The sequence below is a fragment of the Streptomyces luteogriseus genome (assembly GCF_014205055.1).
GTDB classification, from domain to species: Bacteria; Actinomycetota; Actinomycetes; order Streptomycetales; family Streptomycetaceae; genus Streptomyces; species Streptomyces luteogriseus.
This window is the reverse complement of record NZ_JACHMS010000001.1, coordinates 5172212-6089443: the sequence shown is the minus strand read 5'-3', so window position 1 is coordinate 6089443 and position 917232 is coordinate 5172212. Positions and strand designations below refer to the sequence as shown.

General features: G+C 71.4%; 781 protein-coding genes, 15 tRNA genes, 3 rRNA genes, 1 other RNA gene, 13 pseudogenes and 1 riboswitch (1 of these 814 running past the window's edge). Of the genes and pseudogenes, 361 read left to right on the top strand and 452 right to left on the bottom strand.

Annotated features, from left to right (window positions below; translation table 11 throughout):
- Nucleotides 1-305, bottom strand: the 5' end (the start) of a protein-coding gene (locus BJ965_RS27005) for an HpcH/HpaI aldolase/citrate lyase family protein (protein ID WP_184911799.1). It extends 862 nt beyond the left edge of the window; 305 of the gene's 1167 nt are visible here — the first part of the coding sequence; the start codon lies at nucleotides 303-305; the stop codon falls past the left edge of the window.
- 228 nt (nucleotides 306-533) lie between these two features.
- On the opposite strand from BJ965_RS27005, the gene BJ965_RS27000 reads away from it, so the two are divergent.
- A complete protein-coding gene (locus tag BJ965_RS27000) occupies nucleotides 534-1442 on the top strand; it encodes a TerD family protein (protein ID WP_184911797.1) in 909 nt (302 codons plus the stop codon).
- A 37-nt stretch (nucleotides 1443-1479) separates the two neighbouring features.
- On the opposite strand, the gene BJ965_RS26995 is transcribed toward BJ965_RS27000, so the two are convergent.
- The 6 genes from BJ965_RS26995 to BJ965_RS26970 form a co-directional block, all read right to left on the bottom strand.
- A complete protein-coding gene (locus BJ965_RS26995; protein WP_184911795.1) occupies nucleotides 1480-2214 on the bottom strand; it encodes a TerD family protein in 735 nt (244 codons plus the stop codon).
- 131 nt (nucleotides 2215-2345) lie between these two features.
- Entirely contained in the window at nucleotides 2346-3491 is a 1146-nt protein-coding gene (locus tag BJ965_RS26990) for a DUF475 domain-containing protein (RefSeq protein WP_184911792.1), read from the bottom strand.
- Between the two features lie 125 nt (nucleotides 3492-3616).
- Nucleotides 3617-4192 carry a TerD family protein gene (locus BJ965_RS26985; protein ID WP_184911790.1) on the bottom strand — a complete coding sequence of 192 codons (576 nt, stop codon included), beginning with the start codon at nucleotides 4190-4192 and terminating at the stop codon, nucleotides 3617-3619.
- Nucleotides 4193-4329: 137 nt separating this feature from the next.
- Nucleotides 4330-4905 carry a TerD family protein gene (locus BJ965_RS26980; protein WP_184911787.1) on the bottom strand — a complete coding sequence of 192 codons (576 nt, stop codon included), beginning with the start codon at nucleotides 4903-4905 and terminating at the stop codon, nucleotides 4330-4332.
- A gap of 146 nt (nucleotides 4906-5051) precedes the next feature.
- Complete coding sequence (locus BJ965_RS26975) at nucleotides 5052-5510, bottom strand: peroxiredoxin (protein ID WP_030836935.1); 459 nt, start codon at nucleotides 5508-5510, stop codon at nucleotides 5052-5054.
- 105 nt (nucleotides 5511-5615) lie between these two features.
- Nucleotides 5616-6053, bottom strand: coding sequence for a DUF3052 domain-containing protein (locus tag BJ965_RS26970; RefSeq protein WP_031104104.1), 438 nt, complete (start codon nucleotides 6051-6053; stop codon nucleotides 5616-5618).
- Between the two features lie 417 nt (nucleotides 6054-6470).
- On the opposite strand from BJ965_RS26970, the gene aceE reads away from it, so the two are divergent.
- Both aceE and BJ965_RS26960 read left to right on the top strand, forming a co-directional pair.
- A complete protein-coding gene (gene aceE / locus BJ965_RS26965) occupies nucleotides 6471-9218 on the top strand; it encodes a pyruvate dehydrogenase (acetyl-transferring), homodimeric type (protein WP_184911786.1) in 2748 nt (915 codons plus the stop codon).
- Between the two features lie 71 nt (nucleotides 9219-9289).
- Nucleotides 9290-10048, top strand: coding sequence for a potassium channel family protein (locus BJ965_RS26960; protein ID WP_246546045.1), 759 nt, complete (start codon nucleotides 9290-9292; stop codon nucleotides 10046-10048).
- Nucleotides 10049-10112: 64 nt separating this feature from the next.
- Here BJ965_RS26960 and BJ965_RS26955 read toward each other — a convergent pair whose 3' ends face one another.
- Both BJ965_RS26955 and BJ965_RS26950 read right to left on the bottom strand, forming a co-directional pair.
- Nucleotides 10113-10421 (bottom strand): small hydrophobic protein, encoded by a 309-nt coding sequence (locus BJ965_RS26955; RefSeq protein WP_184911785.1) that lies wholly within the window; start codon nucleotides 10419-10421, stop codon nucleotides 10113-10115.
- 236 nt (nucleotides 10422-10657) lie between these two features.
- Entirely contained in the window at nucleotides 10658-12277 is a 1620-nt protein-coding gene (locus BJ965_RS26950) for an MFS transporter (protein WP_184911784.1), read from the bottom strand.
- 115 nt (nucleotides 12278-12392) lie between these two features.
- On the opposite strand from BJ965_RS26950, the gene BJ965_RS26945 reads away from it, so the two are divergent.
- The 3 genes from BJ965_RS26945 (at nucleotide 12393) to BJ965_RS26935 (ending at nucleotide 15225) form a co-directional block, all read left to right on the top strand.
- Entirely contained in the window at nucleotides 12393-13025 is a 633-nt protein-coding gene (locus BJ965_RS26945; protein ID WP_246546043.1) for a TetR family transcriptional regulator, read from the top strand.
- A 73-nt stretch (nucleotides 13026-13098) separates the two neighbouring features.
- On the top strand, nucleotides 13099-14307 hold the full coding sequence (locus BJ965_RS26940; RefSeq protein ID WP_184911783.1) for an alpha/beta hydrolase family protein: 1209 nt from the start codon (nucleotides 13099-13101) through the stop codon (nucleotides 14305-14307).
- Nucleotides 14308-14373: 66 nt separating this feature from the next.
- A complete protein-coding gene (locus tag BJ965_RS26935; protein WP_184917586.1) occupies nucleotides 14374-15225 on the top strand; it encodes a DUF4429 domain-containing protein in 852 nt (283 codons plus the stop codon).
- Nucleotides 15226-15328: 103 nt separating this feature from the next.
- Here BJ965_RS26935 and BJ965_RS26930 read toward each other — a convergent pair whose 3' ends face one another.
- Nucleotides 15329-16345 (bottom strand): aldo/keto reductase, encoded by a 1017-nt coding sequence (locus BJ965_RS26930; RefSeq protein ID WP_184911782.1) that lies wholly within the window; start codon nucleotides 16343-16345, stop codon nucleotides 15329-15331.
- A complete protein-coding gene (locus BJ965_RS26925; protein ID WP_031104091.1) occupies nucleotides 16342-16809 on the bottom strand; it encodes a MerR family transcriptional regulator in 468 nt (155 codons plus the stop codon). Before BJ965_RS26925 ends, BJ965_RS26930 begins: the two co-directional genes overlap by 4 nt.
- Nucleotides 16810-16907: 98 nt before the next feature.
- On the opposite strand from BJ965_RS26925, the gene BJ965_RS26920 reads away from it, so the two are divergent.
- Nucleotides 16908-17234 carry a hypothetical protein gene (locus BJ965_RS26920; protein WP_313667089.1) on the top strand — a complete coding sequence of 109 codons (327 nt, stop codon included), beginning with the start codon at nucleotides 16908-16910 and terminating at the stop codon, nucleotides 17232-17234.
- A gap of 10 nt (nucleotides 17235-17244) precedes the next feature.
- On the top strand, nucleotides 17245-18060 hold the full coding sequence (locus BJ965_RS26915; RefSeq protein WP_184911781.1) for a serine hydrolase domain-containing protein: 816 nt from the start codon (nucleotides 17245-17247) through the stop codon (nucleotides 18058-18060).
- A gap of 15 nt (nucleotides 18061-18075) precedes the next feature.
- On the opposite strand, the gene BJ965_RS26910 is transcribed toward BJ965_RS26915, so the two are convergent.
- Complete coding sequence (locus BJ965_RS26910) at nucleotides 18076-18741, bottom strand: pirin family protein (protein WP_184911780.1); 666 nt, start codon at nucleotides 18739-18741, stop codon at nucleotides 18076-18078.
- A gap of 62 nt (nucleotides 18742-18803) precedes the next feature.
- Here BJ965_RS26910 and fasR point away from each other — a divergent pair, with 62 nt between their 5' ends.
- From fasR to fabF, 5 genes are all read left to right on the top strand, one after another.
- The gene (gene fasR, locus BJ965_RS26905; protein WP_030836904.1) at nucleotides 18804-20009 is read left to right on the top strand and encodes a fatty acid biosynthesis transcriptional regulator FasR; all 1206 of its coding nucleotides are present in this window, start codon (nucleotides 18804-18806) and stop codon (nucleotides 20007-20009) included.
- Between the two features lie 89 nt (nucleotides 20010-20098).
- Nucleotides 20099-21028 (top strand): ACP S-malonyltransferase, encoded by a 930-nt coding sequence (locus BJ965_RS26900; RefSeq protein ID WP_184911776.1) that lies wholly within the window; start codon nucleotides 20099-20101, stop codon nucleotides 21026-21028.
- Nucleotides 21029-21053: 25 nt separating this feature from the next.
- Nucleotides 21054-22055 carry a ketoacyl-ACP synthase III gene (locus BJ965_RS26895; RefSeq protein WP_184911774.1) on the top strand — a complete coding sequence of 334 codons (1002 nt, stop codon included), beginning with the start codon at nucleotides 21054-21056 and terminating at the stop codon, nucleotides 22053-22055.
- A gap of 81 nt (nucleotides 22056-22136) precedes the next feature.
- Nucleotides 22137-22385 (top strand): acyl carrier protein, encoded by a 249-nt coding sequence (locus tag BJ965_RS26890; RefSeq protein ID WP_003989952.1) that lies wholly within the window; start codon nucleotides 22137-22139, stop codon nucleotides 22383-22385.
- Nucleotides 22386-22471: 86 nt separating this feature from the next.
- Complete coding sequence (fabF, locus tag BJ965_RS26885; RefSeq protein ID WP_184911770.1) at nucleotides 22472-23743, top strand: beta-ketoacyl-ACP synthase II; 1272 nt, start codon at nucleotides 22472-22474, stop codon at nucleotides 23741-23743.
- 127 nt (nucleotides 23744-23870) lie between these two features.
- Here the strand turns inward: fabF and BJ965_RS26880 are convergent, their stop codons facing one another.
- Nucleotides 23871-24365 (bottom strand): DUF3145 domain-containing protein, encoded by a 495-nt coding sequence (locus tag BJ965_RS26880; protein ID WP_184911767.1) that lies wholly within the window; start codon nucleotides 24363-24365, stop codon nucleotides 23871-23873.
- Between the two features lie 259 nt (nucleotides 24366-24624).
- Here BJ965_RS26880 and BJ965_RS26875 point away from each other — a divergent pair, with 259 nt between their 5' ends.
- Nucleotides 24625-25518, top strand: coding sequence for an SGNH/GDSL hydrolase family protein (locus BJ965_RS26875; protein WP_184911765.1), 894 nt, complete (start codon nucleotides 24625-24627; stop codon nucleotides 25516-25518).
- Nucleotides 25519-25528: 10 nt separating this feature from the next.
- Entirely contained in the window at nucleotides 25529-26500 is a 972-nt protein-coding gene (locus BJ965_RS26870) for an aldose epimerase family protein (RefSeq protein ID WP_184911762.1), read from the top strand.
- Nucleotides 26501-26584: 84 nt separating this feature from the next.
- Here BJ965_RS26870 and BJ965_RS26865 read toward each other — a convergent pair whose 3' ends face one another.
- Nucleotides 26585-29065 (bottom strand): beta-glucosidase H, encoded by a 2481-nt coding sequence (locus BJ965_RS26865; protein WP_184911760.1) that lies wholly within the window; start codon nucleotides 29063-29065, stop codon nucleotides 26585-26587.
- Between the two features lie 64 nt (nucleotides 29066-29129).
- On the opposite strand from BJ965_RS26865, the gene BJ965_RS26860 reads away from it, so the two are divergent.
- Nucleotides 29130-29720: a TetR/AcrR family transcriptional regulator gene (locus tag BJ965_RS26860; RefSeq protein ID WP_184911758.1), complete on the top strand. Its 591-nt coding sequence runs from the start codon at nucleotides 29130-29132 to the stop codon at nucleotides 29718-29720.
- A 1-nt stretch (nucleotide 29721) separates the two neighbouring features.
- Here the strand turns inward: BJ965_RS26860 and BJ965_RS26855 are convergent, their stop codons facing one another.
- Nucleotides 29722-30108, bottom strand: coding sequence for a RidA family protein (locus BJ965_RS26855; protein WP_184911755.1), 387 nt, complete (start codon nucleotides 30106-30108; stop codon nucleotides 29722-29724).
- 58 nt (nucleotides 30109-30166) lie between these two features.
- Here BJ965_RS26855 and BJ965_RS26850 point away from each other — a divergent pair, with 58 nt between their 5' ends.
- Together BJ965_RS26850 and BJ965_RS26845 are read left to right on the top strand one after the other, a co-directional pair.
- Entirely contained in the window at nucleotides 30167-31120 is a 954-nt protein-coding gene (locus BJ965_RS26850; RefSeq protein WP_376777943.1) for a LysR family transcriptional regulator, read from the top strand.
- A gap of 89 nt (nucleotides 31121-31209) precedes the next feature.
- A complete protein-coding gene (locus tag BJ965_RS26845) occupies nucleotides 31210-32442 on the top strand; it encodes a pyroglutamyl peptidase (protein WP_184911748.1) in 1233 nt (410 codons plus the stop codon).
- On the opposite strand, the gene BJ965_RS26840 is transcribed toward BJ965_RS26845, so the two are convergent.
- On the bottom strand, nucleotides 32393-33220 hold the full coding sequence (locus BJ965_RS26840; RefSeq protein WP_184911746.1) for an EI24 domain-containing protein: 828 nt from the start codon (nucleotides 33218-33220) through the stop codon (nucleotides 32393-32395). The two genes, BJ965_RS26845 and BJ965_RS26840, sit on opposite strands and share 50 nt — an antisense overlap.
- A 153-nt stretch (nucleotides 33221-33373) precedes the next feature.
- On the opposite strand from BJ965_RS26840, the gene BJ965_RS26835 reads away from it, so the two are divergent.
- Together BJ965_RS26835 and BJ965_RS26830 are read left to right on the top strand one after the other, a co-directional pair.
- The gene (locus BJ965_RS26835; protein WP_184911743.1) at nucleotides 33374-35941 is read left to right on the top strand and encodes a M14 family zinc carboxypeptidase; all 2568 of its coding nucleotides are present in this window, start codon (nucleotides 33374-33376) and stop codon (nucleotides 35939-35941) included.
- On the top strand, nucleotides 35938-37083 hold the full coding sequence (locus tag BJ965_RS26830; RefSeq protein ID WP_184911739.1) for a serine hydrolase domain-containing protein: 1146 nt from the start codon (nucleotides 35938-35940) through the stop codon (nucleotides 37081-37083). The genes BJ965_RS26835 and BJ965_RS26830 overlap by 4 nt, the downstream gene beginning before the upstream one ends.
- A 94-nt stretch (nucleotides 37084-37177) precedes the next feature.
- Here the strand turns inward: BJ965_RS26830 and BJ965_RS26825 are convergent, their stop codons facing one another.
- Both BJ965_RS26825 and BJ965_RS26820 read right to left on the bottom strand, forming a co-directional pair.
- Nucleotides 37178-37597 (bottom strand): organic hydroperoxide resistance protein, encoded by a 420-nt coding sequence (locus BJ965_RS26825; RefSeq protein WP_184911736.1) that lies wholly within the window; start codon nucleotides 37595-37597, stop codon nucleotides 37178-37180.
- Nucleotides 37598-37693: 96 nt separating this feature from the next.
- Nucleotides 37694-38716 carry an NADP-dependent oxidoreductase gene (locus tag BJ965_RS26820; protein WP_184911732.1) on the bottom strand — a complete coding sequence of 341 codons (1023 nt, stop codon included), beginning with the start codon at nucleotides 38714-38716 and terminating at the stop codon, nucleotides 37694-37696.
- Between the two features lie 102 nt (nucleotides 38717-38818).
- On the opposite strand from BJ965_RS26820, the gene BJ965_RS26815 reads away from it, so the two are divergent.
- Both BJ965_RS26815 and BJ965_RS26810 read left to right on the top strand, forming a co-directional pair.
- On the top strand, nucleotides 38819-39268 hold the full coding sequence (locus BJ965_RS26815; RefSeq protein WP_184911729.1) for a MarR family winged helix-turn-helix transcriptional regulator: 450 nt from the start codon (nucleotides 38819-38821) through the stop codon (nucleotides 39266-39268).
- A 197-nt stretch (nucleotides 39269-39465) separates the two neighbouring features.
- Nucleotides 39466-39699: a hypothetical protein gene (locus BJ965_RS26810; RefSeq protein WP_184911726.1), complete on the top strand. Its 234-nt coding sequence runs from the start codon at nucleotides 39466-39468 to the stop codon at nucleotides 39697-39699.
- Nucleotides 39700-40031: 332 nt separating this feature from the next.
- Here BJ965_RS26810 and BJ965_RS26805 read toward each other — a convergent pair whose 3' ends face one another.
- Entirely contained in the window at nucleotides 40032-40901 is an 870-nt protein-coding gene (locus tag BJ965_RS26805; protein WP_184911724.1) for an SCO2400 family protein, read from the bottom strand.
- Nucleotides 40902-41170: 269 nt separating this feature from the next.
- On the opposite strand from BJ965_RS26805, the gene BJ965_RS26800 reads away from it, so the two are divergent.
- The 8 genes from BJ965_RS26800 to BJ965_RS26765 all read left to right on the top strand — a co-directional run bounded on the left by BJ965_RS26800 (nucleotide 41171) and on the right by BJ965_RS26765 (nucleotide 51715).
- Nucleotides 41171-42334, top strand: coding sequence for a mandelate racemase/muconate lactonizing enzyme family protein (locus BJ965_RS26800; RefSeq protein ID WP_097216418.1), 1164 nt, complete (start codon nucleotides 41171-41173; stop codon nucleotides 42332-42334).
- Nucleotides 42331-43335 (top strand): zinc-dependent alcohol dehydrogenase, encoded by a 1005-nt coding sequence (locus tag BJ965_RS26795; protein ID WP_184911722.1) that lies wholly within the window; start codon nucleotides 42331-42333, stop codon nucleotides 43333-43335. The genes BJ965_RS26800 and BJ965_RS26795 overlap by 4 nt, the downstream gene beginning before the upstream one ends.
- Before the next feature lie 110 nt (nucleotides 43336-43445).
- Nucleotides 43446-44414: a hypothetical protein gene (locus BJ965_RS26790; RefSeq protein ID WP_184911714.1), complete on the top strand. Its 969-nt coding sequence runs from the start codon at nucleotides 43446-43448 to the stop codon at nucleotides 44412-44414.
- Nucleotides 44415-44555: 141 nt separating this feature from the next.
- Entirely contained in the window at nucleotides 44556-45668 is a 1113-nt protein-coding gene (chvE, locus tag BJ965_RS26785) for a multiple monosaccharide ABC transporter substrate-binding protein (protein WP_376777942.1), read from the top strand.
- A gap of 46 nt (nucleotides 45669-45714) precedes the next feature.
- Nucleotides 45715-47265 carry a multiple monosaccharide ABC transporter ATP-binding protein gene (gene mmsA, locus BJ965_RS26780; RefSeq protein WP_184911709.1) on the top strand — a complete coding sequence of 517 codons (1551 nt, stop codon included), beginning with the start codon at nucleotides 45715-45717 and terminating at the stop codon, nucleotides 47263-47265.
- Nucleotides 47262-48506 (top strand): multiple monosaccharide ABC transporter permease, encoded by a 1245-nt coding sequence (mmsB, locus tag BJ965_RS26775; RefSeq protein WP_184911706.1) that lies wholly within the window; start codon nucleotides 47262-47264, stop codon nucleotides 48504-48506. Before mmsA (BJ965_RS26780) ends, mmsB begins: the two co-directional genes overlap by 4 nt.
- Nucleotides 48507-48562: 56 nt before the next feature.
- Entirely contained in the window at nucleotides 48563-49711 is a 1149-nt protein-coding gene (locus BJ965_RS26770; protein WP_184911703.1) for an aldose epimerase family protein, read from the top strand.
- Between the two features lie 171 nt (nucleotides 49712-49882).
- On the top strand, nucleotides 49883-51715 hold the full coding sequence (locus tag BJ965_RS26765) for a pyridoxal phosphate-dependent aminotransferase (protein WP_184911700.1): 1833 nt from the start codon (nucleotides 49883-49885) through the stop codon (nucleotides 51713-51715).
- A gap of 123 nt (nucleotides 51716-51838) precedes the next feature.
- On the opposite strand, the gene BJ965_RS26760 is transcribed toward BJ965_RS26765, so the two are convergent.
- The 4 genes from BJ965_RS26760 to BJ965_RS26745 all read right to left on the bottom strand — a co-directional run bounded on the left by BJ965_RS26760 (nucleotide 51839) and on the right by BJ965_RS26745 (nucleotide 55030).
- Complete coding sequence (locus BJ965_RS26760; protein WP_184911698.1) at nucleotides 51839-52819, bottom strand: arabinan endo-1,5-alpha-L-arabinosidase; 981 nt, start codon at nucleotides 52817-52819, stop codon at nucleotides 51839-51841.
- 171 nt (nucleotides 52820-52990) lie between these two features.
- On the bottom strand, nucleotides 52991-54049 hold the full coding sequence (locus tag BJ965_RS26755) for a hypothetical protein (protein WP_184911695.1): 1059 nt from the start codon (nucleotides 54047-54049) through the stop codon (nucleotides 52991-52993).
- A 23-nt stretch (nucleotides 54050-54072) separates the two neighbouring features.
- Nucleotides 54073-54528 (bottom strand): PPOX class F420-dependent oxidoreductase, encoded by a 456-nt coding sequence (locus BJ965_RS26750; protein WP_184911692.1) that lies wholly within the window; start codon nucleotides 54526-54528, stop codon nucleotides 54073-54075.
- A 28-nt stretch (nucleotides 54529-54556) separates the two neighbouring features.
- A complete protein-coding gene (locus tag BJ965_RS26745; RefSeq protein ID WP_184911690.1) occupies nucleotides 54557-55030 on the bottom strand; it encodes an ATP-binding protein in 474 nt (157 codons plus the stop codon).
- 130 nt (nucleotides 55031-55160) lie between these two features.
- Here BJ965_RS26745 and BJ965_RS26740 point away from each other — a divergent pair, with 130 nt between their 5' ends.
- The gene (locus tag BJ965_RS26740) at nucleotides 55161-56003 is read left to right on the top strand and encodes a helix-turn-helix domain-containing protein (RefSeq protein WP_184911688.1); all 843 of its coding nucleotides are present in this window, start codon (nucleotides 55161-55163) and stop codon (nucleotides 56001-56003) included.
- Nucleotides 56000-56188: a DUF397 domain-containing protein gene (locus BJ965_RS26735; RefSeq protein WP_184911685.1), complete on the top strand. Its 189-nt coding sequence runs from the start codon at nucleotides 56000-56002 to the stop codon at nucleotides 56186-56188. The genes BJ965_RS26740 and BJ965_RS26735 overlap by 4 nt, the downstream gene beginning before the upstream one ends.
- Before the next feature lie 27 nt (nucleotides 56189-56215).
- Here the strand turns inward: BJ965_RS26735 and BJ965_RS39970 are convergent, their stop codons facing one another.
- Both BJ965_RS39970 and BJ965_RS26730 read right to left on the bottom strand, forming a co-directional pair.
- The gene (locus BJ965_RS39970) at nucleotides 56216-56350 is read right to left on the bottom strand and encodes a hypothetical protein (protein ID WP_281402941.1); all 135 of its coding nucleotides are present in this window, start codon (nucleotides 56348-56350) and stop codon (nucleotides 56216-56218) included.
- Nucleotides 56351-56450: 100 nt separating this feature from the next.
- Nucleotides 56451-57002, bottom strand: a complete 552-nt coding sequence (locus BJ965_RS26730) for a YciI family protein (protein WP_184911683.1) — start codon at nucleotides 57000-57002, stop codon at nucleotides 56451-56453.
- A gap of 65 nt (nucleotides 57003-57067) precedes the next feature.
- Here BJ965_RS26730 and BJ965_RS26725 point away from each other — a divergent pair, with 65 nt between their 5' ends.
- Both BJ965_RS26725 and BJ965_RS26720 read left to right on the top strand, forming a co-directional pair.
- Nucleotides 57068-57841, top strand: a complete 774-nt coding sequence (locus tag BJ965_RS26725) for an alpha/beta fold hydrolase (RefSeq protein WP_184911681.1) — start codon at nucleotides 57068-57070, stop codon at nucleotides 57839-57841.
- A 41-nt stretch (nucleotides 57842-57882) separates the two neighbouring features.
- The gene (locus tag BJ965_RS26720) at nucleotides 57883-58278 is read left to right on the top strand and encodes a hypothetical protein (RefSeq protein WP_184911679.1); all 396 of its coding nucleotides are present in this window, start codon (nucleotides 57883-57885) and stop codon (nucleotides 58276-58278) included.
- Nucleotides 58279-58338: 60 nt separating this feature from the next.
- On the opposite strand, the gene BJ965_RS26715 is transcribed toward BJ965_RS26720, so the two are convergent.
- Entirely contained in the window at nucleotides 58339-58992 is a 654-nt protein-coding gene (locus tag BJ965_RS26715; RefSeq protein WP_184911676.1) for a DUF4360 domain-containing protein, read from the bottom strand.
- A gap of 302 nt (nucleotides 58993-59294) precedes the next feature.
- Nucleotides 59295-59753: an RrF2 family transcriptional regulator gene (locus BJ965_RS26710; RefSeq protein ID WP_020272842.1), complete on the bottom strand. Its 459-nt coding sequence runs from the start codon at nucleotides 59751-59753 to the stop codon at nucleotides 59295-59297.
- Between the two features lie 84 nt (nucleotides 59754-59837).
- Here BJ965_RS26710 and BJ965_RS26705 point away from each other — a divergent pair, with 84 nt between their 5' ends.
- The gene (locus BJ965_RS26705; RefSeq protein WP_184911673.1) at nucleotides 59838-62810 is read left to right on the top strand and encodes a glycoside hydrolase family 35 protein; all 2973 of its coding nucleotides are present in this window, start codon (nucleotides 59838-59840) and stop codon (nucleotides 62808-62810) included.
- Nucleotides 62811-62828: 18 nt separating this feature from the next.
- Here the strand turns inward: BJ965_RS26705 and arfA are convergent, their stop codons facing one another.
- The 4 genes from arfA to BJ965_RS26685 form a co-directional block, all read right to left on the bottom strand.
- On the bottom strand, nucleotides 62829-64340 hold the full coding sequence (gene arfA, locus BJ965_RS26700) for an arabinosylfuranosidase ArfA (protein WP_184911671.1): 1512 nt from the start codon (nucleotides 64338-64340) through the stop codon (nucleotides 62829-62831).
- Between the two features lie 94 nt (nucleotides 64341-64434).
- Entirely contained in the window at nucleotides 64435-65268 is an 834-nt protein-coding gene (locus BJ965_RS26695; protein ID WP_184911668.1) for a carbohydrate ABC transporter permease, read from the bottom strand.
- Nucleotides 65265-66203: a carbohydrate ABC transporter permease gene (locus BJ965_RS26690; protein WP_184911666.1), complete on the bottom strand. Its 939-nt coding sequence runs from the start codon at nucleotides 66201-66203 to the stop codon at nucleotides 65265-65267. The genes BJ965_RS26695 and BJ965_RS26690 overlap by 4 nt, the downstream gene beginning before the upstream one ends.
- The gene (locus BJ965_RS26685) at nucleotides 66203-67558 is read right to left on the bottom strand and encodes an extracellular solute-binding protein (protein WP_184911662.1); all 1356 of its coding nucleotides are present in this window, start codon (nucleotides 67556-67558) and stop codon (nucleotides 66203-66205) included. Before BJ965_RS26685 ends, BJ965_RS26690 begins: the two co-directional genes overlap by 1 nt.
- A gap of 263 nt (nucleotides 67559-67821) precedes the next feature.
- Here BJ965_RS26685 and BJ965_RS26680 point away from each other — a divergent pair, with 263 nt between their 5' ends.
- The 3 genes from BJ965_RS26680 (at nucleotide 67822) to BJ965_RS26670 (ending at nucleotide 71282) form a co-directional block, all read left to right on the top strand.
- Complete coding sequence (locus BJ965_RS26680) at nucleotides 67822-68433, top strand: toxin-antitoxin system, toxin component family protein (protein ID WP_184911653.1); 612 nt, start codon at nucleotides 67822-67824, stop codon at nucleotides 68431-68433.
- Nucleotides 68430-69659, top strand: coding sequence for a DUF6545 domain-containing protein (locus BJ965_RS26675; RefSeq protein WP_184911649.1), 1230 nt, complete (start codon nucleotides 68430-68432; stop codon nucleotides 69657-69659). The genes BJ965_RS26680 and BJ965_RS26675 overlap by 4 nt, the downstream gene beginning before the upstream one ends.
- A 222-nt stretch (nucleotides 69660-69881) precedes the next feature.
- A complete protein-coding gene (locus tag BJ965_RS26670; protein WP_184911647.1) occupies nucleotides 69882-71282 on the top strand; it encodes an FAD-dependent monooxygenase in 1401 nt (466 codons plus the stop codon).
- A 133-nt stretch (nucleotides 71283-71415) separates the two neighbouring features.
- Here BJ965_RS26670 and BJ965_RS26665 read toward each other — a convergent pair whose 3' ends face one another.
- The gene (locus BJ965_RS26665; protein ID WP_184911644.1) at nucleotides 71416-72264 is read right to left on the bottom strand and encodes an SMP-30/gluconolactonase/LRE family protein; all 849 of its coding nucleotides are present in this window, start codon (nucleotides 72262-72264) and stop codon (nucleotides 71416-71418) included.
- The gene (locus BJ965_RS26660; protein WP_030836774.1) at nucleotides 72261-73034 is read right to left on the bottom strand and encodes an IclR family transcriptional regulator; all 774 of its coding nucleotides are present in this window, start codon (nucleotides 73032-73034) and stop codon (nucleotides 72261-72263) included. Before BJ965_RS26660 ends, BJ965_RS26665 begins: the two co-directional genes overlap by 4 nt.
- A gap of 224 nt (nucleotides 73035-73258) precedes the next feature.
- On the opposite strand from BJ965_RS26660, the gene BJ965_RS26655 reads away from it, so the two are divergent.
- On the top strand, nucleotides 73259-75268 hold the full coding sequence (locus BJ965_RS26655; protein WP_184917583.1) for a TerD family protein: 2010 nt from the start codon (nucleotides 73259-73261) through the stop codon (nucleotides 75266-75268).
- Nucleotides 75269-75285: 17 nt separating this feature from the next.
- Here the strand turns inward: BJ965_RS26655 and BJ965_RS26650 are convergent, their stop codons facing one another.
- Together BJ965_RS26650 and BJ965_RS26645 are read right to left on the bottom strand one after the other, a co-directional pair.
- Nucleotides 75286-76536 (bottom strand): helix-turn-helix domain-containing protein, encoded by a 1251-nt coding sequence (locus tag BJ965_RS26650; protein ID WP_184911641.1) that lies wholly within the window; start codon nucleotides 76534-76536, stop codon nucleotides 75286-75288.
- Between the two features lie 2 nt (nucleotides 76537-76538).
- Nucleotides 76539-76691, bottom strand: coding sequence for a hypothetical protein (locus BJ965_RS26645; RefSeq protein ID WP_184911639.1), 153 nt, complete (start codon nucleotides 76689-76691; stop codon nucleotides 76539-76541).
- A gap of 215 nt (nucleotides 76692-76906) precedes the next feature.
- Between BJ965_RS26645 and BJ965_RS26640 the strand changes: the two genes are divergently transcribed.
- From BJ965_RS26640 to BJ965_RS26595, 10 genes are all read left to right on the top strand, one after another.
- Entirely contained in the window at nucleotides 76907-77902 is a 996-nt protein-coding gene (locus BJ965_RS26640; protein WP_184911636.1) for a DUF3068 domain-containing protein, read from the top strand.
- A gap of 218 nt (nucleotides 77903-78120) precedes the next feature.
- Nucleotides 78121-79269, top strand: coding sequence for a glycosyltransferase family 4 protein (locus BJ965_RS26635; protein ID WP_184911633.1), 1149 nt, complete (start codon nucleotides 78121-78123; stop codon nucleotides 79267-79269).
- Nucleotides 79266-80045, top strand: a complete 780-nt coding sequence (locus BJ965_RS26630; protein ID WP_313667078.1) for a class I SAM-dependent methyltransferase — start codon at nucleotides 79266-79268, stop codon at nucleotides 80043-80045. Before BJ965_RS26635 ends, BJ965_RS26630 begins: the two co-directional genes overlap by 4 nt.
- Nucleotides 80042-84217, top strand: a complete 4176-nt coding sequence (locus BJ965_RS26625; protein ID WP_184917580.1) for an alpha-(1->3)-arabinofuranosyltransferase — start codon at nucleotides 80042-80044, stop codon at nucleotides 84215-84217. The genes BJ965_RS26630 and BJ965_RS26625 overlap by 4 nt, the downstream gene beginning before the upstream one ends.
- Nucleotides 84214-85461 carry a condensation protein gene (locus tag BJ965_RS26620; protein ID WP_184911631.1) on the top strand — a complete coding sequence of 416 codons (1248 nt, stop codon included), beginning with the start codon at nucleotides 84214-84216 and terminating at the stop codon, nucleotides 85459-85461. Before BJ965_RS26625 ends, BJ965_RS26620 begins: the two co-directional genes overlap by 4 nt.
- Nucleotides 85458-86204 (top strand): class I SAM-dependent methyltransferase, encoded by a 747-nt coding sequence (locus BJ965_RS26615; protein WP_184911628.1) that lies wholly within the window; start codon nucleotides 85458-85460, stop codon nucleotides 86202-86204. The genes BJ965_RS26620 and BJ965_RS26615 overlap by 4 nt, the downstream gene beginning before the upstream one ends.
- Nucleotides 86205-86219: 15 nt before the next feature.
- Entirely contained in the window at nucleotides 86220-87125 is a 906-nt protein-coding gene (locus tag BJ965_RS26610) for a hypothetical protein (protein ID WP_184917574.1), read from the top strand.
- A complete protein-coding gene (locus BJ965_RS26605) occupies nucleotides 87122-87343 on the top strand; it encodes a Trm112 family protein (RefSeq protein ID WP_184911625.1) in 222 nt (73 codons plus the stop codon). Before BJ965_RS26610 ends, BJ965_RS26605 begins: the two co-directional genes overlap by 4 nt.
- Nucleotides 87340-88167 carry an FkbM family methyltransferase gene (locus BJ965_RS26600; protein WP_184911622.1) on the top strand — a complete coding sequence of 276 codons (828 nt, stop codon included), beginning with the start codon at nucleotides 87340-87342 and terminating at the stop codon, nucleotides 88165-88167. The genes BJ965_RS26605 and BJ965_RS26600 overlap by 4 nt, the downstream gene beginning before the upstream one ends.
- Entirely contained in the window at nucleotides 88133-88750 is a 618-nt protein-coding gene (locus BJ965_RS26595; RefSeq protein ID WP_184911619.1) for a hypothetical protein, read from the top strand. Before BJ965_RS26600 ends, BJ965_RS26595 begins: the two co-directional genes overlap by 35 nt.
- Here the strand turns inward: BJ965_RS26595 and BJ965_RS26590 are convergent.
- Complete coding sequence (locus BJ965_RS26590; protein ID WP_184911616.1) at nucleotides 88743-90116, bottom strand: MFS transporter; 1374 nt, start codon at nucleotides 90114-90116, stop codon at nucleotides 88743-88745. The two genes, BJ965_RS26595 and BJ965_RS26590, sit on opposite strands and share 8 nt — an antisense overlap.
- Nucleotides 90117-90172: 56 nt before the next feature.
- Nucleotides 90173-91051: an ATP-grasp domain-containing protein gene (locus tag BJ965_RS26585; protein WP_184911614.1), complete on the bottom strand. Its 879-nt coding sequence runs from the start codon at nucleotides 91049-91051 to the stop codon at nucleotides 90173-90175.
- A gap of 323 nt (nucleotides 91052-91374) precedes the next feature.
- On the opposite strand from BJ965_RS26585, the gene BJ965_RS26580 reads away from it, so the two are divergent.
- Entirely contained in the window at nucleotides 91375-91662 is a 288-nt protein-coding gene (locus BJ965_RS26580) for a hypothetical protein (protein ID WP_184911612.1), read from the top strand.
- A gap of 15 nt (nucleotides 91663-91677) precedes the next feature.
- On the opposite strand, the gene BJ965_RS26575 is transcribed toward BJ965_RS26580, so the two are convergent.
- The gene (locus BJ965_RS26575) at nucleotides 91678-92385 is read right to left on the bottom strand and encodes a FadR/GntR family transcriptional regulator (protein ID WP_184911609.1); all 708 of its coding nucleotides are present in this window, start codon (nucleotides 92383-92385) and stop codon (nucleotides 91678-91680) included.
- A 193-nt stretch (nucleotides 92386-92578) separates the two neighbouring features.
- Here BJ965_RS26575 and BJ965_RS26570 point away from each other — a divergent pair, with 193 nt between their 5' ends.
- The 8 genes from BJ965_RS26570 to BJ965_RS26535 all read left to right on the top strand — a co-directional run bounded on the left by BJ965_RS26570 (nucleotide 92579) and on the right by BJ965_RS26535 (nucleotide 104569).
- Nucleotides 92579-94054, top strand: coding sequence for an SLC13 family permease (locus BJ965_RS26570; protein WP_184911606.1), 1476 nt, complete (start codon nucleotides 92579-92581; stop codon nucleotides 94052-94054).
- Nucleotides 94055-94112: 58 nt separating this feature from the next.
- The gene (locus BJ965_RS26565) at nucleotides 94113-95570 is read left to right on the top strand and encodes an acyl-CoA synthetase (RefSeq protein WP_184911603.1); all 1458 of its coding nucleotides are present in this window, start codon (nucleotides 94113-94115) and stop codon (nucleotides 95568-95570) included.
- Complete coding sequence (locus BJ965_RS26560; RefSeq protein ID WP_184911601.1) at nucleotides 95563-96903, top strand: carboxyl transferase domain-containing protein; 1341 nt, start codon at nucleotides 95563-95565, stop codon at nucleotides 96901-96903. Before BJ965_RS26565 ends, BJ965_RS26560 begins: the two co-directional genes overlap by 8 nt.
- 80 nt (nucleotides 96904-96983) lie before the next feature.
- Nucleotides 96984-97322, top strand: coding sequence for a CU044_2847 family protein (locus tag BJ965_RS26555; RefSeq protein ID WP_184911598.1), 339 nt, complete (start codon nucleotides 96984-96986; stop codon nucleotides 97320-97322).
- Nucleotides 97319-99007 (top strand): VMAP-C domain-containing protein, encoded by a 1689-nt coding sequence (locus BJ965_RS26550; protein ID WP_184911596.1) that lies wholly within the window; start codon nucleotides 97319-97321, stop codon nucleotides 99005-99007. Before BJ965_RS26555 ends, BJ965_RS26550 begins: the two co-directional genes overlap by 4 nt.
- Before the next feature lie 90 nt (nucleotides 99008-99097).
- Nucleotides 99098-100105 carry an AAA family ATPase gene (locus BJ965_RS26545; protein WP_184911594.1) on the top strand — a complete coding sequence of 336 codons (1008 nt, stop codon included), beginning with the start codon at nucleotides 99098-99100 and terminating at the stop codon, nucleotides 100103-100105.
- Nucleotides 100095-103361 carry an SAV_2336 N-terminal domain-related protein gene (locus BJ965_RS26540; RefSeq protein ID WP_184911591.1) on the top strand — a complete coding sequence of 1089 codons (3267 nt, stop codon included), beginning with the start codon at nucleotides 100095-100097 and terminating at the stop codon, nucleotides 103359-103361. Before BJ965_RS26545 ends, BJ965_RS26540 begins: the two co-directional genes overlap by 11 nt.
- Before the next feature lie 170 nt (nucleotides 103362-103531).
- On the top strand, nucleotides 103532-104569 hold the full coding sequence (locus tag BJ965_RS26535; protein WP_184911589.1) for a rod shape-determining protein: 1038 nt from the start codon (nucleotides 103532-103534) through the stop codon (nucleotides 104567-104569).
- A gap of 46 nt (nucleotides 104570-104615) precedes the next feature.
- Here BJ965_RS26535 and BJ965_RS26530 read toward each other — a convergent pair whose 3' ends face one another.
- Together BJ965_RS26530 and BJ965_RS26525 are read right to left on the bottom strand one after the other, a co-directional pair.
- A complete protein-coding gene (locus BJ965_RS26530) occupies nucleotides 104616-105569 on the bottom strand; it encodes an anti-sigma factor RsbA family regulatory protein (RefSeq protein ID WP_184911585.1) in 954 nt (317 codons plus the stop codon).
- Complete coding sequence (locus BJ965_RS26525; protein WP_246546041.1) at nucleotides 105566-105922, bottom strand: STAS domain-containing protein; 357 nt, start codon at nucleotides 105920-105922, stop codon at nucleotides 105566-105568. Before BJ965_RS26525 ends, BJ965_RS26530 begins: the two co-directional genes overlap by 4 nt.
- Nucleotides 105923-106108: 186 nt before the next feature.
- Between BJ965_RS26525 and BJ965_RS26520 the strand changes: the two genes are divergently transcribed.
- The 4 genes from BJ965_RS26520 to uppS all read left to right on the top strand — a co-directional run bounded on the left by BJ965_RS26520 (nucleotide 106109) and on the right by uppS (nucleotide 110097).
- On the top strand, nucleotides 106109-106822 hold the full coding sequence (locus BJ965_RS26520; protein WP_184911579.1) for an ANTAR domain-containing response regulator: 714 nt from the start codon (nucleotides 106109-106111) through the stop codon (nucleotides 106820-106822).
- 52 nt (nucleotides 106823-106874) lie between these two features.
- Entirely contained in the window at nucleotides 106875-107117 is a 243-nt protein-coding gene (locus BJ965_RS26515; RefSeq protein ID WP_184911576.1) for a DUF6411 family protein, read from the top strand.
- A 69-nt stretch (nucleotides 107118-107186) separates the two neighbouring features.
- Complete coding sequence (locus BJ965_RS26510; protein ID WP_184911573.1) at nucleotides 107187-108152, top strand: YihY/virulence factor BrkB family protein; 966 nt, start codon at nucleotides 107187-107189, stop codon at nucleotides 108150-108152.
- 67 nt (nucleotides 108153-108219) lie between these two features.
- Nucleotides 108220-110097, top strand: a complete 1878-nt coding sequence (gene uppS / locus BJ965_RS26505; protein ID WP_313667075.1) for a polyprenyl diphosphate synthase — start codon at nucleotides 108220-108222, stop codon at nucleotides 110095-110097.
- A 148-nt stretch (nucleotides 110098-110245) separates the two neighbouring features.
- Here uppS and BJ965_RS26500 read toward each other — a convergent pair whose 3' ends face one another.
- The 12 genes from BJ965_RS26500 to BJ965_RS26445 all read right to left on the bottom strand — a co-directional run bounded on the left by BJ965_RS26500 (nucleotide 110246) and on the right by BJ965_RS26445 (nucleotide 123383).
- A complete protein-coding gene (locus tag BJ965_RS26500) occupies nucleotides 110246-113818 on the bottom strand; it encodes a glycoside hydrolase family 32 protein (RefSeq protein WP_184911570.1) in 3573 nt (1190 codons plus the stop codon).
- Nucleotides 113819-113903: 85 nt separating this feature from the next.
- Nucleotides 113904-115448, bottom strand: coding sequence for a glycoside hydrolase family 32 protein (locus BJ965_RS26495; protein ID WP_184911568.1), 1545 nt, complete (start codon nucleotides 115446-115448; stop codon nucleotides 113904-113906).
- Nucleotides 115445-116488, bottom strand: a complete 1044-nt coding sequence (locus tag BJ965_RS26490; protein WP_184911566.1) for an ATP-binding cassette domain-containing protein — start codon at nucleotides 116486-116488, stop codon at nucleotides 115445-115447. The genes BJ965_RS26495 and BJ965_RS26490 overlap by 4 nt, the downstream gene beginning before the upstream one ends.
- Entirely contained in the window at nucleotides 116485-117438 is a 954-nt protein-coding gene (locus tag BJ965_RS26485) for an ABC transporter ATP-binding protein (RefSeq protein WP_184911564.1), read from the bottom strand. Before BJ965_RS26485 ends, BJ965_RS26490 begins: the two co-directional genes overlap by 4 nt.
- Nucleotides 117439-117441: 3 nt before the next feature.
- Complete coding sequence (locus tag BJ965_RS26480; protein WP_184911561.1) at nucleotides 117442-118383, bottom strand: ABC transporter permease; 942 nt, start codon at nucleotides 118381-118383, stop codon at nucleotides 117442-117444.
- Nucleotides 118384-118399: 16 nt separating this feature from the next.
- Nucleotides 118400-119377, bottom strand: a complete 978-nt coding sequence (locus BJ965_RS26475; RefSeq protein WP_184911559.1) for an ABC transporter permease — start codon at nucleotides 119375-119377, stop codon at nucleotides 118400-118402.
- A 107-nt stretch (nucleotides 119378-119484) separates the two neighbouring features.
- On the bottom strand, nucleotides 119485-121167 hold the full coding sequence (locus BJ965_RS26470; RefSeq protein ID WP_184911557.1) for an ABC transporter substrate-binding protein: 1683 nt from the start codon (nucleotides 121165-121167) through the stop codon (nucleotides 119485-119487).
- Between the two features lie 74 nt (nucleotides 121168-121241).
- Entirely contained in the window at nucleotides 121242-122264 is a 1023-nt protein-coding gene (locus BJ965_RS26465; protein ID WP_313667073.1) for a LacI family DNA-binding transcriptional regulator, read from the bottom strand.
- A 400-nt stretch (nucleotides 122265-122664) separates the two neighbouring features.
- Nucleotides 122665-122853, bottom strand: coding sequence for a hypothetical protein (locus BJ965_RS26460; RefSeq protein ID WP_184911555.1), 189 nt, complete (start codon nucleotides 122851-122853; stop codon nucleotides 122665-122667).
- Between the two features lie 115 nt (nucleotides 122854-122968).
- Nucleotides 122969-123042 (bottom strand) — tRNA-Ile (locus tag BJ965_RS26455).
- Nucleotides 123043-123232: 190 nt separating this feature from the next.
- Nucleotides 123233-123305, bottom strand: a tRNA-Asn gene (locus BJ965_RS26450).
- A 5-nt stretch (nucleotides 123306-123310) separates the two neighbouring features.
- Nucleotides 123311-123383, bottom strand: a tRNA-Asn gene (locus BJ965_RS26445).
- A gap of 160 nt (nucleotides 123384-123543) precedes the next feature.
- On the opposite strand from BJ965_RS26445, the gene BJ965_RS26440 reads away from it, so the two are divergent.
- From BJ965_RS26440 to BJ965_RS26425, 4 genes are all read left to right on the top strand, one after another.
- On the top strand, nucleotides 123544-123849 hold the full coding sequence (locus BJ965_RS26440) for a YtxH domain-containing protein (protein ID WP_030836676.1): 306 nt from the start codon (nucleotides 123544-123546) through the stop codon (nucleotides 123847-123849).
- 174 nt (nucleotides 123850-124023) lie between these two features.
- Nucleotides 124024-125472: a xylulokinase gene (locus BJ965_RS26435; RefSeq protein ID WP_184911552.1), complete on the top strand. Its 1449-nt coding sequence runs from the start codon at nucleotides 124024-124026 to the stop codon at nucleotides 125470-125472.
- Between the two features lie 110 nt (nucleotides 125473-125582).
- Nucleotides 125583-127316: an ABC transporter ATP-binding protein gene (locus BJ965_RS26430; protein ID WP_184911549.1), complete on the top strand. Its 1734-nt coding sequence runs from the start codon at nucleotides 125583-125585 to the stop codon at nucleotides 127314-127316.
- Nucleotides 127316-129244 (top strand): ABC transporter ATP-binding protein, encoded by a 1929-nt coding sequence (locus BJ965_RS26425; protein WP_184911547.1) that lies wholly within the window; start codon nucleotides 127316-127318, stop codon nucleotides 129242-129244. Before BJ965_RS26430 ends, BJ965_RS26425 begins: the two co-directional genes overlap by 1 nt.
- A 99-nt stretch (nucleotides 129245-129343) precedes the next feature.
- On the opposite strand, the gene BJ965_RS26420 is transcribed toward BJ965_RS26425, so the two are convergent.
- The 5 genes from BJ965_RS26420 to BJ965_RS26400 form a co-directional block, all read right to left on the bottom strand.
- Entirely contained in the window at nucleotides 129344-130639 is a 1296-nt protein-coding gene (locus tag BJ965_RS26420; RefSeq protein ID WP_184911544.1) for an RNA polymerase sigma factor, read from the bottom strand.
- Between the two features lie 86 nt (nucleotides 130640-130725).
- Nucleotides 130726-132645 carry a DNA primase gene (dnaG, locus tag BJ965_RS26415; protein ID WP_184911541.1) on the bottom strand — a complete coding sequence of 640 codons (1920 nt, stop codon included), beginning with the start codon at nucleotides 132643-132645 and terminating at the stop codon, nucleotides 130726-130728.
- A 47-nt stretch (nucleotides 132646-132692) separates the two neighbouring features.
- A complete protein-coding gene (locus tag BJ965_RS26410) occupies nucleotides 132693-133958 on the bottom strand; it encodes an NAD(P)/FAD-dependent oxidoreductase (protein WP_184911538.1) in 1266 nt (421 codons plus the stop codon).
- A 134-nt stretch (nucleotides 133959-134092) separates the two neighbouring features.
- Entirely contained in the window at nucleotides 134093-135370 is a 1278-nt protein-coding gene (locus tag BJ965_RS26405; protein ID WP_142164097.1) for a deoxyguanosinetriphosphate triphosphohydrolase, read from the bottom strand.
- 118 nt (nucleotides 135371-135488) lie between these two features.
- Nucleotides 135489-136256, bottom strand: a complete 768-nt coding sequence (locus BJ965_RS26400; RefSeq protein ID WP_184911534.1) for a sirohydrochlorin chelatase — start codon at nucleotides 136254-136256, stop codon at nucleotides 135489-135491.
- Between the two features lie 213 nt (nucleotides 136257-136469).
- Between BJ965_RS26400 and BJ965_RS26395 the strand changes: the two genes are divergently transcribed.
- Nucleotides 136470-137168: a SanA/YdcF family protein gene (locus tag BJ965_RS26395; RefSeq protein ID WP_184911530.1), complete on the top strand. Its 699-nt coding sequence runs from the start codon at nucleotides 136470-136472 to the stop codon at nucleotides 137166-137168.
- Nucleotides 137169-137219: 51 nt separating this feature from the next.
- On the opposite strand, the gene BJ965_RS26390 is transcribed toward BJ965_RS26395, so the two are convergent.
- The 3 genes from BJ965_RS26390 to BJ965_RS26380 are packed head-to-tail and all read right to left on the bottom strand — an operon-like array spanning nucleotide 137220 to nucleotide 140808.
- The gene (locus BJ965_RS26390) at nucleotides 137220-137987 is read right to left on the bottom strand and encodes an enoyl-CoA hydratase-related protein (protein WP_184911527.1); all 768 of its coding nucleotides are present in this window, start codon (nucleotides 137985-137987) and stop codon (nucleotides 137220-137222) included.
- Nucleotides 137988-138019: 32 nt separating this feature from the next.
- Complete coding sequence (locus BJ965_RS26385) at nucleotides 138020-139291, bottom strand: hypothetical protein (protein WP_184911524.1); 1272 nt, start codon at nucleotides 139289-139291, stop codon at nucleotides 138020-138022.
- A complete protein-coding gene (locus BJ965_RS26380) occupies nucleotides 139288-140808 on the bottom strand; it encodes an amino acid adenylation domain-containing protein (protein ID WP_184911520.1) in 1521 nt (506 codons plus the stop codon). Before BJ965_RS26380 ends, BJ965_RS26385 begins: the two co-directional genes overlap by 4 nt.
- Before the next feature lie 393 nt (nucleotides 140809-141201).
- Here BJ965_RS26380 and BJ965_RS26375 point away from each other — a divergent pair, with 393 nt between their 5' ends.
- Nucleotides 141202-143331, top strand: coding sequence for a molybdopterin oxidoreductase family protein (locus BJ965_RS26375; protein WP_184911517.1), 2130 nt, complete (start codon nucleotides 141202-141204; stop codon nucleotides 143329-143331).
- A 1-nt stretch (nucleotide 143332) separates the two neighbouring features.
- Here BJ965_RS26375 and BJ965_RS26370 read toward each other — a convergent pair whose 3' ends face one another.
- On the bottom strand, nucleotides 143333-144979 hold the full coding sequence (locus tag BJ965_RS26370; RefSeq protein WP_184911514.1) for a M4 family metallopeptidase: 1647 nt from the start codon (nucleotides 144977-144979) through the stop codon (nucleotides 143333-143335).
- Between the two features lie 139 nt (nucleotides 144980-145118).
- Here BJ965_RS26370 and BJ965_RS26365 point away from each other — a divergent pair, with 139 nt between their 5' ends.
- On the top strand, nucleotides 145119-145535 hold the full coding sequence (locus tag BJ965_RS26365; RefSeq protein WP_184911511.1) for a gamma-glutamylcyclotransferase family protein: 417 nt from the start codon (nucleotides 145119-145121) through the stop codon (nucleotides 145533-145535).
- Between the two features lie 17 nt (nucleotides 145536-145552).
- Here BJ965_RS26365 and BJ965_RS26360 read toward each other — a convergent pair whose 3' ends face one another.
- The gene (locus BJ965_RS26360) at nucleotides 145553-146161 is read right to left on the bottom strand and encodes an NADPH-dependent FMN reductase (protein ID WP_184911508.1); all 609 of its coding nucleotides are present in this window, start codon (nucleotides 146159-146161) and stop codon (nucleotides 145553-145555) included.
- Between the two features lie 273 nt (nucleotides 146162-146434).
- Here BJ965_RS26360 and BJ965_RS26355 point away from each other — a divergent pair, with 273 nt between their 5' ends.
- Both BJ965_RS26355 and BJ965_RS26350 read left to right on the top strand, forming a co-directional pair.
- Nucleotides 146435-146956 carry a hypothetical protein gene (locus tag BJ965_RS26355; RefSeq protein ID WP_184911505.1) on the top strand — a complete coding sequence of 174 codons (522 nt, stop codon included), beginning with the start codon at nucleotides 146435-146437 and terminating at the stop codon, nucleotides 146954-146956.
- 166 nt (nucleotides 146957-147122) lie between these two features.
- Nucleotides 147123-147728, top strand: coding sequence for a class F sortase (locus tag BJ965_RS26350; RefSeq protein WP_184917565.1), 606 nt, complete (start codon nucleotides 147123-147125; stop codon nucleotides 147726-147728).
- Here the strand turns inward: BJ965_RS26350 and BJ965_RS26345 are convergent.
- A complete protein-coding gene (locus BJ965_RS26345) occupies nucleotides 147666-148064 on the bottom strand; it encodes a winged helix-turn-helix transcriptional regulator (RefSeq protein WP_184911502.1) in 399 nt (132 codons plus the stop codon). The genes BJ965_RS26350 and BJ965_RS26345 overlap by 63 nt on opposite strands.
- A 111-nt stretch (nucleotides 148065-148175) precedes the next feature.
- On the opposite strand from BJ965_RS26345, the gene BJ965_RS26340 reads away from it, so the two are divergent.
- Entirely contained in the window at nucleotides 148176-149087 is a 912-nt protein-coding gene (locus tag BJ965_RS26340; RefSeq protein WP_184911498.1) for an NAD(P)-dependent oxidoreductase, read from the top strand.
- Here the strand turns inward: BJ965_RS26340 and BJ965_RS26335 are convergent.
- Nucleotides 149084-149866 carry a sulfite exporter TauE/SafE family protein gene (locus BJ965_RS26335; RefSeq protein ID WP_184911493.1) on the bottom strand — a complete coding sequence of 261 codons (783 nt, stop codon included), beginning with the start codon at nucleotides 149864-149866 and terminating at the stop codon, nucleotides 149084-149086. The two genes, BJ965_RS26340 and BJ965_RS26335, sit on opposite strands and share 4 nt — an antisense overlap.
- Nucleotides 149867-150239: 373 nt before the next feature.
- Between BJ965_RS26335 and BJ965_RS26330 the strand changes: the two genes are divergently transcribed.
- The 3 genes from BJ965_RS26330 to nirD are packed head-to-tail and all read left to right on the top strand — an operon-like array spanning nucleotide 150240 to nucleotide 154422.
- Nucleotides 150240-151457, top strand: a complete 1218-nt coding sequence (locus BJ965_RS26330; RefSeq protein WP_184911489.1) for an NAD(P)/FAD-dependent oxidoreductase — start codon at nucleotides 150240-150242, stop codon at nucleotides 151455-151457.
- On the top strand, nucleotides 151457-154075 hold the full coding sequence (nirB, locus tag BJ965_RS26325) for a nitrite reductase large subunit NirB (RefSeq protein ID WP_184911486.1): 2619 nt from the start codon (nucleotides 151457-151459) through the stop codon (nucleotides 154073-154075). Before BJ965_RS26330 ends, nirB begins: the two co-directional genes overlap by 1 nt.
- Nucleotides 154072-154422 carry a nitrite reductase small subunit NirD gene (gene nirD / locus BJ965_RS26320; RefSeq protein ID WP_184911483.1) on the top strand — a complete coding sequence of 117 codons (351 nt, stop codon included), beginning with the start codon at nucleotides 154072-154074 and terminating at the stop codon, nucleotides 154420-154422. The genes nirB and nirD overlap by 4 nt, the downstream gene beginning before the upstream one ends.
- A gap of 69 nt (nucleotides 154423-154491) precedes the next feature.
- On the opposite strand, the gene BJ965_RS39535 is transcribed toward nirD, so the two are convergent.
- The gene (locus tag BJ965_RS39535; protein ID WP_246546039.1) at nucleotides 154492-156045 is read right to left on the bottom strand and encodes a helix-turn-helix domain-containing protein; all 1554 of its coding nucleotides are present in this window, start codon (nucleotides 156043-156045) and stop codon (nucleotides 154492-154494) included.
- 232 nt (nucleotides 156046-156277) lie between these two features.
- On the opposite strand from BJ965_RS39535, the gene BJ965_RS26305 reads away from it, so the two are divergent.
- The gene (locus BJ965_RS26305) at nucleotides 156278-156706 is read left to right on the top strand and encodes a peptidase inhibitor family I36 protein (RefSeq protein ID WP_184911479.1); all 429 of its coding nucleotides are present in this window, start codon (nucleotides 156278-156280) and stop codon (nucleotides 156704-156706) included.
- Nucleotides 156707-156785: 79 nt separating this feature from the next.
- On the opposite strand, the gene BJ965_RS26300 is transcribed toward BJ965_RS26305, so the two are convergent.
- Nucleotides 156786-158525 carry a SulP family inorganic anion transporter gene (locus tag BJ965_RS26300; protein ID WP_246548275.1) on the bottom strand — a complete coding sequence of 580 codons (1740 nt, stop codon included), beginning with the start codon at nucleotides 158523-158525 and terminating at the stop codon, nucleotides 156786-156788.
- 476 nt (nucleotides 158526-159001) lie between these two features.
- Entirely contained in the window at nucleotides 159002-159607 is a 606-nt protein-coding gene (locus BJ965_RS26295; protein ID WP_184911476.1) for a carbonic anhydrase, read from the bottom strand.
- 217 nt (nucleotides 159608-159824) lie between these two features.
- On the opposite strand from BJ965_RS26295, the gene BJ965_RS26290 reads away from it, so the two are divergent.
- The 5 genes from BJ965_RS26290 to BJ965_RS26270 all read left to right on the top strand — a co-directional run bounded on the left by BJ965_RS26290 (nucleotide 159825) and on the right by BJ965_RS26270 (nucleotide 164800).
- Nucleotides 159825-160721 carry a response regulator transcription factor gene (locus BJ965_RS26290; RefSeq protein ID WP_184911471.1) on the top strand — a complete coding sequence of 299 codons (897 nt, stop codon included), beginning with the start codon at nucleotides 159825-159827 and terminating at the stop codon, nucleotides 160719-160721.
- Nucleotides 160718-162205, top strand: a complete 1488-nt coding sequence (locus tag BJ965_RS26285; RefSeq protein WP_184911467.1) for a sensor histidine kinase — start codon at nucleotides 160718-160720, stop codon at nucleotides 162203-162205. The genes BJ965_RS26290 and BJ965_RS26285 overlap by 4 nt, the downstream gene beginning before the upstream one ends.
- Nucleotides 162206-162418: 213 nt before the next feature.
- The gene (locus BJ965_RS26280; protein WP_184911464.1) at nucleotides 162419-163576 is read left to right on the top strand and encodes an alkaline phosphatase PhoX; all 1158 of its coding nucleotides are present in this window, start codon (nucleotides 162419-162421) and stop codon (nucleotides 163574-163576) included.
- A 109-nt stretch (nucleotides 163577-163685) separates the two neighbouring features.
- A complete protein-coding gene (locus BJ965_RS26275) occupies nucleotides 163686-164189 on the top strand; it encodes an excalibur calcium-binding domain-containing protein (RefSeq protein WP_376777941.1) in 504 nt (167 codons plus the stop codon).
- A gap of 92 nt (nucleotides 164190-164281) precedes the next feature.
- Nucleotides 164282-164800: an NUDIX hydrolase gene (locus BJ965_RS26270; RefSeq protein WP_184911455.1), complete on the top strand. Its 519-nt coding sequence runs from the start codon at nucleotides 164282-164284 to the stop codon at nucleotides 164798-164800.
- Nucleotides 164801-164971: 171 nt separating this feature from the next.
- Here BJ965_RS26270 and ppdK read toward each other — a convergent pair whose 3' ends face one another.
- Both ppdK and BJ965_RS26260 read right to left on the bottom strand, forming a co-directional pair.
- Nucleotides 164972-167719, bottom strand: a complete 2748-nt coding sequence (ppdK, locus tag BJ965_RS26265) for a pyruvate, phosphate dikinase (protein ID WP_376777940.1) — start codon at nucleotides 167717-167719, stop codon at nucleotides 164972-164974.
- Between the two features lie 406 nt (nucleotides 167720-168125).
- The gene (locus tag BJ965_RS26260; protein WP_184911450.1) at nucleotides 168126-169352 is read right to left on the bottom strand and encodes an ROK family protein; all 1227 of its coding nucleotides are present in this window, start codon (nucleotides 169350-169352) and stop codon (nucleotides 168126-168128) included.
- 121 nt (nucleotides 169353-169473) lie between these two features.
- On the opposite strand from BJ965_RS26260, the gene BJ965_RS26255 reads away from it, so the two are divergent.
- From BJ965_RS26255 to BJ965_RS26245, 3 genes are all read left to right on the top strand, one after another.
- Nucleotides 169474-170886, top strand: a complete 1413-nt coding sequence (locus tag BJ965_RS26255; protein ID WP_184911446.1) for an MGH1-like glycoside hydrolase domain-containing protein — start codon at nucleotides 169474-169476, stop codon at nucleotides 170884-170886.
- Nucleotides 170883-172820: an amylo-alpha-1,6-glucosidase gene (locus tag BJ965_RS26250; protein ID WP_184911442.1), complete on the top strand. Its 1938-nt coding sequence runs from the start codon at nucleotides 170883-170885 to the stop codon at nucleotides 172818-172820. The genes BJ965_RS26255 and BJ965_RS26250 overlap by 4 nt, the downstream gene beginning before the upstream one ends.
- A gap of 152 nt (nucleotides 172821-172972) precedes the next feature.
- Nucleotides 172973-174802, top strand: a complete 1830-nt coding sequence (locus BJ965_RS26245; RefSeq protein ID WP_184911439.1) for a sulfatase-like hydrolase/transferase — start codon at nucleotides 172973-172975, stop codon at nucleotides 174800-174802.
- On the opposite strand, the gene dusB is transcribed toward BJ965_RS26245, so the two are convergent.
- Nucleotides 174803-175936: a tRNA dihydrouridine synthase DusB gene (dusB, locus tag BJ965_RS26240; RefSeq protein WP_184911434.1), complete on the bottom strand. Its 1134-nt coding sequence runs from the start codon at nucleotides 175934-175936 to the stop codon at nucleotides 174803-174805.
- 78 nt (nucleotides 175937-176014) lie between these two features.
- Here dusB and BJ965_RS26235 point away from each other — a divergent pair, with 78 nt between their 5' ends.
- Nucleotides 176015-177466 (top strand): MFS transporter, encoded by a 1452-nt coding sequence (locus BJ965_RS26235; protein ID WP_184911430.1) that lies wholly within the window; start codon nucleotides 176015-176017, stop codon nucleotides 177464-177466.
- Between the two features lie 64 nt (nucleotides 177467-177530).
- Here the strand turns inward: BJ965_RS26235 and BJ965_RS40485 are convergent, their stop codons facing one another.
- The gene (locus BJ965_RS40485; protein WP_184911427.1) at nucleotides 177531-178007 is read right to left on the bottom strand and encodes a S26 family signal peptidase; all 477 of its coding nucleotides are present in this window, start codon (nucleotides 178005-178007) and stop codon (nucleotides 177531-177533) included.
- A 77-nt stretch (nucleotides 178008-178084) separates the two neighbouring features.
- The gene (locus BJ965_RS26225) at nucleotides 178085-178930 is read right to left on the bottom strand and encodes a hypothetical protein (protein ID WP_184911423.1); all 846 of its coding nucleotides are present in this window, start codon (nucleotides 178928-178930) and stop codon (nucleotides 178085-178087) included.
- Nucleotides 178931-179402: 472 nt separating this feature from the next.
- Between BJ965_RS26225 and BJ965_RS26220 the strand changes: the two genes are divergently transcribed.
- Together BJ965_RS26220 and BJ965_RS26215 are read left to right on the top strand one after the other, a co-directional pair.
- Nucleotides 179403-181256, top strand: a complete 1854-nt coding sequence (locus BJ965_RS26220) for a peroxidase family protein (RefSeq protein WP_184911393.1) — start codon at nucleotides 179403-179405, stop codon at nucleotides 181254-181256.
- Between the two features lie 131 nt (nucleotides 181257-181387).
- A complete protein-coding gene (locus BJ965_RS26215) occupies nucleotides 181388-181594 on the top strand; it encodes a hypothetical protein (protein ID WP_184917553.1) in 207 nt (68 codons plus the stop codon).
- 94 nt (nucleotides 181595-181688) lie between these two features.
- Here BJ965_RS26215 and BJ965_RS26210 read toward each other — a convergent pair whose 3' ends face one another.
- From BJ965_RS26210 to BJ965_RS26195, 4 genes are all read right to left on the bottom strand, one after another.
- On the bottom strand, nucleotides 181689-182006 hold the full coding sequence (locus BJ965_RS26210; RefSeq protein ID WP_313667060.1) for a GNAT family N-acetyltransferase: 318 nt from the start codon (nucleotides 182004-182006) through the stop codon (nucleotides 181689-181691).
- Nucleotides 182007-182143: 137 nt separating this feature from the next.
- The gene (locus BJ965_RS26205) at nucleotides 182144-182734 is read right to left on the bottom strand and encodes a TetR/AcrR family transcriptional regulator (RefSeq protein ID WP_184911354.1); all 591 of its coding nucleotides are present in this window, start codon (nucleotides 182732-182734) and stop codon (nucleotides 182144-182146) included.
- Nucleotides 182735-182760: 26 nt separating this feature from the next.
- On the bottom strand, nucleotides 182761-183765 hold the full coding sequence (locus tag BJ965_RS26200; protein WP_184911352.1) for an aldo/keto reductase: 1005 nt from the start codon (nucleotides 183763-183765) through the stop codon (nucleotides 182761-182763).
- Nucleotides 183766-183854: 89 nt separating this feature from the next.
- Complete coding sequence (locus BJ965_RS26195; protein ID WP_184911350.1) at nucleotides 183855-184472, bottom strand: LysE family translocator; 618 nt, start codon at nucleotides 184470-184472, stop codon at nucleotides 183855-183857.
- Nucleotides 184473-184685: 213 nt separating this feature from the next.
- Between BJ965_RS26195 and BJ965_RS26190 the strand changes: the two genes are divergently transcribed.
- A complete protein-coding gene (locus tag BJ965_RS26190) occupies nucleotides 184686-185789 on the top strand; it encodes an endonuclease/exonuclease/phosphatase family protein (protein WP_184911347.1) in 1104 nt (367 codons plus the stop codon).
- Nucleotides 185790-185850: 61 nt separating this feature from the next.
- Here the strand turns inward: BJ965_RS26190 and BJ965_RS26185 are convergent, their stop codons facing one another.
- Complete coding sequence (locus BJ965_RS26185; protein ID WP_184911345.1) at nucleotides 185851-187233, bottom strand: glycine--tRNA ligase; 1383 nt, start codon at nucleotides 187231-187233, stop codon at nucleotides 185851-185853.
- 171 nt (nucleotides 187234-187404) lie between these two features.
- On the opposite strand from BJ965_RS26185, the gene BJ965_RS26180 reads away from it, so the two are divergent.
- The 4 genes from BJ965_RS26180 to BJ965_RS26165 are packed head-to-tail and all read left to right on the top strand — an operon-like array spanning nucleotide 187405 to nucleotide 190538.
- A complete protein-coding gene (locus tag BJ965_RS26180) occupies nucleotides 187405-188370 on the top strand; it encodes a metal ABC transporter substrate-binding protein (protein WP_184911342.1) in 966 nt (321 codons plus the stop codon).
- A 20-nt stretch (nucleotides 188371-188390) separates the two neighbouring features.
- Nucleotides 188391-189158 (top strand): metal ABC transporter ATP-binding protein, encoded by a 768-nt coding sequence (locus BJ965_RS26175; RefSeq protein ID WP_184911340.1) that lies wholly within the window; start codon nucleotides 188391-188393, stop codon nucleotides 189156-189158.
- On the top strand, nucleotides 189158-190060 hold the full coding sequence (locus BJ965_RS26170) for a metal ABC transporter permease (protein ID WP_184911338.1): 903 nt from the start codon (nucleotides 189158-189160) through the stop codon (nucleotides 190058-190060). The genes BJ965_RS26175 and BJ965_RS26170 overlap by 1 nt, the downstream gene beginning before the upstream one ends.
- A gap of 58 nt (nucleotides 190061-190118) precedes the next feature.
- The gene (locus BJ965_RS26165) at nucleotides 190119-190538 is read left to right on the top strand and encodes a Fur family transcriptional regulator (RefSeq protein WP_030836532.1); all 420 of its coding nucleotides are present in this window, start codon (nucleotides 190119-190121) and stop codon (nucleotides 190536-190538) included.
- A gap of 96 nt (nucleotides 190539-190634) precedes the next feature.
- On the opposite strand, the gene BJ965_RS26160 is transcribed toward BJ965_RS26165, so the two are convergent.
- The 4 genes from BJ965_RS26160 to BJ965_RS26145 form a co-directional block, all read right to left on the bottom strand.
- Complete coding sequence (locus tag BJ965_RS26160; RefSeq protein ID WP_184911336.1) at nucleotides 190635-192023, bottom strand: MFS transporter; 1389 nt, start codon at nucleotides 192021-192023, stop codon at nucleotides 190635-190637.
- Between the two features lie 97 nt (nucleotides 192024-192120).
- On the bottom strand, nucleotides 192121-192954 hold the full coding sequence (locus BJ965_RS26155; protein WP_184911334.1) for an isoprenyl transferase: 834 nt from the start codon (nucleotides 192952-192954) through the stop codon (nucleotides 192121-192123).
- Nucleotides 192955-193011: 57 nt separating this feature from the next.
- The gene (recO, locus tag BJ965_RS26150) at nucleotides 193012-193758 is read right to left on the bottom strand and encodes a DNA repair protein RecO (protein ID WP_030836523.1); all 747 of its coding nucleotides are present in this window, start codon (nucleotides 193756-193758) and stop codon (nucleotides 193012-193014) included.
- A gap of 26 nt (nucleotides 193759-193784) precedes the next feature.
- Complete coding sequence (locus BJ965_RS26145) at nucleotides 193785-194000, bottom strand: hypothetical protein (protein WP_184911332.1); 216 nt, start codon at nucleotides 193998-194000, stop codon at nucleotides 193785-193787.
- Nucleotides 194001-194522: 522 nt separating this feature from the next.
- On the opposite strand from BJ965_RS26145, the gene BJ965_RS26140 reads away from it, so the two are divergent.
- Together BJ965_RS26140 and BJ965_RS26135 are read left to right on the top strand one after the other, a co-directional pair.
- Nucleotides 194523-194951 (top strand): GNAT family N-acetyltransferase, encoded by a 429-nt coding sequence (locus BJ965_RS26140; RefSeq protein ID WP_184917550.1) that lies wholly within the window; start codon nucleotides 194523-194525, stop codon nucleotides 194949-194951.
- A gap of 289 nt (nucleotides 194952-195240) precedes the next feature.
- Nucleotides 195241-196716: an alpha/beta hydrolase gene (locus BJ965_RS26135; protein ID WP_184911330.1), complete on the top strand. Its 1476-nt coding sequence runs from the start codon at nucleotides 195241-195243 to the stop codon at nucleotides 196714-196716.
- Here BJ965_RS26135 and BJ965_RS26130 read toward each other — a convergent pair.
- The 3 genes and pseudogenes from BJ965_RS26130 to BJ965_RS26120 all read right to left on the bottom strand — a co-directional run.
- Nucleotides 196704-197867: an abortive phage infection protein gene (locus BJ965_RS26130; protein WP_184911328.1), complete on the bottom strand. Its 1164-nt coding sequence runs from the start codon at nucleotides 197865-197867 to the stop codon at nucleotides 196704-196706. The two genes, BJ965_RS26135 and BJ965_RS26130, sit on opposite strands and share 13 nt — an antisense overlap.
- 96 nt (nucleotides 197868-197963) lie before the next feature.
- A complete protein-coding gene (locus BJ965_RS26125) occupies nucleotides 197964-198401 on the bottom strand; it encodes a phosphatase domain-containing protein (protein ID WP_184911326.1) in 438 nt (145 codons plus the stop codon).
- A 79-nt stretch (nucleotides 198402-198480) separates the two neighbouring features.
- Nucleotides 198481-199034 (bottom strand): annotated as a pseudogene (locus BJ965_RS26120) (FadR/GntR family transcriptional regulator); the annotation flags it as partial.
- A 245-nt stretch (nucleotides 199035-199279) separates the two neighbouring features.
- On the opposite strand from BJ965_RS26120, the gene BJ965_RS26115 reads away from it, so the two are divergent.
- Genes BJ965_RS26115 through BJ965_RS26095 form a run of 5 tightly spaced genes read left to right on the top strand, consistent with a single transcriptional unit; the run spans nucleotide 199280 to nucleotide 205813 of the window.
- Nucleotides 199280-200908 carry an ABC transporter substrate-binding protein gene (locus BJ965_RS26115; RefSeq protein WP_184911325.1) on the top strand — a complete coding sequence of 543 codons (1629 nt, stop codon included), beginning with the start codon at nucleotides 199280-199282 and terminating at the stop codon, nucleotides 200906-200908.
- Between the two features lie 4 nt (nucleotides 200909-200912).
- Complete coding sequence (locus tag BJ965_RS26110; protein ID WP_184911323.1) at nucleotides 200913-201875, top strand: ABC transporter permease; 963 nt, start codon at nucleotides 200913-200915, stop codon at nucleotides 201873-201875.
- Nucleotides 201872-203842 (top strand): dipeptide/oligopeptide/nickel ABC transporter permease/ATP-binding protein, encoded by a 1971-nt coding sequence (locus BJ965_RS26105; protein ID WP_184911321.1) that lies wholly within the window; start codon nucleotides 201872-201874, stop codon nucleotides 203840-203842. Before BJ965_RS26110 ends, BJ965_RS26105 begins: the two co-directional genes overlap by 4 nt.
- 22 nt (nucleotides 203843-203864) lie before the next feature.
- Nucleotides 203865-204884 (top strand): oligopeptide/dipeptide ABC transporter ATP-binding protein, encoded by a 1020-nt coding sequence (locus BJ965_RS26100; protein WP_184911319.1) that lies wholly within the window; start codon nucleotides 203865-203867, stop codon nucleotides 204882-204884.
- The gene (locus tag BJ965_RS26095; RefSeq protein WP_184911317.1) at nucleotides 204881-205813 is read left to right on the top strand and encodes a dihydrodipicolinate synthase family protein; all 933 of its coding nucleotides are present in this window, start codon (nucleotides 204881-204883) and stop codon (nucleotides 205811-205813) included. The genes BJ965_RS26100 and BJ965_RS26095 overlap by 4 nt, the downstream gene beginning before the upstream one ends.
- Nucleotides 205814-205834: 21 nt before the next feature.
- On the opposite strand, the gene BJ965_RS26090 is transcribed toward BJ965_RS26095, so the two are convergent.
- The 5 genes from BJ965_RS26090 to leuA form a co-directional block, all read right to left on the bottom strand.
- Nucleotides 205835-206497, bottom strand: coding sequence for a response regulator transcription factor (locus tag BJ965_RS26090; protein ID WP_184911315.1), 663 nt, complete (start codon nucleotides 206495-206497; stop codon nucleotides 205835-205837).
- Nucleotides 206494-207735: a sensor histidine kinase gene (locus BJ965_RS26085; protein WP_184911313.1), complete on the bottom strand. Its 1242-nt coding sequence runs from the start codon at nucleotides 207733-207735 to the stop codon at nucleotides 206494-206496. The genes BJ965_RS26090 and BJ965_RS26085 overlap by 4 nt, the downstream gene beginning before the upstream one ends.
- 46 nt (nucleotides 207736-207781) lie before the next feature.
- On the bottom strand, nucleotides 207782-209875 hold the full coding sequence (locus BJ965_RS26080; RefSeq protein ID WP_184911311.1) for an MMPL family transporter: 2094 nt from the start codon (nucleotides 209873-209875) through the stop codon (nucleotides 207782-207784).
- Between the two features lie 152 nt (nucleotides 209876-210027).
- Nucleotides 210028-210726 carry a tellurite resistance TerB family protein gene (locus BJ965_RS26075; protein WP_184911309.1) on the bottom strand — a complete coding sequence of 233 codons (699 nt, stop codon included), beginning with the start codon at nucleotides 210724-210726 and terminating at the stop codon, nucleotides 210028-210030.
- Between the two features lie 211 nt (nucleotides 210727-210937).
- On the bottom strand, nucleotides 210938-212659 hold the full coding sequence (leuA, locus tag BJ965_RS26070) for a 2-isopropylmalate synthase (protein WP_184911307.1): 1722 nt from the start codon (nucleotides 212657-212659) through the stop codon (nucleotides 210938-210940).
- Between the two features lie 333 nt (nucleotides 212660-212992).
- Here leuA and BJ965_RS26065 point away from each other — a divergent pair, with 333 nt between their 5' ends.
- From BJ965_RS26065 to BJ965_RS26055, 3 genes are all read left to right on the top strand, one after another.
- A complete protein-coding gene (locus BJ965_RS26065; protein ID WP_184911305.1) occupies nucleotides 212993-214054 on the top strand; it encodes a M4 family metallopeptidase in 1062 nt (353 codons plus the stop codon).
- Between the two features lie 20 nt (nucleotides 214055-214074).
- Entirely contained in the window at nucleotides 214075-214341 is a 267-nt protein-coding gene (locus BJ965_RS26060; protein ID WP_184911303.1) for a protealysin inhibitor emfourin, read from the top strand.
- Between the two features lie 71 nt (nucleotides 214342-214412).
- Nucleotides 214413-215747, top strand: coding sequence for a GH1 family beta-glucosidase (locus BJ965_RS26055; RefSeq protein WP_184911301.1), 1335 nt, complete (start codon nucleotides 214413-214415; stop codon nucleotides 215745-215747).
- Here the strand turns inward: BJ965_RS26055 and BJ965_RS26050 are convergent.
- A pseudogene (locus BJ965_RS26050) lies at nucleotides 215737-215922 on the bottom strand (SAM-dependent methyltransferase); the annotation flags it as partial. The gene BJ965_RS26055 and the pseudogene BJ965_RS26050 sit on opposite strands and share 11 nt — an antisense overlap.
- Nucleotides 215923-216072: 150 nt before the next feature.
- Between BJ965_RS26050 and BJ965_RS26045 the strand changes: the two are divergent.
- Nucleotides 216073-216519, top strand: coding sequence for an ATP-binding protein (locus BJ965_RS26045; protein ID WP_184911299.1), 447 nt, complete (start codon nucleotides 216073-216075; stop codon nucleotides 216517-216519).
- A gap of 217 nt (nucleotides 216520-216736) precedes the next feature.
- On the opposite strand, the gene era is transcribed toward BJ965_RS26045, so the two are convergent.
- Nucleotides 216737-217699, bottom strand: a complete 963-nt coding sequence (gene era / locus BJ965_RS26040; RefSeq protein ID WP_184911297.1) for a GTPase Era — start codon at nucleotides 217697-217699, stop codon at nucleotides 216737-216739.
- Nucleotides 217700-217852: 153 nt separating this feature from the next.
- Between era and BJ965_RS26035 the strand changes: the two genes are divergently transcribed.
- Together BJ965_RS26035 and BJ965_RS26030 are read left to right on the top strand one after the other, a co-directional pair.
- Nucleotides 217853-219163, top strand: a complete 1311-nt coding sequence (locus BJ965_RS26035; protein ID WP_184911295.1) for an ammonium transporter — start codon at nucleotides 217853-217855, stop codon at nucleotides 219161-219163.
- The gene (locus BJ965_RS26030) at nucleotides 219160-219498 is read left to right on the top strand and encodes a P-II family nitrogen regulator (protein ID WP_184911293.1); all 339 of its coding nucleotides are present in this window, start codon (nucleotides 219160-219162) and stop codon (nucleotides 219496-219498) included. Before BJ965_RS26035 ends, BJ965_RS26030 begins: the two co-directional genes overlap by 4 nt.
- 26 nt (nucleotides 219499-219524) lie before the next feature.
- Here the strand turns inward: BJ965_RS26030 and BJ965_RS26025 are convergent, their stop codons facing one another.
- The 9 genes from BJ965_RS26025 to BJ965_RS25985 form a co-directional block, all read right to left on the bottom strand.
- Nucleotides 219525-220001 (bottom strand): hypothetical protein, encoded by a 477-nt coding sequence (locus tag BJ965_RS26025; protein ID WP_184911291.1) that lies wholly within the window; start codon nucleotides 219999-220001, stop codon nucleotides 219525-219527.
- 171 nt (nucleotides 220002-220172) lie between these two features.
- On the bottom strand, nucleotides 220173-220526 hold the full coding sequence (locus BJ965_RS26020) for a cytidine deaminase (protein ID WP_030836448.1): 354 nt from the start codon (nucleotides 220524-220526) through the stop codon (nucleotides 220173-220175).
- A gap of 36 nt (nucleotides 220527-220562) precedes the next feature.
- Complete coding sequence (locus BJ965_RS26015; protein WP_184911289.1) at nucleotides 220563-220922, bottom strand: MmcQ/YjbR family DNA-binding protein; 360 nt, start codon at nucleotides 220920-220922, stop codon at nucleotides 220563-220565.
- The gene (locus tag BJ965_RS26010; RefSeq protein ID WP_184911286.1) at nucleotides 220919-222223 is read right to left on the bottom strand and encodes a hemolysin family protein; all 1305 of its coding nucleotides are present in this window, start codon (nucleotides 222221-222223) and stop codon (nucleotides 220919-220921) included. Before BJ965_RS26010 ends, BJ965_RS26015 begins: the two co-directional genes overlap by 4 nt.
- Nucleotides 222224-222230: 7 nt before the next feature.
- Nucleotides 222231-222728, bottom strand: a complete 498-nt coding sequence (gene ybeY / locus BJ965_RS26005; protein ID WP_184911285.1) for an rRNA maturation RNase YbeY — start codon at nucleotides 222726-222728, stop codon at nucleotides 222231-222233.
- A gap of 14 nt (nucleotides 222729-222742) precedes the next feature.
- Nucleotides 222743-223810, bottom strand: coding sequence for a PhoH family protein (locus BJ965_RS26000; protein ID WP_184911283.1), 1068 nt, complete (start codon nucleotides 223808-223810; stop codon nucleotides 222743-222745).
- Nucleotides 223811-223953: 143 nt separating this feature from the next.
- Entirely contained in the window at nucleotides 223954-225090 is a 1137-nt protein-coding gene (locus BJ965_RS25995; protein ID WP_184911281.1) for a carbohydrate kinase family protein, read from the bottom strand.
- Between the two features lie 140 nt (nucleotides 225091-225230).
- Nucleotides 225231-226520 carry a glucarate dehydratase family protein gene (locus BJ965_RS25990; protein WP_184911279.1) on the bottom strand — a complete coding sequence of 430 codons (1290 nt, stop codon included), beginning with the start codon at nucleotides 226518-226520 and terminating at the stop codon, nucleotides 225231-225233.
- The gene (locus tag BJ965_RS25985) at nucleotides 226517-227464 is read right to left on the bottom strand and encodes a 5-dehydro-4-deoxyglucarate dehydratase (RefSeq protein ID WP_184911277.1); all 948 of its coding nucleotides are present in this window, start codon (nucleotides 227462-227464) and stop codon (nucleotides 226517-226519) included. Before BJ965_RS25985 ends, BJ965_RS25990 begins: the two co-directional genes overlap by 4 nt.
- A gap of 98 nt (nucleotides 227465-227562) precedes the next feature.
- Between BJ965_RS25985 and BJ965_RS25980 the strand changes: the two genes are divergently transcribed.
- Together BJ965_RS25980 and BJ965_RS25975 are read left to right on the top strand one after the other, a co-directional pair.
- Nucleotides 227563-228345: an IclR family transcriptional regulator gene (locus BJ965_RS25980; RefSeq protein ID WP_184911276.1), complete on the top strand. Its 783-nt coding sequence runs from the start codon at nucleotides 227563-227565 to the stop codon at nucleotides 228343-228345.
- Nucleotides 228346-228547: 202 nt separating this feature from the next.
- Complete coding sequence (locus tag BJ965_RS25975; protein WP_184911274.1) at nucleotides 228548-229861, top strand: MFS transporter; 1314 nt, start codon at nucleotides 228548-228550, stop codon at nucleotides 229859-229861.
- A gap of 20 nt (nucleotides 229862-229881) precedes the next feature.
- Here the strand turns inward: BJ965_RS25975 and BJ965_RS25970 are convergent, their stop codons facing one another.
- The 10 genes from BJ965_RS25970 to hrcA all read right to left on the bottom strand — a co-directional run bounded on the left by BJ965_RS25970 (nucleotide 229882) and on the right by hrcA (nucleotide 240675).
- On the bottom strand, nucleotides 229882-230874 hold the full coding sequence (locus BJ965_RS25970; protein WP_184911272.1) for an adenosine deaminase: 993 nt from the start codon (nucleotides 230872-230874) through the stop codon (nucleotides 229882-229884).
- Between the two features lie 20 nt (nucleotides 230875-230894).
- Complete coding sequence (locus BJ965_RS25965; RefSeq protein WP_184911270.1) at nucleotides 230895-231800, bottom strand: ribonuclease Z; 906 nt, start codon at nucleotides 231798-231800, stop codon at nucleotides 230895-230897.
- Between the two features lie 6 nt (nucleotides 231801-231806).
- Nucleotides 231807-232160, bottom strand: a complete 354-nt coding sequence (locus BJ965_RS25960) for a histidine triad nucleotide-binding protein (protein WP_184911268.1) — start codon at nucleotides 232158-232160, stop codon at nucleotides 231807-231809.
- A gap of 122 nt (nucleotides 232161-232282) precedes the next feature.
- Entirely contained in the window at nucleotides 232283-235471 is a 3189-nt protein-coding gene (locus BJ965_RS25955; protein WP_184911266.1) for a S41 family peptidase, read from the bottom strand.
- Nucleotides 235472-235516: 45 nt separating this feature from the next.
- Nucleotides 235517-236062 (bottom strand): hypothetical protein, encoded by a 546-nt coding sequence (locus BJ965_RS25950; RefSeq protein WP_184911264.1) that lies wholly within the window; start codon nucleotides 236060-236062, stop codon nucleotides 235517-235519.
- Between the two features lie 49 nt (nucleotides 236063-236111).
- Nucleotides 236112-236504 (bottom strand): VOC family protein, encoded by a 393-nt coding sequence (locus BJ965_RS25945; RefSeq protein WP_184911262.1) that lies wholly within the window; start codon nucleotides 236502-236504, stop codon nucleotides 236112-236114.
- A gap of 16 nt (nucleotides 236505-236520) precedes the next feature.
- Nucleotides 236521-237261: a 16S rRNA (uracil(1498)-N(3))-methyltransferase gene (locus BJ965_RS25940; RefSeq protein ID WP_184911260.1), complete on the bottom strand. Its 741-nt coding sequence runs from the start codon at nucleotides 237259-237261 to the stop codon at nucleotides 236521-236523.
- Entirely contained in the window at nucleotides 237258-238331 is a 1074-nt protein-coding gene (locus BJ965_RS25935; RefSeq protein WP_184911258.1) for a nitronate monooxygenase, read from the bottom strand. Before BJ965_RS25935 ends, BJ965_RS25940 begins: the two co-directional genes overlap by 4 nt.
- A gap of 191 nt (nucleotides 238332-238522) precedes the next feature.
- Complete coding sequence (gene dnaJ, locus BJ965_RS25930) at nucleotides 238523-239659, bottom strand: molecular chaperone DnaJ (protein WP_184911256.1); 1137 nt, start codon at nucleotides 239657-239659, stop codon at nucleotides 238523-238525.
- The gene (gene hrcA, locus BJ965_RS25925; RefSeq protein ID WP_031103805.1) at nucleotides 239659-240675 is read right to left on the bottom strand and encodes a heat-inducible transcriptional repressor HrcA; all 1017 of its coding nucleotides are present in this window, start codon (nucleotides 240673-240675) and stop codon (nucleotides 239659-239661) included. The genes dnaJ and hrcA overlap by 1 nt, the downstream gene beginning before the upstream one ends.
- Nucleotides 240676-240846: 171 nt before the next feature.
- Here hrcA and BJ965_RS25920 point away from each other — a divergent pair, with 171 nt between their 5' ends.
- Nucleotides 240847-241578: an MBL fold metallo-hydrolase gene (locus BJ965_RS25920; protein WP_184911254.1), complete on the top strand. Its 732-nt coding sequence runs from the start codon at nucleotides 240847-240849 to the stop codon at nucleotides 241576-241578.
- 31 nt (nucleotides 241579-241609) lie between these two features.
- Nucleotides 241610-242413 carry a DUF3097 domain-containing protein gene (locus BJ965_RS25915; protein WP_184911252.1) on the top strand — a complete coding sequence of 268 codons (804 nt, stop codon included), beginning with the start codon at nucleotides 241610-241612 and terminating at the stop codon, nucleotides 242411-242413.
- 274 nt (nucleotides 242414-242687) lie between these two features.
- On the opposite strand, the gene hemW is transcribed toward BJ965_RS25915, so the two are convergent.
- Together hemW and BJ965_RS25905 are read right to left on the bottom strand one after the other, a co-directional pair.
- Nucleotides 242688-243920, bottom strand: coding sequence for a radical SAM family heme chaperone HemW (hemW, locus tag BJ965_RS25910; protein ID WP_184911250.1), 1233 nt, complete (start codon nucleotides 243918-243920; stop codon nucleotides 242688-242690).
- 48 nt (nucleotides 243921-243968) lie between these two features.
- Nucleotides 243969-246335, bottom strand: coding sequence for a SpoIIE family protein phosphatase (locus BJ965_RS25905; RefSeq protein WP_184911248.1), 2367 nt, complete (start codon nucleotides 246333-246335; stop codon nucleotides 243969-243971).
- 192 nt (nucleotides 246336-246527) lie between these two features.
- Between BJ965_RS25905 and BJ965_RS25900 the strand changes: the two genes are divergently transcribed.
- The gene (locus tag BJ965_RS25900; protein ID WP_449343241.1) at nucleotides 246528-250604 is read left to right on the top strand and encodes a HAMP domain-containing protein; all 4077 of its coding nucleotides are present in this window, start codon (nucleotides 246528-246530) and stop codon (nucleotides 250602-250604) included.
- Complete coding sequence (locus BJ965_RS25895; RefSeq protein WP_184911245.1) at nucleotides 250601-251074, top strand: response regulator; 474 nt, start codon at nucleotides 250601-250603, stop codon at nucleotides 251072-251074. Before BJ965_RS25900 ends, BJ965_RS25895 begins: the two co-directional genes overlap by 4 nt.
- Before the next feature lie 6 nt (nucleotides 251075-251080).
- On the opposite strand, the gene BJ965_RS25890 is transcribed toward BJ965_RS25895, so the two are convergent.
- Both BJ965_RS25890 and lepA read right to left on the bottom strand, forming a co-directional pair.
- Nucleotides 251081-252955: an AMP-dependent synthetase/ligase gene (locus BJ965_RS25890; RefSeq protein ID WP_184911243.1), complete on the bottom strand. Its 1875-nt coding sequence runs from the start codon at nucleotides 252953-252955 to the stop codon at nucleotides 251081-251083.
- 250 nt (nucleotides 252956-253205) lie between these two features.
- A complete protein-coding gene (gene lepA / locus BJ965_RS25885) occupies nucleotides 253206-255074 on the bottom strand; it encodes a translation elongation factor 4 (protein ID WP_184911241.1) in 1869 nt (622 codons plus the stop codon).
- Nucleotides 255075-255315: 241 nt separating this feature from the next.
- Here lepA and rpsT point away from each other — a divergent pair, with 241 nt between their 5' ends.
- On the top strand, nucleotides 255316-255582 hold the full coding sequence (rpsT, locus tag BJ965_RS25880; RefSeq protein ID WP_031103817.1) for a 30S ribosomal protein S20: 267 nt from the start codon (nucleotides 255316-255318) through the stop codon (nucleotides 255580-255582).
- 214 nt (nucleotides 255583-255796) lie between these two features.
- Here the strand turns inward: rpsT and BJ965_RS25875 are convergent, their stop codons facing one another.
- On the bottom strand, nucleotides 255797-256192 hold the full coding sequence (locus tag BJ965_RS25875; RefSeq protein ID WP_184911239.1) for a nuclear transport factor 2 family protein: 396 nt from the start codon (nucleotides 256190-256192) through the stop codon (nucleotides 255797-255799).
- A gap of 100 nt (nucleotides 256193-256292) precedes the next feature.
- On the opposite strand from BJ965_RS25875, the gene BJ965_RS25870 reads away from it, so the two are divergent.
- A complete protein-coding gene (locus BJ965_RS25870; protein WP_184911237.1) occupies nucleotides 256293-256718 on the top strand; it encodes a VOC family protein in 426 nt (141 codons plus the stop codon).
- Nucleotides 256719-256810: 92 nt separating this feature from the next.
- On the opposite strand, the gene holA is transcribed toward BJ965_RS25870, so the two are convergent.
- The 9 genes from holA to leuS form a co-directional block, all read right to left on the bottom strand.
- Entirely contained in the window at nucleotides 256811-257800 is a 990-nt protein-coding gene (holA, locus tag BJ965_RS25865; RefSeq protein ID WP_184911235.1) for a DNA polymerase III subunit delta, read from the bottom strand.
- Between the two features lie 98 nt (nucleotides 257801-257898).
- Nucleotides 257899-258144, bottom strand: coding sequence for a hypothetical protein (locus BJ965_RS25860; protein WP_184911233.1), 246 nt, complete (start codon nucleotides 258142-258144; stop codon nucleotides 257899-257901).
- Between the two features lie 38 nt (nucleotides 258145-258182).
- The gene (locus BJ965_RS25855) at nucleotides 258183-259064 is read right to left on the bottom strand and encodes a YceI family protein (protein ID WP_184911231.1); all 882 of its coding nucleotides are present in this window, start codon (nucleotides 259062-259064) and stop codon (nucleotides 258183-258185) included.
- Nucleotides 259065-259238: 174 nt separating this feature from the next.
- Nucleotides 259239-260069 carry an arylamine N-acetyltransferase family protein gene (locus tag BJ965_RS25850; RefSeq protein ID WP_184911229.1) on the bottom strand — a complete coding sequence of 277 codons (831 nt, stop codon included), beginning with the start codon at nucleotides 260067-260069 and terminating at the stop codon, nucleotides 259239-259241.
- A 4-nt stretch (nucleotides 260070-260073) separates the two neighbouring features.
- A complete protein-coding gene (locus tag BJ965_RS25845) occupies nucleotides 260074-262686 on the bottom strand; it encodes a ComEC/Rec2 family competence protein (protein WP_184911227.1) in 2613 nt (870 codons plus the stop codon).
- A complete protein-coding gene (locus BJ965_RS25840; protein ID WP_184911225.1) occupies nucleotides 262683-263810 on the bottom strand; it encodes a ComEA family DNA-binding protein in 1128 nt (375 codons plus the stop codon). Before BJ965_RS25840 ends, BJ965_RS25845 begins: the two co-directional genes overlap by 4 nt.
- Nucleotides 263811-263929: 119 nt before the next feature.
- Nucleotides 263930-264775: a DegV family protein gene (locus BJ965_RS25835; protein ID WP_184911223.1), complete on the bottom strand. Its 846-nt coding sequence runs from the start codon at nucleotides 264773-264775 to the stop codon at nucleotides 263930-263932.
- Nucleotides 264776-264847: 72 nt separating this feature from the next.
- Nucleotides 264848-265660: a hypothetical protein gene (locus BJ965_RS25830; protein ID WP_184911221.1), complete on the bottom strand. Its 813-nt coding sequence runs from the start codon at nucleotides 265658-265660 to the stop codon at nucleotides 264848-264850.
- A 200-nt stretch (nucleotides 265661-265860) separates the two neighbouring features.
- Nucleotides 265861-268740, bottom strand: coding sequence for a leucine--tRNA ligase (leuS, locus tag BJ965_RS25825; RefSeq protein WP_184911219.1), 2880 nt, complete (start codon nucleotides 268738-268740; stop codon nucleotides 265861-265863).
- A 469-nt stretch (nucleotides 268741-269209) separates the two neighbouring features.
- Here leuS and BJ965_RS25820 point away from each other — a divergent pair, with 469 nt between their 5' ends.
- Together BJ965_RS25820 and BJ965_RS25815 are read left to right on the top strand one after the other, a co-directional pair.
- Nucleotides 269210-270475, top strand: coding sequence for a ferric reductase-like transmembrane domain-containing protein (locus BJ965_RS25820; protein ID WP_184911217.1), 1266 nt, complete (start codon nucleotides 269210-269212; stop codon nucleotides 270473-270475).
- Nucleotides 270472-272082 carry an NADH-quinone oxidoreductase subunit NuoF family protein gene (locus tag BJ965_RS25815; RefSeq protein WP_184911215.1) on the top strand — a complete coding sequence of 537 codons (1611 nt, stop codon included), beginning with the start codon at nucleotides 270472-270474 and terminating at the stop codon, nucleotides 272080-272082. The genes BJ965_RS25820 and BJ965_RS25815 overlap by 4 nt, the downstream gene beginning before the upstream one ends.
- A gap of 120 nt (nucleotides 272083-272202) precedes the next feature.
- On the opposite strand, the gene BJ965_RS25810 is transcribed toward BJ965_RS25815, so the two are convergent.
- The 10 genes from BJ965_RS25810 to BJ965_RS25765 all read right to left on the bottom strand — a co-directional run bounded on the left by BJ965_RS25810 (nucleotide 272203) and on the right by BJ965_RS25765 (nucleotide 277401).
- A tRNA-Ala gene (locus BJ965_RS25810) sits at nucleotides 272203-272275 on the bottom strand.
- Nucleotides 272276-272372: 97 nt separating this feature from the next.
- The gene (locus tag BJ965_RS25805) at nucleotides 272373-272606 is read right to left on the bottom strand and encodes a hypothetical protein (protein ID WP_006136074.1); all 234 of its coding nucleotides are present in this window, start codon (nucleotides 272604-272606) and stop codon (nucleotides 272373-272375) included.
- Between the two features lie 3 nt (nucleotides 272607-272609).
- On the bottom strand, nucleotides 272610-272783 hold the full coding sequence (locus BJ965_RS25800) for a hypothetical protein (RefSeq protein WP_104780615.1): 174 nt from the start codon (nucleotides 272781-272783) through the stop codon (nucleotides 272610-272612).
- Nucleotides 272784-272983: 200 nt separating this feature from the next.
- Nucleotides 272984-273056, bottom strand: a tRNA-Ala gene (locus BJ965_RS25795).
- A gap of 74 nt (nucleotides 273057-273130) precedes the next feature.
- Nucleotides 273131-273805, bottom strand: a complete 675-nt coding sequence (locus tag BJ965_RS25790; protein ID WP_221514168.1) for a histidine phosphatase family protein — start codon at nucleotides 273803-273805, stop codon at nucleotides 273131-273133.
- The gene (gene rsfS / locus BJ965_RS25785; RefSeq protein WP_031108827.1) at nucleotides 273796-274242 is read right to left on the bottom strand and encodes a ribosome silencing factor; all 447 of its coding nucleotides are present in this window, start codon (nucleotides 274240-274242) and stop codon (nucleotides 273796-273798) included. The genes BJ965_RS25790 and rsfS overlap by 10 nt, the downstream gene beginning before the upstream one ends.
- Nucleotides 274243-274346: 104 nt before the next feature.
- Nucleotides 274347-276068, bottom strand: a complete 1722-nt coding sequence (locus BJ965_RS25780) for an LCP family protein (RefSeq protein ID WP_184911211.1) — start codon at nucleotides 276066-276068, stop codon at nucleotides 274347-274349.
- Between the two features lie 16 nt (nucleotides 276069-276084).
- Entirely contained in the window at nucleotides 276085-276828 is a 744-nt protein-coding gene (nadD, locus tag BJ965_RS25775) for a nicotinate-nucleotide adenylyltransferase (protein WP_184911209.1), read from the bottom strand.
- A gap of 85 nt (nucleotides 276829-276913) precedes the next feature.
- A complete protein-coding gene (locus BJ965_RS25770; RefSeq protein WP_003990192.1) occupies nucleotides 276914-277078 on the bottom strand; it encodes a hypothetical protein in 165 nt (54 codons plus the stop codon).
- Between the two features lie 164 nt (nucleotides 277079-277242).
- The gene (locus BJ965_RS25765; RefSeq protein WP_184911207.1) at nucleotides 277243-277401 is read right to left on the bottom strand and encodes a hypothetical protein; all 159 of its coding nucleotides are present in this window, start codon (nucleotides 277399-277401) and stop codon (nucleotides 277243-277245) included.
- A 123-nt stretch (nucleotides 277402-277524) separates the two neighbouring features.
- Here BJ965_RS25765 and BJ965_RS25760 point away from each other — a divergent pair, with 123 nt between their 5' ends.
- Nucleotides 277525-278646 carry a M48 family metallopeptidase gene (locus BJ965_RS25760; protein ID WP_184911205.1) on the top strand — a complete coding sequence of 374 codons (1122 nt, stop codon included), beginning with the start codon at nucleotides 277525-277527 and terminating at the stop codon, nucleotides 278644-278646.
- A gap of 29 nt (nucleotides 278647-278675) precedes the next feature.
- Here the strand turns inward: BJ965_RS25760 and BJ965_RS25755 are convergent, their stop codons facing one another.
- The 5 genes from BJ965_RS25755 to proB all read right to left on the bottom strand — a co-directional run bounded on the left by BJ965_RS25755 (nucleotide 278676) and on the right by proB (nucleotide 283670).
- A complete protein-coding gene (locus tag BJ965_RS25755; RefSeq protein ID WP_184911203.1) occupies nucleotides 278676-279752 on the bottom strand; it encodes an SCO2583 family membrane protein in 1077 nt (358 codons plus the stop codon).
- 89 nt (nucleotides 279753-279841) lie between these two features.
- Nucleotides 279842-280408 (bottom strand): SCO2584 family spore wall biosynthesis protein, encoded by a 567-nt coding sequence (locus BJ965_RS25750; RefSeq protein ID WP_449343240.1) that lies wholly within the window; start codon nucleotides 280406-280408, stop codon nucleotides 279842-279844.
- A gap of 202 nt (nucleotides 280409-280610) precedes the next feature.
- Nucleotides 280611-281897, bottom strand: a complete 1287-nt coding sequence (locus tag BJ965_RS25745) for a glutamate-5-semialdehyde dehydrogenase (protein WP_184911199.1) — start codon at nucleotides 281895-281897, stop codon at nucleotides 280611-280613.
- A 72-nt stretch (nucleotides 281898-281969) separates the two neighbouring features.
- On the bottom strand, nucleotides 281970-282428 hold the full coding sequence (locus BJ965_RS25740) for a hypothetical protein (protein WP_161367429.1): 459 nt from the start codon (nucleotides 282426-282428) through the stop codon (nucleotides 281970-281972).
- Between the two features lie 135 nt (nucleotides 282429-282563).
- Nucleotides 282564-283670 (bottom strand): glutamate 5-kinase, encoded by a 1107-nt coding sequence (gene proB, locus BJ965_RS25735; protein ID WP_184917548.1) that lies wholly within the window; start codon nucleotides 283668-283670, stop codon nucleotides 282564-282566.
- A gap of 398 nt (nucleotides 283671-284068) precedes the next feature.
- Here proB and BJ965_RS25730 point away from each other — a divergent pair, with 398 nt between their 5' ends.
- On the top strand, nucleotides 284069-286102 hold the full coding sequence (locus tag BJ965_RS25730; RefSeq protein ID WP_184911197.1) for a hypothetical protein: 2034 nt from the start codon (nucleotides 284069-284071) through the stop codon (nucleotides 286100-286102).
- Nucleotides 286103-286178: 76 nt separating this feature from the next.
- Here the strand turns inward: BJ965_RS25730 and BJ965_RS25725 are convergent, their stop codons facing one another.
- The 26 genes from BJ965_RS25725 to BJ965_RS25600 all read right to left on the bottom strand — a co-directional run bounded on the left by BJ965_RS25725 (nucleotide 286179) and on the right by BJ965_RS25600 (nucleotide 322025).
- A complete protein-coding gene (locus tag BJ965_RS25725) occupies nucleotides 286179-287387 on the bottom strand; it encodes a glycosyltransferase family 2 protein (protein WP_184911195.1) in 1209 nt (402 codons plus the stop codon).
- A gap of 203 nt (nucleotides 287388-287590) precedes the next feature.
- Nucleotides 287591-289705 carry a hypothetical protein gene (locus BJ965_RS25720; protein WP_313667031.1) on the bottom strand — a complete coding sequence of 705 codons (2115 nt, stop codon included), beginning with the start codon at nucleotides 289703-289705 and terminating at the stop codon, nucleotides 287591-287593.
- A 176-nt stretch (nucleotides 289706-289881) separates the two neighbouring features.
- A complete protein-coding gene (locus BJ965_RS25715) occupies nucleotides 289882-291378 on the bottom strand; it encodes a bifunctional cytidylyltransferase/SDR family oxidoreductase (RefSeq protein WP_030836292.1) in 1497 nt (498 codons plus the stop codon).
- A gap of 575 nt (nucleotides 291379-291953) precedes the next feature.
- Complete coding sequence (locus tag BJ965_RS25710; protein WP_184911193.1) at nucleotides 291954-293504, bottom strand: alkaline phosphatase D family protein; 1551 nt, start codon at nucleotides 293502-293504, stop codon at nucleotides 291954-291956.
- A gap of 178 nt (nucleotides 293505-293682) precedes the next feature.
- Entirely contained in the window at nucleotides 293683-295161 is a 1479-nt protein-coding gene (locus BJ965_RS25705; RefSeq protein WP_221513218.1) for an FG-GAP-like repeat-containing protein, read from the bottom strand.
- 144 nt (nucleotides 295162-295305) lie between these two features.
- A complete protein-coding gene (gene obgE / locus BJ965_RS25700; RefSeq protein ID WP_184911189.1) occupies nucleotides 295306-296742 on the bottom strand; it encodes a GTPase ObgE in 1437 nt (478 codons plus the stop codon).
- A 103-nt stretch (nucleotides 296743-296845) separates the two neighbouring features.
- Nucleotides 296846-297100 (bottom strand): 50S ribosomal protein L27, encoded by a 255-nt coding sequence (gene rpmA, locus BJ965_RS25695; RefSeq protein ID WP_003990207.1) that lies wholly within the window; start codon nucleotides 297098-297100, stop codon nucleotides 296846-296848.
- 14 nt (nucleotides 297101-297114) lie between these two features.
- Nucleotides 297115-297435 carry a 50S ribosomal protein L21 gene (rplU, locus tag BJ965_RS25690; protein ID WP_031130898.1) on the bottom strand — a complete coding sequence of 107 codons (321 nt, stop codon included), beginning with the start codon at nucleotides 297433-297435 and terminating at the stop codon, nucleotides 297115-297117.
- A gap of 269 nt (nucleotides 297436-297704) precedes the next feature.
- A complete protein-coding gene (locus tag BJ965_RS25685; protein WP_184911187.1) occupies nucleotides 297705-301883 on the bottom strand; it encodes an Rne/Rng family ribonuclease in 4179 nt (1392 codons plus the stop codon).
- Between the two features lie 261 nt (nucleotides 301884-302144).
- Nucleotides 302145-302927, bottom strand: a complete 783-nt coding sequence (locus BJ965_RS25680) for a TIGR03936 family radical SAM-associated protein (protein ID WP_184911185.1) — start codon at nucleotides 302925-302927, stop codon at nucleotides 302145-302147.
- A gap of 48 nt (nucleotides 302928-302975) precedes the next feature.
- Entirely contained in the window at nucleotides 302976-304181 is a 1206-nt protein-coding gene (locus BJ965_RS25675; protein WP_184911183.1) for a hypothetical protein, read from the bottom strand.
- A gap of 99 nt (nucleotides 304182-304280) precedes the next feature.
- A complete protein-coding gene (locus BJ965_RS25670; protein WP_184911181.1) occupies nucleotides 304281-304748 on the bottom strand; it encodes a GNAT family N-acetyltransferase in 468 nt (155 codons plus the stop codon).
- The gene (locus tag BJ965_RS25665; RefSeq protein ID WP_184911179.1) at nucleotides 304748-304978 is read right to left on the bottom strand and encodes a helix-turn-helix domain-containing protein; all 231 of its coding nucleotides are present in this window, start codon (nucleotides 304976-304978) and stop codon (nucleotides 304748-304750) included. Before BJ965_RS25665 ends, BJ965_RS25670 begins: the two co-directional genes overlap by 1 nt.
- A complete protein-coding gene (locus tag BJ965_RS25660; RefSeq protein WP_184911177.1) occupies nucleotides 304978-305475 on the bottom strand; it encodes a DUF2975 domain-containing protein in 498 nt (165 codons plus the stop codon). The genes BJ965_RS25665 and BJ965_RS25660 overlap by 1 nt, the downstream gene beginning before the upstream one ends.
- A gap of 447 nt (nucleotides 305476-305922) precedes the next feature.
- On the bottom strand, nucleotides 305923-307887 hold the full coding sequence (locus tag BJ965_RS25655) for a TIGR03960 family B12-binding radical SAM protein (RefSeq protein ID WP_184911175.1): 1965 nt from the start codon (nucleotides 307885-307887) through the stop codon (nucleotides 305923-305925).
- Between the two features lie 87 nt (nucleotides 307888-307974).
- Entirely contained in the window at nucleotides 307975-309480 is a 1506-nt protein-coding gene (locus BJ965_RS25650) for a CYTH and CHAD domain-containing protein (RefSeq protein ID WP_184911173.1), read from the bottom strand.
- Between the two features lie 65 nt (nucleotides 309481-309545).
- The gene (locus BJ965_RS25645) at nucleotides 309546-310154 is read right to left on the bottom strand and encodes a hypothetical protein (RefSeq protein WP_184911171.1); all 609 of its coding nucleotides are present in this window, start codon (nucleotides 310152-310154) and stop codon (nucleotides 309546-309548) included.
- 23 nt (nucleotides 310155-310177) lie between these two features.
- Nucleotides 310178-311380: a rod shape-determining protein RodA gene (rodA, locus tag BJ965_RS25640; protein ID WP_184911169.1), complete on the bottom strand. Its 1203-nt coding sequence runs from the start codon at nucleotides 311378-311380 to the stop codon at nucleotides 310178-310180.
- Nucleotides 311377-313623, bottom strand: a complete 2247-nt coding sequence (gene mrdA / locus BJ965_RS25635; RefSeq protein WP_184911167.1) for a penicillin-binding protein 2 — start codon at nucleotides 313621-313623, stop codon at nucleotides 311377-311379. Before mrdA ends, rodA begins: the two co-directional genes overlap by 4 nt.
- A 148-nt stretch (nucleotides 313624-313771) precedes the next feature.
- Entirely contained in the window at nucleotides 313772-314446 is a 675-nt protein-coding gene (mreD, locus tag BJ965_RS25630) for a rod shape-determining protein MreD (RefSeq protein WP_184911165.1), read from the bottom strand.
- 13 nt (nucleotides 314447-314459) lie between these two features.
- Nucleotides 314460-315407, bottom strand: coding sequence for a rod shape-determining protein MreC (gene mreC, locus BJ965_RS25625; protein WP_184911163.1), 948 nt, complete (start codon nucleotides 315405-315407; stop codon nucleotides 314460-314462).
- A gap of 144 nt (nucleotides 315408-315551) precedes the next feature.
- On the bottom strand, nucleotides 315552-316571 hold the full coding sequence (locus tag BJ965_RS25620) for a rod shape-determining protein (protein WP_004001297.1): 1020 nt from the start codon (nucleotides 316569-316571) through the stop codon (nucleotides 315552-315554).
- Nucleotides 316572-316846: 275 nt separating this feature from the next.
- Nucleotides 316847-317260 (bottom strand): nucleoside-diphosphate kinase, encoded by a 414-nt coding sequence (gene ndk / locus BJ965_RS25615; RefSeq protein WP_030836243.1) that lies wholly within the window; start codon nucleotides 317258-317260, stop codon nucleotides 316847-316849.
- 65 nt (nucleotides 317261-317325) lie between these two features.
- The gene (locus BJ965_RS25610) at nucleotides 317326-317682 is read right to left on the bottom strand and encodes a DUF4233 domain-containing protein (RefSeq protein WP_184911161.1); all 357 of its coding nucleotides are present in this window, start codon (nucleotides 317680-317682) and stop codon (nucleotides 317326-317328) included.
- 5 nt (nucleotides 317683-317687) lie between these two features.
- Entirely contained in the window at nucleotides 317688-319211 is a 1524-nt protein-coding gene (gene folC / locus BJ965_RS25605) for a bifunctional tetrahydrofolate synthase/dihydrofolate synthase (RefSeq protein ID WP_184911159.1), read from the bottom strand.
- Nucleotides 319212-319394: 183 nt separating this feature from the next.
- Entirely contained in the window at nucleotides 319395-322025 is a 2631-nt protein-coding gene (locus BJ965_RS25600; protein ID WP_184911156.1) for a valine--tRNA ligase, read from the bottom strand.
- Between the two features lie 138 nt (nucleotides 322026-322163).
- Here BJ965_RS25600 and BJ965_RS25595 point away from each other — a divergent pair, with 138 nt between their 5' ends.
- Nucleotides 322164-323126: a hypothetical protein gene (locus BJ965_RS25595; protein WP_184911148.1), complete on the top strand. Its 963-nt coding sequence runs from the start codon at nucleotides 322164-322166 to the stop codon at nucleotides 323124-323126.
- Nucleotides 323127-323194: 68 nt separating this feature from the next.
- Here the strand turns inward: BJ965_RS25595 and clpX are convergent, their stop codons facing one another.
- From clpX to BJ965_RS25570, 5 genes are all read right to left on the bottom strand, one after another.
- Entirely contained in the window at nucleotides 323195-324481 is a 1287-nt protein-coding gene (gene clpX, locus BJ965_RS25590) for an ATP-dependent Clp protease ATP-binding subunit ClpX (protein ID WP_010041898.1), read from the bottom strand.
- Nucleotides 324482-324662: 181 nt separating this feature from the next.
- Nucleotides 324663-325370, bottom strand: coding sequence for an ATP-dependent Clp protease proteolytic subunit (locus BJ965_RS25585; protein WP_030836223.1), 708 nt, complete (start codon nucleotides 325368-325370; stop codon nucleotides 324663-324665).
- 109 nt (nucleotides 325371-325479) lie between these two features.
- Complete coding sequence (locus BJ965_RS25580; RefSeq protein ID WP_030836220.1) at nucleotides 325480-326085, bottom strand: ATP-dependent Clp protease proteolytic subunit; 606 nt, start codon at nucleotides 326083-326085, stop codon at nucleotides 325480-325482.
- 333 nt (nucleotides 326086-326418) lie between these two features.
- Entirely contained in the window at nucleotides 326419-327804 is a 1386-nt protein-coding gene (tig, locus tag BJ965_RS25575) for a trigger factor (protein WP_184911146.1), read from the bottom strand.
- A gap of 193 nt (nucleotides 327805-327997) precedes the next feature.
- Nucleotides 327998-328074, bottom strand: a tRNA-Pro gene (locus BJ965_RS25570).
- Between the two features lie 164 nt (nucleotides 328075-328238).
- On the opposite strand from BJ965_RS25570, the gene BJ965_RS25565 reads away from it, so the two are divergent.
- Nucleotides 328239-328312, top strand: a tRNA-Gly gene (locus tag BJ965_RS25565).
- A 66-nt stretch (nucleotides 328313-328378) separates the two neighbouring features.
- Here the strand turns inward: BJ965_RS25565 and BJ965_RS39530 are convergent.
- The 4 genes and pseudogenes from BJ965_RS39530 to BJ965_RS25550 all read right to left on the bottom strand — a co-directional run bounded on the left by BJ965_RS39530 (nucleotide 328379) and on the right by BJ965_RS25550 (nucleotide 330150).
- Entirely contained in the window at nucleotides 328379-328543 is a 165-nt protein-coding gene (locus BJ965_RS39530; protein WP_246546030.1) for an integrase, read from the bottom strand.
- 6 nt (nucleotides 328544-328549) lie between these two features.
- Nucleotides 328550-328732 (bottom strand): annotated as a pseudogene (locus BJ965_RS40480) (hypothetical protein); the annotation flags it as partial.
- A gap of 186 nt (nucleotides 328733-328918) precedes the next feature.
- A complete protein-coding gene (locus tag BJ965_RS25555) occupies nucleotides 328919-329176 on the bottom strand; it encodes a hypothetical protein (protein WP_184911142.1) in 258 nt (85 codons plus the stop codon).
- Between the two features lie 38 nt (nucleotides 329177-329214).
- Complete coding sequence (locus tag BJ965_RS25550) at nucleotides 329215-330150, bottom strand: GNAT family N-acetyltransferase (protein ID WP_184911140.1); 936 nt, start codon at nucleotides 330148-330150, stop codon at nucleotides 329215-329217.
- Between the two features lie 184 nt (nucleotides 330151-330334).
- On the opposite strand from BJ965_RS25550, the gene BJ965_RS25545 reads away from it, so the two are divergent.
- Both BJ965_RS25545 and BJ965_RS39525 read left to right on the top strand, forming a co-directional pair.
- Nucleotides 330335-330550: a hypothetical protein gene (locus tag BJ965_RS25545; protein ID WP_184911138.1), complete on the top strand. Its 216-nt coding sequence runs from the start codon at nucleotides 330335-330337 to the stop codon at nucleotides 330548-330550.
- 277 nt (nucleotides 330551-330827) lie between these two features.
- Nucleotides 330828-330935: pseudogene (locus BJ965_RS39525) on the top strand (ASCH domain-containing protein); the annotation flags it as partial.
- Between the two features lie 15 nt (nucleotides 330936-330950).
- Here the strand turns inward: BJ965_RS39525 and BJ965_RS25540 are convergent.
- Both BJ965_RS25540 and BJ965_RS25535 read right to left on the bottom strand, forming a co-directional pair.
- The gene (locus tag BJ965_RS25540) at nucleotides 330951-333338 is read right to left on the bottom strand and encodes a serine/threonine-protein kinase (protein ID WP_184917540.1); all 2388 of its coding nucleotides are present in this window, start codon (nucleotides 333336-333338) and stop codon (nucleotides 330951-330953) included.
- A gap of 106 nt (nucleotides 333339-333444) precedes the next feature.
- Nucleotides 333445-333639 carry a hypothetical protein gene (locus tag BJ965_RS25535; RefSeq protein WP_031107160.1) on the bottom strand — a complete coding sequence of 65 codons (195 nt, stop codon included), beginning with the start codon at nucleotides 333637-333639 and terminating at the stop codon, nucleotides 333445-333447.
- Nucleotides 333640-334333: 694 nt separating this feature from the next.
- Between BJ965_RS25535 and BJ965_RS25530 the strand changes: the two genes are divergently transcribed.
- Nucleotides 334334-335452, top strand: coding sequence for an acyltransferase family protein (locus tag BJ965_RS25530; RefSeq protein WP_313667018.1), 1119 nt, complete (start codon nucleotides 334334-334336; stop codon nucleotides 335450-335452).
- Between the two features lie 15 nt (nucleotides 335453-335467).
- On the opposite strand, the gene BJ965_RS25525 is transcribed toward BJ965_RS25530, so the two are convergent.
- From BJ965_RS25525 to BJ965_RS25510, 4 genes are all read right to left on the bottom strand, one after another.
- On the bottom strand, nucleotides 335468-335905 hold the full coding sequence (locus BJ965_RS25525) for an HD domain-containing protein (RefSeq protein WP_184917534.1): 438 nt from the start codon (nucleotides 335903-335905) through the stop codon (nucleotides 335468-335470).
- 14 nt (nucleotides 335906-335919) lie between these two features.
- On the bottom strand, nucleotides 335920-338343 hold the full coding sequence (locus BJ965_RS25520) for an ABC transporter permease (RefSeq protein ID WP_184911136.1): 2424 nt from the start codon (nucleotides 338341-338343) through the stop codon (nucleotides 335920-335922).
- Nucleotides 338343-339245, bottom strand: a complete 903-nt coding sequence (locus BJ965_RS25515; RefSeq protein ID WP_246546029.1) for an ABC transporter ATP-binding protein — start codon at nucleotides 339243-339245, stop codon at nucleotides 338343-338345. Before BJ965_RS25515 ends, BJ965_RS25520 begins: the two co-directional genes overlap by 1 nt.
- 122 nt (nucleotides 339246-339367) lie before the next feature.
- A complete protein-coding gene (locus tag BJ965_RS25510) occupies nucleotides 339368-340546 on the bottom strand; it encodes a PP2C family protein-serine/threonine phosphatase (protein WP_184911134.1) in 1179 nt (392 codons plus the stop codon).
- A 162-nt stretch (nucleotides 340547-340708) separates the two neighbouring features.
- On the opposite strand from BJ965_RS25510, the gene BJ965_RS25505 reads away from it, so the two are divergent.
- Nucleotides 340709-341959 carry a GNAT family N-acetyltransferase gene (locus BJ965_RS25505; protein ID WP_184911132.1) on the top strand — a complete coding sequence of 417 codons (1251 nt, stop codon included), beginning with the start codon at nucleotides 340709-340711 and terminating at the stop codon, nucleotides 341957-341959.
- Nucleotides 341960-341993: 34 nt separating this feature from the next.
- On the opposite strand, the gene BJ965_RS25500 is transcribed toward BJ965_RS25505, so the two are convergent.
- Nucleotides 341994-342803, bottom strand: a complete 810-nt coding sequence (locus BJ965_RS25500) for an Fpg/Nei family DNA glycosylase (protein WP_184911130.1) — start codon at nucleotides 342801-342803, stop codon at nucleotides 341994-341996.
- Between the two features lie 334 nt (nucleotides 342804-343137).
- Complete coding sequence (locus BJ965_RS25495) at nucleotides 343138-343623, bottom strand: ribose-5-phosphate isomerase (protein WP_030836184.1); 486 nt, start codon at nucleotides 343621-343623, stop codon at nucleotides 343138-343140.
- Between the two features lie 279 nt (nucleotides 343624-343902).
- On the opposite strand from BJ965_RS25495, the gene BJ965_RS25490 reads away from it, so the two are divergent.
- Nucleotides 343903-345393: an amino acid permease gene (locus BJ965_RS25490; RefSeq protein ID WP_184911128.1), complete on the top strand. Its 1491-nt coding sequence runs from the start codon at nucleotides 343903-343905 to the stop codon at nucleotides 345391-345393.
- 81 nt (nucleotides 345394-345474) lie between these two features.
- On the opposite strand, the gene BJ965_RS25485 is transcribed toward BJ965_RS25490, so the two are convergent.
- Nucleotides 345475-347418 (bottom strand): serine/threonine-protein kinase, encoded by a 1944-nt coding sequence (locus BJ965_RS25485; RefSeq protein WP_246548250.1) that lies wholly within the window; start codon nucleotides 347416-347418, stop codon nucleotides 345475-345477.
- 241 nt (nucleotides 347419-347659) lie between these two features.
- Here BJ965_RS25485 and BJ965_RS25480 point away from each other — a divergent pair, with 241 nt between their 5' ends.
- The gene (locus BJ965_RS25480) at nucleotides 347660-348385 is read left to right on the top strand and encodes an LPXTG cell wall anchor domain-containing protein (RefSeq protein WP_184917531.1); all 726 of its coding nucleotides are present in this window, start codon (nucleotides 347660-347662) and stop codon (nucleotides 348383-348385) included.
- Nucleotides 348386-348524: 139 nt separating this feature from the next.
- Here BJ965_RS25480 and BJ965_RS25475 read toward each other — a convergent pair whose 3' ends face one another.
- Entirely contained in the window at nucleotides 348525-349145 is a 621-nt protein-coding gene (locus BJ965_RS25475) for a biotin transporter BioY (protein WP_246546027.1), read from the bottom strand.
- Nucleotides 349146-349595: 450 nt separating this feature from the next.
- On the opposite strand from BJ965_RS25475, the gene BJ965_RS25470 reads away from it, so the two are divergent.
- The 8 genes from BJ965_RS25470 to BJ965_RS25435 all read left to right on the top strand — a co-directional run bounded on the left by BJ965_RS25470 (nucleotide 349596) and on the right by BJ965_RS25435 (nucleotide 358198).
- Nucleotides 349596-350795, top strand: coding sequence for an ROK family protein (locus BJ965_RS25470; RefSeq protein WP_184911124.1), 1200 nt, complete (start codon nucleotides 349596-349598; stop codon nucleotides 350793-350795).
- A 231-nt stretch (nucleotides 350796-351026) separates the two neighbouring features.
- Nucleotides 351027-352085, top strand: coding sequence for an ABC transporter substrate-binding protein (locus tag BJ965_RS25465; protein WP_184911123.1), 1059 nt, complete (start codon nucleotides 351027-351029; stop codon nucleotides 352083-352085).
- Nucleotides 352082-352978, top strand: a complete 897-nt coding sequence (locus tag BJ965_RS25460) for an ABC transporter permease (RefSeq protein WP_184911121.1) — start codon at nucleotides 352082-352084, stop codon at nucleotides 352976-352978. The genes BJ965_RS25465 and BJ965_RS25460 overlap by 4 nt, the downstream gene beginning before the upstream one ends.
- Nucleotides 352954-353688, top strand: coding sequence for an ABC transporter ATP-binding protein (locus BJ965_RS25455; protein ID WP_184911119.1), 735 nt, complete (start codon nucleotides 352954-352956; stop codon nucleotides 353686-353688). Before BJ965_RS25460 ends, BJ965_RS25455 begins: the two co-directional genes overlap by 25 nt.
- Nucleotides 353685-355025: an LLM class flavin-dependent oxidoreductase gene (locus BJ965_RS25450; protein ID WP_184911117.1), complete on the top strand. Its 1341-nt coding sequence runs from the start codon at nucleotides 353685-353687 to the stop codon at nucleotides 355023-355025. Before BJ965_RS25455 ends, BJ965_RS25450 begins: the two co-directional genes overlap by 4 nt.
- 33 nt (nucleotides 355026-355058) lie before the next feature.
- Nucleotides 355059-355952 (top strand): TauD/TfdA dioxygenase family protein, encoded by an 894-nt coding sequence (locus BJ965_RS25445; RefSeq protein ID WP_184911115.1) that lies wholly within the window; start codon nucleotides 355059-355061, stop codon nucleotides 355950-355952.
- 121 nt (nucleotides 355953-356073) lie between these two features.
- The gene (locus BJ965_RS25440; RefSeq protein ID WP_184911113.1) at nucleotides 356074-357456 is read left to right on the top strand and encodes an amino acid permease; all 1383 of its coding nucleotides are present in this window, start codon (nucleotides 356074-356076) and stop codon (nucleotides 357454-357456) included.
- A gap of 94 nt (nucleotides 357457-357550) precedes the next feature.
- A complete protein-coding gene (locus BJ965_RS25435) occupies nucleotides 357551-358198 on the top strand; it encodes a superoxide dismutase (RefSeq protein WP_184911111.1) in 648 nt (215 codons plus the stop codon).
- A 113-nt stretch (nucleotides 358199-358311) separates the two neighbouring features.
- Here the strand turns inward: BJ965_RS25435 and BJ965_RS25430 are convergent, their stop codons facing one another.
- Genes BJ965_RS25430 through BJ965_RS25420 form a run of 3 tightly spaced genes read right to left on the bottom strand, consistent with a single transcriptional unit; the run spans nucleotide 358312 to nucleotide 361193 of the window.
- Complete coding sequence (locus tag BJ965_RS25430) at nucleotides 358312-359088, bottom strand: SAM-dependent methyltransferase (protein ID WP_184911109.1); 777 nt, start codon at nucleotides 359086-359088, stop codon at nucleotides 358312-358314.
- Between the two features lie 12 nt (nucleotides 359089-359100).
- Nucleotides 359101-359724, bottom strand: coding sequence for a histidine phosphatase family protein (locus tag BJ965_RS25425; protein WP_184911107.1), 624 nt, complete (start codon nucleotides 359722-359724; stop codon nucleotides 359101-359103).
- Nucleotides 359721-361193 (bottom strand): FGGY-family carbohydrate kinase, encoded by a 1473-nt coding sequence (locus BJ965_RS25420; RefSeq protein ID WP_184911105.1) that lies wholly within the window; start codon nucleotides 361191-361193, stop codon nucleotides 359721-359723. The genes BJ965_RS25425 and BJ965_RS25420 overlap by 4 nt, the downstream gene beginning before the upstream one ends.
- A 156-nt stretch (nucleotides 361194-361349) precedes the next feature.
- On the opposite strand from BJ965_RS25420, the gene BJ965_RS25415 reads away from it, so the two are divergent.
- The 10 genes from BJ965_RS25415 to BJ965_RS25370 are packed head-to-tail and all read left to right on the top strand — an operon-like array spanning nucleotide 361350 to nucleotide 371246.
- Nucleotides 361350-362771: an ABC transporter substrate-binding protein gene (locus tag BJ965_RS25415; RefSeq protein WP_184911104.1), complete on the top strand. Its 1422-nt coding sequence runs from the start codon at nucleotides 361350-361352 to the stop codon at nucleotides 362769-362771.
- Between the two features lie 3 nt (nucleotides 362772-362774).
- Nucleotides 362775-363659 (top strand): carbohydrate ABC transporter permease, encoded by an 885-nt coding sequence (locus BJ965_RS25410; protein WP_184911102.1) that lies wholly within the window; start codon nucleotides 362775-362777, stop codon nucleotides 363657-363659.
- On the top strand, nucleotides 363656-364480 hold the full coding sequence (locus BJ965_RS25405) for a carbohydrate ABC transporter permease (RefSeq protein WP_184911100.1): 825 nt from the start codon (nucleotides 363656-363658) through the stop codon (nucleotides 364478-364480). Before BJ965_RS25410 ends, BJ965_RS25405 begins: the two co-directional genes overlap by 4 nt.
- The gene (locus BJ965_RS25400; RefSeq protein ID WP_184911098.1) at nucleotides 364477-365565 is read left to right on the top strand and encodes an ABC transporter ATP-binding protein; all 1089 of its coding nucleotides are present in this window, start codon (nucleotides 364477-364479) and stop codon (nucleotides 365563-365565) included. Before BJ965_RS25405 ends, BJ965_RS25400 begins: the two co-directional genes overlap by 4 nt.
- On the top strand, nucleotides 365562-366398 hold the full coding sequence (locus tag BJ965_RS25395) for a DeoR/GlpR family DNA-binding transcription regulator (RefSeq protein ID WP_184911096.1): 837 nt from the start codon (nucleotides 365562-365564) through the stop codon (nucleotides 366396-366398). Before BJ965_RS25400 ends, BJ965_RS25395 begins: the two co-directional genes overlap by 4 nt.
- Nucleotides 366399-366435: 37 nt before the next feature.
- A complete protein-coding gene (locus BJ965_RS25390; protein WP_313667012.1) occupies nucleotides 366436-367461 on the top strand; it encodes an ABC transporter ATP-binding protein in 1026 nt (341 codons plus the stop codon).
- Nucleotides 367458-368489 carry a 2-hydroxyacid dehydrogenase gene (locus BJ965_RS25385; protein WP_184911091.1) on the top strand — a complete coding sequence of 344 codons (1032 nt, stop codon included), beginning with the start codon at nucleotides 367458-367460 and terminating at the stop codon, nucleotides 368487-368489. The genes BJ965_RS25390 and BJ965_RS25385 overlap by 4 nt, the downstream gene beginning before the upstream one ends.
- A gap of 23 nt (nucleotides 368490-368512) precedes the next feature.
- Complete coding sequence (locus BJ965_RS25380) at nucleotides 368513-369937, top strand: FGGY-family carbohydrate kinase (RefSeq protein ID WP_184911089.1); 1425 nt, start codon at nucleotides 368513-368515, stop codon at nucleotides 369935-369937.
- Nucleotides 369938-369963: 26 nt separating this feature from the next.
- The gene (locus tag BJ965_RS25375) at nucleotides 369964-371019 is read left to right on the top strand and encodes a glycerophosphodiester phosphodiesterase family protein (protein ID WP_184911087.1); all 1056 of its coding nucleotides are present in this window, start codon (nucleotides 369964-369966) and stop codon (nucleotides 371017-371019) included.
- Nucleotides 371019-371246, top strand: a complete 228-nt coding sequence (locus tag BJ965_RS25370; RefSeq protein ID WP_142163933.1) for a hypothetical protein — start codon at nucleotides 371019-371021, stop codon at nucleotides 371244-371246. The genes BJ965_RS25375 and BJ965_RS25370 overlap by 1 nt, the downstream gene beginning before the upstream one ends.
- 3 nt (nucleotides 371247-371249) lie before the next feature.
- Here BJ965_RS25370 and BJ965_RS25365 read toward each other — a convergent pair whose 3' ends face one another.
- Complete coding sequence (locus tag BJ965_RS25365; RefSeq protein ID WP_184911085.1) at nucleotides 371250-371888, bottom strand: mycothiol-dependent nitroreductase Rv2466c family protein; 639 nt, start codon at nucleotides 371886-371888, stop codon at nucleotides 371250-371252.
- A gap of 136 nt (nucleotides 371889-372024) precedes the next feature.
- On the opposite strand from BJ965_RS25365, the gene pepN (BJ965_RS25360) reads away from it, so the two are divergent.
- Both pepN (BJ965_RS25360) and BJ965_RS25355 read left to right on the top strand, forming a co-directional pair.
- Nucleotides 372025-374604: an aminopeptidase N gene (pepN, locus tag BJ965_RS25360; RefSeq protein WP_184911083.1), complete on the top strand. Its 2580-nt coding sequence runs from the start codon at nucleotides 372025-372027 to the stop codon at nucleotides 374602-374604.
- Nucleotides 374605-374800: 196 nt separating this feature from the next.
- Nucleotides 374801-375841, top strand: coding sequence for a hypothetical protein (locus tag BJ965_RS25355; RefSeq protein ID WP_184911081.1), 1041 nt, complete (start codon nucleotides 374801-374803; stop codon nucleotides 375839-375841).
- A gap of 79 nt (nucleotides 375842-375920) precedes the next feature.
- Here the strand turns inward: BJ965_RS25355 and BJ965_RS25350 are convergent, their stop codons facing one another.
- The 3 genes from BJ965_RS25350 to BJ965_RS25340 form a co-directional block, all read right to left on the bottom strand.
- Complete coding sequence (locus tag BJ965_RS25350) at nucleotides 375921-377069, bottom strand: serine hydrolase domain-containing protein (RefSeq protein WP_184911079.1); 1149 nt, start codon at nucleotides 377067-377069, stop codon at nucleotides 375921-375923.
- A 100-nt stretch (nucleotides 377070-377169) separates the two neighbouring features.
- A complete protein-coding gene (locus BJ965_RS25345; RefSeq protein ID WP_184911077.1) occupies nucleotides 377170-378939 on the bottom strand; it encodes a TIGR03767 family metallophosphoesterase in 1770 nt (589 codons plus the stop codon).
- Between the two features lie 254 nt (nucleotides 378940-379193).
- Nucleotides 379194-379652 (bottom strand): NUDIX hydrolase, encoded by a 459-nt coding sequence (locus tag BJ965_RS25340; RefSeq protein ID WP_313667008.1) that lies wholly within the window; start codon nucleotides 379650-379652, stop codon nucleotides 379194-379196.
- Nucleotides 379653-379877: 225 nt separating this feature from the next.
- Here BJ965_RS25340 and BJ965_RS25335 point away from each other — a divergent pair, with 225 nt between their 5' ends.
- On the top strand, nucleotides 379878-383189 hold the full coding sequence (locus BJ965_RS25335) for a S8 family serine peptidase (protein ID WP_184911075.1): 3312 nt from the start codon (nucleotides 379878-379880) through the stop codon (nucleotides 383187-383189).
- Between the two features lie 56 nt (nucleotides 383190-383245).
- On the opposite strand, the gene BJ965_RS25330 is transcribed toward BJ965_RS25335, so the two are convergent.
- Nucleotides 383246-384049 (bottom strand): hypothetical protein, encoded by an 804-nt coding sequence (locus BJ965_RS25330; protein WP_184911073.1) that lies wholly within the window; start codon nucleotides 384047-384049, stop codon nucleotides 383246-383248.
- 1 nt (nucleotide 384050) lies between these two features.
- A complete protein-coding gene (locus BJ965_RS25325; protein WP_184917522.1) occupies nucleotides 384051-384608 on the bottom strand; it encodes a sigma-70 family RNA polymerase sigma factor in 558 nt (185 codons plus the stop codon).
- 347 nt (nucleotides 384609-384955) lie between these two features.
- On the opposite strand from BJ965_RS25325, the gene BJ965_RS25320 reads away from it, so the two are divergent.
- Nucleotides 384956-385972 (top strand): aspartate-semialdehyde dehydrogenase, encoded by a 1017-nt coding sequence (locus BJ965_RS25320; protein ID WP_184911071.1) that lies wholly within the window; start codon nucleotides 384956-384958, stop codon nucleotides 385970-385972.
- Here BJ965_RS25320 and BJ965_RS25315 read toward each other — a convergent pair.
- Together BJ965_RS25315 and BJ965_RS40475 are read right to left on the bottom strand one after the other, a co-directional pair.
- Nucleotides 385969-386466 carry a DUF1203 domain-containing protein gene (locus BJ965_RS25315; protein ID WP_246546025.1) on the bottom strand — a complete coding sequence of 166 codons (498 nt, stop codon included), beginning with the start codon at nucleotides 386464-386466 and terminating at the stop codon, nucleotides 385969-385971. The two genes, BJ965_RS25320 and BJ965_RS25315, sit on opposite strands and share 4 nt — an antisense overlap.
- Nucleotides 386467-386471: 5 nt before the next feature.
- Complete coding sequence (locus tag BJ965_RS40475) at nucleotides 386472-387029, bottom strand: MFS transporter (RefSeq protein WP_184911060.1); 558 nt, start codon at nucleotides 387027-387029, stop codon at nucleotides 386472-386474.
- Nucleotides 387030-387127: 98 nt separating this feature from the next.
- On the opposite strand from BJ965_RS40475, the gene pepN (BJ965_RS25305) reads away from it, so the two are divergent.
- Nucleotides 387128-389710, top strand: coding sequence for an aminopeptidase N (pepN, locus tag BJ965_RS25305; protein ID WP_184911058.1), 2583 nt, complete (start codon nucleotides 387128-387130; stop codon nucleotides 389708-389710).
- Nucleotides 389711-389800: 90 nt separating this feature from the next.
- Here pepN (BJ965_RS25305) and BJ965_RS25300 read toward each other — a convergent pair whose 3' ends face one another.
- On the bottom strand, nucleotides 389801-390736 hold the full coding sequence (locus BJ965_RS25300; RefSeq protein WP_184911056.1) for an EamA family transporter: 936 nt from the start codon (nucleotides 390734-390736) through the stop codon (nucleotides 389801-389803).
- A gap of 107 nt (nucleotides 390737-390843) precedes the next feature.
- Between BJ965_RS25300 and BJ965_RS25295 the strand changes: the two genes are divergently transcribed.
- On the top strand, nucleotides 390844-391356 hold the full coding sequence (locus BJ965_RS25295; protein WP_184911054.1) for a MarR family winged helix-turn-helix transcriptional regulator: 513 nt from the start codon (nucleotides 390844-390846) through the stop codon (nucleotides 391354-391356).
- Nucleotides 391357-391412: 56 nt separating this feature from the next.
- Here the strand turns inward: BJ965_RS25295 and BJ965_RS25290 are convergent, their stop codons facing one another.
- The 3 genes from BJ965_RS25290 to BJ965_RS25280 all read right to left on the bottom strand — a co-directional run bounded on the left by BJ965_RS25290 (nucleotide 391413) and on the right by BJ965_RS25280 (nucleotide 394107).
- A complete protein-coding gene (locus BJ965_RS25290) occupies nucleotides 391413-391700 on the bottom strand; it encodes a hypothetical protein (protein ID WP_184911052.1) in 288 nt (95 codons plus the stop codon).
- 64 nt (nucleotides 391701-391764) lie between these two features.
- The gene (gene malQ, locus BJ965_RS25285) at nucleotides 391765-393849 is read right to left on the bottom strand and encodes a 4-alpha-glucanotransferase (RefSeq protein WP_184911051.1); all 2085 of its coding nucleotides are present in this window, start codon (nucleotides 393847-393849) and stop codon (nucleotides 391765-391767) included.
- Complete coding sequence (locus BJ965_RS25280; protein WP_030836055.1) at nucleotides 393850-394107, bottom strand: hypothetical protein; 258 nt, start codon at nucleotides 394105-394107, stop codon at nucleotides 393850-393852.
- Between the two features lie 223 nt (nucleotides 394108-394330).
- Between BJ965_RS25280 and BJ965_RS25275 the strand changes: the two genes are divergently transcribed.
- The 4 genes from BJ965_RS25275 (at nucleotide 394331) to BJ965_RS25260 (ending at nucleotide 399880) form a co-directional block, all read left to right on the top strand.
- Entirely contained in the window at nucleotides 394331-397219 is a 2889-nt protein-coding gene (locus BJ965_RS25275) for a beta-N-acetylglucosaminidase domain-containing protein (protein ID WP_184911049.1), read from the top strand.
- Nucleotides 397220-397311: 92 nt separating this feature from the next.
- Nucleotides 397312-397845, top strand: coding sequence for a PadR family transcriptional regulator (locus BJ965_RS25270; protein ID WP_184911047.1), 534 nt, complete (start codon nucleotides 397312-397314; stop codon nucleotides 397843-397845).
- The gene (locus tag BJ965_RS25265; protein ID WP_184911045.1) at nucleotides 397842-398528 is read left to right on the top strand and encodes an ABC transporter ATP-binding protein; all 687 of its coding nucleotides are present in this window, start codon (nucleotides 397842-397844) and stop codon (nucleotides 398526-398528) included. Before BJ965_RS25270 ends, BJ965_RS25265 begins: the two co-directional genes overlap by 4 nt.
- Nucleotides 398525-399880 (top strand): FtsX-like permease family protein, encoded by a 1356-nt coding sequence (locus tag BJ965_RS25260; protein ID WP_184911043.1) that lies wholly within the window; start codon nucleotides 398525-398527, stop codon nucleotides 399878-399880. Before BJ965_RS25265 ends, BJ965_RS25260 begins: the two co-directional genes overlap by 4 nt.
- Nucleotides 399881-400381: 501 nt before the next feature.
- On the opposite strand, the gene BJ965_RS25255 is transcribed toward BJ965_RS25260, so the two are convergent.
- Complete coding sequence (locus tag BJ965_RS25255; RefSeq protein ID WP_030836042.1) at nucleotides 400382-400918, bottom strand: HNH endonuclease; 537 nt, start codon at nucleotides 400916-400918, stop codon at nucleotides 400382-400384.
- Nucleotides 400919-401210: 292 nt separating this feature from the next.
- Between BJ965_RS25255 and BJ965_RS25250 the strand changes: the two genes are divergently transcribed.
- The 14 genes from BJ965_RS25250 (at nucleotide 401211) to BJ965_RS25185 (ending at nucleotide 420568) form a co-directional block, all read left to right on the top strand.
- Nucleotides 401211-402341, top strand: a complete 1131-nt coding sequence (locus BJ965_RS25250; RefSeq protein ID WP_376777983.1) for a mechanosensitive ion channel family protein — start codon at nucleotides 401211-401213, stop codon at nucleotides 402339-402341.
- A gap of 499 nt (nucleotides 402342-402840) precedes the next feature.
- Nucleotides 402841-404052, top strand: coding sequence for an ROK family transcriptional regulator (locus tag BJ965_RS25245; protein ID WP_184911041.1), 1212 nt, complete (start codon nucleotides 402841-402843; stop codon nucleotides 404050-404052).
- Nucleotides 404053-404185: 133 nt separating this feature from the next.
- The gene (locus BJ965_RS25240; protein WP_184911039.1) at nucleotides 404186-405523 is read left to right on the top strand and encodes an ABC transporter substrate-binding protein; all 1338 of its coding nucleotides are present in this window, start codon (nucleotides 404186-404188) and stop codon (nucleotides 405521-405523) included.
- 3 nt (nucleotides 405524-405526) lie between these two features.
- Complete coding sequence (locus BJ965_RS25235; protein WP_184911037.1) at nucleotides 405527-406471, top strand: carbohydrate ABC transporter permease; 945 nt, start codon at nucleotides 405527-405529, stop codon at nucleotides 406469-406471.
- The gene (locus BJ965_RS25230; protein ID WP_184911036.1) at nucleotides 406468-407361 is read left to right on the top strand and encodes a carbohydrate ABC transporter permease; all 894 of its coding nucleotides are present in this window, start codon (nucleotides 406468-406470) and stop codon (nucleotides 407359-407361) included. The genes BJ965_RS25235 and BJ965_RS25230 overlap by 4 nt, the downstream gene beginning before the upstream one ends.
- A gap of 6 nt (nucleotides 407362-407367) precedes the next feature.
- Nucleotides 407368-408633, top strand: a complete 1266-nt coding sequence (locus BJ965_RS25225; RefSeq protein WP_184911034.1) for a 6-phospho-beta-glucosidase — start codon at nucleotides 407368-407370, stop codon at nucleotides 408631-408633.
- Nucleotides 408624-409595, top strand: a complete 972-nt coding sequence (locus BJ965_RS25220; RefSeq protein WP_184911032.1) for an N-acetylglucosamine kinase — start codon at nucleotides 408624-408626, stop codon at nucleotides 409593-409595. Before BJ965_RS25225 ends, BJ965_RS25220 begins: the two co-directional genes overlap by 10 nt.
- Nucleotides 409596-409790: 195 nt before the next feature.
- Complete coding sequence (locus tag BJ965_RS25215) at nucleotides 409791-411245, top strand: hypothetical protein (protein ID WP_184911030.1); 1455 nt, start codon at nucleotides 409791-409793, stop codon at nucleotides 411243-411245.
- Nucleotides 411242-412291, top strand: a complete 1050-nt coding sequence (locus tag BJ965_RS25210; RefSeq protein ID WP_246546019.1) for a glutamate ABC transporter substrate-binding protein — start codon at nucleotides 411242-411244, stop codon at nucleotides 412289-412291. Before BJ965_RS25215 ends, BJ965_RS25210 begins: the two co-directional genes overlap by 4 nt.
- 86 nt (nucleotides 412292-412377) lie before the next feature.
- A complete protein-coding gene (locus tag BJ965_RS25205) occupies nucleotides 412378-413712 on the top strand; it encodes a hypothetical protein (protein WP_184911029.1) in 1335 nt (444 codons plus the stop codon).
- A 17-nt stretch (nucleotides 413713-413729) separates the two neighbouring features.
- Nucleotides 413730-416273, top strand: coding sequence for a serine/threonine-protein kinase (locus BJ965_RS25200; RefSeq protein ID WP_184911027.1), 2544 nt, complete (start codon nucleotides 413730-413732; stop codon nucleotides 416271-416273).
- A 3-nt stretch (nucleotides 416274-416276) separates the two neighbouring features.
- Nucleotides 416277-417686 (top strand): PP2C family serine/threonine-protein phosphatase, encoded by a 1410-nt coding sequence (locus tag BJ965_RS25195; protein ID WP_184911025.1) that lies wholly within the window; start codon nucleotides 416277-416279, stop codon nucleotides 417684-417686.
- 99 nt (nucleotides 417687-417785) lie between these two features.
- Nucleotides 417786-419132, top strand: a complete 1347-nt coding sequence (locus BJ965_RS25190) for a vWA domain-containing protein (protein WP_184911023.1) — start codon at nucleotides 417786-417788, stop codon at nucleotides 419130-419132.
- Between the two features lie 32 nt (nucleotides 419133-419164).
- Nucleotides 419165-420568, top strand: a complete 1404-nt coding sequence (locus BJ965_RS25185) for an FHA domain-containing protein (protein ID WP_184911022.1) — start codon at nucleotides 419165-419167, stop codon at nucleotides 420566-420568.
- Nucleotides 420569-420589: 21 nt separating this feature from the next.
- Here BJ965_RS25185 and BJ965_RS25180 read toward each other — a convergent pair whose 3' ends face one another.
- Nucleotides 420590-421573 (bottom strand): methyltransferase domain-containing protein, encoded by a 984-nt coding sequence (locus BJ965_RS25180; protein WP_184911020.1) that lies wholly within the window; start codon nucleotides 421571-421573, stop codon nucleotides 420590-420592.
- A 79-nt stretch (nucleotides 421574-421652) separates the two neighbouring features.
- Between BJ965_RS25180 and BJ965_RS25175 the strand changes: the two genes are divergently transcribed.
- Nucleotides 421653-422066 carry a globin gene (locus tag BJ965_RS25175; protein ID WP_031105282.1) on the top strand — a complete coding sequence of 138 codons (414 nt, stop codon included), beginning with the start codon at nucleotides 421653-421655 and terminating at the stop codon, nucleotides 422064-422066.
- Nucleotides 422067-422084: 18 nt separating this feature from the next.
- On the opposite strand, the gene BJ965_RS25170 is transcribed toward BJ965_RS25175, so the two are convergent.
- From BJ965_RS25170 to BJ965_RS25155, 4 genes are all read right to left on the bottom strand, one after another.
- The gene (locus tag BJ965_RS25170) at nucleotides 422085-422753 is read right to left on the bottom strand and encodes a hypothetical protein (RefSeq protein WP_184911017.1); all 669 of its coding nucleotides are present in this window, start codon (nucleotides 422751-422753) and stop codon (nucleotides 422085-422087) included.
- Nucleotides 422750-423163 carry an acyl-CoA thioesterase gene (locus BJ965_RS25165; protein ID WP_030835992.1) on the bottom strand — a complete coding sequence of 138 codons (414 nt, stop codon included), beginning with the start codon at nucleotides 423161-423163 and terminating at the stop codon, nucleotides 422750-422752. The genes BJ965_RS25170 and BJ965_RS25165 overlap by 4 nt, the downstream gene beginning before the upstream one ends.
- Before the next feature lie 6 nt (nucleotides 423164-423169).
- Nucleotides 423170-424834, bottom strand: coding sequence for an energy-dependent translational throttle protein EttA (gene ettA / locus BJ965_RS25160; protein WP_030835988.1), 1665 nt, complete (start codon nucleotides 424832-424834; stop codon nucleotides 423170-423172).
- Between the two features lie 335 nt (nucleotides 424835-425169).
- Nucleotides 425170-425823, bottom strand: coding sequence for a GntR family transcriptional regulator (locus BJ965_RS25155; protein WP_313667783.1), 654 nt, complete (start codon nucleotides 425821-425823; stop codon nucleotides 425170-425172).
- An 80-nt stretch (nucleotides 425824-425903) separates the two neighbouring features.
- Between BJ965_RS25155 and BJ965_RS39510 the strand changes: the two are divergent.
- Nucleotides 425904-426194 (top strand): annotated as a pseudogene (locus BJ965_RS39510) (IS701 family transposase); the annotation flags it as partial.
- Nucleotides 426195-426273: 79 nt separating this feature from the next.
- On the opposite strand, the gene BJ965_RS25150 reads toward BJ965_RS39510, so the two are convergent.
- The gene (locus tag BJ965_RS25150; protein ID WP_184911013.1) at nucleotides 426274-427002 is read right to left on the bottom strand and encodes an SDR family oxidoreductase; all 729 of its coding nucleotides are present in this window, start codon (nucleotides 427000-427002) and stop codon (nucleotides 426274-426276) included.
- A gap of 75 nt (nucleotides 427003-427077) precedes the next feature.
- Between BJ965_RS25150 and BJ965_RS25145 the strand changes: the two genes are divergently transcribed.
- Nucleotides 427078-427455 carry a MerR family transcriptional regulator gene (locus BJ965_RS25145; protein ID WP_184911010.1) on the top strand — a complete coding sequence of 126 codons (378 nt, stop codon included), beginning with the start codon at nucleotides 427078-427080 and terminating at the stop codon, nucleotides 427453-427455.
- A gap of 434 nt (nucleotides 427456-427889) precedes the next feature.
- Here the strand turns inward: BJ965_RS25145 and BJ965_RS25140 are convergent.
- Nucleotides 427890-428635 (bottom strand): annotated as a pseudogene (locus BJ965_RS25140) (transposase family protein).
- A gap of 256 nt (nucleotides 428636-428891) precedes the next feature.
- Between BJ965_RS25140 and BJ965_RS25135 the strand changes: the two are divergent.
- Complete coding sequence (locus BJ965_RS25135; protein WP_184911008.1) at nucleotides 428892-429203, top strand: hypothetical protein; 312 nt, start codon at nucleotides 428892-428894, stop codon at nucleotides 429201-429203.
- Nucleotides 429204-429650: 447 nt separating this feature from the next.
- Here the strand turns inward: BJ965_RS25135 and BJ965_RS25130 are convergent, their stop codons facing one another.
- Both BJ965_RS25130 and BJ965_RS25125 read right to left on the bottom strand, forming a co-directional pair.
- On the bottom strand, nucleotides 429651-430025 hold the full coding sequence (locus tag BJ965_RS25130; RefSeq protein ID WP_184911006.1) for a hypothetical protein: 375 nt from the start codon (nucleotides 430023-430025) through the stop codon (nucleotides 429651-429653).
- Nucleotides 430022-433963: a CHAT domain-containing protein gene (locus tag BJ965_RS25125; RefSeq protein WP_184911004.1), complete on the bottom strand. Its 3942-nt coding sequence runs from the start codon at nucleotides 433961-433963 to the stop codon at nucleotides 430022-430024. Before BJ965_RS25125 ends, BJ965_RS25130 begins: the two co-directional genes overlap by 4 nt.
- A gap of 40 nt (nucleotides 433964-434003) precedes the next feature.
- Between BJ965_RS25125 and BJ965_RS25120 the strand changes: the two genes are divergently transcribed.
- Entirely contained in the window at nucleotides 434004-434366 is a 363-nt protein-coding gene (locus tag BJ965_RS25120; RefSeq protein ID WP_313667004.1) for a hypothetical protein, read from the top strand.
- Between the two features lie 431 nt (nucleotides 434367-434797).
- Here the strand turns inward: BJ965_RS25120 and BJ965_RS25115 are convergent, their stop codons facing one another.
- The 4 genes from BJ965_RS25115 to BJ965_RS25100 all read right to left on the bottom strand — a co-directional run bounded on the left by BJ965_RS25115 (nucleotide 434798) and on the right by BJ965_RS25100 (nucleotide 440778).
- A complete protein-coding gene (locus BJ965_RS25115; RefSeq protein WP_184911002.1) occupies nucleotides 434798-436210 on the bottom strand; it encodes a Cys-Gln thioester bond-forming surface protein in 1413 nt (470 codons plus the stop codon).
- A gap of 277 nt (nucleotides 436211-436487) precedes the next feature.
- Nucleotides 436488-436964, bottom strand: coding sequence for a single-stranded DNA-binding protein (locus tag BJ965_RS25110; RefSeq protein ID WP_184911000.1), 477 nt, complete (start codon nucleotides 436962-436964; stop codon nucleotides 436488-436490).
- 298 nt (nucleotides 436965-437262) lie between these two features.
- Nucleotides 437263-438888 carry a GTP-binding protein gene (locus tag BJ965_RS25105; RefSeq protein WP_246546015.1) on the bottom strand — a complete coding sequence of 542 codons (1626 nt, stop codon included), beginning with the start codon at nucleotides 438886-438888 and terminating at the stop codon, nucleotides 437263-437265.
- Between the two features lie 282 nt (nucleotides 438889-439170).
- The gene (locus BJ965_RS25100) at nucleotides 439171-440778 is read right to left on the bottom strand and encodes a dynamin family protein (protein ID WP_184910988.1); all 1608 of its coding nucleotides are present in this window, start codon (nucleotides 440776-440778) and stop codon (nucleotides 439171-439173) included.
- 321 nt (nucleotides 440779-441099) lie between these two features.
- Between BJ965_RS25100 and BJ965_RS25095 the strand changes: the two genes are divergently transcribed.
- A tRNA-Arg gene (locus BJ965_RS25095) sits at nucleotides 441100-441172 on the top strand.
- Nucleotides 441173-441353: 181 nt separating this feature from the next.
- Here the strand turns inward: BJ965_RS25095 and BJ965_RS25090 are convergent.
- On the bottom strand, nucleotides 441354-442574 hold the full coding sequence (locus BJ965_RS25090; RefSeq protein ID WP_184910986.1) for a tyrosine-type recombinase/integrase: 1221 nt from the start codon (nucleotides 442572-442574) through the stop codon (nucleotides 441354-441356).
- 322 nt (nucleotides 442575-442896) lie between these two features.
- Here BJ965_RS25090 and BJ965_RS39505 point away from each other — a divergent pair, with 322 nt between their 5' ends.
- The 6 genes from BJ965_RS39505 (at nucleotide 442897) to BJ965_RS25060 (ending at nucleotide 447801) form a co-directional block, all read left to right on the top strand.
- Entirely contained in the window at nucleotides 442897-443217 is a 321-nt protein-coding gene (locus BJ965_RS39505; protein ID WP_313667003.1) for a YrhB domain-containing protein, read from the top strand.
- Between the two features lie 544 nt (nucleotides 443218-443761).
- Nucleotides 443762-444469: a hypothetical protein gene (locus BJ965_RS25080; protein ID WP_246546013.1), complete on the top strand. Its 708-nt coding sequence runs from the start codon at nucleotides 443762-443764 to the stop codon at nucleotides 444467-444469.
- The gene (locus BJ965_RS25075) at nucleotides 444469-444954 is read left to right on the top strand and encodes a hypothetical protein (RefSeq protein ID WP_184910985.1); all 486 of its coding nucleotides are present in this window, start codon (nucleotides 444469-444471) and stop codon (nucleotides 444952-444954) included. Before BJ965_RS25080 ends, BJ965_RS25075 begins: the two co-directional genes overlap by 1 nt.
- Before the next feature lie 223 nt (nucleotides 444955-445177).
- Nucleotides 445178-445378 (top strand): dehydrogenase, encoded by a 201-nt coding sequence (locus tag BJ965_RS25070; RefSeq protein ID WP_184910983.1) that lies wholly within the window; start codon nucleotides 445178-445180, stop codon nucleotides 445376-445378.
- A 398-nt stretch (nucleotides 445379-445776) separates the two neighbouring features.
- On the top strand, nucleotides 445777-446109 hold the full coding sequence (locus BJ965_RS25065; protein ID WP_184910981.1) for a hypothetical protein: 333 nt from the start codon (nucleotides 445777-445779) through the stop codon (nucleotides 446107-446109).
- 1089 nt (nucleotides 446110-447198) lie between these two features.
- Nucleotides 447199-447801 carry a response regulator transcription factor gene (locus BJ965_RS25060; RefSeq protein ID WP_184917508.1) on the top strand — a complete coding sequence of 201 codons (603 nt, stop codon included), beginning with the start codon at nucleotides 447199-447201 and terminating at the stop codon, nucleotides 447799-447801.
- A gap of 157 nt (nucleotides 447802-447958) precedes the next feature.
- On the opposite strand, the gene BJ965_RS25055 is transcribed toward BJ965_RS25060, so the two are convergent.
- The 5 genes from BJ965_RS25055 to lanKC all read right to left on the bottom strand — a co-directional run bounded on the left by BJ965_RS25055 (nucleotide 447959) and on the right by lanKC (nucleotide 454911).
- The gene (locus BJ965_RS25055; protein WP_313667002.1) at nucleotides 447959-449785 is read right to left on the bottom strand and encodes an ABC transporter ATP-binding protein; all 1827 of its coding nucleotides are present in this window, start codon (nucleotides 449783-449785) and stop codon (nucleotides 447959-447961) included.
- Nucleotides 449782-451755 carry an ABC transporter ATP-binding protein gene (locus BJ965_RS25050; RefSeq protein ID WP_313667782.1) on the bottom strand — a complete coding sequence of 658 codons (1974 nt, stop codon included), beginning with the start codon at nucleotides 451753-451755 and terminating at the stop codon, nucleotides 449782-449784. The genes BJ965_RS25055 and BJ965_RS25050 overlap by 4 nt, the downstream gene beginning before the upstream one ends.
- Nucleotides 451756-451919: 164 nt before the next feature.
- On the bottom strand, nucleotides 451920-452033 hold the full coding sequence (locus BJ965_RS39500) for a SapB/AmfS family lanthipeptide (RefSeq protein ID WP_246545994.1): 114 nt from the start codon (nucleotides 452031-452033) through the stop codon (nucleotides 451920-451922).
- A 104-nt stretch (nucleotides 452034-452137) separates the two neighbouring features.
- A complete protein-coding gene (locus BJ965_RS39495) occupies nucleotides 452138-452251 on the bottom strand; it encodes a SapB/AmfS family lanthipeptide (RefSeq protein ID WP_246545994.1) in 114 nt (37 codons plus the stop codon).
- An 89-nt stretch (nucleotides 452252-452340) separates the two neighbouring features.
- Nucleotides 452341-454911 (bottom strand): class III lanthionine synthetase LanKC, encoded by a 2571-nt coding sequence (gene lanKC / locus BJ965_RS25045; RefSeq protein WP_184910979.1) that lies wholly within the window; start codon nucleotides 454909-454911, stop codon nucleotides 452341-452343.
- A gap of 316 nt (nucleotides 454912-455227) precedes the next feature.
- On the opposite strand from lanKC, the gene BJ965_RS25040 reads away from it, so the two are divergent.
- Nucleotides 455228-457708, top strand: a complete 2481-nt coding sequence (locus tag BJ965_RS25040; RefSeq protein ID WP_184910977.1) for an ABC transporter permease — start codon at nucleotides 455228-455230, stop codon at nucleotides 457706-457708.
- Nucleotides 457709-458007: 299 nt separating this feature from the next.
- Here the strand turns inward: BJ965_RS25040 and BJ965_RS25035 are convergent, their stop codons facing one another.
- Nucleotides 458008-459186, bottom strand: a complete 1179-nt coding sequence (locus BJ965_RS25035; protein ID WP_184910976.1) for a sensor histidine kinase — start codon at nucleotides 459184-459186, stop codon at nucleotides 458008-458010.
- 166 nt (nucleotides 459187-459352) lie between these two features.
- Here BJ965_RS25035 and BJ965_RS25030 point away from each other — a divergent pair, with 166 nt between their 5' ends.
- Nucleotides 459353-460312 carry a D-2-hydroxyacid dehydrogenase family protein gene (locus BJ965_RS25030; protein ID WP_184910974.1) on the top strand — a complete coding sequence of 320 codons (960 nt, stop codon included), beginning with the start codon at nucleotides 459353-459355 and terminating at the stop codon, nucleotides 460310-460312.
- Nucleotides 460313-460471: 159 nt separating this feature from the next.
- Nucleotides 460472-460753: a chaplin gene (locus BJ965_RS25025; RefSeq protein ID WP_184910972.1), complete on the top strand. Its 282-nt coding sequence runs from the start codon at nucleotides 460472-460474 to the stop codon at nucleotides 460751-460753.
- A 79-nt stretch (nucleotides 460754-460832) separates the two neighbouring features.
- Here the strand turns inward: BJ965_RS25025 and BJ965_RS25020 are convergent, their stop codons facing one another.
- The 7 genes from BJ965_RS25020 to chpG all read right to left on the bottom strand — a co-directional run bounded on the left by BJ965_RS25020 (nucleotide 460833) and on the right by chpG (nucleotide 465094).
- Nucleotides 460833-461699 (bottom strand): tyrosinase family protein, encoded by an 867-nt coding sequence (locus BJ965_RS25020; protein ID WP_184910970.1) that lies wholly within the window; start codon nucleotides 461697-461699, stop codon nucleotides 460833-460835.
- Nucleotides 461683-462165, bottom strand: coding sequence for a tyrosinase cofactor (locus tag BJ965_RS25015; RefSeq protein WP_184910968.1), 483 nt, complete (start codon nucleotides 462163-462165; stop codon nucleotides 461683-461685). The genes BJ965_RS25020 and BJ965_RS25015 overlap by 17 nt, the downstream gene beginning before the upstream one ends.
- 106 nt (nucleotides 462166-462271) lie before the next feature.
- Entirely contained in the window at nucleotides 462272-462787 is a 516-nt protein-coding gene (locus BJ965_RS25010; protein ID WP_184910966.1) for a hypothetical protein, read from the bottom strand.
- A 135-nt stretch (nucleotides 462788-462922) separates the two neighbouring features.
- Nucleotides 462923-463528, bottom strand: coding sequence for a vitamin K epoxide reductase family protein (locus tag BJ965_RS25005; RefSeq protein ID WP_184910964.1), 606 nt, complete (start codon nucleotides 463526-463528; stop codon nucleotides 462923-462925).
- Nucleotides 463525-463809 carry a hypothetical protein gene (locus BJ965_RS25000; protein WP_184910962.1) on the bottom strand — a complete coding sequence of 95 codons (285 nt, stop codon included), beginning with the start codon at nucleotides 463807-463809 and terminating at the stop codon, nucleotides 463525-463527. The genes BJ965_RS25005 and BJ965_RS25000 overlap by 4 nt, the downstream gene beginning before the upstream one ends.
- A gap of 169 nt (nucleotides 463810-463978) precedes the next feature.
- A complete protein-coding gene (locus BJ965_RS24995) occupies nucleotides 463979-464608 on the bottom strand; it encodes a hypothetical protein (RefSeq protein WP_184910960.1) in 630 nt (209 codons plus the stop codon).
- A gap of 246 nt (nucleotides 464609-464854) precedes the next feature.
- On the bottom strand, nucleotides 464855-465094 hold the full coding sequence (chpG, locus tag BJ965_RS24990) for a chaplin ChpG (protein ID WP_031112275.1): 240 nt from the start codon (nucleotides 465092-465094) through the stop codon (nucleotides 464855-464857).
- A 405-nt stretch (nucleotides 465095-465499) separates the two neighbouring features.
- Here chpG and BJ965_RS24985 point away from each other — a divergent pair, with 405 nt between their 5' ends.
- From BJ965_RS24985 to BJ965_RS39485, 8 genes are all read left to right on the top strand, one after another.
- Entirely contained in the window at nucleotides 465500-466663 is a 1164-nt protein-coding gene (locus BJ965_RS24985; RefSeq protein ID WP_184910958.1) for a glycosyltransferase family 4 protein, read from the top strand.
- Entirely contained in the window at nucleotides 466660-468084 is a 1425-nt protein-coding gene (locus BJ965_RS24980; protein WP_184910956.1) for an exopolysaccharide biosynthesis polyprenyl glycosylphosphotransferase, read from the top strand. Before BJ965_RS24985 ends, BJ965_RS24980 begins: the two co-directional genes overlap by 4 nt.
- Before the next feature lie 6 nt (nucleotides 468085-468090).
- Nucleotides 468091-469434: an O-antigen ligase family protein gene (locus BJ965_RS24975; RefSeq protein WP_184910948.1), complete on the top strand. Its 1344-nt coding sequence runs from the start codon at nucleotides 468091-468093 to the stop codon at nucleotides 469432-469434.
- 341 nt (nucleotides 469435-469775) lie between these two features.
- Complete coding sequence (locus tag BJ965_RS24970; protein WP_184910946.1) at nucleotides 469776-471542, top strand: murein biosynthesis integral membrane protein MurJ; 1767 nt, start codon at nucleotides 469776-469778, stop codon at nucleotides 471540-471542.
- Entirely contained in the window at nucleotides 471526-472287 is a 762-nt protein-coding gene (locus BJ965_RS24965; protein WP_184910944.1) for a polysaccharide deacetylase family protein, read from the top strand. Before BJ965_RS24970 ends, BJ965_RS24965 begins: the two co-directional genes overlap by 17 nt.
- Entirely contained in the window at nucleotides 472284-473432 is a 1149-nt protein-coding gene (locus BJ965_RS24960; RefSeq protein ID WP_184910942.1) for a glycosyltransferase, read from the top strand. The genes BJ965_RS24965 and BJ965_RS24960 overlap by 4 nt, the downstream gene beginning before the upstream one ends.
- Entirely contained in the window at nucleotides 473429-474079 is a 651-nt protein-coding gene (locus BJ965_RS39490) for a lipopolysaccharide biosynthesis protein (RefSeq protein WP_184910940.1), read from the top strand. The genes BJ965_RS24960 and BJ965_RS39490 overlap by 4 nt, the downstream gene beginning before the upstream one ends.
- On the top strand, nucleotides 474076-475173 hold the full coding sequence (locus BJ965_RS39485) for a GNAT family N-acetyltransferase (protein WP_184910938.1): 1098 nt from the start codon (nucleotides 474076-474078) through the stop codon (nucleotides 475171-475173). Before BJ965_RS39490 ends, BJ965_RS39485 begins: the two co-directional genes overlap by 4 nt.
- Before the next feature lie 36 nt (nucleotides 475174-475209).
- On the opposite strand, the gene BJ965_RS24945 is transcribed toward BJ965_RS39485, so the two are convergent.
- Entirely contained in the window at nucleotides 475210-476532 is a 1323-nt protein-coding gene (locus BJ965_RS24945; protein WP_184910936.1) for a glycoside hydrolase family 26 protein, read from the bottom strand.
- Nucleotides 476533-476704: 172 nt separating this feature from the next.
- On the opposite strand from BJ965_RS24945, the gene BJ965_RS24940 reads away from it, so the two are divergent.
- A complete protein-coding gene (locus tag BJ965_RS24940; protein ID WP_184910934.1) occupies nucleotides 476705-476914 on the top strand; it encodes a hypothetical protein in 210 nt (69 codons plus the stop codon).
- A gap of 49 nt (nucleotides 476915-476963) precedes the next feature.
- Here the strand turns inward: BJ965_RS24940 and BJ965_RS24935 are convergent, their stop codons facing one another.
- From BJ965_RS24935 to BJ965_RS24925, 3 genes are all read right to left on the bottom strand, one after another.
- Nucleotides 476964-477518, bottom strand: a complete 555-nt coding sequence (locus tag BJ965_RS24935) for a chaplin (protein ID WP_376777939.1) — start codon at nucleotides 477516-477518, stop codon at nucleotides 476964-476966.
- 107 nt (nucleotides 477519-477625) lie between these two features.
- Nucleotides 477626-477877, bottom strand: coding sequence for a chaplin (locus BJ965_RS24930; RefSeq protein ID WP_246545978.1), 252 nt, complete (start codon nucleotides 477875-477877; stop codon nucleotides 477626-477628).
- A 167-nt stretch (nucleotides 477878-478044) separates the two neighbouring features.
- Nucleotides 478045-478440 carry a rodlin gene (locus tag BJ965_RS24925; protein ID WP_030838260.1) on the bottom strand — a complete coding sequence of 132 codons (396 nt, stop codon included), beginning with the start codon at nucleotides 478438-478440 and terminating at the stop codon, nucleotides 478045-478047.
- A 244-nt stretch (nucleotides 478441-478684) separates the two neighbouring features.
- Between BJ965_RS24925 and BJ965_RS24920 the strand changes: the two genes are divergently transcribed.
- Complete coding sequence (locus BJ965_RS24920) at nucleotides 478685-479080, top strand: rodlin (RefSeq protein WP_184910933.1); 396 nt, start codon at nucleotides 478685-478687, stop codon at nucleotides 479078-479080.
- 71 nt (nucleotides 479081-479151) lie between these two features.
- Here the strand turns inward: BJ965_RS24920 and BJ965_RS24915 are convergent, their stop codons facing one another.
- From BJ965_RS24915 to iolC, 10 genes and pseudogenes are all read right to left on the bottom strand, one after another.
- Complete coding sequence (locus BJ965_RS24915; RefSeq protein ID WP_184910931.1) at nucleotides 479152-481077, bottom strand: AMP-dependent synthetase/ligase; 1926 nt, start codon at nucleotides 481075-481077, stop codon at nucleotides 479152-479154.
- Between the two features lie 96 nt (nucleotides 481078-481173).
- Nucleotides 481174-482673, bottom strand: a complete 1500-nt coding sequence (locus tag BJ965_RS24910; protein WP_184910929.1) for a vWA domain-containing protein — start codon at nucleotides 482671-482673, stop codon at nucleotides 481174-481176.
- Between the two features lie 148 nt (nucleotides 482674-482821).
- On the bottom strand, nucleotides 482822-483688 hold the full coding sequence (locus tag BJ965_RS24905) for an ABC transporter permease (protein ID WP_184910927.1): 867 nt from the start codon (nucleotides 483686-483688) through the stop codon (nucleotides 482822-482824).
- Entirely contained in the window at nucleotides 483685-486342 is a 2658-nt protein-coding gene (locus tag BJ965_RS24900; RefSeq protein WP_184910925.1) for a CocE/NonD family hydrolase, read from the bottom strand. Before BJ965_RS24900 ends, BJ965_RS24905 begins: the two co-directional genes overlap by 4 nt.
- A 248-nt stretch (nucleotides 486343-486590) precedes the next feature.
- A complete protein-coding gene (locus BJ965_RS24895; protein ID WP_184910923.1) occupies nucleotides 486591-487982 on the bottom strand; it encodes an APC family permease in 1392 nt (463 codons plus the stop codon).
- 203 nt (nucleotides 487983-488185) lie between these two features.
- On the bottom strand, nucleotides 488186-489688 hold the full coding sequence (gene mmsA, locus BJ965_RS24890) for a CoA-acylating methylmalonate-semialdehyde dehydrogenase (protein WP_184910921.1): 1503 nt from the start codon (nucleotides 489686-489688) through the stop codon (nucleotides 488186-488188).
- Between the two features lie 14 nt (nucleotides 489689-489702).
- On the bottom strand, nucleotides 489703-491586 hold the full coding sequence (gene iolD / locus BJ965_RS24885) for a 3D-(3,5/4)-trihydroxycyclohexane-1,2-dione acylhydrolase (decyclizing) (RefSeq protein WP_184910919.1): 1884 nt from the start codon (nucleotides 491584-491586) through the stop codon (nucleotides 489703-489705).
- A gap of 83 nt (nucleotides 491587-491669) precedes the next feature.
- A pseudogene (locus BJ965_RS40470) lies at nucleotides 491670-491786 on the bottom strand (5-deoxy-glucuronate isomerase); the annotation flags it as partial.
- 64 nt (nucleotides 491787-491850) lie between these two features.
- Nucleotides 491851-492732 (bottom strand): Cgl0159 family (beta/alpha)8-fold protein, encoded by an 882-nt coding sequence (locus tag BJ965_RS24880; RefSeq protein ID WP_184910917.1) that lies wholly within the window; start codon nucleotides 492730-492732, stop codon nucleotides 491851-491853.
- Nucleotides 492729-493679: a 5-dehydro-2-deoxygluconokinase gene (gene iolC / locus BJ965_RS24875; RefSeq protein WP_184910915.1), complete on the bottom strand. Its 951-nt coding sequence runs from the start codon at nucleotides 493677-493679 to the stop codon at nucleotides 492729-492731. Before iolC ends, BJ965_RS24880 begins: the two co-directional genes overlap by 4 nt.
- Nucleotides 493680-494041: 362 nt before the next feature.
- Here iolC and BJ965_RS24870 point away from each other — a divergent pair, with 362 nt between their 5' ends.
- Nucleotides 494042-494236, top strand: coding sequence for a helix-turn-helix transcriptional regulator (locus BJ965_RS24870; RefSeq protein WP_184910913.1), 195 nt, complete (start codon nucleotides 494042-494044; stop codon nucleotides 494234-494236).
- A 64-nt stretch (nucleotides 494237-494300) separates the two neighbouring features.
- Here BJ965_RS24870 and BJ965_RS24865 read toward each other — a convergent pair whose 3' ends face one another.
- Both BJ965_RS24865 and BJ965_RS24860 read right to left on the bottom strand, forming a co-directional pair.
- Nucleotides 494301-495344 carry a zinc-dependent alcohol dehydrogenase family protein gene (locus BJ965_RS24865; protein WP_184910911.1) on the bottom strand — a complete coding sequence of 348 codons (1044 nt, stop codon included), beginning with the start codon at nucleotides 495342-495344 and terminating at the stop codon, nucleotides 494301-494303.
- A gap of 143 nt (nucleotides 495345-495487) precedes the next feature.
- A pseudogene (locus BJ965_RS24860) lies at nucleotides 495488-495850 on the bottom strand (MMPL family transporter); the annotation flags it as partial.
- Nucleotides 495851-495953: 103 nt separating this feature from the next.
- Between BJ965_RS24860 and BJ965_RS24855 the strand changes: the two are divergent.
- Nucleotides 495954-496193 (top strand): heavy-metal-associated domain-containing protein, encoded by a 240-nt coding sequence (locus BJ965_RS24855; RefSeq protein WP_184910909.1) that lies wholly within the window; start codon nucleotides 495954-495956, stop codon nucleotides 496191-496193.
- A 110-nt stretch (nucleotides 496194-496303) separates the two neighbouring features.
- Nucleotides 496304-498544: a heavy metal translocating P-type ATPase gene (locus BJ965_RS24850; protein WP_184910907.1), complete on the top strand. Its 2241-nt coding sequence runs from the start codon at nucleotides 496304-496306 to the stop codon at nucleotides 498542-498544.
- 618 nt (nucleotides 498545-499162) lie between these two features.
- Here the strand turns inward: BJ965_RS24850 and BJ965_RS24845 are convergent.
- Together BJ965_RS24845 and recD2 are read right to left on the bottom strand one after the other, a co-directional pair.
- Complete coding sequence (locus tag BJ965_RS24845) at nucleotides 499163-500452, bottom strand: citrate synthase (protein WP_097216753.1); 1290 nt, start codon at nucleotides 500450-500452, stop codon at nucleotides 499163-499165.
- Nucleotides 500453-500631: 179 nt separating this feature from the next.
- On the bottom strand, nucleotides 500632-502911 hold the full coding sequence (gene recD2 / locus BJ965_RS24840; protein WP_184910905.1) for an SF1B family DNA helicase RecD2: 2280 nt from the start codon (nucleotides 502909-502911) through the stop codon (nucleotides 500632-500634).
- Between the two features lie 528 nt (nucleotides 502912-503439).
- Between recD2 and BJ965_RS24835 the strand changes: the two genes are divergently transcribed.
- Both BJ965_RS24835 and BJ965_RS24830 read left to right on the top strand, forming a co-directional pair.
- Nucleotides 503440-503610: a hypothetical protein gene (locus BJ965_RS24835; RefSeq protein WP_158756477.1), complete on the top strand. Its 171-nt coding sequence runs from the start codon at nucleotides 503440-503442 to the stop codon at nucleotides 503608-503610.
- A gap of 72 nt (nucleotides 503611-503682) precedes the next feature.
- The gene (locus BJ965_RS24830) at nucleotides 503683-504213 is read left to right on the top strand and encodes a GNAT family N-acetyltransferase (RefSeq protein ID WP_184910903.1); all 531 of its coding nucleotides are present in this window, start codon (nucleotides 503683-503685) and stop codon (nucleotides 504211-504213) included.
- Here BJ965_RS24830 and BJ965_RS24825 read toward each other — a convergent pair.
- The 5 genes from BJ965_RS24825 to BJ965_RS24805 all read right to left on the bottom strand — a co-directional run bounded on the left by BJ965_RS24825 (nucleotide 504167) and on the right by BJ965_RS24805 (nucleotide 509782).
- A complete protein-coding gene (locus BJ965_RS24825; RefSeq protein ID WP_184910901.1) occupies nucleotides 504167-504679 on the bottom strand; it encodes a hypothetical protein in 513 nt (170 codons plus the stop codon). The genes BJ965_RS24830 and BJ965_RS24825 overlap by 47 nt on opposite strands.
- A 255-nt stretch (nucleotides 504680-504934) precedes the next feature.
- Complete coding sequence (gene rbsD / locus BJ965_RS24820) at nucleotides 504935-505324, bottom strand: D-ribose pyranase (protein WP_184910899.1); 390 nt, start codon at nucleotides 505322-505324, stop codon at nucleotides 504935-504937.
- Nucleotides 505321-506223, bottom strand: coding sequence for a ribokinase (locus BJ965_RS24815; RefSeq protein ID WP_184910897.1), 903 nt, complete (start codon nucleotides 506221-506223; stop codon nucleotides 505321-505323). The genes rbsD and BJ965_RS24815 overlap by 4 nt, the downstream gene beginning before the upstream one ends.
- Nucleotides 506224-506298: 75 nt before the next feature.
- The gene (locus tag BJ965_RS24810; protein ID WP_184910895.1) at nucleotides 506299-508248 is read right to left on the bottom strand and encodes an ABC transporter permease/substrate-binding protein; all 1950 of its coding nucleotides are present in this window, start codon (nucleotides 508246-508248) and stop codon (nucleotides 506299-506301) included.
- Nucleotides 508238-509782 carry a sugar ABC transporter ATP-binding protein gene (locus BJ965_RS24805; RefSeq protein ID WP_184910893.1) on the bottom strand — a complete coding sequence of 515 codons (1545 nt, stop codon included), beginning with the start codon at nucleotides 509780-509782 and terminating at the stop codon, nucleotides 508238-508240. The genes BJ965_RS24810 and BJ965_RS24805 overlap by 11 nt, the downstream gene beginning before the upstream one ends.
- Before the next feature lie 171 nt (nucleotides 509783-509953).
- Here BJ965_RS24805 and BJ965_RS24800 point away from each other — a divergent pair, with 171 nt between their 5' ends.
- Nucleotides 509954-511582: a transposase gene (locus tag BJ965_RS24800; protein ID WP_184910891.1), complete on the top strand. Its 1629-nt coding sequence runs from the start codon at nucleotides 509954-509956 to the stop codon at nucleotides 511580-511582.
- Here BJ965_RS24800 and BJ965_RS24795 read toward each other — a convergent pair.
- Nucleotides 511579-512577, bottom strand: coding sequence for a LacI family DNA-binding transcriptional regulator (locus BJ965_RS24795; protein WP_184910889.1), 999 nt, complete (start codon nucleotides 512575-512577; stop codon nucleotides 511579-511581). The two genes, BJ965_RS24800 and BJ965_RS24795, sit on opposite strands and share 4 nt — an antisense overlap.
- A gap of 229 nt (nucleotides 512578-512806) precedes the next feature.
- Between BJ965_RS24795 and BJ965_RS24790 the strand changes: the two genes are divergently transcribed.
- Nucleotides 512807-513172 (top strand): hypothetical protein, encoded by a 366-nt coding sequence (locus tag BJ965_RS24790; RefSeq protein ID WP_184910887.1) that lies wholly within the window; start codon nucleotides 512807-512809, stop codon nucleotides 513170-513172.
- Between the two features lie 87 nt (nucleotides 513173-513259).
- Entirely contained in the window at nucleotides 513260-513907 is a 648-nt protein-coding gene (locus BJ965_RS24785) for a dihydrofolate reductase family protein (protein ID WP_184910885.1), read from the top strand.
- A 7-nt stretch (nucleotides 513908-513914) separates the two neighbouring features.
- Here BJ965_RS24785 and BJ965_RS24780 read toward each other — a convergent pair whose 3' ends face one another.
- Nucleotides 513915-514715 carry an MBL fold metallo-hydrolase gene (locus BJ965_RS24780; protein WP_184910884.1) on the bottom strand — a complete coding sequence of 267 codons (801 nt, stop codon included), beginning with the start codon at nucleotides 514713-514715 and terminating at the stop codon, nucleotides 513915-513917.
- An 86-nt stretch (nucleotides 514716-514801) separates the two neighbouring features.
- Here BJ965_RS24780 and BJ965_RS24775 point away from each other — a divergent pair, with 86 nt between their 5' ends.
- The gene (locus BJ965_RS24775; protein ID WP_184910882.1) at nucleotides 514802-515395 is read left to right on the top strand and encodes a CGNR zinc finger domain-containing protein; all 594 of its coding nucleotides are present in this window, start codon (nucleotides 514802-514804) and stop codon (nucleotides 515393-515395) included.
- Between the two features lie 2 nt (nucleotides 515396-515397).
- Here BJ965_RS24775 and BJ965_RS24770 read toward each other — a convergent pair whose 3' ends face one another.
- On the bottom strand, nucleotides 515398-515715 hold the full coding sequence (locus BJ965_RS24770; protein WP_184910880.1) for a hypothetical protein: 318 nt from the start codon (nucleotides 515713-515715) through the stop codon (nucleotides 515398-515400).
- A 329-nt stretch (nucleotides 515716-516044) separates the two neighbouring features.
- Between BJ965_RS24770 and BJ965_RS24765 the strand changes: the two genes are divergently transcribed.
- Both BJ965_RS24765 and BJ965_RS24760 read left to right on the top strand, forming a co-directional pair.
- Nucleotides 516045-516869, top strand: coding sequence for a helix-turn-helix domain-containing protein (locus BJ965_RS24765; RefSeq protein WP_184910878.1), 825 nt, complete (start codon nucleotides 516045-516047; stop codon nucleotides 516867-516869).
- Complete coding sequence (locus tag BJ965_RS24760) at nucleotides 516856-517056, top strand: DUF397 domain-containing protein (protein ID WP_246545976.1); 201 nt, start codon at nucleotides 516856-516858, stop codon at nucleotides 517054-517056. The genes BJ965_RS24765 and BJ965_RS24760 overlap by 14 nt, the downstream gene beginning before the upstream one ends.
- 421 nt (nucleotides 517057-517477) lie before the next feature.
- Here the strand turns inward: BJ965_RS24760 and BJ965_RS24755 are convergent, their stop codons facing one another.
- From BJ965_RS24755 to BJ965_RS24745, 4 genes and pseudogenes are all read right to left on the bottom strand, one after another.
- Complete coding sequence (locus BJ965_RS24755) at nucleotides 517478-518422, bottom strand: hypothetical protein (RefSeq protein WP_184910874.1); 945 nt, start codon at nucleotides 518420-518422, stop codon at nucleotides 517478-517480.
- Nucleotides 518419-518775 carry a PadR family transcriptional regulator gene (locus tag BJ965_RS24750; RefSeq protein WP_184910872.1) on the bottom strand — a complete coding sequence of 119 codons (357 nt, stop codon included), beginning with the start codon at nucleotides 518773-518775 and terminating at the stop codon, nucleotides 518419-518421. The genes BJ965_RS24755 and BJ965_RS24750 overlap by 4 nt, the downstream gene beginning before the upstream one ends.
- Nucleotides 518776-518792: 17 nt before the next feature.
- Nucleotides 518793-519215 (bottom strand): annotated as a pseudogene (locus tag BJ965_RS40465) (IS5/IS1182 family transposase); the annotation flags it as partial.
- A 20-nt stretch (nucleotides 519216-519235) separates the two neighbouring features.
- Nucleotides 519236-519631 (bottom strand): MerR family transcriptional regulator, encoded by a 396-nt coding sequence (locus tag BJ965_RS24745; RefSeq protein WP_184910871.1) that lies wholly within the window; start codon nucleotides 519629-519631, stop codon nucleotides 519236-519238.
- A gap of 50 nt (nucleotides 519632-519681) precedes the next feature.
- On the opposite strand from BJ965_RS24745, the gene BJ965_RS24740 reads away from it, so the two are divergent.
- Nucleotides 519682-520566 carry an NAD(P)-dependent oxidoreductase gene (locus BJ965_RS24740; protein WP_184910869.1) on the top strand — a complete coding sequence of 295 codons (885 nt, stop codon included), beginning with the start codon at nucleotides 519682-519684 and terminating at the stop codon, nucleotides 520564-520566.
- Nucleotides 520567-520689: 123 nt separating this feature from the next.
- Here the strand turns inward: BJ965_RS24740 and BJ965_RS24735 are convergent, their stop codons facing one another.
- Both BJ965_RS24735 and BJ965_RS24730 read right to left on the bottom strand, forming a co-directional pair.
- Nucleotides 520690-521493 (bottom strand): sugar phosphate isomerase/epimerase family protein, encoded by an 804-nt coding sequence (locus BJ965_RS24735; RefSeq protein WP_184910867.1) that lies wholly within the window; start codon nucleotides 521491-521493, stop codon nucleotides 520690-520692.
- 44 nt (nucleotides 521494-521537) lie between these two features.
- The gene (locus tag BJ965_RS24730; RefSeq protein ID WP_184910865.1) at nucleotides 521538-522512 is read right to left on the bottom strand and encodes a bifunctional helix-turn-helix transcriptional regulator/GNAT family N-acetyltransferase; all 975 of its coding nucleotides are present in this window, start codon (nucleotides 522510-522512) and stop codon (nucleotides 521538-521540) included.
- 248 nt (nucleotides 522513-522760) lie between these two features.
- Here BJ965_RS24730 and BJ965_RS24725 point away from each other — a divergent pair, with 248 nt between their 5' ends.
- On the top strand, nucleotides 522761-523333 hold the full coding sequence (locus BJ965_RS24725) for a dihydrofolate reductase family protein (RefSeq protein ID WP_184910863.1): 573 nt from the start codon (nucleotides 522761-522763) through the stop codon (nucleotides 523331-523333).
- A 406-nt stretch (nucleotides 523334-523739) separates the two neighbouring features.
- On the opposite strand, the gene BJ965_RS24720 is transcribed toward BJ965_RS24725, so the two are convergent.
- Complete coding sequence (locus tag BJ965_RS24720) at nucleotides 523740-524789, bottom strand: LacI family DNA-binding transcriptional regulator (protein WP_184910861.1); 1050 nt, start codon at nucleotides 524787-524789, stop codon at nucleotides 523740-523742.
- Between the two features lie 337 nt (nucleotides 524790-525126).
- On the opposite strand from BJ965_RS24720, the gene BJ965_RS24715 reads away from it, so the two are divergent.
- The 7 genes and pseudogenes from BJ965_RS24715 (at nucleotide 525127) to BJ965_RS24685 (ending at nucleotide 532891) form a co-directional block, all read left to right on the top strand.
- Nucleotides 525127-526278, top strand: coding sequence for a Gfo/Idh/MocA family protein (locus tag BJ965_RS24715; protein WP_184910859.1), 1152 nt, complete (start codon nucleotides 525127-525129; stop codon nucleotides 526276-526278).
- Complete coding sequence (locus BJ965_RS24710) at nucleotides 526275-527426, top strand: dihydrodipicolinate synthase family protein (RefSeq protein ID WP_184910857.1); 1152 nt, start codon at nucleotides 526275-526277, stop codon at nucleotides 527424-527426. Before BJ965_RS24715 ends, BJ965_RS24710 begins: the two co-directional genes overlap by 4 nt.
- 32 nt (nucleotides 527427-527458) lie before the next feature.
- Nucleotides 527459-528256 (top strand): sugar phosphate isomerase/epimerase family protein, encoded by a 798-nt coding sequence (locus BJ965_RS24705; protein WP_184917499.1) that lies wholly within the window; start codon nucleotides 527459-527461, stop codon nucleotides 528254-528256.
- 217 nt (nucleotides 528257-528473) lie between these two features.
- Nucleotides 528474-529658, top strand: a complete 1185-nt coding sequence (locus BJ965_RS24700; protein ID WP_184910855.1) for a hypothetical protein — start codon at nucleotides 528474-528476, stop codon at nucleotides 529656-529658.
- A gap of 84 nt (nucleotides 529659-529742) precedes the next feature.
- Nucleotides 529743-529949, top strand: a pseudogene (locus BJ965_RS24695) (LysR family transcriptional regulator); the annotation flags it as partial.
- Between the two features lie 330 nt (nucleotides 529950-530279).
- Nucleotides 530280-532112: a glycoside hydrolase family 3 protein gene (locus tag BJ965_RS24690; RefSeq protein ID WP_184910853.1), complete on the top strand. Its 1833-nt coding sequence runs from the start codon at nucleotides 530280-530282 to the stop codon at nucleotides 532110-532112.
- Nucleotides 532113-532225: 113 nt separating this feature from the next.
- Nucleotides 532226-532891, top strand: coding sequence for a hypothetical protein (locus tag BJ965_RS24685; RefSeq protein WP_184910851.1), 666 nt, complete (start codon nucleotides 532226-532228; stop codon nucleotides 532889-532891).
- Between the two features lie 23 nt (nucleotides 532892-532914).
- Here BJ965_RS24685 and BJ965_RS24680 read toward each other — a convergent pair whose 3' ends face one another.
- The 4 genes from BJ965_RS24680 to BJ965_RS24665 all read right to left on the bottom strand — a co-directional run bounded on the left by BJ965_RS24680 (nucleotide 532915) and on the right by BJ965_RS24665 (nucleotide 539324).
- A complete protein-coding gene (locus tag BJ965_RS24680) occupies nucleotides 532915-533460 on the bottom strand; it encodes a DUF4760 domain-containing protein (RefSeq protein ID WP_184910850.1) in 546 nt (181 codons plus the stop codon).
- Nucleotides 533461-533557: 97 nt separating this feature from the next.
- Entirely contained in the window at nucleotides 533558-534985 is a 1428-nt protein-coding gene (locus BJ965_RS24675) for a S28 family serine protease (protein WP_184910848.1), read from the bottom strand.
- 117 nt (nucleotides 534986-535102) lie between these two features.
- A complete protein-coding gene (locus tag BJ965_RS24670; RefSeq protein ID WP_184910846.1) occupies nucleotides 535103-535492 on the bottom strand; it encodes a hypothetical protein in 390 nt (129 codons plus the stop codon).
- A 112-nt stretch (nucleotides 535493-535604) separates the two neighbouring features.
- Nucleotides 535605-539324 carry an ABC transporter ATP-binding protein gene (locus tag BJ965_RS24665; protein WP_184910844.1) on the bottom strand — a complete coding sequence of 1240 codons (3720 nt, stop codon included), beginning with the start codon at nucleotides 539322-539324 and terminating at the stop codon, nucleotides 535605-535607.
- A 141-nt stretch (nucleotides 539325-539465) separates the two neighbouring features.
- Here BJ965_RS24665 and BJ965_RS24660 point away from each other — a divergent pair, with 141 nt between their 5' ends.
- Entirely contained in the window at nucleotides 539466-539831 is a 366-nt protein-coding gene (locus BJ965_RS24660; RefSeq protein WP_184910842.1) for a hypothetical protein, read from the top strand.
- A gap of 226 nt (nucleotides 539832-540057) precedes the next feature.
- Here BJ965_RS24660 and BJ965_RS24655 read toward each other — a convergent pair whose 3' ends face one another.
- A complete protein-coding gene (locus BJ965_RS24655) occupies nucleotides 540058-540909 on the bottom strand; it encodes a serine hydrolase (protein WP_184910840.1) in 852 nt (283 codons plus the stop codon).
- A gap of 385 nt (nucleotides 540910-541294) precedes the next feature.
- Here BJ965_RS24655 and BJ965_RS24650 point away from each other — a divergent pair, with 385 nt between their 5' ends.
- Entirely contained in the window at nucleotides 541295-541948 is a 654-nt protein-coding gene (locus BJ965_RS24650) for a DUF7691 family protein (protein WP_449343239.1), read from the top strand.
- Between the two features lie 199 nt (nucleotides 541949-542147).
- Nucleotides 542148-542750, top strand: a complete 603-nt coding sequence (locus BJ965_RS24645; RefSeq protein WP_184910836.1) for a hypothetical protein — start codon at nucleotides 542148-542150, stop codon at nucleotides 542748-542750.
- Nucleotides 542751-542787: 37 nt separating this feature from the next.
- Here BJ965_RS24645 and BJ965_RS24640 read toward each other — a convergent pair whose 3' ends face one another.
- Nucleotides 542788-544473, bottom strand: coding sequence for a thiamine pyrophosphate-binding protein (locus BJ965_RS24640; protein ID WP_184910834.1), 1686 nt, complete (start codon nucleotides 544471-544473; stop codon nucleotides 542788-542790).
- On the bottom strand, nucleotides 544470-545450 hold the full coding sequence (speB, locus tag BJ965_RS24635; protein WP_030838119.1) for an agmatinase: 981 nt from the start codon (nucleotides 545448-545450) through the stop codon (nucleotides 544470-544472). The genes BJ965_RS24640 and speB overlap by 4 nt, the downstream gene beginning before the upstream one ends.
- 249 nt (nucleotides 545451-545699) lie before the next feature.
- On the opposite strand from speB, the gene BJ965_RS24630 reads away from it, so the two are divergent.
- Together BJ965_RS24630 and BJ965_RS24625 are read left to right on the top strand one after the other, a co-directional pair.
- On the top strand, nucleotides 545700-547184 hold the full coding sequence (locus BJ965_RS24630) for a PucR family transcriptional regulator (protein ID WP_184910832.1): 1485 nt from the start codon (nucleotides 545700-545702) through the stop codon (nucleotides 547182-547184).
- A gap of 93 nt (nucleotides 547185-547277) precedes the next feature.
- Complete coding sequence (locus BJ965_RS24625; protein ID WP_184910830.1) at nucleotides 547278-548066, top strand: phosphatase; 789 nt, start codon at nucleotides 547278-547280, stop codon at nucleotides 548064-548066.
- Here BJ965_RS24625 and tesB read toward each other — a convergent pair.
- From tesB to BJ965_RS24610, 3 genes are all read right to left on the bottom strand, one after another.
- Nucleotides 548059-548940, bottom strand: coding sequence for an acyl-CoA thioesterase II (gene tesB / locus BJ965_RS24620; RefSeq protein ID WP_184910828.1), 882 nt, complete (start codon nucleotides 548938-548940; stop codon nucleotides 548059-548061). The genes BJ965_RS24625 and tesB overlap by 8 nt on opposite strands.
- 45 nt (nucleotides 548941-548985) lie before the next feature.
- Nucleotides 548986-550143, bottom strand: a complete 1158-nt coding sequence (locus BJ965_RS24615) for an acyl-CoA dehydrogenase family protein (RefSeq protein WP_184910826.1) — start codon at nucleotides 550141-550143, stop codon at nucleotides 548986-548988.
- Nucleotides 550144-550282: 139 nt separating this feature from the next.
- Entirely contained in the window at nucleotides 550283-550876 is a 594-nt protein-coding gene (locus BJ965_RS24610) for an SACE_7040 family transcriptional regulator (protein WP_184910824.1), read from the bottom strand.
- Nucleotides 550877-550963: 87 nt separating this feature from the next.
- Here BJ965_RS24610 and BJ965_RS24605 point away from each other — a divergent pair, with 87 nt between their 5' ends.
- The 10 genes from BJ965_RS24605 to BJ965_RS24560 all read left to right on the top strand — a co-directional run bounded on the left by BJ965_RS24605 (nucleotide 550964) and on the right by BJ965_RS24560 (nucleotide 563940).
- Nucleotides 550964-552580 carry a carboxyl transferase domain-containing protein gene (locus tag BJ965_RS24605; protein ID WP_184910822.1) on the top strand — a complete coding sequence of 539 codons (1617 nt, stop codon included), beginning with the start codon at nucleotides 550964-550966 and terminating at the stop codon, nucleotides 552578-552580.
- A 14-nt stretch (nucleotides 552581-552594) separates the two neighbouring features.
- Nucleotides 552595-554511, top strand: a complete 1917-nt coding sequence (locus BJ965_RS24600) for an acetyl/propionyl/methylcrotonyl-CoA carboxylase subunit alpha (RefSeq protein WP_184910820.1) — start codon at nucleotides 552595-552597, stop codon at nucleotides 554509-554511.
- Entirely contained in the window at nucleotides 554508-555458 is a 951-nt protein-coding gene (locus BJ965_RS24595) for a hydroxymethylglutaryl-CoA lyase (protein WP_184910818.1), read from the top strand. The genes BJ965_RS24600 and BJ965_RS24595 overlap by 4 nt, the downstream gene beginning before the upstream one ends.
- 5 nt (nucleotides 555459-555463) lie before the next feature.
- A complete protein-coding gene (locus BJ965_RS24590; protein WP_184910817.1) occupies nucleotides 555464-556624 on the top strand; it encodes an acyl-CoA dehydrogenase family protein in 1161 nt (386 codons plus the stop codon).
- Between the two features lie 208 nt (nucleotides 556625-556832).
- Complete coding sequence (locus BJ965_RS24585) at nucleotides 556833-557876, top strand: ABC transporter substrate-binding protein (protein WP_184910815.1); 1044 nt, start codon at nucleotides 556833-556835, stop codon at nucleotides 557874-557876.
- 34 nt (nucleotides 557877-557910) lie between these two features.
- Nucleotides 557911-558765 (top strand): siderophore-interacting protein, encoded by an 855-nt coding sequence (locus BJ965_RS24580; protein WP_184910813.1) that lies wholly within the window; start codon nucleotides 557911-557913, stop codon nucleotides 558763-558765.
- Nucleotides 558766-558922: 157 nt separating this feature from the next.
- Nucleotides 558923-560365, top strand: a complete 1443-nt coding sequence (desA, locus tag BJ965_RS24575) for a lysine decarboxylase DesA (protein ID WP_184910811.1) — start codon at nucleotides 558923-558925, stop codon at nucleotides 560363-560365.
- Nucleotides 560349-561626: a lysine N(6)-hydroxylase/L-ornithine N(5)-oxygenase family protein gene (locus tag BJ965_RS24570; protein ID WP_184910809.1), complete on the top strand. Its 1278-nt coding sequence runs from the start codon at nucleotides 560349-560351 to the stop codon at nucleotides 561624-561626. The genes desA and BJ965_RS24570 overlap by 17 nt, the downstream gene beginning before the upstream one ends.
- Nucleotides 561623-562174, top strand: a complete 552-nt coding sequence (locus BJ965_RS24565) for a GNAT family N-acetyltransferase (RefSeq protein ID WP_184910807.1) — start codon at nucleotides 561623-561625, stop codon at nucleotides 562172-562174. The genes BJ965_RS24570 and BJ965_RS24565 overlap by 4 nt, the downstream gene beginning before the upstream one ends.
- Complete coding sequence (locus BJ965_RS24560; RefSeq protein ID WP_184910805.1) at nucleotides 562171-563940, top strand: IucA/IucC family protein; 1770 nt, start codon at nucleotides 562171-562173, stop codon at nucleotides 563938-563940. The genes BJ965_RS24565 and BJ965_RS24560 overlap by 4 nt, the downstream gene beginning before the upstream one ends.
- A gap of 122 nt (nucleotides 563941-564062) precedes the next feature.
- Here the strand turns inward: BJ965_RS24560 and BJ965_RS24555 are convergent, their stop codons facing one another.
- On the bottom strand, nucleotides 564063-565652 hold the full coding sequence (locus BJ965_RS24555; RefSeq protein WP_184910803.1) for a beta-N-acetylhexosaminidase: 1590 nt from the start codon (nucleotides 565650-565652) through the stop codon (nucleotides 564063-564065).
- A 94-nt stretch (nucleotides 565653-565746) separates the two neighbouring features.
- Here BJ965_RS24555 and BJ965_RS24550 point away from each other — a divergent pair, with 94 nt between their 5' ends.
- Nucleotides 565747-566628 carry a DUF4429 domain-containing protein gene (locus tag BJ965_RS24550; protein WP_184910801.1) on the top strand — a complete coding sequence of 294 codons (882 nt, stop codon included), beginning with the start codon at nucleotides 565747-565749 and terminating at the stop codon, nucleotides 566626-566628.
- A 9-nt stretch (nucleotides 566629-566637) separates the two neighbouring features.
- Here BJ965_RS24550 and BJ965_RS24545 read toward each other — a convergent pair whose 3' ends face one another.
- Both BJ965_RS24545 and BJ965_RS24540 read right to left on the bottom strand, forming a co-directional pair.
- The gene (locus tag BJ965_RS24545; RefSeq protein WP_184918080.1) at nucleotides 566638-566781 is read right to left on the bottom strand and encodes a hypothetical protein; all 144 of its coding nucleotides are present in this window, start codon (nucleotides 566779-566781) and stop codon (nucleotides 566638-566640) included.
- A 54-nt stretch (nucleotides 566782-566835) separates the two neighbouring features.
- Nucleotides 566836-567045: pseudogene (locus BJ965_RS24540) on the bottom strand (zinc ribbon domain-containing protein); the annotation flags it as partial.
- Between the two features lie 262 nt (nucleotides 567046-567307).
- Between BJ965_RS24540 and BJ965_RS24535 the strand changes: the two are divergent.
- Nucleotides 567308-567565, top strand: coding sequence for a hypothetical protein (locus BJ965_RS24535; RefSeq protein ID WP_030838058.1), 258 nt, complete (start codon nucleotides 567308-567310; stop codon nucleotides 567563-567565).
- Nucleotides 567566-567577: 12 nt separating this feature from the next.
- On the top strand, nucleotides 567578-569395 hold the full coding sequence (gene glmS, locus BJ965_RS24530; RefSeq protein ID WP_184910799.1) for a glutamine--fructose-6-phosphate transaminase (isomerizing): 1818 nt from the start codon (nucleotides 567578-567580) through the stop codon (nucleotides 569393-569395).
- Between the two features lie 177 nt (nucleotides 569396-569572).
- On the opposite strand, the gene BJ965_RS24525 is transcribed toward glmS, so the two are convergent.
- Both BJ965_RS24525 and BJ965_RS24520 read right to left on the bottom strand, forming a co-directional pair.
- A complete protein-coding gene (locus tag BJ965_RS24525) occupies nucleotides 569573-570133 on the bottom strand; it encodes a GPR1/FUN34/YaaH family transporter (RefSeq protein ID WP_184910797.1) in 561 nt (186 codons plus the stop codon).
- 137 nt (nucleotides 570134-570270) lie between these two features.
- On the bottom strand, nucleotides 570271-570798 hold the full coding sequence (locus tag BJ965_RS24520) for a universal stress protein (RefSeq protein WP_020123262.1): 528 nt from the start codon (nucleotides 570796-570798) through the stop codon (nucleotides 570271-570273).
- A gap of 307 nt (nucleotides 570799-571105) precedes the next feature.
- On the opposite strand from BJ965_RS24520, the gene BJ965_RS24515 reads away from it, so the two are divergent.
- The 6 genes from BJ965_RS24515 to BJ965_RS24490 all read left to right on the top strand — a co-directional run bounded on the left by BJ965_RS24515 (nucleotide 571106) and on the right by BJ965_RS24490 (nucleotide 575800).
- A complete protein-coding gene (locus BJ965_RS24515) occupies nucleotides 571106-571438 on the top strand; it encodes a hypothetical protein (RefSeq protein WP_184910795.1) in 333 nt (110 codons plus the stop codon).
- Nucleotides 571439-571815: 377 nt separating this feature from the next.
- Nucleotides 571816-573063: a helix-turn-helix domain-containing protein gene (locus BJ965_RS24510; protein WP_030838050.1), complete on the top strand. Its 1248-nt coding sequence runs from the start codon at nucleotides 571816-571818 to the stop codon at nucleotides 573061-573063.
- Between the two features lie 102 nt (nucleotides 573064-573165).
- Nucleotides 573166-573768, top strand: a complete 603-nt coding sequence (gene orn, locus BJ965_RS24505) for an oligoribonuclease (RefSeq protein ID WP_184910793.1) — start codon at nucleotides 573166-573168, stop codon at nucleotides 573766-573768.
- 115 nt (nucleotides 573769-573883) lie between these two features.
- Nucleotides 573884-573956 (top strand) — tRNA-His (locus tag BJ965_RS24500).
- A gap of 116 nt (nucleotides 573957-574072) precedes the next feature.
- Nucleotides 574073-575263, top strand: a complete 1191-nt coding sequence (locus tag BJ965_RS24495) for an MFS transporter (RefSeq protein ID WP_184910791.1) — start codon at nucleotides 574073-574075, stop codon at nucleotides 575261-575263.
- 27 nt (nucleotides 575264-575290) lie between these two features.
- Complete coding sequence (locus BJ965_RS24490; RefSeq protein WP_184910789.1) at nucleotides 575291-575800, top strand: NUDIX domain-containing protein; 510 nt, start codon at nucleotides 575291-575293, stop codon at nucleotides 575798-575800.
- Nucleotides 575801-575830: 30 nt separating this feature from the next.
- Here BJ965_RS24490 and BJ965_RS24485 read toward each other — a convergent pair whose 3' ends face one another.
- Nucleotides 575831-576886: a LacI family DNA-binding transcriptional regulator gene (locus BJ965_RS24485; RefSeq protein ID WP_030838043.1), complete on the bottom strand. Its 1056-nt coding sequence runs from the start codon at nucleotides 576884-576886 to the stop codon at nucleotides 575831-575833.
- A gap of 405 nt (nucleotides 576887-577291) precedes the next feature.
- Here BJ965_RS24485 and BJ965_RS24480 point away from each other — a divergent pair, with 405 nt between their 5' ends.
- The 4 genes from BJ965_RS24480 to BJ965_RS24465 all read left to right on the top strand — a co-directional run bounded on the left by BJ965_RS24480 (nucleotide 577292) and on the right by BJ965_RS24465 (nucleotide 582087).
- Entirely contained in the window at nucleotides 577292-578614 is a 1323-nt protein-coding gene (locus BJ965_RS24480) for an ABC transporter substrate-binding protein (protein WP_184910787.1), read from the top strand.
- A gap of 5 nt (nucleotides 578615-578619) precedes the next feature.
- On the top strand, nucleotides 578620-579633 hold the full coding sequence (locus tag BJ965_RS24475; protein WP_184910785.1) for a carbohydrate ABC transporter permease: 1014 nt from the start codon (nucleotides 578620-578622) through the stop codon (nucleotides 579631-579633).
- A 12-nt stretch (nucleotides 579634-579645) separates the two neighbouring features.
- A complete protein-coding gene (locus BJ965_RS24470) occupies nucleotides 579646-580554 on the top strand; it encodes a carbohydrate ABC transporter permease (RefSeq protein ID WP_102912406.1) in 909 nt (302 codons plus the stop codon).
- Nucleotides 580555-580650: 96 nt separating this feature from the next.
- Nucleotides 580651-582087, top strand: coding sequence for a GH1 family beta-glucosidase (locus BJ965_RS24465; RefSeq protein ID WP_184910783.1), 1437 nt, complete (start codon nucleotides 580651-580653; stop codon nucleotides 582085-582087).
- A 62-nt stretch (nucleotides 582088-582149) separates the two neighbouring features.
- On the opposite strand, the gene BJ965_RS24460 is transcribed toward BJ965_RS24465, so the two are convergent.
- The 6 genes from BJ965_RS24460 to BJ965_RS24435 form a co-directional block, all read right to left on the bottom strand.
- Nucleotides 582150-583466, bottom strand: a complete 1317-nt coding sequence (locus BJ965_RS24460; protein ID WP_184910781.1) for a glycoside hydrolase family 36 protein — start codon at nucleotides 583464-583466, stop codon at nucleotides 582150-582152.
- Nucleotides 583467-583493: 27 nt separating this feature from the next.
- Complete coding sequence (locus BJ965_RS24455; RefSeq protein ID WP_246545972.1) at nucleotides 583494-584435, bottom strand: carbohydrate ABC transporter permease; 942 nt, start codon at nucleotides 584433-584435, stop codon at nucleotides 583494-583496.
- The gene (locus BJ965_RS24450; protein WP_184910779.1) at nucleotides 584432-585415 is read right to left on the bottom strand and encodes a carbohydrate ABC transporter permease; all 984 of its coding nucleotides are present in this window, start codon (nucleotides 585413-585415) and stop codon (nucleotides 584432-584434) included. Before BJ965_RS24450 ends, BJ965_RS24455 begins: the two co-directional genes overlap by 4 nt.
- A gap of 31 nt (nucleotides 585416-585446) precedes the next feature.
- A complete protein-coding gene (locus tag BJ965_RS24445) occupies nucleotides 585447-586760 on the bottom strand; it encodes an ABC transporter substrate-binding protein (protein ID WP_184910777.1) in 1314 nt (437 codons plus the stop codon).
- 186 nt (nucleotides 586761-586946) lie between these two features.
- Entirely contained in the window at nucleotides 586947-588344 is a 1398-nt protein-coding gene (locus BJ965_RS24440) for a sensor histidine kinase (protein ID WP_184910775.1), read from the bottom strand.
- The gene (locus BJ965_RS24435; RefSeq protein ID WP_184910773.1) at nucleotides 588341-589039 is read right to left on the bottom strand and encodes a response regulator transcription factor; all 699 of its coding nucleotides are present in this window, start codon (nucleotides 589037-589039) and stop codon (nucleotides 588341-588343) included. Before BJ965_RS24435 ends, BJ965_RS24440 begins: the two co-directional genes overlap by 4 nt.
- 131 nt (nucleotides 589040-589170) lie before the next feature.
- Between BJ965_RS24435 and BJ965_RS24430 the strand changes: the two genes are divergently transcribed.
- A complete protein-coding gene (locus BJ965_RS24430; RefSeq protein WP_184910771.1) occupies nucleotides 589171-589701 on the top strand; it encodes a hypothetical protein in 531 nt (176 codons plus the stop codon).
- Nucleotides 589702-589774: 73 nt separating this feature from the next.
- On the opposite strand, the gene BJ965_RS24425 is transcribed toward BJ965_RS24430, so the two are convergent.
- Nucleotides 589775-590644, bottom strand: a complete 870-nt coding sequence (locus tag BJ965_RS24425; RefSeq protein ID WP_184910769.1) for a spermidine synthase — start codon at nucleotides 590642-590644, stop codon at nucleotides 589775-589777.
- 237 nt (nucleotides 590645-590881) lie between these two features.
- Complete coding sequence (locus BJ965_RS24420; RefSeq protein ID WP_184910767.1) at nucleotides 590882-591277, bottom strand: hypothetical protein; 396 nt, start codon at nucleotides 591275-591277, stop codon at nucleotides 590882-590884.
- A 297-nt stretch (nucleotides 591278-591574) separates the two neighbouring features.
- Here BJ965_RS24420 and BJ965_RS24415 point away from each other — a divergent pair, with 297 nt between their 5' ends.
- On the top strand, nucleotides 591575-593026 hold the full coding sequence (locus BJ965_RS24415) for a hypothetical protein (protein WP_184910765.1): 1452 nt from the start codon (nucleotides 591575-591577) through the stop codon (nucleotides 593024-593026).
- Nucleotides 593027-593078: 52 nt separating this feature from the next.
- On the opposite strand, the gene BJ965_RS24410 is transcribed toward BJ965_RS24415, so the two are convergent.
- Entirely contained in the window at nucleotides 593079-593702 is a 624-nt protein-coding gene (locus tag BJ965_RS24410) for a histidine phosphatase family protein (protein ID WP_184910763.1), read from the bottom strand.
- A 200-nt stretch (nucleotides 593703-593902) separates the two neighbouring features.
- On the opposite strand from BJ965_RS24410, the gene BJ965_RS24405 reads away from it, so the two are divergent.
- The 7 genes from BJ965_RS24405 (at nucleotide 593903) to BJ965_RS24375 (ending at nucleotide 600411) form a co-directional block, all read left to right on the top strand.
- Nucleotides 593903-594895 (top strand): phosphatase PAP2 family protein, encoded by a 993-nt coding sequence (locus BJ965_RS24405; protein ID WP_184910761.1) that lies wholly within the window; start codon nucleotides 593903-593905, stop codon nucleotides 594893-594895.
- Nucleotides 594846-596000: a hypothetical protein gene (locus tag BJ965_RS24400; protein WP_184910759.1), complete on the top strand. Its 1155-nt coding sequence runs from the start codon at nucleotides 594846-594848 to the stop codon at nucleotides 595998-596000. Before BJ965_RS24405 ends, BJ965_RS24400 begins: the two co-directional genes overlap by 50 nt.
- Nucleotides 595991-597583, top strand: a complete 1593-nt coding sequence (locus BJ965_RS24395; protein ID WP_184910756.1) for a hypothetical protein — start codon at nucleotides 595991-595993, stop codon at nucleotides 597581-597583. Before BJ965_RS24400 ends, BJ965_RS24395 begins: the two co-directional genes overlap by 10 nt.
- Nucleotides 597580-598914, top strand: coding sequence for an AAA domain-containing protein (locus BJ965_RS24390; RefSeq protein WP_184910754.1), 1335 nt, complete (start codon nucleotides 597580-597582; stop codon nucleotides 598912-598914). Before BJ965_RS24395 ends, BJ965_RS24390 begins: the two co-directional genes overlap by 4 nt.
- Nucleotides 598915-599152: 238 nt before the next feature.
- On the top strand, nucleotides 599153-599521 hold the full coding sequence (locus tag BJ965_RS24385) for a hypothetical protein (protein ID WP_030838006.1): 369 nt from the start codon (nucleotides 599153-599155) through the stop codon (nucleotides 599519-599521).
- A gap of 133 nt (nucleotides 599522-599654) precedes the next feature.
- Nucleotides 599655-600347, top strand: coding sequence for a bifunctional DNA primase/polymerase (locus tag BJ965_RS24380; RefSeq protein WP_184910752.1), 693 nt, complete (start codon nucleotides 599655-599657; stop codon nucleotides 600345-600347).
- Nucleotides 600338-600411 (top strand) — tRNA-Lys (locus BJ965_RS24375). Before BJ965_RS24380 ends, BJ965_RS24375 begins: the two co-directional genes overlap by 10 nt.
- Before the next feature lie 134 nt (nucleotides 600412-600545).
- Here the strand turns inward: BJ965_RS24375 and BJ965_RS24370 are convergent.
- Complete coding sequence (locus BJ965_RS24370; RefSeq protein ID WP_184910750.1) at nucleotides 600546-601811, bottom strand: M6 family metalloprotease domain-containing protein; 1266 nt, start codon at nucleotides 601809-601811, stop codon at nucleotides 600546-600548.
- Between the two features lie 307 nt (nucleotides 601812-602118).
- Between BJ965_RS24370 and BJ965_RS24365 the strand changes: the two genes are divergently transcribed.
- The gene (locus BJ965_RS24365) at nucleotides 602119-603978 is read left to right on the top strand and encodes a putative bifunctional diguanylate cyclase/phosphodiesterase (protein WP_184910748.1); all 1860 of its coding nucleotides are present in this window, start codon (nucleotides 602119-602121) and stop codon (nucleotides 603976-603978) included.
- Here the strand turns inward: BJ965_RS24365 and BJ965_RS24360 are convergent.
- Nucleotides 603954-605045, bottom strand: coding sequence for an LLM class flavin-dependent oxidoreductase (locus tag BJ965_RS24360; protein ID WP_184910746.1), 1092 nt, complete (start codon nucleotides 605043-605045; stop codon nucleotides 603954-603956). The genes BJ965_RS24365 and BJ965_RS24360 overlap by 25 nt on opposite strands.
- 99 nt (nucleotides 605046-605144) lie before the next feature.
- On the bottom strand, nucleotides 605145-605414 hold the full coding sequence (locus BJ965_RS24355; RefSeq protein ID WP_184910744.1) for a hypothetical protein: 270 nt from the start codon (nucleotides 605412-605414) through the stop codon (nucleotides 605145-605147).
- A 260-nt stretch (nucleotides 605415-605674) separates the two neighbouring features.
- Here BJ965_RS24355 and BJ965_RS24350 point away from each other — a divergent pair, with 260 nt between their 5' ends.
- Entirely contained in the window at nucleotides 605675-605896 is a 222-nt protein-coding gene (locus tag BJ965_RS24350; protein WP_184910743.1) for a hypothetical protein, read from the top strand.
- A gap of 101 nt (nucleotides 605897-605997) precedes the next feature.
- Here the strand turns inward: BJ965_RS24350 and BJ965_RS24345 are convergent, their stop codons facing one another.
- Together BJ965_RS24345 and BJ965_RS24340 are read right to left on the bottom strand one after the other, a co-directional pair.
- Entirely contained in the window at nucleotides 605998-606729 is a 732-nt protein-coding gene (locus BJ965_RS24345) for a maleate cis-trans isomerase family protein (RefSeq protein ID WP_184910741.1), read from the bottom strand.
- Nucleotides 606726-607538 carry a maleate cis-trans isomerase family protein gene (locus BJ965_RS24340; RefSeq protein WP_030837997.1) on the bottom strand — a complete coding sequence of 271 codons (813 nt, stop codon included), beginning with the start codon at nucleotides 607536-607538 and terminating at the stop codon, nucleotides 606726-606728. The genes BJ965_RS24345 and BJ965_RS24340 overlap by 4 nt, the downstream gene beginning before the upstream one ends.
- A 198-nt stretch (nucleotides 607539-607736) precedes the next feature.
- Between BJ965_RS24340 and BJ965_RS24335 the strand changes: the two genes are divergently transcribed.
- Complete coding sequence (locus BJ965_RS24335) at nucleotides 607737-608684, top strand: D-2-hydroxyacid dehydrogenase (protein ID WP_184910739.1); 948 nt, start codon at nucleotides 607737-607739, stop codon at nucleotides 608682-608684.
- Between the two features lie 17 nt (nucleotides 608685-608701).
- Entirely contained in the window at nucleotides 608702-610111 is a 1410-nt protein-coding gene (locus BJ965_RS24330) for an amidase (RefSeq protein WP_184910737.1), read from the top strand.
- Here the strand turns inward: BJ965_RS24330 and BJ965_RS24325 are convergent.
- Nucleotides 610092-610586, bottom strand: coding sequence for a DUF3830 family protein (locus tag BJ965_RS24325; protein ID WP_184910735.1), 495 nt, complete (start codon nucleotides 610584-610586; stop codon nucleotides 610092-610094). The two genes, BJ965_RS24330 and BJ965_RS24325, sit on opposite strands and share 20 nt — an antisense overlap.
- Before the next feature lie 106 nt (nucleotides 610587-610692).
- Here BJ965_RS24325 and ehuB point away from each other — a divergent pair, with 106 nt between their 5' ends.
- From ehuB to BJ965_RS24295, 6 genes are all read left to right on the top strand, one after another.
- On the top strand, nucleotides 610693-611634 hold the full coding sequence (gene ehuB / locus BJ965_RS24320; protein WP_376777938.1) for an ectoine/hydroxyectoine ABC transporter substrate-binding protein EhuB: 942 nt from the start codon (nucleotides 610693-610695) through the stop codon (nucleotides 611632-611634).
- Entirely contained in the window at nucleotides 611631-612347 is a 717-nt protein-coding gene (ehuC, locus tag BJ965_RS24315) for an ectoine/hydroxyectoine ABC transporter permease subunit EhuC (protein ID WP_184910733.1), read from the top strand. Before ehuB ends, ehuC begins: the two co-directional genes overlap by 4 nt.
- Entirely contained in the window at nucleotides 612344-612994 is a 651-nt protein-coding gene (ehuD, locus tag BJ965_RS24310) for an ectoine/hydroxyectoine ABC transporter permease subunit EhuD (protein WP_030837987.1), read from the top strand. The genes ehuC and ehuD overlap by 4 nt, the downstream gene beginning before the upstream one ends.
- Nucleotides 612984-613781, top strand: coding sequence for an ectoine/hydroxyectoine ABC transporter ATP-binding protein EhuA (ehuA, locus tag BJ965_RS24305; protein ID WP_184910731.1), 798 nt, complete (start codon nucleotides 612984-612986; stop codon nucleotides 613779-613781). Before ehuD ends, ehuA begins: the two co-directional genes overlap by 11 nt.
- 208 nt (nucleotides 613782-613989) lie before the next feature.
- On the top strand, nucleotides 613990-614748 hold the full coding sequence (locus BJ965_RS24300; protein WP_184910730.1) for an IclR family transcriptional regulator: 759 nt from the start codon (nucleotides 613990-613992) through the stop codon (nucleotides 614746-614748).
- Nucleotides 614749-614875: 127 nt separating this feature from the next.
- Nucleotides 614876-614949: transfer RNA gene (locus BJ965_RS24295), tRNA-Lys, on the top strand.
- On the opposite strand, the gene BJ965_RS24290 is transcribed toward BJ965_RS24295, so the two are convergent.
- From BJ965_RS24290 to BJ965_RS24270, 5 genes are all read right to left on the bottom strand, one after another.
- A complete protein-coding gene (locus BJ965_RS24290; protein ID WP_184910728.1) occupies nucleotides 614915-616615 on the bottom strand; it encodes an AMP-binding protein in 1701 nt (566 codons plus the stop codon). The two genes, BJ965_RS24295 and BJ965_RS24290, sit on opposite strands and share 35 nt — an antisense overlap.
- 40 nt (nucleotides 616616-616655) lie before the next feature.
- Nucleotides 616656-617120 carry a DUF3592 domain-containing protein gene (locus BJ965_RS24285; RefSeq protein ID WP_184910726.1) on the bottom strand — a complete coding sequence of 155 codons (465 nt, stop codon included), beginning with the start codon at nucleotides 617118-617120 and terminating at the stop codon, nucleotides 616656-616658.
- Between the two features lie 124 nt (nucleotides 617121-617244).
- Nucleotides 617245-617850, bottom strand: a complete 606-nt coding sequence (locus BJ965_RS24280) for a lytic polysaccharide monooxygenase auxiliary activity family 9 protein (protein ID WP_030837979.1) — start codon at nucleotides 617848-617850, stop codon at nucleotides 617245-617247.
- Between the two features lie 101 nt (nucleotides 617851-617951).
- Entirely contained in the window at nucleotides 617952-619076 is a 1125-nt protein-coding gene (locus tag BJ965_RS24275; RefSeq protein WP_184910724.1) for an SPFH domain-containing protein, read from the bottom strand.
- Between the two features lie 85 nt (nucleotides 619077-619161).
- Entirely contained in the window at nucleotides 619162-620475 is a 1314-nt protein-coding gene (locus BJ965_RS24270) for a peptidoglycan-binding protein (RefSeq protein WP_184910722.1), read from the bottom strand.
- A 200-nt stretch (nucleotides 620476-620675) separates the two neighbouring features.
- Between BJ965_RS24270 and BJ965_RS24265 the strand changes: the two genes are divergently transcribed.
- The 4 genes from BJ965_RS24265 to BJ965_RS24250 all read left to right on the top strand — a co-directional run bounded on the left by BJ965_RS24265 (nucleotide 620676) and on the right by BJ965_RS24250 (nucleotide 625875).
- Nucleotides 620676-620749, top strand: a tRNA-Lys gene (locus tag BJ965_RS24265).
- Nucleotides 620750-620887: 138 nt separating this feature from the next.
- The gene (locus BJ965_RS24260; protein WP_184910720.1) at nucleotides 620888-621607 is read left to right on the top strand and encodes a FadR/GntR family transcriptional regulator; all 720 of its coding nucleotides are present in this window, start codon (nucleotides 620888-620890) and stop codon (nucleotides 621605-621607) included.
- Between the two features lie 318 nt (nucleotides 621608-621925).
- Complete coding sequence (locus BJ965_RS24255) at nucleotides 621926-623938, top strand: glycosyltransferase family 2 protein (RefSeq protein WP_184910718.1); 2013 nt, start codon at nucleotides 621926-621928, stop codon at nucleotides 623936-623938.
- The gene (locus BJ965_RS24250) at nucleotides 623935-625875 is read left to right on the top strand and encodes a kelch motif-containing protein (protein ID WP_184910717.1); all 1941 of its coding nucleotides are present in this window, start codon (nucleotides 623935-623937) and stop codon (nucleotides 625873-625875) included. Before BJ965_RS24255 ends, BJ965_RS24250 begins: the two co-directional genes overlap by 4 nt.
- 70 nt (nucleotides 625876-625945) lie before the next feature.
- Here the strand turns inward: BJ965_RS24250 and BJ965_RS24245 are convergent, their stop codons facing one another.
- The 6 genes from BJ965_RS24245 to BJ965_RS24220 form a co-directional block, all read right to left on the bottom strand.
- Nucleotides 625946-626983, bottom strand: a complete 1038-nt coding sequence (locus BJ965_RS24245) for a glycoside hydrolase family 6 protein (protein ID WP_184910715.1) — start codon at nucleotides 626981-626983, stop codon at nucleotides 625946-625948.
- A gap of 152 nt (nucleotides 626984-627135) precedes the next feature.
- Nucleotides 627136-627813 (bottom strand): class F sortase, encoded by a 678-nt coding sequence (locus BJ965_RS24240; protein ID WP_184910713.1) that lies wholly within the window; start codon nucleotides 627811-627813, stop codon nucleotides 627136-627138.
- A 2-nt stretch (nucleotides 627814-627815) separates the two neighbouring features.
- The gene (locus BJ965_RS24235; RefSeq protein ID WP_313666999.1) at nucleotides 627816-628601 is read right to left on the bottom strand and encodes a hypothetical protein; all 786 of its coding nucleotides are present in this window, start codon (nucleotides 628599-628601) and stop codon (nucleotides 627816-627818) included.
- A 185-nt stretch (nucleotides 628602-628786) separates the two neighbouring features.
- On the bottom strand, nucleotides 628787-629566 hold the full coding sequence (locus tag BJ965_RS24230; RefSeq protein WP_184910710.1) for an HAD-IIA family hydrolase: 780 nt from the start codon (nucleotides 629564-629566) through the stop codon (nucleotides 628787-628789).
- Nucleotides 629567-629674: 108 nt separating this feature from the next.
- On the bottom strand, nucleotides 629675-630469 hold the full coding sequence (locus BJ965_RS24225; RefSeq protein WP_184910708.1) for an LPXTG cell wall anchor domain-containing protein: 795 nt from the start codon (nucleotides 630467-630469) through the stop codon (nucleotides 629675-629677).
- Between the two features lie 97 nt (nucleotides 630470-630566).
- Nucleotides 630567-630782, bottom strand: a complete 216-nt coding sequence (locus BJ965_RS24220) for a hypothetical protein (protein WP_184910706.1) — start codon at nucleotides 630780-630782, stop codon at nucleotides 630567-630569.
- A 120-nt stretch (nucleotides 630783-630902) separates the two neighbouring features.
- On the opposite strand from BJ965_RS24220, the gene BJ965_RS24215 reads away from it, so the two are divergent.
- Nucleotides 630903-631694, top strand: coding sequence for a TetR/AcrR family transcriptional regulator (locus tag BJ965_RS24215; protein ID WP_313666998.1), 792 nt, complete (start codon nucleotides 630903-630905; stop codon nucleotides 631692-631694).
- On the opposite strand, the gene BJ965_RS24210 is transcribed toward BJ965_RS24215, so the two are convergent.
- Nucleotides 631652-633076, bottom strand: coding sequence for an ROK family transcriptional regulator (locus BJ965_RS24210; RefSeq protein WP_246548144.1), 1425 nt, complete (start codon nucleotides 633074-633076; stop codon nucleotides 631652-631654). The two genes, BJ965_RS24215 and BJ965_RS24210, sit on opposite strands and share 43 nt — an antisense overlap.
- A 95-nt stretch (nucleotides 633077-633171) precedes the next feature.
- Between BJ965_RS24210 and BJ965_RS24205 the strand changes: the two genes are divergently transcribed.
- The 3 genes from BJ965_RS24205 to BJ965_RS24195 all read left to right on the top strand — a co-directional run bounded on the left by BJ965_RS24205 (nucleotide 633172) and on the right by BJ965_RS24195 (nucleotide 635739).
- Entirely contained in the window at nucleotides 633172-634263 is a 1092-nt protein-coding gene (locus BJ965_RS24205; protein WP_184910704.1) for a Gfo/Idh/MocA family oxidoreductase, read from the top strand.
- Nucleotides 634260-634799, top strand: a complete 540-nt coding sequence (locus BJ965_RS24200; protein WP_184910702.1) for a heme-degrading domain-containing protein — start codon at nucleotides 634260-634262, stop codon at nucleotides 634797-634799. Before BJ965_RS24205 ends, BJ965_RS24200 begins: the two co-directional genes overlap by 4 nt.
- Nucleotides 634800-634872: 73 nt before the next feature.
- A complete protein-coding gene (locus BJ965_RS24195; protein ID WP_184910700.1) occupies nucleotides 634873-635739 on the top strand; it encodes an LLM class F420-dependent oxidoreductase in 867 nt (288 codons plus the stop codon).
- A 97-nt stretch (nucleotides 635740-635836) separates the two neighbouring features.
- On the opposite strand, the gene BJ965_RS24190 is transcribed toward BJ965_RS24195, so the two are convergent.
- The 3 genes from BJ965_RS24190 to BJ965_RS24180 all read right to left on the bottom strand — a co-directional run bounded on the left by BJ965_RS24190 (nucleotide 635837) and on the right by BJ965_RS24180 (nucleotide 638020).
- A complete protein-coding gene (locus BJ965_RS24190) occupies nucleotides 635837-636694 on the bottom strand; it encodes a fumarylacetoacetate hydrolase family protein (protein ID WP_184910698.1) in 858 nt (285 codons plus the stop codon).
- Between the two features lie 212 nt (nucleotides 636695-636906).
- On the bottom strand, nucleotides 636907-637620 hold the full coding sequence (locus BJ965_RS24185) for a YidC/Oxa1 family membrane protein insertase (protein ID WP_184910696.1): 714 nt from the start codon (nucleotides 637618-637620) through the stop codon (nucleotides 636907-636909).
- 88 nt (nucleotides 637621-637708) lie between these two features.
- A complete protein-coding gene (locus BJ965_RS24180; protein WP_031107255.1) occupies nucleotides 637709-638020 on the bottom strand; it encodes a DUF6412 domain-containing protein in 312 nt (103 codons plus the stop codon).
- A gap of 222 nt (nucleotides 638021-638242) precedes the next feature.
- On the opposite strand from BJ965_RS24180, the gene BJ965_RS24175 reads away from it, so the two are divergent.
- The 3 genes from BJ965_RS24175 (at nucleotide 638243) to BJ965_RS24165 (ending at nucleotide 641651) form a co-directional block, all read left to right on the top strand.
- Nucleotides 638243-639718, top strand: coding sequence for a beta-1,6-galactanase (locus tag BJ965_RS24175; protein ID WP_184910694.1), 1476 nt, complete (start codon nucleotides 638243-638245; stop codon nucleotides 639716-639718).
- Between the two features lie 108 nt (nucleotides 639719-639826).
- Nucleotides 639827-640843: an SEC-C domain-containing protein gene (locus BJ965_RS24170; RefSeq protein WP_184910692.1), complete on the top strand. Its 1017-nt coding sequence runs from the start codon at nucleotides 639827-639829 to the stop codon at nucleotides 640841-640843.
- 346 nt (nucleotides 640844-641189) lie between these two features.
- Nucleotides 641190-641651 carry a very short patch repair endonuclease gene (locus BJ965_RS24165; RefSeq protein ID WP_184910690.1) on the top strand — a complete coding sequence of 154 codons (462 nt, stop codon included), beginning with the start codon at nucleotides 641190-641192 and terminating at the stop codon, nucleotides 641649-641651.
- Here the strand turns inward: BJ965_RS24165 and BJ965_RS24160 are convergent.
- From BJ965_RS24160 to BJ965_RS24145, 4 genes are all read right to left on the bottom strand, one after another.
- Nucleotides 641583-642932, bottom strand: a complete 1350-nt coding sequence (locus BJ965_RS24160) for a DNA cytosine methyltransferase (protein ID WP_184910688.1) — start codon at nucleotides 642930-642932, stop codon at nucleotides 641583-641585. The two genes, BJ965_RS24165 and BJ965_RS24160, sit on opposite strands and share 69 nt — an antisense overlap.
- 146 nt (nucleotides 642933-643078) lie before the next feature.
- Entirely contained in the window at nucleotides 643079-644896 is a 1818-nt protein-coding gene (locus tag BJ965_RS24155) for a DEAD/DEAH box helicase (RefSeq protein WP_184910686.1), read from the bottom strand.
- Entirely contained in the window at nucleotides 644893-646335 is a 1443-nt protein-coding gene (locus BJ965_RS24150; protein WP_313666996.1) for a hypothetical protein, read from the bottom strand. Before BJ965_RS24150 ends, BJ965_RS24155 begins: the two co-directional genes overlap by 4 nt.
- A gap of 14 nt (nucleotides 646336-646349) precedes the next feature.
- Nucleotides 646350-647048 (bottom strand): hypothetical protein, encoded by a 699-nt coding sequence (locus BJ965_RS24145; RefSeq protein ID WP_184910684.1) that lies wholly within the window; start codon nucleotides 647046-647048, stop codon nucleotides 646350-646352.
- Between the two features lie 562 nt (nucleotides 647049-647610).
- Between BJ965_RS24145 and BJ965_RS24140 the strand changes: the two genes are divergently transcribed.
- The 3 genes from BJ965_RS24140 (at nucleotide 647611) to BJ965_RS24130 (ending at nucleotide 649846) form a co-directional block, all read left to right on the top strand.
- Nucleotides 647611-648225, top strand: a complete 615-nt coding sequence (locus BJ965_RS24140) for a hypothetical protein (RefSeq protein ID WP_184910682.1) — start codon at nucleotides 647611-647613, stop codon at nucleotides 648223-648225.
- A 232-nt stretch (nucleotides 648226-648457) separates the two neighbouring features.
- On the top strand, nucleotides 648458-649156 hold the full coding sequence (locus tag BJ965_RS24135) for an HNH endonuclease (RefSeq protein ID WP_184910680.1): 699 nt from the start codon (nucleotides 648458-648460) through the stop codon (nucleotides 649154-649156).
- A 27-nt stretch (nucleotides 649157-649183) separates the two neighbouring features.
- Entirely contained in the window at nucleotides 649184-649846 is a 663-nt protein-coding gene (locus BJ965_RS24130; RefSeq protein ID WP_184910678.1) for an HAD family hydrolase, read from the top strand.
- Here the strand turns inward: BJ965_RS24130 and BJ965_RS24125 are convergent.
- Nucleotides 649827-651101, bottom strand: a complete 1275-nt coding sequence (locus BJ965_RS24125; RefSeq protein WP_184910676.1) for a transcriptional regulator — start codon at nucleotides 651099-651101, stop codon at nucleotides 649827-649829. The two genes, BJ965_RS24130 and BJ965_RS24125, sit on opposite strands and share 20 nt — an antisense overlap.
- Before the next feature lie 195 nt (nucleotides 651102-651296).
- Between BJ965_RS24125 and BJ965_RS40195 the strand changes: the two genes are divergently transcribed.
- The 3 genes from BJ965_RS40195 to tgmC are packed head-to-tail and all read left to right on the top strand — an operon-like array spanning nucleotide 651297 to nucleotide 654272.
- Nucleotides 651297-652076, top strand: a complete 780-nt coding sequence (locus BJ965_RS40195) for a putative ATP-grasp-modified RiPP (protein WP_313666995.1) — start codon at nucleotides 651297-651299, stop codon at nucleotides 652074-652076.
- 2 nt (nucleotides 652077-652078) lie between these two features.
- Entirely contained in the window at nucleotides 652079-653080 is a 1002-nt protein-coding gene (tgmB, locus tag BJ965_RS24115) for an ATP-grasp ribosomal peptide maturase (protein WP_184910674.1), read from the top strand.
- The gene (gene tgmC, locus BJ965_RS24110) at nucleotides 653064-654272 is read left to right on the top strand and encodes an ATP-grasp peptide maturase system methyltransferase (RefSeq protein WP_184910672.1); all 1209 of its coding nucleotides are present in this window, start codon (nucleotides 653064-653066) and stop codon (nucleotides 654270-654272) included. Before tgmB ends, tgmC begins: the two co-directional genes overlap by 17 nt.
- 120 nt (nucleotides 654273-654392) lie before the next feature.
- On the opposite strand, the gene BJ965_RS24105 is transcribed toward tgmC, so the two are convergent.
- The 6 genes from BJ965_RS24105 to BJ965_RS24080 all read right to left on the bottom strand — a co-directional run bounded on the left by BJ965_RS24105 (nucleotide 654393) and on the right by BJ965_RS24080 (nucleotide 661314).
- Nucleotides 654393-654791, bottom strand: a complete 399-nt coding sequence (locus BJ965_RS24105; RefSeq protein ID WP_184910670.1) for a VOC family protein — start codon at nucleotides 654789-654791, stop codon at nucleotides 654393-654395.
- Between the two features lie 95 nt (nucleotides 654792-654886).
- On the bottom strand, nucleotides 654887-657529 hold the full coding sequence (locus BJ965_RS24100; protein WP_184910668.1) for a beta-galactosidase: 2643 nt from the start codon (nucleotides 657527-657529) through the stop codon (nucleotides 654887-654889).
- On the bottom strand, nucleotides 657526-658443 hold the full coding sequence (locus BJ965_RS24095) for a carbohydrate ABC transporter permease (RefSeq protein WP_184910666.1): 918 nt from the start codon (nucleotides 658441-658443) through the stop codon (nucleotides 657526-657528). Before BJ965_RS24095 ends, BJ965_RS24100 begins: the two co-directional genes overlap by 4 nt.
- On the bottom strand, nucleotides 658443-659414 hold the full coding sequence (locus BJ965_RS24090) for a carbohydrate ABC transporter permease (RefSeq protein ID WP_184910664.1): 972 nt from the start codon (nucleotides 659412-659414) through the stop codon (nucleotides 658443-658445). Before BJ965_RS24090 ends, BJ965_RS24095 begins: the two co-directional genes overlap by 1 nt.
- Nucleotides 659415-659420: 6 nt before the next feature.
- Entirely contained in the window at nucleotides 659421-660707 is a 1287-nt protein-coding gene (locus BJ965_RS24085) for an ABC transporter substrate-binding protein (protein ID WP_184910662.1), read from the bottom strand.
- Nucleotides 660708-660900: 193 nt separating this feature from the next.
- Nucleotides 660901-661314: an alpha/beta fold hydrolase gene (locus BJ965_RS24080; RefSeq protein ID WP_184910660.1), complete on the bottom strand. Its 414-nt coding sequence runs from the start codon at nucleotides 661312-661314 to the stop codon at nucleotides 660901-660903.
- A gap of 160 nt (nucleotides 661315-661474) precedes the next feature.
- Between BJ965_RS24080 and BJ965_RS24075 the strand changes: the two genes are divergently transcribed.
- On the top strand, nucleotides 661475-662344 hold the full coding sequence (locus BJ965_RS24075; RefSeq protein WP_184910658.1) for a helix-turn-helix domain-containing protein: 870 nt from the start codon (nucleotides 661475-661477) through the stop codon (nucleotides 662342-662344).
- A 39-nt stretch (nucleotides 662345-662383) separates the two neighbouring features.
- Here the strand turns inward: BJ965_RS24075 and BJ965_RS24070 are convergent, their stop codons facing one another.
- Together BJ965_RS24070 and BJ965_RS24065 are read right to left on the bottom strand one after the other, a co-directional pair.
- Nucleotides 662384-662851, bottom strand: coding sequence for a DUF2267 domain-containing protein (locus BJ965_RS24070; protein WP_184910656.1), 468 nt, complete (start codon nucleotides 662849-662851; stop codon nucleotides 662384-662386).
- A 96-nt stretch (nucleotides 662852-662947) separates the two neighbouring features.
- On the bottom strand, nucleotides 662948-663373 hold the full coding sequence (locus BJ965_RS24065; RefSeq protein WP_030837883.1) for an Hsp20/alpha crystallin family protein: 426 nt from the start codon (nucleotides 663371-663373) through the stop codon (nucleotides 662948-662950).
- A 210-nt stretch (nucleotides 663374-663583) separates the two neighbouring features.
- Between BJ965_RS24065 and BJ965_RS24060 the strand changes: the two genes are divergently transcribed.
- The gene (locus BJ965_RS24060; RefSeq protein WP_030837881.1) at nucleotides 663584-663886 is read left to right on the top strand and encodes a hypothetical protein; all 303 of its coding nucleotides are present in this window, start codon (nucleotides 663584-663586) and stop codon (nucleotides 663884-663886) included.
- Nucleotides 663887-664334: 448 nt separating this feature from the next.
- Here BJ965_RS24060 and BJ965_RS24055 read toward each other — a convergent pair whose 3' ends face one another.
- Together BJ965_RS24055 and BJ965_RS24050 are read right to left on the bottom strand one after the other, a co-directional pair.
- Entirely contained in the window at nucleotides 664335-665816 is a 1482-nt protein-coding gene (locus BJ965_RS24055) for an MFS transporter (RefSeq protein ID WP_184910654.1), read from the bottom strand.
- Between the two features lie 195 nt (nucleotides 665817-666011).
- Nucleotides 666012-667355, bottom strand: coding sequence for a DUF445 domain-containing protein (locus BJ965_RS24050; RefSeq protein ID WP_221514105.1), 1344 nt, complete (start codon nucleotides 667353-667355; stop codon nucleotides 666012-666014).
- Nucleotides 667356-667549: 194 nt separating this feature from the next.
- Here BJ965_RS24050 and BJ965_RS24045 point away from each other — a divergent pair, with 194 nt between their 5' ends.
- Entirely contained in the window at nucleotides 667550-668914 is a 1365-nt protein-coding gene (locus BJ965_RS24045) for an SGNH/GDSL hydrolase family protein (protein ID WP_184910650.1), read from the top strand.
- Nucleotides 668915-669107: 193 nt separating this feature from the next.
- Here BJ965_RS24045 and BJ965_RS24040 read toward each other — a convergent pair whose 3' ends face one another.
- Genes BJ965_RS24040 through BJ965_RS24025 form a run of 4 tightly spaced genes read right to left on the bottom strand, consistent with a single transcriptional unit; the run spans nucleotide 669108 to nucleotide 672476 of the window.
- Entirely contained in the window at nucleotides 669108-669809 is a 702-nt protein-coding gene (locus BJ965_RS24040) for a DUF1707 SHOCT-like domain-containing protein (protein WP_184910648.1), read from the bottom strand.
- Nucleotides 669810-669843: 34 nt separating this feature from the next.
- A complete protein-coding gene (locus tag BJ965_RS24035; RefSeq protein WP_184910646.1) occupies nucleotides 669844-670860 on the bottom strand; it encodes an ABC transporter ATP-binding protein in 1017 nt (338 codons plus the stop codon).
- A gap of 1 nt (nucleotide 670861) precedes the next feature.
- On the bottom strand, nucleotides 670862-671626 hold the full coding sequence (locus tag BJ965_RS24030) for an ABC transporter permease (RefSeq protein WP_221514104.1): 765 nt from the start codon (nucleotides 671624-671626) through the stop codon (nucleotides 670862-670864).
- Nucleotides 671627-671675: 49 nt separating this feature from the next.
- Nucleotides 671676-672476 (bottom strand): ABC transporter permease, encoded by an 801-nt coding sequence (locus BJ965_RS24025; protein ID WP_184917485.1) that lies wholly within the window; start codon nucleotides 672474-672476, stop codon nucleotides 671676-671678.
- Between the two features lie 477 nt (nucleotides 672477-672953).
- On the opposite strand from BJ965_RS24025, the gene BJ965_RS24020 reads away from it, so the two are divergent.
- The gene (locus BJ965_RS24020) at nucleotides 672954-675368 is read left to right on the top strand and encodes a transglycosylase domain-containing protein (protein WP_184910642.1); all 2415 of its coding nucleotides are present in this window, start codon (nucleotides 672954-672956) and stop codon (nucleotides 675366-675368) included.
- A 59-nt stretch (nucleotides 675369-675427) separates the two neighbouring features.
- Here BJ965_RS24020 and BJ965_RS24015 read toward each other — a convergent pair whose 3' ends face one another.
- The 3 genes from BJ965_RS24015 to BJ965_RS24005 form a co-directional block, all read right to left on the bottom strand.
- A complete protein-coding gene (locus BJ965_RS24015) occupies nucleotides 675428-675748 on the bottom strand; it encodes a DMT family transporter (protein WP_031140108.1) in 321 nt (106 codons plus the stop codon).
- Between the two features lie 34 nt (nucleotides 675749-675782).
- Nucleotides 675783-675850, bottom strand: a riboswitch (guanidine-III (ykkC-III) riboswitch).
- A gap of 67 nt (nucleotides 675851-675917) precedes the next feature.
- Entirely contained in the window at nucleotides 675918-676274 is a 357-nt protein-coding gene (locus tag BJ965_RS24010) for a GroES family chaperonin (RefSeq protein WP_030837851.1), read from the bottom strand.
- 44 nt (nucleotides 676275-676318) lie between these two features.
- Nucleotides 676319-676648: a DUF3618 domain-containing protein gene (locus BJ965_RS24005; RefSeq protein ID WP_184910640.1), complete on the bottom strand. Its 330-nt coding sequence runs from the start codon at nucleotides 676646-676648 to the stop codon at nucleotides 676319-676321.
- A 96-nt stretch (nucleotides 676649-676744) separates the two neighbouring features.
- Between BJ965_RS24005 and bcp the strand changes: the two genes are divergently transcribed.
- From bcp to BJ965_RS23985, 4 genes are all read left to right on the top strand, one after another.
- Nucleotides 676745-677212, top strand: coding sequence for a thioredoxin-dependent thiol peroxidase (bcp, locus tag BJ965_RS24000; protein ID WP_184910638.1), 468 nt, complete (start codon nucleotides 676745-676747; stop codon nucleotides 677210-677212).
- Between the two features lie 152 nt (nucleotides 677213-677364).
- Nucleotides 677365-678006 (top strand): HNH endonuclease signature motif containing protein, encoded by a 642-nt coding sequence (locus tag BJ965_RS23995; RefSeq protein WP_184910636.1) that lies wholly within the window; start codon nucleotides 677365-677367, stop codon nucleotides 678004-678006.
- On the top strand, nucleotides 678003-678482 hold the full coding sequence (locus BJ965_RS23990; RefSeq protein WP_184910634.1) for an HNH endonuclease: 480 nt from the start codon (nucleotides 678003-678005) through the stop codon (nucleotides 678480-678482). Before BJ965_RS23995 ends, BJ965_RS23990 begins: the two co-directional genes overlap by 4 nt.
- Nucleotides 678483-678518: 36 nt before the next feature.
- A tRNA-Leu gene (locus BJ965_RS23985) sits at nucleotides 678519-678601 on the top strand.
- Between the two features lie 41 nt (nucleotides 678602-678642).
- On the opposite strand, the gene rdgB is transcribed toward BJ965_RS23985, so the two are convergent.
- From rdgB to BJ965_RS23965, 4 genes are all read right to left on the bottom strand, one after another.
- Nucleotides 678643-679245, bottom strand: a complete 603-nt coding sequence (gene rdgB, locus BJ965_RS23980) for an RdgB/HAM1 family non-canonical purine NTP pyrophosphatase (protein WP_184910632.1) — start codon at nucleotides 679243-679245, stop codon at nucleotides 678643-678645.
- A 122-nt stretch (nucleotides 679246-679367) separates the two neighbouring features.
- The gene (locus BJ965_RS23975) at nucleotides 679368-679766 is read right to left on the bottom strand and encodes a hypothetical protein (protein WP_184910630.1); all 399 of its coding nucleotides are present in this window, start codon (nucleotides 679764-679766) and stop codon (nucleotides 679368-679370) included.
- A gap of 155 nt (nucleotides 679767-679921) precedes the next feature.
- Entirely contained in the window at nucleotides 679922-680671 is a 750-nt protein-coding gene (gene rph, locus BJ965_RS23970) for a ribonuclease PH (RefSeq protein WP_184910629.1), read from the bottom strand.
- Nucleotides 680672-680783: 112 nt separating this feature from the next.
- Nucleotides 680784-681017 carry a glucose PTS transporter subunit EIIB gene (locus BJ965_RS23965; RefSeq protein WP_010039992.1) on the bottom strand — a complete coding sequence of 78 codons (234 nt, stop codon included), beginning with the start codon at nucleotides 681015-681017 and terminating at the stop codon, nucleotides 680784-680786.
- A gap of 161 nt (nucleotides 681018-681178) precedes the next feature.
- Between BJ965_RS23965 and BJ965_RS23955 the strand changes: the two are divergent.
- Nucleotides 681179-682078 (top strand): annotated as a pseudogene (locus tag BJ965_RS23955) (PTS transporter subunit EIIC).
- A 177-nt stretch (nucleotides 682079-682255) separates the two neighbouring features.
- Nucleotides 682256-683518: a PTS transporter subunit EIIC gene (locus BJ965_RS23950; RefSeq protein WP_030837827.1), complete on the top strand. Its 1263-nt coding sequence runs from the start codon at nucleotides 682256-682258 to the stop codon at nucleotides 683516-683518.
- Nucleotides 683519-683579: 61 nt separating this feature from the next.
- Here the strand turns inward: BJ965_RS23950 and BJ965_RS23945 are convergent, their stop codons facing one another.
- Nucleotides 683580-684332: an MBL fold metallo-hydrolase gene (locus tag BJ965_RS23945; protein WP_184910627.1), complete on the bottom strand. Its 753-nt coding sequence runs from the start codon at nucleotides 684330-684332 to the stop codon at nucleotides 683580-683582.
- A gap of 211 nt (nucleotides 684333-684543) precedes the next feature.
- Here BJ965_RS23945 and BJ965_RS23940 point away from each other — a divergent pair, with 211 nt between their 5' ends.
- Complete coding sequence (locus BJ965_RS23940; protein ID WP_184910625.1) at nucleotides 684544-684993, top strand: type II toxin-antitoxin system PemK/MazF family toxin; 450 nt, start codon at nucleotides 684544-684546, stop codon at nucleotides 684991-684993.
- 98 nt (nucleotides 684994-685091) lie between these two features.
- Here the strand turns inward: BJ965_RS23940 and BJ965_RS23935 are convergent, their stop codons facing one another.
- From BJ965_RS23935 to clpS, 7 genes are all read right to left on the bottom strand, one after another.
- Complete coding sequence (locus tag BJ965_RS23935) at nucleotides 685092-686042, bottom strand: PLP-dependent cysteine synthase family protein (protein WP_184910623.1); 951 nt, start codon at nucleotides 686040-686042, stop codon at nucleotides 685092-685094.
- 6 nt (nucleotides 686043-686048) lie between these two features.
- Nucleotides 686049-686327, bottom strand: coding sequence for a MoaD/ThiS family protein (locus BJ965_RS23930; RefSeq protein WP_030837819.1), 279 nt, complete (start codon nucleotides 686325-686327; stop codon nucleotides 686049-686051).
- Between the two features lie 115 nt (nucleotides 686328-686442).
- Nucleotides 686443-686538, bottom strand: a complete 96-nt coding sequence (locus BJ965_RS40190; protein ID WP_311688247.1) for a putative leader peptide — start codon at nucleotides 686536-686538, stop codon at nucleotides 686443-686445.
- Between the two features lie 98 nt (nucleotides 686539-686636).
- Nucleotides 686637-687059: a Mov34/MPN/PAD-1 family protein gene (locus BJ965_RS23925; RefSeq protein ID WP_184910621.1), complete on the bottom strand. Its 423-nt coding sequence runs from the start codon at nucleotides 687057-687059 to the stop codon at nucleotides 686637-686639.
- Nucleotides 687060-687192: 133 nt separating this feature from the next.
- Nucleotides 687193-688620 carry an amino acid permease gene (locus BJ965_RS23920; RefSeq protein ID WP_184910619.1) on the bottom strand — a complete coding sequence of 476 codons (1428 nt, stop codon included), beginning with the start codon at nucleotides 688618-688620 and terminating at the stop codon, nucleotides 687193-687195.
- A 364-nt stretch (nucleotides 688621-688984) separates the two neighbouring features.
- A complete protein-coding gene (locus BJ965_RS23915; RefSeq protein WP_184910617.1) occupies nucleotides 688985-689593 on the bottom strand; it encodes a DUF2017 domain-containing protein in 609 nt (202 codons plus the stop codon).
- Between the two features lie 32 nt (nucleotides 689594-689625).
- Nucleotides 689626-689943, bottom strand: a complete 318-nt coding sequence (gene clpS / locus BJ965_RS23910) for an ATP-dependent Clp protease adapter ClpS (RefSeq protein ID WP_030837810.1) — start codon at nucleotides 689941-689943, stop codon at nucleotides 689626-689628.
- 107 nt (nucleotides 689944-690050) lie between these two features.
- On the opposite strand from clpS, the gene BJ965_RS23905 reads away from it, so the two are divergent.
- Both BJ965_RS23905 and BJ965_RS23900 read left to right on the top strand, forming a co-directional pair.
- Nucleotides 690051-691397, top strand: coding sequence for a nicotinate phosphoribosyltransferase (locus tag BJ965_RS23905; RefSeq protein WP_184910615.1), 1347 nt, complete (start codon nucleotides 690051-690053; stop codon nucleotides 691395-691397).
- 115 nt (nucleotides 691398-691512) lie between these two features.
- Nucleotides 691513-692103, top strand: coding sequence for a nicotinamidase (locus BJ965_RS23900; protein WP_142163627.1), 591 nt, complete (start codon nucleotides 691513-691515; stop codon nucleotides 692101-692103).
- Nucleotides 692104-692128: 25 nt separating this feature from the next.
- On the opposite strand, the gene BJ965_RS23895 is transcribed toward BJ965_RS23900, so the two are convergent.
- Together BJ965_RS23895 and BJ965_RS23890 are read right to left on the bottom strand one after the other, a co-directional pair.
- The gene (locus BJ965_RS23895) at nucleotides 692129-692473 is read right to left on the bottom strand and encodes a hypothetical protein (RefSeq protein ID WP_142163625.1); all 345 of its coding nucleotides are present in this window, start codon (nucleotides 692471-692473) and stop codon (nucleotides 692129-692131) included.
- Nucleotides 692474-692595: 122 nt separating this feature from the next.
- The gene (locus tag BJ965_RS23890; protein ID WP_184910613.1) at nucleotides 692596-694944 is read right to left on the bottom strand and encodes an immune inhibitor A domain-containing protein; all 2349 of its coding nucleotides are present in this window, start codon (nucleotides 694942-694944) and stop codon (nucleotides 692596-692598) included.
- A gap of 416 nt (nucleotides 694945-695360) precedes the next feature.
- On the opposite strand from BJ965_RS23890, the gene BJ965_RS23885 reads away from it, so the two are divergent.
- Nucleotides 695361-695645, top strand: a complete 285-nt coding sequence (locus tag BJ965_RS23885) for a hypothetical protein (protein WP_376777982.1) — start codon at nucleotides 695361-695363, stop codon at nucleotides 695643-695645.
- A 34-nt stretch (nucleotides 695646-695679) separates the two neighbouring features.
- Here BJ965_RS23885 and BJ965_RS23880 read toward each other — a convergent pair whose 3' ends face one another.
- The 3 genes from BJ965_RS23880 to BJ965_RS23870 are packed head-to-tail and all read right to left on the bottom strand — an operon-like array spanning nucleotide 695680 to nucleotide 698374.
- Complete coding sequence (locus tag BJ965_RS23880; protein WP_184910602.1) at nucleotides 695680-696390, bottom strand: RDD family protein; 711 nt, start codon at nucleotides 696388-696390, stop codon at nucleotides 695680-695682.
- Nucleotides 696391-696450: 60 nt separating this feature from the next.
- Nucleotides 696451-697941, bottom strand: a complete 1491-nt coding sequence (locus BJ965_RS39475; protein ID WP_184910600.1) for an RDD family protein — start codon at nucleotides 697939-697941, stop codon at nucleotides 696451-696453.
- A 7-nt stretch (nucleotides 697942-697948) separates the two neighbouring features.
- Nucleotides 697949-698374 (bottom strand): DUF2510 domain-containing protein, encoded by a 426-nt coding sequence (locus BJ965_RS23870; RefSeq protein WP_246545968.1) that lies wholly within the window; start codon nucleotides 698372-698374, stop codon nucleotides 697949-697951.
- Between the two features lie 245 nt (nucleotides 698375-698619).
- Here BJ965_RS23870 and BJ965_RS23865 point away from each other — a divergent pair, with 245 nt between their 5' ends.
- On the top strand, nucleotides 698620-699030 hold the full coding sequence (locus BJ965_RS23865; protein ID WP_184910598.1) for an SsgA family sporulation/cell division regulator: 411 nt from the start codon (nucleotides 698620-698622) through the stop codon (nucleotides 699028-699030).
- A gap of 11 nt (nucleotides 699031-699041) precedes the next feature.
- On the opposite strand, the gene BJ965_RS23860 is transcribed toward BJ965_RS23865, so the two are convergent.
- Nucleotides 699042-700457: an FAD-binding oxidoreductase gene (locus tag BJ965_RS23860; protein WP_184910596.1), complete on the bottom strand. Its 1416-nt coding sequence runs from the start codon at nucleotides 700455-700457 to the stop codon at nucleotides 699042-699044.
- Nucleotides 700458-700549: 92 nt separating this feature from the next.
- Here BJ965_RS23860 and BJ965_RS23855 point away from each other — a divergent pair, with 92 nt between their 5' ends.
- Nucleotides 700550-701974, top strand: coding sequence for a tetratricopeptide repeat protein (locus BJ965_RS23855; RefSeq protein WP_184910594.1), 1425 nt, complete (start codon nucleotides 700550-700552; stop codon nucleotides 701972-701974).
- 175 nt (nucleotides 701975-702149) lie between these two features.
- On the opposite strand, the gene hppD is transcribed toward BJ965_RS23855, so the two are convergent.
- Nucleotides 702150-703295, bottom strand: coding sequence for a 4-hydroxyphenylpyruvate dioxygenase (hppD, locus tag BJ965_RS23850; protein ID WP_184910592.1), 1146 nt, complete (start codon nucleotides 703293-703295; stop codon nucleotides 702150-702152).
- A 123-nt stretch (nucleotides 703296-703418) separates the two neighbouring features.
- Here hppD and BJ965_RS23845 point away from each other — a divergent pair, with 123 nt between their 5' ends.
- The 6 genes from BJ965_RS23845 to BJ965_RS23820 are packed head-to-tail and all read left to right on the top strand — an operon-like array spanning nucleotide 703419 to nucleotide 708202.
- The gene (locus BJ965_RS23845; protein ID WP_030837783.1) at nucleotides 703419-703889 is read left to right on the top strand and encodes an Lrp/AsnC family transcriptional regulator; all 471 of its coding nucleotides are present in this window, start codon (nucleotides 703419-703421) and stop codon (nucleotides 703887-703889) included.
- A gap of 19 nt (nucleotides 703890-703908) precedes the next feature.
- Nucleotides 703909-704556 carry an ABC transporter permease gene (locus BJ965_RS23840; protein WP_184910590.1) on the top strand — a complete coding sequence of 216 codons (648 nt, stop codon included), beginning with the start codon at nucleotides 703909-703911 and terminating at the stop codon, nucleotides 704554-704556.
- Nucleotides 704549-705808 (top strand): betaine/proline/choline family ABC transporter ATP-binding protein, encoded by a 1260-nt coding sequence (locus tag BJ965_RS23835; protein ID WP_184910588.1) that lies wholly within the window; start codon nucleotides 704549-704551, stop codon nucleotides 705806-705808. The genes BJ965_RS23840 and BJ965_RS23835 overlap by 8 nt, the downstream gene beginning before the upstream one ends.
- Nucleotides 705805-706611 (top strand): ABC transporter permease, encoded by an 807-nt coding sequence (locus tag BJ965_RS23830; protein ID WP_184910586.1) that lies wholly within the window; start codon nucleotides 705805-705807, stop codon nucleotides 706609-706611. Before BJ965_RS23835 ends, BJ965_RS23830 begins: the two co-directional genes overlap by 4 nt.
- Nucleotides 706608-707570 carry a glycine betaine ABC transporter substrate-binding protein gene (locus BJ965_RS23825; RefSeq protein WP_184910584.1) on the top strand — a complete coding sequence of 321 codons (963 nt, stop codon included), beginning with the start codon at nucleotides 706608-706610 and terminating at the stop codon, nucleotides 707568-707570. The genes BJ965_RS23830 and BJ965_RS23825 overlap by 4 nt, the downstream gene beginning before the upstream one ends.
- Nucleotides 707571-707620: 50 nt before the next feature.
- Nucleotides 707621-708202 carry an ArsR/SmtB family transcription factor gene (locus BJ965_RS23820; protein ID WP_184910582.1) on the top strand — a complete coding sequence of 194 codons (582 nt, stop codon included), beginning with the start codon at nucleotides 707621-707623 and terminating at the stop codon, nucleotides 708200-708202.
- A 177-nt stretch (nucleotides 708203-708379) separates the two neighbouring features.
- Here the strand turns inward: BJ965_RS23820 and BJ965_RS23815 are convergent, their stop codons facing one another.
- From BJ965_RS23815 to BJ965_RS23790, 6 genes are all read right to left on the bottom strand, one after another.
- On the bottom strand, nucleotides 708380-709171 hold the full coding sequence (locus tag BJ965_RS23815) for a S16 family serine protease (RefSeq protein ID WP_184910580.1): 792 nt from the start codon (nucleotides 709169-709171) through the stop codon (nucleotides 708380-708382).
- Between the two features lie 74 nt (nucleotides 709172-709245).
- Nucleotides 709246-709887, bottom strand: coding sequence for an IclR family transcriptional regulator (locus BJ965_RS23810; RefSeq protein WP_184910578.1), 642 nt, complete (start codon nucleotides 709885-709887; stop codon nucleotides 709246-709248).
- 339 nt (nucleotides 709888-710226) lie between these two features.
- Nucleotides 710227-712026: a DEAD/DEAH box helicase gene (locus BJ965_RS23805; protein ID WP_030837766.1), complete on the bottom strand. Its 1800-nt coding sequence runs from the start codon at nucleotides 712024-712026 to the stop codon at nucleotides 710227-710229.
- 137 nt (nucleotides 712027-712163) lie between these two features.
- Nucleotides 712164-712547 (bottom strand): type II toxin-antitoxin system death-on-curing family toxin, encoded by a 384-nt coding sequence (locus BJ965_RS23800; protein ID WP_184910576.1) that lies wholly within the window; start codon nucleotides 712545-712547, stop codon nucleotides 712164-712166.
- A complete protein-coding gene (locus BJ965_RS23795; protein WP_184910574.1) occupies nucleotides 712544-712744 on the bottom strand; it encodes a hypothetical protein in 201 nt (66 codons plus the stop codon). Before BJ965_RS23795 ends, BJ965_RS23800 begins: the two co-directional genes overlap by 4 nt.
- A gap of 40 nt (nucleotides 712745-712784) precedes the next feature.
- Nucleotides 712785-714545: an MFS transporter gene (locus tag BJ965_RS23790; protein ID WP_184910572.1), complete on the bottom strand. Its 1761-nt coding sequence runs from the start codon at nucleotides 714543-714545 to the stop codon at nucleotides 712785-712787.
- 206 nt (nucleotides 714546-714751) lie between these two features.
- Between BJ965_RS23790 and BJ965_RS23785 the strand changes: the two genes are divergently transcribed.
- Nucleotides 714752-714826: transfer RNA gene (locus BJ965_RS23785), tRNA-Cys, on the top strand.
- A gap of 3 nt (nucleotides 714827-714829) precedes the next feature.
- Here the strand turns inward: BJ965_RS23785 and BJ965_RS23780 are convergent.
- On the bottom strand, nucleotides 714830-715207 hold the full coding sequence (locus tag BJ965_RS23780; RefSeq protein WP_184910570.1) for a hypothetical protein: 378 nt from the start codon (nucleotides 715205-715207) through the stop codon (nucleotides 714830-714832).
- Nucleotides 715208-715477: 270 nt separating this feature from the next.
- Between BJ965_RS23780 and BJ965_RS23775 the strand changes: the two genes are divergently transcribed.
- Nucleotides 715478-716701, top strand: coding sequence for a hypothetical protein (locus BJ965_RS23775; protein ID WP_313666994.1), 1224 nt, complete (start codon nucleotides 715478-715480; stop codon nucleotides 716699-716701).
- Nucleotides 716702-716712: 11 nt separating this feature from the next.
- Here the strand turns inward: BJ965_RS23775 and BJ965_RS23770 are convergent, their stop codons facing one another.
- The 10 genes from BJ965_RS23770 to BJ965_RS23725 all read right to left on the bottom strand — a co-directional run bounded on the left by BJ965_RS23770 (nucleotide 716713) and on the right by BJ965_RS23725 (nucleotide 730091).
- Entirely contained in the window at nucleotides 716713-717879 is a 1167-nt protein-coding gene (locus BJ965_RS23770) for an SUKH-4 family immunity protein (RefSeq protein ID WP_184910566.1), read from the bottom strand.
- A 230-nt stretch (nucleotides 717880-718109) separates the two neighbouring features.
- Nucleotides 718110-720419 carry a xanthine dehydrogenase family protein molybdopterin-binding subunit gene (locus BJ965_RS23765; RefSeq protein WP_184910564.1) on the bottom strand — a complete coding sequence of 770 codons (2310 nt, stop codon included), beginning with the start codon at nucleotides 720417-720419 and terminating at the stop codon, nucleotides 718110-718112.
- Nucleotides 720416-722662 carry a 2Fe-2S iron-sulfur cluster-binding protein gene (locus tag BJ965_RS23760; RefSeq protein ID WP_184910562.1) on the bottom strand — a complete coding sequence of 749 codons (2247 nt, stop codon included), beginning with the start codon at nucleotides 722660-722662 and terminating at the stop codon, nucleotides 720416-720418. Before BJ965_RS23760 ends, BJ965_RS23765 begins: the two co-directional genes overlap by 4 nt.
- A complete protein-coding gene (locus BJ965_RS23755) occupies nucleotides 722659-723552 on the bottom strand; it encodes an FAD binding domain-containing protein (protein WP_030837740.1) in 894 nt (297 codons plus the stop codon). The genes BJ965_RS23760 and BJ965_RS23755 overlap by 4 nt, the downstream gene beginning before the upstream one ends.
- A gap of 259 nt (nucleotides 723553-723811) precedes the next feature.
- Nucleotides 723812-725434: a beta-N-acetylhexosaminidase gene (locus BJ965_RS23750; protein ID WP_184910560.1), complete on the bottom strand. Its 1623-nt coding sequence runs from the start codon at nucleotides 725432-725434 to the stop codon at nucleotides 723812-723814.
- Nucleotide 725435: 1 nt separating this feature from the next.
- Nucleotides 725436-726281, bottom strand: coding sequence for a carbohydrate ABC transporter permease (locus BJ965_RS23745; protein WP_184910558.1), 846 nt, complete (start codon nucleotides 726279-726281; stop codon nucleotides 725436-725438).
- Nucleotides 726278-727246, bottom strand: coding sequence for a carbohydrate ABC transporter permease (locus BJ965_RS23740; protein WP_376777937.1), 969 nt, complete (start codon nucleotides 727244-727246; stop codon nucleotides 726278-726280). The genes BJ965_RS23745 and BJ965_RS23740 overlap by 4 nt, the downstream gene beginning before the upstream one ends.
- 452 nt (nucleotides 727247-727698) lie before the next feature.
- Nucleotides 727699-728997 (bottom strand): extracellular solute-binding protein, encoded by a 1299-nt coding sequence (locus BJ965_RS23735; RefSeq protein WP_184910556.1) that lies wholly within the window; start codon nucleotides 728995-728997, stop codon nucleotides 727699-727701.
- 210 nt (nucleotides 728998-729207) lie between these two features.
- Complete coding sequence (locus BJ965_RS23730) at nucleotides 729208-729489, bottom strand: DUF3039 domain-containing protein (RefSeq protein ID WP_003990595.1); 282 nt, start codon at nucleotides 729487-729489, stop codon at nucleotides 729208-729210.
- Between the two features lie 29 nt (nucleotides 729490-729518).
- Nucleotides 729519-730091 (bottom strand): YqgE/AlgH family protein, encoded by a 573-nt coding sequence (locus tag BJ965_RS23725; RefSeq protein ID WP_184917481.1) that lies wholly within the window; start codon nucleotides 730089-730091, stop codon nucleotides 729519-729521.
- 252 nt (nucleotides 730092-730343) lie between these two features.
- On the opposite strand from BJ965_RS23725, the gene murA reads away from it, so the two are divergent.
- Complete coding sequence (gene murA / locus BJ965_RS23720) at nucleotides 730344-731684, top strand: UDP-N-acetylglucosamine 1-carboxyvinyltransferase (protein WP_184910554.1); 1341 nt, start codon at nucleotides 730344-730346, stop codon at nucleotides 731682-731684.
- Nucleotides 731685-731787: 103 nt separating this feature from the next.
- Here the strand turns inward: murA and BJ965_RS23715 are convergent, their stop codons facing one another.
- From BJ965_RS23715 to BJ965_RS23645, 15 genes are all read right to left on the bottom strand, one after another.
- A complete protein-coding gene (locus tag BJ965_RS23715; protein WP_003990598.1) occupies nucleotides 731788-732069 on the bottom strand; it encodes an HU family DNA-binding protein in 282 nt (93 codons plus the stop codon).
- Between the two features lie 341 nt (nucleotides 732070-732410).
- Nucleotides 732411-733844, bottom strand: a complete 1434-nt coding sequence (locus BJ965_RS23710; RefSeq protein ID WP_184910552.1) for an NAD-dependent malic enzyme — start codon at nucleotides 733842-733844, stop codon at nucleotides 732411-732413.
- A gap of 331 nt (nucleotides 733845-734175) precedes the next feature.
- On the bottom strand, nucleotides 734176-736473 hold the full coding sequence (locus tag BJ965_RS23705; RefSeq protein ID WP_184910550.1) for a HelD family protein: 2298 nt from the start codon (nucleotides 736471-736473) through the stop codon (nucleotides 734176-734178).
- A gap of 127 nt (nucleotides 736474-736600) precedes the next feature.
- Nucleotides 736601-737383 carry an anti-sigma factor family protein gene (locus BJ965_RS23700; protein ID WP_281402937.1) on the bottom strand — a complete coding sequence of 261 codons (783 nt, stop codon included), beginning with the start codon at nucleotides 737381-737383 and terminating at the stop codon, nucleotides 736601-736603.
- 47 nt (nucleotides 737384-737430) lie between these two features.
- Entirely contained in the window at nucleotides 737431-737952 is a 522-nt protein-coding gene (locus BJ965_RS23695; RefSeq protein WP_010039908.1) for a sigma-70 family RNA polymerase sigma factor, read from the bottom strand.
- A 351-nt stretch (nucleotides 737953-738303) separates the two neighbouring features.
- Nucleotides 738304-738897 carry a CGNR zinc finger domain-containing protein gene (locus BJ965_RS23690; protein WP_184910548.1) on the bottom strand — a complete coding sequence of 198 codons (594 nt, stop codon included), beginning with the start codon at nucleotides 738895-738897 and terminating at the stop codon, nucleotides 738304-738306.
- A 902-nt stretch (nucleotides 738898-739799) separates the two neighbouring features.
- The gene (locus BJ965_RS23685) at nucleotides 739800-740951 is read right to left on the bottom strand and encodes a uroporphyrinogen-III synthase (RefSeq protein WP_184910546.1); all 1152 of its coding nucleotides are present in this window, start codon (nucleotides 740949-740951) and stop codon (nucleotides 739800-739802) included.
- A gap of 116 nt (nucleotides 740952-741067) precedes the next feature.
- Complete coding sequence (locus tag BJ965_RS23680; RefSeq protein WP_030837715.1) at nucleotides 741068-742453, bottom strand: nitrate/nitrite transporter; 1386 nt, start codon at nucleotides 742451-742453, stop codon at nucleotides 741068-741070.
- 158 nt (nucleotides 742454-742611) lie between these two features.
- Nucleotides 742612-743631 carry a hypothetical protein gene (locus BJ965_RS23675; RefSeq protein WP_184910544.1) on the bottom strand — a complete coding sequence of 340 codons (1020 nt, stop codon included), beginning with the start codon at nucleotides 743629-743631 and terminating at the stop codon, nucleotides 742612-742614.
- A gap of 84 nt (nucleotides 743632-743715) precedes the next feature.
- Complete coding sequence (locus BJ965_RS23670) at nucleotides 743716-744909, bottom strand: acyltransferase family protein (protein ID WP_184910542.1); 1194 nt, start codon at nucleotides 744907-744909, stop codon at nucleotides 743716-743718.
- Complete coding sequence (locus BJ965_RS23665) at nucleotides 744906-747095, bottom strand: bifunctional polysaccharide deacetylase/glycosyltransferase family 2 protein (protein WP_184910540.1); 2190 nt, start codon at nucleotides 747093-747095, stop codon at nucleotides 744906-744908. The genes BJ965_RS23670 and BJ965_RS23665 overlap by 4 nt, the downstream gene beginning before the upstream one ends.
- Before the next feature lie 492 nt (nucleotides 747096-747587).
- Nucleotides 747588-748613: a hypothetical protein gene (locus BJ965_RS23660; RefSeq protein WP_313666993.1), complete on the bottom strand. Its 1026-nt coding sequence runs from the start codon at nucleotides 748611-748613 to the stop codon at nucleotides 747588-747590.
- Between the two features lie 166 nt (nucleotides 748614-748779).
- The gene (locus BJ965_RS23655) at nucleotides 748780-749745 is read right to left on the bottom strand and encodes a LysR family transcriptional regulator (protein ID WP_184910538.1); all 966 of its coding nucleotides are present in this window, start codon (nucleotides 749743-749745) and stop codon (nucleotides 748780-748782) included.
- A gap of 154 nt (nucleotides 749746-749899) precedes the next feature.
- On the bottom strand, nucleotides 749900-750730 hold the full coding sequence (locus BJ965_RS23650; protein ID WP_246545965.1) for a hypothetical protein: 831 nt from the start codon (nucleotides 750728-750730) through the stop codon (nucleotides 749900-749902).
- 12 nt (nucleotides 750731-750742) lie between these two features.
- Nucleotides 750743-750988 carry a hypothetical protein gene (locus BJ965_RS23645; RefSeq protein ID WP_184910536.1) on the bottom strand — a complete coding sequence of 82 codons (246 nt, stop codon included), beginning with the start codon at nucleotides 750986-750988 and terminating at the stop codon, nucleotides 750743-750745.
- Nucleotides 750989-751173: 185 nt separating this feature from the next.
- On the opposite strand from BJ965_RS23645, the gene BJ965_RS23640 reads away from it, so the two are divergent.
- From BJ965_RS23640 to BJ965_RS23630, 3 genes are all read left to right on the top strand, one after another.
- Nucleotides 751174-752445, top strand: a complete 1272-nt coding sequence (locus BJ965_RS23640; protein ID WP_376777936.1) for an MFS transporter — start codon at nucleotides 751174-751176, stop codon at nucleotides 752443-752445.
- A gap of 76 nt (nucleotides 752446-752521) precedes the next feature.
- Nucleotides 752522-754771, top strand: coding sequence for an alpha-xylosidase (yicI, locus tag BJ965_RS23635; RefSeq protein WP_184910533.1), 2250 nt, complete (start codon nucleotides 752522-752524; stop codon nucleotides 754769-754771).
- Nucleotides 754771-755781: a LacI family DNA-binding transcriptional regulator gene (locus tag BJ965_RS23630; RefSeq protein ID WP_184910531.1), complete on the top strand. Its 1011-nt coding sequence runs from the start codon at nucleotides 754771-754773 to the stop codon at nucleotides 755779-755781. The genes yicI and BJ965_RS23630 overlap by 1 nt, the downstream gene beginning before the upstream one ends.
- 183 nt (nucleotides 755782-755964) lie before the next feature.
- Here BJ965_RS23630 and ssrA read toward each other — a convergent pair.
- The 5 genes from ssrA to ftsE all read right to left on the bottom strand — a co-directional run bounded on the left by ssrA (nucleotide 755965) and on the right by ftsE (nucleotide 759866).
- Nucleotides 755965-756352: a transfer-messenger RNA gene (ssrA, locus tag BJ965_RS23625) on the bottom strand.
- 99 nt (nucleotides 756353-756451) lie between these two features.
- Nucleotides 756452-756934 carry an SsrA-binding protein SmpB gene (smpB, locus tag BJ965_RS23620; RefSeq protein ID WP_142163541.1) on the bottom strand — a complete coding sequence of 161 codons (483 nt, stop codon included), beginning with the start codon at nucleotides 756932-756934 and terminating at the stop codon, nucleotides 756452-756454.
- A gap of 46 nt (nucleotides 756935-756980) precedes the next feature.
- On the bottom strand, nucleotides 756981-758150 hold the full coding sequence (locus tag BJ965_RS23615; protein ID WP_184910529.1) for a S41 family peptidase: 1170 nt from the start codon (nucleotides 758148-758150) through the stop codon (nucleotides 756981-756983).
- 68 nt (nucleotides 758151-758218) lie between these two features.
- Nucleotides 758219-759136, bottom strand: a complete 918-nt coding sequence (ftsX, locus tag BJ965_RS23610; RefSeq protein ID WP_184910527.1) for a permease-like cell division protein FtsX — start codon at nucleotides 759134-759136, stop codon at nucleotides 758219-758221.
- Nucleotides 759137-759176: 40 nt separating this feature from the next.
- Nucleotides 759177-759866: a cell division ATP-binding protein FtsE gene (gene ftsE, locus BJ965_RS23605; RefSeq protein WP_184910525.1), complete on the bottom strand. Its 690-nt coding sequence runs from the start codon at nucleotides 759864-759866 to the stop codon at nucleotides 759177-759179.
- Between the two features lie 256 nt (nucleotides 759867-760122).
- Here ftsE and BJ965_RS23600 point away from each other — a divergent pair, with 256 nt between their 5' ends.
- Nucleotides 760123-760314, top strand: a complete 192-nt coding sequence (locus BJ965_RS23600) for a hypothetical protein (RefSeq protein WP_030837676.1) — start codon at nucleotides 760123-760125, stop codon at nucleotides 760312-760314.
- Nucleotides 760315-760430: 116 nt separating this feature from the next.
- On the opposite strand, the gene BJ965_RS23595 is transcribed toward BJ965_RS23600, so the two are convergent.
- From BJ965_RS23595 to BJ965_RS23580, 4 genes are all read right to left on the bottom strand, one after another.
- On the bottom strand, nucleotides 760431-761072 hold the full coding sequence (locus BJ965_RS23595) for a hypothetical protein (protein WP_184910523.1): 642 nt from the start codon (nucleotides 761070-761072) through the stop codon (nucleotides 760431-760433).
- A gap of 291 nt (nucleotides 761073-761363) precedes the next feature.
- On the bottom strand, nucleotides 761364-762467 hold the full coding sequence (prfB, locus tag BJ965_RS23590; RefSeq protein WP_184910521.1) for a peptide chain release factor 2: 1104 nt from the start codon (nucleotides 762465-762467) through the stop codon (nucleotides 761364-761366).
- A gap of 58 nt (nucleotides 762468-762525) precedes the next feature.
- Complete coding sequence (locus BJ965_RS23585) at nucleotides 762526-763773, bottom strand: serine/threonine-protein kinase (RefSeq protein ID WP_184910519.1); 1248 nt, start codon at nucleotides 763771-763773, stop codon at nucleotides 762526-762528.
- Nucleotides 763774-763895: 122 nt separating this feature from the next.
- Entirely contained in the window at nucleotides 763896-765590 is a 1695-nt protein-coding gene (locus tag BJ965_RS23580) for a serine/threonine-protein kinase (RefSeq protein ID WP_184910517.1), read from the bottom strand.
- Between the two features lie 375 nt (nucleotides 765591-765965).
- Between BJ965_RS23580 and BJ965_RS23575 the strand changes: the two genes are divergently transcribed.
- The 9 genes from BJ965_RS23575 to BJ965_RS23535 all read left to right on the top strand — a co-directional run bounded on the left by BJ965_RS23575 (nucleotide 765966) and on the right by BJ965_RS23535 (nucleotide 784702).
- Nucleotides 765966-770390, top strand: coding sequence for an FHA domain-containing protein (locus BJ965_RS23575; RefSeq protein ID WP_184910515.1), 4425 nt, complete (start codon nucleotides 765966-765968; stop codon nucleotides 770388-770390).
- 175 nt (nucleotides 770391-770565) lie between these two features.
- Complete coding sequence (locus BJ965_RS23570; RefSeq protein ID WP_184910513.1) at nucleotides 770566-771978, top strand: ABC transporter substrate-binding protein; 1413 nt, start codon at nucleotides 770566-770568, stop codon at nucleotides 771976-771978.
- 4 nt (nucleotides 771979-771982) lie between these two features.
- A complete protein-coding gene (locus tag BJ965_RS23565) occupies nucleotides 771983-773329 on the top strand; it encodes a carbohydrate ABC transporter permease (protein WP_184910511.1) in 1347 nt (448 codons plus the stop codon).
- Nucleotides 773326-774186: a carbohydrate ABC transporter permease gene (locus BJ965_RS23560; protein WP_184910509.1), complete on the top strand. Its 861-nt coding sequence runs from the start codon at nucleotides 773326-773328 to the stop codon at nucleotides 774184-774186. The genes BJ965_RS23565 and BJ965_RS23560 overlap by 4 nt, the downstream gene beginning before the upstream one ends.
- Before the next feature lie 142 nt (nucleotides 774187-774328).
- Nucleotides 774329-776590 (top strand): bifunctional glycosyltransferase/CDP-glycerol:glycerophosphate glycerophosphotransferase, encoded by a 2262-nt coding sequence (locus tag BJ965_RS23555; RefSeq protein ID WP_184910507.1) that lies wholly within the window; start codon nucleotides 774329-774331, stop codon nucleotides 776588-776590.
- Between the two features lie 176 nt (nucleotides 776591-776766).
- A complete protein-coding gene (locus BJ965_RS23550) occupies nucleotides 776767-778965 on the top strand; it encodes a bifunctional glycosyltransferase/CDP-glycerol:glycerophosphate glycerophosphotransferase (protein ID WP_184910505.1) in 2199 nt (732 codons plus the stop codon).
- 8 nt (nucleotides 778966-778973) lie between these two features.
- Complete coding sequence (locus BJ965_RS23545) at nucleotides 778974-781214, top strand: bifunctional glycosyltransferase/CDP-glycerol:glycerophosphate glycerophosphotransferase (RefSeq protein ID WP_184910503.1); 2241 nt, start codon at nucleotides 778974-778976, stop codon at nucleotides 781212-781214.
- A gap of 92 nt (nucleotides 781215-781306) precedes the next feature.
- On the top strand, nucleotides 781307-783049 hold the full coding sequence (locus BJ965_RS23540) for a hypothetical protein (protein ID WP_313666991.1): 1743 nt from the start codon (nucleotides 781307-781309) through the stop codon (nucleotides 783047-783049).
- 72 nt (nucleotides 783050-783121) lie between these two features.
- A complete protein-coding gene (locus BJ965_RS23535; RefSeq protein WP_184910499.1) occupies nucleotides 783122-784702 on the top strand; it encodes a hypothetical protein in 1581 nt (526 codons plus the stop codon).
- Here BJ965_RS23535 and BJ965_RS23530 read toward each other — a convergent pair.
- Entirely contained in the window at nucleotides 784692-785105 is a 414-nt protein-coding gene (locus tag BJ965_RS23530; protein WP_184910497.1) for an organic hydroperoxide resistance protein, read from the bottom strand. The two genes, BJ965_RS23535 and BJ965_RS23530, sit on opposite strands and share 11 nt — an antisense overlap.
- Nucleotides 785106-785199: 94 nt before the next feature.
- On the opposite strand from BJ965_RS23530, the gene BJ965_RS23525 reads away from it, so the two are divergent.
- Nucleotides 785200-785718: a MarR family winged helix-turn-helix transcriptional regulator gene (locus BJ965_RS23525; RefSeq protein WP_184910495.1), complete on the top strand. Its 519-nt coding sequence runs from the start codon at nucleotides 785200-785202 to the stop codon at nucleotides 785716-785718.
- 178 nt (nucleotides 785719-785896) lie between these two features.
- Here the strand turns inward: BJ965_RS23525 and BJ965_RS23520 are convergent, their stop codons facing one another.
- On the bottom strand, nucleotides 785897-787504 hold the full coding sequence (locus BJ965_RS23520; RefSeq protein ID WP_184917478.1) for a glycosyltransferase family 39 protein: 1608 nt from the start codon (nucleotides 787502-787504) through the stop codon (nucleotides 785897-785899).
- A 157-nt stretch (nucleotides 787505-787661) separates the two neighbouring features.
- Between BJ965_RS23520 and BJ965_RS23515 the strand changes: the two genes are divergently transcribed.
- Nucleotides 787662-789452 carry a glycosyltransferase family 2 protein gene (locus BJ965_RS23515; RefSeq protein ID WP_184910492.1) on the top strand — a complete coding sequence of 597 codons (1791 nt, stop codon included), beginning with the start codon at nucleotides 787662-787664 and terminating at the stop codon, nucleotides 789450-789452.
- Between the two features lie 78 nt (nucleotides 789453-789530).
- Nucleotides 789531-790511, top strand: a complete 981-nt coding sequence (gene galE / locus BJ965_RS23510; RefSeq protein WP_184910490.1) for a UDP-glucose 4-epimerase GalE — start codon at nucleotides 789531-789533, stop codon at nucleotides 790509-790511.
- Nucleotides 790512-790564: 53 nt separating this feature from the next.
- Here the strand turns inward: galE and BJ965_RS23505 are convergent, their stop codons facing one another.
- Entirely contained in the window at nucleotides 790565-791191 is a 627-nt protein-coding gene (locus BJ965_RS23505; RefSeq protein ID WP_184910488.1) for a TetR/AcrR family transcriptional regulator, read from the bottom strand.
- 185 nt (nucleotides 791192-791376) lie between these two features.
- Here BJ965_RS23505 and BJ965_RS23500 point away from each other — a divergent pair, with 185 nt between their 5' ends.
- The 4 genes from BJ965_RS23500 to BJ965_RS23485 all read left to right on the top strand — a co-directional run bounded on the left by BJ965_RS23500 (nucleotide 791377) and on the right by BJ965_RS23485 (nucleotide 797127).
- Nucleotides 791377-792297 carry an ABC transporter permease gene (locus BJ965_RS23500; protein ID WP_184910486.1) on the top strand — a complete coding sequence of 307 codons (921 nt, stop codon included), beginning with the start codon at nucleotides 791377-791379 and terminating at the stop codon, nucleotides 792295-792297.
- A complete protein-coding gene (locus BJ965_RS23495; protein WP_184910484.1) occupies nucleotides 792290-793120 on the top strand; it encodes an ABC transporter ATP-binding protein in 831 nt (276 codons plus the stop codon). Before BJ965_RS23500 ends, BJ965_RS23495 begins: the two co-directional genes overlap by 8 nt.
- A gap of 159 nt (nucleotides 793121-793279) precedes the next feature.
- On the top strand, nucleotides 793280-795484 hold the full coding sequence (locus BJ965_RS23490; protein ID WP_184910482.1) for a CDP-glycerol glycerophosphotransferase family protein: 2205 nt from the start codon (nucleotides 793280-793282) through the stop codon (nucleotides 795482-795484).
- On the top strand, nucleotides 795481-797127 hold the full coding sequence (locus BJ965_RS23485) for a glycosyltransferase family 2 protein (protein ID WP_184910480.1): 1647 nt from the start codon (nucleotides 795481-795483) through the stop codon (nucleotides 797125-797127). Before BJ965_RS23490 ends, BJ965_RS23485 begins: the two co-directional genes overlap by 4 nt.
- Before the next feature lie 187 nt (nucleotides 797128-797314).
- On the opposite strand, the gene BJ965_RS23480 is transcribed toward BJ965_RS23485, so the two are convergent.
- The 3 genes from BJ965_RS23480 to BJ965_RS23470 all read right to left on the bottom strand — a co-directional run bounded on the left by BJ965_RS23480 (nucleotide 797315) and on the right by BJ965_RS23470 (nucleotide 803976).
- Nucleotides 797315-802267: an NAD-glutamate dehydrogenase gene (locus tag BJ965_RS23480; RefSeq protein ID WP_184910478.1), complete on the bottom strand. Its 4953-nt coding sequence runs from the start codon at nucleotides 802265-802267 to the stop codon at nucleotides 797315-797317.
- 458 nt (nucleotides 802268-802725) lie between these two features.
- On the bottom strand, nucleotides 802726-803391 hold the full coding sequence (locus tag BJ965_RS23475; protein WP_184910476.1) for an HAD family hydrolase: 666 nt from the start codon (nucleotides 803389-803391) through the stop codon (nucleotides 802726-802728).
- Nucleotides 803392-803460: 69 nt separating this feature from the next.
- Nucleotides 803461-803976: a DUF6912 family protein gene (locus BJ965_RS23470; RefSeq protein ID WP_184910474.1), complete on the bottom strand. Its 516-nt coding sequence runs from the start codon at nucleotides 803974-803976 to the stop codon at nucleotides 803461-803463.
- 1196 nt (nucleotides 803977-805172) lie between these two features.
- Here BJ965_RS23470 and BJ965_RS40460 point away from each other — a divergent pair.
- Nucleotides 805173-805439 (top strand): Rv3235 family protein, encoded by a 267-nt coding sequence (locus tag BJ965_RS40460; protein ID WP_030837609.1) that lies wholly within the window; start codon nucleotides 805173-805175, stop codon nucleotides 805437-805439.
- Between the two features lie 73 nt (nucleotides 805440-805512).
- Here BJ965_RS40460 and secA read toward each other — a convergent pair whose 3' ends face one another.
- A complete protein-coding gene (secA, locus tag BJ965_RS23460; RefSeq protein ID WP_184910472.1) occupies nucleotides 805513-808359 on the bottom strand; it encodes a preprotein translocase subunit SecA in 2847 nt (948 codons plus the stop codon).
- A 280-nt stretch (nucleotides 808360-808639) separates the two neighbouring features.
- On the opposite strand from secA, the gene BJ965_RS23455 reads away from it, so the two are divergent.
- Entirely contained in the window at nucleotides 808640-809206 is a 567-nt protein-coding gene (locus tag BJ965_RS23455) for a GNAT family N-acetyltransferase (RefSeq protein ID WP_184910470.1), read from the top strand.
- A 68-nt stretch (nucleotides 809207-809274) separates the two neighbouring features.
- Nucleotides 809275-810447, top strand: a complete 1173-nt coding sequence (locus BJ965_RS23450; RefSeq protein ID WP_184910468.1) for a winged helix-turn-helix domain-containing protein — start codon at nucleotides 809275-809277, stop codon at nucleotides 810445-810447.
- A gap of 66 nt (nucleotides 810448-810513) precedes the next feature.
- Here BJ965_RS23450 and BJ965_RS23445 read toward each other — a convergent pair whose 3' ends face one another.
- From BJ965_RS23445 to mtnA, 7 genes are all read right to left on the bottom strand, one after another.
- Nucleotides 810514-811260, bottom strand: a complete 747-nt coding sequence (locus tag BJ965_RS23445; protein WP_030837600.1) for a response regulator — start codon at nucleotides 811258-811260, stop codon at nucleotides 810514-810516.
- Nucleotides 811261-811465: 205 nt separating this feature from the next.
- Entirely contained in the window at nucleotides 811466-812161 is a 696-nt protein-coding gene (hpf, locus tag BJ965_RS23440) for a ribosome hibernation-promoting factor, HPF/YfiA family (protein ID WP_030837593.1), read from the bottom strand.
- Between the two features lie 312 nt (nucleotides 812162-812473).
- On the bottom strand, nucleotides 812474-813397 hold the full coding sequence (locus BJ965_RS23435) for a ComF family protein (protein ID WP_184910466.1): 924 nt from the start codon (nucleotides 813395-813397) through the stop codon (nucleotides 812474-812476).
- A 261-nt stretch (nucleotides 813398-813658) separates the two neighbouring features.
- On the bottom strand, nucleotides 813659-815488 hold the full coding sequence (locus tag BJ965_RS23430) for an LpqB family beta-propeller domain-containing protein (protein WP_184910464.1): 1830 nt from the start codon (nucleotides 815486-815488) through the stop codon (nucleotides 813659-813661).
- A complete protein-coding gene (gene mtrB, locus BJ965_RS23425) occupies nucleotides 815478-817649 on the bottom strand; it encodes an MtrAB system histidine kinase MtrB (protein WP_246545961.1) in 2172 nt (723 codons plus the stop codon). Before mtrB ends, BJ965_RS23430 begins: the two co-directional genes overlap by 11 nt.
- Before the next feature lies 1 nt (nucleotide 817650).
- Nucleotides 817651-818340 carry a two-component system response regulator MtrA gene (gene mtrA / locus BJ965_RS23420; protein WP_221513203.1) on the bottom strand — a complete coding sequence of 230 codons (690 nt, stop codon included), beginning with the start codon at nucleotides 818338-818340 and terminating at the stop codon, nucleotides 817651-817653.
- 245 nt (nucleotides 818341-818585) lie between these two features.
- Entirely contained in the window at nucleotides 818586-819734 is a 1149-nt protein-coding gene (gene mtnA / locus BJ965_RS23415; RefSeq protein WP_184910460.1) for an S-methyl-5-thioribose-1-phosphate isomerase, read from the bottom strand.
- A gap of 140 nt (nucleotides 819735-819874) precedes the next feature.
- Here mtnA and BJ965_RS23410 point away from each other — a divergent pair, with 140 nt between their 5' ends.
- From BJ965_RS23410 to BJ965_RS23390, 5 genes are read left to right on the top strand one after another with little or no spacing between them, the layout of a single operon-like run.
- On the top strand, nucleotides 819875-821236 hold the full coding sequence (locus BJ965_RS23410) for a glycerophosphoryl diester phosphodiesterase membrane domain-containing protein (protein WP_184910458.1): 1362 nt from the start codon (nucleotides 819875-819877) through the stop codon (nucleotides 821234-821236).
- Nucleotides 821237-821240: 4 nt separating this feature from the next.
- Nucleotides 821241-822008 carry a DUF4129 domain-containing protein gene (locus BJ965_RS23405; RefSeq protein WP_184910456.1) on the top strand — a complete coding sequence of 256 codons (768 nt, stop codon included), beginning with the start codon at nucleotides 821241-821243 and terminating at the stop codon, nucleotides 822006-822008.
- Entirely contained in the window at nucleotides 822005-823201 is a 1197-nt protein-coding gene (locus tag BJ965_RS23400) for a DUF4350 domain-containing protein (protein WP_184910454.1), read from the top strand. Before BJ965_RS23405 ends, BJ965_RS23400 begins: the two co-directional genes overlap by 4 nt.
- Entirely contained in the window at nucleotides 823201-824190 is a 990-nt protein-coding gene (locus BJ965_RS23395) for an AAA family ATPase (RefSeq protein ID WP_184910452.1), read from the top strand. Before BJ965_RS23400 ends, BJ965_RS23395 begins: the two co-directional genes overlap by 1 nt.
- The gene (locus BJ965_RS23390; protein WP_184910450.1) at nucleotides 824190-825500 is read left to right on the top strand and encodes a DUF58 domain-containing protein; all 1311 of its coding nucleotides are present in this window, start codon (nucleotides 824190-824192) and stop codon (nucleotides 825498-825500) included. Before BJ965_RS23395 ends, BJ965_RS23390 begins: the two co-directional genes overlap by 1 nt.
- A 78-nt stretch (nucleotides 825501-825578) precedes the next feature.
- On the opposite strand, the gene rrf is transcribed toward BJ965_RS23390, so the two are convergent.
- From rrf to BJ965_RS23370, 4 genes are all read right to left on the bottom strand, one after another.
- Nucleotides 825579-825695 (bottom strand): 5S ribosomal RNA (gene rrf / locus BJ965_RS23385).
- A gap of 86 nt (nucleotides 825696-825781) precedes the next feature.
- Nucleotides 825782-828901, bottom strand: a 23S ribosomal RNA gene (locus tag BJ965_RS23380).
- A gap of 302 nt (nucleotides 828902-829203) precedes the next feature.
- Nucleotides 829204-830729 (bottom strand): 16S ribosomal RNA (locus tag BJ965_RS23375).
- Together the 16S, 23S and 5S rRNA genes form the textbook arrangement of a ribosomal RNA operon.
- 576 nt (nucleotides 830730-831305) lie before the next feature.
- Nucleotides 831306-832313, bottom strand: coding sequence for a stage II sporulation protein M (locus BJ965_RS23370; RefSeq protein ID WP_184910448.1), 1008 nt, complete (start codon nucleotides 832311-832313; stop codon nucleotides 831306-831308).
- Between the two features lie 128 nt (nucleotides 832314-832441).
- On the opposite strand from BJ965_RS23370, the gene BJ965_RS23365 reads away from it, so the two are divergent.
- Nucleotides 832442-833419: an RDD family protein gene (locus tag BJ965_RS23365; protein ID WP_184910447.1), complete on the top strand. Its 978-nt coding sequence runs from the start codon at nucleotides 832442-832444 to the stop codon at nucleotides 833417-833419.
- Nucleotides 833420-833469: 50 nt separating this feature from the next.
- Here the strand turns inward: BJ965_RS23365 and BJ965_RS23360 are convergent, their stop codons facing one another.
- The 9 genes from BJ965_RS23360 to BJ965_RS23320 form a co-directional block, all read right to left on the bottom strand.
- Complete coding sequence (locus BJ965_RS23360) at nucleotides 833470-834084, bottom strand: hypothetical protein (protein ID WP_030844655.1); 615 nt, start codon at nucleotides 834082-834084, stop codon at nucleotides 833470-833472.
- Nucleotides 834085-834217: 133 nt separating this feature from the next.
- On the bottom strand, nucleotides 834218-835675 hold the full coding sequence (gene ahcY, locus BJ965_RS23355; protein WP_184910446.1) for an adenosylhomocysteinase: 1458 nt from the start codon (nucleotides 835673-835675) through the stop codon (nucleotides 834218-834220).
- Between the two features lie 326 nt (nucleotides 835676-836001).
- Entirely contained in the window at nucleotides 836002-836976 is a 975-nt protein-coding gene (locus BJ965_RS23350) for a cation diffusion facilitator family transporter (RefSeq protein WP_184910445.1), read from the bottom strand.
- 152 nt (nucleotides 836977-837128) lie between these two features.
- Nucleotides 837129-838280, bottom strand: a complete 1152-nt coding sequence (manA, locus tag BJ965_RS23345) for a mannose-6-phosphate isomerase, class I (RefSeq protein ID WP_184910444.1) — start codon at nucleotides 838278-838280, stop codon at nucleotides 837129-837131.
- A gap of 54 nt (nucleotides 838281-838334) precedes the next feature.
- Nucleotides 838335-839462, bottom strand: coding sequence for an SIS domain-containing protein (locus tag BJ965_RS23340; RefSeq protein WP_184910443.1), 1128 nt, complete (start codon nucleotides 839460-839462; stop codon nucleotides 838335-838337).
- 112 nt (nucleotides 839463-839574) lie between these two features.
- Nucleotides 839575-839745 carry a Trm112 family protein gene (locus BJ965_RS23335; protein ID WP_078615182.1) on the bottom strand — a complete coding sequence of 57 codons (171 nt, stop codon included), beginning with the start codon at nucleotides 839743-839745 and terminating at the stop codon, nucleotides 839575-839577.
- Nucleotides 839746-839813: 68 nt separating this feature from the next.
- The gene (locus BJ965_RS23330; protein WP_184910442.1) at nucleotides 839814-841178 is read right to left on the bottom strand and encodes a phosphomannomutase/phosphoglucomutase; all 1365 of its coding nucleotides are present in this window, start codon (nucleotides 841176-841178) and stop codon (nucleotides 839814-839816) included.
- 103 nt (nucleotides 841179-841281) lie between these two features.
- On the bottom strand, nucleotides 841282-842898 hold the full coding sequence (locus BJ965_RS23325; RefSeq protein WP_184917476.1) for an L-lactate permease: 1617 nt from the start codon (nucleotides 842896-842898) through the stop codon (nucleotides 841282-841284).
- Between the two features lie 120 nt (nucleotides 842899-843018).
- A complete protein-coding gene (locus BJ965_RS23320; RefSeq protein ID WP_030844668.1) occupies nucleotides 843019-843441 on the bottom strand; it encodes a DUF3499 domain-containing protein in 423 nt (140 codons plus the stop codon).
- A gap of 294 nt (nucleotides 843442-843735) precedes the next feature.
- Between BJ965_RS23320 and BJ965_RS23315 the strand changes: the two genes are divergently transcribed.
- A complete protein-coding gene (locus tag BJ965_RS23315) occupies nucleotides 843736-844191 on the top strand; it encodes a metallopeptidase family protein (protein ID WP_184910441.1) in 456 nt (151 codons plus the stop codon).
- A gap of 78 nt (nucleotides 844192-844269) precedes the next feature.
- Here the strand turns inward: BJ965_RS23315 and BJ965_RS23310 are convergent, their stop codons facing one another.
- From BJ965_RS23310 to BJ965_RS23300, 3 genes are all read right to left on the bottom strand, one after another.
- Nucleotides 844270-845814 carry a DUF5719 family protein gene (locus BJ965_RS23310; RefSeq protein ID WP_184910440.1) on the bottom strand — a complete coding sequence of 515 codons (1545 nt, stop codon included), beginning with the start codon at nucleotides 845812-845814 and terminating at the stop codon, nucleotides 844270-844272.
- Nucleotides 845811-849464 (bottom strand): glycosyltransferase family 2 protein, encoded by a 3654-nt coding sequence (locus BJ965_RS23305; RefSeq protein ID WP_184910439.1) that lies wholly within the window; start codon nucleotides 849462-849464, stop codon nucleotides 845811-845813. The genes BJ965_RS23310 and BJ965_RS23305 overlap by 4 nt, the downstream gene beginning before the upstream one ends.
- A gap of 163 nt (nucleotides 849465-849627) precedes the next feature.
- The gene (locus BJ965_RS23300; protein ID WP_010034659.1) at nucleotides 849628-849891 is read right to left on the bottom strand and encodes a WhiB family transcriptional regulator; all 264 of its coding nucleotides are present in this window, start codon (nucleotides 849889-849891) and stop codon (nucleotides 849628-849630) included.
- A 656-nt stretch (nucleotides 849892-850547) separates the two neighbouring features.
- On the opposite strand from BJ965_RS23300, the gene BJ965_RS23295 reads away from it, so the two are divergent.
- The 4 genes from BJ965_RS23295 (at nucleotide 850548) to BJ965_RS23280 (ending at nucleotide 854597) form a co-directional block, all read left to right on the top strand.
- Nucleotides 850548-851054, top strand: coding sequence for a cysteine dioxygenase (locus BJ965_RS23295; protein ID WP_184910438.1), 507 nt, complete (start codon nucleotides 850548-850550; stop codon nucleotides 851052-851054).
- A gap of 134 nt (nucleotides 851055-851188) precedes the next feature.
- Nucleotides 851189-852148 (top strand): 2-phospho-L-lactate transferase, encoded by a 960-nt coding sequence (gene cofD, locus BJ965_RS23290; RefSeq protein ID WP_184910437.1) that lies wholly within the window; start codon nucleotides 851189-851191, stop codon nucleotides 852146-852148.
- A complete protein-coding gene (locus BJ965_RS23285) occupies nucleotides 852145-853500 on the top strand; it encodes a coenzyme F420-0:L-glutamate ligase (protein ID WP_184910436.1) in 1356 nt (451 codons plus the stop codon). Before cofD ends, BJ965_RS23285 begins: the two co-directional genes overlap by 4 nt.
- A gap of 62 nt (nucleotides 853501-853562) precedes the next feature.
- Nucleotides 853563-854597, top strand: a complete 1035-nt coding sequence (locus tag BJ965_RS23280) for a DNA-3-methyladenine glycosylase family protein (RefSeq protein ID WP_376777935.1) — start codon at nucleotides 853563-853565, stop codon at nucleotides 854595-854597.
- Between the two features lie 258 nt (nucleotides 854598-854855).
- On the opposite strand, the gene BJ965_RS23275 is transcribed toward BJ965_RS23280, so the two are convergent.
- Together BJ965_RS23275 and BJ965_RS23270 are read right to left on the bottom strand one after the other, a co-directional pair.
- On the bottom strand, nucleotides 854856-855938 hold the full coding sequence (locus BJ965_RS23275) for a mannose-1-phosphate guanylyltransferase (protein ID WP_030844681.1): 1083 nt from the start codon (nucleotides 855936-855938) through the stop codon (nucleotides 854856-854858).
- 134 nt (nucleotides 855939-856072) lie between these two features.
- The gene (locus BJ965_RS23270; RefSeq protein WP_184910434.1) at nucleotides 856073-857536 is read right to left on the bottom strand and encodes a peptidoglycan recognition protein family protein; all 1464 of its coding nucleotides are present in this window, start codon (nucleotides 857534-857536) and stop codon (nucleotides 856073-856075) included.
- Between the two features lie 149 nt (nucleotides 857537-857685).
- Between BJ965_RS23270 and BJ965_RS23265 the strand changes: the two genes are divergently transcribed.
- The 5 genes from BJ965_RS23265 to BJ965_RS23245 all read left to right on the top strand — a co-directional run bounded on the left by BJ965_RS23265 (nucleotide 857686) and on the right by BJ965_RS23245 (nucleotide 865720).
- Nucleotides 857686-858456, top strand: a complete 771-nt coding sequence (locus BJ965_RS23265; protein ID WP_184910433.1) for a TIGR03089 family protein — start codon at nucleotides 857686-857688, stop codon at nucleotides 858454-858456.
- A gap of 219 nt (nucleotides 858457-858675) precedes the next feature.
- The gene (locus BJ965_RS23260) at nucleotides 858676-859866 is read left to right on the top strand and encodes an LCP family protein (protein ID WP_184910432.1); all 1191 of its coding nucleotides are present in this window, start codon (nucleotides 858676-858678) and stop codon (nucleotides 859864-859866) included.
- Between the two features lie 241 nt (nucleotides 859867-860107).
- The gene (locus BJ965_RS23255; protein ID WP_184910431.1) at nucleotides 860108-861850 is read left to right on the top strand and encodes an LCP family protein; all 1743 of its coding nucleotides are present in this window, start codon (nucleotides 860108-860110) and stop codon (nucleotides 861848-861850) included.
- Nucleotides 861851-862083: 233 nt separating this feature from the next.
- Nucleotides 862084-863835 (top strand): LCP family protein, encoded by a 1752-nt coding sequence (locus tag BJ965_RS23250; RefSeq protein WP_184910430.1) that lies wholly within the window; start codon nucleotides 862084-862086, stop codon nucleotides 863833-863835.
- Nucleotides 863836-864061: 226 nt separating this feature from the next.
- Nucleotides 864062-865720: an LCP family protein gene (locus BJ965_RS23245; RefSeq protein WP_184910429.1), complete on the top strand. Its 1659-nt coding sequence runs from the start codon at nucleotides 864062-864064 to the stop codon at nucleotides 865718-865720.
- Nucleotides 865721-865969: 249 nt separating this feature from the next.
- Here the strand turns inward: BJ965_RS23245 and BJ965_RS23240 are convergent, their stop codons facing one another.
- Nucleotides 865970-867007 carry a glycosyltransferase family 2 protein gene (locus tag BJ965_RS23240; protein ID WP_184910428.1) on the bottom strand — a complete coding sequence of 346 codons (1038 nt, stop codon included), beginning with the start codon at nucleotides 867005-867007 and terminating at the stop codon, nucleotides 865970-865972.
- Nucleotides 867008-867133: 126 nt separating this feature from the next.
- Between BJ965_RS23240 and BJ965_RS23235 the strand changes: the two genes are divergently transcribed.
- A complete protein-coding gene (locus BJ965_RS23235; RefSeq protein WP_184910427.1) occupies nucleotides 867134-868615 on the top strand; it encodes an LCP family protein in 1482 nt (493 codons plus the stop codon).
- Between the two features lie 427 nt (nucleotides 868616-869042).
- On the opposite strand, the gene BJ965_RS23230 is transcribed toward BJ965_RS23235, so the two are convergent.
- Nucleotides 869043-869600 (bottom strand): acyl-CoA thioesterase, encoded by a 558-nt coding sequence (locus BJ965_RS23230; RefSeq protein ID WP_246545952.1) that lies wholly within the window; start codon nucleotides 869598-869600, stop codon nucleotides 869043-869045.
- A 119-nt stretch (nucleotides 869601-869719) separates the two neighbouring features.
- On the opposite strand from BJ965_RS23230, the gene BJ965_RS23225 reads away from it, so the two are divergent.
- Nucleotides 869720-871003: an LCP family protein gene (locus BJ965_RS23225; RefSeq protein ID WP_184910425.1), complete on the top strand. Its 1284-nt coding sequence runs from the start codon at nucleotides 869720-869722 to the stop codon at nucleotides 871001-871003.
- Between the two features lie 89 nt (nucleotides 871004-871092).
- On the opposite strand, the gene BJ965_RS23220 is transcribed toward BJ965_RS23225, so the two are convergent.
- Entirely contained in the window at nucleotides 871093-871461 is a 369-nt protein-coding gene (locus BJ965_RS23220; protein ID WP_184910424.1) for a four-helix bundle copper-binding protein, read from the bottom strand.
- Nucleotides 871462-871702: 241 nt separating this feature from the next.
- Here BJ965_RS23220 and BJ965_RS23215 point away from each other — a divergent pair, with 241 nt between their 5' ends.
- On the top strand, nucleotides 871703-872938 hold the full coding sequence (locus tag BJ965_RS23215; protein WP_246545950.1) for a phospholipase D-like domain-containing protein: 1236 nt from the start codon (nucleotides 871703-871705) through the stop codon (nucleotides 872936-872938).
- 55 nt (nucleotides 872939-872993) lie between these two features.
- Here BJ965_RS23215 and BJ965_RS23210 read toward each other — a convergent pair whose 3' ends face one another.
- A complete protein-coding gene (locus tag BJ965_RS23210) occupies nucleotides 872994-874151 on the bottom strand; it encodes an acyl-CoA dehydrogenase family protein (protein WP_281402936.1) in 1158 nt (385 codons plus the stop codon).
- A 188-nt stretch (nucleotides 874152-874339) separates the two neighbouring features.
- Here BJ965_RS23210 and BJ965_RS23205 point away from each other — a divergent pair, with 188 nt between their 5' ends.
- Complete coding sequence (locus BJ965_RS23205) at nucleotides 874340-875683, top strand: UDP-glucose dehydrogenase family protein (RefSeq protein WP_184910422.1); 1344 nt, start codon at nucleotides 874340-874342, stop codon at nucleotides 875681-875683.
- Between the two features lie 97 nt (nucleotides 875684-875780).
- On the opposite strand, the gene BJ965_RS23200 is transcribed toward BJ965_RS23205, so the two are convergent.
- A complete protein-coding gene (locus BJ965_RS23200; RefSeq protein ID WP_184910421.1) occupies nucleotides 875781-876287 on the bottom strand; it encodes a CGNR zinc finger domain-containing protein in 507 nt (168 codons plus the stop codon).
- 116 nt (nucleotides 876288-876403) lie between these two features.
- Between BJ965_RS23200 and BJ965_RS23195 the strand changes: the two genes are divergently transcribed.
- A complete protein-coding gene (locus BJ965_RS23195; RefSeq protein WP_030844717.1) occupies nucleotides 876404-876775 on the top strand; it encodes a VOC family protein in 372 nt (123 codons plus the stop codon).
- A 14-nt stretch (nucleotides 876776-876789) separates the two neighbouring features.
- Entirely contained in the window at nucleotides 876790-877188 is a 399-nt protein-coding gene (locus tag BJ965_RS23190; protein WP_184910420.1) for a VOC family protein, read from the top strand.
- 86 nt (nucleotides 877189-877274) lie between these two features.
- On the opposite strand, the gene BJ965_RS23185 is transcribed toward BJ965_RS23190, so the two are convergent.
- Nucleotides 877275-878411, bottom strand: a complete 1137-nt coding sequence (locus BJ965_RS23185; protein ID WP_184910419.1) for a dipeptidase — start codon at nucleotides 878409-878411, stop codon at nucleotides 877275-877277.
- A 226-nt stretch (nucleotides 878412-878637) separates the two neighbouring features.
- On the opposite strand from BJ965_RS23185, the pseudogene BJ965_RS39465 reads away from it, so the two are divergent.
- A pseudogene (locus tag BJ965_RS39465) lies at nucleotides 878638-878863 on the top strand (alkene reductase); the annotation flags it as partial.
- On the opposite strand, the gene BJ965_RS23180 reads toward BJ965_RS39465, so the two are convergent.
- From BJ965_RS23180 to BJ965_RS23170, 3 genes are read right to left on the bottom strand one after another with little or no spacing between them, the layout of a single operon-like run.
- Nucleotides 878803-879990 (bottom strand): dipeptidase, encoded by a 1188-nt coding sequence (locus BJ965_RS23180; RefSeq protein WP_184910418.1) that lies wholly within the window; start codon nucleotides 879988-879990, stop codon nucleotides 878803-878805. The pseudogene BJ965_RS39465 and the gene BJ965_RS23180 sit on opposite strands and share 61 nt — an antisense overlap.
- A 5-nt stretch (nucleotides 879991-879995) precedes the next feature.
- Nucleotides 879996-880523 (bottom strand): 5-(carboxyamino)imidazole ribonucleotide mutase, encoded by a 528-nt coding sequence (gene purE, locus BJ965_RS23175; RefSeq protein WP_078885255.1) that lies wholly within the window; start codon nucleotides 880521-880523, stop codon nucleotides 879996-879998.
- Nucleotides 880520-881659: a 5-(carboxyamino)imidazole ribonucleotide synthase gene (locus BJ965_RS23170; protein ID WP_184910417.1), complete on the bottom strand. Its 1140-nt coding sequence runs from the start codon at nucleotides 881657-881659 to the stop codon at nucleotides 880520-880522. Before BJ965_RS23170 ends, purE begins: the two co-directional genes overlap by 4 nt.
- Nucleotides 881660-881822: 163 nt before the next feature.
- Between BJ965_RS23170 and BJ965_RS23165 the strand changes: the two genes are divergently transcribed.
- Nucleotides 881823-882329, top strand: coding sequence for a GtrA family protein (locus BJ965_RS23165; protein ID WP_184910416.1), 507 nt, complete (start codon nucleotides 881823-881825; stop codon nucleotides 882327-882329).
- Between the two features lie 50 nt (nucleotides 882330-882379).
- Here BJ965_RS23165 and BJ965_RS23160 read toward each other — a convergent pair whose 3' ends face one another.
- Complete coding sequence (locus tag BJ965_RS23160; RefSeq protein ID WP_184910415.1) at nucleotides 882380-883654, bottom strand: HAMP domain-containing histidine kinase; 1275 nt, start codon at nucleotides 883652-883654, stop codon at nucleotides 882380-882382.
- A 28-nt stretch (nucleotides 883655-883682) separates the two neighbouring features.
- Nucleotides 883683-884360 (bottom strand): response regulator transcription factor, encoded by a 678-nt coding sequence (locus BJ965_RS23155; RefSeq protein ID WP_030844734.1) that lies wholly within the window; start codon nucleotides 884358-884360, stop codon nucleotides 883683-883685.
- Between the two features lie 516 nt (nucleotides 884361-884876).
- Here BJ965_RS23155 and BJ965_RS23150 point away from each other — a divergent pair.
- Entirely contained in the window at nucleotides 884877-886382 is a 1506-nt protein-coding gene (locus BJ965_RS23150; RefSeq protein WP_184910414.1) for an oligopeptide:H+ symporter, read from the top strand.
- A gap of 60 nt (nucleotides 886383-886442) precedes the next feature.
- On the opposite strand, the gene BJ965_RS23145 is transcribed toward BJ965_RS23150, so the two are convergent.
- The 4 genes from BJ965_RS23145 to BJ965_RS23130 form a co-directional block, all read right to left on the bottom strand.
- Entirely contained in the window at nucleotides 886443-887432 is a 990-nt protein-coding gene (locus BJ965_RS23145) for a hypothetical protein (RefSeq protein WP_184910413.1), read from the bottom strand.
- Between the two features lie 450 nt (nucleotides 887433-887882).
- On the bottom strand, nucleotides 887883-888584 hold the full coding sequence (locus BJ965_RS23140) for an LPXTG cell wall anchor domain-containing protein (RefSeq protein WP_184910412.1): 702 nt from the start codon (nucleotides 888582-888584) through the stop codon (nucleotides 887883-887885).
- Nucleotides 888585-888962: 378 nt separating this feature from the next.
- A complete protein-coding gene (locus BJ965_RS23135; RefSeq protein WP_184910411.1) occupies nucleotides 888963-889517 on the bottom strand; it encodes an ATP-binding protein in 555 nt (184 codons plus the stop codon).
- Between the two features lie 244 nt (nucleotides 889518-889761).
- Nucleotides 889762-890139, bottom strand: a complete 378-nt coding sequence (locus BJ965_RS23130; protein WP_030844747.1) for an STAS domain-containing protein — start codon at nucleotides 890137-890139, stop codon at nucleotides 889762-889764.
- Nucleotides 890140-890389: 250 nt separating this feature from the next.
- On the opposite strand from BJ965_RS23130, the gene BJ965_RS23125 reads away from it, so the two are divergent.
- A complete protein-coding gene (locus tag BJ965_RS23125) occupies nucleotides 890390-891304 on the top strand; it encodes an RNA polymerase sigma factor SigF (protein ID WP_184910410.1) in 915 nt (304 codons plus the stop codon).
- Between the two features lie 86 nt (nucleotides 891305-891390).
- Here the strand turns inward: BJ965_RS23125 and BJ965_RS23120 are convergent, their stop codons facing one another.
- From BJ965_RS23120 to hutU, 5 genes are all read right to left on the bottom strand, one after another.
- Entirely contained in the window at nucleotides 891391-891726 is a 336-nt protein-coding gene (locus BJ965_RS23120) for a hypothetical protein (RefSeq protein ID WP_184917470.1), read from the bottom strand.
- Between the two features lie 66 nt (nucleotides 891727-891792).
- A complete protein-coding gene (gene hutI / locus BJ965_RS23115; RefSeq protein ID WP_184910409.1) occupies nucleotides 891793-893088 on the bottom strand; it encodes an imidazolonepropionase in 1296 nt (431 codons plus the stop codon).
- Nucleotides 893085-894437: a formimidoylglutamate deiminase gene (locus BJ965_RS23110; RefSeq protein ID WP_184910408.1), complete on the bottom strand. Its 1353-nt coding sequence runs from the start codon at nucleotides 894435-894437 to the stop codon at nucleotides 893085-893087. Before BJ965_RS23110 ends, hutI begins: the two co-directional genes overlap by 4 nt.
- Nucleotides 894428-895645 (bottom strand): allantoate amidohydrolase, encoded by a 1218-nt coding sequence (locus BJ965_RS23105; RefSeq protein WP_184910407.1) that lies wholly within the window; start codon nucleotides 895643-895645, stop codon nucleotides 894428-894430. Before BJ965_RS23105 ends, BJ965_RS23110 begins: the two co-directional genes overlap by 10 nt.
- Nucleotides 895642-897306, bottom strand: coding sequence for a urocanate hydratase (gene hutU, locus BJ965_RS23100; RefSeq protein WP_184910406.1), 1665 nt, complete (start codon nucleotides 897304-897306; stop codon nucleotides 895642-895644). Before hutU ends, BJ965_RS23105 begins: the two co-directional genes overlap by 4 nt.
- A 24-nt stretch (nucleotides 897307-897330) precedes the next feature.
- On the opposite strand from hutU, the gene BJ965_RS23095 reads away from it, so the two are divergent.
- Entirely contained in the window at nucleotides 897331-898815 is a 1485-nt protein-coding gene (locus tag BJ965_RS23095; RefSeq protein WP_184917468.1) for a diaminopimelate decarboxylase, read from the top strand.
- Between the two features lie 99 nt (nucleotides 898816-898914).
- On the opposite strand, the gene BJ965_RS23090 is transcribed toward BJ965_RS23095, so the two are convergent.
- On the bottom strand, nucleotides 898915-899499 hold the full coding sequence (locus tag BJ965_RS23090) for a hypothetical protein (RefSeq protein WP_184910405.1): 585 nt from the start codon (nucleotides 899497-899499) through the stop codon (nucleotides 898915-898917).
- Nucleotides 899500-899588: 89 nt separating this feature from the next.
- Complete coding sequence (locus BJ965_RS23085) at nucleotides 899589-900431, bottom strand: MurR/RpiR family transcriptional regulator (RefSeq protein ID WP_184910404.1); 843 nt, start codon at nucleotides 900429-900431, stop codon at nucleotides 899589-899591.
- A gap of 41 nt (nucleotides 900432-900472) precedes the next feature.
- Here BJ965_RS23085 and BJ965_RS23080 point away from each other — a divergent pair, with 41 nt between their 5' ends.
- Nucleotides 900473-900769, top strand: a complete 297-nt coding sequence (locus BJ965_RS23080; RefSeq protein ID WP_184918077.1) for a hypothetical protein — start codon at nucleotides 900473-900475, stop codon at nucleotides 900767-900769.
- A 74-nt stretch (nucleotides 900770-900843) separates the two neighbouring features.
- Here BJ965_RS23080 and BJ965_RS23075 read toward each other — a convergent pair whose 3' ends face one another.
- A complete protein-coding gene (locus BJ965_RS23075; RefSeq protein ID WP_184910403.1) occupies nucleotides 900844-901221 on the bottom strand; it encodes an ArsR/SmtB family transcription factor in 378 nt (125 codons plus the stop codon).
- Between the two features lie 353 nt (nucleotides 901222-901574).
- On the bottom strand, nucleotides 901575-901781 hold the full coding sequence (locus tag BJ965_RS40185; protein WP_313666990.1) for an NAD(P)-binding domain-containing protein: 207 nt from the start codon (nucleotides 901779-901781) through the stop codon (nucleotides 901575-901577).
- Nucleotides 901782-901989: 208 nt separating this feature from the next.
- Here BJ965_RS40185 and BJ965_RS23065 point away from each other — a divergent pair, with 208 nt between their 5' ends.
- Genes BJ965_RS23065 through BJ965_RS39965 form a run of 3 tightly spaced genes read left to right on the top strand, consistent with a single transcriptional unit; the run spans nucleotide 901990 to nucleotide 903992 of the window.
- Nucleotides 901990-903354: an FAD-dependent oxidoreductase gene (locus BJ965_RS23065; protein WP_184910402.1), complete on the top strand. Its 1365-nt coding sequence runs from the start codon at nucleotides 901990-901992 to the stop codon at nucleotides 903352-903354.
- A 32-nt stretch (nucleotides 903355-903386) separates the two neighbouring features.
- A complete protein-coding gene (locus tag BJ965_RS23060; protein ID WP_184910401.1) occupies nucleotides 903387-903845 on the top strand; it encodes an ArsI/CadI family heavy metal resistance metalloenzyme in 459 nt (152 codons plus the stop codon).
- 12 nt (nucleotides 903846-903857) lie between these two features.
- Nucleotides 903858-903992, top strand: coding sequence for a hypothetical protein (locus BJ965_RS39965; protein ID WP_281403070.1), 135 nt, complete (start codon nucleotides 903858-903860; stop codon nucleotides 903990-903992).
- Nucleotides 903993-904416: 424 nt separating this feature from the next.
- On the opposite strand, the gene BJ965_RS23055 is transcribed toward BJ965_RS39965, so the two are convergent.
- Both BJ965_RS23055 and BJ965_RS23050 read right to left on the bottom strand, forming a co-directional pair.
- Nucleotides 904417-905511, bottom strand: coding sequence for an SPFH domain-containing protein (locus BJ965_RS23055; protein WP_184910400.1), 1095 nt, complete (start codon nucleotides 905509-905511; stop codon nucleotides 904417-904419).
- 29 nt (nucleotides 905512-905540) lie between these two features.
- Nucleotides 905541-905978 carry an NfeD family protein gene (locus tag BJ965_RS23050; protein ID WP_184910399.1) on the bottom strand — a complete coding sequence of 146 codons (438 nt, stop codon included), beginning with the start codon at nucleotides 905976-905978 and terminating at the stop codon, nucleotides 905541-905543.
- A gap of 527 nt (nucleotides 905979-906505) precedes the next feature.
- On the opposite strand from BJ965_RS23050, the gene BJ965_RS23045 reads away from it, so the two are divergent.
- Nucleotides 906506-906931 carry a hypothetical protein gene (locus BJ965_RS23045; RefSeq protein WP_030844778.1) on the top strand — a complete coding sequence of 142 codons (426 nt, stop codon included), beginning with the start codon at nucleotides 906506-906508 and terminating at the stop codon, nucleotides 906929-906931.
- A gap of 13 nt (nucleotides 906932-906944) precedes the next feature.
- Here the strand turns inward: BJ965_RS23045 and BJ965_RS23040 are convergent, their stop codons facing one another.
- A complete protein-coding gene (locus tag BJ965_RS23040; protein ID WP_184910398.1) occupies nucleotides 906945-907706 on the bottom strand; it encodes an SDR family oxidoreductase in 762 nt (253 codons plus the stop codon).
- A gap of 145 nt (nucleotides 907707-907851) precedes the next feature.
- On the opposite strand from BJ965_RS23040, the gene BJ965_RS23035 reads away from it, so the two are divergent.
- Nucleotides 907852-908703 carry a helix-turn-helix transcriptional regulator gene (locus BJ965_RS23035; RefSeq protein WP_184910397.1) on the top strand — a complete coding sequence of 284 codons (852 nt, stop codon included), beginning with the start codon at nucleotides 907852-907854 and terminating at the stop codon, nucleotides 908701-908703.
- A gap of 338 nt (nucleotides 908704-909041) precedes the next feature.
- Here the strand turns inward: BJ965_RS23035 and BJ965_RS23030 are convergent, their stop codons facing one another.
- On the bottom strand, nucleotides 909042-910430 hold the full coding sequence (locus tag BJ965_RS23030) for a cystathionine beta-synthase (protein ID WP_184910396.1): 1389 nt from the start codon (nucleotides 910428-910430) through the stop codon (nucleotides 909042-909044).
- A gap of 156 nt (nucleotides 910431-910586) precedes the next feature.
- Between BJ965_RS23030 and BJ965_RS23025 the strand changes: the two genes are divergently transcribed.
- The 3 genes from BJ965_RS23025 to BJ965_RS23015 all read left to right on the top strand — a co-directional run bounded on the left by BJ965_RS23025 (nucleotide 910587) and on the right by BJ965_RS23015 (nucleotide 914045).
- A complete protein-coding gene (locus tag BJ965_RS23025) occupies nucleotides 910587-911612 on the top strand; it encodes an SGNH/GDSL hydrolase family protein (protein WP_184910395.1) in 1026 nt (341 codons plus the stop codon).
- 156 nt (nucleotides 911613-911768) lie between these two features.
- Nucleotides 911769-912989, top strand: coding sequence for an acetyl-CoA C-acetyltransferase (locus BJ965_RS23020; RefSeq protein WP_184910394.1), 1221 nt, complete (start codon nucleotides 911769-911771; stop codon nucleotides 912987-912989).
- Nucleotides 912990-913262: 273 nt separating this feature from the next.
- Nucleotides 913263-914045 (top strand): hypothetical protein, encoded by a 783-nt coding sequence (locus BJ965_RS23015; protein ID WP_184910393.1) that lies wholly within the window; start codon nucleotides 913263-913265, stop codon nucleotides 914043-914045.
- Nucleotides 914046-914057: 12 nt separating this feature from the next.
- Here the strand turns inward: BJ965_RS23015 and BJ965_RS23010 are convergent, their stop codons facing one another.
- Nucleotides 914058-914363 (bottom strand): hypothetical protein, encoded by a 306-nt coding sequence (locus BJ965_RS23010; RefSeq protein ID WP_184910392.1) that lies wholly within the window; start codon nucleotides 914361-914363, stop codon nucleotides 914058-914060.
- Nucleotides 914364-914464: 101 nt separating this feature from the next.
- Between BJ965_RS23010 and BJ965_RS23005 the strand changes: the two genes are divergently transcribed.
- Nucleotides 914465-914695, top strand: a complete 231-nt coding sequence (locus BJ965_RS23005) for a DUF4287 domain-containing protein (protein ID WP_030844794.1) — start codon at nucleotides 914465-914467, stop codon at nucleotides 914693-914695.
- 73 nt (nucleotides 914696-914768) lie between these two features.
- Here the strand turns inward: BJ965_RS23005 and BJ965_RS23000 are convergent, their stop codons facing one another.
- The 3 genes from BJ965_RS23000 to BJ965_RS22990 form a co-directional block, all read right to left on the bottom strand.
- Nucleotides 914769-915677: a Bax inhibitor-1/YccA family protein gene (locus tag BJ965_RS23000; RefSeq protein WP_184910391.1), complete on the bottom strand. Its 909-nt coding sequence runs from the start codon at nucleotides 915675-915677 to the stop codon at nucleotides 914769-914771.
- Between the two features lie 157 nt (nucleotides 915678-915834).
- Entirely contained in the window at nucleotides 915835-917010 is a 1176-nt protein-coding gene (locus BJ965_RS22995; RefSeq protein WP_184910390.1) for a 4-hydroxybenzoate 3-monooxygenase, read from the bottom strand.
- Between the two features lie 133 nt (nucleotides 917011-917143).
- A tRNA-Leu gene (locus BJ965_RS22990) sits at nucleotides 917144-917227 on the bottom strand.
- Between the last annotated feature and the right edge of the window lie 5 nt (nucleotides 917228-917232).

Genomic DNA, 917232 nt, shown 5'->3' with positions numbered 1-917232 from the left:
AGCAGGGGCAGATCGGCGTCCGGGAGCTCGTCCAGGGTCGTGAGCTGGCGGACGAGGTTCTCCTCGCCGGGGCCGACGTCCGCGTCGTCGATCGAGTCCTCCAGGCACAGCACCATCGAGACCACCCCGCGCCCGGCCTGCTTGAGGACGTCGTCGGCGAGGCGCGGCCGCGTGGCCGGGCTGTACAGCGTGGCGCCGAGGGCGGCGGCGAGCAGCCGGGCCGGGGAGTCCGGGGTGAACGCGCTCGGCTCGCGATGGAAGAGGCGCTTGCGCACCTCAGGGGCGACGTGCCCGAAATGACGCATGAAACTCCCCCGTGATGGTGGTGCGACCTGCGAATCGACGAAAGCTGGCCGGTAATAGTACGTAGATGTCCATGTCACAGGTTCCCATGAGGCATGAATTTCAGGTAACGCGGGCAAGCACAGCCAGGCCCGGCCAATGACGACGGTAGTCCCCGACGGCCGTCGGCGCCGCTCGTGACCGCGGCCCCCGCGTTGTCGTGAGCAGGACCGAGAAGGCAGGATGACCGCATGACGCACGCGATGCTGAAGGGGTCGAACGTCCCGCTGGAAGCCACCACGGTGCGCGCCGTGCTGCGCTGGACACCCGGGCAGGGGGTTCCGGACGTCGACGCCTCCGCGCTGCTCCTCGGTCCCGACGGCCGTGTGCGCTCCGACGAGGACTTCGTCTTCTACAACCAGCCCCGGCACCCGGCCGGGAAGGTGTGGCGGCTCGGCAAGAAGCGGGACGCCGAGGGCCTGACCGACACGATCCAGACAGAACTCACCGGTGTCGAGGAGGAAGTCAGCCGGATTCTGCTGGTCGCATCGGCGGACGGCGTGACGTTCGACCGCGTCCAGGCCCTGCGCATTCTGCTGTACGACGCCGCGGACACCGGAGCCGAGGCGCTGGCGTACTTCGACGTCAAGCCGGAGACGGGCGAGGAGACGGCACTGATCTGCGGCGAGCTGTACCGGCGCGGGGAGGGCTGGAAGTTCCGGGCACTCGGCGAGGGCTACTCGAACGGGCTGAAGGGGCTCGCGACCGACTTCGGCATCTCGGTGGACGAGTCGGAGGTGCTGGAGGAGGCGACCACGACGGTCCCCGCGCCTCCCACCACGAACACGCCCGCCCCGCCGACGACCGCCGGCCCCGCCCAGCAGTCCCCCGAGGTCTCGCTGCCGCTCCCCCCGGAGCAGCCGACCACGGTGCCCGCGCAGTCCGGGTACGGGTACCCGCCGCAGCAGCCGCCGGCGACGCAGCCGGCCTACGGCTACCCGCAGCCCGCCGGCCGGCCCGCGTACGGCTACCCGCAGGCACCGGCCGCGGCGGGCGCCCCGGGGGCGCAGGCCGGCTACGGCTACCCGCCGCCGGCCACGTCGGTCCCCGACCCGGACTTCCGGCTGCCCCCGCAGGGCCCGCAGTTCATCGGGCGCTAGGCGCGGCCGCGGAGCGCGCGGCGGCAGGGCCGCGCGGTCAGCGGTCGATCTTGGTCTTGTAGCCGCGCCCCCACTGCAACCCCCACCCGTACAACCGGTCGAGCTCGGCCTGGAAGCCGTAGACGAACTTCGCCTCGCGGCGCACGACGATCTCGTCCTTCACCTTCTCGATCATGACGACGGCGCAGGAGCGGGCCTGCGGCTGGCGTTCGTCGAGGTGGACCTCGATGCGGGGGCCGCTGCTCGGGTAGAGGGTGACGCTGGCGTGCGTGCGGTCGAAGGCGGGCGTCTGGTCGTAGATGTAGACGAAGACCAGCAGCCGCTTGATGCTGTCGCGGTGGTCGAGGTTGATGTACATCGTCTCGCCGGACCCGGAGCCGAACCGGTCGTCGCCGCTGAGCTTGACGTACGGCGCGGCGTTGACGTCGCCGTAGTAGCCGCCGAGGGGCTGGACGACGCCCTTGCTGCCGTCCTGGAGTTCGTAGAGGCAGCCGAGGTCGAGGTCGACGTTGACCATGCTCTGGCTGTGGCCGACGACCTCGGGGGGCTTGAGCGCCCGGAGGGGATGCCGGAGCAGGCTCTCGCGCTGGGAGCCGCCGATGTCGGACGTGCGCATCCGCCAGCTGAGGTTGACGCGCAGGTGGCCGGTGGCCGCGCCTTGCTTGGTGAGTGATATCTGCGCCCGCCGCTTGGTCAGCTCGATCGCGTTGGTCGACGCGTCGCCCGAGTCGAACTGCACATCGCCGCGCCGGAGTCCGTCGAACAGTCCCATTCAGCCCCCCACGTTCACTTGGAGACCGCAGGTCATCGCCCGTACCCACGGCCCATGACGACCGGACGGGGCGGCCGCCGAGGAGTCCTCGGTAACCGCCCCGCACAGAGCGTTCCTCACAGAAAGGGCTGTCACACCCCGGACGAGACCTCAGTCTTCTCGTCCGAGCCGGCTTTTCCCTCGGCCGCTGCCAGCGCCTTGTTGCGGCGCACGGAGGACCAGAAGGAGGCGGCGATCAGAATGACGCCGATGGAGCCGGTGATGAACTCGTTGATCTCGTACTGGATGGTGACGAGGAGGACCATGGCGAGCGCGCCGATGGCGTAGTGCGCGCCGTGCTCCAGGTAGACGTAGTCGTCGAGGGTGCCCTCGCGGACCAGGTAGACCGTCAGCGACCGGACGTACATGGCGCCGATGCCGAGGCCGAGGGCCATGAGGACGATGTCGTTGGTGATGGCGAAGGCGCCGATCACGCCGTCGAAGGAGAAGGACGCGTCCAGGACCTCGAGGTAGAGGAACATGAAGAACGCGGCCTTGCCGGCCAGCTGGACCGCCGAGCGGGGCTTGCCGCTGCGCGCGGCCTCTTCCTCCGCCTCGTGCTCACGCTCCTCCTCCTCTTCGAGCTTGTCCTCGAAGTAGCCGGAGAGACCACCGACGATCATGTACGTGATCAGACCGCCGATACCGGAGAGAAGGACCGTCTCCGCCTTGTCGACGTGGGCACCGCCGTGCTGGTGGGCATTGGCCGCGAAGGTCAGCGCCGAGATCAGCAGGACGATCAGGGCGATGCAGACCGACAGCATGTCGACCTTGCCGAGCTTGGCCAGCGGGCGCTCCAGCCAGGCGAGCCACTTGATGTCCCGGTCCTCGAAGATGTAGTCCAGGAAGATCATCAGCAGGAACATGCCACCGAAGGCGGCGATCGCCGGGTGGGCGTCCGTCACCAGCTGCTGGTACTGGTCCTTGTCGTTCAGGGCGAGGTTGACGGCCTCGATCGGGCCCATCTGGGCGCTGATCGCGACGATCACGACGGGGAAGACCAGCCGCATGCCGAAGACGGCGATCAGAATGCCGACCGTGAGGAAGATCTTCTGCCAGAAGGCATTCATCTTCTTCAGGATCCCGGCGTTGACCACCGCGTTGTCGAAGGACAGCGAGATCTCGAGGACGGACAGGATCGCGACGATGCCGAGCGCGCTCCACCCGCCGAACAGGACCGCCGCGACCAGGCCGAGCGCGGTGACCGCGAACGACCACCCGAAGGTTTTCAGAACCACTGGCTACCCAATCGTGTGTGTACGGGGCTCCCCCGCGCCGTACCCGGCTTTACGAACTTTTGAAGCCGAAGTCTAGTCGTCCCCCCTCGGCACCCCACCTGGCCCCGGATTTTGCTCATAACGCGTTATGAGACGTTGACCCCGAAGTCCAGCGCGATGCCCCGCAGCCCAGACGCGTACCCCTGTCCCACGGCCCTGAACTTCCATTCGCCCTGGTAGCGATAGAGCTCGCCGAAGATCATCGCGGTCTCCGTGGAGGCGTCCTCGCTGAGGTCGTAGCGGGCGAGCTCCTGGCCGTCGGCCTGGTTGACCACGCGGATGAAGGCGTTGCTGACCTGGCCGAAGGTCTGGCCGCGCTCGTCGGCCATGTGGATCGAGACGGGGAAGACGATCTTGTCGCAGTGCGGCGGCACCTTGGGGAGGTCGATCAGGAGCGACTCGTCGTCGCCGTCGCCCTCGCCGGTGAGGTTGTCACCGGTGTGCTCGACCGAGCCGTCCGGGCTCTTGAGCTGGTTGTAGAAGACGAACCACTCGTCCCCGAGCACGCGCCCGCTGCTGCACATCAGGGCGCTGGCGTCGAGGTCGAAGGGTGCTCCGGTGGTGGAGCGCGCGTCCCAGCCGAGCCCGACCATCACCTGAGTGAGGTTCGGCGCGGCCTTGGACAGGGAGACATTGCCCCCTTTGGCGAGCGTGACGCCCATGATGCTGTCCCTCCCCTTGGGGCCACAGGCCCGGTGGTGTCACTGAGGTGGTCCTGCACGTCCGGCGCCGCACGTAAACCGTGCGGCGCCGGACAAGAAGACCTTTCGGGCCCTGTCGCCAGGACCCTTCAGGTGGTTCAGACGTTCACGCCGAAGTCCTGCGCGATGCCGCGCAGGCCCGAGGCGTAGCCCTGGCCGATGGCGCGGAACTTCCACTCCGCGCCGTGCCGGTAGAGCTCACCGAAGACCATGGCGGTCTCGGTGGAGGCGTCCTCGCTCAGGTCGTAGCGGGCGATCTCCGCCTCGCCGGCCTGGTTCACCACGCGGATGAACGCGTTGCGGACCTGGCCGAAGGACTGCTGGCGGGTCTCGGCGTCGTAGATGGAGACCGGGAAGACGATCTTCTCGACCTCCGGCGGGACGGTCGCGAGGTTGACCTTGATCTGCTCGTCGTCGCCCTCGCCCTCACCGGTGATGTTGTCACCGGTGTGCTCGACGGAGCCGTCCGGGCTCTTGAGGTTGTTGAAGAAGATGAAGTGCTGGTCGTTGCCGACCTTGCCGGAGTTGTTCAGCAGCAGCGCGCTGGCGTCCAGGTCGAAGTCCGTGCCGGTCGTGGTGCGGACGTCCCACCCCAGACCGATGATGACCGCGGTCAGGCCCGGCGCCTCCTTGCTCAGCGATACGTTGCCGCCCTTGCTGAGGCTGACTCCCACGAGTCCTCCATTGGTGTCCAGGGGCGGATGCCCCGTTGTGCTCGGATGTCGGATCAACGAGTCGATCCTAGTGACGGGTTCCCGCCCCTCGCAGGCCCTGAAGCCGACATTTCAGCGGGTGTCGAGCGCATGCCGCCCGACCGGCGTCACAGGGAGTCGAGCGCCTTCACGTAGTCGTTCAGGTCACGCGCGTCCGGCAGGCCGTTGACGACGGTCCACCGCACGACGCCTTCCTTGTCGATGACGAAGGTGCCACGCACCGCGCAGCCCTTGTCCTCGTCGAAGACGCCGTAGGCGCGCGAGACGTTGCCGTGCGGCCAGAAGTCCGACAGCAGCGGGTACTCCAGGCCCTCCTGCTCGGCGAAGACGCGCAGGGTGTGGATGGAGTCGTTGGAGACGGCGAGCAGCTCGGTGTCGCGGTCGGAGAACTGCGGGAGATTGTCGCGCAGCTCGCACAGCTCGCCGGTGCACACGCCGGTGAAGGCGAAGGGGTAGAAGAGCAGCACCACGTTCTTGCGGCCCCGGAACTCGGACAGCCGGACGGCCCGGCCGTGGTTGTCCTTGAGTTCGAAGTCGGGGGCCTTCTCGCCGACCTGGATCGCCATCGCTGTGGGTGTCCCTTCGTGGGGCTTTTCGGGTGGGACCACCCTACGCAGCCACCGGCACAGGCCGATGGGCGGGCCGACGACGCCGGCCCGCCCGCCGTACGGCTAACGCTTGGACTTGGCGGCCTTCGGCGTGGCCAGCCGGCTGCCGCTCCAGTCCTTGCCGACGCTGACACTCTTGGACGCCGTCAGACCCGCCGTGGTGGCGGCCTCCGAGATGTCGCTCGGCTCCACATAGCCCGAACGGCCGGTCTTCGGCGTGAGGAGCAGGATCGCGCCGCCCTCTTCGATGTACGTGGTGGCATCGACCAGCGAGTCCGTAAGGTCGCCGTCGTCGTCACGGAACCACAGCACAACGGCATCGGCCACGTCGTCGTAGTCCTCGTCCACCAGGTCGGCCTCGATGATGCCCTCGATGGCCTTGCGGAGCTCCTGGTCCACGTCGTCGTCGTAGCCGATCTCCTGGACCACCTGCCCGGGCTGGAACCCCAGCCTGGCGGCAGGGTTCGTCCGCTCCTCCGCGTGGTCCGCGGTCGCGCTCACGGGTTGCCTCCTGATCATGTTTTGGGAATAACTCAGCCACGCGCGTGCGCGAAGCATTGGCCGTAGTCCACACGGGCGGGACGGATCGCGCAAGTACCCGGCCGTTCAGACCGCCGAAACGGTGACGATCCTGGCGGTGTCACCGCAACTCCAGGCACACCATCATGGTCCGAGGTGACGCACACCACACCTTTCTGCCCTGTTTGGGCGTTTGGGAATCGTCTGTGGGTACGAGACTCGAAGGTATTCGCCCCATACGTCACGGAGTCGATCTCACGTCTGGGTTACCGCTGGGTAGAGATGACGTTTCCCGGCCCCGAGGTGGACCATGGGAGCGGCGCGCCCCCCAGCGACGACGCCCCGGCTACGACAGCGAAACAGCGGCCCTCGCAGGCCCTCTGACAGGTAAGGAACAGCGTGGCTTCCGCATCCGATCGCAACCCGATCATCATTGGCGGCCTTCCGAGTCAGGTTCCTGACTTCGATCCCGAAGAGACCCAGGAGTGGCTCGACTCCCTCGACGCCGCCGTCGACGAGCGCGGCCGGGAGCGGGCGCGCTATCTGATGCTGCGGCTGATCGAGCGGGCCCGCGAGAAGCGCGTGGCCGTGCCGGAGATGCGCAGCACGGACTACGTCAACACCATCCCCACCAAGAGCGAGCCGTTCTTCCCGGGCAACGAGGAGATCGAGCGCAAGGTCCTCAACGCCACCCGCTGGAACGCGGCGGTGATGGTCTCCCGGGCCCAGCGCCCCGGCATCGGCGTCGGCGGGCACATCGCCACGTTCGCCTCCTCCGCCTCGCTCTACGACGTCGGCTTCAACCACTTCTTCCGCGGCAAGGACGAGGGCGACGGCGGCGACCAGGTCTTCTTCCAGGGCCACGCCTCCCCCGGCATCTACGCCCGCGCGTTCCTGCTGGACCGGCTCGGCGAGGAGCACCTGGACGGCTTCCGCCAGGAGAAGTCGAAGGCGCCGCACGCGCTGTCGTCGTACCCGCACCCGCGGTCGATGCCGGACTTCTGGGAGTTCCCGACGGTGTCGATGGGTCTCGGCCCGATCGGCGCGATCTACCAGGCGCGGATGAACCGCTACATGGAGGCGCGCGGGATCGCCGACACCTCGAAGTCGCAGGTCTGGGCGTTCCTCGGCGACGGCGAGATGGACGAGCCGGAGTCGCTGGGGCAGCTCTCCATCGCCGCGCGCGAGGGCCTGGACAACCTCACGTTCGTCGTCAACTGCAACCTGCAGCGCCTCGACGGACCGGTGCGCGGCAACGGAAAGATCATCCAGGAGCTGGAGTCGATCTTCCGCGGCGCCGGCTGGAACGTGATCAAGCTGGTCTGGGACCGCAGCTGGGACCCGCTGCTCGCCCAGGACCGCGACGGCGTGCTGGTCAACAAGATGAACACCACGCCCGACGGGCAGTTCCAGACGTACGCCACCGAGACGGGCGCGTACATCCGCGACCACTTCTTCGGTGACGACCACCGGCTGCGGGCGATGGTCGAGGGCATGACCGACGACCAGATCCTGCACCTGGGGCGCGGCGGTCACGACCACAAGAAGATCTTCGCGGCGTACAAGGCGGCCGCTGAGCACAAGGGCCAGCCGACGGTGATCCTCGCCAAGACGATCAAGGGCTGGACGCTGGGCCCGAACTTCGAGGGCCGCAACGCCACGCACCAGATGAAGAAGCTGACGGTCGACGACCTCAAGCGCTTCCGCGACCGTCTGCACCTGCCGATCCCGGACAAGGAGCTGGAGTCCGGCGTGCCGCCGTACTACCACCCGGGCCGGGACTCGGAGGAGATCCAGTACATGCACGACCGCCGCAAGTCTCTCGGCGGTTACGTCCCCACGCGCGTGGTCCGCTCCAAGCCTCTGGCGCTGCCCGAGGACAAGACGTACGCGACCGTGAAGAAGGGCTCGGGCCAGCAGTCCATCGCGACGACCATGGCCTTCGTGCGGCTCCTGAAGGACCTCATGCGGGACAAGGAGATCGGCAAGCGGTTCGTGCTGATCGCGCCCGACGAGTACCGCACATTCGGCATGGACTCGTTCTTCCCGAGTGCGAAGATCTACAACCCGCTCGGCCAGCAGTACGAGTCGGTCGACCGCGACCTGCTGCTCGCCTACAAGGAGGCGCCGAACGGCCAGATGCTGCACGACGGCATCTCGGAGGCCGGCTGCACGGCGTCGCTGATCGCGGCAGGCTCGGCGTACGCGACCCACGGCGAGCCGCTCATCCCGGTCTACGTCTTCTACTCGATGTTCGGTTTCCAGCGCACCGGCGACCAGTTCTGGCAGATGGCCGACCAGCTGGCGCGCGGTTTCGTCCTGGGCGCGACCGCCGGCCGTACGACGCTGACCGGTGAGGGCCTCCAGCACGCGGACGGCCACTCGCAGCTGCTGGCCTCCACGAACCCGGGCTGCGTCTCCTACGACCCGGCGTTCGGTTTCGAGATCGCGCACATCGTGAAGGACGGCCTGCGCCGGATGTACGGCTCCTCCGAGGAGCACCCGCACGGCGAGGACGTCTTCTACTACCTGACCGTCTACAACGAGCCGATCCAGCACCCCGCCGAGCCTTCGAGCGTCGACGTCGACGGCATCCTCAAGGGCCTCCACCGGTTCAGCGAGGGCACGGCCGGCTCGATCCCGGCGCAGATCCTGGCGTCCGGTGTCGCGGTCCCCTGGGCCGTCGAGGCGCAGCGGCTGCTGGCCGAGGACTGGAACGTCAAGGCGGACGTCTGGTCGGCGACCTCCTGGAACGAGCTGCGGCGCGAGGCCGTGGCCTGCGAGGAGCACAACCTGCTGCACCCGGAGGAGGAGCAGCGGGTGCCGTACGTGACCCGGAAGCTGGCGGACGCGCAGGGGCCGGTCGTGGCCGTGTCCGACTGGATGCGGTCCGTTCCGGACCAGATCGCGCGCTGGGTGCCGCAGACGTACCAGTCGCTCGGTGCCGACGGCTTCGGCTTCGCGGACACGCGCGGCGCCGCCCGGCGGTTCTTCCACATCGACGCGCAGTCGATCGTGGTGGGGGTGCTGACCGAGCTGGCCCGTGAGGGCAAGGTGGACCGTTCCGTGCTCAAGCAGGCCATCGACCGGTACCAGCTGCTCGACGTGTCGGCCGCCGACCCGGGGGCCGCGGGCGGCGACGCGTAGGGCGTCAAGGGCGGTTTCCATGGGGCGGCACCCGAGAGGTGCCGCCCCGTGCGTTTCCTACCATGCTTCCCATGACGCTCCCGATGACCGCCTCGACCGCGCTGGCCCGTTGGGAGCGGCGCACCCAGGGCCCGCTGCTGGCGCTGGCCGTGCTGTTCGCGATCGCCTACGCCATACCGATCGTGGCCCCGAGGGCTCCGCAGGACCTGCTCACCGCATGCCATGTCGCCAACTGGGCGGTGTGGGCCGCTTTCGCCGCCGACTATCTGGTCCGCCTGTGGCTGGCCGAGGACCGGCTGCGGTTCGTACGCGGCAATCCGCTGGCGCTGCTGGCCGTGGTGCTGCCGCTGGCCCAGCCGCTGCGGCTGCTGAAGCTGGTGTCGATGCTGTTCCTCGCCGGGCAGCGGGCGCGGATGGCGTCGCAGGTACGGGTCACCACGTACGTCGCGGGATCGTGCCTCGGACTGCTCGTCTTCGGTGCGCTGGCCGTGCTGGAGGTGGAACGGGACGAGCCCGGTGCCTCCATTCACACCCTGGGGGACGCGGTCTGGTGGGCGTTCACCACGATGACCACCGTGGGGTACGGGGACATGGCACCGACCACGGGGCTGGGGCGGATGCTGGCGGTCGGGCTGATGCTGTCCGGAATCGCGCTGCTCGGTGTGGTGACGGCGAACATCGCGGCCTGGTTCATCGCCCGGTTCGAGAAGGACGACGTGGAGGAGCGGCGCCAGACCGAGGCGATCAGGGAACTGACCGAGGAGGTGCGGGCGCTGCGCGGGGAGCTGGCGGCGCTCAAGGGGACACCGGCCGAACAGCCCGTCGAGTAGCCCGTGCCGCAAAGGTGGGCCCCCGGTCACTGCGCCGGAGGCCCTTCCCTTGCCACGCCGGGGGTCAGAACATGCCCACACCCGGGGTGGCCGCTCCGGACAGCCAGATGACGGCCAGGAGCGTGTCGATGGCGCCCAGGACCAGGGCGACGACAGCCGCGGTGGGGCGGGAGCCCGACCACGCGCGGCCCATGGCGAGCCAGCCGCAGACCATCGCGGCGGGACCGAGCACGATCCCCAGCACGAAGAAGCCCGCAACGGCACAGATGACTCCGATGAGTCCGAGCGTCGCGCGATCCGTCCCGGTCCGTGACCACGTCCGGCCACGTGAGCGGGGGTGCCTGCGCGTACCGTGTCCGAAGCTCGCCATCATCAACTCCCGTAAACCCTCGATCGGTTGGGGTTCTTTTTCGGGTACGACATGGCGAGTACCCCGTCAGTGCGCGTTCATCCCGCTGCCTGCGCGCCGCCCCCCTCCGGCAGCGCGCCGCAGCGTCCGCCCTCCATGCCCTGCGGAGGACTTGACCCACTGTGACCTGCGGTACGTGCCGAAGGGGAGGGTTCCGGGGGTCCGTTCACCCTGATGGGCGAACGGACCGCCGGGGACCGTCAGATGTGCGCGGCGCCCGCGCCGGCTTCCGCGTTCTCACCGCGCTTGGTGAGGAACGCGACGAACACGGCGACGGCCGCCACACCCGCGGCGGTCAGGGAGGCCAGGCTCATGCCGTCGATGAACGTGGTGTGCGCGACCTCGGTGATCTTCGCGGCAATCTGCTCGGGGGTGCCCTCGGGTACCGGGGCGCCGCCCTGCTGAACGGCCAACGCGGCCTGTTCGGACTGGGCCGGGGTGAGCGGCGGCAGCCCCGCGTCCGCCCAGTTGCCGGCGAACTCGCTGTCGACCTTGGAGGCCATCACGGCGCCCAGCACGGCCGTACCGAGACTGCCGCCGATCTGCATGGCGGCCTGCTGGAGACCGCCCGCGACGCCGGAGAGCTCCATCGGGGCGTTGCCGACGATGACTTCGGTCGCGCCGACCATGACCGGCGCGAGGCCCAGCCCCAGCAGGGCGAACCAGACGGACATGATGCCGCTGCCCGTGTGCGCGTCCAGCGTGGACATGCCGTACATGGCGATCGCGGTGCACGCCATGCCGCCGGCCAGCGGGATGCGGGGGCCGAACTTGGTGATCATCACGCCGGCGAGCGGCGAACCGACGATCATCATGCCGGTGAGCGGCAGCAGGTGCAGCCCGGCGTCGATCGGGCTCATCCCGTGCACGTTCTGGAGGTAGAACGTCACGAAGAACAGGCCGCCCATGAAGGCGATGGCCATCAGGACCATGAGGACGACACCCGCCGACAGCGGGACGGAGCGGAACAGTCCCAGCGGGATCAGCGGCTCCTTCACCTTCGTCTCCCAGACGGCGAAGAGCCCGAAGCCGACCACCGAGGCGATGATGAACGCCCAGGTCTTCAGATCGCCCCAGCCCCACTCCGGCGCCTTGATCAGAGCCCAGACGAGGCAGAACATCGCGGCGGACAGCAGGAGGATGCCGAGGAGATCGAAGGAGCGCGGCGCGTTCTCGGCGCGGTGGTCGAGCAGGATCAGCACGCCGAGGACGAGGGCGAGGACGCCGACCGGCACGTTGATGAAGAACACCGACTGCCAGTTGACGTGCTCGACGAGCACACCGCCGAGGATCGGGCCGCCCGCGGTGGACGCGCCGATGACCATGCCCCAGATGCCGATGGCCATGTTCAGCTTCTCGGCAGGGAAGGTGGCCCGCAGCAGGCCGAGCGCGGCCGGCATCAGCAAGGCGCCGAAGAGCCCCTGGAAGACGCGGAAGACGACGACCGCCGTGATGCCCTTGGACAGCCCGATGGCGGCCGAGGAGGCGGCGAAGCCCGCCACGCCGATGAGGAAGGTCTGGCGGTGGCCGAATCGGTCACCCAGCTTGCCGGCGGTGATCAGGGACACCGCGAGGGCGAGGAAGTAGGCGTTGGTGATCCACTGGAGATCCGACCATGAGGCGCCCAGATCCTTGCCGATCGCCGGGTTGGCTATGGCCACGATGGTGCCGTCGAGGGCCACCATCATGACCCCCACGGCGACGGTGATGAGGGTGAGCCAGGGGTGCCCGCGCAGCCCCTTGCCCGGCGTTGCGCCCGACGGCGATGCCGGCGTCTTGTCCCCCGGCCCCGTCGTGTCGATGGTGGTCTGACTAGTCATACCGTGAGGCTAGTGACAGTCGCTGACAATTGACAAACCAAATCACTAGTCGGTAACTGACACGACATCCCCGTATAGCCTGAACTGGGAGAACACTTCGGACGAGAGGCATGTCTTGAACCTGCGCGAACGCAAGAAACGGCGCACCCGGGACGCACTGCTGCGGGCCGCGCTGGAACTGTTCGCCGCGCGCGGGTACGAGGAGACGACCGTCGACGACATCGCCGCCGCCGTGGACGTCTCGCAGCGCACCTTCTTCCGCTACTTCGCCGGCAAGGAGGAGACGGCGTTCTTCGTGCCGCGCCTGGCGGAGACGCTCGTCGTCGAGGCCCTGCGCACACGCCCGCCCGGCGAGGTACCGCTGGAGGCGCTGCGCCGGGCCGTACTGGAGAGCTGGGACGCGATCAACGAGGCCGTCGAGGAGCTCGTGCCGATCGACCTCCACATGCGTGTCTACCGGGTGATCGAGTCGACGCCCGCACTGCTCGCCGCCCATCTGCGGCGGTCGGCGGAGCTGGAGGAGCTGCTCGCGGGCATCATCGCCGAGCGCGAGGGGCTCGACGTGGACGCCGACCCCCGGCCGAGGATCGTCGTGGCCCTCTTCGGCGGGGTGATTCGCGTCACCGAACGGTTGTGGTCCGCGGGGGACGACGTCACCCTCGACGGCATGCGCGAACTCACCACGACATACCTGGATCAGGTGGGTCCCGCACTGGCCGGGAACTGGCGTGCGGAGCAGTCCCCTTAGCCCCTCCACCGAAACGTGATCCCGGTCACTTGGTTAACGCGAGACCCTCTCGTTCTCCTAGTGTGTCCTTTCAGTGACTTCCTTCGACACCTCCCCGCAACTGAACGTCTGGCGCGCACTGCTCGCTCTGGCCGTCGTGTTCGTGATGCTGGCGACCACCGGCTGGACGGCCCTGCGCAACCAGCGGGGCGCCACGCCGCTCCAGGCCTCGCTCTCCGCCTGGGAGCACGGCCGGATCGGCGGGCACCGGCTGCCGGACCCGCAGTCCGAGCCGGCGAAGCTCGCCCGCTTCTTCGCCTCGCTCACCGAGCAGGACCGTTCGACGCTGATCCGCAAGTACTCGCTCGCGGTCGGCAACATGAACGGCGCGCCGGTCGAGGTGCGTTACCGCGCCAACCACCTCGCGCTCGCCAAGGCGCGCAAGGTCGAGCGGGAACGCATGCACGACGAGCGCCTCACCCCGGCCGGGCAGCACGAGGCGAGCCGCAGGATGCACCGCTTCGAGGACCTCATGGAGCCGGGCCGTCACATCCTGGCCTTCGACCCGGAGGGCTCGGGCCGGGTGGCGGAGGTGTTCGGCAACCTGCGCAGGGCGGAGCGGGTCTCGGTCGTCGTCCCCGGCGTCGACACGAACCTGCTCACCTTCCAGCGCACCGACCGCACGTACTCCGCGCCCGTCGGCATGGCCAAGTCCCTGTACGCGGCCGAGCGGAAGGTGAGCCCCTCGACCCGTACGGCCGTGATCGCCTGGGCCGACTACACGGCGCCCAGCGGACTCGGGATCGACTCGGCCACGGCGATGCGCGCCGAGGACGGTGCCGTACGGCTGAACGCGCTCGTGCGGTCCCTGCCGGGCAGCTCGCCGGTCTCGCTGTTCTGCCACAGCTACGGCTCCGTGGTGTGCGGCGTCGCCGCGCACTCACTGCCGGGCCGGGTGTCCGACATCGCGGTGGCGGGCAGCCCCGGCATGCGCGCCGAGAAGGCCGCCCAGCTGCACACCGGCGCCCGGGTGTGGGCGATGCGGGACTCCGACGACTGGATCCAGGACGTGCCCTACCTGGAGGTCGGCGGGCTGGGTCACGGCGCCGATCCGGTGTCCACCGGGTTCGGGGCGCGGGTGCTGTCGGCCGAGGGTGCGAAGGGCCACGCGGGCTACTTCGAACCGGGCACGGCAAGTCTGTTCAATTTCGCAGAGATCGGCGTTGGCGCATACCGCTCGGTGCACTGCGCGCACGAAGACGGCGTCTGCCGTACCGGTTTGTCCGGCACGGCGGCGGCCTGACGCGCGTAGAGGCGAAGGAATTGCGGTCTGCTCGGGAGGGGGACGGAGGAGCGCGTGCCGCATACGATGAGCCGCATGGGTGACGTACTGGCCGGATTTCATGCCGCCTGGGAGTTCGAGTCCGACTCCGTGCTCATCCGCTACGAACGGGGGATTCGAGCACCCAAGCTCTTCCAGGCCCTCGGGGAACGCCGTGTGCCCCTGGAGGCGATCGCCGGGGTGACGCTGACCCGCGGGAAACGCGGCACGGTCGTCCTGCGCATGGAGCCGCGACCCGGGGCCGACCCCTTGATGGAGGCCGCGGCCGGGCAGCTGAAGGAGAGCGGCGACCCCTACCGGCTGGTGCTGCCCGCCGACCGGGAGGTCCTCGCGGAGTACTACGCCGACGAACTGCGGACGATGCTGACGGAGTCCGGACCGGCGGACCGGTTCCTCGTGAAGCCGCCCGAGGGGCCGTTGTCGTTCAAGGCGTACGACGGGAAGGCGACCTTCGACGGACGCACCGTGAACTTCCGGTGGTTCTGGACGGGGGCGTCGTCGGCGAAGTGGAAGGCCGGCGACCAGAGTTTCTCCGTCGGGGAGCTGAACGGGGTCGAGTGGCGGTCGCCGGAGGTCTTCGAGGGGCATTTGCGGCTTTTGCGGCGAGATGCCGGGACACCCGGGGTGCAGGCCGACCAGGATCCCGCGGCGGTGGTGTTCGGGCTGGGGTACGGGCCGGTGCACGAGTCGCTGCCGTTCGCCGCCGCGGTGCTGGCGGCGGCGCGGACGTCGAGTCCGGTGGCCGCCGTGCCCGCACCGCGGCGGGACCCCGCCGACATCGCCGAGCGGATTCGTCACCTGGGTGAGCTGCATCAGGCCGGATTGGTGACGGATGAGGAGTTTTCGGTCAAAAAGGCCGAGTTGCTCTCTGAGCTCTAGCGTCTGCGGGGTGCCGCGCGCCGGCGGGTGCGTGCCGCATGTGGCTGGTCGCGCCCACGCGGCGGAGCCGCACATCGACACGGCCCCGCGCCCCTGAAGACCTTTACTCCCGGCCCGCCGACGTGAAGGTCATGTCCGCGTACCGCGTGCCCGCCACCTGGGCCGCTATGCCGTCCAGCAGGTCCAGTTGCCCGTCGGTCAGGACGATCCGGGTCGCCGCCGTGTTCTCCTCCACCCTGGCGGGCTTGCGGGTACCCGGGATCGGGATGACCGGGAGGCCGTGGACCGTCGCCCGCTGCTGCACCCAGGCCAGGGCGATCTGACCGAGGGTCGCGTCGTGGGCCTTGGCCACCGAGCGGATCAGCTCCAGCAGGGTCGCGTTCGCCATGGCGTTGTCGCCCGTGAAGCGGGGCTGCTGGCGACGGAAGTCACCGGCGCTCAGGTCCTGCTCGGCATCGGTGAACGAGCCGGTGAGGAAGCCCCGGCCGAGGGGGGAGTACGGGACGAGGGTCACGCCCAGCTCACGGGCGGCGGGGACGACGTGCGTCTCGATGTCACGGCTGAACAGCGACCACTCCGACTGCACGGCCGCGATGGGGTGGACGGCGTGGGCGGCGCGCAGTTCACCGGCCGTGACCTCGCTCAGGCCGAGGTGCTTGACCTTGCCCTCGCGGACCAGGTCGGCCATGGTGCCGACACTCTCCTCGATCGGCACGTTCACATCGCGCCGGTGCATGTAGTAGAGGTCGATGGCGTCGACGTCCAGGCGCTTCAGGCTCGCCTCGACGGCCTGGCGGATGTAGGGCGGGTCGTTGCGGATGACGCGGCGCGTCGGGTCGTCCGGGGGTATCGACAGGGCGAACTTGGTCGCGATGACGACCTCGTCGCGGTGGGCCTTGAAGAAGGGGGCGAGGAACCGCTCGTTCTCGCCGGCGCCGTACGCGTCGGCCGTGTCGTAGAAGGTGACGCCCAGTTCGAGCGCCCGCTCCAGCGTGGCCCGGGACGCGTCCGCGTCCGAGGGGCCGTAGCCGAAGCTCATGCCCATGCAGCCCAGGCCCTGGACGCTCACCTCGGGACCGTGGTCGCCGAGCTTCGCCGTCGTGATCCTGCCGTCCGTCATCGGGACCTCTCCGACGCCAGGGCACGCCCGGCGTCCGCGTAGAAACTGATCTTCCGGTCGAGCACGGCGAGCGTGCCCCGGAGTTCGTCGATCCTGGCCAGGACGTCCTCGCGGGTCGTCTGGAGCAGTTCGAAGCGCTCGCCGTAGGTGTGGTCGCCCTCGCGCACCAGTTCCGCGTACCGCACCATGTCCGCGACCGGCATGCCCGTCAGGCGGAGCTTGCCGACGAGGTCGAGCCAGTCGAGGTCGCGGTTGGTGTAGCGGCGCTGGCCGGTGTGGGACCGGTCGATGTGCGGCATCAGGCCGATGCGCTCGTACCAGCGCAGGGTGTGTGCCGTCAGGCCGGTGAAGGCGACGACCTCGCTGATCGTGTAGTGGTCGTCGCCGTCCGGGCGCCGGTTCTGCTGCTGCGTCGGGCCGGCGCAGGTGTCGGTCCTGGTCCCCGTGGTCTCCATCACCGTCATGACCCCAACGCTAGAACCTTGGAGTGCGCTCGAAGCAAGCGCGGACGGTAAGAAATCGGCAGGACGTTTCCTGATCCGGCCGGTTGACGTACGGACTCATGAGTGTGGCGCGTCGCACCCTGCCCGGGGACGCCGAAGAGGTCCTGCGGCTGCGCCGGCCGGTGATCGACTCGGTGGTCGCCTCCGATCCGTCCGTCGCCCGGCACAGGGAGTCCCTGCCCGTGCCGGGGGCCGAACCGGGCGATCCCGACGGGGACTTCAGGGCGTCCGTCGTGGACCATCCGGAGCGGCCGGGGGCGACGGCCTGCATGGTGGCCGGGACGATCGACCACCGCGTCGGCAAGGCGGCCGGAGCCGCTGTACGTCTCGCTCGGTTTCCGCCCCGAGCCCGACCCTTTGCCGGAGCTCGCACCCTGAGCGCATAGGCTCGAACGCATGTCGCTGAAGAGCCTCGCGTTGATCGATAACTGGCCGGTTCCCACCGCTGCGGCGGGCGTCGTACGAGCGGACGGCACCGTCCTCGGCACCCACGGGCCGGCCGGACAGCGGTTCCCGCTCGCGTCGGTGACCAAGCCCCTGGCCGCCTACGCGGTGCTCGTCGCGTACGAGGAGGGGGCCGTCGAGTTCGACGAGCCGGCGGGCCCCACCGGGTCGACGGTCCGGCACCTGCTCGCGCACACCTCGGGCCTCGCCTTCGACGAGCACAAGGTCACGGCCCCGCCCGGGGAGCGCCGGCTGTACTCCAACGCCGGCTTCGAGCAGCTGGGCGACCATGTGGAGAAGGCCACCGACATCCCGTTCGGGGAGTACCTGCGGCAGGCCGTGCTGGAGCCGCTCGGCATGAACTCGACGACCCTGGAGGGCTCCCCGGCCAAGGACGGGGTGTCGACGGTGGAGGACCTGCTGCGGTTCGCGGCCGAGGTGCAGGCGCCGCGGCTGCTGGACCCCCGCACGGTCGCCTCGGCGATGACCGTGCACTACCCGGGCACCAAGGGCGTCCTGCCGGGGTACGGCCATCAGAACCCCAACGACTGGGGGCTCGGCTTCGAGATCCGCGACTCCAAGTCGCCGCACTGGACGGGCTCCTCGTCCTCGCCGCGCACATTCGGGCATTTCGGGCAGTCGGGTACGTTCCTGTGGATCGACCCGGACGCGGGCGCTGCCTGCGTGGCCCTGACGGACCGGGCGTTCGGGCCCTGGGCGACCGAGGCGTGGCCGCCGTTCACGGACGCGGTGCTCGCGGAGCTGTAGAGCGAGCCCCGGCCGCTAGACCGTCGGCCTCTGGCCCATCTCCCAGACCAGCAGCTCCGCCTCCGTCACGCCCTCGGCCTCCAGGCCCTTGGCGTCCGTGATCCGGGCGGCGTCACCGGCGCCCAGTTCCTCGCCGTCCAGGCGGACGGCACCGCGTACGACGTGCACGTACGCGTACGGCCCGTCCGGTACCGCCGTCCGCTCCCCCGCCCCCAGGCGGCGCACGTGCAGTATCGCGCCGGCCTCGGGGACGGCGTACGGCGTCGAGTCGGCGATGCCGTGGACGACCTCGTAGAACGGGTCGCCGCCGGGCCGGAGGGGGGCGAGCCACATCTGGATGAAGGTCAGGGGCTCCGGGCCGTCGTTGCGCTCCACGTGCCGCACCCCACCCGCCGAGCTGAGGCGCTGCACGTCCCCGTGGCGTACGACCGACTCGTGCCCGGTGGAGTCCCGGTGGGTCAGCTCGCCCTCCACCACCCACGTCACGATCTCGGTGTGACTGTGCGGATGCTCGTCGAAGCCGGCCCCGGGCGCGAGGCGCTCCTCGTTGCACGCGAGCACCGCGCCGAACCGGAGGTTGTCCGGGTCGTAGTGGGACCCGAAGGAGAAGGCGTGCCGCGACGCGATTCCGGTCGCCGGGTCGCCGCCCCGGTAGCGCTCACCCGCGCGCCGAATGTCCATCACGCGCTCCACCGTAGACCCGGCGGCCCACCTTCCCGTCCGGATAAGGCAGTCTTGTCCCCGTGCCCGAACCCGAAACCAGCAAGAACGAAGCCGCAGCCCATGACGTCCATCCGCATGCCGCGACGCTGAAGCGGCTGGAGAAGTCGTCCGGATCGCTCGCCGCGCAGGCCATCGCGCGGATGGACGAGACGCTGCCCTGGTACCGGGCCATGCCCCCGGAGAACCGTTCCTGGATCGGTCTGGTCGCACAGGCGGGCATCGCCGCGTTCACCGAGTGGTTCCGGCGTCCGGACGCCCCGCAGGCCATCTCCACCGACGTGTTCGGCACCGCGCCGCGCGAGCTGACCCGGGCGATCACCCTGCGCCAGACCGTGGAGATGGTGCGCACCACCATCGAGGTCATGGAGAGCGCGATCGACGAGGTCGCGGCCCCGGGCGACGAGCGGGTGCTGCGCGAGGCGCTGCTCGTCTACGCCCGGGAGATCGCCTTCGCCACGGCCCAGGTGTACGCGCAGGCCGCCGAGGCACGCGGCGCCTGGGACGCCCGGCTGGAGTCCTTGGTGGTGAACGCCGTGCTCAGCGGCGAGGCCGACGAGGGGGCCGTGTCCCGGGCCGCCGCCCTGGGCTGGAACTCCCCGGAGCACGTGTGCGTGGTGCTCGGCACGGCGCCCGACGGGGACAGCGAGCTGACCGTCGAGGCCATACGGCGCGCGGCCCGTCACGCCAAGCTCCAGGTGCTCACCGGGGTGCTCGGCGACCGGCTGGTCGTCATCGCGGGCGGCAGCGACAACCCGCTGGCCGTCGCCAAGTCGCTCATCGGCCCGTTCGCGGCCGGGCCGGTCGTGGCGGGCCCGGTGGTGCCCGACCTGCTGGCCGCCACCCGGTCCGCGCAGGCCGCCGCGGCCGGGCTGAAGGCGTGTTCCGCCTGGCAGGACGCCCCGCGCCCGGTCCTGGCGGACGATCTGCTCCCGGAGCGGGCGATGGCCGGGGACCCCTCGGCCCGTGAGCAGCTGGTGGAGGAGATCTACAGACCGCTGGAGGAGGCCGGGGCCGCGCTCCTGGAGACCCTCAGTGTCTATCTCGAACAGGCGAGCAGTCTCGAGGGCGCCGCCCGGATGCTGTTCGTCCATCCCAACACCGTCCGCTACCGGCTTCGACGTGTGACTGACGTCACCGGCTGGTCACCCTCCGATGTACGCTCTGCGTTCACACTGCGGATCGCGTTGATCCTGGGGCGTCTGGTCGATGGAGATCTCCAGCCCTAGGGTTTTGTCGGGGATCGACAAAACCCCCCCGTGTTCTTCGTCCTTGTCCCCACGGGCGGCCGTGCCCGTACCCAAGAGAGAGTGTGAGAGTGCTCGTACTCGTCGCTCCCGGCCAGGGCGCTCAGGCGCCCGGCTTCCTCACCCAATGGCTCGACTTCCCCGGTGTTCGCGGTGCCCTCGAGGCCTGGTCCGACGCCGCGGGACTCGACCTGATCCGTTACGGCACCGAGGCCGACGCGGAGGAGATCCGCGACACCGCGGTGGCGCAGCCGCTGCTGGTCGCGGCCGGACTGGCCTCCGCCCACCTGCTGTTCGACGACCCCGCCGAGCTGCCGCAGAAGGTCGGAGCGATCGCCGGGCACAGCGTCGGCGAGTTCACCGCCGCCTCGCTCGCCGGAGTGCTCCCCCACGAGGAGGCCCTCCGCCTGGTCCGCACCCGCGGGCTCGCCATGGCCGAGGCCGCCGCGGTCACCGAGACCGGCATGGCCGCGCTGCTGGGCGGCGACCCCGCGGTGACGGTTCCGCACCTGGAGAAGCTCGGCCTGACCCCGGCGAACATCAACGGCGCGGGCCAGATCGTCGCGGCCGGCACCAAGGAGCAGATCGCCGCGCTGGAGGCGGACAAGCCCGAGGGCGTGCGCAAGGTCGTCGCGCTGAAGGTCGCCGGCGCGTTCCACACGCACCACATGGCACCGGCCGTCGACACCCTGGCCAAGGCCGCCGAGGCCCTGGCGCCCGGCGACCCGAAGGTCCGTTACGTCTCCAACAAGGACGGCCGGACCGTCGCCGGCGGCGCCGAGGTACTGGAGCGTCTGGTCGGCCAGGTCGCCAGCCCGGTCCGCTGGGACCTGTGCATGGAGACCTTCAAGGAGCTCGGTGTCACGGCTCTGATCGAGGTGTGCCCCGGCGGCACCCTCACCGGCCTCGCCAAGCGGGCCCTGCCCGGGGTGAAGACGCTGGCCCTGAAGTCCCCCGCCGACCTCGACGCGGCTCGCGAGCTCATCGCCGAGCACGCCTGACCGCCGCCCCCAAGGAGCCGACCGCATGGCGAAGATCAAGCCCAGCAAGGGCGCCCCGTACGCGCGCATCCTCGGTGTCGGCGGCTACCGCCCGACCCGGGTCGTGCCGAACGAGGTGATCCTCGAGACGATCGACTCGTCCGACGAGTGGATCCGCTCGCGCTCCGGCATCCAGACGCGGCACTGGGCGAACGACGAGGAGACCGTCGCCGCGATGTCGATCGAGGCGTCCGGCAAGGCGATCGCCGACGCCGGGATCTCCGCCGAGCAGATCGGCGGCGTGATCGTCTCGACCGTCTCGCACTTCAAGCAGACCCCGGCCGTCGCCACCGAGATCGCCGACAAGCTCGGTACGAACAAGGCCGCCGCCTTCGACATCTCGGCCGGCTGCGCGGGCTTCGGCTACGGCCTCACCCTCGCCAAGGGCATGATCGTCGAGGGCTCGGCGGAGTACGTCCTGGTGATCGGTGTCGAGCGGCTGAGCGACCTGACCGACCTGGAGGACCGCGCGACGGCCTTCCTGTTCGGCGACGGCGCCGGCGCGGTCGTCGTCGGCCCGGCCCAGGAGCCCGCGATCGGCCCCACCGTCTGGGGCTCCGAGGGCGACAAGTCCGAGACCATCAAGCAGACCGTGCCGTGGACGGACTACCGTTCCGGCGAGGTCGCCAAGTTCCCCGCCATCACGCAGGAGGGCCAGGCGGTGTTCCGCTGGGCCGTCTTCGAGATGGCGAAGGTCGCCAAGGAGGCGCTGGACGCCGCCGGCATCACCGCGGACGACCTGGACGTCTTCATCCCGCACCAGGCCAACGAGCGGATCATCGACTCGATGGTGAAGACACTCAAGCTGCCGGAGTCCGTCACGGTCGCCCGTGACGTACGCACCACCGGCAACACCTCGGCCGCCTCGATCCCGCTCGCGATGGAGCGGCTCCTGGCGACCGGAGAGGCGAAGAGCGGCGACACCGCGCTCGTCATCGGCTTCGGGGCGGGTCTCGTCTACGCCGCGACTGTCGTTACCCTCCCCTAGGCACTCCGTGCCGGATCATGCGATCCGGCACCGGAGGAAACACCTGCCACACCCTCTGAATATCTACGAAGGAGCGCCGACATGGCCGCCACTCAGGAAGAGATCGTCGCCGGTCTCGCCGAGATCGTGAACGAGATCGCCGGCATCCCGGTTGAGGACGTCCAGCTGGACAAGTCCTTCACCGACGACCTGGACGTCGACTCGCTGTCCATGGTCGAGGTCGTCGTCGCCGCCGAAGAGCGCTTCGACGTCAAGATCCCCGACGAGGACGTCAAGAACCTCAAGACGGTCGGCGACGCGACCGACTACATCCTCAAGCACCAGGGCTGATCGGCCGATCCGGCCTTTGGGCTGACTGCCCCGCCACCCGGCGGTGGCGCCGCTTAATCCTCGTAACCGTTGGAGAGAGAATTCCCGTGAGCCCGACCAATCGCACCGTGGTCGTCACCGGTATCGGCGCAACCACACCGCTGGGTGGCGACGCAGCCTCTACCTGGGAGGGCCTGATCGCCGGCAAGTCCGGCGTCAAGCCCCTGGAGCAGGACTGGGCGGCCGACCAGGCCGTCAAGATCGCGGCCCCGGTCGCCGTGGAGCCCACCGAGGTCATCCCGCGGCCGCAGGCCCGCCGACTGGACCGCTCGGCGCAGTTCGCGCTGGTCGCGGCCAAGGAGGCCTGGGCCGACGCCGGTTTCGAAGCGAAGGCCGGCGAGGACCCGAACATCGACCCCGACCGGCTCGGCGCGGTCATCGCCTCCGGTATCGGCGGTGTGACGACGCTGCTCGACCAGTACGACGTGTTGAAGGAGAAGGGCGTCCGCCGCGTCTCCCCGCACACCGTGCCCATGCTGATGCCCAACAGCCCCTCGGCCAACGTGGGTCTGGCCGTGGGCGCCCGTGCGGGCGTGCACACGCCGGTCTCCGCCTGCGCCTCGGGCGCCGAGGCCATCGGCTACGCCATCGAGATGATCCGCACCGGCCGCGCCGACGTCGTCGTCGCGGGTGGCACGGAGGCGGCGATCCACCCGCTGCCCATCGCCGCGTTCGGCAACATGATGGCGATGTCCAAGAACAACGACGACCCGCAGGGCGCGTCGCGTCCCTACGACACCGCCCGCGACGGCTTCGTCCTCGGTGAGGGCGCCGGTGTCGTGGTCCTGGAGTCCGCCGAGCACGCCGCGAAGCGCGGTGCCCGGGTGTACGCGGAGGCGGTCGGGCAGGGCATCTCCGCCGACGCGCACGACATCGTGCAGCCGGAGCCGGAGGGGCGGGGCATCTCGCACGCCCTGCAGAACCTGATGGACCGCAACGACCTGGACCCGGCGGAGATCGTGCACGTCAACGCGCACGCGACGTCGACACCGGCGGGTGACATCGCCGAGCTGAAGGCGCTGCGGAAGGTGTTCGGCGACGACGCCGACCACTTCGCGGTGTCCGCGACGAAGTCGATGACCGGGCATCTGCTGGGTGGTGCGGGTGGTGTCGAGACGGTCGCGACCGTGCTCGCGCTGTACCACCGGGTGGCTCCGCCGACGATCAACGTGGAGAACCTCGACCCCGAGGCGGAGGCGAATGCCGATGTCGTCCGGGGTGAGGCTCGGAAGCTGCCCGTCGAAGGCCGCATCGCCGCGCTGAACGACTCGTTCGGGTTCGGTGGGCACAACGTGGTGCTGGCGTTCCGGACGGTTTGATTCGCCATGACGGCGAGTGGCCCGGACTCTTCTCGAGTTCGGGCCACTCGCCGTTTTGCTTCGTGTTGTGTGCCGGGAGCCGGATGGTGGGGGTTGTTCGCACAGTTCCCCGCGCCCCTGGGGGCGCTTACACCACCTGGTGCAACCAGCGGACCGGGGCGCCTTCACCGGCGTAGCGGAACGGCTCCAACTCGTCGTCCCAGGGCTTGCCGAGGAGTTTGCTGAGCTCGGCCTCCAGGTCGGTCTCGCCGCGCTGGGAGCGCTGGAGGGCCGCTCTGAGCCGGTCCTCGGGGATGAGGATGTCGCCGTGGATGCCGGTGACGGCGTGGTAGATGCCCAGGTCGGGGGTGCAGCTGTAGCGCTCGCCCTCGGCGGTTGCGCAGGGCTCCGCGGTGACCTCGAAGCGGAGGAGGTGCCAGCCGCGCAGCGCGGAGGCGAGTTTGGACGCCGCGCCGACCTGGCCCTGCCAGGAGAACTCCGAGCGCCAGGTGCCCGGGGCGGCCGGCTGCCGGATCCAGTCCAGGCTGACGCGTGTGCCGAGCACCCCGGCGACGGCCCACTCGACGTGCGGACACAGCGCGCGCGGCGCGGAGTGCACGTACAGAACTCCACGTGTCGTCACCGGAACCTCCGGGCAGAGCGGGACATGGTGCAAACGGGCGGAACGGCTGTGACCGGGCGGGTCACGTTGATGGCGAGGCTACCGTGCGGGGGCGCAAGGAGTGTGACGTACGGTCGCTCCAGGTGCCGGGAAACGCCCCCCATTCACCCAGGGGGACGCTTGTACGGGTGTGAGCCGTTGCACCTGATCGGTCGGGAACCCTCGTGCGTTGTTATTGGTTGGGGAGACAGGTACGGCGTGGCGAGGGGATGGACCAGGGATGCGGAAGCGGGGCCGTCGTACACGGGGCGTGCTGGCCGTGGTCGCGGCGGCCGCGCTGGGTGTCGCGGGGTGTGATGCCGTGGGGGGTGATTCCGCCGCCCCGCCGGAGAAGGCGAAGCCGTCCCCGAAGCCCACGCCCCTGTGGGACCGCAGCCCGGGTTCCGTCGCGGCCGTCGGGGACTCCATCACACGGGGGTTCGACGCCTGTGACGTGCTGTCGGACTGTCCGGAGGCGTCCTGGGCGACCGGTGCCAGCCCCGAGGTCGACTCGCTCGCGGTGCGGCTGCTGGGGCGGACCGGGGCCGCTCAGCGCAGTTGGAACTACGCCGTGACCGGGGCGCGGATGGCCGACCTGCCCGGGCAGATGGCACAGGCGGTGCGGCGCAAGCCGCAGTTGGTGACGGTGATGGTGGGGGCGAACGACGCCTGCCGGTCCACGCCCTCGGCGATGACTCCGGTCTCCGCCTTCCGTGCCGACTTCGAGGACTCCCTGCGCTCCCTGCGCAAGGCCCTGCCCAAGGCGCAGGTGTTCGTGGCGAGCGTGCCCAACCTGAAGCGGCTGTGGTCCGAGGGCCGGAGCAGCCCGATGGGCAAGCAGGTGTGGAAGCTGGGCATCTGCCCGTCGATGCTGGGCGACGCGGACGCCCTGGGCTCGGCGGCGACCCTGCGGCGGGACACGGTGCAGAAGCGGGTGGAGGACTACAACGAGGTCCTCGCGGAGGTCTGCGCCGAGGACAAGCGGTGCCGCCACGACGGGGGCGCGGTGTACGACTACCGCTTCGGCACCACCCAGTTGAGCCGCTGGGACTACTTCCACCCCAGCGTGAACGGACAGGCCCGGCTGGCGGAGATCGCGTACCGCACCGTCACCGCGAAAAGGCCCCTGACTTAGAGTTCCGCACATGAACGAACTCTTCGGAACACTTTCCGACGGGACCCCGGTGCACCGCTGGACCCTGGAGCGGGCGGGTGTGCGGGTGCGGATCCTGTCGTACGGCGGGATCGTGCAGTCCGTGGAGGTGCCGGACCGGGAGGGCCGGGCCGGGGAGGTGGTGCTGGGGTTCCCGGATCTCGACGGGTATCTCGCCCACCCGGAGCCGTATCTCGGCGCCCTGGTAGGGCGGTACGCCAACCGGATCGCCGGCGGCCGGTTCACCCTGGACGGCCGGACGTACGCGCTGGAACCGAACAACGGGCCGAACTCGCTGCACGGCGGGGCGCGCGGCTTCGACAAGCGGGTGTGGGACGCGGAGCCCGTCGCGCACGGGGTGCGACTGACGCGGATCAGTGCGCACGGCGAGGAGGGGTTCCCGGGGCGGCTCGAGGTGTCGGCGACGTACACGCTCGACGGTTCCGGCGCGCTGCGCATCGCGTACGAGGCGGTGACGGACGCGCCGACCGTGGTGAACCTGACGAACCACAGCTACTTCAACCTGGCCGGTTCCGGTGACGCCGGCGGTCACGAACTGCGGCTGGCCGCCTCCCGGTACACGCCGGTCGACGCCGGCCTGATCCCGGCCGGCGGTCCGGAGGACGTGACCGGCACGCGCTTCGACTTCCGCGAGGCCCGCAAGACCGGCTCCGGCTACGACCACAACTTCGTGCTCGACAAGGGTGTGACGGACACTCCGGTGGAGGTCGCCGAGCTGCACGATCCGGCGTCCGGGCGGCTGCTGACGGTGGCGACCACCGAGCCCGGCCTCCAGTTGTACACCGCGGACCACCTGTCCGGTCCCTTCGCGCCCGGCGACGGCATCGCGCTGGAGACCCAGCACTTCCCCGACTCGCCGAACCGGCCGGAGTTCCCGACGACCGTACTGCGGCCGGGCGAGGTCTTCCGCTCGGAGACGGTGTACGGGTTCGGCGTCCGCTGAAGGGCGGGCCCCTGACAGACCACGAGCCCCGGTCCGGAGGTCAGGTCCCGGACCGGGGCTGCTTGGTGGGGAACTTGTCCCGGATCAGACGTTAATCGTCGCGGTGATCCTGCGGTCCGCGATCGAGCGTCCGACCTGGATCTCGTACGAACCCTTCACATACGACCACGAGCCGGTCGCTTCGTCCCAGATCTCGAAGGCGCGGCGCGGCAGTTCGACCCTGGCTTCGGCGCTCTCGCCGGGGGCGGCCTCGACGCTCGCGAAGCCGGCCAGCCAGCGGGCCGGGCGGGTGGGGTCGGGGTCGCCCGGGGCCAGGTAGAGCTGGACGACCTCGCGGCCGGGGCGGTCGCCGGTGTTGCGGAGGCGGACCTTCGTGGTGGTCCCCCCGGCGGTCTCCTCCACCTCGACGGATTCGTAGGTCCAGTCGGTGTAGCCGAGGCCGTGACCGAAGGGGTAGACGGGGCTGCGGCCGTGCTTCTCCCAGGCGCGGTAGCCGATGAAAACTCCCTCGTCGTAAGGGAGTTCGCCGCCCTCCGGGACGACCCGGGTGACCGGGGCGTCGGCCAGGCTGCCCCAGGTGGTGGGCAGGCGCCCGCCGGGTTCGTGGGCGCCGGTGAGGACGTCCGCGAGGGCCGCGCCGCCCTCCTGGCCGGGAAACCAGGACAGGAGCACGGCGGCGACGTCGTCGCGCCACGGCAGTTCCACCGGGGAGCCGGAGTTGACGATCACCACGGTGTTCGGGTTGGCGGCGGCGACCGCGCGGACCAGGTCGTCCTGACGGCCCGGCAGGCGCAGGTCGGTGCGGTCGAAGCCCTCGGACTCGACGCGCTCGGTGGTGGCGACCACGACGACGGCCGTGTCGGCGGCCCGGGCCGCCGCGGCGGCCTCGGCGATGAGGTCGTCGGCGTCGCCCTGCGGGTCCTGGTGCGCGAGGGTGAAGCCGATGACCCGCATGGGGTGGTCGCCGAGCGGCGGGACCGTGTAGGTGAGGGACACCTCGACCGGTTCGCCCGCGGTGAGTTCGGGCCGGGCGTGGGGCACCGGGGCGCCGAAGAAGGCGGCGAAGGGGTCGCCGTCCCCGGCGGGGCGCTGGACGTCGTCGAAGTACGTGGTGCCGGCGATGGTCAGCCTGAAGGGGCCGAGGCCTTTGAAGCCGAAGGTGTGCGTGCCGCTCTCGCGCGGGGTGAAGGTGCCGGTCAGTTCGACGCTGTGCAGGGCGTCGTGGGTGACGCCGTCGGGGAGGTCGTCGCCCATCCACTGGATGTGGCCGCTGGGAGCGGGGCGGCTGCCGAGGACGGTGCCATGGCTGTCCCGGCAGACGGCGCGCAGCTCGAAGCCCTGGTCCGCGACGGGGAGTTCGGTGTTCGGGTCGGCGCCGAGGGTGTAGGTGAGGGTGCCGTCGGGGAGGGCGGCGGTGAGTCCGTCGAGCGGGGAGACGACCCGGGCGGGGAAGACGGTGGCGGAGCCGCCGCCGAGGACGCGGGCATCGCGGGCGGCGGCGCCGATCAGCGCGACCCGGCCCGGCTTCAGCGGCAGCGCGCCGTTCTCGTTGCGGACGAGGACGAAGGAGCGGCGGGCGATCTCGCGGGCGAGTGCCTCGCCGTCGACGGTGGCGGGCGGGTCGGTGACGGCCGGTTCGGCGCCGTCCAGGATGCCGACCCGGGCGGCGAGGCGCAGGACACGGCGGACGGCCTCGTCGACCAGGGCCTCGTCCGCCTCGCCGTCCCGCACGGCCCGGGCGAGGGTCTCGCCGTAGACGGTGCCGGGGCCGGGCATGGCGATGTCGAGGCCGCCGGTGAGGGCGCCGGTGGTGGAGCGGGCGGCGGTCCAGTCGGAGACGTTGACGCCGTCGAAGCCCCATTCGCCGCGCAGGACCTCGTCGACCAGATGGTGGTGCTCGGTCATGGTCGGGCCGTTGACGGAGTTGTAGGCGGTCATGATGCCCCAGGGGTGGGCGTTCTCGACGATCACCTCGAAGGGGGCCAGGTACAGCTCGCGCAGGGCGCGTTCGCCGACGAGGTTGTTCACCGTGAGGCGGTCGGTCTCGGCGTCGTTGGCGACGAAGTGCTTGACGGTGGTGCCGACGCCGCCGGACTGCACGCCGCGGACGTAGGCGGTGCCGATCCGTCCGGTGAGGTACGGGTCCTCGCTGTAAGCCTCGAAGTGGCGGCCGCCCAGCGGGGAGCGGTGCAGGTTGACGGTGGGGGCGAGCAGGAGGTGGACGCCCTTGCGGCGGGCCTCCTGGGCCAGCAGCACCCCGGCCCGGTGGGCGAGTTCGGGGTCCCAGGCGGCGGCGAGGGCGGTCGGGGAGGGCAGGGCGACGGACGGGTCCTCGGCGCTCCAGTGCACGCCCCGGACGCCGATCGGGCCGTCGGACATGACCAGTGAGGCGAGCCCCGCCTCCGGGATCGCGGGCAGGCTCCACAAGTCCTGGCCGGCCAGCAGCCGCGTCTTGGCGTCCAGGTCGAGTGCACCGAGCGCGGCCCCGACCGCCGCCTCACGCCGTTCCTCCGCTGTCTCCGCCACGTCGGCACCTCCACGTCGAAAGCCGCTGGATGTCACCATCGTGCACGGGTTCCCTGTAACGTGGTAGGTTTCGTTATCTCCTCGTGATATTCGGTGGTTCGACATGTCGTACGGTGACGCCATGACGGCCAGGACGAGAAGCGAGGAACGGCGCGCGGAGATCGTGCGGGCCGCTCTGGAGGTGATCGCCGAGCGCGGTTACCGGGGGGCCAGCCTGGCCGCGGTCGCCGAGCGCGTCGGACTGACCCAGCAGGGGCTGCTGCACCACTTCCCCACGAAGGAGGCGCTGCTGGTTGCGGTGCTCCAGGAGCGGGACCGCTGGGACGCGATGCCCGCCGGGCGGCTGCGGCTCGACCTGCTGGCCTCGCTGGTCGAGTACAACGCCATGCGGCCCGCCATCGTCCAGACCTTCTCGGCGCTGCTCGGCGAGAGCGTGACGGAGGAGCATCCCGCCCGGGCGTACTTCACGGAGCGCTACGTCGGGGTGCGGGCCGGCATGGCCGAGGTACTGCGCGCCGAGTACGGCGACCGGCTGCCCGGCGGCCTCACCCCCGAGCGGGCCGCACCGCTCCTCGTGGCGATCCTGGACGGGCTGCAGTACCAGTGGCTGCTGGACCCGGAGTCCGTCGACATGGCGTCCGCCTTCCGCGACTTCCTGACCCTGTTCGGCGAGCACGACGACACCGACGGCTGACCTAGCGGGCCGGTACGGCGGCGACGACCTCCACCTCGACGAGGGCCTCCGGGCGGAAGAGCCGGGCGGCCTCGAAGGTCATGCTGGTCGGCGGGGTCCCGGTGAGGAACTCCCGTCGTACGGCGCCGTATTCGTCCAGCCTGCCGATGTCGGTGAGGTACGTGCGGATGTTGACCACGTCGGCCAGACCGGCGCCGTGGGCCTTCAGCAGCGCGGCGAGGGTCTCGAACACGCCCCGGGTCTGCTCGGCGAGCGTGGCACCCTCGGCGATCTGCCCGGAGACGAACAACAGGGCGCTGCCGTCGGGGTGTTCGATGCGGGCGACCTGGGAGTAGTAGGGGCTCAGGGGCTGGGGCGCGGAGGCGGGGCTGTCCAGGCTGATCTGCATGCCGCCGACGCTAGGCGCGGCCCCGTGATGCGACAAGCGAATGTCTAGCATGGCTGCCATGCCGAACACGCATGAGACTTCCCCGCCGAACACGCGTGAGACCGGGCCCGAGCTCTCCACCGTCTGGTTGCGGGTCTTCCTGGAGGTCGCCCGGCACGGCTCGTTCACGGTGGCGGCGCGGACGCTCGGCTGGACGCAGTCCGCGGTGTCCCGGCAGGTCGCCTCGCTGGAGGCCGCGCTGGACGGCGGCCCGCTCTTCGACCGGCTGCCGCGCGGGGTGGCGCTGACGGAGGCGGGGCGGCTGCTGATGCCGTACGCCGAGACGGTCACCGGCGCGCTGCGCGACGCCCGGCGCGAACTCGGCGCCCTGCGCGAGGCGGCCGGCGGCCGACTCCGGTTCGGCGCCTTCGCCACCGCCGACGCGGCCCTGGTGCCGCACGCCCTGGCCCTCTTCCGTGCCCGCCACCCCCGGGTCCGGGTCGTCCGCGAGGAGGGTTTCACGCCCGCGCTGCTCGACCGGCTGACGGCCGGTCACCTGGACGTCGCGGTCGTCTCGACGACGGGCCGCGCGCCGCTCGAGTCGTACGAGCTCCACCACCTCCTCGACGAGCCGCTGTACGTCGCCGTGCCCGCCGGCCACCCCCTCGCCGGACACGAAGGCCCGGTGGCGCTCGGCCGGTTCGCGGACGCCGACTGGATCTCCGGCAGCCCGCGGCCCGAGGGCACCCTCCTGGACGCGGCCCTGCGCCAGGGCTTCAGCCCGCGGGTCGCCCATGTCGTCGGCGAGTGGACCGCCAAGCAGGGCTACGTCGCCGCCGGGCTCGGCGTGACCCTGGTACCGGCGCTCGCGGCCGCGTCCGTACGCCCGGACATCGCACTGCTGCGGGTCCTCGACGACGGCGCCCCGGCCCGGGCGGTGTACGCGGCGACCCTGCGCGGCCGGTCCCTGACCCCCGCGGCCTCGGCGTTCCTGGACGCGGTGCGGGAGGCGACGGCGACGATCCCCACCTGAACCCCGCCCATGGCGTGGACCACACCCGTCACGCGATACTTCGGCCGTCCGGCACCGACCCCCCACCGCGACGGAAGGCCTGAACACCCTTGAACCCCATACGCGTTCGCCTCGGCGTCCTCGGCCTCGCCCTGCTGACCGGCTTCACCACCCCGGCGGCTGCGAGCGCCGCGCAGGCGGCCCCCTCCCCCACCGTCGAGGAGCAGCGGCTCGGCAGAGCCGCTCCCCAGGAGATCCTGCGCCGCTCCGGATTCGACAGCGCGGCCCCGCGGCTGGCCCGGGCGCTGGAGGGGGCCCGCTCCTACGGGGAGGCGCGCCGGGCGGTCGGCCGTGAGGGCGCGCGGTTGTGGCAGCGTGCGGTCGACCGGGCGCAGGGGCGCGGGCCTGCCGGCGGGGACATGAGCCGGGACGACGACCGGCCGCTGTACTGGGCGCGGCTCGGCATGACGCGTGAGGTGCGCACCTGGGAGCCGGAGTTCGGCCTGACGGACGGACAGCGGGCGGCGCTGCTGGACGGGCTGGAGCGCGCCTCGCGCGGCCAGGACACCATCGGCTATCCACGGGGCAAGGGCCTGAAGCGGATCCTGCTCACCGGCTTCGACCCGTTCACCCTGGACCGGGACATCCGCATCTCCAACCCCTCCGGCGCCACCGCGCTGGCCCTCGACGGCACGGTGATCGAGACGGCGGACGGCCCGGCCCGGATCGAGACGGCCGTGTTCCCGGTGCGCTGGCAGGACTTCGCTCGGGGCACGGTGGAGCGGGCCCTGCGGCCGCACCTGCCGAAGGTCGACCTGTTCACGACGGTGAGCCAGGGCCGGGTCGGGCGGTTCGACATCGAGCGGACCAACGGGGCCTGGCGGGGCGGCTTCGAGGACAACGACAACGTCGGTCGCACCGAGACCGTGCCGGTGAGCGACCCGGCCTCGCAGCCGCAGTGGACGACGACCACGCTGCCGTACGCGGCGATCGCCGCCGCGCAGACCGGCCGGTTCCCGGTGTACGACAACACGAGCGTCACCGAGATCCCGGCCGGCGGCACCCAGCCCGTCGTACGCCCGGACGGGCCGACGCCCGGCTCGACCGCCCGCGCGGGCGGGGGCGGGGACTACCTGTCCAACGAGATCGCCTACCGGGCGACGCTGCTGCGGGACCGGCTGGGGCTGCACGGCACGCTGCCGGGCGGGCATGTGCACACGCCGGTGCTGCAGTTCGGCGCGGGGAACACCACGGAGGTCACCGACCCGGAGTTCGTGCGGAACCGGCTGGACATCATCGCCCAGGTGAAGGCGATCCTGCGGGTGGCTGCGGAAGCGTCGTAGCGGCCTGGTCGCCGTCCCCGTCACCCTCCTGGATCTCCTCGCCCAGCAGGTCACGTGCCATGAGGGTGGCGCCCGCGACCGCGCCCGGCATCAGGAACACCGCGACGAACGGCACCAGGAAGGCCACGGCGAGCGGTGTGCCGAAACCCCAGACGAGGGTCTTGCGGGAGCGCAGCAGGGTGAGGCGGGTGCGCAGTTCGACGCTGCGGCGCTGGAGGGCGACCGCGGTCAGTTCCTCGGTGAGGAAGAACCCGGTGACGAAGAACCCGATCACCGGGACGGCCGTCTGCCCGACCACCGGGATGAAGCCGCACCCGAACAACAGCACCCCCCACAGGGCGGCCCGCACCACGATCCGCAGGCTGTCCCGGCCGGAGATCCACAGCTCGCGCCAGAGCGGCAGCCCCGACTCGGGGGCGTGCCCGTCCGGGGACACGTCCCGGTCGACCTTCTCGGAGAGGTTCTCGTAGAAGGGCTGCCCGATGAGCAGGGTCACCGCGGTGAACGTCACGACGGCGAGGAGCAGGGCGAGAGCGAACAGCACGGCGGTCAGGAAGCCGCGGAAGAGGCCGCGCCACGGGCTCGTCCAGTCGTCGGCGAAGGGCGTCGCCCAGCCCACGGCGTCCTCGCCCCACAGCGCCAGCGCGACGAGCGCCGCCGCGTACAGGACGAGGGTGATCAGGCCCGGGAGCAGCCCGAAGCCGTACTGCCTGCCGTGCCGGGCCACCCATCGCTGGCCCTTCAGGAGGTACTGGAAACCCGCCCCTAGATCGCGCATGGGGAAAGCCTATCCGGGCAGGCCGGGACACCCCCGGCACACCCCCGGCAGGGCCGTACGGGGCTCCGGTGACACCAAGGCGGCCTTGTTGCGGTTGAGTCGAAGCGGTACACCTCGCCGTACCGATCTCAGGAAGCCCCGGAGGAGGCACGCGTGCGCACCACGAGAAGCGTTCCTGCGAGACCTGTACTGATCACCGCCCTGGCCCTGGCCACGGCGGGTTCCCTCCTGCTCGCCCCCGGCGCCGCGGGCGCGGACCCGAGGCCCGTCACCCGTGAGGGCTCCGCCGTGGACGACCGCGCGGCGCAGGCTCCCGCGAGCGCGACGCGACGCGCGTTGACCGCGGACGTCACCACCGGCACCACCACCCGCGCCTACCCCCGCCGCCTGCTCCTCTCCCCCGATCCGCGGAACCCCGCCGACACGTCCCTGAAGCTGGGCCTCACGCCGTACCACGCGATCGCGCCGAAGCTGAACGCGTTACAGCGTCTGGGCGACCGGGTGAGCGTGGAGGTGACGGGCCGCTCGGCCGGCGGCCACCGCCTCTACCTCGTCACCGTCACCGCGCCGGAGACCCTCCGGCAGGCCCGCGCCCAGGAGCGGATGCGCGAGCTGATCCGGGACGCCCCCGCGGCTGCGGCCACGTCCCGTGAGATCAAGCGCGCCTACAAGACCCCGGTCTTCGTCAACAACAACATCCACGGCAACGAGTGGGAGGGCACGGACGCCTCCCTGAAGACCATCGAGCGGCTCGCGACGGCGAAGGACGCGAAGACCAGGGACCTCCTCGCGCACAGCCGCCTGTACTTCAACATCACGGCCAACCCGGACGGCCGGATCGCCGGGACCCGCGCGAACGCCAACGGTTTCGACCTGAACCGGGACTTCGTCACCGCCTCCCAGCCCGAGACGCGGGCGATGCGGCAGATCGAACTAGGCACGCAGCCGGCCGTCCTGCTCGACCTGCACGGCTACGTCAACGGCACCCTCATCGAGCCCACCACTCCCCCGCACGGCGAGAACTACGAGTACGACCTCTTCCTGAAGAACACCTACGCCAACGCCCTCGGCATGGAGTCTGCGGTCAACGCCCTCGGCTACACGCCCGCGAAGGACGGTGTGGAGGCGGCCCAGATCCCGTTCCGCGACCAGGAGGAGGGCTGGGACGACTGGCCGCCGATCTTCACCCCGCAGTACGCGGCCTTCCACGGCACGGTGGCCGCCCACACGGTGGAGATCCCGCTCGCGGTGAACAACGAGGAGTACGACGATCTGCCGGTCACGGAGCTGCGCCGCCGCTCGGCGATCAACACGGCCGTGGCGGGGGCGGCGATCCGCGCGACCCTGACCCATGTCCGCGAGCACCGCGGCACGCTGATCACCGACCAGATCGAGGTCTTCCGCCGCGGTGCTACGGGCGCCGCCCAGGTGCCGGTGTCACCGGAGACGGTCCCGGGCGTTCCCGGCATCGGCCCGGAGGACGTCTACACGACCAGGTTCCCGCGCGCCTACGTCATCCCCCCGGGCGGCGCCAGCACCCAGCGCTCGGGGCCCGCCGCCGCCCGTCTGGTCGATCACCTCATCGCGAACGACGTCCGCGTCACCCGCGCCACCCGCCCCTTCCGGCTCGCCGGACGGACCTACCCCGGGGGCTCGTACGTCGTCGACATGCATCAGCCCAAGCGCGGCATGGCGAACGTGCTGCTGGCCGACGGCCGGGACATCAGCGGCACGGTCTCGGTGATGTACGACATCTCCGGCTGGAGCCTGGGCCGGCTGTGGGGCGCCACCGTCGAGCGGGTGCCGTCGGGCAGCCTGCGGGGTGCGCCGCTGCGCGCGATCGGCGAGGCCGCGCCGGTCGCCCGCGTGCCCGCGCACGGCGATCTGTCGCTGCCCCTGACCGACCCGCGCGAGATCGCCGCCCTCAACTCCCTGCTCCGGCAGGGCGTCCCGGTCCGGCGGGCGGCGGACGGCGGCGTCGTCGTCCCGGCGTCGGCCCGACGCGCGGCACGCACGGCCGCCCGCGACCACGACGTCTCCTTCACGGCCACGCGGCAGACCGGCACGGCACCGCTGCACCGCCTGCGGATCGCCGCCGCCGTCACGCCGGGTGAGCTGTTCGCCCTGCGGGAGATGGACTTCGACGTCACACCGGTCTCGACGGCCGTCCTGAACGCGGGCTTCGACTGGTCCGGCACGGACGTGCTGTTCGTGTCCGCTGGTCTGGAGCACGCGGCCCTGACCGCCCCTGCCCGGCGAGCCCTGGACACCTTCCTGGACGGGCACGGCCTGGTCGGCCGGGGCGCGACGGGAGCGGATCTGAACGCGGCGACGGGGCGGCTGGCCGTCAAGCCGGTGGAGGGCAACGCGGACGCGAACGGTGTGGTGAAGGTGACCAACACGGGCGGCATCACGCGCGACGCACCGGACCACGGCTTCGTCTACGCCCCGCTCTGGTTCACCGACCCGGGCCCCGGCGTCCGCGTGGAGCAGTCGTACGCGACCGGGAACCCGCTGGTCTCCGGGCACTGGCGGCCGCTGCGGGACGGCACCGGCGGTCCCGCCGCTGCCGCCGGGCAGGCCTCGGTCGTCAGCGGGGGCAACACGGTCCTCTTCGGCACCGAACCACTCTTCCGGGACCACCCCAAGGGTGAATTCCCGCAGGTGGCGAGGGCATTGTTCACAGTGGCACACAGCGCTTCAGTCAAGGAGAGCGGATGACGCAGGAGATCCACGGCACCGTGGCGGACGGCTTCGAGGCGGTGCGCGAGGAGTTCGCCGCGTTCGTCGCCGGGGAGCGAACCGACTACGAGGGACAGCTGTGCGCCTACGTCCACGGCCGGAAGGTCGTCGACCTGTGGGCGGGGACCGGCGCGGACGCCCTCTACGGCGTGTTCTCGTCCACCAAGGGCGCCGCCTACCTGGTCGTGGCTCTGCTCGTCCAGGACGGCACGCTCGAACTGGACCGCAAAGTGACGTACTACTGGCCGGAGTTCGCGGCCGAGGGCAAGGGCGCCCTGACCCTGCGGGATCTGCTGGCGCACCGGGCCGGCGTGGTCGGCACGGACACCGGGTTCACGCTCGCCGAGCTGGCCGACGACCGCCAGCTCGCCGAGCGGCTCGCCGACCAGCGGCCGTTCTGGCGTCCGGGCACGGCGTTCGGCTATCACGCGCTGGGCGCCGGTGCCCTGGCCGGCGAGGTCGTGCGCCGCGCGACGGGCCGCACGCTCCAGGACGTCTACCAGGAGAGGATCAGGACTCCGTACGGACTGGACTTCCACCTGGGGCTGCCCGCGCCCGAGGAACCGCGCTTCCGCACCACCCAGCCGATGGCCCCCACCCCCGAGCAGCAGGCCGTCCTCGACGCCATGCCCACCGGCCCGCACTCGCTCGCCTCGATCGCGTTCAATCGCAACGCGGCGGAGCCGACCGACCTCGCCTCCCTCCCGAACATGCCGTTGATCCGGGCGAAGGGCCCGGCGTCGGTGGGCGGGGTGGCGTCCGCGCGGGGTCTGGCGGGGATGTACGCGGCGGCGATCAGCGTGGTGGGTGAGCAGCCGGCGCTGCTGAAGCCGGACACGGTGGCGGAGTTCGGGCAGTTCCACTCGGCCGGCTACGACCTGGTGGCCCGGGCCCACAAGTCGTTCGGCCTCGGCTTCCAGATGACGGCTGACACGTGGCACCCGTTCCTCGGTGCCGGGACGATCGGGCACAGCGGCGCGGGCGGCTCCCAGGCCTTCGCGGACCCCTGGAGCGGCCTCGCCTACGGCTACACGCGCCGCCGGTTCGCCTTCCCGGGCGGGGCGGCCCCGGAGAACGACCGGCTGGCGCGGGCGGTGCACGCGGCGGCGCTGGCTCTCTGAGGGGCGGGCGGGGCGCCGGCCCCCTGGCCCGGGCACGGGCGGAGGCCGCACCCCACGTCCAGGGGTGCGGCCTCCGCGTGTGCAACGACCGTGGTCAGACCAGCGTCACGGTGATGTTGCCGCGGGTCGCCTTCGAGTACGGGCACACCTCGTGAGCCTTCTCGATCAGCGACCGCGCGGTGCCCCGGTCGACCTCGGGGATGTCGGCCGAGATCTCGACGATGATCCCGAAGCCGTCCCCGTTCTTGCCGAGGCCGACCTTGGCGGTCACGGTCGAACCGGTGAGGTCCGCCCCCTCCTGACGGGCGACGACACCGAGAGCGCCCTGGAAGCAGGCGCTGTATCCGGCGGCGAAGAGCTGCTCCGGGTTGGTGCCGGCGCCGCTCCCGCCCATCTCCTTCGGCGGGTTGACGACGACGTCGAGCCTGCCGTCGTCGGTGGCGACCCGGCCGTCGCGCCCGTTCTCTGCGGTGGCGACGGCGGTGTACAGGACGTCGGACTGCTGGATCGGCATGCGGTTGTGTTCCTTAGGCCGTCCGCCGCGGCTCGCGCCCGGGCCGGGACGGATTCGGAAACAAGTTACCGCATGCCGGAATCCTGAAGGAAGATGTCAGAGCTTGACGATCATCTTCCCGGTGTTGTCGCCGCGCAGGACCCCGAGGAAGGCCTCCAGGTTGTTCTCGATGCCCTCGACGACGGTCTCGCGGTACTTCAGCTCGCCGGAGGCGACCCAGGGGGCGACTTCCTGCACGAACTGCGGCTGCAGGTCGTAGTGGTCGCCGACCAGGAAGCCCTCGATGCGGCCGCGGGTCGCGATCAGACGGGCGAGGTTCTTCGGGCCCGGGGCGGGCTCGGTGTTGTTGTAGACGGAGATCATGCCGCAGACGGCGATCCGGCCGCCCTCGTTGAGGGAGCCGATGGCCGCCTCCAGGTGGTCACCGCCGACGTTGTCGAAGTAGACGTCGATGCCGTCGGGGGCGGCGGCGCGCAGCTGCTGGGCTACGGGCCCGTCCTTGTAGTTGAAGGCGGCGTCGAAGCCGTACTCCTCCTTGAGGAGCTTCACCTTCTCGTCCGACCCGGCGGAGCCGATGACGCGCGAGGCGCCCTTCAGCCGGGCGATCTGCCCGACCTGGCCGCCCACGGCTCCGGCGGCGCCGGACACGAAGACGGTGTCGCCCTCCTTGAAGGCGGCGGTGCGCAGCAGGCCCGCGTAGGCCGTGAGGCCGGTCATGCCCAGCACACCGAGGTACGTCGACAGCGGCGCGGCGTCCGGGTCCACCTTGACGGCGCTCTTCGCGCCGACGACCGCGTACTCGCGCCATCCGAAGAAGTGCAGTACGTGGTCCCCGACGGACAGCCCCTCGGCGTTCGAGGCCACGACCTCGCCGACGGCACCGCCCTGCATGACCTTGCCGAGCTCGAAGGGGGCGACGTAGGACTTGGCGTCGCTCATGCGGCCCCGCATGTACGGGTCCACGGAGAGGTACTTGTTCCGGACGAGGACCTGCCCCTCACCCGGCTGCGGGACCTCCGCCTCGACGAAGGAGAAGTCCTCGGGCTTCGGCCAGCCGACGGGACGGCTCGCCAGGTGCCACTCGCGGCTGACGGCGGGGAGGGTGGGGGTGTCGGTCATGGTGCGCCTTACCTCACTGGCTCGATGCGGATGTTTCAGTACCTGAAACAACCATGCTCCTGAAAATTTCAGGTTGTCAAATAACCGGGTACCCTCGATGGCATGGCCTCCACCACACCGACGCCCCAAGAGATGACCAACCGCCCTGATCCGCTGACCGTCGAGGTCGTCGAGCTGATCGGGGAGGTCGTGGCGCGGTTCCACGAGGACTACGAGTCGGGAGCGGCGGAGCACGCCCTGACCGGCGCGCAGGCGCGGCTGCTCAGCCTGCTGTGCCTCGAACCGCTGCCGATGCGGAGGCTGGCCCAGCAGCTGAAGTGCGAGCCGTCCAATGTGACGGGGATCGTGGACCGGCTGGAGGCGCGGGGGCTGGTCGAGCGCCGTCCGGACCCCGCCGACCGCCGGGTGAAGGTGGCGGCTGCGACTGAGGAGGGACGCCGGGTGGCCCGGAGCCTGCGGGAGTCGCTCCGATTCGCCCGCGAGCCCCTGGCGGGGCTCTCCGAGGGGGAACGGGTGGCCTTGCGGGACACGCTGCGGCGGATGCTGGGCTGAGGCAGGCCGCCTCGGCGGAGCGGGTGGTCCGGACCGCGTACGGGGCGTTGCGCACGTGCCCGTACGCCGGGCCGTCCACCCGGCGTTCCGCGGGACGCGGCCGGTGCCGGCCTCTCCGATGACAGCCGGCACCGCAGGGGTGGTTCCCTCACCCGTAAGTGCCCCTGGCGTGCCACGGTTGTGGGAACTTGTACGCCATGCAGCTCTTACACATCGAGGCGTGGGTCGGGGACGAGTGGCAGCGGGTCGTCCGTCTGGGCGACTACGAGCCGCCGGAGGACGGCGACACGGATGACAACCAGATGCAGGAGCTCACGGACTTCCTGAAGGCCGACACCGGCATGTTCTGGGTCGAGACCACCGCCGCCCCGCACGGCGTGCTGTTCGGTCCGGGGGTGCCTCGTCTGTTCCGGCTGGCCCCTGCCGGTTAGCGCATCGGTGCCCCGGAGAGCCGTCGTGGCTTCCGGGGCACCCGCGCGTTCAGAGCACGCGAAGCGACTTGTGAAGGTCCCGTCAGGGCTGACCTTTTCCGTGCGATTCGGCCGGCTGAGCCCCCTCATCCGAGGAGGCTCGAAACACAGGTCAGGCCCCCCATCCAGGGGACCTCCCCATGCGGCCTACCCGACTGCGTCGGTCTGCGGGCTCGCCGGCAAGTTTCGAGTTCGCTTCAACTCTATCCGAGCGCATGTCTGTTGGCGGTGCGAGCACCTGGCCGCCGCCCCGGCCGCACACATGCCGGAGGGCCGCCCTGCCCGAGCGGGCCCTAGGTGCACCACCACAGGAACCGCTTGCACGGCTCGGACGCGGACGGTTCCGGTTCAGGGGCCTGCGTGGTCGGACCCGAGGTCGGGGCCGGCTCCGGGGCGGGCGGGGCGGCCGTGGGGCCGGACGCCGGGCGGCTGGGGGCGCCTCCCGTCGCCGACTCGGGATCCTTCGTCGGTTCGTCGCTCTTCGGGGACTCCGACTTCTCGTCCTTCGGGGATTCCGAAGCGGACGGAGTATCAGACGTGGTGGGCGAGGCGGACGGTGACGCGCCGTCAGGCCCGGCACCCTTTCCGTCCGGACCGGAGCCCGTCCTCCCCGCCTCGACCGAGGCGTCGCCGTCCGCCGACTCGCCCCCGGCCGCGGCCGGTTTCGGCGTCGGGTCGGGAGCGTCCATGCCGAGTTCCGCGAGGCTCAGGCCACCGGCGGCCAGCACGAACCCGGCCGCCACGAACAGGGTCCGGCGCCGCCGCCGGCGGTGTGCCGCGGCCTTGCGGTCCCGTCGGCTCGCCCCACCCTGGCCGTCGGCGGCCGGACCGCGCCCGCGGCCACGCCGTCGGGCGGCGCGCCCCGGGTACTCGCCGTCGTCATCACCGTCGGCATCGAAATCGGCATCGGCATCGGCATCGGCATCGGCATCGGCATGAGGGTCGTCGTAGGCATCCTCGTACCCGGCGTAGCCGTCGCGCCCGTAGTCGATGGCGTCCGGCTCCGCCGGGCTTTCCGGCCCGGCGCCGGGGTGCCCGGCCACGGCGGCGTCGTACCCGCCGTACTCCGGCCCGCGCCTGCGCAGCGTTTCGGCCGAGGTGCCGCACCCCGGGCAGGCAAGGGCGCCGTTGAGGTGCCGTCGGCACGGGTCGCAGTAGTCCATGACGCGGGAAGATTAAGTTCCGCGCAGGTCACGTTCCTAGAGCCGGCTGTGAAGGTTCTGTAGGGACACGGCCCACCCATGGTTTCGAAACTGTCGAAACCGTTATGCGCGCGACCCATTGACACCCCTGCCGCCCGATCCTTACTGTCACGCCAGCATTTCGAACGTGTGCCGAAATCTCGAACAGATCGAGTCGCCGGAGCGCGGGCGAGACGCTGACGGAACACACTGACGGAACTGAGCCGACGAAGCTGCGAGGGACAATCGCCGTGCGCATCACCGGAATCAGCACACACGTGGTCGGGACGCCTTGGCGCAACCTGACGTACGTCCAGGTGCACACCGACGAGGGGATCACCGGAGTCGGCGAGACCCGGATGCTGGGACACACCGACGCCCTTCTCGGATACCTGAGGGAGGCCGAGACCAATCACATTCTCGGCTCCGACCCCTTCGCTGTCGAGGACCTCGTCAAGCGCATGAAGTACGGCGACTACGGCCGCGCGGGCGAGATCGTCATGTCCGGTATCGCCGTGATCGAGATGGCCTGCTGGGACATCAAGGGCAAGGCCCTGGGCGTCCCCGTCTGGCAGCTGCTGGGCGGCAAGGTCACCGACAAGGTCAAGGCGTACGCCAACGGCTGGTACACCACCGAGCGGACCCCGGAGGCCTACCACAAGGCCGCCCAGGGTGTGATGGAGCGCGGCTACCGGGCGCTCAAGATCGACCCCTTCGGCACCGGCCACTTCGAGCTGGACCATCAGCAGACCCTGTACGCCGTCTCCCTGATCGAGGCGGTCCGCGACGCCATCGGCCCCGAGGCCGAGCTGATGCTGGAGATGCACGGCCGCTTCTCCCCCGCCACGGCCGTGCGCCTGGCCAAGGAGCTGGCGCCGTTCAAGCCGGCGTGGCTGGAGGAGCCGGTCCCGCCGGAGAACCTGAAGGCGCTGGAGAAGGTCGCCGCCAAGGTCGACATGCCGGTCGCCACCGGTGAGCGCATCCACGACCGGATCGAGTTCCGGGAGCTGTTCGAGAGCCAGGCCGTCGACATCATCCAGCCGGACGTCGGCCATATCGGTGGAATCTGGGAGACCAGGAAGCTCGCCGCGACCGCCGAGACGCACTACATGCTGGTGGCCCCGCACAACGTGGGCGGCTCGGTCCTGACCGCCGCGTCCCTCCAGGTCGGCTTCACCTCCCCGAACTTCAAGATCCTGGAGCACTTCAACGACTTCGCCGACGCGGAGATCAAGAAGGTGGTCAAGGGCGCCCCGCAGGTGAACCCGGAGGACGGCTGCTTCCACCTCTCCGACGCCCCGGGCCTCGGTGTGGAGCTGGACGTCGACGCCGCCGCCGAGTTCCCCCAGCAGCAGGCCCGCTTCGACCTCTGGGCGGAGGGCTGGGAACAGCGCAAGCCGAAGGGCGCACAGTGAGCACCGCTGTCGTCATCGACGCCCCGGGCGAGCACCGGCTCGTCCCGCACGAGCCCCGGCGGCCCGAGGCCGGCGAGGCACTGGTCCGGGTGCACGCCTCGGGGATCTGCGGCAGCGACCGCGAGGTCTACCAGGGCAATCGCCCCGAGGGCTACGTGCGCTACCCGCTGACCCCGGGCCACGAGTGGTCCGGGACGGTTCAGGCCGTGGGCACCGGTGTCCCGGAGTCCCTCGTGGGCCGCAAGGTGGTCGGTGAGGGCTTTCGAAACTGTCAGGTCTGCGACCGCTGCCACGCGGGCGACACGACCCTGTGCACGGCCGGCTACGAGGAGACCGGGTTCACCCAGCCGGGCGCGATGGCGGCCACGCTGACCCTCCCGGCCCGTCTCCTGCACGCCCTCCCGGACGACTGCGACCTCACGGCCGCGGCGCTCCTGGAGCCCGCCGCGTGCATCGCGGCCGCCGCGCTGAAGGGCAACGCACAGCCCGGCGAGCGCGTCGCCGTGGTCGGCACCGGCACCCTCGGCATGTTCGCCGTGCAGTTCCTCAAGGCGAACTCGCCGTCCGAGCTGCTGGTCGTCGGCACCCGCCGGGACCGCGAGGCGCTCTCGCGGCAGTACGGCGCGACTGACTTCCGGACGAAGGACCAGGAACTCGGGGACGACTTCGACGTGGTGATCGAGACGGCCGGGTCCGCGGACGCCGCCCGGATCTCGGCCGGCCTGCTCAGGCGGGGCGGCCGGCTGGTTCTGACCGGCATCCCGGCGCCGGACGCCGACGGCCTCGACCCGACCGACCTCGTCGTACGGCAGCTGGAGGTGCACACCGTCTTCGGTGCGCCGCCGGACGCCTGGGCGCACACGGTGCGGGTGTTCGCCGCCGGGCTGCTCGATCCGCTGCCGCTGGTGACGCACGAGCTGCCGCTCACCGAGTTCTCACAGGCCATCGAGCTGGTCGGGGCCGGTGATCCGAAGGTGGGCAAGGTCCTGCTCCGCCCCTAGACGTACGCCGGTACGGGGGCAACCTGACGGCTCCCGTACCGGCGTACCCCAGCCTCGCCCTACCCAGAGCCGCGAACCTCGTCCGAAATATCGAACCGAAGGACATTCCTGTGACCGACGCTTCCACCACGGCAGCCCGCAGGCCCGGTGAGCAGGCGCTCACCGCACTGGGTCTGAGCGCGCCCGCCCCCGATCCCGCCGACACCTCCGCGCACTCCTTCCCCGGCGGCGGCCGCTGGCGCACCGAGATCCCCTCCTGCGAGGGCCCCGAGGCGCTCGCGGTGGTGCTGAAGGAGGCCTCGCGGCTGGACGTCCCGATCCACCGGATCAGTCAGGGCAGCGGCGTGTGGATGCTGACCGACGCCGAGATCACCGAGATGGTCGAGTCGACCGGCGAACGCGACATCGAGCTCTGCCTGTTCACCGGCCCGCGCGGCACCTGGGACATCGGCGGGTCCACGCGCACCGACTCGCGGGGGGCCGGCCTGCGCGCCCGCGGTCATGACGCCGTCGCCGGCTGCGTCGAAGACGCGGTCAGGGCAACGGAGTTGGGCGTCAAGTGCCTGCTCGTCGCCGACGAGGGCGTGCTGTGGACGCTGCACCGGGCACGGGCCGCCGGGATCATCCCGGCCGACACGACGCTCAAGGTCTCCGCACTCATCGGACCGGTCAACCCGGCGGCGTACGCGGTCTACGAGCGCCTCGGCGGCGACTCGATCAACGTGCCCAGCGACCTGACGCTCGATCACCTCACGGAGATCCGGCGGGTGTCGGGCGCTCCGATGGACATGTACATCGAGGCCCCCGACGACCTCGGCGGCTACGTCCGGATGTACGAGGTCGCCGAACTCATCAGACGCGGCGCACCGCTCTACCTGAAGTTCGGCCTCTCCAAGGCGCCCGGGATCTACCCCTACGGGCACCACATGCGGGAGCTGACCCTGGCCACCGCCAAGGAACGCGTGCGTCGCGGCCGGCTCGCCCTGGACCTCCTGGCCCGCCACGGAGCGGACGGCGACATGGCGCCGCTCGGCTCGCGGCTGCCGGGCGATCTGCAACGGTTCGAAATCTCGTCATAACGTTCCGGATACTCGGCTTCACAAAAGAAGACACAGCCGACCACAATCCACCACATCTCTTCTCGGTCTTTCCGGCACGACCACCCGGAGCGACTTCGCGCCTCTCAGACCGAGCCCTGCCACAGATCAAGGATGATGATCATGCGTAACCGCAGAGCCGCTCTCACCGCCATAGCCGGAGCCGCGTCCCTCGCCCTCACCCTGTCCGCCTGCGGGCAGAACAGCGAGGGTGGCAGCGAGGAGAGCGGGGACAGCGCCAAGGGCGCCACCATCGGCATCGCGATGCCGACCAAGTCCTCCGAGCGCTGGATCGCCGACGGCAAGAACGTCGTGACGGAGCTGGAGTCCAAGGGCTACAAGACCAAGCTGGTCTACGGCGAGGACGACCCCGACCAGCAGGTCTCCCAGGTCGAGAACCTGATCACGCAGGGTGTCAAGGCGCTGATCATCGCCGCGATCGACAACAAGTCGATGAACAACGTGCTCCAGCAGGCCAAGGACGCGAACATCCCGGTCATCTCCTACGACCGCCTGATGCTCGGCACGAAGAACGTCGACTACTACGCGTCGTTCGACAACGAGAAGGTCGGCGAGCTCCAGGGCACCTACATCGTCGAGAAGCTCGGCCTGAAGGACGGCAGCAAGAAGGGCCCCTTCAACATCGAGCTGTTCGCCGGCTCCAACGACGACAACAACACCCGCTACTTCTTCGGCGGCGCGATGAAGGTCCTGCAGCCCTACATCGACAAGAAGCAGCTCGTCGTCCGCTCCGGCCAGACCAAGCTCAACCAGGTCACGACCCTGCGCTGGGACGGCGGCACCGCCCAGAAGCGCATGGACGACATCCTGACCTCGGCCTACAAGAGCGAGCGCGTCGACGCGGTCCTCTCCCCGTACGACGGCATCTCCATCGGCATCCTGTCGGCGCTGAAGTCGGACGACTACGGCTCCAAGGCCAAGCCGCTGCCGGTCGTGACGGGCCAGGACGCCGAGGTCGCCTCGGTGAAGTCGATCATCGCCGACCAGCAGTCGATGACCGTCTACAAGGACCTCCGGAAGCTCGCCAAGGTGTCCTCGAACATGGTCGACGCGCTGCTCAACAAGAAGAAGCCCGAGGTCAACGACACCAAGACCTACGACAACGGCGCGAAGGTCGTCCCGGCCTACCTGCTGGAGCCGGTCGCCGTCGACAAGGGCAACTACCAGAAGGAGCTCATCGACTCGGGCTACCTCAAGGCCAGCGACGTCAACTAGTCCCCGCCGCCCACCGACGATTCACCACTGATTGGAAGGCACGACCATGGCGGGACCCGTCCTGGAAATGCGCTCGATCGTCAAGACCTTTCCCGGCGTCAAGGCGCTGTCGGACGTCACGCTGACCGTCCGGCAGGGCGAGGTCCACGCCATCTGCGGGGAGAACGGCGCCGGCAAGTCGACCTTGATGAAGGTCCTCTCCGGCGTCCACCCGCACGGCACGTACGAGGGCGACATCCTCTTCGAGGGAGAGGTCTGCCAGTTCAAGGACATCCGGGCCAGCGAGGAACGCGGCATCGTGATCATCCACCAGGAGCTGGCCCTGGTGCCCTACCTCTCCCTCGCGGAGAACATCTTCCTCGGCAACGAGCACGCCACCCGGGGGATCATCAGCTGGACCGAGACCCTCCGGCACGCCACCGAACTGCTGCGCCGGGTCGGCCTGTCCGACCACCCGGACACCCGCGTCGCCGACATCGGCGTGGGCAAGCAGCAGCTCGTGGAGATCGCGAAAGCCCTGTCGAAGAAGGTCAAGCTGCTCATCCTGGATGAGCCGACCGCCGCGCTGAACGACGAGGACAGCGGCAAACTCCTGGACCTCATCCTGGAGTTGAAGAAGCAGGGCATCACCTCGATCATCATCTCCCACAAGCTCAACGAGATCCGCAAGGTCGCCGACTCGGTGACGATCCTGCGCGACGGCCAGACCATCGAGACCCTCGACGTGAAGGCCGCGGAGACCACCGAGGACCGGATCATCAGCGGGATGGTCGGCCGCGACCTGGAGAACCGCTTCCCGGAGCGGTCGCCGCACGAGCCCGAGGAGGGCGCGGCGCCGGCCCTGGAGATCCGCGGCTGGACCGTGCACCATCCGATCGACCAGCAGCGCAAGGTGTGCGACGACGTCTCGCTCCACGTGCGGCGCGGGGAGATCGTCGGCATCGCGGGCCTGATGGGCGCCGGCCGCACCGAACTCGCGATGAGCGTCTTCGGCCGGACCTACGGCCGGTACGCGGGCGGCACGGTCCTCAAGGACGGCAAGGAGATCCGTACGAAGTCCGTCCCCGAGGCGGTCAAGCACGGCATCGCCTACGTGACCGAGGACCGCAAGCACTACGGCCTCAACCTCATCGACACCATCAACCGGAACATCTCGCTGAGCGCCCTGGGCAAGGTCGCCAAGCGCGGTGTGGTCGACGAGCACGAGGAGCGGCAGGTCGCCGAGGGCTTCCGCAAGTCCATGAACATCAAGGCCCCGACGGTGTTCGAGCCGGTGGGCAAGCTGTCCGGCGGCAACCAGCAGAAGGTCGTCCTCAGCAAGTGGATCTTCTCGGGTCCGGACGTGCTGATCCTGGACGAGCCGACGCGCGGTATCGACGTCGGCGCCAAGTACGAGATCTACACGGTCATCGACCAGCTGGCCGCCCAGGGCAAGGCGGTCGTCTTCATCTCCTCCGAGCTGCCCGAGCTGCTCGGCATGTGCGACCGCATCTACACGATGGCCGCGGGGCGGCTGACGGGTGAGTTCTCGCGGGCCGAGGCCTCCCAGGAATCGCTGATGCGTCAGATGACGAAGGACAAAGAGGTATCCCGATGAGCACGGACGTGACCGCCAAGAGCCCGGCCCCCGCGCCGCCGGGCAAGAGCGGAGGGGCCGCGGGCGACGGCCTGTTGCAGCTGGTGATGGACGGTATGCGCCGCAACATGCGGCAGTACGGCATGCTGATCGCGCTGGGCCTGATCGTGGTCCTGTTCGCCGTCTGGACCGACGGTGACCTGCTGCTGCCGCGCAACGTCTCCAACCTGGTGCTGCAGAACAGCTACATCCTGATCCTCGCGATCGGCATGATGCTGGTCATCATCGCCGGCCACATCGACCTCTCGGTCGGATCGCTGACGGCGTTCGTCGGGTCGATGGCCGCCGTGTTCATGGTCAAACAGGACCTTCCCTGGCCGCTCGCCGTGGTGCTGTGTCTGGCCGTGGGCGCGGTCGCGGGTGCCGTACAGGGGTTCTTCATCGCGTACGGCGGGATACCGTCGTTCATCGTGACCCTGGCGGGCATGCTGATCTTCCGCGGTCTCACGGAGATCTTCCTGGAGGGCCAGACCCTCGGCCCCTTCCCGGACGGGCTGCAGAAGGTCGCCAACGGGTTCCTGCCCGAGGTCGGTCCCAACACGAACTACCACAACCTCACCCTGCTGCTCGGCTTCGCGATGATCGCCTTCGTGATCTTCCAGGAGGTCCGTGACCGCAAGCGGCAGCAGGAGTTCGACCTGGACGTCCCGCCCACCAAGCTGTTCCTGCTGAAGCTGGTCGCGATCGGCGCCGCGGTGCTGACGCTCACCATGCTGCTGGCCAGCTACAAGGGCGCCCCGATCGTGCTGCTCATCCTGGGCGTGCTGCTCGTCGGCTTCGGCTACGTCATGCGCAACGCGATCATCGGCCGCCACATCTACGCGATCGGCGGCAACCTCCCGGCGGCCAAGCTGTCGGGTGTGAAGGACAAGAAGGTCACCTTCCTTGTCTTCCTGAACATGGGCATGCTCGCGGCCCTGGCGGGTCTGGTCTTCGCCGCCCGCTTCAACGCGGCCTCTCCCAAGGCCGGCCTCAACTTCGAGCTGGAGGCGATCGCGGCCTCGTTCATCGGCGGTGCGTCGATGAGCGGCGGTGTCGGCACCGTCCTCGGCGCGATCATCGGTGGCCTGGTCCTGGGCGTGCTGAACAACGGTATGAACCTCGTCGGCATCGGCACCGACTGGCAGCAGGTCATCAAGGGCATGGTGCTGCTGGCGGCCGTCGGGTTCGACGTGTGGAACAAGCGCAAGGTCGGTTCGTAAGTCAGATCGGGGCCCCGCCACCAGGCGGGGCCCTCTCCTTACCGGGAGCCGCACACATGGAACTGAACAGACGCACGGTCATCGCGGGAGCAGCGGCGGCGAGCATAGCCGCCACCACGCTCGGCGGCACGGCGCACGCCACGGGAGGCAGGAAGCCGGTGAAGACGCTCTTCGGCAAGCTGGCCGACGGCACCAAGGTCTACAGCTGGTCGCTGGAGAACGGCGGCACCCGCCTGAAGGTCCTCTCCTGGGGCGGTGTCGTCCAGTCCCTGGAGATCCCGGACCGTCGCGGCCGCTACGCCAACGTCTCCGCGGGCTTCGACAACCTCGAGGACTACGTCGCGAAGACCCCGTACTTCGGCGCCCTGATCGGCCGGTACGGCAACCGCATCGGCAAGGGCAAGTTCACCCTCGACGGCAAGAACTACCAGCTGTCCGTGAACGACGGCGAGCAGAGCCTGCACGGCGGCACCCAGGGCTTCGACAAGCGCGTGTGGGACGTCGAGCCGTTCACCAAGGGCTCCGACGTCGGCCTGCACCTGTACTACACGTCCGTCGACGGCGAGATGGGCTACCCGGGCACGCTCAAGACGAAGGTGACGTACACGCTCACCCGACACGGCGACTGGCGCATCGACTACGAGGCCACCACGGACAAGGCCACCGTCGTCAACCTCACCAGCCACGTCTACTGGAACCTGGCCGGCGAGGGCAGCGGCACGATCGAGGACCACGAGCTGCACATCGCGGGCTCCCGCTACACGCCCACCGACGCGGGTCTGATTCCCACGGGCGAGCTGGCCAAGGTCGCGGGCACGCCGTTCGACTTCACCCGGGCCAAGCCGATCGGCCGGGACATCCGCGTCTCCCACCCGCAGCTGGTGACCGCCAAGGGCTTCGACCACAACTGGGTCCTCGACAAGGGCATCACCGCCCGGCCCGAGCACGTCGCGACCCTGCGCGACCCGGCTTCCGGCCGCAGCATGAAGATCGCCACGAACGAGCCGGGCCTGCAGTTCTACTCCGGCAACTTCCTCGACGGCACGCTGACCGGCCCGTCCGGCCGCACCTACCGGCAGGGTGACGCACTCTGCCTGGAGACGCAGCACTTCCCGGACTCGCCGAACAAGCCGAAGTTCCCGTCGACGGTGCTGCGACCGGGGCAGACGTACCGCACGACCACGATCCACACGTTCGGCTGCTGAGACCACTGACAGGTCTTCACACAATGGGCACATGTTCCGACCGTTTTCCCGACGGTTGAACGGCGCCCCCGTGGTCTCCGTATGAATGGGCGGCCCGCGCTCCCCCGCGCGGGCCGCCCTTAAACGTCGGGCCCGTCCGTCCCCAACGGGCCCGCCCCATACGGAGGTTCCATGGCCGACAACGTCACGTCGCTGTTCCGCAGTACCGCGGCACACAGCCCGTCGATGGCGGCTCTGACACGTGAGGGCGGCGAGGGAGCCGGCCCCGTGGACTTCTGTATCCCCTGCAACCCGTACTTCCCGACCCCGGCCATGTTCGAGGACATGGCGGGCCGGCTGCGCGACATCATCACGTACTACCCGAGCAGCGCGGACACGATCACGGCCGAGCTGTGCAGCCTGCTCCAGCTGCCCCCGCAGTGCGTGGCCATGGGCAACGGCTCGACCGAACTCATCACCTGGATCGACCACCTGCTGGTCCGCGAGTCCCTCGCCGTCCCCGTCCCGACCTTCGGGCGCTGGACCGACCAGCCGATGGAGACCGGCAAGCGGGTCGACATGTTCCCGCTCCAGGAGTCCAGCGGTTTCGCCCTCGACCTCGCGCAGTACGCCGAGTTCATCCGGGCCCGCGGCACCCGCGTCGCGGTGATCTGCAACCCGAACAACCCCGACGGCGGCTTCCTGCACAAGCACGCCATCGTGCAGTTCATGGACGCCATGGCCGACCTCGACCTGATCGTCATCGACGAGTCGTTCCTGGAGTTCGCCGACGCCGAGGCCGAGCCGTCGGTCGTCCAGGAGGCGATGCTGCGGCCCAACGTGGTCGTGCTGCGCAGCCTCGGCAAGAACTTCGGCCTGCACGGCATCCGCTTCGGCTACCTCGTCGCCAACCCGGCGCTCGCGAGCCGGGTTCGTTCGATGCTCCCGAAGTGGAACCTCAACTCCTTCGCCGAGCACGTCGTCTTCATGCTGAAGGAGCACGGCTCCGAGTACGCGCAGAGCCTCCAGCAGGTGCGCCGCGACCGCCTCGACATGGCCGGCCAGCTCTCCTCCCTGCCCGGGCTCACGGTCTACCCCTCACAGGGCAACTTCCTCTTCGTGCGCCTCCCCGTGGGCGCCGAGGGCACCGTGGTCCGGGACCGGATGCTCACCGAGCACCGGATCCTGGTCCGCGAGTGCGGCAACAAGATCGGTTCGTCCAGTCGCTTCCTGCGTCTCGTGGTGCGCCCCCAGGTGGACGTGCGTCGCCTGGTGTCCGGCCTGGAACAGGTGCTCTACGGGACGTCCAGGAGGGGAGCCGCCGTACCCGAGCTGGGCAACGGGACCAGCTACAGCTCGGGTACGGCGGCCGTGGACCGTCTGGTGAGCGAGACGAACGGGTCGGGTATGCGGGGGCTCGCGGCGCAGGCGGTGGGGATGGCCGGGGCGCCGGCCCCCGCCGCGGCCACGGCCGGAGGGCAGGGGCTCGCCCCGGCGGCGGCGAGTACGGGTGGGATGGGGTTCGCCCCGGCGGCGGCGAGTACGGGTGGGATGGGGTTCGCTCCCGCCGCGGCGGCCGCCGCCCCGGCTCCCGCTCCGGCCACCGGCATCGGCATGCCGCTCCCCGCCGCCGCGTCCGCCGTACCGGCGGGTACGAGCGGCGGGATGCCGATGCCGGCCGCGGCGCCGATGCCGCAGCCGCAGCCGCAGCCGCCCCAGCCCCAGATGCCGCAGGCGGTGCCGCAGCCGGCTCCCCAGCCGGTGGCCGCCCCGGCTACGCCCCTGGCACCCGTGGCCCAGGCGCCTGCGCCGGTTCCAGCTCCGGCGCCGGTCCCTGCTCCCGCGCCCGCCCCGTCGCCCATGGCCGCTCCGTTCACCGGGCCCACGCCGCCCGGCGTTCCGGCCCGTGGGGGCCTGACGGCGGCGCAGGTGCGGGGGACGAACGGACTGACGCCCGCGCCGGCCACGGGGTGGCCCGCCGCGCAGAGCTGGCCCAACGCGGCGGGCATGGGGCAGACGGGGTAGTTCGGCGGGTGCGGGCGCGACGTGGCTTGTCGCGCAGTTCCCCGCGCCCCCAGGGCGTCAGACCGCTGCCGGTTTCCACGAGATCTCCGAGGCTCAGCGCGAGCAGGAGGGCCGCCAGCCGGGTCAGTAGGCGACGGGCCATCCGCTGCTCCAGTTCAGGAGGTTGATGCCGAGCTTGGGCGTGCCGTTGTCGTTGCCGTCGTAGTAGTGGTAGACGATCAGGTCACCATCGGCGTCGTTCATGATCGACTGTCCGCCGGGGCCGACGACGTTGCCGTGCGACTCCAGGACGGGCGTGCCGCCGTTCTTCATCAGGTCCACGCCGTTCTTGTCGCGGTACGGCCCCGTGACACTGGAGGCGCGCCCGACCTTCACCTTGTACGTCGAGCTGGTGCCGGCGCAGCAGGTGTCGTACGAGGCGAAGAGGTAGTAGTAGCCGCCCCTTTTGACGATGAAGGGCGCTTCGACGGCCTTGGTCCCGGTGGGGCGGGAGGCGAGCGAGTAGCGGGTGGTGTCGGAGGAGAGCTGTTTGCCGGTGGCGGGGTTGATCTGGATCATCTTGAGCCCGGTCCACCAACTTCCGAACGACAGCCACCACTTGCCGTCGTCGTTCACGAAGAGGTTCGGGTCGATGGCGTTGAAGTCACTGGCGGAGTTCGACGTGTAGACCGTGCCCTGGTCGGTCCAGCTGCCCGGCCGGCCGGTGCTGGAGGTGGCGAGGCCGATGGCGGAGGTGTTCGAGCCGAACTTCGAGACGGAGTAGTACATCAGGTACGTGCCGCCGTGGTACGAGATGTCCGGCGCCCAGGCTTCCGGGACGGACGAGTAGTTCCGCCACCAGCCCGGCCGGCTGGAGAAGGCGTCGGCGCCGTTCCTGAAGGCGGTGCGGTCGCTGCTGGTCTTGTTGGCGATGCCGCCGCCGGTCGCGTAGAGCAGGTACTGGCCCGACGAGGTGCGGATCATCGACGGGTCGTGGGTGACGACGTCGCCGGTCACCCGGCCGGGGTTGGGGTACGCGGACGCCGTGCTCGGAAGCAGGGCGAGCAGCGCTGCGGCGGGGAGTGCGAGCAGGGCGGTGCGCCTGCGCACGGGGGTGCGGCTCATGCGGGGTCCTCCTTGCGGTGGGGGTGCACGACTGGTCGACATTTCGAACAGTGCTCGCAAGTTCGAACGGACCGTAGAATCGAACCCCTTGCGCGTCAATGGTCCGCGCAGCAACGACCGCGCCCCGAGGAGGAGACTCCTCCCCGGGACTGTCGCCGTTCCCCGCGGGGATCAGCCGGTGGGGAGACCCAACCCGTAGTACGTCACGTGATAGCCGTCCACGTACTCGGCCTCGCCGCCGACGATCAGACCGGCCGGTTCGCTCACCCCCGCCGCCCTGGCCGTCGCCACGAGGATCTCCGCGAGAGCGCGGCCCTTGGGTTCGCCGGGGCCTCCCGCGTCCACGCGCCACACCGGATCGTCGTCCCGCCAGACCGAGGCCGTGGCCGGGTGTTCGGCGACGGTGCCCCAGCCGAGAGAGGCGGCGTCGACGCCGTCCGGGGCGAAGCAGCCGATCGACAGCCGGTCGCCGCACGCCACGTCGAAGAGGAGGGGCGCTCCCTCGCCGGTCCTTCCGTAGAAGGGCATCCCGAAACCGACGCCGAGCGCGGCGGCCTCGGCGGGCAGGGCTCCCAGGAAGTCGCCCAGCGACCGGGTGACGGTCTCCCAGCTGCGGGCGGTCCAGCCGCCGGGGAAGCCGAGGCCGGCGTTGGCCGGGTCGCGATCGCTGCCGAAGAAGCCGCTGAGAGCGTGCTCTTCGCCGTGGCCCTGACGCCAGAACCAGTTCTCCGCCGGGTCGGTGGGCTGCAGGACCAGCTCCGGCCCCGCCTTCCCGGCGCGCAGCTCCAGGGTGTCCGGGCTGCCGCGCCAGCGCACGAAGGGGGCGCCCCACAGCGGCCCGCTGTCGTAGAAGGGGCCCATGTCGCCGTGCGAACCCATGACGGACGGCCGGCCCAGGGCCGAGGTCAGTTCCTCGCGGGCCGCGCGGAAGGCGGCGGCCTGTGCGGGGGCGTCGGGTGCGGCGACCGCCACCGGTACCGCGAGCTCCACGTACGACTCGCCGTCGGTGTACCGCTCTTCGTAGGTGCCGACGGGACGCAGCCGGGCGTCGCCCGCGGGCCGGCCGGTGACCAGGACGGGTTGGTCCGCGGTGCCGCCCCGGACCCAGCCGAGCGCGTCCGACAAGGCCGTGACGACGTCCGGCGTCCAGCCACCGGTGTCCACCGCGCGGAGCCGCCGGGCGAGTTCCGCGAGGGAGGGCTCTTCAGTGCTTCCCCGTTGTTCGTTCATGCGCTCATCGTGCCGCAGCCCCCTTACCCGATGTCGAGCGCGGTCCCGTACAGCCGGTCCACCCGCAGCCGGATGACGACGCGCCGCTCGTCCACCAGTTGCCGGAGGTAGGCGTCCTCGTCCTCCGGTCGGGCGCCCGCCGGGATCATCGCGAGCAGTTCCCGGCCGACCGCGTCGCCGGGGACCGCGGTGGCCTCGGAGACCTCCGCCTCGCCCTCGGCGACGGCGAACGACCAGACGTCCCCGCTCTGCACGTGCAACGCCGCACGCGGTTCACGGCGCAGGTGCTGGACCTTGACACGGTCGGCGGTGGTCGAGAAGCGCACCGTGCGGGACTCGGCGTCCCAGCTGTACAGCATGGTGGTCAGGTGCGGATGGCCACTGCGCTTGACGGTGGCGAGTGTGCCGAACTGCTGCGCGGCGAGCAGGTCGGAGAGGGCTGCGTCGGACAGGAGGCGGGGTGTCGGTCTGTCGTTCATGACATCGCCAACACCGTTCGCTGCTCTGTCATTTCGAAATCAGCTCCGAAATCCACTCCGGCAGCTGGATCTCCGCACGCACGGTCTTGCCGGGCGGTTCGCGGTCGATCACCTCCCAGCGGTCGGCGAGTGCGTCGACCAGGACGAACCCCCGGCCGTGCTCGTCGACGGGCCGAGGCGGGCGTACGGCATCCGGGGCGGGCGGATACGGGGGCCCACTGCGGGCGTCGGTCACCTCCACCCGGACACCGCCCGTGACGATCGCCAGCCGCAGTTCGAAGTCCCGGCCCGGAACTCGCCCGTGCGTCACGGCGTTGGCCGCCAACTCGGCCACGATCGCGCCGGCCGCGCAGGAGACGTCCGACCCGCAGGGGATGCCCCAGGAGTGCAACTGGTTCAGCGTGAGGTTGCGGGCGAGGCGGGCACCACGCGGGGTGGAGCTGAGGCGCTGCCTGAACACACGTACGGTAACCGGGTTCTGGGAGATGGACTGTGGCGTCATGCGCCCAATCTGACGGCTGAGACGGGCGATTCTCCAGGCTGCCGCCGCGTACGCCGCGGCAGCGTACGCGGTGACGGACTGGACAGTACCGGTGACTACCCGTGACGATCTCTTCGGGAGGTGACCGACGGTGGTCGATGGCGTGGTGGGGACGGGCACGGGTGGCGAGCCGGAGTCGTCCGACAGTCTGCGGACGTTCGGAGCGGTGGTCCAGGGCTTGCGCGAGCACGCGGGATTGAGCCGGGAGGAGTTCGGGGAGCTGGTGCGGTTCTCCAAACACACGGTGGCTTCGGTGGAGTTGGGAAGGAGGATGCCGGACGCGGAATTCGTGCAGCGCGCGGAGGAGGTGTTCGGGAGGACGGGGGCGTTGCGGAGGGCGGCGGGGTGTCTGGAGCGACAGCCGGGGCTGGCGGCTTGGTTTCGGCGGTGGGCTGCGCTGGAGCAGGCGGCGATCACGTTGTACACGTACGAGTGCCGCATGATTCCTGGCTTGTTGCAGACTGAGGCATACGCGCGAGCGCTCTTCGCCAATCAGTTGCCGCCGCTGGACGACGGACAGATCGAGGAACGGTGGGCCGCTCGGGCCGAGCGGCAGAAGCTGCTGAAGGGGCGACCGAACACCGCGTTCAGCTTCATCCTGGAGGAGCACCTGTTCCTGCGATGCCTGGGTGGGGGTGGAGTCACCCGTGAGCTCGTCGATCATCTGCAGGAGATCGCGGAGCTGCGGAACGTCGAGGTCCAGATCATGCCGGTGGCGCAAGGGGCACACGCAGGGTTGGCGGGTCCCATGCAGTTGCTGGAAACACCCGAGAACCGGTGGCTCGCCTACAACGAAGGCCAGCGCGGAGGCCAGTTCATCTCTGACCCGAAAGAGATCAGCGTGCTTCACAGGCGGTATGCCAGGATGCGTTCGCAGGCTCTCTCCCTCGAAGACTCCTTGAGCCTGTTGCAGCGGATGCGAGGAAACCTATGAGCACCGTCGAACTGGCCTGGTTCAAGTCCAGCTACAGCAGCAGTGGCGACGGCGATTGCGTCGAAGTAGCCGTAACCCCTCACCTCGACACCATCCACATCCGGGACTCGAAGAACAGGCAGGGCCCCGAGCTCCGCCTCTCCCTCACCGCCTGGGCCGCCTTCCTCGCACACGCCGCCGAGTAACTGCCGGGCCGCCGCCCACTTCCCAGCTCAGCCCCGGGCGGTCCCGAACAGCCCGTCGACGATCCGCCGCAGTACGGCCTCCTCCTGACCGGTGTCTTCCCCCCGCTCGTACTCGGTCAGCGCGATGCCGGCGAGCGTGAACTCCCGCGTCAGCGCCCGCACCGCGGCCAGGACAGGAGCGGACCCGGGAACCTACTTCTCCACGGTGACCGACACAGCCTCCTATGGGCGGCAGGGACACGGACGGACGTGCCCCCGCGCCTCACCGTCGCCCGCCGAACTCCCAGTCATGCACCTCGATTGCGGCGTACCGATGCGAGGTCAGCACCGCACGCGCCGCCTCCGCATCCGCAGCCCGCACCAGTGCGGCCGTGCCCACCCACACGGCGCCGTCGTCGGACAGCAGCGGTCCGTACGCGATCAGTTCGTCCTGCCAGGCACCCGGCACGTCGAGGTCGGCACCGTCTCCCGCGCCGAGCCCGAGAACGAGGTACCGCTTCCCGCCTGTCCGGCCGCCTGGGAACTCCCACATGGTGCGGCCCAGCAGGTTCCGCCACCGTCGCACCAGCACGTCCCGGTACGCCCCGGCCTGGTAGTTGGGCTCGTCGAAGGCGAACGCCCGGGCGGCGGCGGCATCCGGCAGGTCCACGATGTGCACACTGCCGGTGGGCGTCTCCCCGTCATCGGCGAAGGTCGGCCCCCGGGCGATCAACTCCGCCTCGTACCGGTCCATATAGGCCCAGTGCGCCTCCCCCAGCTCCTCGCGCAAGGGCAGGGAGCCGGGCCGGTCGCGGTGGTAGCAGAAAAACTCCATGGCTCATCCAACCTCGGTGGTTACTCTCGTGTCTCCCATCATCGCGACCGCAGGAGACACAGACCGTGCGCAGCGCCGCCGTAACGCCCGAGGGCGACCAGATCCGCTGGGTCGAGCTGCCGGGGCAGGAGCCGCCACGCGTCTACGTGCACGGGCTGGGCGCCACGTCACCGGCCTACTTCGCCGCCGTCGCGGTCGACCCGAGGCTGTCCGGCCGCCGCTCCCTGCTCCTGGACCTCCTGGGCCACGGCATCAGCGACCGCCCGACGCACTTCGACTACACGCTGGAGTCGCACGCCGACGCACTCGCCAACGCTCTGACGGCGGCGGGTGTTTCGGCCGCCGAGCTGATCGCCCACAGCATGGGCGGCTCGGTCGCGATCGTCCTGGCGGCCCGCCACCCTCACCTGGTCTCCCGCCTGGTCCTGATCGACGCGAACCTGGACCCGATCCCGCGCATCCCGGGTTCGTCGGGCAGCAGCGGCATCGCCGCCCACTCCGAGGAGGAGTTCCTGAACGGCGGTTGGGAGGAGGTCCGCGACCGGGTGGGCCCGCACTGGTGGTCCACGATGCGCCTGGCGGGCCGCGAGGCCCTGCACCGCAGCGCGTTCCACCTCACCCGCGGTACGACCCCGACCATGCGCGAGCTCCTGCTGGACCTGAGGATTCCCCGCACCTTCCTGCTCCCCGCGGCGGACGGCCCGCTTCCGGGCGCCGACGCCCTCACCGAGGCGGGCGTGTCCGTCGTCCCGATCCCCGACTGCGGCCACAACATCATGCTGGACAACCCGGAGACCTTCGTGCGGGCCACCGCCGCGGCACTGACGTCCCGGGACTGACCGGCCCTCATCACCGAGGAACGAGGAACGAGGACCCCTTCATGCGGTACGCACGACTCGCCAAGGGCGCCGTCACTGTCACCGCTGCCACGGCCGTCTGCCACACCCTCATGACCGCCGGCTACGCCTGGGCCGGCGCCAAAGCGGCGACGGGCGAAGCGACGATTTTCGCCGGCGCCTTCGAGTGGCTGGTGACCACGGCCGGATCCTGGGCTCTCATGCCCCTCCTGCTGGGGGCCGGGATGCGCGCCATGCGGGAGCGCGGCAACACCACGCTGATGGTCGGCGGCGGACTGCTCTGGGCGTTGCTCTCGCTGTCCTTGGTCGACGAGATCGACAGGCCGGACGGGTCCATGCCGCTGCCCTTCCTGGTCTTCTACGTACTGGCCGGGACGGGACTGGCCGGGGCCGGGGACCGTACGGCGCGCAGCGGCTAGGGGTGTCCCGAACACCCCGTGAGGGGCGGCCCGCCGACCGGCGGGCCGCCCCTCACACCGTCACGCCTTCTTCGGGCACTCCTTCCACGCCAGGTGGTACACCGTGCTGATGTCCCCGTCCGTGGAGTCCATCGTCATGAAGCTGACCTTGTCGGCCGACTGGGTGCCGGCGTTGACGCGGATCTCGGTGTTGATGTTGAAGTTGCGCTGGACTCCGCAGGGTGCGTAGACCAGTTGGGCCCAGTCCGTCTCGTCGGTGGCCTGCCAGTTGTCGTTGAGGGGGCCGCTGAAGGGGTGGTTCTTGTGCACCGTGCTGGGCGAGCCCTGGAAGTAGTACGAGGCCCGCTGGGAGGCGCTCGCGCCCCGCTGGAGGGAGGCGAATCCCCGGTAGTCCGCGCTCGCGATGGCGTAGGTGAAGCCGCCGGGGACGTGGACCTTCAGGTTGAGCTGGCAGTTCCTGCGGAACGCGGTCGGATCGGAGTTCCCGCCCGCCTGGGCGAGGTAGTCGCTGTAGGTCACCGTGAAGGCGGTGTTGTCCTCGGAGACGGCGACCGCCGCCGTGCCCTGCGGACAGCCGGAGCCGTTCACCGTGGCGACCTGGATGATGATCTTGTCCGGGGGCGGGTCGTCGAACCCGGAAGACGGGGTTTGTGCGGGGAGTGCGCTGGTGAGGAGCGCGGCTACCGCACCGCTCAGGAGCAGGCCACCGGCCATGGTTCTCCCATCCGTTCGTGGGGGGTGGATCGCGACAGGACAGATCATGCGCATGTCAAAGTGACAGACGCATGCACCCCCGGCCTGTGACCATTCCATGAAGGAGATGTGAAGAGCGGGAGCGGTCGCATCGTACGCAGGGCGGCAGGGGTCGGCCAGGTCGCTCTCCGGCCATTCACACTGGCGGGAATTCACTGGGACACCGGCAGGCACATAGGGTGCGTTGCACCAGTGCGTCAGACCGAGGACATCCCGAGGACGGAATGAGGATCACGCACAGCGCCGCGCACGGCCGCAGCCCCTCACGGGTTCTCCCAGGCCGCCGGTTCCGCCGCCAGCCGCTCCACCGGCTCCGGCAGCGCCCCCGCCGCGAGGTCGGCGATCGTCACGCCCTCCAGGATCCTGCGCACATTGGCCCGCAGGGCGATCCACAACGGCAGCAGCGGCTCGGCCGTGCCGGAATAGGCGAGACCGGTCGGCCGCTCGCCGCGCACCGACACGATCGGCCCGTCCACGGCCCGGATCACGTCCGCGACCGTGATCTCCGCGGCCTCCCGGGCCAGCCGGTAGCCGCCGCCCCCGCCGCGCCGGCTGTCGACGACCCCGCCGCGCCGCAGATCGCCGAGGATCCCCTCCAGGAACTTGTGGGGGATGTCCTGCGCGGTGGCGACGGCCTCCGCCTTGACCGGCCCCTCCCCCTGCCGGACGGCCAGCTCCACGACCGCTCGTACCGCGTAGTCCGCACGTGCCGAGATCCTCATAGGACCATTGTCCCCGTGACCCTGTAGACATTGAGCACACGCACCGCGCACCACATATCGCAAGGTTCAACAGGAGGCGCTCCCTTGGAGCTCAGCAGGCGTACCTTCCACGCTCTGGCCGGCACGGCGGCGCTCGGCTTCGCGCTGACCGGCAGCGGGTCGCCGACCTCCGCCCACCCGGCACGCACCGCGCCCACCGGCCCACCGCCACCCGTACCGAGCGCGGACGGCAGACCGCACGAGATCGGCTTCGACCCCTACTCGCTGCTGGTCGACGGCCGCCGCCTGGTGCTCTGGTCGGGCGAGCTGCACCCCTTCCGGCTGCCGAGCCCGTCGCTGTGGCGGGACGTGCTGGAGAAGATGCGGGCCCACGGCTACAACGCCGTCAGCGTGTACGTCGCCTGGAACTACCACTCCCCCGCGCCCGGCCGCTACGACTTCACCGGCGTGCGCGACCTGGACCTGTTCCTGCGGACGGCCGCCGAGACGGGGATGTACGTGATCCTGCGGCCCGGGCCGTACATCAACGCGGAGGTCGACGCCGGCGGCTTCCCCGGTTGGCTGACCGCCACCGAGGGCCGGGCCCGGACCTCCGACCCGACGTATCTGCGCTACGTCGACGAGTGGCTGACCGCCGTCAACGCCATCGTCGCGAAACGCCTGTTCACGCGGGGGACGGGCACGGTCCTGCTCTACCAGATCGAGAACGAGTACGACGCGCACGTCGACGAGCCGTCCGGGCGCGCCTACATGTCGTACCTGTACGAGAAGGTCCGCGCCGACGGCATCGACGTACCGCTGTTCCACAACGACAAGGGACGCAACGGCCACTGGACCCCGGGGTCGTTCGGCACCGGCGGGGAGAAGGGGCGCTGGCTGTACGGGTTCGACGGGTATCCGGAGCCGGGCCGGGTGCCGCCGGACTGGGGTCTCTTCGGAAACGGCGGCGCGACGGGCGGGGCCACGGCCAGTCCGAAGACGCCCGGGTTCCTGCCCGAGTTCGGCGGGGGCTGGTTCGACCCGTGGGGCGGGTCGGCGTTCGACGGCAAGGGGTACGCCGAGGCGCGCCGCACCCGGGACGCGGCGTACGAGCGGCGCTTCCACCTCACCAACCTCGCCAACGGCATCACCCTGCACAACGTCTACATGACGTACGGCGGCACCTCCTGGGGCTGGCTGCCCGCACCCGCCGTCTACACCTCGTACGACTACGGTGCCGCGTTCGACGAGGCCCGCAATGTCACCCCGAAGCTCGCACCGATGCACCAGACCGGGCAGTTGCTGCGGTTCGTGCCCGACCTCGCCAAGCTGCGCCGGGCGAAGTCCGTGCGGGCGACCGACGAGCGGATCAAGGTCTACCACCTGACCAACCCCGACACCGGGGCCCACTTCTACGTCCTGCGCAACGACACCGGCGACGCGGTCACCTCGACGCTGCCGGACGCCGGGATCGACGTGCCGGTCACCGTCCCGGCCCGGGACGCCAAGCTGATCGCCGCGCATCTGAGGCTCGGGAACCGGACGCTGGTGCACTCCACCGTGCAGCCCATGGTGAGCCTGGCCGCCGGGCGGCAGGACATCGCCGTGTTCGCGGGCCGCCGGGGCGAGATGGCGCAGGTCGTCCTGGAGTGCGCGGACGAGCCGACGCCCATGCGGCTGGACGCGGAGCCCGCCTGGGCGTACAACCTCGGCAAGCTGAACATCACCGCCCCGCTCGGCGCCGGCGGGCTGAGCCGGGTGCGGGTCGAGGGCGACGGGGTGGACACGCCGATGCTGGTGCTGTTCGCCGACGATGCCACCGCCCTGCGGCTGTGGCCCTACGAGACCCCCTCCGGCCCGCTCCTCGTCTACGGCCCCGCCCTGCTGCGCTCGGCGGAGCTGCGCGGCTCCACGGTCCACCTCACCGGCGACACCACCGGGCAGACCGGTCTGGAGGTGTGGGGGCCGCGCGGCATCACCCACGTCACCTGGAACGGGCGCCCGGTCCCCACCCGGATCAGCGCCTCCGGCAGCCTGCTGGCGCTGCGGCCGCTGCCCGGAGTGACCCGGCCGGCCCTGCCCGCCCTCGACGGTTGGCGGCGCCGGGCCGGCAACCCGGAGTCCGAGCCGGACTTCGACGACTCGGACTGGACGACGGCCGACAAGGAGACGACCTTCAGCACCACGCCCGTGCCCGACGGACAGCCCGTCCTGTTCGCCGACGACTACGGATTCCACTACGGCGACGTCTGGTACCGGGGCGAGTGGACCGGCGCGCGGGGCGTCGAGTCCGTCTCCCTCTCCTACAGCACGGGCACGCAGGGCCTGCTGATGGCCTGGCTGGACGGTGAGCCGCTGGGCACGCACCGCATGCCGGTGCCGGACAAGGACCGGGCACGGCAGGGCACGTGGACGGCGAAGGCGGGCTTCACCCTGCCGAAGCGGCTGCGGAAGAAGCTCCGTGAGGGAGACCCGGAGCAGCGGCACGTGCTGTCCGTGCTCGTCCGGCCGATGCAGCACGACATGGACGGCGAGGCCCTCGACACGCACAAGGCCGCGCGGGGTCTCACCGCCGTCACCTTCGAGGGCGACTCCCCCGGCGTGAAGTGGCGGATCCAGGGGGCTGCCACGCCCGATCCCGTGCGCGGGCCGATGAACACCGGCGGGCTGCACGGGGAGCGCGAGGGCTGGCATCTGCCCGAGCACGACGACGGGGACTGGAAGGACGCCCGGCTCCCCCGGTCCGACCGCCGGCAGGGCGTCACCTGGTACCGGACGGACTTCCGGCTGGACGTCGCCCCGGATGTCGACGCCTCGGTCGGACTCGTCCTCGACGACGACCCGGACCGGGCCTACCGCGTCCAGATCTTCCTCAACGGCTGGAACATGGGCCAGTACATCAACGACGTGGGCCCGCAGCACACCTTCGTGCTGCCCAACGGGATCCTGCGCACACGGGGTGCCAACACACTGGCACTGGCGGTGCTGTCCGACGGGACCACCCCCTCCGGGCCGGGCGAGGCGCGGCTGACGCTGCTGGGCGCCGCGGCCGGAGGGGTACCCGTGAAACCGGTCTGACCGGACCGTCCGGAGCCGTCAGGCCAGCCGGATCACGTTCCAGGACAGCGGCTCCAGGACGGCGCTGAGCGTGCCGTCCCGGAGGGCCGTGCCGTCGACCGCGTGCGGGGCGACCCGCTCGGGGTCGTCGAGGGTGTTGCGGGCGTCGGGGTCGGCGTCCGCGAGGGCGCTGTGCTCGACGACCCGCGTCAGGTCGAGACCGTTGAGGGCGATGTCGAGCGGCAGGGCGTCGGTGCGGCTGCGGTTGACGGCGAAGACGGTGACGGTGCCGTCCTCGGCGCGCACGGCGGTGGCGTGCAGCAGGTCGGTCTCGCCGTACTTCTTGGTCTCGTACGTCGGGGAGTCCACGCGGACGTCGAGGACCCGGCCGCGGCCGTACCTGCTCGCCTGCGCGAACGGGAAGAACGTGGTCTGGCGCCAGGCCGGGCCGCCGGGCTCGGTCATGATCGGCGCGATGACGTTGACGAGCTGTGCGAGGCAGGCGACCGTGACACGGTCGGCGTGCCGGAGCAGGGCGATGAGGAGCGAGCCGAAGACGACCGCGTCCATCACGCTGTAGTTGTCCTCCAGGAGGCGCGGGGCCTCGGCCCAGTCCCGCGCGCCGGAGTTCTCGATCTCGTGCCACTCCGAGATGTACCAGACGTTCCACTCGTCGAAGGAGAGGTTGATCTTCTTCTTGGACTTCAGCTTCGCGCCGATGTGGTCGGCGGTGGCGACCACGTTCTCGATGAAGGACTCCATGCCGACGGCGGAGGCCAGGAAGGAGTCGAGGTCACCGTCCTCGGGCTGGTAGTAGGCGTGCAGGGAGATGTGGTCGACGAGGTCGTACGTCTCCTCCAGGACCGTCGCCTCCCACGCGGCGAAGGTCGGCATGGACTGGCTGGAGGAGCCACAGGCGACGAGTTCGACGCCCGGATCGATCTGGCGCATGGCCCGGGCCGTCTCGGCGGCCACCCGGCCGTACTCCTGGGCGGTCTTGTGGCCGGTCTGCCAGGGGCCGTCCATCTCGTTGCCCAGGCACCAGAGGTTGATGCCGAAGGGGTCCTTGTCGCCGTGCGCGGCACGGAGGTCGGACAGGGCCGTGCCGGCGGGGTGGTTGGCGTACTCCTGGAGTTCGAGGGCCTCGGCGACACCCCGGGTGCCGAGGTTGAGGGCCATCATGGGCTCGGCCTGGGGGCCGACCTTCTTCAGGAAGGCGATGTACTCGGAGAGGCCGAAGCGGTTGGTCTCGGTGGAGCGCCAGGCGAGGTCGAGGCGGCGGGGGCGGTCCTCGACCGGGCCCACCGAGTCCTCCCACTTGTAGCCCGAGACGAAGTTGCCGCCGGGGTAGCGGATGGCGGTGACGCCGAGTTCGCGGACGAGGTCCAGGACGTCCTGGCGGAGGCCTGCCGCGTCCGCTGTGGGGTGGCCGGGTTCGAAGATGCCGGTGTAGACGCAGCGGCCGAGGTGTTCCACGAAGCTGCCGAAGAGGCGGGGGTTCACTTCGCCGACTGTGAACGCGGGGTCGAGGGTGAAGCGGGCCTTGTGCATGTTCGCCTTTCGGGGTGGGTGGTTCTCTCTCGTGGGCGGGTGCGGGTGATTCGTGGCTTGTCGCGCGGTTCTCCGCGCCCCTGGAGGAAGGGCGTTACTGCCCTGCCAAGCCCGTATGGGCTACGCCCGCCACGATCTGCCTCTGGAAGAACACGAACACGATGATCAGTGGCAGGCCCGCCATCAGACCGCCGGCCATGAGCTGGGCCCATTGGATGCCGTAGGAGTTCATGACGGTCGCGATGCCGTTCGGCATGGTCATCAGGTCGGGGTTGTTGGTCACCATGTACGGCCAGAGGAAGTTGTTCCACGAGGCGATGAAGGTGAAGATACCGACCGCGGCGAGGGAGGGACGGGACAACGGCAGGACGATGGTGAAGAAGACCCGCCAGCGGCCCGCGCCGTCGATGAACGCGGCCTCCTCCAGTTCCCGCGGGATGCCCTGGAAGAACTTGTAGAGGATGTAGACCATCGCGGCGGGCGCGCACTGCGGCAGGATCATGCCCCAGTAGGTGTCGACCATCCCCATCTGCTGGACCGTGGTGAACAGCGGCACGCCGAGGACGGCCGGCGAGATCATCAGGCCCGCCATGACCAGGCCCATCAGGACGTTCTTGCCGCGGAACTCGGTGCGGGCGAAGCCGTAGCCGCCCAGGGCGCTCACCAGCAGGACGACGGAGGTCACGCAGACCGAGACGACCAGGGAGTTCACGAACCAGTTGGTGATGTTGCCGGACTCGAACAGGGCCTGCCAGGCCTGGCCCGTCCAGTCCTTCGGGAGCCAGTGCGCCGGGACCTCCACCGCCTCGGTCTCGGACTTGAGCGAGGTGAACAGGCCCCAGGCGAAGGGGGCGAGGAAGACGACCGACACGGCCGTGCCGAGGAGGGTGAGCAGGATCTGGCTGGGTGTCCACGCCTTGGTGGTCATCGGGCGCTCTCCTCACGGTTGCGCAGCAGCCACATCCGCGCGAGGGCGACGGCCGCGATGATCACGAAGAAGATGACGGAGATCGCGGAGGCGTAGCCCACGCGGTAGCTGGTGAAGCCCTCTTCGAGGGTGTACTGCACGAAGGTGCGGGTCGAGCCCTCGGGCCCGGGGAGGAAGTCCATCATCACGACGGCCTGGTCGAAGACCTGGAGCGAGGCGAGGACCTGGAGGGCGATCACCAGGCCGGTGATGTTGCGCAGCATCGGCAGCGTGATGTGGACCATGCGGTACCAGGCGTTCGCGCCGTCGAGTCTGGCGGCCTCGTAGAGGTGGTCCGGGATGCCCTGGAGGGCGGCGAGGTAGAGCAGGAAGCTGAAGCCGACGGTCCACCACAGGGTGGTGACGACGATGGCGAGCATCGCGTAGGACTTGTCGGTCAGCCAGGGCGTGTCGAGGCCGAAGACGTGGTCGATCATGCCGGTGCCGGGGTTGAACAGCCACTGCCACAGGTTGGCGGCGACGGTGGACGGCAGCAGGAACGGGGCGAAGAAGCAGAGCCGCCACAGCCACTTGCCGCGTTCGATGTGGTGGGCGAGCATCGCGAGGAGGAAGGCGAGGACGGTGATGCAGGGGACGACCAGCAGCGTGAAGTACGCGCTGTGGCCGAGGGAGTCCCACACCAGGGGGTCGTCCAGGGCCTCGCGGTAGTTGTCGAGGCCGACGAAGCTCGCGCCCTCGCCGGTGATGTTGGCGTCGGTGAAGCTGAGGTAGACGCCGCGCAGCAGCGGCCAGATCACGAAGAGGGCGAAGAGCAGCAGGAACGGGGCGACGAACCAGCCGCCGTGCTGGAAGCCCTGTTTGCTGCGGAGGGTGGCGCTGCCGGCGGCGGTCGTCGCGCGTGCGGGTGCGGCGATGGTGTGGGCGCTGGTCGCCATCAGGCGGCACCTCCTTGCGCGGCGATCTTCCCGTCCATGGGGTTCTTCGTGGCAAGGAGCTGGGTGAGGGCCTTCTTCATACGGCCGGCCGCGGTTTCCGGCTCGGCGGAGCCCATCGTCGAGGAGACGACGACGGGGCCGACGCGCTGGGCGAGGATGCCGGTGGAACCCGCGAACCACACCTTCGGCTCGGTGGCCTGGTGGTCCATGGCGGAGACGTACTCGCTCTGCGGGTCCAGCTTCTTGTACGCCGCCGTGGACAGGGTGGGGGTGTAGGCGGGGATGTGGCCGCCGGCCGCCCACTGCCGGGCGTGCTGGACGACGTAGGCGGCGAGCCGGTGGGCGGCCTCGTTGGCGGCGCCGCCGCGGTCGGACTGGTGCGGCAGGACGAAGGAGTGCGACTCGGCGTGGGTGGCCGGCCGACCGAAGACGGGCGGCAGCGGGGTCGCTCCGTAGTCGAGCTTCGCTCCGGAGTAGACCGGGACCGACCAGTTGCCCTCCCAGACGAAGGGGGAGCCGTTGATGAACTGTTCGGCGCTCGCGAGGCCTCCGAAGCCCGGGTCGGAGTACCCGTCGGTGACGTGCCGGCGCAGGAACCGAAGAACCTCGACGGCCTTGTCGGTGTCGAAGGTGACCTCGGTGCCGGCGGCGTTGAACCAGGTGCCGCCGAGCTGGGTGTAGAAGGCGACGAAGAACCACCACTGGAAGTTCTGGTCGGCGTTCCACATGCCGATGGTCTGGAGCCCCTTCCTCGTGGCGCGCTTCGCCTCCTTCAGCACGTCGAACCACTCGTCGGGGGAGGTGACCGGCACGATCCGGCCGTCGGCGCCGAGCAGTCCCGCCTTCTTCAGCACGTCCTTGCGGTAGAAACAGAGCTGGACGTGGATGTCGAGCGGGAGGGCGTAGAGCTCGCCGTCGATGACGCCGCGCTTCCACAGGGTGGGGTTGTAGTCCTGCTCCCGGACGCCGTACTTGGCGAGCAGGCCGGTGTCCCAGGGGTCGAGGAGGCGGCCGGGTGCGAAGCCGGTGACGCGGCCGAGGTGCATGACGCCGAGGTCGGGGGCGCGGTTGCCCGCCGCCGCCATGGCGAGTTTGGTGTAGAAGGGGCTGCCCCACTGGAGCGTGGAGTCCTTGACGGCGATGTCCGGGTTGGCCGCGCGGAAGGCGTCCAGCATCGCGATCATGTTGGAGCCGTCGCCGCCGCTGAAGAGGTTCCAGTAGCGCACCCGGGTGTCGGCGTCGGCGGCGAGTGCGTCGGCTCCGGTGCCGAGCGCGGCGAAGCCGAAGCTGCTCGCGACGAAGAGGCCGCCGAGCCCGCCGAGAAGCTGCCTGCGATTCAGGTCAGGTCGTCCCATGCCCTGCCCTTACCATCGATGATCAGAGACCGTTCGGTATTTCGGATGCCGCTCGTTACTTCGAACGGGACCGTAAATTCGAAGCGCTTGCGCGTCAATGGTCCGGCCGGATTCCGGACAGGACGTTCCGGGCGGGAACGGTCGTTCTCCGTTGAACATCGGACGTCGGATCGCATGACGCGCACACTTTCGGGCGCGTAGTCTCGGACGCGCCGGCAGGGCCCCGTCGTCGGTCGACGGGCCGGCGGTGAGAAGGGGGAGCGATGGACATCGCGGGCGCGCGGACCAGGGCCGCCCGAGTCACCGCCGCGTTCAGGCGCCCGCGCAGGGGCTCGGCCATGCGCGGCCTGGCCGCCGAGCTCGCCACCGCGGTCGGGGCGAGACCCCGGTGCCCCACCGACGTACGGTCGTTGTGCCGGGCGCTGTGCGAGGAGATGAGCACCCGGCGCGGCGGGCGGCCCGTCGAGCTGCGCTTCGAACGCTTCCCGGACGAGATCGAAGTGACCGGCCTGTGGGTGGAGTTCCAGGACTTCGACCTCGTCATCGTCGAGGAACGGGCCGAGGCCGTGCAGCAACTGGTCATACTCGGGCACGAGCTGTGGCATCTGCACGCGGGGCACCGGCATCACCAGGGGGCGGGTGCGGCGGCGGCCGACGCGTTCGCCGACCGGCCGGGGTGGAAGGACGTCGCGCTGGCCGTGGCCGCCCGCGACGGCTCCCGGGAACGGGACGAGTCCGAGGCCGATGCCTTCGGACATCAGCTGGCGGCGCGCTGCCGGGCGCTGCTGCCGGGCGGACGCGGTCCGGACGTCCCCCTCGAACCCCTGCAGCGGTCGCTGGGCTACCGGGGACCGCGAGGAGGTGCGGCGCCGTGACGACGGTGGCGCTGACCCCGGCCGAGTTCGTCAACCAGTTCTATCCGAACTTCTGGTGGATCCCCGCGGGGGTCCTCGCCGCCGCCCTGGCCATCAAACTGCCGAGCATCATCCGGCTCTGGAAGGACCCGATGCTGCGCGCGGTCGGCGGGCTGCTGCTGCTCGCCTGCGCGGTGTTCGTCTTCGTGGCGCCGTCGACGATCGCCCGGGTCAACCGGCTCACCGGGGTGGCGAACTTCTCCGGCCCCTGGGTCTACTCGCTGCTCACCGCGTTCTGCGCCTTCTGCCTGCTGCTGATCATCTCCTGGCGCAACGGCCTGTCCGACCGCTCGGACCGCACCCGGCGCGCGATGCGGGGGGTCGTGGCGGTCTACTCGAGCGTGATCGTCGCGATGTGGGTGCTGTTCGCTCTCGCGGACGTACCGGAGGAGCGGCTGCGGGATCTCGACACCTACTACGCCAACACCCCGTACATGCGCGAAGTGATCGTGCTCTACCTGCTCGCGCACACCGTGGCCGCGCTGGTCACCAACGGGCTGATCTGGAACTGGGTCCGCACGGACGGGCTCGACTCGCTGCTGCGCTGGGGGCTGAAGTTCCTCGGCGTGGGCTACGCGGCGCAGTTGCTCTTCGACGCCGCCAAGATCAGTGCCGTGGCGGCCCGTTGGTCCGGGCGGAACCTGGACTGGCTGAGCACGGCCGTCGCGCCGCCGCTCGCCTGCCTGTCCGCCGTGCTCATCGCCGTCGGCTTCATCCTCCCGCACGCCGGGCAGTACCTGCACGGCCGCTGGCACGTCCGGCTCGCCCTCCACGAACTGCGGCCGCTCTACCTGCTGATGAAGACGGTCAACGGCACGGGAGTCCCTTTCCTGCTGCGCGCGACACCGGAGCTGCGGCTGGTCCGCCGGGAGACGTTCATCCGCGACGTGCTGCTGCCGCTCGCCCGGCACATCGACGAGGACCGGCGCGAAAGGTTCCACGAGGCCGCCCTCGCCCTCGGCCACCCGCCCGACCTGGCGAAGGCACTCGCCGCCACCGCGGCGATCCTGGACGCGGCCGACGCCAGGAACCGGACACGGGAGGACGACGGAACCGGTGCCCGTGACACCACGGACCTGCTGCGTGAGATCGGCACCGTGTCCCGGGCCCTGCGCCGCACGGAGGACCTCCGGGCGATCCGCGCCCTGGGGTGTGACCACACGGACGGCAGGTCGCTCACCGCCTGACCACGCCCCCGAGGTCGCCCCCGGCGGCAGTCACGGACGAGACGTGCACGGGGGGCCGCGGGCACGGTACGTGAAGGTACGGTGAGAGCCGTCCGGAACGGGGCCCGCTTGGCTCGAAACCGTTGCCGGCGGGCGGTGTTGTGCGCTGCGCGCGGCTGTGGCCGGACGTCGGGGAATGCCCGCAGGGCGGAGGAGCCTTCATGGCTGAGTGCGAGGAGTCGCATGTCGCGTAGAGCAGTCGTCATCGGTGCGGGTCTGGCCGGCATGCTGGCCGCGGCGGCCCTGTCCGCCGTCGCGGACGAGGTGGTCGTGCTCGACCGCGACGACCTGCCCGAGGGGCCGGAGCACCGCAAGGGCCTGCCCCAGGGACGTCACGCGCATCTCCTCATGGCCGGCGGGCTGGCCTCCATGGAGGACCTGGTGCCGGGCGTGAGCATGCGCAAGCACCTGCTCGCCGCCGGTGCGCACGAGATACCGCTCGGCTCGGGCATGGTCGCCCTCACGCCCGAGGGCTGGCTCCGGCGCTGGCGTCACCCCGGCCCGAGCATGCTGACCTGCACCCGGGCCCTGCTCGACTGGGCGGTGCGGGGCGCCGTGCTGGACAACACCGGGGTGGTGATCCGCACGGCGCGGGTGCTGGAGCTGACCGGGTCGCGGCAGCGTGTGACCGGGGTGCGCCTGTCGACCGCCGCCGGGCAGGAGGACCTCGCCGCCGACTTCGTGGTGGACGCGAGCGGACGTGGCTCCCGGATCGTGCACTGGCTGGAGCGGCTGGGCGTCGACGACGTGCGCGAGAAGACGGTGGACGCCGGTCTGGTGAACGCCACCCGTCTCTACCGCACCCCCGAGGGGGCCGGGCGTTTCCCCCTGACCATGGTGCAGGCCGATCCGTACCAGGGACGGCCCGGCCGCAGCGGCATGGTGCTGCCGATCGAGGGGGACCGCTGGATGGTCAGCCTCGCCGGCACGCGCGGCGGGGGCGAACCGCCGTCCGACCCGGACGCGTTCCTCCGGTACACCCTGGACCTGCCCGACCCCGTCGTGGGCCGGCTGATCTCCGGAGCGGAGCCGCTCACCGACGTCCATGTCAGCCGCAGCACCAGCAATCACCGCCGGTACCTGGAGAAGGTCCGTTCCTGGCCCGAGCGCCTGGTGGTCCTCGGTGACGCGCTGGCCACGTTCAACCCCGCCTACGGACAAGGCATGTCGGTGGCCGCGCTCGGCGCCCGGGAGCTGGACCGCGAGCTGCGGCGGTCCGGTCTCGGCGAGCCCGGGCTCGCCCGGCGTGTGCAGCGGCGGGCGGCCAGGCCGGTGGAGGCCGCGTGGACGATGGCGGTGAGCCAGGACGTCTGGTACCCCGGGACGCGCGGGGGCTCGCCCGGGGTCGCCGACCGTCTGGTCACCGCCTACACCCGCCGCGTGATCCGCACGGCGACCGGCTCGTACCCGGCGGCGTCGGCGCTCTGGGACGTGATGAGCATGACGACGGGGCCGACGCGGCTTCTGCGGCCCTCGACCGTCCTGGCGACGCTGAGCGGGCCGCCGTTGCCGGCGACGGTGGGGGCGCCGCTGACGGAGGAGGAGCGGACGGTCCTGCGGCGGCTGGACCGGACGGGAGGCTGAGGGCGGGGGTTGGGGCCGGGGCCGGGAGGTATCCCGGTCCGGGGTCCGCGCTCCGGCGGCGTACGCGGGGGGGCAAGGGCCACCTCGGGGACCGGCCGCCCGCGCCGTTCCGAGGACGGCCCCCCGCTTCACGTCAGCCCGCGAACGGCGGGTGCGCCAGTCCCTTCCCCGCCCCCGGCACCACGAACAGGGAGCCCGCGAGCGCGGGCGGCTCGGTCAGCCCCACCCGGGCCGTGGTGATGTACAGATCGCTCAGGTCGGCCCCGCCGAACGCGCAGGCCGTGACCAGTGACACCGGCAGCTCGATCACCCGGTCCAGCTCGCCGTCCGGGGTGTACCGCCGCACCGCCGCCCCCTTCCACAGGGCGACCCACACGCACCCCTCGGCATCCACGGTCAGCCCGTCCGGGAAGCCATCGCCCTCCTCGATCTCGGCGAGGGTCCGCCGCCCGGTGATCCGCCCGTCCGCGTGGTCGAAGACGGTGACCCGCCGGGTCGGGGAGTCGATGTGGTACATGAGGCGCCCGTCGGGACTCCACCCCGTGCCGTTGCTGACGGCCACGTCGTCGAGCACGACGTCGACCGAGCCGTCCCCGGTGACGCGGGACAGCGTGCCGCCCCCGGGCGCCTCGTCGTAGCGCATCGTGCCCGCCCAGAGCGCGCCGTCGGGCGCGACGGCGGCGTCGTTGGCGCGGCGGCCGGGGACCGGCTCGTGGTGGAGCCAGCGGAAGCCGCCGTCGGGGTCGAGGAGGCCGATCCCGTCGCGCAGGTTCAGCACCAGCCCGCCGCCGGCGCGCGGCTTGACGGCGCCGATGTGCTGTTCCGTGCGGCGCACCGTGCGGCGTCCGGTGGCCGGGTCGTACGTGTGCAGGCGGCGGCCGAGGATGTCGATCCAGAGGAGCCGGCCGGTCACCGCGTCCCAGGTGGGTCCCTCGCCGAGCTCGGCCTCGGCACGCACCGCCACCTCGTACGGCGTCGTCATACGAGGCCCCGGTGCCCGAGGTGCTCGGACAGTTCGGCGGCGCCCTTGGCGGCGAGCTGCTCCAGCTCGGCCCGGCGCTCCTCGCTCCAGCGGATCATGGGCACGGAGATCGACAGGGCGGCGACGACCTGCCCGGTGCGGTCGCGGACCGGCGCGGCCACGCAGGACACGTCCGGGTTGGACTCGCGGTTCTCCACGGCGAGGCCCCGCTCACGGATCTCGGCCAGGGCCTCGCGCAGGACGCCCGGGTCGGTGATGCTGTTGGGGGTCATGGCGACCAGCTCGGCGCCGTCGGGGATGCGCGCGGCGAGCTCCGGCTCGGGAAGGGAGGCCAGCAGCATCTTGCCGACGGACGTGCAGTGCGCGGGCAGCCTGCGGCCGGCCGCCGACACCATCCGCACGGCGTGCGTGGAGTCGACCTTGGCGATGTAGATGACGTCCGTGTCCTCGAGGATCGCCACGTGCACGGTCTCGTCGCAGGTCTCGGCGACGGTCCGGGCGACCTGCTGGCCCTCGGCCGCGAGGTCGAGCTGCTCGGAGTAGCGGGCACCGAGCTGGTAGGGGCGCACGCCGAGCCGGTAGCGTCCGGGCTGACCGGGCATCGGAACGATGTACTTCCGGGCGGCGAGCGTGGTCACCAGCTCGTGCACGGTGGTGCGTGGCAACTGGAGCCGGCGCACGATGTCGGGGGCGGAGAGCGTCCCGTCCCCGTCGAGAAAGAGCTCGAGAATGTCGAGAGCCCGGGTCACAGCTGGTACGAGGCGTCCCACGACCGGCACCCTCCCTAAATGTCTCAGGCGCCTGTGTTCGAGATTTCAACAGGCGATCGGCATGACGAACACAGGCTAGCCATAGAGGAATGCCCGGGCAATGGGCAGCGGCCCAAGGAGCGGAAACCCGCGAGCGCCCCACCTTCACGTGGTGTGCACATTAAAGTGCCCGGTGTGCGGCACGTCACAGGTGTCGCAGAGGTGGGGGGATTCCTGTGCGTGACATGACCATGGGCTCGAACGTGTCTTTGACGGCCCTGAGCGAGAACGTCGGTTCCGCGATCGTCGGTCTGGGCTGGTCCAGCCCGTCCGGGGAGGGCGACGCCGACGTGTCCGTCCTGCTGCTGGACGGGAACGGCAAGGTGCGCAGCGATGCCGACTTCTACTTCTACAACAACCCGGTGGCCGCCGACGGCAGCGTGCAACTGCTCGGCAAGGAGCCGACCGGGGACGGCAGCGAGGACCGGATCAGCTTCGACCTGACCGCGATCCCGGCCGAGGTGGAGCGGATCGTCGTGGCCGCGAGCCGCTACGAGGGAGCGCGCTTCTGCGAACTCGACGACCTGAAGGTGACGCTGGCCGACGCCGTGGGCGAAAGCCTCCTGCGGTTCGTCATCGAGGACGCCGGCCAGGTGAGCGCGATCATCTTCGGTGAGCTGTACCGGCGGGGCGAGGAGTGGAAGTTCCGGGCCGTCGGTCAGGGGTACGAGAGCGGGCTGGCGGGGCTGGCGACGGACTTCGGCGTCGACATCGAGGACGACGAGGAGGAGGAGTCCGGGACGGAGGCGGCACGGGAGCGCGCCGTGAGCATCCCCGGCACTCCGCCGCAGGCGACGCTGGAGGCGGTCCCCGCACCGCGCCCGGCCGAGGAGGGAGCCGCGCCGAAGAAGCGGGCCACTCGGCCCCGCACCGCGAAGAAGAAGGTCACACCGCCGAGGGCGCCGGTGAAGAGCCTGGCGGAGAACGAGTCGTGGAGGCAGGCACGGCTCTTCCCGGTGTCGGCGCTCAAGAACGACCGGGACCGGGAGACACGGGCCACGTCGGTGCTGTTGTCGGTGATGGCCCACGTACCCCGGTTCGGCCGGCGCATCACCGCTCCCTTCGGCGCGCCGTCCGGCCGCATGGAGACGTTCACCGAGGTCTCCCTGCCGCATGGGGACACACCCCGGCGCCCCGACGGAGTGATCCGCGTCGAGCGCGCGGGCAAGCTGTGGACGGCCCTCGTCGAGACCAAGACCAACGGCAACCCCCTGAAGTCCGACCAGGTGCAGGCCTACATGGACATCGCGGCCCGGCGGGGCTACGAGGCCGTGATCACCCTGTCGAACGACGTGGCGCTGGAGGGCAGCCCGCTGGTCGACGTGAAGATCGACCGGCGCCGCAAACACCAGGTGGCGCTGTGGCACCTCTCCTGGGCCGAAGTGGCCCACCAGGCCCAGATGCTGATCCGGCACGAGGGCGTCGGCAACGCGGCGCGCACCTGGTTGCTCCAGGATCTGCTCCACTACCTCCAGCACGACAACTCCGGTTGCCACGGCTTCCAGAACATGGGCGCCGCATGGGTGCCCGTGCGCAACGGGATCAACGACGAGACCCTCTGCCAGGGCGACCCCCGCGCCCTGGAGGTCGTGGAGAGCTGGGAGCGGCTCATCCGGCAGGTGTGCCTGCGGCTCGGGGGCGAGCTCGGGCAGAAGGTGCTGCCCGCACAGCGTTCCCGGCGCGGCACCGACCCCGGCGCCCGACGCGCCCGCCTGGCGGACCAGCTGTGCCTGGAGGGCAGGCTCCAGGCGGAGTTGCGGGTCGAGGGGGCGCCGGGGCTGCTCACCATCAGCGCCGATCTGCGGACCGCCAAGCTGCGCACGTCCGTGGAGATCCCGGCGCCCGAGCAGGGCTATCCGCTGACCTGGGCCAAGCGCCTGATCCGTCGTCTGGCCGAAGCGCCGGCGGACCTGCACGTCGAGACTCTGGTGGAGGGCGAGGCGGGCGGCCCGCGGGGCACACTGGAGCGGTTGCGTCCCGAACCGGGGGATCTGCTGCCGAAGGACGGCTCGACCCGCATCACCGGTTTCCGGCTGTCGCTCTTCAAGGGCATGGGAAGCGGCCGCGGCAGCGCGGAGTCCGGATTCATCCGGAGCGTCGACGATGCCGTGGACCGCTTCCACAGCTCGGTGATGGCCCACTTGGACGCTCCCGCCACCGGGCGCACGGCGGGGAAGGAGCGGGCCACGGTGTGACGCCCGGGCGGCGCTGGTCACCGCCCCCGCCGCTCCCGCGCCACCCCCAGCTCCCCCCGCAACCGCTGCGCCCGCAGCACCAGTTCCAGTTCGAAGCGACGGTCGGGGTCGTCGATCTCGTCGCCCCACAGTTCGCGGATCTGGCGCAGGCGGTAGCGGACCGTCTGGGGGTGGACGCCGAGGCGGGTGGCGACCTCGGGGGCGCCGCCGCGGGTCTCCAGCCAGGCCAGGAGGGTCTCGGCGAGGCGGCGGCCATGGGTGGGGCCGCAGTGGGTCAGGGGGGCCAGGCATCTCAGGGCCAGGTCGTCGATGAGTTCCTCGGGCTGGAGGAGGACCAGGGCCTCGGTGTGTTCGGTGCAGTAGAGGACCTCGCCGGAGGGGAGCAGGCCGCGCTCCATCAGACGGACCGCCGCCTCCGCCCAGCGCAGCGATTTCGCCGCGTCGGTGAGCGGTACCGGCGGGCCGATCGCGCCGGACCAGCCGGCCAGGGCCCGGTGCATGAGCTCGGAGCGGCCCGCCGCATCCGGCTCGGGCACGACCATGCGGGGCTGCTCGTACTCCATGTCGAGCAGGACGCCCTGGCCGACCGCGGGGGCCATCGCCTCCCGGGCGGGGCGCAGCAGCACGCCGACCGCGACTTTCGCCGGTAAGGGCCAGCCGATGCGGGCGGCGCGTTCGGTGAGGGCCTCGGCGGGGTCGCCGCGGTGGTGCTCGGCGAGGAGCAACTCCATCAGGCGGCGTTGCAGGCGCAGGCGTTCGCCGGCCTGGCGGGCCGCGGCCTCGGCGTAGCCGCGTACGGACTGGTCGACCAGGCCGTCCAGGTACTCGTAGCCCGCGTCGACGAGTTCGTACATCGCCGGAGGCGGGATCTCCACGCGCTGGCCGATGTCGGCGAAGCGGCGCCAGGCCAGGCGTACGCCCATGCGGTAGATGGCCTGGAGGGAGTCGAGGGAGCGGCCGTTCAGGCCCTCGCCGCGGCCGAAGTCCTGGAAGACGCCGGGCGGGACGGTCGGGCGTCCCTCCGAGTGCTCCAGGTGCTGCACGAACACCTCGATGGCGCGGCGGATGCCGACCAGGGCCATCGGCTCGCCGGAGTCGTCGAGGACGACGGGCAGATGCGGGTACTCGCGCTGGATCTCGCAGAGGATCTCCTCGGCGAGCGCGGGCGCCTCGGCCATGGCGATCGCGGCGAACCGGCGCACCTGGAAGCGCGGTACGTCGTGCCAGGCCGAGCGGGTCGTGACGGCTGCGGCGCGGGCGGCCGTCACCGTCAACTCCCCTGACCGTCTTGCTCGTACGTGATCAGGGGGGTGTTCGGTTGGTCGGGTGTGGCTTCGAGCAGCGCGACCGTGCCGAAGGCGGCGCCCACGGCGAGGGCGGCGCCGAGCGCGACGGTCAGCGCGGCAGCCAGCAGTCTGGACATCGCAGGGTCAGCCTCTCTGTCCGGATTCGTCCGGAGATCATCCGGAGGTTTTCCCCACCCCGGCATCCCGTCCCTGCCTGTCGCGCCCAGTCTCGACAAGCATTGACACCCCGTCAAGAGCGGCCTACGGTTCCCGGCCCAACCGCACGTGCGCATTCCGCCGCCGTGTCGGCCCCCTCGTACGTCGAGCCGTCCCAAGCCACTGGAGTGCCCGGATGCGCCGTACAACCTCTCCCTTTTCCCTGGTCCTGCTGGGTCTCGGCACGTTCCTGCTGGTGCTGGCACCCCTACTCGCCTGGTACGTGGAGCCGCGAGCCGCGGTGAACCCGATCGACATCGACACCACCGCCGTCTACACCGGCCGGGGCAGCGTCTTCGACACTGACCGGATCGAGACGGTGCCCGACCGCACGATCACCGTGACCCAGCGGGTGCGGGGCAACGTCGAGGACAGCGAACGCAGCGGCAACGCCGTCTGGGACGTGACGACGACGGTCGACACCGACAAGTCGCTGCCGGCCGCCGATCCGCACGACGCGCTGGACTTCGTGCCGCACCGCTGGGTGATGGACCGCGAGACCACGCGGCCGGTGCACTGCTGCGGGGAGAAGCCGTACATCGAGGGCGAGGCGTATCTGAAGTTCCCCTTCGACGTGCAGAAACGCTCCTACCGGTGGTGGGACAACACCCTCGGCGACACGGTGGTGCTGCGCTACCGCGGCACCGCGAAGATCCAGGGGTACACCGGCTACAAGTTCACCGGCTCCGTGCCGCCGACCAGGACCGGCACGCGCATGGTCCCCGGCAGCCTCGTCGACCAGCCGAACCGGCCGCAGGTGCTGGCCGAGGAGTGGTACTCCAACCACGGCTTCGAGCTGGTCGTGGACCAGGCGACGGGCCGGGTGATCTACGCGCAGACCGGCCCGAGGCGGACCTTGCGGGCGCCGGGCGGCACGAAGGACGCGGCGGTGCTGCTGGACAGCCGGAAGGTCTCGTTCACGACCGCGACCCAGAAGGAGGCCGTGCGGCAGGCGAAGCGGGACAGCGGGCAGCTGCGGATGGTGGGCACGACACTGCCGATCGGGGCGGCGGTGGGTGGCTTCGTACTCGCGGTGGTGGGGGGCGTCCTCGTGGCGCGCGGGCGGAAGGAGCCGGAGAACCCCGTTCCGGCCGATACGTCCGGAACGCCCCAGCCCACTCTCACGAAGTGATGTGACGTCAGCTCCAACAAAGCCCGAAATTGTCACGTCGGTGAGTAGCCGTGGCGAACGTCCGGGCGAAAACTGTCCAACCCCACCCCAGCACATCCCGTCCACACTCCCCTCCCAGGAAGGGCTCGGGCTCCCCACGAGCCGACCCCTCCGTGACGAACACACCCCCACGTTTTCCCCACGCTGAGTTCCGCACCCCGAGACGAGTTGGAGCACCCATGCCCCAGCACGTACCGTCCACGCTGCGCATCGTGTCCCCCAGCGCGCAGCACCCCCCGGCGCTCCCCCCACATCCGCGCCGGATCGTCTTCCTCGCCCATCGTGATCTGGACAACCCGTCCGCCGGCGGCTCCGAGCTGCTGGTCGACAAGCTCGCCGACGGCCTGACCCGCCTGGGCCACCAGGTGACCCTGCTGTGCGGGGGGCCCGCGGCCTTTCGCGACTACCGGGTCGTGTCGGCGGGCGGCCCCTACGGGCACTACCTGCGCGCACGGTCGGCCTTCACCCGCCGGGTCGGCGACTGCGACCTGCTGGTCGAGGTGTGCAACGGCATGCCGTACCTGGCGCCGCTGTGGCATCGGGGGCCCACGCTGACCCTGGTCAACCACGTCCACACCGACCTGTGGAAGATGCGCTTCGGCGGTCCGCTGGCACCGGCGGCGCGAATCGGCCGAAGACTCGAGCACTGGGCTCTGACCGGGGCGCAGCAGCGGAACCTGCTCGTCGCCGTGTCCTCCTCGACCGCCCACGCGCTGCGCGCGATCGGGGTGGATCGGGACCGGATCCGGGTCGTGCACAACGGGGTCGAGGAGCCGGGCCCGCGGGCCGACCGCTCGGCCGAGCCGCTGTTCGTCGCCGTCGGGCGGCTGGTCGAGTACAAGCGGATCGATCTGCTGCTGCGGCTCTGGGAGCGGGTGCGGCCGGTGACCGGCGGCCGGCTGGTGATCGTCGGTGACGGGCCCGAGCGGGAACGCCTCGAGCGGCTCGCCGGCCCCGGTGTGGAGTTCACCGGGTATGTGACGGAAGCCGAGAAGCACCGGCTGCTGTGCGCCGCCTGGCTGTTGCTGCACCCCTCCGCCGTGGAGGGGTGGGGCCTGGTCGTGACGGAGGCCGCTGCCCGCGAGACGCCGAGTGTGGCCTTCGACGTGCCGGGCCTGAAGGACTCCGTGGCGGACGGTGAGACGGGCGTTCTCGCGCGCGGTGAGTCCTCGTTCGCCGCGGCCTGGTGCGCGCTCACCCTGTCCGGGCGGCAGCGGGAGCTGATGGGCAAGGCGGCCCGGGAGCGGGCGGCCCTGTTCCGGTGGGACCGTACGGTCCGGCAGTTCAGGGCGGTCGCCACGGAGGCGGTGAAGGGCTGGGCCCCGTGACACCGTCCCTGCGCAGCCGCCCACGGGACGGCACGTCCGTGCGCCCCGCCTGGAGGGATCCGTCGATCCGGCGCTCGGTCGCCCTGTTCCGCGCCTTCCTCCACGAGCAGGACGATCCCGAGGCCTGCTACGCGTTGCTCGCCCGCGACGCGGTCGACCAGGTCGAGGCCTACGACGGGCCCGTCGCCGGGCGTACCGTCCTCGACGTCGGCGGCGGCAGCGGGTACTTCACCGAGGAGTTCCGGCGCCGCGGGGCGAACGCGTTCCTCTTCGAGCCCGACCCGTCCGAACTGGGCGGGGAGCCGCACGCGGCGGCCGTCGTCGCCGACGGGTACCTGCTGCCCCTGCGGGACGGCGTCGCGGACGTCACCTTCTCCTCCAACGTGCTGGAGCACGTGGCCGATCCGGAGACGTTCCTCAGCGAGCTCGCCCGGGTGACGCGGCCCGGCGGGCTGATCTACGTGTCGTTCACCAACTGGCTGTCGCCGTGGGGCGGGCACGAATGGGCCCCCTGGCACTACCTCGGTGCCGCGCGGGCCCGGGCCCGCTTCCAGCGGCGCACCGGAAAGGCCGCGAAGCACACGCTCGGCGAGAACCTGTTCGCGGTGCACATCGGCTCCACCCTGCGGCAGGTGCGCGCCCGGGACGACGTCACGGTCGTCTCGGCGCGCTCCCGCTACTGGCCGTTCCTCGCGGAGACCGTCGTCAAGGCGCCCGGCATCCGCGAGTTCGCCACCTGGAACCTCCTCCTCATCCTGCGGCGGTGTCCTACATGACAACCACGGTCCAGGCTCCTCCACCGGCAGCCGTTCCCAGCACCGCGACCACCGCGGGCCCGCCCGACGGCCCGCGGTCGCGGCGCTGGCTGCTCGGCTTCTGGGCCGTGGCGTTCGTGCTGTTCCTGGCCGTGCAGCCCGGGCGGCAGACCTTCGACTCCAAGCTCGGTGTGACGGTCGACCCGGGTCAGTTCCTCGCCGACCTGGGGCAGTTGTGGCACGACCGGGCCGGGTTCGGCGGGATCCAGGACCAGTACGTCGGCTACCTGTGGCCGATGCTGCCGTTCTACTGGCTGTGCGATCTCGTACGGCTGCCGGTGTGGCTGGCGGAGCGGCTGTGGCTGTCGCTGATCGTGTCCGTCGCCTTCTGGGGGGCGTTGCGGCTGGCCGAGCGGCTGCGGGTGGGCAGTGGGGCGTCCCGGCTGCTCGGCGCGGTGGTGTACGCGCTGTGGCCGGTGTTCACCACCGTCATCGGGTCGACGTCGGCCGCGGCGCTGCCCGGCGCGTTCCTGCCGTGGGTGCTGCTGCCGCTGACGGACGGGCGGTACGCCGCCCGGGTCGCGGCCCTGCGGTCGGCGCTGCTCGTGCCGTTCATGGGCGGGGTGAACGCGTCGGCGACGCTCGCCTCACTGCTGCCGGCCGGGCTGTATCTGCTGTCCCGGCCGCCCGGGCCACGGCAGCGCAAGCTGATCGCCTGGTGGGCCCCGGCCGTGATCGTGGTGACCGCCTGGTGGTGGGTGCCGCTGCTGCTGCTCGGGGTCTACGGCGAGAACTTCCTCCCCTATATAGAGACAGCGCGGACGACGACGGACACGATGTCGGCGACCGAGGCGCTGCGCGGTGCCGGGAACTGGGTCGCCTATCTGCACCTCGGTGAGGCGTGGCTGCCGGCCGGCTGGGCCGTGGCCTCCTCCGTCGTCGTGATCCTCTGCTCGGCCCTCGCGGCCGGACTCGGGCTCGCCGGACTCGCCCGGCGGGACATGCCCGAGCGGCGATGGCTGGTGCTGACGGTGCTCGTGGCCGCGCTGGTGCTGCTCGCCGGGTACGGCGGGGCGTTCGGGGCGCCGTTCCACGGGACCGTGCAGGGCTGGCTGGACGGGTGGCTGTCGCCGTTCCGAAACATCTACAAGTTCCAGACCGGTGTGGCGCTGGCGCTCGCACTGGGTCTGGCGCATCTGGTGGGTGTGGCCGCCGAGCCGCGCGGCGCCCGGCAGGTGCGCGGCCGGCGCTTCGCCCCGCTGATCGCGGCCGTGCTGATCCTGCCGGGGCTGCTGTGGCCGTATCTCAACGGCTCGATCCTCAACCCGGGTTCGTTCCAGAAGCTCCCCACCTACTGGCAGGCCACGGCCGACTGGCTGGAGAAGTACTCGCCCGACTCGCGTGCCCTGGTCGTCCCGGCGACCGCGCACGGCGTCTACTCCTGGGGCTCCCCCATCGACCAGCCGCTCGACGTGCTAGCCGAGTCGCGGTGGGCGCAGCGCGACTACGTGCCGTTCGGCACCCCCGGCAACCGGCGTGCGATGGACGCCGTCGAGCAGGCCCTGCTGTCCGGCTCCCACGTGCCGGGCCTGGCCGACTACTTGAGCCGGGCCGGGCTGTACTACGTCGTCGTACGCAACGACCTCGACCCCGACCAGATCGGCTACGTGCCCACCACGACCGTCAAGCGCACCCTGGAGCAGTCGGGGTACGAGCGGGTGACGGGCCTCGGGCCGGTGATGACCGGCGGCCGGATCGCGCAGGACGCGCCGCTCCAGGTGGAGGGGCTGTACCCGCGGCAACGGGCCGTGGAGATCTACCGGCCCACGGGTGAGGACGTGGTCCGGCCCGGGCAGGCCGGGCTCGCCCCGGTCGCCGACACGGCCGTGGTGTCCGGCGGGCCGGAGGCGCTGCTGCCGCTGGCGGAGCGGCTGCGCGGGCGGGCGACCGTCCTGACCGGCGACAACCACCCGGGGCTCGGCACCCCGGCCGTACAGGTGGTGGGCGACGGGCTGCGGCGGGCGGACACCCGGTTCGGGCTGGTCAACGCCGGTACGTCGTACACGTACACGCGCGACGAGCGCAACGCGCCGGACGCGCTCCAGGACCCGGGCGGGAAACCCCGCCAGATCCTGCCCGCCGAGGGCACGGACCACCAGACGGTGGCCGAACTGCGCGGCGCCCGCTCGGTGTCGGCGTCCTCGTACGGCAACTGGCTGTTCCACCTCCCGCAGTACGACCCGGTGAACGCCTTCGACGGCAACCCGGACACCGCGTGGGCGGAGGGCGCGCCGGACACACCGGACGGGCAGTGGCTGCGCATCGGCTTCCCCGGCTCCTACGACATGCCGTCCTCGTTCAAGGTCACGCCGCTGCCGCAGGAGAGCGTGCGCGCGGCGGCGACGAAGGTCCGGGTGGAGACCGAGAAGGGTGAGCGGACCAGCTTCCTCCGGCCGAACGGCATGACCCAGCGGATCAAGGCGCCCGCGGGCGCGACGGGTTGGATGAAGCTGACGATCGTGGACTCCGTGGAGCGCCGGGCCGGTCTGACCGGCGCGGGCTTCTCCGAGATCGACCTGCCGGACGTGCGGGTGACACGGCTGCTGCGGCTCCCGGCGGACGCCGAGGACGCCACGTCGGCCGCGACCGTCGTCTCCCTGCACCGCGCCTCCGACCCGACGGGTCTCTCGGCCACCGGCACCGAGGCGGGCCTGCACCGCCGCTTCACGACCCCGGCCGCCGGGACGTACGAGGTGAAGGCGAGCGCGGTGCCGGTGCCGGGCGCGGAATTCGACGAGCTGCTCTACGAGGTCGCGCCCGAGCAGCAGGCCCGGATCGTCGCCACCGCCGACTCCACGGCGAGCCTCGGCGCGGGCCTCGCGGCACGCAACCTCACCGACGGCGACCTGACGACGGCGTGGGTCGCGGGCGACCGGCCGGTGATCCACCTGCGCTGGGAGGGCAAGCAGCCGGTCGGCGAACTGGTCCTGGCCCCCGCGGGCGGCCTGTCCGCCCGGGCCTCCGAGGTGCACATCAGCTCCCCGGACGGCGCGGCCATCGCCGGCGTCGACGAGAACGGCTGGGTGCGCTTCCCGCCGATCACCACCGACCGGCTCGACATCACGATCACCGAAACGGCCCCGCTGACCCTGCACAACCCGGTCGCCGACGAGGACCTGCGCCTCCCGGTGGGCCTCACGGAGGCGTACATCCCCTCCCTCGACCAGTACCGCACCCCGCAGCCGGACGGCACCCGGAAGTTCTCCCTCCCGTGTGGCAAGGGCCCGGACGTGGCGCTGGACGGTGAGCTGTACCAGACGAGCGCGAAGGGCACCGTACGGGATCTGGTGGAGCGTCGGGGCGTGAAGGTGACCCTCTGTCAAGACGGACGGGGCGACGCCGAGGTGCGGCTCTCCTCCGGCGATCACCGGCTGGAGGGCGGGGACGCCGGTCCGCTCGCGCTGACGGACGTGACCCTGACCCGCGGCACGGTGCCCGAGGCCGCCGCGGCCGGGCGCGACCTGCGGGTCCGGGACTGGCTGGGCGACCGGCGCGCGGTGACGGTCGGCTCGGGCGCGGCCTCGTACCTCACGACGTACGAGAACTTCAACGACGGCTGGAAGGCCACCCTGGACGGCAAGGAGCTGACCCCGGTGCGGCTGGACGGCTGGCAGCAGGGCTGGCGGGTCCCGGCCGGGGCGGGAGGCAGCGTGACGCTGTCCTACGAGCCGGCCACGACGTACGACGCCGCCCTGATCGGCAGCGGCGCCGGCATCGCGGTCCTGCTGGGCCTGGCGCTGTGGCGGCGCCGCGCTCCCAACCCCGACGCCGCGCAGCCGGCCCCGCCGCTGCCCGGGCTGTGGCTCGGCACGGTGGTGCTGACGCTGGTCGGGGTGGTGATCGCGGGCTGGTTCGCGCTGCTGGTCCCGGCGCTGGCGCTGCTCGCCGCGCGGCGGCACGCCCTGCTGGTGCCGATCGCCTTCGCCGCCCTGGCCGGTGCCGGGATCATCGCGGCGTTCGGGGCCGGGGAACCGGTGGGCGCGGGCGAGGGCGCGTTCGGTCACCTGGCACAACTGCTGGCGCTGATCGGTCTGTTCGCGGGACTGGTGAGCCTGCGCGAGGGGCCGCGGCCGTCGGAGGCGCCGACGCGGCAGCTGCCGAGGACGGAGACCGGGGAGGGCAAGCCCGTATGACGGCACCGGTACGCATCCCGTTCCCGGTGGTGGACGAGGTGTCCCGGCACTGCCTCCAGGAGGCGGAGCCCGAGACGGTCCACATCGAGGTCCACCTCCCGGGCCCCCTCGACCACGCGCGGCTGCGCAAGGCGTTCCTGGAGGCCCTGCACCGGCATCCGCGGATCCTGATGCGGGAGGCGCGGGGGCCCTGGTACCGGCGGCAGTACGAGTGGGAGTTGACGCCGGAGCCCGATGTGGAGGTGGTGACGTTCGCCCCGCCGGGCCCACGCGCCCTGCACGACGCCCGGACCCGGGCCCTCACGGACGCCCCGCCGCTGTCGATGTCCCCGCCGGTCCGGCTCGAGGTGGTGGACTCGGTCCTCCTGCTCACCATCAACCACACCGCCCTGGACGGCCCGGCCTGCCTGCGCGTCCTGGCCACGGCCGCCGAGCTGTACGGGGGCCGGGACAACGCCCCGGCGGCGCCCCCGACCCGCGCCGCCGAGCCGCGGCAGGAGGTTCCGGACACCCCGGCCGGCTGGTCACCCCCAGCGCGGGTGGCGCACGGCACCCCCGACCCCTCCCCCGGCAACGGGCTGCTCGTCACCGAACTCCCCCTCCCGCACCGCCCCAAGGGCTCCCCGTACACCGTCAACGACCAGCTCATGGTCACCACGGCCCTGACCATCGCCCACTGGAACCGGGAGCACGGCGCCCGCCCCCGCCCCCTGCGCATCACGATGCCGGTGGACGACCGCCCCCGCGACACCACGATGCCCATCGGCAACGGCACCCGCCTGGTGGAAGTCCCGTACGCGCCAAGAGAACTGGACGTCACCGACATGCCGGCCCTGCTGCGCCGCACCGCGGAGCGGACCCGCGCCCTGAAGGCCCTCCCGCGCCCCCAACTCGGCCACGGCGCGGCCCTCCTGACCGCCCCCTGGGCGCCCGTCACCGCCCGCGCCGCCCTCACCCGCACCCTGCGCCGGGCCGCCGCGCCCTGGACGTCGACGACCCTGCTCAGCAACATCGGCCGCATCCCCTACCCCCTGGACTTCGGCGAGGAGGCGGGCCGCGCGCACGCGGTCTGGTTCTCGGCGCCGGCCCGGATGCCCCGCGGCCTCACCGTCACCACCGCCTCCACGGCCGGCCGCCTCCATCTGGCCCTGCGCTGGTCGAAGGCCCTGCTCAGCCACGGCGACGGCGCTCACCTCCGCGACCTGTTCGAGCACTACCTGCACACCACGGAGGTGACCCCGTGACCGCACCGGCCACCACCGGACCTCCGCCCCGCGACCTGCGGGACTTCTACGAGAACCCCGCCGTGCCGGTCGCCTCCGGCACGCCGCGCAGCCTCCGCCAGGCCCGCATGCTGGCCCGGGCCCTGGGCAGCCCGGCGGGCGCTCACCCGCGGACGATCATCGACATCGGCTGCGGGGACGGCACCGCCGCCGCCACCGCCGCCCCGCTCCTGCCCGGCCACCGCGTCATCGGCGTCGACTGGTCCCAGGACGCCCTGCGCCGCGCCCGCACCCGCATCCCGTACGCGGTGCGCGGCGAACTCACCGGCGGCGGGCTGCCGTTCGCGTCCGGGACGGCCGACGCCGTGCTGTTCAGCGAGGTCGTCGAGCACCTCGTCGACCCGGACGCCGCGCTGGACGAGATCCGGCGGATCCTGCGCCCCGGCGGCCATCTGATGCTGTCCACGCCGAACCTGGCCGCCTGGTACAACCGCGGCCTGCTGCTGGCCGGTGTGCAACCGGTGTTCTCCGAGGTCAGCCTGCGCGGCATCCACGGCCGCCCCGGCAAGGAGGTCGTGGGGCATCTGCGGCTCTACACCGCCCGCGCGCTGAAGGAGTTCGTCGCCGCGTCCGGGTTCACGGTCGTACGGCTCGAAGGGGCTCCCTTCCACGGCGTGCCGCGCCCGCTGCGCCCGCTGGACCGGCTGGCCTGCGCCCGGCCGCAGCTCGCGTCGATCCTGCTGCTGCACGCCAGGAGGACGTAGCCCATGTGGTGGGGAGTGGCCGCGGCCCTGCTGGCGAACACCCTCTACAGCGTGGGCTTCGTGCTGGAGAAGCGGGCGCTCACCTCTCTCCCCGAGGTGAGCATCCGGCAACCGGCCCGGCTGCTGCGCCTCGTCCTCGGCAGCCCCCTGTGGATCGGCGGGTCCCTCGCCCTCGCGGCCGGTTTCGCCGCGCAGCTCGTCGTCTACCGCACCCTGCCGATCGCCGCCGCCCAGGGCATCTTCGTCTCCGGCCTGGTGCTGCTGGTGCTGCTGTCGGCGCGGCTGCTCGGGGAGGAGACGTCCGGCCGGGAGCGGTACGCGCTGGGCGCGATCCTGCTGGCGCTGCTGATGGTGGTGCTGTCGCTGCGGGAAGGGTCGGACACCGTCGGCCACGACGCGCCCTACCAGCTGATCCTGCTGGTGTGCGTGCCGTCGCTGGCGGCCGGGGTATGGCTGTACGCCTCCGCCGAGCGGCGCACCCGCAACCGGCACCGGCGGCCGACGACCGGCGTCGAGTACGGCGTGGCCGTGGGCCTGCTCTACGGGGTGAGCTCGCTGGCCATCAAGGGCGTCTCCAGCCGGCTGACCACCCACGGCATCAGCGGCGCGGTGCCGGCCCTGCTGAGCTCCCCCTATCCGTACCTGCTGCTGTTCACCGGTGTGTTCGGCCTGGTGATGTCGCAGGCGGCGCTGCAGCGCTGCCGGGCCTCGCTGATCGTGCCGGTGTGCACGACCGTGACCAGTCTGTTCACGGCGGTGCTCGGCACGCTGTCGTTCGGCGAGGCCCTGCCGGACGAGCCGTTGCGGCTCGCGCTGCGGGTGGCGGGCACGGCCCTGGCGGTGGCCGTGCTGCTGACCATGCCCAAGCACGACACCGCTCCCCGACCCTCCCCACCCGCCAAGGAGCTCGCATCCCCATGAAGCCCGACGACCCGCTGCTGAAGATCCTGGCCTGCCCGCTCGACAAGGGGCCGCTGCATCTGCTCGCCGAGGAGGCCGGGCGGGAGGAGGCGCTGTACAACCCGCGTCTGCAACGGCGTTACCCGATCACCGACGGCATTCCGCAGCTGCTGCCGTCCTCGGGAGAGCAGGTGCCGGACGACGAGCACGAGGAACTGCTGAAGAGGATGGCACCGTGACCAGCCTGGCGGCCCGCATCGCCCCTCTGCTGCCCACCCGTCTGGTGGCCGCGACGGCCCGGGCGCTCTACCCCCGGTTCGAACCGGAGCTGGCCCGGCTCGCCGAGCTGTGCCCCCCGGACCTGCGCACGGCGGTGGACGTCGGCGGCTGGTACGGACCCTGGACGCACCGCCTGTCCGGCCTCGCCGAGCGGGTCGTGACGGTGGAGCCGGTGCCCCATCTGGCCCGGCTGCTGGCCGACGCCGCGCCGCCGAACGTCCGCGTGATCCGGGCGGCGGCCTCGGACCGGCCGGGCATCGCCCGCCTGTGGCTGCCGTCGGACGACTCGGGCGACCGGGGCGTGTCCTCGCTGGTCCGGCGCGACATCCACGGCCGGGCGCTGGACGTCCCCTGTGTCACGCTGGACGAACTGGGCCTGCGCGACGTCGGCTTCATCAAGATCGACGTGGACGGCAACGAGCCGGCGGTGCTGCGCGGGGCGACGGGCCTGCTGGCCCGTGACCGGCCGGCCCTGTTCGTGGAACTGGAGTCCCGCATCCAGCCGATCGCACCGGTCGTGACCTACCTGTCGCTGCTGGGCTACGACGGCTGGGTGCTGCCCGGCGACACCTGGGTCCCGCTGGTGAAGTTCCCGCTGGAGGACCACCAGGCCCGCGCGTCCTACGTCGTCTCCCACGGCCTGCTCCGCCGCGTCCTGCCCTCCCCGCTCCTGCGGGGCCCGCGCTACGTCAACTCCGTCCTGTTCCTGCCCGACGGCCGCCGCCCCGGCAGCACACCGGTGGGCGACCATGGGTCCCATGCCCTCCGGAAAGCACCCCGCTAGCCCCTTCACCCCGCTCGACTTCCAGCTGGTGCTGCTGCGCCGCATGGCCGACCACAACCCCGGGCTCGTGGAGGACGCCCGCCAAGCGCTGGGGGTGTCGATCGCGGACATGCGCGAGGCGAACAAGCGCTGGCAGGCCATGGTCCGCTCGCCGCGCTCGCGGGCGCCCCTGTCCCGCTACCGGCAGGTGCTGGGCGACCCCGAGTCCCGTACGCCGCGCCGGATCGGTGATCTCGACTGCGAGGCCTGGCTGTGGCCGGTGCCCCTCTGGCCCTCCTTGCGCTTCGAGGTGCTGACCGCCCCGAACCGCGCGGTGTGGAACGAGTGGCTGGTCCGCGCCCCCGGCGCCCCGGGGCCGGAGCTGAACACGCTCGACGATCTCACTCCCTGGTCCTGCACCGTCGACGAGGCGGCCCGGGCCTTCGCCCCGGCGCGTCCCCTGGAGGGCTCGGCTCCGACCCGGTGGGGGCTGGCCTTCACCGCGCCGGACGCCCAGGGGGTGCGGCGGGAGGCCGTCGCGGAGTTCACCTGGGGGCTGGTGCAGCGGGTGGCCGTCACCGGCGGCCGGGTCCGAGCTACGTGACTCCTGGAGGGCGGCGGGCCCTCGCCGGTACGCACCACCACGCGAGGACCGCCGCGCCCAGATAGGCGACGGCCCCGATGCCCATGCTGGTCCGGATGCCGGTGCCGTAGTTCGCGGCCGAGGCGAGGAGGCTGCCGCCGAGCGCGACGCCGGTGGCGCTGCCGACCTGGCGGGTGGTGTTGAACAGGGCGGAGGCGGCGCCCGAGTAGGCCGGGGGCGCGGCTCCCATCACGGTGGCGGTGGAGCCGGTGAGGGCGAAGGACGTGCCGAAGCCGGCGGCCATCATCGGGAGCACCAGGAGCCCGTAGGCGGGGTCGGCGCCCGCCGCGGCCCAGCCGGCCAGTCCCAGGGCGGCCAGGAGCATGCCCGAGACCACCAGGGGGCGGTCGCCGGTACGGCGGGACAGCCGGGCGGACAGCACCGAGGCGAACATGGTCATCGCCACCGCCGGGAACAGCGCCAGGCCGGTGCCGAGGGGGCTGTAGCCGCGCTGGTGCTGGAACTCCAGGCTGGCGGTGAACACCATGCCGTAGAAGCCGAAGTTGAACAGCAGGCCGATGGCGGCGCCGCCGCTCATCGCGCGGGAGCGCAGCAGGACCAGCGGGAGGGCCGGGGACCGGGCCAGCCGCTCGCGCAGGGCGAAGGCGACGGCGGACAGTGCGGCCAGGCCCAGGCCGGCGAGCACGGCCGGGTCGGACCAGCCGCGCCGCCCGGCCTCGTTGAGCCCCGCGGTCAGCAGGGCGACCGCGGCTACGACGGCGACCTGCGCGGGCCAGTCCAGGGCCCGGTCGGCGCGCCGGGGTGAGCGGGCCATGTGCCGCAGGGTGAGCGCCAGGCAGGCGGCGCCGACGGGCAGGTTGATGAGGAACACCCAGCGCCACCCCACCGTGGAGACGAGCAGCCCGCCCAGCAGGGGCCCGGCGGAGGCCGCGATGCCCGCCATCGCCCCCCACAGTCCGAAGGCCCGCGAGCGGACGTCCGGTTCCGGGTAGGCCTGCTGGAGCAGGGCCAGCGAACCGGGCACGATCAGCGCCGCGCCGAGCCCCTCCACCAGCCGGGCCACCACGAGGAAGGGCGTGCCGGGTGCGAGCGCGCAGGCCGCCGAGGCCGCCGTGAACACGGCCACACCCCAGCAGAACACCCGCCGGTTGCCCAGCCGGTCCCCCAGCGCCCCGCCCGTCAGCAGGAACCCGGCGAAGACCAGGGTGTAGCCGTCGGTGATCCACTGGATGCCGGTGAGCGAGGCCGAGAGCTCCCGCCCGACCACCGGCACGGCGACGTTGATCACCGTCACGTCCAGGATCACCATGAAGTACCCGGCGCACACCGCGAGCAGCGGTGCCCAGGTCCGTTGCTCGGGGGGCATGGTGGTAGCACTACACCAAAAGCCTCATCCGGGGGCGTATGCCCCGCGCACGGTGCTCAGCCGGTGGCGGCCAGCACCGCCTCCACCACCCTCGGCACGGAGTCCGGGTGCAGAGCGAGGAACAGGTTCGGCTCGATCAGCTCCAGTTCCATCACGCACGGCTCGCCGTCCGGCCCGGTGACAAGGTCCACGCGCGCGTACAGCAGCTCCGCGTCCACGGGCACGGCGGCCAGCGCCTGCTCGGCGACGGTCAGTTCGGCGGCGGTCGGCTCCCAGCGGCGCAGGTCGGGGTGGGCGACCTTGTCGGCGTCGTACGGCGTGCCCGGCGCGAGGACGGCGCCCTTGACACTGGCGTGCAGCAGACGTCCGCCGAAGAACTGCAGGGCCCGCTCGCCGTGCGTGTCGATGCTGCTCAGGTAGGGCTGCACCATGACGGTGAACCCCTCGGCGTGCATGCGCTCGGCCTGCCGTACGGCGGCGTCGCGTTCCCCGGCCGGGTGGCGGGCGGCGTAGCGGGCGCCGGCCCCGGAGGCGGGCTTCACGACGAACTCGCGGTCGGCGGGCAGCTCGACGGGGTCGCCGGGCGCGAAGTACCGGGTGGGCACGGTGGGCACTCCGGCCTCGGCGAGCTGCCCGAGGTAGCGCTTGTCGGCGTTCCACCGCACGACGCCGAGCGGGTTGGCGAGCCGCGTCGCCTTCCCGCACCGCTCGGCCCACGCCGTGAACTCGTCGGCGCGCCAGCTGTAGTCCCAGGTGGAGCGGATGAGGGCGAGATCGAAGGCGGCCCAGTCGGCCGCGGGGTCGTCCCAGGGGACGGCGACGGCATCGGCCCCGGCCTCCCGCAACGCCGCCACCAGCACCGGCAGGTCCCGGTCCTTGTGCTCCTCGCCGCGGGGGTCGTAGGTGACGACGGCGATGCGCGGGGTGCCGGCCACGGCGACTCCATCCTCGTACAGGCGATCGATGCGATGTCCGTCGCAGGCTAACAATCCCGTCCGGAACCGCGACACCCCGTTTGACCTTCACCTGGCGTCGTTCCCGAGCACCGCGTCCGGGAACTCCTCGTCGCGCCCGCGTCCCCGGACGAGACCGTTCAGGCCCTGGTCGCGGCGGCGAACGCGTCGGGCGGGCCGGACAACGTCGGCTGTGTGGTGGCGGACGGGGTGGAGGGCTGACCCGGACGGCCCAGGACCACGGGCCGCGGGCGCCCCCGGCCGGTCTACTGAGCGCAGACACCGAACAGAGGAAGGACCTTCCCATGGCTGTGGTGCTGTCCCTGCGCTGGGCCGGGGTGACTCCCGAGCAGTACGACGCGATGCTGGCGGCGGTGCGCTGGGAGGAGCAGGTGCCGGACGGTCTGGTCCTGCACGCGGCGTGGTTCGAGCCTGGCGCCATGCACGTCACCGACGTGTGGAACGCCGAAGAGGACTTCCGGCAGTTCTTCGCCACGCGTCTCGCCCCGGCCGTGCAGGAGGTCGGACTCGCCGGGCAGCCCGAGGTGCGGTTCTCACCGGCACACCGTCACTACGTGGCATCGACCGGCTGACCTCCCGCCCCGGGTCTAGCTCTCTTCCTCCGGCTCCCAGTCCAGCAGCCGCACCTTCGCCACCGTGCGGACGTGGCGCCGCATGGCCGCGGCGGCCTGCCGGGGCTGCCCGGCGGCGATCGCGTCGAGGATCGCCCGGTGCTGGGAGAGGGAGCGGGACGGCCGGCCGGGCTGGCGCAGCGACTCGGTGCGGCTCTCGGCGATCTGCTCGGCGATGGAGCGCATGAACTCGGCGAGCAGACTGCTGTGTGCGGCCGCCGTCACGGCCGCGTGGAACAGCCGGTCGCCCTCGACGCCGTGGCCGCCCGCCTCGATCTCCTCGGTCATCACGCCGAGCGCCGAGCGCATCGCCGCCAGGTCGTCCTCGGTGCGCCGCTCGGCGGCCAGCTCCGCGAGCTTCGTCTCCAGCGCCTCCCGCGCCTCCAGGACGTCGGGAAGGCGCCGGCGGCGTTCGACCATCCGCTCGACCGGTTCGGTGTCGAGGCTGTCCCGCACGAGGTAGGTGCCCCCGCCGTGCCGGGCCTCCACCAGGCCCTGGACCTCCAGCACCACGATCGCCTGCTTCACCGAGGCCCGGCTGACCCCGAGCCGCTGGGCGAGATCCCGCTCGGGCGGCAGCCGGTCACCGGCCCGCAGACCGCCCTCGGCGACGTACTGGCGCAGCCGCTCCAGCACCTGTTCGTAGAGGCGCTGTTTCGTCATGGGGCGCAGGGCGTCGGTCACGGGCTCCCCCTCTCGCCGGGAGCGTAACACCGGCCCTGCACAGTGGCGGAGTGGCTGAGCCAATTCTCGCCCACCCCCTTGACGGGCGCCCGGCCCGCCCCCACGCTGTTCGACCAACGCACCTCAAGTGGCTCAGCCACTCGTCCACTGGAGGTGCGCCCAGCCGCTCCGGGGCCCAACGACGGGAGCCCGTATGTCCCCCGAACTCATCTCGATCCTCGTCCTCGTCGTGGTGTTCGTCATCGCCACCACCCGTTCCGTCAACATGGGCGCGCTCGCCTTCGCCGCCGCGTTCGCCGTCGGGGGGCTGGTCGCGGACCTCGACGCCGACGGCATCTTCGCCGGGTTCCCCGGCGACCTGTTCGTCGTCCTGGTGGGCGTCACGTACCTCTTCGCGATCGCCCGCGCCAACGGCACCACCGACTGGCTGGTGCACGCCGCCGTCCGGCTCGTGCGGGGGCGGGTGGCGCTGATCCCCTGGGTGATGTTCGCCCTGACCGGTGCGCTCACGGCCATCGGCGCGGTCAGCCCGGCCGCCGTGGCGATCGTCGCCCCGATCGCCCTGAGCTTCGCCGCGCGGTACGGGATCAGCCCGCTGCTGATGGGCGCGATGGTCGTCCACGGCGCCCAGGCCGGCGGCTTCTCCCCGATCAGCATCTACGGCTCGATCGTCAACGGCATCGTCGAGCGCGAGAAGCTCCCGGGCAACGAGGTCGTCCTGTTCCTGGCGTCGCTCGCGGCGAACCTGGTCATCGCGGCGGTGGTGTTCGTGATGTGCGGGGGGCTGAAGCTGTGGGCGCGGGGCGCGGTGAACGAAAGCGACAGCGGAAGCAGCGGCCCCGTCGAGGCAGCGGGCAGTCCAGCCCCGGCAGCGGGCAGTCCAGCCCCGACTGCGGGCAGTCCAGCCCCCGCCCCCGCCGCGGGCCGTCGTACCGCTGGGGCGGTACGGGTGGGCGATGGGGGTACCCCCTGCTCGAGCGAAGCCGAGAGCCTGGGGGAGGCACCTGGCACCGCCCGGCTGCGGACCCACCCGGCCCCAGCCGCTCCCACCCGGAGCCCGGAAGAAGCCCGCCTCACCCCGGCCCGCACAGCCACCCTCACCTCACTCCTGGCCCTGGTCCTCGCCGTCCTGGTCTTCGACCTGGACGCGGGCCTGACCGCCATCACCCTCGCCGTCCTCCTCAGCACCGCCTGGCCCAAGGACAGCCGCAAGGCGACCGGCGAGATCGCCTGGCCCACCGTCCTCCTCATCTGCGGCGTCCTCACCTACGTCGGCGTGCTCGACGAGATGGGCACCATCACCTGGGCCGGCGAGGGCGTCGGCGGCATCGGTGTCCCCCTCCTCGCGGCCGTCCTGCTCTGCTACATCGGCGCCCTGGTCTCCGCGTTCGCCTCCTCCGTGGGGATCATGGGCGCCCTGATCCCCCTGGCCGTGCCGTTCCTGGAGCGGGGCGAGATCGGCGCGGTCGGCATGATCGCCGCGCTCGCCGTGTCGGCGACCGTCGTGGACGTGAGCCCGTTCTCCACGAACGGCGCACTCGTCCTGGCCGCCGCCCCGGACGTGGACCGCGAGCGTTTCTTCCGGCAGCTGATGGTGTACGGAGGGATTGTGGTGGCGGTCGTACCGGCGGCGGCCTGGCTGGTGATGGTCGTCCCCGGCTGGGGATGACCCGGCCGGACCCACCGCCCATGGACAACAGCAGTCAACAGTCAAGGAGATGTGACGCGTGCCCTCTCTCTTCCCGGCCCTGACCGACAGCCCGGCCGACGGCCCGGCCGACCGGCCGGCCCTCCGCTTCGGCGAGCGCTCCCTCACCTACGCGCAGCTCGCCGGCGCGGCCGGAGCGCTCACGGGCCGCATCGGCGGAGCCACGCGGGTCGCCGTCTGGGCTACGCCCACGATGGAGACGGCCGTCGCCGTGGTCGCCGCGCTCCTGGCCGGAGTCCCGGCCGTGCCGCTCAACCCCAAGTCCGGCGAGAAGGAACTCGGGCACATCCTGTCCGACAGCGCCCCCGAGCTCGTGCTCACCGCTCCCGACGACCTGCTCCCCGCGCCCCTGCGGGAGCTCACCCGCGTGGACGTCGACGTACAGGCCACCGGCCCGGTCCCCGAGAGCCGCGCGGCGGACGAGGATCCGGCCCTGGTCGTCTACACCTCCGGCACCACCGGTCCGCCCAAGGGCGCCGTCATCTCGCGCCGGGCCCTCGCGAGCACCCTGGACGCGCTGGCCGACGCCTGGCAGTGGACCGGTGACGACGTCCTCGTCCACGGACTGCCGCTGTTCCATGTGCACGGCCTGGTCCTGGGTGTCCTCGGCCCGCTGCGGCGCGGTGGATCGGTGCGGCACCTGGGCCGCTTCACCACCCAGGGTGTCGCCCGCGAGCTGAACGGCGGCGCGACCATGCTGTTCGGCGTGCCGACGATGTACCACCGTATCGCCGAGGCCGTGACGAGCGACCCGGACCTGGTGAAGGCGCTGACCGGGGCCCGGCTGCTGGTCTCCGGATCCGCCGCGCTGCCCGTGCACGACCACGGCCGGATCGCGACCGCGACCGGGCGGCGGGTGATCGAGCGGTACGGCATGACGGAGACGCTGATGAACACCAGCGTCCGGGCCGACGGCGAGGCCCGCCCGGGCACGGTCGGCGTACCGCTGCCGGGCGTGGAACTGCGGCTGGTCGAGGAGGACGGTGCGGAGGTCACCTCGTACGACGGGGAGACGGTGGGCGAGATCCAGGTGCGTGGGCCGAACCTGTTCACCGAGTACCTCAACCGCCCCGACGCGACCGCCGCCGCCTTCACCGCCGACGGCTGGTTCCGCACCGGCGACATGGCGGTGCGCGACCCCGACGGCTATGTCCGGATCGTCGGCCGCAAGGCCACCGACCTGATCAAGAGCGGTGGTTACAAGATCGGGGCCGGTGAGATCGAGAACGCGCTCCTGGAACACCCCGGGGTGCGGGAGGCGGCCGTCACCGGGGAGCCGGACGCCGACCTGGGCGAACGGATCGTGGCGTGGATCGTGCCGGCGGATCCCCAGTCGCCGCCCACGCTGGAGGAGTTGGCGGACCATGTGGCGCAGCGGCTCGCGCCGCACAAGCGGCCGCGGGTCGTGCACCACCTGGACGCGCTGCCCCGCAACGACATGGGGAAGATCATGAAGCGGTCGCTGGCCCATGGCTGAGCGCCTCTCCGCGCGCGAGGTCGTCACCGCCCTCGCCGACGACGCCACCTTCGCCGGACTCCCGGCCCCCGAACGGAAGTCGCGGCCCGACGGCCCGCTGGCCTGGCCGGGCTACGACGACTCCCGCGCTCGTGCCGCCGAGCGCACCGGCGAGCAGGAGTCCGTGGTCTGCGGCACCGCCCGTGTCGGCGGCATCCGGGCCGTGCTGATCGCGTTCGAGTTCGGTTTCCTCGGCGGCTCCCTGGGAGAGCGCACCGGCGACCGGCTGGAGGCGGCGTACGCGTACGCCCGCGAACGGCGCCTCCCCGTGGTGCCCCTGGTGGCGACGGGCGGCAGCCGCATGCAGGAGGGCATGCTCGCGCTGACCCAACTCCAGCGGGTGGCCCGCCAGTCGGCGCTCACCCGGGAGGCCGGTCTCGCGCAGGTCGCGGTCTTGCGCGACCCGACGACCGGGGGCGGCTGGGCCACCCTGGGCGCGGGCGCGGACGTGGTGCTCGCGCTGCCCGGCGCCCAGGTCGGCTTCGCCGGGTCGCGGGTGCGGCCGGCGGACGCGGATCCGGCGGCGTACACGGCGGAGGCGCAGGTCGCGGCCGGGGCGGCGGACGCGGTCGTACGGCCTGAGGAACTGCGCGAGACGCTCGGGCGCTGGCTCCGGCTGCTGACCTGCCCGTCCACCACACCCGCTCCGCCACCCGGGCCGCTCGGTGAGTCCGCGGTGCTGCCCGTCACCGGCTGGGACGCCGTGCGCCGGGCCCGTTCCCCGCAACGGCCTCGTGCCGACGCCTACTTGGATGCCTACTTCACCGAGAGGACGGCCATCGGCGGCGACCGCTGCGGCGGCACCGACCCGGACGGCATGCTGTGCGGCTTCGGCACGCACGAGGGCCGTACGGTCGCGTACGCCGCGCAGACCGGGACCGCGACCCGCCCCGCCGGGTACCGCACCGCCGCCCGGCTGATCCGCCTCGCGGACCGGCTCGGCATCCCGGTGCTGACCCTCGTGGACACCCCGGGCGCGGCCAACGACGCGGAGGCGGAGCGGCAGGGCGCGGGCGCGGCGATCGCCGACCTGTTCGGCGCGGTCGCGAGCGCCCGCACCCCCGTGACCACGCTGGTGATCGGCGAGGGGGGCTCCGGCGGCGCCCTGGCCCTGGCCGCCCCCGGCAACACATGGGCCACGCCCGACAGTTATTTCTCGGTGATCGCGCCGGAGCTGGCCGCCGCCATCCTCAAACGGCCCCCGCGCGAGGTCGAGTCGACCGCGGACCAGCTCCGCATCCGTCCGCAGGACCTGGTGGAGCTGGGGGTGATCCGGGGGACGGTCGGTGGGTGAGTTCCGTGAATGCCCTCCACGCCATCAAGTACCTTCCGTCACAATGGTGCTGCCCAGCGCAATCGGACGACGGGGGTGTCGTGGACGGGTTGGTCGAGTTCAAGACCGATGACGGGGCCGTGGTCGCGGTCGAGGCGGTGGAGGAGCGGTCCGGCTCCCGCCTGGTCTCCCGCGGCGACGGCACGGTTCAGGCGGCCCGCACCTTCGAGGGCGCCCTGGAAGGCGTGCGGGCGGCGGCCGAGTCCGCGCTGCGCGTCTTCCGGGACGGTTCGCTGAGGCCCGACGGCGTGGAGATCGAGTTCGGGGTGAAACTGGCCGCCGAGACGGGCGCGTTCATCGCCAAGGGCACCGCCGAGGGCCACCTGGTGGTCAGGCTGACCTGGTCCCCGGACGCCCCTGGGGCGAGCTCCGCCTCATGAACAGCGCCGAGTGGCACGCCCGGATCGAGTTACGGGGCCGGGTGGCCGGAGCGGGCTTCCTGGTCACCCCGAGCACGGTGCTGACGTGCGCTCATGTCGTGGGCGACGGCGAGGACCTGGCGGTGACCTTCACCGAGCGGCCCGGCACCCCGGCCGTCCCCGCCCGGGTCGTCGCGCACGGCGGCTGGGCCGGTGGCGTCACCGACCCCGGCGACCTGGCCGTGTTGGAGCTGGACCGGGAGATGCCGATGGCCCCGGCCGCGCTGGCCCCGGTCGACGCGGCGCACGGCCCGACCGCCCGCAAGCTCGTCGTCTACGGCTTCCCGCGCGGTTTCGACGAGGGCACGCTCACCGAATGCCGTGTCACGGCACCGCAGTTGATCAGACGGGAGTGGCTCCAGCTGGAGGGCTGGCACCAGGGCGGCCGACCCCTGGCCCCCGGCTTCAGCGGGGCCGCCGTCACCCTGGCCGACACCGGCGAGGTCGTCGGCATGGTCACGGCGGACTCCGGCAGCGGCGAGGTGCGCACCGGCCGGATGATGCCCACCCAGGTCATGGCCCGCTACTGGCCCGACCTGCAGAGCCTGGTCCCCACCTCCGACCACACCAGCGCCGACCGGGCCCGGCTGCGCGCCCTCGTCGAGAAGGCGGCCCGCACCGGCGTCGACTGCGACCCGACGCGGCTGTACACGGCCGCGGCCGACCCGTTCGACCCCCCGCCGCCCGAGGAGGGGTTCGACTCGCTGTGGTCGGCGGCCCTGTTCGTGCTGTGCGAACTCGACGGCCCGGGCGCCGCCCGCACCGTCGCCCGGTTCGCCGACCGGCTCCGGGGCCTGCTGCACGCCCCGGCCGCGGAGCCGTCTGCACCCGACTGGTCGCCGATCCTGGTGGAGCTCGGGCGCAGCGGGGCGGGCGACGGCCTGGTCCGGGTCGAGGTGTCCGCGTACAGCTCGGGGCGGCGGCACCCGGTCGAGTCCGGCACGGTCGAGCGGCACCGGCTGCACACGTACGTGCAGGAGGGAATCGAGGCCGCCTTCCGTCATCTGACGCCCGGCGCGGACGAGTTGGTCGCGTTCGCGCTGCCCCGGGACTGGCTGGACTGGCCGGTCGACCGCTGGGAGAGCGCCCCGGACGACGACACGCCGCTCGGCTGCGTCTACCCGCTGGTCGTCACCGACCACGCCCGCCGCAAGGCCAGCACCCGGCACGTGCTGACCCGGGCGTGGAAGCGCCTGGACTCCTGGCCGGGAGCGCGGATGCACCGGGTGGAGTGCGCAGGGCCGGAGGAACCCGGGCGGCTGCGGCTGCGGCTGCGGCAGCGCGACGCCTGCCTCGCCGGGTTCGGCACCGCCCCGGCCACCGCCCGCACCCGGCCCCAGTTCGACATCTCGCTCACCGCGCCGGCCCCGGTGATCGTGTGGTCGCGAGGCGGCTGCGGCTCCGGGCAGGAGGAGTGCGCCGGAGCCGACGGCTGCACCGGCAAGGCGTTCCTCGACGCGCTCGACGCCCATGTCATGGCCGTACCGCCCGCCGAACTCCCGCGCCATGTCCTCGCCCTGCGCGAGGAGGCGCTCGCCGAGGAGGACCACTGGGCCCAGGGCATCCAGCTGCTCTGGGACGACCCGCGGCTCTTCACCGACCCGCACGCCGTCACCGCCGCGCACGCGAGGTCGCCGGTGGCCTGACCCACCCGCACGCGACGTGCTGCGGGACCCCCGCACGCGACGCGCTTCGAGAAACACCCGCACGAAAACGGAGAGCGGAGACCACTCCCCATGCCGCACTGGTCCGTCTACACCGGCCGCAACGAGCCGCACGACGGCATCGACGATCTGCCCGCCCCGCCGCCCTGGCGTGCCTTCGACGGCGGGCCCGCCGTGCCGCCGCCGCACGACGGCGACGACGCCACGGCCGTCTCCCCCGACCGCGTGCACCGGGCGAAGTCGTACGTCGCCACCGAGGAGAGCGTCCGGCTCGTCAACGCGGCGCTCTGCCTGCGCCGCCCCCTGCTCGTCACCGGCCCGCCCGGCACCGGCAAGTCGTCCCTCGCCTACGCGGTGGCGCGGGAGCTGCGGCTCGGCCCGGTGCTGCGCTGGAACATCACCAGCCGCAGCTCGCTGGCGGACGGCCTCTACCAGTACGACCCGCTGTCCCGGCTGTACGCGGCCCGGGAAGGCCAGGACGGACCCGGGGGTGTCGAGGACCATCTGCGCCTCGGCCCGCTCGGCACCGCCCTGCTCCCCTACGACCGGCCCCGCGCGCTGCTGGTCGACGAGATCGACAAGAGCGACCTCGATCTGCCGAACGATCTGCTGAACGTCCTGGAGGAGGGCCAGTACGAGATCCCGGAACTGGTCCGTGCCGCCCGGCACTCCGGCGACGGCACGGCCGAGGTCCTCGCCGACGGCACGGACACGCCGGTCGCCGTCCGCCGAGGCCGGGTCCGCTGCCGCGCCTTTCCGTTCGTCGTGCTGACCAGCAACGGGGAGCGCGAGTTCCCGCCCGCCTTCCTGCGCCGCTGCGTCCGGCTGAAGCTGCGCCACCCCGGCCGGGACCAGCTCACCCACATCGTCCGGGCCCATCTGGACACGCCGAACGGTGACGCGGACCGCTTGATCAGCCGCTTCCTGGAGCGGGCCGCCGGCGGCGAACTGGCCACCGACCAGCTGCTGAACGCCCTCTACCTCACGGGGGTGGCGGGCCTGGACGCCGAGTCCCGCGACGACCTCGCCGAGCAGCTGATGCCGTACCTCAGCGCGGCGGCCGACGGCGATGGCTTCTGAGGCCGGATCCGGGCCGTCCCCGGTCGCCCGGCTGGCGGCTGCCCTGTCGGCCGCGGGCGCCGCGCCGACACCCCGGGAGATCGCCGAACTGCTGTGGTTGGCAGGGCAGTTGGAGCACCCGGCAGGTGGGTCCCTCGTCGAGGAGCCCCCGGCCGGGCAGCCCGAGACCGGCCGGGCGGCCGCTCCGGAGACCCCCGCCACCGCCCCGCAGGACCCGCCCGGCCCCGGCGAGCAGGCACCCTCCACCCCCGCACCCGCGCACCCCACCGAGCCCCCGGTCCGGGCCGCTCCCGGCCGCGTCCCCCTCCGCCTCCCCGCCCCACGGACCCCGGACGGTCCCCACCACCAACCCGGCGGTGCTGGATCGCCCCTCCTCGCACCCGCACCCCCGATGCTCCCCCACCCCCTCGCGCTACAGCGTGCCCTGCGTCCGCTCCAGCGCAAGGTGCCCTCCCCGCACGCGCGCCTGCTGGACGAGCGCGCGACGGCCGACCGGATCGCGCGGCTCGGTGCCCACCCCGACGTGTGGCTCCCCGTGCTGCGCCCGGCACCCGACCGCTGGCTGCGCCTGAACCTCGTGCACGACACCGGCCCCACCATGCCGGTCTGGCGCCCCCTGGTGAGCGAACTGCACGCGGCGCTCGCCCAGTCGGGCATCTTCCGCACGGTCACCCTGCACCCGGCCACGGCCGACGGCCGGGCCCGCCAGGTCCCCGTCCTCGACGACGGCCGCACCGCCACCCTCGTCGTCAGCGACTGCATGGGCCCGCAGTGGCGCCCGGGCGAGGCGGGCGAACGCTGGTACCGCACCCTGCGGAGCTGGGCCCACCGCATGCCGCTCGCGATGATCCAGCCCCTCCCCGAACACCTGTGGTCCACCACGGCGTTGCCCGCCGAGCCGGGCCTGCTGACGTCCCCCGCCACCGCGGCCCCCACGGCGGCCCTCTCGTTCACCCCGTACGACGCGTCACCGCCCCCGGACCGGGCCCTCCCGCTGCCGGTCCTGGAACCGGGCGCCCCCTGGCTCGCCCACTGGGCCGCCCTGCTCGCCGACCCGGGCGGCGCCCGCACACCCGGCGCGGCGGCCTGGCTTCCGCCCGCTCCCGCACCCCCCGCCGAGCCCGCCCCCGACCTCACCACCGCCTCCCCCGAGGACCTGGTCCTGCGCTTTCGCGCGACCGCCTCCCCCGAGGCCTTCCGCCTGGCCGGACACCTCGCACTGGCGGTCCCCTCGGTCCCGGTGATGCGCCTCGTGCAGCGCACCCTGGACCGCGACGCGCGCCCCCAGCACCTGGCCGAGGTGATCCTCAGCGGCATGCTCACCGCCACCCCCGGCCCACCCGGCTCCTACACGTTCCGGCCCGGGGTACGGGAGTTGCTGCTGCGCTCCCTGCCCCGCACGGCCCGCGGCCGGACCCGGGAGTTCCTCGCCCGGGTCGGGGGCCTGATCGACGAGCGCGCGGGGCTCACGGCCGGCCAGTTCCGGGCCGAGACGGGCGACGGAGAGGGCGCGGCCGGCCCGGCGTTCGCGACGGTCAGCGAGGAGACCGTACGGCGGCTGGGCGGGGCGGACCCGCAGCCCGGCACGGGGGCCGCGGGCCCGACGATCCTCTTCGAGTCCGACGACCTCACCGGCCACCCCGAGGCCCGCATCACCCTCGAGTACGCGGTGCACGAGATGCTCTCCCGCGGCGCGATCGCCCCCCACCGGTTCGACGTACGCGTCCGCGGCAGCGGCTACGACGTCCACACCGAACCCGGCACCTACCTCCTGCCCGTGCTGGTCGCCGTCCTGCGCGGCCTGCCCGAGGTGCTCACCGGACTCGTGGACCCGCCGCCCCTGACCGTCACGTTCTGGGACCGGCCCGTCCCGCCGCCCGGGCCGCCGCCCGTGCCCGCCGGCATCCAGGTGATCGTCTCCCCGGACCTGTACGAGCAGTTCGCCGCCAGTTCGGCCGCCCAGGGCCCCCGGCGCTTCCAGCCCCTCTACCAGGACGGCGCCACGAACACCCCGCCCGTCGCCTGGTACTGCCCGCTGTCCCCCGCCACGACCCCGGTGCCCGAGGCCCGCGACCTGGTGCGGGGCCCCTTCATCACCCGCGACCTGCGCCGGCTCGGCATACCGGCCCCGGGCCGCACTGCCGTCGTCCACACCCGGCCCGACGGCCCGCTGACCCTCCTCGACCCCGCCCGGCCGCACGGCGACGGGAAGCCGCGGCTCGTGACGTACTACGAGGTCGACCTCACCACGCACCAGGCCCACCACCGGATCTCCCTGCCGAGTTCCGGCAAGGCCGTCTTCGCCGCCTCGGTCGAGCTGTCCTGGCACGTGGAGGACCCGGTCGCCTTCGTACGGGCCGAGGTCGGCCGGGTGTCCGAACCGCTCCTCGCCCACCTGCTGGAGGAGGCGGCCCGCATCACCCGCCGGCATCCGCTGCGCCGGGCGGGCGCCGCCCAGCGCGCGGTCAACGCCGGGCTGCGCCGCTGGCCGGTGCCCGGGCTGTCGGTGACGGCCTCGGTGCGACTGGACCGGGAGGGCGCGGCCCTGCCCGAACCGCAGGGGGCCGCTCCCGCGCAGCCTCCGCTGCCGCAGCTCCTCGCCGAGTCCGAGACGGTCCTGGTCGGCTTCGACGGCCCGATGACCCGCCTGTTCTCGGCGGGCACCGCGCGCGAGGCCGTGCTCGGCCTGCTCGCCCTCGTCGACGAGCACCGCGACGCACGGCACGCCCTGCCCGACGCGGTGCGGGAGACGTTCACCCATCCGCTGGACGTGCTCCGTGCGTTCGCGCGGGACCCGGTCGGTCCGCTGCTGCGCGAACGCCTGGACGAGATCGAACTCGGGGCGGTGCCGCACGCCCCGGCGACGCACAACTCCGCGCCCCTGGTCCGCGCCCTGCACGCCTCCGGCCGCCGCGTCTGTGTCATCACGGACGTCTGTGTCCAGGCCGTACCCCGCTATCTGCGGCCCTACGGCGCCCTGCCCCTGGCCGGCGTCCACGGACGCACCGAGGACCTCGCCCTGCTCACCCCGCACCCGGACTGCATGCTGCGCGCCCTCGACGCCTGCGACGGGCCGGCCGCGACGGGCCTGGTGATCGGTTCCACGGTCGCCGAGCTGGCCGCCGCCCAGCGGGCCGGGCTGCGCTTCGTCGGCCTGGCCAGGAACACCACGACCGACCGGCAGCTGCGCGAGGCCGGCTGCGAGACCACCGTGACCTCCCTCGCGCCCCTGCTGGAGGCCGCGCACTCCCTGTGACCGAACGGCGAACCCCCCGTTCGGCGGCACCCCGCCCGGCCCCCCACGAAAGGCGGCCCGGCCCCCTCCCGCGCACGATGCGAAGAAGGCCCGCCGTCCCGGCGGACCCACGTCTGCGAGGCCCGCCACCTGGCGGCCCCCCACGGTCTGTGCTCTCGGGAGGACCTGCCATGACCGCCAGTCTGGAGCAGTTGCGCCGCTGCCACTTCGCCGTCGATCTGGGGGCGGCCCGCACACGCGTCTACGTCAAGGGCGCCGGGCTCGTCGTCGACCAGCCGTCCGCCGCCGCCGTGAACACCCGTACCGGCGCCCTGATCGCGGTCGGCGAGTTCGCCGAGAAGATGACGGGCCGCACCCCGGACTACATCCGGGTGGTGCGGCCGGTCTCCGGCGGCACCGTCGTCGACATCGAGATGGCGCAGCGCATGCTGCGCCACCTGCTCGGCGACAAGATGCGCCGCGGCCTGCGCCGCAAGCCGATCCTGCGCGCCGCGGCCTGCACCCCGCACGACGCCGACCCGCTGGCCCAGCGCGCCGCGATCGAGACGCTCGTCGGCCTGGGCGCGCGCCGCGTGGAACTGGTCGACACGCTCATCGCCGCCGCCGTCGGCTGCGGGCTGCCTGTGGAGCAGCCCGAGGCGACCATGATCATGGTGTGCGGGGCGGCGGCCACCCAGGTGGCCGTGCTGTCGCTCGGCTCGATCGTCACCGCCGAGCGCATCCCGGTGGGCGGGGAGGCCGTCGACCACGCGATCGTGCAGCACCTGCGCCACGAGCACGAGCTGATGCTGCCGAGCCAGTCGGTACGGCCGTTGCAGCTGGCCCTGTCCGGCAACGGCCTCACCGCGCAGGGCCCGGCCTCCACGGAGATCCACGGCCGGGACGTCGCCACCGGCCTGGCCCGCTCCGTCCAGGTCGACACCGCCGCCGTGCGGGACGCCATCCAGACGCCGCTCACCGCGGTCCTGGACGGCATCGGCAAGGTGCTGCGGTCCTGCCCGCCCGACCTGGTCGCCGACCTCGCCGACCGGGGCATCATGATGGTCGGCGGCAGCGCCCTGCTGCCGGGCCTGGACCAGATGCTGCGACAGGCGACGGGCATGCCGGTGCACATCGCCGAGCGCCCGGACGTGTGCGCCGTGCAGGGTCTCGGCGCGATGCTGGAGGGCAGGATCGCGCCGCTGGCGCTGGACCCGCTGAGCAACTGAGCACCCGAGCACCCGAGCACCCGAGCACCCGAGCGTCGGACACCGGTCAGCGTGCGAACCAGCAGCGCACGGTCGTCCCGCTGTCGCTCCGGTGCACCCGCACCAGGTCGGCGATCAGATTGACCAGCAGGATCCCGCGCCCGCCGCGCTGGTCGCGGGGCACGGGCCGGCGTCCGGCGAGGATGTCCGCGAGCCGCCCCTCGTCGCGCACCTCGCACACCACGTACCCGTCCTCGGCCCACACCCGCAGCACGCCGGAACCACCGCCGTGCACCACGCTGTTGGTGGTGAGTTCGGCCGTGGCGAGGGCCAGGTCGTCCAGCTTCACGCCGACCAGGCCGAGCCGCGCGCCCTCCCCGACGGCGACGTGCCGGGCGTGGGGGAGCGAGTCGGAGACGAAGGAGAACGTCAGCGCGTCCCGCACGGGCGCCAGCGGCTCGTTGTAGCGGCTGACGACGTCCCCGGGGGCGTACGCGTCGTTGTCCCGGGCCGTGCGGGTGCCGGGGTGGATGACGGTGGGGTGGGTGGCGTACGCGTCGGCGACCATGTGCTCGGGCAGCCGCGCCACGTCGTACGGGCACATGATCGTCGCCGTACGGCCCTGGAACGCGGCGTTGATGAGCGCCTCGTGCTGGGCGCAGGCCGGGTACTCGGTGTCGGAGCGGCCCGCCCAGACGGGCTCGCCGATGATCCGCACCCGGCGGCCGGCGGGCTGGGCGTCGGCGAAGGCCCGCAGCACGCCGGGGATGATCCGCCCGGGATTGCGTCCGGCCTCGCGCATGTCCAGCAGCCGCACGGCCCCGGCGGCGTCCCCCAGCGCGTCCTTGATCAGGGCGAGGTTCTTGCCGGGCACGGCGACGGCGACCGGCTCGCCGGCGTCCAGGCCGTCGTGCACGAACGGCAGGGTGCCGTCGAGGTACTCCTGCTCGTCCCGGTAGAAGAACGCGGGGTGGGCGAAGGGGGCGAGGGGCCCGAAGGGCTCGGTGGCGGCAGCGGTCATGATGTCGACACCTCGATTCCCCTCTGGTCGGGCCACAGCAGGTCCAGCGTGCGCCGCAGGGCGGGCGGCGGCCTGCGCACCACGAACCGCCGGCCGTCCCGGAGCTGCCCCGCGGCGGCCGCGAGCGCGCCGGCGCCCGCGACGTCGACGAACGTCACGCCGGACAACTCCAGGTAATACACGTCATCGTCCTCGCGAACAGCCTGTTCCAGTACGCCTTCCCAGATCGCGCGGGTCGTCAGACCGACCTCTCCGGCCGCCCGGACGCCCCGCCGCCCGGCCAGCGGGAACACGGCGAGGCCCGGCTCCGGACCTCGGGAACCGGTCTCCGACAGCTGATGCCGAGTGTTCAAGGCCCTCTCCCGATGCTTCCGGACCACAGCGCACGTACCCGTACGACGAAAGCTCATTCCCTCAAAGGGTGTGTAGTACGCCGAACGGCGGGCAGGCGCACCTCACACCGACGTCCACGGGGGGCGAGTGACGTCGTGCAGTCCGGCGAGACGAACACGACCGACGAGGACCGACAAGGCGGTGACATGACCTCAGCGGCATCACCACATCTCACGGGAGGACCGGAGACCCTGGTCATCTGCGGCCGCGTCGACGCGGACCGCGCCGAGCTCACCCCGCGCGGCGAGCTCGTCCACGGCTGCGCGGACATCCTGGCCCGGGCCCTGGCGGGCCTGCCGGCCACCGTCGCCCGGGTCGACCTGGACATGGCGGGCGTGCACTTCATGGACACGGCCGGTCTGCAGTTCCTGGACGTGCTGGCCGACCACGGGCGGCGGCGGTCGCTGACGGTCACGGCGACGAACTGGAACGGCCAGCCGCGCCGGATCCTGGAGCTGGCGGGCCTGGACACGACCGACCCGCTGACCGGTCTGGCCGTCACGGACCCGCTTGCCGCCGCGCCGCCGACCGCCCCCGCCTCCTCGGCGGTCGCCCTGGAACGCGCGGAGTGCCTGCACGTGCTGCAGGAGGAGGTCGAGCAGCTCCGCCAGGCCATCGCCTCCCGCCCGGTCATCGACCAGGCCCGGGGCATCCTCATGGCCACGCACGGCTGCACCTCCGACGAGGCGTGGCACATCCTGCGGGAGACGTCCCAGCTGTCGAACACGAAGCTGCGCGATGTCGCGGCGGCGGTTACCGCGAGCGCGGAAGCGGACGGCCCCCCGCCGTCCCCGGAGCTGCGCACGGCACTGCACCGGGCTGTCGCCAGGCGCCGCCGGGGAACCGGCAAGGCGACATAGGCGCGGCACGACGGGGCACCCGTATCTCCCCGACCACCCAAGGGAGTTACCCGTGATCGTCGCAGTCGTCATCGCCGGGTGCGTGCTTCTGGCCGTGCTCGCCTTCCTCGTCCCCCGTCTCTCGCGCCACCCCGAACGCGGCACCCAGCGTTCACTCGGCGCCGGTGCCCGCGCCGGCGGCAAGGCACCCGGCGTCCTGGGCAGGCTCTTCAGCAAGCCCTTCCACACGAGCTCCCGCGCGGTGAGCCGCAGCGGCTCGGCCGGGCGCCGCACGCGGGGCCGTATGCCCTTCTGACCCGTCGGCCGGACGGCGCGCCCGGCATGCTGATCCGGTACACAGGGCAGGCAGAAGGAGACCTTCTCGATGGGAACCGCTGTGCATGTCCCGCAGACGCGGGACATGATCGGGGAGGAACTCTCCGGTGACGAGGCGTTCACCGCGCTGCGGCGCTACGGAGGCCGTCGGCTCCTCGTCGACGCCTTCACCCGGTTCCGCTACGCCGACGGCTTCAGCAACTCCCGCTCCCTCGCCTTCCAGGTGGTCCTCGGCATGGTGCCGTTCACCATCGCCCTGGTCGGGGTCGCCACCACCGTGCACACCGAGAGCGTGGGGCGGATCATCGAACTCACCCTCGGCCGGATCGTGCCCGGCGCCAGCGCGGAGCTGATCGAGGACGCCCTCGACGGCACGGAGCGCAGCGCCGGTTCCGGCGTCTGGAGCGCCGTCGCCATGTGGCTGGGCCTGGCCTTCGCCGTGCTCAACCTGGCCTCGGCGATGGCCCAGGTCGAGCGGGGCGCCAACCGCATCTACGGGATCGAGCGCGACCGGCCCTTCCTGGCCAAGTACGGCCGCTCCCTGCTCCTCGCCTTCGCCGCGGGCATGCCGATGGTCCTGGGGTTCCTCGTGCTCGTGGCCGGTGACGCGGTCGGCGGTGCGGTGGTGGAGGCCCTCGGCTGGTCCGGCACCTGGCTCGACTGGTGGGGCGCCCTCGACGTGCCCCTGGGCGTGGTGCTCGCCTGGGTCGCCTCGGCGGTGATCTTCCGCTGGGCTCCCCGCCGGGACCAACCGGGCTACACCTGGCTGGCGTTCGGCTCGGCGGTCCACCTGGTGCTGTGGACCACGGCCACCTGGCTGCTCGCCCTGTACGTCGCAAAGAGCGGTTCCTTCGGCGCTGTGTACGGGCCGCTGACGGCGTTCGTGGCCCTGCTGCTGTGGGCCAACCTGACCGGTGTGGTCCTGTTCCTCGGCATCGCGTTCGCCGCCCAGCTCGAGGCGGCCCGGGCCGGCATCACCGAGGCCGTGCGCCCTGACCCGGGTCCGGGCCCGTGACGTCCGGCGCTGACGCGCGCCCGGCCCCTGTGATCACCGCGCAGAACCAGGACGTATCGTCCTGGGTGTGAGCGACGTGCCCCCCGCGACCGCAACGCCGGCAGACCGAGAAGCGACCTCCCCCACCCCCGGCCCGGCCCAGCCCCCGGTGACCGGCGACGACCCGGCCCTGCGGACGGCGTACCGACTGTGCCGCCGCCGGACGAAGGACGAGGACCCGGCGGAGTACGCGTTGATCCAGCTGGTGCCCACGCCCCTGCGCCCGGCGCTGTACGCCCTGTGGGCAGCCGCCAACGCCCTGGACGACCTGGGCGACGACCGCACCGCGCCCGCCGCCGAACGGGCCGCCCGGGTCGGGGCCTGGATCACCGCCCTGCACCGCGAACTGCCCACCGGCTCCAGCCCGGACCCGGTCCGCCGGGCCCTCGTCGACACCGCGAACCGCTGGCGCCTGGACCTGTCCGAGCTGCGGGACGCCATGGCCCAGGTCCAGGACGACACCGCCGGCAGGCACTTCACCGACTGGGCCGAGTGGCGCACCTGGGGCCGGGACAACCTCCTGCCCTGGTTCGGCCTGGTCCGCACGGTCTTCGACCGGGCCGGTGTCCCCGTGGCCCTGCGTCTGGACACCCGGGAGGCCTACGAGGAGTTCCTCGACGGCGTACGGCTCACCGACATCCTCACCGACCTGGCCGCCGACCTCGCCCAGGGCGACCTCCTGCTGCCCGCCGAGGCCCTCGACCTGCACCCCGGGTCGGCGGCCGACCTGACGCGGCGCCGCTGGAGCCCCGCGGTCGCCGCCCTGGTCACGCACCTGACCGGCCTGGCCCGCCGCTGGGTGAGCCAGGAGTCCCTCACCCGCGGGATGCACCCCGGCCCCGCCACGGTCCTGCACACGATGGCCGCCCTGCTGCGCGCCCAGCTCGACGCGATCGACGCCGCCGGTCCGGCCCTGCTCCGCACCGCGCCCCGGCCCGCACTGCGCACCCGGGTCCGCATCATCGCCCCCGCCCGGACCCGCGCGGCCCTGGCCTGGAGCCTGACCCCGCTGACGGTGCCCCCACCGCAACGCCCCGGCACCCACCGCCCGGCGGCGCCCGACCGGCCGGCATCCACCACCGGCACCCACCGGCTGCCGCCGCCCCACCCGAGCGGCGAGCGGCCCCCCGAGATCCCGCCCGGTGACCTGCCCGCCCACGTCGCCGTGATCATGGACGGCAACGGCCGCTGGGCCCAGCAGCGCGGTCTGCCCCGGCACGAGGGCCACCGCGCCGGTGCCACCGCGGTCCGCGAGGTGGTGCACGGCGCCCTGGACGCCGGCCTGCGCCACCTGACGCTCTACACCTTCTCCACGGAGAACTGGCACCGCGATCCGGAGGAGGTCGACGCGATCCTCGACCTGCTGCGCCGGGAACTGGCCGAGAACCCCTTCCGCGACCTCGACGTCCGGCTGCGCTGGCACGGCCGCGCCGGCCGCCTGCCGCCCGACCTGGTCGACATCCTCCATCTGCGCGAGCGCACCACCCGTGCCCGCACCGGCCTGACGCTGACGATGTGCATCGACTACGGCGGCCGGGACGAGCTCACCCGCACGGCCGCCGCCCTGGCCCGCGGGGCCCGGGAGGGCCGTCTGGAGCCGGACCTGATCGCCGAGGACGACTTCGCGCGGCACCTGCCCCTCCCGGACATGCCGGACGTGGACCTGCTCTGGCGCACCGGAGGCGAACAGCGCGTCTCCAACTTCCTGCCCTGGCACACGGCCTACGCGGAGCTGCACTTCACCCCGGGCCTCTGGCCCGACACCGACCGCCGCGACCTCTGGCAGGCGCTCACCGCCTACACCCACCGCCGGCGCCACCTCGGCGCGACCCCGGCCGCATCCGCTGCCGACGGGCCGGCAGCAGCCCGCATCTCCACGGCCCCTACCGCGGGGCCGGGCGGGTGAACCGGGTGCGCCGGCCCGACGGTCCGCGTCTCATCGGACGCGTGGCCTCCAACCCACCGGCAGCGGATTCCCCTTCCACCGCTCGGAGGCTGCGCCATGCTCTCCGAAGCACAGCCCCTACGGTGTTACAGCTCGGGCCGCCCGGCGGTCACAGTTCCCGCACGTACGTGTCCTGGTACGCCGCCCTCCCCCCGAACACGTTCAGGCCGACGTGTCCGCTCCTGTACGTCGTGTCCGTCACATCCATGATCCGGGTGCCGTTGAGGAACACCTGGATGCGGTCGCCCTCGGTGAGGACGCGGACGGGGTACGTCGTGCCGCGGCGGACCAGGGCTGGGACGCGGGCGAGGGCTTTGGCGTCGTCGAAGTGGCCGTCGGTCTTGGCGACCAGGCGGATCACTCGCAGGTCGGGGTCGATGTTGAGGCAGTAGGCGTCGGTGCCGTCGGAGGAGGCGCGCCAGAGGAGGGACAGGGCGCCGCCGGTGTCCGGGTCGGGGCTGCCGAGTCGGACCAGGGTGGTGAGGTCCAGGTCGGTCGCCGTGCGGGCCGAGATGGCGTTGGAGTCCTTGTCGAAGACCGCGGCGCGGCCCGCGCTGGCCGTCGACCAGCGGCCGGCGGGAGTGATGGTCAGCTTGCCCAGGTCCGAGCGGAATTCGCCGCCGATCGGGGCGGTCGGTAGCGGCTTCACTCGGTCCACGAGGCGGTAGGTGCCGTCCAGTTTGTGCACCTTGAGCGACTCGATGTGCGCGGTACCGCCCTTGGCGTAGAAGGCCATGCCGTCGGCGTCCGGGCCGGGGAAGATCAGGCTGGTCACGGCGGCCTGTCCGTCCGCGCCGAATGCCTCGACCGAGGACGAGTCGACGTACACCCGCAGGGTCACGCGGCCGTCGGTCGCCTTCATCGGCGCGGTCGTGCGGCCCGTGAAGTACTGCGTGAAGTCGCTCAGGCCCGATGCCGAGCGGTCCACGAACAGTTCCTGGGCCTCGGCGTCGTATCCGACGGTCGTGTGCTGGTCGTCGTCGGTCCGGAGCCGGAAGCCGATCTCCGTGGCGGTGCCGAGGGTGATCCCGGCCTCGATCTCGCAGGCGATGCCCCGGACTCCCACGAGCGGGTTCGCGGAGGTGGGGCCGACGGCGAGGTTCGTGCGGGTCGTGGTGGACGTGCGCAGCGTGACCAGCTCCGGGACCGGGCGCTGCGCCAGGCGTACGCCGTCGGCGGTGTCCGTGAGGGTCAGCTCGCGCGGGGTGCTCAGCTGGCCCTTCCAGGTGCCGGTCGGGGCGCTGAAGGGGTAGTCCCAGTTGCTCATCCAGCCGAGCCAGACGCGGCGGTCGTCGGGCATGCCGTAGAAGGACATGGCGGCGTAGTAGTCACGGCCGGAGTCGGCGCGCAGGACCGTGCCGGGCTTCTGGTCGGGGGTGAAACCGGTGCCGTTCCACTCACCCGTGAAGTACTGGGCGGCCGAGCCGTTCGTGGCGCGTACGGCACCGGTGCTCAGGGTGAGGACCCACTTCACCCGGTTCTTGTCGCCGTCGACGGGGAGCGGGAAGAAGTCGGGGCACTCCCAGACGCCGGTTGTGGCCCAGTCGCCGTAGCCGAAGGAACTGACCTGGGTCCAGGTGAGGAGGTCGGTGGAGGTGAAGAAGCGGATGTGGTCGCCGCCGGAGACGACCATCAGCCACTGGTCGTGGGCCTCGTCGCGGATGACCTTCGGGTCGCGGAAGGTCCAGCCGGCATCGGGGCCGCCCGGGTTCTGCACGGCCGGGCTGGAGCCTCCGTGCAGCTGCCAGGAGCGGCCCTTGTCCTTGCTGTACGCGATGCGCACGCCGGCGTTCCCGCCCGGCTTGTCCGGGTGGTAGCTCGTGTAATAGGCGATCAGGCCCGAGCCGCCGTCGAAGAGGCCGGAGGTGTCGTCGGCGTCCACGACCGCGCAGCCGGTCCAGCAGTGGCCGTAGGCGTTCCAGGGCAGGGCGATCGGCAGGGGCTGCCAGTGGACGAGGTCGGTGCTGACCGCGTGCGCCCAGCGGCCCTCGTCCTGGTGGAAGAGGTGGTATTCGCCGTCGTGGTGCAGCAGACCGCAGGGGTCGCTGGTGGAGCCGGTGAGCTGGGAGTAGTGGTACGTGGGGCGGTACGGCTCGGTGAAGTGGTCGGCGGTGCCGCGGACTTCGACGTTCTGGAAGTACGACGTCCCGTGCGCGGCCGCGGTGCCGAAGGCGGCGCCCTTGGTGCGGGACACGCGGGTCTTCAGCGCCCGTACGCCGTCCACGTACACCTCGACGGTTCTGCCCGTCGCGCGGGCCTCGACGCGGTAGGTGCCGCCTGACGCGATGCGCCGGACCGGGCCGGAGGCGGAGGCGAGGCGGGTGCCGGAGGAGCGGTCCAGCAGGACGACGGCGTTGCGGCCGGCTTCCAGGCGGGCTTCGTAGCCGCCGGAACCGTTCGCGGACGCGCGCAGGACGAGGCCGGCCGAGGAGGAGCGGTCGCCGGGTGTGATGTCGGCCCTCGCCACCAGGTCGCCGTCGGTGAAGGGGGCCGTGCGCAGGCCGCTCTCGCCGCGGATGCCGCGCAGGTCCGGGGTCCAGGTGCCGGAGCGGGCCGTCCAGCCCTGGAGGCCGGTGACGAGGTCGGCGGCGGCGATGTTCTCGAAGGACACCGCTCCGGTCGAAGCCGTGACGGCGAGTCGGCCCTTCGTGTGGGTGGAGTCCTGGGCGGTGATGACGGGGCTGTAGCCGTCGGGAGAGAGGAAGTCGGTCTGCCAGTGCACGCGCAGTTCGTCGTGTTCGGCTTCGATGCGCAGACGGTAGACCGTGTCGGCCTTGACGGTGGTCGCGTAGGTGCCGAGGGTGACGTCGCCGTCGATGCGGTAGAGCCTCAGCCTGCCCTGGCCCGCGTCGACTTGGACGCCGTAGCCGCGCGTGGCCTTGGCGTCGGTGCGCACCAGCAGTGAGGCGATGGCGGAGGCCTCGCCCAGGAGAAGGTCGGCCTGGAGCGCGGTGTCGTACGTCGTGGTCGTGGTGACGGCGCGGGCGGTGGCTCCCTGGGTCGGTGCCGCGCGCCAGCCCAGCGGACTCGCCGTCCAGGTGCCGCCGCTCGTGGTCCAGCCGGTGAGGTTGGTGGTGACCGAGGAGAGGGAGGGCGGGCCGAAGGTGACCTTGCCGCCCTGGGCGAGCAGGCCCACCGAGCCGCTGTCATGGCGGTGGTCCCGGGTGTGGAGGAGCCGCTTGCCGTCGATGTACACCGACAACTCCGGCCCGTCGACGGCCACTTCGAGGTCGTAGGACCTTCCGGCCCGTGCGCCGGGCAGCGGCGCGGTGGCGAGTGTGTCGGCGCCGGCCAGGTCGTAGAGCCGTATGCGGGCCCGGCCGGGGTCGAGGGCGACCGCGTATCCGGTCGAGCCGTCGAGGGCTGTCCGGAACACCAACGCGCCTACAGCGGAGGAGGATTGGGGCGTGACGCGGGCCGCGTACGTGCCCTTGGCCGCGAGTTGCTGCTCGGACAGGGCGAGGGAGGGCCCGCGACGGCCGGCGGTCACCTGCTGGCCACCGTCGGAGGTGCGGGCCCAGGTGCCGGCGACGGGGACGGGGTCGGGAATCGGGGTGGCGGCGGGGGTCGCTCCGGCGGCGCTCGGTGCGGCGGCCTGTGCCGCGGGGAGGATGCCTCCGAGAGGCAGCAGGGTGGCGGCGGTTCCTCCGGCGAGCAGGAGGGTACGGCGGGACACGCTCATGGCGGCTCCTGAGGGAGAACGGAGGAGGGTGGGCCACGGCCCGCGGGGACGTCCACCCCGCGGGCCGTGGCCGTGTGTAAGACCGTCACGGCCACAGCGGCCGGGGTCCGTCGGTGAAGGCCGACGCCATCTGCCAGGCGTCGAACCGCTCCAGGGCCACGTCGCCGTCCGCACCGATACCGACGCCGACGGCCTCGTCCGGACGGGTGGGGTAGATGCGGGCGGTCAGGGCACGCCCGTTGGCGAAGATCTCCAGTGCGGAGTGGTCGACGAGGACGCGCAGGTCGACCCGCCCGTGGGGGTCCAACGGCATTTCGCCGTACCGGGGTTCGGTGTCGACCGTCGAGTCGAGGCTGCTGGTCTCGCGGTGCAGCCGGAGGGTGCCGCTCGCTCCGTCGTGTGACCGGCTCACCTCCACGACCGTGCGTTCCGCGCCGTCCGGTGTCTCCCGGAGCACGAGCCGGGCGGTCGCTCCGGGAGCGAGACGCAGGGTTGTCTCGATGTCCAGCTGGTCCCCGCGCACGGCGGGCAGCCGGGTGTACGAGCCGGCCAGCCGGCCCGGAGCCACCTCTGCGCGCTCCCGCCGCAGCTCGGCCAGCTCCGGCACCGGGGCCTGATGCAGGCCGCCGTCCGTGGCGAGCGTGACGACCCTCGGCAGGGACATCACACCGCACCAGCCGGCCTGCGCGTTCGCCTCGTCCGTGCGGCCCTCCTGGAGCCAGCCGAACATGATGCGGCGGCCGTGCTCGTCACGGGTGGACTGGGGGGCGTAGAAGTAGCGGCCGCCGTAGTCGAGGCGGTGGAGGGCGGTCGTGGTGAAGGTGTCGCCCTGGTAGCGGCCGGTCCAGTACAAGGGGTGGTGGGTGGTGCCCTCGTCCCAGGCGGAGAAGACCAGCACGTCGGTGCCGCCGGCCTCCTCGTCCTCGCCGAGCCGGAAGAGGTCGACGCACTCCCACATCGTGCCGGTCCAGTCGAGCTCGCCCCGGTTCTGCGAGGCGTCGCCGGTCAGCAGGGGGCCGACGTAGCGCCAGCTGCGCAGGTCGTCGGATTCGTACAGGAAGGCCGTTCCGCCGACGCCCCGGATTCCCGAGCCCACCAGCTGACGCCACACCGTGTTCTCGCCGGAGCCCTCCCGCCAGACGCAGTGGTCGCGGAAGGCGGTGGTGTCGAGGCCCTCGGGCGGGGCCGTGATGACCGGATTGGCCGGATCCTTGGTCCAGTACGTCAGATCCGCCGATCCCCTGGCCACGCAAGGGAGTTCATGCTCACCGTGCCTGCCCGAGTAGACGAGCGTGGGTACTCCCCCGTCGTCCACCAGGACACCGGACCAACAGCCGTCGCGGTCCGGGCCGTCCGAGCCTGGCACCAAAGCGACCGGCTCATCGGCCCAGTGCACGAGGTCGGTGCTGGTGGCGTGGCCCCAGTGGATGCGGTGGTGGGCGGCGGCGAGCGGGTTGTACTGGTAGAAGAGGTGGTAGACGCCGTTCCAGTGACTCAGCCCGTTGGGGTCGTTGAGCCAGCCGCCGGGCGAGGTGAAGTGGAAGCCGGGGCGGTGGGGGTCGCGCAGGGCGCGCTCGGCCAGCCCCTCGGCGGTGGGACTGCCGGAGGGAAGGGTGAGGTCGTGGGTCATGCGGCGGTGGTCTCCGCTTTCTGGGTGTCGTCGGTGGCCTCGTCGTCCGGCCGGTCGGTGGCCTTGAGGACGCGGCGGGCGATGTCGGAGGCGGGTGCGCGCAGGTGGCAGCGCACCCAGTGGGGCTTGCCGTCGTCTTCGCCGACGATGTGGCGGACTGGCTCGGTGCGGCTGCACGTGCCGTCGTCGCCGTAGGGGCAGGACGTGGGGTTGAGGATCGCCTCGCGCAGGCGGGCGCGCTCGACGGGGTCGTAGCTGCCGGCCCGTTCGGGGTCGGGTACGGCGGACAGGAGGAGGCGGGTGTAGGGGTGGGCGGGGGCGTCCATCACCGCCAACGCGTCCCCTCCCTCGACGAGTTCGCCGGCGAACATGACCATCGTGGTGTCCGCGAGGTAGCGGGCGGAGCCCAGGTCGTGGGTGATGTAGAGCATGGCGATGTTCCGCTCGTCGCGCAGGCGGCGCATCAGGTTGAGCACGCCGACGCGCACGGAGACGTCCAGCATCGAGGTCGGTTCGTCGGCCAGGATGAGACGCGGCTCCACCGCCAACGCGCGCGCGATGGAGACGCGCTGACGCTGGCCGCCGGAGAGTTCGTGCGGGTAGGACTGCAGCATGTCCTCGGTCAGGCCGACCGTTTTCATCAGCTCGCGCAGCGCCTCGGGGGTGGCGGAATGGCCGTGCAGGACGAGGGCCCGGGTGAGGAAGTGCTCGATGCGGTGGACGGGGTTGAGCGAGCCGAAGGGGTCCTGGAACACCATCTGGACCTTGCGGCGGTAGGCCCGTGACGCCCGGCGTCGCTCGGTGCGCAGGACGTCCTCGCCGTCGAGCAGCACCTGTCCGGCGGAGGGCTGTTCGAGGCGGGCGAGGCAGCGGGCGATGGTGGACTTGCCGCTGCCGGACTCGCCGACCAGGGCGGTGATCCGGCCGGCCGGCAGGTCGAAGGACACGTCGTTGACGGCTCGGACGCGGCGCCGGGAGAAGACGGTGCCGACCTGGAAGTCCTTGGTCAGACCGCGTACGGACAGCAGGGGTTCGGTCATCGGGGGGCTCCTTCGAGGCTGCGGGCCACCCAGCGGCCGGGGGCGATCTCGCGCAGGTCGGGGATGTTCATGGAGCAGTCCGAGCGGTCCTCGGGACAGCGGACGTGGAAGCCGCAGCTGTCGGCGGTGCGTGGGGCGTCGAAGAGGCCGGTGAGTTCTTGGCGTGGGCCGGTCAGCGGCGGGAAGGCGTTCATCAGCGCCTCGGTGTAGGGGTGGAGCGGCTGGGCGAACAGGTCCTTGGCGTCGGCGAGTTCGACGATCCGTCCGCCGTACATCACGCCCATGCGGTCCGACAGCTCGACCATCAGGGACATGTCGTGGGTGATGAAGAGGATGGAGAAGCCCAGCTCCCGCTGGAGGTCGCGGATCTGCGCCATGATCTCCTGCTGCACGACCACGTCGAGCGCGGTGGTCGGCTCGTCCATGATCAGCAGCCGGGGGCGCAGTGCGACGGCCATGGCGATGACCACGCGCTGGCGCATGCCGCCGGACAGCTGGTGCGGGTACGCCTTCAGCCTTCCCGGGTCGATGCCGACCAGCTGAAGCAGCTCGCCGGCCCGCTCCCGCGCGGCCCGCTTCTTCATCCGCTCGTGGGTGGTGAAGATGTCGACGATCTGCTCGCCGATGGTCAGGACGGGGTTGAGCGAGTTCATCGCCGACTGGAAGACCATGGCGATCTCCCGCCACCGGAAGGCGCGCAGCTCGCGTGCGTCCAAGGCGAGGACGTCCTTGCCCTGGAAGCGGATGCTGCCCGCGGTGATCTCCGCCGGGGGCTTCAGCAGCCGCATCACCGCGTTGGCGATGGTCGACTTGCCGCAGCCGGACTCTCCGGCGAGGCCGAAGATCTCACCCGGGCCGATCTCGAACGACACGTTGTCCGCCCCGACGACCGTACGGCCGTCACCGCGGTACTCGACCCGTAGGTCACGCACCTCAAGTACGGGGTCCATGGCTCAGCCCCTCCTCTTCACGGGTCGACGCCTCACGGAGCGCAGCCTCGGGTTGGTGATCTCGTCGACCGCGTAGTTGACCAGCGCGAGCGCGAAGGCGACGAGGGCTATGCACAGTCCGGAGGGGATGAAGACCCACCACGTGCCGGTCATCAGCGCGCCGTCGTTGCTGGCCCAGTAGAGGTTGGTGCCCCAGCTGACGACGCTGCTGTCGCCGAGGCCGAGGAACTCCAGCGCCGCCTGGGACGTGATGCCGAAGACGACACAGCCCAGCAGGGTGGTCATCACCACGGACGCCATGTTGGGGAGGATCTCCCGGAACATGATCCGCAGCGGGCGCTCACCGGTGACGACGGCGGAGGCCACGAAGTCCTTGCCGCGGATCGACCTGGCCTGTGCGCGCAGCACCCTGGCAGAGCCCGCCCAGCCGGTGATCACCAGCACCAGGACGACGGTGGATGTTCCCGGGGGCAGGAACGCCGCCAGGATGACCAGCAACGGCAGGCCGGGCAGCAGCAGGAAGACGTTGGTGATCAGGGTCAGCGCGTCGTCCAACAGCCGGCCGAAGTACGCGGACGCGAGGCCCACGAGGATGGCGATGCCGGTCGCCGCGAGTCCGACGGTGAACCCGACGAACATCGAGGAGCGCGCGCCCCACAGGGTGAGTGCGAGGACGTCCTGTCCCTTGGTGGTCGTACCGAGCCAGTGCGCTCCCGACGGGGCCTGGCTGCCGGTGGAGTTGATCAGGGACGGGTCGCCGGGGGCGAGGACGGGCGCGAGCAGCGCCAGAGTTGCGAAGACGACGAGCAGGCACAGGCCCGACAGCGCCTTCTTGCTGCCGAGGAGCTGGCGTGCCACTCCGCGTCGTCGGCCCGGTCCCTGCGCGGTGGGCGGGGCTGACGGGGCTTCGGCCGGGGTCTCGCCCGCGATGTCTACGGCGGTCATGTCTCGTCGGCTCCCTTCAGCGGACGCGCACGCGCGGGTCGAGGCGGACGTAGATGATGTCGACCAGGAAGTTCGCCAGGAGCACGGCTGCCGTGATGGTGAGGAAGATGCCTTGCATCAGCGGGTAGTCGAGGCCCTGCACGGCTGCCAGCAGCTGGAAGCCGATGCCGGGGTAGGCGAACACGACCTCGGTGAGCAGGGCGCCGCCGACGACGAAGCCGAGGCCCATGCCGAGGTTGGTGACGGAGGGGAGCAGCGCGTTGCGGGCGGCGTAGCGGAACATGATCCGCGAGGGGCTGAGCCCCTTCGCCTCGGCCATGGTGATGTAGTCCTCGGCCGCCGTGGCGATCATGGTGTTGCGCATGCCGAGCATCCAGCTGCCCACGGTGACGGCCACGACGGTGAGCGCCGGGAGCACCAGGTGGGTGCCCGCGTTCGCCACGAACTCGGCGTTGAGACCGGGGGTCAGACCCGTGTCGTACGCGTGCCGCAGCGGGAACCAGCCCAGCGTCACCCCGAACAGGTACAGCGCGCCCATCGCCAGCCAGAAGTACGGGAACGAGCCGACGAAGATCAGCAGGGGTGGGAAGGCGGAGTCGAGGACGCCGCCACGCCGCCAGGCGGCGACGATGCCGAGCAGGTTGCCGACGACGGCCGCGATGACGAGGGCGGTACCGCCGAGCAGCAGCGTCCAGCCGATCTGCGAGCCGATCACTTCGGTGACCGGGGTCGGGAAGCGGGAGATGGAGATGCCGAGGTCGCCGGTGAAGACGCTCTTGACGTAGGAGATGTACTGCTCCCACAAGGGACGGTCGTCGAGGCCGAAGAGTTTCCGCAACTGGGCTATCTGCTCGGGCTGCATCGCACCCGCCTGCTGCGCGAACATCCGGGAGACCGGGTCGCCCGGCATGAAGCGCGGAAGCAGGAAGTTGAGGGTGATGGAGGCCCAGAAGGCCAGCAGATAGAACCCCAGGTTGCGCAGGATGAGACGCACTGCTCGTGCTCCCTGTCGGTGGGGGTGAACGGGGATGCGGTGCGCGGGGGCGGCCGTCCGGGGAGGAGGGCGGCCGCCGGTCCACGCGCACTCGCGTCAGCTCGTGACTAGCTCTTGACGGGCTTCAGCGAGGTGAGCACGAGGATCGTGCTGGTGTTGCGGTTGCCGAGGGTGGCGTACGGGTTGTCTTCCGACGGCCAGCCGGTGAAGCGCTTGTCGGTGTACGCGCCGAACTCGGGTCCGGTGAACAGCGGCACCGCGGGGGCGTCCTTGTCGTACAGCTTCTGCAGGGCGTTGACCTGCTCGCGCTGCGCGCCCTCGTCCGTGGCGGCGGCGAAGGCGTCGATGAGCTTGTCGGCCTTCGGGGCGGCGTAACGGTGGTAGTTCTGCGTGGCCTTCTCGCCGACGGGCTTGAGCATCCCGCTCGACATCACGTCGCGGAAGTACTCGTACGGGGTGGCACCGTTGCTGCTCCACACGATGCCGGTCTCGAAGGTGCCCTGCTCGTACGAGCTGACCACCGCCCCCCAGTCGGGCGTCTTCACGGTGGCGGTGATGCCGACCTTCGCGAGGTTCTGCTTGATGATGTTCGCGGCCGAGATCCAGTCGGAGGAGGCGGAGCCGACGGAGATGTCGAGCGTGAAGTTCTTGCCGTTCTTCAGCTTCCGCTTGCCGCCGCTCTCCTTGTAGCCGGCCGCGTCGAGGGCCTTGGCCGCCGCGTCGGTGTCGTACTTCGTCCAGGTGCAGGACGCGGCGAGGTCCTTGTCGCGCCACTTGTCGTACGTGCGGGCCAGGCCCGCGCAGTCGGCGGGCTCGGCGTAGCCGTTCATCGCGACTTTGGCGATCTGGTCGCGGTCGACGGCCATGCTGAGCGCCTTGCGCAGCGCCGGGTCGTCGAAGGGGGCCTTCGTGGTGTTCAGCTGCCAGTTGATCATGGCGCCCGTGGGCGGGTTCCAGTAGTGGTTGTGCTTCTTGTCCTTGGCCACGAAGGACTTCTCGATGTCCGGGATGAACGACTGCGTCCAGTCCGCCTCACCGTTGGTGAAGGCGAGGTTGGCGCTGTCGTTGCCGGAGAAGGCGAGCATCTGGATACCGGCGATCTGCTGCTTCGCGGGCTGCCAATAGTCGGGGTTCTTGCGCAGTTCGTACGACTGGGCCTGGAACTTCTCGATCTTGGTGTACGGGCCGGTGCCGACCGGGTTCGGGTTGGTGAACTTCGCCGGGTCCTTGACCTTGGACCAGATGTGCTTCGGCATGATCTGCTGGCCGGCGATCTCGAAGAAGCCGGGCGAGAAGGGCTTGTTGAAGGAGAACTTCACCGTGTGCTCGTCGACCGCGGTGACCTTGTCGAGGTACTCCAGGCCGCCGAGCACCTTCTTGCGCAGCTCGAAGGTGTAGACGACGTCGTCGGTGACGAGCGGCTTGCCGTCCGACCACTTGACGCCCTCGCGCAGCGTGAAGGTGAGGGACTTGCCGTCCTTGGCCTGCTCCCACTTGGTCGCGAGCCACGGCGTGTCCTTGGCGTCCGCCATGCTGTGCACGACCAGCGGCTCGTAGACGGCCTCCTTGGTCATGGGGGCGGCCTGCGGGGAGAGAGGGTTGAAGTTGCGCGTGAACGTCGCCAGATCCTCACGCGGGATGGTGAGCAGCTGGTTGCCGGAGGTGTCACCGGCGCCGGAGGCGCCCGAGCCACCCGAACAGGCGGACAGGACCAGGGCCGCGGCGGCGGCCGCGGTGACCGCTCCCAGGACGGCCCGGGGCCGCCGAGAAGGTATGCGGGAGGGTGCCATAATGGAGACTCTTTCCTCTCTTCAACACACAGGGCGAAGACGGGGATGGGATTCCTCGGCGGACTGATTAGCGGTCAGACCGACGAGCGTTCGAGCAGCGGGCAGTCGACCGTCACCCGGTGGGTGTCGAGCGACTGCCCCGCTGCGAGAGCGGCGAGCATGTCGACGCCCTTGGTGCCCATGGCCTCGAAGGGCAGGGCGAGCGTCGTCAGCTTCGGCCGCAGATAGGCGGCGATGAGTTCCTGGTTGTCGAACCCCACCACGGCCACGTCGTGCGGGATACGCAGCCCACGTTCCTTGATCGCGTCGTACGCACCCATCGCCATCCGGTCGTTTCCGCAGAACAGCGCGGTCGGCCGGACTGCGGCCGGACGGTCCAGCAGCTCACAGGCGGCGGTGTAGGCGCCGTCGGCGGTGGCCCAGCCGGGGATGACGAGGGAGGGGTCGGGGGTGATCCCGGCTTCGCGCAGGGCACGTTCGTACCCCTCGCGCCGGCCGATGGCGGCCGGGATCGCCGGGTCGAGGTTGATGAACCCGATACGGGTGTGACCGGCGTCGAGGAGCCGTCGGGTCGCCCGGTGTCCCCCCGACTCCTCGTCGGGCAGGATGCACGGCAGCTCCCCTTCCGCGTCATAGCAGTTGACGAGCACGGTCGGCACCTCGCGGACGGCTTTGGGGAGCGTGACGGCCCGATGCCAGGTCGTGGCGTACAGGAGCCCCTCCACGCGGTGCTCCAGCATCTGGTCGAGCGCGGCGGCCTCCTGGGCGGGGTCGCCCTCGCTCGCGGCGATCAGCAGGAACCTCCGGTCACCCCAGGCGCGGCTCTGCGCGCCCGTGATCACCTCGGCCGCGAAAGGGCCGGTCACGATCTCGGTGATCAGTCCGAACCACCCGCTGCGGTTCGCGGCCAGTGCCCGCGCCCCGGCGTTGGGCCGGTAGCCGAGCTCGTCTATCGCGTCCAGGATCCGCCGACGGGTCTCGTCGGGGATGGCGGCACCGGGCTTGTCGTTGAGGACGAAGGAGACCGTGGTCCGCGAGACGCCCGCATGGCGCGCCACATCGCTCATGGTGACGCGCTGCGACTTGTTCGTGGCCACTTCCAGTCCCTTTCGCCCGACCGGGGGCCGAGACACCGCCTCCGGTTTCGCGCTTTAATAACGCGCGTTACTTCCGTGTGGCAGGGAAGTTACGTCCGCCTTGAGCGGCATGTCAATACCTGCGCATGGGCTGCATCAGGCCACGGGCCCGGTGCCCCTCGTCACCCGCGCTCTTCCGAGAGAGGCAGACAGCCACCATGGCCCGACCCCAGGACCCCGGCCACGTCACCGTCCTCGGCGAGTGCGTCGCGCCGTGTCCGGAGGGCCACCACGTCGACTACCGAACTGAGGAGTCAGACGCAAGGCTTCGTCGCAGCGGAGGATGCGCGTCATGCGGAGTGCAGGAGCGGGGAGCGGACGGTTCGTCCATGGATCGGCGCCCCTGCCGGGAGAGCTCGGATCACCGGCCGTCACGCAGAACGAGCAGATCGGTGCACCGGGCGCCCCATGTCGCCGACCACACGCGCCGTGCACGCTCCTGGCTGTCGGCCCGCACCACACCCAGGGCGACCGGAGACCGCTCACCCAGCCCACCTACGGCGGCGTGCCCCGGCAGCGGGCTGATACGCCTGCGCGGCTGCTGCGGCAACCAACCATGATGACAACGCGGTTGAACTCACGAGCGGCGGATTCAGTCCGTTCGCCCAAAGTCCCGAACCCGCACGCCCACTGAGACGTTTCCGCAGGTCACAGACCTGCACAGGTGGGGCGGGTGGGACTCGAACCCACGGCCGACGGATTATGAGTCCGCTGCTCTAACCGGCTGAGCTACCGCCCCATAGCGGCGTGTCGCGTACATGTGTGCGCGCCGTCTGCCGCAGCATAGCCGCTCATACGATCTCCTGCTTCGGCTGGGCGGCTTCGCACGGCCTACGTGACCTTGAGGACTGCGCCGGGTGCCGCGCGGTTCCCGGGACAGCGGTTCGGACATGAAAAAGGACCCCTGAGAGGGGTCCTCGTTCATCCTGCTCCCCCGACTGGACTCGAACCAGTAACCTGCCGGTTAACAGCCGGCTGCTCTGCCAATTGAGCTACGGAGGACCGAGCTCCCCGGACTGGACTCGAACCAGTAACCTGCCGGTTAACAGCCGGCTGCTCTGCCAATTGAGCTACCGAGGAAGGTCTCGTATTGCATCGAACGTACCTACCTGGGTATCCGCCAGGGGGCGCGCGTTCGCTGCGACACATACATTAGCGCAAGCAGGGGGGTGCTCCGCCAATCGGTACTCCCCGGCACCGACGCCGCACCGGAGACCTACGCAAGGAAAGGGTGGCCGCCATGCGTTACCGGCTCACGTTCGTCGCCGGAGTCGTCCTGGGTTACGTGCTGGGCACGAGGGCCGGACGCGAGCGCTACGAGCAGCTCAAGAAGTCAGCCCGGCAGTTCGCTCAGAACCCCGCCGTCCGCAACACCGCCGAGACGGCGGCCCACCAGGGCCGTGAGTTCGCCGGCAAGGCGTACCACGTGGTGAGCGACAAGGTCGGCGACCGTGTCCCCGACTCGGTGGCGGAACGCGTCCGCCACCTCCGCGACCGAGCCACCCACAACGGCGGCGAGGACGACTGGGGCACGAGCAATACCTGACCTTCTGATGCCGAGCGGCCCCGGGCCCCTGAGAAAGGGGCGCGGGGCTGCATCGATGTACGGCTCCGCCGCGTGGGCGCGACCAGCCACGACGGCCCCGCAGCCGGCCCCTGACGAGAACCCCGACGGCGCCCACGGCCCAAGCCGGCACAGCGGTACGGCAGAATTTTGGCCATGGGGATAGTCGCCGGGTTGGACAGTTCACCCGATTTCACTCGTATCGTCGTCTGTGACACGGACTCCGGAGCCGTGCTCAGGCAGGGATATGCGCAGCATCCGGTGGAAGGCCCCGAGGGCGGCGGCCGGCCGTCGGACGTCGATCCGCAGGCCTGGCTGCTCTCCCTGGGCGAAGCCGCGGGCGGCGGGCTGCTGGAGGGCGTGCAGGCGATCGGCGTCTCGGCGCAGCAGAACGCCGTCGTACCGCTGGACGCGCAGGGCAACACCGTGCGGCCCGCGATGGTCGGCAACGACAAGCGCACGCAGGTCGCCGCGGCCGATCTGGTCGACGCGCTCGGCGGGCGTGAGGCGTGGGCGCAGGCGGTGGGCTGTGTGCCGCAGGCCGCGCAGCCGATCACGAAGCTGCGCTGGCTGGCCCGGACCGAGCCGGAGAACGCCCAGCGCACCGCGATCCTCCTCCAGGCGCACGACTGGCTGGTGTGGCAGCTGCTGGGCCGGCCGGTACGGAGAACCACCGACCGGGGCGGGGCGTCCGGCACCGGCTACTGGTCGGCGGCGAGCGGCGGCTACCGGCCCGACCTCGTCGAGCTGGCGCTCGGGCACCAGGTGATGCTGCCGGAGGTGATCGGCCCGGCCGACGCGGCCGGTACGACGCCGGAGGGGCTGCTGATCTCCGTGGGGACCGGCGAGACCATGGCGGCGGCGTTCGGTCTCGGCATCGGCCTCGGCGACGCGGTGGTGTCCCTGGGCGCGTCCGGGTCCGTGATGGCCGTGCACCCCGAGGCTCTGGTCGACGGGTCCGGGATGATCACCGCGCTCGCGGACGCGACCGGCATGCACCTGCCCGTCGTCACCACGCTCAACGCCGTACGGACACTGCGCGGGGCCGCCGAGCTGCTGGGGCTGCCGGATCTGGAGAGTCTGTCCGATCTCGCGATGAAGTCGACGCCCGGGTCGCACGGGCTGGTGCTGCTGCCCTATCTGGAGGGTGAGCGGACGCCGAACCTGCCGCACACCGCCGGGACGCTCGCCGGGCTCAGGCGCGAGTCGATGAAGGCGGAGCATCTGGCGCGGGCGGCGTTCGAGGGGATGCTGTGCGGGCTCGCGGACGCGCTGGACGTGCTGCGCGGCCGGGGTGTGGAGGTGCGGCGGGTGTTCCTGCTCGGGCCGGCCGCCGAACTGCCCGCCGTGCAGGCCGCCGCGCCCGCGCTGTTCGGGACGCAGGTCGTGGTGCCCCAGCCCGCGGACTACGCGGCGATCGGCGCCGCCCGCCAGGCGGCCTGGGCGCTCGGCGCGTCGCAGGGCACGCTCGACGTGCGCAATCCGCCGGCCTGGCAGGGCGCGGTGGCGCAGGTGCTGGAGCCCGGGGACGAGCTGGCCGTGGGGCAGGCGGTGCGGCAGCAGTTCGTCGCGGTGCGGGAGCAGACGCACCCGGGCGCCCTGTGAGGGCTTGACCGTCCGTTGGGGTAATTCGGTTGAGGTAACGCGGGTGGAGTGTTCGACGATAGGGGCCAGGGGCAACCACTCGCCCCGTCGTCCACTCCGAGAGAAGCAGCGTGCTCATACGACTTCTGCGGACCTGTCTCAGGCCCTACAAGAGACCCATCGCTCTCCTGGTGCTGCTGCAGTTCCTGCAGACCTGCGCCACGCTCTACCTGCCCACGCTGAACGCGGACATCATCGACCAGGGTGTCGTGAACGGCGACACCGGCTACATCCTGGGCTACGGCGGCCTGATGATCGGCATCTCGCTGGTCCAGGTCGTGTGCAACATCGGCGCCGTCTACTACGGCGCCCGTACGGCGTCGGCGCTGGGGCGGGACCTGCGGGCGTCCGTGTTCGACCGGGTGCAGTCGTTCTCCGCGCGTGAGGTCGGTCACTTCGGGGCGCCGTCGCTGATCACCCGGACGACGAACGACGTCCAGCAGGTGCAGATGCTGGCGCTGATGACGTTCACGCTGCTGGTGTCGGCGCCGATCATGTGCGTGGGCGGCATCGTGCTCGCGCTCGGTCTCGACGTGCCGCTGTCCGGGGTGCTGGTGGCCGTCGTACCGGTGCTGGGCATCTGCGTGACGTTGATCGTGCGGCGGCTGCGGCCGCTGTTCCGGTCGATGCAGGAGCGGCTGGACTCGGTGAACCGGGTGCTGCGCGAGCAGATCACCGGCAACCGCGTGATCCGCGCCTTCGTCCGGGACGAGTACGAGCAGCAGCGCTTCCGGAAGGCCAACACCGATCTCACCGACTTCGCGCTGGGCACCGGCAATCTGCTCGCGCTGATGTTCCCGATCGTCATGACGGTGGTGAACCTGTCGTCGATCGCCGTGGTGTGGTTCGGTGCGCACCGGATCGACAGCGGCGGGATGCAGATCGGCGACCTGACGGCGTTCCTGGCCTATCTGATGCAGATCGTCATGTCCGTGATGATGGCCACCTTCATGTTCATGATGGTGCCGCGCGCGGAGGTGTGCGCCGAGCGCATCCAGGAGGTGCTGGACACCTCCTCCAGCGTCGTGCCGCCGTCCGCGCCGGTGCGGGAGCTGCGCCGGCACGGGCATCTGGAGATCCGTGGGGCGGGCTTCCGCTATCCGGGTGCCGAGGAGCCGGTGCTGCGGGCCGTCGATCTGGTGGCCAGGCCGGGTGAGACGACCGCCGTCATCGGCTCGACCGGCAGCGGCAAGTCCACGCTGCTCGGGCTGGTCCCTCGGCTGTTCGACGTGACCGAGGGACAGGTGCTCGTCGACGGTGTCGAGGTGGCGGAGATCGACCCGAAGCTGCTCGCGAAGACCGTCGGGATGGTGCCGCAGAAGCCGTACCTGTTCGCGGGGACCGTGGCGACCAACCTGCGCTACGGCAACCCGGACGCCACCGACGAGGAGCTGTGGCACGCGCTGGAGGTGGCGCAGGCCAAGGACTTCGTGGAGCGGCTGGAGAACGGTCTCGACTCGCCGATCGCGCAGGGCGGGACGAACGTCTCCGGGGGGCAGCGCCAACGGCTCGCGATCGCCCGGACGCTGGTGCAGCGGCCCGAGATCTACCTCTTCGACGACTCGTTCTCCGCGCTCGACTACGCCACGGACGCCGCGCTGCGGGCCGCGCTCACACAGGAGACCTCCGAGGCGACCGTGGTGATCGTCGCGCAGCGGGTGGCGACCATCCGGGACGCCGACCGGATCGTCGTCCTCGACGAGGGCCGGGTCGTCGGCACCGGCCGGCACCACGAGCTGATGGCGGACAACGAGACCTACCGGGAGATCGTGCTCTCCCAGCTGACGGAAGCGGAGGCTGCCTGATGGCGGGGCCGATGGGGCGGATGATGGCCGGGGGCGGCCCCGATTCTCGCTCGCTGGACTTCAAGGGGTCGGGCAAACGGCTCGTCGCGCAGTTCCGGCCGGAGCGCGTGACCATCTACGTGCTGCTGCTGTGCGTGGTGCTCAGCGTCGGCCTGAACGTCGTCGGGCCGAAGATCCTCGGCAAGGCGACCGACCTGGTCTTCTCGGGCATCGTCGGGCGCGGCATGCCGGAGGGGGCGACCAAGGAGCAGGTCCTCGACTCGATGCGACAGCGCGGGGACGGTGACGTCGCCGACATGCTGCGCAGCACCGACTTCACCCCGGGCGAGGGCATCGACTTCACGGCCGTCGGCCATGTGCTGCTGCTGGCGCTGGGTGTGTTCACGGTGGCCGGACTGCTGATGGCGGTGGCGACACGGCTGGTGAACCGGGCCGTGAACCGGACCATGTTCCGGATGCGTGAGGACGTCCAGACGAAGCTGTCGCGGCTGCCGCTGTCGTACTTCGACCAGCGCCAGCGCGGTGAGGTGCTGTCCCGGGCGACCAACGACATCGACAACATCGGGCAGACGCTCCAGCAGTCGATGGGGCAGCTCATCAACTCGGTGCTGACCATCATCGGCGTGCTCGCCATGATGTTCTACGTCTCCTGGATCCTCGCGCTGGTCGCGCTGGTGACCGTGCCGCTGTCGTTCGTCGTGGCCACACGGGTGGGCAAGCGGTCGCAGCCGCACTTCGTGCAGCAGTGGCGCTCCACGGGGCAGTTGAACGCGCACATCGAGGAGATGTACACCGGGCACGCCCTGGTGAAGGTGTTCGGGCGGCAGGAGGAGTCGGCGCAGCAGTTCGCCGAGCAGAACGACGCGCTGTACGAGGCGGGGTTCAAGGCGCAGTTCAACAGCGGGGTCATGCAGCCGCTGATGATGTTCGTGTCGAACCTCAACTACGTGCTGGTCGCGGTGGTCGGCGGGCTGCGGGTGGCCTCCGGCACGCTGTCGATCGGCGATGTGCAGGCCTTCATCCAGTACTCGCGGCAGTTCTCGATGCCGCTGACGCAGGTCGCGTCCATGGCGAACCTGGTGCAGTCGGGTGTCGCCTCGGCGGAGCGGGTCTTCGAGCTGCTCGACGCGGAGGAGCAGGGCGCCGATCCGGTGCCGGGCGTACGGCCCGAGGAGCTGCGCGGGCAGGTGGCGCTGGAGCACGTGTCGTTCCGCTACGACCCCGACAAGCCGCTCATCGAGGACCTGTCGCTGAAGGTCGAGCCGGGGCACACGGTCGCCATCGTCGGCCCCACGGGTGCCGGCAAGACGACCCTGGTGAACCTGCTGATGCGGTTCTACGACGTCACCGGTGGGCGCATCACCCTCGACGGCGTCGACATCGCGCGGATGTCCCGGGACGAACTGCGGGCCGGGATCGGCATGGTGCTCCAGGACACCTGGCTGTTCGGCGGCACGATCGCGGAGAACATCGCGTACGGAGCGTCCCGGGAGGTGACCCGCGGGGAGATCGAGGAGGCGGCCCGCGCCGCGCACGCGGACCGGTTCGTGCGGACGCTGCCGGACGGGTACGACACGGTGATCGACGACGAGGGGACGGGGGTCAGCGCGGGAGAGAAGCAGCTGATCACCATCGCCCGGGCGTTCCTGTCCGACCCGGTGATCCTGGTGCTGGACGAGGCGACGAGTTCGGTCGACACGCGCACGGAGGTGCTGATCCAGAAGGCCATGGCGAAACTCGCCCACGGCCGCACGTCGTTCGTCATCGCGCACCGGTTGTCGACGATCCGGGACGCCGACACGATCCTCGTGATGGAGAACGGGTCGATCGTGGAGCAGGGCACGCACGAGGAGCTGCTGGCCGGGGACGGTGCCTACGCTCGGCTGTACAAGGCGCAGTTCGCGCAGGCGGTGGCCGAGGTGGACTGAACGCCCCGCTGGAGGTGCCGCAATCCGCCGTCGGTCGAGCGCGGCACCGCCGTGGCTGGTCGCGCAGTTCCCCGCGCCCCTGAAGGGGCGCGGGCCGCGTCAGTCCAGGTAACCCCTCAGCTGATCCGCGAAGGCGTGGTCCCGCAGCTTGTTCAGCGTCTTCGACTCGATCTGCCGTATCCGTTCCCGCGTCACGCCGAAGATCCGGCCGATATCCTCCAGCGTGCGCGGGCGGCCGTCCGCCAGGCCGTAGCGGAGTTGGACCACCTTCCGCTCCCGCTCCCCCAGCGTCGACAGGACCGCCTCCAGGTGCTCCCTGAGCAGCAGGAACGCCGCCGACTCCACCGGAGAGGCCGCGTCGCCGTCCTCGATCAGGTCGCCGAGGGCGACGTCGTCCTCCTCGCCCACGGGCGCGTGCAGCGACACCGGCTCCTGGGCGAGGCGCAGGACCTCGCTGACCCGCTCCGGCGGCAGCTCCAGGTGGGCCGCGACCTCCTCGGGCGTCGGCTCGTAGCCGCGCTCCTGGAGCATGCGGCGCTGGACGCGGACGACCCGGTTGATGAGCTCCACGACATGGACCGGGACCCGTATCGTGCGGGCCTGGTCGGCCAGGGCGCGGGACATGGCCTGGCGGATCCACCAGGTGGCGTACGTGGAGAACTTGTAGCCGCGGGCGTAGTCGAACTTCTCGACCGCCCTGATCAGGCCGAGGTTGCCCTCCTGGACGAGGTCGAGCATGGTCAGCCCGCGGCCGACGTAGCGTTTGGCGACCGAGACGACCAGGCGCAGGTTCGCCTCGATCAGGCGGCGCTTGGCCATGCGGCCCATGACGACCAGCCGGTCCAGGTCCAGCGCGAGCTGGCTGTCCAGGTCGGGGGTGAGCCGCAGCTTCTCCTCCGCGAACAGGCCGGCCTCGACGCGCCGGGCGAGTTCGACCTCCTCGGCGGCGGTCAGCAGGGGGATGCGGCCGATCTCCCGCAGGTACTGGCGGAACAGGTCCGAGGAGGGGCTGCCGGACTCGGTACGGGTCGGCGTCGGTACGACGGCCTCGGGGGGCTCGGCCTCCTCGACCGCCTCGGCGGGCGGCTCCTCCGGCTCCGGTTCCGACTCCGGGTGGTGCGCCGCACGGCTCTGCGCCGGGACCGCGGGCAGGGCGTCGGCCTCCGCGTCCGGCGCGGTGCCGTCGGCGCCGGGCGCGGCACCGGCGTCGGTCTGGGTGAGGGTCTGGGTCTGCACGGGGGCGACCTCCAGGATGATCGCTGCCAAGGAGGACGGCAGCGGTACTTCGGGGGCGGAGTCGGCCTCGCCGCTTTCCGTCCCGTACGCGATGAGCGGAACCGCGGGGGTCTGGAACCCGTCGGTGACGGATCGGCCGCGCTCCGAGGACTCAGGCACCGGAACCCAGTGTGGGGTAAGACACATCGTCGCCACGAGGGGCGTGCGATGACTTTTTGCTTCCGGTCCGTGACCGCGCGGTGACGTCAGAGCGCTGCGGCGCCGTGTTCCCGGAGGGTCTGGTCGTACTGCTGGAGGACCCACAGTTCGTTCTGCACGGCGGCGAGCTCGGCCGGGTCGCCGTGGGTGCCGAGGCGGGTCAGCCGGCCCGTGATGTCGCGGATGCGGCGCTCGACGGCCCGGCGGCGGACGGTCACCAACTGGGCGCCCGCGTAGACCTCGTCGGCGCCCTTCACACCCTTGTGCAGCATGATCGCCTCGACGGCCAGCTCCGTGACCATCGCGCGGACCGCGTCGTCCGGGGCGGCCTCGCGGACCCGGACCAGGTAGTCCTGGGGGTCGGCGACGCCCGCTTCGGCGCCGCCCGCGTCATGGATGGCCTGGCGGACGGCGGCGTAGGGCGGGGCGGTGAACTCGTCCACGCCGTACGCGTCGAAGGCCGGGGAGACCAACTCGGGGCGCTGGAGGGCGAGTTTGAGGAGTTCCCGCTCGGTGGCGAAGACCGGGTTGCGGAGGTTGAGGGCCGGGCCGCGGGGGCCGGCGGGCTGGGGCGGGCCGGCGTACTGCTGCCCCTGGTGGTGCCGCTCCGGGGCGGGGCCCTTGCCGCCGCGGTCGCGGGCCCAGCGGGCCAGCTGGGCCACGCGCTTGACCACGAACTGGGTGTCGAGGATGCCGAGCATGCCGGCGAGCTGGACGGCGACCTCGTGCTGGGCGCCGCTGTTCTTGATGCGGGCGACGATCGGGGCGGCCTCGTCCAGCGCTGCCGCGCGGCCCGCCGGGGTGTCGAGGTCGTAGCGGCTCACGATCTGGCGCAGCGCGAACTCGAAGAGCGGGGTGCGGGGTTCGACGAGGTCGGCGACGGCTTCGTCGCCCTTGGCGAGGCGCAGGTCGCAGGGGTCCATGCCGTCCGGGGCGATGGCGATGTACGTCTCGGCGGCGAACTTCTGGTCGTCCTCGAAGGCGCGCAGCGCGGCCTTCTGGCCGGCGGCGTCGCCGTCGAAGGTGAAGATGACGCGGGCCGAGCCGTTGTCCATGAGCAGCCGGCGGAGGATCTTGATGTGGTCGCCGCCGAAGGCGGTGCCGCAGGTGGCGATGGCGGTCGTCACACCGGCGAGGTGGCAGGCCATGACGTCCGTGTAGCCCTCGACGACGACCGCGCGGGACGCCTTGGCGATGTCCTTCTTCGCCAGGTCGATGCCGTAGAGGACCTGGGACTTCCGGTAGATCGCCGTGTCGGGCGTGTTCAGGTACTTCGGGCCGTTGTCCGCCTCGTAGAGCTTGCGGGCACCGAAGCCGACGACGTCGCCGCCGATGTCGCGGATGGGCCACATCAGACGGCCGCGGAAGCGGTCGATGGGGCCGCGGCGGCCCTCCTGGGAGAGGCCGGAGAGGACCAGCTCCTTGTCGGTGAAGCCCTTGCCGCGCAGGAAGCGGGTGAGGTGGTCCCAGCCCTGGGGGCTGTAGCCGACGGAGAAGTGCTGGGCGGCGGCCTGGTCGAAGCCGCGCTCGGCGAGGAACTGGCGGCCGGTGTCGGCCTCCGGGCTGGTGGCGAGCTGCTCCGCGTACCAGTCGGCGGCGATCTTGTGGGCCTCGACCAGGCGGATCCGCTCACCGCGCTGGTGGGAGGGGTTGTAGCCGCCCTCCTCGTAGCGCAGCGTGATGCCCGCCTGGCCGGCCAGGCGCTCGACCGCCTCCGAGAAGGTGAGGTGGTCGATCTTCATCACGAACGTGATGGTGTCGCCGCCCTCCTGGCAGCCGAAGCAGTGGAAGAACCCCTTGCTCGGGCTGACCTGGAAGGACGGCGACTTCTCGTCGTGGAAGGGGCAGAGACCCTTGAGGTTTCCGCCGCCCGCGTTGCGCAGCTGGAGGTACTCGGACACCACGGCGTCGATCGGGACCGCGTCCCGTACCGCCTTCACGTCCTCGTCGTTGATCCGTCCTGCCACGCGTGAAGTCTACGGTGGCGGACCGACACTCCTGACAGGCCCGGCGCCTAGGAGGCGAGGCTGTCCAGCGGCACGTGCGGGTCGGCGAGCGCCTCGGTGTCGACGCGGGTCTTCGAGCGGATCAGGCGCTGGATCTTGTCCGTGACGTCCCACACGTTCACGTTCATCCCGGCCAGCACCCGGCCGTCCTTCACCCAGAACGCGATGAACTCGCGCTTCCCGGCGTCGCCCCGGATCACCACCTGGTCGTAGCTGCCCGCGGGGGCCCAGCCGGAGTACTCCATGCCCAGGTCGTACTGGTCGGAGAAGAAGTACGGCACCCGGTCGTACGTCACCTCGCGGCCCAGCATGGCGCGTGCGGCCGCCGGTCCGCCGTTGAGCGCGTTGGCCCAGTGCTCGACGCGCACCCGTGTGCCGAAGAGGGGGTGCGGGAAGGACACGACGTCGCCGGCCGCGTAGACGTCCGGGTCGGAGGTGCGCAGCCGCTCGTCGACGACGACGCCGCCGCCGTGGGCCCGGTCGGCGATCTCCAGGCCGGCCGCCTCCGCCAGGTGGGTGCGCGGGGCCGCGCCGATCGCCGCCAGCACGTCGTGCGCCGGGTGCTCCTCGCCGTCGTCCGTGCGGGCCGCGAGGACCATGCCGTCCTGGCCGACGATCTCCGTCAGCCGCCTGCCGAAGTGGAAGCGCACCCCGTGCTCGCGGTGCAGGTCGGCGAAGAGCCCGCCGAGCTCCGGGCCCAGCACGCCGTGCAGCGGGGTGGACCCGTGCTCGACGACCGTGACCTCCGCGCCGTACTCGCGGGCCGCCGCCGCGACCTCCAGGCCGATCCAGCCGGCTCCGGCGATGACGAGGTGGCCGTTGTCCCGGCCGAGGTTGGTCAGGACGTGCTTGAGGCGCTCGGCGTGGGCGAGGCGGCGCAGGTGGTGCACGCCGGCCAGGTCCGTGCCGGGGATGTCGAGGCGGCGGGGCTCGGCGCCGGTCGCCAGGAGCAGCTTGTCGTAGCGGACGACGGTGCCGTCCTCGCCGAAGCGGACCGTCTTCGCCGTACGGTCGATCGCGTCGACGGTCTGGCCGAGGTGCAGCTCGATGTCGTGGGCCGCGTACCAGGCGGGTTCGTGCACGAAGACGCTGTCGCGTTCCTCCTTGCCGAGGAGGTAGCCCTTGGACAGCGGCGGGCGCTCGTAGGGGTGGTCGCGTTCGTCGCAGATCAGTATCACGCGGCCGGTGAAGCCCTCCGCGCGGAGCGTCTCGGCCGCCTTCGCGCCGGCCAGTCCGCCTCCGACGATGACGAATGTCTGATCCGCGTCGACCACTTGTTGCCTCCTCGTCAGGGTGTCGCCACTTGCGAGCGTCCCGCACGGAGCGTGATGGGGGAAGAGGGAGTGACCCGATCAGGCCACGGAGGGTCACATTCGGGGGTGCTCGCGTCCCGCCCGTCGCGTCAGTCTCATCCCTGCCCCGTCAGACGGGCGTGAAGCGAACGGGCGGACGTGTCGGTGAGGGAGGCGATCTGGTCCACGATCACCCGCTTGCGCGCCCGGTCGTCCGCCGCCCGGTCGAACAGGGAGCGGAACTGCGGGTCCAGGCCGTCCGGGGCGCGGGCGGTGAGCGCCTCGGCCAGTTCGGCGACGACGATCCGCTGGTCGGCGCGCAGCCGCTCCTGCTCGGCGCGCTGCATGACGTAGAGGTCGGCGACGGCCTTGAGGACGGCGCACTCCATCCGGGTCTCGCGCGGGACGACCAGCTCGGCGGCGTACCGGGTGAGCCGCCCGGCCCCGTAGGCGGTGCGGGTGGCGGTCTCGGCGGCCAGGCAGAAGCGGCCGATGAGCTGGCTGGTGGCGTCCTTCAGCCGGGCCTGGGCGACGGCGGTGCCGTCGTAGCCGTGCGGCCACCACTCCTGGGCGAGGAGCCGGTCCAGGGCCTCGGCGAGCTCGGCGGGGTCGGTGTCGGCGGGCACGTACCGGCCGCGGGCGACCTCGAAGACGTCCCGGCGTTCGGGGTCGGCCTGGAGGCAGTTCGGGTCGATGTGGCCGGCGTGCAGGCCGTCCTCCACGTCGTGCACGGAGTAGGCCACGTCGTCGGACCAGTCCATAACCTGCGCCTCGAAGCAGGTGCGGGTGCCGGGGGCGTCCTTGCGGAGCCAGTCGAAGACCGGACGGTCGTCCTCGTAGACGCCGAACTTGCGCGACGCCGGGTCGGTGGGGTGGGCGCCGCGGGGCCAGGGGTACTTGGTGGCGGCGTCGAGGGCGGCGCGGGTGAGGTTGAGACCGACGGAGCCGTCCGGGGTGAAGCGTTTGGGCTCGATGCGGGTGAGGAGTCTGAGGGACTGGGCGTTGCCCTCGAAGCCGCCGCAGTCCGCCGCGAACTCGTTGAGGGCCTGTTCGCCGTTGTGGCCGAAGGGCGGGTGGCCGAGGTCGTGGGAGAGGCAGGCGGCTTCCACGAGGTCGGGGTCGCAGCCGAGGGCCGCGCCCAGTTCGCGGCCGACCTGGGCGCATTCGAGGGAGTGGGTGAGGCGGGTGCGGGGGCTGGCGTCCCAGGCGGGGCCCATGGTGCCGGGCGTCACGACTTGGGTCTTGCCGGCGAGGCGTCGTAGGGCGGCGGAGTGCAGGACCCTTGCCCTGTCGCGTTGGAATGCTGTGCGGCCGGGGCGTTTGTCGGGTTCCGGGGCCCAGCGGTCGACTGACGTCGGGTCGTAGGCGGGGGGGTGTTGTGCGGTGCCGTCCATGTGACGACAGTAAGCGCGTCCGCGGGTGCCGGGTTCTGATTTCGGGCGTGTGCGGGTGGATTGTGGCTGGTCGCGCTGTTCCCCGCGCTCCTGGGGGACGTGGTTCCGCCCCCCGATGTCAGGCTGAGGCCAGCTCCCTGGAGGCCGCGTGTGACAGCGCCTCCTCGTAGCGGTGGAGGACGAGTTCGGCCATCGACGGGTGGGTGCCCAGGGGGGCCGCCGCTGTCCAGGGGGCCTTCCGGGCGCACTCCGTGGCGAAGCGGCCGGGGGCCGTGAAGTAGGAGGCGAGGGCGATGTGGCGGCGGCCCCCGGCCAGGAGGGTGCGGACGGCTGTTTCCACCGTCGGGGTCGCCGCGGAGGCGTAGGCCGGGACGACGGGGACGCCGAGGCGGGCGGCCAGGAGGTGGGCCGTGCGGGCGGTGTCCGTCTTCGCGTCCGGGTCGCGGGAGCCCGCCGCGGCGAGGACCACCGCACTGCTGCTGCGGGGTGTCGCGCCCCAGCCGGCCTCCAGCAGGCGGGCCTGGAGGGCGTCGACCAGGAGGGGGTGGGGGCCGAGGGGGGCCGCCAGGTGGGTGCGGACCCGGGACGCCGCGGCCATCTCGGGGATGTCCTGCTTGACGTGGTAGCCGCGGCTGAGGAGGAGGGGGACGAGGACCGCCTCCGTGTCTCCCAGGGCGGCGAGCGTGTCGGGGAGCAGGGGGGCGTTGAGTTCGATGTGTCCCAGGTGCACCGGCACGTCGGGGCGCAGGGCCCGGACCCGGTCGAGGAGTGCGCTCACGGTGCTCAGCGCGCGGGGGTCGCGGCTGCCGTGCGCCACGACCACGAGGGCGGGCGCGGCCGGGCGGCGCGGGGCGGGCGGCGGGACGAGGCTGAGCTGACTGGGCATGTACCGATGGTCGCGGCACCACGTTGCCTTCCCGTTGCCTGGGCGTCACGGGTGTTTTCCAGCGGTTCACGCTGTGGGACAGGGGGGTGTGAGGTGGCGTGACCTGCGGTTTCGGTGAATCGAGTGAAGCTGGTCACGCGGCCGCGGATGAACCGGGCGGCCCGGGAGGACGTCCCTGACTGTCGAGAGGCCGACCTGGGGAGGGACCGTCCGATGCGTCGTGTGACGTTGCGCAGACCGCGGCTGCCGCGTAGCCGGCGGGGGCAGCGGCGGCTGGTGCAGGCCGTGATGGCCGGGTGCGTGCTCGCGCTGCTTCCGGCGACGTGGATGTACACCGTGGCGGGTGACCGGCTGCGTACGACGGCGGATGTGCCGCGTACCGATGTGGCGGTGGTGTTCGGTGCCGGGCTGTGGGAGGGGGAGCCCTCGCCGTACCTCGCGCACCGGCTGGACGCGGCGGCGACGCTGTACCGGGAGGGGCGGGTGGAGGTGGTGCTCGTCACCGGGGACAACAGCCGTGAGGACTACGACGAGCCGGACGCGATGCGCGGGTACCTGACGCGGCACGGGGTGCCCGACGGGCGGATCGTCAGCGACTACGCGGGGTTCGACACCTGGGACTCGTGCGTGCGCGCGAAGAAGATCTTCGGGGTGGACGAGGCCGTGCTGATCAGCCAGGGCTTCCACATCCGGCGGGCGGTGGCGCTGTGCGAGGCGGCGGGGGTCGCGTCGTACGGGGTCGGGGTGGACGCCGTACACGACGCGACCTGGTACTACGGGGGCGCCCGGGAGATCTTCGCCGCCGGGAAGGCCGCTCTGGACTCGGTGTTCCGGCCGGATCCGCGGTTCCTCGGGCCGCGGGAGCCGGGGGTGGAGAGGGCCTTGGCGGCAGCCGGAGGCCCTCTCGGTTGACCGGGCGGGCCTTGGCGGCAGCCGAGACCCTCTCGGATGGCCGGGCCGCCGTCAGCGTCCGTGGAAGCGTGGGGGGCGCTTCTCCAGGAACGCCGTCATCCCCTCCTTCTGGTCGTCGGTGGCGAACAGGGCGTGGAAGACGCGGCGTTCGAAGCGGATGCCGTCGCGCAGGCCGGTTTCCAGGGCCCGGTCGACGCACTCGCGGGCCGCCCTGACCGCCGCGCGGCCGTGGGAGGCGATCGCCGCCGCCGCTTCGAGGGCCTCGGGCAGGACCCGGGCGTCCGGGACCACTCGGGAGACGAGACCGCAGCGTCCAGCCTCCCGTGCGTCCATGGTGCGGCCGGTGAGGACCAGGTCCATGGCGGTGGCCCGGCCGACGAGCCGGGTCAGCCGCTGGGTGCCGCCGATGCCGGGGATCACGCCGAGTTTGATCTCGGGCTGGCCGAAGACCGCCGACTCCCCCGCGACGACCAGGTCGCACATCATGGCCAGCTCGCAACCGCCGCCCAGGGCATGGCCGTTGACGGCCGCGATCTTCGGGGTGCGGAGGTCCGCGAACTCCTCCCAGGCGGCGAAGTAGTCCTCGGCCGCCATGTCGACGGCGGACTTCCCTGCCATCTCCTTGATGTCGGCGCCCGCCGCGAAGACCGTGTCCGAGCCGGTGACGACGAAGCAGCCGGTCTCCGGGTCCGCATCCAACGGACGGAGCACGCAGAGGAGTTCGGCGAGGAGTTCACTGCTGAGCGCGTTGCGGACGTGCGGGCGGTGCAGGCGCACGGTCACCACACGGCCGTGCCGTTCGACCTTCAGATGGTTCATCTCTCTTCTCCTTTCGAGGATCGTGCGCAGGGTCACGAGTCCCAGATCGCGCCGTACGCCGGGATGCCCCGCCGCTCCAGGCCGTGGACCACCTGCCAGGTCAGCTTCTTGTTGGAGATGCAGATGACCGCCTCGGCGCCGAAGTCCCGGTGGGCCTCGTGGGCGAGGCGCACCATGTCGGGCTTGCCGTGCCGGGAGGTGTCCCAGATCAGGGCGTGCGGCTGGACGGCGAGGATCTCGTCGACCAGGGCGTCGCCGTAGGTCGCGCGGGGGTCGCGGGTCGCCCAGACGAGCCGGGAGGGCACCTGGGCGGCGAGCAGGTGGGGCAGGCAGGGGCCGATGCCGCTGCCGGTGGCGACGTAGACGACCTTGGTGAACAGGACCTCGATGTTGGCGACGCCGGCCGTGGTGATGCCCTTGACCCAGACCTGCCGGGGCAGGTCGTCGATGAAGGAGCCGGTCCAGTCGCCGGCCCGGGAGATCGTGAGCCGGAAGCCGGGCTCGCCGGGGGCGGGGACGTTGGCGAAGGAGTGCCATTCCTTCAGCGGGTTGCGGCTGATCGCGGTGGAGGAGCCGGCGAAGGGAGTCTCGCCGTGGTCGAAGCGGGCCAGGACGACGTGGGAGGAGGGGCGTTCCAGGCGGACGTCCACCTTGCGCAGCCGCAGCCAGGGCAGGGCGACGCTGAAGGTGACCACCGCGAGCGTGCCGACCTCCCAGGGGCCCGGCGACGCCAGCAGCGTGTGGGTCCAGAACAGGGCCAGGGCCGTCCAGCCGCCGAAGCGGTGGATCTTCTCGAAGTGGTCGTGGTGGCGGGAGCGGAAGGGCGGCAGGGCGGTGGCGGTGATCAGGGCGAGGAGGGCGATCAGGGTCCAGCCGACGGCCCTGAGGGTGCCGCTGGGGGTCGTGATCGTCAGCGCCAGGAACCAGGCGGTGCCCGCCAGTGCGCCGCCGACGTGCAGCCCGCCGAAGTGGTACACCTTGCCGAGCGTCCAGCGGACCCGCAGCGGCCAGCTCGTCGGCGCCGAAGTCGCCAGCCGGAAGAAGAGGTTGATGACGTACTGCTGGCGTACGACGACGGCGAGGGCGAGGTTGGCGAGGGCCGCGTGCCCGAGGGTGGCGGCGTCCAGAGGCCAAAGGGCCCACGCGAAGGTCAGGTTGACGAGGAGCACCAGGGCCGCGAGCCGGTTGTAGTGCATCAGGCGAGGGTGTTTGAGCAGGCGGCGGGGGCCGGACAGGAGCGGCGGGCGTCCGCCGGTGGCCTGCTGGTTCCGGGTTCGCTGGTTCCGGGGCGGGGACGTGGTCATCGCGCCACCGCCACGCGCTGCTCGATCATGTGCAGCAGCGCCTGTTTGTCGACCTTGCCGCGGTCGGTCTCGGGGAGCAGGTTCAGCGGCAGGATCTGCTCGGGGACGCAGTAGTACGGCAGGGCGTCCGCGACCGCGCGGCGGGCGGCGTCCGGGTCGACGTCCGCCGGGCAGACGAAGGAGACCAGGGTGCGGGCGTCGCGTCTCAGGGTGACGGCGCGGGTGCAGCCGGCGGCCGACTCCAGGACCGAGGAGACGGAGTCCAGCTCGACGCGGAAGCCGCGCACCTTGACCTGGTCGTCGGTGCGGCCGAGGTGCTCCAGCTCGCCACCGGGGGTCCAGCGGCCGAGGTCGCGGGTGCGGAACATGCGCCGGCCGCCGTCGAGGAACGGGTCGGGGGCGTAGCGCTCGGCGTTGAGGGCGTCGTCGCCGAGGTAGCCGGCGGAGACGCAGTCGCCGCCCGCCCACATCTCGCCCACCTCGCCGATCGGCAGGGGGCGGCGGTCGGCGTCGAGGACGTAGACCGTGTTGTTGGGGGTGGGGCGGCCGATGGTGAGCAGCGGGGCGGACGGGTCGTGGCGGCTCATGGTGTTGACGATCGTCGTCTCCGTCGGGCCGCAGCAGTTGAAGAAGGCGGCCCGCCGGGCCCACCGGTCGGCCAGCGGGCGCGGGCAGGGCTCCCCCGCGACGGCGACCGTGCGCACCCGCGGGCAGGCGGCCGGGTCGAGGCCGGACAGCACGGTCGGGGTCGCCACGAGCACGTCCGCCGTGCGGGCCGCGGCGGCGGGGTCCTTGCCGCGGATGACGAGCGTGCCGCCCTGGGTGAGGCAGCCGAGGATCTCCCAGGCGGCCATGTCGAAGGCGATGTTGAGGAGCTGGGCGACGCGGTCACCGGGCCGGACGCCGAGGCCGCCGGGGGCGGTGAGCAGGAGGTTGGCGACGTTGCGGTGGGTGACCTTCACGCCGTTGGGGCGGCCGGTGGTGCCGGAGGTGAACAGCACGTAGCAGCCGTCGTCGCCGGTGACGCGGACGCGTGGGGCGGGGGCGTACGGCGCCGGCTCGTCGAGCGGGAGCAGCAGATGGCCGTCCGGCAGGGGTACGCGGTGGGCGTGTTCGGCGACCGTGAGGACGACCCGGGTCCGCGCGGTGCGGATGACGTGGGTGAGCTGGGCCGGGGGCGCGAGGCCGATGTCCTGCGGGACGTAGGCGGCGCCGGTCTTCAGGATGCCGAGCAGGCCGACCAGCATCGGGATCGAGCGGCGGACGAACAGGCCGACGTGGTCGCCGGGGCGTACGCCCTCGCGGACCAGGCGGGCGGCGAGGGCACCGGCGTACCGGTCGAGCTCGCCGTAGGTGATGCGGGCGCCCTGGTGTTCCGCGGCGACGGCGTGCGGGGTGGCCGTGGCGTGCCGGGCGACGGCGTGGTGCAGGAGCGGGTCGGGGACGGGGACGGTGGGCCCCCGGCCGTACTGCCGGAAGAGCCGCTGGTCGTGAGGGGTCAAGTGGCGCAGAGGCATGATCGAGTGGCCTCCTGGCTGTTTCGAGGTCGGATTGCCACCTGCGGGCCGGCCGCGGGTGGATGCAGCCGTGATCGGCGGGCATGCCCGGGTGTCGAACGCCGTGCGGAGTCGTGCGAGCGCTGCGCGTAGCGAGAGCGTAGTGCGGCTGCTTCAACTCTCAACGAGGTTGGATCGGCCAAGAAAGGAACGCAATGAGCCACATGTGGCGTTTCTCGTCCCACGGGCAACGTCCGTGCCGGTCGGCGACGACCTGTAGGAGGGCAGGCCTGTGCCGTACCGGGCAGCGCGCTCCTGCCTCACGCGGGCGGCCCGGCGGCGGGGAGGTTGCCGTCCCGGCCGCGTAACAGGGAACCGGCCCGGGTGTAACACGGCCGACGCACGCTGAACGGTATGCAGAGCACCGTGACGCCCACGCACTGCCCGTACTGCGCCCTGCAGTGCGGGATGAACCTGACGCCCGTGCCGGACGGGACCGTCGAGGTGAGCGAGCGCGCGGACTTCCCGGTGAACCGGGGCGCCCTGTGCGGCAAGGGCCGGACGGCCGCGGCGGTACTCGCGCCCGGCGTGCGTCTGACGTCCCCGCTGGTGCGCGACGAGGGCGGCACACTCGTGCCCGCCTCCTGGGACGAGGCGCTGGACCGGATCGCCGCGGGCCTGGACCGCACGCGCGCGGAGCACGGGCCGGACGCGGTCGGGGTGTTCGGCGGGGGCGGGCTGACGAACGAGAAGGCGTACACGCTCGGCAAGTTCGCGCGGGTCGTGCTCGGCACGTCGCAGATCGACTACAACGGACGTTTCTGCATGTCGTCGGCGGCGGCCGCCGGCATCAAGGCGTTCGGGCTCGACCGGGGGCTGCCGTTCCCGCTGGAGGACGTCCCGAAGTCCGGCTGCGTGATCCTCGTCGGGTCGAACCTCGCGGAGACCATGCCGCCGTCGTTGCGGTTCTTCACCGAGCTGCGGGAGAACGGCGGCACGCTGATCGTCATCGACCCGCGCCGCACGAAGACCGCCGAGCAGGCGGACCTGCACCTGGCGCCCCGGCCGGGCACGGACCTGGCCCTCGCCCTGGGCCTGCTGCACCTGGTGATCGCCGAGGGGCGGGTGGACGAGGAGTACGTCCGGGACCGCACGGCCGGCTGGGAGGACGCCCGGGCCGCGGCGATGGCGCACTGGCCGGAGTACGTGGAGCGGATCACGGGGGTGTCCGTTCCTCAACTCCGCGAGACCGTGCGGCTGTTCTGCGAGCCGGAGTCGGCGATGGTGCTCACCGCGCGCGGGCCCGAGCAGCAGTCCAAGGGCACCGACACGGTGGGCGCGTGGATCAACCTGTGCCTGGCGACCGGCCGGGCGGGCCGCCCGCTGTCCGGGTACGGCTGTCTGACCGGGCAGGGCAACGGGCAGGGCGGACGGGAACACGGGCAGAAGGCCGACCAGTTGCCGGGGTACCGCAAGCTCGACGACCCGGCCGCGCGGGCGCATGTCGCCGAGGTGTGGGGTGTCGATCCGAACAGCCTGCCCGGCCCGGGGCGCAGTGCGTACGAGCTGCTGGACGCGCTGGGCACCGACATCAGGTCGCTGCTGCTGATGGCGTCCAACCCGGTGGTGTCGGCGCCGCGTGCCGCGCACATCGAGGAGCGCATCCGGTCGCTGGACTTCCTGGCGGTGTGCGACGTGGTGCTGTCCGAGACGGCGGAGCTGGCGGACGTGGTCCTGCCGGTCACGCAGTGGGCCGAGGAGACGGGCACGACGACGAACCTGGAGGGCAGGGTGCTGCTGCGGCGCCGGGCGGTCACTCCGCCGGACGGCATCCGCAGCGACCTGGAGGTGCTGCACGAACTGGCCGCCCGCCTGGGCGTGGAGAAGGGTTTCCCGACCGACCCGGAGGAGGTCTTCGAGGAGCTGCGCCGGGCGTCGGCGGGCGGGGCGGCGGACTACTCGGGGATCACGTACCGGAGGCTGGCGGAGGAGGACGGGGTGTTCTGGCCCTGTCCGGCGGCGGTGGAGGAGGACGGCGCGGGCGAGGACACCCCTCCCGGCGGGGAGGAGCCTGCCGTGCACCCGGGCACGCCCCGCCTCTTCCTCGACCGTTTCGCCACGCCCGACGGCCGCGCCCGCTTCGTCCCCGTCTCGCACCGCGCGATCGCCGAGGAGCCGGACGACGAGTACCCGGTGCTGCTGACCACCGGGCGGGTCGTGGCGCAGTACCAGTCCGGGGCGCAGACCCGGCGGGTGGCAGAGCTGAACGCCGCGGCGCCCGGGCCGTTCGTGGAGCTGCACCCGAGGCTGGCCGCCCGGCTGGGGGCGGCCGAGGGGGACCCGGTGGCCGTCGTGTCGCGGCGGGGCCGGGCAGTGGCGCCCGCGAGGATCACGGACGCCATCCGGCCCGACACCGTCTTCATGCCCTTCCACTGGCCGGGCGAGGGCCGCGCCAACACCCTCACCAACCCCGCGCTCGACCCGACCTCCCGGATGCCGGAGTTCAAGGCGTGCGCGGTGCGGCTGGAGACCGTGGAGGCGTAGGTCAGCTCACGGCGACGGCCTTCCAGGCGGACGCCACCGCCTTCTGCTCGGTGCTGTCGCCGCCGTAGAGGTCCTTCGCCGCGCTCAGGGTCGCCGTGCGCGCGTCCGCGTAGTTCGTCGAGGACGTCATGTAGACCGTCAGCGCGCGGTACCAGATCTTGCCCAGCTTGGCCCGGCCGATGCCGGTCACCGTGGAGCCGTCGCAGGTCGGGGAGTTGTAGGCGACGCCGTTGAGGGACTTCTTGCCGCTGCCCTCCGCGAGCAGGTAGGCGAAGTGGTTGCCGACGCCCGAGGAGTAGTGCACGTCCAGGTCGCCCAGCTTCTCGCTCCAGCAGTCCGCCGACTTGCCGTCCTTGGACGGCTTGTCCATGAAGCGCAGGGCCTCGCGGCCGAGGCCGGAGCGGACGACCTTCTCGCCGATGAGCCAGTCGCCCCGGTCCTCGGCGTTGGCCGCGTAGAACTCCACCAGCGTGCCGAAGACGTCCGAGGTGGCCTCGTTCAGACCGCCGGACTCGCCCGAGTAGGTCAGCGCCGCCGTCTTCGACGTCACGCCGTGGGACATCTCGTGCCCGGCGACGTCCAGCGACACCAGCGGGCCCATCAGCTTGCCGTCGCCGTCGCCGTACGTCATGCAGAAGCAGTTGTCGTCCCAGAAGGCGTTGTTGTAGGCCTTGCCGTAGTGGACGCGGTTGAAGGAGCCCTTGCCGTCACCGGCGATGCCGTTACGGCCGTGGACCTTCTTGTAGTAGTCCCAGGTGACGTCCGTGCCGTACTGGGCGTCCACCGCCACGGTGGACCGGTCGGCCGCCGCGCCGGTCCCCCACTGGTTGTCGGCGTCGGTGAAGAGCGTCGCGGGGGCGCGGGTCAGACAGACGGTCAGCAGGCACTTGTCCGTCTTGTTCGCGGCGTCGCCGGTGTAGGTGCCGCCGCGCGTCGCGTCCTTGAGCTGGTACGACGAGCCGGCCGCCGTCGTCTCCAGCGGAACCGTGCCGCCGTAGAGGGACTTGCCGTCGCCCGAGGCCGATTCCATGGAGTCCCAGGCATCGATCCGGGCGCCGGTCGTCGCGTCGGTCAGCACGGTGCGCCCGACCGGGTTGCCGAGTTCGTCGTGCGCCACCGCGTCGGTCTGCCAGGCCAGCTTCGGGACGCCGTGCAGGGCGTCGACGACCAGCCGCGGTTTGGCGGTCAGCCTCTTCAGGGTCTCGCCGAGGTGGGCCGCGCGCAGCAGGTTCGCCGCGAGGTCGGCGGCCTTGGGGGCGGTGACGTTCGGGGTGACGCTCGCCAGGGAGAGCGCGGACTTCGTCGCACGGCTCGTGCCGCGGTACGTGCCATCCGGGTTCAGGTGGAGGACGAAGTCGCCGCCGAGCACCGGGAGCCGGTGGTAGGTGCGGTCGTAGCGGACGTGCCGGGTGCCGTCCTGGTCGACGACGACGTCGCGGACCTTCGTCTCCTGGGCCGAGGTGAGGCCCAGGGCTCCGGCCCGGTCCGCGAGCACCGCCTCCGCGTCCTCGATCGCGCCCGACCTGGTCGGCCGGTCCGCCGCGCCGGCGGCCGGGGAGAGGACGGCGGCCAGCAGGGCGGTGGTGCCGGTGACGGCCACACCGGCGAGGGCGAGACGGGAACCGCGGACATGACGTATCCGACTCATCGGTCTCCTCATACGGGCGCACCCGGTCGCGTGGGGTCGACCGGGTGCGGCGTTGATGTTGACCGCGAGTTAAGGCGGCGCGGACATGGCATGTCCATAGCCCCGCTGTGGAGGTGTGTGAGGGTGCAGAATCGTTCCTGTGACCCTCCCCTTCTTCGTCTACGGCACCCTCCGTCCCGGGGAGGTCAACCACGACCTCTTCCTGCGCGGCCGCACCCGTTCCGAGGAGCCGGGCCGGCTCGCGGACGCGGTGCTGTACGAGGGGCCGGGCTACCCCTACGCGGTCGAGGAACCGGGCGGCGGAGTGGTCGGCGGGGAGCTGGTCACCGCGCTGCCGGAGGCGTACGAGGGGCTGCTCGCCGAGCTGGACCGGCTGGAGGAGTACGTGCCGGGGGATCCGCGCAGTCTGTACGTGCGCGTGGAGCGCACGGTCGCACGGGAGGCCGACGGGGCGGCCGTGCCGGCCTGGGTGTACCTGGCCGCGCCCGCCGTCGCCGCGCGACTGCGGGCCCGGGGGCGGGCGATCGCGGGCGGGGACTGGCGGGCGCGGGTGTGACGGGCCGCGGTGCGGGCTCAGGTCCCGTACGGCCGGCTCAGCCGGGCCTCCCGCAACGCCCGGCCCCACCACACCAGTTGGTCCAGCATGGTCTTGGCCGCCGCGTCCGGGCCGGAGGGGTCGCGCAGGGCGCCGTGGTCGTCGAAGGAGGCACCGGCGTTGTGGAAGGAGACGGTGTCGCGGACCGTCACGGCGTGGAGCTCGGCGAAGACCTGACGCAGGTGCTCCGCCGCCCGCAGGCCGCCGGACACGCCGCCGTAGGAGACCAGGCCGACGGGCTTGGCCTGCCATTCGGTGAAGTGCCAGTCGACGAGGTTCTTCAGGCCCGCCGGGAAGGAGTGGTTGTACTCGGGGGTGAGGACCACGAAGGCGTCCGCGCGGGCCAGCTTCGGGGTGATGCCGGACAGCGCGGCGGTCGCCTCCGGAGTCGGTTCGAGCGACATGGGCAGGGCGGCCTCGGCGACGTCCACGACCTCGGCGACCAGGTCGTCCCGGTCCCGGATGCGGCCGAGGAGCCAGTCCGCGACGACGGGGCCGAAACGGCCGTGCCGGTTGCTGCCCACGACGAGGGTCAGGCGGAGGGGTTCGGCCGCGGCGGCGGCTGGTGCGATGGCGGTTGTGTTCATGTCGCACACCCTCGTACCTCAACCTTCCTTGAGGTCAAGCGGCGGCGCGTGGATACCCGGGTCACCCGTTCACACGCGCACCCCGCGCATTTCCGCACCCGGTCCGCCGAACGCCCGTGACCTGCCGAAACGAACGCGACAAGCCGCCGGTTCACCTCCCCCTGACACTCGTTCACCCCAATTCTGACGCCCCCTCAGCAAGCGCGGTCGTCCCGCTGCCCGTTACCTCGGAAGGGCAGGCGCACGACCGACCCGCTCGAAGGGGGAGCACCGATGCGACGTACCGCCCGGCCGCTGACCGGCATCGCGCTCGCCGTCGCCGCCGCGGCTCTGGCCGCGGCACCCGCGTACGGCGCGTCCGCCGGTGGCCTGGAGGTGTCCCCGGACTCGGTCGGGCCCGGCGGTCAGGTCACGGTGCGCACGGCGGCCTGCGGCGACGGCGGCTCGGCGACGGGTGACGCCAGCGCGGTCGGGGCCGGTTCCCTCAGCCTGGCGCCGGACGCGCACGGGCAGGACGCGACCGGGCGGTTCCGGGTGCCGCCGAGTGCGCAGCCCGGCACGTACGAGATCACCGCCACCTGCGGCGACAGCGGCCGGCGGATCACCGGGGACCTGGTGGTCACGCTGACGTCGATGCGCGGGCAGGTGCATCCCCGGGGGAGCGTGAAGACGGGGGTCGGCGGCGCCCTGGGCCCCGACCCCGTGCAGACCGCGGCCGGTGTGGCGGCCCTCGCCGTCGCCGCCGCGGGCGGTACCTGGCTCCTGCATCGCCGGGCGAGAGGCGACGGGATCTGACGGACACCCTCCGCTGTCCGTCGCCGGTACCGCATGTCCCCTCCCCCTCCGGGTCCGACGCCCCTCGCGGCCCGGAGGGGGGTACGGGGCCGAGGCTCAGAAAGGGGTGGGTGTGCGCAGGTTCCCCTGGATCGGCAGCGGCGTCCGCGATCCCGCGAACGCGGCCATGGCGGCCGTCACGGTGTTCGCCCTGTGCTCCGGGGTGTGGCTGCTGCGCGACGGTGTCGCGACGCAGGGCCCGCCGCAGCCGTCCGCCGCGCAGGCCCGGGCCGGGCTGGACGGCCGGGCCGGGGAGCGGCCCGCCGTGCCCGCGCTGCCGCCCTCGCCGCCCGACCGCATCCGCATCCCCGCGATCCGGGTGAACGCCCCGCTGACCGGGCTCGGCCTGACGAGGACCGGCAGCCTCGACGTACCGCCCGCCGCGGACGAGAACCTCGCCGGCTGGTACGAGTCCGGCACCACGCCCGGTGAGCCCGGCACGGCGATCGTCGCCGGCCACGTCGACAACGCCGACGGCCCCGCCGTCTTCTTCGACCTCGGCGCCCTGGCCCGGGGCAGCACCATCGAGGTGGACCGGCGGGACGGCGGCGTCGCGGTGTTCACCGTGGACGCCGTCGAGGTGTACGACGCGAAGGACTTCCCCGACGAGAAGGTCTACGGCCCCGCCCGCCGTCCCGAACTGCGCGTCATCACCTGCGGGGGCGGGTACTCACGCGGCACCGGGTACCAGGGGAACGTCGTCGTCTTCGCCCACCTGACCGGCAGCCGGTGACGCGCTCAGGACGTTGGCCCGCCCCCAGGCCCCCAGCGGCTCCAAGGCCTCGTTCAGGGACTCGCCCCGGGCCGTCAGCGAGTACTCCACCCGCGGCGGCACCTCGTCGTACGCCTCCCGGTGCACCAGGCCGTCGGCCTCCATCTCCCGCAGGTGCGAGGCGAGCACCTTCTCGGTGATGCCCGGCAGTTCGCGGCGCAGTTCCCCGAAGCGGCACGGCCGCTCGTTCAGCGCCCAGAGGATCAGCACCTTCCACTTGCCGCCGATCACGTCCATCGCCGCGTCGATCCCGCACACGTACGCCCCCGGCCGTCGCCCGGTCGTCCTCGTCCCCATGCCCCGCCCCTCCCCTGCCGCTGCCGCTGCCTGCACCCTTCCCCCGGGGTAACCACCCACTTCCAAGTAGGTACTTGAGCAGGCGCCTCCCCTGCGACGAGCCTAAACGCCATGACAGACAACGCAGTTGCTCCCCGCACGCCACTCACCCCCCTCACTCCCCTCACCCTTCTCGGCACCGGCGCCATGGGCACCGCCCTCGCCCGGGTCTGGCTGGCCGCCGGGCACGCAGTGACCGTCTGGAACCGCACCGCCGCCCGGGCCGAGCCCCTCGCCGCCGAGGGCGCCACGGTCGCCGCGAGCGCCGCCGACGCCGTGGCGGCGAACCGCCTGGTGATCGTCTGCCTCCTGGACGACGTCTCCGTGGGCGAGGCCCTCGACGGGGCCGATCTCGCCGGGCGGGACCTGGTGAACCTCACCACCGGCACCCCGGCCGAGGGACGGGCGCGGGCCGCCTGGGCCGAGGCGCGCGGCGCGCGCTTCCTGGACGCCGGGATCATGGCCGTCCCGCCGATGATCGGCGCCCCGGACTCCGGCGGCTACGTCTTCTACAGCGGCTCCCCCGAGCTGTTCGAGGAGCACCGCGACACCCTCGGTGTCCCGGCCGGCACCCGCTTCGTCGGGGCCGACCCGGGGTTCGCCGCGCTGCACGACGTGGCGCTGCTGAGCGCGATGAGCGGCATGTTCGCGGGCATCACCCACGCCTTCGCGCTGATCCGCCCGGAGAACATCGCGCCGAAGGACTTCGCACCGCTGCTCGCTGACTGGCTGACCGCGATGGCCCCGGCCGTGCACCAGAGCGCCGACCGGCTGCAGAGCGGCGACTACACCCGCGACGTCGTCTCCAACCTCGCGATGCAGGTCGCGGGCAACGCCACCCTGCTGCGCACGGCCGAGGAGCAGCGGGTCAGTCCGGAGCTGCTGACGCCGTACGCGGAGCTCATGGAGCGACGGCTCGCGCAGGGGCACGGGGACGAGGACGGGACGGGGATGGTGGAGTTGCTGGACCTGCGAGGGCGCTAGGCCAGCCACTGTTCGTAGGCCAGGTTCGCCACCAGGGCGAAGACGACCGTGAGCAGCACGACGCGCACGAAGCCGCTGCCCTGCTTGAGGGCGGTGTGGGCGCCGAGGGTGCCGCCCGCCAGGTTGAATACGGCCATCAGGGCGGCCAGCTGCCACAGGACCGCGCCCTGCCAGGCGAAAGTGGCGAGGGCGCCCGCGTTGGTGCAGCAGTTGACGATCTTGGCGGTGGCGGAGGCCGTGACGAGGTCGAGGTGGAGGATCGCGGTGAGCGCGAGGACCAGGAACGTGCCGGTGCCGGGGCCGATGAGTCCGTCGTAGAAGCCGATGCCGAGGCCGGCCAGGCCGATCGCCGCGAGGACCCGGCGGCGGGTGGCCGGGCCGGTCGCGGGGGCCGTGCCGAAGGCGGGCCGCAGGATCACGAAAGCTGCGACCCCGAGCAGCACCACCATGATCACCGGCTTGAGGACGTCGGTGCTCATCCCAGCCGCGAAGAACGCCCCGGCGGAGGATCCGGCGAGGGCGGCCAGCCCGATGCGGACGGCGGTACGGACGTCCACGGGAGCCTTGCGGGCGTACGTCACGGCCGCGCCGGTGGTGCCGACGATGGCGACGGCCTTGTTGGTGCCGAGCGCGCACGCGGCGGGTGTGTTCGCCGGCAGTCCGAGCAGCAGCACGGGCAGCAGCAGGAGGCCGCCCCCGCCGACCACGGCGTCGATCCAGCCGGCGGCGAGGGCCGCGACGCAGAGCAGGACGATCATGGTCAGCGATATGTCGGGCATGATCGCGACCTTATGCGAGGCCGGTACGCCGCCTCTGCGACGCCCCTCACAGCCCACCGTCGCCTCACTGCGGGAACCGTCACAGTTCCTCGTCCCCCGCGCCACGGACCACCGCGGGATCCGTCACAGACCGCCGTCCCCCGCACCACGGACCATTGCTGGGACCCCGCACAGACCGCCGTCCCCCACCCTTCCGACCACCGCGGGAACCCCTCACAAACCGCCGCCCCCGCACCGCCGAACCCCTCACAGCCAGCCGTCTTCGCACTTCAGGAACCCTCACACCCGGCGCCCCTGCCCGCTGAGGGCAGCGTTCCCCGCGGGAAACAGAGGTGATGCTGCCGGGTAACACCGGCACCGCACGCTCAAGGACATGACCTCGAATGAGCGTGTGGTGGTGATCGGCACCGGCCTCGCGGGCGTACGGCTCGCCCGGCGGCTCGGTGAGCTCGGCACGCCCGCGCTGCTGATCGGCGAGGAGGAACACCGGCCCTACAACCGGGTGCTGCTCGCCGAGGTGCTGGCCGGACGGTACAGCCCCGAGGTGATCGCCCTGCCGGCGCCCGCGGCACTGACCCGCGGCCGGGTCACCGGGATCGACCGCGCGGCGCGGACCGTGCGGTGCGCGGACGGCTCGGTGATCGCATACGGCACGCTCGTCCTGGCCACCGGATCCAACCCCGTGCTGCCGCCCCTGCGCGGCCTGTTCACCGAGAACCGCCAACTTCCCGAGGGCGTCCACGCGTTCCGCACCATGGACGACTGCCTGGGACTGTCCAAGGCGGTCCGGCCGGGCACGAAGGCGGTCGTCATCGGGGGCGGGCTCCTCGGCGTCTCCGCGGCCCGCGCCCTCGCGCTGCGCGGCGCGCAGGTCGTCCTCGCCCAGCAGTCCGAGCGGCTGATGGAGCGCCAGCTCGACCCGGCCGCCTCGAAGCTGGTCCGGCGCCATCTCACCGACCTCGGCGTCGAGGTGCACACCGACCTGCGCGTGCGCGACGTGCGCTGTGTCGGCGGTGCGGTCCGCTCGGTGGAGATGGCCGACGGCTACGCCCTCGACGCCGACCTCGTGGTCCTGGCCTGCGGGGTCCATCCGCGGGTGGGTCTGGCGCAGGCAGCCGGCCTGGAGGTGCGCAAGGGCATCGTCGTCGACGACGAGCTCCGCACCTCCGACCCGCACATCCACGCCCTCGGGGACTGCGTCCAGCACCACGGCACGGTGTACGGCCTCGCCACTCCGGCACTCGAACAGGCCGACGCGCTGGCCGAGTTGCTGGCCGGTGACCCCACCGCCCGGTACACCGGCACGCGTTCCCTGACGCGGCTCACGCTCAACGGGCACGACAGCCCCTTCGACCTCGCCGCGTTCGGCGAGACCGAGGCCCTCCCGGGCGACGACGTCGTCCAGCTCGCCGACGCCACCCGCGGCACCTACCGCAAGGTCGTCGTCCGCGACGACCGCCTGGTCGGCGGGGTCCTCGTCGGCGAACTCGGCACCGTCGGCGCGCTCGCCCGCGCCTGGGAGGGAGCAGAGCCGCTCCCCTCCGACGGCGGCCCGCTGCTCCACCTGCTCACCAACGATGGAGGCTCCTGATGACCGCCACCCCGGAGGCCACGGAGGCCACCCCCACGATCGTGCTCGTCGGCCACGGCATGGTCGGCCAGCGCTTCCTCGAGGCCCTCGCCGAGCGCGGCCTGACCGCCACGCACCGCGTGGTCGTGCTCTGCGAGGAGCCGCGCCCGGCCTACGACCGCGTGGCGCTCACGTCGTACTTCTCGGGGAAGACCCCTGAGGACCTGTCCATGACGGACATGGAGTTCATCGCCACGCACGGCATCGAGCTGTACGTCGGTGACCCGGCGGTCTCCGTCGACCGCGAGGCCCGCAAGGTCACCGCCAGGTCCGGCGAGGTCTTCGACTACGACGTCCTCGTCCTCGCCACCGGCTCCTACCCCTTCGTCCCGCCGGTCCCGGGCAAGGACGCCGAGGGCTGTTTCGTCTACCGCACGATCGAGGACCTCCTCGCGATCGAGGAGTACGCCAAGTCGAAGGCCGAGGTGGGTGCCGTGGTCGGCGGCGGCCTGCTCGGACTGGAGGCCGCCGGGGCGCTGAAGGGCCTCGGACTCACCTCGCACATCGTGGAGTTCGCGCCCCGGCTGATGCCCGTCCAGGTCGACGACGGCGGCGGTGCCGCGCTGCTGCGCACCATCGAGGAGATGGGCCTGAGCGTCCACACGGGCGTGGGCACGCAGGAGATCCTGGTCGACTCCGAGGGCGCCGTCACCGGCATGAAGCTCTCCGACGGTTCCGAACTCGCCGCCGACATGGTGGTGTTCTCGGCCGGTGTGCGCCCCCGCGACCAACTGGCCCGCGACTGCGGCCTGACGGTCGGGGAGCGCGGCGGCATCACCGTCGACGAGCAGTGCCGTACGGTCGCCGACCCGCACGTCTTCGCGATCGGCGAGTGCGCGCTGGCCTCCGACGGCCGGGTGTACGGCCTGGTGGCGCCTGGCTACGAGCAGGCCGAGACGGCCGCGGCGACGATCGCCTCGGACGAGGCGTCCTTCACCGGTGCCGACCTGTCCACCAAGCTGAAGCTGCTCGGTGTGGACGTGGCGTCCTTCGGTGACGCGCACGGCACCGCCGAGGACTGCCTGGACGTCGTCTACTCCGACTCCCGTGCGGGCCTGTACAAGAAGCTGGTCATCGGCCGGGACGGCACGCTGCTCGGCGGCATCCTGGTCGGCGACGCGGAGGCGTACGGCACGCTGAAGGCGTTCACCGGATCCGTCCCGCCGGTCTCCCCCGAGTCGCTGGTGCTGCCCGCCGGGGCCGGGGAGTCCGTGCAGCTCGGCCCGTCCGCGCTGCCGGACGAGGCGATCGTCTGCTCCTGCCACAACGTCTCCAAGGGCACGATCCGCGGCGCGGTCACCGACCACCAGTGCACGACGGTGCCCGAGGTGAAGAAGTGCACCAAGGCCGGCACCGGCTGCGGCTCCTGCGTCAAGGTCCTCGGCCAGCTCGTCAACGCCGAGCTGGAGGCGAGCGGCGTCGAGGTCGACAAGGGCCTGTGCGGCTGCTTCGGGCAGACCCGCGAGGAGCTCTACGAGATCGTCCACGCCCTGCGCATCACCACCTACCAGGACCTGCTCGACCGGCACGGCCGCGAGGAGGCCCGGGGCGGTGACGGCTGCGAGGTCTGCAAGCCGGCCGTCGGCTCGATCATCGCCTCCCTCGCCCCGACGATCGGCGCGAGCGGCTACGTCCTGGACGGCGAGCAGGCGGCCCTTCAGGACACCAACGACCACTTCCTGGCCAACCTGCAGAAGAACGGCTCGTACTCGGTCGTGCCGCGGATCCCCGGCGGCGAGATCGCCCCGGAGAAGCTGATCGTGATCGGCGAGATCGCCCGCGACTTCGGCCTCTACACGAAGATCACCGGCGGTCAGCGGATCGACATGTTCGGTGCCCGCGTCGAGCAACTGCCGCTGATCTGGGCCAGGCTGGTGGACGCCGGCTTCGAGTCCGGCCACGCCTACGGCAAGTCGCTGCGCACGGTGAAGTCCTGCGTCGGCCAGACCTGGTGCCGCTACGGCGTCCAGGACTCGGTGAAGATGGCGATCGACCTGGAGCTGCGCTACCGGGGCCTGCGCTCGCCGCACAAGCTCAAGTCGGCGGTCTCCGGCTGCCAGCGCGAGTGCGCCGAGGCCCAGTCGAAGGACTTCGGCGTGATCGCCACGGCCAACGGCTGGAACCTCTACGTCGGCGGCAACGGCGGCGCGACCCCGCGTCACGCGGACCTGCTCGCGCAGGACCTGTCGGACGCCGAACTGATCCGCCTGATCGACCGGTTCCTGATGTTCTACATCCGTACGGCCGACCGCCTGGAGCGCACCTCCACCTGGCTGGAGCGGATCCCCGGCGGCCTCGACCACGTGCGGGACGTCGTCGTCCACGACTCGCTCGGCATCTGCGACGAGCTGGAGCAGCTGATGCGGGCGCACGTCGCGCACTACCGCGACGAGTGGGCCGAGACCATCAACGACCCCGAGAAGCTTGCCCGGTTCGTGTCCTTCGTGAACGCCCCGGACACCCCGGACCCCGTCGTCGCCTTCGTGCCCGAGCGCGACCAGATGAAGCCCGACCTGCCGCTGCTGTCCATCGGCATGCGACCCGCCGCTGACGTACTGGAAGGAAGCGCCCAGCGATGACCCTGGCACTCGAGACCACCGACCTCAAGATCGAACTCGCCCTGGACGACGACTGGTTCACGGTCTGCGACCTGACGGCGCTGCTGCCGGGGCGCGGGGTGGCCGCACTGCTGCCGGACGGCCGGCAGGCCGCGATCTTCCGCGACCGCTCCGGCGACCTCTTCGCCATCGACAACCGCGACCCCTTCACCGGCGCGGCGGTCCTCTCCCGGGGCCTCACGGGCACCCACCAGGGCCGCCCCTTCGTCGCCTCCCCTCTGCTGAAGCAGCGCTTCGACCTGACGTCGGGCGAGTGCCTGGACGACGAGACGGTACGGGTGACGGCGTACAAGGTGCGGATCGCGTAGCCGGACGGCCGGAGCAGTCCCCCGGAACAGGAGCACCCCTTCTTCACGGAGGGGTGCTCTGTGCATTGATCACGTCCCGGAGTGAGCTGTCGCCGGGGAGCGGGGGGCGTCGGCGGCGCGTTCGCAGTGGGGCCAGTCGCCGAAGTCGCGGTCCCGGCTCCACAGTTTCCGGGCCGCCCGGATGTTCCACTCCGGGTCCAGTGCCTCGCGCGGTGTGCCGCCCAGTTCGCGCAGCCGGGCGTCGGAGATCTGGAACAGGCCCCAGTTCCGGGTGCCGTTGGTGTTGGGGAGGATGTGCAGCGGGTCGAGGAAGGACTGGCAGTCGGCGATGGCCACCGCCTTGTCCGGCACCTCGGGAAACGCCTCCCGCACCCGCTGCCGCACCTTCTGCGGCGACCACACGCCCATCCGGACCCGCGAGGTGTACAGCGCCTTCTTCGTCGGCTCCCCGACGACTCCGTTGGGCTGGAGTCCGGCGAGCACCTGGAAGGCCGTGACGCGGCGCAGGGTCTGCGGCCCGAAGTCCCCGTCCACGCCGATGTCCGCGCCCTTGGCGTGCAGCAGCCGCTGCACCTCCCGCACGCACTCGTCGTGCTGGCCCATCGCGATCACGGACGAGCAGCCGGCCGAGAACAACGGCCGGTCCTCGCCGGCGCCGCGCCCTGCGCCGGCGGAGGGTGACCGGCCGTTCGTCAGGGCCCAGGCGGAGACGGAAACGGCGGCGACAACCGCGGCGGTGACGACGGAGGTGCGCAGCCGGCGCCGACGTGACCACCCGGCGGGGCGCGGGCTCGGCGCGATGCCCGGGCGGCCTGGGTCCCGGCCGGGGGCGGTGTCCGTGGTGGGCGCGGTGTCCCGGCCGGGGGCCGAGTCCGTGACGGGCACGGTCTCCCGGCCCGAGGCCGCATCTGTCGCGGTCTCGGCGTCCCGGCCACGGGTTGCGTCCGCGGCAGGCCCGACAGCCCGGCCGCGGGCCGAGTCCGTGGCGCGCACGGTCTCCCGGCCCGAGGCCGCATCTGTCGCGGTCTCGGCGTCCCGGCCACGGGTTGCGTCCGCGGCAGGCCCGACAGCCCGGCCGCGGGCCGAGTCCGTGACGGGCCCGGCAGCCCGGCCCGAGGCCGCATCTGTCGCGGTCTCGGCGTCCCGGCCACGGGCTGCGTCCGCGGCGGGCCCGACAGCCCGGCCGGGGGCCGAGTCCGTGACGGGCCCGGCGTCCCGGCCGGGGGCCGAGTCCGTGGCGCGTGCCCGTCCTCCGGCCTCGGATTCCGCTCGGTCGTCCCCTTCCTCCGCACCGGCCGCGGAGCCGTCACCGGCACCGGCCACGGAACCGGCACCGGCCGCGGAACCGGCACCGGCACCAGCCGCGGCAGCGGCCCGCGCCGCGTCGGCCAGGGCCCACAGGCGGTGCAGGGTGCGCAGTTCGTCCGGGGTCGCGCCACACACCGTGGCCAGCCGGTGCACGCTGCCGTAGTCCTGCGGCACCGACGTACCGCGGCAGTAGCGGTGCAGCGTCGAGCCCGCCAGCCCGGACTTCCTGGCGAGGGCCTCGTAACTCAGCCCGGACCGGCTCTTGAGCGAACGCAACAACGCGGCGAACCGCTCCGTTTCAGGGCATGCGGACAACGCCATTCCCCCCTCGGGAATCCCCAACGGACGCTGGTCGGGCGTCTCGTGCCGACACTGTGCCACCAAAGGCGTCCCATGGCCGTCCCAACAGTTCCGGAACACGCCAGGCAGGCGCCGGGCCGCCGTCCCGGCATCCCAGAAGGCCCCTGCGTCCTTGCCCGGCCCGGTCGTGCCTTGCCAGCGTCGGGCCGTCCGCTCAACCGTCCCCACCTCCGAGGAGACCAGGCTCATGCGCCTTTCCGTACGCCGGAACTCTCGTACGAAGTCACTGCTCGCGGTTCTCACCGTCAGCGCCGCCGCCGTCACCGCCCTGGCCGTGCCGAGCTCCGCGTCGGCGGCTCCTGCCGCGCCCGCCGCGGTGGACTGCGCGTCCGGGCACATCTGCTTCTGGACCGGCGCCAACTTCACCGGCAGCAAGTGCGCGTGGGACGTGGCAGACCCCGACTGGCAGAGCGGTGCCGTCAGGTGTTCCTGGGCCGCCACGACCAACGTGAAGTCGGTGTGGAACGCCGGCACCAGCAGCTCCACCGGTGTCGCGTACTACCGGGGCGCCAACTACTCCGACCGCGTCGGCTGCACCCGCCAGCAGCACGGCGGCAACCTGGCCGGTACGTACAAGGTCCGCTCCCACCGGTGGATCTCGGGCAGCTGCGGCTGATCCGGCCCCGGCACGAACGCGGTGGCGTGCACGCCTGCTCGGGCGTGCACGCCACCTCGGCATGTCCCGGGCGGGCGGATCAGCCCACGAGGGGTGAGCGCGCGTGCTCCTCCGGGAGGGGCCTCGTGTCGAGGTAGAACCACTCGGCGTCCACGGTGGGCCAGGGCGGCGGTTCCACCGCGGCCTCCCCGGCGGTGGTGACCGGACGCCTGGGCAGCGGCGCCGTCGCCGGGCCCTCGAAGGCGGGCGGCGCGGCACCGGCCGGCTTCGCCTCCCCCGGCATCAGCAGCTCCACCCGCAGCCCGAGTCCCCGCTGCTGGGCGGTGAACTCCTCGACCTGCTGGCGGCAGGCGTGGTCCAGGTGGGTCACGCCGGTCAGGTCGAGCCGGATCCGCGGCTTCCCGGACGCGGCGGCCGCCTCCAGCGCGTCGATCACCTTCGGCAGCCGCAGGAACGTGGCGTTGCCCGCCATGACGACCTTCGCCGTGTCCTGCTCCACGTGCTGGCGGATCACGGTCTGCGACATGCGCAGCGCGGCCAGCACGATCCCCGCGGCGAGACCGAACAGCACGCCCTCCAGCAGCGCGGTCGCCACGATGACCAGCATGGTCAGCGTCATCACCGCGAACTCGCCCCTGTCCTGCCGCCACATCTTCGGGAACTCGGCGGGCCCGAACAGCTTCCAGCCGCTGTGCACGAGGACACCGGCGAGCACGGAGATCGGGATCAGCGCGAGCACCTGCGGCAGCAGCAGCGCGAACAGGAGCAGCCACAGGCCGTGCAGGGTGCGTGAGAGCCGGGTCTTGGCCCCGGCCTGAACGTTCGCCGAACTGCGTGCCACCACCGCGGTGATGGGGAGCGCGCCGAGGATGCCCGCGACGGTGTTGCCCGCCCCCTGCGCGATCAGCTCGGTGTTGTAGCGGGTACGCGGGCCGCTGTGCATACGGTCCACGGCAGCGGCCGTGAACAGGCTCTCCGCGGACGCGATGACCGTGAACGTGAGGATCGCGGTGATGATCGTCCCGTCGGCGAGCGCGGCGAACTGCGCACCGCCCGGCACCTGCACGGAGTTGAGCAGGTTGCCCACCTGGAGCGTCTTCACGTCCACGCCGGGCAGCGCGGCGACGACCATGCCGATCCCCACGGCCACCAGGGCGGCGGGGATCTTCCCGGCCGGCCCGGGCACCTTCTTCCAGACGAAGCTGAGCACGATCGTGACGACGCCGAGCAGGGTGGCGATCATCGCCTGCGGGTTCGTCAGAACGGCGGCCAGCAGCCCGGGAATGCCGGCCATGTTCTCGAGCGCGGTGCCGGGGGCCTTGGCGTCGGCCATCGGATAGGCCTGGCTGAACATCAGCGGCACACCGATGCCGGCGAGCATGCCCTGGACGACGGCGACGGAGATGGCCTGGAACATCCGTCCGAGCCGGACCAGCCCCAGGATGATCTGGAGGATGCCGGCGAACAGCACGATCACGCCGAGCATGGCCACGCCGACCTCGGCGACGGTTTCCGCGACCAGCGCGGCGAGACCGGCGGCCGGGCCGCTGACCTGGAGCGTGCTGCCCCGGACCGCGCCCACGACCAGGCCGCCGATCACCCCGGAGATGATCCCCAGTTCGGCGGGGACGCCGGAGGCGACGGCGACACCGATGCACAGCGGCAGGGCGACGAGGAAGACGACGAGGGAGGCGGTGATGTCGGTGGCGAGGTCCCTCCTGGCGCCACCTTTGCCACCGAGACCCTTGCCGCCGGGCACCTCGCCACGGAGACCCTTGCCGTCGGCGCCCTTGGCCCCCAGGCCCTTGGCGCCGCTCATCGCTCCGCGGATCAGCCCGCCCAGGGCACCACCGCGCGCACGGCCTGCGACCGGGCCACCGGGAGGATTCCCGCCCGTTCCGCGGGCCGAGCGCCCCCCTTCTGCCGACCCGCCCATCCCCCAGCCGCCTGCCCCACCGGCCAGGCCTCCCCCGGCGCCGCCGCCCCCGGAAAGGTCCCCGGCAAAGCCCCCCGGACCGTCCCCGGGATCACCCGGCGCACCTGCCGGTGTCCCACCCCCCGGCCCCCAGGCGGCTCCCGCGCCCCCCGCAGGATCACCCGCCGGCCAAACCCCAGCCCCTGTCTCCCCTCCGGCCGTCCCCCATCCCCCGGCCCCCTCCAGGGGCTCTGGTGGCCCCCAGCCCCCGATGTCGGCTGTCCCCCAGCCCCCGGTGTCGGCGGCCCCCCGGCCCACTGCACCCCCCGCCGGGTAGGCCGGCCGCCCTCCCCGTCCCCTCCCCCGCGCATGCGCCCCGCTCACGCGGCGTGCACCCGGAAGTCGCCCTCGTCGCCGAGTTCGTAGACGAAGCCGGTGTCGACCTCGTAGTACCAGCCGTGCAGCCGGAGCCGGCCCGAGTCGAGGCGTTGCCGCACCACGGGGTAACTGCGCAGTGCGGCCAGCTGGTTGACCACATTGCCCTGGGAGACCTCCGGCAGGGACGGGTCGTCCGGCGCGGTCTCCAGTACGGAGGTCAGCTCCGGGCGCGCGAGGCGGAGCCAGGCGTCCACGCCGGGCAGGGACGACAGGTCGTCACCGGACTTCAGGGCACCCATCGCACCGCAGTGTGAGTGACCGCACACCACGATGTCCTGAACCCCGAGCACCTCCAGCGCGTACTCGATGGTGGCCGCCTCTCCACAGGCCCCGGGCCGTCCGTAGGGCGGCACGATATTGCCCGCGTTCCGTAGCTCGAATATCTCCCCGGGCCGTGCACCCGTGATCATCGCTGGTATGACGCGCGAGTCCGAGCAGGTAATGAACAGCGCCTCCGGATATTGCCCTTCGGCCAGTTTCCGATATGCGACGCTGTCGAAATCGACGCGCGTCCTGAACGTGCGGGCACGATCCAGCAGAGTCTTCAAAACAACCTCCTGAGCTGGTAGTTCCTCCTGTGCACCCCACCGTAGACCGCCGACCTACAGCAGAAGGTTAAGCAAACCCCAGAGCCCGTCCAGCAATTGAACATTCTTTGTCCGGATTCCCAGAAGCAGCGTCTTCTTGTAGCGTGTGAACTCCTCGGCAGAGAATGCGAATTCACCCTGCCCGGATTCATGCCGACTTCACGGAGAGACGGGACGTATGGGCCTACGAGTGCTGCTCATCGAAGACGACGAGACGATCGCCGAGCCGCTCATGGAAGGGCTCGGCAACTTCGGGCTGACGGTCGACCACGTCGCCAACGGCACGGACGGCCTCAGAGGCCCGTACCACGACGTCGTCCTGCTCGACCTGGGACTGCCGGACATGGACGGCATCGATGTGTGCCGCGGCATCCGGCAGGTCTCGGACGTGCCCATCGTCATCCTCAGCGCGCGCGGCGAGGAGGCCGACCGCGTGCTGGGCCTGGAACTGGGCGCCGACGACTACCTGGCGAAACCATTCAGCGTGCGGGAACTGGTCGCCCGGGTCCGCGCGGTGACCCGCCGCACACACCGCGCCCACCAGGCGTTCCCCGAGGCCCCGGGCGCCCGGGGCCTCCCCGAGCCACCACCGTACGAACCGGCCCGGCCCCCCGCGTACGAACCGGCTCCGACCCCCGCCTACGAACCGGCTCCGGCCTCCGCGTACGAACGGCCTCCCGCCCCCGCGTACGAACCGGCCCCGGCCCTCTCCTACGAGCCCCCCGCGACCGCCGCGGACGACCCCGCCCCCGACCCTGCGCACGACCCGGGCCCGCTCGTGGTGGACCGCCGTACCCGCCAGGTCTGGGTCGGCGACGCCCCCGTCCCGCTCACGCCCAAGGAGTTCGACCTGCTGGCGCTGCTCAGCGAGGACCCGGGCGCGGTCTACTCGCGGCAGCAGATCCTCGACCGCGTCTGGGACCCGCACTACGACGGCCCGACCAAGACCCTGGACGTCCATGTGGCCGCGTTGCGACGCAAGTTGGGGCACCCGGCGTGGATCAGGACCCTGCGGGGCGTCGGTTTCCGGCTGGCGGTGCACACGGGGCCGACCGCGCGGGTGGCCTCTCCGTGACCCGCCGGCTGCTGCTCAGCTACCTCAGCCTCGCGGTGCTGGTGCTGCTCTGCCTGGAGATCCCGCTGGGGTTCGTGTACTCGCGCGGTGAGCGGGAGCGGGTCGTCAACGCGGCGACGGACGAGGCCGAGTCGGTCTCCGCGTACGCCGCGCTGTCCCTCGCGGCGGGGCGGGCCGAGCGGGACCTGCCCGCGCGGGTGGCGCACTGTGCGCAGCGCATCGGGGGCAAGGTCGTGATCGTCGACGCGGCGGGCACGCTGCTCGCCGCCTCGCACCGGCTGGACCCCGGGATGTCCGGCACCCTGGCCGCCCGGCCGGGCATCGCGGCGGCGCTGCGGGGCACCTCGACCGTGGACGTCCGTACCTCCACCATCGGCGGGGTCGAGTACCTGTCGGTGGCCGCGCCGGTCGGCCAGGAGGCGCGGCCGGTGGGTGCGGTGTGGCTGACCGTGCCGACGAGGACGGTCCACGAGCGGGTGCACCACGTCTGGCTGCTGCTCGCGCTGGGCGGATGCGCCGTGCTGACGGCGGTCGCCGTGGTCGGTTTCGCCTTCGCCCGCTGGGCGGGCCGCCCCATCCGTGAACTGGAGCAGGCCACGCACGACTTGGCCGAGGGCGGCCGGTTCGCGCCGGTGACGATCACGAAGGGGCCACCGGAAGTACGCAGTCTGGCCGCCGCGTTCAACCACACGGCGGCCCGGTTCGCCCATCTGCTGGCGTCCCAGCGGGCGTTCGCGGGCGAGGCCTCGCACCAGCTGAAGACCCCGCTGGCGGCGCTGCGGCTGCGTCTGGAGAACCTGGAGCCGGACATCGCCGCCCGGGCCCGGGGCAGCCTCACCGCCGCCGTCACCGAGACGGACCGGCTGGCCCGCATGGTCGAGCATCTGCTGGCCATGGCCCGGCTGGAGGAGCACGCGGCCATCCCCGCCACCGTCGATCTGGGCGGGGTCTGCGCGGAGCGGCACCGTACCTGGCAGCCGCTGTTCGCCCGGGAGGGCGTCTCCCTCGTGCTCTTCGCGGGGAGCGTGGGCCCGGTGCTCGCCGTACCGGGGGCCGTCGAGCAGATCATGGACAACGTGCTGTCCAACGCCCTGCGGGCATCCCCGACGGGCAGCACCGTCACGATCGAGCTGCGGCTCCAGGCGCCGCCCCGACGGGCGTTGCGTGACAGCCGGCCCCGCTGGGTCGACCTGCACGTCACCGACGAGGGCCCGGGGATGACGGAGGAGCAGCGGGCCCGGGCCTTCGACCGCTTCTGGCGGGCCCCGGGCGCGCCCAAGGGCGGTACGGGTCTCGGTCTCGCCCTGGTGCAGCGCCTCGCCCACGCCAGCGGCGGCGAGGCGGCGCTGCGCGCGGCGGCGACCGGTGGCCTGGACGTGGTGATCCGGCTGCCGTCCGCGCGACCGCCGGGCGAGGTCGCCCCCGGGCCGGGCGGCGACCGCCCGAGGAGGCCGAGACGGGAGGCCCCGGCGCTGCCGGCGTAGGCACCAAGACGGTGCTGCGGCTTCCGGGTGCGGTTCCGCTTCCGGGTGCGGTTCCCGCACTCCGAGAACAGGCGGTACACAGCATGCCGCCCCACGGCCACAAGTTGTCCATGCCCCGTCAATCCGGCGCCCCTAGCGTCCTTTCCGCCTCCCCCCACGCACGACCCTGCCGTCGACCGGCGGCGGGGCGGTACGGCACCTCTTGGAGTGAGAGTGGAACGTCGTAGCCTCCTGCGTGCGGCCGTCCTCGGCGGCACATCGGCCGCTCTGGGCGGAACCCTGTGGCGCGGGGCCGCGTACGCGGCCCCGGCCCAGCCCGGCACCGGCCCCTACGGGCCGCTGGGTTCCCCGGACGCCAACGGCGTCAGACTCCCCGCCGGCTTCACCAGCCGCGTCATCGCCCGGTCGGGCCAGCGGGTCGGGACCACGTCGTACACCTGGCACAACGCCCCGGACGGCGGCGCCTGTTACGCCGACGGCACGGGCTGGATCTATGTCTCCAACTCCGAGATCAACCCCTCGGGCGGCGCGAGCGCGGTGAAGTTCTCGTCGACGGGCGCGATCACCGGCGCATACCGCATCCTGTCGGGCACGCGGCAGAACTGCGCAGGCGGCAAGACGCCGTGGAACACCTGGCTGTCCTGCGAGGAGGTTTCCCTCGGCTACGTCTACGAGACCGACCCGTGGGGCACGAACGCGGCGGTGCAGCGCGCGGCGATGGGCCGCTTCAAGCACGAGGCGGCAGCCGCCGACCCGGTGCGCAGGGTGATCTACCTGACCGAGGACGAGACGAACGGCCGCTTCTACCGCTTCGTCCCGACGACCTGGGGCAACCTGTCGTCCGGCAAACTACAGGTGATGGTCGCGGGCAGCGCCACCAGCGGCTCCTTCACCTGGACCGACATCCCCGACCCGGACGGCTCCCCCACCGCCACCCGCTCCCAGGTCTCCGGCTCGAAGTCCTTCAACGGCGGCGAGGGCTGCCACTACGCGAACGACACGGTCTGGTTCACCACCAAGGGCGACAACCGCGTCTGGCAGCTCAACCTCCTCGACAACACCTACGAGCTGGCCTACGACGACTCCCTCGTCAACGGAACGGCCCCGCTCACCGGCGTCGACAACATCACCGGCACCTCCTCCGGCGACCTGTTCGTCGCCGAGGACGGCGGCACCATGGAGATCTGCGTGATCACCCCGGACGACGTCGTCGCCTCATTCCTGCGCGTCGACGGCCAGTCGGCCTCGGAGATCACGGGCCCCGCCTTCTCCCCGGACGGCACCCGCCTCTACTTCTCCAGCCAGCGCGGCACCAGCGGCTCGTCCTCGGGCGGCATCACGTACGAGGTGACGGGCCCGTTCCGCTCGTAGCCGACGGGACCTGCTTCACACGATCATCACAAGTTGGTCACCCCTCCCTCACGCCGGACCGTCCGGCCCTACGGTCATCCCCTCACGTACCAGCCCTGGGGGGATGACCATGACCAATCCGTACACCGGCCCGCACAACAGCCCGTACCCCGCACCGCCGGCGCCGCAGCCCGGCGGACCCGCACCCCGCTGGGCCCGGAAGCGCTACGTGCTGCCCGCCCTCGGGCTGGCCCTGTTCATCGGTGCCGGCATCGGCACGAGCGGCGGGGAGACCACGGACGACGCGAAGCCGGCGTCCGCCAAGCCCCGTCCGACCGTCACGGTCACCGCCACCACCACGGCCACCACGACACCGCCCCCGAAGGAGCCGGAGCCCGCTCCCACCGTCACCGCCACGAAGACCGTCAGGGTCACCACCACGGTCACCGCACGACCGGCGGCGGCCGGCGGGTCCGACGACGGCGGCTCAGGCGGCTCCGGGGGCGGCGCGGACGTGTACTACGGCAACTGCAGCGAGGTCCGTGCCGCCGGGGCCGCGCCCATCCACCGGGGTGAGCCCGGGTACGCCTCCCACCTGGACCGGGACAACGACGGGGTCGCCTGCGACATCTGAGGCGGACGTGCCGGTGACCATCGGCGGGCCCGGCCGTTCCACCGTTCGGGCAGCTCGTTCCGGGCTGCCCAGCCGACGGAAGGAACACCACCGTGGACACGACCGTGCCCGCCCCGAACGCGCCGCGTGTGCTGCCCCGTGCCGAGTGGGTCAGGACACTGCCGCAGACCATCGTCGCGTCCTGCGTCCTGCTGCTCGACGCCGAGGACCGTATCCTGCTGCTGCGCTACGCCGGGGGCCAGCCCGCCGCGGGCCTCTGGGGGCTGCCGGGCGGCATGCTCGACCACGGCGAGGACCCCGTCGGCGCCGCCCGCCGGGAGCTGCACGAGGAGACCGGCATCACCCTCGAAGGGGACCTGCCGTTCATCGGGTACGACCACCGGGCCGACGTGCTGGACACCGGGCCGGTGATCGACTTCTACTTCCACGGCGGCAGGCTCCCGGCGGGGCAGCCCGTCCGGCGCAGCTCGGAGCACGACCACCACGGCCTGTTCGCCCTCGCCGACCTGGAGGCCACCCCGCTGGCGACCGGGCTTCCCACCCTCACCGCCCTGCTGACCGCGGCCCGCAGCGGCACGGTCGTATGCCTGCGCGACGGCCTGCCGCAGTGACCGTCGCCGGGCCGCCCTGAACGGAGCTCGCGACAACGCGAGAAGACGGAACGCGCGAGAGCGGGGCGGCACCCCGCACAAGGTGCCGCCCCGCTCTTCTCCGTGCACCGGAGCCGCCGCGATCGGTGAGGGTCGGGGACCGCCGACGGCTCCGGGTTCTCCGCCCCCGGGTCAGCGGTGGTCGCTGCCCTGGGACTGGACCGCGGCCCGGCCCGCTTCCAGGCGGGCCACCGGGATGCGGAACGGGGAGCAGGAGACGTAGTCGAGTCCGACCTCGTGGAAGAAGTGAACCGACTCGGGGTCGCCGCCGTGCTCGCCGCAGACGCCGAGCTTGAGGTCGGGGCGGGTCTCGCGGCCGGCCTTGGCGGCCAGCTTCACGAGGGAACCCACGCCGTCCTTGTCGATCGTCTCGAACGGGGAGACACCGAAGATGCCCTTCTCCAGGTACGCCGTGAAGAAGCTCGCCTCCACGTCGTCCCGGGAGAAGCCCCACACCGTCTGGGTGAGGTCGTTCGTGCCGAAGGAGAAGAACTCCGCGGCCTCGGCGATCTGACCGGCGGTCAGCGCGGCGCGCGGCAGCTCGATCATCGTGCCGATGGACAGCTTCAGCTGCGCGCCCGAGGCCGCCTCGACCTCGGCGATGACCGCGTCGGCCTCCTCACGCACGATCTCCAGCTCCTGCACCGTGCCCACGAGCGGAATCATGATCTCGGCGCGGGGGTCGCCCTTGGCGGCCTTGCGCTCGGCCGCGGCCTCGGCGATCGCGCGGACCTGCATGGTGAACAGGCCGGGGATGACCAGGCCGAGACGGACACCGCGCAGGCCCAGCATCGGGTTCTGCTCGTGCAGCCGGTGCACGGCCTGGAGCAGGCGCAGTTCGTTCTCGTGCGGCTCCTGGCGGGACTCGGCGAGGGCCACGCGGACGGACAGCTCGGTGATGTCCGGGAGGAACTCGTGCAGCGGCGGGTCCAGCAGGCGGACGGTGACCGGGAGGCCGTCCATCGACTCGAAGAGCTGCACGAAGTCCTGCTTCTGGAGCGGAAGCAGCTGCTTGAGGGACTCCTCGCGCTCGGTGTCCGTGTCGGCCAGGATCAGCCGCTCCACCAGCTCGCGCCGGTCGCCGAGGAACATGTGCTCGGTGCGGCACAGGCCGATGCCCTGGGCGCCGAAGCGGCGGGCGCGCAGCGCGTCCTCGGCGTTGTCGGCGTTGGCGCGCACCCGCAGGCGGCGCTTGCGGTCGGCGAAGGCCATCATCCGGTGGACGGCCTCGACCAGCTCGTCGGCGTCGTCGGCACCGGGGTGCATCCGGCCCTCGAAGTACTCCACGACCGGCGACGGCACGACGGGTACCTCGCCGAGGTAGACCTTGCCCGAGGAGCCGTCGATGGAGACGACGTCGCCCTCCTCGACGACGTGCCCGCCCGGCACGGTCATCCGGCGGCGCTTGGTGTCGACCTCCAGCTCCTCGGCGCCGCAGACACAGGTCTTGCCCATGCCGCGCGCGACCACGGCCGCGTGGGAGGTCTTGCCGCCGCGGGAGGTCAGGATGCCCTCGGCGGCGATCATGCCGTCCAGGTCGTCGGGGTTGGTCTCACGGCGGATCAGGATGACCTTCTCGCCGGAACGCGACCACTTCACGGCCGTGTAGGAGTCGAAGACGGCCTTGCCCACGGCCGCGCCCGGGGAGGCGGCGATGCCGCGCCCGACCTGTGCCACCTTCGCGTCCTCGTCGAAGCGCGGGAACATCAGCTGCGCGAGCTGGGCGCCGTTGACGCGGGTGAGCGCCTCGGCCTCGTCGATCAGGCCCTGGTCGACCAGCTGGGTCGCGATGCGGAAGGCCGCGCCCGCGGTGCGCTTGCCGACGCGGGTCTGGAGCATCCACAGGACACCGCGCTCGATGGTGAACTCGATGTCGCAGAGGTCCTTGTAGTGGTTCTCCAGCGTCTGCATGATCTGCATCAACTGGTCGTAGGACTTCTTGTCGATCTGCTCCAGATCGGCGAGCGGCACGGTGTTGCGGATGCCCGCGACGACATCCTCGCCCTGCGCGTTCTGGAGGTAGTCGCCGTAGACGCCCTGGTGGCCGGAGGCGGGGTCGCGGGTGAAGGCGACGCCGGTGCCGGAGTCGGGGCCGAGGTTGCCGAAGACCATGGAGCAGACGTTGACGGCCGTGCCCAGGTCGTGCGGGATGCGCTCCTGGCGGCGGTAGAGCTTGGCCCGGTCGGTGTTCCAGGAGTCGAAGACCGCGTGGATGGCGAGGTCCATCTGCTCGCGGGGGTCCTGCGGGAAGTCCCGGCCGGCCTCGGTCTTGACGATCTTCTTGAACTTGGTGACGAGCTTCTTGAGGTCGGCGGCCTCAAGCTCGGTGTCGACCGTGACCTTCTTGGCCGTCTTGGCCGCGTCCAGCGCGTCCTCGAACAGCTCGCCGTCGACACCCAGGACGGTCTTGCCGAACATCTGGATGAGGCGGCGGTAGGAGTCCCACGCGAACCGGTCGTCGCCGGCCTGCTTGGCCAGGCCCTGCACCGACTTGTCGGAGAGGCCGATGTTGAGGACGGTGTCCATCATGCCGGGCATGGAGAACTTGGCGCCCGAGCGCACCGACACCAGCAGCGGGTCGTCGGCCTGGCCGAGCTTCTTGCCCATGCGGGCCTCGAGCGCGTCGAGGTGCGCACTCACCTCGTCACGCAGTGCCGCCGGCTCCTCGCCGCTGTCGAGGTAGACCTTGCAGGCCTCGGTGGTGATGGTGAAGCCGGGAGGGACCGGAAGGCCCAGGTTTGTCATCTCCGCGAGGTTCGCGCCCTTGCCGCCGAGGAGGTCCTTGAGGTCCTTGTTGCCCTCGGTGAAGTCGTAGACGAACTTCACGCCCTCAACGCTGGTGCCGTGCTCAGCTACCTGAAGATCTTTGTTTTCCGACACGGGTCTCGACTCCTCGAGGACGCGGTGGCTGCCCTGACGGCCAGGAACATACCCAGATCAAAGGCTTCTGGGTACGTCCACTCGTGCGTCATACGCCTGTAACCAGTCGTCCGCCAGCGGATCGAAAGTCAAGGCTCGGCAAGCGATCGCGGGCGCGTGTTTTCACTTCTTGAACGCAAGAACCTCTCTCGCCCCCTCTGAGCGCTCATCTGAGCAGGGTTTCCGCACACTTGATTTCGCTCGATGAACGATCAAAGGGTGGCACTCAGTGCCACCCTTTGGAGAAGTGCAGTCGCTCAAGATCCGCTCATCTGAGCGCAACCCTTATCAGGGGTGGCGAGAATCACGCTGCCACAGCCGCCGGGATTTCACCATGCGGACGCGTCCCGGGACGGAAACACGGCCGTCACACCCCGAGCGCGCGCAGCCGCTCCTCGACCCGCTGGGGCGCGTAGAGGTGCTCCACGACCATGGCACCGGCTCCCACCAGCGCGGCCCTCTCACCCAGCCGTGCGGTGACCACGTCCAGGTGGGCGGTGGAGCGGGGCAGCGCCCGCTGGTACAGCAGTTCGCGCACTCCTGTCAGGAAGGGAGTTCCGGCCAGATCCCCGGCGATCATCAGCACGCCGGGATTGAGCAGTGTCACGACGGTCGCGAGAACGTCCCCGACCCGGCGCCCGGCCTCCCGGGCGAGTCCGACCGCCTCCGGGTGCCCGGACGCCAGCAGGTCCCGTACGTCCGAGCCGGAGGCCGCCGGCACCCCGGTCTCCGCCAGCCGCCGCGCCACCGCGCCGCCGCTCGCCACGGCGGCCAGACAGCCGTAGGAACCGCACCGGCACAGCGCCCCCGCGCCCTCCGGCACCCGGATGTGCCCGATGTCGCCGGCGCCGCCGTCGACGCCCCGGAACACCGCGCCGTCCACCACGACCCCGGCGCCGATACCGGTGGAGACCTTCACCAGCACGAAGGCGGAGCAGCCGGGATAGCCGGCGCGCTGTTCGCCGTAGGCCATGAGGTTGGCGTCGTTGTCCACCAGCACGGGCACCCCGGCGGCGCCCGCGTGCTCGGTGAGCGCCCCGGCCAGCCGGCCCCTTATGTCGTAGCCGTCCCAGCCGGGCATGATCGGCGGCTGGACGACACGGCCGGTCTCGGTGTCGACCGGGCCGGGCACCGCGAGACCCACGCCGCAGACCGCCTCGGCCCCGTGCCCGGTCTTGACCAGCAACTCGGCGAACCATCGCCCGAGTTCGCCGAGCACGGCGTCCGGTCCGTCCTCGATGACGAGGGTTCCGGAGTGCTCGGCGAGGATCTCGCCGCTCAGCGACAGCACGGCCGCCCGGGCGTGCCGGGTGTCGAGGTCGGCGACCAGGACCACCGCGTGCTCGTCGTCGAACTCCAGGGTGATGGAGGGCCGCCCGCCCAGCGGGGAGTCCACCGGCCCCCCGGCGCCCTCGCGCAGCCAGCCCGCGCGGAAGAGCCGCTCCAGCCGCTGCCCGACGGTGGCCCGGGACAGTCCGGTCGCCTGCTGCAGGGCACCCCGGGTCACGGCGCGTCGGCTGCGCACCAGTTCGAGCAGTTCACCGGCGCTCGCCTGACCCGCGCCGCGTCCGGTTCTCCCGGGCTGTCCGGTCATGCACACCCCCTTGTGCTTCCCAACCTTGCCTTACATAGTGGGTTTTGCGTGTTAAATAGACGTAACCCCACGGTAGCCGCAGCCGAACCTTCCGGCCGGACGTCTTATCGGAGAGCCCCGAGTGGACCGCACCGCCCAACGCGCCCCGCGTCCCCCAGGACGCACCGTTGCATACGAACCGTCCAGTGCCGCGTCTCCCCTGCACGTGAGGGCCGCCGCCGTGCTGGAGGCAGGCTGGACGGGGACGTCCACGGTGCCCTCGCGCGGCCTGTATCCGCACCAGTGGTCGTGGGACTCGGCGTTCATCGCGATCGGCCTCCGGCACCTCTCGCCGTTACGGGCCCAGACGGAGCTGGAGACGCTGCTGGCGGCCCAGTGGACGGACGGGCGGATCCCGCACATCGTCTTCAACCCCTCCGTCCCCCTCGACGCGTACTTCCCGAGCCCCGACTTCTGGTGCTCGTCGACCGCCGGGCGCACCGCCGGCGCCCCGCGCACCGTACAGACCTCCGGGATCGTGCAGCCACCGGTCCACGCCCTGGCCGCGTGGCTGGTGCACCTCGCCGACCCGGGCCTGTCCAGGGCGCGCGGCTTCCTCACCCGGGCGTACCCCCGGCTGGCCGCCTGGCACGGCTACCTCCTGCACCGGCGCGACCTCGGCGGGGGCGGGCTGGTGTCCGTGGTGCACCCCTGGGAACAGGGTATGGACAACAGCCCCTGCTGGGACCGCCCGTTGTCCCGGGTCACCCCGGCCCCGGCCCGCTCCTTCCGCCGCGCCGACCTCGACCACGGCGCCCCCGAGGACCGGCCGACGGATCTGGACTACGGGCGGTACGTACGGCTGGCGGCCGACTACCGGGACCGTGGGTACGCCGACGGCCCCGGCGACTTCGCCGTGGAGGACCCGGCGTTCAACGCCCTGCTCGCCGCGTCCGAGTACGCCCTGGACCGGATCGCCCGCGAGCTCGGCGTGACCGGCCCGGCTCGGCGGGCCCGCGCGGAGCGCCTGACGGAGGCTCTGGTGGAGCGGCTGTGGGACCCGGCGGCAGGCATGTTCCTGTGCCGGGACGTGCGCGCCGGGGAAACGATCCCGGAGCGCGGCGTCTCCGGGCTGATCCCCCTGCTGCTGCCGGCCCTGCCCCGCGGCCTCGCGGCCACCCTGGTCCGCACGATGTGCGGCCCGCACTTCGGCCTCGGCGGCACGACCCGCCTGGTCCCGAGCTTCGATTTGCTGGGCGAGGCCTTCGACCCGCACCGCTACTGGCGCGGCCCGGCCTGGTTCAACACCAACTGGCTGCTGGAGCGCGGGCTGCGGCGGCACGGCGCACGCGGCCGGGCCGACGCCCTGCGCAAGGGCATGCTGCACACCGCCGGCGCCTCCGGCTTCGCGGAGTACGTCGACCCATACACGGCACAGGCCTGCGGCGTCACCGGTTTCGGCTGGACCGCCGCGCTCACGCTCGACCTGCTGCACGACCGACCCGCACGGGGCGGGAACGGCCTCACGGCGATCAAGGGAGAGGACCGGGCATGACGGACCGGCATCATCTGCTCGTGCACGGCCGGACGTTCGCCGCCGTCGGCGACCGCGGCGACATCAGCGGCTACCGGGGCGGCAGCGCCCCGGACGGCATGTTCGTACGGGACGCCCGGCATCTGAGCCGGTGGCAGCTCACCGTCGACGGGGCGGTGCCCGACACGCTGTCTCCGGTGGCCGACGGGGACACCGCGCGGTGTGTGCTCGTCCCGCGCGGCGGCCGCGACGAACCGCCCGCGTACACGCTCTTCCGCGAACAGGCCGTCGGGGACTCCGCGTTCGTGGAGTCGCTGCGCGTCACCAGCAACCGCCCGGTGCCGACGACGGTCCATCTCGCGGTCACCGCCGACGCCGACTTCACCGACCAGTTCGAGCTGCGCTCCGACCACCGCACCTACACCAAGGCCGGGGCCGTCCGCTCCCGCCGCGTGCTCGGGCACGGCGTGGAGTTCGCCTACCGGCGCGGCGAGTGGCGGTCCGTCACGACCGTGACGGCCGATCCCCAGCCGGACGCCGTGGAGGAGACCGGCACCGGCGCCCGCCGTCTGTCGTGGGCCCTGGACCTCGAACCGCACGGCACCGCCGAGCTGACCCTGCGGGTCATGGCCCGCCCGCACGGCGACCGGCGTGCCCTGCGCGTGCCCCGCTCCCCCGCCGCCGTCCAGCGGCAACTGCGCTCCCAGGAGGACGAGTTCGTCCAGGGGGTGGCTTTCCCGGAGGGCTGGCCCGAGCTGGCCGCCGCCTGCACCCGGGGGCTCGCCGACCTCGCCGCCCTCCAGGTCCCGGCGACCGGCCCGGACGGCGAGGACCTGCGCGTCCCGGCCGCCGGCGCCCCCTGGTTCCTGACCCTGCTGGGCCGGGACGCCCTGCTGACCTCGCTGTTCGCGCTGCCCTACCGGCCGCGGCCGGCCGCCGCCACCCTGGCCGCGCTCGCCGCGACCCAGGCCACCGGAACCGGCGCCGACGGGATCGCCCAGCCCGGCAAGATCGTGCACGAGGTACGCCATGGCGAACTGGCCCACTTCGGCCAGGTCCCCTACGGCCGCTACTACGGCTCGGTCGACGCCACCCCGCTGTTCCTCGTCCTGCTCGGCTCGTACACCGAGCACACCGGCGACACGGGCCCGGCCCGCCGTCTCGAACCCCACGCCCGGGCCGCCGTCACCTGGATGCTCGACCACGGCGGCCTCACCTCGCGCGGCTACCTCGTCTACCGCGCCGACCAGGGCGGCCTCGCCAACCAGAACTGGAAGGACTCCCCCGGCGCCATCTGCTCGGCCGAAGGCACCCGCCCGCACGGCCCGGTGACGGCGGCGGGCGCCCAGGGCTACGCCTACGACGCCCTGCGCCGCACGGCGGGTCTCGCCCGTACGGTGTGGCAGGACACCACGTACGCCCATCTGTTGGAGCAGACGGCCGGGGATCTGCGCGACCGTTTCCAGCGGGACTTCTGGATGCCTGAGCACTCCTTCCCCGCCCTCGCGCTGGACGGCCGGGGCCAGCAGGTCGACGCGCTGGCCTCCGACGCCGGGCACCTGCTGTGGTCGGGGCTGCTGGACAAGGAGTACGGCGAACTGGTCGGCCGACGGCTCCTCGAACCGGACTTCTTCTCCGGCTGGGGCGTGCGCACCCTGGCCGCCGGGCAGCCGGCGTACCACCCGCTCTCCTACCACCGCGGCTCGGTCTGGCCGCACGACAACGCGCTGATCGCCCTGGGCCTGGCCCGCTACGGACTGCACGACGAGGCGCGGGCGATCGCCCACGGCCTGGTCGACGCGGCGGGCGCCACCGGCCACCGGCTCCCGGAGGTCCTCGCGGGCTACGACCGCGACACGCACCCGGAGCCGGTGCCGTACCCGCACGCGTGCGTGCGTGAATCCCGTTCCGCGTCAGCCCCGTTGGCGCTGCTCACGGCGGTCGGCGTGGTCTGAGGGCCGGTTGGGCTGCCGTTTGCCGGGTGTTTGCCGAGCGCTGGCCCGGCGGGCTGAACACACCTGGCGGGCGCACCGTAGGGAACAGTGGCGGACCCGCACCCCCACCCGGGTCCGCCACCTCACCTGTTCCGTACGGGAAGGACCTCCGGGTGCCTGTCTTCACACGCTCCAGCGACTCGTCGCAGCCTGGCGACGGCGTGTCCGAGGCCGAGGAGGAGCAGGCGGGCGGGGAGAGGGAGGAGGACGAGAGAGAGGCAGCGGCAGCACCCGGTCCGGGCCATGCCCCCTCCCCGACTCTGCCCGGGCACCGCCTCACCCGCCTCCGCGCCTGGCGCACCCGCCACCCCCGGGCCGCCCGCGCCCTTCGCCTCGCCACCACCGCCCTCGCCGCCGCCCTGGTCCTCGGGGCTCTGCTGCTGCCCAACACCCTCCCCGCCCTCAAGGCGGCCGGCTTCGCGCGGATCCCGGCCGAGGCGGTCATCGGGGCCGTCGTCGTGCTGGCGCTGCCGCGCCGGCCCCGGCTGGTGGCGGCGGTGCTGTACGGGCTGGGTCTCACCGTCCTGACCACGGTGAACCTGCTCGACATGGGGTTCAACGAGTACCTGGGCCGGGGTTTCAACGCCGCGCTCGACTGGGACCTGCTGCCCGACGCGCAGGCGTACGTCGAGGACACGCTGGGCGGGGGCGTCGCGACCGCCGTCACCGTCGGCGCCGTGGTGCTGGTGCTGCTGGTGGCGGCCGTCATGGTCGCGGCGACGATCCGGCTCGCGCACGTGCTGGCCCGCCACCGGGTGCGGGCGACCAAGGGCGCCCTGATCGCCGGCACCGTCTGGGTCACCTGCTCCGCACTGGGCCTGACCCTGTTCGGCGGCCCGATCGCCTCCGAGCGCGGGGCGGGTGCCCTCCGGGTGCACGCGCAGCGGACGGTGGAGTCGCTGCGGGACGAGGCGGCGTTCGTGCGGCAGTCGAAGGCGGACACCTTCGGGAACACCCCGCCCGGCGAACTGCTGCCGGACCTGCGCGGCAAGGACGTGATCTTCACGTTCATCGAGAGCTACGGCCGCAGCGCCATCGAGGACCCGGTCATGGCACCCGGCGTCGACCGGACCCTGGACGCGAGCACCGCCGCCCTGGAGAAGGCCGGGTTCGCCGCCCGCAGCGGCTGGCTGACCTCGGCGACGTACGGCGGCAGCAGCTGGCTCGGCCACTCCACGACCATGTCCGGCCTGTGGATCGACAACCAGCGGCGCTATCGCACGGTCAGCGCCGGCGACCACCTCACCCTCACCAAGGCCTTCCAGAAGACCGGCGCCTGGGACACGGTCGGCGTCATGCCGGGCGTGCAGAAGGGATGGCCGGAGGAGAAGTGGTACGGCCTCGACAAGCTCTACGACGCCTTCGACCTGGGCTACCAGGGGCCGAAGTTCAGCTGGTCGACCATGCCCGACCAGTACGCGCTGGAGGCGTTCCAGCGGCGGGTGCACGGGAAGAAGCGGGACAAGCCGCTGATGTCGTTCGTCATCCTGACCTCCAGCCACCAGCCCTGGGCGCCCATCCCGAAGATGGTCGGCTGGGACGAACTCGGCGACGGCTCGGTCTTCGACGCGATCCAGAAGGCGGGCAACAAGGCGTCGGACGTCATCACCGACACCACCAAGTCCCGCGAGGAGTACGGCAGGTCCATCCAGTACTCGGTCACCAGCCTCACCCAGTGGCTGGAGCGCTACGGCACCGACGACACCGTCCTGGTCTTCCTCGGCGACCACCAGCCCATCGCCCGGGTCAGCGGGAACGGAGCCAGCCGGGACGTGCCGGTGTCGATCGTCGCGAAGGACCCGAGGGTCCTGGACAAGGTAGCCGACTGGAACTGGACGGAGGGCCTCAAGCCCGGCCGCGACGCGCCCGTGTGGAAGATGAGCGCCTTCCGCGACCGCTTCCTGAAGGCGTTCGGCTCCACACCGCACCCCTCCAAGGGCTGATCAGCCGCCCGAGGTGTCGAGCTCGGCGTCCTCGCCGACTCCGGCGCAGTCGTAGGGGTCCTTCAGCCAGCCGTCCGGCAGCACCACGCGGTTGTTGCCGGAGGTGCGGCCCCGGGGCCCGTCGGCGCCGGTGGGCCAGGGCTGGTCGAGGTCCAGCTCGTCCAGGCCGGAGCGCAGCTCCTCCAGGGACGAGGTGATCGCGAGACGCTTGCGCATCTCGGAACCGACCGCGAAGCCCTTCAGGTACCAGGCGACGTGCTTGCGGAAGTCGATCACGCCCCGGGACTCGTCGCCGATCCACTCCCCGAGCAGGGTGGCGTGCCGGACCATGACGTCGGCGACCTCGCGCAGGGCGGGACGGGCGATGTCCTCGGTGCGGCCCTCGAAGGCGGCGACCAGGTCGGAGAAGAGCCAGGGCCGCCCCAGGCAGCCGCGGCCCACGACCACCCCGTCGCAGCCGGTCTCGCGCACCATCCGCAGGGCGTCCTCGGCCGACCAGATGTCGCCGTTGCCGAGCACCGGGATCTCCGGCACATGCTCCTTCAGCCGGGCGATGGCCTCCCAGTCGGCGGTGCCGCCGTAGTGCTGGGCGGCGGTGCGGCCGTGCAGGGCGATGGCGGTGACGCCCTCCTCGACGGCGATCCGGCCGGCGTCGAGGAAGGTGATGTGGTCGTCGTCGATGCCCTTGCGCATCTTCATCGTCACGGGCAGGTCGCCGGCGCCGGTGACGGCCTCGCGCAGGATGGCCCGCAGCAGGTTCCGCTTGTACGGCAGCGCGGAGCCGCCGCCCTTGCGGGTGACCTTCGGCACGGGGCAGCCGAAGTTGAGGTCGATGTGGTCGGCGAGGTCCTCCTCCGCGATCATGCGGACGGCCTTGCCGACGGTCACGGGGTCCACGCCGTACAGCTGGATGGAGCGGGGGCGCTCACTCGCGTCGAAGTGGATGAGCTGCATGGTCTTCTCGTTGCGCTCGACCAGCGCCCTGGTGGTGATCATCTCGCTGACGAACAGACCCTTGCCACCGCTGAACTCCCTGCACAGGGTGCGGAAGGGCGCGTTGGTGATCCCGGCCATGGGGGCCAGGACGACGGGGGGCCGGACGGTGTGCGGACCGATCTGGAGGGGCGTGGACATGCCTCCATTGTGCCGTGCAATGAGATGGCAAAATTCATTAGTTAGCCACACTATCGAAATGGGCGTACGATCGAGCGCATGCCCGAGCTCAGCCCCCGCCGCCGCATGCTGGTGCTCGCGATCTGCTGCATGAGCCTGCTGATCGTGAGCCTCGACAACACGGTCCTGAACGTGGCCCTGCCGTCCATGCAGCAGGACCTGCACGCGAGTACGTCGGGTCTGCAGTGGACGATCGACGCCTACACCCTCGTCCTCGCCTCCCTGCTGATGCTCGCGGGCTCCACCGCCGACCGGATCGGCCGCAAGCGGGTCTTCATGGCGGGCCTGGTCGTCTTCACCCTCGGCTCGGTGCTGTGCTCCCTCGCGCCGAACCTGGAGGCGCTGATCGCGTTCCGCACGGTGCAGGCGGTGGGCGGCTCGATGCTGAACCCGGTCGCCATGTCGATCATCACCAACACCTTCACCGACCCGCGCGAGCGGGCCCGGGCCATCGGCGTCTGGGGCGCGGTCGTCGGCATATCGATGGCCGCGGGCCCCCTGGTCGGCGGCCTCCTGGTCGACTCCGTCGGCTGGCGCTCCATCTTCTGGATCAACCTGCCGGTGGGGCTCGCGGCCCTGCTGCTCACCCTGCGCTTCGTGCCCGAGTCCCGCGCGCCGCGCGCCCGCCGCCCCGACCCCGTCGGGCAGGTGCTGGTGATCGCGCTGTTCGGCTCGCTCACGTACGCGATCATCGAGGCGCCGAGCACCCCGTTCCGGTCGATCGCGCCGCTGGCCGTCCTCGCCCTCGCTGCCCTGGCGGGACTGCTCCTCTACGAGCCGCGCCGCGAGGAACCTCTGATCGACCTGCGTTTCTTCCGGTCGGCGCCGTTCAGCGGGGCGACGCTCATCGCGATCGGCGCGTTCGCCGCGCTCGGCGGCTTCCTGTTCCTGTCGACGCTGTATCTGCAGAACGTCCGCGGTCTGACCGCCCTGGAGGCGGGCCTGTGGATGCTGCCGATGGCGGTCCCGACGTTCCTGTGCGCGCCGCTGTCGGGCCGGCTGGTGGGCTCGCGCGGCCCACGTCTGCCGCTGCTGATCGCGGGCTTCGCGATGACGACGAGCGGTGTCCTGTTCGCCGCGTTCGAGGCGGAGACCTCGAACGTCACGCTCTTCGCCGGCTACGTCCTGTTCGGCATCGGCTTCGGTTTCGTCAACGCGCCCATCACCAACACGGCGGTGTCCGGCATGCCGCGCGCCCAGGCGGGGGTGGCGGCAGCGGTCGCCTCCACGAGCCGCCAGCTTGGCCAGACGCTGGGGGTGGCCGTGGTGGGCGCGGTGCTCGCCTCGGGCGTCGGCTCGTCCCCGTACCGGGACGTGTTCGTGTCCGCGGCACGGCCCGGGTGGTGGATCCTCGCCGTGTGCGGGTTCGCGGTGCTGGCGCTCGGGGCGGTGACGAACGGGCGCTGGGCCCGGGGGACCGCCGAGCGGGCGGCCGAGCGGCTGGAGGCGGCGGAGGTGCGGGATGTGGTCGTGGCCGCGGAGCGGGCCTGAAGCGTCCACGAACGGCCCCACCGCTGGTCGGCGGACGACCTCCGGGCCGCGACGGCGGATCGCGTCATCGGACTCTGCGCGCCCGGCGCAGTGGCCACACGACGAGAACGACCAAGCCCGTCACCTGTCGTGAAGGGACACACCCATACTCCCGCGAGTCGCGCGAAACCGGCCGGTTGTCCCCCAGTACGTAAACACCGCCTGCCGGTACGTCAACGCGCTTCAGCCCGCATACGCCGTCCGTCAGGAAATCATCACCGACAAGGACGCTGTCCCCGCCTGTGGCGGCCACCCGCTTGACCATCCTGCGCCGGCTGCTTTCTCCCTCCGGGCCCTTGGCGTCAGCAGTGAAGACCACGATCTGGCCGCGAGCGGGGAAACACCGCGTCAGCACTGTCCTCCGGATCACCAGGAGCCGGTCATCAACGAGTAGCGTCGGCGCCATGGACTCAGATACCACGCGAACGAAATATGCGAATGAAGCGATAACCGAGAATGTCAGCGTCAAACCGGCCAGGTAAACAAGCTCCGCAATGTGCACTGATCACTCCCTGAGTCCCCGACCCTCGGAGGGTCGGCTTGCTCAACCAACCCTCCGGAACGGGCCCGCACGGCTCGTCAGCTCATTGCCATCCTGAAGTCAGGGATGGCTGCGGATTGATCTGCTCCCACCCTGAAAGCAGCCGAGGCTCGCCTCACCTGATACTTGACGTCTCCCAGGAGCACGGGCCCACTTGTCTGCGCCGAGAACGGAGCCGGAAGAAGACCCTCGTCGAATTCCTCGGGGGTGACGATGTCCAACTCGACGTAGGAGGCCGGTTCGGAGATCAGCCGGGTCAGCTCCAGCGGGAACCAGACCGAATCCGTCTTGAAGGAGTAGTGCACACTGCCACCGGGCACGAAGTTGACGTACTCCGATGAGTCGGTCCGTGCGCTGTGGAAGTATGAACGGAGGAAGAGATCCTGCCGTCGGCCGTTATAGACGATCACGGCACGCTGGAGTACCAGGCTGCAAGCTACGAACGATCCCGGATCAGAGACGTTCGGATGATCCACCAGCGTCATGAAGATGCGGTGACCATTGTCGAGGTAGCTTCCGAATACGCTCATGGCCTCGGGCTCCATCTCGATTCCATGGCGTTCCTGCCAGCGCACCAGTTCGTCAGGAGTCCAAGCCATGCTCGCGTTGAACACCTCGGATGTGCGAAGGTTCTCCAGGTACTTCTCCGGATAGCCCGCCGGAATTCCTGTCCCTGTCACCTCCTCCACCCGCTCGAATATGCCACCGTTCCCCAGCTTCACCCGCGCCTCTTCGGGTGCGGGGCCCGCCCACGTGACAACGAGTCCGTCATCGAAATGCATCGGCGCGTCGCCACACTTCAGGTCGGCATGGACGGACCGCGAAGAGCGGACCATCAAGCCGACCAGGATGATTGCCGCACACGTCATGATGACACTGAGCATAGGAATTCCCCGTCTCCTGGCAGTCCGAATCCCAACATCGGGAATCTTCTGGGACGCATACCACCGTAACTGCCGCCACCAGGGTCCGCATCTGCGCAGCGGACGCCTCGCCAGACCTCAAGAAGGTCGCGCATTCGAATATGTAGCCGTCAATAATTGACGATTCCACGCAGACTGGACCAGCACTGAAACAGGGCCGTGAAACGGCCTTGTTCCGACATGCAGGCGAGCGGAACTTCTCCTAGTGTGAATTTCACGCCGATTCAGATGTGATGTCGAGGCGCATGTGTGCCATGGCGGCAGAGGTCATCGCGATCCGAGATCCGGGTAGAAGGCGCCGCGGCGACGGCGGAGTCCGGCGTTCCGCGAGCCGACACGGGATTGTCGGCGCGGGTAGACGCCGCGAACCGCTACAAGGCCGGTGTGGTCAGCCCGATGGAACACCCACCAGGAGTGCCCCAAGGAGTCCACCATGAGCACACAACGCTCCCTCTTCCGCCGCTCCCGCTCCGCATCCGCGTCTCTTCCGCGGAGAATCGTCGGCGGCCTCGCCGAGTATGTCGACCGGCGCATCGGCTGGGACAAGCTGGCCGTGCTTCCTGGCCTGGCGGTCCTCTTCGGACTGCGCATGAAGCTCCGTCAGGAGAACCTCCACGACACCACGCACCTGCCCTCGGTCAACCTTCCCGATCCCGGGCCGAAGTCCGAGAAGCACAAGGTCAACCGAAGCGCCGACGGCAGCTTCAACGATCTTGACGAGCCTCGGATGGGCATGGCGGGCACACGCTTCAACCGCAACATCCCGCTGGACAAGATCCCGTCGGCCACACCCGAGGACGTTCTCTCCCGGCCCAACCCGCGCGAGGTCAGCCGAGCCCTGCTCACCCGTCACGAGTTGATCCCGGCCGAGTCAGTGAACTCCCTCATCTCCACCTGGCTGCAGTTCATGATCCGCGACTGGTTCAGCCACGGTACGAGCCCTGAGGACCGGCCCTGGGAAGTGCCCCTCATGGACGACGATCCATGGCCGGAGCGCCCGATGCGGATCACGCGGACACCCGACGACCCGACCCGGGACCCGCGGGCGGGTGCCGACATGCCCGACACGCGCGTCAACGTCTCCTCCCACTGGTGGGACGCGTCGCAGGTCTATGGGTCGAGTGAGGCGGAGCAACGCCAACTGCGCACCGGCGAGCTGGGCAGGCTGCGGCTGTGGGACGACGAGCAGACCCCGTTCCCCGACCCCTCACGCGACCCGTCGCGGGTGCCCGGCTTCTGGCTGGGCTTGGTGATCATGCAGAACTTGTTCGCCCGGGAACACAACGCCATCTGCGACCACTTGCACGCCGCGTATCCGTCCTGGGACGACGAGGAACTGTTCCAGCGGGCGCGGCTCGTCAACTCCGCACTCATCGCCAAGATCCACACCGTGGAGTGGACGCCGGCCGTGATCAGTCATCCCACGACCGTCAAGGCCCTGCAGACCAACTGGTGGGGCGTCGCGGGGGAACGCGTCCACAACCTTCTCGGCCGGATCAGCGGCAGCGAGCTCGTCAGCGGCATCCCCGGCGCGAAAACGGATCACTACGGCGCCCCGTTCGCCCTCACCGAGGAGTTCGTGGCCATCTACCGCATGCATCCGCTGATCCGCGACGATTGGCACCTGCGCTCCGCCGTCGACGACGAGACCCTGCGCCATTGCACTTTGCGCGACATCTCCGGACCCGAGGCGCTGAAAGTCCTCGAGACCACGAGCATGGCCGACCTGCTCTACAGTTTCGGCACGCTCCACCCGGGTCTGGTCACCCTGCACAACTTCCCGAAGTTTCTCCAGGAGTTCCAGCGCCCCGACGGGCACCTGCAGGACCTTGCCGCCACCGACATCCTGCGCAGCCGGGAGCTGGGCGTCCCCCGCTACAACGAGTTCCGACGGCTTCTGCGGATGAAGCCCGCGGCAAGCTTCGAGGATCTGACAGACAACCCAGTGTGGGCCGATGAGATCAAGCGGCTGTACGGGAACGACATCGAGAAGGTCGACCTGACGATCGGGATGTACGCCGAGAGGCTTCCGGCCGGGTTCACCTTCAGCAACACCGCGTTCCGCATCTTCATCCTGATGGCTTCGGTCAGGTTGAGCAGTGACCGCTTCTTCACCGAGTACTACACCCCGGAGGTGTACTCCAAGGCCGGAATGGCCTGGATCGACGACAACACCATGGCCACGGTGATCCTCCGGCACCACCCGGAGCTGCGCCCGGCCCTGGCGGGGCTGACCAATGCGTTTGTGCCCTGGCACACGGCACAGTCCGGCACGGGCGGTTCCTGACAGCCGTGCTTCCCCGTGTCTCACAACTGGATAACTCGCTCCCGGGCAAAGCCCTGTTGATGTTGGTCATGCTGCACACTCCTTGCTGCGAGCAGACCGGATCCGCCGGCTTCCTGGACGCGGGAGACGTCGTGGCGCACATCGACACCAGCAAGGTCAGCCGCTGGGACCAGCACGGCCGGGAGCACGTGGTGCGCGTGCAGCGCACGGGCGTACAGCGGACGATCAGCTGCGACACCTGCGGCTGGCGCAGAAAGGCCCAGTTCCTGCCCTGGCTGAAGGCCGAGGAACACCTGGCGGAGGCCCATCAGGCGACGGTGGACCCGACGGCGGCGTGAACGGGAGGGCCTGGAAGGACGAGCCCTCAGTAGAGGATCGACGGCAGGTACGCCCCGTCGGGCCGGTTGTACAGGCCGATGGTCATCAGGCTCATCAGCTGCACGACCGCATCAGGCGGCGGCCCACGCCCGCGTTCTGCACCGTGGGGTCGACGGTGACGGGCCCTATCCCGACGACGGTCGAGCGTTCGTCGAGGAAGTTGCTGCCCACGATCCGCCCGTCGCGTTCGGCGACGACGCTGTAGAAGCCCGGGTGCGTCAGGGCTCCCTCGATCAGCGCGACACCCACCTCGGGGTTCGGAAAGTCGGGTGGGAATCCGTGCTCCTGGGCGATGCCGGAGAAGGCCTCGTAGCAGATCCTTCCGCAGTCTGCGGCATCGTCCGCAGTGCCCGGACGCAGTATGAGGTCCACGACCGCCATCCCCTTCTCAGCGCCCCGCGCGGCGACTCACCCCTCACTTTCCATCCTGTGCCCCTCCCGGCCGGGGTGCACCCGGTGGGTACTGCGACGCCGTTCAGGGGTCCTGGCGCCATGAGCGCAAGGACGCCTCAGGGCCGCAGCCCCCGCACCAGCAGATCCGTGACCGCCGCGAAGTCCCCCTCGATCCCGGGCTGTTTCCACTCCCGGGCGTAGGACGGATCGTGGAAGCGGCCCGTGGCCTGGAAGACCGCGCGGGCCGAGGCCTCCGGGTCCGTGGCGGCGAAGTCGCCGTTCTCCACGCCCGCCTGGATGATGCGGGTCAGCTGGGATTCCAGGTCGGTGATGTGCTCACCGACCGCCGAGCCGTTCTCGTCGGTGAGGACCATGTAAGTGGCGAACAGTTCCGGGTCCTCGCCCGCCTTGCGGCGCTTCGCGGCGAACAGCGCGGCGAGCCAGTCCCGCAGCCGGTCCTCCGGGACGCGGTCGTCCGCGGCGGCGATCCCGGACAGCTGCCCGGACGTGCGGTCCAGCCAGCGCTTGGTGACCGCCTCGCGCAGCGCCGCCTTGGTGCGGAAGTGACGGTAGACGCTGCCGTGGCTGACGCCGAGCGCGCGGGCCACGTCCACCACGGTGGCCTTGGCCGGGCCGTGGCGGCGCAGCACCTCCTCGGTCGCCTCCAGGATGCGCTCGGCGGTCAGGATCTCGCTGGTCGGTGCCATGCCCCTGACCGTACCCAAAGCCCGGTTCAGCTCTCGAGGTGAGCCATCTGGGCCGCCGGGTAACGGTCGCCTGCGGCGGCACCGGGCGGTACGGCCTCCTCGATCGCGGCCAGGTCGGCCGAGTCCAGCGTCACGTCCAGCGCGCCGAGCGCCTCCGTGAGCCGGTCGCGGCGGCGTGCGCCGACCAGGGGCACGAGGTCCTCGCCGCGGGAGAGCACCCACGCGATGGCGATCTGCGCGACGCTGACGCCCTTCTGCTCGGCGATCTTCCGCAGCGCCTCGACGAGGTTCAGGTTGTGCCGGAGGTTGTCGCCCTGGAAGCGCGGCGACATCGCCCGGAAGTCGCCGGCGCCGAGCTGCCGGTCCGCGGTGAAGTGGCCGGAGATCAGGCCCCGGGAGAGCACCCCGTACGCCGTGATGCCGATGCCCAGCTCGCGGGTGGTGGGCAGGATCTCGTCCTCGATGCCGCGGGAGATGAGGGAGTACTCGATCTGGAGGTCGGATATGGGTGCCGTGGCCGCGGCCCGGCGGATCGTCCCGGCGCCGACCTCGCTGAGGCCGATGTGCCGTACGTAGCCCTTCTCGACGAGTTCCGCTATCGCGCCGACCGTCTCCTCGATGGGCACGTCCGGGTCGAGGCGGGCGATGCGGTAGACGTCGATGTGGTCGACGCCGAGCCGCTGAAGGGAGTGGGCGGCGAAGTTCTTCACGGCGGCGGGCCGGCCGTCGTAGCCCAGCCAGCTGCCGTCCGGGCCCCGCAGCGCGCCGAACTTGACGCTGACCAGGGCCTGCTCGCGCCGGGCCGCCGGGGCGGCGCGCAGGGCCTCGCCGATCAGCATCTCGTTGTGGCCCATGCCGTAGAAGTCGCCGGTGTCGAGCAGGGTGACGCCCGCTTCGAGCGCCGCGTGGAGGGTCGCGATGGATTCGACCCGGTCCGCCTCGCCGTACAGCGCGGACATGCCCATGCAGCCGAGACCGAGGGCGGAGACCTGGGGGCCGGTGGTTCCGAGGGTTCGGGTTCGCATCGTCATGCCGTCCACTGTGCCATGACGGATGACAGATTTCAATATCTGTCATTCCATATTTGTCATCCGCCTCGAGAGCCGCGGCACGCCCCCGGCTACCGCGCCGTGACCGCCAGCTTCGCGCCCAGTGCCACGAACGACCCCGCGAATCCCCGCCGCAGCCACGCCATCACCCGGGGCCGCCCGATCACATGGCTGCGCACCGACGCGGCCAGCACCCCGTACGCGGCGAACACCACGAAGGTCGCCAGCATGAAGACCCCGCCGAGCCCCGCCATGCGCAGCACCGCGTGCGGCTCCCCGGGGCTCACGAACTGCGGCAGGAACGCGAAGAAGAAGATCGTCAGCTTCGGGTTGAGGATGTTGATCAGCACCCCGCGCACGATCACCCGCCGCGCCGACACCTCCGGGGTCGCCTCCCGCTCCGCCACCACGAGCGCCTCCTTGTCCCGCACCGTCGCCCACGCCATGTACAGCAGATAGGCGACTCCCGCGTACTTGAGCACCTGGAAGGCGGTGGCGCTCGCGTGCAGCAGCGCGGCGACGCCGGTGACTGTGGCCAGCAGGTGCGGCACGATCCCGAGCGTGCAGCCGACGGCCGCGACGACACTCGCGCGGCGCCCCCGGGAGAGCGCGGCGGCGAGGGTGTAGACGACGCCGGTGCCCGGCGTGGCGACGACGACAAGGGTGGTCAGCAGGAACGCGATGCTCATGCCGTCACCCTGGCGCGCCCCCGCGGCCCGGGAACAGGACCAATCGACCCCGGTGCTACGGGACCAATCCCCCGCACCTCAGCGACCCCAAGGGCCCCACCGTTCGACACACTTCACAGCCGCTCGGACAATGGAAGGTGCCGGTGAGCGGTCTCCCCGGCGGCGCCCGCCCACCGGTCGCGCGGAGTTCTGCGCCGCCCGAGGGAGCGCGCCATGACGATCCGTATCGCCACCTTCAACACGGAGAACCTCTTCCGCCGCCCCATGGTCTTCCGCCTCTCGGGCGACAAGCAGCGCCGCGAGGTCCTCGACGACTACGCCGAGCTGGTCTCCCTCCTGGAGAAGGAGACCTACGACGACGACACCAGGACCCGCGTCGCCGCGCTCCTCAAGAAGCACCGGGTGCACGACTCGCGCGGCGACAGGCCGTTCTTCATCAACGAAACACGCGGCCAGGGCACGCTCTTCAGGACGAAGGGCGGCGGCGAGAACGTCACCTTCGAGGTCGTGGCCAAAGGCCGCTCGGGGTGGACCGGCTGGGTGGAGCTGGTCCGTGACGACCTCGACTGGGCGGCCGTGCACAACACCGGCCGGGTGATCGCCGAGGTCGACGCCGACATCCTGCTCACGGTGGAGGTGGAGGACCGCACGACCCTGCGCCGCTTCAACGAGCAGGTGCTGGGCGCCGACCTGAAGAAGACGCCGTACCCGTACGACATGGTGATCGACGGCAACGACCCGCGGGGCATCGACGTGGGCGTGCTCAGCCGCCACCCGATCACGTCCCTGCGGACCCACGTCTTCGACCCGGACCCGGACCACCCCGGCGAGCGCCTGTTCAGCCGGGACTGCCCCGAGTACGAGCTCCAGACCGGCGGCACCCCGCTGTGGCTGCTCGGCAACCACCTCAAGAGCCAGAGCGGCGACGACCCGGAACTGCGCGTCGCCCAGGCCCGGCGGGTGGCGTCGATCTACCAGACGGCACTGGAGCGTTCCCCGTACGTCGTGGTCGCCGGCGACCTCAACGACGAGCCGTCCAGCGAGGCGATCGGGGCGCTGCTGGGCACGGGCCTGCGGGACGTGATGAGTCACCCGTCCTACCGGGGCGCCCCGGGCACCCACGGCACGGGCACCTCCGAGAGCCAGAAGCTCGACTACGTGCTGCTGCCGCCGCCGCTGTGGGATCAGGTGCAGCACGTGGAGGTCGAACGGCGCGGCGTCTGGGCGCCGTCCACCATCAAGTCCTTCGACACCGTCACCTCGAAGTGGAACCGCGCCTCGGACCACGCGGCGGTCTACGTCGACCTCGACCTGTGAAACGCGGCGGTGCCGGGCCCCTCCGAGGAGGAACCCGGCACCGTGGCACGGGAAAAGGCGGTCAGCAACCGATCAGACGGGACGCCAGGTAGCCCTCGATCTGGTCGAGGGAGACGCGCTCCTGCTTCATCGTGTCGCGCTCGCGGACGGTCACCGCGTTGTCCTCGAGGGTGTCGAAGTCGACGGTCACGCAGAACGGCGTACCGATCTCGTCCTGGCGGCGGTAGCGACGGCCGATGGCGCCGGCGTCGTCGAACTCGATGTTCCAGTTCTGCCGGAGCGCCTGGGCGAGGCCCTTGGCCTTCGGGGAGAGCTCGGGGTTGCGGGACAGCGGCAGCACCGCGACCTTCACCGGGGCGAGGCGGTGGTCGAGGCGCAGCACGGTGCGCTTCTCCATCTTGCCCTTGGCGTTGGGGGCCTCGTCCTCGATGTAGGCGTCCAGCAGGAACGCCAGCATCGCGCGGCCGACACCGGCCGCGGGCTCGATGACGTACGGAGTCCAGCGCTCGCCGGCCTCCTGGTCGAAGTAGGTGAGGTCCTGGCCGGAGGCCTTGGAGTGGGCGCCGAGGTCGTAGTCGGTGCGGTTGGCCACACCCTCGAGCTCGCCCCACTCACTGCCGCCGAAGGAGAACCGGTACTCGATGTCGGCGGTGCGCTTGGAGTAGTGGGAGAGCTTCTCCTTCGGGTGCTCGTACCACCGCATGTTCTCCTCGCGCAGGCCGAGACCGGTGTACCAGTTCCAGCGCTGCTCCATCCAGTACTCCTGCCACTTCTCGTCCTCGCCCGGCTTGACGAAGAACTCCATCTCCATCTGCTCGAACTCGCGGGTGCGGAAGATGAAGTTGCCGGGCGTGATCTCGTTGCGGAAGGACTTGCCCATCTGGGCGATGCCGAACGGCGGCTTGCGGCGCGAGGTGGTCTGCACCTGGGAGAAGTTGGTGAAGATGCCCTGCGCGGTCTCGGGCCGCAGGTAGGCGACGGAGCCGGAATCCTGGGTCGGGCCGAGGTGGGTGGACAGCAGACCCGAGAACTGCTTGGGCTCGGTGAACTGGCCCTTGTTGCCGCAGTTGGGGCAGTTGACGTCGGCCAGGCCGTTCTCCGGCAGGCGCTTGTGCTTGGCCTCGTAGGCCTCCTCCAGGTGGTCCGCGCGGAACCGCTTGTGGCAGGAGGTGCACTCGGTCAGCGGGTCCGTGAAGGTGGCGACGTGACCGGAGGCGACCCAGACCTCGGGGGCCAGGATGACGGACGAGTCGATACCGACGACGTCCTCGCGCGACGTCACCATGTAGCGCCACCACTGGCGCTTGAGGTTCTCCTTGAGCTCGACACCGAGGGGGCCGTAGTCCCAAGCGGCGCGCTGGCCGCCGTAGATCTCACTACAGGGGAATACGAAGCCACGGCGCTTGCTCAGGCTGACGATGGTGTCGATCTTGTCGGCGGCCACGGTGCTCTCTTCATTACGACGACGGGCGACGAAGCGAGATGCTTCCAGCGAATGACTCAGGTTACCGGCGGGGACGCCCCCTCAATCAAATCGCTCCCCCTCCGAGGCCCTCAAGGCCCCGGTCGGGACGTTTGTTGACAACGGTTTCCATATTTGTTGAAAATGAGTGTCATGAACGTACGACGACGCCTCATACCCGCCGCCCTGGCCTCCGCCCTCGGCCTCGGCGCCCTGACCGCCTGCTCCAGCGACAGCGCGGCGACGGGCAACACGGACAAGTTCGACGTCGTCGCGTCGTTCTACCCGATGGCCTTCCTCGCCGAGCAGATCGGCGGCGCCCACGCGAACGTCACCAGCCTGACCGAGCCCGGCCAGGAGCCGCACGACCTGGAGCTCAGCACCCAGCAGCGTGCGCAGCTGGAGGAGGCCGACGCGGCGCTCTACCTCAAGGGCCTCCAGCCCGCCGTCGACGAGGCCGTCGGCCAGACCGGCATCAACACCAAGATCGACGCGGCCACGCTCACCCCCCTCGAGGACCACGGCACCGGCGGCCACGGCCACGAAGGTGAGGAAGGACACTCCGAGGAGGAGGGCCACGCCGAGGAGGAGGAGCACGGCCGCGACCCGCACGTCTGGCTCGACCCGGTGAAGTACGCCGAGATCGCCCAGGGCGTCGGCAAGGCCTTCGAGAAGGCCGACCCGGACCACGCGGCCGACTACAAGAAGAACACCGCGGCCCTGGTCACCAAGCTGAAGGGCCTCGACGGCGACTTCGAGAACGGCCTGAAGAACACCAAGTCCAAGGTCTTCTTCACCAACCACGCCGCCTTCGGCTATCTCGCCGAGCGCTACGGCCTCACCCAGGAGGCCATCTCCGGCGTCGAACCCGACAGCGAGCCCAGCGCCGCCCGCGTGCGGGAGCTCCAGCAGGAGGCCAAGGCCGACGGCGTCACCACCGTCTTCTACGAGACACTGGTCTCCGACAAGACCGCGAAGACCCTCGCCCGGGACGCGAACCTGAAGACGGACGTCCTCGATCCCCTGGAGGGCATCACCGACCGGTCCCGCGGCGACGACTACTTCCAGGTCATGGAAGCCAACCTCAAGGCCCTGCAGAAGGCCCTGGGAGCCAAGTGATCGACCCATCGGAGGACGGCATGACCGAGCCCGTCGTATCCCTGCGCGGCGTCCGCGCGGACCTGGGCTCGCGCCCCGTGCTGCGCGGCATCGACCTCACCCTGCACCGCGGCGAGGTCGTCGCGCTGCTCGGCGCGAACGGCTCCGGCAAGTCCACGGCCGTGCGCAGCATCATCGGCCAGGTGCAGACCGGCGCCGGCGCCATCGAGCTGTTCGGCGTGGACCGCAGGCGGTTCCGCGACTGGCACCGTGTGGGCTACGTCCCGCAGCGCACCACGGCCGCCGGCGGCGTGCCCGCCACGGTGACCGAGGTGGTCTCCTCCGGCCGCCTGTCCCGGGCCCGCTTCGGCGTCCTGCGCAAGGCCGACCACGCGGCCGTACGACGCGCCCTGGACCTCGTCGGCATGGCCGACCGGGCCAAGGACTCCGTCGACGCCCTCTCCGGCGGCCAGCACCAGCGCGTCCTCATCGCCCGCGCGCTCGCCTCCGAACCCGAGCTGCTGATCATGGACGAGCCGATGGCCGGCGTCGACCTGGCCAGCCAGGAGGTCCTCGCGCACACGCTGCGCGAGCAGGTCTCGCGGGGCACGACCGTGCTGCTCGTGCTGCACGAACTGGGCCCCCTGGAACCCCTGATCGACCGGGCGGTCGTCCTGCGCGACGGCTGCGTCGTCCACGACGGGCCGCCCCCGAAGGCCGTCGGACAGCACGCCCTGCCCGGCCACGACCACGTGCACCCGCACGCACCCGCGGGCGCCGAACCGATCCGCACGGGACTGCTGAGCTGATGGACTTCCTCGACTACGCCTTCATGCAGCGGGCGCTGCTCGCCGCCGTCCTGGTCGGCATCACCGCCCCCGCGGTCGGCATCTACCTGGTCCAGCGCCGCCAGGCCCTGATGGGCGACGGCATCGGCCACGTCGCGATGACCGGCGTCGGCCTCGGCTTCCTGCTGACCTGGTCCCCGGTGTGGATGGCGACCCTCGTCTCCGTCCTCGGCGCGGTCCTCATGGAACTGATCCGCTGGTACGGCAAGACCCGCGGCGACATCGCCCTCGCGATGCTGTTCTACGGCGGCATGGCCGGCGGTGTGATGTTCATCAACCTCGCGCCGACGGGCTCCAACGCCAACCTGACGTCGTACCTGTTCGGCTCCCTGTCGACGGTGTCCGACTCGGACGTCACCGCGATCTGCGTCCTGGCCGCCTTCGTCGTACTGGTCACCCTCGGCCTGCGGCGGCAACTGTTCGCGGTCAGCCAGGACGAGGAGTTCGCCCGCGTGACGGGCCTGCCGGTGCGCGTGCTGAACCTGTTGACGGCCGTCACCGCGGCCGTCACGGTGACGGTGGCGATGCGGGTGGTCGGGCTGCTGCTGGTCAGCGCGCTGATGGTGGTGCCCGTGGCGGCCGCCCAGCAGATCTCCCGCAGCTTCGCCGCCACTTTCGCGATCGCCGTCGCCATCGGCGTCAGCGTGACGATCGGCGGCACCGTCACCTCGTACTACCAGGACGTGCCGCCCGGCGCGACGATCGTGCTGCTGACCATCGGCGCGTTCATCGTGCTGACGGCGCTCGCGGTCCCGCTGGCCCGCCGCCGCGCCCGCGCGGCGGCGGCCTCGGACGGCACGGCCGACCCCGCAGAGTGCGCGATCCCGGGCAGCCGGGCGTCGGCCGACGAAGTCGGCGTCTGACCGCCCCCACCCCGGGCTGGCACAATGGCCCGGGCAAGGCAGACGTAGGGAGGCAACGGTGACGACCGCTGGACCGTCCGTGAAGGGCCGCGCCACCAAGCAGCGGGCCGCTGTGGCGGCGGCCCTGCAGGAGGTCGACGAGTTCCGCAGCGCGCAGGAACTGCACGACATGCTCAAGCACAAGGGCGACTCGGTCGGGCTCACCACGGTCTACCGCACCCTGCAGTCCCTCGCCGACGCCGGTGAGGTCGACGTCCTGCGCACGGCCGACGGCGAGTCGGTCTACCGGCGTTGTTCCACCGACGACCATCACCACCACCTCGTGTGCCGCGGGTGCGGCAAGGCCGTCGAGGTCGAGGGGCCGGCCGTGGAGAAGTGGGCCGAGTCCATCGCCGCGGAGCACGGCTATGTGAATGTGGCTCATACGGTGGAGATCTTCGGCACGTGCGCCGACTGTGCGGGGGCCTCCGGCGGTTGAGCGGTTGATCGCCGTGGGGGTGCGGGTTCGTTGCCGGGTGCGGGTGCGTGGGGGTTGTTCGCGCAGTTCCCCGCGCCCCCTGAGGTCGGAAGCCTCCTACGTAAGCCGGGCGCTCAGCCCGCGGCGGACGAGCAGGGACAGGGCGGTGGAGGCCAGGATCACGGCGCCGCCCACGCGCAGGATGAGGTCGTAGGCGGCCTCCGGGCCGGTCTCGGGGGTGAGCGAGGTGATGGCCGCCGCCACGGCCGCCAGGCCGATGGCGCCGAGCGTGACCAGGGCGGTGAGGACGACGCCCGAGGCCTCTCCGGCGCGGGCGGGCGAGACGACCTGCTGGGTGGCGACACTGGCGAAGGTCCAGCCGAGGCCCAGCCCGAGCGCGCACCAGGTGAAGACGGGCAGGTAGACCCACCAGGACCGGGCGAAGCTCAGCCCGATCATGCCGGTGCCCGCGATGGCCCCGGCCAGTGCCATGACGCTGGTGGCGCGCATCCGGCCGGACAGCCAGGCGCCGATGGGCCCCGAGCAGGCCACCATCACGGCCGGAGCGAGGAAGACCGTGCCGGACAGGATCGCCGACAGGCCCCGCACCTGCTGCAACTGGAGCGTGGCGAGGAACACGGTGACGGCGTAGCCCATGTTGGCGACCGACCCCATCACGGTGACGAGGCTGAAGCGGAGGTTGCGGAACAGCCGGAAGTCGACCAGCGGATGCCGGCAGGTCCGCTCCCGCAGGACGAAGAGCCCGCCGGCCACCACGGCGACCCCGAACAGGGCGAGCGTGCGGGCGTGGTCCCACCCCCAGGCGCTCCCCCGCTCCACGGCCAGGGTCAGCGCGCCCAGGCTCGTCGCCACGGCCACACAGCCCGGCAGGTCGATCCGGCGCGGGGCGCTCTCGTCCCGCGAGTCGGGGACGCAGCGCAGGGCGATCAGCAGGGAGAGGGCGCTGAGCGGGGCCAGCAGCCAGAAGATCCACCGCCAGCCCGGCCCGTCGGTGAAGCCGCCGCCGACGAACGGTCCGAGGGCGGTGCCGACGTTGGCGATGCCGAACATCGCCCCGAGCGCCCGGGCCCGGGCCTCCTCGGGAAAGGCGTTGGTGATCACGGAGACCGACACGGGGAAGATCAGCGCCGCGCCCGCGCCCTGCACGATCCGGGCCACGACGAGCACCCCGAGGCTCGGCGCGAGGGCGCAGCCGACGGAGGCGGCGGCGAACAGCCCGGTCCCGGCCAGCAGGACCGGCCGCCGGCCGAGGAGATCACCCAGCCGCCCCCCGACGATGAACAGGCAGCCGACGGCGAGCATGTACGCGGACAGCGTCCACTGGGCCGCGGAGACGGTCGTGTCCAGCTCGTCGGAGATCCCGGGGATGGCCAGGTTGAGCGCGAAGAAGTCCAGCTGGATGCAGAGCAGGGCCAGCGAGGCCGCGACGAAGACCCCGGTCTGTTTCGTGGTCCGCCGGGGTGCGCCGACGGCGGTGGAACCCATGCCATCAGGACACCGCCGCTGCGGCCCGGCTGCCACTGGAGGGGCCTGTCGGGCCGCAGCGGCGGCTGCGACGGATGAGGCCGCCGGGCCTGGCGTGTTACTGCTGCTCGCCCTCCATGGCCAGCAGCTCCTCGTTCGGGACGGCCCCGCCGAAGCGCCGGTCCCGCGAGGCGAACTCCAGGCAGGCCCGCCACAGGTCACGCCGGTCGAAGTCCGGCCACAGCACGTCCTGGAAGACCATCTCGGCGTAGGCGCTCTGCCAGATCAGGTAGTTGGAGGTGCGCTGCTCGCCGCTGGGCCGCAGGAACAGGTCCACGTCCGGCATGTCCGGGTAGTACATGTACTTGGCGAAGGTCTTCTCGCTGACCTTGGAGGGGTCGAGCCTCCCGGCCTTCACGTCCTCCGCCATGGCCTTGGCCGCGTCGGCGATCTCCGCCCGGCCGCCGTAGTTCATGCAGAAGTACAGGGTCAGCCGGTCGTTGTCCTTGGTCTGCTCCTGGGCGATCTGGAGCTCCTTGGCGACCGAGCGCCACAGCTTGGGCATACGACCGACCCAGCGCACCCGGATGCCCAGCTCGTCGAGCTGGTCGCGGGTCTTGCGGATGAAGTCCCGGTTGAAGTTCATCAGGAAGCGCACCTCGTCGGGCGAGCGCTTCCAGTTCTCGGTGGAGAAGGCGTACAGGGAGATGGCGCCGACGCCCATCTCGACGGCCCCCTGGAGCACGTCCAGCACGCGCTCGGCACCGACCTTGTGCCCTTCGGTGCGCGGCAGTCCGCGGTCCTTGGCCCAGCGGCCGTTGCCGTCCATGACGATCGCCACATGCTGCGGTACGAACTCCCCGGGGATCTTCGGGGGCCGCGCGCCGGACGGGTGCGGCTCCGGCGTCCTGTACTCCCGGCGCTGGCGCCCCAGGATCCCGCGTACGGCCATGTGTTTCTCGTCTCCTCGTGCTCGCTTGCTTCTGTGCTGCTCTGCTCCGCCGCCGCGCTACTTCTCGACGTAGCGCAGGGAGCGCAGTCCGCGCTCCATGTGCCAGTGCAGATACGCGGACACCAGCCCGCTGCCCTCCCGGACGTAGCGCGCCTCGCACGCGTCCGCGGTCTCCCAGTCTCCCGTAAGCAGGGCGCCGAGGAGTTCCAGGGCCTGGGGCGAGGGTACGACGCTGCCGGGCACGCGGCAGTCCACGCAGACGGATCCGCCCGAGGCGACCGAGAAGAACCGGTTGGGCCCGGGCATCCCGCACTTCGCGCAGTCGGTGAAGCTCGGGGCGTACCCGTTGACGGCGAGGGAGCGGAGCAGGAACGCGTCGAGCACGAGGTGCGGTGCGTGCTCGCCCCGGGCGAGGGTCCGCAGCCCGCCGACCAGCAGCAGGTACTGCTGCACGGCCGGCTCCCCCTCATGGTCGGTGAACCGCTCGGCGGTCTCCAGCATGACGGTCCCGGCCGTGTACCGGGCGTAGTCGGTGACGATCCCGCCGCCGTACGGCGCGATGGTCTCGCTCTGGGTGCACAGCGGCAGCCCCCGCCCGATCAGCTCGCTCCCCTTGGCGAAGAACTGCACGTCGACATGGGAGAACGGCTCGAGACGCGCACCGAACTTCGACTTCGTCCGGCGCACGCCCCGGGCCACCGCGCGTACCCGTCCGTGACCGCGCGTGAGCAGCGTGATGATCCGGTCCGCCTCACCCAGCTTCTGGGTGCGCAGCACGATGCCGTCGTCGCGGAACAGACTCATGGAGCCATTCTGGCAGGGTCGTCACGTCAAGGGACCTCACCCCTGCTGCGGGCGTTGGCGTACGCGGTGGCCACGCGCAGCCGCTCGGCCGGGGTGGCGTGCCGGACGGCCCCGGGGTCGGCGTCCCACTCCCGGCCGCCCCCGTACGGGCGCAACTGCACGTAGGGCCCCTCATGCCCCATGACGATGCCGATGCGTCCGCTGCGGGTGTCCACGACGTAGGCGCCGACGGGGGGGTTCATCGCCGCACCGCCGCGTGCCGCCGGACGCTCGCCGGGGAACGCCGGACCGATTCGACGAGCGGGCAGGGCGCTTCCCGCACAAAACTCACCGGGTCAAGTCCCCGTGAGAGCAGGATGATTCCGGCCTTGGCGAGTTCTGCCCGCAATTCTTTCACCGCGTCCTCCGCTTCTTCGGCACAGAGCGCCGAGTGTCGTGCCTCCACCGTGCTCCCCCTTCTTGCGCGGTTTCACTCTTCGCATCCCTGTGGTGACGCTCCGCGACTAAACTCCGGAGGGGTCTGTGTCCTACAACTGCGCGGCGACACAAAGGGGTTCGGCGCGGGACGTCGCAAACCGAGGGCAATTTCGATCGGTTGGCAGGCAGCCGATCGACGAAAAGCGGCACGCCGCGTGGCGTATTTCGGGGACCGCGGACGAGAGGGCGTCACGGGCCGTTGAGACAATCCGGCCGTGCGAACGTCAGAGGGCCACCCGGAACCGGAATGGGACATCCGCCCCGCGCGGCCGGCGGATGTCGAGGCGATGGCGGAACTTCGGGCCGTGGTGATGCGCCCGGACCTGGAGCGGCTGGGCCGCTACGACGAGCACCGGGTCAGACAGCGCCTGCGGGACGGCTTCTCCCCGCGGCACACGTCGATCATCGAGTCGGCCGGCACCTTCGCGGGCAGTATCGCCCTGCGCCCGTCCGAGGACTGCCTCTGGCTGGAGCACTTCTACCTCACCCCGGCGCTCCAGGGCCGGGGCCTGGGGTCGGCGGTCCTCGGGACGATGCTGCACGGGACGGACACCTCCGGCGACCTGGTCCGGCTGAACGTCCTCCGGGGCAGCCCGGCCCGCCGGCTCTACGAGCGCCAGGGGTTCACGGTGGAGACGCAGGACGCGGTCGATGTGTTCATGCTGCGGCGACCACGCGCCGGGCGGAGGGGCGAAGGCACCATGAGCTACACCTGACGTGCATGGGCGTGGCACGGGCAGCTCTCCCAGGTCGGGACCGTCACCAGCACCTCCCCGGTCGGCCCCCACCGGCACCGCACGCCGGACTTCGACGGAGCTGGATCACTCGCCCCCCCCACGACAGCCTGATCACCACCGCCACGCGTGAAAGGCGGCGAGTCCCGGCTGCTTTCCCTGACCTGACTGCGGGCGTAACCCCGGAGACCTGGCCCTGGGGTAACCCCCCTGGGAGATAGGGCAGTTACCCGGATGTGATCCCTCGTCGAAGGCGGCCACGCTGCTGGACATGAAGCGGATCACGAAATGCGTGGCGCTGGTCGCCGCCGCCGGTGCGGTGCTCGGGTTTGCCGGGCCCGGTGGGGCGTCCGCCACCGGGCCCGACCTCCTCGACTGGGCCGACTGCAGCGGCCCTGGTCTCGACCCCAGACAGCAGTGCGCCACCCTCGACGTCCCCATGGACTACTCCGACCCGGACAGCCCGGAGATCCGGATCGCCGTCTCCCGTATCCCCAGTGAGAAACCGTCCGCCCGGCGCGGCGCCCTGCTGCTCATCCCGGGCGGCCCCGGCGGGGACAGTCTCGCCGACCCCTCCGGCAAGGGGCAGAAGCTGCCGCAGAGCGTGCGGAACGCCTACGACCTCGTCGGGTTCGCGCCGCGCGGGATGGCCCCGTCCACCGCCGTCGACTGCGCACTCGACCCCGCCGACCTCGGCGTGACCAAGCTCCTGCCCTGGCCGGCCCCGGACGGTTCCGTCGACGAGAACATGGCCACCGCCCGGCGTACGGCCGGAGCCTGTGCCCGTAAGGGCGGTGAGCTGATCCGGCACATCAGCACCGCCAACGAGGCCCGCGACCTGGACCGTCTGCGGGCCGCCCTCGGCGAGGACAAGATCTCCGCGTGGGGCGTCTCGTACGGCACCTATGTCGGCGCCGTCTACAGCCAGTTGTTCCCGCACCGCACCGACCGCATCGTGCTGGACAGCAACGACGACCCCGACCACACCCGCGTGACCCGCAACTGGCTCGCCGCCTTCGAGGTCGGTGTCGAGGACAACTTCCCCGAGTTCGCCACGTGGGCCTCCCGGCCCGGCAATCCGTACCGGGTCGCCCGTACGCCCGCCGAGGTACGGTCCGGCTTCCTGCGGCTCGCCGCCCGGCTGGACCGCGACCCGCTCCCCTGGCCCGGCGCCAACCCCCCGCGACTGGACGGCAACGCGCTGCGTCAGACCATGCTGTCCAGCCTCTACGACCCCGACGACTACCCGGCCCTGGCCAAGACCATCCGGGCCGTCCGCGAGGGCACCGCGCCGCCCGTGCCCGAGACTCCGCCCGAGTCGGTCCTGCAGAACGTCACCGCGGTCGGTGTCGGCACCATCTGCAACGACGTCGACTGGCCCGACTCGGCCGCCGCCTACCAGAAGGACGTCGCCGAGAGCCGGGCCGCGTACCCGCTGACCGCGGGCATGCCGCGCGGGCCGATGGTGTGCGCGGCCTGGCCGTACGCGCCGAGGGAGCCGGCCGTGCGGATCACCGACCGCGGCCCCTCCAACCTCCTGCTCGTGCAGAACCGGCGAGACGTCGCCACCCCGCTCGCCGGAGCCCGGAAGCTGCGCCGGGCCCTCGGCGACCGGGCCGTCATGGTCACCGTGAACTCCACCGGCCACGACGCCTATCTGGCCAACGGCAACGCCTGTGGCGACCGGGCCGTCTCCCGTTTCCTGGCCACCGGCGTACGGCCCGCCCGCGACCTCTACTGCGACTGAGAGGTGCGGTGGCCCGCCGCCCCGTATCGGCGGGCCACCGCGCGGAACGCCTCCTTCGGCTCCCAGTGCCAGCCGGAGGCGGGGTCGTCCGGGCGGTCCCTGATCACCTTGGTGAGGGCGTACGACGCCATGTCGAGGTCGAGGCGGGGTGCGTCCGGGCGGTGCGGGGCGTCGGCGCTGATGAACTCGAAGGCCATCGCCGCGTACAGGCCCATCGACGCGAAGACGTCCAGCAACCCGCCCACGTAGTCGGCCTGGACGCGCTCGCTGCGGACCGGGTTCCCCTTGATCTCCGGCGGCTCCTTGTCGTAGTCGACGATGTCCCAGCCCATGCCGTCGGTCTCGGGCGCACCGACGTACGCGCACGTGCCGAACTCGGTGATGGCGAGCGGCTTGCCCCACTTCAGGTACGGCCGCAGCTCGCGGACGTGGTCGGAGGGCCTGTCGAAGTGCGCGTAGTAGTCGATGCCGACGATGTCGAAGAGGTTCCAGTCCGGGGCGTCGATGCTCTGGGCCGCCGCATAGCTGAGGTTCCCCCGGAAGACCGAGCGGCCGACCTTCGCCGCCCGGACCGTGAAATCGGCGAGGCGCCGCCGCATCCGCGGCCAGTCGACCGTGCCGTTCCGGAGGTTCTCGATGCGCTCCAGCACCGTCTCGCCCGGCAGGATGCCGGGGACGAAGAGCCAGAACTCGCAGCCGACGCTGAAGTCGACACTCGCGCCCTGCCTCCGCAGCCGCTCCGCGAACCGGCCGGTCTCGGCGATGTGCTCCAGGATGTCCCGCTGCGGGGCGTCCCCGAGGGTCGGCTGCAGCCAGACGTGCAGCCCTCGCTCCGCCGCCTCGGCGGCGGTCGTCGTGAGGCGTTCGACGCCGTCGCCCGTGACGTCGACGGTGTCGGCGTGCAGGTCGTCCCGGATGGCCCGGATGTCGTGCCGCATCCGCCGGGCACTCCACGCGGTCCCCGGAGTCTCCCCCGCCCCGACGGTGTAGACGACGCCCCGCCGGCGCAGTCCCCGTCCGTGCCGGGCCTGTGCCGCCCGGGCCTGCCCCGCCGGTCCCGCCACCCCGGCGGCTCCCACCGCCGCGGCCCCGGCCAGGAACTGCGCCCGGCTGATCCCCTTCGTCTGCCCGCTTCCCTTGGTCTCTGCCATGCGGCCCACTGTGCCGAGCGCGGCACCGGGCCCGCTGTCGGCCGTCGGTCTACGGCCGTGCGACCAAGGGATGAGGCGCCGTGCCGAAGGAGAGGCTCATCGCTCCCCGAACCGGCGCACGTACCGCCGCTGCCAGGGTGTTTCCACGGCCCGCCGGTCGTAGTACCGCCGGACGTACGCCACCGCCTCCTGCGCCGGCACCCCGTCCAGCACCGCCAGGCAGGCCAGCGCCGTGCCCGTGCGGCCGCGTCCTCCGCCGCAGGCGACCTCCACCCGCTCCCGGGCGGCCCGTTCCCACGCCCCGGTCAGCAGGTCACGGGCGGCCGTCCGGTCCGCCGGGAGGCGGAAGTCGGGCCAGCGGATCCAGGCGGAGTTCCAGGGGACGTCGGGGGGTTGCTTGCCGAGGAGGTAGAGGGCGTAGGCCGGCAGGGGCGGGCCGGGGGGCAGCGGGTGGCGGAGACCCCGCCCTCGCACCAGTCGGCCGGACGGCAGGCGCAGGACGCCGATGTCGCTCTCGCTCCACAGCTCGCTCACGCCCTCATCATGCTCCGCCCTCGCCCCTCCCGGTGACGGATTCGCCCCACCCCCCCGGCTCCCGCCCGACCCGCAAGTGGCCGCGGGCCCCGGACACCCGGCGGAGGACCGTCCAGAACGTGGCGAGGAGCTGCGGGACGAGATCGTGGCCCAGGGATGCGTACAGCACCTCGTGGAACTCGCGGTCGAGCTCGGGCGAGGAGCGGCCCGTGCCGCGGGCGGACTCCATGCGGGCCACCACGTCCTCCAGCCGGTCCAGTTCCGCCTCGGTGGCGGTCGCGGCGACCCGGCGGATCAGGCCCTCCTCCAGCCCCTCTCGCACTTGGAGGATCTCGGCCAGGGCCGCGGTGTCGTCGTCGTGGCGGGCCGGGGCGCGGAAGGTCAGGCCGTCGACGAGCGGAGTGAGGGAGGCCGGCCGACATAGGTGCCGCAGCCGTGTCTGACCTCGACGATGTCGAGGGCCTGGAGGGCTTCGAGCGCCTCACGGACGGAGTTGCGGCTGACGCCGAGGTCCTCCATCAGTGCGGCCTCGGTGGGCAGCGGTGCGCCGGCGGTGAGTCTGCGGTCGAGGATGAGCTGGACGACCTGGCGCTGTATCCGGCTGGTCCTGGGCTCCTCGGACATGCGCCGCATCGTACGCACCCCGGACATCCCACGTCCCGCCTCTTGCGGTACCCGGTGCCGGGCCTGCCCTGGCGAGCCGTCAACCAGGTTCGCCAGAAGCGCCATTGGCCCGACCTCTGACAGATACGCCATTCGTGTGCGATCCCTTGACCGCCCCCAGACCCCCTCCTATGGTCGCGCTGACCGCAGGACGTAGGACGTCGTATCTCCTCTGCCAGTCCCTCCCCTCCCCCCCAGACCTCGCTGGAGGACCCGTGCGCGACGAGACCCCCGACGTGCCGGCGCCGCACCGCCGGTCGTTCCTGAAGTACAGCGGCGCCCTCGGCGCGGCCGCCGTCGTCTCCGCGTCGCTGTCGGCCTGTTCGTCCGGGCCGGAGTCCACCAACGACACCGGTACGGGGACCGGCCGGGACCGGACCCTCACCGCGGTGATCGGCTACGGCAACGACGGCAGCTGGGACCCCACCCAGACGGCGTCCGCGTTCTGCATGGCCGCCAACCACCACATCTACGAGGGCCTGCTGGACACGGATCCGATCTCCCGTGAGCCGTACGCGGCCTTGGCGACCGAGGTGCCGAAGGACCCGGACGGCACGTCGTGGAGGTTCGCGCTGCGGGCGGGTGCGACGTTCCACGACGGCAGACCCGTCACCGCCGACGACGTGGTGTTCGTCTTCCAGCGGATCCTCGACCCGGACACCCAGACCCTCGCCAAGGGCTTCTTCGCGAGCTGGCTGAAGGAGGTCCGGAAGATCGACGCGCGGAACGTGGAGCTGGTGCTGAAGTTCCCGTTCCCGGACGGGCTCTCGCGGCTGACCCTCGCGAAGATCATGCCTAAGCACGTGTTCTCCCGGCCGGGCGCCTGGGACGAGGCCATCAAGGGCAAGGCGATCGGCTCGGGGCCGTACCGGCAGACCGCGCACCATCCGAAGTCGAACACGACCTTCGAGGCGTTCGACGGCTACAACGGCCCCCGCAAGCCGGCCTTCCGGAAGATGAACTGGCTGACGATCGTGGACGCCGCGCCCCGTGTCGCGAAGATCTCGGGATCGAGCGCGGGCGCGCAGATCGCGGACAACATCCCGTACGCCAACATCGGGCAGTTGGAGAGCGGCGGGATGACGGTCGCCGGCGGGGCCGGGATGAACAACCTGTTCCTGATGTTCAACACCGAGCGCAAGCCGTTCGACGACGTGCGGGTGCGCCAGGCCCTGCACTACGCCATCGACAGCGAGAAGATGGTGGAGGTCGCGCTCAAGGGCCACGGCAAGCCGTCCAGTTCCTTCCTCGACGAGGCCAACCCGTCCTACCGCCGGGCGAAGACCGTCTACGACCACGACCCGGACAAGGCCAAGGCGCTGCTGAAGGAGGCCGGGGTCGAGGGACTGAGCATCGAGATTTTGGCCGTGAACGTCAGCTGGATCGTCGACTGCCTGCCCACCGTCAAGGCGTCCTGGGACGCGATCGGGGTGAAGACGACCCTGTCGCCCCAGGAGACCACGGCCGTGTTCACGAAGCTGGACCAGAAGCAGGACTACCAGGTCGTCGCCGCCGCCTCGAACCCCAACCAGTTCGGCCTCGACGCCGACCTGATCATGCACTACAACTACGGGCCCGAGAACCTCTGGATGCAGTACACCCGCTGGGCGGCCGACCCGGTCGCCAAGCAGCTCTTCAAGGACATGGACCGGGCCACCCGGGAGCCCGACCCGGCGAGGAAGAGGGCGATCGTCCAGGACTACCTCGACGTCGTCGCCGAACAGGCCGTGCTCTACCCGGTCGTCCACAACGAGCTGATGACCGCCTGGAACCCGGCGCGGCTCAGCGGGATAAGGGCACAGCCGTACCCGGGCATCAACCTCCTCCAGGCCAAGTGGGCCTAGCGCCGTGACGGCCGTCCTGCGGATCCTGCTCCGCCGTGTCGCCCTGCTGGTGCCGCTGATGCTCGGGATCGTGCTGTTCGTGTTCCTGGTGATGCGGTTCTCGGACGTCGACCCGGCGTCCGCGTTCTTCCAGGGCGCCAACCCGACGCCCCAGCAGCTGCACGACTTCCGCGAGGAGCACGGCCTGCTGGATCCGCTGCCGGTGCGCTACGCGGACTTCGTCGCCGCCCTGCTCCACGGCGACCTGGGCACCAGCGCGCTGACCCGGGCTCCGGTGATCGACCAGGTCACCACCGCGCTGCCGCTCACCCTCCAGCTGACGTTCCTCGGCCTGGGCATCGCGGTCGTGCTGTCCCTCGTGGGCGGGGTGACCGCGGCGATCCACCGGGACCGGCTGCCCGACCAGATCATCCGGGTCGTGTCGCTGACCGGGGTCGCCGCGCCGGGCTTCTGGCTGGCCCTGCTGATGATCCAGTACCTGGCGGTCGACCTGGGCTGGTTCCCGACCGGCGGCTACATCAACCCGGCCGACTCCTTCACCGGCTGGCTGAGGACCATGACCCTGCCGGCCCTGGCGCTGTCGCTGCCGGTGGCGGCGCAGCTGACCCGGATCGTGCGGACGGCCGTGGTGGAGGAGCTGGACAAGGACTACGTGCGCACGGCGATCGGGAGCGGCCTGCCGCCGCGGGTGGTCGTCGGGCGGAACGTGCTGCGCAACGCGCTCATCAACCCGCTCACCGTGCTCGGACTGCGCGTCGGCTATCTGCTGGGCGGCGCGGTCGTCATCGAGACGATCTTCTCGCTGCCCGGCATGGGCAAGCTGATGATCGACGCCGTGAAGAACGGCGATCCGGCCGTCGTCCAGGGCGTCGTGCTGACGACGGCGGCCGGGTTCGTCGTCGTGAACCTCGTCATCGACGTGCTGTACCTGCTGGTCAACCCGCGACTGAGGGACGCCGCCCCATGATGACCCGCACGAGTCTCACCGCGGAGCTGTCCCGGCCCGGCATCCGGCTGCGCGGCTGGCGCAGGCTGCCGCCGCTGTCGAAGATCGCCGTCTTCTTCCTGGCGGTCGTCGTCCTGACGGCGTTGCTCGCGCCGCTCCTCGCCCCGCACGACCCGCTCGACCAGCAGCCGCCGGCCGACGGCACCGGGCATCCGTCGGCCGGGCACTGGATGGGTCAGGACAGCCTCGGCCGGGACATCCTCAGCCGGCTGATGTACGGGGCGCGCTGGTCGCTGGCGATCGGGCTCGGTGCCACCGGGCTGGCCCTGGTGGCCGGGGCGCTGCTGGGCGCGGTCGCGGCCACCTCGCGCAAGGCGGTCGACGAGACGCTGATGCGGTGTCTGGACGTGGTGATGGCGTTCCCGGGCATCGCGCTGGCCGCCGTGCTGGTGGCGGTGTTCGGCGGCGGGATCACGGTGCTGATCTGCGCGATCGCGTTCCTGTTCACGCCGCCGGTGGCACGGGTGGTCCGGGCCAACGTCCTCGACCAGTACGGCGAGGACTATGTGACGGCGGAACGGGTGATCGGCGCGCGGACCCCCCACATCGTGCTGCGGCACGTGGCGGTCAACTGCGCGGCGCCGGTGCTGGTGTTCTGCACGGTCCAGGTCGCCGAGGCGGTCGTGTTCGAGGCGTCGCTGTCGTTCATCGGGGCGGGCGTACGGCCGCCCGACCCGTCCTGGGGCAGTGTCATCGCGGACGGCAAGAACATGGTGCTGACCGGCGGCTGGTGGGCGACGGTGTTCCCCGGGCTGCTGATGCTGGTGACGGTGCTCTCGCTGAACATCCTGTCCGAGGGCGTGTCCGACGCGTGGGCGGTTCCGTCGGCGCGGGAGGTGGACGTACGCGTGAACGACGACCCGCTGGAGGCCCCGGAGCCGGGCAGCGGCGAGGTGCTGCCACTGCCGGGCCTCGCGGCAGCCGCGCAACGGCTGCGAGCGCGGGCCCGCCCCCTGCCCCAGGGGCGGCAACCGGTCCTCGCGGTCGAGAACCTCGCCGTCGGCTTCGAGGGCCGGCACGGCGGGGTGGACATCGTCGACGGCATCGGCTTCGAGGTGCGTCCCGGTGAAGTGCTGGGCTTGGTCGGCGAGTCGGGCTGCGGCAAGTCGCTCACCGCCCTGGCGATCATGGGACTCCAGCCGAAGGGGGCGCGGATCGGCGGCCAGGTCCGTTTCCACCAGCGGGACCTGCTCGCCGAGCCGATGCGCGTGCGCCGCAGGCTGCTCGGCCACGAGATGGCGATGATCTACCAGGACGCGCTGTCGTCCCTCAACCCCGCGATGACGATCCGCGCCCAGCTCCAACAGGTCGTACGCCGGGGAGGCCGCCGCACCCCCGCCGAGCTCCTCACCCTGGTCGGCCTCGACCCCGGCCGCACCCTGCGCAGCTATCCGCACGAACTCTCCGGCGGACAGCGCCAGCGCGTCCTGATCGCCATGGCCCTCTCCCGCGACCCGCAGCTGATCGTCGCCGACGAGCCGACGACCGCCCTGGATGTGACCGTGCAGGCGCAGGTCATGGAGCTGCTGCTGCGACTGCGCGAAGAGCTGGGCTTCGCGCTGATCCTCGTCTCGCACGACCTGGCGCTGGTCGCGGACGTCACCGACCGGGTGGTGGTGATGTACGGCGGGCAGATCGTGGAGACGGGCGTGACCGCCGACCTGGTGGAGGCCCCGGCGCACCACTACACGCGCGGACTGCTCGGCAGTGTGCTGTCGCTGGAGTCGGCGGCCGAGCGGATGACGCAGATCAAGGGCGTCGTGCCGTCCCCGGCTGACTTCCCGGCGGGCTGCCGCTTCGCCGACCGTTGCCCGCTCGCCACCGAGACCTGCCGTACGACACCTCCCGGCCCGCTGGGCACGCCGACGCACACGGCGGCCTGCCATCATCCCGCGATCGACCTGGTCACCTCGGAGGCCGTGACATGAACGCCTTGTCGGAGGCCGTGACATGAACGCCCTGGTGGAGCTGTCCGGCACCCACGTCGTCCACAAGGCCCGCAGCGGGGGGCTCTTCACCCGGGACCGCGTGTACGCCCTGACCGGTGCCGACCTGGCGATCGCGCCCGGCGAGACCGTCGGCGTGGTGGGCGAGTCCGGCTGCGGGAAGTCGACGCTGGCGAAGGTGCTGGTCGGGGTGCAGCCGCCGACGCGGGGCACGGTGGCGTTCCGGGGCCGGGACCTGTGGGCGATGCCGGCCGCCGAACGCCGCCGGGCCGTCGGCGCCGGCATCGGCATGATCTTCCAGGACCCGTCGACGGCCCTGAACCGGCGCCTGACCGTCCGGCAGGCCCTGCGGGACCCGCTGGACGTGCACGACCGGGGCACGAGGACCGAACGGGAGGAGAGGGTCCGCGAGTTGATGTCACTCGTCGGCCTCCCCCGGGCCCTCGCCGGGGCGGTGCCGGCCCAGCTGTCGGGCGGCCAGCGCCAGCGCGTCGCGATCGCCCGGGCCCTGGCGCTGGAGCCGGACCTGGTCGTCGCCGACGAGCCGACCAGCGCCCTGGACGTGTCGGTCCGCGCCCAGATCCTCAATCTGCTGCTGGACCTGAAGGAACGCCTGGGCCTGGCCCTGGTGTTCGTCTCGCACGACATCCAGACCGTACGGCGGATGAGCGACCGTGTGATCACCATGTATCTGGGGCGGATCGTGGAGGAGGCCCCGGCCGCCCTGGTCACCGACCGGGCCCGGCACCCGTACACCCGCGCCCTGTTCTCCGCCACGCCGGGCCTGCTCGACCCGGTCGACCCGATCCCGCTGGCCGGTCCGCTGCCGTCGGCGACCCGCCCGCCGAGCGGCTGCCCGTTCCGCACCCGCTGCTGGAAGGCGGACGGCGTGTGCGCGGACGAGATGCCGGGCTTCTCCGCCGCGTCGGCGCCCGCGCACCGCTTCCGCTGCCACCATCCTGTCCGGGAGGACGAGTCGACCCGCGAGCTCGTCCGCCGACGCGACCCGATGGAGGCCCCATGACCCTCACCCCGCTGACCGGTGTCATCCCGCCCGTCTGCACGCCCCTGACATCGGACGGCGAGGTGGACGTCGCCTCGCTGACCAGGCTCGTCGACCATCTGGTGGCCGGCGGGGTGCACGGCCTCTTCGTGCTCGGGTCGACCTCGGAGGCCGCGTATCTGCCGGACCGGCAGCGCAGGCTGGTCGTCGAGTCGGTCACGAGCCATGTGGGCGGGCAGCTCCCGGTGCTGGCCGGGGCGATCGACATGACGACGCCCCGGGTGCTGGACCATGTCGCGGCGGTGACGGCGGCTGGCGCGGACGCGGTCGTCGTCACCGCCCCGTTCTACGCCCGCACCCACCCCGCGGAGATCGCCCGCCACTACCGCGCGGTCGCCGCCGCGAGCCCGGTCCCGGTGATCGCCTACGACCTTCCCGTCGCCGTCCACACGAAGCTGCCGGCCGACGTGGTGCTGGAGCTGGCCGCCGACGGTGTGGTGGCCGGGCTCAAGGACTCCAGCGGCGACCTGGCCGCCTTCCGCCAGGTCGTGACCGGCGTCCGGGACCGCCGGGGCATCACCGGCTTCAGCGTGCTGACCGGCTCGGAGCTGATCGTCGACGCGGCCCTCGCGATCGGCGCGGACGGCACGGTGCCGGGCCTCGGCAACGTGGACCCGCACGGCTATGTCCGCCTGGACGGTCTGTGCCGTGCCGGGGACTGGGAGGCGGCCCGGGCCGAACAGGAGCGGCTGTGCGCCCTGTTCGGCATGGTGACCGTCGGCGACCCGGCCCGGATGGGCCCGAACTCCTCGGCGATCGGCGCCTTCAAGACCGCGCTGCACCTGCGGGGCGTGATCGACTCCCCGACGACGGCGGAGCCGCAGATCCCGCTGTCGCCGGGCGAGGTGGAGCAGGTCGGGAAGTACCTCGCGGCGGCCGGTCTGCTCTAGCGGCCGGGCCGTGCCCGTCCGTCAGACGCTCCCCGGGGTCACCATCCCCGACTCGTAGGCGATGATGACCAGTTGCGCCCGGTCCCGGGCCGCCAGCTTGCCCATGATGCGGCTGACATGGGTCTTCGCGGTGAGCGGGCTGAGGCCCAGCGCGTCGGCGATCTCCGTGTTGTTGAGGCCGCGGCCGACCAGCGCGAGCACCTCACGCTCCCGGCCGGACAGGCACTCGGGCCCGCCCGTCTCCGGTGCCGAGGGACTGCGCAGGAACCGATCGATCAGCCGTGCCGTGGGCCCGGGCGACAGCAGGGCCTCGCCGGCCGCGACCGTGCGGATGGCGTCGAGGAGTTCGGCCGGCCGGGTGTCCTTCACCAGGAACCCGGAGGCACCGGCCCGCAGGGCCTCCACGATGTACTCGTCGGTGTCGTAGGTGGTGAGGACGAGCACCCGTACGCCCGCGAGGTCCTCGTCGGCGGCGATGAGCCGGGTCGCCTCGATGCCGTCCAGGTCCGGCATGCGGATGTCCATCACCACGAGGTCGGGGCGCACCCCGCGGGCCAGTTCGACGGCCTGCCTGCCGGTGGCTGCCTGGCCGACGACCTCCATGTCGCGGGCCGACTCCACGAGCAGCGCGAACGCCTCCCGCACCAGCGTCTGGTCGTCCGCGAGCAGCACCCGTACGGTCATCCGGTCCTCTCCCCCGTCGTGGCCAGCGGCAGGACCGCGGTGACCTCGAACCCGCCCCCGGTGCGCGGTCCGGCGTCGAGTGTGCCACCGACGCTGCGGGCCCGCTCGCGCATCCCCACGAGTCCGAAGCCCGGGGTGCCGCCCGGGGCCGGTCCGGTGCCGTCGTCGCGGACCGACAGGTGCAGGGCACCGTCCCGCTCGTCCAGTGCGACGTGGACGGCCGGTTCGGGCCCCGCGTGCCGTACCGCGTTGGTCAGGGCCTCCTGCACGATCCGGTAGGCGGCGGCGCCGACGGCGGGCGGTGCCTGCGCTATGCGTACCGTCTGCTCGACCCGGGCACCGGCCAGCCGCGCGGCCGCCGCCAGATCGGGCAGACCGTCGAGGCCGGGCAGCGGGCCGCGGACGTCCGGAGGACCGTGCTCGCGCAGCACCTCCAGGGTCGTACGGAGTTCGCCGCGGGCGCTGCGGCAGGTCTCGGCGATGTCGTCGAGGGCCTTGGCCACCGTCTCCCGGTCGAGCCGCTCCGGGTCGGCGGCCAGCACATGGGCGGCGACGGAGGTCTGCACGCCGATGAGGGTGATGCTGTGGGCGAGCAGGTCGTGCAGGTCCCGGGCGATGCGCAGCCGCTCCTCGGCGACCCGCCGCCGGGCCTCCTCCTCCCGGGTGCGTTCGGCCCGTTCGGCGCGTTCCACGATGGAGGCGACGTACTGGCGGTAGACGCGCACGTCGACCCCGCAGAACAGCACGGCGACGACCCAGCCCGAGATCCGGAGCACCTCCAGCGCCTCGTGCATGCTGACGGTGAGCATCACGCTGACCGAGAGGCCGATGACACCCGCGCCGACCAGGACGGTGCGCAGCGGACGGCCGGTCACCGCGACGGTGTACAGGGCGATGTAGGTGGCCGGGGTCGGCGCGGAGTGGGTGTTGTCGAGGGCGTGGTACGGGGCGACGCACGCCACGACCGCGAGCAGCACGAGCAGCGGCCGCCGTCGCCGCCACGCGATGGGAACGTTGCAGGCGACCAGCAGCGTCCAGCCCAGCGCGTCGGGGCGGCGTCCGTCGCCGACGAGCAGGGCCAGGGCGATGGCGAGCGCGGTGGCGACGACGGCGAGCAGCGCGTCGTTGCGGAAGGCGTGCGGGGCGGTCAGGGGGTCGCGGTTGATCGCGGCCATGATCCGCTCCGCGGGCCGCGACCAGGTCGTCTGCGGGGTGGTGGGTGCCTGCACGGTCCTCATCCTCGGCCAGGAAGGCGCCCCTCCGGGAGGGGAGGGGCGCCCTCGGTCAGCGGGCGTCTGCGGCCACGGGCTTCCGCTCCCGCGGCGGAGCGGCCCGCTCCGGCGCCCGGGAGAGCCTCCCGGGCCACCACATCCGCCGCTTCAGCAGCACACTCGCCGTCGTCACCAGGTACGTACGCACCAGGAACGTGTCCAGCAACACCCCTGCGGCGATGACGAACCCGAGCTCCACCAGCCCGACCATCGGCAGCGTGGTCAGCACCGCGAAGGTCGCCGCCAGCACCACCCCCGCCGAGGCGATGACCCCGCCGGTCGTCCGCAGCGCGGTGAGCGCAGCCGCCTCCGGTTCGGCCCCGCGCACGGACTCCTCCCGCATCCGGTGCATCAGGAAGATGCCGTAGTCGACGCCGAGGGCGACCAGGAACACGAAGGACAGCAGCCCGAGCCCCGGATCGGTCCCGGCGAACCCGAACACCGGCTCGAACACCAGCCCGCCGATCCCGAGCGCGGCGCCCCAGACCGCCACCACCGCCGCCAGCAACAGCAGCGGCGCGACGAGACTGCGCAACAGCCCGACCAGGATGACGAACACGGCGGCCAGCACCAGCGGCACGATCACCTTCCGGTCCCGCGACTCGCTGCCGGCCAGGTCGATCTGCTGGGCACTGGGCCCGCCGACGTACGCGCCCGCGGGGTCGAGCCCGGCCCGCAGCGCCTCGATGGTCCGGGTCTCGGCCGGGGTCTCGGGGGCCGCGGTGGTGAACACGGCGATCTCGGTCCAGCCCGAGCCGCTGCGCCCGGGGGTCACCTCGGCGACGCCCTCGGTCGTCCGGGCCCGGTCGGCGACCGCTGCGGCCCGCTCGTCGGGGGCGATGACCGTCACGGGGCGGCTGCTGCGCTCGGGGTACTCCTGGGCGAGCGTCCCCATCGCCGTGATGGACTCGGGCCGCTCGGTGAAGGAGTCCTCCTGCTTCAGGCTTCCGGACAGGTTCAGCGTGCCGAGCGCGAGGGCGCCGAGCAGCGCGGCCCCGCCGACGAGCACGGTGGCGGGCCGCCGGGTGGCCGAGGTACCCATCGCGGCGAACAGCGACCGCCGGGCCTTCGGCTCGCTGCCGAACGCGGGGATCAGCGGCCAGAAGACCCGCCGCCCCAGCAGCACCAGGACCGCCGGCAGCAGGGTCGTCATGGCGACCAGCGCGGCGAGCACCCCGACCATGCCGACCGGCCCCATGCCCCTGCTGCTGTTGAGGTCGGCGGCGAGCAGGCACAGCAGCCCGGCCGCGACGGTACCCGAGGAGGCGAGGACGGCCGGCCCGCAGCCGCGCAGGGCGGCGCTCATGGCGTCGTACGGCCGCTCGTGACGCCGTAGTTCCTCGCGATAGCGGGAGACGATCAGCAGCGCGTAGTCGGTGCCGGCGCCGAGGACCAGCACGGTCATCACGCCGCCGCTCTGGCCGGTGACGGTGACGTCGAACAGTTCGTGCAGCCCGTACCCGGCGGCCATCGACACGGCGGCGGCGACGCCCGCCACGGCGAGCGGCACCAGCCACAGGAAGGGGCTGCGGTAGATGAGGACGAGCAGCACGGTGACGACGCCGAGCGTGGCGAGCAGCAAGGTGGCGTCGAGCGTCCCGAACACCTTGTTCATGTCGGTGTTGAGCGCGCCGGGCCCGCCGACCTCGGCGCTCAGTCCGCCGCCGCCCTCGACGATGTCGCGCACCCCGTCGACGAAGGCGTCCCGGGCCTCCTCGTCCTGGCCGGGCTGGGTGCTGGAGACCGGGTACATCAGGGTGGAGCCGTCCTTCGACGGGATGCCCCGCGGCTGCCCCGCCAGGTCGTAGGCGCCGCTCACCTCGGTGATCTGCCGGTCGGCGGTGCGCCGGTCGGCGTCGGTGAGTTCGTCGTCCCGGTGGTAGACGAGCACCAGGTCGGTCGACTCGCCGCCCGGCAACTCGTCCTGGATGCGCGCCACCTGGGTCGAGTCGGCGCTGTCGGGCAGGTAGTCGACCGCGCGGTTCTGCTGGATGTCGGCGAACTTGCCGGCGAGCGGCCCGACCAGCACGAGCGCGGCGAGCCACAGCCCGACCACCACCCAGGGCACGGCCCGCTTCCGCCCGGTACGCGTCCTTACGGCCCCCATGGGTCCGGCTCCCTCCGGTCGGTGTCTGGATCGGTCTCCAGACTCCCGCCGGACGGGGGCCGGTTCGTCGGGCCTGAGGTCGAGTCGAGGGGTACTGCGGGGGGCGGTCCGGGCCGGGCGTTACTCCCCGGGGAGTAACGCGGAGGCGGGTCCTACGAGGGTGTGCGGGCCGCCGCGGCCAGCAGGCGGGTCACGTCGTCGGTGCAGATCGTGAGCGCCGCGCCCACCGTCGCCAGCACGTCCCGCTCGGCCGGGGTGTACGGCCCGTCCGCCAGAGCGATGCGGGCGCCCTGGAGCAGGATCGATTCGCGGCCGGCGGTGGCGAGGTGCGGGGCGAGGGGGTCCAGGGCCTCGTGGAGCTCTATGGCCAGCCCCGCGCCGCAGGGTTCGCCGGCGATCCGGCCGGTGTCGGCCTCCAGGGCCTCGACGAGGGCGGCCAGCTGTTCCTCGGTGCAGTCGTCGAAGCCGGCGGCGCGCACGGCGAGCACGGCGGCCTCCAGGGCCGACCGGGACCCGGCGCCGCCCGCGGCCAGCACCGCGAGGGCGACCGTGTGCACGGCGTCGCGGAGCATCGCGGAGAAGCGGGTGGTGGTCGGATGGTCGAGGACGTCCGTGCCGAAGTGGCGGCGGCAGGCGGCGCACTCCACGACCGGTCCGGTCTCGCCGCGCGGCAGCACGGGAAGGCCGAGCAGGGTGAAGCGGCGCTGTCCGGTCAGCCGCTGGTAGTTGCGGTCGCCGCCGCAGCCGGGGCAGAAGAACTCCCCGTCACCGGAGGCCGTCCACGCGGTCCGGGTGCCCAGGACGCGAGAAAGCCTGGCGGCATGGCCGTTTCGTCCCCGTCCTGGCAGCACGTCGCACCTCCGTCACGCCGCACGGCAACGTCGCCGCGCTTGCGTGATGTTAGCCACATCAGAGACGAGGAGTCAGCACCCCGGAGGAGACCTTTCCGTGACCTCCACAGCAAATGGCCGGTATACGACGGGGCTCCACCCGCCGTACATCGGCGGACGGAGCCCCGGTGACACCGGTGAGCGGCCTGCGGCCGCGAACCCGTACGGCTGGTCAGCGAGCCGCGCGGTTGACGGCCGAGACGACCGCCTTCAGCGAGGCCCGGGTGGTGTTGGCGTCGATCCCGATGCCCCACAGGACCTTGCCGTCGATGGCGCATTCGATGTACGAGGCGGCCTGGGCGGAGGCGCCCTCGCTCATCGTGTGCTCCTGGTAGTCCAGCAGGCGTACGTCGATGCCGACGGACTGCAGGGCGTCGAAGAAGGCCGAGATCGGACCGTTGCCCGTACCGGTCAGGACGGTGTCCTGACCGTCGACCGTGGCCTCCACCTTCAGCGTGTCCACGCCGTCGGTGTCGGTCGTCGACTGGCCGTTGCGCACCTGGATGCGGCCCCAGGGGTTCTCGGGGTTCGGCAGGTACTCGTCCTGGAAGACCGCCCAGATGTCCTTCGGCGTGACCTCGCCGCCCTCGGCGTCGGTCTTGGCCTGGATGACCTTGGAGAACTCGACCTGCATACGGCGCGGCAGGTCCAGGCTGTGGTCGTTCTTCAGGACGTAGGCGATACCGCCCTTGCCGGACTGCGAGTTGACCCGGATGACCGCCTCGTAGGAGCGGCCGACGTCCTTGGGGTCGATCGGCAGGTAGGGGACGGCCCACTCGATGTCGTCGACGGTGACGCCCTTGGCGGCCGCGTCGGCCTCCATGGCGTCGAAGCCCTTCTTGATGGCGTCCTGGTGGGAGCCGGAGAAGGACGTGTAGACCAGGTCGCCCACGTACGGGTGGCGCGGGTGGACCTCCATCTGGTTGCAGTACTCCCACGTGCGACGGATCTCGTCGATGTCGGAGAAGTCGATCTGCGGGTCGACGCCCTGGGAGAACAGGTTCATGCCCAGGGTGACCAGGTCGACGTTGCCGGTGCGCTCGCCCTGCCCGAACAGACAGCCCTCGACGCGGTCGGCGCCGGCCATCAGGGCCAGCTCGGCGGCGGCGACGGCGGTGCCGCGGTCGTTGTGGGGGTGGATCGACAGGCAGACGTGCTCGCGGCGGGAGAGGTTGCGGCCCATCCACTCGAAGCGGTCGGCATGCGTGGAGGGCGTGGAGCGCTCCACGGTGGCCGGCAGGTTCAGGATGATCTCGCGGCCCGGGCCGGGCTGCCAGACGTCCATGACCGCCTCGCAGACCTCCAACGCGAAGTCCAGCTCGGTGTCGGTGAAGATCTCGGGGCTGTACTGGTAGCCGAATTCGGTCTCCGGGCCCAGCAGCTTCTCGGCGTACTCGATGACCAGCCGGGTGCCGTCGACGGCGATCTGCTTGATGTCGTCCCTGGAGCCGCGGAAGACGACCCGGCGGAAGACCGGGGCCGTGGCGTTGTACAGGTGGACGGTCGCGCGCTTGGCGCCCTTCAGGGACTCCACGGTGCGCTCGATCAGGTCCTCGCGGGCCTGGGTCAGTACGGAGATGGTGACGTCGTCGGGGATGGCCCCGGGCTCTTCGATGATCGACCGTACGAAGTCGAAGTCCGTCTGGCCCGACGCCGGGAAGCCGACCTCGATCTCCTTGTAGCCCATCTTCACCAGCAGGTCGAACATGGCGCGCTTGCGGGCGGGCGACATGGGGTCGATCAGGGCCTGGTTGCCGTCGCGCAGGTCGGTGGAGAGCCAGCGGGGGGCGGTGGTGATGCGCTGCTCCGGCCAGGTGCGGTCCGGGATGTCGACCTGCTCGTAGCGGCCGTACTTGTGGATCGGCATGGAACTGGGCTGCTGGCGGTTCGCCATGATGCGGGGGCTCCTCAGAGGGTGTCCGGAAGGACGGCCGACGACGCAGCACCAAGCTCCGCGGGGAGGGAGTCGGCCTCGACTACAGGCCCTCGCCGCGGCAGCTAAGGAGAAGCAGCCCGAAACGCATGATGCGCAGCATGCTAGCCGAGCCCCTCCCGGCGCGTGGGGTCGTATCAGTATGCGGGACCCGGGGCGCATACGGGACAAAAAGTGCGCTATACCACTTCGCCATAGCACTCATCACGGAGCGTGAGGGGCGTTGTCCCGGTATTTCACCAATCATGGTGGCGACTAGTGACAGTTTCGTCACGCAGTGCAAGGGTGCCGGGCATGACGACTCACGGGGGCTTCGAGCCCGTCTTCTGCACCATCGTTCCGCCCCATGTCCTCGACAAGCTCGCCCAGGCCGAGGACCCCTCGCTCGCCGGTCCCGCCCGCCGCACCCTCCAGCGCGACGCCTACGAGCGCACCCAGCGCCGCCTCACCACGGTCATCGGCGCCACCGCCGTCGCCGCGGCCGCCGACGGCAAGCCGCAGCGCACCGTCCACGACGCCCGGCACGGCACCGACCTGCCCGGCCACAAGGTCCGCGGCGAGGGCGACAAGCCCGGCAAGGACGCCACCGTCAACCGCGCCTACGCCGGCCTCGGCGCCACCTTCGAGCTGTTCCTCCAGGCCTACCGACGCGACTCGATCGACGGGAACGGCCTCCCGCTGAACGCGACGGTGCACTACGACCGCGACTACAACAACGCCTTCTGGAACGGCGAGCAGATGGTGTTCGGCGACGGGGACGGGGAGATCTTCCTCGACTTCACCATCCCGATCGACGTCATCGGCCACGAACTCGCGCACGGCGTCACCCAGTACACGGCCAACCTCACCTACTTCGGCCAGCCCGGCGCGCTCAACGAGTCCCTGTCGGATGTCTTCGGCGCCCTGATCAAGCAGTACACGCTCGGCCAGACCGCCGCCGAGGCCGACTGGCTGATCGGAGCGGGCCTGCTCGCCCCGCGCGTGACCGGCACGGCGCTGCGCTCCATGAAGAAGCCGGGCACGGCGTACGACGACGACGTCCTCGGCAAGGACCCGCAGCCGGCGACGATGGACGACTTCGTGCGCACCGGCCGCGACAACGGCGGCGTCCACATCAACTCGGGCATCCCGAACCACGCCTTCTACCTCGCGGCCACGGCCCTCGGCGGCCACGCCTGGGAGCGGGCCGGACAGGTCTGGTACGACGTCCTGACCGGCGGCGAACTGGAGCAGCAGGCGATGTTCGCCGACTTCGCGACCCTCACCGTGAAGGCCGCCCGGGAGCGCTTCGGCGACGGGGAGGAACTGGACGCCGTGTCGAAGGCCTGGGAGCAGGTCGGGGTGCGGACCCTGTAGTTCCGTACTAGACAGGAGCCATGCGTATTCAGGTGCGGCGCACGGGCGGGTTCGCGGGCATCGAGCGGCATGCCGAGGTGGACACCTCGGACCGGCCCGATGCCTCCGCGTGGCACGCCCTCGCGGAGCAGGCCGTGGCCGCCGGCCGGAGCACACCGCCGGTCGGGGTCCCGGACGGGTTCACCTACCAGCTCACCGTGGACGGGAAGACCGTGTACTGCGCGGATCCCCGACTGACGGACGAGCAGCGGAAGCTGATCTCGCGGGTGCTGAAGGAAGGGGCCTGACGGGTTCTCGTCACCGGCCGGGCAACAGCTCCTTCCCGCCCGGCCGTTGACTTCCGTTACCACCGGTACGGATGATCCAGCGCATGGCCACTGACACAGGCAGTCCGATCCCCCGCTTCCCGTCCGGCTTCCTCTGGGGCGTCTCCACCTCGGCGCACCAGATCGAGGGCGCCGCGGACGAGCGCGAGCCCTCCGTGTGGGACGCCTTCACGGCCGAGCCGGGACGGGTGAAGGACGGCTCGACGGCGGCGGTGGCCTGCGACCACGTCCACCGCCACCGCGAGGACGTGGCACTCCTGGCCGGCCTGGGCGTGAACGCCTACCGCTTCTCCGTCTCCTGGCCGCGGGTGCGCTCCGAGAAGGGTCTGGACTTCTACGACCGGCTGGTCGACGACCTGTGCGCGGCCGGCGTCCGCCCGGTGCCGACGCTGTTCCACTGGGACCTGCCCGCCGACCTGGACTGGCTGGAGCGGGACACGGCCGAGCGCTTCGCCGAGTACGTGGCGCTGGTCGCGGACCGTCTCGGCGACCGCGTGACCAAGTGGATCACCCTGAACGAACCCGCCGAGCACACCCTGCTGGGCCACGCCCTGGGCACGCACGCGCCGGGCAGACGACTGCTCTTCGACGCCCTGCCCGCCGCCCACCACCAGCTGCTCGCCCACGGCCTGGCCGTACGGGCCCTGCGCGCCTCGGGCGCGTCGGACATCGGCATCGCCAACTCGCACGGCCCGACCTGGGCGGCGTCGGCCGAGGCGGCGGACACGGAGGCGGCGGACTTCTACGACCTGCTGCTGAACCGCCTGTTCGCGGACCCGCTGCTGCTGGGCCGCTACCCCGACGGCATCGGCGAACTCATGCCGGGGGACGTCGAGGCGGACCTGAAGGTGATCGCCGAGCCGCTCGACTGGTACGGGATCAACTACTACGCCCCGACCCGGGTGGGAGCCCCGCAGGGCGCGGAGATCGAGTTCGGCGGGATCACCATGCCCGCCGAACTGCCCTTCTCCGTCCGGGAGATCGAGGGCCAGCCGGTCACGGACTTCGGCTGGCCCGTCGTCCCCGAAGGGCTCACCGAGCTCCTCACCTCCTTCCGCGACCGCTACGGCGACCGGCTCCCGCCCGTCGTCATCACCGAGAACGGCTGCTCCTACCCGGGCGTCGACGACCAGGACCGCATCGCCTACCTGGACGGCCACGTCCGGGCCCTGCACCGGGCGGTGGAGGCGGGCGTCGACGTGCGCGGCTACTTCGTCTGGTCCCTGCTCGACAACTTCGAGTGGGCGGAGGGCTACGCACGCCGCTTCGGCCTGGTCCACGTCGACTTCGACACCCTGGAGCGCACCCCCAAGGCGTCCTACCACTGGTACCGGGAGCTGCTGAGGGCACAGGGGCCTACGGCTTGATGCCCACCCCGGTCCACAGGCTGACCTCGGCGTCCGTCGGGGCGCCGCCCCCGGTCGCGTCGGGCCGCCAGCGGTGGCCCACGCTGACGCCCGGATCCAGGCCCTCGAAGAAGCGGGCGACCTCCTCCCGCGAGCGGAACCGCACCGGCGTGCCGGCCGAGGTGTAGATGTCGGTGGCAGGCAGATGGTTGCAGCGTGAACTGCTCTACGAGCATAGTTACTTGTGTGACCAGGGTTCCGGAAGCAACAACTCCCCCAACCGGCCGGTCCGTTGTCCGCTCGCCCCTTCCTTGACTTCGCCCACCCCCCACGGAAGGCGATCGCCGTGTCCCCCCACACGACATCCACCCCCCGGTTCCTGGACGCGGTGCGCCCGGACCGCACCGACTGGCTGGAGCTGCCCCCACAGCGGACCAGCGTCAGAGTCGCCCGCCGCGCCACGGGCGCGCGCCTGGCCTCGTGGCAGGTGCCCGAGGAGGTGTGCGCGAGCGCCGTGCTGCTCGTGTCCGAGCTGGTCACCAACGCCGTGCTGCACACACTCAGCGAACGGATCCTGTGCGGCGTCCAGCTGATGACGGACGCGCGCTTCCGGCTGGAGGTCCACGACGGCGACCTCACGGGCCGCGGCATCCCCGACCGCTGCCCCGGCCCCGACGACGAGGGTGGCCGCGGCCTGTTGCTCGTCCGGGAGATAGCCGACAGCTGGGGCATCACCCGCTCGACCCTCACGGGCGGAAACGCGGTGTGGGCGAGCCTGGGGACGGCTTTATAACGCGGTACGAGCCTCAAGGGGCCCGGTTGCCCCGCGAGACCTCAGAACCCCAGCTTGCGCAACTGCCTCGGATCCCGCTGCCAGTCCTTCGCCACCTTCACGTGCAGGTCCAGGCTGTATCGACATGCGGCTACCGCCGCGCGGCGGACGCGCCCAGCAAAGCCCCGAACCACCAGACAAGCCCGACGCCGACCAGCCACAAACCCCCGACGACGCCTCAGAACCCCAGCTTGCGCAACTGCCTCGGATCCCGCTGCCAGTCCTTCGCCACCTTCACGTGCAGGTCCAGGAAGACGGGCGTGCCCAGCAGCGCCTCGATCTGCTTGCGGGACTTGATGCCGACCTCCTTCAGGCGCTTGCCCTTGGGGCCGATGATGATGCCCTTCTGGCTGGGGCGCTCGATGTAGACGAAGGCGTGGATGTCGAGGAGGGGCTTGTCGGCGGGGCGGTCCTCGCGGGGAAGCATCTCCTCGACGACGACGGCGATGGAGTGCGGCAGCTCGTCGCGCACGCCCTCCAGCGCCGCCTCGCGGATCAGCTCCGCGATCATGACCTGCTCGGGCTCGTCGGTCAGGTCGCCCTCGGGGTAGAGCGCCGGGCCCTCGGGCAGCAGGGGCACGAGCAGGTCGGCCAGCAGACCCACCTGATCGTCGCCGACCGCCGAGACCGGGACGATCTCCGCCCACTCGAAGCCCAGCTCCTTGCCGAGCTGATCGATGGCGATCAGCTGCTCGGCGAGCGTCTTGCTGTCCACGAGGTCGGTCTTGGTGACGATCGCGATCTTCGGCGTCTTCTTGATGGACGCCAGTTCCTTCGCGATGAACCGGTCGCCGGGGCCGAGCTTCTCGTTCGCCGGCAGACAGAAGCCGATCACGTCGACCTCGGCCCACGTCGTGCGCACGACGTCGTTCAGCCGCTCGCCCAGCAGCGTGCGCGGCTTGTGCAGCCCCGGGGTGTCGACCAGGATCAGCTGGGCGTCCGGGCGGTGCACGATGCCCCGCACGGTGTGCCGCGTCGTCTGCGGCTGGTTCGCCGTGATCGCCACCTTCTGGCCGACCAGAGCATTCGTGAGGGTGGACTTGCCCGCGTTGGGACGGCCCACGAAGCAGGCGAAACCGGCCCTGTGGACGGCGTCGGCCGGCTCTTCGGATGACTGGGTACGAACGCTCATGCCGCCCATTCTCCCTGATCCCCGGAGCCGCCCCGTACCGGACGGGCTTCGAGAGCTTTCCGAAACCCTCACGCAACGAAACGTCACGGAAACACACCCGTACGCGACCGGAAACGAGGGCCGGTGAACCTCTGACGAGCCCCCGGACCGTTGGAGACGACCGTGACCCTCGCCGCCGCAAGCGCCGACACCGGTGACACCGCCTGGCTGCTCGCCGCCACCGCCCTCGTCCTGCTGATGACCCCGGGCCTGGCCCTCTTCTACGGCGGCATGGTCCGCACGAAGAGCGTGCTCAACATGCTGATGATGAGCTTCGTGTCGATCGCGCTGGTGACGGTGGTGTGGCTGGCGGCCGGCTACTCCCTGGCCTTCGGCGAGGACGCGGCGGGCGGACTCATCGGCGGGCTGGACCACGTCGGCATGAGCGGGCTCGGCCCGGACAGCGTCCAGGGCACGGTGCCCACGGTCCTGTTCGCCACCTTCCAGCTCACCTTCGCGATCGTCACGGCCGCGCTGGTCAGCGGCGCGGTCGCCGACCGGGCGAAGTTCGCCGCGTGGCTGGTCTTCGTGCCGGTGTGGGCGCTGCTCGTATACGTTCCGGTCGCGCACTGGGTGTGGGGCCCGGGTGGCTGGATCCTGGAGAGGCTCGGCGCCCTGGACTTCGCGGGCGGGCTGCCCGTGGAGATCGTGTCCGGCGCCTCGGGGCTGGCGTTGTGCCTGGTCCTGGGCCCGCGCATGGGCTTCAAGAAGGACGCCATGCGCCCGCACAACCTGCCCATGGTGATGCTGGGCGCCGGTCTGCTCTGGTTCGGCTGGTTCGGCTTCAACGCCGGCTCGGCGCTCGGCGCCAACGGTCTCGCGGCCGCCGCGTTCCTCAACACCCTGGCCGCGGGCTGCACGGGCCTGCTCGGCTGGCTCTTCGTGGAGCAGAAGCGCGACGGCCATCCGACGACCCTGGGCGCCGCGTCCGGCGCGGTCGCCGGTCTGGTGGCCATCACCCCGTCCTGCGGGTCCGTCTCCCTGCTCGGCGCGCTGGTCGTGGGCCTCGCCGCCGGTGTCGTCTGCTCGTACGCCGTGAGCTGGAAGTTCAAGCTGAACTACGACGACTCCCTGGACGTCGTCGGCGTCCACCTGGTCGGCGGTGTCATCGGCACGCTCCTCATCGGCGTCTTCGCCGTCGAGTCGATGACGGGCGGCGCCGAGGGCCTCCTCTACGGCGGCGGCCTCGCCCAGCTCGGCAAGCAACTGCTGGCCGTGGTCGTGGTGGCGGCGTACGCGTTCGGCGTGACCTACGGAATCGGCAGGCTGATCGACGCCACGATGGGCCTGCGCGCCACCGAGGAGCAGGAGCAGACCGGCCTGGACCTTACGGTGCACGCCGAGACGGCCTACGATCACGGGGTCCTGGGCCACGGTGCCCCGGTCTCCTCCTCCGTCGTCTCCCCCGCCCAGAAGGTCACCCCCCAGGCATGAAGCTCATCACCGCGATCGTCAAGCCGTACCGCCTCGACGAGGTCAAGAACGCCCTGCAGGAACTCGGCGTGCACGGCCTGACCGTGAGCGAGGCCAGCGGCTACGGCCGGCAGCGCGGTCACACCGAGGTGTACCGCGGCGCCGAGTACCAGGTCGACCTGGTGCCCAAGGTCCGGATCGAGGTCGTCGTCGAGGACGCGGTGGCCGAGGACGTCATCGACGCGATCGTGAAGGCCGCGCACACCGGCAAGATCGGCGACGGCAAGGTGTGGGCGCTGCCCGTCGACACGGTCGTACGGGTGCGGACGGGCGAGCGCGGCCCCGACGCGCTCTGACACCGGGGCCGCGCTCGCGGTCGTTCTCAGTCGAACACGAACGGGCCCGGCGACTGCGGCCCGGCCGCCGTGCAGGTGATGGTGATGCCGAAGACGGTCATCTTCAGCGAGCCGCCGAAGGCCTCCAGGCTGTCGCCGGAGGCCACGGTGCCGCTGAGCGGGCCGACCTCGACGGGTGCGCCGGCGGCCATCGCCGGGTTCTCCGTTCCGGAGAAGTCGACGGTGCCGCCGCCGGCCTTCACCAGGGTGAGGGTGGACGAGATCGAGTCCTCTCCCAGCGCGATGGGCGCCGTGATCGCGGAGGACTTGACGGTGAGGGTGGCGGCGGTGCCGTCCTGCGTGGCCGTGAGGGTGGCCTCGCCGCTGCCGAAGGTGCCGCAGTCCGCGCTGATCGTCGCCGTCTGGGGGGTGACGGCCAGGGCCGCGGGGGCGAAGGCGAGCCCGGTGACCGCGAGGGCTCCGGCCGCCAGTGCCGCACCTGCTCCGATTCGCTTGCGTCTCATGGGATTCCGGCTCCGTTTCCGTGGGGGGCGGACCGCTCGGCGCAGGGATGCGGGCACACCGCCGAGAGTCGAACCTGACGGTCCGTCGGAATGGACGGTTCCATTGATGCGTGTGGGGCAGGCGGCGGCAAGGTTGAAAACTGGCCTAATTACCGCCGGTTACAGCGAAGTTCAGCCGGCGGTGACGGTGGTCCGGACCGTTCCGTCGGGCCCCGCCACCAACACCGGCGTGCCCGCACCGCCGAGATCCCGTACGGCCGCCCGATCCGCGTCGGACGCGGTCTCCGCCTCCGTCACGACCGCCGCCGCTTCCAGGGACGTCGCGCCCGAGGCCACCGCCATCGCCACCGCGGTCTGCAGGGCACTGAGCTTCAGGGAGTCGAGGGCCACGGTGCCCGCGACATAGGTGCGTCCGGTCTCGTCCCGTACGGCCGCGCCCTCCGGCACGCCGTTGCGGGCCCGCGCGGAACGGGCCAGGGTGACGATCTTGCGGTCCTCGGGGTCGAGCGCGCTGCTGTCGGTCATGATCCGAGCATACGTAGCGAGCGCCCCGGGCCCGTCTCAGGGCCGGTCGAGGCGGAGGCGGTCCGCTCGGGGCAGACCCGCGACGACCAGGTCGTAGGAGTCCTCGACGAGCTCGCGGACGAGCTGGTCCGGGAGGTCGCCGTCGGCCGTGACGGTGTTCCAGTGGCGCTTGTTCATGTGCCAGCCGGGGACGATGAGGCCCTCGTGCTCGCCGCGGAGGCGCACCGCTTCGTCCGGGTCGCACTTGAGGTTGACCTTGAGGGGACGCGCGTCGAGGTGGGACAGGGCGAAGAGCTTGCCCCGCACCTTGAAGACCGAGATCTCGGGGCTGAAGGGGAAGTCCTCCACCGCCGCATTGAAGGACAGACAGAACGCGCGCAGTTCCTGCGGGGTCACTCCGGCTTCTCCTCCTCGGGCGGGTCCGCCGGGCCCACCGGCTCCGCCAGCACCGTCACGATCTTGTTCCGGCGACCGGCCGCGGCCTCCGCGGTCAGCCGCAGTTCCCGGCCGTCGGGAAGGTCCACGACGGACGAGGCTCCGGCGATGGGGACGCGCCCCAGTGCCTTGGCCAGCAGGCCGCCGACCGTCTCGACGTCCTCGTCGTCGAACTCCTCCAGGCCGTACAGCTCGCCCAGGTCGCCGATGTCGAGGCGGGCCGTGACGCGGAAGCGGTCGTCGCCGAGCTCCTCGACCGGCGGCAGTTCACGGTCGTACTCGTCGGTGATCTCGCCGACGATCTCCTCGAGGATGTCCTCGATGGTGACGATGCCGGCGGTACCGCCGTACTCGTCGATGACGACGGCGACGTGGTTGCGCTCCTTCTGCATCTCGCGCAGCAGGTCGCCGGCGTTCTTGGTGTCGGGTACGAAGAACGCCGGGCGCATGGCGGTCGAGACCTGCTCGGACTCGGCGTCGCGGCTGATGTGCGTCCTGCGGACCAGGTCCTTCAGATACACGATGCCGACGATGTCGTCCTCGCTCTCCCCGGTCACCGGGATGCGCGAGAAGCCGGAGCGCAGGGCGAGGGTGAGGGCCTGGCGGATGGTCTTGAAACGCTCGATGACCACCAGGTCCGTGCGCGGGACCATGACCTCGCGGACGAGGGTGTCGCCGAGCTCGAAGACGGAGTGCACCATGCGGCGCTCCTCGTCCTCGATGAGGGACTCCTTCTCGGCGAGGTCGACCAGGGCGCGCAGCTCCGCCTCGGAGGCGAAGGGGCCGCGGCGGAAGCCCTTGCCGGGGGTGAGCGCGTTGCCGATGAGGATCAGCAGCGACGGGATCGGGCCCATGATCCGGGCCAGCGGCACCAGGACGTACGCCGAGACCGTCGCGGTGTTCAGCGGGTGCTGGCGGCCGATGGTGCGCGGGGAGACGCCGACGGCCACGTACGACACGAGGACCATGACCGCGATGGCGACCAGGAGGGCCTCGGTGGTGCCGTCGAACGCCTTCAGACAGCCGTAGGTGATCAGCGCGGCGGCGGCCATCTCGCAGGCGACGCGGACCAGCAGCGCCACGTTGAGGTAGCGGGTCGGGTCCGCGGCGACCTGGGAGAGCTTGGCGCTGCCGCGGCGGCCGGAGCGCACGGCCTCCTCGGCGCGGAAGCTGGAGACGCGCGCGAGGCCCGCCTCCGCGCAGGCGGCGAGCCAGGCCACGACCACCAGGGCGATGGCGCCCAGGGCGAGTTGAGGACTCATCGGCGGATCAGGAAACCGTCGGAGCCGGGGACGGGCCGGTCAGGCCCCGCTCCGCGCGCCAGCCGTCCACGATGGCCGCCTGGAGGCCGAACATCTCGGCCTTCTCGTCCGGTTCCTCGTGGTCGTAGCCCAGCAGGTGCAGCACCCCGTGGACGGTGAGCAGTTGGAGCTCCTCGTCCATGGAGTGCTCCGTGTCAGCGTCCTTGCCCTGCTTCTCGGCGACCTCGGGGCACAGCACGATGTCGCCGAGAAGCCCCTGCGGCGGCTCGTCGTCGTCCTTGGAGGGCGGGCGCAGCTCGTCCATCGGGAAGGACATGACATCCGTCGGACCGGGGAGGTCCATCCACTGGATGTGGAGCTGCTCCATGGCGTCGGCGTCCACGACGATCACCGAGAGCTCGGAGAGCGGGTGGATGCGCATCCGTGCGAGCGCGTAGCGGGCGATGTCGAGGATCGCCTGTTCGTCGACCTCGGTGCCGGACTCGTTGTTGACGTCGATCGACATGGTGCTGTGTGTGTCTACTTCCCCTTGTGCCCGGACTTGCCGCGGCTCTTGTGCGTGCCGTTCTGGGTGCCGTGCGTGGTGTCGTACTTCTCGTACGCGTCGACGATACGGCCCACCAGCCTGTGCCGGACGACGTCCTGGGACGACAGCCGGGAGAAATGGACGTCCTCGACACCCTCCAGGATGTCCTGCACCTGGCGCAGACCGCTCTTCGTCCCGTCCGGCAGGTCGACCTGCGTCACGTCACCCGTGATCACGATCTTCGACTCGAAGCCGAGGCGGGTGAGGAACATCTTCATCTGCTCGGGGCTCGTGTTCTGGGCCTCGTCCAGGATGATGAAGGCGTCATTGAGGGTGCGACCCCTCATATACGCCAGGGGCGCGACCTCGATCGTGCCCGCCGCCATCAGCCGCGGGATCGAGTCCGGGTCGAGCATGTCGTGCAGCGCGTCGTAGAGCGGGCGCAGGTACGGGTCGATCTTCTCGTAGAGCGTGCCCGGGAGGAAGCCGAGCCGCTCTCCGGCCTCGACCGCGGGGCGGGTCAGGATGATGCGGTTGACCTGCTTGGACTGCAGGGCCTGCACCGCCTTGGCCATCGCCAGGTAGGTCTTGCCGGTGCCCGCGGGGCCGATGCCGAAGACGATCGTGTGCTTGTCGATCGCGTCGACGTAGCGCTTCTGGTTGAGCGTCTTGGGGCGGATCGTGCGGCCGCGCGAGGACAGGATGTTCTGCGTGAGCACCTGGGCCGGGGTCTCCTGGCCGTCGCTCTCGCCGTTGTCGCTCGCCTTCAGCATGGCGATCGAGCGTTCCACTGCGTCCTCCGTCATCGGCTGCCCGGTGCGGAGCACCAGCATCATCTCGTCGAACACGCGCGAAATGAGGGCGACGTCCTTCGGGTCGCCGACCGCGCTGATCTCGTTGCCCCGGACATGGATGTCGGCCGCCGGGAAGGCCTTCTCGATCACGCGCAGGAGGGAGTCGCCGGACCCCAGCACGGTCACCATGGGGTGCTGGGCGGGGACGGTGAGCTGCGCTCTCGCCTGCTCCTGCGCGGGGGTGTGAGCTGTCGGTGATTGAGTCATGGGCCGGCGCTTAAGGCCTGCGGTTCCTCCTCGTCACGGCCGCACAGCTGAGGGCGGCCTCGCGACTCCCAGGGTACGACGGGGGAGTGACAACGCCGTAGGGGTTTTGGGGCCGCTGTTTCCACCGGCGCCTCACGAGCACCTCACGCCGAGCGCCGGAAACCGATCGTCGGCACGGCCCTGCGCAGCGGCCAGGGCCGCACCAGTTCCTCCGACACCAGCTCCGCCAGGAACCCGTACCGCTCCAGCGCCGCCGGCGACTGCCCCTCGACGGACTGGACCTTCCGCCACCACGCCGCGATCTCGGACCAGCCCGGCGCCGACAGCGACCCGCCGAACTCCTGCACCGACAGTGCCGCGGTCAGCCCGGCGAAGGCCAGCCGGTCCGCGAGCGACCAGTCGGCCAGGGTGCCGGCCACGAATCCGGCGACGAACACGTCACCGGCCCCGGTCGGATCGAGCGCCTCGACCGCGATGGCCGGCACCTCCGCCGTCTCCCCCGTCCGCCGGTCCACGGCGTACGCACCGTCCGCGCCGAGGGTGACCACCGCGAGCGGCACGTACTCGGTGAGGGCGTGCGCGGCGGCCCGAGGGCAGTCCGCGCCCGTGTACCGCATGGCCTCCTGCGCGTTGGGCAGGAACGCCTCGCAGTGCCGCAGGTCGGGCAGCCCCGCCAGGTCCCACGCCCCGGTGTCGTCCCAGCCGACGTCGCCGAACACCCGGGTGCCGTTGCCCGCGGCCTGGGCGATCCAGGGGGCGCTCACGCCGGGGGCGAGGGAGGCGACGGCGGCACGCGCGTGTGAGGGGCAGACGGGCGCGGGCTCCTCGGGGGGCGGCTCGTGGCCGTGCGAGACCATCGTGCGCTCGCCCTCGTAGGCCATGGAGACGGTCACCGGGGAGTGCCAGCCGGGCACCGTACGCGACGGGGAGAGGTCGATGCCCTCGCCGTGCTCCAGGGCGTCCCAGCAGTAGTCGCCGTAGTGGTCGTCGCCGAAGGCGGCCGCGAGGGACGTGCGCAGGCCGAGGCGGGCCAGGGCCGTGGCCATGTTGGCGACGCCGCCGGGGCTCGACCCCATGCCCCGCGCCCAGGACTCCGTCCCGCGCACCGGGGCGGAGTCGAGCCCGGTGAAGATGATGTCCAGGAAGACGGTGCCGGTGAGGTAGACGTCCCAGGGCGGGTCGTCCGGCCTGCGCAGCGGGGCGAGGGGATCGACCTGGCTCTGGCGGTGCGATCCCTTTCCGGCCGGTCCCTTTCCGGCCGGGGCGGTGGACGCGGTCACTGTGCGCTCCCTGACGTGGTGCGGATCAGGCCAGTCTGCACCACATCACCGACGACGTGACGCCGATCACGCCGGGCCCACCCGTCCCGTCAGCTCGCGCCGGGCCCCCGCACGCTCCCCTCCCCCGGCCTCGGCGAGCCTCACCAGCGGGGCATCGCGGGGGTCACCCACTCCGGGTCGGCGATCCGCATCGCGGCCGCGTCGTCACGGTCGCGCAGGGCGCCGTCGTCGTCCAGCCAGCGCTGGTGCAGTGCGGCCAGCCGCGCGCGGTCGAGCTCCACACCGAGGCCGGGGGTGTCGGACACGGCGACCTTGCCGCCCTCGAAGGTGAGCCGCTCGGTGAGGACGTCCTCGGACTGCCAGGGGTAGTGGGAGTCGCAGGCGTGGTGGAGGTCCGGGACGGTGGCCGCCACGTGGGTCATCGCGGCGAGCGAGATGCCGAGGTGGGTGTTGGAGTGCATCGACACGCCGACGCCGAAGGTGCGGCAGACGGCGGCGAGCTGCTGGGTGTTGCGCAGTCCGCCCCAGTAGTGGTGGTCGGAGAGCACGACCTGGACGGCGCCCCGGGTGAAGGCCTCCCGGATCTCGGCGAAGGTCGTCACGCACATGTTGGTGGCGAGCGGCACCCCGGTGCGCTCGGCGACCTCGGCCATGGCGGGTGTGCCGAGCGCCGGGTCCTCCAGGTACTCCAGGACCTCGCCGAGTTCCTCGGCCACCTTCACCGAGGTCTCCACGGACCAGGCGCCGTTGGGGTCGAGCCGCAGCGGATGCCCGGGGAACGCCTCGGCCAGGGCCTTGATCGCGGCGATCTCCTCGTCGGGCGGGAAGACGCCGCCCTTGAGCTTGAAGGAGGTGAAGCCGTACCGCTCCGTGAAGCGGCGGGCCTGCTCCACGACCCCCGCCGGGTCGACGGCGGCGCCCCAGTCGTCCTTCTCCGCGGGTACACCCTCGGGGTGGCCGGCCCACTTGTAGAACAGGTAGGCGCTGTACTCGACGGCGTCGCGCACCTTGCCGCCGAGCAGCGCGTGCACGGGCAGTCCGAGTGCCTTGCCGAGGGCGTCCAGGCAGGCGACCTCGAAGCCGGAGACGACGGACAGCCTCAGCTTGTCGGCGGTCTGGACACCGCGCAGCCCGCCGACGTCGACGGCGTTCTCGACGCGGGAGGCGTCCACCGCGACCCGGTCCGCGACCGTGAACAGGCCGTTCAGGTCGCTGACCTGGCGTCCCTTCAGCCGCTCTGCGAAGGGCCGGGCCAGCTCCAGGTACTTGGCGTCGCCGTAGGTCTCCCCCACGCCGGTGATCCCGTCGGCCGTGACGACCTCGACGATGAGCCGGGGTGTGTACGGCTGGTGGACGCCCTGGGTGTTCAGCAGCGGCGGGTCCGCGACCAGGATCGGCGTGAGCCGAACGTCGGTGATGGTGAGGTTCACAGGGAGGCTCCCACGAGGTCGAGGCCGGCGGTGAGGAGGGCGGTGAGGGCGGCCACGTCGGCGGGTGAGGGGTCGGTGAGCGGAGCGCGGACCGGGCCGACCCGGTGGCCGCGGAGCCGGGCCGCCGCCTTCACCAGGGACACGGCGTACCCGGGGACGCGGTCGCGCAGTTCGACGAGCGGGACGTAGAAGTCGCGCAGCAGCTTGTCGACGGTGCCGTGGTCGTGGTCGCGCAGGGCGGTGAAGAAGGCGCCGGCGATCTCGGGGGCGAAGGCGTGGACGGCGGAGGAGTAGGCGGGGACGCCGACGGTGGCGTAGGCGCGGGCCTGGATCTCGGCGGTGGAGGCGCCGTTGAAGAACAGGAAGTCCTCGGGTGCGGCCAGGGTGAGGCGCTGGAGCCGGTCGAGGTCGCTGTGGCCGTCCTTGAGGCCGATGACGTTCGGCAGGGCGGCGATGTGGCGGAGCGAGTCGGCGGTGAAGGCGACCTGGCCGCGCTGGTAGGCGATCAGGGGCAGCGGGGTGCGGGCGGTGATCTGCTCCAGCTGGGCGACCAGGCCGTCCTGCGGGGCGGCGACCAGATAGTGCGGCAGCACCAGGAGTGCGTCGGCCCCGGCGTCCTCGGCGATGCGCGCGAACCGGACGGCCTGCGCCCAGCCGTAGCCGGTGCCGGCGACCACGGGGACGCGGCCGGCGGCCTCCTCGACGGTGATGGTGACGACCTGCCGGTACTCGTCCTCGTCGAGTGAGAAGAACTCGCCGGTGCCGCAGGCCGGGAAGACGGCGCCGGGCCCGGCGGCGAGCCGCTCGGCGACATAGGCGCGGTAGCCGTCCGGGTCGAGGGTGCCGTCGTCGCGGAAGGCGGTCAGCGGGAACGACAGCACGCCGCCCGCCATGCCGTCCCTCAGCCGCTGCGCGACCGCCGCCGGTCCAGCGCTCACGGTCATCACCCAGTCATCTCCTTATGTAGACGCCATCTATATATGAGAATGAGGGCTGGGTATGCGAACGTCAACCGCCCGGGCGGCCCGATTACCATCGGTACATGTCAGACACAGGGGGCGTCCGCGAGGTGAAGTCCGCGGCGCGCACGGTCGAGCTGCTGGAACTCCTCGCCGCACGCGGCGACCGTCCGGCCCGGCTCCAGGAACTGGCCGACGCACTCGGCGTGCCGCGCAGCTCGATGTACGCGCTGCTGCAGACCCTGATCTCGCGCGGCTGGGTCCGCACCGACGTCACCGGCTCCCTGTACGGCATCGGCATCCACGCCCTGCTCACCGGCACCAGCTACCTCGACTCCGACCCGCGGGTCCGGGCGGTGCGGCCATACCTCGACGAGGCGTCCGAGGCGCTCGGCGAGACCATCCACATGGGCCGGCTGGACGGCCGGGACGTGGCATATCTGGCCACGCGGGAGTCGCACGAGTACCTGCGGACGATCAGCCGGGTGGGACGGCGCCTGCCCGCGCACGTCGGAGCCCTGGGCAAGGCGTTGCTGGCGGAACGCCCGGACGGCGAGCTGCCCGAGGGCCCCTACGACGCGCTGACCCCGAATTCGCACACGAGCCGGGAGTCCCTGCTGGCCGACCTCGCGGAGACCCGCTCGCGCGGCTGGTCCGTGGACCGCGAGGAGGGCGTGCCCGGCATCGTCGGCTTCGGGTTCGCGCTGCGCTACGACAGTCCGGCACTGGACGCGATCAGCTGCTCGGTGCCCGTGGCCCGGCTCACGCCCGCGCACGAGGAGCGGATCGTCGCCGTGATGCGGGAGATCCGGATCAAGGCCGAGGCGACGGTTCCGTCGGGGTCCGGATCGGTGCACTGGCGTTAGCGAGAACGCCGTGGGCACCCACTGAAAGCCGTTCGTTTACCCGGGCTTCACCACCCCAAACCCAACGTGCTCCAGATCACAGGCCCCGGGCTCCCGTGTGCGACTACGTGCTTGATACAAATTGCTCGCGCGTTCCTGTCCGTCGACGGTCGTCGCCCACCCCCCCTTTCCCCCGCTCCTTTCGCATGCCCTGGGAACGCCCGTGTTCGCCCCCCGCACCACTCCCTGGCCCCTCGTCGCCCTTTTCACGGCCGGGTACCTCGCTCCGTATCTGCTGCCCACCACCGTGGGCAGGCTCGACTCGGACCTTCCGCTCTCCGCCACGCAGGCCGGCGCCGTCGGCAGTGCCCTGCTGCTGAGTTCGGCCACCGCCGGATTCGTCCTCGCCTCCCGGGTCGAACGGGTCGGAGCCCGCACCCTCGCCCGGCTCGGCCTCGCCCTGGCCCTGCTCGGCTACGGCGGTGCCGCCCTGACCACCGCCGTTCCCGCCGTCGTCGCCGGCGCGATCGTCGGCGGGTTCGGCTCCGGCACGGCCACCACCGTCGCCGCGACCCTCATCGCCGGGCAGCGTGATCCGCACCGGGCCTCCACGGCCGGACTGCTCACCGTCTCCGCCCTCGCGGGCGCGGTGTACCTGACCGTGCCGCACCTCGGCCCGGGGCACGGCCTGCCGCTGGCCGCGATCGCCGTCACGGCCCTGGCCGTGTGGCCGCTCACCGGCCGCCTCCCCATCGGCACACCCGTCGCGCCCGCCCGGCACGACAAGGCCCGGCTGCCGCACGCCCGTTCGGGGCTGCTGCTGGCCGCCGCCATGGTCTACTGGTCGCTCGCCCAGAACTCCCTGTGGGGCGTGAGCGGACGCATCGGCCTGGAACAGGCGCACCTCGGTGAGGCCACCGTCGGCGTCGTCTTCGCCCTCGGACTGGGTGCCGGACTGGCCGGCGTCCTCGCGGCGGGCGCCCTCGGGGCCCGCCTCGGACGGGCGGTGCCCATCGGCGGCGGCACGGTCCTCATCGCCGTCTGCATCGCGCTCAGCGCCTCCGCGACCGACCTCGGGAGCTTCGCGGCGGGCGAGATCGCCTGGAACACGCTCTACCCGGTGGTGCTGTCGTACCTCATCGGCCTCGCCGCCTCGCTCGACCCGCGCGGCCGCTGGGCGGTGCTGGTCGGCTCGGCGTCCTCGCTGGGCACGGCCGCCGGGCCGCTGACCGGCAGTGTGCTGTCGGCGCAGGCCGGGTTCCCGGTCATGGGCGCGGTCCTCGGCGCCGGACTGCTGGTGATCGCCCTGCCGATGACCGCCGTCGCCCTGCACACCGGCGGACGCCCGCTGCTGCCCGGCGCGATCCGCCGCCGCGGCGGCCACCCGGCCGCCCTGGTCGCCGCCGCCACGGGCACGCCCACCGGCGCGATCCCCGAGATCGGCGCCCCGGAGCAGCCGGTGGTGGAGATCCCCGTGGAGGCCGCCGCCGTCCCCGCCCAGCGCGCCTACGACAAGGCGGGGTCGGAGGTCTTCTGAGACCCGCCCGGAGCCACGGCCTAACCGAAGGTGTAGGCGTCCACCTCGGCGAGATACCGCGCCCGCAGCTCCTCGTCGTCCTCCAGGAAGGAGGCGAGGAAGGAGTTGCGGGCCAGCTCGCGCAGCCGCTCCTCGGTGAGGCCGAGGGTGGCGCGCACGGCGTCGAAGTTGTCCCCGGCGTAGCCGCCGAAGTAGGCCGGGTCGTCGGAGTTGACCGTGCACATCAGGCCCGCGTCCAGCATCGCGGGCAGGGGGTGGTCGGCGAGGGTGTCGACCGTGCGCAGCCGGACGTTGGACAGCGGGCAGAGCGTCAGCGGCACCCGGTCGCGCACCAGCCGCTCCACCAGCGCCGGGTCCTCCACGCAGCGCAGCCCGTGGTCGACCCGCTCCACGCCGAGGACGTCCAGCGCCTCGGTGATGTACTCCGGCGGGCCCTCCTCGCCGGCGTGGGCGACCCGCCGCAGGCCCAGCGCGGCAGCGGCCTCATAGACATCGCGGAACTTCACCGGCGGATGCCCGACCTCGGCGGAGTCGAGGCCGACGCCGGTGATCCGGTCCAGGTACGGCTTGGCCGCGTCCAGTGTGGCCAGGGCCGACTCGGCGGACTCGTCGCGCAGGAAGCACAGGATCAGCCGGGTCGAGACGCCGTGGTTGGCCTCGCTGCTCCCCAGCGCACGCCACAGCCCCTCGACGACCGTGCCGATCTCCAGGCCGCGGCCGGTGTGGGCCTGCGGGTCGAAGAAGATCTCCGCGTGCCGCACGCCCTGCGCGGCGGCCCGGGCGAGATAGGCGTTCGCCAGGTCCTCGAAGTCCCGCTCGGTGCGCAGGACGGCCATGAGCTCGTAGTACAGGTTCAGGAAGGACTGCAGGTCCTCGAACCGGTAGGCCTCGCGCAGCTCGTCCGTGTCGGCGTACGGCAGCGTGACACCGTTGCGCGCGGCGAGCTCGAAGGCGAGTTCCGGTTCCAGGGTGCCTTCGATGTGAAGGTGCAGTTCGGCTTTGGGGAGGGACATCAATTCATCGTACGGCCGTTTCACCGACGCTTCGGAACCGGCACCCTCAGTAGGTCGTGGGCCACGGTCAGCTCACCCTCGTACCCGGCGGCCCGGGCCTGACGCTCGAACTCGTCCGGGTCGGTGTAGCGCTGGCTGAAGTGGGTCAGCACGAGGTGCCGCACGCCGGCGTCCCGGGCCACCCGAGCTGCCTGACCGGCCGTCAGGTGACCGTGCTCGACGGCGAGTTCCTCGTCCTCGTCGAGGAAGGTCGACTCGATGACGAGCAGGTCGCAGCCCTCGGCGAGGGCGTACACCCCGTCGCAGAGCCGGGTGTCCATGACGAACGCGAACCGCTGTCCGCGCCGTGTCTCGCTGACGTCCTCCAGGGACACCGCGCCGAGTCTCCCCTCGCGCTGGATCCGGCCGACGTCCGGGCCCTTGATGCCGTGCGCGGCGAGCCGCTCGGGCAGCATGCGGCGGCCGTCGGGCTCGACGATCCGGTACCCGTACGACTCCACCGGGTGCGACAGCTTCCGGGCCTCCAGCGTGTAGCCGCCGGTGCGGGCGAGGGGCCCGTCGGCGGCGACCGGGGCCTCGGTGATGCCGACGGTCTCGCGGTAGGCGGTGGCGTACCGGAGCCGGTCGAAGAAGCGCTGCCCGGAGCGGGGGTAGTGGGCGGTGATCTCGTGCGGGACCCGGTCGAGGTTGATGCGCTGGATCACACCGGCGAGGCCGAGGGAGTGGTCGCCGTGGAAGTGCGTGACGCAGATCCGGTTCAGGTCGTGCGCGGCGACCCCGGCACGCAGCATCTGGCGCTGCGTGCCCTCGCCGGGGTCGAACAGGATGCCCTCGCCGTCCCAGCGCAGCAGGTAGCCGTTGTGGTTGCGGTGCCGGGTCGGGACCTGGCTGGCGGTGCCGAGGACCACGAGTTCACGAACGGACAAGGCGGATTACCCCGGAGGCCAGTCGAGGCCGCGGCCGCCGAGCACGTGGGCATGTACGTGCCAGACCGTCTGGCCGGCACCGCCGCCGGTGTTGAAGACGAGGCGGTGGCTGTCGAGCTTCTCCTCGTCGGCGACGGCCTGGGCCTCGCGGAGCACGTCCGCGGTGAGGGCCGGATCGGCGGCGGCCAGGGCCGCGGCGTTCTTGTAGTGCGCCTTGGGGATGACCAGGACGTGGGTGGGGGCCTGAGGGTTGATGTCGCGGAACGCGATGGTCGTTTCCGTCTGGCGGACGATGGTCGCCGGGATGGTGCCTGCGACGATCTTGCAGAACAGGCAGTCTTCCTGGGGCTCCCCTGCCATGTCTCCTCCGGGGGTTGGGCCGTGCGGTCCGACTTGGGCATCGTATCGTCGTCGGGTGCGGGTGCGTTGTGGCTGGTCGCGCCCACGCGGCGGAGCCGCACATCGACACAGCCCCGCGCCCCTCAGGTGGGCAAGCCCGGGGGCGTTTTCGCGGGACTGGTCTCCAGTGCCTCCAGTGCCAGTCGGATCGCTTCGTCCAGTTGGGTGTCCCTCCCCGCCGCGTAGTCCTGCGGGCGTTGCAGGACCTCCACGTCGGGATCCACGCCGTGGTTCTCCACTCCCCACTCGTAGCCCTCCAGCCAGAAGGCGTACTTGGGCTGGGTGACCAGGGTGCCGTCGACGAGGCGGTAGCGGCTGTCGATGCCGATGACGCCGCCCCAGGTGCGGGTGCCGACGACCGGGCCGAGGCCGAGGGCCTTGATCGCCGCGTTGACGATGTCGCCGTCGGACCCGGAGAACTCGTTGGCTACGGCCACGACGGGGCCTCGGGGGGCGTCCTCCGGGTAGCTGTAGGGGCGCATGCCGCGCGGGACGGCCCAGCCGACGATGCGGCGGGCCAGCTTCTCGACCACCAGTTGGGAGGTGTGGCCGCCGCGGTTCTCGCGGACGTCGACGACCAGGCCCTCGCGGGCGACCTCGACGCGCAGGTCGCGGTGGATCTGGGCCCAGCCGGGGGCCTGCATGTCGGGGACGTGGAGGTAGCCGAGGCGGCCGCCGGACTTCTCGTGGACGTAGGCGCGGCGGTCGGCGACCCAGGCGTGGTAGCGCAGGGGTTCCTCGTCGGCGACCGGGACGACGACGGCGTGCCGGGGGTCGCCGCCGCCGGACGGGGAGATGGTCAGCTCGACCGGCTTGTTCGCCGTGCCGATCAGCAGCGGGCCGGGCCCGGCGACCGGGTCGACGGGCTGCCCGGCGATCGCGACGATGGCGTCGCCGGGGCGCACCGCGACGCCGGGGGCGGCCAGCGGGCTGCGGGCGTCCGGGTCGGAGGTCTCGGAGGGCAGGATGCGGTCGACCCGCCAACTGCCGTCCTCGTGACGGGAGATGTCGGCGCCGAGCAGACCCTGGCGGGCGCCGCCGTGGCCGCCGCGCGGGGTGACGTAGGCGTGCGAGGTGCCGAGCTCGCCCTGGACCTCCCACAGCAGGTCGACCAGGTCGTCGTGGGTGGCGAGCCGCTCCACGACCGGGCGGTAGCGGTCGAGGACACCGTCCCAGTCGACGCCGCTCATGTCCGGCCGCCAGAAGTGGTCCCGCATGATGCGGCCGTTCTCGTCGAACATCTGGCGCCACTCGGCCGCCGGGTCGACGAACTGGCGTACGCGGCCCAGGTCGACGGTGATGTTGGAGTCGCTGTCGTCGTCGCCGGAGGCACGCCGGTCGCTGGGGACGACCTTGAGCCGCCCGTCGGTCCACAGCAGCACCCGCTTGCCGTCGCCGCTGACCGCGAAGTGGTCGGCGTCGGCGGCGAGGTGCTCGATGCGCTGCTGGGCGAGGTCGTAGCGCTCCAGCTCGGACTTGGGTTCGGGGTCGTCCGGGGTGGCCCGGGACGCGCCGAGCACACCGGCGACCGGATGGCGCAGCCACAGGACACCGTCCTTGGCGGCGCGCAGGTTGGTGTAGCGGGCGGCCTCGACCGGGAACGGCACGATGCGGTCGGCGAGGCCCTCCAGGTCGATGCGGGTGGTGGGGGTGCCCTCGCTGTCGGGGGTCTCCTCCCGGTCGGGCGTCTCGAAGGACCGGCCGTGCCGCTGCGGCCCGAACGGGGAGGGTGTGGTGGCCGCGAGGGTGATCAGATGCGGCCGGGCTCCGACCACGAAGGCCAGGTCGAAGACGTGCTCGTCGTAGACCGGGTCGAAGGAGCGGGTCGACAGGAACGCGAGGTGCTTGCCGTCCATGGTGAACGCGGGCGCGTAGTCCTGGAAGCGCAGCGGGGTGGCCTCGGTGACCGACAGGTCGGTGGTGTTGGCGAGTTTCAGCTGGCACAGCGGCCGGGGGCCGGGGTGGGACCAGGCCAGCCAGGACGAGTCGGGCGAGAAGACGAGGCCCGACACGTCACCGTCCTCACTGCGGTCGACCTCCCGCACCTCGCCCGTCTCCCGCTCCACGAGCAGCAGGCGGCCGTCGTGGCAGGACACGGCGGCCCGGCTGCCGTCGGGCGCCATGGCGAGGTCCAGCACCCGGCCGAGCTGCCCGGCGGCTAGCCGGCGGGGTGTCGCCCCCGGGGCGAGTCCGGTGGCGGGCGCGAACTCCAGGGCGTCGTCGCCCTCGGCGTCCGTCACCCACACCACCCACTGCTCGCCGTCCGCGCGGAAGGTGCGCGGCAGACGGGCCCGCACCCCGGGTGTCGCGGCCAGCGCGCGGGCCGGTCCGGCGCGGTGGGTGACCCAGTGCACGGAGCCGCGGACGGCGACCGCGCTGCCGCGCGCCGTGTGGTCGGGGGACGCCGACCCGAACCAGCGGGAGGCGTTCAGCGGGAACGGCTGCAGATCGACGCGCTGTCCGCCAAGCCGCACGTCCAGCCGCCGCGGCTCGGCCCCCTCCAGGTCGTCCAGCACCCACAGTTCACCGGCGCTGGAGTAGACGACCCGGGTGCCGTCGGTCGCGGCGTGCCGGGCGTAGAACCCGTCGAGGGGGGTGTGGCGGCGTAGGTCGGAGCCGTCGGCGAGGGAGGAGTAGAGCGCTCCGGTGCCCTCGTGGTCGGAGAGGAAGCCGAGCCGGTCCCCCACCCACAGCGGATACTCGAGGTTGCCGTCGAGGTCCTCGTGCAGCCGCACGAACTCCCCGTCGTCCTCGCGGTCGATCCACAACTTGCCCGCCGTGCCGCCGCGGTACCGCTTCCACCAGGCCGCCTCACGCCCCATCGGCGCGGACAGCAGCACCGTGTGCGGGCCGTGGGCGACGTCGCCGACGGGTCCGTACGGCAGGGTGGTGGCCGGACCGCCGTCCAGCGGCACGGCGCGGGCCCAGGTGCGGCGCAGGCTCGCCTGCCCCTCGGTGCTGATCGCCAGCACCTCGCCGTCCGGGGTCCAGTCGCGCACCTGTGTCTTGTAACTCCCCCAGTACGTCAGCCGCTTGGCGGGCCCGCCGTCGACCCGGGCGATGTACACCTCGGGGGCGCCGTCACGGGTGGAGGTCCAGGCGACGGTGGTGCCGTCGGGCGAGATGCGGGGCTGGGTCACCGGCATGTTGTCGGCGCTGACCCGCCAGGCCCGGCCGCCGTCGAACGGGGCGAGCCACACGTCGTCCTCGGCGGTGAAGGCGACCAGGTCACCGTGCACATGGGGGAACCGGAGGTAAGCAGGCGATGTCACCTGATCACCCTATGCAGGGACCACGCCGCGCGGACAGGGTTCGGATCACTTGCCCTCGACGGGGCGGCAGTCCGGGTACCGCTCGCACCAGATGGTCTGGGTGACGGTCACGGTGACGGTCGGCCCGGGCTGTCCGTTCGGCGGCCCGCCGACGGGCGGCGGGCTGGTGGAGTCGCAGTCGCCGAGCCCGTCGACCCGGAACCACACCTTGCCGTCCACCTTGGCGGTGATGTTCCCGCGCACGCAGGCGCCGTCCACCGCGTGGGTGACCTTGCCGTCGACGGTGATGTCCTTCCCGTCGTTCGTCTCGCCCTGGCAGTCGACGGTCGCGACGGTCCGCTCACGCGCCGAGGGTGACGACTTCCCGCCGTTCTCCCCGTAGGAGGCGGTGCAGGTGAGCCAACGCACGCCCGCCTTCTGCCGGTTGAGCTCTTTGGTCACGGTCTCGTCGGTGGTGTACGCGACGGACGCGGAGCTGATGCTGCCGGGCTCGCAGGCGACGGCGCCGCCCACCGCCAGCACGGCGAACGTCGCCGCGACCGCCACGCGCCGTCCGCGCGGCCCCAGTCGATTCCTCGTCGAAGCCCCCATGGAGGGGAGCCTGCCACCGACGGAGGCCGCGCGGTAGGGCGCAAAGGCGTCAGCCGCGCAGCAGCAGCCACTCCTGGAGCTCCACCACGTTGCCCTCGGGGTCCTTGAGATGCGCCACCCGCATGCGGTCCGTCATGGGCGCCGGGCCGTGCAGGACCGTCGCGCCGCGCATCGTGATCTCCTCGCAGTACGCGTCCAGCCCGTCCACCCGCAGCACCACCAGGGAGCGGTGACCGGCCGCCGTGTCGCCCAGCTCGTCGAGCACCTCGGCCATCATCGACCGGTCCTGCAACGCGATCCCCGCGGAGCCCACCGCGGGGCTGAACTTCTCGTACGGCCCCTGCGCCGCCCCCGACTGCGGTTTGAGGCCGAGGACCTCGCCGTAGAAGCGGTAACAAGCGGCGAAGTCGGTCACGAGCAGACGAACCTGTGCGAGCTCCACGGTGCCTCCAAGGGGGTCAGGACCAGCGTCCGGTGCGTGCCAGGAGCACGGCCGCGGCGGCCGTCCCGGCAGTCGATGTGCGCAGCACACTGCGCCCGAGGCGGTACGCCCGCGCCCCCGCCTCCTCGAACAGCGCCAGCTCCTCCGGCGCGACGCCCCCCTCGGGCCCCACGGCCAGCACGATGTCACCGGTGGACGGCAGTTCGGCCGTCGCCAGCGGTTCGTCCCCGCTCTCGTGCAGCACGGCGGCGAAGTCCGCCCCGGCCAGCAGGGCGGCCACCTGCTTGGTCGTCGCCGCCTCCGCGACCTCCGGGAAGCGCACCCGGCGGGACTGCTTGCCGGCCTCCCGGGCCGTGGCACGCCACTTGCCCAGCGCCTTGACCCCGCGGTCGCCCTTCCACTGCGTGATGCAGCGCGCCGCCGCCCAGGGCACGATCGCGTCGACGCCGACCTCGGTCATCGTCTCGACGGCGAGCTCGCCCCGGTCGCCCTTGGGCAGGGCCTGGACGACGGTGACCCGGGGCTGCTCGGCGGGCTCCTCGGACACCGAGTCCAGCTGGAGGATCAGCCGGTCCTTGCCCTCCGTGCCGAGCACGACGCAGTCCGCCCAGCGGCCCGCCCCGTCCGTGAGGATGACGTCCTCACCGGCGCGCAGCCGTTTCACGGAGACGGCGTGCCGCCCCTCCGGCCCGTCCAGGACGTACCGGCCGCCGCCGCCCGCGTCGAAGTGCTCGACCACGAACACCGGCGCGGTCACAGCGCGCCCCCGCCCGCCGACGAGGCTCGGGCGGCGGCCAGTTCACCGGCCAGCACCTCGACCAGTTGCCCGGCGGGCAGCTCCCGCGCCATCCGGTGCCCCTGCCCGGCCCACAGCGCCATGCCCTGCGCGTCACCGGCCTTGGCGGCGGCCTTGCGCAGCGGCGAGGTGAGGTGGTGGATCTCGGGGTAGGCGGCGGGCGCGTACGGGCCGTGCTCGCGCAGGAACCGGTTGACGAGGCCGCGCGCGGGCCGCCCGGAGAACGCCCGGGTCAGCTCCGTGCGGACGAACAGCGGGTTGGTCAGCGCCTGCTTGTGCAGGGCGTTCGCGCCCGACTCGTGCGTGGCGAGGAAGGCGGTGCCCAGCTGGGCCGCGCTCGCGCCCGCCGCGAGGACCCCCGCGATCTGGCCGCCGCGCATGATGCCGCCGGCGGCGACGATCGGGATGCTCACGGCCTCGCGGACCTGGGCGATCAGCGACAGCAGCCCGATGCCGGAGCCGTCCAGCTCGGGGATGTCCCGGTGGGTGCCCTGGTGGCCCCCGGCCTCGACGCCCTGGGCGATGACCCCGTCCGCACCCGCCCGTTCGACCGCCCGGGCCTCGTCGGGGGTGGTCGCGGCGGCCAGGACGAAGGTGCCGACGCGGTGCAGGGCGTCGACGACCTCACGGCTCGGGACGCCGAAGTGGAACGACACCACCGGCACGGGGTTGTCGCGCAGCACCACGAGCTTGGCCTCGAAGCCGTCGTCGCGTCCGCTGTCCGGATCGCCGAGCTCGGCCTCGTACCAGGTGGCCTCGCCGGCCAGCTGGTGGGCGTAGACGTCCACGGCGGCGGGGTCGGCCAGCTCCGGCTGCGGCATGAAGACGTTGACGCCGAAGGGCCTGCCCGTGAGGCTCCGGAGCTGCTTGATCTCCTGGTACATCCCGTCGGGGGTCTTGTACCCGGCGGCGAGGAACCCGAGCCCGCCCGCCTCGCACACGGCCGCGGCGAGCTGCGGTACGGAGACGCCGCCCGCCATGGGGGCCTGCACGATCGGAAGGGGGAAGAGATCGGTCAGTGCGGAGGACATGACCGCATGTTGTCACGTCCTCCGAACAACCCAGAAACCGGCCTGCCGACTGGCATAGACCAGAAGCACGCTCGGTCTCAGCGCCCGTTGAAGGCGTCCTTCAACCGCGAGAACAGCCCCTGCCGGCCCGGCTGACCGTGCCTGCCCGGGGGACGACCCCCGGACCCCCGGCAGCAGCCGGACCACCCGCGTCAGCGCCCGTTGAAGGCATCCTTCAACCGCGAGAACAGCCCCTGCTGCCCCGGCTGGAACTGCCCCGTGGGGCGCTCCTCGCCGCGGAGTTTGGAGAGCTCGCGCAGCAGGCGTTCCTGCTCGGGGTCGAGCTTGGTCGGGGTGGTGACCTCGACGTGGATGATGAGGTCGCCGCGTCCGCCGCCGCGCAGGTGTGTGACGCCCCGGCCGTGCAGGGGGATCGACTGGCCGGACTGGGTGCCCGGGCGGATGTCGACCTCTTCGAGGCCGTCGAGCGTCTCCAGCGGCACCTTCGTGCCGAGCGCCGCCGCCGTCATGGGGAGCGTCACCGTGCAGTGCAGGTCGTCGCCGCGGCGCTGGAACTGCGCGTGGGGAAGTTCGTGAATCTCGACGTAGAGGTCACCGGCCGGACCGCCGCCGGGACCGACCTCGCCCTCGCCGGCGAGCTGGATGCGCGTGCCGTTGTCGACACCGGCCGGGATCTTGACCGTGAGGGTACGGCGGGACCGGACACGGCCGTCGCCCGCGCACTCCGGGCACGGGGTCGGCACGACCGTGCCGAAGCCCTGGCACTGCGGGCACGGGCGGGACGTCATGACCTGGCCCAGGAAGGACCGGGTGACCTGCGAGACCTCACCGCGGCCGCGGCACATGTCACACGTCTGGGCGGAGGTGCCCGGGGCCGCGCCCTCACCGCTGCAGGTGGTGCAGACGACGGCCGTGTCGACCTGGATGTCCTTCGTCGTGCCGAAGGCGGCCTCGTCGAGCTCGACCTCGATGCGGATCATCGCGTCCTGGCCGCGGCGGGTGCGCGAGCGCGGTCCGCGCTGCGACGCCGTACCGAAGAACGCGTCCATGATGTCCGAGAAGTTCCCGAAGCCACCGGCTCCGAAGCCGCCCGCGCCGCCGCCACCGGCCTGCGAGAGCGGGTCGCCGCCGAGGTCGTAGACCTGCTTCTTCTGCGGGTCCGACAGCACCTCGTAAGCGGCGTTGATCTCCTTGAACCGCTCCTGGGTCTTCGGATCGGGGTTGACGTCCGGGTGCAGCTCGCGGGCGAGCCGCCGGAAGGCCTTCTTGATCTCTTCCTGCGACGCGTCGCGGCGCACGCCGAGTACGGCGTAGTAGTCCGTGGCCACTACGACTCCGCCAGGATCTGTCCGACGTACCGTGCCACTGCGCGTACCGCTCCCATCGTTCCCGGGTAGTCCATGCGGGTCGGTCCGACCACGCCGAGCTTGGCGACTGCCTCGCCGCCCGAACCGTAGCCGACCGACACGACGGACGTGGAGTTGAGTCCTTCGTGGGCGTTCTCGTGACCGATCCGTACGGTCACGCCCGGATCCTGCGCCTCGCCGAGCAGCTTGAGGAGCACGACCTGCTCCTCAAGCGCTTCCAGCACCGGCCGGATCGTGAGAGGGAAGTCATGCCCGAAGCGGGTCAGATTGGCGGTGCCGCCGATCATCAGCCGCTCCTCGTTCTCCTCGACGAGCGTCTCCAGAAGTGTGGAGAGCACCGTAGAGACCGTACCCCGGTCCTCGTGCTCGAACGCCTCCGGGAGATCCTCCACCAGACTCGGCACATCCGCGAAACGGCGGTTCGCCACACGGCTGTTGAGCCGGGCGCGCAGATCCGCGAGCGAGGCGTCGCCGAAGGGCGCCGGGCAGTCGACGACCCGCTGCTCGACCCGCCCGGTGTCCGTGATCAGCACGAGCATGACGCGGGCGGGCGCCAGGGAGAGCAGCTCCACGTGCCGCACCGTCGATCGGGTCAGCGACGGGTACTGCACCACGGCGACCTGACGCGTGAGCTGCGCGAGCAGCCGCACCGTACGCGCCACGACGTCGTCGAGGTCGACGGCGCCCTCGAGGAAGTTCTGGATCGCGCGCCGCTCGGGCGCGGTCATCGGCTTGACGCCGGCGAGCTTGTCGACGAACAGCCGGTAGCCCTTGTCCGTGGGGATGCGCCCGGCACTGGTGTGCGGCTGGGCGATGTACCCCTCGTCCTCGAGGGCCGCCATGTCATTGCGGACGGTGGCCGGGGAGACGCCGAGGCTGTGCCGCTCGGTGAGGGCCTTGGAGCCCACCGGCTCCTCGGTGCCGACGTAGTCCTGGACGATGGCGCGCAGCACCTGAAGCCTGCGTTCACTGAGCATCGCGCACACCTCCAGAAGTCGTCCGCCCGTGGTCCTGCCTGTCGAGCCTGGCACTCTGCGCGTGCGAGTGCCAGCATTCCCCGGCCCAGTGTACGGCGGTGGGGTACTCCCCCGGCAAGGCTGGTCGTGCGGCGCCGTGCCCCGAGCGGGGCGCACCGCTAGCGTCGCCGTATGACGGTGACTTGGGAAGACCTCGGATGGGAGCGCGTGGCCGCCGGTGTGGGGCGGTGCCGGCTTCCGGTGTGGGACTGCACGATCGGGCTGGTCGCCGGGGAGGGGGCGGTCCTCATGATCGACGCGGGGTCGAGCCTCGCCGAGGGCGCGAAACTGGGCGCGCAGGCGCGGGCACTCACCGGTCACCGTGTGACACATCTCGCGCTGACCCACCCGCACTTCGATCACGTCTTCGGCGCCGCGGCGCTCCCGGACACCGAGGTGTTCGGCGCGGTGGGCGTGGACGCGCTGCTGACGCGGGTGCGGGACCGCGAGGAACTGCGCGAGGACGGGGTGCGCCAGGGTCTGGCGGCGCCCGCGGCCCAGGAGGCGGCGGAGCGGCTGGTCCCGCCCGGCCACCTGGTCTCCGGCGAGTGGACGCTCGACCTGGGCGGCGGGCGGCAGGTGCTGCTGGCGAACGTCGGCCCGGGGCACACCGCGCACGACCTGGCGGTGCTGGTGCCGGGCGATCCGGAGGTGGTGTTCTGCGGCGACCTGGTCGAGGAGTCCGGCGAGCCGCAGGCGGGCCCCGACGCGGTGCCGTCGCACTGGCCGGCCGCCCTGGACCGGCTGCTCGACCTGGGCGGTGCGGACGCGGTGTATGTGCCCGGTCACGGAGCGGTGGTGGACGCGGCGTTCGTGCGGGCGCAACGGGACGCCCTGGCGGCGCGTTTCGGCGTGTCTCCGTGATCACCCACCGGCTTCTCCTATCGTCATCCGAATGCGCCAGTACTCCGCCGATCTGACCCCGCCGTGGAAGAAGCCGAAGCCGGTGCCCGAGGTCGCGGCGGAGCCCGGCCTCGTGGTGGAGGAGCCGGGGACGGGTTTTTGCGGCGCGGTGATCCGCTGCGAGGCGGGCACGGTGACCCTGGAGGACCGCTTCGGCAAGCACCGGGTGTTCCCGATGGAGCCGCGCGGCTTCCTGCTGGAGGGCAGGGTGGTGACCCTCGTCCGCCCCGCGCCGGGCGGCCCCGTGCGTCCCGCCCGCACGGCCTCCGGTTCGGTGGCCGTCCCCGGCGCACGCGCGCGTGTCGCCCGCGCCGGCCGTATCTACGTCGAGGGCCGGCACGACGCCGAGCTGGTCGAGAAGGTGTGGGGCGACGACCTGCGCATCGAGGGCGTGGTCGTGGAGTACCTGGAGGGCGTCGACGACCTGCCGTCGATCGTCTCCGAGTTCGCCCCCGGCCCGGACGCGCGCCTGGGCGTCCTGGTGGACCACCTCGTACCGGGTTCGAAGGAGTGGCGCATCGCCCAGTCGGTGACGAGCGAGCACGCGCTGGTCGTGGGCCACCCGTACATCGACATCTGGGAGGCGGTGAAACCGTCGTCCCTGGGCGTCCAGGCGTGGCCCCGGGTCCCGCGCGGTCAGGACTGGAAGACCGGCGTGTGCCGGGCACTGGGCTGGCCGGAGAACACCGGGGCGGCCTGGCAGCGGATCCTGTCGGGGGTCCACTCGTACAAGGACCTGGAGCCGGAACTGCTGGGGCGGGTGGAAGAACTGATCGACTTCGTGACGGCCCCCTGACCGCGACACGCGCAGCAGTCACCCGGCTGTGCGGCTGTGCGGCTGCGCGGCTGCTTGGCGGCGGGCGCGCGCAGCCAACCAGCTGCGGGAGCGCGCGGCCACCCAGCGCGGACGCGCGCAGCCACCCAGCAGCGGACGTGCCGCTTAGCTGCGGACGCGCGCTGCCGCCTAGCTGCGGGCAGGCGTGCCGCTGGGGGCGGCACGGGTGGGCGCAGCGGCACCTCGTCGCGCCGAGCTGCGTATCGCCCCGCCCCCAGCACCCACCCCGAGCACCTCAGTCCACGAGGTCCCGGACAACCCCGTCCGCCAGCAACCGCCCGCGCAGAGTGAGCACAGCCCGCCCCTCGTCATACGCCCCGGCGTCCAGGAGCCCATCCGCCAACGCCCTGCGCGAGGCCGCCAGCCCCTCATCCCGCAACAGCGACAACGGCACCCCCTCCCGCAGCCGCAGCTCCAGCAGAATCCGCTCGACCCGCCGGTCCTCATCGCTCAGCACCTCACGCCCGGCCCCCGGCGACCGCCCCGCCGCCAGCGCGGCCGCGTACGCGCCCGGGTGCTTGACGTTCCACCACCGCACCCCGCCCACATGGCTGTGCGCACCGGGCCCGGCCCCCCACCAGTCGGCCCCCCGCCAGTACAGCTCGTTGTGCAGGCACCGCCCGGCCCGCGAGGTCGCCCAGTTCGACACCTCGTACCACTCGAAGCCCGCGCCCGAGAGCACCTCGTCCGCGATCAGGTACCGGTCGGCATGCACGTCGTCGTCGGTCATCGGCACCTCGCCGCGCCGGATCCGCCGCGCGAGCTGCGTCCCCTCCTCGACGATCAACGCGTACGCACTGACGTGATCCGGCCCCGCCCCCAGCACCGCGTCCAGCGACGCCCGCCAGTCGTCGTCGGACTCACCCGGCGTGCCGTAGATCAGGTCGAGGTTCACATGGTCGAACCCGGCCACCCGGGCCTCCGCGACACACGCCTCGGGCCGCCCCGGCGTGTGCGTGCGGTCCAGCACCTGCAGCACGTGCTGCCGCGCACTCTGCATCCCGAAGGAGATCCGGTTGAAGCCCCCCTCGCGCAGGGCGGCCAGATACGCCGGGTCGACCGACTCAGGGTTCGCCTCGGTCGTGACCTCGGCGTCCTCCGCCAGCCCGAACTCGTCCCGCACCGCCTTCAGCATCCGTACGAGATCACCGGCGTCCAGCAGCGTGGGCGTGCCCCCGCCCACGAACACCGTGCGGACGGGACGCGGATCGTCGCCCAGCACCTTGCGGGCGAGCCGGACCTCGTCGGCCAGTGTCTCGGCGTAGTTGTCGCGGGACGCCAGCACCCCGCCGGTGCCGCGCAGCTCGGTCGCGGTGTACGTGTTGAAGTCGCAGTAGCCGCAGCGGGTCGCGCAGTACGGGACGTGCAGGTAGAACCCGAGAGGGCGGTCGGCGGCCCCGGCGAGCGCGGACGCGGGCAACGCGCCGTCGTCGGGGACGGGCTCGCCGTCGGGGAGTGCGGAAGGCATGCCTTCCATTGTCCAGCACCGGCGCGCCCGCTCCGCCCGGAGCGGCGGTCAGTCCGCCTGGAGGACCAGCAGCGCGAGATCGTCCGCGGGCGGGCGCGCCCCGAACTCGTGCACCAGCCGCTTGATCCGCTCGGCTATCAGCTCCGCGTCCAGCCCGGCACACCCGGCCAGCGCCGTCGCGAGCCCGTCCCCGTCGTCGAACTGGCGGGAGCCCGAGCGGCGCTCGGTCACGCCGTCGGTGACGCACAGCAGCGTGTCGCCGGAGCGCAGCTCGAAAGTCTCGCTGGTGTAGGTGGCGTCCTCCACGACACCGAGGAGAGTCTGGGGCTGCGCGGCCGTGTGGACCTCGCCGCCCGCCCCGAGCAGCAGCGGCAGCGGGTGCCCGGCGGAAGCGACGGTGCAGCGGACGCCGCCGTCGAAGGGCGCGAGCTCGCCGTACAGCAGGGACAGGAAGCGCGTCTGGGGGCCGTCGCCGGGCGGGGTCGGACGCGCCCCCGCGGCCACCAGCGCCCGGGCCGCGGCGTCGGCGGCCTCCGTGGCGTCGTCGAGGAGCAGTTGGTTGAGGCGGTCGAGGACGTCGGCGACCCGGTAGCCCTCACGGGCCAGCAGGCGCAGCCAGGGCCGGGCCAGGCCGATCACGACGGCCGCCTCGGGTCCCTTGCCCTGGACGTCGCCGACGGCGAAGCACCAGCGGCCGTCGCCGGCCGGGAACAGGTCGTAGAAGTCGCCGCTCGGGCCGCCCTTGTCGCACGGCTCGTAGACGAGGGCGCTGCGCATGCCGGGGATCTCGGCCACGGCGCCGGGCAGCAGGCCGCGCTGCAGGACGGCGCTGATGGTGGCCTGGCGGGCGTACTGGCGGGCGGCGCCGATGGCGAGGGCCACCCGGCGGCTGAGGTCCTCCGCGAGGCCGGTGATCTCGTCGGGGAAGCCGGCCTTCCCGGAGCGCCCGATGACGAGGGTGCCCAGCGGGCGTCCCCCGGCGACCAGCCGGTAGGCGAGGGCCGAGCCGGGCTCACCGTCGCCCAGCGCCTCGCCTGGCCAGGGGTACTCGACGGGCCCGGACCCGCCCCGGTCCCGGCCGCGTTCGAACGGGGACGACGACCCCGTCGGGTCGAACGGCCGCGGCGGGTCCTTCTCCAGGACGCGGCGCAGCTCCTCGATGCGGTTCTCGCTGCCGTGCCAGACCCGGGCGAGGCGCGGTCCGCCGGCGCCCGCCCCGCCGCTCCAGCCGCCGCCGGTGGCCTCGTCCTCCAGCCACACCGCGCACCAGTCGGCCAGCCGGGGCACGATCAGCTGCCCGGCCAGGGCCGCGACCAGGTCCTCGTCGAGCTGTCCGGCGAGCAGGTCGGAGGCCTCGGCGAGGAAGGAGAGGGCACCGCGGCCGAGCCAGGCACCGTCGGGCCCGTTGCGTCCGTCGCGGTTCTCGTGCCGGTCCCGCCAGTCCCGTAGGTCGTTCCAGTCGCGCAGGTCACGAGCCTCCCGTAAGGCGGGCCAGTTCCGCGCCTCGCCGCCCTCCCGCGATTCCCAGGTCTCTCCTCCGTCGTGGAGGTCCCATGCGTCGCCTCCACTACGCAGGTCCCACGTGTCGCGTCCGCCACGCAGGTCCCACGTGTCGCCTCCGCTTCGCGGCTCCCGTGCGTCGCCAGCGCCGCGCCAGGCCCGTGCGGCCTCCACCGCCTCGTCGCCCTTGGGCGGTTCGGATGCCAGGTCCTCCGCCGCCTCGTCGCCCCGGCGCGGTTCGGGCGCCAGGTTCTCCGCCACCCGGAGGCCGCTCGCCAGCGCGTGCTCCCCGGCGTACGCCTCGATCTGCTCGCCCGCCGCGCAGCCCCCGGCGGGCAGCCGCGCCCAGACGGTCTTGCGTCCCGTGCGGTAGGTGATCCCCCACGCCTCGGAGAGCGATCCGACGAGCCGCAGGCCGCGTCCGTACTCGGGGGTGTCGTGCGGTGTCTCCGGCTCGCTGCCGCGCGGGGCGCGGGAGGGGTGCTGGTCGGAGACCTCGACGACGAGCGCGGCCGTGTCCGGGGTGTCGCCCTCCAGCCGGCACTCCATCTCGACGTCGGTGCCGGCGTGCACGACGGCGTTGGTGACGAGTTCGCTGACGACGAGCGCGGCGTCGTCGGCGAGGCGGTCGGTGAGGTGCTCGGCGCCCGGCAGGCCCAGTCCGGTCCACTCAGCGAGCGCCGCGCGCACCAAGGCGCGTGCGGCGCCCGGCGCGAGGGAGCTGCCGGGCAGGGTCGCGTGCGCCCGCGCGCGCTCCTGTGCGGGCGCCCCGGCGGGCGGTGTGATCACCTCCGCGGACGGTACGGGCTCCTCGGAAACGGGCCCCTCCTGGACGGGCACAGGCGTCTCCCAAGCATGTGCAGGCGCCTCTGAGGCCCGGGGAGCGGTCTCCCGTTGCGTCGGAATGGCCCCCATGGACAGCTCCCCGGGCAGTTCGTACGAATACGCCACAGTCGATGCCGACAGAGTGACAGACTGGCCCCGCCCATAAGCGCCGAGTTACCGAAGTGGGCCGTCATGAGTGAGAACAGTGCTACCCCTGTGGTCGAAGACCGGCACGAAGACGGTCAGATTCGTGCATCCGATCTGCGTCCCCTGCTCGCAGCCATGACAGCGGCACGCGACGGCGATTTCACCAAGGCGCCGGAATCCGGCCACGGGATGGTGGCCGAACTCACCGCGGTCTTCAACCAGATCATGGACCGCAGCATCCATTTCACCTCCGAGACGCGACGCGTCAGACGGGAGCTGGTGCGGCACGGCCGGCTCGACGAGCGCCTCTCGGCCAGCCCCGGCCAGGGCCTGTGGACGTCCCGGGTCAACGATGTGAACCAGCTGCTCGACGCCCTGGTCGCCCCGGCGGCCAACGCCACGCGCGTGCTGGACGCGGTGGCCGGCGGCGATCTGACCCAGCGGGTCGATCTGCACGACGGGACACGGCAGTTGCGCGGCGACCTGCGGCGCCTGGGCCGGGCCGTCAACACGATGGTGGACCAGCTCTCCCTGTTCACGGGCGAGGTGACGCGGGTCGCGCGCGAGGTCGGCACCGAGGGCAGGCTCGGCGGCCGGGCCAAGGTGCAGGGTTTGTCGGGCAGTTGGCGGGACGTGACGGAAGCCGTCAACACGATGGCGTCCCGGCTGACGGCCCAGGTGCGGGACATCGCCGCGGTGACGACGGCGGTGGCCCGGGGCGATTTGACCCGCACGGTGACGGTGGAGGCGACCGGCGAGCTGCTGGAGCTGAAGCTGACCGTCAACACGATGGTCGACCAGCTCTCCGCCTTCGCCGACGAAGTCACCCGCGTCGCCCGCGAGGTCGGCACCGAGGGCCAGTTGGGCGGCCGGGCCCAGGTGCGGGGCGTGTCCGGGGTGTGGAAGGACCTCACCGACAACGTCAACTTCATGGCGTCGAACCTGACCTCCCAGGTCCGCAACATCGCCCAGGTGACCACGGCCGTGGCCAACGGCGACCTGTCCCAGAAGATCACGGTCGCCGCGCAGGGCGAGATCCTGGAGCTGAAGTCCACGATCAACACGATGGTCGACCAGCTCTCCGCCTTCGCCGACGAAGTCACCCGCGTCGCCCGCGAGGTCGGCACCGAGGGCAACCTCGGCGGCCGGGCGCAAGTCAGGGGCGTGTCGGGGGTCTGGAAGGACCTCACCGACAACGTCAACTTCATGGCCGACAACCTCACCTCCCAGGTGCGCAACATCGCCCTGGTCTCCACCGCCGTCGCCCAGGGCGACCTCGGCAAGAAGATCACCGTGGAGGCCAAGGGCGAGATCCTGGAGCTGAAGTCCACGATCAACACGATGGTCGACCAGCTCTCCGCCTTCGCCGACGAAGTCACCCGCGTCGCCCGCGAGGTCGGCACGGAGGGCAACCTCGGCGGACAGGCCCAGGTGCGGGGCGTCTCCGGCGTCTGGAAGGACCTCACCGACAACGTCAACTTCATGGCGCTGAACCTGACGTCGCAGGTCCGCAACATCGCCCAGGTGACCACGGCCGTCGCCAACGGCGACCTGTCGAAGAAGATCACGGTCGACGCCCGCGGCGAGATCCTGGAGCTGAAGGACACCGTCAACACGATGGTGGAGCAGTTGCGCGCCTTCGCCGACGAGGTGACCCGCGTGGCCCGCGAGGTCGGCACCGACGGGCGGCTCGGCGGCCGGGCCCAGGTGCTGGGCGTCTCCGGCGTCTGGCGGGACCTGACGGACAACGTCAACTACATGGCCGACAACCTCACCTCCCAGGTGCGCAACATCGCCCAGGTCGCGACGGCCGTGGCGCAGGGCGACCTGTCCCGCAAGATCGACGTGGACGCGCGCGGCGAGATCCTGGAGCTGAAGACCACCATCAACACGATGGTCGACACCCTGTCCTCCTTCTCCTCCGAGGTCACCCGCGTGGCCCGGGAGGTCGGCAGCGAGGGCCAGCTCGGCGGCCAGGCCCGGGTCGAGGGCGTCTACGGCACCTGGAAGCGCCTGACGACCAACGTCAACGAACTCGCCCTCAACCTCACCACCCAGGTCCGCGCGATCGCCGAGGTCGCCTCCGCGGTGGCCCAGGGCGACATGTCCCGCTCGATCACCGTGGAGACGCAGGGCGAGGTCGCCGAGCTGAAGGACAACATCAACCTGATGGTGGCCAACCTGCGCGAGACGACCCGCGCGAAGGACTGGCTGGAGTCCAACCTGGCCCGGCTCGCCGCCCTGATGCAGGGCCACCGGGACCTCATGGAGGTCGCCGACCTGATACTCCGCGAGCTGACCCCGCTGGTGAACGCCCAGTACGGCGCGTTCTACCTGGCCGACCCGGACGAGGACAGCGCCGGCCCGCGGACCACCGTGCCGATCAAGGGCCTGGCCTTCATCGCCGGGTACGGCGCCGCCCAGGACGCGACCGTCGAGACCGGCGGCCTGCCGGTGCACGGCCTGGTCGCGCAGGCGGCCCGGGAGAAGAAGCGGATCCTGGTGGAGGGCGCCCCGCCCGACTACATCAAGATCAATAGCGGCCTCGGCGAGGCGGCCCCGACCACGATCGTCATCATCCCGATCCTCTTCGAGGACAAGCTCCTCGGCGTCATCGAACTCGCCTCGTTCTCCCGTTTCTCCGATGTGCACCTGGCGTTCTTCGACCAGTTCGTCAACACGATCGGCGTCGCCATCAACACGATCATCGCCAACTCCCGCACCGAGTCCCTGCTCGGCGAGTCCCAGCGCCTGGCCATGCAGCTCCAGGAACGCTCCGACGAACTCCAGAAGCAGCAGGGCGAACTCCAGCGCTCCAACGCCGAACTGGAGGAGAAGGCCGCGCTGCTGGCCACGTCTTCCCAGTACAAGTCGGAGTTCCTGGCGAACATGTCGCACGAGCTGCGCACGCCGCTGAACTCGCTGCTGATCCTCGCCCGGCTGCTCTCCGACAACCCCGACGGCCATCTCTCCGACCAGGAGGTGCAGTTCGCGACGACCATCCACCGCTCGGGCTCGGACCTCCTGCAACTGATCAACGACATCCTGGACCTGTCGAAGATCGAGGCCGGCCGGATGGACGTACGCCCCAAGCGGCTCCCGCTCATCAAGCTGCTCGACTACGTCCACGCCACCTTCCGCCCCCTCACCATCGACCGGGGGCTCGCCTTCGAGCTGGCGGTGGGCGAGGACGTACCGCGCGAGATGTACTCGGACGAGCAGCGCCTTCAGCAGATCCTGCGCAACCTGCTCTCCAACGCGATCAAGTTCACCGCGAGCGGCAAGGTCGAACTGCGGGTGGACCGGGTGCAGGACACCGAGCACCGACGGGGGTCCCCCCGCTCATGGGGGTCCCCCCGCTCGAGCGAAGTCGAGAGTGGGGGAGAAGTCGAGAGTGGGGGAGTCCGGGAGACCGACGACGTCATCGCGTTCGCCGTGTCCGACACCGGCATCGGGATCGCGCCGGAGAAACTCCCGGTGATCTTCGAGGCGTTCCAGCAGGCCGACGGCACCACCAACCGCAAGTACGGCGGCACCGGCCTCGGCCTCTCCATCAGCCGGGAGATCGCGGGCCTGCTCGGCGGCCGGATCATCGCCGAGAGCGAACCCGGCAAGGGCTCCAGGTTCACCCTCTACGTCCCCGTCGTCAGCCCCGGTCACACGGCTCCCGCCCCGCTCCCCGAGGACCGTGACGCCCTGCCCCTGCCGCTCCAGCCGACCACCGGGCCCTTCCCCCCGGTCGCGCACGACACGGACGACGCGTGGCCCTCACCCACGAAGCTGGAGGCCTGGACGTCCGGGAGGCCGGGCCGGATCCTGGCCGGGCGTCGGGTGCTGATCGTCGACGACGACATCCGCAACGTGTTCGCCCTCACCCATGTCCTGGGCCGGGTCGGCATGACCGTGCTCTACGCGGAGAACGGCCGCGAGGGCATCGAGACCCTGGAGCGCAGCGCGGACGTCGAACTGGTCCTGATGGACATCATGATGCCGGAGATGGACGGCTACGAGACCATCTCCGCGATCCGCCGCACACCCCGCTGGACGGGCCTGCCGATCGTGGCGCTGACCGCCAAGGCGATGCCCGGTGACCGGGAGAAGTCCATCGCCCGCGGCGCCAACGACTACGTGCCCAAACCGGTGAACATCGAGGGCCTGCTGACGGTCGTGTGCGAACTGCTGGACCCCGAGGGCACGGAAGAAGAGGCATGAGCAGCACGGCCACTCACCCCGAACGCGCCGGAATCCTCCTGGTCGACGACATGGAGGACAATCTGACCGCCTTGGAGGCCGTCCTGGCCTCCCTCAACGAGCCGCTGGTCCGGGCCCGTTCGGGCGAGGAGGCCATGAAGGCCCTGCTGCGGCAGCCGATCGCCCTGGTCCTGCTCGACATCCGCATGCCCGGCATGGACGGCTTCGAGACGGCCGCCCACATCAAACGCCTCGACCAGACCCGGGACGTCCCGATCATCTTCCTGACCGGAGCGGACGACGACTCGGGCTACGCCTTCCGCGGCTACGCGACCGGCGCCGCCGACTACGTGACCAAGCCGTTCGACCCATGGGTCCTGCGGGCAAAGGTCAGCGTCTTCCTGGACCTCTACCGCAAGGGCAGAGAGGTGGAACGCCTGAGGACGGAGGTCCAGGAGTTGCGACGCCGGGTTGATCATCCGGAGGCCTGAGGGCCCCTACCGCTCGCGAGAGCCGTCGTACATCTCCTCGATCAGGTGCTTGTACTCCCGCTCCACGACGGGCCGCTTCAGCTTCAGGCTCGGCGTGATCTCCCCGTGCTCGACATCGAGATCACGCGGCAGCAGCCGGAACTTCTTGATGGTCTGCCAGCGCTGAAGCCCCTCGTTGAGCTGCTTCACATACCCGCCGACCATCTCGACGGTCACCGGCGCGGCGACGATCTCCGCGTACGACTTCCCCTGGAGCCCGTTCTCCTTGGCCCACTCGGTGATCGCGAGCTCGTCCAGCGCGATGAGCGCCGTACAGAAGTTGCGGTCGGCCCCGTGCACCAGGATGTTGGAGACGTACGGGCACACCGCCTTGAACTGCCCCTCGACCTCCGCCGGGGCGATGTACTTGCCGCCCGAGGTCTTGATGAGGTCCTTCTTGCGGTCGGTGATCCGCAGGTACCCGTCGGGCGACAGCTCCCCGATGTCCCCGGTGTGGAACCAGCCGTCCGGCTCCAGCACCTCGGCGGTCTTCTCGGGCAGCTTGTGGTAGCCCTCCATGATGCCCGGGCCGCGCAGCAGGATCTCCCCGTCGTCGGCGATCCGCACCTCCGTGCCGGGCAGCGGCTTGCCGACCGTGCCGGTGCGGTAGGCCTCGCCCGGATTCACGAAGGACGCGGCCGAGGACTCGGTCAGGCCGTAGCCCTCCAGGATGTGGATGCCGGCGCCCGCGAAGAAGTAGCCGATCTCCGGGGACAGCGCGGCGGACCCCGAGACGCACGCCCGCAGGTTGCCGCCGAAGGCCTCGCGGATCTTGGCGAACACCAGCGCGTCGGCGGCCTTGTGCTTCGCGCCCAGACCGAACGGCACGGACGCGGTCCCGGTCCGCCGGAAGTTGTCCTGGGAGACCTTGGCGTACTCGCGGGCCACCTCGGCCGCCCACTGGAAGATCTTGTACTTGGCGCCGCCGCCGGCGCGGGCCTTCGCGGCCACGCCGTTGTAGACCTTCTCGAAGATGCGCGGCACGGCCGCCATGTACGTCGGCTGCACGACCGGCAGATTCTCGATGATCTTGTCGACCCGGCCGTCCACGGCGGTGACGTGTCCGACCTCGATCTGCCCGGAGGTCAGCACCTTGCCGAAGACGTGCGCGAGCGGCAGCCAGAGGTACTGCACGTCCTCGGAGCTGACCAGCCCGGTCGCGGCGATCGCCTTCGCCATGTACGACCAGTTGTCGTGCGGCAGGCGCACGCCCTTGGGGCGGCCCGTGGTGCCGGAGGTGTAGATGAGGGTGGCCAGCTGGTCCTTGGTGATCACGCCGACCCGCTCCTTGATCAGGTCGGGGTCCTTCTCCAGCCGGGCCGCGCCGCGCTTCTCCAGCTCGTCCAGGGTGAGGATCCAGTCGGCGGTCTCGACACCGGCCGCGTCGATCACCACGACATGCGTCAGCTCGGGCAGCTCGGCGCGCTTCTCCTTGGCCTTGGCCAGCTGCTCGGCGTTCTCCGCGATCAGCACCCGGCTCTCGGAGTCCGACAGGATGTACGCGGACTCGTCGGCGTTGGTCTGCGGATACACCGTGGTCGTGGCCGCGCCGGCGCACATGATGCCGAGGTCGGCGAGGATCCACTCGATCCGGGTGCCGGCGGCGAGGGCGACGCGCTGCTCGGGCTGCACGCCCAGCTCGATGAGGCCCGCCGCGATGGCGTAGACCCGCTCGGCGGCCTGCGCCCAGCTCAGCGACTTCCACTCGTCCGGCCCCTGGCCGGCCGACGATGGGACCGGATACCGATAGGCCTCGGCGTCCGGCGTGGCCGCGACGCGCTCCAGGAAGAGGCCCGCCACGGACGGCGGACGGTTCTCGATCAGGGTCTGTGTGTCGCTCACGACATCCTCCGGGGCCCGCGACGATGCGGCTGGCTCAGGTGCGGCTGGGTTTACTCACGAGCCCTTGTTTAACTCGCGAGTAACTATCGAGCAGGGATCAGAGTAAAGGGCGACCGTCCCCCGCGTAAGGGGCTGCGGCCTGTCACTTCGTACCGAGAGCCACCCCGGGAACGCGCAGGGGCCCGCCGTACTTTCGCACGACGGGCCCCTGTTCAACCCGGATTGCGGTGTAACCCACGGTAATCCGTGATTACTTCTTGCCCTTGCCCGACCCCGCGCTGTCATCACTGGACAGGACCGCGATGAAGGCCTCCTGCGGAACCTCTACGGAACCCACCATCTTCATCCGCTTCTTGCCCTCCTTCTGCTTCTCCAGCAGCTTCCGCTTACGGGAGATGTCACCGCCGTAGCACTTGGCGAGGACGTCCTTGCGGATGGCGCGGATGGTCTCGCGGGCGATGACCCGGGAGCCGATGGCCGCCTGCACGGGGATCTCGAAGGCCTGGCGCGGGATCAGCTCGCGCAGCTTGGCGACGAGCCGCACTCCGTACGCGTACGCGGCGTCCTTGTGGGTGACGGCGGAGAAGGCGTCGACACGGTCGCCGTGCAGCAGGATGTCGACCTTCACCAGCTGGGCGTCCTGCTCGCCGGTGGGCTCGTAGTCCAGGGAGGCGTAGCCGCGGGTCTTGGACTTCAGGTTGTCGAAGAAGTCGAAGACGATCTCCGCGAGGGGGAGCGTGTAGCGGATCTCGACGCGGTCCTCGGAGAGGTAGTCCATGCCGAGGAGCGTGCCGCGACGGGTCTGGCAGAGCTCCATGATCGAGCCGATGAACTCGCTGGGGGCGAGGATCGTGGCCCGGACGACCGGCTCGAAGACCTTGTCGATCTTGCCCTCGGGGAACTCGCTCGGGTTGGTGACCGTGTGCTCCTTCCCGTCCTCCATGATCACGCGGTAGACCACGTTGGGCGCGGTGGCGATGAGTTCGAGGTTGAACTCGCGCTCCAGGCGCTCACGGATGACGTCCAGGTGCAGCAGGCCGAGGAAGCCGACACGGAAGCCGAAGCCGAGGGCCGCGGAGGTCTCGGGCTCGTAGACCAGGGCGGCGTCGTTGAGCTGGAGCTTGTCCAGCGCCTCGCGGAGGTCGGGGTAGTCCGAGCCGTCCAGCGGATAGAGGCCGGAGAAGACCATCGGCTTCGGGTCCTTGTACCCGCCGAGGGCCTCGGTGGCGCCCTTGTCCTTGCTGGTGATGGTGTCACCGACCTTGGACTGACGGACGTCCTTCACGCCGGTGATGATGTAGCCCACCTCGCCGACGCCGATGCCGTCGGCCGGGGTCATCTCGGGCGACGAGACGCCGATCTCCAGGAGCTCGTGCGTGGCGCCGGTCGACATCATCTTGATGCGCTCGCGCTTGTTGAGCTGCCCGTCGACGACACGGACGTACGTGACCACGCCACGGTAGGAGTCGTAGACCGAGTCGAAGATCATCGCGCGGGCGGGGGCATCCTTGACGCCGACCGGGGGCGGGACGTCGCGGACGACCCGGTCCAGGAGCGCGTCCACGCCGATGCCGGTCTTCGCCGAGACCTTGAGCACGTCCTCGGGCTGGCAGCCGATGAGGTTGGCGAGCTCCTCGGAGAACTTCTCGGGCTGCGCGGCCGGCAGGTCGATCTTGTTCAGCACCGGGATGATCTTGAGGTCGTTCTCCATCGCCAGGTAGAGGTTGGCGAGGGTCTGCGCCTCGATGCCCTGGGCGGCGTCGACCAGGAGGATGGTCCCCTCGCACGCGGCGAGCGACCGGGAGACCTCATAGGTGAAGTCGACGTGCCCGGGGGTGTCGATCATGTTCAGGATGTGCGTGTCGTTCTTGTCGTGGGTCGGGGCCCACGGCAGACGCACCGCCTGTGACTTGATCGTGATGCCACGCTCGCGCTCGATGTCCATGCGGTCGAGGTACTGGGCGCGCATCTGTCGCTGCTCGACCACTCCGGTCAGCTGGAGCATCCGGTCGGCGAGCGTGGACTTGCCGTGGTCGATGTGCGCGATGATGCAGAAGTTGCGGATCAGAGCCGGGTCGGTACGGCTCGGCTCGGGCACGTGGCTGGGGATCGCGGGCACGCAGGGTCCTGATTCTTGAGGCGTCCGCAGTGTCTGCGGTCTCGGGTCGGATCGATACGTAGCCTCCATGGTCCCACGGGTGGGGACCATGGCCGGGTTTGGGCCGCGCAAGGGCCCACTGGTAGCCTGGGTGGCTGTGCCTCATGCCCTCTCGCACGAGGCACGACCTCAAGAAATCACCCGGTGCGGGAATCGTGCGGTGTCCGTGCGGCCTCGTGCCAGAACCTGAGAAGGCTCATTCGTGGCGAACATCAAGTCCCAGATCAAGCGGATCAAGACCAACGAGAAGGCGCGGCTGCGCAACAAGGCCGTCAAGTCCTCCCTCAAGACCGCGATCCGCAAGGCCCGTGAGGCTGCTGCCGCGGGTGACGTCGAGAAGGCCACCGAGTACCAGCGCCTCGCCGCGCGTCACCTCGACAAGGCCGTCTCCAAGGGCGTCATCCACAAGAACCAGGCTGCCAACAAGAAGTCCGCGCTGGCTCAGAAGGTCGACGCGCTCAAGGGCTGACATCTGATGTGACGCCGGAGGGAATCGAGCGGGCCCTCTCTCATCCGCTCCCGTCCGGCACCCCCGGATCCGCGCGCGGCCTGCGTTCGCCACGCGGGCGCGGATCCCGCAGCTTGAACCGAAGGCCTCGCTTTCCGCCCTTCCCCAGGGCGGCGGGCGGGGCCTTTCGGCCTGTCTGCCCCCGGCGCCGGCGATGCCTGCCCGGTCCGTGGCCCTACGACCAGAACTCGTCGTTCTTCTCGATGTCCTCGACGCATTCGTCGAGGTCGGTGACCTTGTCGCCGACGATCCGGAAGACGATGCAGCCGGTGTCGTCCAGCTTCCTGCCCTGCCGCTCGGCGGTGAACCTGCACATGCCGACCGCGTGCCCCCGGCCGTCGACGGCGATGCCGAGCATCTCCAGACGCATCGACCCGGCGGTCTCCTCGCCCAGCCGCCGGTACATGTCCATGATCGCGTCCTGGCCCTTGAAGTCACCAGAAAGCGGGTGACTGCCGGGCACGTGATGCGTCGCGTCCCTGGCGATCAGTTCCCGCAGGGTGTCCAGATCACCGCGCGAGAAGGCCTCGAACCCCTTGCGGACCAGCGTTGCGTGCGGGTGCTCAGCCATGACCCTCGCCACCTCTCCGTCACTCGGCGACGTACGGCTGATACACCCGATTCTCCTCTTCGGCAGGAGGAGGGCGACTCGATCACGGCACAGTGGAGACATGGACGCAGACGACACGAACGCGCCGGCCCTGGTCCGCGCGGCGACCAGGCTCCCCGCCCAGGACCTGGAGCGGGCACGGCGCTTCTACTCGGAGAAACTCGGTCTGGACCCCGTGGACGAACGCCCCGGCGGGCTTCTGTACCGCTGCGGTGGCGCGGAGTTCGTGCTGTTCCGGTCGACGGGAACCTCGCCCGGCACCTTCACGCAGATGGCGCTGGAGGTCGAGGACATCGAGGCGGCGGTCGCCGAGCTGAAGCGGCGCGGCGTGGTCTTCGAGGAGGTCGACGCCCCCGGCTTCCGCACCCGGGGCGGGATCGCCGAGGTCGAGGGCAACTATCCGAGCAAGGGCGCACGGGGCGAACGCGGCGCCTGGTTCCACGACAGCGAGGGCAACCTGCTGGGGATGGGTGAGCCCGTGTTCTGAGGCGGAGGCGGTGCCTGGCACGAGCCGCGCCGGGCCGGGCCGGGGAGGAAGGTCGCCCCTGGCCCGAGTCCGATCGGCCGGGGTCGGCCCCGCTAGCCGCGTCCCCTGGAGCGGGCCGCCCGGGCGATGGTGACCACTGCCTTCTCCAGCGCGTACGCGGGGTCGTCGCCGCCGCCCTTCACCCCCGCGTCCGCCTCGGCCACCGCGCGCAGCGCGATGGACACCCCGTCCGGAGTCCAGCCGCGCATCTGCTGCCGCACCCGGTCGATCTTCCAGGGCGGCATGCCCAGCTCCCGCGCGAGGTCGGCCGGGCGGCCCCCGCGGGCCGAGGACAGCTTCCCGATCGCCCGGACGCCCTGTGCGAGCGCGCTCGTGATCAGTACCGGCGCGACCCCGGTCGCCAGCGACCAGCGCAGCGCCTCCAGGGCCTCCGCCGTCCGCCCCTCGACGGCCCGGTCGGCGACCGTGAAGCTCGACGCCTCGGCCCGCCCGGTGTAGTACCGCCCGACGACGGCCTCGTCGATCGTCCCCTCGACGTCCGCGACCAGCTGCGACACCGCCGAGGCCAGCTCCCGCAGATCGCTGCCGATCGCGTCGACGAGCGTCTGGCACGCCTCCGGCGTGGCGGATCTCCCCGTCGCCCGGAACTCGCCCCGCACGAACGCCAGCCGGTCCGCCGGCTTCGTCATCTTCGGGCAGGCCACCTCACGCGCCCCGGCCTTGCGTGCGGCGTCGAGCAGCCCCTTGCCTTTGGCCCCGCCCGCATGCAGCAGCACCAGGGTGATCTCCTCGGCCGGGGCCCCGAGGTACGCCTTCACGTCCTTGATCGTGTCGGCCGACAGATCCTGCGCGTTGCGTACGACCACGACCTTGCGCTCCGCGAAGAGCGACGGGCTCGTCAGCTCGGCGAGGGTGCCGGGCTGCAACTGGTCCGGGGTCAGGTCCCGTACGTCCGTGTCGGCGTCGGCGGCCTTCGCCGCGGCCACCACCTCCTGCACGGCACGGTCGAGGAGCAGGTCCTCCTGGCCCACGGCGAGCGTCACCGGGGCGAGGGGGTCGTCATTCGCAGTCTTCCTGGCCATCGCGCCAAGCATCCCACGCGCCACTGACATCGGGTCCCGGCGGACCGGGCCAGGCTCCCCACGGCCCGGGCCGTGCGCGCAGACGGGACCGGGAGCCGCTACGGCTCCTCCCGCCAGCCCTCCCACTCGCCGGCCAGCCGGTCCAGCTCCACGGAATCCATCCGCTCGTCCTCGTCCCGCAGGACGACCAGCCACTGCGCGTCCTCGGCGTCGTCCTCACCGGCCAGCGCATCCCGCACCAGCTGCGGCTCCTCGGAGACCCCGAACCTCTCCCGCAGCGCGTCCACCACCTCTTCCGCGGCATCACGGTCGGGCAGTACCAGCACATGTCGCACATCACTCACGCCGGACATTGTCCGACACCGCACAGCGGCCCGGTCGCTCAGCCCTTGCGCACGACCTGCACATCGAGGTCGACCCTGATGCTCGGCCCCACCACCGCGATGCCCCGCGCCAGCATGGTCTGCCAGCTCACGGTGAAGTCGTCCCGGTGCAGTTCGGTCGTGGCCCGGCAGGCCGCCCGCACCTCGCCCTCCATGCCGTTGCCCAGCCCCAGGTACTCCGTGTCCAGCGTGACCGTCCGCGTCACGCCGTGCAGCGACAGCGCCCCCGTCACGGCCCAACGGTTCCCGCCCTTGTGCACGAAACGTTCGCTGTAGAACTCCAGCGTCGGGAAGTTCTCCACGTCCAGGAAGTCCGCCGAGCGCAGATGGTCGTCGCGCATCCTCATGTCGGTGTCGATGGACGCCGCGTCGATCACCACGTGCATCGCCGACCGCTCCATCTGCTCGGCGACCCGAATGACCCCCGCGAACGACTTGAACCGCCCGTGGATCCGGGCCAGTCCGATGTGCCGCGCGGTGAAGCCGATCGAGGAGTGCGCCGACTCGATCTCCCAGTCACCGGCATCGGGAAGCTCCGGCGGCCGGGCCACCTGCAGCGTCACGTCCCCGAAGGACGCGAGCGCGTTCTCAGCGACCTGGGTCGTCGCCCGGTACGGCGTGTACCCCTCCGCCGACACCGCGAGCCGGTACTCCCCGGCGGGCACGGTCGTCACGAACGACCCGTACGGATCGGCTCCCCCGCTGACCACCGGCCGCCCCGCGGCGTCGGTGACCGCGAACTCCGCGTGCCTGACCGGCTCGTTGACCGGGTCCAGCACCCGGCAGGCCAGCACCCCCGCGCTGGGCGGCGTCGGCACCGCCGCCAGGGGACTCGTCCGTTGCACCCGGTCGGTGCGGCTTGCCCGCCAGCGGCCGATCATCCACGACTCCCCTGAGTGACTCGAAATCCCCTGTTGATCACTGTTGATCACATCTTGCCGGAGACGCATTCGACCACCGGTGAGGCTTTCGAGGCAACACGGGACCACATCACGGGAATCCAGCACATGTGCTGGTACTACGCACGAGTAGCCCCGTGTGGCCGGAATGGACGTCTACGCGGGATTTCGCAGCGTCGGCACCTTGTCCAGCTCGATCCCGAACCGCTCCCGGTACACCCCCAGAATCTCCTCGTCCGCCTCCAGTTCCCGCTCCTCCCGCGTCCCGTCGGCCGCCGTCACCGTGAGCCTGCGCCCGCTGAGCGTGATCCGCCCTCCCTCCTCCGTCACCCGCGAACAGACCAGCGACCGCGTGAAATGCGACCCCGACGACGTGCTGTGCCACCACGCCCCGGCCACGAAGTCACCGAGCGCCCGCGGCCGCACCTCCAGTCGGTACTGCGCTCTGCCGTCCCGGAACACGTCCAGGTCCGCCGCGTCCACCGTGCCGTGCCCGCCGCGCACCCCGGCCGCGTCCGGCCCCGCCTCGACGATCCGGAACGTGCCTCCCGGGTCCTCCTGCTCACCCCGGTCCCCGAACGCCAGCGGAAGGTGGCTGTGCGCCCCGAACCCGACATCGGCCAGCCAGTCGCCCCCGTCCACCGTCCGTACCCGCAGCGCGAGATGGTCGTAGGGGATCCCGAGCCGCCCCTCGTCCCCGTACACCCGCCCCGCCAGCAGCGCCACGTCGTACCCCAGCGCGGCGAGCAACGCTCCGAAGGAGCCGTTGAGTTCGTAGCAGAACCCGCCCCGCCGCGCGCCCACCACCTTGTCCAGCAGGTGCTTCTCCTCCAGCACGATCTCCTCGCCCAGATGGATCGAGAGGTTCTCGAACGGCACGGTCCGCAGGTGACGCAGGTGCAGTTCCCGCAGCGCGTCGACGGTGGGCCACGCCGGGTGTTCTGCTCCCAGTCGGCGGAGATAGGCATCAACCTGTGCTGAGTTCATGCCCTCAGTCTCGCGCCACCTTCAGCTGTCCGCCCCCTCCTGCGACCGCGAGCGCGCCGTCCCGGTCCGTCCGCAGCACCGCCGCGCCCCCGGCGCGCAGCGCCGCGACCGTGCCGGGCGCCGGGTGGCCGTACGAGTTCTCGCCGCAGGAGATGAGGGCCAGTCGCGGTGCCGCCCGTCGTATGAGGCCCGGGTCCTGGTAGGCCGAGCCGTGGTGGGCGACCTTCAGGACGTCCACACCCTCCAGCATCCCGGCCGCGGGTGATCTCGCCAGGGCGCGCTGCGCCGGGGGCTCCAGGTCTCCGAGGAGCAGCAGGCGCAGTCCGGCCGTGCGGACCAGCATGGCGACGCTGGCGTCGTTCGGCCCCTCCGGCTCCGGCGGGTGGACCGGAAGGGCTCCTGGAGGCGTTCCCGGCGGCGGCCACGGAGGCGAGTCCGGCGGCGGGCTCGGGGGCGGCCACACGATCTGCCAGGACAACTCCCCCGTGCGCCGCTGCTCCCCGGCCGCCGCCCGCGTCACGGGGATCCGCTGCGCCGCCGCCAGCCTCCGCACGAACGCGGCCTGTTCCGCGGGCTCTTCCAACCCGGTCGTCTCGATCGCCCCCACCGCCCGGCCGCGCAGCACCCCGGGCAGGCCCGCCACGTGATCGGCGTGAAAGTGGGTGAGCACGACCAGCGGGATCCTGTTGATGCCCAGTGAGCGCAGGCAGTGGTCGACGAGTCGCGGATCGGGCCCCGCGTCCACCACCACGCCGGTCCCCTCGCCCGCCGCGAGCACCATGGCGTCGCCCTGCCCCACGTCACACATCACCAGCCGCCAGCCGGTCGGCGGCCAGCCCGTGACCGCCCGGGTCAGCGGCGGCGGCTGCACCACGACCAGCGCCAGCAGCAGTCCGCAGGCCCCGCACCACCAGGGATGCCCGAGCAGTCGCCGTCCGACGAGCACCACGACCAGGGTCACGGCCAGGAGCAGCGCCGCACCCGCCCAACTGCCCGGCCAGTCCACTCCCCCACCCGGCAGCGCCGCCCCGGTCCGGGCGATCCGCGCGATCCACCCGGCGGGCCAGTGCGCGCACCAGGCGAGGAACTCGGCCACGGGCATCGCCACCGGCGCCGTGGCCAGCGCCGCGAACCCCAGCACGGTCGCCGGTGCGATCGCGAACTCCGCGAGCAGATTGCACGGCACCGCCACCAGACTCACCCGTGCCGACAGCACGGCGACGATGGGCGCGCACAGGGCCTGCGCGGCCGCGGCGGCGCCGAGCGCCTCAGCCACCCGCGGCGGGACCCCGCGCCGCCGGAGTCCTGCGCTCCAGCGCGGCGCGAGCGTCAGCAGGGCACCGGTCGCCACGACGGACAGCAGGAACCCGTAACTGCGCGCCAGCCACGGGTCGTAGAGCACCAGCAGCAGAACGGCCGTCGCCAGCGCCGGGATCATCGACCTCCGGCGGCCGGTCGCCAGGGCGAGCAGCGCCACGGCTCCGCAGGCCGCGGCACGCACCACGCTGGGATCCGGCCGGCACACGATGACGAACCCGAGCGAGAGCGCGCCCCCGAGCACCGCCGTCCCGCGCAGGGAGATACCGAGCCGGGGCGCCAGGCCCCGCCGCTCGACGTGTTGCGCCAGGCCCGGCGGGCCGAGCAGCAGCGCGAGCAGGATGGTGAAGTTGGCCCCGGACACGGCGAGCGTGTGCGTGAGGTCGGTCTCCTTGAACGCCTCCTCCAGCTCCGGAGTGATCCGCGAGGTGTCCCCGACCACCAGGCCGGGCAGCAGTGCCCGGGGGTCCGCGGGCAGCCCGTCGGTCGCCTCGCGCAGCCCGGCGCGCAGCCGCCCGGCGAGCCGCTGCGGTCCCGAGGGCTCTCCCACCACGGCCGGTCGGCCCCGGTTCCGCACCCGCAGCACGGCCGCGACCCGGTCGCCGCCGATCATCGCGGGCGCCAGCCGCGCACCGACCCGCAGCCGCGTCGACGGCAGCAGGCCGAGCCACGGTGACCGCCCGCGCCCACCGGCCGCCACCCGGCCGCGCGGGGCGGCCGTGTCCACGTCCACGATCATCAGCACCGGCGCCCGTGTCGTCACCGTCGTGCCGCCCGCCTCCTGGACGCGCCGCACGTCGGCGTCGATCAGCACGGCCGTCGGAGCCACATGATCGCCCCGGACCTTCGGCCGGGTGAGTCGCGGGTCGGACGTGAGCTCGACCTCGGCCGTCACCGTCGCGTACTCCCGCGCCAGACCGGGCACGGGCCCCCGGCGCAGATCCGCCCCGTGCAGCCCGGCCGAGGCGGCGGCCGCCGCGACACACAGGAGCAGGGCGGCCGCCGAGGCGCGCGGCCAGGACGCCGCCCGGTGCCGTCGGACCAGCGGCAGCAGTCCGAGGGCCGCCAGGCAGCCGGTCACGATGCCGATCACCCACGTCGGCGACGCGTCCAGCAGCAGCGCCGCCGTGCCCCAGGCCGCGAGGGCGGGCGGCACGAGCCGCAGGTCCGTCGGGCCCTCCTGGCGCGGCCGGGCGGTGCCGAGACGTGTGCCGGAGGAGGCGTGCACGGGCGACCGGGCGGGACGGAGCCCCGACGCGGTCTCGTCCTGCCGCGCGGGCGGGCCGGTGTGGCTCCTCATGGCCGTACGAGGGTGCGCAGGTCGGCGAAGCGGCGGTCGCCGATGCCGTTCACCTCGCGCAGCTCGTCCACGGAACGGAAACCGCCGTGCTGTGTGCGGTAGTCGATGATGTGCTGCGCCAGCACCGGGCCGACACCCGGCAAGGTGTCGAGCTGGTCCGCGGAGGCGGTGTTGAGGGAGACGGGAGCGGCCGGCGCAGCCACCCCACCGCCCGGGCCGCCGGGAGCCGGACCAGCGCTCGCCCGGGGAGCCGGTGCCGGAGCCGGTCCCCCGACGATCACCTGCTCACCGTCCACGAGGAACCGGGCGCGGTTGAGCCCGTCGGTGTCCGTGCCCGGCTTCACCCCGCCCGCCGCGCTCAGGGCGTCCGCCACCCGGGAGCCGGCCGGCAGCCGGTGGATCCCCGGCTCGCGCACCTTGCCGCCCACGTCCACGACGATCTCGGGCGCCCTCGCCTTCGCGGATCCGGCGGAAGCCCCCGGAGCAGCCCCGTCGGGCACCCCGGCAGCGCCCTTCCCTCCGGCCTGCTCGCTCTCCTCCCCCTCCCCGAACGGCACCGCCGCCCGCACCACCTCCGGCGGCCGCACGGACTGGGTCCGGCCTGCCCAGAAGTGCTGCACGGCGAAGACCGCGGCGACGACGAGCACCACCGCCAGAGCCCGCACACTCCGCCGCTCCAGACCGCACCTGGTCTGCAACCACAGCGGCATGCGCTCCCGCAGTGCCGACCCGGCCCGCTCCCGCCAGGGTCCCTCACCCGCGCGGACGTCCTCGCCCTCCATGCGGGGGAGACCGCCCATGGGTTCCGCGAGCGCGGGGCGGCCACCAAGCCCTCGCGGAGTCTCGCCGAGGTCGCCGGAGCCCGGCGGTCCCTGCCCCGACTCCCGCCGCTCCCCGGCCGGTTCGACCTGCTCTACCCGCGCTGGAGGTCCCGTCGGCCCGGCGGGCTCGCCGAACAACACCCCCGCACGCCGCCGGAGTTCCTCCGCCGAGGCATGACGCTGCCGGGCCCCGCCGCGCACACCGGGCGGGCGTCGGTGATGACGGACGCGCCCGTCGGACGCCGGGTGCCGGCCCGGCCCACTGGTCGCGGTCGCTGTGTGTGAACGTGATCGAAGTGCCATGCGACGAGGATCGGCCACCTTGGCCCACCCGCGATGATCTTGGTCAATTCCCGGGGACAAGCCCCCGGTTGTGGACAACTCCGCCACTCACACGGGTGGACGGAGCCTCACAGCAACGTTCACCGGGGCGAAACCACGACTCCCAGCAGTCCGGGTCCGGTATGCGCCCCGATGACCGCCCCGACCTCGCTGACGTGCAGATCGGCCAGCCCGGGCACCCGGGTCCGCAGCCGGTCGGCGAGGGCCGACGCCCGGTCCGGGGCGGCGAGATGGTGGACGGCGACATCGACCTGGGCGCTGCCCGCACGGTCGGCGGCGATCTCCTCGAGGCGGGCGATCGCCTTGGACGCGGTCCGCACCTTCTCCAGCGGCTCGATCCGGCCGTCGGCCAGTTGCAGCAGCGGTTTCACCGCGAGGGCCGAGCCGAGCAGGGCCTGCGCGGCGCCGATACGCCCGCCGCGCCGCAGGTAGTCGAGGGTGTCGACATAGAAGTAGGCAGAGGTGCCCGCGGCCCTCTTCTCGGCGGCTGCGACGGCCTCGTCGACCGTCCCGCCCGACTCCGCGGCCTCCGCGGCGGCCAGCGCGCAGAACCCGAGCGCCATCGCGATCATGCCCGTGTCCACCACCCGCACCGGCACCGGCGCCCGGCGTGCGGCCACGACGGCCGCGTCGTACGTCCCGGAGAGTTCGGCGGAGAGGTGGAGGGAGACGATGCCGGTGGCGCCGGACTCGGCGACCTTGCGGTACGTCTCCTCGAAGACCGCGGGACCGGGCCGCGAGGTCGTCACGGGGCGCCGCTTCTGCAAAGCCTGGGCGAGGGCGCGGGTCGAGATCTCGGTGCCCTCCTCCAGCGCCCGGTCACCGAGGACCACGGTCAGGGGCACCGCGGTGATGCCGTGACGCTCCATCGTCCGGGTCGGCAGGTAGGCCGTTGAATCGGTGACGATAGCGACATGGCGGGACATGAGCTGGAGGTTACCTGCCGTAGCGCCCGTGCGGCAGCCCGACCCCTGCGGGCTGCGGGGCCGCCGGCCGGATCAAGTGGTGCTCTCGGGACGGGGCTTCTTCTGCCAGGGGTAGGTCGGCCGCGGTGCCGGCGGCGTGATGGCGGGCCGCGCGGGCTCCTGATCAGGGCTCGGCCGCGCGGTGTCCGGCCAGGTCTGCCCGGCCGTGGCGGCGTCGGCGGCGGGGGCCTCGGGCCACGACGGCGGTGTGGCGGGCGGCGACGACGGCGAGCCCGGCCGCGAGGAGGACGCGGGCTGCCCGGAGGCGGCGGACTCCTGCGAGGGCGCGGGCTGCGGCTCCGGCGACGTCCAGTGCCGCAGCGCCCCGGACTCCAGGTCGATCTGCGCGCTGAGCGAGTCGAGGTCGTCCTCCGCGAAGCGGCCGGCGCGGTCGCGTGCCGCCCAGCGCAGCGAGTCCGCCGAGTGCGTGATGCGTTCGGTGCGCTCGCGCAGCTCGGGGAGCCGCTCGGCGAGCGCGGTACGGTCCGGCTCGGACTCCAGGCGCCTGAGCTCGCCGTCCAGCTCGTGCCCGTGCGCGCTGAGCCGCTCGAAGAGGCCGAGGGACTCCTTCAGGGACTCGTCCTCGGCGACGGCCGCGTGCAGCGCTTCCTGGGTGGCCCGCATCGAGGTGCGCAGCTTCAGCCGGAGCTGGGCGAGTTCGCCCGCGGCGCCGGGCTGGACGAAGGACTTGGCGCGCAGTGTGTGGTCCTCGACCGTGCGACGGGCCTGGGTGATACCGCGGTCCACGCCGCGCTTGGCGGCGCCCACCGCCTTCACCGTGGCGTACACCCCGAGCCCGACAAGGAGCACGAAGAGCAGGGCGAAGACTGCGATCACTGCTTCCACAAGGGGCTCCTCCTCAGGACGTCGCGGCGCCTCACGTCGCTCTTCAACGGTAAACGCAACGGGCAGGTCCGGAGTTCCAGAAAAACCCCGAACCTGCCCGTAGGGGACCACCCCGAGAGGGGCCCTGCACGTCGAGACCACCCCGAGAGCGGTCATGCCCGTGGGCAAGGGCCCCGACAGCGGTCCATACGCCCTGCCGACTACGCCGGAACGATGTTCACCAGCTTCGGCGCGCGCACGATCACCTTCCGGATCCCGGCACCGCCCAGCGCGGCGACGACCTTCTCGTCCGCCAGCGCGACCTTCTCCAGCTCGTCGTCGGAGATCGACGGCGAGACCTCCAGCCGGGCCTTGACCTTGCCCTTGACCTGCACGACGCAGGTCACGGTCTCGTCGACGACGTACGCCGGGTCGGCCACCGGGAAGTCCTGGTGCACCACCGAGTCCGTGTGCCCCAGCCTGCGCCACAGCTCCTCGGCGATGTGCGGGGCCAGCGGCGCGGCCATCAGCACCAGCGCCTCGGCGACCGGGCGGGACACGGCCCCGCCCACCTTGGTCAGGTGGTTGTTCAGCTCGGTGACCTTGGCGATGGCGGTGTTGAACCGCATGCCCTCCAGGTCGCCGCGCACCCCGTCGATCGCCTTGTGCAGGGCGCGCAGCGTCTCCTCACCGGGCTCGGTGTCGACGACGGTCAGCTCGCCGGTCGCCTCGTCGACGATGTTGCGCCACAGCCGCTGCAGCAGCCGGAACTGCCCCACCACCGCGCGCGTGTCCCACGGCCGGGAGACGTCCAGCGGGCCCATCGCCATCTCGTACAGGCGCAGCGTGTCGGCTCCGTACTCGGCGCAGATCTCGTCCGGAGTGACCGCGTTCTTCAGGGACTTGCCCATCTTGCCCAGCAGCCGGGAGACCTTCTCGCCCTGGTACCAGTACGCGCCGTCGCGCTCCTCCACCTCGGCGGCCGGCACCGCGATGCCACGGCTGTCGCGGTAGACGTAGGCCTGGATCATGCCCTGGTTGAACAGCTTGTGGAACGGCTCCGCGGAGGAGACGTGGCCCAGGTCGTACAGGACCTTGGACCAGAAGCGCGCGTACAGCAGGTGCAGCACGGCGTGCTCGGCGCCGCCGACGTACAGGTCGACACCGCCGTGCGGCTGTCCCTCGCGCGGCCCCATCCAGTGCTGCTCGATCTCCGGGTCGACCAGCTTCTCGGAGTTGTGCGGGTCCAGGTAGCGCAGCTCGTACCAGCAGGAACCGGCCCAGTTGGGCATGGTGTTGGTCTCGCGCCGGTACGCGCGCGGGCCTCGGCCGTCACCCAGGTCCAGCGTGACGTTGACCCAGTCCTCGTTACGCGACAGCGGGGTCTCGGGCTGGGTGTCGGCGTCGTCCGGGTCGAAGGTGCGCGGCGAGTAGTCCTCGACCTCGGGCAGCTCCAGGGGCAGCATCGACTCGGGCAGGGCGTGGGCGATGCCGTCCTCGTCGTAGACGATCGGGAAGGGCTCGCCCCAGTAGCGCTGGCGGCTGAACAGCCAGTCGCGCAGCCGGAAGTTGACGGTGCCCTCGCCGACGCCCTCGGCCTCCAGCCACTCGGTGATGCGGGCCTTGGCCTCGGCGACGCCCAGGCCGTCCAGGGAGACGCCGGTGCCGGAGGAGTTCACGATCTTCGCGTCGTAGGAGGCGAAGGCGTCGTCCCACGTGGACGTGTCGGTGCCGCGGCCGTCGGTCGGCTCGACCACGCAGTGGATCGGCAGCTCGAAGGCGCGGGCGAAGGCGAAGTCGCGCGTGTCATGGGCCGGCACGGCCATGATCGCGCCGGTGCCGTAGCCCATCAGGACGTAGTCGGCGATGAAGACCGGGACCTGCTCGCCGTTGACCGGGTTGGTGGCGTACGCGCCGATGAAGACGCCGGTCTTGTCCTTGGCCTCGGCCTGGCGCTCCACGTCGGACTTCGAGGCGGCCTGGGCGCGGTAGGCGGCGACGGCCTCGCCGGGGGTCGCGTGGCCGCCGGTCCACACCTCGTGGGTGCCCTCCGGCCAGGCGGCCGGGGTGAACTTCTCGACCAGCGGGTGCTCGGGCGCCAACACCATGTAGGTGGCGCCGAACAGGGTGTCCGGGCGGGTGGTGAAGACCGTGATGCGCTCGCCGTCGATGGGGAAGTCGACGCGGGCGCCCTCGGAGCGGCCGATCCAGTTGCGCTGCTGCAGCTTGATGGCCTCGGGCCAGTCCAGCTCCTGCAGGTCGTCCAGCAGCCGGTCGGCGTAGGCCGTGATGCGCATGTTCCACTGGCGCAGCTTGGCCTTGAAGACGGGGAAGTTGCCGCGCTCGGAGCGGCCCTCGGCGGTGACCTCCTCGTTGGCCAGCACGGTGCCCAGCCCGGGGCACCAGTTGACCGGCGCGTCGGAGGCGTAGGCCAGCCGGAACTCGCCCAGGACGTCGGCCTTCTCGGCGGCGCTCAGCTCGCTCCACGCGCGCGTGTGGCCCGGTACGGGCCGTTCACCGGACTCGAACGCGGCGACCAGCTCGGCGATCGGGCGGGCCCGGCGGGCGTCGTGGTCGTACCAGGAGTTGAAGATCTGCAGGAAGATCCACTGGGTCCACTTGTAGTAGTCCGGGTCGATCGTGGCGAACGACCGGCGCTTGTCGTGACCCAGGCCCAGCCGGCGCAGCTGGGACTTCATGTTCTCCATGTTGGCTTCGGTGGACACGCGCGGGTGCGTGCCGGTCTGCACCGCGTACTGCTCGGCGGGCAGGCCGAAGGCGTCGAAGCCCAGGGTGTGCAGGACGTTGTGGCCGGTCATCCGCTGGAAGCGCGCGAAGACGTCCGTGGCGATGTAGCCCAGGGGGTGGCCGACGTGCAGGCCCGCACCGGAGGGGTACGGGAACATGTCCATGATGAACTTCTTGGGGCGGGCGGCGATCTCCGGGGCACCGGCCAGGTCACCCTTGGGGTTGGGCGTGGCGTAGGTGCCCTCGGCGTCCCAGAAGTCCTGCCAGCGTGCCTCGATCTCGGCAGCCATGGCGGCCGTGTAGCGGTGCGGCGCCGCCACCTCGGAGGTGACGGCGGGGTTCGTCTCGCTCATGATCCTCAAAGCTCCATCGATCGTCTCTGCCTGCGGCTGTCTGGTTCGAGAAACGAAAAATCCCCTCACACAGGAGGGGACGCCGCGCCGATGCCGGCCACTCGACTCGTCCGGTGGCCGGGACTGATCAGCGCGGCCCGCTAAGCAGAAGGCGTACGGCACGCATGGCGCTAGGGTACCGCAGGCCCTCAGCGCGTCGCGACGCGCTTCTCGGGCCCGTCCTGGTGCCCAAAAAGCTGAACCAAGGTCAATAGTTACTTCGCGTAACAGCCACTAAGGGGCATCACACCAGGCACATTGTCCTTTGATAACAACGCAATAACTCAAACCTCGTACTCATCGGTATGGCTCCGCTTAGAGTTCGGCAGCGGGACCGCTGCTTTCCCGAACCGCTCGGAGTTGCCCCCATGAACCCTCATCGCAGTAACACCTCCCTACACCCGGTGGCCGGGACGTGGGGAGGCTCGTCGTGAACCCCTACGACTCCACGGCAGACGACTCGTTCGCCGAATTCCTCAACTTCGGTGCGGGCGTGCTGTCCCTCGTGTGTCTGACGTGCTCGGTGATCTGGGGCCTGATCGCCCAGGACCGGGTCCTCCTCGACACGCGCCGCCGCATCCTGGCGCAGGCCGTGCACCGGACCACGGCCGTCGCCTCGATCGTCTTCCTGCTGGTGCACATCGGCGTGAAGCTGGCGCTGGCCCACACCTCGTGGATCGCCGCGGTGATCCCCTTCGGGCTGGCGTTCACGGACGAGGAAGTGGTCGGGGGCAGGTCGTTCCTGATCGGGCTGGGCACCCTGGCGGGCATGCTCATGATCTTCGTAGGCATCACCGGCGTGCTGCGCAACCGCTTCGCGTCCCCCGCGCCCGTCGCGGCGCGCTGGCGAGCCATGCACATGCTGGCCTACCCGGCCTGGTGCGCCGCCCTGGTCCACGGACTCTACGCGGGTCGCTCCGCCAAGCCGATCTTCGTCATCCTGTACTGCCTGTCCCTGGCCGGCGTGGCCGGAGCGCTCGCCCTGCGTGCGGCTCCGCGCCAGGTCAAGCGCAAGGTCGCCGACAAGGTCGCCTCGATGATCGGACCCGGCGAGGGTCTGGGCCGCAGGGACCTGGAGGAGAGCCGGGCCCGGGCGGCGGGCGGGTTCGCGCGCGGCGACCAGGACGGCCGGGGAGCGTCCGCGCGTCCCACGGCGTCCCCGACGGGACCGCTGTACGAGAAGGCGGAACGCGGCGCGGCCAAAGAACCGGCGAACGGCTTCGCCGCGGCCTACCGGGCCGTCTCGGGCCCTCCCCAGGGCGGGCAGGCCTTCGCGCCCGGGCCGACCACCAGCATGCAACTGCCGCTGGACATGCAGCCCACCGAGACCATCCCGACCGTGGACGGACTCTCCAGCACCTCGGGCAACTGGCCGATCCCGTCCCCGCCCCCGGTCGGCGAGGCCCCGCCGTCGGCCTACGACCCGCTCCAGGACACGGGCTTCAACATCCCGCCCTACGACCCCCTGCAGGACACCGGACAAAGCATCCCGGCCTATGGCAATCCAGGCGCCGCCGGCTATGGATCGAGTGACGTGTACGACACGGGTGAGACGAATGCCGTCTACGACACGTACTACCCGAACGACACGTACAACAGCGGTCCCGCCAATGAACCAAACCCCGGTGCGTCCTATGACTTCGACGCACCGGGATCGGGCGAACCTTGGAACACGCCTTCCGGAGGCTTTAAGTGAACGAGGCCCTGCCCGACGTACCCGAAGTCCGCGTGGTCGGTCTTCCCCAGCTCACGTCAGGCTTCGACCTTGTCGATCGGCTCGATCTGCCCATGCACCTCAAGGTGCACGGGCCGCTCGAACCGATGGGCGGCGAGCAGCTCGCGCAGCTCGCCGAACGCATCAACCTGAAGGGCCGCGGCGGCGCGGGCTTCCCCTTCCACAAGAAGCTGCGCTCGGTCGCCGACGCGGCGATCAAGCGCGGCGTCCGGCCGGTCGTCGTCGTGAACGGCAGCGAGGACGAGCCGGCCTGCCGCAAGGACACGGTGCTGATCAACCGTGCCCCGCATCTGATCCTGGACGGCGCGCTGCTGTGCGCCGAGGCCCTGGGTGCCCGCACGCTCGTGGTGGGGGTCACCCGTGAGTCGACCCAGCGCTCCATGGAGGCCGCGCTCGCCGAACGCGGCCTCAACAACGGCCGCCGGTCGGCGCTGCGCGCGCGCGTCCAGCGCAACCCGGTCCGCATGGTCACCGGCGCCGCCGCGTCGCTGATCCGCTCGATCGACGGCGGCCCGGCCGTCCCGCCCGGCCGCAAGGTCAGCGCCTCGCAGAACGGCGTCGGCGGGGCACCCACCCTGCTGTCCAACGCCGAGACCTTCGCCCAGCTCGCGATCGCCGCCCGCATCGGCCCGGAGCGCTACGGCAACACCGGCCTGTACGACGAGCCGGGCACCGTCATGCTCACGGTCTCCGGCGCGGTCGCCCGCCCCATGGTGATCGAGGTCCCGACGGGCGTGCCGCTCCGGTACGTCCTGCAGCTCGCCGGCGCCCCGCCGGTGCCGCAGGGCGTGCTCACCGGCGGCTACCACGGCAAGTGGATCGACGCCGCGACGGTCAACGAGGCAGTCGTCTCCCGCAACTCCCTGGACGCGGTGGGCGGCGCACTGGGCGCCGGCGCGATTCTGCCGATCACTCAGGACACCTGCCCACTGGGCGAGTCGCTGCGGGTGGCGCAGTGGCTGGCCGAGGAGAGCGCGGGCCAGTGCGGCCCCTGCTACCTCGGCCTGCCGGCCGCCGCACGCGGTCTGGAGGACATCCTCAACGGCGGCGGACCGGCCGCCCTGGAGGCCCTCAAACAGGTCGCCAAGAACGTGAAGCGGCGCGGTGCGTGCTCGCACCCGGACGGCTCCGCGATGTTCATCGAGTCGACCATCAAGGCTTTCACCGACGACCTGGCCGCCCATGTCCTCGGCAACGGCTGCGGACGGCCCGTGGAGGGCGTTCTGCCGCTCTTCGAGGGCGGCAGGGCCCCCACGGGCATCCCGGGCGGCGGAGAGTCGGAGGAGAACGGCCCCAGCCGCCAGAAGATCTACGTGGACTGGACGCTGTGCCGGGGCCATGGGCTGTGCGCGGACATCCTCCCCGAGGTGTTCCAGCTCGGCGCCGACGGCTTCCCGACCGTGGCGCAGGCGCAGGTACCGCGCTACGCCGAGGCCAAGGCTCTACGCGCGGTGCGCCGGTGCCCGGCCCTGGCGCTGCGCCTCGAGGAGGCGAGCGCGCCGGGAGCGCCGTCCCGCAACCTCCCGGTCCTCTCCCAGGGCCGCGGCCGCCGCGCTCTCGGCCGCTGAGCACCGACACGGCGGGCCCCTGTGGGCCCGCCGTGAGCACTCCCGGGCTCCGGGCACGAAGGACGCGCACACGAAGAAGGCGGGCCATCCGAATCGGATGGCCCGCCTTCTCATCTGCTGTGGAGCTAAGGAGAATTGAACTCCTGACCTCCTGCATGCCATGCAGGCGCTCTACCAACTGAGCTATAGCCCCTTGCCGGTGCTCCCCCGGGTTTCCCCGGCGGCGACGCCAACATTACTGGCCCATCAGGCCCAACACCAAATCGGTTTCGCTTTGACCGAAATGCCCGTTATGCCGTGACGAACGAATAGAACCGCTTGAGCGTGCAGTGCTCCTCCAGGAGCCGGCCGTAGATCGGCTCGCCCTCCAACTCGCGGTACGTCTCGATCGGGTCGCCTTTTATGATCAGCGCCCGCGCGCATTCCTCGCACCAGTACTGGTAGTCGGGATTGATCGGCTCCATGTCGCGGACGATCGGAGTCCCGCTGCCGCACCAGTCGCACTTCCGCCTGTGTGCACCCATCGATCAGCTCCAGCTGTGGCCGCAGGCCGTGCACACGTAGGAAATCCCGCCGTTGTCGCCGAGCATCTGGGCCACGTGCGCGGAACCGCAGGAAGGGCAGCTGAGGCGGGTGGACATGTCCCGTGTGAACGCTGCTTCGAGGAGGTGGTCGACCTCCTCGAGGATGCTCGCAGGCATCGCTACTCCTCCCGTCGGGCCGCGCCCCCTTCCGGCCGTTTGATTCTGCCACGGCCGGACCAATACGGTCAGCGACGCCTCAGTACCAGTCCGGACACGGCACCCGGCGGGGCCGTAGAGGTATACGCCTCAGCGAGCCCGAGTGACTCAAGCCGGAGCACGAAAAATCCCGCCCCCTGAGTGGGAACGGGATCTTGACGTGGAGCTAAGGAGAATTGAACTCCTGACCTCCTGCATGCCATGCAGGCGCTCTACCAACTGAGCTATAGCCCCTTGCGCTCTCCCCGCCTGGCGGGGCGAACAAGAAGAACTTTAGCCTGCGACCTGCCGGAAAGTGAAATCCGGGGTCAGTCGTCGTCGCCGAGCACCGGCTCCGGCAGGGTGCCGGCGTTGTGCTCCAGCAGACGCCAGCCGCGGGCGCCTTCGCCGAGCACGGACCAGCAGCAGTTGGAGAGTCCGCCGAGGCTCTCCCAGTGGTGGGGATCGAGCCCCAGCAGGCGGCCGATGGTGGTGCGGATCGTGCCGCCGTGGCTGACCACGACGAGCGTGCCGTCGTCGGGGAGCTTCTCGGCATGCCGCAGCACCACGGGGGCGGCGCGGTCGGCGACCTCGGTCTCCAGTTCGCCACCGCCGCGGCGGACGGGCTCACCGCGCTTCCACGCGGCGTACTCCTCGCCGTACCGGGCGATGATCTCGTCGTGCGTCAGGCCCTGCCAGACGCCCGCGTAGGTCTCCCGCAGCCCCTCGTCGTGGGTGACGTCGAGGCCCGTGAGCGTGGCGAGCTCGGCGGCCGTGGCCGCTGCGCGCCGCAGGTCGGAGGCGACCATGGCGTCCGGCCTCAGGGAAGCGAGCAGCCGGGCGGCGCGGCGGGCCTGGGCGATACCGGTCTCGGTCAGCTCGACGTCCGTGCTGCCCTGGAAACGGCGCTCCACGTTCCACGAGGTCTGGCCGTGCCGCCACAGGATGACGCGACGGCCGCGGCCCTTCCCGGCGGACGCCTCACTGAAGGAGGTCACCGCCAGTCACCGTCCAGTTCCGCCGCCTCCTCGGCCGCCCGCAGCTTGGCGTGCTCCTCGGCCTTCCCGCGGGTGGCCTTGGCCTCCTCGGGCAGCTCGACCTCGGGGCAGTCCTTCCACAGCCGCTCCAGGGCGTAGAAGACGCGCTCCTCGCTGTGCTGGACGTGGACGACGATGTCGACGTAGTCGAGCAGGACCCAGCGGGCCTCGCGGTCGCCCTCGCGGCGCACCGGCTTGGCGCCGAGCTCCTTCGAGAGGCGCTCTTCGATCTCGTCGACGATCGCCTTGACCTGGCGGTCGTTGGGCGCCGAGGCCAGCAGGAAGGCGTCCGTGATGGACAGCACGTCACTGACGTCATAGGCGACGATGTCGTGGGCCAGCTTGTCGGCGGCCGCCTGGGCGGCGGTGTTGATCAGCTCGTGAGAGCGGTCGGTCACGGTCACTACAAGGCTTTCGGTCGGCGGGCACTTGCCACCAAGGGTCTCACGGACCGCCGCCCGCTCCCCACGCGATGACGGGGATCACGTAGGGAGCGGCCTTTCGCCGGCTAGCCGGCCGACGGCTTGTAGTCCTGCCCGAGGACCACGGAGACGTCGGCGTTCCCCGAGGTCTTGCCCTTCGTGACGGACCCCGCGGGCAGGCCGAGGGTCTTGGCGACCTCGGCGGCGTTCGCCTTGCCGGCGGCGTCGGCGTAGACGACCTCCGACGTCGTCCGGGCGGTGCCGGTGCCGCTCTCCAGGAAGGTGAAGCCGCCGTTGAGGAGTACGACCCGGGCCTTCTCGGTGTTGTCCTTGACGCCCGTGGCGTTCTGCACCGAGACGCTGACGGCGGCGTCCTTGTCGGGGCTCTTGGCGGTGCCGCCGAGGACGTTCTTGACGACCCGCGCGCTCGCCTGGGCGCTGAGCGTGCCGTCGTTCTGGACGGGCAGCAGGTCGGTCTTGACGTCGCCGCCCTTGGCGAGGTCGGAGAGCCCGGCGAGGAAGGTGCCGAGGTCCTTGTCGGTGAGGGACGGGTCGAGGATCTGCGCGAGGGTCTGGATGGTGGTCGTCGCGGCCTGCGGGTCGGAGGACATCTTGCGCAGGACGCCATGCACGACCTGGCCGAAGCGCTCCAGCTGGGCGTTCTGGGCCTCGCCGGGAGCGCGATAGGTGGCGTAGGCGACCGCCATCTTGCCGCTGAGGGTCTGGTCCCGGCCCTTGTTGACCAGCGGGGCCTCACCCTTCTTCTTGGCGGCCGGGTCGGGCACCTCGGCGTCGGTGTCGACGTCGATGTTGCCGACGAGGTCGACGAGGTTCTGCAGGTAGGGGGTGTCCAGGCGCCAGGTGCCCTCTATGTCGGTGCCGAGGACCGTGTCGAGCGCATCACGGGTGCCGTCGGAGCCGTCGTCCTCCACCGACTTGGCGAGCGTCGTCGTGGTGCCGTCGTCGCTGGTCAGGGCGAGGGAGTTGGGTACCAGGACGGTGGTGCCCCGCTCGGTGGTGGTGTTGTCGACGAGGAGGGCCGTGGAGGTGCCGCCGCCCTTGGTGTCGTGCAGGTGGACGACGATCACGTCGCGCTTCTGGGCGCCCGCGGCCGTCGCGGTGCCCGCCTTGGAGTCCTCGGACGACAGGCCGGGCAGCTTCCCCGCGTACCAGAGGTAGCCGACGCCGCCGGCCGCGGCGAGCGCGAGGACGACCACCAGGGCCACGATCCTGCCGCGGGCCCGGCGCCGGGCCTCCTCGCGGCGCTCGGTGCGGTTCTCGGTGAACTTCAGCCAGTCGATGACGTCTTCGGAGTTGGCGTCCGGCTCCTCGACGAAGGCGAACTGCTCGGTGTGGTACTCCCGTTGCGGCTCGCCGGGGGCTTCCTGGTCGTGGTCGGGGCCGGCCTGCTGCGGGATGTGCGGAGTCTGCCGGGCGGTCTGTTCGGCGACCCGGGGCTGCCGGCCGGTGGTACCGGCGGTGGCCTGGCCGTAGGGGTCGTGCGGGACGCCCTGCGCGGCACCGCCCTGGTGCGTGGCGGTCCCGTACGGGTCGTAGGAGCCGTAGTCGGGGGCGGGCCGGCCGCCGGTGCCGTAGTCGTACGCGGGCGGGGACTGCTGCCCCTGCTGCGCGTACGGGTCGTAGCCGTAGCCCTGCTGGTGCTGCTGGGTGTACGGGTCGTAGGGCTGCTGCTGGGCCTGCTGCGCCTGGACCTGCCGGTAGACAGGCTGGCCGTACTCGTCGTAGCCGACGAGCTCGTACTGGTCGGCGCCGTATCCCGCGGCCCCCGAGTCGTATCGGTCGTTCACCGGTGCCCCTCTCGGCTCACTCGCCGCGGTACAGCTCGCGCTTGTCGATATAGCGCACGACGCCGTCCGGCACCAGGTACCAGATGGGGTCGCCCTTGGCGACTCTCGCACGGCAGTCCGTGGAGGAGATGGCCAGAGCCGGAACCTCCACGAGCGAGACACCGCCCTCCGGGAGTCCGGCGTCGTCCAGGTGGTGACCCGGCCGGGTGGCTCCGATGAAGTGTGCCAGGGAGAACAGCTCCTCGTTGTCCCGCCAGGTCAGGATCTGGGCGAGCGCGTCGGCGCCGGTGATGAAGAACAGGTCCGTGTCGGGGTTGAGCGCGCGCAGGTCGCGCAGGGTGTCCACGGTGTACGTGGGGCCGCCCCGGTCGATGTCGATGCGGCTCACGGAGAACTGCGGGTTCTCGGCGGTCGCGATGACCGTCATCAGGTAGCGGTCCTCGGCCGGGGAGACGCTGCGGTGGGTCTTCTGCCAGGGCTGGCCGGTCGGCACGAAGACCACCTCGTCCAGACGGAACGCCGCGGCGACCTCACTGGCCGCCACCAGGTGCCCGTGGTGGATCGGGTCGAAGGTGCCGCCCATGACACCGAGGCGGCGCTTGCCCGGTCGCGACGGGCTCTTTCCGGGGCCGTCGGTCCGTCCGGCCACCGCGGAGGCACGGCGGGGCTCCGAGTGTCGCTCGGTTCCGCTCGCCGTGTCCTGTGCCGGGTCGTGCGGCGTCTCGTTCGCCGGACCGGTAGGCATGTCCTGCTCTCCCATGCGTGCAGACCCTACCGGCCCTGCCTGAGGGCTCCGGCCGCCCCCGTGGTCCCCCGGGCGTCCTCGGCGGGATGCCCTGCCGGTCTCAGCGGTCGCGGTTGAAGCGGGTGGTGATCCACAGCAGGAGCAGCAGGATGAAGAGGGCGCCACCACCGGTGAGGTAGGGGCTCAGGCTCTCGTGGTTTCCGCCGTGCTCTTCGCCCTCGGCGGCGAGGGTGACCAACTGGGCAGCGGTGCTGTGGAAGCTCATCTTCGGCAGGACCTATCGCGTGAGGGCGGGTTAAAGACGTCGGCTCATCGTAAGCGGGCGCCCGTTCCGCGATCACCCCGACTCCGCTTGTTCGTGCCGCGACCGGTCACGCGCGCCGCCGCCGGGGCCGGTCCCGGGGCCCGGCGGGGAACCTTCGCGTGGCCTCAGTCGTCCTTCCGTCTGTAGCCACGCAGCAGGAACCACGCGGTCAGCGCACAGCCCAGGATCATCACGATCAGCACGATCCGCAGCAACCCCGGCCCCTGCCCCTCGGCGGCGTTCGCGGCCCCGGCGAGCCAGGCGGATGCGGGGTGGTGCTCCATGGCGGTGGTCTCCTTCGCTGTACTGCCCGACCACCGTAACTCCGCCTAGGCTGGGCTCTGCCTCGGGGAAGCAAAAGGCCGCACAAAGGGCCGCAAAGGTCACACCAGACGCTGGGGGAAGACATGTCCGACGGCCACGAGCACAACGGTCACGAGCACGTGCCGAGCAGGCAGCGCAGGCGCTTCCCCGGGATCTCCTCGCGCACCTACGAGCACCCGGCCGACCGCTCCGCCCTGGTGGCGCTGCGCAAGCTGAGCGGATTCGACACGGTGTTCAAGGCGCTCAGCGGCCTGCTGCCCGAGCGCAGTCTGCGGCTGCTGTTCCTGTCCGACTCGGTGCGGGTCTCGGACCAGCAGTTCGCCCATCTGAACGTGATGCTGCGGGACGCCTGCTACATCCTGGACCTGGAGAAGGTCCCGCCGATGTACGTGAACCAGGACCCGCAGCCGAACGCTATGTGCATCGGTCTGGACGAGCCGATCATCGTCGTCACGACGGGCCTCGTCGAGCTCCTCGACGAGGAGGAGATGCGGGCGGTCGTCGGACACGAGGTGGGGCACGCGCTGTCCGGCCACTCCGTCTACCGGACGATCCTGCTGTTCCTGACCAGCCTCGCCGTCCGGGTCGCCTGGATCCCCCTGGGCAACCTCGCGATCATGGCGATCGTGACCGGGCTGCGCGAGTGGTTCCGCAAGTCGGAGCTGTCCGCGGACCGGGCCGGGCTGCTGGTCGGGCAGGATCTGCAGGCCTCCATGCGGGGTCTGATGAAGATCGCGGGCGGCAACCACCTGCACGAGATGAACGTGGACGCGTTCCTCGCCCAGGCCGAGGAGTACGAGGCGGGCGGTGACCTGCGCGACTCGGTGCTGAAGATCCTCAACGTGCTGCCCCGCTCCCACCCCTTCACCACCGTACGGGCGGCCGAGCTGAAGAAGTGGGCCGAGTCGCGGGACTACCAGCGGATCATGGACGGCCACTACCCGCGGCGCGACGAGGACAAGGACACCTCGGTCCGGGACTCCTGGCGCGAGTCGGCCAACCACTACAGCACGCATGTGAAGAGCTCCAAGGACCCGCTGATGAAGCTGGTCACCGACCTCGCGGGCGGCGCCGGCGACCTGGGCGACCGGGTCCGCCGCGGCTTCGGCGGCTTCACGAACGCCTCCCCCAAGCCGCCCCAGGGGCCGGAGACGGGCCCGTCGGACTCCGCGGGGGACGACCAGCCGCCGCGCGACGCGAGCTAGCCCCGGATCCATCGGCCCTCTCGGGCCCCTCAGACCTTCGGCTGCGCGCTCGTCGCCAGCGTGCCGCACAGTGCCGTCGCGCTGCCCGTGGCGTACGGGTCGGTGCCGGCGGGGCCGCCCTCCTTGGCCGTCTGGCCGGCCAGGAGGGGGCGGAGGTGGTTCGTGGAGTCCTCGGCACAGGAGAGCGGGCCGGCCTGGACGTAGGAGACGACGAGCTGGGTCTGGTGCAGGCGCAGGTCGTCGCGGTCGAAGCGGAAGTGCAGCTCGCGCCGCAGGGTGAACAGGGACACCTCGTCCTTGCCGCCGGAGCCGGACCCGGTCGCCCGCAGCGCGTACACGAACGTGTGGTCGGCGGTGACCTCGAGCGTGGACGAGTCGGCCTCGGCGGCCTGCAGCGTGCCCTGGACCCGGACCCTGTGGTCGGCGAGCTCGGCCCTCGAGGGGTCGAAGCGGACCAGCCAGCCGGTGGGCGCGTGCCGTCCGTCGGCGGTGGGGCGGGCGAAGCTCTGGTCGAACTGGTCCAGTTGCTCGGGGTCGAGCAGCACACGGACGGCCCGGACCTCGCCGCCCGTGAGCACCTCCGGGTCGAGGGCCGACCGCACGATGTAGTCCTTGGCGGTGCTCAGGGCACTCACGACCTGGCTGTCCGAGAAGTGCGCGGTGCGCCGCGAGGCGGGCAGCGGTACGCCCTCCGCGCCGGTCCGGAACTGGGCGGCGGGGCTGTGCTCGTACAGGTACGCCAGGTCGGCCCTGCCGGGCACCTTGCCCTCGGGGGCGAGCGGGATGACGGTCATCCGGAGAGGCTCGACGGGCTCGCGGGCGGCGGGGGCCTGGTAGGGGTGCCGTACGCCCATGTAGATGGCGGTGCCGAAGGCGACGGCGATCAGCAGGACCAGGACCAGGGCCTGCCGGGACAGGCCCCGGCGCAGGGGCGGCCGGCGACGCACGGCGGGCGCGTGGTCGGCGATGCGCTCCTGCGCGGAGAACTCCTGGAGGCGGGCAGCACGGACGAACGACTCGTCGAAGACGACGGATCGGTACTCGTCCTCTCCACCTCCGGGGGCGCCCTCGGGACTCCCCTCAGGTGGGTTTCCAGGCCCGCCCATATCTTCAGGGTAGGTCGCCGGAAGCTCGGGTAAACGCCCGGCTGCTCCACAAGTTCTGACAGGTTCTCACCAGGATGGGCGGGTTCCGGTCAGGGGCTGCGGGGGATCACGGAGACGGCCGGCTGGGAGTAGTCGGCGGACGCCGAGGGGGAGGCTCCGCCGCCCTGTTCCAGGCCGGCCGAGGCGGGCGGCGGCGCGGGCTCGTCCCGGTTGGAGGACGCGCCGCGGTAGACCGCCGTGAAGGCCAGGGCGACCATGCCGATGCCCATCACGAGGGCGAGCAGCCAGGCGACGGGGCGGTGCCAGCGGACCTGTTTGGAGTACGGCCCGGTGCTGCCGTAGTGGCCTTCGACGACGTCGAGCTCGTCGAGCTCGGGGTCATGGCCGAAATCGCCGCGCCCGTCCGGACCGTACAGATCGTCGTAGCGCTCGCCTCTGGTGTGGGCGCGGCGCGACTCGGCCTCGGAGGCCTCGGCTCTCGCCTGTGCGGCGGCCAGGAGGCGCTCCACCGCTGTCGGCTCGTGCACCACGGCCGCGCGTACGAAGGCCTCGTCGAAGACCACGGAGGCGAACTCTTCGTCCGACACCCCGCGGTCGTGGTCGTCGTCGGGCTCCCGGCCGTCCGGAAACGGCGTGCCCCCCACGTCCTCCGGCACGAATCCAGAGTAGACCTGGGGGGTCAATTTGGGCAGACGGTACGGAAATTCATCCGCCGGTCGGGGCGGCTCGCGCCGGGGTGTGCAGGGCGCACGCCCGCTCGGTACTCCTGTCGCGCACGCCTGCGCCATTCGGGTGACCCTGCACGCTCATGCGGTTCTCCGCATAGGCCCGCGCTCCGGAGAGCGTGGGCCGGCATCGTCAGCGCCGTACGTGCCCGTCCCCGGTGACGATGTACTTCGTGCTGGTCAGCTCCGGCAGGCCCATGGGGCCGCGGGCGTGCAGCTTCTGCGTGGAGATGCCGATCTCGGCGCCGAAGCCGAACTGGCCGCCGTCCGTGAAGCGGGTGGAGGCGTTCACGGCGACGGTGGTGGAGTCGACCAGCTGGGTGAAGCGGCGGGCGGCCTGCTGGGAGGTCGTCACGATGGCCTCGGTGTGGCCGGAGGTCCACAGCCGGATGTGCTCGACCGCCTTGTCCAGGGAGTCCACGACCGCGGCGGCGATGTCGTACGACAGGTACTCGGTCTCCCAGTCCTCGGCCGTCGCCTCGACGACGGTGGCCTTGGAGTCCTTGGCGTAGGCCTGCACGCGCTCGTCGGCGTGCACGGTGACCCCCGCCTCCGCGAGGGCGTCCAGGGCGCGGGGCAGGAACTCGGCAGCGATGTCCTGGTGGACCAGCAGCGTCTCGGCGGCGTTGCAGACGCCGACCCGATGGGCCTTGGAGTTGATCAGGATCTCGACGGCCATGTCGAGGTCGGCCTGCGCGTCGACGTAGACGTGGCAGTTGCCGGTGCCGGTCTCGATGACCGGGACGACGGACTCCTGGACGACCGTGTTGATCAGGGAGGCACCGCCGCGCGGGATCAGTACGTCGACCAGGCCGCGGGCGCGCATCAGCTCGCGCACGCTGTCGCGGCTCTCACCGGGGACGAGCTGGATGGCGTCGGCGGGCAGCCCGGCCCCGCCGACGGCGTCGCGCAGGACGCGCACGAGGGCGGTGTTCGACTGGTACGCCGAGGAGGAGCCGCGCAGCAGGACCGCGTTGCCGGACTTCAGGCAGAGGGCCGCGGCGTCGACGGTGACATTGGGGCGGCCCTCGTAGATGATCCCGACGACGCCGAGCGGCACGCGGACCTGGCGCAGGTCGATGCCGTTGGGCAGCGTGGAGCCGCGGACGACCTCGCCGACCGGGTCGGGCAGGGCGGCGACGTCGCGCACGTCGGAGGCGATGGCGCGGATCCGCTCGGGGGTGAGCGTGAGCCGGTCGATCATGCCCTCGCTGATGCCGGCCTCACGGGCCTTGGCGACGTCCTTGGCGTTGGCCTCAACGACCTCGCTCGCACGGACCTCCAGCGCGTCCGCGATGGCGAGCAGCGCGTCGTCCTTCTCGGCCCGGGGCAGCGGCGCGAGGGTCGCGGCGGCGGCCTTGGCGCGGTAGGCGGCCTCGGTGACCGGGGACATGGAGTCGTACGGCGAAAGCGTGGTCATGGGGAAAGCGTAGTGCGCCGGGCGGATCCGTTCATCGCGCGTTTCACACCCCGAGACGCTGCCCGGACCGGATCAAAACGGGTGAACTCCGACCGGCGAGGCCGGCGGCGGCCCGTATCCCTCCGCGATGCGCTGGTGGTAGGTGGCGCGGTCGATGACCTCCAGGCCGACGATCTCCCAGGGCGGCAGCCCGGCGGTCTGCCGGTGCTCGCCCCACAGGCGCAGGGCGACGGCGGCCGCGTCGTGCAGGTCGCGGGCCTCCTCCCAGTAGCGGATCTCCGCGTGGTCGACCGCGTACCGGCTGGTCAGGAAGAAGGGATGGTCATGGGCGAGCTGTTCCAGGGCGCGCCGGACCTCCGGGAGCGGGGCCTCCTTGCCGGAGACGCTGAGGGTGACGTGCCACAGCCGCGGGGTGTCGCCGGGTTCCTCGCCCCGGAACCGGTCCCCGGCCGCCACGCTCGTCAGGGCGCGCTCCTCACCGGCCGCACGGGAGCCGGCACCACCGCGGGACGCCTGAGTCCCAGGGCGCACTCGTCTCACGACGGCCTCCTTTGCACAGTGGCGCTGCTGCGGAACAGTTTCCCTGGGACAAAGTTGAGCAGGCCGCAAGGGATCGCGGGGCGGTTTTGCGGAACGTCCACCACCGGGGGCGGACGTTTCGACCCATTACGGGTGCAGGACCACCAGGTCGTCCCTGTGTACGACCTCGCGTTCGTACGCGGGTCCGAGTTCGCGGGCCAGTTCCCGGGTCGAGCGGCCGATGAGCCGGGGGATCTCCTTGGCGTCGAAGTTGACCAGCCCGCGGGCCACCGCGTGGCCCGTGCGGTCTCGCAGCTCGACCGGGTCGCCGGCGCTGAACTCGCCCTCGACGGCGGCGATCCCGGCCGGCAGCAGCGACTTGCGGCGGTCCACGACGGCCTGCACGGCGCCGTCGTCCAGGGTCAGCGCGCCCTGCGGGGTGGAGGCGTGCTGGAGCCACAGCAGCCGGTCGGCGGAGCGCTTGCCGGTGGGGTGGAAGAAGGTGCCGGTGTCCTGGCCGGTCAGGGCGTCGGCCGCGTGGACGGTGCTGGTGAGGACGACGGGGACGCCGGCGGCCGCGGCGATCCGGGCGGCCTCGACCTTGGTGACCATGCCGCCGGTGCCGACGCCGGCCTTGCCGGTGCTGCCGATCTCGACGTGTGCGAGGTCGGAGGGGTCACGCACCTCGCCGATGCGGGAGGTGCCGGGCTTCGCGGGGTCCCCGTCGTAGACGCCGTCCACGTCGGACAGCAGGACCAGCAGGTCGGCGTGGACGAGGTGGGCGACGAGGGCGGCGAGGCGGTCGTTGTCGCCGAAGCGGATCTCGTCCGTGGCGACGGTGTCGTTCTCGTTGACGATCGGGAAGGCACCCATCGCGAGCAGCTTGTCGAGGGTGCGCGAGGCGTTGCGGTGGTGCGAGCGGCGGCTCATGTCGTCGGAGGTCAGCAGGACCTGCCCGACGCGGACGCCGTAGCGGGCGAACGAGGCGGTGTAGCGGGCGACCAGCAGGCCCTGGCCGACGCTGGCGGCGGCCTGCTGCCGGGCCAGGTCCTTGGGGCGACGGCGCAGGCCCAGCGGTGCCAGACCGGCGGCGATGGCGCCCGAGGAGACCAGGACGATCTCGCGTTCCCCGCCGCTGCGGACCTTGGCGAGAACGTCGACCAGCGCGTCCACCCGGTCCGCGTCCAGGCCGCCCGAGGCGGTGGTCAGCGAGGAGGACCCGACCTTGACGACGATCCTGCGGGCCTCGCCCACGGCCTGCCTTGCCCCTGCCACGTCGCCGTCCGTCCCCTCGTGTCGATTCGGTCGCTCACCTGGAAATCTACGGGACGGCCGGACGGGGTGCGGCGCCGGTCCACGCTACGGACGGTGCCGTCGGCGTCACAGGAGCGCCGCCACCCCTTCTCCGGCCTCGCCTCACGGCCCGCCGGCTTCGTCACCCCTCGCTCCACGGCCTGTCGCCTTCCTCGAACCTTCTCCCGCCTTCTCCGACCCCGCCCACGACAGGAACACGATCTTCCGCTACGGTCCGACCACACGTGCGACGGCAGCCGTCCCCACACCCCGACGACACGCGCGTGTCGTCGGGAGGTCGCCGCGCGTTAACCCGGACGGCCGACCTGCGCCGACCCGACGCTCCTGGAGTGACCGCAGTGCCCGTACCTCTCCCCCGCCCGCAGGCCCTCCTCAAGGGGCTGGTCACCGTCGTCCTGGCCGCCGCGTTCGCCGCACAGGCGGTCGCGGCGCTGCTGCCCCACGTTCCGCTGCTGATCGCCGCGACGGCCGTCTCCCTGGCCACCGAGGGCGTTCTGTACCGCTGGCAGCGCGGGGTGCTGTCGCTGTTCGCCAAGTCGCTCGCGGACATCACCGTGCGGCACGTCCTGCGGGACCTGCTGCTGGTCGTGGCCCTGCTGCGGCTCGGCGAGCAGGACCGGGAGACGGTGTACGCCCCGCTGGTGGCCGGGCTGCTCGTCTTCTACGTGCTGCACTGCGCGATCCAGGCGGTCTCCGTGCTGGTCCGCCGCACCCGCACCCTGCCCGTGGTGACCCGGAACATCGACGCCTCGGCGCTGCGTCTGTCCCCGGCACCGCACGTGCTGCTGCGCCGGCCCGGCCACCGGCTGCTGGTGTTCGGCCTGCCGGCGACGGCCGGGCTGCTGGCCAGCGCGCCGGGCGACCGGCCGGTCTACGCGGCGGCGGGCATCGCGCTCTCCCTCGTCCTCGGGCTGACCGGCCTCGGTGCGCTGCTCCTGCGCCTGCTGCCGGGCCGCCGCCCGGCGGACGAGCAGGAGGTGCTCGACTGGTTCGACGCGTGGCTGGCCGCGTACCGGCCGACCGCCGGCCTGTACTTCTCCGGCGGTGCCTCCTCGGCCTATCAGGCGAACATGTGGCTGGAGCCGCTCGCCGGGCTGGACGGCAGGCCGGTCATCATCCTGCGCGAACGGTTCATGGTGCAGAAGATCGCGGCGACGGACATCCCGATCGTGTGTCTGCCGAAGGTGTCGACGCTGATGCGCCTGGAGCACTCCACGCTCCAGGTCCTCATCCACCCGTCGAACTCCGGCAAGACCTCCCAGGTGCTGCGCATCCCCACGATCAAGCACACCTTCGTCAACCACGGCGAGAGCGACAAGCTGTCGTCCTGCAACCCGTACGCGAAGGCGTACGACGAGGTGTGGGTGGCCGGGCCCGCCGCGCGCGAGCGCTACGCCCTGGCCGAGGTCGGGGTCGAGGACAAGGACGTGGTGGAGACGGGCCGCCCGCAGCTGGACGGCGTGCTGCCCTACGCGGGCCCGCCGGCCGGGCCGCGCACGACCGTGCTGTACGCGCCGACCTGGGAGGGCTGGGACGGCAACCCCGGCAACACCTCGGTGATCGCGGCCGGCGAGAACCTGGTGCGGGCACTGCTCGCGGACCCGGGCGTGCGGCTGCTGTACAAGCCGCATCCGCTGACGGGCTCGGTGGACCCGCGCGCGGGCGCGGCCGATCTGCGGATCCGGGAGCTGATCCGGGCGGCCAACCGGGAACGGGCGGGGGCGCGGCCCTCGGACAGCGCGGAACTCACCCTTCGCACCGCCGAGCTGGACCGGCTCACCACATCGGTGTTCCGGGCCGGGGCGGACACCGTGGAGCGGATGCTGGTGCAGGCGGAGCCGGAGCCGGGCCGCGCGGAGGCGGTGGCACGGGCGACGGCCGCGTGGGAGGAGGCGTACTGGGCCTCGCTGCCGGAGGGCGAGCACCAGATCATCACGGACGCCCGTCCCACGCTGTACTCCTGCTTCAACGTGTCCGACCTGCTGATCAGCGATGTGTCGAGCGTGATCAGCGACTTCCTCGCGAGTGCGAAGCCGTACGCCGTGGCCAACACCAGCGGGCTCCCCGAGGACGCCTTCCGTGCGGCGTTCCCGACGGTGATGGCGGCGACCGTGCTGACGCCCGACGCCGCCGGGGTGCCGGACCTGCTGGACGCCGTCCGGCACCCGGAGCGCGACGAACTGGCCGAGGCACGCGCCGAGTTGAAGCTGCGGCTGCTCGGCCCGGCGGAGCCGTCGTCGCAGGAGCGTTTCAACGAGGCCGTCCGGGCGCTGTGCGGGGCTGCCCGGGACCACCGGGTACGGGTGGCGGAGCGCCTGGCCGCGGTACCCGGTCAGCGCACCGCGGCCGAGGTTCCGACCGCGCCGCGTTGAGCGGAAGACGCGCGGTCACGCCGTCGGGCGGCGGTACGCGGTGGTCCCGGGCAGCGCCGAGCGGCGGCACCCGTGGTCACGCCGCGTGCCGCACCTCGCGGGACGTCAGCACCCGCCGCGCCTTGCGGACCGCCCTGCGCATGAAGGTGTCGACACCACCCTCGCGGTAGCCCGGGAAGGCCCGGGCCTCCCGGGGCTCGGCGAGGTAGACCGAGTCGGGGACCCCGGCGGCGCGGTCCCGGAAGTGCGGGTAGACCAGGTACACACGGCGGCCCTTCCTCTCCAGGAGGGCCGCCGCCTGCTTCTTGGCCTTGACGAACTTCACGACGTCCGGCAGCAGTTCGGGGCGCTGCTCGGCGACCAGGTGCAGCCGCAGCCGCTCGTGGACCTTGAGGCGCCGGGCTACGCCCTCGGTCCAGTAGGTGTCCATCAGCGGCTTGGCGAGCTCGAACTTGTGCCGGCGGATCTCCTCGCTGTCCGTCAGGTACTTGGGCCCGAACTGCGGCAGCAACGTGACGAGGAAGGGCCGGACCATCAACTGGTCACGCCGGCCGCCCGCGGGGACGAGCTCGGCGATGAGCTCCATCAGGGCCCGCGCGGAGTCGAAGCGCAGGGTGTAACTGCCGCTCTTCGTCACGTGCTTGCCGTCGTCGCGGCCGACCAGGTAGTAGCAGGTGTGGTCGGCGATCACGGAGACGCCGTCCGCCCGCAGGTACGCCTCCATGGTGAACAGCGCGTCCTCGCCGGTGAACAGCGACTCGTCGAAGCGCATGCCGTGCTGATCCAGCAGTGCGCGGCGGAACAGCTTCTGCGCGCTGAGCGTGAACTTGATGTTGGAGGAGAAGACGTCCGTCCGCTCCACCGTCTTGCCCCACATGGATTTCGGTGCCGAGCGGTTGACGCCCTCGACCTTGCCGAGCACCACGTCCGTGCCCGCGCGGTCGGCCATGTCGACCATGCGCTCCAGGGCCTCGGGGCCCAGCCGGTCGTCCGCGTCGAGGAAGAACACATAGCGCCCGGTGGCCTTGCCCAGGCCCACGTTGCGCGGGCCGCTGGGGCCGCCGGAATTCTCCTGCCGGATCACCAGGACGTGCATGGGAGCGCGCTCGGCGAACTCCTCCAGGTACTCCCCCGTCCCGTCCGTCGACCCGTCGTCCACCGCGATGACCTCGACGCGTGTCGGATCGATGGTCTGTGCCTCGACGGACGCGAGGCACTCGATCAGATACGGCATCGCTTCGTACGCACCGATGATCACACTCACATCAGGCTGCGCCACGGCCACGTTTCCCCCTAGTCAATGGGATATTCCCCCCGTATCGCCTCATTCGCTACTTGATAGACGGGTGATCGAGGCAAGCGGTTGCCTCGCACACGGGTGTTAGTGGGACACGTCACACATTGAGCCGACAGGACCCGGGAAGCAGAAAGAGTTCGGCCCCGAGGAGATTCTCCTCGGGGCCGAACTCTTCAGTCAGCGGCCGAAGTTCAGGCCGTCCCGACCCCGTCCGTGTCACCGGCCGCGGCCACCCGCTGCCCGGGCACGGCGTTCGCCAGCTCGGCCTCGGTCTCCGCGAGGGCGGCCGCGTCCCGTGACTGCTGGCCCAGGTTGCGGGTCTCGGCCTTGAGAGCGAGGTTCGCGACGGCGGTGTTGAACTGCTCCAGGGAACTCGGCTCGTCCGGGCCCAGGAGGTACTGCTTGAGCTCCTTGCGGTCCTCGGCCAGCTGGTCGTCCTCCGGGGCGCGGACCGCGCCGAGCAGCTCGCCCAGCTCGGACGCGCTGTTGGACAGGATCACCGCGGCACGCACCGCCGTGTTGTTCCGCTTGAACTCCTCGACGCCCACCTCGGCGGAGTCGGTGACCGCGTACGGCTTGCCGCTCGCGATGAAGTCGGACACCACGCTGGAGATGTCGGAAACCATCGCGTCGGAGACGTTGAAGCAGTCGTACAGCCGCGGCTCGGCGCCGGTGATGACGCGGTGCTCCCAGGACGGGAAGGAACGCCAGTAGGCGTCGTTCCACTCGGCGCGCAGCCGGGCGGTCTCCTCGTACCGGGCGACGTCGACCAGCCCGTCACGGGTGGCCACGGCCTCGTCGCCGCGGTCGCCGCGGGAGCCGGACAGCTGCGCGAGCCGGGCCTCGATCCGCTCCAGCTCGGCCTTGGCCTGCGCCTGGGCGGCGGTGTCGGCGATGAAGCGCGTGTTGATGGCGCGCTCCGCGGCGGCCTTCTGCACCAGGGCGGTGATCCGCCGGTGCGCGGCGCCGGCCTCCTTGCTGACGTTGCCGGTGAACGGGTGCGGCTTGTACAGGACACGGACCGGCGGGTCGGCCTGCACGAGCTGCTGCACGATGTTCTCACCGGCCAGCACGACCGAGGTGTTGCCCGGGTTGCCGTCCCAGCCCTCCCAGGTGGGGGCGTACAGCACGGTCGGGATACGGCCCTCGGGCACGCCCTGCCAGGTCTGGATCGGGGCGAGCTGCGGGCGGCCGACCTCGACGATGTCGTCGTCGCGGACACCGACGTCGGCGATGGCGTAGCGGTCGCGGCCCGCGCGGCCGGCCGTCCACACCTCGTCGTAGACCTTGCTGTACGGGTTGACGCTGGCGAGCTTGTCGCTGTCGCCGTGGCCGATGAAGACGTGCTTGATCGTGGGCACGCGCAGCATGTGGATGTTCTTGCCGACGTTCGCCGCGTAGAGCGCCACCCGCACCGTGGACAGGTCCATGTTCATCAGGTGCACCCCTCCGGGCACGCAGATGACGGGGACCGTGGTGGGCGCGAGGTTGTTCAGGATGGCCCGCTCACGCAAGATGATCAGCGGCTTGGACTCCAGCTTCTCCATGGTGTCGAGCCACATGTTGACCTGGTAGGCGGAGTCCTTCGAACCAGAGAAGTACAGGACCGTCTCCGGCTTGTACTCGCCCAGCCAGTCGTCGACGGCGGCCAGAACCTTCTCGGCGTTCGGCGGGATCTTCCGGCCGCGCACGTACGGCACGAGGGCCAGGACGTACAGGGTGGCCAGGGCCACCGTGACGCCGATGCCGATGAAGCCGATCAGGGACGACTTGACCTGCGCGGCGACCAGGATGCCGACGACCGCCACGACGTCGAGGTGGAGCATCTTCTCGGCGGAGCGGTGCAGCAGCCTGCGCGGCGGGGCGTCCGGGATCCGGATGCGCGAGGCCAGGTCGACGTTCCGGGTGGCGACCGGCATGCGGCGGCGGTTGCGGATCAGCTGGACCAGTGCGCCGTGCGGGGCCTGGAGGCCGTAGAAGGCGATGAAGCAGGCGATCGCCCCGTAGTAGATCAGGTTGTCCGCGAGGGACAGCCGGGCCAGCAGCAGGACGAGCAGCAGCTGCCGTATCAGGAAGCGGATCGACAGTCCGGCCCGGACCTTGCCGAGGCGGTTGATCAGGTAGCTGCCCTTGCGGTGCAGATAGTGGTCCGCCAGGTACGTCACGGCGGCCGCTGCCGCGAAGGCGGGAACGCTCGGGACGAGCGCGGCCAGCATGAGGGCGGGGAAGCCCGCCACCATGAGGATCGCCGCGGCCAGCTCGGCCGCGCTGCCCACCCGGGCGACGCGAATAGCGGTGGATATCACGGAGAAACCTGCTCTTGGGAGGGGTGTGCCGGTCTTGTTTCTAGAATGCGGCTGGTCTGTGAATATTCGCGAGACTGTATGGATTCAGGCCCCTGCGAACACTCCGTTCGACGACAAAAGCCGTTGACAGGAGGGCGCAGAGGCCTGAATTACTGAAGTCTATTTGGCGCCAATTATTACACGCCGTCCTGCCGGTCCAGCACCGTGGCGAGTGCCTGCTCGAAGCCGGAGGCCCGGGCCGCGCCGGCCGTGGGGTCCTGCTGGCGGACGTCGATGACGTGGCCGGTGAGCTCGGAGAGCAGCACGTCGAGCGAGGTGCGGGCCACGGCCTCGGAGGACAGCAGTGAACCCGCGGGCTCCTGGCCGAACGCCTTGGTGCGCATGGGCGTGGCGGTGCGCTCGGGGTTGATGCAGTTGACGCGGACACCGTCGCCGGCCCACTCGTCGGACAGGGCCTGGGTGAGGTTCACCATGGCGGCCTTGGTGGAGGAGTACAGGCTGTACTCGGCGCGGCCCCGGGTGTAGCTGCTGGAGGTGTAGAGCAGCAGCTGGCCGTTGGTCTCGGACAGGTACTTGTACGACGACCGGGCGATCTGCACCGGGGCGAGGTAGTTGACCTTCAGCGCCTCCTCGATGGTGGCGTTGTCGGTCTCGGCGAGCTTGCCTATGCGCAGCACACCGGCGGTGTTGACCACGTAGTCGATGCGGCCGGTCTCGGCGTACGCCTTGGACAGGGCGTCGTCGACCTCCTCCGGGTTCTCCACGTGCGTGCCGGTGGTGGAGCGGCCCAGGGCGTAGACCTTGGCGCCGTAGGACTCGGCGAGCTCGGCGATGTCCTTGCCGATGCCGTAGCTGCCGCCGAAGACGACCATGGTCTTGCCGGTCAGCAGCTCGCGGTAGGCCTCCTCGGAGACCTGCTCGGGCGCGGCCGTGGAGGCCAGCTGGAAGAGCTTGTCGGCGATGAAGACGTCGACGGGCTGGGTGACCTTCATGTTGTACTCGTCACCCGCGACCACGTGGATCGGCACGTCCGGCAGGTACTTGAGCACGACGGAGCAGTCGTCGGTCGCCTGGAAGTTGGGGTCACCGGCGGCGACCTCGTAGGCCCGCTTGATCGTGGACAGCTTGAAGGCCTGCGGCGTCTGGCCGCGGCGCAGCCGGGAGCGGTCCGGGATCTCGGTGATGAACTCGCCGTCCTCGCCGTGCGTGCGCGTGACGATGATGGTGTCCGCGGACGGGATGGCCACGTCGACGGCCTGGTAGCGCTCCAGCGCGACGACGCAGTCGTCGATGACGCGCTGCGAGAGCAGGGGGCGCACGGCGTCGTGGAAGAGGACGTTGGCGTCCTCGCCCTCGGCCAGGCCCTCGCCCAGCGCGGCGATGGCGCGCTCGGTGGTCTCGTTCCGCGTGGAGCCGCCCTCGATGACCTTCGAGACCTTCTTGAGCCCGGCCTTCGCGACGATCTTCTCGATGTCGGGCACGTAACCCGGCGCCATCAGCACGATGATGTCGTCGATCGAGTCGGCGTTCTCGAAGGTGGTCAGCGTGTGCTCGATGACTGCCTTGCCGGCGATCTTCAGCAGCTGCTTGGGGATCGACAGACCCACGCGCTGGCCGGTGCCACCGGCCAGGATCACTGCGGTGGTACGGGGCTTGGCTATGTGCTGGGACACAGGTGACCTACCTTGGGGCGACAGGGAACTTGGAAATGGTCCCACTTGTGGTTACCGCAATGCAAGGTGAGCGACCTCCACCGCATATGTGCGCGCAACCTCTCATTCACCTGGCGACGCCGCTGATTGCGAGACGGTTGCGCGATCCCCGGGGAAATGCGCTGTGAGTAACTGCACAGAAGCTCAGTGGCAGCGGAGCCGCTCGGGGCGGCGGTGACCGAGGGGCCCTCACGGGCTCCTTGGGACGATGTCCTGTGCACGGTACGCGCTTTGACGGCGCCCCGTGCACCACGGCCGCCGCTCGCCGGGGCGGTCACGGGGCCGCGGTGTACGGATCCGCACCTTCCCGGGACGCATGGCGGCACGCGTTCTTCATGCGGGCCGACCGCGAATACCGCTCTACCGGCGGCTCATTGCCGCGGAATTCCCGGTTGCGACTGCGCAGCATTTCGGTCTCGGCCAGAGCAATACACCGCGGGGCCGGGTCGGACTTCTCACAGGGCTCACACGTCCCTACGACGACATAGGGCCCGGGACTCCGAAGAGTCCCGGGCTCACGCGCCTCGCGGACCGGGTCAGACGACCTCGACGCCCGGCCGGCCCGCCTCGACCCGCAGCCTCGCCAGCGTGCTCGCCGTCGCGTCCGGCCGCCGTACGGTGTCGACCACTCTCACCTGGGCGTCGATGCCGTCACGGCGGACGTCGAAGAGGTGGTAGCCGCGGTGCGCGTCGAGCAGCTTCCAGTGCGGGTTGTCCGGGCGCCGCGGGTCCCACTCCCTGCGGAAGGCGGCCTGGTCCTGGTCGCCGTTGCTGGAGATGGAGGTGCCGACGAACTCGGCGCCGACGACGTCGGAGTCCGGGTCGGCGTAGTCCTCCTTGAGGTCGCTGATCATCGTCAGGTGGCGGTCGCCGGAGAGCACCACCGGGTTGCGGACCTGCCTGAACTCTTCGAGGAACCGGTTGCGTTCGGCCTGGTAGCCGTCCCAGGCGTCGTAGAACCAGAGCTTGCCCTCGCCGACCTGGAGGTCCGTCTCGGCCATCATGATCTGGGAGGCGACGAGGTTCCAGCGGGCGGGCGAGTCCTGCAGCCCGTTCAGCAGCCACCGCTTCTGCCGGGCACCGAGCATGGTCAGCGACGGGTCCTGGGCGCCGGCCTGGCTGGTGGCCTGGTCGCTGCGGTACTGGCGGGTGTCCAGGACGTTGAGCCGGGCCAGACGGCCGAACTCCAGGCGGCGGTACATCCGGATGTGCGGGCCGTCCGGGACGGCGCTCGCACGGACCGGCATGTGCTCGTAGAACGCCTGGTAGGCCGCGGTCAGCCGGGCCACGAACGCGTCGTGCGGCTGCTTGTCCGGGTCCTGCGGGATCTCGCCGGCGAAGTCGTTGTCCACCTCGTGGTCGTCGAAGGTCACCACGAAGGGCGCGTTCGCGTGCATCTCCGCGAGGTCCGGGTCGGTGCGGTACTGCGCGTACCGGTTGCGGTACTGGACGAGGCTGAACGGCTCACCGGTGCCCTCGTGCCGCCGTACGCCCGTCGCCGAGGGCGTGGACTCGTAGATGTAGTCGCCGACGAACACCACGACGTCCGGGTCCTGGTCGAGCATGTCTGCGTATGGCGTGAAATAGCCGTGCTGCCAGTTCTGGCAGGAGGCGAGGGCCATGCGCAGGGAGCCACCGGAGCTGTGGGGGTGGGGGGCGGTGCGGGTGCGGCCGACGGGCGAGAGCTGCCCGCTGGTACGGAAGCGGTACCAGTACATACGGTCCGCGCGCAGCCCGCGTACGTCCACGTGAACGCTGTGCCCGTACTCGGGCCGGGCTTGTGCGGTGCCCTGTCGGACGAGCTTTCTGAACCGGGGGTCCTCGGCGAGCTGCCACTCCACCGGCACCGGCCGGTCGGGCATGCCGCCGCCGTTCAGCGGGTCCGGGGCGAGTCTGGTCCACAGCACGATGCCGTCCGGCAGCGGGTCGCCCGAGGAGACGCCGAGGCTGAACACACCGTCGGGCAACGGCGTCTCGGCCGCTCGGGCGGCGGCCGGGAGCCACAGCTGGGCGGAGGCCGCGGCGCCGAGCGCCGCGGCACCTGCGGTCAGAAAGCGGCGTCGGTCGGGGGATACTGCTCCGGTCATCGCTGACTCCCTTACCTCGCTGGCCACATGGACACGGGGAAGCTTCACGCTCGCGGGCGGTCCGCCCGCTGAACGCCGGGGTTCACGTACATGACAACTAAGCAGACAAAGAGAGACTCGCCGCCAGCATCGGAACAAGCCGTTGCCGGGGCGAGTCTGAGGGGTGATCAGTAACGGGTCAGCGCGCGAAACCCCTGCCGAGGGAGGAGCCGCTCTTGACCGTGCCGAGGGTCCCCGCGCCGAAGCTGACCGAGCCGGTCGCGGTGGGAGTGTTCACCGGGTTGGGGAACGCCCAGACTGCGCCGTCCCGGTTCTCGCCGGTGGCGCCGGCGAACAGCTCGGCCCGGCCGTCGCCGTTGACGTCGAGCAGGTTGGTGTCGGCGCCGAAGAAGTCGTTCTGCTCCGCGGTGCCCGGGACGTTCTCGGTGTTCTGGTTCATGCTGAAGGCGCCCTCCCCGGTGAGCCCCTTCTTGCCACCGCGCAGGACGGTGACCTGGCCGGCCGCGTACACCTCGCCGAGGTCCTCGCTCGCACTGCCGGTGGAGACGTCCGCGTAGCCGTCGGCGTCGACGTCACCGACGGAGATGCCCCCGCCGAAACCGTCGGACCACTCCGAACTCCCGGGCACACCCGGGGTTTCCTGCGTGATGATCGTCGTTCGGGAGGTGTCGGGTCCGTTCGCCGAGCCGTGCACGACGCCGATCTGGCCGCCCTTCAGCAGCGGGTCGTCGAGGTCGACTTCGCCGAAGCCGTCGTTCGGGCGGCCGATGACGAGGTCGGCGTACCCGTCCTTGTCCACATCGCCGACGCCGAGGCTCTCGCCGCCACGCATGCGCGTGCCGTCCGCGTTGTTCACCGGGGCGGGGGCGCTCAGGCCGTCATGGGTGCCCCGCAGGAAGACCGCGCGCCGGTGCCTGTAGTCGGGGTCGTGCATGTCGTCGTCGCTGACGTCGTGGATGAGCGCGACCAGGTCCGTGATGCCGTCGTGGTCGACGTCCCCGGCCGCCACGTCGTCCGTGACGTACGCGGGCTCGATGGCCAGGGTCCGGCTCTTCGCGGCACCCGTGGTGCGGTCGAACGGCCCGGACAGCAGGCGGTTGCCGGTGGCGAGGTCCAGATGACCGTCGCCGTCGAAGTCGCCGAGCGCCGGAGTCTCGGGGTCGACCCGGTCCTCCTCGGTGCCGGTGGCCACGGCCGTGCCACCGGACAGGCCCTGCTTCCCGCCCCACAGCACGGCGAGCGTGCCGGCCGCCGTGACGTCTGTGACGCTCTCGCCCGGGGCGCCCACGACCAGGTCGGCGTAGCCGTCGCCGTCCAGGTCGCCGGCGGCGAGACCGTCGCCGTAGTCGTCGTTGGTCTCCGCGGCACCCGGTATGCCCGGGGTGTTCTGGCTGAGGACCTGCTTGTGGGTGAGGTCGAGGCCCTTGGCCGAGCCGTACACGACGGCCACGTAACCGGCCTGGGCCTGGCCGTCGACCTTGCCGCGCGGGGCGGCGACGGCCAGGTCCTGGTAGCCGTCGCCGTTGAAGTCGTCCCGGAGCCTGTCCGCGACGGACGGGGCGGCCGGGGCGGCTTGCGCGGCGGCCACCGGGGTCGTAACGGCCGCGACGACGGCGATGGCCGCGACGACCGCTCGGCCGACCCTGCGCTTGCTCATGGACTGTGGCACGTCAACTCCGTTGCTCCGTCGGGCAGTCACAGTGCCGAGGGGAACAAGATCCCCACCGGCACCACCCTGTACGACTCACCGAAGAACGACTTGGTTGCACCGAAGTCCGTTGCGAATTTGCTCTTTGTTAACTCAGAACGGCTCGAAGTCGTCGAACTCCTGCTGCGCCTCGTCCCGCTCGGCCTGCCGGTCCTTGCGGCGCTGCGCGGCCGGACGCTCCCCTTCGAGGCGGTGGTCCTCACCACGCCGGCCGAGCATCTCGGCCCCGGCCGTCATGGACGGCTCCCAGTCGAAGACGACCGCGTTGTCCTCGGGGCCGATGGCGACGCCGTCACCGCCCCGGGCACCCGCCTTCACCAGCTCCTGCTCGACACCGAGCCGGTTGAGCCGGTCGGCGAGGTATCCGACGGCCTCGTCGTTGTTGAAGTCGGTCTGACGCACCCAGCGTTCGGGCTTCTCGCCCCGCACCCGGAACAGGCCGTCGGCCTCGCGCGTCACGGTGAAACCGGCATCGTCCACGGCCTTGGGCCGGATCACGATCCGGGTCGCCTCTTCCTTCGGCTTCGCGGCCCGCGACTGCGCCACGACCTCCGCGAGCGCGTACGACAGCTCCTTCAGGCCCATGTGCGCCACGGCCGACACCTCGAACACGCGGTAGCCGCGCGCCTCCAGGTCGGGTCGCACCATCTCGGCCAGATCCTTGCCGTCCGGTACGTCGATCTTGTTCAGGACGACCATCCGCGGCCGGTTGTCCAGCCCGCCGTACTGCCGCAGCTCCTCCTCGATGATGTCGAGGTCGGAGACGGGGTCACGCTCGGACTCCAGCGTCGCGGTGTCCAGGACGTGCACGAGCACACTGCACCGCTCCACGTGCCGCAGGAACTCGAGCCCCAGGCCCTTGCCCTGGCTGGCCCCGGGGATCAGCCCGGGCACGTCGGCGATCGTGTACACCGTCGAACCGGCCGTGACGACACCGAGGTTCGGCACGAGCGTGGTGAAGGGGTAGTCGGCGATCTTCGGCTTGGCCGCGCTCAGCACCGAGATCAGCGACGACTTGCCCGCGCTCGGGTACCCGACGAGGGCCACGTCGGCGACGGTCTTCAGCTCCAGGACGACGTCCCGCAGGTCTCCCGGCTCACCGAGCAGCGCGAATCCGGGCGCCTTGCGCCGCGCGGAGGCCAGCGCCGCGTTGCCGAGCCCGCCCCGGCCGCCCTGGGCGGCGACGTACGACGTGCCGTGCCCGACCAGGTCGGCGAGGACGTTGCCCGCCTTGTCCAGCACGACCGTGCCGTCCGGCACCGGCAGGACGAGGTCCTGACCGTCCTTGCCGGAGCGGTTGCCGCCCTCGCCGGGCTTGCCGTTGGTGGCCTTGCGGTGCGGGGAGTGGTGGTAGTCGAGCAGCGTCGTGACCGACTGGTCGACGGTGAGGATCACGTCCCCGCCGCGCCCGCCGTTACCGCCGTCCGGCCCGCCGAGGGGCTTGAACTTCTCACGGTGGACGGAGGCACAGCCGTGACCTCCGCTACCCGCGGCGACGTGCAGCTCGACGCGGTCCACGAAGGTGGTCATGGGATGTGCCTCCAGTTACTACGTGAATGTCTCTTGGGTAACACGCGAAAGGCGGACCCGCTTCCCGTGAGGGAAGTGAGGTCCGCCTCGCGAAAGCTTCCGATCAGGCGACCGGAACGATGTTCACGACCTTGCGGCCACGGTGGGTGCCGAACTGCACCGAACCGGCCTCGAGGGCGAACAGCGTGTCGTCGCCGCCACGGCCGACGCCGGCGCCCGGGTGGAAGTGGGTGCCACGCTGACGGACCAGGATCTCACCCGCGTTGACGACCTGACCGCCGAAGCGCTTCACGCCGAGCCGCTGGGCATTGGAGTCGCGACCGTTCCGGGTGGACGATGCGCCCTTCTTGTGTGCCATTTCTCCTCAGTCCCTTACTTCGCAGCCGCGGGGATCTCAGTGACCTTGATCGCCGTGTACTGCTGGCGGTGGCCCTGGCGACGGCGGTAACCGGTCTTGTTCTTGTAGCGCAGAATGTCGATCTTCTGGCCCTTGTGGTGGTCCACGACCTCGGCCTGGACCTTGATGCCGGCCAGCACCCACGGGTCGCTGGTCACGGCATCGCCGTCGACAACGAGCAGGGTCGAGAGCTCGACCGAGTCGCCAACCTTGGCAGTGGAAATCTTGTCAACCTCAACGATGTCGCCGACAGCAACCTTGTGCTGGCGACCACCGCTGCGCACGATGGCGTACACGCGGAACTCACTCTCTAGCTCGGGAAACGGCACCCCCGCAGGCCAGCCGCCCGACTCAGCGAGCAGCCTCTCCTGACGCCCGGCGCCCGGAGGATGAGGTTTACGGGGATGTAGGCGCGTCAGTCGACACGCCGACGGTCAAGGTTACGGGGCCGCGGCCGAAGGGGTCAAACCGAGCCGGGCCCGCCACCTGTGCGACCGGTCACGCCGGTCGCGTCCCCCGGGGCGTACGCGGAGTTCGCGCACGCCCCCGGGGATGTCGAGGCCGGTCAGCCCTCGTCGGTGGAGACCGAGACGGAGGACGCGGAGGGCGCCGACTGCTCCGCCGCCACGGTCTTCTTCGACGCGGTCTTCTTGGCGGCGGTCTTGGTGGTCTTCGCCGCCTTCTTGGCCGTCGTCTTCTTGGCGGCGGTCTTCTTCGCCGCGGTCTTCTTGGTGGTGGCGGCCTTCTTCGCCGTGGCCTTCTTGGCCGTCTTGCGGGCCGTCTTCTTGGCGGGCGCCGACTCCTCGGCGGCCTCCTCGATGACGGCACCGTCCGACGCGGGCGCCTGCGGGGCGGACACGGCCTCCTCGGACCCGGCCTCCTCGGGCGCGGCCGACGGGACGACCACGACGGCCGTCTCCTCGGACGCCGTGGACACCGTGGGCTTGCGCACGGCACGGCGCCGCGGACGGGCCGGGGCGGCGCTCTCCGCGGGCACCTCGGCGACCGGCTCGGCGGCCTCGGCCCGCTCGGCCGCCTCCGGGGCCGCGGGCGCGGTCTCGGCGACCGTCACCACGGTCGCCTCGGCCCCCGCCGGAGAACCGGCCGGAGCGGACACCTTGCGGGTGGCCCGGCGCCGGGTACGGCCCTTGGGCGCGGCCTCCTCGACCGGGGCGGCCGACAGGACCGGAGCGGCCTGCGCGGCCTCGACCACCGGGTCCTCCACGGCCATCGGCTCGGCATGTGCCTCGGCGGCCGACTCCGGCTGCACCGGACGGGCGACCTCCTGCTCGGCGGTCACGTCCTGCGCCGTCGGCACCTCGGACTCGGCCTGCTCGGCCCGGCCCCGGCCGCGCCGGGCCCTGTCCCTGCCCTGCTCGGCCTTCGGCTCGGCGGCCTCACCGCGCGGGGAGCCCGCCGGAGCCGACGCCCGCCGGCTCGCCCGGCGACGCGATCGTCCACGGCCGGCCGCGGCCTCCGCCTCGGCGGCGCTGCTGTACAGCTCCTCGTCGGGCTCGAAGGACGGCTCGGGCAGCGCGATCGGCTCTGCCGCCTCGGCTCCGACCTCCGCCTCGGTCTCGGCCTCCTCCTCGGCGGTCTCGACGGCCGCCTCGTGCACGTGCGGCTGCTCGGCGGCGCCGGCACGCGCGCGCTTCTTGCGCTTGCCACCGCCCCCGGCGGCCGTCGGCTGCTCCATGTGCACGATGACACCGCGTCCGTTGCAGTGGACACAGGTCTCGGAGAAGGACTCCAGCAGGCCCTGCCCGACGCGCTTGCGGGTCATCTGCACGAGCCCCAGCGAGGTCACCTCGGCGACCTGGTGCTTCGTACGGTCCCGGCCCAGGCACTCCAGCAGGCGCCGCAGCACCAGGTCCCGGTTGGACTCCAGCACCATGTCGATGAAGTCGATGACGATGATGCCGCCGAGGTCGCGCAGCCGCAGCTGGCGCACGATCTCCTCGGCCGCCTCCAGGTTGTTCCTGGTGACGGTCTCCTCGAGGTTGCCGCCCTGGCCGGTGAACTTGCCGGTGTTGACGTCGACGACGACCATCGCCTCGGTCCGGTCGATCACCAGCGAACCGCCGCTGGGCAGCCACACCTTGCGGTCGAGGGCCTTGGCCAGCTGCTCGTCGATCCGGTACGTGGCGAAGACGTCGACCTCGGAGGTCCACTTCGACAGCCGCTCGGCGAGGTCCGGCGCGACGTGCGAGACGTACCCGTGGATGGTCGACCACGCCTCGTCGCCGCTGACGACGACCTTGGAGAAGTCCTCGTTGAAGATGTCGCGGACGACCCGGACGGTCATGTCCGGCTCGCCGTACAGCAGCGTCGGGGCGTTGCCGCTCTTGGCCTTCTTCTGGATGTCCTCCCACTGCTGCTGCAGCCGCTCGACGTCCCGGCGCAGCTCGTCCTCGCTCGCGCCCTCGGCGGCGGTGCGCACGATGACGCCCGCGTCCTCGGGAACGATCTTCTTGAGGATGGTCTTCAGCCGGGCCCGCTCGGTGTCGGGCAGCTTGCGGCTGATGCCGGTCATGGAGCCCTCGGGCACGTACACGAGGTAGCGGCCCGGGAGGGAGACCTGGCTGGTCAGACGGGCGCCCTTGTGACCGATCGGGTCCTTGGTCACCTGGACGAGCACGGACTGGCCGGACTTCAGGGCGGACTCGATGCGACGCGGCCCGTGGGCCATGCCGAGCGCCTCGAAGTTGACCTCGCCGGCGTACAGGACGGCGTTGCGGCCCTTGCCGATGTCGATGAAGGCGGCCTCCATCGACGGCAGCACGTTCTGCACCTTGCCGAGGTAGACGTTTCCGACGTACGAGGTCGCCTGCTCCTTGTTGACGTAGTGCTCGACGAGCACATCGTCCTCGAGGACGCCGATCTGCGTGCGGTCGCCGTGCTGGCGGACGACCATCACGCGCTCGACGGCCTCGCGGCGGGCCAGGAACTCGGCCTCGGTGATGATCGGCACGCGCCGGCGGCCCTGCTCGCGGCCTTCGCGACGGCGCTGCTTCTTGGCCTCCAGACGGGTCGAGCCCTTGATGGACTGCACCTCGTCGGACGGCTCGGCCTTGGGGCGGGGCTCGCGGACCTTGACGACCGTGCGCTCGGGGTCGTCGTCGGAGGGCTCGGACTCGGTGCCGGAGTCACCGGCACGGCGACGGCGGCGACGGCGACGGCGGCTGCTGCTGGAGCCGCCGGACTCGTCGCGGTCGGTGGCGTCGTCGGAGTCCTCGTCGTCCTCCTCGGCGCTGTCCTCGGTGTCCTGCGCGGCGCCCTGCTCGGACTCCGCGTCCTCGCCGCCCTCACCGTCGGAGTCGGCGGACTCACCGCGCCTGCGGCGGCGGCCGCCCCGGCGACGGCGGCGGCGCGACCCGGAGCCCTCGGACTCCTCCTGGTCGTCGCCGTCGGCCTGGTCCTCGGCGGACTCGTCGGCCTCCTCCGCCTCGTCGGCGGCGGTGTCGGCGGCGGGGGTCTCGGGGACCTGGGCCTCGGGCTCGTCGCCGGCACCCCGGCGACGACGCCGGCGACGTGAGCCGCCGGTCTGCTCCTCGCGCTGGGCCTCGGCCGGAGCGGACTCCTCGGCCTCCTGCGGCTCCTCGGCCCCGACCGCCTCGGCGGCGGCTGCGGCAGCGGCCCGCTCGGGGGTCTGGAACTGGGGCTCGGTGAAGACGGGCGCCTGGAACAGCGCGACGGCGGGCCGCCTCGGACGCGACGTCGACTCGCTCTCGCCGTCGGCCGCGCTCGCGGTCGCCCGGGCGGCGGCCTTCGAGGCCCGCGAGCCCTTGGCGGGCTGGGCGGGCTCGGCGAAGCCACTGGCGGCCCGGCGCACGACCCGGCGACGGCGCCGCGGACCGGCCTCCTCGGCCGCCTCGACAGCTTCTTCGGCTGCGGTCCCGGCGGGGGCGTCGGCGGCGCGGGCGGGCTCGTCGGCGGCGGTCTCGGCGGCGGTCGCCTCGGACGCGCGGGCGGGCTCGGCGTCGGGGTTCTCGGTCACAGGTGCCTTCGCCTCCTCGGCGTTGCCTTCCACCACGTCCGCGGCGGAAGGCGCCCCGGCGGGTGCTGACGCCCGCCGCGAGGCACGCCGGCGAGTCCGACGCGGAGCAGCCTCTTCAGCGGCCTCGGCACCTTCGGCGGCGCCGTCGGCCACGACCGCCGGCTCCGAGGCGTCGGCCTCGGCCGGTGCCGCGAGGGTCTCGGCCGCCTCCGCCGGGGCGGTGGTCCCGGCGGTCTCCGCCGGAGCGGCGACCGGCGTGGTCACGGTGCGGGTGGCACGGCGCCGGGTGCGCTTGGGAGCGGCGTCCTCGGTCGCGTCGGCGGACGCGGCGGGCGTGACCGCCTCGGCCGGCTCGGAGTCGGCGGGAGTGCCGGCGGTCGCCGTGACCACCGTCTCGGCGGCCTGGGCGGCCTCCGGAGCACCGACGGGCGCGGAAGCACGGCGCACGGCGCGACGCCGCTTGGGCGGGGCGGGAGCGGCGGCCTCGTCGCTCTCGACGGCCTCGGGAGCCTTGTCCGCCTCGGCAGCGGCTTCCTCGACCTGGTCGGCCTCCGCGACGTCAGCCGCGAGTTCCTCGGCCTCGGCGGCCGGTATGGCCGGCGCGACGGTCTCCACCGGCGCGTCGGAGGAGGCACCGGTGGGTGGTCCCGCCGGCCGGGACGCGGCACGCCGCCGCCGACGAGGCGGCAGGGTGTCGCTGGGAGTGTTCTGTTCGGAACCCTCTGTGGGTTCGGTCGGTTCGAGCATGCGGGCTTATCTCCCGTCAGGCTCCCGGGCGCCGCGCCTGGTCCGGCGATGCCGGTGACGTCCGCGGCGCGCGCTGTGCGCGTTCGCCGCCGTCCGGGGCGCGGGCGCCGCACGGGAGCTCTCTGTGTCCTGTCTCGCCGGTTCCGTACGCCGAATGCGCACGGCCTGGCGAAAGTCTTCTGGTCGGGTGCGCTGCCCGACCCAGGTGGCTCCCGAGTCCGAGGGCGGCGCTACGACGTCCGTCCCTACGCGGGACCTTCCTTACGCCGACGCCGTCGCGGCGGCAGTCGGTTCGGCCGTTGAGTGGGCCTCGACTGCCTCGCGGTCAGGCGCGAGCGGGTCGGTCACCGTGCCGGTCTCTTCATCGAACAGCCCCTGCGCCAGCCTGGTCACCGCAGCGGGGACCGGCGGCGCCAGGTCGGCCACGGCGCGGAGACCGGACAGGACGTCGTCGGGTCGTACGGCAGGCGTCACGTGCCGAACAACCAGCCGCAGTATCGCACAGGGCTGGTCGGTCGGCCTATCAGCCCGCGAACTGTGCGTTTCCTCCAGGCCGCGAACCTCCAGGCTCGCGACCGCGGAACGGGCGTCGAACGTACGGACGCCGTTCTTGGCGAGGCGCTGGACCTCGACGGTCTCGGCCGCGTTGAAGGCGTCCGCCGCCCGGCGGGCCTCCTCCGGCGGCACTCCGTCCAGCCGGAGCTCCCATACGGAAGCCGTCAGCCGGTCGGCGAGTCCCGAGGTGCGGGCCTCGACCGCCTCGATGATGTCGAGCCCGGTGGGCAGCGACTCGTCGAGGAGGGCCCTGAGCTGCTCCGGGTCGCGCGGCGCGGTGAGCGCGATCTCCAGGTATTCCGCCTCACTGCCCGTGCCGGTGGGTGCGGCATTGGCGTACGACACCTTCGGGTGCGGTGTGAAGCCGGCCGAGTAGGCCATCGGCACCTCGGCACGGCGCAACGCACGCTCGAAGGCGCGCTGGAAGTCACGGTGGCTGGTGAACCGGAGGCGGCCGCGCTTGGTGTAGCGCAGTCGGATGCGCTGCACCGCGGGTGCGGGCGGCGGGCCTTCGGGCTGTCGCTTGCCCAGTGTCGTTCAGTCCTTCGTGAGAGCGGTCGTACTACCACCAAGAGTACGTGCCTCGGGCGCCGATGGTTCCCTCCGGCCGACCGGCTGCGGCTGCCGCGGCTCGCCGAAGAGTATCCGCCGGAAGTCGGCACGGGCCTGACGTACGGATTCCCGGGCGGCGGCCAGCGCCTGCCGGGTGGCCCGTCCCACACCGCGGGCGGCCTCGGCCGCGGGCCGCAGGACGGTGTCCCGCACGACGTGCCCGACGGGCGTCAGGACGCTGCGGTACACCCACCGCACCGGTTCGACGAAGATCCACCGGAGGAGGGTGCCGAGGAAGCGCCCGACGGCGAGCGAGATGTGCCCGGCGACGCGCCAGGCGTGGCCGAGTGCGTCCCACACCTCCCGGCCGATGACCGCCAGGACGCGTCCGACCGGCGTGAGGATCCAGCGCCAGAGGGCGAGCGCGGGCAGGACCAGCAGGATGCGGGCGGTCCAGTAGAGGGCCGCGCCGACGCCGGTGACGATCGTGCTCACCAGCCATACGAGCCCCTTGCCGCACCAGACGATCGCACGCCCGACGGGGGCGAGCAGCCAGGTGTACACCCAGACGGCCGGTACGACGACCAGGTACCTGGCGAGCCATGCCACGACCGTCCAGACGCCGATGCCGAGCGCGGCGAGCCCGGCGCCGAGCCCCTCAAGGACCCACATCACGGCGTGCCCGACGGGTGTGAGCAGGTGCGTGTACACCCAGCCGAGCGCGGCTCCCACACCCCTCGCGAGCCAGGAGACGGCCGCCCCGACGCCCCGGGCGACCCAGGCGAGTCCGTGCCCCACCGGCGTCAGGACGGAGCGGTACAGCCAGACCAGAGGCACGACGAGGAGGACGTTCCCGAGCCATCCGAGGGCCTTGCCCACGGGGACGACGACATACCGCCACAGCCCGACGAACGGCCAGACGAACACCGCCCGTCCGAGCCACAGCAGCGCCCGGCCGAGCGGCCTCAGCAGTGCGTCGTTCAGGAACCGCCCGGTGACGACGAGCGCGTCCCACAGCATCCGCACGGGGACGACCAGGACGAGCACGATGATCCGTACCGGAATCCGGATGGCGACGGCGAGACACCCCTCGGCCGCTTCCGGCTCGCGCCGGACCTGCGGCTCGGCCGGCCGTTTACGCAGATCGACCCGCGCCTCGATGCCCTCGCGGGGATGCTTCTCCAGATCCATACCGTCGTAGACGCCTTCAGGGGCCCGTCCGGATCCAGTACCGCACAACCCCGCCCCGTTCTCCCGCGATTCCTCCACTCGGACGCAAGATCATACGGCTCACGCGGGGGCGAGCCGCACCTGGAGCAGCCGGGGTGACTCCGCGAAGCCGCTGCGGGCGTAGGCGGGGATGGCCCGCGAGCTGGAGTGCACGGTCACCCGCTCCAGCCCGAGCTCGCGGGCCCCGTCCAGGACGGCCCGGACGAGCCGCCCGCCGAGTCCGCCGTCACGCGCCTCGGGTACGACATACACGCATTGCAGATCGCCGGAGGCCCGCCGCGGCGACCGGGGCGTGGGCACCCGCTGCACCACCGCGAGCCAGGCCATGCCGATGACCCGGTCGCCACGGACGGCCACCGTGCAGCGGTGGGTCCGGGCGTTCTCCCCCGCCCAGGCGACGAAGTGCCATACGAAGTCTTCGGGTTCGCCGAGGTCCTGCGAGCCGTTCTCGACGAGCCACTCCCACCGGAGGCCGGCCACGGCCGCGAGTTCGCCGGGGTGGGCCGGGCGGATGCTGATGTTCTCCATCAGAGCAGTGTGGGATCCGCGCCCCCGTCCGTCTCCCAGCGCAGCAGATCTCCCGGCTGGCACTCCAGTACCTCGCACAGCGCGGCGAGGGTGGAGAAGCGGACCGCCTTGGCGCGACCGTTCTTGAGCACGGCCAGGTTGGCGGGGGTGATGCCGACCCGTTCCGCCAGTTCGCCCACGGACATCTTGCGTTTGGCCAGCATCACGTCGATGTCGACGGCGATGGGCATCAGATGACCTCTTCCAGCTCGGCCCGCATCTGGGCCGCCTCGATGTCGCGTGCGACGGCCTGCGCGAGCAGCATCCGCAGCACCAGCACGACCAGTGCCACGCCCAGTACGGCCATCACGACGCCGCACAGCAGGAGGACCACTCCGGGGGCGACGGCCTCGCCCGGTGCGAGCACGACCGCGAGCGCGAAGACCAGCAGGGCGGCCGCCACGAACGCGCCGATCACGATGTGCACATAGCGGAAGGCGGCGGTGGAGAACACCGTCCCGCGACGCACCATCGTCACCAGCCGCCACACGCAGACCACGACGACCTGGGCCGTCACGATACCCAGGACCGTGATCACGAGGAGCGGGGTGCGCAGATACGCGTACTCGGGCCTGAGCCCGTTCATGTCGGCGGCGAGCAGCGGCACCATCACCGCCTGCACGAACAGGGACCCGGCGAGCAACACCACGAGCACCCCGCGCAACGCCGCCACGGCCAGCTTTCCCATCGCCACTCCCTCGATCGAGCCACGATGGAAATCTATCGAGATTCGATAGGTGATGCAAGGAGTCCGCCCCACCACCGGCGTTGTGTGGCACATGGCCCCGTGACAGGAGGTACGCCTACCCGACGCCCCGGCCGAGGAGGACGGCAGTGGGTCGGCGCGTGTCGGCACGGGAGATGGCCCCGCGAGGTCGGCCGGCGGGTAGGCGGCTGGGGCAGCCCGACGTGACGGCTCCCCCAGCACACATTCTGAACTGGGGGAACCTGACCGAGTAAGTCCCCCGGGGGAGCGTCACCAACCCGGCCTGCTGAGCGGGTCCCCCGCAGGACGGGCCTCTCACCTCCCAGGCCCCGCACGCGGGGCGTGGCACGAGCGCAGGGGCCTCTGGTGCTCCGCGAGGCGGTACGCGGAGAGTGTTCACAGTGAGAGGAACCCGGCGGGCGGCTCTCCTCAGTGCGCGTGGCCGCTCGGCGCCGGAGCCGCGTTCTTGACCGTCAAGGGAAGGAGCTTCTTGCCCGTCGGGCCGATCTGGATCTGGGTGTCCATCTGCGGGCACACCCCGCAGTCGAAGCACGGCGTCCAGCGGCAGTCCTCGACCTCGGTCTCGTCGAGGGAGTCCTGCCAGTCCTCCCAGAGCCAGTCCTTGTCCAGGCCGGAGTCGAGGTGGTCCCACGGGAGGACCTCCTCGTAGGTGCGCTCGCGGGTGGTGTACCAGTCGACGTCGACACCGAAGGCGGGCAGCGTCTTGTCCGCGCAGGCCATCCAGCGGTCGTACGAGAAGTGCTCGCGCCAGCCGTCGAAGCGGCCGCCGTCGTCGTAGACCGCGCGGATGACCGCGCCGATGCGGCGGTCGCCGCGGGAGAGCAGGCCCTCGACGATGCCGGGCTTGCCGTCGTGGTAGCGGAAGCCGATGGAGCGGCCGTACTTCTTGTCGCCGCGGATCTTGTCCCGCAGCTTCTGCAGACGGGCGTCCGTCTCCTCGGCGGAGAGCTGCGGGGCCCACTGGAAGGGCGTGTGCGGCTTGGGGACGAAACCGCCGATCGAGACCGTGCAGCGGATGTCGTTGGAGCGGGAGACCTCGCGGCCCTTGGCGATGACCTTCGTCGCCATGTCGGCGATCTGCAGGACGTCGTCGTCGGTCTCGGTCGGCAGGCCGCACATGAAGTACAGCTTCACCTGGCGCCAGCCGTTGCCGTACGCCGTCGAGACCGTGCGGATCAGGTCCTCTTCCGAGACCATCTTGTTGATGACCTTGCGGATGCGTTCCGAGCCGCCCTCGGGGGCGAAGGTCAGGCCGGAGCGGCGGCCGTTCCTGGTGAGCTCGTTCGCCAGGTCGATGTTGAAGGCGTCCACGCGGGTGGAGGGGAGCGACAGACCGATCTTGTCGTCCTCGTAGCGGTCGGCGAGGCCCTTGGCGATGTCGCCGATCTCCGTGTGGTCGGCGGAGGAGAGCGACAGCAGGCCGACCTCCTCGAAGCCCGTCGCCTTCAGACCCTGCTCGACCATGTCGCCGATGCCCGTGATGGAGCGCTCGCGCACCGGGCGGGTGATCATGCCGGCCTGGCAGAAACGGCAGCCCCGGGTGCAGCCGCGGAAGATCTCCACCGACATGCGCTCGTGGACCGTCTCGGCCAGCGGGACCAGCGGCTGCTTGGGGTAGGGCCACTCGTCGAGGTCCATGACGGTGTGCTTGGAGACCCGCCACGGGACCCCGCTGCGCTTGGGCACGACACGGGCGATACGGCCGTCCGGCAGGTACTCGACGTCGTAGAAGCCGGGGACGTACACCCCGCCCGTCCGCGCCAGGCGGAAGAGGAGCTCCTCGCGGCCGCCGGGGCGGCCCTCCGCCTTCCAGGCACGGACGATCGCGGTGATCTCCAGGACCGCCTGCTCGCCGTCGCCGATCACGGCGCAGTCGATGAAGTCGGCGATCGGCTCGGGGTTGAACGCCGCGTGGCCGCCGGCCAGGACGATCGGGTCGTCCAGACCGCGGTCCTTGGCCTCCAGCGGGATGCCGGCCAGGTCGAGGGCGGCCAGCATGTTCGTGTAGCCCAGCTCCGTGGAGAAGGACAGGCCGAACACGTCGAAGGCCTTCACCGGCCGGTGGCTGTCCACCGTGAACTGCGGGACGTGGTGCTCCCGCATGAGCTCCTCGAGGTCCGGCCACACGCTGTACGTGCGCTCGGCGAGGACGCCCTGCTGCTCGTTGAGCACCTCGTAGAGGATCATGACGCCCTGGTTGGGCAGACCGACCTCGTAGGCGTCCGGGTACATGAGCGCCCAGCGGACGTCACAGGAGTCCCAGTCCTTGACTGTGGAGTTGAGCTCTCCGCCGACGTACTGGATCGGCTTCTGCACATGCGGGAGCAGAGCTTCGAGCTGCGGGAAGACCGACGCAGCGACTTCGGCAGGCATGTCGCGCACCTTCGTGAGCTGGACTGAACTGACAGGGGTGACCATCCAGACTAACGCGATCGCGGGGAGCCTCCGTACGCCGGAAGGTCACAGGGCCGCCGCACCGTCCTTGATCCCGTCCCAGAACCCGGGCAGTTCGGCCTCCACACGCACCGCGCGCTGCTCCTCGCGCTCATGGAGGAGGCCGTAGGTGAAGGCGCTCTCCCCCGCCGCGTGGGCGACCGCCGACAGCTCGCGCAGGGCCTGCCGGGCCATCACGCTGTCCTGGTGCTCGCCGAGCCGGTTCTGCAGCGCCTTCATGGACTTGACCATGGTCTTGGCCGGCTTGCCGAGGACGGGTTCGGCCGCCTCCGCCGCGTAGCGGGTGCGCTTGGCCTTCTTGCGTGCCTCGTGCAGCGCGACGTCCCGGTCGGTGCCGGGCTCCAGGTCCGCCGCCTGCGCGATCAGCCGGGACACCTTGCGGAAGTCCTTGCGCACGGCCTTGGCGATGGGCTTGCGGGGCTCCTTGGCGGCCGCCTTGAGAAGCGGTGGGTCGGCGATCAGCGCGTCCAGGGTGTCGAGCAGGGCCAGGTAGCGGCGGGAGTCCAGGACCCCGAGGAGGCGGCCGCGGGCCCCGCCGTGCTCGGCGCTGGACCAGGAGTGCAGGCGCTTGGAGACGGGGCCGCGCACCAGGGCGGCGGGCACCTCGTCGACGGCCGCGGTCAGCCGCTCGGTCAGCACCTCGCGGTCCCGGTCCAGGCCGAGCTCACCGGCGAGCCACTTGAGCTCGTCGGCGACGGGGTCGGTGACGGCACGGTCGAGGATCGCGCCGAACGACTTGAAGGTGCTGCGCATCCGGCGGGTGGCCACGCGCATGCTGTGCACGGAGTCCTCGACGTCCCGGCGGACGGCGGGGTCGAGCTCGACGATCGCGTCCCGCTGGGTGCGCAGATAGGCCAGCACGTGGTCTCCGGCGGTCACCGATCGCCGCACGTGCGCGGACTTGCGCCGCTTCCCCGGTGCCGTCTCCTCCAGGGCGCGGGCCAGCTTCGACGACGACGCCGACGGCCGTACGCCCGCCTTGCGCAGCCGCTTCTCCACCTTGTCGAGCAGGGCCGGGTCTCCCCCGTCGGCGAGCTCCACCTCGACCTCGGTCCACTGTGCTTCGCCGCCGCGTCCCGTGAGCCGCTCGGCGTGCACGGTGTCCACGCTCACCTCGGCGAGCAGCCGGCCGTCGGCGTCGTGCAGGTGGCGTACCGCGCGGGCGGAGCGCAGCCGGACGACCGGGAGCAGCTCGCTGTCGCGGACGCGGGAGCGGACCAGCGCGGCGAGGTCGTCGGGGAGGGTGTCGGAGAGCGGGGCGTGGATCTCGTCGCGGACGTCCGGCGCGATCGGGAACTTCAGGTGCCAGCCCGCGTCGGAACCGCCGGTGCGGCGGCGCAGGGTGATCGAGGACGCGGCGAGGCGCTCGTCCCCGGTGTCGTAGTAGGTGGCGTCGAGGTGGGCCATGCCCTTGTCGACCACGGCGGCGACCCCGCCGGCTCCGGTCAGGTCGGGCAGCCCGCTCTCGTCGGATTCGTACTTGCGCTCGATCTCGCGTTTCGTCTCCGCCATGAACCAAATCTAGTGGCTGATCGGCCGGGACAGCAGTGGTGGGCGTCCTGGAGAGGGGCGGCCCTTCAGGTCGTCAGCAGGGCCCGCATCTCCTCGCCGTCCGGGAACGGCGCGTCCTTCACCGTCCGGGAGACGAGGTACACATGGGCGTCCTCGAACTGGTGGTACGACAGTGGCTCGGGGCCCTGTCCGACGATCAGCACGTTGTGCTCCAGGCGCCAGCTGACGTAGCGGGTGTCGTACCTGGGCTGCCGGATGTCGTGGTCCGGCAGGCCCAGCCGCTCGGTGAAGCGCTCCACCACGGCGGCGAAGTGGGCGTCGAACTCCGGCCGCCAGGCGCCCTCCGCACTGGTCCAGCCGGGCATCGCGCCCCAGCAGTCCTCGTCGAGCAGTCCGCCGTCGACGGAGTAGAGGTAGGCGAACGGCAGCTGGAGCGAGCCGTCGCCGTCGCAGGTGACGAAGTGGCCCTGCGGGGTGATGTGGGTGGCGTCGGGGACATCGGGGGTGTCCTCGTACGCCGGCCCGCGCACCGCCTGCGCCCAGTCGGACCAGGCGGCCTCGCGCATCCGCGCCTCGATGGCGTCGGCATCGGTCAGGTCCAGCTCCGCCAGTGCGAGGAGCCGGCTCACCAGCTCCTCGGTCACCGGGCACTGGGCGACATACGCCCCGGACATTCCGCTCCCCCCCGTTCGGGCCGCTAGGCCGACATCGGCCGCTGCATCCGGATCGACTGCAGCAACCCCACCGCTATCCACACGGCGAACATCGACGATCCTCCGTAGGACACGAACGGCAGCGGCAGGCCCGTGACGGGCATGATGCCGAGGGTCATGCCGACGTTCTCGAACGTCTGGAAGGCGAACCAGGCGACGATGCCCGCGGCCACGATCGTGCCGTACAGGTCCGAGGTCTCCCGGGCGATGCGGCAGGCCCGCCACAGGACGATGCCGAGGAGCACGATGATCAGGCCGCCGCCGAGGAAGCCCAGCTCCTCCCCCGCCACGGTGAAGACGAAGTCCGTCTGCTGTTCGGGGACGAACTGGCCGGTGGTCTGCGAGCCGTGGAAGAGGCCGGAGCCGGACAGGCCGCCCGAACCGATGGCGATACGGGCCTGGTTGGTGTTGTAGCCGACGCCGGCCGGGTCGAGCTCGGGGTTGGCGAAGGCGGCGAAGCGGTTGATCTGGTACTCGTCGAGGATCCCGATCTGCCAGACGGTGACCGCGCCCAGGGTGCCCGCGCCGAGCAGGCCGAACACCCACCGGTTGGACGCCCCGGAGGCCAGCAGCACGCCGAGCACGATGATGACCATCACCATGACCGACCCGAGGTCGGGCATCAGCATCACGATCAGCATCGGCACGGTGGCCAGGCCGAGTGCCTGCACGACCGTGCGGTGGTCGGGGTACTGCTTGTCACCCGCGTCGACCCGGGCCGCCAGCAGCATCGCCGTGCCCAGGATGATCGTGATCTTCACGAACTCCGAGGGCTGGAGCGAGAAGCCGCCGGGCAGCTTGATCCAGGAGTGGGCGCCGTTGATCGTGGAGCCGAGCGGGGTGAGCACCAGCAGGATCAGCACCAGCGAGAAGCCGTACAGGACCGGGACGGCCGTGCGCAGGGCGCGGTGGCCGAGCCAGACCGTGCCGGCCATCAGCGCGAGGCCGATGCCGGTGTTCAGCAGGTGGCGGACGAGGAAGTAGTACTGGTCGCCCTGGTTGAGCTCCGTGCGGTTGCGGGTCGCCGAGTACACGAGGAGCGTGCCGAGCAGCGACAGGGCCACCGCCGACAGCAGGATGGGCCAGTCGAGCCGCCGCGCCACCGAGTCACGGGCCAGCAGCCGCGTCCAGCCGGAGCGCTCGGGCCCGTAGCCGGAGACCTGGAAGCTGTTCACTCCGCCGGTCATGCCGGGCACCTCCGGTTTCCCCGGCGGCGCCGCCGCCTTCGGGTGTCACGGTTCTCGGGTGACGGCGGGGCCGACGTGACGGGCTGGAGCGGGTCGGCCGGGGCGTTCGGGTCCTTCTTGTCGGCCTTCTGGTCCTTGGCCGGGTCCTTGGGGACCTTCGGGGAGGCGATGGTGCCGTCCGTCTTGACCTTCGGCAGGGCCTTCTGCGGGGTGGGCAGCAGTGCCTTCTTCGTGTCGATGTCGCCGTCCTCGGAGACGCCGTACAGCGCGTTGTAGATGTTGCGGACGGCGGGGCCCGAGGCGCCGGAACCCGTACCACCCTGGGAGATCGTCATGACGATCGAGTAGTCCTTGGTGTACGTGGCGAACCAGGAGGTCGTCTGCTTGCCGTAGACCTCCGCCGTACCCGTCTTGGCGTGCATCGGGATCTTGTCCTGCGGCCAGCCGCCGAACCTCCAGGCGGCCGTACCGCGGGTGGCGACTCCCGCGAGGGCTTCGTCTATCTCGTCGCGGGTCTTCTGCGTCATCGGCAGCTTGCCGTGCGACTCGGGCTTGATCGGCGTGACCGTCTTGCCGTCGGCGCTGATGACGGCCTTGCCGACGGAGGGGTTGTAGAGGGTGCCGCCGTTGGAGATGGCCGAGTAGATGGTGGCCATCTGGATGGGCGTGACGAGGGTGTCGCCCTGGCCGATGGAGTAGTTCACGGAGTCACCGGCGCGCATGCGGTTGCCTTCGAGGCAGTTCTCGTAGGCGATCTTCTCGGCGTAGCTGCCGTTGCGCTTGCCGGTGCGGCACCAGGCGTCCTTGTTGGCCTTCCAGTAGTTCAGCTTCCACTGGCGGTCGGGGACGCGGCCGGTGACCTCGTTGGGGAGGTCGATGCCGGTCTCCTTGCCGAGGCCGAACTGGTGGGCGGTCTTGTAGAACCAGTCGTGGGGCTTCTTCTTCGGCTTGGTGCCGCCGTCGCGCTTCCACTCCTCGTGGGAGAGCGCGTAGAAGACGGTGTCGCAGGACACCTCCAGGGCGCGGCCGAGGCTGATGGGGCCGTGGCTCTGGGACTCGAAGTTCTTGAAGACCTGGCCGCCGATCGAGTACGAACTCGAGCAGTTGTAGGGGCCGTTGAAGGAGTACCCGGCGTTGACCGCGGCGGCCGTCGGGATGACCTTGAAGATGGAGCCGGGGGCCGACTGGCCCTGGATGGCGCGGTTGAGCAGCGGGTAGTTCGAGCTCTTGCCGGTGAGGCGGGTGTAGTCCTTGGCGGAGATGCCGCCCACCCAGGCGTTCGGGTCGTAGGTGGGGTTCGAGGCCATGGCGACGACGCGGCCGGTCTTGGCCTCCATCACCACGACGGCACCGGAGTCGGCCTTGTAGTTGGTGCCGGTGTTGCGGTCGTGCTGCTTGCGGGCTTCCTTCATCGCCTCGTTCAGCTGGTACTCGGCGACGCGCTGGACCCGGGAGTCGATGCTGGTGACGAGGTTGTCGCCGGGGTGGGCCGGGTCGGCCTCGGCCTGGCCGATGACCCGGCCGAGGTTGTCGACCTCGTAGCGGGTGACGCCGGCCTTGCCGCGCAGCGCCTTGTCGTACTGGCGCTCCAGGCCGGAGCGGCCGACCTGGTCGGAGCGCAGATACGGCGAGTTGGTGTTCTGCGCCTTCTTGATCTCCTCGTCGGTGACCGGGGAGAGGTAGCCGAGGACCTGGGCGGTGTTGGCCTTGCCCGGGCTCGGGTAGCGGCGCACGGCCTCCGGCTCGGCGGTGATGCCGGGGAAGTCCTCGGCGCGCTCGCGGATCTGCAGGGCCTGTTTGGCGGTGGCCTCGTCGGTGATGGGGATGGGCTGGTAGGGCGAGCCGTTCCAGCAGGGCTGCGGCGTCTTGGCGTCGCACAGCCGCACCTTCATCTGGACATCCTTGGGCGTCATGCCCAGGACCCCGGCGAGCTTGGTGAGGACTTCCTTGCCGTCGTCCTTCATCTTCAGCAGATCGGTGCGGGAGGCGGAGACCACCAGCCGCGTCTCGTTGTCCGCGATCGCCACGCCCCGCGCGTCCAGGATCGAGCCGCGGACGGCCGGCTGGACGACCTGCTGGACGTGGTTGCCCGAGGCCTCCTTGGCGTAGGCGGCGCCCTCACGGATCTGGAGGTACCACAGGCGTCCGCCGAGGGTGAGCAGGAGGGAGAGGACGAGGACCTGGATGACGACGAGCCGGATCTGGACCCGTGAGTTCCTGCCGGTCTCGGGAATGTTGGTCACTGCGGCTGCCTCCCCCTCTCGGTGCGCGTACGGGTGTGCGGGTGCGGCGGTGCGGCCGGGCACGGATGTGCGGATACGAGTGATGAACGACGGGCCCACGAGCCGGCGTTCCTACCGGAGCGATCCGTTCGGGTGAACTTCTCCGAGGTCACAGCCGCTTGACCCCCTTGATGCGCCCCGCGCGTGCCATCCGTGCCCGGGCCGCCTTCACCCTCAGCCCGTTGCGCTGGCTGCCGATCTTGAGTCCGGTGCCGCCGGAGAGCCAGCCGGAGGAGATGTCCGTGGCCTTCGCGGCGGCCGAGGTCGACTCGGCGAGCGGATCGTTCTCGGCGCGCCGGGCCAGGGCCATGATTCCCGGGACGACGAACGGGGCGAGCAGCAGGTCGTACAGTGCGGCCGTGAACAGCAGGCTGCCGAGGCCGACGTGGCGGGCGGCGGTGTCGCCGACGAGGGCGCCGACCCCGGCGTACAGCAGGGTGGAGCCGACCGCGGCGGCGAACACCACGACCATGGGGCCGGTCGCGGACTTCAGCTGCCCCGTCTCGGGTTTCACCAGGCCGGCGAGGTAGCCGATGACGCACAGCACCAAGGCGTAGCGCCCGGCGGCGTGGTCGGCGGGCGGGGCCAGGTCGGCGAGCAGGCCCGCGCCGAACCCGACGAGGGCTCCGCCCACGTGCCCGTACACCAGCGCGAGGCCGAGCACGGTGAGCAGCAGCAGGTCGGGCACGGCGCCGGGCAGATGAAGGCGGGCGAGGACGCTCACCTGGATCACCAGGGCGACGACGACCAGGGCGGAGGAGAGCAGGATCCGGTTGACGCGCATGGGGTGACAGCTCCTACTGCTCTTGCTGGTTCTGGCCGTCCACGGGTGCCTCGGCCGACGGCGTCACGGTCACCGTCACCGTCGGCCTGGGGGTCGGCTTGGGCTTGGGCGGGAGGACCGTGTCGCGCGGGTCCTTCTTCGGGGCCTCGACGACGACTCCGACGATGTCGAGCTTGGTGAAGCCGACGTACGGCGTGACGTAGAGCGTGCGGGTCAGGCCGCCGCCGGAGGGGTCGACGCGGGAGACCACGCCGACGGGCACGCCGGGTACGAACGGCCGGTCGGCCTGCGAGCCGAAGGTGACCAGGCGGTCGCCCTTCTTCACCTCCGCCTTGCCGTTGAGGAGTTCGACGCGCAGCGGGCGGTCGCCCTGCCCGGAGGCGAAGCCGAGCTCGTCGCCGGACTCCATCCGGGTGCCGACCGTGAAGTCGGGGTCGCTGGCGAGCAGGACCGTGGCGGTGTTGGGCCCGACGGTGGTGACGCGGCCGACGAGCCCCTCCCCGTTCAGGACGGTCATGTCGCGCTTGATGCCGTCGTTGGCGCCGACGTCGATGGTGATGGTCCAGGAGAAGCCCTGTGCGGCTCCGATGGCGATGACCTCGGCGCCCTTGATGCCGTACTGGCCCTGGCCGGCGATCTTCAGCATCTTGTCGAGCTGCTTGAGGCGGCTGCGGCTGCGGTCGTCGCTGCCGAGACGCGCCTTCAGGGCCGCGTTCTCCTTTTCCAGCGCGGCGAGCCGGTCGTGCCGTTCACCGGAGTCGCGGATGGCGGAGACCGCGTTGCCGACCGGGTCGACCGCGGCCGAGACGCCGCTCTCGATCGGGCCGAAGACCGTCGCCGCGCCCTGCCGGGCACCGTCGACGGGCGAGTCCTCCCCGCCGCGGATGTCCACCGTGATCAACGCGAATGCGACAGCGATCAGCAGCACCAGGAGCAGCCGGCTCTCTCGTGTGTCCCTCACGTGCGGCGGCCGTGCCCTTCCTCATAGGAATTCGGGAAGCCCCAGGGAAACCCGAAGGGCTGCTTTGTGGGAGCTTATGCCTCTATATCAACGATCCGCCGTACGAGAGGAGATCGTCCCGTACGGCGGAATCGAAGAGTTATGTCATCTGCGCGGCTGGGCGTCCAGCACCTGCTGGAGCGCCTCGAACTCCTCGACGCACTTTCCGGATCCGAGCGCCACGCTGTCCAGCGGGTCCTCGGCGATGTGGATCGGCATGCCGGTCTCCCGGCGCAGCCGCTCGTCGAGACCGCGCAGCAGCGCTCCGCCGCCGGTCAGAACGATTCCTCGGTCCATGATGTCGCCGGACAGCTCCGGCGGGCACTTGTCGAGGGTCGTCTTGACGGCGTCGACGATCGCGTTGACCGGCTCCTCGATCGCCTTGCGGACTTCGGCGGCGGAGATGACGACGGTCTTCGGCAGCCCGGAGACGAGGTCCCGGCCGCGGATTTCGGTGTGCTCGTCGGAGTCGAGGTCGTACGCCGAACCGATCGTGATCTTGATCTGCTCGGCCGTGCGCTCACCCAGCAGGAGGGAGTACTCCTTCTTGATGTGCTGGATGATCGCGTTGTCCAGTTCGTCGCCCGCGACACGGATGGACTGGGCGGTGACGATGCCGCCGAGGGAGATGACCGCGACCTCCGTGGTGCCGCCGCCGATGTCGACCACCATGTTGCCCGTGGCCTCGTGGACCGGCAGGCCGGAGCCGATGGCCGCGGCCATGGGCTCCTCGATGATGTGCACCTGACGGGCGCCGGCCTGGGACGACGCCTCGATGACGGCGCGGCGCTCGACGCCCGTGATGCCCGAGGGCACACAGACGACGACCCGCGGACGAGCCAGATACCGCCGCTTGTGGATCTTCAGGATGAAGTAGCGGAGCATCCGCTCGGTGATCTCGAAGTCGGCGATCACGCCGTCCTTCAGCGGACGAACGGCAACGATGTTGCCGGGCGTGCGCCCGATCATCTTCTTCGCTTCGGCGCCGACCGCGAGGATGCCACCGGTGTTGGTGTTGATCGCGACGACGGACGGCTCGTTGAGTACGATCCCGCGACCCCTGACGTACACCAGCGTGTTGGCGGTCCCGAGGTCGACAGCCATGTCACGGCCGATGAACGACATTGAGTTCCCCATCAGGATTCGTCTGGCCTTCCCACTGGCTTTTGAGGGCTTTTCAGGTAGGCAAAGGTGGGTGCTGTGACGTGAAGGCTTCCATCGTAGACGCGCCTTCGCGAACACTGCGGGAGGGTCTCCGCCATTGTCAGCAGATGCCGTCCGCATTCGCTTCTGGAGACGGGCGTTCGGGGACCATCGTTCCCTCGATCGCCACGCATATGCCGCAAAGCCCGGGGGCGCCGGCCCCCGGACCTGCCGTATGTGCTGGTGAGGTGCGGACGCTACGCCCGGCCGGGGAAGAAAATCTTCACCTCGCGCTCGGCGGACTCCTCGGAGTCGGAGGCGTGGATCAGGTTCTCCCGGACGATCACACCGTAGTCGCCGCGGATGGAGCCGGGCGCCGCGGCGATCGGGTCGGTCGGACCGGCGAGCGCGCGCACCCCCTCGATGACCCGCTCACCCTCGACAATCAGCGCCACGACCGGACCGGAGGCCATGAAGTCCACCAGTGGCTCGTAGAAGGGCTTGCCCTTGTGCTCGCCGTAGTGCTGCTCCAGCGTGTCCTGGTCCAGGGTGCGCAGCTCCAGCGCGGTGATCGTCCAGCCCGCCTTGCGCTCGATGCGGCTGATGATCTCGCCGGTCAGGCCTCGACGAACGGCGTCGGGCTTGAGGAGGACGAGGGTGCGCTGGCTCACTACGGGCTCCTAATGCGTAAAGGTTGAGCGGTGGGACGAGATTACCCGGCGTGTCGGGGCGACTGTCACGCAGCGTCAGGTGTGGAGGAACTCGCCTGGGCCGCGAATCTCGCCTTCGCCTCGTCCACCTTCCGGCCGTAGTGGACCGACGCCCACCACAGGGCCGCGAAGATCGCCCCCAGGAAGTACATGGTCGGCACGATGAACCCGGACGCGATGAGCGCGAGCTGCAGCGCCCAGCCGAGGGCCACCCCGCCCGGGCGCGTCACCAGGCCGCACAGCACCAGGCACAGGAACATCGCGATGCCGCTGACCGTCCACACGGCCGTCATGGACAGGTCGGGGTCCTTCATGGCGACCAGACCGGCGAACCCGATGACGAAGAACTCGCCGATCAGGGTCGAAGAACAGAGCGTGCGCACGGGACTCAGCCTCTCCCCAGGAGCAGTCGGGCCTCGCCGACGGTGATGACGGAACCGGTGACGAGCACACCGCCGCCGGCGAACTCGCCCTCCTCCTCGGCCAGCGTGATGGCGGCCTCCAGTGCGTCGGGCAGCCGCGGCTCGACCTGGACGCGCTCCTCGCCGAACACCTCCACGGCGATACCGGCGAGCTCGTCGGCGTCCATCGCACGGTGGCTGGAGTTCTGCGTGACCACGACCTCGGCGAACACCGGCTCGAAGGCCTCCAGCAGCCCCCGGACGTTCTTGTCGCCGCTCGCGCCGACCACACCGATGAGCCGGCTGAACTGGAACGCCTCCCCGATCGCCTCTGCCGCGGCCCGGGCACCGGCCGGGTTGTGGGCGGCGTCCAGCACGACCGTCGGCGACCTGCGCACGACCTCCAGCCGGCCCGGCGAGGCGACGGCCGCGAAGGCCTTGCGGACCGTGTCCAGGTCCAGCGCGTCGGCCCGCTGCGCGCCGACGCCGAAGAACGCCTCGACGGCGGCGAGCGCGACGGCCGCGTTGTGCGCCTGGTGCGCACCGTGCAGCGGCAGGTACACCTCGGGGTACTCGCCGCCCAGCCCGCGCAGCGTCACGAGCTGCCCGCCGACGGCCACCTGCCGCTCGACGACACCGAACTCCAGCCCCTCCCGGGCCACGGTCGCGTCCACCTCGACGGCCTTCTTCAGCAGCACCTGCGCCGCGTCGACCGGCTGCTGCGCCATGATGACCGTCGCACCCTGCTTGATGATGCCGGCCTTCTCCGTCGCGATCTCGGCGTGCGTTTCGCCGAGCCGGTCGGTGTGGTCGAGGTCTATGGGCGTGACGACGGCGACGTCCCCGTCGATCACGTTCGTCGCGTCCCAGGAGCCGCCCATGCCGACCTCGACCACGGCCACGTCGGCGGGGGCGTCGGCGAACGCCGCGTACGCCATGCCGGTGAGCACCTCGAAGAAGGACAGCCGGTACTCCTGGGAGGCGTCGACCATCTCCACGTACGGCTTGATGTCCTGGTACGTCTCGATGAACCGCTCGGGGGCGATGGGGGCGCCGTCGAGGCTGATGCGCTCGGTGATCGACTGCACGTGCGGCGAGGTGTAGCGGCCGGTGCGCAGCTCGAAGGCGCCGAGCAGGGCCTCGATCATGCGGGCCGTGGAGGTCTTGCCGTTCGTCCCCGTGATGTGGATCGACGGGTACGACCGCTGCGGCTCCCCCAGCACGTCCATCAGCGCGGCGATACGGCTGACGGAGGGCTCCAGCTTGGTCTCGCCCCACCGGGTGGCCAGCTCGGTCTCGACCTCGCGCAGGGCCTTGTCGATCTCGGGGTCGGCGGGGCGCGTGGGGATGTCGGCGTCCGGGGGGCCGCCCTGGGTGCGCAGGGTTCGGCTGCCGGCTTCGATGACCGCGAGGTCGGGGTCGCGGTCGGTTTCCTCCGCGATGATCTCGTCGAAGGGGTCGAGGTGGTCGGGCTGGTCGTCGGCGTTGTGGTCTGGAGGGAGCTCGCTCACGGGGCCAGTCTACGGAGACCGACCGACATTGTTTGCGGTGGCTTGCGTCCCTGGGCGGCTGCGGGTCCGTGGGGGTCGCTCGCGCAGTTCCCCGCGCCCCTGAACAGCAGGTACGTGCCCCTGAGGCATGTGTGAGGCCCCCGGGACCGACAGCTCCGGGGGCCTCACACACCGTACGAACCCTTAACCCTGCGGCAGGCGCTCCAGCTGGGCCTGGATGCGGGCGATGTCCTCCTCCGCCTTGGCCAGGCGGGTGCGGATCTTGTCGACGACGTGGTCGGGGGCCTTCGCCAGGAACGCCTCGTTGCCGAGCTTGCCGTTGGCCTGGGACTTCTCCTTCTCCGCCGCCGCGAGGTCCTTCGCGAGGCGTTTGCGCTCCGCCGCCACGTCGATGGTGCCGGACAGGTCGAGGGCGACCTCGGCACCGGCGACCGGGAGGGTGGCCGTGGCCGTGAAGGCGTCGCCCTCCGGCTGGAGGCGTAGCAGCTGGCGGATGGCGGCCTCGTGGGGCGCGAACCGCGTGCCGTCCAGGGTCAGCCGGGCCGGGACCCGCTGGCCGGGCTGGAGGCCCTGGTCGGCGCGGAAGCGACGGACCTCGGTGATGACCGACTGGAGGCTCTCGATCTCGCGCTCGGCGTCGGCGTCCCGGAAGCCACTGTCCTTCGGCCAGTCGGCGATGACGACCGACTCGCCACCGGTGAGCGTGGTCCACAGGGTCTCGGTGACGAACGGGACCACCGGGTGCAGCAGCTTCAGCGTGACGTCGAGGACCTCGCCGAGGACGCGCTTGGAGACCTCGGCCGCCTCGCCGCCCGCCTGGAACGTCGTCTTGGACAGCTCGACGTACCAGTCGAAGACCTCGTCCCACGCGAAGTGGAACAGGGCGTCGGAGAGCTTCGCGAACTGGTAGTCCTCGTAGAACGCGTCGACCTCGGCGACGACCGAGTTGAGCCGGGACAGGATCCAGCGGTCGGTCGCCGACATCGTCGAGGCGTCCGGCAGCGGACCCTCGATCGTGGCGCCGTTCATCATCGCGAAGCGCGTCGCGTTCCAGATCTTGTTGGCGAAGTTGCGCGAGCCCTGGACCCAGTCCTCACCGATCGGGACGTCGACACCCGGGTTGGCGCCGCGGGCGAGGGTGAAGCGGAGGGCGTCGCTGCCGTACTTGTCCATCCAGTCCAGCGGGTTGACCGCGTTGCCGAAGGACTTCGACATCTTCTTGCCGAACTGGTCGCGGACCATGCCGTGCAGGGCGATGGTGTGGAACGGCGGGGTGCCGTCCATCGCGTACAGGCCGAACATCATCATCCGGGCGACCCAGAAGAAGAGGATGTCGTAGCCGGTGACCAGGACGGAGTTCGGGTAGAACTTCGCGAGCGACTCGGTCTGTTCGGGCCAGCCCAGCGTGGAGAACGGCCACAGGCCGGAGGAGAACCAGGTGTCGAGGACGTCGGTGTCCTGACGCCAGCCGTCGGCCTCGGTCCCGGGCGGCTCCTCGTCGGGGCCGACGCAGACGATCTCGCCGTTCGGGCCGTACCAGACCGGGATGCGGTGGCCCCACCACAACTGCCGCGAGATGCACCAGTCGTGGAGGTTGTCGACCCAGTCGAAGTAGCGCTTCTCCATCTCCTGCGGATGGATCTTGACCTTGCCGTCGCGGACGGCGTCACCGGCCGCCTTCGCGAGCGGACCGACCTTGACCCACCACTGCATGGACAGCCGCGGCTCGATGGTCGTCTTGCAGCGCGAGCAGTGGCCGACCGAGTGGACGTACGGCCGCTTCTCCGCGACGATCCGGCCCTCGGCGCGCAGCGCGGCGACGATCGCCGAGCGGGCCTCCAGCCGGTCCAGGCCCTGGAAGGGGCCGTGGGCGGTGATGACCGCATGCTCGTCCATGATCGTCAGGGCCGGGAGGTCGTGGCGCTGGCCGATCTCGAAGTCGTTCGGGTCGTGCGCCGGGGTCACCTTGACGGCGCCCGTGCCGAACTCGGGGTCGACGTGCTCGTCCGCGACGACCGGGATGGAGCGGTCGGTCAGCGGCAGCTTGACCAGCTTGCCGATCAGGTGCTTGTACCGCTCGTCCCCGGGGTGGACCGCGACGGCCGTGTCACCGAGCATCGTCTCGGCGCGGGTGGTGGCGACGACGATGGTGTCGTCCCCGTCGCCGTACTTCATGGAGACGAGCTCGCCGTCGTCGTCCTGGTACTCGACCTCGATGTCCGAGATGGCCGTCAGACAGCGGGGGCACCAGTTGATGATGCGCTCGGCGCGGTAGATGAGCTCGTCGTCGTAGAGCCGCTTGAAGATGGTCTGGACGGCCTGGGACAGGCCCTCGTCCATCGTGAAGCGCTCGCGGGACCAGGCGACACCGTCGCCCAGCCGGCGCATCTGGCCGCTGATCTGCCCGCCGGACTCGCCCTTCCACTGCCAGACGCGCTCGACGAACGTCTCACGGCCCAGGTCGTGGCGGGACTTGCCCTCCTTGGCGAGCTCCCGCTCGACGACGTTCTGCGTGGCGATGCCGGCGTGGTCCATGCCGGGCTGCCACAGCGTCTCGTAGCCCTGCATCCGCTTACGGCGGGTCAGGGCGTCGATGAGCGTGTGCTCGAAGGCGTGCCCCAGGTGGAGCGAGCCCGTGACGTTCGGCGGCGGGATGACGATGGTGTACGGCGGCTTGTCGCTCTTGGCGTCCGCCTCGAAGTAACCCCGCTCTACCCAGCGCTCGTACAGCGGCCCCTCTACGTCGGCCGGCGCGTACTGGGTCGGCAGGTCGGTGCTGGGCGCTGGTGGCTGCTGCTGAGCGTTCTCGGTCACGGGGGTCAGTTTAGAGGTGTCACCGACCGGTCCCGAAACGCGTTTCGTTTGTAACGGTGGGGGCCCCGATGCCATGCACACGGCGGGTCTGCGCCAGGATGTCCGGAACACATAAGCATCTGGAGGGGAACCCAGAACATGAGTTACAACCAGCCGGGCCCGTACGGCGGGCAGCCCCAGCAGCCCGGTCCGTACGGCCAGCCGGGCCCGTACGGCCAGCCGCCGCAGGCGCCCCAGCCCGGCTACGGATATCCCCAGCAGGCCCCTCCGCCCCAGCCCGGCTACGGCTACCCGCAACAGCCCCCACAGGGCGTCCCGCCCCAGCAGGCGCCCTACGGCCAGCAGCCCCCGTACGGCCAGCAGCCGCCCTACGGCCAGGCCCCGTACGGCGTGCCCCAGCCGCCCGCGCCGGGTGGCGGCGGGAAGAAGACCGGCCTCATCATCGGCGCGGTCGCGGTCGTGGCGGCGATCGGCGTGGGCGCGTACTTCGTGATCGGCGGGGGCGCCGGCGCGGGCGCCCTGGAGGACGACGGGCCGCACAAGCTGGCGACTCCGGCGAAGGTGCTGGGCGAGTACAACCGCGTCACGAAGGACGGACAGACCGTCGGCGACGACTCCGCCAACGAACTGGAGAAGACCGGCGTCAAGAACGCCAAGTCCTTGGTGGGCTCCTACTCGACGATGGACATCAGCAAGTACGACCCCGACGACCCTTCCTCGGCCGCCCAGATGGCAACGGCCAAGGGGGTCACGTTCGTCGGCGTCTACGGTGAGGTCTCGGACCCCGAGGCGTCTCTGGACGCATTCTTCGCCAACTTCAAGAAGTCGTCCCAGAAGGGCTCCTCCTCCAGCAACGGCAGCAAGACCGAGCTGATCGGTGAGCCCGAAGAGGCGGACCTCGACGGTGCGGTCATGAAGTGCCAGGCGGCCAAGGGGCAGGACCCGGCGACCAAGAAGGAGAAGACCGACTGGTTCTGCGCCTGGGCCGACTACAGCACCATTGCCATGGTGTCGCCGGGTGAGGTCAGCGGGAGCATCTCCAAGGACACCGCCATCGACGTCACCACCAAGATCCGCCCGGAGATCCGCGTCAAGGCCTGACAACGGGCGAAGGCACAAAGGGAAGGGGCCCCGGTCATCGACCGGGGCCCCTTCCCTTTACGTCTGTGTCACGCCGTCTTCTGCTCGCCCGGCCCCCGCCCCCGCGCATCCCGCGGGATCAGCGTCGGGTTGACGTTCGACTGGACGACGTCCGCCGTGATGACGACCCGGGCCACGTCCTTTCGGGACGGGACCTCGTACATCACGCCCTGGAGGACTTCCTCCATGATGGCGCGCAGGCCGCGCGCGCCGGTCTGGCGGAGGATGGCCTGGTCGGCGATCGCCTCGAGGGCCTCGCGCTCGAAGTCCAGCTCCACACCGTCGAGTTCGAAGAGGCGCTGATACTGCTTCACCAGCGCGTTGCGCGGCTCGACGAGGATCTGGAGCAGGGCCTCGCGGTCGAGGTTGTGGACCGAGGTGATGACCGGGAGGCGGCCGATGAACTCGGGGATCATGCCGAACTTGACCAAGTCCTCCGGCATGACCTCCTGGAACTGGTCCTTGGACTCCATCTCGCGCTTGGAGCGGATCTGCGCACCGAAGCCGATGCCCTTGGCGCCGGCGCGGGACTCGATGATCTTCTCCAGCCCGGCGAAGGCACCACCCACGATGAACAGCACGTTCGTCGTGTCGATCTGGATGAACTCCTGGTGGGGGTGCTTGCGGCCGCCCTGCGGCGGGACCGAGGCCGTGGTGCCCTCCAGGATCTTCAGCAGAGCCTGCTGGACACCCTCGCCCGACACGTCGCGCGTGATCGAGGGGTTTTCACTCTTCCTCGCGACCTTGTCGATCTCGTCGATGTAGATGATCCCGGTCTCGGCCTTCTTGACGTCGTAGTCGGCCGCCTGGATCAGCTTGAGCAGGATGTTCTCGACGTCCTCGCCGACGTAACCGGCCTCCGTGAGCGCCGTGGCGTCGGCGATCGCGAAGGGGACGTTCAGCATGCGCGCGAGGGTCTGCGCGAGGAGGGTCTTGCCGGAGCCCGTGGGGCCGAGGAGCAGGATGTTGGACTTCGCCAACTCGATGGCGTCGTCACGGCCGTTCGCCCCGCCGTTCTCGCCGGCCTGGACTCGCTTGTAGTGGTTGTACACCGCTACGGAGAGGGCCTTCTTGGCGGCCTCCTGGCCGACCACGTAGCCCTCGAGGAACTCGTAGATCTCGCGGGGCTTCGGGAGTTCCTCCCAGCGGACCTCGCTGGTCTCCGCGAGCTCTTCCTCGATGATCTCGTTGCAGAGGTCGATGCACTCGTCGCAGATGTACACACCGGGCCCTGCGATGAGCTTCTTGACCTGCTTCTGGCTCTTGCCGCAGAACGAGCACTTGAGCAGATCGCCGCCGTCACCGATGCGTGCCACGGTGTGCTTCCCCTTCGCCTGGGAGACTCCTGGACGTGTACGTCCAGCGGACTCCTGGTGCTGCCTTATGTCCGACGGTACCTTGCCGGGCCCCTCGTTCGGGCCCCCCTTGGCGCGGTTCGCTTTGACGTGAACCGAGTCAAACCGTGCCAAGGGGCGGCAGACGTCACTGCCTCTCGCGTCAGCGCAGGCTCGAGTTGTCCATCTTGCGGGTGGTGATGATCTGGTCGATGAGGCCGTAGCTCAGCGCGTCCTCGGCCGTGAGGATCTTGTCGCGCTCGATGTCCTCGCGGATCTTCTCGACCGGCGTGGTGGAGTGCTTGGCCAGCATCTCCTCCAGCTGCGAGCGCATCCGGAGGATCTCGTTCGCGGCGATCTCCAGGTCGGAGACCTGACCGCGGCCGGTCTCGCTGTACGGCTGGTGGATCAGCACGCGCGCGTTCGGCAGGGCCATGCGCTTGCCCGGCGTACCGGCGGCCAGCAGGACGGCGGCTGCGGAGGCAGCCTGGCCCATGCAGACCGTCTGAACGTCCGGCTTCACGTACTGCATCGTGTCGTAGATCGCGGTGAGCGCCGTGAAGGAGCCGCCGGGGCTGTTGATGTAGACCGAGATGTCACGGTCGGGGTCCATCGACTCCAGGCACAGCAGCTGCGCCATGACGTCGTTGGCGGAGGCGTCGTCGATCTGGACGCCGAGGAAGATCACGCGCTCCTCGAAGAGCTTCGCGTACGGGTCGTACTCGCGGATGCCCTGGGAAGTGCGCTCGACGAAGCGCGGAATGACGTAGCGGGACTCGGCCTGCGGGCCGGTGTAGCGGCCCTGCGAGGCGCTCATGTCCTGCACGGCGTGCATACGGTCGTAGATCCCACTGCCGGGGAACTGGTTCACGGTGTCTCCTGAAAAGGGCTGAGGCGGTCGGCTGGGGCTGTCTGGGGTCGCTGGGGCCCGGGAGGGCTCCGTGGGCCTCACGGGGCGCCACAGGCCCCGTGGGGACCGCTCAGGCCCCGGTGCCGCCGCCGCCCGGCATACCGGCGGCCGTCGTCATCACGTCGTCGATGAGGCCGTACTCCTTGGCCTCGAAGGCGTCGAACCAGCGGTCGCGGTCCGAGTCGCGGGTGATCTGCTCGATCGTCTGGCCGGTGTGCTGCGCGGTCAGCTCGGCCATGCGCTTCTTGGTGTGCAGCAGCCGCTCGGCGTGGATCTTGATGTCCGAGGCCGAACCGGCCAGGCCGGCGGAGGGCTGGTGGATCAGGATCTCGGCGTTCGGCAGCGCGAAGCGCTTGCCGGGGGTGCCGGCGCTGAGCAGGAACTGGCCCATCGAGGCCGCGAGGCCCATGGCGATGGTCACCACGTCGTTCTTGATGTACTGCATGGTGTCGTAGATCGCCATGCCGGCCGTGATCGAACCGCCGGGGCTGTTGATGTACAGGTAGATGTCCTTCTCCGGGTCGGAGGCAAGGAGCAGCAGCTGCGCGGTGATCTTGTTCGCGATGTCGTCGTCGACCGGCTGGCCGAGGAAGATGATCCGCTCGTTGAGCAGCCGGTTGTAGACCTGGTCGCCGAGGCCACCACCGATGGAAGGGTCGCCGGCGGCTGAGGGCATCAGATTCGTCACGTATCCACCTGCTCGTCTTACGACGGCGCCGGGCCGTCTCACGTTTCCCTAGGGGCTAGGAGCCGTTCGGGGACTCCACTGCCCTCGTATTCATGGACCCTAACGCGCGGGTCCCTTCGGGGAATCCCGGAGATGGGAGTGTTCGCCGGGGGCGTAGCGCTGCGCGGCTTCGGCGGGGTGGTTCCGATCATCGGCGGCTGCGGGCGCGTCGTGGTTGCCCGCGCAGTTTTCCGCGCCCCTGAGGTGGGCTGCCCCCGCCAGTGACGAGAAGACCCTGGGGCGTGCCCCAGGGTCTTCTCACGAACTCACCGCTACCGGGGCTCAGCCCTCGGTCTTCTCCTCGGCGGACTCGGCCGGGGTCTCCTCGGCGGAGGCCTCGGTGGTGTCCTCGTCCTCTTCGTCGTCGAGGTCGATGATCTCGCCGTTGGTGTCCTTGACCGTGGCCTTCTCGACCACGACGGCCAGGGCCTTGCCGCGGGCGACCTCGCCGACCAGGAGCGGAACCTGGCCACCCTCGACGACCGCCTGCGCGAACTGGTCGGGGGACATGCCGGAGGAGGCCGCACGACGCATGAGGTGCTCGGTGAGCTCCTCCTGGTTGACGTTCAGCTTCTCCTGCTTGACGAGCTCGTCGAGCACGAACTGGGTCTTGATGCCCTTGACCGCGGCTTCCTTGGTCTCGGCGTCGAACTCCTCCTCGCTCTTGCCCTGGATCTCCAGGTACTTCGCGAGGTCGAGGCCCATCTGGCCGAGCTGGTGGTGCTCGAGGTTGTGCTTGCGGGTGTTGACCTCGTCCTCGAGCAGCTTCTCGGGGACCGGGACCTCGACCAGCTCGAGCAGCTTCTCCAGGACACGCTCCTGGGCCTGCGTGGCCTGGTCGTACTGCTTCATGTTCTCGAGGCGCTTGCGGCTGTCCGCGCGGAGCTCCTCGATGGTGTCGAACTCGGAGGCGAGCTGCGCGAACTCGTCGTCCAGCTCGGGCAGTTCACGCTTGGCGACCTGGGTGACCTTGACGGTGACCTCGGCCTCCTTGCCGGCGGCGGAGCCGCCCTTGAGCTCGGAGGTGAAGGTGGCCTCGCCACCGGCCTCCACGCCCTTCACGGCGTCGTCGATGCCTTCCAGCAGCTCGCCGGAGCCGATGGTGTAGGAGACGCCGTCGGCGACCCCGTCCTCCAGGACCTCGCCGTCGACCTTGGCCTGCAGGTCGATCGTCACGACGTCGCCGTCCTCGGCGGCACGCTCGACCGGGGCGGTGGAGGCGAAGCGCTCGCGCAGCTCCTCGACGGCCTTGTCGACGTCCTCGTCGGTGACCTCGACCGCGTCGACCTCGACCTCGATGCCGGAGAAGTCCGGGATCTCGATGGAGGGGCGGATGTCGACCTCGGCGGTGAAGTTCAGCGTCTCGCCGTCCTTCAGCTCCGTGATGTCGACCTCGGGCTGGCCCAGCACGCTGAGCTCGGCCTCGTTGACCGCGTCGGTGTAGAACTTCGGAAGCGCGTCGTTGACCGCCTCCTCCAGCACCGCACCGCGGCCGAAGCGCTGGTCGATGACACGGGCAGGGATCTTGCCCTTGCGGAAGCCCTTCACCGTGACCTGCTGGTTGATCTTCTTGTACGCCGCGTCGAGGCTGTCCTTGAGCTCCTCGAAGGGCACCTCGACAGTCAGCCGAACCCGGGTCGGGTTCAGGGTCTCCACGGCGCTCTTCACGGTTCGGTCTCCTTGTGGCTGACTTCTTGGTTTCTGCCGGGGCCAGAACGGCCCGGCGGATTTCGCCGCCCGGAGACTTCAGACGCTGAGACACACGGGCGTGCAGCTTGCATAGTAACGGCAGCGCCGACACCGCCCAAAAGGCGATCACGCGAATGATCGGATGGGCGATCACGCGAGATGATCGGGTGGCTGGTCGGGGTGGCGGGATTTGAACCCACGGCCTTCCGCTCCCAAAGCGGACGCGCTACCAAGCTGCGCCACACCCCGTCTGGTGCGAGACGTAGGGTACATGCCGACAGCCGGTGCGGCCGTCGCATTTCCACAGGCTCCCTGCCGCGTCCGGTCCGGCGGGAATGCGGTGTGCGACGGAGGGGGCCGACCCGCTACGATGCCTTCAGTGCCGCGGTCGCCCGACCTGCGGCGCGTGCTGTGCGGGCGTAGCTCAATGGTAGAGCCCTAGTCTTCCAAACTAGCTACGCGGGTTCGATTCCCGTCGCCCGCTCCATATGGCTCAGGGCCAGGTCAGAGGATCATTCCTCCGCCTGGCCCTGAGTGTTTCTCGGGGCTGCGTTCAGTCCGGCGTGTCCCCCGCGCGCCCCTTCCGCTTTGGATCTTGCTTCTTCTTGCTCTTCCGGCCCTTGTCGACGAGGGCGCTCAGGGCGTCGGCGATCAGCCGGTCACGCTCGGCGCTTGCGTGCTGGTAGATCAGCGCGGCACGGGCCGTGCTGTGGCCCATGCGAGACATCAGCTCTCGCGTGCCGGCCCCGGTCGACGCTGCGAGGGTGTTGCCCGTGTGCCGAAGATCATGGAAGTGCAGGCCCTTGATCCCGGCATCGCTGCACGCCTTGCGCCACAGCCGGTTGAAGTGGTTCCGGCGAGGGGTCGCCCCCCTTGGAACCGAGGAACACCCGGCCGTCGGCGCCATACTCGGCGTACCGCTCCAGGTGGTCACGGATGTCCGGGATGATCGCGGCCGGAATCGACACGGTGCGCTTGCCCGCAGCGCTCTTGGGTGCCTTGATCTCGCGATGTCCGTTGAACAGCTCGGCGACGGCCCGGCGGACACGTACGGCCCCGTGGTCGAGGTCGATGTCCCGGCGGTGCAGGCCGATCAGCTCCCCCAGCGCAGGCCGAGGAATCCGGCCATCAGCACGAGTGTCCGGTAGCGGGGCTGCATGGCGTCGGCCAGGTCGTAGACCTCTTGCACGGTGGCGGTCGGCCGTTCGGGGGTGTGTACGGTGCTGGCGCCCTTGATCGTGCACGGGTTGCGCCTGATCATCTGGTCGGCGACGGCCGTGCCCATGATCGCGCGCAGCAGGGCGTAGGCCTTGGCGACCGTGGTCGGGCCGGTGCCAGCGGCAGCGGGCATGACGTAGGGAGAAACCCTCTGTGGCCGGGGCGGTCGGCTCACTGTGGTGGGGCTTCCAGGACGAGGCGGATCTCCGTTATCTCATAGCTCGCGCGGTCGAAGGCGGCGGCCATCGGAACGTTGACGACGTCCGTCGTAGCGGTAATGCGGTCGGCGCCCTCGCTCGCGTGGAACCTGGTGATCTCGGCGAGGATTTCGTCGATCAGGCCCTGTCCGCGCTGCTCTGGAACGACACCCAGGTAGCCGACGTTTCGGTGGTAGGGGGTCGCGGAGGGGATGGCCAGGCCCGCCAGAGTGCCGTCCGGGAGTTCGGCAAGGCGCCACCAGGAGCGCTCACCGGGACAGTCGAGGTAGAACTCGATGTCCTCGCGGGCCAATTGCTCGACGTCCATCGAGCGGAGCTCGTTCTGCGTGTGCTGATCCAGGCTCCCAGCGGACACTCGGATGAACGCGTCGAGGAACTCCTCGTCCGTACCCTCCCGGAAGATCAGCTTTCCCTCAGGCACAGGGACCTTGGCAACCGGTGTCCACTCGTACCGCAGACGCTCAATCTCGCTGCTCAGTCCTGACCTGCACGCCGCCTCCCTGCGCCAGGCCACCGCATCGACCAGCACGGGGTTGCTCCGCCAGTCGCGGGGCAGCGAGATGTTGTAAGCAGGAAGAGCCCCGAAGGCGGCATGGCCGGCGGCTAGCAGCCCGGAGGCAATGGCGACCGGGTCGACGACGCTGGAGCGTACCTGGAGGCAATCGAGCGCGATCGGCCGCGCGCTGTCGGCCCGGCCCCACCACAGAGCGCGAGCCAGGATCTCCCCATCCTCGTCCTCAGCGAACCAGATCCACTCGGGGCGGAACTGGTTGCTCGCGAGCTCCTCTCGGATCCTTTCCGCGGTCAAGGCGGGGACGGGACCATCGGCCGCGTAGGCGGCGGCGCGATTGAGGTCTGCGGGGTCTGCGGTGGCAGCGCGATAGAGCATCCGATCACGATGACACCGCACGGCCAACGGGACCACGTCTTTTTCGCCTAGGTCTTCGGCTACTGATCGCGTTCGAGGGAGCCTGACTCGACCATTGAGCCTCCACCGACCGCGTGGAAAGGCACAGGTCCTGGCAGGGGAACGGCCCTTGGCAATGAGCGCGGTCACCTGCCACGATCTAGCCGTGATCAACCTGTCGAGGATCGCGAGGCTGGCAGACGTCCTCCTCGATGTGGTGGGGGTGGCGGTCGGTTCACTGATGCTGGTGATCGGCATCGAGACGTACCGCGACGGTGGATCCTTGAGCTGGCCCATCGCCGGATCAGTGCTGTTCTTGGTCAACCTCTGGGTGGCCTGCCGTCGATTCACCCGGCGCAGGGAGCCGGCTCCGTCGTCGTAGCCGCACACAGGCAGCCACCCGTGCCCCTTGCGTGCCCGATGGGAGAGCAAGCAGCGGGGACCAACGGGGAACGTCGGCGATCCTCCCGAGAACACGCAGGTCACCGTTCTGCCAGATCGTTTCCCGGGGCTGTGTCCAGTCCCCCGCGTGCCCCTGTGCCGTGGCTCATGCGCGTCCGGTTCACCCGGCGGTGTGCTGCGGGCGGAGGAGGGAAACCCCGCTGCGGCTGGTGCGGTCGGCTCCGACCTCGTCAAGCACTGCACGTTCGTGACCGGCGCGCGTGGTCCCGCCCACCCGGGTCGATCCCGCGCACGCGGTGGACGAGGGCGAGGGGCGTGCCGCCGCGGCCGAGTGGCGAGAGGACCACGAGCGGTTCTGGCACGGCGGCGGTCCGCCGCTCTCAGAGGTCGCGCACGTCGACGGTGTAGACGGAGCGCACGCCATAGGGGACGTACAGGGCGTCGCCGACGAGGAGGAGCTGTGCCCCGGAGGTGACGAGCATGCTGTCCACCCGGCCGCCGTCGTCGCGGCCGTCCCGGGTGGCCTCGACCTTGCCGCTGCGCGCGTTCAGGGCGGCGAGGCGGCCGCTGGGCGACGCGAAGTACACCTGGGTGGCGGAGGCGGTCGGTGGCCCCTGCCGCTCCACGGTGGTGTTGGACTCCCACAGGGTCCGCCCGGTGAGCGGCGAGACCGCGCGGACGCCGCCGCCGGTGCGCGTGAAGTAGACGGTGCCGCGGACCAGGTACGCCCTCGAGGCCTCGGGCCGGGCCTCCGCCAGCCGTCGCACGGTGAGCTTCCGCGAGGCGGCGTCGATCAGGGTGAGGCCGCGGGTCATGGACACGCCGTCCGTGAACACCAGGAGTCCGCCTTGCCGGCCGAGCATCTGCAAAGAGCCCTGGGCCTCGACGGTCCAGCGGGTCTTCCCGGTGCCCTGGTCGATCTCGGAGACGGTGGTCTCGGCGGTCTTCCCGTCGTTCACCTCGGCCGTGCAGATCAGGTAGGCACGGTCGGCCGCCGCGTCCAGCGCGCAGTCACCCCGGTCGCCAGGCTTCGGCTGCCGCCAGCGCACCTCGCCGGTCTCCGCGTCGAGCAGGGCGTACTGGTCGCCCTGTGATCCGTAGAAGGTGACGACGCCCTCGGACACCGCCGTCGCGGCGCCCTGGGGCCCGTCGGGGACCACCGCCGTCTCGCCACTGCCGGTCGGGGTCCGCCAGAGTTCCTTGCCGGTTCCGGCGGCCAGGGCGTAGACCGCGTAACTGGAACCCACGCCGCTCGTGCCTTCGGCGTCCTCGGCCCCGTAGCCGTAGACGCGTCCGTCGCCGGTGCCGATGAGCGCGCCCTCGTCGCCGGAGGCGCCGTCGGGGGTGGAGTCGACGGGCCGGCTCCAGGTGTTGCGGCCGTCGGCGAGACCGAAGCGGGTCGCCATGAGGTCGGAGCCTGCGCACACGAGGGAGGCGTCGACGACGGAGCAGTTCTTGAAGGAGGTGTCGGCGCCGCCCAGGCCGCCGTCGCTGCCGCCGGGGGCCTTCGCCGTGGCGACCCACGGCTTCCAGCCGTCGGGGAGGCCGGCCGCCTCGGCGGTGGACGAGGCCGGGCGGTCGCCCGCCGGATCCGGGCGGTCGTTGTCCCGGATCAGGGTCACGGTGGTGGTGACGATCGCGGTGAGTGCCACGGCCGCGGCGGCGGAGGCCAGCAGCAGCGCGGGTCTGCGGCGGCTTCGGGGGTGCTCGTCCTCGGACGGCGTCCCGGCCGGGGCGTGGGGCGGCCCGGAGTGTTCCGTCGGGGTCCTGTCGGAACGGGGGCGCCGCTCCTCGTCCCGCCCGGCGTCCGCCTCCTCGGGCAGTTGGCGGGACGTTTCGCCGCGCTCGGTGCGGGCCGCGTCGGGCCACGCGGTGACGGCCGGCTCGGTCGGCCGTGCGCCGGGCCACGGGCGTACGGGGCGCGTCGCGGCGCCGTGCACGGGGCGCGGGCCGGGGGTGCCGCCGTCGCGGAGGAGGGTGAACAGTTCGTCCGCGGCGGGGCGGGACTTCTGGTGCTTCTCCAGGCAGAGACGGACGAAGGGCAGCAGTTCGTCCGGGACGCCGGTGAGGTCGGGCTCGCCCTCGACGACCCGCAGGGCCGTCTCGTACGGACTGGGACTGTCGAAGGGTCCGCGGCAGGTGGCGGCGTAGGTGAGGACCGAGCCGAGGGAGAACATGTCGGCGGCCGGGCCGACGTCCTGGGGAGAGGCGAACTGCTCGGGGGACATGAAGGGCGGGGTGCCCATGACGCGGCCGGTCTGGGTGAGGACGTCGGAGGCGGCGAACTCGGCGGCACGGGAGATGCCGAAGTCGATGACGCGGGGGCCGTCCTCGGCGAGCATCACGTTGGCCGGCTTGAGGTCGCGGTGGACGACCCCGGCGCGGTGGATGTCGCGCAGCGCCTCGGCGAGGCCGGCGGCGAGGCCGCGCAGGCGGGGCAGCGGGAGCGGGCCCTGCTCGCGGACATGGGTGCCGAGGTCCGCGCCCGGTATGTAGAGGGTGGCCATCCAGGGATGCGTGGCGTCGGCGTCGGCGTCCACGACGGGCGCCGTGAAGGCGCCGCTGACCTGGCGGGCGGCGGCCACCTCGCGGCGGAAACGGGTGCGGAACTCGTCGTCGTCGGCGTACTGGCTGTGCACGACCTTGATCGCGAGGCGCCGGCCGGACGCCGAGCGGGCCAGGTAGACCACACCCATGCCGCCGGAGCCGAGGCGGTCCTCGATGCGGTAGCCGCCCACCTCCGCCGGGTCGGAATCGCGCAGCGCCATCCCGTACGTTCCCCCCGTCACGCACCGTCCTGTGGTCGGGGCGAGCGTAACCCGGCCCCGCACCGGGCCCGCAGCGCGGGGCGCGGCGGGGACCCCGCCGTCCCGGTCAGAAGCTGATGGAGTTGATGGTGTCCGCTATCGAGTTGAGGAACCGGTTGATGGACGGGGCCATGCCGGTCGAGGCGAGGAAGAAGCCGAAGAGGATCGCCACGATCGCAGGTCCCGCCTTGATGGAGCCCCCTCTCAGCAACACCACAAGGATGATCGCCAACAGCAGCACCACAGACAGTGAAATGGCCACAACTGATCACACCCTCGGTCGGTCCGCTCTCCCGGGCCGGAGACGCGACCCCGCGCACCCCCGCCAGAACCATCGTGCCACCAACGCGCCCGCGCTATGCGGCCCGTGACACATCGACCACACGCGTGTTGCCGCCAATCCTGTGCGCCGTCTGTCCGCGAGGGCCCAACCCCGGGGAGTCGCACGGCAATTCGACGGGCCACCCGCACAGGGAATTCATCCGAATCGTTTCCGTCTCCACACAACGCGTTCGCAGCTAATTCGAATTGCAGCCACAAGCCGGGCAACAGCCCCGCGAACCAGGGGTCAAGAGACCTGAAGCGGACATTCCACTGGAGTCGCCTGCTGGTCTTATGCGTCACTTAGTCCGGAAGTATCACGACAAACAAGGCCCAGTCGGTGCACGTGATCCGTCTCGGACGATGTGTCGGCCATCACGCCGACAGTGACGTCAACTCCCCGTAATCCGGGGTACCCGCAGCGAATAGCCAGGAATCACTTCCGGCGTTTTACGAATAGCTGCAGGGAACGCTAGGGTGCCTCAGATGTTCCACGCTGCCTCGTCCCCCGCACGCGCAGCGAGGTCCCGGATCGTCTCCCCGAGCTCCTGGTGGGAGGGTCTGTGACGAACTCGCTGCGACCGAACGGCGACCGCAGGGCGCCACTTCCCCCGGCACAGTCACCGGCCGACGGAGTGCCGAGCCCCCGCTCGCCGCAGAGCACGCAGAAGAAACAGAACGGCAAGCAGCGCGACGCGTTCTTCGACAACGCGAAGTACCTCGCGATCGTGCTGGTGGCCATGGGCCACGCCTGGGAGCCGCTCAAGGGCGACAGCCGGATACTCGAGGCGGCGTACCAGGTCGTCTACGCGTTCCACATGCCGGCGTTCATCATCATCTCCGGCTACTTCTCGCGCAGTTTCGACATGCGGCCCGACCGGCTGAAGCGCCTGATCACCGGCGTCGCCGTGCCGTACATCATCTTCGAGACGGCCTACCCGCTCTTCAAACGGTGGATCGACGACGACCCGGGGCAGGACATCAGCCTCCTCGACCCGTGGTACCTGACCTGGTTCCTGGTCGCGCTGTTCGTCTGGCGGCTGACCACCCCCATCTGGAACCTGGTGCGCTGGCCGCTGCCGCTCGCGCTGGGTCTCGCCATGCTGGCGACCGTCACCCCGGAGATCGGCGACGACCTGGACCTGCAGCGCGTCCTGCAGTTCCTGCCGTTCTTCGTGCTGGGCCTGGTCATGAAGCCCGAGCACTTCCACATGGTGCGCACACGTGGGGTACGGATCGCCTCGGTGCCCGTGTTCGCCGCCGCCCTGGCCTTCAGCTGGTGGGCGGTGCCGCGCATGAACACCGCGTGGTTCTACCACCGGGACGCCGCGCAGGAACTGGGCGCTCCGTGGTGGACCGGCCCGGTCATGGTGCTCGCCATGTTCGGCTGCTCCCTGGTGCTGACCGCCTGCTTCTTCGCCTGGGTGCCGCGCCGCCACATGTGGTTCACCGCGCTCGGCGCCGGCACGCTCTACGGCTACCTGCTGCACGGCTTCCTGGTGAAGGCCGGCGACTACCAGGGCTGGTTCGAGGCCTCCTGGCTGCACCATCCGACCGGTGAGATCCTCGTGACCGCCCTCGCGGCCGCCGTCGTGACGGTCCTGTGCACCAAGCCGGTGCAGCGCGTCTTCCGGTTCGCGATGGAGCCGAAGATGGCCTGGGCCTTCAAGCGGGACGCGGCCGAGCTGGCCCGCGAACGCCAGAGCGCCGAGCGGCGCGAACGCGAACGCGAACGCGAGAAGGTCAACGCCTGACCCTCCGACCGGGATTCATCCGACGAGACCGAGAAGCGCGCGCATCCGTGCGTACTTCTCGGTCAGTCGTTTCCGGGTCGCCTCGTCGAGGACCGCGAGCCGGGCCGGGTCCGCGTTGTGCGCCAGGTCCGACTCCTTCACCAGCAGCGCGCCGGGCGTGGCGAGGACCCGCGCGGCGTACGCCTCCGGCGGCTCCCCGGCCCGTTTGGTGACCGCGAGCACGATGTCCTTCGTACGGCTGCTCAGCGCGGCCTCGCGCAGCCACTCCGCGGAGAGGGCGTCGTCCTCGACCGCGTCGTGCAGCCAGGCCGCCGCGATCTGCTCCTCGTCACCGCCCCGCGCCCGTACGCCCTCCGCCACGGCCCGGAGGTGTTCGGCGTAGGGCCGTCCCGCCTTGTCGGTCTGGCCGGTGTGTGCGGCGCGGGCGGTGGCCTCGACCTGGGCCAGGGTCATCCGGGATGTCTCGGTCACCGCTCCAGTGTCTCCCCGCGCAGCGCCGCCCGGGCCGGCAGGGTGGCCGCGGCCGTGCCGAGGACGAGGACCGCGGCGGCGAACGAGCCGTAGACGAGCGGCGGGATGTACGGCCCCTGACCCGTCAGGCCCCTCGTCATCGGGACGAGGGTGGCCAGGGCGATCGCCGTGCCGAGCGCGATGCCCGCGACGGCGACCAGCAGCGCTTCCCAGCGGACCATGCGCAGGACCTGGCGGCGGGTGGAGCCGAGCAGACGGAGCGTGCCGAGTTCGCCGCGGCGGTCCAGGACCGTCATCACCAGGGTGTTGACGGCGGCGACGGCCGCGAAGCCGCCGAGGACGGCCGCCATGACCGTGTTCGCCCAGGCGTTGAGCTCGCGGTCGAGGGACTGGGCGGTGGTGTGGTCGGCGCGGTCCATGACGCGGCCGAGCGGGGCGAGCGCCTTCGCCGTGCCGCCCTTGACCCACAGTTCGGTGTCGAAGGACGAACTGACGTGGCGGGCCAGGTCGGTGCGGTGGAAGGTGACCTGGGACAGGCCCATGCCGCGTCCGTACGTCGCCGCCACCAGCGGGGTGGCCCTGGTGCCGTCGGGCAGGTGGAGGCGGATGCGGTCGCCGACGCCGACACCCGCGTTCTCGGCGACGGACGCGTCCAGGGCGATCTCGCCCGGCTTCAGCGACAGCCGGCCCTTCTCGACGTCCAGGTCCTGCACGGCGGCAAGGTCGCGGGCCGAACCCGTGACGCCCTGGGCGGAGACCGGGGTCAGGGCGCCCGAGGCCCGGACGAGAACGGACGTCCTCAGCAGCCCCACGGCCGCGGTGACCTCGGGTGTGCGCCCGGCCCGTCGGACCGCGTCCGGCGGCAGGGCGCCCCCGTCGGCCGTGACGACGTGGTCGGCGACGATGCCCGACCGCTGCTGCTGCGCGGTGGCCCGGTCCTCGCTGGTGTGCAGGAAGACCAGCACGGAGGAGAACGCCATGGCGAGCACGATCGGGGTGATCGCGGAGGCCAGACGCCGTGCGTTGGTACGGGAGTTGGCCGCGGCGAGGACGGCGGGTGCGCCGGCGCCGCGCAGCGGGAGCCCGAGCAGGGACGCGCAGGCGCGGGCGATCAGTGGCCCCAGCAGGGCGACGGCCAGCATGAACAGCATGACCACACCGAGGGCGGCGTTGACCGCGTCCTCGCCCGTCTCCGACGCGGCCAGGCCCGCACACACGAAGCCGCCGACCGCCGCCGCCACGCCGAGGGGGGTGCGGATCCAGCCCGGGCGCAGCCGCTCCACGGAGGCCTCGCTCAGCGCCTGGCCCGGCTTGATGCGTGAACTGCGGTGCGCGGCCATGTATCCGGCGAGCAGGGCGGTGGCCAGGACCGTCCCGGTCGTGACGGTCAGGGGGATCCAGGAGACGGCGAGATCGACGGGTTCCGGTACGGCTCCCTTGTCCTTCAACTGGCCGAACCACCAAGCGGCCAGGGCCATTCCGGGCAGGCAGCCGAGAGCGCCGGCGACGGGCGCGACGAGCAGCGCCTCGGTGGCGACGGTGCGGCGGATCTGGCGCGGGGTGGTGCCGATGGCGCGGAGCAGGGCGAACTCGCGGGCTCGGCGGCCGATCGCGAGGGCGACGGTGCCGGCGGCGGTGAAGACGGCGACCATGGTGGCGACGCCGCCGAAGGAGCCGCCGATTCCGGTCAGGACCTCCCGGGCTTCGGTGAGGGCGGGGTCCTCCACCGTGCCCCGGTCGTCGCCCGTGTGGATCTCGGCCCGGTCGCCCAGGGCGTGGGCGAGGCGGGATGAGAGGGCCGCCGTGCCGACGCCGGGGGCGGGGAGGACCGCGATGGCGTCGACGCGATGGGGGTGGCCGGAGACGCGGACGGCTTCGGCGTCGCTGAACCACACCGTGCCCTGAGCGGCGGCGGTTCCGGAGACTCGGTAGGTGCGGGGGCCGTCGGGGAGGGTGAGGGTGACGGTGTCGCCGGCCGGGCGTGATGTGCCGGGGGCGAGGACGACCTCGCCGGGGCCGGGGGCGCGGCCGCTCGTGAGACGTTCGCCGGTGAAGGCGGTGGAGCCCCAGCCGTGTGCGGTGAGCGTCCCCTCGGGCGTGAGCACCGGGAAGGTGACGTCGGGGATCGCCGCCCGTACTCCCGGCACCGCGGCGGCCTTCGCGACCAGGGAGTCCTTCAGGCGCGCCCGGTCCGGCACCACGCCGCCCTCCTCGGGGTTCCCCGCCCGCTGCCCTGCCGCGGCCACCGCGGGGGCGTGCGCGTAGCGCTCGGGAGGGACCGTGGCGCGTACGCCCGTCTCCAGGAGGATGCCGCAGGCCGACACGATCGTGGCGGCCAGGACGAGGGCCACGAAGGTGCCGACGCACGCGGCGGGACGGAACCGGAGGGCCGCGCGGGCCAGGCCGTTGGGGGCGAGCATCAGGCTGCCGCCTTCGCGTGGGCGCGCGGGACGGCCAGGGAGGTCATCCGGGCGGCGATGCGGTCGGCGTGGGCGCGGCGGAGGTGGACGTGGTCGCGGCCGGGGTCGTCGCTGTCACGGTGGCCGTGACCGAGGTGGTCGCCGCCACGGTGGCCGTGGCCCAGGTGGTCGCTGCCGCGATGGCCGTGGCCGAGGTGGTCGCCGCCGGCGGTGTCGTCGCGGTCCAGGTGGTCGACGATCTCGCCGTCCGAGAGGAACAGCACGCGGTCGGTCCAGGCCGCGGCCGCCGGGTCGTGGGTGACCATGACGACCGTGGCGCCGTGCGTGTCGACGGCCTCGCGCAGGAGGGCGAGGATCTCCGTGGCCGTGGTGGTGTCCAGCGCACCCGTCGGTTCGTCCGCGAAGACGACGTCGGGGCGGGTGACCAGGGCGCGGGCGATGGCCACCCGCTGCTGCTGACCGCCGGACAACTGGCCCGGGCGGCGGCGGGCCTTGTCCGCGAGGCCGACCTGGTCCAGCACCTCGGCGGCGCGGCGGCGGTCGGGGCGGTGGCCGGCCAGCCGCAACGGGAGGACGACGTTCTGCTCGACCGTGAGGGACGGCAGCAGGTTGAAGGCCTGGAAGACGAAGCCGATGCGGGTGCGGCGCAGGGCGGTGAGCTCGTTCTCCTTCATGCCGGTGATCTCCGTGCCGCCGAGGCGGACCGTGCCGGCCGTGGGACGGTCGAGGCCCGCCGCGCACTGGAGGAACGTGGACTTGCCGGAACCCGAGGGGCCCATCACCGCGGTGCAACTGCCGTGCCGGAGGGTGAGGTCGATGCCGCGCAGAGCGTGCACGGCGGTGCCGCCGCGGCCGTAGCGCTTGCGGACGCCGTGCAGTTCCACGGCCCAGTCGCCTGACATGTGTGTCCTTCCGGATCCGAGTCGTTCGCACCGATGCGCCGGTGTGTGTCTCGAACGTACGGAGCCGGAGGCCGGCCGGGCCATGAGGACGACCGCCGGACCCACCTGGGGAAAACCCCACCTCAGCGGGTGGCGGCGGCCGTCGGGCCCTCTCGGCAGATCAGCAGCAGGGCCCGGTCGTCGTTGACGTCCTTGGCCACGGCCTCGATGAGGTGCCAGGCGGCGCCGTGGAAGCCGCCGGCCACATAGCGGTCGGCCTCGCCGGTGAGACGGTCGATGCCCTCGACGATGTCACGGTCGGCGGTCTCCACCAGGCCGTCCGTGAACAGCATCAGCACGTCCCCGGGCCGCAGTGTGCCCTTCACCGGGTCGAACTGGGCACCGTCGTACACCCCGAGCAGCGGCCCCTCTGCCGTCTTCTCCTCCCAGCGGCCGCTGCCGGCGCTGAGCTGGAGGCCCGGCGGGTGGCCGGCGGAGTAGAGCTCGTAGTCGCCGGAGTCCAGGTCGAGGACCAGGTGGATGGAGGTGGCGAAGCCCTCGTCCCAGTCCTGGCGCAGGAGGTAGCCGTTGGCGGCCGGAAGGAAGGCGTGCGGCGGGAGTGAGCCGAGCAGGCCGCCGAACGCGCCGGACAGCAGCAGGGCGCGGGAGCCGGCGTCCATGCCCTTGCCGGAGACGTCGGTGAGGACGACTTCGAGCGTACGGCCGCCGTTGGTGCGAGCCGCGACCACGAAGTCGCCCGAGAAGGACTGGCCGCCCGCCGGGCGCAGGGCCATCTCCCGGTGCCAGCCGTCCGGCAGGTCGGGCAGCTTGCTCTGCACCCGGATGCGTTCGCGCAGGTCGAAGAGCATGGTGCCGCCGCGCCGCCAGGGCACACCGACCCGGCTGCGGAACTGGGCCAGGAGCAGCCCGAAGAAGCCGCAGGCCGCGACCACGAGCACGACGCCCGGGGTGACCCTCGACGGGCCCTCCGTGTACGGGCCGAGCTGCACCGACTCCACGATCAGCGCCGTGGCCGCCGCCGCGTACAGGCCGAGCAGGCTCGCCGGGCGCAGCAGCAGGCCGCCCACGACGACGGGCAGGACCAGTGCGGCCGGTGAGAACCACACCGAGTTCGCCAGTGTGGCCGACGCGATCAAGGGAACCATCAGGAGCAGACCGGCCAGGGCGATCCAGTCCGAGCCGTTGCCGCGGAAGTAGTCCACGGCGGCGCGGCGCACGCCGACGCGGACCCGGTGCCACTGCTTCTTCAACCGGGCCGTGAACGTCTCGGCTTCCGCGCGCCGCTCTCGTCCTGATGCCATTAGTTCGGGACCCTATCCATCGGACCAGCCGCTTGGCACGGGAGGTCCCACTTGTCCCCCGTCCGAGGGCCGACTTCACAGTGAACTTCACAGCGCGCCGCCCTGCCGCAAGCCGGGAGTAATTTCCTCGCTCGTCCCGCATTGCCCTGGTAGGCATGGCTCATGGGAACTGACGCGAACGGTCTTTCGCCCGGCTTGCGGATACTGCGGCGGGACGATTGGGACAAGTGGTACGGCACCCTGCTCCGGGGCTTCGGAGGGGTGCCGGAGTCCGCCGAGGAGCAGGAACTGTGGAACTCGCTGACCGAGTTCGACCGTTCGCTCGGCATCTGGGACGGGGACGAGTGCGTGGGCACGGCCGGGGCGTTCAGCTTCCGGCTGACCGTGCCCGGCGGCGCGTCCCTGCCGGTCGCGGGGGTCACGATGGTCAGCGTGGCCGCCACACATCGGCGGCGCGGGCTGCTCACGTCGATGATGCGGCGGCAGCTGGACGACGTACGCGCCTGGGGTGAGCCGCTGGCGGTCCTCACCGCGTCCGAGCCCGCGATCTACGGGCGGTTCGGATACGGCAACGCGACCGTGTCGTTGACCGCCGAGATCGACACGACCCGGGTAGGGCTGTCGGTGCCGGACGGTACGGATGACGTACGGGTGCGGTACGCGGTGCCCGCCGATGTGCTCGACGTGTGCGAGGCGGTGTACGCCCGGCTGGTTCCGGCCCGGCCCGGGATGCTGGCCCGGCGGCCCGGCTGGGAGCGGCTCGGGGTGCTCGACCCGGCGAGCGAGCGGGAGGGGGCCTCCCCCCTGCAGTGCGTGCTCGCCGAGCGGGACGGGGAGACCGTCGGGTACGCGCGGTACCGCGTCAAGCCCGAGTGGGAGCTGTCGGGGTCCAACGGCACGGTGATCGTGGAGGAGTTGGCGGGGCTGGAACCCGCCGCGGACGCCGCGTTGTGGCGGTTCCTGTTCGGGATCGACCTGACGTCGAAGGTGACCGTGCGGGGGCGTCCGGTGGACGACACGTGGCAGTACCTGGTGTCCGACCCGCGGCGGTGCCATCCGCGGGTGCGGGACTCGTTGTACGTGCGGCCGGTGGAGGTGGGGGCCGCGCTGGAGGCGCGCACGTATCAGACGCCGGTGGACGTGGTGTTCGAGGTGGAGGACGCGTTCTGCCCCTGGAACGCCGGGCGTTGGCGGCTGAGCGGGGACATGAAGGGCGCGTCCTGCGAGCGTACGACGGATGCGGCGGATGTCGCCCTGTCGGTACGGGAGTTGGGCGCGGCGTATCTCGGGGGCGTGTCGCTGGCCGCGCTGGGCGCGGCCGGGCGGGTGCGGGAGCTTCGGCCCGGGGCGCTGGCGGAGGCGTCGCTCGGGTTCGGGGTGGGTGTGCCGCCGTGGTTGCCGCACGGGTTCTGACGCCCGGGCTCTCCTCGGGGGTGCCCGGGCCGTTTCAGGGGCGTTGGCAGACCGGGCACCAGAAGAGGTTGCGGGCGGCCAGGTCGGCGGTGCGGATCTCGCCGCCGCAGATGTGGCAGGGCAGGGCTGCCCTGCGGTAGACGTACACCTCGCCGCCGTGGTCGTCCACGCGGGGCGGGCGGCTCATCGCCTCCGGGGTGTGTTCCGGGCGGACGGTGTCGATGCGGTTGTTGCGGACGCCCTCGCGCATGAGGTCGACGAGGTCGGTCCAGATCGCGTGCCACTCGGTGGGGGTGATGTCCTTGCCGGCGCGGTACGGGTCGATGCGGTGCCGGAAGAGGACCTCGGCGCGATAGACGTTTCCGACACCGGCGATGACCTTCTGGTCCATGAGGAGGGCGGCGATCGTCGTACGGCTGCGGGTGATGCGGTGGTACGCGGTGTCCGGGTCGGCGTCGTCGCGGAGGGGGTCGGGGCCGAGGCGGTCGTGTATCGCCTGCTTCTCCGGGGGCGTGATGAGGGCGCAGGTGGTGGGACCCCGGAGGTCCACGTAGGTGGTGTCGTTCGCGACGCGGAGCCGGACGGTCTCGGTGGGGGGCGGTTCGGGGGCCGGGCCGAAGGTGACCTTGCCGAAGAGGCCGAGGTGGATGTGGATCCAGTCGGTGTCGCGGAAGCCCAGGAAGAGGTGCTTGCCATGGGCTTCCGTGTGGGTGAGTTCCGAGCCGGTGAGGAGGGTGGCGGCGGCGGTGAACTTGCCCTGGGGGCTGGTGGTGCGGGGTCTCGTGCCGAGGAAGGCGGCGGCGTAGTCCTGGGCGAGGCGGTGGATGGTGTGGCCTTCCGGCACGGGTTCTCCTTGTGATCGTCGCCCTTTGCCCACTCGGCTCGGTTTCTCGAGAGGCTGCTCCGACCCGAACCCCAGCAGGACTCCGGCCCCATGGCCTCACGGGGCTCCGGCCTCCGCAGGGCCAGGCCCTCCGTAGACGGCAGAGGCCGGGTCCCCGGCGGGGTGGGCGCTCCGCCCCGAGTTCGGCTCGGGGGCCGGGCCCGGGCCCCTGCCGCAAGGCTCGGGTAGCGGGCCCCGCGCGCGATGCGGATGAAGACCCGGCCACCCGACCCCCGCGGGGTCGGGTGGCCGGGGCGCGCTCTCGGCGCCCCGGGGTGCCGGGGCGCCCGAAGAGCTACTGCTGCGGGTGGTGCGGCGGGATCGGGGGCAGGTCGCCGGTGGTTTCGTAGGCCGACAGCATGTCGATCCGGCGGATGTGACGTTCGTCACCGGAGAACGGCGTGGCGAGGAAGGTCTCCACGAACTTCGTCGCCTCGTCCTGCGAGTGCATGCGCGCGCCCACCGCGACGACGTTCGCGTTGTTGTGCTGGCGGCCCAGGGACGCCGTCTCCTCGCTCCACGCGAGGGCCGCACGGACGCCCTTGACCTTGTTCGCGGCGATCTGCTCGCCGTTGCCCGAGCCGCCGATGACGACGCCGAGGGCGTCGGGGTCCGCTGCCGTGCGCTCCGCCGCCCGGAGGCAGAAGGGCGGGTAGTCGTCCTGGGCGTCGTAGATGTGCGGGCCGCAGTCGACGGGGTCGTGACCCGCCTCCTTCAGCCACTCGACGAGGTGGTTCTTGAGTTCGTAGCCCGCATGGTCCGAGCCGAGGTACACGCGCATGGGACGAGTGTGACACGGGTGTTTCGGGGAAGGCGCGCGGGGTGGCGCTCATGAAAACCCGAGGCGAATGTGAGCCGCATTACTGAACCTCAGGAAAACCTCAAGTAACAATCTGGATTCAAAGGTTCTCCTATTCGTTCGCCTCCGATTCACTGGACCGGCTCGTACACCGCTCGTACGAGCCCCCCGTACACCGGCATGCCGCGAAACACCCCTTTCGTGCGGCTCGCTCGGTTCCGTACGGAAGTACAGCTCCCCGGCGCAAAGGAAATCCGTTCCATGACCTCGCAGCCGACCATGAACAAGACCGGAAACGACCCCGGAGGGCCCGGAGAACCCGGAGCCGAGGGCTCCGGGCTGCAGGCCGGACTCAAGAACCGGCATCTCTCGATGATCGCCATCGGCGGTGTCATCGGCGCCGGACTCTTCGTGGGGTCCAGCTCCGGTATCGCCACCGCCGGGCCCGGCATCCTGCTGTCGTACGCCCTCGTCGGCACGCTCGTGGTGCTGGTGATGCGGATGCTCGGTGAGATGTCGGCCGCGAACCCCACCTCGGGTTCCTTCTCCGCGCACGCCGACCGGGCGCTGGGGTCCTGGGCCGGTTTCTCCATCGGCTGGCTGTACTGGTTCTTCTGGGTCGTCGTGCTCGCCGTCGAAGCGACCGCGGGAGCCGTGATCCTCGAGGGGTGGATACCGGCCGTGCCCCAATGGGGCTGGGCCCTGATCGTGATGCTGGTGCTGACCGCCACGAACCTGGTCTCCGTCGGCTCCTACGGCGAGTTCGAGTTCTGGTTCGCGGGCATCAAGGTCGTCGCCATCGCCGCGTTCATCATCGTCGGCGGGCTGGCCGTCTTCGGGCTGCTGCCGGGTGTGGACAGCGAGCAGGCCGGGCTGAGCAACCTCACCGCGCACGGCGGCTTCCTGCCCAACGGGGCCGGCGCCATCCTCACCGGTGTGCTGCTCGTCGTCTTCTCCTTCATGGGCAGCGAGATCGCCACCCTGGCCGCCGGTGAGTCCGAGAACCCGCAGCAGGCCGTCACCAAGGCCACCAACAGCATCATCTGGCGTGTCGCCGTCTTCTACCTCGGCTCGATCGCCGTCGTCGTGTGCCTGCTCCCCTGGGACAGCAAGTCCATCGCCAAGGACGGCTCCTACGTCGCCGCGCTCGACTCCCTCGGCATCGCGCACGCCGGTCAGATCATGAACTTCATCGTGCTGACCTCGGTGCTGTCCTGTCTCAACTCCGGTCTCTACACCGCCTCCCGCATGGCCTTCTCCCTCGGCCAGCGCGGCGACGCGCCGAAGGCCTTCGCCCGCACGACCTCCAACGGCGTGCCGCGCACGGCGATCCTGGCCTCCGTCGCCTTCGGCTTCGTGGCCGTCTTCTTCAACTACAAGTTCCCGGACTCCGTCTTCCTCTTCCTCGTGAACTCCAGTGGCGCGGTCGCCCTGTTCGTGTGGCTGGTGATCTGCTTCTCCCAGCTGCGCATGCGGAAGATCATCAAGGCCGAGGCGCCCGAGAAGCTCGTGGTGAAGATGTGGCTGTACCCGTATCTGACCTGGGCGACCGCCGCGCTGATCGTGTTCATCCTCGGCTACATGCTCACCGACACCGAGCACGACGGGCGCCAGACCATCCTGCTGTCGCTGCTCGTCGCGGCCGTGGTGCTCGTCATCGCCTTCGTGAAGAAGGGGGTGCGCGGGGGACGTCCGGCCGCCGGTGCCCCGCAGACCCAGGGTGAGGAGCGCAGCGAGGTGTCGGCCGGCTGATCCTCCGGCCGCTCGCCGTTCGTCGTGAACGGGGGCCTGTGGGGCGTGCAACCGCACGCCCCACAGGCCCCTTTCATGTGCCTACAGCACCGTGAAGCTGTCCTTCACCTTCTCGTAGGTGGCGAGTGCCTCCTGCTCGATCCCGGCCTCGTACCACGTGTTGACCTGGTACGACTTGCCGGTCACGTTGAAGCCGAGCAGGCGGGCGTGCCAGTGGACGCCCTTCAGCGTGAACGTGTACTCCCAGACCACCGCCGGGTGTCCGCGGAACGTCGTCTCCTCCAGGCGGACCTTGCGGTAGTCCTGGCCCTGGTGGGCGTTGCGCTCCGAGGTCTGCCAGGTCTCCAGCAGGTCGCCGCGGGCCAGGGAGGACTTGCCGACCAGTTCCTGGGATCCGTCCGGGGAGGTGTAGTGCACCTCCGCGCCCGTCTTCACGTCCCGCCGCCAGCCGTGGGGCGTCGCCCAGGCGAACCCGCCGGCCTCCCGGTGCGTGCCGGGCGGCAGGGTCTGCGGCCGGGTGGTGCCCTCGACGGTGGGCGAGGAGGTGGTGTCCCCGGATCCCCCGGTGGCGGCCGGCGCGGATGCCGAGGAGCCCGCGTGGGGAGTGTCGTCCCCGTCCGGTGAGCCCGATGACGTCGCCAGCAGGATTCCCACGATCGTGCCGGCCGTGGCGAGGGTGGCTGCCGCGGCGGTGAGCACCGTACGGCGACGGGGGCGGGAGCGGGGTGCGGCCGGGGCGGGCGGCCCGGGGAGTTCGCCGGGCGGCATGGGCAGGGGTGCGGGGTGGGGGCGGTGCTCGGTCTCCGCCTGGGCGCGGGTGAGGGAGTCGGGGCTCGGGCGGTGGGTGGCGCCACCGGTCCGGCCTTCGGAACGGGCCGTCACCGGCTGGATCGTCGCGCCGGCTTCCGTGGCTTCCGCGACGTCCCCGGCTTCCCCGGGCGCGGGTCGGCGAGGGTCCCGTGGTGCCGGGGTACGGACTGGAGTGGGTGAGTCGTGAGGGGGCGTGGGGAGAGGTGTCCGCGACTGCGGCTCAGGGCCCGGTGGTCGTCCCCCGAGGGTTTCCGACGCGGCGGCGGGCACGGGCCACGCGCCCGGAGCGGAAACGCCGTCCGACGCGAGCCTCGCTTCCGGCTCCTCCTCCGGTGCCCCTCCCCCTTCCGGCTCCCCTTCCCCTGCCGGTTCCGAGCCCCCCAGCCCCACCGCGACCGTCGGCGTCGGTGCCTGCGCCGGATACGCCACCGGCTCCAGCGCCGTTTCCAAGGCCTCCAGGTCCGGTCGGGCAGAAGGTTCCTTCGCCAGCAGGGACGTCAGGATGTCCCGCAACGGGCCCGACGAGGCGGGGAGTTCAGGCTCCTCGTACAGAACCGCGTGCAGGGTCGCCAGTGTGGTGTCCCGGGAGAACGGGGAACGGCCGCCCAGGGCCGCGCAGAGGGTCGCGCCGAGGGACCAGATGTCGGACGGCGGGCCCTGGGGGCGGCCGGAGATGCGCTCGGGGGCCATGTAGTCGGGCGAGCCGACCAGCATGCCGACCATCGTGAGCGCCTTGGCGTCCTGGATCGCGGCGATGCCGAAGTCGGTGAGGACGACGCGTCGTCCGTGGCCGGAACCGGTGCCGTTGCCGCGCGGGGATCCGGCCACCCCGTTCGCGTGCTCCACGAGCACGTTTCCGGGCTTGATGTCGCGGTGCAGTACGCCGCGTTCATGCACCTGCCGCAGTGCCGCGACCAGACCGAGTCCGATGCGGGCCGTGTCGCCGGGGCTCAGCGGGCCCGACTCCGCGAGGATCCGTTCGAGGGAGCGGCCCGTCACCAACTCCATGACGATCCACAGCCGTTCGCCTTCGTCGACCACGTCGTAGACCCGGACGACGTTGGGATGGTCGATCCGGGCCGTGGCCCTGGCTTCACGCAGGGTCCGTTCACGGCGGGTCCTGCTGTCCTCCGCGTCGAGACCGTCGATCCGCATTTCCTTGACGGCGACCTGCCGGTCGAGTATTTCGTCGGCGGCTCGCCACACCCGCCCCATTCCCCCCTGGCCGATACTTTCGACCAACCGATAGCGTCCCGTCACCAATACCCCTGGAACACCGCCGCTGTTCGTATTCCCCGGCAATCCGCTGCACCCCCTCCACGACGCCGCGACCGACTCCAGTGAAACACAATGGTCACACTTCGTGCCGCACCAGGATAGTGCGGCGAAATCTTGTGGTACCTCTTTCAGTGCTGCGAATTCAGGCGCGGCACTGGGGGACGGAAGGGGGGCGAACATGAGTTCTCGTCACACGACAGCGGTCGCCGTATCGCTGGTCATGGCATCTTTCTCGGCGGTGTTGATCCTTTCCGGCACGGCCGGTGCACAGGGCGAGGGACCCGCAAGCGGCAAGGGGGGAAAGGCGGTTGACGCGGCACCGGCAGGGGTGAAGCTCACGACGACACTGCCCGGGAAGATCTCGGTCGACAACGATTCCGAAAAGACGGCGATTACCGCCACGGTGAAGAACGAGGGGAGCAAGGACAGCGGGAAGATCAGGCTGTTGGTCGTCGGTTTCGACGGGCTGGTGGTCAAGGGGGTCGAAGGGTGTTCGGCGATACCCGAGAAGGGACTTCCGGAGGGTTCGAACAGCGGATTCGCATGCCCGATCGACAATCTCGCGGCCGGTAAGTCCAAGTCGTACGCCGTCGACGCGACGTTCGACCTCGGCAAGACCGGGAAGATCTGTCTGCCCGTGCAGACGGGCGACGGGAAGAAGACCTTCTGGCAGCAGGGCCCGGTGCCGTTCGGCACGAACAACCCGTCGCCGGACGCCCCGGCCACGCCCCTGCTGCTCGGCACCGACAACGAGCCGGCGGGCCCGGGCGGCAAGGAGCTGCCGAAGACCGGTCCGGCCCGTGATCTGCTGCCGCTGGGCGCGGCCGGCGCGTCGCTGCTCGCTGCGGGCGTGGCCGGATTGTGGTGGTCGCAGCGGCGGCGCCCGGGTGTTCAGGAGGGCTGAACCGGCCGTCTGGTTGCGCGCGTACGCGGAGAGACCCGCCGAGGGGCAGTACGCAGAAGAGGCCCTGCCGAGGGCAGTACGCAAAGAGGCCCGCCGGGGGCAGCACGCCCCGGCGGGCCTCTCCGCAACGCCTGTGATGTCAGCGCTTGTTCGCGAACTTCCAGGCCGTCGGCAGGGCGCCCATGGCCAGGGCGGCCTTCAGCGCGTCACCGATGAGGAACGGCGTGAGGCCGGCCGCGATCGCGGCGGTGGCGGACATGCCGGTGGCGAGGGCCAGGTAGGGCACGCCGACGGCGTAGATGATCGCCTCGCCCACCAGCATCGTGCCGGCCGTGCGCAGCACCGAGCGGTCGGCGCCGCGGCGGGCCAGGGCGCCGACGACGGTGGAGGCGAGGATCATGCCGAGGATGTAGCCGAAGGAGGGGAGGACGCCCGAGGTGCCCTGCGCGAACCACGGCACGCCCGCGATGCCCGCCACGGCGTACAGCGCGAGCGCGAGGAAGCCGCGGCCGGCGCCGAGGGACGTGCCGACGAGCAGCGCGGCGAAGGTCTGGCCGGTCACCGGCACCGGGGAGCCCGGCACGGGCACGGAGATCTGGGCGGCGAGGCCGGTGAGCGCGGCGCCGCCGAGCACGAGGGCCGCGTCCCGGACTCGGGAGGCGGGGAGCAGGTCGGCGAGGACCTGTCCGATGGGGGTCCCCCCTGAACGAGCGGAGTCGAGCTCTTGGGGGAGGGCGGGTGTGGCGGCAGCGGTGCTCATGGGGACTCCGCGAGGGTGAGGGCCGGTCGGGACACCGTGACGCTATCCCAGCGCCCTCGCCCTGATCACCGTCAGCCGTCCACAAAGGGCGGGACCGGCCGTTGGTCGGCTTCGAACAAAGGGTGCGGGTTACAGCGAGTCAGGCGTGATGCCGGTCACGGTGATGAGGTGCCGTGCGGCACGGGAGCCGGAAGTCAGGCCTCTGTAGGTTTCCCCCAAAGGCACCGGGGTGGCCGTCTCGCCCGTCGGTCGCCGTCTGGGCAGTGTGGGGCTGTTTTGCTAGCGTCGCGAACATGGTTGCCCAGGCCCGGTACTTCTCGTCGCGTCGCTATGTCGACCTGCGACGCCAGGGCACGGCCACCTGTCGCCGCCCTCGGTGAGGCGGGGCGGAGGGATCCGGCCCGCCGATCCAGACGGCGCAGTGTCGGACCGGCCTCCAGGAAGATTCCCATGCCCCGTACCGCGGCTCCCCTTCTGACGTCCCCCATCCCCCGTGTCGCCGACAGCGACCGGCGCCGCACCAGCGCGAGCGTCGTCCTGCGGTCCGTGCTGGAGCACGGACCGGTCGCGCGCAGCACCATCGCCCGGCTGACCGGCCTGTCGCCCGCGTCGGTGACCGACTACTGCGCCCGGTTCAGCGAGTTGGGACTCATCCGCGAATCCACCGTGCCGCGGCGGTCCAAGGGTGTGGGGCGGCCGCATCTGCCGGTCGACCTGGACGACACCCGGTTCGTGGTGGGCGGGGTGCATGTGGCGGTGCCGTACACCACGGTCGCGCTGCTGGACCTGCGCGGACGGGTCGTGGCCCGGAGCGAGTTGCGGCACAAGGGCACCGAGCCCGCCCGGGTGCTGGCCCGGGCGGCCGACGCGCTGGTGGCGCTGCTCGCCGGTGCTCCCGGCAGCAGGGTGCTGGGGGTCGGGTTCGCCGCGGGCGGCTGGGTGGACCGGGACTCGGGCACCGTCGTGGAGCATCCGCTGCTGGGCTGGCGCGAGGTGCCGGTGCGGGAGCTGCTCGGGGCCCGCACCGGACTGCCGGTCCATGTGGACGGGCACGCGCGGGCGTTGGTGAACGCGGAGCGGCTGTTCGGGCGCGTGCGGGGCAGCGGCAGTGTGCTGCACCTGTTCGCGGGCCACATGGTCGACGCGGCGTTCACCACCCATGACGAGGTGCACCACGGGCCGCGCTCCCAGGCGGGGACGATCGCCCATCTGCCGGTGCCGGGCGGCACGGAGCCCTGCGACTGCGGCCGGGTGGGGTGCCTCCAGGTCGAGCTGAGCGAGGCGACCCTGTGCCGGCGGGCCCGTGAGGCGGGCGTCGTCGACGGGGTGAACCCGATGCAGGTGGTCGGTGCGGCGGCGGCCGGTGACCCGGTCGCCGCGGGGCTGCTGCGGGAGCGGTCGCGGCGGGTGGGCCGTGCGGTGGGGTTGCTGCTCGATGTGCTCAACCCGGAGCGGGTGGTCGTGACGGAGATCGGGGCCATGCACCGGGAGGACTGTCTGGCCGCGCTGCGGGAGGAGGTCGGGGCGGATCGCGCCGCGACCGTCTCGCCGATCAGTTTCGCGGATTCCGTGCCGGCGGTGGCCGGTGGTTCGGTGGCCCTCGATGTCCTCTACCGGGATCCGCTGGCCGCGTCACCTGAGGCTATTTAATTCAGAAACTCGGAATGTTGACAGGCCAGGCCGCTGACCAGGAACATCCTGTTCATGAGCCCGCTCACGAGCTGTCGCACTCTCTGTTGCTGACCCGTTGACGCGCCCCCGGCGCCCCTTCACGGAGCGCCTTCTCCTTCCTTTGTGACATTCGCGTGAATTCCCTCGGCAGATCTTTTCCTGCCCGGAATTCCGCTCGCTGTGCCGTCTTCCATACCCAGGGAGCCTTCCATGCCCTCGTCCTCCGTTTCCGGTCCAGACCGGCGTCTGTTCCTGACCTCACTGCTCGGCGTGACGGCCGCGGCGGCCGGACTGAGCGGCTGCGCCGACAGCAGCGCGGCCGCCGACGAGACGGCCTCCGACGCTCCCCTGGCCTCCAAGGTCCCCGCGGGGACGAGCCTGAAGATCTCCTCGTACCAGAACGCGCAGCAACTCCAGTTCAAGCTGGCCGGGTTCCGCGATCTGCCGTTCAAGGTGTCCGACTGGCTGAACATCGGCGCGGGCCCCGATGTCATCAACGCCTTCCGCGCGAAGTCCCTGGAGGTGGCCAACAACGCCGGGATCCCGCCGATCCAGGCGCACTACCAGGGTTTCGACGCGAAGATCGTCGCGATCAACATCACCCGCAAGCCCAACTACCTCTTCGCCACCAAGCCCGGCAGCGACATCCGCCGGGTCTCCGACTTCCGGGGCAGGCGGCTCGCCTTCTCCCAGGGCCAGGCGCAGGGCGTCGTCCTGCTGCGGGCGCTGAAGAAGGCCGGGCTGGAGTACGACGACGTGAAACTGGTGCCGCTGACCAGCAACCAGTTCCTCACCGCCCTGCAGTCCGGGCAGGTGGACATCGCGCCGCTCGCCAACACCCAGGCGCCCGCGTATCTGACGCAGTACAAGTCGGCCCGGACCATCACCACGGACGTGGTCGACCTGCTCAGCCTGCTGTGGGCGCCGGTGTCGGTGCTGAACGACCGGGCGAAAGCCGCCGCGGTCGCCGCGTACGTCCCGTACTGGGCGAAGAGCCAGGTGTGGACCTACGAGCACCCCGACGAGTGGAACGAGCAGTTCTACGTCGGGACGCAGAACCTCACCCTCGCGCAGGCGAAGGCGGTCACCGCGCTGGCCAACAAGCCGCTGTTCCCGCCCCGCTGGGACGAGGCCATCAGGTGGGAGCAGGAGACCGCCGATCTGCTCGCGGAGGGCGGCTTCGTGAAGAAGTTCGACGTCTCGGAGCTGTTCGACCACCGCTTCGAGTCCCTCGCGGCCAAGGCCGTGCCCGCGGAGTACCGGAGGTGACCGCCGTGACCACGACCACGCACACGACGACCAGCACGAGCACCACGAACACGAACACGAGCACCACCGCACCGCTCGCTCCCCTCGCCGAGGAGGAGACGCGCCAGGTGCGCCGGCGACGGCGGCTGGCCCCCGGCAAGCGCCTGCCCGCCACCCGGCTCGTCGGTCCGGCCGCCGTGCTCGCGCTGTGGAGCGCCGCCTCAGCCGCCGGGCTGCTCGACCCGGGCGCGATCCCGGCTCCCTGGACGGTGCTGGAGACGGGCAGCCGGCTGTGGACGGCGGGCACGCTGCCCGACGACATCCTGACCTCGTTGCAGCGCGCGGCGACCGGCTTCTCGATCGGCCTGGTCGTGGGGATCCTGCTCGCGCTGGCGGCCGGGCTGACCCGGACCGGGGAGGCGTTGATCGACGGGACGGTGAACCTCAACCGGGCGATCCCGACCCTGGGCCTGATCCCGCTGTTCATCCTCTGGCTGGGCATCGGTGAGACCTTCAAGATCGCCATCATCGCGATCGTCGTCTACATCCCGATCTACCTCAACACGCACGCCGCGCTGTCCGGCATCGACAGCCGCTATGTCGAACTCGCCGAGGTGCAGGGGCTGTCGAAACTCCGGTTCACCCGGCAGGTCGTGATCCCCGGCGCCCTGCCCGGCTTCTTCGTCGGGCTGCGGCTCGGAGTCACCGGCTCCTGGCTGGGTCTGGTGGTGCTGGAGCAGATCAACGCCACCAGCGGCCTCGGCTACATGATGTTCCAGGCGCAGAACTACGGCCAGACGGACGTCATCCTCGTCGGCCTGGTCGTCTACGGCATCTTCGGCCTCATCTCCGACAGCGCGGTCCGTATCGTCGAACGGAGGGTGCTGTCATGGCGCCGCACACTGAGCAGCTGACCCGTCCCGCCGTCCAACTGCGCGGCCTGACACGGTCGTTCGAGGGGCGCACGGTCCTCGACGGCATCGACCTCGATCTGCCCGCCGGGCAGCTGACGGCCCTGCTCGGGCACAGCGGCTCCGGCAAGAGCACCCTGCTGCGGGCGATCGCCGGACTCGATCACGGCGTCACGGGATCCGGGCAACTCACCGCGCCCGAGCGGGTGTCGGTCGTCTTCCAGGACTCCCGGCTGCTGCCCTGGCGGCGGGTCCTCGACAACGTGCTGCTCGGCGCGGAGGGCAAGGACGCCGGCCGCAGGGGCCGCGCGGCACTGGAGGAGGTGGGGCTGAAGGGCCGCGAGCGGGCCTGGCCGGGCGAGCTGTCCGGCGGGGAGGCCCAGCGTGCCGCCCTGGCCCGGTCGCTCGTACGGGAGCCGGAACTGCTGCTGGCCGACGAGCCGTTCGGGGCGCTGGACGCGCTCACCCGGATCCGGATGCACGGCCTGCTCCGGGAGCTGTGGGAACGGCACCGGCCGTCGGTGCTGCTGGTCACCCATGACGTGGACGAGGCGATCGTGCTCGCCGACCGGGTGCTCGTCCTGGACAAGGGCCGGATCGGCCTCGACCTCACCATCGACCGCGCGCACCCGCGGTCGTACCGCGACCCCCTGCTCGGCGAGTACCGGGAGCGGCTGCTGGCCGCGCTCGGTGTCACGGAGGACCACCGATGACCAGACAGCTGCACCTCAACGCGTTCCTGATGAACACCGGCCACCACGAGGCGTCGTGGCGGCTGCCGGAGAGCGACCCGTACGCGCATGTGGACCTGGCGCACTACGTACGGCTCGCCCGGATCGCCGAGCGCGGCACGTTCGACTCGCTGTTCCTCGCCGACGGCCCACAGCTGTGGAACAACCTCGCCCAGCGGCCCGCCGGGGCGCTGGAGCCGATCACCCTGCTGACCGCGCTGGCGACGGCGACCGAGCACATCGGCCTGATCGCCACGGCCTCCACCTCGTACAACTCGCCGTACAACCTGGCCCGCAGGTTCGCCACGCTGGACCACCTCAGCGGCGGCCGGGCGGGCTGGAACATCGTCACGACCGCCGGTGCCGAGGCCGCCCGGAACTTCGGTCTGGACGCCGAACCGGCGCACGCCGAGCGGTACGCGCGGGCCGCCGAGTTCCTCGACGTGGCGCTGAAGCTGTGGGACAGCTGGGAGGACGACACGGTCGTCGCCGACAAGGCGGCGGGCGTGTGGGGCGACGACGCGAAGATCCACCCGCCCCGGCACCGGGGCCGGTACTTCAGCGTCGAAGGGGCGCTCAACGTGCCCCGCACACCCCAGGGTTACCCCCTGCTCGTGCAGGCCGGCTCCTCCGAGGACGGCAAGCGGTTCGCCGCGCGGTACGCGGAGGCCGTCTTCACCGCCCAGCAGACCATCGAGGACGCGCGGGCCTTCTACGCCGACCTCAAGGCCCGGACCGTCGCGGCCAGCCGGGACGCCGACCACATCAAGGTGCTGCCGGGCATCGTCCCGGTGATCGGCTCCACGGAGGCCGAGGCGCTGGCGAACGAGCGGATCCTGGAGGACCACATCGTGCACACGCACGGGGTGGACCGCCTGGAACGGCTGCTGCAACTGGCCCCGGGCACCCTGGAGCTGGACGGCCCCCTCCCCTCCGACCTGCCGCCGGAGAGCGCCGTCGAAGGCGCCAAGAGCCGCTACACGCTCGTCGTCGGGCTGGCCCGCCGCGAACGGCTCACCGTGCGGCAGCTGATCGGGCGGCTCGGCGGCGGGCGCGGGCACCTCACCTTCGCCGGTACGCCCGAACAGGTCGCCGACACCATCGGGCTGTGGTTCGAGTCGGGCGCCGCGGACGGCTTCAACATCATGCCCGCCGTACTGCCGTCCGGCCTGGAGACCTTCGTCGACCACGTCGTCCCGATCCTGCGCGCCCGCGGGCTGCTCCGCACCGAGTACGGCGACGCCCGCCGGACCCTGCGGGAGCGCTACGGCCTCCCCCGGCCCGCCAACCAGCACGTCATCGCCCCCGCTCTCGTCTGACCCCTCTTCCGGTTCTTCTGAAAGGAACCCGTCATGACCATCGAGATCCACAAGGTCACCGCGCACATCGGCGCCCGGGTCGGGGGCGTCGACCTCACCCGGCCCCTCGACCAGGAGACCTCCACCGCCCTGCGCGAGGCGCTCAACGTCCACAAGGCCCTGGTCTTCGACGCGGAGGGCCTGGACGACGCCGGCCAGCAGGCCTTCGTCCGCCACTTCGGGGACATCACCACCGCCCATCCGACGGTGTCCGCCGTCGACGGCGCCCCGAACGTGCTGCCCGTCGACAGCGAGGGCGGCCGGGCCGCCAACCACTGGCACACCGACGTCACCTTCGTGCTGAACCCGCCGCAGGCCACCAGCCTGCGCAGCATCACCGTTCCGCCCTACGGCGGCGAGACGCTGATCGCCAGCTCGGCCGCCGCCTACCGCAACCTGCCCGAGTCGCTGCGGAACCTCGCCGACACCCTGTGGGCCGAGCACACCAACGACTACGACTACGCCGTCCCCGAGGAGGACGTCGACGAGGAGCAGTCCGCCCGGCGCGCCCAGTTCACCTCGATCAAGTACCGCACGGTCCACCCCGTGGTGCGCGTCCACCCGCTGACCGGCGAGCGCGGGCTGTTCATCGGCGGCTTCGCCCAGCGGATCGTGGGCCTCTCGCCCGGCGAGTCCCGCAAGATCCTCGACCTGCTCCAGGCGTACGTCACCCGGCCGGAGAACGTCCTGCGCCACCGCTGGTCGCCGAACCAGCTCGTCCTGTTCGACAACCGCATCACCCAGCACTACGCCGTCGACAACTACGACGGCCGGCCCCGGCGCCTGCACCGGGTGACGGTCGCCGGGGACGTCCCGGTGGCGGTGGAGGGCAAGGAGAGCTACGTCATCGAGGGCGACGCCTCGCACTACTCACCGGTCGCCGCCTAGCCACACAGAGCGACGCGACCGTCCGGATGGTGGGATGCCTCTCCGTGTGAGCGGAGAGGCATCCGAGACTGGCGGCGTTTTTGCCCTCGTACGCCTCTCACGCACAGGACGAGCCGCGCCCATGCCCAGCAGCACCACCACAGGGACCCCGCCCAGCACGGACGGCACCTCCCTGTCCCACGGCCTGAAGCAGCGCCATCTGTCGATGATCGCCCTCGGCGGGGTGATCGGAGCCGGTCTGTTCGTCGGCTCCGGCGCCGGCATCGCCGCGGCCGGTCCGTCGATCGTGGTCGCCTACGCCCTGTCCGGTGTCCTCGTGATGCTGGTGATGCGGATGCTCGGCGAGATGTCGGCCGCGTATCCGTCGTCGGGGTCGTTCTCGGCGCACGCGGAGCGGGCGATCGGCCCCTGGGCCGGATTCACCGCCGGCTGGTCCTTCTGGGTGCTGCTCTGCACGGCCGTCGGCCTGGAGGGCATCGGCGCCGCGAAGATCGTCAGCGGCTGGCTGCCGGGCACGCCGGAGTGGGCGTGGGTCGCGCTGTTCATGGTCGTCTTCTGCGGCACGAACCTCGCGGCCGTGAAGAACTTCGGCGAGTTCGAGTTCTGGTTCGCGGCGCTGAAGGTCGGCGCGATCACCCTGTTCCTGGTGCTCGGCGTCCTGGCGATCCTCGGGATCCTGCCCGGCACGGACTCCCCCGGCGCGAGCCACCTCACGGACTTCCTGCCGAACGGCGGTGAGGGCCTGGTCATCGGCCTGCTCGCGTCGGTCTTCGCCTACGGCGGCCTGGAGACGGTCACCATCGCGGCGGCCGAGTCGGAGAACCCCGTCAAGGGCGTCGCGACCGCGGTCCGCACCGCGATGTGGCGCATCGCGCTGTTCTACATCGGCTCGATGGCCGTCATCGTCACGCTGGTGCCGTGGGACTCCCAGGCGGTCGTGGACAAGGGCCCGTACGTCGCCGCCCTCGACGAGCTCGGCATCCCGGGCGCCGGCCAGCTGATGAACGTGGTCGTCCTGGTCGCCCTGCTGTCCGCCATGAACGCCAACATCTACGGCGCCTCCCGCATCGCCTACTCGCTCGTGGAGCGCGGCCAGGGCCCGAAGGGGCTGGGCCGGGTCTCGGGCGGGGTGCCGCGGATCGCCGTGCTGGCGTCCTCCGTCTTCGGGTTCCTGTGCGTGCTGCTGAGCTACTGGCGGCCCGACGACGTCTTCGCCTGGCTGCTGAACATGATCGGCGCGGTCATCCTGGCCGTCTGGATCTTCATCGCCGTCTCACAGCTGCGTCTGCGCCGCCGCCTGGAGCGCGAGGCACCCGAGAAGCTGGCCGTGCGCATGTGGGCGTTCCCCTGGCTGACCTGGGTCGCCCTGGCCGGCATGGCCGCGGTCTTCGTCCTGATGGCCCGGGAGCCGGACACGCGGGTGCAGCTGTACTCGACGGGCGGGATGATCCTGGTCCTGGCGGCCGTCGGGTACGGGTGGCAGAAGGCCCGCGCCAAGCAGTAGGAGATCCACCGCCTTGGGCCCCCGCGAACCCTTCCTGCTGCTAGCGTGCAGTTGCAAGCAAGTTGCAATAAGAGGTCCGGAGGGGATCCCGCCCATGCCCGTCTACACGCTGCCTGAACTGCCCTACGACTACTCCGCGCTCGCCCCCGTGATCAGCCCCGAGATCATCGAGCTGCATCACGACAAGCACCACGCCGCCTATGTGAAGGGCGCCAACGACACGCTGGAGCAGCTTGCCGAGGCGCGGGACAAGGAGACGTGGGGGGCGGTCAACGGGCTGGAGAAGAACCTGGCCTTCCATCTGTCCGGGCACATCCTGCACAGCATCTACTGGCAGAACATGACCGGCCCGAAGGACGGTGGCGGTGAGCCGCTGGCCGCCGACGGTGTGGGGGAGCTCGCCGACGCCATCGTCGAGTCGTTCGGGTCGTTCGCCGGCTTCAAGGCGCAGCTGACCAAGGCCTCCGCGACCACACAGGGTTCGGGCTGGGGCGTGCTCGCCTACGAGCCGCTGAGCGGGCGGCTGATCGTGGAGCAGGTCTACGACCACCAGGGCAACGTCGGCCAGGGCGCCACCCCGATCCTCGTCTTCGACGCCTGGGAGCACGCCTTCTACCTGCAGTACAAGAACCAGAAGGTCGACTTCATCGAGGCGATGTGGCAGGTCGTCAACTGGCAGGACGTGGCGCGCCGTCACGAGGCCGCCAAGTCCCGGGCGGATGTGCTGCTGCTGGCCCCCTGAGGCCGTGAAGCGTCCTGCCTCGTGATCGTCTTCTCACCCTTCACGAACGGCAGGCGGAAAGAAGGGAGCCCCCGCGAGGACGTGACTCGCGGGGGCTTTCCGTGGTGTGCGCGCTACGGCTTGCGGCCCAGCCCGCCGTGCTGGCCGATCGGCTCGTCCGGCGCGCCCGGCTCGGGATGCCACAGCGGCACCGAGACCACGCCCGGTTCCACCAGCTCCAGGCCCTCGAAGAACGCCTCGATCTGTTCGACCGGCCGCAGGAAGTACGGGACCGCGCCCGTCTCGTTGTAGGCGTCCTGGGCCTGCTCGTAGGCCGGATCCGTGCCGCGGGAGCCCTCGTTGAGGGAGAGGTGGCTGCCCGGGGGCAGACCGGCCAGGAGACGGCGGACCAGGTCGCGGGCCTGCTCGTAGTCGGCCACGTGCCCCAGGATGCCGCTGAGGATCAGGGCCGTGGGCCGGGTGAGGTCGAGGGTCTTCCCGGCGGCCTCCAGGATCCGCTCGGGCTCGTAGAGACTGACCGGCTCGTACGCCGACACGCCCTCGGGGGTGGAGGTGAGCAGGGCGCGGGCGTGCGCGAGGACCAGCGGGTCGTTGTCGACGTAGACGACGCGCGACTCGGGAGCGAGGCGCTGGGCCACCTCGTGGGTGTTGTCGACCGTCGGCAGGCCGGTGCCGATGTCGAGGAACTGCCGTACGCCGGCCTCCTGGACGAGGTACCGGATGCTGCGGCCCAGGAAGGCACGGCTGCTGCGGGCGATGGTCACGATGCCGGGGAAGACGGCGGTGTACGCGTCACCCGCCGCCTCGTCCACCGGGTAGTTGTCCTTGCCGCCCAGCCAGTAGTTCCAGATCCGGGCCGAATGCGGCACCGATGTGTCGATCTGCGTCATGTGCCCATGGTGCTACGGCACATCGGCCTCGCACGGCACATTGAGTGAGAGGAGTGCGGCGGAACCGTCGGGGTTCATGCGCAGTTCGCTGATCGCCGCGTTCCGCAGCCGGGGGAGCACTCTGCGGTACTCGGCGACGGGGATCGACAGCAGGGTGCACAGCACCAGGCGCAGCAGGGTGTTGTGGGCGACGACCAGGACGCGTTCGCCGGAGTGGGCGGCGGCGATGTCCCGCAGGGCGCGCACGCCGCGGGCCGCCGCCGCCAGCGGGTCCTCGGCGCCGGGGAAGGAGTGCGCCACCGGGTCGGACCGGTAGGCCGCGGCCCACTCCGGGTCCTCGGCCTCGAACTCGGCGAGCGTACGGCCTTCGACCACGCCGAAGTCGCATTCACGCAGGTGGGGTTCGCTCTGGGAGGTGAGTCCGAGGGCCCGGCAGGCGGGCTCGGCGGTGGCGACGGCGCGGGACAGCGGGGACGTCCAGATCGCGTCGACGGGATGGGCGCCGGCCCACCGCCCGAGGGCCTCGGCCTGGGTGCGGCCGGTGTCGGTGAGGTCGATGTCGCTGATGCCGGCGTAGCGGTTCTCCGCGTGCCAGACGGTCTGTCCATGGCGGACCAGCAGAAGGGTCGTACTCATGATGCGGAAGTATCCCGGCTCAGTCGGCTGTGTGCGTGCGCGGCGACCGGCGCGGGCAGCCAGCCGCGGTCCCGCAGGGCGTCGACGAGACGCGCGTACGGCTCGGCGAAGACGGCCGTGCGGCCGGGGCGGGGTTCGACGAGGGTCCGGACGCGGACCATGCGCTCGGCGACGTCCGCGAGCGCATCGCCCCCCGACGCCCCGTACGCGGCGAGCGCCGCCATGCCCAGGGCCGGTTCGGTCTGCTCGGGGACGCGGGCCGGGCGGCCCAGGATGTCTGCGCGCAGCTGGTTCCAGTAGGGGCTGCGGGCGCCACCCCCCGTGAAGGTGAGCGGGCCGTCGAGGGGAGCGCCGAGGTGGTGCAGGTAGTCCAGGCACAGGCGTTCGGCGAAGCCGACGCCCTGGAGGAGCGCGGCCCACAGGTCGGCGTCCTCCGCGGGGTCGCCCAGGACCAGCGCGGTCGCCTCCGGCGCCCGGAACGGGAACCGCTCCCCCGGTGACACCAGCGGGTAGGCGACCGCGCGGGACGGCTCGTACGCGGCCGCCCGCGCGTCCATGCCGGCCGGATCGGCGTCGGGGAAGCGCGCCGTGAGCGCCCCGGCCCCGACGCTCGACGCCCCGCCCGGCAGCCAGGTGCCGTCGGGAGCGCGGTGGTTGTAGACCACGCCGGCGGGGTCGCGGACCGGGTCGCGGGCGGCGCCCTTCAGCACGAGCGTGGTGCCGAGCACGGAGTTCCAGGAGCCGGGCCGCAGTGCGCCCGACGCGATCTGGGCCGCGCAGCCGTCGGTCATGCCGGCGAGCACCGGTGTGCCGGCGGGGATGCCGGTGGCGTCGGAGCCGGCCGAGGAGACCTCGCCGAGGCGCGTCCCGGGGCGGACGACGCTCGGCAACAGGCTGTCGGGCACGCCCAGTCCGGCCAGGGCGGCCTGCGGCCAGCGGTCGCCGTCGAGGTCGTAGCCCGTCTTCAGGGCATGGCTGGAATCGGCCGGGGGCGGCTGGCCCGTGAGCCGGGAGACGACCAGGTCGGGCTGGTGTGCCAAGCGCAGCGAGCCGCCGCCGTACTCCCCGAGCAGCCACAGCGCCTTGGGCAGCGCCCAGGTGTCCTGGACGGCGAGCCCCGCCTCACGGGCCCGCGCGGCTTCGGTCTTCGCCCGACCGTCGTCGTACATCAGCGCGGGGCTCACCGGGCGGCCGGAGCCGTCGGTCAGCAGGACCGTGCCGGACGTGCCGCACACCGCGAGGCCGCCGACCGGCAGGCCCGGGGGCGCGGAGCCGAGGGCCGCCCGGGACGCCGTGCACAGCGCCGCCCACCACCGCAGCGGGTCCTGCTCGTGCCGCACCCCGTCCCGCCGGCCCGTCAGCGGGGCCGAGCCGCTGCCGAGGACCTGGCCGTCGGCGGTGACGAGCAGCACGCGCACGCTCTGCGTGCCGAGGTCGATACCCAGCCAGCCCGCACCCTCGTCCACCATCCGGAACCTCCCGTGCCGTCGCAGCCGGATCTGTGAACTTCTCACTGTGCACCGATATTTTCCCGTGCGCGAGGGATTGACGCCCAACTTCAGCCGTTCCACCCTCTGTTAACGAGTCGACTCGACGTGTTAACCAGGCTCCACGCGGAGGTACGGATGGACACGCACGTGCACGACCGCCGGCGCTTCCTCGCCCTCGCCGCCGGGGCGGCCGCGGCCCCGCTGCTCACGGCCTGCGGCGCCGGTTTCGGCGGCAACGACGACAAGAGCGACGGGTCCGCGGCGGACGACGTCACCGGTTCCTTCGACTGGAAGCGGGAGAAGGGCACCACCGTCAAGGCCCTGCTCAACAAGCACCCGTACACGGACGCCCTCATCGCCGACCTGAAGTCGTTCACCGAGAAGACCGGCATCAAGGTCGAGTACGACGTCTTCCCCGAGGACAACTACTTCGACAAGCTCACCGTGGACCTGTCCAGCGGGCGTGCCTCCTACGACGTCTTCATGCTCGGCGCGTACATGGTGTGGCAGTACGGCCCGCCGAACTGGCTGGAGGACCTGGGCCCCTGGATGCGCAACTCCTCGGCGACGGGCGCCGAATGGGACCAGGCGGACTTCTTCCCGAACCTGCTCCAGGCCGACCAGTGGTCTCTCAAGGCGGGCGCGCCGCTCGGGCAGGGCGGGCAGTACGCGCTGCCGTGGGGCTGGGAGACCAACGTCGTCGCCTACAACACCGAACTGTTCAAGAAGCTCGGCGTGAAGCCGGCCGAGACGTTCGACGAACTGACCGAACTCGCCGGCACCATCAAGCGCAAGGCGCCGGGCGCCGGCTTCGACGGGATGTACGGGATAGCCGTACGCGGGTCCAGGAGCTGGGCCACCATCCACCCGGGCTTCATGACGATGTACGCCCGCAACGGGCTGAAGGACTTCACGGTCGACGGCGGGAAGCTCACCCCCGCCATGAACAGCCCCGAGGCCGTCGCCTTCACCGAGGACTGGGCCCGCATGGTCAAGCGGGGCGGGCCGCCGTCCTGGACGTCGTACACCTGGTACCAGTGCTCCAGCGACCTGGGCGCGAAGAAGGCCGGGATGCTGTTCGACGCCGACACGGCCGCCTACTTCCAGGCGGTGAAGGGCGCCAGCCCCGCCTCCGGGAAGATCGCCTTCCACCCGGGGCCGAAGGGGCCCGGCGGGTCGCTCGCCACCAACATGTGGATCTGGTCGCTCGGGATGAACGCCAAGAGCAAGAAGAAGAGCGCCAGTTGGCTGTTCCTGCAGTGGGCGACCGGCAAGGACCACCTGCGCAGGAGCGCGATCGCCCACAACCACATCGACCCGGTGCGCAAGTCCGTCGCCGACGACGCCGCCTACAAGGACAAGATGCGGCATCTGCCGGGTTTCCTGGAGACCTTCGAGACGGTCGTCGACCAGACGAAGATCCAGTTCACCCCGCAGGCGCAGTTCTTCGACGCGACGACCAGCTGGGCGGCGGCCCTCCAGGAGATCTACGGCGGCAAGGGCGCGCAGTCGGTCCTGGACGGGCTGGCGGACGACCTCGCCGGCAAGGTGGGCTAGCCGATGGGGTGGCGGCTCACCCTGCGCCCGTACCTCCTGATCGTCCCGGCACTGCTGCTGACCTGCGGGATCCTCTACCCCTTCGGGCTCGGGCTGTACTACACGCTGTTCGACTTCTCGGCGAGCAAACCGCAGCCGGACATGGTGCGGTTCGAGAACTACAGAGCCGTCTTCACCCAGGAGGCGTTCTGGAACTCGGCGTGGGTGACGGTGCTGTACGCGGTCGGGGCGGCCCTCACCGAGACCGTGCTCGGCGTGGCCGTCGCCCTGCTCCTGTACCGCTCGTCCCTGCTGGGCCGGGTGCTGGAGAAGATCCTGATCCTGCCGCTGATGATCGCCCCGGTGATCGCGGCGATCATCTGGAAGCTGATGCTCCAGCCGTCGGTCGGGGTGGTCAACCACCTGCTCAAGCCCTTCGGGCTGGGCGGGGTGCAGTGGACCGACACCCCGACGGGCGCGCTGCTGTCGTCGATCGCCGTGGACGTCTGGGTCTACACCCCGTTCGTGGCGATCCTCGCCCTCGCCGGTCTGCGGTCGCTGCCCACCTCCCCGTTCGAGGCGGCGGCCGTGGACGGCGCGGGGTGGTGGTACACCTTCCGGCGCCTGACCCTGCCGATGCTGTGGCCGTACGTCCTGGTCGCGGTGATCTTCCGGTTCATGGACTCGCTGAAGGTGTTCGACATCATCTACGCGCTCACGGAGGGCGGGCCGGGTGACTCGACCGTCGTACTCCAGATCCGGGCCTACCTGGAAGCCATCCGCTTCCAGCGCTACTCCTTCGGGATCTCCTACACGATCGTCCTGTGGGCCGTGGTCTACCTGGCCGCCATGGTGCTGGTGAAACACCTGGGGAAGATCCAGCGGAAGGCCGCGGAGGTCACCACATGAAAAAGCGCCTGGTGGGATGGCTGTGCGACGCGGCCCTCGTCCTCTACTTCGTCTTCGCGCTGTTCCCGATCGCCTGGATGGTGATCCTTTCGCTGAAGCCGGCCGACCAGCTCTTCTCCACCTACTTCTCCTTCTCCCCCACCCTCGACGGCTACCGGACGGTCCTCGGCGACAGCGAGGGCATCCCGTTCGTGCGGTTCTTCGTCAACAGCCTGGTGGTGTCGGTGGGGGCGGTCGTGCTGTCCCTGGTCGTGGGACTGCCGGCGGCGTACGCCTCGGCGCGGTGGCGGTTCAAGGGCTCGGAGAACCTGATGTTCACGCTGCTGTCGTTCCGCTTCGCACCCGAACTCACCGTCATCATCCCGCTGTTCGTGCTGTACCAGAAGCTCGGTCTCTTCGACACGTACGTCGGCATGGTGTGGGTGCTGCAACTCGTCACGCTGCCGCTGATCGTGTGGATCATGCGGTCCTACTTCGCCGATCTCACACCGGAGCTGGAGCAGGCCGCCCTGCTGGACGGCTACACCCGCAAGCAGGCGTTCTTCAGGGTGGCGCTCCCGCTGGTCAAGCCGGGCATCGCGGCCGTGTCACTGCTGGCGTTCATCTTCGCCTGGAACAACTTCGTCTTCCCGCTGATCCTCACCTCCAACGAGGCCCAGACGGTGACCGTGGGCGCCCTGTCCTTCCTCGGCGGGGACCGGCCCAAGTACAACCTCACGGCCGCCGCCGCGCTGATCTCCGTCGTACCGCCGCTGCTGCTGGCGCTGACGATCCAGCGGTATCTGGTGCGCGGCCTGTCGTTCGGGGCGGTGAAGTCTTGATCCGGCTGAGCGGGATACGCAAGGCGTACGGGAGGACACTCGCGCTCGACGAGCTCGAACTGGAGGTGCGGGAGGGCGAGTTCTTCTGCCTGCTGGGCCCCTCGGGCGCCGGTAAGACCACGACCCTGAAAACCGTCGCCGGGCTCGAACAGCCCGACTCCGGCACGGTCGTGCTCGACGGCGAGGACATGCGGGGGGTCGAGCCGTACGACCGGGGCGTGGCGATGTGCTTCGAGAGCTACGCCCTCTACCCGCACCGCTCGGCCTACGACAACCTCGCCTCGCCGCTGCGCTCGCCCCGGCACCGGCTGCCCGCCGCCGAGGCCCGGCAGCGGATCGGCGCGATCGCCGAGCTGCTCGGCATCTCCGGGCTGCTGGACCGGCCCGTGGGCCAGTTGTCCAACGGCCAGCGGCAGCGGGTCGCCCTCGGCCGGGTGCTGGTCCGCCCCGCCCGGGCCTTCCTCCTCGACGAGCCGCTCTCCCACCTCGACGCCAAGCTCCGCCAGCAGATGCGGGCCGAACTGAAGGCGATCGGGGCCGTGCAGCACACCACCACCCTCTACGTCACCCACGACTCGGTCGAGGCGCTCGCGCTCGGTGACCGGATCGGGGTCATCCGGGAGGGGCGGATCGTGCAGACCGGCACCCGGGAGGAGATCTGGTACCGGCCCCATGACACCGAGGTCGCGCGGGCCTTCGGCCGGCCCCGGATCAACCTGCTGCCGGGAGTGGTGACGGAGCACGGCGTGCGCTCGGACGGCGGGGTGGAACTGCCGGTCCGGTCACAGGCCGCACCGGGCACGGACGTCCTGGTCGGTCTGCGCCCCCGGGACCTCGCCCTGCACGGCGAGGGCCACGAACTGACCGGGACCGTGTACGTCACCGAGGTGCTCGGCCGGTCCGTGGAGGTCACCGTGCGGCTCGGGTCCGGGGAGCAGCGGGTGTCGCTGGTGGCCCCCAGGGCCGACGCGGCGCGCCTTCGTGCGGACGATCCGGTACGGCTCGTGGTCCGGCCTGAGAACCTGCTGCTGTTCGAGGCCGACCGGCCGGAGCGACCGGGACGACGGATAGAGACACAGCCATGAGCAGCAACAGCAGTGGTGGACAGCAGGGGCCCGCGGCGCGGCAGGCGGCCATGGCCGAGCAGGTGCTGGCCGACGGCTCGGCCACGGCGGCGGAGCTCGCCGAGCGGTTCGGGGTGAGCCTGATGACCATCCACCGGGATCTCGACGAGCTCGAACGGCAGGGCATCGTACGGAAGTTTCGGGGCGGGGTGACCGCGCAGCCGTCAGGGGTCTTCGAGTCGAACGTGCAGTACCGGCTGAAGAGCATGCGCGCCGAGAAGGCGGCCGTCGCCGAGCACGCGCTGCGGATGGTCGAGCCCGGGATGGCGATCCTGCTGGACGACTCCACGTCCACCCTGGAGATAGCCAGACGGCTGCGCACGGCCGAGGTCACGCCGCTGACGGTCGTCACCAACTTCCTGGAGGCCATCAACCTCCTGTCCGACCAGCGCGGCATCCATCTGATGGCGCTGGGCGGCGACTACGACCCGCTGCACTCCTCGTTCCTCGGAGTGTCGTGCGTGGAGGCCGTCCAGCAGCTCCGGGTGGACGTGTGCTTCGCGTCGACGTCGGCCGTGCACGGGGGTTACGCCTACCACCAGGAGCAGCACATCGTGTCGGTGAAGCGGGCGATGCTCGACGCGGCGGCGCGGAACGTCCTGCTGATCGACCACACCAAGCTCGGCCGGGTCGCCCTGCACCGGGTCGTCCCGCTGTCCCGCTTCGACACGCTTCTCGTGGACGACGGGGCGTCGCCGGAGGCACTGCGGGATCTGGATGAGCACAAGGTCCGTTACGAGGTTTGCGCGACGAAGGGCGGCCATGACGAGCGGAACGGGACTGGAGCTACGTGAACTGCGAAAGACCTACCGGTCACGTGGGCGGCCTTCCGTGGACGCCGTCCGCGGGATCGACCTGACCCTGCGGTCCGGGGAGCTGCTCGGGCTGCTCGGGCCGTCCGGATGCGGCAAGTCGACCACGTTACGGATGATCGCCGGGCTGGAGTCCGTCACCGGCGGGGACATCCTGGTCGGCGGGGCGTCGGTCGTCGAACGGCCCGCCCAGCAGCGGAACATCGGGGTCGCGTTCGAGAACTACGCGCTGTATCCGCCGCTGTCGGTCGCGGAGAACCTGGCGTTCGGGCTGAAGGCCCGGCGCGGGGCCGCCCGCGGTTCCAGGAACGATGTCGAGCGCAAGGTGAAGGACATCGCCGAGCGGGTCGGCCTGACCGGCCTCCTCGGCGCCCGCCCGGCCGGCCTCTCCAGCGGCCAGAAGCAGCGCGTCTCCCTGGCCCGCGCCCTGATCCGCGAACCCGACGTCCTGCTCCTCGACGAGCCCCTCTCCCACCTGGACGCGGCCCAGCGCGACTCCACCCGACGGGAACTCAAGCGCATCCAGAAGGACTTGGGCCACACCACCATCCTCGTCACCCACGACCAGGAGGAGGCCCTCTCCCTCGCCGACCGGATCGCCGTGATGAAGGACGGCGTCATCCAGCAGCTCGGCACGCCCTATGAGATCTACGACAGTCCGGCCAACGTGTTCGTCGCGGACTTCGTCGGCGAACCGGCGATCACCCTGCTGCCCGGCATCGCCGGCGACGGCCACGCACGGCTCTCCGACGCGGTGCGCCTCGCCCTGCCCGTGCCGGTGGACGAGGGCCGTGAGGTGGTGGTCGGGATCCGCCCCGAGGACGTCCGGCTCACCGCCGAAGGCGGCCTGCCCGCCCGGGTCGTCGCCCACGAACCGCTGCTGGAGTCGGGCCTGGCGACCCTCGCCCTGGACGGTGTCGAACGGCATCTGGTCGTCCTCACGGATCCCGAGGTGCGGCTCGCCCACGACGAGCGGGTCCGGGTCGCCGCCGACCCCCGGCACACCCATGTCTTCGACGCCGAGACAGGAGCCTCACTGCGATGACTGACGGAAACAGCGTGCGTGTCGTGGCCGCCGGTGACCACTTCGTCCTGCCGTCGCTGATCGCGCGGGCGGTGGAGCACGAGGTGGGGCGGGCGGACGTCCGAGAGCTGGAACTGGGCTGGCCGCTGGAGCCGTTCGGGCCGGTCGCCGAGGTGCAGGAGGCCAGCGACGCCGAGGACGCGGTGATCGAGGCGCTGGCCGGGGCGGAGGTCCTGGTCACGCAGATGGGACCGGTGACGGAGAAGGTCCTCGCCGCCTGCCCGGATCTGAGGCTGGTCGTGGTCTGCCGGGGCGGGCCGGTCAACGTCAACCTGGACGCGGCCAGGGACCACGACGTGCGGGTGTGCTTCGCGCCGGGCCGCAACGCCGCCGCCACCGCCGAGTTCACCGTGGGGATGATGCTGGCCGCCCTGCGCCGCATCCCCCAGGCCCACGACCCGCTCGCCCGGCAGGGCAGCTGGGAGGGCGCGACGTACTACACCTACGAGCGGAGCGGTCTTGAGCTGGAGGACCTGCCCGTCGGTCTGGTCGGGTACGGGGCCGTCGGCAGCCGGGTCGCGCGGGTGCTGTGCGCGTTCGGGGCCCGGGTGATGGTCCACGACCCGTATGTGCACGGCGAGATCCACGGCCTGCGGGTGGCCTCCCTCGACGACCTCCTGCGCCGCTCCCAGGTGATCACCCTGCACGCCCGGCTCACGCCCGAGACGCGGGGCCTGATCGGCGCCCGGGAGCTGGGGCTGCTGCCGTCCGGCGCGGTGGTGGTGAACGTGGCCCGGGGCCCGCTGCTGGACGAGGGCGCGCTGTGTGACGCGCTGGAGAGCGGGCGGCTGTCGGCGGCGGCTCTGGACACCTACGAGCGGGAGCCGCTGCCGGCGGAGTCCCGGCTGCTGGGGCTGGCCGACCGCGTGGTCCTCACCCCCCACCTGGGCGGGGCGTCGCGTGCGGTCGCGGAGAAGGCCGCCCGGATCGCCGCCCAAGAGGTGGGCCGCTGGGTGCGCGGGGAGCCGCTCGCGCACTGTCTGACCTGAGGACCGACCTGGAGGAGAGCCGCATGTACGTCGGTATCGATGTGGGCACGTCCATGGTCAAGGCGGCGGCCTTCGACGCCACGGGCCGTGAACTCGCCGTGGCGTCCCGCCCGGTGGAGCTCTCCCTGCACGGCGGGGTCGTCGAGCAGGACATGGAGGAGGTGTACGGGGCGGTCGTCGCCGTGCTCGGGGAGGTCACCGGGCGGGTCCCGGAGCCGGTCGAGCTGGCCGGGCTGACCGGGCAGGGCGACGGGGTGTGGCTGGTCGACGGCGAGGGCCGGCCGGTGCGCCCCGCCGCCTCCTGGATGGACGGCCGGGCGCACGGGCTGGTCGACCGGTGGCTGGCGGACGGCACGTTCGAGACGGTGTTCCGGCGCACGGGCAGCGCGATGTTCCCGGGCTGCCCGGGCCCGCTGCTGGCGTGGCTGGACCGGCACGAGCCGAAGGCGCTGGATGCCGCGAAGGCCGCCCTGTACTGCAAGGACATGGTGTTCCACCGGCTGACGGGGGCCGGTCCGGCGACGGATGTGTCGGACGCGTCGATGCCGTTCCTGGACCCGCGGACCAGGACGTACGACAACCGGGTCGTCGAGCTGCTGGGGCTGGCGCACCGCCGGGGTCTGCTCGCCCCGGTCAGCGACCCGGTCGCGACGGCCGAGGCGCGGGGTGAGGGCCTGCCGTCCGGGACCCGGATCGCGAACGGGCCCTACGATCTGCCGGCCTGCGCGCTGGGCGCCGGGGTGACGTCCCCGGGGGACGGTCTGCTGATCGTCGGCACCTGTCTGGCCAGCCTGGTCGCCACGACCGAGCTCGATCTGAGCGGCGAACCGGCCGGTCTGTACATCTCCACCGACCGGCCCGGGCACTGGCTGCGCGCCATGCCCGCGATGGTCGGCACGGCGGCGCTGGACTGGGTGCTGTCGACGACCGGCGTGCGGCACGACGAGGTGGACGGCCTGCTGGCCGGAACGCCGCCGGGCGCGCACGGCGTGCGGGTGCTGCCGTACTTCGCGCCCTCCGGCGAACGCGCCCCCTTCGTGGAACCCCGTCTGCGGGCCGAGCTCACCGGCGTCTCCCTGGAGTCGACCCGGGGCGATCTGGTCCGCGCCACCTGCGAGGGCATCGGGTACGCGGCCCGGCACTGCCTGGAGGCGGCGGGCCTCACCGGGAGTCTGGCCGTCTGCGGCGGCGGCACCCGCAGCTCCGCCTGGATGCGGCTGCTGGCCGATGTGCTCGGGCGGCCGCTGCGGGTCGTGGAGGGCGAGGTCGGCGCCCGGGGGGCGGTCCTGGCGGCTGCCGAGCGGTACGGGGTCGGGCTGGACGCGCCGGCGTGGACGAAACCGACGGCGGTCGTCGAGCCGGACCCGGGCCGGGCCGCGTTCTACACCAAGGGCTACGCGGAGCACCTGGACCGGCTAGGGCAGGCCCGGGACCGGGCCCGCACGTGAACGTGCCTTCGACAAAGGGGAGTTGCATGCAGCTCGGACGGAGATCCCTCCTGCTCGCGGCGGCCGCGGGAACCGCCACGGCCGGAACGGCCGCACCCGCGGGGGCCGAACCACACAAGGGCGGCGGCCCGGTCGTCATCGGCCATCGCGGCGCGGCCGGCTGGCGCCCCGAGCACACGGCGCCCTCGTACACGTACGCCGTCCAGACCGGGGCCGACTGGATCGAACCGGATCTGGTGCCGACGAAGGACCACGTGCTGGTGGTGCGGCACGAGAACGAGATCTCCCAGACGACCGACGTGGCCCGCCGCCCGGAGTTCGCGGACCGCCGTACGACGAAGACGGTCGACGGGCGGGCCGTCACCGGCTGGTTCACGGAGGACTTCACGCTGGCCGAGCTGAAGACGCTGCGGGCGGTGGAGCGGCTGCCCGCGGTCCGCAACCGCAACACCGTCTTCGACGGGCGCGCCGAGGTCATGACCTTCCAGGAGGTCGTGGACCTGGCGCGGCGTCTGTCGCGGGAGCACGGCCGGACCATCGCGGTCTTCCCGGAGACCAAGCACCCGACGTACTTCCGCTCGATCGGCCTGCCGCTGGAGCCGAAGCTCACGGCCGTGATCCGCCGCAACCGGCTCGGCCGCCGCGAGTGCGTCGTGCAGTCCTTCGAGCCGACGAGTCTGAAGCGGATCGCGGCGGAGCGGCTGGGGGTGCCGCTGTGGCAGGCGCTGGGCACGACCGGTGGGCCGTACGACCTGGTCGCGGCCGGTGATCCGACGACGTACAAGGACATGATGAGCCCGGCGGGGCTGGCGCGGATCGCCGCGTACGCGGACTGGATCGGCCCGGACAAGGTCTCGCTCGTCGGCACGTCGCTCGTCGCGGACGCGCACGCGGCGGGGCTGCGGATCGGGCCGTACACCTTCCGCGCGGAGAACCAGTTCCTGCCGGAGCGGTTCCGGCGCGGGAGCGGAGCGAACGATTTCGGGGACGCGTTCGCGGAATACGCGCTGTACTACCGCATGGGAGTCGATGCGGTCGTCACCGACTTCCCGGACTTGGCGGTGATCGCGAGGAGGAGCTGATGACGGTGAGCCGGGCGTGCCGGACCTGCGGCACCATGCAGGAGTTCCGGATGTTCAACGCCGCCGAGCGGGCGGCCGTCCGGGCGGAGAAGGGGGCCGGGCACTTCGTGGACGACTACTGGCGCTGCACCGCGGCCGGCTGCCGGTGGTACCAGCGCTATCTCAACCGGGCCGAGGACGGGCTGCTCCCGGAGGAGCTCAGGATCCAGCCCGCCCCCGCCGGGTGAGGCCTACAGGTTGGAGAAGTCCGGGCCCTTGGTGCGGGTGCGCTTGATCTCGTAGAAGCCGGGGACCGAGGCCACGGCGAGGGTGCCGTCCCACAGGCGGCCGGCCTCCTCGCCCTGCGGGGCCGGGGTGACGACCGGGCCGAAGAAGGCGATCTGCTCGCCGTCGGGGCCGGGCACGGCGATGACCGGCGTGCCGACGTCCTGGCCGACCTTGTCGATGCCCTCCTGGTGGGAGGCGCGCAGCTCCGGCTCGTAGGGGGTGGCGTCCCAGTGCTCCATGAGGGACTCCGGCAGGCCGACGTCCTTCAGGGCGGCGGCGACCGTCTCCTTGCCCGGCCCCTCGCCCTGGTTGTGGATGCGGGTGCCGAGCGCGGTGTAGAAGTCGCCGAGAACCTCGGGACCCTTTTCCTGCTGCGCGGCTATGACGACCCGGACGGGGCCCCATGCCTTGGTCTCCAGCAGCTCGCGGTATTCCTCGGGCAGCTCGTCCAGCCGGTTCTCGTTCAGGACCGCGAGGCTCATGACATGCCAGCGCACCTCGATGTCCCTGACCTTCTCCACCTCCAGCACCCAGCGGGAGGTCATCCAGGCCCAGGGGCACAGCGGGTCGAACCAGAAGTCGACGGGGGTCTTGTCCGACATGTCTCTCCTCAGCAGGAAACCGTTTCTCCGGCAACGCCGGTACGCGCTCCCGTCATTCCCGGCTGCCCGCGTCAGGGGCACGTGGCAGGATCGGTCCTGTTCAGCCGTACCCCACGACACTTGAGGAGTGCCGCCCGTGCCCGGTGAGAATCTGTCCCGCGACGAGGCCCGGGAGAGGGCCGCCCTGCTGAGCGTCGACGGGTACGAGGTGTCCCTCGACCTGCGGTCCGCGGTCGGTGAGGACCCGGGGGACGGGCCCCGCACGTTCCGCTCCGTCACGACGGTCCGCTTCCGCTGCAACGAGCCCGGGGCGAGCAGCTTCGCGGACCTGATCGCCCCGAGTGTGACGGCCGTCTCACTCAACGGCCGTGATCTGGACCCCGGAGAGGTGTTCGACGGCTGCCGGATCACGCTGGAGGACCTGGCCGCGGACAACGAGCTGGTGGTCGACGCCCAGTGCGCCTACTCCCGCACCGGCGAGGGCATGCACCGCTTCGTCGACCCCGAGGACGGCGAGGTGTACCTGTACACCCAGTACGAGCCGGCCGACTCGCGCCGGGTCTTCGCGAACTTCGAGCAGCCCGACCTGAAGGCCCCGTACCGCTTCGAGGTGCGGGCACCCGAGGGCTGGACGGTGTGGAGCAACGGCGCCGGCGAGCAGGCCGACGGGGTGTGGCGGTTCGCCGAGACCAAGCCGATCTCGACGTACATCACGTGTGTGGTGGCGGGCCCGTACCACTACGTGACGGACTCCTACTCGCGTACGTTCGCGGACGGCACGACGCTGGAGATCCCGCTCGGCGCCCTGTGCCGCAAGGGTCTCGCGCCCTACTTCGACGCCGACGACGTGTTCCTGGTGACCAAGCAGGGCCTGGACTTCTTCCACGACCACTTCGACTTCCCGTACCCGTTCGGGAAGTACGACCAGGCGTTCGTGCCCGAGTACAACCTGGGCGCGATGGAGAACCCGGGCCTGGTGACGTTCCGGGAGGAGTTCATCTTCCGCGGGAAGGTGACGCAGGCGTCCTACGAGGGCCGGGCCAACGTCGTCCTGCACGAGATGGCGCACATGTGGTTCGGCGACCTGGTCACCATGGAGTGGTGGGACGACCTGTGGCTGAAGGAGTCCTTCGCGGACTTCATGGGCGAGTTCGCCCTGGTCGGCGCGACCCGCTTCGTCAACGGCTGGATCACCTTCGCCAACCGTCGCAAGGCCTGGGCCTACCGCGCGGACCAGCTGCCCTCCACGCACCCGATCACGGCGGACATCCGCGACCTCCAGGACGCCAAGCTCAACTTCGACGGCATCACGTACGCCAAGGGCGCGTCGGTGCTGAAGCAGCTCGTGGCGTACGTGGGCGAGGAGGCGTTCCTGGAGGGCGCCCGGCGCTACTTCAAGCGGAACGCCTACGGCAACACGCGCCTCGGTGACCTGCTGTCGGTGCTGGAGGAGACCAGCGGCCGGGACATGAGCGCCTGGTCGCGGTCCTGGCTCCAGACGGCCGGGGTGAACTCGCTGACGCCGCAGGTGCTGCTGGACGCGGACGGCCGTATCGAGGAGCTGGCGGTGGTGCAGGAGGCCGCCGAGTCCTACCCCGAACTGCGTCCGCACCGGGTGGCGGTGGGCCTGTACCGGGTGACGGACGGCGGTGCGCTGGAGCGGTACGCGCGCGTGGAGACCGACGTCGACGGCGCCCGCACGGTCGTCGCGGAACTGGCCGGAGCCGAGGCTCCGGACCTGGTCCTGGTCAACGACGACGACCTGACCTACTGCAAGATCCGCTTCGACGCGACGTCGCTGGCGACCCTGCGCGAGCACCTGGGCGCGATCACCGACCCGCTGGCGCGCGCGCTGTGCTGGTCGGCGCTGTGGAACATGACGCGTGACGCGCTGCTCCCGGCCCGGGACTTCGTGGACCTGGTGCTGCGCTTCGGCGGGCGCGAGTCCGAGATCGGCGTCGTGCAGATGCTGCACGCCTGGGCGGAGTCGGCGGTCACGCACTACACGGCTCCCGCCCGCCGCGAGACGGCCGCGCGGCTGCTCGCCGAAGGTGCCCGGCGCGAGCTGTACGCGGCCGGGCCGGGCAGCGAGCACCAGCTCGCCTGGGCGCGCTTCTTCGCCCGGACGGCCGCCGCCGAGGCCGACTTCGAGCTGCTGCGGGACCTGCTCGCGGGCACGGCGGCGGTCGAGGGCCTCGACCTCGACCAGGAGCTGCGCTGGGTGTTCCTGGAGCCGCTGGCGGCGCACGGGTTCGTCGACGAGAAGGCGCTTGCGGAGGAGCTGACCCGGGACGACACGGCCTCCGGCAAGCGCCACCAGGTGCGCTGTCTGGCCGCCCGCCCGTCCGAGGCGGTCAAGGCGCAGGCGTGGGCGCAGGTCGTGGAGTCGGACGCGCTGTCCAACGCCATGGTCGAGGCGACCATCGCGGGCTTCTCCCAGGGCTCGCAGCGGGAGCTGATCGCGCCGTACGCCGGGAAGTACTTCGCGGCGATCGAGCGGGTGTGGGCCGAGCGGTCGATCCAGATCGGCATGCACGTGGTGCAGGGCCTGTTCCCGTCGCTCCAGCAGTCGAAGGAGACGCTGGACGCCACGGACGCCTGGCTGGACGCCCACAAGGAGGCGGCCCCGGCGCTGCGCCGGCTGGTGCTGGAGTCCCGTGACGACCTGGCACGGGCGTTGCGTGGACAGGCGTGCGACGAGGCCTCCGACCAGTAGCTTTGGCCTGAGATCCGGGCGTTCCGCCTTCGTTACGAGATGAGTGCCGCGTGAGCCGTAACCCCTGGTCCGCACCTGAACGGACCAGGGGCTTTCGGTATCCGAACACTCGTCCTTTAGTGCTGGGTTGTCTGCATTTGTCGACGGACCTGTAACAGCGGTTCAAGGAGGGCCGGAGCGCGGGAAATTGCGGGTCATGACCCACAACGCCCCGCTCTCCCCCCGCCCCCTGCACGACCTGTCCGGCGGTGGCCGCCCCCGTGTGATGACGGCGGCCCAGCTCCGCTCGCACGGCGTCTCCACGGCCGAGACGAACGAGCAGTGCCGTGCGGGCGGCCCCTGGCAGCAGCTTCTGCCGGGCGTCGTCCTGCTCCACCCGGGCCCGCCGACCAGCGAGGAGCGGCTGCACGCGGTGCTGATGTACGCGGCGCGGGAGCGCGGCACCGGGGTGCCCGCCCAGCCCGGCGCGGGCCGGCCGCACGCCCCCGCCCATCCCGAGGTGATGATCACGGGCCTGGCCGCGCTGACGCTGCACGGTTTCTCCTCCACTCCCCCGCTGCCGTCCATGGACGCCATCGACGTCCTGGTCCCGCGGCTGCGGCGGCTGCGCTCCACGGGCTGCGCGCGCATCGTCCGCACGCCCGCCATGCCCGCCCCCGAGCAGGTCACGGGGGTGCCGGTGGCGCCGGTCGCCCGCGCGCTGGCCGACGCGGTGGCCGAACTCGCGGACGCCGGCATCGTCCGCCGGCTGCTGACGGAGGCGGTCCGCGCCGGTCACTGCGACCCGACGGCGGTGGTCCGCGAGCTGAACCAGGCCCGGCTGCTGAGCCGCCCCCATGTAGTGGACGCGGTGGAGTCCCTGCTCGCCGAGGGCCGGGCACGAGCGGAGGACCGCCTGTACCGGATGGTCCACGAGTACGGTCTGCCCGACCCCGTCTGGAACGTCGACCTGCGCCTGCCCGGCGGCCCCTACCTCGGTGGCCTCGACGCGTACTGGCCCGACCACGCGGTGGCGGTGGAACTCGACACCCGGGCGCCCCGGCCGGACGACGACGCCCTGTGGTCCGAGTACGCCCGCAAGCGCGAGCACCTGGAGCGGCTCGGCATCACGGTCGTCCACATCACACCGCGCAAGCTCCGCGACTCCCCGGAACAGCAGGCGACGGTGATCCGCACGGCCCTGATGGCCGCGGCAGACCGCGAACCGGCGGCGTACGTCGCCGTGCTGCCCCGTTAGTGACGGACGGGGGGCAGGACCAGGAGGGGAGAGGAGGGGGCCGCCGGGGGCATCGGCGGCCCTTCACCTCGTGAGTGGTCTACTTGCCGCAGAACTCCGCCTCGATGATCGCGTCGGTGCTTCCCGACCAGTCGCCGTTGAAGTTGACGGCGAGGGAGTGCCTGCCGTTCCCGGTGGTCACCGCGTCCGAGTTCGAGCCGTGGATCCCCCCGTCGTGGCCCCAGACGTGGACGCCGCAGTTGAGCTTGCGGTCGACGAGCCCCAGGCCGTAGCGGCTGGTTTCGCGGCTGGAGGGGACCGTGGTCTTCATCTTCTTCAGCTGCTCCGGCGGGAGCAGCCTGCCGCCGAGCAGGGCCGAGTAGAAGCGGGTCAGGTCGGCCGAGCTGGAGACCATCTGGCCGGAGCCGTAGGCCAGGCGCGGGTTCAGTTCCGTGACGTCGTACGTCGGGCCCGCATCCGTCCTGGCCAGCTTGGAGTAGGCGCGGCTGCCGGGCCGGGGCAGGGTGACCCGGGTGGTGGGGACCGACGTGGAGGTCAGGTGCAGGGGGGCGATGATCCGGCGGTCGACCTCGTCGCCGTACTCGTTGCCGGTGGCCTTCTCGATCACCCGCGCGGCCAGGACGTAGTTGGTGTTGGAGTACGCGAACGACGCGCCGGGCTCGAAGGACGGCCGGTTCTTCATCGCGATGGCGAGCAGTTCCTCGGGGGCCGCCTCGTCGAAGCGGTGCTTCATGAAGCCGTCCGGGGTCATGTAGGTCTGCTGGAAGCCCGGGTCCTTCAGGTAGTCGAAGACGCCGCTGGTGTGGTTCAGGAGCTGCCGGATCGTGATGCGGCTGCCGTCGTGGCCGTTGCCCCGGACCAGGCCCGGAAGCCACGTGTCCACCGTGTCGTCGAGCGACAGCCGTCCCTCCGCCTCCAGTTGGAGGACGACCGTGGCGACGAACGTCTTGGTGATGCTGGCGATGCGGTAGTGGTCCCGGGCCGAACGCGGCTTGCCCGTCTCCAGGTTGCCGACGCCGGCTGTGGCCGCCCAGGTGCCGTGGCCCCGCCGGACCGTCACTGTCACGCCCGGGACGCCGTCGGCGACCGCGGCCCGCACGGCCCGCTTCGTCGCGTCATGGCCGCCGGGTGCGGCGGCCGGGCCCGCCGCCGTCGCCGGAACCGCGAGGGCCGCCGACAGTGCCATGGCCGTCGCCGCCGTCAGGGCCGTGCGCGCACGTCTGTTCATGTCCCCGTTTCCCCCTGTCACGTCATATCGAGTTGTGTCGGGAGAGGGGACCCCGAGGGGCCCGGCCGGGGTTGACCGGCGCCGGGCGGTTGAGAGGGTTTCAGCCTTTCTTGAGCACCAGTTCGGTGTTGCGGTCCTTCGGGTCGCCGCCGAGGGTCGTGCTCGCTCCGGGGGCGTTGAGGGACAGCTCGCGGTAGAGCGCCGCGAGGCCGGTCTGGGAGAGGTCGGAGAAGTCCGTGCGGTGCGGGGCCGAGGACTCCACGAGCGTCGTGAACAGGGAGATCGTGCCGTCCTTGTTGTCGGCCAGCTCGATGACCCGGGCCAGCTGCGGGAAGTCGACGTGGGAGGCGGTGGAGATCTCCCAGAAGGAGCCGCCGCTCGCCATGGCATGCGGGGTGACGACGTTCTTGTGGATGTGGCCGTTGACCCAGGCGAGCACCCTGGGGTGGCCGCCGAGCAGGGCGAGGACCTCCTGGCCGTCGTGGCGGCGCTCGTTCGGCCTCGCCGGGTCGCTGCGCAGGTTCGTCATCGTCTTGCTGGTGTGATGGCTGAAGATCACCGCGTAGGAGTCCTTGTTGTCCCGCAGCGTCCTGTCGAGCCACTTCAGCTGGGCGGTGCCGATGGACCCCTCGTAGTGGCCGCCGGAGTCGGTGGTGTCCAGGCTGATGCCGATGACGTCGTCGGAGATGCGGAAGGCGTAGTACTGGGTGCCCGCGTCCAGGTTGGCGGAGGAGTAGCCGTGACCGGCCGGGCCGACGCCGCGGTGGGCCGGGTCCAGGTGCGCTTGGAGGTACTCGGCCGGGGTGAAGGGCGCGCGGCGCTCGTCGGGGGTGACCGAACGCATGGAGCGGGCATGGGACTTGAGGAAGTCGTGGTAGCGGACGCCCTGGGGGTCGCGGGCCTTCTTGATCTGCGCCTGGAGCTGCCGCGCCTCGGTCGCGGTCACGTTCATCAGCTTCTTGCCGCCGACGGCCAGTTCGGTGAGGTGGGAGTCGCCGTGCGAGGCGTAGCAGCCCATCGGCAGCGTGTCGTGGTTGCCGACCGTCGAGTACCAGGGCAGGTTGAGACCGGGGCTGCGGACCTCCCGGATGGCGGCCTTCAGGAAGCCGTCCAGGTGCGGGAAGCCCGCCTGCTTGTCGCTGTCGCGGACGGCGGCGTCGGGCTGCCAGTACTGCTTGAGGCCGCTGTTCTGGACGCCCTCGTACCGGCGCGGGTCACCGGAGTTGGGCGTGATGCGCCCGCCGCTCATGATCTTCAGGAACCAGTCCAGCTCCGACTTGGCGTTGTTGTCCGTGTTGTCACCGGTGGTCATGGCGAAGTGCAGCGGGGCGCCGGTGACGGGGGCGCCGCGCAGCGCGTTGATCCGCTCCACGAGCGCGATCGCGCCCTGCACGGTCAGCGCCTCGTGCGGCCGCCAGGCGTGGATGTCGGCCGAGCGCAGGTACTCCAGGCGCAGCGGGTGCTGGGCGTCGATGATGTGCAGGTCGGTGAGCTGGACGAACGCGGCCAGCGCGGTACGGCGCCCGGCGCGGCCGGACTTGGGCGCTGCCAGCTCGGAGCGGACGACCCGCTGCCAGCCGGGCCCGTCGCCCAGGCGCCGGTAGCCGGAGCCGGAGCCGGTGCCGCCGCGCGGGGCGGCGGCGGACGCCACGGTGGTGCCCTTGGTGTACGGGGCCAGAGGTGCGGCCGGTGCCCGGCGCGAGGACGCGGCCACGGCGGTGGCGCTCTCCCCGGCGGTGGCGGCCTGGCTGTCACTGGGCCGCAGGGCGTAGCCGACGCCCCCGGAGAGGGCGACCGCGCCGGTGGCGGCGAGGACGGAACGACGGTGGATACCCTGGCCGGAGCCGGCGACTGAGCGTGTGCGCGACATGCGCTTCTCTCCCCGAGTGCGAACGCGTCGGCAGTGGTCGCGGGGCGTTCACGACGTGAACACCCCGCTCGTACTCGATCGTTGGCACCGGGTATGACCTGTGCGTGAACGAGGCGGCAACGGGCAGCGCCGATCACCGAACGTGGATCTTGGACTACCCTGCGCGTCGTCACCCGCTCCGGACACGGCCCGGATCCGGTCACGCGGCGTTCATCTTCCGGGGTACCGCACCTGGAACCGGCGTACGGCCGGCCCTACTCCAGGGCGTCGGCCAGCCGTCCGGTGGCCGGGCGTTCGCGCCACATCCGCAGCGCGATGTCGACCATCGAGATCCGCACCAGCCCGGGGACCGCGTCCAGGTCGTGCCAGGCGGCGAGGTCCGTGGAGCCGTTCACCTCGTTGCGGAGTTCGCCGCCGACGATCCGGGCCTCGTAGACGAACCGGACGCCGTGATGGTCGACGGGGGGCCCGAAGCCGTTGCGGAAGACGCGGTGGGCGGAGTCCACGCCGAGCAGCCCGGTCACCTCGATGCGGTACCCGGTCTCCTCCTCCACCTCCCGCCGGACCGTGTCGTAGGGATCCTCGCCGTGCTCCATGCCGCCGCCCGGCAGCACCCACTCGGGCGTGCCGTCCCGGGCGGGCGAGCGGGCGAGGAGGATCTGTCCGTCCCGGACGCATATGGCGTAGGCCGCCACCCTCAACTTCTGTCGCACTCCGGGACGTTAACCGATTTCTTCGCCACCTTCGGGACTGATGCTCACAAATCGCATCGCGGGTTTTCCCCATACATCCATCTCGTTTCGGTCAACCCTCCCCAAAGAAGTTCCCCTTGCGTAAGGCTGTGCGATCGTCCGGGCTTGCCGTTCGGACCGTGTGCGACCAGGGCCGATCAGGCCCCGGTCGCTTCCCGCTCGTTCCTTTACCTACAAGGGATGCCGATGACCCCTCCCACCCCGCGCGATCAGATATCGGGCCCGAGACGTGTGGCCCGCATCGCCGTGGCCGCCGGTCTCGTGGCCGCGCTCTCCGCGGCCGGGCCGATCCCGATGGCCTTCTCCGCCGACGGGCCGGGTTCGGACGCCCCGGCCGACCCGAGCGTCAAGTCCGCGCACGCCAAGCTCGGTTCGGACGACGCGGACCTGCTCGCGGAGGCCAAGGCCGACGGCGACAAGACCGTCACGATGATGATCGCCACCGCGCCCGGGAAGACCGAGCAGGTCGCCGGGCAGCTCGACGCGGTCAAGGGCGGCTCGGTGGGCCGGTCCGACGACAAGCTGGGCTACGTCCGCGCCACCGTCCCGACGGCCAAGGCGGACTCGGCGATCGCCGCCGCCGCGAAGCTCTCCTCCGTGCACGGCATCGACCTGCGCGAGGAGATCCCGCTGGACGACCCGACGCCGAGCGCGGACACCGCGAAGGGCGCGAAGGCCGCCAAGGGCACCTACCCCGGCCCGGGGAAGAAGACCCCGGCGGAGAACCCGTACAACCCGTCCTTCGAGACGGGCGCGGTCGACTTCGTCGAGGACCACCCGAAGGCGGACGGCCGCGGTGTCACCATCGGCATCCTGGACTCCGGCGTGGACCTCGGCCACCCGGCGCTGCAGAAGACGACGACCGGTGAGCGGAAGATCGTCGACTGGGTGACGGCGACCGACCCGATCATCGACAACGACAACACCTGGCGCCCGATGGTCACGGCCGTGTCCGGCCCGGCCTTCACCTACCAGGGCCAGTCGTTCAAGGCGCCGGCGGGCTCGTACGCCGTCAGCCTCTTCAAGGAGTCGTACACCGCCGCCGGCGACGCCAAGGGCGACGCCAACCGCGACGGCGACACCACCGATGTCTGGGGCGTGCTGTACGACGTCAAGACCGGCACGGTCCGGGTCGACCTGAACAACAACAACGACTTCGGCGACGACGCCCCGATGAAGCCGTACAAGGACGGCCACCAGGTCGGGTACTTCGGCACCGACGACCCGGCCACCGACATCGCCGAGCGGCAGCCGTTCGTCGTGGAGATCCGCAAGGACGTCCCGATGGACCCGCTGGGCGGCTCCTGGGTCGGCAAGAAGTCGGACTTCGTGAACATCGGCGTCATCGAGTCCGAGCACGGCACGCACGTCGCCGGCATCACCGCCGCCAACGGCCTGTTCGGCGGGAAGATGAACGGCGCCGCCCCCGGCGCCAAGCTGGTCTCCTCGCGGGCCTGCACCTGGTCCGGCGGTTGCACCAACGTCGCGCTCACCGAGGGCATGATCGACCTCGTCACCAAGCGCGGTGTCGACATCGTCAACATGTCCATCGGCGGCCTGCCTGCGCTGAACGACGGCAACAACGCGCGCAGCGAGCTGTACACGCGCCTCATCGACACCTACGGCGTCCAGCTGGTGATCTCCGCGGGCAACTCCGGCCCCGGCGCCAACACCATCGGCGACCCGGCCCTGGCCGACAAGGTCATCTCGGTCGGCGCGTCCGTCTCCAAGGAGACCTGGGCCGCCAACTACGGCTCGGTCGTGGAGAAGAAGTACGCGATGATGCCGTTCTCCTCGCGCGGCCCGCGTGAGGACGGCGGCTTCACGCCGACCCTGGTCGCTCCGGGTGCGGCGATCAACACCACGCAGACCTGGCTGCCGGGCGGCCCGGTCGCCGAGGCGGGCTACACCCTGCCGGCCGGCTACTCGATGCTCCAGGGCACCTCGATGGCCTCCCCGCAGGCCACGGGCGCCGCGGCGCTGCTGGTGTCGGCCGCCAAGCAGAAGAAGATCGACCTCACGCCGGCGACCCTGCGCACGGCCCTCACCTCGACCGCCGACCACATCAAGGGTGTGCAGGCGTACGAGGAGGGCGCGGGCCTGATGAACATCCCCGACGCCTGGGACGCGATCCGCGACGACGCCAGCGCGCACACCTACACGGTCAAGGCGCCGGTCGACACCGCGATCGACCAGTTCCTGAAGACCCCGGGCTTCGGCACCGGCCTCTACGACCGTGAGGGCGGCCTGAAGGCCGGGCAGAAGAAGACGTACGAGATCACCCTGACCCGTACGTCCGGCGCCGACAAGGCGATCCGGCACGAGCTGCACTTCGAGAACAACGCGGGCGGCACGTTCCGCATCGTCGGCTCCGACGAGGTGAAGCTGCCGCTGAACCAGCCGGTGACCGTCAAGGTCCAGGCCGCGTCGAAGTCCGCCGGCATCAAGAGCGCGATCCTCGAGGTCGACGACCCGAAGACCGAGGGCATCGACCGGCAGGTCCTCAGCACGGTCGTGGTCTCCACGCCGCTGAAGTTCACGACCTCCGCGAAGAGCACGGTGCAGCGCAACAGCTCGCACCACTACTTCGTCACCGTCCCCGAGGGCGCGAAGACCCTCGAGGTCGCGATGAGCGGGCTGAAGGACAAGAGCCAGACGCGGTTCATCGCCATCCACCCGTACGGTGTGCCGTCGGACCCGACGTCGACGATCAACTGCTACCCGAACTACGACAACCCGGCCAACACCTGCCGCCCGGACGTGCGTTCCTACGCCGACCCGCAGGCCGGTGTCTGGGAGATCGAGGTCGAGTCGCGCCGTACGTCGCCGCTGCTGGACAACCCGTACAAGCTGGACGTCGCCGTGCTCGGCGCGGCCTTCGACCCGGAGACCGTGACCGTGCCCGAGGCGAAGGTCGGCACCCCGGCCGCCGCCTCCTGGAAGGTGACGAACGGCTTCGCCGCGCTCGACGGCAAGCTGGCCGGCGGCCCGCTCGGCTCCGCCAAGGTGGCCCGCCCCTCGATCAAGCAGGGCGAGACCCAGACCACCACGGTCGAGGTGCCCGCGGGCGCCAAGTCGCTGGACGTCGCCATCGGCGGTGTCTCGGACAACGCCGCGGACCTGGACCTCGCCGTGTACGACGCGTCGGGCACGCAGGTCGGCAGCTCCGCCGACGGCGACTCGGAGGAGTCGGTCTCCATCCCCTCCCCGGCCGCCGGGAAGTACTCGATCGAGGTCGTCGGCTACTCGGTGCCGGCCGGCACCACGGAGTACGACTACCAGGACGTGTTCTTCTCCCCCTCCCTCGGCAGCGTCACCGTCGACGGGTCGGCCCCGGTGAAGCTCGGCACGGGCGACTCCGCCACGGTCTCGGGCAGCGTCACCGCCGCGGCGGCCGCTCCCGAGGGGCGTGAGTTCTTCGGCCAGGTCCAGCTGGTCAACGCGCGCGGCACGGTCGCGGGCGTGGGCAGCGTGAAGATCGACAAGGTTCTGCCTTAGCGGTATCGCGGTAACGGTGGGGCGGGCGTCCGTGAGGGCGCCCGCCCCTCCCGCTTCTACGGGCAGGGGAAGGTACGCGAAGCGGGCAGCGCGTCGGTGATCCACGCCCGTTCGCGGGCGATCTCCTTCTCCCCGGTCGCCCATGTGTCCGGGTGGGCCTGCTCGCCGGAGATACCGACGAGCATGTGTTCACCGGCTCGGAGCGAGGGAACGGCGCCGGTCTCCAGGGGGAAGGTGATCCGCGCCCGTCCCTTGTCCGGCTTGTAGTAGCGCGTCACGTCCAGGGTGATCCGGTCCCGGCCGGTACCGGGAACGGTCTCGACCTTTGCGACGGTGCCCTCGACGACGATCCGGGCGCAGGCGAGATACCCGGCGTTGCTGAGCTTGGCGTCCTCGTCGGCGTGCTCCCGCCCGGCGGAACGGTCGGCGGCGGACGACGCGCCCTGGTCGCCCCCGGCGCTCATGCCGCCGCTCTGGACGACGAGCCAGCCCATACCGATCACGAGACCGGCACCGACGGCCGCGACGAGGCCCTTCAGGGCCATGCCCCGGGGCTTGCGACGGTCGCGGGGCGCGGACAGCGGGGTCACGGAGGCGCCGCCTCCTGCCCCCGGTCCGGGCTCGGGGTCCTGCTCAGGGACCGGTTCGGAAACCCGTTCGGGCCCGGCGAGTGCCTGCCCGATGAGGTCCAGCTGCTCGCGCAGCAACACCACGTCGGCGGTCGCGGAGCGGTACCCGGCCATGAAGGCGTCGTCCGCGAGGGCCTCGTCCCCGGGCGCCTCGCCGGTGATCACCGCCATCAGCGCTGCCTCGTCGTGCCCGTCCCCGTAGTGCCCGTCCTTGTCGTGCCCGGCGGTCACGTCACACCACCTCGTCCTCGTGCAGGCGGGCGCGCAGGGCCCGTACCGCCGTGTGCAGCCGGCTCTTGACCGTGCCCTCCGGGACGCCCAGCTGCTCGGCGATGGACCGGACCGGCAGGTCGGCGTAGAAGCGCAGGACGACGACCTGCCGCTGGGCGTCGGGCAGCTCGTCCAGGCCCTGGGCGACGGCGACGGACAGCACGCTGCTGTCCTCGCCGGAGGGGTGCTCCGCCGGCTGGCGCAGGGCGGCCAGCCGCTCCCCGAGCCGCTCCTGGCGGCGCTTGGCCCGGTGCCAGTCCATGGCGAGGTTGGAGGCGACGACCGCCGCCCACGCCGAGACGTCCCGCGGCGCCTCCCGGCCGCCGGCGGCCCGCTCCAGCAGCCGCAGGCGGACCTGCTGCACCCCGTCCGGCAGGTCCGCCTGCGGCACCCCGCCGAGCGCGAGCACCGCCCGCACCCGGCGTTCCTGTGCCGCGTCCAGCGGATCGGCCTCGCCCGCCGGGTCGCCGCCGGCCGCCGCGTGCGCCTCCCGGCCGCGCCGTGGCCTTCCGCGCAACAGCACAAGCCACCCCCCTCACGTCGTTTCTCCTACGACGCCGGCACGCCCCGGAACGTTCGCTCACCGCGCGGCGAGTTCCGCCGGACCGGCAGAGGCATACATCACACTTCCGTGTGGCCGAGACCGACAGGGGCAGGCGAGCTTGCGGCGCACGACCCCTGGCGGACGAATTCCTCCAGCTCAGCGGGGTCGACACCGCAGGTCCGCAACCATGGAGCGGGACAGGCCGTCCCACTCTTCGGGCAGTCCGGGGAAAGAAGTGGACAGGCGGGCCGTGGTCGGCCGCATGATGGAAAAGCCTCGGCCAAGCAACGAGTACGTGAAGAGACGCAGGAGAGGGAGTCACCGTGAGGGTCGGAATCGTCGGAGCCACCGGACAGGTGGGCACGGTCATGCGCAGGATCCTCAAGGAGCGGAACTTCCCGGTCACCGAGCTGCGCCTGTTCGCCTCGGCCCGCTCCGCCGGGTCGCAGCTGGACGGCGTGACGGTGGAGGACGCAGCGACCGCGGACTACACCGGCCTGGACATCGTCCTGTTCTCCGCGGGCGGTGCCACGTCCAAGGCGCTGGCCGAGAAGGTCGCCTCCCAGGGCGCCGTCGTGATCGACAACTCCTCCGCGTGGCGCAAGCACCCGGAGGTCCCCCTGGTCGTCTCCGAGGTCAACCCGCACGCGATCAAGGACCGCCCCAAGGGCATCATCGCGAACCCGAACTGCACGACCATGGCCGCGATGCCGGTCCTGCGTCCGCTGCACGACGAGGCGGGCCTGGAAGCCCTGGTCGTCGCCACGTACCAGGCGGTCTCCGGCTCGGGCCTCGCCGGCGTCGCCGAGCTGCACGGCCAGACGCAGAAGGTCGTCGCCGACGCCGAGAAGCTCACCCATGACGGTGAAGCGGTCGACTTCCCCGAGCCGGGCGTCTACAAGCGCCCCATCGCCTTCAACGTGCTGCCCTTCGCGGGCAACCTCGTCGACGACGGCCTGAACGAGACCGACGAGGAGCAGAAGCTCCGCAACGAGTCCCGCAAGATCCTGGAGATCCCCGGGCTGAAGGTCTCCGGCACCTGCGTGCGCGTCCCGGTCTTCTCCGGCCACTCCCTCCAGGTCAACGCCCGCTTCGCCCGGCCGATCAGCCCCGAGCGCGCGACGGAGCTGCTGGCGGACGCCCCGGGCGTCGTCGTCACCGACATCCCCACCCCCCTCCAGGCCGCCGGCAAGGACCCGTCCTACGTCGGCCGCATCCGCCGCGACGAGACGGTGGACAACGGCCTGGCCCTCTTCGTCTCCAACGACAACCTCCGCAAGGGCGCGGCCCTGAACGCGATCCAGATCGCGGAGCTGGTGGCGGCGGAGCTGAAGGGCTAGTCCCCGCCCCCCTCAGCCCTGCGCACCTCGTAGAGGAAGCAGCCGTACTCGACGGCCCGGACGTGGACCAGTGCCACGGCCGGGTCGTCGAACGCTTCCAGGAGGGCCTGCCGGAACGCACCCGGTTCCTCGACCAGCCGGCCGCCCAGGATCCGTCCCTCGGCCGAGTAGCGGCGGACCGTGCGGTGGGAGCCGGTGAAGGGGAGGGCGTCACCGGCCGGGCCCGCGCACTCGTCGGCGTGGATGAAGACCGGGCCCTGTTCGTCGTAGGCACCGGGGGTGGCGCCCGTTTCCGAGGCCCAGCGGCGGAGCGGGGCGTAGGACACCAGTGCGAGACGTTCCCCCGGCTCGCTGTGACGCAGGCAGCAGCGCAGTGGGCTGCCGCCCTCGGTGTCGGTGAAGCCGTCGGTCGGCCGCCCCGCGTCGTCCGTCGTGCGCAGTTCCTTCAGGGCCCGCGGGGCGATGGGGCGTGCGGCGTACGTGGTCGTCGTCATGCTCATCAGCCTCGCTCGCGCGAGGCCGGGTCACCGGCGGGATCCGGACGTCGCGTTCCCGCACCCGGCGCGGCCGGCAGGGTCAGTCCACCGCCCACGGCCAGCACGGCCACCGGGCCGTCCTCCGTCCGGCCGCCCGTGAACGCCCCCTGCGCGATGGCCGTGTTGAACACCCCCGCGAAGAGCGCGGACCCCGCCTCCCGGGCCCGGGGCGCCGCCGCCGACAGCAGGCTCTGGGCGGAGACCGAGACGCCCCCGTAGACCAGGCCCCACGCGGCGAGCAGGGCCGCGGAGACCGTCAGTGAACCCGCTGCCGGGATCAGCAGCAGCACCACCGTGCCGAGTCCGGCCGCGATGACCAGCAGCGCCCTGCGGGGGGAGGGGCTGACCCAGGTCGCCGCCGGGCGCGCGGGGATGCTGCTGTGCCGTCCCACGGCCGCGTACCACCGGCGCGAGGACGTGGCGTTCGTGCCGGTGGAGGGGGTGCCCGAATCGGCGCTCGGCCTGGTCTGGCACCGGGAGGGGGAGTCGGCGGCGGTGCGCGCGTTCGCCCGGGCCCTCACCTGCCGAGGGGTATCCCTAGGAGTCGCCGGGGTCGTCGCGTGACGCCGAGCCACCGTGGAAAGATGGCGCAACCCACCCATAACGAGGAGATGACCGCGTGCCTGGCACAAACCTGACCCGCGAAGAGGCGCAGCGGCGGGCGCAGCTGCTCGCCGTCGAGTCGTACGAGATCGAACTCGATCTCTCGGGCGCGCAGGAGGGCGGCACCTACCGGTCCGTGACCACGGTGCGCTTCGACGTGACGGCCGAGAACGGCGTGGAGTCGTTCATCGACCTGGTGGCGCCGGCGGTGCACGAGGTGACCCTGAACGGGGACTCCCTCGACCCGGCCGAGGTCTTCGCGGACTCCCGGATCGCCCTGCCCGGCCTGCTCCAGGGCCGCAACATCCTCCGGGTCGTCGCCGACTGCGCGTACACCAACACCGGCGAGGGCCTGCACCGGTTCGTCGACCCGGTCGACGACCAGGCCTACCTCTACACCCAGTTCGAGGTCCCGGACGCCCGCCGGGTGTTCGCGAGCTTCGAGCAGCCGGACCTCAAGGCGACCTTCCAGTTCACCGTGCGGGCGCCCGAGGGCTGGACGGTCATCTCCAACTCCCCCACTCCGGAACCCCAGGACAACGTCTGGGTCTTCGAGCCGACGCCGCGTATCTCCACGTACATCACGGCGCTGATCGTCGGCCCGTACCACTCGGTGCACAGCGTGTACGAGAAGGACGGCCGGTCCGTGCCGCTCGGCATCTACTGCCGGCCCTCCCTGGCCGAATACCTCGACTCGGACGCCATCTTCGAGGTGACCCGGCAGGGCTTCGACTGGTTCCAGGAGAAGTTCGACTACGCGTACCCGTTCGAGAAGTACGACCAGCTGTTCGTGCCGGAGTTCAACGCGGGCGCGATGGAGAACGCGGGCGCGGTGACCATCCGTGACCAGTACGTGTTCCGCTCGAAGGTGACGGACGCGGCGTACGAGACGCGCGCGGAGACCATCCTGCACGAGCTGGCCCACATGTGGTTCGGCGACCTCGTGACCATGGAGTGGTGGAACGACCTGTGGCTGAACGAGTCGTTCGCCACATACACCTCGATCGCCTGCCAGGCGGCGCACCCCGAGTCGCGGTGGCCGCAGTCCTGGACCACGTTCGCCAACTCCATGAAGACGTGGGCGTACCGGCAGGACCAGCTGCCGTCGACGCACCCGATCATGGCCGAGATCAACGACCTGGACGACGTGCTCGTCAACTTCGACGGCATCACGTACGCGAAGGGGGCTTCCGTACTGAAGCAGCTCGTCGCGTACGTCGGCGAGGACGAGTTCTTCAGCGGCGTGCAGGCGTACTTCAAGGCGCACGCGTACGGCAACACGCGTCTGTCCGATCTGCTGGGCGCCCTGGAAGAGACCTCGGGGCGTGATCTGAAGTCGTGGTCGAAGGCCTGGCTGGAGACGGCCGGCATCAACGTGCTGCGCCCGGAGATCGAGACGGACTCCGACGGCGTCGTCACGTCCTTCGCCATCCGCCAGGAGGCCCCGGCGCTGCCGGCCGGCGCCAAGGGTGAGCCGACGCTGCGCCCGCACCGGATCGCCGTCGGCCTGTACGACCTCGACGAGGCGAGCGGCAAGCTGGTCCGCCGGGAGCGCGTCGAGCTGGACGTGGACGGCGAGCTGACGGCCGTACCGCAGCTGGTCGGTCAGCACCGCCCGGCCGTGATCCTGCTCAACGACGACGACCTGTCGTACGCGAAGGTCCGCCTGGACGAGCAGTCGCTGGCGTTCGTCACGGAGCACCTCGGCGACTTCGAGTCCTCCCTGCCGCGCGCCCTGTGCTGGGCGTCGGCCTGGGACATGACGCGCGACGCCGAGCTGGCGGCCCGCGACTACCTGTCGCTGGTGCTGTCCGGCATCGGCAAGGAGTCGGACATCGGTGTGGTGCAGTCGCTCCAGCGGCAGGTGAAGCTGGCGATCGACCTGTACGCCGACCCGGCCGCCCGCGAGACCCTGCTGGCCCGCTGGACCGACGCGACGCTGGCGCACCTGCGGGCGGCGGCGCCGGGCAGCGACCACCAGCTGGCGTGGGCGAGGGCGTTCGCGGCTACGGCCCGCACGCCGGAGCAGCTCGATCTGCTGGACGCGCTGCTGGACGGTTCGCAGACGATCGAGGGCCTGGCCGTCGACACGGAGCTGCGGTGGGCGTTCGTGCAGCGGCTCGCGGCGGTCGGCCGGTTCGACGAGGCGGAGATCGCGGGCGAGTACGAGCGGGACCGCACGGCCGCGGGTGAGCGTCACGCGACCATGGCCCGGGCGGCCCGTCCGACGGCGGAGGCCAAGGCGGAGGCGTGGGAGTCGGTCGTCGACTCCGACAAGCTGCCGAACGCCGTGCAGGAGGCGGTCATCGGCGGCTTCGTCCAGACCGACCAGCGCGAGGTGCTCGCCCCGTACGCGGAGCGGTACTTCGAGGTGGTCAAGGACATCTGGGAGTCCCGCTCCCACGAGATGGCCCAGCAGATCGCCGTCGGCCTCTACCCGACCGTGCAGGTCTCCCAGGAGACCCTGGACCGTACGGACGCCTGGCTGACCTCCGCCGAGCCGACCGCGGCTCTGCGGCGCCTGGTCTCGGAGTCCCGCGCGGGCGTGGAGCGCGCCCTGCGGGCCCAGCGGGCGGACGCGGCGGCCTCCGGGGAGTAGTCCCGACGCTTCGCAACACCCCGAAGGGGCGTCCGGTCTGTGCCGGACGCCCCTTCGCCTGTCCCCCACCCGCCGCGGGCGCAGCCGCGCCTATCGCCGCACCGCCGCGTCCCGCACGTCCGTCGCCCCGGTGTGGACGTCCCTCCCGGTGACGCCGACGGTTCGCGACGGCCGGGTGACGAACTGCCCCGCCACCGTCGCCCCGAAGGCCAGCCCCATGCCGACCAGCTGGAGCGGCGTCAGCGCCTGCCCGAGCGCCGCCCAGCCGACGACGGCCGCGGTCAGCGGGGAGAGCGGCCCGAGGAAGGTGACCTGGGTGGCGGTCATGCGGCCGATGCCGCGGAACCACAGCCAGTACGCGAGGGCCGTGTTCGCGACGGCGAGGTACAGATAGCCGCCGACCGCCCGGCCGTCCAGCGCCGGCGGGGCGCCCTCGGCCAGGAAGGCGAGCGGCGCGATGAGCAGGCCGCCCGCGGTCAGCTGCCAGCCGGTCAGCGCCAGCGGCCCGACCCCCTCGGGGCGGCCCCAGCGCTGGGTGAGCACGGTGCCGGTCGACATGGACGCCGTGGAGGCGACGGCCGCCAGCAGACCGAGCGTGTCCAGCGCCCCGGCCGCCCGCAGCACGACGAGGCTGACGCCGAACGCGGCCACGGCCCCGGTCGCCAGCGTGCGCGCCGAGGGCCGCTGCCCGAGCAGCAGCGCCGAGAGGCCCGCCACGAACAGCGGCCCCGCGGAGCCGACGACCGCCGCCAGACCGCCGGGCAGCCGGTACGCGGAGAGGAACAGCAGCGGGAAGAAGGCGCCGATGTTCAGCGCGCCGAGCACCGCCGCCTTCCACCACCAGGCACCGCGCGGCAGCACCCGGGCGAGGGCGAGCAGCAGCAGGCCGGCGGGCAGGGCGCGCACCAGGGCGGTGAACAGGGGACGGTCGGGCGGGAGGAACTCGGTGGTGACGGCGTAGGTCGTGCCCCAGGAGACGGGCGCGAGGGCGGTGAGGGTGATGAGGGCCGGGCGGGAGAGGGCCATGGGGAGACACCCTTCGAAGTAGGTCAGCAGAAAGTAGCTTATCGCTAAGCAACTTTCCGTCAAGCTACTTTCTTGCGGGTGACCGAGCAGCGGCCGATACTCGTGCCATGAGCGAACGCCCGGAGCAGCGCAAGGACCCCGTCGACGTGATCATCGACCAGTGGGCGACGGTCCGGCCCGACCTCGACACCCGCGCCATGGAGGTCTTCGGCCGGGTCAACCGCCTCTCACACGCGATCGGCGAGCGGGTGGGACAGGCATACGCGAAGTTCGGGATCTCCCGCGGGGAGTTCGACGTCCTGGCGACCCTGCGCCGCTCCGGCGAGCCCTACACGCTCTCGCCCCGGCAGCTCTCCGCGACGCTGATGCTCACCACCGGCGGCATGACGGGGCGCCTGGACAAGCTGGAGCGGGCGGGCCTGCTGCGCCGCTCCCCCGATCCGCACGACCGGCGCGGGCTGCACGTCACGCTCACCGGCGAGGGCCGCGCCCTGGTCGACGAGGCGGTCGGTGCGGGACTGGCGGTACAGACGGAGGCACTGTCCGCCCTGGGCGCGCAGCGGGCCGGGCAGCTCGCCGATCTGCTGCGGGACCTGCTGGCGGGGACGGACAGGTCCTGACATGACGAGGGCGCCGCCGCGGTCATCGCGACGGCGCCCTCGACGAGGAACGCGGATCAGGCCTTGACGTCGCTCTTCGCGTCGGCCTTGGTGGTGATGTTGGAGCTCGTCGGGTCCTTCTTCTTCTGCGTCTTGTCGCCGATCATCACCAGACCGTGAATGACCAGGTAGAGCACGATGGGGGCCGCGACGAAGAGGCCCAGCGTCTCGATGACGCTCAGGCCCTGGCCGGGGTCGTCACCGTCGTCGCGGGTGAGCGCGCTCGCGGGGGACGACATGAGCAGCATCATCAGCGTCGTACCGGCTGCCAGGGCGCCGGCGCGCAGGGCGTTCTTCTTGTCCACGGTGTCAAAGTATCCAACGCCGACCGGGGCCGCGCGCCCGGGGTGCCCGTAAGGGGCCCGCGCCTCATGCGCCGCCCTCCCTGAGGACCTCCATCAGCGCGCGCAGCCGCGGTGAGGCCGCCAGGTCCTCCAGCGTCACCGGCCGCCCCTGCGCGTCCGCGATCGGCAGGCGCCAGTTCGGGTACTGGTCCCAGGTGCCCGGGAGGTTCTGCGGGCGGCGGTCGCCGACGCCGTCCGGCAGCCAGACGCCGACCATGCGGGCCGGGGTGCGCAGCAGGAAGCGGTGGACGGCCTCGATCTCGGCCTCCTCCGACGACGTGTCACCGCCGCCGCCCGTGCCACGCAGCAGGCCGAGCCGGGAGAGCAGGGACAGCCACTCCCCCGCGTCGGCGGCGGCCTCGGCGCGCTCCTCCTCCAGGGGCCGGGTCAGCAGGCCCAGACTGTCGCGCAGCTCCACGTGCTCGCCGGTGAGACGGGCGGCGGTGGAGGGCAGGTCGTGGGTGGTGGCGGTGGCCAGGCAGTCGGCGCGCCAGCCGTCGGGGGGCAGCGGACGGCCGTCACCGTCCCAGTCGCGCTCGAACCACAGCACGGACGTGCCGAGCACGCCCCGTTCGCGCAGCGCCTCGCGCACGCCGGGCTCCACGGTGCCGAGGTCCTCGCCGATCACCAGCGCCCCGGCCCGGGAGGCCTCCAGGACGAGGACGGCGAGCATCGCCTCGGCGTCGTAGCGGACGTAGGTGCCCTCGGTGGGCGGGTGGCCCTGCGGGACCCACCAGAGGCGGAACAGGCCCATGACGTGGTCGATGCGCAGGGCGCCGGCGTAGCGGAACAGGGCGCGCAGCAGGTCACGGAACGGGGCGTAGCCGGACTCGGCGAGGCGGTCGGGGCGCCATGGCGGCAGGCCCCAGTCCTGGCCGCGGGCGTTGAAGGCGTCCGGCGGGGCGCCGACCGACATGCCGGCGGCGAAGTGCTCCTGCTGCGCCCAGGCGTCGGCGCCGCCGGGGTGCACGCCGACCGCGAGGTCGTGCACGATCCCGACGGGCATCCCGGCCTCGAGTCCGGCGCGCTGCGCGGCGGCCAGCTGGGTGTCGGTGAGCCAGGCGAGCCGGGACCAGAAGTCGACCCGGTCCATGAGGCCGTTGCGCGCCCGGGTCGTCTCGGCCGAGCGCGGATCGCGCAGGCCGGTCGGCCAGCGGTGCCAGTCCGAGCCGTGCACCTCGGCGAGGGCGCACCAGGTGGCGTGGTCCTCCAGGGCCTGGCCCTGCTCGGCGAGGAAGTCGCAGTAGGCGGCGCGCCGGCCGGGGCCTAGGGGGACCTCGCCGAGCAGCTCCAGCGCCTCCCGCTTGAGCTCCCACACGGCGTCCCGGTCGATCAACGCGCCCTTGTGCAGCACCGCTTCGCGCAGCCGGCCCGCTCTCTCCAGCAGGGCGCGCAGGCGTTCGGGGTCCTCGACATACGCGGCCTCGGGGATGTCCTCGACGCGCAGGTGCACGGGGTCGGGGAAGCGGCGCGAGGAGGGGCGGTACGGGGAGGGGTCGGTGGGGGCTCCGGGCACGGCGGCGTGCAGCGGGTTGACCTGGACGAATCCGGCGCCCAGCGACCTGCCGGCCCAGCCGGCCAGTTCGGCGAGGTCACCGAGGTCGCCCATGCCCCAGGAGCGGCTCGACAGGAGGGAGTAGAGCTGGACGAGGAGCCCGTGGGAGCGGCCGGCGGGGGTGGGCAGGCGGGGCGGGGCAACGATCAGGTGGGCGGTGGCGGTGCGGCCGTCGGGGGTGGTGGCGGTCAGCCGATGCACGCCGGGCGGGAGGCCGTCGGCCTCGGTGCGGCTCTCGCCCTGCTCGGTGTCGATCCGCAGCCGGGTGCCCTCGGGGAGCGCCGCCAGGGCGGCCGGGGGGCTGCCGCTCCAGCCGACGACGGTCGGGGGCAGCAGCCGTTCGCCCAGTTCCCGCTCGCGGGCCGCGAGCGCGGCGCGGATCGCGCCGGGCGTGCTCGCGTCCACGCCGAGGGCGGCCAGGGTCAGGGTGACCGCGGTGGCCGAGGCCGCGACCGAGCGGTCCGGGGAGGGACTGTAGGAAGGGGCGACGCCGTGCAGGACGGCGAGGCGTGACAGGTCCTCGGAGGGCGGGTCGGCCGGCCGGGGTGCGGTCATCTACATCCTCGAGTAGTCCGGGACGAAGGCCGGGGGCTCGCTGGTCAGGGGGGCGGCTTCGGCGAGCGGCGGCTCACTGGTGAGGGGCTCGGCGTCGGGCAGCGGGGGCTCGCTGGTCAGCGGCAGTTCGGTGTGGGTGCTCTCGGAGCTGAAGACGCAGTAGCGGGGGTCGGCATGGTGGGGGTCGTCGAGGTCGGCGGACGGGTCCGCCACGGGTTTGGACTGGGCCGGGAGCGGAAGGAAAGTCATCGCAGCCACGGGGGCCTCCTTGTCGGTACGGCTTTCAAAGGGTCATCGCAGCCCTACCCAGTCGACGCGAAGGCAGACGCCCCGGGCCCAACATCGTGCTTCTGCTCACATTCCACTCCCCTCCACATACTCCAGATTCCGACATTTCACCCACAAAGGCCACTCTCGTTGACACGTTCACCGGGCGGGTGGTGGGCTCGTCGTGCCGGTCGGACACATCTGGAGGGGGCCCGTGGGACTGCGGCGTGGGAAGCGGGCCGTGGCCCTCGCGGTCGCCGTCGTCGCCGGGAGCCTCGCGGCCCCGCCCGCCGCGACGGCCGTTCCGTCTCCCCCGGGTCCCGCCGCGACGACCCCCGACACCCCCGGACCGGACCTCTCCGTCTGGCCGCGCCCCCAGTCGCTGCGCGCGAACGGCGCCCCGGTCGCCGTGCCGGACGAGGTCGCCCTGATCACCGACGCGCAGGCGGACCCTCCCCCAAGCTCTCGACTGCGCTCGAGCAGGGGGGACCCCCATGCGGTCGACGCCCTGCGCGAGCTGCTGCGGCGGGCCGGGGCCCGCCGGATCACGGACTCGGCCGGGCCGGGCGCCCTGGTCGTGCACACGCGAACCGAGCCCGTGCGCGCGGGCGACCGCCACGCCCTCCCCGCCGGGGGATACGAGCTGTCCGTGGGCGCGGGCGGCGTCTCCCTCACCGGCACCGGCGAGGACGGCCTCTTCCACGCCGTGCAGACACTCCGGCAGCTCGTGCGCCCCGACGGGACGATCGCGGCGGCTCTCGTCCGCGACTGGCCCGGCACCGCCGTACGCGGCATCACCGAGGGCTTCTACGGCACCGCCTGGACGCACCGGCAGCGGCTGGCGCAGCTGGACTTCATGGGGCGCACCAAGCAGAACCGCTACCTGTACGCCCCCGGCGACGACCTCTACCGGCAGGCCCGCTGGCGTGAGCCCTACCCGGCCCGGCAGCGGGCCCGGTTCCGGGAACTGGCGGACCGGGCGCGCCGCAACCACGTCTCGCTCGGCTGGGCGGTGGCCCCGGGTCAGGCGATGTGTTTCGCGTCGGACGACGATGTGCGGGCGCTGACGCGCAAGCTGGACGCGATGTGGGCGCTGGGTTTCCGGGCGTTCCAGCTCCAGTTCCAGGACGTCAGCTACAGCGAGTGGCACTGCGGGGCGGACGCCGACCGGTTCGGCTCCGGCCCCGAGGCGGCGGCGCGGGCACAGGCCCGGGTGGCGAACGCGGTGGCCCGGCATCTGGCCGCGCGGCACCCCGGCGCCGCCGGTCTGTCCCTGATGCCGACCGAGTACTACGAGGACGGCACGACCGACTACCGGCGGGCTCTGGCGGAGAAGCTGGCCAAGGGTGTCGAGGTGGCGTGGACGGGCGTCGGGGTGGTGCCCCGCACCATCACGGGAGGCGAACTGGCCGGCGCGCGCGAGGCGTTCGGGCACCCGCTGGTCACCATGGACAACTACCCGGTCAACGACTACGACCCCGGCCGCATCTTCCTCGGCCCCTACCAGGGCCGTGAACCGGCCGTCGCGACGGGCTCGGCCGCGCTGCTGGCCAACGCGATGCAGCAGCCGGAGGCGTCCCGCATCCCGCTGTTCACCGCCGCCGACTACGCCTGGAACCCGCGCTCCTACCGGCCCGGGGAGTCCTGGCGCGCCGCGATCGCCGACCTCGCGGGCGGGGACCGGCGCCGCGAGCAGGCCCTGGCCGCGCTGGCCGGCAACGACGCGTCGTCGGTGCTGGACGACGAGGAGTCGGCGTATCTGCGCCCGCTGACCGAGGCGTACTGGGCATCCCGCACGGCGGGCGGCGCGGGCCCCGACGGGGACGCCGCGCGGCGGCTGCGCGAGGCCTTCACCGTGCTGCGCGAGCTGCCCCGGCGGCTGTCCGGAACCGGCCTCGGCCCCGAGGTCGCCCCCTGGTCGGAGCAGCTGGCGTCCTACGGCGAGGCGGGCACGGCCGCGCTCGGCATGCTGGACGCGCAGCGCGCCGGGGACACGGCGGCGGCCTGGGCGGCGTACCGCAGGCTCGGCGCGCTGCGGGCCCGGCTGGAGTCGGCACCCGTCGAGGTCGGCACGGACGTGCTGGACCCCTTCCTGCAGCGGACGCAGAAGTCGTACGCGGCCTGGTCCGGCATCCACCACGAGCCGCCCCGCAACCCCGGTGACGGCCGCACCCTGCGTCTTCCGCGGCCCCGGACGCTGACCGCCGTGACGGCGCTGACCGAGCCGGGCACCGAGGGCGGGGTCGAGGTGCACGTGCCGGGGCAGGGCTGGCGCGAGGCGGGCCGGCTGGACCGCTCCGGCGCGACCGAGGTGCGGCTGGGGACCCGCGCCGACGCGCTGCGGGTCACCGGTCCCGCGCCCTCCCGTGTGCACCACCTCATCCCCTGGTTCACCGACTCGCCCACCGTCTCCCTCGGCCTGCCCCGCGACCGGGCGGATGTCGAGACCGGCCGGACCGAGCGGCTGACCGCCCGGCTCGGATCGCTGCGCCCCGCCGACGCCAGCGGCAGGCTCACCGCCGAGGCGCCCGAGGGCGTCCGCGTCCGGGTGCCGAAGGGCGAGCTGACCGTGCGGCGCGGCGCGACGGTGGAGGTCCCGGTCGAGGTGACCGTGGAGCGCGGCGCCCCGATGCGGTCGTACGACGTCCGGCTGGGGTTCGCGGGAGCGGACCGCACACTCACCGTCCGGGCCGTCCCGCCCACCGGCGGCCCCGATCTGGCCCGCACCGGCACCGCCCGTTCCTCGGACGACGAGACGCCGGACTTCCCCGCGTCGGCGGCGAACGACGGAGACCCGGAGACCCGCTGGTCGTCCCCGGCCGACGACGGCGCCTGGTGGCAGGTGGAGCTGGCCCGCCCGGCGCGGCTCGGCCGGGTCGCGCTGCACTGGCAGGACGCCCACCCCTCGTCCTACCGCGTCCAGGTCTCCCCGGACGGCCGCCGCTGGCGCACCGCCGCCGTCGTCCGGGACAGCCGGGGCGGCCGGGAGAACGTCCCCATGGACGAACGGGACGTGCGCTTCGTGCGCGTCCAGGGCGACAAGCGGGCCACGCCGTACGGGTATTCGCTGTGGTCGGCGGAGGCGTACGCAGTCTCGGACTGACCCCCTTCCAGGCACGGTGGCGGACTTCTCCACCGCTTACTATTCACTCAGTACATGTACTCAGTACATGTACTCAGTACATAATGATTCGCATGAGCACCCGCCACATCCTGCTGGGCCTGCTCGCGACGGGTCCGAGCCATGGCTACGACCTCAAGCGACGCCACGACGAACGCTTCCCGCAGGCCCGCCCGCTGGCCTACGGGCAGGTCTACACGACCCTGCAGCGTCTCGTGCGGGACGGCCTCGCCGAGGTCGACGGCACCGACTCGGACGGCGGCCCGGAGCGCACGACGTACCGGGCGACGGACGAGGGGACACGCGAACTGGCCCGCTGGGCCGGGGAGATCGCCCCGCCCGCGCCCTTCGTGGCGAACGAGATCTTCGCCAAGGTCGTGGTCGCGATCCTCTCCGGCGGCGACCCGGACGCCTACCTGAGCGCCCAGCGCGCCGCGCACATGCAGCGGATGCGCGAGCTCACGGCGGTCAAGGCCGCCAAGGGCGCCGATCTCGCGACCGTGCTCTCGGCGGACTACGCCCTCAACCACCTCGACGCCGACCTCCGCTGGATGAACACCACGGCGGCCCGGCTCACCACCCTGACCGCGGAGGTCGACGCGACATGAGCAGACCCGTGCCCCTACTCACGGCCGGTGCCCTCACCAAGGCGCACGGCCGGACGACGGCCCTGCGCGGAGCGTCGGTCGAGCTGTACGCCGGCGAGATCCTCGCCGTGACCGGCGCGAGCGGCAGCGGGAAGTCGACGCTGCTGCACTGCCTGTCCGGCATCGTCCGCCCGGACGCGGGCTCGGTGACGTACGACGGCCGGCGGCTGGAGGACCTGCCCGAGAAGCGGCTGAGCGAGCTGCGGCGCACCGAGTTCGGCGTCGTGTTCCAGTTCGGGCAGCTGATCCCCGAGCTGACGGTCCTGGACAACGTCGCTCTGCCCCTGCTGCTGACCGGCACCGACCGGGCCGGCGCGCGGGCCCGGGCCGGGGAGTGGCTGGAGCGGTTCGGGGTGCGGGGCCAGGAGGACCTGCGGCCGGGCGAGCTGAGCGGCGGCCAGGCGCAACGGGCCGCGCTGGCCCGGGCCCTGGTCACCGGACCGAGGGTGGTCTTCGCCGACGAACCGACGGGCGCCCTGGACTCGCTGGCGGGTGAGCAGGTCATGACGGCCCTGGTCCACACGGCCCGCGAGTCGGGCACCGCCGTCCTGCTGATCACGCACGACGCCCAGGTGGCGGCGTACGCGGACCGCGAAGTCCGCCTGCGGGACGGGGTCGTGGCGGCGCTGGGGGTGACGGCATGACGTCCCTCCGGACCGATCTGCGCCTCGCCTGGGAACTCACCCGTGGCTCCGACCGCGGCGAGTGGTGGCGGGTGGCCCTCACGGCGACGGGGGCGGCGCTCGCGACCGGGTTCGCGCTGGCCGCCGTCGCTCTGGCCGCGCTGCGCGGCCAGTACAACGTGCCCATGGCCGCGGGCCTGCTGAACCAGCCCGGCACGCGGTCCGGGGTGATCGCCGGCCTGCTGCTCCTGCTCGTGCCGGTGCTCGGATTCCTCGGCCAGTGCGCCCGGATCGGGGCGGTGCACCGAGACCGGCGGCTGGCCGGACTGCGGCTGGCCGGGGCGACACCCTGGCAGGTGCGGCGGATCGCCGCGCTGGAGACCGGGCTCGCCTGTCTGCTGGGTTCGGCGGTCGCCACCGTCTTCTCCGTGCTGCTCCTGCTGCGCCTGTGGGACCGGCCCACGGCCCCGGCCTGGGCGGGGATCGCCCTGGTCGCCGTCGCCGTGCCGCTGCTGGGCGCGGCGGCGGGCGCGCTGGCGCTGCGCCATGTGGTGGCCTCGCCCCTCGGCCGGGTCCGCAGGATCGCTCCGGCGCGCACCGGACGGGGACCGGGACTGCTGTTCCTGGCGGGGCTGCTGCTGGTCGGGGCGGCGACGCTGTTCGCCGTGCTCAGCACGTCCTCGGCCGCTTCCAACCGGCCGAGCGCCGGGCTGCCGCTGACGATGGTGGGCGCGGTCCTCGCGGTCGGCGCGGGCTCGGTGTGGCTCTCCGGGGCCGTGGCCGCGGTCACCGGGCGGATCCTGGCGGCCCGGGCCCGGTCGGCGGCGATGCTGATCGCGGCGGAACGGCTGCGCGACGACCCCTGGGCGGCGGCCCGGACGCACGCGGCGGTGCTGCTGGTGACGGTCGTCGGGACCGGGTTCATGGGCATCCGGGAGGTCTTGGGCGACGTGGTGCGCACCCGGAGGTTCTCCGAGCGCGCGGACTACTACCTCACCGGCCTCGACCTCACCGGCGCCGCCATCGCGGTCGCCTTCGCGATCACGCTGTCCGGCCTCGCCGTCGGCACCGCCGAGTCCCTGGCCACCCGCCGCAGGGGCCTGGCCGCGCAGGCCGCCGCCGGGGTGCCGCGTGCGGTGCTCGGCCGGTCGCTGCTGCTGGAGACCGCACTGCCGCTGGCACCGGCGGTACTGCTCGCGGGCCTGGGCGGAACGGTCATCGGCGCCTGGTACGCGCGGCTCGGCCATCACCCGGTCCCCTGGGTGACGTCCCTGGTACCCCTCGCGGCCTACGCCACCTGCCTGCTCGCCGCGGCGACCTCACTGCCCTTGCTGGGCCGCTCGGTACGCCCCGGGGAGCTGCGCTACGCGTGACCGCGGGACCGGCGGGCCGACGGGACCGCCCATGACCGGCCGGCCCCGGGGGAACGGGGGTTCCCCGGGGCCGGTGACGCCGTGCGGGGGATCGGGGGGCCGGTGGGCTTGTGCGGGGGCAGGGGGTTGCCAGGTGGGTGGGCCCGGGCGAGCGCAGGGGACTACGGGGCCGAACGCCCCATGCGGCCGCAGGCGGTTCCCCGGCCGGAGGCGCAGGCGAAGACCGCGGGCGAGATGAACAGGCGGCGCAGCCGGACAGGCACGGTGCCCGCCCGGAACGAATCGCCCACCACCGCCGTGCGGGCCCAGGCGACTCCCCTGGCCGAAGCCCCCGTGCGGGCCCAGGCGATTCGCGGGCCGGTGTCCGTGCGGGAGCAGACGCTCCCCGCGGCCGGAAGCCCCGCGCGGGGCGGACGCCCCCCCGCCGGAGGCCCACGCGGGCGCAGGGAGATACCGCCGCACGGCGGCGGTATCTCGGCAATACGAAGGCCCGGATCGTAGTCAGGCGGAAATGCCGTCGATCCGGGCCATGGCGTCGTCCGCGCCGAACGGTTGCAAGTACGGCAGCCAGCGCGGATCCCTGTGGCCGGTCCCGATGATGCGCCAGGCCAGGCCGGACGGCGGGGCGGGTTTGTGGCGCAGCCGCCAGCCGATCTCGAACAGGTGCCGATCCGCCTTCACATGGTTGCAGCGGCGGCAGGACGCCACCACGTTGTCCCAGACGTGCTTGCCCCCGCGGCTGCGCGGGATGACGTGGTCGACGCTGGTTGCGACGCCACCGCAATACATGCACCGGCCCCCGTCGCGGGCGAACAGCGCCCGGCGGGTCAGTGGAACGGGCCCCCGATAGGGAACCCGGACGAATCGCTTGAGCCGGACCACGCTGGGTGCGGGGACTGTGACGGTCGCGCTGTGCAGATAGGCGCCGGACTCCTCGAGGCAGACTGCCTTGTTCTCGAGGACGAGGACGAGCGCGCGGCGGAGCGGTACGACACCTAGCGGCTCGTACGACGCGTTGAGGACCAGGACATGCGGCACGGATGCCTCCTTGGACGCCGGCGGCGCGTGGCTCGCGCCGGGACGATTCGTAGCCAGTCTCCCCTCATGCCTGGTGGAAGCGCCACCATGTCCCCGTAACGGGCTGGGAGTGTTTTCGACCACATCCCATTCATCCCCCGGATCATGACCTGTTCAAGCCCAGGTGAGCACGGTCTCTCCTTCACACATCCGGCAAGGGCACACACAATGCCCCGTTAGTGTGGTGGTTCTGCCCCTTCGGTGACCCAGCCGTGACCTTGACCCCCCAGAACCACCGCGCCGGGGCAGACCGCTGCACCTGGAGGTACCTGCCGTGTCCCTGTCCCTCGCGGACTCCGTCCTGTTGGCCGCCGACCCGTCACCGTCGCCGACCCCTTCGGAGACCCAGTCCCCGAGAGTGCCTTCGCTCGAGGACGCCCACGAGAGCGCGACGAACGCCGCCGGCTGGGTCGAGCAGAACTGGTCGACATGGCTCGCGATCGGCCTCCAGGTCCTGCTGATCGTGGTGATAGCGACGGTGCTGCGCATCGCGGTACGCCGGGCGATCACCAAGCTCATCGACCGGATGAGCCGCACCGAGCAGTCGGCGGACGGCTCGGCCCTGGGCGGCCTGCTGGTCAACCTGGAACGCCGCCGTCAGCGCTCCCAGGCGATCGGCTCGGTGCTGCGCTCGGTCGCCAGCTTCCTGATCATGGGCACCGCGGCCCTGATGATCCTCTCCGCGTTCAACATCAACCTCGCCCCGCTGCTGGCCTCGGCCGGTGTCGCAGGTGTGGCGATCGGCTTCGGCGCCCGCAACCTCGTCACGGACTTCCTGTCCGGCGTCTTCATGATCCTTGAGGACCAGTACGGCGTCGGCGACACGATCGACGCCGGCGTCGCCTCCGGCGAGGTGATCGAGGTGGGCCTGCGCGTGACCAAGCTGCGCGGCGACGGCGGCGAGATCTGGTACGTCCGCAACGGCGAGGTCAAGCGCATCGGCAACCTGTCCCAGGGCTGGGCCACGGCCAACGTCGACGTCACCGTCCACGCCGGCGAGGACCTGGACAAGGTGAAGGCCACCCTGGACGAGGTCGCCGAGAAGATGAGCGCCGAGGAGCCCTGGAACGAGCTGCTGTGGGGCCCGATCGAGGTCCTCGGCCTGGACAGCGTGCTGCTGGACTCGATGGTCGTGCGCGTCACGGCCAAGACCATGCCCGGCAAGTCCCTGACCGTGGAGCGAGAACTGCGCTGGCGCGTGAAGCGGGCCTTCGACGCGGCGCACATCCGGATCGTGGGCGGCGCGACGGCCTCCCCGGAGGAGCAGCCCGCGGACCCGACGGCGGGGATGGCGGCACCGTCGGTGTACGCGAACGCCACGTCCCCGCAGTCGGCAGCGGCGTCCCCGCTCGCGCCGCCCGCGCCGACGAGCACCACGAAGTAGCCCAGCACCCCCCCGGAAAGAGGGCGGCACCCGGTCCTGCCGGGCGCCGCCCTCTTCGCATGTCCGGCTGCACGCCGGTCGCGTGTCCGGCTTCGCGGTTCGGCTGCCCGCCCGGTTGCATGCCGGCCGCATGTCCGCCTGACCGTCAGGCCGCCCGGCCTCCTGGCCGCCCGGCCGCCCGGCCGCATATCCGTCCCCTCCCCGACCGCGTCTCAGGCCGCATGTCCGCCTGGCCGCCCGGCCGCATATCCGTCCCCTCCCCGACCGCGCCTCAGGCCGCGCGCCTGCCCCTCGTCCGCTGCCCGCCCGCCCGGCCGCATGTCCGGATAACGGCAAGCCGTCCCCTATTGACGCCCACCCCGCACCGGGCCTACCTTCCTCCCACCGATAGGAAACTTTCCTAACAGTGATCGGGAGCACCCGAGGGAACGGCCGCCCGATGGACTTCCCCGCCTGATCACTGAGAAGCTGAGCAGCCGAAGGGCAGGTGTGGACACGCATGGCAGGAACCGCCGGCACGCCGGGCACCCCGCGCGTCCTGCGCGCCATGAACGACCGGGCCGCCCTGGACCTGCTGCTGGAGCACGGACCGCTGTCGCGCACCCGGATCGGCAAGCTCACCGGCCTGTCCAAGCCGACCGCCTCGCAGCTCCTGGCCCGTCTGGAGGTGGCGGGGCTCGTCCTGGCCACCGGCACCACCGAAGGCCGCCCCGGCCCCAGCGCCCAGCTCTACGAGGTCAACCCGTCGGCCGGCCACGCCGCCGGACTCGACGTCACCCCCCAGCGGATCCTCGCCGCGGTCGCCGACATCACCGGCCGCACGGTCGGCCGCCACGAGCTGCCCACCCCCGGCAGGCGCACCGGCACCCCGGTCGTCCAGCAGGTCACCGACGCCCTGGACGGCGCGGTGAAGGCGGCCGGTCTCGCCCGGGACGACATCCACCGCCTGGTCATCGGCACCCCCGGCGCCTTCGACCCCACCACGGGGCGGCTGCGCTACGCCTCCCACCTCCCGGGCTGGCACTCCCCCACCCTGCTGGACGAGCTCGCCGCCGCCCTGCCGATGCCGTTCGAGTACGAGAACGACGTCAACCTGGTCGCGCTCGCCGAGCAGCGTCTCGGCGCGGCCCGGGGCCACGCGGACTTCGTGCTGCTGTGGAACCAGGAGGGCCTGGGCGCCGCCCTGGTGCTCGGCGGCCGGCTGCACCGCGGTTGGACCGGCGGCGCCGGCGAGGTCGGCTTCCTGCCGGTGCCGGGCACCCCCCTGGTCCGCCAGGTCACCAAGGCCAACAGTGGCGGCTACCAGGAACTGGCCGGTTCCCAGGCCGTCCCGCGCCTGGCCCGCGAGCTCGGCATCGAGGACGTCCCGCCCGGCCCGTACGCCGAGTCCGCCGCCGAACTGGTGGCCAGGGCGGTCCAGACCGACGACGACACCCACCGGCATCTCCTGCGGACCTACGCGACCCGGCTCGCCACCGGTCTGGCCTCCCTGGTGTCGGTCCTCGACCCCGAGCTCGTCGTGCTGAGCGGCGCGTCCCTCACCTCGGGAGGCGAGCCGCTGCGCGCCCTCGTCCAGGCCGAACTGGAAGAGCTGGCCGCGTCCCGTCCGCGCCTGGTCGTGGGCGAAGTCCGTGAACACCCCGTGCTGCGCGGCGCGCTGGAGAGCGCGCTCGCGACCACACGCGACGAGGTCTTCGACACCTCCCGCTGAACCGACTCAGGCCGCACCACTCACGCCGCCCCCTCGGAAACCCCCACACCGCCCCGCCTCTGCACCCCTCACGCCGACTCCACCCCCCTCCCCGGTAATCCCCTTCTTCCCCCGTGCCTCAGGGAGCTCCGCCATGCCCGGAACATCCAGAAAAGCGACCTTCGCTCTCGTCGCCTCCGTCTCCATCGCCCTCCTCGCCACCGCCTGCACCGGCCAGTCGGACGCGGGCGCGAGCGACGACGCGTCCCAGGAGACGACCCTCAACTTCTGGCACGCCTGGAGCGCGCCGTCAGAGGTGCAGGCCGTCAAGGACCTGGTCGCCGGATTCGAGAAGACGCACCCCAACATCCACGTCGACGTCGTCGGCAACATGACGGACGACAAGATGAACCAGGCCCTGCGCACCGGCGGCGCCAAGGCCCCGGACGTGATCTCGTCGTTCACCACGAACAGCGTCGGGAAGTTCTGCTCCTCCGGCGCCCTGGTGGACCTCAACCCGTTCTTCGAGAAGTCCGGCGTCGACCCGGAGAAGACCTTCCCGAAGGCGATGAACGAGTACACCCGGTTCGACGGAAACCGTTGCGCGGTCCCGCTGTTGGGCGACGCGTACGGCCTCTACTACAACAAGACGGCGTTCAAGAAGGCCGGTATCAGTGCCCCGCCGAAGACCTGGTCGGAGTTCGAGCGCGTCGCGAAGAAACTGACGATCCCCCAGGGCGACTCGTACAAGCAGCTCGGCTTCATGCCGAACTACCACGGCTGGGAGACCACCACCGAGCACTACCTCGGCCAGTTCTCCCCCACGTACTTCGACAAGGAGGGCAAGTCGAACGTCGGCAAGGACCCGGCGTTCGCCCAGGCCTTCACGGTCCAGAAGAAACTCGTCGACGCGCTGGGCGGCTACCGCAAGCTGGAGACCTACCGTTCCAAGCTCGGCGACGAATGGGGACCCAAGCACCCCTTCCACACCGGCCAGGTCGCCATGCAGCTCGACGGCGAGTGGCGCCTGGGCATGGCCCTGGACACCAAGCCGAAGTTCGACATCGGCGTGGCCCCGCTGCCCGTCCCCGACGACCAGGCCGACCAGTACGGCAAGGGCTACATCACCGGCACCATCGCCGGCATCGCCGCGACCAGCAAGAAGCAGAACGCGGCCTGGGAGCTGGTGAAGTACATGACCACGGACACGGACGCGGTGGTGAACTTCTCCAACGCCATCCACAACGTGCCCTCGACGCTGGCGGCGCTGAAGTCCCCGAAGCTGACGTACGACCCGCGCTTCAAGACGTTCCTGGAGATCGCGGCGAACCCGGACTCGACCACCGCCCCCGCCTCGATCAACGGCGGCGTCTACCTCACCACCGTCCAGGAGTTCGGCTACGCCTACGAGAGCGGCAAGGCGACCGATCTCAAGGCCGGCCTGAAGAAGACGGCCGCGCAGATCGACACGGACATCGCGCAGGCGAAGTAGCCCATGAGCACCTACACGTTGCGGGCGAAACACCGCCGCTCGACCCTGCGCACCCTCGCCTTCCTCTCCCCCTGGCTGATCGGCTTCACGGTCTTCTTCGCCTACCCCCTGATCTCCACCGTCTACTTCTCCTTCATGCGCTACGACGGCTTCAAGCCGCCCACGTGGAGCGGCACGAAGAACTGGGTGTACGTCTTCGAGCACTACCCCCTCTTCTGGCCCGCCCTGCGCAACACCCTGTGGCTGGTCGTCATCATGGTCACGCTCCGGGTCGCCTTCGGCCTGGGCGTGGGCCTGCTGATCACCAAGGTCAAGACGGCCACGGGTGTCTTCCGCACCCTCTTCTACCTGCCCTACCTGGCCCCGCCGGTGGCGGCCACGATGGCCTTCGCGTTCCTCCTCAACCCCGGCACGGGCCCGGTCAACTCGATCCTGGAGAAGACCGGGCTGCCCACCCCCGCCTGGTTCAACGACCCCACCTGGTCGAAGCCGGCCCTGACCCTCCTGGCCCTGTGGGGCATCGGCGACCTGATGGTCATCTTCATGGCCGCCCTGCTCGACGTGCCGAAGGAGCAGTACGAGGCGGCCGAACTGGACGGCGCGACCCCCTGGCAGCGCTTCCGCTACGTGACGCTGCCGAACATCTCTCCGATCGTCATGTTCGCGGTCGTCACCGGCGTGATCCAGACGATGCAGTACTACACACAGCCGCTGATCGCCGGGAAGGTCGCCTCGGGCGTGATCCAGGGCGCCGGGACGCAGTTCGAGCCCGGCTACCCCGACAAGTCGACGCTCACCCTCCCCCAACTCGTCTACAACCTGGGCTTCCAGCGCTTCGACTACGGCTCGGCCTGTGTGGTCGCCCTGGTCCTCTTCGCCCTCTCCATGGCCTTCACGGCCCTCCTGATGCGCCGCCGGGGCGGCCTGATCCAGGCAGGTGAACGATGACGCAGGTACTCGACAAGCCCCTGGAGCTGAAGACACCCCCGTCGCCGGCGGAACGCACGGCCCACCGCAGGGCCCTGCTGGAGTGGATCGCGATCCACTCGTTCGGCATCGCGGCGGCCCTCTTCTTCACCCTCCCGTTCGTCTTCGTCCTCCTCACCTCCCTCATGAGCGACAGCCAGGCGCTCAGCCGCGACCTGATCCCGCACACCTGGGAATGGGGCAACTACGCCACGGTGTTCGACACCCCCGGCTTCCTCACCTGGTGGAAGAACACCCTGATCTACGCGGGCCTGGGCACGGTCCTCACGGTCGTCTCCTCGATTCCCGTGGCCTACGCCCTGGCCAAGTTCCGCTTCCGCGGCCGCAATCCGGCCCTGATGCTGGTCATCTCGATGATGATGCTGCCGCCGCAGGTGATCGTCATCCCGATGTACCTGTTCTGGGCGAAGCAGCTGGACCTGTCCGGATCGCTCTGGCCACTGATCATCCCCATGGCGTTCGGCGACGCGTTCTCGATCTTCCTGCTGCGCCAGTTCCTGACGACGATCCCCGACGAGTACGTGGACGCGGCCAAGGTGGACGGCTGCGGCGACCTGCGCACGCTGCTGAAGGTCGTGCTGCCGATGGCCAAGCCGGGCATCGCCGCGGTGGCCCTCTTCCAGTTCTTCTACGCCTGGAACGACTACTTCGGCCCCCAGATCTACGCCTCGGAGAACCCGGGCGCCTGGACGCTCTCCTACGGCCTGGAGTCGTTCAAGGGCGCCCACCACACCGACTGGAACCTCACCATGGCCGCCACCGTGCTGGTCATGGCCCCCGTGATCCTCGTGTTCTTCTTCGCGCAGAAGGCGTTCGTGGAGGGTGTCACGCTCACCGGAGTAAAGGGTTAGACCTGTATGAAACTCACCGTGGTCGGCGGAGGCTCGACCTACACCCCCGAACTCGTGGACGGCTTCGCCCGCCTGAGGGACACCCTGCCCGTCGAGGAACTGGTCCTGATGGACCCCGCCGAGGACCGTCTCGACCTGGTCGGCGGTCTGGCCCGCCGCATCTTCGCCCGTCAGGAGCACGCGGGCCGCGTCACCACGACGACCGACCTCGACGAGGCGGTGGACGGCGCGGACGCGGTCCTCCTGCAACTGCGCGTCGGCGGTCAGGCGGCCCGTCAGCAGGACGAGACCTGGCCTCTGGAATGCGGCTGCGTGGGCCAGGAGACCACCGGCGCCGGCGGTCTCGCCAAGGCCCTGCGCACGGTCCCGGTCGTCCTGGACATCGCGGACCGCGTCCGCCGCACCAACCCCCGGGCCTGGATCATCGACTTCACCAACCCCGTCGGCATCGTGACCCGCGCCCTCCTCCAGGCGGGCCACAAGACGGTGGGCCTGTGCAACGTGGCGATCGGCCTGCAGCGCAAGTTCGCCGCCCTGCTGTCCGTGGCGGCCTCCGAGATCCACCTGGACCACGTCGGCCTCAACCACCTCACCTGGGAGACGGCCGTACGCCTCGGCGGCCCGGAGGGCGAGGACGTCCTGCCGAAGCTGCTGGGCGAACACGGCGACACGATCGCGGCCGACCTCCGCCTGCCCCGCCCCCTGCTCGACACGCTGGGCGTGATCCCCTCCTACTACCTGCGCTACTACTACGCGCACGACGAGGTGGTACGGGAACTGCGGACGAAACCGTCCCGGGCGGCCGAAGTCGCGGAGATGGAACGCCGGTTGCTCGCGATGTACGCCGACCCGGCCCTGGACGAGAAGCCGGAGCTGCTCGCCGAGCGGGGCGGCGCCTTCTACTCGGAGGCGGCGGTGGACCTGGCGGCGGCCCTGCTGGGCGGCGGCGGTTCGCCGTACCAGGTGGTGAACACGTACAACCGGGGCACGCTGCCGTTCCTCCCCGACGACGCGGTGATCGAGGTCCAGGCGGCCGTGGGGGCCAAGGGCGCGTCCCCCCTCCCCGTGCAGCCCGTGGACCCGCTCCACGCGGGCCTGATGGCCGGCGTCACGGCCTATGAGGACCTGGCCCTCCAGGCCGCCCTGCACGGCGGCAGGGACCGCGTCTTCCGCGCCCTCCTGTCCCATCCCCTCGTCGGTCAGTACGCGTACGCCGAGACGCTCACCGACCGGCTGATCGCACACAACCGGGAGCACCTCGCGTGGGCGTGACCGCACGTGTCCTCGCCATCGACGCGGGCAACAGCAAGACGGACGTCGCGATCGTGACGGCGGACGGGGACGTCCTCGCCACGGCACGCGGGGGCGGCTTCCGTCCACCGGCCGTGGGCGTGGACACGGCGGTGAACGGCCTCGCCGCGACCGTGGCGCAGGCCCTCACCGCCGCGGGCCTCACCTCGGTCACCCATGTCTCGGCCTGCCTCGCCAACGCCGACTTCCCCGTCGAGGAGGAGCAACTGGCCGCGGCGCTGCGGGCGCGCGCCTGGGGCGCGACGGTGACGGTCCGCAACGACACCTTCGCGATCCTGCGGGCCGGGGCCGGCGAACCCCGGGGGGTGGCGGTCGTCTGCGGCGCGGGCATCAACTGCGTGGGCATGCGCCCCGACGGCCGCACGGCCCGCTTCCCGGCCCTCGGCCGGGTCTCGGGCGACTGGGGCGGCGGCTGGGGGCTCTCCGAGGAGGCCCTCTGGCACGCGTCCCGGGCGGAGGACGGCCGCGGCGCCCCCACCGCCCTGTCCCACACCCTGCCCGCCCGCTTCGGCCTGCCCTCCATGTACGCCCTCGTCGAAGCGCTGCACCTGGAGCACGTCCCCAAGCTCCGGCGCCACGAACTGACCCCCGTCCTCTTCGCCACGGCCGCCGACGGCGACCCGATCGCCCGGGCGATCGTGGAACGCCAGGCCGAGGAGGTGGTCTCCATGACGGTCGTCGCCCTGACCCGCCTGGACCTCCTCTCCGAGGAGACCCCCGTGCTCCTGGGCGGCGGCGTCCTGGCCGCCCGGCACCCGCAACTGAACGACCACATCGCCCGCTTGCTGGCCGACCGCGCGCCGAAGGCGGTACCGCGGGTGGTGACGTCCCGCCCGGTGCTGGGCGCGGCACTGCTGGGACTGGACCACGTCGGAGCGAAGGCGGGGGCGCAGGAGAAGCTGCGGACGTACTACGACGCCTAAGGCGTCCGGGGCGCGCCCCGAGTCCGGGAACCGAACCCACTCCCCGTACGTGTTCCTGGACGAGGGGCGCCGCGAGGGGTGGTGCGAGGGGGCGCGCGCCACGCTGCGATCCGATCAAGATCAGGGCAAGGCCGGTGCGGATGTCGGTCCCGGCAGCGATACTTGCGGCGACGGATGACCACGGGGGAGGTCACAGTGACGTACACGCCGAAGAGCAGCCCGCCACCACCGGGCCCCGGCCTGCCCATCCTGCCCGCCGTACCGGCCCAACCGGCACCCCCTGCCGCTCCTCCCGGCACCGCCCCGGCTCCCGCCGCACCCCCCGCCACGACCCCCCGCCGCACCGCCTTCGCCGAGGGCCTCGACCAGCTGCGCTCCGCGGCCACCACCGAACCGGGCCGCCTCCGCATCATCGGCGCCCTCCTGGCCCTCCTCGTCGTCGCCTTCGGCGCCGTCACCGCCTGGCAGATGACCGACCGCGCGGCCGCCGCCGACGACGTCCTGACCCGCAGCCAGCCCCTCAGCTCGGACGCCGCGGACATCTACCGCTCCCTCGCCGACGCCAACACCGCCGCCTCCAGCGGCTTCCTGGCCGGTGGCCAGGAGTCGCCCGGCACCCGCGACCGCTACGAGCGGGACATCCGCACGGCCGCCGAGAAGCTCGTCAACGCCGCCGCCAACGCCGATCCGGACTCCCCGTCGACGGCGACGATCGCCAAGCTCAACAGGCTCCTGCCGGAGTACAAGGGCCTGGTGGAGCGGGCCCGCACGTACAACCGCCAGGGCTTCCCCGTCGGCGGCGCCTACCTCCGCTACGCCAACGAGAAGATGCAGCACCAGATGCTCCCGGCGGCGGAGGACCTCTACACGAAGGAGAACCAGCGCCTCAGCGCGGACTACGCGGCTGCCACGCCCTACCCCTGGGCGGCGATCGCCCTCGGCGTCGCCGCTCTGGCGGCCCTCGCCTGGGCCCAGCACCGCAACTACCGGCGGACGAACAGGGTCCTGAACCACGGTCTGGTGGCCGCCACCGCCACGGCGACGGTCGTCCTCCTCTGGCTGGTCGTCGGCCACACCCTCGCCCGCGCGGGTCTGAACGACTCCTACGACCACGGCGTCCGCTCCCTGAACGTCCTGCACGACGCGCGCATCGCCTCCCTCAAGGCCAGGGGCAACGAGAACCTCACCCTGGTGGCGCGCGGCGCCGAGACGAAGAAGGTCGGCGAAAAGACCTACGACGCCTACGACTACGACTTCGGCAGGGACATCAAGGCGCTCGCCACCAAGCTGGCGGCGGCGGAGAAGCTCGCCGACGACACCTCCGGCGAACGCCCCGTCACCGCCGCCGTGGGCAACATGACGGAGTGGAAGAAGCGCCACACCGCGGCCCGCGAGCAGGACGAGAACGGCAACTACCAGCAGGCGCTCGACCGTGTCATCGGCACCGAGGGCGCGACCGGCGAGTGCTTCGACAGCGTCGACGACAACCTGCGCACGGCACTCGCGCACGAGGAGACGGAGTTCAAGCGCGCGGCGGGAGACGGCCGCGACGCGCTGACGGGCATGCCGGCGGGCGTGGCCGTACTCGCGGTGCTGGGCGCCGCGGGCGCGGTCCTGGGCATCGGCCGCAGGCTGTCGGAGTACCGATGAACGGGCCGGGGGCGAGGGGAGGAACGACCGTGCGAGACGCACTCAGGGGCTGGGGCGGAGTGACCGCGATGGCTGTCGTCTGCGCCCTGGTGGCGCTGGTGGCCCTCTGTCTGCCGCTCACCACGGCGACGACGGCCACCCAGAACACCACGGCGACGCAGACCGCCCGGACCGAGGTGGCCGAGGAGTGCGAGGCCCCCGAGAAGCAGACGCTGTCCCCCTCCTCGGCCGACGGCGACACCATCCGGGCGATCAAGAACCGCACGGGCGAGAAGCGCAAGCTGATCGTCGGCGTCGACCAGAACGGCTACCGCTGGGGCTACCGCAACCCCAACAGCGGCAAGACCGCGGAGCTCGAGGGCTTCGACATCGACCTGGTCCACCGCATCGCGAAGGACATCCTCGGCGACCCGGACGCCGTCCAGTTCAAGGCGATCCCCACCGACCAGCGCATCCCGGCGATCCAGGACGGCCGCGTGGACATGGTCGTCCGCACGATGACGATCAACTGCGACCGCATCGGCGACGTCGCCTTCTCCGCGCCCTACTTCAAGACGGGCCAGCAGGTCCTGGCCCCGAAGTCCTCCCCCGTCAAGGGCTACGACGACACGCTCGCGGACCGCAGGATCTGTACGGCGGCGGGTTCCACGGCGTTCGCCGCGCTGGAGGCGGACCAGAAGGATGGCAAGCTCCCCGCGAGCACCGACATCACCACCACCGTGCCGAACCAACTCGACTGCCTGGTGCGGCTCCAGCTCGGCGAGGTCGACGCCGTGGTCACCGACGGCGCCCTCGCGGCGAGCCAGGCGGCACAGGACCCGACGGTCCAGCTCAAGGGCGACGCCTTCACTGCCGAGTACTACGGCGTGGCGATGAAGAAGGACGCGGACGATCTGGTACGCCGGGTCAACCAGATCCTGGTGGACTACCGCAAGGACACCGCGAACGGCTGGCAGGCGTCGTACGAGAAATGGCTGGCGGCAACACTGGGCAAGGATGCGGAGAAGTCGGAACCACCGGCACCGCAGTACCTCCGCACCACCTGACACCCTGCCGAACCCGCGAACACCCGCATCAGAAGACGACAGACGACACGCGACATACGACACACGACCGCAGCGAGAGGTGATCGATGGGCGTCACGGGATCCACCGGGCCGGTGATGGACCGGGACGAGGTGGACCGTGCGCTGGCGCGGCTCGGCGCGGAGCACGAGGCGATCGAGACCTCGCTCCTCGCCCTGCAGGACCACGCGGGCCGCAGACTCCTGGAGGGCGCCGAGCTCACCGGCGTCACCCGGGAGCGCTGGACGTCCACGGAGGCGTCGATCACGCTGCTGTGGACGTACTTCGACGCGTACACCGACGCGCTGCGCTCCGCCCGCGACATCCGCGCCCGCCGCCGCTGGTCCAGCCGCGAGGACCTGGTGGAGCTGACGGAGCTGCTGAACGGCGACTCGGTCACCGTCGCGGGCAGCGCCTCGGCGACGGCCAACGCTCCCACCCTGCACGGCGGTCCGACGAAGCTGAGTGAGCGCTACTCACTCGTCACCCTCGTCGAGCGGATGAACGAGCTGTACGCGACGAGCCTGGACATGGTGGTCGCCGCCGACGCGGTCTGGTCGGCCCTGCCGGCCCGGATCGACCTGCTCGCGGCGGAACTCCAGCGCACGCGACGGCTCGCGCACTCGGTCGGCGTGCGCCCCGGCGAGCACCCGGCGGGCGACGACCTGGAGCGCATCACGCGGATACTGACGAAGCTGCGCGAGCAGGTGATCTCGGACCCGCTGGCGTTCTGGCAGGCCGCGGAGGGCAGTTCGGCGCCGGGCGGCGGCCGGCCGGACACGACGGTGTACGACCGGGAGGCGCGCTCCCTGGAGGAGGTACGCCGGGAGATCGACGCCGTACTGACGGTGCGGCAGGACGCCGAGAAGCGGATCGTGAAGCTGCGGGACATCCTCAGCCGCGCGGACCGCACGCTCGCCGAGGCGCGTACGGCGCGCGGCGAGGTCCTCGCGAAGATCGCGGCGACGGAGGTGCCGGTCGTCGGCGGGCCGCCGACGGTGCTCCAGGAGCAGCTGGCGGCGGCGGCCGAGTACCGCAGGCAGGCGCAGTGGCACCGGCTGTCGCCGCTGCTGGAGTCGCTGGAGCAGAAGGCCGAGGACGAACTGCTTCGTGCCCGTGAGTCGTTGACGGCGGTCACCGCCCCGCTCGCGGTCCGCGCCGAGCTGCGCGGCCGTCTCGACGCGTACAAGGCGAAGGTCGCCCGGCACGGCTTCGCCGAGGACGCGCTGCTGGTGGAGCGGTACGAGAAGGCGCGCCGGATGCTGTGGAGCGCGCCCTGCGACCTGCGCGCCGCCGAGCAGGCCGTGCTGCGCTACCAGCACGCGGCGGCGGAGCTGCTCAACGGCCCGCGGGTGCCGGAGCAGGGTGTGCCCGAGGACGACCGGAGGGGGCCGGGCGCGTGAGCGACGAGGGGGAGTCCATGAGTCAGGCACCGCAGGAGCCGGCGGGCGGGCCTCCGCGCGCCTGCCAGCGCCCCACCTGTGACGGCGCGTACGAGGACGTGGGAGGCGGCGAACTGTACTGCGACACCTGCGGTCTCGCCCCGGTCGTCGCCGCGGACGGCGACGTCGGTTCGCCTCCCACCGGCATCACCGCCGGGGGCAGGGGCGGCTCCCGCGGGTCCGCCGGCAGCGGCGGTTCCCGCTCCAGCGGCCGCAGTTCGCGGACGTCGTCCCAGTCGTCGAAGTCCCGCCGCTCGGTGTCGGGGCGCCTGTCGCGGTCGCTGTCGGGCAAGTCGACGGGCCGCTCGGTGTCGGTGCGCAGCTCCGGCTCGGCCACCGGTTCCGGGTCCCGGGGCCGGCTGGGCGCCGGTCTGGTGCAGGTGCCGCCGATCCCGCGGCCCGACCCGCGCGAGATGGTCCTGGACAACCCCGAGGTGCCCGAGCGGAAGCGGTTCTGCTCGCGCTCCGACTGCGGCGCCCAGGTGGGCCGGGCGCGCGGCGACCGGCCGGGCCGTACGGAGGGCTTCTGCACCAAGTGCGGCCATCCGTACTCCTTCGTGCCGAAGCTCAAGGCCGGTGACGTGGTGCACGGCCAGTACGAGGTGGTCGGCTGCCTGGCACACGGCGGGCTGGGCTGGATCTACCTCGCCGTCGACCGGGCGGTCTCGGACCGCTGGGTGGTCCTCAAGGGTCTGCTGGACACGGGCGACCAGGACGCGATGGCGGCGGCGATCTCCGAGCGGCGCTTCCTCGCGGAGATCGAGCACGCCAACATCGTGCGGATCTACAACTTCGTGGAGCACCTGGACCAGCGCACGGGTTCGCTCGACGGCTACATCGTCATGGAGTACGTCGGCGGCAAGTCCCTCAAGGAGATCGCCAACTCCCGCCGCACCGCGCAGGGCAGACGTGACCCGCTGCCGGTGGAGCAGGCCTGCGCGTACGGCATCGAGGCGCTGGAGGCGCTCGGGCACCTGCACAGCCGGAACCTGCTGTACTGCGACTTCAAGGTCGACAACGCGATCCAGACCGAGGACCAGCTCAAGCTGATCGACATGGGCGCGGTGCGCAGGATGGACGACGAGGAGTCGGCCATCTACGGGACGGTCGGCTACCAGGCCCCGGAGGTGGCCGAGGTGGGCCCGTCGGTGGCGAGCGACCTGTTCACGGTCGCCCGCACCCTCGCCGTCATGACCTTCGACTTCCAGGGCTACACGAACGTCTACGTGGACTCCCTGCCCGACCCGGACCACATCGATGTGTTCCGGCAGTACGAGTCCTTCTACCGACTCCTGGTCCGGGCCACGGATCCCGACCCGGCGCGCCGGTTCGCCTCCGCGCAGGAGATGACCGAGCAGCTGACGGGCGTCCTGCGGGAGGTCGTCTCCCTCCAGACGGGCCGCGCCCGCCCCGCCCTGTCCACACTGTTCGGGCCGGAACTGCGGGTCACGGACACGGAGTTGTTCCCCAGGCTGGACGGCGAGGTGTCCCGTCTGGGCGCGCGGGTGGTGCGGCCCCGGGCTCGCGCCGGTGCTCCCGCCGCCCTGCCGCAGCAGCGGTCCGAGAGCCCGCACAGCCTCGTCAGGCCCGTCGACACCCCCGCCGCCGCTTTCGCCCTGCCCGTCCCGCGCGTCGACCCGACCGACCCCAACGCCGGTTTCCTGGCGGGCCTGATGACCTCCGCCCCCGCGGAACTCCTCGGCGCCCTGGCAGCCGCCCCCGCCCCGTCGATCGAGACGCGGCTGCGGCAGATCCGGGCCTGGCTGGAGACGGGTGAGCCGGCCGCCGCGCTGCAGGCGCTGGTCACGCTGGAGGGGGAGCGGCCCGACGACTGGCGGGTGGTCTGGTACCGGGGCGTCGCCGCGCTGGTGACCGGCGACGACGAGGGTGCCGCACTCGCCTTCGACGCGATCTACGACGCCTTCCCGGGCGAGATCGCGCCCAAGCTGGCGCTCGGCCTGTGCGCGGAGGTGCTGGGGCAGCTGGACAACGCGGCCGAGTACTACCGGCTGGTGTGGTCGACCGACCCGAGCTATGTGAGCGCCGCGTTCGGCCTGGCCCGCGTCCAGCTCGCGACCGGGGACCGGCGTGGCGCCGTACGGACGCTGGAGTCGGTCCCGGAGTCCTCCATCCACTACACGGCCGCGCGTGTGGCGGCGGTCCGGGCGCGGCTGCGGCAGCGCACGGCGACCGCGTCCGACGCGCCGTTCCTGGAGGATCTGACGGCCGCCGCGGCGCAGGTCGAGGCGCTGGAGGCGTACGGCCTGGATCCGGCGCGGCGGGAGCAGTTGTCGGCCGAAGTCCTCGGTTGCGCGCTCGACTGGGTACTCTCCGGGGGCCAGGGTTCCGCCCCTCCCGCCGCCGGGGGACGGACACTGCTCGGCAGTGGTCTGGACGAGCGGGGCCTGCGTTTCGGTCTGGAACGCTCGTACCGCATGTTGGCCCGGCTGGCGCGGGGCGGCGAGGAGAGGATCGACCTGGTGGAACGTGCCAATCGTTACCGCCCCCGGACGTGGGTGTAGTTGATGTCGCAGATGCCCCAGTTGTCCGCCTGCCCGAGCTGCGAGGAACCCCTCGAGTCGGGTGACCGTTTCTGCGGCGCGTGCGGATACGACCTGTCCGCCGTGCCGGCACGGCCGGAGGACAACCCGACCATCACCATGAACGGCTCGGTGCCCGCGCAGGGCGCTCGGGCCGGTGGGTATGCCGAGCCCACGCCGGCGCCGCCCACCGGGGCGGCCTGGCCCGCCCCCGGGCCGGACGGCGCGGGCGCCCCGGAGGCGGCGCACCTGCCGACGGACCTGCCGGGCACGGACTCGGGCGGCTCCGCGCTGCCGCCGGAGACACCCCCGCCGCCGAGCGCCCCGCCCGCCCCGGGCGTGCGGTTCGACCGGCCACCGCGGCCCGACGGGCCCCCCGCGTCGCCGGAGATCTACCAGACACAGCCCGACGAGTACCTCCTCCAGGCACCGGACCCACGGGTGTCCGCCGAGCAAGCGGCCCAGACCGCGGGCACCGGCGGCAAGGTCTGCGTCGCCTGCCGGGCCGGCCGCGTGGACGACGACGGCTACTGCGAGAACTGCGGCCACGCCCAGCCGCGCGAACGGGACCACATGGAGCAGGAGTCCGGCCCGGTGGCCGCGGTCAGCGACCGCGGCCTGCGCCACCACCGCAACGAGGACGCGTTCGCCATCGGCACCACCGCGCTGCCCGACGGCTCCCCCGCCTCCGTCGCGATCGTCTGCGACGGCGTCTCCTCGGCGACCCGCCCCGACGACGCCTCCGCCGCCGCGTCCAAGGCGGCGGGCGAGACGCTGCTGGCGGCCCTGCCGCGCGGCACGCACCCCCAGCAGGCGATGCACGACGCGATCCTCGCCGCCTCGCGCGCCGTCAACGCGCTCGCCGCGGAACCCGCCACGGCCCGCGAGCAGGCCCCCCACCAGAACGCCCCCGCCTGCACCATCGTCGGCGCCGTGGTGACGTCGGGCCTGCTGATCGTCGGCTGGGTCGGCGACAGCCGCGCCTACTGGGTCCCCGTCGACCGCAGCGCTCCCCCCGCCCGGCTCACCGAGGACGACTCGTGGGCCGCGCAGATGGTCGCCGCCGGTCTGATGAACGAGGCCGAGGCCTACGCCGACGAGCGCGCCCACGCGATCACCGGCTGGCTCGGCGCGGACGCCTACGAACTGGAACCGCACACCGCCGCGTTCAAGCCGGACCGGCCCGGTGTGGTGGTCGTGTGCACCGATGGCCTGTGGAACTACGCGGAGGCGGCGGAGGAGATGGCCCGGGTCGTCCCGCTCGACGCCGCCGCGCAACCGCTGCACAGCGCCCGCGTGCTCCTCGGCCATGCGCTCGACGGCGGGGGCCACGACAACGTAACAGTGGCGCTCGTGCCGTTCCCGGCCGTGCCCCAGGGGGCAGGATCGGCCTGAGGCCACGTCGAGGGACGCCTCGGCGGACCGGAGGGGACCGGTCCGCCTACTGTCATCACCCCGCCGCGGCGGGGGCTTTGAAGGGGGATCGAAGCAGGCATGGCCAATTTCTCGAAGTCGAACGTGCCCCAGTTCTCGGTGGACGTCTACCAGAACGAGTACCTGCCGGAGGGCGCCGGAGAGGTCAACGCCATCGTCACGGTGACGGCGACCGGCGGCGGCACGATCGGCAGCGCGGTCGCGGCGCCCCACCTCTACTCGCCCGGCCAGGGCCCGTCCGCGGCCGTGGCGATCATGGTCGACTGCTCGGGGTCGATGGACTACCCGCCGACCAAGATGCGCAACGCCCGCGACGCGACGGCCGCGGCGATCGACACCCTGCGCGACGGCGTGCACTTCGCGGTGATCGGCGGGACACACGTGGCGAAGGAGGTCTACCCGGGCGGCGGACGCGTCGCGGTCGCCGACGCCACCACCCGCGAGCAGGCCAGACAGGCGCTGCGCTCGCTCAGCGCCGGCGGCGGCACGGCCATCGGCACCTGGCTGAAACTCGCCGACCGCCTGCTCTCCTCCGCGGACGTCGCGATCCGGCACGGCATCCTGCTCACCGACGGCCGCAACGAGCACGAGTCGCCCCAGGACCTGAAGGCCGCGCTCGACGCGTGCGCCGGGCGCTTCACGTGTGACGCGCGCGGCGTGGGCACCGACTGGGAAGTGAAAGAAGTCACAGGGATCGCCTCGGCCCTGCTCGGCACCGCCGACATCGTCGCCGATCCGGCCGCTCTCGCCGCCGACTTCACGCAGATGATGGAGACGGCGATGGGCAAGGAGGTCGCGGACGTCTCCCTGCGGCTGTGGACCCCGGTCGACACGACCGTGAAGTTCGTCAAGCAGGTCGCACCGACGGTCGAGGACCTGACCGGCCGGCGCACCGAGGCGGGCCCGCGCGCCGGCGACTATCCCCTTGGTTCCTGGGGAGACGAGTCCCGTGACTACCACGTCTGCGTCGAGGTCCCGGTCGCGCACATCGGGCAGGAGATGCTGGCGGCCCGGATCTCCCTGGTCATTCCGCAGCCCGACGGCAGCGCCCAGAACCTCGGTGCGCAGGGCCTGGTGCGGGCCGTGTGGACGGACGACATGGTCGCCTCGACATCGATCAACCCTCAGGTCGCCCACTACACCGGGCAGGCCGAACTGGCACAAGTCATCCAACAAGGGCTGGATCTTCGCAAGTCGGGCGATATGGATGGAGCAACCGCCAAACTGGGCCGGGCCGTTCAGCTCGCGAGTGCCTCAGGTAACGCCGATACTGCGAAACTGCTTGCGAAGGTGGTGGACGTGGTCGACGCCGCGACCGGTACTGTGCGACTGAAGGCGAAGGTCGCGGAGGCTGACGAGATGACGCTCGAAACACGCTCCACCAAGACCGTTCGCGTCAAGAAGTGACCTAGAAGAGATCGAAGGAGGGACGCGCCGACATGCCGACCTGCCCGAACGGACACCAGTCGGGTTCCGACGACTGGTGCGAGGTCTGCGGTCACCGCATGGCGGGTGCCGTGCCTCCGCCTCCTCCCCCGCCGCCGCCCGGCGGCTACGGCTTCCCGCCCCCCGCCGGCCAGGGTGGCCCGCAGGGCCCCGGCGGCCAGCCCGGCGGGCGCCCGCCGCACCTGTCCGCCGTGCCGAACACCGAGCCGGAGCTCTGCCCGCAGTGCCGTACGCCGCGTGAGGGCGGCGCCCCGTTCTGCGAGGAGTGCCGGTGGAACTTCCTGACGAACACGGCGACGTCGTACACCCCCGCGGCCCCGCCGCCCGGCCCCGGCGTGCGTTTCCAGCCACCGGGCCAGCAGGGCGGCCCGCCCCCCGGCCCGTCGTACGGCGGCGGTGACTCCTACGAGTACCAGGGCTCCCGTCCGTCGCAGATGAACCGCCCGGCCGAGCCGATCCCGCCGTTCGGCGGCGACCCGTCGGGCCGTCCCGGCCCGGGTGGACCCGGCGGCCCCGGCGGTCCGCAGGGCGGCGGTTACGGCTACCCGCAGCCCGGTCCTGCCCCGACCTCGCCCGGTCCTGGTGGCCCCGGCGGCTTCGGCGGCCCTCCCGGCCCCGGTGGGCCCGGCGGCCCTGGCAACTTCGGTGCCGACCCTTCCCGGCCGGTCCCGCCCCCGCCCGGCCCCGGTGGTCCCGGTGGTCCCGGTGCTCCGCAGGCCTTTCACCAGTCCGGCCCGCCGGCCCCGCCCGGCTTCCCGCAGGAGACCCAGCGGCCCCCGCAGCAGGGCGGTCCGTCCTTCGGCGGAGGTGACGACGACTGGGTGATCTCCCCGCCGACGTCCGGCCCGGGCGGCCACGGCGGTCCCGGCCCCGGTCAGGGCGGCCCCGGCGGCCCCGGTCAGGGCGGCTACGGCTACCCGCAGCCCGGCGCGACCCAGGCCCCTCCCGGCCCCGGCGGCTTCCCGCAGCAGCCCCAGGCGCCGCAGGGACCCGCGACGTGGACCGCGACCATCGGCCCGGACCGCGACTACTTCATGGCGATGATGCACCGCTCCGGCCCCGAGGCCGCGGGGCTGAACCTGCCCGCGTACTCGCCCGAGCAGCAGCGCACGCTCACCGGCAACCAGCTCACCATCGGCCGCCGCCGGCACTCCACCGGCGACACCCCCGACATCGATCTGTCGGTGCCGCCGGAGGACCCGGGCGTCTCGCACCAGCACGCGGTGCTGGTCCAGCAGCCGGACGGCAGCTGGGCGGTCGTCGACCAGAACTCGACGAACGGCACGACGGTCAACGGCTCGGACGAACCGATCCAGCCGTTCGTCCCCGTACCGCTGCAGGACGGCGACCGGGTGCACGTGGGCGCCTGGACGACGATCACGATCCGCCGAGGCTGAGCCGCCTCGCCGGAAGGCCGTTCACGACGGGAGGGGCCAGGCGTACGGCCCCTCCGGGTCGTCCAGCCAGGCCCACTCCCTCTCCTCGCTGACGGTGATGCCGTAGCGCTCGCGCTGCGGCCTGCCCTCCTGCTCCCAGAGTGCGTGCGCCTCCTGCGGGTCGAGGATGCCGCGGGTCAGGGCCAGCAGGAACCGGAACAGGTCGTCCTCCCGGGCCCGGTGCGGCACCCCGCCCAGCTGGACCGGCTCGCCCCCGGAGCGGCCCGTGCCACGCAGCGGCACGAAGTAGGCGGGCGTGTGCAGGAACCGTCCCTCGGCCTGTCCGCCGCCGGTCACCGTGAGCACGATCAGGCCGGTGGCGAGCGGCATGAGGATCCGGCCGCCGGGGCGGCTCTGGGCGACCCAGGCGCGCGGGACGCCGCTCAGCGCGCAGGTGGCGATGATCCGGTCGAACGGAGCGCGCTCCGGTACGCCCCGGGCGCCGTCGCCGGTGACGACCACCGGGTGGTACCCGGCCGCGGCCAGGTGCCGGCGGGCCGACTCGGTGATCTCCGGGTCGAGATCGACGGTGGTGACCTTGTCGTCGCCCAGCCGGTGGGCCAGCAGCGCCGCGTTGTAGCCGGTGCCGGCGCCGATCTCCAGGACCGTGTGGCCCTCCGCGACGCCCAGCGCGGTGAGCATGTCCGCCATCAGGGACGGCTGGCTGCTGGAGGACAGCAGCTCGCCGTCACGCAGGCGCGTGGCCAGCGGGGTGTCCTCGTAGGCGCCCCGCATCCACCGCTCCCGCGCCTCGGGGTCGGTGCTCTCGCCCCAGCGGCGTTCGTAGCCGCCGGCGACGCCGACGTAGTAGTACGGCACGAAGAGGTGTCTCGGGACCGTCGCGAAGGCATCCCGCCAGCCCGGGTCGGCGGCCCAGGCCCCGCTCTCCTCGATCCGCCGCACCAGCGCCGCCCGCGCGGCGGCGGCGAGACCGTCGAGTTCACTGCCGGGTGCGTGACCGCCCATGTCTCCACAGTAGGGGCAGGGCCCTGGCAGCAGCGGCAGGGTCCTAGGTCTTGAGTCCTATGCCGGGGCGTCTGAGACCATGGATCGCGTGAATGAGATTCGGCGCGGCACGCTTCAGGAGCAGACCTTCTATGAGCAGGTCGGCGGGGAGGAGACCTTCCGTCGGCTCGTCCACCGTTTCTACGAGGGGGTCGCCGAGGACCCGCTGCTGCGGCCCATGTACCCCGAGGAGGACCTGGGCCCGGCCGAGGAGCGCTTCACGCTGTTCCTCATCCAGTACTGGGGCGGCCCCACGACGTACAGCGACAACCGCGGCCACCCGCGGCTGCGGATGCGGCACGCGCCCTTCGCGGTCGACCGGGCGGCGCACGACGCGTGGCTGAAGCACATGCGGGTCGCCGTCGACGAGCTCGGCCTGTCCGAGGAGCACGAGCACACGCTGTGGAAGTACCTGACGTACGCGGCGGCCTCGATGGTCAACACCGAGGGCTGACGGGCGCCGAGGGCCCGGTCAGCGCACGCTGACGTCCAGTGCCCCGAGCCCGGCACGTCGTACGGCGATGGACCCGTACGGCGTGCGCAGCCTCAGCCACGCGCCCGACGAGAGCAGCCCCGGCGGCACCCCGGGCCGCAGGAAGCCCAGGGACTGCGCCGCGTGCACGGCCCGGACGGGCAGCCGGGTGTCCCCGACCGTACGGGACCAGATGTCCGCGCCGATCCGGTCCAGCTCGGTCCGGGTTCGCCGCTCGGCGGGCAACTCCTGCGTACGGGACCGGAACTCGGCGACGACGGCCGCGACCAAGGACCGCAGGGCGTCCGGCGTGGGAAGCCCCGGTTCGGACCGCCAGCCCCCGCGGGGCGGCAGTACACCCGCCCACGGCGGCCCGGTCACCGCACCCGGCACGAGCGCCGTGCCGTCCTTCTCGTCCACCGTCTCCAGGAACTCACCGGCGGACACGGTCACGTCCAGCGTGACTTCGAGACCCTTCTCGTACGGCTTGGCCAGCCGCACCGCCCGCACCGCGAGCACCTCGAAGGACGGCGGACGCCCGAAGACGGCGAGTGCGGTACCCGCCGCCTGCAGTCGCACCGCGGCACCGCGGTCGTAGTGGAGCAGCCGGGAGAGGAAGGCCGCGAGATCCGCCGCCTCCCCCTCGTCGGCGAGGTGGAGCACCGTCATGCCGCGACGGCCTTCTCCTCGGCGTCATCCATGTACTCGCGGAGGAACTCCCGCTCCTCCGCGGTGATCCGGCGCGGGCGCTGCGCCTCGAAGTCGAACGGCACGATCACCGTGGAGGCCCGTACATAGACCTGGTCGCCGTCCTTCACCTCGTAGGTGAGGGTGAAGGACGCGGCCCTTATCTCCGTGACCCACAGCTCGATGTCCACCGGGTGGTGCCGGTGGACGAGCTGCCGCTTGTAGTCGATCTCATGGCGTGCCACCACGGACCCCTGCTTGAAGTCCTTCTCCGGGCGGAACAGGAAGTCGATACGGGCTTCCTCCAGGTAGCGGAGGAACACCACGTTGTTGACGTGGCCGTACGCGTCCATGTCCGCCCAGCGCAGCGGGCAGCGGTAGATGTGCCGCAAGATCGATCAGCCCCGGGTCAGCTTCTTGTAGGTGGCGCGGTGCGGACGGGCGGCGTCCGGACCGAGCCGCTCGATCTTGTTCTTCTCGTAGGACTCGAAGTTGCCCTCGAACCAGAACCACTTGGACTCGCCCTCGTAGGCGAGGATGTGCGTGGCCACTCGGTCCAGGAACCACCGGTCGTGGGAGACGACCACGGCCGCACCCGGGAACTCCAGCAGGGCGTTCTCCAGGCTGGAGAGGGTCTCGACGTCGAGGTCGTTGGTCGGCTCGTCGAGGAGCAGCAGGTTGCCGCCCTGCTTGAGGGTGAGCGCGAGGTTCAGACGGTTGCGCTCACCGCCGGAGAGCACCCCGGCCGGTTTCTGCTGGTCCGGCCCCTTGAACCCGAAGGCCGAGACGTAGGCGCGGGACGGCATCTCGACCTGGCCGACGTTGATGTAGTCCAGCTCGTCGGAGACGACGGCCCACAGCGACTTCTTCGGGTCGATGTTCTCGCGGCTCTGGTCGACGTAGGAGATCTTGACCGTGTCGCCGACCTTGATGGCGCCGGAGTCCGGCTGCTCGATGCCCTGGATCATCTTGAACAGGGTGGTCTTGCCGGCGCCGTTCGGGCCGATGATGCCGACGATGCCGTTGCGCGGCAGGGTGAAGCTGAGGTCGTCGATGAGCAGCTTGTCCCCGAAGCCCTTGCTGAGGTTGCTGACCTCGACGACGACGTTGCCCAGGCGCGGGCCCGGCGGGATCTGGATCTCCTCGAAGTCCAGCTTCCGCATCTTGTCGGCCTCGGCGGCCATCTCCTCGTAGCGGGCCAGACGCGCCTTGGACTTGGCCTGCCGCCCCTTGGCGTTGGACCGCACCCACTCCAGCTCTTCCTTGAGCCGCTTCTGCCGCTTGGCGTCCTTCTGGCCCTCGACCTTGAGGCGGGCGGCCTTGGTCTCCAGGTACTTGGAGTAGTTGCCCTCGTAGGGGTAGAGGCGACCGCGGTCGACCTCGCAGATCCACTGGGCGACGTTGTCGAGGAAGTACCGGTCGTGGGTGACCGCGACGACGGTGCCCGGGTACTTCGCCAGGTGCTGCTCCAGCCAGTTCACCGACTCGGCGTCGAGGTGGTTGGTGGGCTCGTCGAGCAGCAGCAGGTCGGGCTGCTCCAGCAGCAGCTTGCACAGCGCGACGCGGCGACGCTCACCACCGGACAGGTTGGTGACGGGCCAGTCGCCGGGCGGGCAGCCCAGGGCGTCCATGGCCTGCTCCAGCTGCGCCTCGAGGTCCCACGCGTTGGCGTGGTCGAGGTCCTCCTGGAGCTTGCCCATCTCGTTCATGAGCTCGTCGGTGTAGTCGGTCGCCATCTGCTCGGCGATCTCGTTGAACCGGTCGAGCTTGCCCTTGATCCCGGCGACACCCTCCTCGACGTTCTCCAGGACGGTCTTGTCCTCGGTCAGCGGGGGCTCCTGGAGCAGGATGCCGACCGTGTAACCGGGCGTGAGGAACGCGTCACCGTTGGACGGCTGCTCGATGCCGGCCATGATCTTCAGGATCGTCGACTTGCCGGCGCCGTTCGGGCCGACGACGCCGATCTTCGCCCCCGGCAGGAAGCTGGTCGTCACGTCGTCGAGGATCACCTTGTCGCCGTGCGCTTTGCGCGCCTTGCGCATGGTGTAAATGAACTCAGCCAAGAGAAACCGTCCGGCAGCTTGAAACTGGCAGTGGGCAGATACACCCCATCTTGCCGTACCGCCAGCCCTGGGTGGAAACGCGTATCACCGGGGGGCTCTGACCTGGTGCTTCGTGGTGGGCGGCTGAGATTCGACTGTCACTGTCGGTCGCCATTGGTCGGCGTCGGGCACTCTCGCACGGCCCAGAGACGGCCCAGGGGTGATCACTCGATGGCAGCATGGTGCGGGGTTGGGCCACCGTCACGGCGTGAAGGGCAGGGTTGACCGCCCTCACCGCTTGCATGACGTGGACGCACCGAAGCACCGGCACAGCCCGCCCACGCGAAAGCCTGTGCCTACCGGTTGATCGGGATCTCGTAGACGATCTCGCAGTGAGCGGCGGGCACGACGATGTCCGCCGTCTCGCCGCGCCGCCCCTGGTCGCTGTAGTACGTCCGCCGGATGTACGTGACGAGTGCAGCCTTCTGGATGCCCAGAAGTGATGCCTCCTCGGCGGTCGCCTGTCGCGGTTCCGGCTGTTCCACGGCGTGGCTGACGGTGACGCCGATCGCGGCCATGCGGTTCACGACACCGGCCCCGGCGTGCGGGCCTCCCTCGGGGAGAACGACGAGCGTGCCTGCGGTGAGGTCATACGGCTCCCCACTCGTCGACAGCTGCACCGGCCTGCCGTCGGCCAGGAACTCGTATGACGTCCTGACGCACAGGTCGCCCTCGGCGATGCCCAGCCGGGTCGCGATGTCGGCCGGGGCCGGCACCTTGGCATCGGTCCTGCTCTCCCAGTCACCCTGCTTGCCCAGGGCCTTCATGTCCGCACGGAAGGGCGACTTCTCGGGCTGCTCGCGCGCAGACGACCGGACGACCCGCACCCGCTGCCGGGGCTCGGCGACGTAGGTCCCCGATCCGGCGCGGCCCTCCAGCACGCCCTGGGAGATCAGCAGCTCCTGCGCCCGGCGGACCACGTTCTCGCCCACGCCGCACTCCTGGCCGATCTGTGCAGATCAGACGGTGGCGGCAGGTCACAGCGTAGGCCCTGCCCGTTGAGACGAGGAGTTCGAGGGGCTGATGGAGCCAGCTGCTGATCCGCCGCAACCGCACCACCGGCGAGGTGGCCTACTACCGCTGCTTCAGCCCGCGGCCAGTACCACTGCTCGCCCTGGTCCGCGCCGACGAGCACCGCGAACACCCAGCCCCCACCGGACTCATCGCCCTCACCTGCAACGAAATACAGCGACTACTCGCCATGCCCGCCGCATCCCCGAACGGCCAACGCGACCATCGCCTGCGCTGGTCTCTATGGCGTCGCCGACACCAGGCGCGCGCCCGCGACTGCCAATACCGCCGACGCGAGGCCACAACATGAAGATCCATAACTGCGGACGGAGTATCAATTGACCGACCTCAGAAGCAACCGGCCGAAGCCAGCCTGGCCCGAGGGCCTCTCAGGTCGCCGTCAGCGCCGCCAGGGCGCGGTCCATCGCGGCGTTGAACTCTTCCGGCGTCAGCGGCAGACGGGACTTGACGTCCCGACTCCACTGGTCGGCGAGGACCTCGGCGGAGCCCGCCTCAACACCGTCGAGCGCCGCGTCGGCCAGGTCCGACGGAGCGATCTTGTCCACGGGCCAGCCCGCCGCCATGTCGGTGTCGGCCAGGCCGAGGTGCACCGCCGTCACAAGCGTGCCCTGCTCGGCGAGCTCCAGGCGGACGCCGTTGGTCATGGCCCAGGCGGCGGCCTTGGTCAGGTGGTAGGCATTGGCGCCCTTGCCCCCGAACCACGACATGGCGGAGAGGACGTTGACGATCGCGCCCCCGCCGTTCCTGGCGAGCGCCGGCGCGAACTCCCGAATCATTCCCAGGTGGCCGAACATGTTGGTCTCCAGCTCGTGCCGCACCGCGTCCAGCGAACCGGTCACCAAGTCGGTCCCCGTACTGATTCCCGCGTTGTTGATGAGCAGCGAGACGTCCGGGGCGGCCTCGGCAGCGGCCCTCACGGATGCGGGATCGGCGATGTCCAGGGGCAGCACCTCGACCCCGGGCAGGTCCACGGTCTCCGGTCGGCGGGCCGTCGCGTAGACCTTGCGGGCGCCCCGTTCGAGCAGGCGCTGGGCAAAGGCGCGGCCCAGGCCACGGTTGGCTCCGGTGACAAGGGCAACTGAGTTGTTGATATCCATGACCGGTACGCTAAAACCTGACGTTGACGTCAGGGGCAAGTGCTGGTCGTCAGGACCGGGGTGAGAGGAATCACCATGACCGTCACGCAGGCCGCGGCCGAGCGGCTGATCCGCATCGGCGAGGTGGCGCGGGGCGCCGGCGTCTCGGTACGCGCCGTGCGCTACTACGAGCAGCAGGGACTGCTCATCGCTGAGCGCAGCCCATCCGGTCAGCGCCTCTACCGGCAGGACGCCATCACCCTGGTGCGCTTCTTCCAGCAGATGTTCACCGCCGGCCTGACCAGCCGAACGATCGCGGAACTCCTTCCGTGCTGGGACTCCGGGCACACCGACGCCGAGCAACGAGCCATGCTGCGAGCCGAGCGCGAGCGCATCCAGGCCAAGATTGACGACCTGCAGGCCGCCCTGGACCGCCTCGACGAGGTCATCGCGATCACGGACACGCACCCGTAGGCGCGGTCGGTCTGACGGCTCACCAGCGATCTACGGCTGGAGTACTAGTACTGGCGTGGCGGTGCTCAGGTGTTCGGTAGCCGTCTCCCTTTCCTCGCGCGGCCTTCATCCCGTGCGTCAAGGGAGAAGTCTGAGGCGTAGGTCGGCAACTGAAGCGTTATCGATCAAGATCAGCCAGGAATGCGGGCGACGATCCTCTCGATTGAAGACGCGAGGGTGCGATGCTGGTGACCGGCCCACGAGCTACCAAACCGCCACAATCGATCATCGGCGGCCGTTACCGGCGGCCTCCGAATCGATCAACGTCCCTGACGGTGCTGAACTGTCGCAAGCTGTTGGCGTTGGTCATCGCGAGCGCCCTCCAGGGCCCGCGGAAGGCCAGGGATGGCGCTGGCCTGTGAGCACCGCATCAGGAGTTCGATCACTGAGCTTCTTCAGCGTTGCCGCTCCAGGGCGAGGACGGCATTGGCGATTGACGTCATGCGGTTCGGGATGCACCGGGATCTGTGGAAGGTCCGCCAGGACTTCAGGCGTGCGACGCCGCGTTCGACCGGTGCCCGTGCCGCGGCCAGGGCCCGGTTGAGGGTCTTCTAGGTGAAGGGTGAGTTCTTGCAGGCCTGCGTTTGATGCCCGTGGTCACCCAGGGGCCACCGCCCTGGCAGGCGAGGTCGGCCAGGACGGGGACGCCCTGGCGCTCGCAGATGCGGATGATCCGGTGGGTGCGGGCCGCGGTCAGGTCGTGAGTCCGGCCCGGCAGCGCGGGTGAGAGCCACAGCAGCCGGCCGTCCGGATCGGTGACCACCTGCACGTTCACCCCGCGCCGACGGTGCTTGTGGGAGTAGTCGGCCCGGCCGTCGCCAACCCGGCCGCACTCGGCGAGGCGCCTTCCAGTAGGACGAAGTCCGCATCAGCCTCGCGTAGGACCTTCAGCAGACCTGGCGCGTGTTCGGCGAGCAGGTGGATGACCGTACTGGTGCAGGCGTGGGCGGTGGACTCGCTGATCCCGAACCCGGCAGCGATCTTCGCCAGGGTGGTGTGTTCGCGCAGGTACACCAGCGCCACCATCGCGCGTTGAGACGGGCGGAGCTTGCAGCGCCGGTCGCCCCTCACGGGTGACGAGCATGGTGACCCACTCCACGAGTGCCTGGGGCAGGTCGAGTGCGACAGGATGGATGACCAACGAGGCCCCCGAGCAGCGCGGTTGAGACGTCAGACATGTCGATCAACAGCGCGGGGGCCTCGCTCGTTGCGCTTCGCGGACCGTCACCTGATCGGTTGCCCGCTCGAAGAAGCTCACTCCTCGGTACTGCCGGGGAGTTGCTCGGGCACGATGGCCATGTCCGGCTGCCTAGGAGTGCTGGCGTCCGGCGTCGTTGATGTCACGTGTGGATGTCAGAACGGCGCGAGCGTTGTGCGCTCACTGGCACGATGGACTCGTGGTTCACCAGGAACGCATCACAGAGATCGCGGCTTACTACCGAGCGCTCGACGAGGGCGCCACTCTGCGGCACCACCTCCGCCACGCTGACGAGGAGGGTGGCCTCTGGTACATCGAGGCCGTACCCGACCGTGGCGACTTGATCGTCATCAAGCAGGCCGAGCTGACCTCCGCCGGCCTACTACACCGGTACAGCTGGGAGCATTTGGAGGACGAGCACGGCGGCCTGACAGACCAAGCGATCGATCCTGAACAGGATCCGCTGGAGGCCATCCCGGCCGAAGACTTCCAGCGCGTGTGGACTCGGTGAGCGGGCTGGACAACCATTTCAGGAGAGAGGCTGGGACGTACGGCAGGTGACCTGCGGCTTCGTTGGCCGAGCTAGCAGCCACGGATGTATCCGCCAGCCACCTCTGATGACCGCTGCTGACCCCTGCTCATTGCCCCGCTGTGGCACGGCGACCTCCTCGTCCCGAAGCAAATGGGTGACCGTCTGACCTTGGCTCGCTGTGTCTCTGACCATCTCCGATGGTCCGCAGGCGTCCACGCATGTCTGCCGCTGTCCGTCAGCGTTGTCCCGCAGTTGGGCACTCACCCCGTCGCGCCTCCTGGCTCGATCACTACACTAGGGATCCGACCCGCTGACCTCTCATCAAGGGTCTCTGTGTGCCGTCGTTGCCGCCAGCGCTAAACGGTGACATCGGCGATTGCGACTCGATGCAGGGCGGGTCCGGGCCGTCGGTGGTGCTCTCTGGGGTCAGGTTGCTGGAGGCTCGTCGGCGATGAGGTCCAGAAGTTGGTCGGGGGTGAGAGTGGCAAGGTCGACGGAGCGGTCTTCACCAACGAGCCGTACCGCCACCTGCTGAGCCCCAAGCTGTTGGGCGCGTTCGATGAGTTCGCTGGCGCGGCGCCGTTTGCGGATACGGTCAGCGATGTCCGCGACCGCGAGCATGGCCGATGGAATGGACACGACCAGGGCCGTCACCGAGATGGGATCGACGACCTTGGTGTTGGAATCGTTCGCTGGTTCCGCTGTCGGAGCTGGTTCGGGTTGGTAGCCCCAGCTCGAAGTCAACGCGGCGACGCTCTTCCCGGCAGTTTCGGCGTTCGCTCCGACAAACTCGATGATCATGCTTCCTCGTTTCCGTCGCCAGTGGCCCTCAGTAGCTCATCAAGCTGGTCGACAACGTCCGCGAAACCGATCTTGGCAGCGGCGGCTCGGCCCGCTTGAAACACCTGTTGGGCCTGCCCGTGTTGGCCCGCGGCCAGCAGGAGTTGCCCCAAAGCAGCCCCGACGACCGCGATGCCATCCGGCCGTTGAAGCTTCAGAAAGAGCTGAAACGAGGTGACCAGCCTCGGCACGGCCACGTCGAGATCCAGGCGACTCAGATCGATTCGCGCCAGGTCCCAATTGGCTGCCGCGATGCCGTCCATGTCGCCGAGCTGCTCATTGACTTCCAAGCGCTTGAGCTGCAGTTCGAGGGCCTCGTCGATCTCGCCCCGCTGCTCGAAGATGTAGGCGATCTTCCCCCAGGTGACCGCGACCGAGCGGGTATCACCGATCCGCTCGTACACCGGCAGGGCGATCTCACTGCGGATCCGCAACGCCTCGTCGACCTCACCCCGCTGCTCGAAGATTTCAGCGATCTTCCCCCAGGTCACCGCGACCGAACGGGTATCACCGATCCGCTCGAACACCGGCAGGGCGACCTCACGGCGGATCCGCAACGCCTCCTCGACCTCACCCCGCTGCTCGAAGATGTCAGCGATCTTCCCCCAGATGACCGTGGCCTCGCGGATGTCACCGATCCGCTCGAACACCGGCAGGGCGACCTCACGGCGGATCCGCAACGCCTCATCGACCTCACCCCGCTGCTCGAAGATTTCAGCGATCTTCCCCCAGATGACCGCGACCGAGCGGGTATCACCGATCCGCTCGAACACCGGCAGGGCGACCTCACGGCGGATCCGCAACGCCTCATCGACCTCACCCCGCTGCTCGAAGATGTCAGCGATCTGGCCCCAGATGACCGCGACCGAGCGGGTATCACCGATCCGCTCGTACACCGGCAGGGCGACCTCACGGCGGATCCGCAACGCCTCATCGACCTCACCCCGCTGCACGAGGATGTCAGCGATCTTCCCCCAGATGACCGCGACCTCGCGGATGTCACCGATCCGCTCGAACACCGGCAGGGCGACCTCACGGCGGATCCGCAACGCCTCATCGACCTCACCCCGCTGCACGAGGATGTCAGCGATCTTCGCCCAGGTGACGGCGACCTCGCGGGTCTCACCGGCGTCGGTGAACAGTTGGCGGGCCTGGTGGAGCAGGTCTTCGGCCTGGTCGGCCTGGCCGCGGGTGATCAGGCGGTTGGCGCGGTCGTAGAGGAGTGCGGCGTGGCTGGCCGGGTTGCTCTGCAGGTCGCTGGTCCCGGTCTGCTGGATGGCACGGTGGAGCAGGGCGTCGGCGCGGTCGCCGTCGCCGCTGGTGACGGCCGCGTCGGCGACGATCCGTAGCAGGTTGACAGGGACCTCGTGGTTGTGGTGGTCGAGGAGGGTGATCGCGTCGCGGCCGAGTTCGGCGGCGGTGGAGGCCGGGCCTTGCCGCAGGGCAGCCACGGCAGCGGCGGCGCAGTCGGCGATGATGGTCGGGTTGTCGGCGGCCAGGGCCAGTTGGGTCAGCTGTAGGTCCAGGTCGCTGCCGCGGGCGGGTCGGGGTGTGGCACCGCCCCATTGCGCATACAGCGGTTCGGCGGCCACGGTGGCTAGGGCGGCCCGCTCGTCGGGGGTGAGGGGGGCCAGGCGTCCGGCCGCGAGGGCATTGACGGCCAAGGCCGCGACGGCGCTGCGGTGCTGGTCGGGGAAGGCGTCAAGGAGCCCGAGGCCGCACAGGCGGGACGCCGATCCGCCGACAGCGTCGGCGAGGACGTCGATGACGGGTTGCGGGACCGGGACGGTGAACAGGGTGCAGGCCCGCAACAGGTCGCGGTGGGCGGGCCCGGCCTGGCTGAGGAGAGTGTCGAGGGCGAGGTTTTCCAGGAACTCGCCGATGTCGGCGTTGTCGGCTGGGAGGTCACCCTGGTGAAGGTAGGCCTCCATGTCGGCGACGGCGGCCTCGGCGCGGGCCTGGTCGACCTGGCTGCTGTAGACCAGCCGTAGGCCGATGAGGTCCTGCAGTCCGGGGTTGCCGCAGCTGACTTCCAGGGCCCGCTGGGCCAGGTCCGCGCGCCGGGCCTGGTACTCGGCCGGGGCGAGATCCTGCTGACGGCGTTGGAGCTTGCGCTGGGCCGCCGGCGACAGTGGCTGCAACTGGACCGGTTCCAGCCGGTCCTCCAGCCCGCCGAGAGTGAACGTGTAGCGGCTCGTGATCAGAAGTCGACTGTCGGTGATGGCCGGGTCGAACGCGGAGAGCGCGTCGGCGAACACGGTGGCGTGCTCGGGGTCGAGCCGGTGCGGGCCGTCAGGGTTGGCCGTCAGGATCTGTTCGAGATCGTCGATGATCAACAGGAGGGGTTTGCGGACGTCGTCGAGTTCCTGGGAGCACGGTCCGGCCAGCAGATCGATCAGCAGCGGTTTGAGACGTTCCGGCTGTTCGCGGACCTCGGCACGCCTGTTTTCGATGAGGGTGCGGGCGTCGGGGTTGGTGGTGACGGCGTCGGTGATGGCGTCGAGGATCGCTGTCGGGGTGTAGTCGCCGAACACGACCGCGACGGCCCGGTTGGGGTGACGGTCGGCGATCCGGGCGGCCAGGCTCGACTTGCCCAACCGGCCCTGCCCGTGGAGCAGGACCCCGGCCTTCTGCCCGCCGCGCAGGGCCCGCAGTGTGTGCTGCATCTCCGGGCGGCGGCCGACGAACATTTCCGCTGCCGCGACCGGCAGTTGGTGCTTGCGGTCCAGGAACGTCTTGGTCACATGGTGCGGGCGCACCATCTGGCGTTTGCGGTTACCCGCGACGAGCGGGCCGCCGCCAGCCGGCCCCAGCCACAGCCGCGCCAGGTGCCAGTCGGCGCGCTGGCGCTCATCGGAACAGGCCAGCAGGTGGCGGCGGGCGTCGGCGACTGCCTCGGCCACCTCGACACGGCGGCCGAGCTGCCGGTACAGGCGTTCGGCGAAACGAGTGGCGGCCCGGTCGCTGACCGAGCCGTCCCAGCCGATGACCGCGGGAATCCCCGCGGCCACCAGCCCGGTGGCCATCGAGTGCGCCACCGACACGCCGGGCTCGGCTATCGAACCGCCGCGGTGGCCGGCCCCGGCGGGAACATGCCCGGCCACGTCGGCACCGGTTGCGGTCAGGCAGGCCGACACGAACGCCAGCCGCGGCCGAGGAGTCAACAGGCCCACCAGCGCGTCCGCGCTCGTCGGGCACCCCTCCCCGAGATCATCTTCCATCAGCAGGACAGGGGTGGCGGGCCCGTCGGGCCCCGGGCGCCAGTTGTGCAGCCCGTGACACGACAGATGCACCACCGGCATCCCGCCGAGCTCGGACAGACGCAGACCAAGATGCTCGGGATTGCCGGAGTCCTCGACAACGAGATCAACGCTCGTCTCCCCGACAGCGTTGAGGATGGCCATCTCCTCGGCCTCGAAGTCCAGCTCGTGCTGGCCCCGCGGTGCCGAAGCCATGAAGGCCACCCCGAGCCGGTACCCGTCCAGGGCCTGCGCCGGACTCGGCTGACCGAGCCGACGCGCCACAGCGAACAACTCCGGCCCCTCGGCAAGAAACCCGCCCCCGGGGGCGGCCAGCAGCTCGTACGGGGCCCGCAGCAGCGCCCACGCCGCCGCGGAAGGCTTCGCCGACGCTCGCACCTCGAACACCAGCGGCGCCGACGCCTCATCGAGCAGACGCGTCAACTGGCCGAGGTCGCCATCGAGCCACCGATACAACTCGCGTCCCACCGCGAGCAGCGCCTGGTTTTTGGAGCCGCTGCGCACGGCATCGACATACTGGCCAGCGACGGCAGTGAGCAGCTCGGTATCAGCGGTCTGCAATAACCGACGAGGACCGACCCGCTCGCCATCAACGACCAGCTCAAACCCGTTGACGTCCACAACCAGCCCGGTAACCATACGTCATCTTAACGTCGCTGAACGCTACTTCAGGGCCCGAATGGTGAGGCAGCTACTCAATTGGGTCCCGCTCGACCCGGAGCTGTCGGTCGCGCTCCGCGACCACATGGAGTGCTTCCCGCCCGTCGAAGTGATGTTGCCCTGGCTGACCCCGACCGGCCCCAAGGTCACACACCGGCCCCTCTTCACGAGCGGCATCTGCGCAGCCATCTGGAGCCCGGCGTTCAACGACCAGGCGTGGAAACCCGCGCTCGCAGCCGCCGGCATCATCCCGGCCCCTGAGAACGGCGAGCGCTACGCCGCCGCCCGCGAGCACGGCATGCACGCCCTACGCCACTTCTACGCCTCGGTCCTCCTGGACGCCGGAGAGAGCAGCCTGAGCGGAAACGCGTACCGCTCGTAACTCTCGATCTCGACGGTGTGCGGCAACAGCCGCTCGACGCGGCCGACCACGCGCTCGGCACCGCGGCGGTCTGCCACGTGCGCAGAGCAGCGCCATCGGATCGTCTCGAACATGCCCACACTGTGGGGCTCTCGGGCTTTCCTGGCTGGGCGGATCTGATCTCAGGGGGCGCCGGACTGACCGGCACAGAGGCGGCCGCTGTGTCTGATCGGCGCCCCGTTCTGCTGCACGGAGTCCGGCATCAACCGCCGGTTCGTAGGCCGAACGCCGTCCCGGGGCGCCGACCTCCACGAACTCGGTGTCGAGCAGCTGCGGACGCGCTCGGGGCGCTCGCCCGGCTCACCTCGTCCATGCCCGGGCCTCCGGCGTCGGCGGCCGGCCGCTTTCCTGTGTCAGGCCGGACGCCCGCACTCTCCTGTCGAGCGCCCGGGTCACTCCCCGGCCGTCGCCTCCCTGCGCCGCAGCACGATCAGTGTCGTTCCGCCGATCAGGACCAGGCCGATGGCGACGCCAGCGATCAGGGGGGTGATGCCGGAGCTGCCCGTTTCGGCGAGGTTGGTGTCGGGGGCCGTGCCGCCCACGGTCGCCGGGCTCGGTTCGCTGAGGGTCTGGGTGGTGGTGCCGGTGTCGCTGCCGCGGGTCTGGCAGTCCAGCATGCCGGTGAAGCGCTTCTCGAAGCCGCCCGGGCCGTGGATCGTGAAGTCGTAGGCCTGGTCCTCCTGGATCGGGACCGTCACCGTGCGGGACTCGCCCGCGGCGATGGTGTGCTCCAGACCGGCCAGATCGAAGGTGAACGGCTCGTCGCCCTTGTTGGAGGCGATGATGTCGACGCCTCCCTCGGCGCAGTTCTTCGCCGCCGACAGCGCCGGGACCGGGCCCTGCTTCGCCCAGGTCGCCCCGGCCGTCGCGGACACCGTCGACTCGCTGGAACCTGCCAGGATCTGGGTCTGACTACGGCTCTCGGAGGCGAAGGCCCGGCCGACCGGCACGGTGGTCGAAGCCTGCACGGTCAGTTCCGCCGTACCGGCTGCCGCGTCCTCGGGCACGTCGAAGAACACCTGCCCGCCGTCGGGCGTGGAGGTGACGGCTTTGCCCTGCCTGTCGACGACCCGCACTCCGCTCGTGGCGGCGTCCGCGGGCGGGGTGACCGTCGCGCTGCCGGCGTTGGTGCGCACCGTCACCGGTCCGATCCGCTCCCCCGGCCGCCCGGAGACCGCGGGGGGCTCCAGGGTGAGCGAGGCACGGGGCTCGGGCAGATTGCGGGCGTTCTTCTCCAGGTAGTCGGCGAGCTGCTCGGCCTGCGGGTCGAGGGCATCGACCCCGATGTCGTCCGAGTAGCGCCAGATCGCCACCTGTGTGCCGGCCGCGGCGTCCTGCTCGGTCAGTGCTCCGCGCACGCCCGCCTTCCGCGCCAGCGTCGCGAGGTCGTTGACCTGCGGGTAGGAGTTCTGCAAGATCCAGCGGATCTTGCCGGCGTCCTTGTTGGCGCCCAGGGACGTGCCGCTCCAGGACGTCTCGTGGTACTTGGCGTCCCGCTGCGTGGGGTTGTGGAGGTCCACGCAGTACGTCTGCAGCATGCCTCCGCCGTCGACGGACATCTCGAACAGGCCCGCCGAGATCTCCTGGTCGCCGGTGCCGGCGTGTATCACGGCAGCGCCGTACGTCTTGAGGCCGCCTATCGTCGCGGCCGCGCCGCCCTGGTTGTGCGTCGTCTCGTCGGCCGCGGTGACCGGGCCGGCACCGGCCAGCCCGGCCGCGGCGGCGAGCCCGGTCAGCATGGTCGCGGTGGCGAGGCGGGCCGCACCTCGCCTGCGTACGAACAGCTCAGAGAACGAAGCAAACACCAAATTCCCCTTCGAGCAGGACCGTTGACGTGGGGGGACGGTCCCACCAGCAGAATCAGAGGACTCACAGGACACAAGAGTCCCGAGAGCCATGTCCGGCATCCTAGGGACGTGGGGGAGCCCGCCCGCCGGTCGGACGGTCGGACGGGTGATCCGACTCGGAATCGTTATCGCCAAGATCCCCGGCAAGCAGGGTGTATCGACAAATCAACCCCTGACCGTTCGGTGCGCACTCGTCGATAAGCCGCAGTTCGGGCAGGCGCGCCGGTGACTGACGTCACGTCAGCAGTGCGACCTCCGCAGGGCGTTGTGCACCAGCGTCCCCAGGTTCAGCGGAACCTTCGGGGACTGTCTCCCAGTTGGGCTCCGGCTGTGTCGGCGAGGCCACCGTCTCCGTCTTTCCCGCACGCCTGAAGGCCGAGGTGCCCCAGGCCAGATCGTGGCCGATCGCCACGGCGTCGATGTCCGCCGACGTCCAGCTCTGCCCTTCGCGTACGTCGGTCCGCACCTTCAGCCTGCCCTGCACGATCACGGGCTCGCCGACCGTCAGCGACGCCGCCGTGTTCGTGGCCAGCTGGCGGTTGGCCCACACCGTGAAGAAGTTGGTGTGCCCGTCCGTCCACGTGTTCTTCTCGCGGTCCCAGTAGCGCGCGGTCACCGCCATCCTGAACCTGGCCGACGGGCCGGACGCCATCTCCCGGTACACCGGCTGCGTCGCCACCCTGCCGACCGCGCAGACCATCGTCTCGTTCATCGCGAACCCTCCCTCACCCGGACTGCGGCACCCGCGCCGGGCCGACACGCGTACGGGTCCGTCCCGTACGGCTGTGTCTGCCAGACTGCCGCCGCCGGGCCGGGCCCGCTGAGCGCTGTGGATCACCGGCCGCCTGTGGACAAGGCCGCCACCCGCAGGGGTGATGCCCCGGGGCGGCCGTACCCGTCAGCACCCACCCCGCCGCACCGCCGGTCCACCAGCGCCCCGCCCGGCCGCAGCTCCGTATACGCCCCGTCTCGCCGCCGGTCCATCAGCACCCCGCCTCGCCGCAGCTCCGTCAACGCCCCGTCCCCACCACCCTCCCGTACTGCTCCCGGACCTCCCGGTACCGCAGCAGCTCCGCCGCCACCGGGTCCAGGACCCGGGCCCTGCCGCATCCGGCCGCGGCCTCCCGCAACCGGCGTTCCGCCTCCAGGCCGTAGCGCCTGGCCGGGCCGCGGGCGGCCATCCGGCAGCTCCACTCGATGAGGGGGCCGCCGACGATGCCGATCACCATCAGCAGCACCGGCACCCCGAGGTTCGGCGCCATGACCCCGATGATCTGGCCCAGCAGCCACAGCCCGCCCAGGAACTGCAGGATCGTCATGGACGCCTGGACGAGGACGGCAAGCGGCCACCAGCCCGGCCGAGGCGGCCGCCCCGCCGGCACGCCCGCGCGCGCGGTCAGTTCGTCCAGCGCCTCGGGCAGCCCCTGCGAGCCGCGGACGGCCGCCTCACGCACCGCCTGCGCCCAGGGCGCCGGCAGCCCGGCCGACGCCCGGTCGGCCACCGTCCGTACCGCCTGCTCGACCCGCTGACGGGCCGTCGCCTCCTCCTCGGATTGCGTACGCCCGGGGAGCCGGCCCGTGGTGGGCTCGCCGCGGTCGTGGTACCAGCGCCACAACCGCAGCCAGGGCGTCCCGCAGGCGCGGTTGGCGTTGCGCAGCCACGCACGCTCGGCCGCCTCGCCCGCCGCCGTGGCGCCCACCGCGTCCGCGAGGCGGTCGGAGAACTCCTCCCGGGCCTGTTCGCTGAGCCCGGTCCGCCGCTGAGTGGCGTAGACGGGCCAGAGCCGGGCCGCGGCGACGTCCACGTCGGCCGAGATGCGGCGGTTCGGCGCCCCGCGTTCCGAAACGAACTGGCCGAGGGCCTCACGCAGTTCGCCGACGCCGTCCCCCGTGAGCGCGGACAGCGCGAGCACGGTCGTACCCGGTTCGCCGTACTCGCCGAGGGCGATGCCGTCCTCGTCGAGGAGCCGCCGCAGATCGTCGAGGACCTGCTCGGCTGCCTCCCCGGGCAGCCGGTCGATCTGGTTGAGGACGACGAACATGACCTCGGCGTGAGCCGCCATCGGCCGCAGATAGCGCTCGTGGAGGACGGCGTCCGCGTACTTCTCCGGGTCGACGACCCAGATCACGGCGTCGACGAGCGCCAGGATGCGGTCCACGTGCCGTCGGTGCTGTACGGCCGCGGAGTCGTGGTCGGGCAGGTCGATGAGGACGAGTCCGCGCAGCGGCGATTCGCCGTCGCCGGTCGGCAGCGGCCGGCGGCGCAGCCGGGGCGGGATGCCGAGCCGTTCGATGAGACTGGCGGCCCCGTCGCTCCAGCTGCACGCGATGGGCGCGGCGGTGGTGGGACGGCGTACGCCCGTCTCCGAGATGGTCACCCCGGCGAGCGCGTTGAACAGCTGCGACTTGCCGCTGCCGGTGGCGCCCGCGATGGCGACGACGGTGTGCTGCCCGGAGAGCCTGCGCCGCGCGGACGCCTCGTCGAGCACCCGGCCGGCCTCCGACAGCGTCCGGCTGTCGAGCCGGGTACGGGAGAGCCCCACGAGTTCACGCAGGGCCTCGAGCCGGGAGCGCAGTGACCCGTCGTACACCAGGGGGGTCACCGTCTGCGGGGCGGCGGAGCGGTTGTCCGTCATGGGGAACCGGTCTCCTTCGGCTGTCTCGTTGACCCGGCGCGCGATGAGTCCGTCGTCCCAGGTCTCGGTCGAGGTCGAGGGCGAGGTCGAGGGCAAGGACCGCGGCGAGGTCGAATCGGTGCGCGCGGCCCGCTCTGCCTTACGAGCGTCCGCCCTACGGGCATCCGTGTGACGGCCGTCCGTACTACCGGCGTCCGTCATACGGGCGTCCGACCTGCGCGCGTCGTCGTCCGGCCGATCGGTGTGCTCGGTGTGGTCCTGGTCAGTGACGGCGGTCACCGGTCACCTCTCCTTCTGCAGTACGGACAGCGCGGCGATGAGTTCGGCCTGGGGCTCGGGGTGGATGTCGAGCGCGTCGAGCGGGGCGAGCCGGCGCTCGCGCTCGGCGTGCAGGACGCGGTCCACGTGCTCGGTGAGCAGCCGCCCGGCCCGGTCGCGCAGCCGCAGGGCGCCATGGGCGCCGATCCGCTCGGCGAGCCCTTCTCCGGCCATCCGGCCCCGGCGGCCGCCCAGCAGGGAGGTGGCGACCAGGGCGGCCACCAGTTCGGGGTCCGGTGCGAGGTTGCGGTCGAGTTCACGGACCTCGTCCTCGGCGTGTTCCTCGAGCTCCCGCCGCCACCGCCGTACGGCGAGCCCGATGCGGTGTTCGGCACTGTCCGCGCCGGTCTCGCGTGCGGCGAGTTCCGGGGCGGCGGACGCCGGTTCGCGCCGCCAGGCGTCGTCGATGCGCTCGTCGGCGGCGGTGACGGCACACAGCAGCAGTGCGCTGAGGCTCTCCACGAGCGCGTCGAGCAGTTCGGCGGCGGTGCAGTCCAGGGGGAAGGCGCGCCACCGCTTGAGCGCGTCCCCGGCGAGGACCGCCCCGTTCTGCAACCGGCCCCGCACGCGCGCGTGCTCGTTGTCGTACGCCCCCTCGACGGCGGAGGTGAGCCGTAGCGCTGCGGCGTACTGCGCGGCGGCGGCACCGGCCAGCTCGGGCATGCGGGACTTGAGGGAGTCGAGGACGCCGTACGCCGTACGGGCGAGGACGTGCTGCCGGGCCGCGGGGTCCTGGGCCTGGTGGATCAGCCAGGTGCGCAACTGGGCGACGGCGGAGGCCGGCAGGAGCCCGCCGCCCCAGGCGGACTCGGGCAGTTCGGGCACGGTGAAGCGCGGCACCTCGCCGAGTCCGGCCTTGGTGAGCAGGGCCCCGTACTGCCGCGACACCTCGTTCACGACCTGGTGGGGCACACGGTCGAGCACGGTCACGAGGGTGACGTCGTACTCCTTGGCGGTGCGCAGCATGTGCCAGGGGACGGCGTCGGCGTAGCGGGCGGCCGTGGTGACCATCACCCAGATGTCGGCGGCGCAGATGAGTTCGGCGGCCAGGACGCGGTTGTCGGCGACCAGGGAGTCGATGTCGGGCGCGTCGAGGAGGGCGAGGCCGGGCGGGAGGGTCTCTGCGGTCTCGACGCGCAGCACGCGCGCGGGGTTCTCGCCCGGGAGCAGCAGGTCGTCGGTGGAGTCCTGCTGGGGCACCCACACGCGGGTGAGATCGGGCAGCACTCTCATCCCGCTGAACCAGTGGTGGTCCTCCGGATGGCAGACCAGCACGGGGGTGCGTGTCGTCGGCCGCAGCACGCCCGCCTCGCTGACCCGCCGTCCCACGAGGGAGTTCACGAGCGTCGATTTGCCGGCTCCGGTCGACCCGCCCACGACGGCCAGAAGCGGCGCTTCGGGCTCCCGCAAGCGGGGCACCAAGTAGTCGTCGAGCTGCGCGAGGAGTTCGTCGCGGTTGGCACGCGCGCGTGGGGCCCCCGCCAGGGGCAGCGGGAAGCGTGCGGCGGCGACACGGTCGCGCAGGGCGGAGAGTGCGTCGAGCAGCTGAGGCCGTACGTCCAAGGTCACCACATGTGAAGAATGCCCAATTTTAGGGGAATTCTGAAGCATATGAGCATGTCTGCGCGCCGACGGAACACAAGGGATGGAAGGGACAACTGGGACACGGGCACACTCCAGGCATAACGAGTGCACAACACCCGATGCCTGTGACGCCAAAAGCGGTGCACGATTCGTACCTGCCTGCGATTATCAGGACCGCTTCACCGAACCTCCACATCGAGCCACGGAGGCGAAGCAACAGGGACACGGACGCGGGAGCCCTATCCTTGTCCCCGGCAACGTCACGGATCGGCCCGTACCAGGGCACCACGACAGAGGCCACCACACCCGGCCCCCGTAGCTCAGTGGATAGAGCAGGCGCCTTCTAAGCGCTTGGCCGCAGGTTCGAGTCCTGCCGGGGGCGCAAGTCTCCGCCCTCCCTTTGGGGAGGGCTTTTTGCTGGTCAGGGTGGGTGCGGGGCGGCGCGGCGAAGCCCCGGGCATCCCCTCGATGATCAAGGGCGGGCTCCGGGGCTGTCCGGCTGTCACCGGGTTTTTGCGGGTGGCCGTGTCGAATACGTGTCGAAGTTCTGGGGCCCGGGGGGGTCAGCCGGTGGACGGCTGCTCGGGGAGGTCTCCGGCGGCTTCGAGTCGCCGCTTCAGGTCGGGCAGCTGGCCCTCGACGCATCGGGCGTAGGTCGCCAGGAGCACGGCAACACTGTTTCCGGCCCACTCGGCCACCTGGGCGGGTGGAATCCCGTCGTTCAGCCACTTCGTCAAGCGCGTGTTCCGGTTGTCGTAGACGTGCCGCCCGGTGGGTGATTCGAAGACGTGCGGGGGCAGTACGGCCTTGCGGGCGTTGCGCCACGCTCGACGGATGACGGAACCGGCGAGGATGCCGCCCGACTCTCCCTGGAACATCAGGTCACCCGGCTTGAGCTGTTCTGCCTCGATGTGCTGCCGAAGGATACGGGTCAGGGCGGGATGTCCAGGGACGGTGCGGGTCTCACCCTCCGCACGGCCTTTCAGGTCGCGTTGTTCGTGGATCTCCCCCGTGTCTGTCCACTGCTTGCCGACCTCGGGGGTCGCGGGGTGGAACAGCAGCTCGCACCACTGGTCGGCGGCGTCGGGCTGGGGCAGGGCCACGTCCTCCACGCGCATGACTACGGCTTCCTCGGGCCGTGGACCGCAGTAGTACAGCGTGGCGAAGAAGGCGTGAAGTCGCTCGCCGCCGCGCGGCCGGCGCCGTATCCAGTCGAGGATCGCCGCCGCCTGCTCCGGGTTCAGCAGGGACCGCTTGCCCACGGCGTTCGTGGTCTTTACGGCGGCCGTCGACTCCTTGCCCTTGGGAAGCGGGTTGGCCCGTAGGATGCGCCGCCGGATTGCGTACTTCATGGCGACGTTGAGGATGCGTCGGCTGCGCTTGCGGGACCAAGCCGCCGCCTGCTTGCCGTCCAAGCGCGTGCCGATGGCGCGCAGGACCTGTTCGACCTTCTCCGGGTCCTCCCAGGTCGAGACAAGGCGGGCAAGGAGTTTCGCTCGACCCATCGGGATGGCTACCACGTCTCGGGGTGCGTCGGGGCGCCGGTTCGTGTTGAACGCCCACTCACGCAGAGCGGCGCGCACGGCCGCAGGAGCGAACTGGGTGGGCTTGGCCCGCAGCAGCGCGACGGTGGTCGCCGTCAGAGTCTTAGCCATGTTGACCGAGGCGTAGCGCACCAGGACCCGCACGGTCGCGAGGATGACGCCGAAGGTCAGCCAGTACCAGGCGGGGCGCCGCCACCGCAGGAGACCCGCAGCGGCGACGACCACAACCACAGCGACCATGAACCAGGTCATGATCAGGCCGCCTCGGATGCCGAACCGGTGGCGGCCAGCGAGGTCACCGCGACCGCACGGAAGGCGATGCCGTGCCTCTTCTGGCCGGGGCGCCGTCCGCGAGTGCCGGCTGGAGTAACTGCGGGCGCGGGGGAGCTCCCATCCCGCCTGCCATCGCCCCAGGCAGAGCCGAGCAGACGGGATAGGAGCTGGGCTGGACAGTGGGCTGAGGCAGCGGTGTAAGACCGCGCCTGAGATCTCGGTCCAAGCATGTGCGACTGGTCCGGTTGGGGATCGAAAACCGATTGCGCCGTGGTGAAAGATGAAGGGCGTGGTCACCAAGGAACGCGCCGTGGAACTGGTCGAGGCCCTGCTTTCGAGAGAGCGGCAGGAGTCGCCGTGGATGGCACGGCTGCCCGAGGCAGCTGTCCTCGACGTGAAGGAGCACGCGCTCGGGTGGCTGGTCACCTGGCAGTCGGTTGAGTACATCCGCAGCCGCGATATCAAGAAGATGTTGGTGGGCAGCGGGCCCTATCTGGTGGACCGCCAGGATGGGAGCATCCACCATATTCCTGTCACCACATACGTCGGCGAGAGCTGGGAGGAGCTCTATCTCCAGCTGGTCAGGGGGGCCGACCGCCCGATCCGCTGATCACGGCTGTCCGGGCACTCGTGCACTCTGACGGGACGATGGCCGCGATACGCCACCTACGGAAGCAGGCCCCCCTGTTGGGACCACAGCAGGCGAAGGCCTATGTAATGGCCGTCCGGGACGGAAACGAACCTCCGGAGGAACTGGTCAGCGTCACCCGGAAGCCGGAGAAGTGTCCTCCATTGCCCCTCACGACGCTGGCGGGCCCGGCCTGGTAGCGGTCCGGCAAAGGCGGGGCAGCCTTGTCAAGACCACGCGCGGCGGCTGACATCAGCGGCTGACACCAACAAGCGCGAACAGCATCGGTCGGCGCCGGACCTCAGTGGACGATCGACCGAGGCGCAGCGGCCGTTGGTCGACGTTGACAGAGCCCAGTGATCGACCTGATAAGGATGAGGCCACAGGTTCAAATCCTGTTAACCCCACCGGTTCGAAGACCCTCGGCCCATCGCAGTCGGGGGTCTTCGGCGTACACGACTTCTCGCTCAGTTATTCCTCAAGTCTTCGTTGACGCGCTTGTGACGCTTGCTTCACATGTGGTGAGATGATCATCGCAGCCGGGAAGCGACCAACCCGGCTGGAGGCAACTCACAAAACAGGGGGCGCACTTATGCGCAGCAAAATACGGATTCTCGCCGCTGCCACCGCAGTTGCGGTGCTTGGTATGTCCAATATCGCGCACGCCGATAGCGGGGAGGATGAGATAACTCCCGCTGACGGCGGCGGGATTACCCTGAACGATGGGCGTGTCATCGGTTTCGGTGACGAGGTTACGTTCACCTTCGAAGGGGAGCGCGAGAAGGCGAGTGATGGCAGAAGCGCGAGCGCGTGCCCTGAGGTGAACGACAAGCCGAAGTACAAAGTCAAGGGATCGCCGTACTTCATAGCCAGCAAGCCGCCGAAGTCGACCTGGCTGCTGCCCGGCCAGAGCGTGTCCTGGGCATTGACCGACAGTTATGAATTCACCTGGGACATCGGCGTCAGTGCGGAAGCCGAGGCCGGGATCATCCTGTCGAAGGCCAAGACCTCTGTCGATACCAAGATCAGCAACAAGTGGACATGGTCCGGTACGCAGACCGTCACCGACAAGAACACCACAACGAAGGGGTACCGGGCAGTGCTCGGCCAGCAGGGATGGAAGCTCACGGCCACCAAGACATGGATCGCTCCGCCTTGCAAGGTTAAGGAGAAGACCATCGTCATCAAGGCTCCCAGGAAAGGCGACATTTCGATCGGGCGGAAGAAGTCGTGATGATCAGCAGCAGGCGCGTACGATATCTCTCCATTTGCCTGGGAATCTCCATGCCACTCGCTGTGGGGGCTTGCAGCTCCAGCGAGCCGTCTCCTCCGAAGACCTCGACTTCGAAGACCTCCGCTTCGGACGGGGCAGAAGCGGCGAAGTCAGTGCTGGAGAAGGGCATTATCGAAATGGAGTCACTGAGTGACGGGTCTGGCGTGCTGGAGCGGAACTTCGGGAGCACGATGGCATCCGTGCCTGACGATGTATTGAGCGTGGCATTCGCATTTACTTGCACGGGTGGCGAAAAGGTGAAACTGACGCTCACCACTGCGGGCAAATACGCCGCATCGGACAGCCTTGTATGCGACGGGTCCATTTTTCAACGGAGCATCAACACAGCCGAGTCGGGTCCTGTCGCATTTTCGGCTGTTACCGCTGACGGCACGAGCGGTGGCTATGCCTACGCCTACTACGTCGAGAAAAAGAATCATTCGTAGGATTCCCTGAAGGCTCGCGAGAGCGTATGAGCCCCCGACACGTCCCAAGTCGTGGTCGGGGGGCGCACCCAGGGCGGTTGCCAAGTCTTGGCGGGGTCGAAGGGCGGCCCGTGGAGACGGCGGACATCGCGGTGCCTGCCGCTCACTGTGAGATCGTCTACGAGATCCCGATCGACCGCTGGCCCACAGTCGAGACCGAGCCGGAGTCACTAGAGTGCGCCGCATGACCGACGAGGCCCCGGTCTGCCCCGAGTGCGGCCAGCCCATGACGTCCGGCGGGCTCATGCTCTCCGAACGGGTGGACGACGGTCGGCGGGCGTGCCGCTCCCTGTGGAGGTGTACCGAGCGGCATCTCTGGTGGGGCTGGGCAGACCGGCCCGACGAGCCGCTAGAGGCCTGCCCGGTGCCGAACCTCTTCCGCTGAGATCAAGCGGCGCGAGACGTGTCGAACGCGTGTCGAGTTCACGATCGAACGCCCTGCGGACCGCACAAGTACGCAGGTCAGCAGTGGGGTGTCACTCGTTGCGCCTTCTAAGCGCTTGGCCGCAGGTTCGAGTCCTGCCGGGGGCGCAAGTCTCCGCCTTCCCATTGGGGAGGGCTTTTTACTGATCAGGGTGCATGTCAACCGATGTGACGAAGTCCCGGACGCCCTCTCGATGGTCAAGGGCGGGCTTCGGGGCTGTCCGGCTGGTGCCGGGGATTCGCTGGTGGCCGGGTCGAATACGTGCCGGGCACCCTGACGGGTGTCAGGTACCCGGGGACGCCCCCGTGCCCTTCAGTGGGGTCAGCACATGCAAACGGCAACCTCTCGGGGGCACGAAGATGATCCGCAGTAAGAAGATGTTCGCCGCAGGGCTGGCCACCACCGTTTCGGCGGTGGCCCTGTCCGTCGGCGCCATGGCCGCCCCGGCGTCGGCCGCGGGCTCGGTCGACTGCCGGGGCGCGGTCCACGGTGTCGACACGGACCGGGGCATCGCCAGCTGCACGAACAACAGCGACCGCACCATCCGGTTCCGCGCCGAGGTCGTCTGCGGCCGGGCCCCCGATGTCTCCGGTGACTGGGTGACCCTGAACCCGGGCCAGTACGGTCAGTCCTCCGCCACCTGTGCCTGGTACAGCTCGGGCGTCGGCAGTGTCGGCTGGAGCATCGAGTAGTACCGGGCCGAACGGGGGAAGGGGCGGCGGCCGGATGCTCTCAGGAGTACGGCCGCCGCCCCGTGGGCTGGTCCTCCAGCCGTTGCCGCCTGCTGAATGCGTGTGGCATGGGGCGGGTGGAGTTCGCCATCACTGATCACCTGAAGAATTCGCCTGCGGATAGCACGAGTTGACATCCACGAGTGGCATCGGCGGTGTCGGACGCCGGCACCCCTGCGTGTTCCACGTCCGGCGCAACCACCGCCACCGCACGATGACACAGCCGGGCCACGCATGGACCGAACTCGTAAAGCGGTGCTCGGAAAGCCGTGCCGGTATCGACAGGCCTGAGCACCGAAGTCGGTATTCCTCCTCGCCGCGGGGCAGGACGAGGTCGTGGCACTCACCGACCTGTCTCACCCGCGGTTGCCGGGCGCGTGTCGTGAGGCTCTTGTCGAGCAGCGGTCGGAGGCGGATCGACAGTCACACGGTCCGCATAGCCGCCCACTGGTGGGACGGCCAGAGAGGATCCGGCGCAGGCGTACGAAGCTTTACGTCCGGGAGGCCGCAACGCCATCGCGTATCTGGGTCCGGCGCTCTCGACCACCCGTGCCTGATCCTCGACTCCCAGGTGGCGGCCATGCTCAGAAACATCTGCGCGTGGGACTCGCTCGGTGAGGGCGGATGACCCACCAGCACCTATGTCCGGTACTGCATGCTCCTGGACCGCTGGGCCCACGGTGGAGAGTCGTCGGCTCGGGCGCCGTATCTGCGGTGACGAGATCGAACGCCGGCTGTTCAGGCCCTGATACGCGAAACCGCGCCGTCGACTTCGGCGTCTCCCAGTAGGCCACTCAAGTTTCCGCATTCCGCTGCTGCCGCCTTTACGTCTCACTCCATTTGACATCGACGCCCGGAATGCCGAGGTTCCGCCCTCCCTCAAGGAGGGAAAATTCGAGTCGGTGGCCTGAGACGGCCTTGTGGCCGGTTTACTCCTTGCTCACCTGTTCGACGTCACATGTCATTGGTTCGAACGTGACGCGACCAACGGGGGGTCTCATCGTGCTGCAGGAGAGAACGGGCAACGGCCTATCCGGAGGCGCCGGCCGTATTCGTGTGCTCCTTGCCGAGGACGCTCCGCTGATTCGTCAGGCGTTGACCGCGCTGTTGTCCCAGGAACCCGACCTCGAGGTCGTCGCGGCAGTGGATCACGGTGATCTCATCGTCCCCACCGCCCTGCGCACGCCGCCGGACGTGGCGGTCCTCGACATCGACCTGCCCGGCACGGACGGGATCACCGCCGCGGTGGAGTTGCAGGCACGGTTGCCCTCCTGTCGCACCCTGCTGCTGACCAGCGTGGCGCGGCCGGAACACGTACGCCGCGCGCTGTCGGCCCGGGTCGTCGGGTTCGTCCGCAAGGACGCGCCGACCGCGCGGCTCGCGGAGGACATCAGGCAGGTGGCGCAAGGCCGTCGGGTGGTCGATCCGGAGTTGGCGCTGGCCGCCGCCACCGCGACCGAGAATCCGCTGACGCCGCGTGAGGTGTCGGTGCTGCGGCTCACGGCGCAGGGGGCTTCGACCCGGGACGTGGCGGCGCAGCTGTACATCTCCGTCGGGACCGTACGGAACCATCTGTCCTCCGCCGTGGCGAAGACCCAGGCCCGCAGTCGTGTGGACGCGATCAGGATCGCCACCGAGGCGGGATGGGTCTGACGAACGCGTCGGGCGGTCTCGTTCCTCTCGACTCTCGCCCCTCGCCCCTCGCCCCCTCGATCCTCGCCCCCTCGATCCTCGCCCCTCGCCCCCGCGGTCCTCGCCCCCGCGGTCCTCGCCCCTTCGATCCTCGCCCCCCCGACCCGCGACACCCTGGTCATGACCGCGTCCTTGGTGGCGTAGCTCCGACCGTCCGGCCGCCGGCGGGCGCCGCCTCGGCGTCACCGTCCACCGTCGGGCCGTGTCCGCCGTCGCTCCAGTGCCCCACCAGGTCCCGGTAGAGCTCCGACCGTTCGAGGGCCTCCCCGTGGGTGCCGCTCACCACCCGGTCGCCGTCCAGGACGAGTACCCGGCGGGCGCGCAGGGCCGAACTGATGCGGTGGGCTATGACGAGCAGGGTGCCGGGCCGCCGGGCGAACGCCTCCTCCGCCCGGGCCTCGGCGGCAGGGTCGAGGTGGCAGGTCGCCTCGTCCAGGAGGACCACCGGCGCCGGGGACAGATACGCGCGGACGAGGGCGATCTGCTGGCGCTCGCCCGAGGAGAGCGCGGCCGGGTCGATCACGGCGCCGATCCCGCCGAGCCGTGCCACGAGCGGCCCCGCCCCTACGGCGTCGACCGCCGACCCCACCTCCGCGTCGGACGCGTCGGGCCGCAGATAGCGCAGGTTCTCGGCCAGGACGCCCGAGAAGACGTAGGCCTCCTGTGGCACGAGGACGCGCAGGGCGGAGAGATCGGCGGGGTGCAGGGCGTCGGGTGCCCGGCCGCCGAGGCGGACCAGGCCGGTGCCGGGCTCCAGGGTGCCGCCGATCAGGCCGGCCAGTGTGGACTTGCCGATGCCGCTCGGGCCGACGACCGCCAGATGCCCGCCTTCCGGCAGCGTGAGGTCGAGGTCCTCGAACACCGGGTCGGCCTGGGGGCCGTAGGCGAAAGTGACAGCGGTCAGTTCGATGGCGTAGGGGGGCGGGCCCGTCGTGGGCGGGGAGGCGGGGCCCGGCCTCCCCGCTCCCTGGGGCGCCGGCGGATACGCCTCGTGGATACGCCGCAGCGCGACCACGAGACGGAGTCCGCTGCCGCCGAGTCCCTGGATGAGGGACCTGACCGCCGGTTGCAGTCCGCCCGTCACATACGTCGCCGCTCCCAGCACGGCACCGGCGGACAGCCCTCCCGCACGCAGCCCGGGGGCGGCCACGAGCAGCAGGAGCAGAGGGAGCCAGCCGGCGACGGCCAGGCACAGCACGCGGGCCGGCATCAGGGCGGCGAGGCGGCGGGCGGCGGCCGCCTGGGTGTCGACGTGGGTCACGAGGTCCGCTCGTACGCCGTCCTCCGCGCCGCAGGCCACGATGTCCCGGCCGGCCGCGCTCGCGGCGCCGGCGGCCTCCGCGACGCGTTCGTCCGCGACGATGGCGTCGCGCTGGGCGCCGGCCATCCGGCGCAGCAGGACCAGGAACAGCCCGAGTCCCGCGAGCAGCGGCGGCAGGACGAGCAGCAGGATCAGCGGCGCGAGGAAGACCATGCCGAGCAGCGCCCCGCCCACGGTGAGGAGGAACCCGCGGACGACCATCAGCACGCCCGCGTAGGCCTCGCGCACCATCTCCACCTGGAGCGTCAGCCGGGACACGCCCGAGGCGTCGACGGGCCGGCCCGCCACGGCCTGCCGCAGGGAGCCCTCGGCCACCGTGCGCACGAGGTCGTCCCGGAAGGGCTCTACGACCGCCGCGAGCAGCGGGTAGGCCTGCCGGGTCGCCCATGCTCCGGCGAACACGCCGAGGCCCAGCAGGGCCAGCCAGGCCAGCCCGGTGAGCGGCCGGCCGACGGTGAACCCGCGATCGACCGCTCGAGCCACGAGCTGGCCGGCGAGCAGGGCGGGGACGGCCTCGACCAGGGACCACAGGATCAGTGCGAGCAGACGCCCGGGGCGTGCCCGGAGCGGGGCGACGAGCAGAGGGAGCATCCGGGGTCCGGAACTCCGGGGTCCGGAACTCACGGCAGCTCCTTCTCGAAGGCCTCATCCTGCGGGCCCGCCGCCCCGTCACGGAAGGCCCCTCCGCGGAACGCACCGTCACGAAACACCCCCTCACCGAGCGCGCCGTCACGAAACGCCCCCTCGCTGAACGCCCCCTCACCGAGCGCCCCCTCACGATCCGACCCCCGACCGAGCGCCCCCTCACCATCCGCCTCCCGACCGAGCACCCCCTCACCATCCGCCCCCTCGCCGAGACCCCCCTCGCTCCGGAACACCTGCCGGTACTCCGGTTCGCTGCGCCACAGTTCGTGGTGGGGGCCGACGCGGCGCACTCGTCCGCCGTCGAGCCAGACGACACCGTCCGCGCGGGCGGCGGTGGCCGCGCGGTGGGCGACGATGATCCGGGTCCGGTCGCGCAGGGTGCCGGTGAGGACCTGGCTGATGCGGTGCTCGGTGACCGTGTCCAGACTGGACGTGGCGTCGTCGAGGATCAGCAGCCGTCCGGAGTGCGCGAACGCCCGGGCCAGGCCGATGCGCTGGACCTCTCCGCCGGACAGGGACGCCTCGGCGAGCGGCGTCCGGTACTCGGCGGGGAGCCGGCGGACGAACGCGTCGACGTCGGCGGCGCGTGCCGCCCGCACGATGCGCTCGGCCGGTACGTGCACGGCCGCCCGGCCGGTGCCGCGTGCGACCGCGTCCCCCAGCGTCTCGCCGAAGAGCACCGGCCGTTCGAAGGCGTAGCCGACGGCGGAGCGAAGATCGTGGTGGGTCAGCCGCCGCAGGGGCGTGCCGTCGAGGGCGACATCCCCGGCGTCCGGGTCCGCCAGCCGCCCTGCGACGGCGGCCAGCAGCGACTTCCCGCTGCCTGACGCCCCCACGAGCGCCATACAGGCGCCGCCGGGAACCGTCAGATCGACGCCGTCGAGGACACGTTCGCCCCCGGCGGCGACCCGGACGTCCCGCAGTTCGAGGCGGCCCGGCCCCGGGGCCAGCCGGCGGTCCCCGTATTCCAGGACGGGCTGTGCCAGGACCCCGCGGACCCGCTCGGCCCCCGCTCGTGCCCTGGCCAGCCGGCCCAGGAGCATGGTCGTCATCCCGAGGCCGCTGCCGATAGCGACGTACTGGGCGGCGGCCAGCATCTCGCCCACGGTGATGCGGCCGGCGGCAAGAGCGAATCCCGCCACGGACAGCACCGCGATCTCCAGGAGCGGGGTGAGCAGGGCGGTCCGGCCCACGGCCTGCGTCTGTGCCTGCCACATGCCGTGTCCCAGGCGGTTGAGCTCGGGCAGTTCGCGCAGCACCCGTCGGAGCTCGGCGTCGGCCGTGCCCGCGGCGGCGATGGTACGGCGTCCTGAGAGGGCCTCCAGCAGCGCGGACGCGAGGCGCCCCTGGGTCTCCTGATAGCGGGTGGACACGTCGGAGATGCGGCGGGTGAACGCGCGCAGCAGGAGGACGACGGCCGGGAGGCCCAGCAGGAAGGTCCCGGCGAGCCAGGGGTCGATGAGCCACAGGGCGACGACACTGCCCGCGGCCGGCACGACGGACACTGCCGCACGGACCAGTACGGCCGCGACACCCCCGGCCTCGGCGGCGGACCCGACCAGGCGGCTCACCAGGTCACCGGCGCCGGTGCGCGGTGTGCCCGGGCCGGTCCACGAGACCAGGGTCCCGAGCATCGAGCGCCGCAGCAGTGCGGTGCCGCGGGCCGCGCTCGCCCCGGCGGCGAGCTCGAAGAGGGCGTCCGCGGCGGCCATGGCGACGACGATCACCAGACAGCCGGTCACCCAACCGCTCACGCCGGTACCGCCGTCGAGTGCCGAGTCCAGGGCCTTGCCGAGGAAGGCGGGGAACAGGATCTGGGCCGCGGTCGAGAAGAGGGCCGTGATGACCAGTACTGCTGTCCAGGCGCCGCCCTCCCGCGTGGTACACAGAAGTATCCGGTCCGCCGCGCGGCCCGGGAGCCGGGCCACGCTCTCCAGCGGCTGACGCACGGTCAATGGACTGCTCCCTGTACGAGGTCCGAACGGGCGGCCCGGAGGAATGACGGACCGGCCGGCGGGTGATTGCCCCACCCGCCGACCGGGTCCGTTCACGGCGTGGATGCCGTGTCAGGCGACTTCAGCCCGCCGTTGTGCGCAGGCCTGGTTCGCTGGGCTCAGCAGAACACCCAGCTGGCGTCGGAGCAGTGCTGGCTCTGGCCGCTGCCGAGCACCGTCTCCTCGGTCGACTCGGTCGGCAGGTCCATCTCCTGGAGTTCGAGCAGAGACATGCTGTGTCCTCTCGTCGATGTTCATCGATGTTCGTCGATGTGTACGGTGATGATGTCGCTGTGCACTGGCCCTGCGGTGGGCCGGTTCACCGGCCCGGAGCGGGTCAGCAGAACACCCAGCTGGCGTCCGAGCAGTGCTGGCTCTGGCCGCTGCCGAGCACCGTCTCCTCGGTCGACTCGGTCGGCAGGTCCATCTCCTGAAGTTCGAGCAGAGACATGGGAATCACCTCCTTCGGGCGCGGATGCGCGTGCCCGCGGCGCGGGCGCCCGCCGTGGTCGGCGGACAAGTTCGTGGGGTACGGGTGGCTCAGCGGCCCAGGAAGGGCAGGTGGGCCGGCTCGCTGTGCAGGGCGGATCCGAGTGCCAGCAGAACACCCGCGGACCCGGTCGCCAGGTCCATCGAGAGCCTCAGCAACTGTTCGCCCGGGAAGGCCAGATGCCCCTGGTACTCCAGGGCGTGCCAGGACAGGGCGTCGATCTGTGCGGCGACGAGCGGGTCCTTCGCCGGCGTTCGCTCGGGCGAGACGGCCGCGAGGTGGCTGATGATGCCGGCCCGTCCGTTGAACAGCCCGGACTGGACGTAGAACTGAGAGCTCGACGAGATCAGTGCGCCGGCCGCCGCGGCCTGGAGGCGGTCGTCGTCCCGGTACCTGCGGAGCAGGCCGAGGACCACGGCCACACCGGCGCTGCCCTCGGCGAGGTAGGGCAGTGAGCGCCAGCCCTCGTTGACGTGCAGGGCTCCGTCGTCCCGGGTGACGCAGCGGCGCAGGTCCTGGCGCAGGGCCGTCTCCGCGAGGTCGAGGAAGACTTCGTCGCCGGTGGCCTCGTAGCAGCGGATGAAGAGCAGGGCGGGGCCGGACGAACCGTGCAGGAGCCCTGCCCGGGGGTGTGGGCCGCCGCTCAGTTCGGGTACGTCGGTCTCGGAGCCGAGCCGCCGCGCGACGGTGCCGGCCACGTCGAGGGCCGCGACGCGCAGGACGCTGTCGCCGGTCGTGTCCGCGAAGTGCAGCAGGTTGAGGCCGACTCCCGCGAGGCCGCTGTACAGGTCCGTTCCGAGGCGCTGCCACTGCTCGCCGGTGCAGCGGTCGAGGATCTGGCGGGCGGCGTCATGGTGCCCCAGGTGGCCGAGGGTGTACGCCACGCCGTGCAGCCCGTCGTAGAAGCCGAGCCGGGCTCGCTGTTCCCGGCGCGACGCCCGCTCCAGCAGCCACTGCTCGTACGGCGGGTAGCGGCCCGCGCCCGTGACGTCCAGGGCGTACAGGACGCCCGCCGCGCCGTGGGCGAGGTTGAGCGCGCCGGTGCTGAACTGGGCGATGTCCCCGGGGAACAGCCGGTCGTCGCGGTCGGGCGTCGCGCTGGCGAGGATCGCGCCGGCCAATGAGCCGCGCAGGGCGGGCCAGTCGTGCTGATCGGCCCGGGGGCGGGGCGGCCGGCCGGCCCGCCCCCGGAGTCTGTCCGGGGCGTCCGGGTTCGTGTCGGCCCCGACGATCTCCCGCACCGCCGAGTCCAGGAACTCCCGCGGCACCGGGAACCGGGCGGCGATCTCGTCGGCCAGTTCCGCCGCCTTGTGCAGGTCCAGCCGCAGCAGCGCGGTCAGCGGCAGGAACACCGCGAGCTTGATGCACGCCAGGGCGTAGGTGTCCGCGGCGAAGCCGACGCGGTCGCGGGGCGCGGCGTAGGCGGGATGGCCCAGCATCCGCGCGGCCCCGGAGTCGGCCGGCGCCGCGACCTCGAAGTCGATGAGTCCGACCCGGCCGTCGTCGGCGACCAGGATGTTGTAGGGATGCAGGTCACCGAAGACGATCCCGCGGGCGTGCACCGAGGCGACGGCGTCCTCGACGGCACGGCAGACGCCCATCGCCCATTCCGTGTACTCGGCGATCTCCGCCGGGTCCGATCTCGGCCCGGTCTCGGGGTACTTGAGGCCGAAGAACTTGCTGAGCGGCCGGCCCTCTACGAGTTCCTGGGCGAGGAAGTGGTGGTCTCCGACGGTGAAGTAGCCGAGGACCGCGGGAACCGCGTCGACGCCGGCGAGCCGTTCGAGGACGTCCCGCTCCCACTGGAGCCGGCTGACCGCGTCTCTCCCGTCGGCTGTCAGTCCCGCGTACGGGCGGGCCTCCTTGAGGATGACGTCCTTGCCGGTGCGGGTGTCCTCGGCGATGTACACGCCCCCGCCGTTGGAGAAGTGCACCGGGCGGCGGACCGTGTAGGGGAGGCCGGCCAGGGACTCGGCGCGGCGCGCCTCGGCGTGCGGCTGGAGGAACTCCGGAAGCGTCACCCACTCGGGGACGTGGAATCCGGGCAGGCGGCGATCGGGGACGAGCGTGCCGTCGGGCCGCTCGATGGCGGGTTCCAGCACTCCCTTCTCCGAGACGACGTGCCGCTCGACGAAACCGCCGTAGCGCACGTACAACGGCCCCTGGTTCCAGCGCAGATCGCTGAGGATGTAGGGCCCGGGCTCGCCGCCGACCAGGGCGTCGACGCCGTCGAGCACCTCGCGCAGTTCCTGTTCGTCCGCCGGGTAGACGGTGACGAGTTTGCCGCTGGCGCCGCGGGAGGCGTACTTCATGTTCCGCAGTTGCAGGATGTGCTGGCCGCGCAGGAACTTGAAGGGGATTTTCCGCGGGACGCAGAAGTTGTGGATCGCGTCGAGGATCTTCTCGGCGTTGTCCTGGCACCCGGAGGCGTGCACCTTCCAGCCCTGGGCCGGCCGGCGTGTGCCCTCGGGGGTGCAGACCAGCCAGTCGTCCTGGCGGACCTTGCGCCATCCCTCGGGCAGTTCCCGGTCGGTGGCGGCGAAAGCGTACTCCTCGTCCTGCGCTTCTCCCGGTGCGTCGAAGAACGTTCGATCGACCATGCAATACGCGTCGTACCGCATCCCAGCGTCCCCCCGCTTTTCGGCACTCTCTCGTTCGATTCGCTCGAACTGATGGAAAACCTTTCACACGCCGGAAGAAGGGCACCAGTACACAACACATGAGTCGACCCGTGAAAAACACACGGTTCCAGGTATTCAAATCGGCCAAATCCCTTGCCTGACCCGGGATTTGATGCTGCCGGGTTCCTGTTTCGATAGGCTTTCAGCGCTCGCCGCAAGGCAATTTCGCCCGCTCCGAAAGGCACCCGTGTTACGACTCGCATGGCGGACACTCTCGGGCCGCAGAGCAAGCTGGGCGGCCAGTTTCGTGGCGCTCGTGCTCGCGCTCGTCATGACGACGGCCTGTGCCGTGCTGCTGGAGTCGAGCACCCGTGCCGGGTCTCCCGCCGAGCGGTACGCGGGAGCGGACGTGGTCGTGGGCGGGCAGCCGTTCGTGCCGCGGGCCGAGGAACTCCGTACGGCACTGGAGGGGTTGCCGTCCGTCGAGCGGGCCGTGCCCGAACTGTCCTTCCCCACCACGGCGGTGGACGCCTCGGGCAGGATCCTCGAGGCGCCCTGGGACGGACCGTCCCTGGGGCACTCGTGGGAGAGCGCCGTCCTCGGGCCGTTCGCGCTGCGCTCGGGCCGCGCCCCCGCCGGCGACCGGGAGGTGGTGCTGGACAGCGTCCTGGCCGAACGCCTCGGCGCCGGGGTGGGCGGCAGCGTACGGCTGACCGGTCCGGACGGGCTGCGCTCCTACCGGGTCTCCGGCATCGCCGACCCACCCCGGAAGCCCGTGCGCCAGTACGCCGTGTTCCACACCCCGCGTCAGGCGCGGCTGCTCGCGGACTCGGCGCAGCCGGTGCGGGCGTTGGGCGTGCGGGCCGGGGACGCGGCCGATCCCGAGGCGCTCCGGCGGCAGGTGGAGAAGGCCGTCGACGACCTGTACGGGGACGACGCCGGGATGGTCGTGGTCGCCTCCGGTGCCGGACGGGCGGACGCGGAGTTCTGGGACGTGCCGTCGCCCGCGTCGGTGCTCTCCTCGCTGGTCGGGACGTTCGGGGCGCTGTCGCTGTTCGTGGCGGGCTTCGTGGTCTCCGGCACGCTGACGCTGGCGGTCGCCGGGCGGCTCACCGAGATCGGCCTGCTGCGGGCGGTCGCGGCCACCAAGGGGCAGATCCGCCGGATGATCGCGGTGGAGGTCCTGCTGGTGACCGTCGCGGCGGCGCTGCTCGGCGTACCGGGCGGCATCGGAGTGGCGGCCCTGCTGCACCGGATTCTGGTGCGCGGTGAGGTGCTGCCCCCGTCGTTCCCGCTCGCGGTGGGGCCGGTCGCGCCCTGGGCGACGGTCGCACTGGCCGCGGTCGTGGCGCAGCTCGCGGCGTTCGCGGCGGCACGGCGGGCGTCGCGGGTGCGGCCGGTGGAGGTGCTGCGTGAGTCGGCCGCCCCCGCGCCGAGGCTGGGGTGGCGGCGGGTCCTGCTCGGGGTGTGCGTGCTGGCCGGGGCGGGGGCCTGTCTCGGTGCGGTGGCGGCGGGCCGGCTGGACGGCGGTGGCGGTACGGCCGAGAGCATGGTGCTGGTCCTGATGGTCGGGGTGGCGCTGCTGGCGCCGCTGATCTGCCGGGTCGCGGGTGCCGTGCTGCTGGTTCCGGTGCGTCCGCTGCTGCCTCGGGACGGCGCACTGGCGGTCCGCAACCTCCTGCGCCAGAACGCACGGCTGGCCGCCACCGTGACCCCGCTCGTGCTGTCCGTCTCCCTCACCGGCACGCTGCTGTGCGTTCCGCTGGTCACCTCCCAGGGCGAGGAACGGGCGCAGCGGCAGCGACTGGTCGCCGACCATGTGGTGTCCGCGGCCGGGCCGGGCATCGGCACGGGGTACGCGGAGCGGGCCGCCCGGCTGCCCGGGGTGGCGGCGGCCTCGGGGCAGCTGTCCGTGGGCGGCGAGCTGAGCCGTGCGGACTCCGGGGACGGCGATGCGGCGCCCCTCGTCGGCGGCAGCCTGGTCGCGATGCGGGCCGAGGCGGTCCCCCACCTCCTCGACCTGGGCGTCCGCCGGGGCTCGCTCGACCGTCTCGGCGGCACGTCCGTGGCGCTCGGCGACAGTGCGGCCGCCGATCTGGGGGTCACGGTCGGCGACCGCGTGCGGGTCGACTGGGACGACGGCGGCCGGGACACCTACCGCGTCGCGGCCGTCTACTCCCGCGACCGCGGCTTCGCCGACGCGCTGCTGCCCCGCGCCTCGGCGGCCCGGCACGCGGCCGCTCCGCTGGACGACACCGTCCTCGTACGGACCGCGCCCGGAGCCGACCGGGGTGCGGTCGAGCGGGAACTGCGGTCCCTGGCATCGGACTTCCCGGGCGCCCGGGTCGGTGACGGTGACGGTGACGGCGGGGGCGCGTCGGGGTCCGGCGCCGCGGCGGGTCTGTTCGTCCTGCTGCTCCTGACGATGATCAACCTGTTCACCGCCGTCTCCGTCGTCAACACCCTGAGCATGGCGACGGCCGGCCGCCGCCGGGAGTTCGCCCTGCTGCGGCTGGCCGGCGCACAGTCCGCGCAGGTCCTGCGCATGCTGGCCTGGGAGGCCGTGCTGACCTGCGCGGTCGCGCTGCTGCTGGCCGTCGTGGTCTGCGGGTCGGTCCTGGTGCCGCTGAGCATCGCGCTCACCGGCTCGGCCGTCCCGGCCCTGGCCGGCGGACCGTTGACCGCGCTGGCCGCCGGCGCCCCCGTGCTCACGGTCGCGACCGTCTCCCTCGCCGGTCTGCTGGCCCTGCGAAGCTCCGCGGCCACACCCGGGGGCCTGGCAAGGGCCGTCTCATGACCACCCCCGCCGCACGACCGGACCTCACACCCGGCCCCACGAGGAAGGCCGCCTCACGACGACCACCCCCACCGCCACGGCCCGACCTCACACCCGGCACCGTGTCGCGGCTCGGACACGGCAGCGCCACCGCGAGCCGGAACCCGCTCCAGCCCGTCCACCGGCCCTGCGCAACAGCGCCCCCACACCCGGAGGCCTGGCACAGGTCCTCCCGTGACCACCCCCGCCGCACGACCGGACCTCACACCCGGCCCCACGCGGGGCCGCCCCATGACCGCCCCCACCCCCTCGGCCCAGCCTCACACCCGGCCCGACGCACCGCCCGGCACCGTGTCGCGGCTCGGACACGGCAGCGCCACCGCGAGCCGGAACCCGCTGCCGCCGTCCGCTTCGGCGGTCAGCACGCCGCCCCGCTCCGCGACCCGTTCACGGAGATTGCGCAAGCCGCTGCCGCCCGGCCCCTCGACCAGACCGGACCCGGTCGGCTCCTCCCCGGGGGCGACGCCGTCGTTGGACACCTCCAAGCGCGCCCACACGCCGTCGTCGCGCGCGCCGTCCACGGTGAGGCGGATGGCGCAGTGGCGGGCCTTGCTGTGCCGCAGCGCGTTGGTGACGCCCTCCCGGACCACGATGGCCAGCGTCTCGTCGACCGGGCCCGGCAGCGCGCGCCCGGACAGTTCGACGTCGGCGATGACCCCGAGGGACTCGAGCAGTCCGGCCGCCGCCCGCGCCTCCCGCTCCAGGCTCAGCACGCGGTACCCGGCGGACACCGCCCGCACCTCGGACAGCGCATGCCGGGCGAGGGCCTGGGTGCGTGCCAGCTCCTCCTCGGCGCGCTGCGGATCGCTGCGGACGAGCCACCGGATCTGCTCGCTCTGCAGGGCCACCGCGGTCAGCGAGTATCCGCACAGGTCGTGCAGGTCACGCGCGAAGCGCAGCCGTTCACGGTCGACCGCCTGCCGCGCCAGTTCCGTCCGAGCCGACTGCAGTTCCTGGGCCAGGTCCGCGAGCCGCACCACACCGAACAGGGCCAGGCCGCCCACGACATGGGACACCGCCGCGTTGAGGCCCTGCCACGTCGTCTCGCCCAGGGCGGCGACGAGCGGCACCTGGAGGGCGGAGAGCACGGCGAAAGCCACCCATGCGGGCGGCACGGGTGTCGTCAGCAGCACCGCCGCGGCGAAGGACCCCGGGATGCCGACCCAGGTGTCCTGGAAGAACAAGTACGGCACATACGTCACCACCCCGTGCGCGACCAGCGACCAGGGCCACCACGGCTTGCGGCGGCGCACCGCGGCGCGGGTCGAGTGCAGCAGATGAAGACCCAGCGTCACCGCCAGCACCGCCGTAGCCGCCACCAGATGGCCGAACCCGTCGCGGTTGGCCGCCGTCGCCCCGACCGAGGCGACGAAGAAGCCGACCGGTACCAGACACACGATGGCCCGCGCGACGCGCGGACTCCCCCCGTCCCGCCCCATGTCCCCCCTTGTGGACGTCCTGCGAAGCGTTCACGCAATCCCCATACGTGAGGATACGCCGGGGCCGACCGATTGGTCGGGTTCCGGGAGGGAGGCTTCCCGCGCCGCCGCCGAAGCCCGATCATGGCCCGGGGAACCGATCCACAGGCCGTGAAAGGGGCACGACGTGCGGCTGCGATGCGCTGTACTGGACGACTTCCAGCGGGTGGCGACCGAGGTCGCCGACTGGGCGGTGGTCGCGGACGACGTGGAGGTCGTCGCTTTCGACCGGCACATCGAGAGCGAGGACGACCTGGCCGCGGCCCTGGCCGGTTTCGACATCGTGGTGACCCTGCGCGAACGCGTGCCGTTCCCCGGGTCTTTGATCGCCCGGCTGCCCCGGCTGAAACTGATCGTCGCCTCCGGCATGCGGAACTCCGTGATCGACTACGCGGCCGCCGAGGCGCACGGCGTCACCGTGTGCGGCACGGCCAGTTCCTCCACCCCGCCGGTCGAACTGACCTGGGCCCTGCTGCTCGGCCTCGCCCGCGGCATCGTCGAGGAGAGCCGAGCCCTGCGTTCCGGCGGCCCCTGGCAGAGCACCGTCGGCGCCGATCTGCACGGCCGGCGTCTCGGGCTGCTCGGCCTGGGGAAGATCGGCGGCCGGGTCGCCCAGGTCGGCCTGGCCTTCGGCATGCGGGTGAGCGCCTGGAGTCAGAACCTCACCCGGGAGCGCGCCGACGAGGTCGGCGTGGAACGTGCCGGCTCCAAGGAGGAGTTGCTCGCGGACAGCGACTTCGTGTCCGTCCACCTCGCCCTCGGCGACCGCACTCGCGGGCTGCTCGGCCCGGCGGAACTCGCCCTCCTCAAGCCGAGCGCCTACCTGATCAACACCTCGCGCTCGGCGATCGTCGACCAGGACGCCCTGCTGGACGCCCTGCGCGCGGGCCGTATCGCCGGCGCCGGCGTGGACGTCTTCGACGTCGAGCCCCTCCCCGCGGACCACCCGATGCGTACGGCACCCCGCCTCCTGGCCACCCCGCACCTCGGCTACGTCTCGCGCGCCAACTACGCGACGTACTACGGGCACGCCGTCGAGGACATCCGCGCGTTCCTCGACGGCACACCCGTGCGACGGCTCCCCTGACGCATGCCGACCGCTTCCGACGTCCTGATGGCGGGACGTTCCGGTCCAGGACGGGTGATCCGGCCATGATCGCCGTGACCACCCGTGGGCGGGCGCGTTGAACGGTGAGCACGGCGGCGCCACCTGCCGCCGTGCTCACCGAGTCAGAAGGAGAACGTGATGTCTCGCATCGCGAAGGCAGCCGGTGTCGCGCTCGGCACGGGTGCCGTGGTCCTCAGCGGGGCCGGCCTGGCCATGGCCGACGCGGGCGCCCAGGGCAAGGCCGTCGGGTCGCCGGGCGTCCTCTCGGGCAACGTCGTACAGCTCCCGGTCCACATCCCGGTCAACGTGTGCGGCAACACCGTCAACGTCATCGGTCTGCTCAACCCGGCGTTCGGCAACGAGTGCGAGAACAAGGACGAGTCCAAGGGCCACCCGGGTGGCTACGGGTACGGCCACTGATCGCACGCGACACCCCGTACACACACGGAGAGCCCCGGCACCTCGAGCGCCGGGGCTCTCCGCATGCACCGCGGGACGGTCACCCGTACCGGTAGATGTGTTCGTGGCCCTCCAGCTGATCCGGTGTCACGTCCCACGGCGGCAGCTTCTCGTGCCGCGCCACCACCCGCCGGTACTGCGCGCTGCCCCTACCGGGCGGCTTCGCCGGCAGATAGCGGTGTTCGCGGTGCCGCCGCTGCCAGCGGGACCACACCAGGTCGACGAAGGCGTGGTGCAGCCAGAAGACCGGGTCGTTGACGGACGCGCCGCCGACCATGGCCCCGCCGACCCAGCGGTGCACCCGGTTGTGGTTCTGCCAGGAGGCACTGCCCCGGCCGCTCCCCCACCCCTCCAGCTTGTTGCGGAAGCCCTTGCCCGCCGTCGAGTCCCAGGGGGAGGCGTCGTACACCGGGTCCTTCAGGGCCCGCTCCAGCTCGGCCTTGGTCGGCAGCCGGATCGGGTCGCGGGGACGGCCCAGGTCCCGGGTGAGGAACTCCTCGTCGGTCACGCCCTCCTTGATGGTCCAGTTGCCCTCCGCGTAGGCGAACGGCCCGGTCATCACCCGGCGGTCGGAGCGCCGCCCGGTGCCGCCGAGGAGGTCCGCGGTCCAGGGTGCGGACGTGGTCGTGCGGTCGCGCGTCCAGTCCCAGTACGGCACCGACACCGACGCGTCGACCCGGCGCAGTGCCTTCTCCAGGTCCAGCAGGAACTGCCGGTGCCAGGGCAGGAAGGAGGGCGCCATGTGGGCCGTGCGCAGGCCGTCCTCGCCGTCGGAGGTGTAGTACTCGATGTGGGTCCGGACGAACTCGTCGTACTCGCCGCGCCGCTTCACCTCCAGCATCGCCTTCACGAAGCGGCGCTTCTCGGTGCTGGTGAGGGTGCTGACGTCCTTACGCGTGTACGCCATGGGCTCCCCCGTCCAGGTGTCCCGGGGTGGGCGCGGGCAGGTCGCGCAGGCGCTGTCCCGGGCCCAGTTCGTCGACGGCGGCGCGGGTCGCCGCCAGGGGGGTGGGGTAGGAGCGGTAGTGGTCGACCATGCTCAGCCAGCTGCCGTCCGCGCGGCGCATCAGGTGCAGCGGGCGGCCGTCCACGGTGACGTGCCAGTCCACGTCACCGACCTCCTGCTCGGGGGAGGGGATCGGCACGCCGCGGATGCGGCGGCCCCGGTAGGTCTCCTCGAACGTGCCGTCGCCGGCCCACACGTCCGTGTTCTTGCCGTCGGTCTCCTCGGGCCAGGCGGCCAGGGCCACGGGGACGAGCGCGGCGCCGGCCGCCGCGGCCATCAGCCCCCGCAGCACACCCCGCCGGGTGCCGCCGGCATCCCCGTCCCCAGCCGCCGCTCCCACTGGTACTCCGCCGACTCCTACGACCATGTCGTGCTCCTCGTTCCGCTCGGGTTGTCACAGCGGTAACAGCCCGAAGGCCCCCGCGGTCACCACCGCGGGGGCCACACGAGAACACCCGGTACGCTCCGGCGTCCTACAGGCCGGGGCCGATGCCCAGGTCCGCGGTCGGAACCGTCTGCACCAGCGGGGCCAGCACACCCACCTGCGGGAGCTTGGCCTGGGGCAGACCGAAGCCGTCGGCGTCGGGCGAGGTGAGCGGGGCGTCGGCGGAGACGCCCGGGGCCAGCGTCCGCAGGTCGGAGGCGGGGGCGTCGACGCCGACGTGGTCGAAGCCGGCGCCGAGGATGTGCGGCAGGGGCGCGCGCAGGTCCGCGCCGGGCAGGCCGCCGTGGACGGGCAGCTGCGGGACGGCGCGCTCGGGGAGGAGCCGGCCCTCGACGTAGCGGGGCCCCTCGGGCGAGCCCGGCACGGGCACCGGGAGCTGCCCGGTGGCCTCGGGCAGCTCCATGTTGAGCGCCTTCTCGGCGCCGCCCAGCGGCAGGGGAACGGGGACCGTGCCGACCGCGGCGGCGGGGGTCGCGGCGGCGCCGGCCGCGGCCGCCACACACGTGATCACTGCGGCGAGGGTTCCTCGGGTGGTCGACTTCATCTGGGGTACGGTCCCTTTCGCGTGTCGGGCTCTGCGTGCGTACCGAGTAACGAGCCGGGGATCCGCACCAGCGCACAATTCCCCCGACTGCCGCAGTAATACGACGGACCGGCCCCGCCTTCCGACGTGTGTGCGTCAGCTCGTCCAGAAGTCCCACCAGCGCGTGAGGACCAGCATGCCGACGACGCCGAGGTGCAGCACCGGCGGCACCCAGGTGAACTCGTCGAGGAAGCGGCGCACCGCCCCGGGCGCGGGCAGGAACCCCTGGCGCACGACGAACGACGTCACGTACCAGAACAGGGGGATCGTCGCGGCCCATGCCAGACAGCACCACAGGCACAGTGCGTTGATCCGGTACAGCGACTCGAACTGCAGCCACGTCACGAAGCCGACGCCGAACAGGCACCCGGCGTCGAAGGCCAGCCAGTACCAGCGGGGGAAGCGGGCACCGGCCAGCAGGCTCAGGCCGACGCAGATCACGATGCCGTAGGCGACCAGTCCGAGCATCGGGTTGGGGAACCCGAAGGCCTCGGCCTGGTCGCTCTCCAGGACGCTGCCGCAGGACACCACCGGGTTCAGGCTGCAGCCGGGCGTGAAGTCCGGGTCCTCGAGCAGCTTGAACTTGTCGAGGGTGATGATCCAGGACGCCAGCAGCCCGGCCGCGCCGGTGACGACGAGCAGCAGGGCGAACGCCCGGCCGGTGCCCGCCGTGCGCGCCCCGGCGGGCGCGACCGGGGTCACTTCGGCAGCGGAAGACCGCCGAGGAGCCCGCCGTTCGAGTTGAGCCGGGTGGTCGCCTGCTTGACGGTGCTGAGCATCGAGTCCTTGTTCTCGGTGTCGAGGGCGTTGGACTGGTGCTTGAGCGGCATCGGGTCGATGGGCTCCCTGGTGAGCGCGTTGACGGCGCCGTTGAGGCTGGTGGGGGTGACGTCGGCGGGGTCGTAGGCGGCGTGCGCGGGCGCGGCGGCACCGGCGACGACGAGGGAACCGGCAACGACGGCGGCGGCCTTCAGGGACTTCATCGTGAATCCTTTCTTCGGCGACTGATGTCACCGGCGGGGAATTCGGACGCCGTGCCTAACGATGCCTGTGCGGTGCGGAAACCCCGTCGCCAGAACCTCATATGAGTCGCTGAACAGAAGTCGTGCCGGTCCGGGTGGCCGGCACGACGACCGCCGGGTCGGGTGCGGCTCAGGGGGCCTTCGGCAGGGAGGGCAGTCCGGCCAGGTCGGGGGCGGGCAGTTCGCTGCCGACGAGTGTCGCGGCGACGGCGTTGACGAGCCCGGCGACGACCGCGTTGACGGCGGGGGTGACCTGGGCCGCGTCGTCGGAGGTGACGGCCTTGAACAGCCCGTCGGTCGCCTTCTCCAGGGCCGTCAGCGCCTCGTCCGCGAGATCCCCGGGCGCCCCGGCCGGGTCACCGACGGGGGCGGGCAGCGTGCCGGCCTGCGGCAGTGGGCTGCCCGGGGCGGTGGTGCCCGGCGTGGCCGCCGGGGACGGGGCGTTCGCGGTCGCGTGGTCGATGGCGTCCTGCACCGAGGTGCTCAGCTCGGCCGCCTGGGAGTGCGGCAGCTGGCCGCCGTCCGCCTTGAGCACGGCGGTCAGCAGATCGGCGACCGGGACGAGGACGCCGCCGAGGTCACCCAGGCTCTCGACCTGGCCGAGCAGTGCGTCCGCGTCGGGGACGGGAGCCCGGGAGGCCGCCTGGGTGTGCTCCGGGGCGGATGCGCTGTCGGCGGCCACGGCCGCGGGCCCGGTGACCCCGAGCAGCAGCGTGGCGCAGAGCGCGGAGGTCGCGATTCGCCGTGCGGGCAGACGCATGGGGGTTCCTTTCGGTGGTGCGTCGGATCTTGTGCCCACCGTGCGAGCGGCCGGAACGCTCCGCAACCGAGCGAACGCCCCAGGTCAGCGCCATACGCCCGGGTCCGCGGCGTCCCCCCTGGTGAGGCGGCGTGCGCGTGGTCCGTCCGCCGGACCGCACGCCCGCCCCCGTTCGGGGCAACGCGAACGGGCCGTTCTCCCGCGTGGTCCCGCGGGAGAACGGCCGGTCAGGGTTTCGAGGCGACGTCAGTCGTTCTCGCACTCGTTGCCGAACGCCGGGTTCAGCAGGCCGATGACGTCGACCGTGTTGCCGCAGACGTTGACCGGGATGTGCAGCGGAACCTGGACGACGTTGCCGGACAGCACGCCCGGGGAGTGGGCGGCGGCGGCCTGCGCGCCGCTGTCGGCGGCGGCGATGCCGGTGCTGCCCGCGACAGCGGCAGCGGCAGCGGAGGTCAGGACCAGGCCCTTCGCGATACGCGACATGGAGAGGTGCTCCTTGGGGGTTGACACAAACATCCGGGCGGATGCCCGGCGCTTTGTCAACGCCTGGCGTGCACGCGAGTTGTGCCGCCAAAGGAGTGATCTCATCGGAGAGGTCGTCTTCACCGTTCCGACACACACGCCCGGTTTTGAAGGAAAAGTACGGACAGCGTCTAGAGTCGCAAACCTCTCAACACACCCCTACGGCAAGCAAATCGCACTCAGGGACGAGAGGGGACACCACGGTCCGCGAAGCCCTCCGGTGCGGTGGTGACCAGGTGGCCGTCCGGCTCGTTTCCCAGCGGGACGCGGCGTGCGCCGGACGTGCTCTCCGGCGCTGTCGGCACCCGGCAGTTCAGGCGCGTTCCCGCCGTCCCGAGCGCCATCCGTGAGCGAGGAATACCGCGCATGCACCTGTCACCGACCGCCTCTCCGCCACGAGTCCTCCACGTCACGCAACCCGTGGACGGCGGGGTCGCCCGCGTCGTGACGGACCTGGCCGGGGCGCAGCTCGCCGCGGGCCTGCGCGTCACGGTCGCCTGCCCCGACAGCCCCCTCGCGGCCCGGCTCGCGGCGCTCGGCACGGACGTACGGCACTGGGCGGCGACGCGTGCGCCGGGGCCGTCGCTCGCGGACGAGGCACGACGGCTCGCCCGGATCGTCGAGGACGTACGGCCCTGTCTCGTGCACACGCACAGCGCGAAGGCCGGGCTGGCCGGACGGCTCGCCGTGCGGGGGCGGATCCCGACCGTGTTCCAGCCGCACGCCTGGTCGTTCGAGGCGGTGGACGGCGTCACCGCGGCCCTCGCCCGCGGCTGGGAGCGGTGGGGGGCCCGGTGGGCCGCACGGGTGGTGTGCGTGAGCGAGGCGGAGCGCCGGCGCGGGGTGGAGGCCGGGATCCGGGGGCGGTGGAGCGTCGTCCCCAACGGCATCGACGTCGAGCGCTTCCGACCGGCCGACGCAGGCGCCGTACGGGCGCGGCTGCTGCCGGACGGTGACCCGCGCGCGCCGCTCGTGGTGTGCGTCGGACGGCTGTGCCGGCAGAAAGGCCAGGACGTCCTGCTCACGGCGTGGGAGTCCGTGCTGCGGCGGGTGCCCGGGGCACGGCTGGTGCTGGTCGGTGACGGACCGGACCACGGCCGGCTGCGGGCCCTGGCCCCCGGCTCCGTGCTGTTCGCGGGGGACGTCGCCGACGTCGTGCCCTGGTACCAGGCGGCCGATCTGGTCGTCCTGCCGTCGCGCTGGGAGGGCATGGCGCTGGCCCCGCTGGAGGCCATGGCGTGCGGGCGGCCGGTGGTGGTGACGGACGTCGGCGGGGCCCGGGAGAGCCTGCCGCCGGGCCACCTGCCGCACTGCCTGGTCCCCGGCCGGGCCCCGGCGGCCCTGGCCGCGGCCCTCACCGGGCTGCTGCTGGACCCGCCGCTGCGCGCCACTCTCGGCGACCAGGGACGTCGGCACGTCCTGTCCACGCACGACGTGCACCGCACGGCTCAGGCGGTCGCGGACGTGTACCGCGAACTCCTGGACGCGCACGCCGTGTCCACCGAGCGCAGGGAGTCTGTCGCCTCGTGACCGCGGAAAGCACCGTTCCCACTTCCACCGGGCCGTCGCGGGATCCCGGACATCCGCCCGTGTCGGTCCTGCCGTCGCGCGGCGCCGCGTCGGGCTTCCGCTTCCCCGACCGGCGCCCGCCTGCCCGGCCCTCGTCGCCGCTGCCGCTGCTCGCCGCCGACGGCACCGCCGCGGTGCTGGGCGGGCTGGCGCTCTCCGGCACCCAGCGCCACCCGCTGCTGCTGGCGGTACTGGTGGTCGCCTCGCTGCTGCTGCGCCCGCCCCGGCCCGGGCGGGTGCCGGCCGTGCTGGACGAACTGCCCGCGGTGAGCGGCCGGATCGCGGTGGCCTGGCTGGCACTCGCGGCGTTCGTGGCGGCGTACACCCCGCAGCACGTGCTCTCCGCCTCGACGCTGCTCGCCGGTTTCGCGCTCCAGACGGCGGCGAGCGGTGCCGGGCGCGGCGCGGTGCACGCGTGCCGGCGCGCCGAGCTGCTGCACCGGCCGCAGGCCGCGCTCGTCGTCGGGCCCGCCGCGACCGCGCAGCGGGTGGCCGCGGCCGTGCTGCGCCATCCGCGGGACGGAGTACGGCCGGTGGGCGTGGTCACCGACGAGCCGGACGGCAGCGGAGGGCTGCCCGTGCTGACCACGGGCGAGGAGGTGCAGCGGGCCCTCATCCAGAACGGGGTGCGTGAGGTGCTGGCCGTGCACCCCTCCGTGCGGGCCGGGCGGGGGCCGCTGCTGCGGGCGCTGGCCGAGTCGGGCTGCACGGTGTGGGAGGTCGATCCGGACGTGCCGTCGTTCCGGACGGGCGACCGGCTCGCCGGGTTCTCCTGCCGGCGGCTGGACCTCGGGACGGGGCGGCGCGGCAGGACCGGCAAGCGGGTGCTGGACGTGGTGGTGTCGGGGACGCTGCTCCTGCTGGTCAGCCCGTGGCTGCTGCTGTGTGCGGCGGTGCTGCGGATGAGCGACGGGCCGGGGGTCGTCTTCCGGCAGGAGCGGATCGGCAAGGACGGGCGGCCCTTCACACTGCTGAAGTTCCGCACCCACCGCCCGGTCGACGCGCACGAGTCGGCGACCCGCTGGAGTGTGGCGAACGAACGCCAGATGCCGTGGTTCTGCCGCTTCCTGCGCCGCACCTCGCTGGACGAGCTGCTCCAGCTCTGGAACGTCCTGCGCGGCGACATGAGCCTGGTCGGGCCACGTCCCGAACGCCCTTACTTCGTGGCGAAGTTCGGCCAGACCCACCCGGGCTACGCCGCCCGGCACCGGGTACGCACCGGCATCACCGGACTCGCCCAGGTGCACGGGCTGCGCGGGGACACCTCGATCGAGGACCGGGCCCGGTTCGACAACGCCTACATCGACGACTGGTCGCTGTGGCAGGACGTCTGCATCGTCCTGCGTACGGCGGCCGCGCTCGTGCGTCCGACGGGGAGCTGAGCGCGGATGACCCGGATCGGGGCCCAGGCGCCCGTTCTCGCCCTGCTGGCCGTCGTGGTCCTGCTCGCCCTGCCGCTGGGGCCGGGCGGTGAGGGCGGCGCCGGACCGGCCGACGCGGTGTCCGCGCTGGTCGTGCTGTTCTGCGCGGTGCGTCTCGTCCGGGAACGGCGGCAGCCGCTGTCCCGTACGGCCGCCGTGGTGCTGGGACTTCCGGTGCTGGGCGTCGCCTTCGCCGCCATGGGGGCGGTGTCGCCGGGCGAGGGGCTCACCGGCCTCGGCCGCTACCTCCAGATCTTCGTGCTGGTCCCGGCCGCCGTGCTGCTGCTGGTCCGGGACCGGGGCGACTTCCGGCTGCTGGCCTGGTCGTTCGTCGGGCTCGCGGGGTGGCAGGGGGCGGTCGGCGTGCACCAGTACGTGACCGGGACGGGCGCCTCGTACCAGGGGCGGCCGGTGCGGGCCGTCGGCACGTTCGGGGCGCAGGACGTGATGGGGATGGCCACGGTCGTCTCCCTGGGGCTGGTGTGCGCGGTGGGGCTGGCGCTGGGCAGTGCGCCGGTGCGGCAGCGGGTCGTCGCCCTCGCCTGCGCGCTGGTGCTGCTGCCGCCGCTCGCACTGTCCTTCAGCCGCGGGGCGTGGATCGCCACGGCGGTGACGTGCGCGGTGCAGCTCCTGCTGGGCGGGTTGCGGCGGGCGTTCGCGACCGGGGCCGTGGTGGCCGCGGCGAGCGTGATCCTCGTGGGCGGTTTCGGCGTCGGTACGGCGATGCTGCAGGAGCGGATCAGCAGCATCACGCAGGTCGCCGACGCGCCCGATCAATCGGTGACCGACCGGTACACCATGTGGGCGGCGGCGACCGGGATGTGGGGCGGGCACCCGCTGACCGGCGTGGGCCTGAAGGGCTTCCCCGAACACCGCGACTCGCACGCCTCGTTGGCCCTCTCGGCCGGCAGTGACACGGAGGGCGCGGGCGCGGCCTTCCGCAAGCAGCCGCTGCTCTCCCCGCACAACATGTACCTGCTGATCCTGGCCGAGCAGGGGCTGTTCGGACTGCTCGCGCTGGCGGGCAGCTGGCTGGCCCTCCTGCTGTGCGCGGTGCGCGCCCTGTGGCGGACCCGGCGGGCAGGCGCACCGGGCCTCGACTGCGGCCTGGTCGCCTGCGGCCTGCTGGTCTGGCAGCTGACGGACTTCGCCTACGCCGACATCGGCGGCCCGGCCACCGTCCTGACGGCGCTGTGCTTCGGGCTGACGGCGTGGTGGGGTCTGGCTGCCACGGCCGGTCCGGCGACGACCGGCCACGACCGGCCCGGCCCGACCGCCCGGGACATGCCCAAGGAGGCACGGACCCGATGACGGTGACGCCGGAACACACGAACACGGGCGGTGGGACGACGGTGCCCCGGGCGACGAACCCGAACGAACCTCCCGCGGTCCCCCGGGCCGCGCCCCCGAGCGAAACTCCCACAGTCCCCCGGGCCGCGACCCCGCACGAACCTCCCACAGTCTCCCGGGCGACCACGCCGCACGAACCTCCCACAGCCCCCCGGGCCACACCCCCGAGCGAACCTCCAGCGGCCGCCCGGGCCACACCCCCGACCGAAACTCCCACAGCCCCTCGGGCCGCGGTCCCGAGCGAACCTCCCGCAGTCCCCCAGGCCACCACCCGGAGCGAACCTCCCTCAGCCCCCCGGGTCATGCCCCCGAGCGAGCCTCCGCCCGTAGATCGAACCCGGGCCGCGCAGGAGACGGCCGTCCCCCGGGCCGCCGCCGCCCACGGGCCCCCGGCCGTTCCACGGGCCACGGCCGACGCCGGGGCTACGGTCGCCGGGCCTGCCGCGGCTTCCGGCCTCCCCCACCCCACCGCCGGCAGCACCCCCCACCCCTCCCCCGCGGACGCCCCCGTCACCCGCGGGTTCCTCGCCCGGGCCACCCTCCTCACCGCTGTTCTCTCCTTCGCCGGGGCCCTGCTCGGGCTCGTGCGGGATCAGGCGCTGGCGCGGATGTTCGGGGCCGGGAGTGCGACGGACGCGTTCCTCGTGGCGTGGACCGTGCCGGAGTTCGCCGCCACGCTGCTCATCGAGGACGGACTCGCCATCGCGCTGATCCCGGCGTTCGCCCTGGCCCTGGCCCGGCGCGCGCAGGGGGCTCCCGGTGACCCGGTCCGGGCGCTGGTCGCCAGTACGCTGCCCCGGCTGGCGCTGGCCTTCGCCGGTGCCGCCGCGCTGCTGGCCGCGTTCGCCCCCCAGGTCGTGCGTGTCCTGGCCCCGGGCCTGCCCGACCCCGCGCTCGCCGTGGACTGCACCCGGCTCACCGCCACCTGCGTGCTGACCTTCGGCCTCGCCGGGTACTGCAGCGCGGCCCTGCGCGCACACCGCCGGTTCCTCGCCCCGGCGGCCATCTACGTCGCGTACAACGCCGGCATCATCACCGTCGTCCTCACCCTCGGCGCGCGGTGGGGTGTGCGTGCGGCGGCGGCCGGGGTGGCGATCGGCGGCTGTCTGATGGTCATGGCGCAACTGCCCGTGCTGGGGCGTCTGCTGCGGGTCCGGCCGGTGGCCGCATCCACCGGCGAGGAGAGCGGCGGCCGCCCCGTCGGGGTCGCTCTGCTCGCCGCCGTGCTGCTGTTCGCGCTGTGCCGGCAGTCCCAGGTGCTGATCGAGCGGTTCCTCGGCTCCACCCTGCCCTCCGGTGCCATCTCGCACCTGAACTACGCGCAGAAGATCGCCCAGATCCCCATGACCCTGTCGCTGATGCTGTGCACGGTCACCTTCCCGGTGGTCGCGCGCGCCCTGGCCGACGGGGACACCGAGCGGGCCCGCGACCGGGTGGAGCGGGACCTGGCCCTGGCCGCGTGCATGGTGCTGGCCGGTGCGTGCGTCGTCGTGGCCTGCGCCCCGCAGATCGTCGAACTGCTCTTCCAGCGCGGCGCGTTCACCGCCGAGGACACGGCGTCGACGGTCCGGGTGATGCGCGTGTACGCCTTCGGGCTGCTCGCGCACACCCTGGTCGGCGCGCTGATCCGCTCGTACTTCTCGGCAGGGCGCGTCACCTGGTACCCGCTCGGCGCGATGGCCGTGGGGCTCGCCGTCACCGCCGGGATCGGCGCGTCGGCGGTCGGCCCCTGGGGCGTCATGGGCATCGCCGCCGCCAACGCGGCCGGCATCACCGTCACGGCCGCCCTGCTGCTCGCCGGCATGGGCCCGCGCAGCATCCCGATCCGCACCAGGCGCGTGCTGACCGAGCTGACCAGGCCGCTGGCCGCGGCGGCCGTCGCCACGCCCGCGGGCGCCTGGGCCGCGGGCCGGGCCGGCACGCCCGTCCCCTCCCTGCTCGCCGGCGGGCTCACCATCGCCGCCGTCTTCCTCCTGCTCGGCCGGGCCCTGGGCGACCAGGGCTGCGTCACCGCGCTGGCATCCCTCCGTTCCGTCTCACGAAGGCTCCCTCATGGCCGCTCCCGTTGACTCCCCGCACACCGGCACCCGCACCAGACCCGGTCCGGCCCTGTTCGTGACGATGTACCACTCCGTCGGCGACCCCACGGACGACCCCTACCGCATCACGGTCACGCCCGAGCGGCTGGACCGGCAGCTCGGCTGGTTCCGGCGGCGCGGGCTGCGCGGCGTGTCCATGGCCGAGCTGCTGGCCGCCCGGGCCCGGGGTGAGGGCCGGGACCTGGTCGGCCTGACCTTCGACGACGGCTACGCCGACTTCGTGTCCGAGGCCCTGCCCGTCCTGCGGCGGCACGACTGCGGCGCGACCCTGTTCGTGCTGCCGGGCCGGCTCGGCGGCGACAACGCCTGGGACCCGCTGGGCCCGCGCAAGCGGCTGCTGACCGCCGACGGGGTCCGGCAGGCCGCGGCCGAGGGTATCGAGATCGGCTCGCACGGCCTCACGCACGTCGACCTGACCAAGGCGGACGACGTCACCCTGAAGTCGGAGACCGAGGGCAGCAGGACCGTGCTCGCGGAGCTGACGGGTGCCGCGCCCGCGGGCTTCTGCTACCCGTACGGCACGCTCGACCAGCGGGCCGTCGACGCCGTCCGGGAGGCCGGTTACGCGTACGCATGCGCCATCGACCCGGGCCCGCTCGGCGGCCCGCACGCCCTGCCCCGGGTGCACATCGGCCAGAACGACACCGCAGCACGGCTGTTCCTGAAGTACCGGCTGCACCGGCTGCGCCGCCGACCCGTCCAGGAGCCGCGGTGAAGGCCCTGCACATCATCACCGGCCTGGGCGTGGGCGGGGCCGAGCAGCAGCTGCGGCTGCTGCTGCGGCATCTGCCCCTCGACTGCGACGTGGTGACGCTGACCAACCCGGGCAGCGTGGCCGACGGGCTGGCCGCCGACGGGGTGCGGGTCCTCGACCTCGGCATGGCGGGCAACCGGGACCTGGCCGCGCTGCCCCGCCTGGTGCGGATCATCCGCTCGGGCGGCTACCAGCTCGTGCACACCCATCTCTACCGGGCCTGCCTCTACGGCCGGATCGCCGCGCGCCTCGCGGGCGTGCGGGCGGTCGTGGCCACCGAGCACTCCCTCGGCGACTCGCAGATGGAGGGCCGCCCGCTGAACGCCGGGGTGCGTGCCCTGTACCTGGCGGGCGAGCGGCTGGGCCGTACGACGGTCGCGGTCTCCCCCACGGTCGCCGAGCGCCTGAAGCGCTGGGGCGTGCCCGGCCCGCGGATCGAGGTCGTGCCCAACGGCATCGACGTGACCCGTTTCCGCTTCGACGCGGCCCGCCGCCACGACACCCGCCGCCGGCTCGGCCTGCCGGACGACGCCTACGTCATCGGCGCCGTCGGCCGGCTCGCCCCCGGCAAGCGCTTCGGCGCGCTCATCCGGGCGCTCGCGCAACTCCCCGACGACCACCGGCTGCTGCTGGTCGGCGGCGGCCCGGAGGAGGACGTGCTGCGCCGCACCGCCCGTGCGGCCGGGGTCGCCGACCGTGTGCTGTTCACCGGTGAACGCCCCTGCGTCCCGGACGGCACGCCCGGCCCCGACCTGCCGTCGCTGACCTGCGCGATGGACGTCCTCGCATCACCGTCCCCCGAGGAGGCCTTCGGCCTGGCGATCGTGGAGGCCCTGGCGTCCGGCCTGCCGGTGCTCTACGCCTCCTGCCCGGCGCTGGAGGACCTGCCCCCGTCCGCCGCGCCCGCCGCCCGGCGCGTCACCGGCGGCCCCGACGCCTACGCCCGTGCCCTGACGGACGTACGCCGCCAGGGCCCCGCACCGCGCACGGCGCCCGAGGCCGCCCGCCACTACTGCATCACCCGCAGCGCCGCCCGGCTCATGGACGTGTACGCCGCCGCGGCCTCCCGTCCCCCGTTCCCCCTCCAGGAAGCCCGCACCTCATGACCGACATCCCCGCACGGCAGCACCGCCAGGTCACCGCCCTCTCCCGGGCCCTGCCTCCCTGGTCCCTGCTCGCGGCCGGGGCCGTGGCAGGCGGTCTGCTCGGCGGCACCTACGGCCTGGTCAGGACGCCGGCGTACACGGCGACCAGCTATGTCGTCGCCGTGCCGACGGAGAAGTCCGACACCGCCACCGCCCTCGGTTTCGCCCAGGCGTACGGCCGGGTCGCACCCCAGCTCGCGGTGCTCGGCGACGCCCAGGTGTGGGCGGGTGTGCCCGTGAAGACGCTGCAGGACAACGTGCGGACGGCGACCTCGCCGGACGCGCCGATGGTGTCGGTCACGGCCACCTCCTCCCGCCCGGACGTCGCCGCCGACATGGCCAACGCGGTGGCCCGCGCGCTGACCCGGCACGCGGGCGACACCGAGCCGTCCACCCACGTCGAACTCCAGCAGTTCGCCCGGGCGGTGCGGCCCACCGAGCCGTCCTCCGCCTCGGCGACGGTGACGGGGCTGGTCGGGGCGAGCGCGGGCGGCCTGCTGGGCGGTCTGGCTCTGCTGGTCCGGCCGCGACGGGCCGCCGACCGCACCGGACGCCCTGCCGCCGTTCCGGGTCCGGCCGTCGCCGCCGACGCCCACGGGCAGCTGTGACCTACACGGCGGATTTGGTCACCGACGAGCGGGCCTTCGCGGGCCTGGCCGCCGACTGGGACCGGCTGTACCGACGGTGCGCGTCCGCCACCCCGTTCCAGAGCCACGCCTGGCTGCACTCGTGGTGGCAGTCGTACGGCGGACGCGGCCGGCTGCGGCTGGTGCTGGTGCGGCACGGCGGTGAGCTCGTCGCGGCGGCACCGCTGATGCGCGTACGGCGTCCACTCCCGGCCTTGGTGCCGCTCGGCGGGGCGATCTCCGACTACGGGGACGTGCTGCTGGACGACGAACACGGCGAGGGGGCGCTGGCCGCGCTCACCGCCGCGCTCGCGGCCGCCGCCCGGGCCTCCCTGATCGACCTGCGCGAGGTACGGCCGGGCGGCGCGGCCGAACAGGTCTACGAGCGGTGGCCGGGGCCCCGCGGCCGGGTGAGCGACTCGGTGTGCCTGGAGCTGCCGGCCGGGCCGATGGGCGATCTGCTCGCCCGGCTGCCGGCCAAGACCCACCAGCGGCTGCGCGCCAAGCTGCGCAAGCTGGACGCGCTCGGCATCCAGCGGCGTGTCGTCTCCCCGGGGGAAGTGGAGACGGCGCTGCTGCGGCTGCTGGAGCTGCACCGCTTGCAGTGGCAGGGCCGGAAGGTGACGTCGGAGCATCTGCGGACGCGGTTCCGTGAGCATCTGGTGCGGTCGGTCGGGCCGATGGTGCGCTCCGGGAACGCGGTGGTCACCGAGTTCCGGCTCGACGACGAGGTCGTGGCGGTGGACGTGACCCTGCTCTCGCCCCTGCTCGCGGGCGGCTATCTCTACGGCGCGCATCCGGGGCTGCGGGAGCGCAAGGCGGACGTGGCGGCGATGCTGCTCGACTCGACCGCGACCCACACCAAGGACGGCACGCCCGCCACGCTGAGTCTGCTGCGCGGCAACGAGCCCTACAAGCACCACTGGCGCCCCCGGGCGGTGGTCAACCAGCGGCTGCTGCTGGCCCGGCGGCGCACGGCGCCGTTGCTGACGGCGGCGCTGTGGGACGTGGCCGTCCGGAGGCGGGGCAAGGAACTGCTGCGGCGCCTGCTGGAACGCGGTGACGGCGGCCCCTGACCGGGTCCGCCGCCGCCGGCCGTACGTCCGTTCCGGCTACCGCGTACGCGACCACCAGTCGAGGCGCAGGCACAGCTTGCCGCCGATCCAGTACTCGACCCAGTCGCCGAGGCTCAGCGGCGAGCAGTTCGCCGGACGCTCCGGGGTGGGCGTGCTCGGCTGCGGTGTGGGGGTGGGCGCCGGGGGCTGGGCCGGGGCGGTGGGAGTGGAGGGTGTGGTGGGGGCCGGGTCCGGGCTGTCGTCGCGGCCGAAGAGGAAGGACCGGTAGACCTGGGAGGCCCGGGGGTTGTCGTCGCACTGCCACACGCCGTGCGGGCAGTAGTCCGTCAGCGTCTGGTACAGCGGTTTGTGCTCGTCCATCCAGGCGAGCATGCGCTTCATGTACTCAGAGTTGTCGCCATTGCGGAAGAGCCCCCACTCCGGGAAGGAGATGGCCTTGCCGTGGGCCTTGGCGAACTCCACGTGGTGCTGGAGCCCGTATGGTTCCTTCACCTGTTCGTCGAACGACATCCCGCGCGGCTGGTCGTAGGCGTCCATCCCGATGATGTCGACGGTGTCGTCACCGGGGTAGCACTGCGTCCAGGGGACGGCGTCCCGGCCGCGGCTCGGGGTGAAGTCGAACCGGAACTTCTGGCCCGGCACCGAACGCATGGTGGTGACGATCCGGTTCCAGTACGTCTTCCAGGACTCCGGGTCCGGCCCGCAGCGGTGGGTGTAGGTGATGCCGTTCATCTCCCAGCCGAGCACGAGGACCGTGTCCGGCACCCCCAGCTCGACCAGCCGCTCGGCGAGTCTGCGGAAGTGGTGGTCGAAGCGGCCGTCCGCGGCCTGGCGCAGCAGCCGGCGCACCTCCCAGTCGGAGAGGCCCTCCTCGTTGCGCTCCATCATGGGCACGTTGAGGACGAGCAGCCGGTCGGCCCGCTCGCGCCTCCAGTTCGCCCACACGTCGAGGAATCCGGGCAGGCCCTCGATGTTGCTCCAGCGGTCACCCGGCAGGTAGGTGTGCCCGACGCGCAGTTCGGCACCGCCGAGCCAGGAGCTGAGCTGGGCCATCCGGGCCACGCCGCGGGGCCCGTAGTCGAGGTAGGCGCCGAAGGCGGGGAGGTCCCCGGCGGTATGGGGGGCGGCTGAGGCCGAGGGGGTGGCGGATGCCGTGCCGGGTGCGGTGGCGGCCGGCGCGGGCGGCTCGGCGGGTGCCGCCGGTGTGGCCGTCGGTACCGGTCCGGGTGGCTCGGCGTATCGCGCCGAGCCCGCGCCCGCGGCGACCATGTGACCCGACGTCAGCACAGCCGTCGCGGCGACCGCCGCCGCGACGAATGCCAGCCGCCGGGACCGTGCGCGTCGCTGCTGTGTGGCCATGGCAGCCCCTCTCGCTCTTCTCCGCTTACTGACACCCAGTCATATGAATCGCACGGGTGCCACCTTCGCTGAGGCTTTCGAGTGGTTCGCTCCGCCGCACCGGTGACCCGGTGTCACTCGGCTGACCTACCAGAAATACGCACCTTTTACTAAGAAATGTCTACTTGTTCCCATGACTCAGATGAAGCGCACCGCCACGGTGCTTTCCAGCCTGGCCCTGAGTGTCGCCGTCCTCGGCGGCACCGCGACCGCCGCGGACGCGGACCTCCTCCCCGAGGTCAGTGACCAGTCCACCTCCCGGGAGTGCGACGAGCACGACAGCCTGGGCCTGACCCTGCTCGGCATCCCGCTGCTCGGGTTCTTCTTCCCGGACCAGTGCTGATCCGACAGGCCTGACGGGTGCCGGGCGCTTGCGTCCGGCACCCGCTGTGTCAGCCGTGGGAGGTGGCCCGGCCCCGCCGGTAGAGCACGACACCGCCCACGATCAGCGCGGCACTGGTGCCCGCGGCACCGAGCAGGGCGCCGGCGCCGGTCTCGGGGAGAGTGGGCGGCTGCTCCTGACCACCGGGGGGCAGCGGGGGCGTGTGCCGGTCATCCGGAGGCGTCGACTGGTGTCCGCCCGGCGGCGGTGTGTGCGGGGGCTTGGTCGGAGGGGTGTGCGGAGGTTTGGTCGGAGGGGTGTCGCCGTATCCGCCGTCGTCGTCGCCGTATCCGCCGTCGTCCTCATGGCCGCCGTGCGCGTCAGCCTTGCCGGCGCAGGAGTTGCCGAAGGCCGGGTTGAGCGCGGCGACCACGTCGACGGTGTTGCCGCAGACGTTCACCGGTACGTCGATCGGGGCCTGGACGGTGTTGCCCGACGCGGCGCCCGGCGAGTCCTTGGTGACTCCGTCGGCCGACGTATCCGCGAAGGCGGCGCCGCCGCACAGGGACAGGATGCCCGTCGCAGCCGCAGCCGCGACCATTCCCCTGCTCAGGGTCTGTCGCAATGTCGTGGTCTTCCTGCTGGTAGAAGTGGGAAAGGCCGGCCCCGGAACGGACGGTGCTGTCCCAGGGCCGGCCGAGTAGCAGCCGATGCTGCTCGTGCGTTAACGCGTCAGTCGTTCTCGCACTCGTTGCCGAACGCCGGGTTCAGCAGGCCGATGACGTTCACCGTGTTGCCGCACAGGTTGACCGGGATGTGGATGGGAACCTGGATCACGTTGCCCGAGAGGACACCCGGGGAACCGACGGCGGCACCCTGGGCGCCCGAGTCGGCGATGGCCGGACTGGCCATACCCAGAGCCATGATCGCGCCCGCGGCGACGGCAGCGCTCTTCTTCATGAAGTTTCCCTTCTCTGCGGTCATGCCCACCATGACCTGCAGCCTGCAAACGAGGAATTGGCAGTCGAAGAAACTGAACAACGTACGGGGTGGGGGAATTCACTCGATTGCCCCACGAAAAGTTGACAAAGTACGGCCGGGCGACCCGCCGTGGAATTCGGCGGGCCGCCCGGGCTGCGTACTGGTACGGCTCAGTCGCCGTTCGCCGACAGGACCGACAGGTCCTCCAGGATGTGGTTGAGCGCACCGTCCCGCTTGGTGTTCGTGGAGTTGTCCGCGCACTGCTGCTGGACGTGGTCCGACAGGACGGGGATGTCCTGGACCACCACGCCGATGAGGGCGGCAACGCCGACGTCGAGGTCCTGAACGGCGAGACAGGGCTTGTTGAGCGTGCCGTCCACCAGCGAAAGCTGGGGGCTCATGTCGCCCTTGGTCGCCGAGTTGCCGAACGACGACGAGGCGCCGTTGCCGTTGGCGACAGACGGTCCGGAGTCGTCCCCGACGGCAAGAGCCTGGGGAGCAGCCGCCACCGACATTCCGATGACAGAAGCGGCGGCTGCCGCGGCGACCATTGCCTTCTTGAGCACTTCGCGTTCCTTTCCTCGTAGCGACGCATGTCCTACGGCCTCATCAACCGGACTCCGGATGAATGGTTGCGGGTGTTCACCCGGTTGGCCCGCAGCGCCGAAAAGCCCTGATAATCACCGGGAACGAAGAACACACAAACTGTCCCGGCATGGGCCGACAGAGTGATGCGGAGAAACCATGCACCGCCCGGACAGTTGACCAGAACGCTCCGGAGGACGGGGTTTCCTCAGAAAGGACTGGTCAGTGATCAAGAAGGTTATTGCCACCGCGGCGATCGCCGCTTCCGTCATGGGAGCCTCCGCTGCCGCGGCCCCGCAGGCCCTGGCTATCGGCGACGACAGCGGCCCGACGGCCGTGAACGGCAACGGGGCGATGCAGAGCTTCGGCAACTCGTCGACGTACGGCAACATGAGCCCGCAGATGGCGCTGATCCAGGGCTCGTTCAACAAGCCGTGCATCGCCGTGAACGACCTGCCCATCGGGGTCGGCGCGCTCATCGGTATCCCGATCCAGGACATCCCGATCCTGTCGGACCACCAGCAGCAGCAGTGTGCCGAGAACTCCACCAACGCCAAGCGCGACGGCGCGCTGGCGCACCTGCTGGAGGACGTGTCGGTCCTGTCGGCGAACGGCGAGTGACGCACCGGTAGCGAAGGGGCGGGCCGCCGAGCGACTGCTCGGCGGCCCGCCCCCTTTTCCCGTTCCCCGGGTCAGCGCCCGCCCGCGTACAGCGCCTCGATCTGCTCGGCGTACGCGGCCGTCGCCGCCTGCCGCTTGACCTTCAGGGACGGGGTCAGCAGCCCGTTCTCCTCGGTGAACTCGCCTTCGACCAGGGTGAAGGCGCGGATCGACTCGGCGCGCGAGACGGCCTCGTTGGCGTGGTCCACGGCCTTCTGGACGTAGGCACGCAGGCTTTCGTCGCGGACCAAGTCGGACAGCGGGGTGCCGGCGGGGAGTTTGCGGACCGCGAGCCAGTGTGCGAGGGCCTCGGGGTCGAGGGTGATGAGGGCGGCGACGTAGGGGCGGTTGTCGCCGACGACGAGGCACTGGCCGACCGGCGGGCGGCTGCGCAGGCGGTCCTCCAGGACGGCCGGGGAGACGTTCTTGCCGCCGGTGGTGACGAGGATGTCCTTCTTGCGGCCGGTGATGGTGAGGTAGCCGTCCTCGTCGAGGGAGCCGAGGTCGCCGGTGGCGAACCAGCCGTCGTCCAGGACCTCCCCGGTCGCGCCGGGGTTGTTCCAGTAGGCGCCGAAGACGATGCCGCCCTTGATGAGGACCTCGCCGTCGTCGGCGATGCGGACGGTGGTGCCGGGGACCGGCAGGCCGACCGTGCCGGGGCGGGGGTCCAGGGGCGGGACGATGGTGGCGGCGGCGGTCGTCTCGGTGAGGCCGTAGCCCTCGTAGATCAGGATGCCGGCCGCGTAGAAGAAGAGGTTGAGGTCGCGGTCGAGGGGGCTGCCGCCGCTGATGGCGTAGCGCAGGCGGCCGCCGAGTTCCTTGCGGATGCGGCGGTAGACCAGCAGGTCGTACAGGGCCCATGCGGCGCGCAGGCCGGGGCCAGGTCCGGGGCCCCTGCCCAGGAACTTGTCCATGTGGGCCGCGCCGAAGCGGACGGCGACGCTGTGGGCGCGCTCGAAGGAGGCGCCGCGGCCCAGCTTCTCGGCGGTGGCGCGGCCGGTGTCGTGGATCTTCTCGAAGAGGTACGGGACGCCGACCAGGAAGGTCGGGCGGAACGCCCTGAGGGCCGGGCGGAGTTCGTCGGGCTTGATGCTCGGGCAGTGGCCGGTCTCGATCCGGGCCATCAGACAGGCGATCTGGAGGGTGCGGCCGAGGATGTGGGCGAGCGGGAGGAACAGCAGCGTCGAGGCGGTCTCGCCGGTGACCTCCTTGAACAGGGGGTGCAGGAGCTCGACCGTGTTGGCGGCCTCGGCGTGCAGGTTGGCGTGGGTGAGGACACAGCCCTTGGGGCGGCCGGTGGTGCCGGAGGTGTAGCAGAGGGTCGCGGTCGTGTCCGGGGCGAGGGCGGTGCGGCGCTTGGTGACCTCCTCGTCGGTGATGTCCCGGCCGAGGGTGGTGAGGTCGTCGAGGGCGCCGCCGTCGAGCTGCCAGATCCGCGGGGCTTCGGGGTGGGCGGCCGTGCCGGCCCGGACCGTGCCGGCGTTCTCCGCGGTCTCCGTGACGATGTACCGGGCGCCCGAGTCGCGGACGATCCACTCCACCTGGTCGGCGGAGGAGGTGGCGTAGACCGGGACCGTCTGTCCGCCGGCGGACCAGATCGCGAAGTCCATGACCGTCCATTCGTAGCGGGTGCGGGACATCACCGCGACGCGGCCGCCCGGTTCGAGGCCGACCGCGATCAGTCCCTTGGCCACGGCGGTGACTTCGCGGGCGAAGTCCGCCGCCGTGACGGGCTGCCAGGTGCCGTTCCGTTCGCGGCGCAGGACCACGGCGCCCGGGGCCTCGGCCGCGTTGGTGTACGGGATGTCGGCGATGCTGCCGGTCGCGGGGCGGGGTGCGAGGGGAGCCACGCGGGCCTCTCGGACGACGCCCCGCTCGTCGCTGACGGTCTCGGCCTTCGTGCGGATCGCCAGGTCGGTGCGCTGCTTCGCCCGTTGCAGATCCTTGCGTACGCCCATGACGGCTCCCGGTCGCGGATGAGGCTGACGTGCTGCCGTACTTACTTACTCCAGAGTCAACTTACTCGTAAGTAAGCATAGGTCAATGGCCGGGTCTCACATCAGGCGGTTCGCGGTGCCGATCGCCTCGGCGAGTCCGCGGATCTCCTCGCTCTCCGTGCTGTCGGCCAAGTCGTCGGCGTGGTCGGCGAGTTCGTCCAGCCGCGGGGCGTCGGGCAGGTCGTGGTCGCCGTGGCCGAGGGCGTCGGCGAAGTAGGCGGCCGTGGCGGCGGTCCGCAGGCCGCGGCTCGCGCTCCAGACGGAGTCGTCGAGGGCGTCGGCCTCCAGGTCGCCCGTCTCCTCGTGCGGGTCGCGGGTCTCCGGGTCGAGCCAGCGGACCGTGGCGGTGGCGAGGTGGCCCTCGGCGCCGGGCTCGGTGCGTACGGCGTACAGGGCGGTGACGGTGTGGCCGGGGCCGACCTCGCCGCCGTCGACACGGTCGTCGCGGAAGTCCTCGTCGGCGACGCGGCGGTTGTCGTAGCCGACGAGGTGGAACTCCTCGACCGTCTCGGGGTCGAAGGCGACCTGGGCCTTGGCGTCGCGGGCGGTGAGGTCGACGTTGCGTGGGAGCTGCTCGGAGAAGACCTTGCGGGCCTCGTCGGAGTCGGACACGTAGACGGTGTGGCCGTCGCCCTTGTCGGCGAGCCTCTCCATGAGGGCGTCGCCGTAGTCGCTGCCGACGCCGACGCCGAAGAGGGTGATGCCGTGCTCGCGGCGCTCGCCGGAGACGCGCTCCAGGATGCTGTCCGCGTCGGTGTCGCCGGTGTTGGCGAGGGCGTCGGAGATGAGGACGACCCGGTTGGTGGCGCCCTCGCGCAGGCCCTCGACGGCCGTCTCGTAGCCGGTCTCGACGCCGGCGCCGAGGTTGGTGGAGTCCTGGGTGTCCAGGTCGGAGACGGCGTCCTGGATCTCGTCGCGGTTGCCGCCGAGCCGGGTCATCGGCAGAACGGTCTCGGCCTCGTCGCTGAAGGTGACGAGCGCGACCGAGTCGTCGTCGCGCAGCCGGTCCGTCATCACGGACAGGGACTCCTGCGCGAGGTCGAGGCGGCCCGGTTCGGCCATGGAGCCCGAGACGTCGATGACGAAGGTGAGGGCGGCGGGCGGGCGTTCGCCGCTGCGCTCGGTGGTGCGGGTGGCGAGGCCGACGCGGACCAGGGACCAGTCCTCGTCGTCGGTGCGGGCGCCGTCGACGGTGACCGAGAAACCGTCGCCGTCCGGGCGGTCGTAGTCCTGGCGGAAGCTGTTGACGAACTCCTCGGGGCGGACCGTCGACGGGTCGGGCAGCCGGCCGTCGGCGAGGGCGCGGCGGGCGTAGTCGTAGGAGGCGGTGTCGACGTCGAGGGCGAAGGTCGACAGGTGGTCGGGGTCCTCCCGGCGGTCGTCCCGTTCGTCGGTGTCCCGACCCTCGGCGGGGGCGGGCTGGCCCGCGCTGTAGTCGTGGCGGTCGGCTGCCTTGCTGCTCTCGCCGGCGTCGCCGCCCCCGCTGCACGCCGTGAGCAGCAGCCCGCTCGCCGCCGTGAGCGCGAGCAGCGCCGTTCGTGTCCGGAACCGCTCCATCGTCCGTACCCCCTGCATCCGTTGACGTCGGCTTCTTGCGACTGTGACGGCGCAGGGGGCCGGAACGTGCGGTACGGGGGGTTGCGGAAGCGTCTCGAAGCGGCCACAGGGGCGGCCTTTCGAGACCGGTGGGTGATCCTCCGTTGACCTAGGAGACGACGTCCTTGCGGGCGAAACCGCGGAAGGCCAGGGCGAACAGCACCAGCGCGTACGTTACGGAGATCGACGTGCCCTGGATCATGTCCGACCACTCCAACTGGGGCCGGACGGCGTCGAGCCAGGCGTACTGCCAGTGCGCGGGCAGGAAGTGGCGCCAGTCGCCGAGGGCCGTCACCTCGTCGAGGACGCTGCCGATGATGGTGAGGAACACCGCGCCGCCGACCGCGCCGAGCGGGGCGTCCGTCCGGGTCGACAGCCAGAACGCGAGGGCGGCGGTGACCAGTTGGGACACCATGATGTACGCGACGACGATCAGGATGCGCTGAGCCGCCGTGCCGGTGGACAGGCTGCCGCCGGTGGGGAGTTCGAGCGGTCCCCAGCCGTAGGCGGCCGTCCCCACGGCGAGGGCGACGACCGGGAGCAGGATCATCGCGGCCAGGCTCAGGGTGAGTCCGACGGCGAGCTTGGACCACAGCAGCCGGGCCCGGGGCACGGGGGCCGCGAGCAGATAGCGCAGGGAGGACCAGCTGGCCTCCGAGGCGACCGTGTCGCCGCAGAACAGGGCGACGGGGATGACGAGCAGGAAGCCGGCCGCGGAGAAGAGGTTGACCGCGGCGAAGTTGGCCCCGGACGCGGTCGCCGTGTCCATGAGGTTCAGGCGGTTGTTGGTGCCGCCCGGGTCGCCGCCGACCTGGAAGGCGATGAGCAGGATGAGCGGCAGGGCGACCAGGACACCGGCCATGACCTGCGTGCGGCGGCGCTTCAGCTGCCGGACCAGCTCGACGCGGAAGGGCAGGGTGCGGCCCGCGCGGTAGCCGTCGGCGACCTCGACGGGCGGCTCGGCGAGCGTGCTCATGCTTCGGCTCCGATCAGGGTGAGGAAGGCGTCCTCCAGGCGGCGGTGGGGGCCGACCGACCGCACCGGCACGTCCAGCCGTACGAGGTCGGCGACCAGGCGCTGCGGGGTGCCGTCGGCGTCGAGCTGGACGAGCAGGCCCTCTTCGGCGCGCACGGCCGAGGCGACGCCCGGCAGCGCGGCGACCTTCTCCACGACGGGCTCGTCCACCGGCGTGGCCGTGCCGACGAGGAGGGTGTCGCCCGAGCCGACGATGTCCGCGACCGGGCCCGCCTGGACGAGCTGTCCGTGGTCCATCACGACCAGATGGGTGCAGGTCTGCTCGACCTCCGCGAGGAGGTGGCTGGAGACGATGACCGTGCGGCCCGCGGCGGCGTAGCGGATCATCACCTCGCGCATCTCGCGGATCTGGGGTGGGTCGAGGCCGTTGGTCGGTTCGTCGAGGATGAGCAGGTCCGGCAGGCCGAGCATGGCCTGGGCGATGGCGAGGCGCTGGCGCATGCCCTGGGAGTAGGTGCGCACCGCGCGGGCGAGGGCGTCGCCCAGGCCCGCGATCTCCAGGGCCTCCTCCAGGTGGGCGTCCTCGGGCGGGCGGCCCGTGGCGCGCCAGTACAGCTCCAGGTTCTCGCGGCCGGACAGGTGGGGCAGGAAGCCCGCGCCCTCGACGAACGCGCCGACCCGGGAGAGGACCGGGGCGCCCGCGCTGATGGCGTGGCCGAAGACACGGATCTCGCCGCCGTCGGGCTTGATCAGGCCCATCAGCATGCGCAGGGTGGTCGTCTTGCCGGCGCCGTTGGGGCCGAGCAGGCCGAGGACCTGGCCCTTCTCCACGCGGAAGGAGAGGTCCTTGACGGCGTACCGGTCGGCGGACTTCGCGTAGCGCTTGGTCAGGTCCGTGATCTGGAGGGGGACTTCGGCGAGCCCGGGGTCGGGCGGTGCGGGGGCCGCTGTGCGGCGGCGGCCCGTGATGATCAGCGCCGAGGCGATCACGGCACCGGCGATCGGCATCCACCACACCCAGGCGGGCAGCCCGCCCTCGGTGTCACGTCCGCCGAGGGCCGACGGGACCTTCAGATCGCCCTTGAGGGAGACGGTGTACGTCGCCGGGGAGACCGGGGAGGCGTAGCCGAGGTCCGTCGAGGCGAGGACCAGGCGCAGCCGGTGCCCGTCGTCGATCTCGTGGTCGATCGCCGGGAGGGTGATGGTGACGTCCTTGCCTGCCTTGGCGCCCTCGACCCTGAGGGGCGTGACGAGCTGGGAGGGCAACACCTGCCGGGTGGCGCCGCCCGGGCCGACGTCGTAGAGCTTGGCGAAGAGCACGGCGTCGTCGCCGGTGGACTTCACATGGACGGTGGCGGTGGGCGAGCCGGTGATCTGGAGGTCCTCGCGCTGCGGCGCCGACTCGAACGCGGCGAACTGGCCGGGGAAGTCGAGGGAGACGCCGATGCCGAGCGTGGAGAGCTGGCTGAGGCCTCCGGCGCCGCCGAGGCCGGGCAGGGCGGAGATGCCGGGCGGGCTGGCGCCGGGCGGGTTGTCGAAGCTCTGCTCGCGGCCGGCCAGGGCGATGGAGCGCTGCTCGGCCTCCAGGCCGGGGTAGCGGTTGGAGGTCACGCCGGTCAGGCGGGGTTCGCCGTCGCCGGAGCCCGTGCCGAGGGTGCGGGTGACGCGGAAGGCGGGGCCGGTGTCGATGCCCTTGTCGTCCTTCAGGTAGCGGTCGAACCAGGACGCCACGCGGCCTTCGACCCGGCCGGTCTCCATGTCGCCGCCGTCGTGCCCGCCGGCGATCCAGTCGACGTCGACGGGGGCACCGTTGGCGCGGATCGCCTTCGCGGCCCGGTCGGCCTGGCCGAGCGGGAAGAGGGAGTCGGACTGGCCCTGCATCAGCAGGGTCGGCACCTTGATGTTCTTGCCGACGGCGGACGGGGAGCGCTCTTCGAGCAGCTTGCGCGCCTCGGCGTCGGGCGCGCCCGACTCGGCGACCCGCTCGTACATCCGGCACAGGGCCGGCTCGAACTTCTCGCAGCCGCCGCCGGAGTTGACGAAGATGCCGGCCCAGAGCTTCTTGAACACGCCGTTCGGGAAGAGGGCGTCGGCGAGGTTCCAGTAGGTGATCGCCGGGGCGATGGCGTCGACGCGGGGGTCGTGGCCCGCGGTGAGCAGCGCTATCGCGCCGCCGTAGGAGCCGCCGGCCATGCCGACGCGGGGGTCGCCCTTCGTGTCGAGCTCGACCTGGGGCTGCTTCGCCAGCCAGTCGATGAGCTTGGAGACGTCGGCGACCTCGCCCTTCGGGTCGTTCAGCCCGATCTTTCCGTTCGACGTGCCGAAGCCGCGGGCCGACCAGGTCAGCACGGCGTAGCCGTCCCGGGCGAGGTCCTCGGCCTGCTGCCGTACGTCCTTCTTGCTGCCGCCGAAGCCGTGTCCGAGCAGGACGGCGGGGCGACGGCGGTCTCCTCCGGAGGTGAAGAAGGAGGTGTCGATGCGGATGCCGTCGCCGGTGGGCAGGGCCCGGTCCTCGCGGTGGACCGGGGGCGTCTCGTCGTTCGCGACGGCGGTCCATGTGCCCGCGCCCGCGAGGACGACGACGGCGGCCCCGGCGGCGAGGAGCCTCCGGGGCCTCCGAAGCAGCCCGTTCAGTCCGGGCAGTCGAAGATCCATGCGTCAACGGTACGGGGTGAAACTGTCGATGAGTTGTCGACCGGAGACCGAGGTGCGGGGCCTTCCAGGGGTGTACACGGAGTTTTCGGCGTACTGCGGGTGGTGTACGGGGACTGGCTCGGCGGGGGCCGTGCGATGCCGGGTGCCGGTGCATCGGGGTTGTTCGCGCCCACGCGGCGGAGCCGCACATCGATACAGCCCCGCGCCCCTTGGGGCATGCAGTTCCCGGCGCTTCGAAGGAACCGCCCTCACGCCTCCGGTACCGACACCAGCCAGCGCGTCTCCCTGCGCGGGCGGAGGTACAGGGCCCAGTACAGGGTCGCCGCCGCCGTGATGCCGCCGGTCCAGAGGAGGTACGTCGGGTCCTGCCGGCTCAGGATGTAGAGCAGGACCACGATCAGGAGGAGAGGCGCCGCCGGCCACAGGGGCATGCGCCAGGCCTGGGTGTGCTTGTGGTGTCCCCGGCGGGAGAGCAGCGCGGCGGTCGCGACGAGCAGGTACATGCCCGTCACCGAGACGCCCGTGACGCCGTAGAGGGTCTCCAGGTTCACGAAGCACAGGGCCGCGCCGGGAACGCCCACGGCGAGCGTGGAGACCCAGGGGGAGCCGAAGCGGCCGAGGCGGGAGAAGAGGGCGCTGACCGGCTCCGGCCAGGCCTTGTCGCGGGCCGAGGCGAACAGGACGCGGGAGTTCTGGATGACCATGACGATCCCGGCGTTGATGATCGCGAGGGCCACACAGAGGCTGACGAACGTGCCGACGGCCGAGTTGGACCAGGCGGTGACCATGGCGGAGATGTTGCCGCCGGTCAGGGCGGCGAGGTCGGGGGCGCCCAGGGTGATGGCGGCGACCGGGACCAGGATGATCACGGTGGAGATGGCGAGGGTGGCGAGGACCGTACGGGCGACCGAGCGGCGCGGGTTCTCGAGTTCCTCGGAGAGGTAGACCGCGGTGGAGAAGCCCTGGGTGACGAAGAGGGCGATGGCGAGGCCGGAGACCACCAGGAGGGCCGTGACGGTGTCCGGGGCGCCGCTCGGGCCCGCCACCTCCATCGAGACCAGGCTGCCCGGGCCGCGTTCCGTGTGGCTGAAGCCCAGGACCGCCACCACGGCCGCCGCGATGACCTCCAGCACCAGGAAGACGCCGGTGATCCAGGCGTTGGCGCGCAGGTCGAGCAGGCCGGCCAGGGTCGCGAGGAGCATGACCGAGGCACCGGTCCAGGACGGGCCGAGGTGGACGAGGGGGGCGAGGTAGTCGGCCGTGCCCATCGCGATGACCGGCGGGACGATCATCACGACCAGCAGCGAGAGGACGAACACCAGCCAGCCCGCGAGGCGTCCGGCCATCGTCGAGACCATGGCGTACTCGCCGCCGGCGCTGGGGATGAGGGTGCCCAGCTCCGAGTAGCAGAACGCCACCGCGACGCAGAGCAGCGAGCCGACGGCGATGGTGAGGGCGGTGGCGGTGCCGAGGGAGCCGAACAGGTCGGGGACCACCACGAACAGAGTGGAGGCGGGGGTCACGCAGGAGAGGGTGAGGAGGGTGCCGCCGACGACTCCGATGGAGCGCTTGAGCTTCCCGGGGTGACTGTCCGGCGCCTCGGCGACGGTGGTCTCGACGGGGCGGAGCGTGTCGGTCATGCGGCGGTTCCCATCGGTTCGGCGGTGAACTGCGCAGCATCACACCCCGACGAAAGTCGCACGTCAATGGCTGTTTGCCTACGAAATCCGCAGCAGAATCACACCTTCGCTGCTGTTTTGGGAAGCGGAGGGCGACGGGAACAGGGCGGGGGCTCCCTGCGGTAACCGCAGGGAGCCCCCGGAAAAAACTCTCGGCCGGCGCCTCAGTGGTTGCGCGGGAAGCCCAGGTCCACGCCCGCGGGGGCGTCGGCCGGGTCGGGCCAGCGGGTGGTGACGACCTTGCCGCGGGTGTAGAAGTGCGTGCCGTCGTTGCCGTAGATGTGGTGGTCGCCGAAGAGCGAGTCCTTCCAGCCGCCGAAGGAGTGGTAGCCGACGGGGACCGGGATCGGGACGTTGACGCCGACCATGCCGGCCTCGACCTCCAGCTGGAAGCGCCGGGCCGCGCCGCCGTCCCGGGTGAAGATCGCGGTGCCGTTGCCGAACGGCGAGGCGTTGATGAGGTCCAGGGCCTCCTCGTAGGTCTCGGTGCGCAGCACGGTCAGCACCGGGCCGAAGATCTCGTCCTGGTAGGCCTTGGCGGACGTGGGCACCCTGTCGAGCAGCGAGATGCCGATCCAGTGGCCGTTCTCGAAGCCGTCGACGGTGTGGCCGGTGCCGTCCAGGACGACCTCGCAGCCCTCGGCCGCCGCGCCCTCGACGTAGGAGGCGACCTTGTCGCGGTGGACCTTGGTGATGAGCGGGCCCATCTCGGAGGCCGGGTCGTTGCCGGGGCCGATCTTGATCTTCTCGGCGCGCTCGCGGATCTTCTCCACCAGTTCGTCGCCGATCGAGCCGACCGCGACGACCGCGGAGATGGCCATGCAGCGCTCGCCGGCGGAGCCGTAGGCGGCCGACACGGCGGCGTCGGCGGCCGCGTCGAGGTCGGCGTCGGGCAGGACGAGCATGTGGTTCTTGGCGCCGCCCAGGGCCTGCACGCGCTTGCCGTTGGCGGAGGCGGTGGTGTGGATGTAGCGGGCGATCGGGGTCGAGCCGACGAAGGAGACGGCCTTGACGTCCGGGTGCTCCAGCAGGCGGTCGACGGCCACCTTGTCGCCGTGGACGACGTTGAAGACGCCGTCGGGCAGACCCGCCTCGGACAGCAGCTCGGCGATCTTCAGCGAGGCCGACGGGTCCTTCTCGGACGGCTTCAGCACGAAGGTGTTGCCGCACGCGATGGCGATGGGGAACATCCACATCGGCACCATCGCCGGGAAGTTGAACGGGGTGATGCCCGCGACGACACCGAGCGGCTGGCGGATCGAGGCGACGTCGACGCGGCTGGCGACCTGCGTGGACAGCTCGCCCTTCAGCTGCACGCTGATGCCGCAGGCCAGGTCGACGATCTCCAGGCCGCGGGCGACCTCGCCGAGCGCGTCACTGTGCACCTTGCCGTGCTCGGCGGTGATCAGCTCGGCGATCGCGTCCCGGTTGGCGTCCAGCAGCGCGCGGAACGCGAAGAGGATCGAGGTGCGCTGGGCCAGCGAGGACTGGCCCCAGGTCAGGTAGGCCTCCTTGGCGGCGGCGACCGCCGCGTCCACCTCGTCGACCGAGGCGAACGCGACCTTCGTCGTCACCTCGCCGGTCGCCGGATCGGTCACCGGCCCGTACGTGCCCGAGGCGCCTTCGACGGTCTTGCCGCCGATCCAGTGGTTGACGATCTTCGTCATGGCCGGGAACTCCTTCACAGATGGCGGCGTCGGGTGGAGACGTGCCGTTCGTACAGCTCGCGTGCCTTGACCGCGGACGGCCGTGTCGCGGTCTCGGCCACGGGTACATCCCACCAGGCCTGGGCCGGAGGCGCGCCCGACACTGTGTCTGCCGTTTGGGTCTCGACGTAGACACATGTGGGAGTGTCGGCCGCCCGGGCCTCGGCGAGGGCCTCCCGCAGGTCCCGAACGGTCTTCGCGCGCAGCACGCGCATGCCGAGGCTGGCCGCGTTGGCGGCGAGGTCCACGGGCAGCGGCCGCCCGGTGTACGAGCCGTCCTCGGACGGGTAGCGGTAGGCGGTGCCGAACCGCTCCCCGCCCACCGACTCCGACAGGCCGCCGATGGACGCGTAGCCGTGGTTCTGGATGATCAAGACCTTGATCGCGACGCCCTCCTGCACGGCCGTGACGATCTCCGTCGGCATCATCAGGTACGTGCCGTCGCCGACCAGCGCCCACACCGGCCGGTCGGGAGCGGCCAGCTTCACGCCGATGGCCGCCGGGATCTCGTAGCCCATGCAGGAGTATCCGTATTCCAGGTGGTACTGGTCGGGCGACCGGGTCCGCCACAGTTTGTGCAGGTCGCCGGGGAGGGAGCCGGCGGCGTTGATCAGGATGTCCGACGCGTCGGCGATCTCGTCCAGGGCGCCGAGGACCTGCGGCTGAGTCGGGCGGGTGTCCGGTTCGTCCACCTCGTAGCAGGCGTCGACGCGCTGCTCCCAGCGCTCCTTGTCCTCGGTGTACTCGGTGGCGTAGGTGCCGGCGACCCGGTACGCGTGCAGCCGGAGGGCGCCGGTGAGCTCCTGGAGGCCGCTGCGGGCGTCGGCGACCAGGGGCTGCCCGGCGAGCTTGTGGCCGTCGTAGGGCGCGATGTTGAGGTTGAGGAACCGGACGTCGGGGTTGCTGAACAGCGTGCCGGAGGCGGTGGTGAAGTCGGTGTAGCGGGTACCGACGCCGATCACCAGGTCGGCGGTGCGGGCGAGTTCGTCCGCGGTGGCGGTGCCGGTGTGACCGACGCCGCCGACGTCCTGGGGGTGGTCGTGGCGCAGGGAACCCTTGCCGGCCTGGGTTGAGGCGACCGGTATGCCGGTGGTCCCGGCGAACTCGGCGAGGGCCTCCTCGGCGCGACTGTGGTGGACGCCGCCGCCCGCGATGACCAGGGGCCTCTTCGCCGAGCGGATGATCCGTACCGCCTCGGCCAGTTCCGCCGGGTCGGCGCCGGGACGCCGTACGGTCCAGACCCGCTCGGTGAAGAACTCCTCGGGCCAGTCGTACGCCTCGGCCTGCACGTCCTGGGGCAGGGCGAGGGTGACGGCGCCGGTCTCGACGGGGTCGGTGAGGACGCGCATCGCGTTCAGCGCCGAGGGGATCAGGGCCTCGGGCCGGGTGATCCGGTCGAAGTACCTCGACACCGGGCGCAGGCAGTCGTTGACCGACACGTCGCCCGCGTACGGCACTTCGAGCTGCTGGAGGACCGGGTCGGCGGGCCGGGTCGCGAAGATGTCGCCGGGCAGGAGCAGCACCGGCAGGTGGTTGATGGTCGCGAGGGCGGCGCCGGTGACGAGGTTGGTGGCGCCCGGGCCGATGGAGGTCGTGACCGCGTGGGTGGACAGGCGGTTCGACTGGCGGGCGTAGCCGACCGCCGCGTGCACCATGGCCTGTTCGTTGCGGCCTTGGTGGTAGGGCATCCGCTCGGCGTGCTCGAGGAGCGCCTGGCCGATGCCGGCGACGTTGCCGTGGCCGAAGATGCCCCAGGTGGCGCCGATGAGCCGCTGCCGGACGCCGTCGCGTTCGGTGTACTGGACGGACAGGAACCGCACGAGTGCCTGTGCGACCGTCAGCCTCGTCGTCGAGGTCATCGGTGTCCCTCCCTCTGGGTTCTCACGGATACGCGACGGCCACGACGGGCGTTCACCCGGGGAGACCGCGTACACCTCGCGTGGGGGACCTCCGGCGCGGGGCCGTAGCGGGCGGGGAGTTGTCGCTCGCTCTTCGCTCCTGCCAAAGCAAAGCGGCCTCCCGCGCCGGAGGCGATCTGGGCCCGGGACCTGCCCGGGAGTGGGAACGCTCGGTCTTCTGTGCTGTCGCCCGTGGTGAAGGTGTGGATGGTCATGAGGCGGCCCTCACAGCAGTCCGACGGCGGTGTCCACGGCGGCGGCCACGTCTCCGTCCGCCGGGTACAGCAACGAACGTCCCACGACCAGCCCGCGCACGGTGGGCAGTCGAAGGGCGCCGCGCCATTTCTCGTAGGCCCCGTCCTGATCGTCGCCCACCTCCCCGCCCAGCAGCACGGCGGGCAGCGTGGAGGCGGCCATGACCTCGGCCATGTCGTCGGGGTTGTCGGTGACCGGGACCTTCAGCCAGGTGTAGGCCGAACTGCCGCCGAGACCCGAGGCGATGGCGATCGACTTGGTCACGGCCTCGGCGGAGAGGTCGTTGCGGAGCCGGCCCCGCTCGTCGCGGTGGCTGATGAACGGCTCGACGAAGACGGGGAGTCGCCGGGCGGCCATGGCGTCGACGGCCCGGGCGGTGGACTCCAGGGTGGTCAGCGAGCCCGGGTCGTCGTAGTCGATGCGCAGGAGCAGCTTGCCCGCGTCGAAGCCGAGGCGCTCGATGTCCTCGGGGCGGTGGCCGGTGAAGCGGTCGTCGAGTTCGAAGCGGGCGCCCTGGAGGCCGCCGCGGTTCATCGAGCCGAGGACGACCTTGCCGTCGAGGGCGCCGAGCAGGAGCAGGTCGTCGAGGATGTCGGCGGTGGCGAGGACGCCGTCCACGCCGGGGCGGGACAGGGCCAGGCAGAGGCGTTCGAGGAGGTCGGCGCGGTTGGCCATGGCCAGGGGACGGCCGCCGACGCCGAGGGCACCGCGGGCCGGGTGGTCGGCGGCGACGATCATCAGGCGGCCGTCGCCGTTCAGCAGCGGCCGGCGGGGGCGGCGGGCGGCTGCCTCGGCGATGGCCTCCGGGCGGTGGCTGCGCAGGCGGACGAGTTCGGAGACGTCGACGGTCACTGGACGGCCCCCGCGGTGACGGCCGCCTCGATCTCGTCCGGCGTGGGCATCGCGGAGGAGCACTCCAGGCGGGAGGCGACGATGGCGCCGGCGGCGTTGGCGTGCCGCATGACCGTCTCCAGGTCCCGGCCGGCCAGCAGGCCGTGAACGAGTGAGCCGCCGAAGGCGTCGCCGGCGCCGAGGCCGTTGAGGACGTTCACCGGCAGCGGCGGGACCTCGGCGCTCTCGCCGGCGCTGTTCACCGCGAGGACGCCCTTGGGACCCTGTTTGACGACGGCCAGCTCGACACCGGCGTCCAGGAGGGCGCGGGCGGCGGCGTGGGGTTCGCGCACGCCGGTGGCGACCTCCACCTCGTCGAGGTTGCCGACGGCGACGGTGGAGTGGCGCAGGGCCTCCGTGTAGAAGGGGCGGGCCGCGTCCGGGTCGTTCCAGAACATGGGCCGCCAGTCGAGGTCGAAGACCGTGGTGCCGGCCTTGGCGCGGTGGGCGAGGGCCGCGAGGGTCGCCGTGCGGCTGGGTTCCTCGCTCAGGCCCGTGCCCGTGACCCAGAAGACCCGGGCTCCGCGGATGGCGTCGAGGTCGAGCTCGTGGGCGTCGATCTCCAGGTCGGGCGCCTTGGGCTGCCGGTAGAAGTACAGCGGGAAGTCGTCCGGCGGGAAGACCTCGCAGAAGGTGACCGGTGTGGGCAGGCCGGGGACCGGGGTGACCCAGCGGTCGTCCACGCCGAAGCCCCGCAGGGCCTCGTGGAGGTAGGTGCCGAAGGGGTCGTCGCCGGTACGGGTGATCACCGCCGTCCGCCGCCCCAGGCGGGCCGCGGCCACCGCGACGTTGCTCGCCGAGCCGCCGAGGAACTTGCCGAAGGACGTGACCTGCGGCAGCGGGACGCCGGTCTGGAGCGGATACAGATCCACTCCGATCCGCCCCATGGTGATCAGGTCGTACGCCATCGGTGTCCCCTCGATGCTCGGCTCTCCCCGGTTTTGTAGCCCCCTCGCGAAGCCCTGTCAATGTTTTGTCCAGACATTCGGACCAGATCATGACAGCGCTTTCCGTTTGTCCGGGTCCGTGTCAAGGCACCCCTCCGGCACTCCGGTACGCCCCTTTGTCGCGGCTGTGTCACAAACACCTCCCTCGTGTCACACGTGTCGCGAGTACGCGGGTCTTCCGTCACACCCGGCGCACAGGCCCTGCCCGGTCCCACCGGGCGTCGTTGACCGGACACAGGCTTGTTGATCGCCAGCGCAGCGCCCGGCTCCCCCGGACGGCCGTCCACGGCCGCCGCCGCAGTGCGCGCACGGAGGTGCACGTCATGACCGACCGAAGGCTCTGGTCCTACAAGGAGATCGCGGCGCACATCCGGGTGCAGCCCGACACCGTGCGGTCCTACCGCAAACACGGGCTGCTGCCCCCGCCCGACCACGTCGAGAGCGGCAAGCCCTACTGGTACGCCGACACGGTCCGGGCCTGGGTCGCCGCCAGGCCCGGAAACCGCCGAAGAGAGTGACCCCGTCCGCCTGCCCCGGCCCCCTGCCCCACCGCCGCGTGGGGCAGGGTCGTCCGCCGGTGTGTCAGCTCCACGGTTCGATGACCGTCGCCCCCGCTCCCGGCGCGGCCCCCATCGCCGCCAGCGCGGCGGGAACCTCGTCCAGGGCGATCGTGGACGTCACCAGCAGGTCGGGGCGGAGCACACCGCTGCGGACCAGCTCCAGCATCGGCGGGTAACCGTGCGCGGCCATGCCGTGGCTGCCGAGGAGTTCCAGTTCCAGGGCGATGGCGCGGGCCATCGGCACGGGTGTCGTGCCGGCCGGAGAGGGCAGCAGGCCGACCTGGACGTGCCGGCCGCGGCGGCGCAGCCCGTTCACGGAGGCGGCGCAGGTGCCGGGTGAGCCGAGTGCGTCGAGGGAGAGGTGTGCACCGCCGCCGGTCAGCTCTCGGACGGCGGCCGCGGTGTCCGGCACGGCTGCCGCGTCCAGGTACTGTGCCGCGCCGAACCTCCGCGCCAGCTCCAGGGCCCGTTCCGACACGTCGACCGCCACGACCCGGGCTCCCGCCGCGGCCGCGATCATCACGGCCGAGAGCCCGACCCCGCCGCAGCCGTGCACCGCGACCCACTCCCCCGCCGCGACCCGGCCCTGCTGCACCACCGCCCGGTACGCCGTGGCGAACCGGCAGCCGAGCGAGGCCGCCGTCGCGAAGGACAGCTCCCCGGGCACCGCGACGAGGTTCACGTCGGCGTGGTCCAGCGCCACGTACTGGGCGAAGGATCCCCAGTGGGTGAAGCCGGGCTGGGTCTGACGCTCGCACACCTGGTGGTCGCCCGCGGCGCAGGACGGGCAGGTGCCGCAGGCGCAGATGAACGGCACGGTGACCCGGTCCCCGGGCCGCCACCCGGTCACCCGGGCTCCCACCGCCTCGACGACCCCGGCGAGTTCGTGCCCGGGCACGTGCGGCAGGGTGATGTCCGGGTCGTGGCCCTGCCAGCCGTGCCAGTCGCTGCGGCACAGCCCGGTGGCCTCGACCCGCACGACGACCCCGTGCTCCGCGGGCTCCGGGTCCGGGACGTCCCGCACCTCGGCCGCCTCCCCGTACCGCTCGAACACCACGGCTCTCATGGACCCACCCGCCTTTCGCTCATGCCGTGCCCGGGCCTCCGAGGGCGGTGGGTGCCCTGGCGCCCCGGGCGTTCAGCGTTTCGGGGAACGCTAGCGGTGCGCCGAGGGGCGCTGCCGATCCGGGCGCCGGGGCGCCGGTCCCGTCAGCCGGGCACCGCCCCGACCTTTTCCCGGGCCGGTTCCGCTTCACCCACCGGCCGGGCCGGTTCGCCTTCGCCCGGGCCGAAGCTCTCGTGGAAACGGCGCAGGGGGCCCGGCGCCCACCAGGTGGCGCGGCCGGTCAGGCGCATGGCCGCGGGGACCAGGAGGCTGCGGACGATCATCGCGTCCATCAGGACCGCCAGGGCGATGCCCGGGCCGAGCATCTTGGTGTTGGTGACCCGGGACGTGCCGATCGCGAGCATGACCACGGCCAGGATGACCGCCGCCGCCGTGATCAGTCCGCCGGTGCGTGCCAGGCCGTGCCGGACGGGCCAAGAGCGCCCTCCTGCGCCATCTGGAGCCTCTGATGGTGACGTCGTGAACCGATACCCCCTAGGGGTACAGTGGGATGGTGCGGGTCCCCCAGCGGACCCCAGAGCCCCGCATGTCTCGACGAGGAGTAACGACATGACCGCCCAGACCGACACCACGGGCCCCGTCACCACCGTCTTCAAGGTGAGCGGCATGAGCTGCGGACACTGCGAGGGCGCGGTCTCCGGCGAGATCTCCCGGATCGCCGGCGTGAGCTCGGTGACGGCCGTCGCCAAGACCGGCGAGGTCACCGTCGTCTCCGCCGCCCCGCTCGACGACAAGGCCGTCCGCGACGCCGTCGACGAGGCCGGTTTCGAACTGGCCGGCCGGGTCTGAGACACGCGGGACCTGGCACTCGTACCCGGGTACGGGCCGTACGGCCGCCGCCCCGGCCCGTACGGCCCGTCGTGTTTCCCCGGGCGCCCCGCATCTCCTGGAGTGAGGACATGACCAGCACCACCGCCCAGGCACCGGCCGGCCACGCGCCGGCCCTCGCCGAGGTCGAGCTGCTCATCGGCGGGATGACCTGCGCCTCCTGCGCGGCCCGCGTCGAGAAGAAGCTCAACCGGATGGACGGCGTCACGGCCACGGTGAACTACGCGACGGAGAAGGCCCGGATCACCTGCCCCGAGGGGACCGACGTCGCCGATCTGATCGCCACCGTCGTGAAGACCGGGTACACCGCCGAGGAGCCCGCGCCCCCGCGGGAGGAGGCCCCGGCCGCCGAGGACGAGGACCCCGAGCTGACGGCCCTTCGCAGCCGTCTCGTCGTCTCGGCCGCCCTGGCCGTGCCCGTGATCCTCCTGGCGATGGTCCCGGCGCTCCAGTTCGACAACTGGCAGTGGCTCTCGCTCACCCTTGCCGCGCCGGCCGTCGTCTGGGGCGGGCTGCCTTTCCACCGGGCCGCCTGGACGAACGCCCGGCACGGCGCCGCCACCATGGACACCCTGGTCTCCATCGGCACCCTGGCCGCCTTCGGCTGGTCCCTGTGGGCGCTGTTCCTCGGCGACGCGGGCATGCCGGGCATGCGGCACCCGTTCGAGTTCACGGTCACGCGCGGCGACGGCGCCTCCTCGATCTACCTGGAGGTCGCCTCCGGCGTCACCGCCTTCATCCTGCTGGGCCGTTATCTGGAGGCCCGCTCCAAGCGCCGTGCCGGAGCGGCGCTCAGGGCGCTGATGGAGCTGGGCGCCAAGGACGTCGCCGTACTGCGGGACGGGCGCGAGGTGCGGATCCCGGCACAGCGGCTGACCGTCGGCGACCGGTTCGTCGTACGGCCCGGCGAGAAGATCGCCACCGACGGCACGGTCGTCGAGGGGGTCTCGGCCGTGGACGCCTCGATGCTGACCGGCGAGTCGGTGCCGGTGGACGTGGCGGTCGGGGACCAGGTCACGGGCGCGACGGTCAACGCGGGCGGGCGGCTGGTCGTCGAGGCCACCCGGGTCGGTGCCGACACCCGGCTCGCGCGGATGGCGAAGCTGGTGGAGGACGCGCAGAACGGCAAGGCCGAGGTGCAGCGGCTCGCCGACCGGGTCTCCGGGATCTTCGTGCCGGTGGTGCTGCTGATCGCCGTCGCCACGGCCGGGGCGTGGCTCGGGGTGACGGGTGACGCCGTCGCCGCGTTCACCGCGGCCGTCGCGGTCCTGATCATCGCCTGCCCGTGCGCGCTGGGCCTCGCCACACCGACCGCGCTGATGGTCGGCACGGGCCGCGGCGCCCAGCTCGGCATCCTCATCAAGGGCCCGGAGGTCCTGGAGTCCACGCGCCGGGTCGACACCGTCGTCCTGGACAAGACCGGCACGGTCACCACCGGCCGGATGACCCTCCAGGAGGTCCACGCCGCCGAGGGCACCTACGAGAAGGAGGTGCTGCGGCTGGCCGGCGCCGTCGAGCACGCCTCCGAGCATCCGGTCGCCCGCGCGATCGCGCTGGGCGCCGAGGAGAGGGCCGGGCGGCTCCCGGAGGTCGAAGGGTTCGAGAACGTCCCCGGGCGGGGCGTGCGCGGTCGCGTGGAGGGCCTGGACGTCGCCGTGGGGCGCCTCTTCGACGACGTACCGGCGGAGCTGGCCCGCGCGCGGGACGAGGCCGAGCGGGCCGGACGTACGGCCGTCCTGGCCGGCTGGGACGGAACGGCGCGGGCCGTGCTGGAGGTGGCGGACGCGGTCAAGGAGACCAGCGCCGAGGCCGTGCGCGAGCTGCGCGCCCTGGGGCTCACGCCGGTACTGCTGACCGGGGACAACCGTGCGGTGGCCGAGACGGTGGCCGCGGCCGTGGGGATCGAGACGGTGGTGGCCGAGGTCCTGCCCGAGGACAAGGTCGACGCGGTACGGCGGCTGCAGGCCGAGGGGCGGGTCGTCGCGATGGTGGGTGACGGCGTCAACGACGCGGCCGCGCTCGCCGCCGCCGATCTGGGCTTGGCCATGGGCACCGGCACGGACGCGGCGATCGAGGCCGGCGATCTGACCCTGGTCCGCGGCGATCTGCGGGTGGCCGCGGACGCGATCCGGCTCTCCCGCCGGACCCTGGGCACGATCAAGGGCAATCTCGTGTGGGCCTTCGGCTACAACGTGGCGGCGCTGCCGCTGGCCGCCGCGGGCCTGCTGAACCCGATGATCGCGGGGGCGGCGATGGCGTTCTCGTCGGTCTTCGTCGTCACGAACAGTCTGCGGCTGCGGACATTCCGGTGAAGTCCCCTGAATTCCCCCTAAGTTCACGGCGACGCGATTTGAGCCCCTCTGGAGTCCCGGGCCCGGCTCACATAAGCTCTTCACAAGGCTCTCGCATCGTCCTTACGCTTGGGTCCCGGTCGCTCCATTTCCGGGCTCTTGCGCATCTAACGGACATACGCAAGAGACGCAGATCACAGTGATGTGAACGTAACCATCGAAGGGGTTCGAAGGTCTAAGTTGACGATGTCAGGGAGCGTCTTGGGGGGCGCCACCTGACGTCTGGAGATGTCTTGGGGGACTTCTTCAGAGATGCGTTGCCGGGGCACGCACACCGGGAAGCTTTGAGCGGCCCTCCCGGGCGTGTCCCGGCAGATCGCACACCACAGCAGTGCGGCGAGTTTTGCTCGTTCTGCTGAACAGCGGTTTCAGGCGCTGTCCTCACAGACGCCCGGCCGGATCCCGTGGGGGGAATCCGTACCGGGACTGGGAAGGCGCCCTGGTCGTCGGCCCGTGGGGGGACCGGCGCCGGGGCGCCTTCTTCATTGCGTAAGAAATCATGTAAGAGAGCACGCGAGAGCGCACGCGAAAGCCCCCGCACCCGGCAAGCGGATACGGGGGCCGACGCGGGCTTGCGCCTCAGCGCTCCTCGACGGGCACGAAGTCGCGCTCGACCACACCCGTGTAGATCTGGCGCGGGCGGCCGATGCGGGAGCCCGGCTCCTTGATCATCTCGTGCCACTGGGCGATCCAGCCCGGCAGCCGGCCGAGGGCGAACAGGACCGTGAACATCTCGGTCGGGAAGCCCATGGCCCGGTAGATCAGACCGGTGTAGAAGTCGACGTTCGGGTAGAGGCTGCGCTCGACGAAGTAGTCGTCGGAGAGCGCGTGCTCCTCCAGCTTCAGCGCGATGTCCAGCAGCTCGTCGGACTTGCCGAGGGCGGACAGCACGTCGTGCGCGGCGGCCTTGATGATCTTGGCGCGCGGGTCGAAGTTCTTGTAGACCCGGTGGCCGAAGCCCATCAGGCGGACGCCGTCCTCCTTGTTCTTCACCTTGCGGATGAAGGAGTCGACGTCGCCGCCGGAGTCGCGGATGCCCTCCAGCATCTCCAGCACCGACTGGTTGGCGCCGCCGTGCAGCGGGCCCCACAGGGCGTTGATGCCGGCGGAGATCGAGGCGAACATGTTCGCCTGCGAGGAGCCGACCAGGCGGACCGTGGACGTCGAGCAGTTCTGCTCGTGGTCCGCGTGCAGGATCAGCAGCTTGTCGAGCGCGGAGACCACGGTCGGGTCCAGGTCGTACTCCTGCGCGGGGACCGAGAAGGTCATGCGGAGGAAGTTCTCGACGTAGCCCAGGTCGTTGCGCGGGTAGACGAACGGATGGCCGATCGACTTCTTGTACGCGTACGCCGCGATCGTCGGGAGCTTGGCGAGCAGGCGGATCGTCGAGAGGTTGCGCTGGCGCTCGTCGAACGGGTTGTGGCTGTCCTGGTAGAACGTGGACAGCGCCGAGACGACCGAGGACAGCATGGCCATCGGGTGGGCGTCGCGCGGGAAGCCCTTGTAGAAGTTCTTGACGTCCTCGTGCAGCAGGGTGTGCTGCGTGATGTCGTTCTTGAACACCGAGAGCTCGTCGACGGTCGGGAGCTCGCCGTTGATCAGCAGGTAGGCGACCTCCAGGAAGGTGGAGCGCTCGGCCAGCTGCTCGATCGGGTAGCCGCGGTACCGCAGGATGCCCGCTTCGCCGTCCAGGTACGTGACGGCGGATTTATACGCGGCCGTGTTGCCGTAACCGCTGTCCAGCGTCACCAGACCGGTCTGGGCTCGGAGCTTTCCGATGTCGAAGCCCTTGTCACCGACGGTGCTGTCGATCACCGGGTAGGTGTACTCGCCGTCGCCGTACCGCAGTACTACAGAGTTGTCGCTCACGTCTTCCCTCACCGACGTTGTGCCTCATCTTCGAGGTTGCCCTGACTGTCTCTACCATCCCCCACTTGGCTCAGGAGAGTGCACTCGGGGTCGACCATCGGGCCTATCGACGGCACTGAGTGCCGCCAACTTGCTCATCCTGCCCCCTGCGTTCCCCTTCTGGAAGTGCCTTGTGACCTTCACGACTCATTTGATCGATCATTTTTCTTTGAACCGAGCCGGAAGTCGAGTGCCGTGCACCGCCGACCCGCCGAAACCGTGCGCACCGCCTGGCCGATCGCCTTGCGTGAACCGACGAGGACGACCAGCTGCCTGGCCCGGGTGACGGCCGTGTAGAGCAGGTTCCGCTGGAGCATCATCCAGGCGCTCGTGGTGACCGGGATGACGACCGCCGGGTACTCGCTGCCCTGGGAGCGGTGGATCGTCACGGCGTACGCGTGTGCCAGCTCGTCGAGCTCGTCGAACTCGTACGGCACCTCCTCGTCCTCGTCGGTGAGCACCGTCAGGCGCTGGTCGACCGGGTCGAGCGAGGTGACCACGCCGACGGTGCCGTTGAAGACACCGTTCTCCCCCTTCTCGTAATTGTTGCGAATCTGGGTGACCTTGTCGCCGACGCGGAACACCCGTCCGCCGAATCTCTTCTCGGGCAGATCGGGGCGGCCGGGGGTGACGGCCTGCTGCAGCAGGCCGTTGAGGGTGCCCGCGCCGGCCGGGCCGCGGTGCATGGGGGCGAGGACCTGGACGTCCCGGCGCGGGTCCAGCCCGAACTTGGCCGGAATGCGACGGGCGGCCACGTCGACGGTGAGCCGTCCGACGGCCTCGGTGTCGTCCTCGACGAAGAGGAAGAAGTCCTTCATGCCGTCCGTGACCGGGTGTTGGCCGGCGTTGATCCGGTGCGCGTTCGTCACCACACCGGACTGCTGGGCCTGCCGGAAGACCCGCGTGAGACGGACCGCGGGAATCGGGCCGCCGTCGGTCAGGAGGTCGCGGAGCACCTCCCCCGCGCCGACGCTGGGCAGCTGGTCGACGTCCCCGACGAACAGCAGGTGCGCCCCCGGCGGCACGGCTTTCACCAGCTTGTTGGCAAGCAGCAGGTCCAGCATGGACGCCTCGTCGACCACCACCAGGTCGGCGTCCAGCGGGCGGTCCCGGTCGTAGGCCGCGTCGCCGCCGGGCCTGAGCTCCAGCAGGCGGTGGACGGTGGAGGCCTCGGCGCCGGTGAGCTCGGACAGGCGCTTGGCGGCCCGGCCCGTGGGGGCGGCCAGCACGACCTTCGCCTTCCGGGCGCGGGCCAGCTCCACGATCGAGCGGACCGTGAAGGACTTGCCGCAGCCGGGCCCGCCGGTGAGGACGGCGACCTTCTCGGTCAGCGCCAACTTGACGGCGGCCTCCTGCTCCGGCGCGAGCTCGGTGCCCGTGCGCCCCTTCAGCCAGCCCAGCGCTTTGTCCCACGCCACGGTCCGGAAGCCCGGCATGCGGTCCTCGTCGGTGCGCAGGAGGCGCAGCAACTGGGCGGAGAGGGAGAGTTCGGCGCGGTGGAAGGGGACGAGGTAGATCGCGGTGACGGACTCGCCGCCGTCGGGTCCGGGGACCTTCTCCCGTACGACTCCGGGGTCCTCGCCGTCCTCAGGGGGTTCGGCCAGCTCGGCCAGGCACTCGATGACCAGGCCCGTGTCGACCTGGAGGAGTTTGACCGCGTCCTTGATCAGCTGCTCCTCCGGGAGGAAGCAGTGGCCCTGGTCGGTGGACTGGGACAGCGCGTACTGCAGGCCCGCCTTGACGCGCTCCGGGCTGTCGTGCGGGATGCCGACGGACTGGGCGATCTTGTCGGCGGTGAGGAAGCCGATGCCCCAGACGTCGGAGGCGAGGCGGTACGGCTGGTTCTTCACGACGGAGATGGAGGCGTCGCCGTACTTCTTGTAGATGCGCACGGCGATGGACGTGGAGACTTCGACGGTCTGGAGGAAGAGCATGACCTCCTTGATGGCCTTCTGCTCCTCCCAGGCGTCGGCGATCTTCTTCGTCCGCTTGGGGCCGAGACCGGGGACCTCGATGAGGCGCTTGGGCTCCTCCTCGATGATCCGGAGGGTGTCCATGCCGAAGTGCTGTGTGATGCGGTCGGCGAAGACCGGGCCGATGCCCTTGACCAGGCCCGAGCCGAGGTAGCGGCGCATGCCCTGGACGGTGGCCGGCAGGACCGTCGTGTAGTTCTCGACGTGGAACTGCTTCCCGTACTGCGGGTGGGAGCCCCAGCGGCCCTCCATGCGCACGGACTCGCCGACCTGTGCGCCGAGCAGCGCACCGACGACCGTGAGGAGGTCGCCGCCGCCTCTGCCGGTGTCGACCCGGGCGACCGTGTAGCCGTTCTCCTCGTTGGCGTACGTGATGCGTTCGAGTACGCCTTCCAGCGTGGCCAGTCGCCGCTCGCCCGCCTGGGCGGCCCCCGCCTGATCGGTCATGATCCGACGGTACCGCCCGGGTACGACAGTGCGGCGGCGGACGGAACACCGGCGGCCCTCTCATAAAGCGACCGATCAGTATGCACATCGGAGTTCACCTTTCACGGCGAATTCACAAGAGGACGCGAAGCTTTACAGTTCAAGCATCCGAGCCGCCCCTTTTGTGACCCTTTCCCGTGGAAGAATTCAGGGGTTCGAGAAATGGGGGGCGGACTCGATTCCGGAGCGACTGTGACACCGATGCGTCCCCTTGGCCCGAGTGCGCCCGGGCGCGCCCACACCGCGGGCACGCTCCTCGTCGGACTGTGTGCCGTCGGCACGTTGACGCTCCTGGTGATGGCTCCGGCGATTTCCGGGGAGCACGCGATCGTGGCCCCGGGGTCTTCCGCGCCGCACCGGAAGACGCCCGTCCCTCCACCGCCGTACCGGGCACCCGTGCCGGAATTCCGGCCCCATCCCAGCCCCGGCCCGGGTTGATTCCGCCCCGCCCATTCCATTCCCCCCGGCTCCGAATGACGACGAGGAACGATGTCACCCCAGGCCCAGAGCGTCGCCCTGTGGATCATGTCCCTGGCCATCAACATCACGGCGGCGTGCGCGGGGGTCGTCTGGGGTTGGGAGGCCTTCGCACAGTTCCTGCTGCCGGCGTTCGGGTCGGTGGTGGGGGCGTCGATGGTGAGCTACAGCCTGCGGCGGTGAGGGCGCCGCGGGTGCCCGGGCGCCGCGAAAGCCGATTGCCGCTCCGCCTCCCGCCTCATTAGCGTCCGTCCCATGCCCCCGACCCTGCGCACCGCGCGCCTGCTCCTGGACCCCTACACTCCCGACGACGAAGAGGACTTCGTCGCCCTGTTCCAGGACACCAAGGTCTCCCGGTGGATGGGATACGGGCCCTCTCCAGAGGCGGACGACCGGGCGCTGTTCGGGCGGATCTTCAGCAAGGTCTATGCGCGGGACCTCTTCGACGTGTGGGCGGTCCGGCGCGACGGCCGGCTGATCGGGCACGCGGAGATCAAGCAGACCGACGACGTGGCCGGGCACGAGATCGTCTACGCGCTGTCCCCAGCGGTCTGGGGAAGCGGACTCGGCACGGAGCTCGCCGAGGTGCTCGTGGCGTACGGCTTCGGGACGCTCGGGCTCACCGAGGTGCACGCCACCGTCGCCGCGGAGAACGAGGCCTCGCTGCGCCTGCTCGCACGGATGGGGTTCGCGCACGTACGCGACATCGAGGAGGACGACGGTGGTATCACCCGCGTGCTCACAGCCTCCCGAACACCACGGAGCGCCACGTCCAGCCCGCTGTGAGGACGGCGTCCCTGAGCGGGTCACGCAACTCCGCGCTGTCGAAGCGGTAGGTCTCCGTCGCTTCGAGCCGGCCGCTCTCCCCGCGGCCGATCGTGTAGTGGCGGGAGACGGTCCGGTCGGGCCCGCGCGTGTACTGCCCGGAGATCCTCAGCCGCGGCGGGTTTCCGACCCGGGTGACTTCCCGCCCCTCCTCGACGACCCGCACCTCGTGGGTCTCCGGGACCAGGCGCATCCGGAACCGGACGGCGCGCGTCAGCTGCGACCGGACGAAGAGGTTCTGCCAGGCCGGTTCGGCCGTCCGCCACTCCGCGACCACGTCGGCGCCCTGCGCGGCACCGTCGCGGATCACGTACGGCGCGTCGGCACGACCCAGCCCGAGCAGAGCCGTGCGCACCTCCTGGGCGGGACGCGGAGGGACCCCGGCGGCGGGGTGGGTGGTCCCGGTCAGCTTGTCGAAGAGGCGCATGGTGTCAACCTAGGGCGGCCCGCCTGAGCCACGACCGGGGCCCTCCAGAATCCGGCAAGATTTTCTTACTTCGCCGTGCAACCCTTTCTGCCCCACGGCGGTCGTACTAGGCGTCAGGGCTTCTGGAGGGGGATCCGGGGGGATCGCGGGGGTTCCTGACGGGAGGGGAAAGGCCGAGGAGGCCCGGTCGACGGACCGGGCCTCCTCGAAACCGTTCGGGGCCTTTCAGGGCTCTTCAGGGGACCTTCTCGGACATCAGAAGAAGACGCCGCACCTCAACAGGACGTTCGCGTACGGCCGTGCCTCGCCCGTGCGGACGACGAGCCGGGCACCCGCGGACAGCTCCTTGAGGCGCTCGTGCGACACCAGGTCCAGTGCGGGGAAGTGCTCCTCCAGCAGCGCCGACGCCTCCGGGTTGGCCTCCCGTACCTCCTGCGCCGCCGTCGCCCCCTCGACCACCAGCTCGGCCAGCAGCCCGTCCAGCACCTCGGCGAACGCCGGCACCCCGGCCCGGAAGGCCAGGTCCACCACCCGGGGGCCGTCCGGGATGGGCATGCCCGCGTCGCACACCAGCACCCCGTCGCCGTGGCCGAGTTCGGCCAGCGCACCGGCGAGGTGACGGTTCAGTATTCCGGTCCTCTTCACGGCGCGGCGACCTCCGCCGCCGTGGGGAAGGACGCCTGCGCGCCCTCCTTCGTCACGGTCGCGGCACCCACCCGCGCCGCGTACGCCGCCGCCTCCGCCAGCGACGCGCCAGCGCCCAGCCGACAGGCCAGCGCGGCGGTGAAGGAATCGCCCGCGCCCGTCGTGTCCACCGCGTCCACCGTCACGGCCGGCACGCGCGCGACACCCTCCGCCGACGCCACCAGCGCGCCCTCCGCGCCCAGCGTCACCACCACCGACTTCGGGCCCTTGGCGAGGAGGATCCGCGCCCAGTCCTCGGGGGTGTCCCCCACGGCGGAGCCGCCCAGGATCACCTTCGCCTCGTGCTCGTTCACGATCAGCGGGTCACAGGCCGCCAGCACTTCCTGCGGGAGGGGGCGCGGCGGGGAGGGGTTCAGCACGAAACGGCTTTCGGGCGCCAGGCTCCGCACGGCCTCCACCACCGTCTCCAGCGGGATCTCCAGCTGCGCCGACACCACCCGTGAGCTCTGGAAGAGGCACCCGGCGGCGCTGACGTCCTCCGGGGTCAGCCGGCCGTTCGCGCCGGGCGAGACCACGATGCTGTTGTCCCCGGACGGGTCGACCGTGATCAGCGCGACGCCGGTCGGTGCGCCGCCCACCAGGACTCCCACCGTGTCGACGCCCGCCTCGCGCTGCGATTGCAGCAGCAGCCGGCCGTGCGCGTCGTCGCCGACCCGGGCCAGCAGCGCCGTACGGGCGCCGAGCCGGGCGGCGGCGACCGCCTGGTTCGCGCCCTTGCCGCCCGGGTGGACGGCCAGGTCGGAGCCGAGCACGGTCTCGCCGGCACCGGGCCGGCGCTCCACTCCGATCACCAGGTCGGCGTTGGCCGAACCCACGACCAGGAGGTCGTAGTCGTACATGAGTTGTCTCCCCACGTGAGTGACATGGGCGGGCGGTCACGCACACCGTGTGCGACCGCCCGCCGTTCCCCGATGTCAGCCGCTGAAGCCGGCCACGTTCTCCTTGGTGACCACCTTCACCGGCACCTTCACCGTCTCCTCGACCTTCTCGCCCTTCAGGGCCCGCAGGGCGTTGTCCACGGCGATCTTCCCGAGCTGGGACGGCTGCTGCGCCACGGACGCGTACAGCGTGCCGCCCTCGACCGCCTTCAGTCCGTCAGGCGTGCCGTCGAAGCCGACGACCGAGACCGACTTGCCGGCCTTGGAACCCAGCGCCTTGATCGCGCCGAGCGCCATCTCGTCGTTGGCCGCGATGACGCCCTGGACGTCCGGGTGGGCCTGGAGCAGGTTCGACATGACGTCGAGGCCCTTGGTGCGATCGAAGTCGGCGGGCTGCTGGGCGACGACCTTGATGCCCGGGTAGGCCTTGAGGCCGTTCGCGAAGCCCTGCGCGCGCTCCCGGGCCGCAGACGTGCCGGCCTGGCCCTGGAGGATCACGATCTTGCCCTTGCCGCCCAGCTTGTCGGCGACGGTCTTGGCGGCGAGCTCACCGCCGGCGACGTTGTCGGAGGCGACCAGGGCGTCCACCGACGCCTTGTTCACGCCCCGGTCGACCGCGATGACCGGGATCTTCGCCTTGTCGGCGGCCTTGACGGAGTTGCTCGCCGCGTCGGAGTCCACCGGGTTGACGATGATCGCGCCCAGACCGGAACTGGTGAAGTTCTGCAGCTGGTTGGCCTGCTGGGAGGCGTCGTTCTGGGCATCGGTGACGGTCAGGTCCACGCCGCGCTTCTCCGCCTCGGCCTGGGCGCCCGCCCGGATCTGCACGAAGAAGGGGTTGTTGAGCGTGGACAGCGACAGGCCCAGCTTCGGGCTGCTCGTGGCGGAGGAGCCGTTGTGCAGGAAGGACGTGGCGCCGACGATCGCGACGGTGACCACGGCCGCGAGTCCGTACGTCGCCGCCTGCTTGCCCCTGCCCCCCTGGGAGGCACCGGCCACCGGGGTCGCCCCCGCCTTGCGCCGCAGCGTGTCGAACAGCACCGCGAGCGCGATGACGACACCGATCACGACCTGCTGCCAGAACGCCGAGACGTTCAGCAGGTTCAGCCCGTTGCGCAGCACGGCCAGGATCAGCGCGCCGATGAGCGTGCCGGACGCCTTGCCGGTGCCGCCCGCGAGGGAGGCGCCGCCGATGACGACGGCGGCGATCGCGTCCAGCTCGTAGCCGTCGGCGGCCTGGGGCTGCGCGGAGGAGAGCCGGGCGGCGAGCACGACACCGGCGACGGCGGCGAAGACGCCCGAGAAGGCGTAGATGGCGAGCTTCTGCTTCTTCACGCGCAGGCCGGACAGCCGCGCGGCCTCCTCGTTGCCGCCGATCGCGTACATGGAGCGGCCGATGTAGGTCCGGCCGAGCACGAAGGCCGCGATCAGGCCCATGACGATCATCACCAGGACCGGCACCGGCAGCCAGCCGCCGAGGGTGTCGCCGAGGTGGGAGACCGAGTCGGGGAAGGCGATGGGGGAGCCCTCGGAGATGACGAGGGACAGGCCGCGGGCCACGGACAGCATGGCCAGCGTGGCGATGAACGGCGGGAGCTTGCCGTAGGAGATCAGGATGCCGTTGACCAGGCCGCAGACGATGCCCGTCGCTATGGCGAGCAGGACGGCGAGGAAGACCGGGACGCCCGCCGAGGTGGCGCTCCAGGCGAGGACCGTGGCGGACAGCGCGGCGACCGAACCGACCGACAGGTCGATGCCCGCGGAGACGATCACGAAGGTCACGCCGAAGGCCAGGATGGCCGTCACGGCCGCCTGCACACCGACGTTGAGGAGGTTGTCCGTCGTCAGGAAGTCGCCGGACAGGGCCGACATCGCGATGACGAGGACGATGAGCGCGGTGAGCGCGCCGTTGTCGAGCAGGAGGCGGCGCAGGCCTCCCGAGGCGCCACCCGCGCCCGTTGTGCTCTTGAGCGTGTCAGTGGCCACGGGAGGCCTCCGTTCCGTTCGTGGTCGTCGTCGTGGTCGTTGTCGTGGGGGTGCTGACGGCGAGTGCCATCACGGCGTCCTGGGTCGCCTCGTCGGCGGAGAGTTCACCGGCGATCCGGCCCTGCGCCATCACCAGCACCCGGTCGCTCATGCCGAGCACCTCGGGAAGGTCGCTGGAGATCATCAGGACGGCCGCGCCGGCGGCGGTGAGTTCGTTGACCAGCTGGTAGATCTCCACCTTGGCGCCGACGTCGATGCCGCGTGTGGGCTCGTCCAGGATCAGCACCTTGGTGTCGGCGAGCAGCCACTTGCCGATGACGACCTTCTGCTGGTTGCCGCCGGAGAGGGTGCGCACGTGCTGGCCGAGCCCGGCCATCCGCACGCCGAGCTGCCCCGCGATCCGCTCGGCGGACTCGCGCTGGCCCTTGAGGTCGACGAGCCCGGCGCGCGTGGCCGACCGCAGGGTCACCAGGCCGAGGTTCTCCTCGACGGAGGCGTCCAGCACCAGGCCCTGGCCCTTGCGGTCCTCGGGCACGAGTCCGATGCCCGCGGTCATCGCCGCGTTGACGTCGTACTTGGCGATCGGGGCGCCGGAGACTTTCACAATGCCCTTGTCGTACGCGTCGGCCCCGAAGACCGCCCGTACGACCTCGGTACGGCCCGCGCCGACCAGTCCGGCGATGCCGACGACCTCACCGGCGTGCACGTCGAAGCTCACGTCGTGGAAGACGCCGTCCCGGGTGAGTCCCTCGACGGTGAGCAACGCGGCGCCCCGCTCGGCGCGTTCACGCGGGTACTGCTGCTCGATGGAGCGCCCGACCATGAGCCGGACGAGCTCGTCCTCGGAGGTGGAGGCCGGGACCTGCCCGACGCTCTTCCCGTCTCGGATGACGGTCACCCGGTCGCCGAGGGCGGCGATCTCCTCCAGATGGTGGGTGATGAAGACGATCCCGACGCCGTCCTCGCGCAGCGTGCGCACGATCGCGAAGAGCTTGTCGACCTCCTCGGAGGTGAGCACGGCGGTCGGCTCATCCATGATCAGCACCCGGGCGTTCAGGCTGAGCGCCTTGGCGATCTCGACCATCTGGAGACGGGCGATGCCCAGCTCGCGGACCCGAGCGCGGGGCGACACCTGCACCCCGACCCGCTTCAGCAGGACCTCGGCGTCGGCCTCCATCTTCTTCCGGTCGATCATCCCGAACCGGCGCGGCTGGCGCCCCAGGAAGATGTTCTCGGCGACCGTCAGATCGGGCACCAGGTTGAACTCCTGGTAGATCGTGGCGATCCCGAGCCGCTCCGAGTCCTGCGCACCCTGGATGCGCGTCTCCTCGCCGCCGACCAGGATCCGCCCCGAGTCCGGGGTGTAGGCACCGGAGAGCATCTTGATGAGGGTGCTCTTGCCGGCACCGTTCTCACCGAGCAGCACGTGCACCTCGCCCCGGCGCAGGTCGAAGTCGACGCCGTCCAGCGCGACCACGCCCGGGAAGGTCTTCCGTATGCCCTCGATGCGCAGCAACTCGTCCGCGTTGCTCACGTCGTGCTCCTTTGCACTGGGATGGGGAACTGTGGGGGTTTGAGTGAGTGCTGAGGTTCCGGTCAGGGGTGCTGCCTCGAGATGGGAATTCGAGTTCGCCTGTCGAATGTGTGACCTTTCCGGATGGTGCTCGTTGGGTGTGATGAACGGGTTTTCGAGAGGCCGTATGGGGTGGGCGGGTTGCGGGAGCTTGCGGCGTCGTTCGTTGCTGTCGGCCCCTCGGGGGTGGCGGTCCGTACACGGTTGAAGCAGCTCACGCCTGCCGATGAGGAGGTGCTCGCATTGGTCGGTGCGCACCTCGGCTCGCTCGCCTCCCGTGATCTCAAGGCACGGTGCGCTGACGGGCTGGAGCACTCCACCGACAGGTGGGCGGCCCGGAAGAAGGGACTCACTGCCGAGTCGTCCTCGCGGTGGGCAGGTGCGATTACGAAGGCCACGCACGATCAATGGGCGCTGGCCCGTCGTGGGCAGGCCGCGCACATCCAGTCTCTGGAGGCCGGTGTCCGTACGATCGCGCACCGCTTGTCGCTGCCGGTCGGCCACAAGGGCACCAAGCAGGAACCGGGTGGCTACCGCTCCGCGCACGAGTGGTTCAACAAGACCCGCCGCCTGCACGTCCTCGAGGACCGGCTCGAACAGGTACGAGCTGACCGTCAGGCCGGTGTCGTCCGCGTGGTACGAGGCGGCAAACGTCTGCTGGGCACCCGCCACAATCTCGACGCCGCGCAGCTCACCGAGGACCAGTGGCGAAAGCGGTGGGAAGCCGGGCGCTGGTTCCTCCAGGCGGACGGTGAGTCCGGCAGGCGCTTCGGCAACGAGACGATCCGCGTCACCGCGCACGGAGAGGTGAGCATCAAGCTGCCCGCCCCCCTCAAGGAGCTTGCGAACGCTAAGCATGGCCGGTACGTGCTCGCCGCCAGGGTGTGTTTCCCGCACCGGGGCCAGGAGTGGGCCGACCGCATTGAGGCGAACCGGGCTGTCGCCTACCGCATTCATCTGGACACAGGCCGTGGACGCTGGTACCTGACTGCCTCCTGGCAGATCCCGCCCACGAAGACCATCCCGCTCGAAGCCGCCCTCGCCGATGGCGTGATCGGTGTGGACACCAACGCCGACCACCTCGCCGTCTGGCGGCTCGACGTGCACGGCAACCCGACCGGCCGACCCCGCCGCTTCTCCTATGACCTCAGCGGGTCGGCCAACCACCGCGACGCCCAGGTACGCCATGCCCTGTCCCGGCTGCTGAACTGGGCCAAGACCTGCGGCGTGAAGGCCATCGCCGTGGAGGATCTGGACTTTGCGGCGGAGAAGACCCGCGAAAAGCACGGCCGTAAGTGCCGCTTCCGGCAGTTGATCTCCGGTATGCCCACGGGCAGGCTCCGCGCCCGGCTCACGTCGATGGCCGACGCCACCGGTGTCGCGATCATCGCTGTCGATCCGGCCTACACCTCGAAGTGGGGCACCCAGCACTGGCAGAAGCCCCTCACCAGCAGGACTCGTAAGACGACCCGTCACGATGCAGCGAGCATCGCGATCGGGCGACGCGCCCAGGGGCATCCGATCCGGCGACGGACGACACCGCCCCCGCACGACCGGAGCGATCGTGCGGGGCATCGGACCGTCCAGGCCGGGCCGGAGGCTCCTGGGCGTGAGGGAGCCCGCCCCCGCGTTGCCGGACCACGGACACGATCCGTGCCGCCGGACGCTGCAAGTACGCGGGCGACCAGGACACCCAAGACCGTTCGGGATGTCCGCAGTGGCCAGGTATGGGTACAAGACTCACTCCTGCTCACTGACTAGGAACGGTTCTCGCCGCACGAGCGGCGTACGACGAGCCGGGCGGGGAGCGTGACGGACTCGCCGGGCCGCCCCTCGATGCGGTCGACCAGGGCCCGTACGGCGGCCCGGCCCAGCTCGCCCGTGGGCTGGGCGATCGCGGTGATCGGCGGATCGGTGTGCACGAACCACCGGATGTCGTCGAACGCGGCCAGCGCGAGGTCGTCCGGTACGCGCAGACCACGCGCCCGTACGGCGTCCAGGGCGCCGAGCGCCATAAGGTTGTCGGCCGCGAAGACGACCTCGGGCGGTTCGGCCAGATCGAGGAAGCCCTCGGTGACCAGCCGGCCGCTCTCGGCCTGGAAGTCGCCCTGCCCTATGTAGGCGTCGGGCAGGTCGAGCCCGTACGCGCCGAGCGCCTCCCGGAAGGCCTCGACGCGCTCCTGACCGGTGGTGGTCGCCGCCGGGCCCGCGATGATGGCGAGCCTGCGGTGCCCCAGCCCGTGCAGATGCGCCACGAGGTCCCGTACGGCGGTCCGGCCGTCCGCCCGTACCACCGGCACGTCCACGCCCGGGATCCACCGGTCCACGAAGACCATGGGCGTCCCGGCCCGCGCGGCGTCCAGCATCAGCGGCGAGCCGCCGTCCGTCGGGGAGACGAGCAGGCCGTCGATCCGGCGGTCGAGCAGGGTCCGAACGTGGTGGTCCTGGAGGTCCGGGCGCTCGTCGGCGTTGCCGATGATGACGCTGTAGCCGAGCGCGCGGGCCTCCTCCTCGACGGAGCGGGCCAGTTCGGTGAAGTACGGGTTCATCACGTCGCTGATGACCAGGCCGAGGGTGTGGGTCTGGTCGGTGCGCAGGGAGCGGGCGACGGCGTTCGGGCGGTAGCCCAGGGTCTCGACGGCGGCCAGCACGCGGGTGCGTGCGTCGGCGCTGACCGACGGGTGGTCGTTCAGGACGCGCGAGACCGTGGCGACGGAGACGCCGGCCTCGGCAGCGACGTCCTTGATGCTGGCCACCGCCGCTCCACCTCCTTGTGGATCAGTCGTGGGAGCACCGGGTGAGTGCTCGTGGAATCGATTACATCGACGGGAGCATGGAATCGATTACACGCAGCCGAATCAAGCCCCCGGCGGTACCTCTTGACCGGATCGTGATGTCGCAGGGTTCGGCCCGGCGGGCCAGGCTGGAGGTACGGGGGTTTCCTGTGGGGCGTTCGAGGCCCTGGCGGGCCGGAGCGGAGGAACCATGACGGCGGCGACCCGGAACGACGTACCCGTGGCCCTCGAAGGCGACGGAGTGGAACTGCGCCTGACGCCGATCGGCGGCGGCATGTCGGTCGGCTACATCACGCTGCCCCAGGGCACGGACATGGGCCCGGCCCTCAAGGGCCTGCCCGACGACGCCTGCCCGTGCCCGCACTGGGGTTACCTGCTCAAGGGCCGGATCCGGATGCGGACGGCCACCGGCGAGGAGGAGTACGAGGCGGGGCAGGCGTACTACTGGGGCCCCGGCCACGTGCCGGTGGCGCTGGAGGACAGCGAACTGGTGGAGTTCTCGCCGAGTGAGGACTTCCAGCAGGTGATCGACCACGTGGTGGCGCAGGCCGGGTGAAGCCGGAGTCTTGGCCGCGCCGGGCCCGCGCCGATGAGTTTTCCCGGTCCGGGCGGTCTCTCTTGCATCGACCACAGGAGGAGCGCTGTGTCCCAGCTGCTGCGCGTGCAGAACTTCAATGTCTCGAGTGACGGCTTCGGTGCCGGTGAGGGCCAGAGCCTGGAGCGGCCGTTCGGTCATGCCGATCCCGGCACGATGTTCGCCTGGGCCGGCGCGACCGCGAGCTGGCCGAACCGCACCGACCCGGGCGGGAGCCGGGGCCTCGACGACTATCTGGTGCGCGACTTCCACCACAACATCGGCGCCGAGATCATGGGCCGCAACAAGTTCAGCCCGCAGCGCGGCCCTTGGGAGAACCACGAGTGGCAGGGCTGGTGGGGCGACGAGCCTCCGTTCCACACCCCGGTGTTCGTGATGACCCACCACGAGCGCCCCTCGTTCACCCTCTCCGACACGACGTTCCACTTCGTCGGCGGGGATCCGGCCGAGGTCCTCGCCCAGGCGCGCAAAGCGGCCGGGGGCAAGGACGTCCGGCTCGGCGGCGGAGCGGCGACCATCCGGCAGTTCCTGGACGCCGACCTGGTCGACGCGCTGCACGTGGCGGTCTCGCCCGATGTGATGCTCGGATCCGGGTCACGGCTGTGGGAGTCGCCCGAGGAACTGTTCGGCCGCTTCCACTGCGACGTCGTGCCGAGTCCGAGCGGGGTGGTGCATCACCTGTTCTGGCGGAAGTGACGACAGGTCAGGCTCCCTTGCCCCAGTCCAGCCGGTCGGCGAGCCCGGCGGCGGTGAAGGCGGCCGCCAACTGCTCGCGGCCCTCGGTGAAGTGGGCCCAGCTGTCGTAGTGGACGGGGACGACGCGCCGGGCGCCGAGGATCCGCGCGGCCTCGGCGGCCATCGCGCTGTCCAGGACGATGACCTGGTTGTCGAAGAGGACGGGGAAGCGGGGAGCCCCGGCGAAGAGCACGGCGGTGTCGACGGGGCCGAAGCGGCCGGCGATCTCGCGGACGGCGTCGAGGGAGGCGTTGTCGCCGCTGACGTAGACGGTGGGCAGGCCCTCGCCGGTCAGCACGAAGCCGACGACCTGGCCGGTGAACGCCTCGACCTGCTCGCGCGGGCCGGGTCCGTGCAGGGCCGGGACGCCGGTCACGGTGACCGTGCCGCCGCCGGGCCGGTCCAGCTCGACGGACTCCCAGTCGGCCAGGCCCCTGACCTTGTCCCCCAGGCTCTCGCGCAGGCGCTCGCCGCCGCCCGGCGTGGTCAGGGTCAGGGGTGTGCCGGGAAGCAGGGCCCGGCCGGAGGTGTCGAGGTTGTCGGGGTGCTCGTCGTGGGAGAGCAGCACCACGTCGACGCCGCCGAGGTCGGCGGGCGTGGCGGTGGCGGGCGCGGTCTTGGTCAGGACCGGACCCCCGGGCCGGGCGTAGTCGCCGGGGGCGTCGAAGGTCGGGTCGGTCAGGAAGCGCAGGCCGCCGTACTCGAACAGGGCGGTCGGGCCGCCGAGGGCGCGGACGGGGAAGTCGGTCGTCGCGGGCAGGGAGGACATGAAGCACCTCACGGATAGACATGATTGAACCGTGAGACGACCGTAGCCGCTTCTCACGGATACAGGCAAGCCGTACCATGAGAGGTATGGAGGAGCCCGTGATCGAACAGCCCGCCCCGCCGCCCGCACAGGGCGAGGCGGAGCACGCCTCCCTCGCCCTCGCCAATACCGCGATCGCCCTGCCCGGCGGGCGCACGCTCGACCTCCTGGGCACCCCCGCACAGGCGAACCACTGGCTGACCCAGCGCGACCTCGCCCCGGTCGACGCCGGCATGCGGGAGATGTGCGCGACCCAGCTGCGGTCGCTGCGCGAACAGATCAGGTCGCTGTTCGCCGCCCGTGTCGACGGCGTGCCCGCCCTGCCCGCGGCCGTGAACGCCGTCAACGACGCGATGACCAGGGTCCCCACGGCCCCGCTGCTGCGATGGGACGACAAGACCGGCCCCTACCGCACCGCCCCGCACCCCACCACCGCGATCGTCGACCTCGCCCTGGCGACCCTCGCCGCCGACGCCGCCGACCTGCTCACCTCCCCCGGGGCCGAGCGCCTCACCGCCTGCGGCTCCCCGCCCTGCAACCGCTACCTGCTCCGCCACGGGCGCCGCCACTGGTGCTCCACCCGCTGCGGCGACCGCGCCCGCGCGGCCCGGGCGTACGCCCGCCGCACCGATGCGCGCTGACGTCACCCTGGCCATGGCCCGGACTCAGGGGCGAGCCGCGCCCCCCTGCTCTCCGCGACCCTCTTGACGTCCCGTAGCGACTCGCTGAGCCGCCGGGCCAAGTAGTGCAGTTCCGCGCCGGTCACCCGACGCTCCGCGAGGAGTTCGGCGGCGTGCCCGAGCAGCTGGTCCGCCATGTCGATCTGCACGTCCTCGATCTCGTCGGCGAGCCGCGAGACATAGCCGGTTCCGTCACCCACGAGGTAGCACGGTCTGCCCTCGGTACCGGTCCAGGGCAGCAGCCGCCCGGCCACCGCACAGTCGCGCGCTCCGCCGGTCATGCACCCGCCTCCGCCATCAGGTAGGGGCGTACCAGTCGGTTGTCCTCTCCTCGGAGCGAACGCTCGTCAGGACGGCAGCGGGCCACCGGGCAGACGCACGGACGCGGGGGCGGTGCCGTCGATCGCCGACGCCTGCCGCGGGGCGGGAAGAGGAAACGGAGGAACGGTTCGAGGAGCCGAGCGATGAGGTCTACCACGTCTGTCTGCCTGCCTTCTCACCTGCGGTGACTGCGTTCTGCGCTGAATCACTCACAGAGTGAGGTCGGCACTCGCTACGCTGCCAGGGGGTGGAACTTGACATCGCGCTTGTCAAGAAGAGGAGTTGGCCGATGGACGAACGTCGCACGCTTCGAACGCCGCGTCAGAAGTACGGGGAGGAGATGCGACTGAGGCGGACCGCCGCCCGCCTCACCCAGGAGGAACTGGGCGACCAGGTGGTGTGCTCACCCACGCTGATCAGCCATTTCGAGGCGGGCCGACGCCTCCCCAAGCCGGATGACGCGCGGCGGATCGACCGGGCGCTGGGGACGGACGGGTTCTTCGCGCGGTGGCTGGAGGACCTGGAGTCGCACTACACCGATCATTTCGCGGCGGTGGCCGAACTCGAGCAACTGGCGCTTCAGATGCAGCAGTTCGCACTGTCTCTGGTTCCCGGAGTGCTTCAGACCGACGACTACGCACGCGCCCTGTTCGGGGCCTACCGTCCGAACCACACGACCGAGGAACTTGACGAGCTCGTTGTCATTCGAACACAGCGCCGCCGAATCCTCGACGGGCCGGCACAACCTGTCGTCTGGACGCTGCTCGACGAGGCGGTCCTCCGTCGTCGCGTCGGCGGATCGCAGGTCATGGCAGAGCAGTTGCACAAGGTCGCGGACATGGCCGAGTCGGGACGGCTGCGTCTGCACGTCCTTCCCTACGGCGTAGGGGCGCACTCACTCATGCAGAGCCTGCTCACGCTCATGACCTTCGAGGACTCGGCCCCGGTGGCCTACGTCGAGGGCTTCCAGACCGGCAACTTGATGGATGATCCGGCTCTGGTGAGCGCCTGCCAGACGGCCTACGCTCTGGCTCTGAGCGACGCGTTGTCGCAGAAGGAGTCACTGGCCCTCGTCAGGGCGGCAGCGGAGGACCATGCGCATGATCGACAGTGAGTACACCGGCTGGTACAAGTCCAGCTACAGCGGCGGCGATCAAGGAGAGTGCCTCGAAGTCGCCCCCGGCCGCCCCGACGTCCCGGTACGGGACAGCAAAGCCGCCCACGGACCCGCCCTGGTCTTCTCGCGGAGCGGCTGGGCGGCGTTCGTCGGCGCCGTCAAGGACGGGCACATAGGGGCTTAGGCCGCTTCTTCTGGACCACCTTGCTGACCAGATGAAGATGGCGGCGAGCTGGAGTCCTGCGAGGTACATGGTGGCGGTGCTTGTAGGCGTCGCGGTCGTAGGCCGGTGGAAGGGCCGCCAAGCCCCGGGCTCCGAGCAGACCATGCGCGGTCTCTCCCCCGACAACCGCCGTCCGCCCCACTGGCCGCATGATCTTCTGCCGGCTGTCCATCCTGACTCTCCGCCCCGGCAGCGTGGCGACGCACCTGTGAGCCTCATCAACCGAGGAGTTCAAGCAGGTGTGCTTGAACTCCTCGGCGTCGACGGGACACGACCCTGCCGGCCGGGCACCTGACTCCCTGTGTGCGAAGCCTCCCGCTGGCAGGAGGCCCGGCAGAAGCGCCGGGCCTATCCGCGGTGCGGCCCGGGGTCCCGGAGCCAGCTATGCCGCGCTCGGCGGGGTTGACTGGAAGTGGCGCCGGCGCGCGCGGAGGAAGGGCACCGTGCTGCTGAGCAGGACTAGGAGCAGGACAATCACGCCCGCGGGGGTGAGCTGGACCGTCACCTGCAGCATGGTGGGCAGCACGGCCACCGCCACTCCCGCGACGGTCAACCGGTTACGCGTACCGAAGAGCAGGGCGATCGCGAGGACCCCGGCCCACAGGACCCCGGCCCACAGCGGGCCGATGACACTGAGGACGCCCAGCGCAAAGGGGTAGTACATGTCGACGAGCTGCTCGCCCGACACCAGGACGGCCGCCAGCACGGTGGTTCCCATGATCGTGCGGCGTTGTGACAGGGAGGGGCCGAGCAGATCCCTGGGTGCGGCGAGGACGACGGCGCCGGTGAGCAGCGGCACGGCCAGTCGGATCACTGCGATCGAGGGGGTGCCGTGGAAGCCGGAGGAGGAGAACGCGGCCAGCAGGACGTCGGCCAGGCACAGCACCATCGCCGGCACGACCAGTGCACGCGCCACGGTCCAGCGCCCGGTCCAGACAGCCGCGAGCGCCGCCAGCCAGAGCAGCGGCGTGAGGCCCGTGTTGGCCAGGCTCAGCACATTCGGGAGCGAGGACGCCGGCAAGGTCCGGACGCCGGGGGCGAAGAGCCACAACAGGCCCGCCACGAAACTACCCGTCGCCACGGCGACAGCCAGCGGGGCCGCCTGCGCCAGGACCTGACCCGCCATCCGGTCGGAGCCCAGGCCGGTGCGCCGCCGCAGACCATGGCCGGCGACATCGAGCGCCTCGCGCAGCCGACCGAGCGGGCCGGCACCCTGCGTCGCCTCGGCATAGATCGCGGTCAACTCGGCTTCGTGCTCAGCGCGGTAGGCGGCCGGATGGAGGCGCAGCGCCCAGCGGAACGCGAGTGAGCTGTGCTGCTGCGTCACGCCAGGGCCCCCTTCGGGCGGATGGCCTGGGCGCGACGGGCGGCCAGTCGACGCTCCGCCTCGGCGACGACAGCACGCAGCCGCTCCGCCTCGGCGGCCAGCACGTCTCGGCCTGCCTCGGCGAGGGCGTAGACCTTGCGCGCCCGACCGTCCACGACCTCCTCGCGCTCGACCCGGATCAGGCCCTGCTGGACCAGCCGGTCCAGCGCGCCGTAGAGAGTACCGGTGCGCATCCGCACACGGCCCTGGGAGATCGCGTCGATCTCCTGAATCAGTCCATAGCCGTGCCTGGGCTCGTCGGCCAGGGCAGTGAGCAGGAGCAGCGTCGGCTCCTGAAGCGGTCGCTCATTCATGCCGCCTATATATATCAGCGACCGACATATGTTGTCGATCGATTCATCGTTCTGCCGCCCGCCTGTCCGTGCTGCCACCGGTTGGCCTGCTGGTCGGCGCGTTCCGGAATCACCGCGCGGATGCCACGTCTGCGCAGGTGTTGAGGACGAACGCCAGTGGTCGGCACCGGCCGTCGGCCGCGAGGTGGATCTTCGTGGTCAGTCCGCCGCGGGACCGGCCGATGGCGTGATCGTCCGGCTCGCCGGCCGGGGCCCCTTTTGCGGGTTCCGGTCGCGTGCTGGTGTGCGCGCACGATGGTCGAGTCGACCGAGACGGCCCAGTTGAGGTCTTCGTCGGTGTCTGCCTGTGCGACCAGCGCGGTGAACACCCGCTCCCAGGTGCCGTCGACGGCCCACATTCGCAGCCGGTTGTAGACGCCCCGCCAGTTGCCGTAGTTCTCCGGCAGGTGTACGAAATGGCCTAGGTGGACAGCGCGAAACCGAGCGGCGGGTAACTCTCGCCGCCCACGCGTTCGGCCGCCTCGATGTAGTCGGCGAGGGCGTCACGGGACTGCGCGAGGCTCGCCAGCCGGTCGTCCAGCCGCCGCAGCCGTGACCGCATCGCGGCCAGCAACTCGGGACACCCGACCAGCGTCGGGGCCTCCCCGGTCGCACAGGGCAGCAGGTAGGCGATGTCCTCCGAGGACAGGCCGGCTCCGAGCAGGTGGCGGATCTGTTTCACGCGCAGCAGGGCACTCTCGTCGTACTCGCGATAGCCGTTCGCCCCGCGGGCCGGTTCAAGCAGACCCTGGGCCTCGTAGTAGCGGAGCTGATGGGCGTGGACGCCCGTCCGTCGGCTCAGTTCCCCGATCCGCATCGACAACCTCGCTTGACCTTCACACCGGTATCAACGTTGACGATGCTGCCATGGACGACGAAACCACAACACCCGTGACTGTCCTCGGACTTGGCCTGATGGGCCAGGCACTCGCCGGGGCGTTCCTCAAGGCAGGGCACCCCACGACCGTGTGGAACCGTACGGCCGGAAAGGCCGACCGGCTGGTGGGCGAGGGGGCGCGATCGGCGCCGACCGTCGGCGACGCGATCGAGCCCGGTCGCCTGACGGTCATCTGCGTCACCGACTACCGAGCCGTGCACGAGGCACTCGGCGCAGCCGATGTCGAGCTGGACGGCACGACGCTGATCAACCTGACCTCGGGCGACTCGGGCCAGGCCCGGGCGACGGCCCGGTGGGCCGAAGCGCGGGGCGCCCGCTATCTGGACGGTGCCGTCATGGCCATCCCCTCGGCCATCGGCACCCCTGACGCGGTGATCCTGCAGAGCGGGACGCGCTCGGACTTCGACGCGCACGAGTCGGCACTCGGCGCACTCGGCACCGTCACCTACCTCGGTACGGACCACGGGCTGGCGTCGCTGTACGACGCGGCCGGACTGGCCATGATGTGGAGCGTGCTGAACGCCTGGCTCCAGGGCACGGCCCTCCTGAGGACGGCCGGTGTCGACGCGGCGGCGTACGCGCCCTCCGCGCAACAGATCGCCGCCGGGGTCGCCGACTGGCTGCCGGGGTACGCCGAGCAGATCGACAGGGGCGCGTTCCCGGCCGAGGTGTCGGCGCTGGAGACCGACGTGCGGGCGATGGCGCATCTGATCGAGGAGAGCGAGGCGGCCGGGATCAACGCCGAGCTGCCGAGGCTGCTCAAGGCGATGGCCGATCGTGCGGTCGCCGCCGGGCACGGCAAAGAGCAGTATCCGGTGCTGATCGAGGAGTTCGGCAAGCCCGGCACCCGCTGACCGACGCCTTCGGCCGGAACGCGACATCACCCCTGACCGGCACGGGTGCTGTCGCAGTCCTGCCGGCCCAGGCGACCGCTGGTGCCCCGAGCGGGACCGCCCGGCCCGCTCGGGGCTGAAGCGTCACGCCGACTCGTTCAGCAGCCTGCTCAGGTGCTCACGCCCGGGCTCCAGGAGGTCGGACAGGGGTGCCGCGTCCTCGTACCAGCGCTTCTCGTACTCCCAGCAGAGCCAGCCGTCCCAGTTGTGGCGGGAGAGGACCTCGACGCATTCGGCGAGCGGGAGAACGCCCTGGCCGAGGGGCAGGGGGGTCGTGTCGTCGGGGGAGGCGATGTCCTTGACCTGGACGTAGCCGAGGTGGGGGGAGAGGGCCGCGTAGGTCTCGGAGGGCTGTTCGCCGCCGAGCCAGGTGTGCATCACGTCCCAGAGGGCGCCGACCTGGCGGTGCCCGACGAGGCCGAGGATCCGCATCGCGTCGGCTGCGGTGCGGTGCGAGTCGTGGGTTTCGAGGAGGATGCGGACGCCCAGGTCATTGGCGTGTTCGGCGGCCGTGCCCAGGCGGCGGGCGGCCGTCGCGTCGGCCTCTTCGGGGGTCTGCACGTCGAGGTCGCCGCCGGGGAAGACCCGGATGTACGGGGCGCCGAGGTCGTGGGCCAGGTCCAGGAGAGCGCGGATCTCGGCCAGGACGGGCTCGTCGTCGCCCGGCGCGGCGACCCGTGCGTAGCCCGCCAGACCCAGGAGCTCTACGCCCGCTCCCTTGAACTCGGCCGCGACGTCCGCCCGTTCGGCGGGACCGAGGCCGGTGTGGACCGGTTCCTCGGGATGGGTGCGCAGCTCCACGCCGTGATAGCCGTGGGCGGTCGCGAGCCGCAGGACGTCGGGCAGGGGCAGGCCGGGGACACCGAGGGTGGAGAACGCCAGCTTCATGTGGACGGACCCTACCCGGCACCCCCGCCTGCGACTCCCCTTCGTCACTCGGGTGTTGCGTGAAGATCCAGTCGCCAGTCCTGGCCGGTCAGATCCTGGCCGAAGGAGTGGTGCGGTTTCTCCGCGACCAGGACGAAACCGTGGCGCTGGTAGATGCGGCGGGCCGCGCCGAGGATGTCGTTGGTCCACAGGACGACCTCGCGGTAGCCGGCCTCGCGCGCGAAGTCGACGAGCGCCCCGACCAGGCGATCGCCGATGCGGAGGCCGCGCGCGTCCGGCTCGACGAGCAGGAGCCGCAGGCGGGCCGCGCCGGGTGTGTCGTCCCGGACGCACATCACGCAGCCCACCGGTCGGCCGTCCAGCTCGGCGATCCAGGTCCGCTCCAGGTGCGGGTCGTGGTCCTCTGCGTAGTCCGCGACGATCCTCGCCACCAGTGCCTCGTAGTCGGCGTCGAAGCCGTACTCGGCGGCGTAGAGCGCGGCGTTGCGCTGCACGATCCAGCCGAGGTCGCCGGGGGCGGGCTCGCGCAGGACGACGTCCTCGGGGCGGGGGGCGCGGCCGTCGCTGTCGCTGTCGCTGTCGCTGTCGCTGTCGCTGTCGCTGTCGCCCAGGATCGTCCGGACGGTCCGCATGGCCTCCGCCAGCCGGGGCCGGTCCTCGGCCCGGACCGTGTCCAGCATCGCCCCGACCGTCTCCCGCGCCCGCTCGTCGAGCAGCGCGGCGGCCTCGCGGCCGGCGGCGGTGAGCGTGATGCGGCGGCGGCGCGGGTCGGTGTCGGACGGGCCGCGCTCGGCCAGCCCGTCCTCCTCGAACTTGTTCAGGATGCGGGTGAGGTATCCGGCGTCCAGGTGCAGCTGGGTCCGCAGGTCGGCGGCGTCCGTACGGGGCGCGTGGGCCAGCTCGTAGAGCACGCGGGACTCGGTGAGGGTGTAGGGGGCGTAGAGCCGGCGGCCGTAGTCGAGGGCGCCGATGACGTTCGTGTAGAAGCGGTTGAAGGAGCGGACGTCCTGAACGGTCACGGTCTCGACCCCCGATGTTTGACTCAGTCAGAGATACTCGTGAGCGAGCTTAGACCTCCAGGGCGGCCGGAGCCAGGCACGAGACGAAGCGGACGGCCGAGCCGACGAGAGGGACGGACGGCGGCCGATGAGTTTCTGCGCGCTCCGGAGTCGGAAGGGGTGTTCGTGCGCCGCAGCCGCGAGTGTTGTGGAAACGTGCACCGACGGAATGTGCCGCAGACCCGACACGAGATACCGAGGAACCCCCGATGCGTACTCTGATCAGCACCGCTTTCATCTCGCTCGACGGCGTCGTGGAGGCTCCCGGCGGCGAGCCCGGCTACCGGAACTCCGGGTGGACCTTCAAGAACGTCGAGTTCCTTCCCGAGGCGTTCGAGATCAAGGGCCGGGAGCAGCAGGAAGCCACCGCGATGATGATGGGCCGCACCAGCTATGAGGCGTTCAGTCCCGTGTGGCCCGGCATGGAGGACTTCGCCGACTACAAGGTGATGCCGAAGTACGTCGTCTCCACCACTCTCGCCGAGGAGAACCTGGTGTCGAACTGGGGCGAGACGGTGATCCTTCGCTCACTCGACGAGGTCGCCGCGCTGAAGGAGACCGAGGGCGGCCCGATCATCATCCACGGCAGCGCCACCCTCAACCAGGCCCTGTCCGACGCCGGCCTGATCGACCGTTACCACCTGCTCGTCTTCCCGCTCCTGCTCGGCGCGGGCAAGCGGCTCTTCAGCGCCACGGACAAGGACACCCAGAAGCTCCGGCTCGTCGAGCACGAGGCCTACGCCAACGGGCTCCAGAAGAACGTCTTCGACGTCGTCCGCTGACGAGGCCCCTCCCTCTCCCTCGCACAAGGCCCCGCACACTCGCCCCCCCGACACGTTCCCGGGCGGGGCACGCACCGGAGGGCTTGCCCGGCGGGGCACGCACCGGAGGCGCCTGCCCGGCGGGGCGTGATCGACGGGGCGTGATCGACGGGGGCTACCCAGCGGGGCATGACCGGCGGGGCCTACCCACCGGGGCTTGGTCGGCGGGGCCGGGACGGCGGGCCTACCCAGCGCGGGACCTACCCAGCAGGGCCCGACCGGCGGGGCCGGGACGGCGGACCTACCCAGCGAGACCCACCCAGCAGGGCCTGACCGGCGTGGCCGGACGGCGGACCTACCCAGCGTGGCCTGACCGGCGGGGGCAACCCGCCGCCCTGAACCCCGAGCCCCCTCACACCACAGCGCCTCAAGAAGGCCGCGGCACCCCGGTGGACCCCCGCACCATCAGCTCCCCCCGCACCGACGCGATCCCCCCGGGCGGTGCCTCCTCGCGCCCCATCGCGATCCGTCCCGCCCGGGCCCCGGCTTCCGCCAGCGGCAGACGCACCGTCGTCAGCGACGGCACCGCGTCGATACTGAACGGCAGATCATCGAACCCCGCCACCGACACGTCCTCGGGGATCCGCAGGCCGGAGTCGCGCAGGGCAGCGCACGCCCCCAGGGCGACGGAGTCGTTCGCCGCGACGACCGCCGTCAGCGACGGGTCACGCCGCAGCAGCTCCAGCGTCGCCTCGTAGCCGGACCGCCGGTCGTAGCGCCCGTGCACGGTCCACCGGGGATCCTCCTCGATCCCGTGTGCGGACAGCGCGGACCGGTGTCCTTCCAGCCGATGCCGCGTGGTCGTGCGCTCCTCGGGGCCGGCGATGTAGCCGAGCCGCCGGTGTCCGAGCCCGATGAGGTGCTCGGTCAGCTCCTGCCCGCCGCCGCGGTTGTCGAAGGTCAGCGCGATCGCCCCGGTCTCCGGAGCCGGCGGGCGTCCGCACAGCACGACCCGCGTCCCGGCCTCCACCAGCTTCCGCGCCTTCGCGTCCATGGCCGCCTGGTGTGCCGCGTCCTCGATCGCCCCGCCGGTCAGCACCACGGCCGCGGCCCGCTGCCGTTGCAGCAGCGTGAGATACGTCAGCTCCCGCTCCGGGGAGCCGCCCGTGTTGCAGACCACCGCGAGCCGCTCCCCGCCCGCCCGGCCGCCCGGCCCGCCGATCTCGGCCTGGATCGCGCTCGCCATGATCCCGAAGAACGGGTCGGCGATGTCGTTCACCAGGATCCCGACCAGGTCGGAGGTGGCGGCGGCCAGGGCGCTGGCAGGCCCGTTGAGCACGTAGTCCAGCTCGTCCACGGCCTTCAGCACCCGCTCCCGGGTGGACGCGGCCACGGGGTAGTTCCCGTTCAGCACGCGCGACACCGTCGCGGGCGAGACCTGCGCGCGGGCCGCCACGTCCGCCAGGGTCACCGTCATCTCGTCGTCCTCCGGTCGCGCATCTCGTCTCGTCTCCGCCCTCGTACACACCCAGACCACCGGCCATGGTTCCGAAGGGAACAGCAGGTCGACCGCCCCTGTCCCGACGAACCCATGGCCAAGGTTCCGTGCAGACCTTAAGCCCCCGACCCCGGGTTGTTCGCCCCCTCGAACAACTCGTCCTGGTCACGGTCTTGTCCGGACCGCGGTTCAGAGGCTAGCTTCTTCGTATATAGAAAGCGCTTGCTGCAACGCTCACCAGTCCACGGGTCCCCAGAGGGCCGCCCGTGACGGGTGGGGCGTACGCGGCGCGACGACCGCGTACGAAGGGAACGACGTGACACGCAAGACGGTGCGTATCGCCATGAACGGCGTGACCGGGCGCATGGGCTACCGCCAGCACCTGGTCCGCTCCATCCTCGCCCTCCGCGAGCAGGGCGGCCTCGACCTCGGCGACGGCACCGTGCTGTGGCCCGAGCCGGTCCTGGTCGGCCGCCGGGAGCACGCGCTGAAGGCGATGGCCGAGCGGCACGGGCTGGAGCACTGGTCGACGGACGTGGACGCGGTCCTCGCCGACGAGACGGTCGACATCTACTTCGACGCGCAGGTCACCTCCGCCCGCGAGGAGGCGCTGAAGAAGGCCATCGCGGCCGGCAAGCACATCTACACCGAGAAGCCGACCGCCACCGGCCTCGACGGCGCCCTGGCCCTCGCCCGGCTGGCGAACGAGGCCGGCATCAAGCACGGCGTCGTCCAGGACAAGCTCTTCCTCCCGGGCCTGCTGAAGCTGAAGCGCCTCATCGACGGCGGCTTCTTCGGCCGGATCCTGTCCGTGCGCGGCGAGTTCGGCTACTGGGTCTTCGAGGGCGACTGGCAGACCGCCCAGCGCCCGTCCTGGAACTACCGGTCGGAGGACGGCGGCGGCATCGTCGTCGACATGTTCCCGCACTGGGAGTATGTGCTGCACGAGCTGTTCGGCCGGGTGAAGTCCGTCCAGGCGCTCACCGCCACGCACATCCCGCAGCGCTGGGACGAGAACGACAAGCCCTACGACGCGACCGCCGACGACGCCGCGTACGGCGTCTTCGAGCTGGAGGGCGGCGCGATCGCCCAGATCAACTCCTCCTGGGCCGTCCGCGTCAACCGCGACGAGCTCGTCGAGTTCCAGGTGGACGGCACCGAGGGCTCCGCGGTCGCGGGCCTGCGCAACTGCCGCGTCCAGCACCGCAGCGCCACCCCCAAGCCGGTGTGGAACCCGGACATCCCCGCCACGGAGGTCTTCCGCGACCAGTGGCAGGAGGTCCCGGACAACACCGAGTTCGACAACGGCTTCAAGGCCCAGTGGGAGCTGTTCCTGCGGCACGTCTACGCCGACGCCCCCTACCACTGGGACCTGCTGGCCGGTGCCCGCGGTGTCCAGCTCGCCGAGCTGGGCCTGCGGTCCTCGGCCGAGGGCCGCCGTCTCGACGTTCCGGAGATCTCGCTGTGACGATCCGACTCCCCGGCGCCGGCGGGGCGTTGCGGACCTACGAGCCCCGCACCGAGCCCCTCGCCGTGACCCCCGGCACGCCCTTCACCTCCCGCACGGTCTTCTCGGCGGCACACGTCGTCGCCGACCCGTTCGCGGACGTCTCCCCCGACTCGCCCGCCGCGGTCGACTGGGACGCCACCCTCGCCTTCCGCCGCCACCTGTGGTCGCACGGGCTGGGCGTCGCCGAGGCCATGGACACCGCCCAGCGCGGCATGGGGCTGGACTGGGCGGGCGCGGCGGAGCTGATCCGCCGGTCGGCCGCCGAGGCCAAGGCGGTCGGCGGCCGGATCGCCTGCGGTGTGGGCACCGACCAGATCGCCTCCGGTTCGCTCGCGGAGGTCCGCGCGGCCTACGAGGAGCAGCTCGCCCTCGTCGAGGAGTCCGGCGCGCAGGCCATCCTGATGGCGTCCCGGGCGCTCGCCGCGGCGGCCTCCTCCCCCGAGGACTACCTGGAGGTCTACGGCCATCTGCTGCGCCAGTCGGCCGAGCCGGTGGTGCTGCACTGGCTGGGTCCCATGTTCGACCCGGCACTTGAGGGCTACTGGGGCTCGTCCGACCTGGACGCCGCGACGGACACCTTCCTGGAGGTCATCGCCGCCCACCCCGACAAGGTCGACGGCATCAAGGTCTCCCTGCTGGACGCCCGGCGCGAGATCGACATCCGCCGCCGGCTCCCCAAGGGCGTGCGCTGCTACACGGGCGACGACTTCAACTACCCCGAGCTGATCGCGGGTGACGAGCAGGGCTTCAGCCACGCGCTGCTCGGCATCTTCGACCCGCTGGGCCCACTGGCGGCGGAGGCGGTCCGCGTCCTGGACACCGGTGATGTGCAGGGCTTCCGCGAGCTGCTGGACCCCACGGTCGGTCTCTCCCGGCACCTGTTCCAGACCCCGACCCGCTTCTACAAGACGGGCGTGGTCTTCCTGGCCTGGCTGGCGGGCCATCAGTCGCACTTCACGATGGTCGGCGGCCTGCAGTCGGCCCGCTCGCTGCCGCACTTCGCGACGGCGTACGAACTGGCCGACGGGCTGGGGCTGTTCCCCGACCCGAAGCTGGCGGAGGAGCGGATGAAGACGCTGCTGAGCATGTACGGGGTGAACCAGTGAGCGGGTCGCTGGAGCGCTTCTCCATCAACCAGATGACGGTGAAGCAGCTGTCGCTGCCGGAACTGGCCGACGGTTGCGCCCGGTTGGGCATCCGCAACGTGGGGCTCTGGCGCGAGCCGGTGCAGGCGCACGGTCTGGAGGCCACCGCCAAGCTGGTCCGGGACGCGGGCCTGACGGTGACGACGTTGTGCCGGGGCGGCTTCTTCACGGCCGTCGATCCGCGGGAGCGGGCGGCGGCCCTGGCCGACAACCGCCGCGCGATCGACGAGGCGGCTGCGCTGGGCACGGACACGCTGGTCCTGGTCTCGGGCGGTCTGCCCGCGGGCTCGAAGGACCTGTACGGCGCCCGTGAGCGCATCGCGGACGCCCTGTCGGAACTCGGCCCGTACGCGGAGCGGCACGGCGTTCGCCTGGCCATCGAGCCGCTGCATCCCATGTACGCCGCGGACCGCTGTGTGGTGTCGACCCTGGCCCAGGCCCTGGACCTCGCCGAACGCTTCCCAGCGCACCAGGTCGGCGTCACGGTCGACACGTACCACATCTGGTGGGACGACACCGCGCCCGCGCAGATCGCCCGGGCGGGGGCGGGCGGCCGCATCCACACCTTCCAGCTCGCCGACTGGACGACGCCCCTCCCGGAGGGCGTCCTCACCGGCCGCGGCCAGATCGGCGACGGGTCGATCGACATGCGCGAATGGCAGGACCACGTGGAGGCGGCCGGTTACACCGGCGCCATCGAGGTGGAGCTGTTCAACGACGTCCTGTGGGCCCGGGACGGCCAGGAGGTCCTGGCCGAGACGGCGCGGAGGTTCACCGAGCACACCCGCTGAGCCGTCCTCGCACCGGGCCGCTGCCCCGCCCCGCCTGCCAGGGGGCGGGGCAGCGGCATGTCCGGGCCGTGGGGCCCGCCCGGGCACGCGCGGCTCCGCGTTCGGGACGTCCCCACCGCTCCGGATGCAGCCGCCCCCCGGGCGTGACACGCTTTTCCCAAGGACTCGGCCGGTCGTACCGCTCTCGCTTCCCCTCGCCCTGATTCGGAGAGCAGCCATGGCTGACTTCCTTGTGAACACCACCAAGTCCGGCGACCAGCTCCAGCCCGCCGTCGACGCCCTGTTCGGCACGCAGTTCCTGGAGCTGTGGTCGGACGAGAGCGAATTCGTCATCAAGGGGCAGTTTCTGGGGGACGACGGCGACAAGCTCGGGGACGAGTTCGCGGTCAGTTCGCAGCCCTCGGACGGGCCGGGGGTGCGGCCGTTGTGGCCGTCCGTGCTGTCCGCCGGGATCAGCGGCCAGTTCGCCGTATGGCTGGAGACCCCGTTCGGGACGCCCGGGCCCAGCCCCTCCGTGAAGCTCCAGCGGTTCACCGAGGGCCGGAAGTCCGGTCCGGAGACGCTCGTGACGGCGGACGCGGACCCGAAGGTCCGGCCCTGCCTGGCGTTCATGATCGACGGTGGTGTGCTGGTCACCTGGGCGAGCATGCGGCCTGACCAGCGCATCCGTGCCCGGCGGTTCCACGCGGACGGCAGCGCGGCGACACCGGAGTTCACGGTCAGCACCACCGAGGGGTTCCACGAGAAGCCCGCCGCCTCGATCCTCACCAACGGCAACGTGGTCATCGCCTGGTCGACGGACCCCTCGGCGATCGGCGGTGGCAGGCTCACCCTGCGGTTCTTCGACTTCGAGGGCAATCCGCTGGGCGGGGAGATCCAGCCCAATGTCGGCGGCTTCACCGGGGTCAACGCGATCACCCTGCTCGACAGCGGACGCTTCGTCGTCGCGCACATCGAGGGCATCCAGCCCAGCGACCTGGGCAAACCGCAGACCACGATCGCGGCGAGCATCTTCCAGCCCGACGGCACCGAGACCTTCGACATCACGGCCGGCAACCCCCGGGGCTTCACCCGGAGCTCGCCGTCCCTGTCCCGGCTGCCGGGCGGGCGGTTCCTGATGGCGTGGGTGGAGGAGAGTGCGGACACGCACGACACCGTGCCGACGGTGATGGCCAAGGTCTGCTCGGAGAGCCAGGGTCCACTCGGCGACCCCGTCCGGGTCAGCACAACGGACCCCGGGCGGCGGTCCCACACCTGCACCGCGACGGCCTTCGGCAACGGGCCGGAGAGTGTGCTGATCACGTGGGACGACGACAGTCACCTGGACGGCGACGCGGGCTTCGGCGTACGGGCCCGCACGTTCCACGTCAGCCCGCCCGGGATGCTGGTCGAGGCGTCCTAGGGGGTCACCGGCTCGGCCAGGAACGGGAACGCCGACGACATGCCGGACACCGGGAACCAGGAGCGAGAAGCCCACCCTCGTTTCGCGGCCGGGATCGGTGCGGCGCTCATCCCGCGGCCGGGACGCGGGCCGCTGCCCGCCGGGGTGGTGGAGGTGCCGCCCGATCCGATGCCGGTGCGGCGGCTGTACGCGCTGTGGCGGGCGGGGGCGGCCCGGCGTCCGGCCACCGCGGAACGCGTCCGGGTGCTCGGCGCGGGGTGGCCGGATGCGGCGGCTCGTCCGCCCCGTTGAGTCCCTGGTTCCTCCCGCGTACCGACTTGCGGAAATCCGGGCCGAGTCGGGAACCCGGGCCGGACCGTGGCCGTCCAATCGCCGGCCGCCGGAGAGTCACCACGGTGCGGTGTCGGCCCTCGCCACTGGCTGCGATCGCTGACCACCCTCTCCGCCGTACCGCGGCGGGCGGCCCCACCGCCATCGGCGCGCCCCCCTCCAACCGCGCCGGTGGCGGCCTTGTGCGGTTGCTGCGCGTTCCCTTGACCGGCAGAAACTTCCCGGATATTGGTGACCTCTTGGAAGTTTCCTTCAGTGGATCCGAGCGGATCACCTCCGGAAGGAGCGCACGTGCACGACACCGGCACGGGAAGCACGGGAAACACCGCCCAGCCCTCCAGACGCACCGTCCTCGCCGCCACGGCCGGCGTCACCGCCGCCCTCGCGGCCGCCGGGCCCGCGCACGCCGCCGCCCCGGACGACAGCCGGCTGCGTGCCCTCGTCTCCCGCATGACGCTGGAGGAGAAGGTCGGCCAGCTCTTCGTCATGCGGGTCTACGGCCACTCCGCCACCGCTCCCGACCAGGCCGACATCGACGCCAACCTCAAGGAGATCGGGGTCCGCACGGCCGCCGAGCTGCTGGCGAAGTACCGGGTCGGCGGGATCATCTACTTCGCCTGGGCGCACAACACCCGCGAGCCGCACCAGATCGCCGACCTCTCCGACGGCATCCAGAAGGCGTCCCTGGAGCTGCCGCGCGGGCTGCCCGTGCTCATCTCCACCGACCAGGAGCACGGGATCGTCGCCCGGGTGGGCAAGCCCGCCACGCTGTTCCCGGGGGCCATGGCCGTCGGGGCGGGCGGGTCGCGGTCCGACGCCCGGGTCCTCGGCCGGATCGCGGGCGCCGAGCTGCGGGCGATGGGGATCCGGCAGGACTACTCCCCCGTGGCCGACGTGAACGTCAACCCGGCCAACCCGGTCATCGGCGTACGGTCCTTCGGTGCCGACCCGCGGGCGGTGTCCGCGCTGGTGGCCGCCGAGGTCGCCGGGTACCAGGGGTCCGGGGTCGCCGCGACGGCCAAGCACTTCCCCGGGCACGGGGACACCAACGTCGACAGCCACACCGGGTTCCCCACCATCACGCACAGCCGGGAGCTGTGGGAGAAGCTGGACGCACCGCCGTTCCGGGCGGCGATCGCCGCGGGCATCGACTCGATCATGACCGCGCACCTGATGGTCCCGGCCCTGGACGACTCCGGCGACCCGGCCACCCTCTCCCGCCCGATCCTCACCGGCATCCTGCGCGAACGCCTCGGCTACGACGGGGTCGTGGTCACCGACTCGCTCGGCATGGAGGGCGTGCGCAGCAAGTACGGCGACGCCCGGGTACCGGTCCTCGCCCTGAAGGCGGGCGTGGACCAGCTGCTCAACCCGCCCGACCTCGACCTCGCCTGGAACGCCGTCCTGACGGCCGTGCGCGAGGGCGAGCTCACCGAGGCCCGGCTCGACGAATCGATCCTGCGGGTGCTGCGGCTGAAGTCCAAGCTGGGGCTGTTCCGTTCGCCCTACGTCGGTCAGGGCGGGGTCGACCGGACCGTCGGGACCCGGGCGCATCTGGCGGCGGCCGACCGGATCGCCGAGCGGACGACCACACTGCTCGCCAACGAGGGGCGGCTGCTGCCGCTGTCGCGCCGCCGGTACCCCAAGGTGCTGGTCGTCGGCGCGGACCCGGCCTCGCCGTCCGGCACGACGGGACCGCCCACGGGCGTACTCGCGGGCGCGCTGAGCGAACTGGGCTTCACCGCCACGGCCCTGTCGACCGGCACGGCCCCCTCGGCGGCCACCATCGCCAAGGCGGTCGCGGCGGCGCGGGACGCGGACGCGGTGGTGGTCGCCACGTACAACGTCACCGCGGGCAGCAGCCAGAAGGCGCTGGTCGAGCAGCTCGTGGCGACCGGGAGGCCGGTCGTGGCGGTGGCGATCCGCAACCCGTACGACGTGGCCCAGCTGCCGTCCGCACCGGCCTGTCTGGCCGCGTACTCCTGGACCGACGTCGAACTGCGGTCCGCCGCACGGGTGATCGCCGGGCGGGTGAAGCCGCGCGGGAAGCTGCCGGTGCCGGTGCAGCGGGCGGATGATCCGGAGCAGGTGCTGTACCCCGTCGGCTACGGGCTGTCGTACTAGACGTACGCCACAGCCCGGGCGCACCACCCCCAACGGGCGCAAACCGCCCCATGTGCCTGGCGTGCACCCGCTACGGCGGGTCACGCTGGGCGAGCACACTCGGGGGGACGGCGATGCGTGAGCGAAGTGGTGTGGGGGTGGTCCGCGGGGTTCTGGTCCTGCTCGGCGTGTTGCTGACCGGCTGCCAGAGTCCGTCGGGAGGCGTGGCGGAGGACGGCCGGCTGGGCGGGCCGGCGACCGGGACGGCCGGAGAGACCAGCACGGTGTCGCCGGCACCGACCAGGCCGTCCGGGTACGGGGCGGTGTTCCTCGCGGTCGGCGAGTGCAGTTCGTTCGGCACGACCAGCTTCACCGAGGTGCCGTGCACGGGTGAGCGGGCGGCGGCCCGGGTCGTGGCACGGCACGACGGCACGGTGCGGGACGGGCCGCGCTGCCCGGAGGCCACCGACTTCGTGCTGCACATCAGCGAGCAGCGGCCCGCGTCCGACGAGGACGGCGACGGGGCGGTCCCCCAGGGCTACGCCTGTATGCGCAACCTCCAGCCGCCGCACCCCGGTGACCCCGGTGGCGGGGGCGGCCCCCGCACGATCGTCGGCGACTGCGTGTACGGCTCCGGCGACGGACAGGTCCGCGAGACCGCCTGCGACGGCACGGGCCGGCGCGAGCCGCAGTACAAGGTGATCCGGGCGGTCGCCGGACGGGCCGACTGCCCCGGCCCGACCGCGCTGTACGTGCGGCTGGGCGGGAAGCGGCCGGTGGGGTGCGCCCGGCCGCTGTGAGCGGGCTTCCGCCCTCGTCCGTGTCAGCCCATCAGCCCTCTGCGTGACAGTCGTCTCCTGGCCTCGGCCATCTGGTTGCGGATGTGCTCCGGGGGCAGGTCCGCCGCCAGCCGGGCCAGTTCCTCGAAGGCCGACAGATAGGTTCCCTCGCTGCCCTCGTCCCGCAGCTCCCTCTCCCGCTCGACGAAGGGCCCGACGGCCTTCCAGACCGAGACGATCCGGGTGCGCAGGACCGTGACCAGCAGGGTCTGGTCGAGCAGACCGAAGACGGCGAGGTTGGCGAACGACTGGTAGTAGTACACGACGCTGCAGAAGGCCGCCTTGGCCTCGGCCGGTAACCCGCGTACCCCGTCGGCCGGGTCGTGCTCGGCGCCCAGACGGGCACACACGTAGTCGTGCTGTTCGTGGAACTCCGCGGACCGGAACTCCCTGAGCAGATCGACCAGCACCGATATGTGGTTGGCGTGCTTCGCGGTACGGGCCTGCCGTGCACTGAACACGATGGAGGTCACCACTGCGACGACCGCGATGGCCGTGGTCACGGTGTTGAAGACGACAGAACTGTCCATCCGGTCACCGTACGGAGCATTCACCGCAGGCGCAGGAACATACGAACCGCCCCTCGGTCCCGGGACCGAGGGGCGGTCGTGTGCATGCGGCGGACGGTTACGGACGCAGCGTCATCTCACGCTGCACGTCCCGCTTGTCGAGCTTGGCGTCGAACTTCGCCAGCGGCTTGGCCGCCTGCGGGTCGTCCTGCACCGCGCTGGAGGCGACACCGGCCCAGTCGAGGATGCGGGCGGTGGCCAGGGCCTTCTGTTCGGGCACGAGGCCCGCGACGTTGGCGCCGTGGTTCATGCCGGGGGCGGTCATGACGTAGGAGTCCTTCGCGCCCTTGCCGACGCGGAAGGGTTCCGCGCCCCACGGGTCGTTCTGGCCGTAGACGAACAGCATCTGGCGGGCGTGGTGCCGGACCCAGGTGTCCACGTCGCGCATCGCCGACGGCTGGAACTTCATGGGGATGTCCCGGGGGACGAAGTTGCGCGGCGGCTGGTAGCCGTAGCGGATGTACCGCTTCTCGACGTGCGGGAAGTGGATGGTCGGCGCGCCGAGCTGGGTGCCGGCCTGGTAGTAGTACGGCGTGTAGGTCGTCAGGCCCTGGTCGGCGTAGGCGGAGAAGCCGGAGATCGTGTCGACGGAGTCCCAGATGGCCTCGTCGGTGGCGTTCTTGGCGTCGGCCGGGATCTGGTCGCAGTCGGACAGCAGGCTGTACTGCCAGTAGCCCCACACGTAGTCGAGGACGGTCGCCTCATAGGCCTTGTCCAGGCTGCCGATGGTGGTGAACGTCAGACCGTTCTCCTCGGCGTAGGCCGCGTACTTCTTCTCCAGCGGCTCGCGACGCACCAGCGCCTCGCGCTGCACGCCGTTCAGACGGTCGCGGCACTCCTCGGTGCCGACGCGGGCGAAGAAGCGGTCGTAGGCCGAGTCCTCCTTGTTCACCACGTCGTTGGGGGCGACGTAGGCGACGACGCCGTCCATGTCCCGCGGGTAGAAGCGCTCGTAGTAGGTGGCGGTCATGCCGCCCTTCGAACCGCCGGTGGAGATCCAGTTCTTGGAGTAGATGCCCTTCAGGGCCTTGAAGACGCGGTGCTGGTCGCTGGCGGCCTGCCAGATGTCCAGCTTGGACCAGTCGGCCGGGGCGGGCCGAGACGGGGTGAAGAAGCGGTACTCCAGGGAGACCTGGTTGCCGTCCACGATCTGCGTGGGCTCGCTGCGGCGGGGCGTCGTGGAGACGTTGTAGCCGCTGGTGAAGAACACCGTCGGGCGCGAGACGTCCTTGTGCAGCACGGTGATGCGCTGCTGGAACGTGCCCTTGGAGGGCTTGTGGTGGTCGACCGGCTGCGTGTAGTTCAGGACGAAGAAGCGGTAGCCGGTGTACGGCTTCTCCTCGACCAGGCTCATGCCCGGTATGGAGAGCAGCCTCTCCTTGATGTCGGTGGTGCCGGCGGCGTCGGCGGCGGTGGCCGCTCCCGCCGTGCCCAGTGTGCCTATGAGCACCGTGAGCGCCAGCAGCCATCTGAGCGCCTTGCGCATGCGCACTCCCCTGTGAGACAGATGTGCGCCGGAAGCTAGCGGACCAACTCACCGGAGCACCAGGGGACATAGGGAAAACCCTCTACGCGCGGGGGGCGTGTCGCCGGGCGCGGGACGTCAGCAGAGGATCCAGCCGGAGCTGAACTTCCCTCTGCCGACCTGTCCCTTGAGCCAGACGCAGCGGCGCCCGGCGTGCACGGTCACCGGACCCGCGTGGTGGGCGTACCTGCCCTCGTCGACGACGGGACGGTTGCCCCGCGCCTGCACGCTCACCGACATCTTGCGCGGCGCGCCGGGCTTCTTGGGGCGGGTGACGGCACACACGTAGCCGCCGCGCTTGTAGACGAGCACGGTCCCGGTGGAGAACGGCAGGGTGCGGACCTTGCGCCCGGGGCAGAGCGCGGTGGCGGCCTGTGCGTCACCCGGCGCCGCGACGGCGAGCAGTCCGGACGCGGTCAGCACGGCCAGCCCGAGCGCGAGCCGCCGGCGTATCGCTCCACTGTGCACTGTCGTCCTCCCGTACCGCGTCGTCCGCGACCATCGGCGTACGCCTGTACGGACGCATGACGTATGTCGGACGGTTGCACGAGCGTTACGAAAACGCGGCCCGGCGGCGCCGTCAGCGGGACGCGCCGACCGGCTCCTCCGGCTCGGGGGCGCCGATGAACGTCCGCCACAGCTCCGCGTACCGGCCGTCGCGCGCGAGGAGCTCCTCGTGCGTGCCGTCCTCGGCGACCCGGCCGTGGTCCATGACGACGACCCGGTCGGCGCGGGCGGCGGTGGTGAGGCGGTGGGCGACGACGAGGGTGGTGCGGCGGCCCGCGAGCCGGTCGGTGGCCTGGTTGACCTGGGCCTCGGTGGCCAGGTCCAAGGCGGCCGTGGCCTCGTCGAGCAGCAGCACGTCCGGGTCGACCAGTTCGGCGCGGGCCAGCGCGATCAGCTGGCGCTGCCCGGCGGAGAGGTTGCGCCCGCGCTCGGCGACCTCGTGGAGGTAGCCGCCCTCCAGCGTGGCGATCATGTCGTGCGCGCCGACCGCCCGGGCCGCCGCCTCGACCTCGGCGTCGGTGGCGTCGGGGCGGCCGTAGGCGATGGCGTCGCGGACGGTGCCCTGGAAGAGGTACGCCTCCTGCGGGACGACCCCCAGTCGGTGCCGGTACGAGGTGAGGTCGAGGTCCCGCAGGTCGGTGCCGTCGACGGTGACCCGGCCGCCGGTGGGGTCGTAGAAGCGGGCCACGAGCTTGACGAGGGTCGACTTGCCCGCGCCGGTCTCGCCGACGAAGGCGACGGTCTGCCCGGCGGGGATGCGCAGGTCGACCCCGCCCAGAGCCTCTTCGTCGTCGCCGTAGGCGAAGCGCACGTCCTCGAAGGCGATCTCGCCCCGCAGGGACAGGACCTCCATGGGCTCGTCGGCGGACTTCGTCGACGTCGGCTCCTGGAGCAGCTCCTGGATGCGGCCCAGCGACACGGTCGCCTGCTGGTAGCCGTCGAAGACCTGGGAGAGCTGCTGCACGGGCGCGAAGAACAGGTCGATGTAGAGCAGGTACGCCACCAGCGAGCCGATGGCGAGGGTTCCGTCGTCGACCCGGGCCCCGCCCACGATCAGCACGGCCGCCGCGGCCACCGACGACAGGAACTGCACGAACGGGAAGTACACCGAGATCAGCCACTGGCCCCGGATACGGGCCTCGCGGTAGCTGTGGCTGCGCTCGGCGAACCGCCGCCCGCCGTCCCGCTCGCGCCGGAAGGCCTGCACGATCCGCAGCCCGGACACCGACTCCTGGAGGTCGGCGTTGACCGCCGACACCCGCTCGCGGGCCAGCTCGTAGGCCTTCACGCTCGCCCGGCGGAAGAAGAACGTGGCGATGATCAGCGGCGGCAGCGTCGCGAAGACGACCAGCGCCAGCTCCACGTCGATCACCAGCAGCGCGACCATGATCCCGAAGAAGGTGACGACCGAGACGAAGGCCGTGACCAGGCCCGTCTGGAGGAACGTCGACAGCGCGTCCACGTCGGTCGTCATCCGGGTCATGATCCGCCCGGTCAGTTCCCGCTCGTAGTAGTCGAGCCCGAGGCGCTGGAGCTGGGAGAAGATCTTCAGCCGCAGCGAGTACAGGACCCGCTCGCCGGTGCGCCCGGTCATCCGGGTCTCGCCGATCTGGGCCGCCCACTGCACGGCCACCGTCAGCAGCCCCAGCAGGGCCGCCGCCCACACGGCGCCGAGCGCGGCCTGGGTGACGCCCGAGTCGATGCCGTGCCGGATCAGCACGGGCAGCAGCAGGCCCATGCCCGCGTCGGCGGCGACCAGGGCGAGGCTGACCAGCAGCGGCAGTCCGAAGCCGCGCAGCAGCCGGCGCAGGCCGTAGGACTCCTCCGGCCGGACGGCCTTCGCCTCGTCGACGTCCGGTACATCGGTGGCCGGGGGCAGTGCCTCGACCTGGGCGAGCAGCTCGGGGGTGGCGGGGCTCTCGGCGAGGGCCAGGTCCTTGCGCTCGCGGTCGCCGGTCCACAGCCGCGGGGTGACCCCGCGCTCGGCGTCGAACTCGGCGTCGAGCTCGTCCCGTACGGAGGTGTCCTCCTCGGGGCAGGCCGGCTGGGTGTGGCCCGGGGAGACCGCGCCCAACTCGTCCGGGTCGGTGAGCAGGCGCCGGTACAGGGCGGAGCGCCGCTGGAGCTCGTCGTGGGTGCCGAGGTCGGCGAGGCGGCCGCCGTCCAGCACGGCGATGCGGTCGGCGAGGTTCAGGGTGGAGCGGCGGTGGGCGATCAGCAGGGTCGTACGGCCCTCCATGACGCCCTTCAGGGCCTCGTGGATCTCGTGCTCGACCTTCGCGTCCACAGCGGAGGTGGCGTCGTCCAGGACCAGCAGGCGCGGGTCGCTGAGGATGGCGCGGGCGAGGGCGACGCGCTGGCGCTGACCGCCGGAGAGGGTGAGGCCGTGCTCGCCGACGGTGGTGTCGTAGCCCTCGGGCAGCTCGGCGATGAAACGGTCCGCCTGGGCGGCGCGGGCGGCCTTCTCGATCTCCTCCTGGGTGGCGTCCGGGCGGCCGTAGGCGATGTTGTTGCGGACCGTGTCGGAGAAGAGGAAGGAGTCCTCGGGGACGAGGCCGATCGCGGCGCGCAGCGACTGCGTCGTCAGCTCGCGCACATCGTGCCCGCCGACCAGGACGGCCCCGCGGGTGACGTCGTAGAAGCGCGGCAGCAGGAGGGAGACCGTGGACTTGCCGGAGCCGGAGGAGCCGACCACGGCGAGGGTCTCGCCCGGGCGGATCTCGAAGCTCAGCCCGTCGAGGACAGGGCGGTCGGCGTCGTAGCCGAAGGAGACGTCGTCGAACTCGACCGTGGCCGGGGCGTCGGCGGGCAGGTCCTTGTGGCCGTCCTCGATCGACGGCTCGGTGTCGATCAGCTCCAGGACGCGCTCGGTGCCGGCGCGGGCCTGCTGGCCGACGGTGAGCACCACCGCGAGCATGCGGACCGGGCCGACCAGCTGGGCGAGGTAGGTGGAGAAGGCGACGAACGTGCCGAGCGTGATGTGGCCGCGCACCGCCAGCCAGCCGCCGACCGCGAGCATCGCGACCTGGCCGAGGGCGGGGACGGCCTGCAGGGCCGGGGTGTAGACCGAGTTCAGCCGGATGGTGCGCAGGCGGCCCGCGTACAGCCGGCGGCCGACCTCCCGGAGCTTGCCGGTCTCCTGCTCCTCCTGCCCGAAGCCCTTCACCACGCGTACGCCGCTGACGGCGCCGTCGACCACGCCCGCGACCGCGGCGGCCTGGGCCTGGGCGTACCAGGTGGAGGGGTGCAGCCGGGTGCGGCTGCGCCTGGCGATCCACCAGAGGGCGGGGGCGACGGCCAGGGCGACCAGGGTGAGCGGCACGGACAGCCACGCCATGATCACCAGGGAGATCAGGAAGAGCATGAAGTTCCCGATGGTCATCGGGAGCATGAAGAGCAGGCCCTGGATCAGCTGGAGGTCGCTGGTGGCGCGGCCGACGACCTGGCCGGTGGACAGCTCGTCCTGGCGACGGCCGTCGAGCCGGGTGATCGTGTCGTACATCTCGGTCCGCAGGTCGTGCTGGACGTCGAGGGCGAGACGGCCGCCGTAGTAGCGGCGGATGTAGGTGAGGACGTAGACGACCAGGGCGGCGACCACGAGGAGGCCGGCCCAGGTGGTCATGTCCCTGCTGTGGTCACTGATGACGTCGTCGATGATCACCTTGGTGATCAGCGGGACGAGGGCCATCACGGCCATGCCGGCCAGCGAGGATCCGAGGGCGAGCACGACGTCCTTCGGGTGGCGCCACGCATAGGCCCACAGTCGTCGTGCCCATCCCCGTTTCGGTGTCACACCGGTGCCTTCCGTCCGTCCTGAGCTGCCGGAAGGCGTCAACGCGGGACACACCCGATTTCATCCCGCGACGCCGCTTCCCCGACCAGAGGACCAGGAACCCCCGACTCACGGCCTAGGCCCGGGCTAGGCTCCCCGGCCATGATGCCCTCACTCGCCCAGGTGACACGTCGGCCGCGCTTCGCGCGGGCCGAGAGCGTGGTGGCCCTGTGCGCCGCCCTGTGCTGGCGGGTGCTCGCCTTCGCGATGTACGCGGAGGGCTACGACCTCGACCCGAGCGCGCCGCGCCAGATGTCCGGAGATGCGGAGATCGCGCACCTGGCCCTGCTCCTCGCGCTCTCGGTCGCGGTGACCTGGTCGCTGCGTCTGCCGCCCTGGCCGCCGCTGCGCACCGCGGTGGACGCACTGGGCGTCGTGCGCCTCGCCGCGGTGCTGGTGCTGTCGGCGGTGATGGCTCTGGCCCTGCTCACCGGGGTCCGCGTTCCGTTGCTGGGCTGGGAGATGTGAGCACGCCGGAAGTGGGGCCCGCGGCATGGGCGCCACCGTGGGGCGGGCCGGTGGCGTCGGGTGGGTGGCCAGGTGAAGGTCGGCCGTTCCGGTGAGTCGGCCACACGGAGAGGCACTCGCCCGTCTTGTGGTCGTTTGCCCGGATATGGAAAACATTCTTCCCCCCGCGCTCTACACCATCCTCGCCATCGTCAGGAGGCTCCTGGACGTCCTCGGCTAGGCGCCGTCAGCTCGCCGCCAGATCCTTGTGGATGACCTTGGCCACGGCCTGGATGGTGGCGATGCCGTAGTTCATCGTGCTGTTGCCGTGGGACAGCACGGTCATCACGTAGTCGTGGCCGCCGCCCTTGAATGCGCCGACGCTGTGCACCCGCCATCCGTTCGTGGAGCGCTGCAGCCAGCCGTTCTTGACGGCCACCGAGACGCCCGAGGGCACTCCGTACGGGGTGCCCCAGCGCTGGGACGAGACGACCTGGCCCATCAGCTTGACGATGTAGGCGCGGGAGTTGTCGCTGAGGACCGCGTTCTTGGCGGTGAGGAGCTTCAGCAGCTTCTGCTCGTCGGTGACGGTGATCTGCGTCAGACCCCAGTAGCCGTTCGCGCCGGGCTTGGTCTGCGTCATGCCGGCGGCCGTGAGGAAGTTCTTGATCTTCGTCATGCCGAGCTGCTTCCACAGCGTGGAGGTCGCCGCGTTGTCCGACTTGGTGATCATCGCCTTGGCGAGGGTGTTCTCGCGGTCGGTGAGGTACCGGTTCGCCTTCTTCGCGTCCCACAGCAGCGCGGCGAGGACGGTGACCTTGACGACACTGGCCGAGTCGTAGGCCGAACTCGCGCGCAGGGTGCAGGTCGTGTTGGTGCTGCGGTCGTAGAGGCCGACGGCCACCGTGCCCTTGCGGGTGGCGAGCGCGGCGGTGATGTCCTTCTTCAGCTTGGCGGCGAGCCCGGCCTTGGCGGACGTGCAGGTCACGGCCGCGGGGGCGGCGGAAGCGGGCGTGGCGGCGGCGACGAGCGGCACGAGAACGCCCGTACCCACGGCCGCCGCGAGCACTCTCGCGCGGCGGGATATCCCAGAAGTCATGCTCCCCATGACTCCCGGACGCGGGCGAATGGTTGTAGGGGTGACGAAGGCTTGTACGAGTCGTTACCGGAGGCCATCCGGCTTCCCGGGCGACGGCCGGTTTCGCCGAGCGGCACCGGGAACCGGAAGGCCCGGCCTGGCTCTTCCGCTCGTTGAACGACGGCCTGGGCGCGAGAGCACGGCACCACGGTGAAGGAGAGCGACTACAGCAACAGTACGAGGACGGCCTCCGGCAACGGCTCCGAATCCTCTTCGCAGTCCGGCCAGTCGGCCGTCTACCGCCTGGACGCGTCCGACGTCAGCCGTCCCGGCGCGACCGCACGCCGTCGAACGGCCCCGCCCCTCGGTCCGGGGCCGTTCCCGCGTCCCCGATCATGTACACCGGGTGTCCGGCGAACGGGTGAAGGGAAACGCAGCGGTGGGCTACTGCCTCGAGATGAGCACCGGCGACATGAGAACGGTGGTGCGGCTGCTCACGGCGGTGGAGCGGACCGAGCAGCAGGAGCGCACCCTCGCCCGGGTGCGCACGGAGTGCGAGCGGACCGACGCCCGCTTCCAGGAGCAGGGCATCGACCTCGACGTCTCCATCAGCCGGGCCCTCGACGAACTGATCGACGGCACCCCGAGCACCGACCTCTGCCCCGCGTACAGCTACGCCTTCTACCAGGCCGTCGCGGCGCACTTCTCCGACCCCACCGACCTCGGCGCCTGGCGCCGCCCGTCCTGGTTCCACGCCATGGACGACGAACTGGCCCGGTACGGTGTGCCGTCCGACCTCCTCCCGGGCACGTTCCTGTTCAGCGGCCCGCCGCTGCGGCTGCCCCACCCCGGCGACGCGGTGCCCTCGATCGGCACGTTGCCGGCCCGGCGCGCCGCCGACCTCGCGGACGCCTACACACGCGTACTCGACCGCCTCGACCCCGAATTCCGTGGCGCTGCCCGCCGGTTCGTCGACGCCATGCGGTTCGAGGCGCAGGAGTGGGAGAGCGCGCGGCAGCTCGGGACGAACCCCGACACGCTGCTCTTCTGGTTCCACTGACCTCTGCCGGAACTCTTGACTCCGCCTTTCCCGCCGGGATACTTGCCGTCGACAGCGCGCCAACTGCCGTGTCAGACAAGGGATTTACATAGCCGCCGTCCTGGAGGCGTCCCGCAGGCGGCGCCGTTTGTCCGAGATCCCGAACGTCGTGCGAAGTTTCGCAAGTTTCGTGACGACCACCCCACAGGAGGATCCGCACATGAGCCCACGCAAGGCCCTCGTAGCCGCCCTCACCGCTGCTCTGCTGGCCGGCCCCGGTGTCGCCCAGGCCGCCACTCCCCAGGCTCCGCCCGCCCCCGCCCGGGAACGCGCCGCGGCGGCCACCATCACCTGGTCCCTCGTCCGCGCGAGCAACCCCACGGCGGACCAGCGCTCGGCCTACGACCTCATCACCAAGGCCATGAACGCGGCCGTGGCCCGCTACAACAACCTCAGCGACCTGGGCAAGACCCTCACCGTCCGCTACGAGCCGGGCGTCCCCACCGCCGACGGCAACATCAACGGCACGATCCGCTTCGGCAGCAACCGCAGCTACATGAACGAGCGGACGGCCCTGCACGAGATCGCGCACACCATCGGCGTGGGCACCAGCTCGGGCTGGTCCCGCCTCGGCGGCAGCGGCACCTGGACCGGCGGCCAGGCCACCGCCCTCGTCCGGCAGTACGACGGCTCCGGCGCCAAGATCTCCACCGGCGGCGGCCACTTCTGGCCCTACGGCCTGAACTACGACAACGAGTGGTCGGGCACCGCCGCCGACCGCCACGTCCACATCGTCGCCGCGATGGTCCGCGACGGCCTCTAGGGTCCGGACCCGGCCCCGGGACCGGACCGCCCGGCGCTCACCCCAGGTGCGTCGGCGCGAACATCCGCAGCACGGCCGGGAGCAGGACCACCGAAGGCCCGGGCGCGGCAAGCGCCTTGGCGAGGTCCTGCTCCAGGCTCTCCGGGGTCGTCCGCACCCCGGGGACACCGAAGGACTCCGCCAGGGCCACGTAGTCCGGCCGGGTCAGTTCCGTCGCGGTCGCCTCGCCGAACGCGTCGTTCATGTATTCGCGCAGGATGCCGTAGCCGCCGTCGTCCACGATCAGCCAGGTGACGTTCAGGTCGTACTGGCGGGCCGTCGCCAGCTCGGCGATGGAGTACAGGGCCCCGCCGTCGCCGGAGACGGCGAGGACCGGGCGGGTCGGGTCGGCCACCGCCGCCCCCAGCGCCGCCGGGAAGGCGTAGCCGAGGCCGCCCGCCCCCTGGGCGGAGTGCATGTGGTTGGGACCCTTGGCGTCGAAGGCCGACCAGGCCCAGTAGGCCAGGATCGTCATGTCCCAGAAGGACGGGGAGCCCGCGGGAAGGGCCTTGCGGACGGACGCCAGCACGTCCTGTTCCAGGGTGAGTTCCTGGGCGGCGATGCGCTCGGCGACCTTCGCGAGCACCTCCCGTACGCGCTCCTCGGCTCCCGGGTCCTGCCGTTCGGACACCGTCTCCAGCAGCGCCTGCAACGCGAGGCGGGCGTCCGCGTGGATGCCCAGTGCCGGGTGGTTGGACTCCAGTTTGCCGAGGTCGGCCTCGATCTGGACGACCCGGCCGCGCGGCTTGAACGTGTGGTAGTTCGAGGAGAGTTCACCGAGGCCCGAGCCGACGACCAGGAGGACGTCGGCGTCCTCCAGGAAGTCGGTGGTGTGCCGGTCCTCGATCCAGGACTGGAGGGACAGCGGGTGTGTCCAGGGGAACGCGCCCTTGCCGCCGGGGGTGGTGACGACCGGCGCCCGGAGCCGCTCCGCCAGCTGCCTCAGCTTGCCGGAGGCGTCCGCCCGGACCACTCCCCCGCCCGCGATGATCGCCGGACGGGCCGCCTTGGACAGCAGATCGGCGGCCACGGCGGTCAGTTCGGGGCGCGGCGGCAGCTCCTCGGGGAAGGCGTCGCCGCCCGTCACGACCGGGATCGCCGTCTCGGCGAGCAGCACGTCCTGCGGGATCTCCACCCACACCGGGCCGTGCGGGGCGGTCAGCGCCGAGGTCCAGGCCGCCTCGATCGCGGAGGGGATCTGGGACTGGGTGCGGACGGTGTGGACGGACTTGACCACGCCCCGGAACGAGGCGGCCTGATCCGGGAGTTCGTGGAGGTAGCCGTGCCGGCCGCCGCCCAGGCCCGCCGTCGGGATCTGGCTGCTGATCGCCAGCACGGGCGCGGAGGCCGCCGCCGCCTCCTGGAGAGCGGCCAGGGAGGTCAGGGCTCCCGGGCCGGTCGACAGCAGCAGCGGCGCGGCCTCACCGGTGATCCGGCCGTAGGCGTCCGCCGCGAACCCGGCGTTGTTCTCCATCCGCAGGCCGATGTACCTGAGGTCCGAGCGGCGCAGCGCGTCGAACATGCCGAGGGCGTGCTGGCCGGGCAGACCGAAGACGGTCGTCGCGCCCAGCCCGGCCAGCGTCTCCACGACCAGGTCTCCGCCGGTGCGGCCGGGAGGAGGATTGAGGGCGGCCTCCGTCTGGGCGGGCGTGGGGCGGAGCACCAGGTCGTGGTCGTGAGTCACTTCGCTTCCGAGTCCTTCCGGGCCGCGGCGATCTGGCGCGACATGATCGTGGTCAGTTCGTAGGCGGTGTGGGACGCCGCCACCGACGTGATCTCCGCGTGGTCGTACGCGGGGGCCACCTCGACGACATCGGCCGACACCAGGTTGCAGGATGCCAGGCCGCGCAGGATCTCCAGCAGTTCGCGCGAGGTCATGCCGCCGGCCTCGGGGGTGCCGGTGCCGGGCGCGTGGGCCGGGTCGAGGCAGTCGATGTCGATGGAGATGTACAGCGGCCGGTCGCCGATGCGCTGGCGGAGCTGGTCGGCGACCTCGTCGGCACCGCGCCGGTAGACGTCCGCCGAGGTGACGATGCCGAAGCCCATCTTCTCGTCGTCGGTCAGGTCCTGCTTGCCGTAGAGCGGGCCGCGGGTGCCGACGTGGGACAGGGCGGAGGTGTCGAGGATGCCCTCCTCGACGGCGCGCCGGAACGGGGTGCCGTGCGTGTACTCGGCGCCGAAGTAGGTGTCCCAGGTGTCGAGGTGCGCGTCGAAGTGCAGCAGCGCGACCGGGCCGTGCTTCTTCGCGACCGAGCGCAGCAGGGGCAGCGCGATGGTGTGGTCGCCGCCGAGGGTCATCAGGCGGGCGCCGGTGCCGAGCAGGTCGTCGGCGGCGGCCTCGACGGTCTCCACGGCCTCGTTGATGTTGAACGGGTTCACGGCGATGTCGCCGCCGTCCGCGACCTGGGCGAGGGCGAACGGGGACGCGTCCTGCGCCGGGTTGTACGGGCGCAGCAGCCGGGACGCCTCACGGATCGCGTTGCCGCCGAAGCGGGCGCCCGGCCGGTACGAGACGCCGGAGTCGAACGGCACGCCCACGACCGCGACATCGGCCCGGCCCACCTCGTCCAGCCGGGGCAGCCGGGCGAAGGTCGCCGGCCCCGCGTACCGCGGAACGCGGGAGGAGTCGACGGGCCCGCGCGGAGTCTCGTTGCTGCTCATGGAGAAATGCCTTCTTTCCTACGCTTCATCGCGTATGTACTGCTTGCCCTATGACTTTACCGGGGGGCCGGGACGGGTTCGGACGTGCGTTCGGGAGACCGCCCGGTGAGCCGCTCGCGCCAGGCGGTGAGGACGGCGGCGTCGGTCTCGCCGGCGCGGGACGAGCACTGACCCTAGGTGGCCGGGCAGCGGCGGCGAAGTGTACGTTTCATCCATTCGAGTCGGTGCTGGATGGAGGGAACGCACACCATGCCGGATCCGGCGGTCCCGCCCACCCCACCCGTACCGCTGAGCGAACTGCTGGCCCGCGAGGACCTGGCGCTGCGGCAGCTCGCGGGGCCGTCCGCCGAGGGTGTCGTCATCCGCTGGGTGCACACCTCTGAGATGGCGGACCCGTATCCGTATCTGCTGGGCGGGGAACTGCTGCTCTCGGCCGGCGTGCACATCCCGGAGGCGGCGGGCTCCGCAGCCGGGTACTTCGACGACTATGTCGCCCGGATCACGGCGGCGGGCGGCGCCGCTCTCGGCTTCGGGGTGGCGCCGGTGCACGACACGGTGCCGGAGGCGCTGATCGCGGCGTGTGCGGCGCACGGTCTGCCGCTGCTGGAGGTGCCGCCCCGGACCACCTTCTCCGGCGTGGCCCGGGCCGTCTGGCAGCTGATGGCCCAGGCCCGTCTCGCCGAACTGCGCCGTGTCACCGAGGCCCAGCAGAGCCTCGCCGCCGCCGCGTCCCGCCCCGACCCGGTCCCGTCGGTGCTGCGCCGACTCGCGCAGCGACTGGGCGGATGGACGGTGCTGTACGCCCCGGAGGGGGCGGAGATCGCGCGGGCGGGGCGCGAACCCGGGGACGAGGTGCGCGGGGCGCTCACGCGGCTGGCTGACGTCGTACGGCCGGCCGGCGGCCCGGGCGAGCGTCCCGCTCCCGCCTCCGCGACCGACGCCGTCGCGGGCAGCCACCTCGCCTCCTACGCCCTCGGCGCCGGGCACGGGTTCGTGCTCGGGGTCGCCGCGCCGCAGCGGACCCCCGGTGACCACACCGTCGCCTCCGTCGCGGCCGTGCTGCTGTCGCTGCTCACCGGTGAGCAGCAGAGCGGCACCGGGGCCGCCCGCTCCTCCGCGCTGGTGCGGATGCTGCTGGGCGAGCCGCCCGAGGAGGTCGCGGCGCTGCTCGGCGACGGGCCGTGGGTCGTCGTGCGGGCCCGGCCGGAGGGGGACGGCGCCCCCGACCCCGTCGCCGCCTCCGCGCTCGGCGCCGCGCTCGGGTCCGCGCTGGTCGACCCGGCAGGGGACGTCGTACGGGTCCTGGTCCCGGCCGACCGGGCACCGGCAGCCCCGCTGCCGGGCTGGACCCTGGGCGTCAGCGCCGCCGTGGAACCGCACGACTGGCCCACCGCCGACACCCAGGCCGCCCGCGCCCTGGCCCGGGCCCGCGCCACCCGCGCCCCGCTGCTCCGGCACGGCGCACGCGCCGCCCTCGCCGACCTGGTCCCGCCCGGTGAGGCGGCGGCCCACGCCCGCGCCCTGCTCGCCCCCGTCACGGCCCGTCCCGCGCTCACCGAGACCCTGCGCACCTGGCTCTCCCTGCACGGCAGCTGGGACCGCACGGCCGTCGCCCTGTCCGTGCACCGCAACACCGTGCGCCAGCGCATCACCCGCTGTGCGGCCCTGCTCGCGACGGACCTCGACGACCCGGACGTACGGATGGAACTCTGGTTCGCGCTGCGGCACGTCTGAGTACGTGAGCGGTGTCCCGCTGAGTACGTGACGCACATCCCAGCGTGCGATACGCCAGGGACGCCCACAGTCGGCTGCCTCACAATGGATGCCATGCCGATATCCGGGACACCCAGCCGCGCCGAACTCGTCGAACACCTCGTCAGGACGCGCATCGCGGGCGACGTCGCCACCCCCCGCGAGAACAACCTCTCCCACTACCGCAAGCTGGCGAACAGCGACCGCCACTACTGGTTCGGGCTGGAACTCGGCGACCGCTGGAGCGACGAGCAGGACGTCCTCGCGGTGATGGCGGAGCGGGTCGGTGTGAACGACGACCCCGAGTACCGGTACGGCCAGGACACCATCGACCCGGAGCTGACCGTCGACGGTCTGGAGCGGCTGGCCGGGCGGCTGCGCAAGGCGGCGGACGGGCAGCAGCGCGTCCTGTTCGCCACCGGCCACCCCGGCGGCCTGCTCGACGTGCACCGCGCGACCGCGGCGGCCCTGCGCGCGGCCGGCTGCGAGATCGTCGTCATCCCGGAGGGGCTGACGACCGAGGAGGGCTACGTCATGCAGTTCGCGGACGTGGCGGTGCTGGAGCACGGCGCCACCCTGTGGCACACCCACTCGGGCGAACCGATGAAGGCGATCCTGAAGGGCCTGGAGCGCGAGGGCCGCCCGCTGCCCGACCTGGTCGTCGCCGACCACGGCTGGGCGGGCTACGCGGGCCAGCACGGCGTGGACTCCGTCGGCTACGCGGACTGCAACGACCCGGCCCTCTTCATCGCCGAGGCCGAGGGCACCGTGCAGGTGACGGTGCCCCTCGACGACCACGTGATCAGCCCCCGCCACTACGACCCGATGACGGCGTACCTGCTGTCGGAGGCGGGTCTCAGCTAGCGCCCGGTTCACGCGGGACGCGGACCACGCCCTCCTGGATCACGGTGATGGCGAGCCGCCCGTCCTGCGTGTGGATGCGGGCCTGTCCCAGTCCCCGGCCGCCGTACGCGGACGGGGACTCCTGGTCGTACAGCAGCCACTCGTCGGCGCGGAACGGCCGGTGGAACCACATCGCGTGGTCGAGCGAGGCCCCCACGACGTCCCCGACGGCCCAGCCGCCGCGCCCGTGCGCGAGCAGCACGGAGTCGAGCAGCGTCATGTCGGAGACGTAGGTGGCGAGGACGACGTGCAGCAGGGGGTCGTCGGCGAGCTTGCCGTTGGTCCGGAACCACACCTGCGAGTGCGGCTCGCGCGGCTCGCCGAACTTCCCGTACGGCGGTTCGTCGACGTAGCGCAGGTCGACGGCGGCGCGGGCCTCGATGAACTTCTCCACCACGGCCGGGTCGAGATGCGCGTACCCGCGCAGCCGCTCCGCGCCGGTCGGGAGGCTCTCGGGGTCGGGCGAGGCGGGCATCGGCTCCTGGTGATCCAGTCCGTCCTCGTACGTCTGGAAGGACGCCGAGAGGTGGAAGATCGGCTTGCCGTGCTGGACGGCGACCACCCGGCGGGTGGTGAAGGAGCGGCCGTCGCGGATCCGGTCGACGGTGTAGACGATGGGCGCGCCGGGGTCGCCGGGGCGCAGGAAGTACGCGTGCAGCGAGTGCGCGGGCCGGTCCTCGGGGACCGTGCGTCCGGCGGCGACGAGTGCCTGGGCCGCGACCTGCCCGCCGAAGACCCGGGGGACGACGGCGGACCGGGAGCGGCCGCGGAAGATGTCCTCCTCGATCTGCTCGAGGTCGAGCAGATCGAGGAGGTCCTGTAGTGCCTGGCTCATGGGGTAGTTGTACCGGCCAGTGATCGCGTCTCGGTGTCGGGGGCCTTACAGGCCCATGTCCTTGGCGATGATCGACTTCATGATCTCGCTGGTGCCGCCGTAGATGCGGTTGACGCGGTTGTCCGCGTACAGGCGGGCGATCGGGTACTCGTTCATGTAGCCGTAGCCGCCGTGCAGCTGGAGGCAGCGGTCGATGACGCGGTGGGCGACCTCGGTGCAGAACAGCTTCGCGGAGGCGGCCTCGGCGGGGGTGAGCTCGCCGGCGTCCAGGGCCTCGGTCGCGCGGTCGGCGACGGCCTCGGCGGCGTCCACCTCGGCCTGGCAGGCGGCCAGCTCGAACTTGGTGTTCTGGAAGTGCGCGACGGGCTTGCCGAAGACGGTGCGCTCCTGCACGTACTGCTTGGCGAACCGGACGGCGGCCTTGGCCTGGGCGTAGGCGCCGAAGGCGATGCCCCAGCGCTCGGAGGCCAGGTTGTGGCCGAGGTAGTAGAAGCCCTTGTTCTCCTCGCCGAGGAGGTCCTCGACGGGCACCTTGACGTCGACGAAGGCCAGCTCGGCGGTGTCGGAGGTCTTCAGGCCGAGCTTGTCGAGCTTGCGGCCGACGGAGTAGCCCTCGGACTTGGTGTCGACGGCGAAGAGGGAGATGCCGTGGCGGCGGTCCTCGGCGGTCGGGGCGGAGGTGCGGGCGCAGACGATCACACGGTCGGCGTGCACGCCGCCGGTGATGAAGGTCTTGGCGCCGTTGAGGACGTAGTGCGTGCCGTCCTCGGAGAGCTTGGCGGTGGACTTCATGCCCGCGAGGTCGGAACCGGTGCCCGGCTCCGTCATCGCGATGGCCCACATCTCCTCGCCGGAGACGAACTTCGGCAGGAACCGCTTCTTCTGCTCGTCGGTGGCGAGCATCTTGATGTAGGGCAGGGCGAGCAGCACGTGCACACCGGAGCCGCCGAACTGGACACCGGCGCGAGCGGTCTCCTCGTACATCACGGCCTCGAACTTGTGGCTCTCCAGGCCCGCGCCGCCGAACTCCTCGGGCACGTTGATGCCGAAGATGCCCAGCTCACCGAGCTTGTAGTAGAAGTCGCGGGGCGCCTGGCCCGCCGCGAACCACTCGTCGTACACCGGTACGACCTCGGCCTCGATGAAGGCGCGGATGGTCTCCCGGAACGCCTCGTGATCCTCGTTGAACACCGTACGGCGCACGACCGCCACCTCCACGACTTCGCATGTCTAAGCGCTTGCTCAGCCCAAGATACCGGCGAGTATCAACGACCGTCCAGGGTGGGGGCGGGGTAACGCTCGTCACGCCTACCACGCCGGTGGGGCACCGAGGGTCCGCGTGTCAGCTCTCCGCCGCCGCGAACGCCCCCCGGGCCATCCGGTGCAGCAGCTCCGCCATGGCCCCCCGCCCGGGCAACGACCCCGCCCTCCCCAGATGCGGCGTCGAGTTCAACAAGCCGAACACCGAGTGCACAGCGGAGCGGGCCGCGGGCTCACCGAGCCCCGGGTACACCTCCCGCACCACCCCGACCCACAACTCCACGTACTGCCGCTGCAACTGCCGCACCATCTTCCGGTCGGTGTCCCGGAGGCGGTCCAGCTCACGGTCGTGCAGGGTGATCAGGGGCCGGTCGTCGAGCGCGAAGTCGATGTGCCCCTCGATCAGCGAGTCGAGCACCCGCTCCGCCCCGCTCCCGTCCGCCTCCGCCAGCCTCCGCTTCGCCCCGGTCAGCAACTGCCCGCTGATCCCCACCAGCAGTTCCGCGAGCATCGCGTCCTTGCCCGCGAAGTGCCGGTACAGCCCGGGCCCGCTGATCCCGACCGCGGCACCTATCTCGTCGACTCCGACCCCGTGGAAGCCCCGCTCGGCGAACAGCCGCGCGGCCTCCTTGAGGATCTGCTCACGGCGGGTGGGGGCGTCGGTTCTGGTGGCCATGAAAACAATTCTAGACAGGGAGGTTAGCGGTCGTTAACCTGAAGGAAATGCGTTAACGCTCATTAACAAGGTGAGGGGACCCGCAGGATGCACGAGGCACCGGAGCTCACGAGCGCGGCAGACCCCGCGTCGGAGGCCTTTCGGGCCAACGAGGAGGGGCACCACGCCCTCGTCGAGGAGCTGCGCACCAAGCTCGCCTCCGCCGCACAGGGCGGCGGCGAGAGGGCCCGCGCCCGCCACACGGCGCGCGGCAAGCTGCTCCCCCGCGACCGCGTGGACACTCTCCTCGACCCGGGCTCGCCGTTCCTGGAGCTGGCCCCGCTCGCGGCCGACGGGATGTACGAGGACCAGGCCCCGGCGGCCGGAGTCATCGCCGGCATCGGCCGGGTCAGCGGCCGCGAGACGGTGGTCATCGCCAACGACGCCACGGTCAAGGGCGGCACGTACTATCCGATGACGGTCAAGAAGCACCTCCGCGCCCAGGAGGTGGCCCTCGACAACCGCCTCCCCTGTGTCTACCTGGTGGACTCCGGCGGCGCCTTCCTCCCCATGCAGGACGAGGTCTTCCCGGACCGCGACCACTTCGGCCGCATCTTCTACAACCAGGCCCGCATGTCCGGCGCCGGCATCCCCCAGATCGCCGCCGTCCTCGGCTCCTGCACGGCCGGCGGGGCGTACGTCCCGGCGATGAGCGACGAGGCGGTGATCGTCCGCAACCAGGGCACCATCTTCCTGGGCGGCCCGCCCCTGGTGAAGGCGGCCACCGGCGAGGTCGTCACGGCGGAGGAGCTCGGCGGCGGCGAGGTCCACTCCCGTGTCTCGGGCGTCACGGACCACCTCGCGGAGAACGACGCGCACGCGCTCCGCATCGTCCGCACCATCGTCTCCACCCTCCCCGCGCGCGGGGCGCTCCCCTGGGAGGTCACGGAGGCGACGGAGCCCAAGGTCGACCCGCACAGCCTCTACGGCGCGGTCCCGGTCGACTCCCGCACCCCCTATGACGTACGCGAGATCATCGCCCGGGTCGTCGACGGCTCCCGCTTCGCCGAGTTCAAGTCCGAGTTCGGCCAGACCCTGGTCACGGGCTTCGCCCGGATCCACGGTCACCCTGTGGGCATCGTCGCCAACAACGGCATCCTGTTCTCCGAGTCCGCCCAGAAGGGCGCCCACTTCATCGAGCTGTGCGACCAGCGCGGCATCCCGCTGGTGTTCCTCCAGAACATCTCGGGCTTCATGGTCGGCAAGGACTACGAGGCGGGCGGCATCGCCAAGCACGGCGCCAAGATGGTCACTGCGGTGGCCTGCACCCGCGTACCGAAACTCACGGTCGTGGTCGGCGGCTCGTACGGCGCGGGCAACTACTCCATGTGCGGCAGGGCGTACTCCCCCCGCTTCCTGTGGATGTGGCCGAACGCCAAGATCTCGGTCATGGGCGGCGAGCAGGCCGCCTCGGTCCTCGCGACCGTCAAGCGGGACCAGCTGGAAGGGCGCGGCGAGTCCTGGCCGGCCGAGGACGAGGACGCCTTCAAGGCCCCGATCCGCGCCCAGTACGAGCGCCAGGGCAACGCCTACTACGCGTCGGCCCGCCTCTGGGACGACGGTGTGATCGACCCGCTGGACACCCGTCAGGTCCTGGGCCTGGCCCTGACCGCGTGCGCCAACGCGCCCCTGGGTGACCCCCAGTTCGGCGTCTTCCGGATGTGAGGGGACGGACGACGATGTTCGAGACAGTACTGGTGGCCAACCGCGGCGAGATCGCCGTACGGGTGATCCGTACGCTGCGGTCGATGGGCGTTCGCTCGGTGGCCGTCTTCTCCGACGCGGACGCCGACGCCCGGCACGTCCGCGAGGCGGACTCGGCGGTGCGGATCGGCCCGGCCCCGGCGGCCGAGAGCTACCTCTCGGTGGAGCGCCTCCTGGACGCCGCCGCCCGCACGGGCGCCCAGGCCGTCCACCCCGGCTACGGCTTCCTCGCCGAGAACGCCGCGTTCGCGCGCGCCTGCGCCGAGGCCGGCCTGGTCTTCATCGGCCCTCCGGCGGACGCGATCGCGCTGATGGGCGACAAGATCCGCGCCAAGGAGACGGTCCAGAAGGCCGGGGTGCCGGTCGTGCCCGGCGGGCGTGACCCGGACCTGGCGGAGGCGGCCCGCGAGCTGGGCGCGCCCGTGCTGCTCAAGCCCAGCGCGGGCGGCGGCGGCAAGGGCATGCGCCTGGTGCGGGACCTGACCCGACTGGAGGAAGAGATCGCGTCGGCCCGCCGCGAGGCCCGCGCCTCCTTCGGCGACGACACGCTCCTGGTGGAGCGCTGGATCGACCGCCCCCGCCACATCGAGATCCAGGTCCTGGCGGACGGCCACGGGAACGTGGTCCACCTCGGCGAGCGCGAGTGCTCCCTCCAGCGCCGTCACCAGAAGATCATCGAGGAGGCGCCGAGCGTGCTCCTCGACGAGGAGACGCGCTCCGCGATGGGCGAGGCGGCGGTCCAGGCGGCCCGCTCGTGCGGCTACCGGGGCGCGGGCACGGTGGAGTTCATCGTCCCCGGCAACGACCCGTCGTCGTACTACTTCATGGAGATGAACACCCGCCTCCAGGTGGAGCACCCGGTCACGGAGCTGATCACGGGCCTGGACCTGGTCGAGTGGCAGCTGCGGGTCGCGGCCGGGGAGCCCCTCGGCTTCGCCCAGGAGGACGTACGGCTGACCGGTCACGCCGTGGAGGCCCGCATCTGCGCCGAGGACCCGGCCCGCGGCTTCCTCCCCTCCGGCGGCACGGTGCTGAGACTGCGCGAACCGCAGGGCGACGGCGTCCGCACCGACTCGGGCCTCACCGAGGGCACGGAGGTCGGCAGCCTCTACGACCCGATGCTCTCCAAGGTCATCGCCTACGGCCCCGACCGCGCGACCGCCCTGCGCAAGCTCCGGGCGGCCCTGGCGGCGACGGTCACGCTCGGCGTGCAGACGAACGCCGGTTTCCTGCGCCGTCTCCTCGCCCACCCGGCGGTCGTCTCCGGCGACATGGACACGGGCCTGGTCGAGCGCGAGGTGGAGGACCTGGTCCCCACGGACGTACCGGAGGAGGTGTACGAGGCGGCGGCGGCCGTACGGGTGGAAGCCCTGCGGCCGGAACCTGGCGGCTGGACGGACCCCTTCTCGGTGCCGAGCGGCTGGCGTCTGGGCGGCGTACCGAAGCAGCCGGTCTTCCCCCTGCGGGTGCAGGAGCCCCTGGAGTACACCCCGCGCGGCACGGCCACGGTCACCGGCGACCGGGTCTCCGTCACGCTGGACGGCGTACGCCACACGTTCCACCGCGCCGCCGACTGGCTCGGCCGCGACGGCGACGCCTGGCATGTGCGCGACCACGACCCGGTCGCCGCGTCCCTCACCCGCGCCGCCCACGGGGGCGCCGACTCGCTGACCGCGCCGATGCCCGGCACGGTGACGGTGGTGAAGGTCGCCGTCGGCGACGAGGTGAGCGCCGGTCAGAGCCTGCTGGTGGTGGAGGCGATGAAGATGGAGCACGTCATCTCCGCGCCGCACGCCGGAAAGGTCACCGAGCTGGACGTGGCACCGGGCACCACGGTCGCCATGGACCAGGTGCTGGCGGTCATCGCACCGCACGAGGAGGCGGCGGAATGACAGTCCCAGGGCTCCCGATGGCCGTCCCGAGCAGGGATCTGCCGACCCGTGTCCGCATCCACGAGGTCGGTGCGCGCGACGGCCTGCAGAACGAGAAGGCGACGGTTCCCACGGAGGTCAAAGCGGAGTTCATCCGCCGCCTGGCCGACGCGGGCCTGACGACGATCGAGGCGACGAGCTTCGTCCACCCCAAGTGGGTCCCCCAACTGGCGGACGCGGAAGCGCTGTTCCCGATGGTCGGGGATCTCCCGGTGTCGCTGCCCGTCCTCGTCCCCAACGAGCGCGGCCTGGACCGCGCCCTTGCGCTGGGCGCCCGGCGGGTCGCGGTCTTCGCCAGCGCGACGGAGTCCTTCGCCAAGGCCAACCTCAACCGCACGGTGGACGAGGCGCTGGCGATGTTCGAGCCGGTGGTGAGCCGCGCGAAGTCCGAGGACGTCCATGTCCGCGGCTACCTCTCCATGTGCTTCGGCGACCCGTGGGAAGGCGCGGTCCCGATCCCCCAGGTGGTGAAGGTCTGCACGTCCCTCCTGGACATGGGCTGCGACGAGCTGAGCCTGGGCGACACGATCGGAGTGGCGACCCCGGGCCATGTGGTCGCACTCCTCGCGGCCCTGGACGAGGCGGGAGTCCCGGTGTCGGCCCTCGGCGTGCACTTCCACGACACCTACGGCCAGGCCCTCGCCAACACACTCGCGGCACTCCAGCAGGGCGTGACGACCGTCGACGCCTCGGCGGGCGGCCTGGGCGGCTGCCCGTACGCGAAGTCGGCGACGGGCAACCTCGCCACCGAAGACCTCGTGTGGATGCTGCGGGGCCTCGGCATCGACACCGGAATCGACCTCGGCCGCCTCGTCGCCACGAGCGCGTGGATGGCCACCCACCTGGGCCGACCCAGCCCGTCCCGCACCGTCCGAGCCCTGTCCCACGAGGACACCGAGGAGCACTGATCACCATGGACTACCGTCTCTCCCCCGAGCTGGAGGAACTCCGCCGCACGGTCGAGGAGTTCGCGCACGAGGTGGTGGCGCCGAAGATCGGCGACTTCTACGAGCGGCACGAGTTCCCGTACGAGATCGTCCGGGAGATGGGCCGCATGGGCCTGTTCGGCCTGCCGTTCCCCGAGGAGTACGGCGGTATGGGCGGCGACTACCTGGCCCTCGGCGTGGCCCTGGAGGAGCTGGCGCGGGTCGACTCCTCGGTGGCGATCACCCTGGAGGCCGGCGTCTCCCTCGGCGCGATGCCGATCCACCTCTACGGCACCGAGGCCCAGAAGCGGGAGTGGCTCCCCCGCCTCTGCTCGGGCGACGTCCTCGGCGCGTTCGGGCTGACGGAGCCGGACGGCGGCAGCGACGCGGGCGCGACCCGCACGACGGCCCGGCTGGACGAGTCGACGAACGAATGGGTCATCAACGGCACGAAGTGCTTCATCACCAACTCGGGCACGGACATCACGGGCCTGGTGACGGTCACGGCGGTCACGGGCCGCAAGCCCGACGGCAGGCCGCAGATCTCCTCGATCATCGTCCCGTCGGGCACCGCCGGCTTCACGGTCGCGGCCCCCTACTCCAAGGTCGGCTGGAACGCCTCGGACACCCGGGAGTTGTCCTTCACGGACGTCCGCGTCCCGGCGGAGAACCTCCTGGGTGAAGAGGGCCGCGGTTACGCCCAGTTCCTGCGCATCCTCGACGAGGGCCGCATCGCGATCGCGGCGCTGGCGACGGGCCTGGCGCAGGGCTGCGTCGACGAGTCGGTCAAGTACGCCAAGGAGCGCCACGCCTTCGGCAGGCCGATCGCGGCGAACCAGGCCATCCAGTTCAAGATCGCGGACATGGAGATGAAGGCCCACACGTCCCGCCTCGCCTGGCGCGACGCGGCGGCCCGCCTGGTCTCCGGCGCCCCCTTCAAGAAGGAAGCGGCCCTGGCGAAACTCCATTCCTCCACGGTCGCGGTGGACAACGCCCGAGAGGCCACCCAGATCCACGGCGGCTACGGCTTCATGAACGAGTACCCGGTCGCCCGCATGTGGCGCGACTCCAAGATCCTCGAAATCGGAGAGGGCACGAGCGAGGTCCAGCGGATGCTGATCGCGCGGGAGTTGGGGCTGGTGGGCTGAGCGACGGACCAGGGCCGAAGGTGGCCTGCCGAACGGGCGCAGTGACTCGGATCACTGCGCCCGTTCGCATCTCCACCCCCACCCCCGGGCACACACCCGAACACCCCCCTGGACACAAAACGAGGTTAGGCTAACCTAAGCTTGATCCAGTCAAGCGGCTGTCAGCCGTGCCCGCAGTGGTTCCGTACGCACGAAAGCAGATCTCGTCATGTCGAACGCCAGAACCGCCCGTTACTCCCGCCGCGGCCTGCTCGCCGCCGGTGGTGCTCTCGGGCTCGGCGCCCTCGTGACCGCGTGTGGCAGTGAGGACTCCAGGGACGGAGGCTCGGACGCGAAGGGTGCCGCCAAGTCCGGCCCCTGGTCCTTCAAGGACGACCGCGGCAAGACCGTGAACCTGGACCACGCCCCCACGAAGATCGTCGCCTTCACCGGTGTCGCCGCCGCGCTGTACGACTACGGCATCGAGGTCAAGGGCGTCTTCGGCCCGACCAAGACCAAGGACGGCAAGGCCGACGTCCAGGCCGGCGACATGGACGTCAGCAAGCTGACCGTCTTCGGCAACAGGTTCGACCAGTTCAACGTCGAGCAGTACGCGGCGTTCCAGCCGGAGGTGTTGATCACCACCACCTTCGACGCCGCCGGCAGCCTCTGGTACGTCCCGCTGGCCTCCAAGGACAAGATCGCCAAGCTGGCCCCGAGCGTGGCCATCTCGGTCTTCGACCGTCAGATGCCGAAGCCGCTGCAGCGCATGGCCGAGCTCGCGGGGTCCCTCGGCGCCGACCTCAAGGCCGCGAAGGTCGTCGAGGCGAAGAAGCGCTTCGAGGCCGCCTCCGAGCGGCTGCGCAAGGCTGCCAAGTCCCGCCCCGAGATCAAGGTGCTGGCCGGTTCCGCCTCGGACGCCATCTTCTACGTCTCCGGCTCCGACTTCTCCATCGACCTGGAGTACTTCAAGGCTCTCGGCGTGAACCTCGTCGAGCCCCCGGCGAAGGCCAAGGAGGCCAACGGCGGCTGGTTCGAGAACCTCAGCTGGGAGAACGTCGACAAGTACCCGGCGGACATCATCATGATGGACGACCGCGCCTCGACCATCCAGCCGGCCGACATCACCGAGGCGACCTGGAAGAAGCTGCCCGCGGTCAAGGCCGGTCAGGTCATCTCCCGTTCGCCCGAGCCGATCCTGTCGTACGACAAGTGCACGCCTCTGGTGGAGAACCTCGCGAAGGCCATCGAGTCGGCCAAGAAGGTCGCCTGACCCCCTCCCCCTTCCTGACGTCCAGGAGCCGCACGTGACCACCGCCGTAGCCGCCCCGTTCCGTTTCTTCTCCCTCCAGGTCGTGCGGACGAGGCGGCTCGGGCCGTCTCTGGTCCGGGTCACCTTCGGGGGACCCGATCTGCACGCCTTCCATTCCGGCGGGCGGGACCAGTCCCTGTCGCTTTTCCTGCCGCACCCCGGGCAGCCCGAGCCGGCCGTCCCGCTCGAACTGGGGGACGGCTGGTGGCAGGGCTGGCGTGAACTCCCGGACGACGTACGGGCCGTGATGCGGTCGTACACCCTGCGCGCCCTGCGCCGCGACCCGGACGAGATCGACATCGACTTCGCCCTGCACGGCGTCGAGCCGGGCGCCACGGTCCAGGCCGGCCCCGCCTCCCGCTGGGCCGCCGGGGCCGCCGCGGGTGACCGGGTCCTGCTGCTCGGGCCGGCCGTCGCCGACAACCGGGCGATCCGGTTCCGGCCGCCCGAGGACACCGACCTCGTCGTCGTCTGGGGCGACGAGACCGCCGTACCGGCCGCCTCGGCCATCGTCGAGGCACTGCCGGCCGGCACCCGCGCCCGGGTCTGGCTGGAAGTCCCGCACGCCGGCGACATCCAGGACCTGGTGACCGCGGCAGACGCCGAGATCACCTGGCTGGTCAGGGAGGAGAGGGGCACCGAGGGGTCCCCCATGGCCCTCGACGCCCTCCGCGCCGCCCATCTGCCCGCGACCGAGCGGCCGTACGTCTGGATCGCCGGCGAGTCCGGATGCGTGAAGGAGCTGCGCCGGCACTTCGTGCGCGACCGCGGGATCGACCGCCGCAGGGTGACGTTCGTCGGCTACTGGCGGCGTGGCGTGAGCGAGGAGCAGCTGCGGGCGGAGGCGTAGCCGCGGCTCACCGGCACTGAAGTGACACGAGTGACCACTGTCACGGCAGGGCCCGCCCTCATCTCGATCAAGTTAGGTTAGCCTTACCTAAGTTCTGGACGCCGGAGACCAGCCCACCCCGTCCCACACCGGACTGTCCCCACCGGAGGACCCGCACATGCGCTCGCACCTGCTCAACGACACCACCGCGGAGCAGTACCGCCGCTCCGTGACCGACGGAGTCGAGCGGGTGGCCGCCAAACTCGCCGCCACCGACCGGCCGTTCACCGGCATCACCGTCGACACGCTGTCCCCGCGCATCGACGCGATCGACCTCGACCAGCCGCTGCACGACACCGGCGCGGTGCTCGACGAACTGGAGGACGTCTACCTCCGGGACGCGATCTACTTCCACCACCCCCGCTATCTGGCCCACCTCAACTGCCCGGTCGTCATCCCGGCCGTGCTCGGCGAGGCCGTCCTGTCCGCCGTGAACTCCTCGCTGGACACCTGGGACCAGTCGGCCGGCGGCACCCTCATCGAGCGCAAACTGATCGACTGGACGACCGAGCGGATCGGCCTCGGCCCCGCCGCCGACGGCGTGTTCACCTCCGGCGGCACCCAGTCCAACCTCCAGGCCCTGCTGCTCGCCCGCGAGGAGGCGAAGAGCGACCACCTCTCCGAATTGCGCATCTTCGCCTCCGAGGTCAGCCACTTCAGCGTGAAGAAGTCCGCGAAGCTGCTCGGGCTCGGCCCGGACGCCGTGGTCTCCATACCCGTCGACCACGACAAGCGCATGCAGACCGTCGCGCTCGCCCGCGAGCTGGAGCGCTGCGCGAAGGACGGCCTCGTCCCCATGGCCGTCGTCGCCACCGCCGGCACCACCGACTTCGGCTCCATCGACCCGCTGCCCGAGATCGCCGAGCTGTGCGAGCAGTTCGGCACCTGGATGCACGTCGACGCCGCCTACGGCTGCGGCCTGCTCGCCTCCCTGAAGCACCGGGACCGCATCAGCGGCATCGAGCGCGCCGACTCGGTCACCGTCGACTACCACAAGTCCTTCTTCCAGCCGGTGAGTTCCTCCGCCGTGCTGGTGCGGGACGCCGCCACGCTCCGCCACGCCACCTACCACGCCGAGTACCTCAACCCGCGGCGCATGGTGGAGGAGCGCATCCCGAACCAGGTGGACAAGTCCCTGCAGACCACCCGCCGCTTCGACGCCCTCAAGCTGTGGATGACCCTGCGGACCATGGGCGCCGACGGCATCGGGCAGCTCTTCGACGAGGTGTGCGAGCTGGCCCGGGAGGGCTGGCGGCTGATCGCCGCCGACCCGCGCTTCGACGTCGTCGTGGAGCCGAGCCTGTCCACCCTGGTCTTCCGCTACATCCCGGCGGCCGTCACCGACCCCGCCGAGATCGACCGCGCCAACCTCTACGCCCGCAAGGCCCTGTTCGCCTCCGGTGACGCCATCGTCGCGGGCACCAAGGTCGGCGGCCGCCACTACCTGAAATTCACCCTGCTCAACCCCGAGACGCAGGCTTCCGACATCGCCGCCGTCCTCGATCTGATCGCCGGCCACGCCGAGCAGTACCTGGGAGAGTCCCTTGACCGCGCGTCCTGACAACCCGACCAGAACCCGAGACTTCGTGGGGATCGGGCTCGGCCCCTTCAACCTCGGCCTGGCCTGCCTGACCGAGCCCATCGACGAACTCGACGGTGTCTTCCTGGAGTCGAAGCCCGACTTCGAGTGGCACGCGGGCATGTTCCTGGACGGCGCCCACCTCCAGACCCCGTTCATGTCGGACCTGGTCACCCTCGCCGACCCGACGTCCCCGTACTCCTTCCTGAACTACCTGAAGGAGAAGGGGCGGCTCTACTCGTTCTACATCCGCGAGAACTTCTACCCGCTGCGCGTCGAGTACGACGACTACTGCCGCTGGGCCGCGGGCAAACTGAGCAGCATCCGCTTCGGCACGACGGTCGCCGAGGTGACGTACGAGGACGAGCTCTACGTCGTGCGGACCACCGCCGGGGACACCTACCGGGCCCGTCACCTGGTCCTCGGCACCGGCACCCCGCCCCACATACCCGAGGCCTGCCGGGGCCTGGGCGGCGACTTCCTGCACAACTCCCGCTACCTGGACAGCAAGGCGGAGCTGCAGAAGAAGGACTCGATCACGCTGGTCGGCTCGGGCCAGTCGGCCGCCGAGATCTACTACGACCTGCTCAGCGAGATCGACGTCCACGGCTACCGGCTGAACTGGGTCACCCGCTCCCCTCGCTTCTTCCCGCTGGAGTACACCAAACTCACGCTGGAGATGACGTCCCCGGAGTACGTCGACTACTTCCGCGAGCTGCCCGAGGCGACCCGCTACCGCCTCACGGCCGAGCAGAAGGGCCTGTTCAAGGGCATCGACGGCGACCTCATCAACGAGATCTTCGACCTGCTCTACCAGAAGAACCTCGGCGGCCCGGTCCCCACCCGGCTGCTCACCAACTGCGCGCTGAACAGCGCCCGGTACGAGAACGGCACGTACACCCTCGGCTTCCGCCAGGAGGAGCAGGGCAAGGACTTCGAGCTGGACTCGCAGGGCCTGGTCCTGGCGACCGGCTACAAGTACGCCGAGCCCGAGTTCCTGGCCCCCGTCAAGGACCGCCTGGTCTACGACGCGCAGGGCAACTTCGACGTCGCCCGCAACTACGCGATCGACGTCACCGGCCGGGGCATCTTCCTGCAGAACGGCGGCGTCCACACGCACAGCATCACCAGCCCGGACCTCGGTATGGGCCCGTACCGGAACGCGTACATCATCCGCGAGCTGCTCGGCAGCGAGTACTACCCGGTCGAGAAGAGCATCGCGTTCCAGGAGTTCGCCATATGAGCGCCACCACCGGCATCGGCACGCTCACCGTCCGCCCGCTCGACCCCCTGAGGGACGCCGAGCTGCTGCACTCCTGGGTCACCCACCCCAAGGCGGCCTACTGGATGATGCAGGACGCGAAACTCCAGGACGTCGAGCGCGAGTACATGCGGATCGCGGCGCACGAGCACCACGACGCCTACATCGGCCTGCACGAGGGCCGCCCGGCGTTCCTGATGGAGAAGTACGACCCCCGGTACGTCGAGCTGGAAGGCCTGTACGACCCGGAGCCCGGCGATGTCGGCATGCACTTCCTGGTGGCGCCGACCGACCGGCCGATCCACGGTTTCACCAAGGCCGTCATCACCGCCGTGATGGACGACCTGTTCGCCGACCCGCGCACCCGCCGGGTCGTGGTGGAGCCCGACGTGAGCAACAAGGCAGTACATGCGCTCAACGAGGCCGTCGGCTTCGTGGCCGAGCGCGAGATCGACAAGCCGGAGAAGCGCGCGCTGCTCAGCTTCTGCACGCGCGAGCAGTACCTGGCTGCCCGAGGAGTGGCGACATGACCCTGTCCGACGCCGTGGCACACCTGTCCCCCGAGCGCTGGGACCAGGCCAACCGCCTGCTGGTCCGCAAAGCGCTCGCCGAGTTCGCGCACGAGCGGCTGATCACCCCCGAGCAGGACGGGGAGAGTTACGTCGTCCGCAGCGACGACGGCCTGACGAGCTACCGCTTCTCGGCCGCCCGCCGCGCCCTGGACCACTGGCAGGTCGACGCCGCAACGATCACCCGTCACCGGAACGGCGCCGAACTCCCGCTCGCCGCCCTGGACTTCTTCACCGAACTGCAGAAGTCCCTGGGCCTGAGCGACGACATCCTGCCGGTCTACCTGGAGGAGATCTCCTCCACCCTCTCCGGCACGTGCTACAAGCTCACCAAGCCGAACACCGCGGCGGCCGAGCTGGCGCGCGGCGACTTCCAGGCCATCGAGACCGGCATGACCGAGGGCCACCCCTGCTTCGTCGCCAACAACGGCCGGCTCGGCTTCGGCATCCACGAGTACCTGTCGTATGCGCCGGAGACCGCGAGCCCGGTCCGGCTGGTGTGGCTGGCCGCGCACAGGTCGCGCGCCGCGTTCACGGCCGGTGTCGGCATCGAGTACGAGTCGTTCCTGCGCGAGGAACTGGGCGAGAAGACCGTCGAGCGCTTCCACGGCGTCCTGCGCGAGGCGGGCCTGGACCCCGCCGACTACCTGTTCATCCCGGTCCACCCCTGGCAGTGGTGGAACAAGCTCACCGTCACCTTCGCCGCCGAGGTCGCCCGGAAGCACCTGGTGTGCCTGGGCGAGGGCGACGACGAGTACCTCGCCCAGCAGTCCATCCGGACCTTCTTCAACCGGACCAGCCCTGAGAAGCACTACGTCAAAACCGCGCTGTCGGTCATCAACATGGGCTTCATGCGCGGCCTTTCGGCGGCCTACATGGAGGCGACTCCGGCGATCAACGACTGGCTGGCCCAGCTCATCGAGGGCGACCCGGTGCTGCGCTCCACGGGCCTGTCGATCATCCGGGAGCGCGCGGCGGTCGGCTACCGGCACCTGGAGTACGAGCAGGCGACGGACCGCTACTCGCCGTACCGCAAGATGCTGGCCGCGCTGTGGCGGGAGAGCCCGGTGCCCTCGCTCCAGGAGGGCGAGTCCCTGGCCACGATGGCGTCCCTGGTCCACGTCGACCACCAGGGCGCCTCGGTGGCGGGCGCACTGATCGAGCAGTCGGGCCTCGACCCGAAGGAGTGGCTGCGCCGCTACCTCCAGGCCTACTTCACGCCCCTCCTGCACAGCTTCTACGCCTACGACCTGGTGTTCATGCCGCACGGCGAGAACGTCATCCTGGTGCTGAAGGACGGGGTCGTGCAGCGCGCGATCTACAAGGACATCGCCGAGGAGATCGCGGTCATGGACCCGGACGCGGTGCTGCCGCCGACGGTCGAGCGGCTCCGCGTGGAGGTCCCGGAGGACAAGAAACTCCTGTCGATCTTCACGGACGTCTTCGACTGCTTCTTCCGCTTCCTCGCGGCGAACCTCGCCACCGAGGGAATCCTGGAGGAGGACGACTTCTGGCGCACGGTCGCGGACGTCACCCGCGCCTACCAGGAGTCGATGCCCGAACTCGCCGACAAGTTCGAGCAGTACGACATGTTCGCCCCCGAGTTCGCCCTCTCCTGCCTCAACCGCCTCCAACTCCGCAACAACGAACAGATGGTCGACCTGTCGGACCCGTCGGGTGCCCTGCAGTTGGTGGGCACCCTGAAGAACCCGATAGCCGAGTTCTGACCCCAAGCAGACGGGCACCTTGGAGTACGGTCCTCCGGGGTGCCCGTCATCTTGCTTGCAGGGGGCGCCCCTTCAGGGACGCGGGGAACTGCGCGGCAAGCCCCCACCGGCCCGCAGACAGATCACTTGCCGCTACCGCCCCACGGCACTTGGGGCGACCTGTAATAGTCGATCCCCAGCGCATCCCACCGCTCGGCCTGCGCAGCAAGCCGCCCCTTGTACCGCTCCCAGTCATGCGACGAAGCCGGCGACCACCCCAGCTCGGCGACACCGGGCAACCTCGGAAACGCCATGTACTCGATGTGCGCGGAGTTCTCCAGCGTCTCCGACCACATCGGCGCCTCGACACCCCGTACGGCCCCGCCCGGCACCCCGGGCAGATACGCCCCGGGATCCCAGTCGTACGACCGCTTCACCTCGACATACCCAGCCCACGACAACCCCAGCGGCGTCTCCTTCGTGTACTTCATGTCGAGATACACCCGGTCCGCCGGAGACAGAATCAGTCCCGTCCCACCCTGCGCGGCCTTCACCACCCGCGCCTTCTCTTCCGCACTGGTGCCGTCCAGCCCCCAGTACTGGGCGAGAGCCCCCTTCGCCGGTGTCGCCCCGGTCAGCTGGTGCCAGCCCACCACCGTCTTGCCGTACTTCGCGACGATCGGCTGCACCCGGTCCATGAACTTCACGTAGTCCTCATGGCTGGTGGAGTGCGCCTCGTCGCCCCCGATGTGGAGGTACCCGCCCGGCGTGAGCGCGGCGAGTTCCCGGATCACGTCGTCCGCGAAGTCGTACGTGATCTCCTTGTCGGCGCACAGCGAGCTGAAGCCGACCTCGGTGCCGGTGTAGAGCGGCGGCGCCACCCCGTCGCAGTTCAGGTCGGCGTACGAAGCCAGCGCCGCATTCGTGTGGCCGGGCATGTCGATCTCGGGCACGACCTCCAGGTGGCGGGAGGAGGCGTAGCGCACGATCTCCCGGTAGTCGGCCTTGGTGTAGAAGCCGCCGGGGCCGCCGCCCACCTCCGTGGAACCGCCGTAGGTGGCCAGGCGCGGCCAGGAGTCGATGGCGATGCGCCAGCCCTGGTCGTCGCTGAGGTGGAGATGCAGTTTGTTGATCTTGTAGAGGGCGAGCTGGTCGATGTAGCGCTTGACCTGCTCGACGGTGAAGAAGTGGCGGGAGACGTCGAGCATGGCGCCGCGCCAGCCGTAGCGCGGGGTGTCCGTGATCGTGCCGCCGGCGACCAGCCAGGGGCCGGGCTGGACGTAGTCCTTCTCGACGGCCGCGGGCAGGAGCTGGCGCAGGGTCTGCACGCCGTGGAAGAGCCCGGCGGGCCGGGCGGCGGTGATGGTGACGCCGCCCCGGCCGCTGTCGAGCCGGTAGCCCTCGGCGCCGAACGGGCCCTCGGCCAAGCGCAGTCGGATGCCCCCGGCGCCCTGGGCGGTGACGGGGAGGCGGTAGCCGGTCGAGGGGCGCAGGATCTTCGCGAGGTACTCGCCGACGGCCCGGGTCTCACGGGATCCGTCGACGCGGATGTGGGTGCCGCGGGTGATCCGGTACGGGGATCCGCCCGGGGCGACCGAGGCGGGCGCGGGGATCACCCGGTCGAGCGGGGTGGGCGATGCCGCCGGTGCGGGAGCGGCCCCGGTCACCGAGGCGGCCATCGCGACCAGCAGCAGGGAACCGAGCAGGCGGAGCGTTCTGCGGTGCTGTCTCACACGGCCATCTCTCACAAGCGTGTCCCTTCACGAGCCGTTGAGCCCCAGGAGGTCTGGACCACTCTCTCGTGAGACGGGTGGAACAATCCACCCCATGGCGGAAATCATCCAGAAGGACGGCACGTGGGCCTTCGACGGGGACGCGCTGCGGCTGACTCCCGGACGGGACAAGAACGTCAGTCTGCTGCGCAAGGAGTTGGGTGAACTGGTCGTACCGCTGGGGTCGTTGGCGGGTATCTCCCTGGAGCAGGGCAAGAAGTCGGGGCGGCTCCGGCTCCGGCTGCGCGACGGTGCCGACCCCCTGCTGCAGGCCACGGGCGGGCGGCTCACCGAGCCCCACGACCCGTACCAGCTAGTGGTGGAGCCCGACCGTTTCGGCGTCGCCGAGTACGTCGTGGACGAGGTCCGCAGCGCCCTGCTCCTCGACCAGGTCCCGGCCGGCCCGGTCGACGCGTATCTGCTGCCGGGCCCCTCGGTCCCCCTGTCGGTCTCCGCAGGGGACGGCACCGCCGGTTTCGACGGCGAGCGCATACGCCTGGAGTGGAACTGGAAGACGGAGGACGCCAAGGCCGCCGCCGGCGCCCGCACGCTCGCGCTCGCCGACATCACGGGCGTGGAGTGGCACCCGGCGGCCGGTCTGGAGAACGGCCACCTGCGCTTCACCGTGCGGCACGCGCCCACCAAGGCCCCGCCCAAGTACGACCCCAACGCCGTGGAGCTGTGGGGCTTCAAGAAGGACCCGCTGATGGCGCTGGTCGCGGCGGCGGTCCAGGCCAGGCTTCCGCACCCGGCCCGGGCCACCGCCGACATCGTGGACGCGCGACCGGAGTTGCCTTCTGCTCCGGTCGCGTCCGCCGAGGACGATCACGACGCCCTGCTGCGCCGCCTGCGCGAGCTCGGTGAGCTGCACCGCGCGGGCGTGCTGACGGACGAGGAGTTCGCCCTGGCCAAGCAGGCGATCCTCAAGCGGATGTAGCGCCCGCGGCTACTTCGCCCGGCGCGCCACCGTGAAGTGGTCCACCTGGTCACCGGTCTCGGCGATGCCGCGCACCGTGAGCGTGGCCAGGCGCCCCTTCGGCGCGGGGGTGACGTCCACGCGCAGCGCAGGAAGGAGTAGTCGAGTTGACATGCTCCTCGGGCTGAAGCCCGAGGATTCTGGCCGCCCCCACCCGAACCTGTGTCGCTACGCGGCACAGGTTCGGGTGGGGGTTCCATGGCTTCCTGTTTCTTCGCGCTGTGCCGGGACGAGTCCCGGTCTTACCGGCGCTCCGCAGGCCGATGCCGCCAGTCCGGCGGCCTGTTTGACGTTGATCGCGGCGTTGTGGTCGCGGTCGTGGAGGGCGCCGCAGGCGGGGCAGGTCCATTCCCGTACGTGCAGGGGTTTGGGTCCGTCCGGTCTCGGGGTAGGTCGTGCCGCCGATCGGGAGCTTCTTGGTGACCTTGTTCCCCTTGATCACGTCGGTGCGCTCGTACTGGTGGTTGTGGCCGTTGATACGCGATGTCGCCGGCGTGCAGGTGGAAGGCCGGGTTCCGGCCGAGCAGGAGGCTGTTGTTGGCGAGGGCGTGGTAGCTGACCCAAGGGATCCCTTCAGGCGCTTGCCCGAAATCGGGCAGAATTCTTGCGAAAGCGTCGCCGGTACCCCAGGATCTAGCGAGTGCACGACGAACTCGTTGATCATCTGACGCGGTCCACCGCCCTCGGGCGGGGTGAGGCGCTGCGTGTGATCCAGGACGTGCTCGCCTACTTCGACGAGACGACCGAGGAGTACGTCCGTCGCCGCCACCGCGAGCTCCAGGCCCAGGGCCTGGTCAACGCGGCGATCTTCGAGCGGATCGAGGCGGACCTCAAATACCGCGCGGTGGCCCCGCCTGAGCTCTCGCTCCGGCAGCTGCGGCGCATCGTCTACGGCTAGGAATACGTATACATGTGCGGAATCGTCGGTTACATCGGGAAGCGTGACGTCGCGCCCCTCCTCCTGGAGGGCCTCCAGCGGCTGGAGTACCGCGGCTACGACTCCGCGGGCATCGTCGTCACGTCCCCGAAGACGTCCGGCCTGAAGATGGTCAAGGCCAAGGGCCGCGTGCGCGACCTGGAGGCCAAGGTCCCGGCCCGCTTCAAGGGCACGACCGGCATCGCCCACACCCGCTGGGCCACCCACGGCGCCCCGTCCGACGTCAACGCCCACCCGCACATGTCGGCCGACAACAAGGTCGCCGTCGTGCACAACGGCATCATCGACAACGCCTCCGACCTGCGCCGCAAGCTGGAGGCGGACGGCGTCGAGTTCCTCTCCGAGACCGACACCGAGGTCCTCACCCACCTCATCGCCCGCGCGCAGGCGCCCAAGCTGGAGGACAAGGTCCGCGAGACCCTCCGGCTCGTCGAGGGCACGTACGGCATCGCCGTCATGCACGCCGACTTCCCCGACCGGATCGTCGTCGCCCGCAACGGCTCCCCGGTCGTCCTCGGCATCGGCGAGAAGGAGATGTTCGTCGCCTCGGACATCGCCGCCCTGGTCGCCCACACCCGCCAGATCGTCACCCTCGACGACGGCGAGATGGCCACCCTCAAGGCCGACGACTTCCGCACCTACACCACGGAGGGCACCCGCACCACGGCGGAGCCCACCACGGTCGAGTGGGAGGCCGCCTCCTACGACATGGGCGGCCACGACACCTACATGCACAAGGAGATCCACGAGCAGGCCGACGCCGTGGACCGCGTGCTGCGCGGCCGCATCGACGACCGCTTCTCCACCGTGCACCTGGGCGGCCTGAACCTGGACGCCCGCGAGGCCCGGCGGATCCGCCGCGTGAAGATCCTCGGCTGCGGCACCTCGTACCACGCGGGCATGATCGGCGCCCAGATGATCGAGGAGCTGGCCCGCATCCCCGCCGACGCCGAACCGGCCTCGGAATTCCGCTACCGCAACGCGGTCGTCGACCCCGACACCCTCTACGTCGCGGTCTCCCAGTCCGGCGAGACCTACGACGTCCTGGCCGCCGTGCAGGAGCTGAAGCGCAAGGGCGCGCGGGTCCTGGGCGTGGTGAACGTGGTCGGCTCGGCGATCGCCCGCGAGGCCGACGGCGGCATCTACGTGCACGCGGGCCCCGAGGTCTGCGTCGTCTCCACCAAGTGCTTCACCAACACCACGGTGGCCTTCGCCCTCCTCGCCCTCCACCTGGGCCGCACCCGTGACCTGTCGGTCCGGGACGGCAAGCGGATCATCGAGGGCCTGCGCAAGCTGCCCGCGCAGATCGCCGAGATCATGGAGCACGAGGAGGACGTCAAGAAGCTGGCCCTCCAGTTCGCCGAGGCTCGCTCGATGCTCTTCATCGGCCGTGTCCGGGGCTACCCCGTGGCCCGCGAGGCGTCCCTGAAGCTCAAGGAGGTCTCGTACATCCACGCCGAGGCCTACCCCGCCTCGGAGCTCAAGCACGGCCCGCTGGCCCTGATCGAGCCGGCCCTCCCGACGGTCGCGATCGTCCCCGACGACGACCTGCTGGAGAAGAACCGCGCCGCCATGGAGGAGATCAAGGCCCGCAGCGGCAGGATCCTCGCGGTGGCCCACCAGCCCCAGGAGAAGGCCGACGAGACGATCGTCGTCCCGAAGAACGAGGACGAACTCGACCCCATCCTGATGGGCATCCCCCTCCAACTCCTCGCCTACCACACGGCGCTGGCGCTCGGCCGCGACATCGACAAGCCGAGGAACCTGGCCAAGTCGGTGACGGTGGAGTAGAGGCCTTCTTCTCAGGGGCGCGGGGCTGTATCGATATGCGGCTCCGCCGCGTGGGCGCGACAAGCCCCCACGCACCCGCACAGGCCAACGAACGAAAACGGACCCCCACGTGCTGCCACCGAGCACGGGGGGTCCGTTTCATCGCCGGGAAGCCGCCCAACTCCCCAGCCGGCGCAGCTAACCGGTGGCCGTCACGCCCCGGCCCGCAGCGCGTCGCGGAATCGCCGTGGGCCAGTGCGCGAGCACCGCGGTCGCCGCGTACCAGGCCACCGCACCCGCGGCGACGGCGAACCAGCCGCCCACCTTCACGAGTCCGTCGTTGCCGGCGAAGCCGGCGATCGCCATGAGCAACAGGGCGATGAAGAACAGCCCGTTCACGCCCTGACCGAGCTGATCCCCACCCGCGAGCGTCAGGGACAGCGCCACGAGGGCGAACAACAGCAGGAACAGCCCTGCCTCGTTGCCGGAGGCACTGCCGGACACGGCCCAGGTGAACCACAGCGCCCCGAGCACCGAGAACGCCGTACCACCGGCGGCGTCACCCTCCCGCAGGGCGGCCAACCCCACGACGAAGAGCGCGATACCGCCCACGTACTGGGCGATTGACACGGCGTCAGCGGCCGACACGCCGTCGATCAGAGCCGTATGCCCCAGTCCGAAGGCCAACAGGGTGATTCCCAGGGCGAGTCGACCGGCCACGGTCGTGATTCCACTTCCCGCGGAGACGTCTTTGTCCACGGCGGGCTCCCTTCGTGCATGTGCAGTTGTGCGGTGTCCCGTATATGCCCTTCACAAGGGCACAAACACCTCTACGCGCGAGTGGATTCGCGCGGTGCACAAGGGAGTTGCCGCAGGAGATCCCTCCTGCGCGAACGTCAGGGAATGACGATGACGGGCCGCTTCGCCCGCTTGGCGAGCCGACCCGCGACCGAGCCGAAGATGCGCCCGACGATGCCGTGGGTGGAGCCGACGACGATCGCGTCGGCCTCGTACTCCCGGCCGACCTCTTCGAGTTCGTGGCAGATGTCGCCGCCGCGCTCGACCAGGATCCAGGGCACCTCGGCGAGGTAGTCCGCACAGGCCAGCTCGAGACCGAGCACCTCGGTGCGGTGGTCCGGCACATCCACGAACACGGGCGGCTCACAGCCCGCCCACACCGTGGTCGGCAGCCGGTTGGCGACGTGCACGATGATCAGGCCCGATCCGGACCGATGGGCCATGCCGATCGCGTACGCCAGGGCGCGTTCACTGGACGTGGAGCCGTCGAAGCCGACGACGACCCCGTGCTTGAAGGCGGGATCGCAGGAATGGCGTGGCTCTTCCGCCGCCAGGGGCTCGGCCGCCGTGGGATCGGCGACGGGCCGCTTGCGGTCCGCGGGTTCGAAGAATTCGTGACCGGCCATGGCTGTCTCGGCGTTGTGATCCTTATACGGGAGGGACAACAGGGTGCGGCGGAGCTGTGTCCGGGAATGGTCTTCCCAACCCCATACCCCCAAGGGTACGGCGGCACGCCTCCTTAGCCCAGATCCCGCTCACGGTGCGTGCGGGTTCCAGGGAGCATGCACGAGGCACCGCCCGTAACGCAATGGTTGCTGCGCTGTACAGGCGGTTTGCACAGGATTCACTTGCCCGTGAGAGTGACCGGGGCAACCAGTGACCGACGCCCCGGCCACGCGTTGAACTCCGTGAGTCACGCCACAGGGAGCACGCATGTCCGCACCACGCGCCGCCGCCGAGGCGGACCACGCGGCCCCGCCGCCGCGGGACACCGCGACGGATGTGGTTCGCTGGGCCGCCTTCAGCTGCCTGCTCGTCCCGGTGGTGCTTCTCTGTTACGGCGCCTCTCTGGCCGGTGCCGCCGGCACGGCCCTCGGGCTCGCGGCCGTCACGGGCGCCTGCCGGGTGCTGCTGCGCCAGTCCGAGCGCGGCGCGGCCCGGCTCGCGGCCGAGGACCGGGCACCCCACCGGGGCCGGCGCCACCGCACCGGAACGGGGTCGCACCGTGGCGGACGGCACACCGGAGGAGATACACCGGTCGGCTGACCGGTTTCCGCGCACACGCACGTTGGTTTTCAGCCAACTTCTCGTACTGGCGCATCCCCCGGTCCGACCACCCCCCAACCCCCGTTCGACCTGCACGGAAAGGGCCTCAGGGGGTCGGCGCACCCTACGTGGATTGGCCACCGCGACAAGGCGCACTTCCCTGCACGCCCCACGAGTGCAACGCTTCGTGATCGAATGCTTCACGCCAAGTTGCCAAGTCGACAATGTGCCGAGTGGTGAACCGGCCACTTCGGCACGACGGCACACAGTAGATTCGATCTTGACTGTCTACGGCGGGGGACTCGTGCAGGACCGAGGGGAAACGTGCAGGAGCGACACAACCGAGGAGCCGCGACCACCGAGGGGGGCTTAGCAGTATGAGCCACGACTCCACTGCCGCGCCGGAAGCCGCGGCCCGGAAACTTTCCGGGCGACGCCGCAAGGAGATCGTCGCGGTGCTGCTGTTCAGCGGCGGCCCCATCTTCGAGAGTTCCATACCGCTGTCGGTGTTCGGGGTTGACCGCCAGGACGCCGGCGTACCGCGCTACCGACTGCTGGTGTGCGGGGGCGAGGACGGTCCGCTACGGACCACCGGGGGACTCGAACTCACCGCACCACATGGCCTGGAGGCGATCTCACGCGCGGGCACGGTCGTCGTACCGGCCTGGCGTTCGATCACTTCGCCGCCACCGGAGGAGGCGCTCGACGCGCTGCGCCGCGCCCACGAGGAGGGCGCCCGCATCGTCGGGCTGTGCACCGGTGCCTTCGTCCTCGCGGCGGCGGGCCTGCTGGACGGCCGCCCCGCGACGACACACTGGATGTACGCACCGACGCTGGCCAAGCGCTATCCGTCGGTGCACGTGGACCCGCGTGAGCTGTTCGTCGACGACGGCGACGTGCTGACGTCGGCGGGCACGGCCGCGGGCATCGACCTGTGCCTGCACATCGTGCGCACGGACCACGGCAACGAGGCGGCCGGGGCCCTGGCCAGGCGGCTCGTCGTGCCGCCGCGCCGCAGCGGCGGGCAGGAGCGCTACCTCGACAGGTCTTTACCGGAGGAGATCGGCGCCGACCCGCTCGCCGAGGTCGTCGCCTGGGCGCTGGAGCACCTCCACGAACAGTTCGACGTGGAGACGCTGGCGGCACGCGCGTACATGAGCAGGCGTACGTTCGACCGCCGGTTCCGCTCGCTGACCGGGAGCGCTCCGCTGCAGTGGCTGATCACGCAGCGGGTCCTCCAGGCGCAGCGCCTGCTGGAGACATCGGACTACTCGGTGGACGAGGTGGCGGGGCGCTGCGGCTTCCGGTCGCCGGTCGCCCTGCGCGGGCACTTCCGCCGCCAGCTGGGTTCGTCCCCGGCCGCGTACCGGGCGGCGTACCGTGCCCGGCGCCCGCAGGGCGAGCGGCCCCAGGACACCGAGAGCGCGCCGGGCGGTCCCGGGTCCGGCATGCCGGGCCATCCGGGACACGCGGGGCACCATCCGGGCCAGCCCGGCCAGGCGCCCGCCCCGCTGCACCCGGAGCACCCGGTCCCGCTGCAGTCCCGCCGTACGGCGGCGGCGAGTGCGGTCGGCCAGTCGCCGGCCCTGTCGGCGAGCCTGCCCGGGCAGCGCAGCGCGCCGTGAACCGGTAGCCGGGGCCCGCGGGGAGCACGTCTCCCCGCGGGCCCTTCGGCTTTCCCGGCACGGGCGGCCCGGCCGGTGGCGGCGGGCCGTAAGGTTAGACACATGAACGATCGCATGGTGTGGATCGACTGCGAGATGACCGGCCTCTCGCTGTCGGACGACGCGCTCATCGAGGTGGCCGCCCTCGTGACCGATTCCGAGCTGAACGTGCTCGGCGAGGGCGTGGACATCGTCATCAGGCCGCCGGATCAGGCGCTGGAGACGATGCCGGACGTGGTGCGTCAGATGCACACCGCCTCCGGACTGCTCGAGGAGCTCGCCGGGGGCACGACGCTGAAGGACGCCGAGGACCAGGTCCTGACGTACGTGCGGGAGTTCGTCAAGGAGCCGGGCAAGGCCCCGCTGTGCGGGAACTCCGTCGGCACCGACCGCGGCTTCCTCCTGCGTGACATGGCGTCGCTGGAGAGCTACCTCCACTACCGGATCGTCGACGTGTCGTCGATCAAGGAGCTGGCGCGCCGCTGGTACCCGCGGACGTACTTCAACAGCCCGCAGAAGAACGGCAACCACCGCGCGCTCGCCGACATCCGCGAGTCGATCGCGGAGCTGCGGTACTACCGCGAGGCCCTGTTCGTCCCGCAGCCCGGGCCCGACTCGGACACCGCGCGGACGATCGCCGCGAAGCACGTCCTGCCTGCTCAGTAGGCGGGACGGGGGGCCGTCGGGGGGCGCGGAGAAAGCCGGGCGCGAGCACCCCTTCGGACCCTGTACACTTTTTCTCGGCCGGTCGGGGACATCACTGATCTCCAAGCCGGTCATGGTGGGTGTAGCTCAGCTGGTAGAGCACCTGGTTGTGGTCCAGGATGCCGCGGGTTCGAGTCCCGTCACTCACCCTGAGTATTCAGCCGGTGGCCTCGGAAGAGGCCACCGGCTGAAGCGTTTCCAGGCGCGCGTGTTTCCAGCGCGCCGGTCGAGGGCGCGTCCGCGGGCCGCGGCTACCGTCGGCCGTATGGACGGTGGACGCCCGGGATGGCGCGCGTGTGTGCTCGGCGGGGCAATCTTCGCCGTCTGCATGGCCGGCACCACGCTGCCGACTCCCCTCTATCCCCTCTACCAGGACAAGTTCGGCTTCTCCGAGCTGACGGTCACCGTGGTCTACGCCCTGTACGCCTTCACGGTGATCGGCGTGCTGCTGCTGGTCGGCAATGCCTCGGACGCCGTGGGCAGGCGCCCGGTGCTGCTGTGCGGCCTGGGCTTCGCGGCCCTGAGTGCCGTCTGCTTCCTGTGCGCCGACGGGCTCGGCTGGCTCTACGCGGGACGGCTGCTGTCGGGACTGTCCGCCGGGCTGTTCACCGGGGCCGCCACGGCGTACGTGATGGAGCTGGCGCCCCGGGGCGGTGCCTCCCGGGCCACGTTCGTGGCGACGGCCGCCAACATGGGCGGGCTGGGCTGCGGTCCGCTGCTCTCCGGGCTTCTCGCGCAGTACGCCCCCTGGCCGCTGTACCTGCCGTTCGTCACCCACCTCGCGCTGGTGGGCGCCTCGGCCGCCGTCCTGCTGCGGCTCGCGGAGACGGTACGGGAGCGGCAGCCGCTGCGCGCCGTACGCCCACAGCGTCCCGCCCTGCCCCCGCGGGTGCGTGCGGTGTTCGGTCCCGCCGCCACAGCCTCCTTCGTCGGGTTCGCCCTGTTCGGGGTGTTCACCTCCGTCAGCCCGGCCTTCCTCGTGGAGTTCCTGGACGTGGACGACCATGCCGTGAGCGGGCTGCTCGTCGCCCTGGCCTTCTTCTCGTCGACCGCCGGGCAGCTGGCGGTCGGCCGGGTCGGCGTACGGCGTTCCCTGCCGCTGGGCTGCGCCGGGCTCCTCGCCGGGCTCGCGCTGCTCGCCGGTGCGCTGCGGTGGGATCAGATGGCCCTGCTGGCCGCCAGCGCGCTCGTCGGGGGGATCGGCCAGGGCCTGGCGTTCCGCGGCGCCCTGTCCGACGTGGCCCAGGCCTCGCCCGAGCAGCAGCGGGCGGCGGTGATCTCGGCCCTGTTCGTGGTGGCCTACGCGGGCATCTCCCTCCCGGTGATCGGCGTCGGACTGCTGACCGGCCCGATCGGCCTGGAGGGGGCGGGGCTGGTGTTCATCGCCAGCATGGCCGTCCTGGTCGTGACGGCGGCGGTGTACCTGCTGCGACGACCGGAACCGGCTCGGGTGTGAGGGTGTGCGCGTGGGATCGTGAGGCCCATGGGTGAGCTGGTGGAACAGGTCGACGAGCAGGACCGGGTGGTCGGGGTGGTCGACCGGGACGAGGCGATCCGCGAGGGCCGGCCGCACCGGGTCGCGACCACGGTGTGCCGTGATCCGCGAGGGCGCGTCCTGGTGTGTCGCAGGCCGGAGCAGGTGTCCCGGTTCCCGGGGCATCACGACTGGCTGATCGGCGGGGCCGTCGAGGTCGGCGAGTCCTACGAGGAGGCGGCGGCCCGGGAGCTGGCGGAGGAGCTGGGCGTCCGGGTGCGGGTGCGGTTCGTCTTCAAGTTCCTCTGCCGAGGGGTGATCAGCCCGTACTGGCTCGGGGTGCACGAGGCCGTCGTGACGGAGCCCCTCGCCCCCGACCCGTCCGAGATCGCCTGGCACGGATGGCTCGGCGAGGCGGAGCTTCGGGAGGCGATGCGGAAGTGGCTGTTCGTGCCCGACGGCCTGGATGTCCTACGGCGCCACCCCGGCCTCGGCCCGCGGACCGCCGTCGCGCCGTAGCCGACTTCCCCGCGCCCGTGGGCCGTTGCGTCACGAAGAAGACCGGGACACCAGCTCCGTGGCCAGGACCATCTGCCTGCGCTCCAGGCCCCGGGAGGCGAGCGGACGGCGGTCGGCGACCTCGGTGAGCAGGAGGTCTATCATCCGGCGGCCCATCTCCTCTATGGGCTGGCGAACGCTGGTCAGCGGCGGTTCCATGTGGCGGGCGATGGCGGAGTCGTCGTAGCCGACGAGCGCCACGTCCTCCGGGATGCGGCGGCCCGCATCGCGCAGCGCCCGGCGGGCGCCGGCCGCGGTGACGTCGGAGGCGGCGAAGACCGCGTCGATGTCGGGGTGGCGCTCCAGCAGGGCCGCCATGGCCCGGTGTCCGCCCTCCTCGGTGAAGTCCCCCGCCTCGATCATCCCCTCGTCCACCCCGAGGCCGGCGTCGCTCATGGCCGCGCGGTAGCCGTCGACACGGCGCTGGGCACCGTAGACGTCGAGGCGGCCGGTGATGTGGGCCACCCGGCTCCGGCCCCGGGACAGCAGATGCTCGACGGCCTGGCGGGCGCCGCCGTAGTTGTCCGAGTCGACCGACGGCAGCGTCTCCGCCGACGAGCGCGGACCGCTGATCACCGCCGGGATCTCCAGCTGGGCCAGCAGGTCGGGCAGCGGGTCGTCCGCGTGCACCGAGACCAGCAGCACACCGTCCACGCGGTGGGCCGCCAGGTACTGGGCGAGGCGGGCGCGTTCCCGGTCGCTGCCCGCGAAGATCAGCAGCAGCTGCATCTCCGTGTCGGACAGCGCCGAGCCGACGCCCTTCAGCATGTCGGAGAAGTACGGCTCGGCGAAGAACCGGGTCTCCGGCTCGGGGACGACCAGCGCGATCGCGTCCGTACGGTTGGCGGCCAGGGCGCGGGCCGCGGTGTTGGGGACGTAGCCGAGCTCCGCGACCGCCGCCTCGACGGCCGCGCGGGTCGCGTCGCTGACCCGGGGCGAGCCGTTGATCACCCGCGAGACGGTGCCGCGGCCGACACCGGCGCGCGCCGCCACCTCTTCGAGGGTGGGCCGGCCACCACTTCGGCCCCGCGCTCCGTGGGTTGCCATGGGCTCCGCCTTCCCGTCCACACCCGCACTCTGCGACTGGCCTGGAATTTAACAGGCCGACCGGTTCTCCGACCGCTGCCGAGGGCTCACCACCCCGGCCCTCCGCTTCGCCGGGAGAACCGGCGCGACCGGCATTCCGGCGGCTTGATCCCTTCGGCCCGGGCCCCAACCGGTCCGGGCCCGGGTCCAGTTAACAGGCCGATAACTGAACGCATCTCTCGCTGTCCGGTCCCTTGACACCTCCACCACGACCGGGGACTCTTCAACACATCACTGGTGGGAGCGCTCCCACGCTACCTGACACATACACAACCCGCACGTTCCCCGCCCGAGCCTTAAGCGCGAAAATCGGTCCGACATGCAGTTGGCCGGGGGGTCGGCACGTCAGGGCAACAGGAGGACGACATGCGAGCACGCATCCGAACCGCCCGCAAGGCGATGGTCGTCGCGGCCGTCGCGTCGCTGGGCGCCGGGCTGCTGGCCGGCTGTGCCGACGACGGCGGAAGCGACGGCTCGTCGGGCGGCAGCGGCGGCGACAGCGGCGGCAAGACCAAGATCACTCTGGGGCTCTTCGGCACCTTCGGGTTCGAGGAGGCCGGCCTCTACAAGGAGTACGAGAAGCTCCACCCGGACATCGACATCCAGCAGACGGTCGTCGAGCGGAACGAGAACTACTACCCCACCCTGGTCAACCACCTGACCACCAACAGCGGCCTGCAGGACATCCAGGGCGTCGAGGTCGGCAACATCGCCGAGATCGTCAAGACCCAGTCCGCCAAACTGCTGGACCTCTCCAAGTACGGCAAGAAGAGCGACTACCTGGAGTGGAAGTGGCAGCAGGCCACCACCGAGGGCGGTGAGACCGTCGGCCTGGGCACGGACGTCGGCCCGATGGCCATCTGCTACCGCAAGGACCTCTTCGAGAAGGCCGGTCTGCCCACCGACCGCGAGGAGGTCGCCAAGCTGTGGGCCGGCGACTGGAAGAAGCTGGTCCAGGTCGGCGAGGACTACAAGAAGAAGGCGCCGAAGGGCACCACCTTCCTGGACTCCCCCGGCGGTCTGCTCCAGGCGATCCTCAGCAGTGAGAAGGATCGCTTCTACGACTCCTCCGGCAAGGTCATCTACAAGTCGAACCCGGCTGTGAAGGACGCGTTCGAACTCACTGCGAAGGCCGCCGAGGACGGACTGATCGGCAACCAGACTCAGTTCCAGCCCGCTTGGGACACGACGATCGCCAACAGCAAGTTCGCCGCGATGTCCTGCCCGCCGTGGATGCTCGGCTACATCAAGGGCAAGTCCAAGCCGGACGCCAAGGGCAAGTGGGACGTGGCCGCGTCGCCGAAGTCCGGCAACTGGGGCGGTTCCTTCCTTGCGGTTCCCAAGTCGGGCAAGAACGCCGAGAAGGCCGCGAAGCTGGCCGCCTGGCTGACCGCACCCGAGCAGCAGGCCAAGCTGTTCGCCGTGCAGGGCAGCTTCCCGAGCACCCCGGCGGCCTATGAGTCGGACGCGGTGAAGAGCGCCAAGAACGAGATGACCGGTGACGCGCCGATCGGCACCATCTTCGCCGCAGCCGCCAAGAGCAGCCCGGTACAGACGATCGGCCCGAAGGACCAGATCATCCAGCAGGGTCTGACGGACAACGGCGTCATCCTCGTCACCCAGGGCAAGTCGCCCGAGGAGGCGTGGAACACGGCCGTCAAGACCATCGACAACAACCTGGACCAGTGACCGGAATGGCAACCAGGCACGACACCGCCGCGCCCCCCGTGAAGGAGGGGGGCGCGGCCCCGGGCCGCCCGCCGGCCGGCGCGGACACGGAGCGGGCGATGAAGAAGCGCGCCCGGCTCTCCCGTCGCTGGCAGCGTGACATGCGATGGAGCCCCTACGCGTTCGTCTCGCCCTTCTTCCTGCTCTTCCTCGCGTTCGGCCTGTTCCCGCTGCTGTACACCGGCTGGGCCTCGCTCCACCAGGTGGAGCTGACGGCACCCACGGACATGTCCTGGGTCGGCCTGCGCAACTACACCCGGATCTTCGACGACGACTTCTTCTGGAACGCGGCGAAGAACACCCTGACGATCGGCATCATCTCCACGGTTCCGCAGCTGCTGATGGCGATGGGCTTGGCGCACATCCTCAACTACAAGCTGCGCGGCTCCACCTTCTACCGCGTCGTCATGCTGGCCCCCTACGCCACGTCGATCGCCGCCGCCTCGCTGGTCTTCGTGCTGCTCTTCGGCCGCGACTACGGCATGATCAACTGGGCTCTGAACGCGGTCGGCATCGACCACGTCGACTGGCAGAACGGCAAGTGGCCGTCTCAAATCGCCGTGTCCAGCATCATCGTCTGGCGCTGGACGGGGTACAACGCGCTCATCTACCTGGCCGCGATGCAGGCGATCCCGCAGGACCTCTACGAGTCGGCTGCACTGGACGGAGCCAGCCGCTGGCGGCAGTTCCTCCATGTCACGCTGCCCTCGCTGCGTCCGACGATCCTGTTCACGGTCGTGGTGTCGACCATCGGCGCCTCGCAGGTGTTCGGCGAGCCACTGCTCTTCGACGCGAACAAGGGTGCCTCCGGCGGATCACAGCACCAGTTCCAGACGCTCGGCCTGTACCTGTATGAGCAGGGCTGGATCAACCAGCACCTGGGCCGCGCCTCCGCCATCGCCTGGACGATGTTCCTGATCCTCATCGTGATCGGGGTCGTCAATTACGTCATCTCGCGCCGGCTGCGCGCCAGTAGCTAAGGAGAACCGGCCGTGACGACGACCCTGACGAAACCCCCGGCCGACGCGGTCCCCGAGCCGCCGAAGCGGTCACGTGGCATGAAGGCGGCGCGCGCGGGCGGGCAGCTGCACGCCGGCCCGGTGGCGTACGTCATCCTTGCCCTCTTCACCGTCATCTCGCTGTTCCCGCTGGTGTGGACAGCTATCGCCGCCTCGCGCGACAACCAGCGCCTGGCGCAGACCCCGCCGCCGTTCTGGTTCGGCTCGGGCCTCTTCGACAAGCTCGAAGTGGCCTGGACGGACGCCAACCTGGGCGAGGCGTTCCTCAACACCACCCTGGTGGCCGGCATCTCGTCGTTCACCATCGTGTTCCTGTCGACGATCGCCGGATTCGCCTTCGCCAAGCTGCGCTTCAAGGGCCGTGGCGCGGCAATGCTGGTGGTGATCGGCACCATGATGGTGCCGCCGCAGCTCAGCATCATCCCGCTGTACATGATGGTCGCAAAGCTCGACTGGACGGACCAGCTCCAAGCGGTGATCTTCCCGTCGTTGGTGAGCGCGTTCGGTGTGTTCTTCATGCGGCAGTACCTGATCCAGGCGCTGCCGGACGAGATCATCGAGGCTGCCCGCGTGGACGGCGCGAGCAGCTGGCGCGTGGTGTGGCACGTGGTGTTCCCGACCGCGCGGCCCGCGATGGCAGTCCTGGGCATGCTGATGTTCGTGCAGACGTGGAACGACTTCCTGTGGCCCTTCCTGGTCCTGACCCAGACCGGCAACCCGACCGTGCAGGTGGCGGTGGCGGGGCTGGGGCGCGGCTACACCCCGGATCAGTCGCTGATCATGGCCGGCGCCCTGCTGGGCACACTGCCGCTCCTGATCGTCTTCGCGATCTTCGGCAAGCAGATCGTCGGTGGCATCATGCAGGGCGCCGTCAAGGGCTGAGTCCTGCTTTCCCAGGGGCCGAGCCACAGCCGCCTCGGCCCCTTTCCCCTCCCCCCTCCACTCGTCGGTCCATACGACCCCCTTGGGAGCGCTTCCATGCCTGATTCCGAGAACCCGGCCACTCCGGTGACCTTCCCGCCCGCCTTCCTGTGGGGCGCGGCGACGTCCGCGTACCAGATCGAGGGTGCGGTGCGGGAGGACGGCCGTACGCCGTCGATCTGGGACACCTTCAGCCACACCCCGGGCAAGACGGCCGGTGGCGAGACCGGTGACATCGCTGTCGACCACTACCACCGCTACCGCGACGACGTGGCGCTGATGGCGGAGCTGGGCCTGGGCGCCTACCGCTTCTCCATCTCGTGGTCGCGGGTGCAGCCGACCGGGCGTGGCCCGGCCGTGCAGAAGGGCCTGGACTTCTACCGGCGGCTGGTGGACGAGCTGCTGGCCAAGAACATCAAGCCGGCCGTCACCCTGTACCACTGGGACCTGCCGCAGGAGCTGGAGGACGCGGGCGGCTGGCCGGAGCGTGACACGGCGTACCGGTTCGCGGAGTACGCGCAGATCGTCGGCGAGGCGCTGGGCGACCGGGTGGAGCAGTGGATCACGCTCAACGAGCCGTGGTGCAGCGCGTTCCTGGGCTATGCCTCCGGGGTGCACGCCCCGGGCCGCACCGATCCGGCCGCCTCGTTGCGAGCCGCGCACCATCTGAACCTGGCGCACGGGTTGGGCGCGTCCGCGCTGCGGTCGGTGATGCCGGCCCGCAACACCGTCGCGGTCAGCCTCAACTCGTCGGTGGTACGGCCGCTTTCGCAGGACCCGGCGGATCTCGACGCGGCCCGCAGGATCGACGACCTGGCCAACGGAGTGTTCCACGGGCCGATGCTGCACGGCGCCTACCCGGAGACGCTGTACGTGGCGACGGCGTCCCTCACGGACTGGGACTTCGTCCTCGACGGCGACCTGGAGCTGATCAACCAGCCGCTGGACGCGCTGGGCCTCAACTACTACACGCCGTCGCTGGTCTCGGCGGCGGACGCGTCGGCGCAGGCGCCGCGCGCCGACGGCCACGGTGCGAGCGCCCACTCGCCGTGGCCGGCCGCGGACGACGTCGCCTTCCACCAGACGCCCGGCGACCGCACGGAGATGGGCTGGACGATCGACCCGACCGGTCTGCACGAGCTGATCATGCGCTACACCCGCGAGGCGCCGGGTCTGCCGCTGTACATCACGGAGAACGGCGCGGCCTACGACGACAAGATCGACTCCGACGGCCGGGTGCACGACCCGGAGCGGGTCGCCTACCTGCACGGCCACCTGTCGGCGGTCCGCCGGGCCATCGCCGACGGCGCGGACGTCCGCGGCTACTACCTGTGGTCCCTGATGGACAACTTCGAGTGGGCGTACGGCTACGGCAAGCGCTTCGGCGCCGTCTACGTGGACTACGCCACGCTGGAACGCACGCCGAAGACGAGCGCCCACTGGTACGGCCGGGCGGCGCGGACCGGGGCGCTGCCCGAGGTCGAGGCGGTCTGACCGACGGGGGAACGGGGGCGGGGCGCGGCACCATTAGGGGAGTGCCGCGCCCCGGCCGTCTCTCAGCGGTGGCTGCCCGACAGGAGCCGGCGGGTCGTCTCCACGCCCCACTGGTCCAGGGACAGCAGACGGTCGCTGGAGGCCATCAGGCCCCCGGTGGACTCCACGTGCGCCGCCCACCGTTCGCGGGTCTCGACCGCCGGGCGGGCCATCAGGCAGTCCGGGTCGTTGGTCCAGAGGCGGTGGTGCTGCCACTGGCGGGCCGCTCCGGTGAACTCGGCCGGGTCCTGGCCGGGTTGGCTGTGGTCATCGGCCTCCGGGCGGCGGTGGGGTGCCGTGTCGGGGCTGACGCGCATCGCGTCGAACAGGCCGATGGAGGCCAGGAGGGGCGCGCCGCAGCCCAGGAGGTAGGCGTCCTCGCCGATGGCATCGCGGATCAGGGCGATGCCGGCCCGGTAGGCCGTGAGGGCGTCGGTGTCCGCGTGGCGTACGCCGTCCAGGGCGCCCGCGTAGAGGAAGTCGGTCTTGAAGTAGTCGTAGCCCTCCGCGCGCAGCGTCGTGAAGACCTCGGTCAGGTACGCCGCCGCGTCCGGGTGAGTGGTGTCCAGGACGCGCAGGTCGTGGCCCCAGTTGCGGCCGGCGTGCGCGAAGCCGCCGGTGGTGTCGCGGACCAGCCAGTCGGGGTGCGCTGCGGCCAGGTCGCTCGCCGGGTCGACGAGGAACGGGGCCGTCCAGATGCCGGCGCGGCGGCCGCGGGAGCGGATCTTCTCGGCGATGCCGGCGCGGGAGCGGAAGCGGCCGGAGAGGGTGAGCCAGTCGCCGAGGGCGCGCTGGTAGCCGTCGTCGATCTGGACGACGTCGACGGGCAGGTCGAGGGTGTCCATCGCGCGGAGGTTCTCGTGGATGTCGTCCTCGGTGACGGCCGTGAAGTACTCGTACCAGGAGCACCAGACGGTCGGTGCCGGGCGGGGCGTGTCGAGGCCGAGGCCGGTGGCCCAGTCGCCCAGGACCGACTGGATGTCCGGGCCGGTCCACTCCTTCACCGGCCCGTCGGCGCTGATCTCGGCGACCCTTCCGTCCCCGGTGACCAGCCGGATCGACGGCACCTCACGCGTCGGCTCGGCCGCCGCCCAGAGCCGGACCGGCGAGCCGTCGCCGGGGTCCAGGGCGAGCAGACCCTCGCCCTGGAAGGTGCCCTCGGGGACGGTGACGCCGGGCCGGTAGCAGACGGTCGCCCAGTTGGCGTTCGTCGGGCGATGGGGCGTCGCGCCGAGGGCGTAGGCGCCGCTGGGGCTCCAGGACTGCCAGCCCTCCTCGTGGACGCGTGCCTTGCGGGGGTCGACCGGCACGGAGGCGACCGGGGTGAAGGGCTGGTGCACGGAGGTTCTCTTTCGGGGAGTGGGCCGTCAGCCCTTGTTGGCGCCCAGGGTGAGGCCGCTGACGAACTGGCGCTGGAGCGCGAAGTAGACGATCAGGGTGGGGACGGCGGTGAGCAGGGCGCCGGCGGCGACCAGGTTGGGGTCGGTGAAGTACTGGCCGGAGAGGTTGTTCAGGGCCGAGGTGATGGGCATGTTCTCGCCGGTGGAGATGAGGACGATGGCCCAGAAGAAGTCGTTGTAGATCCAGATGGACAGCAACGTGGCCAGGGCGGCCATCGCGGGCTTGCACAGGGGCAGCACGATCTGCCAGTACAGGCGCCAGACGGAGGCGCCGTCGACCAGGGCGGCCTCGGTGAGTTCGTGCGGCAGGGAGCGCATGTAGTTGCTCAGCACGAAGGCGCAGAACCCGGACTGGAACGCCACGTGGATGAGCACCAGGCCGAGCGCGGAGTCGTAGAGCTTGCCGCTCATGGTGATGCCGGGCAGGTCGATCAGCAGGTACAGGCGGTACAGCGGGGTGATGATGACCTGCTGGGGCAGCAGGTTGCCGGCGGTGAACACCAGCAGCAGGAACAGGTTGACCCGGAAGTCGAAGCGGCTGACGTAGAAGGCGACCATCGACGACAGCAGCAGCGTCAGCAGCACGGCCGGGACGGCGATCAGCAGCGTGGTGCCGAAGTAGTGCAGCATGTCCGACTGCTGGAACGCGTTGATGAAGTTGTCGAAGCTCAGCTTGTCGGGCCAGGAGACGTAACCCTTGGCGCTCGTCTCGGCGTACGGGCGCATCGCCGCGAGCATCGCCCACAGCAGCGGCGCGAGCCAGGCCAGCGCCGTGACGACGAGGAAGGTGTGCAGCAGGATCCGGGCGGGGCGGATCGGGGTGCGCTGCTTGCGCGGGGCGCCAGAGTTCAAAGGGGCGGCGCGAAGCGCCACGTTCAGGGTGGTGGTGGGCGACGGGTGGGAGCTCATGCGCGCCGCTCCTTCCGGAAGGTGGCGATCAGGTACGGGATGATCACCGCGAGCGAGATCACCAGCAGGACGACGGCGATCGCGGAGCCGTAGCCGATGCGGCTGGACTCGCCGATGATGTTGTTGGTCACCAGGATCGACAGCAGTTCGGTGCCCTGGGCGCCCTTGTTGAAGACGAAGACCAGGTCGAAGGCGCGCAACGCCTCGATGATGGTGACGACCAGGACCACGGTGTTGGTGGGGCGCAGGGTCGGGAAGACGACGTTCTTGAACGTCTGCCACTCACTGGCGCCGTCCAGGGCGGACGCCTCGCGCAGGGCGGGGTCGACGCTCTTCAGGCCGGCCAGGTAGAGGATCATCATGTAGCCGGCGTGCCGCCAGGACGCGGCGATGAGGATCGCCCAGAGGTTGAGGTCCGGGTCGCCGATCCAGTCGATGTAGTGACCGGGCTTGTTGGCGCCGATCAGGCTGTTGATCAGGCCCGTGTCCGGGTTGTAGATCAGCTGCCAGACGAACCCGATGACCGCCAGCGACATCACGACCGGCAGGAAGAACGCGGTCTGGTAGACGCGGCTGAAGCGGATCTTCTTGTCCAGCTGCACGGCCAGGAACAGGCCGAAGGGCGTGGGCAGCAGGATGAGCACCACGAACCAGATGACGTTGTGCTCGACGGCGGGCCAGAACTGCGGGTTGCTGGTGAACAGTTCACGGAAGTTCTGAAGTCCGACCCACGTGATGGAGTCGAAGCCGATGCCGTCCCAGGTGGTGAAGGCCAGCGCGATCGAGGCCAGCGCCGTCAGCCACACCAGGGCGACGTGCAGGATCGTGGGCACGCCCGCCATCAGGCCGAGCGTGACGCGGTCGCGGCGGGTGAGCAGCCGCCGGTGGCCGTGGGGCGCCTTGGCGGTCGGGGACGTGGGGGCGGGCCCCGGGGCCGGCGAGGTGGCCGGCTCCGGAGCCTTCGCGGGGGTGGCGGTCATGTCGTGATCCGAGTCGTCGGGTCTCCGTTGGTCAGGAGGAGGCGAAGATCGTCTTCTTCTGGCGTTCGATCGACGAGAGGATGCTGTCGACGTTCTTCGGGTTGCGGACGAAGTTCTGCAGGGCGGGCTGCATCACCGTCGACGTGAAGTCCGGGCGGGAGTCGCGGTCCATGAACTGCGTCAGGCTCTTCGCGCCGGAGATCATCTCGAAGGACTTCTTCTGCAGCGCGGTGTAGGAGGAGGTGTCGGCCTTGGTGGAGGCGGCGACCACGCTGGAGTCGGCCTTGAGGTAGATCTGCTCGGCCTCGGGCGTGCCCAGGTACTCCAGGAGCTTGGCGGCGCCGGCGCGGTTCTTCGGGGCCTTGGAGAGCATGAAGCCGTCGGTGGGCGCTTCGACGGTGTCCTGCCCGAACTGCGGGTCGATCTCCGGGAAGGCGAAGAAGTCCAGGTCGTCGAGGTCGGCCTTGTCGGTGAACTGCTGGCCCACGAAGGTGCCCAGCAGGTACATGCCGGCCTTCTTGGCCACCAGCGTCTGCGCCGCGTCCTGCCAGGTGCGGCCCACCGCCCCCTCCTGGTGGTAGGGCAGGATCTCCGACCAGTGGTCGAAGACCTTGCGCACCTTGGGGTCGGTCCAGGAGGCCTTGCCGGCCATCAGCTCGACGTGGAAGTCGTAGCCGTTGGTGCGGAAGTTGATCTGGTCGAAGGTGCCCATCGCGGGCCACGCGTCCTTGTCGCCGAAGGCGATCGGGACGAGCCCGTCCTTCTGCATCCGCTTGCACAGGGCGACGAAGTCGTCCCAGGTGGTGGGGACCTTGTAGCCGTGCTGGTCGAAGACGCTCTTGCGGTAGAACACCGCCCACGGGTACGTGTACAGCGGCACGAAGTAGTACTTGCCGTCCTCGCCCTTGCTGAGCTTCTGCATCGCCTCCGGGAAGTTGCCGCCGATCTTCTGCCACACGTCGTCGATCGGGGTGGCCAGCTTCTTCGAGGCGAAGAACTGCATGCGGTAGCCGGCGAACCAGGTGAACACGTCGTCGGGCGTGCCCTGGAGGTAGGAGTTGATCTGCTCCTGGAACGTGTTGTGGTCCTTGGTGTTCACGTCGACCTTGATGCCGGACTTCTTGGTGAAGGCGGCGTAGATCTCCGCGAAGGCCTTCTTCGGCACGGCGTCGGACGAGTTGGAGCCGAGACTGACCGTCTTCGGGTCTGCGGACGAGCCGCTGCCGCCGCAGGCGCTCAGCAGGGGTATGCCGGCGCCGAGCAGGGCCGCACCGCCCATTCCTCGCAGCAGGGTGCGGCGGCTGGGAGCGGGGAGGGAGAAACCGGAGGGAGAGAGGTCGTGCATGGACGGCTCCTGAGGGCAGGGTTCGGCCACGAGGGTGTGGCGTGAAATCCAGCCGTAATCGACCAGAAATCAACTTGACCGAACACGGTGGCGCAATGACAGCCGCATGTCCGGTCATGCGTCAAGAGCCGTCCCCTTCATTTGTCGAAACGTGACCGTCCCGTGAAGACCGCCGGTGCGGAGCGCTCAGTGGGACCGGGAGCGGTGGTACGCGGCGGCGAGCCTGCCGGGGCGGCGGCGCCGCGGCTGCCGGTGCCCTCCGCTCGCGGGAGCGCGGCCGTCCAGCTGGATCCAGACCCGCACCTCGGTGCCGCCGAGCACCGAGGATCCGAGCCGTACGTCCCCGCCGGTGGACTCCGCGAGCCGGCGCACGATGTCCAGGCCGAGCCCGGTGGAGCCGTCGCTGCCCGAGCCGCGGCCTCGCGCCATCGCGGCCTCGGGGTCGGGTATGCCGGGGCCCGCGTCGGAGACGAGGACGATCACCGCGTCCTCGCCGTTGTGCACGTCGACCGCGAAGGCGGTGCCCTCCGCCGTGTGCCGGAAGACGTTCCCCAGCAACGCGTCGAGCGCGGCGGCCAGGTCGGCGCGGGCCACGGGTATGCGCACCGGCCGGTCGGCCCCGGCCACCCGCCACTTGCGGCCCTCGTCCTCCGCGAGCGCCGACCAGAACGCCATCCGCTCCCGGACCACCTCGGCCGCGTCGCACCCGGCGCCGGGACCGACCGCGGCCGTCTGCGGTTTGGCCTCCCGGGCCGTACGGATGATGGTGTCGACCTCGCGCTCCAGCTGCTCGACCGCGGTGCGGGTCTGGTCGGCGGCGGGTCCCTCGCCGAGCGAGGCGGTGTTGAGCCGCAGCACGGTCAGGGGCGTGCGCAGCCGGTGGGACAGGTCGGCCGCGAGCTCCCGCTCGTTCGCCAGGAGCTGGACGACCTGGTCGGCCATCGAGTTGAAGGCGGTCGCCGCGAGCCGCAGTTCGCTCGGGCCCTCCTCGGGCACGCGGGCACCGAGCCGGCCCTCCCCCAGCTCGTGAGCCCCCTCGACCAGGCGCTGCGCGGGCCGGACCATGCGGACGCCCAGCCGGTCGGCGACCGCGACCGAGCCGAGGATCAGCGCCACCCCGACCCCGGCGAGCACCGCCCAGGCGGTCCCCACGCCGTTGGTGACGTCGGACTCCGGCACGTACACCTCGACGACCGCGATCTTGCCGGTGCTGAGGGCGACGGGCTGGAGCAGCGTCCAGCCGCCGGTGACGCCGGTGGTGGAGGCGCGGCCCAGCTTCCGCACGGCCGCGATCTCCTCGTCGGCGGCGCGCCGCCGCCCCAGTTCGAGGGCCTCCTGGCCGTCTCCCTCCGGAAGGTGCACGGCCATCCCCGCGTCGGAGCCGGCCGAGGCGACGACCCGCTCCAGCTGGTCGCGGTCGGTGGTGATGGACAGGGCGGGGGCGACCGCCGCGGCCTCCCGCTCGGCGTTGGAGAAGGCGCGGTCGCGGGCCATCTCGCGGATGACGAGTCCGAGCGGCACGGCGAAGGCCAGCACGACCATGGTGGTCACCGCCAGCGACACCTTGACCAGGGCCCACCTCATCGCGGCGCCCCCGGTGGTTCGAGCTTCACCCCTACGCCCCGGAGGGTGTGCAGATAGCGCGGGCTGGCCGCCGTCTCGCCCAGTTTCCTGCGCAGCCAGGACAGATGGACGTCGATGGTCTGGTCGTCGCCGTAGGACTGCTGCCACACCTCGGCGAGCAGCTCCTTGCGGGGGACGACGACGCCGGGCCGGCCCGCCAGGAAGGCGAGCAGGTCGAACTCGCGGCGGGTGAGGTCGAGTCGGGCGCCGTCCAGCTCGGCCTGGCGGCGCAGCGGGTCGACGGTCAGGCCCCCGACCCGGATCACGGGGGACGGCCCCCCTTCCGCGGCGCCGGAGCGGGCGCGGCGCAGCACGGCCGCCATCCGGGCCGAGAGGTGTTCGACCGAGAAGGGCTTGGTCAGGTAGTCGTCCGCCCCGGCGTTCAACAGCCGTACGATCTCCGTCTCGTCGTCCCGGGCCGTGGCGACGATCACCGGCACGTCCGTGATCCCGCGCAGCATCTTCAGGGCCTCGGACCCGTCGAGATCGGGCAGTCCGAGGTCCAGGATCACCACGTCGAAGCGGAAATGGGCGACCTCGCGCAGCGCCTCCAGCGCCGTCCCGACGCTGCGCACGGTGTGCGAGGCGTCGGTCAGGTGCCGGATCAGCGCCGAGCGTACGAACTGGTCGTCCTCGACCACGAGCACACTTGCCATGCGCCGCACCGTACGCCATCTCGAACAGCCGGGTGCGGGCCTGTGGACAACTCCCCGGCTGGGGCCAACCGACCCTCGGACGACCCCGATTGTGGACACCGCGTGGGACGCGTGAGGCAGTATGGCCCGCGATGCGCAGAGGACTCGTACACGGACTGGCCTGGCTGCTCGCCACGGGCGCGGCGGTCACGCTGTCGTGGTGGGGTGTCCACACGGTGATGGCGGGAACGGCCTACGACCCGCCGCGCGCCCTGCCCATCAAGGCCGCCGACGCGTCCACCCGGGAGCCGAGGGCGCCGGCCACGCCGGAGCCGGAACGGGCGCTTCCGCCGAAGCGGCGGGAGCCGAGCAGCGCGCCTCCGGCGTCCGCGTCCGGGAAGCCGAGCCCCTCCCCCACGCCGTCCTCGTCCTCGCCCGGCACCTCCCCCGCCGCCGCCTCCGGCCGGGTCAGGAGCTACGACACCGACGGCGGCCGGGCGGTCTTCGACCTGGGCAAGGTCTCCGCCTCGCTGGTCTCGGCGACGCCCGGCGCGGGCTGGTCGATGCAGGTGTGGAAGACGGAGTCGTGGATCCGCGTGGAGTTCTCCTCGGGCGCGGACCGGGTGTCGGTGTTCTGCACCTGGCACGACGGGCCGCCGCGGGTGGAGATCGGGACCTACTGAGTGCGGTATGTGGTGATCGGCGCCTGCCGAGGGCCGTCGGCGGGCACCGGCGTCCGCCGGGTGCCGTCGGGGGTCATCTGAACACCGACGCCGGTGGTGCGGGCGACGCCACCGCGGCGACGTCCGTGACGGGCGCGGCCCCACCGGTGAAGTCCGTGAGGGTCCTGCCGTGCTCGACCCGGGCGGGATGCGGGTCGGAGGCGGCGAGGCGGGTCAGCTCGGCGACGGGCAGCGGGTGGTCGGAGGCGACCAGGACCGCGTTCCCGAAGCGCTTGCCGCGCAGCACCGCGGGATCCGCCACCAGCGCGAGCTCCTCGAAACGGGCGGCGGCGGTGGCGATCTGGCCGCGCAGGTGGGCGAGCGGCGGTCCGTCGGCGAGGTTGGCGGCGTAGACCCCGCCGGGCTTGAGGGCCCTGCGCACGTCGTCGAGGAACTCGGTCGAGGTCAGGTGGGCCGGCGTCCGGGCCCCGCTGAACACGTCGGTGATGACGAGGTCGGCCCAGCCGTCGGGCACCTTGGCGAGACCCTCGCGGGCGTCGGTGGAGCGCACCCGTATGCGCGCGTTCGGATCCAACGGCAGCTCGCGGCGGACCAGTTGGACGAGGGTGCCGTCCCGTTCGACGACCTGCTGGGTGGAGCGGGGCCGGGTGGCGGCGACGTAGCGGGCGAGGGTGAGGGCGCCGCCGCCGAGGTGCACGGCGTGCACGGGCCGGCCGGGCGGGGCGACGAGGTCGATCACGTGCCCGAGGCGGCGCTGGTACTCGAAGGACAGGTACGCCGGGTCGTCCAGGTCGACGTGCGACTGCGGGGCCCCGTCGATCACCAGGGTCCAGGCCCGGGTCCGCTCGCGGTCGGGGATCAGCTCGGCGAGCCCGCCGTCGACGCTCTCGACGACGGCCTCCGCACCGGCCTGTCTGCGCCGGCCGCCCTTGGACTTTCCCATGGGGTCATTATCGGGGTGGGCTGTTAAGCAGGGCGTACGCTCCCGCGGCCCGGCATGCTGAGGCGGCGGAGCGGCAGCAGTTCCGGGGGCTCCTCGGCAGCAGTGCCGGGGGCTCCTCGGCAGCAGTGCCGGGGGCTCCTCGGCAGCAGTGCCGGGGGCTCCTCGGCGGCAGCTGCCCCGGGGGCCGTCGGCGGCAGAAGTCCCGGAGCGACTCAGCGGCAGCAGTCCGGGAGCCCCTCAGCGGCAGCTGTCCGCCGCCTTGATCATCCGGGCGGCCTCTCCCAGGGCCTCGCGCAGCACCGCGGGATCGGTCGCGAGGTCCGCCTCACCGGGCGGCAGCAGCCAGTCCGAGCCCGCCACGGGAGGCTCGGGCGCCAGGGTCGCTCCGCGTCCGTCGGTCTCCGTGCAGGTGCTCCCCGGCAGGTCCCACGCGGCGGCCGTCCCCGGCGGCACCAGGAAGCCCAGGGTGTCACCGCCGTCGTCGTGCAGTACCGGTCCCACCGTGTCTCCTGGCCCGCGCCGCAGGATGTCGACAGCCTCCAGCCCCTGCCGCGCCGGCACCGTAACCACATCGCAACCGGCCACCGGCGCACCCGGCGGCGTACGAGGATCGTTGATCCGGCTGGTCTCCATCCCGGCCTCCACCACGAAAACCCCTGTTTGGACGAGCGGTCGGGAATGGGGGCCTCCCGGTCCGCGAGGTTCAACGCGGCAGACCGTCAACGGCTACGGCGGAAGTCAGCCGCAAAGGATGGCACTTCATGGCAGATCACGGATGAGATATCCGGTTTGTAGCCAAACCCAGCGTGGTGACTCCATCACAGCAGGTACGTTCTTGCCCGCCGGACACAGGGCCGACCATGCGGACAACTCGCGACAAGTCGCTCTGCATCCGGCATGGTTCGACGGTTCGCACGGGAGGACCCGGCCATGGCGTCGTCAACGATGACCTCGTCCCAACCCCAACGGCCACCACGGCCGAACCTCGTCTTCCGGCGACTGCGCGGACAGCGCTCACCGGCCGAGTTCGCCGCGGCGGTCCGCCGGGCCGGGCTCGAGATCGGCGAGCAGGTCAGCTGTGACGCGCGGTACATCGGCCGGGTCGAGGCGGGCGAGATCCGCTGCCCCAACTACGCGTACGAACGGGTGTTCTTGCACATGTACCCAGGCCGCACACTCGCCGACCTGGGGTTCGCGCCCCGCTCGTCGGTACGCGGACGCCGGGCGCGCGACACCGAGGACGCGCCCCCGACGCGCACCGCGAACCCGGCGAACGCCACGAGTGAGACCAGCGGGGCGTGCGAGCCGTATGAAACGCAGAACCCGTACGACCCGCACCACCCGCACGACACCTACGAGGAGAGCGACGTGCTACGTCGCGCGTTCATGACCGGCGGAGGCGCCACGGTGGCCGCCGCCTCACTGGGGCCTGTCGGCCTCGCCCGCGACGCCTCGGCGGCACAGCGCCCCGTGCACCGCGCCGGGGCGAGCGACGCGGGCGCCCTGGAAGAAGCAGTCCGCCGGATCCGGCTGCTCGACGACCGGCACGGGGCGGACGGCCTCTACCGTCGCGCCGCCGCCCCGCTGCGCGCCGCCTACGCCCTGCTGGACGCCGGGACGACCCGGCAGACCACGGCGGACCGGCTCTACTCGGGTGCCGGTGAACTGGCCATCTCGGTGGGCTGGCTGGCCCACGACTCGGGCCGCTTCGACGACGCCCGCTCGCACTACGCGGAAGCCCTCGCGACGGCCCGGATGACCGGCGACGCGGGCCTTGAGGCGCACGCCTTCTGCAACACGGCGTTCCTGGCGCGCGACGCGGGCCGGCCCCGCGAGGCGGTCCGGGCGGCCCAGGCCGCGCAGCGCGTCGCCCGGCCGGTGGGCTCCGCCCGGCTGATGTCGCTGCTCGCGCTGCGCGAGGCGGGGGGCTGGGCCGGACTGGCCGACCGCGTCGGCTGCGAGCAGGCACTGGCCCGGGCGCAGGCCTTCTTCGAGCGGGGCCCCTCGGACGCCGATCCCGAGTGGATGAGCTTCTACGGGGAGGCCGAACTGGAGGGCCTGGAGGCGCAGTGCTGGTCCACGCTGGGCGACTGGCCCCGGGCGGCACGGCACGCACGGCGCGCCGCCGAGCTGCAGGATCCGCACTTCACGCGGAACATCGCCCTCTACACGGCGGAGCTGGCGGACGACCTCGCGCGCGGCGGCCGGCCCGACGAGGCGGCGGTGGCGGGGATGCGGGTGCTGGATCTGCTGGAGGAGGTCCAGTCGTCCCGCGTCCAGACCATGCTCGCGGCGACCGCGCGGGTGATGCTGCCGCACCGCAGGGCCTCCGGGGTCTCGGCGTTCCTGGAGCGGCACGCCTCCTCGCCGCGGATGGCCTGAGGACTGCGGATGACCTGAGGACCGCGGATGACCTGAGGGAATGTCGCGGACGTCACGCCCGCCGCGCGACGTCCGGCACGTCCGGCGCGAGATGCCCCAGGTCGTTCCAGCTCTCGATCGCCGGCTCCCCGTAGGCCCAGCCCAGCACCGACAGCGACGTCGGGTTCAGCCGGATCCGGGCCGCGAAGTCGATCGGCAGGCCGAGCCAGCGCGCCCCGATGGAGCGCAGGATGTGCCCGTGGGCGAAGACCAGGACGTCGCGGTCCTCGGAGCGGGCCCAGGAGACCACCTCGTCGGCCCGGGCCGTGACCTCGGCGAGCGACTCCCCGCCCGGGACCCCGTCGCGCCAGATCAGCCAGCCGGGCCGGACGGCCTGGATGTCCGCGGGGGTCATGCCCTCGTACGACCCGTAGTCCCACTCCAGCAACGCGTCCCAAGTGCGCGCGCGGTCGCCGAAGCCGGCCAGTTCGCAGGTCTCACGCGCGCGTGCCAGCGGGCTGGTGCGCACCTCGACGCCGGCCAGGCCCTCGTACGGGGCCCGGTGCAGGCGCTCGCCGAGCAGCTTCGCGCCGCGTCGGCCTTCCTCCAGGAGCGGCACGTCGGTCCTGCCCGTGTGCTTGCCGGACAGGGACCACTCGGTCTGTCCGTGGCGGGCCAGCAGGATGCGCGCGGGCATGGAGCACCTTTCCGGAAGAACAAGCGAGAAGAACGACGCATGGGGAACTCCTCCATCATCGCGCACGCCTCCCGCGGGCAACCCGGGGGGCGATCTCTGCGTCTTTGAGGGCCGGAGGCGCCCCCCGGGGCGGGCGCACACACCGTAAAGTGACACGGCCGAACGGGCTACGCGTGATGACGAAGGGGGAGGACGATCGGATGCAGCACACCGAGACACCGGGCACCGAGGCGGCGGCCCCCGCGCCCAGGCTGCGCTGGTGGACCGAGCTGCCGCTGATCCTTCTGGTGTACGGGTTCTACTCGGCCGGCCGGCTCCTCGCCCGCGGCGACGTCTCCGGCGCCGTCGACCACGGTCTGACGATCCTGCGCTTCGAGAAGGCGCTGTACCTCAACTTCGAGCACCCGCTCAACCGCCTCTTCACGCGCGAGGCCTGGATCGGCATACCCGCCGACTTCTGGTACGCGTCGCTGCACTACCTGGTCACTCCGGCCGTCCTGGTGTGGCTCTTCCGCTCCCGGGCCGTGCGGTACCGCGCCGCGCGCACCTGGCTGATGACGTCCACCCTCATCGGCCTGATCGGCTTCACACTGCTGCCAACCTGCCCGCCCCGGCTCCTCGACGCGAGCCACGGCTTCGTGGACACGATGGCGCAGTACAGCTCGTACGGCTGGTGGGGCGGGGCGGCGAGCGCCCCGCGCGGCATGGGGGACATGACCAACCAGTACGCGGCCATGCCGAGTCTGCACGTGGGCTGGGCCCTGTGGTGCGGAGTGATGCTGTGGCGCTTCGGCGGGTCGCGCCTGACCAGGACCGCCGCCGTCGCCTATCCGCTGATCACGACGATCGTGGTCATGGGCACCGCCAACCACTACTTCCTCGACGCGGTCGCAGGGGCGGCCGTCATGGGCGTCGGCCTGCTGCTGGCCCCCGTCGTGATGCGCACCGCGGACCGGGTCAAGGCACGGTTCGTGCCGTCGGCCGCACCGGTCACGGCGGACTCCTCCGCCACAGCCTCCGCCCCGGTCGCGGCGGACTCCTCCGCCGCGGGTTCCTCGATTGTCAGTGCCGGATGCCAGACTTCCGCGGGTGAGCGAATTCCACGGCAGCGCGAGTCACGGCTCGAAGACGGAGCCGAGCCGGGTGCCTCTCCCAAGGACGCGGGGGACGGCGCTCCGGCAGCAGCTCGCTGAGCTGCGCGGCCCCGACGTACCCGCGAAGGCGCTGGACGCCCGCGCCCTTGCGGCGCTGGCCGCCAACCCCGGTTGTGCGCGGCGCGCGATCCTGGACGGCGCCGGAGTGAACAAGGCGGCGGTGGCGAGCGCGCTGGGCTCGCCGTCGGCCTTCGGGCAGTCGCAGTTCGCGCTCACCCGAGGCAACGCCTTCGAGGCGAAGGTCAAGGCCGACGGCGGCGCGGAGCTGTTGCGGCTGGTGCACGACAAGCTCGACCGGTCCGCCGAACCGCCCTCCGACGCACGCGTGCCCGACCTGACGGCGGCCGGGCCCCAGGGGCGCACGGCCCGTACGGAGCTGGAGCTGCGGGAGGCCGCCGCGCACCCGGGGGCGTGGACGCTGCTCGACCATCCGATGCTCGCGCTGGACGTCGCGGGCTCTCCCGCCTTCCTGGAGCCGGACGCGGTGGTGGTGCATCCGGACGGCAGCTGGACGGTCGTGGAGATCAAGTCCTTCCCCCTGCTGGACGGTTCGGCGGACCCGGCGAAGGTCGGGGCGGCGGCCCGGCAGGCGGCGGTGTACGTGCTGGCGCTGGAGGAGGTCGCGGCCCGTCTCGGCGCGGAGCCGGAGGGGTCCGCCCAGGGCGGGGCCGCTGCCCCGCGGGTGCGGCACCGGGTGCTGCTCGTCTGCCCCAGGGACTTCTCCAACCTGCCGGCGGCGTCCGCCGTGGACATCCGCAAGCAGCGGGCGGTGACGGCCCGCCAGCTGGCCCGGCTGACCCGTATCGAGGACATCGCCGGCGCGCTCCCCGAGGGCACGTGCTTCTCGCCCGAGTTGCCCGCCGAGGAGCTGACGGCGGCCGTGGAGTCGGTCCCGGCGACCTACGCGCCCGAGTGCCTGTCCGCGTGCGAGCTGGCCTTCCACTGCCGCACCCGGTCCCGCCAGGAGGGCGAGGTGACGTCGCTCGGGCGCCCGGTCCGCGCGGAACTGGGCGGTCTGACGACCGTCGAGGACGTCCTGGCCGCCGCCCGCGGCGAGGCGGGCGATCCCGCCGACCCGGCGGTGGCGGCCCTGCGGCGGGCCGCCGCCCTGCGCGCCGAGGCGCTGGAGGCGACGTGTCGCTGATCTCCACCCTGGCCCGCCTCGAAGCCGTCAGCACGGGCCGCGCCCAGCCCGCCGCCACCGTCCGGCACCGCCATCTCGGCGAGCGCCCGCTGGTGTTCGTGCCGCTCACCACCGCCGGTGAGGCCGGGGCCCCGCTGGGCGCGCTGGTCGGCACCGACCGGGACGCGCCGCGTCTGCTGGCCGTACCGCAGCCCCGTGACCGCGACCTCAGGTTCGCGTTCCTGGCCGAACTGGCCGACGTCGTGCTGCCGTACGTCGACTCCTTCGCCGAGGCCGTGGAGGCCGCCGAGCGCACCGATACCGACCCGGAGACCGGCAAGCGCGTCAAGGTCGAGGTCGACCTGTGCGCGGACGCGCCGCAGCTGATCGTGCCGAGCCGCGCGGGCATCGACCTGGTGCGGCTGCTCGGGCGCTCGACGCGGTTCCGGCGTACGGCGGAGCAGGATCCGGAGGCTCCCTTTCCGGCACCGCCGCGGGTGCCGCTGCTCGGGCGGTGGCTGACGCACTTCGGGGAGCGGGCCCGGGTGCCCGGCTCCTCGCTGCTGCTGGCGATGACCGACGTCCTGGGCCGGCACTGGGTGACCGGGCAGTCCACCCTGGAGGACCAGCATCTGGGGGCGCTGCTCGCCTGGATCGACCCGCCTCAGGGCGTCACCGGCGCCGAGGCCGCGCTGCGGGCCGAGCTGGAGCGGGACGCGCAGGGCCAGCTGACGTGCCCGCCGGCAGGTCCGGCGACCGACCCGGCGTTCGACAACAAACTGCTCGCCCCGGCCATCGAGCGCTACGACCGGGCCCGCACCGCCCTGGCCGCCGCAGAGGACGGCCTGGAGGCCGACGACCGGCTGGGGGCGCTGAGCGCCGCCGAGCGGGAGATCCGCGACCTGGTGCTCAGCCGCACCCGGCCCACCTGGGACGCGGTCTGGCGGGGCCTGGACCTGCTGCGGGAGCTGCCCGAGGGGGCACGCGTCGAGGAGCGGTGGACCCGCGACCGCTGGTCGTTCACCGGTCACCGCGACCGGGTGCTGGCCGGGGAGCCCCCGCAGCCGCGCCGAGACGACGCGGTCACGGCGGCGAACAAGCTCGCCACGCGTGAGCGCGAACAGGCCCGGCTGGAGGCGCAGGAGGCCCTCGACGACCCGCTGGTGATGGCGGGCCGGCGGCTGTCCGGGGAGGCGCTCGCGGGTGAGGTCACCGATGTCGTGATGGCGTACAGCGAGGGCAAGCGGCCCAGCCCGCGCCCCCTGGTGACGGTGCGCACGGACGACCGGCCGCATCTCGGCGAGCGGACGAAGGTGTACCGGTCGCTGGGCGGGAAGCCGCAGTCGGCCGAGTTCGTCGCGGCCGAGGAGGACGGCGCGTACGTCGTCCTGCGGGTCCTGGACAAGATGGGCCGCGGCAAGGAGCCCGAGCCGGGTTCGGTGCCGGAGAAGGGCGACCGGGTCTGCTTCACCCTCTTCGAGCACGAGCAGCGGGGCGGCGCGAAGCTGCCCGACCCTGAGGACACGCCGTGGACGCACGGCGGGCCGCCCGGCGAGCCGGCCCTGGAGGCGGCCGACCCGGTGACCGAGGAGGATGTGCTGTGACCACGGTGTTCGACCCCTCGGCCGCCGCGGCCCGGGCCACCGACGCGATCCTGCACGACACGCTGCACGGCACCGCGCGCGGTGTCGTCGTGGACTCCCCGCCGGGCGCGGGCAAGTCCACGCTGGTGGTCCGCGCGGCCCTGGAACTGGCCGAGGCCGGTCACCCGCTGATGGTGGTCGCGCAGACCAACGCCCAGGTCGACGACCTGGTCCTGCGGCTCGCCGAGAAGAACCCCGAGCTGCCGGTGGGCCGGCTGCACAGCAGCGACTCCGACCCGTACGACAAGGCGCTCGACGAGTTGCCGAGCGTACGCAAGTCGGCCAAGGCGGGTGACCTGGCGGGGCAGGCCGTGGTGATCTCGACCGCGGCGAAGTGGGCGCACGTCAAGGTCGACGAGCCGTGGCGGCACGCGATCGTCGACGAGGCCTACCAGATGCGCTCGGACGCGCTGCTCGCCGTGGCCGGGTTGTTCGAGCGGGCGCTGTTCGTGGGCGACCCGGGACAGCTCGACCCGTTCGCGATCGTCGGCAGCGAGCAGTGGGCGGGCCTCACGTACGACCCGTCGGGCTCGGCGGTGACGACCCTGCTCGCGCACAACCCGGACCTGCCCCAGCACCGGCTGCCGGTCTCCTGGCGGCTTCCGGCCTCCGCGGCACCCCTGGTCTCGGACGCGTTCTACCCGTACACGCCGTTCCGTAGCGGCACCGGCCCCGGCGACCGGAGCCTGGCCTTCGGCGTGCCGTCGGACGGCTCGGGCCCCGACCGGGTGATCGACGAGGCGGCCGAGTCGGGCTGGGGCCTTCTGGAGCTGCCCGCACGGCACACCCCGCGCACGGACCCGGAGGCGGTACTCGCGGTGGCGACCGTCGTACGGCGCCTGCTGGACCGGACGGGCGCGGCGACCTCGGAACGCTCTCCGGTCGCCTCGCCGCTCACCGCGGACCGGATCGCTGTCGGCACGGCGCATCGGGACCAGGCCGCCGCGGTCCGCTCGGCCCTGGCCGGCCTCGGCGTCGCCGACGTGATCGTGGACACGGCGAACCGGCTGCAGGGCCGCGAGTACGACGTCACGGTGGTCCTCCACCCCCTCTCCGGCCGCCCCGACGCCACGGCCTTCCACCTGGAGACGGGCCGCCTCTGCGTCCTGGCCTCCCGCCACCGGCATGCCTGCATCGTGGTCTGCCGAGCGGGGGTCACCGACCTGCTGGACGACTATCCGTCCATGGAGCCGGTGCAGTTGGGGACGGTGGTGAAGTTCCCGGACGGCTGGGAGGCGAACCACGCGGTGCTGGCGCACCTGGCGGAGCACCGGGTGGAGTGGCGACCGTGACCGCCGCCCTCGGACGCACCTGCTTCCACCCGACCCACCGGCGGCCGGAGGGCGGCACACCGGGTCCCGGGGCGGTCCTGATCTGGCCGGAACAGTGCGGGTCCGGGAGGCCCTGGCGAACGCCGGGTGGTGTGGCGGCCGTACCCACTACCGCGATGCCCACTTGCGCGCCCGCGAGACAATGGACGGTGGCCCACTCCACCGGGAGGGTCAGCGCGACGTACGAGGAGGAGAAGACATGGCGGAGCCCACGCCGCGTCGGAACGAATCGCGGCTACGCCCCGCGCCCCTGCTCTTCGAGCCTGCGGAGGCGGCCTCCGACCCTGAGCACTTCTTCGACCTCGAGTCGATCGACGACCCCCGGGCCCTGCTGGCCCGGGCGACGGAGCTGACGCTGGCGTTCCGGGCCGCGGCGGACCGGGCGGTGGAGTTCCAGGCGATGGCGGCGGCGCAGCTGGCCGATCCGCGCAGGTTCGACCGGCTGACGACCGCGGACATCGCCGAGCGGGCCGAGTGGACCGAGGACTACGCCAAGAAGATGGTCGAGTTCGGGCGGGACCTGATGCGGGGCGACGCCGAGGGCCGTGGGCCCGGCGAATCCGCCTGACACGGCAGGGTCGGCCCCTTCCCGATCACCTGGCATATGCCAGGCGGGCAAGATACTCCCTCCCACCCCCTCCTGTCCCGATTTCCCGCAACCCTCGGGAACCGGGCGCTCACGGCGGGTACACCTGGATGCCATGAGCAGCGCATGGAACGCCTCCGATGTCACCCCGGACGGGGCCGCCTGGCTCGCCTCGGCAGGAACGTATCCGCGAAGCACGCTCGCCCTCTGGGAGGAGCGGCCGGACGCCCCGGTCGTACTGCCCTGCGGGTCGGTCTTCGACGTGGTCAGCGCGCCCGCGATGTTCGGCCGGCGCATGCTCGACCGGCTGTGGGACGACGGTCCGGGCTCGGGTCCGGTCGCGCAGTTCCGTGGACGGATGCTGCTGTTCGCCGCCCCGGGGACGGCTCAGCGGCTCCCCGCGCTGCTGGAGTGGGAGGAGTGGGGCGCACGGGGCGGCAGGGAAGCCACCCGTACGGACGCCGTACCGCCGCTGCTGTGCCATGGCACGGGCGACGCGGTGACCGTCCCGGCCCCGTCGGAGAGCATCTGGCCCGCCGCCCCGGCCCCGTCGGAGAGCGCCTCCCTCACCGTTCCGGCCTCGTCGCGGAGCGCCGCCCCCACCACTGCGCAACCCGCCCGGCCCCCCGCCCCCGCCCGTTCCGCTTCCCGCTGGCTCGTCGCCCCGGACACCCGTCAGCCCTGGCTCCCCGGCCCCGAAGTTCTGCTCTGGGCGGCCGTCCGGGCGGCCCGCTCGGCGGTGCGGATTTCGATTTTTCCTCCCGCCGACCAGGATGCTAAGGTCTACGACGTCAGCAGGCGCCGCTAGCTCAGTTGGTTAGAGCAGCTGACTCTTAATCAGCGGGTCCGGGGTTCGAGTCCCTGGCGGCGCACTGTGCCGGTGGCGGTTTGTGTTCGCAGACAACGCGAACGCAAGCCGCCACCGTCGTTTCCGCGCGGTTTCGCCGCGCGCCGTGGGGGCTTCGCCACCCACACCCCCACCTCCCGGCGTCACACCGCCGTCCCCTCAACGCCCCACCGCGATCTTCACCGTCCACGCCCCCGAAGCCGTACGCCCCTCCACCTCCACCCGCACTCCCTCCCCCGGCACCGTGAAGCTCTCCCCGATGCCGATCGGCGCGTCCGCGAGGGGCGGGTAGACGGAGTCCTCCCAGCACGCGTCGGTGCGCGGATGGGCGTCGATCACCTCGACGGGGCCGCCCCCGGACTGCGCCCCGCCCCGCACCCGGTACACGAGCACCCCCTGCCGGCACGCGGCCGCGTCATTGCCCACCGGCCCCCGCGCCTCGAGGGCGAGCACGCTGTCGGGCCCCGTCCGCACCACCGCGAGCTTGGTGCCCCGCCCGAGACCGAAGGCCTGCGCCCCCGCGGCCCCCGTCGTCGGCATCCCCGGCCCCGCCGCCAGCGGCTCCAGGGTCAGCCGGGCCGGCCCGGCGTCCTGGACGCACCGGACCTGCCGCGGATCCAGCCAGCCCAGCTTCCACTTGTGCCAGGCGAAGAGGTCGGGGGCCAGTCCGAACTGGCTGCCCATCAGGTCCCAGTCGCCGACGTGTGTGTCCCAGTCACCCTTGCCGTCCGCGGGCCGGTGGTACAGGTCGGGCAGGTCGAACACGTGCCCGGTCTCATGGGCGAGGACGAGCCGGTCCGGGGGGTGCTGTTCGAACACCGTGACGATGCGGCGCAGGTCGGTGCCGTCCGCCCGCAGCGGGCTCGTCAGGTTCACCACCTTGGTCGCGTCGGAGTCCACGCCGGGCGCGTCCGGGTCGGCGACGAAGTACACGACGTCGTAGCGCGAGAAGTCGACCCGCGGGTCGGCCACGGAGAGGGCGTCACGCAGGTACGCGGACCGGTGCTCGGGTTTCCAGTCGCGCTGTATGGCGTACGCGGTGGACGGCTTCGGCATCTGGATCCAGTGCCGCAGCGTGTGCGGGCGCAGGGTGAAACGGCCATAGGAAGCACGTTCGAAGAAGCGGGTGGTGGCCGGGAAGTGGTCCGCGGTCAGCTCCTGCGGGGTGGTCAGCGGGTGGGCGTCGGGGAAGGACAGGAAGACCATGACCGCGTCCAGGGACCGGGCCGGTCGCGGATAGGCGGCGTTCCAGGTGTCCAGGCCCTCCGAGTGGTGGGCGTCGGTCCGGGTCAGGGCGCAGGGCGCGGCGGAGTCGGGCCCTGCCGCCGAGGGGCCGGCACCGAGGGAGGTGGCGGCGAGCGCGGACATGGTGGTGAACACGGCCGCGGTACTGCGCAGTCGGGCGCGCGGAAACGGACGCGGCACGGGTACCTCCGGGTACGGTTCGCGGGACACCGCACCCAGCCTGTGATGATTTGTCGTACTGCGTCCTGTTTGCCTGCACCGGTCGGGTGAAGGGGGCGAAAAATCACGGAAGCCGACACCCCCGAAGCACTCACAGAACGTCACAACTGGTCGGGGGCCTGAAGAAGCCGTCCAGGTGCGTGCAGAAACGATCTGGCAGAAGGGCCGGTTGGCCGGGGAGACTGGACACCGGCTGGAAGGCCCTGGGGCCAGCCTCTATGATCGGCACACTTTCCTGACCTTTCCTGCACGGACAGAGATCGAATACATGCGGGAGCGAGCGGTGAGCGGAACCTCCGAAGGGCCGGCGCCCGCGGCAGACCTGGACCGGCCGGTCGTCACAGAGAGTGAGATCGACACGTCTCCCCGTACCGAGCCCCCGACCCCGCGGCCCTACCGCTCCGCCTTCGCGGCCGCCCCGCTCGCCATGGCCGTCGTGGACCGCGAGGGCACGGTCGTCAGTGCCAACGACGCCCTCGCCGCGCTGCTCGGCCGCAGCCCGGACGGGTTGGCCGGGTCCGTCGCCGCCGACCTGGTCGACCTCACCTCCGACGCCCGCACCTGGCACGCGTACCGCGAGGTGCTGCGCGGGCGACAGTCCCGGCTGCGCTGCGCGCGCCGGCTCAAGCACCCCGACGGGCACTCGCTGTGGGTGCAGGTGACGGTCGCCCCGCTGCCCGCCGAGGACGACGGTGTGCTGCTGTCGGTCGCCGACATCAGCGCCCGCCGGGAACTCCAGGCCCGGTTGCGGCACTTGCAGATGCACGACCCGGTGACCCGGCTGCCCAACCGCACCCTGTTCTTCGAACGACTGTCGGCCGCGCTGGAGGCGGAGTCCTACGAGCAGAGCGGCACGGGCCGGATCGGGCTGTGCTACCTGGACCTGGACGGCTTCAAGGCCATCAACGACACCCTCGGCCATCGCGTCGGGGACCGGCTGCTGGCGGCCGTCGCCGAGCGCCTGACGCGCTGCGCGGACGAGGCCGGCCACGCACGGACCAGCATTCCGCTGGTGGCCCGGCTGGGCGGTGACGAGTTCGCGCTGCTCGTCGAGGACTCCACGGGCACCGAACAGCTGGCCGAACTGGCCGAGTCGGCGCTGCGGGCGGTCCAGGACCCGTTCGACATCGCCGGCCAGCGACTGTCGGTCTCGGCGTCCATCGGCGTCGTCGAGCGGCACGCGGCCGGCACCACCCCCACCGCGCTGATGCAGGCGGCCGACACGACGCTGTACTGGGCGAAGGCCGACGGCAAGGCCCGCTGGACGCTGTTCGACCCGGAGCGCAACGCCCACCGCATGACCCGTCAGGCCCTCGCCTCCACACTCCGCCCGGCCATCGACCGGGGCGAGTTCCGGCTGGAGTACCAGCCGCTGGTGGGCATGGAGGACGACCGGCTGCACGGGGTCGAGGCGCTCATCCGATGGAACCATCCCCAGTTCGGCGTACTGACGCCGAATCGGTTCATCGGACTGGCGGAGGAGGACGGTTCGATCGTCCCGCTGGGCCGCTGGGTGCTCCGTACGGCCTGCCGGCAGGCCCGCCGATGGCAGCTGGACCACCCGGACGAGCCGCCGATCTTCGTCAGCGTGAACGTGGCGGTTCGGCAGGTCTGGGACTCGGACCTGGTGGCGGACGTCGCCGGGACACTGGCCGAGACCGGGCTCGCCCCGCACCTGCTCCAGCTGGAGCTCACCGAATCGGCCGTGATGGGCTCGGCGGGCCGCCCGCTCCAGACCCTGAAGGCGCTCAGCGACATGGGCGTGCGGATCGCCATCGACGACTTCGGCACCGGCTACTCGAACCTGGCGTACCTCAGCCGGCTGCCGGTGTCGGTGCTGAAGCTGGACGGGTCCTTCGTCCGCGGCTTCCAGTACGACGACCGGGAGGCGGCCGCCCGGGCCAACCCGGCCGACGAGGTCGTCGTCGAGGCGATGATCCAGCTAGCGCACCGGCTCGGGCTGACCGTCACGGCCGAGTGCGTGGAGACCTCGGCACAGGCGACGCGGCTGCGGAGCATCGGCTGCGACACCGGACAGGGCTGGCTGTACTCCCGCCCGGTGTCGCCGGATCGTATCTCCGAACTGCTGGACACACCGGACGTTCAGGCGGGCGTCGGCAACCCGTAGGCATCGGCGATGAGTTCGTAGGAGCGCAGCCGGACGTCCCCGCCGTGCGCGTTGGCCGTGATCATCAGCTCGTCGGCGCCGGTGCGCTTGGCGAGGTCGTCGAGGCCCGAGCGGACCTCGTCGGGGGTGCCGTGGATGACGTTGGCGTTCCAGGAGTCGACGAAGTCGCGCTCCATGGGGCTGAACTCGTAGGCCTCCGCCTCCTCCGGGCTGGGCACGAGACCGGGGCGGCCGGTGCGCAGCCGGACCATGCTGAGGGCGGCGGCCAGCACCTGCCGGCGGGCCTCCCGCTCCTCGTCGGCGGCGAGCGCGGAGACGCCGATGAGGGCGTACGGCTCGTCGAGCACGGCGGAGGGCCGGAACGACTCCCGGTACAGGTCCAGGGCCGGGACGGTGTTCTGCGCCGAGAAGTGATGCGCGAACGCGAAGGGCAGCCCGAGGACACCCGCGAGACGGGCACTGAAGCCGGAGGAGCCGAGCAGCCAGAGCGGCGGGCGGTGCGGGGACTGGACGCCGCCGGGGGACGTGGCCTGGACCGGGCCCGGCACGGCGTGGATACGGCGGTACCGGTGCCCGTCGGGGAAGTCGTCGTCGAGGAAGCGGGTCAGCTCGGCGAGCTGCTCGGGGAAGTCGTCGGCGCCCTCGTTGAGCCGGTCCGTGCGGCGCAGGGCGGCGGCCGTGGCGCCGTCCGTGCCGGGGGCGCGGCCGAGGCCGAGGTCGATCCGGCCCGGGGCCATGGCCTCCAGCGTGCCGAACTGCTCGGCGATCACGAGCGGGGCGTGGTTGGGCAGCATCACACCGCCCGAGCCGAGCCGGATGCGGTCGGTGTGGGCGGCGAGATGGGCCAGGATCACGGCCGGGGACGAGGAGGCCACGCCCGGCATGGAGTGGTGCTCGGCGACCCAGTACCGGTGGAAGCCGCGGTTCTCCGCGAGGCGGGCCAGGTCGACGCTGGTGCGCAGGGCGTCGGAGGCGGTGCGGCCGGCCCCCACGGTGACCAGGTCCAGTACGGAGAGGGGGACGGGGGCGCTGCCCTGTACTGCGCCGCGTATCTCGTCTGCCGCCACGGGGGTGCCTCCTGCTGTGGGCCGTGTGCTGTCGTGCTCTCGTTCCGGCTCTAACAGGGGACTGTCTCCGGTTATTCCCGGCCGGTGCGCCGGGGACCGTCAGGCGGCCTGCTCCCAGTCGCTCCGGGCACTGTCCTGCGGGGGCGTGCGGTCGGCCTTCTCACGGGCCCGCAGGACGGCCCACGCGAGAGCGGCGAGGCAGGTGGACCACCAGGGCAGCGGCCATACGACACCCCACCAGCTCAGGTGGGGGTGGAGGAAGGCGTCCGCTGCGGCCGCGGCCATGGCCGCGGCCAGGCTCCAGCACAGCAGGCGCCCGGACAGCTGGACAGCGCTTGCAGAGGATCTGAACGGGCCCGATTCGGCCATCGGAGAGTCCTTCACGGCATGACTGGCTGCGGACGTGGCCAGTGTGCACGTGGTGGACAGCAGAAGGGGAACGCGCTTTCGGTCAACCCGCGTGTCGCCTGATGCGGCGGAGTTGAGCATTCCTCAGCTCCGGCCGGGCAGTTGGAGCGCGTTTGCCCCACTGTGCACCGAAGAAGGGGTGGGACTGATTCCGGCCCACATGGAGAGCGCGTTCGAGGGCACGGCACCCGTTTTCAGCCGCACGGGGACACTCGGGCTCCATGACGACTGATGCGTACCGGGTGGCGCGAGCGGCCGGATGCCTCGAAGCGACGTTCGCGGTGGCCGTCGGCATGAATCTGGCCGAGGCCGTCTGGGACCCTGGTGGTGCCGGCTGGAGGGCGGCCCGGGCGGCGGCGACTGTGCTCTTCACGGTCGCCCTCGTCGCCTATCTCGTGCTGCGCGTGCTGCGGTGGCGTCGCGCACGGAGCGGGCGTCCATGAGCAGGGACGGATCCGGTCTGCGACCGTGGGGTGATGCGGGCCGATACCTCTTCGCCCCCCGCGGCACCTGACGCGGGGGGGCGACGATCAGGCCTTCCGTCTCACGCCTGGACGAGCGGCTCCCGCGTGAAGAGCGCCCCCAGCTCCGGCGCGTTCACCCGCCGGTCCGCCAGGCGCAGGCCCTCCCAGACCGTGACCTGGTTGGCGGTGAGGATCGGCTTGCCGAGTTCCTTCTCCAGGGCCGGGATGTGGGCCGCCGTGTGCAGGGCCGTGTCGGGCAGGAGGAGGGCCTCGGCGTCGGGGTGGTCGGAGTTGCGGGCCAGGGCGAGGAGTTCGGCCTCGCCCCATGTGCCGACCTCGGCGGCCGTGATGATGCCGGAGCTGTTGACCGACACGACCTCCACACCGGCCGCGCGCAGGAACTCGGCGAAGAGCTGCGCCACGTCCTCCGGGTACGTCGCTCCGATCGCGACCCTGCGCGCCCCGAGCTCCCGCACCGCGTGCGCGAACGCGAAGGACGTGGACGAGGCCGGCAGCCCGGCGGTCTGGGCCAGGGTGCGGACCTGCTCCTGCGCGCCGTCCCAGCCGTAGACGAAGCTGCCGCTCGTGCAGGCCCACACCACCGCGTCCGCACCGGCGTGCCGCAGTTCCTGGACGCCCGCCGCGAGCCGGCCGGCGGAGCCCATCTCGAGCAGCGCGTCCACCCGGTGCGCGTCCTCACCGATGTCGGTGTGCACCAGGTCCACCCGGATGTCGCTGCCCAGCAACTGCTCGATGCGCGGATAGTCGTCCTCGGCGGAGTGGCCCGGGTAGAGAAATCCCAGTGCTGTCATGTCCAGCCTTCCTGCTGCTCTTCTTCCGGCAGTACGGGACCGGGGTCCGCCCCCGGCGCTGCGGGACCGGAACGCGCCGCCGGATTGATCAGCGCTTGGTACGGCCCCACCGCACGGGTACCCAGTCGGCGCAGTGCGGCCCACATCGTCACTTGGTTGGCCGAGATCACGGGGATGCGCAGCTCGGCCTCCAGCTGGGGGATCACGTCGTACGTGGGCAGGTTGGTGCAGCTGATGAACAGCGCGTCGGCGTCGCCGCGGACGGCCTGCCGGGCCATGTCCACCACCTCCCGGTAGGGGACCTTCCAGATGTGCCGGGTGAGCCCCATGAACGCGCAGCCGGAGATCGTGACGCCGGCCTGGGCGACGTAGGCCTCCAGCGACTGCGTCACCGAGACCGTGTACGGCGTCACCAGCGCCACCCGGCGCACGTTCAGCTCCACCAGGGCCTCCAGCAGCGCGCCGGAGGTGGTGATCGCCGGTACGGCACCGGCCCGGCTCATCGCCTCGCACATCGCCCGCTCGCCCATCATGCCGCCGACGAAGCTGCCCGAGGTGCAGGCGTAGGCCACGACCTCGGGGGCGATCGCGTTGAGGGTGCGGACCGCCTCGCTCAGCGTCTCGTGTTCGCTGACCAGGCGGGCGAGGTCGAGACTGACCTCGACCGGCACGAACGGTGTGCGGGTCATATGGAGCGAGACCTCGTCCGGCACCCAGCGCCACAACTCGCGGTCGAGTGCGAAGTCGAAGGGGGCGACGACGCCGACCCCGCGCTGCGGGCTGGGCCCGCCGAGAAATGAGACGTCCATGGCAAGCACCGGCCTCACGCTGGGCAACTAGTGTGCAACGGATCGTGGGAACGCCCGTGTTGACGACGGTAGGTTCGGGTGCGAGCGTGGTCAATCCGCCCGGATCACTCCTTGGTCAACACCGGGTTAACTCGTCGTCACCGACCGGCGCCCCGGGGCCGGCCGGCCCCCGCCGAACGGCTGGAGAAACGGCTGCTCATGCCCACCCCCACCCTGCTCGTCCTGGACGCCGAACCCCTCCCCCGCCTCGGCCGCCTCACCGGCCGCGCCCGCATCGAACACACGGACGCGGCGGGGCTCGCCGAGCGCCTCCCGCGTGCGGATGCACTCCTGGTGTGGGACTTCACCTCGCGCGCCGTGCGGGACGCGTGGCCCGGCGAGGGTCCACGGCCGCGCTGGGTCCACACCGCCAGCGCCGGTGTGGATCATCTGATGTGTCCGGAACTCGCCGCTTCCGACACGGTGGTGACGAACGCGCGCGGCATCTTCGACCAGCCGATCGCGGAATACGTCGCCGCGCTGGTGCTGGCGATGGCCAAGGACCTGCCCAGGACGCTGGAGTTGCAGCGGGAACGGACCTGGCGGCACCGCGAGTCGCTGAAGATCGCCGGGAGCCGGGCCGTGGTGGTGGGTTCGGGGCCGATCGGCCGGGCGATCGCGCGCACCCTGGGGGTGCTGGACATCACGACCGCGCTCGTGGGCCGCGTCGCGCGCTCCGGCGTGCACGGCCCGGAGGACCTGGACCGGCTGCTGGCCCGCGCCGACTGGGTGATCGCGGCGGCGCCGCTCACGGACGACACGCACGGGATGTTCGACGCCCGCCGCTTCGACCTGATGCAGCCGTCGGCCCGGTTCGTCAACATCGGCCGCGGGCAGCTCGTCGTCGAGGACGCGCTGGCCGAGGCCCTGTCCAAGCGCTGGATCGCGGGCGCCGCCCTGGACGTGTTCGAGGCCGAACCGCTGCCCGCCGAGAGCCCGTTGTGGCAGGCCCCGGGCCTGATCGTGTCCCCGCACATGAGCGGCGACATCGTCGGCTGGCGGGACGAACTCGGCGCCCAGTTCGTGGACCTGTACGAACTCTGGGCGAGCGGGGAGCCGTTGAAGAACGTGGTCGACAAGCAGCGTGGGTACGTACCTGGTCACTGACGTTCCTGGGAGGGTGGATGACCGAGCTCACCGAGCTGACCGCCGCACGGCTTCTCGACGGGTACCGCAAGGGCGAGTGGAGTCCCGTGGAGGCGACACGGGCGGCGCTGGAGCGGGCCGAGGCGATCCAGCCGGAGGTGAACGCCTTCGTCCGGCTGACCGCGGAAGAGGCCCTGGAGCAGGCCCGGGAGTCTCAGGAGCGATGGCGGCGCGGTGAGCCACGGGGCCTGCTCGACGGGGTGCCGGTCACCGTCAAGGACATCCTGCTGCAGCGCGGGGCGCCCACCCTGCGCGGGTCGAGGGCCGTGGATCCGGCGGGGCGGTGGGACGAGGACGCGCCGTCGGTGGCCCGGCTGCGCGAGCACGGGGCGGTGTTCATCGGCAAGACGACGACCCCCGAGTTCGGCTGGAAGGGCGTGACGGACTCGCCGCTCAGCGGGATCACGCGCAACCCGTGCGACCCCTCGCGCACCGCGGGCGGGTCGAGCGGCGGCAGCGCGGCGGCCGTGGCACTGGGCGCGGGACCGCTGTCGCTGGGCACGGACGGCGGGGGCAGCGTCCGCATCCCCGCCTCGTTCTGCGGGATCTTCGCGCTGAAGCCGACGTACGGGCGCGTGCCGCTCTACCCGGCGAGCGCGTTCGGGACGCTGGCGCACGTCGGGCCGATGACCCGGGACGCGGCCGACGCGGCGCTGCTGATGGACGTGATCGGGCATCCGGACTCGCGCGACTGGTCGGCGCTGTCCGCCCCGGCCGGTCCGTACACCGACGGTCTGGCGGGCGGGGTGCGCGGGCTGCGGGTGGCGTACTCGCCGTCGCTGGGCGGGCAGGTGGCGGTGCAGCCGACGGTCGCGAGGGCGGTGCGGCAGGCGGTGGAGCGGCTGGCGGAGCTCGGCGCGTACGTCACGGAGACCGATCCGGATCTCACCGACCCGGTGGAGGCCTTCCACACCCTGTGGTTCAGCGGGGCGGCCCGGGTGACGCAGCACCTGGGCCCGCACCAGCGGGAGTTGCTGGACCCGGGCCTGCGGGAGATCTGCGCGCGGGGCGCCCGCTACTCGGCGCTGGACTATCTGGCCGCGGTGGACGTGCGGATGGACCTGGGACGCCGGATGGGCCGCTTCCACGACACCTACGACCTGCTCGTCACGCCGACCATGCCGCTCACGGCGTTCGAGGCGGGCGCCGAGGTGCCGAAGGGATCCGGCCATCGGCGGTGGACGGGCTGGACCCCGTTCACCTACCCCTTCAACATGACGCAGCAGCCCGCTGCGAGCGTGCCGGTCGGCGCCGACGCGGACGGTCTGCCGATCGGGCTCCAGCTCGTGGCCGCCCGGCACCGGGACGATCTGGTGCTGCGGGCGGCCCACGCGCTGTACGGGGCCGGGGTGGCCTCGGCCGGCCGGCCTACACCCGCCGGAAGCTGAGCGACTCCCCCGCCGCTCCCGACCTCCACAGGTCGTTGCACGCCTCGGCCATGGTCTCCAGGCCGTCGACGACCTGGCCCCAGACGATGCCGGGGACCCAGCCGACATCGCCGTTCAGCAGCAGGTTGTTGCGCTCGTAGAACAGGGCGAGGTCGACGAGCGTGGTCCCGGCCCGGACCTCGCGGTCGTAGCCGTAGGCCTTGGTCCCCAACTCCGCCCCGGCGAAGGTGAAATAGCACAGGTCGCCGGGAATGGGAGTGATGGTCGGGTTTTCCAGGGGTGGCTCGGATGGGGCGAAGGGTGGGAAAAGGGCGTAGATCTCATTGCGTGCGTACTTCGCGTGGTAGACGTCGCCGGCCAGTGGAAGGGAATCCCAGACGGCCGCGCAGGTGATGGGCGCGCGGTCGTCCAGCAGCCTGGCCGTGCAGGTCACGTCGCGCTTGACCAGCGAGACTTCGATGTAGCGATCAGCCATGCCTCCATGGGAGTGCCCACCGCCGCTCGGGTCAAGGGCGCACGGGGTAAGTGCGGGGCTTGAAAAGACCGGAATAACTCGGATGCGGTCGGGTAGCCGCGCGCCCATGGCTCCACCACAGAGAAGCCCACACAGAAGCACACTGCGAAGTCCCGAACCCATACCCGGGCCCGTCTCCGGGCCCACCCGCCGGTCGCTGCTCGCGGGGGTCGCGGCGCTCGGCGCGCTGGGTGCCGCCGGATGCAGCAGGGTCGCCACCGCGTCGGACGTCAAGGGCGGTGACCTGCTCGGCCGGCTCCGGGCGGCGGGCGTCGTCCGCCTCGGCATCGCCGGCGAGATCCCGTTCGGCTTCATCGACAAGAACGGCGAGCTGACCGGCGAGGCGCCGGAACTGGCCAAGGTGATCTTCAAGCGTCTCGGCGTCGACCGGGTGCAGCCCGTGCCGACCGAGTTCGGCTCGCTCATCCCGGGCCTGAACTCCCAGCAGTTCGACGTCGTGGCCGCCGGGATGTACGTCAACCCCGAGCGCTGCGAGCAGGTCATCTTCGCCGACCCCGACTACCAGATGCTCGACGCGTTCATCGTGCGCAAGGGCAACCCGAAGGGGCTGCGCAGCTACAAGGACGTCGTCGAGAAGAAGGCGAAGTTCGCCACCGGGACCGGCTACGCCGAGATCCAGTACGCCGTCGAGGCGGGGTACGAGGAGAGCGAGATCCTGATCGTCCCGGACCAGGTCGCGGGCCTGAACGCGGTCGAGGCGGGGCGCGTGGACGTGTTCGCCGGTACGGCGCTCACCGTGCGCGAGGTGGTGAAGAAGTCCGCCAAGGCGGAGGCCACCGAGCCGTTCAAGCCGATCGTGGGCGGCAAGCCGCACGTCGACGGAGGCGCCTTCGCGTTCCGGCCGACCGAGACCAACCTGCGGGACGCCTTCAACGTCGAGCTGCGCAAGCTCAAGAAGAGCGGCGAACTCTTCCGCATCCTCAAGCCCTTCGGTTTCACGGAGGCCGAGATGACGGATCTGACCGCGAAGGAGCTCTGCGGCGGATGACCTCGGGACTCTGGGAACTCGTACTCAAAGGCGTCTGGGTCACGATCCAGCTGCTCGTCTGCAGCGCCCTGCTGGGCGCCGCGGTGTCCTTCGTCGTCGGCGTGGCGCGCACCCACCGGCTGTGGATCGTCCGCTTCCTCGCGGGCGTCTACACCGAGGTGTTCCGCGGCACGTCGGCGCTGGTGATGATCTTCTGGGTCTACTTCGTGCTGCCCATCGCCTTCGGCTGGCAGCTGGTGCCGCTGTGGGCGGGCACCCTCGCGCTCGGCCTGACCTACGGGGCGTACGGCTCCGAGATCGTGCGCGGCGCGCTGAACGCGGTCGACCCGGCGCAGAAGGAGGGCGGGATCGCGCTCAGCTTCACGCCCTGGCAGCGGTTGCGGCTGATCCTGTTGCCGCAGGCCGTGCCGGAGATGATCCCGCCGTTCTCCAACCTGCTGGTCGAACTGCTCAAGGGCACCGCTCTGGTGTCCATCATGGGCATGGGTGACCTGGCGTTCAGCGGCAACCTGGTGCGCCTCGCGCTCCAGGAGAGCGCGGAGATCTACACGATCGTGCTGCTGATCTACTTCGTGATCGCCTTCGTCCTGACCCGCGGCATGCGCGGCCTGGAGCGCAAGCTCAAGGCCGGCACGGGCAAGAAGGTCGGGAGCACGCCCGACCAGGAGCTGGACCGTCCGCAGACCACCGGTGTGGGAGGTGCTGTCGCATGAAGTGGGACTGGAGCGCAGTCAGCGGCTTCATGCCGCACCTCTGGGACGGTCTGCTGGTCACCGTGCAGATCCTGGCCCTCGGTTCGCTGATCTCGTTCGTGCTGGGCCTGGTGTGGGCGCTGCTGATGCGGGTGCCCTCGCGCTGGGTGACCTGGCCGGTGGGCGTGGTCACGGAGTTCGTCCGCAACACCCCGCTGCTGGTGCAGCTGTTCTTCCTCTTCTACGTGCTGCCCGAATGGGGCCTGACCTTCTCGGCGCTGACCACCGGTGTCTTCGCGATCGGGCTGCACTACTCGACGTACACGATGCAGGTCTACCGGGCCGGTATCGAGGCCGTGCCGGTCGGCCAGTGGGAGGCGGCGACGGCACTGAACCTGCCGCTGCACCGGACGTGGACCGCGGTGATCCTGCCGCAGGCCGTGCGCCGGGTCGTCCCCGCGCTCGGGAACTACGTCATCTCCATGCTCAAGGACACCCCGATGGTCATGGCGATCACCGTGCTGGAGATGCTCGGCCAGGCGCGCCTGTACTCGCAGGAGCACTTCCAGTTCACCGAGCCGCTGACGGTGATCGGCGTGGCCTTCATCGTCATTTCCTACCTGGCCTCCCTTGCCCTGCGAGCCCTGGAGCGACGCCTTGCCCACTGACACTCTCCCCAATCCCGGGACCAACCCCGAGAAGAACCCCGCCCGGAGCGCCGGCGAGCTGATCCGGCTGGAACAGGTCACCAAGCGGTTCGGGAGCAACACGGTCCTGGACCACCTGGACTTCTCGGTCGACGCCGGCAAGCACGTCACCCTGATCGGCCCGTCCGGATCCGGCAAGACGACGATCCTGCGGCTGCTGATGACCCTGCTCAAGCCCGACGAGGGCACGATCACGGTCGACGGGCAGCAGCTGTTCCCGGCCTCCGACAAGCAGGTCCGCGAGGTCCGCAAGAAGATCGGGATGGTCTTCCAGCAGTTCAACCTGTTCCCGAACATGACGGTGCTGCGGAACATCACCGAGGCGCCGGTCACCGTCCTCGGCATGTCGAAGGACGAGGCGGTGGAGCGGGCCAAGGGCCTGCTGGACATGGTGGGCCTGGCCGACAAGTGCGACGCGCACCCGGCCCAGCTCTCCGGAGGCCAGCAGCAGCGGGTGGCGATCGCCCGGGCCCTGGCGATGCGCCCGCAGGTGCTGCTCCTGGACGAGGTGACCTCCGCGCTCGACCCCGAGCTGGTCGCGGGCGTGCTCGACGTCCTCAGGGACATCGCCCGCTCCACGGACATCACGATGCTCTGTGTGACCCACGAGATGAATTTCGCCCGGGACATCTCCGACCAGGTGCTGATGTTCGATTCGGGCCGCATCATCGAGTCGGGAACGCCGGAAAAGATCTTCAGCGACCCCGAGCTGGACCGGACACGGGAGTTCCTCAGCGCAGTGCTGTGACTACACCCCGTGAACAGGCAGAACGGCGGATCCCTCGCACAGGACCGGACTGGGGCATGCCATTGGCAAATGCCAGAGTGCCATTGCCCCAGTCCGGGGCCCCGGGAATCTTGTCAACCCCCGCTCCCCGCAAGCCCTTTGCCGGTTAACCTGGAAAAGGTTCACTGACCGGATTACGGCCCTACAGCAAGCGCAGGGGGAGACCACCGTGGCGCTGAAGCACGAGCCGACCACCCCGTACCACTCGGCCCAGGAAGCCCTGCGCGTCCTGGAGACGGTGGCGCGCGGTTCCAGCGGTGTCACCGACGCCGAGATAACCCAACACACCGGCATCACACCGGAGCGGTTGACCGCGCTCCTGCGCATGCTGCGCCGCGAGGGCTACGTGGAGCAGATCGCCGACGGCGCGTACGTCACGGGCGAGACCCTGGCCCGCCTCGGCTCCGCCCATCATCGTGAGCAGGCCCTGCGCGACAAGCTCCAGCGCACCCTCGACCGGCTGCGCGACTCGGTCGGCGCCGCCGTCTACATGAGCCGGTACGTCGACGGCGAGATCAGCATCACCCAGTACGCCGACAGCCCGGCCGCGCCCAAGGTCAACGAGTGGGTCGACTTCCGCTCCTCGGCCCATGCCACCGCCATCGGCAAGAGCCTGCTCACCCAGCTCGACCACGCGGGGCGCCGCGACCACCTCGCCCGGCACAGGATGGCCCGCCTCACCTCCCGCACCATCACCAGCGACCGGCTCCTACTCTCCCGCCTGGAGGCCCAGCCGCCCACCGTGCCCGTCCTGGACCTCCAGGAGTACGCGGTCGGCACGGTCTGCGCGGCCGTCCCGATCACGGCCGGCTCCTCCGTCGGCTGCCTCGCCCTGTCCCTCCCGGTCGAGCACGCGCACCGCCTGCGCCAGGCCGCCGACGCCCTCAACCGCCACGCGGCACCGGTCCTGCTCTCCCTGGCGATCTAGTGCCGCGGCGGGCCGCCTGCCGCGGCACCGGCCCTCGCCCGGGTGGTCCGGAGCACTCCTCGGGATTGGGTAGTATTTTCTCCGTCGCCCGCCGCGGACCACGATTCCGGCGGCAGGCGGGAGTCATGCGCCGCTAGCTCAGTTGGTTAGAGCAGCTGACTCTTAATCAGCGGGTCCGGGGTTCGAGTCCCTGGCGGCGCACGGATGAGGGGCCTCTCGTGGGAGCGAGGGGCCCCTCAGCGTTTTCGGGATCCCCGTCGGCGATCCTGCGGTAGGCGCGCTCCCCCGGCTCCCTCCGCCACACCGGGTCCGCGCAGGTGAGGCCCTCCCTGCGCAGCTCCGCCCGGCGGATCTTGTGGGTGGCCGTCACCGGCATCCGCTCCACCACCCGCACGAACCGGGGTGCCATCTTCGTCCCCAGGTCCGGCTGGGCGAGAAGGAACTCCGCGAAGGACAGCGGGTCGAAGGTTCCGGCGAGCGTGGCCATGACCTGATCGCCGGTGACCGGGTCCGGTACGGCGTACACGCACACCGCCTCCGCACCCTCGTAGCGGGCGAGGATGTTCTCGATCATCGCCGCGGCGAGGTTCTCGCCGTCGACGCGGAGGCGGTCGTCGGTGCGGCCGGCGAAGTAGAGGTAGCCGTCGGTGTCCCGGTAGAAGAGGTCGCCCGTCCAGTACCAGCCTCCCCCACTCTCGGCTTCGCTCGAGCGGGGGGACCCCCGTCTGCGGCGCTCGGCTTCCGCCTCGGGGTTGCGCCAGTAGCCCTCGAAGGGGCTGGGGCCGCGGTTGACCAGTTCGCCGATCGCCTCGTCCCCGTTGAGCAGCCGCCCCGCCCCGTCGAAGACGCCCGCCGGGCACTCCTCGCCGGTCTCCCGGTCGAGGACGACGAGCCCGGGTGCCGCCCGGCCGACCGCGCCCGGCGGGGTGCCCGGCGAGAACGCGATCGCCGCCCCGCCCTCCGACGAGCCGTAGCCCTCCACCAGCCGCACCCCGAACCGCCGCTCGAAGGCCGCCGCGTCCACCGCTCCCGCCTCCGTGCCGAAGCCAAGGCGCAGGGGGTTGTCCCGGTCGTCCTCTCGCGGCGCGGTCGCGAGGACGTACTGGACCGCGCGGCCCACATACGTGAAGTACGTCGCCCCGTACCGGCGCACGTCCGGCAGGAACCCGGACGCCGAGAAGCGGCGGCGCAGTGCCACCGTCGCACCGGTCACCAGCGCGGGTGCCCAGTCGGCGATCACCGCGTTGCCGTGGAACATCGGCATGCAGACGTAGTGGACGTCGTCGGGGGACAGGGAGAACTGGTCCGCCAGGGAGCGCCCGGCGGCGGCCAGGCGGCCCTGGGAGCAGAGCGCGGCCTTGGGGGCGCCCGTCGAGCCGGAGGTGAAGTAGAGCAGGAAGCGGTCGCGCGGGGTGGCGCGGGAGGGGTCCGGGCGGGCGTCCGCGTAGCGGGTGAGCAGCTCGGTGTACTCCGCCGTGTCCGTCACCAGCAGGCGCACGCCCGGCAGGTCCAGGCCCGCCAGCAGCGGCAGGTGGGCCCGCTCGGTGATCAGGACGCGGCACTCGGTGTGGAGGATGTCGCGGGCGAGTTCGGCACCGCGCCGGGTGGGGTTGACCCCGGCGACCGCGGCCCCGGCCAGGGCCGCCGCGCCGAGCCACAGCGGGAACTCGGGGGTGTTGTCGAGCAGCACGCCGAGGTGGGGTTCGGCGGCCGGCGGGAGGAGGTCCGTGAGGAGTGCCGCCCGGGCCGCGGCACCCGCCGCGACCTCGTGGTGCGTCAGCGTCCGGTCTGCGCATCGCAGGCCGGGGCGACGGTCGCCCCAGCCGGCGGCGATGAGTTCGGCGACCGTGCTCGCCCTGGAGTCCATGGGCGCGCAGGGTAGTTGACGGACCGTCAGATGTGGAGCGCTACGGCTGCGGGAAGTCCCCCGCGGCGGAGAACATCGCGTACGTCACCACGATGAAGCCGACGGCGAAAAGGATGAACGTGCCGAGGAAGGCGAGCAGGCACCCCGTGCCCGCGACGAGCTTCCCCTGCGCCGGGGGCCTGGCCGTGGCGTGCTCCGGGCGGTCCGCCGGGTAGTGCACGGTGACGATGTCGCCCTCGAGGGTCGTCCCCGGCCCGCCCCGCTCCTCGAAGCGGACGCCGCGGCCGTCGCGCGTGGTGAACTCGTACACGTGGTGCAGAGTGGTGCGCACCGAGCTGTCGCCACCCCCGCTCGTCGTGGTGTACGTCCGCAGACAGCGGGCCTCGGCGGTCAGGCCGCCGCTCCAGGCGCGGCTGACCCGGACGGAGCGGCGGATCACCGCGACCACGGCACAGGAAGCAACCGCGATCATGAGCGTGGGCACGATGTAGAACAGGATTTCCATGAGCTCCCCCGAGGCCCTGGGCGGCCTTCGAGCGGCCGGTGTGGCAGGAACCTACCCACACCGGCCGCGGCGGTGACTCAAGAGAAGCTCAGAGATCCGGAAGGGCTCCGACGTTCGGAAGGGCTCAGAACGTCACGTCCGAGCAGGCGTAGAACGCGTTGGCCGTGTCGGCGATCGTCCATACGGCCACGATGACGTGACGCCCGCTCAGCCCGGTCGGCAGCCTTCCGCTGTGCGAGAGCGTGGAGGGCGGACGCTGCCCGTTGTACGGCACCGTGAAGAACGGGGTGAGGTTGAGGTCGGACCGGGCCAGGTTGTGGTTCTGGTTCCAGCCGGGCTTGGTGACGTAGTACTTGAAGTCGGTCGTGGCGTGCATGGCCGTGAACTGCCAGCGGAACGTGTAGTTCTGGCCGCCCGTGACCTTCGTGGCGGGCCAGGCGCCGCCGGAGGGAGTGCGCGGTGCGCTGAGCTGGCTGAAGTGGCCGAGCCCGGCGTTGCATATCTGCCCGTCGGCCGGGCCGGAGCCCGGGAAACCCTTCGGGCCCTCGACGCTCTGCGGCTCCCACTGGATCGAGCCGCAGTTGGTCACGGTGCCGTTCTGGCAGAGCTTCTGCCGGCTGATGGGGAGGTCGGTGTAGCCGTGGCCGCTGGCACCGCCGGAGGAGAGCACGAGGGCTCCGGTCGTGGCCAGTCCCACCGCGGCTGCGGACAACTTGGTCCTTGTACGCATGCTGCCGCTCCTGGAGAACGTGGGGGAAGTTCGGTGAGCTGTGCGTGTAGGTCTAGACCAAGTTCGAGATTATGGGCGGTTGTTGAACATGTCCATACCAATCACGGGGCTGTTTCGCCCCGGCCGGCGCAGAACGCCACCGTCAGGTCCTTCACCAGCGCCTTGCGCTCGTAGTCGTCGAGTTCGACCAGGCCCCGCACGGTCAGCCGGGTCACCGTGTCCTCCACCGAGTCCACGACCGAGGTGAGCACGCTCGCCCGGTGCTGGGCGTCCAGCGCGGCGATCCGGCGGCGGTGCATCGCGGCGGCGACCTCGGGGGCGTACTCCACGCGCACCGGCTGCACGGAGAACACCTCCAGGCCGACCGGGGCCGCGTCCGCCGCCACCAGCCGCGTCAGCGCCTCGCCCGCCGCGTCCCCGGCTCCCCTCGGCCCGCCCGGCATCTCCACCGGCACCCGGGCCAGCCCCGCCTCCACGCACTCGCGCAGATACGCCTCGTGGTCCTCGACGCCCAGCATGGCCCGGGCGGTGTCCCGCACCCGCCACACCACCAGGACGACCACCCGCAGCCCGACCCCGCTCCCGTCGGCCGCGGGCACGGGCTCGCTGCGCCAGTGCCGCAGCCGTACGTCCACCCGGCGGCGCAGCAGCAGCGGATTCACCCACAGCAGGCCGGAGCGCCGGACGGTCCCCCGGTAGCGGCCGAACAGGTCCAGCACCCAGGCCCGCCCGGTACGGCCCCGGGCGAGCCCCCCGAGCCCGAACAGCCCGAGCACACCGGCCCCGGCGTACGCCGCCCACTGCGCGAGACCGAGCCCGGCCCCGGCGTACACGGGCAGCCGCAGCGCCTCTCCCACGAACGGCGGCAGCACCCCCGCCCACCAGGAGGTCGCCACGCACCCGGCCGCGCCGCAGGCCCCGGCCAGTACGCCCACCGCGCCGGGCAGCACCCGCGCGGGCCGCTCCACCAGGTCGGGATCGATCTGCGGCACCGGGCGCTTCGGGGCTGCGGCCGCAGGGCGCCTGAGGCGCGGCTGCTCCCCCGTGCCCTGCCGACGGGCGACGACCGCCGGCTTCAGCGGCACCGGCGCCGGGTCGGGGTCGTCGCGGAACAGCAAGTGGACGGGGATCTCGGTGGTGGCCTCGTTCTGGATGAGCCGGGCGGGCCGGGCCGGTCCGTCGGCCGGCCCGTCGGGCTCGGACGTGTGGGAAGTGGTCGTACTCATGCGTGCCTCCAGCCTCCGCGCCAGATGCGTCACAACAGTGGTCGGTGAGGGGCCGCCCGGAAGGGCCGAGGGCGGACCGATGGGCCTACGAGAAGAGGCGCCGCCAGGTCTCCGGCCCCGGGTAGCCGTCCGCCGCGCCGCCCCGCCAGCCCTGGGTGCGCTGGAAGGCCTCGACGGCCCGCCGGTCCGCCTCGCTCCAGAACGGCCCCGGCCCGATCCGGTAGAACCTGCCGAACCCCTTCCGTACGAGCTGCTTGCCCAGCTGGGTGACGTAGGTGTTGTTCGCGCCGGGCCGGAACATCGCCCGCCCCGGGTAGCCGGGGACACCGTGGGAGGCGGGCGGCGGGCCGACCGCCCCGTCCTTCACGTCCTTGCCCCTGCCGGTGACCAGCAGCTCCCAGGTGTGCGGGCCGGGCAGCCCGTCGGCCTCCGCGCCCGTCCAGCCCTGCGCCCTCTGGAACGCCCGGGCCGCCCGCCGGTCGGCGTCGGTCCAGCGCGGCCCCGGACCCGACGCGTACGCGCCGCCGGCCCCGCGCGCGACGAGCATCCGGCCGAGCTGCGTGACGTACGTGTTGTTCGCACCGGGGCCGAAATACGCCGCTCCCGGGTACGGCGTGGCGGCCGGCGCCCCCGGCTGGCCGCCGTCCTTGCCGGGGACCGGCTCCTCCGGGGTGACGCCCTTGTAGCGGTAGGGCACGTACCCGCTGGAGTTGTTCCAGTAGGCGTACGGGGTCGACTGCCGGCGGGTGTGCGGGCGGGTCTGCTCGTAGGCGGTGTAGGAGGTGTGCGAGGCGTCCGTCCAGCCGCCGAAAATGGTGACGTGCGAGCCTTGCTCGGGGTCGGCCGCATTGTGGAACAGCAGAATGTCGCCCGGCTGGAGTTCCCCCTTGGAAATCTTCTCCCCGTACTGCGCGAGGCTGCCCGTCCATTCGTTTCCGGGCAGCTTCCAGGCCATCGACACGTAGCCCGAGCAATCCTGCCGGTAACCGTCGGACCAATAGGCGCTCATGCTGTACGGAACCTTCGCGGCGACCCAGGTCTTGGCCCGGTTGATGATCTCCGTGCGGGTGATGGCGGTGGGCTTGGGGGCGACGGAGGGCTTCGCCGGACGGCCTCCGGGGCCGTGCAGCGGGGCCGTGACGCCCTGGGGAGTGTCGGGCTCTTCACCTGCGGGGATGCCTGGACGGTGGGGTGCGTGCGGGGCGGCGGCGGCCGGGACGGCATGGCCGGCGCCGAGTGCGGCCGAGGCGACGGCGGCCAGGGCGAGTGCCCGATGCGCGGCCGGGTGGGCGCCCGCACGACCCGCCCAGGAATGCGGCAGGGCGCGCCGCCAGTGGACACAGCCGGGGCAGTCGCAGTCGCTCGCGGGGTCGATTTCCTCGAATACCGGAGACTCCATGCGATTCCCCTCACACTTCCGCCGGAAAAAGCCGCGCCCATGCACCGGAGGGCGCGCGTCGTCAGTCTCGCAACTGTCTTCCGCACGCGCATGCTGACGGTCCGAATGATGTACACGGCCGCCCTGTGGGCCCTCCTCCCGGGCCCTGGCAGGTGGTCCGGAGCACCTCCGGACGTCCTGTAGAGTTACGACGTCAGCCGGCGCCGCTAGCTCAGTTGGTTAGAGCAGCTGACTCTTAATCAGCGGGTCCGGGGTTCGAGTCCCTGGCGGCGCACAGACCGGAAGGCCTCTCGCGGAAGCGAGGGGCCTTCTTGCGTTCCCCCATGGGTCCGGCTCCTGAGCTGGCACCCGGCCGAACCTCTCTCTGGCCGGAACCCGGCCCGCCGCGCGATTGGCCGGATACCCTCTCGCCATGGCAGCGCGTGACCTACAGGAGCGGATCAAGAAGCTCATCATCGACCGCAGGCTGGCCTCCGGGGCCCCGCTGCCGACCGAGCCCGAGCTGATGGAGTACCTCGGCGCGAGCCGGAACTCGGTACGGGAGGCTCTGAAGGCGCTCCAGGCGATGGGCATCGTGGAGATCCGGCACGGCTTCGGCACCTACGTCGGCCCGATGTCCCTGGCCCCGATGATCGAGGGCCTCGCCTTCCGCACGGTCGCCGGGCACTACCGGGGCGAGGACTCCCTGCTCCAGCTGCTGGAGCTGAGGGAAGCGGTGGAGACGGGGCTCGTGTCCCGGCTGGCCGGCCGGCTACCGGAAGCGGACCTCGTTGAACTGGACGCGCTCGTCGGCCGTATGGAAGAGCAGGCCGCGCAGGGAGCCGGCCTCGCCGAGACCGACCGGGCCTTCCACGCCACCCTCTACCGGGGGCTGGACAACGTGCTGCTGTGCGAGGTCCTGGAGGCGTTCTGGGACGCCTTCCACCGGGTCCGCACGGACCTCGGGGGCGAGCCGCAGGACCCGAAGGTGACCTGCCGGCAGCACCGGGAGATCCTCGACGCGGTGCGGTCCGGGGACTCGATGCGGGCGGAGGAGGCCATAAGGGAGCACTTCGGCAACATCCGCGCCCGCCTGTCCACAACGGCTCCACAGGGCCCCCACACCGCCACAATGAACGCTTTTGACCGGTAACCACCGTGTTTCGCATCTTGCGATCATGATGGACGCCGTAGAACCCTGGTTCTCTGGTTTTACAAGGTGCTGCGCATTCGCGGCAGTTGGGGGGATTCGGAGCCGGTTGCGGCGTGGGCGGGGATAGGGGCCCCGTTCATGAACCGATGCCAAGGGGGGCATCATGCAACCGGAAGGTCGCGTTGCCGTGTCTATAGGGTGTGGATGACGTGGTGACTGCGATCCACCACTGATACGTCTGTGAAGGTCGAGGGGGACCTGGAGCAGACGGTAAGAAGCTACGAAACACGCGGCTGTCCGCGTGTGGGGGGATGACTCATGACGTCGAGGCCCACGGGTGCCCGGCAGGACCACGACCCGTCCCAGACCACCCAGCTCAGGGTGCCTTCGCACCGCATGAGCACCACGGGGACGTTCCGGCGGATCAAGAAGACGCTGCCGAGGTATGACTACGAGCACTACAGCCGGCTCGCGGGTCCCCTCACCCAGCCGGATCCGGGCAAGCCGTACAAGGTGCAGTACCGCTCGCTGATCTCGCAGGAACCGCACCGCATCCGCGTCGCCCTGATGCTGGCCGCCGCCCCGGTGCTGTCCCTGGTGCTGCTGTTCTGGCTGCTCCAGCCCGAGCACTGGACCGAGCGCGACTACCCGGCCTTCGACTGGCTGCCCGCGCTCGACATGGTCATGCTCGTCTCGATCGGCCTGATCGAGTTCTTCCGCTGCATGAACGTGCTGTCCAACGCGCACGCCACGCTGGTGGCCCGCGACCCGATCCCGGTGGTGCCCGAGACCGGCACCAGAGTGGCCTTCCTCACCTCCTTCGTGCCCGGCAAGGAGCCGCTGGAGATGGTGACGAAGACCCTGGAGGCGGCCGTCAGGATCCGCCACCGGGGTCTGATGCACGTGTGGCTGCTCGACGAGGGCGACGACCCCGACGTGAAGGCGGTCTGCGAGCGCCTCGGTGTGCACCACTTCTCCCGCAAGGGCGTCGCGAAGTGGAACCAGGCCAAGGGCCCGCACCGCGCCAAGACCAAGCACGGCAACTACAACGCCTGGCTCGAGGCGCACGGCGACGACTACGACTTCTTCGCCTCGGTCGACACCGACCACGTGCCGCTGCCCAACTACCTGGAGCGGATGCTCGGCTTCTTCCGCGACCCGGACGTCGGCTTCGTCATCGGCCCGCAGGTCTACGGCAACTACGACAACCCGATCACCAAGGCCGCCGAGTCGCAGCAGTTCCTCTTCCACGCGCTGATCCAGCGCGCCGGCAACCGCTACGGCTCCCCGATGTTCGTCGGCACCTCCAACGCCGTGCGCATCAAGGCCCTGAAGCAGATCGGCGGTCTGTACGACTCGATCACCGAGGACATGGCGACCGGCTTCGAGATGCACCGCCACAAGAACCCGGCGACGGGGAAGAAGTGGCGCTCGGTGTACACGCCGGACGTGCTCGCGGTCGGTGAGGGCCCCAGCGCCTGGACGGACTTCTTCACCCAGCAGATGCGCTGGTCGCGAGGGACGTACGAGACGATCATCGGGCAGTACTGGAAGGGCTGGTACTCGCTGCCGCCGAGCAAGCTCTTCAACTACACGATGATGATCATCTTCTACCCGATGTCGGCCCTCAACTGGATCCTGGCGGCGCTGAGCTGCTGCCTGTTCCTGGGCCTGGGCGCCTCGGGTGTGAACATCGACCCGGCGGTCTGGCTGATGCTCTACGGCAACGCCTCCGCCCTGCAGATCGGCCTGTACGTCTGGAACCGCCGGCACAACGTCTCGCCGCACGAGCCGGAGGGCTCCGGCGGTGTGGCCGGCATGGTGATGTCCGCGCTGTCGGCGCCGCTGTACGCGAAGGCGCTGATCGACTCCATGCTGCGGCGCAAGAGCAAGTTCGTGGTCACGCCCAAGGGCGACTCGGCGAGCCCGGACCGCTGGTTCGGCACGTTCCGCTACCACTGGTACTTCATCGCGATCTTCGGCGGCTCGATCACCGCGGGCTTCGTCTTCGGCCACTCCCACCCCGCGATGATCATCTGGGCGACGTTCGCGCTGCTGATCACCGCCTCGCCGGTGTTCGCCTGGCGCTGGCAGCTGCGGCAGGACGCGAAGAAGCCCGCGGCCGACGCCGCCACCCATGCCGCGGACCAGCCGCAGGACCCTGCGGGAGCACCCCGGACACAGCCGCTGCCCATCCCGCAGCAGCCGTCGGGACACACCCCGCAGCAGAAGCCCACTTGGGCCGCGACCCCGGGCGCACACGGGGAGGTCGGGGGATCCGACCAGACCATGCAGATCGCCCTTGGTGGACTTGGGGGACGTAAGGAATGAACGACCGTGCAGGCCGCCGCCGGGCCCGTCGACTCGCGATCGGCACGGCGGTGGTACTCGCGCTGGCCGGGATGAACGGGCCGTGGCTCTACCGTTTCAGCACCGAGAAATACCACCAGTACAAGATCAACCAGCCGGAGTACAAGGCCGCGAACGGCAAGTGGGAGATAGTCGACTTCCCCGAGGAGTACCGGCAGAACACCATCCACGCGGCGCTGCTGCGCACCGGCAAGGTGCTGCTCGTCGCGGGGTCCGGGAACAACCAGGACAACTTCGACGCGAAGAAGTTCGACACCCGGATCTGGGACCCGCTCAAGGGCACCATCAAGAAGGTCCCCACACCGGCCGACCTGTTCTGCACCGGCCACACCCAGCTCGCCAACGGCAATCTGCTGATCGCGGGCGGCACCAAGCGCTACGAGAAGCTCCAGGGTGACGTCAAGAAGGCCGGCGGCCTGATGATCGTCCACAACGAGAACCCGGACGCGCCGATCACCCTGCCCGCGGGCACCACGTTCACCGGCAAGAAGAACGGCAAGACCTTCGTCTCCAAGGACCCGGTGCTCGTGCCGCGCGCCAAGAAGGTCTTCGACAAGGCGACCGGCAGGTTCCTGCGCAACGACCCCGGCCTCGGCCGGATCTACGTCGAGGCGCAGAAGCGGGGCAAGAAGTACGAGACGGGCACGCAGGACAACTACCGCGTGCACGGCCTCAAGGGCTCCGACGCCAAGAACACCTACGGCATCGCGCAGAAGCTCGCCCTCGACAAGAAGGACTTCCAGGGCATCCGGGACGCCTTCGAGTTCGACCCGATAGCCGAGAAGTACATCAAGGTCGACCCGATGAAGGAGGCCCGCTGGTACCCGACGCTCACCACCCTGAGCGACGGGAAGATCCTCAGCGTCTCCGGCCTCGACGACATCGGCCAGCTGGTCCCGGGCAAGAACGAGGTCTTCGACCCGAAGACCAAGAAGTGGGCCTACACCGGCAAGGTCCGGCAGTTCCCGACCTACCCGGCGCTGTTCCTCATGCAGAACGGCAAGATCTTCTACTCGGGGTCCAACGCGGGCTACGGGCCGGACAACGTGGGCCGTGAGCCGGGCGTGTGGGACGTCGACACCAACAAGTTCTCGAAGGTCCCGGGCCTGAGCGACCCCACGCTGATGGAGACGTCCGGCACGGTGCTGCTGCCTCCGGCGCAGGACGAGAAGTACATGGTGGTCGGCGGCGGCGGCGTCGGCGAGTCCGAGAAGTCCAGCGAGAAGACCCGGATCGTCGACCTGAAGAAGGCGGACCCGCGCTTCGTGGACGGCCCGTCCCTGGACAAGGGCACGCGCTACCCGAGCGCCTCGGTCCTGCCCGACGACAGCGTGCTGATCTCCGGCGGTTCGGAGGACTACCGCGGCCGCGGCGACTCCAACATCCTCGAGGCGCGGCTCTACGACACGGAGAAGAACGAGCTCAAGCGCGTCGCCGACCCGCTCGTGGGCCGCAACTACCACTCCGGGTCGATCCTGCTGCCCGACGGCCGCGTGATGTTCTTCGGCTCCGACTCGCTCTACGCCGACAAGGCCAACACCAAGCCTGGCGAGTTCGAGCAGCGCATCGAGATCTACACGCCGCCCTATCTGTACGGCGACGGGGACCGGCCCTCGCTGTCGGGCGGGCCGCAGACCATCGAGCGCGGCTCCACGGGGACGTTCACCTCGTCGGACGCCTCCCGGGTCAAGAGGGTCCGGCTGATCCGGCCGAGCGCCGCCACCCATGTCACGGACGTCGACCAGCGGTCGATCGCCCTGGACTTCAAGGCGTCCGGCGACAAGCTGACGGTGACCGTGCCGGAGAACCGGAACCTGGTCCAGGCGGGCTGGTACATGATGTTCGTGACGGACGCCGACGGGACCCCGAGCAAGGCGCAGTGGGTCAAGGTGCCCTGACAGGCAAACGGCGAGGGGCGCTCTCCGCGAGGAGAGCGCCCCTTTCGTATGGGCCGGCAGGGACCGGTTGTCAGCCGGTGGCCTTCGCCAGCTTCAGGGCGTAGTCCCCCCACCACTGGCCCGCCTTCGGCCCGCCCTTGCACTCGCCGTCCGACTCGCCCGGCCGCTTCACCCACAGGTAGGCGTCGACCAGCGGGTCCGCCGTCTTCGTCGTCGGGGTCTCGCCCAGGGAGCGGCCCGGCGGGTTGCACCAGCGCTCGTCGGGGTTGCCGGCGCCGTAGGGGCCCTTGCCGTTGCGGCTGGTGTCGATGACGAAGTGCTTGCCGCCCACCTTGGCGGAGAGCTGCTTGCCGTAGGCGAGGGAGTCCTTGGTGGAGTAGAAGTTGGAGACGTTGACCGAGAAGCCGTCGGCCTGTGCGATGCCCGCGCGGTTCAGGGACTCGAAGATCTGGTCGGGGTGCTGCCAGCCGGCGTTGCCCGCGTCCAGGTAGACCTTCGTGTTCTTCAGGGACTTCAGCTTGGCGACGGCGCCCTTGAGGAGATCGTAGCGCTCCTCGTGGAACTGCTCCGGAGTGCAGCCGTCGACCAGGTGCAGCAGGGCGTCCGGCTCCAGGACGACCGTGGCGGCCCGGTCGCCGATGCCCGCGGCGACGCCGTCGAGCCACTCACGGTAGGCGTTGCCGTCGGCGGCACCGCCCTGTGAGTACTGGCCGCAGTCGCGGTGCGGGATGTTGTAGAGGACGAGCAGCGCCGTACGGCCGGCCTTGTCGGCGGCCTCGGTGAAGCCCCGCGTCTGCTCCTGCGGGTTGTCCGGTCCGACCCACTCGGCGACCGGTTGCTCGGCGATCTTGCGGATCTGCTCGGCGTCCTGCTTCTTGCCGGACTTCTCCAGGGCGGCGACCTGCCGCGCGGCCGTCCCGTCCGGATTGACCCAGAAGGGGGCCTTTTCCTTGGGCTGTTGGGTGATCCCGGCGCCCGCGTCGGCGCCCTTGTCCGAGCCGTCTCCTCCGTCGGAGGAGGAACACCCCGTCACCAGCAGTGCCGCCCCCAGCACCACTGCGGACATCCGCCTCCCGGCGAACGCCCCTGCCCCCCTGCTGCCGTACATCCAACTCCCCCTTGGGTGCAGCGTTCCAAGTCTCAATCCTGACATACGTCCCGCGACGCCCACATGGCGAACCCCACCTGCACGGATGACGCGGCGCCACCACACCGGGACGGGGTGTCATCCAGCCTCTGGGCCGGGGGCCCGTCGGGGCTTCAGAGGCCGGTTCCCGTCAGGTACGCCGAGACGACCACGTTCGCCGTGTAGCTGCGGGTCGTACGGTCGAAGCTGCCGCCGCAGGTGACCAGCCGCAGTTCGGCCCGCCCCGACTCGCGGGGACCGTACGCCTGGTGCGCGTCGAAGCGGTCGCGGGTGAGGACCTGGACGGACTCGACGGTGAACTCGGCGACCTTGGCGTCGGCCCGGATCACCCGGATCGTCTGGCCCGGCCGCATGGCGCTGACCTTGTAGAACACGGCGGGCCGGGTGTCGGTGTCGACGTGACCGACCATCAGCGCGGTGCCGGGCGCCCCGGGAGCGACCCCGCCGGAGTACCAGCCGACCACGTCCGGCTGGTCGTACGGCGGCGGATCGGGCGCCCCGCGTGCGTCGAGACCGCGTGCCACCACCGGGGCCTGGATGCCGAGCCCGGGGATGTCGACGCGCTGCGGCGCCGCGTCGCCCATCGGACGGTGCTCGGGCGGCAGCTTGATGTCCGGGGGCCGTCCGGCCGCCGCCATGTCGCCCGTGGCGGGGGCCGAGATGCCGTGCCGCATCTCGGTGACCTCACGGCCCCACAGCCACAGCCCGAGCAGCAGCACGACCCAGGCCATGCCGGTCAGCAGCCGGCCGGTGCCCGAGAAGCGTCTCTGTACGTGATCGTGATCCTGCATGGTCAGTCCGTTCCGCGGCCCCGGCGGAGACCGCGCAGCGCGACGACCACCGCGGCCACCCCCGCGAGCACCAGCCCGGTGACCCCCTGCGCGGTACCGGGACCGGCGCCGCGCTCCTCGGCGGCGACGAGCTCGGCGGCACCGCCACCGCCCGCCCGGACGGGGGCGACGGGTGAGGCCCAGGCGCCGGGCCGGTGCGACAGGGACGGCTCCTCGTCGACACCGCGGGCGGACGACTCGGTGTCGCTTCCGGGAACGGACGGGTTGCCGCCACCGCCGTCGGGATCGGACGGCCCGGCGTCGACGCCGGGAGCGGACGGGGCGGCGGTGTCGATTCCGGGAGCGGACGGGTTGCCGCCACCGCCGTCGGGGGCGGGCAGCCGTCCGTCCATATCGGGGGCGGGCAGCCGGCCGTCCATGTCGGGGGCGGGCGGCCGGCCGGCCGGCCCGGGCACGGGGAGTGGCGCGGATCCGGACCGCCCCGCCTCGTCGTCCCGGACGGTGAGTGTGCCGCTCTGTCGCGTGGCACCGCAGGTGACCCGCACGGCGTACGAACCCGCCTCAGCCGTGGAGCGGACGCGGCTCTCGCCGGTGAGTTCGCGTGCGCCGGTGACGGTGAGCCGGGCGTCGGCGACGAACGCCGCCGAAGCGGCGACGGCCGTCCGCTGCGCGCAGCCGGTGACGCGGAGTGTGATGTCACTGCCGGGGGCGGGAGCCGCCGGGGTCACCGAGACGTGCCCCGCGTCCGCCGCGTACGCCGCCGGGGCGAGGGCGACGACGGCCAGCACGCTCGTACAGACAGTGACTCTCAGGCAACCCATCGTGAACCTCCAGACGCCTGGAGCCTCCCCCGCACGGTGGGCCACCGCATCCTCAGGGACGCGGCGGCTGCTCCGGTCGGGTGACGACGAGTTTGACGGCCGGTTTGACGGCGGGTTCGGGGTTCGAGCCCCCGTCGGCCGCCGCCCGGGGTTCAGACCCGGTCGACGAGGTCCGCGATCGAGTCCACGACCTGTGACGGCCGGTACGGGAAGTCCTCGACCTGTTCGGGCCGGGTCAGGCCGGTGAGCACCAGGAACGTCTGCATCCCGGCCTCCATGCCGGCCAGCACGTCGGTGTCCATGCGGTCGCCGATCATCGCGCTGGTCTCGGAGTGGGCCCCGATGGCGTTCAGCCCGGTCCGCATCATCAGCGGGTTGGGCTTGCCCGCGAAGTACGGCTTCTTGCCGGTCGCCTGGGTGATGAGCGCGGCCACCGCGCCGGTCGCGGGCAGCGGGCCCTCGGTGGAGGGGCCCGTCTCGTCGGGGTTGGTGCAGATGAAGCGGGCGCCGCCGATGATGAGCCGCACCGCCTTCGTCATGGCCTCGAAGGAGTACGTGCGGGTCTCGCCGAGGACGACGTAGTCCGGCTCGTGGTCGGTGAGGATGTAGCCGATGTCGTGCAGAGCGGTGGTCAGCCCGGCCTCGCCGATGACGTACGCCGAGCCGCCCGGCCGCTGGTCGTCGAGGAACTGGGCGGTGGCCAGGGCCGAGGTCCAGATGCTCTCGATCGGCACCTCCAGGCCCATGCGCCGCAGTCGGGCGTGCAGGTCGCGCGGGGTGTACATCGAGTTGTTCGTGAGGACCAGGAAGGGCTTCCCGGACTCGCGCAGCTTCTTCAGGAAGGCGTCGGCGCCGGGGATCGGCACGCCCTCGTGGATGAGCACACCGTCCATGTCGGTGAGCCACGATTCGATGGGCTTGCGGTCTGCCATGTGCGGGATCTCCTGCCGTACGCGGTCCTGCGTGCGACCCAGCCTAGACAGTGGCGGGATCTTGCGGAATGGCCCGTGTGCGGCGTCCCGACTGGCGGGACGGCCTGCTCAGCGGCGGCGGCGTGCGACGAGCAGCACCCCGCCGCCGGTGAGCAGCAGGGCCGCGGCCGCCGCGGCGATCTGGGTGCCGGTGCCGGTGCGGGCGAGCTCCTCCGCGAAGGGGAAGCGGTCCTCGCGGGGCGGGACGGAGGCGTCGGAGTCGGGGCGGGGTTCCGTCCCCGTGTCGGGCGCGGTGTCGGTGCCGGTGCCGGGGTCCTCCGTACCCGCCTCGTCGGCGCCGATTCCGAACCGGTAGTCGTTCGACTGCCCGACCCAGTCCCCGTCGTCGTCGTGCCGTTGCACCACCGCGGCGTTGGCCGTGACGTCGTTGGGCACGGCGTCCGAGGTGAGCGTGAGCCGCACCTTCACGGTGACGGTTCCGCCCGGCTCGACCGTGAACCCGGCGAACCCGTCCTCCTCGTCGGCGAACGCCCCGACGAGTTCGTCCTCGCCGGTCTTCTCGAACCGCACGGGGTGGGCCCGTGCCCCCTCGAAGAACTCGAGGCGCGGCTGGGAGGGCTCCAGGGCCCGCTTGTCGTCGATGAGCACGACGACGGGGTGGACCCCGGTGCAGGTCCGGTCGGTCGTGTTGGTCAGATCGACATACCAGGTCCCGAACCCGCCCCCGGCCGTGTAGGTGTCCGGCCCGCCGTGGATGCGGGTGGTGAGCGGGAAGGTGTGGTCGTCGGGCGCGGCACAGGCGGGCGCCGGGGCATCCGCGTGCGCCGGGTGGGCACCGGGGAGCAGGGCGGCGGCCGCCGCTGCCGCCGCCAGGCAGAGATGAGCGGGCGTGCAGAGTCGCATGATGATGTGATATTCCGGGCTGCGAAGGTCGCGAGACGACTCCGACGCGAACGAACCCCGAACGGCGGCGCGGATCCGCCCGGTCGGCGGACAGGGCCTAGCGACGCCCCAGGGCTTTCGCACGCGAGTGGGCCCAGGCGGCCACGGGGGCGCCGACCGCGGTGAGAACCGCGTAGGTCAGCAGCAGCGGGACGAAACCGCCGGGCAGCCCGCCCAGCAGACCCCGCTCGCCGTCGACGAGCAGCCGAACGAGCCCCTGGACGCACACTGCCAGCAGCAGCAGGGCGAGAACCTGCAGGACGTCGTACTTCATGGTCTCCCTTTCCGCGAACAGTGACGTTACGAACGTATCAATTGGCGAAAGCAGTTCGACCCTGGAAAAGGCGCAACTTCCTTTTTACGTCACACTTTCTCGACGCGCTATCGTGAAGCTGTGCGTGACGAAAAGATGCAGGCGTGCCCGGTGTGCGGCAGGCCCATGGCCCGTGCGAGGCGCGGCCGTCCGCCCGTCTACTGCTCCCGGAGCTGTCAGGCCCGGGCCTACCGGCGGCGCAGGCAGCCGCTGCCCGAGCCGGGCACGCCGCCCGCGCCCCGGCCTACGGACGTCGGAGTGCGGCAGCGGCGCCGGATCGCCGAAGCGGTGTGGCGGATCGCCGCCGGCCAGGGCCTGGACGCGGCGAGCATGCGCAGGATCGCGGCGGAGGCGGGGGTGTCGCTGCGCGTCGTGCAGTACCACTTCGACTCCAAGCACGCCCTCCTGGTCGCCGCGCTGCGCCTGCTGCACGAGGAGAACGAGCGGCTGGCCCGGGCGCGCATCCCGCACGACATGACCGAGCCGCGCGAGTTGCTGCGGGCGCTGCTGAACGAATTCCTGCCACTGGACGAGCAACGCGCCTTCGCGCTGCGGGTGTTCACGGCGTACTACGCGCGCAGCCTGACCGATCCCGAGCTCGCGGCGGTCTTCCTGGCGGCCGAGCAGCCACTGGAACGGCTCCTCGCGGACATCATCGCGGCCGGAGAGGCGGCGGGGCACACGGCCCCGGGCATCGACCCGGCTCATGAGGCCGACCTCCTGGTGTCGGGAGCGGTCGGGCTGGGCCTGGACATCGTGCACGAACGCCGTTCCCTGGCGGGCGTACGAACGGTGCTGGACTACCACCTGGCCAGGATCTTCCCCCCGCCTCAAGCGTCCCTGCGCCCGAACACCGGCCCCAGCACCAGCTGAGCCGCCCCCACCGCCACGGCCCCGTCTCCTCCGGGCGTGACGCGTACCGGTACGGCGTCCTCGCCGGTTCGCCGGGCCCGGGCCTCCAGCACCGCACCGACCCCGCCCACGAAGGCCTCCGGCGCCGCCGCCACCGTACGGCCGCCCAGCAGGACGACGTCGATGTCGAGCAGCCCCACGAGGTTCGCCGCCCCGGCCCCCAGCACCCGGGCCGCCTCGTCCAGGTCGCCGCGCGCCACCGCGGCGAGGCACAGGGCCTCGACGCAGCCCCGGTCCCCGCAGGTGCAGGGCGGGCCGTCGAGCTGGATGACCTGGTGGCCGAACTCCCCGGCCCCGGTCCTGGCCCCCCGGTGCACGCTGCCGCCGATGACCAGCCCGGCCCCCAGTCCTGTGCCCAGGTGCAGGTACGCGAAGGAGCCGCCCTCGCCCCCGGCGGCCAGGCCCAGCGCCGCCGCGTTGGTGTCCTTGTCGACCACGACCGGCACGCCGAGCCGCCCGGCCAGCGCCTCCCGCAGCGGGAAGCCGTCCCACCCGGGGAATCCGGTCACCCGGTGCAGCACACCCCGGACATGATCGAGCGGCCCGGGCAGCGCGACGCCGACCCCGAGCAGGGATGGATCGAGCCCGGCCGGCCCCGGCAGCGAGACCCCTCCAAGCCCGGTTGGCCCCGGCAGCGAGCCTCCGTCGAACCCGGCGGCTCCCGGCCGGGAGCCGTCGTCAAACCTGGCAACCCCCGGCCGGGAGCCGTCGTCAAGGCCGGCCGACCCCGGCAGCGAGACCCCTCCGAGCCCGGTCGACTCCGGCCGCGAGTCCGCGTCAGAACCGGCCGCCCCCGGCCGCACGTCCCCTTCAAGCCCGAGCCGAAGCCCAGAGCCCCCCGCGAACCCACCCGGCAGCACCCCCGCCACCGTCTCCCCCACCGCTCCCAGCACGGCTTCCGCCCCGGCCCCCAGATCCAGCGCGGCCCGGCGCTCCCCCACCACGGTCCCCCGCAGGTCCACGAGCACGACCCGTACCTCGTCCCGGTCCAGATGGACCCCGACCGCGTGCCCGGCCTCCGGCACCAGCCGCAGCACCGTGCGCGGCTTGCCCCCGGTGGACGCCCGGCGCCCGGCCTCCGCCACGAGCCCGTCCTCCCGCAGCCGGGCCGTGATCTTGCTGACGGCCTGTGGGGTGAGCCCGGTCCGCTCGGCGAGTTCGAGACGGCTGATGCCCTCGTCCCCGGCCGTCCGCAGCAGGTCGAGCACCAGCGCGGCGTTGTGGCTGCGCAGGGCGAGCAGATTGACCCCGCCACCCCCGGTCCCGGCACCTGCCCCTGCCCCCACACCTGCGCCGGTCGCCCCGGCCGTGCCGGCCGCCACCGCGCCTCCCGTCCCGCGCATGCCGCCCACTCCGCCCGTACGGTCGTCCGCCCTCTTCACGCCTCCATTGTCCCCGGCGCTTGCACTTTGGCAACAGCGTTGCCAAAGTGGGTGGCATGACTGGCACACCCCTCGGCACAGCCCCCGGCTCGCCCCTTCGCGTCGGCCTCGTCGGCTACGGCCTCGCCGGCTCCGTCTTCCACGCCCCGCTGATCGCCGCCACGCAGGGCCTCGCCCTCGACACGGTGGTCACCTCGAACCCGGAGCGGCAGCGGCAGGCCCGCGCCGAGTTCCCGGACGTCCGCCTCGCCGCCACGCCGGACGAGTTGTTCGGCCGCGCCGCGGAGCTGGACCTGATCGTCGTGGCGTCCCCGAACAAGACGCATGTGCCGCTCGCGACGACCGCACTGAAGGCCGGCCTGCCGGTCGTGGTCGACAAGCCCGTCGCGGGCACGGCGGCCGAGGCCCGCGAGCTCGCCGCCCTCGCCGAGGAGCGTGAACTGCTCCTCTCCGTCTTCCAGAACCGCCGCTGGGACAACGACTTCCTCACCCTGCGCAAGCTGCTGAACGAGGGCGAGTTGGGCGACGTGTGGCGATTCGAGTCGCGGTTCGAGCGGTGGCGTCCGAAGCCGAAGGGCGGCTGGCGGGAGTCCGGCGACCCCGCAGAGATCGGAGGTCTGCTCTACGACCTCGGCAGCCATGTCGTCGACCAGGCCCTGGTCCTGTTCGGCCCAGCGGCCTCCGTGTACGCGGAGACGGACATCCGCCGCCCGGGCGCCGAGACCGACGACGACACGTTCATCGCGATCACGCACACCGGGGGCGTCCGCTCCCACCTCTACGTCTCCGCGACGACCGCTCAGCTCGGCCCCCGCTTCCGCGTCCTGGGCTCGACCGCCGGTTACGTCAAGTACGGCCTCGATCCCCAGGAGGCGGCGCTCCGGGACGGACTGCGCCCCGGCCCCGACTGGGGCGTGGAGCCGGAGTCGCTGTGGGGCCGCGTGGGCTCCGGCGAGTCCCCGGTGACCGGTGGCGGACACGCCGAACCCACCCTCCCGGGCGACTACCCCGCTTACTATGCGGCCGTGGCGAAGGCCCTGCTGGAGGGCGCCCCGAATCCGGTGACCGCACGGGAGGCGGCCGCCGCCCTGGACGTACTGGAGGCCGCCCGTCGTTCGGCCCGCGAGAAGGTGACGGTGACGCTGTGACCCACAAGAGCAACCCCTCGCACAGCCAGGGGCTCACCCCGAAGTTCCACCCGGAGCTCACCCCGAGCCTGGAGGAGCTGGAGAAGCAGGAACGCCGGCTGGTGTTCCGCCAGTTCACGTACGACGACGCCTGGGCGCTCGGCTCGCTCCTCGTGGAGCTGGCCCGGGAGCGGCAGGCCCCGGTCGCCATCGACATCCACCGCGCCGGCCAGCAGCTCTTCCACGCGGCGCTGCCCGGCTCCAGCCCGGACAACGACGCCTGGATCGCCCGCAAGCGCCGGGTGGTCGAGCGCTACGGCTCGTCCTCCTACCTGGTCGGCACCCGATTCCGCGCCAAGGGCAGCACGTTCGAGGAGTCCTCGCGCCTCGACCCCGACACCTACGCCGCCCACGGCGGTTCCTTCCCGATCATCGTCGAGGGCGTGGGCGTGATCGGTGCGGTGACGGTGTCCGGGCTGCCGCAGCTCCAGGACCACCGGCTCGTGGTCGAGGCGCTGGAGCGGTTCCAGGATCTCCAGGTCCCTCACCCGGAATGACCGGGGACTCCCTCCGGTTGGCACCTGCGTACGCGTGATCAAGCACGGCGCCCCAACCGGAGGGACCCCACCGATGAGCACCCCCCTGAAGGAGACCGTCGGCCGGTACGGCATCTGGAGCGTAGGACTGCGCTCGGAGGACCCGGACCGGCGCGGCGAACTCGCCGAGGCCGCCGCCGAACTGGAGGAACTCGGCTACGGCGCCCTCTGGCTGGGCGGCAACAGCTCCGCCGCCCATGCCGCCCCGCTGATCGAGGCGACCTCGAAGCTCACGGTCGGCACCAGCATCCAGAGCATCTGGCAGCACGAACCGGACGCCGCCGCCACGGCCTTCGCGGACCTGGAGTCGGCCCACCCCGGGCGGTTCCTGCTGGGCCTCGGCGTGAGCCACGCCAAGCGGGTGGAGCAGTACGCCCGCCCCTACTCGGCCCTGGTCGAGCACCTCGACGGCCTGGACGCCGCCGGGGTGCCGGCGGACCGGCGCCTCCTGGCCGCCCTGGGCCCGAAGTCGCTCCGGCTGGCCCGCGACCGGGCGGCGGGTTCGATCCCGTATCTGGTCACCCCGGAGCACACGGCGCACGCCCGCGAGATCCTGGGCGAGGCCCCGCTGCTGGCCCCGGAGCTGGGCGTCGTCCCGGAGACGGACCCGGCCCGCGCCCGCGCCTTGGCCCGCGAGTTCCTGGAGATCTACCTCCCCCTGCCGAACTACACCAACAACTTCCTCCGGCACGGCTTCACCGAGGACGACCTGGTGGACGGCGGCAGCGACCGCCTGGTCGACGCCCTGTTCGCCTGGGGCGACGACGCGGCGATCCGCACGAAGGTCGACGCGTTCTTCGAGGCGGGCGCGGACCACGTCGCCCTCCAGGTCCTGACCGGCGAGCCGCGCGACGCCCTCCCGAGGAAGGCGTGGCGCGACCTGGCGTCCGTACTGGCGTGAGGGGAACGCCCTGAGGGGCGCGGGGAACCGCGCGACCGGCCACGGACTGCCCGCAGCCGGAAACGGACCACAGTTCCCCGCCCCTCCCAGCGGAGCGCTACGCGTCCTTGAACTCCTGCCGCTGCCGCCCGAGCCCCTCGATCTCCAGCTCCACGACATCCCCGCTCCGCAGGAACGGCTTCGGCTCGGGCGCTCCCAGCGCCACCCCCGCCGGCGTACCGGTGTTGATCACATCGCCCGGGTACAGCGTCATGAACTGGCTGAGGTACCGCACGACCTCACCCACCGGGAAGATCTGCTCGGCCGTCGTCCCGTCCTGTTTCAACTCACCGTTGACCCAGAGTTTCAGGGAGAGGTCCTGCGGATCCCGGACCTCGTCCGCCGTCACGAGCCACGGGCCCAGCGGGTTGAACGTCTCGCAGTTCTTCCCCTTGTCCCAGGTGCCGCCCCGCTCGATCTGGAACTCCCGCTCGGACACGTCGTGCGCCACCGCGTACCCGGCGACATGCGCGAGGGCCTCCTCGGCGGACCCCAGATACCTGGCCGTACGCCCGATGACGACGGCCAGCTCGACCTCCCAGTCGGTCTTGAGGGACCGCCGTGGCACGAGGACCGTGTCGTTCGGCCCGACCACCGTGTCCGGGGCCTTCATGAAGAGGACCGGTTCGGCGGGCGGCTCGGCGCCGGTCTCGCGCGCGTGGTCGTGGTAGTTCAGCCCGATGCAGACGATCTTGCCGATCCGCGCCAGCGGCGGCCCGACCCGCAGGCCGGTGGCGTCCAGGACGGGCAGGTCACCGGCGTCGGCGGCGGCCCGGACCCGGCCGAGGGCCTCCTCGTCGGCGAGCAGCGCGCCGTCGATGTCCGCGACGACACCCGACAGGTCCCGCAGGGTCCCCTCGGCGTCGAGCAGCGCGGGCCGCTCCGCCCCCGCCGTACCGACTCGCAGCAGCTTCATGATCAGTCTCCCTCGATCGCGGGCGCCCGGCCGATGCGCGCGACCCGGGTGCGGCGGGGCAGCCATCGGAGGACTGGTCGATCCTCCAAGCTGGGCGTGCACTCCGCAATACCCCGTTCACGTACTGGACCGACCCGCCCGGTCACCTGCTTCACGTACTGGCCCCCCGGCCGCCCGGTCACCCGGTTCACGTACTGACCCCGACCGCCCGGTCACCTGTACAGCACGGCCCGCTCGACGACACTCCACGTCGTACTGGTCACGACGTACAGCGCGGCGGCCAGCGGCACGACGGCCACGGTGACCAGCGTGAAGAACGACATGAACGGCATCACCTTGGTCACCGCCCCCAGCCCGGGCAGCTGCTCCCCGTCGCCCACCTGGGCGGCTGCCGGGTTCGCGGCCGTCATGCGCTTGCTGAGCCGGTAGCTGAACGCGGCGACGCATGCGACCACCACGAACAGCCCGGCGTAGACGAGTCCCGCACCACTGAGCACACCGCCTTGGAGCGCGTCCGTCCACCGCTCCCCGAGCGGCGCCGCGAACAGCCGGTGGCCGAGCAGCCCGTTGGCCTCGCCACCGATCGTGTCGCTGGAGAACAGGTGGTAGAGCAGGAAGAACGCGGGAATCTGGAGCATCCCGGGCAGGCAGCCGGCCAGCGGCGACACCTTCTCCTCGGCGTGCAGTTCCAGCACGGCCTTCTGGAGCTTCTCGGGGTTCCTGCCGTGCTTCTTCCGCAGCTCGGCGATCTTCGGCTGGAGCGCGGTGCGGGCCTTCTGGCCGCGCGCGGCGGCCCGGGACAGGGGGTGGACGAGGAGGCGTACGAGCGCGGTGAACAGGACGATCGCCGCGGCGGCGGCCGAGGCGCCGAACAGCGGCTGGAGCAGGTCGGCAAGGTGCTCGACCAGGGTGGCGAAGACGGACATGGGTGAGCCCTCCGGGGGTCTCGTCGTGCCGGAACGGAACATGGCGGCATGACGACCCGCGCGGGGTCACCCAGGTGTGGATACGCCCCTACGCGACGGTCGCCCGGAGGGCGTGACCGGGTGCCCGGGGCCGGGTGCGCCCCCGGGCGTCGGGATCCCGCTGGGGCAGGAAGGCCGTACGCCGGTCCCGGTCACGGATGGCCGTACGCACCCGTGTGCGCGGCACGGTGGGCGCGCAGCGGGAGGCGATGACGGCGCAGAGCGCGAGGGCGGACGAGGCGGCGGCGGTCGCGGCGAGCGCGACGGTGGCGGTGAGGCTGCCGGTGTCGAGCAGCGCCACCTCGACGAGCAGGAAGAGCAGCGCGAGGGCGGGACGCAGAGTCGCCCAACTCCGGTTCATCGGCTGCCCCTCCCCTCGTACGCGCGTATGCCCTGCGGTCCGTTATACAGGACCACTCTTCCACCCGGGCCCGCGACTTCGTACACGGGTTTGAGAAAGGTTCGTCAGAACCCTCGACAACCCATCCGCCACACCCGATGCTTCTCGTCACCAACCACGGGGGCACCCCTGTGCGCCGGGCCGGGGACCGGTGTGCGCCCCCATCTCCCTTACGGAGGAGCCGTGATCCGACGCAGAAGTCTGCTGGCCGCAGCAGGCGGAACGTTCCTCGGCAGCGCCCTGGCGACGGGCACCGCGCACGCGGACGCCACGATCGCCGTCAACCCGTCGACGACGTACGGCACCTGGGAGGGCTGGGGAACCTCCCTCGCCTGGTGGGCCAACGTCTTCGGCGCCCGGGACGACTTCGCCGACCTGTTCTTCACCACCAAGTCCGTCACGTACAACGGCCGTTCCCTGCCCGGCCTGGGCCTCAACATCGCCCGCTACAACCTCGGCGCGTGCAGCTCCAACAGCGTCGGCGGCGAGACGATGGTGAAGTCGCCCAACATCCCCGCCTTCAAGCAGATCGAGGGCTTCTGGCAGGACTGGAACAACGAGGACCCCACCTCCTCGGCGTGGAAGTGGACGGCGGACGCCAACCAGCGCGCGATGCTGGTGAAGGCCACGCAGCGCGGCGCGATCACCGAACTGTTCGCCAACTCCCCGATGTGGTGGATGTGCAGCAACCACAACCCCTCGGGCGCGTCGGGCGGCGGCAACAACCTCCAGACCTGGAACTACCGCCAGCATGCGAGCCACTTGGCGGCGACGGCCCTGTACGCGAAGAACAACTGGGGCGTGAACTTCGCGACGGTCGACCCCTTCAACGAGCCGGCCTCCACCTGGTGGACCGCGACCGGCACCCAGGAGGGCTGCCACATGGACCCGGCGGTCCAGGCGGCCGTGCTCCCCTACATGCGCAGCGAGCTGGACAAGCGCGGCCTCACGGGCCTGCGCATCGCGGCCTCGGACGAGACGAACTACGACACGGCCCGCTCCACCTGGTCCTCCTTCAACTCCACCACCAAGGGCCTGGTCTCCCAGGTCAACGTGCACGGCTACCAGGGCTCGGGCGGCCGCCGCGACCTCCTCTACACGGACGTGGTCACCACCTCCCGCAAGAAGCTGTGGAACTCCGAGACGGGCGACAGCGACGGCACGGGCCTGACGATGGCCTCGAACCTCTGCCTCGACTTCCGCTGGCTGCACCCGACGGCCTGGTGCTACTGGCAGGTCATGGACCCGTCCACGGGGTGGGCGATGATCGCCTACGACGCCAACACCCTCCAGCCCACCACCGTCCAGACCAAGCACTATGTGATGGCCCAGTTCAGCCGCCACATCCGCCCCGGCATGACGATTCTGACCACGGACGTGGACTACGCGGTGGCGGCGTACGACGCGACGGCCCGCCGCCTGGTGATCGTCGCGGTGAACACCTCCACCTCCGCCCAGACCCTCACCTTCGACCTCTCCCGCTTCTCGACGGTGACGGGTGGCTCGGGTGGCCTGGTCCCCCGCTGGAACACGGTCACGACGGGTGGCGGCGACCTCTACACGGCCCGCTCGGACATCCGCCTGTCCGGCAAGTCCGTAGCCGTCCCATTCGCCGCGAAGTCGGTCCAAACCCTCCAAATAGACGGCGTGACGCTGTAGGTCCGCGACGAGCGTGAGAGAAGCCCTCGATGCCCTGGGTACCCTCGATATCGGGTCTGGCCTGCACATCTCTCACGCTCGTCACCTCCCGGCAGTACGGTGTCACCCATGCGCCCCGACACGCCTGCCGAAAACGTCGACCACACCGCCGAGGCGGCACGCCTGGAGCGGACCGCCGGCCTGTATCCCGAGGACGCCGAGGCCCTGCTGCTGCGGGCAGCGGCCCATCTGGAACTCTCCGGCGACCGCCCCACCGCGACCACGCTCTACGACCGCCTGCTGTCCTCCCCCGACGGCCTGGAGAACCCCCACCTGGTACGGGCGCTCAAGGCCTCGAACCTCTGGGAGTACGGCCACGAGGCCGAGGCCCGCGCGATCATCGAGGGCGTCCGGGTGGCGTCCCCCAAGGACCCGGCCCCCTGGGTGATCGTCGCGGAGTCCCTGGAGAACCACGACGAACTGGAAGCGGCCCACGAGACGTTCACGGAGGCCGTGCACCGCCTCCTGACGGACGTCGAGGAGCCCCCCTACGCCACCCACCCCCTCCTCTTCGGCCGCCACCGCGTCCGGCGCATGCTCGGCAAGTCCCACGACGAGTGGGACGCCCTGGCGGACTCGGTCCACTCCCTCCCGATCACCCTGGACGAACTTCACGACCCCAAGCGCGTCTGGTCCCTGGGCTCGGAGAACCCCGCGGAACTGGAGGCGGAGATCCTCCGCCTCCGAGCGGAACTGGGCGCGTACCGGGAGGCCCTCTCCCGCCCCTTCCCGGTGGCGATCCTGCACTGGCCGGCGGGCGAGCTCACGGAACTCCTGGAGGCGTACCCGACCCTCACGTCGGAGTACCCGACCCACGCCGAGCACCTGGCCTCGATAGAGCAGTCCCTGCGCGAACTCGCCGCCTCCGGCACCCCGAACCTGGGCATCGTCACCGGCACGGTCCCGTCCTACGAGGCCTTCGCGGCATCGGAACTCTCCTCTCCCAACGACGCGACACTCCTCCCCCAGTACGCGACGACGCTGGCGGCGAGGGGACGGGCGGTGGCTTGGCCGCCGCAGTCGGGGGCGGCTTGCTGGTGCGGGTCGGGCCAGGCGTACGGCCAGTGCCACGGCAGCACTGCCTGAGATCCGCCTGACACGGGGAACCGAAGCCGCCGGCAGGGCGCCGCTGAGCCGACCCGGCGTGCGCGGAAACGCTGACGCGCCCGTCACGCCGGGCACCTGCGCAGCGCACGGCGGCGCTCCCCACCCTGGTCCCCGCTTCCCCGGGCCGCCCGCTCGCTTCTCTCCCGTGCTGGAGCGGCCCGGGTCAAGGGTGGCCCGCAGGGCCAACGGCGCAGCCGACGCGGAACGCAGCGCCGCGGAGTGAAGCGCCCTTGAGGCGGGGCGCGGAGGCACGACACTGGCCGGGAAGCGGGCGGCCCCAACAGTGACCGTGAGCTCAGCCCCGGGGCGGACTACCCTCTTCCATGTGTCCGAAGATCCTACGTGGGAAGCGCCGGCTGGTTCCTGGGCTTCGTCGGCAGCTCGCCGCCGCAACATGCAGGCGATCCGCAGCCGCGACACAAAACCCGAGAAGCTGATTCGCCGCCTAGTCCACGCACAAGGGCTGCGCTATCGCGTTGCCGCCCGCCCGATTCCCGACCTGCGCAGGACAGCGGATATGGTGTTCCGTTCGGTGAAGGTTGCCGTGTTTATTGACGGTTGCTATTGGCACGGCTGCCCAGAGCATTACGTTCCACCGAGGACCAACTCGGGGTACTGGTCAGAAAAGGTACTCCGCAACATGGAACGCGACCGTGACACTGATCAACGCCTTAAGGAAGCAGGGTGGCTCGTGCTCCGATTCTGGGAACACGAGCCGTCAGCCGCGTGCGCCGACAAAATCGCCGCGACGGTCGTAGCCCGCCGAATCACCGGGCGACACAGCTGACACAGGGATCTCCATCTGCTCGGGGTCCGGCTTCACGGCAGGGCTGACATTGGAGTCCATGACATACCCTTCCAGCAATTCTTCTCGATGCTCTGGCCGCAGCACCGCAGCGATTGCCCGACCAACGGCTTCAGCGACTGGAGGCGGGAATGCATTGCCGACCTGCCGGTACCGAGCCGTCTTTTTCCCCTGGAAGTCCCAATCACGTGGAAACCCTTGAATGATGGCGGCTTGCTCGACCGTCAGCATCGGGCCAGCGGGCCTGAAAAGGTCCCTCGCCGGGGTACATTCCTTACGGTCATTAGCCACACCCATCGCGTCGACGCCCATCGCCCCCCAGGCACGCTTTGCCCGCGTGGGCCCGAGGTCAGCGCCACCATGCTTCCGCGAACCGCCGACAAGCGTTGGCGCCACACCCCTCCCGGCGTCCTTGGCTTTCTTGGCGCTGATCAGCCACTCGTAAAATACATCTTTACCAGTGCGATCGCCGGACGAGGGGAACTCTCCTTCCTGGTTCTTATCCCAGAAATCCTCGCAACGCTCCCTCATCGTCCTTCGCAATTTCCCTACCACAGATGCCTGAAATCGCGCAACTCGCTGCGGCCAAACAAACTCGACGCCTTTTTCCTTCAGCACATCCTCACGGATTGCAACAAGAATAGCTCGGGGACGCAACTGGGGAACGCCGAAGTCTTTTGCATCCAGCCGACGCCAAACATGCCGCATCTGCAGGTCCTGCTGACGAGGGCTTGACGAGGGGTCAACTCCGGGAACCATATAGTCTAGCTTTCGCAGTTCATCCAGAATCCAAGCACGATATTCAATGAACACCTCAGGCGGCTCAAGAATTCCGCGAACATTCTCGATCATTACAGCTCTAGGGCGCAAGGCGTCCGCGATCTTCAAGGCCTCAGGAAACAGATCCCTCTCATCATCTTTCCCAAGCCTCTTCCCCGCCAAGGAAAATGGAGGGCACGGGACACCCCCGGCCAGCAAATCCAGTTCCCCTTGAGGAAGGCCAAGATTCCTGTACTCGTCAGAGTCAAGGAAGTCTTTGACATCCATGGGCTTCAGCGCCTTGGCCCGCTCCGTCGTCCAGCCAGGCCAGCCACCCACATTGGCGCCGAGGGTGGCTGCCGCGTCCGCGTCCCACTCGACGAGCGCCAAGTGGTCGAAGCCGGCGTTGTGCAGCCCAACAGCCTGTCCGCCTGCCCCCGCACAGATCTCAATCGAGGTCAGTGGCGAGGCGAACTGCGGGCGCTGCGGGCCGCTGGGGCGCATGGCGCTCCTTCCGGAGATGACTCAAAACCGTTGCCAAGTCTTACAGAGATGGTGATCACACACCGCGTAAGGGCAACAAGAGTCTCCCACTGCTCCTCATTCCCGGCCCAACCCGGGGTCTGGGCAGGCCCGAGGGCGCCCAGACTCTAACCGCTGTTGATGTGCCTCAGCAGGGCTTCGATGTCATTCGGAGCCAGGCCGGCCGCGACCGACGGCTCCTCCTGCAGGTCTGCGAGTTGCTGCACCGTGGGGTCGTCAAGGATCTTCCCCATGAACTCCAGCTTCTGATCCAGACGCGCTGTGACAACCTCATCGATGGTGTTCCTGACGGCCAAGACGGTAACGCGCGTGTCTGTCCCGGGCGCGAGGCCCAGGCGATGGATCCGGTCAAGGCTCTGCAGGAACCGCCCTGCCATGAAGTCACGATCCACATACACAGCGTCATGACAGATGTGATGCAGGCTGATGCCCTCACCAAGGGTCGCCGGGTTGGAGATGAGCACCGCGCAGCTCGGGTCCTCGCGGAAGCGCCGCAACTGCTCGTCGCGATCAGGTGTCCCGCCGAAGACCACTGCTGGGCTGTACTTCTCCAGCATGCGCTCCAGAGTCGTGAGGCTACGGACGAATGTCGTCCACACCAGCGTCTTTCGGCCTCGTGCAGCATTTTCCGCCACGATGGCCACAGTTTCCTTGTACTTGGGCGACAGCTCGTAGTCCGGCAGGTTCTGCAGGAGCGTGTACAACGAACTGCCCTCCGGGACTTCCAGAGGCGGCAGCTGATATGCCAAGGGCTCGTACCTACTGCCCCCCTCCAAGAGGAGCGCTGGGCTGGTGGCCGCCATCAGCAACCGCAAGGCGGTCTTGCCGAGTGAGCTCAGGTCATCTCTGGAAGCACGACTGTTCTCACCACCCACCAGCGAGCTGTAGATCTCGTTGTGCAACGGAGGCATGTCGACGTACCGCATCCTCAACCAAACCGGCGGCAGGCCGAGTTCCTGCTTGGTCGTCCGAGTGAACAGAGGCCGGAGGACGGAGCTGGCGTAGGCCAGGTCCCCACCTGCCACAGCCTGTACGACGGTTCGCTGCCCGTGCCCGGGCCATACAAAGCCCAGCAAGTTCTCCAGGTCCTTCGAGCCATTGGGCGCCGGCGTCCCGGTGAGGATCATGCGTCGTTCGGCCAGTGGGCCGAGAGCCATGCAGGCGGCACCATACGTACCCCGGGCTCCCAGCTTCATCCTGTGTGCCTCGTCGAGGATGATCATCGAAGGGCCTGCCTTCAGCCAGCTCGCCAGCGTGGCCAGCGAGCGGTCCAGCCTCTCGTAGTTGACGATCAGCACTTCTGCCCACTGATCCATTGATCCGTCGAGGACATGGGTCCGCAGCGGGTAGGTGAAGCACACCGCCGTCTCGTAGCGCCAGGATTCGTACGCCGACTTTGGACAGACCACCAAGACCCGGCTCACGCGCCCTTGGGCCCTCTGCGCGGCATAGACAGCGAGGGCCACGCGGGTTTTGCCCGCACCAGGAACACTGAAGTTGGCCCCGTGCTGAAGTGCCAGCAGCTTCGCGATGTCCCGAAGCTGGAACTCACTGAGCTCTCCTTCCCAGGTATCCCCCAGGAGGCCTGGCACCTCATCGGGCAGGACTTCACCGTGGGGTCTTGCCCCGGCAAGACGTTCCTTGACCGTGTTGGCGTCCTGGACGACTCCGGCCACCAGGTTCCGAAGTTCCGGAGCCCATTCCACTCCCGCATGGTGCGGCCAACCACTGAGAGCGCTGAGGTCCGCGAGCAGTTCGTCGAGTGCCACCGACGCGGAAAGCGGGCCGAGCTGGCCACCCGTGCGGAAACGGGCGGCCAGTCGGACAAGGTCCTGCTGATACTGATCGGTTGTCCTGAGAACGACACGGGTGCGGGTCTCATCAAACCCGAGGTGCAAAGACGTTCCCGTCGCGTCGTCCGTCACTGGCGCCCCTCCGCGACAGCGGCCTCCAACAGCCAGGCGACACCATCTCCAGGGGTGGGAAGGCCCCTGCCAGCCTGCTGCGCGAGCTTGCGCAGGCTCACGCGAAGCTTCAGCACAGCCTCGTCGAAGGCTTCCTCGTCCAGGCTTCGAGACGTACGGGCCTGGACGAGATCCATTACGCACTGGTCGATGCTCGCGCAGGCCTCCGCAAGCCGGGCCGGGGCCAGCTGCTTACGCTTCCGGAGGCGGGCGCTGCGGCCGGCAGCGTCGATCGCTTCGTCGAATGCCCTCTTCGCGTCGTCCAGCAATTCCTGGCCCTGTGCCTTGTCGCTGTCGAGCAGGGGCGAGTTACCGCCCCGGGTCGCAGCGCTGGCACGCAGAATCTGGTCGTTCAGCGCCCGCGCCTCAGACACCGCAGAAGATGCCGCTGGAACGGCGAGGTCGAGCCCGGGGATGGACACCACCTCCTGATCCGCCGAGTTGGCCCTTCCCTCGGTCAGGGTGGTCGGCAAGGTGCGGGTGAGGTGTCCCTCCTTCAGGAACTCCTCGTCGATGTGCCGCACGTCGGTCTTCGAGAAGTCGAGAAGAATGGCGGCCAGTCGCCATTCCTTAAGAACCTCCGCCTGGTCCCGGTCAACGGACTCAAGTTTCACGTACAGCCGGTGAAGCTCTTTGAGGCGTTCCTGGGCGCCCTCCCAGTCCACGAGCCGCAGCGCCACTCCCCCACCGCTCTTACTGCGGTCGATGAGCTCGCGGATTGTGCTCAGGATCCAGCGCTCCTGGTGGTATGTCTTCACCTGGATCCGGAATTCCTTGGCGATCTGCTCAGGCGTACGTCCGAGGCCGGCCTGCTCCTCCATCGCGAGGAGCCGGTTGATGTACGAGTAGTCGCGACGGTGATCCTTGCGCAGCTGGAGGGACAGCTCGACCGCGTTGATTTCTGCCCAGGTAAACGACTCGGGCAGCACCCCTACACGCATCGACTGCGCGCCCAGCTCATGCAGCGCAGCGGCTCGCGTGTTGCCGTTCACGAGCACGCCCGTATGCGTCACGAGGCCGGGGTCGTTCTGGCCGAACTGCTCCAGGCTCTCTTTGAGCTTGTCGAAGTCGGTGTCACGGATGTTCGGGTCGGCCGGCGAGGCTTTCAGCAGGAACCTCAAGTAGTCCTGGCTCTCTGTACACCACGGATCTTTCCCCAGCAGCTCGTCACGGGCCGCATCATGACTGCGCTGAGCCCTGATCCGGTGGGTGCTGGGGTTGAAGTACAGCCCGCTGAGCGGCAGGTCGATGACCTCCACGTGAGCCTGCTGCTCGTTCCAGTCGACCGTGACCGTTTCCCTGGTGCCGCCGGCTGTCTTGACCTCCTCCACCTTCTTCTTGATCAGCTCGCTGAACTCGGCCGCGCGCGGCGGCGCCGGGAGCTCCCGAAGCATGGTCATTCCCCCTTCTGTGTCTAGTTGTCCTGGTCGTCCATGTCGCGGAGCGCGTCGGCGACGGCCTTGCGAGACTCCTCGGGAAGAGTCCGGTAGATGCCCCACATCTTCTCCATGGGGCTGAGCGACCTCCGATCGGCTTCGATCCAGGCCAGGAAGATCTGCCGCTCCATGGGCGCGAGCGACTCGGTGAGGTCCAGAATCACTCCAAGGTCGACCTCGCGGTCAGTGCTTCCAGCCCCACAACGACTGCATTCGGTGATGAACTGGTAGTCAGCCTCTCCGTCTGGCAGCACCACTTTGCGTCGTGCCACGTTCAGAACCGACTGCGTGATGCCGTCCTCATAGGCTTCGCCGGTAGCGATACCGCAGGACCGGCAGAGATGGTTGTCGGCCTGGAAGACCTTCTGGCGCTGTGCCGTCGTGAGGCTGTTCTTGTGCTTTGGCGCCTTCGACTTGCCTGGGACCCAGACGTCTGCTCCCCGGACGACGAAGCGCTGTTCCTGCTGCTTCAAGGTCACGTCGTCACGGCTCGTTCCGATCCGCCACCCGTGGTCCCTCAGGTCCCGGATCCGCCGGTCAATCTGCGCGACGTCAGGAAAGGCGGCGCGCAGCTGAGCCTTCGTGAAGACGTTGCCCTCCCCCACGACGTCCAGCAGCCACAGGGCCGCACGTGACATGCTTCCCAACTTCTTGTCCTGCCACGACGGCAGTGTCATCTATCGCCTCCGGTCAAGTGAATGACATATCGCAATAAGCCACGCACGACGCAAAAATCGCTGCATGCCTGACTTACGCCCCTCCGTTTCTCGGGCGACTGCCCCTTCAGTCTGGCACCACAACCCGAAAGGAAGTCCAGCACTTGAACACTTGCTTCAGAGATAGCAAGAGGCAACTCCCCGCCTCTCGTGCACAATTGCGGGATCCAGTCAGGTCCGCAGGTCAGTCCCCGAAGCCACATGGAGGCAAAAGCGCATGTCACGACCCGGAGGCGTCCCAGTTGGGTGCAGCTGGATAGACAAGGAGTTCCGCAGTGACGTTCCGCCGAGCCATCGAGCCTTGGCCATAGCCCTCCAAGGGCTATGCCGTCACATCACTCCCACGCCATCGAACAAATCGCCAGGTATGCCGCCTACCCAGGCAGACGCGGCAGCACATCTGAACTGCAGTGAAAGCTCGCTGTCCAGGTTCTTAAGCGGGCAATCAGTGCCGCGACTGCGCTCCGTAGAGCATCTTTACGAGACGGCCCTCGCCGACGCTAGGGATGAGCACGGGCTCGGCGTGAGCCTGGATGACCTACGGAAGCTTCACGAAGCCGCTGAGGCTGAACGATGCCGAAGCTGCCTTGACCTGCGGTCACAGCTTGACGCGGCGGTAAAGCAAGCAGCGGAGACGGAAGCGGAGATCGCAGCGTTACGACAATCGGCCTCCAACAACACGGCGGAACTGGAAGCCCTCCGAGGGGAGGTCAGGTCGCTCAGGAATGCGGTCACCGAACTGAAGGCTGACCGGGCCGGCTTGCAGGCACGTCTCACTACTCAAGCGGCGCTTGCTCCGCTGCCGGTCCCCCGCCGAAGGTGGGACCGGCAGCGGAGCACGAACGATGCGTCGGCTGCACGGCAGGTGGCTAAGCGGGCCGCAGAGCTACGAAACAACGGCCAGCAGGAGGCGGCGCTTACCCTGCTGCGCCACACCACAGAAGTCCTCAGCCCCGTCGAGACCGCGACGCTGTTCAGGGCGTTGCGCCACCACCAGCAGAGCGACCTCCTGGACAACTTGATTCACATCTACGGGCGTGACCATCAGGACCAAGAGGTGATGCACGTGACCTGGGAACTCCACAAGCAGGGCTGCCCGGATGACGCCGGCGCCCTACTTCAGGCCGCGATCGAGTGAGTGCCTGCATCACAAGGACCGGCCGCACCAACTCTTCGGCTCCAGCCCCTCCGGCCAACTCCTTCAGCAGGCCCAGCCAGCCGACTCGACCACGTCGACCAGGTTCCTCAGCTTTGCCGAACGCTGCCGAACGTTGTCGGCTGTACGAAGTAGCGGGACGGCTGTACGGTAGTTCGGGCCGTCACCCTTGGGAGTGGGGACGGCGCTCTGACGTGAACCAGGGGAGGATGGCATGGCAGGCGAGCGGACAGTAAGACGGTCATCGAAGGTGCGGGTCGCCGAATTCCTCGCGTCCAAGGGGGAAGGCAAGGTGTTCAAGAAGCTTGAGCTCTTCGAAGGCGTCCCCGGCGTGGCTCAGGTAGATCGCCGTATGCGTGATCTACGCGAACTGGGCTGGCAGATCGACAACTACAAAACCGACCCACACCTCCAGCCCGACGAGTACCGACTCACAGCGATCGGCACCCGGATCGACCTTGGCGAGCAACCGGAACAACGGTCACGGGCGCGAGTCTCCGCCACTCGCCGCCGCGAAGCCATCGAAGCGGTGGACTCCCTGTGCCAGACGTGCGGCACAAGAGCCGGCGAGGCGTTCCCAGATGATGAGGGGGAGAAGGCGGCCCTTGGTGTCCACATCATCGATCCGAGTCCGCCAGCGAGTACGGAATTGTCCAACCTGCGCGTTGAGTGCCAGCGCTGCAGCCGCGGAAGCGGAACCGGCAGGCCGCTGCCCACGCGCGAAGAGATCCTCGAGAGGGCCTCCAACCTCAGCAGTCGCGCCGACAAGCGGCGCCTGTACCGGCTCATGCAGTCAGGACGTCCCGAGCGAGACGAAGTGGAGCGCGTTTTCGTTGAGTGGCTTCGCCTGGGACAGGGCGACAGAGTCGATGTCATGCTGAAGCTCGCAGGGGCTCTGATCGAGGAGGACTGAACGCTTTCCCGCCGATACCCTGCCCCCATGATTCGCGCAGTGGTCTTCGACGTCGGTGAGTGCCTCGTGGACGAGACCCGGGAGTACGGCACCTGGGCCGACTGGCTGGGCGTGCCGAGGCACACCTTTCACGCGATGTTCGGGGCCGTCATCGCCCAGGGTCGTGACTACCGGGAAACGTTCCAGGAGTTCCGGCCCGGGTTCGATCTGTATGCGGAGCGGGAGAAGCGGGCCGCTGCCGGGCAGCCGGAGAGCTTCGGGGAAGACGATCTGTACGGCGACGTCCGGTCCGCCCTCCGGCAGCTCCGGACCGACGGCCTGTGGCTTGGGATCGCCGGCAACCAGACCGTGCGGGCCGGGGGAATCCTGCGGGAGCTGTTCTCGTACGACGTCGACCTAATCGGTACGTCCGACGACTGGGGCGCCAGCAAGCCCGACCCCGAGTTCTTCAAGCGCGTGGCAGCGGCCGTGCCCTTCGGGGCCGACGAGATTCTGTACGTCGGTGATCGGTGCGACAACGACATCAAGCCTGCCGGGCAGGCCGGTATGCACACCGCGCTGGTGCGTCGCGGACCCTGGGCCAGCATTCAGTGGGACAGCGCGGAAGCCAGGGAGCTGCCGACCTTCCGTGTCGAGAGTTTGGACGAACTGACCTTCCGCATTGCCGAGTTCAACGCCTCAGCGCCCTGAGAGTCGTCGACCAGTCGTACAGGCGGTCGTCGAGATCGCGAACACACCTCTCGTGCTGGTGCGGCGTCAGCGCACGCCGGACTTCGCGTACCCGGTCCATGCCGGTGGCGTACCAGGTGAGAGCCAGCTGATCGAGTGCCTTGCCCGCGTACTCGCAGGCCTCTTCCGGATTGCCAGAGGCCGCTTCGACGGCTGCCAAGTCGCCGTATACGACAGTCCGTTGCTTCTCCTCGCCCGGGGTCATGGCTTCGAGGGCCTGGAGGAGCCCAGCCCGAGCTTGCGGGAGGTGGCCCGCGAGCAGCTGCGTGTTTCCCTTGAAGGCCGCGAGCCGCGCCGGGGAGAACCAGTCCATCCACGGCGGCGACGAATGCTCGTTGCCGGCCTCCAGGACATCCTCGGCGTGGTTGATCAGGTTCAGCGCGGTTCGGGTGTCGCCGCACCTGGTCTCGCACTCAGCTTCCACGGCGTCGAGCCAGGCCAGGAACTCGGCGGAGGCACGGGCGCGACGGGCGTAGGTCCGGGCCGCGATCATTCGCTCCTGCGCTCCCTCCTGATCACCCGCCCAGCCCGGGATGAAGGCCATGTGCGCGATGATCGCCGATCCGAGCAACGCATCGTCGGCCTCGCCCGCTGCCTGTAGGGCGAGGAGAAGCGTGTCGTGCGCGGTGGTCGGCTCGGAGAGATCGAAGAATTCGATCCGGCCCGCCAAAAGGTAAGTCTCGGCCAGCGCGGCGGCGATCGTGCTGCGAGTGGAGTCGGACGTCTCCGGAAGCAGGGCGCAGCCCAGGGTCGCATGCGCCAGGACGGCCGGGTGCAGTGTGCTCGGTGCGACCGACCAGTAGAGCCTGCGGTGGGAACGAGTGACGGCCTCGAAATCTGCCCCGGCGGTCGGCGGATGCGCGGCGGCTACGGCACGGCCTGATCCCATCGCCAAACCCAGTGTTGCCGCCCCGGCGGCGACCAGCCTGCGTCGGATCGGATCGGGTGCCACTCCCTCCGCGCCCCAGGGCGGCGTGAAGCCGAGCGCCTCCAGGTTCAGGCCGAGCAGGTGCACCAGTACACGCTGACAGTCTGGTTGCGGCCACGGTGGGTTGTCCGACTCCCAGCGCCGGACCTGGCGCACCCCGATGGACAGGCCTCGAATGCCCATGCCCTTCGCGTGCTCGGTGAGCGCGTCGGCCAGATCCTGCTGCGAGTTGAAGCCGGCGGCCACCCGAGCGGCTTTGAGTCGAACGTTGCCTGTTGGCCTTGGCACGAGCCACCTCCTCCTGCTGAATGCGCGCTCCAACCCTCCCACGCGAGTCCGCTACAGGACACCCGATCCATCCCAGGGGGGTACCCAGGCCCTCTTCATGTCCGCTCAACGGCCCTTCAAGGTCCTCGAATAGGCAGACCGGCTAGTGTACTCTGTTGTCCCGTACGCACCGCCGGACAGCGAGGGAGCACGTTGGTGTACACACACGAGGGATTGGACGGAGGGGTCTCGGAGTGGCTGGCACGGACCCACCCGGTGCCCGAGCGCGTATGGACGGAGTGGGCTACGCAAGGCGTCGCGCTGCTGCCGCTCGGCGAGCGGTTCGCCGCGGTGCGCATGGCGTCCGAGATCGTGCACGCCGCCGTCCGGTCCGAGGACGAGGAGGTCGTGGCGGCTGAGCTCGGTGACTTACTGGGAGGCGGGATCATCTTCGACCGCCGAGTGGCGGGTGGCACCTACTACGCATTGGTCGACGTGTGTGCCGACCTCACGTGGGCTCACGACGATGTCGTCACTTGCCTTGGTCGCGGCACGTACCTGGGAGTGCCGCGCATCGACAGACGGCAACCACCTGGGACGTACTGGGTGGTCCCGCCTCGACACGAGGGCGACGTGTGTCCCCCGCTTTCAGTCCTCGGTCTGCTCGAAGCGGGTCGCGCTCGACTGGCTGCCGAGCGGGAGCTCCGTTCGCACGACGGGGGTGAACTCATGACTGCTGTGGTTGTTCAGGGCCCCTGGGCCATGCGGCTGGTGACGGACCGGCTGCCCGTACGCCCGCCGTCCTACGCGAGCGTCGTTTTGGACGGGCCCTCACAGACAGCTCGGTACGTGGGCACCGATGGCCGGGTGGTTGAAATGGGTAAGCACGGCACGTCGAGGACGACAGGTACCGCGTCGGTCTCCGGAGGCGGCGACGGGCAGAATCCGCAGCCGCAGACTCAGGACGACCACACCACCGACTACGAGTCGGACTGACCGTGGCGTCCACGGTATTGGTCATCACCGCGCTGGAGGACTTCACCGCGGACCGCGTGATCCATGCGCTCAATGAGCGCGAGGTGCCAGTCGTGCGCGTCGATCCCGCCGATCTCGGGCCCGACTTGACCTTTGGATTCCGCCTCGGCGAGGACGATCCAGCGTGGGTCGGGCGGCTGAGCACCCCAAGCCGAGAAGTGGATGTGCGGGAGGTGGCGGCGGTCTACTACCGCCGCCCCACCCCGTACACCGAGCGCTTCGAGCATCTTCCCCGACAACAAGGGCAGTTCGGCGCCGCAGAGGCGCGGCACGGGCTCGGTGGTGTCCTGAACGCCCTGCGCTCGGCGATGTACGTGAATCATCCGCACGCCGTGACCCGCGCGGACTTCAAGCCGGCCCAGTTGCAGAGATTCGCGGAGCTGGGCCTGCGTGTCCCCCCGACTCTGATCACCAATGAGGCGGATGAGGCCAGGAGGTTCGCGGACGCTCACGGGCGGGTCGTCTACAAGACGTTCCGCGGGCTTCCACGTGGCGAAGACGGCCACACCGGCGCGATCTGGACCCAACGGGTGCAGCCCGACAGCTTCGACGAGACCCTGGCGGTGACGGCGCACTTGTTCCAGGCAGAGGTCCCCAAGTGCTCGGACGTACGGGTCACCGTGGTCGGACCCCAGGTCTTCGCCCAGCGGATCGTCGCGCCGGGCGGGGCCTTGGACTGGCGTCGCGGCGACTGGGACGAACTGTCGCACTCCCCCGCCGCAGTGCCCGCCACGGTCGAGGCCGCCCTGCACGGCTACCTGGAGTCCTTCGACCTGGTCTTCGGCTGCTTCGACTTCGCGCTCACCGGGGACGGAGACGAGCCCGAAGACTGGTGGGCCATCGAGTGCAATCCGAACGGGCAGTGGGGCTGGCTGCCGGACGCGGCGGACATCGCCGAGGCATTCGCCGACATCCTGAACACGGAAGAGCGGAAGGAAACGGTAGGTCATGGCGATGCCCGCTGATCCCGAGAACGACGCGGTCCCCCTGCGCGCAGCCATGGTGAACGCCCTCGCTCGGAACGATGTTCCGATGGACCCGGCCTGGCTGGCGGCGGTGGAAGCGGTCCCGCGGCATCGCTTCGTGCCCGGGTTCTACCTGCCCGTGGGGCACCGCGACGTAAAGGGTCTGACGGCCTGGGAACCGGTCACCGCCGAGCTCGACTACGGACGGTGGCTGGCAGCCGCGTACTCGGACACCACACTGATCACCCAGTTCGACGGCGAGGAGCCCGATTGGCAGGCTCCGCTCGTCCGTCACGGCGGCGCTCCCACCTCGTCCTCCACGCTCCCGTCCCTGGTGGTGCGAATGTGGTCCGACGCCGAGGTGGCTGAGGGGCACACCCTGCTGGAGATCGGTACCGGTACCGGCTATTCGACCGCGCTGGCCTGCGAGCGCCTCGACTCGGGAGACGTCACCAGCATCGAGGTCGACCCACGCCGGCTGGAGGCGGCGGCCGACGCGCTGTACGGCTGCGGCTACACCCCGACCCTGGCCGTCGCGGACGGCCTGTACGGGTACTGGCCCGAGGCCCGCTTCGATCGAGTCGTCGCCGCCTGCTCCTTCCGTGCGGTGTCGCCTGCCCTGCTCGCGCAGACCCGGCCGGGCGGAAAGGTCCTGCTCACTCTCTCAGGGTGGCTTTACGGCTATGCGCGTGTGCTGCTCACCGTCGCCGGTGACGGCACGGCGGAGGGCGCGTTGCTGCCCGGCACGGTTTCCTTCATGGCTGCGCGGACACACTCCGCGCCGGCGTTCGGAAATCCCGCCCACTGGGCGGCCGGGCTTCCGGACAAGCCCAGAACGGCCCGTCACGGTCCGGAGCGCCTTGTGGCCGCGACCGAGGAAGCGTTCCATGTGCGGTTCCTTGCCCAATGCGCCGTGCCGGACGCCCAGATGGTCACTGTCGACGAGGTCGTGTACCTGGTCGATGTCGTGAGCGGCTCCGCGGCCACGCTGACGCCCTTGGACGGCGAATGGCATGTGCGAGAGGGCGGTCCGGTGACGTTGTGGGAGCGTGTCGAGAGCGTTCTGGACGCCTTCGACGCCGCAGGCCGTCCAGGGCCAAGTGCTTTCACGCTGCGGGTGTCCGATGAGGGGCAGCGCCTGTGGCACCCGAACATGCCGGGGCTTCTACTGCCCTCGGCCGCTCCGAGCTGAACGCAGCCCCTTCTCGAACCCATACTGCTCGACCAGTTCCTCCAACTCCCCGTGGCCTCCAACCGTTTGGGCCGCCGCGCCCTGACGCATCGGTTATCGGTCTGGCCGCCGCGCCTCCGGTCAGCCCCGCTCCCCCCGCTCGATACAGAACTCGTTCCCCTCCGGGTCCGTCATCACGACCCAGCCTCGGCCGTTCGGGAGGGTGCGGTCCGTGAGGATCTGGGCGCCCAGGGACAGCGCGCGTTCGACCTCCTCGGCGCGGGTGCGGCCCGTGGGGCCCACGTCGAAGTGGATGCGGTTCTTCGTCGCCTTGGCCTCCTCGACTCTGACGAAGAGGAGGCCGGGCGCGCCCTCCGGGAGTTCCACCAGGACCTCGTCATCCCCGGGCTTGTCGATGTCGGAGACGGGGTGGCCCAGGAACTCGGCCCAGAAGCGGGCCAGTTCGTAGGGCTCGCCCGTGCAGTCGAAGGTGATGTGGCGGATGGTGGGGTTGGGATTGAGATTCGGGCTCGGGTGCAACAGGTGTCTCCCTCACTTGTCCGGCGTGCCGGTGGCGCTTCGCAGCATGGGTGGGGAGACCGGTGCCTGTCGAACGATTTGGCCTTCTCGGGCAGTCAGTCGGACGACTCCAGCCGCAGCACGCGAAGCTCCGGGACCTCGTGTCCGGCCGCGCCGCGCACCAGCAGGGTCAGGCCGGACCAGCCCGGCGGGATCCAGAGGACGTTCGCGTCCCCGCCTGAGAAGTCCGGCCGGTCGCCGGCCCAGACCCGGCCCACGCACTCCCCGCCTGCCCATCCGGTCACCCGGATCTGTGTGCCGTCCGGGCGCAGGAGGAGGCCGTCGTGGGATGGCGGCAGGTCGACGTCGAGCCATGCCTCCTCCCCCGGTGCGAGGGCCAGCGGCAGCAGGACCTCCTCCTGCCCGGGTGCGGCTTCGGTGGCGAAGCCGGTCAGCAGGTCGTCGTCCTGTGCGGAGCACGTCCAGTCGGTCACCGGATCCAGGGCGAGCAGTTCGGCACGGAGGCCGCCGCCGCTGGGGTGGTGCGGCAGCGTGACCGAGATGCGGTGGGTGCCCGCGGGTAGCGGGACCCACGGATCCTCGGCGTGGACAGTGTCAACAGTGTGCGGCTCGTGGACGGTGTCCGCGGTGTGCGGCCCGCCTCCGCCCACACTGACCCGCATCGGCTCGACCACCCCCTTGAGGTGCAGGGCCGCCGCCGTGGACGTCCGGATCTCGCGGGTGTAGGTGACGGGGAGCCCGACGCGGGTGCTGCTCCAGCCGCCCAGCTCGCGCAGGGGTGCCGGCCGTCCCGCCCAGTGGCCGTGCACCTCCCACAGCGCCGACACGTCCGCCGTCTCGCGGACCTTCCACAGCGTGCCGAGCCCGCGCAGCGCGCCGAGGCGGAGGGCGGGCAGGCGCGCGTCGTCGAAGTTCGCGTGTCCCCAGATCTCCACGACGGCCTCGACGTCGACGGGTCCGGTCGCTTCCCGGACGTCGATCCGCCGGGTGGCCCCGAACCCTGCGATCGTCGGTCGCGCCCGGCCGGCGATCGTCAGGTCGACGATGTCCGACGCCCCGACGAGCAGCAGTTCGTCGACGCCCGTGAGATCCGCCGTGGTGCGGTAGGTCCCGCGGCCCCGGTACACACCGAGCGACTCCAGCGTCGGAGGCAGCTCGTGCCGGCCCGCCGCCCGCTCGGGAGCGGTGTCCGCTCGGCGCCGGGCGCGCCGCACCGCCACGGGCGCCGACGCCTGCCGCGCGGGCGACGGCTCGTGGAGACGCACGGAGCCGTCTCGGTCCGTGGAGCGCAGGCGTACGGCGTCTGCCGGGGCCAGCGCTACGAGGGTCAGCCCTGCGGCGGTCGCCCGCTGCGGCGTTCCGGCCTCCGGCGCCGGTATCTCGACCCCGGTGTCCCCGACGACGACGGTGACCGGTACCTCGGAGGAGAACACCAGCACGCCCTCCCCCGCCGCCACCAGGTCCGCGGACGCCAGCGTGAGTGTCCCTTCGTGACCCCACGGCCCCAAGGGCACGTCCACCGGCATCAACGGGCACGAGTCCGCCGCCACGGCGACCGGCACCCCGTTCACAACCGCCGTCCCCGTCCCCGTCCCCGTCCCGAGATGCGGTACGGCGAGGAGCAGGCCGCCCCCGTCGAGTCGTAGGGCCGACGGTGACGAACTGGTCGGGAAGTCGGTGGTGACCGGCGTGTGCGGGACGGTCGGGACGGAGAGCGCCAGGCGCGGTCCCAGGGTGTCGATGACGCGGGCGAGGATCTGGGCCTCGGCGTACTCGGGACGTTCGGTGCCGGTGGAGGAGACGTAGCCGCCGAAGTCATAGCCATGGCTCATGAGGTTGCCGGGCCTGCCCCAGTTCCCCGCGGACGGGGTGTATCCGAAGTTCCAGCCGGAGGACTGGAGGTAGGGGGCGATCAGCGAGGCGCCGCTGGCCAGGAGGCGGCGCAGGGTGCGGTGGCGGCGGTTGGTCTCGGTGATCAGCAGGGGCAGGTCGCGCTCCGCCAGCAGCTCGGCGTAGCGCCGCACTTCGGGTTCGATGTGCGGGGAGTCGTCGTCCGGGTAGAAGTTGCACGCCGGTACGACACCGGGGACGTCGCCGGTGGCGCCTTCGAGGTCGCCCTGTCCGGAGCAGGCGATGAGCGGCACGGTGATGCCGTGCCGGACGGCCTGGTCGCGCAGGGCGGTGAGGTAGCCGGTCCGGTCCTCGCAGTCGAAGAAGTCGAGTTCGTTCTCCAACTGCACCATGATCACAGGGCCGTTCGCCGGGTACTGGCGCTCGGCGAGGAGCGGCAGCGCCTGGTCGAACCAGGCGGTGACCCGGTCGAGGAAGCGCGGCTCGTGCTGGCGGACTCTCAACTGGGGGTCCAGGCCCAGCCAGGCCGGCAGCGCGCCTCCGTCCCACTCGGAGCAGATGTAGGGGCCGGGCCGCGCGATGACGTACAGCCCCTCCTCCTGCGCGAGGTCGAGGAAGGCGGCGACGTCCCTCCGGCCCTCGAAGGACCAGCGGCCGGGGGCCGTCTCGTGGAAGTTCCACGGCAGGTAGACGTCCACGCAGGTGTAGCCGGAGGCCCGGACCTGGGCGAGCCGGGCGCGCCACTGTTCCCGGGGCAGGCGGAAGTAGAACAGGGACGCGCACAGCACGAGCCGCGGACCGCCCTCGAAGCGGATGCCGCGGGCGTCGAGCGCGATGCCCTGGTCGGGTGTGGTGTCCTGGCCGAGTGTGGTGGTGGGGTGGCTCACTTGACTCCCGCGCTTCCGCCGCTGATGTCCATTTCGTACAGGTACTTCTGGCCGAGGTAGTAGACGAGGATCATCGGCAGGGCGAGCAGGATCGAGCCGACCATCACCAGGTTCCAGGGCGGTGCCTGGCCCGCCTGCGAGGTGGCGGTGATGTACTGCACGCCCAGGGCGAGCGGCATCTTCGACTCGTCGTTGAGGTAGATCAGGGGGCCCATGAAGTCGCCCCAGGTGTGGGTGAGCGTGAAGATGCCGATGGCGATCAGGACGGGCCTGAGCATCGGGAACATGATCCGCCGGTAGATGCCGAAGAAGCCCAGGCCGTCCATCATGGCGGCCTCGTCGAGTTCGCTGGGCAGCCGGGAGACGAACTGCCGTACCAGGAAGACGTTGAAGGCGTTGGAGAAGAAGTTCGGCACGATCAGTGGCAGGAAGGTGTTCACCCAGCCCAGGTCCCGGAACAGGATGAACTGGGGGATCATCGTGATCTGTGTCGGGATCATCATCGTGGCGATGACGATGAGGAACATGGTGTTCTTGCCGGGCGCCCGCAGCCGGGCGAAGGCGTAGCCGACCAGGCCGCTGGAGAGGACCTGTCCCGCCACCGAGAACAGCGAGATGAGCACCGAGTTGAGCAGGAAGGTGCCCACCGGCAGTTCGGTGCCGAACACCCGGGCGAAATTGTCCCAGTGGAACTCGCGCGGGATGATCGTGAATGCGCCGTTGTTCACGGTGGCGTCGCCGGACAGGGCGATCGAACCGACGAAGACCAGCGGGGTGGTCAGGATCGCCGCGACGATCAGCAGGGTGCCGTAGGTGAACGGGGTCGCGCGGAACGCCCGTACGGCGGGGGCCCGCCCCTTCGCGGGCCGCTCCTCGTGCCCGCGCTTGCGCACCGGGGTCGCCAGGGTCGCCATCACTTCACCTCGGTCTCGTAGAACACCCAGCGCCGGGTGGTGCGGAAGGCGATCACCGTGAACACCATGATCACCAGGAACAGCAGCCAGGAGATCGCCGAGGCGTAGCCCATGCGGTAGTAGCTGAACGCCTGGTCGAACAGGAGCGGCACCATCGTCTGGGCCGCGTCGTAACCCGCGGGGTTCTTGCCCTTGGGGATCAGGATGTAGACCTGCGAGAAGATCTGGAACGCGTTGATCAGGCCCATGATCAGGTTGAAGAAGATGATGGGTGTCAGATGCGGCAGCGTGATGCTCCAGAACTGCCGCGTCGCGCTCGCGCCGTCGACCTCGGCCGCCTCGTACAGCTCACGCGGGATGCCCTTCATCGCGGCGAGCAGAAGCACGGTCGCGGCACCCGCGCCCCACGCCGACATCAGGATCAGGGCCGGCTTGACCCAGGGGCCGTCGAACAGCCAGTTGGGGCCGGAGAGTCCGAACAGGCCGAGGAAGTCGTTGATCGGGCCGTTCGGCGCGAGCACCATCCGGAAGATCATCGCCGTGGCGACCAGCGGGATCAGCGTCGGCAGGTAGATCAGGGTGCGGAACAACTTGCGGGCCCTGACCTGCTTGTTGAGCAGGTTGGCCAGCCACAGCCCGATCACCAGGCCCAGCGGGACGGAGATCGCCGCGTAGTAGAAGGTGTTCCACAGGGCCTTCCAGAACACCGGGTCGTCGGTGAGGGCCGTGACGTAATTCTGGAAGCCGACCCACTTCGGCGGGTTGAAGCTGTCCCAGTCGGTCAGGGAGTAGTAGACCGACGCGATCATCGGCCCGAGCAGGAAGACCAGGAAGCCGATCATCCATGGGGAGATGAACAGGTAGAAGGAGAGTGCCTCACGGCGCCGGCGCTTGGAGAGCTTGGGCTTCCCGGGCGAGGGGGGCTTCTCCGCGGCCGTGGGGGCGGCCTTCGGGACGGTCGGGGTCGCCACGGCCGGTCATGCCCCGGACTTGATGAGGGACTCGAGGTCCTTCTGCACGGCGGTCAGCGCCTTCTTGGCGCTGCGCTCCTTGCCGAGCCAGAAGTCGGCGAGGCCGTTGGAGATCGTGTCGATCATCTGGTTCCACTCGGGGATGAACGGCGCCCGGAAGACGAACGCGCTCGACTCGGCGAACACGCCCATGTCGACGTCCGTCTTCATCCACGACGGTTTGAGGAAGGCCTGGCTCTTCTGGACCGCCAGGTCGGCCGGCACGTCCTGGCCGGAGGCGATGATCATCTTCTGCGCCTCGGCGGAGGTGAGGAAGTCGATCGCCTTGAAGGCGTTGTCCCGCTGCTTGGAGGTGCGGGAGATCGCCAGGCCACTGCCGAACGCCGACACGGCCTGCTTCTTGCCGCGCCACATGGGCGCGATGTCCCAGCCGAACTTCACCTTCGTCAGGCCGGACATGACCCAGAAGCCGTTGGCGTGGGTGGCGACCTTCTGGTTGGGGAACGCCTGGTCGCCGCCGATGTCGGGACCCATGTCGGCGTAGTCCGCCTTGCTCGGCACCACCTTGTGCTTGAAGACCAGGTCGCCCGCCCACTGGAGCGCCTCGACGACTTCGTCGCTGTCGACGGCGGGGCGGCCCTGGGCGTCGATGATGGTGCCGCCGTTCTGGTACGCGAGGCTCCACCACTGCGGGAACCATTCGGCACCGCTGTATCCCCACACCTTGCCGGGGACCGTCAGCTCCTTGAACGCGTCGAGGGCGTCGTCCCAGGTCCAGTCCGCGGTGGGGGCCTTGATGCCCTTCTTGTCGAACATGTCCTTGTTGTAGAACACGGTGACCGCGCCCGAGCGGTCCGGGATCGCGTAGAGCTTGTCCTCGTACGTGTAGAGCGAGCCGGCCGGACCGAACCGCTGCCCGGGGTCGAGGTCGGCCTTCTTGGCGAGGTCGTCCAGGGGCAGCAACTGGTTCTTGCTGGAGTACGTGTTGACGCTCTCGGCGACCTGCATGATGTCCGGCCCGGTGCCGCCGGCGATCATCGTCTGCACCTTCTGCGGGTACGCGTCGCCCGGGATCAGCTGGAGCTTGACCTTCAGGTCCGGGTGCTTCTTGACCAGCAGGTCGATGCGGGCCTGATACGTCTTGCGGTCGGGGTCGCCGCCCCACACCGTCATCACCAGCGGAGCGTCGGCCGCACCGGCGCCGGACCCGCACGCCGTCAGCGTGAGGACCCCCGCCGCGACTCCCAGCCCCAGAAAACCCCGACGAGAAAACCGCGCGCTGTCAAGCGTCATGGCACTGCCCTTCCTTGAGACATGCACACGCCTTGAGGTCGCCCGGATGATCAGGCCGGACTTCGAATGGCGGTTAAAATAACCATCGTTTTAAGCCAGCGACAAGACCTTGTTTCGTGTGGGTTCAGTTGTGACCCGGAGCCCGCGGCAGCACAAAAGCGGGCATTGAAGGGGTTGTTGCAGGTGGTGCCCTTCAGCCGGGCAGGAAGGCGGCGATCGCCTCGTGGAGGCGGGCCGGCTGGTCCAGGTGGACGTCGTGGGCCGCGCCGGGGATGCACACCGTCACCATGTCCGGGCGGTGGGCGAGCATGGTGGGCCGTTCGTCGGGGCGCATCGTGCCGTGTTCGCCCTGGAGGAGGGTGGGGCAGGTGATGCGGGACCACTGCTCCCAGTAGGCGGTGGTGGCCAGTTCGGCGACCGAGGCGATGATCGTGGTGCGGTCGAAGGGCGGATGCCAGCCGTCTTCTCGTTGCTCCAGGGTCCTCGTCCATGCCTCGTGGCCGAGGAAGGCCTCCGCCTCGGCAACGGACGCGAAGGGGGTCGGCCAGCTGTCCAGCCAGGTGGCGATCTGCCACGGTGCCGGGTCAGTGCCTGTCTTCGATCCCACCCGGCAGAACGCCTGACGGTTCCTTCCGTGAGGCAAATTACAACGGCAGATTCCGTTTCGCCTGCCTCACGACACGACGGCACGGCAGACGATCAACGGGTCATGTCCCATGGCAATCTGCGGGCCTGCACGATGACTTGGAGCCGGAGGTACGCCGCTCGTGGCCGCGCACAGCAACCCCACCGTCAGGAGGCGCCGCCTAGGAGCCGAGCTCCGTCGGCTCCGCGAGGCCAGGGGGCTGAAGAGCACAGAAGTGGCCGAGCGGCTCATGGTCTCCCAGCCGAAGATCAGTCACCTGGAGAACGGCAACCGCGCCATCAGCCCCCGCGACGTGCGCGACCTGTGCGAGATCTACGACGTGACGGACCAGCAGGTCATCGACGCTCTGATGCAGATGGCCAGGGAATCCGGGCAGCAGGGCTGGTGGCACGCCTATGGCGACATCCCCCAGAGCGTCTACATCGCCCTGGAGACGGACGCCGCCTCCCTCCACATCTACGAGCCCATGGTGATCCCCGGGCTGCTGCAGACCCCCGCCTACGCCCACGCGGTCATCGAGGAAACGATCCCCCGGCTCACGGTCGAACAGGCTGCCGCGCGCCTCAAGGTACGGCTGCGCCGCCAGCACCGGATCTACGACCCGGCTACCCCGCTGCGCCTGTGGGTCGTCCTGGACGAATCGGTACTGCGTCGTGTCGTCGGCAGTCCCGACATCATGCGCGAACAACTGGAACACCTGATCGCGCTCAGCGCCGAGCCGCACATCACCGTGCAGATCCTCCCCTACACCGTGGGGGCCAACCCGGGCCTGTCAGGACAGTTCTCCATCCTGAGGTTCGTCGACACCCTCGACGCGGTGGTGTACCTGGAGCGGTTCACCAGCGACCTCTACCTGGAGAAACACTCCGACGTCCGGCACTACGGCGTGATGTACGACCACCTCCAGGCCCAGGCCCTCGACCCCGCCGACACCCTCGGCTTCATCACCGACGTCACCAAGGCGTACGTCGACGGGGCAGGCCGTCCCTGAGCGCGGTTCGCGAGGCTCCGGGAGCGTTCCCCGGGTTGCTCAAGACCGCGATCGAGAGCAGGCACTCAGGTCCGCCCGGCCGAACAGGAGGGCGTAGCCCGCGGGGAGTTGGGCCAGGATGCGGGTGATCAGGTCGTCGCCGATCAGGTTCGGCAGCGTACCGAGGACCGAGCTGACGTCCCAGCGGGCCGTGGCGGACGTGGCTCCGGGGGTGCGGGACGCGACCTCGTCGACGAACCGCGCGGCCGTCAGCCGCCGGGTGGCCGGGATCTGGGCGGCGATCAGCCGGGCGGCCTCGCCGGGCAGGGCGCGGGCGAGGTCGACCCGTTCGTCGCCGGTGACGTGGGTGCCGAGGGCGGCCAGGACGGTACGGGTGACCTGTTCCGCCTTCGACCGGGTGGGGTACAGGCCCGACTGCCTGACGGCTTCGATCAGTTGGGTCCAGGTGACGTCGTCGACCTGGGGGCGGGGCCTCGTGGTCACGCGTGGCACTGTCGCCGTGCTCATGTGCGGGGTTTTCCTCCGGGTGCGTGCGATGCGGTCCTGGGCCGCGCCGCCGGGCTCGTACCGGCGGCGCGAGACGGTGCGGGCGGTGGGGCGGGGTCAGCCGCTGAGCTGCCTGCGCCGGTCACCGCCCGTGATCTGGATGCGGCGGGGCTTGGCCTGCTCGGCCACCGGGATGCGCAGGGTCAGGACGCCGGACTCGTAGGAGGCGTCGATGCGCTCCGTGTCCAGCGTGTCGCCGAGGAACAGCTGGCGGGTGAAGGTGCCGGTGGGGCGTTCGGCGACGAGGGGTTCCGCGCCCTCGGGGGCGGGGGACCTGCGCTCGGCCCGGACGTTCAGGACGTTGCGCTCCACGTCCAGCTCGATCGTCTCCGGGTCGATGCCGGGGAGGTCGAAGTGGACGAAGAAGTCGTCCCCGGAACGGTAGGCGTCCATCGCCATCGCCGACGGGCGGGCGGTGTCGGGGCCGAACACCTGCTGGGTCAGTCGGTCGAGTTCACGGAAGGGGTCCGTGCGCATGAGCATCACTGGTCACTCCTCTCTTCGGACGCAGCCGGTGCGATGCCCTACGGTCTGCGTCTTCTTATATAGCTCGGAGGAGGAAACTTGACAAGCCTGGGCTCAGGTTCGGGTTTCCGGGGTGGGCGACACCTGCCGGGCCCCTGGCGCGTGGGTCCGGCAGCGTGGGGGCTAGCCTCAAGATCCCGAGCAGGGCGTAGGACGCAGGAGGCAGACATGGCGAAGGTTCCCAGCGCGGTGGTCGCCGCGAGCGGGCTCGTGGGCGGGTACGGCGTGGCCCGCTGGACCAGGCAACGACCGCTCGGCGGGGTCGTGCTGGCCGCGGCCGGGGTGGCGGCCGCACGGCAGTGGCGGCAGCAGGCCGGCGGGGTGGCCGCGGGGGCGCTGTCGGCCGCGTATGTCGCCGCCTTCGCCGGATCACATCCGCTGGCGAAGAAGGTGGGTGCCTGGCCCGCCGTGTTCGGGGTGGCGGGCGCCGTGGGGCTGGCGTCGTGGGCGGTGGCGGACCGGCGCGGCTGACCGGGCGGCCTGGGTGATCCGGCCGAGTCGGCCGGCCGGTGAGTCGGCCCAGCCGGTCGGCTCACCCCGGCCGGCACAGCGGAAGAAGCCGACACGGCAAAGAACCCGGCCCTGAATCCCAGGGCCGGGTTCTTGATCGGAGCGCCGGGCAGGCCTTGCACCTGCATCTCCCCACAGGAAGTGGGGCGTCTTTCCTTGGACCACCAACGCACTGTCCGCCGACCGGAGTTCCGGCGACTGGACGCAGATCAACTATAGCGCAGATTCTGTTGTCCCCTTCACCACCGGCCGTCTCCTCACCGTCCCCCGCAGGTACGGGACTTACGACGCCGAGGTACGACGACGTGACACGACAGATCAGCCGCGTGGCGATCCTCAACGCCTGGCCGGGGAAGCTGACCCGGCTGGAGGGCAGTGCCGACCGGTTCCTGGCGGCGGGGTTGGTTTCTCAGCCCCTTCCCCCTCCACCGTCTCCACTGCCCGCCGCCGTCAGCGGCTTGGCGATGTCCTCCAGGGAGCGGCGTTCCGCCTTCACCGCCAGGAGTGCCGCGACCAGGCCCGCCAGGCACATCAGCGTCGCGCCGATCGAGAAGGCGAGGACCGTGTCACCGACGACGCCGGACTCCGTGAGCTTGGCGAACAGCAGCGGGCCGCTGATGCCGCCGGCCGCCGTGCCGATGGCGTAGAAGAACGCGATGGACATGGCCCGGGTCTCCATCGGGAAGACCTCGGAGACGGTCAAGTAGGCGCTGGAGGCGCCGGCCGAGGCGAAGAAGAGGACCGCGCACCAGCAGGCCGTCATGGTGGACGCGCTCAGCGAGCCCTGGCCGAAGAGCCAGGCCGTGCCGAAGAGGAGCAGGCCGGACAGGATGTACGTGCCGGAGATCATGATGCGGCGGCCGACCGTGTCGAAGAGCTTCCCGAGGAGCAGCGGGCCGCAGAAGTTGCCGATGGCGATGACGGCGAAGTAGTAGCCGGTGCTGCCGCTCGGGACGTCGAAGAACGTCGTCAGGATCGCGCCGAAGCCGAAGGTGATCGCGTTGTAGAGGAACGCCTGGCCGATGAAGAGGGAGAAGCCGAGGATGGCGCGCTTGCGGTAGTCGGAGAAGACCGTGCGGCCGATCTCCAGGAAAGAGACGCTGCGGCGCTGGTGGATGGTGAGCTCGCCCTCGGGGCGCGGCAGCGAATCCTTCCGCTCCTCCTCGATCTTGCGTTCGATGGAGGAGACGATGCGTTCCGCTTCGTCGTCGCGGCCGTGGATCAGCAGCCAGCGTGGGCTTTCGGGGACGTGGCGGCGGACGAGGAGGATCACCAGGGCGAGGACCGCGCCGAGCGCGAAGGTGAGGCGCCAGCCGACGTTCGCCGCGAAGATGTCGGTGTCCAGGGCGACGATCGACAGCAGCGAGCCGAAGACCGCGCCCAGCCAGAAGCTGCCGTTGATCATCAGGTCGGTGCGGCCGCGGTACTCCTTGGGGATCAGCTCGTCGATCGCGGAGTTGATGGCCGCGTACTCGCCGCCGATGCCGAAGCCGGTGAGGAAGCGGAAGAGGAAGAACCACCAGGTGTCGAAGGAGATCGCGGTGAGGGCGGTGGCCGCGAGGTACACGGCCAGCGTGATCATGAAGAGTTTTTTACGCCCCCACTTGTCGGTGAGGCGGCCCCAGAAGAGGGCGCCCAGGCAGGCACCCGCCACATACAGGGCGGCTGCCATGCCGGTGACCTCGCCGGACGTGATGGGCAGGCCGCTGCCGGGCTCCGACAGGCGGCTGGCGATGTTGCCGACGACGGTGACTTCGAGACCGTCGAGGATCCACACGGTGCCGAGGCCGATGACGATCGTCCAGTGCCAGCGCGACCACGGGAGGCGGTCGAGGCGGGCGGGGATGTCGGTGGTGATGGTTCGGCCGGTCCCGGCCTGCGCGGTGGTCATGGGCTCCCTCCTCATCGAGCGGACCCCGGTTCGGGTGCCCTGAGCGGTTTCTCTTACGCCCTGAGATACCTCTCTCGCGCCCGGAGCCACCTCGCCGCGCCCTGAACCGCCTCTCTCGCACCCTGAACCACTCGCTCAGGCCTGGACTGCCCCTCTCACGCCCCGAGTCACTCGCTCAGGCCTGAACTGCCCCTCTCACGCCCCGAGCGCGTGCGACACCGTGTAGATCAGCAGACCGGCCAGGGAGCCGACGACCGTGCCGTTGATGCGGATGAACTGAAGGTCGCGGCCGATGTTGGCCTCGATCTTCCGCGTGGTGTGCTCGGCGTCCCAGCTCGCCACCGTGTCGGTGATCAGGGAGGTGATCTCCTTGCGGTAGGTGGTGACGACGTAGACGGCCGCGTCCTCCACCCACTTGTCGACCTTGTCCTGGACCTTGCGCTCGGCCGCCATCCGCGAGCCGAGCGACAGCAGGGACGCCCGCACGCGCAGCCGCAGTTCGCTGCGCTCGTCCTCCGCCGCCGCGACGATCATGGACCGTACGGCCGTCCAGGCGCTGGCGATGAGGTCCTGGACCTCGCCGCGGCCCAGCACCTCGCCCTTGAGCCGCTCGACGCGGGCGCGGGTGTCGGTGTCGGACTGGAGGTCGGAGGCGAAGTCTGTGAGGAACCGGTCGAGGGCGCCACGCGCGGGGTGGCCGGGCATGTCGCGCATCTCGGTGACGAAGCGCAGCAGTTCCTTGTAGACGCGCTCGCCGACCTTCTTGTCGACGAACTTCGGGGTCCAGCCGGGGGCGCCGCCCTGTACGGCGTCCATCACGGAGTCGCTGTGCAGCACGAGCCAGTCGTGGGCGCGGGTGACGACGAGGTCGACAACGCGTTTGTGGCCGCCGTCGGCGACGACCTTCTCCAGCATCTTGCCGATGCCGGGCCCGATCTCCTGGGCGCCCGCGCGGCGGGTGATGGCCTCGCCGACCACGGCCTGGACGTCGGAGTCGCGCAGGACCGTCAGGGCGCCGCGCAGGGCCGTGGACAGCTCGGCGGTGACCCGGTCGGCGTGCTCGGGGACGGCGAGCCAGGCGCCGAGGCGGCTGCCGATGCCGACGGCGCGCAACCGCTGCCGTACGACGTCCTCGGAGAGGAAGTTCTCGCCGACGAACTCGCCCAGGGAGACGCCGAGCTGGTCCTTCTTGGTGGGGATGATCGCGGTGTGCGGGATGGGGATGCCGAGCGGGTGCCGGAAGAGGGCGGTGACGGCGAACCAGTCGGCGAGCGCGCCGACCATGCCCGCCTCGGAGGCGGCGGCGACGTAGGCCGCCCAGGTCCCGGCGCCGGAGTTGTGCGCCCACGTGGACAGGACGTAGACCAGCGCCACGAACACCAGCAGTCCGGTGGCGGTGAGCTTCATCCGGCGTACGCCGCGCTGTTTCTCCTCGTCCGCCGGGCTGAACGTCGTCATCGCACGGTTCACGGCGACGCCGGGGCGGGCATGCTGCCCTCCGGCACCGGCACCGTTTTCTACTGCTTTCGTCCGTTCCATCCGCTCCACCCGCTTGGTGATCCCGCACACATTGTCCCTTCCTGACCGACTCCTGGAACGGAACAGGAGTTCCCGGCGTCTGTCGGGAGGGGGTAATGCCATGGGGTCCTGTGAGCTCCCCCCGGCCCATGCCGCATCATGGGCACATCAGATCGGAGCCTTGGGCTCCCATCGCCCGAGGAGAACTGAACAGCATGACCCGAGGACGTGCCGGGGGTGTGGGGGAATCCCCCACTAAGTACCGCGCCCTCCTGGCCTTGGTCGTCGCAGCGATCATGGCCCTTTCCACCGCCATATACGTCGGAGTGGGGTCCGACGACGGCCGGCGCAACCGGAACGCCCTCGGCGACGGTCGCGCCCCTCACAACTCCGCCGCACCCGCCTCCACCGGCACCTGGGTCGGCACCTGGTCCGCGTCCCCCTCCGCCGCCGAACCCGGCACCGAGGCCACGGGCATGGCGGACCGTTCGGTCCGCAACGTCGTCCACACCAGTGTCGGCGGTACGAGTGCCCGCGTGACGCTGTCCAATCTCTACGGCCAGTCGCCGCTGAGCATCACGCGGGCGACGATCGCCGTCTCCGCGGGCAGCGGCACGGCGGCGGCACTCGCGGACACCATGCGGCAGCTGACCTTCGGCGGCGGCCCCACGGTCGTCATCCCGCCCGGCCGGCAGGTGATGAGCGACGCCGTACGGGTCGTCGTCCCGCACGACTCCGACGTCCTGATCACCACCTACTCGCCGACCAGCTCCGGCCCGGTCACCTACCACCGCCACGCCCGCCAGATCTCCTATGTCGCCCAGGGCGACGTCACGCAGGACACCACGGGCACGCCGTACACCGAGCGGACCGGGTCCTGGCGGTACCTGACCGCGCTGGACCTGCTGAGCAACGAGTCCGACGGCACGGTCGTCGTCCTCGGCGACTCTCTGACGGACGGCATCACCTCCACGCCGGACACCAACAGCCGGTGGACCGACGTGCTCTCCGACCGGCTGCGCGCGGAGATCGCGGCCGGCCGGGACCTGCCCCGCTACAGCGTCGTCAACCAGGGCATCAGCGGCAACCAGGTCCTCGCCGACGGGCTCGGCCGCCCCGCGGACAACCCCAGCGGGCTGAACCGCTTCGGGCGGGACGTGCTGGAGCGGACGAACGTCAAGGTCGTCGTCATCGACCTCGGCGTCAACGACATCCTGCGCAACCCGCGGCTCGCCGACCCGAACGCGATCATCGCCGGGCTGCGCACGATGGTGGGACAGGCCCACGCGCGCGGCGTGAAGGTGGTCGGAGCGACACTGATGCCGTTCTACGGGCACCGGGGTTACACGGAGGCGCGCGAGGCGGTACGCCAGACGATCAACGCGCAGATCCGCGCCGGGCGGGTGTACGACGCCGTGGCCGACTTCGACCAGGCGCTGCGTGACCCGTACGACCCGCGGCGGCTGCGGTCCGACTACGACTCGGGCGACCATCTGCACCCCAGCGACAAGGGGTACGCGCGGATGGCGGAGTCGTTCGACCTGGAGACGCTGAAGGGGTCGGCGCCGGCGGAGCTGTAGTCCCGCCTCGCACCGCCCGTCTCGCCCCGTGCCCGTCGCCTGCCCGCAGGCGGCGGGCACACGGCTGCCGGGCTGGGCGTCGCCCGTATTGCCGAGGCTCGGTGCCACCCGCGCTGCCGGGACCCTGCCGCCCGCAGTGCCGAGGCTCAGTGCCCCCGCGCTGCCGGGGCCGTACCGCTCGCAGTGCGGGGGCTCAGCGCTCCCCGTCCAGCTCCCGTCGCCCCGCCCTGCGCTCCAGCTTCTCCTGGCGGCGCTCCTCCCGGATGCGCAGCTTCTCCGCCCGGGTCAGCTTCCGCTGGACCCCGACGCCGCCCCACAGCGCGAACCCGGTCACGATCACCCGCGGGGCGCCCGGCTCCCCGGGCACACCCTCCTCGCGGTGGTCGAAGCCGCCCATGACGCCGATGCCGCGGACGACGACCTCGACCCCGGGCGGCACGATCACATCCACCCCGCCCATGATCGCGAAGGCGTTGATCTCGACCTCGCGGTCCGTGAAGTTCGCCTCGCGCAGGTCGATCTCCCCGCCGCCCCAGAAGGCGAGGCAGGTGAACCGCCGGGGCATCGTCCAGTGCCCCTTGCGCTGGAAGCCGGACATCACGGCGACGGCCCACGTGGAGGACCCCTCGCCGCCGGTGATCCGCCCGGACCAGTCCGGGCCGGCCGCCGGGTCCTTCGTCAGGGACACCGCCGGGACCGTCACGCCCGCGGCCGGCAGATCCCGGGTGATCGGCGCCAGTTCCCCGTACGTCCGGGCCTTGTACGTCGCGTCGAGCCGCTCCTCGAACTCCTCCATGTCCAGGCGCCCCTCGGCGAGGGCGTCCCGCAGGATGCCGGCGACCTGTTCACGGTCGGCGTCGGAGGCTCGGAGGTCCGGGACGGCGTCGTCGGTCATACACAGCAGCCTACGAGTTCACCCCGGCCGGGGGCTACGAGATCGCCCGCTCGGCCTGTTCCCCGTACATGGTGGCGATGACCGCCTCGATGTCCGGCTCCCGCACCGACAGGTCCACCAGCGGGTACTCGGCCGCGATCCGCGCCACGAGCGGCGCCGCCGACTCCCCCGCCGGGAACGCCAGCCACTGGCGCGGACCCTCCACGCGGACGACCCGCGCGGGCGCCGGGGCGTCGATCGGCGGCAGTTCCCGCTCCAGGTCCACGACCAGGGTCCGCTCGCTCTCCCCGACCTCGTGCAGCCCGGCGAGCGGACCGTCGTACATCAGACGCCCGTGGTCGATGACCATCACCCGCTTGCACAACTGCTCGATGTCCTGGAGGTCGTGCGTGGTCAGCAGCACCGTGGTGCCGCGCTCGGTGTTCAACTCCCGCAGGAACTCCCGCACCTTGGACTTGGAGATCACGTCGAGACCGATGGTCGGCTCGTCCAGGTACAGGACCTCCGGATCGTGCAGCAGCGCCGCCACGATGTCGCCGCGCATCCGCTGACCGAGGGAGAGTTGCCGTACCGGCACGTCCAGCAGGTCGCCCAGGTCGAGGAGTTCGACCAGCCGGTCGAGGTTCTCCCGGTAACGGGCGTCCGGGATCCGGTACATGCGGTGCATCAGCCGGTAGGAGTCCAGCAGCGGCAGGTCCCACCACAGCGTCGTGCGCTGCCCGAACACCACGCCGATGCGGTGCGCGAGCCGTGTCCGCTCCCGGGAGGGGTCGATGCCCGCCACCCGCAGCCGGCCCGCGCTGGGGGTGAGGATGCCGGTCAGCATCTTGATCGTGGTGGACTTACCGGCACCGTTGGGGCCGATGTAGCCGACCATCTCGCCGCGTTCCACCCGGAAGGAGATCGAGTCGACGGCCCGCACCTGCCGCCGCTCCCGCTTCATGAAGCCGGTCTTCTTGCGCACCTCGAAGACCTTCTCCACACCGTCGAGTTCGATGAACCCGCCTTCCGATCCGCCTTCCTGGCTGGACCCGCTCTCCGACCCGGTCAACTCAACTCCCTGTACTCCGGTACGAACGAAGCCCCGTCCGCCACGCCAGCCCGGCCAGGACACAGCAGGCCACCGCGACCAGCGGCGACGCGAAGGCCGCCCACCCCGGCAGCCCGATCGGGTACGGCCGCCCCAGCACGTGGGCGGCGGGCACCCAGTTGACGAAAGCCAACGGCAGCATGAAGGTCACGCCCCGCACCAGCTCCTTGCCGAACACCGACGGCGGATACTGCAACAGCGTCGTCCCGCCGTAGGTGAAGGCGTTCTGCACCTCGGCCGCGTCCTGCGCGTAGATCTGGAAGGCCGCGCCCGCCACGAACACCGCCGAGAAGATCGCCGCGCCGCTGACCACCATCACCGGCACCAGCAGCACCTTCGCCGCGCTCCAGTCGACGTCCACCGACGCCAGCGCCCAGCCCAGCACCACCGCGCCCTGGGTGATCCTGCCCAGCCGCCGCAGCGCGAACCGGTCCGCCCCGACCTGCGCGAGCACCGGCGCCGGACGCACCAGCAGCGTGTCGAAGGAACCGTCGCGCATCCGGGCGCCCAGGACGTCCATCGAGCCCAGGGCCAGATCGGCGATCCCGAACGACGTCACGGACAGCCCGTACAGGAAGGCGACCTCGGGCAGCGACCAGCCGCCCAGCGAGTCCACCTGCGAGAACATCAGCAGGATCCCCACGAAGTCCAGGCCGGTCACCGTCAGGTTCCCGAACACCGTGACGACGAACGAGGCGCGGTAGGTCATGCTGGAGCGCACCCACATCCCGGCGATCAGCCGGTAGGCCCGCAGCCCCTCGGCCACAGCACCGCGCTCACCCACCCTGCACCACCACCCGCCGCGTCGCCGCCGACTGCATCAGCCGCCCCGCCCCCAGCAGCACCACCGCCCAGGCCGCCTGGAAGACGAACGCCCCGAGCGGGTCCGTCTCCCCCATCAGCACGTCCGCCGGCATCTGGATCTGCGCCGCCCACGGCAGCACCCGCACGATCTCCCCGAAGACCCCCGGGAAGGCGTTCAGCGGCAGCACCATGCCCGAGAAGAAGATGCCCGTGACCATCAGGACCTGGTTCACGCCCATGCCGTCCATCAGCCAGAACACGCTCAAGGCCGCCAGGTAGCGGATCGCGAAGCTCACGAGCGTCGCCAGCAGCAGCGTCACCACGAACGCCGCCCACCGGCCGGCCTCCGTCGGCAGCGCCATCGGGAAGAAGACCGCGCCGAACACGAACGGGACCACCCCCCGCCCCAGCATCTGGAACAGCGCCCGGCCCACGTCTCCCGCCAGCCACCACAGTTGAAGATCGGCCGGCCGGTACAGGTCGACGGCGATCTCACCGGTGCGGATGCGCTCCATCAGATCCTTCTCGGCGCCGCCGCCCTGGATCGCCAGCGTCGCGTAGAGGCACTGGCCCAGCCACACATAGGTCACCGCCTGCGCCTGGTCGTACCCCCCGAGATGCGGCTTCTCGTCCCACAGCGCCAGATACGTGTAGACGAGGATGACGCCGAAGACCGTGTTGGTGAACACCCCGGCCACCGTGGCCGCCCGGTACGTCGCGTACCGCCGGAAGCCACCCGCCGCGACGGCCGCGTACAACCGTCCCGAGCCCACATCCACCGCCCTCCTCGCCGCCAGGCACCGAAGCGCAGGAGCCTAGTGGCCCGACGAACGGGCGTGCCACGCAATTTAGGGGAGCGGCGAGGGCGCCGGGGGCGGGTGCGGACCGGCCCAGACGGTACGATCCGTTGCGTCCGCGTGGGCCGAGGCGCCCGTGGCCAGGGCGAGCGGCGTGGCGGCGGTGCCGGCCGGGCGGAGCGTACGAGCCGTCGCGATCCACGGCCGTGTCCCCCTTCGGGCGAATGTCGCGCAGGCGAGATCACGATTCGGGCAGGCGTGCGCAACAACGCGTTTGACCCCGTGCCCGCCCGCGCACCCACTCGCATGCGGCCCGCCTCACCACACGGCGCACGACCCGGCCCTCGATCAGGGAACTGATCAACGGATGGGACAGTCTTCATCACAGGGGCGCAAGAGCGAGCAGAGACGTACGGAACGACGTACGACGCGAAACAGGAGTCCGTGCACGACATGAGTGACGAGCCTCAGCCGCAGCAGCCGAACCCGGGCTGGGCATCGAGAGAGCCGCAGGCGCACGCCGACGGCGACCCGGGCACGCCCGGGACCACGGCGGCCGGGAAACCGAAGCGGACCGGCTGGCGCCGGATCATCCCGACCTGGCGCATGACGCTCGGCGCCTTCGTCATCGTCGTCCTGCTGCTGGCCGGCGGCTTCTTCCTGGGCTACTCGCTGGTGAAGATCCCCCCGGCCAACGCGCTCGCCACCAAGCAGGCCAACGTCTACCTCTACGCGGACGGCTCCGTGATCGCCCGCGACGGCGAGGTCAACCGCGAGAACGTCACGCTCCCGCAGATCTCCAAGGACGCCCAGCACGCGATCCTGGCCGCCGAGGACCGCGACTTCTACACGGAGTCCGCCGTCGACCCCAAGGCCATGGTCCGCGCCGCCTGGAACACCGCCCTCGGCAAGGGCAAGCAGTCCGGCTCCACGATCACCCAGCAGTACGTGAAGAACTACTACCTGCGCCAGGACCAGACCGTCACGCGCAAGGCCAAGGAGTTCTTCATCGCGATCAAGCTGGACCGCGAGGTCAGCAAGGACCACATCCTCGAGGGCTACCTCAACACCAGCTACTTCGGCCGCAACGCCTACGGCATCCAGGCCGCCGCCCAGGCCTACTACGGCAAGGACGCCAAGGACCTCGACCCGGGCCGCGCCGCCTACCTCGCCGCGCTGGTCAACGCGCCCAGCCAGTACGACATCGTCGCCCACCCCGAGAACCGCAAGGCCGCCGAGTCCCGCTGGAACTACGTCCTGGACGGCATGGTCAAGAAGGGCTGGCTCAGCGAGTCGAAGCGCACCGGCATGAAGTTCCCCATGCCGAAGGAGTCCACCCTCTCCACCGGCATGTCCGGGCAGCGCGGCTACATCGTCCGGATCGTCAAGGACTACCTCACCGAGAACAAGATCATCGACGAGAGCAAGCTCGACGCCGGCGGCTACCGCATCACGACGACCCTGCAGAAGGGCAAGCAGGACGCGTTCGTGAAGGCCGTCAACGACAAGCTGATGTCCAAGCTCGACAAGAAGAACAACAAGGTCGACACCTACGTCCGCGCCGGCGGCGCCTCCGTCGATCCCAAGACCGGCAAGGTCGTGGCGATGTACAACGGCGTCGACTACGTCAAGCAGTACACCCCGAACGCCACCCGCAGGGACTTCCAGGTCGGCTCCACCTTCAAGCCGTTCGTGTTCACCTCGGCCGTCGAGAACCACTCGGAGACCCAGGACGGCCGCGTCATCACCCCGAACACCATCTACGACGGCACCAACAAGCGTTCCGTGCAGGGCTGGACCGGCGACCCCTACGCCCCCGAGAACGAGGACCAGCGCTCCTACGGCGACATCACCGTCACCGAGGCCACCGACAGCTCCGTGAACTCGGTGTACGCGCAGATGGCCGCCGACGTCGGCCCCGCGAAGGTCAAGCAGACCGCGATCGACCTCGGCGTCCCCGAGGCCACCCCCGACCTCGCCGACGGCCCCGCCATCGCGCTCGGCACCGCCACCGCCAGCGTCCTCGACATGGCGGAGGCCTACGCCACCCTCGCCAACCACGGCCGGCACGGCACGTACACGATGGTCGAGAAGGTCACCAAGGAGGGTGCGCCGATCGACCTGCCCGAGCGGCGCACCCGGCAGGCCGTGAGCCGCGAGGCCGCCGACACCACCACCTCGATGCTGCAGAGCGTCGTCCAGAACGGCACCGCCTCCGCGGCGCAGGCCGCCGGGCGCCCCGTGGCAGGCAAGACCGGCACCGCCGAGGAGGACACGGCGGCCTGGTTCGCGGGCTACACCCCCGACCTCGCCACCGTCGTCTCCGTCATGGGCCAGGACCCCGTCACCGCCGCCCACAAGTCCCTGTACGGCGCCATGGGCCTGGACCGCGTCAACGGCGGCGGCGCACCCGCGGAGATCTGGACGCAGTTCACCGAGGACGCCCTCGAGGGCAAGCCCGCCAGGGAGTTCGACCTCAGGCTCCAGCCCGGCGCCGACGTCTCGCAGGCCCCCAGCAGCGAGGCCCCGACCGACCCGACCACCGGTGGTACCACCGACGGCGGCTCGACCACCGGCGGCGAGGACACCGGCACCGAGACGCCCGACGAGAGCCCCAGCGCCCCCGAGGGGCAGACCGAGGGCCAGACCGACGGCGGCACCACCGACGGCGGCACCGGCGGCGAGTCCCCCACCGGCGGCGGCACCGCGGACGGCGGCACGAGCGACGGCGGTACGACGGACGGAGGCACGGCCGACGGCGGCACCACGGAGGGCGGTGGCGGCGGCGACACGAGCGACGGCGGCGCGACGGGCGGCCCGACCGGCCCCGGCTGGGGCGTGGTCCCGCAGGGCGCCCGCCGCGAGTAGCGCGGAGCCCGTGCCCGGCCAGGTCAGTGGCCGCTGATCACCTTCAGCGGCACGACGGCTCAGTGCCCGCTGGTCGCCTTCAGCCCCACCACGGCGACCAGCAGCAGGCACACGAAGAAGATCCGGGCGGCGGTCGCCGGCTCACCCAGCACCGCCATGCCGAACACCGCCGCCCCGGCCGCACCGATCCCCACCCACACGCCGTAGGCGGTACCGATGGGCAGGGTCTTGGCGGCCTGCGACAGCAGCAGCATGCTGGCGACGATGCCGGCGCCGGTGAGCACGCTGGGCAGCGGGCGCGTGAAGCCGTCGGTGTACTTCATGCCGACGGACCACCCCACCTCGAGCAGACCGGCGACGACGAGCAGAACCCAGGCCATGACGGGCACCTTCCGGAAACGGGCTGACGGTGTCGGTGCGTCGTCTTTGCCTTGATCCCGGTACGGCGCGTCTCGTCGGGGGTACCTCCAACGTAGCAAAGCCCCACGGCACGGCGACGGGGCCGGTGACCAGGGTCACCGGCCCCTTTCCGTACGGCTGTCGCCGGTCCTACAGGTACAGGCCGGTCGAGTCCTCGGCACCCTCGAACCGGTCCGCGGCCACGGCGTGCAGATCACGCTCGCGCATGAGCACGTACGCGATCCCCCGCACCTCGACCTCGGCACGGTCCTCCGGGTCGTACAGCACCCGGTCGCCCGTCTCCACGGTCCGCACGTTCTGCCCCACCGCGACGACCTCGGCCCACGCCAGCCGCCGGCCGACCGCGGCCGTGGCGGGGATCAGGATGCCGCCGCCGGAACGCCGCTCGCCCTCGCTGGTGTCCTGCCGCACGAGTACGCGGTCGTGCAGCATCCGGATGGGCAGCTTGTCCGGGTGGGTACTGTGCTCGTTTCTCTTGGCGCTCACGCCCTGAAACCTACCTGTCTTCCCCGCAAACGCACGCAGTCGGGTCAGCCCTTGCGGCGCCGCGTACTGACCGCGAGCAGCCCGACCAAGCCCACGACGACGAGCGCGACGGGCACGACCCGCTCCAGCCGGGGTGCGCCGTCCTCGTCCACGAACTGGGCCCGCACGTCCGTGACGGCCCGGTTGACCCCCACGTAGGCCCGTCCGAGGGTGTGGTCGATGTTGGAAGCGACCTTGGCCTTGGCATCGCCGACGATCGTCTTCGGGTGCACCCGCACCCCGAGCTCGTCGAGCGTCTCGGCCAGGGTCGCGCGGCGGCGCCTGATGTCCGCCTCGATCTGCGCCGGGGTCCTGGTGTCCGCCGTGTCCGCCACCGTGTCGCCTTTCGAAGTCGGTGTGAAGCCTGTGCCGGACAGTCTGTCAGCTCCACGGCTCATCGCACCGCCCCGACCCCCGGTTACCCTGGCCTGATGAGCGAGCGACTCCAGCCGGGGGACACCGCCCCCGCGTTCACCCTGCCCGACGCCGACGGCACCGAGGTGTCCCTGTCGGACCACAAGGGCCGCAAGGTCATCGTGTACTTCTACCCGGCCGCCCTCACGCCCGGCTGCACCAAGCAGGCCTGCGACTTCACGGACAACCTGGAGCTGCTGGCGGGCGCGGGCTACGACGTCATCGGCATCTCCCCCGACAAGCCGGAGAAGCTGGCCAAGTTCCGCGACAAGGAGTCCCTGAAGGTCACGCTGCTCGGCGACCCGGACAAGCAGGTCCTGGAGTCCTACGGCGCCTTCGGCGAGAAGAAGCTCTACGGCAAGACGGTGGTCGGCGTCATCCGCTCCACGATCGTCGTGGACGAGGAGGGCAAGGTCGAACGGGCCCTGTACAACGTCAAGGCGACGGGCCACGTGGCCAAGATCATCAAGGATCTGGGGGTCTGAGACCCGCTGATCGTCTCGCGAGCGGCTCGTACCGGAGAGGTCCGGTACGAGCCGCTCCGCATTCCGCACGCATTCCGGGCGTGACTGTCCGATAAACGGTTCGTTACTCCGTGCGAGACCACGAACGGGTGGTCGGGGACGGAGGGCGTGTGATGGGGGCCAGTGCGTACACCAGAGAACGGCTGGAGGAGGCGGCTCGGGGGGCGCGGTCGCTGTCGGAGGCGCTGCTGTTGTTGGGGGTGGATCCGCGGAGCTCAACTCGGCGTTATGTGTCCCAGCGGATGAAGAAGCTCGGCGTGGACGTTTCGCACTTCGAGCGCGAGGGAGTGCGGTGGTCGAGGGACGTACTTGAGCGGGCCGTCACCGCATCGACGAACATGTGCGAGGTACTGCGGCGTCTAGGACTCGAGGTGGTGGGCGGACATCACACGCACATCAGCCGCCGGATCAAGGCCTACGGCATCGACACATCGCATTTCAGGGTGCCGACCCGGCGGGGAAAACCCTGGCGTCCGCGCACACCCGAGGCCTTGCTGGTCGAGCAACCGGCCGATCGCGCCCGGCGCATTCCGAGCGACCGCCTCAAGTGGGCGATGACGTCGTCGGGAGTAGCGGTGAGATGCGCCCTGTGCGGCACGGAGCCGGTGTGGCGGGGCCGGCCGCTCCCTCTGGAGGTCGATCACATCGACGGCAACTGGAGGGACAACCGCATCGAGAACCTTCGGCTCCTCTGCCCCAACTGCCATTCGACTACGGACAATTACCGGGGGCGCGGCAAGGGACGTGCCTCATGAGAAGTCGGCGCCCACGGCCCACGTCCGAGGAACTGCAGGACGCAGTCACCGAGTCCTTCTCCGTCGCAGAGGTACTGCGCCGCCTGGGGCTCCCGGACGGCGGTACTCAGCGCAGATATCTGCGCCTGTGGATCGCCGAGGATCAGCTCATCACGGAGCACTTTCTGGGCCAGGCCCACCAGCGCGGGAAGCGCCGCCCGACGTTGGCCAAACGCCCCGAGGACGTCCTGGTCAAGCATGACGGCAAGCGTCGGACCCGCACTGTTGTGCTGCGTCGGGCGCTCCGTGAAGTCGGCGTTTCAGAAGCATGCGCCGACTGCGGGATCGGCCCGGAGTGGCTCGGTAAGGCCATGACGCTGGAGGTGGATCACATCAACGGGGACTGGAGCGACGACCGGCCGGAGAATCTGCGGTTGCTGTGCCCCAACTGCCACGCCGTCACGAGCACCTGGTGCCGGGGTGGCAGACGCGGATAGACGACCGATGCTTCCCCGGTAGCATGGCCTTCGCACGCGGCCGTTGCTGAACGGTATAAGCAGAGGTTTTAGGTGCCTCGGGGCGTTTGCCCATGTGGGTTCGACTCCCACCGGCCGCACGCCCATAGGGGCCGTCCGTAAGGGCGGCCCCTATTCTGACTCAGCCCAACAGCTCCCCCACCACCGGCACCAGCGCCCGGAACGCCTTCCCCCGGTGGCTGATCGCGTTCTTCTCCTGGGGGGTCAGTTCCGCGCAGGTACGCGACTCGTTCTCCGGCTGGAGGATCGGGTCGTAGCCGAAGCCGCCGGAGCCCGTCGGCTCGTGCCGGAGGACCCCGCGCAACTGCCCCTCCACCACCCGCTCCGTGCCGTCGGGCAGGGCGAGTGCCGCCGCGCAGGCGAAGTGGGCGCCGCGGTGTTCGTCGGCGATGTCGGAGAGCTGGGCGAGGAGGAGGTCCAGGTTGGCCCGGTCGTCGCCGTGGCGGCCGGACCAGCGGGCGGAGAAGATGCCGGGGGCGCCGCCCAGGACGTCGACGCAGAGGCCGGAGTCGTCGGCGACGGCCGGGAGGCCCGTCGCCCGGGCCAGGGCGTGGGCCTTGAGGAGGGCGTTCTCGGCGAACGTCACGCCCGTTTCCCTGACGTCGGGGATGTCCGGGTAGGCGTCGGCTCCGACGAGTTCGTGGGGCAGCCCGGCTTCGGCGAGGATGGCGCGAAGTTCGGTGACCTTCCCGGCGTTACGGGTGGCGAGGATCAGGCGACTCATGGCCCCAAGGGTATGGGGCCCCGTCAGGGGCGCGGGGAACTGCGCGACCAGCCCCCGCGGACCCGCGCCCTCTCAAGGCGAGAAACCCGGCACATGAGAAGCCCGGCCGAGCTAGCGCGGCGTCACGGCGTGCAGACCTTCGTCAGTTCGCCCGCAGCGTCCGTCACCGGGCTGATGTCGGGCGTCTCGTCGCCGTTCTTGATCGAGGTGCGGACGTTGTCGACGGCCTTGTTCAGGTCGTCGACGGCCTTGCCGACATCCGCGTTGTCGGTCTTGTCGCCGATCTCGCCGAGGTTCTGGTCGATGGAGTCGAGGGACTCGTCGATCTGCGTCGGGTCGTTCGACGCGCTGTCGACCGCCTGCTGGAGTTCCGTGACGCTGTCGGCGATGGCGTCGGCGGTCTGGACGCAGTCCAGCGCCTTGTCGACGGCGGCGCAGCCGGTGGTGAGTCCGGCGGTCAGCGCGACGGCCGCCAGGGTGGCGGCGACGGCTGCGGTGCGGCGTCGGCGGCTCGCGGCCATGGAGCGGTCCCTCTCGTTCGGTCGGGCCGGTCGGGCCCGCACGGCTGGCCGGGCGCACAGGGATGAGCCGTGCGCCCGTACTCCTTCAGACGCGAGTGTGCTCGGCGCGGTTGCCCGTACCGAGCACCTCTCTTGGTGTGCCTTTTACTTTCGGGTTACTTCTCGGGCTGCTTGCCGAGGACGGCGTCGAGCGCGGTGCGCTGGTGGGCGGCGAGTTCGTCGCAGCCGGCGACCGCGAGGTCGAGGAGCGCGTTGAGTTCGTCGCGGGCGAAGGGTTCGGCCTCGGCGGTGCCCTGGACCTCGACGAAGCGGCCGTCGCCGGTGCAGACGACGTTCATGTCGGTGTCGGCCTTGACGTCTTCCTCGTAGCAGAGGTCGAGGAGGGGGACGCCGCCGACGATGCCGACGGAGACGGCGGAGACGGTGCCGGTGAGGGGCTTGCGGCCGGCCTTGATGAGCTTCCTGCCCTGGGCCCAGGCGACGGCGTCGGCCAGTGCGACGTAGGCGCCGGTGATGGCGGCGGTGCGGGTGCCGCCGTCGGCCTGGAGGACGTCGCAGTCGAGGACGATGGTGTTCTCGCCAAGGGCCTTGTAGTCGATGACGGCGCGCAGGGAGCGGCCGATGAGGCGGCTGATCTCGTGGGTGCGGCCGCCGATGCGGCCCTTGACGGACTCGCGGTCGCCGCGGGTGTTGGTGGCGCGGGGCAGCATGGAGTATTCGGCGGTGACCCAGCCTTCGCCGCTGCCCTTGCGCCAGCGCGGGACGCCTTCGGTGACGGAGGCGGTGCAGAAGACCTTGGTGTCGCCGAAGGAGACGAGGACGGAGCCTTCGGCGTGCTTGCTCCAGCCGCGCTCGATGGTGATGGGGCGGAGCTGCTGGGGGGTGCGGCCGTCGATTCGAGACATGCGGCTGAGCCTATCCGTACGTGCGGAGGGGCCCTTCCCGTGGTGGGAGGGGCCCCGGCCGGTGGTGGGGGTGGGAGTCTCAGGGGGCGAAGCCCGGGACGATCCCCGCCCTTCACATCATGTCTTCGATCTCCGCTGCGATGGGGTCGGCGTCGGTGCCGATGACGACCTGGATCGCGCTGCCCATCTTGACGACGCCGTGGGCGCCGGCGGCCTTCAGAGCGGTCTCGTCGACCTTGGCGGGGTCCACGACCTCGGTGCGGAGGCGGGTGATGCAGCCTTCGACCTCTTCGATGTTGTCGATGCCGCCGAGCCCGGCAACGATCTTCTCAGCCTTGGTGGCCATGTTCGTTCTCCCTGATCCGAACCGCTTTGTCGCAGTAACCCACAGTTGGCCCCTCTTCGCGAGCGGCCATGTCGTGTGTGCCGAAGGATGGCGTCACGTTCGTGCGACTGTCGAACGACTGGTCTACACCACGAGTAGGCCTCCCGACAAAGGGGACCGGGATGAGTGCCGACAGCCCCACCGGCGCCGCGCCGGCCGTCAGCCCCGCGCCGGCTCGCTGGAACCGGCTGTTCCAGGGGTTGCAGAAGATGGGCCGGAGTCCTCAGCTGCCGATCGCGGTGCTGCCGGCGGCGGGGATCCTCAACCGGCTGGGGCAGCCGGACGGGTTCGGCACCGCCACCGGCCCCTCCGGACAGTCCTCCGGAAACTGCCGCAACACCGTGAAGTAGACGAGGAACCCGGCCACCGCCGCCAGCGCGTCGAGACGTTCGTCCAGCCCAGCCCGTCGTCCCCGCGCGGTTCCATCGCACGCAGCTGGTGGACTGGCTGGGGTTCTTCAACGGGTGGCGGCTGGTGCCGATCATCATGGCCTTCGTGGCGCTCCTGTTCGCCGCGCTGTGTCTGTGGGTGTGGCCGCCGGTGGGTGACGCGCTGGAGAGTTTCAGCGACTGGATGGACGGTCTGGACGCGTGGGGCGCGGTGCGCTGCCGGCGGCGGCACTGGCGATCACGCGCTGTGCGCGGCCGGAGCGGCGCAAGGAGGTCGGCGGTCTGATGCTGTCGGTGGCGCTGACGTCGTTCGTCACCGGTATCACCGAGCCGATCGAGTACTCGTTCCTGTTCGTCGCGCCGGTGCTGTACGTGGTGCACGCGGTGCTGACGGGGGTGTCGATGGCGGTGACGTGGGGGCTGGGGGTGCATGACGGGTTCAGCTTCTCGGCGGGGCCGATCGACTACGTCATCAACTGGAATCTGGCGACGAGGCCGTGGCTGATGATCCCGATCGGTCTGGGGTTCGCGCTCGTCTACTACGTGATCTTCCGGTTCGCGATCACGAGGTTCGATCTGGGGACTCCGGGGCGTGAGCCGGCCGAGGACGTGGAGGACAGCGCCAAGGGGTGATCGTCTCAGCGGGGCGGAATTGGCGGGTTCCACTCGTTCGGCCTACCGTGCTACAACTGGTCTACACCACTCACTGGTGGAGGTCGCGCGGTGTTGTCCGCGTTCCCCTTTCTTTGAGACGCCGCCGTCCCCCGCTGAATTCTCCCTGGGCGGCGCCGTGCCCCCTGGAGGAAGTTCATGTCCACAGCCACAGCCGCGCCCGCGAGCCCTAAGAAGGGGTCGGCCGTCATGGCCGTCATGCAGCGCATCGGCCGCAGCCTGATGCTGCCCGTCGCGGTGCTGCCCGCCGCCGCCCTGCTGGTCCGCCTCGGCAACACCGACATGCTCGGTCGCGAGTCGTTCCCCGGGTTCATCACCAAGATCGCGGGCTTCATGGCGGCCGGCGGCAACGCGATCCTCGACAACATGGCGCTGCTGTTCGCGGTGGGCATCGCGATCGGCTTCGCCAAGAAGTCGGACGGCTCCACGGCGCTGGCGGCCGTGGTCGGTTACCTGGTCTTCAAGAACGTGCTGGCCACCTTCACCGACAAGAACCTGCCGAAGGTCGCCACGGCGGTCGACGGCAAGGTCGTCATGGTCGACGCTCCCGTGGACGCCAAGGTCCTCGGCGGTGTGGTCATGGGCATAGTCGTGGCCCTGCTCTACCAGAAGTTCTACCGGACCAAGCTGCCGGACTGGGCGGGCTTCTTCGGCGGCCGCCGCCTGGTTCCGATCCTGTCCGCCTTCGCGGGCCTGGTCATCGGCATCGTCTTCGGTTACATCTGGCCGGTCCTCGGCACGGCGCTGCACAACTTCGGCGAGTGGCTGGTCGGCTCCGGGGCGGTCGGCGCGGGCATCTTCGGTGTCGCCAACCGTGCGCTCATCCCGATCGGCATGCACCACCTGCTGAACTCCTTCCCCTGGTTCCAGGCCGGCACCTACGAGGGCAAGAGCGGCGACATCGCCCGGTTCCTGGCCGGTGACCCGAGCGCCGGACAGTTCATGACCGGCTTCTTCCCGATCATGATGTTCGCCCTGCCGGCGGCCTGCCTGGCGATCGTGCACTGTGCCCGGCCCGAGCGCCGCAAGATCGTCGGCGGCATGATGCTGTCGCTCGCGCTGACCTCGTTCGTCACGGGCGTCACCGAGCCGATCGAGTTCACCTTCATGTTCATCGCCCCGGTGCTGTACGCGATCCACGCGGTGCTCACCGGTGTCTCGATGGCGCTGACCTGGGCGCTGGGGATGAAGGACGGCTTCGGCTTCTCGGCCGGCGCGGTGGACTTCTTCCTGAACCTGGGCATCGCGACCAACCCGTGGGGTCTGGCCCTGGTCGGTCTGTGCTTCGCGGCGGTCTACTACGTGGTGTTCCGCTTCGCGATCACCAAGTTCAACCTGCCCACGCCGGGCCGCGAGTCCGACGAGGAACTCGCCGAGCTGCAGAAGGCGGAGGCGAAGTAGTCCGCTGACGCCGAGGGCCCCGGAACCGTTCGGTTCCGGGGCCCTCGTGTGTGCCTGGCGCTCAGATCTCGTACGTCTGCCGGGGTGCGGCGAGGTGCACCGGACCGTCGTACACCTCGCGGGCGTCGACGGCGTTGACCTGGGGGTCCGTCCACGGCGGGATGTGGGTGAGGACCAGGCGGCGGGCACCGGCCCGGGCCGCCGTCTCACCCGCCTCGCGGCCGTTGAGGTGCAGGTCGGGGATGTTCTCCTTGCCGTGCGTGAACGCGGCCTCGCACAGGAACAGGTCGGCGTCCCGGGCGAGTTCGTCCAGCGCGGGGCTCACTCCGGTGTCGCCGGAGTACGTCAGGACCTTGCCGCCGTGCTCGATGCGGATGCCGTAGGCCTCCACGGGGTGGGCCACCCGCTCGGTGTGCACCGTGAACGGGCCGAGCTCGAAGGTGGACGGCTTGACCGTGTGGAAGTCGAAGACCTCGCTCATGGAGGAGGCGGAGGGGGTGTCCGCGTAGGCGGTGGTCAGCCGGTGTTCCGTGCCTTCGGGGCCGAAGACGGGGAGTGGATCGCAGCGGCCGCCGTCGTGGCGGTAGTAGCGCGCGACGAAGTACGCGCACATGTCGATGCAGTGGTCGGCGTGCAGATGGCTGAGGAAGACAGCGTCGAGGTCGTAGAGACCGCAGTGGCGCTGCAACTCGCCCAGGGCACCGTTGCCCATGTCGAGGAGCAGCCGGAAGCCGTCGGCCTCTACGAGGTAGCTCGAGCAGGCCGATTCCGCGGAAGGGAACGACCCCGAGCAGCCGACGACGGTGAGCTTCATGAAGCAGAAACCTCCGCTGGCGGGAATGTCTGAGAGGGGCGTCGGGGGTCGTGCGGTCCGTCGAGCGTAAGGCGCAAAACCTCCGGTAGCTCCTCCGCCAAGGCCTGTTGTGGGCGAACTCACCTGTGGTGTCACCGGTTCGGCTGGCAGGGCCGGGGGTGATCCTCGTGAGGGGGGCGCGTGGCGGGGACCGCGACGGTAACGTCTCAGTATGGACACGTCCTGGTGGCTGGCGCTCGCCGCGGTGGTGCTGCTCGCGCTCATCGCCACGCTCGTCGACGGCTGGGGCCGCGGGCGCCGGCCGTCGGCCGGGCGGATCCGGACCGCGGCACCGGCCGCCCCGCCGGAGAGCCGGCCGCAGCCGGCGGAGATCTGGTGGGCGGACGTGCCCTACGAGGACGAGGCCCGGACCAAGGACCGGCCCTGCCTGGTCCTGGCGGTGCGCGGGGAGCGGGCGACGGTCGCGAAGATCACCACCCGGTTCCGCGACGAGCGGACCGGGGTGATCCCGCTGCCCCCGGGCTCGGTCGGCGACACTCAGGGCCGGGCGAGTTTCCTGGAGACGGACGAGCTGCGGGAGGTCCCGGTGTGGGGCTTCCGGCGGCGGGTCGGCGTGGTGGATCCGGCGCTGTGGGACCAGGTGCGGTACTTGGCGGGCTGAGCACCCACCGACGGCCGGGCACGTCCGGGGCTGCACATGCGCGAAGGGCCGGAGTCGTCGTGACTCCGGCCCTTCGTCGTGTCGTTGCCCGGCGTCGGCTACGCCCAGAGCTGGCCCTGGAGCGTGTCGATGGCCTCCTCCGTGGTGGCCGCCGTGTAGACGCCGGTCGAGAGGTACTTCCAGCCGCCGTCGGCGACGACGAAGACGATGTCGGCCGGCTCCCCGGCCTTGACGGCCTTCTTGCCGACGCCGATCGCGGCGTGCAGCGCGGCGCCCGTGGAGACACCGGCGAAGATGCCCTCCTGCTGGAGGAGCTCACGGGTGCGGGTGACCGCGTCCGCCGAGCCGACGGAGAAGCGGGTGGTGAGGACGGACGCGTCGTACAGCTCGGGGACGAAGCCCTCGTCGAGGTTGCGCAGGCCGTAGACCAGGTCGTCGTAGCGCGGTTCGGCCGCGACGATCTGGACGTCCGGCCTGTGCTCGCGCAGGAAGCGGCCCACGCCCATGAGGGTGCCGGTGGTGCCGAGGCCGGCCACGAAGTGCGTGATCGACGGCAGGTCGGCGAGGATCTCCGGGCCGGTCGTGGCGTAGTGGGCGCCCGCGTTGTCCGGGTTGCCGTACTGGTAGAGCATCACCCAGTCGGGGTGCTCGGCCGAGAGCTCCTTGGCGACGCGCACGGCCGTGTTGGAGCCGCCCGCCGCCGGGGAGGAGATGATCTCCGCACCCCACATGCCCAGCAGGTCCCGGCGTTCCTGCGAGGTGTTCTCCGGCATCACGCAGACGATGCGGTAGCCCTTGAGCTTCGCCGCCATCGCCAGGGAGATGCCGGTGTTGCCCGACGTCGGCTCGAGGATGGTGCAGCCCGGGGTCAGACGGCCGTCCTTCTCCGCCTGCTCGATCATGTGCAGGGCCGGACGGTCCTTGACCGATCCCGTCGGGTTGCGGTCCTCCAGCTTCGCCCAGATGCGGACGTCGGCGGACGGCGACAGCCGCGGCAGGCGCACCAGGGGGGTGTTGCCGACCGCGGCCAGGGGGGAGTCGTAGCGCATCGGTGATCAGACCATGCCGCCGGCCACGGCCGGCAGGATCGTGACGTTGTCGCCGTCCGACAGCTTGGTGTTGATGCCGTCGAGGAAGCGGACGTCCTCGTCGTTCAGGTAGACGTTGACGAAGCGGCGCAGGCTGTCGCCGTCCACGATGCGGGCCTGGATGCCGGCGTGCCGGGTCTCGAGGTCGGTGAAGAGCTCGGCGAGGGTGTCTCCCTTGCCCTCCACTGCCTTCTGACCGTCGGTGTAGGTGCGGAGGATGGTCGGGATGCGGACCTCGATGGCCATGGCTTCAGGGCTCCTGTCGGGAGTAGTCGGTCGGGGCGCGCGGCAGCGCAGGAACAGCAGGTGGTGCGTGTGTGCAGCGCCGCGGCTCACGGCCGTACGGCGGCAGGGACCGGCGTCAACAGATGGCGCTGGCGAGCCTGCACAGGTCGACGTGCAGCCGCGCCACGAGCAGATCGCCCGGCGTCTTTTCGCTCACGTCATGGAAAACCATGGGCTCATCGTATCGATTCCCGGTCCGGGTCCTGGAATGTGATCCCACATGGCGGACATTTCCGGGTCGGAGAGTGAGACCGCCCTGCTCAGACGTCCTCAGTAGGCCTCGACGACCTGGACCTCCTCCTCCGTGACCTCGCCCTCGACGATACGGAAGGAGCGGAACTGGAACTCGCCGTCGCCGTCGGTGTCGGCGGTGGAGACGAGGACGTAGTGCGCGCCGGGCTCGTTGGCGTAGGAGATGTCGGTGCGCGAGGGGTAGGCCTCGGTCGCGGTGTGGGAGTGGTAGATGACCACCGGCTCCTCGTCGCGGTCGTCCATCTCGCGGTAGAGCTTGAGCAGGTCGCCGGAGTCGAACTCGTAGAACGTGGGCGACATGGCCGCGTTCAGCATCGGGATGAAGCGCTCCGGGCGGTCCGAGCCCGCCGGGCCGGCGACGACGCCGCACGCCTCGTCGGGGTGGTCCTTGCGCGCGTGGGCGACGATCTGGTCGACGAGGGCCTGGGTGATGGTCAGCATGCCGGCAAGGATAAGCAGAAGGGCCGTTCCGTACCGAGGGTTGGTACGGAACGGCCCATATGCCGGACGCCCTGAGCGGCAGCGGCGGGGAGTGCCACGAGTACTCCCCGCCGCTGGGCGTCCCGCGGGTTGGTCAGCCGACCTTCTCGAACTCCGCGTCGCCGCGGCGCTCGGTGATCTGCGGGTTGCGGCTCTTGAGGACCCGCCAGCCGACGCCGAGGGCGACAGCCCAGCCGGCCGCGACGTACAGGCAGACCCGCGCGTCCTTGTCGTACGCGATCATGCAGGTCACGCCGATGAGGAAGAGGAGCGCGACCCAGCTGAAGAGCGCACCGCCGGGGGCGGGGAAGGACGAGGCGCGCAGCCGGCCCGCGTCGACCGCGGCGCGGTAGCGGATGTGGCTGACGAGGATCATCATCCAGGTCCAGATGCCGGCCGCGGTGGCGACGGAGGTGACGTAGAGGAACGCCTTCTCCGGGACGACGTAGTTCAGGACGACGCCGATGCCCATGAGCGCGACGGAGACCGTGATGCCGACGGCGGGCGTCTTGCGGGCGTTGAGCTTGCCGAACGCCTGCGGGGCCTCGCTGTTGGCGGCCAGGTCGCGCAGCATGCGGCCGGTGGAGTACATGCCGGAGTTGCAGGACGACAGGGCCGCGGTGAGCACGACGAAGTTGACGATGCCCGCGGCGAGCGGGATGCCGATCTTGCCGAAGGCGTGGACGAAGGGGCTCTCACCCGCGGAGAACTCGGTCCACTTCACGACGGACAGGATGACCAGCAGCGCGCCGACGTAGAAGACGATGATGCGCCAGGGCAGGGTGTTGATGGCCTTGGGCAGGGTCTTCTCGGGGTTCTCGGACTCGCCCGCGGTGACGCCGACGAGCTCGACGGCGAGGTAGGCGAACATGACGCCCTGGAGCGTCATCAGGCTGGAGCCGATGCCGTTCGGGAAGAAGCCGTCGTGCGCCCAGAGGTTGGAGACGGCGGCGGTGTCACCGGCGTCGGAGAAGCCGAGGGTGAGCACGCCGAGGCCGATGACGATCATGCCGATGATGGCCGTGACCTTGATCATCGAGAACCAGAACTCGACCTCGCCGAAGATCTTGACGGAGATCAGGTTGACGCCGAAGAGCACCACCAGGAAGACCAGGGCGCTGACCCACTGCGGGATCTCCGGGAACCAGAAGTGGATGTAGATCGCGGCGGCGGTGAGCTCGGCCATGCCGGTCACCACCCACATGAGCCAGTACGTCCAGCCCGTGACGAACCCGAAGAATGGGCCGAGGAACTCGCGGGCGTACTCGGCGAAGGAGCCGGAGACGGGCCGGTAGAGGAGCAGCTCGCCCAGGGCCCGCATGATGAAGAAGATCACGACGCCCGCGAGGGCGTACATGAGGATGATGCTGGGGCCGGCCTTGGCGATGTTCGCACCGGCGCCCATGAACAGGCCGACGCCGATGGCGCCACCGATCGCGATCATCTGGACCTGGCGGCTGCCGAGTCCGCGCTCGTACCCCTCTTCGGAGACGTTTTCCGATTCGACCTGCGCAGAGGTCATGTGTGGTGCGCCTTTCTCCATGCCGACCCGGGCCCTCGTCGGCCTCGGATCGGGTTTCGATCCCCCCGGAATGATGGAGCTGAGCGGGCCCGGAAGCCTGCTCGTGCCTGGCCGGCGGTTGCCGGCTCGGTGGCGCACCCGGCCGAACATTCGGGTGGTGTTCTGCCGGGCGGTCGTGAAGATTTATCACGGCCGCAACACTGATCACAGGGGTGGGATGTGGCGCACCGCACAGGGAAAAGCGGACAAAACGCTTTCGAGGGGGCCATAGGAGGCGGGTGCGGTGACGGGATCGTTATCCGGATTTGAGTGTCCTCTGAGCGAACACCGATCGGTCACCCAGCGGTCACAAAACCTGCACCGATCAGGCCATAAGGGTTCCGACCAGCGTCTCCTGGAGTCCACCCAGCCAGAGGTAGGCCATCACCATCGGCTTGCGGGGGTCGTCGTCCGGGAGGCGGTAGAGGAGGTCGGTGTCCTCGTCCTCGGTGATCTCCAGCCGCGAGCCGATCGCGAGCCGCAGGTCGTTCAGCGCGCCCAGCCACTGCTGCGACTCGGCCGTCGACAGCTTCAGGACCGCGCCGCCCTCGCCTGCCGCGGCCGAGGAGAGCGCGTCGAGGGAACGGATCACCGCGAGGGCGCTGTTCCGCTTGCCGGCCCGCAGGTCGTTCTCGGTGTACCGCCGGAACTCCGCGGAGTGCGCCCGCTGCTCCTCGGCGTCCCGGGCCGAGGCAGGCTGCTCCGGGTCGCTGTAGGCGTCCGGGAAGAGCCGCCGCAGCACCGGGTCGGTGGGCGGCTCGCTCGGGCCCTCCGCGAACAGCTCGGCGAGCGGGTCGTCGGGGGCGTCCTCGGCGGGGCCGGGGCCGATGAGCTCCAGGAGCTGCACGGCCAGCGACCGGATGATGGAGATCTCGACGTCGTCGAGGGCGACGGCCGCGCCGCCGCCGGGGAGCGGTTCGAAGGTTCCGGGCATGAAGGCCTTTTCGCTGCTGGGCGGGGAGCCGGCTACTTGCGGTCCTGCTGGAGGGTGGCCCACAGGCCGTAGCCGTGCATGGCCTGCACGTCGCGTTCCATCTCCTCGCGGCTGCCGCTGGAGACGACCGCCCGGCCCTTGTGGTGGACGTCGAGCATGAGCTTGGTGGCCTTGTCCTTGGAGTAGCCGAAGTACGACTGGAAGACGTACGTCACGTAGCTCATGAGGTTGACCGGGTCGTTGTGGACGATGGTGACCCACGGGAGGTCCGGCTCGGGTACGGCGAAGACCTCCTCCGCCGACTCGGTGCGTTCGATCTCCAGGGGCGCGGGTGACGTCACACTGCCCATGCTGCCACCCGAGGGGGGTAGTCGCACAAACGGGCCTGGCAGCAAGGCGATCGCGTGTCCGCGGACCGCAATCGTCAGATTGACGAAATGGGGGTACGATCGCCGCTATGAACACAGCGGACCTTGGGCTGCCGGTGGACGTTCCCTCGACGGCGCTCTTCACGGACCAGTACGAGCTGACGATGCTGCGGGCCGCCCTCGCGTCGGGCACGGCCGAGCGGCGGAGCGTGTTCGAGGTCTTCACCCGGCGGCTGCCGGAGGGGCGCCGCTACGGCGTCGTGGGCGGCACCGGACGGGTGCTGGACGCGGTGGAGAACTTCCGCTTCGACACGGCCGTGCTGACCTTCCTGCGCGAGCGGGAGATCGTCGACGAGGAGACCCTGGACTGGCTGGCGGGCTACCGGTTCCGCGGCGACGTCTGGGGCTACCCCGAGGGCGAGGTGTACTTCCCGGGTTCGCCGATCATGCGGGTCGAGGGCACTTTCGCCGAGTGCGTGCTGCTGGAGACCGTGATCCTTTCGATCCTCAACCACGACTCGGCGATCGCCGCGGCCGCCTCGCGCATGTCGGCGGCCGCCGGTGGCCGGCCGCTGATCGAGATGGGCGCCCGGCGCACCCACGAGCTGGCGGCGGTGGCGGCCTCCCGGGCCGCCTACGTCGGCGGCTTCGCGACCACCTCCGACCTCGCGGCGGGCTTCCGCTACGGCATCCCCACCGTCGGCACCTCAGCGCACGCCTTCACCCTGCTGCACGACAGTGAGCGGGACGCCTTCCGGGCCCAGGTGGACACGCTGGGCCGGGGCACCACCCTGCTGGTGGACACCTACGACGTCGCCGAGGCGGTCCGCACGGCCGTCGAGGTCGCCGGGACCGAGCTGGGCGCGGTGCGGATCGACTCCGGGGACCTGCTGCTGGTGGCGCACCGGGTGCGTCAGCAGCTCGACGAGCTGGGCGCGAGGGACACGAAGATCGTCGTGACCTCGGACCTGGACGAGTACGCGATCGCCTCGCTGGCCGCGGCGCCGGTGGACGCGTACGGCGTCGGTACGCAGCTGGTGACCGGCTCCGGCCACCCGACCTCCTCGATGGTCTACAAGCTGGTCGCGCGGGCCGAGTCCGCCGATCCGAAGGCGCCGCTGGTGCCGGTGGCGAAGAAGTCCAGCGGCGGCAAGACGTCGGTAGGCGGACGCAAGTGGGCCGCGCGGCGGCTGGACTCCTACGGGGTCGCCGAGGCCGAGGTGATCGGCACCGGGCCGGTGCCGGCCGGGCTCGCGGACCGGCAGTTGCTGGTGGAGCTGGTCAAGGGGGGCGAGGTGGTGGCGCGTGAGCCCCTGGACGCGGCGCGCGAGCGGCACACGCGGGCGCGCGCGGGTCTCCCGATGTCGGCCACGCAGCTCTCGCGCGGGGAGCCCGTCCTTCCCACGGAGTACCTGCACGCGTCCTCGGGTAACTAACTGCGGTGTGCCGTGACGCGCGGGCCCGCGACCCCTCCCGTCCGCTCCTCCTTGTCAATAGGCTCGGTGGTTCACCGGCCGGGCTTGCCGACCTCATAGCCGAAGGACACCGACCATGCGCCGCGCCTTGATCGTCGTCGATGTGCAGAACGACTTCTGCGAGGGGGGCAGCCTCGCGGTGTCCGGCGGTGCCGATGTGGCCGCCGCCGTCACGGAGCTGATCGGGCAGGCCGCCGGGTCCGGCTACCAGCACGTCGTGGCCACCCGCGACCACCACATCGCCCCCGGCGGCCACTTCTCCACGAACCCGGACTACGCCCGCTCCTGGCCCGCGCACTGCGTGGCCGGCACCGAGGGCGTCGGCTTCCACCCGAACTTCGCCCCCGCCGTCGCCTCCGGGTCGATCGACGCGGTGTTCGACAAGGGGGCGTACTCGGCGGCGTACAGCGGTTTCGAGGGCGCCGACGAGAACGGCACGCCGCTGGCCGACTGGCTGCGCTCCCGCGACGTCACCGAGGTCGACGTGGTCGGCATCGCCACGGATCACTGCGTACGCGCCACGGCGCTGGACGCCGCCCGGGAGGGTTTCCGCACCCAGGTCCTGCTGGACCTGACGGCCGGGGTGGCGCACGAGAGCACCGAGCGCGCCCTGGAGGAGCTGCGCGAGGCGGGCGTGGAGCTGTCGGGCAAGCCGGTCGTGCAGTAGTCCCGCTCTCCGGCGGCCCCGCGGTTCAGGTCTGCGGCGTCGGGCGGCGCAGCAGCGCTCTGATCGGGCGCCACAGCTCCTGGACCAGCTCCGGGCTCGACGCGACACCGTTGTCGGGGGCCGTGCGCCATATCAGGCCGTCGGGGTGGTGCAGGACCGCGGTGATCTCGTCGGGGGTCGGCGGGGCGGCGTTGCCGCGCAGGTAGACCGACCGCAGACCGAGGTTGCGGAGCCTGGTCAGGGCCCGGGCGCGGTTCACGGAGTGGACGAGGACGCGGACGGCGCCGGGGCCGTCGGCGGCGGGGCTGGGCAGGTTCAGTGCCACCACCACCGTGCCGTTCGGTAGCTTGCAGAAGCCTCCTGCGGCCATGCGCTCATCCCCCTGTGCCGGTCGGTGTCAATAAGAGAGCCACAGGACGCACCTAAACACGGATCGGCGGTGACCCGCCAGTGGGTCACCGCCGATCATGCTCTGACCTGCAAGGATGCGGATTACCTACCCGCGGCGCCGACCTCCAGCTCGATCGTCGAGCCGTCCTTGGCTTCCTTGAGGATCTTGATCTTCGTGTTGGTGTCAGTGATCTTGACACCCGCGGTCGGGTTCGACTCGTCGTAGTAGTCGTTCTTCCGGTCGTTGAAGACCGAGACGCCCTTCGAGCCCGGGATGTACTTCGCCACGTCCGCCTTGTGCAGCGTCATGCCGTCGGTGCGGTAGAGGCTGAACGGCGAGTCGTAGGCCTGGACGCGGTTGCGCATCAGGGTGCCGTCGGCCCACTTCAGCGCGTCCGGGTGCGAGTCGATCGGCAGGACCAGACCGGTGCCCTTGTGCTGGCTGGTGTTGTTGTCCACCTGGGAGGTGTCCCACTTCCAGATCAACAGGCCGTTCTGGTACGCGTAGTGCTCCACCCAGTCCGGGCGCGCCGTGAAGCCGAAGTTGTACGGGCCGGTCTTCAGCGTCTTGTCGTACGACACGTACTGCCGGTTCTCGGCGATGTAGTACTGCGCGTAGTCCTTGGTGAAGGACGCGCCGATGCGGGAGAAGCCGGTGGCCTTCCACGCGCCGTCCGCGGTCTCGGCGTTGTCGGAGAAGACGGGCGCACCGTCGGCCGTCACCGTGATCGCGTCGGCCGCGAAGCCCTTCTGGGCCACGCCGCCGTCGGTCTGGTAGCGGAAGCGGAGGTCGATCTTCTTGCCGGCGTAGGCGTCCAGCGGGAAGGCGAGCTTCTTGTAGCCGTCGACCGTGCCGGTCAGGACCGGCTTGTCGCTGGCGTCGCGCTGGATCGGCTGGCCGTCCACCGTGCCGTCGACAGCGGTCCAGTTGGCGCCGCCGTCGGTCGAGACCTCGGTGTAGAGGAAGTCGTAGTTGGCCTCGATGTCGTACCAGCCGTCGAGGGTCAGCTGCGCCTTCGACTTGCCGGTCAGGTCGACGACACGCGTCAGGGTGTTCTTGAGGTTGTCACCGCTGCCGCTCCACCACTGGGTCTTGCCCTCGGCGGGGGTCACGACCTCGGTGGTGACCGCCTTCTTGGGGAGGTCGACGACCAGGGCCTGCTTGTGCTTGGTGTTGTACTCGGCGAGGCCCAGCTTGTGCCAGGAGCTGACGCCGGCCTTGGCCTTGTCGAAGTTCAGCCAGCCCAGCTGCATCTTGTCCCAGGCGGTCATGTCGCCGGGCAGGTCGCCGATCTCGTTCTTGCCGGTGCCGAGCCAGGAACCGGACGACATCAGCGTCCAGAAGCCGGTGGAGTTCTCGCCGCCCGAGGTGTCGTAGTGGTCCGGCAGACCGAGGTCGTGGCCGTACTCGTGGGCGTAGACGCCGAGTCCGCCGTTCTCCGGCTGGACGGTGTAGTCGCCGACCCAGATGCCGGTGTCGCCGATCTTCGCACCGCCGAGCTTGTTGCTCTCGGGGCCGGTGGCCCCGGCGTCGGTGCCGAAGGCGTACCAGCGGTGGGCCCAGATCGCGTCGGTGCCCTGGGCGCCGCCGCCCGCGGACTCGTCCTCGCCGGCGTGCACGATCTGGAAGTGGTCGATGTAGCCGTCGGGCTCGTTGAAGTCGCCGTCGCCGTCGAAGTCGTAGCGGTCCCACTCGTCGAACCGGGCGACGTCCGCCTTGATCTGCGCGTCGGTGCGGCCGGCCGCCTTCTGCCGGTCGACCCAGGCGTTCAGACCGTCGCTGACGACGTTCCACACGCTCGAGCAGTTGGTGTCACCGCAGGCGTTGTTGCCGTAACGGGCCTCGTTGTAGGGGACCTTGACCCAGTCGGAGACCTCGCCGTCGACCGAGTAGCGGCCCGAGGACTGCTTCTCGTAGTAGGTCTTGACCGAGTCGACGCCCTTGCCGTGACCGAAGTACAGGTCCTGGAAGTACTCCTGGTCGTAGTCGGCCCTCCACGCCGTGGAGTTGTCCTTCTTGCGGTCCGGCTTGGCTATCGTGTTGTGCAGCGGGCCGGGGGTGCCGCCGTAGCGGCTGTCGACCTTGTCCCCGAACTCGACCAGGATCGTGAAGATCTTGTCGGTCTTCTCGCGGCCGAGCTCGACGTACTTGTCGTCGCCCTTCTTGCTCTTGAGCTTGACGACCTTCGAACCTTCGCGGTTCTTGACCTTGCTCTTGCCGGATATGACCTGCTTCAGGGCCTCCTGGCGCTGAGCGTCCTGCGTCTTGCTCAGCGGGCCTTCGAGGTCGTGCTCGTCGTGATGCCGATCCGCCGGGTCATGACGGTCCACTGTGGTGGACCGGGGGGCCGAGGCGTCGTCGGCCACCGCGTACGTCGAGGCGGTGGCGGTGGCCGCTGCGAGCGCCACGCTGATGGCGGCCGCTCTGAACGTCCAGGGTCTACTGGTCACTTGAGATCCTCCCCCGCGTTCGGGCGCGCGGCAGGCAGGGTCCCGGTCATGGAAATCCGCGCGCGCGTGATCAACGCGTGTAGTCAAGTGACGACATTTGACTAGAGGTTTAGAAGAAAAGACAGACCTTGACTTGGACAAGTCAAGTGCACTATGCGGAGGCGACGTTCGTTTTACGGACAACCAAACGGTTGTCCCGCGGCCCTCCCCACCGGCCGTGCGGGCGCGTGCATATGTCCACTAGGTGGACGTCATGACTCCGTGCGCCCCCTGTGCACCGCCCTTGTTGATTAGGTCACGCTTACCGCCGGTTCCGGTCGGGCACCCTGCCGGTGAGAATGTCGGTTGGCGGAACGCCCGGAAGCCGGCGTCTTGCCAGGCCGACACCACCGTGGACCCCCACTTTCGAGGACATGATGGCCATGCCCCGTCCGACTGCCGCACAGCTCGCCTACGGTTCCTGCACCGTGATCTTCTCGACCCTCGCCATGCTGCTGCTGTCTCAGACGAGTTCGGGTGCGGGGATCGCGGTCATCTCCGTCGCGGCGCTCGCCCTCGGACTGCTGGTCGCCATGACGGTGCCGCTGCCCGGGAAGCGCCCGGCCGCGGTGGAGCAGCCCGCGCCCCGGGAGCCGCTCCGGGCGTCGCTCCCGGCGCCGGCACCGGCTCCGGAGCCGGTGCGCGAACGGGCGGCCTCCTGACCGCCCGCCGCACTCCAGCCGGTCCTTCCGTGCCTCACTTCGTGCTGACCACGACCGTTTTTGCCGCCTTGTCGTGCAGGCCCTGCTTGTAGGGCCGGTCGAAGAAGCTCCAGCCGCCGCAGACCGCGGTCCAGACACAGGCGCAGCAGAAGGCGAACGGGATCCACAGCACCGCGGCGCGCGCCAGCGCGTTCTGCACGGAGGGCGTCGCGCCGTTGTCCAGGTTGGCCACCCGCATGCGCAACAGTTTCTTGCCGAGGGTCTGGCCGGTCCGCGCGGTCAGGACGGTGTCGTAGGCGATGTAGAGGACGGCGGCGACCGCCGACTGCCAGAACGACTTGCCGATCTCGATGCGGTCGCTGTCCACGTCGTACTCGTTGACACCGAAGCCCCAGGTGAGCAGCCAGACGACGACCCCCACCAGGATCATGTCGATGATGCGCGCGAGCGTGCGCATGACGCTGTCGGCGAGCGGGGGCATACCGGCGAGGGGGTCGGTGGGGTAGGAGCCGCCGCCGTACGGATCACCGCCGTAGGGACCGCCACCGGGACCGCCCGGGCCGTTCGTACCGCCGCCCCCGTACGGCGGGGGCGGGCCGCTCGGACCGCCCCCGCCGTACGGCGGGGGCTCGCTGCCGTAGGGCGAGCCCGTCCCGTCACCGGGCGGCTCGTCCGGGGGACGCTTCCGGAACGGGTCGTCGTCCGGAGGCTGCTGACCGGAGCCGGGGGGCGGTTCACTGCTCATGGCCCGAGTCGACCGCGAACCCCCGGGATCCGCATCCGGCAGACGGCCGTCCGAGGGAGCTCAGCCCGCCACGAAGGTGTGCGCGGCCTTGTCGTGCCAGCACTGACGCCAGGGCCGGTCGAAGAGGCACCAGGCGACGCCCACGATCCCGACGACGAGGAGTCCGGGCACGCTGTAGACCAGCCAGCGGCGCAGGGCAGCGCCGAACTCCGGTGCGTCATGGGCCTCGATGTCCCGCACTTCGAGGCCCATCAGCTTCTTGCCGAGGGTGCGGCCCCACTTGGCGGTGGGCAGCACCTCGCTCAGGACCCCGGCGAGCAGCAGGACGGCCAGGATGATGCCGAGGTAGACCGAGGTCGTACCGTCGAGCAGCCAGACCGTGACGGTCTCGCCGGAGAGCTTGGCCGCGTCGATCTTCTCGTTGACGTGGTCGATCGCCTTGGTGCCTAGCGGCACGGCGGCTGCGGCGGTGAGGGCGGCGAGGACGACGGTGTCCAGCAGCCGGGCGGCAAGCCGCTTGCCCAGCCCCGCGGGGCGGGCCTCGGCCTGACGGCGGGCAGCGGCCTGGAACACGTCCTCGACCGGCGGCTTCCAGGGCGCGACGGGCTGCTCGTCACCTCCGCCGCCTCCGGCGAGCCGGTGCACCTGCTGCGCCCAGGAGGACTGACCGCCGCCCGGGCCCGCGCTGAGGGGTGTGCCAGAAGGGGCGGCTGCGCCGGGCTGGGCGCTGGCGGGTCCGGCGGACTGCGGCGGGACGGTGGGGGCCGCCTGGGGCCCGGACAGCGCGCTCGGGGCGGCACCGGAGGCCTGTGCGGCGGCGCTCCCGGCCCCCGCCTGCGCGGCGGAGGCCCGGGCGGCGGCCGCCTTCCCGGCGCCGAAGCCCGGCCCCGCGGAGCCGCTCCCGGAACCGGTCGGAACGGCCTGCGGGCCGAACGCGGGTCCCGACGGGCCCGGACCGAAGGCGGACGCCGCCGCCCCGCTGCCCGAGCCGGCCGGACCGAAGCCGGCACCGGAGGCTGCGCCGGAGCCGGCACCTGAGCCGGCCGCACCGCCTTGCCCGCCGAAGGGAGACGCCGCCGAGTCGCCTGCCGCCCCTGCCGGTCCGAAGCCGGCGCCCGCGGCCCCGCCTTGCGCACCCGGCACACCCGGCACGCCCTGCGCACCCGGCACGCCTTGCGCGCCGACGAAGCCGGACGCGGCCGAGCCGCTGCCCGAGCCCGCCGGTCCGAAGCCGGCACCGCCGGCGTTGCCGCCGGGGCCACCGGAGTTGCCGCCCGAGCCCGCCGGCCCATGGCCCGGACCGCCCTGTCCCCCGGCCGGTCTCGAACCGCCGTCGGCCGGGCCCGTGCGCGGGGACACCGCGCGGAACGTCATCGTGCCGTCGTCGGGAGCGTCGGCGGCGGCCCCTCCCCCGGCCTGCCCCGTCGGACGGCGGAACACGAACGTGCCGCCCCCCGCCGCGGCGTTCGCGTCTTGGCCGGCCGGCGGGGTGCTCGCCGTGCCGTCGGTACGGGCGGACTCCCCCTCGGGCCGCTGGTCGGCACGAGCCACTCTCGGGTCACCGCCCGGCGCACCCTGCGGGCCCGCGCCCTGCGCCCCCCTGCGGCGCGCCCCACGAGACCCGGCGGTCCTGGTCGCCGCCGAAGCCGGACTGGCGGGAGCGGTCGGCGCCCCAGGCGGAGGCCGGTTCGGGACGGCTGCCGTGCTGCGCGTCGGCGGCGGACGGCGACCCGGACGGCTCCTCGACCGGGTCCTCGTCGAAGAAGTGCGGGCCGGTCTCCTCGACCGTCGCGGCGGCGCCGGACTGCCCCGCCCCCGCGCCGGGCGGCGGCGCGAGCGACTCGCCGTCCTGGGGCGCCGGACGGCTGGTGCCCGGCACCCAGGAGGCGCCGTTCCAGTACCGGACATATCCAGGAATGGACGGGTCCGGGTAATACCCTTCGCGGGGCCTGTCGTCACCGGGGGCCGGGGTTGGGGCGCTCATGTCCGTCGTCCCGTATCTGCTCGAGGGCCAAATGGGGGCCTCCACATCTATCAGACGAGCGCAAGCCCCACCGCCGCTCCCACCGGACCCACCCCTTTCGAGCACCGATGTGCTACGCACCGGGCCGCTCCGGCGGATCCCCCTGCGAAAAAACCTCCGGCAAGGCGCGTAATGCCGCGGCCGCGGCCCGCTCTCTCCTTCCGACCGGCCCTCACGGGCAGCCGTCTGGAGAAGGGAACACCGCCATGCACACCGTGGTGGAGCGGGAACTGGAGCTGAAACTCGTCCTGTCGCCGGAGCGCAGGATCCCGGTGCCGGCCCGGCTCGGGTACCTCACCGACGACCCCTACGCCGTCCACGTCACCTTCCACATCGACACCGAGCGCCCGGTGTACTGGACGTTCGCCCGGGAGCTGCTGGTGGAAGGCGTGTTCCGGCCCTGCGGGCAGGGGGACGTGCGGGTGTGGCCGACGAAGTCCGAGGGGCGCAGCGTGGTGCTGATGGCGCTGAGTTCACCCGACGGGGACGCCCTGCTGGAGGCCCCGGCAGCGGCGGTGTCGGCCTGGCTGGAGCGGACGCTGCGGGTGGTGCCGCCGGGCACGGAGGAGGAACAGCTGGGCCTCGACGACGAACTGGCCCAGTTGCTCGCCCAGTGAGGGCCCGGGGCTCAGAAGAGCTTGCCCGGGTTCAGGATGTTCAGCGGGTCGAAGGCCTGCTTGACGGCCCGCTGCATCTCCATGCCCACGGGGCCGATCTCGCGCGCCAGCCACTCCTTCTTCAGGACGCCGACGCCGTGCTCGCCGGTGATGGTGCCGCCGAGTTCCAGGCCGAGGGCCATGATCTCGTCGAAGGACTCGCGGGCGCGCCGGGACTCGTCGGGGTCCGCCGGGTCGAAGCAGACCGTGGGGTGGGTGTTGCCGTCGCCCGCGTGGGCGACGACACCGATGGTGAGCCGGTACTTCTCGGCGATGCGGTCGACGCCTTCGAGCATCTCGGCGAGCCGGGAGCGCGGCACGCACACGTCGTCGATCATCGTCACGCCCTTGACCGCCTCCAGCGCGGTGAGCGACAACCGCCGCGCCTGGAGGAGCAGTTCGGATTCCGCCGCATCGTCGGCGGGGACGACCTGGGTGGCTCCGGCCGCCTCGCACAGGGCGCCGACGGCGGCGAGGTCGGCGGCGGGGGCGGTGGTGTCGAACGCGGCCAGGAGCAGCGCCTCGGTGCTCTCGGGGAGGTCCATCTGCGCCATGTCGTTGACGGCCTTGACCGTCGTACGGTCCATGAGTTCGAGGAGTGACGGCACGTGGCCGCCCTCCATGATCCGGCACACGGCGTCGCAGGCCGCGGCGGCGGAGGCGAACTCGGCGGCAAGCACCAGCTGCTCGGGCGGCTTGGGGCGCAGTCCGAGGACGGCCCGTACGACGATGCCGAGCGAGCCCTCGGAGCCGACGAACAGCCGGGTCAGGTCGTAGCCGGCGACGCCCTTGGCGGTGCGGCGGCCGGTGGACATGAGCCGCCCGTCGGCGAGCACCACGTCGAGGCCCAGGACGTACTCGGCGGTGACCCCGTACTTCACGCAGCACAGGCCGCCGGAGGCCGTGCCGATGTTGCCGCCGATGGTGCACATCTCCCAGCTGGAGGGGTCCGGCGGGTAGTAGAGGCCGTGCTCGCCGACGGCCCGGGACAGGACGGCGTTGATCACGCCGGGCTCGGCGACGGCGATGCGGTCGACCGGGTTGATCTCCAGGATCCGGTCCATCTTCGTCAGGGACAGCACGATGCAGCCCTCGGAGGCGTTGGCGGCGCCGGACAGTCCGGTGCGGGCGCCCTGCGGGACCACGGGGACGCGCAGGGCGGTGGCGGTGCGCATCACGTGCTGGACCTGTTCGACCGTACGGGGCAGCACGACGACGGCCGGGGTGCCGGCCGGGCAGAAGCTCGCCATGTCGTTGGCGTAGGAGGCCGTGACGTCGGGGTCGGTGAGGACCGCTTCGGCGGGCAGGCCGCCGAGCAGCAGGTCCACGAGGGTGCCGGTCGCTGCGGTGTCCTCGGAGCGGGGCGCTTCGATGCGGCTCATGATCACAGGTTCGCACCCGGGGCCATCGGTGTGAACCCCGTCGGCGGCACCCTTCGCCTGCCTGGGTGGGGTCGTCGTACTGACGCACAGTGAGCGCCATGGAGAACCAGCAGGAGGGTCCGGTGCGGCGGGAGAGAGGTGCGCGACGCCGCCGGGTGCTCATCGCCTCCGTCGCGGGGTGTGCCGTGCTGGGCGGGGTGCTGGTGCTGCTGCCGTGGGAGCGGTCCGCCGAGCCCGCTCCGCCGTCGCCGGGAGCGCTGGCCATGGCGGCGGTCGGCAGCGGAGTGCCGGCCGCGCTGCCCGGCCTGGCGGAGCTGATCGAGGAGCGGGAGGAGGCCGTGCGGACGCGCCCGGAGGACGCGACGTCCTGGGCGGTGCTCGGGGCGGCCTATGTGGAGCGGGGGCGGCGGCTGGCGGACCCGGCGTACTACCCGCGGGCGGAGAAGGCGCTGCGGACGTCGCTGTCGGTGCGGCCGCGGCACAACACCCCGGCCCTGGCGGGTCTTGCCGCGCTGTCGAACGCCCGCCGGGACTTCCCCGCGGCGCGCCGGTGGGGCGAGGCGGCGCTGAAGCTGGAGCCGCGGCGGTGGACGACGTATCCGCTGCTCATCGACGCCTACACGGGGCTCGGCGCGTACAAGGCGGCCAAGCGGACGCTGGACCGGCTGACCGGGCTGCACTCCGGGCCCGCCGTGCTGGCGCGGGCCGCGGCCGTGTACCGGGACCGGGGCTGGCGGGAGGACGCGGCGGCCTCGCTGGCGGACGCTGCGGCGGGCGCGCGGGCCCCCGCCGAGCGGGCCGCCTATCTGGAGCGGGCCGGGCAACTGGCCTTCGAACGCGGGGACCTCGACGTCGCGCTGCGGCACTTCCGGGAGGCGGTCCGCCTCGACCCCGACCAGCGGGCCGCGCAGGCCGGGCAGGGCCGGACGCTGGCGGCCCTCGGCCGCACGACGGAGGCCCTGACCGCCTACCTGGCGGCTCTCGCCGAACAGCCGTCCCCGCAGTACGCCCTGGAGCTGGGCGAGTTGTACGAGTCGCTGGGCATGCCGGAAGCCGCCCGGGTGCGGTACGGCCTGCTGCGGGAACGGGTGCGGCGCGCTGCCGCGGGCGGGGCGGACGAGGAGCTGGTGCTGGGCCGGTTCGAGGCCGACCACGGCGATCCGAAGGCGGCGGTGCGGCGGCTGCGGGCGGAGTGGAAGCGCCAGCCGGGGACGGAGGTCGCCGACGCGCTCGGGTGGGCCCTGTACCGGGCCGGGAAGCCCGAGGAGGCCTTGCGGTTCGCGCTCTCGGCGACGGGCGTCGAACCCGGGGGCGGGGTGTGCGACGCGGCGGCCATGTACCACCGGGGCATGATCGAGCAAAAGCTGAACCGCCACGGCGCGGCCCGACGCCACCTCACGGAGGCCCTGCGGATCAACCCCCACTTCTCCCCACTGCACGCCCCCACGGCACGGGCGGCGGCCGAGGCACTGGGAGAGCCACCGGACGAAGGGGTGCCGGAGATGGGCGACGAGGCGAGCTGACCGGCCCCGGCCGGTGCCCGCCACCGCGACTCCCGCGGGCCTCCCGACGAGGCAAGGGCGCGCACTACGTCAACGGGCCCCCACGCGCGGCGACCCGGGCACGGCGGTCGCGGGGAGGGCGGGTGCCCCGTGACACCCGCCCGCCCCGCGATCCGCGACCCGCGACCGTCGGCGGCTACAGGTTGCCGCGGCGTTCCTGCTCGCGCTCGATCGCCTCGAACAGGGCCTTGAAGTTGCCCTTGCCGAAGCCCATCGAGCCATGGCGCTCGATGATCTCGAAGAAGACGGTCGGACGGTCCTGGACCGGCTTGGTGAAGATCTGCAGCAGGTAGCCGTCCTCGTCGCGGTCGGCGAGGATCTTCAGTTCGCGCAGGGTGTCGATCGGGACGCGGGTCTCGCCGACCCACTCCCCCAGCGTGTCGTAGTAGGAGTCGGGGGTGTTGAGGAACTCGACGCCGGCCGCCCGCATCGTACGGACCGTCTGCACGATGTCGCCCGTGTTGAGGGCGATGTGCTGCACGCCCGCGCCGCCGTAGAACTCCAGGTACTCGTCGATCTGGGACTTCTTCTTGGCGATGGCCGGCTCGTTGATCGGGAACTTGACCTTGAGCGTGCCGTCGGCGACGACCTTGGACATCAGCGCGCTGTACTCGGTGGCGATGTCGTCGCCCACGAACTCCTTCATGTTCGTGAAGCCCATGACCTTGTTGTAGAAGCCGACCCACTCGTTCATCTTGCCGAGCTCGACGTTGCCGACGCAGTGGTCGATCGCCTGGAAGGTGCGCTGCGCGGGCGGCTCGACCATCGGCTTGGCCGCGACGAAGCCGGGCAGGTACGGGCCGTCGTAGCCGGAGCGCTCGACGAGGGTGTGGCGGGTCTCGCCGTACGTGGCGATGGCGGCCAGGACGACCGTGCCGTGCTCGTCCTTCCGCTCGTACGGCTCGGCGACCGAACGGGCGCCGTGCTCCAGGGCGTAGGCATAGGCGGCGCGGGCGTCCGGGACCTCGATGGCGAGGTCGACGACACCGTCGCCGTGCTCGGCCACGTGCTTCGCGAGGAAGTGGCCCCAGTCGGAGGTGGGCTTGATGACCGAGGTGAGGACGAAGCGGGCGGAGCCGTTCTCCAGGACGTACGCAGCGGTCTCGCGGCTGCCGTTCTCCGGTCCGGAGTAGGCGACCAGCTTCATGCCGAAGGCGGTGGAGTAGTAGTGCGCCGCCTGCTTGGCGTTGCCCACGGCGAAGACGACCGCGTCCATTCCCTTGACCGGGAAGGGGTCGGCCTGCCGGGCGGTGTCGGGAGTGTGGTGTGTGGTCTGCGTCATAGCCGCAGGGTCTCCCCGCTCGGCAAGGTGCGCAATAGTTTGCGTTTCAGCTGGGCAATCTGTTCAGCAATACGGCCGTATCGACGGCATTTCTGTACAGGATGACCATGCCGGGAGGCTGCTGTGGCGATCGATCATCTGGACGGCCGGATCATTCTGCTGCTCGCCCGGGAGCCGCGGATCGGGGTGCTGGAGATGTCCCGGCGGCTCGGGGTGGCCCGGGGCACCGCGCAGGCGCGACTGGACCGGCTTCAGTCGAACGGAGTCATCCGCGGATTCGGTCCCGAGGTGGATCCGGCCGCGCTCGGCTACCCCGTCACCGCGTTCGCCACGCTGCAGATCCGGCAGGGCCAAGGGCCCGACGTACGGGCGCACTTGGCGACCGTGCCGGAGGTGCTGGAGCTGCACACCACCACCGGCACCGGGGACATGATGTGCCGGCTCGTGGCCCGCTCCAACGCCGATCTCCAGCGTGTGATCGACCGGGTCGTCGGTTTTGATGGCATCGTCCGGGCCTCCACGGCGATCGTCATGGAGAACCCCGTTCCGCTGCGGATCATCCCGCTCGTGGAGCAGGCCGCGGAGGAGACCTGACATGTAGGGGTGAGCGCGTGTGAACTTCTGGGAGTACCTGGTCAACCGGCACCAGCAGCTGCTCACGGACGCCTATCAGCACGCGAGCGCCGTCTTCCAGTGCATGGTCGTGGCGACCGTGCTCGGCGTGCTGATCGCCGTCGCCAGCTACCGCAACGAGTGGGCGGGGAACGTCGCGACCACCACGACCGCCACCATCCTGACCGTGCCGGCGCTCGCCCTGATCGGTCTGCTCATCCCCATCGTGGGTCTCGGCGTGCCGCCCACGGTGGTCGCGCTGACGCTGTACGGGCTGCTGCCGGTGGTGCGCAACGCGATCGTCGGGCTGCGCGGGGTCGATCCGACGCTGGTGGACGCGGCCACGGGCATCGGGATGTCCCGGCCGGCCCGGCTGCTGCGGGTCGAGCTGCCGCTGGCCTGGCCGCCGATCCTCACCGGGATCCGGGTCTCCACACAGATGCTGATGGGCATCGCGGCCATCGCGGCGTACGCCTCGGGACCCGGGCTCGGCAACGTCATCTTCCGCGGCCTCGCCTCGCTGGGCAGCGCCAACGCGCTCAACCAGGTCCTCGCGGGCACGCTCGGCATCATCATCCTGGCCCTGCTGTTCGACGCCGCGTACGTCCTGATCGGACGGCTGACCATCCCCAGGGGGATCCGTGCCTGAGACCGGCGACCACGGTGCCTCCATCGAGCTGGAGAGCCTGACCAAGCGCTACCCCGGCAGTGCGCAGCCGGCCGTGGACAACGTGAGCATGGAGATCAAGGCGGGCGAGGTCGTGGTCTTCGTCGGTCCCTCGGGCTGCGGGAAGTCGACCACGCTCAAGATGATCAACCGGCTGATCGAGCCGACCGGCGGCCGCATCCGCATCGGCGGCGAGGACGTCACCGATATGGACCCGGTCAAGCTGCGCCGCAAGGTCGGCTACGCCATCCAGTCCGCCGGGCTCTTCCCGCACATGACGGTCGCGCAGAACATCGGGATCGTCCCGAAGATGATCGGCTGGTCGAAGCCGCGGGTCAGGGAGCGCACCGAGGAGCTCCTCGACCTGGTCGGCCTCGACGCCGCGGAGTTCCGCGGCCGCTACCCGCGCCAGCTCTCCGGCGGGCAGCAGCAGCGCGTGGGCGTGGCCCGGGCCCTGGCCGCCGATCCGCCGGTGTTGCTGATGGACGAGCCGTTCGGTGCGGTGGACCCGATCACCCGGGACCACCTCCAGGACGAGCTGATCCGGCTCCAGCACGAGCTGCACAAGACGATCGTCTTCGTCACCCACGACTTCGACGAGGCGATCAAGATCGGCGACCGGATCGCCGTGCTGCGCGAGCGGTCGCACATCGCGCAGTTCGACACCCCGGAGGCGATCCTCACCAACCCGGCGGACGACTTCGTGTCCGGCTTCGTGGGCGCCGGCGCGGCGCTGAAGCGGCTGAACCTGACCCGCGTGCGGGACGTGGAGATCACCGAGTATCCGACGGTCACGGTCGACGACCCGTTGCAGCAGATCTTCAACCGGCTGCGGACCAGCGGCAGCAACGAGATCCTGCTGCTCGACCGGCGCGGCCGCCCCTACAAGTGGCTGCGGCGCGGCGATCTGATGCGGGCCCAGGGCTCGCTGGCCCGCGCCGGGACCCTCGTGCACGACACGGTCACCCGGGACGCCACGCTGCGGGACGCGCTGGAGGCGGTGCTCACCGACAACGCCGGGCGGGTGGTGGTGACCGGGCGGCGCGGCGAGTACACGGGCGTCGTCGACATGGAGACCCTCATGAACTCCGTGCACGAGATGCTGGAGGCCGACCGGCTCGACGCGATGGAGCACCAGCACGAACTGGAGTCGCTGCGGGCCTCGCAGACGCATGCGGAGCAGGAGGGGGCCGCGGGGCCGGCGGCCGTGAGCGGCCCGGGAGGGGAACGGTGACCGCCACGGAGGTCGAGGAGACCTCCGAGCCCCTCGACGAGTCCGAGGCGCCCCCGCCCGAGCGCCGGCCGTCCCGTCTCACCTGGCAGAAGCTGACGTTCCTGCCGGTGGCCCTGATCGCCGTACTGCTCGCCACCTGGCTCTGGTTCCAGCAGGCCGACCTGGACGCGCTCACCCGCAACGCCCTGTCGGGCGGCCAGGTCACCAAGGCGCTGTGGCAGCACATCCAGCTGACCGTGATCTCCACGTTCTTCGTGCTGATCATCGCGATCCCGCTGGGCATCCTGCTGACCCGCGGGGTGATGAGCAGGGCCACCCCGGTGGCGATGGCGTTCGCCAACATGGGTCAGGCGACCCCGGCGATCGGCCTGCTCGCCCTCCTGGTGATCTGGCTGGGCATCGGCCGCAGGGCCGCCCTGATCGGCATCATCGTCTACGCCATCCTGCCCGTGCTCTCCAACACGATCACGGGCCTGAAGGCGAACGACCCGACGCTGCTGGAGGCGGCCCGCGGGATCGGCATGTCCCCGACGGGCGTACTGGCCCGGGTCGAACTCCCGCTCGCGGTCCCGCTGATCCTGGCGGGTGTGCGCACGGCCCTCGTCCTGAACGTCGGTACGGCGACCCTGGCGGTCTTCGGCGGGGGCGGCGGCCTCGGCGTGCTGATCACGACCGGCATCACCAACCAGCGGATGCCGGTGCTGGTGCTGGGGTCGATCCTCACGGTGGTGCTGGCGCTGCTGGTGGACTGGCTGGCGTCGCTCGCCGAACTGCTGCTGCGGCCACGGGGGTTGCAGCCATGAGGCGGCGTACGGGCCTGGCAGCGGCGGGCCTGCTGCTGGCAGCGGCCGGCTGCGGCCTGACCAGCGGCTCTCCGCTGACCGACGACGTGGAGCCGGGGTCGATCGGCCGGGGTGAGCCGCTGAAGGGCGCGCATCTGACGGTGACGTCGAAGTCGTTCACCGAGCAGCTGATCCTCGGCTCGATCATGGGCATCGCGTTCGAGGCGGCCGGAGCGGACGTGATCGACCGCACCGGCATCCAGGGTTCCATCGGCAGCCGCGAGGCGGTCCGCAAGGGCGACGCGGACGCCGGGTACGAGTACACGGGCACGGCCTGGATCACGTACCTCGGACACAGCAAGCCGATCACCGATCCGCAGGAGCAGTGGGAGGCCGTGAAGAAGGAGGACACGGGCAACGGGCTGGTCTGGCTGCCGCCGTCGAAGCTCGACAACACGTACGCGCTGGCGATGAACCAGGAGAACGCGAAGAAGTACGGCACGAAGACGATGTCGGACGTGGCGAAGCTGGCGAAGTCCGACCCGGGGGCCGTGAAGCTGTGCGTGGAGGTCGAGTTCGCGAACCGGGCGGACGGTCTGCCGGGCATGCAGAAGGCCTACGGCATGAACGTGCCCGCGCGGAACATCACACAGATGGACACCGGGATCATCTACACGCAGACCGCGAAGGGCAACTGCACGTTCGGGGAGGTGTTCACCACCGACGGGCGCATCAAGTCCATGAACCTGGTGGTGATGGACGACGACAAGAAGTTCTTCCCCAACTACAACGTCGCGCCGATGATCAACGCGAAGTCCCTGAAGGAGTGGCCGGCGATCGCGCAGGTCCTGAACCCGGTGACGGCGAAGCTGAACAACTCCGTGGCGCAGACGCTGAACGCGAAAGTGGACGTCGACGGGGAGGATCCCCACCAGGTGGCGCTGGACTGGTTGGTGGAGGAGGGGTTCGTCAAGGAGTGAGTTACAAAGAAGACGTTGCAAAGGGAGCTTTGCAACGCTACCTTTGCATCGTGAGCGAGCCCGAGAACACACCCGTACGGCAACTCGACGCCCGATCCCTGCGGGGACTGGCGCACCCTCTGCGCATCCAGCTGCTGGACGCCCTGCGTTTCGGCGGCCCGGCGACAGCCTCGCAACTGGCCCAGAAGCTGGGCGAGTCCAGCGGAGCCACCAGCTACCACCTGCGTCAACTGGCGGAGTACGGCTTCGTGGAGGACGCTCCCGAGCACGGCAAGGGCCGCGAACGCTGGTGGAAGGCCACCCACCACGGCATCCGCTTCGACGACGCCCTGCTCACCGACTCGGACCCGGTCGTACGCGGAGCGGCGGACCTGTATCTGCACGAGGTCGCCACCACGCAGACCCGGGCCCTCTCGACCTGGCTGGGCAACCGCGAATCATGGCCGGAGGAGTGGACCCGCTCCTGGGACATGAGCAGCGCGACGCTGAGCCTCACGCCCGAACTGACGCGGGAGCTCGTCGAGAAGATGCACGCGCTGGTCGAGACCTACCGCGAGCGTGCCGCCGCCGAGGATTCCGGCGTCGAGCAAGTCCGCATCCAGACCCACGCCTTCCCGATCCGAACCGACTGAAAGGTTCGTCATGCACCCGGACATCCACCTCACCCTGCACCACGCCCGCGCCGCCGAACTCCGCGCCGAAGCCGGGTCCCGTCCGGCGCGCCGTCCTGACCTGCGTACGCGTCTGGGCTGGACCCTCGTGGAAGTGGGATTAAGACTCGCCGCCCGGCCCGGAACGGCAACCGCGCACTAGCAGCTGGGGACGGAGCCCTTCCCCGTCTCCAGGGCCACCAGTGAGGTCACCGTGCTCTTCAGCGTGGTCACCGGAATGAGCCGCAGGCCCTTCGGCAGCTCGGCGCGTGCGTCGCCGCACTCCGCCTTGGGGACCAGGAACACCGTCGCCCCGTCCCGCTTCGCGGCCTGGGTCTTGAGGGCGACGCCCCCCACCGCACCGACCCGCCCGGCCGCGTCGATCGTGCCCGTGCCGGCGATGACCCGGCCGCCGGTGAGGTCCCCGCCGGTGCCGTCGCCGTCGAGTTTGTCGACGATCCCGAGGGAGAAGAGCAGCCCCGCACTGGGCCCGCCCACGTCCGCGAGCTTCAGACTGACGTCGATGTCCTTGTCGTCGAGACCGAGGTACCCCAGCGCGGCCTGCGTCGCCGCGTCCTGGGACTGCTTCATCTGCTTCTCGTTGTGCCGCTCGATCTCCTTGACGCTGTCCCCGCTCGGATAGACGGAGTCGCGCGGCATGACCGCCTGGTCGGTGCGGAACCAGCTGTCGATGACGTCGGGGAGCGAGACGCGGGTGTCCGGGGAGGTCGCCTCGATGGTGGTCATCCGCAGCTGCCCCCGGGTGTCCCGGACCGGCGCACCGGAGATGGTGATCACCTGCGTGCCCTTGTTCTCGCCGAGCACGTTCGCCGTCAGCCCCGGCTGCGCCACCGAGAACGGCAACGGCGCCAGCACCGCCGTCGCGAGCAGGGCCACGACGGGCAGGGCGCAGACGGCGACGGCCTGGGGGCGCGTGAGGCGAGAGAACACGGGATCAATCTAACGCGGGAGGAGGACACCGCCGGGACCAGGGCGTCAGGGGCCCCTGCGGGCGGCGCCTGCCGTCAGCGCAGCGCCTCCGCGACCTCCCGGGCCGCGTCGACGACCCGTGGCCCCACGCGCTCCGGTACCGCCTCGGCCAGCATCACCACACCCACGCTGCCCTCGACGCCGGTCACGCCCAGCAGCGGTGCCGCCGCCCCGCAGGCGCCCGCCTCCAGCTCGCCGTGCGTCAGCGTGTAGCCGGGGTCGGACATCGGGTGCTGCCGGGCCGCGAGGATCGCCTTGCCTGCGGCGCCCCGGTCCAGGGGATGCCGGAACCCGGCACGGTAGGCGACGTGGTAGTCCGTCCAGGTCGGCTCCACGACGGCCACGGCCAGCGCGTCCGCCCCGTCGACCAGGGTCAGATGTGCCGTCGCGCCGATGTCCTCGGCCAGTGACCGCAGCGCCGGCATGGCGGCCTCCCGTACGAGCGGGTGGACCTGCCGGCCCAGCCGCAGCACCCCGAGCCCGACCCGGGCACGTCCACCGAGGTCACGGCGTATGAGGGCGTGCTGCTCCAGCGTGGCGAGCAACCGGTACACGACGGTCCGGTTCACGCCCAGCCGGACGGAGAGTTCGGTCACGGTCAGCCCGTGGTCCGTGTCGGCGAGCAGCTTGAGGACACGCAGTCCCCGGTCGAGCGTCTGGGAGGTCTCCGCGGTCACGACGCCCACTCCTTAGTGGTGAGGTCGGCGGCCCCCCGGTCGGCGGATGCGTCACCGAGTCCCGTCGGTGACGCGCTTCAGAGGCCGCCGATCGGCCGGCGGCCCGGCCTGTCCGGGCCGCGTCGCTTCACGGCTGCGCTCCGCGGCGGCGCTGCCACGGGGCGTATGCGTAGCGGGACAGTAGCGAAGGGAGTTCGCTGAGCGGAAGGCTCCGTCCAGAATCCGGGCACGGGTGGCTCCGTTTGCCCGGATACGTGCACCACGGGACTCGCTCCGCACCACGAGCACACACGACACCCACACATCCGGAACCCACCCAGGCAGGGTGGGCGAAGGGCATCACTTCATCCGCGTGGCCCACTCCTGCACCTTGGTGATCCGCTGCCGCAACTGCCCGGCCGTCGCCTCGGCCGCCGGAGGCCCCCCGCACACGCGACGCAGCTCCGTGTGGATCACCCCGTGCGGCTTGCCGCTCTGGTGGACGTACGCGCCGACCATCGTGTTGAGCTGCCGCCGCAGCTCCATCATCTCCTTGTGGGAGACGACCGGTCGCCGCTCGGCGGGCATTTCGAGCAGGTCGGCTTCCTCGTCGGGCTTCTTGCGGCTGTGCGCGATCTGCCGGGCCTGCCGCTTCTGCAGCAGCAGCTGCACCTGGTCGGGCTCGAGCAGCCCCGGGATGCCGAGGTAGTCCTGCTCCTCCTCGCTGCCCGGGTGCGCCTGCATGCCGAACTCGGCGCCGTTGTACATGACCCGGTCGAAGACGGCCTCGGACTCCAGCGCCTCGAAGGAGAACTGCTCCTGCTCGCCGGTGTCCTCGTCCTGCTCCCGGTTCGCCTCGTCCATCTCCTTCTCGGACTCGGCGTACGGGTCCTCCTCGCCCTCCTTCTTGGGCTTGTCGAGGACGTGGTCGCGCTCGCGCTCCATCTCGTTGGCGAAGGAGAGCAGGTCGGGCACGGTCGGCAGGAACACCGAGGCGGTCTCGCCGCGCCGCCGGGACCGCACGAAACGCCCGACGGCCTGGGCGAAGAAGAGGGGGGTCGAGATGGTGGTGGCGTAGACGCCCACCGCGAGCCGCGGCACGTCGACGCCCTCGGACACCATCCGCACCGCGACCATCCACCGGTCGTTGTTCGCGCTGAACTCGTCGATCCGCTCGGAGGCGCCGGAGTCGTCCGACAGGACGAGGGTGGCCTTACTGCCGGTGATCTCCCGGATGAGCTTGGCGTAGGCGCGCGCCGAGTCCTGGTCGGAGGCGATGACGAGGGCGCCCGCGTCGGGGATGGCCTTCCGCACCTCGGTCAGCCGCTGGTCCGCCGCGCGCAGCACGGACGGCATCCACTCACCGCGCGGATCCAGCGCGGTCCGCCAGGCCTGGCTGATGGCGTCCTTGGTCATGGGCTCGCCGAGCCGGGCGGCGATCTCGTCACCGGCCTTGGTGCGCCAGCGCATGTTGCCGCTGTAGGAGAGGAAGATGACGGGCCGCACGACGTTGTCGGCGAGAGCGTTGCCGTAGCCGTAGGTGTAGTCGGCGGCGGACCGCCGGATCCCGTCGTTGCCCTCCTCGTACGTCACGAAGGGGATGGGGTTGGTGTCGGACCGGAAGGGCGTACCGGTCAGGGCGAGCCGCCGGGTCGCGGGCTCGAAGGCCTCGAGACAGGCCTCGCCCCAGGACTTGCTGTCACCGGCGTGGTGGATCTCGTCGAGGATGACGAGCGTCTTGCGCTGCTCCACGCGGTTGCGGTGCAGCATCGGCCGTACGCCGACACCGGCGTACGTCACGGCGACCCCGTGGTACTCCCGGCCGAGCGGCCCGGCGCTGTACTCCGGGTCGAGCTTGATCCCTATCCGCGCCGCGGCCTCGGCCCACTGCTTCTTCAGGTGCTCGGTCGGGGCGACCACGGTCACCTGCTGCACGACGTGGTGGTGCAGCATCCAGGAGGCCAGCGTCAGCGCGAAGGTCGTCTTGCCGGCGCCGGGGGTGGCGACCGCGAGGAAGTCCCGCGGCTGTTCCTGGATGTACTTCTCCATCGCGCCCTGCTGCCAGGCTCGCAGCTTGCTGGCGGTACCCCAGGGGGCGCGGCCGGGGAACGCCGGGGACAGGTGGTGCGAGGCAGAACTGGTGCCGGCGGTGGTAGTCACGGTCTCCGTTGGGGGTCGGGCGGCTCGTGCGAGGGAGCCTGACGGCTCGGCTACGTATGACAACCGGGCCACCCTACCGGCGCCCCGAGCCGGTCGACGCGCGGACCGGGCCGGGTCACCGGCGGGTGGGACCGACGTCACAGCCCCCTCAACCGTCCCGCGATCCTCCCGACCTCCGCCTCGGTCCCGGAGGCGACGTCGACGACCAGCGCGTACGCCGTGTCATGGTCCGCCCCGGCCAGGTCGACACCGTTGAGGGCGAGAAAGGTGGCGGTGGCCAGCCAGGCGGTGCGCTTGTTGCCGTCGACGAGGGGATGGTTGGCAGCGAGGGCGTGGAGCAGGGCGGCCGCCTGCTCGTACAGGTCGTCGTAGGCGGCCGTGCCGAACATCCGGGCGCGGGGGCGGTGCACGGCGGAGGCGAGCAGCCCGGGAGCGCGCGCCTCGGGCGGCCGCCCGCCGAAGGCGACCTCGGCGATGGCGGTGACCTCGTCGACGGTCAGGTACCGGGTGGCCCCTGTCATTCGCCGAGCCTCCTCAGCAGGTCGGCGTGGTGACGCGCGAGCCCCTCCGCGACGGTGCGCACGCGCGCGCCCTCTTGGCTCAGATATCCGCGTACGGCGTGCAGCGCCACCTCTTCGGGCGTACGGCCCTGGGCGTCGGCGAGGTCGTCGAGGGCGGTCCGCAGGCCGGGGTCGAGGGGCAGATCGAGGAGGGACATGCGCAGAGGCTACGGCCGGGTCGCGAAGGAGACGAGCGCTTTACTGCCGTCGCTCCCGCAGCCGGGTCGACACCCAGGCACCGGCCAGGGCCACCGCCGCCATCGGCAGGAACACCGCGGTGAAGGCGGCCGGGTGGGAGCCGGAGGCATGGGTGGCCGTGTGGGAGACCGCGCCGCCGCCCAGCGCGGCGAACGCGGCGCCGCCGGCGGACAGCAGGACGACGTTGGACAGGCCGTCGGAGATCTGGAGGGCGGCGGAGTTGGTACCGGCCTCCTCGGGGGTGGAGAGCTTGAGCAGGAGCACGCTGGTGGAGGAGATCACGAGCCCCATCCCGAAGCAGCCGAACGCCCAGGCGACGGCCAGGGTCCAGACGGGCACGGACTCGATCAGCACACTCGGCGCCGCGGCGACGGCCGCCGCCACCAGCAGCATCCCGACCGTGGTCAGCCGCTCCCGGTACGGCTCCACCCGCGGCCGCGACTGCACCCACGAGCCCAGCGCCCACGTCCCGCCGCCCGCGGCGAGCGAGAACCCGGCCAGCGTCGGACTGAGCCCGCGCTGCGTGACCAGCATCAACGGCACGAACGACTCCGCGGCGATGAACGACCCGGCGGCGACGCCGCGCAGCAGCACGACCGACGGCAGCCCGCGCGCGGCCCGGTACGTGCCCCGCGGGAGCAGCCCGAGCACGGCAGGCACGAGCAGGGCCACACCGACGGCGCCGGGCAGCAGCGAGAGCGGGCGCAGGTCCTGGGCGGCGTACTGGAGCAGCCCGGCGCCGAGGGAGATGCCCAGGGCGAGCCGGATGCGCCGACGGTCGACGGAGGCGGGCGGGTTGGCCGGTGGGGCGGGCGGGTTGGCCGGTGGGGCGGGGCGGCTGGTTGCCCGCACCGGGTCCGGCGCGACAGGCTGGTCGGTTGCCTGCACCGGGTCGGGCGAGGCGGGGCGGCCGGTTGCCCGCACCGGGCCCGGCGGGGCGGGCCGGTCGGTTGCCCGCACCGGATCCGGCGCGACAGGCCGGTCGGCGAGGGCGGTCCGTTCCGCGAGGACGGGCAGGTCCGCGAGGGCGGGCAGGTCCGCGAGGGCGGTCCCGTCCGCGGGGACGGGCAGGCTTGGACTCTTCGCCGCGGCGGACTCGGCAGCTGTGTGCCCCGCCGGGCCGGACGCCCGACGCCGTATCTGCGGCAGCGCGAGCGCGACCGGGAAGACGACGAGCAGGGGTATCCCGACGAACACCCATCGCCACCCCAGCTGTTCGGTCACCGTGCCGGCGGCGAGCGGGCCGACGATCGACGGCAGCACCCAACTCGCGGCGAACGCCGCCATGATGGCCGGCCGCAACCGCTCCGGATAGGCCCGCCCGACGACGACGTACAGCGCGACGATCACCAGCCCGCCGCCGAACCCCTGCACGGCCCGGCCCAGGACGAACACCCACATCGACCCGGCGGTCCCCGACAACAGCAGCCCGGCGCCGAAGGAGGCGATGCCCGTCGTCAACGGGCCGAGGGGGCCGCGCCGGTCGGACCACTGACCGGAGAGCACCATCCCGAACAGACTGGTCGTGAAGTACCCGGAGAACGCGAACGCGTACAGGGACACCCCGTCCAGTTCCCGTGCGGCGACGGGCATCGCCGTCCCCACGGCGGTCGCCTCGAAGGCGATGAGCAGCACGACGGAGACGATCCCGACGCTCAGGGCCCGGTATCCCGGCCCCAGCACACCCTCGTCTCCCTCGGCTGGAGAAGAGGGGACGGCAGCACTCACGACATCGACGTCACGCGGCTTGGAGTCAGGCATGCCCGCCAGCGTAAGGTCCGCACGCCCCTTTGACCCCTGTCGTGAGGCGGCCCCGGCCTCAGACCTTGGTCGTACGCCCTCCCCTTCGCCACCGCCTTCCATAAACGGCGTGTGGCAGTCACGTTGCATCCCACCGGATGCCCTTGAGCGACCCTCCGAGAGCCCCGTACGGTCACTACACCGAGTTCGACGTCACGTCCGAACAAGGCCGTGTGCCCGAGTGGTTCAGGGGCTCGCCTGCAAAGCGAGTTACGTGGGTTCGAATCCCGCCACGGCCTCCAGCGTCAGCCCGCCGAGCAGAGACCCTCGTTCGGGCAGAACATGACCCACGTGTAGTTGTAACCGGTGTGGATCGTCACGGGATTCGGTGTGGGTCCATCGTTGATCGACGACCCCGTGTCAGGTGTGGCGGTGAAGGTGACCGTCGTTCCGACCTCGAAGCTCGCGGTGCACGTGCCCGTCGGGTTCGGCTGCGGGGTGTTGGAGGCGTAGGGGTCCCACGCCTCCTGGTGGCAGTTGATCCCGGCCGGCCGGCTGATGATGGTGCCGCTGCCCCAGCCGTCACTGACGGAGGCGGACAGTTGAGCGGTGGCCTGGGCCTGGGCCGGGGCTACAGAGGCGATCGCGGCGGCCGTGGCGAGCGCGGTGAGAACTCCCGTCACGCGCCAGACGCCGGTTCTGCTCTTCCTCGTGGGAGGCTCCTCGGATCGAACATGTCGACCCCTCTGAGCAGCCTATTGGTCCTCTCGGGGATCTGCTACGGGAGCTCGGCCGGGGGCCGTCATCTCACGTCGGCCAGACCCTCGCGACGTGTTCGGAAACTCGTGCACAACCCCGGGCCCCTCTCAGGTGTCCAGGACATGACCGGTAGCCCATGCTCCGGTCGTCGTGCCTTCCGGGGCCGACGAGGAAACCCGACGAGGAGAACCACCGTGCACCTCCGCCCCCCGGCAGCCGTCCTGGCCGCTGCCGTGATCGCCGTCGCCGGTCCCGCCGTCGCCGCTCCCCTGGCGCACGCCGAGGGGGGCGAGCCCGAACTGGTCGTGTCGGCCCTGCCGTCCGCGGCTCCGAAGCCGGGCGAGGTGTACGACAAGTCCGTCACTCTCACCAACAAGGGCACGGCCACCGTCGACGGGGTCACCTTCCGGGTGCGTCTGACGCGTGGGCTGGACTTTCCCGAGCAGGTGAAGGGCTGCACCTACTCGACCGTCAAGGACCAGGTCAGGCAGGCGGTCTGTGAACTCGACACGGTCGTCGAGCCCGGCGCCTCCGTCACCACGCCCGTACGGTTCAAGGCGCTGGGCAAGGCCCTGATGGAGGCTGTCGAGTACGGCACGAGCGCGACCGGTGACGCCCCGGGTGAGGGATTCGACGACAGCTACCGGCGGCTCACCCTGACCGCGGACAACACCGCCGATCTCGTCGCCGTCGGCGAGGAGATGGAGGGGCTGGCCGGCGATGAGCAGTCGGTCACGGCGACCCTGCGCAACGACGGCCCCGGGTGGGTGCAGAACCAGGAGAGCGACGACCTCCCGGGCCTGCTGGTGCAGATCCCGCCGGGCACCGTGGCCGTCGGCGTGCCGAAGGACTGCGCGCCGTTCGGGATCGACGGGCCGAGCGGGCCGCAGGGGACCACGGGCAAGCCCAAGTACGTGTGCTGGCCGCAGGACGGGACCCTCGACGCCGGGCAGTCACTGGCGTACACCTTCACGCTGAAGATCAAGGAGTCCGCGCAGGACACCGAGGGCGAGATCAAGGCGTCGTCCGTCTACGACATCGCGCCCGCGTACGACACGAACCGCGCCAACAACACGGCCACGATCGGCATCGACCTGCCGAGCGACTACGAGCCCGAGCCGAGCCCCTCGGACGGCGCCGACGGTGGCTCCGGCAACGGCGAGGACGGCAACGCCCCCGAGGGCCAGGCCGCGGGCGGTACGGGCGCCACGGCCTCCCCTTCGGCCTCGGCCGACACGGCGACCGGCGGCTCCACCGGCACCACCGGCACCACGACCGGCGGCACCAGCGGCGGCAGCCTCGCCACCACCGGCTCCGACGGCGCTCCGCTCCTCGCCGGTGCCGCTGCCGCCACCGCGGTGATCGGTGGCGGCCTGGTCTTCGCCGTACGCCGCCGCAGCGCCGCCAAGTCCGCCTGACGGCAGGGCCGTCAGAGCACCCCGCCGGCCCCGTCCTGGAACGCGTCCGTCCAGTAGTGACGGACCGTTCCGCTCGCGGTCACGCCCGTCGGGTCCACGGTCGACAGGACCTGGAGCATCGTCATGGCCAGCTGGTCGTAGGTGTCGGTCGTCAGCTCGTGGGACGACTGGGCGTCTATCGCGCGCTCGCGGTGCAGCAGCCAGAGGGTGAAGGCGAGCGTCGACACGTCCGTGTTGAGCGGGTACAGCGTCGCGTCGGGTTCGCTCCAGTTCAGGACCGCGCCCGTCGCGCCGTCGATGACCAGGCTGTTGTCCTCGACCAGGTGGCCGAGGCGGATCAGTCGGTGGGCACCCGCGGGGAGTTCCGCAGGGGCGTCGCCGTCGGCGTGGTACTCGGCGAGCGTCGCCAGCGGGACGTCCGTGTCCAGGGAGAAGACGTGGGCGTCCTCCGGCAGGCCCACCTCGCGCAGGAAGCGGCGGGTCGGTTCGTGCGTGAGGGTCGACGGGAAGTCGACGTCCTCGAAGCGGGCCACCTTGCCGGGGCCGAACTCCTGGTCCAGGAGGCGGTGCGGGAGGTCCAGGGAGAGGCCGGACGCGCCGCCCCGGCCCGCCACCAGGGACAGCGGGCGGATCAGCGCCGCCATCTTCCAGAACGGGGCCGGTTCGCCGTCCGCGCCGTCGCGGAACACCGCCAGCAGATGCTGGGAGGCCTGCGCCACCGCCTTGGGGCCGTAGCGGCCCGCGTAGGAGGCGAACTGGCCGCGCAAGCCCGCCAGTTCGTCCGTGGCCTCCGCGAAGCGGACCAGTGTCCGCAGGGAGGGGGCCAGGGGCCGGCGGTCCATCAGGTCGGGGCGGTCGTGCAGGACGTACGCCGTCGAGATCTCGCCCGTCGCGCCGTCCAGCAGGACCGACTCGGTCTCCAGGCCGCCGGGGCCCAGCAGTCCGCCTATCACCAGCTGTTCGCGCAGTTCCGCGGAGAGGCGGTCGTCCGGGTCGCCCGTCGAGTCGGCGACCGTGCGCAGGCCCTCGCGGCCCAGCTCGGCGAAGCTCAGCACGCCGCTGTCGCAGGGCAGTCCGGGGCCGGTCAGCCAGTGCCGCGTGGACGCGTGCGTCACCCACGGGTCCAGCTCGGACTCGGTCAGGGTGATCACCGCGGAACCGGCGTCGGTCGTACTCATGGGCTCCCCCTGTGCTTGCTCACCGTCCCCTGGCGGAGCACGGCGGACCGCCCGGCGAAGCCCGGCAGTCGTTCCCCACTGCCCAGAACAGTAAGCCCCACCACTGACAACGCCCCGGACCGGCGACGCGCGTCCGACGACCACGCCGCGTCACCTCACAAGCGACCACGCCGCGTCATCTCACAAGACGCTCGGAGCACCTCCTCGCGTTCCCTTTTCGCGGAAACGCCTCAGGCCCGTTCCGTCACCACCGCGGCCTGGGGGCGGATCGGGAGGCGGTTCACGGGGCGGCCCGTCGCGGCCCGGACGGCGGACGCGACGGCCGCCGGGGAGGTCACCACCGGCACCGCGCTGACCGCCTTGGCCCCGAAGGGGGCGACCACGTCCCGTTCCTCGACCAGCCGGACGATGCGGATGTCGGGTGCGTCGAGGGCGGTCGGGAGGGCGTAGCCGGTCAGGTCGGGGTGGCGGACGATGCCGCGCGGCGTGCGGAGGTTCTCCGTGAGGGCGATGCCGACGCCCTGCGTCACGCCCGCCTCGATCCGGGCGGCGAGCTGGGCCGGGTTCAGGACGCGGCCCACGTCCTGGGCGACGGCCAGTTCCACGACCCGTACGGAACCGATCTCGATGTCCACGTCCACCACCGCGCGGATCGCGCAGAAGGCCATGCCCACGAACGCGTCGCCCTGACCGGTCTCGTTCAGCGGCTCGGTCGGGTGCGGGCGGCACTGGGCCGTGGCCCACAGTTCCTTGCCGTCCAGCGCCTCGGTGACGGTCGTGGAGAGGACCCCGTCGTACGACGTGATCTTGCCGTCGGTGATCTGGAGCAGCTCCGTCGACATGCCGAACTTGTGGGCCAGCGGCTGGAGGAGCTGCGTGCGGACCATCTTGGCCGCGCGCTCCACCGCCCCGCCCGAGACCCAGGTGTGGCGGCCGCGGCAGCCCGCGCCCGCCGGGGGCTGGTCGGTGTCGACCGGCGCGACGTGCACCTCGTCGATGCCGAGTGTCTCCTGGACGATCTGCCGGGCCAGGGTGGTGAAGCCCTGGCCGGTCTCGACGGCCGCGCACAGGACCGTCGCGACACCGTCGTGGACCTTCACGGTCGCCGTGGAGACCTCGTCCGCGCCCTCCGCGCCGAGCATGTGCACCATGCCCACGCCGTAGCCCACGCCCCGGCGCACCGCGCCCGGTTCGCCCGCGCCCTCGGGCCCGCCGGGCAGCAGCCACTCGTCCTCGGGGGTGTCCTTGGGCAGTGGCGGCAGCGGGAAGTCCCGTACGGCCTGGAGCAGTTCGGCGACCGGGGCCGGGCAGGTCACGGTCTGGCCGGTCGGCAGCACGTCGCCGGTCGCCAGGGCGTTGCGCAGCCGTACTTCCGCCGGGTCGAGGCCGAGCTTCTTGGCGATCTTGTCCATCTGCGCCTCGTAGGCGGCGCAGACCTGCATGGCGCCTTCGCCGCGTACGTGGCCGGACGGCGGGTTGTTGGTGCGTACGGCCCAGCCCTCGATGAAGGCGTTCGGGACGACGTAGGGGCCGCAGGCGAAGGCGACGGCTGCGGCCAGGGCTTCGGAGGAGGTGTCGGCGTAGGCGCCCGCGTCGAGCAGGATCTGCGCCTCGACCTTGACGAGTCTGCCCTCGCCGTCGGCGTGGTGGCGGTAGCGCAGCAGGGTCGGGTGCCGGTGGACGTGGCCGAGGAAGGACTCCTCGCGCGTGGCGGTGAGCTTCACCGGGCAGCCGGTGCGCAGCGCGAGCAGGCCGAGCGGGAGCTGGAAGCCCTGGTCCTCGCGGTCGGCGGTGGCGCCGGGGACGCCGGTCACGACGACCTTGACGCGCTCGGGTTCCAGGCCGAACGCGGCGGCGGCCGCGTCGCGGTCGGCGTGCGGGTCGGTGGAGGCGAGGTACAGCTCCACTCCGCCGTCCGGCCGCGGCACGGCGAGGCCGGCCTCGGCGCCGATGGGCGCGGGGTCCTGGCGTCCGATGCGGTAGAGGCCCTCGACGACGATCTCGCCGGCCGCCTCGGGGTCGCCGTGGCGCAGCGGGATGTGCCGGATCAGGTTGCCGTCGGGGTGCAGCGGCTCCGCCTCGAAGGCCTGCTCCGGGTCGGTGACCGGGTCGAGTACCTCGTACTCGACGATGACGGCGGCCGCCGCCATGCGCGCGGTGTCCGGGTGGTCGGCGGCTACGGCGGCGATGGGCTCGCCGTGGTGGCGCACGACCTCGGAGGCGAAGACCGGGCGGTCGGCCGTGCGACGGCCGTGCAACGGCCTGCCGGGGATGTCCTCGTGGGTGACGACGGCGCGGACGCCGGGCATCTCACGCGCGTGGGTGGTGTCGATGGACACGATGCGCGCGTGCGGGTGCGGTGAGCGCAGCACGGCCGCCCACAGCAGGCCCTCGGCCCAGAGGTCGGCGGCGTACGGGAACGTGCCCTCCGTCTTGGCGCGGGCGTCGGCCGGCGGGAGCGAGGCGCCGATGCCGTGCGGAAGCGGTTCGGGGGCGGGGGCGGCCTCCGCGGCCTGAGCGGTGGCTGCTTCGTTGCTCACGCGGGGCCTCCGTCCTGGCCGTAGGGCTGGTCGTGCGCTTCTGGGGAGTGCGGTTCCGGGGTGTGCGGTTGCGGGGGCGCTCCGAAGGCCGATGCGTTCACGCCACCGGCGCCCGGGCCCGCCTGGTGCGGGATGCGGGGCTCGTCGGAGTCGCCGTCGGCGGGCGTGGAGTGCGCCTGTCGTTCGGCGACGACTTCCTGGACGGCGTCCACCACGCCCCGGTAGCCGGAGCAGCGGCACAGGTTGCCGCACAGTGCCTGGCGGGTCTCCAGCTCGGTGGGCGCCGGGTTGCCTTCCAGCAGGTCGTGCAGGGTCATCGCCATGCCGGGGACGCAGAAGCCGCACTGCACGGCGCCGCAGCGCGCGAGCGCCCGCTGCACGTCCGACGGCTGCCCGTCCTCGGCCAGGCCCTCGACGGTGCGGACCTCGCTGCCGGCGGCGGTCACGGCCGGGACGAGGCAGGACGCCACGAGCCGCCCGTCGACCTGGACGTTGCACGCGCCGCACTCGCCCTGCGAGCAGCCGTCCTTGGCGCCCGCGAGTCCGAGCCGCTCGCGCAGCACGTACAGCAGGGACTCGCCGATCCAGGCGTCGCCCACGGGACGGTCGGTGCCGTTGACGCGCAGGACGTAGGAGGCGAGGGGGTGTTCCTCCTGGGGGGCAGCCGGGGGTACGTCGTGCGGGGCGGCCGCGGACGGGGCGGTCGCGGCGGGGGCCGTGTCTTCGTCCGGGACCTGGTCATCGGCCGGAGTCGGGTCCTCGGCCGGCGCCGGGTCCTCAGCCGGAATCTGGTCCTCGGCCGGGGTCTCGCCGTCGGCGGTCTCCGGGTCGGTGCCGACGTACGCGTCCGGGAGGGGCCCGGCAGCGGGCTCTGGGGGGCTGTCGGCGGCCTCTGGGGGCCCTGGAGCGTCCTCGGGGAACTCGGAGGGCGCACCGGCCTCACCGAGGTCGGGAGCGGCCTGTGAGGCCTCCTGGGCGTCCTGCGGAAGCGCGGCCGGTTCCGGGTGCGCCCCGGGCCCGGGCTCCCCGGAGAACCCGTCATGGGCCTCGCTGTAGGGCTGCCCGGCGGCGTGACCGGCGGAGCCGGACGCGTCCGGCCCGTGTTCGGCGAAATCCGGGTGTTCCGGCCGGTGCTCGGCGAGCTCCGGGTGTTCCGGCCGGTGCTCGGCGAAGTCGGACGGCTCGGCACCGGGGTCGGCGAAACGGGACGGGTCCACCGCGTGGCCGGCGGCCCCGGGCTCCCCCGGCGCGTACGCGGCACTCCCCGGGGGCTGCGGCGCGTGGCCGTCGCCCGGCGTCTCCGGGCCGTGGCCGAACTCCCCGGGCCGATGGGCGTGACCGTGACCGGTGTCCTCGTGGACGCCCGGCGCGTGGACATCCTGCGGGTGGTGTCCGGGCCCGGCCTCCGGGCCCGCCTCCTGCGGCAGCGGCCCGGCGGCCTGCTGCTCCGGTGCGTATCCGGAGCCCTGCGCGTATCCGGAAGCGGGGGCGGCGTCGCCCTGCCCGTGGCCCGCCGTGTCCTGCGGGTCCTGTCCCCACGGCCGGCCCGTGGCCTGCGTCGCCCAAGGCGCGGCCGCGCCGCCGGGCAGCGTGGCCGGCGGGGTGCCGCCCCACTGCTCGACCAGGGAGGACGTGGTGAACTCACCCGACTCGTCGGGAAGGTCGCCCCCGGCGACGGGGATGGACCACTGCCCGGTCACGTCATGGCCGGGCGCGCCTCCGGCGGCCGCCGCGGTCTCCTCGAAGTTCCACTGCCCGGTCGTCCCCGGGTTGTACGTGAACCGGTCGTCGCCGCCGTGCGGCCGCGCCGTCGCGTCGGGACCGTAGGGCGTGCCGGGACCGTGGGGCGCGTCGGGACCGTAGGGCGCGTCCGTGCCGCCGTAGGACTGCTCGGGCACGTCGTGGCCCTGCTGGTGGTGCGCGCCGTGCTCGTGGTCGTACTGCTGGTGCCCGGCGTTCGGGTCGTGCCACTGCGCCCCGTCGACCGGGGCACCCGGTACCGGCCACGCGCCCGTGGCGGCCGGGTCGATTCCGGCGGTCGTCGCAGGGTTGACCGTTATCTGCGGCGGAACGTAGCCGTGTCCGGGTGCGGCCAGGGGGCTGTCGGCGGCCAGCAGGGCGTCGACGCCCCCCTCGGGGAGTTGGACGAAGGCGGTGGCGCCGTCGTCGTACTCGCCCTGGGGCAGCGGGTCCCAGCGGCTGCCGCCCCGGGGCGTGCCCTCTCCGTGCTGGTCGTCGCTCACGACAGCGCCCTCCCCAGTGCTCGTCGGGCCAGCGCGGCGACGGTGCGCCGCAGGTGCAGTACGGCGGGCGGAAGCTGTGCGACCGAGCCGTCCTCGGCCGGCGCCGCGTCGGGGATGCAGGCCGCGGCGACGTACTCGCCGAAGGCGCTCAGCGCCTCGGGGACGAGCGCGCGGTTGTTGTCCCAGTCGATGAGGCCGGCGACCCACTGCTCGGCGTCCAGGGGCCGCAGCGGCATCGGCGCTATGGCGCCCACCGCGCAGCGCACACCCCGGCGCGCCGGGTCCAGGACCAGGGCCACGGACGCCACCGCGCGCCCCGGGCCGGTCCGGCCGGTCGCCTTGAGGAAGACCTGCGGGGCGTGCAGAAGCGGTACGCGCACGTAGCCGATGAGTTCGCCGGCGCGCAGCATGTCCATCCCGGCCAGCAGGTGCGACACGGGGATCTCCCGGCGGGCTCCGCCCGGGCCCGCGACGATCAGTGTCGCCTCCAGGGCGGCCAGCACCGGCAGCGCGTCCCCGGTGGGAGCGGCCGAGGCGATGTTGCCGCCCAGGGTGCCCGCGTTGCGGATGTGCGGCGGGCCCGCTGCGCGTGCGGCGGCGGCGAGCGCCGGGATCAGGGCCGCGAAGTCGGGGCGGCCCATACGCGCGTGCGTGAGGCCCGCGCCGAGCAGTGCGTGACCGTCCAGGTACTGCCAGCCGCGGATCTCGCTGATCCGGCCGAGCCCCACCAGGGCGGCGGGCCTGAGCTGCCCGGAGTTGACGGCGGCCATCAGGTCGGTGCCGCCCGCGACGGGCACGGCGGCGGGCACGGCGGTGAGCGCCGCGACGGCCTCGTCCAGCGTCGTGGGCAGCGTGACGGCCTGCGCCGCCTGCGGTGCGTGCGTGGTCAAACCGGCTGCCCCTTCCCGCTGCCCCACCTGGTCCCACCTGTGCTGCCGTACGGTACGTGCTGACAGGGCGGACGTGGCAACTCTGGCACATCTTGGCGAGAGCCGAAGACACGGGTCCGCTAGGAGGCATTCGCCCACCTCACCGGCGAGATGGTCCGTTTTCGCACTGGTTCACCAGTGCGTGCCGATTGGCACTTTCGGTGACCCTTGTGCGCTTTTTCCGTGGCCTGTTCGAGCTGTTCGGTCGTGACGGGCGCCGTTACCGGTGGGGCGGCGGGCCGTCGATCGGACGGCCGAGCACCCCGGGGCGCCGCTGCCAGGGCAGGGGGCCTGTGGGGGGCCGGTAGGCGACGCCCAGGGCGTCGAGCCGCCGGTAGTGCGCGTCCATACGGCGCCGGAAGCCGGCGAAGTCCCTTTCCGTCGGGGCGGGCAGGGCGCTCCAGGCGACCTCCGCGAAGGCCGCGAGACGGGGGAAGGCCTGATAGTCCACGCGCGCGTGGTCCTCCATCACCTCGGTCCACAGGTTGGCCTGGGTGCCCAGCACATGGCGGGCCTCCTCGGGCGTCAACTCCGGGGGAACGGGCTCGAACCGGTAGACGTCCTCCAGGGTGCGCACCCACCCGATCGGTACCGGCTCCTCGGGGCCCGGGTCCTGACGGTGGTCCAGGTACACCTGCTGCTCGGGGCACATGACGACGTCGTGGCCGGACCGGGCGGCGGCGATGCCTCCCGCGTAACCGCGCCAGGAGGAGACGGCGGCGCCCTCGGCCAGCCCGCCTTCCAGGATCTCGTCCCAGCCGATCAGCCGGCGCCCACGCGCGGAGAGCCACGCGTCGAAGTGCCCGACGAACCAGGACTGGAGCTCGTCCTCGTCCGCGAGCCCGAGTTCCCTGATCCGCGCCTGTGCGGTCTCCGACCGGCGCCACTGGTCCTTGGGGCATTCGTCGCCGCCGACGTGGACGAACTCCGAGGGGAACAGCTCGAGCACTTCCTCGAAGACGCCCTCGTAGAAGCGCAGGGTGTTGTCGGTGGGGGCGAGTACGTTCGGGTTGATCCCCCAGGTGTCCCAGACGGTGAGGGCGGTGGAGTCGATGACGTCGGTGTTGCCGAGTTCCGGGTACGCGGCGATGGCGGCCTGCGAGTGGCCCGGCACGTCGATTTCGGGGACGACGGTGATATGCCGCTCGGCGGCGTAGGCGACGATCTCGCGGATGTCGTCCTGGGTGTAGTAACCGCCGTGCGGCTTGTCCTCCCACAACGGCGAGGCGCGGTGGCCGGTTTTCGTACGGGTGCGCCAGGAGCCGGTCTCGGTCAGCCGCGGATGCCGCTCGATCTCGATGCGCCACCCCTGGTCGTCCGTCAGGTGGAAGTGGAAGACGTTGAGTTTGTGCGCCGCCATCAGATCGAGGTAACGCAGCACGCCGTCCTTGGGCATGAAGTGCCGCGCGACGTCGAGCATCAGGCCGCGCCAGCGGAATCGGGGGGCGTCCTCGATCGTCATGTGCGGCACGGTCCAGACGCGGTCGCGATCGAGCGGGGCCCTGCGGTACGCGTCGGGGCCGAGGAGCTGCCGCAGGGTCTGGGCGCCCCAGAAGACACCGGCCGCGCCGCCGCCCTCGACGAGGACGCCGGAGCCGTCGCTGACGAGGCGGTACTCCTCGGGGCCGAGGCCGGGTGCGAGTCGCAGCCCGATGCCGCCCTCGGCCTCGTCGGGCTCCCGCCCCTCGCGCAGCGGCAGGCCGGTGGCCTGCCGGAGGGCGGCGCCCAGCCAGCGGCCGACGCCCTCCGTCGCGGTGTCGGCGCAGAGCCGGGAGTCGCGCGTCAGCCGCACCTCGCCGGAGCCGGCGGTGGCGCTGCGGGGCGCCGGGATCAGGTCGGTCACGTCAGTCCTTCACCGCTCCGCCCAGTCCGGAGACCAGGCGCCGCTGTACGAGTACGAAGAAGACCAGGACCGGGATCGTCATGACCGTGGAGGCGGCCATGACGCCGCCCCAGTCCGGGTCGTCGGGCTTGTAGAAGACGAGGAGGGCCATCGGCAGCGTCGACTGCGAGGTGTCGCTGATGATGAACGACTTGGCGAACAGGAAGTCGTTCCAGGCGGAGATGAACGAGAACACGCTGGTGGCCACGAGACCCGGCAGGACGAGCGGGAAGAGAATCTGCCAGAGGAATCGCGCCCGGCTCGCCCCGTCGATGTAGGCGGCCTCCTCCAGCGCCTCCGGAACGGCTTTCACGAACCCCCGCAGCATCCAGATCGCGAAGGGCAGCGAGAAGGCGATGTGGGGCAGGATCAGCGAACCCAGCGTGTTCAGCTGCCCGGCGTCCCGCATGAGGAAGAACAAGGGGATCGTGAGGGCTTCCACGGGCACCATCTGGGCCACCAGGAACATGATCAGAAGGGTGGTCCGCAGGCGGAACCGGAATCGTGTGACGGCGGTCGCGGCGAGAAACGCGATCAGCCCGGAGGCGATCACGACGCAGCCCGCGACGACGAGGCTGTTGAGGAAGTAGCGGCCGAATTCCTGCTGTCCGAAGACGCGCCGGAAGGAATCCAGGGAGGGCGCGAGCGTCCACGGCCTGGGTTCGCCGGACTCGATCTCCCCGGCCGGTTTGAAGGCGCTGAGCGCCATCCAGTACAGGGGGAAGGCCACGACGATCGCGATCAGCAGGGCGGAGGCCTCGGCGGCCAGTCGGCCCGGGCGGCGCACACGGGCGCGTGGAAGGTTCACAGTTCCTCCCCCTGACGGCGTAGCAGCCGCAGGTAGACCAGGGTGACGGCGAGCAGGATCAGCAATGTCACGACACCGATCGCGGAGCCCAGGCCGTACTGCGAGGACGCGAAGGCCTGCTGGTAGGCGTAGACGTTCAGGACGAGGTTCTGCCCGGCGATGCCGCCGCCGCCCGTCATGACGTAGATCTGCGTGAAGACCTTGAAGTCCCAGATGACCGACTGGATGGTGACGACGACCAGGATCGGCCGGAGCATCGGGGCGAGCACGGAACGCCAGATGCGCCACTGCGAGGCGCCGTCGAGGGAGGCGGCCTCCAGCACTTCGCCGGGTACCGCGCGGATCCCCGCGTACACGGTCACCATCACGAACGGGAAGGAGCACCAGACCACTTCGAGCAGCACGAGGAAGAACGCGCTGAGACGGCCGTAGGTCCACGAGTGGTCGCCGAGCCCCAGCATGCGGTTGACCGGGCCGAAGTCGGGGTCGAAGAGGAACAGCCACACCGTGGAGCCGGTCACGGCCGGGGTGGCCCACGCGCCCAGGGCCGCCATCATCAGCGCGAGCCGCGGCACGGCCCGGACCCGGGTGAGGAGCACGGCCAGGGCGCAGCCGACCGCGAGCGTGGAGACGACACAGGCGGCCGCGAACAGCACGGTGGCGAGCAGCACCTGCCAGAACCGCGGGTCCCCGAACAGCTCGGCGTAGTTGCCGAACCCCTCGAAGGTGGCCGGCTCTCCGCCGCTGACCTGCGCCTGCGTGTACTGGAAGAAGGAGATCAGCCCGAGCTGGTAGATCGGGTAGACGAGCAGCCCGCCGAGCACGACGAGCGCGGGCGCGAGATACAGCCAGGGCGTCCAGCCACCCCGGACGCGCCCGGCCCTGCCCGCCGCACTCCGGCGCGCCCCCGGTCGCCCGGCACGCCGCGCGTGGGCGTCGGAGGCCTTACGCACGGCCGGCAGCACCCCGACGGCCGGGCCGGCCGCGCCGACGGGGGCCGCTGGGTCGCGCGGAGGGACAACCGAGCCGCTCCCGACCGAACCGGGTCCGGCCGAGCCGCCCCTGCCTGGGTCTCCCCGGTTCAGGTCGCGCCCCGGCGCGCCGGCTCCGTCCGAGTGAGGCCCCACCGAGCCGCCCCCGCCCGCATCACACCCCGTCGCGTCGGCCCCACCCGAGTACGCCCCACCCGAGTACGCCCCCGCCGAACCGCTCTCCGCCGGACCGGCCTCAGTCGAGTCGGCGCTCCTCGGACCGACGGCAACCCGGTCGGCCACCGCCGGTTCACCCGCCGCCGGACCCGCACCGGCCGAACCGGTCCCGACCGAACCAGTTCCAGCCGAACCGGTCCCGGCCTCGGCCGAGTCGGCCCCGGCCAGGTGGTCGGCTTCTTCGGACCGCGCACGGTCGTTCACCGGGCTCACCCCGCGGAGCCGAACGCGTCGTTCATCTTCTTCGCGGCGTCGTCGGAGGCCTTCGCGACGTCCTTCTTGCCGCTGATGACCTCCTGGAACATCGTCGGCAGGACGAGGGAGGAGTCGATCTGGGCCCAGGCGGGCGACGCGGGGACGAACTTGGTGCCGGCGGCAAGGGTCCGCACGAAGGGCTTCACGAACGGCTCCTGCTGCGCGACCTGCTGCCGGACGTCCGTGAAGGTCGGCAGGAAGCCCATCGCGTCGAAGAGTTCGCCCTGTGTCTTCTTAGAGGCGAGCTGCTCCATCAACCGCACGGCGAGCGTGCGGTGGGACGTGCTCTTCAGGACGCCGATGTTGTTGCCGCCCGCGAAGGCCGGTGCGATCGAGCCGGACTTCACACCCGGCAGCGGGACGACGGCGTACTTGCCCTTGACCTTGCCGGCCTCGACGGCGGTGTGGCTGAAGTCGCCGCCGATCGCCATGCCCGCCTTGCCCGCGGCGAACGCGGAGATCGTGTCGTTGCCGCCCATGCCCGCGCACTTGGCGGCCGGGCAGTTGTCGTCGCCGAAGAGGGACGTGTACGCCTTGATGCCCTTGCGGGCCTGCGGGCTGTCGATGCCGGACGCGTACGAACCGCTCTTGCCGTTCGCGAGTTCACCGCCGTTGGCCCACACGAACGGCATCGCGCCGTAGGTGTAGGCGCCGCCGACCACCAGCCCGTACAGCTCGGGCCTGGCGGCGCGTATCGCGCGGGCGGTGGAGGCGAGTTCGTCCATCGTTCTCGGCACGGACAGGCCGAGCTCCTCGAAGACGTCCGTGCGGTAGTACAGGGCGCGGACGCCGACGTAGAACGGGGCGCCGTAGAGCTTGCCGTCCACCGTCACCGACTGCTTCGCCGTCGGGTCGGTGTCCTTCGCCTCGCCCCACGCGCCGAACTCCGCCGTGACGTCGAGGAGTCCGCCGTCCTTCACGTAGCCGGCCGTGTCGGTGTTGCCGTACTCCATCACGTCGGGCGCGGAGGCGGGGTCGTTGAAGGCGGCCTTGACGCGCTGGGCGCGGGTGTCGACCGGGATGTACTCGACGTCGACCTTCGTGCCCTGGTGGGCCTTCTCGAAGCGGGCGACGACGGAGTCGACGACCTTCTGCTTGGGGGCGTTGCCGACCTCCTGGAAGAGCCACACGCGCAGCGTGCCGGTCTTCTCGTCCTTGTCGGAGGAGGAGTTCGAGGAGGTCTGGGGCGCGCAGGCGGTGGCCAGGAGAGCGGCGAGCGCGGTGAGCCCGGCAAAACGGACGGACAGCTTCATGGAGTGCTCCTCCGAGGGAGTGTTGCAACATGCGCAATGAAGGTTTCGCTGTGCACAACACTCGGAGGCTAGGGACTGCATGAACACGCCCACAAGAGGTCTCAACCACTCTGTGACCGGCAGACGCGCCCTGCGCAACGCCCGGACAGCACAAAAGCCCCCAGGGCGCGCAAAACGCACCCTGGAGGCCTCACGCCCCGCGGGTCGGGCTTACTTGTCGCCCTTGCCCTTGTCGTCGTCGCCGGAGCTCATGGACTCGTAGATCTCCTTGCACATGGGACACACGGGGTACTTCTTCGGATCGCGGCCCGGCACCCACACCTTGCCGCACAGCGCCACGACGGGGGTGCCGTCGAGGGCGCTCGCCATGATCTTGTCCTTCTGGACGTAATGGGCGAAGCGCTCGTGGTCACCGTCACCATGCGAGGTCTGCGGCGTCGGCTCAACGAGGGTCCCCGTACCAGTCCCGCGCTCGGGCTCGAGAGTGCTCATAGAGCCAAGGGTACTGAAGCTCACAGCCATCAGTTGAGCGAAGGGTCGTCCGGGTACGTCGCCACCATCGCCAGCTCGCTGCGCTGGCGGCGCAGCACCTCACGCCAGAGCCGCTCGGGAGACGGGGACGAGACGTCACCGGGCTCCGACTCGACGACGTACCAGGCGCCGTCCACCAGCTCGTCCTCCAGCTGGCCCGGGCCCCAGCCGGCGTACCCGGCGAAGATGCGCAGGGAGCCGAGGGCGGAGGCCAGCAGCTCCGGCGGGGCCTCCAGATCGACCAGACCGATCGCGCCGTGCACCCGGCGCCAGCCCAGCGGGGCGGCCTCACCCGTCGCGCCGCCGGGGACGACCGCGACCCCGAGCGCGGAGTCCAGCGACACCGGGCCGCCCTGGAACACGACGCCCGGTTCCACGGCGAGATCCCCCCAGCCCTCCAGGATGTCCCCCACGTCCACGGGGGTGGGGCGGTTGAGGACGACGCCGAGGGAGCCCTCCTCGTCGTGGTCGAGGAGCAGCACCACCGCGCGGTCGAAGTTCGGGTCCGCCAGGGCGGGGGTGGCCACGAGCAACCGCCCTGTGAGCGAGGACACCTCGGTCATGGCAGACATGATCCCGCATTCTCCCTCCGCTTGGGGAGGCAATGCGGCACGGGGAGGGAACGCAGCTCAGGGCGCACCGGAGCGCTCGGCGCGCACGAAACCGGCCGTGACCCCATGTGCCCGGAACGGAACGGTTCGTGTTGTGACAGAGCTATGACGTGTCTGGGTCCTCCTCAGGCTTACAGAAGGGGGGTGGTGGGCGATTACCCTTTCCCTCCTGGCCCCTGCCCGACTCCATGGAACGCGAGATTCATGACCGTCAACGACGATGTCCTGCTTGTCCACGGCGGAACCCCGCTGGAGGGCGAGATCCGTGTCCGCGGTGCGAAGAACCTCGTACCGAAGGCCATGGTCGCAGCGCTGCTGGGCAGCGCTCCGAGCCGGCTGCGCAATGTTCCGGACATCCGCGACGTTCGGGTGGTACGGGGTCTGCTGCAGCTGCACGGTGTGACGGTCCGTCCGGGTGACGAGCCCGGCGAACTGGTGATGGATCCGACGCGCGTGGAGAGCGCCAACGTCGCTGACATCGATGCCCACGCCGGTTCGAGCCGTATCCCGATCCTGTTCTGCGGCCCGCTGCTGCACCGTCTCGGCCACGCGTTCATCCCCGGCCTCGGCGGCTGCGACATCGGCGGCCGGCCCATCGACTTCCACTTCGAGGTGCTGCGGCAGTTCGGCGCGAAGATCGAGAAGCGGGAGGACGGCCAGTACCTGGAGGCGCCCCGGCGGCTGCGCGGTACGAAGATCGCGCTGCCGTACCCGTCCGTCGGCGCGACCGAGCAGGTGCTGCTGACGGCCGTCCTCGCGGAGGGCGTCACGGAGCTGTCCAACGCGGCCGTCGAGCCGGAGATCGAGGACCTCATCTGCGTGCTGCAGAAGATGGGCGCGATCATCGCGATGGACACCGACCGGACGATCCGCATCACCGGTGTGGACCAGCTCGGCGGCTACAACCACCGCGCCCTCCCGGACCGCCTGGAGGCCGCGTCCTGGGCGTCCGCGGCGCTGGCGACCGAGGGCAACATCATTGTCCGCGGCGCCCAGCAGCGCTCGATGATGACGTTCCTGAACACCTACCGCAAGGTGGGCGGTGCCTTCGAGATCGACGACGAGGGCATCCGCTTCTGGCACCCCGGCGGCCAGCTGAAGTCCATCGCGCTGGAGACGGACGTCCACCCGGGCTTCCAGACCGACTGGCAGCAGCCGCTGGTGGTCGCCCTGACCCAGGCCACGGGCCTGTCCATCATCCACGAGACGGTCTACGAGTCCCGCCTCGGCTTCACGTCCGCGCTGAACCAGATGGGCGCGCACATCCAGCTCTACCGCGAGTGCCTGGGCGGCTCGAACTGCCGCTTCGGCCAGCGCAACTTCCTGCACTCGGCCGTCGTCTCGGGCCCGACGAAGCTCCAGGGCGCGGACCTGGTCATCCCCGACCTCCGCGGCGGCTTCTCGTACCTGATCGCGGCCCTGGCGGCCCAGGGCACGTCCCGCGTCCACGGCATCGGCCTCATCAACCGCGGCTACGAGAACTTCATGGAGAAACTCATGGAGCTCGGCGCGAAGGTGGAGCTGCCGGGCAAGGCGCTCGGGTAGCAGGACAGGCAGTGACGCCAAAGGGGCGGCCACCCGGTTCGGGTGGCCGCCCCTTTGATGTCACTCACTGGGTTCGTACACCGTCGGCGTACGAACGGCAGGGTTACTTGCCCTTGGCCGCTTCCTTGAGCTTCGAGCCCGCGGAGACCTTCACGCTGTAACCGGCGGGGATCTGGATGGGCTCGCCGGTCTGCGGGTTGCGGGCGGTACGAGCGGCACGGTGCGTGCGCTCGAAGGTCAGGAAGCCGGGGATGGTGACCTTCTCGTCGCCCTTGGAGACGATGTCGCCGACGACGTCGGCGAACGCGGCCAGGACGGCGTCGGCGTCCTTGCGGGTCACCTCGGCGCGGTCGGCCAGCGCGGCCACCAGCTCACTGCGGTTCATGTTGTTACTCCCGTGTTCATCTTGCCGTTGAGGCGTCAGATCGAAGCCGATGCTGCCAGGGTCCTCGATGAGTCCCCGGACCCGGGTCCGTCGTCAGACCCTCGCGCCCAGGGACGCATCCTGCCCCTACCTGCGGCGGGAAAGCCAATCCGGCACCCGCAGGAGTCGTGAGAACACCCTTGGGGAGTCACACGAAAAGAGGGCCTGAGCCTGGCGCCACGATAGCTCCGCTGCTGACAGGGTTCTTGCGACGCGCCGGGTTCCAGGCCGCCGTGGGGTTACTCACAGTCCGGGGAGACTGCGCCGTCCGGACCCCCGCAGCGGCCCGGACGGCCTCGGCCTCAGACGCCGGACGGGCTGCCCGACCCCGCACCGACCGCCTTGGCGGCCTCCCGCACGGCGCCGGCGACCGCGCCCGCGACCTTGTCGTTGAAGACGCTCGGGATGATGTAGTTCGGGTTCAGCTCGTCCTCGGTCACGACGTCCGCGAGGGCCTTCGCGGCGGCCAGCATCATCTCGGTGTTGACCGTCCGGGACTGCGCGTCCAGCAGACCGCGGAACACACCCGGGAAGACCAGCACGTTGTTGATCTGGTTCGGGAAGTCCGAGCGGCCGGTGGCGACAACGGCCGCGGTCTGGCGGGCGATTGCCGGGTCGACCTCGGGATCCGGGTTCGCAAGCGCGAACACGATCGCACCCTCGGCCATGGCGGCCACGTCGTCACCGTCGAGGACGTTCGGGGCGGAGACGCCGATGAAGACGTCGGCGCCGCGCACGGCCTCCTTCAGGGTGCCCGTGAGGCCCTCGGGGTTGGTGTTGTCGGCGATCCAGCGCAGCGCCGAGTCCGGGGCGGCGTCCACCAGGTCCTCGCGGCCGGCGTGCACGACGCCGTGGATGTCGGCGACGACGGCGTTCTTGACGCCCGCGGCGAGCAGCAGCTTCAGGATGGCCGTACCGGCCGCGCCGGCGCCGGACATGACGACGCGGATGTTCTCGATCGCCTTGCCGGTGACGCGAAGTGCGTTCGTCAAGGCGGCGAGGACGACGATCGCGGTGCCGTGCTGGTCGTCGTGGAAGACGGGGATGTCGAGGGCCTCGCGCAGCCGGGCCTCGATCTCGAAGCAGCGCGGGGCGGAGATGTCCTCGAGGTTGATGCCCGCGAAGCCCGGGGCGATCGCCTTGACGATCTCGACGATCGCGTCGGTGTCCTGGGTGTCGAGGCAGATCGGCCAGGCGTCGATCCCGGCGAACCGCTTGAAGAGGGCCGCCTTGCCCTCCATGACGGGCAGCGCGGCCTTGGGGCCGATGTTGCCCAGGCCCAGCACGGCGGAGCCGTCCGTCACGACCGCAACGGAGTTGCGCTTGATGGTGAGGCGCCGGGCGTCCTCGGGGTTCTCGGCGATCGCCATGCAGACGCGGGCCACGCCCGGCGTGTAGACCATGGACAGGTCGTCACGGTTGCGGATGGGGTGCTTGGACGCCATCTCGATCTTGCCGCCGAGGTGCATGAGGAAGGTCCGGTCCGAGACCTTGCCCAGGGTGACGCCCTCGATGCCGCGGAGTTCCTCCACGATCTCGTCCGCGTGCGCGGTCGACGTCGCCGCGATGGTGACGTCGATACGGAGCTTCTCGTGACCGGATGCGGTGACGTCGAGGCCGGTCACCGAGCCTCCGGAGGACTCCACGGCGGTGGTGAGCTGCGAGACGGCGGTTCCGCTCGCGGGCACCTCCAGCCGGACCGTCATCGAGTAGGAGACGCTGGGCGCCGTTGCCATGGCCGACTTCCTCTGCTTTCACCTGACGCTGATTTGTGCCGTCCGATCGTCGCACCTACCGCTGAGTAGCAGGTAGCCACCCTCGATTGCGAACGTTTTGTTCGCGGAATGGGGCAGAAAGAAGAGACCCACGTCACGTGGACGTGGGTCTCTCTTCGGTCAAGTGGCACCGACCCGCCATGCTCGCCTCGCGGCAAGTGGTCGCTCGTAGCGACGAAGGTTGGGCCCGGGGGCTTGGATCGGGCCGGTGCCACATCCAGGCTAACAAACAGATCCCGTAAGGCCATTCCCGTACCGGCAGTTCATTTCGCCGACAATTGGGTATCGCGCCTCAGTCCCTGAGCAGATCCGGAACTCCCGCCGCGTCGGGCTCGTCCCGGTCGGCCGAGACGACCGTGAGCTGCTGGGTGGCCCGGGTCAGCGCGACGTAGAGGACGCGCAGGCCGGCCGGGGACTCGTCGGCGATCTCCGCCGGGGAGACCACGACCGTCGCGTCGTACTCCAGGCCCTTGGCCTCCAGGCTGCCGAGGGCCACGACCCGGTCGCCGAGGCCGGCGAGCCAGCGGCGTGCCTCCTCGCGGCGCTGCATGGCGACGACCACGCCGACGGTGCCGTCGACGCGCTCCAGCAGCCGGGCCGCCTCGTCGCGGACGGTGGAGCCGAGGGTGTCCTCCACGACGGTGAAGCGGGGTTCCACGCCGGTGGAGCGGACCGCCTTCGGCGACACGGAACCGGGCATGGCGAGGGCGAGGACCTTCGAGGCCAGCTCGGCGATCTCGGCCGGGTTGCGGTAGTTCACCGTGAGCTCGAAGCGGCGGCGGGGGCGGGTGCCGAGTGCCTCGTCGCGGGCCTCGGCGGCCTCGTCCGGGTCGGACCAGGAGGACTGGGCCGGGTCGCCGACGACCGTCCAGGTGGCGTGCCGGCCGCGGCGGCCGACCATGCGCCACTGCATGGGGGTGAGGTCCTGGGCCTCGTCGACGATGACGTGGGCGTACTCGACGCGCTCCTGGGCGAGGCGTTCGGCGCGCTCGCGCTGCGACTCCTCGCGCACCGGCATCAGCTCCTCCAGGCCGGTGAGCTGGTCGAGCGGGTCGAGTTCGCGCTTCCTGCGGGGGCGGGCCGGGGCGCCGAGGACGGCCTGGAGCTCGTCGAGCAGGGCGATGTCGTGCACCGTGCGGCCCTCGCGCCGCAGGGAGCGGGCGACCTTGCGGACCTCGCCGGGGTTGAGGATCCGCCGGGCCCAGCGGCCGAGGCGCCGTTCGTCGGCCATGGCGTCCAGGACGGCCGCCGGGGTGAGCTCCGGCCACCAGGCGTCCAGGAAGGCGATGAAGGCGTCCTCGGAGGTGATGTCCTCGTCGAAGGAGGAGCGCAGCTCGGCCGCGAGTTCGGGGTCGGAGTGCCGGCCGGCCGCGCCGGACCGCTCCCACAGGGCGTCCAGGAGCAGCTTGCGGGCGCGCGGGCGCAGCAGGTTCACCGGGGCGGTGCCACCGAGGGCGGAGCGGCGGATGCCGTCCAGCTCCCGGGCCTCCAGCTCCAGGCGGCGGCCGAAGGCGACCACGCGCAGCCGGGTCGGCGGATCGTTCAGCTCCAGGGCGCCGCGGGCGGCCTTGCGCAGCACCTTGAGCATGCGGGAGGAACCCTTGGCGCGGGCCACGGCCGGGGAGTCGTAGAGCGTGGCCTCGCTGCCCTCGACCAGGGAGCCGATGGCGCGGATGGCGACCTGGCCCTCCTCGCCGAGGGAGGGCAGCACGCCCTCGGTGTAGGCGACGAGCAGCGGGGTCGGCGAGACGATCAGGATGCCCCCCGCGTAGCGGCGCCGGTCCTGGTAGAGGAGGTAGGCGGCCCGGTGCAGGGCGACGGCGGTCTTGCCGGTGCCGGGGCCGCCCTCGACGTACGTCACGGAGGCGGCGGGGGCGCGGATGACCAGGTCCTGCTCGGCCTGGATGGAGGCGACGATGTCGCGCATGGTGTGGCTGCGGGCCTGGCCGAGCGCGGCCATCAGGGCGCCGTCGCCGATGACGGGCAGCGCGTCGCCGTCGAGGTACGCCGTCAGCTCGGGGCGCATCAGGTCGTCCTCGACGCCCAGTACCCGGCGGCCCTTGGAGCGGATGACGCGGCGCCGGACGACACGGCCGGGGTCGACCGGGGTGGAGCGGTAGAAGGGGGCGGCGGCCGGGGCCCGCCAGTCGATGACCAGCGGCGTGTAGTCCTGGTCGAGGACGCCGATGCGGCCGATGTGCAGGGTCTCGGCGATGTCGGCGGTGTTGTCGGGACGTACGGCCCCCTCCGCCGGCTCGACGGCGGTGTACGCCCCGTCGGGGCCCTTCTTGCCGTCCTTGCCGGTCAGCAGGTCGATCCGGCCGAAGAGGAAGTCCTCGAACTCGTTGTTCAGCCGGTTGAGGTGGACGCCCGCGCGGAAGACCTGGGCGTCCCGCTCGGCGAGTGCGCCGGGGGTGCCGACCTGGCCGCGCCTGGCCGCGTCCTGCATGAGGAACTCCGCCTCGTGGATCTTCTCCTCGAGGCGCCGGTACACCCGGTCCAGGTGTTCCTGTTCGACGCTGATCTCCCGGTCACGAACCGAATCGTGCACCGAACCGACCGCGTCTTGTCTCTGAGCCTGAACGGCCACCGGGCCCCCTTCTGACGTGCTGGGCAGCCGTCAACCGTACGCGAAGGGGACCCCTGGAAGCTACGGGCCGGCGGACAGGCGCGGGACCTGTTGGCCCCAATGGCGCCTGCCGTACGGCCGAACAGTCCTACGCGTCCACCTCGACCAGTCGCTTGCCGTCGAAGGTGACGACCTCGAAGTGGTCGATCTCGTTCGGCTCGAAGGCGGCGCCGCCCTGGACGTACAGGGGCTCCTTGGCCTTCTCGGTCTTGGCGTCGGGGAGGCCGTAGCCCCACTCCGGGACGGACCAGGAGGACAGGGTCTCGCGCTCGCCGTTCTTGCCGACCGCGACGAGGGCGCACTTGAGCGGGCCCTTGACGTTCTTGAGCTCGGTGACCACGCCCGTCCCCCAGTCCTTCTTCTGGAGGGCGACCGTCGCGGTGACCTTGGTGCTCGGGTCGGTGGCGGAGATCTTGTCGGAGATGCCCTCGAAGGCCGCCTTGGCGGGGCTCGCCGCGAGGGGTCGGTTCTCCGCGCCGCCGCCGCCGTCACCGCCGTTCGTCGCGACCGCGACGAAGGGGCCGCCGATGATCAGCGCACCGGCCGCGGCCACCATGTAGAAGCTGCGGCGGCGCTTCTGCGCGCGGCGGTCGGCGACCTCGTCGACCAGCTTCTCCACCAGGCGCGGCCGGGGCTTCGCGGACAGCGACTCGCCGATCGCGGGGGTGCTGCCCGAGCCGGGCAGATCGGCGAGGGCGGCGAGCATCGGCTCCATGCCGGCCAGTTCGTCGAGCTGCTGGGCGCACCATTCGCAGGTCGCGAGGTGGGCTTCGAAAGCGGTTGCCTCGGCGTCGTCGAGGATGCCGAGGGCGTAGGCGCCGACGGTCTCGTGCTCGTTCGGCACCGGGGACTCCTGCATGGGTCCAGACATACCCACGCCTCCCGTACCGAATCCCTGGTTACCCCCGTAAACACTCATCACGCCGTCACCCCCCGCTCCTCCAGTGCCAGCTTCATCGAACGCAGGGCGTAGAACACCCTGGAGCGGACGGTTCCGCTGGGTATGCCCAGGGTCTCGGCCGCCTCATTGACCGTACGCCCCTTGAAGTACGTCTCGACGAGCACCTCCCGGTGGGCAGGGGTCAGGTCGTCGAGTGCGTCCGAGAGAGTCATCAGCCACAGCGCCTTGTCGATCTCGTCCTCCGCGGGGATGACCTCCAGCGGCGACGGGTCGACCTCCTGCGGCCGGGCCTGCCGGCTGCGGTGGCCGTCGATGACGATGCGCCGGGCGACCGTCACCAGCCAGGGGCGTACCGATCCGGTCGCTCGATTGAGCTGACCGGCGTTCTTCCAGGCACGGATGAGCGTCTCCTGCACGACGTCCTCGGCGCGCTGCCGGTCTCCGGCGACCAGGCGCAGGACATACGCAAGCAGGGGTCCGGCGTGTTCGCGATAGAGCGCACGCATCAGCTCCTCGTCGGGTTCCGAGGGCTGGGACATGCGATGTCGGGCCCTCGGTGCTCGTTCATTGGCCACGACGGAATCCTTGCGCACGCCCACCTCCGATGTCCGGGGGTTCCCCCAGTCGGTCGCTCCACATGCCGTACGGACGCGAGCGGTTGGGCGTTCAAAGAGACCCGACAGATTTCTTCCGGATGACGTGACGAGCGGGACATGGAGTCACATTCCCACCCCGCGTTCTTTACATATCCGCCACATCGGCAAGATCAAGCCAGGCCTTCCCTACGGTGGCGTAGGTAAACGGCGTGTAATCGAAATCACTTCGACGTCGGGGTCGCAGAAGTCGCATTTAGGACAGGGAAATTGAGTGCACGGACCACTCAATTCCGTTTAGGCGCGGGCGAGTGCCGCGCGGCGGCGGTGCCGGGCGACGCGTTCGCGGTTCCCGCAGACCTCACTGGAGCACCAGCGCCTCCTGCGTCCCCGGGACGTGTCGAGGTACACGATGGGGCAGTTGTCCCCTTCGCACTGGCGCAGGGCCGCGCGGGCGACGGGGTCGGTCAGCAGGTCCACGGCGTCCCGGGCGACGACGGCGAGCAGGGCGGCGCAGCCGGGCGGGCCGTCCAACCGCCGCAGCAGTTGGCCGTCTTCGCCGCGGACCGCGCGGGGGGCCGGGGGTGCGGTGCGGGCCAGGTCGTTGACCCGGGCGAGGGCGAGGTCGTACGTCGCGACTCCGGGTCTCGGCCGGCAGCGCACCAACCGGTCGACCTGGGCGCGCAGTTCGCGGAAGGCCAGCAGCCAGCCGGTGTCGGCGTGGGCCAGGGCGGTGTCCGCGGGGACGAGCCCGGAGCCGGTGATCCAGGCGCGCAGCACGTCCACGGAGTCGAGCCGTTCCTCCGGGTGCGTGGTGGAGAGCAGGTCCAGGCAGATCCGCCCGGCGTCGAACCGCAGCTCGTAGGGGGCCGTGGCCGTACCCAGTGCCATGTGCCTGTCACCGCCTAGGGGTTCACCCCGGTTGCGAGGGCTTCGGTGCGACGCGTCGCGTGGGACACCGACGTGAGGGCCGGTGGGCCGCTCCCTCTTACAGTGCCTGCCCGCGACGACGCCGAAAACCCCTCGCGCACACCCGGCCGCACCGGACGCCGGTACGCGACACCCGTTCCGGCCACGCCGACAGCGGGGCGGGGGGCGAGCCAGGATCCGGGTGGGGCGTCCCGCCTGGGCCGGAGGGCGGGGAGGGCGTGTCGGCTGGGCCGGGGGACGGGGAGGGCGTCCCTGCCCAGGCCAGGGTCCGGGTGGGCGTGTCGCAAGGGGCCAGGGGCGCGGAGGGCGTCCCGCCTGGGCCGGGGATGCTCAGGGCGTGCCGACCCGGGCCAGGGGGCGCGCAGGGCGTGTCGGCTGGGCCGGGGGCGCGCAGGGCGTCCCGCGTCGGCCGTCGGAGCCAGGGTCCGACGGCCGGGCCCCGCCCAACAAACCGCGAGGTCACACAGCCGTAGGGCCCCGTGGAACACCCACCGTGCCGCCAACGCCCGGCGGCCGGACTCCCGTCGGGCATCACCTCCCCCGGCGGGGCCGCCCGGCAAGCAGAACCCGCCCGGCGCACCCCGCTCAGGCCACCTGCCCCACACCCCGACGGCCGGGCCCCGCCCAACAAACCGCGAGGTCACACAGCCGTAGGGCCCCATGGAACTCCCCACTCGCGCCGGCAACGCCCGGCGCAACGGCTCTCTCCGCCGGACCCCTCCCACCGGCGGCACGCTCCAGTCCGACCCTCCGACCCTCCGCCCCTCAGCCCGCGCCTTACCCGCCCACCGGCGGCGGCCGGCGCGTTCCCGGCCGACGACGGGGCAGAGGATGTCGCGATCCCGCTCAACCCCCGGACGGGCTCACGCGTCCGCGTACTTCGTTTCCGCGCTCGGGTCCAAGGCCAGGCGATAGCCGCGTTTGACCACTGTCTGGATCAGCTTCGGTGTGCCGAGGGCCGTACGAAGGCGGGCCATGGCGGTTTCCACGGCGTGTTCGTCGCGGCCGGAGCCGGGCAGGGCGCGCAGCAGGTCCGCACGGGCGACGACCCAGCCGGGGCGGTGGGAGAGGGCGCGCAGCAGGGACATGCCGGCGGGCGGGACCGGCTTGAGGTCGCCGTCGACCAGGACGGCGTGGCCCCGGATCTCCACGCGGTGCCCGGCGACGGGGAAGGAGCGCGCCCGCGCGGGGAGTTCCTGGCACAGGAGCTGGACCAGCGGGCCGAGCCGGAATCGCTCCGGCTGGATCGTGTCGATGCCGCGGGACTGCAGGGGGAGGGCGGTGACCGGGCCGACACAGGCCGGAAGGACGTCGTGGCTCAGCGCCGCCAGGACCTCGTCGAGCAGCCCGCGGTCCTTCGCCCGGGAGAGGAGCGAGGCCGCGGCCGGGGCGCTGGTGAAGGTGACCGCGTCCAGGGCCCGGGCGACCGTCGCGTCCAGCAGACGGTCGACCGGGGCCAGGTCCTCCGGCGGCATCCAGCGGTAGACGGGCACCCCGAGCACCTCGGCCCCGCCCGCCCGCAGCGCCTCCACGAACCCGGGCAGCGGCTCACCGTGCAGCTGGATCGCGATCCGCAGACCGTCGACGCCCTCCTCCAGCAGCCGGTCCAGCACCTCCGCCATGGACTCCGACGACGGCGACCACTCCTCCGTCAGCCCGGCGGCCCGCACCGCGCCCTTGACCTTCGGCCCGCGCGCCATGATCCGTACGCCGCCCAGCCGGGACAGCAGCTCTTCCCCGAGCCCCCAGCCGTCCGCGGCCTCGACCCAGCCCCGGAACCCGATCGCGGTCGTGGCCACGACGATGTCCGGCACCTGCTCGATGATCTCCTTCGTCGCGGCCAGCAGCTCGCTGTCGTCGGCGAGCGGCACGATCCGCAGGGCCGGGGCGTGCAGGACGGCGGCACCGCGTCGCTGCAGCAGCACCCCGAGCTCATCGGCCCGGCGCGCGGCCGTCACACCCACGGTGAAACCCGCCAGGGGCCCGTGGTCAGGTCGCTGTTCTTCCTCGTACATGGCTCTCGTCCCGCATCCAGTCGTCGTACTTCGTGGGTACGGCGTACCTACATGCCGATCGAGCCTGTCAACGGCTCGTGACAGGCCCGGATCGGCGTGATGTCGCTGGTGTTACGTCACACCTCGGCGTAGCTGAGCTGCGGCTTCGCCTCCGAGGTCGCCGTGGTGACGGGTACCCGGGGAGCCGTACGGCGAAGGTATACGGCCCATGTGACCACGAAGCAGACCGCGTAGAAGGCCAGGAAGGCGACGAACGCCCCGGTGCCCGAGCCGTAGGAGAGGAAGGACTGGCGGAAGGCCAGGTTGATGCCGACACCGCCGAGCGCGCCCACCGCGCCGATCAGGCCCATGGAGGCCCCGGACAGCCGCCGCCCGTACGCCGCCGCCTCCTCGCCCTGAAGCCCCTTGGCCAGGGCCTTGTTCTGGAAGATGCCCGGGATCATCTTGAAGGTCGAGCCGTTGCCGAGCCCGCTGAGCACGAACAGCACCACGAACGCCACGGTGAACAGCGCCAGCGACTTCTCCATGGAGGCGCCGATCAGGACCGCCGTCGCCACACCCATACCGACGTAGTTCCACAGGCTGATCTTCGCGCCGCCGTGCCGGTCGGCGAGCCAGCCGCCGAGGGGCCGGATCAGCGAGCCGAGGAGCGGGCCGATGAAGGTGACGTACGCCGCCTCCAGCGGGGTGCGTCCGAACTGGTTCTGCAGGACCTGTCCGAAGGCGAAGCTGTAGCCGATGAACGACCCGAACGTGCCGATGTAGAGGACGGACATGATCCAGGTGTGGGCGTCCCGCGCGGCGTCCTTGGCGGCACCGGTGTCGTTCTTGACGTTCTCCAGGTTGTCCATGAAGAACGCGGCCATGACGGCTGCCACGAGGATCAGGGGAATGTAGATCCCGAGCAGCACCCGCGGGCCGCCGCCCGCGCCGATGATGGCGAGCGCGGCCAGCTGGATCACGGGGACACCGATGTTGCCGCCGCCCGCGTTCAGGCCGAGCGCCCAGCCCTTCTTCCGCAGCGGGAAGAAGGCGTTGATGTTGGTCATGGAAGAGGCGAAGTTGCCGCCGCCGACACCGGCGAGCAGGCCGACCAGCAGAAACGTGGAGAAGGACGTCCCCGGCTCCATCACGGTGAACGCGGCGACGGTCGGCACCAGCAGGAGGGCCGCGGAGATGATCGTCCAGTTCCGTCCGCCGAAGATCGCCACGGCGAAGGTGTAGGGGACGCGGACGACGGCGCCGACCAGCGTGACCATCGAGGTCAGCATGAACTTGTCGGCGGGGGTCAGTCCGTACTCCGGGCCCATGAAGAGCACCAGCACGGACCACAGGGTCCAGATCGAGAAACCGATGTGCTCGGACAGCACGGAGAAGAAGAGGTTGCGGCGGGCGACCTTCTCCCCGGTCTCCTTCCAGAACGTCTCGTTCTCCGGATCCCAGTGCCGGATCCAGCGTCCGCCCTTGCTCGGGGGTACGGGTGCCGTGCCAGGGCCTGTCATGACGCCTCCACTGTGCTCCGGGGCTCGGTCGTACTTCTGGTGACTGATCCCGAAGGTAGGGAGGACTCGTTTCCTGCCTGTGGCAGCGGGTGACCGCGAGGGAACTTTGCTCTCACCCCGCGCCCGGGCGGGATGAGAGGTTCCGGGAGGTTCCCGCGTCAGTGCTGCGGGGGCTGCCCGTGCGGGTTCTGCTGAGGGTGGGGCTGCGGCTGCTGGTACGGCCGGCCGTACGGGCCCGGGGGCTGCGCTCCGTAGGGGCCGGGCGCGGGCTGACCGGGGTACGGGGCCTGGGCCGGCTGACCACCGTAGGGAGGCGGTGCGGGCTGACCCGGGTACGGGGCCTGCGCCGGCTGACCACCGTAGGGAGGCGGTGCGGGCTGACCCGGGTACGGGGCCTGCGCCGGCTGACCACCGTAGGGAGGCGGTGCGGGCTGACCCGGGTACGGGGCCTGCGCGGGCTGGGCGTACGGCCCGGGCGGCTGCTGCCCGTAGGCCGGCTGCGGCGTTCCCGCCGCCGGACCCGGTTGGCCCGGCACAGCCCCGCCGTACGGCCCGCCCGCGAACGGGTTGCCCTGCCCGGGCGGCTGTGCCCCCGGCGGCAGATACCGCAGCCGCCCGTTCTCGTCCTGCACCGGCGCGAAGCCCGCCGCCCGCAGCCGGGCCGCGAACTTGGCGTTGCGCTTGCGCGTCACCACCAGGCCGATGCCGAAGACCGCCATGAGCAGCAGCCACACCACACCGGCCGCGACGAAGTCGGTGGAGCGCCCCCCGAAGCGGAAGGCGAGGATCACACAGCCGACGGTGACGCCCAGGGCCCCGTACCCCATGCGCTTCTCGGCGTTCTTGCCGGTGAGGTCGAAGTTGATGCGGGCCTTGAGGAGTTCGAAGGCGTCGGGCACGAGCGGCGGCAGGGAGACGCCGTCGGCGGCGTTGGGGTACTGCGCCCAGTTCTGCCCGGCCCGGGCCCGGGCCTGAGGGCTCGGGTCGGGCAGGATCAGCATGGTGAGCGCGCCGTTGCGGCCGCTGCTCTGGCGGACGTCGGCGTACTCGTAGCCGAACTGCTGGGCGACGAAGGCCAGCCGGGCGAGCTTCTTCACGGACGCCATCGGGCTGGTGAGCTCGACCGGTTCCCCGCTCGCCATCAACCGCAGCATCTTCTGCATCTGCCGCTTACTCATCCCACCGCTCCCCCGGGCCACTTTGTTCACAAGCGCAACCCGTGCAGTTTTCCACATCGGGAAAGCCCGGGGGAACGGGGTCCGTCAGGCGCGTCTCCGGCTCCCGCGTCCCTTCTCCGGGGACTCCCCCGTCGGCCACAACCGCGGCCTCTGCTTGGCCGCCAGGTCCTCCGCCCAGCCGAACGCCAGGATGCAGCAGCCGATGAGGATCCAGACCAGGACCAGCACCGGCCAGACGCTCTCCAGCAGCCCGGGCACGTTCTGCTCCAGCACGGGGAAGCCCCACAGCCGGTCCCACAGGGTGGCGGCGATCAGGATGCAGGTGTTGTGCCACAGATAGATGGTCACGGCCCGGGAGTTGAGCAGCGTGATCGTCCCCGCGAGAGGGCGCAGCCGGCGCGGCCACTCCGACCAGGACGGGCTGAGGTGCAGCAGCAGGACCACCGTGCCGAAGGACCACAGGGCCTGGGCGAGCGGCATGCTGTCCAGGTCGTTGCCGGTGCCGAAGTCGTGGTGCAGGGCGTACCAGAGGCCGGCGAGGGCGATCACGGGTGCGACGGACGGCACGATGTAGCGCGGCAGCCGCTTGAGGATGCCCTCTTGGTGGGCCATGCCGAGGATCCAGCAGGCACCGAAGGTGGAGAAGTCCGTGAGCGCCGAAGGGATCCGCTCGCCGGGCAGCGTGATCCAGCCCTGCTCGAAGGCGACGGCCAGGGCGACGGGCGCGAGGATCGTGAGGACCGGCAGGGCGCGCAAGGCCTTCAGCAGCACCGGCGACAGCAGGACGTACCAGAGGTAGGCGCGGATGTACCACAGCGGGCCCGCGAGGTCCGCGGCCCAGTTCTCGCCGATGAAGCCGTGGACGCCGGGCAGCCCCTCCGCGTAGGGCGGGTCGCTGAGCGGGAGGATCCAGAAGGTGAGGTGGAGCAGCCACCAGCCCGGGTGCCCGTCCTCGTCCGGGCCCCAGCCCTGGAGGACCATGCCGGTGACGCCGACGACGCCGAGCAGCCACAGCGGGGGCAGCAGCCGCCGCATCCGGCCGCGGATCACCTGCACGGCCGGGCGCTTCAGCGAGCGGGCCATGAGGTTCCCGGCGAGTGCGAACATCACGCCCATGGACGGGAACACCAGCGGCAGCCAGGCCCAGCCCGTCAGGTGGTACAGCACGACACGGAACAGGGCGAGGGCGCGCAGCAGGTCGAAGTACCGGTCGCGGCCGGGCTTCTTGACGGCGGTCGGCTCCTGCCGGGGAGCCTCGGTGACGGGAGCCGTGGTCATCCGACCGGCCTCCCGTCCATCGCCTGGGGTGCGGGCGTTCCGCCCCCGGGCAGGCCCACCGCGCCCGTGCGCCGCAGCTTCTGCCAGCGCAGCCGGCCGCCGGTGAGGGCGGTGATCCAGGACTGGAGCAGGACGACGTACATGAGCTGGCGGTAGAGGATCTGCTGGAGCGGGAGTGAGATCAGGTGGGTCATGCGTTCCTTGTCCAGGTGGAACGCGTAGGCCGCGCACACCCCTTGTACCGCGAGGACGCCCAGCCAGGCGCCGATGGTCTTCTCCGTGGGGCCGAACACCAGCCCGTACAGCAGGAACACGTCGATCAGCGGGGCCAGCAGCGGCGCCACGACCATGAACATCGAGACCAGGGGCATGCCCACCCGGCCGAAGCGGCCCGAGGGGCCTCGCTCGACGATGGACCGGCGGTGCTTCCAGATGGCCTGCATGGTGCCGTACGACCAGCGGTAGCGCTGGGACCACAGCTGCTGGACGGACTCCGGGGCCTCGGTCCAGGCGACGGCCTTCTCGGCGTACACCACGTGCCAGCCGTCGCGGTGCATGGCCATCGTGATGTCGGTGTCCTCGGCGAGCGTGTCGTCGCTCATGCCGCCGACGCGTTCCAGTGCGCTGCGCCGGAACGCCCCGACCGCGCCGGGGATGGTGGGCATGCAGCGCAGTACGTCGTACATGCGGCGGTCGAGGTTGAAGCCCATCACGTACTCGATGTGCTGCCACGCGCCGATGAGCGAGTCGCGGTTGCCGACCTTGGCGTTGCCCGCGACGGCGCCGACGCGCGGGTCGCCGAAGGGCTGCACGAGTTCGCGGACGGTCGTCGGTTCGAAGACCGTGTCGCCGTCCATCATCACGATCAGGTCGTACTTGGCGTTGGCGATGCCCCGGTTGAGGGCGGCGGGCTTGCCCGCGTTGAGCTGGCGGACGACGCGTACGCCGGGCAGGCCGAGGTTCTCGACGATGCGGGCGGTGCCGTCGCTGGAGCCGTCGTCGATGACCAGCACCTCGATGGGGTGGTCGCTGGCGACGAGGGAACGGACCGTCTGCTCGATGCACTTGGCCTCGTTGTAGGCGGGCACGAGGACGGAGACCGGTTCCGTGATCGGGTCACCCCAGCGGAAACCGCGCCGCCGCACCCGGCGGGCGTGCGCCACGGAGAGGATCAGCATCAGCCCGAGACGGCCGAAGACCAGCACGCCGACGACGGCGAGGCCGGCGACGAGCACCCCGGTCACCTTCTCGGAGGCCTGCACCAGGAACACCCACGCCTCGCCCTTCAGCGACTCCAGCCCGGCGACCGGGGTGTGCGCGCTGGGGGCGTCGAGGGCGGCGGTGAGGGTGTGGAAGCGGTAGCCCTTGTCCGTCAGCCCGGAGACGTACCGGTCGAGGGCGGCCACGGTCTGGGAGCGGTCACCACCGGAGTCGTGCATCAGCACGATGGCGCCGTGGCCCTTCTGCGGCGTGGCGTTGCGGATGATCTGCTCGGCGCCGGGCCTGCGCCAGTCCTCGCTGTCGGTGTCGTTGACGATGGTGATGTAGCCCTTGCTGCCGATGTACTCGGTGACCGGCCAGGTGTTGTTGTCCATGTTCTGGGCGAACGACGAGTAGGGCGGGCGGAACAGCGAGGTGCGGATGCCGGCGGCGCCGGCGAGCGCGAGCTGGTTCTGCGACAGCTCCCAGTCGACCCGGCTCTTGCTCTGCAGGGACAGGTCGGGGTGGTTGAAGGTGTGCAGCCCGATCTCGTGGCCCTCGTCGACCATGCGCTGGACGAGGTCCGGGTACCGGGAGGCCATGGTGCCGGTGATGAAGAAGACGGCGTGGGCGTCGTGCTTCTTCAGCACGTCGAGGACCTTGGGCGTCCACATCGGGTCGGGGCCGTCGTCGAACGTCAGTACCAGCTCGTGGTCCGGGAGGTCCAGGCTGGTCGCCTTCCCGCTGCGGGTGTCGATGACCGGCCCGCCCTTGAGGATGTCCTTCGGGACGCGGTCGTTCGCGGCGGGCGGTCCGACGCGGTGGTCGGCGAGGACCTCGCTGTGCACGTATCCGCGCAGCATGAGCATCGCGCCCAGCGCGACGAGCACGAACAGGGGCAGCAACAGACGCATGGGCAGGCGCCGGCGCCTGGAGCCGCCAGGGGCTCGGGACGCGCGCCCGGAACGGCGGGTACGGGATGCCATGGGTGGTGGTACTCCGGGTGGTGCGGGATGGGGTGGTACGGGGACGGGGCGGACGGACGGTGTGGTGGGGAGGGCCCGGCCGGCGGGACGTCGCGGTTGCGCGTCCGCTGCGCCGGCGGTCGGTTCGGTCGGGGCGGCTGACCTCGATCGAGAGGCGCCCCCTGCCGGCCCGGAAGCCCCCGCCTTCTGCCGACCGGCCGGGCGGCTGCGAAGCGTCTGGCCGGGTGTGCGGTGATGCGGTGCCCGGCCGGACGAGCGGGTGTTGCGGCGCCCGGCCGGATTGGTGGTGCCGGACTGGTGATGCGGTGCCCGGCCCAACGAGCGGGTGAAGCAGTGCCCGGCCGGATGGGCGGTGATGCAATGGCCCGGCCGGATGGGCCTGGTGCGGTGCCCGGAGCGGTGGGCTCCGCTTTCGCGACGCGGTTCAGGCGGCGCCGCGGTCCGGACAGCGCCGCGGTTCAGGCGGCGACGCGGTCCGGACGGCTACGCCGTCTAGGCCGCGGTGGGTGTCTCCGCGACGGGCTGCGGCTCGGCCGGGCCCTCCGCGACGGGCTGTGACTCGGCCGGGCCCTCCGCGACCGTGCCGCCGTCGCCGTCGGTGCCCGTCGTCTCGGTGGGCGGGGCCGTGGGCTCGACCGTCGGTGTCGGGTCGGCGGCCGGCGTGCTCGGCGGGTCCGCGGGTCTGGTCGGGGCGGGAGGAGTGGCTTTGCCGTCCGGCGCCGGGGTGGTCCGGGTCGCGGTCGGCGAGGGCTTGGCGGACGTACCGGCGCGGCCGGGCCCGGCGGTGGCACCGGGTGCGACGGCGCTGGGGCCGGGCGCGGGTGCCGTGGCCTCGCCGGTCGCCGGTGCGCTGCCCGGCGCGGTGACGCCGGTGTCTCCGGCCTCTCCGCCCGGTTCCGACTCGGCGGTCAGCGGCGGACTGTCGACCTGCCCGGCCGGCGGGTTGTCCTCCCTGGTCGGCACGGGCAGCCAGGGGGCGTTGGAGTTGCCCGACAACAGCGTGGCGACGATGACGACGGCGTAGACCCCGCAGGCCAGGGCGATGGCCATGCCGATGCGGCGGTAGCGGCGGCTGCGGCGGCCGGACTCGTCGACGAAGACGGGCCGGTCGGCGGCCGCCTCGGCGCCAGGGCCCTCCTTCACCTGCCGCAGGAAACCCTCCCCGAGCTGCACGGCGTCCAACTGGACCGTGACCTCGTGCGGATCGTGGGTCTGGCCGTCCGCCTCGGGGGTGTGCCCGGACGGGGCGGCCTCCTCCGGCTCCTGCCAGGGGTCGCGGACCGCGGTCCGGCTCGCCGGCTCCGGGGTGCGCGAGTCGGCCTCGCCGTCGCTCTGGCGGGGAATGCCGCGCAGTATCTCCGTCCCGGCGGTCAGTCCGTGGCCGGTCGCCCGGACCTCACGGCCGGGGAAGACCTGGGTGGCTCTTCTGTCCCGGGCTCTGTCGTCCGACAGGAGCTCTCCGGTAGCCGTAGCGGCCTCGGGCCACTCCGGTTGGGCGTCTTCTCGCCACTCTTTCACGCGCACGCACTTCCCCCCACGGGATGGTTCAGGTGCGCTTGACGACCTGAGCACCCGCCGTCGGACCGGGCCCCCACCCGTCCGAACGCCCCCTCGTACCACACCGTGCTCAGGCGTCGAATGTAGCGCACGCGCAGGTTCTGTGTGGGCGCCGTGTCGAATCGTGTCAGCCGTGAGACGCCATGAAGACATCGTCTCCGGCCGGTGTCCAGCTGCCCGCGGGCCTCCGCAGCCACTGCATTTCCGCAGACAGGAGGGCTGCCGCGCGGCGCAGCGCGTCGAAGGCGGGGTGGGTCAGGCCCCTGCGCCACACCAGCGAAACGCATGACAGCGGAACAGGGTCGACCAAGGGCCGCACGACCGTCGAGGGCAGGGCCGGGAACTCCGTGACGGCCAGGATCGGGTTGCGCGTTCTGGCCATGATCCGCTGGAACTCCTCCTCTCCTACGGCCAGCGGGGCGGGTGGCGCGATTTCGATGTCGCGCCCCTCGAACAGCAGCCGCGCGAGGCCGGTCCACTCCGGCGTGCGCGGGTTGCCGGCGCCCGCATAGATGCTCTCGCCGGCCAGCTCGGCGAGCGGTACGGACTCCCACGCGGCCAGCCGGTGGTCCTCGGGCAGGACGACGGCCATCGGCTCGAACCGCACGGGCTGGTGGTCGAGCCCGGCCCTCAGCGCCGGGTCCAGCCCGGCGAACCGTCCGAACGACGCGTCCAGCCGGCCGGCCAGCAGTTCACCGGCGGCTCCGGTCAGGCCGCTCTCGTAGCGAGCCATCAGCTCGTGGCCAGGGGCGAGTTCCCGCGCCTCGTGCAGCACGCGGCGGGGTGTGCCCAGGCCCGGGGAGTTGAGGTCGACCAGCAATGGCCGGGGCTGGTGAAAGGCGGCGAGCAGCTCGTCCTGCGCGTGGAGCACCCGGCGGGCGTGCGGCAGCAGCCGCTCTCCGTCAGGGGTGAGCGTCACCTGCCGGGTGGTCCGCACGAACAGCTCGGTACCCAGCTCCCGCTCCAGCCGCCGCACGTCCCGGCTGAGCGCCTGCTGAGCCACGTGCAACCGCACCGCGGCCCGCGTGAAGTGCAATTCCTCGGCCACGGTGACGAAGCCACGCAGCAGACGGGGGTCGAGGTGGGCGGCCATGCGGTGAACCTACAGCGGTCGGGAGCGGGGGCCGGCGGCGCCCGCGATCAAGGCCGCCCCGAGGGCCGACGGCGCCCGCAACGCACGCGCGACCGAGGGCCGGAGACGTGAGCCAGGAGCCAGGAGCCGCCGAAGATCAGGGAGCCGCCGATGATCAGGGGCCGGTGTTCTTCCCAGCCGCCCCGCCCTCGCCCGGCCGGGCCTCCGTGGTGTTCACGCCGTCCGCCGCCTTCCGGCCCTCCCCCGGCGGAGCCTGCCCCACCCGGTGCCGAGGCGCCGACCGCATCGGCGGCCTCGTCAGCGTGATCTGGCGGACGACCTGCTGGAAGCAGGCCAGGGCGGCGAGGCCGGGCAGGGCGGCCGCCGCGGTGCCGAGGACCGTCCGGGGCGCCTGGACGACGCAGAGCAGTACGGCGATGCAGGAGAAGACCAGGACCACGCACCAGGAGTGCACGGCACGGCGCTGGTGCAGCGCGGCCCGCAGAACGGACAGGGAACCCACCAACCAGGGGCCGTACACCAGCAGAGGCCACCAGGTGCGCAGGCCCCTCGCCGCGGGGGACACGGCGACCAGGCGCAGGGGGTCGTAGGCGGCCATGCCGCTCAGGATGCTCACCGCGGAGGCGATGACGGCAGCCAGAGCAGCGACGAGGAAGCTGGTGGTGCGGAGCACACCCGGGACCTTGCGGCTCCGGACCTTGCGGTGCCGCCGGGGGAGTTCCCGCACGGGCGGCAGTTCCTCGGTGATGTCCTGCAGCCGCCGCATATGGGTGCCGGGGGCGGCGGCGGGTGCCGGGGGCGGCTCCGGGGCCCGGTCCTCGTCACGGGGGGCGGGGATCCTCGCCGCCTGGTCCCCGAGGGCCTCCTCGAGGATGAACGCCAGTTCCTCCGCGGGGTCCCAGGTCGGGTCCGGAGGGGTCAGTGGAGTGATGAAATCCCGGGCCGGAGCCCGATGCCGGCCGGTGCCCTCTACTTTGTCGTACATGACGCGCCCCGCCTATTCGGCAAGCGCGAAAGCAGGCCAATCCGTCGCACTGATCCACCGCCGTGCGAGATCCTTTTCCAGCGCGCTCATGGCATCGATGAAATCGCGCAGGACCGGCTCCGTGACCTGTAGCGCGACCGGGCAACCCCCTCTGGTGAGCGTCCCGTTGACGGTCGCCGACGAGTGCGCTGGAGCGGGAATGTAGGTGTACGGGCCGAGCGTTACCGCCCAGCCGTCTTTCCTGGTCGCCTCGGTCATGTACCGACTAACCGTCGGCCCACTTCGGCGGATGCGCGGCAAACGAGTGAAGGATTTTCCCGAATGAGCATCTTTTCCATGCGCCATGAGAAGCATTAGGAATCTCAATATCCCTGTATGAAGAACAGGGAGCGAATCTTTTTCGCCACGGCTTTCCGGCCACCCGGCACGGATTCACAACGCAGGTGCGTGACTGCGCACGGAACAGGTGTTGGACCGCTCGGTCGCCCCCGGGTGACGGTAGGCGCATGCCGCAACTCTCCCCGTACCGCCGCCTGTTCGAGGTCCCGGGCGCCCGCGCCTTCACCGCCGGGAACCTGCTCGCCCGCCTGCCGATGGGCATGTTCAGCGTCAGCGCGGTCATGATGATCGCCGGAGCCCGGGGCTCGTACGCCCTCGCCGGTGCCGTCACGGCGACGGGCCTCGCGGCGACCGCGCTGGTCGCACCGTGGACCGCCCGGCTCGTCGACCGGCACGGCCAGGCCCGGGTGGCCCTGCCCGCCACGGTGATCGCCGTCCTCGGCTCCCTCTCGCTGCTGCTGTGCGTGCGCCACGACGCCCCCGACTGGACCCTCTTCGCCTCCTACGCCGCCACCGCCACGACCCCCAACACCGGCGGCATGTCCCGGGCCCGCTGGGCACATCTGCTGGCCGGCCACACGAAGGCACTGCACACCGCCAACTCCTTCGAGCAGGCGGCGGACGAACTGTGCTTCATGCTGGGCCCGGTGCTCGCGGCCTTCCTGTGCGGGACGCTCTTCCCCGAGGCGGGCACTCTGGTGGGTGCGGTGCTGCTGCTGACCGGCATGGTCCTGTTCACGGCCCGGCGCGCGACGGAGCCCCCGGTCCGCGCGCACATACCCGGAAAGGCGCCCCTGCGCGCCCCCGGCATCCCCCCGCTGCTCGCGGTCTGCCTGGCGATGGGCGGCGTCTTCGGCGCGACGGAGGTCGTCACGCTGGCGTTCGCCGACGCGCAGGGGCGGCAGTCGGCGGCCGGAGTCGTGCTCGCGCTCCAGGCGGCGGGGTCCTGCGGGGCGGGCCTGCTGTACGGCGCTGTGAAGCCCGTCGGCCCGGCCGCGGCCCGGCTGCCCCGGTGCGTGGCGGCGATGGCCGCGCTGTTGACCCTGCCGATGCTGGCCGCGGCCCTCACCGGTTCGCTCCTCCTGCTGGCGGCCACGCTGCTGGTCGCCGGGATGGCGACGGCGCCGACGATGGTGACCACCATGACGCTGGTCCAGCAGCGCACCCCCGAGGGCCGGCTGAACGAGGGCATGACCCTCGCGGTGACCGGACTGCTGGGCGGCATCGCCTGCGGCAGCGCGATCGGCGGCTGGACGGTCGAGCATCTCTCGCCGACGGCGGGCTACGGGGTCCCGGTGACGGCGGCGGTCGTGGCCCTGGCGTTGTCCCTTCGAAGGCCTTCGAATCGCTTCACCGAGTGCCTCGCGCCCCATTGACGCCCTTCCGCACCCCGCATACGTTCGATCGTCGAAGCGCTTCGACGTCATGCGTCGGGAGAGTAGGGACCCCCACATGAAGTTCACCGACGGCTACTGGCTCCTGCGCGAGGGTGTCACCGCGGCCCACCCGGCCCAGGTCCTCGACGTCACCGAGTCGGACGGCGCACTGGAGATCCACGCCCCGACCCGGACCGTCCGCTCCCGCGGCGACCTGATGACCGGCCCGGTCCTCACGGTCCGGGCACACACCCCCATGCCCGGCGTCATCGGCCTGACCCTGACGCACTTCACCGGCGGTGAACCCCGCGGCCCCGAGTTCGAGCTCACGGCGTCGGACACCTCCGCGGAGATCTCGTACGACGACGAGCACGCGACCCTGACCTCCGGCGACCTGTCGGTCCGGCTGGCCCGGGGCGGACCCTGGCACGTCGAGTTCCGCGCGCACGGCCGCACGCTCACCAGCAGCGGCCACCGGAACGCGGGCATCATGACGGACGCCTCCGGCGCGCACCACCTGCGCGAACAGCTGGTCCTGGCGGTCGGCACGTCCGTCTACGGCCTCGGTGAGCGTTTCGGCCCGCTGGTGAAGAACGGGCAGGTCGTCGACATCTGGCAGTCCGACGGCGGCACGTGCAGCGAACAGGCCTACAAGAACGTGCCGTTCTACCTCACGGACGCGGGCTACGGCGTCTTCGTAGACCACCCGGGCAAGGTGTCCTTCGAGGTCGCCTCGGAGGTGGTCTCCCGGGTGCAGTTCAGCGCGGAGACGCAGGAGCTGACGTACTACGTCGTCCACGGCCCGACCCCGAAGGACATCCTGCGCCGGTACACGGCCCTCACCGGCCGCCCGGCCCTGCCGCCCGCCTGGTCGTTCGGCCTGTGGCTGTCGACGTCCTTCACCACCTCGTACGACGAGGAGACGGTGACCTCCTTCATCGAGGGCATGCGGGAGCGTGGACTGCCACTGTCCGTCTTCCACTTCGACTGCTTCTGGATGCGCGAGCACAACTGGTGCGACTTCCGCTGGGATCCCCGCGTCTTCCCCGACCCGGAGGGCATGCTCACCCGGCTGAAGGACCGTGACCTGCGCGTCTCCGTCTGGATCAATCCGTACATCGCGCAGCGCTCCCCGCTGTTCGCCGAGGGCAAGGCGCTCGGGCACCTGCTGAAGCGCCCGGACGGCTCGGTCTGGCAGTGGGACATGTGGCAGCCCGGCATGGCCCTGGTCGACTTCACGTCACCGGCCGCGCGCGACTGGTACGCCGCCAAGCTGGAGGCGCTGCTCGCGCAGGGCGTCGACTGCTTCAAGACCGACTTCGGGGAGCGGGTGCCCCTCGACGTGGTCTGGTCCGACGGCTCCGACCCCGAGCGGATGCACAACTACTACACGTACCTGTACAACCGCACGGTCTTCGAGGTGCTGCGCAAGCACCGGGGCGAGGCGGAGGCCGTGCTCTTCGCCCGCTCGGCGACGGCCGGGAGCCAGCAGTTCCCCGTGCACTGGGGCGGCGACTGCGAGGCGACGTACGAGTCGATGGCGGAGTCGCTGCGCGGCGGCCTGTCCCTCGGCCTGTCGGGCTTCGGCTTCTGGAGCCATGACATCGGCGGCTTCGAGGGCACCCCCACACCGGCCCTGTTCAAGCGCTGGCTGGCCTTCGGGCTGCTCTCCTCGCACAGCCGCCTGCACGGCAGCAGCTCCTACCGGGTCCCGTGGCACTTCGACGAGGAGTCGGTCGACGTGGCCCGCCACTTCACCCGGCTGAAGCTCCGCCTCATGCCCTACCTGTACGAGACGGCCCGCACGGCCCACACCGAGGGCCTGCCCATGATGCGGGCCATGGTGCTGGAGTTCCCGGACGACCCGGGATGCGCGCACCTGGATCGGCAGTACATGCTCGGCCCGGACCTGCTGGTCGCCCCGGTGTTCGACGACGAGGGCGATGTCACGTACTACGTCCCCGAGGGCACTTGGACGCACTTCCCGACCGGCGAGACGGTGACGGGACCGCGCTGGGTGCGGGAGCGCCACGGCTTCCTGAGCGCACCGCTGCTGGTCCGGCCCGGCGCGGTGATCCCGGTCGGCGCGCGGGACGACCGCCCGGACTACGACCACGCCGACGGGGTGACGCTGCGGGCGTACGGTCTGCGGCCCGGCGACGAGGTGACGGTGCCGGTCGGGGACGTGACCTTCACGGTCGTCCGCGAGGGGGACACCCTGCGGGCGACGTGCGCCGCCCCGGCGGCCGCCTGGGGTCTGGCCGCGGGCGACCGTGAGGTCCAGGCCGCGCCCGGCACGGGCCTCCTCACGCTGGAACTCGGCTGATGGCCAAGATCACGGACGTGGCGCGGCGGGCCGGGGTCTCCCCCAGCACCGTCTCCTACGCGCTGAGCGGCAAGCGCCCGATCTCCGACGCGACCCGGCGACGCGTCGAGGAGGCCGCCCGCGACCTGGGCTACCACCCCCACGCGGCCGCCCGTGCCGGGGCCGGCGCCAGGGCGAGCGTGCTGGCCCTGGCGGCGCCGCTGCGTTCCGGCGTGCACGTCCCGGTGGTGATGCGGCTGGCGGTGTCGGTGGTGACGACGGCCCGCGCACACGCCCACGACGTCCTGCTCCTCACCCAGGAGGAGGCCGAGGAGGGCCTGAACCGTGCCGTTCGGACGGCCTCGGTGGACGGGCTGCTGCTGACGGACGTCGAACTCCACGACCCCCGCCTGCCAACGCTCCGTTCCCTGGACCGCCCGACGGTCCTGATCGGCGTTCCGGCGAACGCATACGGCCTGACCTGCGTCGACCTCGACTTCCGGGCGGCGGGCGAGGCATGCGTGAACCACCTGGCGGAGCTGGGCCACCGCACGGTCGCCCTGGTGGGCTCGCCCCCGGAGGTCTATCTCCGCAGAACGGCCTACGCCCACCACCTCATGCACGGCTTCACCACGGCCGCCGCCCGTCACGGCCTGGCCTCGTCCGTCCACCCGGGCGGCCCCGACCCCGCCACGGCCCCACGGCTCGCCGAGCGGCTGCTCCACGAGCACCCCGCCCTCACCGCCGTGGTCGTCCACAACGAACCTCTCCTGGCCCCGTTGATCGCCGCCTTCGAACACCTCGGCCTGCGTGTCCCCGCCGACCTCTCCGTCACGGCCGTCTGCCCCGACGACCTGGCGGCGACGCCCCGCCTCCCGGTCACCTCGGTGTCCCTGCCCGCCGACGAGCTGGGCGCCCGCGCGGTGGACCTCCTGATACGGAAGCTGCACGGCACCGCCGTACCGGAGACGACGCTCCTGCCGCCCCGGCTGACGGAGCGGGCGAGTACGTCACGCCGGATGCCCGCCTAGGAGCGCGGCCTTCAGCCGGTGTCACCGGCGAAGATCTCGGCCTCGCCGCCGTCAGCGGCACGGGGACGTCGGCGCCCTCGGCGAACTTGTGAATCGACGGGCTGTAACCCATGAGACCTCCTCGACGACCCATGACAAAGGCCCCGCCGCTCGAAAGCGGCGGGGCCTTTGCCCACATGGGATGAGTGGAGATGGCGGGAATCGAACCCGCGTCCAACGGTGCGGAATCAGGGCTTCTCCGTGTGCAGTTCGCTGCGCTTTTCTCGGCCCCGGCGATCACGCGAACAAGTCGCCGACGGGCCCAGTCACTGTTTGGTTTCCCATCGAGCCCCGTGACCGGGCTCGATGGTTTAGTTCCCTAGATTATGCCAGGATCCGGGCCGGGAACGCTCCCGGGCTGACACCCATTTGGGACCTTCGTTCACTGCTTATCAGGCAGCGAGGGTGAAGGCCTGGGAATCGCGCTTGGTAGTGGCGATTATTTTTTGCGACATATGGTTTACGAGATCATTGCCGCTTCCTCGACACGCTTCCCCTGCTTCGACAGCCGCTGTCGAAACCGATCATCCCCATGTTGTGTTGACAATCCCCTCCGGAGAGGGGCGCGCACCCGCTGTGGGGTGCAGTAGCCATCGTACGTGACCAACCCAGGTCGGTGCCAGCGTATTCCCTACGCCCCGCGCTGCCTCCGCTTCACCGCCGCGATCGCGCGGTCGGTCTCCCGGCGGTCCTGCTTCTCGCGGAGCGTCTGGCGCTTGTCGTACTCCTTCTTGCCCTTCGCCAGCGCGATCTCGACCTTGGCCCGGCCGTCCTTGAAGTACAGCGCGAGGGGCACGATGGTGTGGCCCGTCTCGCCCGACTTCGACTCCAGCTTGTCGATCTCGGCGCGGTGCAGCAGCAGCTTCCGCTTGCGCCGGGCACTGTGGTTGGTCCACGTGCCCTGGCTGTACTCCGGCACGTGCACGTTGTGCAGCCACGCCTCGTTCCCGTCCAGCTGGACGAAGCCGTCGACCAGCGACGCCCGGCCCTGGCGCAGGGACTTCACCTCGGTCCCGGTGAGGACCAGGCCGGCCTCGTAGGTGTCGATGATGAGGTAGTCGTGCCGCGCCTTCTTGTTCTGCGCGATCAGCTTGCGCCCTTTTTCCTTAGCCATAGTGCCGCCCATTTTCGCACTACGGAGGGGTCCTGCGGAAAGTCGATTACGAGGGGCTCGCGAGGCCCCGCAGGACGGTCCCGGCCCGCTGGAGGGCGTCCTCGCCGGTCTCCAGGTCGGGCGTGATGCCCCGGCCGTCGACCCCGCGGCCTGAGGGGGTGCGGTAGTGGCCGACGGTGAGCTCCGCGACGGAGCCGTCGGGCAGCCGGCTCGGCATCTGGACCGAGCCCTTGCCGAAGGTGCGGGAGCCCACCACGAGGGCCCGTCCGCGGTCCTGCACGGCGCCGGTGAGGAGCTCGGCCGCGCTCATCGTCCCGCCGTCGACGAGCGTGACCAGGGGTCTCGTGGTGTCCCCGCCGGACTCGGCGTGCAACGCCCGCTGCTCGCCCTCGACGTCGTAGGTGGCGACCAGGCCGCCGTCGAGGAAGGCGGAGGCGGCGGTCACGGCCTCGGTGACCAGGCCTCCGGAGTTGCCGCGCAGGTCGAGGACGATCCCGGCGCCGGGCGGGGACTGGCGGACGGCTTCGCGGACCTGGCGGCCGGAGCCCTTGGTGAGGGTGGCGACCTTGATGACGGTGACGCGGCCGGCGAGTTCCCGGACGGTGACGGAGTCCGTGGACAGCTGGGCCCTGCGCAGGGTTTCGGTCCACGCCCGTGTGCCGCGCTCCAGGCCGAGGCGGACGGCGGTGCCGGCGGGGGCGTCGGTGGCGTCCCCGCGCAGTAAGGAGACGACCTCGGTGACGGGCCGGCCGTCGGTCTTCTCGCCGTCGACGCTGCGCAGCAGGTCTCCGGGGCGGATCCCGGCGGTGGCGGCGGGCGAGCCGGCCCGCACCTTCGTCACCTCGATACGGCCGTCCCGCTCGCTGCGGGCCCACAGGCCGACGCCGGTGTACTGGCCGTCGAGGGAGTCCTCGAACTCCTCGTACTCGCCCCGGGAGTAGACGGCGCCCCATCGGTCGCCACTGCGGCTGACGGCGCGTTTGGCGGCCTGGATCGGGGACTTGCCGTCGGCCATGGCCTCCTCGGCCGCCCTGGCGACGTCCGCGTGGTGCCCGGCCGGTCCGGCCGAACGGGCCTCGTCCCGGGCGGACTTCACCTCGCCCTGCGGCAGCGCCCCCGTGGCCGCACCGGCGACGAGCACGCTCGTGAACACCAACGTCAAAGCGGCCCCGCGACGGATACGGCGGGGCTGACAGAACGGGTCACGACCTGACATGCCGGTGAGTCTAGGACAAGCGGAAGGGCCGTACGGTCGGTTGACCGCACGGCCCTTCTTGGCATGCGTCACACCTTCAAGTACTTGCGCAGCGCGAAGAACGCCGCCAGCGCGGGCATCAGAAGGCTCGTCGCGAGGATGAGCGGCAGATACTTCAGCACCGCGCCCCAGCCGATGAAGTTGATCAGTGTCAGCTGATCGGCCAGGGCCAGTCCGTGGTCGATGAGGAAGTACCGGGCGATCAGCAGGAAGCCGCACGCGAGGGTGCCGCCGATGAGTCCGGCGACCGCGGCCTCCATGATGAACGGCGCCTGGATGTAGAAGCCGGAAGCGCCGACCAGCCGCATGATGCCGGTCTCACGCCGGCGGCTGAACGCCGAGACGCGCACGGTGTTGACGATCAGCATCAGCGCGACGACCAGCATCAGCGCCATCACCGCGCGGGCGGCCCAGTTCATGCCGTTCAGCAGCTTGAAGAGGTTGTCCAGGATGCCCTTCTGGTCCTGCACGGACTGCACGCCGTCCCGGCCGTTGAAGGCGGTGGCGATGACCTGGTACTTCTCCGGGTCCTTCAGCTTGATGCGGTACGACTCCTGCATCTGGTCCGGCGTGAGGGAGCTGGCGAGCGGGGAGTCGCCGAACTGCTCCTTGTAGTGCTTGTACGCCTGGTCCTGCGTCTCGTACGTGACCGCCTGGACGACGTCCATCTTGTCGAGGTCGGCCTTGATCTGCGACTTCTGGTCGTCGGTCACCGCGCCCTTGGCGCAGTTGGGGTCGGACTCGGCGTCGCTCTTGTTGCAGAGGAAGATCGAGACGTTGACCTTGTCGTACCAGTAGCCCTTCATCGTGTTGACCTGGTCACTCATCAGGAGCGACCCGCCGAACAGGGCGAGCGACAGGGCGACGGAGACGACGACGGCGAAGGTCATCGTCAGGTTGCGGCGGAGACCGACACCGATCTCCGACAGGACGAACTGGGCGCGCATGGCGACTGGTTATGCCTTTCCGTGGATCTCGGGTGCGGTATCAGTGCTGGTAGCCGTAGACACCGCGGGCCTGGTCGCGGACGAGGCGGCCCTGCTCCAGTTCGATGACGCGCTTGCGCATCTGGTCCACGATGTTCTGGTCGTGGGTGGCCATCACCACGGTCGTGCCCGTCCGGTTGATGCGGTCGAGCAGTTTCATGATGCCGACGGAGGTCTGCGGGTCGAGGTTGCCGGTGGGCTCGTCGGCGATGAGCAGCTTGGGGCGGTTGACGAAGGCCCGCGCGATGGCGACGCGCTGCTGCTCACCACCGGACAGCTCGCCGGGCATCCGGTCCTCCTTGCCGCCGAGCCCGACGAGGTCGAGCACCTGCGGCACGGACTTGCGGATCTCGCCGCGCGACTTGCCGATGACCTCCTGCGCGAAGGCGACGTTCTCGCCGACCGTCTTGTTCGGCAGCAGGCGGAAGTCCTGGAACACCGTCCCCAGCTGGCGCCGCATCTGCGGGACCTTCCAGTTGGAGAGGCGGGCGAGGTCCTTGCCCAGAACGTGCACCTGACCGTGGCTGCACCGCTCCTCGCGGAGGATCAGCCGCAGGAAGGTGGACTTTCCGGAGCCGGAGGACCCCACGAGGAAGACGAACTCGCCCTTCTCGACCTCCAGGGAGACATCCCTGAGGGCGGGGCGGGTCTGCTTGGGGTAGACCTTGGAGACATTGTCGAATCGGATCACGGATGCACCACGGGTCGCCGGGGGTAGATGAGCGTGACCATACGCGACCCGGGTGGGGCATCGCAGTCACCGACCGTGGTTGCGCCATGGATGTGCCGTTTTATCCGAGCACCGAGGGGCGCGGGGTGACTGTGCGTACAACCACAGAAAACGCGCAGCCGCGCGACGGCCGACGGAACCTGGCAAAGTGGAGGGGGGAACATTCCCGCCCCCGCGGACGTTGGACTCGTGGAACCGGTGCAAGGAGGGCAAGCGCATGACGTACGACCGGCTGGTGTGCGCGAACTGCGCGTCCCCCGTGAACGAGGGCCGCTGCCCCGTGTGCCGCGCGAACCGCGAGCGGCTGCAGCAGGAGAACTTCCTCGCGGGTCTGAATCCGATGGCCCTGATCGCGCTGCTGACGGTGCTGATCGCGGCGGTGGCCCTGCTGGCGCACCAGACCGCGTGAGGGCGTAGGCAGCACCCGGACATGGCCGAGGGCCCGGAGCGAATCGCTCCGGGCCCTCGGTGTTGCGCTGTACCCCACGGTCCGCGTGGCCACGGACCGTGAGGACGCGGCTACCGTCAGGCGGCAGCCCCGCCGCGGCCGCCCACGAGGCGCGGCAGCAGACGGAAGCCGACACCGCCGGCGATCATCGTGGCGGCGCCGATCACCAGGAAGGTGGTCTGCGCGGCACCCGTCTCGGCGAGCTCCTGGCCGTTGCCCTGGGCCTGGGCCTGCGGGGCGGGGGTGGAGTCCGAGCCGATCTCGGTGAGGGAGGAGGAGCCCTCCTCCTGCGGCGAGGTGCCGCCGTCGGGGTCGGCGTTGTTGCCGCCGCCGTTGCCGCCGCCGTTGCCGTTGCCGTTGCCACCACCGTTGCCGTTGCCGTTGCCGCCGCCGGTGCCGTTCCCGTTACCCGGGTCGGTCGGGGCGACAGTCGGGTCCTCGGTCGGCTCGGTGGGCTCCTCCGTGGGCTCGGTCGGCTCCTCGGTGGGCTCCTCGGTCGACGGCGGGTCCGTCGGGAGGTCCGTGGGCGGGTCGGTCGGGAGCTCGGTCGGCGGGTCGGTCGGCGTCGGGGACGGCGACTCGTCGGCGCACAGGATGCCGAGCAGGCAGTCGTCGGCCTCCGCGGCGGATGCGGCACCGGCGGCGGTCAGCGAGGCACCGGCGGCGATCACGGCACCGGCTGCTATCCGCGCGACACGGATCCGCGTCTTCTTCGTCATGTGGTTGCTACCCCCAGTAGCTCATCGTCATTAGGCAGCGCTCGGGGCTGTGCTCGACGGGGACGGCTGGAGTGAAAAGGGCCCCCGGTTCACATGCGCCCCAGAGACACGCATGCCGCGCTTTACCCTTCCCATTTTTCAAGAACACGTCAAGGCCGTTTGCGGCCGCCATGTCCAACTACGGGGGCTATGCCGGGAGTCTGAGCCTGTGAGTGTGATGTAAAACCCGGACATCCGGGCATGGAAAAGGCAACTGCCGCCCGGAAGGCGGCAGTTGCCTTGTCGACAAACTTACTTCTCCTGCTGCTTGCGCCAGCGAATTCCGGCCTCGAGGAACCCGTCGATCTCGCCGTTGAACACGGCCTCGGGGTTGCCGACCTCGAATTCGGTGCGCAGGTCCTTCACCATCTGGTACGGGTGCAGGACGTAAGAACGCATCTGGTTGCCCCAGGAGCTCCCGCCGTCCTTGAGGGCGTCCATCTTGGCCCGCTCCTCCTGGCGCTGCCGCTCCAGCAGCTTCGCCTGGAGAACGTTCATGGCGGTCGCCTTGTTCTGGATCTGCGACCGCTCGTTCTGGCAGGAGACGACGATGCCGGTGGGGAGGTGGGTGAGGCGCACCGCGGAGTCGGTGGTGTTGACGCCCTGGCCGCCGGGGCCGGACGAGCGGTACACGTCGACCCGCAGCTCGGACTCGTCGATCTCGATGTGGTCGGTCTGCTCGACCACGGGGAGGATCTCGACGCCCGCGAAGGAGGTCTGGCGGCGGCCCTGGTTGTCGAAGGGCGAGATGCGCACGAGGCGGTGCGTGCCCTGCTCGACGGAGAGGGTGCCGTAGGCATAAGGAACCTGCACGGCGAAGGTGGTCGACTTGATGCCGGCCTCTTCCGCGTAGGAGGTCTCGTAGATCTCGGTCTTGTAGCCGCGCTGCTCGGCCCAGCGCAGGTACATGCGCTGGAGCTTCTCGGCGAAGTCGGCGGCGTCGACGCCACCGGCCTCGGCGCGGATGTTCACCAGCGCCTCACGGGAGTCGTACTCACCGGACAGGAGGGTACGGACCTCCATCTCGTCCAGCGCCTTCTTCACGGCGGTGAGCTCGGACTCGGCCTCGGCGCGGGTGTCCGGGTCGTCCTCCTCCTCGGCCATCTCGAAGAGGACGCCCAGGTCGTCGATGCGACCGCGCAGGGCCTCGGCCTTGCGCACCTCGGCCTGGAGGTGGGACAGCTTGCTGGTGATCTTCTGCGCCTCATCGGGGTTGTCCCAGAGGGACGGCGCGGCCGCCTGCTCCTCGAGCACGGCGATGTCTGCCCTCAGCTTATCGAGGTCCAGAACGGCCTCGATCGACTCCATGGTCGAGGAGAGGGACTTGAGCTCTTCGGATACGTCGACGACTGCCACGCCCTCCAGCGTAACGGCTTCGCCCGGCGGCCATCGCCGGGCGGCCGGAGCCGACTGCTCACGGGGTGTGCGGGGCGGAGTTCTTCGTGTCCTGGGGAGGTGCGCCGCCGTCGTCGTCCGACGTGGTCAGCCAGGCGCCGACGCCGATCGCCGCCACGAGGGCGACCGCGCCCGCTCCCAGGGCCACCCGGCGCCGCCGGGTGGCGGCGCGGTTGCGGGCCGAGCCCGGGCGGGGGGTGCCCGCGGTGCGCGGGGCCCGGGCCGTGCCGTGGGCGCCCCCGGCCAGCTCGTCGGGGGCGGGGACGCGCATCGAGGTGTGGGTGTCACGGTTGGAGTCGGTGGGTTTCGCGCCCGGCACCAGGGGGACCGCGCCCCGTCGCCGGACCCGCTCCCCGGTCGGCGCCGGTCCGGGCGGCTGCTCCTCGCGGTCGGCCTCCTCCGCGGACTCGGTGTCCGGCTCGTCGACCTCCAGCGGGGGCATGCCCGCCAGCATCGGCAGCAGCTCCCGCAGCCGGGCGCCGAGCTCGGAGGCCCGCAGCCGCGAGGCCGGGGCCTTGGCCAGGCACTGCACGAGCAACTGCCACAGCTCGTCCGGGATGCCGGGCAGCGGGACGACCGTCTCCGTGACGTGCCGGCGCAGGACCGCGCCGGGGTGGCCGCCGCCGAAGGGCGTGAAGCCCGCCAGCAGCTCGTAGAGGACGGTGGCGAGCGCGTAGATGTCGACGGACGCGCGCGGGGGCAGGCCCTCGACGATCTCCGGGGCGAGGTAGTCCGGAGTGCCGATGATCTTCGTGGCCTTGGTCCGGCGCGGGGTGTCGATGAGCTTGGCCACGCCGAAGTCGGTCAGCAGCGCGCGATGGGAGCCGCCGGGGCCGAGCGGGCCCTGCATGTCCAGGAGCACGTTCTCCGGTTTCACGTCCCGGTGCACGACACCCGCCGCGTGGGCGGCCGCCAGCCCGTCGGCGATGTCGGCCGCGATCGCGACGGCCGCCTCGGGGGCCAGGCGCCGGTCCCGGTCCAGCCGGGTGCGCAGATCCGTGCCGCGGACGAGGTCCATGACGAGCGCCAGGTCGTTGCCGTCGACGACCAGGTCCCGCACCGACACCACGTGCGGGTGCTCCAGGCCGAGCAGCGCCGTGCGCTCCTGCACGAAGCGGCCGACGAGTTCCTGGTCGGACGCGAGGTCCTCGCGCAGCAGCTTGATGGCGACGGGACCTTCGGGGCCCTCGCCCAGCCACACCGTGCCGGCGCTGCCCCGCCCGAGGATCTGGTGGGCGGTGTACCGGCTGCCGATCTTCCGTGCCAAGGCTGCTCCTACCGACGCGTGTTGTCGCTAAAACTACGCGTCCGGAGAGCCAACCTTCACCGTGGAGGCGGAAATCACCCGCCGGGTGTCGACAAATCACCAACCCCGCGGGGCGGTTCCGGTCAGTTCGTGCCGGAACTGCTCCCGCCGAGCTTCTCGAACCAGCCGGTCACGGTGTTGAACCAGTCGGTGAGCTGGTCCCAGTAACCCTTGGTGGTGCCGATCCACTCCTGGAGCGGGCTCAGTTCCCAGATCAGCCAGCCCGCGACGAACAGGATGACGATCGTGAAGAGGCAGCCCTTCAGGCAGCCGAGGCCGGGGATCCGCATCGGGTTGGCGCTGCGCTGCCGCGGCTGCCGGGGCTCGCGCTGGGGCTGCTGCGGCTGGGGCGGCGGCGCGGGCGGGGCGTAGCGCTGCGGCGGCTGGGGGCGCTGGGGCTGTGGTGCGTACTGCTGGGGCTGCTGCTGCGGATGGCCGTAGCCGGGTCCGGGCGGGGGTGCCTGGCGGCGCGGGGGCTGCTGCTGGGGCCGGGCCACCTGGCGCTGGGGGCGGCGGCGCAGCGGGTCCTCGCCGGGGTCGAGGTACTGGACCTGCGTCTGCTCGTTGCGGTCGCGGGCCGCCCGCAGCTGGTTCTGCCAGGGGTGCGGGTCCTCCGGGCCGCCCTGCCCGCCCTGCCCGCCCTGCTGTCCGGGGTGGCCGGGCGAGCCCGGCGGGACCGGCGGCATGACGGCGGTCGGGTCGGCCGCGCCCCGGTGGTTCATGACGGCGGTGGGGTCGGCGGCGCCGACCGGGCCGCCGGTGTGCGGCATGACGCTGGTCGCGGCGTTCGGGTCGTACGAGCCGGCGCCCTGCGGGAGGACCTGGGTCGGGTCGGCCTCGCCGGACATGTCCGGCACCGGCGCGGGGGCCGGGTCGGGCACGAGGAGCATGCCGACGCCCTCGGCGGCGGCGATCTGCGCGGAGTTCGCGTGCACCCCGATGCCCTCGGCGACGACGCGCAGGCCGCGGGCGAGGTTCTCGGCGCTGGGCCGTTCGTCCGGGTTCTTGCGCAGACAGCGCTCGATGACCGTCCAGAGCGGGTCGGGGACCGTGGAGGGGCGGCGCGGCTCGGCGCTCAGGTGCTGGTGCAGCACCTCGAGGGCGGAGCCGCCGGCGAACGGCGGACGGCCGGTGACCAGCTCGTACAGCAGGATGCCGGCGCCGTAGATGTCGACGGCGGAGGTCTGCGGGCGGCCCTCGGCGGACTCGGGCGCGACGTAGGCGGGCGTGCCGACGAACTCCTGGGTGCGGGTCAGTCCCGGGGAGTCGGCCAGGCGGGCGATGCCGAAGTCGGTCAGCAGCGGGTGCATCTGCCCGTCGTACTGCTTGAGCAGGACGTTGGCCGGCTTGAGGTCGCGGTGCACGACGCCGTCGGCGTGGCTGGCGGCGAGCGCGTCGGCGATCTGGGCGGTGAGCAGGGCGGCGGCGACCGGGGTGAACGGTCCGTTCTCACGCAGGTAGCGGTGCAGGTCGGGGCCCTCGACGAGGTCCATGACCAGCGCCAGCAGCTCGCCCTCGACGACCAGGTCACGGACCCGGACGATGTTCGGGTGGGTCAGCCGCAGCAGGACGGACCGCTCGCGCAGGAACCGCATGACGATGTCCGGGTCGCCGGCCAGCTCCTCTTTGAGGACCTTGATCGCGACGGTCTCGCCGGGCTGCCCCGGCACGGCCGCTTCGGCGCCCGCGGTCTCGCGCTGGCGGGCTCGCCAGACGGTGCCCGTGGCGCCGCGTCCGAGCGGCTCCTCGAGGAGGTACTTGCTGCCTACCGGCCGCACGTCATGCGCTCCCTGGTGCTTGCCTTGCCTGCTGGCCTGTCCGACCCACTGTAGTGCCGGGGGGCCGGGGACCGGTGTGTCGTCTTTCTGTGGGTCTCACGTATGGGTCTTACGTAGCGGCCCTCACCGGTGTTCGAAGGAAAGACGCTCACGTCGGTCCGGTGGTTGCCGGGAGTGAGCGTGACTGATCTCAAGCGATCGCCTGTGGGTCATCTCTCAGGCACTTTTGCGGGCAGAGCCGACCAATCAAGATCACGTTTTCCGGAGCGAGGGGCGCACTGTCAGTGGCAGGTGCGAGGATGCTGGCAGTACTGGCCGACGTGCTGGGGCGGGGTGGGGGACTCCGCGCCCGGGCAGAAGGGACCGCTGACGGCGATGCAGATCCGGCTGACCGTCGTAGATCCGCTGGGCCCGTCGGCGCCGGCGCGGGACCGTGCCCCGCGCAGCGACGTGCTGGTCACGGCGCCCGCCGGTACGGCTCTCGCCGCGGTGGCGGCCGCGCTCGCCCAGGTGGTCTCCGGTGGTGACGGCTCGGGCACGCCCGTGCTGTACGCCGGGGAGCAGCGGCTCGACGCCCAGCGCTGCACGCTCGGCGAGCCCCCGCTGACCGACGGTGCCGTGCTGGCCGTGGGCGCCCCGGGCGAGCCCGAGCCGCATCCCGAGCTGGACGACGCCCCGGCCCAGCTCCAGGTCGTCGCCGGCCCGGACGCCGGCGGTGTCCATCTCCTGCACGGCGGCGAGATCCGCGTCGGCCGCTCCGCCGACGCCGACGTACCGCTCGACGACCCGGACGTCTCCCGGCTGCACTGCACCGTGACGGTGAGCGCGGACGGCCGCGTCGCGGTCGCCGACCTGGACTCCACGAACGGCACGACGGTGAACGGCACGCGGGTGGGCGGCCAAGCGGTCCCCTTCGCGCCGGGTGCGCTGCTGCGGATCGGTGAGTCGGCCCTGCGGCTGGTTCCCGCCGGGGGGCCGGGTGGCCGGGTGGAGACGACCCCGGACGGGGAGGGGCACGTGCGCGTGGCCGGGCCCGCCGGGGACGCGTCCGCATCGCACGCACGCGTGGCGGACCCGGGACCGGCCGGTCCCGCCGGTCCCACCCATCACACCTACGGCTCGGCGGCATGGGGCACGCCCGGTGCCTCCGGGCACGGCCCGGCTGATCCGGCCGTGGTGCCGGGGCAGGGCGGTGCGGCGCGGATCGAGAGCGGGGGCGCGGGCACGGCGCCGGAAGCGCCGGAGGGGCGAGGGAACGGCAGCGGGTCCCGGCCTGCGGGCGGCGGCGAGACCTACTCGGGGGGCGGCGGGAGCGAGGTGCCGCCCGGGGGCGCGGCTCATCCAGCGGACAGTCGGATTCCAGCACCCGCCAGGGGCACCGGGGGTGCGGCCCGCGGCGGAGACAGCCGTGGCCAGACGCCCGCCCGGGACGCCGGGGACGCGGCACGCGCGGGAGACGGCCGGAGCGGGGTGCCGCCCCAGGGCACCGGAGGCACGGGGGCCAGCCGGAGTCAGGCGCCCGCCCGGGGCGCCGGGGACGGCCGGAATCAGGCGCCGGCCCGCGACGCCGGGGCTGCGCCCCATGCCGGAGACGCGGGGAGCGACGCACCAGTCCGGGGCGCCGCAGGCGTCGCGGACAGCCGGAGCCAGGCGCCCTCCCGGGGCGCCGGGGGCGCGGCACGCGCCGGAGACCGCCGTGGCCAGACGCCCGCCCGGGACGCCGAGGGCGCGGCACGCGCCGGAGACCGCCGGAGCGGGGTGCCGCTCCGGGGCGCCGCAGGCGTCGGGGAAGGCCGGAGTCAGGCGTCCCCCCAAGGGATCGGGGGCGCGGCCCACGCCGGAGACGGCTGGAGCGAGGTGCCGCCCCGGGGCGCCGGAGGTGCGGGGAGCAGTTGGGGTCAGGCGCCCGCCCAGGGCGCCGGGGGCGCGGCACGCACGGGTGACAGGCGGAGTGAGGTACCGGCACAGGGCTCCCGCGGTGCGGGGAACAGTCCGAGTCGGGCGCCCGCCCAGGGCGCCGCGGGCGCGGCGCGTTCGCAGGCGGCCGGCGGCGGAGCGAGGTCGGGGGCCGCAGAGACGCACGGGGCGCCCACCCGGCAGCAGTCAGCCGCCCAGGGTCCGTCGCCCATGACTGCTGCCGATTTCCCGGCCCGGCCGGTGAACGGCGCCGGGGACACACACGCTGGCCGTTCCGGGATCGGGGAACTCGGCGTAGCGGACGGAACCGGACCGCGCCCCGGAGGGCCGGACGGGCCGATCGCTTCCACCGGTACCGACGACCCGGCCCTCGCGGACCAGCGCTCCGGCCGTGGACGCAAAGGCACTCCCCTCCGCGGCACCGACGTACCCCCGGGGACCCGCAGGCGCGGCGGGCTCGGGGCGTGGGCCCGGCGGCTGGCCGGAGGGCGCGGTGAGCAGCCGGCGGAACCGCGCGAGGTCCACGAGGACGAGCCGTCCGCCCTGTTGGCGGAGCACCAGCCGGTCGTCGCGCCGGCCGCTCCGGAGACCTGGCCGGACCCGGCCACGCTGTTGCTCACGGCCCTCGGGCCCGGACCGCGGCTGTGGGAGCGCGGCCTCGGTCACCCGGAGGCGCTGGCCGTGCGTCTCGGTACGGCCGACCGGGCGGCACCGGACGGCTCGGGCCTGCTGCCCGCCGTACCCGTGACCGCCGGACTGCGCGAGGTCGGTGCCCTGGGGCTGGCCGGGCCGCGGGCGCGGCTGGCCGGGCTGGCCCGTGCCGTGCTGGCCCAGCTCAGCGCGTTGCACTCCCCCGACTCGCTGGAGATCGTCCTGATCGCCGCGGACCGTTCACGCTCCTTGGAGGAGCGCACCGCCGAGTGGTCCTGGCTGGGCTGGCTGCCCCACGTCCGCCCGGGGCACGGGCAGGACTGCCGGCTGCTCCTGGCCCACGACCGCGAACAGGCGGCGGCCCGCACCGACGAACTCACCCGCCGCCTGGAGGACCAGCTGGCGGAGGCCGGTCTCGGCAACCCCGCGAGCGTCGGCAGTCCCACGAGCGTCGGCGGCTCCTCGGGGCTCGGAGGCCCCTCGGGGCTCGACGGTCCGGCGGCGACGGCCTCGGCAAGCGGCAGCGCACGGACCACCGCAACCACCGCCCCGGCCCCGCACGCCTCCGCCCCGGCCCCCCGCCGCCCCTCCTGGGCCCGGGAGGACGACACCGGCGCCGATGCGACAGCCGGGTTTCCCGGCCCGTACACCGTCGTGGTCGTCGACGGCGACCCCGGTGGCGCGGACCTGCGCGAAGCCGTGGCGCGGCTGGCGCTCGAGGGCCCCCGGGCAGGCATACACGTCGTCTGCCTGGCCGAGACGGCCGCCGCCTCCCCGGCCTCTCCGGTGACGGAGACGTACGAGGCGGCCTGCGCGGCGGCACCGACCTTCCGGCAGTGCGGCGCGGTCGCGCTGCTCAGCGGGGACGTGGCGACGGCCCTGCGGCTGATGCGCGTGGCCCGGGTCGGCGGTGACGGCTCGGCGGCCGGGCCTGTCGGACACGGCACCGTAGCCACCGTCGACGCCGTCTCCGCGGCCTGGGCCGAGCGGTTCGCGCGGGCGCTGGCGCCGCTGCGGACGGACGGCCCGGCGAGCGAGCGCCAGCCGCGCGTCTCCGCACCGCTGCCGCAGGCGGCCCGCCTGCTGGACGAACTGGGCCTGGCCCGGGCCACCCCGGCCTCGCTGATGGCGCGCTGGGCGGACGCGGCCGACGACGCCGACGCGCTGGGCGGTCGCGTGCGCGCGGTGCTGGGCGCCGGGCCGCGCGGCCCGGTCTGCGCGGACCTCGCGCTCCAGGGACCGCACCTGCTGATCGAGGGCCCCCCGGGCAGCGGCCGTACGGAGCTGCTGCGGGCGGTTGTGGCGTCCCTGGCCGCCGCCGAGCGGCCGGACCGCCTCGGCATCGTGCTGGTCGACGGTCGCGGCGGACCGGGCGCGGGCGGCGGGCACGGCGACGGCCTGCGGGTGTGTACGGACGTACCGCATGTCACCACGCTGCTCATGGCACACGACCCCGTGCGGATGCGGGAATTCGCGCAGTCCCTGAGCGCCGAGCTGAAGCGGCGCGCCGAGTTGCTCGGGCGGTCGGACTTCGCCGAGTGGCACACCGGGCGCGAGCTGTCGGGCCGTATCGTCGCCCAGCGCACGGCGACGGCGCGGGGTGGCGACCGGGCCGAGGCCACGTCCCAGGGAGGGGCCGGGGATCTCGACTCCCCGTCCAGTTCGACCATGCGGCTGCGGCCCGGAGCCGCCCGGCGGCAGACGGAGGCGGCCGCGCCGCCGCTCCCCCGGCTCGTCGTGGTCGTCGACGACCTGGACGCACTCGTCTCCCCGGCGCTCGGCTCGACCGGGCGGCCCGCGGCCGGATCGGTGATGCGCGCGCTGGAGGCCGTGGCCCGGGAGGGCGAGCGGCTCGGCGTCCATTTGGTGGCGGCCACCGGCCCGTGCGCCCGTACGGCGGAGACGGAACCGGCGCGCCGGGCCACCCTCCGCGTCGCGCTCGACGCCCCTTCCCCGGGCCCGGACGAGCCCGCCCCCGGCCGGGGAAGGCTGACCGGTCCGGACGGGCGGGTCATCCCCTTCCAGGGCGGCCGGGTCACCGGCCGGATCCCCCGGACGGCGACGCTGCGCCCCACGGTCGTGCCCCTGGAATGGCACCGCATGGGTGACCCTCCGGCCCGCCGTCCGGTGCGGGAGCTCGGAAACGGACCGACCGACCTGGCACTGTTGGCCAGCGCGCTGGAAAGGGCGGCGCGGGAGGTCGCGGCGGCGAAGGTGCCGTCGCTCCTGTGACCGAGGACGGCCGCCGGCCCCACCGGCGTCATGGGGCCGAGTCCCTGGTCACGAGGGAGTCACGATCCCCCGGTTGACAGCCGACGCCATCTTGCCGCCCCCGCACACCCGGGCGTAGACCAGATCGCACGGGAGCGCGCTCGACGTTCGACGAGAAACGAAGAACGGGGCAGTCATGCGCATGACGAGCAGCACCATCCGGACACGCTGGTCGCCCAAGCGGGACACGGCGACCCCCCAGCACCGCAGAGCCGCCAAGGCAGCGGCCGCCGTCGCGGCGGGAGCCCTCGCGCTCTCGCTGTCCGCCTGCGGAAGCAGCGACGAAGGCAGCGGTGGGAGCACGGGCGACACCGACGACACCACCAACAACGTCACCCTTCCGAAGCTGGACGGGGTGAGCCTCGAGGTCGCCGCCGTGTGGAGCGGCACCGAACAGGCCAACTTCAAGAAGGTTCTGTCAGAGTTCGAGAAGCGCACGGGCGCCAAGGTCACGTTCGTGCCCGCGCAGGACCCGATCATCAACTTCATCGGCTCGAAGGTGGCCGGCGGACAGCCGCCGGACGTCGCGATGCTGCCCCAGCCCGGCGCCATCAAGCAGGCCGTCGACAAGGGCTGGGCCAAGCCGCTGGGCTCCGAAGCCGTCAAGGAGCTCGGGGAGAACTACTCACAGGGCTGGCAGGACATCGGCAAGGTGAGCGGCAAGCCGTACGGCGTCTACTACAAGGCCGCCAACAAGTCCCTGATCTGGTACAACAACCAGGTCTTCGAGAACGCCGGGGCGAGTGAGCCCGAGACCTGGCCGGATCTGCTCAACACCGCGCAGACGGTCTTCGACTCCGGCGTCACCCCGTTCTCCGTCGGCGGCGCCGAGGGCTGGACGCTGACCGACTGGTTCGAGAACGTGTACCTCTCGCAGGCCGGGCCGGAGAAGTACGACCAGCTGGCCAAGCACGAGATCAAGTGGACGGATCCGTCCGTGAAGGACGCGCTGACCACGCTCGCGCAGGTCTGGGGCAAGCCGGACTGGATCGCGGGCGGGGCGAACGGGGCGCTGCAGACCGACTTCCCGGCGTCCGTCACCCAGGTGTTCACCGGTGGGGACCAGCCCAAGGCCGCCATGGTGGCCGCGGGCGACTTCGCGCAGGTCAACATCCCTTCCAGCATGAAGGTCGGCACGGACGCGAAGGTGTTCCCGTTCCCGGCGGTCGGTGACAACGGACCGGTGGTCTCGGGCGGCGACGCGGCCGTGATCCTTCAGGACTCGAAGGGGTCGCAGGCCCTGGCCACCTGGCTCGCCTCCCCGGACGCGGCGTCGATCCAGGCCAAGCTGGGCGGCTACCTCTCGCCGAACAAGAACGTGCCGAACTCCGACTATCCGAACGCGGTACAGCAGAAGATCGCCAAGGCGCTCATCGACGCGGGCGACGACTTCCGCTTCGACATGTCCGACCAGGCCCCGCAGGCCTTCGGCGGAACGCCCGGCAAGGGCGAGTGGAAGATCCTCCAGGACTTCCTGAAGAACCCGAAGGACATCGCGGGGACGCAGGCGAAGCTGGAGGCCGAAGCATCCGCGGCGTACGGGAACTGATGTCATGACGTCGGTTCCGGCGGCAGGGGGCACCAAGCCCCCTGCCGCTCCCAAGTCGCGCAAGAGTGTGACCGGAACCCGCAGGACCGTCGCGGCGCTGTTCCTGCTGCCCGCGCTCGTCCTGCTCGGCGCGCTCGTGGTGTACCCGATCGGGTACTCGGTCGTGCGCAGTTTCTACGACCAGTCCGGTGACGGCTTCGCCGGAATAGACAACTACAAGGCCCTCTTCACCGACGAGGGCATCCGCACCGCGCTGAAGAACAACATCATCTGGGTGATCTTCGCGCCGACGGTCGCGACGGCGCTCGGCCTGATCTTCGCGGTGCTGACCGAACGGGTGCGCTGGGGCACGGCGTTCAAGCTGGTCGTCTTCATGCCGATGGCGATCTCGATGCTGGCGGCGGGCATCATCTTCCGCCTGGTGTACGACCAGGACCCGGACAAGGGTGTCGCGAACGCGGTGTGGGTGGGCGTGCACGACACGTTCTCCCAGGCGTCGGCGTTCCCGAAGGCCCACCCGGGCCGGGAATCGCCGCTGAAACCGGCCGGCGGGGGCGCGTTCATCACCACCTCGCCCGTCCGCACGGGCGAGGTGGTCTCGCTGCCGCTGGTGGGTGTGGCGCCCGACCTGATGCCCGACGGGGCGAAGGCCGCGGCGGCGCCCGAGCCCGAGCCGGACAAGGTCACGGGCACGACCTGGCAGGACTTCACCCGTGGCAAGGGCGTCGGCAAGCTCAACAGCGTCGACCCGGCCGAACTCGGCTATGCCGGGATGAAGGTCGAGGCCGTGAAGGACGGGAAGGTGGTGGCGTCGGCGACGGCCGCCGACGACGGCACCTTCACGCTGCCCGCCGCGGCCGACGGGGCCCAACTCCGGCTCCCGGCGAGCAACTTCAAGGATCCGTACAACGGCCTGGACTGGCTCGGCCCGTCCCTGGTCACCCCGGCCATCATCGGCTCGTACATCTGGATGTGGGCCGGCTTCGCGATGGTGCTGATCGCGGCCGGGCTGGCGAGCGTCCCCCGGGAGCTGCTGGAGGCGGCCCGGGTCGACGGCGCGAGCGAGTGGCAGGTGTTCAGACGCGTCACGGTGCCGCTGCTGGCGCCGGTCCTCGCGGTCGTCGCCGTCACCCTGATGATCAACGTGCTGAAGATCTTCGACCTGGTCTTCATCATCGCTCCGGGCTCCTCCCAGGACGACGCGAACGTCCTCGCCCTGGAGCTGTACCGCAAGGGCTTCTCCGAGGACCAGCCGGGAATCGCCAGCGCCATCTCGGTGTTCCTGCTGCTGCTCGTGATCCCGGTGATGTGGTTCAACGTACGCAGGCTCAGGCGGGAGGTGCGGCGATGAAGGCCAGGCAGTCGCTGGGTTCGCGGCTCGCCGAGGGGGTCAGCGGCGGGCTGCTGCGGGTGTTCCTCATCGTCGTCGGACTGTTCTGGCTGGTGCCGACGATCGGGCTACTGCTGTCCAGTCTCCGTGCGCCGGAGGACATCGCGGCGAGCGGCTGGTGGAAGGTGTTCACCGAGCCCTCCCAGATCACCTTCGACAGCTACCGGAAGCTGCTGGAGAACGAGGACATCACCAGCAGCCTGGTGAACACGGTGTGGATCACCGTGCCTGCGACCCTGCTGGTGGTGATCATCGGCTCGCTGGCCGGCTACGCCTTCGCCTGGATGGAGTTCCCGGGCCGGGACTGGTGGTTCCTGGGCGTGGTCGGCCTGTTGGTCGTGCCCGTGCAGGTGGCGCTGATCCCGATCGCCGAACTCTTCGGCAAGATCGGCGTCTTCGGCTCGGTGCTCGGCGTGGTGCTCTTCCACGTCGGTTTCGGTCTGCCGTTCGCGGTGTTCCTGCTGCGGAACTTCTTCGCGGAGATCCCGCGCGAGCTCCTGGAGGCGGCGCGGCTGGACGGGGCGGGTGAACTGCGCCTGTTCTTCCGCGTCGTGATGCCGCTCGGCGCCCCGGCGATCGCGGCTCTCGGCATCTTCCAGTTCCTGTGGGTGTGGAACGACCTGCTCGTCGCGCTGATCTTCTCGGACTCCGGGAGCCAGCCGATCACGGTCGCACTCCAGACCCAGGTACGGCAGTTCGGCAACAACATCGATGTGCTGGCACCCGGCGCTTTCATCTCGATGGTGGTCCCGCTGGCCGTCTTCTTCGCGTTCCAGCGGCAGTTCGTGTCCGGCGTCATGGCCGGAGCCGTCAAGTAGCGCTCACAGCAAGGCGGTTGGAGGGGCGGACCGGGGACGGTCCGCCCCTTCCGCGTTCCCCCGGATGCCGTAGCAACCGTAACCAAGTCGGCCCATCGGCCGTTCCCGGGCCGAACGCCCGCGCCGACCGATGGATGGCCTCTTGCCCAGGTTCAGTGTCATTGTCCCCGCGTACCAGGTTCAGGCGTACCTGCACGAGTGCCTCGAATCGGTGCTCTCCCAGTCCTGTCCCGATCTGGAGCTGATCGTCGTCGACGACTGCTCGCCGGACGCGTGCGGCGCGATCATCGACGAGTTCGCCGCCCGCGACACGCGCGTACGCGCCGTCCACCTGCCGGAGAACGTCGGCCTGGGCCGTGCGAGAAACGCCGGCGTGGCGCACGCGAGCGGCGACTACCTGCTGTTCCTCGACAGCGACGACACCCTCACGCCCGACGCGCTGCGTTCGATCGCCGACCGGCTGAAGGAGACCGGCGAGCCGGACGTGCTGGTGTTCGACTACGCGCGCACCTACTGGACGGGGGAGGCGATCCGTAACCAGGCCGCCCTGCAGCTGACGGAGCAGGGCCCGGCGCCGTTCCGGCTGGAGGACCGGCCGGGGCTGCTGCGGCTGCTGATGGTCGCCTGGAACAAGGCCTACCGGCGGGAGTTCGTCGAGCGGGAGGGGTTCGTCTTCCCGCCCGGCGTCTACGAGGACACGCCGTGGACGTACCCGGTGCTGATGACCGCCGACTCGATCGCGACCCTCGACCGGGTCTGTGTGCACTACCGGCAGCGGCGGCAGGGCAGCATCCTGCGCACCACCAGCGAGCGGCACTTCGACGTCTTCGAGCAGTACGAGCGGGTCTTCGCGTATCTCGACGAGCGTCCCGAACTGGCGCGGTGGCGGCCGGTGCTGTTCCGCCGCATGGTGCACCACCTGGCGATCGTGTACTCCCGGCGGGACCGGCTGCCCAAGGGCTCGCGCGCGGACTTCCTGCGCCGGGCCCGTGCCCACTACCGCCGCTACCGCACCCCCGGCGTGCCCGTCCCCCTGCGCTGCCGGATCCACCATGTCCTGATCCGCTTCGGCCTGCACCGCACCTACCGCACCCTCCAGGGAGCCTCGGCGCTGCAGCGCGCCGCCGCCCGGACCACCGGGAAGCTGCTGCGGGGCCTGCGGTCGGCCGCCCTCAGGACCCACTACCGCGTCCAGCGCTGCCTGCCGCTGCGCGCCGACCGCGCCGTATTCGCCGCCTACGACGGCCGCGGCCACGGCTGCAACCCGGGCGCGCTGGAGGCCGCGTTCCGCGACCTCGCGCCGCACATCCGCACGGCGTGGATCGCCCGCCGCGAATACCACCACACGATCCCGCCCGGCCCGCGCCGCCTCGTCCCCGGGACGGCCGCCTACTGGACAGCGCTCGCCCGCTCCCGCTACCTGGTCAGCAACACCGGCTTCGACGACCGTCTGGCCAAGCGCCGGGGCCAGGTCCTGATCCAGACCGGGCACGGCACCCCGCTCGGCCACCTCGGCCTCGACCTCCAGGAGCGCCCCGCCGCGGCCCGCGGCCGGGACTTCGCGCGGCTGCTGAAGGACGTCGACCGGTGGGACTACGTGCTGTCCGCCAACCGCCACACCACGCTGACCCACGAGCGCGTCCACCCCGGCCGCTACACCACGCTGGAGTACGGCTACCCCCGCAACGACGTGTTCCGGACGGCGACCCCCGCGGACGTGGCCCGGCTGCGCGCCTCGCTCGGCATCCCGCGGGGCGCGGTGGCGATCCTGTACGCGCCGACCCACCGCGACTACCGCCGCTCCCAGCGCCATGCCCTCGACCTCCAGCGGATCGTGCGCCGCCTCGGCCCGCGCTTCATCGTCCTGGCCCGCGCCCACCACGCCTACGACACCCCGCTGACCAGCACCTGCGGCCGGGTCGTCGACGTCACGGACCACCCGAGCGTGGAGTCGCTGTGCCTGGCGTCGGACGCCCTGGTCACGGACTACTCGTCGCTGATGTTCGACTACGCCAATCTGGACCGGCCGATCGTGATCCACGCCGACGACTGGGAGGCGTACGACGCGGCCCGCGGCACCTACTTCGACGTGCGCGACGTTCCGCCGGGCGCGATCGCTCGCGGGGAGGACGAGCTGATCGACATCTTCGCCACCGGCCACTGGCGCGGCTCCCGCTCGGCCCAGCTGCGGGCGGCGTTCCGCGAGCGGTTCTGCACCTACGACGACGGCCGGGCCGCCGAGCGGGTCGTGCGCCGGGTCGTCCTCGGGGAGTCGGAGCTGCCGCCGGTCGTGCCGCTCGCCGAGCGCCATCCGGTGCCGTCGGCGGCGGCCTCGCTGACGCGCGAGCCGCTCACCACGGTGCCGCTGCCGGCCGGCCCGCACGCCGTCACCGACAGCCTCTGACCACGGTTCTCATCCCCGGGGAGTCCGCCATGCCCTCCAGCCCGTCGCGGCCGACACCGTCCCGGCCGTCCCCCTGTCGCCCGTCCGGCCGGCCGGGACGGCCGCGCGTCGCTTGAGGACTCCCGGCTCCGGCAGACCCGCCTCCCGACAGACCGCCTCCTGACAGAAAGAGCAGCATGCCCCGCTTCAGCATCGTCGTTCCGTCCCATGGGGTCGCGGGCCGGCTCTCCCTGGCGCTGGACTCGGTCCTCGCCCAGTCGTTCGGCGACTTCGAGCTGATCCCGGTGTGCGACGCACCCGACGCGCCCGCGGCGGACGTCGTCGCCGGGTACGCCGAGCGGGACTCCCGGGTGACGCCGGTGCACTCGCCGCCGTCGGCCGGTCTGGCCGGGGCGCGCAACACCGGGCTGAAGGCGGCGGTCGGCGGCCATGTGCTGTTCCTCGACGGCGACGACGTCCTGGTCCCGGGGGCGCTGGCGGCCCTGGACGCCCGGATCAGCGCGGTGGGCGACATCGACGTCCTGTACTTCGAGCACGAGCGCACCCCCTGGTGGGAGGGCGAGCCGGCCAACCCGGCGGCGCCCCTGCTCGCCCGGACACCGGACGGGGCCTTCTCCCCCGGCCGGGCCCCACAGCTGACAGGCGTGACGCTCCCGGCGTGGAGCGCGCTCTACCGCCGGGCCTTCCTCACCGAGCAGGGCCTCTCCTTCCCCGGGGCCCACTTCACCGACGTCGGCTTCGGCGGTCTCGTCGCCCTGCGGGCGGAGCGGGTGGCGGCCCTGCGCGCGGTCGTCGTCCGGCACCTGCTGCGCCGGCAGGGCAACCGGCTGGGCCTGCCCGGCGAGCACCACGCCGAACTGCTGGACCAGACCGAGCTGGTGCTGACCCGGGCGGCGGAGCAGGATCTGCCCGCGGACCGGCTGAAGCCGCTGTTCGAGCAGCTCTTCGCCGCCGTGCTGAGGACGGCCGCCAACCCACGGCGGCTGACGTCCGCACGCCGCGCCTTCTTCCGGCGGGCGAGCGCGCTCTACCGGCGGCACCGCCCCGCCGGTTACCGGGCGCCCGGCGGCAGCGTCGGCGTCCAGCACCGGCTGCTGGCGTCGGGGTCGTACGCGGCGTTCCGCTCCCTGCGCGCCGCCCACCGCACGGCGTCGCGGGCCGCCGCGCTGCTCCCCCGCCCGCGGGGACTGCGCACCCGGCTCCGCTACGCGGCGGCTCTGCGCCTCCCGCTCGACCGCGACCTCGTCGTGTACTGCGCCTACTGGGGCCGCGGCTACGCCTGCAATCCCGCCGCGATCCACGCCAAGGCCCGTGAACTCGCGCCGCACCTGCGCGCGGTGTTCCTGGTGGAGCCGGACGCGGTGGGCAGTGTGCCGCCGGACGTCGAGTACGCGGTGATCGGCAGCCGGAAGTACTGGGAGGTGCTGGCCCGCGCGAAGTATCTGGTCAACAACGCCAACTTCGCGGACGCCGTGGTCAAGCGCCCCGGCAGCGTGCACCTCCAGACCCAGCACGGCACCCCGCTGAAGACGATGGGCGCCGACCAGGCGACCTATCCCGTGGTGGCCGCGGCGACCGGCAGCTTCGCCAGGCTGCTGGCCCGGGTGGACCGCTGGGACTACAACCTGACCTCCAACCGGCACTCCACCGAGATGTGGGAGCGGGCCTTCCCCAGCGCGCACGAGACACTCGAGTACGGCTATCCGCGCAACGACGTCTACTGCACGGCGTCCGCCGAGGACGTCGCCCGCGTCCGCAAGGAACTGGGCGTCCCCGACGGCAAGAAGGCGCTGCTCTACGCACCCACGCACCGCGACTACACCACCGGCTTCGAGACGGGCCTGGACCTGGCGGAGTTCTGCGAGGCGATCGGCGACGACTACGTGGTGCTGCTGCGCGCCCACTATTTCTACGACCAGGGGTCGAGCAGGGGCGGCGGCCGGATCATCGACGTCACCGGGCACCGCTCGTCGGAGGACGTCTGCCTGGCCGCCGACGCGCTGATCACGGACTACTCGTCGATCATGTTCGACTACGCCAACCTGGACCGCCCGATCGTCGTGTACGCCGACGACTGGGACGTCTACCGGGAGACCCGCGGCGTCTACTTCGACCTGATGGAGCTCCCGCCGGGCCGGGTCGCCCGGACGCCCGGGGAGCTGGCGGCCGTCTTCCGTGACGGCTCCTGGGCGGACGAGACCACCACGTCCCTGCGGGCCGCGTTCCGGGAGCGCTTCTGCCAGTTCGACGACGGGCGGGCCGCCGAGCGCGTCGTGCGCCGGGTGCTGCTCGGAGAGCCGCCCGAGTCGATCCCGCCCGTCGTCCCCCTCGCGGAGCGCGTCCCGGCCCCCGCCGCCCCCCTCGTAAGGAGCTGACCGAAGAAGTGCCCCGCTTCAGCATCATCGTCCCCGTCTACAAGGTGCAGGGCTTCCTGCGCGAGTGTCTCGACTCGGTGCTCGGCCAGTCCCACGGCGACTTCGAGGTGATCGCCGTGGACGACCGCTCGCCCGACGGCAGCGGCGCCATCCTCGACGAGTACGCCGCCCGCGACGACCGGGTGCGGGTGCTGCACCTGCCGGAGAACGTGGGCCTCGGCCGGGCCCGCAACGCCGGACTCGCCCTGGCGGCCGGCGACTACGTCCTGTTCCTGGACAGCGACGACGCCTACACGCCGGGCCTGCTGGCCGCCGTCGCCGCCCGCCTGGCGGCGACCGACGACCCGGACATCCTGGTCTTCGACCATGTGCGCACCCACTGGTGGGGCCGGGGCGGACGCAGCGAGGCGGCGGACCTGCTGGCCTCGGCCGGCCTGGAGACGTTCGGCATCCGGGAGAGCCCGCAGTATCTGAACCTGTTCCTGGTCGCCTGGAACAAGGCCTACCGGCGGTCGTTCTTCCAGGAGCACGGCCTGCGGTACGCGGCGGGGCTGTACGAGGACGCGCCGGTCACCTACCGGTCGATGGTGCTGGCCGGCCGCATCGCCTGCCTGGACCGGATCGGTGTGGAGTACCGGCAGCGCCGGCAGGGCGCGATCACCAAGACGCCCGGGCGCCGGCACTTCGACATCTTCCCGCAGTACGAGGGGCTGTTCGCGTTCCTGGAGCAGCGCCCGGACCTCGACTGGGCGCGGCCGCTGCTGCTGGAGCGGGCGCTGGACCACATGCTGTTCGTGCTGGCCCGCGAGGACCGGGTGCGGCCCGCCGACCGGGCCGACTTCTACCGCGAGATCCGCTCCTTCCACCGCCGTCACCTCCCCGAGGGCGGCTTCCCGCAGCCGGACGGCTGGCGGGGCGTCGAGATGCGGCTGCTCGCCTCGGCGCCCTACGCGTCGTACGCGGCGGCGCGCGGGCTGCGGGACCTGCGCGCGGCCGCCCTGGGCGGGAAGCGGCGGGCGGCGAAGCGGGCTTCGGAGACCGCCCTGCGCGGCTGGTACGCGGCCCAGTCGAAGCGCCCCCTCGATCCGCACCTCGCCGTCTACTCGGCGACCCATCACCGGGGGGTGGCCGGCGATCCGGCCGCGATCCACGAGACGGCGCGCGAGATCGCCCCGCACATCCGGGGCGTGTGGGTGGTCCGGGAGGACGCGGTGGACGCGCTGCCGCCCGGCATCGACCATGTGACGCCCGGCTCGCGGCGCTACCACGAGGTCATGGCGCGGGCCACGTACTGGGTGAACAACGTCAACTGGCCCGGCACCCTGGCCAAGCGGCCGGGCAGCGTCCACATCCACACCCACCAGGGCACCCCGCTCAAGTACATGGGCGCCGACCTGCTGACCAAGCCGGGCGCCCGGCACGGCTTCGACGTGCCGCAGATGCTGCGCCGCGCCGACCGCTGGGACTACAGCCTGGTCGCGGGGCGGCACGCGGAGCGGGTCTGGGAGCGGGCGTACCCGTGCCACTTCACCTCGCTGCGGACCGGCAGCCCACGCAACGACGTGCTGGTCGGCGCCGGTCCGGAGCGGGGCCGGGAGGTGCGCGAGCGGCTCGGCATCCCCGCCGGCCACACGGTCGTGCTGTACGCGCCGACCCGGCGCGACTACCGGCGGGGCGGCCATGTCGACCGGTTCGACCTGGCCCGGTTCGCCGCGGACCTCGGCCCCGGGCACACGCTGGTCGTCCGGCTGCACCCGTCACTGGCGGCGGGGGTCGCGCGGGGGCTCGGCCTGTCCGATCTGCACCGGCGGGGCGTGCTGGTGGACGCGACCGACGAGCCGCACGTCGAGGACGTGATGCTCGCCTCCGACGTGCTGGTCACCGACTACTCCGCCCTGATGTTCGACTACGCCCTGCTGGACCGGCCGATCGTCGTCCACGCCGACGACTGGGGGGCGTTCGCGGCGAGCCGGGGCGCCTACTTCGACGTCACGGCCGACGCGCCGGGCCATGTGTCGCGCTCGTACCGGGAGCTGGCCTGGCTGTTCGCGTCCGGCACCTGGCAGGACGCCGAGGCGGCGCGGCTGCGGGCCGGCTTCCGGGAGCGGTACTGCGAGTTCGAGGACGGCCGGGCCGCCGAACGGGTCGTCCGGTTGCTGATGCTGGGCGAGCGGGGCGGGGCGCTGCTGCCCTCGGCTCGCCGGACCGAGGGTGTCCGCACCCGTTCCGAGGCGCTGATCGAGAGATGAGAACTCCCGCAACCCCCGAGGCCGCACCTTCCCTTCCGGGTCAGCGGGCCTCCTCGGCCCGGCCACCGGCGGTCGCCGCGTCGCGGTGGCCGGTGCACCGGTGGCATACCGCCCTGGTCGCCGTGCCCACCGCCGCCCTGTTCGTGCTGGGCTACCGGCGCCGCTGGATCTGCGACGACGGGCTCATCTACCTGCGCCCGGTCCGGCAGATCCTGGCGGGCAACGGGCCCGTGTTCAACGTCGGGGAGCGGGCGGAGAGTTCGACCGGCACCCTGTGGCAGTGGCTGCTGGCACTGACCACCTGGGTCACCGGCGAGGATCCGGCGTTCCTCGCGGTCGGACTGGGCCTGCTGCTGAGCACCGCCGGGTTCGCGTTCGCCCTGCTCGCCACGTGCCGGCTGCACCGGGGCGCCGGGCTGCTGCTTCCGGCCGGTGTGTTCGTGCTGCTGGCGGTGCCGCCGTTCTGGTCGTACATGACGTCGGGTCTGGAGAGCGGTCTCGGCGCCTTCTGGACCGGCCTGTCGTGGTGGCTGCTGACGCGGACGCGGCGCGGTCAGGAGGCCCGCGAGACGTGCACGGCCGCCTTCGTGTTCGGCCTTGGCCCGCTGGTCCGGCCCGATCTGGCGGTGGTCACGGCGTGCTTCCTGGCGGCCCAGTGGTGGGTGCTGCGTCCCTCCCGGCGGGGCACGGCGGCGGTGCTCGCCTCGGCGGCAGCGGTGCCGCTGGCGTACGAGGTGTTCCGGGCCGGGTACTACGGGATCCTGGTGCCGCTGCCCGCCATCGCCAAGGAGGCGAGCGCCAGCGACTGGAGCCGGGGCGCCGGGTATGTGCAGGAGACGCTCGGGCCGTACTGGCTGTGGCCGGTCGTGCCGGTGCTCGCGGCGCTGGCCGTCCTGCTGGTGCGGCGCACCCGACGGGAGCAGCGGGACCGTGCCCCGGGGCGGGCCTCGCTCGCGGTGCTGCTGGCGCCGCTCGCGGCCGGTCTGCTGCTGGCCGGGTACGTCGTGCGCGTCGGCGGCGACTACATGCACGCCCGCATGATCCTGCCCGCGCTTCTGCTGCTGCTCCTGCCGGTGCTGGTGGTGCCCGCGACCAGGGTCACGGGCGTGGCGGGCGCGCTGCTGGTGGTGTGGCTGTGCGCGGCGGTCAGTCCGCTGCGGGCGCCGTTCGACGTGCGCAGCACGCCCGGCTCGTTCAACGTGCGCAGCTCCGACGTGGAGGGACTCGGCGACCACAACCCGGTGCGCACCGGCACCTGGGTGGTCAACTGGCCCGCCCTGCCGGAGGGGCGCGCCATGCTGGCCCGCGCCGAGCGCGCGCCCGGGCCGACGCTGCTCTACTTCGACGCCGCGCGGCGGTTGCACGCCACGCCGATGCGGGCGGACTCCCCGTACCGGGTGGTGATCGTGGGGCGTCACCTCGGAGTGACGGGGGCGGCGGCGCCGCTGGACGCCTACGTCAACGACGCCTGGGGGCTGGCCAGCCCGATCGGCGCGCATCTGGCGCTGGAGCGGTGGAGCTGGCCCGGGCACGAGAAGTTCCTGCGCAACTACTGGGTCTTCGCCGAGTGGGCGGCCGAGCACCCGCCGCAGCGCGACCTGCTGCGCGCCGGGGCCCCGCGGGAGGCGGTCGAGGCGGCCCGGGCCGCACTGGGCTGCGGTGAACTCGCCGAGCTGAGGGAGTCGGTGCGCGCCCCGCTCACCGCCGAGCGGTTCTGGCGGAACCTCACCGGGGCGGTCGAGCGGACGCGGTTCCGGTTCGCGCGCTGGCCGGCGGCGGCGCAGCAGGCGCTGTGCGACCGACCGGCAGGTGGCGGTAGCGGCCTCACCCGATGAAGTGATCCGGGGTCAGGGCATGCGTAGGGGCGGGAACATTCCGCGCATGCCCCAGACCCCTTCCATCCTTCTGTGAGCGCCCCGGTCCTGGTCCGGCGGGCCGTGCGCGGCGCGACGGCACTGCGCGGCGGCCGTGCCGGGAGGCTCACCCCGTACCAGTTCTACGGCGCCCTGTTCTGGCTGGTGATGACGCTGGCGTACTGGCGGGTCCCGCTGTGCTGCGACGCCGGACAGCACGCGGCGGTCGTCGAGCGCCTCAAGGCCGACCTGCTCCACCCGGCCCACACCATGGCGGACCTGCCGGGCGAGGGCAGCCCGTACTACGGGCCGTACGCCGTCGCCCAAGGCGTGCTGGCGCGGCTGACGGGGCTGTCCGGCTGGGCGGTCGTGAAGCTCGCCGGGCCGGTGCATCTGCTGGTGCTGCTGACGGGGATCGGCCGGTTCGTCAGGACGCTCACCGCGCGCCCCTGGGCGCCGGTGTGGGCCCTGCTGTTCATGACGCTGCTGTGGGGCACGGCGCGGATCCTGTGGAGCGGCTACCTCGGTCTGATGCCGATGACGACGAACCTGGGGTATCCGTCCGCGCTCGCGATCGGGCTCACCTTCTGGGCGTGGGCCTGGACGGGCACCCGCGCGCGGGACGACGCTCCCGCCGTGCGGTTCGTCGGGCCGAGCGGGCTCGGCGGCTGGTGGGGGTACGCCGGGATCGGCGCGCTGTACGGGCTGATCCTGCTCACCCACCCCGTCACGGCGGCCTCTGCGCTCACCGGTGCGGTGGCGATCGTGGCGTCCCGGCAGTGCGGCTGGCGCCGGCCGGTCGTGGCGCGCTGGGCGCTGACCGGGGCGGCCTGCGCGGCACTAGCCCTGACCTGGCCGTACTACGACGTCCTGAGGCTGGTGGGCGACACCGGCATGGACGCGATGCACCGGCAGCTGTGCGAGCGGATGCTCGCCAACTCCTGGCTGGCGCTGCTGGGGCTGCCCGCACTGTGGGCGCGGGCCCGCAGGTCGGCGCGTGATCCGCTGGTGTGGATGTTCCTGCTGGAGTGCCTGCTGGTGGCGTACGGCTGGGCGAGCGGGCACTACACGTACGCCAGGGCCCTGTGGGCCGTGCTGGTGCCGCTGCAGTTCGCCCTGGCGGTGGAACTGGCGGCGCCCCGACCCTGGCGGCGGGCCCGGCGGGTGCTGGGCGGAGTGGCGGCGGCCGGGGTGTGCGCCGGGTTCGTCACCGTGCACGCCGGGGCGGTCGTGCCGCGCTCGGTCGACCCGGTGGGGTTCGCCCAGCCGACGCGCTGGCCGTCGTACGACTGGGCCGCGCGGCACATCGGGCCCGGCGAGGTGGTCATCACCGACGGGTATCTCGCCAGTCACGCGATCGCCGGGTACGGGCCGAACCTCGCCGCGCCCATCTGGCCCGACCCCGCCCTGGACGAGCGGCGCCGGGAACGCCGGGCGGCCGACGTCCGCGCCTATCTCGCCCCCGGCTCGACCCGCGCCGAGCGGTCCGCCGTCGTCCGCCGCTACCACGTGCGCTGGCTGCTGCTGACGCGCTGGCACCCGGTGCCCGAGGAGGCCGTGGTGGTGGCGTGGAGCAGACGGACGGGGGAGGTGCTGGCGCGGGTCGGGGGTGGCGTCCGGGCGGTTACTCGATGACGAGGTCGACCTCGATGTTGCCGCGGGTGGCGTTGGAGTACGGGCAGACCTGGTGGGCCTGCTCGACGAGCTTGCGGCCGGTCTCCTCGTCCACGCTGTCGGGCAGCTCCACGCGGAGGATGACGGCGAGCCCGAAGCCCTCGCCCTGCTTGCCTATGGAGACCTCGGCGGTCACGGCGGCGTCGCTGACGTCGACCTTGGCCTGGCGGCCGACGAGGCCGAGGGCACTGCCGAAGCAGGCGGCGTAGCCGGCGGCGAAGAGCTGCTCGGGGTTGGTGCCCTGGCCGTTGCCGCCCATCGCCTGGGGCACGCCCAGGGCGAGGTCCAGCACGCCGTCGGAGCTGACGGCGCGGCCGTCGCGGCCGTGGGTGGCGGTGGCGACAGCGGTGTAGAGCGCGTCCATGGAAAACCTTCCCTCTCACGTCAATGTTCGGCGGTCCGTTCCGGGCCGCCTGACACCCAGAAGTAGACCACACAATTCAGTTGTGCGCAATTGAATGACGGGCGCGAGCTATCCTGGACGCATGAACACGCCCGACGACGACTGGCTCCGCCTGGACCAGCAGATCTGCTTCTCCCTGCACGCGGCCTCCCGCGCCTTCAACGGCGTCTACCGCGGGATCCTCAAGGACCTCGGGCTCACCTACCCGCAGTACCTGGTGATGCTGGTGCTGTGGGAGCACGACGAGCTGCCCGTGAAGAAGCTCGGCGAGCACCTGCGTCTCGACTCGGGCACGCTGTCTCCGCTGCTCAAGCGGCTGGAGGCGGCCGGTCTGGTACGCCGCGAGCGCAGCGCCCGCGACGAGCGGTCGGTGGAGGTGCGGCTGACCGAGGAGGGCGTCGCGCTGCGCGGACGCGCGCTTGAGGTACCGCGCCGGATCGCGTCCTCGACGGGTTTCGGCCCCGAGGAGATCCGCACCCTGCGCGCCAGCCTCGACGAGCTGACCACCGCGCTGGACGCGGCGGCCGCTCTCGCCGCCCCACGGGGGGACTCGTCCACCGACGAACGGCCGTAACGGCACCGGCCGCTACGTCACCGGCCTGGACGGGGTCGGAGACGGGGGCGGAGGCGAGGGCGAAGGCGCCGGGGATACGCCGAGGACCGGAGTGCCCCCGGGGGGCTCGCCGGGTGGCGCGTCGGGAACCGGAGCGCGGATTCACGCCGGGTGGGGCGTCGCGAACCGGAGCGCCGATTCACGCCGGGTGGCGCGCCACGAACGGGGGGTCCTGGGCCGAGGGGGCCGGGGCCGGGGCGCCGAGAGCCGGGGCGCCGGCGGACACGCCGGGCGACCGGAGGCCGGACGGTTCACCGGGTGGCTCGTCACCCGTCGGGGTGTCTCCGGGGGGACGGCGGACGTAGAGGCGCAGGAGCACGTCGTCGCGGACGCGTTCCTCGTGGACGTACTCCTCACGGACGGTGAACTCCTGTGCCAGGACGGCGAGTTTGGTTCGCTCGACCGGGTCGGGCGGGCTCCGGCGCGGGTCTAGGGCGGACCGTTCGGCGACCACCCAGACGCGGTCCACCGAGGCGAGTCGCCGTCGCAGCTCCCCGGGCGTCGCCTCGAGCCCCCACAGCGTCCCGGAGCGGGGCGCGGACTCCCGCAGCGCGATGTCCCGCACCCGCTGGAACCCCTTCGGGTAGGCCAGCGCGGCGAGCCTGCCGACCGACGGCACGAACAGCACCGGGTCTCCGGGGCGCATCTGGCGCACCGCGAGCGCGGACACGACGGCGAGGTTGTCCGGGCGATGGGTGGCGGAACGGTCCTGACGGTGCACCGGGAGCTGGGTCAGGAAGGTGACGGTGAGGGCGAGCACGCCGGTGACGCCCAGCAGGGCCCGCACCGGCCGGGCGCCGACCCGCATCCGCCGCCCGTCGAACCGCACCCGACCCAGCTCCCGGGCGACCCGCCCGGCCCCGGCCGCGACCAGCAGGGACGCGCCCGCCAGCGCGTAGAGCACGTAGCGGTCGTGGTAGAGCGGCCGGACCTGCGACACGGTCATGAGGATCCCCGGCGGCACCAGCAGCAGCGGCAACGCGACCGCGGCCGTCCGCCGTTCCCGGAGTCCGACGGCCATCAGCAGCAGCGCCCCCCAGAACACCGGCCCCGCCGGGCCGGGAGAGAAGTTCCGGGCCAGCCTCCCGACCCGGTCCCACCCCGGCGGCACCAGCCACGCCACCTGCCCCGCCTGCCCCTGCGACACCCACACCAGCGGCAGCACGAGCAGTGCCACCGCCCCCGCCGCACGCCCCCAGCCGGACCACACCCTCCTCGGCACCCGCAGCAGGGCCAGCGTCACCGCGTGCGCGCCCAGCACCGGTACCGCCAGCTCGTGCAGCACACAGGTCAGACCGACGACCGTCCCGTACGGCCACCAGGCCCGCACGCCCCCCTCGCCCACGGCCCTCACCAGCATCAGGGTCGCCCCCGCCACACCCGCCGCGACGAGCGCGTACGACCGTCCCTCCTGGGCGTAGTGGCCGGCCATCGGCGTGATCGCGTAGAGGACACCGGCCCCCAGGCCGACCCGGGGCCCGGCCAGCCGGACTCCCAGGGCCGCGACCAGGCCGGCAGTCGCCGTCGCCGCGCACACCGACGGCAGGCGCAGCACGACCTCGCCCGGGTGGACGGTGAGGACCGCGTGCATGAACAGGTAGTACAGGCCGTGCACGGCGTCCACGTCGTGCAGCAGCCGCCAGATCTGCGGGACCGTGCGCTGCGCGACCTGGAAGGTGACACTCTCGTCGCCCCACATGCCGCCGCGGTCCAGCCCCCACAGCCCGATCGTGAGCATCACCGCCATGGGCACCGCCACGGGCGGCGCCCCCGCGCCGAACCGGCCGCTCCCCCTCGACTGTCCGCTCTTCACGGCCCGATTCTGCGCTGAATGAGAGCGTTCGCGGGCGTTTGATGGTGTGTTAGCACTTTCATGTCATTCGCCCGGCTTACGATCCGCCGTGATGAATGCCGAGAGTGAGATCGCCAGGGATACCGAGGGGCATACCGCGAGGCACACCGCGAAGCCGCGCGCCGAGGTCGCCGTCGTGGTGATCGGTTACGACGACGCCGCGCATGTCACGGACGCCGTGCGCTCGGCCCTCGCCCAGGGGCCGGCCGTACGCGAGGTGGTGGCCGTCGACGACTGCTCCAGGGACGGCAGCGCCGGCCTGCTGGAACGGCTGTCCACCGCGGAATCACGCCTGAAGGTGATCCGCCGCCGGGCCAACAGCGGCGGCTGCGGCACCCCGCGCAACACCGGGCTCGACGCGGTGACCTCGCCGTACGTGATGTTCCTGGACAGCGACGACGTCCTGCCGCCCGGCGCCGTCGACGCGCTGCTGGCAGCCGCCGAGGGGGCGCACGCGGAGGTCGCGGGCGGCCTGTGCGTACGCCGGGAGCTGCCGTCGGGGCGCGAAGTCCCCTGGCAGCCGCGCCTCTACGCGCTGCACGCCGTGGTGCCGCGCCCCGCGCAGCGAACGCGCCTGGTCCACGACACGCTCTGCGTCAACAAGCTCTACCGCACCGCCTTCCTGCGCGCGCACGGCATTCGCTTCCCCGAGGGCCGCTTCCCGTACGAGGACGTCGTCTTCACCGCGCGCGTCCTGGCCGCGGCGCCCCGCATCGCCCTGATCCCGGACCGGGTGTACGTCTGGCACGTGCGCCGGTCGGACGCGCGGCTGTCGATCTCCCTGGACCGGTCCGGCGTCGAGAACTGGCGGGCCCGGACAGAGGCGTGCCGGCAGGCGTACGAGGTGTTGCTGGGCGCCGGGCAGAAGGAACTCGCGCGGGCCGCGCGCGCCAAGTTCCTCGACCACGACCTGCGGATGTACGTGCGGGAACTGGGGTTGCGCGACGCCGCCTACCGGCGCGCGTGGTGGGAGCTCACGCGAGCGCACCTCGCGGAGTACGACGCCGACGACTGGGCGCGCAACCCGGCCGCTCCCGGCCGGCTGATCGGGCGGGTCGTCCTGGCCTCCCCGGAGCCGTGCGACCTGCCCCGGCTGCGGGAGCTGGCGGCCCGCCCGGCCCGCCTGTACCCGCCGTACACCCGCGCCGCGGACGGCACGCCCGTCTGGTCGGACGGCATCCCGCAGGTCTCCCTGGAGCCGCTCCAGGCCCGGCCGGTGCGGGCGCTGCCCCTCGCCGTCGACGCGGAGCTGCGGCCGGGCGTGCGGGGCACCCGGCTGCGGTTGCGCCTGCACGAGCTGTACGGGCGGGTGGCGCAGGCGGGGCCGGAGACGGTGGAGGTGGAGTGGCGGCACCGGGACGACGGTGACGTGGTGGTCCGCGGTGCGCGCCTGACACTCGCGCCGTGCGCGGCGTGCGCGGGGATGCAGGGAGCCGACGAAGCTGCGGGGGCAGGCGGGTCAGCCGGTGCGGGCGGGTCAGGCGGTGCAGGCGGGTCGGCCGATGCAGCCGGTGCAGGCGGTCCGGCCGGAGGAACCGGAGAAACCGGCACCTGGTCGGCGGAGACGGCCGTCGATCTCCTCGCGCTGGCCGCGCCCGGCGTCGGCACCTGGGATCTGCGCCTTCGCATCCGCTTCCGCGACGGCGCGAGCCGCGATGTCACGGCGCATGCCCTCACGGGCGCCGGTCTGCTGCGGCGCCGCGCCGTCCCGAGCGCCCGGCACGGCGTGGTACTCGTCCAGCCGTACACCACCCACTCCGGCGCGCTGGCGCTGCGGGTGGCGCCGGGCGTACACGGGGTGCTGTCGGTCGTACGCACACGACTGCGCCGCCTGCTTCACTGAGAGCACGCGAGTACGACCGACCACGACGGACCGGCGCACAGCACCACCACGGGCGAACTGACGAGGGGACGGCCGCACATGACCTGGTTGATCACCGGCGGCGCCGGCTACATCGGCGCGCACGTCGTACGGGCGATGACCGCGGCGGGCGAACAGGCGGTGGTGTACGACGACCTGTCCACCGGGATCGCCGAGCGCGTGCCCGACGGGGTGGAGCTGGTGGTGGGCTCGACCCTGGACGCTGAGCGGCTCGCCCGCACCCTCGCGGACCACGAGGTCACCGGCGTCGTCCACCTCGCGGCGAAGAAGCAGGTGGGCGAGTCCGTCGAACTGCCGTTGCACTACTACCGGGAGAACGTCGAGGGCCTGCGGATCCTGCTGGACGCCGTGACGGCGGCGAAGGTGGCGTCCTTCGTCTTCTCCTCCTCGGCGGCGGTGTACGGCATGCCGGACGTGGACCTGGTCACGGAGGAGACTCCGTGCCTGCCTCTGTCGCCGTACGGCGAGACCAAGCTGGCCGGTGAGTGGCTGGTTCGCGCCACGGGCCGGGCCACCGGACTGTCGACGGCGTCCCTGCGCTACTTCAACGTGGCGGGGGCGGCGGGCCCGGAACTCGCGGACGCCGGTGTCTTCAACCTCGTGCCCATGGTCTTCGAGAAGCTCACGCAGGACGCGCCGCCGCGTGTCTTCGGCGACGACTACCCGACCCCGGACGGCACCTGCGTGCGGGACTACATCCACGTGGTCGACCTGGCCGAGGCCCATGTCGCGGCGGCCCGGGCCCTGCGCTCCTCCCCCGGCCGCGACCTCACGCTCAACATCGGCCGGGGCGAGGGCGTCTCCGTCCGGGAGATGATCGACCGCATCAACGCGGTCACCGGCCACGACCGGCCGCCCGCGGTCACCCCCCGCCGCCCGGGCGACCCGGCCCGCGTCGTCGCCTCCGCCGACCGCGCGGCGGCGGAACTGGGCTGGAAGGCTCGGCTCGACGTGCAGGACATGATCACGTCCGCGTGGCAGGGGTGGCTGCGGCTGCACCCGGAGGCGGGACGGGGCTGACCCGCCTGTCGCCGGGCCGCTCGCCGGACCGTTCTCCCTGACGGCGGAGCCCCTCAGAGCGCCCGCAGCGCCTCCGCCGTGGCCCGGGCCAGGGAGCCCAGGTACCCCTTCGGCAGCTTCGGGTTGCGGATCACCACCGAGCGCCAGTACAGCGGGCCGGAGATCAGGTCGAGCGCGAGGTCGTGGTCGATGCCCCCGCGCAGCTCCCCACGGCGTTCCGCCGCCGTCACGATGCCGGTGGCGACGCCGTCCTGCCCCTCGCGCAGGGCCTTCTGCATGGCCTCGGCGATCTCGGGGTTGCGGGCCGCCTCGGCCTGGAGGTCGGGGATGATCTGCGAGGCGACGGGGTGGCGCAGGGCGCGGGACGTCACCTCGTAGAGGAGCCGCAGGTCGCCCTCCAGGGAGCCGGTGTCCGGCGCGGGCAGGCCCTGTACGGCGAGCGCCGAGACGATGTCGAGCACCAGGTGCAGCTTCGAGCGCCAGCGGCGGTACACCGCCGTCTTCCCCACCCCCGCCCGGCGCGCGATCCCCTCGATGGACATGCGCGCGTACCCGACGGCCGCGAGTTCCTCGAAGACGGCGGCCCGGATCGCTTCCGTCACGTCCTCCCGCAGTACGGCCGCCCCCGCGGGGGCCCGGCGGCGCGGGGGCTGCTGGGGCTCGTCGGGTTTCGTCGTCATTCCGACAGCATAGGGCGTCACGACGAGACGGTTGCGTTCCGACGTTCGCCCGACGTACGCTCCCGTTACGACGATACGGTCCCGTCCCGACGTAAGAACCCGTGAAGAGTCCGGTAAATGGCCAACTCCACCTCTTGCTCTTCGCGGCTCCCCGGTCCCACACCCCCCGAGCGAAAGCAGCGGATGTGAGTACGGTCCTCCACACACCGCCCCAGTCCCCGGCCCCGGCCCCGGCCGCCGACGACCTCACGGCCCTCGCCGCCCGCCACGGCCTCTCGGTCAGCGGCGCCCGGCCCTCCCTGCCCGAGTACGTCCGCCGGCTGTGGGCCCGCCGCCACTTCATCACCGCGTTCGCCACCGCCAAGCTCACCGCCCAGTACAGCCAGGCGAAGCTCGGCCAGGTCTGGCAGGTGATGACCCCGCTGCTGAACGCGGCGGTCTACTACTTCATCTTCGGCGTGCTGCTCGGCACCAAGCACGGCGTGCCGGACTACATCCCGTTCCTGGTGACGGGCGTGTTCATCTGGACGTTCACGCAGAGCTCGATCATGGCGGGCACCCGCGCCATCTCCGGCAACCTCGGCCTGGTGCGCGCCCTGCACTTCCCGCGCGCCGCGCTGCCGATCTCCTTCTGCCTCCAGCAGCTCCAGCAGCTGCTGTTCTCGATGGGCGCGCTCGTCGTCATCCTGCTCTGCTTCGGCGTGCCGGTCGGCGTGTCCTGGCTGCTGGCGCTGCCGGCCCTGTTCCTGCAGTTCACGTTCAACGCGGGCGTCTCCATGATCATGGCCCGGATGGGTGCCAAGACCCCCGACATCGCCCAGCTGATGCCGTTCGTGCTGCGCACCTGGATGTACGTCTCGGGTGTCATGTGGAGCATCGACAAGCTGGCGGAGAACGACAGCCTGCCCCACGCGGTGAAGATCGCGCTGGCGGCCAACCCGGCCGCCGTCTACATCGACCTGATGCGCTTCGCCCTGATCGACAGCTTCCACGCGAGCCAGCTCCCCGCCCACGTGTGGGCGCTCGCCGCCGGCTGGGCACTGGTCGCCGGCGTCGGCGGCTTCATCTACTTCTGGAAGGCTGAGGAGACGTACGGCCGTGGCTGAGCACCCGAACGAGAAGATTCCCACCGTCGTCGCCGACGGCGTCGACATCGTCTACCGCGTCAACGGCACCGGAGCCGGGCGCGGCTCCGCGACCGCCGCCCTCAACCGCATCGTGCGCCGCAAGCGGACCGAGAAGGCATCGGGCGTGCGCCGGGTGCACGCGGTGAAGAACGTGTCCTTCGTCGCCTACCGGGGCGAGGCGATCGGCCTGATCGGCACCAACGGCTCCGGCAAATCGACCCTGCTGAAGGCCGTCGCCGGGCTCCTGCCCGTGGAGAACGGCCGCATCCACACCGACGGCCAGCCCTCCCTGCTCGGCGTCAACGCCGCCCTGATGAACGACCTGACCGGCGAGCGCAACGTGCACCTCGGCGGACTGGCCATGGGCATGTCCCGGGAACAGATCAAGGACCGCTACCAGGAGATCGTCGACTTCTCGGGCATCAACGAGAAGGGCGACTTCATCACGCTGCCGATGCGCACGTACTCCTCCGGCATGGCCGCCCGGCTGCGGTTCTCCATCGCCGCCGCCAAGGACCACGACGTCCTGCTGATCGACGAGGCGCTGGCCACCGGCGACCGCTCCTTCCAGAAGCGCTCCGAGCAGCGCATCCGCGAGCTGCGCAAGCACGCGGGCACGGTGTTCCTGGTCAGCCACAACAACAAGTCGATCCGCGACACCTGCGACCGGGTGCTGTGGCTGGAGCGCGGCGAGCTGCGCATGGACGGGCCGACGGAGGACGTGCTCAAGGAGTACGAGGCGTTCACCGGTGACAAGACGCCGAAGCCGAAACCCAAGCCGAAGGCCGCCGTCCCCTCGTGAGGGCCGCCGTTCCCACGTGAAGGCCGCCACCCCCTCGTGAAGGCCGCCGCCCCCTCGTGAAGGCCGCCGTTCCCTCGTGAGGCCCACCCGGTCGGCCCTTTTGTCTTATTGATGGCAGCATGACCGCATACGGTGCAGCTGTGAGAGGGGGTCCCCGTGATGGCCGAGCTCAGTGTCGTCGTCCACGGGCCGAACGTTCAGGACCACCTGACGGAACTCCTCGACTCCCTCGCCGCCCACTCCCTGCCGGACGCCGAGGTGATCGTGGCGGCGGTCGGCGACTGGGCCCGGGAGACGGCCGAGCGGCACGCCCCGGACGGCGGCACGGTCGACGTAGTGCCGCTGCCGGACGGCACGGGCGACGCGGCGGCCCGGGCGGCGGGCGCGGCCCGGGCCTCCGGCCGCTGGCTGCACTTCGTCCACGCCAAGGACGGCCTGCCCGCCGGCACCCCGCGCACGGTCGCCGAACGGGTCGCCGAACTCCCCGACGAGGTCGATGTCCTCCTCCTTGACCACGTCCGCAGCACCTGGCACACCTCCGGCATGCCCTCCCCGGACGGCCCGATCCTCGCCCGGGCGGGCCGCGCCGACGTCGCCCTCGACGACTGCGCCCCGTTGCTGCGGCTGACCCCGCTGCTCGGCACCCGCGTGCTGCGCGCGGACTTCTGGCGGGCGCACGAGGCGCGGCTCAGCGCCGAGGACGAGCCGTACGCCGCCCTGGCCGCCCTGTTGCTCGCCGGCCGCGTCGCCTGCCTGCCGCACGTCGCCTACGAGAACCGCCGGCTGCGCCCCGCGAGCCTGCCCCCGGTCACGCCCGAGCAGCGCTACGGCCTCGTCGAGCGCTACGAGTCGCTCCTCGACCTCACCCGGGATCGGCGCGCCGCGCACACCGTGCTCTACGACCTCATGGTTCGCGACTGTCTGCGCACCTTCGCGCGCGGCGGCATGCCGGAGGAGGTCGCGCGGGAGTTCTTCCGCCGGGCGTCCCTGGCCGCCCTGCGCCGCCGCCCCGAGGGCTACCGCCGCCCGGCCGGGCTCGAAGGCGTCCGCCGCTCCCTGCTGGAGGAGGGCGCCTACGCGAAGTACCGCGCCTTCCAGGCCGTCAACCGCACCCGCCGCAGCGCCAAGTCGGCCCTGCGGACCCGGAAGCGCCAGGCCGGCGCGAAGCTCCGCGACCACCAGTACCGCAGGGCGCTCGGCCACCCCGTCAATCCGCATCTCGCGGTGTTCTCCGCGTACTGGAACCGCGGCGTCGCCTGCAACCCCGCCGCGATCGCAGCCAAGCTCGCCGAACTGGCCCCGCAGATCCACGCGGTGTGGGTCGTCACCGAGGAGAACGCGGCCCTCCTGCCGCCCGGCACCGACCACGTCGTCCCCGGCAGCCGCCGCTACTGGGACGTGCTGGCCACCGCCAAATACCTCGTCAACAACGTCAACTTCCCGAACGCGGTGGTCAAACGCCCGGACGCGATCCACGTCCAGACCCACCACGGCACGCCCCTGAAACGCATGGGCATCGACCAGATGGCGTTCCCCGCCGCCGCGCAGGGCCTGGACTTCCAGGCGCTGCTGGAGCGCATCGACCGGTGGGACTTCAGCATCTCGGCCAACAGCCACACCACCCGCATGTGGGAGCGGGCGTACCCGTCGCGCTACGTCTCCCTGGACCACGGCTATCCGCGCAACGACGTGTACTACACGGCCGGAGCCGGCGACATCCGCGCGGTCCGCGACCGCCTCGGCATCGCCCCGGGCCGCCGCGCCGTCCTCTACGCGCCCACCCACCGCGACTACGAGGCCGGCTGGACCCCGCGCCTGGACCTCGCCGCCCTCTCCGACCGCCTGGGCGAGGACACGGTCCTGCTCGTGCGCGGCCACTACTTCTACGGCGGCGCCGCCTCCCCGCTCACGAACCTGCGCCGCACCGGCCGGATCATCGACGTCTCCTCCTACGACCCGGTCGAGGAACTGTGCCTGGCGGCGGACGTCCTGGTCACGGACTACTCCTCGATCATGTTCGACTACGCCAACCTCGACCGGCCGATCGTGATCCACGCCGACGACTGGGAGACGTACCGCACGACCCGCGGCGTCTACTTCGACCTGATGGCGGAGGCCCCGGGCCCGGTCGCCCGCACCCAGCAGGAGCTGACGGAGATCCTCACCACCGAGGCCTGGCGCGACGAGGGCGCGGCGAAGACCCGGGCCGTCTTCCGGCGCCGGTTCTGCGAGTACGACGACGGACGCGCCGCCGAACGCGTCGTCCGCCGGGTCTTCCTCGGCCAGGACGGACGGGACCTGCCGCCCGTGCTGCCGATCGAGGAACGCACCCCGGCCCCGACCCCGCAGGAGGCGACCGCATGAGCACCCCCGACGTCACCGTGACGGTCATCGTCTACAACGACGCCGAACGGCTCACCCGCGCGGTCGAATCGGTCCGCCGCCAGACCCACGCCAACCTCGAGATCGTCATCAGCGACGACCACTCCACGGACGCGACCCCGGCCGTGGCACAGCGACTCGCGGCCCAGGACCCCCGCATCCGCCACCTGCGCCTGGAGCGGAACAGCGGCGGCTGCAGCGCCCCGCGCAACCGGGCTCTGCAGATCGCGCGTGCGCCGTTCCTGATGTTCCTCGACAGCGACGACGAACTCCCCGACAACGCCGTGGAACTGCTGCTCGCCGCGCACCGCGAACGCGAGATCGACTTCGCGATGGGGGCGGTGCAGCGGGTCCGCGTGGACAACGGCCGCCGCTCGACGTGGATGCCGCACCTGGTCGCCGAGCGCCGCACCCTCGACGGCATCGAGGCCGACCCGCGTCTGTTCTTCGAGCACCTGTCCACCAGCAAGATGTACGCCCGCGCCTTCCTCGACCGGCACGACCTGCGCTTCCCCGAGGGCATCCACTACGAGGACCAGTTGTTCTCGGCGCAGGCGTACTGCCTGGCCAAGACCTTCACGATCATCCCGGAGCCGGTCTACCGCTGGTACGTGGCGCCCTTCGCGGCCTCCGAGACGGCCTCGATATCCAACCAGCGGCACAAGCTCGCCAACGTCCGGGACCGGGTCCACGTCCAGCACCTCATCGACGCGTTCCTGGCCGGGAGCGGACACGAGGCGCTGCGCGAGGACAAGGACCACAAGTTCCTCAAGCACGACCTCCGGATGTACGCCGGTGACCTGCCCTACCGGGACGACGCCTGGCTGACGTCCTTCGCGGACATCGTCACCCCCTACCTCGACACCCTCACGCCGGGGGCGTTCGCGCGACTTCCGCGTGCCGAACGCGTCGTCGTCCAGCTGATCCGCGACCGCCGCCTGCCGGAGGCCCGCCTGGCCGCCCGGGGCCTCGGCCACGGCGTCGGCCCGAGGCGTGTGACCACCGACGCGCAAGGCCGCACCTACTGGGGGGACCGGGTCCCCGATTCGGACTGGTCACGCCGTGAACTGGACATCTCCGACCTGGAGTTGGAGACCCGCCCCTTCCCGAGCGCCCAGTTCCGCCACGAGATCACGGAGATCACCCGGGGCCCGGGCGCCTCGATCGACCTCGCGATCCGCACCTACGACCCCGCTTTGCGCCTCCCCGTGGGCCCGCAACGGGCGACGCTCCTCATCGCCCCGGGCGGCCGCCGCCTGCGCGTCCACTTCCGTCTCTCCCCCGTGCGCCCCGGCCTCTTCGAGGGCCACGCCCACCTGGACCTCGCGGCGGCCTCGCTCCCCCTCCACGGCTTCGCGGGAATCCGCCACCCGCTGCTCCGCCTCCAGCACCAGCGCCTCTCCCACACGGGCCTGCTGCTGGCCCCCCTGACCTTCCCGGCCCTGACGACCCGCGTCCCGTCCCACCACCTGACGGTGGAGCCGGAGGGCCATGCCCCGGGCCGCCTCCAGGTGCGCTGGGAACCGGTGGGAGTGACGGCGAAGCTGATCCGCCCGACGGCCCGCAAGCTGGCCCGCCCGAGGGTGAAAAGGGCAGCACGCCTGCTGGCGAGCGCCCTGAAGTAGACGACCTGCCCGCGGCGACGACGGCCGGTCCGGCGATGCCGAGGCCGCCGACGACGCAGAACGGCATGATCTGGCGCCGGGTCCGCGCCGCCCGGTCTCGGTAGACACCCCCCGAACGAGCACCCCGAGAACAGGCGCCCCGGGCCGGAGCCGGCCCGGGGCGCCTGTCACGCCGTACGTGCTGTGCCTACGAGTGCGTGCGCAGCAGCGTCCTCATCGTGCGCATCGCCACCGACAGGTTGGCGAGGTCGAACGAGTCGGAGCTCTGGATGTCCTCCAGGGTGGTGCGGGCCCGGCCCAGGATCGCCGCATTCTTCTGCTCCCACGCCTTGAAGCGCTGCTCGGGCGTCGAGGTGCCGTTGCCCACCGCCAGAACGTCCGCCGTCAGCGCCGCGTGCGCCGCGTACAGGTCCTCGCGGATCGCCGCGCGGGCCATGGACTGCCAGCGGTCGGCGCGGGGCAGCTCGATGATCCGGTCCATGAGCTGGGTGATGCGCAGCCGGTCGGCGAGGTCGTAGTAGACCTCGGCGACGTCCAGCGGCTCCCGGCCCATGCGGTCGGCGATCGAGACGATGTCCAGCGTCGGGAAGGCCGAGGAGAAGCCCGCCACCCGGGTGGCCAGTTCGGCCGGGACACCGGCGCCCGTCAGCTCGTCGTAGATCTTCTGGTACCACTCCAGGTCGGCGCCTCGCAGCAGCTTCGGCAGCTCACCCCAGACCTGCTCGACGCGTTCGGCGAAGAAGTCGACCGTCCCGGCGAGCTCCAGCGGCTGCGGCCGGTTGTTGAGCAGCCAGCGCGTGCCGCGCTCCACCAGGCGGCGCGCGTGCAGCCGGATGCGGGTCTGGACCTCGGCCTCGACCTTGTTGTCGAGCGCCTCGACCCCGTCCCACACCGGGGACTGGCGGAAGATCGCCCGGGCCGCGGTCTGCGCCCGCACGATCTCCTCCAGCGACGCGCCGGTCTCCTCGCGCAGCCGGTGCAGATACGTCGTACCGCCCGTGTTCACCGTGTCGTTGACCAGCACGGTCGTGGTGATCTCACGGCGCAGCGGGTGGCTGACGAGGTGCTCGGGGAACTGCTCGCGCAGCTCGGTCGGGAAGTACGCGTGCAGCAGGGTGCTCAGGTACGGGTCGTCCGGCAGCGAGGTGTGCAGCAGCTCCTCGGCGACCGTGATCTTCGTGTACGCCAGCAGCACGGCCGTCTCCGGGCCGGTCAGGCCGTGCCCCTGGGCGAGCCGCTCGCGGATCTGCCGGTCGGTGGGCAGGAACTCCAGCGCCCGGTCGAGGTGACCCTCCCTGACCAGGTGCTTCATGAAGCGCTGCTGGGCATGGAGCATGGCGCTGGACTGGGCGAGGGCGTTGGCGATCGCCGTGTTCTGCGCGTAGTTGTTGCGCAGCACCAGGCGGCCGACCTCGTCGGTCATCTCGGCGAGCAGCTTGTTGCGCTGCTTGACGGTCATGTCGCCGTCCCGGACCAGGCCGTTGAGGAGGATCTTGATGTTCACCTCGTGGTCGGAGGTGTCCACACCGGCGCTGTTGTCGATGGCGTCGGTGTTGATCCGGCCGCCGTGCAGCGCGAACTCGATCCGGCCGAGCTGGGTCAGGCCGAGGTTGCCGCCCTCGCCGACGACGGCGACGCGCAGGTCCTTGCCGTCGACCCGGATGGCGTCGTTGGCCTTGTCGCCGACGTCCGCGTTGGACTCGGTGGAGGACTTGACGTACGTGCCGATGCCGCCGTTCCACAGCAGGTCCACCGGTGCGTGCAGGATCGCCTTCATCAGGTCGGCCGGGGTCAGCTTGGTGACCTTGGCCTCGATGCCGAGGGCCTCGCGGATGTGCGCGTTGACCGGGATCGCCTTGGCCGTGCGCGGGAAGATGCCGCCGCCGGCCGACAGCAGCTCCGTGTTGTAGTCCTCCCAGCTGGAGCGGGGCAGCTCGAACAGGCGGCGGCGCTCGGCGTAGGAGGTGGCGGCGTCCGGGTTCGGGTCGATGAAGATGTGCCGGTGGTCGAAGGCGGCCACCAGGCGGATGTGCTCGGAGAGCAGCATGCCGTTGCCGAACACGTCACCGGACATGTCGCCGATGCCGACGACCGTGAAGTCCTCGGTCTGGCAGTCCACGCCCATGTCGCGGAAGTGCCGCTTGACGGACTCCCAGGCACCGCGGGCGGTGATGCCCATGCCCTTGTGGTCGTAGCCGGCGGAGCCGCCGGAGGCGAAGGCGTCACCGAGCCAGAAGTTGTAGTTCTCGGCGACCCCGTTGGCGATGTCGGAGAAGGTCGCGGTGCCCTTGTCGGCGGCGACGACGAGGTAGGTGTCGTCCTCGTCGTGCCGGACGACGTCCGCCGGGGGCACGACCTCGCCGGCGACCATGTTGTCGGTGATGTCGAGCAGCGCCGAGATGAACGTCTTGTAGCTGGCGACACCTTCGGCGAGCCACGCGTCCCGGTCCACGGACGGGTCGGGCAGCTGCTTGGCGACGAACCCGCCCTTGGCGCCGACCGGCACGATGACGGTGTTCTTCACCATCTGCGCCTTGACCAGGCCGAGGATCTCGGTGCGGAAGTCCTCACGCCGGTCGGACCAGCGCAGGCCACCACGTGCGACCTTGCCGAAGCGCAGGTGCACACCCTCGACACGCGGCGAGTACACCCAGATCTCGAACGCCGGGCGGGGCGCCGGCAGGTCGGGGATGGCCTGCGGGTCGAACTTCATGGAGACGTAGTCGTGCGGCCTGCCGCCCGCGGCCTCCTGGAAGAAGTTGGTCCGCAGCGTCGCCTTGATGACCGTCAGGAAGGACCTGAGGATCCGGTCCTCGTCGAGCGAGGCCACCTGGTCGAGGGCCGCGTCGACCTCCTCCAGCAGCGCGTCCACGATCTCGTACCCCGCGCGCTGCCGGTCGGGCGACATCCGCGCCTCGAACAGGGAGACGAGCAGGCGGGTGGTGTGGACGTTGTTGCGGAGGGTGTCCTCCATGTAGTCCTGGCTGAACGTCGACGCCGCCTGGCGCAGGTACTTGGCGTACGCGCGCAGCACCACGGCCTGGCGCCAGGTCAGCCCGGCGCTCAGGACGAGGGCGTTGAAGCCGTCGTTCTCGGCCTTGCCGGTCCAGGTGGCGGCGAAGGCGTCCTGGAAGCGCTCGCGGGCATCGTCGCCGAAGTGGTCCCCGCCGCCGTTCGCGCGGGGCATGCGCAGACCGAAGTCGTAGATCCAGGCCACGCTGCGGTCCGAGCAGCGCAGTTCGTACGGCCGCTCGTCGACGACCTCGACACCGAGCCGGTTGAGGACCGGCAGGACGGCCGAGAGGGAGATCGCGTCGCCCGTGCGGTAGATCTTGAAGCGGCGCTCCTCGGGGGCGGCGCCCACCGGCTCGTACAGGCTGAGCGCGAAGTCCTCGCCCTCCTCGGCGTTGAGCTGCTCGAGGTGGACGAGGTCGGCTACCGCGGCCCGCGGGTTGTGGTCGGCCTTGTAGCCCTCGGGGAAGGCGTGCGCGTACCGGCGCATCGCCTCGGCCGCGTGCTCCTCGCCGAGCTCGGCGTTGAGCGCCTCGGCGAAGGCGTCCTCCCAGGAGCGGGCGGCCTCCACCAGCCGGGCCTCGATGCGCTCCTTGTCGGAGTCGGACAGCTCCGGCAGTTCGGTGCCCTGCGGGACGCGCACCACGAAGTGCAGCCGGGACAGGATCGACTCGGTGTTCCAGGCCGTGAAGTCGACGCTGATGCCGCCCAGTTCCTCCTTGAGGATCTCGATGATCCTGAGGCGTACGGCCGTGGTGTAGCGGTCGCGCGGGAGGTAGACGAGGGCGGAGTAGTAGCGCCCGTACTCGTCCTGGCGCAGGTAGAGCCTGAGGCGCCTGCGCTCCTGGAGGTAGAGGACGGAGGTGACGATGGCCCGCAGCTCGTCGGCCGGGGTCTGGAAGAGCTCGTCGCGCGGGTACGTCTCCAGGATCTGCGTCAGGTCGCGGCCGTCGTGGCTGTTGGGCGAGAACCCGGCGCTCTCCAGGACCTCCTCGACCTTGCGCCGGATGACCGGGACCCGGCGCACGGACTCGGTGTAGGCGGCGGAGGAGAACAGCCCGAGGAAGCGGCGCTCTCCGATGACGTTGCCGTCGGCGTCGAACTTCTTGACGCCGATGTAGTCCAGGTACGACGGCCGGTGCACGGTCGCCCGGCTGTTCGCCTTGGTCAGCACGAGCAGCTTGTGCTCGCGCGCCTTGGCCCGGGCGTCGGCGGGCAGCCGCTCGAACGACGGGCTGACCGGGTGGCTCTCCTCATCGGCGTGCTGCGGGTCCGCGCGCAGTATGCCGAGCCCGGTGCCGGGCACGGCGGCCAGCGAGTCGTCGTCGCGCAGCTGGTACTCGCGGTAGCCGAGGAAGGTGAAGTGGTCGTCGGCGAGCCAGCGCAGCAGCTCGCGGGCCTCCTCGACCTGAGGTCCGGGCAGGTCGGCGGGGATGGACTCGTCCGGCAGCCCCTCCGCCAGCCGGATCGCCGCCTCGCGCATCTTGCCCCAGTCCTCGACGGCCTCACGGGCGTCGGACAGCACACGCAGCAGGTCGGCGGTGATCTGCTTCAGATCGGCCCGGTCGGTCTCGCGGTCCATCTCGACGTGGATCCAGGACTCGACGTGCGCGTCGTGCGGAAGGTCGCCGGTGGCCGGGGTCGACAGCACCTCGATGAGCTTGCCGGTGACGTCGCGCCGCACGACGAACTGGGGGTGGATGACGACGTGGATCCCACGCCCCTGACGCGTCAGCTCATTGGTGACGGAGTCGACGAGGAAGGGCATGTCGTCGGTGACGACCTCGACCACGGAGTGGCTGCAGGTCCACCCGTTCTCTTCCACCGTCGGGGTGTGCACCCGCACGTTCGCGGTGCCCTGCGGGCGGTTCTCGGCCAGCCGGTAGTGCGATACGGCAGCTCCGAAGACATCGACCGGGTCGCGGTCGGTGAGGTCCTCCGGGGCCGTGTGCAGGTAGTAGCGCTGGAGGAACGTGAGGAGGGTCTCTCGGTCCGGGGCCTTCTGGGCGTCTGGGGTCTCCTCGCCCGTCGACCCGGTCGGTAGGTGCCCCCCGACCGGGCTGTTCTCAGCTACCCGGGCGGCCCTCTCGAGCAACTCGGCCTTGGCTTCGTCCAGCTTGGTCTGCATTGTCCTCTGGCTCCTGTCGCGCGCCGTTGCGTGACGTAGAAGGAAGTACGGCCTCTGCGCTTACGACCTCACGTCGTGACACGGGGTATCCGGTCTGTTCCGACGCTATGCCGCAAGGCGAGATGAGCGGGGGTGTCTGAGCCATTCTTGAGCTGCTCCACCGGTGTGACGCTGCTCTCTGCGACGCCCGGATCCTGGTGATGCTCGGGGTCCCGGGAGTCCTCGATGCCACGTCCCGCCCGCGAAGACCAGCGACCGCCGCCCGGTCACGGATGTCGTCCGTGCTCTCCGGGCGCAGGGCAGGGACGACGACGTCCCCGCGAACTATCGCGCTGATCACGCCACCAAGGCTATCGCTCCTTGCAGGGGCTCCGTCATGAGCCGTATGTGTACAAAACCAGCCCTGGAAGTTTGACGTTCTGCACAGTGTCGCTACGGGTTTCGATCAGGTGCGCCCCTCAGGCCGCGAGCCGCTCCGCCTCGGCAACCGCTTCCTCAAGCGTGTCCACGACAGGAACACCGACGGTTTCCAGACTCACCCGGCTGTGTGAGCCGCCGGTGTACAGCACGGCCCGGGCCCCCACGTGCAGCGCGGCCACCGCGTCGTCCGCCGCGTCCCCGATCACCACGGTCCGCTCCGGCGCCACGTCGCTCAGCGACGCCAGGTGCCGCACCATGTGCTCGGCCTTGCTGCCCCCCGACGGCCCGGTCCGCCCGTCGACCCGTATGAAGTGGGGCTCGATGCCGAACCCGCGCACCAGCGGAACCAGCTCCTCGTGCACGTACATGCTCAGGATCGACTGGCTGCGCCCCGCCGAGCGCCACCCGGCCAGCAGCTCCACGGCCCCCGTCGTCAGCCCGCACGCCGTCCGGTGCTCGGCGTAGTAGCGGTGGAAGATGTCGTCCATGGCCTCCCACTCGGCCTCGGTCGGCAGCCGCCCCATCAGCCGCTCGTAGAACTTCGGCACCGGTACGCAGTACAGCTCCCGGTACTTCTCCAGCGTCAGCGGCTCCAGCCCCAGCTCGGCGAAGGCCGCGTTCGTCGCCCCGATGATCGCGTCGATGTCGTGGAACAGCGTCCCGTTCCAGTCCCAGACGATGTGCGCGCCCGTCTTCATCCCCATGCCCAAAAACGTACCCGGCTCCACTGACAATCAAGAGAACGGCGCCTCAACGCGCCCCCCGCGGCCGGTTCAGACCCCGCGTCCCACCAGGTTCGCGATCTCCTGTGTGGCGAACCACAGCAGCTCGTGGTCCTCCGCCCCGTCCACGACGGACTGCGCGTCGTCGTCCCCGCGATCCGCCGCCGGCAGGGCCTCGGCGGCCGCCGTCACCCGGGCCTGCGCGTCCGCCGCGTCGACGTGCACGGACGCGGCCTTGCCCAACGGCACCGGACCCGCGACCCGCACCTCTCCCGGCTCCGCAGGGTCGAGCACCTGGCCGGGATCCGCGGTCGCGGCCCGGTCGGCCACGTCGACGGCGATCACGACCCGGCGCCGCGGGGCCGCAGGCTCGGCCGCCAGCAGACGCAGCGAGGCCAGGGCGGCCCGGCCGAGCGCCGCGTACTCCAGTTCCTCGATGTCGTCGGAGGCGTACCACTCGCGCAGCCCGGGCGTCACGGCGTAGGCGACGAACGCATCGGCTCCCAGCTGACCCGTCTTGTACGCCTCGGCGAGACCGGGGAGGGTCAGGGGCACGTAGACACGCATGGCTGGCCGCTTTCGTGGTCGTGGTCGGAGGGCCCCGGAGAGCTCCGGAGGACCTTCAGGATACGTGCGGGGCGTCCCCTTTCGAGTCCCGCCCCGGGACGCCGGACGCGTCCACTTCGCGCCCGGAATTCACCCGGCACACCCCCGCACCTACGGGCCCCATCCCTCCGATATCACCCGGATAGGTGAACATTCCGGCGCCCGCGACGCGGCCCCCCGCTCGCTTGCCGCGGTCCCCATCGGCCCCGTACAAGATCAGCGACCCGAAGTTACTCCCCGGTATCCACCGGGCCCACGAAACGGGGACCCCCATGCACAAGGTCATGACCAGGACCCGGCACCGCCCGACCACCCACCCCCCGACCCGCCGCACCACCCAAGCCCCCACCACGCCCCCGTCGCCCCACCCGCCCGCGAGCACCACGCCCCGCGCATCCACCGACACCACACCCGACCCCGGCGGCACCACCTCAGCCCGTCCGGTGAGCACCACATCCCACACGTCCGCGAACACCACCCCCAGCAGCGCAGCGCCCCGCCGACCTGCGAGTACCGCGTCCGGCACCCCCGGCAGCGCGACACCCCGCACCCCGGACGGCGCAGCACCCCAACCGGCTGCGAGCACCACACCCCGCGCCCCCGGCAACACAGCACCCCGCCCACTCGCGAGCACCCCATCCGGCGCTCTCGGCGGCACCGCACCCGACGCCCCGAGCCACAGCACTCCACACGCTCCCGCGAGCACCCCACGCCGCACCCCGGCGAACGCCGCACCACCCACGCCCGCCGGCACCGGACCCGCACTCCCCACCCCCGTCGGCTCCGGACCCGCACCGTTCGTCGCCGCCGCCGGCGCCGCGCCCCCGCGTTCCCCCGGCAGCGGGCGTTCCCGGCCTCCGGCTGCGGGCGGCCGTCCACCGGCCTCCGGCCGCGCCAGGGCCTCTCGTACCCGTCCCGCGGACACTCGCCCGCCGTCCCTCTCCGCGACCCGCACAGCCGCCCGCAGGGCCGCGGGAACAACCACCCACCCGGCGCCGCGCACGGACGCCACCGCCGCGGCCTCCGCCTCCACCGAAGCCGCTTCGCGCGTCCCACCCCAAGGGACCCGGCACACGGCGATCCCCCAGCCCCTGCCGACCGACCTCTTCGCCGACCTCCTCGTCGCCGTCCTGAGCGGCCACCGCCCCGTCCACTCGATGCTCCGCCACACCCGCGGCCGCGCCTACGACGAACTGGCGTGGCTGGCCGAACGCGGCCCCCTGCGCACCCGCGGCGCCCGCCCCGTCGTCCGCGACATCGGCTACTACGAACCCCGCCCGGGCGCCATCGAGGCCTTCGCACGCATCGGCGCCGGCGATCGGCTGCGCGCCATGGCCTTCCGTCTGGAACTCGGCCAGGACCTCCGCTGGCGCTGCACGGCGGTGGAGCTCGGCCCCCGCCCGCCCCGCCCCGAGTCCGACTGAGCCGCGCAAAGCGGAGGGGCCGGACACCCTCAGGTGTCCGGCCCCTCGAGCCGCTACGGCGCCTCGGCAACCGTCACTTCTTGCGGCGACCCCGGCCCCGCGACTGCTTGCGCCGCTCCGCGCGCGTCAGGCCGTCGGCCTCGGAGCGCACCGGCTCGCCGTCCTCGGTGAAGTCGCCCTCGATCGTGCCGCCCTCGCCGTCGACCGTCGGCGCGGAGAAGTGCAGGTTGCGCCGCTGCGGGACGTCGAGTCCCTTGGCACGGATCTCCGGGCGGGAGCCCGCCTGCGCCGGCACCGCGTCCTGCTTCTCGAGGTCGGCCACCGGCTTGGTGTCCTCGACCGGGACCTCCTCGACCTGCTGCTCGACCTGGACCTCCAGGTTGAACAGGTAGCCGACGGACTCCTCCTTGATGCCCTCCATCATGGCGGTGAACATGTCGAAGCCCTCGCGCTGGTACTCGACCAGCGGGTCCTTCTGCGCCATGGCGCGCAGGCCGATGCCCTCCTGGAGGTAGTCCATCTCGTAGAGGTGCTCGCGCCACTTGCGGTCCAGGACCGACAGCACGACCCGGCGCTCCAGCTCACGCATGATCTCGGAGCCGAGCTGCGTCTCACGCGCCTGGTACTGGTCGTGGATGTCGTCCTTGATGGAGTCGCCGATGAACTCGGCCGTCAGCCCGGCCCGGTCGCCGGCCGCCTCCTCCAGCTCCTCGATCGAGACGTTGCACGGGTAGAGCTGCTTGAAGGCGCCCCACAGCCGGTCGAGGTCCCAGTCCTCGGGGAAGCCCTCGGCGGTCTCGGCCTGGACGTAGGCGTCGATGGTGTCGTCCATGAAGTGCTGCACCTGCTCGTGCAGGTCCTCGCCCTCCAGGACGCGGCGCCGCTCGCCGTAGATGACCTCGCGCTGGCGGTTGAGGACCTCGTCGTACTTCAGGACGTTCTTGCGCGTCTCGAAGTTCTGCTGCTCGACCTGCGACTGGGCGGAGGCGATCGCGCGCGTGACCATCTTGTTCTCGATCGGCACGTCGTCCGGGACGTTCGCCATCGACATCACACGCTCGACCATCTGGGCCTTGAACAGCCGCATCAGGTCGTCACCGAGGGAAAGGTAGAACCGGGACTCGCCCGGGTCGCCCTGCCGGCCGGAACGACCGCGCAGCTGGTTGTCGATGCGCCGCGACTCGTGCCGCTCGGTGCCCAGCACGTAGAGCCCGCCGAGCTTCTCGACCTCGTCCTTCTCGTTCTGGACGGCCTTCTCGGCGCGCTTGAGCGCCTCGGGCAGGGCGTGCGCCCACTCCTCGATGTGCTCCTCGGGGTCGAGGCCGCGCTGGCGCAGCTCCGCCTCGGCGAGGTCCTCGGGGTTGCCGCCGAGCTTGATGTCCGTACCACGGCCGGCCATGTTGGTGGCCACGGTGACGGCACCCTTGCGGCCGGCCTGGGCGACGATCGTCGCCTCCCGGTCGTGCTGCTTGGCGTTCAGCACCTCGTGCTGAATGCCGCGCTTGCTGAGCTGCTGCGAGAGGTACTCGGACTTCTCGACGGAGGTCGTGCCGACGAGGATCGGCTGGCCCTTGCGGTGCTTCTCCTCGATGTCGTCGACGACCGCCTCGAACTTGGCGACCTCGGTCCGGTAGATCAGGTCCGACTGGTCCTTGCGGACCATCGGCCGGTTCGTCGGGATGGGCACCACGCCGAGCTTGTAGATCTGGTGGAACTCGGCGGCCTCGGTCATGGCCGTACCGGTCATGCCGCAGAGGCCGGGCTGTTCCTTCTCGTTGTGGTCGTGGCGCTTGTAGAGGCGGAAGAAGTTCTGGAGGGTGATCGTGGCGAGCGTCTGGTTCTCGTCCTTGATCGGCACCGCTTCCTTGGCCTCGATCGCCTGGTGCATGCCCTCGTTGTAGCGGCGGCCCGCGAGGATACGTCCGGTGTGCTCGTCGACGATCATGACCTCGTCGTCGATGATGACGTAGTCCTTGTCCTTCTTGAAGAGCTCCTTGGCCTTGATGGCGTTGTTCAGGTAGCCCACCAGCGGGGTGTTCACCGACTCGTAGAGGTTGTCGATGCCCAGCCAGTCCTCGACCTTGGCGACACCGGACTCGTGGATGGCGACCGTGCGCTTCTTCTCGTCGACGTCGTAGTCGCCGGTCTCCTCGAGGCCCTTGAGCGGCTGGCCGGCCTCGCCCCGCTTGAGGCGCTTGACCAGCTTGGCGAAGTCCCCGTACCACTTGGTGGCCTGGTCGGCCGGACCGGAGATGATCAGCGGCGTACGGGCCTCGTCGATGAGGATGGAGTCGACCTCGTCGACGATGGCGAAGTTGTGGCCGCGCTGGACGAGCTCGTCCTGGGACCACGCCATGTTGTCGCGCAGGTAGTCGAAGCCGAACTCGTTGTTCGTGCCGTACGTGATGTCGCAGGCGTACTGCTCACGGCGCTGAGCCGGCGTCATGTTGGCGAGGATGCAGCCGACCTCGAGGCCCAGGAACCGGTGGACGCGGCCCATCATCTCGGAGTCACGCTCGGCCAGGTAGTCGTTGACCGTGATGATGTGGACACCCTTGCCGGACAGGGCGTTCAAATACGCCGGCAGGGTGCCGACGAGGGTCTTGCCCTCACCGGTCTTCATCTCGGCCACGTAACCCATGTGCAGGGCCGCGCCACCCATCATCTGCACGTCGTAGTGACGCTGGCCGAGGACGCGCTTGGCGGCCTCGCGGACGGTGGCGAAAGCCTCGGGCAGCAGGTCGTCCAGGGTCTCGCCGTCGGCGTAGCGCTGCTTGTACTCATCCGTGAGGGCGCGCAGCTCGGCGTCGGAGAGGTCGACGAAGTCCTCTTCGATGGAGTTGACCTGGTCCGCGATGCGGTGCAGCTTGCGCAGGATCTTGCCTTCGCCTGCACGCATGATCTTCGAGAGGACGGACACGGGGGTTGGTCTCCTTGCCGGTCGGGCCTGGGACGGTCGGTTACCACTTGACTTACTGAGCAACGGCCATCGTATGCGAGGACCCCACCGCGCCGGGAGGGCCTGCCGTGACGGCGACCGTCCGCTGCTTCAATTCTGATTCACGTCTGCTTCAAAGGGGACAACGTGCGGCCCCCTCGGATAGTGCCGCACCTCTCCACCGAATTGCACAACGCGTGACCACCACTTCACCGACGGCAAACATCTGGCATCGCGAACGGCCTCCGAGCAGAATCGGCCGATGGACCCCGTCACCCTCACCACGGACCGTCTCCTGCTGCGCACCGTCGACCCCCGGGACACCGACGCGGTGTACGACGCCTGCCAGGACCCCGACATCCGGCGCTGGACCACGATCCCCTCGCCCTACCTGCGCGAGCACGCCCGAAGCTTCACGGAGCAACTGGCGCCTGACGGCTGGGCGGACGGCTCCATGTTCACCTTCGGCTTCTTCCCGCGCTCCGGGGAGCTGGCGGGCATGCTCGGCATCACCATGCGCGCCCTGGGCATGGGCGAGATCGGTTTCTGGGCCGCGAAGGAGCACCGTGCCAACGGCTACGTCACCGAGGCCGCCCTCGCCGTATGCCGCTGGTCCTTCACCCACGCCGCGCTGGACCGCGTCGAGTGGCGCGCGGAGGTCGGCAACCGGGCTTCCCGCGCGGTGGCGGAACGGGCGGGCTTCACGATCGAGGGCACGCTGCGCTCCGCGACGAACAACAAGGGGGTACGCCGGGACACCTGGGTGGGCTCCCTGCTCCCCTCGGACTTGGGCCTCCCGTCGACGGCGCCGTACCTGCCGGCGCCCTGACCGCCCGGCCGCCCGGACGGACTCGCAGGTCACGCCTCGTTGTCAGTCCCACCCCCTACTCTGCGGCCATGACCACCCCGCGCCCCATCGCAGACCTCACCGCCGACGAGGCCCGCAGAATCGCGCTCCGCGCCCAAGGCTTCCTCGGCGCGCCCGACCGCCGCTCCGGCGTCCGTGGCATCCTCCGCCACCTGGGCGCGATACAGCTCGACACCATCTCGGTCCTGGCCCGCTCCCACGAACTCGTGCCGTACGCCCGCCTGGGCGCGGTGGGCCGCAAGACGGTCGAGGACGCCTACTGGCAGGACACGCACTCCTTCGAGTACTGGTCCCACGCCGCCTGCATCCTCCCCATCGAGGAGTGGCCCCACTTCGCCTTCCGCCGCCGCGCCTACCGCAACCGCCCGCACTGGAACCACGAGCTCCCCGATGGCGTATACGACCAGGTCATCAAGCAGCTCCGCTCCGAAGGCCCCCTCACCGCCACGGAGTTGGGCGGCGCGAAGAGGACGAGCGACTGGTGGGACTGGTCCGGCTCCAAGGTCGCCGTCGAACGCGCCCTGATGTACGGCGAGGTGGTCTGCGTGGAGCGCCGCGGCTGGAAGCGCCTCTACGACCTCGCCGAGCGCGCCGTCCCGGAGGAGCTGCTGCACGACGATCTGGACGACACCGAGTGTCTGCGCCGCCTGGTCGGCCTGGCGGGCCGTTCCCTCGGGGTCGGCACCCGGGCGGACATCGCCGACTACCACCGGCTCAAGGGCGAGCAGGTCGACGCGGTGATCGCGGACTCGGGTCTGGTCCCGGTCTCGGTCGAGGGCTGGGGCAAGCCGGCCTGGGCCGACCCCGCGGCCCTTGAGGCGCCGCCGCGCGGCCGCCACCGCACCACCCTCCTGTCCCCCTTCGACTCCCTGATCTGGGAGCGGGCGCGCACGGAGCGGATCTTCGGCTTCACACACCGGCTCGAGGCCTACGTACCCAAACAGAAGCGCGTGCACGGCTACTTCGCGATGCCGGTGCTGGCCGGCGGGCGTCTCGTCGGCCGCGTGGACCCGGCCCGCGAGGGCCGCACGCTGGTGGCCAAGCAAGTCACGCTCGACGGCTCGAAGGCCGTGCCGGCGGTCGCCCAGGCCCTGGCGGAAGCGGCGACCTGGGTGGACTGCACGAACGTCCGCGTGGAGCGGGTCGACGCACCCGACCTGCGCGAGCCCTTGGCGAAGGAGCTCGCCCGCCTTCTCGGCTGAGACCGTGGGCCCCGACCGAGACCGTGGTCCCTGCCCCAGACCGTGGGCTTGGGTCCGGGCCGGGCCCTAGCGGATCTCGAGGATCTTCTCCCGCATCGCGTACACCACCGCTTCCATCCTGGAGTGCAGCTGCAGCTTCTCCAGGATGTTGCGGACGTGGTTCTTCACGGTGTTCTCGGAGATGAACAACTCCTTGGCGATGTCACGGTTGTTCATTCCCGTGGCGACCAGTTTGAGGACTTCGAGTTCGCGGTCGGTCAGGCGCGGCGCGGGCACCAGTCGGCGTTCGTCCGTGCGCTGGATCATCGACTTGAACTCGGTGAGGAGTTTCGACGCCATGGACGGGCTGATCTGCGACTGTCCGTCGGCCACCGCGCGAATGGCGGTCGCCACCTCGTCCGTGGAGATCTCCTTGAGGAGATAACCGGTCGCACCCGCCTTGATGGCGTCGTAGAGATCGGCTTCCTCGTCGCTGATCGTCAGCATGATGATCTTGGCGCTGGGTGCCACCTCCTTGATGGAGGTACACGCCTCGATCCCGCCCCGCTTGGGCATCCGCACGTCCATCAGGACGATGTCGGGCAGCAGGTCGGCGGCCTTCTCGACGGCCTCGGCGCCGTCGCCCGCCTCCCCGACGACCTGGATGTCCTCCTCGGCCGCGAGCACGATCTCCAGGCCACGGCGGAACAGGGCGTGGTCGTCCACCACGAGGACTCTGATCGGTTCCTTGCGTGGAGTCCCCGAGTCCGGGCCCATGCCGACGACGCCGTCGCCGGCACCCTCGTCACGCATCGGTCCGAAGCTGTCCGCCATCGTTCCTCCCCCTGAAGGCTGTGGCCTGAGGTCCTGAGCCATCGCCAACCCAGAGCAACGACCCACCGGTTGGGCCGTGGCCACCATGATTTCATGCCCGGACGGCGCCGGGGTGCCGGAGCGGGGCGCGAAATGGTCGCACGGGGGTGCCCCTGGGGGCGCACACGCGCTCCAGGGGCACCTGTTCCGCTGTCACCCGGCATGGTCAGCCGCCGAGCGCACCGCCCGCGTCCGGGGAGTGCGCCTGGGTGACCATCGTGTCCGTACTGAGGTGGATCACGCCGTAGTCGTAGGCGTGCCGTCGGTAGACGACACTCGGTTCCTTGGTCTCGGAGTCGACGAACAGGTAGAAGTCGTGCCCGACCAGTTCCATCTCGTAGAGAGCCTGGTCGAGGGTCATGGGTGCTGCGACGTGGGTCTTCTCGCGGACGACGATGGGGCCGTCACCCTGCACTTCCAGCGAGCCGATCTTCTTCGTGGGTACGGCCTCGGGCTCCTCCTCGGGAGCCGGCACGAGGCCGTTGCCGTTGAGTGTCGCCACGCCCGGGACGTGGTCGGCGACCTCGGCGGCCGGGATCCGGCGCGCGCCACGACGCGAGTACCGCTTGTCGTGCTGCCTGCGCAGCCGGGCTTCCAGCTTCTCCGCCGCCAGGTCGAGCGCCGCGTACGGATCGCTCGCCGCTGCCTCCGCCCGGATCACCGGACCGCGGGAGCGGAGCGTGATCTCCACTCGGTCGCAGCGGTCGGCCTGCCGAGGGTTGGGCTCCTTGGACACCTCGACGTCGAGGCTGATCACCTTGCCATCGAGCTTCTGGATCTTCTCCAGCTTCAGCTTCTCGGCCACGTGCTTCCGGAACCGCTCGGGCACCTCGGTCTTGCGGCCCTTGACGACGATGTCCACGCAGAACTCCGTTCCCGGATCGCTCCGCTTCGGTGCGGAGCGTCTCCCTTTTGCACCAGGCTCCGGTGAGTCCCGGAACCTCGGACTCGGTGACTTCCACCTCCTCCCCCGTGAGCGAGATCTCCACTCCACCGTCGCGAGTGATGAAGGAAAAACCCGCAGCACGGCATTCGGATTTGAGAGGTGTGGCCTGCGGCTTTCCCTCTCAACCGAACATATCTCGCCCGGACGGATGTCGTCACCCTCTACTGCGGCGTACCTCCGTTCAGGTGAAAAGGCCCTCTCGTTACCTGCAACGACACAAGATCTCAGTCAGTTCCGGTTTATTTCGAAAGAGTCCGGTGATGCCGCGACCACTGCCGCGCACACCACGTCGAAGACTCCGCCGGCGTCGACCGCGCCCGCGTTCACCTGCCGGGCGGGCCGTCGGCCCGTCCTCTCTCGCCTTGATCCGACGTTCTGTTCCTCTCTGCCTTCCCACGTCCCTCCCCCGTACACAACCGAAGTCCTCGCAGCGTTCGGAATCGGCCCCGACGCCCCGGACGGGACCCCGGTCGCGGACGAGGCCGCCCGTACGGCTCGCGCGGCCTCCGCCAGGGAGGCACCCGTGGTCATGACGTCGTCGACGAGGACGACCGGTCCCCCGGCGAGCAGTCGCGCCCCGGCGGGGGCCACCGCCAGCGCACCGGCGAGATTGTCCAGCCGCTGCCGGGAGTTGAGCCCCGACTGGTCGGCCACGGCCCGCCGCTGCCGCAGCACGCCGACCACCCGCGCCGGAACTCCCCTCCGCCGCAACTCACCCGCCGCCGCGAGCGCGATCCGACGCGCCGGATCATGCCCCCGGGCCCGCACGGAGCGCCGCCCGGACGGCACCGGCACGAGCAGTACAGGAGCCCTGCCGCCCCGAGGCCACGCCATCCCGGCACCCGCCGAAGCCGATGCACGCCGGAGCCCCGCCCGCACAGCCCCCGCCAGCGCCACCCCGAGCGGCCCGGCGAGCGCCAGGGCACCGCGCTCCTTGTGGGCCAGCAGCATCGCCCGGGCCTCGTCCGCGTACCGGGCGGCCGCGTGCACCACGGGCAGCCCGGGCGGCTCCGGCACCGGCCGCACCTGGTGCACCGCCGCTCCGCACAGCACCGCACGGCACCGCGCGCACAGCACCGTACGAGGCACTCCACAGCCTCCGCACTCGCCCGGCAGCACCAGGTCGGTGAGGTCCTGCCACCAGCGCCGCATGACTTCCACTGTGCCGACACGGGCCCGACTCGGCCACCCCTGTGGACAACCGGCCTGTGGACAACCAGCTGCCCCGTCATCAGCGCGTCCCCCACACGAGTGACCCTCGCAGGAGACACAGGCAGGAGACACGGAGACACAGCAGCAGCCCCGCGCGCACCCCCGGAACGCCGAGGGCCACCCCTCCCGAGTCGAACTCGGCAGGAGCGGCCGCCCGTACCCGGCACGCCCCGGCCCGCCTGCCACCGGGGCGCCCACACCTCACCCCGGATAGACCGGCGCCGTCCCCTCCGTCACCTTCTGCCACTGCTCGCCCGACGGCAGGCGGACGATGCCGTCCACCGAGTACGCCACCAGCGGCAGCTGGTCGTCCTCGGCGGCCGTGACCTCCTTGACGCCCGTCAGGGCCGCGGGCGCCGGCACGTCCGGCGTGGAGCCGTCGACCTGGACGTATCGCATCTGCTCGACGCCCCCGTGCTCGCGCCCGACCACCACGAGCCGGCTGTCCCCGGCCCACGACATGGTGGTGACCTGCTCCAGCTCCGGTGTCGCGGAACGCAGTTCGACCACGCTGACGGCCGGCTTCCCGCCCTCCTTGCCGTCCCGCTCGATCAGCCCGATGAGCAGGGTCTTCTTGCCGCCCTTCTCCACGACGAGCGCGATGCGCACCCCGTCGGCGGCCACCCGCACGGACTGGATCCGTCCGTCCAGGTGCGGCATCCGCACCTCCACCGGATCACCCTTGCCCTCCTCGAAGAGGAGCAGCCGGGGATGGTCGGGGTCGCGGTCGGCCACCCACAGGCCGTCGTCAGAGTCCCAGCTGGGGGTCGTCAGGCGGTCCTTCTCGGCCCGGCCCCGGCTGCGCAGCAGCGGCTCGCCCAGCGAACCGCCCGAGACCAGCGACCCCACGTACAGCGACCTGCCGTCGAGGCTGACACCGGCCGCGGTGTGCTCGTCACGCGACACGGCCGCCGACCGCAGCGCCGTGTCGCCCTCGCCGAGCGCCCCCGGCGCCGCGTCCGGGTCGGTACCGCTGTTGCCCGTGGGGATCCGTACGAGCCGATGCTTGCCGTCCACGAAGTACAGGTAGTCGGGGTGCCGCGCCGAGCTCCGGAAGGCGGCCGCGTCCGCCGCGCCCCGCGTGAGCGAGCACAGCTCCGACCCGCCGGCCCGCAGGCCGACCTCGTCCACGGCGGGGCTGAGGTTGCGCAGGGTGAACAGGATCTGGGCGGCCATCTCCTGGCACCGGTTGGTGCCGACGCCCGCCGCCCTGTGGTTGAGCGGGACCGTCAGCTTGTTCCGGTCGTCGGGCGTCAGCGCGCCGGCGTCCTTCGCCAGCGCCGTGCCGGTGGGGAAGCTCGACCTGACCACGGGTCCGAGCCATCGCGTGGGCCCGTTGAGCAGCGAGTTCACCATCTGCGTCATGGGGTCCACGCGCCGGCGCACATAAACGGGGTCGGCGACCGCGGTGGGCTGGGACGTCGACCCGGCCGCGTCGGTGTTCGAGGCGAAGTAGTACTTGCTGACGGACATGTAGTTGCGCAGGAAGTCCGACTCACCGATGACGACACCCTGCGGCAGCGCGTCGATCCGCCACTGCCGCTTGCTGTCCTGCGTCAGGTGCACGCTCCTGCCGTACACCCCTGTCGCGGGCGCGTAGGCCTGCTGCGCGTCGACGGTGGCGACCTTGGTGCCGGTCAGCATGTACGAGATCTCGCCGCTGTCCTCCCCGCCGCCGCCCGCCTCCGGTTTGGCGCCGGGTCCGTCGGTCAGCACCGTGGCGGACGCCTCGGGCCGCCACGCCTTCGCGGCTTCGCCGGTCAGGTACTGGCGCGCGGTCTTGTAGTGCGGATCGTCGCTGGTCAGCGCCTCCAGGAAGCCCTGCACGATCTCCGAGGGCGGCGCGTCCTCCCCCGGCGGCACGGCGAAGACCCGCACCTGGGTCTCCTGGCGCGGGGTGGAATCAACGCCCCGCAGATCCCCGCTGTCCGGCATCGAGGCGCAGCCCGCCAGCACCAGGACGCCACCGGCGGCGTACGCCATCACGCGCGCGGGCCTGCGCCGGCCGCGCCCCTCGCGGTCAGCGCCCACGAGATGCCTCCCCTTGCCTGTCCACGTCTCCCGGCCCGGTCGCCCGGCCGCCCCCGCTGTCCTCGTCCCGCGGCCCGTTCACCACCGGATCCCGTCCGGCCCGGCGACCGTCGCCCTCGTCGCGCCCGGGCCCCTCCTGGCCGCTCCCGCCCCGGTCGGGGTCCGGCCGCCCGGCCTCCGCCGACGCGTCCTGCCGCCGTGTGCCCGAGGCGGGCCTGGGCACCACACGCGAACCGTTGCCGGGCAGCGCCGTCGGGTCCGCGGTGGGGGCGACACGCGGCGGTATCGGGTCCCGCTTCGCCCCCTGCGGCACCGGTCCGCTCACCGGCTGTGCCGGCACGGTCGCCCGCTTCTCGCCGTCCCCGCCGCACGGCAGCCCGGCGTCGTCGAGGCCCCGGTTCCGCCGTGAGTCCTTGGGCTCCAGCGGTATCGGAGAGCCCCGCAGCGGCTCGTCGGCGGTCCTGGGCAGCGTCAGCCGGAACTGGGAGCCTCCGCCCGGCTCGCCCCACGCCTGGAGCCAGCCGCCGTGCAGCCGCGCGTCCTCCAGGGCGATGGACAGCCCCAGGCCCGTACCGCCCGTGGTACGCGCGCGTGCCGGATCGGCCCGCCAGAAGCGGCTGAACACACGGGTCGCCTCGCCCGGCTTGAGCCCGACCCCGTAGTCCCGCACCGCCACGGCGACCGCACCGCCCGCCGCGGCGAGCTTGACGACCACGTCCTTGCCCTCGCCGTGCTCGACGGCGTTGACGACGAGGTTGCGCAGCACACGCTCCACGCGCCGGGCGTCGGCCTCCGCGACCACGGGCTGCTGGTCGCCCAGGATCCTGATCTGCGTGCCCTTGCGCTCCGCGAGCGGCTCGGCCCCGCTGACCACCCGCCGTACGACGTCCCTGAGGTCTATCGGCTCCGCCTCCAGCGCCGCGGCACCGGCGTCGAACCGGCTGATCTCCAGCAGGTCCGCGAGCAGCGACTCGAACCGGTCCAGCTGGTCGGCGAGCAGCTCCGCCGACCGCGCGGTCACCGGGTCGAAGTCCACACGCGCCTCATGGATGACGTCCGCGGCCATCCGTACGGTCGTCAGCGGCGTACGCAGCTCGTGCGACACGTCCGACACGAACCGGCGCTGCATCCGCGACAGGTCCTCCAGCTGGCTGATCTTCAGCTGGAGGTTCTGCGCCATCTTGTTGAAGGCTTCACCGAGCCGCGCGATGTCGTCCTCACCGGTGACCTTCATACGTTCCTGAAGCCGCCCGGCCGACAGCCGCTCCGCGATTCCCGCCGCCATCCGCACCGGCGTGACGACCTGCCGCACGACGAGCCAGGCGATGGCCCCGAGCAGGACCACGACGAACAGCCCGGCCGTCGCCAGCGTGCCCTTCACCAGGCTCAGCGACTTCTCCTCCTGGGTGAGCGGGAAGAGGTAGTAGAGCTGGTAAGGATCGCCGTTGGGGTCGTTGACCTGCTGCCCGATGATCAGGCCCGGCTGGGAGTCCTTGGTCGGGTTGTTGTACGTGATGCGGGTGTAGCTCTGCGCGGCCGTCGTACTGCTGCCGATCCGCTCGCGCAGGTCGGCGGGGACGCTCCTGCTCCAGTCCACCTCGCCGGAGGCACGCTGCCCGCGGCCGCCCCCGGCGTCGGCGGACGCCGGGAGCGTCACCACGTCGAAGGCCCCCTGGCCGCCGCTGGACAGCGAGGAGACGAGGTCGCTCATCCATGGTGTGACGTTCTGCGCGGGGCGCCCGTCCGTGGCGGCGGCGTCGTCGCCGGTGCCGCTCGCCGCCTCGTCTGCCCGCTGCTTGGCCACCGCGAAACCGCCCGTGGCCTGGCTCTGGGACGCCTTCACCTTGGCGTCCAGCAGGCCGTTGCGCACCTGACCGATGACGACGAAGCCCAGCAGCAGCACCACGCCCAGCGACATCAGCAGCGTCGTGACGACGACCTTGAGCTGGATGTTGCGCCGCCACAGCCGCATGACGGGCAGCAGCGGCCGGCGCACCCACCGCATGAACAGGCGGATGACCGGGCTGCCCTGGACCCCGCCCCGCAGCAACCCGCTCTCCAGGAACCGCGCCCAGCGGGTGCCGGACTCCTTCCGTCCGACAGGCCGCTCCGGGCGGGCCCCGGACCGACCGGGCGCCGAAGCGGCACTGTCGCCGGACATGTCAGCTCGGCCCTGCCTTGTACCCGACACCACGGACGGTCACCACGATCTCCGGCTTCTCCGGGTCCTTCTCGACCTTGGAGCGCAGCCGCTGCACATGGACGTTGACCAGCCGCGTGTCCGCCGCGTGCCGGTATCCCCAGACCTGCTCCAGCAGCACCTCGCGCGTGAACACCTGCCACGGCTTGCGCGCGAGTGCGACCAGCAGGTCGAACTCCAGCGGCGTCAGCGCGATCGACTGCCCGTCCCGCTTCACGGAGTGCCCCGCCACGTCGATGACCAGGTCACCGATGGCGAGCTGCTCCGGAGCGGGCTCCTCCGACCTGCGGAGCCGTGCCCGGATCCGGGCCACCAGCTCCTTCGGCTTGAACGGCTTCACGATGTAGTCGTCAGCGCCCGATTCCAGGCCCACGACGATGTCGACCGTGTCGCTCTTCGCCGTCAGCATCACGATCGGCACACCCGACTCCGCCCTGATCAGGCGGCACACCTCGATGCCGTCCCGGCCGGGCAGCATCAGGTCGAGGAGCACCAGATCGGGCTTGGCCTCACGGAACGCGGCCAGCGCCTTGTCACCGTCGGCCACGAACGACGGCTCGAAACCCTCACCACGCAGCACAATGCCGAGCATCTCGGCCAGTGCGGTGTCGTCGTCGACGACAAGGACTCGTCCCTTCATAAACGACATCATCCCATTCTCATAACGGTGGCGAAGGCAGTGGTGAGGTAGGTCACCGGCCAGTGACCATAGTCGCAGCAAGCGCTACTGTCTGCCCTCGCCCGCCCGCCGATGATCTCGCCGCGGGCCCCGGCGGCCCCGTCCCCGGGCCCCGGAAGGGCGGCGCAAGGGCCCAGGACCGAGCAAGGCCGAGGAGAGCAGGCGAACGAGGGTGCCGGAGCCCGCACGCGCCCCTCGCACCCTCCGCAGCCCCCTGCTCAGCCCGCCGTGCCCCCGTGTGACTGCGCACACACCTCGGCGAGTGCCTCGGCCGTCACCGGCGAAACCACGCCCTCCTCCGTGACGATCGCCGTCACCAGCTCGGCCGGCGTCACGTCGAACGCCGGGTTGTACGCCTGCGTCCCCAGCGGCGCCACCGGGATCCCGCCGCCCGCCTCCGTACCGACCACCGGCACCTGCGGCGCGGTCACCTCGGTCACTTCGTGCCCGGACCGCTGTTCTACCTCGATGGACGCACCGTCCGCCGTGTCCAGATCCACCGTCGTCACCGGAGCCACCACGATGAACGGCACATGGTGGTACCGCGCCAGCACCGCCAGCGGATAGCTCCCGACCTTGTTCGCCACCGAGCCGTCCGCCGTGATGCGGTCCGCCCCGATCAGCACCGCGTCCACCTCCCCGGCGGCGAACAGCGACCCCGCCGCGTTGTCGGTCAGCAGCGTGTACGCCATCCCACTGCGAGCCGCCTCGTACGCCGTCAGGCGGGCGCCCTGCAACAACGGCCGCGTCTCGTCCACCCACAGCCGCCGCAGCCGCCCCGTACGGTGCGCCGCGAGCGCCACCGCGAACGCCGTCCCCTCCCCGCCCGACACCAGCGAACCGGTGTTGCAGTGGGTGAGGATCCGGTGCCCCCCGCCCGGCAGCAACTCGTCCAGCAGTGCCAGCCCCTGCTCGGCCATCCGCCCACTGGCCTCGGCGTCCTCCCGGTGCAGCTGCCGCGCCGCGGCCAGGGCCGCCGCGGCCGCCTGCCGGACGTCACCGCCCTTCGCGAGCGCCGCCTCGTGCGCCGACTGCGCCCGGCGCACGCCCACGGCCAGGTTCACCGCGGTCGGCCGGGCACCCGCCAGCGCGGCCGCCGCCTCGTCCACGTCGAAGCCCCGCGCGGCGGCGAGCGCGACGCCGTACGCCCCCGCGATGCCGAGCAGCGGCGCCCCGCGCACGGCCAGCGAGCGGATCGCCTCCACGAGTGCCGACGCGTCCGTACAGACCAGTTCGACCTCCTCGACCGGCAGCCTCGTCTGGTCCAGCAGGACCAGAACGGGGCCTTCCGGTGGCTCTTCCCAGCGGATCGCCGGGATCTCGGTCGGCCGCTTGTCATCGCCCCTGTGCGCGTACTGATCAGCCATGCCGTCAGTCTGCCCCCAATCGAGCGGACAATTGAAGGTACGCAGCCCATACCGCGGCCGGTCACTCCAAGACCACCCCATGGCACGATGGCTGCCAACCTGCCGCCGCGACCGCGGACGGGCACCGTGAAGGAGCGACGATGAACGACACTCCGGGCTGGGCCTCGCCCGGATCCGCCCCGTCCGACGGCCAGAAGCCGGACCAGTCCGGCCCCGCCGAGCCCACCGACCGCCCCGCACAACCCGCGGACCAGCCGGCCCAGCCCGGCCAGGCCCCGCAGGGCCCCGGCCCGCAGTGGTCCAAGGACCAGCCGCCACCGGCCCAGTGGTCCGCCCCCAGCGGTCCGTCCGTCCCCGGCCAGGCGCCCCCACCCCCGCCTCCCGGCCCGGGCTGGGGCAACCAGCCCCCCGGCGGCTACGGCCCCGGCGGACACGGCCCCGCAGGCCACAGCGGATACGGCGCCCCCGGGCGCCCCGGCGGCTGGGGAACCGGCTGGGGCGGGCCCCCGCCCGCCGCCAAGCCCGGCGTCATCCCGCTCCGCCCGCTCGGCGTGGGCGAGATCCTCGACGGCGCCGTCTCCACCATGCGCACCTACTGGCGCACGGTCCTCGGCATCTCGCTGACCGTCGCCGTCCTCACCGAGGTCATCGTCGTCCTGTTCCAGGGCCTGGTCCTGGACGACTCCAGCACCGAAGCCCTCAACGACCCCAGCGCCACCCTCGGCGAGCTGAGCCGCGCCATGGGCGACGCCCTGCTCAGCTCCTCCGTCGTCTTCGTGATCTCCCTGGTCGGCACCGTCATCGCGACCGCGCTGCTCACGACCGTCACCAGCCGCGCCGTGCTCGGCAAGTCGGTGACCATCGGCGAGGCCTGGCGGGACGCCCGCCCTCAGGTCCTCAAACTGTTCGGCCTCATCTGCGTGTTGCTGCTCATCACCGTCGGCGTCGTCACCGTGGGAGCCCTGCCCGGCCTCCTCGTCACCGTCGCCGGGAGCAGCGGCGCAGGCGTCGCCCTCACCGTCCTCGGCATCATCGGTGCCGGCATCGTCGCCCTGTGGCTGGCGATCCGCTTCTCCCTCGCCTCTCCCGCTCTCATGCTGGAGAAGCAGGGCATCAAGAAGGCCATGAGCCGCTCCGCGAAGCTCGTCCAGGGCACCTGGTGGCGGATCTTCGGCATCCAGCTGCTCGCCACGCTCATCGCGAACGTCGTCGCCTCGATCATCGTCATCCCCTTCACCCTGCTCGCCGCGGCCCTCAGCGGCGACGGCCTCACCGGCTGGCTCAACACCGGTGTCGGAAGCCTCGGCTGGACGTTCCTCATCATCAGCGGCATCGGCTCGGTGATCGGCTCCATGATCACGTTCCCGATCACGGCCGGCGTCACCGTGCTCCTCTACATCGACCAGCGCATCCGCCGCGAGGCCCTCGACCTCGAACTGGCCCGCGCCGCCGGTGTCCAGGGCTACGGCACCACCGCCCCCGGCGCCACCCCGGGGAGCTGATGCGGTGAGCCGGGCGGGGGACCTTCTCACAACGGCGCTGCCACGCGCCGGCATACGGACGCTGCTGAGCGCCGGCGACACCTCCCTGCTGTCGCCGGCCCGCTCCGCCGACGAGCCGCCCCTCACCATCCCGCGCGACCCCGCGCGGGAGGCGGCCCGGCGCGAGCTGTCCAAGCGGATGTACCACGACAACGACCCCAGCCTGTTCCAGCGCGCCCTCGACGCCTTCTGGGACTGGCTCGGCAAACTCTTCAACGCCGCCTCGACCGCCACCCCCGGCGGCGCACTCGGCCTGATCGTCATCATCCTGGCCGTCATCGTCGTCCTGGCCGCCCTGTGGTGGCGCCTGGGCACCCCGCGCCGCCAACCCACCTCGTCCGCAACCCTGTTCGACGACCGCCCCCGTAGCGCCGCAGAGCATCGCGCCGCCGCCGAGGCACACGCCGCCCAGGGCCACTGGAACCAGGCCGTCCAGGAACGCATGCGGGCCCTCGTCCGCGCCCTGGAGGAACGCGCCCTCCTCGACGTCCGCCCCGGCCGCACCGCCGACGAGGCCGCAGCCGAAGCCGGCCGGGCCCTGCCCGCCCACACCGACCGACTGCGCATCGCCGCCCGCGACTTCGACGACGTCACATACGGCGGCCGCTCGGCGACCGAACAGTCGTACCATCGCATCGCGGATCTCGACCGCGAACTGGAACGCACCAAGCCCCAGCTCGCGACGAGCGGCGCCACCACGGCCCCCACCACCCGCCAGGGAGCCGCCGAATGACCACCGAGGCCACCCTCACACCCACCTCGGCCTCGCCCACCGCCCGCCAAGTGTGGACCCGCGCGCGCGGCATCGCGCTCGCCCTCGTGATCCTCCTCGCGGGCGCCGTCGCCATCGCCGTCGTCCGCTCCGACGCCCGCCACGGCGAACTCGACCCGCGCTCCGCCGACCCGGGCGGCAGCCGCGCCATCGCCGAACTCCTCGCCGACCGGGGCGTGGACACCCGCGTGGTCACCACCCTGGACGAGGCAGCCACCGCGGCCGGCCCGGACACGACCCTCCTGGTCGCCACCCCCGACCTGCTGACCCCCGGTCAGCAGACCCGGCTGCACCGCGCGTTCGCCGACTCCCACGGCCGCACCGTCCTGGTCGCGTCCGGCAGCGCCTCCATCGAACGGCTCGCCCCCGGCGTCACCGCAGACCCCGCCACCAGCCTCGACTCGACGCTCTCCCCCGACTGCGCCCTGCCCGCCGCCCGACGCGCAGGCACCGCCGACACGGGCGGCGTCCGCTACACCACCACCCACCTCGGCGCCGACGCCTGCTACCCCAGCGAACGCCTGGCCACCCTGCTCCGACTCCCGGACGAGAAGGGGAACGGCGACACCATCGCCCTCGGCGCGCCGGACATCCTCCTCAACGACCGCCTCGACGAGCAGGGCAACGCCTCGCTCGCCCTCCAACTCCTCGGCTCCCGCCCCCATCTGGTCTGGTACCTCCCCTCGCTCTCCGACACGTCGGCCACCGACACCGACGACGAACGCGGCTTCTTCGACCTGCTCCCCTCGGGCTGGCTCTGGGGCACCCTGCAACTCTTCGTCGCCGCAGCCCTGGCCGCCCTCTGGAGGGCACGCCGACTGGGCCCCCTCGTGCCCGAAAGACTCCCCGTCGCGATCCGCGCCTCCGAAACCGCCGAAGGCCGCGCCCGCCTCTACCGCAAGACCGACGCCCGCGACCGCGCGGCCGACGCTCTTCGCTCCACCACCCGCACCCGCCTCGCCCCCCTCGTAGGTGTCCCCGTCACTCAGGCGCACACGCCCGAATCCCTGCTCCCCGCCCTGTCCGCCCACCTCCACGGCGACGGCAGGGACCAGCACGCCCTCCTCTTCGGACCACCGCCCAGCGACGACGCAGCACTCATCGCACTCGCCGACCGACTCGACGCCCTCGAAAGAGAGGTACGCCGTCCATGATGGACCCGACCACTGACAACGCCGGGCAGACCGGGGACCCGGGCACCGCCCGCGACGCCCTGGAGGCCCTGCGCGCCGAGATCGCCAAGGCCGTGGTCGGCCAGGACCCCGCCGTCACCGGCCTCGTCGTCGCCCTGCTCTGCCGCGGCCACGTCCTCCTCGAAGGCGTCCCCGGCGTCGCCAAGACCCTCCTGGTCCGAGCCCTCGCCTCCGCCCTCGAACTCGACACCAAACGCGTCCAGTTCACCCCCGACCTCATGCCGAGCGACGTGACCGGCTCCCTGGTCTACGACACCCGCAGCGCCGAGTTCTCCTTCCAGCCCGGCCCGGTCTTCACCAACCTCCTCCTCGCCGACGAGATCAACCGCACGCCCCCCAAGACCCAGTCGTCCCTCCTGGAAGCCATGGAGGAACGCCAGGTCACCGTCGACGGCACCCCCCGCCCCCTCCCCGACCCCTTCCTGGTCGCAGCGACCCAGAACCCGGTCGAGTACGAGGGCACCTACCCCCTCCCGGAAGCCCAGCTGGACCGCTTCCTGCTCAAACTCACCATCCCCCTCCCGTCCCGCCAGGACGAGATCGACGTCCTCACTCGCCACGCGGAGGGCTTCAACCCACGCGACCTCCACGCCGCCGGCGTACGCCCCGTGGCGGGTCCGGCCGACCTGGAGGCGGCCCGCGCAGCGGTCGCCAAGACGACGATCTCCCCGGAGATCACCGCCTACGTCGTCGACATCTGCCGCGCCACCCGCGAGTCGCCGTCCCTCGGCCTCGGCGTCTCACCCCGAGGCGCGACGGCCCTCCTGGCCACCGCCCGCGCCTGGGCCTGGCTGACCGGCCGCGACTACGTCATCCCCGACGACGTGAAGGCCCTCGCCCTCCCCACCCTCCGCCACCGCGTACAGCTCCGCCCGGAGGCCGAAATGGAAGGCGTGACGGCCGACTCCGTCATCAACGCGATCCTCGCCCACGTCCCCGTCCCCCGCTGATGGCACTCACCGGACGCGCCGCCCTCCTCGCGGCCCTGGGCTCCCTCCCCGTCGGCATCTGGGAGCCCAGCTGGACGGGCATCCTGGCGGTCAACGCCCCCTTGGCCGTGGCCTGCGCCTGCGACTTCGCGCTGGCCGCCCCCGTACGCCGACTCGGCCTGACCCGCTCCGGCGACACCTCCGTACGCCTCGGCGACACGGCGGACGTGACCCTGACCATCACCAACCCGTCCGGCCGCCCGCTCCGCGCCCGGCTCCGCGACGCCTGGCCCCCCAGCAGCTGGCAGCCCGGCACGGAAACGACGGCCTCCCGTCACCGCCTCTCGGTCCCGCCGGGCGAACGCCGCCGCATCACGACCCGCCTGCGCCCCACCCGCCGGGGCGACCGCCGGGCGGACCGCGTCACGATCCGCTCGTACGGCCCGCTCGGCCTGTTCGCCCGCCAGGGCACTCATAGCGCTCCCTGGACGGTTCGCGTCCTGCCCCCGTTCACCAGCCGAAAGCACCTGCCCTCGAAACTGGCCCGCCTTCGCGAACTGGACGGCCGCACCAGCGTCCTCACCCGCGGCGAGGGCACGGAGTTCGACAGCCTGCGCGAGTACGTCCCCGGCGATGACACGCGCTCCATCGACTGGCGCGCCACGGCCCGCCAGACCACGGTCGCCGTACGCACCTGGCGCCCCGAGCGCGACCGCCACATCCTCCTGGTCCTCGACACCGGCCGCACCTCGGCCGGCCGCGTGGGCGACGCGCCCCGTCTCGACGCCTCGATGGACGCGGCCCTCCTCCTCGCAGCCCTCGCCTCCCGCGCCGGCGACCGCGTGGACCTCCTCGCCTACGACCGTAGAGTCCGCGCCCTGGTCCAGGGCCGCGCCGCGGGCGACGTCCTTCCCGCCCTGGTCAACGCGATGGCCACGCTCGAACCAGAACTCGTCGAAACGGACGCGCGAGGTCTCACAGCCACTGCTCTCCGTACGTCTCCCCGCCGCTCCCTGATCGTCCTGCTCACCACCTTGGACGCGGCTCCCGTCGAAGAGGGCCTGTTCCCGGTCCTGGCCCAGCTCACCCAGCGCCACACGGTGTTGCTGGCATCGGTGGCCGACCCGCACATCACCGACATGGCGAGGGCCCGTGGCGGTGTCGACGCCGTCTACGAAGCTGCCGCAGCCGCCCAGGCCCAGTCGGAACGCCACCGCACGGCAGAACAACTCCGCCGCCACGGCGTCACGGTCGTCGACGCCACACCGGACGATCTCGCGCCGGCACTCGCGGACGCTTATCTGGCATTGAAGGCATCGGGACGCCTGTAACACATAAAAGCCCCCGAAAGGGGGCCCTGAACGCAGAAAACCCCCGCATCCGAAGATGCGGGGGTTTTCCCAAAAATTGTTCGGCGGCGTCCTACTCTCCCACAGGGTCCCCCCTGCAGTACCATCGGCGCTGTAAGGCTTAGCTTCCGGGTTCGGAATGTAACCGGGCGTTTCCCCTACGCTATAACCACCGAAACACTATGAAACTGTCAGCCGCACCACGCTGTGGCAACGTGGGGCTGTTCGTGGTTTCAGAACCAACACAGTGGACGCGAGCAACTGAGGACAAGCCCTCGGCCTATTAGTACCGGTCAACTCCACACGTTACCGTGCTTCCATATCCGGCCTATCAACCCAGTCGTCTACTGGGAGCCTTACCCTCTCAAGGAGGTGGGAATACTCATCTCGAAGCAGGCTTCCCGCTTAGATGCTTTCAGCGGTTATCCCTCCCGAACGTAGCCAACCAGCCATGCCCTTGGCAGAACAACTGGCACACCAGAGGTTCGTCCGTCCCGGTCCTCTCGTACTAGGGACAGCCCTTCTCAATATTCCTACGCGCACAGCGGATAGGGACCGAACTGTCTCACGACGTTCTAAACCCAGCTCGCGTACCGCTTTAATGGGCGAACAGCCCAACCCTTGGGACCGACTCCAGCCCCAGGATGCGACGAGCCGACATCGAGGTGCCAAACCATCCCGTCGATATGGACTCTTGGGGAAGATCAGCCTGTTATCCCCGGGGTACCTTTTATCCGTTGAGCGACGGCGCTTCCACAAGCCACCGCCGGATCACTAGTCCCGACTTTCGTCCCTGCTCGACCCGTCGGTCTCACAGTCAAGCTCCCTTGTGCACTTACACTCAACACCTGATTGCCAACCAGGCTGAGGGAACCTTTGGGCGCCTCCGTTACTCTTTAGGAGGCAACCGCCCCAGTTAAACTACCCATCAGACACTGTCCCTGATCCGGATCACGGACCCAGGTTAGACATCCAGCACGACCAGACTGGTATTTCAACGACGACTCCCCCTGAACTGGCGTCCAGAGTTCACAGTCTCCCAGCTATCCTACACAAGCCGAACCGAACACCAATATCAAACTGTAGTAAAGGTCCCGGGGTCTTTCCGTCCTGCTGCGCGAAACGAGCATCTTTACTCGTAGTGCAATTTCACCGGGCCTATGGTTGAGACAGTCGAGAAGTCGTTACGCCATTCGTGCAGGTCGGAACTTACCCGACAAGGAATTTCGCTACCTTAGGATGGTTATAGTTACCACCGCCGTTTACTGGCGCTTAAGTTCTCAGCTTCGCCCCACCGAAATGGAGCTAACCGGTCCCCTTAACGTTCCAGCACCGGGCAGGCGTCAGTCCGTATACATCGCCTTACGGCTTCGCACGGACCTGTGTTTTTAGTAAACAGTCGCTTCTCGCTGGTCTCTGCGGCCACCCCCAGCTCACCGTGTAAAACGGATCACCAGACGTGGCCCCCCTTCTCCCGAAGTTACGGGGGCATTTTGCCGAGTTCCTTAACCATAGTTCACCCGAACGCCTCGGTATTCTCTACCTGACCACCTGAGTCGGTTTAGGGTACGGGCCGCCATGAAACTCGCTAGAGGCTTTTCTCGACAGCATAGGATCATCCACTTCACCACAATCGGCTCGGCATCAGGTCTCAGACACATGTCAGGCGGATTTGCCTACCTGACGTCCTACACCCTTACCCCGGGACAACCACCGCCCGGGATGGACTACCTTCCTGCGTCACCCCATCACTCACCTACTAACCGCTTGGTTCGGCGGCTCCACCACTCCCCTTTGCCCGAAGGCTCCAGGGCGGCTTCACGGCCTTAGCATCACGATGCTCGATGTTTGACGCTTCACAGCGGGTACCGGAATATCAACCGGTTATCCATCGACTACGCCTGTCGGCCTCGCCTTAGGTCCCGACTTACCCTGGGCAGATCAGCTTGACCCAGGAACCCTTAGTCAATCGGCGCACACGTTTCTCACGTGTGTATCGCTACTCATGCCTGCATTCTCACTCGTGAACCGTCCACAACTCGCTTCCGCGGCTGCTTCACCCGGCACACGACGCTCCCCTACCCATCCACACAGGCGTTGGCCCTATTGTGTGAATGACACGACTTCGGCGGTACGCTTGAGCCCCGCTACATTGTCGGCGCGGAATCACTAGACCAGTGAGCTATTACGCACTCTTTCAAGGGTGGCTGCTTCTAAGCCAACCTCCTGGTTGTCTCTGCGACTCCACATCCTTTCCCACTTAGCGTACGCTTAGGGGCCTTAGTCGATGCTCTGGGCTGTTTCCCTCTCGACCATGGAGCTTATCCCCCACAGTCTCACTGCCGCGCTCTCACTTACCGGCATTCGGAGTTTGGCTAAGGTCAGTAACCCGGTAGGGCCCATCGCCTATCCAGTGCTCTACCTCCGGCAAGAAACACACGACGCTGCACCTAAATGCATTTCGGGGAGAACCAGCTATCACGGAGTTTGATTGGCCTTTCACCCCTAACCACAGGTCATCCCCCAGGTTTTCAACCCTGGTGGGTTCGGTCCTCCACGAAGTCTTACCTCCGCTTCAACCTGCCCATGGCTAGATCACTCCGCTTCGGGTCTTGAGCGTGCTACTGAAACGCCCTATTCGGACTCGCTTTCGCTACGGCTTCCCCACACGGGTTAACCTCGCAACACACCGCAAACTCGCAGGCTCATTCTTCAAAAGGCACGCAGTCACGAGAATGAAGCAAGCTTCATTCCGACGCTCCCACGGCTTGTAGGCACACGGTTTCAGGTACTATTTCACTCCCCTCCCGGGGTACTTTTCACCATTCCCTCACGGTACTATCCGCTATCGGTCACCAGGGAATATTTAGGCTTAGCGGGTGGTCCCGCCAGATTCACACGGGATTTCTCGGGCCCCGTGCTACTTGGGTGTCTCTCAAACGAGCCGCTGATGTTTCGACTACGGGGGTCTTACCCTCTACGCCGGACCTTTCGCATGTCCTTCGCCTACATCAACGGTTTCTGACTCGTCCTGTTGCCGGCAGACAACAGAAGAGAGATCCCACAACCCCGCATACGCAACCCCTGCCGGGTCTCACACGTATACGGTTTAGCCTCATCCGGTTTCGCTCGCCACTACTCCCGGAATCACGGTTGTTTTCTCTTCCTGCGGGTACTGAGATGTTTCACTTCCCCGCGTTCCCTCCACATGCCCTATGTGTTCAGGCATGGGTGACAGCCCATGACGACTGCCGGGTTTCCCCATTCGGAAACCCCCGGATCAAAGCCTGGTTGACGACTCCCCGGGGACTATCGTGGCCTCCCACGTCCTTCATCGGTTCCTGGTGCCAAGGCATCCACCGTGCGCCCTTAAAAACTTGGCCACAGATGCTCGCGTCCACTGTGCAGTTCTCAAACAACGACCAGCCACCCATCACCCCGCCCTCTACAGGCGAGTTCACTGGGGCCGGCGACTGAGGAAAACCATTCCCTCAGACACCCAACAGCGTGCCCGACACACTCCCCGCTCCCCTCAACGTTCCACACTCCGAAGAGCAGTACTAGAAGGAGAAGACGATCAAGTATGCCGAATAGTCAACGTTCCACCCATGAGCAACCAGCATCAGACATTCGCCGATGTACTGGCCTCTGAACCAGGCAAGCCCGGTTAAGAAGTGCTCCTTAGAAAGGAGGTGATCCAGCCGCACCTTCCGGTACGGCTACCTTGTTACGACTTCGTCCCAATCGCCAGTCCCACCTTCGACAGCTCCCTCCCACAAGGGGTTGGGCCACCGGCTTCGGGTGTTACCGACTTTCGTGACGTGACGGGCGGTGTGTACAAGGCCCGGGAACGTATTCACCGCAGCAATGCTGATCTGCGATTACTAGCGACTCCGACTTCATGGGGTCGAGTTGCAGACCCCAATCCGAACTGAGACCGGCTTTTTGAGATTCGCTCCACCTCGCGGTATCGCAGCTCATTGTACCGGCCATTGTAGCACGTGTGCAGCCCAAGACATAAGGGGCATGATGACTTGACGTCGTCCCCACCTTCCTCCGAGTTGACCCCGGCGGTCTCCCGTGAGTCCCCAGCACCACAAGGGCCTGCTGGCAACACGGGACAAGGGTTGCGCTCGTTGCGGGACTTAACCCAACATCTCACGACACGAGCTGACGACAGCCATGCACCACCTGTACACCGACCACAAGGGGGCGCCTGTCTCCAGACGTTTCCGGTGTATGTCAAGCCTTGGTAAGGTTCTTCGCGTTGCGTCGAATTAAGCCACATGCTCCGCCGCTTGTGCGGGCCCCCGTCAATTCCTTTGAGTTTTAGCCTTGCGGCCGTACTCCCCAGGCGGGGCACTTAATGCGTTAGCTGCGGCACGGACAACGTGGAATGTTGCCCACACCTAGTGCCCACCGTTTACGGCGTGGACTACCAGGGTATCTAATCCTGTTCGCTCCCCACGCTTTCGCTCCTCAGCGTCAGTATCGGCCCAGAGATCCGCCTTCGCCACCGGTGTTCCTCCTGATATCTGCGCATTTCACCGCTACACCAGGAATTCCGATCTCCCCTACCGAACTCTAGCCTGCCCGTATCGACTGCAGACCCGGGGTTAAGCCCCGGGCTTTCACAACCGACGTGACAAGCCGCCTACGAGCTCTTTACGCCCAATAATTCCGGACAACGCTCGCGCCCTACGTATTACCGCGGCTGCTGGCACGTAGTTAGCCGGCGCTTCTTCTGCAGGTACCGTCACTTTCGCTTCTTCCCTGCTGAAAGAGGTTTACAACCCGAAGGCCGTCATCCCTCACGCGGCGTCGCTGCATCAGGCTTTCGCCCATTGTGCAATATTCCCCACTGCTGCCTCCCGTAGGAGTCTGGGCCGTGTCTCAGTCCCAGTGTGGCCGGTCGCCCTCTCAGGCCGGCTACCCGTCGTCGCCTTGGTGAGCCACTACCTCACCAACAAGCTGATAGGCCGCGGGCTCATCCTGCACCGCCGGAGCTTTCGACCATCACAGATGCCTGCAATGGTCAGTATCCGGTATTAGACCCCGTTTCCAGGGCTTGTCCCAGAGTGCAGGGCAGATTGCCCACGTGTTACTCACCCGTTCGCCACTAATCCCCACCGAAGTGGTTCATCGTTCGACTTGCATGTGTTAAGCACGCCGCCAGCGTTCGTCCTGAGCCAGGATCAAACTCTCCGTGAATGTTTTCCCGTAATCGGGATGACACGCACGAGAGCGGAACAGTCAGGCGGAATAGGCCCGACCGTTCACAGCGTCCTCGCTGTGTTTTCTTCAAAGGAACCTCGACCATCGGTGATCCGATGGACGGGGTATCAACATATCTGGCGTTGACTTTTGGCACGCTGTTGAGTTCTCAAGGAACGGTCGCTTCCTTTGTACTCACCCTCTCGGGCTTTCCTCCGGGCTTCCCTTCGGTCTTGCGTTTCCGACTCTATCAGATCTTTCCGATCCGATTTCCTCGGTGCTTTCCAGGTTTCCGCTTTCGCGTTTCCCTTTCCGGCGGTTCCGACTTTATCAGAAGTTTCGGGCCGGATTGACCGGCCGCTCGTTTCCGAATCATCGGGAGAGGCTTCAATGAAATCAGCGTTTCAAGAAGCAGATAGATGTTCACTCTCGCTGGTCTGGGACTAGAGCCCATCTCCAGACAACTGTTCAAATCTACCTCCCCTCACTTGCCGTGTCAACGGCTCCTGTGGGGCGAAGAGGACACTAGCAGCTGAACGGCAGTGGTTGCACATCCGGCGGTGGGACGAACGATCAGGCGGCTGTGGGGACGGTCGCGCTGCGTTCCGCCGCCTCGACGTCGCCGGTCTCTCCCCCGCGTGCGGCACGGCCGCCCAGGACGTAGACGTAGGCCAGGAAAGCCACTTCGGCGGCGACGCCGATGGTGATGCGGGCCCAGGTGGGGAGACCGGACGGGGTGACGAAGCCTTCGATGGCGCCGGAGACGAAGAGGACGAGGGCGAGGCCCATGGCCATGCCTATGGCGGCTCGGCCCTCTTCCGCCAGAGCCGTGCGCCGGGTCCGGGGGCCGGGGTCGATCAGTGTCCAGCCCAGGCGCAGGCCCGTGCCGGCTGCGACGAAGACAGCGGTCAGTTCGAGGAGACCGTGCGGGAGGACCAGGCCCAGGAACGTGTCGAGGCGGCCGGCCGAGGACATCAGGCCGACGCCGATGCCGAGGTTGAGCATGTTCTGGAAGAGGATCCAGAGGACCGGCAGTCCGAGGAAGACCCCCAGGATGAGGCAGAGGGCGGCCGCCCAGGCGTTGTTCGTCCAGACCTGGGCGGCGAAACTCGCGGCCGGGTGGCTGGAGTAGTACGTCTCGTACTGGCCGCCGGGACGGGTGAGCTCGCGGAGTTCGCTCGGGGCGGCGATGGAGGCCTGGACCTCGGGGTGCGTGCCGATCCACCAGCCGAGGAGGGCGGCGACTGCCGTCGACAGGAGCGCTGTCGGCACCCACCAGTGGCGTGCCTTGTAGACGGCCGCGGGGAAACCGTGGGTCAGGAAGCTGGTGACGTCTCGCCAGGAGGCGCGTCGGGTGCCTGTCACGGCACTACGCGCGCGTGCCACCAGTTGGCTGAGCCTTCCGGTCAGCTGCGGGTCCGGGGCGCTGGACTGGATCAGGGAGAGGTGGGTCGCCGTGCGCTGGTAGAGGGTGACGAGTTCGTCGGCCTCGGCGCCGTTGAGGCGGCGCCGGCGGCGGAGGAGGGCTTCGAGGCGGTCCCACTCCGCTCGGTGGGCGGAGACGAAGACGTCGAGGTCCATCGGTGTGCCTGCTCCTCGGCTGGTCGTCGGAGGCTCGTCGTGGATCAGCTTGTCGTACTACGGTGCGATGCGCCCTCAGCTTGGCAGACTGGCCCTGTCGGGGGCAGGGCAGGGGAAGGACGGCGGGCGTGAGTGAGCTGGTGACGGGCGAGGCTGTGGCGTTGGAGCTGCGCCCCGCGAGGCTGCCCAGCAGGGCGCTGGCCGTGCTGCTCGATCTGGTGGCGGCGATGGCGGTCTACGTCGCGGTGACCATCGTGCTGGTGACGTCCACGGCCTCGCTCGACGAGGCGGCGCAGACGGCGCTGTCGATCGCGACGTTCGTTCTCGTGCTGGTGGGCGGGCCGATCGCGGTGGAGACGCTCAGCCACGGGCGGTCGCTCGGGAAACTGGCGTGCGGGCTGCGTGTCGTGCGGGACGACGGGGGCCCGATCCGCTTCCGGCATGCGCTGGTGAGGGGCTTGATCGGGGTGATCGAGATCCTGATGACCTTCGGGATCGTCGCCTGCATCGCCTCGTTCGTGTCGGCGCGCGGGCGGCGGCTGGGGGATGTGTTCGCGGGGACGCTCGTCGTGCGGGAGCGGATTCCGGTCACGCGGACCGGTTTCGTGCCGCCTCCGCCGCCGTGGCTTGCGGGGCGGTTCTCGGGGCTCGATCTGTCGGCGGTGCCGGACGGGTTGTGGCTCGCCGTCCGGCAGTACCTGACGCGTATGCAGCAGCTGGATCCGCAGGTGGGCTGGTCGATGGCGGAGCGGCTGGCGTCGGATCTGGCGGAGCGGACAGGGGCTCCGGTGCCGCAGGGTGTGCCGCCGGCGGCGTATCTGGCGGCGGTCGTGCAGGAACGGCAGGCGCGGGAAGCCAGGCGGGCTTTCGGAGACGATGCGGGCCGCGCGGCCACATCCGCCGCCGTCCCGGTGACGCATGGCCGAGCGGTCTCGCCCGAGGCTCGTGGCGGGACTCCCGCCGGCCACGGACCGCCGGTTGGGGCGCCCGGCGTGGCCTCCGGGCCGTCCGTCGAGGAGCGGCGCACGGAGTCACCGGCGGGCTCGGCGGGTCCCGCGGGTCCGGCCGGCGAACGGCCCGGTACCGGGTTCGTGCCGCCGGCCTAGTGCGGGGCACCGGCTGCGGGAGCCTGCCGACCCCGGCGTGGCTGGCTGTTTCAGGTGAACACCGACGGCGGTGATTCCAGGTCTTCGAGCTCGATGCCGGGGGCCGCGAGCACTACGTCCCCGGCGATGTGCACGGTGTGCTGCTCGCCCGTGTCCAACGCTGTGACCTGGTATTCGTCCACGGCCAAGGGGCCGTTGTCAGTGGCGTGTGCTTCGCTCTTCACCAAGGCCCAGGACTGGTCCACGGTGCGTGGGGCGAGGACCGGGTCCGTGAAGGCGACGAGGCGTACGCGGGTGGCGGCTGCGGAGGGGGTGAGGCGCAGGAGCCGGGCAGTGGCGACGAGGAAGGCCGGGGAGGTACCGGTGAAGGCGTGGGCGCGCACATTGCCTTCGGTGGCGTCGGTCCCGGTGGGGTCGGTGCGGACCCAGGTGACTCCGTCGAGGGCGGCGCCGCGGACCTGCCAGGCGGCGGCGTGGAGTTCGAGGCGGATGGGGCGGCCCAGTTCGTCGAGGGTGAGGTCGACGGAGCCGTGGTGATCGCCTGCGGGGGTGGTCAGCTGGGAGACGTAGCGCCAGCCGGAGGGGCCGGGGGCGCACTGGAAGTGTTCTTCTGCGAGGGGGGTGTGATCGTGCGGATCGTGGAGCGAATAGCGGCCGCGGGGCATGGGGGTCCTGGGTCTTGACGGGCTGGGCCGGTCGTCGCCGGCCCGTCGAACGGGGCAGGCCCCCGGCACGGGGGTGCGGGGGCCTGCCTCGGAGATCCGACCGGCTGCGAACGCGGCAGCGGTGCTGCTCGGCTCAGTAGCGGTAGTGGTCCGGCTTGAACGGGCCCTCGACCTGCACGCCGATGTACTCGGCCTGCTCGGGGCGCAGCGTCGTCAGCTTCACGCCGAGCGCGTCGAGGTGGAGGCGGGCGACCTTCTCGTCGAGGTGCTTGGGCAGCACGTAGACGCCGGTCGGGTACTCGTCGGGCTTGGTGAACAGCTCGATCTGGGCCAGGGTCTGGTCCGCGAAGGAGTTGGACATCACGAACGACGGGTGGCCGGTGGCGTTGCCCAGGTTCAGCAGGCGGCCCTCGGACAGGACGATGAGCACCTTGCCGTCGGGGAAGGTCCAGGTGTGGACCTGCGGCTTGACCTCGTCCTTGACGATGCCGGGGATCCTGGCGAGGCCGGCCATGTCGATCTCGTTGTCGAAGTGGCCGATGTTTCCGACGATGGCCTGGTGCTTCATCTTGGCCATGTCCGAGGCCATGATGATGTCCTTGTTGCCGGTCGTGGTGATGAAGATGTCGGCCGTCTCGACCACGTCGTCGAGGGTCGCGACCTGGTAGCCGTCCATGGCGGCCTGGAGGGCGCAGATCGGGTCGATCTCGGTGACGATCACGCGGGCGCCCTGACCGCGCAGGGACTCGGCGCAGCCCTTGCCGACGTCGCCGTAGCCGAAGACGACCGCGGTCTTGCCGCCGATGAGGACGTCGGTGGCGCGGTTGATGCCGTCGATGAGCGAGTGGCGGCAGCCGTACTTGTTGTCGAACTTCGACTTGGTGACGGCGTCGTTGACGTTGATCGCCGGGAACAGCAGGACGCCGTCGCGCTGCATCTCGTACAGGCGGTGGACGCCGGTGGTGGTCTCCTCGGTGACGCCGCGGATCTCGGAGGCCAGCTGGGTCCACTTCTGCGAGCCGTCCGTGATGGTGCGGTTCAGCAGTTCGAGGATGACGCGGTGCTCGTCGGACTCGGCGGTGTCGGGCGAGGGGACCTTGCCGTCCTTCTCGTACTCGACGCCCTTGTGGACGAGGAGGGTGGCGTCGCCGCCGTCGTCCAGGATCATGTTGGGGCCGCCGGTGGGGCTGTCCGGCCAGGTCAGCGCCTGCTCGGTGCACCACCAGTACTCCTCCAGGGTCTCGCCCTTCCAGGCGAAGACCGGGACGCCCTGGGGGTTGTCCACGGTGCCGTTCGGGCCGACGGCGATGGCGGCGGCCGCGTGGTCCTGGGTGGAGAAGATGTTGCAGGAGGCCCAGCGGACCTGCGCGCCGAGGGCGACCAGGGTCTCGATGAGCACGGCGGTCTGCACGGTCATGTGCAGGGAGCCGGTGACACGGGCGCCGGCCAGGGGCTGCGCCTCGGCGTACTCCTTGCGGATCGCCATCAGGCCCGGCATCTCGTGCTCGGCGAGGGTGATCTCCTTGCGGCCGAACGCGGCCAGGGAGAGGTCGGCGACCTTGAAGTCCTGTCGGTTTTCGACAGTCGTCATTGCGAGCTGCTCCTCGGGGTTGGGGCGAGGTGGGTACGGCTGGTCTGCGCGGCGGTCGGACACAGGGGTGCCCCGAAAAGAGGACACAGGCATGCCCGCGTGCGCGCAGCGCAGTCCGTCGGAGGCCCTCTCTCCCTCGGCCGGTCCGCGGTGGGACCGCCCGACCGCCATCAGCAGCGACGTCTGGCTCCGTCCCAAGCTACACCGGGGGCAGGCGCGAACCCCAGCCCGCACCGGAATCCCTCCGGTGATCGTGTAGCCGGACCGGGCACGGCGACGGGGCCCGCCGGATGGTCCGGCGGGCCCCGTGGGCGCTGGTGGAGGGGTCAGTGGGCCGAGGGGGCCGGGCCGCCCGGGGTGGCCTCGGGGTCGGGGCCCTTGGCGGCTTCGCGCTCGCTGTAGATGTCCGGTTCGAGGTAGATCACGCGTGCGATCGGGACGGCGTCGCGGATGCGGGCCTCGGCGGCGTCGATGGCGGCGGCGATCTCGGTGGCCGTGTCGTCGTGCCGGACGGCGATCTTGGCGGCGACGAGGAGTTCCTCGGGGCCGAGGTGGAGCGTGCGCATGTGGATGACGCGGGTGACGGTGTCGCCGTCGACGACGGCGGCCTCGATCTTCCGGGTCTCCTCGAGGCCGGCGGACTCGCCGAGCAGCAGGGACTTGGTCTCGGCGGCCAGGACCAGGGCGATCAGGATGAGCAGGACGCCGATGCACAGGGTGCCGATGCCGTCCCAGACGCTCTCGCCGGTGAGGAGGGCGAGGCCGACGCCGCCGAGCGCGAGGATGAGGCCGACGAGGGCGCCGAGGTCCTCCAGGAGGACGACGGGGAGCTCGGGGGCCTTGGCGTGGCGGACGAAGTCCTTCCAGGAGCGGCTGCCGCGCAGGGGGTTGGACTCCTTGATGGCCGTCCGGAAGGAGAAGCTCTCGGCGATGATCGCGAAGACCAGGACGCCGACGGGCCAGTACCAGTGCGTCAGCTCGTGGGGGTTCTTGATCTTCTCGTAGCCCTCGTAGAGGGCGAACATGCCACCGACCGAGAAGAGGACGATGGAGACGAGGAAGGCGTAGATGTAGCGCTCACGGCCGTAGCCGAAGGGGTGTTCCGGGGTGGCCTCGCGCTTCGCCTTCTTGCCGCCGACCAGGAGCAGTGCCTGGTTGCCGGAGTCGGCGAGGGAGTGGACGGACTCGGCGAGCATCGATGACGAGCCGCTGAAGAGGAACGCCACGAACTTCGCTACCGCGATGGCGAGGTTGGCGGCCAGTGCCGCCACGATCGCCTTGGTTCCGCCTGACGCGCTCATATGTCCGCGTTGTCCCTTCGTACGCCGTTTCAGGGCCCGGGCGCTCGCCTTGGTGAGCGCCCGTGGCTTTGCCCGTGCTTGACGGTGGGCCATTGTTGCAGCCCGCCGCGGTGGCGGTGAGTCAGGTCACCGGCACGGGGCCGTCGAAACGGTCAGGCGACGACGGTGGCCCGGAAGAGCGTTCCCGTTCCGGACACTTCGGCCTTTTCGCCGGCCGGGACGAAGACGGACTCACCGGGGGTCAGGTCGTGCTCGCCGGCCCGGACGGTGCCGGCCGTGCAGAGGAGGATCTGCGGGGTCGGGCGGGTGAGGTCGTGGGCGGCGCCCGCCTCGGGCAGGACGAAGCGGGAGAGGCGGAACTCGTCGATGGGGGTCTCGTAGACCTCCTCGCCGTCCGGGGAGGCCTCGGGGCGCAGGACGCCGGGGTCGCTGGGGAAAAAGCGGACGATGCGCAGGAGTTCGGGGACGTCGACGTGCTTGGGGGTCAGGCCGCAGCGCAGGACGTTGTCGGAGTTGGCCATGATCTCGACGCCGAGGCCGTCGAGGTAGGCGTGCGGGACGCCGGCGCCCAGGTAGAGGGCCTCGCCGGGCTGGAGCCGGACGTGGTTGAGCAGCATCGCGGCGATGACGCCGGGGTCGCCCGGGTAGTGGTGGGCGATGTCGGCGTAGGGAGCGTAGGCGCCGCCGAGGCGGGTGCAGGCGGTGGCCGCTTCCGCGACGGTTCGGGACATCTCGTCGGGGTCGGCGGTGAGGATCGCCGTGAGGACTTCGCGCAGGGCGGCGTCCTCGGGGTGGGCGTGCAGCAGGTCGACGTAGGGCTTGAGGGAGTCGACGCCGAGGTCGTCGAGGAGGGCCGCGGCCTCCAGTGGGTCGCGGAAGCCGCACAGGCCGTCGAACTCGGTGAGGGCGCAGATCAGTTCGGGCTTGTGGTTGGGGTCCTTGTAGTTGCGGTGCGGGGCGTCCACGGGGATGCCCCGCCGCTCCTCGTCCGCGTAGCCCTCCTTGGCCTGCGCGAGGTCGGGGTGAACCTGGAGGGAGAGCGGGGCGCCGGCGGCGAGGATCTTGAGGAGGAAGGGCAGCCGGGGGCCGAACCTGGCGACGGTGGCGGGCCCGAGTTCCTTCTCGGGGTCGGCGTCGACGACCTCGACGAGTGTGCCCCGGTCGGTGCGCGACGGTGCGCCGGGGTGGGCGCCCATCCACATCTCCGCCTGCGGTTCGCCGGTCGGTTCGACGCCGAGCAGCTGCGGGATGGCGGTCGGGGAACCCCAGGCGTAGGGGCGGACGGTGTTGTCGAGGCGGTCCATGGCGTTCTCTCTGGGTGTGCGGGGTGCGGGCGCGTCAGGCTGTCCCGGGCAAGATCAGGCCCTCGAAGCGAGCGCCAGGTAAACCGCGGCGAAATCCGTGATGGCGATCAGTTCCGCGAGGGTCTCCAGTTCGCCGCCGGCCTCCGGTTCGAGCTCGCTGATCGGTGTGTCGTGGCTGAGGGCGAGTTCGCGGGCACTGGGGGCGGCGGTGAGCCCGCCGATGGGGCGGTCGCGGAGCAGGACCACGCGCGCGTGCAGGGCGGGCGGTTCCTCCACGCGGTCGCGGAAGAAGTCGCCGGGGTCGGCGCTGGCGGCCAGTGGGCCGGCGAGCAGGGCGCCGTGGGCGGCGAGCGCCTCGGGGAGCTCGGCGACGACCGCGGGGGTGCCGGACAGTTCGGCGAGGGCCGCGGCGAAGCGGCGGCCTGCCGGGCCGGCCGAGACGCCCTCGGTCCAGACGATCGGGAGCGCGTCGGAGAGTTCGGCGGCCAGGGTCTTGGCGGCGTTGCTGTACGTGGCGATGGCCGGGCCGCAGCGCTCGGCGACGAGGTCGAGGCGGTCGGCGACCTTGCCGAGGGTCTCCGGCGGGGCGGCGAGCACGCCCGTGCGGTCCAGGAGCGCGAGCAGCGGGGTGAGCAGGGCCCACAGGACGCCAGGGGCGGACGCGGCGAGGGGCTCTTCCTGGTCGTAGGGGGCGGTCGCCACCGGGACGAACAGGCCGTGCACGCCGGCGAGGGCGTCGGCGAGCGGGGTACGGGCGGGGCCCACGGCCACGACGGTGCAGCCGCGGCGGTAGGCCTGCTCGGCGAGCAGGGACAGGCCGGGTTCGGTGCCGTCCGGGGTGGTGATCAGCAGGAGGTCCACGGAGCCGGCCCAGCCGGGCAGCTCCCAGCGCAGGGCGCCCGCGGCGGGGGCGACGCCGGTGGGGGCGAGGCGGATGACCGGGCTGCCGGGACCGGCGAGCGTGCCGATGAGGTCGGCGGCGTGGGTGGCCGCGGCACCCGGGCCGGCGATGAGCACCGCGCGGGGGCGGCCGTCCGGCTTGAGGTCGTTGACTCCCGCCTCGGCGGCGTGGCGGGCCGCGGTACGGACGCGGGCGCCGGCTTCTGCGGCGCCGCGGAGCAGTCCGCGGTGGTCGGCCTCGGCGAGGCCCTCCGGGGAGTCGAGCAGCGATTCGTCGAGCATGGGCGGCAGCTTCCCATCGCCGGGGTCCGTTGTGAGGGTGTCCTGGATCGTGCCCGCTGTGCCGGGGGGTATGTGCACCGGTGTGTCGCGGGGTGCGTGCGCCCCCGGTCGGTCAGTCGGGGCGGCGGGCCTCGTCGACGAGCAGGACGGGGATGCCGTCGCGGACGGGGTAGGCCAGGCCGCAGCTGGTGTCGGTGCAGATCAGTTCGGTGTCCTGCTCCGTGAGGGAGGAGTGGCAGGCCGGGCAGGCGAGGATCTCGAGGAGGCCGGATTCGAGGGGCATAGGGGTTCCTTCGAGGTGCGGGCGCTTGGGTCGTGCCTGGTCAGGTTACCGCCGGTGGGGGCGGGGCCTCAGCCCCTGATGATCCCCAGCACCTCGTCGCGCACCCGGGCCATCGTCTCGGCATCCCGCGCCTCCGCGTTCAGGCGGAGCAGCGGCTCCGTGTTGGACGGGCGGACGTTGAACCACCAGTCGGCGGAGGAGACCGTGAGGCCGTCGAGCTCGTCGAGGGTGATGCCCTCGCGGGCCTCGTACGCGGCGCGGATGGCGATGAGGCTGGCCTGCTGGTCGGCGACCGTGGAGTTGATCTCCCCGGAGCCCGCGTAGCGGTCGTACTGGGCGACGAGGGAGGAGAGGGGGCCGTCCTGGCCGCCGAGGGCCGCGAGGACGTGGAGGGCGGCCAGCATGCCCGTGTCGGCGTTCCAGAAGTCGCGGAAGTAGTAGTGCGCGGAGTGCTCGCCGCCGAAGATCGCGCCGGTGCGGGCCATCTCGGCCTTGATGAAGGAGTGGCCGACGCGGGTGCGGGCCGGTGTGCCGCCGTTCTCCTTGACCACCTCGGGGACCGACCAGGAGGTGATCAGGTTGTGGATGATCGTGCCCTTGCCGCCGTGCCGGGCCAGTTCGCGGGAGGCGACCAGGGCGGTGATCGCCGAGGGGGAGACCGGCTCGCCGCGCTCGTCGACGACGAAGCAGCGGTCGGCGTCGCCGTCGAAGGCGAGGCCCAGGTCGGCGCCCTCCTCGCGGACCCGCTGCTGCAGGTCGACGAGGTTGGCGGGGTCGAGGGGGTTGGCCTCGTGGTTGGGGAAGGTGCCGTCGAGTTCGAAGTACATCGGCACCAGGGTCAGGGGCAGGCCCGCGAAGACCTCGGGGACCGTGTGCCCGCCCATGCCGTTGCCCGCGTCGACGACGACCTTCAGGGGGCGGATGGCGGTCAGGTCGACCAGGGAGCGCAGATGGGCCGCGTAGTCCGACAACGTGTCGCGGCCGGTGATGGTGCCCGCCTTCGCGGCCGGCTCCGGGGCGCCCGACTCGCTCCAGCCTTCGACCAGTTCGCGGATCTGCGCGAGGCCGGTGTCCTGACCGACCGGGGCGGCGCCCGAGCGGCACATCTTGATGCCGTTGTACTGCGCCGGGTTGTGGGAGGCGGTGAACATGGCGCCCGGCAGGTTCAGCGCGCCCGAGGCGTAGTACAGCTGGTCCGTCGAGCAGAGGCCGATCTCCGTCACGTCGGCGCCCAGGGCGGCCGCCCCGCGCGCGAAGGCCCGCGACAGGCCCGGTGAGGAGGGCCGCATGTCGTGCCCCGTCGTGATGGCGCTCGCGCCGGTGACCCGCACGAAGGCCGCCCCGAAGAGCTCGGCCAGGGACTCGTCCCACTGGTCGGGGACGACCCCGCGTACGTCGTACGCCTTCACGACCTGCGACAGATCAGCAGCCACGGCCAACCTTCCTGAAAAAGTACTGTCGGTCCGCCCAAACTACCCTCGCCCACCGACAGCGCGCCGGGCGGACGCCCATACGACCCCCAGCCGTAACCTCAGGTCAGGGCAGCATCCAGCCCAGGACCGGGGTGCTCTGGCCGACCACGATCAGGCACATCACCAGCAGCAGGCCCAGGCTCCACGGCAGTACTTTGCGCAGCAAGTCGCCCTCGCGGCCCGCGAGTCCGACGGCCGCGCAGGCGATGGTGAGGTTCTGCGGGGAGATCATCTTGCCGAGGACGCCGCCGGAGCTGTTGGCGGCGGCCAGCAGCTCCGGCGAGAGTCCGGACTCGCGGGCGGCGGTCACCTGGAGGGCGCCGAAGAGGGCGTTGGCGGAGGTGTCCGAGCCGGACACGGCGACGCCGAACCAGCCGAGAACGGGAGACAGGAACGCGAGCCCGGCTCCGGCGGCCGCCACGAAGTGGCCGATGGTCGCCGCCTGCCCGGAGAGGTTCATGACGTAGGCGAGGGCCAGGACGGACGTCACGGTGAGGATCGCGAAGCGCAGTTCGTGGACGGTCGCGAGCCACTCTCCGACCGCCGCGCGCGCGTGGACCCCGATGACGGCGGCCGTGAGAATCCCGGCGAGCAGGACGAGAGTGCCGCCGGTCGACACGACGGGCCAGCTGAAGACGTTGCCGGCGACCGGTTCGCCGTCGGGGCCGGCGACGGCCAGGAAGGGCCAGTCGAAGGTCTGGGTGGTCCGGGCGAGCCGGTCCTTGACGGGCGGGATCTGCGCGGCGGAGAAGATCACGACGATCAGCGCGTAGGGGGCGTAGGCGCGCAGGACCTCGCGGGGCGGGTCCTCCTCGTCGAGTTCCTCGCTGCGGGCGCCGGTCAGCACGGAGGCGCGCACGGACTCGGCTGCGGGCACACGCGCGCGTGGTACGGCGATCAGGGCGCCCGCGCCGGCCAGGGCGGCGCCGATGTCGGCGAGTTGGGCGGAAACGTGGTTGGAGGCGGCGAACTGGGCGACGGCGAAGGCGACTCCGCAGGCCAGGGCGGGCATCCAGGTCTCGCGCAGGCCGCGTCGGCCGTCCACGAGCCAGACCAGCACCAGGGGCACCACGAGGGCCAGCAGCGGTGTCTGACGGCCCACCACGGACGCCACGGCGTCCAGCGGCAGCCCGGTCACCTGGGCGAGCGTGACGACCGGTGTGCCCATCGCGCCGAAGGCCACCGGCGCGGTGTTGGCGACCAGGGCGACGACGGCGGCGCGCACCGGTTCGAAGCCGAGGGCGACCAGCATGACCGCGCTGATCGCGACGGGCGCCCCGAAGCCGGCGAGCGCCTCCAGCAGCGCCCCGAAGCAGAAGGCGATGACGAGGGCCTGGATGCGCGGGTCGTCGGAGAGCCGCCCGAAGGACCGGCGCAGGATGTCGAAGTGCCGGGTGCGGACGGTCATCCGGTACACCCACAGGGCGTTGACGACGATCCACAGGATGGGGAAAAGACCGAAGACGGCGCCCTGGGCGCCGCTGGAGAGGGTCTGGCCGAGCGGCATGCCGTAGGCGAGCCAGGCGACGAGGACGGCGGCGAGGAGGCCGGTCAGGCCCGCCAGGTGCGCCTTCATGCGGACGCCGCCGAGCAGGACCAGGACGATCACCAGGGGAAGGGCAGCCACCAGGGCGGACAGGCCGAGCGAGCCGGCGACGGGTTCCAGTTTCTGGACGTACACGGGCGCCTCCCCGGTTTCCGTCATGCGAAAGCGATTTCTCGCAGCCTCACAACAGAATGGTCATGTCCGCGCCAAACGCGCGTCAATGGGTGCGCGCGTGGAGAAGCCGGGAGGCGGAGATCAGTTGTCGGGCGAACGCAGGACGCGCAGATGCCCGCGCCGTGCGACTTCCCTCGGGTCGGCCCCGCGACCCCCGCCGCCCGCCCCGGCCGCCCGCTCCTGGGGGCGTGCCGCCTCACGCACGGCGTTCGCAAGCGCTTCCAGGTCGTCGCCGCTGGGGCGGGCAGGGGCCGAGCCGTCGAGGAGCCGGACGACCTCCCAGCCGCGCGGGGCGGTGAGGCGCTCGGAGTGCTCGGCGCACAGGTCGTAGCAGTGGGGTTCGGCGTAGGTGGCGAGCGGGCCGAGGACCGCGGTCGAGTCGGCGTAGACGTACGTCAGCGTCGCGACGGCGGGACGGCCGCAAGCGGTGCGCGAACAGCGACGTACAGGGCTCACGACGTTGGACGGTACCGCACTCTTGAGCGGGCCGCGACGACTCTCCACCAGGTCACTCCCCCGTGTCGTGCTGTGAAACACCCCACACACTCTTTTGGACGCACCTTTCTGACCTGGCAGGACATCACCGTCCGAGGTGTCCGACGATCCCGCAAGCGATCAAGAGTCGCCATAAAACCCTCAATTGCCGTGAGGTCGTCAGTCTCGACGGGATACGGATTTGAGCCCAACCTTGGCTTGAATGGTCATGTAACGACATGTCCCGTGGCGCGGCCGGAAGCCGTCCGTGCCGACGTGCGGTGCCGGGCACGGGGGCGCGGCGGGGACTACCCTTCACCAGTGATGGACAAGCCCGTAACGCCCCGTGCCGCCGCCCCCGGGCCCCGCCGTCGTGATCGCCACGGACGGGGCATGCGCGGCCCGATCGCACCACCGCAGGTGCCGCTCGCCGCGAGCCGCTCGGAGGCGTTCGCCGATCTGGTGCAGGACTCCGTGGAGCGCCTGGAGCGGCGGTGGCCGCAACTCGCCGACATCGATTTCCTGGTCCTCGAAGTGCCGCGGCTCGACGGGCCGGGCCAGGCGTGGAACGACGAGGCGGTTCCGCTCGGCGGCACGATCAGCGCGCACGAGGGCCGCCCCGCGCGCGTGGTCGTCTACCGGCGGCCGGTCGAGATCCGCACCAAGGGGCGCGACGAGCGGGCGGCACTGGTGCACGAGATCGTCGTGGAGCAGGTCGCCGAGCTGCTCGGACTGACGCCGGAGACGGTGGATCCGCGGTACGGCGAGGACCAGGGCTAGCAGTACACGGCGAGGACCGGGGCCGGCGGGACCGCGGCCGGAAGTCCGCCGGCCGGCGGACCCGCTCCGGCCGCAGCCCTACCGCTGGAGCACCGACAGATCCTCGTCCGCCTCCGGCACCGCCACCGTCCCCCTGTCGTCCGGCAGTGTCTGCACGGTGAAGGCGGGGACGCCGCCCTCGCTCGCCGTCAGGGTGCGGGCCCCGTAGACCGGGCCGCCGGACACCGTCTCGACCGTGAGCGCGTAGGTGCCCTTCAGGCCGCCGGGAACCTGGGGCTCGATGTCCTGGGTCGTGCCGGCCTTGATCGTGTACGTCTTCGACACCGGGGTGCCGCCCTCGCTGCCGGCCGAGGCGGTGACCTTGACCGTGGCGGCGGCGCCGGGGGCCGTCAGGGAGAGGGTGCTGCCCTTGCGGCTGTTGTCGGCGGACGTCGCGCGCGTGCCGACGGGACGAGTGGCCGGGATGAACGCCGTCTCCTGCTTGTCACCCTTGCCGCGTACGACCCGCAGGGCCGCCACGACCGGCACGGAACGGTCCGTCGGGGTCAGCACCAGGGAGCCCGCCTCGCCGCGGGTGACGTCGCCCAGATCGACGGCGCTGGTCATGCCGCCCTTGACGTGCACCGTCTCGTGGCCGGCCGGGGTGATCGGCCCGGAGGGGGAGGCCAGGCGCACCTTCAGGTCCGCGTCGGCGTCGCCGGGGGTGAAGGCGACCAGGCGCACGGAGGTGGCGTCCTCGGGGATGCCGGGCAGGACCAGGCTGCCCGACGGGTCCGTGGACGCGGCCAGCCAGTCGCCGCCGAGCTTGTCGTCCAGGGCCTGCACGGCGGCGCCCACGCGTCCGCTGCGGACGTTGACGTGCACGGTGAGGTTGGTCTGCCGCTCGCCGGTGAGGGTGGACAGCAGGACCGGCTCGCTGGAGTGCGGCGGGACCGTGATGCCCTCGCCCACCGCGGACTTCAGGGCGCCGTCCTTGCCGTAGAGCTCGAGGTCGACCACGGCGGCCGAGTCGTCGGGGTTCGTCAGGTGGACGTAGTCGGTGCGGTCGGCGTCCGTGCTGGCGCCGGGGAACCAGAAGTCGGTGTCCGGGGCGGTGCAGTTGACGCCCTGCAGGCCGCGTCCGGTCCCCGCGGCGACCTCGGTCGTCTCCTGGACGGTCCAGCCGGGCGCGAACCTGCCGTCCGCGGTGCCGACGAGGGCGGGTGCGTCGCCGCCGGAACTGTCGCCGGTGACCGGCTTGCCGGGCTCCTCGGAAGTCAACACGGGTTTCGCGGGCTTGTCCTCGCCCGACTTCCCGTCGCCCTTGCCCTTGCCCTTGCCCTTGCCCTTGCCCTCGCCGTCGGCCGGGGCGTCGGCCGACTCCTCGGCGGCCTCCCGGAGTTCGGCCTTGCCGCCGCTCCCGGTGCCCTTCGTGACAGGCGTGAAGGAGGTGTAGGACGTCTCGGCGAGGTCGGACGCGCTGGGCGCCGGGCACAGCAGGCTCGTGCGCTCCACGGGCAGTTGGGCGGCCGCCTCGGCGGCGGTGTCCGTGCCCGGGGCGTCCGGAGCGGACAGCGCGGCGAAGCCGGTGACGGCGGCGAGCGCGGTCGTGCCGGCGATCAGGGACAGGGTGGTGCGGTTCACTGCTGGCTCCCGTCGGGACGCTCACTGCCCGTGCCGTGGGGGTGGTGCTGCTGCGCCGGGTCGTACGGCGCGCCGTAACCCTGCTGGTAGGCCTGGTCGTAGCCCTGCTGGTCGTACGGCTGGTTCTGGCCCTGTCCGCCGTACGCGTACGGGTCGTACTGGCCGCCCTGGTAGGGGTCCGCCTGGTACTGCTGCCCGTAGGCGTCCGCCGGGTACGGGGCGTTCTGGTACTGGTCGCCGTAGCCCGCGTACTCGCCGGGCTGGTAGCCGGCGTTGTCCCACTCACCGTGGTTCTGCTGCTGGGGCACCGCCGCAGGCGGCTGCTCCGGCTGCGGGGGCGGGAACTCCTCGGGGCCCGCGGTCTCTTCGGCCTCGGCTTCGGCCTGGGCGCGCAGGCGGCGGGCGCGGCGGCCCTCGCCGGCGACGGCCTGGGCCGGGACGGGCGGCTCCTCGGGGAGGTCGTCGTCGATGTCGCGGCGCCGGCCGGGCAGGGCGAGCACGACCAGGACGACGGCGAGGACACCCTGGGCCCACAGCCAGGCCGTGTGGCCGATCGGGTCGTCGTAGGTGACGTCCAGCCTGCCGCCGGTGGCGGGGAGTTCGAAGCCCTGGGCCCAGCCGTCGACCGTGGTGCGGGTCAGCGGCTTGCCGTCGAGCGTGGCGGACCAGCCGTCGGAGGCGGCGTCGGCGAGGCGCAGCACGCGGCCACCGGCGCCGGTCGGGATCGTGGTGTGGATGTCCACGGGCCCGGCGGCGACGGGCTGCGGGGTGCCGGAGGCGGGGACGATCGTGGCGCGCGCGACCTCCCGGTTGACGCGCCACAGGGCGCCACCGGCCTGCTGGCTGAGCCGGGTCAGACCGGGCGTGGCGTCCAGGACGCGGGTGACCTCGCGGGGGGCGCCCTGGTGGACGAGGACGTAGCGCACGGCGAAGCCGCCGAGCTGGTCGGCCTGGTCGGCGCCGGAGCCCGCGACCAGGTTGGCGACGACCTTGTCGAGCCTGTCGTTCTCGCCGTCGGCCGCGGCGATCTCGCCGTCGCCGAGGCGGGCGCCGGAGCCGCGGACCAGCATGTAGCCGACGTGGGCGCCGGAGTCGCTGTCGAGGACGAGGGTGCGGGCCTGGTCGCGGGTGCCGCTCTCCTCGGCGACGAACGCGGGGACCTGGGTCGGGTCGCGCCGCTCCAGGGGTCCGTCGGCGCCGCGGATCATCCAGCCGGCGGCGATGAGCAGCGGGCCCGCGGCGGAGGCGAAGGCGATCAGTACGGCGACCGGCTGGCGCCAGCCGAAGCTCTGCTCGGCCACACGCGCGCGTGCCCCGTCGGCGCCGAGCGCGGCGGCCGCCAGGAGGGCGAGGCCGTAGACGAGGGTGGCCGGGCCGGCCCAGGTGGAGTTGTTGGACAGGACCGCGAAGACGAAGCCGACCAGGGCGACCGCCCAGGCCGTCCAGATGCCCGACTGGCGCTCCGAGCGGACCAGGGCGGCGAGGGCGGCCAGCACGATGCCGATGAGCATGAGGCCGCTGACGGTGCCGGGGCCGCCCGGGCTGGCGCCGAGCAGGTCGACGGCGGAGGCCGCCGAGGACCCGTAGGCGAGGCCCGCTTCCCCGAGGAAGCCGAACGGGAGCAGCGTGAGCGACCAGGGCGCGAGGAGCAGCAGGGGTGTGCCGAGCTGGGCGAGGAACCGCAACCCGTAGGCCGTGATGTCGCTCCGGCGCAGCACCAGCAGTCCGACGCCGAGGAGCAGCGCGATGGGCCAGACGATCGGCGTGAAGGCCGTGGTGATGGTCAGCAACAGGGCGTAGGCCCAGGTGGCGCGCCAGCTGCCGCGGGAGCCGGAGGAGTTCGTCAGGCCGCCGGCCGCGATGCCCGCGCGGGCGATGAGCGGCAGCAGGGAGGCCAGGACGGCGGTGCCGATGCGGCCGCCGGCGAGGGCGCCGGTGGCGGCGGGCAGGAAGGCGTAGACGACGGCCGCCCAGGCGCGCAGCAGCCGGGACTCGACGAGCGGGCGGGAGGCGAAGTAGGCGGCGACACCGGCCAGCGGCACCGAGCCGACGAGCAGGACCGTGACGGCCAGACCGGTCGAGCCGAACAGCAGGGACGCCAGCATCGCCACGAGCGCGACGTACGGCGGGGCCGGCGAGGTGCCACCGGCGCCGACCGGGTGCCAGGCGTCCAGGTAGCGCGACCACAGCTCGGCGGAGTCGGCCGGGGCGGGCAGGAGGGCACCGCCCGCGAGCGCGCCGCCGCCCAGGAGCTGGCGGCAGGCGGCCAGGGAGACGAGCAGCAGCACCAGGAAGAGCACCGGGCCCGGCTTGCGCGCGATGCGCTTGAGCCGGGCGAACTGCTCGATCTCCAGGAAGTCGGCGTCGTCGCCGCCGGGGCCCGACTCCACGGCGCTGCCGTGCCGTCCGGCACCGGCCGCGACCTCCGGGTCCGAGCGGCCGACGAGGCTGCTCGCGACCTGCTCGACGGTGACGCGGACGGTCGCGCCGGGCGGCGGGAACAGGGCCCGCAGCTCGCCCTTGTCGATCTGGGGCGCGCCTCTGCCGCGGCGCCCGGCGAGGATCCGCTCGGGCCGCAGCAGGGTGCCCAGCAGGCCGCGGATCTCGTCGAGGGCCTGTCCGGGGACCTTGCCTACGAGGTAGGCCACGGTGCGCAGCAGGGTGCCGAGCACGATCCGCAGCATCACCCAGGGGAGCACGGCCGTACGCGAGTTGACGAGCAGGGTGTAGACGGCGCCGGCCTTGTCGACCTTGTGCGGGGAGGCCGCCGTACGGCCCATGCAGTCGACGGTGCGGCGCTCGCGGCTGGATGCCTCGGCGTGCCGGACGACCGCCTCGGGGGCGACCAGGACGCGGTAGCCGGCCGCGTGGGCGCGCCAGCACAGGTCGACGTCGTCGCGCATGAGGGGCAGGTGGCGGTCGAATCCGCCGAGCTGCTCGAAGACGTCACGGCGGACGAGCATGCCGGCGGTGGACACCGACAGCACGGTCCGGACGTGGTCGTGCTGGCCCTGGTCCTGTTCACGGCGGTCCAGGCCGGTCCAGCGGCGGCCGGAGTTGGCGATGGAGACGCCGACCTCCAGCAGCTGCCGCCGGTCGTACCAGCCGCGGAGCTTGGGGCCCACGACGGCCACGTCCTCGCGGCCCAGCTCGTACTCGTTCTCCACGACCCGCAGCAGCTGGGCCAGGGCGTCCGGGTCCGGGGCGCAGTCGTCGTGCAGCAGCCACAGCCATTGCACCGGCTCGCCGTGCGGCAGCTCGGGCAGGTCGTAGGCGTCGTCGCGCCACGAGCGCGTGACCGGGTCCCAGCCGCTGGGGCGCTTCAGGTACGGCAGCTCGTCCGGGGTGAGGACCGGGGCGATGCGGCCGCACTCCTCGACGGCCTGGCCGAAGCCGGTGCGGCGGGCGAGGTGCAGCACCCGGTCGGCGCCGAGGGCGTCGGTGACCAGCTGGGCGGAGGCGTCCGCGCTGCCGGTGTCGGCACCCATCGCGTACTGGACGGGCCGCTCCTGGCCGAGCAGTCCGGCGAGCGCGTCGGGCAGCCAGCGGGCGCCGTCGTGGGAGACGAGGACCGCGGTCACCACATGACGCGGGAACTCAGGTGTGGCAGCGGTGTCGTGATGAGCTGCCGAGTGGCTGTGCACGGACATCGAGGTACGGGCCCCGGTTCGGTGGACTGCGGTGGACGCCTGCGCCCGGTGGGGGCGGCGGGGCGTCTCGGACGAGCGACCACACTATCGGCTGCACGGAAGGCGGCCCGCCGCCTGTGGATAACCCACGGGCGACGGGCCGTTCACGAAGAGGGGGTGAGGGTCAGACGGCGGCCTTCTTCAGCCGACGGCGCTCCCGCTCGGACAGGCCGCCCCAGATGCCGAACCGCTCGTCGTTGGCGAGGGCGTACTCGAGGCATTCGGAGCGGACCTCGCAGGCGAGGCAGACCTTCTTGGCCTCCCTGGTCGAGCCGCCCTTCTCGGGGAAGAAGGACTCGGGGTCGGTCTGGGCGCACAGCGCGCGCTCCTGCCAGCCGAGTTCCTCGTCCGCGTCGTCGACCAGCAGTTGCTGCACCGTCTCGGTCATGTGCGCCCCTCGTCTGTCTTCGCGTCCCCGTGATCTAGCCGTTACCGATTCCGGCTGAACGACACGAGTGAAATTACAAGTGTGCTGCTACGGGCGAGTCAAGCCGAGATCTGCTATTGAGCCCCTTATTCACTCTGCGGAACCAAGCCCATGCGGAAAGTGTTCAAATCACCATAAAACCTGACACACGGACGGAGCCCGCAGGGCCCACACCTTCCGACGGACCCCTTGCGGACCCGTACGGAGAAGGACGCCCAGGAGTTCGATCTCGTTCCGACACGCACGCCGAAGCGAAACGGATCACAGTCGGATCACGAGTACGCAACGGGGTTTGTGCGCCCGGTTGGACGCCATGTGTCCCGGGCGGGCCATGAACAAACCTTTCATCTGAGCGATCGACCGGATGAGGTGAACCACATCCCACATACCGGGTGTCGAGTTGACAGTGAAGGTGTGAACCGGTGTCCTTGTGGGCATGCTCGCGAACTTGGCGCTCACCTCGACCCGCACCGCCGGGTCCCACGGTGCTGCCCGCGCTCGCTGTAGCTGTTGCTGTTCCAGCTGTTGAGCCCCACCCGCTCCAGCTGAAGGCCGAGCCACCCGTATCTCGGCTCCCGTTCCCTCTGACCTCCTTTCACTGAGGAACCACGCACCCCATGAACAGCGACAGCGACCTCCAGATCGCCGGCGACATCCTCGAAGTCACCCACCTCCTCCAGACCCCGCGCGAGCACCCGGCCACCGTCGCCGAGTTCGTCGGACTCGCCCGCTCCCTCGCCGAGGACCGCTCCCAGTGGGAGCACCTCGTCCGCTACGACGCGGCCAGCCGCTGGTACCACCGGCTGCGCACCGGCCCCGGCTACGAGGTGTGGCTGCTGTCCTGGGTGCCCGGCCAGGGCAGCGGACCGCACGACCACGGCCCGTCCTCCGGTGTGCTGACCGTCCTGGACGGCACGCTGACCGAGCGCACGGAGCGGGGCACGCGCGCGTTGCGGGCGGGCGCGCAGCGCGTGTTCGCGCCGGGGTACGTGCACGAAGTCGTCAACGACGCGCTGGAGCCTGCGGTGAGCCTGCACGTCTACTACCCGGGCCTCACGGAGATGCCGATGCACACGGCTCCGCACTGCGAGGCCCGCACCATGCCGGGTGCGCTGACCGCCTGACCCGTCTCTGCGGGCGCCGACGGTTCATGGAAGCCGTCGACGGGTTGCCGAAGCCGCCGACCGGTTGCCGAGACCGCCAACGGGTTGCCGAGACCGCCGACGGGTTGTCGTAGGCGCCTGCAAGACTGGCTCCCATGCGCATTGTGGTTCTGGCAGGCGGCATCGGCGGTGCCCGGTTCCTGCGTGGTCTGAAGCGGGCGGTCCCGGACGCGGACATCACGGTCATCGGCAACACCGGGGACGACATCCACCTCTTCGGGCTGAAGGTCTGCCCGGACCTCGACACGGTGATGTACACGCTCGGCGGCGGCATCAACGAGGAGCAGGGCTGGGGTCGTGCCGACGAGACCTTCCACCTCAAGGAGGAGCTCGCGGCCTACGGCGTCGGGCCCGAGTGGTTCGGTCTCGGCGACCGCGACTTCGCCACGCACATCGTGCGGACGCAGATGATCGGCGCCGGATACCCGCTGAGCGCGGTGACGGAGGCGCTGTGCGACCGCTGGAAGCCGGGCGTACGGCTGATCCCCATGTCCGACGACCGCGTCGAGACCCATGTGGCCGTCGAGATGGACGGCGAGACCAAGGCGATCCACTTCCAGGAGTACTGGGTGCGGCTGCGCGCCTCGGTGCCCGCCCGGGCCGTCGTGCCGGTGGGCGCCGACCAGGCGAAGCCCGCGCCGGGCGTCCTGGAGGCCATCGGCGAGGCGGACGTGATCCTCTTCCCGCCGTCCAACCCGGTCGTGTCGATCGGCACGATCCTCGCCGTACCCGGCATCCGGGAGGCGATCGCCGACGCCGGGGTGCCGGTCGTCGGCCTCTCCCCCATCGTCGGTGACGCGCCCGTGCGGGGCATGGCCGACAAGGTGCTCGCCGCCGTGGGTGTCGAGGCGACCGCGACGGCGGTGGCCGAGCACTACGGCTCGGGCCTGCTGGACGGCTGGCTCGTCGACTCGGTGGACGCGAGCGCGGTGGAGCGGGTCGAGGCCGCCGGGATCCGCTGCCGGGCCGTGCCGCTGATGATGAGCGACACGGACGCGACCGCACGGATGGCACAGGAGGCGCTGGCGCTGGCCGAGGAGGTGCGGGGGGCGTGAGCGCTGACTCCTCCCCCGAGGCGCGTGCCGAGGTCACCGACGCGGAGCGGGGCGCCGACGGGTACCGGGTGTGGGCCGTGGGCGGCATACCGGAGGTCGCTCCCGGGGACGACCTGGCCAAGCTGATCGCCGCCGCCGAGCCCGGCCTTGCCGACGGGGACGTGCTGCTCGTCACCTCGAAGATCGTCTCCAAGGCGGAGGGCCGGATCGTCCGTGCCGCCGACCGGGAGGCCGCGATCGACGCGGAGACGGTCCGGGTGGTGGCCCGGCGCGGCGCCCTGCGGATCGTCGAGAACCGGCAGGGCCTGATCATGGCGGCGGCCGGGGTGGACGCGTCCAACACCCCGTCCGGGACGGTGCTGTTGCTGCCGGAGGACCCGGACGCCTCCGCCCGCGCCGTCCGCGAGGGGCTGCGCGACGCGCTCGGCGTCGACGTCGGGGTCGTCGTCACCGACACGTTCGGGCGGCCCTGGCGGGCCGGGCTCACGGACGTCGCTATCGGCGCCGCCGGAGTGCGCGTGCTCGACGATCTGCGCGGCGGCGCGGACGCGTACGGCAATCCGCTGAGCGCCACCGTCGTCGCGACGGCCGACGAACTCGCCGCCGCCGGCGACCTGGTGAAGGGCAAGGCCGCGGGGCTGCCCGTCGCCGTGGTGCGCGGTCTCCCGCACCTGGTGGCGGAGGGCGGCGACGGCGAGGGAGCACGGGCGATGGTCCGCGGCGCGCGCGACGACATGTTCCGCCTCGGCACCTCCGAGGCGGTACGGCTGGCCGTGACCCAGCGGCGTACGGTCCGGTCCTTCACGGACGAGCCCGTCGACGCGGATGCCGTACGGCGGGCCGTGGCCGCCGCCGTGACGGCGCCGGCCCCGCACCACACGACACCCTGGCGGTTCGTCCTGCTGGAGTCGCGGGAGTCGCGGACCCGGCTGCTCGACGCCATGCGGGACGCCTGGATCACCGATCTGCGGCGGGACGGCAAGAGCGAGGAGTCCATCGCCAAGCGGGTCCGGCGCGGGGACGTGCTACGCAACGCGCCCTATCTCGTCGTCCCCTTCCTGGTCATGGACGGCTCGCACACCTACGGTGACCCGCGGCGGGACGGCGCCGAGCGGGAGATGTTCGTCGTCGCCACGGGTGCCGGCGTGCAGAACTTCCTGGTCGCGCTGGCCGGGGAGCGGCTGGGGTCGGCCTGGGTGTCGTCGACGATGTTCTGCCGGGACGTGGTGCGCGAGGTGCTGGAGCTGCCCGCGGACTGGGACCCGATGGGGGCGGTGGCGGTCGGGCATCCGGCGCAGGACCCGCGGCCGCGGCCCGAGCGGGACGCGGGGGCGTTCATCGAGGTGCGGTGACGGCTGCCGGGCGGCGCCTACGATCGTAGGACTGCTCCTCACGGATCCCAGGGACGTCATTCATGGCAGGACGGTTCGCTCCGCGGCCCACGCTCCCCCACAGCCCGAAAGGCGTGGGAGGTACCCCCATGCCGGTGCGCGGTGGGCATGTCTCCGTGCCCGCGAGGGTGCCGCGGCAGGCCACGGGGCCGAGGCGGGTGCGGGAGTGGGTGCCGGACGGGCCGCTGGATCTCGGCCTGGTGCTCGGGCCGTTGCGGCGCGGGCCCGGCGACCCGACGTTCCGGGCGACGCCGGACGGATCCGTGTGGCGGACCAGTCTCACTCCGGCCGGGCCGGGGACGCTGCGGGTGTGCGCGTACGGCGGTGGAGTGCGCGGCGAGGCCTGGGGGCCCGGGGCGGAGTGGCTGCTGGAGCGGTTGCCGGAGCTGCTCGGGGCCGCGGACGATCCGTCGGCGTTCGTGCCGCGGCACCGGCTGCTGGCGTCGGCGCGGCATCGGCGGCCGGGGCTGCGGCTGACGCGGAGCGGGCTCGTGCTGGAGTCGCTGATCCCGTCGATCCTGGAGCAGAAGGTCACGACCGATGAGGCGTACCGGGCATGGCGGCTGCTGGTGCGGAAGTTCGGGGAGCCGGCGCCGGGGCCCGCGCCGGTGCGGATGTACGTGATGCCGGCGCCGCGCACGTGGGCGTTGATTCCGTCGTGGGAGTGGCATCGGGCCGGGGTCGACAACAAGCGGGCGTCGACGATTCTGCGTGCCGTGCGGGTCGCTGCGCGGCTGGAGCAGGCGGTGGGGATGGAGCCCGGGGCGGCTCGGGCGCGGCTGGAGCTCGTGCCGGGGGTCGGGCCGTGGACGTCCGCGGAGACGGTGCAGCGCAGTCATGGGGCTGCGGACGAGGTGACGGTGGGGGATCTGCATCTGCCCGGGATCGTGGGGTGGGCGCTGGCCGGGGACCGGGATGCGGATGACGCGGTGATGCTGGAGCTGCTGGAGCCGTATGCGGGGCAGCGGCATCGGGCGGCTCGGCTGATTCTGTTGAGCGGGAGGGTGCCGGCGCGGCGGGCGCCGAAGATGCCTCGGTGGGATATCGGGCAGTTGTGAGCTGTCGGTTCCGGGTGCGGGGGCGTTGGGGCGGGCCGCTGCGCACGGCCCGTCGGGAGCGGGTTGCTCGGCGTTTGTGCTGGAGGCGGGACGTTTCGCAACCCGGCGAGGCGGGGTGCCGCTGCGCCCACCCGTGCCGCCCCCAGCGGCACGCATGCCCGCAGCTGGGCGGCTGCCGCATGCCCGCGGGGGACACGGCCGGCCGCAGCCAGGCGGCTGCACATACCCGTCGCCGGGGGCCCGTCGCGGCCTCTCGGTCTACTGGTCGGAGGAGAAGCGGACCGCTCCGGCCGGTATGCGAGCGTCGCACCAGATGCGGGCGCCCTCCAGGAGTTCGTTGTCGGGGCCGATGACCGCGCCGTCGCCTATGACCGTGCCGGTGAGGACCGAGCGTTGGCCGACGCGGGCGCGGGTGCCGATCAGGGAGTCGGTGATGACCGCGCCCGGTTCGATGACCGCGCCCGGCAGGATCGTGCTGCCGAAGATCCGCGCGCCCTCGGCGACGAAGGCGCCCTCTCCCACCACCGTGCCGCCCGCGAGCTTCGCGTCGGAGGCGACCTGGGCCGTGGGCAGGACCAGGCGGTCGCCGCAGCGGCCGGGGACGGCGGGCGACGGGGCCCGGCCGAGGACCAGGTCCGCCGAGCCCCGGACGAAGGCGGCCGGGGTGCCCAGGTCCAGCCAGTACGTCGAGTCGACCATGCCCTGGAGGTGGGCCCCGGCCGAGAGGAGACCGGGGAAGGTCTCCCGTTCCACCGACACCGGCCGGCCCAGCGGGATCGCGTCGATGACCGAGCGGCGGAAGACGTACGCCCCCGCGTTGATCTGGTCGGTGACGATCTCCTCGGGCGTCTGCGGCTTCTCCAGGAAGGCCTGAACCCTGCCCGTGTCGTCCGTGGGGACCAAGCCGTAGGCGCGCGGGTCCGTGACCTTGGTGAGGTGCAGGGAGACGTCCGCGCCCGTCGTCTCGTGGGTGTCGACCAGGGCGCGGATGTCCAGGCCGGTCAGGATGTCGCCGTTGAAGATCAGGACCGGGTCGTCGGGCCCGGAGTGCAGCCGGGAGGCCACGTTGCGGATGGCACCGCCCGTGCCGAGCGGTTCCTCCTCCGTGACGTATTCGATGTGCAGCCCGAGCGCGGCGCCGTCACCGAAGTACGGCTCGAAGACCTCGGCCAGATAGGACGTGGCCAGGACGATGTGCTCGACACCCGCGGCTCTCGCTCTCGCCAGCTGGTGCGTGAGGAAGGGCACCCCGGCCGCCGGGACCATGGGCTTGGGCGTATGCACCGTGAGCGGGCGCAGCCGGGTGCCCTTGCCGCCGACCAGGAGGATCGCTTCAGTCACGTGTCGTCTCTGCTTCCTGCCGGGACCGGCCGAACTGTCTTTCGGCCGGTCAGTGTATGCAGACCGTTCCGTGGCGCCTTCGCTGGCCGTGCGGCATGCCGCCCCGCTGCCCCCCGACGGCGGTGAACGTGTACTCAGCGGCCCTGGTAGCGGGCCGCCTTGGAGCGGGCCGAGCCGAGCTTTCCGTAGAGCTTGCGTCCCGGGCACTCGGTCCTGAAGCCGTCCCGGTGCCCCGAGATCACGTTCAGCCGTACCTTCTTACCCTTTCGGTGGAGATTGCTGCCGGCCGACTTCAGGGTTGTCTTCCCCTTCGGGTTCACCCGGTACAGCCCCAGCTTCCACGCGGTCAGCCGGGCGACGGCCTTGACCGCGGATTTCGACGGCTTGGTGGCGCCGTACGACCCGAGGACGGCGATCCCCATGCTGTTGCTGTTGAAACCCAGCGTGTGTGCGCCGAGGACCGGTTTCGCCACGCCCCCGGCGCGGCCCTCGTAGATCTTTCCGCACTTGTCGATGAGGAAGTTGTAGCCGATGTCCCGCCAGCCCATGCTCTTGACGTGGTAGCGGTAGATACTGCGGATGAGTGAGGGGACCTGCGAGCAGCGGTAGTTGTTGCCGCTGGCCGTGTGGTGCACGAAGGCCGCCTTGACCTTCTTCGTGTACCGGAAGCCGCTCTCCCGCAACCCCTCGTTCGCCCCCCAGCCGCGCCGCGTGACGATACCCGGGCGCGGGCCGACGTACGGCTTGGCCCGCAGCTGCCGCTCCGTCAGCTCGCCGGCGTTGAGAGCGAGGTACTCCTGCTCGGTCTCGGTACGGCCGAGGGCCGCGATCTCGGCGGCGCCGATCGGGGCGAGGTCGGCGTTGACGGCGGAGGCCTCGGTGAGGGCCGAGGTCCCGGCGTTCGCGCCGCCGGCGGCGCGGGGCTCCTCCTCGTCGCCGAAGGAAGCGCCGTCGTCCTCGCCGGGGTCGACGAGTTCGAGGCGCAGCCCCGAGGGCAGCGGGGGCGCGGCGGGCAGGTTGCGGGCGCCCGGTGCGGGCCCGGCGGAGTCGGCTGCCGAGTCGTCGGACTCGGAGCGGACCCGGAGTTCGACGCCGTCGGAGTCGCCGACCCACAGCGGGGCCGTGGCACCGCGGACGCGGCCCGAGGCCCTCTCGGGGGTGTCGCGGTCGGCGGCGTGGTCGGCGTTGTGGGTCTCGACGTCCTGCCAGCCCGACCAGGTGCCGGTGCCGGCGGTGCGGGTGCGGACCTGGACGCGGCCGTGCAGTTCGGCGTCCGGGTCGTCCCAGACGACGCCGACGAGGGAGAAGTGGCGTACGGCGCGGCGGGACAGGCCCTGTTCGGCGGCGGGGGCGGAGGGGGTGGCGCGTTCGCGGGTGAGGGGGTGGAGGGGGAGGGACTGGGTGCTGCCGGCGGCGGACGGCTCAGCGGCGCGTCGGGCGGCCGGGGTCGTGGCCGGGGTCCCCGCGTGGGGCGCGGGTCTCGCGGCTTCCGCGGCCGGCACCGGTCTCGCCGTCGCCGCGAGGGCGGGAGGGGTGAGGGGAAGGGCCAGAGCGGCCGCACAGGTGACACCGATCGAGGAAGCAAGGAATCCACGCATGCCCCTGATCTTGGACATAGTCGTATAAGTCTGTCCATTTGGGAGTTGACGGGTCGTCGGTCGGGATTCGGCCGAACCGGTGGCGGATTGGCGGTGGAGCGCTGGGCGGGCCGTTGGGCGGGGGCCCGTGCGTTGCGTACGCTTGCGCGGTGAACGCCACCGATCGCACCCCTGCCGACCTGCTGGGTTCCGCGCTCGCCGCGGATCCGGGACGCCCCCTGGTGACCTTCTACGACGACGCCACGGGCGAACGGGTCGAACTGTCCGTGGCCACCTTCGCCAATTGGGTGGCCAAGACCGCGAACCTCCTCCAGGACGAGCTGTCCGTCGAGCCGGGGGACCGGGTGGCACTGCTGCTGCCCGCGCACTGGCAGACGGCGGTGTGGCTGCTGGCGTGTGCGTCGGTGGGTGTCGTCGCGGACGTGTCCGGGGATGCCCGGGCGGCCGACGTCGTGGTGAGCGGGCCGGACCGGCTGGAGGAGGCCCGGGTGTGCTCCGGTGCGCGGATCGCCATGGCGCTGCGCCCCCTTGGAGGGCGGTTCCCGCAGGCGCCCGAGGGCTTCGCCGACTACGCGGTGGAGGTGCCGGGGCAGGGTGACCGGTTCGTGCCGTACGCACCCGTGGATCCGGAGGAGCCCGCGCTGATCGTGGCCGGGCGGGAGTTCAGCGGGGCCGAGGTGGTCGAGCGGGCCCGGGCCGAGGCGACGGCGCTGGGGCTGACCGGACCCGGGTCGCGGATCCTGTCGGGGCTGCCGTACGACACGTGGGAGGGACTGCACGCGGGTCTGTACGGGCCGCTGGCCACCGGAGGTTCCGTGGTGCTGTGCCGGCATCTGGAGCAGGCCGGGGACGGGGTGCTGGACAAGCGGGTGGAGAGCGAGCGGGTCACGACGATCGCTCACGGCGCGGCGGGCCACTAGAGGAGCGAGCGGGCACCACGGCCACCCGCGACACAGCAGGCGCCGGGCGACCCCCGACACAGCAGGCGCCGGGCGAGCCGGGAGTGCACTCCCCCGTTCGGCCCATCCCCACCCACCCCCCGCCCTCCAACCGCGCCATGGTCGTAGGAGCAGTGCGCGCGGGGCGTTCCTACGTCAGGAGGGGTGGTTGCTGCCGTGGGCTACAGGGTCGGTCCTGGCATGGGGGCGTCCGCCAGCGGGCGGGGGCTGGTGCGGCGGCGCCGGCGGCGGTGGGTGCGGATCACGGCGTTCGGGGCCACGACCCTCCTCGTGGTGGCCGGCGGGGTCGGCTGGGCCGTCTACGCCAAGCTCAGCGGCAACATCACGCCCGACGAGGCCGCCGCGGCCGAGCTCGCGCGGTACGACAAGGAGCGGCCCACTTCCCTGGTCAAGGACGCGCGGAACATCCTGCTGATCGGGTCGGACTCGCGCGAGGGGCGCGACAACGCCCGCTACGGGCGTGACTCCGGGACCGAGCGGTCCGACACCACGATCCTGCTGCACCTGTCCGCGGGCCGGGGCAGCGCCACCGCCGTCTCCCTCCCCCGGGACCTGATGGTGAACCTGCCGGGCTGCCGCCGCCCGGACGGCTCGCGCAGCGCGCCCCGGTTCGCCATGTTCAACCAGGCCTTCCAGCTGGGCGGGTCGGCCTGCACCATCCGGACCGTGGAGAAGCTGACCGACATCCGCGTCGACCATCACGTCGTCGTCGACTTCCACGGCTTCAAGAAGATGGTCGACGCGGTCGACGGCGTCCAGGTGTGCCTGCGGGAGCCGATCGACGACCGGGCCGCCAAGCTGCGACTGCCCGCCGGGCGCGTGACGCTGAACGGCGAGCAGGCCCTCGGCTACGTCCGTGCCCGCAAGACCCTCGGCGACGGCAGTGACACCGAGCGGATGGAACGGCAGCAGCGTTTTCTCGGGGCACTCGCCAACAAGGTGCGCAGCAACGACGTCCTGCTGAATCCGGCGAAGCTGTATCCCGTGCTGGACGCCGCCACGTCCTCTCTCACCACGGACCCGAAACTGGCGAGCTTGCGCGGTTTGTACGAACTCGTGCGTGGCCTGCGCGACATCCCCATGGAACAAGTGCAATTCCTGACCGTCCCCAGGGAGTCGTATGCGTACGACGCCAATCGCGATCAACTCGTGGAGCCCGCGGCGGAGAGGCTCTTCGAGCGGCTGCGGACGGACGGGCCGGTGGTCGTCGAGGGGAACGGCCCGCGACGTCACGCCCCGCTGAGGCTCCCCGACACGCGTGACGGGGCGTACGGGGATTCGCATCCGGGCCCTTATCGCGGACCCGCCGTCACCGTTTCTCCTCCACCGACGTTTCGGGGGAACACGGCAGCCGAGGACACCTGTGAGTAAAGCGGGCACCAAGGCCACTCCAAGGCAATGAACTCTTCACTTTGGAAATGGGCGAATTGCCCAGGTGTAGGGACGTGGAATGGGTCACCGTCGTAGCTCGGCGCGGAATGGGGCGGTTAGTGTGAGCGATCCGGTGCGCCCGGCTCTGAGGGACGGTCCTGAGGTCGCGCACTGAGTGACCGAGACCCGAGCGCCTTGGAGGGGAAGGCGCCGCGTGCCCCGACGGAGGAATCAGGCAACCGTGGACGCGCAAAGCCGTGGGCGGGCGGACGACATCGACCCCGCAGACCAGTGGGTACTCAACCCGGACACCGGCGAATACGAACTGCGACTGGGCACTTCCACAGCGCAGTCGGGCGTCCCCGCGCCCCGCAGGCCGAGGCCCTCCGAGGCGGCCCCGCCGGCGCGCGGCCGTAGGGAGTCCCCCGGCCGGTCGCGAACCGAGACACCCGGGCGCGCGGTGCCGCCACCGCGCCGGCGCCGTGGGGCGCCGGAGGAGCCGCTGCCGGGCCGGCGCGGACGGCGTCCGGCGAAGAGGGCCTCGAAGAGCAAGAAGATCCTGCTGTGGACCGGCGGCACGATGGCGTTCGTGCTGGTCGCCGGTGCGGGCGCCGCGTACTTCTACATCGAGCACCTGAACGGCAACATCGCGTCCGTCTCCGACGACGGCGCGAGCACCGGTGGCTTCCAGAAGGACAAGGCCATCAACATCCTGCTGATCGGCACCGACAAGCGCACCGGCAAGGGCAACGGCAGCTACGGCGACGCGGGCAGTGTCGGGCACGCCGACACCACGATCCTGCTGCACGTCTCCAAGGACCGTTCGAACGCGACCGCGCTGAGCATCCCGCGTGACCTGATCACCGACGTGCCGGACTGCCCGACGACGCAGGAGGACGGCACCCAGAAGATCATCCCGGGCACGCGGCAGGTCCGCTTCAACACGAGCCTCGGCCAGGACGGCCGTACGCCCAGCTGCACCATGCGGACCGTGACCGAGCTGACCGGGGTCAAGCCGGACAACTTCATGGTCGCGGACTTCAACGCGGTCAAGACGCTGACCAGCGCGGTCGGCGGGGTCGAGGTCTGCGTGGGCAAGGACCTCGACGATCCGGACTCGCACCTCAAGCTGTCCAAAGGCACGCACACCATCGAGGGCGAGCAGGCCCTGGCGTTCGTGCGCACCCGGCACGCCGTCGGCTTCGGCGGCGACCTGAGCCGGATCGGGCTGCAGCAGCAGTTCCTGAGCGCGCTGATGCGCAAGCTCAAGTCCAACGACACCCTCACCAGCCCGTCGAAGATGCTCGACCTGGCCGAGGCGGGCACCAAGGCACTGACCGTGGACTCGCAGCTGGACAGCATCGGCAAGCTGAAGGACCTCGGCCTGGAGCTGGGCAAGCTCAACACCGAGAACCTGACGTTCACCACCGTTCCGGTCATCGACAATCCGACGGAGAAGGTGAAGGCCACGGTCGTGCTGAACGAGTCGACGGCTCCGCAGGTCTTCGACATGATCAAGAATGATGTCTCCTTCACCGCCGTCAAGGAGCAGAAGAAGAAGGAGGCCGCGGCGGTCGCCGCCCGGCTGAAGGGCACCAAGGCCCCGGCCTCGGAGGTGCGGGTGCGGATCCTCAACGGCGGTGCCGTCGCCGGCAGCGCGCAGGAGACGCTGAGCTGGCTGCAGAACGAGGAGGGTGTGGCGAAGTCGGAGAACGGCGGCAACGCACCGGCCTCGCTGGCGAAGACCACCCTCGAGTACGCGCCGGACCAGGCCGGCCAGGCCCGCCGTCTCGCCGCCATCATGGGCCTGTCCGGGTCCGCGATGAAGCCGGGCGAGAGCGTGACCAACTCCCAGGGGCTGCCCGCGATGACACTGACCCTCGGCAAGGACTTCGAGGAGGCGGGGGTCCCCCTCACCGCGCCTTCAAAGGCGCCGGAGGGCGTGCAGAAGTCCACCGCCGACAAGGTGGAGTGCGCCAAGTGACGTGAATGTCCTTCGCGTTCGCCGAAGTTCCTTCAAACAAATGGGCGGGATTGCCCAGTTGTGAGAACGTGGAATTTGTCACCCACGTCGCTTGACGCCGAAGTGTGCGGATAGTGTGTGCGATCCAGTGCTCTCACCCATGAGCTCCGTCCTGGGGGCGTGCACTGCTTGACCAGCACCGTGCGTCTTCCGGGGGAGGGCGCCGCGTGGCCCGACGGAGGAATCAGGCAACCGTGGACGCGCAAGGCCGTGGGCGGGCGGGCGACATCGATCCCGCAGACCAGTGGGTACTCAACCCGGACACCGGCGAATACGAGCTGCGACTGGCCCCTTCCGCAGCGCAGTCGTCCGTCCCCGGGCCCCGTCCCGGTGGCCGTGGCCCGAGCGGAGCGGCGGGAGCGGCCCGTACCCGCCGGACCGCCCCCTCCCGGCGCTCCGGTGCGGCGGCACCCGACGCCGAGGCTCCTTCCCCGCGCAGACGCCCCGGCGCCCCGGCCGATGCGGCCGCGGGGCGCCGCGGGCGCCGTCCGGTGCAGAAGAAGGCGAAGGGCAAGAAGGCCCTGATCTGGACCGGCGGCACGCTGGCCTTCGTCCTGGTCGCGGCGAGCGGGGCCGCGTACCTCTACTACGAGCACCTCAACGACAACATCACGTCCGTCTCCGACGACGGCGCCGGCACCGGCGGGTTCAGCAAGGACCGCGCGATCAACATCCTGCTGATCGGCACCGACAAGCGCACCGGCAAGGGCAACGAGGGCTACGGCGACAAGAACAGCGCCGGGCACGCGGACACCACCCTGGTGCTGCACGTCTCCAAGGACCGTTCGAACGCGACGGTGCTGAGCATCCCGCGCGACCTGATCACCGACATCCCGGACTGTCCGACGACGCAGGAGGACGGCTCGGAGAAGGTCATCCCGGGCAAGCAGCGCGTGCGCTTCAACAACAGCCTCGGGCAGGAGGAGCGGACGCCGAGCTGCACCATGCGCACGATCACCGAGCTGACCGGGCTGAAGATGGACCACTTCATGGTGGCCGACTTCAACGCGGTCAAGACGCTGACCAGCGCGGTGGGCGGGGTCGACGTGTGTCTGGCCAAGGACATCAAGGACCCCGACTCCAAGCTCGACCTGCCCAAGGGCGAGCACACGATCGAGGGCGAGGAGGCCCTGGCCTTCGTCCGCACCCGGCACTCCGTGGGCTTCGGCGGCGACCTGAGCCGGATCGAGCTGCAACAGCAGTTCCTGGGCTCGATGATGCGCAAGCTGAAGTCCAACGACACCCTCACCAGCCCGTCGAAGATGATCAAGCTGGCGGAGGCGGGCACCAAGGCGCTGACCGTCGACTCCCAGATCAGCACGATCAAGAAGCTGGCCGATCTCGGGGCCGAGCTGGGCAAGTTCGACACGAAGAACCTCACGTTCGCCACCGTCCCCGTCGTCGACAATCCGGCGGAGAAGGTCAAGGCCACGGTGGTTCTGAAGGAGCCCCAGGCCCAGCAGCTGTTCGCGATGGTCCGGGACGACGTGTCGCTGACCGAGGTGAAGCAGGAGAAGAAGAGGGAGAAGGCCGCCGAGGCCGCCCGGCTGAAGGGCACCAAGGCGCCGGCCTCCGAGGTGCGGGTGCGGATCCTCAACGGCGGTGCCGTCGCCGGCAGCGCGCAGGAGACCCTCAGCTGGCTCCAGGTCCAGCAGGGCGTGACCAAGTCCGAGAACGGGGGCAACGCCGAGCAGCCGCTGGCGAAGACCACGCTGGAGTACGCGCCCGACCAGGCCGACCAGGCACGCCGGCTCGCCGCCGTCATGGGTCTGTCCGGTGCCGCGCTGAAGCCGGGCGAGAGCGTGACCAACTCCCAGGGCGTCCCCGCGATGACGCTGACCCTGGGCAAGGACTTCGAGGGTGCGGGCGTGCCGCTCACGACTCCGGCGAAGGTGCCGGAGGACGTGCAGAAGGCCACGGCCGACAAGGTCGAGTGCGCGAAGTGACCTGAGCGTCCCATTCTGCGTCTCACAGGTGGACGGAGCATGCCCGGACGAATCGGCCGGGTGTACATCCGACCGGGCATGTCAGTGGTCCAACCAGGAGCGGGGACGACCGTGCTCCGGCGGAGCAGCGGGGGAACCCGTGGTCCGGGCGGACGCGGGTCACCCGTGATCCGAACACGACGCGGGGCGGTCCCGTGGGTCGGCCGTAGGGGTGGGAGGCAGGGGTATGGCGCAGAGTGACGTGCGCGGAGGCGCCACACGGCACGATTCGGGCGGCCTGGCCCAGGACGAACGTCCGGGGACGGCGGCGCCCGCGGGGGGCGGGAGCGAGGGAGGCAGAGGCGGCCCCGGCCGACGGCACGGCCGGCGGCGCGGCGGCGGACGCCGGATACTGCGCTGGTCCGCGATCGTGCTGTCGGTCCTGATACTCGGGACGGCCGGCGCCGGATACCTCTACTACCGCCATCTCAACGGCAACATCGACAAGGGCAAGCGCAACGCCGGCGAGTCCGACGTCGAGAAGACCGGGCCCAACGCGGCCGGCCAGACCCCGCTCAACATCCTGCTGATCGGTTCCGACAGCCGGAACTCCGCGGAGAACGTGAAGCTCGGCGGCGGCCGGGACAACATCGGCAGCAAGCCCCTGGCGGACGTGCAGATGCTCCTGCACGTCTCGGCGGACCGCGAGAGCGCGTCCGTGGTGAGCATCCCGCGGGACACCCGGGTGGACATCCCCAAGTGCACCGATCCCGACACCGGCGAGACCTACCCGGCCAAGAACACGATCATCAACGAGACGCTCCAGCGCGGCGGCCCGGGCTGCACCCTCGCCACCTGGCAGAACCTCACCGGCGTGTACATCGACCACTGGATGATGGTCGACTTCGCCGGAGTGGTGGACATGGCGGACGCGATCGGCGGCGTCCCGGTCTGCGTCAACCAGAACGTGTGGGACCGGCCGCTGCCCGGCCAGCGCGGCGGCTCGGGGCTGAAGCTGAAGGCCGGCACCCACAAGGTGCAGGGCAAGGAGGCGTTGCAGTGGCTGCGCACCCGTCATGCCTGGGGCAGTGACCCGCTGCGTGCCAAGGCGCAGCACATGTACATGAACGCGATGATCCGGACGCTGAAGGAGCAGAACGTCTTCACCGACACCGGCCGTCTGATGGGTCTGGCCGAGTCGGGCACGAAGGCGCTGAAGGTGTCCGAGGAGATCGGCACGGTCAAGGAGCTGTACGACGTCGGCATGCAGCTGAAGTCCGTCCCGACGAACCGCATCACGATGACGACGATGCCGTGGATCGAGGACCCCCTGGACCGCAACCACCTCGTGCCCAAGCCCGAGGACGCCGACACGATGTGGGCGATGCTCCGCGACGACGTCTCCTTCGACAAGGCGGGGAAGGCACGCGCGGCCGGGACCTCGGATCCGTCCCCGGCGTCGGGGAAGGCCACGGGGCCCGCCGCCGCGCCGGCCGAGGGGCTGTCGGTCACCGTGGTCAACGGGACGGCCGGTGACGAGCAGGCCGCCGTTCCGCAGCGGGCCGCCGCGATCGTGGCCGCGCTGCAACAGGAGGGCTTCACCCGGGCCGTCGCCGCCGGCCGGCAGGATCCGCACGGCCGGACCCAGGTGACGTACCCGAAGGGCACCGGGGAGCAGGGCCGGGCCAACGCGTTGTCGGTGGCGAAGGCGGTCGGCATCCCCGGCAGTCAGGTGCGGGCCACGGACGACGTGACCACCACGCTGACCATCGGCAGCGACTGGCGGGAGGGCACGACCTACCCGAAGCAGAAGGCTCCCGCGGCGGGCGACCTGCCCGACTCCGCGGACGCGCTGAGCGCGGACAAGAAGGAGTGCATGGACGTGTACCGGCCGTACCGGTGGTGAGCACGTCCCGTGGATGACAGCGGGGCCCGCCGTCCTTCCGGACGGCGGGCCCCGTTTCGTGTCCGAGGGCGGGCCAGCGGCGCGGCGCCTCCGCCGGCTGGATGCGGCCGACGCGCCGGGCCGGGTAGAGACCGGTGAGGACCCCGGTGGCCAGTCCGACCAGGGGGGCGGTCACCGCCGTCGCCGGATGGATGACGGCCGTCCACTCGCGGTGGACGGCCGTGACGACGACATTCGCGTCAGGTCGGGTCAGCTCGCGGCGGCGTCCGCACGCACCGCGGGGCGACGGGAGGCGATGACCTTCTTCGCCAGCGCCCGCGGGCTGGTCAGGAAGCCCCAGCCCCACGACATGTGCATCGTGGCCAGCGCCACGGGGATCTGCAGCCGCGCCTTCAGCGGCAGGCCCTTGCCCGCCGGCACCGAGCCGAGCAGGATCGCCGCGAGATAGCCGCCCGGCACGACGAAGCCCCACGGCGTCAGCAGGGCGCCCACCAGGATCCCGGCCCCGATCGCGCACACGGCGGTCGGCGGGGCGAGGTAACGCAGGTTGATCGAGCCCTCGTGGAAGCGGGCGACCACGTGGCGCCAGCGGCCGTAGTCCTTGTACTGCTTGGCCAGCGCCTTCATGCTCGGCCGCGGCCGGTACGACACCTTCAGCTCGGGCGAGAACCAGACCAGACCGCCGGCCTCGCGGATGCGGAAGTTCAGCTCCCAGTCCTGGGCGCGGATGAACTCCACGTTGTAGCCGCCCTGCTGCTCCAGCGCCTCGCGCCGGAACACACCGAGGTAGACGGTCTCGGCCGGACCGGCCTGGCCGCCCGTGTGGAAGGCGGCGTTGCCGACCCCGATCTTCGAGGTCATCGCGGCGGCGACCGCGTGCTCCCAGTCGTTCTCGCCCTCGGCGTGCATGATGCCGCCGACGTTCTGCGCGCCGGTCTCCTCCAGGAGCCGTACGGCGGTCGCGATGTAGTTCGGCGAGAGCATGCCGTGCCCGTCGACGCGGACGACGATCGGATGCCGGGAGGCGTTGATCGCCGCGTTCAGCGCCGCGGGCGTCCGGCCGGTGGGGTTGGGGACGGTGTGGACACGCGCGTCTTCGGCCACGAGCTCGGCGGCGATCTCGTCCGTGCGGTCCGTGGACGGACCGAGGGCGATCACGACCTCCATCTCGCCGGCGTACTCCTGCGCGAGGATCGCTTGGACTGCTCCCCGCAGATGCCGCTCCTCGTTGAGGACGGGCATGATCACGGAAACGGCGGGGTGCCGCACGTCGGGATTGGCGTTCATAGGGGCCTCACGTTACCGCGAACGGGGGACAGCGTTGCGCGCCGCCGGGGCGGTGGCGCGGGCCGCAGATCGTATCGGCCTACGGTTTCACGGATCCCACGTACGGCCGTCGTCCGGAGGTGCCCCATGCCCACGCCGCCGCGGTCCCCTCGGTCCACCGCCGGTCCCCGCCGCCGCCCGCAGCCCCCCACCCCCCGCCGCGCTCCGCGGCGACCCGCCCCGCCCGCCCGCAAGCCGCGCTGGGCCATGCGGGCGGTCACCACGCTGTCCGTGGTGGTCCTCGCCTCCGCCGGCATCGGGCACGCGGTGATGACCAGCCTGGACGCGGACATCGCCCGGGTCGACCCCTTCAGGGACATGAAGAACCGCCCGCAGGCGGGCCACGGCATGAACGTCCTGCTGGTCGGCACCGACGGCCGCGAGAAGATCAGCAAGGAGGAGCGCCGCAAGTACCGGCTGGGCGGTGCGCCCTGCCACTGCACCGACACGATCATGATCGTGCACATCTCCGGGGACCGGGAGCGGGCCAGCGTGGTGAGCCTGCCGCGCGACTCGTACGCGGTGACGCCGGCCCATGTCGACCGGGTGTCGGGCAAGCGGCACCACGGGCACCCCGTCAAGCTGAACGCCGCGTACGCCGAGGGCGGGCCGCAGCTGACCGTGCGCACCGTCGAAAGCATGACGAAGGTGAAGATCGACCACTATCTGGAGGTCGACTTCACCAGCTTCATGAAGACGGTGGACGTGGTCGGAGGCGTGCAGATCTGTACGACCGACCCCCTCAAGGACAGCTACACCGGCCTGAACCTGCCTGCCGGGCGGCACACCCTGGCGGGCGGGCAGGCGCTCCAGTTCGTCCGCGCCCGGCACGTCGACGGGGCGTCCGACCTGGGGCGCATGAAGCGGCAGCAGCGCTTCATGGCGGCGCTCGTGGAACGGCTCACCTCGTCCGGGATCCTGCTCAACCCGATGAAGTTCCGGGACGTGACGCGGGCGGTGCTCGGCTCCGTGCGGGCCGACAAGGGCTTCGGCACCGACGAGATGCTGGACCTGGGCCGCGCCATGCGGAACTTCTCCCCCTCCTCCTCCGAGTTCACCACCGTCCCGATCGGGCGCATGGGGTACGCCGTGAAGGGCGTCGGCTCGACGCTGAAGTGGGACCCGGTGAAGTCGGAGCGCCTCTTCCAGGCGCTGCGCCGGGACCAGCCGCTGTCCGTGCACCGGTCGCGCGGCGCGGCCCTGGTCGTCGCGGTCGCGCCGCAGCAGATCCGCGTCCAGGTGGAGAACGGCACCGGCACGCCCGGCCTCGGCCGCCGTGTGGACGCGGCCCTGGCCTCGACGGGCTTCCGCACGACGCACGCCCCCGTGAACGCCGCCACCCGTGACGTGAAGCGCACGGTGGTCGCCTACGACCCCCGCTGGGACCGCTCGGCCAGGTCCCTGGCGACCGCCCTGCCGGGCAGCGAACTGCGGGCGGTCAAGGGCCTGGGCGCCACCCTGAAGGTGATCGCGGGGGCCGACTTCGAACGCGTCCGCAAGGTCCGGGCCGAGGATCCGGGGCAGGGCGAGTTCGGGGTGGTGCGGGGGGACGAGGTGGCGTGCGGCTAGGGGCCATGGCCGCGCTTGTCGGCCCGGTCCGGTCCGTGGCGCGGCGTCGTGCGCGGCCAGGAGGCCAAGCCACACGGCTGGGCCCAGCCGGACGAGACGGTATGCGTCCCGAGGGCCGGGCCACACGGCAGGCCCGGCCGGGCAAAGCGGCACGCGGCCTCAAGGTCGGCCACGCAGCCTAGGCCCGACGAGCAGGACGGCACACGAACCACAGGCCCGGCCACACCGGAACGCCCAGCCGCACAAAACGGCGCGCGGCCAAGGTCGGCCACGCAACCGAGGCCCGCCGAGCAGGACGGCACACGAACCACAGGCCCGGCCACACCGGAACGCCCAGCCGCACAAAACGGCGCGCGGCCAAGGTCGGCCACGCAGCCTAGGCCCGCCGAGCGGGACGGCATGCGGACTGGAGGCCGGGACGCGCCGGTCAGTCCTCGAAGCCCTCCGCCGCTCGCTTCTCGCGCAGGTCCATGATCGCGCGGCGGCGGGCCAGGCGGTGGGTGCGGCGGATCTGGGCCTCCTGGTAGCGGCGCTTGTCGCGCTCGGTCTCCGGGCGGACCGGCGGGACCCGGCGGGGCTTGCCGTCGGCGTCGACCGCGGCGAAGACGAGGTAGGCGGAGCCGACCTGGGTGGCCGGGGCGGACTCGTTCCAGCGCTCGGCCAGGACCCGGACGCCGACCTCCATGGAGGTCCGGCCGGTCCAGTTGACCTGGGCCTTGACGTGCACCAGGTCACCGACGCGGACCGGCTCCAGGAACGCCATCTCGTCCATGGACGCGGTGACCGCGGGCCCACCGGAGTGCCGTCCCGCCACGGCCCCCGCCGCGTCGTCGACCAGCTTCATGATCACCCCGCCGTGCACGGTCCCCAGAAGGTTCGTGTCGTTGTGGGTCATGATGTGGCTGAGGGTGGTGCGGGACGCCGAGGTCGGCTTGCCCGGGATTTCCGGACCGCCGGAATCCGCAGCTGGGGCCTGGTCTGTCATGGCCCCTACCTTATGCCGAGGCGGCATGGGGGGGATTTGTGTCAGCTTCGCCACAGGCCTGCTCTGATTTTCCGACGACTCTTGTATGTGCCACTACCGGGACCTGCACACTGGGGCGCATGAATGACTGGCCCGAGGGATTTTCCGGCGACAACCGCGGCAGCCGATACGGACGCGGAAGCTCGAGCGCACAGCCCGAGAGCGCCCGTGTCATGCGGCAGGTCCGCCGCGGTCCGGCGGCATCGCCCGGGCAGGCGGGGTACGGCGGCGGAGTACCTCCGCAGCCCTCGTACGTCGACGGCGGCGGCTACGGCCCCGGTGACGGCTACGACAGCGGCTACAACACCGGCCAGGTCTACGGCTCCCCCGGCGGCAGAGGCCCCGGGGGCCCGGGCGACGGCATGTACGAGCCGCGCCCCGCCCCGAACTGGCGCCGCCGTATCAAGGTGACGGCCATCACGGTGGTGACACTGCTGGTGGTGACGAGCGTCGGTACGTACTTCTGGGCCGACTCCAAGCTCAACCGCGACGTCGACCTGTCGAAGGTCATCGAGCGTCCCGAGGCGGGCGAGGGCACGAACTACCTGATCGTCGGCTCCGACAGCCGCAAGGGGATGTCGGCCGAGGAGAAGAAGAAGCTGCACACCGGGTCCGCCGAGGGCAAGCGCACGGACTCGATGATGATCCTGCACACCGGCGGCGGCGCTCCGACGCTGATCTCGCTGCCGCGCGACTCGAACGTCACGATCCCGTCGTTCAAGGGCTCCGACTCCGGCAAGTTCTACCCGAACACCGGCCGCCAGACGAAGCTGAACGCGGCCTACGCCGAGGACGGTCCGGAGCTGCTGGTGCGCACGGTGGAGGCCAACACCGGCCTGCACATCGACCACTACGTGGAGATCGGCTTCGCCGGCTTCGCGAACATCGTCGACGCGGTCGGCGGCGTCGAGATGGACATCCCGCAGGACATCAAGGACACCAAGTCCGGAGCGGACCTCAAGAAGGGCAAGCAGACGCTGAACGGCGAGCAGGCCCTCGCCTTCGTCCGCACCCGCTACGCGCTCGCGGGCTCCGACCTGGACCGTACGAAGAACCAGCAGAAGTTCCTCTCGGCCCTGGCCAACCAGGTCGCCACCCCGGGCACGGTCCTCAACCCCTTCAAGCTGTACCCGACCATGAGCGCCGGCCTGGACACCCTCGTGGTCGACAAGGACATGGGCCTGTTCGACCTGGCGTCCATGTTCTGGGCGATGAAGGGCGTCAGCGGCGGCGAGGGCAAGTCGATGAACATGCCGATCGCGGGCAACGCCGCCAACGGCAACCTCCAGTGGGACACCGTGAAGGTGAAGACGCTGGTGAACCAGCTGAAGAACGACGAGCAGGTCACCGTCTCGGGCAACTGAGCGGGCACCGTCCCCGGCGACCGGGCGGGCGGACAGCGGAAGGGGGGCACCCGGCCCGGGTGCCCCCCTTCCGCTGTCTGCGGCGGTCCTCACATCGAGGCGGCCGACATCGAGCGGCAACTCTCGGCGCAGCGGCGACACGCCTCGGCGCAGCGCATCATCTGCGCGTCGTCCGGCATGGACATACACGCCTCGGCGCACATGTCACAGGCCCGGGCGCACATCGCGCACATCTCGGCCATCAGGGGCGAGCGGCGCATCATCATGTCGGCGCACATGCGCGTCATCTCGGCGCAGTCCATGACCGTGCGCATGATCTGCATCTGGGCCGGGCCGCCCATCTGCAGGCAGGAGCTCATGGTCTCCTCGCACACGCTGTGGCAGGTCATGCACGCCTGGACGCAGTCCTGCATCTCCTTGCTGAGCGGGGTGGTGGTGGTGGCGGGCTGCTGGGTCATGACGTCCTCCTGGGGGTGGCGGGAGCCGCGGATCGACGCCCGCACCTCTCGTCCTACGCCTCCGGCCCCATGAGCACCACAGGGCGGACCCGCCCGTGTGCGGTGCTCGTCCGGGTGTGTGGCATCACGCACCGGGCTCTGCGTGAAACCGCCCGCAGCGGCAAAAAGGGGTGCAGGCGCGCCGGGGCCCGGCGTCGCGAGGGCGGGGCGGCGAGACATCCGTGCAGGGGGAGACCCGGACATGACACAGCAGACGTACGACGAGACGCGGACTTCGGAGGCGGGAGGCCCGGAGGCGAGAGGTCCGGAGGCGAGAGGTCCGGAGGAGCAGAAACAGCGGCTGCGCAGACGGCTGGAGCGGCTGATCGGCATCGCGGCGACCGAGGGCAACGAGCTCGTGGCGTTGCGCAACGGCGACGAGATCTTCCCGGCGATGCTGGCGGCCATCCGGGCCGCGGAGCACACCGTCGACATGATGACGTTCGTGTACTGGCGCGGCGAGGTCGCGCACGAGTTCGCCGCGGCCCTGGCCGAGCGGGCCCGCGCGGGGGTCCGGGTGCGGCTGCTGCTGGACGGCTTCGGGGCCAAGGAGATAGAGCGGGACCTGCTGGACGCCATGGACGAGGCCGGCGTGCAGGTGGCCTGGTTCCGCCGGCCCACGCGCCTGTCGCCGATGCGCCAGAACCACCGCTGCCACCGCAAGGTGCTGGTCACCGACGAGCACACCGCCTTCACCGGGGGCGTGGGCATCGCCGAGGAGTGGTCCGGCGACGCGCGCAACCCGGACGAGTGGCGCGACACCCACGTCCAGGTCCGCGGCCCTGCCGTGGACGGCATCGCCGCGGCCTTCGCCCAGAACTGGGCCGAGTGCCACGACGACCTCTACGACGACCACGACCGCTTCACCGCCCAGGAGCAGCCGGGCCGGGCCACGGTCCAGGTCGTGCGGGGCTCGGCGTCCTTCGGCTGGCAGGACATGCAGACGGTCCTGCGGGTTCTGATCACCTCGGCGCAGGAGCGCCTGCGGCTGGCCACGGCCTACTTCGCCCCCGACGCCTACTTCATCGACCTACTGGCCGCGGCGGCCCGCCGCGGGGTCCGGGTCGAGATCCTGCTGCCCGGCCCGCACACCGACCAGCGGGCGTGCCTGCTGGCCGGGCGGCAGCACTACCAGACGCTGGTCGACGCCGGTGTGGACGTGCGGGAGTACCAGCCGACCATGCTCCACACCAAGATCATCACGGTGGACGGGGTCTGCTCCCTCATCGGCTCCACCAACTTCAACCGCCGTTCCATGGAGCACGACGAGGAGGTCGTCCTGGCCGTCCTCGACGAGGACTTCACCGCGCGGCTCGACACCGACTTCGAGGCCGACCGGAAGCGGAGCGAACCGATCGACCCGTCCCGCTGGAAGCGACGCCCCCTGCCCGCGCGCCTGGCCGAGGCCGCGGTGACCCCGATCCGCCGCTTCCTGTGAGAACACGCCGGCCCCCGGCGCGAGCCGGGGGCCGAGACGCGTCCGCGGAGACGGGCTACGGCAGGTTGCGCGCCATGACGATGCGCTGGACCTGGTTCGTGCCCTCGTAGATCTGCGTGATCTTGGCGTCGCGCATCATGCGCTCCACCGGGTAGTCGCGCGTGTAGCCGTAGCCGCCGAGGAGCTGGACCGCGTCCGTGGTGACCTCCATCGCCACGTCCGAGGCGAAGCACTTGGCTGCGGCGCCGAGGTAGGTGAGGTCGGCGTCGACGCGCTGGGAGGCGGCGGCGGCCTGGTAGGTCAGGGCGCGGGCGGCCGAGATTTTCATGGCCATGTCGGCGAGCATGAACTGGATGCCCTGGAAGTCGGCGATCGGCTTGCCGAACTGCTTGCGCTCCTGGACGTAGCCCTTGGCGTAGTCGAGGGCGCCCTGGGCGATGCCGAGGGCCTGGGCGGCGATGGTGATGCGGGTGTGGTCGAGGGTCTTCATCGCCGTGGCGAAGCCGGTGCCCTCCTCGCCGATCATGCGGTCGGCGGGGATGCGGACGTTGTCGAGGTAGACCTCGCGGGTCGGGGATCCCTTGATGCCGAGCTTCTTCTCGGGGGCGCCGAAGGAGACGCCCTCGTCGGACTTCTCGACCACGAAGGCGGAGATGCCCTTGGAGCGCTTGGCGGGGTCGGTGACGGCCATCACCGTGTAGTACTCGGACTCGCCGGCGTTGGTGATCCAGCGCTTCACGCCGTTGAGGATCCAGTGGTCGCCGTCACGGACGGCCTTGGTCTTCATGCCGGCGGCGTCGGAGCCGGCGTCCGGCTCGGAGAGGCAGTAGGAGAACATGCCGTCGCCCTTGGCGAGCGGGGTCATGTACTTCTTCTTCAGGTCCTCGGAGCCGGAGAGGATCACCGGCAGGGAGCCCAGCTTGTTGACGGCCGGGATGAGGGAGGACGAGGCGCAGACCCGCGCGACCTCCTCGATCACTATGACGGTGGCCAGCGCGTCGGCGCCGGAGCCGCCGTACTCCTCGGGCACGTGCACGGCGTGCAGGTCGTTCGCGACCAGTGCCTGGAGGGCCTCGTGCGGGAAGCGGGCCTCCTCGTCCACCGCGGCGGCGTGCGGCGCGATCTTCGCCTCGGCCAGCGAGCGGACGGCGTCACGGAGCATGTCGTGCTCCTCGGACGGGCGGTACAGGTCGAAGTCAGCCGATCCGGCCAAGGTCTCTCACGCTCCAAAACGCTGCGATGCTGACGCTAACTACCGTTAAGTAATCAAAAGTTTATGGGGTCGCCCACGCGAGTGATACGTGAGCTAGGCGACAGCGGAGAAGTTGCCCAGTGAAGCGCGCTGCCATGCCCCGGCTATGCTCGGGCGCGCACCGCATGCCGTAGACCCCTGGAGTACCCATGGCCCTGAAGATCACCGTGATCGGCACCGGTTATCTCGGCGCGACACACGCGGCGGCCATGGCCGAGCTGGGCTTCGAGGTGCTCGCCCTCGACGTGGTGCGCGAGAAGATCGAGAAGCTGGAGCGCGCCGAGGCCCCGATGTACGAGCCGGGCCTGGAGGAACTGCTGCGCAAGCACGTCGCCGGCATCGAGGGTTCCAGCGGGCGGCTGCGCTTCACCCAGGACTGGGCGGAGATCGGCGCGTTCGGCGATGTGCACTTCGTCTGTGTGAACACCCCGCAGCGGCACGGCGAGTACGCCTGCGACATGAGCTACGTCGACGCCGCGATGGCCTCGCTCGCCCCGCATCTGCACGGTCCGGCGCTGGTCGTGGGCAAGTCGACGGTGCCGGTCGGCTCCGCGGACCGCCTCGCCGCCTACCTGGCCGCACACGCGCCCGCCGGGGAGGATGCCGAGCTGGCGTGGAACCCGGAGTTCCTGCGCGAGGGCTTCGCGGTCGACGACACCCTGCACCCCGACCGTCTCGTGGTGGGCGTGCGCAGCGAGCGTGCCGAGAAGCTGCTGCGGGAGGTGTACGCGACGCCGATCGCCGAGGGCTCGCCGTTCGTGGTGACCGACTTCCCGACGTCGGAGCTGGTGAAGACCTCCGCGAACTCCTTCCTCGCCACGAAGATCTCGTTCATCAACGCGATGGCGGAGGTCTGCGAGGCCGCCGGCGGTGACGTCGCCAAGCTGGCGGAGGCCATCGGCTACGACGACCGGATCGGAAGGAAGTTCCTGCGGGCCGGGATCGGCTTCGGCGGCGGGTGTCTGCCGAAGGACATCCGGGCGTTCATGGCGCGCGCGGGTGAGCTGGGCGCGGACCAGGCGCTGACGTTCCTGCGGGAGATCGACTCGATCAACATGCGCCAGCGCGGGCAGATGGTGGAGCTGGCCCGGCAGGCACTGGGCGGCGGGCCGTTCCTGGGCAAGCGGGTGGCGGTGCTGGGCGCGACCTTCAAGCCCGACTCGGACGACGTGCGGGACTCGCCCGCGCTCAACGTGGCCGGGCAGATCCACCTCCAGGGCGGCCAGGTCACGGTCTACGACCCGAAGGGCATGGACAACGCCCGCGGTGTGTTCCCGACGCTCGGCTACGCCGACTCGGCGCTCGACGCGGTGCGCGGGGCCGACATCGTGCTGCATCTGACGGAGTGGCGGGAGTTCCGCGAGCTGGACGCCGAGGCGCTCGGCGAGGTCGCCGCGGCGCGGGTCATCCTGGACGGCCGCAACGCCCTGGACCCTGAGCTCTGGCGCAAGGCCGGCTGGACGTACCGGGCGATGGGGCGTCCCCGCGCCTGAGCGCGCGCCACACGGGTGACGCCGGTTCGGCCGAGGCTCAGTCGGCCGAACCGGCGTCTTCGTGCATTCTGCACCACCCGGCCGTAAGGCGGGTCCTCTACGCCTCCTTGGCCCGGTAGCGGCGCATCTTCGCGCGGGCTCCGCAGACCTGCATGGAACACCAGCGGCCGCGGCCCGCCGGGCTGCGGTCGTAGTAGGCCCAGTGGCAGTCGGCGGCCTCGCAGGCCTTCAGGCGGGTCCAGGTGCCGGCGACCAGGGCCTCCGCCACGGCGGCGGCCACGCGCGCGTGCAGCGAGCGGCCGTCGGCGGGCACGAGGGCGGCCGAGCCGTCCGCCGCGTCGACCGTGACGAGGAGCGGGGCCTCGGCCAGGAGTGTGCCGAGGGGGGTGACCCGGCGGTGCGGGGGGTGGCCGGCGTGCGCGAGCAGGGTCGCCCGCAGGGACTCGCGCAGGGTGCGGGCCCGGTCCGTCCCGTCCGCGGTGATGCCGAGCCGCGCCCGGCCCTCGGGGGTGTCCAGCGCGTCGGCGCCGGACTCCATGTCCAGCGTGTTCACCAGGGCCTCGACCAGGGCCAGGCCTCCGGGCGCGGGCGATCTCTCCGTCATGGCTGGACCGTACCTCTCGCGATTCCCCTTGCGAGGTTACCGCCTATGGGGGACCATGCAGTAACGGTTACTGGTTACCCGCTTCAGCAGGTAACGGCAACTTCGAGGAGGAAGTCATGGCTCTCGCCAAGCTGGGTGTGGTCGTCCTGGACTGTCCCGACCCGCGCGCACTGGCCGGTTTCTACGCCGAGGTGCTCGGCGGCACGCCGACCGTGGAGACCGACGGGGAGGACGAGTGGGTCGATCTGAAGGTGCCGGGCGGCACACCGCTGGCCTTCCAGGCCTCCGCCGGGTACGTACCGCCGCGGTGGCCGTCGCCCGACGGCTCCCAGCAGTTCCACCTCGACCTCGTGGTGGACGACCTGGACGCGGCCGAGAAGGGCGTGCTGGCGCTCGGGGCGAAGCCGCTGGACGCCGAGGACCGTGAGCGGACGTTCCGGGTTTACGCCGACCCGGCCGGGCACCCGTTCTGCCTGTGCGCCTGCTGACCCCCGGAGGTCCCATGTCCGCCGTTGCACGTTTGCGTTCCGTGGTCGTCGACTGCCCCGACCCCCACGCGCTGGCCCGCTTCTACGCACAGGTCGCCGGCGGTACGCCGGAGCGGGAGGACGACGACCCCGACTGGGTGGTGCTGCGCATCCCCGGCGGGCCCCGGCTCGCCTTCCAGCGCTCCCCCGGCCACACCCCGCCGGAGTGGCCGCGGGCCGACCGCAACGCCCAGCAGTTCCACCTCGACTTCGACGCCGGGTCGACCTGGGACGAGATCGACGCGGCGGAGGAGCGGGTGCTGGCGCTGGGCGCGCGGGTGCTGGACAAGGAGGACGACGAGAAGAAGGACTTCCGCGTCTACGCCGACCCGGCGGGACATCCGTTCTGCCTGTGCCGGATCGAGCAGGACTGACGCGAGACCGGATCGAGCAGGCCTGACGCGAGCATGTCCGGCCTGACGGGCCCGTCGGGCAGCAGGCCCGTCCGACGGCGGGCCCGCTACCCGTCCAGCTCCGAGATCGTCGCCGTGGACGGCTCGCGGCGCTGCTGGACGGCACGGGCCGTGAAATCGGCGCCGCGCAGGACGCGCTGGACGTTGCCCCAGGTCAGCAGCGCCACGTCGGCCTCCTCCCAGCCGCGCCTCAGCAGCTCGGCGATCAGCCTCGGATAGCAGGAGGTGTCGCCGAGCTCCTGCGGGTGCGCGGCTCCGGAGTCGTACGTGCCGGACAGCCCGACGCAGTGCGCTCCGGCCACGGCGCGGATGTGGTCGAGATGGTCGGCGACATCGCGGACGGTCGGGCCGGTCTGCTCGGCGGTCAGCGGCACCAGGCACAGCCCCTTGGCCGCGCCCAGCTCCGCCAGCAGGTCGTCGGGGAGGTTGGCCGGGTGGGGGCGCAGGCTCCGGGCCGCGGAGCGGCTGCACAGCACGGGCGCCCGGGACAGGCTCAGGACGCGGCGCAGGGTCTGGGCGGAGGCGCCGGAGAGGTCCGCGATCACACCGAGGCGGTTCATCTCGCGGACGACCTCCTCGCCGAACCGGGTCAGGCCCGCCTCGCTCGCCCAGGACACCCCGGTCAGCGTGAGGACGCGCAGACCGAGCAGGTGCAGCTGGCGCAGGATGCCGAGCGAGTCGCCCAGGGCCGGGGCGCCGGCGGGGCCGAGGAGCACGGCGACGCGGCCGCAGTTGCGGGCGTCGGCGACCTGCCCGGCCGTGCAGGCCGGCCGCAGGCCCTCCTCGCAGGTGCGGACGACGGTCTTCGCCAGGTCCAGCTGCTCCAGGGTGGCGCCGACGGCCCGGTCGCCGTCGAGGCCCTCGGGCAGGTGCAACGACCAGAACAGCGCGCCCACATGGCCGCTGCACAGCCGGGGCACGTCCGTGTCGACGGTGCTCTCGCCGTCCTCCAGGTCGTACCAGGACAGGCGCTTGAGCGCCCAGGGCAGTCCGTTGTAGCCGTCGGCGACGGGGTGCGCGGCGAGGATGGCGCGGGCCCGGGTCATGGGCGCGTCGTCCGGGTCGGAGACGGGCTCGTACGACTCCGCCGTGACGACGCCCTCGTCGGGGTACGGCTCGGCCAGTTCGTCGAACTCGCCGGCGGCCGCGGCGGCGGTGCGCAGGTCGTCCTGGAGGTCTGCCATGGCGGCTCCGTACGGTCGTTCGTGAGGTACGGTCACCGTCGCACGGAGCGGGGAGCGGTTCCTGGTGGGCGGGGCGTTCGGAGTAGGGCGCGGGCCTCGCGGACCACGCCCTCAGGACGGCCGGGCCGCGTCGATCACCTCGTCCAGGGTGTCCCGGGAGCGGACCGGGTCAGCATGCCCTGCTTTCCGGATCACCACGGAGGAGGTGCACCGGGCGTGCGGGGCGCTACCGGCCGCCGGGGCCGATCCGATCGCGCTCGGCCGGCCCGTCCTCGCCAACCCTGACCTGGTGACACGGCTGCGGCTCGGGGCGCCGCTCCGCGATGCGCGACCGGTACTTCATGTACGTGGGCGGGGCGACCGGCTGCACCGGCCACCCCGCCCTCGACGATCAGCCGGCGGACGCGTCCAGCGACTCGAGCGTGGCGTTGGACGGCGCCCGGGTGGCCTGAAGTCCCCGGGCCACGTCCTCCGCCGCGTCCAGCACCCGGACCGCGTTCTTCCAGGTCAGCTTGGCCAGATCAGCCTTGGACCAGCCGCGCTCCAGCAGTTCCGCGAGGAGGTTCGGGTAGCCGGAGACATCGGCGAGGCCGTCGGGGGTGAAGGCCGTGCCGTCGTAGTCGCCGCCGATGCCGAGATGGTCGACGCCGGCGACCTCGCGCATGTGGTCCAGGTGGTCGGCGACCGTCGCCACCGTCGCGACCGGGCGGGGGTGCCGCTCCTCGAAGGCGTGGTGGACCTTCATGGCCTCCGCGGTGGTGTCGAGGTGGTGGAAGCCGTGGGCACGCATGTTCTCGTCGGCCGCGGCCGTCCAGTCCACGGCCGCCTGGAGCACGAACTTCGGCACGAACGTCACCATCGCCATGCCGCCGTTGGCGGGCAGCCGCTCCAGGACCTCGTCCGGGACGTTGCGCGGGTGGTCGCACACGGCCCGTGCGGAGGAGTGGGAGAAGATCACCGGGGCGGAGCTCGCGTCGAGCGCGTCCCGCATGGTCGTCGCCGCCACATGGGAGAGGTCGACGAGCATGCCGAGCCGGTTCATCTCCCGGACGACCTCGCGGCCGAACGCGGTGAGGCCGCCGGCCTTCGGTTCGTCGGTCGCGGAGTCGGCCCAGTCGACGTTGTCGTTGTGGGTGAGGGTCATGTACCGCACGCCGAGGCCGTACAGACCGCGCAGGGTGCCCAGGGAGTTGGCGATGGAGTGGCCGCCCTCCGCTCCCATGAGGGAGGCGATCCGGCCCTCCCCGCGCGCGGCCTCCATGTCGGCGGCGGTGCGCGCGGGGCGCAGGTCCTCGGGGTGGCGGGTCAGCAACTGCCGTACGCAGTCGATCTGTTCGAGGGTGGCGGCGACCGGGTCGGGCGAGTCCGTGCGCACGTACACCGACCAGTACTGCGCACCGACCCCGCCGGCGCGCAGCCGGGGGATGTCGGTGTGCAGATGGGCGCTCTGGTCGGCGGCGATGTCGCGGGCGTCGAGGTCGTAGCGGACCTGCTCGCGCAGCGCCCAGGGCAGGTCGTTGTGGCCGTCGACGACCGGGAACTCGCGCAGGAGTTCCCGGGCTGCCTCCCGGGAGGTCATCGTCGTCACTTCCCCGCGCCGAAGCCGAATCCGCCCGAGCCCTCGACCTTGGAGCGCAGGCGCTTGCCCTTCTCGGTGGCCTGGTCGTTCAGCTCCTGCTGGAAGTCGCGCATCCGGCCGCGCAGTTCCTCGTCGTGCGCGGCGAGGATGCGGGCCGCCAGCAGACCGGCGTTGCGGGCACCGGCGACGGAGACCGTGGCGACGGGCACACCGGCCGGCATCTGCACGATGGACAGGAGGCTGTCCATGCCGTCGAGGTACTTCAGCGGCACGGGCACGCCGATGACGGGCAGCGGGGTCACGGAGGCGAGCATGCCGGGCAGGTGGGCGGCGCCGCCCGCCCCGGCGATGATCACCTTGAGCCCGCGGCCGTCGGCCTGCTCGCCGTAGGCGACCATCTCGCGCGGCATGCGGTGCGCGGAGACGACGTCGACCTCGTAGGCGATCTCGAACTCGTCGAGGGCCTTGGCGGCGGCCTCCATGACGGGCCAGTCGGAGTCCGACCCCATGACGATGCCAACAACAGGGCTCATTCGGTGATGGTGCCTCTCAGGTAGCCGGCAGCGTGACGGGCGCGCTCCAGCACGTCGTCCAGGTCGTCGCCGTAGGTGTTGACGTGACCGACCTTGCGGCCGGGTTTCACGTCCTTGCCGTACATGTGGATCTTCAGCTGGGGGTCGCGGGCCATGCAGTGCAGGTACGCGGAGTACATGTCCGGGTAGTCGCCGCCGAGGACGTTGACCATGACGGTCCACGGGGCACGCGGGCGCGGGTCGCCGAGGGGCAGGTCCAGGACCGCCCGGACGTGGTTGGCGAACTGGCTGGTGACGGCGCCGTCCATCGACCAGTGGCCGCTGTTGTGCGGGCGCATCGCGAGCTCGTTGACGAGGATGCGGCCGTCGCGGGTCTGGAACAGCTCGACCGCGAGGTGGCCGACCACGTCGAGCTCCTTGGCGATGTTCAGCGCCATCTCGGAGGCCTCCAGGGCGAGGGCCTCGTCGAGGTCGGGCGCCGGGGCGATGACCGTGTCGCACACGCCGTTGACCTGGCGGGACTCCACGACCGGGTAGGCCACGGCCTGGCCGTGCGGGGAGCGTACGACGTTGGCGGCGAGCTCGCGCAGGAAGTCGACCTTCTCCTCGGCGAGCACGGGGACGCCGGCCTTGAACGGGTCGGCGGCCTCCTCGACGGAGTCGACCACCCACACGCCCTTGCCGTCGTAGCCGCCGCGGACGGTCTTGAGGACGACCGGGAATCCCTCGCCCTCGGCCGCGAAGGCGGCCACGTCCTGCGGGTCGGAGACGATCCGGTGTCTGGGGCAGGGGACGCCGATCGCGTCGAGCTTCGCGCGCATCACCCCCTTGTCCTGGGCGTGCACGAGCGCGTCGGGGCCGGGGCGCACGGGGATGCCGTCCGCCTCCAGGGCCCTGAGGTGCTCGGTGGGTACGTGTTCGTGATCGAAGGTGATCACATCGCACCCCCGGGCGAACTCGCGCAGCGTGTCGAGGTCGCGATAGTCGCCGACGACGACATCGCTCACGACCTGCGCAGCGGAGTCCTGCGGGGTGTCACTGAGGAGCTTGAACCTGATGCCCAGCGGGATGCCCGCCTCGTGTGTCATACGAGCGAGCTGGCCACCGCCGACCATGCCGACTACGGGGAACGTCACTCCCTCAGGGTATCGGCCGCGCCAGGGTGGCCGGTTTCCCGTCCCTCCCCTGGCCCGCCCGGACCATCTCCGGCCGCCCACCGGCATCCGCAGGAAGATCGCGCGGGAGGGTGGTTAGCATGGCTGGGTTGACGCCGACGACCGGACGGGGGCCTGCACGACCATGGGACATGGTGCCTCTCGGCTCCGACGGATCGTCCGCGAAGTCGCCAAGTTCGGCGCGGTGGGCGGTCTCGGGGTGCTGGTCAACCTCGTCGCCTTCAACCTGGTGCGGCACACCACCGACCTCCAGGTGGTGCGCGCGAGCGTGATCGCGACCGTCGTCGCGATCGTCTTCAACTACGTCGGCTTCCGCTACTTCACGTACCGCGACCGCGACAAGAGCCGCCGCACGCGTGAGATGACTCTCTTCCTGCTGTTCAGCGCGATCGGCCTGGTCATCGAGAACGGCGTCCTGTACGCGGCCACGTACGGCTTCGGCTGGAACACCCCGCTGCAGAACAACGTCTTCAAGTTCCTGGGCATCGGCATCGCGACCCTGTTCCGGTTCTGGTCCTACCGCTCGTGGGTCTTCCGCGCCCTGCCCGCCGCCGAGACGCCGGCTCCCCCGGCCCCGGTCCGCCAGAGCGAGCAGACCGTCCCGCCGAAGGCGAAGCAGCAGGTGCCGTAACCCTCCGGACTCGGGCGGTCCCTCGCGGACCGTCGGTGCTCGGGCGGGTCCTAGCGGACCGTCGGTTCCTCGTCGTCCTCGGGCTGGTGCAGGGGGGTGCGGGACAGGAACAGGCCGAAGATCGGGGGCTTGGTCTGGAGCATTTCCAGGCGGCCGCCGTCGGCCTCCGCCAGGTCACGGGCCACGGCCAGGCCGATGCCCGTGGAGTTGCGGCCGCTGATCGCCCGTTCGAAGATCCGGGCGCCCAGGTCGGCGGGGACGCCGGGGCCCTCGTCCGTGACCTCGATGACCGCCTGGTTGCCGGTGACGCGGGTGCGCAGGGCCACCGTGCCGCCCCCGTGCATGAGGGAGTTCTCGATCAGCGCGGCCAGGACCTGCGCGACCGCGCCGGGCGTACCCACCGCGCGCAGATGCCGTTTGCCGGAGCTGACGATCGCCCGCCCCGCGCTGCGGTACGCCGGCCGCCACTCCGCGAGCTGCTGCTGGATGACCTCGTCGAGGTCGAAGGAGACGGCGGAGCCGGTGCGCGGATCGCGGGAGTTCGTCAGCAGCCGCTCCACGACGTCCGTGAGCCGCTCGACCTGCGTCAGCGCGATCGTCGCCTCCTCCTTCACCGTGTCCGGGTCGTCGGTGAGAGTGATCTCCTCCAGCCGCATCGACAGCGCCGTCAGCGGGGTGCGCAGCTGGTGGGAGGCGTCCGCGGCCAGCCGACGTTCGGCGGTCAGCATGCGGGCGATGCGCTCGGCGGAGCCGTCCAGCACGTCCGCCACCCGGTCCAGCTCGGGCACCCCGTAGCGCTTGTGCCGGGGCCGTGGATCGCCGGAGCCGAGCCGCTCGGCCGTCTCCGCGAGGTCGGTCAGCGGCGACGCCAGCCGGTTCGCCTGGCGGACGGCCAGCAGCACCGCGGCCACCACCGCCAGCAGCGCGACCAGCGCGATGATCAGCAGCGTCCGGCCGACCTCACGGGTCACCGACGAGCGCGGCTCCTGGACGGTGACCGTCTCGCCCTCCTCGCCGGGCGCGGTCGCGCTGATGACGTCCCCGACGGGCTTCGTGCCGACCTGGATGGGCGACTCCCCGGGGATGCGGATCACCGCGTAGTAGCGGTCCTGGGTGACCTGCTTGCTCAGCACCTCGGCGTCGACCTGCTGCGCCCCGAAGAGCCGGCTGTCGACGATGCTGGCGAGGCGGACCGCCTCGGACTCCACCCGCTCCTGGGCGCTGTTGCTGATCGTCCGGGTCTCGACGATGACGAGGGAGACGCCGAAGACGGCGATCACGACGAGCACCACGGCGAGCGTGGACTGGATCAGTCGGCGACGCATGTCCTGTTACCCGAGCCCGCCTCGCGGCTCAGCTCTTCTCGAAACGGAAACCCACACCGCGCACGGTGGCGATGTAGCGGGGGTTGGCCGCGTCGTCGCCGAGCTTCTTGCGCAGCCAGGAGATGTGCATGTCGAGGGTCTTGGTCGACGACCACCACGTCGTGTCCCAGACCTCCCGCATCAGCTGGTCGCGGGTGACGACCCGGCCCGCGTCGCGCACCAGCACCCGCAGCAGGTCGAACTCCTTGGCGGTGAGCTGGAGCTCCTCCTCGCCCATCCAGGCGCGGTGCGACTCGACGTCGATGCGCACGCCGTGCGTGGCGGGCGGCTGCTGCGGCTCGGAGGCGCCGCGCCGGAGCAGGGCCCGCACCCGCGCGAGCAGTTCGGCGAGCCGGAACGGCTTGGTGACGTAGTCGTCGGCGCCCGCGTCGAGCCCGACGACGGTGTCCACCTCGTCGGCGCGCGCGGTCAGGATGAGGATCGGGATGGCGTGGCCTTCGCCCCGCAGGCGGCGGGCCACCTCCAGGCCGTCCATGCCGGGCAGACCGAGGTCGAGCACGACCAGGTCGACTCCGCCCTGCAGTCCGGCGTCGAGAGCGGTGGGTCCGTCCTCGCGGACCTCGACCTCGTAGCCCTCCCGGCGCAGAGCGCGGGCCAGCGGCTCCGAGATGGACGCATCGTCCTCGGCGAGCAGTACACGGGTCATGTGGTGATGGTAGACCTGCGACGCCCTGAGCTGGGGTGTGACCGGAATCCTTGATTCTTACCGTTGGCCTACGCGGTTCTTACGTTCCGGTGGTAGACCGACAGACCTCTGCCTATGGGGTGCGATCCTGGTAAGGACCTTGGAAACAGGGCGTGTGGTTCCTCCGACACCTGTGATCCGTGTCTCAAGCCCTTCCATATGCGGCGGTGTCCTGCCGTATGGTGATTCAACGCCTGTAGCACCACGGCGACCTTCGGAGGCCGTTTGCCCTGAGGGTCTCTTTTGTGTGCGGGCCGGTTCCCGCCGGCCCCCAACGTGAAACGACCTGTGGCCGGGCCTCGTAGTGCGGCGACGCGCGTAGAGGCGTGGATCCCGGTGGCGACCGCCCACCGCTTCGTGACCCGGAGCGGACCCCCGTAGGCGTCGGGCGGACGGCCGTACCCACCGGTGCCGGCAGCCCCCCACCGGGCGCACCACCGCTGCCGCGGGGCGCGTCCCGAGCAGCAAGGAACGACCATGGCGTCCAGCCTGACGAAGGACTCGGCCCGACCGGGCACCCCCGGTTCCGAGAAGACCTTCTTCGGCCACCCCCGCGGACTGGCCACTCTGTTCATGACCGAGATGTGGGAGCGCTTCTCCTACTACGGCATGAGGGCCCTGCTCCCGCTGTACCTGGTGGCCCCGGGTGGCCTGCATCTGCCGGCGGGCACGGCGACGGCGATCTACGCCGTGTACCTGTCGCTGGTGTACCTGCTCACCCTGCCCGGCGGCTGGTTCGCCGACCGTGTGCTCGGCCCCCGCAAGACGGTCGCCGTCGCGGGCGTGGTCATCATGCTCGGCCACCTGTGCCTGGCGCTGCCCGCCGCCGCGAGCTTCTACGTCGGCCTGGGCCTGGTCGCCATCGGTTCCGGTCTGCTGAAGGCCAACATCTCCACGATGGTCGGCCACCTCTACGACGGCCCGGAGGACCCGCGCCGCGACGGCGGCTTCACGGTCTTCTACATCGGCATCAACCTCGGCGCCTTCATCGCGCCGCTGGTCATCGGCACCGTCGGTGAGAACGTCAACTGGCACCTTGGCTTCGCGCTGGCCGCGCTCGGCATGGCGCTGGGCCTCGTGCAGTTCCTGCTCGGCAGCCGCCACCTGGACGCGAAGAGCAGCCTGGTCCCGACCCCGCTGACACCCGCCGAGAAGGCCTCCACCCTGCGCAAGGGCCTGATCTGGCTGGCCGTGGCCGTGGTCTTCTACGGCATCGTCGGCGGCACCGGCCACTACACCCTGAACTGGGCGCTGATCCCGCTCACGCTGCTCGGCCTGATCGTGCCGATCCTGGTCATCACCCGCATCCTTCGCGACAAGGACCTGGACTCGGGCGAGCGCTCGAAGGTGTCGGCGTACATCTGGTTCTTCGTCGCCGCCGCCGTGTTCTGGATGATCTACGACCAGGGCGGCTCGACCCTGTCGCTGTTCGCCGAGAAGAGCGCCGACAACACGATCTTCGGCTGGGAGTTCCCGGTCTCCTGGTACCAGTCGGTCAACCCGGTCCTGATCATGGCGCTGGCGCCCGTCTTCGCCTGGCTGTGGCTGTGGCTGAACCGGCGCGGCAAGGAGCCCAGCACCATCGTGAAGTTCGCCTCCGGTCTGGTGCTGGTGGGTGCGTCCTTCTTCCTCTTCCTCGCCCCGCTGTCGATCGCCGAGGGCGGTCACAAGGCCGCGGCGATGTGGCTGGTCGCGATCTACTTCGTGCAGACCGTCGGTGAGCTGACGCTGTCCCCGGTGGGTCTGTCCGTGACGACGAAGATGGCGCCGGCGAAGTACGCCTCGCAGATGATGGGCGTCTGGTTCCTCGCGGTCACCGCGGGCGACTCCGTCACCGCGCTGCTGTCCAACCCGGCCGTCGGCGGGGTGAACCTCGACAAGACCGGCTTCGTGGCGCTGGAGGCGGCGCTCGCCGTGGTCGCCGGCTTCGCGGTGTACATGTACCGCAAGAAGGTCAAGGCCATGATGGGCGACGTCCGCTGATCACCGCCGCCTGACTCCTCGAGAAGGGCCGTCGCACCCCCCGGGTGCGGCGGCCCTTCCTCATCTCCCGGTCGATCGCGGCGGGTCGGTGTCCGGGGCGAACCAGGGCGTGGCCGCCCCCCGGCGGCGGACAGGCAGCCGCAGCCGGCCGGGCGGGCGGGCCGCGTGGACCGGGCGGCGCGGTCGTACGTGGTCGATCACGGCCAGGCCCGCGCGGAACAGCGCCGCCGGTACGACGAGCAGGACGAGGACCCAGAAGAGGGTCACACCCCAGGGCCGTCCCACGCCCCAGGGGTGCTCGGCGAGCACCTTGCCGCCGTACTTCAGCGACACGGTGTAGTCGCCGTGCGCCCCGGCCCCGAGCTCCACGGGCAGCTCGATGCGGGCCCTGCCGCCCGGGCGGATCGTGCCGCGCCACCGCTGGTCCTGCCACTGCGGGGCGAACACGCCGTGCGCGGTGCCGACCTGGAAGACCGGGTTCTTCACGGGGGACGTGCCGACGTTGCCCACGGTGACCACGAGGGTCCGGGCGGGCGGGGAGCCGAACCAGGTCAGCAGACCGCCGGAGCCCCGCAGTCGGGTGTCCGCGAGCAGGGACAGCCGGCCGCCGGCCGCGTCGGCGGGCAGCGGCTCGACGGCGTGCCCGGCGACCCGGAGGGCCGCGTCGGCCTCGGCCCCGCGCCCGGTCGCCGTGGCCACGTGGACCACGCAGGGGCACGGCACGGGCGGCTCCACGACGGGCAGTTCGCGACGGAAGCGCCCGTCGGCGCCGGTGGTGACGGCCCGGCCGTCGGCGTTGGCGCAGGAGTCGGTGCCGCCGGTCACGCCCCGCTTCGGCTCGGCCTGTCCGCACACGAGCAGCGTCAGCAGCGCACGGGGCCGCCAGCCGCTGCCGCTGACGGTGACCGAACCGCCCGTACCCGCCTGGGACGTGGACAGCTCGACGGCGGGCCGGTCCACCGCCCCGGCGGGCCCGGCACCCGCCAGGACGAGCAGCAGCGCGAGCAGCACCGGCAGGGACACATACGGGAGACGGACGGAGGGCGGCATCGGCGGCTCCAACGCTCGTACGGTGCGGACGTGCGGCCGGACCCGGCGGCGTACGGTCCTGCGGCGGTACGGGGGCCCGACCGGACCGGCGGGGCGGGGCGGGCGGTGGGGGCCTGCGGTCAGGGGCCTGCGGTCAGGCTGGCAGCGCGCGGGCCTGCGGTGCGGCGCTCCACCGGGCCGACGACGTACGGTCCTGCCGTGCGGGCGCGCGGCACGGCCGGCGAGGCGCGCTCCCCCGGTACGGACCGCGCTCCCCCGGTACGGGCCGCGCTCCCCGGTACGGGCCTGCGGCCGGACCGGCGGCGCACGGACCCGCGCGGCCCGGCCGGCGAGGCGCGGGCCTGCGGTACGGGCGCGCGGCACGGCCGGCGAGGCGCGGTCCCCCGGTACGGACCGGCGGCGGGCGGGACGGGGCTCAGTGGTGCGCCTGCCAGGAGGGGCGCCCGGGGGTCAACGGCCCGCCCGTGTTTCCTGGTGACGCCGCGTCAGCCACAGGGCGCCTGCCGCGCCGGCGAGCAGGACCGTGCCGCCGAGGGTGCCGAGGGCTACGGCCGAGTCCTCTGGCCCGGTCCGCGGAAGTCCGGCACCGTCGTCCGAGCCGGAGCCGCCGCCCTGGGCGGAACCGGAGGCACCACCGCCGCTCGCGGCCGTGACGTCGAGGGTGAGGGACGGGCCCGGGTCGTGCGTCGGGGTGCAGGTCGTCGTCGTGCCGAGCGCCTTGATGGTGAGCACACCGGCCGTGAAGGTGACCTCGCCGCTCTTCTTGGGCGTGTACGTGCCGCTCAGATCACTGATCTTGATCGGCGTGTTGGCGGGGATCGCGGCGTCGTTGGCGGGGCCGGACACCGACAGGGTGCCGCTGCCGGCGCCGCCCAGGGCGATGGTGGCGCTCGGCGTCATCGCGCCCTTGCCCAGCTCGACCGGGCTGGAGGAGACGCCCTTCCGCCAGGACATGGTGACCCGGTAGCCGCTGCCGCTCCTGACACCCTTGATGTCGATGGGCGAGACGGCACTCTTGTCGCCGATCGGCGTCTTGCACTGGTAGTTGACGTCGACGACCTCGGCCCGGGCGACGGGGGCGGCCATCCACACCGCCGAGCCGGCCAGGGCCGCGGCGGACGCGAGCGCGGCGGTTCGTTTCCGGTACGACACGGTGCCGCTCCCCTTTCTGTTTCTGACGGCGTATCAGATCGGGCCGTCAAGGTACGCCCGGGGCCTTGAGGAAGGAAGACACAGTGCGCGCCGGATCCGTGGGGATCCGGCGCGCGGTGAGTGATGTACGAGGGGACGCGGGGCGGGGATCCCGTGCCGGGCGGTCACCCGTTCGGACGCACCTCGGGGCGCCCACCAGGCCCGCCATCAGCGCGTACGCCTGATGTCAGCGCATACACCTGACGTCAGCGCGTACGCCCGATATCAGCAGATACGCCCGAGATCGGACAGCAAGCCCCGCGATCGGACAGGCGCACCCTCGGGCCGGCCCACGGGCCGGCCGGTGACACGCTGGGGCCGGACGTGCACTTCCCGCGATCAGGCGGGTGCGCTCAGCTCCGCCCAGACCGTCTTGCCGGAGACCCCCGGCGTCCGGACGACGCCCCAGTCCAGGCACAGGCGCTGGACGATGAACATGCCGTGGCCGCCCGGGCGTCCCGCGCGGTGCGGGGTGCGAGGAGCGGGCTGACCGGTGCCCCGGTCGGCGACCTCCACGCGGATCACCTTGTTGTCGCAGGTGATCCGCAGCTGGTCCGGCCCCTCGGCATGCAGGCAGGCGTTGGTGACCAGCTCGGAGACGACCAGCAGGACATCCTCGGCGGCGGCCCGCTGGTCGGCGGAGGCGGCGGGCAGCCAGCCCCACGCGTACAGCGCCTGGCGGGTGAAGTCGCGGGCCAGCGGAACCACGCCGCTCTGGTCGTCGAAGCTCAGCCGGCGCACCTGCCGACCCCCCGGCGGCGCCGCGGCTCCGGACGGCGCGTCCACGCCCTCGCCGGCCGCACCGGCCGCCGCTACGCCACCCTCGGACGCCCCGGAAGCGCCGCCGGGCTCCGGCCCGCGGTCGCCCGGCGGGTAAGGCCGGGTGGTGCTCATCAGCGCTTCACCTCACCGATTCACCAGTTCACGATTCAAAAACTTCACTACACAGTCGGTCACGCAGTGCGCGGCACGTCGGTTTCGCGGTGCCCCCGCCACCCTGGCGACCGACAGGTTCAGGATGTCTCCTGCCCTGGCGGACCGACTGAACACCCATGTATTCGGCACGAAAGACGTGACGGGGCTGGGACGCCGGTCACAGAGGGATGCCCGAGGCACCGCGCGCCGACGCACCGCCGCCTCAGCCCGACTCGTCGGCCAGGGCCGCCTCGAGCGAGTCATGGACGCTGAAGACCGCATCCGCACCCGTGATCTCGAACACGCGCGCCACGACCGGCTGCATGCCGGCGAGCGAGACGCCGCCACCGGCGGCCTCCGCCTTCAACCGTGCCCCGAGGAGCACGTTGAGCCCCGTGGAGTCACAGAACTCCAGGCGTGCGCAATCGATGACCAGGCGCTTGAATCCTTTGGCGAGGCAGTCGTCGAGTGGCTCCCGCAACAAATCGGCGGTGTGGTGATCCAACTCACCCGCCGGGGTCACGACGGCACTAGAGCCCTCTTCCCGCACCTCCACCAGAAGCCGGCCAGACTGTGCGCTGCCGACCGTCCCGCGGTCCATGCCGTCTCTCTCTCCCGACGTCGAGGTGGTTGCTGACGCCCTCGAACACTACGCCCTCCCCGCACGGTCCGACACCCGAACAACTACACACAAACGGACATATGCCCACAGAACGCACTTGCGGTGGGCTCGGGAAAGCGGGTAGGCCTAGTAAGGACACGTACCCGACACGGCCGGCTTTGGAGGCGCCGCACACCGCAGTGCACCTAACGGCTCCGGCAGCCATATGCCGAGAACGATGGAGGACATCATGTCACCCCGGCTCGACGAATCGCGTACCCACAAAGCGGCGTCGACACCCCCTCCGGAACATCTGGATCCCATCGAGCAGGTCGAGATGCTCGTCACACAGGACGGCCTCCTCGCCGGACTTCCGGACATCCCGCCGTACGAGGAAGTCGACGCGGTCGACGCCCGGGCGCTGTCCAAGACCCTCTTCGAGCGTCTGGAGACGCTGGAGGAAGGGACCCACGAGTACTCGTACGTCCGCAACACGCTCGTCGAACTGAACCTCGCGCTGGTCAAGTTCGCCGCCTCCCGGTTCCGCTCCCGCAGCGAGCCGATGGAGGACATCATCCAGGTCGGCACCATCGGCCTGATCAAGGCGATCGACCGCTTCGAGCTGTCCCGCGGTGTGGAGTTCCCCACGTTCGCGATGCCGACCATCGTCGGTGAGATCAAGCGCTTCTTCCGCGACACCTCGTGGTCCGTGCGCGTGCCGCGCCGGCTCCAGGAACTGCGGCTCGACCTGGCCAAGGCCGGGGACGAACTGGCCCAGAAGCTCGACCGCGCCCCCACGGTGGCCGAGCTGGCGGAGCGCCTCGGGATCTCCAACGACGAGGTCGTCGAGGGCATGGCCGCGTCGAACGCCTACACCGCCTCCTCGCTGGATGCCCAGCCGGAGGAGGACGACTCCGAGGGCGCGCTCGCGGACCGCATCGGCTACGAGGACCACGGGCTCGAAGGCATCGAGTACGTCGAGTCGTTGAAGCCTCTGATCGCGGAACTCCCGCCGCGCGACCGGAAGATCCTGTCCCTGCGGTTCGTCGCGGGCATGACCCAGTCGGAGATCGGCGAAGAGCTCGGCATCTCGCAGATGCACGTCTCGCGGCTGCTGTCGCGGACGCTGGTACGGCTGCGCAAGGGGCTGACCGTCGAGGAGTGATCCTCGGCCTTGGTGTACGTGTCCCTCGGGGGCGGGCCGGACGGCCCGCCCCCGGGCGCGTGGCACCGGTGGTCGGCGGCGGCCCTTCAGGAGTTGAGGAACAGCGCCGCCGTCGGCAGCAGCGGGGCCGTGAGGCTCAGCAGCCAGTAGGTGTGCGGGGCGAGTGCCGTCCGGTGCCGGAGCGGCCTGTTGGCGAGCCACCAGATCAGGCCGTAGAGCGTGACGACGGGGACGACGATCACGAGCCAGAGGGCCATGCCGTCGTTCTCGGTCGGTTCCCGCACGGTCCAGCCGGCCTCGGCGAGCGGCCCGTTCACCGCGAGGTACCAGAGCAGCCAGAACGGCACCACGCCCGGTATGCCGAGCAGCACGTTCACCACGAGTGGTGCCGACCAGCGCCGCGCCCACCGTCCCCGCCCCATGTGCGCCCGCCCTCCGCCGATGCCGGCCGTCGTCCGACGCGGCATCGCATTATCGCGGGCCGGTGATCACACCACGCGCTCTCCGCGCCGCCACACCCCGCTGACCAGCGGAACGCCGGGCCGGTAGGCCAGGTGGACGTGGCTCGGGGCGTCGAGGAGCGTCAGGTCCGCGTACGCGCCCGGGGTGAGGCGGCCGACGTCGTCGCGCCGCAGGGCCGCCGCACCGCCCGCGGTCGCCGACCACACGGCCTCGTCCGGGGTCATCCCCATGTCCCGTACGGCCAGGGCGATGCAGAACGGCACGGACGAGGTGAAGGACGAGCCGGGGTTGCAGTCCGTGGACAGCGCGACCGTGACGCCCGCGTCCAGCAGACGCCGCGCGTCCGGCCATGCCGCCCGCGTGGAGAACTCGGCGCCGGGCAGCAGGGTGGCGACCGTACGGCCGCCGGCCAGGGCGTCCACGTCCGCGTCCGTGAGGTGGGTGCAGTGGTCGGCGCTGGCCGCGTCGAGCTCGACCGCGAGCTGCACACCGGGGCCGTAGGACAGCTGGTTGGCGTGGATGCGGGGGTGCAGGCCCTTCGCCTTGCCGGCGGTGAGGATCGCGCGGGCCTGGTCGCCGTCGAAGGCGCCCTTCTCGCAGAAGACGTCGATCCAGCGGGCGTGCGGGGCGCAGGCGTCGAGCATCTCGCCGGTGACGAGGGCGACGTAGCCGGCCGGGTCCTCCGCGAACTCGGGGGCGACGATGTGGGCACCGAGGTAGGTGACCTCGTCGGTGTGGGCGGCGGCGACGCGCAGGGCGCGGGCCTCGTCCTCGACGGTCAGGCCGTAGCCGGACTTGGTCTCGAACGTGGTGGTGCCCTGGCGGAGGGCTTCGGCGAGGTAACGGGTGACGTTGGCCTCGAGTTCCCGGTCGCTCGCCGCCCGCGTGGCCGCGACGGTGGTGCGGATGCCGCCGGCGCTGTACGGCCGCCCGGACATCCGGGCGTTGAACTCCTGCGTCCGGTCGCCCGCGAAGACGAGGTGGGAGTGGGAGTCCACGAAGCCCGGGACGACCGCCCGGCCTTCGGCGTCGACCCGGTTGTCAGTGGCGGGTGCTTTGCTTTGATCACCGGTCCACACGACGCGGTCGCCTTCGATGACGACGGCCGCGTCCTGGACCAGTCCCAGGGGGGAACCGTCACCGGAGGAGGGGTCGTTGGTGACCAGGGCTGCGATGTTGGTGATGAGCGTGCTTGCGGTGCTCGCGGAGTGGGCGGGGCTGACGGTCGTCGCGTTGCTCATGGCGTCCTTGGTGGCCTGGTCGGCGGTGGGGTCGGGTTCGGGGGCGGAGGCGGGCCGCGCGGACGGGCGGCCCGGGCTCATCCCCGCAGGGCTTCGACGGCGTCCGCGAGGGCTCGCGGCACGTCCGGTACGAGGGAGTGGACCCCGTCCCGTACGACGTGCCGACCACCCACGACCGTATGCGACACGTCTGCTGCCGACGCAGCGAATACGGCCGTCTCGGCCCCGAGCCGCGGAGGCGGCCCTGCCGTCCTGACCGAGTCGAGCGCGAGGGTGGTGAAGTCGGCGAGCGCGCCGGTCTCCAGGGCTCCCGCGTCCTCCCAGCCGAGGGCGGTGTGGCCGTCGCCCGAGGCCGCCCGCAGCAGGGCCGCCGCTGTCCAGTGACCTCGGGTGCGGGTGCGCAGCCGCTCGTTCAGTTCCATGGCCCGCGCCTCTTCGAGCAGGTCGATGACGGCGTGGCTGTCGGAGCCGAGACAGAGCGGGGAGCCCTCGTTCTGCAGGGCGACGGCCGGCCCGATGCCATCCGCGAGGTCCCGCTCGGTGGTCGGGCACATACAGGTGCCGGTGCCGCTGCCGCCGAGGAGGGAGATGTCCTCGGCGGTGAGGTGGGTGTTGTGGACGCCGGTGGTGCGCGGTCCGAGGACGCCGTGCAGGGCGAGGAGCTGGGCCGGGGTGCAGCCGTGGACCTCCCGGCACGCCTCGTTCTCGGCGGTCTGCTCGGACAGGTGCACATGGAGCGGGGCCCGCCGTTCCTCGGCCCACCGTGCGACGGTCTCCAACTGCTCGGCGGGCACGGCCCGTACGGAGTGGATCGCGGCCCCGATCCGTGCGTGATTCCGATCCTTGAGAAGTGAAGAGCGTGTGGCCCAGGCCTCGGCGTCCCCGTCGGAGAAGCGGAGCTGGTGGGCGGTGGGGGGCTGCCCGAAGCCGGAGGAGAGGTAGGCGGTGTCGAGGAGGGTGATGCGGATGCCGGCTTCGGCGGCGGCCGTGATGAGGGCCTCGCCCATGGCGTTGGGGTCGGCGTAGGGGGTGCCGCCGGGGGCGTGGTGGACGTAGTGGAACTCGCCGACGGCCGTGATACCCGCCAGTGCCATCTCGGCGTACACGGCGCGGGCGAGGGCGTGGTAGCTGTCCGGGGTGAGCCGGGCGGCCGTGGCGTACATGACCTCGCGCCAGGTCCAGAAGGTGCCGGAGCCGACCTGGACGGCCCCCCGCAGGGCCCGGTGGAAGGCATGGCTGTGCGCGTTGGCCAGACCGGGCAGGGTGAGTCCGCGCAGCACCTCGGCGCCGGGGGGCGGGGCGGGGGCGCCGGTGCGGACGGCGGTGATGCGGCCGTCCGCGACGTCGAGGGCCACGCCCGGCTCGACATGGTCGCCGAGCCAGGCGTGCTCCAGCCAGTACGTCCGCGGGGCTGCTGTCGTCACCTGCACGCCAGTCCTTCCAGTACGTCGGCGAGTGCGAGTACCCCGGCCACGCAGTCGTCCTCGCTCGCGGACTCGGCCGGGGAGTGGGAGACGCCGGTGGGGTTGCGCACGAACAGCATGGCGGTCGGGATGCTCCCGGACAGGATCCCGGCGTCGTGTCCGGCGCCGGTGCCGAGGACGGGGACGGTGAGGTCGGTGTCCGTGCCGAGGATGCGGGCGAGTTCGTCGCGCAGAGCGTGGTCGAACTCGACGACGGGGGTGAAGGACTCACGGACGACGTCGAGGTCGATGCCGTGCGCGTCCGCGTGACTCCGCGCGGCCTTCTCGATACCGCCGACCACGGTGTCGAGTCTCGTCTGGTCCTCGGCGCGGGAGTCGAGCCAGCCGCGCACGAGGGAGGGGACGGCGTTGACGCCGTTGGGCTCGACGGCGACCTTGCCGAAGGTCGCGACGGCTCCGGCGAGTTCGGCCTCGCGCCGGGCGGCGAGGACGGTCTCGGCGTAGGACAGCATCGGGTCGTGCCGGTCGGCGAGCCGGGTGGTGCCGGCGTGGTTGGCCTCGCCCCGGAAGTCGAACCGCCACCGGCCGTGCGGCCAGATCGCGCTGGCGAGGCCGACCCGGTCGCCGGACAGGTCCAGGGCCCGGCCCTGTTCGACGTGCAGTTCGACGAAGGCGCCGATGCGGGCGAGCCGTTCGGGGTCCGGCCCGATGGCGTCCGGGTCGTATCCGGCGGCCTCCATGGCCCGGGGCAGCGTCACGCCCTCGCCGTCGGTGAGCAGGTGCGCCTGCGCGCGGGTGAGCTGCCCGGCGGTGAGCCGGGACCCGACGCAGGCGAGCCCGAACCGGGCGCCCTCCTCGTCGCCGAAGTTCACGATGGCGAGGGGCCGGGTGAGGCGGGCGTCCCTGCCGCGCAGCTCGTCGAGCGCGGCGAAGGCGGACACGACTCCGAGGGGGCCGTCGAAGGCGCCGCCGTCCGGCACGGAATCGAGGTGCGAGCCGGTGACGACGGCGTCCCGGGCGGCGGGGTCGCCGAGCCAGGCCCACTGGTTGCCGTTCCGGTCGACCTCGTGGGCGAGGCCCCGCGCGCGGGCCTGGTCCTCGAACCAGGCGCGGCAGTCGGCGTCGGCGTCCGTCCAGGCGAAGCGGCGGTAGCCGCCGGACGCGGAGCTGCGGCCGACCGGCAGCAGCTCCGCCCACATGCTGTGGAAACTCACGCGCCGTCACCCTCGCGCATCGGGACGCGGACGCCCCGCTCCCCCGCCACCGACTCCGCGATGTCGTACCCGGCGTCGACGTGCCGGATGACGCCCATGCCGGGGTCGTTGGTGAGCACCCGGCGGATCTTCTCCCCGGCGAGCGCCGTGCCGTCCGCCACCGTGACCTGCCCGGCGTGGATCGAGCGGCCCATCCCGACGCCGCCGCCGTGGTGGATCGACACCCAGGACGCCCCGGAGGCGACGTTCACCATGGCGTTCAGCAGCGGCCAGTCGGCGATCGCGTCGGATCCGTCGAGCATGGCCTCGGTCTCGCGGTAGGGGGACGCGACGGAACCGCAGTCGAGGTGGTCGCGGCCGATGACGACCGGCGCGGCCAGCTCCCCGCTCGCGACCATGTCGTTGAACCGCTCGCCGGCCTTGTCGCGCTCGCCGTAGCCGAGCCAGCAGATCCGGGCGGGCAGGCCCTGGAAGTGGACGCGTTCGCCGGCCATCTTGATCCAGCGGGCCAGGGACTCGTTCTCCGGGAAGAGGTCGAGGACCGCCTTGTCGGTCTTGGCGATGTCGGAGGCCTCGCCGGACAGGGCGGCCCAGCGGAAGGGGCCCTTGCCCTCGCAGAACAGGGGGCGGATGTAGGCGGGGACGAAGCCGGGGAAGGCGAAGGCGCGGTCGTATCCGGCGAGTTGGGCCTCGCCGCGGATGGAGTTGCCGTAGTCGAAGACCTCGGCGCCGGCGTCCATGAAGCCGACCATGGCCTCGACGTGCCGGGCCATGGACTCGCGGGCCCGGGTGGTGAAGCCGGCCGGGTCCTTGGCGGCGGCGTCGGCCATGTCCTCGAAGGCGACGCCGACCGGCAGGTAGGCCAGGGGGTCGTGGGCCGAGGTCTGGTCGGTGACGATGTCGATCGGGGCGCCCTCGGCGAGCATCCGCGGGAGCAGCTCGGCGGCGTTGCCCAGGAGGCCGATGGACAGCGGCTTGCGCTGGTCGCGTGCCTCGGTGGCCAGCTGGAGCGCGTGGGCGAGGCTGTCGGCCTTCACATCGAGGTACCGGTGCTCGATGCGCCGTTCGATGGCGCGCGGGTCGCAGTCGATGCAGATGGCCACGCCGTCGTTCATCGTCACGGCGAGCGGCTGGGCGCCGCCCATGCCGCCGAGGCCCGCGGTCAGGGTGATGGTTCCGGCCAGCGTCCCGCCGAACTTCTTCGCGGCGACGGCGGCGAAGGTCTCGTAGGTGCCCTGGAGGATGCCCTGGGTGCCGATGTAGATCCAGGAACCGGCGGTCATCTGCCCGTACATGGTCAGGCCGAGGTGTTCGAGGCGGCGGAACTCCTCCCAGTTGGCCCAGTCGCCGACGAGGTTGGAGTTGGCGATGAGGACGCGCGGGGCCCACTCGTGGGTCTGCATGACGCCGACGGGCCGGCCGGACTGGACCAGCATGGTCTCGTCCTGCTTCAGCCCCTTCAGCGTGCGCACCATGGCGTCGAAGGAGCGCCAGTCGCGGGCGGCCTTGCCGGTGCCGCCGTAGACGACGAGCTTGTCGGGGTGCTCGGCGACCTCGGGGTCGAGGTTGTTCTGCAGCATCCGCAGGGCGGCTTCCTGCTGCCATCCCAGGGCGCTCGGTTCCGTGCCGCGCGGTGCTCGGACGGGGCGGGGTCCTGACATGGTCTGCCTCCTGGTGGGTGCGTGGTGCTCCCGGCGGTTTGTTGCTACGTCTATTCACATCCTGGACTTCTGAATAGAGCTAGTCAATACGTGGGGGTGTCGGCGCGGCGCCGCCGTGGATGTTTGGCTGGATGCATGGGCGCACACATCGAGGCGGAAGAGGCGGACGACACCGGGGCCCGGCGGGCCGCGCGGCGGGACGAGGCGGTGCGGGCCGCCGTGGAGCAAGGGCTGCTCGGGCCCGACAGCCCCATCGTGGGGCTGCTGGACGTCACCGGCATCCGGGAGTCGGCGGCGGAGCTGCGGGCGGCGTTCGAGGCGGTGGTGGCGCCGGACACGCCCGTGCTGCACGCCTTCGCGGTGAAGGCGACCCCGCTGGTGCCGGTCCTGCGGCTGCTGCGTGAGGAGGGCGTCGGCGCGGAGGTCGCGAGCCCGGGTGAGCTGGCCCTGGCGCGGGCGGCCGGCATGCCGCCGGAGGTGACGGTGCTCGACTCGCCCGCGAAGACGCCGGCCGAGCTGCGCGAGGCGCTGTCCCTGGGCATCGCCGTCAACGCGGACAACCCGCAGGAACTGGCCCGGATCGATGCCCTGATGCGCTCCTCGAGCAGCCGCTCCCCGCTGGGGATCCGGGTGAATCCGCAGGTCGGCGGGGGCTCCATCGAGGCGCTGTCCACAGCCACGGCCACCTCGAAGTTCGGGGTGGCGCTGCGTGACGAGGGGGCCCGGGAGTGGGTCGTCCAGGCGTATCTGGACCGGCCGTGGCTGACCCGGCTGCACGCGCACACCGGGTCCCAGGGCATCCCGCTGGCCCTGATGGCCCGGGGCGTGGCGGAGACGTACGCGCTGGCGGAGGAGATCAACCGGCGGGCCGGGCGGCGGCAGGTGGACACGCTCGACATCGGCGGCGGCCTGCCGGTGAACTTCGCGTCGGAGGCGACGGCTCCGACCTACGCGCGGTACGCACGGCTGCTGGCCGAGGAGGTGCCGGGGCTGCTCGACGGGCGGTACGGGCTGGTCACCGAGTTCGGGCGGTCGCTGCTGGCCAAGCACGGGACGGTGGTGGCGCGGGTCGAGTACGCGAAGGCCTCCGGCGGGCGGGCGGTGGCGGTGACGCACGCCGGGGTGCAGGTGGCCGCGCGGACGGTGTACGCGCCGGGGAGCTGGCCGCTGCGGATCTCCGCGTACGACGCGAAGGGGCGGCCCAAGGAGGGCCCGGTGGTGGTCCAGGACGTCGCGGGGCCGGCCTGTTTCGCGGGGGACCTGCTGGCGGAGGCACGGTCCATGCCGTTGCTGGAGCAGGGGGACTACGCGGCGGCTCTGGACACCGGGGCGTACTACTTCGCCCACCACTACGGGTACAACTCGCTGGTGCGGCCCGGCGTGTACGGCTTCGGGCCGGGTGGACGCTTCGCGGTGGTGCGGCGGGCGCAGACCGTGGAGGAGGTCGTCGCCGAGTCGGGTGGGGCCGAGGTGGACGCGTTGACGCGAGCGGGGTGGGAGGTTCCGTAGGGTTTGCGGCCTCGGGTGCGTCGCGGCTCGTCTCGCCCACGCGGCGGAGCCGCACATCGATACAGCGGTGCGCCCCTGGGTGGGCGCACCACTGCCGGGTCACACCAGCGCCGGTGACTTCCTTCGTGCGCCTCCCGGTGCGGCGTCTCCCGCCGCGATGCCCGTGCTGCGGTACGCCTTCACGCGCTTGCCGGCCGGATGCGCCGCTCCTCCGCGCAGCCAGTCCACGCGGACCCACAGCAGCGCCTCGCCGGCCTGCTCGCGGCGGCCCAGCCAGGCCGACTTCAGCCACAGGCCCGCGCCGCAGCCGGCCAGCAGCATGCCCCCGGCCGCGGGGGCCGCGAAGGCGCTGCCCAGGGCGGCGAGGAAGGCGAGGAGGAGCCACCAGCGGTGGCCCCGGCGCCAGTTGCGTACCGTGACCGCGCGATCCTGGAGTACGTCGTGCTTGCCGGCCCGGGACGCGGCGGCGGCCAGGGCCGTGTAGCGCTTGCGGCGTGCGCGGGCGACCACCGCCGTCGCGAGGACGAAGAGGGCCGCTCCGGCCAGGACGCCGATACGGCGTCCGGTCAGGCCCGGTGCGAGCAGGCCGATGCCCGCCGCGAGAACGCCCAGCCACCACAGCGGGGCCGCCCCCGCCCGTACGACGACGGCCACTCGGGCCAGTCCCTGTCCTCCGCGCGTCACGTCCAGCCTCCGTCCGGTCTCCGAAGCCTCTGGGAGCCGTACGGTAGCGACGCAACGTGAGACGAGTCTTAAAAACCGCGCCCGTGCCGTCAGTCGACGAACAGGCCCCGCGCCGCCGCCTTCGTGTCGAACTCCTCCAGGCGGGACTGGGCCTGGGGCAGGCCGTCGCACATGGCCTCCAGCAGCACCCGGCCGAGCAGCATCGGCGCGCAGGCCGTGTCGAAGGCGAGGCCGGTGCCGACGGCGGCGGGCAGCAGCAGGTCGGACACCTTGGCGACGGGCGCGAAGGCGGAGTCGGCGACCGTGACGACGGTCAGCCCGGCCTCCTTGGCGTAGGCGAGGGTGTCGACGACCTCGCGGGGGTGCCGGGGCAGCGCGAAACAGAGCAGCGTGCTCGCGCCGGCCCGGACGGCGGCGTCGATGCGGTCCTGGAGCATCGTGCCGCCCTCACCGAGCAGCCGTACGTCGGGATGGACCTTGGCGGCGAAGTAGGCGAAGCCGTGTGCCTGGGCCGCGGCCGCCCGCAGGCCGAGGACGAGCAGCGGGCGGGAGGCCGCGAGGAGGCGTCCCGCGCGCTGGACGGGTCCGGGGTCGGCCAGTGCCTCCGCCAGGTGCCTCAGGTTCTCGATCTCGGCCTCGACGGCCTGCTGGTACTCGTTGTGCGACCCGGCGTCCGCGGCGGGTTCGGCGGGGGCGACCTCGCGCAGATGGCGGCGCAGCGCGGGGTAGCCGTCGAAGCCGAGGGCGACGGCGAAGCGGGTCACGGACGGCTGGCTGACCCCGGCCAGCTCGGCGAGCTCCACACTCGACAGGAACGGCACGTCGGCGGCGCGCCGCACCATGCTGTGCGCGATGCGCCGCTGGGTCGGCGTGAGCCGGTGGCCCTCGAAGAGCGCCTGCAGCCGCGCGGCAGGGCTGTCGGTCACGCTCATGACGTGCTCCCCCTCGCCTATTCAGTAGCTGAGGATTCTGCATGAGCATATGCAGAGCGGCAAGCCGGGCGGGTGGGCAGGCCGCAGCCGTGAGCGCCCTCGATGGGTGCGAGCGCGTCGAGCCGCTCAGTGGCCAGGTACTCGGCCGGCACGACCAGGTGGGTGCGGATTCGGGCGTGCTCGGCGAGACGCTCGTCCTGACCTGCACCAAGCCGATCTCCCGCCCGGTGGCCACCGAGCCACCGGTACGGCGGCTGCTGTGCGGCCGATGCGCCGCGGCTCACCGCACCTCCGCCGCGCGCCGCCCGGAGAAGAGCGGCCTGGCACGGACCTCGTGACCGGGGCCCGGAACCTCAGGGTGAGCCCGGTTGGGCTCGCCCCCGTCCGGCCCCAGCCCGAACCGCGGGGGCGGTCAGACAGCAGCCGGCCCCAGGGTGAGCAGCTTGCCCATGGCCGCCAGCACCGAGGGCTCGACCCGGTAGTACACCCAGGTACCTCGCCGCTCGGAGGTCAGCAGCCCGGCCTCCTTGAGCTTCTTCAGGTGATGGGAGACGGTCGGCTGGGAGACGCCGACGTCGGAGATGTCGCACACGCACGCCTCACCGGCCGCGTGCGAGGCCACGGCCGAGAACAGGCGCAGCCGCACCGGGTCGCCGAGCGCCTTGAACATCCGCGCGGCCGTCTCGGCCTCCTCCGCGGTGAACGGACGCTCGGTGAGCGGCGGGCAGCACGGCGCGACGGCCTCGGGTCCCTCGGCCTCGATCAGCGGCAACACGCTCGTATTCGACATACATCTATGTTGACATACGTCGAACCAGTGCGCGAGGGGCGAACGGCTCAGCCGCGGGCGAGGTGAGCCGCCAGGAGCGGTGCCGCGCCACACGACCGGCGTCCCGGCCGACGCCGCGCCGGGAGCCGGACGACAGGTGCGCTGCCACTCAAGCCCGACGAACGCCGGACCCGGGTGGGTGACAGAGATGCCGTCCCGCTGCGGGAGTGGCCGGATGACCAGCTGCGTCGGAGGAGTCCGCACCAAACGGCCGAGCGGCGCCGCGTCCAGGCCGGTGCGGGCGAGCCGGAAGTGCAGGTCGCGGCCGAGGATGCGAGGCCGGGCGAGCTTCACCGGGCCCCGGCTCGCGAGCGTCACCGGGTCACCTGGGCGAGCTCGGCGGCAATCTGCACCGCAGGGTTTCCCGCCCCGACCACGACGACCCGCCGCCCGGCGAACGGGACTGGGCTGCGGTAGTCGGCGGCGTGCGCCACCGGGCCGGTGAAGTCGTCCTGCCCCGGCAGCGTCGGTCGGCACGGACGGCCGAAAGCGCCGGACGCTGCGACCGCGGCCGCTGTCACCAACCGGCCACGCCCTTCAGTTCGCCCTGCCGCAGGAGGGCATGCCCTGCGGCCGGCCCGGACCGCCGCCGCCCATCACCACGACGTCAGCGTGCTCCATCGGCCAACCCCCCTTAGATTCGATGAATGTCTATGTTGACGCTTATCGAAGCAGGTGCCATGCTGACTGCACAAGCCATCGACGAATGTCGAAGCAAAGGGGAGTCTCGTGAACGCGTCCACCACCGACCAGTCGCCCGTCGTGGTCATCGGTGCCGGCCCGATCGGCCTGGCCGCCGCCGCCCACCTGGTCGAGCGCGGTATCGAGCCCCTGGTCCTCGAAGCCGGGCCGTCCGCGGGCACCGCCGTACGCGACTGGGCGCATGTGCGGCTGTTCTCACCGTGGGCCGAGGTCACCGACCCGGCCGCCGAGAAGCTCCTCGCCCCCACCGGCTGGGTGCGCCCCGATGACACCGCCTACCCGACCGGCGGCGACTGGGCCGAGCAGTACCTGCAGCCGCTCGCCGCCGCCCTCGGCGACAAGGTTCGCTACGGCGTCACGGTGACCGGCGTCGCCCGCGCGGGCCGCGACCGCACCGTCGACGCCGATCGCGACGAGCAGCCCTTCACCATCCACACCCTGGGGACGGACGGCCGCGAGGAGCGGATCACCGCCCGCGCCGTGATCGATGCCTCCGGCACCTGGTCCACCCCCGGTCCGATGGGCGCCGACGGCCTGCCCGCCCTCGGCGAGAAGACCGCCGCCGACCGCATCTCCTACCGCGTCCCCGACCTCGAGGACCCGGCCGTCCGTGCCCGCCACGCAGGCAAGCGCACCGCGGTCATCGGCTCCGGCGCCTCCGCCTTCACCACGCTGGCCCACCTCGCCGACCTGGCCGAGGAGGAGCAGGGCACGCACGCGACGTGGGTCCTGCGACGCGGCATCGGCGCACACACCTTCGGCGGAGGCGAGGCCGACGAGCTGCCCGCGCGCGGCGCCCTGGGCCTGCGCGCCAAGGCCGCCGTCGAGAACGGCTGTGCGAGCGCGGTCACCGGCTTCCGTACAGCCATGGTGGACCGCGTCGGCGACCAGCTGGTCCTGGTCGCCGAGGACGGCCGCCGACTGGACCCGGTCGACGAGGTCATCGTGCTGACCGGCTTCCGCCCCGACCTGTCCTTCCTTTCCGAGGTCCGTCTCGGACTGGACGAGCGTCTGCGGGCGCCGACGGCCCTGGCCCCGCTGATCGACCCGAACGTGCACTCCTGCGGAACCGTCTACCCGCACGGCGTGAACGAGCTCTCCCACCCGGAGCAGGACATCTACCTGGTCGGCATGAAGTCCTACGGCCGCGCCCCCACGTTCCTCGCCATGACCGGCTACGAGCAGGTCCGCTCCATCAGCGCCGCGATCGCCGGCGACCGCGAGGCCGCCGAACGCGTCGAGCTGACCCTGCCCGAGACCGGCGTGTGCGGAGGCGCGGGACTGTACGACGAACCCGACGCGGCCCAGAACGGCCGGGGCGGCGGATGCTGCGGCGCCCCGGCCACCCTGCGGATCGACACCGGAACCCCTACCGCCACCGGCGGTTGCTGACCACCGATCACCCCTCGAGCAGGAGGTACGCCATGTCCCGCGTTCAGCTGGCCCTCCGCGTCGCTGATCTCGACGCGTCCGTCGTCTTCTACAGCAAGCTGTTCGGCACCGAGCCCGCCAAACTCCGTGACGGATACGCCAACTTCGCCATCGCCGAGCCGCCGCTCAAGCTCGTACTGATCGAGGGACGGGCGGGCGAGGACACCCGGCTGGACCATCTCGGCGTCGAAGTCGCATCGACCGAGGCCGTCCACGCCGCCACCGCCCGGCTGAGCGAGGCCGGCCTGGCCACCACCGAGGAGGGCGACACCACCTGTTGCTACGCCCTCCAGGACAAGGTCTGGGTGCACGGTCCCGGCCGGGAACCCTGGGAGGTGTACGTGGTCAAGGCAGACGCCGGGCCCCTCGCCAAGCAGCAGGGCAGCACCTGCTGCACCGATCCGGCCGATGCCGACACCGAGGAACCGGCCGTCACAGGCGGCTGCTGCTGACACCGCACACCGATGGCCAACCCCCACACCAGCGGGGCCGTGACCGGAACGGGGGACCGGTCACGGCCTCGCGCCGCACTGCGCGCCCTCTGCCTGACGCAGGTCATCAGCCGGGGCACCGGCCACCACGAGGGCGGGCAGCCGTAGGTGGATCCAGGGGCAAGACCGTCGAGATCATCGGCCTGAACGAGCCCAGCGCCCGGATCCACAAGACGCTCAGCGGCGAGCTCGCCGGCAGCCACTGACCGGGATACACGCAGCGAGGGCCGCGGAGGAGTCACTCTCCGCGGCCTTCGCGGACGAAACCGGGATGCGGCCCGGCCGGTGGCCTCAGGGCGACGGACAGTGCCCTCGGTCAGGAGCGGAGAGCCGGCAGGAGCTCGGGCGCTTGAAGGGCGAGGCAGACCGCGAGCACGGCGACGCCGATCAGCGCCCGCCCCGCCCGCATCAGCCCCATGTACAGGACGAGCAGGGCGGCGCACCCCGAACCGCCCTCGCCGACGGCCAGTCCGGTGATCCCGTACCAGAGACCGGCGACCGTGGTGCCGACGATCCTCGCCCGGGAGTGGGCTCAGCCGCCACCGGGCGTCTGGCCCCGGCGCGGTGTCTGAGGCGACTTCGCGGCCTCGGCCTCGGCCTTGGCGTCGCTCACCGCGGCAGCGGCCTGCCTCCCCGCCTCGTCGGCCGCCGCGGCGGCGTCGAGAGAAGCCGGCCATCCTGCGTCGAGCTCCGGAGTCCCGCCTTCGGCCGACGTGTGGTCAGCGCCGGCGTCGGCTGCTGCCTGCGGTTGCGCCGCCGACTGGTCGCCGAATGCGGTGGTGACGGTCCGGATCGCCTCGGTCAGCTCCCCCGGGATCACCCAGAACGTGTTGTTGTCGCTGTTCGCCAGGTGCGGGAGCGTCTCCAGATACTTGTAGGCCAGGATCTTCGCGTCGGCATTGTTGCGGTGGACGGCCTGGAAGACGAGCTCCACCGCCTTCGCTTCACCGTCCGCCCGCAGGATCATGGCTTGTTGCGTGCCCTGGGCTTCCAGGATGTCCTTCTGCTTCGTGCCTTCCGCCGTGAGGATCTTGGCCTGTCGCTCGCCCTCGGCGTGCAGGATGGCAGCGCGCTTGTCCCGCTCGGCCCGCATCTGCTTCTCCATCGCTTCCTTGATGGTGTGCGGTGGATCGATGGCCTTGATCTCGACGCGGTTGACCCTGATGCCCCACTTGCCGGTGGCGTCGTCGAGGACCGCGCGCAGCCGGGAGTTGATCTCCTCGCGCGAGGTGAGCGTCTCCTCCAGGTCCATGCTGCCGATGACGTTCCGGAGCGTGGTCACGGTGAGCTGATCGATCGCCTGCAGGTAGTCGGCGACCTCGTAGGCCGCCGCCCGCGGATCGGTGATCTGGTAGTAGAGGACGGTGTCGATGTTGACCACGAGGTTGTCCTCGGTGATCACCGGCCTGGGATCGGATGAATAGACCTGCTCTCGCACGTCGAGTTTGGTGTTGATGCGGTCCGCCACCGGCAGGAGCAGGTTCAGCCCGGGTTGCAGCGTCCGGCGGTAGCGGCCGAAGCGCTCTACGTTGTAGCGGCGGGCCTGAGGGACGATCCGCACGGTGGAGGCCACGAGGAAGACGATGACGAGGGCCGCCACGAGGATGGGGATGACAACTGGTTCCACAGTGCCTCCGTTGCTGCGTGTTCAGCCGTTCAGGGAAGGAGCTCGCGGGGATAGACGATGGCGGTGGCGCCTTCGATCTCCATGACGTCGACCAGCGCTCCCACCGGGATCACATGGCTCTCGTCGAGGGCGCGGGCGGACCATTCCTCGCCGGAGAGTTTGATCAGGCCACGGGTCGCGGTGACTTCCTGCATGACCTCGGCCCGCTTGCCGATCAGCGCGTCGCTGCCGTCGCGGATGAGGGGCTGCTGTTCCATGTGCCGCAGCGCGACGGGACGGACGAGGACGAGGCCCGCCGCCGCCGCTGCCACCAGGGCCAGGAGCTGGCCGGACAGGCCGATGCCGACGCCGGCGACCACGGCGGCGACCAGCGCGGCGCCCGCCAGCAGCCCGAAGACAAGGGTCAGGGTGAAAAACTCCGCGGCACCCAGCGCCGCAGCAGCGAGCAGCCACGCGAACCACGGCATCGAATCGCCCTTCTTCAGGGGCCCTCTCCACCAAGCTACCGCCCGGAACGCCAGGCAGACAGAGAGACAGACACGTCAACCGTGGTTCTGCTCGGAGACAGGCGGGCCCCGTGCGGCGCAGGTACCGCAAGAAGAAGAAGCGGTCTACCGGCTCGTCGTCGGCAGACCGCCGGAAGGCGGGCAGCAAGCACCACTGATCTGCGGCGGGAAGGGCACTCCGTTGCACGTGATCACCACAGCGGCCGACGTCTACGCCATCGGCGGCGGCGCAGCGCCCGGCGCACCGCTTGAACTGCGGGCCGTGTTCCCCGGTACGGCCTCGGGGTGCCGTCGCGGTCGGCCGGGCCGTCCGGCGACGGGCGGGATCCCGTCGACCATTTTGACGGTCTGGGTGTTCAGACGCCTTGTCAACTCTCATTTCCACGGGCGGCCCTCGGCGGTACGACCGCAAACCCCCCCGCGGAACAGGGGGGCTAACCCCAGTGCGGCGGGTGGCGGCGCTTTCTACCGTGGACGGCATGACGGGAATGGACGCGCGGGACGCCGACCTCAAGAGGGAACTCGACGCCACCCTGCACGCACGCAGGGATCTGGGCGAGGAGTACGAACCGGCGCTGGTCGAATCGTTCCTGGAGAAGGTCGACCAGCGGATCGACGGCGCGGTGGAGCGCCGGGTGCGGCGGCAGCTCGCGGAGCAGCAGATGCAGACGGCCCGGGACTCCCGGTCGCCGAGGGTCACGGACTCCTGGGGCGAGCGGTTCGGCTTCGCCATCGTCTCCCTGGTCCTCGCCGTGCCGCTGTCCGCGATCGGCGGGGGCGTGGCCCGTCTGCCCGGGCTGCTCGTCGCCTGGGCGGGCATCGTCGGCGTCAACGTCGTCCAGGCGCTCCGCACCAACCCGAACCTGTTCGGCCGCCGCCGCTCGTCCTCCCAGGACGGTGGCTGGGAGGACTGAGCGCGCACGCCGGTCAGACCTGCCGCGTCGGCAGCGCGACGATCTGCCGCAGATTGACGTGGTGCGGCCGGCTCGTCGCGTAGGCCACCAGGTCGGCCAGCTCCTCCGCGGACAGGGCGCCCACCTCGTCGAGCATGCCCTCGACCTGCCGGGACAGGTCCGCGTCGGAGATGTGGGTGCGCAGCTCGCTCTCCACGAACCCGGGCTCGATGTTGGTGACCCGGACGTCCCGGGGTCCGAACTCCCCGCGCAGGGCTTCCGACAGATAGGTGACGGCCGCCTTGGTCGCGCCGTAGACGGCGTAGTTCGGGAAGCTGAGGTGCGCGGCGATGGACGAGATGTTCACGATGTCGGCCGTACGGCCGTCGGCGGCGGCGCTCACCAGGTCGCCGGTGAAGGCGCCGATCATCCGCAGCACCCCGGTCACGTTGGTGTCGAGCATCCGCTGCCACTCGTCGGCGCGCCGGGCGTCGACGGGGTGAGGCAGCATGACGCCGGCGCAGTTCACGACCAGGTCGACGGTCCCGTACTCCGCGTGGATGCGCGCGGCGGCGTCCGCGACGGACGTCTCGTCGGTGACGTCCGCGGCGACGGCCAGGGCCTGGCCGCCGTCGGCCCTGATCTTCCCGGCGATGGCGGTCAGCCGTTCCGCGCGCCGGGCGACCAGCGCCACCCGGGCGCCCTCGGCGGCCAGCAGCACGGCGACGGCCTCGCCGATCCCGCTCGCGGCTCCGGTGACGACGGCGGTACGGCCGGCCAGGCTGTCGTACGACATGGGGTTCCCCTTCGGTGTCGGCCGGGGCGTCTCCCCGGCCTCGGACACCACCCTCGGCCGCCGCGGCAGCCCTACCCAGGGCTGTGCTCTTCCTGGGTCTGCCAGTACCAGGTTCGGCGGGCCCGGGCGGCCTAGGCTCGGGCCCATGGACGGAGAACTGGGAGACTTCCTGCGCTCGCGCCGTGCCCGCATCCAGCCGGAGGAGGTGGGGCTGCCGTCGTACGGCCGCCGTCGCGTCCCGGGCCTGCGCCGCGAGGAGGTCGCGCAGCTGGCCGGGGTGAGCGTCGACTACTACGTCCGCCTCGAACAGGGCAGGGGGCCCGGGGCTCCCTCCCGGACCAGGTCCGGGGGTGTCTCGGACGCCGTGCTGGACGCGATCGCCCGGATGCTGCGGCTGGACGAGGCCGAGCACGCGTATCTGCGGGCGGTCGCCCGGCCGCGCCGGCAGGACGGGCACGGGCCGGCCACTCCCCGGGTGCGCCCGGGTGTGCAGCTGCTCCTGGACGGCATGGACCGCAATCCCGCATATGTCCTGGACCACCGCATGGACGTCCTGGCCTGGAACCCCCTCGCCGACGCCGTGCTCGGCTTCAGCGGCACGGGCGACCTCAGCCTGCCGCGCCGCCTCTTCCTCGACCCCGTCTCGCGGGAGCTCTACCCGGACTGGGCCGAGGTGACCGCCCAGATGGTGTCGCATCTGCGCCTGCAGGCGGGCCACCATCCCGGCGACCCCGCCACGGGGGAACTCGTCGCCGAACTCGCCCGGGCCAGCGAGGAGTTCCGCCGGCTGTGGGGGGACCACCTGGTCAAGCCCTGCGACCACGGCGTGAAACTCCTGCGGCACCCGGTCGCGGGCCTGCTGACCCTCCCCTACGAGACCCTCACGGTCCCGGCGGCGCCGGACCAGACGATCGTGGTGTACACGCCCGAACCGGGCTCGGAGACGGCGGAGCGCCTGGCGCTGCTGGGGAGCTGGGCGACGAGCCACACGGGCTGACGTCACGTGAGGAGATGCGCGGGGACCGCCGCACCCCCGTGAACGGGGGGCGGGACGACGGCGGTCCCCGCGAAGGACGCGGGCCCGGTCAGGCCGGGCGTGCGCGTCCAAGGCGTCCATGGAGGTCCGGGAGCCGCTCCGGAGGTCCTGTGACGCCGTTCGGCGCCGGTTCGGGCGGGGAGCCGCTCCCGCCCTGCCGACATCCACCAATGTGCAGGACACGTGTTAAGCGGGTGCTGCGCGAACGTGACACCCACGTACCGGTTCCGCGAAGTCCGCGGAGATCACGGACGCCGCAAGTTCACCCGGTACACGGGCGGTTCACCGGAGGTTGGGCGTCACTTCCCCGTGCGGGCGAGGAAGGACAGCAGGTCCTGCCGGCTGACCACACCGGTCGGCTTGCCCTCGACGAGGACGATCGCCGCGTCCGCCTTGCCCAGCACGGCCATCAGGTCCGCGAGCGGTTCGCCGGAGCCGACCTGGGGAAGCGGGCCGGACATGTGCTTCTCCAGCGGGTCCTCGAGCGAAGCGCTCTTGCTGAACAGCGCGTCCAGCAGCTCGCGTTCCACGACCGAGCCGACGACCTCGGCCGCCATCACGTCCGGGTGGCCGGCGCCCGGCTTGACGACCGGCATCTGCGAGACGCCGTACTCGCGCAGCACGTCGATGGCCTGTCCGACGGTCTCCTCCGGGTGCATGTGGACGAGGGAGGGCATGCGGTCGCCCTCCTTGTCGTTCAGGACGTCGGCCACGCGGGCGCTGGGGCCGGTGTCCTCCAGGAAGCCGTAGTCGGCCATCCACTCATCGTTGAAGATCTTGCTGAGGTAGCCGCGGCCGCTGTCCGGCAGCAGGACCACCACGACGTCGTCCGGCCCGAGCCGCTCGGCGACCTCCAGCGCGGCCACGACGGCCATGCCGCAGGAGCCGCCGACGAGCAGGCCCTCCTCCTTGGCGAGGCGGCGGGTCATCTGGAACGAGTCCTTGTCGGACACGGCGACGATCTCGTCCGCGACGGTCCGGTCGTAGGCGGTCGGCCAGAAGTCCTCACCGACGCCCTCGACGAGGTAGGGCCGGCCGGAGCCGCCGGAGTAGACGGAGCCCTCGGGGTCCGCGCCGACGACCTTCACCGAGCCGCCGCTGATCTCCTTCAGGTAGCGGCCGGTTCCGGAGATGGTGCCGCCGGTGCCCACGCCCGCCACGAAGTGGGTGAGCTTCCCCTCCGTCTGCTCCCACAGCTCGGGGCCGGTCGAGTGGTAGTGGGAGAGCGGGTTGTTGGGGTTGGAGTACTGGTCGGGCTTCCAGGCCCCCGGCGTCTCACGGACCAGCCGGTCGGAGACGTTGTAGTACGAGTCCGGGTGCTCGGGGTCCACGGCGGTCGGGCACACCACGACCTCGGCGCCGTACGCGCGCAGCACGTTGATCTTGTCGGTGCTCACCTTGTCGGGGCACACGAAGATGCACTTGTACCCCTTCTGCTGCGCCACGATGGCGAGCCCGACGCCGGTGTTGCCGCTGGTCGGCTCGACGATCGTGCCGCCGGGCTTGAGAGCGCCGCTCTCCTCGGCCGCCTCGATCATGCGCAGGGCGATGCGGTCCTTCACCGAGCCGCCGGGATTGAAGTACTCCACCTTGGCCAGGACGGTCGCCCTGATGCCCTTGGTCACGCTGTTGAGCTTCACCAGCGGGGTGTTGCCGACGAGGCTGATCATCGAGTCGTGGAACTGCACCGTTGTCTCCGGATGCCGCAGAAGTGGTCTGAGTGGTGCCGCCAGCCTATGACCTTGTCGTGGTCCGTGACGGTCGTTCACTCCCTGTTGAGATTGGGCGACGGGCTGTACGGGGCAAGCACTGGGTGTACGGGTTCGAGGAGGTGGCAGCGACGCATGACGAGCATGTCGAGGGCGAGGGTGGCCCGGCGGATCGCCGCCGGCGCGGCGTACGGCGGCGGCGGGGTCGGGCTGGCCGGGGCGGCGGCGGTCGGGCTGGTGCTGGCCGAGGTGCAGTTGGCGCGGCGCCGGGTGGGCAACGGCACGTCTCCTCATGTGCCGCACGCGGACGGGCTGTACGGCCGTACGTACGCCGGTCCGGCCGTGGCACCGCTGAGGCTGACCATGCTGGGCGACTCCACGGCCGCGGGCCAGGGCGTACACCGGGGCGGGCAGACACCGGGAGCGCTGCTGGCGTCGGGGCTCGCGGCGCTGGCCGAGCGGCCGGTGGAGCTGCGCACGGTGGCGACTCCCGGGGCGTGCTCGGACGACCTGGACCGCCAGGTGGCGCTGGTGCTGGCCGATCCCGACCCCGTGCCCGACATCTGCGTGATCATGGTCGGGGCGAACGACGTCACCCACCGCATGCCCCCGACCCGCTCGGTCCGCCATCTCGCCTCGGCGGTCCGGCGGCTGCGCACGGCCGGTGCGGAGGTCGTGGTCGGCACCTGCCCCGACCTCGGCACGATCGAGCCGGTGCGGCAGCCTTTGCGCTGGCTGGCCCGGCGGGCGTCACGCCAGCTGGCGGCCGCCCAGACGATCGGAGTCGTCGAACAGGGCGGCCGCACGGTGTCGCTGGGCGACCTGCTGGGCCCCGAGTTCGCCGAGAATCCGCGCGAGCTGTTCGGCCCGGACAGCTACCACCCCTCCGCCGAGGGCTACGCGACGGCTGCGATGGCGGTCCTGCCGAGCGTCTGCGCCTCCCTGGGCCTGTGGCCCGCCGAGGAGGAGCGCCCGGACGCCTCCCGCCGCGAGGGCTTCCTGCCGGTGGCGCGGGCGGCGGCGGAGGCCGCCTCGGAGGCGGGCACGGAGGTCGCGGCGGCGATGCCCAGCGGGCCGCGCGGACCATGGGCCCTGCTGAAGCGCCGGCGGCGTCGGCGGGTACCCGAGCAGGAACCGGCCCCCGCCAGTCCTTCGAGCTGAGGAGCACCGCGGAGCGAGCCCCGGCGAGGAGGAAGCAAAGCAAGCGCTTGGAAACTGCGGCCAGGGTCACACCGCGACACCCGTGACCCAGCCCATACGTACGGGTAACTTCCCAGACAGCCCAAGCAGACCACCCGGTACGTCAATGGAGCCGTGATGCCCGAAGCCGTGATCGTCTCAGCCGCCCGCTCCCCCATCGGCCGCGCCGTCAAGGGCTCCCTCAAGGATCTCCGCCCGGACGACCTGACCGCCACGATCGTCCAGGCCGCCCTGGCCAAGGTCCCCGAGCTGGACCCGAAGGACATCGACGACCTGATGCTCGGCTGCGGCCTGCCCGGCGGCGAGCAGGGCCACAACCTCGGCCGCATCGTGGCCGTGCAGATGGGCATGGACCACCTGCCGGGCTGCACCGTCACCCGGTACTGCTCCTCCTCCCTGCAGACCTCCCGGATGGCCCTGCACGCGATCAAGGCCGGCGAGGGGGACGTCTTCATCTCGGCCGGCGTGGAGACGGTCTCCCGCTACGCGAAGGGCAGCTCCGACGGCCTGCCCGACACGCACAACCCGCTCTTCGCCGACGCCGAGGCCCGGACCGAGGCCACCGCCCAGTCCGAGGGCTCGACCTGGCACGACCCGCGCGAGGACGGCCTGCTGCCCGACCCGTACATCGCGATGGGCCAGACCGCCGAGAACCTGGCCCGCACCAAGGGCGTCACCCGCCAGGACATGGACGAGTTCGGCGTCCGCTCGCAGAACCTCGCCGAGGAAGCCATCAAGAACGGCTTCTGGGAGCGCGAGATCACCCCGGTCACCCTCCCCGACGGCACGGTCGTCTCCAAGGACGACGGCCCCCGCGCCGGCGTCACCCTGGAGGGCGTGCAGGGCCTCAAGCCGGTCTTCCGCCCCGACGGCATGGTCACGGCCGCCAACTGCTGCCCGCTGAACGACGGCGCCGCGGCCCTGGTGATCATGTCCGACACCAAGGCCCGTGAGCTCGGCCTCACCCCGCTCGCCCGGATCGTGTCGACCGGCGTCTCCGGCCTCTCGCCCGAGATCATGGGACTCGGCCCGGTCGAGGCGAGCAAGCAGGCCCTGCGGCGCGCCGGGCTGGGCATCGGCGACATCGACCTGGTCGAGATCAACGAGGCGTTCGCCGCCCAGGTGATCCCCTCCTACCGAGACCTGGGCATCCCGCTGGAGAAGCTGAACGTCAACGGCGGTGCCATCGCCGTCGGCCACCCCTTCGGCATGACCGGCGCCCGCATCACCACCACGCTCATCAATTCCCTCCAGTTCCATGACAAGCAGTTCGGTCTGGAGACGATGTGCGTCGGCGGCGGCCAGGGCATGGCCATGGTCATCGAGCGCCTCAGCTGAGCGGCGCACCGTAGCCGCCATAGCACCCGCTGTGAGCCTTGAGCCCAGAACCCTGGAAACTCCAGGGTTCTGGGCTGTTTTGTGATCCAATCTCCCCCAGGATGTGACCTATCTCCCTCCGCCAGGGGAGAACCCCAGGTCACAGCAGCCGCACCCCCTCCCCCGACACCGAAGCCCTGTCCGTTTCGTGACGTTACGCACTGACAGCGGGTTAGTCCGCCCTTCAAGCTGATGTAGGAAGTCGGGGGTCGACTTTGAACCGGGAGTACGTCAGTGAGCGCCATGCCGATCGCGTTGCTGGTCACCACGGCCGCCACGGGCGCCGTGGGCGTCGCCGTCCTGCGCACCGTCCTGCAGCTGCGCCGACAGGTCGCGGCCCTGCACACCGCGCTGGCCGAGAGCCGCGCCTCCACCACCCGTGCGCTGCTGCCCGCCGCCCGTACCGCTGCCGACACCGATGAGATACGTGCCGCCGTGGCGGCGGCGCTCGCCGAGGAGCGGGAGCGGGAGCTGGCCGAGGCGCGGGCGTTCTGGGCCGCCCAGGAGGCCCGTGACGCCTCCGACGCGCCCTCCCTGCTGGGCCTGCCCGAGGTCGACCTGTTCCTGCCCCGCCAGGCCGATTTCGCGGGTCTGGAGCCGGTGTCCGAGCCCGGCACGGACACCGAGGAGCCGGCCGGCGAGTCCCCGGAACTGGCCGCGGCCCGCCGCCGCCACCCCTCGCACCCGGACTTCGTGCCGACCCAGTCGCCGGTCGTGAACGACCACGAGCGCACCGTCGCCACCCTGGAGGAGCTCGCCTCCTCCCGCATCGAGCTGACGGACGTGCGCCCCGGCCCGCTGGGCACCCTGGACGTCTACGTCTTCGCCGACGGCACGACCCTGTGCATGACGCCGGGCCACCGCGAGACGGCGGAGCACCTCTCCGCGGCCCTGCGCGCCGGCCGGACCCCGGTCCTGCTGGGCGGCTCCGGCATCTCGGGCGCCTACACCCTCACGTTCGAATGCGGCGAGGAGAACGTGTACATCCTGGCGGACCGGGTCATCGCGTCCCTGTAGGGAGCGCCCCCGCTAGACCCCCGCCCGCTTCTGCGCCTCCTCCACCAACGTCACGGCTTCGTCGACGTCGGCTTCGCCGGGGACCACGACCGCCAGATCGTTCCCGGCGACGGTGATCTGATCTGCCGCTGCAAACATCCCCGCATCCGGCATCTCCCGGGGCTCCACGCCCTCGAGTACCTGCGCCCTCCGGGCCAACTCCCTGGCCAGCTCCAGAGCCTCGGCGGCAGCTCCGCGCTGCAACCGGCTCTGGGGCGCGGCCCTCAATCGATCGGCGAAGTGCTCCACCGCACGGGTCAGAGGCGTCGTATCAACCACGCCGCGAGCGTACGCGTCCCACCGGGACTGTTGCCAACGGGCGAACACTCAGGCACGGTGACCTGAAGGACCGGCTTACATCCCAGCGTCCGGAGGCGCCGATGTCCCAAGTCTTCTCCGAAGAGACCCACCGCAACATGCTCGCCCGCATCCCGCACTGCACCGGTCGTGAGATCTCCGACTGGTTGCGCACCGTCGAAGACGGCCCCGCGCTCTTCCGCTTCGAGGAAAAGGTCAGCTGGCTCCGGCACGAACACAACCTGGCGTACGGCCACGCCAAGGCGATCATCCACGAGTACGACCTGAGGCGGGCCGCGCGCAAACTCCGCTAGGCGCGCACACCGTCCTCCCGACGACGAAGGGCCCCGGCCGAAGCCGGGGCCCTTCGCGCTACGACTGCCGGAACTAGTCGCTGCTGTTGAGGATCGAGATGAGCCTCAGGAACTCCATGTAGATCCACACCAGCGTCAGCGTGAGGCCGAAGGCCGCGAGCCAGGCCTCCTCGCGCGGGGCACCATAGGCGACGCCGTCCTCGACCTGCTTGAAGTCCAGGGCGAGGAAGCAGGCACCGAGGATGATGCCGATGACGCCGAAGATGATGCCGAGGGGCCCGCTGCGGAAGCCGAGGCCGTCACCGCCGCCGAACACCGCGAACAGCAGGTTCACGGTCATCAGCAGGATGAAGCCGAGCGCGGCCGCCATCACGAAGCCGTAGAAGCGTCGGTTGACGCGGATCCAGCCGGCCTTGTAGGCGATCAGCACACCGGTGAAGACCGCCATCGTGCCGATCACGGCCTGCATGGCCGCACCGTCGGCGATGCGGTTGTCGACGATGTTGGAGACGACGCCGAGGAAGACACCCTCGAACGCGGCGTACGTCAGGATCAGCGCGGGCGAGGCCTTGCGCTTGAACGACTGCACGAACGCCAGGACCATGCCGATCAACGCGGCGCCGATACCGATGCCGTAGCTACGGCTGATGTTGGCGTCGTCGATCGGCAGCAGGGCCCAGGAGAGCGCCGCGGTGAGGATGAGCACGCCGAGCGTGCTCGCCGTGCGCAGGACGACGTCGTCGATGGTCATCCGGCCGGTGGTGGCCGGTGCCTGCGGCGGCGCGCCGTACTGCAGGTCCTGCTGGGCGTAAGGGTTCTGCGCGTAAGGGTTCTGCGCGTACTGGTCGCCCGTCGGCTGCGCGTACGGGTTGCCCTGGGTGGCGACAGCGGGACCCCCGGCCTGCGGCGCGGTGTTGAAGCCCGCGTAGCCGTTGTCGCGGCTGAACCCCCGTCGCGAGAAGACCGGGTTTCTGCTCCTCATTTCACTCCTCCATGGCCACTCGCCGTGGCCTTGGCTCAAGAGTAATAGGTAGGCAAAGGAATGACCCTACTGCTTGGGGAGGATCTTTCCCTCGTCGTGCTGGCCAACACGCTACGCGGCTTCGTGATTCCCCTCACCGCAGGGGGTCACTCCCGGCTCACCCGAACGGGAAGCCCGTGTAGGCCTCGGCCAGGTCCGTCTCGGCAGCGCGGGACGAGGCGATCCGGTCCAGCCGGGCGAGCTGGAGCCGGCCCTCGAAGGCCGTGGCGCCGGGCGCGGTGTGCAGAAGGGCCGTCATGTCGTAGGAGAACCGCTCGGCCTGCCAGACGCGGCGCAGGCAGGTCGCTGAGTAGGCGTCGAGCAGCTCCGGCGAGCCGGTCTCCTGCCGGTGCGTCAGGGCCCGCGCGAAGGTCACCACGTCGCCGACGGCGAGGTTCAGGCCCTTGGCCCCGGTCGGGGGGACGATGTGTGCCGCGTCACCGGCGAGGAAGAGGCGGCCGTGGCGCATGGGCTCGTGGACGTAGGAGCGCATGGGCGTGACCGACTTCTGGGTGATCGGGCCGCGTTCCAGGCGCCAGTCGTCGTCTGTCTCGAACCGGCGCTCCAGCTCATCCCAGATCTCCTCGTCGCTCCACGTCCCGGCGTCCGTGCCGTCGGGCACCTGGAGGTAGAGGCGGGAGACGGCCGGGGACCTCATGGAGAGCAGGGCGAAACCCCGGTCGTGGCGGGCGTAGACGAGCTCGTCGTGCGAGGGCGGCACGTCGGCGAGGATGCCCAGCCAGCCGAAGGGGTACGTCCGTTCGAAGACGTGGGCGAGTCCGGCCGGGACCGCCTTGCGGGCCACGCCCCAGAAGCCGTCGCAGCCGACGACGTAGGCGCACTCCAGGACGTCCTCGCGGCCCTCGTGCCGGAAGCGGATCCGCGGGGCGTCGGTGTCGGCGTCCTCCACGGCCAGCGCCTCCGCCTCGAAGAGCAGGGGGCCGCCGCCTTGGAGCTGGAGGGCGATGAGGTCCTTGCACACCTCGGTCTGGGCGTAGACGGTCACGGACCGACCGCCGGTGAGGCCGGGGAAGTCCACGCGGTGGCGCCTGCGGTCGAAGCGCAGTTCGATGCCGTCGTGGCGCAGCCCCTCGCGGTCCATGCGCTCCCCGGCGCCGGCCGCGCGCAGCACGTCCACCGTGCCCTGTTCCAGGATCCCGGCGCGCTGGCGCCGTTCGACGTAGGAGCGGTCGCGGCTCTCCAGGACGACCGCGTCGATGCCGGCGTTGTGGAGCAGCCGGGCGAGGAGGAGGCCGGCGGGGCCCGCTCCGATGATGCCGACGGTGGTGCGCATCGGACGACCTCTTCTCATCCCGTTCGTCAGGTGAAATTTCTTTCACCATGTGCGTGTGAGTCTCCGACGGCATACGGCCGCTGTCAACGGGCACGCCGTGAACTCTTCAATGGACCACGCAGGGATCGGAAGGTGCCCGGAGCCGGACTCGAACCGGCACGCCCGCGAAGGGGCAGCGAGGTTTAAGCTCGCCGTGTCTGCATTCCACCATCCGGGCAGGCC

What these genes read in the sequence shown, in the direction of transcription:
- BJ965_RS25805 (WP_006136074.1), bottom strand. Translation starts at nt 272,606, where the DNA reads ATGGGTGCACACAGGCGGAAGTGCGACTGGTGCGGCAGCGGGACTCCG.
- BJ965_RS24430 (WP_184910771.1), top strand. Translation starts at nt 589,171, where the DNA reads ATGCGCAGAGGACTCGTACACGGACTGGCCTGGCTGCTCGCCACGGGC.
- BJ965_RS26350 (WP_184917565.1), top strand. Translation starts at nt 147,123, where the DNA reads ATGGCGGCCGTCACGGTGTTCGCCCTGTGCTCCGGGGTGTGGCTGCTG.
- BJ965_RS24245 (WP_184910715.1), bottom strand. Translation starts at nt 626,983, where the DNA reads ATGTACGGCAGCAGGGGGGCAGGGGCGTTCGCCGGGAGGCGGATGTCC.
- BJ965_RS26580 (WP_184911612.1), top strand. Translation starts at nt 91,375, where the DNA reads ATGGCTGTGGTGCTGTCCCTGCGCTGGGCCGGGGTGACTCCCGAGCAG.
- BJ965_RS26625 (WP_184917580.1), top strand. Translation starts at nt 80,042, where the DNA reads ATGACAACCACGGTCCAGGCTCCTCCACCGGCAGCCGTTCCCAGCACC.
- BJ965_RS23995 (WP_184910636.1), top strand. Translation starts at nt 677,365, where the DNA reads ATGGGGGCCAGTGCGTACACCAGAGAACGGCTGGAGGAGGCGGCTCGG.
- BJ965_RS25120 (WP_313667004.1), top strand. Translation starts at nt 434,004, where the DNA reads ATGGTGAGGCAGCTACTCAATTGGGTCCCGCTCGACCCGGAGCTGTCG.
- BJ965_RS25265 (WP_184911045.1), top strand. Translation starts at nt 397,842, where the DNA reads ATGAGCAGACCCGTGCCCCTACTCACGGCCGGTGCCCTCACCAAGGCG.
- BJ965_RS24415 (WP_184910765.1), top strand. Translation starts at nt 591,575, where the DNA reads ATGGCGTCGTCAACGATGACCTCGTCCCAACCCCAACGGCCACCACGG.
- BJ965_RS23505 (WP_184910488.1), bottom strand. Translation starts at nt 791,191, where the DNA reads ATGACGACGAAACCCGACGAGCCCCAGCAGCCCCCGCGCCGCCGGGCC.
- BJ965_RS23655 (WP_184910538.1), bottom strand. Translation starts at nt 749,745, where the DNA reads ATGGCCGCCCACCTCGACCCCCGTCTGCTGCGTGGCTTCGTCACCGTG.
- BJ965_RS25445 (WP_184911115.1), top strand. Translation starts at nt 355,059, where the DNA reads ATGACCATCGAGATCCACAAGGTCACCGCGCACATCGGCGCCCGGGTC.
- BJ965_RS24685 (WP_184910851.1), top strand. Translation starts at nt 532,226, where the DNA reads ATGCGTGAGCGAAGTGGTGTGGGGGTGGTCCGCGGGGTTCTGGTCCTG.
- BJ965_RS23575 (WP_184910515.1), top strand. Translation starts at nt 765,966, where the DNA reads ATGCAGATCCGGCTGACCGTCGTAGATCCGCTGGGCCCGTCGGCGCCG.
- BJ965_RS23190 (WP_184910420.1), top strand. Translation starts at nt 876,790, where the DNA reads ATGTCCGCCGTTGCACGTTTGCGTTCCGTGGTCGTCGACTGCCCCGAC.
- orn (WP_184910793.1), top strand. Translation starts at nt 573,166, where the DNA reads ATGAACGATCGCATGGTGTGGATCGACTGCGAGATGACCGGCCTCTCG.
- BJ965_RS24015 (WP_031140108.1), bottom strand. Translation starts at nt 675,748, where the DNA reads ATGGCCTGGGTTCTGCTCGTCGTCGCCGGTCTGCTCGAGGTGGGGTGG.
- BJ965_RS24455 (WP_246545972.1), bottom strand. Translation starts at nt 584,435, where the DNA reads ATGAGCTCCCACCCGTCGCCCACCACCACCCTGAACGTGGCGCTTCGC.
- BJ965_RS26875 (WP_184911765.1), top strand. Translation starts at nt 24,625, where the DNA reads ATGCGGAAGCGGGGCCGTCGTACACGGGGCGTGCTGGCCGTGGTCGCG.
- BJ965_RS24285 (WP_184910726.1), bottom strand. Translation starts at nt 617,120, where the DNA reads ATGGAAATCCTGTTCTACATCGTGCCCACGCTCATGATCGCGGTTGCT.
- BJ965_RS25190 (WP_184911023.1), top strand. Translation starts at nt 417,786, where the DNA reads ATGGCCAATTTCTCGAAGTCGAACGTGCCCCAGTTCTCGGTGGACGTC.
- BJ965_RS26760 (WP_184911698.1), bottom strand. Translation starts at nt 52,819, where the DNA reads ATGAGCCGCACCCCCGTGCGCAGGCGCACCGCCCTGCTCGCACTCCCC.
- BJ965_RS25845 (WP_184911227.1), bottom strand. Translation starts at nt 262,686, where the DNA reads ATGAGGAGCCACACCGGCCCGCCCGCGCGGCAGGACGAGACCGCGTCG.
- BJ965_RS23695 (WP_010039908.1), bottom strand. Translation starts at nt 737,952, where the DNA reads ATGTCCCAGCCCTCGGAACCCGACGAGGAGCTGATGCGTGCGCTCTAT.
- BJ965_RS25760 (WP_184911205.1), top strand. Translation starts at nt 277,525, where the DNA reads ATGTCCGACGGCCACGAGCACAACGGTCACGAGCACGTGCCGAGCAGG.
- BJ965_RS23280 (WP_376777935.1), top strand. Translation starts at nt 853,563, where the DNA reads ATGGCAGGACGGTTCGCTCCGCGGCCCACGCTCCCCCACAGCCCGAAA.
- BJ965_RS23020 (WP_184910394.1), top strand. Translation starts at nt 911,769, where the DNA reads ATGCCCGAAGCCGTGATCGTCTCAGCCGCCCGCTCCCCCATCGGCCGC.
- BJ965_RS24995 (WP_184910960.1), bottom strand. Translation starts at nt 464,608, where the DNA reads ATGCGTCTGCCCGCACGGCGAATCGCGACCTCCGCGCTCTGCGCCACG.
- BJ965_RS23045 (WP_030844778.1), top strand. Translation starts at nt 906,506, where the DNA reads ATGGACGCGCGGGACGCCGACCTCAAGAGGGAACTCGACGCCACCCTG.
- BJ965_RS23855 (WP_184910594.1), top strand. Translation starts at nt 700,550, where the DNA reads ATGGAGAACCAGCAGGAGGGTCCGGTGCGGCGGGAGAGAGGTGCGCGA.
- BJ965_RS24915 (WP_184910931.1), bottom strand. Translation starts at nt 481,077, where the DNA reads ATGGGCGTACGCAAGGATCTGCAACGGGCGAAGCAGCGCACCGACCTG.
- BJ965_RS25345 (WP_184911077.1), bottom strand. Translation starts at nt 378,939, where the DNA reads ATGTCGCGCACACGCTCAGTCGCCGGCTCCGGCCAGGGTATCCACCGT.
- BJ965_RS25935 (WP_184911258.1), bottom strand. Translation starts at nt 238,331, where the DNA reads ATGTCCTCCGCACTGACCGATCTCTTCCCCCTTCCGATCGTGCAGGCC.
- BJ965_RS26060 (WP_184911303.1), top strand. Translation starts at nt 214,075, where the DNA reads ATGCGTATTCAGGTGCGGCGCACGGGCGGGTTCGCGGGCATCGAGCGG.
- rodA (WP_184911169.1), bottom strand. Translation starts at nt 311,380, where the DNA reads ATGACCGGCGGAGTGAACAGCTTCCAGGTCTCCGGCTACGGGCCCGAG.
- BJ965_RS25415 (WP_184911104.1), top strand. Translation starts at nt 361,350, where the DNA reads ATGGACACGCACGTGCACGACCGCCGGCGCTTCCTCGCCCTCGCCGCC.
- BJ965_RS26360 (WP_184911508.1), bottom strand. Translation starts at nt 146,161, where the DNA reads ATGAACACAACCGCCATCGCACCAGCCGCCGCCGCGGCCGAACCCCTC.
- obgE (WP_184911189.1), bottom strand. Translation starts at nt 296,742, where the DNA reads ATGACCACCTTCGTGGACCGCGTCGAGCTGCACGTCGCCGCGGGTAGC.
- BJ965_RS25125 (WP_184911004.1), bottom strand. Translation starts at nt 433,963, where the DNA reads ATGGTTACCGGGCTGGTTGTGGACGTCAACGGGTTTGAGCTGGTCGTT.
- BJ965_RS23490 (WP_184910482.1), top strand. Translation starts at nt 793,280, where the DNA reads ATGGCCGAGCTCAGTGTCGTCGTCCACGGGCCGAACGTTCAGGACCAC.
- BJ965_RS26290 (WP_184911471.1), top strand. Translation starts at nt 159,825, where the DNA reads ATGGGCCTACGAGTGCTGCTCATCGAAGACGACGAGACGATCGCCGAG.
- BJ965_RS23245 (WP_184910429.1), top strand. Translation starts at nt 864,062, where the DNA reads ATGGCGCAGAGTGACGTGCGCGGAGGCGCCACACGGCACGATTCGGGC.
- cofD (WP_184910437.1), top strand. Translation starts at nt 851,189, where the DNA reads ATGCGCATTGTGGTTCTGGCAGGCGGCATCGGCGGTGCCCGGTTCCTG.
- BJ965_RS26395 (WP_184911530.1), top strand. Translation starts at nt 136,470, where the DNA reads ATGCGTCGTGTGACGTTGCGCAGACCGCGGCTGCCGCGTAGCCGGCGG.
- BJ965_RS25295 (WP_184911054.1), top strand. Translation starts at nt 390,844, where the DNA reads ATGAGCGAACGCCCGGAGCAGCGCAAGGACCCCGTCGACGTGATCATC.
- BJ965_RS24565 (WP_184910807.1), top strand. Translation starts at nt 561,623, where the DNA reads ATGAGCGCCACCACCGGCATCGGCACGCTCACCGTCCGCCCGCTCGAC.
- BJ965_RS23040 (WP_184910398.1), bottom strand. Translation starts at nt 907,706, where the DNA reads ATGTCGTACGACAGCCTGGCCGGCCGTACCGCCGTCGTCACCGGAGCC.
- BJ965_RS24260 (WP_184910720.1), top strand. Translation starts at nt 620,888, where the DNA reads ATGGCAGCGCGTGACCTACAGGAGCGGATCAAGAAGCTCATCATCGAC.
- BJ965_RS26920 (WP_313667089.1), top strand. Translation starts at nt 16,908, where the DNA reads ATGAGTGTGGCGCGTCGCACCCTGCCCGGGGACGCCGAAGAGGTCCTG.
- BJ965_RS23865 (WP_184910598.1), top strand. Translation starts at nt 698,620, where the DNA reads ATGCACACCGTGGTGGAGCGGGAACTGGAGCTGAAACTCGTCCTGTCG.
- BJ965_RS25660 (WP_184911177.1), bottom strand. Translation starts at nt 305,475, where the DNA reads ATGGGAAAGCTGGCCGTGGCGGCGTTGCGCGGGGTGCTCGTGGTGTTG.
- BJ965_RS26510 (WP_184911573.1), top strand. Translation starts at nt 107,187, where the DNA reads ATGGGAACCGCTGTGCATGTCCCGCAGACGCGGGACATGATCGGGGAG.
- BJ965_RS24630 (WP_184910832.1), top strand. Translation starts at nt 545,700, where the DNA reads ATGCCGGATCCGGCGGTCCCGCCCACCCCACCCGTACCGCTGAGCGAA.
- BJ965_RS25515 (WP_246546029.1), bottom strand. Translation starts at nt 339,245, where the DNA reads ATGTCAGGCGACTGGGCCGTGGAACTGCACGGCGTCCGCAAGCGCTAC.
- BJ965_RS24045 (WP_184910650.1), top strand. Translation starts at nt 667,550, where the DNA reads ATGACCCGAGGACGTGCCGGGGGTGTGGGGGAATCCCCCACTAAGTAC.
- bcp (WP_184910638.1), top strand. Translation starts at nt 676,745, where the DNA reads ATGAGCGAGCGACTCCAGCCGGGGGACACCGCCCCCGCGTTCACCCTG.
- BJ965_RS26855 (WP_184911755.1), bottom strand. Translation starts at nt 30,108, where the DNA reads ATGCAGATCAGCCTGGACAGCCCCGCCTCCGCGCCCCAGCCCCTGAGC.
- BJ965_RS23360 (WP_030844655.1), bottom strand. Translation starts at nt 834,084, where the DNA reads ATGCCCCGCGGCCGCTATTCGCTCCACGATCCGCACGATCACACCCCC.
- glmS (WP_184910799.1), top strand. Translation starts at nt 567,578, where the DNA reads ATGTGCGGAATCGTCGGTTACATCGGGAAGCGTGACGTCGCGCCCCTC.
- BJ965_RS24410 (WP_184910763.1), bottom strand. Translation starts at nt 593,702, where the DNA reads ATGCCCGCGCGCATCCTGCTGGCCCGCCACGGACAGACCGAGTGGTCC.
- iolD (WP_184910919.1), bottom strand. Translation starts at nt 491,586, where the DNA reads ATGACCTCGACGACGAGGCTGACGGTCGCACAGGCACTCGTGCGGTTC.
- hppD (WP_184910592.1), bottom strand. Translation starts at nt 703,295, where the DNA reads ATGACGCAGACCACACACCACACTCCCGACACCGCCCGGCAGGCCGAC.
- mtnA (WP_184910460.1), bottom strand. Translation starts at nt 819,734, where the DNA reads ATGGCTGATCAGTACGCGCACAGGGGCGATGACAAGCGGCCGACCGAG.
- BJ965_RS25765 (WP_184911207.1), bottom strand. Translation starts at nt 277,401, where the DNA reads ATGGAGCACCACCCCGCATCCGCCTGGCTCGCCGGGGCCGCGAACGCC.
- BJ965_RS23085 (WP_184910404.1), bottom strand. Translation starts at nt 900,431, where the DNA reads ATGAGCGTGACCGACAGCCCTGCCGCGCGGCTGCAGGCGCTCTTCGAG.
- BJ965_RS25405 (WP_184911100.1), top strand. Translation starts at nt 363,656, where the DNA reads ATGAAAAAGCGCCTGGTGGGATGGCTGTGCGACGCGGCCCTCGTCCTC.
- BJ965_RS23120 (WP_184917470.1), bottom strand. Translation starts at nt 891,726, where the DNA reads ATGGGGCGGGGACGGTGGGCGCGGCGCTGGTCGGCACCACTCGTGGTG.
- BJ965_RS24250 (WP_184910717.1), top strand. Translation starts at nt 623,935, where the DNA reads ATGAACGACCGTGCAGGCCGCCGCCGGGCCCGTCGACTCGCGATCGGC.
- BJ965_RS25705 (WP_221513218.1), bottom strand. Translation starts at nt 295,161, where the DNA reads ATGAGCAAGCGCAGGGTCGGCCGAGCGGTCGTCGCGGCCATCGCCGTC.
- BJ965_RS24480 (WP_184910787.1), top strand. Translation starts at nt 577,292, where the DNA reads ATGCGAGCACGCATCCGAACCGCCCGCAAGGCGATGGTCGTCGCGGCC.
- chpG (WP_031112275.1), bottom strand. Translation starts at nt 465,094, where the DNA reads ATGTCGCGTATCGCGAAGGGCCTGGTCCTGACCTCCGCTGCCGCTGCC.
- BJ965_RS23370 (WP_184910448.1), bottom strand. Translation starts at nt 832,313, where the DNA reads ATGGACCTCGACGTCTTCGTCTCCGCCCACCGAGCGGAGTGGGACCGC.
- BJ965_RS25270 (WP_184911047.1), top strand. Translation starts at nt 397,312, where the DNA reads ATGAGCACCCGCCACATCCTGCTGGGCCTGCTCGCGACGGGTCCGAGC.
- nirB (WP_184911486.1), top strand. Translation starts at nt 151,457, where the DNA reads ATGACCGCCACCCCGGAGGCCACGGAGGCCACCCCCACGATCGTGCTC.
- BJ965_RS23690 (WP_184910548.1), bottom strand. Translation starts at nt 738,897, where the DNA reads ATGGCACTGGGTACGGCCACGGCCCCCTACGAGCTGCGGTTCGACGCC.
- BJ965_RS26870 (WP_184911762.1), top strand. Translation starts at nt 25,529, where the DNA reads ATGAACGAACTCTTCGGAACACTTTCCGACGGGACCCCGGTGCACCGC.
- BJ965_RS25475 (WP_246546027.1), bottom strand. Translation starts at nt 349,145, where the DNA reads ATGAGCACCGCTGCCGCCACACCCGCCCTCCCCCAAGAGCTCGACTCC.
- BJ965_RS24745 (WP_184910871.1), bottom strand. Translation starts at nt 519,631, where the DNA reads ATGCGGATCGGGGAACTGAGCCGACGGACGGGCGTCCACGCCCATCAG.
- BJ965_RS26130 (WP_184911328.1), bottom strand. Translation starts at nt 197,867, where the DNA reads ATGGCAGAGACCAAGGGAAGCGGGCAGACGAAGGGGATCAGCCGGGCG.
- BJ965_RS23565 (WP_184910511.1), top strand. Translation starts at nt 771,983, where the DNA reads ATGACGTCGGTTCCGGCGGCAGGGGGCACCAAGCCCCCTGCCGCTCCC.
- BJ965_RS23035 (WP_184910397.1), top strand. Translation starts at nt 907,852, where the DNA reads ATGGACGGAGAACTGGGAGACTTCCTGCGCTCGCGCCGTGCCCGCATC.
- BJ965_RS25840 (WP_184911225.1), bottom strand. Translation starts at nt 263,810, where the DNA reads ATGGCACTTCGATCACGTTCACACACAGCGACCGCGACCAGTGGGCCG.
- BJ965_RS25195 (WP_184911025.1), top strand. Translation starts at nt 416,277, where the DNA reads ATGTCGCAGATGCCCCAGTTGTCCGCCTGCCCGAGCTGCGAGGAACCC.
- BJ965_RS23215 (WP_246545950.1), top strand. Translation starts at nt 871,703, where the DNA reads ATGACACAGCAGACGTACGACGAGACGCGGACTTCGGAGGCGGGAGGC.
- BJ965_RS25425 (WP_184911107.1), bottom strand. Translation starts at nt 359,724, where the DNA reads ATGAGTACGACCCTTCTGCTGGTCCGCCATGGACAGACCGTCTGGCAC.
- BJ965_RS23200 (WP_184910421.1), bottom strand. Translation starts at nt 876,287, where the DNA reads ATGACGGAGAGATCGCCCGCGCCCGGAGGCCTGGCCCTGGTCGAGGCC.
- BJ965_RS25420 (WP_184911105.1), bottom strand. Translation starts at nt 361,193, where the DNA reads ATGGTGGACGAGGGTGCGGGCTGGCTGGGTATCGACCTCGGCACGCAG.
- BJ965_RS23735 (WP_184910556.1), bottom strand. Translation starts at nt 728,997, where the DNA reads ATGAAGCTGTCCGTCCGTTTTGCCGGGCTCACCGCGCTCGCCGCTCTC.
- BJ965_RS23715 (WP_003990598.1), bottom strand. Translation starts at nt 732,069, where the DNA reads ATGAACCGCAGTGAGCTGGTGGCCGCGCTGGCCGACCGCGCCGAGGTG.
- BJ965_RS23315 (WP_184910441.1), top strand. Translation starts at nt 843,736, where the DNA reads ATGGACAAGCCCGTAACGCCCCGTGCCGCCGCCCCCGGGCCCCGCCGT.
- BJ965_RS26825 (WP_184911736.1), bottom strand. Translation starts at nt 37,597, where the DNA reads ATGCCGATCCAGCAGTCCGACGTCCTGTACACCGCCGTCGCCACCGCA.
- BJ965_RS25025 (WP_184910972.1), top strand. Translation starts at nt 460,472, where the DNA reads ATGTCTCGCATCGCGAAGGCAGCCGGTGTCGCGCTCGGCACGGGTGCC.
- BJ965_RS24135 (WP_184910680.1), top strand. Translation starts at nt 648,458, where the DNA reads ATGGCAGGCGAGCGGACAGTAAGACGGTCATCGAAGGTGCGGGTCGCC.
- BJ965_RS24190 (WP_184910698.1), bottom strand. Translation starts at nt 636,694, where the DNA reads ATGAAGCTGCTGCGAGTCGGTACGGCGGGGGCGGAGCGGCCCGCGCTG.
- BJ965_RS26545 (WP_184911594.1), top strand. Translation starts at nt 99,098, where the DNA reads ATGCCGCACTGGTCCGTCTACACCGGCCGCAACGAGCCGCACGACGGC.
- BJ965_RS27000 (WP_184911797.1), top strand. Translation starts at nt 534, where the DNA reads ATGACGCACGCGATGCTGAAGGGGTCGAACGTCCCGCTGGAAGCCACC.
- BJ965_RS23400 (WP_184910454.1), top strand. Translation starts at nt 822,005, where the DNA reads ATGACCACCGAGGCCACCCTCACACCCACCTCGGCCTCGCCCACCGCC.
- BJ965_RS25010 (WP_184910966.1), bottom strand. Translation starts at nt 462,787, where the DNA reads ATGAAGTCGACCACCCGAGGAACCCTCGCCGCAGTGATCACGTGTGTG.
- BJ965_RS25505 (WP_184911132.1), top strand. Translation starts at nt 340,709, where the DNA reads ATGGGAACTGACGCGAACGGTCTTTCGCCCGGCTTGCGGATACTGCGG.
- BJ965_RS24515 (WP_184910795.1), top strand. Translation starts at nt 571,106, where the DNA reads ATGTCCGCACCACGCGCCGCCGCCGAGGCGGACCACGCGGCCCCGCCG.
- BJ965_RS25185 (WP_184911022.1), top strand. Translation starts at nt 419,165, where the DNA reads ATGCCGACCTGCCCGAACGGACACCAGTCGGGTTCCGACGACTGGTGC.
- BJ965_RS24830 (WP_184910903.1), top strand. Translation starts at nt 503,683, where the DNA reads ATGCCCCCGACCCTGCGCACCGCGCGCCTGCTCCTGGACCCCTACACT.
- BJ965_RS26160 (WP_184911336.1), bottom strand. Translation starts at nt 192,023, where the DNA reads ATGGGTTCCACCGCCGTCGGCGCACCCCGGCGGACCACGAAACAGACC.
- BJ965_RS23295 (WP_184910438.1), top strand. Translation starts at nt 850,548, where the DNA reads ATGAACAGCGACAGCGACCTCCAGATCGCCGGCGACATCCTCGAAGTC.
- BJ965_RS25080 (WP_246546013.1), top strand. Translation starts at nt 443,762, where the DNA reads ATGATCATCGCAGCCGGGAAGCGACCAACCCGGCTGGAGGCAACTCAC.
- BJ965_RS26635 (WP_184911633.1), top strand. Translation starts at nt 78,121, where the DNA reads ATGCCCCAGCACGTACCGTCCACGCTGCGCATCGTGTCCCCCAGCGCG.
- BJ965_RS26935 (WP_184917586.1), top strand. Translation starts at nt 14,374, where the DNA reads ATGAGCCGCATGGGTGACGTACTGGCCGGATTTCATGCCGCCTGGGAG.
- BJ965_RS25205 (WP_184911029.1), top strand. Translation starts at nt 412,378, where the DNA reads ATGGGCGTCACGGGATCCACCGGGCCGGTGATGGACCGGGACGAGGTG.
- BJ965_RS26480 (WP_184911561.1), bottom strand. Translation starts at nt 118,383, where the DNA reads ATGACCGCCGTAGACATCGCGGGCGAGACCCCGGCCGAAGCCCCGTCA.
- BJ965_RS24595 (WP_184910818.1), top strand. Translation starts at nt 554,508, where the DNA reads ATGACAGTCCCAGGGCTCCCGATGGCCGTCCCGAGCAGGGATCTGCCG.
- BJ965_RS26385 (WP_184911524.1), bottom strand. Translation starts at nt 139,291, where the DNA reads ATGACCACGTCCCCGCCCCGGAACCAGCGAACCCGGAACCAGCAGGCC.
- BJ965_RS26305 (WP_184911479.1), top strand. Translation starts at nt 156,278, where the DNA reads ATGCGCCTTTCCGTACGCCGGAACTCTCGTACGAAGTCACTGCTCGCG.
- BJ965_RS25000 (WP_184910962.1), bottom strand. Translation starts at nt 463,809, where the DNA reads ATGAAGTCCCTGAAGGCCGCCGCCGTCGTTGCCGGTTCCCTCGTCGTC.
- BJ965_RS26010 (WP_184911286.1), bottom strand. Translation starts at nt 222,223, where the DNA reads ATGAGTCCTCAACTCGCCCTGGGCGCCATCGCCCTGGTGGTCGTGGCC.
- BJ965_RS23300 (WP_010034659.1), bottom strand. Translation starts at nt 849,891, where the DNA reads ATGACCGAGACGGTGCAGCAACTGCTGGTCGACGACGCGGACGAGGAA.
- BJ965_RS25315 (WP_246546025.1), bottom strand. Translation starts at nt 386,466, where the DNA reads ATGACGACGACCACGTACGCCGCACGCCCCATCGCCCCGCGGGCCCTG.
- BJ965_RS26020 (WP_030836448.1), bottom strand. Translation starts at nt 220,526, where the DNA reads ATGACCGACAGCAGCGCGCTCGACCCCGAGGACCGCAAGATCGTCACC.
- BJ965_RS25465 (WP_184911123.1), top strand. Translation starts at nt 351,027, where the DNA reads ATGCCCTCGTCCTCCGTTTCCGGTCCAGACCGGCGTCTGTTCCTGACC.
- BJ965_RS25550 (WP_184911140.1), bottom strand. Translation starts at nt 330,150, where the DNA reads ATGCTCTATCGCGCTGCCACCGCAGACCCCGCAGACCTCAATCGCGCC.
- BJ965_RS26955 (WP_184911785.1), bottom strand. Translation starts at nt 10,421, where the DNA reads ATGATGGCGAGCTTCGGACACGGTACGCGCAGGCACCCCCGCTCACGT.
- BJ965_RS25510 (WP_184911134.1), bottom strand. Translation starts at nt 340,546, where the DNA reads ATGGCATCAGGACGAGAGCGGCGCGCGGAAGCCGAGACGTTCACGGCC.
- BJ965_RS25175 (WP_031105282.1), top strand. Translation starts at nt 421,653, where the DNA reads ATGGATCGCGTGAATGAGATTCGGCGCGGCACGCTTCAGGAGCAGACC.
- BJ965_RS26890 (WP_003989952.1), top strand. Translation starts at nt 22,137, where the DNA reads ATGGCCGCCACTCAGGAAGAGATCGTCGCCGGTCTCGCCGAGATCGTG.
- hemW (WP_184911250.1), bottom strand. Translation starts at nt 243,920, where the DNA reads ATGCCTTCCGCACTCCCCGACGGCGAGCCCGTCCCCGACGACGGCGCG.
- BJ965_RS26860 (WP_184911758.1), top strand. Translation starts at nt 29,130, where the DNA reads ATGTCGTACGGTGACGCCATGACGGCCAGGACGAGAAGCGAGGAACGG.
- BJ965_RS26235 (WP_184911430.1), top strand. Translation starts at nt 176,015, where the DNA reads ATGCCCGAGCTCAGCCCCCGCCGCCGCATGCTGGTGCTCGCGATCTGC.
- BJ965_RS26375 (WP_184911517.1), top strand. Translation starts at nt 141,202, where the DNA reads ATGCAGAGCACCGTGACGCCCACGCACTGCCCGTACTGCGCCCTGCAG.
- BJ965_RS24945 (WP_184910936.1), bottom strand. Translation starts at nt 476,532, where the DNA reads ATGGCCACACAGCAGCGACGCGCACGGTCCCGGCGGCTGGCATTCGTC.
- BJ965_RS26085 (WP_184911313.1), bottom strand. Translation starts at nt 207,735, where the DNA reads ATGAGGACCGTGCAGGCACCCACCACCCCGCAGACGACCTGGTCGCGG.
- BJ965_RS23870 (WP_246545968.1), bottom strand. Translation starts at nt 698,374, where the DNA reads ATGAGCGCCCCAACCCCGGCCCCCGGTGACGACAGGCCCCGCGAAGGG.
- BJ965_RS26645 (WP_184911639.1), bottom strand. Translation starts at nt 76,691, where the DNA reads ATGTCCAGACTGCTGGCTGCCGCGCTGACCGTCGCGCTCGGCGCCGCC.
- BJ965_RS24510 (WP_030838050.1), top strand. Translation starts at nt 571,816, where the DNA reads ATGAGCCACGACTCCACTGCCGCGCCGGAAGCCGCGGCCCGGAAACTT.
- BJ965_RS39490 (WP_184910940.1), top strand. Translation starts at nt 473,429, where the DNA reads ATGACCGACATCCCCGCACGGCAGCACCGCCAGGTCACCGCCCTCTCC.
- BJ965_RS24450 (WP_184910779.1), bottom strand. Translation starts at nt 585,415, where the DNA reads ATGACCGCCACCCCCGCGAAGGCTCCGGAGCCGGCCACCTCGCCGGCC.
- BJ965_RS39965 (WP_281403070.1), top strand. Translation starts at nt 903,858, where the DNA reads ATGGCCAACCCCCACACCAGCGGGGCCGTGACCGGAACGGGGGACCGG.
- BJ965_RS26140 (WP_184917550.1), top strand. Translation starts at nt 194,523, where the DNA reads ATGGCGGAACTTCGGGCCGTGGTGATGCGCCCGGACCTGGAGCGGCTG.
- tgmC (WP_184910672.1), top strand. Translation starts at nt 653,064, where the DNA reads ATGGCGATGCCCGCTGATCCCGAGAACGACGCGGTCCCCCTGCGCGCA.
- BJ965_RS23480 (WP_184910478.1), bottom strand. Translation starts at nt 802,267, where the DNA reads ATGCAGACCAAGCTGGACGAAGCCAAGGCCGAGTTGCTCGAGAGGGCC.
- mmsA (WP_184910921.1), bottom strand. Translation starts at nt 489,688, where the DNA reads ATGACGAAGATCGTCAACCACTGGATCGGCGGCAAGACCGTCGAAGGC.
- BJ965_RS23060 (WP_184910401.1), top strand. Translation starts at nt 903,387, where the DNA reads ATGTCCCGCGTTCAGCTGGCCCTCCGCGTCGCTGATCTCGACGCGTCC.
- BJ965_RS25490 (WP_184911128.1), top strand. Translation starts at nt 343,903, where the DNA reads ATGACCTCGCAGCCGACCATGAACAAGACCGGAAACGACCCCGGAGGG.
- BJ965_RS25950 (WP_184911264.1), bottom strand. Translation starts at nt 236,062, where the DNA reads ATGGGGGCTTCGACGAGGAATCGACTGGGGCCGCGCGGACGGCGCGTG.
- BJ965_RS23225 (WP_184910425.1), top strand. Translation starts at nt 869,720, where the DNA reads ATGAATGACTGGCCCGAGGGATTTTCCGGCGACAACCGCGGCAGCCGA.
- BJ965_RS26095 (WP_184911317.1), top strand. Translation starts at nt 204,881, where the DNA reads ATGACCCTCACCCCGCTGACCGGTGTCATCCCGCCCGTCTGCACGCCC.
- clpS (WP_030837810.1), bottom strand. Translation starts at nt 689,943, where the DNA reads ATGGGCAGTGTGACGTCACCCGCGCCCCTGGAGATCGAACGCACCGAG.
- BJ965_RS25380 (WP_184911089.1), top strand. Translation starts at nt 368,513, where the DNA reads ATGTACGTCGGTATCGATGTGGGCACGTCCATGGTCAAGGCGGCGGCC.
- BJ965_RS24405 (WP_184910761.1), top strand. Translation starts at nt 593,903, where the DNA reads ATGCAGCACACCGAGACACCGGGCACCGAGGCGGCGGCCCCCGCGCCC.
- BJ965_RS24050 (WP_221514105.1), bottom strand. Translation starts at nt 667,355, where the DNA reads ATGGAACGGACGAAAGCAGTAGAAAACGGTGCCGGTGCCGGAGGGCAG.
- BJ965_RS25230 (WP_184911036.1), top strand. Translation starts at nt 406,468, where the DNA reads ATGACGCAGGTACTCGACAAGCCCCTGGAGCTGAAGACACCCCCGTCG.
- BJ965_RS23880 (WP_184910602.1), bottom strand. Translation starts at nt 696,390, where the DNA reads ATGAGCAGTGAACCGCCCCCCGGCTCCGGTCAGCAGCCTCCGGACGAC.
- BJ965_RS24705 (WP_184917499.1), top strand. Translation starts at nt 527,459, where the DNA reads ATGACGGTGAAGCAGCTGTCGCTGCCGGAACTGGCCGACGGTTGCGCC.
- BJ965_RS24195 (WP_184910700.1), top strand. Translation starts at nt 634,873, where the DNA reads ATGAGCACCCCCCTGAAGGAGACCGTCGGCCGGTACGGCATCTGGAGC.
- BJ965_RS24895 (WP_184910923.1), bottom strand. Translation starts at nt 487,982, where the DNA reads ATGACCGACACGCTCCGCCCCGTCGAGACCACCGTCGCCGAGGCGCCG.
- BJ965_RS23570 (WP_184910513.1), top strand. Translation starts at nt 770,566, where the DNA reads ATGCGCATGACGAGCAGCACCATCCGGACACGCTGGTCGCCCAAGCGG.
- BJ965_RS26865 (WP_184911760.1), bottom strand. Translation starts at nt 29,065, where the DNA reads ATGGTGACATCCAGCGGCTTTCGACGTGGAGGTGCCGACGTGGCGGAG.
- BJ965_RS25895 (WP_184911245.1), top strand. Translation starts at nt 250,601, where the DNA reads ATGAGCAGCACGGCCACTCACCCCGAACGCGCCGGAATCCTCCTGGTC.
- BJ965_RS25435 (WP_184911111.1), top strand. Translation starts at nt 357,551, where the DNA reads ATGCCCGTCTACACGCTGCCTGAACTGCCCTACGACTACTCCGCGCTC.
- BJ965_RS26300 (WP_246548275.1), bottom strand. Translation starts at nt 158,525, where the DNA reads ATGAGCGGCGCCAAGGGCCTGGGGGCCAAGGGCGCCGACGGCAAGGGT.
- BJ965_RS26770 (WP_184911703.1), top strand. Translation starts at nt 48,563, where the DNA reads ATGGAACTGAACAGACGCACGGTCATCGCGGGAGCAGCGGCGGCGAGC.
- BJ965_RS25670 (WP_184911181.1), bottom strand. Translation starts at nt 304,748, where the DNA reads ATGGAGAACATCAGCATCCGCCCGGCCCACCCCGGCGAACTCGCGGCC.
- BJ965_RS25835 (WP_184911223.1), bottom strand. Translation starts at nt 264,775, where the DNA reads ATGTCCCGCCATGTCGCTATCGTCACCGATTCAACGGCCTACCTGCCG.
- BJ965_RS23700 (WP_281402937.1), bottom strand. Translation starts at nt 737,383, where the DNA reads ATGTCTGGACCCATGCAGGAGTCCCCGGTGCCGAACGAGCACGAGACC.
- BJ965_RS24145 (WP_184910684.1), bottom strand. Translation starts at nt 647,048, where the DNA reads ATGACACTGCCGTCGTGGCAGGACAAGAAGTTGGGAAGCATGTCACGT.
- BJ965_RS24965 (WP_184910944.1), top strand. Translation starts at nt 471,526, where the DNA reads ATGGCCGCTCCCGTTGACTCCCCGCACACCGGCACCCGCACCAGACCC.
- BJ965_RS24550 (WP_184910801.1), top strand. Translation starts at nt 565,747, where the DNA reads ATGGCGGAAATCATCCAGAAGGACGGCACGTGGGCCTTCGACGGGGAC.
- BJ965_RS25855 (WP_184911231.1), bottom strand. Translation starts at nt 259,064, where the DNA reads ATGATCGGCCGCTGGCGGGCAAGCCGCACCGACCGGGTGCAACGGACG.
- chvE (WP_376777942.1), top strand. Translation starts at nt 44,556, where the DNA reads ATGCGTAACCGCAGAGCCGCTCTCACCGCCATAGCCGGAGCCGCGTCC.
- BJ965_RS24325 (WP_184910735.1), bottom strand. Translation starts at nt 610,586, where the DNA reads ATGGCTGATCGCTACATCGAAGTCTCGCTGGTCAAGCGCGACGTGACC.
- BJ965_RS24150 (WP_313666996.1), bottom strand. Translation starts at nt 646,335, where the DNA reads ATGACCATGCTTCGGGAGCTCCCGGCGCCGCCGCGCGCGGCCGAGTTC.
- BJ965_RS23795 (WP_184910574.1), bottom strand. Translation starts at nt 712,744, where the DNA reads ATGTCCCTCCTCGATCTGCCCCTCGACCCCGGCCTGCGGACCGCCCTC.
- BJ965_RS26405 (WP_142164097.1), bottom strand. Translation starts at nt 135,370, where the DNA reads ATGGACGGCACCGCACAACACCCCCCCGCCTACGACCCGACGTCAGTC.
- BJ965_RS25980 (WP_184911276.1), top strand. Translation starts at nt 227,563, where the DNA reads ATGTCAGACACAGGGGGCGTCCGCGAGGTGAAGTCCGCGGCGCGCACG.
- BJ965_RS23260 (WP_184910432.1), top strand. Translation starts at nt 858,676, where the DNA reads ATGGGGGCGTCCGCCAGCGGGCGGGGGCTGGTGCGGCGGCGCCGGCGG.
- BJ965_RS23180 (WP_184910418.1), bottom strand. Translation starts at nt 879,990, where the DNA reads ATGACCTCCCGGGAGGCAGCCCGGGAACTCCTGCGCGAGTTCCCGGTC.
- BJ965_RS23710 (WP_184910552.1), bottom strand. Translation starts at nt 733,844, where the DNA reads ATGGCAACGGCGCCCAGCGTCTCCTACTCGATGACGGTCCGGCTGGAG.
- BJ965_RS25240 (WP_184911039.1), top strand. Translation starts at nt 404,186, where the DNA reads ATGCCCGGAACATCCAGAAAAGCGACCTTCGCTCTCGTCGCCTCCGTC.
- mmsB (WP_184911706.1), top strand. Translation starts at nt 47,262, where the DNA reads ATGAGCACGGACGTGACCGCCAAGAGCCCGGCCCCCGCGCCGCCGGGC.
- dusB (WP_184911434.1), bottom strand. Translation starts at nt 175,936, where the DNA reads ATGTCCACGCCCCTCCAGATCGGTCCGCACACCGTCCGGCCCCCCGTC.
- BJ965_RS24445 (WP_184910777.1), bottom strand. Translation starts at nt 586,760, where the DNA reads ATGCACGACCTCTCTCCCTCCGGTTTCTCCCTCCCCGCTCCCAGCCGC.
- ybeY (WP_184911285.1), bottom strand. Translation starts at nt 222,728, where the DNA reads ATGTCGATCGACGTCAACAACGAGTCCGGCACCGAGGTCGACGAACAG.
- BJ965_RS25150 (WP_184911013.1), bottom strand. Translation starts at nt 427,002, where the DNA reads ATGGATATCAACAACTCAGTTGCCCTTGTCACCGGAGCCAACCGTGGC.
- iolC (WP_184910915.1), bottom strand. Translation starts at nt 493,679, where the DNA reads ATGGCGTACGACCTGATCACCATGGGGCGGATCGGAGTGGATCTGTAT.
- BJ965_RS23455 (WP_184910470.1), top strand. Translation starts at nt 808,640, where the DNA reads ATGGACCCCGTCACCCTCACCACGGACCGTCTCCTGCTGCGCACCGTC.
- purE (WP_078885255.1), bottom strand. Translation starts at nt 880,523, where the DNA reads ATGAGCCCTGTTGTTGGCATCGTCATGGGGTCGGACTCCGACTGGCCC.
- BJ965_RS26550 (WP_184911596.1), top strand. Translation starts at nt 97,319, where the DNA reads ATGAACAGCGCCGAGTGGCACGCCCGGATCGAGTTACGGGGCCGGGTG.
- BJ965_RS22995 (WP_184910390.1), bottom strand. Translation starts at nt 917,010, where the DNA reads ATGCGCACCACCGTCGGCATCATCGGAGCGGGCCCCGCCGGCCTCCTC.
- BJ965_RS24825 (WP_184910901.1), bottom strand. Translation starts at nt 504,679, where the DNA reads ATGCGCCTCTTCGACAAGCTGACCGGGACCACCCACCCCGCCGCCGGG.
- BJ965_RS24600 (WP_184910820.1), top strand. Translation starts at nt 552,595, where the DNA reads ATGTTCGAGACAGTACTGGTGGCCAACCGCGGCGAGATCGCCGTACGG.
- BJ965_RS23790 (WP_184910572.1), bottom strand. Translation starts at nt 714,545, where the DNA reads ATGCCTGACTCCAAGCCGCGTGACGTCGATGTCGTGAGTGCTGCCGTC.
- BJ965_RS40460 (WP_030837609.1), top strand. Translation starts at nt 805,173, where the DNA reads ATGCTCCGCCACACCCGCGGCCGCGCCTACGACGAACTGGCGTGGCTG.
- BJ965_RS24940 (WP_184910934.1), top strand. Translation starts at nt 476,705, where the DNA reads ATGACTCAGATGAAGCGCACCGCCACGGTGCTTTCCAGCCTGGCCCTG.
- BJ965_RS26570 (WP_184911606.1), top strand. Translation starts at nt 92,579, where the DNA reads ATGTCCCCCGAACTCATCTCGATCCTCGTCCTCGTCGTGGTGTTCGTC.
- BJ965_RS24275 (WP_184910724.1), bottom strand. Translation starts at nt 619,076, where the DNA reads ATGAGTACGACCACTTCCCACACGTCCGAGCCCGACGGGCCGGCCGAC.
- BJ965_RS24770 (WP_184910880.1), bottom strand. Translation starts at nt 515,715, where the DNA reads ATGACCGGCGGAGCGCGCGACTGTGCGGTGGCCGGGCGGCTGCTGCCC.
- BJ965_RS24355 (WP_184910744.1), bottom strand. Translation starts at nt 605,414, where the DNA reads ATGGCCGAATCGGGCCCGTTCAGATCCTCTGCAAGCGCTGTCCAGCTG.
- BJ965_RS23825 (WP_184910584.1), top strand. Translation starts at nt 706,608, where the DNA reads ATGAGGCGGCGTACGGGCCTGGCAGCGGCGGGCCTGCTGCTGGCAGCG.
- BJ965_RS23470 (WP_184910474.1), bottom strand. Translation starts at nt 803,976, where the DNA reads ATGCGTGTCTACGTGCCCCTGACCCTCCCCGGTCTCGCCGAGGCGTAC.
- BJ965_RS26195 (WP_184911350.1), bottom strand. Translation starts at nt 184,472, where the DNA reads ATGAGCATCGCGTTCCTGCTGACCACCCTTGTCGTCGTCGCCACGCCG.
- BJ965_RS24130 (WP_184910678.1), top strand. Translation starts at nt 649,184, where the DNA reads ATGATTCGCGCAGTGGTCTTCGACGTCGGTGAGTGCCTCGTGGACGAG.
- BJ965_RS23900 (WP_142163627.1), top strand. Translation starts at nt 691,513, where the DNA reads ATGCGCCGCGCCTTGATCGTCGTCGATGTGCAGAACGACTTCTGCGAG.
- BJ965_RS23615 (WP_184910529.1), bottom strand. Translation starts at nt 758,150, where the DNA reads ATGTCAGGTCGTGACCCGTTCTGTCAGCCCCGCCGTATCCGTCGCGGG.
- BJ965_RS24585 (WP_184910815.1), top strand. Translation starts at nt 556,833, where the DNA reads ATGTCGAACGCCAGAACCGCCCGTTACTCCCGCCGCGGCCTGCTCGCC.
- galE (WP_184910490.1), top strand. Translation starts at nt 789,531, where the DNA reads ATGACCTGGTTGATCACCGGCGGCGCCGGCTACATCGGCGCGCACGTC.
- BJ965_RS25455 (WP_184911119.1), top strand. Translation starts at nt 352,954, where the DNA reads ATGGCGCCGCACACTGAGCAGCTGACCCGTCCCGCCGTCCAACTGCGC.
- BJ965_RS23410 (WP_184910458.1), top strand. Translation starts at nt 819,875, where the DNA reads ATGAACGACACTCCGGGCTGGGCCTCGCCCGGATCCGCCCCGTCCGAC.
- BJ965_RS25540 (WP_184917540.1), bottom strand. Translation starts at nt 333,338, where the DNA reads ATGGCGCTGCGCGATTCCGACCCGGCGGAGGTGGGCGGCTACCGCATC.
- nirD (WP_184911483.1), top strand. Translation starts at nt 154,072, where the DNA reads ATGACCCTGGCACTCGAGACCACCGACCTCAAGATCGAACTCGCCCTG.
- BJ965_RS26145 (WP_184911332.1), bottom strand. Translation starts at nt 194,000, where the DNA reads ATGAACCCCCCCGTCGGCGCCTACGTCGTGGACACCCGCAGCGGACGC.
- BJ965_RS26620 (WP_184911631.1), top strand. Translation starts at nt 84,214, where the DNA reads ATGACGGCACCGGTACGCATCCCGTTCCCGGTGGTGGACGAGGTGTCC.
- BJ965_RS23560 (WP_184910509.1), top strand. Translation starts at nt 773,326, where the DNA reads ATGAAGGCCAGGCAGTCGCTGGGTTCGCGGCTCGCCGAGGGGGTCAGC.
- BJ965_RS23195 (WP_030844717.1), top strand. Translation starts at nt 876,404, where the DNA reads ATGGCTCTCGCCAAGCTGGGTGTGGTCGTCCTGGACTGTCCCGACCCG.
- BJ965_RS23725 (WP_184917481.1), bottom strand. Translation starts at nt 730,091, where the DNA reads ATGACCGAGGTGTCCTCGCTCACAGGGCGGTTGCTCGTGGCCACCCCC.
- BJ965_RS26530 (WP_184911585.1), bottom strand. Translation starts at nt 105,569, where the DNA reads ATGACCGCTGCCGCCACCGAGCCCTTCGGGCCCCTCGCCCCCTTCGCC.
- BJ965_RS23390 (WP_184910450.1), top strand. Translation starts at nt 824,190, where the DNA reads ATGGCACTCACCGGACGCGCCGCCCTCCTCGCGGCCCTGGGCTCCCTC.
- BJ965_RS25770 (WP_003990192.1), bottom strand. Translation starts at nt 277,078, where the DNA reads ATGAGCTTCCACAGCACCGCTGCCCAGTTGGTCACCCTCGCCGCCGAG.
- BJ965_RS23485 (WP_184910480.1), top strand. Translation starts at nt 795,481, where the DNA reads ATGAGCACCCCCGACGTCACCGTGACGGTCATCGTCTACAACGACGCC.
- BJ965_RS25210 (WP_246546019.1), top strand. Translation starts at nt 411,242, where the DNA reads ATGAACGGGCCGGGGGCGAGGGGAGGAACGACCGTGCGAGACGCACTC.
- BJ965_RS25375 (WP_184911087.1), top strand. Translation starts at nt 369,964, where the DNA reads ATGCAGCTCGGACGGAGATCCCTCCTGCTCGCGGCGGCCGCGGGAACC.
- BJ965_RS23475 (WP_184910476.1), bottom strand. Translation starts at nt 803,391, where the DNA reads ATGGGGATGAAGACGGGCGCGCACATCGTCTGGGACTGGAACGGGACG.
- BJ965_RS24280 (WP_030837979.1), bottom strand. Translation starts at nt 617,850, where the DNA reads ATGCGTACAAGGACCAAGTTGTCCGCAGCCGCGGTGGGACTGGCCACG.
- BJ965_RS26330 (WP_184911489.1), top strand. Translation starts at nt 150,240, where the DNA reads ATGACCTCGAATGAGCGTGTGGTGGTGATCGGCACCGGCCTCGCGGGC.
- BJ965_RS24905 (WP_184910927.1), bottom strand. Translation starts at nt 483,688, where the DNA reads ATGAGCACGCTCGCCGAGCCGCCCGTCGAGGTCGCCGACGGCTACCGC.
- BJ965_RS26560 (WP_184911601.1), top strand. Translation starts at nt 95,563, where the DNA reads ATGGCTGAGCGCCTCTCCGCGCGCGAGGTCGTCACCGCCCTCGCCGAC.
- arfA (WP_184911671.1), bottom strand. Translation starts at nt 64,340, where the DNA reads ATGCACAAGGCCCGCTTCACCCTCGACCCCGCGTTCACAGTCGGCGAA.
- BJ965_RS23800 (WP_184910576.1), bottom strand. Translation starts at nt 712,547, where the DNA reads ATGACAGGGGCCACCCGGTACCTGACCGTCGACGAGGTCACCGCCATC.
- BJ965_RS23595 (WP_184910523.1), bottom strand. Translation starts at nt 761,072, where the DNA reads ATGACGAAGAAGACGCGGATCCGTGTCGCGCGGATAGCAGCCGGTGCC.
- BJ965_RS23730 (WP_003990595.1), bottom strand. Translation starts at nt 729,489, where the DNA reads ATGAGCACTCTCGAGCCCGAGCGCGGGACTGGTACGGGGACCCTCGTT.
- leuS (WP_184911219.1), bottom strand. Translation starts at nt 268,740, where the DNA reads ATGAGCGAGACGAACCCCGCCGTCACCTCCGAGGTGGCGGCGCCGCAC.
- BJ965_RS24605 (WP_184910822.1), top strand. Translation starts at nt 550,964, where the DNA reads ATGCACGAGGCACCGGAGCTCACGAGCGCGGCAGACCCCGCGTCGGAG.
- BJ965_RS25755 (WP_184911203.1), bottom strand. Translation starts at nt 279,752, where the DNA reads ATGGGCGGGCCTGGAAACCCACCTGAGGGGAGTCCCGAGGGCGCCCCC.
- BJ965_RS26225 (WP_184911423.1), bottom strand. Translation starts at nt 178,930, where the DNA reads ATGCTCAGTGTCATCATGACGTGTGCGGCAATCATCCTGGTCGGCTTG.
- yicI (WP_184910533.1), top strand. Translation starts at nt 752,522, where the DNA reads ATGAAGTTCACCGACGGCTACTGGCTCCTGCGCGAGGGTGTCACCGCG.
- rdgB (WP_184910632.1), bottom strand. Translation starts at nt 679,245, where the DNA reads ATGAGTCGCCTGATCCTCGCCACCCGTAACGCCGGGAAGGTCACCGAA.
- BJ965_RS23395 (WP_184910452.1), top strand. Translation starts at nt 823,201, where the DNA reads ATGGACCCGACCACTGACAACGCCGGGCAGACCGGGGACCCGGGCACC.
- BJ965_RS39530 (WP_246546030.1), bottom strand. Translation starts at nt 328,543, where the DNA reads ATGGGCCACAGCACGGCCCGTGCCGCGCTGATCTACCAGCACGCAAGC.
- BJ965_RS26435 (WP_184911552.1), top strand. Translation starts at nt 124,024, where the DNA reads ATGGGGATAGTCGCCGGGTTGGACAGTTCACCCGATTTCACTCGTATC.
- BJ965_RS23075 (WP_184910403.1), bottom strand. Translation starts at nt 901,221, where the DNA reads ATGTCGAATACGAGCGTGTTGCCGCTGATCGAGGCCGAGGGACCCGAG.
- BJ965_RS26640 (WP_184911636.1), top strand. Translation starts at nt 76,907, where the DNA reads ATGCGCCGTACAACCTCTCCCTTTTCCCTGGTCCTGCTGGGTCTCGGC.
- BJ965_RS24070 (WP_184910656.1), bottom strand. Translation starts at nt 662,851, where the DNA reads ATGAGCACGGCGACAGTGCCACGCGTGACCACGAGGCCCCGCCCCCAG.
- BJ965_RS26030 (WP_184911293.1), top strand. Translation starts at nt 219,160, where the DNA reads ATGAAGCTCATCACCGCGATCGTCAAGCCGTACCGCCTCGACGAGGTC.
- BJ965_RS24850 (WP_184910907.1), top strand. Translation starts at nt 496,304, where the DNA reads ATGACCAGCACCACCGCCCAGGCACCGGCCGGCCACGCGCCGGCCCTC.
- BJ965_RS24335 (WP_184910739.1), top strand. Translation starts at nt 607,737, where the DNA reads ATGCCCACCCCCACCCTGCTCGTCCTGGACGCCGAACCCCTCCCCCGC.
- ehuC (WP_184910733.1), top strand. Translation starts at nt 611,631, where the DNA reads ATGACCTCGGGACTCTGGGAACTCGTACTCAAAGGCGTCTGGGTCACG.
- BJ965_RS23000 (WP_184910391.1), bottom strand. Translation starts at nt 915,677, where the DNA reads ATGAGGAGCAGAAACCCGGTCTTCTCGCGACGGGGGTTCAGCCGCGAC.
- BJ965_RS24680 (WP_184910850.1), bottom strand. Translation starts at nt 533,460, where the DNA reads ATGGACAGTTCTGTCGTCTTCAACACCGTGACCACGGCCATCGCGGTC.
- BJ965_RS24855 (WP_184910909.1), top strand. Translation starts at nt 495,954, where the DNA reads ATGACCGCCCAGACCGACACCACGGGCCCCGTCACCACCGTCTTCAAG.
- BJ965_RS24290 (WP_184910728.1), bottom strand. Translation starts at nt 616,615, where the DNA reads ATGGACTCCAGGGCGAGCACGGTCGCCGAACTCATCGCCGCCGGCTGG.
- BJ965_RS26895 (WP_184911774.1), top strand. Translation starts at nt 21,054, where the DNA reads ATGGCGAAGATCAAGCCCAGCAAGGGCGCCCCGTACGCGCGCATCCTC.
- nadD (WP_184911209.1), bottom strand. Translation starts at nt 276,828, where the DNA reads ATGGGAGAGCAGGACATGCCTACCGGTCCGGCGAACGAGACGCCGCAC.
- BJ965_RS26715 (WP_184911676.1), bottom strand. Translation starts at nt 58,992, where the DNA reads ATGGCCGGTGGCCTGCTCCTGAGCGGTGCGGTAGCCGCGCTCCTCACC.
- BJ965_RS24425 (WP_184910769.1), bottom strand. Translation starts at nt 590,644, where the DNA reads ATGGGAAAGTCCAAGGGCGGCCGGCGCAGACAGGCCGGTGCGGAGGCC.
- BJ965_RS25245 (WP_184911041.1), top strand. Translation starts at nt 402,841, where the DNA reads ATGGCAGGAACCGCCGGCACGCCGGGCACCCCGCGCGTCCTGCGCGCC.
- BJ965_RS23685 (WP_184910546.1), bottom strand. Translation starts at nt 740,951, where the DNA reads ATGTACGAGGAAGAACAGCGACCTGACCACGGGCCCCTGGCGGGTTTC.
- BJ965_RS26170 (WP_184911338.1), top strand. Translation starts at nt 189,158, where the DNA reads ATGGACTTCCTCGACTACGCCTTCATGCAGCGGGCGCTGCTCGCCGCC.
- BJ965_RS25525 (WP_184917534.1), bottom strand. Translation starts at nt 335,905, where the DNA reads ATGACCCTGGCCCAGGTCGAGGCCACCGCCCGCGCCGCACACACCGGC.
- BJ965_RS26735 (WP_184911685.1), top strand. Translation starts at nt 56,000, where the DNA reads ATGAGCACCGTCGAACTGGCCTGGTTCAAGTCCAGCTACAGCAGCAGT.
- BJ965_RS23145 (WP_184910413.1), bottom strand. Translation starts at nt 887,432, where the DNA reads ATGCCGCCCTCCGTCCGTCTCCCGTATGTGTCCCTGCCGGTGCTGCTC.
- BJ965_RS26340 (WP_184911498.1), top strand. Translation starts at nt 148,176, where the DNA reads ATGACAGACAACGCAGTTGCTCCCCGCACGCCACTCACCCCCCTCACT.
- BJ965_RS25960 (WP_184911268.1), bottom strand. Translation starts at nt 232,160, where the DNA reads ATGGCAGGGGAGCCCCAGGAAGACTGCCTGTTCTGCAAGATCGTCGCA.
- BJ965_RS23670 (WP_184910542.1), bottom strand. Translation starts at nt 744,909, where the DNA reads ATGACCACGGCTCCCGTCACCGAGGCTCCCCGGCAGGAGCCGACCGCC.
- BJ965_RS26250 (WP_184911442.1), top strand. Translation starts at nt 170,883, where the DNA reads ATGACGGACCGGCATCATCTGCTCGTGCACGGCCGGACGTTCGCCGCC.
- BJ965_RS24270 (WP_184910722.1), bottom strand. Translation starts at nt 620,475, where the DNA reads ATGGAGTCTCCGGTATTCGAGGAAATCGACCCCGCGAGCGACTGCGAC.
- mtrA (WP_221513203.1), bottom strand. Translation starts at nt 818,340, where the DNA reads ATGATGTCGTTTATGAAGGGACGAGTCCTTGTCGTCGACGACGACACC.
- BJ965_RS23135 (WP_184910411.1), bottom strand. Translation starts at nt 889,517, where the DNA reads ATGAGCACCACCCGGCCTTACCCGCCGGGCGACCGCGGGCCGGAGCCC.
- BJ965_RS26950 (WP_184911784.1), bottom strand. Translation starts at nt 12,277, where the DNA reads ATGACTAGTCAGACCACCATCGACACGACGGGGCCGGGGGACAAGACG.
- BJ965_RS24985 (WP_184910958.1), top strand. Translation starts at nt 465,500, where the DNA reads ATGCACCTGTCACCGACCGCCTCTCCGCCACGAGTCCTCCACGTCACG.
- BJ965_RS26925 (WP_031104091.1), bottom strand. Translation starts at nt 16,809, where the DNA reads ATGACGGTGATGGAGACCACGGGGACCAGGACCGACACCTGCGCCGGC.
- BJ965_RS25595 (WP_184911148.1), top strand. Translation starts at nt 322,164, where the DNA reads ATGAGTTACAACCAGCCGGGCCCGTACGGCGGGCAGCCCCAGCAGCCC.
- BJ965_RS25365 (WP_184911085.1), bottom strand. Translation starts at nt 371,888, where the DNA reads ATGTCGGACAAGACCCCCGTCGACTTCTGGTTCGACCCGCTGTGCCCC.
- BJ965_RS24085 (WP_184910662.1), bottom strand. Translation starts at nt 660,707, where the DNA reads ATGACGCTTGACAGCGCGCGGTTTTCTCGTCGGGGTTTTCTGGGGCTG.
- BJ965_RS26995 (WP_184911795.1), bottom strand. Translation starts at nt 2,214, where the DNA reads ATGGGACTGTTCGACGGACTCCGGCGCGGCGATGTGCAGTTCGACTCG.
- BJ965_RS26815 (WP_184911729.1), top strand. Translation starts at nt 38,819, where the DNA reads ATGGCCTCCACCACACCGACGCCCCAAGAGATGACCAACCGCCCTGAT.
- hutU (WP_184910406.1), bottom strand. Translation starts at nt 897,306, where the DNA reads ATGTCAGGACCCCGCCCCGTCCGAGCACCGCGCGGCACGGAACCGAGC.
- BJ965_RS25130 (WP_184911006.1), bottom strand. Translation starts at nt 430,025, where the DNA reads ATGATCATCGAGTTTGTCGGAGCGAACGCCGAAACTGCCGGGAAGAGC.
- rpmA (WP_003990207.1), bottom strand. Translation starts at nt 297,100, where the DNA reads ATGGCACACAAGAAGGGCGCATCGTCCACCCGGAACGGTCGCGACTCC.
- BJ965_RS23965 (WP_010039992.1), bottom strand. Translation starts at nt 681,017, where the DNA reads ATGGCCACCAAGGCTGAGAAGATCGTTGCCGGGCTCGGCGGCATCGAC.
- BJ965_RS25495 (WP_030836184.1), bottom strand. Translation starts at nt 343,623, where the DNA reads ATGCGCGTGTACCTCGGCTCGGACCATGCGGGCTACGAACTCAAGAAC.
- BJ965_RS26665 (WP_184911644.1), bottom strand. Translation starts at nt 72,264, where the DNA reads ATGACGACGCCGTACGAGGTGGCGGTGCGTGCCGAGGCCGAGCTCGGC.
- BJ965_RS25970 (WP_184911272.1), bottom strand. Translation starts at nt 230,874, where the DNA reads ATGTCCCTCCCCAAAGCCGAACTGCACCTTCACATCGAAGGCACCCTG.
- BJ965_RS25710 (WP_184911193.1), bottom strand. Translation starts at nt 293,504, where the DNA reads ATGACCGGAGCAGTATCCCCCGACCGACGCCGCTTTCTGACCGCAGGT.
- BJ965_RS24350 (WP_184910743.1), top strand. Translation starts at nt 605,675, where the DNA reads ATGACGACTGATGCGTACCGGGTGGCGCGAGCGGCCGGATGCCTCGAA.
- BJ965_RS23925 (WP_184910621.1), bottom strand. Translation starts at nt 687,059, where the DNA reads ATGCTGACCATCACCCAGGCCCTCGTCGACCAGATCGTCGCCCACGCG.
- BJ965_RS26065 (WP_184911305.1), top strand. Translation starts at nt 212,993, where the DNA reads ATGACGACTCACGGGGGCTTCGAGCCCGTCTTCTGCACCATCGTTCCG.
- BJ965_RS26275 (WP_376777941.1), top strand. Translation starts at nt 163,686, where the DNA reads ATGACCAATCCGTACACCGGCCCGCACAACAGCCCGTACCCCGCACCG.
- BJ965_RS24775 (WP_184910882.1), top strand. Translation starts at nt 514,802, where the DNA reads ATGGAGGAGCCCGTGATCGAACAGCCCGCCCCGCCGCCCGCACAGGGC.
- BJ965_RS26655 (WP_184917583.1), top strand. Translation starts at nt 73,259, where the DNA reads ATGACCATGGGCTCGAACGTGTCTTTGACGGCCCTGAGCGAGAACGTC.
- BJ965_RS24790 (WP_184910887.1), top strand. Translation starts at nt 512,807, where the DNA reads ATGACGGCGGCGACCCGGAACGACGTACCCGTGGCCCTCGAAGGCGAC.
- hutI (WP_184910409.1), bottom strand. Translation starts at nt 893,088, where the DNA reads ATGAGCCCGGGCCGCCCGTCCGCGCGGCCCGCCTCCGCCCCCGAACCC.
- BJ965_RS23665 (WP_184910540.1), bottom strand. Translation starts at nt 747,095, where the DNA reads ATGGCATCCCGTACCCGCCGTTCCGGGCGCGCGTCCCGAGCCCCTGGC.
- BJ965_RS23675 (WP_184910544.1), bottom strand. Translation starts at nt 743,631, where the DNA reads ATGAGTAAGCGGCAGATGCAGAAGATGCTGCGGTTGATGGCGAGCGGG.
- BJ965_RS24780 (WP_184910884.1), bottom strand. Translation starts at nt 514,715, where the DNA reads ATGTCCTCCCTGCCCGCGACGACCGACTTCCCCGTCCGCGCCCTCGGC.
- BJ965_RS25355 (WP_184911081.1), top strand. Translation starts at nt 374,801, where the DNA reads ATGACCCACAACGCCCCGCTCTCCCCCCGCCCCCTGCACGACCTGTCC.
- BJ965_RS23050 (WP_184910399.1), bottom strand. Translation starts at nt 905,978, where the DNA reads ATGCCGTGGTTCGCGTGGCTGCTCGCTGCTGCGGCGCTGGGTGCCGCG.
- BJ965_RS23905 (WP_184910615.1), top strand. Translation starts at nt 690,051, where the DNA reads ATGAACACAGCGGACCTTGGGCTGCCGGTGGACGTTCCCTCGACGGCG.
- BJ965_RS26520 (WP_184911579.1), top strand. Translation starts at nt 106,109, where the DNA reads ATGACCTCAGCGGCATCACCACATCTCACGGGAGGACCGGAGACCCTG.
- BJ965_RS25745 (WP_184911199.1), bottom strand. Translation starts at nt 281,897, where the DNA reads ATGACCACGCTTTCGCCGTACGACTCCATGTCCCCGGTCACCGAGGCC.
- BJ965_RS23885 (WP_376777982.1), top strand. Translation starts at nt 695,361, where the DNA reads ATGGCCATGCCCCGTCCGACTGCCGCACAGCTCGCCTACGGTTCCTGC.
- BJ965_RS24870 (WP_184910913.1), top strand. Translation starts at nt 494,042, where the DNA reads ATGACCGACCGAAGGCTCTGGTCCTACAAGGAGATCGCGGCGCACATC.
- BJ965_RS25850 (WP_184911229.1), bottom strand. Translation starts at nt 260,069, where the DNA reads ATGAACTCAGCACAGGTTGATGCCTATCTCCGCCGACTGGGAGCAGAA.
- BJ965_RS26180 (WP_184911342.1), top strand. Translation starts at nt 187,405, where the DNA reads ATGAACGTACGACGACGCCTCATACCCGCCGCCCTGGCCTCCGCCCTC.
- BJ965_RS24160 (WP_184910688.1), bottom strand. Translation starts at nt 642,932, where the DNA reads ATGCGCCCCAGCGGCCCGCAGCGCCCGCAGTTCGCCTCGCCACTGACC.
- BJ965_RS26535 (WP_184911589.1), top strand. Translation starts at nt 103,532, where the DNA reads ATGACCGCCAGTCTGGAGCAGTTGCGCCGCTGCCACTTCGCCGTCGAT.
- BJ965_RS26830 (WP_184911739.1), top strand. Translation starts at nt 35,938, where the DNA reads ATGACGCAGGAGATCCACGGCACCGTGGCGGACGGCTTCGAGGCGGTG.
- BJ965_RS24475 (WP_184910785.1), top strand. Translation starts at nt 578,620, where the DNA reads ATGGCAACCAGGCACGACACCGCCGCGCCCCCCGTGAAGGAGGGGGGC.
- BJ965_RS24020 (WP_184910642.1), top strand. Translation starts at nt 672,954, where the DNA reads ATGAGTGACGAGCCTCAGCCGCAGCAGCCGAACCCGGGCTGGGCATCG.
- BJ965_RS24220 (WP_184910706.1), bottom strand. Translation starts at nt 630,782, where the DNA reads ATGAAGTACGACGTCCTGCAGGTTCTCGCCCTGCTGCTGCTGGCAGTG.
- BJ965_RS26190 (WP_184911347.1), top strand. Translation starts at nt 184,686, where the DNA reads ATGACGATCCGTATCGCCACCTTCAACACGGAGAACCTCTTCCGCCGC.
- BJ965_RS26105 (WP_184911321.1), top strand. Translation starts at nt 201,872, where the DNA reads ATGATGACCCGCACGAGTCTCACCGCGGAGCTGTCCCGGCCCGGCATC.
- BJ965_RS23155 (WP_030844734.1), bottom strand. Translation starts at nt 884,360, where the DNA reads ATGACCCGTGTACTGCTCGCCGAGGACGATGCGTCCATCTCGGAGCCG.
- BJ965_RS25300 (WP_184911056.1), bottom strand. Translation starts at nt 390,736, where the DNA reads ATGGCCCTCTCCCGCCCGGCCCTCATCACCCTCACCGCCCTCGCGCCC.
- ehuB (WP_376777938.1), top strand. Translation starts at nt 610,693, where the DNA reads ATGGCTCCACCACAGAGAAGCCCACACAGAAGCACACTGCGAAGTCCC.
- BJ965_RS26155 (WP_184911334.1), bottom strand. Translation starts at nt 192,954, where the DNA reads ATGGCCGTACGCGGGATCCTGGGGCGCCAGCGCCGGGAGTACAGGACG.
- BJ965_RS23530 (WP_184910497.1), bottom strand. Translation starts at nt 785,105, where the DNA reads ATGGACGCGCTCTACACCGCTGTCGCCACCGCCACCCACGGCCGCGAC.
- BJ965_RS26355 (WP_184911505.1), top strand. Translation starts at nt 146,435, where the DNA reads ATGCGACGTACCGCCCGGCCGCTGACCGGCATCGCGCTCGCCGTCGCC.
- BJ965_RS23235 (WP_184910427.1), top strand. Translation starts at nt 867,134, where the DNA reads ATGCCCACGCCGCCGCGGTCCCCTCGGTCCACCGCCGGTCCCCGCCGC.
- BJ965_RS24345 (WP_184910741.1), bottom strand. Translation starts at nt 606,729, where the DNA reads ATGACAGCACTGGGATTTCTCTACCCGGGCCACTCCGCCGAGGACGAC.
- BJ965_RS25065 (WP_184910981.1), top strand. Translation starts at nt 445,777, where the DNA reads ATGATCCGCAGTAAGAAGATGTTCGCCGCAGGGCTGGCCACCACCGTT.
- BJ965_RS24030 (WP_221514104.1), bottom strand. Translation starts at nt 671,626, where the DNA reads ATGTGGGTGCGCTCCAGCATGACCTACCGCGCCTCGTTCGTCGTCACG.
- mtrB (WP_246545961.1), bottom strand. Translation starts at nt 817,649, where the DNA reads ATGTCCGGCGACAGTGCCGCTTCGGCGCCCGGTCGGTCCGGGGCCCGC.
- BJ965_RS26400 (WP_184911534.1), bottom strand. Translation starts at nt 136,256, where the DNA reads ATGCCCAGTCAGCTCAGCCTCGTCCCGCCGCCCGCCCCGCGCCGCCCG.
- BJ965_RS24380 (WP_184910752.1), top strand. Translation starts at nt 599,655, where the DNA reads ATGAGCAGCGCATGGAACGCCTCCGATGTCACCCCGGACGGGGCCGCC.
- BJ965_RS26000 (WP_184911283.1), bottom strand. Translation starts at nt 223,810, where the DNA reads ATGACTCAATCACCGACAGCTCACACCCCCGCGCAGGAGCAGGCGAGA.
- BJ965_RS26080 (WP_184911311.1), bottom strand. Translation starts at nt 209,875, where the DNA reads ATGGGGGCCGTAAGGACGCGTACCGGGCGGAAGCGGGCCGTGCCCTGG.
- BJ965_RS26975 (WP_030836935.1), bottom strand. Translation starts at nt 5,510, where the DNA reads ATGGCGATCCAGGTCGGCGAGAAGGCCCCCGACTTCGAACTCAAGGAC.
- BJ965_RS24240 (WP_184910713.1), bottom strand. Translation starts at nt 627,813, where the DNA reads ATGCAGGATCACGATCACGTACAGAGACGCTTCTCGGGCACCGGCCGG.
- BJ965_RS26135 (WP_184911330.1), top strand. Translation starts at nt 195,241, where the DNA reads ATGAAGCGGATCACGAAATGCGTGGCGCTGGTCGCCGCCGCCGGTGCG.
- BJ965_RS24675 (WP_184910848.1), bottom strand. Translation starts at nt 534,985, where the DNA reads ATGCGCAAGGCGCTCAGATGGCTGCTGGCGCTCACGGTGCTCATAGGC.
- BJ965_RS39500 (WP_246545994.1), bottom strand. Translation starts at nt 452,033, where the DNA reads ATGTCTCTGCTCGAACTCCAGGAGATGGACCTGCCGACCGAGTCGACC.
- BJ965_RS24590 (WP_184910817.1), top strand. Translation starts at nt 555,464, where the DNA reads ATGGACTACCGTCTCTCCCCCGAGCTGGAGGAACTCCGCCGCACGGTC.
- BJ965_RS25075 (WP_184910985.1), top strand. Translation starts at nt 444,469, where the DNA reads ATGATCAGCAGCAGGCGCGTACGATATCTCTCCATTTGCCTGGGAATC.
- BJ965_RS26695 (WP_184911668.1), bottom strand. Translation starts at nt 65,268, where the DNA reads ATGACCACCAAGGCGTGGACACCCAGCCAGATCCTGCTCACCCTCCTC.
- BJ965_RS23895 (WP_142163625.1), bottom strand. Translation starts at nt 692,473, where the DNA reads ATGGCCGCAGGAGGCTTCTGCAAGCTACCGAACGGCACGGTGGTGGTG.
- BJ965_RS25225 (WP_184911034.1), top strand. Translation starts at nt 407,368, where the DNA reads ATGAAACTCACCGTGGTCGGCGGAGGCTCGACCTACACCCCCGAACTC.
- ehuD (WP_030837987.1), top strand. Translation starts at nt 612,344, where the DNA reads ATGAAGTGGGACTGGAGCGCAGTCAGCGGCTTCATGCCGCACCTCTGG.
- BJ965_RS26425 (WP_184911547.1), top strand. Translation starts at nt 127,316, where the DNA reads ATGGCGGGGCCGATGGGGCGGATGATGGCCGGGGGCGGCCCCGATTCT.
- speB (WP_030838119.1), bottom strand. Translation starts at nt 545,450, where the DNA reads ATGAGCAGCAACGAGACTCCGCGCGGGCCCGTCGACTCCTCCCGCGTT.
- BJ965_RS25110 (WP_184911000.1), bottom strand. Translation starts at nt 436,964, where the DNA reads ATGAACGAGACGATGGTCTGCGCGGTCGGCAGGGTGGCGACGCAGCCG.
- mreD (WP_184911165.1), bottom strand. Translation starts at nt 314,446, where the DNA reads ATGCGCGTCAACCGGATCCTGCTCTCCTCCGCCCTGGTCGTCGTCGCC.
- BJ965_RS26390 (WP_184911527.1), bottom strand. Translation starts at nt 137,987, where the DNA reads ATGAACCATCTGAAGGTCGAACGGCACGGCCGTGTGGTGACCGTGCGC.
- BJ965_RS24815 (WP_184910897.1), bottom strand. Translation starts at nt 506,223, where the DNA reads ATGTACGACTACGACCTCCTGGTCGTGGGTTCGGCCAACGCCGACCTG.
- BJ965_RS24180 (WP_031107255.1), bottom strand. Translation starts at nt 638,020, where the DNA reads ATGAACCGGAGTTGGGCGACTCTGCGTCCCGCCCTCGCGCTGCTCTTC.
- BJ965_RS23920 (WP_184910619.1), bottom strand. Translation starts at nt 688,620, where the DNA reads ATGACCTCTGCGCAGGTCGAATCGGAAAACGTCTCCGAAGAGGGGTAC.
- BJ965_RS26810 (WP_184911726.1), top strand. Translation starts at nt 39,466, where the DNA reads ATGCAGCTCTTACACATCGAGGCGTGGGTCGGGGACGAGTGGCAGCGG.
- BJ965_RS26595 (WP_184911619.1), top strand. Translation starts at nt 88,133, where the DNA reads ATGGGTCCCATGCCCTCCGGAAAGCACCCCGCTAGCCCCTTCACCCCG.
- BJ965_RS23935 (WP_184910623.1), bottom strand. Translation starts at nt 686,042, where the DNA reads ATGCGCTACGACTCCCCCCTGGCCGCGGTCGGCAACACCCCCCTGGTG.
- ftsX (WP_184910527.1), bottom strand. Translation starts at nt 759,136, where the DNA reads ATGCGCGCCCAGTTCGTCCTGTCGGAGATCGGTGTCGGTCTCCGCCGC.
- BJ965_RS23340 (WP_184910443.1), bottom strand. Translation starts at nt 839,462, where the DNA reads ATGCTCGACGAATCGCTGCTCGACTCCCCGGAGGGCCTCGCCGAGGCC.
- BJ965_RS26685 (WP_184911662.1), bottom strand. Translation starts at nt 67,558, where the DNA reads ATGGGACGACCTGACCTGAATCGCAGGCAGCTTCTCGGCGGGCTCGGC.
- BJ965_RS26930 (WP_184911782.1), bottom strand. Translation starts at nt 16,345, where the DNA reads ATGACGGACGGCAGGATCACGACGGCGAAGCTCGGCGACCACGGTCCC.
- BJ965_RS24210 (WP_246548144.1), bottom strand. Translation starts at nt 633,076, where the DNA reads ATGCGCGGGACGGGAGGCGCGGTGGCGGCCGGCACGGCCGGGGCGACC.
- BJ965_RS26985 (WP_184911790.1), bottom strand. Translation starts at nt 4,192, where the DNA reads ATGGGCGTCACGCTCGCCAAAGGGGGCAATGTCTCCCTGTCCAAGGCC.
- BJ965_RS25985 (WP_184911277.1), bottom strand. Translation starts at nt 227,464, where the DNA reads ATGACCGTGAGCGCTGGACCGGCGGCGGTCGCGCAGCGGCTGAGGGAC.
- BJ965_RS25800 (WP_104780615.1), bottom strand. Translation starts at nt 272,783, where the DNA reads ATGCCTGCGAGCATCCTCGAGGAGGTCGACCACCTCCTCGAAGCAGCG.
- BJ965_RS26710 (WP_020272842.1), bottom strand. Translation starts at nt 59,753, where the DNA reads ATGAGGATCTCGGCACGTGCGGACTACGCGGTACGAGCGGTCGTGGAG.
- BJ965_RS23435 (WP_184910466.1), bottom strand. Translation starts at nt 813,397, where the DNA reads ATGCGGCGCTGGTGGCAGGACCTCACCGACCTGGTGCTGCCGGGCGAG.
- BJ965_RS25655 (WP_184911175.1), bottom strand. Translation starts at nt 307,887, where the DNA reads ATGCCTGCCGAAGTCGCTGCGTCGGTCTTCCCGCAGCTCGAAGCTCTG.
- BJ965_RS26485 (WP_184911564.1), bottom strand. Translation starts at nt 117,438, where the DNA reads ATGGACCCCGTACTTGAGGTGCGTGACCTACGGGTCGAGTACCGCGGT.
- BJ965_RS25260 (WP_184911043.1), top strand. Translation starts at nt 398,525, where the DNA reads ATGACGTCCCTCCGGACCGATCTGCGCCTCGCCTGGGAACTCACCCGT.
- BJ965_RS25020 (WP_184910970.1), bottom strand. Translation starts at nt 461,699, where the DNA reads ATGGCGTACACGCGTAAGGACGTCAGCACCCTCACCAGCACCGAGAAG.
- BJ965_RS26840 (WP_184911746.1), bottom strand. Translation starts at nt 33,220, where the DNA reads ATGCGCGATCTAGGGGCGGGTTTCCAGTACCTCCTGAAGGGCCAGCGA.
- BJ965_RS23450 (WP_184910468.1), top strand. Translation starts at nt 809,275, where the DNA reads ATGACCACCCCGCGCCCCATCGCAGACCTCACCGCCGACGAGGCCCGC.
- BJ965_RS24700 (WP_184910855.1), top strand. Translation starts at nt 528,474, where the DNA reads ATGGCTGACTTCCTTGTGAACACCACCAAGTCCGGCGACCAGCTCCAG.
- BJ965_RS26765 (WP_184911700.1), top strand. Translation starts at nt 49,883, where the DNA reads ATGGCCGACAACGTCACGTCGCTGTTCCGCAGTACCGCGGCACACAGC.
- BJ965_RS25620 (WP_004001297.1), bottom strand. Translation starts at nt 316,571, where the DNA reads ATGTCGTTCATCGGCCGTGACATGGCTGTCGACCTCGGGACCGCCAAC.
- BJ965_RS23550 (WP_184910505.1), top strand. Translation starts at nt 776,767, where the DNA reads ATGCCCCGCTTCAGCATCGTCGTTCCGTCCCATGGGGTCGCGGGCCGG.
- BJ965_RS24645 (WP_184910836.1), top strand. Translation starts at nt 542,148, where the DNA reads ATGAGCCCACGCAAGGCCCTCGTAGCCGCCCTCACCGCTGCTCTGCTG.
- BJ965_RS23975 (WP_184910630.1), bottom strand. Translation starts at nt 679,766, where the DNA reads ATGGCCGCGAGCCGCCGACGCCGCACCGCAGCCGTCGCCGCCACCCTG.
- BJ965_RS25235 (WP_184911037.1), top strand. Translation starts at nt 405,527, where the DNA reads ATGAGCACCTACACGTTGCGGGCGAAACACCGCCGCTCGACCCTGCGC.
- ahcY (WP_184910446.1), bottom strand. Translation starts at nt 835,675, where the DNA reads ATGACGACTGTCGAAAACCGACAGGACTTCAAGGTCGCCGACCTCTCC.
- BJ965_RS26055 (WP_184911301.1), top strand. Translation starts at nt 214,413, where the DNA reads ATGATCCAGCGCATGGCCACTGACACAGGCAGTCCGATCCCCCGCTTC.
- desA (WP_184910811.1), top strand. Translation starts at nt 558,923, where the DNA reads ATGCGCTCGCACCTGCTCAACGACACCACCGCGGAGCAGTACCGCCGC.
- BJ965_RS24735 (WP_184910867.1), bottom strand. Translation starts at nt 521,493, where the DNA reads ATGAAGCTGGCGTTCTCCACCCTCGGTGTCCCCGGCCTGCCCCTGCCC.
- BJ965_RS24330 (WP_184910737.1), top strand. Translation starts at nt 608,702, where the DNA reads ATGACCGAGCTCACCGAGCTGACCGCCGCACGGCTTCTCGACGGGTAC.
- lanKC (WP_184910979.1), bottom strand. Translation starts at nt 454,911, where the DNA reads ATGCGGTACGACGCGTATTGCATGGTCGATCGAACGTTCTTCGACGCA.
- BJ965_RS25145 (WP_184911010.1), top strand. Translation starts at nt 427,078, where the DNA reads ATGACCGTCACGCAGGCCGCGGCCGAGCGGCTGATCCGCATCGGCGAG.
- BJ965_RS24740 (WP_184910869.1), top strand. Translation starts at nt 519,682, where the DNA reads ATGGACGACGAAACCACAACACCCGTGACTGTCCTCGGACTTGGCCTG.
- BJ965_RS25200 (WP_184911027.1), top strand. Translation starts at nt 413,730, where the DNA reads ATGAGTCAGGCACCGCAGGAGCCGGCGGGCGGGCCTCCGCGCGCCTGC.
- BJ965_RS24485 (WP_030838043.1), bottom strand. Translation starts at nt 576,886, where the DNA reads ATGGCAACCCACGGAGCGCGGGGCCGAAGTGGTGGCCGGCCCACCCTC.
- BJ965_RS23940 (WP_184910625.1), top strand. Translation starts at nt 684,544, where the DNA reads ATGGACACGTCCTGGTGGCTGGCGCTCGCCGCGGTGGTGCTGCTCGCG.
- BJ965_RS26605 (WP_184911625.1), top strand. Translation starts at nt 87,122, where the DNA reads ATGAAGCCCGACGACCCGCTGCTGAAGATCCTGGCCTGCCCGCTCGAC.
- BJ965_RS24720 (WP_184910861.1), bottom strand. Translation starts at nt 524,789, where the DNA reads ATGACGGTGACCCTGGCGGACGTGGCGGCCCGCGCGCAGGTCTCGCCC.
- BJ965_RS24225 (WP_184910708.1), bottom strand. Translation starts at nt 630,469, where the DNA reads ATGCGACTCTGCACGCCCGCTCATCTCTGCCTGGCGGCGGCAGCGGCG.
- BJ965_RS24340 (WP_030837997.1), bottom strand. Translation starts at nt 607,538, where the DNA reads ATGGACGTCTCATTTCTCGGCGGGCCCAGCCCGCAGCGCGGGGTCGGC.
- BJ965_RS24975 (WP_184910948.1), top strand. Translation starts at nt 468,091, where the DNA reads ATGACCCGGATCGGGGCCCAGGCGCCCGTTCTCGCCCTGCTGGCCGTC.
- BJ965_RS24185 (WP_184910696.1), bottom strand. Translation starts at nt 637,620, where the DNA reads ATGTCCGTCTTCGCCACCCTGGTCGAGCACCTTGCCGACCTGCTCCAG.
- leuA (WP_184911307.1), bottom strand. Translation starts at nt 212,659, where the DNA reads ATGGCGAACCGCCAGCAGCCCAGTTCCATGCCGATCCACAAGTACGGC.
- tesB (WP_184910828.1), bottom strand. Translation starts at nt 548,940, where the DNA reads ATGAGCCAGGCACTACAGGACCTCCTCGATCTGCTCGACCTCGAGCAG.
- BJ965_RS23335 (WP_078615182.1), bottom strand. Translation starts at nt 839,745, where the DNA reads ATGCCCCTCGAATCCGGCCTCCTCGAGATCCTCGCCTGCCCGGCCTGC.
- BJ965_RS25440 (WP_184911113.1), top strand. Translation starts at nt 356,074, where the DNA reads ATGCCCAGCAGCACCACCACAGGGACCCCGCCCAGCACGGACGGCACC.
- BJ965_RS24910 (WP_184910929.1), bottom strand. Translation starts at nt 482,673, where the DNA reads ATGGAGCGGTTCCGGACACGAACGGCGCTGCTCGCGCTCACGGCGGCG.
- BJ965_RS25870 (WP_184911237.1), top strand. Translation starts at nt 256,293, where the DNA reads ATGGACGCAGACGACACGAACGCGCCGGCCCTGGTCCGCGCGGCGACC.
- murA (WP_184910554.1), top strand. Translation starts at nt 730,344, where the DNA reads ATGACCGTCAACGACGATGTCCTGCTTGTCCACGGCGGAACCCCGCTG.
- BJ965_RS26100 (WP_184911319.1), top strand. Translation starts at nt 203,865, where the DNA reads ATGAACGCCCTGGTGGAGCTGTCCGGCACCCACGTCGTCCACAAGGCC.
- BJ965_RS24440 (WP_184910775.1), bottom strand. Translation starts at nt 588,344, where the DNA reads ATGAGGTGGGCCCTGGTCAAGGTGTCGCTGGCGGTGACCACCATGGTC.
- BJ965_RS26745 (WP_184911690.1), bottom strand. Translation starts at nt 55,030, where the DNA reads ATGACGCCACAGTCCATCTCCCAGAACCCGGTTACCGTACGTGTGTTC.
- era (WP_184911297.1), bottom strand. Translation starts at nt 217,699, where the DNA reads ATGGGCGGCATGAGCGTTCGTACCCAGTCATCCGAAGAGCCGGCCGAC.
- BJ965_RS26090 (WP_184911315.1), bottom strand. Translation starts at nt 206,497, where the DNA reads ATGACCGTACGGGTGCTGCTCGCGGACGACCAGACGCTGGTGCGGGAG.
- BJ965_RS25920 (WP_184911254.1), top strand. Translation starts at nt 240,847, where the DNA reads ATGACGGTGACTTGGGAAGACCTCGGATGGGAGCGCGTGGCCGCCGGT.
- BJ965_RS26495 (WP_184911568.1), bottom strand. Translation starts at nt 115,448, where the DNA reads ATGACCCACGACCTCACCCTTCCCTCCGGCAGTCCCACCGCCGAGGGG.
- BJ965_RS26370 (WP_184911514.1), bottom strand. Translation starts at nt 144,979, where the DNA reads ATGAGTCGGATACGTCATGTCCGCGGTTCCCGTCTCGCCCTCGCCGGT.
- BJ965_RS24835 (WP_158756477.1), top strand. Translation starts at nt 503,440, where the DNA reads ATGTCACCCCAGGCCCAGAGCGTCGCCCTGTGGATCATGTCCCTGGCC.
- BJ965_RS23005 (WP_030844794.1), top strand. Translation starts at nt 914,465, where the DNA reads ATGTCCCAAGTCTTCTCCGAAGAGACCCACCGCAACATGCTCGCCCGC.
- BJ965_RS23915 (WP_184910617.1), bottom strand. Translation starts at nt 689,593, where the DNA reads ATGCCCGGAACCTTCGAACCGCTCCCCGGCGGCGGCGCGGCCGTCGCC.
- BJ965_RS26755 (WP_184911695.1), bottom strand. Translation starts at nt 54,049, where the DNA reads ATGAACGAACAACGGGGAAGCACTGAAGAGCCCTCCCTCGCGGAACTC.
- BJ965_RS25485 (WP_246548250.1), bottom strand. Translation starts at nt 347,418, where the DNA reads ATGGGGCGGGTGTGGCGAGCCGCCGACGAAATACTCGACCGGCAGGTC.
- BJ965_RS26690 (WP_184911666.1), bottom strand. Translation starts at nt 66,203, where the DNA reads ATGGCGACCAGCGCCCACACCATCGCCGCACCCGCACGCGCGACGACC.
- mmsA (WP_184911709.1), top strand. Translation starts at nt 45,715, where the DNA reads ATGGCGGGACCCGTCCTGGAAATGCGCTCGATCGTCAAGACCTTTCCC.
- BJ965_RS24865 (WP_184910911.1), bottom strand. Translation starts at nt 495,344, where the DNA reads ATGAGAGCCGTGGTGTTCGAGCGGTACGGGGAGGCGGCCGAGGTGCGG.
- BJ965_RS25350 (WP_184911079.1), bottom strand. Translation starts at nt 377,069, where the DNA reads ATGAACAGACGTGCGCGCACGGCCCTGACGGCGGCGACGGCCATGGCA.
- BJ965_RS25470 (WP_184911124.1), top strand. Translation starts at nt 349,596, where the DNA reads ATGCCCCGTACCGCGGCTCCCCTTCTGACGTCCCCCATCCCCCGTGTC.
- BJ965_RS25430 (WP_184911109.1), bottom strand. Translation starts at nt 359,088, where the DNA reads ATGACGCAGATCGACACATCGGTGCCGCATTCGGCCCGGATCTGGAAC.
- manA (WP_184910444.1), bottom strand. Translation starts at nt 838,280, where the DNA reads ATGGACCGCCTCGACAACACCGTCCGCCCCTACGCCTGGGGTTCCCCG.
- BJ965_RS23150 (WP_184910414.1), top strand. Translation starts at nt 884,877, where the DNA reads ATGGCGTCCAGCCTGACGAAGGACTCGGCCCGACCGGGCACCCCCGGT.
- BJ965_RS26720 (WP_184911679.1), top strand. Translation starts at nt 57,883, where the DNA reads ATGCGGTACGCACGACTCGCCAAGGGCGCCGTCACTGTCACCGCTGCC.
- BJ965_RS25665 (WP_184911179.1), bottom strand. Translation starts at nt 304,978, where the DNA reads ATGCCCATCGCCGTCGACATCGACGTGATGCTGGCCAAACGCAAGATG.
- BJ965_RS23160 (WP_184910415.1), bottom strand. Translation starts at nt 883,654, where the DNA reads ATGCGTCGCCGACTGATCCAGTCCACGCTCGCCGTGGTGCTCGTCGTG.
- BJ965_RS24560 (WP_184910805.1), top strand. Translation starts at nt 562,171, where the DNA reads ATGACCCTGTCCGACGCCGTGGCACACCTGTCCCCCGAGCGCTGGGAC.
- BJ965_RS24760 (WP_246545976.1), top strand. Translation starts at nt 516,856, where the DNA reads ATGATCGACAGTGAGTACACCGGCTGGTACAAGTCCAGCTACAGCGGC.
- BJ965_RS24490 (WP_184910789.1), top strand. Translation starts at nt 575,291, where the DNA reads ATGGGTGAGCTGGTGGAACAGGTCGACGAGCAGGACCGGGTGGTCGGG.
- BJ965_RS23125 (WP_184910410.1), top strand. Translation starts at nt 890,390, where the DNA reads ATGTCACCCCGGCTCGACGAATCGCGTACCCACAAAGCGGCGTCGACA.
- BJ965_RS25090 (WP_184910986.1), bottom strand. Translation starts at nt 442,574, where the DNA reads ATGGTCGCTGTGGTTGTGGTCGTCGCCGCTGCGGGTCTCCTGCGGTGG.
- BJ965_RS26910 (WP_184911780.1), bottom strand. Translation starts at nt 18,741, where the DNA reads ATGGACATTCGGCGCGCGGGTGAGCGCTACCGGGGCGGCGACCCGGCG.
- malQ (WP_184911051.1), bottom strand. Translation starts at nt 393,849, where the DNA reads ATGACCGCACCCCGGCCGGCCGACCCGCCCTCCGAGGACCTGTCACGC.
- recO (WP_030836523.1), bottom strand. Translation starts at nt 193,758, where the DNA reads ATGAGTCTGTTCCGCGACGACGGCATCGTGCTGCGCACCCAGAAGCTG.
- BJ965_RS24435 (WP_184910773.1), bottom strand. Translation starts at nt 589,039, where the DNA reads ATGGCAAGTGTGCTCGTGGTCGAGGACGACCAGTTCGTACGCTCGGCG.
- BJ965_RS26345 (WP_184911502.1), bottom strand. Translation starts at nt 148,064, where the DNA reads ATGGGGACGAGGACGACCGGGCGACGGCCGGGGGCGTACGTGTGCGGG.
- BJ965_RS24610 (WP_184910824.1), bottom strand. Translation starts at nt 550,876, where the DNA reads ATGGCCACCAGAACCGACGCCCCCACCCGCCGTGAGCAGATCCTCAAG.
- BJ965_RS25650 (WP_184911173.1), bottom strand. Translation starts at nt 309,480, where the DNA reads ATGGCGGAGACGAAACGCGAGATCGAGCGCAAGTACGAATCCGACGAG.
- BJ965_RS25915 (WP_184911252.1), top strand. Translation starts at nt 241,610, where the DNA reads ATGCGCCAGTACTCCGCCGATCTGACCCCGCCGTGGAAGAAGCCGAAG.
- BJ965_RS26175 (WP_184911340.1), top strand. Translation starts at nt 188,391, where the DNA reads ATGACCGAGCCCGTCGTATCCCTGCGCGGCGTCCGCGCGGACCTGGGC.
- BJ965_RS25015 (WP_184910968.1), bottom strand. Translation starts at nt 462,165, where the DNA reads ATGGTCGTAGGAGTCGGCGGAGTACCAGTGGGAGCGGCGGCTGGGGAC.
- hrcA (WP_031103805.1), bottom strand. Translation starts at nt 240,675, where the DNA reads ATGCTCAGTGAACGCAGGCTTCAGGTGCTGCGCGCCATCGTCCAGGAC.
- holA (WP_184911235.1), bottom strand. Translation starts at nt 257,800, where the DNA reads ATGGCCAGGAAGACTGCGAATGACGACCCCCTCGCCCCGGTGACGCTC.
- BJ965_RS23270 (WP_184910434.1), bottom strand. Translation starts at nt 857,536, where the DNA reads ATGCGTGGATTCCTTGCTTCCTCGATCGGTGTCACCTGTGCGGCCGCT.
- BJ965_RS25410 (WP_184911102.1), top strand. Translation starts at nt 362,775, where the DNA reads ATGGGGTGGCGGCTCACCCTGCGCCCGTACCTCCTGATCGTCCCGGCA.
- BJ965_RS24230 (WP_184910710.1), bottom strand. Translation starts at nt 629,566, where the DNA reads ATGGCAGACCGCAAGCCCATCGAATCGTGGCTCACCGACATGGACGGT.
- BJ965_RS24750 (WP_184910872.1), bottom strand. Translation starts at nt 518,775, where the DNA reads ATGAATGAGCGACCGCTTCAGGAGCCGACGCTGCTCCTGCTCACTGCC.
- BJ965_RS25105 (WP_246546015.1), bottom strand. Translation starts at nt 438,888, where the DNA reads ATGACGGACAACCGCTCCGCCGCCCCGCAGACGGTGACCCCCCTGGTG.
- BJ965_RS25370 (WP_142163933.1), top strand. Translation starts at nt 371,019, where the DNA reads ATGACGGTGAGCCGGGCGTGCCGGACCTGCGGCACCATGCAGGAGTTC.
- BJ965_RS26335 (WP_184911493.1), bottom strand. Translation starts at nt 149,866, where the DNA reads ATGCCCGACATATCGCTGACCATGATCGTCCTGCTCTGCGTCGCGGCC.
- BJ965_RS40190 (WP_311688247.1), bottom strand. Translation starts at nt 686,538, where the DNA reads ATGGTTTTCCATGACGTGAGCGAAAAGACGCCGGGCGATCTGCTCGTG.
- BJ965_RS26680 (WP_184911653.1), top strand. Translation starts at nt 67,822, where the DNA reads ATGGACATCGCGGGCGCGCGGACCAGGGCCGCCCGAGTCACCGCCGCG.
- BJ965_RS25035 (WP_184910976.1), bottom strand. Translation starts at nt 459,186, where the DNA reads ATGGGGCGGGACGGGGGGAGTCCGCGCGTCGCGCGGGCCATCGTGTGT.
- smpB (WP_142163541.1), bottom strand. Translation starts at nt 756,934, where the DNA reads ATGGCTAAGGAAAAAGGGCGCAAGCTGATCGCGCAGAACAAGAAGGCG.
- BJ965_RS25580 (WP_030836220.1), bottom strand. Translation starts at nt 326,085, where the DNA reads ATGCCCTCAGCCGCCGGCGACCCTTCCATCGGTGGTGGCCTCGGCGAC.
- BJ965_RS25480 (WP_184917531.1), top strand. Translation starts at nt 347,660, where the DNA reads ATGAGTTCTCGTCACACGACAGCGGTCGCCGTATCGCTGGTCATGGCA.
- BJ965_RS26500 (WP_184911570.1), bottom strand. Translation starts at nt 113,818, where the DNA reads ATGAGCGTGTCCCGCCGTACCCTCCTGCTCGCCGGAGGAACCGCCGCC.
- BJ965_RS24625 (WP_184910830.1), top strand. Translation starts at nt 547,278, where the DNA reads ATGCCGATATCCGGGACACCCAGCCGCGCCGAACTCGTCGAACACCTC.
- BJ965_RS23950 (WP_030837827.1), top strand. Translation starts at nt 682,256, where the DNA reads ATGTCCACAGCCACAGCCGCGCCCGCGAGCCCTAAGAAGGGGTCGGCC.
- BJ965_RS25900 (WP_449343241.1), top strand. Translation starts at nt 246,528, where the DNA reads ATGACAGCGGCACGCGACGGCGATTTCACCAAGGCGCCGGAATCCGGC.
- BJ965_RS25070 (WP_184910983.1), top strand. Translation starts at nt 445,178, where the DNA reads ATGACCGACGAGGCCCCGGTCTGCCCCGAGTGCGGCCAGCCCATGACG.
- BJ965_RS23680 (WP_030837715.1), bottom strand. Translation starts at nt 742,453, where the DNA reads ATGACAGGCCCTGGCACGGCACCCGTACCCCCGAGCAAGGGCGGACGC.
- BJ965_RS26540 (WP_184911591.1), top strand. Translation starts at nt 100,095, where the DNA reads ATGGCTTCTGAGGCCGGATCCGGGCCGTCCCCGGTCGCCCGGCTGGCG.
- BJ965_RS24495 (WP_184910791.1), top strand. Translation starts at nt 574,073, where the DNA reads ATGGACGGTGGACGCCCGGGATGGCGCGCGTGTGTGCTCGGCGGGGCA.
- BJ965_RS23445 (WP_030837600.1), bottom strand. Translation starts at nt 811,260, where the DNA reads ATGGCGGACAGCTTCGGACCGATGCGTGACGAGGGTGCCGGCGACGGC.
- BJ965_RS24060 (WP_030837881.1), top strand. Translation starts at nt 663,584, where the DNA reads ATGGCGAAGGTTCCCAGCGCGGTGGTCGCCGCGAGCGGGCTCGTGGGC.
- BJ965_RS25170 (WP_184911017.1), bottom strand. Translation starts at nt 422,753, where the DNA reads ATGACGGTGCTCCACCTCGCCGACGAGGGGGAGGCGGCGGATCTCGCG.
- BJ965_RS25520 (WP_184911136.1), bottom strand. Translation starts at nt 338,343, where the DNA reads ATGCTCGCCCCCAACGGCCTGGCCCGCGCGGCCCTCCGGTTCCGTCCC.
- BJ965_RS23025 (WP_184910395.1), top strand. Translation starts at nt 910,587, where the DNA reads ATGACGAGCATGTCGAGGGCGAGGGTGGCCCGGCGGATCGCCGCCGGC.
- BJ965_RS25385 (WP_184911091.1), top strand. Translation starts at nt 367,458, where the DNA reads ATGACTGACGGAAACAGCGTGCGTGTCGTGGCCGCCGGTGACCACTTC.
- BJ965_RS23080 (WP_184918077.1), top strand. Translation starts at nt 900,473, where the DNA reads ATGAGCATATGCAGAGCGGCAAGCCGGGCGGGTGGGCAGGCCGCAGCC.
- BJ965_RS23240 (WP_184910428.1), bottom strand. Translation starts at nt 867,007, where the DNA reads ATGAACGCCAATCCCGACGTGCGGCACCCCGCCGTTTCCGTGATCATG.
- BJ965_RS24970 (WP_184910946.1), top strand. Translation starts at nt 469,776, where the DNA reads ATGCCCCCGAGCGAGCCTCCGCCCGTAGATCGAACCCGGGCCGCGCAG.
- BJ965_RS23990 (WP_184910634.1), top strand. Translation starts at nt 678,003, where the DNA reads ATGAGAAGTCGGCGCCCACGGCCCACGTCCGAGGAACTGCAGGACGCA.
- BJ965_RS26850 (WP_376777943.1), top strand. Translation starts at nt 30,167, where the DNA reads ATGCCGAACACGCATGAGACTTCCCCGCCGAACACGCGTGAGACCGGG.
- BJ965_RS25685 (WP_184911187.1), bottom strand. Translation starts at nt 301,883, where the DNA reads ATGCTCGAACCGACCGAACCCACAGAGGGTTCCGAACAGAACACTCCC.
- BJ965_RS26380 (WP_184911520.1), bottom strand. Translation starts at nt 140,808, where the DNA reads ATGCCTCTGCGCCACTTGACCCCTCACGACCAGCGGCTCTTCCGGCAG.
- BJ965_RS26470 (WP_184911557.1), bottom strand. Translation starts at nt 121,167, where the DNA reads ATGGCACCCTCCCGCATACCTTCTCGGCGGCCCCGGGCCGTCCTGGGA.
- BJ965_RS23205 (WP_184910422.1), top strand. Translation starts at nt 874,340, where the DNA reads ATGGCCCTGAAGATCACCGTGATCGGCACCGGTTATCTCGGCGCGACA.
- BJ965_RS24170 (WP_184910692.1), top strand. Translation starts at nt 639,827, where the DNA reads ATGCGCCCCGACACGCCTGCCGAAAACGTCGACCACACCGCCGAGGCG.
- BJ965_RS24065 (WP_030837883.1), bottom strand. Translation starts at nt 663,373, where the DNA reads ATGCTCATGCGCACGGACCCCTTCCGTGAACTCGACCGACTGACCCAG.
- BJ965_RS23770 (WP_184910566.1), bottom strand. Translation starts at nt 717,879, where the DNA reads ATGAGTACGACCGACGCCGGTTCCGCGGTGATCACCCTGACCGAGTCC.
- BJ965_RS25875 (WP_184911239.1), bottom strand. Translation starts at nt 256,192, where the DNA reads ATGGCTGAGCACCCGCACGCAACGCTGGTCCGCAAGGGGTTCGAGGCC.
- BJ965_RS23645 (WP_184910536.1), bottom strand. Translation starts at nt 750,988, where the DNA reads ATGACCGAGGCGACCAGGAAAGACGGCTGGGCGGTAACGCTCGGCCCG.
- BJ965_RS23515 (WP_184910492.1), top strand. Translation starts at nt 787,662, where the DNA reads ATGAATGCCGAGAGTGAGATCGCCAGGGATACCGAGGGGCATACCGCG.
- BJ965_RS26805 (WP_184911724.1), bottom strand. Translation starts at nt 40,901, where the DNA reads ATGGACTACTGCGACCCGTGCCGACGGCACCTCAACGGCGCCCTTGCC.
- BJ965_RS26960 (WP_246546045.1), top strand. Translation starts at nt 9,290, where the DNA reads ATGACGCTCCCGATGACCGCCTCGACCGCGCTGGCCCGTTGGGAGCGG.
- BJ965_RS23945 (WP_184910627.1), bottom strand. Translation starts at nt 684,332, where the DNA reads ATGAAGCTCACCGTCGTCGGCTGCTCGGGGTCGTTCCCTTCCGCGGAA.
- BJ965_RS23230 (WP_246545952.1), bottom strand. Translation starts at nt 869,600, where the DNA reads ATGACAGACCAGGCCCCAGCTGCGGATTCCGGCGGTCCGGAAATCCCG.
- BJ965_RS23525 (WP_184910495.1), top strand. Translation starts at nt 785,200, where the DNA reads ATGACGGGCGCGAGCTATCCTGGACGCATGAACACGCCCGACGACGAC.
- BJ965_RS24465 (WP_184910783.1), top strand. Translation starts at nt 580,651, where the DNA reads ATGCCTGATTCCGAGAACCCGGCCACTCCGGTGACCTTCCCGCCCGCC.
- BJ965_RS24385 (WP_030838006.1), top strand. Translation starts at nt 599,153, where the DNA reads ATGGCGGAGCCCACGCCGCGTCGGAACGAATCGCGGCTACGCCCCGCG.
- BJ965_RS25395 (WP_184911096.1), top strand. Translation starts at nt 365,562, where the DNA reads ATGAGCAGCAACAGCAGTGGTGGACAGCAGGGGCCCGCGGCGCGGCAG.
- BJ965_RS26590 (WP_184911616.1), bottom strand. Translation starts at nt 90,116, where the DNA reads ATGCCCCCCGAGCAACGGACCTGGGCACCGCTGCTCGCGGTGTGCGCC.
- BJ965_RS24095 (WP_184910666.1), bottom strand. Translation starts at nt 658,443, where the DNA reads ATGGCGACCCTGGCGACCCCGGTGCGCAAGCGCGGGCACGAGGAGCGG.
- BJ965_RS23130 (WP_030844747.1), bottom strand. Translation starts at nt 890,139, where the DNA reads ATGGACCGCGGGACGGTCGGCAGCGCACAGTCTGGCCGGCTTCTGGTG.
- BJ965_RS25555 (WP_184911142.1), bottom strand. Translation starts at nt 329,176, where the DNA reads ATGCCCGCTGCCGCTGGCACCGGCCCGACCACGGTCGCCAAGGCCTAC.
- BJ965_RS25335 (WP_184911075.1), top strand. Translation starts at nt 379,878, where the DNA reads ATGACCCCTCCCACCCCGCGCGATCAGATATCGGGCCCGAGACGTGTG.
- BJ965_RS23185 (WP_184910419.1), bottom strand. Translation starts at nt 878,411, where the DNA reads ATGGCAGACCTCCAGGACGACCTGCGCACCGCCGCCGCGGCCGCCGGC.
- BJ965_RS24055 (WP_184910654.1), bottom strand. Translation starts at nt 665,816, where the DNA reads ATGACCACCGCGCAGGCCGGGACCGGCCGAACCATCACCACCGACATC.
- BJ965_RS23220 (WP_184910424.1), bottom strand. Translation starts at nt 871,461, where the DNA reads ATGACCCAGCAGCCCGCCACCACCACCACCCCGCTCAGCAAGGAGATG.
- BJ965_RS26915 (WP_184911781.1), top strand. Translation starts at nt 17,245, where the DNA reads ATGTCGCTGAAGAGCCTCGCGTTGATCGATAACTGGCCGGTTCCCACC.
- BJ965_RS26260 (WP_184911450.1), bottom strand. Translation starts at nt 169,352, where the DNA reads ATGACCGGACAGCCCGGGAGAACCGGACGCGGCGCGGGTCAGGCGAGC.
- BJ965_RS23650 (WP_246545965.1), bottom strand. Translation starts at nt 750,730, where the DNA reads ATGTACGACAAAGTAGAGGGCACCGGCCGGCATCGGGCTCCGGCCCGG.
- BJ965_RS23350 (WP_184910445.1), bottom strand. Translation starts at nt 836,976, where the DNA reads ATGAGCGCGTCAGGCGGAACCAAGGCGATCGTGGCGGCACTGGCCGCC.
- BJ965_RS26820 (WP_184911732.1), bottom strand. Translation starts at nt 38,716, where the DNA reads ATGACCGACACCCCCACCCTCCCCGCCGTCAGCCGCGAGTGGCACCTG.
- BJ965_RS26730 (WP_184911683.1), bottom strand. Translation starts at nt 57,002, where the DNA reads ATGGAGTTTTTCTGCTACCACCGCGACCGGCCCGGCTCCCTGCCCTTG.
- BJ965_RS23165 (WP_184910416.1), top strand. Translation starts at nt 881,823, where the DNA reads ATGGGACATGGTGCCTCTCGGCTCCGACGGATCGTCCGCGAAGTCGCC.
- BJ965_RS23600 (WP_030837676.1), top strand. Translation starts at nt 760,123, where the DNA reads ATGACGTACGACCGGCTGGTGTGCGCGAACTGCGCGTCCCCCGTGAAC.
- BJ965_RS26670 (WP_184911647.1), top strand. Translation starts at nt 69,882, where the DNA reads ATGTCGCGTAGAGCAGTCGTCATCGGTGCGGGTCTGGCCGGCATGCTG.
- BJ965_RS23930 (WP_030837819.1), bottom strand. Translation starts at nt 686,327, where the DNA reads ATGGCCATCGAGGTCCGCATCCCGACCATCCTCCGCACCTACACCGAC.
- BJ965_RS24205 (WP_184910704.1), top strand. Translation starts at nt 633,172, where the DNA reads ATGACTGGCACACCCCTCGGCACAGCCCCCGGCTCGCCCCTTCGCGTC.
- BJ965_RS24520 (WP_020123262.1), bottom strand. Translation starts at nt 570,798, where the DNA reads ATGGCCGGTCACGAATTCTTCGAACCCGCGGACCGCAAGCGGCCCGTC.
- recD2 (WP_184910905.1), bottom strand. Translation starts at nt 502,911, where the DNA reads ATGACCGATCAGGCGGGGGCCGCCCAGGCGGGCGAGCGGCGACTGGCC.
- BJ965_RS26205 (WP_184911354.1), bottom strand. Translation starts at nt 182,734, where the DNA reads ATGGCACCGACCAGCGAGATCCTGACCGCCGAGCGCATCCTGGAGGCG.
- BJ965_RS24545 (WP_184918080.1), bottom strand. Translation starts at nt 566,781, where the DNA reads ATGTCAACTCGACTACTCCTTCCTGCGCTGCGCGTGGACGTCACCCCC.
- BJ965_RS24255 (WP_184910718.1), top strand. Translation starts at nt 621,926, where the DNA reads ATGACGTCGAGGCCCACGGGTGCCCGGCAGGACCACGACCCGTCCCAG.
- BJ965_RS26220 (WP_184911393.1), top strand. Translation starts at nt 179,403, where the DNA reads ATGAGCACACAACGCTCCCTCTTCCGCCGCTCCCGCTCCGCATCCGCG.
- BJ965_RS25645 (WP_184911171.1), bottom strand. Translation starts at nt 310,154, where the DNA reads ATGTCCGGGGCGTATGTCGCCCAGTGCCCGGTGACCGAGGAGCTGGTG.
- BJ965_RS23305 (WP_184910439.1), bottom strand. Translation starts at nt 849,464, where the DNA reads ATGTCCGTGCACAGCCACTCGGCAGCTCATCACGACACCGCTGCCACA.
- BJ965_RS26200 (WP_184911352.1), bottom strand. Translation starts at nt 183,765, where the DNA reads ATGACGATGCGAACCCGAACCCTCGGAACCACCGGCCCCCAGGTCTCC.
- BJ965_RS23520 (WP_184917478.1), bottom strand. Translation starts at nt 787,504, where the DNA reads ATGGCGGTGATGCTCACGATCGGGCTGTGGGGGCTGGACCGCGGCGGC.
- BJ965_RS24655 (WP_184910840.1), bottom strand. Translation starts at nt 540,909, where the DNA reads ATGACTTCTGGGATATCCCGCCGCGCGAGAGTGCTCGCGGCGGCCGTG.
- BJ965_RS23630 (WP_184910531.1), top strand. Translation starts at nt 754,771, where the DNA reads ATGGCCAAGATCACGGACGTGGCGCGGCGGGCCGGGGTCTCCCCCAGC.
- BJ965_RS24365 (WP_184910748.1), top strand. Translation starts at nt 602,119, where the DNA reads ATGCGGGAGCGAGCGGTGAGCGGAACCTCCGAAGGGCCGGCGCCCGCG.
- BJ965_RS24660 (WP_184910842.1), top strand. Translation starts at nt 539,466, where the DNA reads ATGATGCCCTCACTCGCCCAGGTGACACGTCGGCCGCGCTTCGCGCGG.
- BJ965_RS25450 (WP_184911117.1), top strand. Translation starts at nt 353,685, where the DNA reads ATGACCAGACAGCTGCACCTCAACGCGTTCCTGATGAACACCGGCCAC.
- rph (WP_184910629.1), bottom strand. Translation starts at nt 680,671, where the DNA reads ATGTCTCGAATCGACGGCCGCACCCCCCAGCAGCTCCGCCCCATCACC.
- BJ965_RS24420 (WP_184910767.1), bottom strand. Translation starts at nt 591,277, where the DNA reads ATGGAGACCAGCCGGATCAACGATCCTCGTACGCCGCCGGGTGCGCCG.
- BJ965_RS24930 (WP_246545978.1), bottom strand. Translation starts at nt 477,877, where the DNA reads ATGACCGCAGAGAAGGGAAACTTCATGAAGAAGAGCGCTGCCGTCGCC.
- BJ965_RS24040 (WP_184910648.1), bottom strand. Translation starts at nt 669,809, where the DNA reads ATGACCGACGACGCCGTCCCGGACCTCCGAGCCTCCGACGCCGACCGT.
- BJ965_RS26025 (WP_184911291.1), bottom strand. Translation starts at nt 220,001, where the DNA reads ATGAGACGCAAGCGAATCGGAGCAGGTGCGGCACTGGCGGCCGGAGCC.
- BJ965_RS25180 (WP_184911020.1), bottom strand. Translation starts at nt 421,573, where the DNA reads ATGGGCGGTCACGCACCCGGCAGTGAACTCGACGGTCTCGCCGCCGCC.
- BJ965_RS26490 (WP_184911566.1), bottom strand. Translation starts at nt 116,488, where the DNA reads ATGACCGAACCCCTGCTGTCCGTACGCGGTCTGACCAAGGACTTCCAG.
- BJ965_RS24900 (WP_184910925.1), bottom strand. Translation starts at nt 486,342, where the DNA reads ATGGATCTTCGACTGCCCGGACTGAACGGGCTGCTTCGGAGGCCCCGG.
- BJ965_RS24725 (WP_184910863.1), top strand. Translation starts at nt 522,761, where the DNA reads ATGCGTACTCTGATCAGCACCGCTTTCATCTCGCTCGACGGCGTCGTG.
- BJ965_RS26440 (WP_030836676.1), top strand. Translation starts at nt 123,544, where the DNA reads ATGCGTTACCGGCTCACGTTCGTCGCCGGAGTCGTCCTGGGTTACGTG.
- BJ965_RS24765 (WP_184910878.1), top strand. Translation starts at nt 516,045, where the DNA reads ATGGACGAACGTCGCACGCTTCGAACGCCGCGTCAGAAGTACGGGGAG.
- BJ965_RS25675 (WP_184911183.1), bottom strand. Translation starts at nt 304,181, where the DNA reads ATGGATCTGGAGAAGCATCCCCGCGAGGGCATCGAGGCGCGGGTCGAT.
- BJ965_RS39495 (WP_246545994.1), bottom strand. Translation starts at nt 452,251, where the DNA reads ATGTCTCTGCTCGAACTTCAGGAGATGGACCTGCCGACCGAGTCGACC.
- BJ965_RS26750 (WP_184911692.1), bottom strand. Translation starts at nt 54,528, where the DNA reads ATGAACGACAGACCGACACCCCGCCTCCTGTCCGACGCAGCCCTCTCC.
- BJ965_RS25905 (WP_184911248.1), bottom strand. Translation starts at nt 246,335, where the DNA reads ATGGGGGCCATTCCGACGCAACGGGAGACCGCTCCCCGGGCCTCAGAG.